The sequence below is a fragment of the Cellvibrio japonicus Ueda107 genome (genome assembly GCF_000019225.1).
GTDB classification, from domain to species: domain Bacteria; phylum Pseudomonadota; class Gammaproteobacteria; order Pseudomonadales; family Cellvibrionaceae; genus Cellvibrio; species Cellvibrio japonicus.
On record NC_010995.1, the window covers coordinates 1 to 805,000 of the forward strand.

The following is an 805,000-nucleotide window of genomic DNA, read 5'->3' on the forward strand; positions in this document are numbered from 1 at the left end:
GTGGTTGTTTTGCCGCAATCAGTTTGGAGATTATGTGCCGCCAGTTTGCAGGATGAACTGCCATCGCAGCAGTTCAATACCTGGATTCGGCCATTGCAAATCGATGAGTCGGCAGGTCCTGACCAGTTGCGCCTTTTAGCGCCCAACCGTTTTATTTGTGATTGGGTGGCGGAGAAATTCCTCCAGCGTATTCGCGAACTCGTCTCCCACTATCAACAGGGGTGTATGTTGCAAGTGGCGGTAGCGGTGTTGCCGCGCACCGGACTGATCCCGCCGCAATTTCCGCCTCCTGTTCGCCAATCACCTGCGGTTATGCCTTCGCGCCAGATAGATGTTCCATCCTTTACCGAAGCCTTGAATACGGGTTCTGATACCTATATTCCACGTGCTGCCGGGCGCCAGGATGTATCAGCCCCTGAACTGGAAGCCGCCGTCCAATATGCCGCGGAAACTGTGGTTGATAACGCTGCCAACGCACGGGATTCCGGCAGCGTTTTACGGGCCTCCCCTGTATTTAATGAAGAGCCACCCGAATCTGCCACGCTGCGCACCGGGGATGTGGAAGTTGAAGGTGGCCTTAAACACAGTAATTACCTCAACAGCGCCTGTACCTTTGCCACTTTTGTGGAAGGCAAGTCCAACCAGTTGGGTTTGGCAGCGGCGCGCCAGGTGGCAGAAAATCCCGGCGGTGCCTACAACCCTCTTTTTATTTACGGTGGTGTGGGCTTGGGAAAAACCCACTTGATGCAGGCCGTGGGTAATGCGATGGTTGCCAGGAATCCCAATGCCAAGGTGGTCTACCTGCATTCAGAACGCTTTGTGGCAGACATGGTGAAAGCCCTGCAGCTCAACGCTATTAACGATTTCAAACGCTATTACCGCTCTATGGATGCCTTGCTAATTGACGATATCCAGTTTTTTGCCGGTAAAGAGCGCTCCCAGGAAGAGTTTTTCCATACGTTTAACTCACTGCTGGAAGGCGGTCGCCAGATTATCCTGACTTGCGACAGATTTCCTAAGGAAATCAATGGCTTGGAAGAGCGCCTCAAATCCCGTTTCGGCTGGGGATTGACGGTAGCGGTAGAGCCGCCGGAATTGGAAACCCGCGTAGCAATCCTGATCAAGAAGGCAGAGCAGGCCAATATCGACTTGCCCCATGAAGCTGCCTTCTTTATTGCCCAGCGTATCCGCGCCAATGTGCGCGACCTTGAGGGCGCTTTAAAACGGGTGATTGCCAGTGCCAACTTTACCGGTCGATCGATCGATGTCGAACTGGTGCGCGAGGCTTTGAAGGATTTGCTGGCGCTGCAGGACAAACAAGTGGGTATTGATAATATCCAACGGGTGGTGTGCGAGTACTACAAGATCAAAATGAACGATATGATCTCCAAGCGTCGCAGCCGTTCTGTTGCCCGTCCGCGCCAGGTGGCCATGGCCCTGGCGAAGGAATTGACTAACCACAGCTTGCCCGAAATTGGCGAAGCTTTTGGCGGCCGTGACCACACCACGGTGTTACACGCCTGTCGCAAGATCAAGGAATTGCAGGAAGAGACTGCCGATATCCGCGAGGATATGAAAAATTTGCTGCGTTCTCTGACAACATGATTTATAAACCTGCTTTTTTGTGCGTCTTGTTAATAACGATCCCGGAAGATAATTGCGAAGAGACCATCACATGAAATTTGCCGTATCCCGCGAAGCCCTGTTAAAACCCCTGCAACTGGTAGCTGGTGTGGTGGAACGTCGTCAGACACTGCCGGTATTGTCCAATGTCCTGATTCAACTGGAAGGCGACCAATTATCGCTCACAGGTACTGACTTGGAAGTAGAGATCATTGGTCGCCTGACTCTGGAGCAGGCAGGTCAATCGGGGGAGATTACTGTTCCGGCCAGAAAGTTGGTAGATATCTGCAGATCCCTACCGGATGGCTCCACGATTGAGTTTTTTCTTGAAGAAAACCGTATTTTGGTCAAATCCGGTCGCAGCCGTTTTACTCTCTCAACCTTACCGGCTTCAGACTTTCCTAATGTAGAAGATGCTCCTGGCAACCTGCGTTTCAGTTGTGCCCAGGCGGAAGTTAAACGCCTGATTGAACGCACTGCCTTTGCTATGGCGCAACAGGATGTTCGCTATTACCTCAACGGTATGCTGTGGGAAGTTCGCCAGGATCACTTGCGGGTTGTGGCTACTGACGGTCACCGCATGGCTATGTGCACCCGTGCTATTGCGGTGAATACTGACGATGTTGTGCAGGCCATTTTGCCGCGCAAAGGTGTGTTGGAGTTATCCCGTTTGCTGGATGATTCAAGCGCGCAAGTGGAAGTGGTATTGAGTGCGAACCATATTCGTGTCACCTCGGTGGATTACACCTTCACCTCCAAGCTGGTGGATGGCAAATTCCCGGAATACGAGCGTGTACTGCCGCGCGGTGGCAATAAAGTAGTGATTGGCTCCCGCCTTGAACTCAAGCAGGCTTTTGCCCGTACCGCAATTCTCTCTAACGAGAAATATCGTGGCGTTCGCCTGTTGTTATCCAATGGTGTATTGACCATTGTGGCCAATAACCCGGAACAGGAAGAAGCGGAAGAACAGGTTACTGTGGATTACACCGGTGAGTCTTTGGAGATAGGTTTTAATGTGAGCTATCTCCAGGATGTTGCCAATGTGATCAGTAATGAGAACATCAAAATTACCCTGCTTGATGCCAACTCCAGTGCCCTGTTGGAAGAACCTGAAAACAGCGATTCCCTCTATGTTGTTATGCCAATGCGTCTCTAAGGCGCATTGGTTTTTTACTGAAACCTTTTTGTTATGTCCTTGGCCCGATTAAGGGTTCATCACCTGCGCAATCTTGAATCCGTCGATATAGAACCCTCGTCGAGGGTCAATCTTATTTACGGTTTAAATGGCTCCGGTAAAACCAGTTTGTTGGAAGCCATTAATGTCCTTGCCTTAGGGCGCTCTTTCCGCAGCCATAAACACAAACCTTTAATTAGTCATCAACAACTGGCTTTTACTATTTTTGGCCGGGTATTGGCTGATGATGCGGCGGAAATTCCAATTGGTATCCAGCGCAACCAGCAGGGTGAAGTGATGTTGAAGGCCAATGGAGCCAATGTAGGTTCTATTGCAGACCTGGCAATTTTCCTGCCGGTACAGGTGATCAATTCAGATACATTTTTATTGCTCGAAGGTAGCCCCAAGGTTCGTCGCCAATTTATGGATTGGCTGGTGTTCCACGTGGAACATCAATTCTATCCACAATGGAAATCCCTCCAGCGCTGTCTGAAACACCGCAATAGCCTCTTGCGCCGTGATAGAATAGATCCTTTTGAATTAAGCACTTGGGACCAGGAGTTAGTACAACTCACAGAACAAATCCACTGCTTTCGAGAGCAATGCATGGCCTTGTTTGTTCCTGTATTTGAGCAGCTATTGCAGGAGTTTGTCGTCCTTGAGGGACTGGAGCTGCACTACCAGCGGGGATGGGATAAACACAAGGATTACGCTCAAGTGTTACAGGATAGTTTTGAGCGCGATAAACGTCTTGGTGTTACCCATGCCGGTAGCCACAGGGCAGAACTGCGCATAACCCTAAACGGCCAGGATGCTGCTGAAATACTGTCTCGTGGACAGCAAAAGCTGCTGGTATGCGCGCTCAAAATTGCCCAGGGTTTGGTATTCAGCCAGGTAACCGGCCGTAAATGTATTTATCTGGTGGATGATCTTCCGGCAGAACTGGATGAACAACACCGGCAGCGCTTGGTGGATTGGCTTTATCGTATGGATACACAGGTATTTATTACAGGGGTTGAACGGCAAGCATTGTTGGCTGGCTGGCTGGATAAGCCGGAGATAACACCGAAAATGTTCCACGTGGAACATGGTAGGGTAAGTTGCCCTGCTTAAAACATCTTTTTGGATACGCCTTTAGCACCAGGGAAGACCTGGTACACGAATAAAACGCGGAGAATAGCTATGTCAGAAGAGAACAATTACGACTCATCCAGTATTAAGGTTCTCAAGGGCTTGGATGCGGTGCGCAAGCGCCCGGGAATGTATATCGGTGATACCGATGACGGTTCTGGCCTGCACCACATGGTATTTGAGGTGGTGGATAACTCCATCGACGAAGCCCTGGCTGGCTATTGCACCGAAGTACGCGTCACTATTCACCCGGATGAAACGGTTTCCGTAAGTGATAACGGCCGTGGTATTCCCGTGGATATGCACGAAGAGGGTGTCTCTGCCGCTGAAGTGATTATGACGGTGCTCCATGCCGGTGGTAAGTTCGACGATAACACCTACAAGGTGTCCGGCGGTTTACACGGTGTGGGTGTATCAGTAGTGAATGCCCTGTCAGAGTATTTAAAGCTGACGATCCGCCGCGCAGGCAAAATCCACGAGCAAATTTACTGCCACGGTGTGCCCGATGCGCCCCTGACGGTAGTCGGGGATTCGGTAACTACCGGTACTGAAATCCACTTCAAACCCTCAGCGGAAACCTTTACCAATATTGAATTCCAGTACGATATTCTGGCCAAGCGCCTGCGCGAGCTATCATTCCTTAACTCGGGCGTGCGTATCGTGTTAAAGGATGAACGCAGCGGTAAAGAGGAGATCTACCAATACGAAGGTGGCCTGAAAGCCTTTGTGGAACACCTCAATAAAAACAAAACCACCATTAATAAGATGGTGCACTTTGTTGCCAGCGGTCGTGAAGATGGCATAGGGGTTGAAGTGGCCCTGCAGTGGAACGATTCCTTCCAAGAAAACCTGTTCTGTTATACCAACAATATCCCCCAGCGCGATGGCGGTACCCACCTGGCCGGTTTCCGTGCGGCCTTAACCCGCCTGCTGAATACCTATATCGAAAAAGAAGGTATTGGTAAAAACGCCAAGGTAGCCACCACTGGTGACGATGCCCGCGAAGGCTTAACAGCGATTATTTCGGTAAAGGTACCCGACCCCAAATTCTCCAGCCAAACCAAAGACAAGCTGGTGTCTTCCGAGGTAAAAACGGCGGTAGAGCAGGAGATGGCAGAGCATTTTTCCTCCTATCTGCTGGAAAACCCCAATGATGCCAAGGCAGTGGTAGGCAAGATGATCGACGCTGCACGCGCCCGTGAGGCTGCGCGTAAGGCGCGTGAAATGACCCGCCGTAAAGGTGCGCTGGATATTGCCGGTTTGCCCGGCAAACTGGCTGACTGCCAGGAAAAAGACCCGGCATTGTCCGAACTCTACCTGGTGGAGGGTGACTCTGCCGGTGGTTCTGCCAAGCAGGGCCGTGCGCGCAAAACCCAGGCGATCCTGCCGCTGAAAGGTAAGATCCTTAACGTGGAAAAGGCCCGCTTCGACAAGATGCTGTCCTCTGCCGAAGTCGGTACCCTGATTACCGCCCTGGGCTGCGGTATCGGCAAAGAAGATTACAACCCGGAAAAACTGCGCTACCACAGCATCATTATCATGACCGACGCCGATGTGGACGGTTCGCACATCCGCACCCTGTTACTGACCTTCTTCTTCCGTCAAATGCGTGAGCTGATTGAACGCGGCCATATCTATATCGCCCAGCCGCCGCTGTACAAGATTGCCAAGGGTAAGCAGGAGCAATACCTGAAAGACGAAGCGGCCATGACCGAATTCCTCACCCAGGCAGCCCTGGATGGCTCAAGCCTGCATGTGAATCTGACTGCCCCGGGAATCAGCGGTGAGGCCCTGGAAAAGCTGGTACAGCAGTACCGCAAAGTGATGGCGACTATTGAGCGCCTGTCGCGTCTATACCCGGCAGATGTGTTGGAAAAGATGATTTATATGCCATCACTGCGCGCTGAGCACCTGGCTGACCAGGGCCATATCCAGCAGTGGTGTGACCAATTGCTGGCTCGCTTTAGCCTGGATGCGCGCGACGGCAGCCAGAAGTACATCATTAGTGTGCGCGAAGACCAGGAGCGCCACCTGTTCCTGCCCGAGGTGGAAATTATCGCCCACGGTATTTCAACCCATTACCCCTTCAACCATGACTTCTTTGCATCGGGCGAATACGCACAAATTGTTGCCCTGGGCGAGGAATTGGAAACCCTGATTGAAGAAGGGGCCTATGTGCAGCGCGGCGAGCGCAAGCAAACTATTGCCAGCTTTGCCGAAGGCCTGGAATGGTTAATGAAGGAATCGCGCAAGGGCTACAACATCCAGCGCTATAAAGGTCTGGGTGAAATGAACCCCGAACAATTATGGGAAACCACCATGAACCCGGAAACCCGCCGTATGCTGCGGGTAACCATCCAGGATGCTATTACAGCTGATCAAATTTTCACCACTTTAATGGGCGACCAGGTAGAGCCGCGCCGCGACTTTATTGAAACCAATGCCCTGGCCGTGGCCAACCTGGATGTATAAGGATTTGTGGCACATTTTTACGATTGAAATTTAAGCAATGGTCTATACTCTGCGGGCTTTGTTAGCGAGAGAAGTATTTGGGGCCTGTACAGGCCCTGGTAATCATTGACCTGCAGGTGAAAGATAAGAATGAGCGAGAAGCGTGTAACCAAAGTATTGTTGAGTCAGCTGGAGGATGTGCTGGAAGAACGCGATGGTGATGACCGTCGCAAGCGCGACCGGGGATTACCTGCCCATGTAAATGAGGATCGCCGTAAGGGCGATAGGCGCGCTGCCAGTAAGGATGAGAAACCCAAGGCTTGATATTGCAGGTCTTCCGGTAGATTGCACAGTCAGTTGTAAATAATGTGTTATTGGAAAGGGGAGCTGCGGCTCCCCTTTTTCGCAGGTTGGATTTATACAGGTTGGATTGGTATCCGGCGATTCCGCTCTCCCTGGCGTTTTGCTATCCGCAACCTAGCGCAGGAAGCTGCCGTCCACACCGATCTTGCCCGGGCCATTCAGCACATAGATACCGGCCGAGTAGGCTTTTACCGTGAAGCTTAAAGTACCGTTGTTAACGGTGACCGTATTGCCGGTCACCGCATCGCGATAGGTGCCGTTGCGCACACCGCTGACACTGACAGACTGGTCGCTGCTGCTGGCCAAACCGACCACGGCATAGCTGCCCTGGCTGTAGAGGTCGCGCACAAAGCTCATACCGGCACCCCATTCATTAACCTGGGTTGTCGGCGCTTTCTGCAAGGCGGGAACTGCTTTGCGGATCTGGTTCAGGCGCTTGATGTGCTGGTAGAGCGGGTGGGCCTGGGTGGTAGCCAGGTTATCCAGGTGCGGGCCAAAGTAGGCGCGGCCGGTCTGGTCGATGGTGTCGTTGTTACCGGCAATGTCCTGCGGCAGGCCGCCCTGGAACATGATTTCCTCGCCGTAGTAGAGGGTCGGGATACCGCGGTTGGTCCACAACAGGTTGTAGGCCATGGCGGCATTACCTTGGGCGCCGCCGTAACGGTATTTAAAGTCGTTATCCGGGCCCACATCGTGGTTTTGGAAGAACGTCACCAGTTGGGTGGCATCGCCGTACACCCAGTCCATGGCGAGCACACCGCCGATACCGCCGAAGTGGCCGCGCGTTACGTTATCGCGGAAGGTGGAAAAGACCGAGAAATCCAATACCGAGAAACCGGAATCGCCGCCGCCATTGGGGTTGGCCGGGTCGCTGGTGGTGCGGGTGTACCACCAGGGGCGAATGACTGCACTGGCGTTGTCACTGGCGATTTCGGAACCGAAGCCGGTGCCTTTTACCAGGTTCTCACCGAATACAAACAGGCCGGGTTTGTGCGCTTTCCAGTTGTTGACATAGGTGAGCAATTCATTGCGTTCCACGTGTTTCACCGTGTCGATGCGAATCGCGTCGACACCCATATCCAGGTACATACGGATGGCGCCGTTGAGGTAATCCTTGACATTCTGGCGACCGGTGGCCAGGTCGATACAATCACCTGCCATATGTTTCTTCTGCAGCGCCAGCGGGCTTTCCCAATCGCCACCGGACATAAAGCCATCCTGGTGATACCAGTTGGGGTCGAGGGTGGTGGCGTCTATGCCGAAGAAACGGTTGGGGTTATAGCCGGCCTGGGGCACGGTGGCACCGGTTTTGGGGTCGACCAGGGGCACAGTGCCGGCCGCATCGGACGTGTGGCGCTCGCGGAACCAGGCGGGGGCTACCGGGTTATCGTTATCGTCGCGGAATTCGCTCTTGTAATCGCCCAGGTTGCCCAGGTAGGGGCCGTTAACCACCTGGCCCTGGGTGCCGCCGGCGGGCACGTAGTATTTGATCGGCAGATGGTCGATCCACACCTGGCCGCGCAGGCCGTACTGGCTGGAGTGGTTGATCACCACATCCTGGATGACTTTCAGACCCTTGGCATGGGCGGCATTAATGAATTCCTGATAGCCAGCACCGGGTGATTCCAGGCGCGGATCCACCTTGTAGAAGTCATAGGCGTGGTAGCCGTGGTAATCCAGGCCGGAGCGATTTTCCACCGGCGGTGTTACCCAAATCGCGGTAAAGCCCAGGTCCTTGATGTAATCGAGTTTTTCAATCAACCCTTTAAAGTCGCCGCGCCAGTGGGGATCACCCGCTTTGTAGCGATCGCGGTTGTAGTAGTTGTTGTTGGCATCGCCATCGTAGAAACGGGCGGTGAGCAGGAAGTAAATCGTCTCGCTGCGGAAATCGCCGCTGATCACTGAACTGGTGGCACTGCTGGCTTGGCTGGAGGAAGAAGAACTGCTTGCGCTGGAACTCGTCAGGTTAGTCAGGGTGATGGCTTTGGTGCCGGCGTTAAAGCAGATCTTGTAGCTGGTATCGGCGCTTACGAGGTAATCGCTACTCGGATAGCTTTCAGTCCAATTGGCGTAGTGATCGATCTTGAAGCGCGGGTTGGTGCTGGCCGCGCCAAAGGTCTGCTGGGTGCAGTACAGGCCATTGTCCAGGGCCATGGCGGTAGAGCCCCAGTTATTGGGTGTGCCGCGGAAATACCAGCTATCGGCAGCGGTGCTGGAACTGGAGCTGCTGACCTGGCTGCTACTGCTGGATGACAGGGTGCTGCTGCTGGAAGAAGAGTTAGCGGTAACAGGCGTCAGGCTATAGGCGAGGGTGGCATCGTTGACCTGTACCTGATAGGTGCCCACCAGGCTGGTGTAGATATCGCTGCCATTTTGGTTGAGTACGCCATCGTTATTGCTGTCGCCGTAATTGGTTGCCCAGTTACCGGTAACATCAAATTTAAAACGCTGGTTAGCCTGGCCATCAAAGGTGACCTGGACAGTCCAGGTGTTATTGGCGACCAGGGCCATGGCGGTCGTACCCCAGCTATTGGGTGTACCGCGGAAATAAAGCGACGCGAAATTCTGGGTAAATCCGATACTGTCACAATTGCTGACAGCCTGGATGCTGATGGCCTTGGTACTGCTGTTGAACTGGATGTTGTAGGACTGGTTTGCCGTTACTGTGTAATCGGCACTGGGATAACTTTCGGACCAGTCACCCAGGCGATCTATCTTAAAGCGCGGGTTGGTACTGGCCGCGCCGAAAGTTTGGCAGGTGGTGAATTGGGTGCTGCTGGTGGCGGTCATCGCGGTGGTAGCCCAGTTATTGGGGGTACCGCGGAAATACCAATCGGCGTAAACACCCTGGCTGAGCCAAAGCGCTGCCAGGATTGCCAGTTTGAGGAACGTTTTCATACAGACTCCAACCTGAGGAGGTTTCCAGGGTTATTGTTATTGGGAACTGCAAAAGGCGTTTAAACCGCCTTTTAACAAGGGGTTGCACGCAACAAACGCAAAGCGCTACACGCAACAGGGAACTGCACGGGTTGCTTGGCTAAACATTGCAGGAAACTGCGGTGATCCCGCCGCTTTACCACTCACACGGCTTATTCTTGTTATGCCGTTTTCCTCTGTGGATTCCCGGGCAGGACTGGAGTCCGGATGGTTAGGGCCTGGGTGGCAGGGCTGCCGACACAGGGCCACGCTGGGGCGCCACAAAAGTGCGCAAGTACACTAGCCTCCTGGCGGTAATATCGACAATTAGCTGCATACGTATGCAGTTTTTGAATACGTATGCAGCAAAATTCAACTTTTGGCGTGGGTATACACCTGGGCTTTTGCCAAGGTTTTCCCGGCGCTCTAGACTCCCCCCGGCGCACAACACTAAAAAATAACCACTCAACAGAGAAGAGAGAACTTGTCGGGCCCTTTGCCCGACACACCATCCCTGGCTGGTTTCCGGGAGTTGGATAACGGCTATCGTGAAGTTCCGTTTTGCTATCGCTCCGCATTTGTTTGCAGGAAAGCCGCCATATTTCCTATATCGCAATTTACATAATCGTAAGGAGTGCTTATGTCATTACATCGTCCCTGTTTGGGCAGCCTGTCCCTGTCGGGTCTGTCCCTGGCCCTGTGCCTCGGGATTGCCTCGGCAAGCTATGCCAGTTCATCCGCAGTTTCCACCTCTGCACAAAACTCATCCGTGGCAGTCAGCAGCTCACCGGCAAGCCAATCGGCTTCCTCAAACCCCAATGGGAGCAGTTCTCGGCCGGGTAGCAGCTCCGGGTATTGCGGTTATTCCTCGGTTTCATCCTCAGGCCAGACAAGCAGTGCACAAGCCTATGCACTGACCTGCACCCTGAATGTGACTAACAGTTGGAATAGTGCCTACCAGGCCAGCGTGATTGTTAAAAACAACAGTGCGACCCCGGTGGAAGGATGGAAACTGGCCGTAGAAAACCCCGGTATCAGTTTGGGGTCAGCCTGGAATGTCCAGCACCTGGAGACAACAGCCAATAGCGTCACCTTTGGCAACCTGGGCTGGAATGGGCTGGTTGCGCCCGGCGGAACAGTAGAGTTTGGCGCCATCTTTAACCATAGTGGCTCCGGCCAGCCGCAACCGGTGTGCCGGATTATCCCGCCCGGCGTTGTTTCTTCCTCCCCGGCTGCCAACCAGCCACCGGTAGCGGATTTTGCCACTACCGTTAAGGGTGCCAGTGTCCATGTGCTGACCATTAACGCCCATGACCCGGATGGGGATAACCTTCGCTACCTGGTGGATTTTGGCGATGGCACCAGGATCGCTTACCCGGATGCCTGGCATACCTACAAAACCCCGGGTACCTACACCATTACCCAGACGGTCGGTGATGGCCAATTGAGCCATGTGCAAACCCGCGAAGTCACAGTGGGTGAGCCGGGGGCTAACCGCGCACCTGTCGCCATCTTCTCCCACTATGGCTATGGCTCCCAGGTATCGGTCAATGGCGGTGGATCGGCGGATATCGACGGCGACAGCCTCACTTACACCTGGGATTTTGGTTCAGGCCCTTTGGTAGGCAACCAGCGCAGTTCCGGCACGGTCGTGAATGGACTGGTTACCCTGACGGTATTCGACGGTGAATTGGGCGATACCCGCCAGGAAACGGCCGGCACCTTGCCCTGTACCTACTATGATCCACGCCCCCTGCCGGATTTCACCTATCGCATAGAGGGTGCGACGGTCTATCTGGATGCCAGTAATTCCCGCATCGTGGACAGTTTCCGCTGGGACTTCGGCGATGGCACTGTGGGCACCGGCACCTACACCAGCCATACCTATGCCGAACCTGGGGCCTACACCATCGAGCTTTATGCCAATGGTGGAATGATGAGCAACCGCGTCTCCCAGGTTATCCAGATAGAAGCCGGCGATAACGGAGGCGAGAACCTGCCACCGGTGGCGGCACTCAGTTGTACAGAACAGTTGGTCATTGGCGATGATTTTGAAAATGGCATCGCCTACTACACTTACACGACACGCTGTTCGGCGGCCGGAAGCAGCGATCCGGAAAACAGCCCGCTCAGTTACCGCATCGATTGGGGCGATGGCAGCAGTTCGCCGGTATCGACCAACACCAACTTTGCCCATAACTATACCGAGAGTGGTTATTACACCATTACCCTGCACGTAAGCGATGGAGTAAACACCAGCAGCAAAACCCTGGACTGGCAGGCATCCCGTTCCTATAGCACCGGCCCGCAACCTGAACCTGGCCCCACCCGCTGTGAATTTAAAATCACCAGCAGCTGGAATTCGGGGTTCACCGGTTGGCTGCGTGTTTACAACGATAGCAATGCACCGGTATCCGGTTGGGAGGCTGAAATAACACTGGCCGCTAACCAGCAGATAAGTAGTAGCTGGAACGGTACCTTGAGTGGTGCCAGCCCGGTAAAGGTCAGCAGTGTTGCCTGGAACGCCACCATTAATCCTGGCAGTTTTGCCGAAGTGGGATTCCAAATCTTGAGTAGCAATAATCCTCACCCGGTTCCGCACCTGGGAGGTCAATCCTGTTTGTAAGATCCGAACCAACCGGAGCGCCAGGCCCCGGTTGGTTTATGGAAACCATCTCAAAAATCATCCCTGCGCCGAAAAAACCTGTTTGCCAATGCCCCACTTTTTCAGGCGTGAAGCGAGGGTTGTCGGTTTGATGCCCAGTAACTGCGCAGCGCCTTCCTCGCCGTAAATTTTTCCCCCGGTTTTGCGCAGGGCATCGACAGTCGCCTGGTATTGGACCTGGCGGCAATCCTGCTCGGTCAGGCATGGTGCTGATGACTGGCCAGGATGTTCAATATGGCTGGCGGGTGAGGGCAGGTCATCCAGGATTAATTTATCGCCCTGGCTGACAATCACCTGGCGCTCGATACGATTTTCCAGTTCGCGGATATTTCCCGGCCAGTGGTATTCCTGCAAGCGCTGGATTTGCGCCAGGGAAATTTTTAATTCGGGTTTGTGGAAGCGCTGGCAGGTAGCTTTTAAAAAATGGGTAACCAATAGCGGAATATCTTCCAGGCGCTCGCGCAAGGGAGCGGAGCGGATGGGAAAAACATTTAAACGAAAATATAAATCTTCGCGGAATAAACCCTGTTCTACCCGTTGTTTTAAATCGCGGTTGGTGGCCGCAATAACGCGGACATCCACCTTGCGGGTAATGGATTCACCTACCCGTTCAAATTCTCCATCCTGTAACACGCGCAATAACTTACCCTGCAATGCCAGCGGCAACTCGCCAATTTCATCGAGAAACAAAGTGCCGCCATCGGCCACTTCAAAGCGGCCCAGGCGCGCGCTCACCGCACCGGAAAAAGCGCCGCGCACATGGCCGAAAAACTCGCTTTCAAATAATTCCGGTGGAATAGCCGCGCAATTGACGCGAATCAATGGGCGCTGGTTGCGCTCACTGGCGCGGTGGATAGCGCGCGCAATTAATTCCTTTCCGGTTCCCGATTCCCCGGTAATCAACGCAGTGGCCACCGTAGGGGCGACCAACTGGATCTGGTAATTGATCTGTTGTACCGCCGGGCTGCGCCCGACAATGTGGTGTGAATTAAAGCCCTCGCTGATTTCCTGTTGCAAATAGGCATTTTCCAATTCCAGTTTATGTTTCAAATGCTCTACCTGTTCCAGTGCCTGGCGCAATTCCTCCATAGTGGAGCGCAAGCGGGTCTCCGCACTTTTGCGCTCGGAGACATCGCGGAAAATAACCACAGCGCCGACCAGTTTGCCCTGGTCATACACCGGGGTACTGGTGTACTCCACCGGAACCGGGTGGCCATCGCGGCACCAGAAAACTTCATCGTCAACACGCCGCACACTGCCATCGCGAAAGGCGGCAAAGATGGGGCAATCCTGCACACAGTAATCCGAGCCATCGGTATGGCTGTGGTGGATCGCCAGGTGGATATTGTGGCCGATCAACGCTTCCGCCTTCCAGCCGAGGATTCGCTCCGCCGCCGGATTCACAAAGGTGGCGCGGCCCTCGGCATCCACACCGTAAATCCCCTCGCCAGCGGCATTGAGCAATAACTGGTTTTGCTGGGCGAACTCCTGGAACACCTGGGTAATGGCCGGGATTGGCAAGCGGTTGTGGTTCGCCGGGCAAGGGTGCGATGGCATGGAAGCAAGGGTATCGCTCACGGTGTGTCCTCTGTGCAGACAGGAATCCGGGGCGATACAACGAAAAATCGTGCCAGGTCTGACGATATTTCGTGAATCACGAAAAGTCGTGATGGATATTGCATTGCCCTCTAGGAAAAATTTTCCGCCAAATCAAGGTATTACACGACATAACCTGCATTGGCACAGTGCTCGCAATAGTACTTGGCAGCAAGACAACGCGAGTTTCAGATTTTTCACCACTGTGCGCCGTCGCCATCTGCTGGTGCGCGCATGCCTGAAAAGGGGGCGTTATGAGCAATAAGAGTTTGGGTGATCCATACCAGAGTGAGGTGTCATTAATCCACAGCAAACGTTGTCGTTGCGACAGCTGTCGTTTTGCCGGTGATGAACGCACCTATTCGCAAGCGCTGGAGCAACAGGCAGACCAGTCTTCAACGCACCGGGAAAGCAACGCACACCCGTGTGAATTCCAAAGTGCGGAAGAGGTGATGGATCGCGCTATTGAAAATACCATTGTGCGCGCTGTGTTCGGCCAGGATGATCACAGTCGCCGCCGTTTTATTCGCGCTGTTGGCGGCGGCACCCTGGCCGCCGCACTTTCCTCGGTACTGCCCATGGGCGCTATCAAAGCGGCCGCCAAGGAAGCGGGTGGCCCCTTGGAAAAGAAAAAACTCAATGTCGGTTTTGTTCCCATCACCTGCGCCACGCCGATCATTATGGCCCACCCCATGGGTTTTTATGCCAAACATGGCCTGGAGGTGGAAGTTATCAAAACCGCCGGCTGGGCTGTTGCACGGGATAAATCCCTGGCGGGTGAATATGACGCATCCCATATGCTCACACCCATGCCCCTGGCGATGAGCTTGGGGATAGGCTCCACCGCTAAAAATTTCATTATGCCCGCCGTGGAAAATATCAATGGCCAAGCCATTGTGCTGCATGTGGATCACAAGGACAAACGCGATCCCAAGCAGTGGAAAGGATTTAAATTCGGTGTGCCGTTCGAATATTCCATGCACAATTTTTTGCTGCGCTATTACGTGGCTGAACATGGGTTAGACCCGGACAAGGATATTCAAATCCGCGTGGTACCGCCGCCGGAAATGGTTGCCAATTTGCGCGCAGGCAACCTCGATGGCTATCTCTCACCCGATCCTTTTAACCAGCGTGCTGTGTGGGAAAAAGTCGGCTTTATCCATACGCTTACCAAGGATCTCTGGGACGGCCATCCCTGCTGCGCCTTTGCCTGTAGCCAGGAATTTGCACTAACCCATCCGAACACCTACGGTGCCTTGCTCAAATCGATTGTAGAGGCGACACACTATTCTTCCAAAACGGAAAACCGCAAAGACATTGCCGCCGCCATTGCGCCGGCCAATTACCTCAACCAACCGGTGCCGGTGATCGAACAGGTGTTGCTGGGCCGCTATGCCGATGGTTTGGGTGAGGTGAAACATGTACCCGATCGCATCGATTTTGATCCCTTCCCCTGGCACTCCATGGCGGTGTGGATTCTCACCCAAATGAAACGCTGGGGTTACATCAAAGGCAATGTGGATTACCAGACCATCGCGCGCCAAGTGTATCTCGCCAGCGACTGCGAAAAAGTGCTGAAAGAGCTGGGCTACCCGGTGCCCAGCGGCACTAACAAAAATTATTTCATCATGGGCAAAGAGTTCGATGTCACCAAGCCGGATGACTATATCAACAGCTTCACCATCCGGAGAACCTAGGCATGCACTCACTCAACCTGCGAGCGCTGCTGCTTTCCATTTCCCTGTTAGTGGTGGTGTTGGGAATTTGGGAAATAGCGGTACAGCCCCCGGCTGTTAGCGAAGCACAATCCGAATATGAATTGCTGATGGGCGGTGCTGCGCAAGAGGCGCGGGTGCCGCCGCCGTCGGCCATTATCCAGCGCGCCTGGGAACAATTGAGCAATCCCTTCTACGATGCCGGCCCCAACGACAAAGGCATAGGTATCCAACTGGGCTATTCGATTTACCGGGTGCTTACCGGTTTTTCACTCGCGCTGTTCATTGCCATTCCTGTTGGGTTTTTAATTGGCATGTCGCCGCTGATGTACCGTGCACTCAATCCCTATATCCAAGTATTGCGCCCTATATCGCCACTGGCCTGGATGCCGCTGGCACTATTCATCATCAAGGATTCGGAAACCTCGGCCATCTTTGTGATTTTTATTTGTTCCATCTGGCCTATGTTGCTCAACACGGCTTTTGGTGTAGCCAATGTGCGCGAGGACTGGATTAATGTGGCGCGTACCCACGAGCTTTCACCCTTGCGCACGGCCTTTACCGTTATTTTGCCAGCGGCAGCGCCAACCATTTTAACCGGCATGCGTATTTCCATCGGTATTGCCTGGCTGGTGATTGTCGCCGCCGAAATGCTGGTGGGTGGAACCGGAATTGGTTACTACGTGTGGAATGAATGGAACAACCTGGATTTAACCAGTGTGATCTTTTCCATTTTAATGATTGGCCTGGTGGGTATGTTGCTGGATCTGGCACTTACCGCTGTCACCAGGCTGGTTCAGTACGAGGAGTAATGGTATGGGCCAATCCTTTCTGCAAGTACAGCAACTCGCCAAGCGTTTTGTCAGCAAAAGTGAAACCCTGACGGTGTTTGAAAATGCCAATTTCACCCTCGAGAAAGGCGAGTTTGTGTGCATCATCGGTCACTCCGGCTGCGGTAAATCCACCATCATGAATACCCTCGCCGGTTTGGATACGCCCAGTGAGGGCGTGGTGATTATGGATGGCAGGGAGGTCAGCGGCCCCAGCCTGGAGCGCGGGGTGGTCTTTCAAAATTATTCGCTCTTGCCCTGGCTGAGTGCGCTCGACAATGTGATCTTCGGTGTGCGCGCCCGCTGGCCCCAGTGGAGCAACGCGCAAATCCACCAGCACAGTTTGCGCTATTTACAGATGGTTGGCTTAAAAGGCGTAGAGCAGCGCAAGCCCGCGCAATTATCCGGCGGTATGCGCCAGCGCGTCTCTATCGCGCGCGCCTTTGCCACCCAACCCAAGTTGCTGCTGCTTGATGAGCCCTTTGGCGCATTGGATGCACTAACACGCGGTGTGATTCAGGATGAATTGATGAACATTTGTGCCGAGACCAGGCAAACCGTATTTATGATCACCCATGATATTGACGAGGCCATTTTGCTCGCCGATCGGATTTTGCTGATGAGCAATGGCCCGGGTGCAGTCATTGCCGAATCGGTAGTGGTGGATTTACCGCGCCCACGCCAGCGCGCCGATATTATCCACCATCCCGGCTATTACCAAATTCGCAATCACCTGGTGGATTTCCTGGTCACGCGCTCAAAGAATTTACGCACTGCAGACAACACAGCATTTCCCCAAACAGTCAATCCAATTCATATGGAATTTACTGCCCCCGATGTTAAAACCACCGGTGAACAGGAAGGTGCAAAGCCTGCACCTTCCATTCACGTTGTTAATGCCTGAGAGGACTCATCATGAAAAAGCAAGACGTTGTAGAAGCCATTGTCATCGCCAAACAAAAAATGAACCTGACCTGGGAAGGCGTAGCTGCCAGCATCGGCATGTCGCCGGTATGGACAACCTCGGTTTGCCTGGGGATGAACTCTGCACCGGCCGATAAAGCCGAAGCCCTGTGCAAAGTATTCGACTTGCCCGAAACGGCCAAGGCGGCATTAATGCAATGCCCCAGCAAAAGTTGGGAACACACAATTCCACAGGATCCGCTGATTTATCGCCTCTATGAAATGATCGGTGTTTACGGCCCCACCATGAAAGCAATCATCCACGAAAAATTTGGCGATGGCATTATGAGTGCGATTGATTTCTCCATGGAGATCGGCAAAGAGGAAAACCCCAAAGGCGATCGCGTTATCATCAACCTCAATGGCAAATTCCTGCCCTACAAAGCCTGGTAATCATTGCCATGACTACACCCACACCAACCGGTGTGGTGGACCTGGCGGCGGTTGATCCCAAACCGCCGTTGCCGCCGTTCACCGAAGCAACTGCCCGCCAAAAAGTGCAGGCCGCCGAAGACGCCTGGAACAGCCGCGATCCGGAACGCGTCGCCCTGGCCTACACTCCCGACAGCGAATGGCGCAACCACGACCAGTTTTTCACGGGCCGTACCGCCATCGTAAATTTCCTGCGCGCCAAATGGCAAAAAGAACAAGGCTATCGCCTAAGGAAAAGCCTCTGGGCATTCACCGACAACCGCATCGCCGTGCGCTTTGAATACGAATGGCACGACCACACCGGCCAATGGTTCCGCTCCTACGGCAATGAAATGTGGGAATTCGCCGAAAACGGTTTAATGCAACGGCGCTTTGCGAGTATTAATGATGTGGTGATAGGAAAAGAAGATCGAAGGATTATTTAAGTCATTGTTATAAAAGAATTTTTATTAAATAAAGGAATAATGACTATAACCTATGTTCCGTATGACGCGATAAATAATTACCTGGAGGATTAGAAAAACAACGATATGGCATGTTGATTTATGCGCAACAGATGAATATAGTTCGCGCCAATATTGATTATTGTTATTTGATAATTAGCCGATGGACAAAAGGATCTCCTCGTGGCGACTCGTAATCTAATCTGTGATTGGAGCAGGGCAGTATTAGGTCTGGTGTTGTTCAGCCTGTGCTATGTTGCACAAGCTGATCAAATGCCGGAGCCCCAGGCTGAATGTGCAGCATCACCAGAATACCTATCAAAATTCGAGCGTTTTTTTAAGAGTCGTGGTGTAAGCCATGACTATTCCTGCCTGACAGATTTTCCGACAATTTCAAAAAACCTTAAACGTTATCAATTAGTTGATATACGTACTAACCCTGTTATCCCGCTCAAGGATTCCTGGAATATATCGGTTGATGAGCTAAAGCTAAAAGATTTTCTAGCCAATCGACCTTTATTATTACTGGACGAAGGATTCAGTCGAGTTCAACAGGCCTCAATCTGCACAACCCTGAAACAAGCAGGGTTTACCTCAGTTAAAATCCTGGTGGGTGGAATTCCTCAATGGTATAACGCCACCCATAGAAAAACCGCACAAAGAAATCAGTTTGTATCGGCAAAAGATGTTGTCTATGAATATTTTAATGGACGTATTTTACTTGTTGCTGCTACAGCGGCTATATCCAGGCAGTTAGAAGAGCTGGGATTTGATGAGCACAAAACCCTGGAGACAAACAAGTTCTCTGAGCTATCCAACATTGTGGTCAGCTCCAGCAATGGGGGCTATGACCCCGTCGTTTATCTAGGAACTAAAGACGATCTTAATGCGCTGGATATTAATCAGTATCTGCCAAATCTTTACATTCTTAACGATGGTCCAAAAGCATTACTTTCCCAGTTAAGACATAACAAGCTCATAGACTATGCACGCAATGCGCCGCAGGAGGTTAATTTCTGTGCGCAAAAATAATTATGTGATCATTTGTCTAATACTAATTTTTTTTACAGGATTATATTTTTTCCTGGACAAGGAGCCTTACGTTTCTACGCAAAAACTCTTGCGCTTTAACTATGCTGTCAAAAATGATTCTGGAAAACCTATTAATGATTATCAGTTTACAGCTGTCATTCCCATGGAAATTAAAGGGATTCAGACTATTAAATCTATAAAATCATCCCATGAATATCAGCTGGTTAATAATTCTGGTCGTCAATCGGTCTACTTTTTAATTGAAAATTTTTCTCCATTCTCCACAAAAATTATTGATTTAACCTTGGCTCTGGATTTAACGGATAAGCCGGATACTGAATCAGGCAATATTAACGATTATTTGCAATCCCAACAATATATAGAAACTGAAGCCTCGGAAATCAAAGATCTCGCGTTTCAATTAAAGGGAAAGACGTCAACAGAAACAGCAAGAAATATCTATGACTGGCTGGTTAATAACATTACCGAAGCCAATTATACAGCCGATAGTAAAGGTGCAATCTACCTGATAAAAAATAAAAAAGGTGATTGTACAGAGTTTATGTATGGGTTTGTTGCACTGGCGCGTGCCAATGGTATTCCTGCACGGGGAATCAGTGGCTTTTGGGTACCTAACCAAAGCACATTAATCAATGCTGCAGACTACCACGACTGGGCAGAATTTTATGACGGTAAAAAATGGGTATTAGTTGATGTAATCAATAGAAAATTTGGTAACAGTGCTGGTGATTACATTGCATTAAATATAGTTGATGAAAATCAATTCCAGCGATTTTATTCCAATAGCTCACAAATTCATTTAATGACTAACTAAATTTAAAAACCATGACGCTTATGAGAAACATAAAGTTTGCTTTCTTGGAAGGAAAGACGAATAAAATTTATCTTTGGTCATTTTTTCTTTTGGGGCTGTTGGCTAATAAAGCACACAGTCAACAAGAGCTTGATGGCTGGATTGTTATCGACCAGCCAACAACAATAAATGCCAGTGATACAACCTATCATGGACAATCCATTCTCGTGGATGGCACTACATTAACGATTAGTGGCTCACATGTTTTTAGTAACATTAGAATCAAAAACAATGGTGTGCTAACTACACCAGTCGCCAGCAGTACTTCTACCCAGGGAATTGTCTTGGAAGCTACCTCCGTTGTTATTGAAGAAGGCAGCAGTATTGATGTGTCAGGCAAAGGCAGAACGGCTGATTCAGGCAGTGGTACCTATACCGGTGGTAGTTATGGTGGCAAAGGCGGTGATTATTCCAGTACCCAAAAAGCATTGGAGCCGTTTGGTAGTTATCAGGAACCCATCGATTTTGGCCGAGGAGGCCAAGGTACAAACGCAGGTCGCGGAGGCGGTGCCCTCAAGCTGATTGCAGACAGTGTGCAACTGGATGGAAAGATTCTGGCAAATGGCGCAACGGCTACTTCTTATGGAGGTGGAGGTTCGGGTGGCTCAATCTGGCTGGATGTAGGGTCGTTGGTATCATCGGGAACGGGTGAGATTACAGCCAGAGGCGGTAGCCACAGGTCAGGTTATTCGGGTGGTGGTGGTGGTGGTGGCCGTATTGCCATTTACTACAATAATAAAAGCGGTCTGCCGGATACAAAGGTCACTGCATTCGGAGGGACAGGTAGTAGCTACCACGGTGGTCCTGGATCGGTTTACTTAAAAGACAAGACAGGAACTGTCGTTCATCCCTTTGTCATCACGGGCACTGGCTCGGGTACAAATTATCCGGTAACCACGTTCCGTGATCTGGGTAATGAAACCCACATTCAAATTCACAATGCGTCGGTGTCGTTGCGGGATATTGATCCGTCGGTAAGGTTGGATATCACAGATAGTAACGTTATTTTGGAAGATACTGTCTTCCCTGGTCAGTTGAATGCTCAAAACAGTGTACTCAATTTTGCAGGTGATGCTGTTATCAATAATGCCCAGTTGGGGCTGGTGAATTCCACCATCAATATTGCAGGTAATGCGCAGTTCAATCATGCCATCAGCTTAGAAAGTGGCACCATCAATATAACGGGAAATGCAGAGTTTACCGATACCTTTGTTGGTACTGGCGCTGCTACATCCGTTATCAATGTTAATGGTCAGTTAACCGTCCCCCATAATAATCTGGTGGTGGACAGTCTTACCTTGTCTTTGGCACAGAACCATAGCTTCAACAGTATCCATATAAAAAATAATAGTGTGCTAACCACACCGGTGGCGAGTAGCACCTTTACCCAGGGAATTATCCTGGAAGCTACCTCCATCGTTATTGAAGAAGGCAGCAGTATTGATGTGTCGGGTAAAGGCCGAACAGCGAATTCAAGCAGTGGTAACTACGCAGGAGGTAGCTACGGCGGCAAAGGGGGTGATTATTCCAGTACCCAAAAAGCATTAGAACCGTTTGGTAGCTATCGGGAACCCATCGATTTTGGTTTCGGGGGGCGGAATGGAGGGCTTGGCGGTGGAGCACTCAAGCTGATTGCAGACAATATGCAGCTGGATGGAAAGATTCTGGCGAACGGCAACGATGCATCCAGTACGGGGGGTGGAGGCTCGGGTGGCTCGATCTGGTTGGATGTAGGGTCGTTGGTATCATCGGGAACGGGTGAGGTTGCTGCCGGAGGTGGTAGCCGCAGACCGAGTCATTCTGGTGGAGGCGGAGGAGGAGGCCGTATTGCCATTTACTACAATAATAAAAGCGGTCTGCTGGATACAAAGGTCACTGCATTCGGAGGGACAGGTAGTAGCTACCACGGTGGTCCTGGATCAGTTTACTTAAAAGACAAGACAGGAACTGTCGTTCATCCTTTTGTCATCACGGGTACTGGCTCGGGTGCAAACTATCCGATAACCACATTCCGCGATCTGGGTAATGAAACCCACATTCACATTCACAATGCGTCGGTGTCACTGCAGGATATTGATCCATCGGTCAGGCTGGATATTACCAACAGCCAGGTCACCTTGGCAGATACAGATACCCTGACAGGTCAGTTAAATGCTCAAAACAGTGTACTCAATTTTGCAGGTGATGCTGTTATCAGTAATACCCAGTTAGGGTTGGTAAATTCCACGGTTAATATTGCGGGTAATGCCCGCTTCGATCGGATAATTAGTTTGCAAGGTGGCGCTATTAATGTAACGGGACATGCAGAATTTACCGATACTTTTGTTGGCACTGGAGCCGCTACATCCGTTATCAATGTTAATGGCCAGTTAACCGTCCCCCATAATAATCTGGTGGTGGACAGTCTTACCTTGTCTCTGGCACAGAGCCATATTTTTAACAGTATTCATATAAAAAATAATGGTGTGCTAACTACACCGGTGGCGAGTAGCACCTTTACCCAGGGAATTATCCTGGAGGCTGCCTCCGTTGTTATTGAAGAAGGCAGCAGTATTGATGTATCAGGTAAAGGTCGAGCGGCTGATCCGGCCAGCGGTAGCTATACCGGGGGTAGCTACGGCGGCAAAGGGGGTGATTATTCCAGTACCTATAAAGCATTAGAGTCGTTTGGTAGCTATCGGGAACCCATCGATTTTGGTTTCGGGGGGCGGAATGGAGGACTTGGCGGCGGTGCACTCAAGCTGATTGCAGACAGTGTGCAGCTGGATGGAAAGATTCTGGCAAATGGGGTAACGGCCACTTCTCATGGAGGTGGCGGCTCGGGTGGCTCAATCTGGTTGGATGTGGGATCGTTAGTTTCTTCAGATACAGGAGAAATTGCAGCCGATGGTGGCAGTCACAGACCTGGTTATTCCGGCGCGGGAGGAGGCGGGGGTCGAATTGCCATTTACTACACCAGCAAAACCGGTCTGCTGGATACAAAGGTAACCGCGTCGGGAGGAAGTGGTAGTGGATCAACCGATAGTGCATACCACGGTGGCCCCGGATCGGTTTACTTGAAAGACAAGACAGGAACTGTCGTTCATCCCTTTGTCATCACGGGCAATGGCTCGGGTACAAACTATCCGATAACCACATTCCGCGATCTGGGTAATGAAACCCATATTCACATTCACAATGCATCAGTGTCACTGCGGGATATTGATCCATCAGTCAGGCTGGATATTACCAACAGCCAGGTTACCTTGGCAGATACAGATACCCTGACAGGTCAGTTAAATGTTCAAAACAGTGTGCTCAATTTTGCAGGTGATGCTGTTATCAATAATGCCCAGTTGGGGCTGGTGAATTCCACCATCAATATTGCGGGTAATGCACAGTTCAATCGCGCAATCAGTTTGCAGGGTGGCGCTATTAATGTAGCGGGTAATGCGGAGTTTACGGATGCTGTTGTTGGCACCGGTGCGGACACGTCCTTTATCAGTATCCATGGCCAGTTAACCGTTCCCAATAATGACCTGGTGGTGGACGGGATTACCCTGTCCCTGGCACAGAGCCATAGCTTTAACAGTATTCATATAAAAAATAATGGTGTGTTAACCACACCAGTGGCGAGTAGTACGTTTACCCAGGGAATTACCTTAACAGCGACAACGGTCATTGTTGAAGAAGGCAGCAGTATTGATGTGTCGGGTAAAGGCAGGGTGGCTGATCCGGCCAGCGGTAGCTATACCGGGGGCAGCTATGGCGGTAAAGGGGGTGATTATTCCAGTACCTATAAAGCACTGGAGTCGTTTGGTAGTTACCAGAGTCCCACCGATTTTGGTCTAGGCGGTAATAATGGTGGCCGTGGCGGCGGTGCACTCAAGCTGATTGCAGACAGTATGCAGCTGGATGGAAAGATTCTGGCAAATGGGGTAACGGCCACTTCTCATGGAGGCGGCGGCTCGGGTGGTTCGATCTGGCTGGATGTGGGATCGTTGGTATCATCGGGAGCGGGTGAGATTACAGCCAGGGGTGGTAGTCGCAGGTCAGGCTATTCTGGTGGCGGTGGAGGAGGAGGCCGAATTGCCATTTACTACACCAGCAAAACCGGTCTGCTGGATACAAAGGTAACCGCGTCGGGAGGAAGTGGTAGTGGATCAACCGATAGTGCATACCACGGTGGCTCTGGATCAGTTTACTTAAAAGACAAGACAGGAACTGTCGTTCATCCTTTTGTCATCACGGGTACTGGCTCGGGTGCAAACTATCCGATAACCACATTCCGCGATCTGGGTAATGAAACCCATATTCACATTCACAATGCGTCGGTGTCACTGCAGGATATTGATTCATCGGTCAGATTGGATATCACCAACAGCCAGGTCACCTTGGCAGACGCAGATACCCTGACCGGTCAGCTAAATGCTCAAAACAGTGTGCTCAATTTTGCAGGTGATGCTGTTATCAATAATGCCCAGTTGGGGCTGGTGAATTCCACCATCAATATTGCGGGTAATGCACAGTTCAATCGCGCAATCAGTTTGCAAGGTGGTGCTATTAATGTAAACGGAAATGCAGAATTTACCGATACCTTTGTTGGCACTGGAGCCGCTACATCCGTTATCAATGTTAATGGCCAGTTAACCGTCCCCCATAATGATTTGGTAGTGGATGGTATTACCTTATCTTTGGCACAGAACCATAGCTTCAACAGTATCCATATAAAAAATAATAGTGTGCTAACCACACCGGTGGCGAGTAGTACCTTTACCGAAGGAATTATCCTGGAGGCTGCCTCCGTTGTTATTGAAGATGGCAGCAGTATTGATGTGTCAGGCAAAGGCAGAACGGCTGATTCAGGCAGCGGTACCTATACCGGTGGTAGTTACGGTGGCAAAGGGGGTGATTATTCCAGTACCCATAAAGCACTGGAGCCGTTTGGTAGCTATCAGGAGCCTACTGATTTTGGTCGAGGAGGCCAGGGGACAAACGGGGGCCTTGGTGGTGGCGCACTTAAGTTGATAGCAGCCAATGTGCAACTGGATGGAAAGATTCTGGCGAACGGCAACGATGCATCCAATGTGGGGGGCGGAGGCTCGGGTGGCTCTATCTGGCTGGATGTAGGATCGTTAGTATCATCGGGAACGGGTGAGATTACAGCCAGGGGCGGTAGTCGTAGAGCAGGTTATAGTGGTAGTGGAGGTGGCGGCGGTCGTATTGCTATTTACTATGAAGTGTTGTCAGGAATAACGGATACTAAAATTGTAGTGTCGGGTGGTTCAGGCACTAATAACGGCCAACCAGGTACTATCTATAAGCAGCAAACAGAAGCACCGCCGTATGTCTATGCAACAAGTTTGAGTGCAGTTACTAATCAACCCATTCATGAAATTCGAGTCGACTTTAGTGTTCCTATAGACTCTAGCAGCTTGACGGTTGATGATGTATTGGTAACGGACGAGAGTAATCTTGTTTATTACCCAGTAAATATTACTGCCCATAGCGATAAGAGTTTTACATTTACATTTGCTCAAGCATTCTCCAACGGTCGTTACACGTTAAAAGTAGGGCCTGATATTATCTCTGTCTTGGGCAATAACTTGGATCAAAACCGTAATGGAATTTCAGAGGGCGAAATAGACGCATATTTCTTTAACTTTGAAATTGATATTGACGCTCCAATAGCCGTTACTATTGACCAGCTTGTTGCACCGAATGTTAATAAAACAAACACAACACAATTTACAGTTTCTGGTGCAAGAGAAGCTGACACGTCAGTTTGGATTAACAATATCCAGGTTATTCCTATCGGATCCACCAATTGGTCCCATACATTGGTTTTGCCTCAGGGTGTTACCAATTTATCAGTAATTGCAAAAGATGCAGCGGCAAATACCTCTCCAGAGGTTCAGTTAATAGTTGAAGTGGATTCAATTGCACCATCGGTAAATACGGTAACTCCGTCAGCAAATACTTATCTTGCTATAGCACCTGAATTTATCCGTATTAATGTCACAGAAAATGGCAGTGGTATTGATGGTGCCAACTCAACAATTGTTGTACAACAAAATAATGTACCAGTCGGTGGCGGTGCGCAACTAAACGCAAAGCAGTTTACATGGGAGCCATTAACTCCTATGTCAGAGGGCACTTATCAGGTAACCAGTAATATCCTGGATTATTTTGGTAATGCCAGTAGCCATACCTATAGCTTTACGATTGACCAAACGCCTCCTGCTGCAACTCAACTGGACGAATACCCATCGGAAACGTCGATCAGTACGCACACCTTTAAGGGCACTAAAGAAGCTTATGCACAGGTTTTATTGAATGGCCAGGTTATAATAAGTGCAACCAGTTCAACCAGTTGGTCTTATACGAAAACGCTTTCTGGCGGTGCCAATCGATTAGAATTTGTTGTCAGGGATCGTGCCGGTAATCACAGTGAACCTGTCATAGCGAACATCATGTATGACAATATACCGCCAGGCGCAGTACCAATTAGTGTATTGAATACTGGCGAAGGTCGCGAATTAACAATTTCCTGGATACTCTATAACGAGATTCTGAATGGAAATGATATTGCAAACTATCGTATTTATTTCAGCTCAAATGCATTTACACATATTGATGACGCTGCCCTTATTAAAGAGGTACCGGCAGGTTATACCGCAACAACAATTACTGGCTTAACACCAGGCAATATTTATTATTTTGCGGTAGTCGCTGTTGATAAATCGAATCTTTTCATCCCACAGGTTACGGCTGTTGCTGGCCAGCCGATAGATACCCGTGCTCCGGAAGAGATAACTAACCTGCAAGTGTTCGCGGGATTAGATCAGTTGGAGATTCGCTGGACACCATCATTGAATAAAAGTGGTGATCTCGCATCATATCTCGTCAGTTACCTGGGCGATGGTGAAATCCAGACAACTACACTGAACCAATCAGATATTGGTGATGCTAACCCGGTGACTTATACCATTGCCGACTTGCAACCGGCAACAGCCCATAATCTGCGTATTTCTGTCGTTGATCAGACCGGTAATATCAGCTCTGGAGTGACCAATCCGGCGATTACCCTATTGCCTAATCCATCCAATATCACTGCAGAGCCGGGAGTTGAAAGCGCCAAAATCAGTTGGACACCGGTACCGGCATATTCATTGATAAAACATTACGCTATTTATATCAGTGAAAATGCATTTACTTCTGTTGCCGGGATGACACCAAGAAAAATTGTTAATAAAGGTACTTCTGGTCAGACAACGATTGAAACGTTAGTCAATGGCCTTGTAAATGGAGCTGCCGTATATGTAGCCGTAACCGCAGTAAATAATTCAAACGGTGAATTTAAAGAGGTTATTCCCGTTACGGTAACCCCACAAAGTGATACAGAAGGCCCAACCATTAACAGCGCTGAATATATTTCATCAGTCTCTATTAAATCGCTGGATTCTAATCCTGTACTTGACTACTCCGGGACATTTGCAATTCAAGCAACGGATAAATCGAAAATATCCCGGGTAGTATTTACATTAAATCATGAGCCATTGGGTAATGTTCTGATTACGAATACTCAAGGTGCATATGTGCAGGCACTGGATGTGCTGTCACTTACCGATAGTACTTATACATTGAGTGTTGATGTTTACGATACCTATGAAAATGTCACCAGCAGGGAATATCCATTCTCCCTTGATCTGGCTCCACCGGCACTACCGACTATTGTGTCACCCGCTAAAAACACTACCCTTAATCAAGCCAGTGCGCAGCTGACAGGTAAATCGGCAGTAGGGACAGAAGTAATAATTGCACTGAACGGCGTAGATATTACAGATGTAATATCCGTGGATTCGAATGGTGATTATTCTGTATCTCTGGATTTAGTCGAAGGCTTGAATACCTTATCGGCGAAAGCCCGTTATATAAACCGCGATAAATGGAGCGCTTATAGCCCAGCACATAGCGTAACGGTAAACACACAAATTCCTGACTCGCCAAAAGGATTCAGTGTTACCTCTGCCAAACAGGGGCAGGTATATTTGCAATGGCATGCGGTAGTGAGTAGCGACCCGAATAATCAGGTAAAGGGATATAACATTTATCGTGCGGATACCGCCTTTACTGAAAAAACAGATACAGGTGTTACCAGGATTAACAACCAATGGGTGACGGCAACCAGCTTCAGCAACCTGGTTGCCATAGATGGAAATTATTTCTATGCCGTATCGGCTGTTAACCAGGCTAATAATGAAAGTGCACTTTCCACTGTAATCAGTGCAATTGTTGACAGCGCAGGGCCCAAAATCACGCAGCTCAGTTTCACGCCCGAAGGTGAATTTGATGCGGAGAGTCAAACCTATGGTCGAGGGATGGTTAATATTACCGCAACATTTGATGAGCCTTTGCGAAATGCGCCCTATTTTGCTGTAGTGCCTGAGGCGGGGCTGCCCTTATCCATAGACCTTGTGAAATCCTATACCAATGACACGTTGTATACCGGAAAATTTGAAATTACCGAATCGACGGGGTCCGGTATTGCCTACGCTGTGATGTCGGCGTTCGATAAGCTGGGCAACCGCGGCACGGATATTGAGCAGGGCGGCACATTAAATATTGATACACAAGGGCCGGATATCACGCAATTAGCAATCTCGCCAGTAGAGCCCTTGAAAATAGATTCATCTACAGGTTTACAAGTAAATGTATCTATTCGTTTGCGAGAAGTCATTAAATCAGGCACACAGGTAAAATTAGTGCCCTTGGTAAATGGTCTGCCATTGGTTGGTTATAGTGATGGCATATCACTCATGGCAGACACCGATGGATTAAGTTTTTCGGGAGAATTTACCCTGCCCAATACGGTGGCAATGTCGTCTGTAGGGCAGCTTGGTTTTAGTCATGCAGCAGTGGATGATTTAAATAACCTGTCAACCCGTATTCACGGACAAAACCAGTTCCAGGTTTATCAGGGTGATCTGCCGCCATTGGACATTCCGGGTAATCTAAGCGTAACAGCGTTGCCTGGCGGAAAGATAAAACTGCATTGGCGTGCCGTTGATAAAGCATCGGCTTATGTGATTTATCGCCAGGGACCCATGGACTCCGAGTTGGTTGCATTACCACAGGTTACAGCGACAGAGTTTGAAGACCAAACCCTGGTGGATGGAACCTATCTCTATGCCGTTGCCTCTATTCGCCATGACAATGGCCAAGAGGCAGAAAGCAGTCCATCGCAAAGTGTAAGTGTAAGGTCGGATCGCGTTGCACCGGCAAAACCGGATAACCTGACACTGGAATTAAATGGCGCAGGCATTGTGGCTCGCTGGTTGGCTCCCATGGTGGATGCAGAGGGGACCAACCAATCCCAACAAGGACTGACCTATAACCTGTATCGCACCTCCCTGGCACAAGGGGTGGAAGTTAGTGATCCGTCTATCTATACACCTATTCAGACACGTATTCCCGCATTAATAGCATTGGATACCAAGCCTGCTGACGATCAGCATAGTTATTTTGTGACAGCGATAGATGCGGCAGGCAATGAATCTGTACCCAGTGCAACCGCCTACCTCAATGCGGGATTACTGCCGGTTAACCAGTTATATATTACGTTGGATAACAATGGCTATCCGCAACTGGCCTGGCAACATCAGGGGAGTGGCGTTAAACGTTATCGGGTACTGCGTAAAACCGGTGATACAGAGGCGGAACTGTTGACACCTGACGGGATAGTTCATTCATCGACCAATACCAGTTACACAGACAATACCTATAACAATAACCAGGCCAGCCAAGGTGCCGGGCAAGAAGTGATATACAGTGTGATCGCTGTAGATGAAAACCAGGTAGAGAGCGCACCACACGAATTACGTTTACCGGCTTTATCAGCGACATTGGAGCGTAACAAAGCCGTATTGCTGGAACGTGGTGTAATGAACCAATTATGGTTCCGTATAGGTAACAAGGGCACCCGTAAGGCTGAAAGCATTCGCCTGTATGTCACCTTGGTTGAAAACGGCCAGGTACGTGAGCATATTTCCGAAGTGTTCGATGTCGATGGTGGTGCTAGTCAATTAGTGCCGGTCGTAGTAGGTGGTTACGATAAACTGGATGCGATGACCAATTTATCCTTGCGCCTTGAGCAAAAACCACAAACCAACCAGCGTATTCGTATTAACCAGCTTGAGTCGGTTGACGTAGGCAGTTCCAATTTAACACTGGATATGAATACGGAAAACTTTACCCGTGGCGGCTCAGGCAAAGTCTCTTTTAACCTGACCAATACCAGTGATGTGGAAACAGAGTTGGTTATGGCGACCAACAACAGTAAGGCAGATTCCACAGATATCCGTTTGATTTTGGAAGATGTGAACGGCAATTTGCTGACCCAGAAAGCAATCCGGCAGACTACAGGAGGGGTAATCAATGTATCCTCCGGCCACACCGTTGCTCGTGTAGAGCCGAAGACGCTATTCACCTCGCAAGAATTCACAATAAATATCCCTGCGGCGGCACCGGATCAGGTTCGCCTGCGACTGGTAGTGGATAAATACCACTACCAGCTGGGTAAGGAAAATCATGTAGAAATTTCTGCGATAGGGATAAGCAAGGATATCCAATTAAATGACACACCCTACTTCGCGGTAGTAACCGATGTACAACCGGCCACAGTAAACGCCAAGAATGGCGCAGTGACTATTTCCGGCAGGGCGGTGGATCGCGTAACTAACGAACCAATTGCTAATGTACCCGTCAGCATAATAACCACAGTGCGCGGATTTGAACGCATAGGTACGGTTTATTCCGATTCCAGCGGCAACTTTGTATTCAGCTATAAACCGGATGGTACAGCGGGTAAATACCGCATCTCTGCTGTTCACCCGGAAATGACCGACAGGCCCAATCAGGGAGAGTTTATTGCAGAAGGCGGGGCAGTGAGCCCATTGGACATTGACATGGAAGCACCGCGCAATTACCTACAAAAAATAAATTTGCGTATACGTGCTGACCAGGAAACCAACCTGACCAATGTGCGCCTGGTGCAACTGCCAAATGGACAACAACAAGTCGCTGAGCTTCCTGCGGGTGTCAGTGTCACGTATCAGCCGCTTGTGAGTGTTTCTGCGAATACCGCTAAGGATTTGGTATTGACATTTACCGGTAATAACGAAGCAGCGGATATAGGCTTAATTACCTATCGTGTCGAGGCAGATAATCACCTTGGTGCTAATGCGCTGGGAACGGTCAATATTGCTTATAAATTATCGCCGGCAGCACCTGCCGTCAGTACCAAGCCTGCCTTTATTGATACAGGTGTAGGCCTGGATCAAACAGTGTATGAAGATGTAATAGTGACGAATTCTGGTCTGGATACACTGCGTAACGCGCAAGTGGAGCTGATTGCGAACAATGGTACCCCTGTGCCCGATTGGGTCCGGGTATCTACTGCAAATACACTGGGTGATATTCCGGTAGGAGAATCGCGCCAGGTGCAAATAGTGGCAGAACCGAAAGTCGGTATATCCGATGGCATTTATGAGTTTAAACTAAAAATACAGGGTGCCAACCTTACCGCCTATACCCTACCGGTATTTATTAAAGTTACACAATCCGGTAAAGGTAATGCCTTCTTTAAGATTTCAGATATCTACACCGCAACACTGGATAATAACAACCAAATAATCGAAGGTGTTAATAAGGCGCGTATTCAATTACAAAATGAAAATGTACCCAGTGAGGTCTATAACCTGAATACGGATGCAAAAGGTGAGGTGCTGTTTGAACAAATTCCTGCGGGTCGTTATGCCTATCGTGCAAGCGCAAATGACCACAATAGTGTTAGCGGTCGTATTTGGGTAAAACCGGATATCACCAGTAGTGAAAAAGTGTTCCTGATGAATAACTTGGTGAATGTGGAATGGTCTGTGCGGGAAATCACGGTTGAAGATCGCTATGAAATAAAGTTGGAGGCCACATTCAAAACCAACGTCCCGGCTCCTGTTGTTATTCTCAGCCCTATGTCTGTAAATCTACCTGTTATGAAAAAAGGCCAGGTTTTCCAGGGCGAATTCACCTTGACTAACCATGGGTTAATCCGTGCTTACAATTTAAAGGAAGGGTTGCCCATAACCAATGACCTGGTTCGCTTTGAGTTCCTGAAAGAGATGCCATCTGCGCTGGAGCCAGGCCAGGTATTTACCCTGCCATATCGTGTTCAGGCACTGCGCGACTTCAATCCGGAATCTGAGGCTACGGCAACAGGAGGGGGTTGTGGAAGTTACAGTGGGTCTTACACCGTAACTTACCAAGGTAAGTGTGTTAATGAAACAGTGGTAACCAGCCAAGCGTCTGGCCACTTTAATTCTAATTGGGGATCTTGTGGCATCAATAGTGGTAACAATAATGCACAAAAAATCGTGAGTACTTATAAAAATAGCCGTAGGGATGGAATTCTTGGTGGTTGGGGATGGGGGCCTCGTGGATCAGCTCCATATGATGCTCTTTGGTGTATTGCTGATACTGAATGTGACGATTGTAACAAGGGTAATGGTTCTGGTAAGTAAAAATAAGTCGGAGTCCTTACGCTTGCTAAGCTCCATGGATTGAATATAGATAAACAAAGAGTATTACCGTGAAATTAGTAAAATTATTCTCCAATTTAATGGTTATCTGCATATTGCTGCTTTCGCAACAAGCGTATGCTGCCCGTGGTATTAGCAGTGATAATGCTGGCCCGCACTTTTCCGGTTTGCATAATCAGGAAACTATTGAGGATATTCGCCTTAAAGTGCTTGGCGGTGATGTTCGTATAAATCGCGTGTGGCGTGGTGAACATTGGGAGTGGAATGAGCGCTGGGGGCAATTGCAACCCATGCTGCATAGCATGACTGATGCATCAGGTGAAACAACAACCAGCGTATTGGCAGTGTATCGTGCCGGCCAGCTCTACCGAAAAACCTCAGAAACAGCAGAACAGGTTGTCTACGAAAACCAGCTCAACCAGTTTATTACCAAAACCGCAACAGAATATGTCTGGCATGACCGTAAGGGCAATGGTATTACCTATGACCTGGATGGTCGTGTTATTAACTATTTTGACAAGAATAAGGTCTACGTTTACCTGGAGCGCGATGCCAATGGCGATATCCTGAGTATCAAAGACCATCACCAAAATACGGTACTCAGCCTTACTTATGAAACCTATAGCAATCCAGAAGATGAGAGTCAGCAATTACAGCGCATAAAAACCCTTACAGATTATGCCGGCCGTACAGTGATTTATGGTTGGAATAACAACCATCAGTTGGAAACGGTAACCGATGTACGCGGGCAGGTATGGACTTATGTATACAGTGACAACGGATTATTAACACAATTAAAAGATCCAGATGGCCGTGTTACCCGCTACGAAATTGAAAAGACCGGCAAGTTTATTTCCCGCTTTAATACTGATGGGGTTGGTGAGCGCTATCAATACAACTATGACAAGGAAAACCAGATTTACTACATGTCTAAAATTGATGGCACTGGGCGGGTAGAGGAGACCTGGAATAATGCCATGGGCCTTGCTGTGCGGGAAAGTAACGATGGTGAGGATAAGCGCAATGTGGAATATATTCTTTCTGATGGATCCAAGGGCGTGGAAAGCATCATAAAAAACTATTCCTACCGGGTAGAATATTGGTACCGAGGTTCGGAGTTTGTTGGAAAAACTCGCTATTGTGGAAATGATGATCAGTCAAATAATCCCGATAGCCCATGTTTACGCAATGATCCCAACCTAATTAATAAGCCTGTTTATGTAAAGTACAAAAAAGTTATTGACACAAATGGTGATGTAACCACTTATGAAAATGACCAATGGAAAAATGAAATCGGTGTAACCTATCCAGATGGTACAAGCAGTTCGCGCAAATTGCATAGTCAATGGTCATTACCAATCAGTGAGACCAATGAAAAAGGTATAACTACAACCTACGAATACGATACCAGCGGTAATTTAATTACCCTGGTAGAGGCTAAGGGTACACCTGACGAACGTACTACTCGCTACACTTATGATGAATTTGGCCAAATAAAAACAAAAATTACTGGGGAGTCTGTAGCCAACAATACAGAATTAGCGGTTACCTATTATGAATACGACCAATACGGCAATATCATCCAGGTAATGGATCCAGAGGGTAATATCACGCATTACAGTGATCACGATGCCCTGGGTAATGCACAAACTATCATTGATGCACGCGCACATCTGTTGCCTGTTGTCGAGCAATATACCTGGAAAAATACCTATGATGCTGCGGGTAATTTATTAACCCGCCGCGACCCCTACAATAAAGGGGAAACCTACACCTATACAAAAACCGGTGATCTGGAAACGGTCATTGCTGCCGGTGGCAGTAAGGTTACATTGACATCCAATGCTAATGGTCAGCCGCTGACTATAACGGATGACAATAATAAAGTTACCAAGCTGCAATACGATAAGGCCGGGCGTTTAACCGTAACCACCGATGCTAATGGCAATAAAAGTCAAACCGCTTATGATGCACAGGGTCGTGTATTCCGTAGCGTGGATGGTGAAGGTAATACTACTCAATATAACTATGTTGAAGACCTGTTGCGTAGTATTCAGTATCCCACTTACAAAGAACTACTGGAATATGACAACCGTAATCGTGTCAAACAAACTACCCAACAGGCCAACAGCCGAAACTATATCCGCAAGCATGGCTATGATCCTCTGGGTAATATAACGAATAGCACAGACGCTCAAGATAACGAAACAGTTTACGAATACGATGTATTAAGTCGTGTTAAAAAGATTACCGATGCCGAAGGTGGCGTAACCGAATTTTCCTACGATGCCCGCGACAATTTGCTGCAAGTGAAAGACCCGGAAGGTCGGCTGACGATATACACCTACGATAAAAATGACCGCCTGCTGACCGAAACCAAAGACGGTGACCAGAACACCGACCGCCAGCGTCGCTACGCCTATGACCAAAACGGCAATCTGATCGGTAGTATTAATCCTGAGCAGGAAATGACTACCTATGAATTCGACCAGGCTAATCGTCTGGTAAAAACCCAAGTCTTTGCCAATAAAGACCACACTCACCCGATCAAAGTCATCAACTATCACTTCAATGATAAAAACCAGTTAACCAACTGGAGCCAGCAGGTATCAACCAGCCTGCCAGACGGTGTAACACCCACCGCCGATGTGATTCCGCTCAGTGAAACCTACACCTACAACAACCTGGAACAGTTAGAATCGGTAGCGGTTAACTTTGGCAGTTTTACTAAAACGTATCGCTATTCTTACTACCCCAATGGTTTGAAAAAAACCTACACCAATCCCGAAGGCATTACCTATACCTACTTCTACAATAAAAATAACCAGCTGATGGCGGTGCATATACCCGGTGAAGGACAAATCAGCTGGACAGCATTTAGCTGGATGGTTCCGCAAACTCTGCTCTTGCCGGGTGGCCAGAAAATCTCATTCAAATACGATGATTTCCAACAGTTACAAGAACGTGTGTTGAAAAAAGCGAATAACACAGAGCTTGCCAAAGCAGTTTATGAATACGATCTTGAGCAGAACATCAAGAAGATTGAAAGAGGCGAGGGCATTTTCAATTACGGTTACGACAATCTTTATCGTCTTACCACAGCAGACTCACCGGAAGGCTATGCGGCGAATGATGAAACCTTTGGTTATGATGGTGTAGGCAACCGCACAACTCATACCGAAAACGGTATCAGTGCAAACCAAAGTTACAACCAGAAGAATCAATTGCAAGCCATTGATGATGCTAACGACACAACATACACCTACAACGCCAACGGTCACACCAAAACCCAAACAAAAAACAGCATCACTACAGAATATCGTTACAACCACGAAGAGCGATTGATTGAAGTAAAACGTGATGACACTACCATTGCGGAGTATGCGTATAACCCTCATGGTCAGCGTGTCAAAAAGACGGTGAATGGTGTTACCACCTGGTATCTCTACAACGGGAATGGTCTGGCCGCTGAATACTCAAGTACCGGTCAACTCATCAAGGAATACCACTTCCACCCGCAAAAGACCTGGATGACTGACCCGCTATTTCAGCGTACGGCAGCGGGAGAGGTGTATTACTACCACAACGATCATTTGGGTACACCGCAGCAGATGCTGGATGATGCAGGAAATATTGTGTGGGAAGCGCAGTATTCGGCGTTTGGTAAGGCTCATATTACGATTGATACTGTGGAAAACAACTTGCGTTTTCCGGGGCAATATTTTGATAGCGAAACTGGGCTGCATCATAACTACTTCAGGGATTATGATTCAGCGTTGGGTAGATATATTCAGAGTGATCCGATTGGATTAGGTGGTGGATTTAATACATATGTTTATGCTTACCAAAATCCTGCTGTATTAATTGATCCTTTAGGTTTATATGTTCCTTCTGATCTTCCAGAAAATTGTAAGGTTATAACTACAGGTAGCGGCATTCGTGATGAAAATGATGTAAAAATGGGACCTCCAACGAAAGTTTTTCAAGTAATTATCCCATTTATAAAATTTAAGAAAAAAGTTAGAGATCATAATGATGTTGATGGGAAAATTCTCAAATATGAATTATGGAAGCAGACAATAACGTATATGTATAAAAGTTATAAATGGATGACATACTATGTGGAATGTCAGGAAGAAGATGAATGTGGTAATCATTTACCACCAACAATTATTCCAGGTGGTTATGATGAACAGCTAGTTCGAGATGATAAACAAGAGAAAACTAACTGGTGGTCTGTTGCGGAGCTATTTTAATGAAAATTAATAAATCAGTTATATGTTTTACAATTTTTATCCAAATTTTTCTTGTTGGATGCGATTATAAAAATGATATATCACATGATGTAAATCATGAAAATGACATTAAAAATTTTAAATCTATGTTTTCTTTTTCTCTTGATAAAGAAGGCTATATTTTAAATGTTTTATCTGGCTTGAGATACTATGACCATGTTTCTCAAGAGAAGTTAAATATATTAAATGATGTATGGAATAAAGTTAATTTTATTGACAATAAATGGAATCTGGAAATCTTGGAAAATATCCCTATTAGAATATTGATCGCAGAAATTTTGTATTCTAAAGGGGGGGATAAAAATATTCAGTATAAGGAATTTATTATTTCAAATATTTATAGTAGTAATCAGGGGTATAGAGCTTTTTCTGCTCTGAGTTTAGGCTTTATTGGTAATGAAGAAGATGTAGATTTATTGGTTAATGTTTTATTGAATGATAAGGAACTCCCTGCATCACAGGCAGGGTTTGGTCTTCTGGCTATGAATAATAAATACGCATTGGATAAATTCAAAAGTGCATTATTACTTCTTGAGACTAGAAAAGATGATGGAAGTAAACACATTTATAACATTCTTAAGAATCATTTTGATAAGGTGCATATAAAGGGAAAGTAGAACACTGTTTTTAGTTAACTGGATAGTACCGCAAACCTTACTGTTGCCCGGCGGCCAGAAAATCTCATTCAAATACGATGCTTTCCAGCAGCTAAGGGAACGTGTCTTGAAAAAGGCAAATAACGCTGAACTGGCGAAAGCCTTGTATGAGTATGACCTTGAGCAGAACATCAAGAAGATTGAAAGAGGCGAGGGCATTTTCAATTACGGTTACGACAATCTTTACCGTCTTACCACAGCAGACTCACCGGAAGGCTATGCGGCGAATGATGAGAGCTTTGAGTATGACAGTGTAGGCAATCGCATATCCAGAACGGAAAATGGCACGAGCGAAAGCCAAAACTACAACCAGAAGAATCAATTGCAAAGCATTGATTCCAGTGATGATACCCAGGACACAACATACACCTACAACGCCAACGGCCATACTAAAACCCAAACGACGAATGGTGTTACAACAGAATATCGTTACAACCACGAAGAGCGATTGATTGAAGTAAAACGTGATGACACTACCATTGCGGAGTATGCGTATAACCTTCATGGTCAGCGTGTCAAAAAGACGGTGAATGGTGTTACCACCTGGTATCTCTACAACGGGAATGGTCTGGCCGCTGAATACTCAAGTACCGGTCAACTCATCAAGGAATACCACTTTCACCCACAGAAGACCTGGATGACCGACCCACTATTTCAGCGTACAGCAATGGGAGAGTTGTATTACTATCACAACGATCATTTGGATACACCGCAGCAGATGCTGGATGATGCAGGAAATATTGTGTGGGATGCGCAGTATTCGGCGTTTGGTAAGGCTCATATTACGATTGATACTGTGGAAAACAACTTGCGTTTTCCGGGGCAGTATTTTGATGATGAGACCGGGCTGCATCATAACTACTTCAGGGATTATGATTCAGCGTTGGGTAGATATATTCAGAGTGATCCGATTGGTTTGAGAGGTGGTATCAATACGTTTAGTTATGCGGAGGGACATCCTCTAAGTTTGCTTGATCCCCTAGGTTTAATGTCTATAGGGCACAAACCTGACATGGCTTTGCTTCCTGGTTGCGAAAAAATTGTCTTGTCTGATAAGTCAAAAAATATGAATAAAATCATTACTGGTGACCCTTATATTTATAAATCGAAACTGCTATTTGCAGCTGCATTTCCCATACCTGGAGGAAAAAAAGCAGCAATAAGTATCTTTTTGGAGCACTGGATACAGGTTTCATATCATTATTCAATAAATATTGAGGATGTGACATACGTTATAAAGTGTAAAGAGGTGGATGAGTGTGGGGTTGAAAAGGTTGTTGAGCATTCTGGATATCATTATTCGGAGCATCAAACTAGATTGCCTGATATTGTGAAAAAATGGACTGAATATAATATGAAACATGAGTCTACTATGGGACCTAAAAAATGAAATTATTAGTTAGTATTGGATTTAATTTTTTTCTATGTATTGTTTCGATAATTAGTTACTTTGCTCATTTGTTTTTAACGGCAATATTTTCTGTTTTTGGAAATTGGTTTTATATAAAGAATAATTTTTTCGGTGAAATTTTTATGGATTTTTTTCATAATTTTTCCTTGTTTTTTGTTTATTTTACTAGTTCTTATTTTTTGAAAATCAGCCCCTACTATACTTTTTATAAAATTTTATTTTATGTTGTTTTTTCTACTTTTATTGTGGTTTGGCAAATAAAGTTGAGTGGATCTTTTTCTGCTTTTGACAATTTTATTGTTTATTCAATGCCTGGAGCGGCAATACTGTTATCTTGCATGCTGAAGAAATAACGAGGGAAAGGTGTCGTAGTGAATTGTTTAAACATCAAAAAGATTGAAAGATGCGAGGGCATTTTCAATTACGGTAAGGCGAACAGGGTGCAAGTTTTTCCTACAACGCCAACGGTTTGCCGAACAAAACTGGAGAACTCTAGTTTAGAAATGTCTCATTAATGGGGGAGTGGACAGAATAATATGCGTATTTTAGGAATTTTTGTTGGGATATTTTTAGGAATAGTATCTATCGCATCCCAGGCAGAAGAGGCTCTTTGTGCTGAAGTCAAAATCGAAATCTTGCAGGAGCTCACCATGGAGCGGCAGGGTTTTGAGGCGATGATGCGGATTACCAATAGCCTGGATACATTTTCGCTGGAAAATGTGAGTGTAAAGGTCATATTTAGTGATTCTGATGGTAATCCGGTAGTCGCTACATCCAATACCTCGGCGAGTGGTGCGGCATTTTTTATTCGGGTCGATGATACACAGGATGTGACCGGCTTGCAGCAGGGAGCGGATGGCTATGTCCACAGCGGTAGTATCGCCCCTCAGAAAGTCGGGGAGATGCGCTGGTTAATTATTCCCACTGCTAATGCGGCGGGCCAAACCAAAGACGGTAAATTGTATTTTGTCGGCGCTGAGCTGCGTTATTCCTATGGCGGCAAGGAGGAGGTTGTTAATGTGGCGGAAGACTCTATTGTTGTCAAACCTCAGCCAGCGTTGACGTTGGATTATTTTCTGACAGAAGAAGTGGTTGGCGATAATGGCTTTACCCCGGAAATAGAGCCTCCGGAGCCTTACACCCTGGGTGTACGTATTAATAACAATGGCTTTGGTGCAGCAAAAAGCGTAAAAATTGAATCTGCCCAGCCGCGTATTGTTGAAAATAAACTGGGCCTGGCAGTGAATTTTAAAATCCTTGGCAGTTACCTGAAAGACCAACCATCAAGCCCCTCGCTGTTAATCAACTTCGGTAATATTGAGCCCAAGGGTATTACTACGGGACGCTGGATTATGGAGTCCAATCTGGCGGGCAAGTTTATTGCATTCAATGCCAGCTTTACCCATGCCGATGAATTAGGTGGTGAGTTAACCTCACTCTTGCAGGCGACCAATGCCAATTTCCTGGTGCGTGATGTGATCGTGGATTTGCCGGGGCGCGATAACTTGCGTGATTTCCTGGCCTATAACGCAACACGCAATTTGCGTGTATTTGAGTCAGAGCCAACGGGCGCTAATGAGGTTGACTGCGCAAATTGTAAGGGTGTTACCGAAATTACATCCGCTTCCTTGAGTCCAATTGATAATTCACGCAGCAGGATTGAATTTGAACCTGTAGGTGGATTGGCCTATGTAACGGCCGTTGATCCGTTTAATGGTGCCAAAGTACTTGCCAGGGTGGTACGCGAAGATGGTTCTATTATTCATCCACAAAATGCCTGGCTTTCCAAAAAGCGTGCCAGCGACAATATTAATTTTAACTATTTTGTAAATGTATTTGACAACAACGCATCGGGGAAATACACCGTCTATTGGGGCGGTAATCTGGTTGATACGCCTCAACCCCCAGTCATTCAGTATGTCCCGGACCAGGTAACTTATGAGGGCGGCAACCTCGGTTTTATTGTGCGTGCAACCGATCCCAATAACACCTTGCCAACGTTAAGTTATTCGCCACTGCCAGCAGGTGCCTTATTCACATCCAGTGCTATTAACGACGGTGTGTTCAATTGGTCTCCGTTGCCAGGTCAAGCCGGTCAATATTCCGTTATTTTTACCGCAACAGATGGTGAATTTAGCGTAGAGCGCTTAGTCAATATCAAGGTTAATCCCGCCCATGATACCGATGGTGATGGTATGGATGACGATTGGGAGCGCGAGCATTTTGGTAATTTGGATAAGGATGGCACCCAGGATACCGATGGTGATGGCCGTACCGACCTGGAAGAATTTGAACAGGGGACGAATCCCAATTTATTTGAAGCGGCACCTGCGGCACCTGAGATAGACGCTCCTGCTTATAACGCCGATACCCTTGATGGAGCATTGCCTCCCCTGATGCCGGAATTGATTGTTAAAAACGGCAACCATCCAGCAGGTATAGAATCGGTTGCCATTGTATTTGAAGTATATAAAGACGAGGCGTTAACAGAATTGATGGGTATGGCCAGGTTGGATGAGGGAACCGGTTCTGTGCAGGGGGACAAAACGCACTGGGAAATCGCACCGGTCGATTTGGATGAGGGTATGGAGTTTGAAGATAACCGGCTTTATTACTGGCGTGCCAGAAGTGTACAAAACGGTTCGGCAAGTGTTTCCAGTACCTGGATTAAAAGCCGTTTCTTTATCAATACAGAAAATGATGCGCCAACCCAGCCTCAAATCAGTTCACCTGCCATTGAGGCAAGTATCGCGGTATTAAGTCCGACATTGGTTGTGACCAATAGTACCGATATAGATCGCGATGAGTTGCGTTATGGCTTCGAGCTTTACGAAGAATCGGATCTGGAAACACCCGTTGCAACAGTCAGTGGTTTATTGCCGGGTAATAACGGACAAACAAGCTGGTTTGTTGCCACGCTATTGGAAGAGGATAAACGCTATCTCTGGCAGGCCAGTGTGACAGATGAGCACAATGTGGTCGTGAAGTCGGACTGGGGCAGCTTTGTTGTTAATACCCAGAACCATCCACCGACGAATCCGCAGGTTGATTCACCTTTACCGGCATCAACAGTAACAGCTTTGCAAGAAAATAATAGCCTGTCACTGCGTGTTATAAATTCAATAGACCCTGAGCGTAAGCCGGTTAAATATTATTTTGAACTTGATACCGTAAATACCTTTGATAGCAGTGACAAGCAGTCATCAGCTGCTATAACGGCTGGCGAAACACACACTGAATGGACAGCGAGTAATCTGGTCAATCAAGTGCAATACTTTTGGCGAGTAAAGGCCAGTGATGGTGAAGCAGATTCTGCCTGGGTGGTAAGCGATTTTACGGTGAGCGTACAAAACCAGGCACCCTCCATCCCGGTATTGCAAAATCCCGTTGACGGTGCGGTTATACAAAGCTTGAGTGTATTCCTGGAGGCCAACCCGGCGGTTGACCCTGAAGGTAGTATTTTGACGTATGTTGTTGAAGTATATTCAGACAGCGCTTTAACACACAGTGTCTATAGCAACCAATCGTTAACACCCTGGTGGCAGTTAGATGATCTGCTTGCGAATCAATCGACTTATTATTGGCGAGTAAAAGCTTTTGATGAGGACGGGCAGGAAAGTGAGTGGAGTTCAACCGGTGTTTTTACTGTTAATATTCCCTCTGTTAACCAGCCGCCCCAATTTAGTTTTGTAGCGCCTGCTGGAAATGTCTCCATGGATGCAAATGGAGTATTGATACAGTGGGTTGACGATGACCCGGACAGTGATGCTCAAATCACCCTGGTGGCAAAAAAACCTGATAATAGCAGTATCACGATTGCCAGTAATATATCGGAAAACCTGGATGGAGCCGGTGATACCTTTATTCTCATGCCCGGTGTCCTACCCCCGGGGAGTTATACGCTTGTGGCCATTATTAGTGATGAAGATCATTCAATCAGTGTGCCGCATTGTTGCACCCTGACAGTACCGGAACCACCACAAGGACTTTTACCGTTTAGCCAATGGTTATTTGATGAAGGAACAGGCAATGTTACACAGTCATCAGTAGGTGAATTTGTAGCACCCATAAAATTAACCTATATCCATAATTCCGCTGCAACACCTGCAAGCTGGGTTGCCGGGCGGCATCCTGCTGCAGAAACTGCATTGAATTTTGATGGCCGTGGTGCTTATGTTGAGATTCCAAAAACGTCCAGCCAGCCATTACTGAATGATGCAAGTTTGAGTTTCTGGATAAAAACTTCTCAAGCTGGTGGTTTATATCCGGAAATCTCTCCCGCCATTATTGGCAGCCATAACAGTGATACTGGCGACCATATTAAGTGGGGCTCATTAGGTCTTCAGGGACAGTTCGGTTTGGCTGTTGGTGAGATCAGAATGTTGGGTTTGACGCGGGTTGCGGATAATAACTGGCACCATGTCGTTATTACCCGTCGAAAAACTCCCGGTAGTGATAATGGCATTGTTAAGATATATGTTGATGGAAAGCTGGATGCGGTTTCTGCTCCCGCGGATGAGAAATTTACCGGTTTGGTAAATACCTTTGCAGGTCTTGCAACTAATAATCGTTTTTCCAGCAATACACCCAATCAAATAGATTCTACGTCCAGATTTATCGGTGGCGCTTTAGATGATATACAAATTTTTGACAGGAGTTTAACCGCAACCGAGGTTGCAGATTTGTACATGGATGAATCCGGTGATCAACCTTCTATAACAGGCGCTTACGACAACTTTGTCAATCAGGGGATCTACCAGGCTGAGGCGGCAAGTTTATATCTTGGAGCAGTTGTTACCGAGCATAGCGGTTATAGTTCTATTGGTTTTGTGGATTACGATTTTGTGGCAGGTGGCTATATAGAGTGGGTTGTTGAAAGAACTCATGCAGGCCCGGTGACATTAGAATTTGTGTATGCCAATTACAGCATTTCAAACAGGAATATGGATATTAGTGTGAATGGTCAGGTTGTGAGCCCTAATTTGGCATTTCCTAACACCAATAGCTGGACTAATTGGACTACGGTTTCAGCCAATGTCAATTTGGCACAAGGGGTTAATCGTATTCGGGCAACCGCAAAATTGACCGTTGGTGGTCCCAACCTGGATTACATGAGGATTGTTGAATAATAGTCATAATTAATGGCAACCCCTATCCGGTATTCAATACCGGTGCTTATTTGATACAAGTGAATAACCAGAATCGCAAATTGGATGTGATCAAGTCGGGCAGTAATATGCGTGTCAATACGCCCTGATTGTTCAGGCAGCAGGTGTAGGCAGTTGGCCATCTATCAAAAAATCAGCCAGGGGAAAGCGGATAATGTCCTTGCTGCCCAGTTGCTTGAAAGAAACATCATTGGCACTTAACTCGCATAACCATTGGGTTATTTCCCTGGGTTTCTTTTGTGCCAGTGCCCTTGGTGTGAACAACCCAATACACCTGTTGCGCTCGGGATCGCGTGCGGATGTGTATTCAAATGCGTCTACCCCCGATGTGCGCATATCACTACCCAATTGTTGGGTGGCGGAATAATCCTGCGGGTGGGTGAGTTGTGGCTGGTATTGATCGAACGGCAGGGTTTGCAGTCGAATGCCGCGCGCACTCGCGTAATCCACACAAAATAAACTGTGTGCACTGGTGATGCTGGGCTTCACCGGTGCTGCGTTTATGGAATACCAAAATACGAAACGGTAATAGGCCGATTCAGCCAGCGTTGCTTGTGTGTTGCAGCCGGCGTAGAAAATACCCGGCTCATGGACGCGCCCGAAACGCGAGCCCCATTGCAGGGGCGGATAGCGAAAAGGGGTTTTGAGCAGGTAGTGATAACTATCGCACTGGGCCGGGTAGGGCGGTTTTACCCCGTCGAGTAATTCTTCCAGCAGGGCTTGTTCTTCCAGGTTATCCACATAACCCAGGGTGGCGATTTGCTCCTGGCTTTCCACCAGGCGCCAGGCGGTGCCGGCGATAGTCTGGATGTGCTGCGCTCCCTGGCAGTCTTGCCAAATCATTACACCTTGCCTCGCAGTGCATCCACGAATTGCAGCACCTGGATCAACCCCTGAATCGTTTCTATCTGGCGTGCGGGAATGCCGCCGGTGACCTGGTTGGGGTTGTGCATAAAGTGTCTGATCCAGTCTTTATCGCCGCCGGTAAGGGCAAAAAGCGCGCGGGCAATGCGAATCAGCAGCAGCGCCAGTTCGCCCTGCTTGGAGCCGGGGTCCAGGTTGAGGTTTTGCTTGAGTCGACTGATGGCCGTGCGGTGCATCCCCAATACTGCACCCAGTTCGGCTTGTTTTAACCCGAGCTGGTCGGCTGCGTTTAACACGGCTTTGGCAAGTACAGTCGCTGGTTCGGGCGTTGCTTGGGTAAGTGCAGACATAACACCTCCAAAATGTTCAATATGCACATACAATAAGTGGTTTGTGCGAAATAAACAAGTTCTAAACAGGTAAGGCTGTCTTATCTACCGGTGATTTGAGTACAAACGATGAATGCACACCGCTGACACCTTCTATACGGGTGAGCTTCTGCAGCAGGAACTGTTGATAGGCATCCATATCTTTCACGATGACTTTCAACAGATAATCGGCGGATTGGCCGGTAATCAGGTGGCATTCCAGCACTTCCGGGTAGGCGGCGACGGTGTTTTCGAAGGCGTCAAAGCGGTCGGGGGTGTGTTTATCCATGCTGATCTGGATAAAGGACACCAGGGTGAGCCCCAGCTTGCGCGCATTGAGCAGGGCGACATAACCGTCGATCAGCCCGGACTCTTCCAGTGCCCGCACCCGGCGCAGGCAGGGAGAGGGGGAGAGACTGATACTGTCGGCCAATTCCTGGTTAGAGATGCGGCCATTGCGCTGCAGGGCCTCCAGGATCAAACGGTCATAGCGATCGAGTTCCATAGCGGTAAATCCAAGGTAATGAGCATAAATTGCCAATAAAAAACAATAATAGGCAATATTATTGTTTAAATGATCGTTTGAAAACAATCTTGGCAATCATCTGCCATAGGCATTCCCCTATACTGACCAACATGCTGATAAAAGCCCCGGCGCTACCCGCGCGGGTTTTTGGGGTTTCCGCCGGTGTGACAGCACCACTGGAAATCCTGGCCTCTTACCCTGAGGCCAGTGTCCAGACCAGCCGAATCAGCCAAAACCGCAAGACCCACTACAGCAGTACACAAGAACTACACAGCTCGGGGCCTCTGGAATGCTTGCCTGGCAGGCGTTTTCAGAGGACTCCAAACAACCGGACTTATATATTAGAGCGACGTTCTAAACCGCGTTGCCAGAACAGCAACCTTAGCCAGGCAAAAACTTCGGAGTCGATCATGCTTGCCAACCCATCCACCAAGTACCAGCGTTTTGTCGGCGTTTCCTTACCCGACCGCCAATGGCCGAACCACCACATTGAAAAACCGCCCATTTGGATGAGCACAGACCTGCGCGATGGTAACCAGGCGCTGATTGATCCCATGTCGGTACAAACTAAATTGCGCATGTTCAAAGAATTGGTCGCGATTGGTTTTAAGGAAATCGAAATCGGTTTCCCCTCGGCGAGTGAAATTGATTACAACTTTACCCGTATGTTGATCGAGGAAAATTTAATTCCCGATGACGTCACCATTGAAGTATTAGTGCAAGCGCGCTACGACTTGATTGAAAAGACTGTACAGAGTTTGCGCGGTGCCAGGCGTGCAATTTTGCACATGTATAACCCGCTGGCGCCAGCATTCCGTAAAATCGTGTATAACACCGATAAAGAGGGTGTGAAAAAAATTGCCTTGCAAGGGACCCAATGGTGTAAGGAATTAACGGCGCAGGCACCGGAAGTGGATTGGACTTTCCAGTATTCCCCGGAAGTGTTTTCGTCCACCGAAATTGAATTTGTCAAAGAAGTCTGCGACGCGGTGGTAGAGATCTGGAATCCATCGCCACAGAAAAAAATTATTCTGAATTTACCGGCTACGGTGGAAATGAATACACCTAATACCTATGCCGACCAGATCGAGTGGATTCACCGCAATATCCACCGTCGCGATTCCATTGTGATCAGTGTGCATCCGCACAACGATCGCGGTACGGCAGTGGCAGCGGCAGAGTTGGCGGTGATGGCGGGTGCCGATCGTGTCGAAGGTTGTTTATTCGGTAACGGTGAGCGTACCGGTAACGTGGATTTGGTCACCCTCGCGTTGAATTTGTATTCGCAAGGGGTGCATCCCGGTTTGGATTTTTCCGATATCGATAAAGTGCGCAAGTTGCACGAAGAGTGCACCCAGTTGCCGGTTCATCCGCGCCATCCCTATGCGGGTGAATTGGTGTTCACCGCCTTTTCCGGTTCGCACCAGGATGCCATCAAGAAAGGTTTTGCGGTGCAGAAAAAAGATACCCTGTGGGAAGTCCCCTATTTGCCGATTGATCCGGCCGATTTAAATCGCAGTTACGATGCGGTAGTGCGTGTGAATGCACAATCCGGTAAAGGCGGCGTGAGCTTCCTGTTGCAACAGGAAGCCGGTTTGCAGTTGCCGCGTCGCTTGCAGATTGAATTCAGCTCGGTAGTACAAAAGGTCAGTGACAGCACCGGTAAGGAAGTAAAAGCCAGCGATATTGCGCGAATTTTTAATGAAGAATATTTTGCGGTGAATTCACCTATCACTTACCAATCCAGCAAGTTCACCGAGCAGGACGATACCCATCAGGTGGATATTGTTATCCATGCGCAACACCAAAATAAAACGGTGGAAATCAGTGGCAGTGGCAACGGCCCCATCGACGCCGCCGCCCATGCGATCAGCCAGTTTATTGATACGGAGGTTAACGTCATTGACTATCACGAGCACTCCGTTGGTGAGGGCTCCGATGTGGTGGCAGTCACTTATGTGGAAATCAAAGTGAAAAACGGCAAACCAGTTTACGGTGTGGGACAGGATCGCAACATTATTACGTCGGCGGTAAAAGCACTGATTAATGGTGTGAATCGCAGCGGGGCGGTGAGTTAATTTACTGAAAAAATTGCTGGTTTAAAAAGCGCAGCCCTATTTAAGGGGTTGCGCTTTTTTTATAGGGTATTGCCTGAATAGTGAATAGGACATCAATGGTTATGAGGTGTATTTGGCACGTAGGGTATTTTTAATAAGCGATTAATGCAAAAATGCAATTTGTGGCGCCAATTTAAAGTGCAGTAAAAATTCCCACAGAATAATTAACCAAAACATAAAAGGTTAATTGTTATTTCTTAATTACCCCATAGTCATAAACAAAATCCCATCGTGTATTTGCTTCCTATAATCCATTAAGCCCCAGCTGGCTTGATAGTTATAACAATAATTAGTGTTTCATTATTTATTCCATCTTTATTACGCCGTTTGAAAAGCACTGCATAAAAAGCAGATTTTCTTTTTTTGTGCGTATTTAAACGCCATAGACCATAGCGATAACCATTGGCATTTTCCCAGACCGGCAAAGTGAACTTGCGGTTTATTTCCCCCCATGAACCAAGTAGAGGTGACTGTTATGTTTAAAAAAACGAAACCACGGATATCTATATTGGCGCTGACAATATCATGCGCTATCTACTCTGGCGCCGCTCTGGCGCAGGATGCAGCGAATAGCAATAAATTTTGGTGGCCTGAGCAGCTGAACCTCAGCCCGTTGCGCCAGCATGGGGTGGAGTCCAATCCTATGGGCAGCACATTTAATTATGCGCAAGCATTTAAAAAACTGGACTTGAATGCGGTGAAGGCAGATATCAAAGCCTTGATGACCCAATCGCAGGATTGGTGGCCGGCGGATTATGGCCACTATGGTCCGTTTTTTATTCGCATGGCCTGGCATAGTGCAGGGACTTACCGCATTTATGATGGCCGCGGTGGAGCCGGTGGTGGCCAGCAGCGCTTTGAACCGCTGAACAGTTGGCCGGATAACGTGAACCTGGATAGGGCGCGCCGTTTGCTGTGGCCGATCAAACAAAAATACGGCAGCAGCATTTCCTGGGCGGATTTGATGGTGCTGACCGGTAATGTGGCACTGGAGTCCATGGGGTTTAAAACCTTTGGTTTTGCCGGTGGTCGCCAGGATGATTGGGAAGCAGATACGGTGTATTGGGGCCCCGAGAAAAAATGGCTGGACGACAAACGCTATAGCGGTGATCGCACATTGGAAAAACCACTTGCCGCCGTGCAAATGGGACTGATCTATGTGAATCCCGAAGGCCCTAATGGTGTGCCCGATCCATTGCTGGCGGCCAAAGATATTCGCGATACTTTTGGCCGTATGGCAATGAACGATGAAGAAACGGTAGCGTTGATTGCGGGTGGACATACCTTTGGTAAAGCCCATGGCGCACATAAGCCGGAAACCTGTTTGGGTAAAGAGCCAGCAGCGGCGGGTATTGAAGAGCAGGGCCTGGGCTGGACCAATAAATGCGGTAAGGGTAATGCAGAAGACACTATCACCAGCGGCCTGGAGGGCGCATGGTCGGTAAACCCTATCGCCTGGACAACACAATACCTCGATAACCTGTTTGCGTTTGAGTGGGTGCAAGTTCGCAGTCCGGCCGGTGCTGTCCAGTGGATTCCCAAAGATGGTCAGGCGGCGAACCTGGTGCCTGATGCACACGATAAAACCAAGCGCCACGCCCCGATCATGTTTACTACGGATCTGGCTTTAAAAGAAGATCCGGAATATCGCAAGATTTCACTGCGCTTTAAGGAAAATCCCAAGGAATTTGAATTGGCGTTTGCCAAAGCCTGGTTCAAGTTAACACACCGCGATATGGGCCCGCGTGTGCGTTATCTGGGCAATGAAGTCCCTGGTGAAATTTTACTGTGGCAAGATCCGGTGCCGGAGGTCGATCACCCGCTGATTGATGCAGCTGATATTACCAAACTGAAATCCAGCCTGCTGTCCTCGGGGTTAAGTAGCGCTGAGTTGGTTAGGACGGCATGGGCGGCAGCAGCCAGTTTTCGCGGTACGGATTTGCGCGGCGGTGCCAATGGTGCGCGTATTCGCCTTGCGCCGCAAAACACCTGGGCAGTGAACAATCCCAGGGAGCTTAACCGCGCGTTAACGCGTTTGGAAAAGGTTCAGGGCGATTTTAATAAGGCATCAACCGGTGGCAAAAAAGTATCGCTGGCGGATGTGATTGTGTTGGGTGGTGTTGCAGCGGTAGAGCAGGCCGCGAAGAAGGCCGGATATGCGGTTGAAGTGCCTTTTATACCAGGTCGTACCGATGCCAGCCAGGCCCAAACGGATGTGACCTCCTTTGCCGTGTTGGAGCCAACGGCGGATGGATTCCGCAATTACTATGCAAAAGACAACACGTTGCCGCCAACTGACATGCTGGTCGAGCGCGCCAACCTGCTTACACTGACGGTTCCTGAAATGACGGTATTGGTGGGTGGTTTGCGTGTGTTGGGTGCTAATAGCGATGCTGCCAAAAACGGTATTTTTACCGATAAGCCTGGTACCCTCAGCAATGACTTCTTTATCAATCTGCTGGATATGTCCACCCAGTGGCGCAAGTCGGCTAAAACCGGGGGGTTGTATGAGGGGCTGGATCGCAAGACCGGCAAACTGAAATGGACGGCAACCCCAGTCGACTTGATCTTTGGTTCCCACTCCGAGTTGCGTGCGGTGGCGGAAGTTTATGCAGCCAATGACGGGCAGGAGAAATTTGTCAATGATTTCGTCAAGGCCTGGCACAAGGTCATGATGCTTGATCGTTTTGATTGGTAATATTGTTGAAGCGTTCTTTACTGATGGCGCTTGCTTGCTTTTTCCCCCGAATATCCGGCGGCAGGAGTGGGTAAGCGCCGTTTTTGCTTGACTGGGGTGTGTGTAGGTACATCGCATCCCGGCTTATCTCGCCGCCACATAGGTTTTGCCCTCCGATTATTGGATACTGATAAAAATATCGAAATACTGAATCCAATCGACATCCTGGTAGCATCCAAACCCCGGCAGGCCCAAGGCGTTTGTTTTGGGACTGACCCATAAGGCCAATATCGTCACCCAACACTTTGTGTCGGTGTCCAGATAACTATAAGCACAGCAAGGAAACCCCTGACATGATCAAATCACCCTACGCCAGTATCAACCACTACCTGGTAGAAACACCGCTCGATATTCCCCACCGGATGCACCCATTTACTTATCCGGAAACAAGGAATAGAGGTTAATTCACTATGGATAGCTTGCAGGAAATTCTCTACACGCTGCGCTGCAATAAGTTGCGCACAATACTCACCGCCTTTGGTGTTTTTTGGGGCATTTTGATGTTGGTGCTTTTATTGGGGGCTGGGCGGGGTTTTCAAAATGGTGTGATGGCCGGATTCGGTAATAATGTCATGGACTTTATTATGGTCTACCCAGGGACAACGGCGGTGGCTTACCAGGGATTAGGTGTAGGCCGGGGTATCCAGCTCCGGGAAGACGATGTTGCGGCTATCCAGCACCAGATTCCCGGTATTCGCTCCATGTCACCAGCGGTCAATATGGGATCAGTCCAGGTCATCCATGACAGGAAAACCGGCGAGTTTGAGCTTATGGGTGTTGCGGATGAATTTTTTATGATCAAGACCGCGATTGACTTTAACCATGGCCGGGTTATGTCGAGCCTTGATGAAAAAGAAATTCGGAAAATTGCCTTGATTGGCAATACCGTTGCCGAACGTTTGTTTAATGACGATAGGCCCATTGGTAAAACCATTCAGGTAAAAGGGGTGGTTCTGACGGTCGTTGGTGTGTTTACCGATAAAGACAATAACGGTCGCGCATCCAATCGCGTTTATATTCCTATTTCCACGTATCAAAAAGTCTTTGGTGGCGGTAACCAGATAGGTGAAATCTGGTTGCGCCCCAATGCAGTGACCGATGGATTTGAATTGGAAAAACGCGTGGTGGAGTTGCTCAAGCAACGGCACCAGATTGCGCCGGAAGATCGCCGCGCTATTAATGCCTTCAATATGGCGGAGCCGGCAAAAGCAGTGGCGGGATTATTTTGGGCGATTAATGGATTTATTTGGTTTGTGGGATTGGGGACCTTGACTGCCGGAATTGTGGGCGTGAGCAATATTATGATTATTACCGTCAAGGAGCGCTCGCGCGAAATTGGTATTCGCAAGGCGCTGGGAGCAACACCTTTTAATATTGTGGGAACACTGCTGCTGGAGTCTATTTTGGTAACCATGCTGGCAGGCTATTTGGGATTGGTGATGGGCGTTGCCCTGCTGGAACTGGTGGCGCTTGGGTTGCGCTCGGCAGGTGCAGAGCTTCCCTTTTTTAAAAGCCCGGAAATTGATTTCCAGATGGCAATCACGGCGATCATGCTGTTAGTCGGTGTTGGTGCCCTGGCTGGATTATTTCCGGCACTCAAGGCTGCCAAAATTATGCCGATTGAAGCCATGCGTGCCAATTAAGGGAGCGTGCTATGTTAATTGATACGCAAAAATGGCAGGAAATATTCTCGACCCTGGGGCGGCACAAACTGCGTACTGCATTGACAGCCTTTGGTGTCTTCTGGGGTATTTTTATGTTGACGGTATTATTGGGTGCGGGAAAAAGCCTGGAAGAGGGGGTTACCTCCAGCTTCCGCATGATTCCCAATTCGGTGTGGATGTGGCCACAGGGTAAAACCCAGGTTGCTTACCGTGGTATGCCGGTTGGCCGCCAGATTTCCCTGGACTCCGATGATATCCAGGCGATTCGCGACAATATTCCCAACGTTGATAAGATTTATCCGGAAAACAGCGTGGGTGTTTGGAATGGGGTACCGGTATACACTATCTACAAGGATCAGAACGGTGCCTTTGCTGTTAAGGGAACCCACGCCGGTATGGAAAACATGCACATGCAAAAAGTAACGCAAGGTCGCTATATCAACCTCATTGATGAAAAGCGGCGGCGCAAGGTGGCGGTTATCGGGCAGCGTATCAAGGAATTATTATTTGAGCCTGGCCAAAGTCCTATTGGCGAAACCATTACCATTGCCGGTATCAGCTTTCAGGTGGTGGGTGTTTACAAATCCAGCTCTACCGAAAATGTGAATGTCACCCAGGAAGAAATTGTATATATCCCCAACGATACCCTGCGCCAGGCGTTTAATCAAAAAGGTTGGATCAGCAGTTTTGGTGTGATACCCAAACAGGGTGTACATGCAGTGGTAGTTGAAAATGAAATCCGGGATTTTTTATATCAGCGCAAAAGAATCAGCCCGGATGACAAGGGAATTTTGGGCAGTTTTAACCTGCAAACCGAATTTGAAAAAGTTTACGGCCTGTTTTACGGAATCCAGGTATTCAGTTGGATCGTTGCTATTGGCACGATTATGGCGGGTGCGATAGGTGTGGGTAATATCATGCTGATCGCCGTCAAAGAGCGCACGCGCGAAATTGGTTTGCGCAAGGCGCTGGGTGCTACGCCGTTTTCTATCGTGGCGATGATTGTACAGGAATCGGTACTGATAACGGCTTTTGCCGGTTATTTGGGGTTGGTTGCTGGTGTTCTCATCCTTGAAGCGGTGAATCATGTGATTGCCGGAGCGGGTGGACGGATAGGCATGTTTGGTTATTCCGACATCGATTTTGCCACCGCCTTGAGTGCACTGGCGGTGTTGGTGATCTCCGGCCTGCTGGCTTCACTCTTGCCCGCTGCCAAAGCCGCCAGCGTTAACCCCATAGTTGCTTTGCAGGATGAATGAGGTCTTTTCCACCGGGCCCACATCCTTCAGGCTCACAATAATAACTGTGTAAAAAACTGTGAACCCTGAATCCAGGGGCGACTTCCCTGCATCAAAGCTGGTGAACTCGCCCGGTTTTCACTCCCCAACCTGAGCATCTGGTGTAGTTCGACAAGGGTGTAGTTGTTTGGCCAGGTGTTCACTTGCCCTTGGATTTGGCCCCTTTCTCCTGGCCAGGGATGGGGGTACTTGTCGACCAGAAAGTGACCTGGGTTTATAGTGGTGAATCCGTTTCTCCCCCAGGGGTGTCAAAGTGGATAAATCGGACGGGTTGGAATGATAAATGTCATTACTCTGTAAACCAGAGTAAAAAAGCCAACAGAATGTCTAAAACCTTTTAAGCTGGTGTGCAGTATAACAATAGGCCACCACAAGGAATTCGCGCATGATCAAATTGCACAATATCCACAAGTACTATCACTCCGGTGAACAGCCACTGCATGTGCTTAAGGGAATAGACCTCCATATTCGCCAAGGGGAGTTGGTGTCTATTATGGGCTCTTCCGGCTCGGGTAAATCTACCCTGCTGAATATCCTCGGTATCCTCGACACCCATGACCAGGGTGATTATTTCCTCAACGGAGTGGAAATCAAAAACCTCAAGGAAAAAAAAGCAGCGCAGTTGCGCAATCAGCTTTTGGGTTTTGTGTTCCAGTCGTTTAATTTATTGCCTTTTAAAAATGCAACTGAAAATGTCGCCCTGCCTTTGTATTACCAGGGTGTGGGACGCAAAGAGCGCAACTACCGTGCCGAAAAATATCTGGACATGGTCGGTTTATCCCATCGCGCCACTCATATGCCTAATGAACTGTCCGGTGGACAAAAGCAGCGGGTTGCCATTGCCCGCGCCCTGGTGACACAACCCAAGGTCATTCTTGCCGACGAGCCCACAGGTGCCCTGGATAGCCAGACTACCCAGGAAATCATGGCGCTCATGAAAGAAGTACACTCGCTGGGTAATACCATTGTGATAGTGACCCACGAACAGGACATCGCCGATCAAACCCAGCGCCAGATTGTCTTAAAAGATGGTTTGATTGTGCCGGCAAAAGAGATCCACGGCAGCCATGCTGAATCGCTGGATAACAATGATCGCGAAGAAGAGATCCTCGGATAAAACGCTATGGATAGCTTACAGGAAATCCTTTATACCCTGCGCCAGAATAAACTGCGCACCGCCTTGACGGCCTTCGGCGTTTTCTGGGGTATTTTTATGCTGGTGTTGCTGCTGGGCGCCGGACGCGGAATGCAAAACGGTATCTATGCCGATTTTGGTTCGGATGTGCTGGATTTTGTGGCGGTGTGGTCCGGTACCACATCCGTGGCTTATCAGGGGCGAGGGCTGGGTCGCCAGATTAGTTTAACCCTGGATGATGTCGAGGCGTTGCAGCGGCAAATCAAGGGCATCAGGGTCATTTCACCGGAAAGTATGCGCGGTGGTATTTCGGTTGTCTATGACACCAAAAGCGGTAACTTTCCTGTATACGGTGTACCGGACGATTACTTCAACGTAAAAGAATCGATTCCTTTCGAACAGGGTCGAAAAACCAACCAGCTGGATGAACAGCAAATCCGCAAGGTAGTAACCCTGGGGCGGACAGTATCCGAGCGTTTATTTGGACCGGGCGTTAGCCCGGTCGGCAAAACGGTGCGGATTAATGATGTGGCCATGACGGTTGTCGGTGTGTTTTATGACAAAGGCAATCGCGGTCGCGATTCAGAGCGTGTCTATATTCCTGCGTCCACCTTCCAGAAACTATTTGGCTCCGGTCATTTTATCGGCTCTATCTGGCTGCGTCCGCAAGCCGGGGTCGACAGTTTTGCCTTCGAACAACAAGTGGTTGAATTACTCAAGCGCCGCCACCAGGTGTCACCTGATGATCGCCGCGCAATTCGCTCATTCAACATGGCAGAGCCGGCGGCGCGGGTAAATGGGCTTTTTATCGGCATCAACGGATTTATCTGGTTTGTGGGGTTGGGGACCCTGATGGCAGGTATTGTGGGCGTGAGCAATATCATGATTATCACCGTCAAGGAGCGCACCCGCGAGATTGGCATTCGCAAGGCCTTGGGGGCAACGCCTTTCAGTATTATCAGCACGCTGCTGTTTGAGTCGATTATGGTGACCGGTATTGCCGGTTATGCCGGATTGGTAGTGGGCGTTGGATTAATTGAATTGATTGCCTATGGCCTCAACAGTGTCGGGGCACAGATGCCTTTTTTCAAAAATCCGGAAATTGATTTCCAGGTCGCTTTTACGGCGGTGGTATTGCTGGTGATCGTGGGGGCTCTGGCAGGGCTGATGCCAGCCTTGCGTGCTGCGAAAATTATGCCGATTGAAGCCATGCGAGCGGATTGATCATGATTATCGATACTCAGAAATGGCAGGAGATTTTTACCACACTCGGCCAGCATAAATTGCGTACAGCGCTCACCGCATTTGGTGTCTTTTGGGGCATTTTTATGCTCACAGTATTGCTCGGTGCGGGTAAGGGATTGGAAAACGGTATCGAAGATGGGTTTCCCCGTGTGCCTAATATTGTGTGGCTCTGGGTGCAGGGAACAACCCAGGTTGCTTATAAGGGTATGCCACTGGGGCGGCAAATTACTCTGAAACCGGAAGATGTCACGGCGATTGAACAGAATGTGCCGAGTGTAGGTTACATCCGCGGCCAGAACTCCGTAGGTATCTGGAGTGGCTCGCCACCCTATACAACCTACAAGGATAAAAATGGCACCTTCTATGTGCAGGGCACCCATGCAGGCATGGACAATATCCATTCGCTGAAAATCGTTGAAGGCCGCAGTGTTAATGACATAGATGACCGCGAAAAGCGCAAGGTCGCCATCATAGGTACGGCGGTAAGGAATCAATTATTCAATGCCGATGAAAATCCCATTGGCAAGGATATTACGATTTCGGGCATCAGCTTTATGGTGATTGGCGTTTTCAAATCCCTGGCCAGCGGTGACGAGCAACAGGAACAGGAAAAAATCTATATCCCCAACGATACCCTGCGCTATGCCTTTAACCAGGTTGGCTGGATTGGCAGTTTTATTGTGATACCCAAACCGGGATTGCATGCGCGTATTGCCGAGCAGGATGTCAAGCGTTACCTGTCCGAGGTTAAACATGTCTCGCCCGATGATTATGGCGTATTCGGCAGTTTTAACCTGCAAAACGAGTACGACAAAATCCAGGGATTATTTGGCGGTATTGCGGCATTCAGTTGGCTGGTGGCTATAGGAACCATCATGGCCGGTGCAATTGGTGTCGGTAATATTATGCTTATTGTGGTGAAAGAGCGCACCCGCGAAATTGGTTTGCGCAAAGCCCTGGGCGCAACACCATCGTCAATTACCGGAATGATTGTGCAGGAATCCATTTTTATTACCACAGTAGCTGGCTACATGGGGTTGGTCATTGGCGTCTTATTGCTGGAAGGCATCGGCAAGCTGCTGGATGCAGCGGGTGGCCAGGCAGGATTTTTTGGCAAGCCGGAAGTGGATTTTGCCACCGCCCTGAGTGCGTTGGTCGTGCTGGTTGTTTCCGGTTTGCTGGCGTCGCTGCTACCCGCTGCCAAAGCGGCCAGTGTTAATCCCATTGTCGCCCTGCAAGATGAATAACCCCTGTTCCCTAACTAATAATCTATCCTCTGTTACAGAAAGAAGGACACCATGAAAAAGTTTATCGGATTTGCCATCCTGGGTTTGATTGCGGTTGTGTTTATCGGCACGGCTGTATTCCTGTACAACAAATCCCAGGCTAAACCGGTTGTCTATGAGTCGGACGCCACCTTTAAAAGTACCATCATTAAAAAGACAGTGGCGGTGGGTAAAGTGATTCCACGCCGCGAAGTGGAAATTAAATCCCAGGTATCCGGTGTGGTTGAGCAACTTTATGTTGTCGCTGGCCAGACAGTGAAAAAAGGCGAGATCATTGCCAAGATTACCCTGGCTCCCAATATGATCCAGCTCAACCAGGCCGAGTCCCAACTGGAACAGGCCCGGATCAATTTGCAAAACGCTACAACCGAGTTCGAGCGCCAGAAAAAACTCTTTACCCAAAAACTGGTTTCACAATCCGAGTACAACAAATTCCTGTTGCAATACGATTTGCAGCGTGAAGCCGTAACGGCAGCAGAGAACAATGTGCTCTTGCTTAAACAGGGCGCAACCAAAAAATCGGACAAGGTGTCCAACCTGATTCCGGCAACAGTGACCGGTATGGTGCTGGATCTGCCCTATAAGGAAGGTGCGTTTATTGTAGAAACCAGCTCCTTTGGCGCGGGTACAACCATTGCCACCCTGGCCGACATGAACGATATGATTTTTGAAGGTATGGTGGATGAATCAGAAGTGGGCAAAATCCGCGAGGGGATGGAGCTTGTGTTGGATGTGGGCGCCCTGGAAGGCGATCCTTTTACTGCCAAACTCGAATATATTTCACCCAAGGGCGTGACCGATCAGGGAACTATTAAATTCCAGATCCGTGCGGCAGTGACGCTCAATGATCGTTTATTTTTACGTGCCAACTACAGCGCGAATGCGGATATAGTGCTGGACAAGCGCGAGAATGTGCTGGCGATTAATGAAGGTAATCTGAGCGTGGAAGAGAAGGGACATTTTGTGGAAATCGAAACAGGTCCACAGAAGTTTGAAAAGCGCGCGGTGAAAACCGGCTTGTCAGACGGTATCAACATCGAGATCGTGGAAGGCTTGAAAGAGGGTGACAAGATCAAGCGACGCTAATCCAGGGTTTGAAATCGTGTGGGCCACAGCAGCTATCCTGTTGTGGCCCACAAAAATCACTAGCGTTTAGTTGCCACCACTTTAGCGCTCAGATAATAAATGGTGGTGGTGGCCTCAAAACCGGAATCTGTGCCAAATAGAATCCACACTGAACCGTCGGTAGCAGAATAGGCAGAAAAACTGCCTTTGGTATTGCGCAAGGTTTTTTTCAGGTAGCTATCATTATTGACTTCACAGTCGCGGCTATTGGCAAAATCCCCTAACACTATGGCATCGCTGCCACCAATACTTTGGTTGCCCTTGTCGATATTCATCAGGTACCAGCCGCTGCCATTATTTTCTGCCTTGGGTTCGGTTTTGCTGGCACCGGCCTTAAGGGTGACTCCTTCACCTGGCGCACCGCCAACACCCAGGCAACCTTTCTTGGCATTGCTGCCAATATTGAGTTCAAATTCAAAATCGTAACGGGTATTGGGCTCCAGGCCGTGAACCCGCTTGGTGATAAACATAAACAGATCATCGCTGTGGTTATTGCCGCTGATGCGAAAACCCTTACGATTGGTTCCCAACTCACTGGGCAGCATGGTATGGCTGGCGCTGAGTTCGTAAAAGGTTTCCTGCCCGACCGGGTAATCGGCAAAGCCGGATTTCCAGTCGTTGATGCCCTGGTTGAAATCGATTTCCAGGGTTTTGGTATTCGGGTCCGGGTTGACGATGACATCGCTGCCGCAACCGGTCAGGATGAAGAGCGTGGTCAGGGTTGTTATCAGGGCTTTCATAAAGGCTCCTTGTGATCAGTAGTATCCACACCGGGGTGTAGTGGTGGCATAGATGCTAGGCTGATATTCCCCGAACCTTCTGTCAGTGATTTGAAAGCCATTGTAATTATTTGTAGGCTGAGCCGGGCGACTACAAAAGATTACAACGCCATAGGCTATTTACTGGTACAAGTATGTTGAGTCATCCTGTTTGCCTTATCGGTTACCTATTCTTATCCCTGTTGAAATCACCACCATGAGCCGCCTGTTGCGATTTTCCTCTTCCCTTCCGGCATTGCTGGCGCTGGTATTGTTGCAGCCTGCCATGGCGGCATCGGACTGCGTGCCGGACGAGGAAGCCTGTGTAGAAGTCGGGCGCTGGCAGTTGGGCTTGGGAATTGGTTTGGGGGTGCGCACCAATCCCTTGGAAGATGGCGATGATATTCCGCTGGTGTTACTACCGATGGTGAGTTATACCGGCGAGCGCTTCTTTATCGATAACCTGGATTTTGGCTATACCCTGTGGGAAAGCGATACACAGCAACTGAATTTGCTGCTGACGCCCAGCTATGACCAGGTGTTTTTCGAACGTTGGGACCCGGTCAATTTTGTCCTCGAATCCCCGGGACTTGGTACAGCATTGAATGGTGGCGGCAAGAATTCGTCTGACCCGAAAGAGCCTTACCCGCTTATCGATCCCGGTGTGAGCGGTTCCGGCGATTTTGAAGGGCCGGAAAGTCTGCAGCGAAAATTGCCAAAGCGCCATATGTCTGGCCTGGCTGGACTGGAGTACCATTTTCGCCTGGGAGGTTATGGCCTGCACCTGCATTGGCTAAAGGATGTCACTGATATCCACCAGGGGGAAGAGCGGCGCCTGGCCCTTAGCCGTGCGTGGCAGGCAGGCAACCATGACCTCGCCCTGTCGGCTGGTGCGGTCTGGCAAGATGCAACGCTCACCAACTACTACTATGGTGTTCCCCAGGGCGATGCCTATTGGGCCTCCTACGAGGCAGGTAATGCCCTGTCTACCCAAGTGCGTTTTGATTGGAATTACCGGCTCAGCAAACACTGGGATTTGCGTGCATTGCTTAGCTATCGTCGCTTGCCTGAAGAGATTACCGCTAGCCCATTGGTACGCTCGGATAAGGTGGTGACGGCCTTTATCGGAGGGGTATACCATTTTTGAGGGATGCGTTTGCCACAAGGCCATCAGAATAAGCTCGTTATGGATACTCGCCAGCACTCCTCTTCTCACTCCAGCGTGGGCGGATGTTCCCTTGCTGGAGTTTTCTATCAAGCCGCGTCTGTGCGTGCTAAGCGCTGGTGAAGAAGTCTGCCGCGACACTCTGGAGGTGCGGTGGAGCGCAGATCGCGCCCGTTCGCTCTGTCTGTATCGCGCAGACGATGATCAACCGCTACGCTGTTGGGAGCAGGCCACCAAAGGCAGTTTCAATTTCGAGTTATCTGCCCGCGCTACCACCCGTTTCCAGTTGCGTGAACAGGGTGCGGGTGAGCCCTTGGGCCAGCAGGATTTTCGTGTGGTCCATGAAGAGCGCAAGTACCGCCATCCCCGGCGCAACCCCTGGAGTTTCTTCTGACCTTTTCCAGACAGGTTTTCCCTTATGCTGCATCGCAATATTCTCCTGGTTGAAGACGATCGTCGCCTGGCGCAGCTGGTCAGTGACTTCCTGACCGCGAACGATTTCCGCGTCGACGTGGAAGAAAACGGCAACCGCGTCCTGCGCCAGGTACAAAATCTCAACCCGTCCCTGGTGATCCTTGACCTGATGTTGCCGGGCAAAGATGGCCTGACCCTGTGCAAGGAGCTTCGCCCCCAGTACAAGGGGCCCATCCTGATGCTGACCGCGCGCGATTCGGACCTGGATCAGGTACTGGGGCTTGAATACGGCGCCGATGATTACGTCATCAAGCCAGCAGAGCCCCGGGTTTTATTGGCGCGTATCCGGGCATTGCTGCGACGTTATTACCAGAGCGATGAAAACACCCTGGCCAATATCAACTTTGGACAACTGCACATCCAGCCATCCCTGCGCAAAGTCACCCTGGCGACAGAGGAAGTTCACCTGTCCAGCCATGAATTTGATTTGCTGCTCACGTTAGCGGCTTCGGCGGGCAATATTCTCAGCCGGGACTTCCTGTTCCAGCAGATTTACAACCGCGAATACGATGGATTGGACAGGACCATCGATGTGCGTATTTCCCAACTGCGCAAAAAGCTCCAGGACGATCCCAATAACCCAACCAGGATCAAAACCATCTGGGGCAAGGGGTACCTGTTTATCGCTGATGCCTGGAATTAGGGCAGGGCAATGAATAGGGCTTTTGTCTCCCTCTACCTGTTTATCGTGGCATCGGTCATTGGATTAGGTTGGGCGTTGAATCAACTCTGGGAGGGCCTGGTACCCGAGGCCAGTGTCAGTGCAGAGGTAAAAGGGCTTTTTATCAGCCTGGAACAAAGCCTGGTAGGGGGCGTGCCGCTCACCCATGTGCAGGCGGCCATGGCACAGCAGGGGGTGGAGTTGCAGCTGATACCCCTGGATGAACTGGCTAATTCGGCGGCGTTGGAGCAATTACAAGCCGGTGGGATTATCAGCGCAAGCGACAGTGAACAGTTCCATTACTACAAACTGGGTGCGGATGGCCACCAGGTTATCCTCCTCAGCCTGCCGCCATTGGCGGGACAGGGGGAACTGGTTTACCGTGTGCTGTTATGTGTTTTTTATGCAGGCCTGGCGCTGGCGATTTTTCTGTGGGTGTGGCCGCTCTCGCGCGATGCCCGAAAACTGGAAGCGCAAACCCGGATGCTGGGGCCGGATGGACTACCTGAAGACCTGCGCATAGCCCCTGCATCTACGCTCTATCCCCTGGCCAGGGCGTTTAACCAGATGGCGCGACGACTGCGCGACCTGCTTGCCTCCCACCGTGAAATGACCAATGCCGTCTCCCACGAGCTGCGCACGCCTCTGGCGCGGATGAAATTCGCCCTGGCGATGCTGGAATCCCAACCCCTTGATGAAAAAAGCCAGCGCCAATGCCGCAACATTGCTACCGATGTAGCCGAGATGGAATCCCTGATCAGCACATTATTGATGTACGCCGGGTTTGAGCGTTACAGCCAGCAATTGCAAATATCCACCGGGCAGATGAGTGACCTGCTCGAAGAATTGAAACAGCGCTTTGCCCACAACAACCAGCGCCAGCTCACACTGGAATTGATCTATACCGGTATGGACCAATACTGCCAATGTGAATGGAAACTCATTGAAACCGCGCTGCAAAATGCCATAGGCAATGCAAGCCGCTATGCGCGCTCGCGTATACGGATTGAATGGCAGCCTGGTACTACCCACAATTGCCTCGCTATTGAAGACGATGGGCCGGGGATTCCTGAACAGGAGCGGGCACGGGTTTTCGGTTCATTTGTACGCCTCTACGAAGGCCAGGTTGCGCCCGGAGAAAACACCAGTGGTTTTGGCCTGGGCCTGGCGATTATCCAGCGAGTCCTTGAGTGGCACGGCGGACATGCCATCTTCACCGAACCCGGGCATTTGGGCGGAGCCCGATTGGAGTTACATTGGCCTCGCCCAGAGAGCACATCCTTATAAAAGTGTTTCTTATGGAAACACTTTAGTTGTGGCAGTTGATTCAACCTGCATCAAATGTTGAAAAAATGTTCAGAATTTGGTCACATTAACCCAGTGAACTAGTCAGTGATATGCGATAAGTGTAGTATCCCTCGGCTATCAACCCTGTCCATGCAACCGTGACGGCACAGAACTGCTAATTAAGCAATTTCTGAAAAAACCACTACTATGATTAAAAAACGCGACCAAGAGCGCGTCTGAGCTCATGCTCTCCCTGCAAAAGAATTTGCAATATAACGATAAATTGGCAATGTAATTTCTATCTCGGTTAATACCAAAGTCACCACTGATTTTGGTGGTGGCCCTTAAGCGTTCTGGATTCAGAGTGTGCGAAAAGGCCACGAGATAATGGTAATAGCAATCAACAATAACGCCTTTTGCGGGCGTCGTTCTCCTTTCGCTGCGCATTGTGCGACAGCGTTTTCGCTATTGGTTTCTCTCTCGTTTTTGCCCCGCAACTCATTGCCGGCAGTATGCCGGTCTTTGGTCATTTTTTCGCCCGGTCACCTGCTGCGACTGGCGCGAGCTTACAACCCATTTACCAACAATAAGCTTTCATGATGTAACGAGGGGAATCCCATGCATAAAAAACGTTTGCTACCACTCTGTATTGCTCTCGCGGCCAGTGGCCACTTGTATGCGCAGGAGACAGATACTAGAGAAGTCGTCGAAGAAATTACTGTGACTGGTGTGCGTCAGGCTGAGCTTAATGCACGTGAGGCAGAGCGCGGCAAAAGTATTTTTAGTTCTGTGATCTCTCAAGATGATGCCGGTAACTTTGCCGACCAAAACGTTGCGGAGTCGCTTCAGCGACTTCCAGGGATTACCCTGCAAAAATCGGAAGGCGAAGGTAGATTCATTTCTGTTCGTGGTCTTGGTCCAGGTTTTGTTTCAGTACAACAAAACGGATCAGAATTAGCATCAGCCGGCTCAGATGATCGTGCTTTTGCACTTGATGCAATTCCTGCTGATTTGCTAGGTGCTATTGAGGTATTCAAATCTTTAACTCCAGATATGGATTTGAACTCCATCGGTGGTGCTGTCAACGTAAAAACAGTATCAGCATTTGATCGTAAGAAAGATTCATTTCGTGTAACTGTACAGGACTATTATCAGGATTACATGGAAGAGCATTCACCAAAAGTTTCCATGCAGGGAACGCATTTATTTTTGGATAACACGATTGGTTTGGGGTATTCACTTTCTTGGGAAGAGAGAAAGACAGCAAATTATGAAATGCTTCACCATGAAACAACCGATATGCGGTATGTACAAGAAAATATAACTGGGGTTGAAACACCAGACCCTACGGATCTGGACAGTTATATGTTGATTCCCTTTGAATTTCAAAATCGCCAGGAAATAGCTGAGCGTGAGCGTACTGCTGCATCCATTGATTTAGGCTGGAAACCAACGGACTCCGGTGAATATTACTTGCGTAGTAGCTATACCAAATTTACAGATAATGATTTGGCGTGGCGTGAATATTATCGTTTTGGTCAAGCTGGTCCAGGCGATATTGCTTATTTAGATCGTGATACCAATACTTTTGGTATGGTTGATACTGATATCCAGCAACAGATGTTTATCCAGTATGGGGAATCTGAAACATCATCTGCATCGGTGGGTGGTAAACATGAATTTGAATTTAACAGTGGTCGACTGATCATTGATGGCGACATTAGCTGGTCTGATAGTACCTATGACAAACCTGATGGAAAGCGTGTTCAATTTCGTGTACGCGATGTGCCTGTTATTGGTCGTGCAGGAAAAGAATTTATTGTGGGGCAGGCCATTTCTGCTGATGCGCTAGCCGAATTAGCAGGCACTACAACCACTGGTTGGACGGATATTGGTGGTTATTCAGGTGCTGGCATTAACTTAGCTGCATTTAGCTTTGATAACTTATTTTTAGAAGCTTCCAGTCGTGCGGATGAGTTGCAATCCTATGGGATGAATTTTAAATTTGAAATAGATGAAGGCTTTGTCAGTTATTGGAAAGCTGGTTTTAATTATAAAGAACGTACTCGTGACCGTAATCAGGACAGATGGTCTATTGTTCCAAGAGATGAATCTCAACATTGTCCTCAGACGGAGGATTTTGCTATATGCCAAGATGTAGCAAGAAACACAAACCTTTCACGTGTCGAAACAGCAGAAGTTGATCACCCATCTTTTGTGTATCCTGCAATTACATTGAATGGTGCTAATCAGTTAATTGACACTGTTCGTGCTATTGCTACAGAAGGTAATCAATCTGGTTTGGAAAGTATCTACCGCGACTATAATATGTCTGAAGATTCTTTTGCGGCATATTTTATGGGTGAATTTCGTTTGGCGGATAATCAATGGTTAATTGCTGGTGCTCGTTGGGATGAAACGAAATTTTCTTCGACAGGATTTTTAGCAATTAATAACGATAACTTCTCTTTAGGAAATGATGAAACGGTAAAAGTAGATTATTCAATTCCTTTAGATAGCCAAGCAAATAAATACGACAATGTGTTGCCAAGTTTGCATTATCGTTGGGAGCCTCGCGAAGATGTTTTAGTTCGTTCATCTATATGGACAAGTTTCACTCGCCCTTCATATGATCAAGCTCGGGCTTTTGCAAATATAGAAAGTAACTTCGAGCTTTGTAATCCTGTTACTAATGTATGTAGCACTACACCTGATGCGAATACAGGCATCCCCTTATCTGAATTTACCTTGGGGCCAAATAATACCTTACGCTTAGGTAACCCTAATTTAGTTGCTATGACGTCAGTTAACTATGATGCGTCAGTGAGTTGGTATATTGACGAAAACATATTTTTACAGGCCGCGTTTTTCTACAAAGATATTGATGATTATATTGTGGAAGTTCGTGGTGCTCGTGCAGCATTAGATGAGTTGCCCGTACGTTTGCCTGTTGACCAAGTTGATGCGTTTATTATTCCTTCAGATCTGGAATTAAATAATGTTAGTTGGACAGCTAATGGGGATCGTGCCAAGGTTTACGGCGCAGAGTTTTCCTATAATCACAATTTTGATAATGGATTATTTTTGCATAATAACTTAACTGTTATGTCTAGCGCTGCCTATGCAGGTGATTCTATTCGAGCAGGAAAAACCCAGTTGCCAGAACAAGCAGATACAACCTTTAATACAACGGTTGGTTGGGAAAATGATGTTGTATCAGTTCGCTTAATTGGTAATTACGTTAGTGATATCTTGAAAAGAATTGGTTCCTGTCCAGCAGGATCAGAGGGTTATTTAATTGTACAAGCCGGTGATGACCGCTCACCATGTAATAAGTGGGCTGACGTTTATCAGGATGATACTTTTAGCCTGGACTTTAAAGCGACATGGCAAGTTAATAAAAATATTAAAATTTATTTCGATGCAATGAACATTACCGATGAGTATATGACTCAATATTACGAAGGTAACCAATATTCTGGTGGTAACGTAATGTATAAATCAGAAGTATATGGTCGTTCGTTCCAAATAGGCTTGAATTACAAATTTTTGTAATCATAAAAATGATCACATCGAAATTTAAAAAGCATTCAAGGTAAAAAAACATGAAAAATATTAATTTGTTCACAATAGCTTTTTTAGGGGCAGGCTTAGTTGCTTGTGGTGGCGGTGACGGTGGCCCTAAAAAACCGGATATATGCCAAGAGCTGAATCAGGAAAAATGTAATGAAATTGTTATCCCGGAAAGCTCATCGTCTGCATCTAGTGAGTATGTCGAAGTAACGCCTTCAAATAATTTATTGCCCATTATAGAAAGTTTCAATGTAGATAATGCATCTTCATTTTTTTCAGAATCATATAAGTCATTGGTAACAATTAATCCGGAAGATCCCAATAATGCATTGTTTTATGCCACATCCGGCTTGAGTGAGGGCCGCATTGCTGTTGAGAATGGAAAGCTGACAATTGGGAATGCACGTTTTACCATTGGCCAAACATTAAATACGACAGGGACACATTTAAACCCTACTAATACCTACAGTGATTATAAAGTAGGTACAACAGCAGCAGCAGATGCAACCTTCCCAATGACCGATAGTTGGGGTGATTTGGATTTACGAAATAATTGGAAAATTTCGTTTTGTGTCGTAGAGCGTGAAGAGCTGGCAGGAAGTACTGGAAATCAGTCTTTTTATGTGATGCTGGATAATAATCAGTCAACAATAGCTCCATCTACATCCATTCATGGTGATCGATCAAGTGTTTTTCAGGCGCGAGTCAGTAGTTTTGCTGTGGGAAAGCGTGTTGAAATTAATATTCCAGGAGAAGCACGAAGCAACGGTGTGCTGATTAGCTCAACTTCACGCATTGGATTGGAAAAATCATTTTTACAATTCCGTGTGCCTAGTGCAGGCATTCTTACGATGAGTCAATTGTGGATTGGCTATCAGTCAGATACATCTACAGAGCCTACAAATGCAACATGTGCAGCGGGTGAGCGTGTATCAACTTATTTGAAGCCATTACCTCCTGTTGCTCCTGCAGAAGTTACTCTTCAACCCGGTGCTGGCCAATTACGTGTGACCTGGAGTGATTCCGCACGTGCGACTAGCTATGATCTAGCTTATGGTTTAACTGAAAACTTGGAAGAAGCAACTACAGTTACTGGATTATCGCAAACGCCATACACCATCACGGGTTTAGAAAATGGAACTACCTATTACGTATGGGTACGTGCTGCTAATGCGACTGGAGCATCTGATTGGTCAGCGCCATTTACTGGCATTCCCGAAGTACCAGCTGTAGCACCGGAAACCCCAACCGGTTTGACCGTGTACGGTGATAATCAGCGTGCAGTGGTATTTTGGGAAGCTACTGAAGGTACAGAAAGCTATAGCCTTGCACTCAACACTATGAACGATACCGGCACTGCTGAGGTGACCACAGGTATTACCGATACTTATAAGCTTTTGACGGGTTTGGTTAACAACACGCCTTACTATGTGTTTGTTAAAGCGGGTAACGCTGTAGGTGATAGTGAATACACCAGTGCACAGGTAGTAACGCCTTCTGCATCACCTTACATCTATCAAGCCAATCTTGCTGTTAGTAAGGATTTTTTCTTTGGTACTAATGGCCCAGCATTACAAACTTTAGGTGTGGATAGTGAAGTACCGATGCACTTCGTTGCAGGTGGTAATGCCGGTATTACCTTGGAAGAGGGTGGTATACGTCTAGCTAATGGTGGTCGTTTCACTATTGGCCAAGTGGTAGTACCTAATGATGAAGGTGTTTTGACTCAAACTAATACTACAGCGAGTGATACTAGTGTAAATGGTGTGCTGGATCTGAGTGGATATTACAAAATTGTAATCAATGTTGTTAGCGCGCCTGATAATGCTGGTTTATTCCAGGTTTACCTGGATAACAACACAACGAGTGGCGGTAGCTCAATTCATCAGACAACAGCTGCATCACGTTTAATTAACAGAACAGCCAGTACTATCGCTGACGGTGAAGAAATTGTTTATGAAATGAGCGCTAACCGTCGTGGTACATCTACGTCATTTATTCAATTACGTGTAGATAGTGCCTTAGGTGCGGAAGGTATTCTGATCAGCGGTATCCGTATAGAGGAAATTGATCCACCTGCGGCAAGTTCTAGCAGCGAAGCCAGCAGCTCGGTAGAGTCCAGCTCTAGCAGTTCTTCGGTCGCCTCAAGTGAATCCAGTGTCGCTTCTTCAAGCGAAACCAGCTCGTCCTCATCCAGCTCAGAGGCTTCATCAGAAGCCTCTAGCGAGAGTAGCTCATCCAGTAGCGAACTAAATGGTGGTACATCTTCTGAGTCGTCCAGTTCGTCAAGTGTTGCTGCTTCGGCTTTATTAACAGAAGCATTTACTGCGGCGGATACAGCGACTTTCTTTAGTGCCGACTATAAGGCTATGCCTGCAGATGCAGGTAAAGCACTCTATAGAGCATTGGCTGGTGAAAGTAGAATCACATTAAGTGATGGCCAACTAAGCTTGAATAACGCGCGTTTCTCTATCGGTGATTTGAGTGAAGGTGTAGCGACAACGGGCAGTGCCCAACCGAATGGTGCATTCGACTTGTCTCAACCATACCGTATCAAATTCACTATTTTGGCAGCTACCGGAACTGGTAATTTCCAAGTATATGTGGATAACAACACCACAAGTGCAGGTAATTCAATACATACCACTACCGAAAGCACAACAGTGTCGCGTTTGTTGCAGGTGTCGCCTTCGTCAATAACGAGCTTTCCTTACGATGTTGTGATTGAATCGAGTGTTGGTACACCGAACTCGTTCTTCCAGATTCGTGCGGATAGTAATATTACCAATCTGGTGATCGATAACTTGGTTATCGAATATCAATAAAGATGTTTTAAACCGATGAAAATAGGCCGGGATTAATCCCGGCTTATTTTTCATTAAAAACAATAATCCGATTAATAATAACAGAGAGTAAAAGCCATGAAGTTACAAATAGCAGTAACAGGGGTGATTGCCGCTTTGATATTAGCTGGATGTGGTGGCTCAAGCAGTGGCTCATCCAAAACATCTAGCAGCAGCTCCAGTGTAAACAGCTCGGTAGTGTCTAGTTCGGTATCCAGTACTTCATCAAGTGTTGAGCAATCTTCATCTTCGGTTAGTGAAGTTAGTTCCTCCAGTGAATCAAGTAGCGAAGTCTCCTCCAGTGAGGTCAGCGAATCTTCAGTCTCTAGCGACAGTAGCAGCGAAGAGTCATCTTCCAGCGAATCAAGTTCATCCAGCTCCGCTGCGGCGTTGAGCGGGTGTGCAGCAACTACCGGCCTATATTTCTGTGATGATTTCGCAGCAAATAACAGCGATAACTGGGATGCCTTGCCAAGCACGATTAATAGTTTGGCGCCCAACGGTGAATTCAGTGTTGAAGATGACAACGGTAATTACATTTGGCGTTATACGGCTGCGAGTACAGGTGGTGTTATTGCCTTGATAAAGCCTGATGCGTTTAGCAGTGTTACTTCAGCAGATTATTATGTAGAAGCAAAGATCCGTCCGCGTGCTAATAGTACGACCAGTAACAAGCAAATTTATTTATTGGCACGTTATGTGGACGGTAACAATTGGTATGCGGGTGCACTTAATGTGCAAAACGCGACTACCAGTACCCAGGTAGAAATTGCGCGCATGGTGAGTGGTACGCTCAGTCGACCAGTGCAAGTTAAAAAGCCTATTGAACAAGGTACAGCGGACGAATTTGATGGCGTTTGGTATACCTTGCGCTTTGAAGTGCTGGGAGACAAGTTGACAGTTTATCTGGATGGCGAAACTATCGGCAGCACGACAGATGCCAACTTTACGCAACCTGGGCTTATTGGTTTTTGGACGGCTAATAAATCATTCGATATTGATGATATTAAAGTTGGCAACGCTACTGACAAGCCTGCCTCCCTTTTGCTCTCGCCCAGTGCTATTACCTATGCAGCTGAAGCAGGTGATGCAGCGCGAGTGATTACCGTTAACGCCAAAACGGATGCGGGGACTGCTGACGATTTCACGGTTGAATCTTCTGATCCTGCGGTTGTGAGTGTAGTAACTAATGGAACTGAGGTGAGCCTGACCCCGGTAGGAGAGGGTAGTGCTACCATCGTATTTACCAGTAGTTCGGGTTTAGTGCGCAGCATTACGGCCACTATTGCGCCACAGTTTGTTATGCCAACGGCAACCTACAGTTTTACCAATCAATTGGTGCCAGCTGCGGGGGAAACCGATGCTTACGAAGATCTTACACTTAAATTGACCTTTGATTCTGTGCCTGCGCTCGGTAGCAGTGGCAGCATTCGCATTTTCAAAGCCAGTGATGATACCCAGGTTGACAAGATTGCTCTGGTTGATGAAAAAGATGCGATTGGTTTTGGAACCCTGCGTAGCCTGAATACTCGCCCTGTTCGTATTAGTGGCAATACGGCCAGTATTTCACTGCATGCGAACAAACTGGAGCCTAATACAACCTATTATGTTGCTGTCAGTGAAGCGGTGTTTAGTGGTGCTACCCTGGCGGGACAGTCCTTTACCGGTATTGGTAAAAATGCTAACTGGAGTTTCACAACCCGTGCAGCAAAACCGGCTGCAGGCTTAACGACGATTATCGTTGATGATGCAGGTTCAACAGCCGATTTCCGCTCAGTACAAGGTGCACTGAACTACGCTATGGAACATGTTGCTCTGGCCGATGCAGTCACTATTGAGGTGAAGGATGGTATTTATGAAGAGCCACTGTACCTGCGCAATAAAAACAATGTGACCATTCGCGGTGAAAGTCGTGAGGGAACAATTATCCAGTACCCCAATAATGAGCTGCTGAATTCCGGCTCTACCGGGCGCGCACTGTTCCTGGTGGAATCTGCGGATATGCTCAGCCTGGAAAACCTTACCCTGAAAAATACAACCTTGATTGGTGCTGGTGGCCAGGCAGAAACTATCTATTTCAACAGCACTACCGGTCGTCTGATTGCCAAAAATGCCAACTTTATCAGCGAACAAGATACCTTGTTATTGAAAGGTTGGACCTGGTTCTACAACACCCTGGTAGCGGGTAACGTTGATTTCATCTGGGGTTACAGTAAGGCGTCATTGTTTGAGAAAAGTGAAATCCGTTCACTGGGCCGCTCCACGGGAAATACAAATGGCGGTTATGTGCTGCAAGCACGTGTTGAGTCAGCAACCGACAAAGGTTTTGTGTTCCTCAACTCCAGTGTGACTGCCGGCGCAGGTCCAACCGGTGAAACACCGGTAGATGGCAGCCACTATCTGGCGCGCAGTCCCGGCGGCACAACAACCTACGATAATATTGTATTTGTCAATACCAGAATGGGATCACACGTTAATGCCAAGGGTTGGGCTGGTGGCGGTGTAAATTCCCAACCCATCGCCAATCCTGCAACAGGTACGGTGACAACAGGCTGGCGTGAATACAACACCATGGATTTGAATGGCAATCCGTTGGATATGAGTGGCCGTGAGTTTGTATATCAATTGAATGCAGGTGAAGTGGCTGGCTATTGCAGCCGTGCACAGGTGTTCTCTGCCTATAACAGCGGCGCCGGTTGGGACCCAATGCCGGAAGACACGAGTGACTGTATAGATGTGGATGGTACGGGTGGCGCTTCCAGCAGTTCATCAGCCGCCAGCTCTGAGGCCTCAAGTGAGTCCAGCATTGCATCATCCAGTAGCTCCAACTCAGAGGCTTCATCCGAAGCCTCCAGCGAAAGCAGCTCATCTGTCAGCAGTGAATCCGGTGGTGGAACCTCGGAGTCGTCCAGTTCAAGCAGTACCGGTCTTAGTATTAATTGGTCACCGACTTACGAAGATTTTGCTGCTGTAGTTGCGGCCCAGCCTGCAGCGGGCAGTAATGCCAATTTCAATGCTAATGCATCCGCTTTTGCTATTGGTAATTTCAATTTTTATTCCTCTGGTGCGGGTAGCTTGCGTTTGCACCTGACAGCGGATAGCAGTGCTTATGCTATTAACTATAATGGTTCTTCATTGCGTACAGAACCCACCAAATTTGTGGAGGGTAGTAGTGGCCAAGTAAACCCAACCCAATTGACAGGTGCAGGTGGAGTATCACGTTATGTGTCTTATCCTGTGGTATCTAGTAGCGATGCGTTGACCTTTACTGTGACCTATACCAATGGGAGCGCAGATTACGATGTAGTTAATAATCAGAATGGTTGTTTGAATGGCCAAATAGCCATAGTTGATCAAACAGGTAAAGCATGGAAGGTAGCATCTTCTTGCGGTAATACTACTCCTTCAACTATTACTGCCACGATTAGTGATCCTAATGTCACCGAGTTGTATGTTTTGATGAGCCGCAACGGTGATGGTGGTGGTGGTATTCGTATTTGGAATATCCAGGTAACTCGATAATATATATAAGAAAACGATCGGCAAATGCCGGTCGTTTTCTTATAAAGTCCGAGAATAAATCATTCCAAGATAGGCTTGCTGTAAACCTGCACTCACTAGTTAGAAGCTCTGAATAACAGAACTATGGGTACGATGGATAGCAAAATATGTGTTGATAAGTAACACACCGGAAAAATATAGTCACGTAAACGGTTACTGGTCAACTTGTGACTTGATTAAACATTGAAAAAAATAAACAATTCCCGCTAATAAAAACTCCGTGCATTAAGGGATACAACAAACAAGCCCAAGGGCTTGATGCATAAGAATAAAGGCTGGACAAGCCAACACTATCGGCATTGGTTGCGGTTATCGAAGTATTAAAATAACCCTAGAGATGTAACCAATGAAAATTTATCCCTTATTGACTGCGGGGCTAGTCTGTAGCCTGGTAGCCTGTGGCGGTGGCTCGTCCGGCTCCGGTAACCAATCCTCCAGTGTCGTTTCTTCCAGTGTTGTATCTGTTGCCTCAAGTCAACCATCATCTGTAGTGGTTTCCAGCTCCTCCAGTGTGATTGTTGAGCCATCATCCAGCTCACAAAGCAGTGACGTTGTCTCTTCTGTTGAGTCCTCATCCAGCGAGAGCTCTGTGGCAGAATCCAGTGAAAGTTCTGTCGCTGAGTCCAGCGAATCTTCCCAAGGGGGTACAGAGTCCAGTGCCTCTTCCGAAAGCAGCAGTGAAGCATCCTCCAGTGTGGCCGAATCATCTGTTTCCAGTAGTGAGCAATCTTCGGCTGAAAGCAGTGAATCCTCTTCCAGTGAAACCAGTTCAGAGGCCTCATCATCCGCTGAAGCACTTAACTGGAATGTGTACAGCGCGGACTACCATCCAGCCACTAATGGCTCCGTTACCCTGGCTGGTGGTGAAATAGCTGAATTTACTGCGGGTGGTAATGGCGATTACTTCGTTGATCAATTCGATGGCACCGTAGTTCTGGATACCAGTAGTGTCGGCACTGATACGACCAGTGCAACCTTCTATAACGTGGTGAATGCAGAAGGTGTTTATCCCAAGTACTTCACCTTGGTTGCCGGCGTAAAAGGCAATGCGGACAGCTTGCGTGTATTGGAGCTGGAAGTGGCCATGGCCGATGAGGCTCAAATCGGTAGCCGCCTCAAAGCCATCTTGCGTAATGATGGCAGTAACAAAGGCGTTCAACTGGAGACTGCCAACAATGGCAGCAGTGTAAACAGCTATAACGTCAACGATATGGACAAGTTTGCCATCTACCAGATTGCCATTACCCTGACCAGCTCTACTAACGGCAGTGTCAATGTGTATCGTAATGGCGTATTGATGCCTGGCTTATCGCTGGATAACGTCACTATGCGTGCTACCAGCGCGGCGAGTGATAACTTTGTTCGCTTTGGTGAAGTCAGTGGCAGTGCAGCCTATAAATCCACTGTCGATTGGGTAATCTGGACTAACCAGGCGGCTTACAGTCCTTTGGCGTTGGATGGCCTGCTGCCTGCCGGTCTGGGCTGTGTTTATGGTTACGGCAGCTCCGATCAATTGGAAACTTGTGAAAATCCACCTGTATCTGGCGGCAGCAGCTCATCCAGTGGCGGTGCTAACTCCTCCGCAGCCAGCAGCATTGACCATGGAACCGCAGAAATCCGTCCGGCAAAAATAGAAGGGTTTGCTGCCTATGCCAATGTGACCGGTGGTGCAGGTGGTCCGGTTATCACGGTAACAACCGGTACGGAATTAAACGCAGCCCTGTGCGGCGTGCGCAATGGCAACAGGACTGCACCCGTGATCATTATGGTGGATGGAACTATCAACCATTCCAATACCACCTCCCAGGGTTGTGATACCCAAAATGATGTGATTGAAATCAAAAATACCAGCAATATTTCCATTATCGGTGTGGGCACCAATGCCTTGTTTGATGAGATTGGTATCCATGTGCGTAGTGCCTCCAACATTATCATCCAGAATGTGCACATCCGTAACGTGAAGAAGAGTGGTTCGCCAACGTCTAACGGCGGCGATGCTATCGGCATGGAAACCAACGTGGATCGCGTGTGGATCGACCACAACTGGCTTGAAGCATCCGGTGGTGAAAAAGATGGTTATGATTCCTTGTTGGATATGAAGGCGGGTGTAACCAACGTAACCGTGTCCTACAACATATTCAATGACTCCAGTCGCGCGGGTCTGATCGGTTCCAGCGATAGTGACAACAAAAACAACAATATTACGTTCCACCATAATTGGTATCGTAATATTGAACAGCGCACGCCGTTGATTCGTCACTCACTGGTGCATATCTATAACAACTATTGGTCTACTGAAAATCGTAGTGCCATGATTCATGGCATCAATTCGCGTATGAATGCCAAGGCACTGGTAGAAAGTAATTATTTCTACAATGTGAATAACCCCCTGTTGGCCAGTAATGATTCCAAAGTGGCTGGCTGCTGGCAGACCAATAACGACAACACGCTGGTTAATCACATCTATTCGCGCAGTGTTACTAATGGTGCCCTGGTTATTCCGGAAATTATTGATGGCCAGATGCAGTCTACGTGTGAAGTAACGGTTCCCTATACCGTAGACATGGATCCTGCAGTGAATGTGCCGGCCATCGTAATGACCAATGCAGGTGTGGGAATTATTTCAACGGAAGTCGGTAGCTCAAGCTCCAGTTCGTCTTCATCGTCCGTTAGCAGCCAAACATCCAGCTCTGGTACATCATCCAGTTCACCGTCAGCGGGAACAGGTGTGTTGGTGAATGAAGAGTTTGGTGTAGATAAAGCCACACTGTTCAGTGCGACTTATAAAGCTATCTCTACTGACTCCAGTGCAGCCCTCTATTTTGTAACAGGGGGCAATTCGGGTATTACGGTAGTCAACGACCAGCTGTCGATAGTAGGTGGTCGTTTCACCATTGGTCATCGTCCACCACGTACTGCTACTACAGCCAGTGACCTGAGCGCCAACGGTGATTTTGATTTAACCAGTCCATATCGCATTAGCTTTACCGTTGTTTCAGCGTCAGGTGCAGGTAAAGTACAGGTGTATGTGGATAACAATACTACTAGCCAGGGCAATTCCCTGCACAGTAATGATTCCAAAGTTTATGAAGTCGTCGCTAATACGCTAACTGCTGGACAGGTAGTGGAAATCACGCCGTCATCAATAGGAACATCTACATCATTTATTGCAATTCGTGCTGAAAGCTCAGCAACAATTGTGATTGATGACTTGAAGTTGGAATATATTGATTAGTAGTAAATCAGTTAAAAAATGCCCGGAACAATTCCGGGCATTTTGGTTTATATAAAAATAAAGCTGGTGTTAAACCAGAAGATGATAAATCGGCAAGCCATTCGGTAGCAGTCAGTTTTCAGATGTAACAATAACAATTAAATCGATTTATCAGGAAAACCAACATGAAAATTTCAATTATCTTTGCACTTATGCTAAGTGTATTGATGGTAGGCTGTGGCGGATCAGGGTCATCTCTGGATCCTCTCTATCCGCCGAAAGTAAGCTCGTCTGCCATCAGTTCTACCCCGGTTAGCAGTACGCCAGTCTCCAGTATCTCATCCAGTGCGACTGTTAGTAGTACGTCCAGCAGCACACCGGTTGAGGCAAGCAGTTCTTTTCAAAGTGAGATTTCGTCCAGTTCTGAAAGTAGCAGCTCTGAAAGCAGTGTAGAGAGCAGCGCCGAATCCAGTTCCAGCGAAACATCCAGCGATGCCTCCAGCAGCGAATCCAGTAGCTCTGCTGCTAGTTCCAGTCTTGGTCCGATCCAGACGGGTGTCTTCCTGGATGCGGCAGTCAGCAACCTGGGTTATCGCACACAAAGCCTTGATGGTTCCACTAATGAGTTGGGTGAGTTCAATTATCGCGAAGGTGAGACGATTGTCTTCTTTATCGGTGAATTGGAATTTCCCGCCGTGCCTGTGGCAGACATTATCACTCCACTTGATTTAGCCAATACCGATAATCCCAATAATCCGGTTGTGATTAATATCGCCCGCCTGTTGCAGAGCCTCGATAGTGATGGTGATGCTGAAAACGGCATTAGTTTAAGTGAGGCCGCAATTAGTGCAGCGCGTATACTGGATTTTACCCTGGCACCGGAAATATTCGAACAACTGCCCGCGGTACAATCTTGGTTGCAAGAGTCAGGTGGTCCTAATCAATCATTGGTTAGCACTGAGCAGGCATTGGCACATTTGCAGGCAACATTGGATTTTATCTATGGCCCAGGGTCATCAAGCAGCAGTTCAGCAATTGCCAGCAGCGCATCCTCTTCCAGTAGTGTGGTTGAATCCAGTTCATCAGCAGAAAGTAGCCAGGTTCAATCTTCCAACTCCAGTGTTACCGGCGGTGAGCAAAGCTCTTCCAGTAGCCAGGAAACATCCAGCTCTGAGGCTTCATCAGAAGCGAGCAGTGAAATTGCGGTTAGTTCAGAGTCTTCGGTTACCAGTAGTGAAACTTCTACAAGTTCTGTTGAGTCATCCGTAGCGAACAGTGAAGCATCTTCAAGTGAGGAATCTTCTGCTACCAGTAGTGAGGAATCCTCAAGTTCTGCTGAATCATCTGTAGCAAGCAGTGAAGTATCATCCAGTGTGGAGTCTTCTGCTATCAGTAGCGAGGATTCTTCAAGCTCTGTTGAATCATCAGTGGCAAGCAGTGAGGCATCGTCCAGCGCAGAGTCTTCCAGCAGCTCGGAAGATGATGTGTGGCAAGGCAATGCTTATGATTTATTTGGTACCTCTACCTCTATTCCGCAAGGAGTTATTAATCTAAATACAGATAATGCGGTAACTATGACTGCTAAAGGTGGCAGCATTAATACAAGCAATCGTAAATTCTTCTTTGCTCATCAGCCGGTGAGCGGCGATTTTGTATTTAGTGCTCGCTTGGCGTCTGTGACTGTAGCTAATGAAGGTGCATTCACTGTGTTGGCAAACAACCAGTTCCGTTATGGCTTGTTGGCGGTGGAAAATCTTAATGCTGTGGCCAGTTATCCGGACTTGGGCCGATTTGCAGAAATAGGCATTTACACAGCAACAGCAGCGCCAACCTTTACCGGATCACGCGCCTACAAACTGGATGTGGGTGGTAGTACAACCCAAAGTCGCACCAATGGTACCTGGACAGTGGGTAACTATTTACGCATTGCCCGTACAGGTAATTCTATCCATTTATCTACGTCTGTTGATGGCGAGGCTTACACGGCTGTAAATACCAGTAGCCTGACTGATGCAAACAGTAATCCGATTGGTAGTGATTGGCACATTGGTTTTTATGCTGCATCAGGCGCTGATGAGTTAACGCTGGTTTTTGACAATATTTCATTGGAAACTGGCAGCACTGCATCCAGTAGCTCTTCCGATAGCTCTGCTCAATCATCCAGTAGCAGTGAAGTTGCCTCAAGCTCTAGTATCGCCTCTTCTGTGGAATCATCGAGCAGTTCAGTTGAATCTTCATCAAGCAGCAGTGTCGTTATCATAGGCTCCTCTTCCTCTGCCGGCAGCGAAACGTCTTCAAGTGCAGAATCCTCTGTCGCAAGCAGCGAGGGATCCTCAAGTACTGAATCTTCAGCAGTCAGCAGTGAAGCCTCTTCAAGTGTGGAATCTTCTGTCGCAAGCAGCGAGGAATCTTCAAGCGCTGAGTCTTCAGCGGTCAGCAGCGAAGTATCTTCAAGTGCAGAATCCTCTGTCGCAAGCAGCGAGGAATCCTCAAGCGCTGAATCTTCAGCAGTCAGCAGCGAAGTGTCTTCAAGTGTGGAATCCTCTGTCGCAAGCAGCGAGGAATCTTCAAGCGCTGAGTCTTCAGTGGTCAGCAGCGAAGCATCGTCAAGTGCAGAATCTTCTGTTGCAAGCAGCGCAGAGTCATCTGCAAGCAGTAGTGAAGAATCTTCAAGTTCTGAAGCATCTAGCAGTAGTTCTTCGGCGGGTATCGTAAATACCCTGCTACCGATATATGAAGACTTTGATAATGTGGTAGATGCAACCAGCTTTACAACGAACTACAAATTATTGGCAACTGACAACCAGATCTCTTTCTACCACAGGCTAAGTGGTGCTTTTGCCTTGGCAGGTGATGTGAACCAGGCACTGGTGTTATCACCGGTAAGGTTGTCATTGGGTAATACCACGCCTGCTGTTGAAACAACATCAAGCGATAGCGCAACAACAGGTGAGTTAGACTTGAGCGAACCCTACAGGATTTCATTCTGTGTACTGGATCGTAATAGCGCCGGTAATTTGCAGGTACAGATCGATAACAATACTACTGGTGGTGGTAACTCTATCCACTCTGGTAGTACGTCTCGCATTTACAGCCAGTCTATATCTGGGTTAACAGTGGGCCAACGAGTCACTATTAATTCTTCGCTAGGTACACCAACATCGTTTGTAACGCTGCGTGTAGATGGCGGCGGCTCAGTCACCATTGATGATCTTTGGATTGGTTATCAGTCTGATACCAGCACTGAGCCTGCAGCGGAAACCTGTATTCCACCTGCACCGGTAGCACCTGCTGCACCACAAGTGACTGCTGGTGATGCCGAACTGTCTGTAACCTGGAGCGCCATTGCCGGCGCTACCGGTTACGAGCTGGTGTATAACACAATTGACACCATTGATGGTGCAACCGAATATGCTAATAACCCGGTTACAGGTACCAGTACAACGATTACCGGTTTAACTAATGACACAACTTATTATGTGTTTGTGCGTGCAGTTAATACTGGTGGCTTCAGTGATTACAGTGTGAGTGCGAGTGGTACACCCGTTATTTCATCTGGTGGTGGGGAAGAGGAACCATCGAACAGTGTTCTATTGCTAGAAGACTTTAACGGTGCAACATCGGCGACATTTTTCACTGTCGATTATAAAGCTTTGCCAGAAAACTCTTCATTACCTATGTATAGGGCTATATCAAATGGCTCTAATGCACAATTTTCAAATGATCAATTACGCATAGTTGGCAATACAATAATTACAATTGGTGCAGAAAACTCTACAAATACTACGAGTGGAGATATACCAGCAGGTATTTTTGATTTATCAAAACCATATAAGATTGTATTTGATGTAATTGAAAATGGTACAGGCTCAGGAAAAATACAAATACAGATTGATAACAATACAAGCAGTAGTGGGACATCTATTCATGGTGCCGGCAGTAGGATTTATGATGTGGCGGCTGCAAGTATAGTAGCTGGAACGGTTGAGATTAATAACCCAACTAAAACTGGAGGGGTTCCAGTGGGAACAACATCATCTCATATAAGTATTCGATCGGAGGGCGGTGCTAAAGTTGTAGTTATTGACAATTTTAGAGTTGAATATATTGAGTAATTAATAAATAAATATTAATAAAAATGCCCCGACTCAGGTCGGGGCATTTTTATTAAAAAACTATAAAAAACCAACACAACGTGAGAGAGAAGTAATGCATAGATCCCTTATTAGTATCAGCCTGATGGCCGCCATCTTGAGTGCCTGTGGCGGGGGCTCTGGTTCCGGTGGCGATAACACGCCATCCAGTCAGGCATCCTCCTTTTCCAGTATTACCCAAAGTGTCGTTTCAAGCTCCAGTGTCCAAAGCTCAGTCAGCAGTGCGGTTGAATCTAGCATTATTGCAAGCTCGGAGCAGGCCGAATCAAGTGCTGCTGAACAATCCAGTTCGGAAGAGGGTGCTGCAAGTAGTGCAGAGGAGAGTTCAGTGTCCAGTGTTGCAGACAGTTCCTCTGGTGGTCAGGAGCAAAGTAGTACTTCTAGTGAAGATGAACATTCTTCCAGTAGCAGTGAGGAATCTGCGAGTGCAAGTAGCACCAGTAGTGATGCATCTGAATCTTCAAGTTCGGCTGAGGAGTCTTCTGCATTCAGCAGTGAAGCTAATTCAAGTGTAGAAGGCTTGGTAAATATTAATTGGCTGCCCTCTGCCAATGCCTTCAAAGTGGGTGGTAGTTCGACAGCGATTAGTGGTTCAGTTACAACCAACAGTGCGGATGTCACCAGTTTTAGTATCACAGGTGGTAAATTTGAAAGCAGTAAAGAAGCTTTCTTTTATATTAACCAAACAGTGAACGGTGATTTTGTTTTTACTGCCAACATCAGTAGTTGGGGAAGTGGTACTCGCAGTGGTTCGGATCAGGGTTCCGTCGGTATTTTGCTGTGTGATAACTGTGAAAATGGTTCATCGTCTGTACCGGTATCAGCAAAAATAGGTGTGCGTGATACCGGGATTATCCATACCGAACGTCTGAGTGTTGGTGGTACGCTGGTTAAAACCAGCATGGGTAACAATGTTACGCCTTCCAATCAATTGTATCTGCGTATAACCCGTACCGGTAATCAAGTAGAGTTGGCTTATTCGAATGATGGTGGTACCAGTTACGATTTGGTACGCACTTCCAGTTTTAGTGCACTATCGAATAACCTGCGCATTGGTATTTATGCTGCCCAGGGTACTGATGCCAGTAATAACTTTGGTGTGAGTAACATCAGTTTGCTGGCTAACAGCCAGGAAAATTCATCATCCAGTGTCGCCAGCAGTGCGTCCAGTAATCAAAGTAGCAGTCAGTTATCGTCGACCGGGTCCAGTAATCAGGGAGGCCAGTCGTCTAGTACAAGTTCCAATCAGGCTAATTCCTCTTCCAGTGCACCTTATATCCCGGTAGACATTACCCTGAGCCAGGATTGTATTGATTTGACGACTAACCCAACTGTGAACTGGCGCGATACTGCCTTGCAAACTGATCAGGAGATTGTGGAGTGTTTGTATCAGTCGCTAGGTCGCCCGGTCGGTTATGGCGAAAATGCCATGGGGGGTTATGATCCCAATGGCAATAGTAAACTGACGATTATTACCAAGAACAGTTCTGTTACTGTTGAACAACAGTTACTTGATGCACTGACGGATAACGTTCACAACTGGATTGTGTTTGACAAAGTGGAATTTGCCAATGAACATGAAATTGGTATGTACCGCAGTTATTGTAACAACAGTACAGTACTAGGCATGCTGGATGCGAGTGAAACGGAGTGTAATGATTACTGGCAGTGGTGCACACGCAAAGGTTTTAGCGGAGAAGCTAACTGTCGCACGGAGTTTTTTAATAAAGCAATGAACAATAAAAATATCCCCATTCGTATTCCCGCTGTAGGCTCTAATAAAACCCTGGATGGTCGTATGAGCAAGGCTTATTTTATGTTCAGTGGTTTTGCGATTGGTAAAGATTCCGATGGTGTGCCTACCCAGACATCCAATAGCATCATTTTTACGCATCTGGATTTCCGCGGTGCTGGTCATGTGGAAGATCACTATGTTGATCCTGATATGATTCGCTCTACGGGGTTCTCCAGTGATATCTGGATCCATAAGAATACCTTTGATACCACGGGTGACTCAGCATTTGATGTCAAGATTGGTGCGCACAATATCACCATATCATTTAACCGGCTGGTGAATGTGAAGCGTGCTGTATTGCATGGTTCCAGCGATAGTCGAGAGATTAATCAATTTATCACGACGACTATGCATCACAACGCGTTTGTCACCACCGATGATAGTTATAAGTTGTTGGGTAATACCTTGCGCAGGGTGCCATTATTGCGTCGTGGTACCACGCATATGTTTAACAACGTATTTGTCAATTATCGCAAAGAGGTACTGAGCCTGCGTGTTGGTGCCCGTGCTTTCCTGGAGGGCAATGTATTTATTGTTAATGTCAGCCTGAAGGAGAAAAGCTCTATTGCTGCTTCACTGGCGGAGATACAAGGTAACTTGTTCAAGGATATCAGTGGCGGATTTTTCCGCAATGATCGGAACTTCCTGTGGTTCGGCAGTGGCACTTGCATTCTGGATGACACTACGAAAACCCATTTAACTGCAACCAATGGCTCAGTGGATGATTTGTCACAGGACTATAATGCAGCATCACTGAGTGTGATTGATGGCTGGCGTTTTGAGGCAGGTCAGGATTTGATTGATTATGTAATCCTGACGGCGGGTAAAAATGGTGATGTACCTTTTAACACCCCCTTATCTCCAGACCGGACCTATATGGAAGCTTTGGCGCCAACAACCTGCCAATAAAATGAGATAGCGTGCAATGGTGCAAAAGGATTTGCCCTGTTGCCTGTTTTTACGTAACAATCCACAAAAATATACATACTGGCTTTGGCAAGTGGCTTTTTAAGCGTATCATTACCCTACGCAAAGCAAGATAATTTCAACAATAAATACTATATCTTCCTCAGGTCGTTTTAGCAGTCAGCCTGGTTCGGCAAAAAATAATTCAATTATTATTTATCCCGGTCACCTTAATTGATGTTCTTGCGGTAATTCTGCCCTTTGGCATTTCAATTCCCTGATGCATTGCGTTAGTGGCGCATTATTGTCTTCTATCCGTGGCAATCTGCTGTGTTGTGTAATAGGGATCGACTAACAATAAATTGATAAATGCAGGTAACTTCTATGAAAACCTCACTACAGGCAGCTGCATGGCTGTTAGGTACCGGTTTGTTTTGTGCAACCGGTTTGCATGCCCAAACCCTGGGTTCCAACTTATCCCTGACCGGCCCTGGTGCCGGTGCAGATGGTTCCGGTTTTAGTGATACCAAGCTGGTGCGCGATGGCAGTATCAATACCTATACCCAGGCCAGCGGTACCGTAAACCAACGTGTTTCAGTCAAGTGGAGCAGTGCCCAAACCTTTAACACGGTGATTTTGCGTGAGTCGGGTAACCGTATTACCAATTGGCAGCTCGTTAACAACGACACAGGTGCTGTCCTGGCGACAGGAACCGGGATCGGTGCTGCGCGCACTGTTAACCTGGGCTCTGTGTCCATGAAAAAAATCAATCTGATTGCAAATGGTAGTTCACCATTGCAAATGGCAGAGATTGAAGTTTATAACGCAACCTCTACGGCATCTTCATCCAGTGCCACAGGTGGTACCAGCTCTGCTGCCAACAGCAGTGCAGCTGCAGGGGGCGTTAACCTGACGGGTTCGGCAGGGAACGGGCAGGTAGCACTTAACTGGACCGTGACTCCGGCAATTAATGCACAGGAAATTTATATAGATACAGATTCTGATCCTGCAGGTCGTACACGTATTGCATCACCAGGTACTAGTGTGCGCACTTATACAGCGACAGGCTTGAATAACGGAACTAATTATTGGTTCTGGGTGAAATACCGTACTACCGATGGTGTGTGGCATAACTCCAATGCGTTTAGCGCAACCCCGGTGGGTGGTACAACCAGCTCTTCTTCCTCTTCATCCAGTTCGGCTACAAGCAGTACGCCGTCTGGTGGTACAGGTTTGATGTCCTGCAGCCAGGCGAATACGGTGCGCGGTTTTGCGGCGCTGGGTGGCGGAACTACCGGTGGTGAAGGTGGTACTACGGTGACGGTGACAACCGGTGCGCAATTGGTGGCAGCATTGGCAACCAAGAAGAACAATCCAACACCGCTCAAGATTTATGTGAATGGCACTATTACACCGGCGAACAGTGGAGGCGCCAACCAGTTTGATGTGAAGGATATGGCGAATGTGTCCATTCTCGGTGTGGGTAGCAATGCGCTCTTTGACGGGATAGGCATCAATATTGTGCGCGCTAATAACATCATCGTGCGCAATGTGAAGATCCGTTATAACCGCATTGGCCAGAAGGATGCGGTTAGTATCCAGGGTACTTCCAAGAATGTCTGGATTGACCACAATGAGTTTCACAATAGCCTTGACGTCAATAAGGATTATTATGATGAGCTGGTCAGTGGCAAAAACCAGATTGATAACATCACCATTTCCTACAACTATTTGCATGACAGCTGGAAGACATCGCTGTGGGGCTCCGGTGATAGCGATAGCTATGATCGCCGTGTGACCTTTGTCGGTAACCGCCTGGAAAATGTGAATTCACGTCTGCCCCTGTTCCGTTTTGGTCAGGCACATGTCTACAACAACTATTACCTGAATGTGCTTGAAACCGGAATCAATTCACGTATGGGCGCGCGCATTCGTATCGAAGGCAATTATTTCGAAAATGTAAAAAACCCGATCCTCAGCAAGGACAGTTCACAAATTGGCTATTGGGATCTTGGCAACAGTGATACCAATGCCTATGTAAATGTGAATTGGGAACCTTCGACCTGTAGTGGCGAATCCGCTTGTGTGGTTGCAGGGCCGGGCGTCAGTTCAACAGTTAACTACACTCCACCTTATTCTTACTCGGTAATGACCGCTACGGCGGCAAAAACGCACGTATTGAATAACGCGGGTGTGGGTAAGTTGAGCGGTTGCTTATAGTGGTTGGGCCGACATGAAATGTGTCGGCTTTTATTACATGTCCCTCGTTAACGGCGAGGGATATGTTGATAAAAGTGCTCAAAGAATACTGAGAATTTTTTGCTTATAAATAAATTGTTAAAAAAACATGGATCTGTTGTTTTGAATATAGTTAAACAATATTTGTCGCTAGTGATATATATGGTATAAATAAGCCGTCTATAGGGATTTGTAAGCAATTGTAATCCGATGAATGATTCTGTTGTTTAGTATTAATAAGTAACCCTGGCCTGATACATTGATAGTTGTCGTTTATTGATGTCCAGTCACAATAATAATTAGGTAATACCATGATCAATTTGACCATACGCCAGCAGCTCACGCTTTGCAGCTTTCTCGTGTTAGTTCATCTTGTGTTGTTTGTGCTCGCGCCAAGCTGATGCCAGACACGAATGGAATCACCAGAAACCCCCTGTAACCCAGGGGGTTTTTTATTGTCCATTATTTGTACGTGAGGGAGCGGATCAAAGCAGAACCGGGATTTCCATGGGTAAGGAACTGTGAATAATGGGGGGAATTGCTGGTATCTGCCCCTTAATCAGGGTATAAGGGCTCGATATAAGGAGGGAAAGTACATTTTTCCTGTTGTTGCAGAAGTTGTAATCCATCCCGAGACCCAGTCATGATGCTTGGAACTGCTCAGAACTCATTGCTGACTCGTCGCTCCAACCGGCGTCGCCGGCCTTTTTTTACCGACCCTCCACGGCTGGTTCAAGTTATCCGCTGAGCTACTGCCTTGCACCTTATCGGTGTGTCGCTTTTTCTGTTCTTTGAATGCTCTCCTGAGGCTAGTCCATGACCCTCTTGTTGATTATTGCCCTGCCATTGCTGGGCGCTATCTTGCCGTTACTGACGGAGCGTTACGGTCGCAGCCTGTGCGCGATAGCGGCGGCCCTGGGGCCACTGCTGGCACTTGTCTTATTGCTGGGCAAGGTGCCGGCCTTATTCGAGCGGCAGGTGTTCTTTTTCCACCAACCCTGGTTGCCGCAACTGGGGTTGGATTTAAGCCTGCGCCTGGATGGCCTGGGTATGATTTTCGCGCTGCTGATTTTGGGCATAGGCCTGCTGGTGATCCTGTACGCCCGCTACTACCTGGCTAAAGAGGATTCCCTGGGTCGCCTTTATGCTTTCCTGCTGCTGTTTATGATGGCGATGCTGGGCATAGTGCTGTCGGATAACCTGTTGTTATTAATTGTTTTTTGGGAGCTGACCAGCCTTAGTTCCTTTCTGTTAATCAGTTTCTGGTCGCATCGCAGTGAGGCGCGCAAGGGTGCGCGTATGGCCCTGGCCATTACCGGGGCAGGGGGCTTAACCCTGTTGGCGGGAGCGCTGATTCTGGGCCAGATTACCGGCAGCTATAGCTTGCAGGTGATCCTTCAATCGGCGGAGCAGATTCAGGCCCACGCCCTGTATCCGCTGGCCCTGTGTTTGATTTTGATCGGCGCCTTCACCAAATCGGCGCAATTTCCCTTTCACTTTTGGTTGCCCCACGCCATGGCAGCGCCCACGCCAGTATCTGCCTATCTGCATTCGGCCACTATGGTGAAAGCGGGCGTATTCTTGCTGGCGCGCCTTTACCCGGCGCTGTCCGGTTCTGACTGGTGGTTTTACCTGGTGACATTTGTGGGCCTGGCCACCCTGGTGTTTGGCGCCTATACCGCGTTGTTTAAACACGATTTAAAGGGGTTACTGGCCTATTCCACGATTAGCCATTTGGGGCTGATTACCATGTTGTTCGGTTTCAGCAGCCAATTAGCCACCGTAGCGGCGTTATTCCACATTATTAACCACGCCACGTTTAAGGCCTCGTTGTTTATGGCGGCAGGCATTATTGACCATGAAACCGGCACCCGCGATATGCGCCGCATCAATGGCATGTGGCGCTATATGCCGGTCACCGCTACGGTGGCGATGGTGTCGGCCTCGGCCATGGCCGGTGTGCCTCTGCTCAACGGTTTTTTAAGCAAGGAAATGTTCTTTACCGAAACCCTGCAGGTAGAACTCATGGGGGGTTTTGATTGGATGATTCCGCTACTGGCTACGTTTGCCGGTATTTTCGCCGTGGCTTACTCCTATCGTTTTATTCACGATGTGTTCTTTAATGGCGAGCCAATTAATCTGCCCATCTACCCACCCCACGAGGCGCCCGGCTACATGATCCTGCCCATGGCAGTACTGGGATTGCTGTGCCTATTGGTGGGTACTCTGCCCAACGTTACGGTGGCGCCTTTTTTGGAGGCTGCCAGTTTTGCCGTCCTGGGTAGTGGTATTCCCGAGTATCACATCGCTATTTGGCACGGCGTCAACCTGCCGCTGTTAATGAGCGTAGTAGCCTTGCTGGGTGGCTTGTGGCTGTACAGCCAGCGCAAAGGCCTGTTTGCCTTTTATGAACGCAAATACTACCTGGATGAAAAAATGGTGTTTGAAAAGCGCATCCAGTGGATAGTGCGCCAGGCCCAGCGCCTGAGCGATGTGCTGGATAACGGCTCGCTACAGCGCTCGGTGGCACTGTTTATTGGCACGGCGCTGCTGGTGGCTGCCGTGGAGTTCTGGCCCCTGGGCCAACTGGTGGGCCAAGTGGCCCTGAGCCCGGTAGATTGGGTGAGTGTGTTGTTGGCGCTGGTGCTGGTCATTGCCGCCCTGGCCACAGTCATCATGCACCACAACCGCTTTGCCGCGCTGTTGGTGATGGGGGTGGTGGGCCTGGTGGTATCCCTGGTGTTTGTGCGCTTTTCAGCACCGGATTTGGCACTGACGCAAATCTCCGTAGAGGTCGTCACTATCATTCTCATGATGCTGGCGCTCTACTTTTTGCCCCAGCTTACCCCCAACGAATCGAACAAAGGCAGGGTGGTGCGCGACCTGCTGTTGGCCGTGGGCGCTGCCCTGGGGGTCGGCTTGTTCACCCTGGCCATACTCACCCGCCCCTACGATACCGGCCTGGCGGATTTCTTCCTGGCCAACAGTGTGAGTGGCGGCGGCGGTACGAATGTGGTGAATGTGATCCTGGTGGACTTCCGCGGCTTTGACACACTGGGTGAGATTACCGTGTTGGCCATTGCCGGTATCGGGGTTTACCTGATGCTCGATGGCTTGCAATTGCCATTACCGGGGACTGATGGCGAGGGTCGGCGCTGGGCGCGCGATCCTTACCCGCCTATTTTGGTGGTGCTGTCGCGCATTTTACTGCCGCTGGCGCTGATGGTGTCTGCGTATATTTTCCTGCGCGGCCACAACCAACCGGGCGGCGGCTTTATTGCCGGATTGATCACCAGTGTGGCGCTGATCCTGCAATACGTATGTAGTGGCAGCGATTGGGTGAGCCAGCGCCTGCCGCTGGAATATCGCCGCCTCAGTGTGCTGGGCGTGCTGATTGCCGCAGTGACTGGCCTGGCCAGCTGGGTATTTGGCTATCCCTTCCTGACATCCACCTTTACCCATGTGCACTGGCCGCTGGTGGGCGAGTTTGAACTGGCTTCGGCCATGGCCTTTGATACCGGGGTGTATATCACTGTGGTGGGCGCCACCCTGTTGATGCTGGCCCAATTGGGTCGCCTGGCGCAAACCACTTACAACCGGCCCGGATCGGGCACTGACACTACAACCGGGGAGGTGCACTGATGGAAGCCATTATTGCGTTGGTTATTGCGGTACTGGTGGGGTGCGGTGTTTACCTGATGCTGCGCGCGCGTACCTTTCCGGTCATTCTCGGTTTAACGCTCATGTCCTATGCGGTAAACCTGTTCATTTTTGTGATGGGCCGTTTGCGCAGTGGCGCCCCGGCCGTTATCGGCCAGTCGGATAGCTACACCGACCCGCTGCCCCAGGCCCTGGTGCTTACCGCCATCGTGATCGGCTTTGCCATGACCGCCTTCCTGCTGGTGCTGTCGCTGCGCGCGCGCGCCGAATTGGGTAATGACCATGTGGACGGCAGCGCCGCCATCGGTGAAAAACCGGTACAGCCCGAGCGCCTCCTGGCGGAGGACGAAGTGTGAATCACCTGATTATTGCGCCCATACTCCTGCCCCTGGCAACGGCGGTGCTGTTAATCCTGCTCACCGGCCGCTCCCTGGTGTTAATTCGCCGTCTCAGCCTGGGTTCCAGCGCCCTGTTGCTGGGCCTGTGCACCTGGCTGCTACTGCTCGCCAGCGATGGTCAAATCCATCTTTATGACCTGGGTAACTGGCAACCGCCCTTTGGTATTTTGCTGGTATTGGATCGCCTGAGTGCGCTCATGCTACTGGTGACCGCCATTCTGGCGTTTTTCAGCCTGGCTTATGCGGTGTGCGGCAACGACCAGCCGGGAGACAACCTGCACGGCCTGGTGCACTTTTTGTTGCTGGGGGTGAACGGCGCCTTCCTCACCGGCGACCTGTTTAATCTGTTTGTGTTCTTTGAGGTATTACTGATCGCTTCCTACGCCTTGCTGCTGCACGGTCGTGGACCGGAGCGGGCGCGCGCAGGCCTGCACTATGTGGTGATCAACCTGGCCGGTTCGGCGCTGTTTTTGATTGCCGTATCTGCTTTATATGGCATCACTGGCAGCCTGAATATGGCGGATCTGGCCAGCAAAATAGCCAACCTGGATCCAGCGGATGCCCCCTTGGCAGCGGCGGCGGGTATGTTGCTCCTGGTGGTCTTTGGCCTTAAGGCGGCTATAGCGCCACTCTACTTTTGGCTGCCGCGCGCCTATGCGGCCGCCAGTGCGCCGGTGGCAGCACTCTTTGCCATTATGACCAAGGTGGGGGTGTACACCATTATTCGCGTCTACACCCTGGTGTTTGGCAATGATGCAGGCGCCCTGGCCAATTTGGCCTGGCCCTGGCTTTGGCCGCTGGCGCTTGTCACCCTGGCGTTGGGCTTGGTGGGCGCTTTGGCAGCGCGTGAGCTGCGCACTCAGATTGCCTATCTGGTGGTCGTGTCGGTGGGTACCCTGCTGGCGGGGGTATCGCTCAATAGCGAGGCGGCACTCAGTGCGAGCCTCTACTACCTGGTGCACTCTACCTTTGTGTGCGGCGCGCTCTTCCTGCTGGCCGACCTTATCCTGCGCCAGCGCGGTGAATGTTCCGATCGCATCACCCGGGGGCCGCGCCTGCGCCAACCGGCACTGCTGGGCGGGCTGTTTTTTGTGGGGGCTGTCAGTGTGATCGGCCTGCCGCCCCTCAGCGGTTTTATCGGCAAGCTATTGCTGCTCAGCGCTGCCGACACGGGTGTGGCAGTGATACCACTCTGGGTCATCCTGCTGGTTGGCAGCCTGGTGACCTTGATGGCGCTCAGCCGCAGTGGCAGCACGTTTTTCTGGCGTACCGACGCGAGTGAAAGCCCCACTGTTGTTGCGGCGGATAAGGGTGCCTTGTTGGCCGTGGTACTGTTGTTGGGCTTTAGCCTGCTGTTGAGTGTGGCGGGTGCGCCACTGCTGGATTACACCCGGGCGCTGGCCCAGCAGCAGCTGGCTCCCGACAACTACATTCAGGCCGTACAGGCATTCCAAACCCGCTAGCCGTTTACAGCGCTACTCGATCAGGTAAATGCTATGAATTCACCCTGGGATATTTCGACCACTGCGCCCCGCGTGGGCGCTCGCCGCTGGCTGCCGCATCCGGCGCTTAGCCTGTTTATGTTGGTGTTCTGGCTGCTCCTGGTTAACAGCATCACTGTTGGCCAGCTGTTGCTGGGCGCTTTTCTCGCCTGGCTGATTCCCTGGCTTACCCAGTCCTTCTGGCCCGAGTCATTGCGTATTCGCAAGCCCTTCTTGCTGGTGAAATATGTATTGCTAGTCCTGTGGGATGTTGTGATCGCCAACCTGGTATTGGTGGTGCGGATCCTCGGCCCGGTAAACAAGCTGCAACCGGTGTTTATGAAGGTGCCCCTGGATATCCACCACCAATTCACCATCACTATTTTTGCCAGCACCATTTCGCTGACACCTGGCACTGTATCGGCTGACCTGAGTTTGGACGGTAAATACCTGCTGGTACACAGCCTGCACGAAACCGATCCGGAGGCAGCTATAGTCGCGTTGAAACAGCGCTACGAAGCGCCGCTTAAGGAGGTATTTGAATGCTCACCTCAGCCGTAGGTATTGCCCTGTTTATGTTTGGTTTGGCCATCAGCCTTAACCTCTGGCGATTAATCAAAGGTCCCTCGCTGCCGGATCGCATACTGGCGCTGGACACCATGTACATCAACACCATTGCGCTGCTGGTGTTATTCGGTATTTATCAGGGCAGCATGCTCTATTTCGAGGTGGCGCTGTTGATTGCGGCCATGGGGTTTGTCGGCACGGTAGCCCTGTCCAAGTACCTGTTGCGCGGCGACATTATTGAATAGGAGGTTGCTATGGCGTTTTGGCTTGAAAGTGTCATTGCGTTTTTCCTGCTGGCCGGTGCCAGCTTTGCCCTGATCGGCTCCATCGGCCTGGCGCGCCTGCCGGATTTTTTCATGCGTTTGCACGGCCCCGCCAAAGCCACCACCCTGGGGGTGGGCGGTGTCATTATCGGTTCGGTGATTTTCTTTTCCACCCGTGGCGATGGCCTGAGTTTGCACGAGCTATTGATCGCCCTGTTCCTGTTTATTACCGCACCGGTTAGTGCCCATATAGTGGCTAAGGCGGCGCTGCATTTGCGATTACCCTGTATAGGCAGAACCAAGGGCAAGCCTTGGGAGTAGGGTGCCATGAGTTATGGTGTGCCGTTATAAGATGCAGGCGGGTTCTTTCCCGCCTTTTTTGTGTTGGGCGCGCTCTGGACTAGGAATCCGGCCGATTCAACGGTTGCTGGCGGTAAGCCAGTAAACGCAGGGCATTAAACACCACCAGCAGGGTAGAGCCTTCGTGCAGGGCCACCGCCGGACCTATGCCCAGGCCGAAAATGGTGGCGGGTACCAGCAGGGCGACAACGCCCAGGCTGACAAAAACATTCTGGCGAATGATGGTGCGGGTACGGCGGCTCAGATCCAGGGCGAAGGGAAGTTGGCGCAGGTCGTCGGCCATGAGGGCGACATCGGCGGTTTCCAGGGCGACATCGGAGCCTGCGGCACCCATGGCGATACCTACCGTGGCGTTGGCCATGGCCGGGGCATCGTTTACGCCATCGCCCACCATGGCCACCTTGCCCTGGCTGCGCAGGGTGCGAATGGCTTCAACCTTATCCTCGGGCATCAGGTCGCCCCAGGCTTCATCCAGGCCAACATCCTTAGCCACGGCATTGGCTACATTGCGGTGGTCGCCAGAGATCATAATCATGCGTTTGATCCCCAGTGCGCGCAGCTGTTGCAGGGCGTCGCGGGCGCCAGCGCGCGGGGTGTCCATCAGGCCGATAGCACCCAGGTCGCGCTCGCCCAGGCGGATTGCCATACTGGTGCGGCCGCTGTCGCGCAGCTGGTCAATGGCGCGACTGGCTGTCTCACCCAGCGGTGCTATGCCGTTACTGCCAAATAATTCCGCCTTGCCAATCCATACCCTGTCATTGCCCAATTGCGCGCTTACACCGCGCCCAATCAGGTTTTGCAGGCCGCTGGCTGTTGCTATGGGCACTGCATCGCCCAGGCGCGCGCGGCCATCGCGGGCAATAGCGGCGGCGAGCGGATGGTCACTCAGTGACTCCACGGCAACGGCTACCTTGAGCAGCTCTTCTTCGCTAGTACCTGCAACGGTAATCACTTCGGTAATACGCGGCCGGCCCTCAGTGAGGGTGCCGGTTTTATCGAACGCCATGGCGGTGAGGGAGCCCAATTCTTCCAGGGGCGCGCCTCCTTTAACCAGTACCCCGCTGCGGGCGGCGCGGGCAATGCCGGACAGTACGGCGCTGGGGGTGGCAATGGCCAGGGCGCAGGGGCTGGCGGCCACCAGTACCGCCATGGCGCGATAAAAGCTGTCGCGGAAGGGCTCGTCGATGACTGCCCAGGCAAATAGCAGGGCAACAGCGAGCAGTAACACTGCCGGTACGAAGATGCGTTCGAATTGGTCGGTAAAACGCTGGGTGGGGGATTTGCGTGTTTCCGCTTCGTTCACCATACGCACCACCCGCGCCAGGGCCGAGTCGCTGGACAGGCGGGTGACTTCCACCTCCAGCGCAGCGGCGCCATTAATGGTGCCGGCGAATACGCGCGAGGCGGCGTCCAGGCTGTCGGCGCGCGCGCGTGCAAGTGCAATATCGGCAACCGGGTGTTTGTCGACCGGGATGCTTTCGCCGGTAACCGGTGCCTGGTTTACGCTGGAGTTGCCGCTGATCACAAAGCCATCGGCGGGCAGGCGCTCGTTGGGACGCACCAGTACCACATCGCCCAACTGCAATGCCGCTACGGGAAGCTCCACAGCCTGTTCGCCACGGCGCACATGGGCGGTTTTGGGTGCGAGCTGTGCCAGCGCTTCTATGGCGCGCTTGGCGCGGCCCATAGCGTAGTGTTCCAGGGCGTGGCCCAGGCTGAATAAAAACAACAACAGGGCGCCCTCGGCCCAGGCGCCCAGGGCGGCGGCACCCGCGGCAGCTACCAGCATCAGGGTGTCGATTTCAAAGCGTTTTAAACGCAGGTTGTCGATGGCTTCGCGCAGGGTGTAAAAGCCGCCAAAGAAATAGGCGATCCAGTAGGCGCCAAGTGGAACCCAAAAGGGGGCGCTGGCGACCAGTTTTTCAATGGCAAAGCCGGCAGCTAACAGGCCGCCGCAAATCAGCGCAAAGAACAATTCGCTATTGGGGCCCAGCAGGCCGCCGTGGTCGTGGCTATGTTGGCTATCAGCACCATGCTGGTGTTTATGCTCATGCTCATGCTCATGCTCATGCTCATGGTCGTGGCTGTGTTCATGGTCGTGCCCGTGCCTATGATTTTTTGGTGCGGCTGCGGCGCTGGGGGTTACACCCAATTCGGCCAGGCTGGCGAGAATCTGTTCTTCGGTGATACGCGCGCGGTCGAACTCAACCTGTACCTGGCCGGTAGCATTGGCCTCGGCCTCCAGTACCCCTGTCAGGGTTTGCAGATGAAGGGCAATCGTGCGCGCGCGGCGCTCGTGCTGGATGCCATCCATATGCCACAGCTTGTGGCCAAAGCGCTCGGTGATGGCTGCACCGGCAGCCAGTACCAGTTCGCGAATCCGCGCCAGCGGCAGGTTATCCGGATCATAGTGAATGCACAGCTGGGCGGCTTTGTGGTTGGCTGAAGGGTGGAGATGGACCAGTTCTATACCGGGACGGTTTTGCAGCTCTTCCTGCAGCCGCGCTACACAGGCATCAGCTTCGTGGGGGATGTCGGGTAATAACAGGGGCAGGTCGAGGCGGAGTTTGCTGGTCATTGTGAGGCCTTCATAGATCAGGATTCCTGAGGATAGCTGCTCCATCACCCGTAGCGCGCCACTGTGCTGTCAATGAAACCCGTTAACCTTGAACCAGTCGACAAACTTTACACCAGGGGCTTGGCCACTGATATACCAGCGGTTATTATTTAGCCCGTCGCATCCGCCATGGGTGTGATGACTATAACGATAATAATGCACACCATAAAAACACAAGATTGTCCCCGGCAAAAACACAACTCCAAACGCGTTATCCCTCGGTCATAGCTTGCCCCTTGCCTGATCTGCATTCCAGCTACTGCTGATGTAGTGCATGTTTTATGGCGTATGGACAGTGCAAGGCTAAACAACGACTAACAATAATCATTTTGTCTACAGGTAACCGCACATGAGTTCCTCTCAACGCATTAGCGCTTGGGCGCTGGGTTCTTTACTAAGTGCCAGCGCACTTTTATCCCTTCCACTGCATGCCCAAACCCTCGGTGCAAACCTTGCACTCACTGGCCCCAGTGCCGGTGCCGATGGTTCAGGCTTTAGTAACACCAAGCTGGTCCGCGATGGCAACACAGGGACTGCCAGCCCTGCCAGTGGCACCAGCAACCAGCGTGTTTCTGTGAAATGGGGTTCTGCCATCAGCTTCAACACCGTCATCCTGCGCGAGCAGGGTACCCGGATTACCAGCTGGCAGTTGGTGAATAACGATAACGGAACCTTGCTGGCCAGTGGTACCGGCATAGGCGCAGAGCGTATCGTGTCGCTCGGCAATGTCAGCTCCAAAAAAATTAACCTGATTGTGAATGCTACGGCGGCGCCCTCCCTTGCCGAATTCGAGGTTTACAACGCAACGGGTGTGATCAGTTCCAGCTCCAGCAGCCAGGCGGTGTCCAGCTCCAGTCAGCCAGTGTCTTCCAGTTCTGTTCGCTCATCCTCATCCTCGTCTTCCAGCAGTGTTGTGGTGAGCAGCCCGCCATCATCGGTATCCAGCAGTCGCTCTTCATCCTCGGCGCAATCCAGTGTGGGCGGCTTGAGTGCGGCCTGTATTTCACTGGCAACCAACTCCAACGTGAACTGGCGTGATACCTCCCTGCAATCCGACCAGGAAATTGTAGAGTGCCTGTCGCGCACCCTGGGTAAACCCGTGGGCTACGGTGAAAATGCCCTGGGTGGCTACAACCCCAGCGGCGGTAGCAAGTTGACGATTATCCGTAAGAACACCGGGGTGTCGGTAGAGCAGCAAATCCTTAATGCCATTACCGATAACAACCACAACTGGATTGTGTTCGACAAAGTCGATTTCGCCCAGCCTTCTGAAATCGGTATGTATCGTCTCGGTTGTAACAACGCAACGGTACAGTCCATCCTGGGCGCTACCGAAGCTGAGTGTGTGAATTACACCCAGTGGTGTTCGAAAAACAATATCAGTAGTGCAGCCTGTGTGAATGAATTTTTCAACAAGGCGATGAACAAGTCGAATAACCCGATTCGCAACCCGGTGATCGGTTCTAACAAAACCATCGATGGCCGTGGTAGCGAGGCTTACTTCCTGTTCAGCGGTTTTGCAATTGGTAAAGACTCTACCGGTACACCGACACAAACGGCTAACAATGTGATCCTGACGCACTTGCGCTTCCAGGGGGCTGGCCATACCGAAGACCATTACGTTGACCCGGATATGATTCGTTCCACTGGTGCTTCACGCGATATCTGGATTCACAAAAACACCTTTGATACTACGGGTGATTCGGCCTTTGACGTAAAAGTGGGCGCTTACAACATCACTATGTCGTTCAATAAAATTGTGGATGTGAAACGCGCAACACTGCACAGCTCCAGCGACAGCCACACGATCGATTCTCAAATCAGAACCACGATGCACCACAATCTGTTTGTAACCCGCGATGCCAGCTACTCAGCCCTGGGTAATACCCTGCGCCGTGTACCACTGATTCGCCGTGGTACATCACACATGTTTAACAATGCGTTTATCAACTATCGCAAAGACCTGCTGAGTATTCGTGTAGGCGCCAGTGTGTTGCAAGAAGACAATATGTTTGTGGTGAACCGTATCCATCAAGAGAAGAGTTCACTGGCTGCTGCTTTGGCAGAACTGCAATCCAACCTGATCCGGGATGTTAATGGTGGTAACTATCGCGGCGAAGGAAACTTCCTGTGGTTCAGTGACGGTGCCTGTAATCTCGATCAAACCACCAAAACCGGGTTTACTGTCAGCTCTGGTACCGTGGCTAATCTCAGCAACAACTACACCGCTGCCTCGCGTACAACCATTAATAACTGGCGTTTTGCGGCCGGCCAGGATTTGGTGGATTACCTGAGTGCAACCGCGGGTAAATACGGTCAATACGCCTTTAACTCACCCCTGTCGGGTGATCGCTATTACGTATTGGGATTGGGTAAAGTGTCCTGCCTGTAACAGGATTGTTGCTTCAGGGATGAAGTGGGCATCCATAAAAAACGCCTTTGTGGTTTTCACAAAGGCGTTTTTTATGGAAGGCTTATTTATCTGCCGGATCAACAGGTGCGGTTATCAATCGTTTATCCATTTCTGCGCACGGGTGGCATTTTAGCGATTTCCCCTTCAATCCAGTTTTTAATATCGTCCGTTAGCTGTTTGCGATCTTTTCCTTCGGTTGTTATAGGCTCGCTGATAACAATGCGAACCGTACCGGGATATTTAATCAGGTGCTTGTGCGGCCAGTACTCGCCGGCGTTGTGTGCCACCGCAATGATTGGTACCCCGGCGGAGATGGCAATATCCGCACCGCTGCGCGCATAGTTGCCTGCCTTGCCAACGGGGATGCGTGTCCCCTCCGGGAAAATCAGTAAATTATTGCCTTGTTGCAAGCGCTGTATACCTTTGCGTTTAATATCTTTTAACGCCTGTACCGGGTTGCTGCGATCTATCGCAATAGGGCGCAGGCTGGCGAGCCCCCAGCCAAAGAAGGGAATACGCAATAACTCTTTTTTCAGGATGGTACTGACCGGACCAAAATAATATTGCAGGAACATGGTTTCCCAGGTGCTTTGGTGCTTGGCCATAACCACACAGGGATATTGGTCTCTGTGCTTTTCACCGATAATTTCAATGCGAATACCGCAGCATAAACGCAGCCAGAACATCACAAAGCGGTTCCAGCAGGTAACAATTTGCCAGCGCCAGGAATAGGGGAGAATCGGCCAGATAATAACGGCGATCAACCCGGCAAAGGCACCACTGATGTTATAACCGAGCGTGAAAATAAGACTGCGAAGTGTTAACACATGAATTCCTGTTGCCTAAGTATTGGCAATAATAATGTCAGCGGCGGCAGCGAGGTTATCGACAACCAGTACCTGGTCCAGGCTGACCAATGGATTGTCTGTTTGTTCCCCGGGATTGGCGAGTTGCGCCAGGGTTTTGATACCCTTGCCGGTTTTTACCAGCACCGGTTTACACCCTTTTTGCAACCCGGCTTGCAAATCGCGCAGGCTGTCGCCCACAAAATAGCAGCTTTCCACCGAGGTATTAAATTCCGCCTCAATCGCATCCAGCATGCCGGGCTTGGGCTTGCGGCATTTGCAATGGTCGTCGGGGTGGTGGGGGCAATAGAAAATTGCACCGATTTCCCCGCCCTGTTCTTCCACCAGCAGGGTGATTTTTTCGTGCATGGCCTCCAGGTCTTCCAGTTCGAACCGGCCTTTGGCAAGGCCCGCCTGGTTGGTTGCAACCACGAGGGTAAAGCCTGCTTTATGCAGGCGTGCAATAGCCTCAATACTGCCCGCAATGGGCACGCATTCATCGGCGGATTTCACATAGTCATCGCGGTCGTGGTTAATCACACCGTCGCGGTCGAGGATGATGAGTTTCATGTTTTTGCTTCTGTTTGGTGTAGGTTCATGGATGGGTGTTAACAGGTGAGACACGCCGTGAATACTTCCTTGTAGGCTCGACGCCAACATCCCTGTTGGCGACGGTCTCACCTGTTAACACCCATCCATGAACTGCAAGAGAGTGCTAAACCTCATCTGTGGCTAGTTTTTAGCGGGTACCAGATAAGAGATATCCGCTACTTCCAAAAATAAACCACGCAGTTGCTGTAACAGTGCCAAACGGTTTTGTTGGAGTGCCGGGTCGTCAGCCATGACCATTACATTATCAAAGAAAGCATCCACTACCGGTTGTAAATCAGCCAATGCAGCCAATGCCTGAGTGTATTCACGTGAAGCAAACAATGGAGCAACTACAGCGGCTTTGGCGCCCACGGCTTGAGCCAGGTTTTTCTCGGCTTCCTCCTGCAACAACGCAGGGTTTACCGCTGCACTTACGTCGGCATTTTGCTTGGCGAGGATATTGGATACGCGCTTGTTTGCGGCTGCCAGGGCTTGTGCTTGCGGCAGCTTGCTGAATTCATTCACCGCCAGCACACGCTGGTTAATATCCAGTGGCTGCGACAGTTGTTTGGCATTGACCGCCTGGAATACCTCGGCGGGAATCTGCGCATCTTCAAACATGGCGCGGAAGCGGTCGAGCATATAGCCCAGTACCTGGTCAACCAGCTCCTCACCAACGGTCAGGTTGTTGTGTTGCGCCTTGGCAAAGGTGAGCAGTTCGCGCAAATCCAGTGCGAGGTTTTTTTCGACTAACAAACGCAATACGGCGATACTCGCGCGGCGCAAAGCAAAGGGGTCTTTGGAGCCGGAAGGCTGCTGGCCAATGCCGAAAATGCCGCTGATGGTGTCCAGGCGATCGGCGAGGGCGATGATGGCGCCGGTCGCGGTTGCGGGCAGCTGGTCGCCCGCAAAGCGCGGCATATATTGCTCGTTCATGGCCGCGGCAACCTCGGCATTTTCGCCATCGTTTAAGGCGTAGTAAAAACCGGCGATGCCTTGCATATCGTCAAACTCACCCACCATATTGGTGACCAGGTCAGATTTGCACAACTCGGCGGCGCGCACAGCCGATGCTTCGTCTGCCTTAAGTTTGCCCGCGATAAATTGTGCGAGTTTGGCCACACGCTCGGTTTTTTGGTAAATAGTGCCCAGTTGCGCCTGGAATACGATAGTTTTCAAACGCTCGCGCAGAGAGGCCAGGGTGGTTTTCTTGTCAGTTTCAAAGAAGAAGGCCGCATCGGACAAGCGCGGGCGAATCACGCGCTCGTTGCCGTCAATAATTTGCGTCGGGTCTTTGCTTTGCAGGTTGGCCACGGTGATGAAATAGTTTTTCAGTTTGCCGTTGGCATCGACCACGTGAAAGTATTTTTGGTGTTCTTTCATGGAAGCGATCAGTGCTTCTGCAGGTACTGCGAGGAAGCGCTCTTCAAATTGACCGGTCAATGCTACCGGCCATTCAACCAATGCAGTTACTTCATCCAGCAGCGCTGGATCAATCACAGCAACACCGCCAATATTTTTCGCTTCAGCTTCAACCTGGTCTTTAATGATTGCACTGCGCTCGGCGAAATCAGCCACGACATAACCGGTATTTTTTAATACGCTGGCGTAATCGCTGGCGTTGGCCAATTCGATAGGCTGGTTGTAGTGGAAGCGGTGACCGCGCGTTGTGCGGCCAGCGGTTAAACCCAATACCGATGCGCTAACCACATCGCTGCCAAATAGCATCACCAGCCAGTGTACCGGACGCACAAACTCTTCGCGTTTGGAGCCCCATTTCATCCGCTTGGCGATGGGCAGTTTGGCCAGTGCATCACCGACGACTTTTTCCAGCAGCTCGACCGTTTTTTGGCCATCTTGTGCAAGGCGTGCTACCAGTTTTTCGACCTTGCCGTCACTTTCGGCTTTTAGGGCGGAGGCAGCAATACCGTTCTTTTCGGCAAAGGCGAGCGCCGCTTTGGTGGGCTGGCCTTCTTTATCAAAGGCAATGGCAGCGGGCGGGCCCCAGACGACCAGTTCTTTTGAGGGGCTTTCGCTGGCAAGGTTTTCTACCAGTAGGGCCAGGCGACGCGGTGCGGCATAGGCTTTTACCGAGGTGAAGGATAATTCCAGTGCAGTTAAATCCGCTTGAATGCTTTCGGCAAAGGCATTCATTAAATTTTTCAAATTCTTGGGAGGCAGTTCTTCGGTACCCAATTCAACCAGGAAATCGGCAGACATTATTTTTCCTCCGCAGTAACGCCATCAGCGGTATTTGAAAGAGAGAGCAATTCATTGCGTAAGGCTTCCGGTGCAAGCGGGAAACCGAGGGTTTTGCGACTGTCAAAATAGGCTTGCGCCACCGCGCGCGCCAACGTTCGCACGCGCAGGATAAAGCGCTGGCGCTCAGTGACGGAAATAGCGTGGCGCGCATCCAGCAGGTTAAAGGCGTGGGAGGCTTTCATCACCATTTCGTAGGCGGGTAGCGGCAAATTCCTGGCCATCAAACGGGTGGATTCCCGCTCGTAGAAATCAAAACTTTTGAACAGGTAATCGGTGTCGGCTTCTTCAAAGTTGAAGGTGGACATTTCCACTTCGTTTTGGTGGAACACGTCGCCGTAGGTGACCTTGTCACCGTTGGGGTTAATGGTCCATACCAGGTCGAAAATTGAATCCACACCCTGCAGGTACATGGCGATACGCTCAATACCATAGGTGATTTCGCCGGTGACCGGATAGCACTCCAAACCGCCCACTTGCTGGAAGTAGGTGAACTGGGTGACTTCCATACCGTTGAGCCAGACTTCCCAGCCCAAACCCCAGGCGCCGAGGGTGGGCGATTCCCAGTTGTCTTCCACAAAGCGGATGTCATGCACACTGGTATCTATGCCCATTTCGCGCAGCGAGCCCAGATACAGCTCCTGGATATTATCGGGCGAGGGCTTGAGCGCTACCTGGAACTGGTAGTAGTGCTGCAGGCGGTTGGGGTTTTCCCCGTAGCGGCCGTCTTTGGGGCGGCGGCAGGGCTGGACGTAGGCGGTGTTCCAGGTCTCCGGGCCTATGGCGCGCAGGAAGGTGGCAGGGTGGAAGGTACCGGCGCCGACTTCGAGGTCGAGGGGTTGCAAAATCACGCAGCCTTGGCGCGCCCAGTAGTCTTGCAGGGCGAGGATCAGGCCCTGGAAGGTGCTTACATCGTAACGTTTTTCAGTCATGGCAGACCCAATGGGTGAAGGGTGGTCAGGAAAAGGTAAAAAATGCGGCGATTATAGCTGTCTATCGCGCTGAATGGCAGGTTTTACCGGCTGGGGTAATAACAGGCTGCGCTCCAGTAAACCCCACGTAAAGAAGTTGTAAATCGCGCGTAAATAGCCTTTTGGGTGACTTTTAATCAGAGGGCATCGCGCCTATGTTGATATCAACAGAGAGAGAAAAACGCCTTACCGTCGTGCACTCCCCCTGGGTTATCAACAATTGAATTGGGGTTTGTTATGAAAAATTTGACTGTATTTGCCCTGGCTGCAGACGACCATCTCGTTCAACCTGAAGAATTTGAAGATGTCCATGGCACTACCTCCGCACTGGCGATCCTGACCGATTTCCGCAGCCATAAACCGCATATGCTGGACGCGCAAATGGAGGCCAGTGAAGCCTTGGAATTAATGCTGGCGGAAGATGTGCGCACCAAGCTGGTCATTGATGAGAAGCGCGAGTTTATTGGTGTGATCGGTATTGATGATCTCTCTGAGCACCACATGGCGCTGAAACGTATCGAATTGGGTGTAAGGCCGGATGAATTGCTGGTACGTGACCTGATGCATTCGCGCCGCAACATTCGCGCGATTGATTTTGATGAGTTTGCCAAGGCCAGGGTATCGGATGTGGTATCAACCCTGAAGAAACATCACCAGGATTACCTGTTGGTGGTGGATCAGGAGGCACACCATATCCGCGGTATAGTCTCTGCCCGCGACATTGCCCGTCGCCTGCATACACCGGTACAGATTGAAAAAGAATTGACCTTTGTCGATATCTTTACCGCGGTAAAGGCGCACTAGCCGGTTTTTGCCAGGCCATGAGCTTTGCCCTGCTAATGGCCTGGGTTTGCTTTTAGGGCTTATTGACTGCTAGTCCTGTCGTTTAGGCCGATCTTATGATCGGCCTTTTTTATGGTGTGCCGTATCCATGGCCGCCACCCTCCGGGCCGTTGTTGCACGACGTTGAAAATGGCTCCCGGCCATTGTTTATCGGCGCCTGTTCAGGTCGACTCTTGCAGCGGTTGCTGGCGGTAACCCAGTGATTGCCATAGTAGTGCTACCAGTGCGAAGTAAATGTTCATACTCAATGCAAAATGCCATTCGATAATGTTTTCCCACATGTCCTTGAGTGGATCTGGCAAGAGCAGGTTGCAACCGCTACTGGCCAATCCCAGTAGCAACATCCACCAGCACAACCCGTGGATCGCTTTTACCTGGCACTTGCCTGTATGCCCGGGCAATTGTCGCCACTGCCGCAGCAGGAGCATCTGGGCTAATACGGTAAACCCGAAATACACCGTGACACCATAGTGCCGCATAAAGCGGTATACCTCGCCGCTGTAACCCAGGAAGTTGGCATAAACCACCAGGAACAGGGCACCGGTAACACCAAGTCCGATAATCCAGTAACAGCTGTGCCCGGCAAGCCGGTTAAGGCGGAGGAAGGCAGCGACGTGCAGCCAAAACAGGATTAACAACCCGGCGTTGAGGGTCATGGCCGAGCGAAACAAAAACAGGGCATCACTGGAGCGGGCCGCCTTGCTGATAGACGTACAGCCACTCCAATAGGGGACACACCAGTCAATAGCCCCAACCAGGCTGCTCCACAGCCAGGCGGCATGGACCACAACCAGGGGAATCGTAAAAACCAGCCAGGCAGTTGCAACGGGTTGCATGGGACCTCCCTGTAAACCGGAAGAAAGAGGGGTGCTAATACTCTAGCCGACCCTGGCCGGCAGCCGGAACAGATACGTTCAGTTAGCGGGGAATTTCCGGTAAGCTGCCCGCAGTTTTTTGCCAGCCGAGTGACCCAGTGCATGAAAGATCAATTAGCCCCTCTGTTAATCAAGGCCCTGGCGCTATTGCCGCTGGGATTGCTGCGTGGAATGGGCGATCTGATTGGCCGTTTGCTGTGGTGGGGCAAGGGGCGTTCCGCCCGGGTGACGCGTATCAATATTGCCCACTGTTTTCCGGAATTATCGCCCGTCGAGCAGCGCCAGTTGGCGATTCACAGCCTGCAGGAAACGGCCAAAACAGCCATGGAGGCCGGTGCTATCTGGCGCCATTCCTGGCCTTGGCTGGAGCGTCGCATACTGGCGCGCGAAGGCGAGGACATACTGCGCAATAAGCTCGCACAGGGGCAGGGGGTGCTGGTGCTGGCTCCCCATCACGGTAACTGGGAAGTCGTTGCGCCCTATCTGGCCAGCCTGGCCCATTTGACCGCCATGTACCAACCGCTCAAAACCCAGGCGATGGATGACCTGGTACTGTCCGGTCGCAGCAAACTCAATATCACCATGGCCCCCACCAACCGCAAAGGCGTGATGATGTTGTTCAAGGCGCTCCAGGGCGGCACGATTGTGGGGGTGCTTCCCGACCAGGTGCCGGAGCGGGACGCCGGTAGTGAAATAGCCCCGTTCTTTGGCCAGCCGGCAGTGACCATGACCCTGATCCACGGCCTGATCCAGCGCACCGGCTGTGCAGTCTGCTCCTGCTATGCCGAGCGGGTTTCCGGCGGTTTTAAAATGGTCGTGATGGAAGCCGATCCCGCTATCTATAGTGATAACCAGGTGCAATCTGTGGCGGGTTTAAATGCCAGTGTCGAAGCCTGTGTGCGGCGGGTGCCGGCGCAATACCAGTGGGAGTACAAGCGCTTTGGCCGCCTGCCGGCACATCTGCGCAATCCTTACAAGTCCGGCGACAACAAAAATTAATCGAATCTGATCTGCCTTATACGTGTTTTATCAAGGCCTTATCGCTACAATGTAAAACATTTCGCGTCCGGTATGACTCTCGCCTCCCAAGTGCGTTAATAAAAGGCAGGGCTCCGCCGGGTGATAACACCTGAATCGTCTGCTTTTTAGCTGGTTTTCATTGTCTGACCCCCGGTTAATTCCATGGATAACTGTTCTTTTTTTCGTCCTGGTCGCAAGACCCTCAACCTTGTTTTGTGGATTCCCTTGCTCGCCGGCGGCCTTATGGCCTGTAGTAGCTCCAAGCAATTGTTGATTAACCAGAATGCCCTGCAGCAATGTCTTGCCAACCAGGACACGCACCTTAAACAACAGGAAGAGCAACAGCGTGAACTGGTTGCCAGCCTTGGTGCCTTGCAACAACAACTTGCCGAGCAGCAAAAAGTCCTTGAGTCCGAACCCCGCGTGATTGAAAAGCAAACCACCCGGGTGGTTTGTCCTTCGCCGGTATCCCCACCGGCACCCAAGGTGCCGCCCGCCGAAACCCCGGTCGTGGACAAACAAATCGTCGGGTTGCAGGAACAGGTACTGCTCACGGGCCTGAATATCATTATGCCGACCCGCATCAACACCAATGTGGCCAACTCGGTACTGGATGCACGCAATATCCAGCTGTTTGAGCGCAACAGCGACGAGTGGGTCAGGTTTACCGTTTATAACCCCGAAACCAAAGAACCCCATGTCCTGGAGCGCAAGCGTTTACGCTTCCAGAATGTGACCACTGCCAGTGCCACCACCGAGCGCCGACCGGTGGTGGAAATGCGTTTTACGGTGGGAAAGCTGACCCAGAAAGGCGAATTTGTGCTGGCGGATCGCAGTACCTCCGAATTTCCGTTACTGATTGGCCGCAACCTGCTGCGTGACGTGATGCTGGTCGATGTGAGCGGTAATAACCTGGCGCCTGTTCAACGTATCGAAGAACCTGCCCCCAAAGCCCAACCCTAGCCCCGGACTAGCTTGTCTCCAGGACCTGATTGATGAAAAAGCCGTCACGTGCCCCCTTTTACACCATTATTTGCGGATTGATCCTGTTTGGCCTGGTGACTGCCTGGCTGCGTCACAGCCAGATGGAAATACCGCTGTTGCCGGGTGTGCAGCAACCGGTGTGGCTGATCGAAGCGCGTATCGATTTCGAAGCGACCGGCGAGCCGGTCACGGCGCGCCTGGGCCTGCCGGATAATCCTCCCGGTTTCCGCAGTGTCACCGAGCAGGCGGCAGCCCCCGGTTATGGTTATTCGGTGGTATCCGAAAACGGGGTGCGTCGCGGCGAATGGTCCAAGCGCGGCGCCATTGGCCTGCAAACCATCTATTACAAAAGCCAGTTCACCATCGGCCACAACGACCAGGCGCTGGCGCTCCTGCAACAACCGGAAGTCCGGCGTGTGGATTGGGATGGCTCCTCCCAGGAAACCGCTGCCCAGCAGGTGCTGGAAGTGGCCTGGGCCAGGTCCAGCACCCCGCAAAGCTTGGCGCGCGAGTTGATCAAGCAGCTCAATTCCGAAGCCCTGGATCAAAATGCGGCCCTTTTATTGTCGGTTTCTTCTGATAAATCACTGCTGTTGGAAAAACTGATAAACCAGGCGGGCATTCCTGCGCGCCCGGCCCTGGGGTTGTATTTGGAAGATGCCCGTCGCCACCAGAACCTGACCCGTTTGGTTCAGGTATTTGATGGCCACCAATGGGTGTTGTTCAATCCCTACACGGGTGAGCAGGGGGTTCCCGCCAACCTGCTGTTGTGGCATACCGGCAGTGAGTCCATCCTCGACGTGGCTGGCGGTACCCGCTCGCGTGTCAGCTTTTCGATGATTTACCAGACGGTGCCGGTGCTGGACCTTATTAAAGCCAAAAACCAGAACAGTATCTTCACCCTGGTGAGTATCCAGCATCTGCCTATTGAAGAGCAGAGCATGTTCAAGCTGCTATTGCTCCTGCCCATAGGGGCACTGGTTGTGGTGTTTATGCGGATCATCATCGGCCTGAAAACCTCGGGCACCTTTATGCCTATCCTGATTGCCCTGGCATTTTTGCAAACCTCGCTGGTGTTGGGCCTGATCAGCTTTATCCTGGTAGTGGCTATGGGCCTGGTGCTGCGCACCTATCTCTCGCGGCTTAACCTGCTGTTGATTTCGCGGATTGCGACCCTGGTAGTGCTGGTGATTTTCATCATCTCTGCCCTAAGCCTGGTTGGCTACCAGATGGGCCTGAATACCGGTATGACCATCACCTTCTTCCCGATGATCATCATTGCCTGGACCATCGAGCGCATGTCCATCCTCTGGGAAGAAGAAGGCCCCAAAGAGGTGCTGGTACAGGGCGGCGGTAGCTTGCTGGTCGCCGTGCTGGCGTACCTGCTGATGCAGGTGCCGCTCATCGGCCATCTCACCTTTAACTTCCCCGAACTTAACCTGATCGCCCTGGCGCTGATTATGCTCATGGGCCAATACACCGGTTACAAACTCTCCGAGCTGCGTCGCTTCCGCGCCATGGTGGATAACGCCGAAGCGGATAAGAAGGGAGACCAGCCATGAGCAAGGCTGCCAAGCCGTCCCTGCTGACCTCGGCGGGTATTACTCGCTGGTGGGGCTCCTGGGTCAGCCCCTGGCGCCTCAAGCGTATGGGAATCCTCGGTATGAACTGCCGCAACCACGAGTTCATTTCCGCCTACAACCCGCGCAGCCTTTATCCCCTGGTTGATAACAAACTCAAAACCAAACTGCTGGCCGAAGAATACGAAGTCGCCACACCCAAGTTATTTTTCGTGGTCAATTCCCAGCACGAAATTTCCCACATCGAAGAAAAACTCATGGCCCTGGAAGCCTTCGCCGTAAAGCCGGCCAAGGGGTCAGGGGGTAAAGGAATTCTGGTCATCATCGGTCGCCGCGGCGATAACTTTATTAAATCATCCGGTGCTGAAATCACCATCGAAGATATCCGTCGCCACATGAGTAACGCCCTTGCCGGACTCTACTCGCTGGGCGGTAAACCCGATGTGGTTATTGTGGAAGACCTGATCAAATTCGATGACTACTTCAAGGATTATTCCTACGAAGGCGTGCCGGATATCCGCATCATTATTTTTAAAGGCTATCCGGTCATGGCGATGCTGCGCCTCGCAACCCACAAGTCTGACGGCAAGGCCAACCTGCACCAGGGGGCGGTGGGGGTGGGGCTGGATATTGCCACCGGTCGCGCACTCGGTGCGGTGCAACATTCAATACCTGTGACCCATCATCCCGATACCGGCCGCGCGCTCAACGAAATCCAGATCGCCAACTGGCGCGACTGGTTGTTGATTGCCTCGCGCTGCTACGAAATGACCGGGTTGGGTTACATAGGCACTGACCTGGTACTCGATAAAGAGCGCGGCGCACAACTGCTTGAACTCAACGCCCGCCCCGGACTCAGCATCCAGGTCGCCAACGGCCGCGGCCTGCTGCCGCGCCTGCGCCATGTCGAATCACTGAAAGCGCGCATGCACCGCACACCGGAACAGCGCGTGGATTATGTGATGAAGACATTCACCGCGGATGGGTTGTAATTTCCTGCGTAAATCTTTTTACAGTTTCTTCCGGGCTTGCACCGATATGATGGAATAGATCATCAGGAATGATCACACACAATTTTTAGGATATTGACAAGGAGCCCTCATGAAAAAGCATATTCTTGCTGCTGCAGTCATGTTAAGTGGGAGCCTCTCCGTATTTGCGGAAGGCTTTTATACTGCTGCTGAATTTACCCGCAATAAAATCGAAGCCGATGTTGGTGATTACTCTGTGAGTCGTAGTGAAAATGGCTATGGCTTGGGGGTGGGCTACAACCTGACTTCCCGTATTGCACTGGAGCTGGCCTATCGCGATTTGCTCAGTTTCACTGAGAGCGATACCTATGAGGATGTTGAATACTCCTCAACCATCGATGTCACTGCCATACAGTTTTCCATTACTGGCAGTTACCCCTTAAACCAACAATTTTCCCTCTATGGTCGTTTGGGCGCGGGCCGTATCCAGGTCGAATCCAGCTATTACGAAAATGCCTGGGGTGACATTGCGCGTGAATCCGATGACGAAACCAAAACCAGGGCACTGGTGGGTATCGGTGTACGTTACGCCATTACCGAACATGTCGGTGCACGGGTTGAATACTCACGTTTCAGCAAGATCAGTGGGACAACCCTATCGTCCATGCATTTAGGGATTGATTACCAGTTCTAGTGCCTGATCACTTATCACCCTGGAGCAAACAGTTATGTGTTGTTTGCTCCACATCAAACCCCGCCCAAAATTGCTTGATGCATATCAAACCCGAAGCGCCTCAACTGGCGCATTCTGACCCTGAAGCCGCAAGGCATAATTCAGGAGAGTTCATCATGTTGGTATCAGGTATTGTCGCAACGGCATCTTTGGTAGGTATCCTGGCAGCCTTGTTTGTTGCCAGCCTTGTATTGGTTGTGGTGGATAACCGTTTTGACGCGAATCGCAGCCATTAACCCTGATTCCCTATGAAATCATGCGGTTGCATGGAGCCGGAGGGCATCTGCACCTATAATGCGCGGACATTGGTTTGGTGTTTGTCCCCATGTCCTATCAACCGCTCAGTTATGGCCAGCATCTTGCCCGGCTGATTCAGGCTCCTGCTGCCAGTTTGCCCAGCGCGCATGCCGAGGCCGGCGAAAGCCCCCTGCGTATTGCCCTGCTGGGCTACCGCAGCCACCCGCATGTGGGCGGTCAGGGAATTTACCTGCACTACCTGAGTAAGGCGCTGGTGGATGCGGGGCACCAGGTGGATGTGATCTCCGGGCCACCCTATCCCGAACTGGATGGGCGAGTGCGCCTGATCCAGTTACCCAGCCTGGACCTCTACGCCCATCCTGCGCCTGTCCGCGCCTTGCGCCTGCGCCATTTGCGTTCGTTTACCGATACCTATGAGTGGTGGAGCAAGCTGAGTGGTGCCTTTGGCGAGCCCTATTGTTTCGGGCGCCGCCTGCTGAAGTATTTCAAACGCCATCAACCGCAGTACGACATCATCCACGACAACCAAAGCCTTTGTTATGGCCTGTTGGCGCTGCAACGGCGCGGTTACAAGGTGCTGGCGACCCTGCACCATCCGATTACCCGGGATCGCGACCTGGCACTGGCAACGGCGACGTCCAAAGGCCATGCCTGGTTGATTCGTCGCTGGTACAGTTTTCTGGGGATGCAGGGTCGGGTAGTGCAGCAACTGGATCACTTGCTGACCGTATCCCGGCAATCGGTGAAGGATATTGAACAGGCATTCGGCCGTTCCGGAGCAGATATCCGGGTGATTCCCAACGGCGTAGATACACGCATTTTCAAGCCCTTGCCCGCGATAACGCGTATTCCCTGCCGCTTAATGACCACCGCCTCCTCAGACCAGCCGCTAAAAGGTTTAAGTATTCTCCTGCGCGCCTGCGCGCAATTGCGCACAGAATTTCCCGCATTACATCTATTGGTGATTGGCAAACTAAAACCCGGTGGCAGTACCGAGCAGGAATTGCAGGCGCTGGGCCTTAATGACAGCGTACAATTTGTCAGCGGCATCAGCACTGAGCAAATGGTGGAAGAATACGCGCGCGCCAGTATTGCTGTCGTGCCTTCGCTCTATGAGGGTTTTGGCTTGCCCGCTGCTGAAGCCATGGCCTGTGGTATTCCGCTGGTGTGTAGCGATGGTGGTGCTTTGCCGGAGGTCACCGGCGAGGCAGCGCGCCTGGTTGCTGCCGGAGATGTGGATGCGTTGGTTACTGCCTTGCGTGACTTGTTAACAAATCCCTCTGAGTGCACACGCCTGGGCCAGGCTGGCCGCGAACATATTTTGCAGCAGCTAAGTTGGGATTGCGTGGCCAGGCAAATGGAAAACTACTATCGCGAATTATTACGGCAAGGCGCGGCAAATGCTCACCATTAATTTCCGCGATTTTCCCCTGAGTGCCGGTGATAGGGTGCTCGACCTTGGTTGCGGCGAAGGTCGCCACGCGATCAATGTGTATTTGCAGGAACGGGTATTATCCATCGGTGTCGACTTGAACTTGCGCGACCTGCGTACAGCACAGGCGCGCGCTCAGCCTTTTTTGCAAGCGGATCGTCCGCACCAGTTAATATTCAAGCAAGCAGATGCAACCGGCCTACCGTTTGCCGATGGCAGTTTCGATAAGATTATTTGCAGTGAAGTGCTGGAACATATTGCGGATTATCACGCAGTATTGCGCGAAGTGGCGCGTGTGCTGAAGCCCGGTGGGCTGCTGGCCATCACCGTACCGCGCGCCTGGCCCGAAAAAATATGCTGGTGGTTAAGCGATGAGTATCACCAGGTCGAGGGCGGCCATATCCGTATTTTTAATGGCCATCACCTGCGCGATGAAATTAAACAACAAGGGTTTCACTATTATCGCCGCCACTGGGCCCATGCCCTGCACTCACCGTTTTGGTGGTTGAAATGCCTCTTCTGGAAAACCCAGGATACCAATCCCCTGATTAAAACCTATCACCGTATGCTGGTATGGGATTTGATGGAAAAACCCTGGCTGACCCAAACCCTGGAAAAAATACTCAATCCCATCATGGGCAAAAGCCTGGTGATGTACTTTACCAAAGGCACTACAACTGCCCTGCGAAAAAATACCCAGGGAGAGGATTCCCCATGAAAAATTTATTGCTGACCAAAGGTTTTTTTCCTCAGACGTTACTGCGTCCAACCGTAGATTATATCCTCCGTACCCAATTGCCCGATGGTTGCATCCCCTGGTTTGTTGGAGGTAAGGCAGACCCCTGGGATCATATCGAAGCCGCCATGGGCTTAACTATTGGCGGCGAGTTGTCGGCCGCCAGGCGTGCCTATACCTGGCTGGCAAAGCAACAATTGCCTGATGGCAGCTGGTGGGCAAACTATGCCGGCAATGATGCGCTGGATAAAAACCACCGTGAAACCAATTTTATCGCTTATATCGCTACCGGTATTTGGCATTACTTTTTGGTGAGCGGCGATGAGGTTTTTTTAGCAGAACAATTCCCCGTTGTTAAAAACGCTATTGAATTTGTATTGCGCTACCAATCCCCTAGCGGAGAAATTTATTGGGCGGTTGCTGAGGACGGCAGCGCTAAAAAAGATGCACTGGTCACTGCTTCCAGTTCTATCTATAAAAGCCTGGAATGCGCCATTCTGTGTGCGCAAAAACTGGGACAGGATGCAAAAGCCTGGCGCACGGCCTATCTGCGCTTGGGAAATAGCCTGCGTTATCACCCGGAATGTTTTGATCGCACCTGGGAGCCAAAAACCCGTTTTTCCATGGACTGGTTTTACCCGATCCTCACCGGTGTGATCAGTGGCAAAGCAGCACAGCAACGCATCGACGAAAAATGGAAAACCTTTGTGGAAACCAATGTGGGCTGTCGCTGCGTCAGCGATGAGCCCTGGGTAACCGTGGCTGAATCCTGTGAGTTGACACTGGCACTGCTCGCGGCGGGCGAACACGCTAAAGCGGTAAATTTATTCAGCTGGTTATACCAATTCCTCGATAGCGATGGCGGCTACTGGACTGGCTATAATTTTCGCGATCAGGTGATCTGGCCGCGCGAAAAAACCACCTGGACCGCAGGTGCCATCTTGCTCGCCGCCGATGCACTCACCCGGCACACCGCCGCCGCCAACCTGTTTTTACAGTCTGGCTTGGCATCGACGCCCGACGAACTTCCCCTGACGACCGAACACTAGTTATGCGTATCCCACGAATTTATACCAATCAAACTCTCTTGACCGGCAACAAGGTTCAATTGGAAGAATCGGCTTCCCATCACCTGAGTAAAGTATTGCGCATGCAACCAGGGCGAGAGCTGGTGTTATTTAACGGTGCCGGTGGGGAATTTGCAGCAACCATTGATGAAATCAGTAAAAGGCATGTCACTGCCAGTATTGCCGCGCACAACCCGCACAATCGTGAATCGCCCTTGCAACTGGAATTGGCTATAGGTATATCGCGTGGCGAGCGCTTTGAATGGGTATTGCAAAAGGCCACCGAACTTGGTGTAACCAAAATCACGCCTTTAATGACCGAGCGCACCGAAGTCAAAGTCAGCGGCGAGCGCCAGGAAAAAATCATGGAGCGCTGGCAGCACATCCTTATCAGCGCCTGCGAGCAATGCCAGCGCAACCTGCTGCCGCAATTATCTGCACCTGTTCCAATAACCGATTGGCTAAAAACGGTCGATGCAGAGCTGCGTTTCGTGCTTCATCATCGCGACAGCCAAACACTGCCCGCCGACAAAAAACCGCACAGTGCAGCCTTGCTGATTGGCCCGGAAGGTGGATTGAGTGACGATGAAATTGCACTGGCGAAACAGCAGGAATTCGCTGCGTTAACACTCGGCCCCCGCGTATTGCGCACCGAAACCGCACCGATTGCGGCGATCAGTGTGGTGCAGTATTTGTGGGGGGATTTTTAGTCGTCTCGGGTAAGCACTTCCAGCAATTCAATCTCAAACACCAAATTCGAATGGGGCTTTATCAGGGGTCCAACCTGGCGTTCACCGTAGGCGAGGTGTGCGGGTACCCGGAGTTTACGTTTGCCGCCGACTTGCATGCCCAGCAGGCCTTGATCCCAGCCTTTGATGACGCGTCCGGTGCCGATGACGCATTGGAAGGGTTTGCCTTTTTTGTGGGAGGCGTCGAACTCGGTGCCATCTTCGAGCCAGCCGGTGTAGTGGGTGGTGATGAGGGCGCCTTTGACGACGGCTTTGCCGCTGCCGGGTTGGAGGTCTTCGATAATGAGTTCAGTGAGTGAGCCAGTCAAAACAAAGCCTGCTGTGTACTGCGGAGATGAACTAAAAAACCATCCTGCACCAGTGCAGGATGGTTAGGGAGATAAGGTTGTTTACAGGATATCTTCCTGGAAGATCATGACCTTGCGCGAGGGGATGTAGTAGAACCTGAAGGGTTGGTTCGGGGTGCCCAGGCCAGCGTCGCAGTCGGGTTCGCTGTAGGCACTGGATGAGCTGGAAGAACTGGACGATGAACTCGACGAGGAGTTGGATGAGCTGCTCGACTTGCCGGAATCGTTGTAGCGGACAACGACTTTTACGGTATTGGCACTGTGGTCGTAGACACGGATAGAGTCAAAGGTGATCAGCCTTTCGCAATTGCCAATTTGGCCGCGGTCGATCAGTAATACCTGCCCTTCTTCGAAGTCCACAATGTCTGTGTCCCAGCCTGTACTGCCAACATAATCGGTCCAGAGGTCATCCAACTCTGCTGCGGTGCGGATGGCGATCAGCTTTTTATTGAGGTCAGTGGGTGTTGTTGATGGCGTTGTACCCTCGGCGATTCTCTCTGAGCCGCTAATAGAGGGACCCAGGCTGCTGGAAGCCGAGCTGCTGCCGGTGCCGGGGTTGAAGGGGGTATCCCGCTCGGCGCCGCAACCTTGCAGTAAAAAGAACGCTGCCAGGGCAGCCGCGCTGAGCAGGTTGAATCCGGGTCTGGTGGTTAACATGGGTTTCCTTTCGCGTCTAGGCGGTGGTCGTTGGCTGTTACAGGTGCAGGTAATCGAGGAAGTGGCGCTCTAGGGCGGCCACATCGGGAATGATCGCTTCCTCGCCAGCCCATGAGACATGCATGAGCTCAAAAGGTTTATTGTCCATGTCCTCGCGCTCGCTGATCTCTTCTTCGTTGACGCGCGCCAGGCGCGGGATGCCCTGGGTGAGCAGGGCAATAAAGGGGAGGGATTCATGCAGGCCGGTGGTGTTGAACACGGCAAAGCGCGAGCGGTTGTTGAAGCTGGGCCTGGCATCCCCATTAAGCGCTTCGAGCGACAGCAGCGGGATGGTTTGCTCGCGCCAGACACAGTTGCCCAGGTACCACTCGGGGGCATCCTGGATGGCAGTGACCTGGGTGACGGGCACAATTTCGGCCACAGTGACATTGGGTACCAGGAGCAGGCGCTCATGCAGGGGAATCAGCAGGCTGGCAACTTCTTGTACTTTTTTTTCGATGCGCTGGTTGGCTTTCATGGCAATTCCTGTGAAGGTCGTTTAGCGATACTGCTGGGTCAGGGTGTGGGCCAGGGCTTCGGGGCTGCCGATATAGCCGACACAACCGGTCGCCAGGGCCGAGAGCGGCATGGAGTCGCTGGTGCATTCGGTCGGGGTTTGCACCCATACCTGGCCTCCCAGTTGTTTGATCAGGCGGCAGCTGGCCGCGCCATCATCGCCCATGCCTGTAAAGATAATCAAGCCGCAATGCTGGCGGTAGACGCGCGCGGCATTGGCGCACATCTGGTCGATGGAGGGTGCGTAATTGCCCTTCCAGCCTTCGCCGTGGCTAACGGCCAAGGTGCGATTGTCGAGGATTTCCACCCGGTCGAGGGCAGTGACCAGGATCAATCGGTTGGGCTCCAGTACCATACCCGGGCTGGCGACCATGGCGGGATAGCCGCCGGCGCTGTTCATCATGCGGTTGAGCGGGGCGGTTTGTTGGTGATCGATATGCTGCACATAGAGGAACGCCACACCGAGATTGTCGGGCAAGCGGCTGAGAAAACGTTTGACTGCTGCCGGACCGCCGGTAGACGCCCCGAGGATCCACAGGTCGCGTGCCGGTGTTGCCTGCTGCAGGTTGATGTCGCTGCTCAGGCGGCGCAGGCGCTGGGCTGTGCGGCGCAGGCAGGCGCGGTATTCCTCGCTGTTGATGGGGTACTCATCGCTGTCGCTGACAATCACGGGAATGCGGCTGTCGTTAAACAACTGCTCAAACAGGTGATGGTCATCGGGATAATCCTGGGCGACATCCACCAGCCAGGCATCGAGCAGCGGGTGTGGCAGCGCTTCGGTATCGGTTTTAATCAATAACTGGCAGCACAGCTGGTGACCGGACTGTGCCACCAGCTGTGCCAGCGCCTGTTGCTTGGCCGCTGAGTCGACCACTATGCCCACGCGCAGGCTGCTCACGGTTTTACTTCACCGCATGTTTGAGCAGCTCGCGAATATTCTCGAGCAACAGGTCTTCCTGGTAGGGTTTACCCATGTACTTGTTCACACCCAGGCTGAAGGCGTGCTCGCGGTGTTTTTCACCGGTACGCGAGGTGATCATGATGATCGGCAGGTGCTTGAGACGCGAACTGCCGCGAATGGTCTTGGCCACTTCAAAGCCGTCCATGCGCGGCATTTCGATATCCAGCAGCATGACATCGGGCATGTGATCCTGTAGCAGCTGGATAGCTTCGGCACCGTCTTTGGCGGTGAGTACACGGAAGCCTTCGCGCTCCAGGAAGCGGCCGGTTACCTTGCGTACCGTTACCGAATCGTCCACCACCATGACCGTTTTCTCGCTGGTGTCTTCTTCCGGCAGCGACAGGATGCTGGGCGCTTCCAGCAGAACCGCCTGGTGGCTGCCCAGTGCCAGTTGTTCGCGGATCAGGGCATGCAGGTCGAGGATCACCACCACGCTGCCATCCCCCATCACGGTTGCACCCGAGACACCGCGCACCGCACTGAACTGGGCGCCGAGGGTTTTCACCACGATTTCGCGCGAGCCGAGCAGGCGGTCTACTTGCAGGGCCACGGTATTTTCGGCGCTGCGTACCAATACGACAGGCAGGGGCAGGCTCTGGCCGTCCAGTTTGGGTTGGGCGCTGGAGTCGAGCATGGTGCCCAGGTAGCGCACCAGGTATTCCTCGCTGGCATATTCAAAGCGGGCATCCGGCTCCTGGTAGTAGTGTTCCAGCTCGAAGGGGCTGACGCGCACAATACCTTCGATGGTATTGAGCGGGATGGCGTAGAGATCGTCGCCGATCTGGATCATCAGCGCGCGGTTAACCGATACGGTAAAGGGCAGGCGGATGGTGAATTCGGTGCCCTGGCCCCATTCGGAGTCGATAAACATAGCGCCGCCGAGCTGCTTGATCTCGGAGTGCACCACGTCCATACCCACACCGCGACCGGAGATCTGGGTGACTTTTTCGGCGGTACTGAAACCGGCGTGGAGGATAAATTGGATCACGTCCTGGTCGGACAGCTGCGCATCCGGTGACATCAGGCCGCGCTCTATGGCTTTTTCGCGCACGCGCTTGAGGTTGATGCCGCGGCCGTCGTCGATCAGGCGGATGATCACATCGCCGCCCTCGCGGCCGAGGCTCAGCAGGATGCGGCCATTGGCCGACTTACCGGCGGCGGTGCGTTCATCGGGTAATTCGATACCATGGTCCACGGCGTTGCGCAGCATGTGTTCCAGGGGGGCTACCATGCGCTCCAGTACGGTACGGTCCAGTTCACCTTCCACATTGTCCAGGTCGAAATCCACCTCTTTATTCAGTTCGGTGGCCGCCTGGCGCACGATACGGCGCAAGCGCGGTACCAGGCGCGAGAAGGGCACCATGCGCGAGCGCATCAGGCCTTCCTGCAAGTCGGTGTTGATACGCGACTGCTGCAACAGCAGGGTTTCGGTATCGCGGGTTTTGTCGGCGAGGGTATATTTCAGGTCCATCAGGTCGGAGGCTGACTCGATCAGTGAGCGCGATAACTGCTGCAACTGGGAATAGCGGTCCATTTCCAGCGGGTCGAATTCCTCGTGCTGGGCCATCTGTTCCTGGCGGAACAGGATCTGGGCTTCGGTTTCAATGTCCAGGCGGCGCAACTGTTCCTGCAAACGCTCGATGGTGGAATCCATTTCGTCGATAGCATGGCTCAGGTCACTGACCTGCTGCTCCATCCGGCCGCGGCTGATCGAGGTTTCCCCCGCCAGGTTAACCAGTTCTTCCAGCAGCTCGGCAGATACCTTAACCACTTCCTGCGGGCCGGAGCGGCGTGCCGCCAAGTGTTGGGATTGCGCACCGGTGCCGCGCAGGCCGCCAAATTCGCTGCCGGGCACCTTGGGCAGGTTGGTCGGTGCAGGCTTGGCCTTGGGCGCAAAGGTGAGCACATTGGGTTTGTCGCTCGACAGCTCCTGGGCGTCGTCGCTGGGTTGCTCGCGGGTATTGTCCACGACAATCGTGGGTTTGCTGTAACCGGGACGCTCAAAAGTGGTTGGTTCGTCTTCCAGTTCCTCCACGTCATCCGCACTGAGGGTGGGGATATCTTCCAGGGTGAGATCCTGATCGCCCATTGGCTGTTCGGATACTGGATAGCTGGATACCGGTGTTACCGCTGGTGCCTGAGAGGGTATCGCTTCGCCGTTGAGGCGTGCGCGAACCTGCTCGACGCCCGCGTGGAGTTGATCCTGGTAACCATTGACACGGCGGAAAAAGGCCTGGTCCAGTTCGGTATTGCGGTCCATGTCGATCAGCATGGTTTCGAAATCGTGCGATTGGTCGCCCAGATCCACTAAACCTGCTAGGCGTGCGCCGCCCTTGAAGGTGTGCAGGCAGCGTTTGAGTTCTTCCACACTGTCGCTGTTGTTCCAATCGTCCTGCCAGTCCTGCAGGGCGCGGTCGATGTCTTCAAGCAATTCACCGGCTTCATCGATAAAGATCTCGACAATTTCCGGATCAAAGTCTTCATCCAGTTCAGCGACAGCCGAATATGCCGCGATATTTTCGGGTTCGGCTTCAACGGTGGCAGGCTCAATCACTTCCTCGACAACTGCCTCAGGGATTGATACTTCAGGGGCAATGGTTTCAGGGACAGCTGCTTCAGGAGCTTCCTCAACCCACGGTTGGTCGAGGCTTGTTACTGGCAGTGCGACTTCATCGATGGGAGCAATGTCTTCCAACAGAATGTCATCGAACCGGGTTTCCGAGGCTTCGGGTGAACTGGCCAGGTCGTCATCGACAAAGAAGTCAAGGGCAACAGGCTCTATGTCCTCGTCCAGGATAAATTCGCTTTCCAGTTCGGGTATGGCGGAGAAATCGTCACCGTCACCGGCTGCGGAAATTGATGCCTCCTGGGCCGGGAACCCGTCGTCCGGCAGGTCGGGGCTTTCCAGTGCAGCGATGGTTTCATCACCGCTGTACGGCTCATCAACCAGCTCTTCGATGTGGAAGGCATCCTGGGTCAGGGCAGCGAGGGTGACTACCTCGTTGCTCAGCAACTCATCAAGCTCGGCATTGACCGCCTCGGGAATCGCTTGCAGGTTTTGGCCGGCGGCTATGGCATCGACCATATCCAGCAAGGCAGTGTGAGCGTGGTTGAGCGCGTTGCACAGGCTATGGTCGCAGCTGAGCTGTTGCGCCAGGATAGCTTCGTAGACGCTTTGCAGTTTTTCGCCCAGCTCCGCCATGACCGGTAGATAGGCGTGGGCAGCGGCCTGGGTCAATTTGCGCAACTCTTCCATCACCGGCACCAGCTGACGGGTGTCCTCCGGCGCTGTGCGCCAGTGGGCGATGATTTGGTCGGCGTCCAGCAGCAGGTTCATTTCCTCAGCCATAAAGATGGCGAGCAGTTCCGGGTCGATCGGGCGCTTGCCGTGTTCGTCCAGCTCCTGTTGGCGCACCAGTGGTGCTACGTGGATTTCGCGCAGTTCGTTAACCCGCGCCACGAACTGTTGCAGGCGAGGGATATTGACCTCTTCGCCCGCCTTGATCTGGTCGAGGGCGACCTGGGTATAACTGACAGCATCGCGCAGGAGTTGGAGGATATCGTCGTTGATATTCACCTGATAGGAGCGCAGCTCTTTCACAAAGCGTTCCAGCGGGGTTGCCAGCTCGGCCACCTGGGTAATCTCGGCCATATGGGCGCTGCCCTTGAGCGTATGCAGGGCGCGCTGCATGGCTTCGCTCGGCGGCTCGTAGATAGGCGCTTCGGCCTCCATATGCGCAATAAACTGCTGGACTACCTGCAGATGGTAGAGCGCCTCGGTACCAAAGATATCCCACAGCTGGGCATCGGGGTCGTCGATATCATCTTCGCTATCCAGCTCCAGGTTGGCATAACTGGCGCGCAGTTGCTGTTCCTGGCTATCGGTATCGATGGCGGTTTCTTCGATAACCTCAAGGCCTGGCAGGTTTTCGAGGACGATATCCTCTGCGCTGGATGGCTCATCGAGGCTATCGCCATCGACCAATTCCATATCAAGGAGGGTATCTTCCGACGTCTCTGCGGGCGCGAGTTCGTGCAATTCTTCGTCTTCGCCGATGGCTTGTGCTTCGGCCAATTCCGCCAGTGCCTGGCTCAGGTCGTCCAGCTCGTCATCGCTGGTGGGAGCCAGGGTGTCAGTGTCATCCAATTCCAGGTGACCCAGTTCCAGGTGATCGGTAACCGCGAAGGCGTCGGCTGTTGATTCGGGCTGGATCTCGTCGGCCGGCACCTCTTCAAGAAGGATGTCGGCGATGGGCTCAGGCTCATCAACTGTCGCGTTGGCAGCCGGTGGGGTTGGCGCAAGCCCCTGGGCAAGCTGATGTGCCTGCTGGCGATAGCTCTCTGCCTGTGCCGCATGGGGGTTGGGTTGGTCGAGGCGGAAAGCGTCGATCATGTCGGGCAGCAGTGCCACTACCCCCCGGATAAGGTTGACGTGAATCTGGCCGGGCTCGATGGTGTGGTCGATAACACGGTTGAGCATGTTTTCAATCGACCAGGCCAGTTCGCCGATTTCATTGGCACCGACCATGCGACCGCTGCCTTTCAGGGTGTGGAAGGCGCGGCGGAATTCGGTCAGGGAATACTTATCGTCAAAATTCTGGGCCCAGCGCGGGAAGTACTCGCCAATGGTTTCCGTAACCTCACCCGCCTCTTCAATAAAGATTTCGATAATCTCATCGTCGATATCTTCATTGTCGCGCTCGATGACCGGTGCATTGGAGGTGCGAATCAGCGTGGGCTCTTCTTCCGGTTCGTCTTCCTGATGGTGGGATTCTTCCGGGGCATCACCGCCGGCTGTATCTGCCAGGTCGCCAGTCGTATCAGCAAGATCGACAGGTGCTTCGTTGATCTGCTCTTCAGTTTCCAGCGATGTGTCATGGCTGGTTGCTATGTCCCAGGTGTCGCCATCTGTTGCCGGTTCGGTTCCAGCGGACGGTGCTGTGGCTTGGGCATAGGCCGAGGCCAGTGAGGCGGCTTGATTGTCGTCGTGGTCTGCGGTGACGGCAGATTGGGCATAGAGGGCACTCAGTTGTTCGCTATCCTGCTCCAGGCTGGTTGTTGCCTGGTCATCATCAATAACAGCGGGTTCATCGTAGGACGACAGCTCGGTGGCAGGGTCCATTTCCAGGGAGTGTTCGGGAGCAAGTCCTACACCTGGCGTCTCTGGCACTGTGTCGGCTGCAGGTACTTCGGGTATGTCTACCGGTGTGCTTGCAGCAGCCTGCGGACGGCTGGTCTTGGCAACGGCGTAGCCCAGGGTGGCGACGCTTTCTTCTGCCACACTCAGCAGCAGGTCATTTTCTTCTTTGCGCGCGCCGCTGCTCAGGCGCTCCAGGTAGTACTCGACGCTGGTAATCGCATCGGCCAGGGTATCCAGGGTGGACCATTGGGGCGTCGCCTCCTCCTGCAGCAGTTTTTCTTCGATATAGCGGGCACAGGCGCCGAGGATACGCGCCGGGCGAGGCAGGGGGACTATATCCAGGCCACCGCGAATTTCGCGCAAAATGTCGGGAACCTGCTGCAAATGTTCGCGATTCCACTGGGAAGCGATGTACTCGATGATGGCGTCCTTGGCGTGCTCCAGGCCATTGCGCGATTCGCGCAGTACGGAGTCCTTGGCGCGCGCGAGGGTGATATCCGCATCCAGGATGGTTTCCTGCGGCGCTTGTCCGCCCTTTTCGAGCAGGTTGTCGAGGGCGTTTTCCAGCGCCAGTATCTGGCCGGCAACGGCCATCAGCTGGTCTTGTGATAGCTCGCTGCGCGCGTCGGCCACCAGCTCCAGGGCGGCGCCCTGTTCGAGGATATGTTTGCGCAGGTCGCCCAGGCCCAATACGGCCAGGGTATCGGCCACCCGCTTGACGATGGGCAGGGCACTGCCCAGGGCCTGTTGGGCATCGCCGCCGTTCAGGCAGACATCCAGCGCTTCCTTGATGATGCCCAGTTCGTCTTTCAGCGCGCCCACCACCGAGCGCATGGCATCGGCATCGGGGGCAGAAATCATATTTTGGGCATCGTCGCCCGCTTCTTTGCCTTCGAGCAGCGCCTGCTCAAGGTTATAGGTGTCGTAAATACGCTGCAGGTTGGAGTCGGGCGCAAAGCCGGGGGCGTGTTTGCCGGCGCGGGCGACATAGTAGAGCAGGTTTTTGATCAGCTCGTCGTTGGTAAAACTATTAAGCGCCTTGATGCCATGGACGGCGAGGATTTTGATTTCCTTGTCCAGTTGGCGCAGCAGGTTTTTCACCGCCACGCTGATTTCCAGGGCATCTATTTCCAGGGCTTCGACCAAAGCCAGGCAGATATCCCAAAGCGCAAAGCGGGCGGTGCCGTGGGTTAGTTTTTGCAGGCGCGCAAAGGCCTTGTGCAGGTAGGCGAGGTTTTCTTCCGGGTTGATATCGCGGATAAAACCCGAGGCGGCGTACTGGTACATCTGGCGCAGCTTGAGCACCATGGCCTGGAATTGCACGTTGTCGTTGGTCACCGGCAGGCGTGCACCGCTGACTTTGCGCGCGGGTGCCAGGTTAGGTACGAAGAGTTTGGTATCAGTGAGCAGGCTTTCGCCGCGCACGGCGCGCAGGTCGTTGAGTAAGGGCAGGACAACCAGGGGGTTATCCTTGCGTGTGGCCTTGACCTGGTCCAGGTAGAGAGGGAATTGCAGGATGGCGCGCATCAGCACTTCCTGGGCTTCGGTGCTGTTGGCCACCTTGCCGGCGATCATAGCCTGGGTCAGCTGTTCCATCTCGCTGGCGAGCATGGCAGCGCCGTAGAACTCCACCATCTGCAAACTGCCATGTACCTGGTGGATATGGGTCAGGCAGAAACGGATACGCGCGGCGTCGTTGGGATTCTCGACGTAGTTTTCCAGCGACTGGCGTGCCTCTTTGAGGGTTTCTCCAATCTCGTGGATCAACCAATCCAGGGCGGCAAAATTGCGGTTATCTGCCATTGGGCGCATACCTCATCATTATTCTTGCTCGGCGCGTATATATGCCTGCACCTGGTCATCAGTCGTGCGTTGCATCAGGGGATGTTCCCAGTCAACTGTTTCACCCAGGCCTACAACCAGCAGGCCACCGGGCTTGAGTCGGTCGATCAGCGCATTCAACACATCGCGGCGCAGCCAGCGACGGAAATACACCAACAGGTTTTGACAAAAAATCACGTCCACTTTGACGTGTGGCAGCTGGCGTGCATGGATGATATTCGCCTGGGTAAAACACACGCGATCACGCAATTTTCCGACGACTTCAAAACTGCCATCGGCACATTGATGCATGTAGCGTTTGATTTCCTCGGGCTTGATCTGCTCTATGCGCCGCTTGCTGTAACGGGCCTTGCGGCCAGCGGCCAGGGCTGAACTGCTGATATCCATGGCGGTAATCCCGTAATAGGGATCGAGCATCGCCAGCTCAAAGCAGTCATTAATCACCATTGCCAGGGAATAGGGTTCCTCGCCGGTGGCACAACCCAGGCTCCACACATCGAAACTGTTGTGCAGGGTTTGGTTGTTGATCTTGTTTTGCAGGTATTGGCGCACATATTCGATGGAGTCGCGATGGCGGAAGAAACTGGTTTCTTTCACCGCAATGCGGTCTATCAGCCGTGTCCACTCCAGCTTGCCCTCCAGGCCATGGGTGACATAGAGGTAGTAATGGTCATAGTCCTCAAAACCCAACTCGCGCATACGGCTGGACATTTGAGACTCCAGCCAGGCTTTTTGCTGGAATACCAACTGGATACCCGTGCGCTCCTCCAGCAGTTTGCCCCACTGGCTAAACTGGTCTTCGGAGAGGGTGGGAAGTGTGCGTAGCGACCAAGCCATACAAATACTGATCAAACTCCGCGGCCCTGGGGCCTTATCTGGGTAGCGGTAATCAGGCAAAGACAATCAATCCCTGGCGTCCCGGGCCAGCAACAGCCGGCCGGGATACAGGGCGGTTATCAGGCCCGTGATGTCTGGGGATAAACGTCGTCCTCGGGGAGGAGTTCGTCGTCCAGATCAATAATTTCTTCCAATTCTTCCGGCTGTTCAAAATCCATTGCGGGCGCCTTGGCCATAGCCGCCTGTGCCGCTTGGGCTCGCGCTTCGGACATATCTTCTTCCGGCAGTTTGAAACCGGCCACGGATTCACGCAGGTCGAGCGCCATTTCCGCCAGGTGTCCAATCGATTGGGCTGTTGCGGAGGTACCGGCAGAGGTCTGGGTGGTAATTTCCTGGATCACGTTCATCGTGTTGGAAATGTGACCGGCTGATGAGGCCTGCTGGCGCGCCGCGTTGGAAATGTTCTGGATCAATTCCGCGAGTGAGGTCGATACGTTTTCAATTTCTTCCAGCGCCACACCCGCATCCTGTGCGAGGCGCGCACCGCGCACCACTTCAGAGGTGGTCTGCTCCATCGAAATTACCGCTTCGTTGGTATCGTTCTGAATGGTTTTTACCAGGGCTTCGATCTGCTTGGTTGCGGCGGCTGAACGTTCCGCAAGGCGCTGTACCTCGTCCGCTACCACCGCGAAGCCGCGGCCTGCGTCACCGGCCATAGAGGCCTGGATTGCGGCGTTAAGGGCGAGGATGTTGGTCTGGTCGGCAATGTCGTTAATCAGGCTTACGATGTCACCGATCTCTTGTGACGATTCACCGAGGCGCTTAATACGCTTGGAGGTGTCCTGGATCTGTTCGCGGATGGTATCCATCCCGTGGATAGTGTTCTGTACCACTTTCGCGCCATTCGATGCGATAGATACCGCGCGCTCCGCTACCGCCGCCGATTCGGCGGCGTTGGCAGATACCTGGTCAATGGTGACCGCCATTTCGTTAACCGCGGCCGAGGCACCGGCAATTTCCTGCGCCTGGTGCTCGGACGCTTCGGCGAGGTGCAATGCCGTCTGTTGGGTTTCCTGCGCGGCGGCGGATACGTTTACCGCGGTTTCGTTGATACGCGCCACCAGGATACGCAGCTGGTCGATGGTGAAGTTGATAGAGTCTGCGATTGCACCGGTAAAGTCTTCGGTTACGGTAGCGGTGGTGGTCAGGTCACCGTCTGCGAGGTCGGCCAGTTCGTCGAGCAGACGCAGAATCGCGGTCTGGTTGCGCTCGTTGGTTTCGGCAGTTTCATCCGCGCGCAGACGTGCACCGCGATACAGGTTAAAGCCGATAAAGAAGAGGGCAATCAATGCAAGGCCGGCACAGGCCAGGATGTGGTAATTGTTGGGGAAGCGGCTGTTAGCCTGTACGGAAATCTTGTCCTGGATACTGGCCAGGGCCTGCAGCAGTTGCGGGGTATCGGTCAACAGGGCCTCGGCAGCCTGACGGGCGCGAAACAGGGTGGTAGAACCCTCAAACATCTCCTGGATCGATTTATTAACGCCCTCAAACAGGTTGGTAATCTGGTCCAGGCTGGCACGCGCGTTGTTGTCGGTAACACGCGAGATACCCAGCATCACATCGCCACTTTTCATGGCAGTGAGTACACGCGAATAGAAGTTGGCATCGCGGTTGAACTGGTCGGCGGCCTCACTCGCATCGGCGTCGCCGCGCAGCATCTTATCCACGTTACGACCGATACGCTCGGCGCGCCAGGAGAGCAGCTGGGCCTGGATCGCTTGTTCAGCCGGGGCATTGGACTCGAGCAGGATATCCACAATGTTGTTGTGTTCGGTCTGCAGGGTGGGCAGGTTTTCGTTCAGGGTTTTACCCACATTGTTGAGCGATACAATCAAGTCCTTGTTGGTGGCAATTGCCTGGGCGTTGGTTTTTACCCGGCCCCAGATACCCTCGTAGTTACTGAATTCCGGGCTCAGTACGCGGCGGGTGCGCTCGTCGGATGCGCGCAGGGTATCCCAGGTGCGACCCATACCGGTCACTACGCTGTTCAGTTCATCGAACGCTTTATCGTCGCCGGATGTCGCATCGCGCGAAAGCGAGGTCAACTGGTAGGCCTGGGCGCGAAGGTCGGCAACCTGCTGGACATAGCGCTGGTCATTAGCGGCATCTCGCTGCACGATAATGAAGGCGATCACCATCAGGATTATCGATAGCACCAGCACTGCCACGGCGACAACCATCGCTGGTTTCGCCCGGAAGGCCGTTATCTTGGAATCAGTTTTCATCTAAGCACTCCTAACCAGCATTTGGTTTTATTTTTTCTTCACCCGCTCCAGTACATGTGTACTGACCTTGGGCATAACTCCAACTATTTTTCGCCTGCCCTTCACCTAGGACTTGGCCGCGTTGGTAAAACGCGACTCCTCGGCCAGCAATGCCGGACGAAACAGCGACCAGCGCTGCTCCCCCTGAGGATAGCTCCCGGTGACAAACGGCAGGATACTGTCGGCGACAGTACCTGCCTCTTCACTGTATTCATCCATGGGAAAATGTTGCATCCCGAAAACCTGGTCCACCATAAGGCCGGAGTAGAGGGTTTCGGTTTCCAGAATCAGTACCCGGCGCTGCTTGCGTGAACCACCCAGGCGGTCACCGAAAAAATGGGCCAGGTCAAAAATCGGCAATAAGCGACCGCGCACGTTGGCAACACCCCTTACCCAGGGTTGTACACCGGGCAAATGGGTATAGCTGGGCACTTCCAGCATTTCAGAAACCTCACCAATGGGTGCAACGAACAAGCTGCCCATAAGCGAAAAGCCGATACCGCTCCACTGGGGGCGAATATCGGCTTGGGCCGGCAGACCGCGCGCGGCGGCGCGGGAGGTCTGGGCCAGGTGAAGCAACGCCTGGAAGGCGGCCTGAGGTTCTGACATAAGCAGTTGTATCCTAACGGTCCCGCCCGGCAAGCCTGGGATTCTCAGGCTTGCCGGGCGCTTATTGTTTTATTCTCTCGCAAACTTTGTAATTAACCACGCTACTGGAGCGATGACAGCCATTAGCGCATTACCTCGGCCATGGCTGACATCAGGACTTCCTGGGTGATGGGTTTTGCCAAATAGGCTTTAGCGCCCTGGCGCATGCCCCAGACACGGTCAGTTTGCTGGTCTTTGGTGGTCACGATAATCACCGGGATATGGGCAGTTTCCGGCATCTTGGATAACTGTCGGGTTGCCTGGAAGCCGTTCAGGCCGGGCATCACCACATCCATCAATACCACATCGGGCAGCTCTTTCTGGGCCAGGGCAATACCGGCCTCGCCGTTATCGGCGGTCAGTACTACATGGCCATTCTTTTCCAGCATGCTGGTGAGCTTGTAGGTTTCGGTTGGTGAATCATCAATAATCAATACTCTGGCCATAAGTGCTCCAAAAACAAAATAATTGCCGCACACAAGGCGGTGGACATCAGACAATCCTTTGGGGTGCGATCCAGGCTGTTACTGGCAGTAAGCAGCGTAAACCGGGTCATGGCGACCGGCAAACCCGAATCAGGAGGCTTTCAAATGCTTGACGTGGGCCTCAATAGCGCCCAGCAGCTCACTTTTACTAAAGGGTTTGGTCAGGTATTGGTCGGAGCCAACAATGCGCCCCTTGGCCTTATCGAATAGCCCGTCTTTGCTGGAGAGCATAATGACAGGGGTGGTTTTGAATTCGCTATTGTTTTTGATTAATGCACAGGTTTGATAGCCATCGAGGCGCGGCATCATGATATCGACGAAAATGATGTCGGGGCGGGTATCAGCGATTTTTGCCAGGGCATCAAAGCCATCGGTGGCGGTAATCACCATGCAGCCCGCTTTTTTTAACAGGGTTTCAGCCGTGCGGCGAATGGTTTTGCTGTCGTCGATAACCATTACCTTCAGGCTTTCGTAAGTTACTTCCATACTCTGACCTTGCCTTTGTTATTGCCGTATTTGCCAGATTGATACGCCGTGCCCTGATAGTCTGCCGCTGTATGGCCGGGAGGCGCTTTAAGCAGTTGCTTCTTCATAAAATAGCAGATTGGTTGGCGCCTGCTTCTATAACTTGTATGAAGATTGCAAAGCCAACTTTTAACACAGTTTTTAGGGTTTCGCCATAACTAGTTGAATATATGAGTAATCTATTCATTTTTTTAAGTTATTAGACCGCTTTAATCTGTGCCCCACGTCCTTGCTTTAATCTTTCCGAGGTCTTAACGTTAGCCGCCAGCGCTTTGCGCTCTACCGGTTATCCGCGAGTACCCATTTATGGCCATTTCCCTCGGGGTGGTGATGGATCCCATCGCCGACATTACGTTTTATAAAGATACAACGCTTGCTTTGCTACTTGCCGCCCAGGCGCGCGGCTGGAGCCTGCACTATATGGAACAGGGCGACCTTTATATCCAACAGGGCGAAGCCCGTGCGGGCATGCGCAGCCTGTCTGTTGCGGATAATGCAGATGGCTGGTTTGAACTGGGTGCGCGTGCGGATTGCAAGCTCGGTGATCTGGATGTGATCCTGATGCGCAAGGACCCGCCATTCGACAATGAATACATATATAGCACTTATATTCTGGAAGCAGCGCAACAACAGGGTGCTTTGGTGGTTAATGATCCACGCAGCCTGCGCGACTGTAACGAAAAGCTCTTTGCCACCCAGTTTCCCCAGTGCTGCCCGCCCCTGTTGGTAAGCCGCGATATGGTTCGCCTGCGCGAGTTTCACCAAAGCCAGGGCGATGTGATTTTCAAACCCCTGGATGGTATGGGCGGCAGCCGCATTTTCCGCTGCCGCGCAGATGACCCCAATGTGGGGGTGATCCTTGAAACCCTGACCGATTTCGGCCGTCAGCTCACCATGGCCCAGCGCTATATTCCGGCCATTAGCCAGGGTGACAAACGCATCCTGGTGGTGGATGGCGAGGCGGTACCCTATTGCCTGGCGAGGATTCCCGCCCAGGGTGAAACCCGCGGCAACCTCGCTGCCGGTGGCAGGGGCGTGGCCCAGCCACTCAGTGAGCGCGATCAATGGATAGTGTCGCAGGTGGCGCCCAGCCTCAAGGCGCGCGGCCTGATGTTTGTCGGGCTGGATGTGATTGGCGATTACCTGACAGAGATCAATGTGACCAGTCCAACCTGCGCGCGTGAAATTGACAAGGCCTATGGTACGGGCATAGGCGCACGCCTGATGGATGCCATTGAGCCTAAGCTGGCGGCGCGTTAACACTATGAACCAGGCAGTGGCAATGGAAGACGTGGACCTGAAGCCGGTGGTTGAAACCGGTGACCGGCTCAGTTTTACCCTGTTTATGGCGCTGGTGATCCACGGTTTGATTTTGCTGGGCATAGATTTCAAGCTGCCTGAGCATAGTAACCACTCACAAACTATTGAAATTACCCTGGCTACCCACAATGCGTTACGCGCACCGGACGATGCCGATTTCCTCGCCCAGCATAACCAGGAAGCGAGTGGCACCATTGATGAGGCCAAGCAGCTAACCACGGTAAAGCAAGCGGAGTTTGCCGATACCCAGGTGCGCGATGTCAACCCGATTCCCCAGCAGCAGGCAGCTGCAATCCAGCAGCGCGACCAGCAGTTGGTGACCACCCGCGGGCAGAGCCAATTCCAGGCGCAGATCAAACCCTACCCCGATGAACAGGAAGAACGTGAGCAAATTGATGGCTTGGTAGAAAACCAACCGATGATTTCAGCCGAGATCGCCAGTTTGCAGGCCAAGCTTGACCAGCAGCGCCAGGAATATGCGCGCCGTCCGCGTATCCGCACCCTCACCTCGGTATCGACCAAGGCTTCATTTGATGCCAAATACCTGCACGATTGGAGTACCCGTATTGAACAGGTAGGTACGCGCCATTACCCGGGAGAGGCCCTGCGGCGCCATATCACCGGGCAATTGCGCTTGTCGGTGGTGATTAATCCCGATGGCAGTATTTACGAAGTGAATATCCTGCAATCTTCCGGGCAGCGGTTGCTGGATGATGCGGCACGTCAAATTGTGCGTCTGGCATCGCCTTTTGCCGCCTTCCCTCCCGAAATTCGCCAGCATACGGATCGCTTGCAAATTATCCGCACCTGGAATTTTGAAATCAGCGGCGGCAGCAGCACCATCACCACATCTGCCAACTGAATTGTTGCGAATATATTTTGCAGATCCCAACTTGTTTTGATCACATTAGGCCTCATACTTTTTGCATGAACGACAAAATACTTTCAAATGCTACTTACGATGAGCTGACGCCCGGCAGTTTGCGTGATCATTTCCTGATTGCCATGCCCGGATTGAATGACTCATCGTTTGCACATACCGTGACTTATATTTGCGAGCACAGCGACAAGGGTGCGATGGGGCTGGTGATCAATACCGCTACCCCCATGCAGTTGCGCGAGATTTTCGCGCAGATGGAACTGGAAGACCTTGCCGACGTGGGTGACCAGATCGTTATGGCCGGTGGCCCGGTACAGACCGAGCGCGGCTTTGTATTACATCCAGGCGATAGCAAATGGCAATCGACACTGGAAGTCTCTCCTGACATCAGCTTGACGGCGTCGCGCGATATTATCGTGGCCCTGGCCGAAGGCCGTGGTCCGCGCGAATATTTGATTACCCTCGGTTATGCCGGTTGGGGGGAGGGGCAATTAGAGGCCGAGATAGCGGCTAACTCCTGGCTCACGGTGCCGGCCAATCGCAACATTATTTTTAATACGCCGTTTGAACAGCGCTGGACTGCCGCTGCCCAGGCATTGGGTATTGATGTCAACCTGATAACCAGCACTGCTGGTCACGCCTGATCCATGGTCAAAACCCTGCTGGCCTTCGATTACGGCACCAAAAATATCGGTGTCGCGACCGGACAGACCATTATTCGTTCAGCGTCGTCATTACCGGGCCTCAGGGCGCGCGATGGGGTTCCCGATTGGAATGAGATAGAGGCCTTGTTGAAAACCTGGCAACCGGATTTGGTGCTGGTTGGTTTGCCATTAAATATGGATGGCAGCGAAAGTGAACTCAGCGCGCGTGCGCGCAAATTTGCAAACCGCACCCAGGGGCGCTTTGGCGTCAAGGTCGAAATGGTGGATGAGCGCCTGAGCAGTTTCGAGGCCAAGGGCGAGGTAATGGAACGCGGCGGTTCGCGCGATTACAGGCACAATCCGGTAGATTCCATCGCAGCCAGGTTAATCCTGGAGGCTTGGCTGGAGCGGCAGCTTCGACTGCCGCCCGTTTAACCCTTCCGCTTTTACTCTTTGATGGTAGTGGCCGGGCCATTGGTTTTCACTGACTCAATCCCATTGTCGCGCGCGGCAGCGCTGGAGTAGAGCTGGCTGGTACCAATGATTTGGTGATTGGCGGCCTTCAAATTAAAGTAAGGCTTGTCGTTGCTGGATATCTTGCGCTCGTAGCGTTCATCCAATGGGCTGTTCTTTTGCACAGAGGCTATGCCATTTTGTGCAGCCGCCTTGGATTCGTAGGTTTCGCTGCGCAAGATCACTTCCCCATTGCCCGCTTTAAGTACAAAGTGATACTGCTCTTTGTCGTTTTTGGTTAATTCATACCAGCCAGCCATAGCTTTCTCCTTACATATAACGTTACAGGTAGTTAAAACATCCGTCCGCGATTGCTGTGTTCATCGCCCTGGATTGACAGGCTATCGGCGGCATGGGACAGGTAATTTGCATCGGTTTCCGATGCCAGCTTGATCATCAGGCGCAGGTCGTTGGGTGAGTCGGCGTGGAGCAGGGCGTCCTCGTAGGTAATATCACCGGTGTCGTACAGGTCATAGAGTGCCTGGTCGAAAGTCTGCATCCCCAACTCGGTTGATTTCTTCATCAGTTCTTTCAGTTCCGAAACCTCTCCCTTGCGAATCAAATCCTGCATCAGCGGCGTGTTAATCATAATTTCAAGGCAGGCGCGGCGGCCATTGCCATCGGGGGTAGGAATTAACTGCTGGGCCACAATCGCCTTGAGGTTGAGCGACAGGTCCATCCACAACTGGCGGTGACGGTCGGCCGGGAAAAAGTGAATGATCCGATCCAATGCCTGGTTGGCGTTGTTGGCGTGCAGGGTGCACAGGCACAGGTGGCCGGTTTCGGCGAAGGCGATGGCGTGGTCCATGGTTTCGCGCGAGCGCACCTCGCCGATCAGGATCACATCCGGCGCCTGGCGCAGGGTATTTTTCAGGGCGACCTCAAAGGACTCGGTATCGATACCCACCTCGCGCTGGGTGATGATGCAGCCCTGGTGTTGGTGGATAAATTCAATCGGATCTTCAATGGAAATGATATGGCCTTTGGAGTTTTGGTTGCGGTGGCCAATCATGGCGGCGAGCGAGGTGGATTTACCGGTACCTGTTGCGCCCACAAAGATAATCAGACCGCGTTTGGTCATGGCCAGTTCTTTAATGATTTCGGGCAGGCCCAACTCGTCAATTTGCGGGATTTTGGTTTCAATACGGCGCAACACCATGCCCGCCAGGTTGCGCTGGTAAAAGGCGCTGGCGCGGAAGCGCCCTATACCGCGTGCACTTACTGCGAAGTTCAGTTCTTTTTTGTCCAGGAATTCCGCGCGCTGTTTTTCATTCATCACACTCAATACCAACTCGCGCGCTTTTTCCGGTGCGAGTGGCGTGGCGGTGACCGGGACTACCTTGCCGTGGAGTTTGATCGACGGTGGCACGCCCGCAGTAATAAACAGATCCGACGCGCCTTTCTCAACCATCAGCGATAATAAACGATCAAAATCCATAGGAATCTACCTGGAGAATTATTAGAAATTTTCGGGGAACTTGGCTTTGGTTTTTGCCGCTTCGCGGCTGATTACCCGGCGCGCGACCAGATCGGCAAGGCACTGATCCATGGTCTGCATACCGAGTGAAGCACCGGTCTGGATCGCCGAGTACATCTGCGCTACCTTATCTTCGCGGATCAGGTTGCGGATTGCTGAGGTGCCGCGCATGATTTCGTGAGCTGCCACCCGACCGCCGCCATTTTTCTTTAGCAGTGTTTGCGAAATAACCGCTTGCAGTGATTCTGATAGCATGGAGCGCACCATGGATTTTTCATTGGCCGGGAACACGTCCACAATACGGTCGATGGTTTTGGCCGCCGAGGTGGTGTGCAGGGTGCCGAATACGATGTGGCCGGTTTCGGCTGCCGTCAATGCCAGGCGGATGGTTTCCAGGTCGCGCATCTCACCCACCAGGATCACATCGGGGTCTTCGCGCAGGGCCGAGCGCAGGGCTTCGTTAAAGCCGTGGGTATCGCGATGTACCTCGCGCTGGTTGATCAGGCATTTTTTGGATTCGTGCACGAATTCAATAGGATCTTCGATAGTGAGTACGTGCTCGTAGCGGTTGTCGTTGATATAGTCGATCATCGCCGCCAGGGTGGTGGACTTACCCGAACCGGTAGGGCCGGTGACCAATACCAAACCGCGCGGAACCGCGCAGATATCGCGGAACACATTGCCCATGCCCAGCTCTTCCATTGTGAGCACCTTGGAGGGAATGGTACGGAACACGGCGCCGGCGCCGCGGTTCTGGTTAAAGGCATTGACACGGAAGCGCGCTACACCGGGTACCTCGAAGGAGAAATCGGTTTCCAGAAATTCTTCGTAGTCCTTGCGCTGCTTGTCATTCATAATGTCGTAAATCAAGCCGTGCACCTGCTTATGGTCCATGGGCGGCAGGTTGATACGGCGCACATCACCATCGACGCGGATCATAGGCGGCAGCCCCGCCGACAGGTGCAAGTCAGACGCGCCCTGTTTAGCGCTGAAGGCCAGGAGTTCGGTGATATCCATCTGGGTAACCTTTTGTTATCGCTCGGCGGCGCCGATTTGTTTGAAGAGTCAGTACAACTGGATATGCACAAGATAGACGACAAGCTCGCGAAAGTCACCGAACGAATTCACCAGGCCGCCATCCTTGCCGGGCGAGATCCGCAAACTGTGCAGTTGATCGCTGTCAGCAAAACCCAACCCCCTGCTGCCATCGCCGAGGCTTATGCCTGGGGCCAGCGCCGCTTTGGTGAAAACTACCTGCAGGAAGCCCTTGATAAGCAGCAGGCGTTACACGCCCTGGACGACTTGCAATGGCACTTTATCGGCCCCATCCAATCCAACAAGACGCGCTTGATCGCAGCGCATTTTGCTTGGGTCCATTCGGTGGATCGCCTGAGAATTGCCCAGCGCCTGAATGACCAGCGCCCTGAAGGCCTGCCGCCGTTGGAGATTTGCATCCAGGTCAATATCGACGACGAAGATACCAAATCCGGGGTGAACCTGGCGGAGCTGCCGGCGCTGGCGCTGGCTATCCAGCCGCTCAAGCGACTCAGGCTGCGCGGTCTGATGGCAATCCCGGTGGCCACATCCGATACGCAACAGCAGCGCGCCAGTTTCTCCCGCTTGCGCCTGGCAGTAGCGGCGCTGAATCGCCAGGGGTTGGCGCTGGATACCCTGTCCATGGGGATGTCGGGCGATTTGGAAGCAGCAATCGCTGAGGGTGCTACCTTTGTGCGCGTGGGTACCGATATCTTTGGCGCTCGCCAATAGCTGGATCTGCTTTATCCCTTTCACGATTGATTAACCAACAGGACTTATTGTGCATACACCCAAGATTGCATTTATCGGCGCCGGCAATATGGCCAGGGCGATTATTGGCGGCCTGCTGGCCGAAGGCTTTGACCGCACCCAAATCAGTGCCAGCGGCCCGCGCCAGGAAACCCTCGACAAGGTTGCCGCCGAATTTTCCATCCCCGTCAGTATCGATAACCTGGCTACGGCCGCGGCTGCGGATGTAGTGATATTGGGGGTTAAACCCCAGGTGTTAAAAGAAGTGGCGCTTGCACTCAAGCCAGCGCTAGGCCACAAACCCTTGTTGATTTCGATCGCCGCCGGTATTACCACCCAAAGCCTTGCCCAATGGCTGGGTGAGGACCAGGCAATTGTGCGCTGTATGCCCAATACCCCGTCGCAATTGCGCGCGGGTGCCAGCGGCCTGTTTGCCAATGCGCGGGTCAGCGATGGGCAAAAGTCCATCGCCAACAGCATTCTCGGGGCCGTGGGCATTGTCCAGTGGGTGAAAGATGAGGCGCAGCTGAATCCTGTTACCGCCGTGTCGGGCTCTGGTCCCGCGTATTTTTTCCTGGTGATGGAGGCGATGATCGAGGCTGGTGTGAAACTGGGGCTGGAGCGCGAGTGCGCCACGGAACTCACCCTGCAAACAGCGATGGGAGCCGCTATGCTGGCGAAGAGCAGCGATCTTGAGGTGGCTGAGTTGCGTCGCCGGGTGACCTCGCCCAAGGGGACAACCGAGCAGGCAATACTCTCCTTCGAGCGCGATGACATCCGCGGCATAGTAGAGCGCGCGATGGGCGCTTGCAGCCAGCGCGCACAGGAATTATCCGAGTTATTAGGCCAGTAAATTTTCCATTGCGAGAGAGACCTATGCAGACCCTTGCTGAAATTGCGATTTACCTTGTCCGTACCATAGGCTCCATCTATTTGATGATTGTCCTGTTGCGCTTCCTGCTGCAATTGGTGCGTGCGGATTACTACAACCCTATCTCCCGCTTTATTGTTAAGGCAACCAATCCCCTGCTGGTTCCCTTGCGCAAGATTGTTCCCGGCTTCTGGGGTATAGACTTTGCCTGCCTGATGCTGGCGCTGCTGGTGCAGATCATCATCCTGCAGGCGATTATCCTGATCGCCGGCGCCGGTTGGCAGAATCCGCTGTTGCTCCTGCCCTGGTCAGTCGTAGGCATCCTGGGGCTGCTTGCCAGTGTCTACTTCTGGGCGTTGCTGATTATGGTGATCGCCAGTTGGATTGCTCCCTACAGCGATAACCCCGGCCTGAGTTTGTTGCGCCAGTTGATTGAGCCCTCACTGGCCCCTATCCGCAAGATCCTGCCCAATATGGGTGGACTGGATTTCAGCCCCATGGTGGCGCTGATGCTGCTGCACATTTTCAACCAATACATCATGCCCTCCCTGGCCAATGCCATGGGGGTGCCCGGAGGATTGCTCTAGGTGGTTGGGCAGGCCGGTCACTATCGCTGGCAGGGGGAGGATCTGATCCTCCACTGCCAGTTGCAACCCAAGGCCTCTGGTGATGATATTGTCGGTGTCCACGGCGATCGCCTCAAAATCCGTATCACAGCTCCCCCAGTCGATGGCAAGGCCAATGAATATCTCATCAAATGGCTAAGTAAGCAGTTCCGGGTGCCCAAGGGCAATATAAAAATTCTCCAGGGTGAGTTGGGGCGGCACAAAACCCTGGGTATCCACGCCCCCAGGCACTTGCCGGAAGAAGCCCACATTTGTTTCCCAAAGTAGCGGAAATTCGCCAATCAGCGCGCAATTTTGACCGTTGGCTGTGCAACATATGGCCAGTGTCGTACTTTTCCGCTTTAATGCCTCAATCAAAATAATTATCTAGCCATGCTGTGGATATTTCGCATGGTTATGAATCAACAGGCGATACGACTTTCAGGTGAGCTGCTATGGATGTGAAAACTCTCCACCGTCAAATGAACCACTACAACCGCTGGCGCCGCCAGCTGGATGAGCGGTTGCAACGCTTTGAGGCCTGGAACCAGGCCCAGGGTACGGCGGCGCCGGGCGCATTGAAAACCCTTCAGCGGGCGCGCCAGCTACTGCGTAGCGAGACGTTTACTATCGCCTGTGTCGGCGAGTTTTCCCGCGGCAAGACAGAGCTGATTAACGCGCTCCTCTATATTGGTGGCGGACGTCGTTTGTTGCCCTCCCAGCCGGGGCGCACCACCATGTGCCCGACCGAAATCTACTGGGACCCGCGCCAGCCAGCCAACTGTGTACGCCTGCTGCCGATTGAAACCCGTCGCACCAACACCAGCCTGCAAAACTTTAAACGCATCCCCCAGAACTGGATCACCATCCATTTTGATGCCGCCGATCCCGAGCAGACCCGCGCTGCCATTAACCAGGTGTCTGCGAGCAAGCAGGTGACAGCGGCAGAGGCAGTAAAATTGGGGTTTGCTGCCAATGAATTGGGCGAGCGTGACGCCGATGGCCTGGTGACTATCCCGGCCTGGCGCCATGCGTTGATTAGCCTGGATCACCCCCTGCTGCGCCAGGGGTTGCGCATCGTTGATACTCCGGGGCTCAATGCCTTGGGCAACGAGCCTGAACTCACCCTCAAAACCCTGCCCGATGCCCAGGCGATCCTCTTTTTGCTATCGGCCGATGCCGGCGTGACAGCCAGTGATATGGCTATCTGGCGCGAGCATATCCAGTCCTTGCGCGACGACAACTGCACGGCTGTAATCGCCCTGCTCAACAAAATCGACAGCCTGTGGGATGACCTGACACCGCCGGCGGAAGTGGATACCAATATCCTGCGCCTGCGCCAACTGACCGCCCAGCAACTGGATTTGGCGGCTGAGCATGTGGTGGCGATTTCGGCTAAACAGGGTTTGTTGGGTAAGGTTGGGCGCAAGCGTGAACAACTGGTGCGCAGCAATTTTCCACAGCTGGAGCGTATGCTGTCAGAAGCTGTCTTGCGCCATCAGCAGCAGGTGATTGGCCATCGCCTGATCGGCGACAGCTACAGCCTGGTAGCAAGTACCCGCAATAGCCTCAGCCGGCGTTTGCAGGCAGCGGAAGCAGAGCTGGATGAACTGCGCAATACAGCACCGCGCGAAGCCGCTGAAAAACTCAATGAACTGCGCGATACCATTCGCCGCGCCCATCATGATTACCACAAGCAAGCGCTCTCACTACGCACCAGCCAGCGGTTGCTTGAGTCCCAGGAAACAGCATTGCTTGCCCCTGTTAGCCAGGTTTTGCTTGAGCGCCAGATCGACGAAGCCCACCGCAAGCTGGCACAGAGCTGGACTACCCTTGGCCTGTCGCGCGCGATTGGTGAGTTTTTTGACGATGTGGATAACAACATTCGCCACCTGGAGCGCGAAATGGAGCGTTCCAACAAGGTGCTCACGTCTATTTTCGAGCGCCCCGAGCATGGCTACAGTGCCGATCAATTGGTGATGCGCCACCTGCTTAAGATCCAGAAGCAGCGCCGCCAGCTCAACCAGCTACACCATCGCGCTGATGAGTTCCGCAAATCGCTGACCAGCGTGCTAATGCATAAGGGAGCGCTGATCACCCGCTTTATCAACACCCTGGTACAGGAAGTGCGCAATGTCTATGCCGACCTCAACCAGCATGTGCGCAGCTGGATTGCCGAAGCGCTGACGCCGCTGTTCCACCACAACCAGTACCAGAAGCAATTGCTGGAACACCACATGTTGCGCCTGACCCAGCTGCAAACCCAGCGCAACAGCTTCAGTGAGCAGCTTGAAAGCTTGCAGACCAATATCTACCAGCTGCAGGCATCCCTGGCGGCACTGGAACCGCTCTATCGCGATCTGCTCACCAACCCGTTGTTACCGGAATCCATGGCCGATGGCGTGATGCAAGAGGACAATGTGGGTGCGCAGGTTGTATCCATTAACCAGGGGCGCCAGCTGTTGCGCGGCAGTTAACGCTAAAGCACATCGCAGGGGATTTTCAGTCCTTCCTGTGCAGCCTGGCTGCCAGGCTTAGCGTTCTTCGGGAGCCAGGCGACGGGCTTCGTATTCCAGCATGACAGGAATTCCATCGCGGATTGGATAGGCGAGCCCACTGGTTTTGCAGACCAACTCTTGCTGTTCGGGGCGATAGTCGAGTGGTGCCTTGCTAACCGGGCAGACGAGAATGGCAAGTAACTTTGGGCTGAGCATCTTGAACCTCCATAAGTGAGAGATGCGGGGGAGTCAATCATTAAGGGGCAATGTTGTTGTAGCAAAACGCATCCTTGCGATTTATCCGTTTTTACTTAAGCTCGACAACATCACCCAGCAGTGCGACACCGGACATGATTGCACCCGAGCCACATTTGAAAGTGTCAGTACTGGATGTAGTGGCATTGCGATAATTGGAGCGGATATTAACGACCGCATTTGCCCCTTCACGTTCAGCGCGCTCACGCAGTGATTTCATGGCCGATAAAAAAGCCCACTCGCAGGCTTGCTTGTCGGATTTACCGACGCCATTGGTTTTTTTGTTGGTTCCAAACTCGCCATATTTTTTAACGATGGCCCCATGGGGCTGGTTCCCAAAATAAAATTTTACGCTGGTGCCCAGGATATTTTTGGCTTGTTCAGTCGAGAGTGCTTCGGCAATGGAATATTCCTGGATGTCGTCGCGCGCCAGGGTTGTAGCGGCACAAGTGGCAAGGGCAATAAAGGCGATGCTGCGGGTGATGAAATTCATTCTGGACTCCTTGGATGTCGTTGATGTCGGTGTTGCAAATTGCGTGTTAGATCTGCGGCTGATTCAGTAGCAGGCGTCCGCGCAACAGCGGTATATCAGCCTGGGTTGCCAGCAGTTCATAAATTGCCCCCTGGCGATTGTTCAGCAAGCATTGTGCGTGTAATTCCAGCGGTGTGGAATTGTCGGATATAGCCCCTAATAACTCAATGTCCTTTACCGCGCCTATGTAGGCCGGGCGCATTTCTCCCAGGTGCGATTGCACAAGCGCGGCATGTACTGCAGCGGCCTGGGCACCGTATTCAATCAATAACACCGTATCCAACTGGCCGTGCTCACACAGCGGATTGGCTGTCATATTCACCAGGTAGCTGCGGCAGTGGATATGTTCGCTATTCCAGGCGACGACTTCGTCGAGCATACACATGGCGTCGCCATGGGGAATGAGCTGGGCGATCTGCTGGCGGTTCATGGGCGTTCAATCGCATTCAATGGTTCGACATCCAATAGTAGAGACTGCTGCTGGTCACTGGTAAATACCAGGTGGCCGGCCCGGTTTTGGGCAACCAGCTCCAGCAATGGCAGGCTGCGTGCTGCCGGATTGGCCAGGCGCAAGGACTCCAGGCCGGCCTGGGTTGCCGGGCTGCCGGTGTTGTTTCCGCTATTGTCCAGGCGAAGTTGCAGGCGGGCGAGGTTTTGCCCACGGGCATGTGGTGTCAGCAGCAGGGCGACACCGAACTCCACCGGGATGTACCGTTTGCTGCTGAGTGGATAGGGCGGTTGTATGTCATATACGGCGAGCAGGGTGGGTAGCTGCTCCTCCTGGCATAGGCCCATGGCCTCCTGCAAGCCGGCGATAAAACTGTCATCGTAACCGGACAGGCTGGTGGACGGCTGCCGGCTGGCGGTGGCAATGCTCCAGTAGCCGGCGGCGGAGTTGTGTACAGAGTTGTGGAACTGGGTGGGCGATACCAGACGCTCGGGTTCACACAGGGAGCGGCAAATTTGATCAATGATCGGGTAGTCGCCGCCGGATGAGGCAAATACGCTGGCACAGGTATCCATCGGGATATGGCTGGCCGCAGCCAGGTCTTCGCACACACGAAATGCCATGCGCACCAGTTCAGTGGCACGGCGGCGCTCATTGGCGGGCAACAATGCCGGTTTGTATTTTTCCAGGGGTGTTGGCCGGTAGGGTTCGGTACCCTGGAGTACCGCAGTACTGGTACGCCAGTCCGGCAGCCCGGGAGCGGCCAGGCCGATGCAGTGAAGGTAGCAGGTCAACATCAGTGGCTCCCTAGAATCAGGCTGCAGTTACTGCCGCCAAAACCGAACGAATTGCTTAATACCCGCGCCACCGGGCGGGTTTCAGGGTGTTTGAGCAGGGCGATGTCCATCCCTTCATCCACATCCTGCAAATGCAGGCTTTGGGGCAGGTAATGGTAGTTAATGGCTTCCAGTGCGATACAGGCCTCGACAATGCCCGCTGCTCCCAGGGTATGGCCAGTCCACCCCTTGGTGGAGCTGGCCGGAGTGGTATTGCCAAACAATTGCTGTACCGCCCTGGCTTCGGCGCTGTCATTGGTTTGGGTGCCGGTGCCATGCAGGTTGATGTAGTCGATGGCGCTGGTGTCCAGCCCGGCTTTGCGCAGGGCGGCGCCCATGGCGAGCTGGGCGCCGGCCCCCTCGGGGTGGGGTGATGACATATGGTACGCATCGCCGCTCTCGCCATAGCCGAGCAGGCACAGGTTGCTGTCGCCGGTTTTTTCCAGGAGCGCAAAGCCGCCGGCTTCGCCGATCGAAATGCCGCTGCGCTGGCTATCAAAGGGCTGGCATTTGCGCGGCGAGATCAATTGCAGGGCGTGGAAACCATACAGGGTAGTTAGGCACAGGCTATCGACACCGCCGACGATTGCCGCATCGCACAGGCCGGTGTTGAGCGCGCGTTGGGCCGAGGCAAACACTTTGGCACTGGAGGAGCAGGCAGTGGAAATAGCGATTGCCGGGCCGGACGCGCCCAGGGCCGCACGGACAAAGGTCGCCACCGAAGACACATTGTGCGTGGTGCGGTATTGGTACCAGGCAGGCAGGGGGTCCTGGTTGGCAAAATAGGCCAATTCTGTCTGGTGGATGCCCGAGGTACTGGTACCGATAAAAATACCCACCCTGGCAGCGCCATAGCGGGCAATGGCTGACTGGGCCCGGGTGATAAAACCATCCTGCTGCAGGGCCAGCCAGGAGAGGCGGTTGTTGCGGCAATCGAACTCTGCCAGGGATGGGGGGAGGGCCTGGTCGAGGCCGGCGACCTCGCCGACCCAGGTATCCAGGTCATTGATTCGGAAAAATGTGCAGGGTTGCAGCCCGGAGCGCCCCGCTTGTATGGCATCCCAATTGGCATTAAGTCCCGCCCCCAGGCAAGTGGTATAGGTATAGCTAGTGATGCGCAGAGGAGTCATCTTGCCAAAAATCATAAAAATTGAACCAGTTGTAAGGATATTGGCGCACCAGGTGCTGTAGCTGGGCGACATAAGTTGCCATACCCGCATCGATAGCAGCGGCCCGCTCGTGGCGATGGGTGCCCAGTTGTTCGCTGATCAGTTGGAAGTAAAGGTCATAGCGGTTGGCCCCCGAGTAAATACCAAAGCAGCTGATAATCGGCGCTTTCAGTAAGCTGGCCAGTTGCCAGACACCGGCTGGAAACCGGGCTTGGCTACCCAGGAAATCCAATGAGGTGTGGCGTTCGCCGCGCGCACAGCGGTCGGCCATGATACCGATCAACTGTCCCTGGTTGATAGCTTCGTTAAGTATCAGGGCTAATTCTGCCGCGGGAGTGCGCGCATCGATTACCCCGGCGGCCAATTGCGGGTCGAGTTTGTGCAGCAGCTGCATGATATTGGCGTTGTGCTGGATATCCAGCAGTATCCGGATCGGGAGGGCATCCTTACGCTTACCCATTCCCATGACCCGCATGGCGTCAAAACTGCCAATATGGGCCGTCACCAGGAAACAGCCGCGGTTTTGATAGTGCTTGAATAAGGAATTGCCATGGATATGCACATCAAACTGGTGTTCATGCCCGGCCAGGAAAAAAATCCTGTCGATCGCCACCTGGGCAAAGGTTAACAGGTGACGATAAACCTCCCACCAGCGGGCCTGGCGCCCGAAAACACGCTGCAGGTAGTGACGCGAGGCCCGGCGCGCTTCCCGCGCAAACAGAAAATAGTAAAACACAATAACCTTCAGCCAGATAAACACCATCCTGCGCCCCAGGTGCAGGGCAACCCAGGTAAGCAGGTTAAGCAAAAAGGGCGTTCCCCGCTCCCGCTGGGCCTGCCACTGCCTGGCGCCGGGGGTATCAGTCATAAATACATCCCAGCTGGCCTTTTAACACCAGGGTTTCCCCGCGATAGGCTGCAATGGCCATGGTTGGCCCGGGTGTCGCCGGTAGCGTGAGGTGGATACGCAGCTCATCCCCCGGTTGTACCGGCGCCAGGAACTTGATTTGCTTGAGGTAGTTGATTCGCCCGGAATGCACTTTGGCCAGCAGCGCCATTATCCACTTGAGCAGGAGTGCCCCCGGCACCAGGGGAGCCCCCGGAAAATGGTCGGCAAAGCAGGGGTGATCCTGTGGGACTGGCAGGTGCAGTTCAATGGCATCAGGGGCGGGCATGGGTCTGCTCCCATAAGTGGTGGAGGGCCGCAGCCGTGAGCTTGCCGGTTTCATTGCGCGGCAGGGCTGCGACCTTGCGCAGGGGACGGGGCAACAAGGCGGCATCCAGGCGCAGGGCCAGGGCGGCGAGGATTTGTTTTTCAGGCAGGTCGCTGACGACCAGGGCTACCGGGCGCAGCTCGGTGTGGCCGGTGTGGGGCGGAAGGAAGATAACGCCATCCGTTACCCCCTCCACCTGGAGCAGTTGCAAGGTGAGGTGGGCCAGGGACGCGCGTTTACCCGCGACATTGATCATGTCGGCATTGCGCCCGCAGAGGAGGAAGGTGTCGTTTGCAACCAGGGATAGCTGGTCCTGGATGGGCGCTGCGTCTGGTAAATGGGGCGCGCGGGCGAGAGCGCCTTCATCGTCCACCTCAAGGTGGAAACCGTCCAATAGCTGCCAATGTGTGGTTTGTGTAGGGCGGCGTGTTGCCATGCTGCCAGCTTCGGTGCAGCCGTAGATTTCCCACAGGGGGGCCTGGAAGCAGTGTTCAGCCGCTGTTGCGAGTACCGGGTCCAGCGGAGCTGTGGCTGAAATAATCCCGGCAAGGCCGGGCATATCCAGGCCCGCACTCACCAGGGCGCGCAGGTGGATGGGGGTGGTAATCAGGATCACCGGCTCTGCAATATGCAGCAGCAGTTGCTGGACATCCGCCGGGTAAAAGGGCTTGCCGCTATACATGGCACAGCCGGCTTGGAGCACCATGAACAGGGTCGTTTCCAAGCCATACATATGCTGTGGGGGGACTGTCCCGACCAGCCTGGGGGTTGGCAGGTTATGGCTGAACCTTGCTCCCAGCAGGCGGGCAGTGGCGGCAAGGGTCCCAAAGCATTTTGCATTGGGCCTGGATTTGCCTGTGCTGCCGGACGTAAACGCAACGGCTGCAAGCTGTTGGGCGGGGATTGTCGGAACGGGGCCAGCCGCCGCTGGGGTAATACCGGCCAGGATTGCAACAATATTGGTACTGGGAAGTTGGCTGTGCAGGTCCTGGGCCTGATCAACCAGGCAATAGCAGCCCGGATAGTCCTGGGCCAGTTCAGCCAAGGTGACCGGCTGGCGGTTGGGCGGTAATAAATTGACGGCTCCCCGCAGCAGGATTGCACAAAAGCCCAGCAGGAAATGGTAGCGATCCTCGCACAGGTTAAATACAAAACCGGCATCCGGCAGATGGGCGGCTACCTGTTGCAGCTCCTGCAGGAACCCTGCCTGGGTAATCTGCCGGCCCTTGTGGATCGCCAGTACCTGATCGGGGATATAAGGCTCGATGAGGGCAACAGGATGATTAAGGGCCAATGCCGGGAGCATGGTAAGCGGATGGGTTACTGGCATGGGGCAGCATCTCAGATGCGGGGTTTAGCGCTGGCAATAATGCGCAGGTATTCAATAAACCCCGGATGGTCGTGGGCCGGGAAGATCTTTTTCCGCAATATAAACTCCCCCACAAACAATACCCCGACCACCAAGTAATTAATGATATTGGTAAACCAGGACCAGACTTCCGGTTGCTCCAACAGGGGCAAGAGTGACGAAGACAGGATCATTGCGATAAATACCAGGCACCAGAGCTGGGTAAGTCGACGTGTATAGCGGCGCATTGTCGGCGATAAGGGGCCGCGCGCCGCTTCACCAATGGCCGTAATCAAGGGTTCGCTGCCGCGGCGCAATGTGCGCCCAAAGATAACCAGCAATAGCAATGGAATCAGGATCGGGGGCAGGAACAGCAAGTAAAGCGTCATATCCAGATACTCGAGCAGCACAATCAGGCCGGATAGGCTGCTGAACCAGAGCCAGGCGCTTTTGTTGCCGCTACTTAACCCGGGCAGGAAGGCTCCGGTCAGGAACAGGATGGGCGCGATAAACAATAACGGCGGCATCGCCAATACCAGTGACAGGTGTACCAGCAATGGGTAGGCCGCAATCAATGCAAGGGTGATAACTCGTTTAAGCACGTTGCTCGTTTATATAGTGACTGAGCGAGCGCAGACTATAGAAGATGGCCTTGTTGTTTTCATCGTCGGCTTTGAGCTGCACCTTGTAGTGCTTGGCGACTGCCAGGGATATTTCCAGCGCATCAATTGAATCCAGCCCCAGGCTGTCACTGTGGCTGGCGTCAAACAAAGGAGCTTCCGGGTTGATATCGCCTGGCTCCAGGTCTTCCAGGTCCAATGCGGAAACCAACAGGGTTGCCAGCTCTTGTTCTTGTGGTGTCTGTAGACTCATTCCATATACCTATTTCATTGGCGGCATTGCTTGTAACAAGCAATTTCTCCCGGGGACATTCGGGCCCGGGAATCATCCTCAGGGATTAGCAGGTTTGATACCGGTGTATTCACTGAAGATACCCAGTACAACCGCGCGCTGGCTCTGCTCCAGCCCGGTTGCTTTAAGGGCGCTGACAATCGTGGCCGGCGGCACACATTGCTCGATGGTATCCCAGTAATAGCGCATCAGGACCTTACTATCGGCACTGCGGCGGAAAATCCGGGCAATATTGGGGATAACGCCCTTGAGGTAAAACTTCAACAAGGCCGTCGCCAGCTTGCTTTCCGGGCGGGTGATTTCCAGCAGCAGGATTTTACCGCCGGGCTTCAGTACCCGCTGGTATTCGGTAAAGGCCGCGCCCAGGTCAGCGACATGGCGCAGGGCGAAACCCATGGTGACATAGTCAAAGGTATTGTCCGGGAAGGGCAAGGCTTCACCCAGCCCCATGGAAGTGTGTTCAACCCCGAGTTTTACCGCCTGGGTCAGCATTCCCTTACTGGGGTCGAGGGCTACCACCAAACCATCCTGGCCAACGATCTGTTGCGCCAACCAGGATACAACCCCTGTCCCGGCGCCCACATCCAATACCTTGTCGCCTGCCTTTACCCCGGCGCGCACCAACGCCTGGTGGCGATAGCGGCGCCCTGAGCCAAAGCTCATGACATCAGTAATCCAGTCATAGTGTTCAGCAGAGGAGTCAAACATGGCATCGACACGGCTGCGCCTGTCTTCGGCCTTGCCATAATAGTCCGGTAATACCGGGTGGGGGGCGAGGGAGTTTGGTTTGTTGTTGGCCATGATGCTGGGGGTCCCTAAAAATAAGCGCGTACTTTACGGGAGCAGGGGCACTGGTGCAAGGCGGCGTTACTTTTAGTAAAAGTGCGGGTATTTGAGAGCAACAATCAGGAAAGCCCATGGAACAGCGGCGATGTTTACACCTATAATTCGCGCCAATTAACCCATCGGCAGCCCTTTTTGCCGATAGCTTGTGTGCTAAAAAATGAGTAAATGGACATGGTTGTAACTCCGCCCGGATTAATTTGCCGCTATAGCGATACCCCACATGCAGGGGTTATCCCGGATCTGGCCCTGGCGCAATTCCGGTTTGACGCCCACTGCGAAAACCCTCCTGGCACACCGGTATTAAGTACCGGGTTACAGCCGTTGGTGGAGGGTATTGCGGGTGAGCTGCTGGCTGTGGCCGGGGGCCCGGTTACCCGGGGTTTTGGTGAGCAATGCTATTGGGCTGAAAGCGACGACTACCTGTTCCTCGCCCTGTGGGCCGACGAAACGGATGCGGCCGGGCTGGCAGCTATCAGCCAACACCTCTACCAGCGCCTGTTAGGGCACACCCGGGCGCGTGGCTATCCTCACCTGGTGCGCATGTGGAATTATTTTGCCGATATTAATGGAGAGACACAGGGGCTGGAGCGCTACCGGCAGTTTTGTTTAGGGCGTTTTGACGCCTTTACCGCCCATGGCCTTGCCGAAAACCAGTATCCCTCTGCCTGTGCATTGGGGCATGGCGGTGGCGACTTGCTGGTTTATGCCCTGGCGAGCAAAACGACCCCCTGGCATTTTGAAAATCCGCGCCAGGCCAGTGCTTACCATTATCCGGCGGAATATGGGCCGCGCAGCCCTTCATTTGCCCGCGCCAGCCTCCTATCCCTGCCGGGGCAAACCGCCACGCTGTTTGTATCGGGGACTGCCAGTGTCGTCGGATACCTGACCTTGCACCCCTACCAGCTGGGTGGGCAAATCGATGTCACCCTGGAAAACCTTGAGTTATTGCTAGCCCATGTCGCGCAGCAGTATCGCCATGCCCGGGGGGGCAATCCGCAACTCAAGGCAGAAGTACTTAAGGTTTATATTCGCAACCCGGCTGACCTTGCCGCCATTAAGGCCCGGGTGGGGCAGGCCTATCCCCAGGCCGCCATCGCTTATGTGGTAGCCGATATCTGCCGCGCAGACCTTTTGTTGGAAATTGACGGTATATGGAATCTGTTGCCGTGAACCGGATGGCTGCCTTGTGGCAGCGGTTGCGCTTTTCGCGCGGGTGGCGGGTGCCCGCCACCGGGCTGGGGTTTGCCCTTTTTGGCATGGGCGGGGTTGTGCTATCGCTCAGTGTTTTCCCCCTGTTGCTCCTGGTGCCGATTGGGCAGGTGCGGCGCGAGCGCTATACCCGGCAGGTGATTGCCCGGGTGTTTCGCAGCTACATATGGATTTTGCGCCTGCTGGGTTTACTCAGCTATGAGTTCCACCAGGTCGGGCAATTGCAGCGCCCTGGCCAACTGATTATTGCCAACCATCCGTCACTGCTGGACGTGGTGTTTTTGCTGGGACTGACCCACGCCAGTTGTGTGGTCAAAGGGAGTTTGTGGCGCAATCCGTTTACCGCGATGCCGGTGCGGGCGGCCAATTACATCAGCAACAATGATCCGGCCTTATTTCATCGCTGCCTGGATACCCTTAAGGCCGGACGCTCCTTGATTATCTTTCCTGAAGGCACCCGTACCCGACCGGGGACGCCCTTGTCGTTTCATCGCGGCCCTTCCAATATTGCCCTGAGCGCCGGGGTAGCCATTACGCCGGTACTTATCCGCTGCGAGCCCGCTACCCTCTTGAAAGACCAGCAGTGGTATGAAATCAGTGCGCAGCCGCCGCACTACACCTTGCGGGTAATGCCGGAGTTTCCGACCGCGCATTATATGGCCCAGGGCGAACTCCAAAGTGTCGCCTCACGCCAGCTGACGCGCGACCTTGAGGCTTATTTCACCCGGCTGCTCCAGTCGTGCTAATTCATGTGCCGGTGGGTTGGCCGCCGCCGGGGTATTAATCGCCCAGGACTTTCCCGGTCCTATTGTTCAGTTGCCATAACAGGTTGCGGCAGGAAAACAGGAAAATAAACGGCAGCCACTCGCCCAGCCATTTATTACCCATGAAGCAGGCGGCAGTCACCGTAGCCAGGCCAGTGGCCACTAGCAGCAATAGCGAGTTTTGCGGCAGGGACAGGTAACCGGGTGTCAGCGTGCCCAGGAAGCCATGGGGGCTTGCCAGCCCACTGGCTATACCCGTCAGCAATATCCAACCGAGCATAGCCACCGCGCCCAGTTGCCCATAGAGCTGGTTTAACCAGTCCCAGTTGCTGGCCAACCCCAGCAAGCCGCTAAAAAAGTACAGGTTGATGCCCAGCAGCAAGCGGTTGAAGATGAGTTTGCGCCGGTAGAGGTACAGGCTGGTTGCCAGCCCCATGGCGCTGGCGAGGCCATAGGGGACAAGCCAATCAGCCCGCACGGCCATATCGGCTACCTGGATATAAGCCAGGAAAATAACCAGGGGAAGGGATTCAGCAGCAGATTCGAGCCAGGTTTTCATGGTGGGTCTCAGCCCCGGTTTTCACCCGGGTGTTGGTAGTCAGGGGAATTGGTAATGGATTATTATGCCCGCCCGAAATACATATCCAAAACAGGGTGTGCTTGGCCCTGGTAGTTTATTAAGCAGTCCAGCCCTTATGTCATCCAACAAGAGCCCCCTCAGCCATCCATCAACGCAGGTTTCTGGCAAGCCCAAAGCATTGTGGGTGCGTGAGACACGGTTTGGGCGCTGGTTTTTGGGAACCCATACCTGGTATCGCTATGTCCTCGCACAGGCCGTCCAGGATTTTAACCGACTGCTTGCCGGGCGCTTGCCTGCCAGGCCGCGGGTATTGGATGCGGGATGTGGACAGGGGCTTGCCTTTGGTTTGCTGGAAACCTGTTTCCAACCGGCAGCGATTACGGGGATCGATATCGATAGGGAGCAAATCAATAAGGCATCAACAGTTGCTGCGGGTATGGCAACCCCGACAACCGCCACCCATGGGAACGCCTGTGCACCGGTTTTTCCGGCGGAGTCTTTTGACCTGATCCTGTGTCACCAGCTGCTGCATCACACTAACCAGCAAGTGGAAGCCCTGCAGGAGTTTTACCGCTTGCTGAGCCCCGGTGGCATTTTATTGGTGGGTGAATCCTGCCGCACATTTATTAATTCGATTCCGGTCCGGTTGTTATTCCGCCATCCCTCCATGGCGCAACAAGATGCACAGGGCTATATTGATTTGGTGCGCAGTGCCGGTTTTGCGTTCTCCGCTGCCGATGTACAAACCTCCCGTCCCTGGTGGTCCCGCCGCTGCCTTGGCATAGCCCAAAAGCTGGGACTGGGTTTAGGTAATACGGAGCCTACCGAAATCTTGATTGTTGCCCGCAAGCCGTTCGCGGTAGGCGGTGAAAACCCCGGCGAGTGAAGGTAAAAACAGCGCGAAGAATCTTAATAAGTAGGAAGCCCGGTCAGGGCGAATCGCGCTTGGGCATTCAGTTATGCTTCTGGTAGACTGCCGCCCTTGTTTTGGAGGGGGAACAAACCTGGCGTGTTTGCAGATTATGTCTGTATCAACAAAGGGTTAAGAGAAAGATACCAATGGAAATTCCTATGTACACCAAAGAAAAAATATATGGTTTCCTGCAGGAGACCCTCGTTTCATTATTTGAAATAGACGCCAGTGCGATTACCCCTGAAGCGAATCTTTATGAAGATTTGGATATTGATAGCATTGATGCCGTAGACCTTACGGTAAAGCTAAAAGAGTTTACCGGCCGTCGTATCCAGCCCAGTGATTTCAAGCAAGTCCGCACCGTGCAAGACGTGGTGGATGCGGTCTATGACCTGCTCAACCGCCCGGAAGAAATTGATGGCCTGGCCAGCGCAGGCCAGGATTAACCGTGATCGAAGCAGCCCCTGCGATAGTGCGGTGGCCGGCACTAAGTGATATCAAAACAAGCCCTGGGCAGGTTGATGCCCAACTGTTGGTGGCCGCGGATTTGGCCGGGTTTGCCGGGCATTTCCCGGATTTGCCAATCCTGCCGGGTGTGATGCAGATCGACTGGGCGGTACATATCGCCCGGCAGCTGTTGTTACTTGATACACCGGTAGTTAATGTCGAACGCTTGAAATTCACCTGTCCTATATGCCCCGGGGTGGAGCTCCGGCTAAGCCTGCGCCATGATGCGGAGGCGGCGACAGTGGACTTTCGCTTTTATCGTTTGGCTCCTGCGGGAGCAGCTACCGGAAGCAGGAGCGAGCTGCTCTTTTCCCAAGGGCGCCTGGTTTACCAGCAGCCTTCCCTGTCAGTTCCCCGCCAATAGCTTTCCTGCTATGCCTGCCGTTAACCCTTGCTCAGTGATTCCGGTCTTTAACCATCCGCATAAAATCGCGGGCCTGGTTGATCGGCTGATTGCCTATGGACTGCCCTGTATCCTCGTTGATGATGGCAGCGGGGAGGACTGTGCACGCGTACTGGATGAGATTGCCGCCGCCAAGCCACAGGTGATCCTGCTGCGCCTGCCGCAGAATTCAGGCAAAGGGGTTGCCGTCTGTCGCGGGTTGACCCTGGCGCATGAGCGCGGGTTTACCCATGCGCTCCAGGTTGATGCCGATGGCCAACACGACCTGGATGATGTGCCCAGGTTCCTCGCCCGGGCGCAGCAGCAGCCGTTGGCGGTCGTGAGCGGTTGGCGCAGTTATGAGGCCATGCCGCCATCGCGGCGCAGCGGCCGCAAACTCACGGATTTTTGGGTGTGTGTGAATACCCTGTCACGCAGTATTCACGATTCTATGTGCGGCTACCGGCTCTATCCGCTGGCGCCGACGATGCACTTGCTGGCGCGCAAAAAAATAGGGGCGCGCATGGATTTTGACACGGATATCCTGGTGCGCCTTTATTGGCAGGGATTGGCCGTGGAAAACATTCCCACGCAAATTTTGTATCAGGACGATATCCCTTCCCACTTCGATATTGTGAAAGACAATGTGCGCATTAGCTGGATGCACACGCGCCTGTTCTTTGGAATGCTGGTGCGTATCCCGGTGTTGTTGCAGCGCCATAGTTCCCGTCGCCAGCGCCTGTGATTAGCGGAGCCATTCGTTTTATGTACACGACCTATACCGACATCCTGGTGCCCTTCCATGACGTGGACTCCATGCAAGTGGCCTGGCATGGGCACTATGTTAAGTACCTGGAGGTCGCGCGTTGTGAATTCCTGGAGTCGTTTAATTACAGCTACCAGGCCATGTTGGAGTCGGGTTATGCCTGGCCTGTGGTGGATATGCGCATTAAATACATCAAACCCCTGCGGTTTGGCCAGCGTGTGCGGGTGCAATGCGCCCTGCGCGAATGGGAATACCGTTTAAAGATTGACTATGTGATCAGTGATGCCGCAACCGGTGAGCGCTTGACCAAGGCGTACACCATCCAGGTTGCGGTAGACCTGGCGACCCAGGCAATGTGTTTTGAATCACCCCTCGTATTACGGGAATCGCTCACCCGAAAATTAGGTCATCTGCCCGGTTGAAATGCCTATGAACAGCCTCCTGCTTGTTAGTAAAAGCGTGTGCTTCTTTAGTAAAGCCCTGTGTCTTTGGCTAGTGTTGGCAGCCGTCCATGGTCGTGCGGCAGAGCCGACCCAGGAGCGTATTGACCAGGTGGTGCAACGCCTGGGCGAGATAGTGTTTATCCGCGGCGACTTTGTGCAGGAGAAAACCCTGAAGGGTTTGCCCTACGCGCTTAGGGCACAGGGAACATTTATTTTTTGGCAAAACCAGGGGCTTTACCAGGCGACAGAGAAACCCTTTTTCAATGCCTTTACCATTACCCGGGATGCGCTAATTAATTGGCAGGCGGACGGTACGGGCAGCCTCTCCAGGGAGCAGCCCGCCATTATGCAGCGCGAAGTCAACAAAACCCTGCTCGCTTTTTTTAGCGCGGACATCGCCTTGATCCAGCAGCGCTTTAATACCGAATGGCAGTTTACCGACAACCAGTGGCACCTGACCCTGACCCCCAGGCTGGAGTTGATTGCAAAGAATATGCGTAGCGTGGAATTGGCTGGTGATCACTTGCTGCAATCGATTCGTGTGCTGGCGGCGAATGGCGATGAGACGCGCATCCAGTTCAGCAACCAACAACCGGCAACGGAACCTACTGCTGGGGACTGTCGCTGGTTTTTCCTGCCACCAGACACCCGCTGTACCGAATTAGCCAACCAACCTTGAGGCGTGTAGGGACTATATGCCTTTTGTGACCGTACCCGTAAATACTGTGCAGCGCTGGCTGGGTGTTATCACGGCGATAGTGACGCTGGCCGTACTGGCGCTGCTGGGGCAGGTGCTTAACCAGGGTGTAAGGGTGGAGGCGGATTTACAAAAGCTCTTTCCTAAAGACCAACTCCATCCATTGGCCGCGCGCGCCACTGAGCAGCTTTATCGCGAGTTTGGCAATAAAGCCCTACTGGCAGTCCAGGCGCCGCAACGGGATGAGGCCCGGCAGGCTGCTGAAGTATTGGCCCGGGCCATTGCCCACAATCCACTCTTGCATATAGAGCAGGTGGCAGGTCACTCGCCGCAGTTGATAGCGCAACAGGCGTTGATTGCCCGCCATCATTTCCAATTATTAACGCCCCAACAGCGCGAACACCTGCGGACTGACCCCACCCCGCTGTTGGGACAGGCCCAGGCGGCCTTGTTTGGTTTTAATGGCAATGGCCTGTCGCCCCTGGATGATCCCTTGAATTTAGTGCCCGGCTATTTGCACCAGTTGCAACCGGCACTCAACGGCGAGTTGCTCAACGACCGCTTGCTGGTGGCGGATGAGCAGGGCCAGCTGATCCTGTTTGCCTTGAGTGTACAGGGCGAGGCATTCAGTTTGTCGGTACAAGAGCAGGTGGATACCTGGCTCACCCAGGTGCGTCAGCAGCTACAGGATAACCCGCACACAGCCAACAGCCAGATCCTGGTATCGGGGGCGATATTCCATGCCGCCCAGGCAGCACAGCAGGCCCAGCGCGAGGTAAGGGTGATTGGTATCGGCTCCCTGGTCGGCCTGTTACTTTTGTTTATGTTGGCATTTCGCCGTTTGCAGCCATTGTTCTTAAGTGTTCTCTCGGTGGCCTATGGCTGTGGCTGTGCTTTTGTAGTCACCCATTGGCTGTTTGCTGAAATCCATTTGATGACCCTGGTGTTTGGCGCGAGCCTGATCGGGGTTGCGGTAGATTATTCCCTGCATTATTTGTGTAAATACCACGCGACCTTGGCGTCGGGTGGCGATCGGGATAAGCCTGTACTCGACGGGTTATTGGCCTCGTTGGTATTGAGTTTAATAACCTCCGTCCTGGCTTACAGCTGCCTGTTCCAGGCCTCTTTACCGGGTCTGCAACAGATTGCCTGTTTTTCAATCATTGGACTGGCCTGCTCCTGGTTATTTGTGATGGGGTTGTATCCCTTGTTGCTCCGTCAGCGCGCCCAGGTGGACAGCAGCCTGCCTGCGCCTGTGCCGCTGGTGGATCGCTGTGCCTTTTCCATATGGCAGTTCTGGCAAGCAACTTCCCGTCAAGCCCGGATCTGGTTGGCTGTTGTACTGTTAGGCGTGTTTAGCCTGGGGGCATTTAGCTTCTCAATCAGCAATGATGTGCGCACTTTCTACACGCCATCCCCGGAATTGATGGCATCCGAGCGGCGCTTGCAACAGGTTCTGCAAGGTGTGTCGCCCAACCAGTATTTCCTGCTGAGTGCCGCCTCGCCGGAGCAGTTGCTGCAATTGGAAGAGCAATTTCGCTATGGGCATCTTGATCCACTGGTTGCCAGGGGTGCCGTACATGGCTATACCGCAACCAGTGTGGCGGTGCCTTCGCAGCGGCAACAGGCATTGGATTACCAATTGCAGCGCGACCGTGTGTACAGCAACCAGGGGCTGGCGAGCGAGTTTATGCAGTCCGCTGGTTTTGGGGCGGAAGCTATTGCCGATACCCGGGAAAAATTCCACCTGGCCGCAGGTAACGATTTGCTGCCTGATACTTGGTTGCTGCCCGATGCCTGGCTACAGGTCGCGCGCCCTGATCAGCGCCTGTTGTGGCTGGGTGAACGGGAGCAGTCCTGGGTGAGTATTATCGGGTTGCGCGGGGTAGCCGATGTTGATGCCCTTGCCGGGTTGGCGAGTCGGGCGGCAACCGGGCAAAACACTATCCTGTGGGTGGATCGTGTTGCCGATATGTCGGTGTTGTTGCAGCACTTGTTGCAGGTATCGGCACTGCTGCTGCTGTTAGCCTACGGTGTGATTATCGTCCTGTTGTGGTGCGCCTATCGCCAATGGCGGGCGCTGGTGCAGGTCGTTGTCCCCATGTTGACGACTCTCACCACACTGTCCGTGCTTGCCATCCTGGGAGTGGACATTACTTTATTCCACGTATTTGGCTGTTACCTGATCCTTGGCCTGGGCATGGATTACAGTATTTTTTCCTATGTCGGTGGCATGCACGACCGGGTGTCCCAGCGGGCCATTTGGTTATCGGTGGTTACCAGCCTATTGTCATTTGGCCTTCTGTCGTTGAGTTCTACTCCTATGGTGCAGGCTTTTGGTATGACCTTGTTACTCGGTTGTCTCTTTAATTGGTTATATGCCCCATTGGTGGCAACCTTGAAGCCCCCTATGCAACGACTCCACCGTCACAAGGGGAAACAGGACGATGAATAATGCCCCATTGACCCGCTTCCTGCTGATGTTCCTGGCGTTGGCAATATTGTCGGGATGTAGTTTTGTGGGGACCAGGGATTTTCCCCTGCAAGTGACCACCAGTGACCAGCATACCTATGTTGTGCAACAGCAGTGGCAAGTGTACGCACAAGGGCGCGATTATGCCCTGGAGGTGATTGTCGAGCGCCGGGCGGCCCGGTGGCGCCTGATCATGCTCAACCAGTTGGGCCAGCGCCTTGTAACGGTAGAGTCGGATGGCCAGCGGCTGCATGTTGAGCGCCACCTATCCCATCCGGCAACCCGGCAATTGCCGGATTTACTACAAGCCTGGCAATTTGGCTTTTGGCCCCTGGCTGATCTTCAGGGGGTAGATCCCCGCTGGGTCTTTAGTGAAGGCAATGGCCGTCGGGAGGTGTACTTTTCTGGTATATTGCGCGCCACTATTGAACGCCTGGCAGTTAATGAGAACAAGGCTGGCGATTCCGGCCCCCAGGCAGCGTCCGGTCTCCTTAATCCCTGGCAGGGCAGCCTGAGCTATAACACCGCTGACTTGCGTTTGCTCATCCACAGCCAGCCGTTGAATTGATAATGCTATGAGCCAACCACCGCTGTTTGAGTCTGTGCAGGACTTATTACTCCATCGCCCACCTATGTTGCTATTAAAAGAGGTGGTGCGCTGGGGGCCGGGGGAGCTTGAGGCCCTGGTTGACCCGCGCGACTCCCATGTATTTATCGATGCGGACGGTCGCTTGCCCGTGTGGGTGGGTATTGAGTATATGGCCCAGGCCATAGGTGCCCTGGCGGGAATTGCCGCGCGCCAGGAGGGTGAGCCGATTCGCCTTGGCTTTTTGTTGGGGACACGTCGCTACCAGGCCGATGTCAGCCATTTTGACCTGGCGCAGGAACTGCGGGTGTGTGTCACTGAGCGCCTGCGCGATGAGACCAACCTGGTGTTGTTTAACGGTGAGCTATATGCAGGTACACAGCGACTTGCCCAAGCTGAGATAAAAGCAATTCAACCCAGGGATATTGATGCAGTCATGGGGCAGTTTATGCAAATGAATGCGCTGGCAGGAGAATAACGATGAATAACAAACGAGTATTGGTGACAGGTTCCAGTCGCGGTATAGGCCGTGCCATTGCCCTGCAATTAGCGCGTGATGGTTATGAGTTGGTAATCCATTGCCGCCAGCAGCGCGACCAGGCTGAAGCCGTCCAGCAGCTTATTAGCGCTGGAGGTGGCCGCGCCAGCATTTTGCAATTTGATGTGGCAGAGCGCGACCTGACCAGGCAGTTGCTTGAAGCGGATATGGAGGCCAATGGTGCCTATTACGCTGTGGTATGCAATGCCGGTATTGCGCGCGATAACGCCTTTCCTGCCATGAGTGGCGATGATTGGGACGCAGTGATACACACCAACCTTGATGCGTTTTACAACGTGCTTAATCCCATCATTATGCCCATGGTACGCCGTCGGGCACCCGGTCGTATTGTGACCCTGGCCTCGGTCTCCGGGGTGATGGGGAATCGCGGACAGGTAAATTATAGTGCCGCCAAGGCGGGCATTATTGGCGCGACCAAAGCGCTGGCAATTGAACTGGCCAAGCGTGAGATTACCGTTAATTGTGTCGCGCCCGGCTTGATTAATACCGACATGCTTGATGAGGCCCCGGTAGAGGAGGCGCTAAAAATGATTCCCATGCGCCGCGCCGGTGAACCGGAAGAAGTCGCTTCCCTGGTTAGCTACCTGCTATCTCCACCGGCGGGCTACCTGACCCGTCAGGTAATCTCAGTCAATGGTGGTATGTTTTAATGAAACGTGTCGTTGTTACCGGTATGGGGGTGGTCACCGCCTTGGGGAATAGCTGGCCGGAATTTGCCGCCAAACTCAAAACGGGGACTAGCGCTATCCGTCGCCTGGATGATTGGGCAACCTATAAAGACCTCAATACCAACCTTGCCGGGCCAATCGAAGGCTTTGTGGTTCCGGAACATTATCCACGCAAGAAAATCCGCTCCATGGGGCGAGTGTCGCTGCTATCTACCCGCGCAACAGAATTTGCCCTGGCAGATGCCGGTTTGCTCGATGATCCCGTGGTGCAGAGCGGTGCCATGGGGATTGCCTACGGCTCCTCAACGGGCAGCACCGATGCGACCCGCGACTTTGCGGTCATGTTGGACAAGCGCGATATTGGCGGTGCGACAGCGACCACCTACATCCGCATGATGGGGCACACGGCGCCCGTCAATATTGGTGTTTTCTTTGGCATGAAAGGGCGGATTATCACCACCTCATCGGCCTGTACCTCGGGCAGCCAGGGCATAGGTTATGCCTATGAAGCGATCAAATATGGCCAGCAAACGCTGATGGTGGCGGGTGGCGCTGAAGAACTGTGCCCATCGGAAGCGGCGGTATTTGATACCCTCTACGCCACCAGTACCAAAAACGATACGCCTGATATAACTCCCAGCCCCTTTGATATCCATCGCGATGGGTTGGTGATCGGCGAAGGTGCCGGCACCTTAATCCTGGAAGAGCTGGAACATGCACAGGCGCGGGGTGCAAAAATCTATGCTGAATTGGTTGGTTTTGGCACCAACTCTGATGGTGGGCATGTCACCCAGCCGGATCCGGTTACCATGAATATCGCCATGCAAAAGGCCCTTGATGATGCGGGCCTGATGCCTGCGGATATTGGTTACATCAATGCCCATGGCACGGCAACGGATCGCGGTGATATTGCAGAATCTGTGGCTACCGAAAAGCTGTTTGGCAAGAAAACTGTGCCGATTAGCACCCTTAAGGGCAATATCGGCCATACGTTGGGCGCCTGCGGGGCCATCGAGGCCTGGGCAAGTATCCAGATGATGAATGACGGCTGGTTTGCCCCTACCCTGAATCTCAAGGCGCCCGATCCCCAGTGTGGAGATTTGGACTACATTGTAGGCGAAGGACGCCGGTTGGATTGCACTTACATCATGAGTAATAACTTCGCCTTTGGCGGTATCAATACTTCATTGATTTTCAAACGTTGGCCCGCCTGATGGAGGGCCTTTTATTGCACAAGGAGCTTATCGCTATGTTATTCCGCGCATTGCTGTTAGTTGTTACCCTGGGATTTAGCTGGACTGTCTGCGCCGAGCCGGAAACGCCCGAGGACTATGTAAAAATCTTCCAGTCCACTAATCTTCCCGATCAGGAAAAAGCAGCACAATCACTGGAATGGGCCGGGATTTCATCACCTAGACTTTATGATTTGGTCGAAGCCAAAGCACTGGAGTATTTGCCGCGGGCAACCGACAGGACAAATGTTAATTATGTGGCGCACCTGACCAATGCCTTGGCTTATTCCGGCAATGAAAAATACCGCCCCACCATTGAGAAAATTATCCAGGATGCGCCGCATAAAAGGCTGAAAAAATATGCGACCCAGGCACTTGGCCAGTTATCCCTCTACAGCCAGTTAAATCCGTTGATTGCACCTAAACCCTGGCCGGAATATACACATCCTTCCCTGGAACAGCGCCTGGTAAACATGCTCAACAGCGGTAATGATGAGTTGGTACGTATGGCGGCAAAACGTATACATTTTACCAACAACTACCAGCCTGAATTGCTGGCTTTACTGAGCGCTGGTATCCAGCAGCGCTATCAGCAGCCCATGGGCGGATTGGCGTTGGACACTACCGCCTGGATGTGTCGCGCCCTGGCTGGTAGTCGCGATGAGCAATACAAGGCACTGATTGAACAAGTTGCCAAGGGCGCTAAAGAAAAGAAACTGGCCAAATATGCCAAAAAGTACTTGAGTTATTTTGGCCAATAACAGGGCAATCCGTGGAAAAAGCCGGGTCTGCAAAACCCGGCTTTTTTATTTCCCATTGTCGCCGCAAGTCAACCGGCGAGCCTTGCAGGTACTGGCTTGCCTCTTTAGACTGGCGCCATTTGAATTTACATTGGAATTCCCATGCCAAACCAACTACCCGCTGATTCAGTGGGCCTGGTCACTCCCCAAACCCTGCATTTTTCGGAGCCACTGGAACTCGCCTGCGGCATCAGCCTGAACGAGTATGACCTGGTCTACGAAACCTATGGTCAATTGAATGCCGCCAAAAGCAATGCGGTACTGATTTGCCACGCCCTGTCCGGCCACCATCACGCCGCCGGTTACCACCGCCTGGAGGACAAGCGTCCCGGTTGGTGGGATGCCTATATCGGCCCGGGCAAACCCATAGATACCAATAAGTTTTTCGTGGTGGCGCTCAACAACCTTGGCGGTTGCCACGGTTCCACCGGCCCGCGCTCTATCAACCCGGCTACCGGCAACGTCTGGGGTGCGGATTTTCCCATGCTGCGCGTGCGCGACTGGGTTGCCAGCCAGGCGCGCCTGGCCGATGCCCTGGGGATAGACACCTGGGCGGCGATTATTGGCGGCAGCCTGGGCGGTATGCAGGTGATGCGCTGGAGTATCCAATACCCACAGCGGGTGCGTTATGCCGTAGTCATCGCCTCGGCGATGAAACTGTCTGCACAAAATATTGCCTTTAACGAAGCGGCGCGCAAAGCGATTATCAGCGACCCCAATTTTCACAACGGCGATTACCTCGCGCATAACACCCTGCCAAAAAATGGCCTGGCGGTGGCGCGCATGATTGGCCATATCACCTATCTGTCCGATTACGCCATGGGCGAAAAATTTGGCCGCGACCTGCGCAGCGGCAGTTTTGAGTTGGGTATTGCCGAGCCGGTGGAATTCCAGATCGAAAGCTATTTGCGCTACCAGGGTGACAGCTTTGCTGTCAGCTTTGATGCCAACTCTTATATCCGTATTACCAAAGCGCTGGATTATTTCGACCTGGCGCGCGAGTACAGCGATGATCCGGTACTCGCCTTCCAGGGTGCCCAGGCAAAATTCCTGGTGGTTTCGTTCAGTACCGACTGGCGCTTTGCCCCCCAGCGCTCGCGCGAAATTGTCGATGCCCTGGTGGGAGCCAACAAAGCAGTGACCTACGCTGAAATTGAATCCAAACACGGCCACGATGCATTCCTGCTGCCCGATGCGCGCTATGAGCAGGTATTCAAGCGCTACCTTGCCAGTGTGGAGGTGTGACGATATGCGTATAGATCTGAATGAAATCCAGCATTGGATTGCACAGGGCAGTCGTGTACTCGACCTGGGTTGCGGTGATGGCACCCTGTTAAAATTCCTGATCGATAACAAAGTTGTACAAGGTTATGGTTTGGAAATCGATGCGGACCAGATAAACACCTGTATCGATAAAGGACTAAATGTGATTGAGCAAAACCTCGATCGCGGCCTGGGTAATTTTGCCGATAAAAGTTTCGATACCGTGATCATGACCCAAGCACTGCAAACCCTGCACTTTCCGCACCTGGTGCTGGATGAAATGTTGCGTGTGGGCAAGGAATGCATTGTGACCTTCCCCAATTTTGGTCACTGGAAAGCGCGCCTGTACCTGGCGTTGCGCGGCCGTATGCCGGTATCTGACTTGTTGCCCTATGAGTGGTACAACACACCCAATATTCACTTCTGCACCTTTAAGGATTTTGAAGTGCTGTGCCGTGAGCGACACATCAAAGTGATTCGCCGCCAGGTGGTCAATGAGCAGTCAGGACAGGTATTAAAAGATCTTATGCCGAATTTATTTGGTGAAACGGCGATCTATCACCTCAGTAAATGATGGGGACTATGACATGAAATATTTGTGGGCAAGCCTGTTGTTATTGTTGTCGACCAGTGTGTTGGCGCAAATAGATCAACCCAAAGAAATCACCACCAGCAAACAGTTTGGGGCTTACACCCTGCATTACAACGTCTTTAATAGCACGGATATTCCTGCCAAGGTGGCACAGGCTTATAAACTGGTTCGCGGTAAGGATCGCGCCCTGGTAAACATCAGCCTGACCAAAACCGATCATGGCGCAACCAGTTTGGGATTGCCTGCCAAGGTAAGCGGAAAAACACGCAACCTGATGCAGCAATCGCAAACCCTGAAATTTATCGAGGTCAACGAGGGTACAGCGGTTTACTATCTGGCTCCTTTTGTCTTTAACAACGAAGAAGTGCTGCATTTTGACATCCAGGTGCAGTATGGCGATGAGCGCCCTTTTGCGGTCACGTTTAGTCGCACGCTTTATACCGATCGATAATCATGAACAAAATTGTGCTCGCCAGCGGCAATGCCGGCAAATTGCGTGAATTCCGGCAACTTCTGGCGGGCTGCGGTTATGACGTTGTACCCCAGTCAGACTTTTTTAGCGAAAGTGCCGAAGAAACCGGGTTGACCTTTGTGGAAAACGCCATTCTCAAGGCGCGTTTTGCCTGCCTCAACACCGGCTTGCCTGCACTGGCTGACGACTCGGGTATCGAGGTGGATGCCCTTAACGGCCGCCCCGGTATCTATTCGGCCCGCTACGCAGGTGAGCCGGGTTCCGATGCCGCTAATAATGCAAAACTGTTGCAGGAATTAGCCGGTGTACCCGAGCAAGAGCGCGGGGCGCGCTACCATGCGGTGTTGGCGTTTATGCGCCACGCGCAAGACCCAACACCCATTTTATGCCACGGCGTATGGGAGGGGCGCATTCTTACCGAACCGCGCGGGGAAGGTGGTTTTGGCTACGATCCTTTGTTTTTTGTGCCCAGCCATCATTGTGCCTCGGCCGAATTAAGCAAAGACGAAAAAAACCGCATTAGCCATCGCGGCAAAGCGATGCAGGAATTACTGCGCGCGCTCTCTGCCCTGGCGAGCCGTTAATGCCACTGCAACTGCCACCGCTGGCACTTTACATTCATGTACCCTGGTGCATTCGCAAATGTCCCTACTGCGATTTCAATTCCCATCAGGCCAACAATGACATTCCTGAGGCAGATTATATTGCTGCGCTGCGCCAGGATTTGGCGTGTGACCAATCGCTCGCCCAGGGGCGTAAAATCACCAGCATTTTTTTTGGTGGAGGTACACCCAGCCTGTTATCGGCACAGGCCATTGGCCAGATCCTGGTCGATGCCGAACAGTTGATAGGTTTTGAGCCACACATTGAAATTACCCTTGAAGCCAATCCAGGTACTTTTGAACAGGAAAAATTTTCCGGTTTTCGCGCAGCCGGTGTGAATCGCCTGTCGATAGGCATCCAAAGCTTTAATGATCAGCAATTACACTTGCTGGGTCGTGTCCATGGCCGGGATGAGGCCCTGCGTGCGGTCAATGTTGCGCGCAAGGCGGGGTTTGACAACATCAACCTCGACTTAATGCATGGCTTGCCCGGGCAATCCGTGGGAGATGCACAGGCAGACTTGCAGCAGGCGATTGAGCTGGAGCCTGAACACCTATCCTGGTACCAACTCACTATCGAGCAGAACACGGCATTTTATTCTGCTCCGCCGGTATTGCCGGAAGAGGAAATCCTGGCCGATATACAGGATGCCGGGCAATTACTCCTGGCAGCGGCAGGCTATGAACACTATGAAATTTCTGCCTATGCGCGCGCTAAACAATTTTCCCGTCACAACCTCAACTACTGGGAGTTTGGTGACTACCTGGGTATAGGTGCCGGCGCCCATGGCAAGGTCACTTTACCGGAGCAGCAGAACATTTTGCGCCTGTGGAAAACCCGCCTGCCCAAACACTATTTGGATGCAGCGACCAGCGCAAGGATATCCACTAACCTGCAAGGCCACCAGAATCCGTTTGGCGGTGGTAGTGACCTGCTTGGTGAAGAGTCATTGCCCCTGGAATTTATGATGAATGCGTTGCGCTTGCACAGGGGTGTTCCCGAGCAATACTTTGCCCAACGTACAGGCCTGGATTTCTCTGCCATTGCATCTTGTTGGGATGAGCTTGCGCGAAAAAAATTGGTAGAGTTGGCTGATGGGGCTCTTCGCCCAACGCCATTAGGGCGACGCTTTTTGAACAGGGTATTACAAGCGTTTATGTAACCGATATGGTTTTCCTGGCATTGCCCTCAAGCTGGTTTTTATAAGTCACTATCCCTTATGGGTCTTCAGTTATGCTTATCAATGTTGTCGCTTCCTATCTGGTTGCAATGGTCTTTATCCTTTATTGCCTTGTTCTGGGCACTGGCTTATTAAATAGGATAGGAATCAGGATTAATAGTTTCACGGATTCCTATAATGCGTATCTGTTTGCATTTTTTGCAATTGCCGGAGGAATGGTTGCTGTCATATTAGCCCTGATGCTATTAGGCCTCACCGGTTTGCTAAAACCAACCATTATTTTGATTGCAGCGCTATTGTTGATGTTGCCTGCTATTTTCAAATTGGGTTATTTAAGAAAATATTTACTTCTCTCCAATAGCCAATATTTATTGTGGCCAGCCATATTAATGCTATTGGCCGTTGCCTTTGCCTGGAAGGCTCCCGGTCACTGGGATGACACATCCTTCCATTTGCCCCTGGTGCGCTTCTATGTAGAGCAACAAGGAATTGAACTGCAGGAATATCTGCGTTTTCCCCTGTTTCCACAACATATGAATATGCTAATGGTGTTGGGCTATTTATCAACGGATGCAATAGGGGCAGGTGGTGCAGTGGGAGCCCAGGTTTTTGCGACCTTGCCCTGGTTTGTGATTGCGCTTGGTTTTATGGGAATTAGCAAATGGCATATGGGAAGTGCTATCCCCGGAGTTGTTGTTGCAATCCTGCTGGCAAAAAATATAGAGGCATTCAGGGTTGGCTTTGGTTTCGCGTATGTAGACACAGGCTTGGCCATGTTTTGTTGGGCTGCACTCTTAGCCATGGTGATAGGTATAGCAAATGACAGTGGACAAAAGACGCAATCATTAACCTGGATAATTCTTGCGGGATTGCTGGCGGGTGGTGCCGCAGGTACCAAGTTATTCGGTGGTGTATTTGCATTGATCCTGTGCATAACGGTTCTGCTTGCAACACGCAAGTTGTTATACAGTGTGGTGTTTGGTATCTGTGTCCTCGCGACAGGCGCCTGGTGGTATGTGAGGAGTTATCTTATATCCGGTGATCCATTCCACCCGATTGCTGCCAATTTTTTCGGTTATTTCTTATGGAATGAGCAGGATCTATTGGCGCAGGTCGCAGAGCAAAAAACACATGGGGTTGCGCCATCGCTATTAAACCTTTGGGCCGCCCTGAAGGATGCGGGAATAGAGCTTTGGGCCATTGCCCTGGCCGGTTTGGTGTTCTTTAAAAAGTTGCCCTCTTCAATACGCTTAATGCAGTTGGTTTTTGTGGTTTATTTTGGCTTTTGGTTTTTTGTCACCCAGGTAGAGCGCTACCTGGCACCGATCATGGCAGTAGGTACTTATCTGGCGTTTTATATGTTATATCGCCTGGTGAATATCAATATAGGATCTTTCAACCCTGGGACATATATTGCCCGTTATTCCAGGGCATTGACGGTAATTACAGTACTACTGTGTTGCTCGCTGATTTTTGGTGAATTCCGTCGCAATATTGCTAACTGGGATCATCGATTGTCACGTGTCAGTGGCTATGAATTATTTACCCAGGCAAACGGATGGCGCGCAAGCCATGGTGATAGGCTGGTACAGTTGGGTTTTGAAAATGCCGCCTACTTCTTTTCAGGTATTGCAATAGGTGATGTGTTCGGTGTGGCACGTTATTCACAAATGCTGGATTGTCGGGCAGAGGGATGTAAACCCGTGGGTACTGATGCACTGGTAGAGTTATTGAATAAATTTAATAGTAAAATGGTGATTGTTTCCACACAGCAATATCCATTATTGAATGAACAGCAATATATTAATCACTTTGATATTGCCTTTAAAAATGAACAGGGTGTTCTTATGTTGTTAAAGCAAGAAGAGGCTAAAAAACAGGATGTCAACGATTAATACCGTGCAAACCTCACCACAGGCAGTTTTGCACCAGGTCTTCGGCTACCACGAATTCCGCGGCCCGCAAGAGGCGGTTATTCATGCCCTGGTTGCGGGGGAGGATGCACTGGTATTAATGCCAACCGGTGGTGGTAAATCCTTGTGTTACCAGATACCCGCCCTGGTACGAGAGGGCGTTGCGGTTGTGGTATCACCGTTGATTGCATTGATGCAGGATCAGGTCAATGCCCTGCGAGAGGTGGGTGTGCGCGCCGGTTTTTTAAATTCTACCCTGTCCTCGCAGGAGTGGTGGCAGACAGAATCTGCCTTGCAGCGCGGGGAACTGGATTTGCTGTACATTGCCCCCGAGCGCTTGATCCAGCCGCGTACACTGGAATTGCTCCATGGATTAACCATTGCCCTGTTTGCCATCGATGAGGCCCATTGTGTATCGCAATGGGGACATGATTTCCGGGCAGATTACCTCAAGCTGGATTTGTTACCGCGCGAGTTTCCCCGTGTTCCGCGCATAGCCCTGACAGCGACCGCCGACTTGCGTACCCGCGATGAAATTGTCGAGCGTTTGCAGTTGCACAATGCCCGGCAGTTTATCAGTGGTTTTGATCGCCCCAATATCCAATACCGCATTGCGCAGAAAAACAATCCCAAAATCCAATTGATGCGCTTCTTGCGCGAGGAGCAGGCCGGCAATTCCGGCATTGTTTATTGTTTGTCGCGTAATAAGGTAGAGCAGATTGCCGAGTGGTTGTGTAGCGAAGGTTTTAATGCCTTGCCCTACCATGCGGGGTTATCAGCGAGCATACGCCAACAACACCAGGAGAAATTCCTGCGCGAAGATAACATTATCATGGTGGCCACTATCGCTTTCGGAATGGGTATTGATAAGCCGGATGTGCGTTTTGTAGCACACCTGGATTTACCGAAAAGCATTGAGGCCTACTACCAGGAAACCGGTCGCGCCGGTCGCGATGGGGAAACGGCGACAACCTTATTATTGTATGGTTTGGAAGATGTCATCAAGCTGCGCCAGATGATGTCGCAATCAGAGGGCAGCGAGGAATTCAAACGCAATGAACAGCAACGGTTGAACGCCATGTTAGGGCTGTGCGAAATTACCAGTTGCCGCCGCCAGAGTTTGTTGCGTTATTTCGGCGATCACCTGGTACAGCCTTGTGGTAATTGTGATAACTGCCTGATACCACCCCAAACCTGGGATGGCAGTGAGGCGGTACAAATGGCCCTGTCCTGTGTTTATCGCACAGGGCAGCGTTTTGGTGCCGGGCATGTCATCGATGTGCTGCGCGGTAGTAACAACGAGAAGGTGCTGCAATTCGATCATCATAGACTTTCCACCTATGGCATAGGCAAGCATCTCAGTGTGGATGAATGGAAATCTATTTTTCGCCAGTTGGTGGCGCGTGGATTGCTGGATGTGAATAGCGATGGTTTTGGCGGTTTGTTATTGAATGAAGGTTGCCGTCCCTATTTGCGCGGAGAGGAGCGGCTGTTGCTGCGTCGCGAAGCCAAAAGCATTGCCAATTCGCCGCGTCGCGCCAACTTGTCACAAGATATCGCCAATGAAGACCAGTCGCTATGGCAGGCATTGCGCGCATGCCGCAAACGTTTGGCAGAAGAGCAGGGGGTTCCCCCCTATGTTATTTTTCACGATAGCACCCTGCGTGAAATGTTGGAGTTTCGTCCACTAACACTGGATCAATTGCGTGGCATTACCGGGGTGGGTGAAAGTAAATTAAAACGTTTTGGTGAAGAGTTCCTCACGGTATTGCGCGAGGCTGAATATCAGGGGTGAGGTTAGGCATTCTTGCGATACAACCTGTGTACAGGGATGTGAAATGCTATAAATATGACAAGAGCTATAAATCCGATGTAATAATTTTTCTGGTAAATACTTACCTCTGCTCTTGACAAGGTTTTTGTTGCCACTAACAATGGCGCCATTTTAAACAAACAGCATGCGTATTAATCGCTTTACAATTCCTCTTCCTCTTAAGTGATATAGCTAGCACTGGCAACCACTAAAGTACGCCTCAGGGACTGGGAGAATTGTTGTTATTGTTAAAGGAATCCTTATGTGTTTTTTGCCCGTCTCTGGCATTCCTGAATTATCTCTCCGCACATTATTAGTGCTAGGTGCGCTCCTGGCCTTCAGCCACATTGGCTATGCCGATGAAAACCAGCTCGATAGTCCGGGCCAATCCATTACGCTGGAATCGCAGCAAAGCTATGAAGGTACTTGCAGCAAGCTGGTGATTGCCGGCGACGACTATACTTCTGCTTGTGGTACCAGTTTGGTGGTACTGACCATGAGTAATGGCAGTGTCTCCATAACACTGCAGCGAGGTGATCAATTCCTCGGCCTTTATGGTGCGCAGGCTCACCGACACTATTACAACATTCACGGCGCCATGGTTAGCGAAACCGATGCGCTGCCGTTGCAAGGATATTGCGAAATGATCATCGCCATGAATGGTTCCAGTGCACTGATTTGTCAGATGACAGATGAAACCGCCGCGCCTTGGGAAATCCGCTTTGCGGAACGCCGCTAATTTATAGTTCTATTGTGTGATTTTTATTTTTCCAGACACCTCTGGTATTTGATTAATCCCTGTTAAGCGGAGCAATTCCAATTATCGCCAGCACTGGACAGTTATAGGAAAACAGTGATCGTTATGCCAGTTTCAATTTTCTCTATCAGGAACAACGTAGCATTTATGTTGGGTTATTTTTTCAGGAAATATCTTTTTCTATTGCCTTTCCTCATCGCCATCCAGTCAGCAAACGCAGCGACTTTTGACATTTCCACACCGACACAGGAAGGTACATTTACCTTGACCTGGAGCGGGGCGCGCACTTATGTGGAGATTTACGAACTGGTTGGTACCACACGGATGCGTGTCGGCCATAATTACGGCATCAATGGTTCATTGAGTATCGCAAAGTCTCCAGGCACCTACACTTATATTCTGGTTGACGTTTATATGATGGGCGCCTACGGGATGAACCAGCCGATACCGCTGCGCACTGAATACCAGAAAACGGTCGTGGTAACGCCACCTACGGTACCTCCTGCTGTACTTTCGAGCCTGATGGTGACGCCCAATCCGTTTAGTGAAACTATTTCGGTATCCTGGGACGGCCTGGCCAACGCGATTCACTATGAGTTGCAGCGCAACGGTAGCCTGGTGTACTCCGGCGCTGCCACCAGTACTACACCTTCAGGTTCGCAGGCAAATACCAGTTATACCTTCCGCGTGCGCGCCTGTAATACCTATGGCTGTTCCGATTGGAAAACGGCCAATGCGGTAACGCTACCAGAAACCTTTGGTGTTCCAGCTACCAGTACAACGGGTCAATACAGTATTTATGCGCAAACGCCACCTACAGCAACCTATACCCGAATTGAAGAGCGAGTCGGGACAAGCGGCTCCTGGATAACATTGACCACCCTGGCGGGGAGTCAATCCTATTCGGTTACGCGTGCCAACGGAACTTATTACTACCGTCTGTTTTATTGTGTGGCCAATGGACAGTCATTGGATTGCACACCGCGTCATCAGGAAAAATCCACGATTGTTTCCCAGCCTGTTCCGGTAGTTTCTGCCAGTTTTAATGCGGCTACGATTAACGAAGGAGGAACAGCCACGCTGAACTGGAGTTCGACTCATGCCACTGCGTGCAGCGCTACCGGTATCAGTGGCGTCAGCGGCACGTCTGGCAGCGTGACCTTCCAGGCGCCGACAGTGATGAGCGGCAACCAGACGGTGAGCATTCCGGTTACCTGTACCGGGGGTGGTGGCAGCAAAACAGCTACGGCATCACTCACGATCAATTGGATTAATGATCTGCCGACTCTGTCCGCCATTGGCAATCGCACTATTAATGAAGATGCCAGTACCGGTGCCATTGCCTTTACCCTGGGCGATGAAGAAACCCCGGCAGCCAATCTGACCGTTACCGCTACTTCCAGTAATGCAACCCTGATTCCCAATGCCAATATCCAACTCGGTGGCAGTGGTACCAATCGCACCATCAATGTGACACCGGCGGCCAATGCCTTTGGCAGTGCCACCATCACTGTGCGGGTGACGGATGCACACGGCGGTCAGGCCCAGCAGTCGTTCACGGTTACCGTGAATGCGGTGGACGATGTACCGGTGATTTCCGCCATCAATAATGTATCGGTGAATGAACTGGCTGAGACCACCGTGAATTTCACGGTGACGGATATTGATTCGCCAGTCAGCGGTATCACGGTCACTTCCAGTGCCAATGGCACAGTGACGCCGGTCTTGAGTGGGAGCGGTAATAACTATTCGGTCAAGTTGACAGCAGGCCGTATCACTTCCACGAACTCATCTGCCCAGGCCACCATGACCGTTCGGGCTCCCTTTGGTAGTAGTGCAGTTACCCGTACCTTCACGGTGACGGTTAATAACCTGACACCACAACTCTGGATTGAGGAAACCGGTACCACAGGTATCTATGACCTGAAATGGGAGTACGGAACACAGGGAGTACGCCTGTTTGAAAACGGTGTTGATATCACGGCCAGTTCATCGGGCAGTGCCTCTGCCGTGGGCAGCAGACGCATTACCAAGACGGCCAATGGTACCTTTACGTACTATCTTCAGGATTGTGTTGGCGTGACCCAGGCAGGCTTGGTGTGTCAGGGCACCCACAGCCAGAAAAGTATTACTGTCGCCTTTCCGAAACCGGTGGTTAATGCCAGTTTTAACCGAACCGCAGTCAATGAGGCCAATGCGGGCGCTGCTAATACCACGGCCAACCTGAGTTGGAGTTCGACCCATGCCAATAGCTGTACGGCCACCGGTATCAGCGGTGTCAGCAGCACCTCCGGCACGGTGACCTATACAGCACCGGCCACACTGGTCAGCAGCCAGACTCATACGGTTACAGTGATCTGTACGGGTAATGGTGGCAGTATCTCGGCTAATGCCTCGATCACATTGACCGCCTTGAATGATGTTCCGACGTTTTCCACCATCGGCAACCGCATCATCAATGAAGACACCAATACCGGTGCCATCGCCTTTACGGTAGGGGATGAGGAAACTCCGGTAGCAAATCTGACCGTTAGCGCCACCTCCAGCAATACTGCATTGATTCCCAATGGCAACCTGGTGTTCGGCGGCAGCGGTGCCAATCGCACCCTGACAGTGACGCCAACGGCCAATGCCTTTGGCAGTGCCACTATCACCGTGCGGGTAATCGATGCTCAGGGTGGCCAAGCCCAACAATTGTTCGCGGTTACCATCAACCCGGTTAACGATGCCCCAACGCTCTCGGCCATTGCCAATATCACCATCAATGAAGACACCAGTACTGGTGCGCGGGCGTTTACCGTCGGCGATGTTGACACCCCAGTAGCCAATTTGGTGGTCACAGCCATCTCCAGCAATACCGCCTTGGTGCCTAACGGCAATATTGCCCTGGGTGGCAGCGGAGCCAACCGCACAGTCAATGTTACGCCGATTGCCAATGTCCATGGCACAGCCACGATTACCGTGACTGTATCGGATGGCCAACTGACCGCCAGCCGCAGTTTTGTTGTGACGGTGAATCCGGTGAATGACGCACCGACAATCTCGGCCATTGCCAATATCACTATTGACGAAGACGCCAGCACAGGCGTGCGAGCTTTTACCATCGGTGATATCGATACACCGGTAGCCAACCTGATTGTTTCGGCCACGTCGAGCAATACCACACTGGTCCCCAATACCAATATTGTTCTAGGTGGCAGTAGTACCAGCCGCACGATCAATATCACGCCAGTGGCCAATGGTTATGGCACAGCCACCATTACCGTCACGGTATCGGATGGCCAATTAAATACTTCAAGAAGTTTTGTGGTGACGGTGAATTCGGTCAATGATGCGCCGACAATTTCCACAATGGCCAATATCACTATCGATGAAGACACTAGCACCGGTGCGCGGGCGTTTACCATCAGTGATATCGACACTTCGGTTTCGTCATTAACAGTGACAGCCACCTCCAGCAACACCACTTTGGTCCCCAATACCAATATTGCTTTAGGTGGTAGCGGAGCCAATCGCACGGTTAATATCACGCCAGTGGCTAATGGTTATGGCACGGCCACGATTACCGTTACGGTATCGGATGGTCAGTTAAGTACTTCAAGAAGTTTTGTGGTGACGGTGAGTCCAATTAATGATGCCCCGACGATTTCTACGATCGCCAATATCACTATCGACGAAGACACCAGCACCGGTGTGCGAGCTTTTACTATCGGTGATATCGATACGCCGATAGCTAACCTGACCATCTCAGCCTCATCGAGCAACACTGCTCTGGTTCCTAATACCAATATTGTTTTAGGTGGCAGTAGTACCAGCCGCACGATCAATATCACGCCAGTGGCTAATAGTTATGGCTCGGCCACGATTACCGTTACGGTATCGGATGGCCAATTAAATACTTCAAGAAGTTTTGTGGTGACGGTGAATTCGATTAATGATGCGCCGACAATTTCCACGATTGCTAATATCACCATCAATGAAGATACCAGTACGGGTGCGCGGGCCTTTACCATTGCTGATATTGATACTCCGGTGGCTAATCTGACAGTCACGTTTACATCGAGCAATACCACGCTGGTACCCCATGCCAATATCATCTTGGGTGGCAACGGAGCCAACCGCACGGTTAATGTTATGCCAGTTGCCAACGGTAATGGTGCGGCCACCATTACCGTCACAGTATCCGATGGTCAGTTGACGGCCAGTCGATCTTTTGTGGTGACAGTGAACCCGGTCAACGATGCACCAACGATCTCCGCGATTGCCAACATCACCATCGACGAAGATACCAGCACCGGTGCACGACCCTTTACCATTGCTGATATTGATACCCCGGTAGCTAACCTGACGGTAACTGCCACCTCCAGCAATACTGCGCTGGTACCTCATGCCAATATCACCTTGGGTGGCAGCGGCGCGAGCCGCACCATCAACGTCACTCCGGTAGCCAGTGGCCATGGCACAACCACGATGACGGTGACGGTATCGGATGGGCAATTAAGTGCTTCAAGAAGTTTTGTGGTGACGGTGAATTCGGTTAATGATGTGCCGGTGATCTCAACCTTCAGTAATCGTACTATTGATGAAGATACCAGTACTGGCGTAGTTCTCTTTACAGTGGATGATGAAGAAACTGCCGCCGCTTCCCTGATCGTATCGGCTACCTCCAGTAATACGGCCCTGGTGCCCAACAACCGCCTGGTTCTGGGAGGTAGCGGCACCAATCGCACGCTGACAGTGGCGCCCTTAGGCAATGCCTTCGGGGTCACTACTATTACGGTAACTGTGACGGACGCCGGTGGTGCCTCTGCCCAACGCAGCTTTGTTCTGACAGTAAACGCCGTCAACGATCTGCCGACCATTACACCCATCCCGGAGCAGCGTATTACGGCAGGAACCTCAGCCCCCACTTTGAATTTCACTATCGGCGATATCGAGACCCCGGCAGCGTCACTCAGTGTCACCACCTCATCCGATAAGCCTGGCCTAATCGCCACCAGTGGTATTGTGCTGGGCGGCAGTGGCGCCACCCGTACCCTGAAGATTACTCCGGTGGTTGGTCAGAGCGGTTTGGCAATGGTGACCATCAAGGTCACTGATGCTGACGGTGGTGAAAGCACCTTGTCGGTTAAGGTCTCTGTCTCGGCTGACACCAGTATCACTTTTGATATGGCCAATGCACCGGCGAGCTTCATTCACAACCTCACCGATGGTGTGACAAACTTGGGGAGTGGTGATTTTGTGGCCATCACCCAGGGCGCACTCAATGTGGATGGTGGTGCAGCGTCCTACAAGGTTGCCATTGACTTGCCACCTGCGATTCGTGATCTGGCACCGACATTGGGGTTGAATTACAACAGTCACGGTAGTGACGGGGTGATGGGGGTTGGCTGGTTTCTCAGTGGCCTATCATCCATCCATCGCTGCCGTGCTACCTTTGCCTCCGAAGGTGCAGAGGCCCAAAAATCCAACCCGCAATACACCCAGGGAGATCGCTTGTGCCTGGATGGTCAGAAATTGGTTATTGCCGGCAGCAGTACCCCGGCCAATAACAGTGCCTATTGGGCTGCCAATGCGATCTACCAGACGGAGATCGACAGCTTTACCCGTATCCAGGCCCATGGTTCCCATGAAGGCGGGCCGCAGTATTTCACCCTGACCACCAAAGACGGTCGTACCCTGACATTCGGTGAAGAAGCGACCAACCAGAAGAGCCGTATCTATGCACCGGGCCAGCCTAATGGTCCCATCAGTAACTGGATGCTGGACAAGGTGGAAGATCGCTACGGCAACCGCTATCAAGTCTATTACCTGCGAGATACTGTCATAGGGGAACACTACCCATCCCATATCACTTGGGCGCCGGAATCGGCTGTGGTATTCAGTTACATCGACCGCACCGGCAATACACCTTGGGGTTATGACGGCGGTCATCAATATGTGCGCACAAAACTATTGGATAAAGTCACGACCTACATTGGTATAACCGATAGCAGCACACCGACAGCCGGTACCAGGGTTAGGGAATACGACATTGATTACCAGCTCAGCGCGACTACCAATCGTCATCTGGTGAAGGAAATCCGGGAATGTGGTTTTACCTCGACCGGAGTCAGGCAGTGCGCGAAGCCTTTGCAGTTTGAGTGGCAGATGGGGGAGCTTGGGTTTGAGCAAGCAGGGCAACCCTTGGCTTACGAGGGTGTTCTTTACGAGGACATCAATAATGATGGCTTCGTGGATGTTATTGGCGAGAAAAGCATATTGGCCTGGGGTTCTGCCACCGGGTTTGTTGCAGCGAATGATAGCGCAGACGAGTTTCTCCGTACTATTCAAACCCGCTTCGGAAAATATATGGCCAGGGGAGTGCTTCGAGGAGATTATGTGGATATCAAGATAATCCGTATGTCTCCTTCAGGCATGGAAACCTCCTCGACGGTTGTGTCGCTGACAAAGGCAAACTTGCCGCAGGTTCACGCCGTTGATTTAAATAATGATGGGTTGACGGATCTCTATATCGGTGGTCACCTCTGGATTCAGCAGAGCGATGCTTCGTTCGTTGAATCTCTGGCAACCGTTACTTACCCTTATGAAGCGCCCTCTTCTTACAGTGGTATCCAGCCCCATTTTGTGGATATCAACAATGATGGGCTTCTGGATCGAACCGGTGTGTCCTTTCACGGATTAGTGGATTCGGGGCTTTTTAACAACGTGCTCTATGGTGCTCTGAATGAGGTTGATAAATTCGGAGCCTTCAGTAGCTCAATGCGGGTCAGTTCGGTATCACCAGCAACCAAAGTATCTGGGGTTGGGCATATTGATGCACCTCTCCACTATCGCTATACATCTAATATCGGTTTTTGGCATTCCTGGATCGATATCAATGGCGATGGTCATGCGGATGTGCTCTATGCGGATAAGCATTCAGGCGCGCCGCAATGGCGGATTCGTTTATCAACAGGAGATGGTCAGTCATACTCGCTACAGCCGTTGATTACCTCGGGGGCATCGGTTGTACCCATGAATAACGTTGCTCTTGGGCAATATTCTTTTGTGATGGATTACAACAAGGATGGAGTAGATGATTTTATTGTGTTTTTTTCCAGTGGCCCTGGTGAGCGCGTCATGCGGGTATTCTATGGCTCTTACGTCAATGGAACCTTGTCGTTTGTCAATGGTGGCGTAGATCCGCTTATGGGCAAGCTGGGTTACCTGGTTGGGTTGGATATTGTTCCTGGAGAGCAAACCATTAACCCTTTCCGCGGTGATATCAACAATGACGGTATCCCTGATCTTGTCATCGGTGGCGCAGCATACTTTGGCAAACAGCAACAGCCCGACCTGCTCAGCAAAGTTACCGACGGCTTCGGTGCAATCCAGGAGCTGGGTTACAGCCCCTTGGTGGACGATGACAATAACGGCAAACCACTGTATACCCCGGATGCCGTAGCACCCGCCTTCCCGCAAGCACCTGCCAGTCGCGGTATGCAGGTGGTCAAGCAACTGTCCGTCAGCAACGGCCTCGGCGGCCAGGTGCACACCTGGTTTCACTACACCGGCGGCAAACAGGATTTACAGGGGCGCGGCTTCCTCGGGTTTGCGAAGATCGAAACCACCAGCACCAGTAGCGGTGTGGAAACCGCCACGCACTATCTGCAGGGGTTCCCCTATACCGGCCGCATCAGCGAGGTGCTGATCAAGGACAGTGTCAGCGGCAACCTGATCAGCCGCACCCAGAACCACTACACAACGCACAGCCATAATGGCCGCTTCCCCTACCTGGATTACAGCATCCAGCAGGATTACCAACTGCTTACCACCTCGCTGAACACACCACTGGCCGTCAACAAAGTGGAGAACAGCTTCGATGTCTGCGGCAATCTCATAGGGCGCACTACCACAACTGGCACCGGCCTGTCCGGTATAACCGTTACCGGCATTCTGGGCACGGCTACCTTGACCAACACGTTGATCAACACGAGTGACAGTGATTGTTCCGATGACTTCGTGTCGGAAACAACCGTAACCTACACCGAAGCAGGGGATATTAATCCGCGCACGGTCACCACGACCTTCGAGCCGAATGCCCAGTTTGATGTGTATCAACAGACCGTGTTTGAAGGTACGGCCCTGGAAGTAGTCACCACTACCAATCGTAATGAACAGGGCACCATCACCGATACCGGTGCCATAGCAGCAGACCTGAACAGCACCAATACCGCGGCCCGGATCACCAGCTTCAGCGATCTCGATAAAGGTATCTACCCGGAGGCAGTTACCAATGCTGCCGGTCATATCGTCACGCTCAGCTATGACTACCGTTTCGGCAAGGTCAACCAGGAAGCCGATCCCAACAGTCTGATCAGCAGTCGGGACTTTGACGTGCTGGGTCGCAATGTGCGTGAAACCGCTGCGGATGGCGCCATCACCGAACTGCTGTCCTGGTACTGCGCCAGCGCACCGGTCACCTGTCCGAGTCATGCGGTCTACCTGACAGCCACCCGCGTCACCCACCCGAGTGAACCGGGCAAACTGGGCGCACCGCTCGCCATCACCTACTACGACAGCCTGCAACGGGTGGTGCGCAACGAAACCCACAGCCTCAACCAGGCGGTGGTGAAAAGCGATACCCAGTACACCGCAGCGGGGTATGTCCATCGCGTGTCCGAACCCTTCACCGGCTTCGCCAGCCACTGGACCACCTACAGTGACTACGATGCCCTGGGGCGGGCCAACACCATCATCGGCCCCGACGGCGGCAGCCTGGGTGTGACCTACAGCCTGGATGCCAACCGGCTCAAGACCAGTGAAACGGTCACAGTGGTCACGCCCAACAGTACGGACATCCAGACTACTCGCCGCTATACCAATGCCCTCGGCCAGGTGGTCAGGGTCGAGGATGCGCGGGGCACCCCGGTGGATTACACCTACGATGCCCAAGGGAATCTCAAAACGACCATTGTTAATAACAATGCCCTGACCACCATCACCGTCGTGCACGACCTGGCCAGCAACAAAACCCGCATCACCGACCCGGATGCCGGGGTGATCGACTTTGCCTACAACGGCTTTGGGGAACTGCGCAAGCAGACCTGGCAACCCGACCTGACCGGCCACACCAAATCCATCACCTACACCTATGATGACCTGGGCCGCAAAACTCATCGCATCGACCAGCCTGCCAGTGGTAACGCCACCAGCTATAGCTGGGTATGGGATGCACCGGGCCAGTTAGGTTTGCTATCCAGCCAATCAGGTAATGGTTACAGCGAAAACTATACCTACGACCCGCTATCCCGTGTGCAGACCCAAACCACCAGCATCACTGGCCTGGCTGGCGGCAAAGTCTTTACCTACGGCTACGACAGTTTCAGCCGACCGGCCACCACCACCTACCCGAACGGCCTGACTATCACCCGCGATTACCAAGCCAGCGGTATGCATGTGCGCACTCGTGACGTCACAGGCAGTACTGACAACACCCTGTGGGTTCTAGGTAAGCAACAGAATAATCGTGGCCAGTTGACTCACGCGCTCTACGGCAACGGTGTCGTCACGGCTCATACCTACACCGACAGCAACGGCCGCCTGGCCAGTATCACCAGCGGCCGGTTAACGGCCAGCAACACGCTGAACAGCCTCAACGGCGATATCCAGGCGTTGAGTTATGAGTTTGACAGCCTCGGCAACCTGCGCAGCCGCACCACAAAGCGCAGTGACAACAACGGCCTGGCTTTTGAAAACACTACCGAACGTTTTGCCTACGACAAGCTCAATCGGGTCACTGCCAGCACCACCTCGGGTCTGGGCCTGTTCAACCGTAGTCTGGATTATCAGTATGATGACCTGGGTAACCTTACCTACCGCAGCGACACCGGCGCATTGGCCTATAACCGCACTGGCAATGCCGGTGTGCATGCTGTTACCAGCTCAGGCACCAGCGGCACACCTGATTACAAAACCTATGCTTATGATCGCTACGGCAACATGACCAGTCGCGGTGGTGAAACCATCAGCTATGACGTGTTCAACAAACCCCTGACCATCAACGGCAGCAATGGCACCAGCAGCTTCAGTTATGGCCCCAACCATGAACGGTTCAAACAAATAACCGGTGGCAAGACCACCTACGTAATCAATGGCGGTGCCTACGAAGAGATCGTCGACAACAACACAGGAACCGTAACGCAAAAGAGCTATGTCGATGGCTTTATGGTACAGACCAAAACCGGTACGACAACCGACATCACTTACCTGCATAAGGATCATCTGGGCTCGACGGAAGCGATGACGGATGCGAACGGCAACCTGACCGGCAGGATGAGCTTTGGGGTCTGGGGGCAGCGACAGCAGGCCAGTTGGCAGACGGGTACCCCACCCACGACGGAACTCAACAGCTTCAAGACCCAACAGGGCTACACTGGCCATGAGCAGCTCGACAATCACGATCTGATTCACATGGGCGGGCGGGTGTATGACCCCACGATTGGGCGGTTCCTCTCCGCAGATTTGTACATCCAGTCGCCATATAACACACAGAGCTTTAACCGCTACAGTTATGTGTTTAATAATCCTCTAAGTCGCATAGATCCAACGGGGTATTTTTCAGACATGATGCAGTGGGCTATGGAGTCGTCCTATCAACACGCGTCGGGGTGGTTCTGGAATGCCAGCTACCAGGCGGCACAAGCACAGATTAATTATTCGCAAGCCAAGAAGGCGGCAGAGCGGGCTGCCAATCAGGGAACGCCTACGGTTTGGATGGAGGAATTGCCACGGGATGAAAAGGAGGAGCTACAATCAACAAGCAAACAAAAGAATGGTAATGGGCTCAGTTTGGATGGTGCACAAGAGGGGCTTAAACCTACCGAAGCAGAATATAAGTTGATTTCTGAAGGTAAGTTGGCAGAAATGTGGCAAGGAAGGTGCGCTGCCGGCGACCCTATTGGCTGCGTCGGTTTTGCAACATGGGGAGACCCTGCTGACGTTCTAGCAATGCACGGTAAAGTAGATGGTGCTTATTGGGTGGGGGTTGGTGCCACAGTTCGATTTAATGCGCGCAATGGATTGCTTACGGGAAACCCTGAGCTATTACTTAACCCTGATGCTTTGAATACCGCTGTACTATCTTTTGGAAAGGCCATTGCAACCGCTCACTTAGACGCAACTGCCGCAGACTTATCTGGTAGACACTACTTTTTACGAGCTGACGAAATTACCCAATATCACCATGTAGTTTTTGATCGGTTTAATGTTAGTAGGCGATGGTATGGTGGAAGTTATGGGACGGGCAGACATGAGCCTTTGCTGGAGCCTTTTTATTGTCGGCCATCTTGCGATAGTAATTGACGGGGGTATTTGTGAAAAACTGGTTTCTTATTGGAATTTTTATGGCATCTTCTAGTTGCAGTGTTAATTCAAAGTCTATTGACTTTGAAGGGTTAAAAATCCCTCAGGAGTATGTGCTGCATGCTCCTTCCGAAGGTCCAAAGGGAGTTTTTGATGATGAGTCTATTGGTATCGCGCTAGTGGTTCCAGAAGATGAAGTTAAACGTAAAATTCCTCGGTACCAGATTGAAAATAGAGGAAAACGAGAGTTAAGTTTTGTTGTGGAACAAAGCTTTATTGATTTGAATGCCGTTAGTAATTCTGTCCTCACGAGTTTTGTTAAAAGTGATACACGAGTTGATGCTGATAAATATTTGCCATACGAGCGATTATATCGTTCATCAGATAGCTGGCTGTTAGTGTCGTCTGAGGGTGGAGGTAAATTCTTGGAGGCACAATGTAGTCGGTCGGGGCTGACTGGCAATGTTGAAGTTTGTTATTTTAAGAAAAACGTAAATGGATATGGTGTTTCATTCCACTTGGAAAACACTAATATTGCTTTAGCAAAAGAGTTTGAGGATTTTATATCGGATAAGATAGAGAATTGGCGAAAGTAGTGTTCATAAATTGTACTAGCTCAAACTTGATCTGACACTTCTTCTGGATGGGCGAGTTTACGACTCCGCCTGTCCTGTCCGATGTCCCGATAAGGCAGTACTAATTTTTTCAAGTTCATTTTTTGGTTAAACGCACAAAATTTGAACAATGCTCTTTAACAATCTGTAAAATCCGGTTTTTTCATTTTCGGCATGATAAAAACCCCGGACAATAGATTCCGCTACAAGGTTTTATGTCTCACGCTATAAATTTCTTCAGGGCGGTGAAAAATAGATTCCTGTCAATGCACCATCCCATGCAGAAAACATCAGTGGCTTTCCGGTGTGAGGTGTTGTGTTTTTCCAAACCTCGAACGGGGTCAATCCGTTTAAATTCTGGTGTGTCCGAATATGGTTATACCAAAACCTGAAAGTATCCAAATCTGTTGAAAGATTTTCAGTGAAGCCCGGTGTGTAATGTTTCAGCTTCTGCTTCAAGGTTCCAAAGAAGCGCTCAATTTTTCCATTCATCCACGGGCAGCAAACCTCCGAGCGCTGGTGCTTGATCTGTAACAGCCACAGGCCAAACCGGAAGAGTTTCGAGGTAAATACCGGCTCATTATCCGTGTTGACCAAGTTCGGTTTTCCGTATTTTTCTACAGTATCCAATAGATACCGCAACAACGTTGCCGATGCTTTGCCGGGGATTGGTTCCAACTGCAAACACAGCCGGGTTCCTGAATCCACAATACCCAAAATGGTTTGTGGTATGTGCTCATCATCGTTAACGTACGTCAGGTCCATTGACCATACAAGGTTTTTGGGTAATGGCCTGGGTGTGCGGTTTCTTAGTGTTTTACGTAACAACAGGATTTCTTTGGCGTGTTTCTGGATGATGGTGGCTGTATACGTTTTACTCACGGACATGTCCTGTTTTTCACGATAAAGCCTGTTAAAGGCATCAGCCACTTTCCGGCAGCCATCGTGAACCATAAACGCTTTGAGCCGGATAATTTCCTGTTTAACCCATGCCGGTTTGCGTTGTCGTTTTACAATAATTATCGATTGTTTTTCGGTTGATTTGATTTTTTGTTTTGCACGGAAAAGCGGTTTTTGTCGTTTTATCAATAAGCCTAACAAGCGAAGGTGCTTCAGGAAGACAGTTTTCTGCTGAATCCAAATAAGCCATGCAGCCTCGATAAAAATCCTTATTGAAACAACAGTCACAATTATCTCCTGTTAGATATTTTTGTGTGGCAGCTACACCTACGATGCCCAGGGCCACCTCAAGACCACGCTCGTCAACAACAATACCTTGACAACTATCACCGTCGTGCACGACCTGGCCAGCAACAAAACCCGCATCACCGACCCGGATGCCGGGGTGATCGACTTTGCCTACAACGGCTTTGGGGAACTGCGCAAGCAGACCTGGCAACCCGACCTGACCGGCCACACCAAATCCATCACCTACACCTATGATGACCTGGGCCGCAAAACTCATCGCATCGACCAGCCTGCCAGTGGTAACGCCACCAGCTATAGCTGGGTATGGGATGCACCGGGCCAGTTAGGTTTGCTATCCAGCCAATCAGGTAATGGTTACAGCGAAAACTATACCTACGACCCGCTATCCCGTGTGCAGACCCAAACCACCAGCATCACTGGCCTGGCTGGCGGCAAAGTCTTTACCTACGGCTACGACAGTTTCAGCCGACCGGCCACCACCACCTACCCGAACGGCCTGACTATCACCCGCGATTACCAAGCCAGCGGTATGCATGTGCGCACTCGTGACGTCACAGGCAGTACTGACAACACCCTGTGGGTTCTAGGTAAGCAACAGAATAATCGTGGCCAGTTGACTCACGCGCTCTACGGCAACGGTGTCGTCACGGCTCATACCTACACCGACAGCAACGGCCGCCTGGCCAGTATCACCAGCGGCCGGTTAACGGCCAGCAACACGCTGAACAGCCTCAACGGCGATATCCAGGCGTTGAGTTATGAGTTTGACAGCCTCGGCAACCTGCGCAGCCGCACCACAAAGCGCAGTGACAACAACGGCCTGGCTTTTGAAAACACTACCGAACGTTTTGCCTACGACAAGCTCAATCGGGTCACTGCCAGCACCACCTCGGGTCTGGGCCTGTTCAACCGTAGTCTGGATTATCAGTATGATGACCTGGGTAACCTTACCTACCGCAGCGACACCGGCGCATTGGCCTATAACCGCACTGGCAATGCCGGTGTGCATGCTGTTACCAGCTCAGGCACCAGCGGCACACCTGATTACAAAACCTATGCTTATGATCGCTACGGCAACATGACCAGTCGCGGTGGTGAAACCATCAGCTATGACGTGTTCAACAAACCCCTGACCATCAACGGCAGCAATGGCACCAGCAGCTTCAGTTATGGCCCCAACCATGAACGGTTCAAACAAATAACCGGTGGCAAGACCACCTACGTAATCAATGGCGGTGCCTACGAAGAGATCGTCGACAACAACACAGGAACCGTAACGCAAAAGAGCTATGTCGATGGCTTTATGGTACAGACCAAAACCGGTACGACAACCGACATCACTGTAAGCGCCTAACTAACCCCATCTATCGAGTTAATTGTTTTTTTACTAAGGTACTTTTCCTAAATTCACCAGGAGGCCTTATGAAAAAACGTAACGAAGAACAATGGCGAGCACTGTTTGCGCAGCACGACGCCAGCGGTGTATCAGCAGCCGTTTTTTGTAAGCAGAACGAGCTGTGCCCCAAATACTTCAGCTTGCGCCGCAAACAATTGGCAAAGATGGCCAGTAAAGAGGAAGCCGGTTTTGTTCGTGTAAAAGTAAAGCCCAAAATACCGCACGAAGCTTCTGGTGTGAAGGCTGCATCACTGACCATTCGCCATCATGTAGGCCAGCTTGAATTTGGCACACTACCGCCACCTCAGTGGCTGGCCCAATTGCTCAGGGCGTTGGCATGATCCAGTGGGATGATGTGCCGGTATACGTACACCGGCAACCGGTGGATTTTCGCAAATCCATTAATGGGTTGAGTGTCTTGGTGCAGGAGTCCATGGCACTGGAGGTATTTTCCCGATCCGTGTTTGTGTTTGGCAATCGCACCCGCAATAAAATAAAAATCCTCTACTGGGATAAAACCGGGTTTTGTCTGTGGTACAAGCGGCTGGAAAAAGACAAATTCAAATGGCCACGCCGGGGTGATGCTGTGTTATCACTGACTCACGAACAGTTTGATTGGCTGTTGCGCGGGTTAGATATTGAAAAGCTTCAACCACACACAGAAAAATATTTCTTCTCGGCGAATTAGTGCTATCAACCTGCGCAGGTTTTTTATAAGATGTGTGGATGGAAAACAAACCCGATCTTCTGCAAGAAAATATTGATCTGCAAAAAATAGTTGCCGATAAAGACGATATTATTTCAGCGCAGGAAAAGTCCCTTCAAAGCAAAGAAAAACGCATTCGTATTCTTGAAGAATATATCCTCTCGCTTCAGCAAAAACAATTTGGCAGTTCCAGTGAAAAGCAGGAAGTGCTTCAAGCGGAGCTGGTCTTTACCGAAGCGGAGGATACCGCGGAAGCCGAAGCCCCTGAACAAGTGGATGCCTTTGCCGATGACACGGTTGTTGTAGCGGAGCATAAACGCAAGAAGAAACGTGCATCCATTCCCAAAGAGCTACATCGTATCGAGATTACCCACGATCTGCCTGAGGATCAAAAATGCTGTCCGCACGATGGATCGTTATTAAAACCCATCGGTTTTGAATCCCACGAACAATTAGACATTATCCCCGCCAGTGTTCGGGTGTTACATCACAAACGATTGAAATACGCCTGCCCCTGTTGCGAAAACTATCTTGTGACCGCAAAGAAACCCGCACAACCGATTGAAAAAAGTATCGCCTCACCCGGGCTGTTGGCCCATATTGCCACGCAAAAATATGTAGATGCCATGCCGCTGTATCGCCAGACGGACATTTTCAAACGTATTGGTGTGGAGATGGATCGCACTACACTCGCCAACTGGATGATCCGTTGTGGAAACCTGGTGCAGCCATTAATTAACTTGCTGCACGAAAGAATGTTGGAACAAACGATTCTTCATGCGGATGAAACGCGTGTGCAGGTGTTGAATGAAACCGGTCGTGCGGCTGAAACACAGAGTTTTATGTGGGTATTGCGCAGTACGCAACCCACGTGTGCAGCAGTGCTTTATCGCTACGAACCGACACGCAGTGGAAAAGTAATCACGGAATTGCTACGTGATTTTAATGGCGCACTCATGACCGATGGCTATGCAGCTTACAACGCACCTTGTGAAAAAAAGGGTATTACCCATTTAGCCTGTTGGGCACATGCGCGTCGCAAGTTTATCGAGGCACAAAAAATCCAGGCGAAGGGAAAAACCGGTAAAGCAGATCAAGCGATTGCGTTTATCCAGCAGCTCTATGGAATAGAAAAGGCGATTAAGGACAAAACGCCGGAAGAAAAATATCAACTGAGACAAACACAATCGCTGCCGGTGTTACAAAAAATAAAAGTCTGGTTGGATAAAGGCTTGGCACATTCACCGCCACAATCGTTGATTGGAAAGGCATTGCATTATTTGCATGAACAATGGCCGAAGCTGGTTCGCTATGTGGAATCGGGGGATTATCCGATTGATAACAATGCAGCGGAGAATGCAATCCGCCCGTTTGTGATTGGGCGAAAAAACTGGCTATTCTCCACAAGTCCCAAAGGGGCCACGGCGAGTGCAAATTTATACAGTGTGATTGAAACCGCCAAGGCCAATGGGCTGGAGCCTTATGGGTATTTAAAAACAATCTTCACTGAATTACCCAATGCGACAAGCCTCGAACAGATCGAGGCATTATTACCGTGGAATTACAAGGATGGGGTTAGTTAGGCGTTTACCACTGATTGCAAGAAAGAACAGCCTGGCCTATGCCGCTACGGCAACATGACCAGTCGCGGTGGTGAAACCATCACTTATGATGTATTCAACAAACCCCTGACCATCAACGGTAGCAATGGCACCAGCAGCTTCAGTTATGGCCCCAACCACGAGCGCTTTAAACAGGTATCCAGTGGAAAAACCACCTATGTCATCAACGGTGGTGCTTACGAAGAGATCGTCGACAACAACACAGGAACCGTAACGCAAAAGAGCTATGTCGATGGCTTTATGGTACAGACCAAAACAGGCAGTATCATCGAAGTCACCTACCTGCATAAGGATCATCTGGGCTCGACGGAAGCGATGACGGATGCCAACGGTAATCTGACTGGTCGGATGAGCTTTGGGGTCTGGGGACAGAGACAGCAGGCCAGTTGGCAGACGGGTACCCCCTCCACCGGTGAGCTGAATGCCTTCAAGACCCAACAGGGTTACACTGGCCATGAGCAGCTCGACGCCCATCATTTGGTTCATATGGGGGGCGAATCTATGACCCCAGCATCGGAAGATTCCTGAGTGCGGACTTGTACATTCAGTCGCCGTATAACACACAGAGCTTTAACCGCTACAGTTATGTGTTTAATAATCCGCTGAGCCTCGTCGATCCAACGGGGTATTTTTCAGACATGATGCAGTGGGCGATGGAGTCGTCCTATCAACACACGTCGGGGTGGTTCTGGAATGCCAGCCACCAGGCGGCTCAAATGCAGATTAATTATTCGCAAGCCAAGAAGGTGGCAGAGAGGGCTGCCAATCAGGGAACGCCTACGGTTTGGATGGAGGAATTGCCACGGGATGAAAAGGAGGAGCTACAATCAACAAGCAAACAAAAGAATGGTAATGGGCTCGGTTTTGATAATGCACAAGAGGGGAGCTGTTGGGGTAGTTATGGTCCTTTGCGTACAGCAATATGCAACACAGCAATGGAAGGATGTACACCTCAATCAGTTTATAGTAATGGTTTGAAGATCCTCCCCGGACCCGGAGGAGATGGCACCCCTTTTGAAAACGGTGCGATTTCTGAATTGTTTGTTGGGCCGACTCAGCACTTCTTTAATGATGATACTTTGACCGTTCATAATGTTGCGTTAGAAGGACATGTGCTTTCGGGAGTTGTTACGCGACAAGTTGTCACTGATAGCCGTGGCTGGGTGTATATTGAGACGTCTAAGGTTGGCCCCGCGACCCCATTAAATGTGGCTGCAAGGTTGGTCGATGGTGCCTTGTGGCGTGATGTGGATTTAAGGATAAGGCGTATGGTTTACCATCATGCGGTGCAACAACAATGATTTGGTTTAAGGCTATTTTGGCAGGCATTTTAACGCCACCATTACTTGGTGCCATTTACTATTCTTACTTGTCGTATGCATCAGAAGCACCGTTCAACAAAACGGTGCTTCTGATTACGATACTTTTTTCCTATGTGTTGGTAGTCGTGGTGGGTTTGCCTTCAGTTTTTGCGCTTAGGCTGAAAGAAGCTATCCCTTTGAGATTTTGCGTACTTATGGGTGTTATGGTTTCGTTGCTTACGGCCTTTTTGTTATTTTCTTTTTCTGCGATGTTTCCGCCATTAGACCAACTAATAATTTTCAGTTCTTTAGGGGCTATCTCTGGTCTAGTCGTTTGGTGTGTCTTTAGGTGAGGAATTTATCTTGTAGTTCTGGTGTGGGCGTCATGCAGTACTCTTGTTTTCCAAACCATTTGTATCGATTACGAGCGATTAAAGAGTACAAATAGTTTCGTATTGGTCTCGGGATGATCCGTAAAATGATAAGGTGATTCCAGGGGCTCTTAAGCTCTTTTGTTATTGCTAGCGCTGCGTCACTCTTGATAAAAGCCTCGCCGTTTTTTACCAAGAGAAAGGTATCTATGTTGTCGTTCGATATGTTGTAAGTGACCAGTATTTGTTGACCAATGTTTGTTTGCATGTGTGCAAATTTAAAAATATTTTTATGATCTCTCTCGATGATAAAATTTACTGATGAATTGCATAATTTGCAGGTGCCATCGAAGACAATAATGCTATTGTGAGGCTCGAATTTTTGATTCATCAATGATGTTCCGCTTGTATGAGGTAAATGTCCTGTAAAGCTGTAAACCACAGGATGGTTGATTGAAAACTGGCATTTTTAAAACATAAATGCCAGTTTTTTTATATCTCATCTCTTATCCTCAACAAGTTTTTGACAGGATGGCTGTCAAAAACGGCCTGCCATTCCCACGATGTTTCAGTAAGATTGATAGTCGTAGTAGCAACGCCCCCAGAGGAAACCAATCTTACTAAAACTGCATCCAGAGATTTCGTCGCCATGCTGGGCTCGATCAATTTGTACTTTGAGCGTTCCTTTGAGGCTTGGCTTGTTAGCCGAAAAGCGTTCTCATTCAAATTGCCATCATAGGGAAAATACGTATTTTTAATGCATACCGCCCTATCAAATTTATTTATGTAACTAAGCGTGACACAATGGTCACGCTCGCATTTGGCGGGAGTTACATATACCTTAGCGTCGGCAATTTTTTTGCAAATGACGAACAGCTAACAACTAGAAAAATAAAAAATAGTACTATTTTTTTCATTAACATTCTCCACTGACAATCAATTGCTCTGGTGTATGCAGCGCAGGCATAGCTGGAAGCGTTATTCCTTGTCACAGACCACCCAAAACTGCCTGCCAAACCTATTGCACCAGCTCCACCATAGGCGACAGCGCCTTGGAAATGCTCATGCCCAAAACCTGCCAGATGAGCGGCTTCATGAACAAGCAAAGCAGAGAAATATGTTCTATTGCTTGTTAATGAGGGGTTATAAAAATTGTATCAGGGTGAGCGACTTTACTTACCCATGCTCCCACCGTATCACCTTCTGCTAAGCGCTTAGCAATATAAGCTGGATCTCCGGCAGTGATTGTCGCTGCTGATAATGCTGCACTAATATTCGCCAAATTTCTATCCAACGCAGAGCGCACAGCATAAGCTGAGGGTGAGACTGAAATTGTCAAGATTTGTGCGTATTAAACGGTGCTAATAAAAAGAACTGCGCTAACAAAAAGGCCAGCATTGCTGCTGGCCCTGGAAGTCTATAACGGTAAATATTGGTTCAGGAATTTATCCATGGCTTCGAAGGTTTGTTGGCGATGAGGGAGGTAGTCCAGATGGTGGGTACCGTCTTCCAATTCAATGTATTCGTAGGTTTTCTTGGTTTTTGCCAGGGCCTTGGCCATTAACCGGCTTTGTGCGACAGGGACAGAGGCATCCTTATCGCCATGGATGAGCAGGATTGGAATTTTAACCTTGTCGACCATACGTGCAGGTGAGGTTTCCTTGAGTTGGCTTCGGTCATTACCAAACTGTTCCCGGTAGCTGTTGGCCGCCATATAGTAGCGGAAGGTATCGCGCATTTTGACCAGGTCTGACATGCCTGCAAAACTGATGGCACATTGGAACAGGTCCGGTGTTTTGGTGGCGCCCATCAGTGCTGCATAGCCGCCATAGCTGGCGCCGACAATACACACTTTTTTGGGGTCGGCAATTTTTTCCCTGACCAGGTAATGCACGGCGTCTTCAAGATCATCCTGCATTTCCAGGCCGTAACCGCCTATGGCTTGCATCATAAAGTCGTGGCCGCGGCCGGACGAACCGCGGAAGTTGGGTTGGAACACCGCGTAACCGCGATCCACCATAAAAGCCGAGAAGCGATCGAAACCGGAGCCATCTTCACTCATAGGGCCACCGTGGGGAAGGATAATGGTGGCAACCGGTTTGTTGGCAAAGGTTTTGGGCAAAGACAAATAACCCTCAAGTGCCAGGCCATCGCGCGCCTTGTAGGTGCGGAATTCTTTTTTAACCAGTACGTCTTCTGTTAATTCCGGCAACAAATCGGCAACGTGTACCAGCTCTTTGGTATCGCGATTGCCATAGAGAATAGCGCCCGGGTTGAGGTTGCCACTGGAGTACAACACGTATTTGCGTGCATCTTCACTCAGGCTGATGATGTAGTTGTTGCTGTCGGGCAAGGCTTTATCCAGGCCTGCCTGGAAGGCTTTGAATTCCTGGTTCCAGAAAATACTTTTGCTTTGGCCATCGTTGTAGTAAATGCCGACCACCTGCTTGTGTGCCGGTGAATAAATCAGGCTGCCACTGACATCGTATTCCGGATGGCTGAGTACCAATTCTTTGGGATAGCCGGGTTTGGATAAATCGGCTTTGAACAGCGCCTGGCGACCTTCGTGGTTGGCGAACAAAAATAATTCATTGGGATCGTTGCCAAAGCCGACAGGTGAAATATCCGGCTCATCGAAGTTGATATAGGACCAGGCTTCCGTCCATTTATTGGTGTTGGGATCGAGTACACGGATGCTGATGCGACGATCGCGGTCGTTGTAGCCCACACCTGCACGCACATTGCCCTGGCGGTCCGCCAACCAGGAGCGCACACTACTGTGGTATTTTTTAACGCGTGATAACTTGCCGGTATAGACGTTGGCTTTATAGACGGTCTGGTGGCCGGGCAGGTCGCGATCCACACTCAGCAAAATATGTTCGGGATCATCCGGCAACATGCTGATGATATTGTCCTGAAATTGGCTGACCCAACCCTGGTAGACCGCATCTTCATTGGGCTTGACCAGCGTGATAATTTTTGATGGTTTTTTCGCATCGACGGCCAGCAAGCGCGTTTCGGTGAATTGCAGGGAGGTATTCATACCGCGCCTGCTGGCAAAGCGCAGGCTCATTAACAAGCGATCATTATTGGCCCAGCGCACCCAATTGAATTTGAATTCCTTATTGTCCGTTTTGGTGGGGAAAAAAACGTTTCCTGTGGCCAATTCGTAAACCATCACTGCCGTAATACCATCGATGTTTTTCAGGGCCAGCAAGTGGGTTCCGTCGGGAGACAGTTCAAGCCTGTCGAGGACTTCATCGCGATAAAAGCTGGAGAGGGGTTGCGGGGTATGCTTAGCTGGTTTGGCGGCATGGGTTACCGCGGTCAATGCCATTAGCAGCACCAGACTGCTGAATATGAGACGAAACAAACGCATAATCGTTTTCCTTTAGTAGTCCTTGATATGCAGCTTTAGGGTCCTGTATAGCGGGCTGCGGGGTAAACTCCCTGGCTGATCCATACACACTTCTGACACGAAACTGCAGGCCGGCAGTATCACTGAGGTCTATTAGCGCGTCAATTCACTCTGTTGAAAACGCCTTGGCCAAATTAAGGTTGATTTAACCTTGTTGCCCTAACCTGAGCTTGTTACGACAAACTGACTCAGGAGACCTATGATGAACACTACACTGAAAATTTCCCGAACGCTGGTTGCTGGCTTGTCTTTGGCAAGTGTCCTGGCTATCGCATCCACGGCAGTTCAGGCCGATGATATAGGCCCGGACAAGGCGTTGGCCCTGCGCGACCAGGGGGCTATCCTCGCGTTTGATAAACTGAATAACCTGGCCCTCGCCCAGCATCCCGGTGGCCGTATTGGCGATACGGAATTGGAAGAAGCCTGGGGCCGCTATGTGTATCAGGTGGAAGTGCTGGATGCCCAGGGCCAGGAGTGGGATCTTGAATTGAATGCGGCTACTGGCGAGCTGCTGCGCAATGAGCGCGATGATTAACGTTTTATGGGAAATAATCGATGAGCCTGATTCCCCGTTTCACTGCTGTCGGTTTGATGCTGGTGTGCCTTGCCCTGAATTCCGGGGCAGGCGCGGATGACCTCGATCAGGACCTGGCCCGAGCCCTGCGTGAGCAGGGCCATATATTGCCGCTGGAGCAAATACTGACCAGCCTGTACCAGCGTTATCCGGGGGCCAGCCTGCTGGAGGTCGACCTTGAACGGGAAGATGGTATCTATGTGTACGAAGTGGAATTGCTGACCCGCGAGGGCCGTGTGCGCGAGCTGGAACTGGACGCATCCAGCGGACAGATCCTGAGCGATGAGGAAGACGATTAATGCGTTTGCTGTTGGTGGAAGACAATGTCGCCCTGGCCGATGAGTTAAATCGCGACCTCAAGCGCCTGGGCTATGCACTGGATTGGCTGGCCGATGGTCGCGACGCCCTGCACCAGGGCTTGATAGAGCCCTATGACCTGGTGTTACTCGATCTGGGGTTGCCCGGCACCTCCGGTCTGGATGTCTTGCGCCATTGGCGCGCGCAGGGCTTGCATACACCGGTATTGATCCTCACTGCACGCGATAAATGGAGTGAGCGTATCGATGGACTCAAGGCTGGTGCAGACGATTACCTCACCAAGCCTTTCCACCCCGAGGAATTGCAATTGCGCATACAGGCCTTGCTGCGCCGCGCCCATGGTTTTGCCAACCAGCCCCAACTCCAGGCGGCAGGCCTGGTGCTGGATGAGGCGCGCCAGATGGCACAATACCGCGGTGAAACCGTTACCCTGACCGCCGCCGAGTTCAGCCTGCTGCGCTATTTGATGCTGCATCCCGAACGTATCCTGTCCAAGTCCCAACTGTACGATCACCTTTACAACGGCGAAGCCGAGCGCGACTCCAATGTGATTGAGGTGCATATCAATCACCTGCGCCGCAAATTGGGTAAGGACATTATTGAAACCCGTCGCGGCCAGGGCTATCGCCTCGGGGGTGAGGCTTGAGTTCTATCCGCCGTCGGCTCAGCCTGGGGTTGGTTACCAGCCTGGTGATTGCAGGCGTGCTCCTGGCGCAGATCAGCATTTGGTTGTTTGAGCAGGGCTTGCGTCGCTACCTGGAGAATCACCTGCGCATCGAAACGGAAACCCTGTTGCGTGCCCTGGTGCGCCAGGAGGGCGAAATCCGCCTGGACCCGCGCCGCCTGGCACCGGCCTACGATCGGCCTTTTTCCGGCCAGTACTATGTGGTGCACCTGGAGCCAGCAGACCAGGCGCCGGCCCAGCGCTGGCGCTCCCGCTCTTTTTGGGATACCGATACTGCCCTGCCGGATAAGGCCGGCTTGCAGGAAGAACTGGTACCCGGCCCCCAGGGCCAGCAGTTAATCCTGCTTCGGGCGGATTACCATCGCCTGGGGCGCGATGCCGTTCTGGTGGTAGGCCGCGATTACCGTCCCATGCTGGAGAGCCTGCGCCGTATCCAGCTATGGGTTTTGGGCGGCGGTGCCCTGGCGCTGTTATTGATCCTGTGGGTGCAGCGCCAATTGGTGACCCGCGCCCTGGCCCCCCTGGAAACCGCGCGTCTGCAATTGGCCCAGTTACAGCAGGGGCAGCGCTCCAGCCTGGATACCCGGGTGCCGGATGAGTTGCAGCCCCTGGTGGAGCAAATCAACCGCTTGCTGATCCACACCGAAGATACCCTGCGCCGCTCGCGCGACGCCCTGGGCAACCTGGGCCATGCGCTCAAGACCCCTCTGGCTGTGCTGTTCAGCCTGAGTAATCGCCAGGAGCTGGATGCACATCCGGCCCTGCGCGATAGCCTGCGCCAGCAACTGGATGCAATCCAGCAGCGCCTGGCGCGTGAATTGGGGCGCGCCCGGTTGGCCGGTGAGGCCCTGCCCGGTGCCTATTTTGATTGCGCGCGCGAGCTGGCGGATCTCTGCGATACCCTGCGCCAGATACACGGACGCGACCTGAAGCTCCACTGGGATGCTCCCCCTGGCCTGCAGCTCCCCTGGGACAGGGAAGACCTGTTGGAGCTGTTTGGCAACCTGCTGGATAACGCCTGCAAATGGGCCGGCGCCGAAGTGAGCCTGAGCGTCCAGCAACAAGGCCACACCTACCTGATAGCGGTCGATGACGATGGCCCCGGTATTGAGCCAGAGCAGTGGGCGGCGGTCCTGAAGCGGGGCTCACGCGGTGATGAGCAGGTAGAGGGGCATGGCCTGGGGTTAGCGATAGTGCGCGATATCCTCAGCCATATTGGCGGTGAACTGTCACTGCAAGACAGCCCCCTTGGCGGCCTGCGGGTTGTAATCTCCCTACCTGTCCCCAGATTGGCCTGAATTCCTTTCTCGCCTCTCACTCAGACAGGTTGCCCTTATGCGCGGCATGCACAGCTCCGGTTTATCTGCACATCCCAACCAGGAGCCGCGCTCCCCCACCCCTGTCCATCTGCGCCAAACCCTGGGTTACCTGCTGCCATACCTGTGGGATTTCAAAGGGCGCCTGATACTTGCCATCCTGGCCTTGCTCGCCGCCAAGGGCGCTACCCTGGCCATGCCCTGGGCGCTGAAACATATCATTGATGGTGTTGATCGCAGCCTGTCGCCCGCCTTGGTATTACCCATCGCGTTTGTGGTGTTTTATGGTTTGCTGCGGTTTGGCAGTGTGTTTTTTGGCGAGTTGCGCGATGCGCTGTTTAGCCGGATTACCGAACATGCCATGCGCCATATCGGCTTGCGGGTGTTCAAACACCTGCATTCGCTGGAGCTGGCATTCCACCTTGATCGCGCGACCGGCGGCGTCAGCCGCGATATAGAGCGCGGCACCAACGGCATCAGTTTTTTGATGCGCTTTTTAATGTTCAACATAGTGCCCACGCTGTTTGAAATCCTGATGGTGGCGATTATTTTTGCGGCGGCTTTTTCCATCTGGTATGCGGTTATTACCCTGCTGGCCGTAGTGATTTACGTCATTTTCACTATCCTGACCACCGAGTGGCGCAACCGTTTTGTGCGCGAAGCCAACCAGGCTGATTCATCCACCAGTACGCGCGCCATAGATTCGCTGCTCAACTATGAAACGGTAAAGTATTTCAACAACGAACATTACGAAGCGGAGACCTACGATAAATTCCTGGAAAAATGGGAATCCGCCAAATTAAAAAACCGCATGTCACTGCTGGCACTCAATTCCGGCCAGGCCCTGATTATTGCCATCGCCATGACCGCCATGATGTGGATGGCGGCACAGAGTGTGATCGACCAGCAGATGACCCTGGGGGACCTGGCGATGATCAACGCCTACATGATCCAGTTATTTATTCCGCTGAACTTCCTCGGTTTTGTCTATCGCGAAATCCGCCGCGCGCTCACCGACCTGGAAAATATGCTCGCGCTCCTGCGTCGCCAACCGGCAATTGTCGACACACCCGATGCCAAGCCGCGACAAGCCGGCGCCGGTGAAATCTATTTTGAGCGGGTGGATTTTGGCTATACGCCGGAGCGTCCCATCCTGCGCAATTTCAGTGCGCGTGTGGCACCGGGTAGCAAGCTGGCCATTGTCGGTGCTTCAGGGGCGGGTAAAAGCACGATCGCGCGTTTGCTCTACCGCTTTTACGATATCCAGGGCGGCAATATTTATATCGACGGACAGGATATTCGCCAGCTCACCCTTGAAAGCTTGCGCCGTTCCATCGCCGTAGTGCCCCAGGATACGGTGCTGTTTAATGCCAGCATTCGCGACAATATTGCCTACGGTAATCCTGCCGCCAGTGAAGAGGAGATTGATCGCGCGATCAAGGCGGCCCATTTGGAAATATTTATTCGCAGCTTGCCGCAGGGTGATCAAACCCTCGTTGGTGAGCGCGGCTTAAAAGTTTCCGGTGGTGAAAAGCAGCGTATTGCGATTGCACGTGTGCTTCTCAAAAAAGCGCCTATCCTGATTTTTGATGAAGCGACCAGCGCGCTCGATTCCCACGCCGAAGCCGCCATACTCGATGCACTGCGGGAGCTGGCGGCGGGACACACAACCCTGGTGATTGCACATCGCTTGTCCACGGTGGTAGATGCCGATCAAATCCTGGTGATGGAACAGGGCCAGGTGGTAGAGCAGGGCAGTCACGCGCAATTACTGGCCAAACAGGGTGCCTACGCCCAATTGTGGAATCGGCAGCAGGAGGAGCATTGAGGTATCGCTATTATTCGCCGCGATAGCCGGCCTTGCGCGCATCAAAGCGGGATTGATTGAGCAGGTCTATTCCGCAAGGTAAGTTGCTGATCCAGTCGAGGAACTGATGGATTATCGCCTTACCCACAAACGGGCTGCCGTGTTGTGGCACCATCATGTCCACATCCATTTCCCTCACCATATTGGCCCACAGGCGACAGGCTTTATTACTCGCCATATAGCGCTGGTGAAAACCGAGCATATGGGGCACATGGGCGTCAAAATTTTCTATCGGTTTTTCTGCGTGGGTTTCAACCAGTGATGCGCCCATATCACCACTGAATAAAATTTTGCTGACAGGATCGTAAAAATGGAAGTTACCGACGGAATGTAAAAAATGGGCGGGCAGGGCAATGATTTCCGTATTACCCAGGCGCGTAGCGCCGCCGTGATCCGGCAGTGCAATGATGCGCTCTTCAAACGCCTGGCAATATTGCTGAGTCATAAACTGCGATGCCAGGTGCGGCAAAAAACGCGACCAGAGTTTAGAGGTGACCACCTTGCATTGGGTGTGCATCATCCAGCGCGGCAGCGATGCAATAATATCCGGGTCCTGGTGTGAAGCAAAAATATAATCCAGCTGCTGGGTTTTGACCCGTTTGCCCAATTCGATATTGAGCGGGGTATAGGTCAGGTCGCCTCCCGGGTCTATGAGGGCTGCGCGGCCGTTGCTGATAATTAAAAACTGGTTAGCCTGTATTCCTTCACCGACGACCAGGTCAGAAAACTGGATGCACTGGTGGCCGGGTTGGTTAAATAAAAAATGCGCTTTGTCTTGCTGGAAAAAAGGGTGATTCATAATAGCCTCCGCCATCCGCACAGCTTAAAGCCTGTGGGCGGCGGTGACTTGATGCGTATCAAAGAGGCTCAACAATATGCCGGGGTTTGCGATGTAAATACCCATAGTAGATCTGGCACAGCATAACGCCGAGCACACCAGTCAACATTAATAATGCAAAAGGCAGGGCCGTACCGTTATAAAACCAGGCGAGCAACGGGCCGGCAAATGCACCGCTGCCAAAACGCAGGGTGCCATTAACGGCTGTCGCTGTACCGGTATTATGGGGAAACTGCATCAATACCAGTGCATCGGTATTGGTCCCGATCAGGGTCAGTCCCATCATCAGCGGCGCCACACTAAACACCGTAAACCACAAATTTAATTCAGCGAGATTCACACCGGCCAGGACAAGGGCACTGACCGTTGCCAGCACCAAACCGGCGCGCAACATGGTGAGTGAGCCGACGCGTATCACCCAGCGACTGTTAACCCAGTTCGCCAGCATCAACATCACCACATTAAATCCAAACAGCAGGCTGAATTGCTGTTCGCTGGCGCCGAAGTATTGGATATAAACAAAAGGCACCGCGGTGATAAAACAGAAAAATGCAAAGGAGCCAAACATCATGCTCACAATCAGCGGGCGGGCGCCACTATGGCCAAACACAGTGCGATAGCCACTCAGCAAATTGGGTTTGGGCTGGTTTTCCGCGCGCGGAATTTCTGGCAAATAGCGCCATATCAATACCCAGATCAACAGCCCATACACCGCCAGTAACCAGAAGATACTGCGCCAATCACTCACCCATAGCACCAGGCTGCCCACACCGGGAGCCAACAGGGGCGCCAGCATCATCATCATGGAGATATAGGACATGCCTTTGGCGGTATGTTCCTGGTACAGGTAACGCACAACCCCTGGCGCTACAACGGTAGCGGCAGCACCGCAGAAAGCCTGGATGACGCGCAATAACAGGAATTGGTCGATTTGGCTGGAAAAAGCGAGCGCTACACTGCTCAGGGTAAAACCACCCAGGCCAAACAGGGCCAGGGGGCGGCGGCCGATCATATCGGCCAGGGGACCAAACAGCAGCATGCCAGCGGCATAGGCGGCCAGAAAAATACTCAGGGATTGCTGCACACTGCCGATGTGGGCGTTCAGGTCACCGGCAATCACCGGCATGGCAGGCAGGTACATATCCACGGCCAGGGGCGTGGTCGCGATAATCGCGGCCAGTAACACAATCAACCAGGGATGGGATTCTTTGGTCATAACAGGTATCGAGCGCAAACGCGCTCCTTCATGTTTCGGATATTGATTGGTGTCCATACTAGCGATTCATTTTCCAGTGAACGAGGGGGACAGTTGATGGCGAATCCACCAAAAATTCGATTGATAGGCCAACTATTGCAAATAACCAGGGGAGAGGCTGTATCAGTAGCGAGGATTATTGCGACGACATCACGATGTGGGTGCTTTATACTCGAAACCTGCTAAAAGATGACAAAAAGGTCGAATTTATAAACGATCTGACTATATTCTATGTGTAACTGATAACAGCGACAGCCCCATGGATATTACGCCCCTGCACAAGCGCCATTCGGAGCCCCTGATCTCGATCCAGGCGCTCAACGCCTGCCGTATCCTGGTTATTAACGGAAAGGGCGGTTCGGGCAAGACCACGCTCAGCACCAATCTTGCTGCCTGGTTAGCTAAGCGCGGTGAGTCCACTTCATTACTGGATGCCGATCCCCAGGGATCATCCAGCCACTGGATCAAGCAGCGTCCGCTGGAATTGCCCTTTATTTATGGTTTTAAAATCGAATCCAGCAGTCGTACAACCCTCAGCTTTCAATTGCGCGCGCCCAAATCTACCCGTTGGCTGGTTACCGATGCGCCACCGGGGCTCAGCGGCCTGGCATTGGATGATCTGGTGCGCGACCACGATTTGATTTTGGTACCGGTAATGCCGTCTGAAATCGACATCCGTGCCAGTGCCCGTTTTATCGGTGAGCTGCTGTTAACACAAAACATGCGTCGCAAGCGCCGTCCGATAGCCGTTGTCGCCAACCGTATCCGCCAGCAAGCCAGTGCCTGGGTGCGTCTGCAAAAATTCCTGCAAAGCCTGCAAATCCCCTATCCCGCCAATTTGCGCGATACCCAAAATTATGTGCGTGCCTACACCGAAGGACGAGGCATTATCGACTATCCCCAACAAGCCTACGCCCGCGACCGCGAGGATTGGGAGTCGTTAATGAACTGGATTGATGCACAAAATCGCGAGCACCAGTGGCTCAAGGATGAAGCGGCCCATGAGCTTACGCCGTCTGAAATATCGCGTGAAGGTACTGCGCAGGGGTGAATGGCGTCTTCCATTGCTGCAGGAACAATGCCGGATAACAATCAGGATTCTTGAGTCAGCTGAAGTTTTCTAATGGCTCGCAAGGTAACCATAGCGGCTTCTCCGGCCGGGGTTAACATCCAATAGGCTGATTTATCATTAACGCTGCGTGTTTTCCGCTTGGTGCTTTTGGCCATTAAGCGCAAGGCCAGGAATTGAACTTTAATCGTATTGAAAACATCGTCATTCATTTCAAAATTCTTAAGCACAAAACCATCCAGTTTCCGGTTGGAATGCAGCTAGTTAAGCTGTTCCGCTTCAATAAAACTGTTGAGTCCTTTTTTCAGCGTATTATCCGGTGCTTCATCAATGAGTAAGGGCGATATGGCTGAGAAAATATGGTTCCAGGTGGTTTGGAATGAGGCTTTATAGGTTACATCAGGTCGCCATTCCGATGTTTTGAATGCGCCGAATGCATAGCTGATCTCGACAATATCATCGCCTTGGGCCAGGTGCTCAATACCAATCGTTGATGCTTGCTGGGAATCTGCGAGCTGGTTTTGCAGGTCTTCAATTTGTTGCCTGAGGCGTAAAATTTCTTCTGTGGCACTTTTCTCCGGAAGTAAATCAGCTTTGACCCATCCAACTGCCGGGTTGGCTTTAATTAATTTAATCAGGCTGCGACTGACCGCAGATCCCAAATCGGCCGGTGTTGTCCAGAATTTGCACATTTTTTGTTGGGCTAATGCGCGGAATTCATCGAGTTTTTCTTTGCCCTGTTCGGACTTCTCAACCCGTTTGGCTGGCAGTGTACCCGGATCTTTATGCAGGAAGGCAATGACAGGTTTGTTTTGTGCTACCGCGTATTCATACTCCATCTGGGTATAGCTGATACCCAATGGGCCAACAGAGCCGTATCGCCCGCCGATAACCACAATATAATAATCGCAGTCTTCAATGACCTTTCGGATGAGCGTCCATTGGTCTTCATTGGTGGCAGGGAACAGTTCCATCCCGGCGGGAATACAATCCAGCTCAAGCAGGGCCTGCATAATCTCCTGCCGCTCTTCCCTCAGGTCTTCATAGGTGGAGCTGACAAACACCTGGTATCGTTTATCCATGGAAAATATGCCTGTTAATAATATTCTGTGGATATTTTGAATTTGATAGGGGATATAGAATACCCCAATATTACAGCAAAAAAATGCACAGTTGTTTGAGATGACTTCTGGTTATAACTTGGCAATGATTTTAGCCGCGTATTGAGACGTATCATCGGCCAGGCATCTTGGGTGAGATTGAAGTTGTGCCAGTACCCTGGCAATCCCTTTTCGCTGCTCATCCGTTAACAGGCTTTCGTCATTTCGTGTATCCAGTTTTACTATTTCGTCTACCGCCATCAGTAATCGATAGATTGTTTTTAAGCGGAAGTCCCGTAGAGTCGCAGTTTTTGATAATGCGTCAAGTAGGTTGATAACACCATCAATGGCATGGAATTGCGGCCTGACATGCAAAGCACAGGCAGCACCGAATACCTCAGCCTGGTTGGATGAATTTGCCAAATTGGAAAACAGGAAATCTATTGACGTAAGCCCTTTGGCTTTGGCCTTGAGTTTTGAGGCAAGTTTATTCAGTTCGGTTGCCGGCGCATCCGGATCAAATTCGTTACAGGTCTTCATGAAGTCCTGCTCCATTTCCCGATAGGTGGATTTCAATTGATCCAGCTCTTTCTGCGTGGCATCTACGGCTTCTTGCAGCTCTCTGAACTTCGCTTCAAAATTACCGACCTTAATACTTTCAAGCCACGACGATGCCCAGGGTATAGCCGCCAGCAATAGCAAGGACATGCCGATAGCGTCAAATTTGACTCCCCACTCAAATGTGTGGAAAGTAGCTGCCAGTATGGCAATGAATGAGAAGATAATTTTTGAATATGGCATAGGTGGGCCTTATAGGTTAACGAGTAGTAGCCAATGCCAGCTTATTTTGCAGAAAATCTATTCTTCCTTGGAGAAACAGGTTTTGAGATTAGGAAATGCCATGCCTTCAGGTAAGTTGCGGATAGAATATCTATCTAACTTAGTGTCATATACAACAATATAGTCAAAGGAATCAGCTATCGCTATTGAGTAGTGTACCAAAGGAGTTGATGGTGTAGTCAGGGTAATCGTAAGGGATTTACTATCGATAATATTTTTGACTAATTGATGATTGCGGTGAACATACACACGCATCGTCACAAGTGTGTTGGCCTGAATAGACTGTATCAGTCCTCTGCTTACCTCCTCCAAGCAAGTGCGAGTATCTACATCTGCTGTTTCTCCCTTCAAACTGAATTGCACATCTCCCGTATCCCATTTTTCCATTCTGTTTGATTCAGTATTAGATGAGCAACAAGAAGCTATTAACCAGCCTGCACAGTAAAGTATCAGACGACTTTTACATAGAGTGAAATGATTTTTTAAAATTTTCATTGACTTTTTATGCACTACGGTGCCTGGGTATGGCACCGTAGTGCATCATCATTATTCTATTTCGATGTTATCCAGCAGGATTGCTGAGTCATAAATACTGTCTCCAATATCAGTTGCATAGAAACGTAGCAGTACATTTTTACCAGCATAACTATCAATATTCAGACTCTTGCGTGACCAGCCAGTGTTATAGACTCCGCCTTGATCAAACGAAACATCAGATGCTGATACAGAGTTGCAAAGCTGGTCAATATTGGTCTGGAATAGGGTTTGGCAATTTGTAGTTACACTATTATCTTTTTCGCATATATCGACTTTGAATTCATCTTGATATATAGACTCACAATACTCCAGGAATTCCTCGGAGAAGAAATTCCAATCGAAATTTAGTTTGGTTACATTGTTAGCCAGGCAACCAGTCTGTTCGATTTGTCCAGCAGTTGTAGTGTAACCCAGTCCAGTCGATATAATTCCTGCCCAAACTCCTTCAGTAGGTCGTGTTGAACCCAGTTGTGAAATAACACGGCCATCGCCGCTACGCTCCCAGGTCGTTAAGGTTCCATCCTCAAAGCCAAGATTGCTGAAGTTGCCGGAACCAAACGAGAGATTGCTGGCACCGGATAAGGTGATGTAGGCTGGGTCATTGTCTGCGTCGTTGGTTCCGTAAATGGCAGTAGTGGCATTAATCGCTTCGCCAACATCCTTGCCGGTATACATTTCCTCTACAAGCATCTTTAGCGTGTTCTGTGCATAGGATGAATTTACGTAATCCGTGTAACCAACCACAGCCCCGGCACCTTTGCTTAGGAAAACGTTTGCGAGTGAGTTGTTATAGGTGGATCGACAAGCACCCAGTATGACCAAACTGTTTGGTAATGCGCCCACATAGCGCTGGAAGTAGCTAGGTAGTATAGCGATGGCACCACCTGGCGCTATGACCAGACGCTTGGCCTGGAGGTCATCCTCATAGCCAGTGATGTCGTAACCTCCATTGCCATCAGAAGGTAAATATAAGCCGCTGTAAATTACAACTTGAGACAAGGAGCCGGTAAGAAAATTGTTGGGGCCCCAATTATTTTGCCATAAGCTTAGGAGGCCATTGTAGAAATTATCACCATGCGTGACTATGTGTATATAGCCAAAGGATGAAAGATTGTAAAAGTCACTAAGAGAGACATTTAGGCTGCCATTATTAACGGCTTCTTTTTCTGCATAGAGCAGGCACTGATTCCCATTTTTGATTGAATTCCATACCCCAAAATAATCATCGGAACTCCCAAAGCTGTTTTGTGGATCAATTGGATTATTGAGATAAGGACTAATAATAAGGGCTTTATTGCTGAGAATAGGATTATTTTCGCCAGCTGTTTTAGTCCGAAGGTTGTACTTACTGGTCGGTTGAGCAGGCGCTGATGGAACATAGTAGTTGCGATGTGCAAGATAAGTCGCCGGGTAAGCAACAGTTGGTACGACAGGTTTTTTTGTTGATATGGGATTCTGTTTGCGTGGAGTTGCATTGCGCTGTTTTGCAGCTGCTGCCCGTTGGTTCTCAAGTACCGGATGGTAGGCTCCAAGAATACCGGCTTTAGTGACCCACCAAATACCACCATCTCCAGTTGCTCCGGCCTCACCAATATCTATGTTAGTTGAGAGGCTGGATACAACAGTGTTAGCAGCCTCTATCTCGGTTTTGCCATTGGCAAGTAGAGTGAGATAAGCACTTTCCAGATCATCAGCGACAGAGGTTGCTGTGGCTACTTCCTCAGCAGTGTAGTGAGATGTAACCCACATACACCGAAGTTCTGAGAAGTAAGGCGTGCTATCGTTAATCTCAATTTTGGCTCGGTAGCATTGATAGCCTGTGCTGGTTGGTGTAATGGCAAATTGAGTAGAGTAGATACCGTCTTTTTCTATCTCGTCTGGCAGTTTGCCATCATCCAACATTGGTTCAAGTTCACTTCCAGGCGTACCATCTTCGCTTGCTGTAAATAGAGTGACTGTTGGTTCGGTTCCTGTGGACAGGCCTATGGTTACAGATAGGTTGACAGTTTCATTTTTGTAGGCGATATCTTGAGATAATATTAGTGGGGTATTAAACGCAAGATTGGGGTAGTAGGTTATAGTGGTGTTAATTTCGGCTGTTTTACCATCAGCTGCCTGTGCGGTAAAAGTCAAAGGATTGTCGCCAATAGCCAGAGGCACTGAAACTGACCAATTTTCTATTCCCGCCGCGTCACCGGATATTGCAGATGATGGATTGTTGAAGCTGATTTTGTTGATAGGGGCGTCAGCACTGGCTATGCCTGCCACAGAGATTGTTGGTTCATTGGTAACTAGAATTTCATTGCCGAGTCCGAGTATTGCAATAGATATACTGTCGGTTACAGGTTTGATTGTAATCAGGATATCGTCAGTATGGTTCAACAAACCATCATCAACTGTCAGTCGAAATACTGCTGGTGTATCAACTGCTACAGTTGGGGCTATAAACTTGGCTGTCGCCGTATTCGCATCCGTCAGGGAAACACTGGGACCTGAAATCTGGGTCCAGCTGTAAGCGAGTGGGTCATTGTCTATATCTGAAGAGGTATTTCCATCCAGAACAACTTCTTCCCTTTCATTAGTCGTTTTATCTGGTCCTGCGTTGGCAATAGGAGCAGTATTTTGAACACTGCTACTGCTACTGCTACTGCTACTGCTACTGCTACTGCTACTGCTACTGCTACTGCTACTGCTACTGCTACCACCACAGGCAGTGATATTAAGTATTGTAATAACAAAAATTAGTGTTTTGCACACATCCTGAATATTTCCTTTCATGAGAACCTCTCAAATTTTCTGTTTTTCCTTTACGGGAGGGGTAAAAATTTTTGCGTAAGCTACTTGATTTTATGCTAAATAAGAAAAATTTGAAATAGGTTGCATTTTCTCTTTTTAAGAAAATTTACTAAAGATTCAATAATTTTTAATTGTGCGCAGTTTGTATAAGGCGTACTAGGTATGAATGGAGTACGAACTGGATTTACGTTGCAAGTAATGAACTTTTTTTCAAGGCAAGTTTGCATCGTAAAGCGTTATTTAAACAACCATCGCTCGATGTATTTTATATGCCGATTTTCTTCGGTTTAACTCGTTGTTATTAGGTTTTATTGAGGTAGAGGGAATACGCACATAAACACGCTGCCTTTGCCCACTTCGCTGGTGATTTTTAATTCGGCGTCGTGGCGCATGAGGACGTGTTTGACGATGGCGAGGCCGAGGCCGGTGCCGCCGGTACCGCTGTTGCGGCTGGCGTCTACACGGTAGAAGCGCTCGGTGAGGCGGGGCAGGTGCTTGGCTTCTATGCCGGGGCCGTTGTCGCTGACGGAGACGTAGAAGTGGTTTTTATCCTGCCATAGCAGGATGGAAATTTTTCCTTCTGCCTGGGTGTATTTGATGGCGTTGGTGACCAGGTTGGAAAAGGCGCTGTGCAGTTCCTTTTCGTTGCCTTGCAGGGTGAGTGGTTTGGTGGTGTTGTTGCAGATGAGAGTGAGTGTTTGGCTTTTTTCACTGCTTAGCACATCGGCTTCGCTTTTGACGACTTGCAATAATTGTTCGACATTAATCGCTTTGTGATTGTGACCGGCCTCGGTAGTTTCCAGTTTGGAGAGTACCAGCAAGTCGTTAATCAGCAGCGACATGCGTTTGGCCTGTTGCAGCATTTGTTGCAAGGGCTTATCCCAGGCGGGAGTGGTGTTGTTATCAGCAAGGGTTTCAACATAGCCATTGATAACCGTGAGCGGCGTACGCAGTTCGTGGGAAACGTTGGCAACAAAATCCTGGCGCATTTTTTCCAGGTTGTGTAATTGCGTGGTATCGCGCACTACAATCAAACGCTCGTTGTTGCCAAAGGGTGTGATCTGGAATTGCAGGTATTTGGAAGGAAAGCGAGGTGAGGGAATTTCCAGCGGCTCGCTGTAGTTGCGCTCTTCAAAATAGCTGACAAATTTGGGGTGGCGGATAAAGTTGATGACGGATTGGCCCTGGTCTTTGGTGTTGAGTGCGAGCATGCGATGTGCAGCAGGGTTCCAGAAGTCGAGGTGGCCGCGCCAGTCGAGGATGATGATCCCGTCTTTCAGGGCAGAGGTGATTTCCTGGATGCGTTTGATGACCGCTTGCAACTGTTCCTTTTCCAGTTTTTGGTGGCGTTGCAGTTGGTAGAGGCTATCGAAAAGTTCACCCCAGAGGCCGGTGCTTTCCGGGGGTGGTTGATCGCTGCGGGTGGTCCAGCTGTGCAGTTTATGCAATTGTAAAAAATGGTTGATGATGTAGATGGTACTGCCGAGCAGTAGCGCCAGGGTGATATGGTCTACTGCTACACCAACTATGAGTGCGATACACAAAATCAGGCCGATGCGACGCAATTCGGCAGTGAAACCTTTTAACAAGCTGAGCGGCCTCTCGCGGTAGGTGCGGGGTATTTATCAGGCTTCGATTTTGGTGGAAAAACGATAACCGGTACCGCGCACGGTTTGCACCAGATCTTCGTGGCCATCAATGGCGAGGGCTTTGCGCAAGCGGCGGATATGGACATCCACTGTGCGCTCTTCGACATAGACATTGCCACCCCAGACGTGATCCAGCAATTGGCTGCGAGTATAGGCTCTTTCCTGGTGGGTGAGGAAAAATTCCAGTAAGCGGTATTCCGTAGGCCCCATGTCGACCGATTGGTTATTGATGGTGACGCGGTGACTGGCCGGGTCCAGGCACAAGCCTTGAACGATAATCGGGGCGGAGTTGACGTGTGGGTCTGCGCGGCGCAATACCGCTTTGAGGCGGGCAACCAATTCGCGCGGTGAGAAAGGTTTGGTGATGTAATCGTCGGCGCCGACTTCCAGGCCCTGGATTTTGTTGTCCTCTTCACCTTTGGCAGTGAGCATGATGATGGGCAGGTTGGCGGTGACCTCGTCGCGTTTGAGGCGGCGGGCGAGTTCTATACCACTGGTGCCGGGCATCATCCAGTCGAGCAGGATCAGATCCGGTTTTTCGTCGATGATCAGGCTGTGTGCGTCTTGCGCATTGCCTGCTTCGATACATTGGTAGTCTGCCATTTCGAGCGCGACACGCAGCATGTCGCGAATAGCGGATTCGTCGTCAACAATAAGAATTTTGCGTCCGGTCATAACACTGTGCCTGGTGGGTGCTTACATCGTGTGACGCTATTTAATAAATACAGTGTTACGGAATTATGACAATGTCACAAGGCCGTCATGTTTTTAGGGCCAGATCCAGCGCTATACCGGTAAATATGGCAAATCCTACCCAGTTGTTGTTGAGAAAGGCCTTAAAGCAGGCTTGACGGGCGCGGTAGCGGATCAGCCATTGCTGGTAGATGAATAACCCGGCCACGGCAACCAGGCTGAGCTGGTAGTAACTGCCAAGGTCAAAGCGCTTGCCCACCAACAGCAGGGTGTAGAGGGTGATGGCCTGGAGGATACCGGTGATGAGCCTGTCCTGCTCGCCAAACAGGATGGCGGTGGATTTGACGCCCAACTTGAGGTCATCGGGCCTGTCCACCATGGCGTAGAAGGTGTCATAGACCACCGTCCAGACAACGACAACCAGGTAAACCAGCCAGGCTTGTGCGGGAATCTCCCCGGCTTCAGCCGCATAGGCCATGGGAATCCCCCAGGCAAAGGCGGCCCCCAGGATCACTTGTGGCAAGTGGGTGTAACGCTTCATAAAGGGATAACAGAAGGCTAACAACAGGCCACCCACGGATAGCTGGATAGTCAGCAGGTTGGTGTTAAGCACCAGCCCAAAGGCAGCCAGGCAGAGCACCACAAACAGGGCGATGGCTTCGCGGCTGGAAACAGCGCCGGTAGCCAGGGGGCGTTCACGGGTACGCTCTACATGGCCGTCGATCCTGCGGTCAGCGAAGTCGTTGATGACGCAGCCGGCCGAGCGCATCAGGATCACCCCGAGGGTAAAGATCACCAGGTTTTTCAGGCTGGGAGCCCCCTTGGCCGCCAGCCAGAGGCTCCACCAGGTTGGCCATAGCAGCAGCAGGATACCTATAGGCCTGTGCAGACGCATCAGCTGTACGTAATGGGTAGCCTTGGTCAGCCAGCGATTGGTTATCGGTGCCTTGTGCCGTGGGCTGCGGTTTTTAGTGGGTTTGGGTGACTTACCGGGCATGGGTCAATCCTGTGGGCCTGTTAGCGTGGTTGAGAGTGTGCCAGACCCTGGCAAAAGCTGGGGAGAAAGACTTCACTGACCAGCAAGGGTTTGCGGTCGAGGTAGAAAACCGAGCGCCTTCCCCAGAGGTGCTGCGCCTGCTGGTAGAGGCTAATGGGAACATAGCCCTGTTGCGGGCTGATACAGGCCAGTTCGATGGGGCTGCGCGCCAGGTCCGGGCGGCTGAACAGGAAGGCTCCCAGGGGCTTGCTGCCCTGGTGGCGCAAATGCCGCAGGCGGCCGGTGAGGCTCTGTAAAGGCAGGACGCTGCGGGCAAATACCCAGTCTTCTCCGCGACCTTGCAGGATGACCTCGCGTATCAATGCCAGGGATGGGCGTCGGTATTGGCCGAGGAGTTGGCGCTCGTCCAGGTGCGGTAGTGCCAGGTGCTGGCGCAGTATGTGCACCTGGAAGTACCCCTGGCTTCGCTGTTGCAGCCTTGCGGTGAGTGAACCTTCATGGCTTAACCAGTCGCGCAGTGCCAGGTTTGGTCTGTTTGCCCGGGGCCAGTGCTGCACGGGGCGCCAGCGCAGGGGAACACTGGCTGGGTGGGGCAGCATGGTCGCATCACAGGTGGTAGGCAGAGCAGGCAAGCGAAACTCCATGGGCTTGGTGGTATTGGTTCTGGGGGGGCTGGCCCAAATGGGGCGAAAGTGTACCAGTTTGTGGCTCTGGTCGAGGGGGTATGTACTGTGCAAGGGGCGACGAATGCGCTTGCAGCAGGTAAACTCGCGCGCTTTGGCCGGTTTTGCGGCTTTTGTTTATCACACTCAAGGAGTTACCCATGAATAAGACCGATATCGTTGTTGCTGTCGCGAATACAGTAGAACTCAGCGCTCACAAAGCTGACCTGGTGGTGTCCGCGTTTGTGGAGCAGATCACCAATGCGCTGGCGCGCGGTGAAAGTGTTGCCCTGTTGGGGTTTGGCTCTTTTCAGGTGAGTGAGCGCGCTGCCCGTACCGGTCGCAACCCGCAAACTGGTGAAGCAATCCAGATTGCTGCCAGCAAGAGCGTGAGCTTTAAGGCCGGCAAGGCACTGAAAGACGCCGTTAATGAATAATCCACAAGCCCTGGCGACCGCCGGGGCTTTTTGTCTGGAGGTGGTATGAGCCTGACCACAAAAATTCTGATCGGGATGCTGCTGGGGTTTCTCCTGGGCGCGGGATTCAATTTGCTGGCAGGGGTTGAAAAGGGCCCGGACGGCCAGCTGCTTCCGCTCACTGGTGTGGCGCTGTGGCTGCAAACTTACCTGATAGAGGGGTTGTTTGATGCCTTGGGGCAAATCTTTATCGCCTCGCTCAAGCTACTGGTTGTCCCCATGGTATTTGTGTCCCTGGTGTGCGGTGCTGCGGCCCTGGGTGGTCACAGTCGCATGGGAATTATGGCGGGTAAGACCGTTATTTATTACACCCTGACCTCGGTGATTGCCCTGACACTGGCGGTTGGTTTTGCACTGCTGATCCAGCCGGGTGCCGGGGTGCAAATGGATATGGCGGTTAATTTTACCCCACCGGAAAGCCCGTCGATCAAGAGCATGCTGATTGATATCTTCCCCAGTAATCCGGTGGCGGCCATGGTGGAAGCCAACATGTTGCAGATCATTGTGTTTGCAATTTTGTTCGGTATTGCGATTTCTCGCACCACCGGGGAATCGGGCAAGGTAATTAGTTCGTTTTTTAATAGCCTTAATGATGTTGTGATCAGCCTGGTGATGTTGCTGATGCAATTCGCGCCCTATGGGGTTTTTTGCCTGTTGGTTAAATTGTTTTCCCAATTGGGGTTTGGCGCGATCCTGGATTTGGCTAAATACTTTTTCACCGTGCTATTTGTGTTACTGCTGCACGGTGTAGTGATTTATGGATTGTTAATCCGCAGCCTGACCGGGTTGAGCCCGGTGACCTTTTTCAAAAAACAATGGAAGGTGATGTTGTTTGCTTTCAGCACGGCCACCAGCAGTGCCACCATGCCTTTTAATATGCGCGTGTGTCGCGATGAGATGGGCGTAGACAACAAGATCGCCAGTTTTGCCATTCCTCTGGGGGCAACCATTAATATGGATGGCACTTCCATCATGCAGGGGGTTGCCGCTATTTTTATTGCCCAGGCATTTGGTATAGACCTGGGCATTGGCGGTTACCTGATGATTATCCTCACCGCTACCCTGGCCTCTATAGGCACAGCGGGTGTGCCCAGTGTAGGCCTGGTGACCCTGGCTATGGTGCTGCAATCAGTAGGGTTACCGGTGGAGGGGATTGCGTTGATTATCGGCGTAGATCGGCTGCTGGATATGACGCGCACAGCGGTCAATATCACCGGCGATTCTGTCGGTGCGATAGTGGTGGCTAAAAGTGAGGGTATGTTGGACGAAGAGCGCTACCGCGACATGAATGCCTCCATGGAGGGCGAGCCCATAGAAAACGCCGGCACCCAAACTCCTGATCCTGTGGAAAAACCCGATTTCCAGGAAAAATAGGCAGCCTGTGATTAACGCCGGGTTGGCTGCTAGTGCCATACCCCCGGCGGTTTGCCAAAATCGATTTCTATGGCCAGGTCTTCCGTCAGGCAGGGCCAGCGTTTCAATTCTTCTTCCCAGCCCTGGTGTTGGTGCTGGTACACATAGCGGCGCACGTTTTCCCCTTCCAGGCGATGCTCATTCAGCAGCAGTTCCGCCGAGAAAAGCACGGCCTGGTCCAGCTCATTGGCGAAGGGCTCGCCAATCAGTTCATGGGCAATGATATTGGCCAGGGTCATGTCCATCGGCGCCAGAGGGATACCGCTCTGGGCCATAAAGCGATCATTCACTTCTTCCAGCAGTCGGTGGGCCAGGTAAGCCTCATCCAGCAGGGCTTGCAACTGGCTGTGTTCACCCACCAGGCTTGGCGGGGAGAGGAAGTAATCGCTGGCGATCTTGAGCAGTGGCGATACTTCGCTATAAATTCCCGCCTCCTTGGCCATGGTGCTGATGGCTTCAATAAAGTCAGGTACATGGCGTATATAGCGCATGACGAAATCAGCCAGGCATATAGCGGCCTTTTCGGTGGGGAGTTTAATGGCGTTGTGGAGGTGCGCCTGGCGGTGTTCCAGAAAGTCTACCAATCGTCCTGATGCTGAATCCTCTTCCTGGGCCTGCCGTATGAGCACCCGGATAGGGTTAAGATCGTTGGTCAAGGTTTGTCTCATGGGGTGTGTATGTCTTATCACTATAGGCCTGCCTTGGGCGGCGACTGCTGCCCTGTAACGCTTTAACCCTAATCCATAGCCCTGTGATTGCAAGTAAGGCTTAATACCGACTTTTTATAAAGAGCAGCAGGATCGCCAGGATTCGGGGGGTGTCGCTGGTTTAATCACCGCCATAGCCGCGGTTTCCGTGAATTTGGTGGCTCAAATCTATATAATTCGCGCACCCTTCGACTTTCTATCCCGCGAGACTTGTTTATGTCCGACCGTATCGCCCAGGTCACCCGCAACACCCTGGAAACCAAAATCAGCGTTAGCCTTAATCTGGATGGCGCCGGTAAGGGTGTATTCAACACGGGAGTTCCCTTCCTTGAACACATGATGGATCAGATTGCCCGCCACGGGATGATTGATCTGGATGTGACCTGTGATGGCGACACCCATATTGATGACCACCACTCGGTAGAAGATATCGGCATCACCATCGGCCAGGCAATTGCCAAGGCGGTTGGCGATAAAAAAGGTATTCGCCGCTATGGCCATGCCTATGTGCCACTGGACGAAGCGCTGTCGCGCGTGGTGATTGATTTCTCCGGTCGCCCCGGTTTGGTCATGGATATTCCCTTTACCCAAAAGCGCATCGGCCAGTTTGATACCGAGTTGTTCTGGGAGTTTTTCCAGGGCTTCGTCAACCACGCCGGTGTAACCCTGCATGTCGATAACCTGCGCGGCCACAATGCCCATCACCAGATCGAAACCGTGTTCAAGGCCTTTGGTCGCGCCCTGCGTATGGCGCTGGAAAAAGATCCGCGTATGGAAGGCATCATGCCTTCTACAAAAGGCAGCCTCTAAGAACAGCGTGGTAAAACGTTAATGGCCCAGCAAACAGTCGCCGTGATTGATTACGGCATGGGTAATCTCCATTCGGTAGCCAGTGCCCTGGCACAGGTTGCCCCCGAGCAAAACGTAATCGTTACAGCTGATCCTGCGGCAGTTGCGGCTGCCGACAGGGTGGTGTTTCCCGGTGTGGGGGCTATTCGCGATTGCATGGCAGAAATCAAGCGCCTGGGATTCGATACCCTGTTGCGCGAACAGATCGCCACCGGCAAACCGGTGCTGGGTATTTGCGTGGGCATGCAGGCTCTGATGGATCACAGCGAAGAAAATGGCGGTGTGGATTGCATTGGTATGTTGCCGGGCCAGGTAAAGTTTTTTGGCGAGCAGCACAAGGATGCCCAGGGCAATCCGCTCAAGGTGCCACACATGGGCTGGAACCAGGTGCATCACAACCATCACCCGCTCTGGGCGGATATTGCACAAGACAGCCGTTTTTATTTTGTGCACAGCTTTTATATCCACGCGGATGAACCGTCACTGGTGGCGGCCACCTGTGATTACGGTTTGGAATTCCATGCGGCCCTCGCGCGCGACAATTTATTTGCCGTGCAATTCCACCCGGAAAAAAGCCACACCGTTGGCCTGCAACTGTTAAAGAATTTTTTACATTGGGATGGGCGGGCTTAGGCAGATCTCCCCATCGCCGACCGCACCATCTCCACTATCAATCGATGAGAACAAAGAATGTTGATTATCCCCGCAATTGATTTAAAAGATGGCCAGTGCGTGCGTTTGCGCCAGGGCTTGATGGACGATTCCACCGTGTTTTCCGATGACCCGGTGGCTATGGCCAGGCAATGGGTTGACCAGGGTTGCCGCCGTTTGCATTTGGTTGACCTGAACGGTGCCTTCGAAGGCAAGCCGGTGAATGGAGGTGTGGTCACTGCCATCGCCAAAGCCTATCCCGGTTTACCAATCCAGATTGGTGGAGGTATTCGCAGCGCTGCCACCATCGAGTATTACCTGCAAGCCGGTGTGCAGTCTGTGATTATTGGCACCAAGGCGGTGAAAGAGCCGCAGTTTGTCACCGACATGTGTAAGGCTTTCCCCGGTCACATTATCGTCGGACTGGATGCGAAAGACGGCTGGGTTGCCACCGATGGCTGGGCGGAAGTGTCCAATGTGCAAGCGACGGAACTGGCCAAGCGTTTTGAGCAGGATGGCGTGAGCAGCATCGTCTACACCGACATCGCGCGCGACGGCATGATGCAGGGCGTGAATGTGCAAGCCACAGTGACCATGGCACAGGCCTCCAGCATTCCGGTCATCGCCTCGGGCGGTATTACCAATATGGATGATATCCGCGCGCTCAAGGCCGAAGCCCACAAAGGTATTTGCGGTGCTATCACCGGCCGCGCGATTTACGAGGGCACACTCAATATGGCCGAAGCCCAGGCCTACTGCGACGCTAACTGATTCGGTACTGCCTATGCCTCTCGCCAAACGCATAATTCCCTGCCTCGATGTCGATAACGGCCGCGTGGTGAAGGGCGTGAAATTCCTCGACATCCGCGATGCGGGTGATCCGGTGGAAATTGCCAAGCGCTACAACCAGGAAGGCGCAGACGAAATTACCTTCCTCGATATTACCGCCACCCACGAAGGCCGTGACACAACGGTGCACACTGTGGAAAAAATTGCCAGCGAGGTATTTATCCCGCTGACGGTTGGCGGAGGTATCCGTACGGTGGATGATATCCGCACCATGCTCAACGCCGGTGCCGATAAAGTGAGTATCAACTCGGCGGCGGTGTTTAATCCGGATTTTGTAAAAGCTGCGTCGGATCGTTTCGGCGCCCAGTGTATCGTCGTCGCCATTGATGCAAAAAAAGTCAGTGCTGAAGGTGAAATGCCACGCTGGGAAATCTTTACCCACGGCGGGCGCAAACCCACGGGCATCGATGCGGTGGAGTGGGCGGTAAAAATGGCCGGGTATGGTGCAGGTGAAATCCTGTTAACCAGCATGGATGGTGACGGCACCAAAAAAGGCTATGACCTGGGGGTGACGCGCGCGATCAGCGATGCCGTGCCGATTCCGGTGATTGCCTCCGGTGGTGTTGGTAACTTACAGCACCTGGTGGATGGCGTAACCCTCGGGCGTGCCGATGCCGTATTGGCGGCAAGTATCTTCCATTTCCGCGAATACACCCTGCCACAAGCCAAAGAATTTATGCGCGCTCAGGGCATCGAAGTGCGCTTATAAAGCGTTCGCTGTCAAGAGCGGTGTTCAACAAAAAAAGCCCCGGTGTGATGAGCATCGGGGCTTTTTGCTATGGGTGGAAAAATCCGCTGTTGGCTTAGTTTTCCACAGAGGGTGTATCACCACGGGGTTCACTGGCCGTTGCTACGACAGGCGCAATAACCGGAGCAGCGTTTACTGCGGGAATTACCGGTTCCGGTGTTGTTTCAACAGGCGCTACAGGAGGAGTTGCTATTACACTGCCTTGAACGACTTTTTTCGCCGCAGGTTTTTGGGTTTTAGCGGCGGGCTTTTGCTCCGTGTTGGGAGTTACCGCCCCGGTCTTTTTTACGGCGACCTTTTTCGCGGTATTTTTTTCAGGCCTGGCCTTGGGGGCTGCTTTTGCAGTGATGGTTTTTTCTACCTTGGATGCAGTAACTTTAGCTACTTTTTTAGCCGGTTTGATTGCTGCCTTGGGTTTTACCGCTTTGGCGCCCAATTCCCTGCTCACAGCTTTGGATATCTCAGCAGCTTCTTTTTGGGCAGCGGCCAATTGAGCAACTCGCTCTTGGGCGCCAGCGAGGGCCTTGCCACTGTTATCCACCTCTTGTTGTAACAGCTTCAAACGCGCTCTTGCCGCTGCGTTTTTAGCGCCCTTGGCTTTCAGGTCTTTGACTTTTTTAGTTGCGTTGGCGGCTGCTTTTTTCGCAGCAACCAACGCCTTTTGCGCAGACGCGAGTTCTTGCGCGCGGGCTTTCTCCACGGCAGCGGTGACCTTGGCAATTTGATGTTCTAACTCGGCAATAGCGTTTACAGCAGATTTTGTCGCGGCCATAGCAAGGTTCCTGTACAAGTCGGAGACAGAAAAGGGGACAGAAGACGGAGACTTACGTTCACTCGGGATGTCCTGTGCTCGTCATCGTCAAAAAATGATTGGGCAAAATAACTCGCATTCACGCCTGCTGATACGAGCAGGGTGGCGCAGATTGTAGCTGCCCCTTTCGGTACCGGGCAATGGCTGAACCGGCTTGAATCTGATGCCTGGCCAGAGGAACTACACCGGGTTTGGCAAGTCTCAATTGCGCTTTTTACGTGGGATGTTCTGGGGGGCAGTACACAGTTTGATGGTATTTTCGGTCAATTAATTGCCTCGGTAAGTACATTTTCGCCAACTTGGTATACCATGGCGGCCTGCTCTGGCGCTGCGTTCGCAATCGGCTTACCGCATGGCCGCTCATGATGTGAGCAGTCTATTCGTCAAAATGATTACAAATTTAAGGTGCATTATGTTCAACAAACGTTTATTAGTTCTCGGCCTTATGGCTGCCTCCACCACGCTGATTGTCGGTTGTAAAGAAGAAGCCAAACAAGATGACAGCGCCAAACTCACCACCCTTGAGCAAAAAGCCAACTACATTATCGGCCAGAACATTGGCCGTAACCTGAAGAATGGCGGCCTGGCGATAGAGCCTGAGTCCCTGGCCCTGGCCCTGGCTGATATACGCGATGGCAAAGACTCGCGTATCAGCGAAGAAGAAATGCAAAAAATCATGCAGGAAGTGCAGGAAAAAGCGATTGCCAAGCAGGAAGAAGAACAGAAAAAACTGAGCGAAGAAAACCAAACCAAGGGTAAGGCTTTCCTCGACGAGAACAAGGCTAAAGAAGGTGTCGTAGCCACCGAGAGCGGCCTGCAGTATAAAGTGATCACCGAAGGTAAAGGTGCCAAGCCCAAGGCAACGGATACCGTGACCGTTCACTACACCGGCAAGCTGATTGATGGCACCGAGTTTGACAGCTCTGCCAAACACGGCCAACCGGCCACCTTCCCGCTGGATGGTGTTATCCCCGGCTGGACCGAAGCCCTGCAATTGATGCCGCAGGGTTCCAAATGGGAAATTTACATTCCTTCTGAACTGGCCTACGGTGCTGGTGGCCAGGGTCCAATCCCACCATCATCTACCCTGATTTTCGAAGTAGAGCTGCTGGAAATTAAAGCGCCGGAAGCGGCTGCTAACTAAGGCGTTGCCGGGTTTACCGGCCGCTCATAAAAAATTTCCGGGAGAAATTTTCAACGCCGCGTCAGCGGCGACCCGGAGGGTGGTGGTCATGGATGGCAAGCCATAAAAAAACCCGCTACGGCGGGTTTTTTTATGGCTTGCACCTGAGCAGCAAGGATTGGATTAGTTCACCAGATCTTTGTGCGATGTATGCAGGACAGAGATCATGCGGTCTTCAGCACTGAAACGGGTTTCCAATGATTCACCCAAACGTGACAGGTCGTCGCTCAGGCTCCCCAGGTCGTCCGTTTCCAGGTACTTGTCATTGAAGTCCAACAGGGTTTCCGTGGTCTCATCTACCACAGCATAGAGCTTGCCGGCTTCCTGCAGGGCTTCTTCATCTTCAAACTCGCGTCCTTCCTTGATCAGTTGATCGTAAATTTCAAAGTGCCCGGCGGAAACGTAATCCACCAGAATTTGGCACAGCTCACGCAGTTTGTGACCGCGCAGGGCTTCATTGGCATCTGTCGCTTCGAGTGCGCTCAGGTCACAGTATTGCACCAGCATCTGCTGGCGCTCTTCAAGCCAGCGGTCGATGATCTCGCTGACACCACCCCAGCGTTCTTTGGCACTTTTGCAGTTTTCTAACATTGATGGTTCCTTTAAAGGCGTATCGCACAAACAGAAATATCAGGTGCGCCACAATAGGCCATCTTGCGAAACAGGGCAAGGGTGGTCCATAACCATCACGCTTTGCGTATAGCCTGGTAAAGATTAACCAGGGCCAGGCCGATAAATGCCGCCAGGGTCCAAAAGGCCAGGCTCATGCCGAAGATTTTGTCCACATGGGCACAGTTGCCATCACCTTGCAGCAGTAATTTGAATGCCTCCATCAAGGGGAATTCTTCAAAGATATAGGCCAGGCCGGGGCCGCACGCGGGGACCTGATCAGCGGGCAGGCTTTGCAGCCATAATTGGCGACTGGCGAAAGCGGCGCCCAGCAGTGCAGAGATTATCCCGAATACTGCATAGGCGCGGCGGCCTGTCGTTGCCGGGTGATGGATCAGGGCAGCGAGGGCGATCAGTCCGGTGAGAATGACAAAGGCGCGCTGGGTGATGCACAGTGAGCAGGGAACCATCTTCATCACATGCTCCATGTAGGCAGCGGCGAGGATCAAGGCAGTACAGCCGAGGAAGATCAGCAGGTTGGTTTGGCGAATCGAGAGCATGGGGTTTCCTTGATGATGGTCATGGGTGGACGTGGCGGTATGTTACGCAATTGGCCCGACAGACTGCCAGCGCCTATCGACCTGTTGCAGGATAGGCCGGACAAATGGGCTATGCTTGTGGGGATTCGCGCGTTGGAGTCTAATCTGCCCGGATAGTTCAGGGGCGGGTCCTGTGTAGTTCAGGGCATCGTGAGTTCAGTGAATCAGCATGTGCAGTGGGACGTGGCTGCCAGTGTCTGTTATTTGGAAAAAGTGGCTTCCAATGGAGAAGAGATGTTTATGAACCTGTACGTTTTACGAATCTGTATGGCAATTGGCCTGCTCCTGTCATCTATTATGGTGCCTGTTTGGGCCGCAGGTGGCGGGGATAAGATTCCCGAGGGGATTAACTATATTCCGGTCGCGCCGGCGTTGATCGTCAATTACGGCGGCCCTGACAGCAAGACGCGCTACATCAAGGTGGAATTATCTATTCGCGCTGAAAATGCCGCTGATACCAAAACCCTGATGCATCACTTGCCATTGATTCGCGATCGGCTGATCAGCATTTTCAGTGCGCAAACTGAAGAGGCCCTGGGTTCGGTCGAGGGTAAGGAAAAGCTGCGTCTGGAGGCGCTGGCTGAAATCAACAGGGTTGTACATGAAATCGAGTATGGTGCCGATGCGGCGACACAACACTCGATACCGGCCAATAAGCCAGCCTCGGATTTGCTCTTTAATAATTTCGTGGTGCAGCGTTAACAGCCACAGCTGCACCCCTGATACTGGGCGTAGTAATTTGCCAGGTATTCGTCAAAGCTGAGCAGCTGGCTGGTCTCCAGTTGTACCTGCTCCGCCTGCGACTCCTCACTCATCTGTCGGAATCTCGCCAGCTCGGAACCCTTTAAGGGGTTCCGGGCAAAGTGCGCGCGCTGGCGCTCGGCTTGCGCCAGGGTAAAGCGGATAAACCCCTGGTCCGCCTCCTGCATATCGGCCAGTAGCTGCGCGGATGGCGTTAATGACGGGTTTTCCAGTTTCTGTAATTGCTGCTCCAGCGCCTGCTGGTGCGCAGTACTGGATTGTGCCTGGTCAAGCAGTTCGGCACAGCCTTGCATTTGTGCCAACACTTCTCCTGCCCACAGGCGCAAGGGGCGCTGTGTATCACCGCTGAGTAATGTCAGTGCGGGGTCGCGCCCCTGGTTAACAACACGCTTCTGGTTTTCCTGTCCCTGGTAAAACTCCTGCTCATCCATCGCCGGGCTTTCGCTTAACAGGCAGAACAACAGGAAGCTATCCATGACCCGGATTTGCTCGGCAGTAATACCCAGGGGCTCATAGGGGTTTAGGTCGACACAACGTACTTCTACATACTCAACACCACGCAGGCGCAAGGCTTGTAAAGCGGTTTCTCCGCGCTTGCTGGTACGTTTGGGGCGGATACTGGAGTAGAACTCGTTTTCGATCTGCAACAGGCTGGTATTAAGTTGCTGGTAATTGCCTTCAGTATCCTTAACGCCGATGCGTTCATAAGCCGGATGGCTCTGGGTAATGGCGCCGCACAGGGTTTTCAGGTAATCGCTCAGGTTGTTGTAATTCACCACTAGGGATTTCTGCGCATCACTCTGGTAGCCCAGGTCGCCCATACGCAGGGAAGTCGCATAGGGTGTGTAAAGCGTGTCCTGGTGCCCCGGGAAGGGTTGCAGTTGGTGGTCGCGCCGCTTTACGAAACAAGCACCTACGGCAGGTGAGGCGCCAAACAGGTAAATCAATAACCAGAAATGGCGACGGAAATTGCGGATCAGGGCGAAATAGCGTTCGGTCTTGAAATCTTGCAGGGATTGTTGATCCCCCACATGGGCCTGCAATTGCTGCCAGAAACTATCAGGTAGGCTGAAGTTGTAATGGATGCCCGCGATAGTTTGCATGGAGCGCCCATAGCGGTGCCCCAGGCCTATACGGTAAATCGTCTTCATCAGGCCTGAGTTGGAGGTGCCGTAACGGGCAACGGGAATATTGTCGTCGGGACCCAGATGGCAGGGCATGCTGGTGGGCCACAGGCGCTCGCCAACAGGCAGCTGTTGATAGGTAAAGCGATGGATCTGTTCCAACTGGTCCAGTAAAGGCTCAACCTTGGTAAAGGGCTGGGTAATAAATTCCAGCAGGGCCTCGCTGTAGTCGGTAGTGATATGGGGGTGGGTAAGTGCTGAGCCCAATCCTGCCGGGTGATCTGTTTGCGCCAGCGAAGCCTCCGGAGTTACGCGCAGGCTTTCCTTCTCCAATCCGCGCATGATGCCGCCAAGGCTGGTATTAACGGAGGGTTTAGCCAGCAGCTGTAACAGCGCTGTGGCTATAGGGCTAATCTGTGACACCTGGGATTTCCTGTATGGGCCCGCTGGGGTGGGCAGGGAAGTTGTTGCGCCCGGAAGGGGACTGGCTGATAGCTAGTCTAGCGTTTATGGCGCGGTTTGCGTGCCTGTCTCTATGACAGGTGCGGGCTCTGCCGGATCTTCAAATAAATCCTTGGCCGGTTTAGGCAGAGGCTCAGGCAAGATCGCCGGATCAAGGAGGGGAAGTCCCTTTTCGTTAAGGCCGCAACTCAATAGCTGGATGCGCTGGGTGAAATCCCTGGCACTGGCTTCAACTTTTTGGTTAATGGCTTCATCTTTATGGGGAGTCTTGAACAGGGCAGCGGGGTCGCGACCATCGACCCACTGGTTTTGCTTGCCCAAAAACAATTTTTGCTGGTTTTGCAAAATAAACCATTCGCTCATAGCAACTCCCCAAGGTTGTATCGCCAGGTCGCCTATGTGGGGGCTTGGTCGGAGGAGTTCAAGGGGCCGACCTGGTGGGCCATGTGCTGCATATCGTAGCCGGACGGGCTTTGGTAGACACGCAGGCCGAACTCGGGAATAACCGCAAAGATATGGTCGAAAATATCAGCCTGGATACGCTCGTAATTCGCCCAGCTGGTGTCGTTGGAAAACGCATACACCTCCAGGGGAATCCCCTCTGCCTTTGGCTCCAGCTGACGCACCATCTGTGTCATTCCTTTGTGGATATTTTTGTGGTTGCGCAGATAAGCGCTGAGGTAAGCGCGGAAGGTACCCAGGTTGGTCAGGCGGCGCCCGTTAACCGGATACTCCAGATCGATACCGGATTGCTGGTTATCAGCTTCGATGTCGCGAATTTTTTCCTCGATATAATCGCTTAGCAAGGCGGCTCGGCGCAGGCGCTGAATATCTTCCTGCTGGAGGAACTTCACACTGGTCGCATCGATGTAGACGGCGCGTTTAATCCGTCGACCTCCCGATTCACTCATGCCGCGCCAGTTTTTAAAGGAATCGGAAATCAGTGCATAGGCGGGAACAGTGGTGATGGTGTTATCCCAGTTGCGGACCTTAACGGTAGTCAGGCTGATATCAATCACATCGCCGTCGGCGCCGTATTTGGGCATCTCCAGCCAATCACCCAGGGACAACATGTTGTTGGCCGCTAATTGGATGCCTGCCACAAAACCGAGGATGGCATCCTTGAAAACCAATAGCAGCACCGCAGTCATAGCACCCAGACCACTGAACAGAATCAGGGGGGATTTATCAATGACCAGGGAAATGCCGAAAATAATGGCTACCAGTGCCGCGATTAATTTGATGCTCTGGGAAATCCCGCGCAGTGGCATACGCCGTCCGATACTGGTCGGCATAAATATTTCTTCAAGTGCATTGAGTAATGCAAAGAGCGAAAGCAGGGCAAACAGCAGGATCCAGAGTTCAGTCAGTATCTGGATAAATGCCAGTGCATCGCTGTCGGGAGCCAGCCAGATATTGGCCTGGACATATAAAATGACACCCTGAAAAACCAGGGCAATACGGTTGAACAAGCGGTTTTTATAAAGCGCCTGACGCCAGAGCTGCTCGGAATTGCGTGTGGAGTATGAAATCGCCCGCAGGACAACAGAGTGCAAAATAACATGCAACACCAGCGACGTCAGGACAATCAGGCCCAGTACAATCGCAACATAAATCAAATCCGCATGGGCTAACTGATAGGGCTCCAACCAGCCTTGAATCAACGCTTTCATCGGCCTCTCCTGTAGAAAATCGCAAGGGAGGGGCAACACTAACAAAATTGGGCGGTGATGGGAACCTTGTAGAAACAGGGAATATTTCTACTTACTTGTGAGATAGAAAGAATAAACCCGGCAAGCAGCCGGGTTTATTCTTGACGAAGATAGGTTAAAACTAGGCTTCGTTACTGGGCTTACCAATAGTAGCGAGAATACCACCGTCTACATACACAATCTGCCCGGTCACAAAATCACTTGCTTTGGATGCGAGGAAAATCGTAGCCCCTTGCAAATCATCCGGATCACCCCATTTGGCGGCGGGGGTGCGGTTGATGATGAATTCGTTGAAGGGGTGGCCATCAACGCGAATGGGTTCGGTTTGGCTGGTGGCGAAATAGCCAGGGCCAATGCCGTTGACTTGCACATTGTGTTTTGCCCATTCGGTTGCCATATTTTTGGTCAACATCTTCAGGCCACCTTTTGCCGCTGCATAAGCACCGACAGAATTGCGACCCAGTTCGCTCATCATGGAGCAGACGTTGATGATCTTCCCTTGGCGGCGCTCAACCATTTTACGCGCTACCGGGCGGGTCATAGTGAATACACCAGTCAAATCGATCTTGATGACTTCTTCAAAATCTTCCAGTGACATTTCCAGCAGTGGTGTACGTTTAATAATGCCAGCATTGTTGATCAGAATATCAATCGCGCCATGGTCTTTTTCAATTTGCTCAACAGCCGCCGTGACCTGGTCTTCATCCGTCACGTTAAATCGGTAACCGAAGGCTTGAAAACCTTGAGCGCGATAATATTCAACGGCTTTATCAATTTTTTCCTGGGATGAATTGCCATTGATAATCAGCTTGGCACCAGCGCTGGCGAGCCCGGATGCCATTGCCATACCCAGGCCGTGGGTTGCGCCGGTAATCAGCGCAACTTTTCCGCGTAAATCAAACAAAGGATGTGTCATGGTATTTTTGCCTTATTTCAGCTCACTGGGTTTGTGGAAATCCATATCCGTGTAGTCGTGGTTTTCACCTGCCATACCCCAGATAAAGGTGTAATTGGCAGTACCTACACCTGAGTGCATGGACCAGGGTGGAGAGACCACGGCTTGTTCATTGGCAACCCAAATATGGCGTGTTTCTTCCGCCGGGCCCATGAAATGGCATACCGCGTGGTCTTGCGGAATATTGAAGTAAAAATAAGCTTCCATACGGCGGCTGTGTGTGTGCATGGGCATGGTGTTCCAGATACTGCCGGGTTTGAGTTCTGTCATACCCATTTGCAGCTGGCAGGTATCCAATACAGTATTGATCATGAGCTGATAAATATCGCGCTCGTTACAGGTATCTCCTGCACCCATGTGTAATACCTTGCCGTTTTCCTTATCCACTTTCTTGGTGGGATAACTGTGATGTGCGGGTGTTGAATTCAAATAAAACTTGGCGGGGTTGCTGGCATCATCGCTGCTGAAAATCACTTCTTTGGCACCGCGGCCAATGTAAAGTGCTTCTTTTGTGTTGATAGCAAACACTTCACCATCGACAGAAACCTTGCCATTACCACCGATATTGATAGTGCCCAATTCGCGGCGTTGCAGGAAGTATTCTGACTTCAACTGGTCATAGGTTTCCAGTACAACTGCCTTGTTGACCGGCATAGCGCCGCCGACCATCAAACGCTCGTAGTGGGTGTAAGTGAACAGGACTTCATCGGCCGCAAAAATGTTTTCAACCAGGAAGTGCTTGCGCAGTTTTTGGGTGTCGTAATGTTTGTAGTCGTCGATATGGACGGCGAAACGCTCTTCGAGAACTTTCATACTAAATTTTCTCTCTATTTCTCATCGGCTAACGCCCGCTGTCGGAAACCGACAGCGGGCGAGGTTGGGTATTCTGACAGCTTAAAAACAGCCAGAATAAAAAGGAAATTAAACCTGGCTATACGCGCTATTGCGCTTGTTTGAGTAATTTATAGATTTCTATCCCAGCCATGATAAAGGGACCGTTGCCTTTGGGGTCGTTGCTGACAATACGCTCGGTCATGTAGTAGTCGTAGCTACCGTCGCGACCAAAACCAAGGCCAGCCACCAGGCATTGGTTGGTCATGCTGATTTTGCCATCGGCATGGACGGTGACAAATTCCTTGATCAACCCCTGGTAAGCCTTGAGTGCAGGCTCTTTGTATTCTGCGGGCAGGTAGCCGTTATTCAGTGCTTTTGCCAGGAAGTAGGTGAACATGGCTGTACCTGTGGATTCGCGGTAGTTGGCAAGTTCACCAGGCTTATCGGTAATTTGCCACCAGGTGCCTGTCTCCGGGTCTTGATAGCGAATGATGTCCGCCGCAAATTCGTTCACCATATCCAACATGGTTTTACGCAGATCGGTCTCGGACTCCGGTAAGTAATCCAGCACGTCTACCATCGCCATGGCTAACCAGCCCATACCGCGAGACCAATACTGGGAGGCCAGGCCGGTTTCTTTATCCGCCCAAAAGGCCTCTTTGGATTCATCCCAGGCGTGAATATACAGGCCATTGTCGGCGCGCAGGCGGTTGCGGGTAATATCAAATTCGTGAATGCCTTCTTTGAAGCTGGCGTGTTGCACTGCACCGGTTTCGTAAATAGAAGCGTATTGGATCAGGAACGGAATTCCCATGTAGACACCATCCAGCCAGAGTTGGTTGGGGTAGGTAGCACGATGCCAGAACGCACCTTCAGATGTGCGTGGATGTATTTTTAAATGGTTGCGCAGGTAGTCGACCGCCTTGCGGTATTTTTCTTTACCGGTACGCTGTTCCAACAGGATAAGCACCCGTCCGGGGTTAGTCAGGTCGATGCTGAACAGTTCAGGCGGGAAGGTGTGGATATTGCCTTCTTCGGTAACAAAGCTGCCAGTCACAATTTCGGCAGCATCAACATAACGCTGATCAGGGCTAACACCGTTGAGGTCTTGTAACGCCTGGATTTGCAGGCCTGCCACATCGTATTCAAATTTTGCCGGGCGGCGACGGTACTCATCCCAGCCGCCGTAGTGGTATTTCAGGGTTTTACGATCCAGTTCGGAATCCGCCAGTTTTTTAGCCCAGGAAAGCGCAGATTCAGGTGTTAACAGGTTTTGCTTGGCTTCTGCGCTCAGGGTTGATTCAAAACGAATGCGCGGCGCCTTGGTTAAACGGTCAACTTCACGCTCCAGGTAGGCTTTAAAATCGGCCTCTGTTTTGATGCCGTCAAGCTCGTGTTCCCAGGCAGCAAGGAAATAATACTCAAGATTGCCACCGTTATCGTTCATGACCGACACATAGGAACTTTCGTCTTCGGTTTGCTCCTGGCGATCACCGCGGCGGAAGATAATAGCCATACCTAAATGGTCATCAGGGCCGCTCAGGCTTTGTTTGCCCCAGCTGCCGACATAAGTCCAGGCATAGCCACTTTTTTCGGTATTGCCTTGAAGCAAGGTGGTCCCCGGATGCTTCACCATGCCTATGGCAAAGTTGGGAATTTCTTTGCTGGCATTCAGATCAACCTTCACCAGACGACTACCGGCAGTCATGGTGAAGTGTGCTTTCAAATCAAGCTTGGTGTCGTTGATCTGCCAACCCTTGTAGTTAATGATGAAACCGGAATAAAGATCACCATTATTGGTAATGATGGCATCGCGCGTATCCACTTGGGATACCAGTTCTACACTTTTGCCGTTCCAGAAGCCAAAGCCACCCATACCGAGAGACTTGCCTACTTTAAGTACATCCACGCCCCAATCGGCGTTGTGATGGTAACTGTCATAACCATCCTGGCCCACATTTTGTAGCACCATCTCATGGACTTTCTTACCAAAAATATCAAAGCCATTGCGCCAGTCGAGATAAATGCGATAGCCAACCTTGTCGGACTCAATACCGGGGCCTTCATAGCGTATCCAGTAAGAGTGATCGGTATATTGTGGTGGGGGCGTTACGCGATCTACATTTTTAAAGGTACCGCCAACGTATTCTTTACCCTGCCATTCGCCACCTTCTTTGATGGAGATTTCAGCCTGGGTTTGTTTCTTGACAACAGGTTTGCTGATTGATGGATCAGCAGAAACGGTGAACCGGCGCGTTTGCGCTGATGCAAAATCTGCGTTGAATAGCAAGGCATCAAGGGTTTCATCGCCATCGGTGTCTACCAATTGAGACGGCAGTATTTGTTCGTCACTTTTGATGGCAAGTTGTTGTGCTTTGGGATTATTTGCATCTAACCCCAAATCATAAAGTGGAATAAAAACAGGTTCGCGATCAAGTGCAAATGCGTTGGCATTGCTGACTTCCAGTTGCGCTAGCTGATGGTTAACAGCGGCAGATGGGGTGCTTGTTGTTTCGGTGTTGGTAGCTTGCTTGGATTGATCGGGTGAGCATCCTGCCAGAGCGGCCACCATCAAACTGATAGAAAAGATCGCACCCAGTGTCTTGTCATGTCTCATCGAAATCAATGTTATCACCCTCTCAAATCGTTGATTGAAATCGTCTTGCATAGCCATCCTGGCCTGATAAATTTTGTTCTTTTTTGAAGCAAATAGGGATGCCAGCGAGCTGGCATCCCTTAGGCTCTAACAATGGGTTTTACAAATTAGTATTTGTATTGAACACCCAAGTAGTATTGACGGCCGGTCTCGTGATAGTAGGACAGACGGTAATCATTAGAATCTACCCACTGATCGTCAGCTTCATTGGTCAAATTCAGCGCTTCGAAGGTGAAGCGCCAGTTATCATTTAATTGATAGGAAGCCGATGCATCTACGTTATGAGTAGAATGAGTACCCTCTGCACTATTGCCATCGCGGCCACGGGCATTGGTTAGGTAACCGCTACGTGAGGCTAAAGAGATCCGTGCTTGGAATGCATCTTTCTCATAGTAAAGAGTGGCACTGGACGTGTTAACTGACATATTTTCCAGGTCGGATACAAACTCTACATTACCAGTGTTTGGATCCAGATAGGCAATTTGACCTTTAACATAAGTAAATGAGCCGATGAATCCAAAATCCTGCCAGAAGCCAGGCAAGAAGGTGAACGGAGTTTGATAACTCAGTTCAAAACCATAAATATCGCCACCGGGTGAGTTAACAGGGACAGTGTAGTTCCACACTGCATTAGTATTACAATCAGCAGTACTTAAAGACGATGCGGCGCACTGAGTCGTTGCCTGTTGTGATAGGGAGGCTTGTTGCTCAGGAGAGAAGCCTGCAATAATGTCTTGGAAATTTCTGGTAGCACGATAACTTTGTACCTGACTCTCCAGATCTTTGCGGAACAATGTCATGGCTAACGCACTTTCGTTGTCGAAGTACATTTCTACACCTACGTCATAGCTTTTGGCTTTGGTAGGTTCCAAGAAGGGGTTGCTACCTGTCACGCTCATATTGGTGCCGGCAACACTTACTGATGTATCGGCTTTAATTGAACCCAAACCAGCACGTGCAATACCTTCAGAATAGGCCAAGCGAATAATTACGTCCTCAATTGGTTCGATAGACAGGTTTGCTGCAGGCAATACATCATCATATTTGTGGTCGACCCAAACTTGACTACCCGCTAATACTCCAGAGGTAGATTGTTCAGTAGAGAATTGGCGCAAACCAATATTACCGCGTACGGGAGTCTCACCGATACTGCTGTTGAAATCTAACTGGATAAAACCGCCAGTAGTTTCTTCTTTAGTCTCGTAAGTGTTTGAGGCTTGGATATTATAGCCACGAGAAAAGATATCAAAGTCTGTTGCAATAGCCCCGCGGTCAGGAATCAACCATGCGCCACCAGAACCCAGGCCTGAGTCATAGGTGAGCAGATAGTCGTTTAGATTGATGCCGGCAGGAGCGGCCTCAGATGCCAATCGTCTTTCAGTGGTTGAGAATTCAAATTTTTTGTAATTCACCCCAGCTTTTAGCGTTAGCACATCATTAATTTCATATGCGATATCAGCTAGGACATTTTGATATTCGTTAACAGACGCTTGTGGGCGTTGACGCATTTCGGTTAATGTCCAACTGGATGCATTGTACGCTGTATCACCGAATACGAAATTACCTTTTTTGCCATCGCGGAAGTCGTAACTAAAATCCATACCATCAGCACGCATGATGGCAGTGTTTTGTAGCGGGTTGTCAAAATCTGACTTCACACTGCCAATCACCAAATTACCTTTTAACTGATCAGTAAAATCCTGTTTTACGTTCAATGTAATTTGATGGAAGTCTGTTGTCATCTCGTCATAGCGATTCTCAGCCAACAAGCGAACATTGGACAGATCAGCGTATACCAAGCTATTGCCTTGAATTTCGTAGTCATTGACCACAACACTATTATTTTGTGTTCCGTTCATTGAAGCTTCCCAGAAAACTTCCTGGCGATTGGCTTCATGTTTTGCATATAGGACATCCAGACTTACTTCAGTGGTATCTGTGGGACGAGCTTGCAGCGACAGGCTTGCACCTAGACGCGAAATTTCATGGTTGAAAGAGTCATAACGAGGAATGCGAGGATGGAATGCAGTTGTTATATTATCAGTTGCCAGAATTGGTGTGCCATCACTAAAAGATCCAAAGCGCTGATTGGCTGCATTTGACCAGCGTACAGTTGAAGAACCTTCGTCACGTACAGTGCGTTCAGAATAGGATAGAGAGAAGAGAGCTCCCAGTTTCCCATCGGCAAACACGTTGCTAATCAAAAATGATGCAGCTGGGTCGGTTTCTTCTGAAAGCTCGTTGTAACCCGCTTGTGCAGATGCAGTAAATACAAAGTCGTTGTAGTCAAAGGGTTGTGCTGTTTTTAAGTCGACCGTAGCACCCAATGAACCTTCTTCAATAGAGGCCATTGCAGTTTTGTTAACTGTCAGGCTGGAAAATAAATCTGAAGAAAATGTATTAAAGTCAAAACCACGTGTGCGGTTGGTGCCTCCTGTGGCGTCTGTACCACCTGTGGTAGAGATCGCTTCTACACCATTAATGCGGACACGAGTATAGTCTGGACCCAGGCCACGAACAGAAATAGCACGGCCTTCGCCTCCAGAGCGAGTAATAGCAACACCAGGTATACGTTGCAATGATTCCGCCAGGTTATTGTCTGGGAAGTCAGCAATATCCTCGGCTTTGATGGAGTCAACGGCATTCGCACTGTTGCGCTTGGTATCCAGAGCGCTGGCAAGAGATGCACGATAACTGCCCGTTACCAGCACTTCTTCTACTACATCGCCATTAGAAGATTGACTTTGCGCCATAGCACCCAGCGGCAGCGCTGTTACCGCCATGGCCAACACTAATGGATTAATTTGAAACTTTCTCATAGCTATTCCCCATAGTTATTTTGATTAATCATGACAAGCTAATAATTGCTCTTCTCCGGTCACTTGAAGCTTCCAGGCTCAAGCAGTTTTTTACCCTTTGAGCCTTGGCAAGGCTAAAGCTCAAAGATGTAATAGGGTAAATTCTTGACCACTAAACGTGATTAGCAATGGAATTTTTGCTGTTTCTTAGTTGATATTGCTCTAAGTCGTCGGTTGTGTATTTCGTTTTATCCAGACGCCTTTCATATTGTGAAAGGCGTGCCATTGATGCGGACATTTTCAGCTGTCATTGCATCCATATGTTCCAGGACACCTATCTCTTTTACCTGTTTGAAATCGCAGTTGCGCAGGGCAAGGTTGCTGATCGGTGAGCGTTCATAGCCGCGGACCTGGAAGACCCGTTCTGCCTTGGCGCAGGTAATACCGCGGAAATCGATATTACGGACGATAGGGGTGTGTTCGCCGGCGTCACCTTCTTCATATTGGAAGTCGATCACAATGGCGTTTTTTACCTCTACGATAGTGATATCGCGGGCGAAAAAGTTTTCTACAACACCGCCACGTACCGAATTGGTTTTAATACGCAAACCGCGTTCCAGGTCAGGACTGTTCATTTCGCAGTGCTCAACGAAGACATTGCGGACACCACCAGACATCTCACTGCCAATCACAACACCACCGTGTCCACGGCGCATATGGCAGTTGCGGATCACAATGTTTTGCGAGGGGCGGTTGATGCGGCGGCCGTCGTGGTTTCGGCCTGATTTGATAGCGATGCAGTCGTCGCCGGTATCAAAGTAACAATCTTCAATAAGTACGCGGTCACAGGATTCCGGGTCGCAGCCATCGGAGTTGGGGCCCATGCTGTCACAGGTGACACCGCGGACGATCACGTCGTTACACAACACCGGGTTGAGCAGCCAGAAAGGCGAATTAACGATAGTGACGCCTTCTATCAGGACGCGCTCGCATTCATAAGGTTGAACGAAGGGAGGACGCAGATTGGCACCTTCGGCAAACAGGCGCTGCTCAGGTGCTACACCTGCCTCCATAGCACGTTGCAGTTGCTCACGGCCTTCGTCCTGGGTTGGGAAGCCTGGCACACTCCAGTTTTTACCACCTTTCCAGGCGCCGCCTTTCCAGGGCCACCAGGTAGTGCGATTGGCCTGGCCGTCGAGTGTGCCCTCACCGGTAATGGCAATATTTTCCTGGCGATAGGCGTAGATCAGCGGCGAATAGCCCATCAGCTCCATGCCTTCCCAGCGGGTAAACACGGCAGGCAGATAGGCTTTAGGATCGGTAATAAAAGCAATACGTGCGCCTTTTTCTACGTGCAGATTCACGTTGGATAACAGGTGGATAGGACCGCTCAGGTAAGTGCCGCCACTCACCAGAACTTTTCCACCGCCAGCGGCATGGCAGGCAGCGATTGCGTTGGCAAAAGCCTTTGTGGCATCAATTGCGCCACCGGCCCGGGCACCATAGGCACGGATATCAAAGGTTTTATTGGGGAAGCTGGTTCGGGCAATGTTGTTACGGATGTCGTCAGCCGTGCGCCAGGCTTCGTCGTAACTCATGCCGGAGTTGGGAGAGGGCTTGTTGTTTACACAAGCGGTTAACCCTGTTGCGCCCAGAAAAGCTATACCGGCCATACTTCCGGCACGGTTGAGAAATTCACGGCGGTCGATCAATTGGCGGGGAGTCTTGTTCACGCTTTTACTACCTATCTCTATCGCTTTCGAAGTCTTTTAATCGTTATGGCAATGCCACAGTGGGTGGCAGGGGAGCGGCATCAATCGCGGTTATCTGGCTACTTGGCCTTTTGCCATCTATATAGAGTAGTGGTCTATATAAAGCAGGGCAGAGTTTAAATTTTAATAAGCGAGATGGGCATCCTCAGACTTGGTGAAAATCATTCTGGTCGTCACCTCTGTGAATTGCAAGCACTCAGCATAGGTTATTTCCGCTAAAAACCCATTTTTGAGTGAAAAATTTACAAAAAATGACATGTATACGTTTTCATATTTTTAATAATTAAAATGTAAACGTATACATGTCACTTCGACTAAAAAAAATTTAAAAAAAATATGATTTTGTTGAGAATATTTTTATCTACATTATTGCTTTTTATTAGGATGAACTTAATTTTCGATACCTTGCCGGATGGTGTAACAGGCTAAGACTTGCCTACATAAAAAATGTAAACGGTTACACTTGGTTGTTTTTGCCATTTTGGCGAGTTGCAGGGGCAAAAAATCAGGATTACATTTGCTCTCGGTATTGACCGAATACCATTGCCGATTTTTAGGCGCCCTAGGGCGCCTGTTTTTTTTTGAGGGTCGGTTTTTTTATTGAGTGATGCTATTTCGCCGATAAATACGTCTGGCGCGACTACACTTGATAATCATGATCGAATACTCCAGGGCATAAACCCGTTCGGTTCATTTAGGTATTCAGAGAGAGATCAGTGTGAGCAGCATCATTGTTTTGCATGAGAGTGATAACGTAGGCATTTGTAAAGTATCACTTCCCGCTGGTGTCCTTTACGCGGAAAAAGATGTCACCTTGTTGCGCGACATTCCCGCCATGCACAAATTTGCTGTGCGTCCCATCGCCAAAGGCGAAGCTATCACCAAATATGGCCAGGTTATTGGTTTTGCCAATCAGGATATTCCTGCCGGTGAGCATGTCCATGCCCACAATTGTGTCATGGGTGATTTTGAAAAAGACTATGGCTTTTGTGAGCAGGCCAGGCCAACCCAATTCGTTCCTGTTGCCGAGCGTGCCACCTTTCAAGGCTATAAGCGTGCCAATGGCAAGGTAGGTACGCGCAATTACATCGGTATTATCACGACCGTTAACTGTTCAGCGACCGTTGCCAAGGCCATTGCCCAGCAGATCAGCCAATCCGGTGAACTGGCACAGTTCCCCAATATTGATGGTGTTGTTGCCCTGACCCACGACAGTGGCTGTGGTATGCGCTCCGATGGCGAGGGTTACGAAACCCTGCGCCGCACTTTTAACGGCTATGCCCGTCACCCTAACTTTGGTGGGGTGATGATGGTTGGCTTGGGCTGCGAAACCATGCAGATCAAGCGCGTGATGGAAGAGTGCGGCCTGGCGGATTCCAAAACCTTTACGGCGTACACCATCCAGGATGTGGGCGGTACGCGCCATGCGATTGAAAAAGGTTTGGACGCTGTGCGTGCCATGTTGCCTCTGGTGAATGCACACCAGCGTGAGACAGCATCGGCCAGTGAATTAATTATCGGTTTGCAGTGTGGTGGTTCAGATGCCTTTTCCGGCATTACCGCAAACCCGGCACTGGGAATCGCCGGCGATATCCTGGTTCGTCACGGCGGCACCGTCATTCTGTCGGAAACCCCCGAAATCTTCGGCGCGGAACATCTGTTGACCCGTCGGGCAGAAAGTCCCGAGGTTGCACAAAAACTGCTGGAGCGTATTCAGTGGTGGCAGGACTATACCGCGCGCAATGATTTTGAACTCAATAACAACCCTTCCCCGGGTAATAAAGCGGGTGGCTTGACGACGATTATTGAGAAGTCCCTGGGCGCACAAGCCAAGAGTGGCTCAACCAATTTGCGCGATGTTTTCCTCTATGCGGAGGAAATCACCGAGAAAGGTTTTGTGTTTATGGACAGCCCGGGTTATGACCCTGTATCTGCCACGGGCCAGGTTGCTTCAGGTGCACAAATCCTGTGTTTTACCACAGGTCGCGGTTCAGCGTTTGGCTGTAAACCTGCGCCCAGTATTAAATTGGCGACTAATTCCGGTATCTATGAGCGTATGCAGGACGACATGGATATCAATTGCGGTAAGGTGCTCGATGGTGAACTAACATTAGAGCAATCCGGTCAGGAAATTTTTGAAGAAATCCTGGCTGTTGCCTCTGGCAAGCGCACCAAGAGTGAGCTGTTGGGCTACGGCGACAATGAATTTATACCTTGGAAGATCGGCGCTGTTGTATAGCAGCGCTCCGCTCATGACGAGAGGGTGAGGATGCACCCGATAATAATGCTGTTCATGGATCAGCAATAAATACCACACCATACAAAGATCAAATATCGGCAGTTCCTCCGATCACTCCCTGTGAATGATCAACGGCCGGTTTTGCCGAAAAAATTTGACTCAGAATAAAACAGGGGACAAACGACAATGAGACTCGCTATTCCAAAAGAGCGCCGTGCGCATGAGCGACGTGTCGCCGCAACGCCGGAGACCGTCAAAAAATTTATTGCCTTGGGTTTTGATGTGACGGTTGAAGCCGGTGCTGGCCTTGCCAGTCGCATCACCGATGAAGATTACCGCAATGCCGGCGCCAGTGTTGTTGACGATCCTGCAAGCCTGCTGGGCCAGGCGGATGTCGTATTGAAAGTGCAGCGCCCGCTGTTGGCAGGTGAAGGCGAGCTGGATGAGTTATCGCTGATGAAACGCGATGCTTTATTAGTTGCCATTCTTTCCCCCTATGCAGATGCCAAAGCCGTTGAGGCTTACGCTAAGGCGGGGGTAACCAGTATGGCCCTGGAGTTTGTGCCGCGCATTACCCGTGCGCAATCGATGGATGTGCTGAGTTCGCAGTCCAACCTTGCCGGTTATCGCGCTGTGCTGGAGGCCATTAATGTCTATGACCGCGCCATGCCGATGATGATGACGGCTGCCGGTACAGTGGCACCGGCCCGCGTTATGGTGCTGGGTGCGGGTGTGGCCGGTTTGCAGGCGATTGCAACGGCACGTCGCCTGGGTGCCATTGTGTCCGCAACAGATGTTCGCCCGGCGTCGAAAGAACAAGTGGAAAGCCTTGGCGGCAAATTCATCATGGTTGAGTCCGAGGAAACCAAGCAGGCGGAAACCGCTGGCGGTTATGCCAAGGAAATGAGCGATGATTACAAGCGTCGCCAGGCTGAATTGGTCGCGGAGACCTTGAAAAAACAGGATATCGCCATTTGCACGGCATTGATTCCCGGTCGCAAGGCACCAACCCTTATCAATGATGAGATGGTGTACAGCATGCGCCCCGGCTCTGTGATTGTTGACCTTGCCGCCGAGCAGGGTGGCAATTGCACCCTCACCAAACCGGGCGAGGTTGTTGAGGTCAATGGTGTCACCATTATCGGTTTATTCAATATTCCCAGCCGTATTTCTGCAGACGCCAGTGCGCTCTATGCGAAAAACCTGCTCAACTACCTGACGCCACTGGTGGATACTGCTAGCAAACAATTAGCCATTAACTGGCAGGATGAAATCGTTGCGGCCACCACATTGACCCGTGCCGGTGAAGTGGTTCATCCCAATTTCAAAGCGCCCAGTGCGACTTAAGTGAGGATTCCCAAATGGAAGGTCAATTTGTTTCGCAATTGTCTATTTTTGTACTGGCGATTTTCGTTGGCTACTACGTGGTGTGGAGTGTAACCCCCGCTTTGCATACGCCATTGATGGCGGTCACCAATGCAATCTCCAGTGTGATTATTGTCGGTGCACTGATTGCAGTCGGCCCCGAAGGTGTCAGCCTGTCCAAGGTGCTTGGTTTTGTGGCCATGGTACTCGCCGCGATCAATATCTTTGGTGGCTTTACGGTCACTCAACGCATGCTTGCCATGTATAAAAAGAAAAAATAATCCGGGGGAATCTCTATGTCATCTACTTATGAAAGCCTGACATCGCTCGCCTATTTGGTGGCGGCAGTGCTGTTTATCATGGCCCTGCGCGGGCTGTCCTCACCGGAATCTTCCCGCCGCGGTAATTTCTTCGGGATGCTGGGTATGGCGATTGCCATCGTCACTACTATCCTCAGCCCGGCAGTCACTTCCTATACCTGGATTGTGGTAGCCCTGCTGATCGGTGCGGTGATTGGTATTGTCATCGCGCGCAAAATTGCCATGACGGCGATGCCGCAACTGGTTGCCGCGTTCCATAGCCTGGTAGGTTTGGCGGCTGTGTTGGTAGCCGGTGCTGCGTTTAGTAATCCGGAAGCTTTCGGTATTGTGAATGCGGCCGGTGAAATCTATATCGCCAGTCGTATTGAAATGGGCCTGGGTGTAGTGATTGGTGCAATTACTTTTTCCGGTTCCGTTATCGCGTTTACCAAGCTGCAGGGCCTGGTATCTGGCAAGCCAATGGTGTTCGGCGGCCAGCATTTACTCAATGCCTTGATCGGCGCTGTCATTATTGGCCTGATCGGTTATTTCTGTGTAGAACAGGCTCCCTGGGTGTTCTGGACCATGACGGCGCTGGCGTTTGTGATCGGTATTTTACTGATTATTCCCATCGGCGGTGCGGATATGCCGGTTGTGGTATCCATGCTCAATTCCTATTCCGGTTGGGCTGCTGCGGGTATCGGTTTTACCCTGCATAATGATGCACTGATTGTAACTGGTGCACTAGTCGGCTCGTCAGGGGCAATTCTCTCCTATATCATGTGCAAAGGCATGAATCGCTCGTTCTTCAATGTGATCTTGGGTGGTTTTGGCGCCGATGCGTCGGCAGCGGCTGCCAGTGGTGGCGAAGATCGTCCGGTGAAGCGTGGCAGTGCCGAAGATGCGGCATTTATCATGAAAAATGCCGGTTCGGTAATCATTGTGCCAGGTTATGGTATGGCGGTCGCACAGGCGCAACACGCCCTGCGTGAAATGGCGGATGAACTGAAGCACGCGGGTGTCAAGGTCAGCTATGCCATCCACCCGGTTGCCGGACGTATGCCTGGCCACATGAACGTACTGCTGGCCGAAGCTAATGTTCCCTATGACGAAGTGTTTGAGCTGGAGGACATTAACAATGAATTCCAAACGGCGGATGTGGCCTTTGTGATAGGTGCTAATGACGTGACCAACCCGGCAGCAAAAACCAATCCGCAGAGTCCGATTTTTGGTATGCCTATCCTGGAAGTGGAAAAGGCGCGCACTGTGCTGTTCGTCAAGCGCTCCATGGCGTCAGGTTATGCCGGTGTAGAGAATGAGTTGTTCCATCGCGACAACACCATGATGCTGTTTGGCGATGCGAAGAAAATGGTTGAAACCATTGTTAAAAACCTTGCGTAATTTTCTAGCCCTGTTGAGCGCTCCCGTAGCGCTCTTTTTTTACTTGTGGGCGGCAGTGATTAACCTGGAGTTACCCCATGAAAATTGAACATTTCGCCATTAATGTTGCTGATCCTGTTGCTATGGCGGACTGGTATGTTACCCACATGGGCCTGCGTGTAGTGCGCAAACAGGAGGGTGGTGCGAACACCCATTTCCTGGCAGACGACAGCGGTGATGTGATGTTGGAGATTTACAACAATCCACCGGATGAGGTGCCGGATTACGCAGCGATGAATCCGCTGTTACTGCATTTGGCGTTTGTGTGTGAAAACCCTGAACAAAAGCGTGCGCAGTTGGAGGCGGTCGGTGCCAGCTTTGCAGAAGAAGTACATATTAAAGATGGTTCGCATCTGGTGATGATGCGCGATCCCTGGGGGTTGTCGATCCAGTTGTGCAAACGCGGTAGCAAGATGCTGCGTTGCCAGCAGTCGTGAATGATGTGTGATTAGCAAAGCCGCACTGGATGCGGCTTTGCCTTACAGGCCCTAAGCGCCGAGCTCTTTAGCAAAAACAGCCTTATCAATAATAGCGCCGCGATGGCGAATGATAATGCTTGCACAGCGAATACCTTGTTTGGCCGAGTCTTCCAGTGACTTGTGCGTCAGGCGTCCGGCAAGGTAACCGGCATTGAAGGTATCGCCAGCACCTGTGGTATCTACCACGCCCTGCACGGGTGGCACGGGTACGCGCAGTTCGCCTTCGTGCGTGATAATCACGGCATCGTCGGCACCGCGCTTGAGCACCAGCTCGCGCAGGCGGAACTCAGCGTAGCGTTGTTTGCAGCCTTCAATGGTGTCGTCGCCCCACAGCAGTTGTTCATCATCGAGTGTGAGCAGGGCAATATCGGTGTATTTCATCATCGACAGCATTGCCTGCTGGGCCTCGTGTTTATCGGCCCACAGGCGTGGGCGATAGTTACTGTCGTAAGCAATAGTCACACCCTGCTGGCGCAGCTTGTGCAAACTGTTGTAGAGGAACTCGCGCGATGCTGCGCCGATGATGGCAAGCGTAATACCACTCAGGTATACGCAGTCGCAATTCGCCAGCTGTTGGCAGAGGTTATCGGCAGCTTCCTGGGTGGCAAACAATTCTCGCGCAGGTGCCTCTTTGCGCCAGTAGAAGAATTCGCGCTCGCCGTCAGGGCGGTTGCGGATAATGTAGAGGCCCGGTGAGCGGCCGGGTAATTGTTTGATCAGATCCGTGCTTATGTTGTCATCGCGCATGCGCTGCAGGATTTGCGCACTGTAAGGATCGTCACCCAACTGGGTGACATAGTCTGTTTGCAAGCCCAGGCGCGCCATGTACACCGATGTGTTGTAGGTGTCGCCTGCAAAAGATAAGGCCATGATTTCGCGGCCATTGCTGTCGGCAGTGGGAAAGGGAGAAAGCTCCACCATCACTTCGCCAATCGCTGCTATATGTGCCATGGTGATAATTCCAGGAGTCAAAAAAACGAGGGAAACCGCCGTGTTATTCGGTTGTTTATTCGCCGCAAAATATAACACTACTGCTGCGCGAAAAATAGAAAATTTATGGGTTTTATTGCGCTGCCAATGGGCTGCATGGAAATCCACTGTTGCGATAAAAAGTGTTTTTATTCACTGAGCCAGTGTGTATGGTTCAGGTAAACTGTTGTGCGTTAAAAACTGCGGATTTGCTTGTTAATCAACTTTGTTGGATGTAGATAATGAACCGTTTAAACCAAGAACAACTTTCCCTGTTACCTAAGGATGTTATTTTACCCCGCTATGACCGCAATTCGCTGAAGGCGGGCATTGTACATTTGGGAATAGGTGCATTTCACCGCGCGCACCAGGCGTTTTATACCGAAGCCGTATTGAATGAATTTGGCGGTGATTGGGGAATTGTTGGTTGCAGCCTGCGCTCCCCCAGTGTGCGCGACCAATTAGTACCGCAAGATTGCCTTTACACCCTGGTTGAGCGTTCCGGTGAGGGTGAGAAACTGCAAATTATTGGCGCAGTAAAAGACACTGTGGTTGGCCCTGAAAATCCACAAGCATTGGTTGCCATTATTGCTGAAAGCAATATTAAGATTGTATCCCTGACGGTGACTGAGAAAGGTTATTGCCACGACCCTGCCACCGGTAATTTAAACCTGAATCACCCTGACATTGTTCACGATCTTGCCAACCTGGATCGCCCAGTCTCGGCTATTGGATTCCTGGTGGCTGCCCTGAAAAAACGTTACGAGGCCGGACAAAAAGCCTTTACGTTATTAAGCTGCGATAACCTGCCCAATAACGGTGAAGTGCTGGAAAAAGTGATCGTGCAATTTGCCCAGCAAATAGATGCCTCATTAGCGCAGTGGATTAAAACCAACGCCACCTTTCCCTGCACCATGATCGACCGCATTGTGCCGGCTACCACCGATGACGATCGTCGCGATATAGAGGCGCGCCTGGGTGTGCGCGATGAAGGTATGGTGGTGTGTGAACCCTTTACCCAGTGGGTTGTGGAAGACAAGTTTGCCGATGGGCGCCCCGCCTGGGAAAAAGTGGGTGTGTTGATGGTTGAGGATGTGCGTGTGTTTGAAAAAATCAAACTGCGTTTACTCAATGGTGCCCACTCCACCATGGCCTACACCGGCTACCTGTCGGGTTTCCAATACATCAGTGAAGTGATGGAGCAGCCCGCTTTTGTCAACCTGGTAAAAACCTATATGGCGCGCGAGGCGGGTGAAACAGTCAGCGCCCCTGCGGGATTTGATATTGAAGCTTACAAACAGCAACTGCGCGATCGCTTCTCCAACAAAGCACTCAAGCATCGCACCTGGCAAATTGCAATGGACGGCTCACAAAAGCTGCCCCAGCGTTTGTTGGAAACCCTGCGCGAGCAATTGGCCGGTAATGGCCATATTGATATTTTGTGCCTGGGTGTTGCCGCCTGGATTCGCTATGTGTCCGGTGTGGATGAGCAGGGCAATCCTATCGAGGTTTCCGATCCACTGGCAAAAGAATTGCGTGCAGCCTGCGATGCTAACCAGGGTAATCCGGCTGGAATGGTCAAGGCTATTGTCGGTATCCAGAAAGTATTTGGAAGTGACTTGATCGATGCCACCCCATTTGTTCAAACCACAACCCAGTGGCTTGAGCGTTTTTATGCCAAAGGTGTATTGGCCAGTGTGCAGGACGCTTTTGGTCATTAATCGCTTTTATTTTCATTCCTGCATGTCCCATGGCGAAGGGACATGCAGGAATGTCATGAACTATCCAGGTTGGTATGAGGTATATCATGGTGCGCGCAGCTGCGGTGCTGGCTATTTGTGTGCTGGTATTAGGGTGTTTGTATCGTCCGGGCACTGTGCGCGACATTCATTATCAGGCGCGTGTTGATAAAACCATTTCTGCTGCCAATGTATATCCCAGCATCCAGGCTGCCTTGGATGCTGCACCTGCCGCGGCGACTGAGCCATACCGTATTTTGGTGGCCTCTGGCGATTACTACGAAAAGCTGGTTATCAATAAACCTAACATCCATATCGTTGGTGCAGGCCCGGCCAGCACGCGCCTGTATTTTGATGCTTACGCGGGCCAGAGCTATGCGCAGGGTAAAACCTGGGGCACGTCCGGCTCCGCGACCTTGACGGTGCGCGCGCCTGGCGTTTTGTTACAACAACTGACGATTGAGAATACCTTTGATTTTTTGGCGAATGATGCCTTGGCAGTAGATGATCCAGCGCGTATCCAGCACACCCAGGCTGTTGCACTCTTGCTGGATACTGGCAGTGATCGCTTTATCGGTCGCCAACTGCATTTGTTGGGTTATCAGGATACGCTTTATATCAATGCAGGCCGCAGCTGGTTTGATCGCAGCCTGGTAGCCGGTAACGTCGATTATATTTTTGGCAGAGGCAATGCGCTGTTTACCCATTCCGAGATTCGCACCCTGGGGCGTAACAAAACAAGTTTCCCTCATGGTTATATCACTGCACCCTCGACACAAATCAGTGATCATTACGGTCTGACGTTTATCCATTGCAAGTTAACACGCGTTGCCGGTGTGCCGGATAATTCTGTGCCTCTGGGGCGCCCCTGGCATCCCACGACCCAGTTTGCCGATGGGCGCTATGCCGACCCGAATGCCATTGGTAAATCCGTGTTTATTAACACCTGGATGGATGCGCACATTACCCGCGATGGTTGGTATTCCATGAGTGGCACTGCCAAAGATGGTATCAGCAAGGTGCAATTCACACCGGAGGATTCCCGCTTCTTTGAATATCAAAGTGCGGGACCGGGCGCGCAGGTAAATAGCAAGCGTCGCCAGCTTTCTGCCCGGGAGGCAGAAGACTATACACCGGAAAAAATCCTGGGTGAGTGGTATCCACAATAATGAAAAAATGCAAATTGGATAGTTGATATAACAGAATTTTTATTGCCTGGTTAAGATAAGTTCATATCACTTATTTGTCGCACTCTTGTCATAAAAATGTCATAAGCCCTGCCTAGATTGAACTGCGTCACACGTCATGTTCTTTCCTGCTTATGAATATTTCCTCCCGTTTAATGCTCGGTGCCATGGTGCTCACGGGTATTGCTGTTATTCTTGCCGCTGGCACCACTGGCTGGCTCGCACTGCAACAAACCAATCGCGCGTTATCGCAAAACCTGGAGCAGCGTTTCCAGGCCCTGGCGGAAGGGCGCGCCCAGGCAGTGGCTACACAATTTTCCAGTTACGCTGAATTGCTGTTATCGCTTTCACACGGACGTATGACACAGGAAGCGGTATACGGTTTTATTCGACCTTTTGCCTCCTATCGCTATGAGGTTAGTGCAACACCGGAAGCGGAATTGCGCACACAATTGGCGGATTGGTATCAACAAACCTACGCGCCTTATCACCGCCAGCTGACCCGTGGCCAGCCTGCTGATGCGCGCACCTGGGTTGAGGGGTTTTCACTGGAAACCCTGTTAATCCAGCAGCGTTATTTGCAAGCCAATCCATCCCCCATCAATGCCCTGGATACAATGGAAGACGCGGCTGATGCAACCATTTACGGCCAGCAGCATCGCCGCTACCACAGCAGTTTTCGCGATTTGACTCGGCGCTTTGGGTTCAGTGATTTGTTGATTGTGGATAGCCGGAGCCTGGCGGTTATTTATTCGGTAAACAAATCATCGCTCTTGGGGGATTCATTAGCGACTGCTTCACTGGCGTCATCGCCCCTGGCGCAATTGGCAAGGTCGTTACAGCGCGCCCATGCCGATCAGGTACTGGTATCTCGCTTTCATAGCAATCCACGTCGTTTTGAACAGCAGCTGGTATATGTTGGTGTCCCGGTGTTTCACGATGTGCAAAGTCCGCATAAAGCAATCGGTTTGTTGATTGCAGAAATCCCGGTGACACGTCTAACGCAGATCATGAGTGCACAACAGCACTGGCAATCACTGGGCTTAGGCGAAACGGGTGATATCTACCTGGTGGATAGTTCACAGCGGTTATTAACAGAATTGCGTGAGGTCCAGCAGGCGCCGATGACGGCTGTTGCCGATTTACAACAAACAGTGACGGGTAATCTGAATGCAATGATTCGCTTGCAACAGGCGGCGGGTAATATCCAGATTGCAACCTATCCGGTGCGTGAAGCCCTGGCCGGTCGGGCAGGTACGGGCATGGAACAGGATTATCTGGGGCGCACCATGTTCACCAGTTGGCAGCCGCTGGTGATCGGCGACCAGGCGTTAGCCCTGGTTGCCCAGCAGCGGCCGGAAGAAGTCTTTGCGGCGGTTGCTGAATTGCGTGGGACATTATGGCGCAGCGTTGTGATTGCATCGATTGTATTGACCGGATTGGCAGCGGTGCTGGCCTTTTTCTTTTCGCGCTCTATCGGTAAACCCCTGGTGTTATTGGCTCATAAAATTAAACGTGCGGCTGAAGATAAAAACCTGGCCAGTGAGTTCCCGGCACAGCGGCGCGATGAGTTGGGAGAAATGGGCCGCTCACTGAACTTTTTATTTGCTGAATTAAACCGGGTGTTGGTACAGGTTAACCAGTCCAGCGAACAGAGTTTGCAAGGCGCTTTGGATAATGTGACCACGACGCGCCAGTGTCGCGATGAAACGGCGCGTCAGCGCCATGAAATGAATCATGTAGGGGCGGAAACAGAAGCGGTGGTGAAATCCATGAGTGATATCAGCCAGCATCTGGATACAGTGACACGGCAGGTCAGCCTTGCGCAGGAAGCAGCGGGCCAGGGCCAGGTTCGCGCCCGGGCAGTGGTGAATGAAATGCAAAGCCTTGCGCAACAGGTTGCCGATTCCTGTGCGACCCTGACGGAGTTACGCACTGCGACCGGCAACATAGGTTCTGTGTTGGATACCATTCAAGGTGTAGCGGAGCAAACGAATTTGCTGGCGTTGAATGCGGCTATTGAAGCGGCTCGCGCCGGAGAACAGGGGCGCGGTTTTGCGGTGGTGGCCGAGGAGGTGCGGCGCCTGTCTTTCGATACCCAAAAGGCGACGGGCGAAATCAAAGATATGATTGACCAATTGCGCGCAAGTGTTGGCCAGATTTCCATTGGCCTTGCGGCGGAACAGGAAACGGCACAGCGCTGTATGGATGAAACCCTTGCGACCCAAACTGCGCTGGATCGCATCCAGCAATCGGTCGCGGATGCCAATCAACTGACACAGCGTATTAACCTCAGTGCCCAGGACGAAAGTAACCGCGCGCAGGCCATGCGCAATCGCCTGGTGAATCTTGTCTCGGGCATTAATGAAACAGACCAGGCGATTGCGCGATTGGCACAGGGCGCTGAGCAGCAAAACCAGCTTGCTAACCAGGCGATGAGGGCGGCGAAAGTGTTGACGTTTTCGCGTGCGCGATAATCGATCGCTATTCCAGTAAATAACTCATGCACACATCCACTTCATTGGCAGAGCCAAGGATAACGGCGACGCGCTGGTGCAAGGAGTCGGGCTGGATATTCAAAATGCGCTGGTTTTCGCTCCAGGCTTTGCCGCCGGCATTTTCGGTCAGCATTGCCATGGGATTGGCTTCGTACAGCAAGCGCAATTTGGCGGGTTGCCGGGGGTTACGGTTATCGCTCGGGTACATGAAAATGCCCCCGCGGGTCAGCACCCGATGCACATCGCCAACCATGGCGGCGTTCCAGCGCATATTAAAGCGTTTAGCGCGCGGCCCCGTTTCACCTAACAGCAGATCCTGCACATAACGTTGAAAGGGCGCTGACCAGAAGCGCTGGTTGGCCATATTCAGTGCAAATTCCTGGGTGTTTAACGGCACAGACAATTGCGCCTGGGTGAGCAGGTAGCTGCCGTGGGTTGCATCCAGGGTGTAGCCGCGTGTCGGGCCGCCAGTGGTCATAACCAGGATGGTGGATGGACCATAGAGGACATAACCGGCACAGACTTGTTGATGACCGGGTTGCTGGAATTGTGCTTCGCTATCAGCGGGTACGTCGTCCCGCGCCGGATAGATGGTGAAAATGGTACCTATCTGGCCGTTGATGTCGATGTTGGATGAACCATCGAGCGGATCGAAAGCGACTGTGTAAGCTCCCTTGGGATTACCCGCTACCACCGTGTCTTCCTCTTCCGAGGCAATAGCGCGCACCTGGGGTTCTTCGAGCAGCAAATCCTTGATTAACTGGTTGGCGATAACATCCAGTTGTTTTTGGGTTTCACCCTGGATGTTTTCATCCAGGGTGGAGCCGAGCACTCCGGAGAGTGCGCCCTGGCGCACCCGGAAAGCGATTTCCTTGGTAGCGGCGAGCAGGGTGCGGATCACCGGGATCAACTCGGGGTTAACGCCATCGCGACGTAGGGTAGGGACTAGACGCTGCATGCGGATTCCTGCGTGTTACACGTAACGGTTTATACAATTCAGGTCGGCGAAGGATTGCTCCAGGCGCTTGACCATAGACTCTTCGCTGTGGCGCAGCCAGACGCGCGGGTCGTAGTATTTTTTGTTGGGTTTGTCATCGCCATCGGGATTACCGATCTGGCCGTGCAGATAGCCACTGTTGGCCTGGTAAAAATTCAGTGTACCTTCCCAAAAGGCCCATTGGGTATCGGTGTCGATATTCATTTTGACTACACCATACTGCAGGGACTCGGCGATTTCTTCTGGCAGTGAACCTGAGCCGCCGTGGAAAACAAAATTCAACGGATTGTGGCCCAGGCTGAATTTCTCGCTCACAAATTGTTGTGAATTTTTCAGGATCACCGGGGTGAGCTGTACGTTGCCGGGCTTATACACGCCGTGCACATTGCCGAAAGACGCAGCTATGGTGAATTTGTCGCTGATAGCGCTCAGTTTTTCGTAGGCGTAGGCAACATCTTCCGGCTGGGTATAAAGTGCGGAGTTATCCAATCCGGTGTTGTCTACACCGTCTTCTTCACCACCGGTACAGCCCAGTTCAATTTCCAGGGTGATGCCCAATTTTTTCATGCGCTCCAGATAGTGCGCAGAAATTTCGATGTTTTCCTGCAGGCTTTCTTCTGACAGGTCAATCATGTGTGAACTGAACAGCGATTTGCCGGTTTGGGCGAAAAATGTCTCGCTGGCATCGAGCAGGCCGTCGATCCAGGGCAACAGTTTTTTAGCGGCGTGGTCCGTGTGCAGGATCACCGGAATGCCATAGGCCTGGGCGACGTTATGCACGTAATGGGCAGCGGCGATAGCGCCCAGGATTGAGCTGCCCAGGCCTTCCAGTTTTAAACTCTTGCCGCAAAAAAACGCAGAGCCGCCTTGCGACAATTGCACGATTACGGGTGAATTTACCTTGCGCGCCGCCTCAAGGGTGGCGTTGATAGTGTTGGTGTTAGCCGCATTCACCGCTGGATAGGCAAAGCCGCCGGCTTTGGCGGCATTTAACAGGGTTTGTACGTCGTCACCGGTAGCTACACCGGGGGCGACCAGGTTGGCGAGAGAGTTCATCATCGTGTCCTGCAAGTAGTTGATTCTGTGATGACCGAAGGATTCGCCGAGTGGCTCTTTGAGCCTGTTGTTCTTGTCTCGTTGTTGTGTTGTTTCTATTTGTTATCAGGCGGTATGCTCTGCCAGTTCCGAAGCCTGTTCGCAAATGGCGAGGAAATGGCCCGGGTCCAGGCTGGCACCGCCGACCAGCAGCCCGTCAATGTCCTCCTGCAACAGCAGGTCGCGGGCATTGGTTTTGTTGACGCTGCCGCCGTAAAGGATGCGCACACGCGCCGCACTGTCCGCATCAAAAATACGCGCCAGTTCAGCGCGAATGTATTGGTGTACTGACTGTGCGATTGCCGGTGTTGCTGCCAAGCCAGTACCAATGGCCCACACTGGCTCGTAGGCGATGCACAGATCGCGCCCATTCAGCTCGATATTGGCCAAACCCTCGGAAAGCTGCTTGTAGAGCACTTCCTCGGTGATATTGGCTTCGCGTTCGGCCTGGTTTTCGCCCACGCACAGCACAGGCAGGAGTCCATGGTTGAGCGCAGTGCGCACCTTGATCTGGCAGCCTTCGTTGTTTTCGGCAAACATGGCGCGGCGCTCCGAGTGGCCAATCAGGCACAGGGAGCAGCCGGCCTGCTTGAGCATTTGCGCCGAAGTCTCCCCGGTGTAGGCCCCTGATTCATAGCGACTGACATTCTGGCTGCCGATCTGCAATTCGGAAAATTGCAGGAAGGTCATCATGTCGCGCATGTACAGGTAGGGCGGGCAGATGGCAATTTGCGCGTCGACATGCTTGCCGATAAACGAGGCTACCGAGGTGCAAATCAGGTCGAGGCCGCCATTGAGCTTCCAGTTGGCGATCACTATGGGTTTACGTGGTTTCATCGAAGGTCTCTTGTACACGGTCGCTTTTATAGTGTTGGCCGGGGCGCTGGTAGGGATCGTTCTCGGTTATCTCTGTGGCGCCAAAGCCGTAGTAAGTGTAAGTAAAGGGAAACTGGGTTGCTGTCTGGTGCAGACAGGGCAATGGCGAATGGCCGTGGCCATCACCAGAAGGGGCATGAAAAACAGTCGCGTTCAGGGTACACCTACCTTCCTGTCCAAAGGTAATCAACGGGTTTGATCTTGTGTTGACGGTTGCGATGAATTTGATGCCGATAGGGTGCTGCTTCTGCAGAGCTGCTGGGGAGAAATACTACACAGCTGTTGCGTATCGAGCAACATGGTAAGAATTAAATTGGTTTACAAAAGTGCATTTTTTTAGAAAAAAATTGCTAAAAAAATGCCTAAACAGTGTGTAAACGTTTCTTTTTTGTGGCTTTTAAAAATGTAATCGATTACAAAAATAAGACATAAGAGCCCCCTGGATGGTCAAGAGGAAGCTGCCTGGAAATCGGGTGCGCTCGGGAAGGTTACGCGGGAGGGTCTACATCTTCGGGATCGTAGATGGCGTAGTTGTTTTTACCGCGGCGCTTGACCGAGTAGAGCGCCTGGTCGGCATGGCGGCGCAGGCTCTGGGGGTTGTCGCCGTGGGCTGGGTAGTGGGCAATACCGATACTAATCCCAACCGTTTCGAGTACCTGGGGCTGGATTTCAATAGGCGCAGCCTGGGCGTCGAGGATTTGCTGGGCGATGCGTTTGTCCACGTCGGGATTATCGGTCTGCTTGAGCACGATCAGGAATTCATCACCGCCCAGGCGCGCCACCAGGTCGCTGTCGCGCACCAGCTTGCGCAGGCGGTTGGCGACGACCCGCAGTACCTGGTCGCCCGCGTCGTGGCCGTAGCTATCGTTGATCTGCTTGAAGCGATCGAGGTCGATCATCATGACCGCCAGGCCCCGGCTGGTAGCGGCCGCCTGGATCAGCCACTGGTCGAGTATGGCTTCGGCGGCCGGGCGGTTGGTCAGGCCGGTCAGGCTGTCGGTTTCGGCCAGTTCGCGCGTGCGTTCCTCGGCCTTTTTGCGCTGGGTGACGTCATACATAACCCCCTCGACAATATGGCTGCGCTGGTCGTTGCCCGCGGGCGAGAAAATACAGTGAATCCAGCGCTCATCCTGCGGATCTTCCGTCGCCAGGCGCAAATCCGCGGAACAGGGACGCTTGCTGATTTGTGCCAGGCGGATCAGGGATTGGGCCTGCGATGGCTCATGGAATACCCGTTCAATGAGGTTTTGTGACAGGGTGTGCGCATCCTCCTCGAAACGGGTGAGTTTGAAAAAAGAGGGATTGGCGGTAACCAGCTGGCCCTGCTCGGTAATCAGGAAGATACCGGCACTGCTGTCTTCGAAAATACCGCGGAAGCGGTTTTCCAATTGCTCTACGCGGTGACGTAACTGGCGCTCCTCATCCAGCATCTTCTCCACGGTATTGAGCAGGCTGTTAATGTCGCTGATCAACAGGCCGATTTCATCGCTGCGCTGGCCATCCTTGAGGCGGTTGCCATCGCCGGGGGTGATCTTGTGCAGGTTGGTGGACAGGCGCACCAGGGGGCGACTCATCATCCAATACACCATGATCAATACCAGCAGTGCCACGACCACCGCGAGTGCGGCGAGGCTGGCGGTGGTCGCCATGGCCGCATCCCGGGCGCGCAGGGCAATCTGGGCGATATTGGGGGCCACCAACAGGGTACCGACCTCCTCTTTTTCGTCAAAGGGAGAGACTAATGACAGGGTCATGGTGTCTTTGCCGTTATCTTCCGGGCGTTTGCCGTCCTGGCCGATGATTTCGCGGTTAGCGAGTATTTTGGCGCCGACCACCATATCGTTTTGGGCCAGGCCAGTGACGACCTGTTGGGCCAGCTCGCGGTTGCCCACATAGGCGGCAATTGCCGCCGGGGCACGCACGGTTTCCATCAGCTGCTGCACCGAGCGCTGGCTGCTGGCCAGGGAGTTCTTGTAGCTGCTCTCGTAAAACAGGTAGGAGGAAACCAGCACTACCAGCAGTGCCGAGGCAGCGACAGCGAGGGATACGCGGATATGCAGGCTGTTCATGTTCATGGTGTGTTGTTCAGCTCCATCACTACCTTGACACCGGCAGGAAGGGGTTGGCGCGGTATATAAGCGATAGCCGCCGGGTTGGCCGCGACAGCCTTGATCAGTGCCTGGTCGCTGTCTACTTGCCGGGGCGGTGACATGCGTCCTGCAAAGACCAGCGTAGCCCAGTAGGCGTCTACCTGTGCCTCACTTTTGCCGGTGAGGATTTTATAAAAGGTGGCGCGACCGGGACTGCCTGCTTTCAGGTCAAAGGCTTGTGCCGGTGCGCCGCCGGGAAAGGTTGAAACGCGTCCCATGAAGATGTCCACGACCTGTTTACGTTCCAGCTGGAGATGGGGGTTTTGGGCGTTGACGATCACCAGTATCTCTGCTTGCACCAGGCCCGCGAACATCAAAGCTGCCACAGTGAAAAAGGTTTTCGTGATCATCAGAAAAGTACATCCAGGGTCAGACTGATAACGGTGGCGGACTGGTCTGAGGTGACGGTTTCATCCGCCGTAAACCAGAGATTGGTGCCATGGGTCGCTATATCGATGTCATCTACTTGAAACTTGAGTGCCATACGCGGGCGGAAATCCCAGCGCGTGCCCAGGCTGACCGAGCGCTGGTCGATACGCACACCATTGAGCAGGCCCTGGGTGGCTTGTGCCAGTTGCTCCAGTTGTCCGGCCAAGGGCGGCGGATATCCTGCTGGCGGGATAATCACAACCCGACGGTCGCGCGGCTCAGCGAAGCCGGCCATGGCAAAGACAGACAGGTTGCCAAAGCGGCGTCCAATACTCAGGTAGCCGTGGTCGCTATTGCCGATCAGGCTGGTATCGCTGTTGATCCGGACCAGCTCGCTCTGTACCCACCAATTGTTGCTGTCGTAGTCCATACCCAGTTCGAAGTAACCGGCGTTTTTATTGTGGGTTCTCAGTTTTTGGCTCCATTCCATGGCTTCCGGCCAGTAGGGGCCTGCAGCGTTTAAGGCATCGATCAATGATCCGGCGTAATCATCTCTGAGGTTGGCGTTGACATAGGTCGCGCGCCATTTCCAGGCACCTTTTTCCAGTACGGTGCTAAATCCATAGGGTTCAAATTGCAGTCCTACACTGTCGTTGGAGCGGTAGCTGGTGGGATAGTCATCCTTAAAACGGCCATAAAATGCCTTGAGGCTCAGGGAGCTATCGCCAATATCGAAGCGTTTGGTAATGTCGGCACCATCAATGTGGTACATGGAAAGCAGGCCATAGGTTTCGTGCGGTGGCCTGACCCAGGGATAGGCATAACCCACCAGGCGATAATCGGAGAGCATGAAAATATCCACACCCAGGCGCCCGAGGCGCAGGTCCAGTCCATCCTCAGGGCGGTAGCGGACATAGGCCCATTCCACGGCATCATCAAGGCTGCCTTCAAAGCGGTCTTTGGCAACCACTTGCACACTGGTTTCCCAGGCGTGGGTCCAGAGCCCCTGCCATTGTGCGCCGACCAGGGTATCGGTACGCCATTCCAGTTTGCCGTCGTAGGAACCCTGGTCCTGGATGACATCGCGACGGTAGACCAGGTTGGGATTGTCATTGCTGGTAATCCCCAGGGTAGCAAAGCCACTAAACCGATGTTGTACCTGGCTGTCGCCCAACACCGGCAGTGCGATGGCCAGCAGGCTGGTCGTCAGCAGTCGGGTAATAGGGATTGGTAAACGCATGCAGTCACTACCGGAATTGGGCTCATGGCGCAGAAACCGCTACAGGAGCATGGGGGAGCAAAACCGGCATTTATCTCCCATCAGATGCCGAAACCCTGGTTTTTCTGGAGTATAGCCAAGCCTGGAGGGCTCACAATTGCGCAATGTATTTGGAGAGTACTTCAAATTTCTCAGCGTCGTTATCGACAAAACGGATCAGGAGTTTAATGGTTTTCGCATCCGGGCCGGGTTCAACCGCTTGCAGGCTGTGGACATAACCGTTGACGCGCGCCAGTTCACCGCCTTCCCCCAGTTCTATATCCACGACAACTTGCTCGAACAGGCCGGGCAGGTTGTCGGCGCGCGGCATCAGGCAGTGCATCATTTGCAGTGACATTTCGCGGATGATGCAGCCAAAGGTGCGGTTGTGGTTAAAGCGCAACTGCGCCCGCCCTTTATGGCGCACCGGCTCAACGGTGCGCGCGGGTGGCGGTGGCGGCTCGCTACTGGCGGGGGGAGTGAGGGTGCGCCCGCCGGTAAGTACATCCACCGAGGCGTGGGCAATGCCCTGGGTACTGGCCATCTGGCGATGATGGGTGGGCAGCTTGCCTACCGCCTTTAGCTGTTTGTAGACCTTTTTGATCAGCTCCTCGGCGGAGAAGGGCTTGGTCAGGTAATCCGAAACGCCCAGTTCAATGGCCTTGATGATATGGCTGCGGTCGCCGCGACTGGAAATCATCATGAAGGGCGTTTTGCTGTACTCGGGCATGGCGCGCACCGCGCCGAGCAGCTCGGCGCCGGTCATATTGGGCATTTCCCAGTCGGAGAGGATCAGGTCAATCGGGGTATTTTTTAAGATGGCCAGGGCGCGGTTGCCATCCACAGCATCGAGTACCTCAGCGCCCGGCACCTTGTCGCGCAATTGTTTTTTAACCATGTCGCGGATGAAGCTGGCATCGTCCACCACCAGTATACGTACGCCCATAAAATCTCCTCGTGCAAAGGGCAAATGCGTCACAACAGCCTAGACGATGCCGGGGAGTTTTGCGTCAGCAGCGGAAATTTATACCGGTTCCTCGCGCGTAAATACCCATTCGCGCGCGCTCGACATGGCCGGGTTATAGCGATAGCCCGCGCTGTTGAAATCCTTGAGTCCCTCCGCCTGGTCAAGGCGCTGTTGGATAATCCAGGCGCTCATCATGCCGCGCGCTTTCTTGGCGAAAAAACTGATGATTTTGTATTGGCCATTTTTACGATCCTTGAATGTCGGAGTGATTACTTCACCGCTCAAGTGGCGCGCTTGCACTGCCCCCCAGTATTCGTTGGAGGCCAGGTTAACCAGCAGGGGTTGTGGCGCTTGTGCCAGTTCCCGGTTGAGTTGCTCGGTCAGGCGATTGCCCCAAAATTCATACAGGTTTTTACCGCGCGAATTGGCAAAGTGGGTGCCCATTTCCAGGCGATAGGGCTGGATCAGGTCCAGCGGGCGCAACAGGCCATAGAGGCCGGAGAGAATGCGCAAGCGCTGCTGTGCCCAGGCTAAATCCTGGGAGCTGAACCTGTCGGCTTGCATCCCGGTATAGACATCCCCCTTAAAGGCCAGCACGGCCTGTTTGGCATTTTCTGTGGTGAAGGGTAACTGCCAGTCGAGGAAGCGCTGTGCATTGAGCACGCCCAGTTTTTCACTGATGTCCATCAGTTCGGACACCTGCTGCGGGTTGAGTGGGCGCAATTCGTCGATCAGCTGTTGGGCGTGGTCGAGGAACTGCGGCTGGGTGAAATGCCGGGTAATCGGCGGTGTTTCAAAATCCAGGGTTTTCGCCGGGGAAATCACATGCAACATGGGGTGGACAGCTCGTCAGGTAAGGTCGAAGGAGTTATCGGGGGCAGGGCCTTATTCCGGCTTTAAAATGTCCTGCCACCAATTGAGTGGCGTAGTGCCATCCTGGGGATCATAGACATTGCCGTACATCCACTGGCTCTGGCCGTCCTGGCCCACATGGCGGTTGAGGATGGCTTCAATCGCCTCAAAACCGCAGCTGACATGGATGGCGTAGCCCAGCATACGCGGGGTTTCGCGCTCCAGTTCACCCCCGAGTTTTTCCAGTTCGGGGGTGATCCGGTCGCTCAGGTGTTCTATATCCGTGCGACTGAAAACGCGGATGCTCAGGTTGCCACTGCGTTTGACCAGCTCAAATTCGCGGGTTTCCGGCAGCATCCTGACCCGGTCGCCACTGGCCAGGCCTTTGGCAAAGGCGGGGGATTGCACCAGTTGCAGGGTGCCATCTTCCAGCTCGCGTACCTGAAGCTGTTCTACAATGGCTTGGCCATTTGCGCCCAGGCCGGCAAAGAGTTCGATAACTTGAAGGGCTTGCGCCACGGGGTTCACCTCGGATTTAAAAAAGCTGTGGCATTATAGCCGCCTCTGTCACAAGGAGTCCTACTATGAAAAACCTTGCCCGTCTTATTGCTGTGGGTTTGGCTCTGGCTGCCCTGAGCGGCTGTGTGGTCAACCCGGTCACCGGAAAAAGCCAGATTTCACTGATGTCGCCAGAGCAGGAAATTGCTACTGGTGCCCAAAACTATGAGCCCAGCCAGCAATCCCAGGGCGGCCAGTACACGGTCGACCCGGCATTGACGACCTATGTGCAGTCGGTGGGCAGGAAGCTGGCAGCCGTGAGCGACAGGCCCAGCCTGCCCTATGAGTTTGTCGTGCTCAACAACGATGTCCCCAACGCCTGGGCTATGCCCGGAGGTAAACTGGCCATCAACCGCGGCCTGTTAATGTACCTGGAAGACGAAGCCCAATTGGCCGCTGTACTCGGCCACGAAATCGTTCACGCCGCTGCACGCCACGGCGCCCAACAGCAGACCCAGAATGTACTCCTGGGGGCAGGGGTATTGTTGACCGGGGTTGCCATCTCCCAGAAGAAACCGGAATACGGCGCCCTCGCAATAGGTGCATTGGGCGTGGGTGCCACCGCCTGGCAGGCCAAATACGGCCGCAACCATGAGCTGGAATCCGACCGTGTCGGTATCAAATATATGGCCGAGGCGGGTTACGACGCCCAGGCGGCGGTGGAGTTGCAGCAGATTTTTGTGAAGCTGTCGGAAGGGCGCAATGCCGGCTTTATCGACGGCCTGTTTGCCAGCCACCCGCCTTCACAGGAGCGTGTCGACGCCAACCGCAAAACTGCCGCCCAGTATCCCGGTGGTGTGCGCAACAAGACCCAATACCAGCGCGCGATTGCCCAGTTGGTGAAAGACAAGCCGGCTTACGAGAAATACCAGAAAGCCCAGCAGCTGGCGGCCAACAAGCAATACATTGATGCCCTGGCCTATGCGGATCAGGCGGCCAGGGCCCAGCCCAAGGAAAACCTGTTCTGGGAGCTGAAAGGCCAGTTGTTATTGCAGCAAAATAAACGCGATGAGGCGGTAGTTGCCCTGGATAAAGCCATCCAGGCTAACCCGGCTTACTTCAAACCCTATGTCTTCCGCGGTATCGCCTACAACCAACTGGGCAAGCGCGACCTGGCCGAGAAAGACCTGCTCACCAGCCAGCGCTACCTGCCGACCCAGATCGCAACTTACTACCTGGGTGAGATTGCCCTGGCCAAGGGCAACCGCAGCCAGGCTACCGAGTATTTCCAGCAGGCTGCCCAGGGCGGTGGGGAAATTGGTGAGGCAGCCCAGGCGCAATTGGGCAAAATGTAGCTTTCCTGCAAACTGTACCTATAAACCCGGCCTGGTGCCGGGTTTGTTTTTTTAGTGTCCTTTAACCATTTATCACCGGTAAATTCGCGTATTGTGCGGGCTTATCGCTATAATCCCCGCCCCTGAACTACCCCATAACAACAACGCACCAGTACAGTTACAGGCCCCTAATGTCCCAGCTGATTTCCCGGTCCGCCAAGGATTCCCCCAGCGCTATACGCTGGCTGGATGCCATTACCGATATCACCGGCTCCACCACTGCCTGGCTTACCCTGGCCATGGTGCTCATCTCCAGCCTGGTGGTTATCCTGCGCCATGGTTTCAACATAGGCTCCATCGCCCTGCAGGATTCTGTGACCTACATGCACGGTATGGTGTTTATGATGGGCGCTGCCTACACCCTTAAACAGGGCGGCCATGTGCGGGTGGATATCCTCTACAACCGCTTTTCACCGCGCAGCCGCGCCTGGGTCGATGCCCTGGGCAGCCTGGTATTTACCTTGCCGGTGGTGGTGTTCATCGGCTGGGGCAGTTGGGATTATGTGATGCGCGCCTGGGAGATTCGCGAAAGCTCCAACGACTCCGGTGGATTGGGTGGGGTTTACCTGTTTAAAACCCTGCTGCCGCTGATGGCCCTGAGCCTGGGGTTACAGGCGTTCGCGGAATTGCTGCGCAACCTCTGGTATTTGATGCAGCCAGCGGAGTCCACAGCATGCTGATCGAGTTGATCCCATTGTGGATGTTTATTGCCATCTGCCTCTTTATGTTATTGGGTTATCCGGTGGCCTTTACCCTGGCAGGGGTGGCCCTGGGGTTTGCCGGATTCGGTATTGTGGCCGGGGTATTTGATGCCAACCTGCTCAAAAGCTTTCCCACGCGCCTCTACGGCATTATGAATAACTACACCCTGGTGGCCGTGCCCCTGTTTGTGTTTATGGGTACGGTGCTGGAAAAGTCGCGCCTGGCAGAAGACCTGCTGGCTAACATGACCAAAGCCTGCGGGCGCTTGCCCGGCGGCTTGGGGCTGTCGGTGGTGATGGTCGGGTCGCTGCTGGCCGCCAGTACCGGCATTGTCGGTGCGACGGTGGTCACTATGGGGCTGATGTCGCTGCCGTTGATGCTCAAGCGCGGTTATGCCCCGGATTTTGCCTGCGGCACCATCTGCGCTACCGGTACGCTCGGACAGATTATCCCGCCGTCGATTGCGCTGGTGCTGCTGGGCGATGTGCTCTCCAGCGCCTATCAGCAGGCACAGTTGAAAATGGGGGTGTTCAACCCGAAAACCCTGTCGGTCGGTGATTTGTTTATTGCTGCCATAGTACCCGGCTTGGCCCTGGTTGTTATTTACATGCTGTTTGTGGTGTTTACAGCCTGGTTTCGTCCGCACATTATCCCGCGGGTACCGGTCGACACCGATGAACGCGTACCGGTATTCAAATTAGTCCTCAGCCTGTTGCCGGTGCTGTTGCTGATTGGCCTGGTACTCGGCTCCATTTTGATTGGTGCCGCCACGCCCACGGAAGCAGCGGGCGTTGGTGCATTGGGTGCCTGTTTACTGGCGCTCTTCAAAAAGCAATTAACCTGGCAGCGCCTGCGCGAGGTATCGCGCTCCACCATCCAGATCACCGCCATGATCTTCATGATCCTGATAGGCGCCTCGCTGTTTTCACTGGTGTTCCGCGGTTTTGGTGGCGAAGAGTTGGTGCACCATTTCTTCAACCAGTTGCCCGGCGGTGTGTTCACGGCGGTGCTGCTGGTGATGGTGGCGATGTTTATCCTCGGGTTTATCCTCGACTTTATCGAAATTATTTTTGTAGTGGTTCCTATTGTTGGCCCGGTGTTGCTGGCCATGGGCGTGGACCCGATTTGGCTTGGCATTATGATCGCGGTTAATTTGCAAACCTCCTTTCTCACACCGCCATTTGGTTTTGCCCTGTTTTATTTGCGCGGTGTTGCACCTGCTGCTATTCCCACCGCAGCCATTTACCGGGGCGTCATTCCGTTTGTAATGCTGCAATTATTGCTGCTCATGCTGATGGCCCTGTGGCCGGGGTTGGTCACCTGGCTGCCGGAGCAGATAGGGATGAGTAAGTAAGGGCTATTTGATCTGCCTTGCAGAAGACGGTGAGTGGGGTTCTATACTTGCAGGAACTCCACTGATCGAGTGATCCCATGCCCGCCCACACCGAATCGCCTACCGGCACCCTCACCCTGCAAACTATCAGCATGCCTGCCGATACCAATCCCTTTGGCGATATTTTTGGCGGCTGGGTGATGGCGCAGATGGATATCGCCGGCGCCATACACGCCAATGAAGTCGCCAAGGGGCGTGTGACCACCGTCGCCGTGGGCAGTATGAGTTTTATCCGCCCGGTGCCGGTCGGCGCCATCATCAGCTGCTATACCAGTACCCGCCGGATCGGCAACACCTCAATCCGTGTCTGGGTTGAAGTCTGGATCAAGGATTTCCTCACCCAAAAAATTTCCCTGGTGACGGAGGGCGAATACATCTACGTCGCCCTGGATGAACAGGGGCATAAACGTCCGGTACGCTTGGGAAATGGTTAAAAGGTGGCAGGCTAATGACTGAAAAAACCGATAAATCACTGCGAAATTTGAATGATAACGCACGAAAAAATCGATAGGTTTACTGCTGTTTGTCGTCGTATTTTTCATTAACTCCTTGAAAAACAAAAAATTATTGTAATTATGACGCGCTCGCCTGACAGCCAGTCGGACACGGACTAGACTCAGCGCGGATGCCAGTCCCGACTATAACTGTTATCTTCACGCCCATTCGCCACTGGGGTCGGGATCGCTGGGATCTCCCCCCGTATTATCGGGCGCTCAAACCACTGGGGTTTATCATGCTCAAGGACACTCGCCGTGATTACGGCTGGATCAGCATCAGTATTCACTGGATCAGCGCGCTGCTGATTTTCTTCCTGTTCGGTCTGGGTATTTATATGACCGGCCTGAGTTATTACGACGAGTGGTATCACAAAGGGCCATCACTGCATATCAGCCTTGGGTTGGTATTACTGTTGGTGATGGTCGTGCGCCTGGTGTGGCGCGGTGCCAATCCAACCCCGGAAGACCTGTCTCCCCATCGTTTAAATAATGCGTTGGCCAAACTGGTTAAGCTGGGTTTTTACCTGTTGATCTTTGCCGTCATTATCAGCGGGTACCTGATCACTACGGCAGAGGGTAAGCCGGCCGAAATATTTGGACTGCTGAAAATACCATCGATCATGGAGCTCAGTGCCAGCCAGGTAGACCTGGCCGGGGAAATCCATGAATTTTTGGCCTGGGGCATTGTCCTACTGGCAGTCCTCCATGCACTTGGTGCCCTGATGCACCATTTTGTCTGGCGCGATCGCACCCTGGTGCGGATGCTAAAACCGGGCAAGCAAAAATAGCTAAAATTTTTTTAGTATTTGATCGTTACTGTTCAATCATCCACGTGTTTATTTAATCAAGGAGTTTAATCATGTTAAAAAAATCCCTGTTGGCCTTGGCGGTTTCTTCGATTGGTTTGATGAGCTTGCCGGCCCTGGCCGATAGCTATGTGATCGATACCAAAGGTGCCCACGCTTCGATCAACTTTGCAGTGAAACACCTGGGTTACTCCTGGTTGACAGGGCGTTTCGACAATTTCAGCGGTGAATTCACCTACGATCCTGCCAAGCCGGAGGCCAGCACTATCAGCGTCACCATCGACACCACTAGTGTTAACTCCAACCATGCCGAGCGCGATAAGCACCTGCGCGGTTCGGATTTTCTCAACGTGGAAAAATTCCCCAAGGCGACATTCGTCAGCAAGCAAATCAAAGTGGATCCCGATGACAAAGATGAGTTTGATATCATCGGTGACCTGACCCTCAATGGCGTCACCAAAACCATCGTCATCGAAGTGGATAAAGTCGGCGAGGGTAAAGACCCATGGGGTGGTTACCGCGTTGGTTTTGAAGGCGAAACCCACATCAACATGCGCGACTTCAACATCAAAATGGACTTAGGCCCCGCTTCACAAATGGTGAAACTGGAGCTTCATGTGGAAGGTATTAAAAAGTAATCCAGCCATATCGGATGTATCAAAAAACAAACAGGGGGCTAAAAGCCCCCTGTTTGTTTTTAGGGGGAGTGATCGGGGATTGGTGCCACCTTGTCTTTAGTAAACTCTTACCCAGTTAACTTTTAGCCTTACATGTGGATTTAGTGCTTAAATTAACTTTTATTGGACTATATTCCTATTTTTAAAAAAATTATGGGAATATAGTCCTTGTTATTGTTGAATCTTGTAATCCTGACGCATTGATTTCTTATTTTTATGGGACTATATTCCCATTAAATGACTATTAATTGGGAATATAGTCCCTTTTTGGGGGGGTAATGGCTAAAAGAGACATGTACAGAGTCCTGTTTCCTCGAGAACACCAGATCCTGGCCAGGTTTGGCGAGGATTTGTTGCTGGCTGTGAAGCGTCGTGGGCTCACTAAACAGATGATCTGTGATCGCACGGGCTTCGATAACAAAACCATAAATAAAGTTTTTGCTGGCGACCCTGGTGTGGCGATTGGTACCTATCTGAAGGTGATGGCTGTACTGGGAATGGAGGAAAACTTTGCTGAGCTGGCAGCCCATGATGAAGTTGGCATCAAACTGCAGAATATAAAACTGTTGAGAGGCTCAAAATGAGCCGCACCGCAGTAGCGGTATATGCGTCCTGGATGCCAATTGATGCTCCCTTGTTAATTGGTCAATTAATGTTTGCTGACACCAGTCGCGGTGGGGTGTTTAGCTTTACTTATGATAAACACTTTTTGACATCTGATTATTGTTTGCAGATTGATCCACGGCTAACGCTGCACACAGGTGAGCTTTACAACGATTCTCCCGATAGGAATTTTCGCACGTTTTTGGACTCATGCCCTGATCGTTGGGGACGAATTCTTATGCAACGTCGAGCCGCCATTGAGTGTCGCAAAGGTTTGCGCCCGAGTGCGCGGCTCACAGAATTAGACTATTTGTTAGGCGTACACGATTCCTATCGAATGGGGGGGATTCGTTTTAAAACAACAGAGTCTACAGATTTTTTAGACAACGATACCGAGTTCGCAGCTCCACCCATGACATCACTGCGTGAGTTGGAGCATGCTGCCATCCAAATCGAAAAAGACGACAATATTGACAGTGATGAGTATTACCACTGGCTCAAGATGTTGATTTCTCCAGGTTCTTCATTGGGTGGAGCAAGACCCAAAGCTTGCGTAACAGACGAGCAAAACCAACTCTGGATCGCCAAGTTTCCTAATAAAAATGATACTGTCGACGTTGGTGCCTGGGAAATGGTGTGCTACGAGTTAGCCCAAACCGCAGGGGTTGACATGTTTCCAAGTGAAATCCACAAATTTTCGTCTGCGCACCATACTTTTCTAACCAAGCGATTTGATCGTATTGGAAGCAAGCGTATTCATTTTTCATCAGCCATGACACAGCTTCAGTACTACGATGGCGAACATTCCGAAGGGGCGAGTTATCTCGAAATCGCCGAGTTTTTAACAAATCATGGTGCGCAGACCAAAGCTGACCTTGCCCAGCTGTGGCGCAGAATCGTATTTAACATAGCCGTATCTAACACCGACGATCACCTTAGAAATCACGGTTTCTTACTTACCAAAAGAGGGTGGAAACTTTCACCGGCGTATGACCTTAATCCCATCGTTGGCAAACAGGGTTTGCACCTCAACATTAACGATACGTCTAATGAGCTCAACTACAGTTTAGCTTTTGATGTGATTGACTTCTTTCGCTTAACCCATGAGGAAGCTACCCGGATTTATGATGACGTACTGAGTGCAGTGAAGGAGTGGCAGGCCGTTGCGAACCGGTTGGGGATCAGTCGCAGTGAACAACTGATTAAACAACAGGCGTTTAATCTTTAGTGAGATAAGACAATGTAATATATTGGCTTATCTCATTTTTATGATGTGCAAGATCGCTAGGTAGCGGTAATAATCTTATTCAATATTCTGCACCTGCTCGCGCATCTGCTCGATCAACACCTTCAACTCCACCGCTGCCTGCGTTGTTTCACTCACCACAGATTTCGATGAAAGCGTGTTGGCTTCGCGATTTAATTCCTGCATTAAAAAATCCAGGCGGCGGCCGAGGGAGTCGGTTTGTTTGAGGCTGCGCTTGACTTCGATGACGTGGGTGTCGAGGCGATCCAGTTCTTCATCCACATCGGCTTTTTGCGCGAGCAGGACGATTTCCTGTTCCAGGCGTTCCGGGTCGAGTTCGATTTGCAGGGCGGCGAGTTTGGTGTGCAGCTTTTCGCGCTGCGCTGCGAGGATTTCGGGCATGCGTGTACGCACATTGGCGACCTGGGCGGAGACGGCGTCGAGGCGTGCCAGGATGAGTTGTTCCAGCTCGGCACCTTCGCGCGAGCGGTGTTCGATCAGGCCGCCCAGTGCCGATTCAAACAGTTGCAGAACATCGGCTTGCAGGGCCTCGCGGTCCAGTTCCTGCTTTTGGATAACGCCGGGCCAGCGCAGGATTTCGAGCGCGTTAACCGGTGCGGCGACTTCGCCGAGTAAACCGTTGATTTGCTGGGCGGCCTTGGTGAGCTGGGCTACCTTGTCCAGGTTGATGCCCAGCTCCGTTTCCCCGGCCTGTTCCCACTGGATACTCAGGCTGGCCTCTACCTTGCCGCGTTGCAGAGCCTTGCGCATGGCCTCGCGCAGGGCCGGTTCGATTTCGCGGAAGTCTTCCGGCAGGCGGAAACTGGGCTCCAGGTAGCGGTGGTTGACGCTGCGGATTTCCCAGACGGCGGTACCCCAGGGGAGTTTGGCTTCACGGCGGGCGAATCCGGTCATACTGCGTGGCATGGCATTTCCTCATGGCTGGCGGTTACCTGCGAAGTCGATAGCTGGTAGAGTTCGCGGGCTTTGATCAATGAATTGAACGCGGGATGGTATCACACCTCCCTGACTCGTATTTTTGTCCCGTTAGTCGTAAGGATTCCCTATGCAACGTCCCAGTGGTCGCAACCCCCAGGCATTACGTCCTATCCGCATTACCCGCCGCTATACCAAACATGCCGAAGGCTCGGTATTGATTGAGTTTGGCGATACCAAAGTGATTTGTACTGCCAGCGTGGTAGCCGGTGTGCCCAGCTTCCTGCGCGGCCAGGGCCAGGGGTGGTTGACCGCTGAATACGGCATGTTGCCGCGCTCTACCGGTACGCGGATGGATCGCGAAGCAGCGCGCGGCAAGCAGCAGGGGCGCACGGTGGAAATCCAGCGCCTGATCGGTCGGTCGCTGCGGGCGGCGATTGATTTGAACGCCCTGGGTGAAAACACCATCCACCTGGATTGCGATGTGATCCAGGCCGATGGCGGTACGCGTACGGCGTCGATTACCGGTGCCTGGGTGGCACTGGCCGATGCGGTGGCCTGGCTCAAAGCCGAAGGCCGGGTGACGGATGAGCCGCTGAAGCGCGCGATTGCGTCAGTATCGGTCGGGATTTACCAGGGTGTTCCGGTACTGGATCTGGATTACCCCGAGGATTCGGCGGCAGATACGGATATGAATGTGGTGATGGGCGATGATGGCGGCATTATCGAGATCCAGGGCACCGCCGAGGCTGAGCCTTTTACCGAGGCGGAATTTGCGGCCATGTTGAGCCTGGCCAAGCAGGGTATTGGCCAGTTGCACCAGTTACAGCAGCAGGCCTTGTCACACTAATCCGCGGGAGCCGCTATCCGGGGTTGTCCCGGCTGGCGGTGTGCCGATAAGCCTCTTTTTCGACCCCTGGCGCGTCATAAAAAGTAAATTTATTTCGTTCCTGGCGCGCCAACTGCTACCTTTTACTAACAAACCACGCCCCGCCAAGAGGGTGATATAAATTACGGGTAACTCCGCATTACCCGCGCATCGAGAGCAAAAAATCACCACGGCATTTATTTCCAGTTCCTTAGATAGGCCTTTACCAGGCTGTTACACAATCAGGTCATACCTATGAAAGATGATTTCCCTCAACGCTTGTTGCGCGTGAGTGCCGCATCGCTTTTGGTGCTGGCGGCACTGGCGGGTTGTGATTCCCGCGCTCCCTCTACAACAGACTCTACGACGACAGTATCTGCCGATACTGTGACGACCCAGGCCACCGAAAAGGTGGAGTGGCCAGTGCTCAACAGCGCCATTAAAAAAGACCCGGCAGTCGAGGCGCGTGTGGATGACTTGCTGGCGCGCATGACACTGGAAGAAAAAATCGGCCAACTGGTCCAGCCGGAAATTCGCCATGTGACGCCCGAGGACATTAAGCAATACCACGTCGGTTCGGTCTTAAACGGCGGTGGCAGCACACCCGGTGCCAACAAATATGCCAGCCTTGAAGACTGGGTGAAGCTGGCAGACAGCTTCTATTACGCCTCGGTGGATAAATCTGATGGTCGTATCGGTATTCCGGTGATCTGGGGTACCGATGCGGTACACGGCCTGGGTAACGTTATAGGTGCAACCCTGTTTCCGCACAACATAGGTCTGGGCGCGACCAACAACCCGGAGTTGCTCAAGCAAATCGGTTGGGCGACAGCGCGTGAAATTGCTGCGACTGGCCTGGATTGGGATTTCTCGCCTACAGTCGCCGTAGCGCGCGATGATCGCTGGGGCCGCACCTACGAATCCTGGTCGGAAGATCCGCAGATTGTCCATGCCTTCGCCGGCAAGATGGTGGAGGGACTGCAGGGCACAGGAGGTTCTGACCGACTGTTTACCCATGAACATGTTATCGCCACGGCCAAGCACTTTATTGGCGACGGCGGTACGTTGAATGGTGTGGATCGCGGTGAAACCCAGGGCGATGAAAAAGTCCTGCGCGATATCCACGGTGCCGGTTATTTCAGTGCGATTGAGTCTGGCGTGCAGGTGGTGATGGCCTCCTTTACCAGTTGGGAAGGCACGCGCATGCACGGCCACAAGTACCTGCTGACCGATGTGCTTAAAGACCGTATGGGTTTTGATGGCCTGGTGGTGGGGGATTGGAGCGGCCACAGTTTTATTCCCGGTTGTACCGCGCTTAATTGCCCACAATCGCTGATGGCAGGGCTGGATATTTACATGGTGCCCGAGCCGGATTGGAAAGAGCTGTATAAAAATCTGCTGGCGCAGGCCAAAACCGGCGAGCTTCCCATGGCGCGGGTCGACGACGCGGTGCGGCGCATCCTGCGCGTGAAAATCCGTGCGGGCCTGTTTGAAAAAGGCGCACCATCGACGCGACCGCTGGCTGGTAAAAAAGACGTGCTCGGTGCCCCCGAACACCGCGAGGTTGCCCGCCAGGCCGTGCGTGAATCCCTGGTGTTGCTGAAAAACAAAAATAATCTCCTGCCTCTCGCCCGCCAGCAAACCGTGTTGGTCACCGGGGATGGTGCCGACAATATCGGCAAGCAATCCGGTGGCTGGTCAGTGTCCTGGCAGGGCACGGGCAACACCAATGCGGACTTCCCCGGCGCTACTTCCATCTATGCCGGTATCAACGCCGTGGTGGAGCAGGCCGGTGGTAAAACCCTGCTGAGTGACGATGGCAGCTTTAGTGAAAAACCCGATGTGGCGATTGTGGTATTCGGTGAAGATCCCTATGCCGAAATGCAGGGCGATGTGGGCAACATGGCCTATAAACCACGCGACACCAGCGATTGGGAACTGTTGAAGAAATTACGCAGCCAGGGTATTCCGGTGGTATCGCTGTTTATTTCCGGCCGCCCACTGTGGGTGAACCGCGAGATCAATGCCTCGGATGCGTTTGTGGCCGTCTGGTTGCCGGGCACTGAAGGCCAGGGGATTGCCGATGTCATCTTCAGGAATGCGCAGGGCGAGATCAATTACGACGTGAAAGGCCGCCTGAGTTTCTCCTGGCCCAAGCGCCCCGAACAAACACCGCTGAACCGCGGTGATGCCAATTACGATCCGCTGTTCCCCTATGGCTATGGCCTGAGCTATGGCGATAAAGATACCCTGGGTGACAACCTGTCCGAGGAGGGTATTCAATTGGCTGAGGCTCTGGATGTGCTCGACCTGTTCAACCGTCGTCCGATTGAGCCCTGGCAATTGGAAATCATCGGTTACCAGAATGACCGTGTGCCCATGGCCAGCAGTACAGTGACCGCTTCCTCGCTGAAAATTCAGGCGGTGGATCGCAACGAGCAAGAGGACGCGCGCCGCGTGCAATGGAATGGCTCGGGACCTGGCCAGGTTGCCCTGTCAGTGGGTGATCGCCAGGATTTTATCGGCTACGTTAAATCCGATTCGGCGCTGGTCTTTGATATCAAGGTGAATGCGGCTCCCACAGTGACGACTTACCTGCGCTTGGGTTGCGGTTCTTACTGCGCATCGGATATCGACCTGACGGAAAAACTTAAAGGCTTTGCCGGACAGGATTGGCAGACAGTGACCGTGCCACTCCACTGCTACCCGAATTCCGGCGCAAACTTCGGTGTAACCCAACCGCCGGAAGAGTTCTGGACCCAGGTGCTGCAACCCTTCTCACTGTTAACCAGTGGCACATTGGATGTGACCTTTGCGCAGGTGCGTGTCGTAAAAGGTGCTGGAAAAGACGTCGCCTGCCCCTGAGGTGAAGTGAATTTTCCACCATAAAAAATCCCCCGCCAGGTCTATTCTGGCGGGGGATTTTTTTATCGGTTATCCACAGTGGAAACGCGCAGATTACTCGGTTGGGATCAACCCCAGGTTGCGTACGATCTGCGCGGTAGGCTCGGTCTGGTTCATGGTGTAGAAATGCAAGCCCGGCGCTTCGTTTTCCAGCAACACCTCACACAGCTCCGTTACCAGATCAACACCGAAGGCCCGCAGGCTTTCTTCATCATCGCCGTAATTTTCCAGGGCCTTACGCAACCAGCGCGGAATTTCAGCGCCGCAGGTATCGGAAAAACGGGTCAGGTTTTTGTAGTTGATAATCGGCATGATACCGGGGTAAATCGGCTGGGTAATGCCGATTTTGATGCACTGTTCAATAAAGTAAAAATACGCATCCGGGTTGAAAAAATATTGGGTGATGGCGCTATTGGCACCCGCATCGAATTTACCTTTCAAATAGCGGATATCGTCGCTGTAACTCTTGGCCTGGGGATGGATTTCCGGGTAGGCCGCCACTTCGAGGTGAAAGTGATCACCGAAATGCTGGCGGATAAATGCCACCAATTCATTGGCATAAACCAATTGGTAGGCGCCGCCGACACCCGAAGGCATATCGCCGCGCAGGGCCACGATGCGATCCACGCCGGTTGTCTGGTAATCCTGCAACAGGGCTTTGATCGTCGCTTCGTCGTCCCCGCCAAAGGACAGGTGTGGCGCAACACTGATGCCATCGGCTTTACATTGGGTGACCAGCCCCTTGGTGTTATCGCGTGTGGAGCCACCGGCACCGTAGGTCACCGAGAAAAAATCGGGCGCGAATTGCGCCAGCTGGTCGCGCACCCTGAGCAGCTTTTCCTTTCCCTCCGCAGTTTTGGGGGGAAAGAATTCAAAACTTAAACGAGGTTGTGAATCAATCATGTTTTTTTTCCTGTAGGTTGGGCAGTCATGCCCAACATAATTTCAACCTTGGGCATGACTGCCCAACCTACGGGTTTGCCTTAATATTTGTAGGAGTCGGGCTTGAAGGGACCTTCCACTTCAACGCCAATATACTCGGCTTGTTGTGCAGTCAGCTTGGTGATCACACCGCCAAAGCCTTCCACCATATCGCGCGCCACTTCCTCGTCGAGTTTTTTGGGCAGCACACGCACATAAATATGCTCGGCCTTTTGTTCAGCCGGCAGGTCGGCAAATTTGCGCTCGTACAGGTAAATTTGCGCGAGCACCTGGTTGGCGAAGGAACCATCCATGATGCGCGAGGGGTGACCGGTGGCATTGCCGAGGTTCACCAGGCGGCCTTCCGATAAAACAATCAAATGGTTGTTGGTGGTTTTATCGCGGTACACCTTGTGTACCTGGGGTTTTACTTCTTCCCACTCCCAGTACTTGCGCATATACGCCGTGTCGATTTCGCTATCAAAGTGGCCGATGTTGCACACCACGGCGCCGTTTTTCAGGGCGCGCAGCATGGCAGAGTCGCACACATTCACGTTGCCGGTGGTAGTGACGACCAGATCAGTCGTGCCCAGGACTATGTGGTTAATGTCGTCGTAGTGGCCGGTGGTGATGCCGTTGCTGTACGCAGACACCACTTCGAAACCGTCCATACAGGCCTGCATGGCGCAAATCGGATCTATCTCGGTGACCTTCACAATCATGCCTTCCTGGCGCAGTGATGCAGCAGAACCTTTGCCCACATCGCCGTAGCCAATTACCAGGGCTTTTTTACCGGCCAGCAAATGGTCGGTGCCGCGTTTGATCGCATCGTTCAGGCTGTGGCGACAACCGTATTTGTTGTCGTTCTTACTTTTGGTCACTGCATCGTTTACGTTGATCGCGGGCACTTTCAGGGTGCCTTTTTTCAGCATCTCCAGCAGGCGGTGTACACCGGTGGTGGTCTCTTCGGAAATGCCGTGGATGTTATCGAGCATCTGCGGGTATTTCTCGTGCAGTACCAGGGTCACATCGCCGCCATCGTCGAGAATCATATTGGCATCCCACTCCTTGCCGTCTTTGAGGATGGTCTGCTCGATACACCACCAGAACTCCTCCTCGGTTTCGCCTTTCCAGGCAAACACCGGGATACCGGCAGCGGCAATGGCCGCGGCGGCATGATCCTGGGTGGAAAAAATATTACACGATGACCAGCGCACTTCTGCGCCCAACTCCACCAGGGTTTCAATCAGTACGGCGGTCTGGATAGTCATGTGGATGCAGCCGATAATTTTGGCACCGGCCAATGGCTTGCTGTCGCGATATTTGCGGCGCAGCGCCATAAGTGCCGGCATCTCGCCTTCGGCAATATCAATTTCCTTGCGGCCCCAGTTAGCATCGCGCGCGAATTCTTCAGCCGTTTTGGCGGCAACTTTGTAATCGGTAAAACTCATGATTGAATCCTGTTTTGCACCAATCTGTAGGTTGGGCAGTCATGCCCAACCTGATCGGGATTAATGAAAATGTTATTGGGCATGGCTGCCCAACCTGCAACGCATAATGTTTAGAGCGCTTTTTTAAGCGCATCGGCCTTGTCTGTTTTTTCCCAGGTGAAATCGGGCAGCTCGCGACCGAAGTGACCGTAGGCCGCCGTCTGGCGGTAAATAGGACGCTTCAAATTCAGCATCTCAATCAGCCCGCGCGGGCGCAGGTCGAAATGCTCGCGCACCAGCTTGATAATCTCGGCATCGGGCAATTTGCCGGTACCAAAGGTGTTGATCGAAATCGACGTGGGCTCAGCAACACCGATGGCGTAGCTCACCTGGATCTCGCATTTATCTGCCAGGCCAGCGGCGACAATATTCTTGGCAACATAGCGGCCGGCGTAAGCTGCGGAGCGGTCTACCTTGGACGGATCTTTACCGGAGAAGGCGCCGCCGCCGTGGCGGGCCATACCACCGTAGGAATCCACAATAATTTTGCGGCCGGTCAAACCGCAATCGCCGACCGGGCCGCCAATAATAAATTGGCCGGTAGGGTTAATGTGGTATTGGGTATCTTTGTGCAGCCACTCCGCCGGCAGTACATTTTTAATGATCAGCTCGCGCACGGCTTCGTGGATTTCCGCCTGCTGGACACTGGGGCTGTGCTGGGTGGACAGCACCACTGCATCGACAGCCACCGGCTTGCCGTTTTCGTAGCGCAGGGTCACCTGGCTTTTGGCATCGGGGCGCAACCAGGGCAATTCGCCACTCTTGCGCAGCTGAGCCTGTTTTTCCACCAGGCGGTGCGCGTAGAAAATCGGGGCGGGCATCAGCACCGCGGTTTCGTTGGTTGCGTAACCAAACATCAGGCCCTGGTCACCGGCGCCCAGGTCTTTTTGATCGCCTTCGTCGACGCCCATGGCGATATCGGCCGATTGTTTACCGATGGCATTGAGCACAGCACAGCTGGCACCATCAAAACCCACATCGCTGGAGTTGTAGCCGATATCCAGGATGACCTGGCGGATCAGGTCTTCCAGGTCGACGTAAGTCGAGGTGCGCACTTCACCGGCAACGATGGCCATACCGGTTTTTACCAGGGTTTCCACGGCAACACGCGCGTTGGGATCGTCGGTGAGGATGGCATCGAGTACGGCATCAGAAATCTGGTCCGCCATTTTGTCGGGATGGCCTTCGGAGACGGATTCGGAGGTGAAGACGGAATATTCGGACATGATTTTTTCCTTTAAAAATTCACAAAAATACAGTTAATAACGACCGGCCCCGGGTGGACACCCGACAGCCGTTAAACATTCGCCAGCTTGAAAAATTGCCGTAACTGGATTTGAAAGCCATTGCGCAGGGCAAAATATACGCTCTGGCCTTCCTCCAAACCTGCCGAGGCTGCCCAGCGCGAAAAATCATCCGGCTCGAAGCCCTGCCATAAATCGCCACAGGCATCGCGCACCCAGGCTTGTTCGTGGCGACACAGGTCGCAGATCAACAGGGCACCACCGGGCACCAGGGCGCGACTTAAATCCTGGAAAATATCGGCGGGTGAGGGTGTGTGGTGCAGCACCATGTTCACCAGGATGCAATCGGCCAGCACTTTGTGGCTGGGCAGGCTGGCGGTATCGCCGTGGATAAATTCGATATTGCGCAGTTGTTTGCCGGCGGCAAAGCGGCGCGCCTTGTCGAGCATGTTGGCGGCGTTATCCAGGGCGATGACCTGGTCAAACTGCGGTGACAATAGCGCCAGGAATTCACCTTCGCCGGGGCCAACCTCCAGGGCGAGGTTCTTCGCGCGCAAGGGGGTATTGTTCAGCAGCTGCGCCATGGGTTCGGCGTAGACCGGATAACTCGCAATCAAATCCTGTTGGGCGCGGAATTTATCGGCGTTCTCACTGAAGAAACCCTGTGCAACCTGGCTGCGCTCCTGCTGCAACAATGCAATCTGCTCGCGCAGTGCCGGTGACAGGGGTTGTGTATCCACCGTTGCAAACAGCTGCTGTTGCAAGGCCGCCAGCGGGCTATCGGGGGGCAGGTAGGCGCGGCGGTAAAAAATGGAATTGGCTTCGCGGCGCGAGCTTAACAAACCGGCGGTGGTCAGCACCTTTAAATGGTGGCTCATACCCGATTGTTTGATCGAGAAAATCCGGCACAGCTCCAGCACCCCGAAGGAGTCCCGCGCCAGTACCCGCAAAATGTCCAGGCGCAAAGGATCGCCGGCCGCTTTCAATAAGTGGGTCAGGGCGTTATCGGCATCCAGCGATCCGCTCGCGGGTTCCGGGATGCTGGTGAGTATCTGGCTGCTCATGGGGCGCCAGTCTAGCAGTGCGGCCAACCTATATCAAAATTTTTTGATATAGGTTGGCCGTGCGGAGTGTAGAATCTGGCCGGGCCGGGGTGCTGTTTACGATTAATTCCTGCTATGGGATGGCTTATTCCTTTACGTCCGTGCCATGGCTGGGCGAAAATAGCCGCCCTTTTGGCACTTCACCCGGTCCAACACCCTCCGGCAGGTGCCAGCCAGCGACGGCGGCTGGAACCCAACGACACACAAAGCCCATCCAGAGGCGGTTACAAGCGGCAAATGCCCACAGCGCTTTGCGAATCCCGGTCACCCGGTGCCCGGCGACTACAACAGCAATCAACTTATGTTTAAGGAGCCTTGAGTTTCATGCCAACTCGTCAACATCTTGCCAATGCAATCCGCGTCCTCTCGATGGATGCCGTACAAAAAGCCAACTCAGGCCACCCGGGCGCCCCAATGGGAATGGCGGATATCGCCGAAGTCCTGTGGAACGATTTCTTCAAGCACAACCCGCAAAACCCCCAATGGGCCGATCGCGACCGCTTTGTACTGTCCAATGGCCACGGCTCCATGCTGATTTACTCCCTGCTGCACCTGAGTGGTTACGATGTGTCTATCGACGACCTGCAGCAGTTCCGTCAACTCCACTCCAAAACCCCGGGTCACCCTGAGCTGGGCTATACCCCCGGCGTAGAAACCACTACCGGCCCACTGGGGCAGGGTATTGCCAACGCGGTCGGTATGGCACTGGCGGAAAAAGTGCTCGCGGCCCAATTTAACCGCGCCGGCCACGACCTGGTTGACCACTACACCTATTGCTTCCTCGGCGATGGCTGCATGATGGAAGGTGTGTCCCACGAAGCCTGCTCCCTGGCCGGCACCCTGGGCCTGGGCAAGCTGATTGCGTTCTACGATGACAACGGTATTTCGATCGACGGCCATGTTGAAGGCTGGTTCACCGACGATACCCCAAAGCGCTTTGAAGCCTATGGTTGGCATGTGATTCGCGCTGTCGATGGACACAATCCCGCGGCCATTAAAGCGGCGATTGACGCGGCGCGCGCTGAAACTGCCAAGCCCACCCTGATCGTCACCAAAACCATCATCGGTTTCGGTTCACCCAACAAACAGGGTTCACACGACTGCCACGGCTCACCGCTCGGCCTGGAAGAAGTGGCGCTGGTGCGCAAAACCCTTAACTGGGAATACGAGCCTTTCGTGGTGCCTGCCGATGTGTATGAAGGCTGGGATGCAAAAGCCAAAGGTGCGGCGGCAGAAAAAGCCTGGGGCGAAAAATTTGCGGCCTATAAAACGGCGCATCCCGAGTTGGCTGCCGAGTTTGAGCGCCGCGTGATTAAGGGTGAATTGCCTGCCGATTTCGCTGCAAAAGCCGAAGCCTTCATTGCTGAAACCCAAGCCAAAGGCGAAAAAATTGCCAGTCGTAAAGCCTCACAAAACACCATTGCCGCATTCGTGGAGTGGTTGCCGGAAATCCTCGGCGGCTCTGCTGACCTGGCCGGTTCCAACCTGACCCTGGTCAAGCGCTCCAAGGGCGTGGAAGCCGGTGATGCGAGCGGTAACTATGTGTACTACGGCGTGCGCGAATTCGGTATGAGCGCGATCATGAACGGTGTGTCTGCCCACGGCGGTTTCATCCCCTACGGCGCTACCTTCCTGATGTTCCAGCAGTATGCGGCCAACGCGGTGCGTATGTCGGCGCTGATGAAGCTGCGCAACGTATTCGTGTACACCCACGACTCCATCGGCCAGGGTGAAGATGGCCCGACGCACCAGCCAATCGAAGTGCTGGGCAGCCTGCGCCTGACCCCCAACCTGGAAACCTGGCGCCCCGCCGACAGTACCGAATCTGCCGTTGCCTGGAAATCGGCTGTAGAGCGCAAAGATGGCCCGGCAGCACTGGTATTCAGCCGTCAAAACCTGGAGTTCTTTGCACGTACACCCGAGCAAGTTGCCAATATTGCCAAGGGTGCCTATGTGTTGGTTGATTCCGTGGGTGAGCCGGATGCTATTTTGATCGCTACCGGTTCAGAAGTGGGTGTAACGGTAAAAGCCGCTGAAGCTTTGAAAGCCAAAGGCAAAAATGTGCGTGTGGTTTCCATGCCATCCACGTCTGTCTTTGATCAACAGGATGCAGCTTACAAAGAGTCGGTATTGCCCAGCCACGTCTCCGCGCGTGTTGCCGTAGAAACCGCGCACGTGGATTACTGGTACAAATACGTCGGCTTCGATGGCCGTGTAGTCGGCATGACCGGTTTCGGTGAATCCGCGCCCGGCGGCAAACTGCTGGAATACTTCGGTTTCACGGTCGACAATATCGTCAGCACTGTTGAAGAATTGCTGGAGGACTAAGCAAGCAAAAACACCCGGCGCGAGTCGGGTGTTTTGTTTTATCGCCCGTGTGTGTACCAGCCTGTACGCGGACTAAAGTGCAAAAAAATCACAGGTATTTAATTCAAAGGCATTAGGTTTTTATTCGGAGTAAAACCATGACTGTAAAACTCATGAAAGACCAGGATCTTGCTGGCAAGCGCGTATTAATTCGCGAGGATTTGAATGTTCCGTTAGACGGCGGGCGTATCACGTCGACGGTGCGTATCGATGCTGCTATTCCCACCCTGAAGGCGGCGTTGGAAGCCGGTGCCAAGGTAGCGGTTATGTCGCACCTGGGACGTCCCGATGAGGGCGTTTACGACGCGGCTGCCTCCCTGGCGCCCGTGGCGAAATACCTGAGCGAAAAACTGGGACGCGAGGTTCCGCTGGTGCAGGACTGGATCGATGGTTATAGCGCCGACGCTGATCTGGTACTGCTGGAAAATGTTCGCTTCAATAAAGGCGAAGGTAAAAATGACGATGCGCTGGCCCAAAAAATGGCAGCGCTGTGCGATGTGTTTGTGATGGACGCTTTCGGTACAGCCCACCGCGCCCAGGCATCTACCCACGGTGTCGCCAAATTTGCGCCTATCGCCTGCGCTGGCCCTTTATTGGCTGCCGAGCTTGATGCCCTGGGTAAAGTGCTCGACAAGCCTGCGCGTCCGCTGGTGGCGATTGTGGGTGGTTCCAAGGTATCGACCAAACTGAGCGTGCTGGATGCGGTGTCCAAAATTGCCGATGTGCTGGTGGTGGGTGGTGGTATCTCCAATACCTTTGTGGCCTCTGCCGGTAACGAAGTGGGCAATTCGCTCTACGAAAAAGATTTGATCCCGGAAGCCCAGCGTTTGCGCGCGCAAACGGAAGTTGTGTTTGCGACTGATGTGCGCGTGACTAAAGAAGGTTTCAAAGAGTGGAGCCACAATTCCGTGGCAGTGGCTAAAAAAGCCAGCGAAATCCAGGCCGATGAAGAAATTGTTGACTATGGTCCGGAAACCGCGGCGCGTGTTGCCGAAATTATCAAAAACGCCAAAACCGTTCTGTGGAACGGTCCCTGCGGTGTATTTGAGTTCGATGCTTTTGCCCAGGGAACCGAAGTGGTGGCGCGTGCCATTGCTGAGAGCGAGGCGTTCTCGATTGCCGGTGGTGGCGATACCCTGGCGGCTATCGACAAGTGGAACCTGGCCGATAAAATCTCCTATGTATCTACTGGTGGCGGCGCATTCCTTGAGTTCGTGGAAGGTAAAAAATTACCCGCCGTTGCCATTTTGGAAGAGCGTGCCAAGGCGTAATTTTTTCGACATCAATGGAGTGCCGGTTAAAAAGGCGATCTTCGGATCGCCTTTTTTATTTGGCGTAGAAAATGATGTGTTGCCATTATTTTTTGTCATGCCAACCCTATGGGGTTTTTGTTGTTGAGTGATCGGCATTTGTTGTGTGTGCATTTTCCCGAAATGCAGATTAATGCCTAACATCCATTGTCTTTTAATCGCCGCGGGTGCATGTTGGGCCAGTCACATGTGCAGTGATTTGTCGTGCGCGCATGCCTGGCACCATAATCACAATAATGATATTCCGGCATGGTTTTCGTTGGTAGTTATAACGCTGATGTGTGTAAAGTTATCTGCAGAAAAGCGTTAATGATTTCAATACCTCAATACAAACGGCGGTGATGTTTTGCACTGGCAGAAGATCATCGGGTGTGGATATTTATTGAGGAATTCAACATGCGAATCTTTTCCTTTATGGCCGGTGTTGCCTTGGTAGCCTGCGCCGGCTCAGTGTTTGCTGCCAATCGGCCATCCGGTTTTGTGACTATTTGTACCGAAAATAAAACCTGTTCTGTTGCGCCTAATACAACGGTGGCTTTCGGGCGTGCCGATCAATTCCGCTACCAGGTTTTGTCGGGTAGCTTTGTGTGCTCCGAAGCGGTGTTTGGTCCGCGTATTCCCGGTGGGGTCAATGAATGCTCTATCCCTCGCGCGGGAAATAGCTCGGCACAATCCAGTTCTGTTGCTTCCAGTGTAGCAAGCAGCCTCTCCAGCAGTTCGCGCAGCTCGTCGTCCAGTTCGGTGCGCAGCTCCAGCTCCCTGGCCAGTAGCGCCAGCTCGGTACCGGTTAGCCAGTATTTCCCCGGCTGTGAAAAACCTGAGCCCAGCGAAACGGTGCAGTTAAGCGCAACCCGCGTTGTTGCCGCCGGTGAAATCTTTGACGGACTCAACAAGCGTTACAACCTGTCCGGCGGTAGCCAAAGCGAAGGGCAGCCACCGGTATTCCGTGTCGAAAACGGCGGTGTGGTGCGCAATGTGATTATTGGCAACCTGGCCGCTGACGGTATCCATTGCCTGGGTAACTGCACCCTGGAGCGGGTCTGGTGGGAGGATATTGGTGAGGATGCCGCTACGGCCATGGGGCCGGTGGGCACCATTATGAATGTTACCTGTGGTGCGGCCTTTAACGGGTCCGATAAAACCTTCCAATTCAATGGTCGCGGCGAATTGCATATCAGCAAATTCTATGTGGAGAAATCCGGCAAACTGGCGCGCACCTGCGGCGACTGCACCAACAACGGCGGCCCGCGCAAGCTGGTGATTAATGAGGTGATTACCCGCGATGTCAGCACCATTGTGGGAATCAACTCCAACTTCGGCGATGTGGCGGTAATCCGCAACCTGACCCTTAATAACAGCAGCAATGCCAAAACCAAGATTTGCCAGGTCTACAAAGGCGTGGTGAAAGGCCAGGGCAGTACCTCGGCCCTGGGGGTGGAGTTTGATACGGCCAACTGCCATGTCAGTCAGAGCGATGTCACCCTGCTGGGTATCAGCCGTATGAATACCGAGGCGTGTACAGGCTCCTGCCCGATTCCCTAAGTTCTCCTCCAGTGCTACTAACCTGTAGTTCGCTTGACCGGCCCCTTTGGGGCCGGCTTTTTTTGTGGTCAACCATTCCTTGGCAGCCACCCTGTGGGTTGTCGCGAGGCGACATCAACCATCGTTTCCGACAATTTTTTGTGGCCCAGGTCACGTGAATTGCCGTTCGTTATATTTCTGCATGATCCCCCTTTTTGCCAGCGACAAAGTGAGACTGGCCCACCTTGTGTTTGGCTTCAATCTGGGACGACCTATTCCAGCATCGGGTAGATGATGGAACCCTGGGGGCTCCCGTCTCGATAGCATCAGGCTTTGTCGCGGGGAATAAGAACAATAAAACGCAGGGTGGATGATGTCCGGTTGCGGTTGAGACCGGCATCGGTGTATCCGGGTTGTACCCATTCGTTTGCGAGATGTGCGTGAGGCCCTTCGTGAATAACCAATAACATCTAATAATGGGTCCTTATCATGAAAAAATTTAACAAACTCCTGTTGTTGCTGGGGGTGCTTGGCTTGGCACAGGCCGGGCAGGCGGCAATTATCAACTATGGCGCCGGCAACATCAGCGATACGGTCAATACCGCGGGATGGAAGTGTGTTGTCGACTATGGCAACTGGATTTACAACGCCGGTGTGGTGAAGCCGGGGGTGAGCAGTTGTAATCCGATTGGGGCGCCAACCCCCATCTATCCGCAAAAAGTCGCTCCGGCGACAACCAAACCAACCATGACCCACCGCTGGTGGGGGTCGGTCTCCTTTATGGGGGAGATGCGTATCGGCGCGACCACCGACTCTGCCTATATCACGCCCGATCCGATCACGGCTCGTATCACCGAGCGCGGTGTGCGCCTGCTGGGGATTCCCGGCGGTTTGCGCGTTAATGGCAATGAATATACCTATCCGATTCCCGACCCGTTCAGCGAGGTGTTTGACGGTATTGCGGTGGGCAACTCGTCCTATAACAACCTGGACGCCTTCCTCAAGGATTACAGCGACGGCTCCGTGACCGTGCAATGGCGCAGCGGCAGCACCGCGGTGATGGAGGCGACCTTCGTCCACGGCTCGCCCTATGTGTACTTCACCGCCCTGCAAGGCAACCTGGTGGTGCGCACCAAGGCGGGCGATGGTGGTGAAAAGGGCGTGTTTTACCAAAGCGGTAACCATCTCGGCGTCTGGACCGATGTGGCGGGCAACCGCAATGCGTTCCTGATCACCGGCCACGATGCCACTACCTTTACCGGGGTCAATACCAACAGCATCGGCGTCAACAACGGCACCAAGCGCATGACGGTCACCTGGTTGCCGCAACTGACCGGCACGCCCTCTACGGCCATGATCAATGCCTTTGCCCAGTACGCCACCCAGCAGGTGGATCGGGTGAACATCAATTACAGTGTGAACCGCACCACCAATATGGTCACCGTCAGTCACCAGTACCAGTTCAACGGTGCCAATGTGACGACCATGACTGGCTTGCTGCCCATGCACTGGAAGAACTCCAATCAGGCTGTCACCAGCTACAAAGTGCGCTCCGCGCGCGGCGTAACCAAGTTTGCGACCACCAGCAACTTCAGTTACACCATTCCCTATGTCGGTGTGCTGCCCTATTTCCCCGAAGCCATTGGCGACTACAACAACACCCAGTTGCGCGCGCTGGTGACCGAGTTCGTCAACCAGGGCACAGCCAACTGGAATGGGGCTACCGATACCTACTGGGCCGGTAAAAACTATGGCAAGGTGGCCGAGCTGGCCGCGATTGCCCGCTCCATTGGCATGACTGCCGAAGCCAACCAGATGATCGCCTGGCTCAAGGCGGAGTTACAGGACTGGTTCCGTGCCAATACCACCGGTGCGCTGGATACCAGCAAATACTTTGTCTACGACAACAACTGGAACACCCTGCTCGGCTTTGATGAGTCCTTCGGTGCCCAGCAGCAGCTGAATGACCACCACTTCCACTATGGCTACTTTGTGCGCGCCGCCGCCGAAATCTGCCGCGTAGATGCCAACTGGTGCAGCTCCAGCCAGTACGGCCCCATGGTCGAATTACTGATTCGCGACTACGCCGCCGGCCGCGATGATGCCATGTTCCCCTACCTGCGCAACTTCGATCCGGCCTATGGCTTCTCCTGGGCCTCGGGCCACGCCAACTTCGTGCTGGGCAATAACAACGAATCCACCTCGGAAGCGGCCAACGCCTACGGCGCCATGGTGCTTTACGGCATGATCACCGGCAATAACGCCATTACCGAGCGCGGTATGTACCTGCACGCCTCATCGACTGAAGCCTATTGGGAATACTGGAACAATATCGACCGCTACCGCGGCCTGGGTGGGGATTACGACAACTTCCCCGCGGCTTACACCCGTCCCACCACCTCGATCATCTGGGGCAACGGCCATGTGTTCTCCACCTGGTTCAGCGGCGCCTATGCCCATATCCTGGGTATCCAGGGCCTGCCGCTCAGCCCGCTGGTGCTGCATATCGGCCAGCATGCGGACTACCTGAATAACTATGTGGCCCTGGGATTGAGTGAATCCAGCAATGGCAAACCTTCGGGCCTGGTGAACGACCAGTGGCGCGATGTCTGGTGGAATATCTGGGCCATGACCAATGGCCAGGCGGCTGTGGATGACCTGCTCAGTTACGGCTTCAACTATGTGCCGGAAGCAGGCGAAACCAAAGCCCATACCTACCACTGGGTCTATACCCTCAAGCAACTGGGCCACCTGGCGACAGGTACCGGCGCCCTGACCGCCAACCACCCGGCGGCGGTGGCCTTTAACAAGAACGGCATACTCACCTATATCGCCTACAACTTCGGCTGCTCGGCGATCAACGTGGCCTATTCCGACGGCACCAGCATGTCGGTTCCGGCCAAGGGTTATGCCTACAAGCGCACCGGCCAGTCCACCGTTTCCAGCGGTGCCGGTTGCGGTGGCAGTTCCAGCTCATCCAGTACGAGCAGCAGCCTGCCCGGCAATGCGGTGACCCTGTTTAACCACATAGACTACGGCGGCTGGTCGGCCAGCTTCCCGGTGGGCAGCTATAACTACAACGCCTTGATCGCGGCAGGTGCGGTCAATGACCAGACCACCTCGGTACGGGTGCCCGCCGGTTACAAGGTCACCCTCTATGAGCACGGCGACTTTACCGGCACCTCGGTGACGCTGACGGCGGATAGCAACTACCTGGGCAGCTTCAATGATAAAACCTCGTCGCTGGTAGTCAGCCTCAATACCTCCTCCAGCTCGTCATCTTCCTCCAGCAGTGTGGCCAGCGCCCCCTATGGCCACAGCATCACCGGTGGCAGCAGCGTGCGTTTCCACGCCAACAACGCGGCCTGGGCGGATATCCACTACACCGTTAACAACGGCGCCCAGCAGAACATCCGCATGACCCACAATGCCGATAACTCCAACACCTTCGATCTCACCGGCATACCGGCGGGAGCGACAGTGCGCTACTTCTTTACCATCGCCCAGGGCGCAGGTGCCTACGATACGGATTGGCTGCAGTTCAACTGTTGCAGCGGTGGCGGCTCCAGCACACCGGCGAGCAGCAGCTCCAGCTCGGCACCGGCGTTCAGCCTGCTGGTGCAGGCTGAAGCCTTCACCGCTATGAGCGGGGTGCAAACCGAAGCCACCACCGATACCGGTGGCGGTCAAAACGTCAGTTACATCGATACCGGGGACTGGATGGCCTATGCCGATATCACCATTCCCGCTACCGGTAGCTATCGCATTGAGTATCGGGTCGCGAGTCCAGCGGGTGCTGCCTTGTCGGCAGACTTGAATGCCGGTGCCATCCAGCTGGGTAATGTGGCTGTTCCGGCGACAGGCGGCTGGCAAACCTGGACGACAGTGAACCATACGGTAACCCTCAATGCGGGAACCTATGCGTTCGGCATCTTTGCCCAACAGTCCGGTTGGAATATCAACTGGTTCCGCATTACGCGCCTGTAAGCGCCAGTCCATCGCTGGAAAACACTCCCGGAAATGATTTTCGGGAGTGTTTCAGGCAAGTGCCACTTCCTGCGTGTGTAGATTTTTCCCACCCGAGTAACAACCCAAAAAATAGATTAACTATTTGTTTTTATTGAGGATTCATATTTCCCACTTTGGCGGCGTGAAAGTGAGATGAATCATGTTGAGGGGCTTTTTAAGGTGGGACGACACCGGTGAGAGCAGTTGTGATGATGAAGTCGCTAGAAAAGCGGTTATGGCCTAAGGTTGCTGTTGACGAGACCTGATCCACACCCGGGCACAACAGCGAGGCCAACAATAACACTAACAATCAATAAGTGGAGAACTCCATGAATCAGACACAAAACAACAATCAAGTCGGCTTTAAAAAGACCCTCCTTGCAACGGCAGTTGCCTCCTACGCTGTGTTGGGCTTCGCTGCCCCGGCGATGGCGCAACAGCAAGAGGTTGTGGAAGAAGTTATCGTCACCGGTATCAAGGCAAGTTTGCAGCGCTCAATGGATGTTAAACGAGACGCCAAAGGTGTTGTGGATGCTATTTCTGCTGAAGATATCGGTAAGTTCCCGGATACCAACCTGGCAGAGTCTCTGCAACGTATTTCGGGTGTGTCGATCGATCGGCAAAATAACGAAGGCAGTAAAATCACCGTTCGCGGTTTCGGTCCTGATTTCAACCTGGTGACATTGAATGGTCGCCAGATGCCTACCAACGGCAGCAGCCGTAGCTTCGAATTCTCTGACCTGGCCTCCGAAAGTGTGAGTGGTGTTGAGGTTTACAAAACCTTCGGTGCCACCCGCGCCAGTGGTGGTATAGGTGCATTGGTCAATATCAAAACAGCGCGTCCATTGGACAATCCAGGCTTCAAGGCATCTTTAGGTGCCAAAGCAGTGATGGATAGCACCAATGAAGTTGGTGATGATGTTACCCCTGAAATCTCCGGTATTTTCAGCAACACCTTTGCGGATGACACTATTGGTATTGCGATTTCCGGTTCTTACCAGGAGCGCGATAACCGCGCCGTTAACGCCGATATTGCCAACTGGCGCAACAATATCGATTTTGAAACTGCTGTTGCGGATGCCGGTGCCAGTGTGAACGTCACTGATAACCGCAGTGATCCCAACGGCAATGTCTATTACCCCAGAAACTTTGGTTATGGCATCGAGGATTTCCACCGCGAGCGTACCAATGCCCAGGCTGTGTTGCAGTACACCCCGACAGAAACCATTAAGGCAACGCTGGATTACACCTATGCCAAGGTTGACTTGACTGCACAAAATACCGGTGTGGGTATTTGGTACAACGACTCAGGCAGTGATGCGCGCGAAGTGGTGATTGACGAAAACGGTACTATCACCAAACTGACGGCCTGCTGTGATGACTATGCATCCAACATTCGCTTGAATACCTCGGAAACAGAAAGTAAATCTGTTGGTTTCAACTTGGAGTGGCAAGCTAACGATAATCTGACCCTGGCGTTTGATGCCCACAATTCCGTCAATGAAAATGGTGGTGTTGGACGTGGCCATAATGCCTTCCTGATTTTGGCGGCTCCGTTTATTGAAACCAAAACCTATGATGCGACTGCCGGGAAGGATATTCCTTTCATGCACATTACCTTTAATCCAAGTGGTACAGGTATTGTGGATGGCATGCCTACGGCTGCGTCTTACGACTCGCTCTTCGGTGAGGCCAACCTGAATCTCAACAAATCAGAAGTGACTCAATTCCAGCTCAGCGGTAGTTTTGAAACGGATGCAGATTCCGGTATTACCTCTGTGAATTTTGGCTTGGGCAATGCAGATATTGTTAACCGTTGGCGCACCTTTAGTACCGGCCAAATTGCTGCCGGCTGGTATGGCGGTAACCAGGATTTGTTCCCGGATGAAATCTTTACTGAGCACAAACTCAATGGGTTGATGCCTTCTTTCTCCGGTGGTGGCTCTAATGTGCCTGTCTATCACGCCTGGGATTTTGAAAAGGCTGTAGCGATTGCCGAAGCGGAATGGGCTATTCCTGGCGGATCAACCAGGCCCTGGGGCTGGGGCACCGGTGTTATGCGCCCGGATTTGAATGGCAACCCAATAAGCGATCATAAGGTTACTGAAGAAACCACCAACGCTTACCTGGAATTTAATTCTCGCGGTGACCTTGCCGGTATGCCACTCAATATCACTACCGGTATGCGTTATGAAACTACCGACATCGAAGCTAACAGCTTCCAGCAGGACCCCGCTGAACTGGTGTGGATTAACCAGACTGAGTGGAGCCTGAATTTAGCGCAAGAAAGCAGCTATACCTCTGTGGGTGGTAGTTACGATGTGTGGTTGCCCAGCCTGGATCTGAGCCTGGAGGTCACTGAGGATGTTGTGGCACGTTTGAGCTACAGCAAATCCATTACCCGTCCAACCCTGAACAAAATGATTGGCACTACCAGTGTGACTTCCCGTCCAAAACCGGGTGAGCGTACCGGTACCGCAGGTAACCCTGACCTGAAACCCTTCATGGCGGACAACTTCGACCTCTCGGCAGAATGGTATTACGATGATGCCAGCTATGTGTCTGCGGGCTTCTTCCTCAAGCAAGTAGATGACTTTATCGTTGATGTTATCAGCAAGCGCACTGTGGGTAATCTGCGTGACCCGTCCAAAGGTCCACGTGCACAACAGGCTATTGCTGACCTGGAAGCCTTGGGTATAAATCCCACAGATGCCAATGTGATTGCACAAATCAAGGCAAATGAAGGTTTATCCACAAGTGATAACATCGTGCAAAACGATGATGATCCATTGGCTGAGTTTGACATGACCCAACCCGCTAACCAGGAGCAAGCCAAATTCTATGGTTGGGAATTTGCTGTGCAACATATGTTGGGTGAAACCGGGTTTGGTGTTCAGGCGAACGCCACATTCGTGACCAGTGATATCGACGTAGATAATTCCTCAACAGACTTCCAGTTTGCATTACCTGGATTGAGTGACTCTGCTAACCTGGTTGTTTTCTATGACAAAGATGGATTGCAAGCACGTGTTGCCTACAACTGGCGTGATACGTTCCTCAACGGTTTCGGTGAAGGTAATACACCTTACTACACTGAAGAGTATGGCCAAGTCGATATTAGCCTCAGCTATGATTTGCCCTGGGTTGATGGAATGACGGTATTTGTTGAAGGGATTAACATCAACGATGCATCACAACGTGTGTACGCACGTTATGAAAACCAGTTTAAGTCAGCTTACCAATATGGTGCGCGCTATAACCTGGGTGTGCGTTACAACTTCTAATGGTTGTGCGATTGATGTGAGACAAGGAAAAGCCGCTTTTACCAGCGGCTTTTCTTTTTAATAAATAAGCAGTAGATGTCCCGAGGAGCTGCCGATGGCCAGATATGTGTTGTTAGATAATCTGAACCATAAAACTATAAAAGTGATTAACCAACGCGGCAAAACCTGGGGTGACAACATAGGCTATTCAGCAATAATTCCCAGGGAGTTTCGCCAGGTTGCGTCTTGCTATCCGATTTTTTTTCGCAAAATACAAGCAAATAACCAATTTGAACCTGTGGCCATGTTTGGCCTGGCACCGGATGAAAACCTGTTTTTAAGTGACGCCGGCTGGGGCAGTCACTACATACCCCTATCCCAGGTGCGAACTCCTTTTGCGATTGGCTATACCGGAGAGTTATCGGCCAGCCAGCGCCAGCCTGTTATCCATATTGATATTGACCATCCCCGGGTTAGTTATACCGAAGGAAACGCACTATTCCTGGAGGACGGTAGCCACTCTCCGTACCTGGAACAGGTAAACAGTATCCTTGCCGAACTCATCAATGGTGTGGGTATCTGCAAGCGCTTTACTGACATATTACAAGCGGAGGGACTGCTTGAGCCGTTTACGCTCAAATACGAATTGGATAATGGCACCCAAGCTGAACTAAATGGCTTCTATACTATTAATGAAATGGTATTGCGCGATCTGAACAGTGAGCAGTTGGTGCGCTTACATCGCCAAAACTTTCTTGAATTGATTTATATGGTAATCGCATCCTTGTCCAATGTGAAAAAACTGATTGCCAGGAAAAATCAATCCTTATCTGTATAAGGGGATATGGCCATGGTGGATAAATTTGCACCGGTTGAAGTGGTAGCGGGTTTGACTGCCGGGGCCATTCCCGATTGGGTTGTGAATTCTGCTTCACCCCTGGTACTGAAGGGCCTGGTGCGTGAGTGGCCTATTGTAAAAGCAGCCATGCAATCTCCCGAGGCAGCCTATAACTATCTCTGCCAATTTTATAATGGCGAGCTTCTCAATACGGTTATTGGTGATGAGACCAATAACGGTGCTATTTTTTACAATCAGGATTTCACCGGTTTTGCGTATGAGCGACTGCGCTCATCGCTCACCAGGGTATACCGCAATATCAACAATCTCCATGCCAGTGGCTCGCAGCGCGCTTACTATATTGACTCGGCACCCGTTGATGGGTGTGTGCCGGGTTTTCGCGAGCACAATGATATTAATCTGCACCCCTTCCAGCCCCGGGTCAGCTTGTGGATGGGGAACAGGACAATTGTCGCTGCACACCATGACGTGCCCGATAATATTGCTTGTGTGGTCATCGGCAAACGGCGTTTTGTCCTGTTTCCGCCAGAGCAGTTGCGTAATTTGTACATAGGCCCACTGGATTTTAATCCGGCTGGCCCGGCTATCAGCCTGGTGGATTTACACAATCCGGACTTTGACAAATATCCCCGTTACCGGGAAGCGCTGGCCCATGCGCAGATCGCTGAGTTAGAGCCAGGTGATGCGATTTATATTCCGAGCATGTGGTGGCATCACGTTGAAGGATTGATGCCTTTTAACCTGATGGTGAATTATTGGTGGACAGCCTTTCCCGACTATGTGGGCTCTCCGCAGGATGCCTTTACCCATGCCTTGATGAATATTCGCTCCCTGCCAGCCGATGAGCGGCAACATTGGAAAAATGTATTCGATTACTACATTTTTGATGACAGTCCAGATAATACGGCCCATATCCCCAGCGAAAAACTGGGTGTACTGGGTGAAATGGATGAAGCAAAAGCGCGGCAAATCCGCAGTCAATTATCCAGCCGCCTTAAGCGTTAGTGGATGAGTTTCCCATAATCACCTTGTGTATATATCATGAAAAATAATCAGCATATTGTTATTGTCGGTGGTGGTTCTGCGGGCTGGATGGCTGCCGCTGCCCTGTCCAACGCCTTTGGTGCCAGCAAAAAAATAACCCTGATCGAATCGGATGCCATAGGCACTGTGGGTGTTGGTGAGGCAACAATTCCCGCCGTCAAATCCTTTAATAAATTATTGGGCATCGATGAGGCAGAATTCCTGCGCGCCACCCAAGGTACTTTCAAGTTGGGAATCCAGTTTGAAAACTGGGGTGAACAGGGTGAAACCTATATGCATCCTTTTGGATTGGTCGGAAAGGATTCATGGATGGCCAATTTCCAGCATTTCTGGCTCAAAGCCAGGCGTATGGGGATAGCAGGGGATTATTTTGATTATTCATTAAATATTCGTGCGGCCAAAAGCAATAAATTCTTTATTGATCCCCAGTCCGGACTGGATTACGCCTACCATTTTGATGCCGGCCTTTACGCTGCTTTGTTGCGCCAATACAGCGAGGCGCGCGGTGTTGTTCGCCGGGAGGGATTGATTGACTCTGTCCACACCAATGACATGGGCTTTATTGCGTCACTGCGCCTGGCCTCCGGCGAAATGATTAGCGGAGACCTTTTTATTGATTGTTCAGGATTCCGTGCACTGTTGATTGAACAAACCCTGCATACCGGTTTTGAAGATTGGTCGCATTGGTTGCCCTGTGATAGGGCGGTCGCTGTGCAGACAGAATCTGTGGGTGAGCCTATACCTTACACGCGCTCTATTGCCCATAGTGTTGGGTGGCAATGGCGTATTCCCTTGCAGCATCGTGTTGGCAATGGGCTGGTTTATTGCAGCCGTTATATCAGTGACGAAGCGGCCAAAGCGCTGTTGCTGGAAAATCTTGCAGGTGATGTAAGGACTGAACCGCGCCTGATAAAATTTCGAACGGGTCGCGCTATCCAGCAATGGCATAAAAACTGTGTTGCGATTGGCCTTTCCAGCGGATTTTTGGAGCCCCTGGAATCTACCAGCCTGCATTTGATCCAAACGGGCATAGTTCGCCTGATTCGTTTATTTCCTGGTGATGATGGTATTAATCAGGCACAGATCGATGAATATAATCGCCAGTCCCGCTATGAATATGAGCGCATACGCGATTTTATTATCTTGCATTACCATGTGACACGCCGTTCCGATAGCGATTTCTGGAACTATTGCCGCACTATGTCGATTCCGGACACCCTGGCACATAAAATCCACCTCTATAAAAATACGACCAGTGTGTTTCGCGAGCAGGATGAATTATTTCTCGAAGGGTCCTGGCAGCAAGTGATGCTGGGCCAGGGGTTAACACCCGGGAATTATCATCCTGTCGTCGATAAAATGTCGGATGATGAACTGACCCGGTTAATGACATCTATTGAGCGCGAGCATAATCAGCGCCTGGCCCAATTTCCCGGGCATCAACAATTCATTGATCATTATTGCAAGGCCATATAATGGCGTTTGGATAGATAACACACGTGATCATCGCTTAATAACATGACCCGGAAATACCGGGTCATGTTATCCGGATTACAAACAGGTGTATTTCAAGCGTGGATAAGAATGCTGATCCAATGGCTGTACGCTGTAAGGGCAACCCTGGCCACAGAAATGATTGGCGTTAAATACCGGGTTCATGTAGCCGTTGGGCCCCGTTTGTACAATCATGCTGGAGCCGGTATAGCATACCGGTGCCACCGTCTTCATGATCTTTGCACTCGCACAGGCGCCACTGCTGGTGTGGTTCGGCGCAACCCAGGTAATGCTGCACGACGGTGGTGAATATTGGCTCCAGGTTTGTGAGCGATAAGCCAGGGTCGTACCATTTAACTGGCAGGCTGAGGCTACGGTTGCCCCATAGGAAAAGTTATTCACCGCAATCACTGTCCAGCTACAACCGGAGTCGACACTGGACTGCGCAAAACTGTGGGTTGCCATACTGCCGATTAACGAAAAACCAATACCCAGAATTAATGTTGATATTTTCATATAAAGTCCTATTTATGGTTAAGGGTTATTGTGTGTGAACACCTGGCTCCATGCCGGATGTTCACGGCGATCAAGCCGCATCGCCGGGTCATCGAATTCCCTGTCGATTTTTTGAATTGACGGGTTGCGTGGAGGACGCCGCTAGTCAAATTCAAAACTGTTTTCATCGTTGGCAATGTAGAGACGGGTAATACCTTGTTGCTGATCGGGTGTGGCAATGATCAATGGGTATTGACCCTTGGCCTGTAGGCTTTTGGCGAGTGCTTCTACTAATTGATTAGCCTGGTCAAGGTTGGTGATGTGAAAACTGAGTTCGCATTGGGTTGTGCGACATTGTGTTGATGTCAGTGCATAATCGGCCAGCTGTTGGTCCTGGGAAAACAGGCTTATGTATTGCTGTTCCTGAGGCTCTGCCCAAGCTTGGTCTATCGACTCGCTGTTAAAGCGATTTTGCATGGTTTCCCTGAGGCTAAAGTTCTTGTCCTTTTCTGTGGCCCTGCCAAGCCATTGGGTAAAGTTGAGTGATTTTTGCTGGTGATATTGGTTTTTCAGCTGAACCAACTGTTGCTCCAGCATTTGCTCCCGTACCGATGCCTGGGCAGGGAACATGTGTGGTTCAGTTGCTGTTGCTGGTGGTGGTTGGATAGCAGGATTGGCAGTGTCGGGGTTGTCTGTATCTCTGGATTGAACATCCCGTTTTTCATTCGCTAGCCCGGGGCCTGACAATATTGTCAGGCCATGGCCATCCTGGCTCGGGGCGTAAGCAGCTCCAATATAAATGCCTATGGTGATGGAGATACTGCACGCGAGAAAAATTTTATAGTTGTGTTTCATGGTGTATTCACAATTCCTGGTGTTAAACGAAGGGCAATGCCCATCAACCTTGCCGGAGTGAATTGTTAACCGGCTATACCCCCCTGTGTCGTCCCATGTTTTTCATTACCCAAAACTGGGCAGCAATCATCCCCTCAATGCAGTGCCCCACCTTCGTTAACCTGTTCAAAGTGGGACGACGCCTGTTCCTTGCCATGCAACTATGGGTTGCGGAATCCGGATAAGTCTCTGTGGTTGAGTCTTAACCGGATTTGGCTGATGTGATTGATTTTCTCATTGGCGACGACCCCGGAATGATGTCAGGTCTGACCGGGGTGTTAGCAAATGTGGTGGGCTATGCCCGTTCACATTTTGTTGACTCTCCTTGCGTTGCCCCCGCCTGGACGGCGGGGGCTTTTTTCGCTCGGGGCCTGCCAATCGCCGTTAGCTTCTCCGCACCAGAAAAACTCTTCTTCTAATAATACCCATGCGTTATGCATGGCTTCTGGCGAGGTGATTCATGCCCATGCACTTGTCCTGCAAAACCTTGATGTGCAGCCTGGCGGTACTGGTTGCATTAGGTGGTTGCTCCAAATCTTCCGATGAGGCTCCAACGCCAACGGCTGGTGAGCCGGTGACTGAAACATCCGGCATCTCACTTTGGCCAGAAGTGCAAAGTCGTATCGCCAAAGATCCGGCGATAGAAGCGAAAGTGGCTGAATTGTTGGCCCAGATGAGTCCGGAACAAAAAGTGGGACAGTTGATTCAACCGGAATTGCGCCAGATCACCCCGGAAGAGGTAACGCGCTACTCCGTGGGCTCCATCCTCAATGGCGGTGGTTCTTTTCCCGCCGAAAACAAGTACGCCAAGGTGGAGGACTGGTTGGCATTGGCTGACAGTTTCTACCAAGCCTCAATGAGTACCGAGGGAGGGCGGGTTGCGATTCCCGTTATCTGGGGAACTGATGCGGTACACGGACACAACAACGTGATAGGCGCAACGCTCTTCCCGCACAATATTGCCCTGGGTGCCATGCGCAACCCGGAATTGATCCGCCAGATTGGCGCTGCAACCGCGGCAGAGGTGGCGGTTACCGGCATTGATTGGACGTTCGCTCCAACCCTGGCCGTTGCGCGCGATGATCGCTGGGGCCGCACCTATGAGTCCTATGCCGAAGATCCGGAAATTGTTAAGGCCTATGGCGGCATGATGGTCGAGGGATTGCAGGGTATCCCTGGCACGGCCGAACTATTTGATGGCACCCGTGTGGTTGCCACGGCTAAACATTTCCTGGCTGATGGCGGCACCGAGGGGGGAATTGATCGCGGCGATGCCGTTATCAGTGAAGCTGATCTGGTCGCTATCCATAATCCGGGTTACCTCACGGCCCTGGCATCCGGTGCCCAAACGGTGATGGCATCATTCAGCAGCTGGCAGGGTGTAAAAATGCACGGCCATACTTACCTGCTGACGGATGCCTTGAAAAAACGTATGGGCTTTGATGGCTTTGTGGTGGGCGACTGGAATGGCCATGCCTTTGTTCCCGGCTGTACGACGACTAGCTGTCCGCAGGCGATCAATGCCGGTCTCGATATGTTCATGGCACCGGATCCCAACTGGAAAGAGTTGTATGAAAACACATTAGCGCAAGTGAAATCCGGCGCAATCAGCCAGGCGCGCCTGGATGATGCCGTGGGTCGTATCCTGCGTGTCAAACTGCGTGCCGGCTTGTTTGAAGCTGGCTTGCCATCCACTCGTCCCCTGGCCGGTCAGCAAGCGCTACTGGGCTCTGCAGAACATCGTGCCGTTGCGCGCCAGGCAGTGCGCGAGTCACTGGTGTTACTGAAAAATAATGGCAGTGTCTTGCCGGCAAATCCGGCAGGAAAGATTCTGGTGACCGGTGATGGGGCAGACAACATTGGCAAGCAGTCCGGTGGCTGGACAATTACCTGGCAGGGTACCGGTAATGTCAACAGTGATTTCCCCGGTGCCACCTCGATTTACCAGGGTATTGCCACTGCAGTCAATGCAGCGGGTGGCCATGTTGAACTGAGCAGCGATGGCAGCTACCAACAAAAACCGGACCTCGCCTTTGTGGTCTTTGGTGAAAACCCCTACGCGGAAATGCAGGGTGATGTAAACAGTTTGCTCTATCAAAACGAGCAGGATCTCGCCTTACTGAAAAAATTACGCGCAGAGGGTATCAAGGTTGTTGCCTTGTTTATCACCGGTCGTCCGCTGTGGGCCAATTCGTTTATCAATGCCTCTGATGCCTTTGTGGTGGTGTGGCAACCGGGCACTGAAGCGAATGGTATTGCCGATGTTGTCCTCGCCAATGCCGATGGCAGTGTGAATCACGATTTCAAAGGCCAGCTCTCTTTCTCCTGGCCGGCAGATCCGGGGCAATCACCGCTCAATGTAGGGCAAGCGGATTACCAGCCACAATTTGCCTACGGCTACGGCTTGCGTTACCGCGCGCACAAGGAGCTGGCTAACCTCAGTGAAACAATTAAAGCGCCTGCTGCCACGACCAGTGAACGCCTGGCCATTTTTAACCAGCGTCCACAAGCCCCCTGGCAATTGGTACTGCGCGATCACCTGAACAATAGTCGCACGGTGACCACCAGCAAAGACGAAGTATCGACCCTGTCAGTCAGTGCAGTAGATAACAAAGTTCAGGAAGATGCGCGCCGTGCTGTCTGGAATGGCACCGGTAAGGGCACCCTGAGTTTTGCCTCCATCCAGCGCAGCGACCTCAGTGCCTACGCCGCTAACAAGGCAGCACTGGTGGTTGATTTTAAATTGAACCAGGCACCGGCATCTGCAGTAACCATTGGTATGTCGTGCGGCACCGATTGTGAAACGGATATTGATGTTACTGCCGCCCTCAAGGCCGCTACACCAGACGCATGGCAAACCCTGGCAATTCCGCTCAGTTGCTACAGCAATGCGCGCATCAAAATGGATATGGTGGTTGCTCCCTTTGTGATAGGCACCGACGGTGCATTGGATATCACACTCTATAACCTGCGTATCGAGCAGGCCGATCAGACGATTACGTGTCCCGAGTAAATGGCTGGCGGTATCCGGATGTTGCGGATGCCGCCCATTGTTTGCAATGTCGCTCTGAGAGGTCGCTGTTATGAAATCATGGGCTCGCTTATCACTTCTGGGATGTGTTGCAACCATCCTCGGTGCCTGCCATTTTTCCGGTAAACCATCGCCTGCGCCGGACTCCACACCGGAAGCCCATGGTTGGCAATTGGTATGGCAGGATGAATTTGAGGGAAACCAGTTAGATACCCGTAAATGGGGCCATGAAAAAAATTGCTGGGGTGGTGGTAATAACGAACTCCAGTGTTACACGGATAAACAGGATAACGCGTTTGTGCGCGATGGTCTGCTCACCATTGTTGCGCGCCGGGAAACCTTTCGCGGTCCGGCACTCAATGACGATATGGCCGGTTATCGTGCCGATGATACCGCTAACGAACGCCATTACACCTCAGCGCGCCTGCGCACCAAACATAAGGGCGACTGGCGTTACGGTCGCTTTGAAATACGCGCAAAAATGCCCCAGGGGCAGGGTATATGGCCAGCGATCTGGATGTTACCTAGCGAATGGCACTACGGCAGTTGGCCGCTCAGCGGTGAAATCGATATTTTTGAAGCGGTTAATTCCAACACCGAAAAATTTGGCAATGAAGTACATGGCACCTTGCATTATGGCGAGCTGCCACCGCGCAACCGCTATAGCGGTACCGGCTATACACCGCCCCAACCTATTTGGGAGCAATTCCATACCTATGCCATTGAATGGGAAGAAGGTGAAATTCGCTGGTATGTCGACGATGTACATTTCGCTACCCAAACCAGTGCCGGTTGGTATACCTATTACCAACCTGATAGCAATAAACCTTTCGTTCCGGGTGAAAACGCTGCCCCTTTCGACCAGAAATTCCATCTGATGATTAACCTGGCTGTCGGTGGCAATTGGCCGGGCTCCCCTAATGCAGAAACAACATTCCCGCAACAACTGCAAGTGGATTATGTGCGTGTCTACCAATGCACACGCCATTCACAAACCGGAAAGGGCTGTGCCAGCCATGTTAATCCGGCCATCACCCCGCTTAAGGGATTTCCCGGAAGCAGTATTAAGGATTGAGTATTTAAGGCACTTCAATAAAACACCTGAACTATAACAATAGAGGTCAACCATGAAACTACTTGTCTATTCTTCAAACGCTGGCGGGGCGAGCAGAGCCCTGGGATTTTGTCTCACGCTCACCTTATTGGGCCTGATCGGTTGCGGTGGCTCCAGCGGTGGAAGCAGTAAATCCTCTTCCAGTGCTGCGCTATCCAGCAGCCTTGCCAGTGAAAGCAGTGTGTCGCTTTCCAGTGAATCATCCAGTGTAGAGTTATCTTCCAGTTCATCCGCTGAAACTGAATCGAGTTCCAGTGTGGATGACTCCAGCTCCAGCGAAAGTGACTCCAGTAGCAGTGTCGATGCCAGTGAATCCAGTTCATCCGCGACAGGTACCGGCTCATCCAGCTCAACAGGTTGGACACTGGTATGGAGCGATGAATTTGAAGGGGATGCCATCGATCCTGCCAAATGGGGCCATGAACAGAACTGCTGGGGTGGTGGTAACAACGAACAACAATGTTATACCGACCGCGCCGAAAACTCGTTTATTGAAGAGGGGGTTCTTCATATCGTAGCGCGTCGTGAAAGTTTCACGGGACCCAATACGCCGGATGGTACAGGTGATGGCAATACGACGCTCCCCTATACCTCTGCACGCTTGCGTACCAAAGGATTGGAAGAGTGGACGTTCGGGCGCTTTGAAATTCGCGCAAAAATGCCCCAGGGGCAGGGCACCTGGCCGGCAGTGTGGATGCTGCCAACAGATTCACCCTATGGCATCTGGGCATCCAGCGGTGAAATCGATATTGTCGAAGCGGTTAATTTAAAAACACAAACGCTGGTCAATGGTGAATTGCAAGCGCCGGAAGCGCGTGTACATGGCACCTTGCATTATGGTCGTGTATGGCCTGGTAATGTAAATTCCGGCGCTGCCTATACACTGCCGGAAGGCGCTAACCCGGCAGACGATTTCCATGTGTATGCGCTGGAATGGGAAGAGGGTGAAATCCGCTGGTATGTCGATGGTGTCCACTATGCAACCCAGCGCTCCAGCGGTTGGTATTCCCAATATCTGCTTGATGGTGTGTTAACGGATGCCCCTGAAGGTGCTCCCTATGATGCGCAATCGCGCTATCACTTATTGCTCAACCTCGCCGTAGGCGGTAACTGGGCAGCCAATACCAATAATTTAGGCATTGATGAAAGTGTCTTCCCGCAAACATTGCAAATTGATTATGTGCGCGTGTACGAGTGCAGTGTATCTCCGCAAACCGGTAAAGGCTGCGCCACCCTGGGCGATGAGGCCGAACTGGTTCGCGGCTATCAACGTCCCGGTATTGGCCCGGTCGAATTGCCCGGCCCGCCACAGTTGGTGATGTATGAAGACAACCTGATAGACGGCTTGGCCTTTGACAGCTACGACCCGGATAACCATGTCAGTTACAGCGAAGTTGACGAGGGCAGTCGCGGCAACGTCATTCACCTGGTGAAAGCCGGTGATTCCGGCAATCTGTATTTCAGGGTAAATGGTGATCCATACGATCTGCGCCATTGGTCGCTGGATTCCGAACTGGTTTTTGATGTGAAACTCAACAGCAAAGCCGAAGGTGCTGTCCTGCGTGTCAAACTGGACAGTGGCTGGCCAAACGTGAGCGATACCATTGTTCCATTGGGTGCTGAAGGCGAGTGGACAGAATTCAGGATCAGCCTGGGTGATTTGGTAAATAGTGGTAATTCCATCGAGCCAGGCAAAGCTAACCTTGCCAGTATTGCCAATATTTTTGTGATGGAGCCTTCTGCCGAAATGGATGTGTCTTTCGACAATATCCGTATCGAGGGTGAAGCAAACCAATCAGTATTTGCCGATGTACCGCTCTACACCATTTATGCCGATGCTGTTCCGGCAGAATTACAAATCCAAAGCTTCAACCCGGATAACAATTCCATTGTCAGTACCCAGGTTGCTGAAGAAGGCCGCGGCAATGTCTTCAATGTGGTGAAAAGCAGGTCAGGCGGCAATGTGTTTTTTAACATCACTGCCGGTGCCGCCGATTTGAACCACTGGGCCGACGCCGGGGAACTGGTCTTTGATGTGAAAGTCAATTCCAGGGCCGAAGGTGCAGGCCTGCTGGTAAAAATAGACAGCGGTTGGCCCAATGTCAGCGATGCCAATGTTACCCTGGCGCCGGATGGCGAATGGACGGAATTCCGTATTGCTGTTGCCGATTTAATTAACAATGGCAACTCGATTACGGCAGGTATCGCTAACCTCAATGCCATTAGCAATATTTTTGTGATTGAGCCAACCGGTGTGATGGATGTGTCATTCGATAATATCCGTTTGGTCGTACCGTCCAGTTACAGTATTTATGACGATGCACCTCATGCAGAATTGCAGATCCTGACCTATAACGATGATGGTTTGATCACTACCTCCGGTGTGGAAGAAAGCGGGCGTGGCAATGTCTTCCGTGTGGTAAAAAGTGCAGCGGGCCAGGGCAATGCCTATTTCAATAATACCGCTGGCCCGCGCGATATTACTGCTTGGCTGGATGCGGAGCTGGTGTTCGATTACAAGATCAGCAGCCATGCTGAAGGCGCCTACCTGCTGATCAAGATGGACAGTGGCTGGCCCAATGCCAGCGATGTGCTAATAGAGCCTGCCGCGGAAAATACGGATTGGGCCGAATACCGTATCCGTATTGCCGACCTGATCAACGATGGTAACCATTACACCTCGCAAGCCGACAAGGCCAATCCACTGCAAATCCTTAACCTGTTTGTGATTGAGCCCCAGGCCGGTGCTATGGATGTGTCGTTTGACAATATCCGGGTAGTAATTGAATAGATCGCGGTTGAACAGATAAAAACAGGGAAGTGAATAACTCAGGCAAAGGACTGCCTGTTGTTAATTGGAATTTGCGTTATTAAACGGAGCAATTATGCAATTGTTGGATTTCACTGTTCCTATTCGATGGTCTGGTGGGCAGGGTGTTGGCTTGTTAGTAATATCGGCCAGTTTGCTGCTCGTTTTTTTTGATTTTCGTTAGGATATTCCGATAGAGAAAATCCAGAGTATGAACAACATTCAGCCCAAACGACGACGCTGCCAAAATCCCTCTGTTGGAAAGCGGGTTTCCTGTGCATACAGATAGCTGCGTACACCTACATATTGATTGAACCGGGCAAATACCTTGTCTTGATAGGCTGCAAGTGCAGTGCGATTGACGTCGATGAAATAAGCAGCCAGTGCCTGGCCTGCCCATAAGCCTTGTATAAGGGCGTTGGTAATGCCAGCAGAGCTAATCGAATCAAAACTGCAGGCGGCATCCCCTACGGCCAGCCAATGGCTGCCCACACAATTGGATAGGATGGCAGAGCGTGCCGGGGCTTGTCGGAGCGGATAATGGTTAAGTTGTTGTGCTGATAAAAATTGATTGAGCCATTTAGCCTGGGTGTAGGCATGCTGCCATTGATCCGGTTTGTCCAGGTTTTTTGCCTTGAGTTGCTGTGCATCGGTGGTGAGTGATAACACACAATCACCGCCCGGTACTGCGGAGAGATACCACCAGCCATCGGCGGTTGCTTCCAATAGGGTGTGCTGCGGCAGGGTGTTGTGGTCTGCTAATGCAATGCGGGTGTACAGGCTTATCACTTCATCGAGTTGATTGCGTGCTATGTCCAGGCGGCGCATCACGGCGGCGCCCTGGCCGCTGGCATCCACGACAAAGTCGGCATCCAGTTGTTGCTCTCCCTCAGGAGTCGCAAACATTAATGTAAAACCACCTTCATCGGATAAAGGTTTGGATAATAGATGACGCAGTGAATAGTCGCTGTGCACCTTGGTACCGCGTTTTTGCGCTTCGTGCAATAAACCTGAATCAAAATCCTCGCGATCTAAATGGTAGCCACTGCCGCTCAAGTCCAGTAAAAAATCATTGGCCTGTGCTTTTTCCCCTCCCCACACAGACAGGCTGCCGGGACAAGGTAAATGCCGGCCGCTGTGTAACAGGCCGGGCAATTGTAATTCGCGCAAAACAGCGCTGGCGGCGGGGGGAATGGTCTCTCCCAGCGGCCAGCGCTTGGCTGTGGTGCGATGAAATATACAAACCTCGATATCATCCCGCTTTTGCTCGGCCAGGGCGTTGCATAGCGCAATAGCGGTTGCCGACCCGGCCGGGCCGGCACCGACTATGGCTACCCGAACCGGCGCTGTACCAAACGGGGTGAGCGGGTGTTGCTGCATGTTTATGTGGGCCCGCAATTGGTTGGTGGTGTGTAACCGGGAATGGATGCCGTAGGCCAAGGTTGTACGGCTTGTCCATCGGTATCAAACAGGCTGGCGACCTCCAGGAATTTATCGGCGCCGTAGTTACCGTTTTGCGCAGCGGGAATTTGTGTTCCCTGGATAACAAAGCCAACCTTTTGCCAGTTTGCAACAAAATCAAAATAGCATTGGTAGCGGCCTTCCTGTTGCGGATAATCGGTTTCCGTACCCTGGCCTTCGCTGCCCCTGACACTAAATACCTGGCCACCCAGATTCCACTTGCTGCCATCAAATGTACACTGGCTGGCAGGGTACACTGTGACCGGGCGCTGCGCAGGCCAGGACCAGTACAAGGTGTTATTGTCGGCAGGATTGGGATCCGGTGTATGGGTTGCACAGCTGTTGTAGTCCGTGTGCCAGGGCAGTGACATAAATTTGCACAGGTCGCCCGGCTCGACCGGCGCGGTGCGCAGGGGAATATAACCCTCTTGCAGGAAAGGCTGGTTGCTCACTGCGGTGGAGTAATCCAAGGGTTGCATATTCAGGCGAAATGGCCCTGTTGCCCCCTGCCAATCCTGCGCATACAAATTGACATCGCGCACGATAAAGGTCAGGTCTATACCTGGCGAATAGCGCCCGCCCAAACAGTTTTCCAGCGCAATGCGATCGAGTTCTTCACCGCGCCCTATGGGTACTGCGTCGGCAACAGACTTGCCGTCGTACCACTGCGACAGTAAAAAATATTGGGTGGTGGTCAGGCTTAAAAAACTTTTTTTCGCATCGCCCAGTGCCAGGGGCATTTTTACCCCCTGGTCAGATTCTGCCGCGATATTGGGATCGCGAATGAGGGATTTAAAATCGGGGATTTTGTCCTTGGGGTTGTCGCTGGGCTTTATCGAAGCCACATAGTTGTGGCCATTGACTGCCTGCTTTGGCAGGTTGGTATTCCAGCGCTGTAATAGGGCACCGTGAAATACCGGCAGCACATCGTCGGCAAAAGAGGCGGAATAATTGCTGTTGTATTGGCCCTGTGAAAATAATTGCGGCACCAAATTTAACTGCTCCACCCAGATGGTATAACTGTCATCCCAGGTGGATACCACATTGCGGGTTTGCGGGGCATAGCCCGGATCTGTGCAAACCACCCAGCCCTGTACAACCGGTGCGCTGCTGCCATCGGTAAATAAAAGGGTGGCGGTTACGGGGCCATCGGAAGTGTCATCAAACCAGCCGTTATTGTCTATGGCATCGTTTAATGCCGGTGGTTTGCCATCGGTTAAAATAGCGCTGGCCTTGCCGTAGCCACCACTCACAATCAAACGACCTGTACCCGCTTCTATTGTCATTTCGCCCAGGCTATTGATGGCGCCGCGCGGGTTAAACATATCAAAGTGGTCGTCAGGAAAACTGACCGGGTAGGATGGCAGGTTATTGATTTGTCCATCCGTACTCATATAACTGCAGGGCGTCGTTGCATCGAAGTTAAGTACCTGGCTACCGTTGCTGGAGGCATTCAGTGCACGCGGCCCCGCGTCTATCACTAATTGCGTAATGCGTTTGGGGTCTGAGGCTGTACCGGGAAATTGCGGATTGCGCAGTGGCGGCGTCTGGCCGTTTTCATAAGCGGCGATGCCATCTTCGTCGCCATTGGCGCTGGTGATTTCATAGTTATTGGCTTTTTTATTCGCCAGGTGAACTTGCCACACAATATCCTTGATGGTTTTACCATTGACCTGATCGCCAATTTTGACTTCGCGTCCAGGGTCGGTGGAGGGATAGGTTGTCTGGGGTGTGTCGTAAGCGTAAATGCGGAACCGCGCAGCCTGGCGCAGTGGGTTTTGCTGGGCATCGCGCAGGTCGCTCTCTTCTATAGGTGTGCTCTCTGTGCCTTTTTTAATGGGCAGGCCACCAAATAAACCCGAGTTGCTATCGACCAATTTTCCGGCGGCTGTTTCGGGGGCCAGGTAGTAGTCCTCACTCACACCAACACGCGCGAAATTAATGCTTGGATGTACACGAAAATAAGTGTTGTTCATGTTAATAACTCCCCAAATTATTTTTTAGCTGGCTGTTGTTGCGACCAGAAATAAATATTCTGGAAGGCGTGGCTGATGTTCAGGTTAAGTGGTGGCAGCGGGTACAAATCGGTCGAGCTGGGAAAAGCCGACAAGGTATTGTGGCAGCGGAAGCAGTTGTTCATGGTGCTCTGCACCTGGGTGTAGGTTTCTACGGTGGAATTGGAAAGTTTTACCGAGCCCGTCAATATGACATCAGTATCCAGCGCCATATTGGGTTTTAAGCCATCTATAGCCGCAAACCAGATGGCGCCTATCAATGTGTAATTGTGCCAAACATCATTGGGATCCAGTTTGCTGAGTACATCCTGATTCAAGCTGGCAATATTTTTATCATTGATGACTATGCTGGGATTGGGGGATGTTGGGTCGTTACCAAACGGGTATTGACGGCACACCTGGGTGATAGGTGAGAGGGTTTGTGTTTTTTCATTCAGCACCAATTTGTTGGTGGCGACCCAATTGAGGTTGCAATCTTTATAGGGCGTATTGGCTTTATAAAATGTCCAGTTTTCATTGGAGATGATGGTGGTGGGTGTCACCCTGGCCGGTACATTGGGCGCGTTGCGTTGATGCTCGAACGTAGCCCAAATCATTTCCGGATGACCATTCACCACACCGCCTATGTGAAAACCTACCAGCGCCAGCTTGACAGTTTGGGTTTGGGTGGGATCTATCACTATCTGGCCATTTTTGTTGGCGAGCTTGTTGATTTTGCCGTCCATGGTAAACATGTCGTCAGTGTTATCGCCGGGTTGAACCTGCTTCCAGGCTGCCTTTAGTTCAAGGCTGCCAATGGGGAAGCTGGTGGTCGCATTGAATTTACGCACCACCGCCGGGTCGGTGAGTTTGTTGCTGACAATAAACTGGGTAAAGGTATTGTCCAGATATTGTGAGTAGTAGACGGCCTTGCCCTGCTGGTCGACCAAAACACCGTCAGTGCCCGCCTGTAGATATTCGTCAAAGGATTGCGCATCGGTGTTAGTCCGGGTTTTAGGTACCATGCCAAAATCCGCCATTCCCAGGAGTGAGAAGGGCGAGGCAAAACTCAAAAAACGCGGCTGCCCATTGACACTTTGGGTTAGCCACAAAAACATTTGCCAAGACCACTGTTGAAATTCGCAGTTACTGCTACTGGCAAAGCCCTGGTTATCCGGTTCCGGGGTTTGGGCATGGGGAAACCAGCTGGGATCTGATATACAACTGCTGCTGGCTGCCATCGCTGGCAGTGAGAGCATGCCGACGACGGCGGCGAGCAATTTCAGTTTTTGGGGAAGTCGGGAACTTAAGGGTGTTTTCAATTTTTATCTCCTTTAAATATCAATGGCTAACTCGGGTGCAGGTAAAAATGCGAGTGAGAATCCGTGCAGGTTATTTTTTAGGAGCGTCCGGTTCCTGACGTACCTTAATGAGGCGACTGGCTCAAAGATATTACAGCGGATTACGATACTGCGCGTAAAAGCACATACGGGCGCAGGATTGCACATTTGATATTTTTTAATGCAGGACAGATCGAGATAAGCGGCAGGTGTTGAGTTTCACACGGGGTATTATGGGGTTGTAGACGCTAAAAAAATGAGCGACCCCGGCCAGTTATCTGACCGGGATTTTTTATGAGTTTCGGTATCAATCCTTCACGCGACTTTTTCTTCTTTACCGAGATGTTGTTTGCGGTATTCCGTCGGGGATATGCCTACCAGTCGATTAAAGAAACGGTGGAAGGCCGACTTGCTGTTAAAGCCGGCCTGCAACAACACATCCATCACGGTCATGTCGGCATAGGCTTGATCGCCTAAGAGGCGCTTGGCTTCTTCTACCCGGTAACTGTTCATAAATTCAAAAAAGTTGGTGCCGTAATGTTTGTTAATGACGGCAGAAACATCTTTAACCGACAGGCTGATGCGTTTGGCGAACTCCTCGATATTGAGGTTTTGCTTGAGGAAGAGCTTCTGTTCCTCCATACCTTGCTGGACTTTGGCAATCGCGGAATCGCTCAGTTTTTCTTCGGTTTTTTCCTTGGGTGGCTCGGGCTTGGTGGTGAGCAGCTCATGGGTATGTACCAGGCTGTTAATAAACAGCGCGTTGATCAAAATCAGGATCAGGTAGTTTTCTGTAATACCGAAGGCGTCGGAAATATTGGGGTAGTTGGCAGCAATGGTATTGGCAATCAGGTGTACCAGGATGGAGAAGCTCCAGGTGACCAGGAAACCCAGGCTGAGGATATTGAGCCAGCTTGGTTCCAGGGGGGAAAAATGGGAGTACTGGTTTTTCAGGCTGCGACGGTAACTGTGTACACGTAATACCGCTGCGATGCCATAGGCCAGTGGCAGTAACTTGATGAAATGCCAGACGGCATTGGCCAGTTCCCGCTCTTCCGGTGTTTGGCCCAGGGTGCGGAAACGCAGGTCGCTGGAGTCGATGGATAATATCGCCAGCCAGGCCCAGGTTAAGGCCAGGGGGATCAGGTGCAGCAGATGGTCGCGCCTGAGGCGGAAGGAGTCTTCTGTGAGGGAGGCGACATACAGCAGTAATATTGGCCCTTTCAGCAACTGGGCGGCGCTCAGGCAATAGGGCAGTAGCCAGTCGTCGAAAACGGGAGTGATTTTGACATCGTCATTCCACAGCACCAGCACACAGGCTGAACCGACCGCGATGGAGAGCATAAATGCACTGAGTAAACGGTTGGCCAGCTTGTTTTTAACCGGCAGCATGGCCTGGAAAATAACGAGCAGCAAACATTCCGCCATGGTCATGAACAGGACAACGTCATGAATATTAAATATGTGTTTTTGCATGGAGGTTAAACCCGGTTTGTCATTGTTATATGGTTCACCCGGGGGATTATAGAGGATGGGGGCAAGGGTGTCGCAGGCTAATTCCGTTAGCCTTTGGCTGTCGCCCTCGCATTGGTGGCGTCGAGTGGGTAGAGTAGCCCGGATTTATCACGGTTTTATGGATACCTGATCGCTTATGTTTTCATCTGCTCCGGTGACTGATAACCCTGCCTGGCTAAGCTTGTTGGGGGATTTGCCCCCCCTGCGGGTGGAGGTAACAGCCGATAACCTGAACACACAGGATGCCCGTGTACAGGCTTATCTGGCGTATTACGGCATCCATTTCGCGCGGAATCCGGGGCTGGTCCATGGCTTTGGTGGGCTGGAGATCGCCGGCTACCGGATCGCAACCCACTATTGGCTGCCCGCAGGGGCGAAGGGAACCCTGGTGGTGGTGCACGGCTACTACGACCATGCGGGGATTTTCGGGCACGCCATTCGCTTCGGGTTGGAGCAGCAACTGGCGGTGGTGGCATTTGACCTGCCCGGCCATGGTTTGAGCAGTGGTGACAGGGTGGCTATTGATCGCTTTGACACCTATGCCGATATCCTGGCGGGTGTCCTGGAGCGTTTGCAGCCCGTCTTGCCCCAGCCACTGTATGCCCTGGGACAAAGTACCGGGGGGGCTGTATTGCTTAACCATCTCTGGCGCTATCCCCGACAGGCGGCACACTGGCACCGCATAGCCCTGGCGGCGCCCCTGCTGTTACCGCGTGGCTGGATACTGGGGCGGATTTCCTATGCCTTGTTACGTCCTTTTTGTCGCCGGCTCAGGCGCAGCCGTTCGCGCAGTTCGCACGATGAGACATTTCTTGAGTTCCTGGATCAGCGCGATCCACTACAGGACAAAACACTGTCTGTGCAGTGGGTAGGCGCCATGAAGGACTGGAATGCCCAATTCCGCGCTTTTCCTGCCAAGGAGACGCCACTGCTCGTTGTGCAGGGTACGGCAGATGGCACAGTGGCCTGGCGCTACAACCTTCGCCAGATAAGGCGCAAGTTGCCGCACGCCCGCGTTGCCCTGATCGAGGGGGCCGGCCACCAGTTGGTCAATGAGCGCGATGATTATCGCCAGCAGGCATTTATGCAAATTCATCGTTTCTTTTTTGATAACTGACTTGAGCCGGGTGACAGGCTTGGGCACACTCGCGCCCCTGACACTATAACGATTTAACGAAAGGAGCTGTTTGTGAACCAGCCTGATAGAACCCTGAAAGACTATTTGCTCGTCCTGTTAAAGGGCCTGTGTATGGGCGCCGCTGATGTGGTGCCCGGCGTATCCGGTGGAACCATCGCGTTTATCACCGGTATTTACGATGAGTGGCTGACGTCACTCAAACGCTGTACCCCTGCGGTATTGCTGATGCTAAAGCGCGAGGGGATTGCCAAGACCTGGCGCTATATCAACGGAAATTTCCTCGTTGCCTTATTTGGCGGCATCCTGATCAGCCTGAAAACCTTTGCGGCCATTGTGTTGATGGCAATGGATGCCTACCCCATCCTGGTGTGGGCCTTTTTCTCCGGGTTAGTGGCGGCATCTATCTATCACCTGGCGCGTGAGCAGCGCGGCTGGGGGCTGACGGAAGTCTTTGGTTTGCTGTTGGGTATTGCCTTTATCCTGGCGATCTCTTTTATGGCTCCTGCCCAGTTGCCTGGACATGGATGGATTTTGTTTCTGGGCGGTTTTGTCGCCATTTGCGCCATGATCCTGCCCGGCATTTCGGGTAGTTTTATCCTGTTACTGGTGGGGCTCTACCCGGTATTCCTGCAGGCGATCCACAACCTGGAGATCGTCAAGCTGCTGTGGTTTGGGGCGGGTTGTATTACCGGCCTGATTGTCTTCTCGCGTTTCCTGTTGTGGCTGCTCAAGTCCTACCACAACCAGACACTGTCGGTCTTGGTTGGCTTTTTGGTGGGGTCGCTCTATGTGACCTGGCCCTGGAAACACGCGCTGTTAACCACCACGGACAGCCATGGCCGCACGGTGGTGCTGCAACAGGAAAATATCAATCCCTTTAACTATGCCGCCGTTACCGGTACTGAACCCACCCTGGGCCTGGCTGTGCTCTGGGCGTTTATCGGGGTGGCCCTGGTGCTGGGCGTCGAGGTGGTCGCAGGTTGGATCAAGCGCCGCAGCCAGGGCGCCTGACCCTCGGCCAATCCATAAAGACTGCCCATAAAAAAACGCCGCGGCCTGTTGGACTCGCGGCGTTTTTTTATGGGCGAGAAGCCGGGCTTAAAAGAGTACGCGGCAGCGAATGGTGCCATCGATCTTTTTCAGCTGCTCCAGTGCGGCTTCGCTGTAGGGTGAGTTGATATCCACCACCACATAGCCCACCTTGTCGTTGGTTTGCAGGTACTGGGAGGAGATGTTGATCTTGTTGTCGGAGAAGATCTTGTTGATTGCCGACAAGACCCCCGGCACGTTGGCATGCACGTGCAACAGGCGGTGCGCGTCCGGATGGCCGGGCAGGGCCACTTCGGGGAAATTGACCGAGCTGGTAGTCGTGCCGTTGTCGGAATACTTGATCAGCTTTTCCGCCACTTCGATACCGATGTTCTCCTGGGCTTCCATGGTGGAGCCGCCGATGTGCGGGGTCAGGATCACATTATCCAGGCCGCGCAGCGGACTGATGAACTCATCGCCGTTGGCCTTGGGCTCTTCGGGGAATACGTCGATGGCCGCACCGGCGATATGGCCGGCTTTGATGGCGTTGGCCAGGGCATCGATATCCACCACGGTGCCGCGCGAGGCGTTAATCAGGATGGCACCTTTCTTCATCAGGCCGATTTCGCGCGCCCCGATCATATCCTGGGTGGCGGCAGTTTCGGGCACGTGCAGGCTGATGATGTCGGAGGTCGCCAGCAGTTCATCCAGGTCGCGCACTTGTGCAGCGTTACCCAGTGGCAGTTTGGTGACCACATCGTAGAAGCGCACTTTCATACCGAGCGATTCCGCCAGTACGCTGGTTTGGCTGCCGATAGAGCCATAGCCGATCAGGCCCAGGGTCTTGCCGCGAATCTCATAGGAGCCTATGGCCGATTTGTCCCAGCCGCCGCGATGGCAGACAACGTTTTTCTGCGGGATATTGCGCAGTAACAGGATGGCTTCGGCGATCACCAGTTCGGCGACCGAGCGGGTATTGGAGTAGGGAGCGTTAAACACGGCTACACCGTGCTCCTGGGCAGCTTTCAGGTCGACCTGGTTGGTGCCTATGCAGAAGCAGCCGGCAGCGATCAACTTGGGCGCGTTTTCAAAGACCCGGCGGGTCAGTTGGGTGCGCGAGCGCAGGCCGACAAAGTGGGCGTCCTGGATGCGCTCAACCAGCGCGTCTTCACCCAGGGCCGTTTTCAGGTATTCAATATTGGTGTAACCGGCAGCGTGCAGGGTATCCACGGCCGATTGGTGTACGCCTTCCAGCAACAGGAACTTGATCTTGCTCTTGTCTAACGAGGTTTTGCTCATGGGTATGAACTCCAAAGTGGGTAATCTGTGCAGCGCTGTCTCCGCGGGCTGTTAACAGGCGGTGTCGTTACGGGAAACGATCAGCAGGAGACAAGAGGGGCCTTTAAGGGCCGGCGGGCTGAAAATGGCGCGCATGATACCACAGGCGGTCAGGGGAAACAGTTGCAGACTGTCGGTGAAAGCGCTTGAGGCTTATAGTCATTTATTTCATTACCTGGTCATGGCATCCCTTATAATGGCGCCTCAAATTGTTACTTATTGATTGTTATTGTCTTGAGGTTCTGGGTTTGTCATCGTCAGTTGTATCGGCCGAAGCAGCTTCACCGACCTTTTTTATTGCGCTCCTGGCCATGGGGTTGGGCAGTTTTGCGATAGGTGTGGGTGAATTTATCTCCATGGGCTTGTTGCCTGAAATATCCACTTCCCTTGTTATCACTATCCCCCAGGCGGGCCATGCTATCAGTGCGTATGCCCTGGGCGTTGTTATCGGCGCGCCACTGCTGGCGATTGCCAGTACCGGGCGCTCGCGGACACGCATGCTGGTGGTCATGATGGGGCTCTACGCCCTGGCCAATATCGCCAGTGCCTTGGCGCCCGGTTATTGGTCCTTTATGGTCTTGCGCCTGCTAAGCGGGTTTCCCCATGGCACCTATTTTGGTATCGCCTCCCTGGTGGCGGCTTCCCTGGCACCTGCGCATATGCGCGCCCGCGCCGTCGCCTATGTGATGCTGGGCCTGTCGTTGGCGACCCTGGTCGGGGTGCCTGTGGCAACGGGGCTGGGGCAATGGCTGGGATGGCGTTCGGCGTTTGTGCTGGTGGGGTTAATTGCGCTGGCATCCGTTATTTGCATTATCAAATTCGTGCCGGCGGAACCAGCGCGTGCCGGTGCGCGTATCGCCCATGAGTTGTCCATGTTTACCAATCGCCAGGTATGGATAACCCTGGGGATTGGCGCCATAGGATTCGGTGGATTGTTTGCCATTTTTTCCTATGTGAAACCGACCCTGATGAGCCTGGCCGGGCTGACCGAAGTTGGTGTGCCTTTGGTATTGGCACTGTTTGGTGCAGGTATGGTGGTGGGCAATATCGTCGGCTCGCACATGGCGGATAAGGATTTACTGGGGACAATCAAACGCTGTTTGATCTGGTCAATGCTTGCCTGCGCCTTCTTTGCCCTGACCGCATCGCACCTGCTGCTTGCCTGCCTTGCGGTATTTTGTGTGGGAACCGTGGTTGTGATTGGCCCGGCGGTACAAATCCGTTTGATGGATGTTGCCGGAAAGGCGCAAACCATGGCCGCGGCCATGAACCATTCAGCGTTTAATTTTGCCAACGCCGCCGGGGCGTTTTTAGGTGGCGTTGCGATAGACGCCGGTTTTGGCTATGCCTCGACCGGCTGGGTAGGTCTGTTCCTGTCGGCAGCGGGGCTGGCCATGTTTTACTGGATGCTGGTGGATGCCCGGCGCCAGGCCCGGTGTGTTGCCGGATAGCGCCGATCCGCCGTCAACAGTGCGTGGCTAAACGGGCCACGCACCTCGCCGCTACTGCTTTTGCCCAAACACGGCGCCAATGATCTGGCTGCCGCGCTGTACCGGATCCTTGCGGATGAGTTTCTCTTCCACGGCCACTTGCTTGAACAAACCATCCAGCGCCATGTTGAGGGCGTGCTGCTCCAGGTCCAGGCTGGGTTTGTTGGCGATGGGCAGCAGGTTGTAAGTATTGAGCAACTGTTTGTATTGGCTGTAGAAGCCTATCTGCTCCAGGTTTTGCTGGATGATGGGTTGGTAGCGCTGGCGCAGGCTGGCTTCGGTCTGGGCGCGGAAATAGTCGGTGGCTGCCGTGTCGCTGCCGCGGATAATCCCCAGCGCGTCGGTCACGCTCATATTGCGCACCGCATCGATAAACACGGTCGCTGCTTCTCCCGCTGCCTTTTCAGCACCCTGGTTCATCAAGGCTTCCACCTTATCGATTTGGGCGCCCAGGCCCAGTTGGCGCAAATTGCTGGCAATGGGCTGCAAGTTGGCGGGCAACCCGATGCGGTAGAGCGAGCTATTGGCATAGCCGCCGCTGGCAGACAGGCTGGCGGTCGCGCGGCTGCTGCCCAGCTCCAGGGTTTCCTTGATCGCGCGGATCAATTGCGCCTGGTTGTTATAGCCAGTGGCGCTGGCGACAGCGGCACCGGTTTCGGCGATCTGCGGCAGGGTGGCGTTGCAAGCCACCAGGCTCAGGGGAAGGAGTAAAAAGCACGTGCGGGCCAGTTTCATGGTGAGTCCTCTTCCAAATTCAGGCGAGTGGTAAAAGTTGGGTCAATTGAATGCTGTAGGTGTTACCGGGGTCAACCCGATACTGCCAGCGCACATCCAGGTCGAGCAGTTTCATGCCGTAAACCCGTCCGGGTTCGGGCTCCTGGTATTGGGGGCGCGGGTCCTGTTGCAAGACCTGGGTAATCAGCCCGGCCAGGTCGATGTCGCGGGTTTTCCAGTAAGCGACGCAAAACGCCATCCATTCGGCCGGAATGGTAACGGGGATGGCTGCCGGTGGTTCCGGGGCGACATGGTTTTCGGCCGCGAGTACGCAATCCGCATAGGGGATATAGGGTTTGATATCCAGCACCGGTGTGCCATCGAGCAAGTCCAGGCCGCTGATACGGATAAACAGCTTGCCCTCGCGCTGCTCCCAGTCGTGCAGCCGCACCACCGACAAGCCGATAGGCGAGGGGCGCGTTGGCGAGCGGGTGGCAAATACGCCCAGGGTTTTGTTGCCGCCCAGGCGCGGCGGTTTCACCCTGGCTTTCCAATCCTCGCGCCGGTTGGCGTGAAACACAAATTCCACCCACAGGTGGCTGGTGCCTTCCAGCCCTGCCAGCGCATCCGGGTCATCGTAGGGCGGTAGCAATTCTATTTCCCCTCGGGCCAGTGGCGCCAGGCCGGGTTGGCGCGGTATGCCGAACTTTTCCTTGAAACAGGAATGGACAATACCTATGGCGGGGAAGGTGAAATTCATACGCAGTGGGTTGGGAACTGGATGCTGGAGGCACGCAAGGCTATCAGTTTGGCCCGGCTTTACCTAGCTTGACGGCGCAATTACCTGGCGATGAAGGAAATTCCTGTTAAGATGCCCGATTTGTAAACGGTTACATTCATAACAATATCCAGGAGACACCCATGTCCACATCCTCCATTTCCCTGTCGTTGATGGCCGCCCTGATGCTCAGTGCTGGCCTGTTGTTGGGGTGTAGCGAGAAGCCTGCAGAATCTGCGGCTGCGGTAGCTGATTCCGCCACAACCACCGCTCCCCAGTCGGGTAAACCGGAGACGGCGCTACCTGCCCTGATTGATACCCAGGCAACCGCCGAAACCCGGGCGCTCTATCGCAACCTCGCCAAACTGCGCTACAAGCACCTGTTGTTTGGGCACGAGGACAGCCTGGCCTATGGCGTCCATTGGGAGGGTGATATGGATCGCTCGGATGTGCGCGACGTGACGGGCGCCAACCCGGCGGTGTATGGCTGGGAGCTCGGCGGCCTGGAATTGGGACACACCGCCAATCTGGATGCGGTTAACTTTGAAAAGATGCAGCACTGGATCAAGGCTGGCTACAGCCGTGGCGGTGTCATCACCATCAGCTGGCATGTATTCAACCCTGTGTCGGGCGGCAATTCCTGGGACAAAACCCCGGCAGTGCACGAGCTGATTCCCGGTGGTGCCCGGCATGCAACCCTCAAAGCCTACCTGGATACCTTTGTTGCCTTCAATGAGGGCTTGGCCGATGTAGATGCGCAGGGGAACAAGCACTACCCACCGATTATTTTCCGCCCCTGGCACGAGCATAACGGCGACTGGTTCTGGTGGGGCAAGGGCCACGCCAGCGAGCAGGATTACATTGCCCTCTGGCGTTTTACCGTGCACTACCTGCGCGATGAGAAAAAACTGCGCAACCTGATTTACGCCTATTCGCCTGATCGCAGCCGTATCGATATGGCCAATTTCGAGGCCGGTTATCTGTACGGCTATCCCGGTGATGCCTATGTCGACATTATTGGCCTGGATAATTACTGGGATGTGGGGCACGAAGCCAATACCGCCAGTGCCGATGAGCAGAAGGCGGCGCTGACCGCCAGCCTCAAGCAGTTGGTACAGATCGCACGCAGCAAAGGCAAAATCGCCGCCCTGACCGAGACGGGCAATAATCGCCTGACCATCGATAACTTCTGGACCGAGCGTTTGCTGGGGCCGATTAGCGCTGACGCCGATGCCAGCGAGATCGCCTATGTCATGGTGTGGCGCAATGCCAACCTGGCGCGCGAAAAAAGCGAGCAGTTCTTCGCGCCCTTCCCTGGCCAGGCCACTGCCGATGACTTCAAGCGTTTTTACCAAAGTGAGGTTGTCTTGTTTGAGGATGAGCTGCCGCCCTTGTATCGCTAACGGCAATACCCGCCTGTTGGCCCTGCCTGAAGGCCATCCGAAGATGGCTCTCAGGCAATAAGGGCGTTAGCAATTGCCCCGTGATTAATACGGAATAGTTATTAGCTGTAAAAATGTCATCGCTGTCATCTTATAAGTGTCGGCAAAATTGACAGATTTATGTGATATGTATCGCATGTCTTTTGGTGAATGGTTGATACCAAACGAAAATTTATAACAGGTATATTTTTTGCTTTCATGGGGCCGACAACACGACGCTAATCCATTAAGGACATCACCATGGGTTTTTATAAAAATGCTTTGATCTCGGCAGGCTTGCTCTCCTGCTCCCTTTGGGCTTCAGCCGGGCCACTCACAGACTACAGCCTGATCGTTTTTGAGGATCTCTCCCCCTCTGGCTCACTCCATGTACACGGTCGCACGTTTATTGGCGGTGACCTCAATGGCTCCAGCCCGGAATTTGCCAATGCCCTGGACAAGTCGCTGACCCTGGACACCGTAGAGGTTGCCGGTGACCTGAATGCGTCCGGTTGGCTCAAGGTGAATGCCGGTGCCCTGGCCTACGGCGGTGCCAATAACCTCAGTGGGGTTAACTGTAACGGCAATGCGTATGGTGGCAGTGCATCCTGCCTGCACCAGGTCTCCGGCCTGGATGACAAGGCGGCATCGCTCTACGACACCCTGAAAGGCGAGTCCATTTACTACGCCGGCCTGGCTGCTACCGGTAATGTGGGTGGCGGTTTGTTCTCCTACGCCGGTGTCGATGACCTGGCGGTCTTCGAGATCAGCGGTGCCGACCTGTTTAACAGCAACTGGGCTTTGGATTTGGGCGCTGCCAGCTATGGGATTATCAACGTATCCGGTGTAAACCTGTCCAACAGCGGTGCTACCAACCTCAACAGTGGCTTTGGCAACTACACCAATATCCTGTGGAATTTCTACGAGGCGGATACCCTGAATGTGGGTAACCAATGGAAGGGGTCGGTGCTGGCAGTGGATGCAGTAGTCAGTACCTGGAATGATTTCGAGGGTTCCCTGGCGGCCAAATCCTATGTGGGCTATGGCCAGGTGCATAACTTCCCCTGGGGTTACACACCGCCAGAAATAGAACTGCCGGAGCCTTCTGTACTGCTGCTGTTGCTGTCCGGTTTGGGCTTGCTCGGCTGGCGCCGCGCCAGGTCAGCCTGAGCGTTTCGCCAATAAAAAACGGGGCCAGATAATGGCCCCGTTTTTTTATCAGCGCTTACTGCGGCCTGATAACCTTCACACCCTCTTTAGTGCCCAGCAGTAATACGTCAGCGGGCTTGATGGCAAACAGGCCATTGGCAACCACACCGGTGATCTGGTTGATTTTGGTTTCCAGCTCGACCGGGTTCAGTATCTGCAGATTGTGCACGTCCAGGATCACATTGCCATTGTCGGTGATAACCCCTTCGCGGTACACCGGGGCGCCGCCCAGCTTGACCAGTTCGCGCGCGACAAAGGAGCGCGCCATGGGAATCACTTCGACGGGCAGGGGAAATCTGCCCAGGATATCCACCCATTTGCTCTCATCGGCGATACAGACAAACTCGCGCGCTACGGCGCAGACGATCTTTTCGCGCGTCAGCGCTGCACCGCCGCCCTTGATCAGGTGCAGGTTGGGGTTGCTCTCGTCGGCACCGTCCACGTACACCAGCAGTTCACTCACGGCGTTGCAGTCCAGCACCTCGATCCCGAGTGTCTGCAAGCGCTGGGCAGAGGCATCGGAGCTGGCTACGGCGGCGGCGAAGTCGTACTTAAGCTCACCCAGCATATCGATAAAAAAATTGGCGGTAGAGCCTGTACCTATACCAAGTACGGCATCGGGGGTCAGCTTGGGTTTGATGTATTCAATCGCGGCGCGCGCCACGGCGTGTTTGAGTTGATCTTGTGGGCTCATGGTTGTCTCTGTTGTGCCGATAAAACTTGCACCATTATACGGATTTTCGTCGTGCCAGCCTCCGCCAAATTGGGTACACTGCGGACTCTTTTTATCCCTCTGCCGTGATTGCCATACCCGACCTCCTATGCCTGAGACCTACATAAAACGCATCCTCAATGCCCGCATCTACGACCTGGCTATCGAAACCCCACTGGACGAAGCGCGCCTGTTATCCCAGCGCACAGGCAACACTGTGTTGCTCAAGCGTGAGGATTTGCAGCCGGTGTTTTCCTTCAAGCTGCGCGGTGCCTATAACAAATTGCAGCAACTGAGCGAAGAAGAGCGCAGTCGCGGTGTGATTTGCGCCTCTGCCGGTAACCATGCCCAGGGGGTTGCCCTGGGCTCCCAGCATTTGGGGATCAAGGCAACGATTGTGATGCCGCGCACGACACCGGCTATCAAGGTGGATGCGGTCAAGGCGCGCGGTGCCAAGGTGGTATTGCACGGCGACAGTTATGACGAAGCCTCGGCCCATGCCAAAAAGCTGGTAGAGGAAAAGGGGCTGACCTACATACACCCGTTCGATGATCCGGATGTGATCGCCGGCCAGGGCACCACGGCCATGGAGGCATTGCGCCAGTACCCGGGCCATATCGATGCCGTGTTTGTACAGGTGGGCGGCGGCGGCCTGGCGGCTGGGGTTGCCGCCTACGTGAAATACCTGCGCCCGCAAACCAGGGTCATTGCGGTAGAAAGCGATGAATCTGCCTGCCTGCAGGCAGCCATGGAAAAGAAAAAGCGCGTGGTGTTGCCGCAAGTGGGCATCTTTGCCGATGGCATTGCCGTGGCACAAATTGGCGAGGAACCCTTTCGCGTGCTGCGCAAAACAGTGGATGAATGCATTGCGGTCAACGCCGACGAGATTTGCGCGGCAATTAAGGATGTCTTTGAAGATACCCGTTCCATTGCCGAGCCTGCAGGTGCAACGGCGATTGCCGGTATGAAAAAATACGCGGCCCAGCACAACCTGAAGGGGCAGACATTTTTGGCCATCGTGAGCGGTGCCAATATCAATTTTGATCGCCTGCGCTACATTAGCGAGCGCACCGAAATAGGCGAGCAGCGCGAGGTCATTCTGGCGGTCACCCTGCCGGAGCGCCCCGGTGCCTACAAGGCATTTTGCAAAAGCATCGGCAAGCGCAATATCACCGAATTTAACTATCGCTACGCCGATAGCCAGAAGGCCCATATTTTTGTGGGGGTGCAGGTCAGCGCCGGCGGCCAGGATCGCATCGATTTGGTCGCGGAGCTGGTAGAGCAGGGCTACGACGTGGTGGACATGACTGATAACGAGCTGGCCAAGTTGCACATTCGCCATCTGGTCGGTGGCCATGCTGCCGGTGTCACTGACGAGGTGCTCTACCGCTTTGAATTTCCTGAGCGCCCCGGTGCGCTCTATACCTTCCTCAATAAATTGGCGGGGCGCTGGAATATTTCCCTGTTCCACTACCGCAACCACGGTGCGGCCTCGGCGCGGGTATTAGTGGGAATGCAGGTACCCAAAAGCGATTACGCTGCACTCAAGGCGTTTTTAACCGATTTGAATTATCCCTACTGGGATGAAACCCACAACGAAGCCTATCAATTCTTCCTGGCCTAAAAATATCCCGGCGTAAATTGCCGGGATTTTTTTATCTGCGTTGGGCTCAGTTCAAATCAGTGCTTGGGTACTGGGCCAGTGCTTTTGCGGATAATAAATTCGGTAGGCAATACACACTCGCGCTGGCTCAGGGGTTCGCCCTCAATCACCTTCAACAGCATATCCATGGCCATCTTGCCCATTTCTTCCGCGGGTTGGGAGATGGTGGTGAGTGACGGGTCGGAATATTTGGCGTAGGCAATATCGTCAAAGCCGGTTACCGACATATCCTCGGGGATGCGAATGCCCTGGTTTTTCAGGGTTTGCATGGCACCTATGGCCATTTCATCGTTCATCGAAAAGATCGCCGTGGGGCGATTCTTCATGTTGCAGAACTGGAAGGCGGCGTTAAGGCCCGACCACATGGTGAAGTCACCCTCGGCAATCAGGTCTTTTTCAAACGCAATCCCGGCGCTAGCCAGGGCTTCCTTATAGCCTTCCAGGCGGTCAATGGCGTGGGGGTTGTCTTTCAGGCCGGAAATCACGCCGATGCGGCGGTGGCCGAGCGAGATCAGGTATTCCACCATGCTGCGCGCAGCGGCGCGGTTGTCGATACGGATCGCCGGGCCGGTCGTGTATTCACAACCACAGGCGTTAACACAGGGGACATCGGGCGGGATGTTGTTCTGGCTTTTTTCCGAGCTGGGACGCAACTGCACTATGCCGTCCGCCAGGCGTGTTTCCACCCGGCGAATGTACTCCAGCTCGCGCTCGGGGGTGCCGCGGGTATCGCCGAGCAGTACCGCATAGCCCTTTTGGTGGGCGCGGTCTTCAAGGGCGCGGATAAACAGGGAATAAAAGGGGTTGGCAATGTCCGGCACCAATACCACCACGGCATAGGCGCGCGCCGAGCGGAAGTTGCGGGCCAGCATATTGGGGCGATAGCCCACTTCGGCGATAGCGGTATGAACCTTTTCCAGGCTTTCGGGGGAGACTTTCTCGGGGTTGCTAAGGGCGCGTGAAACCGTAGCAACGGAAACCCCGGCCAGGCGGGCGACATCGCGGATATTGGACATAGTGGCCTTCGGTCAATGTTGTGTTTATTAGGGTTAAGAGATGGAAAATCTACTACAGGTGGTAAAAGGTGACTAGCAAAAAAAGTTGTAACCGATTACATTATGCTTCCTGTCCAAAAAAAGGCAGGCGGCAAGGGCTATTGGGCACTGGCCGCACGCGGCGTGAAGCCGCTATATCGAATAACTCACAATGTGAACGATTTCCATGCAATTAAGCTTTATCGACATCGCCATCGTCCTGGCTTACATCCTGGGTACGCTTGCCGTTGGTTTCTGGGTATCTAAAAAAGCCTCCAAAAACATGCGCAGCTATTTTCTGGGGGGCAATTCCCTGTCTTGGCGGATGTTGGGTTTGTCCAATGCCTCTGGCATGTTCGACATCAGCGGCACCATGTGGCTGGTGTACCTGCTGTTTATCTATGGGCTGAGCAGTGTTTACATTCCCTGGCTGTGGCCGGTGTTCAACCAGATTTTCATGATGGTATTCCTGTCGGCCTGGCTGCGCCGCTCCGGTGTGCTGACCGGGGCGGAATTTATCACCTTCCGCTTTGGCAACAGCCTGGGCGCCAGGCTTTCCCATTTGGTTGTGGTCGTTTTTGCGTTGATCAATGTGGTGGCATTTATCGCCTATGGTTTTATCGGCATTGGCAAATTTGCGGCGGTATTCCTGCCCTGGCAGTTCTCGGCAGACCCCTATTGGAATGATGTGGCCTATGCCCTGATTATCACGGCGATTACCACCCTGTATGTGGTAAAAGGCGGCATGATGTCGGTGGTATTTACCGAAGTCTTCCAGTTTGTGGTGATGACGCTGGCCTCGATTGCGGTGGGTATTATTGCCATGCAGCAGGTGTCACCGGAATTGCTGGCGACTATTTTGCCCGACGGTTGGAGCAGTGTTGCCGTACATTGGCAATTGAATATTGACTGGGCCGAACGCCTGCCCGCCGCCAACGAAAAAATCCTGCAAGACGGCTACAACCTGTTCACCATCTTTTTCATGTTGGTGCTGTTGAAAGGCGTTCTGGTGTCACTGGCCGGCCCTGCACCCAACTACGATATGCAGCGGGTGCTGTCCACCAAAAGCCCGTCCGATGCCTCCAAAATGAGCTGGTTTGTCAACGTGGTGCTGTTTATCCCGCGCTACATGATGATTGCCGGTTTAACGGTGTTGGCCCTGGTTTTTTTTACCGATGATCTGCGCGCGATGGGGTCGGCTGTCGATTTCGAACAAATCCTGCCCATGGCGCTCAAGGAATTTATCCCGGTGGGATTAAAAGGTTTATTGATTGCCGGATTGTTAGCGGCCTTTATGGGCACCTTTGCCGCTACGGTGAATGCTGCACCGGCGTATGTGGTTAATGATATTTACAAGCGCTACATCAATCCCAATGCCGATGCCAAAAAATACGTACACCTGAGTTACCTGTTCTCGGTCATCTTTGTGATTCTGGGGGTGATTGTCGGCCTGTTTATTCCCTCGTTGAACAATGCCATCCAATGGATAGTAGCCGCACTCTATGGCGGCTATACCGCCTCCAATATGTTGAAGTGGCTGTGGTGGCGCTTTAATGGCATGGGCTATTTCTGGGGCATGGTCGTAGGCATAGTGGCGGCTATCACCCTGGCCTTCACCAGCTATAACCCGCTCTATTCGTTCCCCTTCCTGTTCCTGTTGTGCCTGGTGACCTGTGTCATCGCGTCTTTGGTGACTCGGGCTGACGATATGGAAGTACTGAAAGCCTTTTACATCAAAGTGCGTCCCTGGGGCTTCTGGACGCCGGTGCGCGAGCAGGTGCAGCAGGATTATCCCGCCGTACAGAAGAATCCGCATTTTGTGCGCGACATGTTCAATGTACTGGTCGGCATCATTTGGCAGACCAGCATGGTGGCGTTGCCTATTTTCCTGGTTATCCAACACTGGAGTGAGTTACTGGTCTCCTTGGTTGTGCTGCTGGTCACCAGTGGATTGCTGTGGAAATTCTGGTGGAAAAACCTTGAGGATTACCCGGCAGATACACCCCGCCACTATTTACCGGGCACTGCGGGTGAGGTTGAAACCAGGGGTTAACCGAATCAGGAGTGCAACCGGGTGTTGCACTCAAGATGCTGCGTTCGCGCGGCGTTTTTTTTGTCGTTGTGTGTAATCGTTTACGTGGATTTCACATATAAAAATTTGAATGAAAGCGCACAAGGGGATGGGCCCTGCGTGTGCTCATCTATATCGTCTATTGAGGAATCTTATGAGTTCGTTTAATCATCAAGTGAAGGCGCTACTGGCTCAGCACGACGCGCTGGTTACGCGCAAAAACAGCCCCAGGGCTCTGGGCAATGGTATTTATACCGGCTATGAAAATCCGATTTTGACGGCAGAACATGCCCCCATTTTCTGGCGCTATGACCTCAATGAAAAAACCAATCCGTATTTGATGGAGCGCCAGGGTGTTAACGCCACCTTTAATTCCGGTGCTATTTATTGGCAGGGCAAATATATCCTCGCCGTGCGTGTAGAAGGCGTGGATCGCAAATCATTTTTTGCCATCGCCGAAAGTCCCAACGGCATCGACAATTTCCGCTTCTGGGATTATCCCATCACCATGCCGGAAACCGAGCGCCCGGATACCAATGTGTACGATATGCGCTTGACCGCGCACGAAGACGGCTGGGTTTACGGTCTCTTCTGTACTGAGCGCAAGGACGAAAGCCGTCCCAATGATACCTCGGCTGCCGAAGCCCAGTGCGGTATTGCGCGCACCAAAGACCTGGTGACCTGGGAGCGCCTGCCGGACTTGATCACCTATTCCGGCCAGCAGCGCAATGTGGTGTTGCACCCGGAATTTGTCGAGGGCAAATATGCACTCTACACCCGTCCACAGGATGGTTTTATCAGCGTGGGCGCCGGTGGCGGTATCGGCTGGGGCCTGACCGAGACCATGACCAATGCCGAAGTGAAAGCGGAAGTGATTGTAGACCACAAGATTTATCACACCATCAAAGAAGTCAAAAACGGCCAGGGTCCGGCACCGATTAAAACCGCACAAGGCTGGTTGCACCTGGCCCATGGTGTACGCAATACCGCCGCTGGTTTGCGCTATGTGCTCTATATGTTCATGACCGAATTGGAGCGCCCCTGGGTGATTAGCCATCGTCCGGCCGGTCACTTTATTGCGCCCCAGGGTGAAGAGCGCGTGGGCGATGTATCCAATGTGGCGTTTGCCAATGGCTGGATCGTCAATGACAAGCAGGAAGTGTTCATTTATTACGCGTCATCCGATACGCGTATGCATGTGGCAACGTCTACTGTGGAAAAGCTGATCGACTATTGTAAAAACACGCCTGAAGATGGCCTGCGTTCAGCGGCGTCTGTGGCAACGCGCAACCAACTGATCAGCGCCAACCTGAATATCCTCAAGGACCTGGTATAAGCATGAGCGCGCTCAGCCTCCCGATACAATCGCTGACATTGCAGCAGGAATTTCGCGCGGAGTTAATCGCCATTGCCGATTGGTGGGCAACATACACTATCGATGAAACCCATGGTGGCTTCCACGGCGAAATTACGGCGGATAACCAACCGGTCGCCAACGCGTCCAAGGGCATTATCCTTAACGCGCGTATCCTGTGGTTTTTCAGTGAAGCAGCACAGGTGGTGGATAATCCGCTCTACCGCCGCTGCGCTGAGCGCGCCTATGACTATCTGCGCAATTACTTTTTTGACCGGGACCATGGTGGTGTTTATTGGGAACTGGATGTAACCGGCAAACCCATCAATACCAAAAAGCAAGTCTATGCTCAGGCGTTTACCATTTATGCCCTGTGCGCCTATTTCCAGTTAACGGGTGATGCCGCTGCTGTGGAGCAAGCACTGGCCTGTTTTAAGCTGCTGGAGACCCACGCGATTGACCGTGAACACGAAGGCTATCTGGAGGCCTTCACGCGCGAGTGGGGCACTATTGCCGATGTGCGCCTCAGCGAAAAAGACCTGAATTACCCCAAATCGCAAAATACCCATTTGCATGTGCTGGAAGCCTATACCACCTTATACCAGGCACACCCCGGTAATGAGGTGCGCGAGGCATTGCGCTACAACATCGAGCTGTTTGATAAATACATGATCGATCGCAACACCTATCACCTGCGCATGTTTATGGATCTGGACTGGAAGGATCACTCGCCCGGCTTTACCTATGGCCATGACATCGAAGCCAGCTGGTTAATTGCCAAGGCGCTGGAATCCTTGCAGGATGCAGAGTACAGCGCACGTTTAACACCAACGTTGATTCGTATTGCCGAAGTCACCGCGGCAGAGGCGATTGGCGAGCATGGCCATGTGCTGGATGCTTACGACTTTGCCAGTAAAACCATCAGCCCGGATATCGTCTGGTGGGTGCAGGCGGAAGCCGTGGTCGGTTTTCTCTATGCCTATGCCACAACCGGCGATGAAAAATTTTATCGGGTTGCCGAAACCATCTGGCGTTTTATCCAGCAATACCAGATTGACCACGAGCATGGAGAATGGCTGTGGCTATCCACACTGGATGCTGCGCGCGCTGAGCCTTATTACAAGGTGGGTTTTTGGAAATGCCCATACCATAATGGTCGCGCCATGATCGAAGCTGTACGCTATTTGGAAGCAAGTGCAGCGCGCACCGAAAAACATCACAATAACCAATAGGGGTTCACACATGATTGCATTTGCCCTTCGCGCCTTTGGTGCCTGTTTGCTACTGCTGGGCTTGGCAGCCTGCGCTCCCGAGCCTGCCGCCACGGCGCCAGAAAAAATGCCATCACCTGATACGTCTACCGCTAAATCAGATACGCAGGGCGCTGAGTTTGTGCGTGTGCAGGGGCGCCAGTTTGTACTCGATGGCAAGGCTTACTATCCGGTGGGCGTGAACTTCTGGTTCGGTGCCTATCTGGGCGCTGAGGGTGAACAGGGCGATCGCACGCGCCTGTTAAAAGAACTCGATTTACTGCACAGCCTGGGCGTAAACAATCTGCGTGTGCTGGCGGTATCGGAAGACAGCGAATTGGTGCGCGCGGTGCGCCCCGCGATCGTGAATGCCAAGGGCGAATTTAATGAGTCGCTGTTGCAGGGCCTGGATTTTCTGCTGGCAGAAATGGCCAAGCGCAACATGACCGCTGTGCTTTACCTGAATAATTTCTGGCAGTGGTCCGGTGGCATGTCGCAATACGTCGCCTGGCACAAGGGCACTCCGGTATTGGACCCGGATGTCACTGGCGAATGGAATGCCTTTATGCAAAATTCTGCCGAATTTTATCGCATTGCCGATGCCCAGGTACGCTACCACCAGGTGATCAAAACCCTAACCGGCCGTGTGAATAGCATCACCGGCATCGCCTATCACCAGGACCCGACCATTATGTCCTGGCAGTTGGCCAACGAGCCTCGTCCGGGCAGTGATGCCGATGGCCGTCCCAATGTCGAGGTTTATATCCAGTGGATCAAAACCACCGCGCGACTGCTGCATCAGTTGGCACCACAGCAACTGGTTAGCACCGGCAGTGAAGGTGTGATGGGCAGCATCGGTGATCCGGCTGTGTATGTCGCCGCACATGAATTACCGGAAGTGGATTACCTGACATTCCACATGTGGGCGAAAAACTGGGGTTGGTTCGATGCAAAAAATCCGGCCGCTACCTTTACCGGTTCGCTGGAAAAAGCCGCTGCCTATATCGACACCCATATTGATATTGCCAATAGATTAGGCAAGCCAACCGTGTTGGAGGAGTTCGGTCTGGATCGTGATGGCGGTGCTTTTGCGGCCGATTCCGGGACACAATACCGCGACATCTATTACCAAACAGTCTTTAACCAGTTGCACGAGCGTGCCGTTGCAGGCGATGCCATTGCCGGCTATAACATCTGGGCCTGGGGTGGCTATGGTCGCAGCCAGCGCGCCGATTTTATCTGGCAGCCCGGCGATGACTTTATGGGGGATCCGCCACAGGAGCCACAGGGTTTAAATTCTGTATTGGCTTCCGATGCCTCAACGCTCGCTATCATCAAACAATCAACGGCAGATTTCGCGTCACTGGCCGTTACTGAAAAAACAGCGCTGCCTTGATGCCCGGTTGAGTGCATGTAAAAAACTGCAAGTTGCCTTGCAGTTTTTTTTGCCTCTCGATTATTTTATATGATTAGTAATACACAATAAAAATATACTGTGGCGTACCCAACATCACCTTAAAAAAACACAACGACAAAACCGGGAAATATTGAATAACCGCTATTATTTTTCCCACTTCCTAAGTGCAACACTTACAACGAAAACAACAGGTAATTTGCTATGCGAAAACAACTCCTCCTCGGTCTGGGCCTGGTCAGTGCCCTGTTGGTGTCAGTACAGGCCAGCGCACAAAAATTTGAGCAACTCGCTAAAACACCGCAAATGGGTTGGAATAGCTGGAATACCTTCGGCTGCAACGTGGATGAAAAAATGATTCGCGCAATGGCCGATGCCATGGTCACATCCGGTATGAAGGCTGCCGGTTATGAATACATTAATATTGACGATTGCTGGCACGGCGAGCGCGATAAAAATGGCTTTATCCAGGCGGATAAAAAACATTTCCCTTCGGGCATGAAAGCACTTGCTGATTACGTGCATGCCAAAGGTTTGAAATTGGGGATTTATTCCGATGCCGGTAATACCACCTGTGCCGGCCGCCCCGGCAGTCGCGGCCATGAATACCAGGACGCACTGACCTACGCGAGTTGGGGTATCGATTACGTAAAATACGATTGGTGCGATACCCAGGATATTAATCCCAAGTCCGCCTACGCCACCATGCGCGATGCCATCCATAAAGCGGGCCGCCCCATGTTGTTCAGTATTTGCGAATGGGGCGATAACCAGCCCTGGGAATGGGCGCAGGATGTCGGCCATTCCTGGCGCACAACCGGCGACATCTATCCCTGTTGGAACTGCGAACACAACCACGGCTCCTGGTCTTCCTTTGGGGTGTTGCCCATCCTCGACAAACAAGCGGGCTTGCGTAAATACGCCGGCCCCGGCCACTGGAATGACATGGATATGATGGAAGTGGGCAACGGCATGACCGAGGAAGAAGATCGCGCGCATTTCTCACTCTGGGCATTTATGGCATCACCGCTGATTGCCGGCAATGACCTGCGCAACATGAGCGACACCACCCGCGCTATCCTGACCCACAAGGAAACCATTGCGATTAACCAGGACAAACTGGGCATCCAGGCCATGAAGTGGATCGATGAAGGCGACCTGGAGATTTATATCAAGCCATTGGAAAAAGGCCATTACGCTGTGCTGTTCCTCAATCGTGCCGATGATGCCATGGACTATCGTTTTGACTGGTCTTTCCATTACATGAAAGACGATATCAGCAAGCACGAAATTTTCTTTGATAAGCAGGCCTTTAACTGGCGCAATATCTGGAATGGTGAAACAGGCTCTACAAAAGAGGTGCTGAATATCAAGGTGCCAGCGCACGGTGTCGTGGTATTGCGTTTAAGCCCGCGTTAATCCCTTGTTGAATTGTTATTTCCCACATAAAAAAACGCCGCTGGAATGCGGCGTTTTTTTATGTGGATAGCGACTTTAATCGCTGAGTACCCCCAGCATGGTCAACAGTGTCCGGCTGGGAAAACCATCGGCAATCAAGCCTTGCTGGTGTTGGAATTCGCTAAGTGCGCGGCGTGTGGCCGGGCCAAAAATGCCATCGGCTTTTTCGTGATAAAAGCCTTTTTGGCCAAGGGCTTCCTGTAGTTGTATGACCTGCTGGCGATGTAAGCGCGGTGCATCTGTGGGCGGCGCTTGCACAAGGGGAGCGCCACCGGCGATCTGGTCGGCCAACTGGCCTACGGCCAGCGCATAAAATTCAGAGCGGTTCCAGCGCATAATCACATTAAAATTCTCATACACCAAAAATGCCGGGCCTTCATGGCCAGCCGGTACCAGCAGCGATGCCTGTATATCCACTGGTGGCAGCGGTGTGTTGTCGGCGCGGGTCACACCCAGGTTGCGCCACTCAGCAATGGATTTGTGGTTTTTTAACCCCGCTTCCAAAAAAGGAAAGTTGCGCGGCAATTTCACCTCGCGTCCCCAGCGCTCGGCAGAAACCCAACCCAGGTTACGCAAAAAATGGGCGGCCGATGCCATGGCATCGGGCTTGCTATGCCAAAGGTCGCGCTTGTTATCACCATCAAAGTCCACCGCATTTTTTAAATAGGCCGATGGCATAAACTGGAAGTTACCCATGGCGCCAGCCCAGGAGCCAACCATTTTTTTCGGCGCTATATCACCCTGTTCCACAATGCGTAAAGCATTCATCAATTCAATGGTAAAAAATCCGCTGCGCCGGGTATCGCATGCCAATGTGGCGAGTGAATCCATTACAGGGATATTGCCAAAGTAACTGCCAAAATTGGTCTCCAACCCCCAAAAGGCGAGCAGATAGGGTGCAGGTACTCCGTACGCCTGCTCAATGCGATCAAGCAGTGGCCGATGCGCCGCCCAAAGCGCACGGCCCTGGGCAACGCGCTGGGCGGTGACACGGCGATTAAAATAATCGGCAAAGGTAGTGGTAAATTCCGGCTGTTGGCGGTCCAATTCCAGCACCCGTCGGTTAAGTGTCGCCCGCTGCAAACTGGTACGGATAACCTGCTCGGAAATACCGGCGTTTATCGCATCCCGGGAAAACCTGTCGATACAAGCGGCAAAATCAGCATCACTCAACGGCGCTTGTTGTGTCGCCGTACCCGTAGTAAGCGGCGCCGAGCCGGCGTTGTTAGCAGCTGTATGTGCCGTACTGGCAGCAGCGCTTTGGCCTGTGCCGGGTGTTTGCGCACAGGACAACAAACCGACACAGCAAGCAAAGAGGGTAAATTTGGGCAAATAGGACATAGTAACTCCGGAAGTGGCGCCAGCCGGTAACCCAATCGCTGGCACACTATTTTAGGACGACCGGAATTATACAAGTTTGGAACTGAACCAATAGCGGATTTATGTTTATTGTGGGCTAGGGTTGTATATGGCGCTTTTCGGCCAAAAGCGGAAACTGAATCACAGCTCCCGTAGGTTGGGCAGCCCAGCCCGAAGGGCTATAGTGATTGGCCTTATTAGTCACTTTTTCAAACTCCGCACTAAAGACTCCAAAAACCGACTTGCGTAGCCACATAGGATAAATGGATAGTGAAAATCAATTTTTAAGCGCTCTCCATCGTCAGTGGTTTCTAATTTGATCAATGCCTGCTCACCAGAGCGTAGATCTATTTTATCTTTAGTAAGGTATTTGCCTTGATTAATAATTTTATTTAAAGCTGCGCTATTGGATGAAAGGTTCACGAATCCATTTGTATGCACGATACAATTCCTAATTTGTCCTAGAGATAGAATGTCTTCGATTTCATCGATTTTATTTATATTCGCACCAAAAAATGATTCTATATACTTCAAGTACTTAGTGACCCCTTGCCCATTAAGCTCTTTTGCTTTGATGGGAAGCTTCTCGCTTTCATGCAAATAGTTGCACAACTTCATCAATCGTGTTTCTAGTTCTATATGGACAAAGACTATCAAAGAGTAATTAAGCGCTTTAGGAATTACTTGCTCCAAAATGTACCCTTCATGACGCCAGCGTAATGCTTGCAGTTCTTTGTTGCTGGGAAAGTAGGCGGCAAGCTTAGCTTTTTCCTCTTCATATAGGTCGTCAATGGAACAGTTGAGTTTCCATACCGTATCAGCCAATGCTTGAAACTCCCGATGGCTTTCAGTGATAAATTTTTGAAGATACTGCATAGCTTCCTATTTGACTAACGCTAAGTGCAGGAGCAGTTTGTAAGTTGGAGCTTTATGGATTACTTTTGCGCAGCAAAACCACAAAGCCGCGACTTAAATTCTGTCCAGTGGAGCGAAGCGGAACGGTGTTTGACTACTTTGTTAGAGCTTTTGATTGCCCCCTATGCACCAACAAGAAAATTTAAACGAGCATCGGCTTTCTTTGGTGATATTTCAAAAACCTCTGCAGTTACAACGCTTTCTTTAACAAATGGATCTTCGTTAACTCTATTTTGAAGCTCAACTAAGGTTGTGTTGTGTGCAATGATTGAACCTCCGAGATTTGGCTGTAGACTGCCAGCCAATAAGAAAACCTCTTCATCAAACCCTTGTTTTATCCACTGATTGTGGCCATCCATAAATTGGCTTGCGAGTGACTTATTTTCCGAGAACTTCAAAAAAACTATAAACATACGATTATCTCCTTTTAGATCTTTTTTTGCCCTAACATTTGTATACCCCGCATGCGCGTTATCTCTCTTCAACCCTGTTTCAGGATTCTCTCCAACCCTTTTGATTCAAAAGGCTTTTAGACAGATTTATCCCGTTAGGCTAAGCAACAAACCGTGCATGCTCATTTTTCACCCGATGGAATGCGTAATATCATTCTCTGGGTTTCCTCATCTGTCTGACTATAAAGATATTTTTAATGGTTCGAAAGGAATAAATGAGAATTGTAAAAATGCAATTTGAGCATCACTGTTCCTAAAAAACCAACATTACCCCAGATTGCACCATCAGCCAAACACCACCCGTTCTACATGCGGATTTTCAACCAGTACATCCAACTGCTTCAATTCACTTAACACCACCAGTTGCTCGCCAGTATCGGTACTGAGCTTGATGCACTCTTCGCGCTGGTCGTTGTGCTGGGTGTCCTGGGCTATGCCTTCAATAGTCGCGCCGGATGTCAGGGTGAGGCGGATGGGGTAGTGGTACAGGCAGACGATTTCGATGTAGTCGTGTTGGTCGCAGTGGATCATCTGTGTGTGTCCTTGCCCATTAAATCGTTCTCATAAAGTCCTTAACGCCACTGACATGGCGGCGACTGATCAGGGGTTTTTGTGCGCAGCCATTCAGGCGAACCTGGTATTGCCCTTGGGCATTGCGTTCAATTGCCTCTATGTGTTTTACCGATACCAGCGCGTTGCGATGGATGCGCAGGAAGTGGTTGCCAAACTCCTCTTCCAGTTCCTTGAGGGTTTCATCGAGCAGGTGTTCCCCACCCAGGTGAAATACGGTGACGTATTTCTGGTCGGCTATAAAATAGCGCACCTCGTCCAGCGGGATTAGTTCCACACCGCGCCTTGTGCGGGTACTGATGTGAGTGCGGCTGTCGCTCGCTGATGTGCCGCGTTTTTGCTCGGCGGCTTGTCGCTGCAATTTATTGAGGTTTGATGCCTTGTCGAGGACTTGCAGTAACTGCTCGGCCTTTACCGGTTTTAGCAGGTAGCCAATCGCGTTGGTGCCAAATGCATCCAGCGCATAGTTGTCAAAGGCCGTGCAGAAAATAATAGCGGGCGGGTCATCCAGTTTGCTGATGTCCTGCGCGAGGTCGAGGCCATCTTTTCCCGGCATGCGAATATCCAGCAATACGATGTCAGGGTCCTGGTTAATCACAGCGTGGAGTGCGCTTTCAGCGTTATCGGCTTCGGCTACCACACAAAATCCCTCAAGTTTTTCCACCATGCGGACCAGGCGTTGGCGGGCGAGGGTTTCATCGTCGACGATCAAAACATCCATAGTGGATTATCCCTTGAGTGGGCAAAAGATATAGGTGGTGAACAAACCGTTTTCCGCGCTGCTCGACAGGCGTGCACGGGTACCGAAATGCGCGGTGAGGCGGCGGCGGATATTATCGAGTGCCATGCGGTTGTGGCGGCCGTTGGATTCGGGGGTGTCTTCTCCGACAGGTGATTTTTTAGTGGTCGCTTTGGCGAGCGGGTAGGGATTGGTAATCACAATGCGCAATTGTTTATCCTTGTGCAGCACCCGTATGCCGATGGTGCCGCCCTGGGGTAGGGGTTCTATGCCGTGGAAAATCGCGTTTTCAAGCAAGGGTTGCAACATCAGGCTGGGAATCTTGAGCTGCGGGTCGAGTTTGCCCAATTGCCAATCCACCACCAGGCGCTTGCCCAGGCGCAATTGTTCAATGTCCAGATAGCGTCGGCACAATTCCAGCTCCCGCTCCAGGGGAATCAAGCCAGGTTCGGCTAGGCTGGCACGAAACAGGTCGGATAAATCCTCCACCACCCGCTCAGCGGTGTCCGGTGCTGTGGCAATCAGGCTGGCAATGGAGTTCATACTATTGAACAGAAAGTGTGGGCGAATCCGCGATTGCAGTGCCTGGATGCGCGCCTGCATTTCCGCCTCGCGCTGGTTGGCCAATTGCTGTTGTAAATACAGGTAGCGCAGGGCGATACCGGCGCTGATAGCGGCCAGTGCCAGGTGTTCCAGTACTATCCAGCCATTGACCTGGAAGTGATGGTCGCTCAGGTAGATCAAGCCGCTCATGGCGTAGAGCAGCCATTGGCTAATCAGGCTCAGGGTAAGGGTGATGCCCAGTACCAAGCCATAGCTGATGAGCCCGGCTTTGGCCTGTGGCAAGCTGCCCAGCCAGTGGCGCATCCGGCACAGGCAGAGTGCGCTGAGGATCATGATCCACTGCACTTGCACTGAGGCCATAGCAAGGTGATCCCAATTGAAATCGCGGAAGCCGTAATCGGCGATTGTCAACAACAGCGCCAGCAACTCGGCAACCAATACCAACAGGAAGAGCACCTGGGTGCCGCAGAGATTGGGCAGGAAAGGGACTGGTTTGGCCGGGGTTGATGTCATGGAATCGATCATTGTTATGGGTTATGGATACCTTGGCCCTAACTTTACGCCAGACTCGGCTATAATGCGCGCCTCGCTTGGGGGACAGCCCCAATACTAGCTTATTCGCCGGTCGCGCATTGTGGCCGGTTTAACAGCCGCGCCTGTGCGCTTTTTCTTCGGTGGACCTTTCTTCATGAGCCAGAACGATCAGCCAATCAAACCCTGGGGTGGCCGCTTCAGCGAAGCGACCGATGCCTTTGTCGAGCGTTTCACCGCGTCTATCGGTTTTGATTATCGCCTCTACCATCACGACATCAACGGCTCTATTGCCCATGCCACCATGCTGGCCAGGGTGGGTGTGCTTACCGAGGCGGAGCGCGACCAGATCATCAATGGACTGGAAGAGATCCGCGCGGAAATCGTCGCCGGTACCTTTACCTGGTCAGTCAGCCTGGAAGATGTACACATGAACATCGAGGCGCTGTTGACCCAGCGCATTGGTATTACCGGCAAGAAGCTTCATACCGGCCGCTCGCGCAACGATCAAGTGGCAACCGATATTCGTCTTTATATACGCGACGAAATCGATGCGATTGCCAAGGAGCTGACACGCCTGCAACAGGGTATGCTGCAAGTGGCGGAGGCCAACGCCGATACCATCATGCCCGGCTTCACCCATCTGCAAACCGCACAGCCGGTGACCTTCGGCCACCACCTGCTGGCCTGGTTTGAAATGCTGCAGCGCGACTATGGCCGCCTGATCGATTGCCGCAAGCGTGTCAACCAGTCGCCCCTGGGGGCTGCGGCCCTGGCGGGTACCACCTACCCGATAGATCGCGCCTACACCGCGCAACTCCTGGGTTTTGATGCACCGACCGAAAACTCGCTCGACTCGGTCAGCGACCGCGATTTCGCCATCGAATTCTGCGCCTTTGCCAGCATCCTGCTGACCCATATGTCGCGCATGAGTGAGGAGCTGGTGCTCTGGACCAGTTCCCAGTTTAAGTTTATCGACTTGCCCGACCGCTTTTGCACCGGCTCTTCCATCATGCCGCAGAAGAAAAACCCCGATGTCCCGGAATTGGTACGCGGTAAAACCGGCCGCGTGAATGGCCATCTGATTGCGCTCTTAACCCTGATGAAATCCCAACCTTTGGCCTATAACAAGGACAACCAGGAAGACAAGGAGCCGGTGTTCGACGCTATCGACACCGTCAAGGATTGCCTGCGCGCCTTTGCTGATATGGTGCCGGCTATCCAGCCGCGCACGGCGGAAATGTACGAAGCGGCCAAGCGTGGCTTCTCTACGGCCACTGATTTGGCGGATTACCTGGTGCGTCGCGGTGTCCCCTTCCGCGATGCCCACGAAATTGTGGGCAAGTCTGTGGCCTATGGTGTTCAAACCGGTAAAGACCTGTCCGAGATGAGCCTGGTGGAATTGCAGCAGTTCTCGACCGTTATTGAGCAGGACGTGTTTGCTGTGTTGACACTGGAAGGCTCGGTGGCAGCCCGCAACCATATTGGCGGCACGGCGCCGGTACAGGTCAAAGCAGCTATTGAGCGAGCCAAGGCCAGCCTGGCCAGCCGCTAGCGGGCCCGGCACCAGGATTCCAATGCCGTGCCCTTCGCCGGGGTGCGGCATTTTTATTTTATAAATCAAAATGTTAATAAAATGACCTGGTAAAACGTTTATTGGGTATAGGCAAGTTGCCAGGGTTCGTTTGATGGTTGCCTGGCGTCGTCAAAATTTATTTCACATCCTGGTCGTTTCGGTCTGGCAATTGCACCAAATTGGGCTAGTCTTTGGGTTTTTACAGTTTATTTTTTAGGCGTTTTGGCATCTGGCTCAACGGTAAGGCCGGTGTCAGGCGGATAAATATCATGGGTAAACATAACATCACGGGTAAATATTGATGTGCAGGTCGGGTTTTTGAGGCAGGGGCGGCATGGATAAGAAGTTGGACAGCGCGGAGGCCAAGCTGGAAGTTCTGGAGGCGCGCCTGCGTTTGCTGGAGGAGCGCGACCGTCGCCATCAATATGCCATGGAGGCGACCAACGATGGCCTGTGGGACTGGGACCTCATTACCGACAAGATCTATTTCAGCAACAGTTATCTGCGCATGCTGGGCTATGACTATGAAGAGCTGCCCGGCAACCTGCAAACCCTCAAGGACTATTTCATCCACCCGGAAGATGTGGACAACCTGCTGCAGGAGTACCGGGTTGCCGTGCATAACTGTCGCGATTCCCTGCAATTGCAATACCGCATGCTGCACCGCAATGGCCACAGCATTTGGGTGCACTCCAAAGCCAAATTCTTTGAGCCGGATGCCGATGGCAGGCCCACCCGCTGTGTGGGAATCAATACCGATATTTCCCGTTTTATCAAAACCCAGGAAGAGTTGTTGCATGCCAAAACCCAGGCGGATATGGCCAGTAAAACCAAAAGCGAATTCCTGGCGCGTATCAGCCATGAAATCCGCACACCGATGAACGCGATTATCGGTATTGGCTATTTGATGCAGGATACCCCGCTGGACGAGCAACAACAGAGCTACCTGACCAGCATTAATTCGGCAGCGGATTCGCTGTTACAAATCATCAACCAGCTGTTGGATTTTTCCAAAATCGAGGCGGGCAGGGTCATTCTTGAGCATGCCCATTTTGACCTGGAGCAAGTGTTTGAAAAAATCACGCGTTTGTTTGAGATCAGCGCGCTGCACCGCAATGTCAGCATTGCCTACGATATAGCGCCGGATGTGCCGCGTTTTTTACGCGGCGATGCCTCGCGTTTGAGCCAAATACTGAATCACCTGATCAGCAACGCCTTTCAGTATTCGCGTCGCGATCAGGTGGTTGTAAGAGTGAAGCGTCTCCCCGGAGAGCAATTAGTGCTAGAGTTCTGTGTAGAGGACACCGGCCTGGGGATGACGGCGGAAAAACTCAGCCATGTAAAAGAGCGTTTGCTCAAGGGCAGCCAGGAGACCGGCGGCTCAACCTGTGGGCTGGGTATTTGCAATCATCTGATTCAGTTGATGCAGGGTGACATGCGTATTGAATCCGCGCCCAACCGGGGCTGTAAAGTCAGCTTTAGCGCCAATTTTGAACCCAGCCGTTTGGGAGAAAAAACCCTGGTGAACCAACCGCGCGAACTTAGCAATATCCGTGTCCTGATTGTGGACGATAACACCATTGCCCGTACCATTATTGCGAGTACAGCGCGCAGTTTGCGCCTGCAAGTGGATGAGGCCGACAAGCCGCTGGAGGCTATGGATAAAATCCGTCAGGCGGATAATCTCGGCCAGCCTTATCATTTGGTGTTACTCGATTATCGCATGCCAACGATTAATGGCTTGCAACTCACTGGCATGATCAAAAAAGACCGCAGCTTGCGCTGTAAACCACAGGTATTTTTGATCTCTGCCTATCATCGCGACGAAATTTCCAGCACCGATCCCAATGCGATTTTGGTGGATGAATTCCTCAGCAAACCGGTGAGTGAGTCGCGCTTGTTCGAAGCCATCAGCCAGGCGGTAAACCGTGAGCAGCGCTTGCAGGAAATCAGCCCCTTGCTGGTGGGTGACGAAGACCGTGCCGCGCTCCTGGCATCGGCACGGGTATTGGTCGTTGAGGATAATCTGGTCAATCAGCAAGTGATTTGCGGCATCCTCAAAAAGAAACAGGTTGTCACTGTATTGGCAGCCAATGGCCTTGAGGCGGTTAATGCCGTGACGGAGGCGAGCGAACCCTTTGATGCCATCCTGATGGATCTGGAAATGCCGATCATGGATGGTATTGAAGCAACCTGCCAAATTCGCCGGCAATGGCCTGCACAATTGCTGCCGATTATTGCCGTTACTGCCCAGGCGATGCGCGGTGATCGCGAGCGCTGCCTGGAAGCGGGGATGAATGGCTATCTTTCCAAGCCCGTGAATCCTGAACAATTGTATAACACCCTGGTTGAGGTCCTGCGTGCGCGAAGGGATCAGCGTGCCGCTTCGCCCCAGAATCCTACCGACTGAATCCGTGCGGGCCGTCCATGAGTGCCACCTCTATTGATACCCATGGAATTGATGAGGGTCTGGATCGAAAACAACTGACGCTGTTACGCCGGCGTTTCCTGTCGCTGAACGAGCAGCGTGTTGCGCGTACCCTTACCAACCTTTCCGAGCGGCAACAACAATTCATGCAGTTGTTACCGCTGCTGTTTCACGTCAATCACCCTATGTTGCCCGGCTATATCTCTGGTGCTACCCCGGCGGGTGTATATGCCTACCAGCCGGATAAGGACAGCCTGCGCCTGGCCAGGATTCTCGCTCGCAGTTTTACATACACCCGCGACCTGGTTGAGACAACACCGGGTATTGATGCGCTGTTTTTAATGGGCAGTGTGGGCAGTATTGCCCACACGGCGGGCAGTGACATGGATATCTGGGTTTGCCATAACCCGACGCTGGATTTGCCTGCCCTGCAGGAACTGGAGCGCAAATGCCAGGTGATCACTCACTGGGCGGCGAGCCAGATACACCTGGAGGTACATTTTTTCCTGATGACGGGCGAGCATTTCCAAACCGGAAAATGCTCCAGTATGAGCAGTGAGGCCAGTGGCTCTGCCCAGCATTATTTGTTGCTGGATGAGTTTTACCGCACGGCGCTCTGGTTGGCGGGTAAGGTGCCGCTCTGGTGGTTCGTCCCCGTAACGCGCGAGGCGGATTACCGCCGCTACAGCGAAACACTCCTGCACAAGCGTTTTATTAAGGCTGCTGAAGTGATTGATTTCGGTGGATTGCCGTTTATCCCGGCCAATGAATTTATCGGCGCCGGGATTTGGCAGTTATACAAAGCCATTGCATCGCCCTATAAATCCGTTCTCAAACTGTTATTGCTGGAAGTCTATGCCAGTGGTGATACAGCGCAAGATACGGCAACAGAACCCCTGGCGCTCAGCCTAAAGCGTGCGCTCTATGAGCGCGAGCCGGATGTTGACCGGCTTGATCCCTATGTGATGATCTACGAACGTATCGAGCGCTATCTGTGCGCGCGTCACCAGGATGCACGCCTGGAGTTGGTGCGCCGCTGCCTGTATTTCAAAATCAATAAACCGCTCTCGCGCAAAAACGCGCGTACAAAAAAATCCTGGCAGCGTGTGCTGTTGGAAGACCTAACCCATGCCTGGGGATGGAATAGCCATCAACTGCATATGCTTGACAATCGCGCCTATTGGAAATCGCCCCATGTGATTGCCGAGCGCGCATTGCTGGTCAATGAGTTAAACCACAGTTATCGCCTCCTGGCAGAGTTGAATAAGCAGCTCGGGTTGAATGCGGCTATCAGCACCGACGAATTGCAGGTACTCGGGCGTAAATTACACGCTGCCTTCGAGCGCAAGGCGGGTAAGGTCGAATACATCAATCCCGGCATTTCGCGCAATCTCAGCGAGCCGGCCTTGTGTTTTGTACAGGACAAATCTGTTGCGGGCGAGAGCTGGCAACTGGTGCGCGGCAGCCAGCAGGATTTAACCCTGCGCTCTGTCGCAGTCGAGCCAGTGCGCCGCGCGCGCAGCCTGGTGGAGTTACTGGTGTGGAGCCAGGTAAATGGCTTGCTGGTACCGGGGACCCGTGTCGATTTGATCAGCAAGGATTACCAGATCACCGCCCTGCAAAAGCAACAACTGTTGCAGGCAATCCTGCAATGGTTGCCTGAGCCGCATCAACCCGAGCACCAGGCATTTACCTCGGCAGCGCGTGTGGAAAAAGTGCTGATGCTGTTTAACCTGGGGGTAGAGCCGCAGGCAGAATTGCATAAAAGAGGGATGCAAATGCTCAGTGCGCAAAGTGATCCGCTGGGATTCAGTGGTTTTCGCGCAAACCTGGTGTTGAGTGTGGACATTGTGCAACTGAACTCCTGGGGCGAATTGGTTGCGCGCCACTATCCGCAGGATGCCCTGGTGAATGCACTCTTGCACTACCACTGCTGTCCCATAGTTTGTAGATAAAAGAAAAGCCTGTTTTCCAAGTTGATACAATGTAAGTGCGACCAAACATTGGTAAAACAAAGGAAAACAGGCTTTGTCACATTCTAACACCGCATTTCATCAACTACTCAAACCTTTATCGAGACATGAATTTGAAGCGGAAGCTAAAAAGCATCATGTCGGCCAAAAATTGCGCTCGGCCACCCGCTGGGATCAATTTGTCGGCATGGCCATGTCGCAGCTCTCTGGCCGCCAAAGCTTGCGTGATATTCAATCCAATCTCGAAGCACAGCAGCATAAACTTTATCATCTCGGTGCCAAGCCAATAGCCCGTTCAACGTTGGCACGAATCAACGAAGTACAGCCCGCCGAACTCTACAAACACGTATTTGCTCGTCTGCTTCACCGCTGTAAATCCATGCAGGGCAAACACAAATTCCAGTTTAAAAATCCGCTGTACTCCCTTGATGCCAGCGCGATTGATTTATCGCTGTCGGTATTTCCCTGGGCGGCGCATCGAGATGACACAGCAAATGTAAAATTAAGTGTTGGCCTGAATCATGGCACCCAAGTGCCGGAGTTTGTCGCACTCAGTGATGGCCAGGAAAACGACATGATTGAGGGACGAAAATTTGATTTTCCCAAAGGCAGCATCGTTGCGTTTGATAAAGGCTACGTGGATTACCGCTGGTTTAAGTTATTGACAGATAAAGGAGTTTTCTTTGTAACCCGCTTGCGCGCCAAAGCCGTCTATCGCGTGGAAGAACGTCGCTATGCCGACAGCAGCAAAGGTATTATCAGTGATCAGGTCATTCAATTATCCAGCGCTCATGCGATCAAACGCGGCGCACCGAAGTTGCGTCGAATTGGCTATCGTGACGCAACAACCGGCAAATTCTATGAGTTTCTCACCAACAACTTTCAGCTGGCGGCGGCCACAATTGCAGCGATTTATAAGGATCGCTGGCAGGTGGAGTTGTTCTTCAAAGCGATCAAACAAAACCTGAAGATCAAAGCGTTTGTGGGCACTTCAAGAAATGCGGTGTTAACACAAATTTGGATTGCCATGATTACGTATCTATTGTTGGCATTTTCGCGTCACAGCACTAAAGCGGGATGGACAGTTCAACGGATCATGAGGGTAATTCAGTTAAATTTGTTTGAGCGTAGGAGTCTAAAAAGCATCCTGATACCGGACCCGCCGAATCATAAAAAAAGCGAGCCTCAAATGAGGCTCGCCTTATGAGTAGAACTATGGGACAGCAGTGCTTGCACTACTTGCGCTTGTTGCCACCGGGGCGGCGCCCGGCGCTGCCGGAATTAACCATTCGCTGTTTCAGCCTTGGCCAGGGCACCAATATCGCTCAGCGTCTCACCGATTTATGGCGCGATCTCATCCATTGCTTTTACTCCGGCCTGCGCCCATCGGGAAGTCGTTATTTGTTGGAAACCGGCGATGAATTCTTGCTGCTGCAATTTTTGCAACAACAGCCGCAGGTGTATCGCTACAAGGATTATGATCGCCTGCTCGAAAAACTCAGCCAGCCACAAGCTGACTACAGTCCTTTGGTGGTTGATCGCTATGCGTTGCGCGATAAACCCCTGGCTGCCATCAGCCAAACGATCAAGGTGCCAGGCATTTATTTGTTCTATCAAGTTGACGTAGAGACAGCGCACGATAGTCGACATTGGGCACGTATTATGTTGGTCGATGAAAAAGGTTCGCTATTTACGGCGCGTGCCCACTATTACAACCAGCAGACCTTCCTGCGTCCGCTGCTGATTTTTATTCGCAATGCACTCCAGCACCAGCAGTGGTCTGGCGATCTGCATTCAGCATTAATGCTCGATAACATCCAGGTATACGAGTTGGAGCCTGCCCGCCACTATCTTTCGTCCGGGCGTAGCGGGCCTTTGTTAGTACAAGCAAGACAGTTCCCAGCGCAATGGATGCGCATACCATTAATGAATATCAAAGCCATCGCTGACATGAACGCCGATGGACAATTGTTATTTTCGCTCTACTGCGACGAGCAGGAGTTTTCACCCTTGGCCTATGGTGATGAACTTATGCCCGCCGTTGCCCGTTATATCCTCGGTCACCGCCGTACCGGGGAACATTATCCCGGATACATCACAGACCTTGACCTCTCCCTCTGCCGGGAAACTATTGTCCAGCAAACAGGCTTGCAACTGAGTCATTATTTGCAGATAAAAACAGATCTGGAAATGCAGTTGAATCAGGCGATGCGGCAGTTGTTGGCGTAATACCGGATTGATAAAGAAGGATTTATCTCCTTTTTATAAAGGGTGGTTGGAAAACAATAAAACCCCTTTTTCAAGGTGTCCGTGAACAATACATATTTCATTTTCAATACAAATATCAACTAACTGGCCAAATTTTTCAGTAAAGAAATCACTTCCATAAAATTTAGCTATAAAAGAAAAGTCAAATCGAGTATTCAATTCAGGAGAAGAAGACTTGCTTACCAATGCACATATATATTGATCGTTGTATGCCCGCGTGAAAATAAGAGTATCCTTATCGTAGTAATTAAAAATTACATCACCACAGGATAAAAATTTGTGTGAGTTCCTAATATAGATTAAGCGCCTGATAAATTCGTTAATTTCCAATTCACAATCAGTAAAATCAAACCATTTCATACACATCCTACTATCATTTTCAACTGACGAATCCATCAGTCCATATTCTTCACCATAATAAAGGGTTGGAACCCCTGGATAAAAAAATAAGATAGCTAAAGACACATGATAGAGCTTTCGATTTTTATTCAGAATAGAGAAAAAACGTTTTTTATCATGATTTCCAATAAAATTTTGACTTCGTAACAAAAAACCTAAACCAAGCAGTGCCTTAAATCGATTTAAATGCATAACAAACTCAAACGTTTCAAGTTCTCCTGTGCAAACCCATTTTAGCAAGGGCGTATAGAATCCACTGTAGTTTGTTATGCCATCATAATGTTCAAACGGAGTTAAATCTGTAGGATCAAAAGGGTTTTCTCCAAGAATATAGCAATCCCTCTTTTTCGATTTAGCGGAAAAATATATGCCTGATAAAATCTCTTTTTGCAGATCAACATCTGCATAGCGTCCTACCATAGTACAGGCATCAATTCTTATGCCGTCAACATCAAAAGGAGGGCCAAGCCATGATTTAACAACAGAATTATCATTTGAAAAAATGTAATTTCGCAATTCACTGGAACGATAATTCAACTTTGGCAGTAAGGCAACTCCCCAAAAACACTCATATCCATGAAGATTATCTGTGGTACAAAAATAATTTGCGCAGGGCTCTTTTCCATTAATAAAACCATCCAAAAACAACTTGGAGTTTCGACTAATATGATTAAAAACACCATCCAGTATTACTCTAATTCCATTGTTTTTACACTCATCCATAAACTGATAAAAAGCCAGGTTTCCACCAAGCTTTTCATCAATTTCAAAGTAATTTTCTACATCATATCTATGATTGGTGGTCGATGAAAAAACAGGCGTTAGGCATAAAGTGTTAATTCCCAAGTCAATCAAATAGCGAATCTTATCTTGAATACCATATAGGTCTCCCATCATGAAATCAAATTGATCATCACTTGCGGATTTAACATTAAACTCTCGACCATAAAACCTATCTACAAAAATATGATAAATAATCGATTCCTGTATCCAATGCCAATCTTGATTAAGGTAGACTTTGAAGTTTGAAAGATTGTCAACAGAATATTTGTGTAAGCCATTTGGGTCGAAAAATAACTCTCCTTTTTTTGTGGAAATACTGAAACGAAAGGAAAAATTATTGTGGTAATAGTTAGGAATATTTAAAGTGATAACCCATTTTTTAACATCGCTGCCCTGGATTAATGATAATTCCTTTCTGGTTTCATCCCCTAAATATACATATAATAAATTTATCCTTTCAATCAGGAAATTACCCAGTGTCACCAGAGTTAATTTGATGGTTAAGTTTCCATCGTTATAAGATGCCCTAAAAAAAGGAGGAGACTGAAGAAAAAACAGTTTTTCTGTTTCAGAATTGCTGTCGTTTTCAAAAAATGAAATAGAATTGGTGCAGTAAAAATCCATTATTTATTACCAAATCTATATATGAGCTTTTTATGAATTTTGTTGTTCCTGTGGCTGACAAAAAATAAGCAATTTCTCCTGACATAAAAAATGTATTTATTTTCTTTTATAAATTTTTTAATCCATTGAATGGTTGAAGAAAAATTACTGTATTTTAAGCATATCGCATCGATATAAATAAATTTCCCCTCGTTCCATTCATAACCATATTGGGCTATCACTCCATTGTTTATTAGATTTTGTATCGAATACCTACATACTTTACAAACAATAAGATAACCCAACATCTGGCCACCACTATCAGAAACTATTTGATAACCATGGCTCTGATGCGCGATCATGATTGAATTAAGCTCTTCAGGCTTTGTATCGAGTTGATGCATGACTCTAAAATTAAGAATCTTTATTAAAATATCCATATTTTTACTGTTCATATAGCCCATTAATGCAGTCTAAAACTGATGCTAACGCCTTAAAATATTTTCCGAAATCAAATCCAAAAATAGGAGCAATAAAATCAGGATTTAGAACAAATGATAAATATTCGTTAAAAGAAAAAAATTCGCTAATAAGATCATTATCTTTATGGTGCAGATAAAAAATATCTTTCAACGCATCATAAATTAACCTATGCCCATCTACATTAAGGACGGTAACTGTTCGGGAGGTGTTACAGAGCATTACATCTTCAAATACCCATGATGCATATTCAGTGGAAAAACCTATTAGTGCCTCAAGCTGATCATAACACTTATTATCTACCAACTTATAAATAATAGGCTCCAATCTGCCGATAAAATAAAACTCGCACAGATATAAACGCTTTAAAGAACAAATGGCATGTGCAACGTGTACATTTTTTTCTTTAATATTTAAATATTGAGATTTTCTTACAATGAACTCTTTGATAAATTTCGATGTGAAATAAGTAGAGTCACTTCTGTTATTGGAGTATTTTACTAATACGGAGGTGACGAAATTTACTACAAGATCATCTTTTTCTATTTGAGTCGGTCTTCCATAAACCAGATTTTTATTGCCTGTAAAAAGATGGCTGTACACTTCATTAAAAAAATCCAACAATAAAGATTGCTGATGAAAAGGCAGCAGTTCCTTTTCTTGAATTGCAAACAAATATCCAATATGTTTATAACAGCTGGACTTTAACTGAGAGGCGTAATAATCCAGGATAATTCTTTCGTTAAATCGCAGATTATTATATTTTCTTATTGTATAAATCCATTCTTCTAATATAGATACTATGTGGATGCCTTCAGCATGAAAGGGCGTGCTGCCAACATAGTTGTGTACATCGTTGATAAAAGTACAGTTAGTGAGATCCAACCATCTGCCATCTATCGATAAATTTGAGGCTGAAATACTTCCATGGAAAATTCTTGCTATCTTAGAAAATCCAAACTGATCTGCTATCATTGAAGCCATTTTTGCGAGTGCAACAGCAAGCTCTCTTGGATCTCTAAATTTTTTATATAATATTTTGTTTATATATCTCAAGCGATAACTGTCTTGTGGAATATCTTGTATTTCCTTCACATTGTATGCTGGACATGGCAGGAAATGCCCCGGCCGGGTCACTTTTTCTCTGACCAAAATAGCACCTGGTCCGATCTTTCCCCCCGGCAAATATGCAGTTTCATCCCCTGTTATGATAATTCCATATATTTTTACACATCCTATTGGCAATATATTTTTTAACAGAAGATAACTAATGGTCTCTATTACTGCATCAACTAAATTCAATCCGCCATAGCTATGCCAATCATCTGTTGTGTTGGCAGCTAAAATATTTTTTCCTACCCCTTTTAATTGAAAATTTTCCAGATTACCTGTTCTTGCTCCACCACCATTGGTTCCAACACCATTGCCACCATAACGCTCAGCAAATAGCGTTGAAGCAGTGGATAAATCCAATGTCATACCATCTCTCAATCTATAGTCAGGAGAAATTAGAGAAAATTTTTCCTTGAAAATATCGAATCCTCTTAAGCCATAATCACTTTCGAATTCATTCGATATCCAAAGCACTTTAGAGGAAACTATATTTACTACCTGAAACGGCACATGCATATAATTTTCATGTGTTTCTGAATTAACCTGCATCCTTCGGTACCATTTTATAATTTAAAGTCGAGCTAAAAAATCAGAGATGACTATTTTTTGAGTATACATAACGTCTAATAAAAGTCACAGAGATAGCAATGAAAGCTATATTTGAAAAAATAAAGAAAATAACTGAAACACTGGACGATATCATCATAAGTTTATAATCTATCAGATGTTCTATGTAGATTTTTTTAAAACTCGCTATAAATACGAAATATAACAACTGATAAAGTAATACTGATATCAATGTTGCCTTAAATAAGGAAATTATATTTTCTCTGATTAAATAAAATGGGTGAGCACCTATGTTTCGCTTAATAGACAGTTCGTCTTTTTTCTGTTTAACTTCGAAGCCAAGTATTGCAAATATTGTAAAAATAATTATTACTAAGGAAATGAGGCTTATATATAAGCCAGATGAAGTTAAATCATTTACCGCTGGAGTGTATTGCTTTATTTTTTCTGATAGCGGCTTTATTTCACTTAATTTCCATCCTATTTTTTTAAGATCATCTATCAATCTGGATTCAATAATAGATAGATTTTCATTGGATTTTATCAAAAAAAAGTCACTATCTACGTAAAAGTTTTTTGTATCAAAACTGTTGATATATATAATTGGTTGTTTAATTCTAAGATCATCCACAACACCAATCACTTGTTTTGAAATAGGTAACCCCATAATAAGAAAATCAATATTAGAATCGACAATTTTGCTTGTGCTTTCACCTAATAGATCTAACAAAACCTTATTAATAATAATTCCTGGATAATTGTTACTTTCAAAATTTCTTCCGGAAATAAGCTTATTTTTAGTAAACTCAATATAGTTAGGGCTAACAATAGTAATAACACTGTTAATCAGCTCTCCTGAAGGAAGGCTTATTTGAGCCAGCCATGGATCACCAAAGGGATGTGAACCATGAATAGACAAATACTGCTTATTATTATTTTCTGCTTTACTTGCATCCCGCAGTATTTGTATTTTTCCTATTGTGCCACCTGAAGGCATTTCTTGTACTGCGCCGAAATAATAATGATCATCTCTAAATCCTAACATGGAATCTTCAAATTCTTTAGTTTCGAAAAATGAAGATGCAAAGAGAAACATGCAAATTTGTATTATTACACATTGCAATATAAGTGCAGAGTTTCTAAAAATTCTATTCCGCTGTGAGATGGTTGACCTGGAGAAAAAAACATTATCTTTTTCCGAGGTGTAAAATTTAATAACTACTGAATATGATACTAAAATTAAAACGATACTGAATAATGTGACATTTAACAGTGAAAATGAAAAATCATTTACCATAAGGCTTATCAACGGCATACTTAAACAATAGATCATATAAGAAGCCACTATCGGCACAGATGATAATACAATCAAAGTTGTTTTTAACTTTTGGGGATGTATTCCCAATATTTCCATTATCTTAAAGTCACGAAAAGATTCAGTTACAACTACAAGTTGCATTAAGCTGTAGCTTATCGTCACAAATAGCAGTATCAATATGGAAATAATCGTATAGCCAATTCTTTTAACAGTCTCTGCATTGTACTTTTGAGGATCAAGAATAAGTCCTGGCTCAAGAGTAAATGTGAATCCATCTATTGGAAATTTAACGAAAGCAGATGCTGTATATTGGAAATAAGATATATTTGTGTTTCCAAGAGATTGTATTTCCTGATTCCATCGGAAATGCTGATTTTTATCAGCGCGAGTAAACACATAGTTAATCGGAGCGGCTTTGAATAACGCATCCCTATATTTTTTCTTTACAGTAGGATAGTCTTTGTATATTGATTCGTTTCCATCAAATAGTATCCAGCCTAGTTCTCCAGAATCTCCTATGCCATCAAATTCTGTATCAGAAAAACCAACTACTGTGTAAGTGTTTCCAGCTATTGAGATGGAGCTACCAATTTCATATTTATTATTAAGTTTATTAAGCTGGTTATAATTAAGTATTATTTGGTTGTAAGCATTAAGCTGAATATCTTCCCCAAAAAAATCTTTAATGCCAAGCAACGAAAAAAAGTTATTTGAAATCAATCCTATGTCAAAGGCTCCACTTTCGGTTGAAACTTGAGTGACATAAATCGATGATACGTCGCTCTTTAAAAGAGAACTGATCTCATCCGCTTTGTTTTTAGGTATATGTTGGTAATTTTCCTTATTTTTCAAGTAAATTGAATATATATCGCCATTTATGTTGTATTTTTTATTTATTAAATCTGATTTGCTGTCTTTGGATAATTCGGATTGAAACGAAAGAAATATAAAAACAAGCAAAACAACAATAGAGGAAAAAATAAGATTTGGTATTTTAATCGGAACGCTTTTAAACATTCAGCAATTCTCCTCCTTCGATTTTTAATATTCTTTCCGCGCGTTGAGCAATCATTTTATCATGTGTTACCAAGATAAGACTGCACCCAGTATCAACTTGTCTTTCTAAAATACGCATAATAATTAATGAGTTTTCTACATCCAGATTTCCGGTAGGCTCATCAGCAAAGATAATTTTGGGATTGTTAATCAGTGCCCTGGCGATTGCGACTCTTTGTTGCTGACCGCCAGACAACTGATGTGGATAATGATCTATACGATGTCCCATATCAATTTCGTCTAAAATTTCTGCTGCTTTCTTTAGAGCATCTTCCTTATTGCCTGTGGCATATAAATATGGAAGTGCAACGTTATCAATAACAGACAAATGTCCTATCAGATTGAACATTTGAAAGACAAAGCCAATTTTTCTATTTCTAATATAAGAGAGTTGAATTTCGTTGAATGAGGAAATATTTTCTCCATCAATAAAGATACCTCCTGTGGTGGGTTTTTCAATCGTGGAAACTACATTAAGTAATGTTGATTTTCCTGATCCGGATTCACCTGTAATGCTAATAAACTCACCTTTTCCAACTGAAAAATTGGCGTTTTTTACGGCTGTGGTTTTTATTTTTTTTGTGTAAAAAACTTTTGAAATATCTTTGGCTGTTAATATTTTTTCGTTCATTTAATAAAATCCTATAGCTTCAACCTGGCTTCCAAGGCTTTCAAAAATAATTTTTTCGTTACTTATTTCTTGAACTTTTATTTCAATTTTGTTTTTTTTACCGTCTTTATAATGGGCAATAACATTAAGAGTTTTGGAATTCAGTGGGATATTATTTGAGAATCTAATAATGCTAAGAGGTCTATTTTCGTTTGTTTCAATAGATGCATTCACACGAAGTTCAGATCTGAGTATGGTTAAATTATCATCCTTTATTTTGGCAATAATTTTTATTGTTTGATTTTCTACCTTTTGATCTATCTGATATATAGAACCAGCAACGGAGTGTCCATTAACATCTAAAATTACGCGATCACCAATTTTGATTCGATCAATTGATGCAACAGGAACATCCAAGTAAGCCGCCCAAAAGGAAAAGTCGCTAACCCTGCCTAATACCTGCCCTTTGCTGACTACTTTGCCTATTTGAAGAGACTCATCAATATATTCAATATTTCCATCAATAGGAGATTTGATGTTTAATGCCTCTATCGTCGCACTTAAAATACCAAGTTCTACATTCATGTATTCTTTTTTATTCTGCCAATTATTTTCAAATTGCTTTACGTTTAAATGCTGATCTTCTGATATTTTCATCAGTTGAGTTATTTGCTTTTTCAGGAGCTCTATTTCCCTTTTCTTAATATTCAACTCCAGTGTCGGGATCACATCAGGATGCTTGCTATAAGCAAGAAGCTCCGATTTTGCGCCTTCATATTTCGCTTCTATCGATAACTTTTCTAATTCTGTCTTTAAGATATCCTGCTTTAAGGAAATTAATTTTTGTTGGAATTCATACTCTTCATCTGAATATTCTTTTCTCTTTTGAGAAAAAAGGCTTTCAATTTCCGAGTTAAAAACAGAAAATATCAAATCCCCCTTGTTTGTTTTTTCGCCAGCTTTATTGTCGGTTATATATTTGATTTCTCCATCTTGAGGAGAATATAAATCTCTGTATATTAACGGCCTCAAAACACCACTGGTTCTAATTACCAGGGAAGATGTCAGTGGCTCCACCTTATACAGGGCGCTATCCTCTGATTTAAATAAATAAAGAGTTATTGCTACAACTACAATGAGAGTTGATATTAAATAAATTTTTCTATGGCTGAAAAATTTATTATTAACCTCTATTGGCTCATCCATTTTATATTTCTCTGAGTGTGGAGTTTTTGAGTTCGAAACATCTATCAGAAAATCCTAGAATTGAAGACCTATGAGTAATAGAAATTGTAGTCATTTTTAGTCCTATTATATTTTGCATGAGCTTTTCCTCAGTGCCAGCATCTAGGTTTGATGTTGCCTCATCGAGAATAAGTATTTTGGGCTTTTTATATAAAGCCCGGGCCAATACCAAACGCTGTAATTGACCTCCAGATAAAACGGTTCCATTAACCATCATTGATTTTTTTCCTGATGGTAAATTACTTAATACATCGTCCAGTAGACATGTTTTAATAATCTGATCAAAGTAAGATTCATCTGGAGAGGGGTCAAACATTGTAATGTTATCTTCAAAAGTTCCTTCAAAAATATGAGTCTCCCCTTGGGAAACTATCCCCATATGCTTTTGTATTGAGCGGTAGTTATCAGCGTTAACTTCATTATCATCAATGAACACTTGTCCGTTTTCGGGGAGTAAGTTTCCTGAAACTATTTTGATAAATGTTGACTTGCCTATCCCTGATTCTCCTGTAATAACAATATGCTCGCCGGGATATATTCTTAAATTTGCATTACTCAAAATATTCTTTATCCCATAGGAAAAAGAAACATTTTTTATTGTTAATGCTCCGTGCTTTATATCTGCGTTATCATCACCGTTTGATAAGCTATCCAATATATCATCCAATCTGGAAAGATGAATGGCTATTAGATTTAATCCGGTAATATTATCGATTAGTGAAACGAATCGGGAATTAAAAGTCATTCTTAAAGAATATATTGCCGCAATAGCGCCTATTGTAATAAGCCCACTTTTGCTAAAGGTAATAATCAAAAATGTTAATAGACTAAGCTCAATTGCAGTGCTGAGTTGCCTAAAGAAATCTATTCTTGCATAGAGCTGAGAAGACTTGATTTCAGCTTTGGCTGATTCATACGTTAGATTTAGCCATTGATGGTATCTTAACTCTTCGCTTCCTGTTGCTCGAATTGATTCGATTGATTGAATGGTTTCAAGAAGATTGGAGTTGGATTTAGATTGATAATCTAATTGCCTATACAAACACTCACGAATTTCCTTTTTGTTTACTAAATAAATTAGAAGAATTAATAGGCATCCTGATACTGTAATCAGAGCAAATTGATAATTATATTTAACTAGAAAAAATATAGAAGTACATAGAAATATTGAGTCAATGAATATTGACAAAAACTCGTTGGAAATCAATTTTCTAACTTCAGCGATAGAGTCAATACGGGTAAGGATTGACCCTGTTGATCGCCTTTTAAAATAATCAGCATTGAGAAGAATAAGTTTTCTAACAAATAACTTGCCTAATTGAAGGTTAACTCTAACAGAGAAGTGAGAGAGTAAATTCGACCTTACATATTCTGAAATTCCTGGTAACAGCCACATACCAAAAATAATTGCTGCCCACAGCATTGTATTGCCAGGATTGGGGTCATCTATTGATCTTTGAACGATTGTTGGGAAATACGCAACTAATAACTGTGTTGCAATAGATATTAAAATTATTGGAATCGCAATTTTTTTAAATGATGCTATGTTTTTTATTATTAGATGTAGATAATCGGGAATAATCCTGTTTTTCCCTTGTTGTATAGGTTTAATATTGGGGGAAGGCGAAAATTCAAAACAAATACCGGTAAAGCTTTCATTCAATTCCTTTTGTTTAACGACTCGCTTTCCATAAGCTGGATCATAGATAGTAGCCTCACCCGATTGGATCCTTTCAAGAACCACATAGTGATTCATATTCCAGTGTAAAATTGCAGGTAATTTGATTTTTGTAAGATCAGCAAGATCAATTCTTAATGCTCGACTGTTAATATCATATTTGTTTGATAGATATATAATTTCTCTCGCAGAGATCCCATAAGGTCTGTCCCTTAGATGATTTCTCAGATCTGAAAGTTTTATATTTAAACCATAGAAATTGAGGATCATAGCAATTGCAGCAAAACCACAATCGGAAGACTCTGATTGATAGACGGGTGAAATCATGAATAGCTCAAACTAATATATTTTAAGGAGGGCCATTAACACCCCAAAGCTAAGTAGATAAGCGAAGTAATACAGCCAATTAGGGACGTCAATAAAAACCTTCCCAAAATTTGAACTGCCAAACTTTTCGATAGCTTCTTTGCGAAATAGATTATTCATAATGTACACCTCCCTTCGAATACGAAGGGAGGGAACCATCTGCTTATTTAACAGAAAGTACTGGCAGTATTACTGAAACCACGCCCCTGAAGAAATGAACAGCCGGCACCTTGAATAGCATCAAGTTCTTGCTCAGCAAGTAGTCTGCCAACGATTTCTGATGCAATCATGGCTTCGCTTTTTTCACCTGACACTTTTCTTTCATTGATTTCCATAAAAAACTCCTGGTTTATTGGGTTGAGCCAAAAATATTTTGGCCCTGTTTTATTTGTCAGCCAAAGAAGACTTCAAAAAAGAAGTTATTTCACATCCTCTTGATCGAATCTCTTTGATTGACAAATTCCTTCCATCGATCACTAATGATCTAGAATATTTAGGCCCCCAATTGTTGACTGAGGTTGCCGGAAAAAATGAAATAATGGGAAGCTTGATAAGGTCCGCAGCATGCAAAATACATGAGTCAATACAGATAAGTAGTGATATGTATTGAAAGAATTGCATTACTATCGATATATCTAAACCTTGTAAATTTACAAACGTATTATTGTCTAACATTACACTCAATTCAGTATCAACTGGATCAACTACGATCAATATTGATTGCGGGTAAATTTCTTTGACTATTTTGATTACTTCTACGAAATAATCAGCGGAAACCATTTTTTCTTCTCTGGTATGGGTATGGATACCGATCAACAATGTTCCGGGAGAAAAAGCAGAATACAACGCCGAGGCATTTACTTTACTTGAGTCTGGTAGCACAAGGGGGTAAGAGTATCGATTTACGTCTATTGCTTTGTTAAAAAACATAACCACACTAAAATATTGATCAATCATATTTCGATGATCATATTCGATTAAATTAGTGCAATACTCACTAAAGTAACCAAAAACTATTTTGTCTTTTAAAAAAGGTTTAATGCCTAGCTGATTTACAATGTCCCAGGTCGAATAGATTACAACAATATCTGTTTCTTCAATGCAAGTTAAAATGTGCTGATTGTCATTGTTATAGTCATTTAGAAGAATTGATTTTTTGGTAAACTCATAAAGTACATTATCAAAATATCTTGGATTGCTGAGTATTTTTATTTCTGATGAAACTTCCATTGCTAGCGCTCTGAGTGCGGGAAGCATCATGATACTATCACCAATTCCATTATCAGCTATTACAAAGAATTTCATTAAGCATTTCCTTTGGTTCGATCTTTCCTCTTAGCATAAATGTCGAGTTTATCTGATTATTACCTGGAACTGTCGCATCATGGATCAGGTTTTCTGTTGGTGCTATATACGCTTCACCTGGATTAATCTGTAAGGAGTAGACAATGGATTTTGGGTGTTCATTAAAATAATGATCTTGCCCAGCACGAGTGGACACCCCGTTAAGCGATAAACTGCAACGAGGTGAACCATGGCAAGAACCGCTACCCCGATGAAACAGAACCGTACCCGTCACTCCCAAGCCTTCAAGAATGAAGCGTTAGCGCTGGCCGAGCGAATTGGCGTTAGTAAAGCGGCCGAACAGCTTGGTCTTCATGCGTCTCAGCTCTATGGATGGCGCAGTAAGCAGCAGCAGACCCTGAGCAGCAGTGAGCGCGAACAGTCACTGGCCGACGAAAACGCCCGCCTCAAGCGGCTCCTGGCCGAGCAAGCCGAAGAACTGGCCATCGTAAAAAAGGCCGCGGCGTACTTTGCGAAGAGCCTCAAGTGAAGTACGCCTTCATGAGGACACATGCCCCAGCGTTTTCGGTGAAAGCCATGTGCCGTGTTCTGGGTGTCGCCCGCAGTGGTTTCTACGCCTGGTGCTCACGCGAGCCATCCACGCGCCACCAGCAACGGGCCGAGCTGGATCAGCGGGTCGCGCAAGCGTATAACGCCCGTAAGGGCCGCAGTGGCGCCCCGCGGCTGTGCCATGACCTGTGGGAAGCCGGGCTGCGCTGTAATCGCAAGACGGTTGCAGCCTCGATGCAGCGACAAGGCTTACGCGCCAAGGCGGCCAAGAAGTTCAAGGCCACAACTAACTCCCGACACTCGCTCCCGGTGGCAGAGAACCTGCTCAAGCAAGACTTCACAGCATCAGCACCCAATCAGAAATGGGTGGGCGACATCACCTACCTGCACACGGACGAGGGCTGGCTGTATCTCGCCGTAATCATTGATCTGTACTCGCGCATGGTGGTCGGCTGGGCCATGAGCGAACGCATGACGGCTGACCTGGCCTGCGATGCTCTGCACATGGCGCTGTGGCGGCGAAAGCAGCCAAAGGGAGTGATCGTACACAGCGACCGCGGCAGTCAGTACTGCTCAACGGCTTATCAGGGTCTAATCCGCGCTCATCAGCTGCGATGCAGTATGAGCGCGAAAGGCAACTGCTACGACAATGCGTGTGCAGAGAGCTTCTTCCACAGCCTGAAGGTCGAATGCATCCATGGCGAGCGCTTCATGAGCCGCGCCCAGATGCGTGAAACCGTGTTTGAATACATCGAAACCGACTATAACCGCCAGCGGCGACATAGCACGCTGGGGCACATCAGCCCGCAAGCCTACGAGGCCCGGATGAGTGCTTGAAACTGTGTCCACGGTTGCTGGGCAAGATCATAATGAGTAGAAAACTCTTTTCCTTCATATTCATTTTTATAAATTGAATTCTCTCTTACCAATGAGTCAACCGACCTATCTATAAATAATAAGTTTCTGCTTGTGGGACCAAGATTCATTACAAGCCTATTGGATGAAGACAGCCTGTTGCATAATTGAACTGAATCCCAGCTATCAATATGCAATCCGACCTTATGAAAACTCTTGTAATCTCTAGTTATTGTTTTTTGAGAATCGTTGGTTGTGCAAATCCCAATTGGATGAACCTCCCCGCCAACCTTAACTTTTTCAAGTATGTCTTGTACTATCCCTTTGAGTAAGCTTTCTTTATTTTCGGGTAGTTCGCCAGTAGAACAAATATAACTTGCATTGTGATTAGCAACCTTAATTAAAAAAATTGTGTTCCCAATGTCACCAATATATTTTTCTAATAGGATCTTATTGTACTCATCGTCAGATAATTCTAGGGGGATTCCAGTAGGTATGTAGCTATCTATTAAATAACCTTCTTCATACTCATATTGGGCAAGGCCAATACCAGAATATTTGGTAAGCCTATTTCGCTTATCTTTAATATCCATTGAAAAGATGACTTTCATATCTCTATTATTCTTTCGTAGTTTTTTAGCTTTGCCGTTGGATTTTGTGCTAATAAATGATTTAGTTCATTGGTTGGGTATCCATTAGCTACAAGAAACCTGGATAGATATTGGTAATATATTTTTAACGGTACACAGTAAATTGAACGATTGTCAAAGCCTTTTTTTCGAGAGTATCGATGTGGCAACTCCCCGCCTTTGCAGATGTTTTTATATTCGCACTCACTACATTCACGGGGAATAATTCCTTCCTCTTCATCGAGTGTTATATACGTGAGTGAATTCAGATAGGCTTTTAAAGATGTATCTTTAATACTGGGTGATGGCTGCATTTTTCTCCAATCAGTACACATAAGATTGTCATTGACAGACATCAAGCCATCTGTTGTAACTGCAATAATAGCGTTATATCTTGTATTTTCTGAGTATCTGTAATTTTTAAAATTTACCCGCTGAAAAAAATTTATGTCTTTTTCAATGAAAATAATCGGCTTTTGTAATGGATTATCTTGCGTGATCCAGACATTGAAAATATCTTTCAGTGCCTTTGTGATCCCCTCCATGTTGAAGTCATTAGGGATGTCATCGTGACAGTAATTGGGCATTAAAAAATTAATTGTCTCAAATCCCAATTGATAGAAATGATTTAGCAGTTTTTCGTAATTAAATTTTGGATTAATGACAGAAATGAGGGCAGGCTTAATGATCTTATTAGAGCTGGATGCGTCCATGAGCAGTTTTATGCCATCCACCGTTTTTTCATAAGACCCATTTCCGTGTATGTCTATTCTGTATTCATCATTAGCGTCTTTATCACCATCAAGGCTAACACCAACAGCAATATTTTGACGGGAAAAAATGTCAATCCATTCTTCATCAACCAATACAGCATTTGTTTGTATTTTAAAATTTAAAATACATTTTTTCTGTATTTTTTCCCTGAATAGATTGCAATGCTGTTCAAAAACATGCTTTTTTAACATGAGCGGCTCACCGCCATGAAAAATAATATCAACCTCTTTAAGATCCAGTTCGTCAATGGCATCCTGTATTGCAATAATAATCCACTCTATGGTTTCTGCTTTTACACTGACACTGGATTCTTTCCAGGTGTTATCTTCTTTAAAAAACCAATAACAATAAGTACATCTGAGATTGCAGGTGGAAATTAATTTAAGAACAAATTGAACTTTATTTAGGCTTTGAATTTTTAAATCCCTGGCAATAATTCCGTGCATCACAAAATCCTTTTTAGTTCGATGACATTAACTCGACCGAATCAACGCCAGCAGTAACTTTGTATTCTGTCGCATTTACATCAATGAATATGTATGTTCCATTTTTTCCGATATCGTTTCTCACTTCTACCATCGGCTGATCTACGGTTTTGAATTGATAAACTTGATCCGCTTCTTCGGTATAGGTTTCAATGGTAAGACTATAACCATTCTCGAAAATAACATTTATTTTCTCGTTTTCCCCTTTCTGCTTTGATACCTGCAAGTTGGCTGGCTCATCTTCTACTTGTGCCTTTACAAATATTTCTGCTTGCACAAATGATGAAAAGAAAATTAATGCGACAGAACCCAATGCTTTATTAGCTTTTTTCATGTTATTTTCCATGCTTATAGCGATTTTAGATTTTTTTAAAACAAAACTGTATAACGCTAACACTAAGGTTGTAGCGCTTTCAATATGAATACCTATGCATTAAAGCGTTATTTGGCGCCTTCATTTGGTTGACAACGAAATCATTTGTTTTGAAGTGATTTTTCTTATTGCGAGAAGTATGTCCCTTGAAGGTTATGGGGGCTTTATGTTAGGGCATGGGTTCGTATGCTTAGATACAATTTTTTGATTTCACAATGCAAAGGGAGTAGACGGCGTCCCACTTTTTTCTGGCACATCATATTAAATCAACTCATTGGTGTTGAACTCCCTGTTATACATTTCAACCGATATTGCATTACACACCGATATTTCCTAGCTTGGTACGGAATCCACGGCTGGGCACAGGTGATGTTGGTGGATGATAAGGGTTCGCTGTTTAGCGCGCGTATTCATTATTACAGCCATCAACATTTCCTGCGTCCGCTGATATTTTTTATCCGCAATGCACTCCAGCACCAGTAGTGGTCTGGCGACCTGCATTCCGTCTTGTTGCCCGTTATATCCTCGATCACCGCCGTACCGGGGAACATTATCCCGGATACATCACAGACATTGACCTCTCCTTCTGCCGGGAAACTATTGCCCAGCAAACAGGCTTGCAACTGAGTCATTATTTGCAGATAAAAACAGATCTGGAAATGCAATTGAATCAGGCAATGCGTCAAATTGACTGGCTTTCTTCTGGTATGTGATTTTAGTCGAGGACTATCCTTTTGAATTATTTATCAGGCCTTAAGTGGCTGCTTATATTGTGGAGTTATTAGTACTTTGCAGCCATGATCTGGGTAGTCTCACAAGCTTAATAGAACCATTGTTGTTACAAAAAAACTTCAATTTCCCTTTTTTTACATAGGCAATTAGTCGGTATTTTTTAAGCTGGGGTACCAGTGAAGCTAAAGATTTTTTAAAGAAATTTTTTCTGAAAAAACCGTCCAATATATATAAAATTTTTCCTTCACGATACTCATGAGGGCGTAATTTGTATTCAGGGTTGGCAGCAAGCAACCTAAGTGTGTATTTGGAGATTTTAGCAAAGGCAATACTTACCAAAGGTTCACCGTTTTCTGTTTTGGCTATTATTATTTGCCTGTGCTTGCTTGCCTCCAACAAGCAGTGAAGCTGATCAGCATCAGCCCCAGATTCATTCGTCACACGAAGTACTATAGCCTCATTTAATAAATCTGCGCCTTGATGTTCAACAAAATACATTTTTCACTCCATTAAAACTGTTCATCGCGTCCCTGTCTAAAAGGGAAAAAAGGCGTTTTAAATACGGATAAAAATCGTAATCTTGAATGATATAGCCACTCTTATTGGTATCTATGATGGTTCTCAAAGAACAAATATCATTAATACGCCTTTCAATCCCATCTCCGTCACGATAGATATACTCATCCGCCATACTGCTATATCCTATTGACAACCTATTGCCTGAATAAATTGTGCTTTGTTCGGATAGTAAATTTTCGTATATCCAATTGGTAACACGGTCGTTTTCTTTAATAATTTTCGCTGTATCATTTACTCGCCCGGCTGCACAATAATCATCGACTGTACGGCCAATATAGGTGATGAAAAAGTAGCTGCTAAGGATGGCTCTTTTTATAGTTTGGATTACAAAGGTTTTGTAAAAACTCTGCTCATCCTGTCCATGCCAGCCCAGAGAGCGTGCCATAATAGTCATCAATGCATTGAGATCTTGGGTAAATTCAGCCAGAAACTTACTGGTTTTCGTTGTATCAAGATTATGTAATATGGAATAGAGGCTGGCGGTTAAAATGTCATTGACAAAGTCAATTGCATCTGTTGTAGGCAGAATGCTGGTTTTTATGGGGGAACCCATCGAAAATAAAGAGAATAATCGAGATGCTACTTTTCGCCATTCCAGAGTGCAGGAAAGTTTAGTGGACATTTCCCTATCTAGCCCGAATAGGAACCCCATATTGATGCAGGCATACTGATAAAACTTCTCTTCGTAGAGCTTTAAAAAATGTTCTTCAACAGATGTATCGGTTAAAAATTTGTGTATTAAATAGAACCATTCTTTGGCTACCAATACAGGTGTTGATGCCTCTTCAAAATAGCTAGTGACTTGTCCATAATTGCTCCCCGAGACCACAAAACTGCATAGCGCTGTATCCAATACGCGGCCATCCAAGCAGATATTCGAGGGCGTCAAGGCATTATGGGATAATCGTGCCATCCTGAAAAAGGACAACTGATCTGCACACTTATCCAAAAAATGTTGGATCAACGTATAAAATTCAGATAGCAAAGATTGCTTGCCAATACTTTTATAGATGCCGAGCACCCTAGAATAGTCAGACCGCATAAGCGAGCGATGTTCTGGCTTTAATCTGAAGTTGACACAGGGTAAAAAATGACCTGGCCTCACTACTGTCTCTCTAACCATAAGCACACTGGGAGCCTTGTTGCCATTATGTAGTGCAGAGGTATCATCCAGCAAAATTAAACCCTTGATCGTCTGTGTACCAACGGGAGATATTTTACTCAACAGTCGTGAATAGATGATCTCTTTCACTGCACCTTGTATATCCAGTCCTCCGTAGGAGTGTGATCTAAGTGCTCCATCTCCAGCCAGCGCATTGGCACCGCCCCCTTTTATTTGCATACCATTAATATTGACTACCCTGGCACCGCCTCCGTTAGTACCTATACCAAATCCGCCATAGCGTTCTGCGAACATCGTTTGTGTGATACCTGGGTGTATTCTGGATTCATCGGTAAAGAAATTATTTTTTGTAACCCATGAATAATTATCAAGAAATAGATCATTTGACATAGCATCACTGCTATTGGCAGATTGATCTCGCCACAACAACCGTGTACTGGAAATTTTATTCACTTCAACAGGAAGTTGATTAAAGGATTCAGCCAATTTAATTAACATACTTGTGTTCCTTATCCTTGTAGCGAAAGGAGAAACTTTACTGAGGCCGCTGTCTCGTCTGTGGTGAGTGCCTGATATTCTTTCACCTTTTTTGCGACGGATTCGGATGACATCACGTCATTAACAATGCTCGCTATCTGATCCACGGAGTCATTTAAAAAATCTACCGAATTGCTAATGCCCAATTGCCAGAGCAGGAAGGCGTTATCAGGTTGATCAAAAGTGTAAGGTGAAATGACCTGTGGAATACCACAGGCTAGTGCTTGTGCGCAGGTGCCTATGCCTCCATGATGTATAACTAGCGCTGAGCAAGCAAACAAATAACTGAAGGGAGCCGATGGCAGTGTTAAAACAGGATTATCTCCATTGTCTATAAACCTGGCGGTTTGTGAGTGAGCAACAAATACACCTGGTTTCCTGACTACGCGACAGAGGTGCCTTATTTTATCGATTAATTGGCTGGTAACCGGTATCCCCGTACCAAAGGTAAATGCCAAAGGCTTACCATATTGGGTGATAAATTCATCTAATTGTTTGTTGCTATGGTTATCCGGAGTGTTTCCCAAAATAAAACCTGTATTCACTAACTGTGTGGGCCAGTCTCCGGGATTGGGTTTAAACCACTCAGGAAATAATGCCAATATCGAAGGGCTAGATTGCATGCTGGGTAAATCCTGAATAGTCCATTCTGATAGCCCTAACTCTTTTCGGGCTGGATTTATCAGTGGTTTGACCAGCCTCTCTAAGGTATCTCTCTTCGCCTTCTCCTGAATTTGGGGCAATATTTCACTCCAAAGGCGCTCCTCAACTTGCCTGCGCATGGGATAGGCCGGGCTTAGGATGGAGCTCACCCCATAGGGGGCAAGCACTACCTGGCACGATTTTAGGCCAAATTCCTCGGCAGCCATTCTGGCCCCTGATAATATATCCTGATAAATAATCAGTGGATTATGCCTTTGCTGAACCACCCGTTGAATGGCTTTGAACGTGGGCTTGATGGCAGGAAAATGGAATTCGTTGTAGTGGTTTTGTGAGTGATAGCGTGACCAAGTAAGTGGACTGTTATAAGTGTTTTCATAATCTGTCTTGGTCGAGACAGGTAAGCACTCAACTCCCATTGTGTCCGCCAAAGGAATAAACTTTTCACTGCCAATAAAAGCCGCTTTCACTCCACATGCATTGAGTGATGAAGCTAATTTTATAAATGGAAGCGCGTCGCCTGTTGTGCCAAGTGAGTAAAGTAAGTAATCCATTTTTTAAATATACACTTGTGTGAATTATTGAAAAATAAATAAAAATAATATCGAAAAATATAAATCAATTTATTTGTGATTGCTGCTCCTGCTAACTATTCAATGCATAAATTTAAAGAAAGAGAAAATACATAATAAGAAAATAACCAATGAAATTAACTTATCTGTTTTGATAGATTTTATAATAGTAAATCTTGATACAATAAAATATAAGCTCCCCCCAATAACTCCTCCAATGTGAGCATAGAAATCTGAATTATGAATATATAAATCTGATATGACTTGAAAAATTAGAATAATAATTGCCCACCAAAAAGGCATTGGGTCAACCGATGGTTGTAATGCCTCTTTGCTTAAAATTTTTAAGGCTATATATGATCCAAATAAACCAAAAATTCCACCGGATGCGCCAACTACTAAATTGAACGGAGAAAATGCCAGTGAAAAAATCCAACCAGAAAAGGTTGATAGAATGAGAATATTAAAGTATTTAGCTCTGCCAAAATATTGCTCAAGCATTCCACCAAGAACGCCAAGAGAAATAAGATTAATCAATAGATGTACAGGGTTTAAGTGTAGAAAAAAAGCAGTTATAAATCTGTAATATTCACGGAACTCAATTGTACTCTTTGAAAACGCAAAATTATCCATTATCCATAAAAAATCATCTTTGTTTATAAAGAACAGTATGGAATTTAATATAATCATTATAAAAACGACAGAGTATGTCACAAGCTGCTTGGAGCAAGCAGAAGCTATTCCTTTCCAACTAGGTTCATTGTGATGAGAGTATTTTTTTTCAACCCATCCCAAGCATTTCACTAATGCATTATAGTCTCTATCGTCCTCGAACATGTCTTCAGTAAATATTACTGGAAAGCTCCCATTAACACCCAATCTACACATGTTGCCATTCTTCTTTGCTCCATAGGATTGAACTTCAATGGATTTTATATCTGAATTCCTAATTTTTTTTGTTGATAAAAGCCTGGTGACTAGCATGTAATCACTCATTATCTCAACGGATAACTGTCTCCTTGATAATCCGAACAATATCAGAGAGCAAATCAGGTTGTAGAAAATAAATATCTCTTGTGTGTTTGTTGGCCAAAAACCATGAGAAATGACATAAAAAATAATAATATTTCCACAGGCCAAGATGGCAAGCAGAGACCTAATAGGGTTTTTATTCTTTATTAAAAATTTCATATAAGAATATTCGTAAAAGACTGAGAAAAGGGTGTCTACGGGAGACACCCTTGATAGTACTAACCGAAAGTCGAATTGCTAGCTTGATAACCAGCGCCACCCCAATCTCCACCATCAGAACCACTACCGATAAAATCTGCTTTCGCTCTGAGTACATTGAGTAATGAGGCTAATTTTATAAATGAAAATGCATCACCTGTTATTACAGATGAGTAAAATAAATAATCCATCTTTATATCATTACTCTATTTTTTTGCACTATATTAATGCTTATTGTAGTTATGTGATTTTAATATTTTTTTGGTTGCACACAGCATAGATAATATTGAAACACACAATATTGCTAAAAATACCCAAGTGGATTCCGATTGCTCTATGGTTTTAGTTATCACTAAAACAGCAACGGCCCAAGTAGATAAGCCCAGTGCAATAGCAAATAATTGCAATTTGGTATTAACCATGATCACTCCTTACTTTGTTAAATTTATAAGTGTGACCTGCTTGGCCACACTTATAGTGTCATAATGAATTTTTACCGTACAAGGGAGAGCCCATAGAATTAATTGGCTCTCTCGTAATATATCCGCTATTGGATTATTTGCTAGTACACATCAACCCCAGCCAAGGGCATGATATGTAGCTCCACCCGAGAGAATAAGTGACCCCGCAACAAACCCCCAAGCTACTGGCCCTGCTGCCACAGTGGCCGCACCAATCACAAAGGCAGTTGACATTCCAAGCATTGCCCAATAACTGCTGTCTGTCCCATATCCTCCACCCGATCCTCCAGATATAATTTGTAAATCTTCGACAGAAACTTCTTCAAAGTTAAACTGTTCGTAGTTTCTATCCAAACCAAAAGTATTCATAAAACAATCTCCTAATTATTAATTGTCCAATAAAACTAGACATCCAAGTTAAAGTACTATCTGCCTTCCTGCAGATTTGACCGTCTCCGGTCTGTGAGCCACTAATATCCTGGTTATGGCAAGTTCCTTTGCATCACACCAGCAATATGGCGGCGGTAATCAAGAACTTGCTTGAGGGGGCGATCATCAATCAGGATTTCGCCTTCTGTAGGCTGCAGTAAACCCATCAGGCATTTGAGCAGGGTGGTTTTTCCACAGCCACTGGGGCCGGTGATGGCGACTGTTTCACCGGGTTCTATGATGAAGTTCAGGTTTTGAAACGTTGGCCCCTCAGTTTCGCCATACTGGAAGCTGAGATTTCGCACTTCAATTTTTCCGGCAAGTGGCCGTGTGGATGATTGGCTTGGCAATAGATCATCCTGTTCTTCAGTTTCGGTAAATACGATATCGGATAGACGATCCAGGTGCAGACCGAGCATTTTCAGTTCAATCCATGTAGCAATCAGTGTATCCATGGAGCTAACAAAGCGGCTTTTGTAACTCAAAAAAGCGTAGAGCATACCTACTGAAAAAATATTGCCCATAACAGCGGTAGCAGCAAAGTAAATCACCAGCAGATTTTCGATGCCAAAGAGCAAGCGGTTTATCGTGTCGTAACCAATATTCCAGCGGGTGATGCGTATTCCCTGGTTGATAGTATCGGCCAGACGGTTTTGCCATTGCCCTTGGCGATCATTTTCGCGCTGAAACAGTTTGATTGTTTGAACCGCACGCACGGATTCCATAAAGTGGGTATCGTGTCTGGCTTGGGCAATAATCTGTTCTTCGGTCAGCAGTCGTAAGGGTTTATAAAGTGCAAAGCGCAAGGCAGCGTAGAGCAACACCACAATGAGCACTAATAAGGTGAGTTTAATGCTGTAAAAGAACATTACTGTTAGGGTTATGACGGCCATAATGCCATCTACCACAGCTGCTACCAGGCTGGTGGTAAGCAGCTCTCGCACATTCTGTAAGGAACCAAAGCGAGATACGACATCTCCCATATGGCGAGTGGAAAAGTAGCTCATGGGCAGGCGAATCAGATGGCGGAACAGGTTAGCCGCCATTTGTATATTCAAACGGCTGGACAGATAAAGCATCACCCATTGGCGTAGTACATGGGTACCCGTCTCTATTAATAGCAGCAGCCCGAAACCCAGGGCCAGTACCAGCAACAGGTTGTCATCATTTCTGAGGATAACGTCATCGACCACCGTTTGCATGTAATAGGGGCTGATAATGGCAAATACTTGCAATAGCAGTGACAGTACCAGTATCTGTAACAGACTGCGTTTTAAACCGCTAATACGTGACCAGAAGTGATGTAGCTTCAAGTGTTTTCTTGTGTCTGCTACTTCGAATTTGCTGGTGGGTGTTAGTTCGAGGGCGATGCCGGTGAAGTGTTTATCAAATTCCTCTTTTGTTAGCGTTTTCTCTCCGCTTGCCGGGTCGTGGATAATCGCTTTACGACTTTTTACTGCTTTCAGTACCACAAAATGGTTTAAGTCCCAATGCAATACACAAGGCAGTTGAAGTCCTCCAAGGGAATCTGAATTTAATTTCAGCGCGCGACCTGCCAAGTGCAGTCGTCCTGCCATCTCCATCAGGTTTTTCAGGTTGGTGCCGTGACTGGATACTTGAATCCGTTGTCTTAGGTATGCCAGATCAGTTTCATAACCATGGAAACTGGCGATCATGGCCAGGCATGCTAATCCGCATTCGGCCGCTTCGGTTTGATGAATCATCGGCAGGCTGTGAGCACCACTGAAATTCAACAGTTGATCGGGGCTCGTTGCTGTTTGTTTTACGCTTTGCTCCGGTGACATATTCATTACAGGCGCCCTTTCAAACTATAGATGGGCTCCAATAGCCATTGCCATAAACGGCGCTCAGCCAGTTCTACGTCAGCTGTTAATGTCATACCGGACCTTAGGGGGATTGATTGCCCATAGGCATTTACCCCTTGCTCATACAAACGGGCTTCAACCCGATACACCGGCTCTTGCAAGGTGACTGGGGTGTTTAGCAGCTCACCTGGCAATAAGGGTGTTTTTGCCACACTCTCAATCTCACCTTGATAGAGACCAAATTTCTGATAGGGAAAGGCGTCGTAGCGAATATCCAGGCGCTGCCCTGATGCAATAAAACCCGCTGCTCTCACCGGCACCAGCAAATGAGCGACTAAAGGGCTGGCACTATCAGCCAATGTTAATAAGGGCACAGGATTTGTCGATGAGACAAATTGACCTTCACGAGCTTGCAGGTTATTCACGATACCTGCGCGTGTAGCGGTAATGATATGGGCGCGCTGACCTTGCAATTGAGCAATTTGCTGGGCAAGTTCACTCATCCGTGCTTGCAATTGATCCAGGCTATTAGCAGCTTCCTGTGCAAGTAGTCGAAGGTCGGTATGGCGCTGAGACAGCAAATCTTTCTGATTGCTGATTTCCCGTAACAGGCCTTGTTTATCGCTGCGTACAGAAAGTTCTTGGGAGAGTACCTGATCGTACTCCAGGCGAGAAATATGTCCTTTTTCAATCTTGGGACGATAGCGTTCGATTTGATTTTTTATCAGGATGTGGCGAGCATCTAGTGTAGCCAATTGTTCATCCATCAGGCTCAGGTTGTGCTTAATGGATTCAATCTGCCGCCGCAGACTGTTTTCTCGATCCTGCTGAGTTCGGTCTGCGCGCTCAATTTGTTCTGTGAGCAAGCGACGCTGGCTTTCATATTCTTCCAGCAGGCGACTTTCGAGGTTGCCACCATCGGCTAATATCCTGTCGCCATTGATAATTATTAATGGCTGGCCTGCTTGTACCTTATCACCTTCTTTCACCAGGATTTTCTTGACTTGACCGGATGCTTCCGGGTACAGCCTGACAACCCCGGTGGGTGGTTCTAACCAGCCAACCACCGTTTCTTTTCGCGCATAAGTACTGGTAGTAAGCCAAACAGCTAAGGCCAGTAACCAAACCAGCAACAAAGCAATCAATACAGAGTGGCTCACCTGCGGCAGAAGCAGTACATCACCGTGCAACCGGTCGCTTTTTTGTTTGATGACTTGCTCTCGAAAAAGCGGAGCTTTCTGAGTGGGAGAACATTCGTTGTTCATGGAGAATTTATCAATTCCTTGTATTGCCATTAGCATCGGGTGCCAGGCCTGCCAGTTAACAATGGCTATTTATTGTTCTTCCGCAGGACGCCACTCATTGGCGCCCATATTTTTAATTTAAACGACTATAACTTCTCGAAGCAGTAAAAACAAGCGACAGCCAAACTCGGAATGTTGACTTACCGCACATCTTGAAAAATGCGAAGAGAACAGGGTTTGGGAGTCATGCTTGCAATCGGATGTAGATCAGAGCCCACCTTGGAAAGACATTTCAATCAGGCGGACTGCAGAGCAGGGCGTTCCACTTTTTTCTGGTACACCATGAAGGCAGGTGTTCGATACCCCCGCTGAATTTTCCCCTGTGTTCCAGATACATGCTGATCTCCACTGGCCTGTGACGTCGATTTGAATGCGGGAGGTGGTTCTGAATTAGGTTTTCCGAAAATCGAACCTTCACTCCCACACTCCCACTTTACCGGTCATCAATTGGCACTTTTACGAGCGCAGTTAGGGAATTAGAGTCGTGGAGGCGTGAACGATACAGGTTCTGCAATTTCACTAACACAATAATGCTAAGAGGGAAATAACGATGTTCAGCAAGCTAAAAACCATAGCGGCAAAATACATGTTTACGGTGGCGACAGTCAGTGCACTGGCTGCTGGTAACGTCCAGGCGGCAACCGTGGATCTATTGGTTCTCTACGATACCTATTCAAAAAATTATTTTGGCGGTGATCCGCAGACAGCGATGAATAACTGGGTTAACCAGATGAACGCCGCGTATCGCGATAGCCAGATTGATGTGCAGCTGCGGCTGGTTGGGGTGCGTGAAAATAATCTGGCTGGGGCGGATATGGGGGCGGTCCTGGGCAACCTGCGGGTTAATGCCAATGCGATTGCGCTGCGCGATCAATTGGGGGCCGACTTTGTATCCCAGTTGCATGAAAGGGGGGCTTGCGGTGTGGGCTATGTCGCCGTTGACCGGAACTGGGCCTGGAACGTTACCGGGCCCGGTTGTGGTCCGATGGTGATGGCTCATGAACTGGGTCACAACATGGGTTTGAACCACTCGCGCAAACAGGGTGATACCAGCGGTGCCCGTTTCCGCTACGGGGTTGGTTATGGTGTGCAGAATGTGTTTGTGGACATCATGGCCTATGAGGGCGTGTTCAATACCACGCGTGTCAATCGTTTCTCCAACCCCAACCTCACTTGTCGCGGATTGCCCTGCGGGCTTCCGGTCGGCCATGCGGAGGAAGCTTATGCCGCCCTGGCTATTCACAATGTGCGCGATGAAATAGCCGCATTCCGTCCCACGGCTGGTTCATCCGGGCCGGTACAGGTTTCGCAGCATTGCAATTACGAGGGCTATACCGTTGGTTTACCCGTCGGGCAATATACCCTCAGCCAATTACAGGCGCGCGGCATTCTGAATGATGATGTGTCCTCGGTGCGGGTGCAAAGCGGTTACAGCGTCACCCTGTACCAGCATGATAATTTCACCGGCAATTCCCTGGTCAGGACCAGCAACGATAGCTGCCTGGTAAGTGCAGGTTTTAACGATGCGGCGTCATCCATCATCGTTTCTACCACGGGCAGCAGTTTTAATTTGTTGATCCAGGCGGAAAATTATTTTTCCAGCAATGGTGTCCAGTTAGAAAATACGACGGATACCGGCGGCGGTCAAAATGTGGGTTGGATTGATACCAATGATTGGATGGCCTATAGCGGTATCACTATTCCAACCTCAGGTACCTATACCGTTGAATACCGGGTTGCCAGCCAGAGTGGCGGCGGCCGTTTATCACTGGATTTAAATGGCGGCAGTATTGTGCTGGGTGAACTGGCAGTGCCGTCCACTGGCGGTTGGCAAAACTGGACGACTATTTCGCACACCGTGAATATCAATGCAGGTACTTACAACCTGGGTGTATTTGCCAAGGCAGGTGGCTGGAATCTTAACTGGATTCGCATCAGGCGCTAGGTGATTTTCGTCGCTATCCCGCCATCCGTACCGGAGGTAAAACCTGCCTGTACGGATGTTCCCCTCTTCACTTCTTTTGCAGAGAACACCATGAATAATAAATATCTGTTTGCACTTGCTATCGCAGTTACCGGTGTGGCGGCGGCCTGGTATTTTTCCAAGCCGCCGGCAATGGCGCCTTTACCTGTCCCGGCTACGTCTTCGGCAGTGAAGACAGTCGCGCCGGCAGGTGTCGATCCCGCGCCGGAAAACACTGCCATGGCAACTGCTGTGTCCTCAGTCGCGGCACAGCAGGTGATACCTGAAACCTTACAGGAGCGTCTTGACGCTATCGCAATACGTCGTCCTGAGTTGCAGCTGGATGTGGAGACGGTGCAAACCAAAATAGCGCAGCCGATCGCCTGGACACCGAGCGAAAAAATTCCACAGCACCTGCCATTAACCGCCGAGGAATTGAACGATGGACGACAGTTTATCGCTTTGGATGATTTGAAAATCGAAACACTCATGCCTGGCGATAGTGTGGATATCCAGATGCCCGATACTAAAAATACCTTTGAGGTGGTGATCGATAAGGTCGAAAAACATGATTACAACAGCATTAGCTGGTACGGCCATATCGAAGGTGCCGACGGCCAGGATTACAGTGTCAGCTTTACCCGCGGTGCATCCCTGACCGTTGCCGGGTTTGATACACCCGATGGCCACTATGTGTTGCAGGGACATGGCAAGGATGGCTGGATTGCTTCCAGCGGCTTGCTATATAAGCAGGACACCAGTGTGACAGATGCTATTTACCCGGAGGATGTGTTGGATGCGCATGAACACTAAATCCATGCGCGTTTAGAAACATTACGCCATCGGCAACTGGATATGGAAGCTGGTGCCGTTTTCCTCGGTGGAGGTCACCGCCATCTGGCCGCGATGGTGTTCGGTAATGATGAAGTAGGAGTAGGACAAACGCTGTTCTGCCGGGTAAGTGTGTGATGAATGGTTGGTGAGTGAAAAATAGGGTTGGAAAATATCCAACTGCTCTTCTGCGCTCAAACACTTACCGTTGTGGTGAATCTTGATCCACAGGGTTTCGTAGAACTCACTGATTTCCAGGTCGATGACCGGCTCAAAGGTGTCGCGCTGGGCATAGGCATTGAGTGCGTAAAACGCGCTGCGCATCACGCGCACAAAAACCTGCTGCAATTCAGCGGGAAAGCAGGGGATTAACGGCAGCTTATCCGCGTATTGGCGATGGATGTTGATGTCTTTGAAGCTCAGGCCATTGCTATCGGTAAACAGGTTACCTGCCAGTTCAATGGCATGATCCATGATAGGCGCAATAGCAGCAGGTTGTTTGCTGTCGCGATGCGCGCGCGCCAGGTCCAGCAGGTTGTGTGCAATGGCAGTAGCCTGGTGCGCGCTTTGGCGGACAGTTTCCACTTCCTGCAATAAAAACTCCTTCACTTCGCCAAGGTCGGCGGCTTCGATTTCCTGGCGCGCGCTGGAGACGCGCGAAAAAATATTGTTGATTGGCAGGCTGATGTCATAGGCCATGGCCGATGCCAATTCACCCATGGCCGATACCTTATCGCGCTCCGCCAGTTTGGTTTCCGCATTCACTTGTTTGGTGACGTCGGAGACCAGGATCACAATACCGGTTTCGTTATCCTCACCCAGGGCGTAGACGGTGATATCAAAACTGTATTGGCCGCGCTGGTGGTGTTTGAGTTGCAGGGTTTGTTTGGTGGCCAGCACCTGCTGCACCTGCTCGGGTGTCAGGGTGATGGCTGAGTAGGCCTTCCACAGGTTTTGCCCCAGTACATCGGCAATCGGGCGTCCGGTAATGGATTCGGCCACCCGGTTCCATTGGGTAATTTCCAGTTGTTTGTTTAAACCGATCAGCATCACCGGCATGGAGTCCACAATACCGGTGATATAGGCCTCGCGCTGGTGCAGGTTTTCATTGCTTTGCTGCAATTGCGCTGTGCGTTCAACCACGCGCTCTTCCAGGGTGGCTTTCATGTCCTTGAGCGCGCGGTTGTAGCGCAGGGCGCGCAGGTGGGCGCGCACCAGGAAGCCGAGCACTATGGCCAGGGTAATGATCAGTATACCGGCAGAGGTGTTGGCGACGTATTGCCAGCGGGTACTGCCGTCTTCGTTGCGGAAGACGGCAAACATGTCGGCTTGGGCGTGAGTGTGGATGCTCAAAAGCGCCAGCAGCGCCATCAGTTGCTTCATGGGGAACTCTCTGGTGGATGACAGGTGGGGCTTGGCAGCAAGCCTTTGTAAAAGGGATCTTGCAGACAGTCTAGCCAACCCCGTAAAAATGGCGGCGATTTTACCGGAATCTGGCCCGGCCCGTAACGTGGTATTACCGGAATGGGGCTGTTTGTGAATGTTTGAGGTACCGGAGCGTCTTTGGCGAGCGGTTTATCGCAGAGGATGCTCCTGTTGTTCGCGCGGCAGGTGCAAGCGATACACGCTGCCGGTGGTGGTTGTCAGGCTGATGCGTTTATCGCAGATCCACATGTCTGTTATCACCTCCGCCTCCGTGCGCACCATCAATTGCGCGCAGAGTTGCAATTGGCCGCCAGTGGCCGGTAATCCCATAAATTCTTCCCGATGTCGCCCGCGTACACAAAATTCCACCGTCGCCTGCTGTGCAGTACCGGGCAGTTCTTCGATGGTTAATTGCGGTTCGGCAAACACTTCCAGCAGGTAATTGAAAAAGCCGAACAATTCCTCGCGATTGTGCGGCGTGAATTCGGGAAAGCCAACACAGCGAATGTGCGGGTGAATTTGCTCCTGGAAATCCTGTGCACTGCCGCACAGGGCCGCTTTTAACAGGGCGCTCACCCGGGCGGATTCCGGCGCTGGAGTGAGTGGCGTTGGGCGGCTGGGTGACCGGGGCGAGCGGCAAAAAGGCAGGAAAACAGAAGAGAGTGACATGGCAGGCTCCTTGGTCATATGACGATGGGATTTTCAAGCTTGCCACTAGGTTAAGGTCAACCCCTGACAAAGGCTGTCAGGGGAATTGACCGGCGGGTTGTAATCAGGAACTCCTGACTACCAATTCGGTTTTCAGTTGTTCCGAGGTGACTGTGTCGCCATTAACCCGTGCGAGGATTTTTTCTACCAATAATTGCCCTCCGCGATGTATATCCTGGCGGATGGTGGTGAGTGGCGGGGTGAAGTAGGGGGCCATGGGAATATCGTCGAAGCCCACCACCGATACATCGCGCGGGACATCCAGGCCATGGGCTTGCAAGGCTTTGATGGCGCCCATGGCAATGTTATCGCTGGCGGCAAAGATGCCATCGAAATCGAGCCCTTGTTGCAACAGGGATTTTACCTGTGCATAACCTGACTCAATGGAAAACGCCGATTGTCGATGGCGCTCCTGGGTTGAGTGTCCGGCTTGGGTAAGCCGGTCAACATAACCTTGAAAGCGCTGTTCGATTTCCGGGTGGGTAATGTCGCCGAGGAATACCAGGCGCTTGCAGTCGCGGCTGAGTAAATGGGTGGCGGCAAGCTGGCCACCCTGGTAATTATCACTGCCCACGACGCAGTAATTGCTGTCACCGCGCGGTGCGCCCCAAACGACAATGGCATCGCCCTGCTCGTGCAATTGGCGCAGGGGCTGGTCGTCGCGGCCGGCACCGATCACGATCAGGCCATCGGAGCGCTTGGAGCCGAGCAAATGGGCGTGCCAGTCATCGCTGGTAATGGCAGGGCTGGAAAACAGCAGGCTGTAGTGATGGCGGTGCAATTCATCGGCAATGGCGCCGATCATGTCCATCATAAACGGGTCGGAAAAACCCTGGCCGTCGCGCACCTCGGCGTTAATCACAATCGATATGGCGTGGCTGCGCTGCAGGCGCAAGTTGCGCGCCCCGGTATTCAGCTTGTAATTCATCTCGCGCGCCAGCGCCTGGATTTTTTCGCGCGTTTGCGCGTTGATCATGGGGTTATTGTTGAGCGCGCGTGAAACGGTGGATTCAGCGACCCCGGCGCGACGGGCAATGTCCGCAATGGAAACCGGTGGCAGGGATTTGCTGGGCATGGGTACATCCAAAAAAACCATGATTGTCATGCCATGGTATGAAAGCCGTTGCGTTTATACAACAGGTGCCGGCACAGGTTCGCGTGTGCGACGGCGCAGTTGGAAGAGCAACAGCAAAATAATCGCCATGGGAACCAGTGCCAGATAAAACGCTGTCTGGCCACTGAAGCGACTGAACATCATACCGGTAATCATTGAGCCGGTGGTGCCTCCCAGCGCGGAGAACAGAATAATCAACCCGGCCATGGATGACTGCTGCTGGCGTGGCAGGGCGCTGAGTACCACGGAATTCAGGACCGGATAGATGGGGGCCATAAACAGGCCAATCAGCGGGAATAGATAAGCCACCAGCGGCAGGTTGAACCAGTGGGCGCGGGGATCGGCCTCCACCTGGTGGGACAGCGGCAAGGTCAGCAACATCAGGGTGGCCATCGCCAGCACGCAGCCGCTGAGCAGCCAGTGCCAGGGAATATGCTTGAGCAATTGGCCGGCGCCCAGCCGACCCAGCGCCAGGCTCAGGGCAAACAGGCTGGTGATTTGCACGCTGATGCTCGCCGGTAATTTCAGCACCTGGTTATTAAACGTCGGCAGCCAGCTGCCAATGCCCTGCTCGATCAGGACGTACAAAAACAATGAGAAGACAAAGGTGTACACCAGCGGACGCGCCGCCAGGCGCAGCATAGCGATAAAGTCATCCAGCGGACGCGCCCCGTCATCCCGCGCCGGGCGATCATCAAAGCGCACCGCCATCATCACCAGCAGGTTGATTCCGCAAATAGTCGCCAACAGCCAGTAGGTATCCAGCCAGCCCAGGCTGGCTGGGTTTTGGGCATCGATAAACGCGCCGAACAGCCAGTAGCCGGATAAAACCCCGAGCATAAATATGCCTTCAATGGTGTTCATCAGGCTGGCGTGGTCCTGTTTGTCCCGGGTGAGCAGGCCGATGCTGGCGTAGACCGATACCTTGACCAGCGCAAAGGCGGCGCCCACACACAAAAAGAATAGTTTGCTGGCCCAGAACTCGCGCAGCAGGGGCATAGCCAGGCAGGCAGCCACCACCACTGCCAGGGCGATCATCATGGCGCGGCGATAGCCCAGGCGCGGCAGCAGGGCGGCGACAAAAAACGAGACGATGGCAATGGGAATATCCTTAAAGCCCTCCAGGACAGCGGCACTTTCCTTGCTGATCCCAAAGCTGTTGATCGATTGCAGGATGACTATCCCCACGCTGTTGAGCAGCAGCCCAAACAGGAAGTAATTGAGCATCAGTACCAGGGCAATCAGGCGTTGGTGGGGGGCAAGGGGCATGGTGAAGATCTCGTCAAAAGCGTTTCTTATGAAATTATTGGCCGCTTCCCGGATTTGTGTTGCTCAAAAACCGGGCGGATTTGCCATCATAGCAATATCCGATTGGTTTGCAATCGATTGCGGTAAAAATAAACGCCTATAGAAACATTATGAATTAAGTGATCGATTACATATCAGCAATCGATTGCAAAAAGAATTGCAATCGATTGCTAAATAAAATTTTATCACCTAGCATAAAAAGGCGATGCGGTAATGCCCGGCGGTTGCTGTCTTCACCCGGCTCCGCATTGACTAACAATAACTACCCCCTATGGGAGGAGACACACCATGAACAAACACCCTCTGGCTCATGCCCTGGCCACAGTTAATCACCAGCGTTATTTTCCACAGGTTATCAGCTCCCTCGCCCTGGCTCTGCTGAGCCTGCCGGCCCTGGCGCAGCCGGGGGCGGCCGGGCCCGTCGAGGAATTGATCGTCACCGGCACCCCCGGCGGTGCCTCGGTGCGCAGGTTCGATGCCAGTTTTGCCATCTCCACCGTCAGCGACGAGGAGATCCAGCAGGTAGCGCCCGCCAGTACCGCGGATCTGCTCAAAACCATTCCCGGTGTCTGGGTGGAAAGCTCCGGCGGTGTATCCGGTGCCAATATCTTTGTGCGCGGCCTGCCCAGTGGCGGCGATGCGGATTTTGTCACCGTCGCCATCAACGGCCTGGCGCTCTACCCGGCGCCGACCCTGTCGTTTATGGAAAACTCCACCCTGTTCCGCGTCGATGAAACCATCGCCCGCCTCGAAGGCCTGCGCGGCGGCCCCAACCCGGTCTACTCCAATGGCCAGGTGGGTCTGACCACCAACTTTATCCTCAAGGAAGGTGGCGAGGAGACTGAGGGCACGGTGCGCTACACTACCTCGGACTACGAATTGCAGCGTATCGATGCGGTGATCAGCGGCAAGCTGGATCAGGATCTCTACTACATGATCGGCGGCTACGTCAGTTCTTCGCCCGGTGTGCGCGACGCCGGCTTCAATGCGGAAGAGGGCCACCAGATCACCATCAATATCACCAAGATCCTGGATAACGGCAAAGCCAATATCTTCCACCGCAGCACCGATGACCACGGCACCTGGTATCTGCCGGTTGCACTGGATGTGGATGGGATAAAAACCGGCCTGGATGCCAGCTACACCCAGGTGGGGCAGGCAAACCGCCTGGTATTGGTGCCAATCAGTGGTGCCGATGGTGAAGGCGGCTCGGAAACCCGCTGGGAATCCTTCGATATGGGTGAGGGGCGCGGCTGGAATGGCAGCGTTACCGGCGGTGCCGTCGAGCTGAACCTGAACAACGACTGGACCTTTACCGACCGTTTCAGCCTGACCAAGGGTGCCGCCAATACCCTCGGGTTTGTGCCCCAGGGCGCGGCTGTCAGCCTGGGCAGCCTGAACGGCGGTGCAGCCGGTGAAACGGTATCTGGCGCGGCGGTAGCCGCCGATGATCTGGTGCAGCAATTCGGCCCCTGGGTGGTGATGAAAGATATCAAGGCGTTCAACAACGACCTCAGCCTGGCCAAGCGCTGGGAGAATTACAAACTCACCCTCGGCTATTACACCTCCAGCTGGGAAGTGGATGAATGGTGGTCCATCGGTAACCAGAAGTGGTATCGCCTGGGCCACAACGGCGAGATGATCAGCCCCGCCAGTATCAGCGATGCCTGCCAGGGCCCGGAGGTGGCCACGTGCAGTTGGAAATACGATGTGGACGCCCTGGGCGATGCGCGTGAAAATGCGTTTTATATCGCCGGTGAAACCTATATCGGCGATGTCACCCTCGACGCCGGTGTGCGCGTCGTCAATCGCAAGACCCACTATGCGGTAGATCACACCACAGACGATGATGGGCCGCGCGATGGCATTACCGATTTTGTTGCAAGCGCCGATGAGGACAAAGTCTCCTACACCGCGGCGGTCAACTGGAATTTCCGCGATGATATGGGGGTGTTTGTGCGCATTAACGATGGCCACAAATACCCGGACTTCGATGCCTATCGCGATTTCCGCGGCGATTACAACAATGGCTCGGATCTGGTTATCGATGTCAGCCAGTTTGAGCTGGGTTACAAACTGGCGCGCGACAACTACTCGCTCTACGCCACGGCCTTTTCCAACAACACCAAGGGCCAGCCCTTCTGCGATGTGGGCGGCGCAAGCTGTGATCGCCTGGAAACCAAAGCGGTGGGGGTGGAACTGGACGGCAAATTGTTCCTCGGCGATTTTGTGCTGGATCTCAACGCCACCTTCCAGGAGCCGGAAATCGATAACGGCGAATTGGCCGGCAATCAGGTGTTGCGCCAGCCCACCCACCAGGTGCGCCTGACGCCCAGCTACCAGTTTGCGTTTAACAACGGTGTAGAAGCGTCTGTCTACGGCACCCTGAGCCTGATCAGTGATCGCTACGGCGATAATGCCAACACCAACAAACTCGACAGCTATACCAAGTTCGATTTTGGGGTGCAGGTGAGCGTGGACAACTTCAACGTCCAGTTGGCCGTGGATAATGCCACCGACGAACTGGCGCTGACCGAAAGCGATCCGCGCGCCGTGGGCACCTCGGCCAACGGCCGTTACATACTGCCGCGCAATGTGAAGTTCAGTGTGGGGTACAACTTTTAGGCTTGCCCGTTCGCTCAAGCAGTACAAGAGCGCTGCACCCGGGCCATCCGGTGTGGAGCGCCGATGGTTCCGGAGCATTGACTGCTTAGCACTTGGAGCCCGTCACCAGGAGGGCTCCCTTTTTAAACCTTCAAGTGTCAGCGGGGTGGGTTTATGCAGCGGATATTGTGGCTGTCGCTGGTGTTGGGTCTGCTGGTGTCCTGTTCAATACCAACAGACAGGGCGGGCGGTGGAACAGCGGTACGGATAGATTATGCAAGCGGGTTAACTGATCGCGAAAACTCTATGTTCAAAGAAATCCAGTTGTCAGGCGTTTTTGCCGATTCAAAAACCTTTGTGGATAGCCATCCCAAATTGCCCCTGGCGGAAATCGCCGAGCTTTACCATGTCCGGCAACAGCAGGCGGGTTTTGACCTCGCCGCTTTTGTTCACCGGTATTTTGAGCTGCCGCCGAGCATTGCCTCCGGTTTTGTCAGCGATACCTCGCGCCCGGTGGAAAAGCATATCGACATTCTCTGGGATGTGCTCACCCGCCAACCGGACAGGCAGGAGGCGGGAACCCTGCTGCCCTTACCTTACCCCTATGTCGTTCCCGGCGGCCGCTTCCGCGAAATTTACTACTGGGACAGCTATTTCACCATGCTCGGTTTGCAGGCATCGAAGCGCTGGGATCTGATGGAGGGTATGGTGAATAATTTTTCACACCTGATCGACACCATCGGCTTTATTCCCAACGGCAATCGCACCTATTACGAGGGCCGCTCCCAGCCGCCTTTTTACGCCCTGATGGTGGAGTTGCTGGCCAATAAACAGGGTGAGTCGGTGCTGCTCGCGCATTTGCCGCATTTGCGCAGGGAATATGAATTCTGGATGGAGGGCGCCGCTAAACTTTCGCCCGCTGCACCCGCGCATCGCCGTGTGGTGCTGCTGCCGGATGGCAGCATACTCAATCGCTACTGGGATGATATAGCCGCGCCGCGCCCGGAATCCTTCCGCGAAGACTACGAACTGGCGGAAGCCATCGGCGGCAACAAGCGCGAGCTGTACCGCCATATTCGCGCGGCGGCAGAATCCGGCTGGGACTTCAGCAGCCGCTGGTTCAAAGATGGCAATGGCATGGCCAGCATCCACACCACCGATATTATCCCGGTGGATTTGAATGCGCTGGTCTTTAACCTGGAGCGGATGCTGGCCCATATTTATGGCTTGCAGGGCGACCAGGATCAGGCCACGCATTACTACCAATTGGCGGAGCAGCGCAAACAGGCGTTGCTGCGCTACTGTTGGAATGCGCAGCAGGGATTTTTCCACGATTACGATTATGTCGCCGCACAACAGACGCCGGTCATGTCGCTGGCGGCGGTTTACCCGCTTTATTTCAGTATGGTCGACCAGCGCACGGGCGACCGGGTCGCCGAACAGATAGAGGCGCATTTTATCCAGGCGGGCGGTGTGACCACGACCCTGGCGACCACAGGCCAGCAGTGGGACGCGCCCAATGGCTGGGCGCCGCTGCAATGGCTGACCATCCAGGGCCTGCGCAATTATCACCACAATTCAGCGGCGGAGCAGATCAAACAGCGCTGGATTGCACTCAACCAGCGCGTTTACCGCAACACCGGAAAGTTGGTGGAAAAATACAACGTCTATGACCTGGATGTGGCCGGCGGCGGTGGCGAATATGAATTACAGGATGGCTTCGGTTGGACCAACGGTGTCTTGTTGCACTTACTCAACGAAAGTACACCCTGAGGCTATCCCCAACAGACGCTCACACAAAGGAAAAGCCGGGGGGATACTGGTGATAGCCATCAAAATCCCCCTTGCTGAGCGGAACACCGGCATGGCGCGCTATCGCATAGGCCATGCCCAGGTGAAAAAAGAAATTCGGTAGCGCGTATTGCTGCAGATATTCTTGTGCCGGCAAATCCAGGTCCTGGAAACCCGCTTTATCGCTGATGCTGGCACAGGCCGGTGTTATGTCTTCGGTAGGGAGTTGTGTCAGCCACTGGATGGTCTCTGCCAACTGCTGTTGCAATCCCGCATAACTGTGATCGCTATTTTCAAAACCTATGCGTTCACGCCCGAGTAACGGGCAGAGGGCGCGCGGCGCAAAATTGGCGGCGGTGCGCACCTGTGCAAGCAGCGGCAACATATGGGGATGCAATTGTTGCCCAAGCAGTTGGCAGTCGCCTTGTGTATGAGCCTCCATAAGGCGCAGCATGTGTTGCAGCTGTTGCAAATAGCGAATAAAAACCGGTATCGGGTTCATCGGTGTCCTGTCCTTAAAAACGGTAATGTTGCACCACCCAATCCGCCGCTTCCTGCAAATGGTTAAATACCTGGATCGCGTTGGACAGGTCGTGGCTCTGTGACATGGCATTGCGCACCGCCACACACGTAATGCCTGCGCGTGTTGCCGCCTGCAGGCCGTGCGCTGTGTCTTCGATGGCGATAGCCTCTTGCGCGCTGAGCCCCAGGCGCTGCAATGCCAGCAGGTAGCTATCGGGAGCCGGTTTGTTATTGCTCACATCTTCACTGCTCACAATGGTGCTAAACAGTGGCTGCCACTGGTAAGCGGCCAAGGTGGCATCGACGCAGTTGCGCGTTGAGCCGGTGACCACGGCGAGCTGTGCGCCGGTAGCGGCGAAACGGCGCACGGTCGCATCGGCATGGGGCATAAGTGGAAAGGCGGTGCGCGCTATGTAGTCGCGCGTGACCTGGTGTTTTTGTGCGGCGAGCGAAGGTGCGTCAATCGGTAACTGGTGGCGTACAGTCAGGTCCAGTGCATTTTTTGCGGTGGGAATGCCTGAGTAGTAATCGCGGTATTCCTCGGCGCTCAGGTCTACCGCATAAGCGCGCATGATCTCGCGCCAGAGTTGGTAATGTACTTCCTCGGAATCGACGAGCGTGCCGTCGTGGTCAAACAAAATCGCTTTTAACATGCCCGGGTTAACCTGTATCTGTTTAAAGGGCGCAGGGTGATGGACCCCGCGATGGGCGAGAGTATGCCAGAGCCCAGGGTAAATACCTGTTAATACCGGTGTTTGGGGGGCCGCTTTTGCGGACTGGCAGGGTTAATTTATGTTCAGGGACTGGCATGATCGGGGTTTTGGTGTAATCTGGACAACGTTGTCAGTCGTGTTTTATTTACAAGAATATCCAAAATCACACCCAAGCATTGCATAGACAGGAGCGGATTCATGAAGGTAGCGGGTCGAATTTCCCGGTCGGGCTGGATGGCCCTGATCCTCGGGGCTGTTATGGGGCAGGGACTGGCGGTGGGGGCGAATGCCGGTAACCTCACCCAGGCACAGCTCAGCCAGTTTGCTCGCGATGCGCAACTGGCATTTGCACCAGTGAGCAACTTTGCCCTGGGGCATGGCCAATTCCAGGCACAGCTAACCCTGAATAACCAATCAGCAATTGCCTTGCCCGCTGGCAAGGGCGATTGGCGCATTTACATCCACTCCATCCGCAAGTTGCACGAAAACAAGGTTGCAGGTTTGCAAATCAAACATGTCCAGGGCGATTTACACGCATTGGAACCCAGCGCGGATTTTACCGGCCTGGCAGCCGGTGCCAGCCTGGAAGTGCCCTATTCAGGCGGTAACTGGATTGTGAGCTACAGCGATTTTATGCCGCGCGCGTTCATCGCCCAGCCGGGCTTAGAGGCGGCGGTATTTGCCAATACCGATACCGAAGACCTGACCCGTTTTGTGTCGCCTTTCGTGCGTCCGGAACAGCAATTGCGCTTTAATGCCCCCACGGCAGACGCTTTCCCCATAGTGACTTCCGCCGGTCGTTACGAAAGCAATCGCGCGGTTAACGCGATCAAGCCCGTGGAACAGCTCGGCATTATTCCTACGCCCAAGTCGGTGAAATACCGGCGCGGCAGTATTCAATTGGATGGCAGTTGGCAGATCCGCTACGCCGGCAGCCTGACCTCCGAAGCGCGCTACCTGGTGGCGCAACTCAAGGCGGCGGGGTTGGAGCTGAACAGTGCGGCAGACCATATCCCGGCCCAGGGGCCAGTGATTCGGCTGGCACTGGAACCGGGCGGGGTCTCCGAAGCCTATCACCTGAGTATTGGCAAAGAAGTGATACAGATCCGCGGCAGCGATAACGCCGGTGCTTTTTACGCGGTTCAGAGCCTATTGAGCCTGCTGCCTGCCCAAACGGCTGCCCAGTACACGCTGCCAGTGGTGGAGGTGAAGGACCAACCGCGCTTCTCCTGGCGCGGCATGCACTACGACATGGGCCGTAACTTCCACGGCAAGGCGGTCACCCTGCGCCTGATCGAGCAGATGGCGCGCTACAAGCTCAATAAGCTGCACCTGCACCTGACAGAAGACGAAGGCTGGCGTATTGAGATTCCCGGCCTGCCGGAGCTGACCGAGGTAGGTGCTTTCCGCTGCTTTGACCTCACCGAGCAGTCCTGCCTGTTGACCCAGTTGGGTACCGGCCCGCACAAATCCGGTTCGGGTAATGGCTATTACTCGGCAGAGGATTTTGTCGAGATTCTCAAATTCGCGGCGGCACGCCATATCGAGGTAATTCCCGAAATCGATATGCCCGGTCACGCCCGCGCTGCTGTCAAAGCCATGGACGCGCGCTATCACAAGTTGTTGAAAGCGGGTAAAAAAGCCGAAGCCGAGCAATTCCTGCTGTCTGATCCGGCGGATAAATCCCAATACCTCACGGTACAGAACTACACCGACAACTCCATCAATGTCTGCCTGCCCTCGACCTACGCCTTTGCCGACAAGGTGGTGTATGAGTTGCAGCAGATGTATCGCAAGGCCGGGCTCAAGCTCAACACCTTCCACATGGGCGGTGACGAGGTGGGGGCGGGCTCCTGGGTGGAGTCTCCCGCCTGTAAAACCCTGTTTGCGACGCAAGAGGGGGTTGCCGGCCCGGCAGACCTCAAACCCTATTTTGTCAGCAAGCTGGCGGCGATTACCCATGAGCGCGGCCTGGCGCTGGTCGGCTGGGAAGACGGCCTGATGTACGACCCCAACAATACCTTTAACCGCAAGGCGTTTGCCAACGAGCGGGTACTGGCCAATGCCTGGGATAACATCTGGGAATGGGGTGTGGCAGATCGCGCCTATCGCCTGGCGAACGCCGGCTACCAGGTCATCCTCTCGGCGGGAACCCATCTCTATTTTGACCACCCCCACGAAGCCCACCCGGAAGAGCGCGGTTACTACTGGGCGGCGCGCTATACCAGCCCGGGCAAGGTATTCGGGTTTATGCCGGATAACTTCTATGCCAATGCCGACACTACCCGCGAGGGCACACCGATTGATAACCTGGAGGCCCTGGTGGGGCGCTCCCTGCCCAAGCTGGAAAAGCCGGAAAACCTGCTGGGCATGCAGGGCCAGGTCTGGAGCGAAACCATCCGCACCGCCCAGCAGCTGGAGCAGATGATCTATCCGCGCCTGATGTCGCTGGGTGAGCGCGCCTGGCACAAGGCCGCCTGGGAATCGAATGCGCCGGATACAACTGCCCGCACCGCCGATTGGGCGCAGTTTGCCCATACCCTGGCCAAGCGCGATCTGCCCAGGTTAGTCCAGGCCGGTGCCGATCTTTACCTGCCGCCGCCGGGTGCGGTTATTGAATCTGGTCAGTTGCTGGCCAACACCGCTTTACCGGGATTGGCAATTGAGTTCAGCCTGGACAAGGGCGCCAGCTGGCAGCCCTGGACGGCCCCGGTTGCCCTGACGGCAGAGCAAAGTGCCTCGGTTTGGCTGCGCAGCCGTTTGGGGGATAAGACCAGCCGTGTCTCGACCCTCTAGGGGGGGACTACCGGACAACATTTACTTTAAGTGCCAGATAAATCCGACAAAAAGCCCGCCTTGGCGGGCTTTTTGCTTTCATGATCGGGGCGAAATTGCATAAGTTCGCTTAAAAAAGTCAACCTTGCTCGCATTTGTGCGCAAAAAGAGTGAATTTTGTAGAATTTCTCCAGTCGTATATTTCATTCTGGTTAAAGGCTCCTTATGATGTCGGTGCATCATTTGTGTGCAGGCTTGTCTTCCCATTAACAAGAGCGCAATAAAGCGGTATGCCTTTACAAGAAAAAATTAATAGGTAACCCCATGAAAGTCGATTTATTCACGTTGGTCTTGATTGTGTTTGCCCTGGGGGTTTGTGTCACCCTGGTAGACGTGGGAACCCTGTTTTCAACGGCTGAAGCGACAGTGACAGACGAAACAGAAATCACCAGTGCCCGGGAATAGGCGGCTGTAGGGACGACAGTAAACGGCTTTACGCATCAACCGAGATAAAACAACCACTCCCGCTGCGGCGGGAGTGGTTGTTTATGGGGTTCACCTGGCGCAGAGGATCAATTCCTGCTCGGTCGCCAGGGCAAATAAAGGAATATCCCAACTGGCTGTCGCGAGTGATTCCTCTTCCTGGCAGCTGTGCGCCAATCCCACCAGATAGGGTTTGCCTTTGGGCTTTTGCTGTTTAAAGGCAAAGGTCCTGTCATAAAACCCGCCCCCCATCCCCAGGCGTGTGCCCTGTCGATCAAACCCCACCAGCGGCATCAGCGCCATATCCAGTAAATGTGGCGGCAGGCGATGGGCCTGGCGGAAGTCGGGCTCGGCAATGCCGAAACGGTTGGGGGTCAGGGGGGTATCCGGCCCATAAGCGACAAACCAGAGTTCGCGTGGCTTGTCCGGCCGCAAGACCGGCAGGTAGGTGTGCTTGCCCATTTTCCAGAGCTGCCGGGCCAGGGGCTCCGGGTCTATCTCTCCATCATTGGCGCTATAGAGGGCGATATGTTGGGCGCGCAGCAGCTGCGGCATTTTCAATAGCTGGCGCACCAGCAGCAGGGCGGCTTGTTGTTGTTCCTGTGGGCTCAGGCTGCGCCGCCGGGCTCTGAGCCGGGCGCGCAGTGGCTGGCGCAAATCCCCATCGGTCATACAGGTTCTCTCGCACTATCAGGGTGAATGCACACCATAAACGACAAAGGCCAAAAATCGCGATGATTTTTGGCCTTTGGTACAGAAAGAAAACCCCGAAATGCCGCTACCAAGCTGGCCTTGAACCCAAAGGTTCAAGGTGGCGATACCTGTGGCTTTTTAGGCTTTCCGTCAGGCGGACATGCACACCAAACACAACGAGATACTGCCGGGCTACGATTATCGGCTCAAGGACATAGTCGGTTTGCGTACATCCCAGGGCTTTGCGCCAGTATAACCCAGCTCCTATGGCTTTTCGCAAATGAATTTATGCTCAAAGCCTGTAAAAAATTAGGCGTAATCAATCTTAAAAAACACTGGAAATTAGCGGTTTTTTACCCATTTGTGTGGTAAGTGCACAGTTTGATGGCGCCTTGATCGAGTGTGCCTGGGCGCCAACAAAAACGCCCGCTGCTGCGGGCGTTTCAGGGAGGATTGGGGGCGGATTAATCGATTTTGTTGGCCAGGCTGCGATCCAGTTTTTCGTGCAGGCGCAACAGGTCAGCCTGGTTGGCTCCCTTGCCCTGGTTGCCGGATTGGCGCGCCTGGAGCAGTTCGTGGCTGAGGTTGAGCGCCGCCATCACCGCAATGCGCTCCAGGCCGATGACAGCACCGGTGCTGCGAATGGCTTTCATGCGTTCATCCAGTAACTGGGCCGATTCCAGCAATGCCTGGCGCTCTTCGCGCGGGCAGGCGACCTGGTACTCTTTATCGAGGATTTTCACAACAACAGTTTCATTGCTCATGGCGGCTTCCAGCTTATTCGGCATCCAGGTTGCGCAGGTGGGTGATCATGGCTTCAACGCGGCTGCGCGCCAGTTCATTCTTTTCGATCAGGCGCTGGCGTTCGCGCTGCCACTCGCTTTCGCGGGCTTTCAGCTCAGTATTTTCCTGCTGCAAGCGGTTACACAGCAGGATCAGCTTGTCCAGCTTGTTTTCCAGGGATAACAGCAAATCATCAGACATGATAATAAATGACCAATAGGAGCGCGGGTCGCTCACTATATTGCGCCCCAGTCACAGGGTCAATCGCCGCCCCCCAAGTTAAGGTGATTTCGAGAAGTTGTGCCTTACTAAATGATAAACATACAAGTTTTGATAAGGATGTCCAAGTATCAGAATTGGCTATATAAAAAGACGCAGGGGCACGGGCGGCCAGTCGTGATAGGATTCGCGCCTTAGCTATACGAGGTATCTATGACCGATCGCCAACCCCAGACTTATTCCCCCCTCAGCTTCGATGACCTGGCCAACCTGCTGGCCCCGCTGGGTACCTTGAACAGCCCCTCGGAATTGCACGGGCTCCTGTGTGGCAAGCTGGCCGGTGGTGCCCAATTGACGGAAATTAACTGGCTGCTGGAGGCGGTGGAGTTCCTCGACTTTGTCTCCGCTCCCGATGAAAAAGTGCGCATTGCCCTGACGCACCTTTATCACAACACCTTGCAGGCATTGCAGGGTGATTTCAATCTCAAACTCATGTTACCGGACGACGACACCCTGCTCAGCGATCGCGCGCGCTGCCTGAGCCAGTGGTGCCATGGTTTCCTGACCGGCTTTGGCAGTGTCGAACTCGCCACCAAGCGCGAGCTGGATGAAGAGGCACAGGATATGCTTCAGGATTTTTCCCACATTGTGCAGATCCAGGTGGATGACGAGGAAGATGAGCCGAGTGCAGAGGCCGATTATATGGAAGTCGTAGAGTATGTGCGCATGGCGACCAACTCGCTCTATCTGGAATTTGCGCCAGCGCAAAGCGATGCGGCCGATAAAGACCTAAGCTCTGCTAACCACCAGACCGTGCATTAATTTAACGCCCCGGATTATCCGCGAGATACGCATGAGAATTACCAAAGCCGAATTTGCCCGCCGTCGCAAACAACTCATGGCGCTGATGGAGCCCAATTCCATCGCGATAGTCCCGGCCGCGCCCGAGCGCCAGCGCAGCCGCGATACTGAATACCACTATCGGCAGGACAGCGACTTTTTATATTTATCCGGTTTTGAGGAGCCCCAGGCTGTCCTGGTGTTAATTCCCGGGCGCGAGCATGGTGAATATGTCCTGTTTGTACGCGAGCGCAATCGCGAGCGGGAAATCTGGGATGGCTATCGCGCAGGCCCCGAAGGTGCGTGCAGTGAGTTTGAAGCGGACGATGCCTTTCCGATTGATGATATCGACGATATTTTGCCCGGGTTGCTCGAAGGCCGGCAACGTGTCTATTACGCCATGGGGAAGGATGCGGACTTCGATAAGCATGTGATGGATTGGGTCAATACCATTCGCGCCAAGGTGCGTTCGGGAGCAACACCCCCAGGTGAATTCCTCGACCTGAGTCACTTTTTAAATGACATGCGCCTGTTCAAAAGTGCGGCTGAGTTGCGCGTGATGCGCGAAGCGGGCGACATTTCCGCGCGCGCCCATGTGCGTGCGATGCAAGCCTGCAAACCGGGGGTGATGGAATATCAACTCGAAGCGGAAATCCTGCACGAATTCCACATGAACGGTGCGCGCTTTCCCGCCTACAATTCCATTGTCGGCGGTGGTAAAAATGGTTGCATCCTCCACTACATTGAAAACTCGGCGCCCCTGAAAAATGGCGACCTGGTATTGATCGATGCTGGCTGCGAACTGGATTACTACGCGGCGGATATCACGCGCACGTTTCCGGTCAATGGCAAATTCTCGCCCGAGCAAAAAGTCCTGTACGAGATTTGCCTGAATGCGCAGTTGGCCGCTATTGCGGTGGCCAGGCCCGGCAACCATTGGAATGATCCCCACGAGGAAACCGTGCGCGTTATTACCTCTGGCCTGGTTGAGGCAGGATTGCTGCAAGGTCATGTGGACGAGCTGATCCAAAGCGAAGCCTACAAGGAATTCTATATGCACCGCGCAGGCCACTGGCTGGGCATGGATGTGCACGACGTGGGCGATTACAAAGTGGGTGGACAATGGCGAGTGCTCGAACCGGGCATGGTGATGACCATTGAACCGGGTATTTATGTCGCCCCTGATAATGAGCGTGTTGCCAAAAAATGGCGCGGTATCGGTATTCGCATTGAGGATGATGTGGTCATCACCAAAGATGGCAACGAGGTTCTGACCAGCGGCGTTCCCAAAACTGTTGCAGACATTGAAGCATTAATGGCACAAGCCTGACCGGCAATGAATAATTCCCTCGCGTTTGATATCGCCATTATCGGCGGCGGCATGGTAGGCACCAGCCTCGCCAGTTTGTTGGCAGCGGCGTGTCCATTCCTGCGTATTGCACTGATAGAAGCACAGCCACTGGCAGAAACGGGCGAAGCTTATCAGCCGAGTTTTGATGCGCGCTCCACCGCCCTGGCGCAGGGCAGTGTGGATGTCTTGCGCGAGTTGGGATTGTGGAGCAGGCTGGCGCAGCATGTGACGGCTATACAGCAGGTGCATGTATCGGATCGCGGCCATTTCCTCGGCGGCGTGATAGAGGCTGCCGAACACCATCTCGATGCCGTTGGCTACGTGGTAGAAAACGCCTGGCTTGGGCGTGTCCTGCTTGACCATGTGTTGCAAACACCCGCGATTACCTGTTTCGCGCCGGCCCGTGTGCATGGGCTGCAACCCCAGGTTGACGGAGCCTTGCTGGCGCTGGAGTATCAGGGACAAGCGCAGTTTATCCACACCAGGCTTGCGGTGATTGCCGATGGCGGCGACTCGCCCTTGCGCCAATCGCTGGGCATACACACGCAAGTGCGCGCCTATGGCCAGACCGCCATCATCACCAATGTGGAATTTACCCAAGCCCATGGCGGTATCGCTTACGAGCGTTTTACCGACCAGGGCCCCATTGCATTATTACCCCTGGGGGAATCACCCGATGCCTGTCGCGCGGCACTGGTGTGGACGCTGCCCAATGAACTTGCGGACAACATCCTTGCATTAAGCGATGCGGATTTCCTCGAACACTTGCAACATCGCTTTGGTTTTCGCGCCGGGCGCTTTACCCGTGTGGCCACGCGATTTGCCTATCCACTGCAACTCCGGCTGGCAGAAGAACAAATTCGCTCCCATCTGGTGTTGCTCGGCAATGCCGCGCATTTTTTGCACCCGGTCGCAGGGCAGGGATTTAACCTGGCATTGCGCGATTGCACGGCCTTGGTGGAAACCCTGCGAATTGCGTTGGACCAGCAGCGCCATCCCGGCGACCTGGCGGTACTGCAAACCTATCTTGAGCGGCAGTCGCTCGACCAGCAATTAACTGTGGAATTTAGCGATAAGTTAGTGCGCCTGTTCTCCTCGTCGCAATTGCCATTGGTTGCGCTGCGCCATCTGGGCTTGCTGAGCCTGGAAACCCTGTTTCCCCTCAAGCAGGTATTCAGCGCCCAAACCATGGGCGCTGGCGGTCGTCAATACCGCTGGCGCGAAATGGTGCCAGCGGTTGCCGATGACCTGGCCGGACAGGCGATTTCACCGGCAGCCCCGCAACCGCTAATAGATGGGACTCATGTGGATCTACTGATTGCCGGTGCCGGCCTGGTAGGTGCGGCCCTGGCTTGCGCGGTGGCACAAGCGGTACCCGCGTGGCAGGTTGTTGTTGTCGAGCCCGGTGTTGACTTGCCCGATTATGCCGGCACCCGGTTTGATCCGCGTGTCGTTGCATTGACGCAAGCATCACAGCAACTGTTAATGGATATTGGCTGCTGGGATGCGATAGTGGCGCAGCGCCTATGTTCCTACACGGATATGCACGTTTGGGACGGAGAAGGTACCGCATCGATTGCGTTTGATGCCGCTGAAGTGCGCCAGCCCCAACTGGGGCATATTGTGGAGAACTCTGTAGCAGTGCGTGCGCTGCGCCAGCGTATGGCCCAACTGCCCAATATCCACCTGGTTCAGTCAGCCGCCGTGTTGGATATGCAGCAACCTGCTTCAACCGCTAGCCACATCCAGGTGCTCTTATCGTCAGGCATTAAACTCATCGCCCCTTTGGTTATTGCCGCTGACGGCGCCCACTCCAAAGTGCGCGAGTTGGCCGGATTTAAAACGCGCGAGTGGGATTATGGGCAGCAGGCGATTGTCACTACGGTGCGCTGTGAAAAGAGCCATGCCTTTACCGCCTGGCAGCGCTTTATGCACACCGGCCCCCTGGCATTTTTGCCACTGCAACACCAGGGTGATACACACTATTGCTCGATTGTCTGGTCGGCAGACAGTGGGTTGGCCGATCAATTAATGGCGATGGACAGGGTTTCTTTTTGTGCAGCGCTAGCGCGTGCCTTTGAATATCGCCTGGGATCTGTGGAGCATTGTGCAGAGTTGCTGGCCATTCCGTTACGCCAGCGTCATGCCACCCAATATATCCAGCCGGGTATTGCCCTGGTAGGCGATGCTGCCCATAACATCCATCCCTTGGCCGGACAGGGGGTCAACCTGGGGCTGCTGGATGTTGGCGCATTGGCGGCGGAATTAATCCGTGCGCATCAGCGGGGATTGCCATTACATGACTATTCGATTTTGCGTCGCTACCAGCGCCAGCGCCTGGCCGCGAACCTGACAATGATGAGTGCCATGGAGGGGTTTAAACGCCTCTTTGGCTCTCGTGACCTGGCGGTTAATTGGCTGCGCAACACCGGAGTGCGTTGGTGTGATCAACAACCTGCACTCAAAAAAATCATTATTAACGCCGCGCTTGGCATTTCGCGCTAACAGTCTTTGTATGAGAGCCACTCATGGATCTGGATACACTTTTTTCAATTTATCCCTTTGACTGGAAAGCCATAGGTACGGCGATTTTGTGTGGTTCTATTATCGGGATGGAGCGCCAATTGCGCGGTAAGCCGGTTGGTATTCGCACGTCTTCGCTGATTACCCTGGGCACCTATATCTTTATCGCCGCCTCCCTGGCAATTTCTGCATCGCTGGCAGGGCCGGAAAAGGTCGTTACAGATCCCTCGCGTATTATCGGCCAGGTGATTACCGGCATTGGTTTTTTAGGCGCCGGTGTGATGTTGGCCCGCGATGGTGTTGTATTGGGGGTGACGTCGGCGGCCACTATCTGGGCGCTGGCATCCATCGGTGTGTGCATTGCCATCGGCTACAACCTGGTAGCCATTAAATTATCGCTGGTGGTGATTGCCGTCCTGGTTGGGGTCGACCTGCTGGAAGACTATTCCCAGGCATTCACGCGCGGTGTACACAAAAAATATCAGGATTGGCGCGGCAAACATAAAACCGGTTCTGAATAACCCTATTTCATATTGGTGTAAAAAAGTAACACTATCCTGAGAGGCTCATATGAGTAAAACGCGACTTGTCGCACACTTTTTAAATTATGTCTTGTTGCTGTTGTTGTTGGCATCTGTTGTGGGATTTTTGTCTTTTGCCAATATTTATGGTGTCTTTCTTGCCCTGGTGACAGCGACAATTGCCTGGTTTGTGTGTAAACACAATCGCTGGGGCTACTTTGCAGCAGCGGCCTGGGGCCTGGCCTGTTATCAATTAGCGAAGCAAGGCTATGAATTTCAAGCAATTAAACGTCAGGTGATGATTGTCGGAATTTTTGTCATTCCTGTTGCACTCTTTTTGCACGAGGTATTGGCAAAAGTGCCCACAAAATCCGCACAGGATGAAAAACACGATGATCCATCGGGGAGCAATATGCCTGACTAATTACAGGCAGGTTACGCTTGGTTATAAAAAAACTCCGTCCTGTTTAAATTCACTGAGAATTGCTTGACTCCCCCTAGGCAAGTGCTTTAATTTTGACCCGCTACAGATTGAGATTCGACCCAAGACTAGACTTTTGTAAGATTTCCGCTTGCTCAAGACACTTGGACGCACCACGACCTGAGCAATAGCTTTATTAACAAGCTATATCACCCTGGCTTTTAGTAAAGTCGGTTATTTTGTTCGGTCAGCTACAGCTGACACTTTTAAAATGCAAGACGAGGAATTTATGTCAGATATAGTCTCTGGTGTTGTTAAATGGTTTAACGACGACAAGGGTTACGGTTTTATCGAGCGTGAAGGTGGTGCCGATGTGTTCGTTCACTTCCGTGCAATCAATGGCACTGGTCGCAGAACACTGAAAGAAGGCCAAAAGGTCACTTTCGAAGTAACCCAAGGCCAAAAAGGCCCGCAAGCGGAAAACGTAACTCCACTCTAAGTGGAGCTGAAACAAGGGGTGATTGAGCAATCAATCACCCCTTGTTGTTTGGTTCATCTTGTGACGACAGGTGTTAACCTGTGCTTCCGCCCATGACGGAGGCAGAAGAGTCCCATAATCTATTTTTCTGCAAGATTGTCTCCCTCGTAGGTCCCTGTGGCTGTTTCCACCCGTTATTTGTGTTGATCCCCGATGCTGAATATCGAATGGTTTTTCTGGCTGATAATCCTATCGCTGGCCATCCTCTATTGGCGCCATGCCCTGCGTGTTAAGGAGTGGGCCTATATGGCAGCGCGCAAACGCTGTGAGGAATTGCAGGTGCAAATGCTGGATGAGAGTGTTTATTTGCGCCGTTTGTGGGTTAAACGCAATGCACAGGGCAAGCTCGTTTTCTGGCGGGCCTTTTATTTTGAATTCACAGTATCCGGCGGCGAGCGTTATTTTGGCCGGGTGCTGATGCTGGGCAACCTCATCGAAGAAGTACAATTGGAGCCGCACCGTTTGCATTAACGGTGAGTCTGTATTTCACATATCGTATAAGCAAGCAAGGGTGTTTTATGGCTATTCGCTATCTTCATGATACCCCTCTGGATGTGGGACAGGTCATTGCACTTTATCAACGCACCAGCCTGGGTAAGCGCAGGCCTGTCGATAGACCGGATGTGTTTGAAGGCATGATTCGCAATGCCAATCTTGTGATCACCGCCTGGGATGAAGATAAGCTGGTTGGCATTGCCCGTGCACTGACGGATTTTGTCTATGTCACCTACCTGGCAGATTTGGCCGTTGACGAAGACTATCAGCACCAGGGAATAGGCAGACACCTGCTCGACCAGGTGCAAGGACACACTGAGCCTGACTGTATGGTTGTGTTGTTGGCGGCACCGCAAGCCAACGATTATTACCCGAAGCTCGGGTTTACCCACAATCCGCGCGCCTGGATGTTAAAGAGTAATTACTGATGACTGATCCATACCTGGCTGAAAAAATCGGTGGTTGGAAAACCAAAACCTCAAAGGTTGTCTACGAAAATCCCTGGATAAAAGTTTGCCACGAAGAAGTGGTAACGCCCAAGGGAACCGATGGTATTTATGGTGTTGTGCATTTTAAAAATACAGCTATCGGTGTCCTGCCAATAGATGAGGATGGCAATACCTGGTTGGTTAAGCAAAGCCGTTATAGCCTAAACCAATACACTTGGGAGATTCCCGAGGGCGGTTGCCCCCAGGGAGAAAGTCCGCTGGAGGCCGCCAAACGTGAACTGGAAGAAGAGGTGGGATTAAAAGCACATCACTGGCAGGAATTCATGCGCTTGCATCTATCCAATTCAGTGACAGATGAACTCTGCATTGTGTTTATCGCGCGCGACTTGTTTGTCGGTCAACAACAACTGGAGGCCAGCGAAGATATTGAATACCAAAAAATACCACTACAGGATGCCATTGCTATGGTGATGCGTGGTGAAATCACCGATGGTATTTCTGTTGCTGCCTTGTTGCGTGCCGCCCAGGGGTTAAGCTAGCGACCTTATTGGCCGCTATTTATTTTTCCCCAGCAGTGTATTGAGTTGCGCCAATACATCCTCGGGATTCTCAAACCGGCTAAAGCGTTTTAACTCCTTACCCTTATCAAATAGCAGCAGTGTTGGGTATTCACTGTTCTGGTAATAGCGTGCAATCGCACCTTCGGTATCCACTGTCACGGGATAGCGGATGTTGAATTTTTCGATGTACTCCTTCAGGTATTTTTCCTCTGTCCACAGGTGTGATACATAAGACTGCAAGGGAATATTGGGATGCTGTTTGTGCAACTGGTTAACCAGCTGATCTGCCTGCGTGCAATTGCGAGCCATATCTGGATGTATATCGGCCATATACCAATCGCACCAGGTAGTGGCGAAATACACCAGTGCCAGTCCCTCTGGTAAGGTTACTGGGGTGCTGGTACGCGCTATCTGTGCGCTATTCTTGGCCGTTGCCAAGGTTCCCAGGCTGGCAAGCTGCTCCAGGTTACTCGCCAATTGGGCATCATCTTTGTACGTGGTATAAACCACGTCGCCGGTGCGATTGATCAACACATGAAACGGGGTGCCATGAAATTGGAAATTGCCGGCGATGGAGCCGTTGTTATCCATCACGATGGGAATGGTTAACTGGTGTTTGTCTTTTAAAGCCTGAATATAGGTGTCTTCCTCGTTAATGTTGAGGTTCACCGCATAGAAGGCGATACGGTCACGATAACGCTCGTAAGTCTGTTGCAAGTGCGGTAACTCGCGTCGACAATCCAGGCACCAGCTCGCCCAGAATTTCAGGTACACCGGTTGTTTGCCCAACACCTGCTGCAAAGATACCGGATCACCGTCAAACACGGCATACTGCGCATCCAGTTGCAATGGCTTGGCTGTCGCTTCCAGAGTTAGCAACATGCCAATCAATAAACTGCCTATTATTTTAACGATCATCAGTGTTCCGCCGTACCCTTCAATAGGGAATGAACATTAAAAAAGCCACCCAGTAGACCGAGTAAAGGTCAATTGGGGGGCATAACCTCTGTATAGCTGCGTTGTTTCATTGGGTTAATCCCGGTGGTTGGGTTTCCACAGGCTGCGCAGCCAATTGAGCCAGCCGTTGTTACCCAGCATCAGTTTATCCAGTTGTTCCTGATTATAAAAATAATGTTCGGGATTGCTAAATAATAATTCGCGCTTGAGCATCCGCCTGTTGGGATTGATGGTTTTAATCACGCGCGCCGGATTACCTGCCGCTACTGTGTTTGGCGGAATATCCCGGGTTACCACCGCCCCTGCACCGATAACGGTGTTTTCACCGATGGTGACCCCCTTGGTAATAATGACCCGCTCACCCAACCAGACATTATTGCCAATGATCACCGGTTGTGTGCAGCGAAAAGGGCGGATGCGATTATAAATGCCGTGCCAATCGCTATCGCTAATGGTGACATTGGCGGCCAGCATACAGTTATCGCCGATACGAATAGATTTTCCTGCAGAGAGGCGTACGCCGGGAGCTATCAGACAGTAATCACCAATCACAATTTCAGCGTCTCCCTGTTTGCCCGGCCAGCTGGTAAAACGCACACAGTTATCGCTCGCACAAATAATCTGCGCATATTTACCCAAATGAATATTGCGCCCAAAGATGACCAGGCTGCGTGGATGTGCAATTTCGGGAATGGTGCCGATGCTATCGAATTGCGGGGCGATAAAGCGCTTGATGTACCAGTGGTTGATGGCTTTATAGAGTCGCTTGATCCTGTAGGGAGTATTGCTGCGGCGCATGTTGGTACTCGTCTGTTACACTGTGCCCGGTTTTTTGTGAGAGCCCGCTATGCTGCCAATAGATATTGACGCTGTAAAAGGTTTTTTGGACAAGGATGAAGGTGCTGCACTTTATGAGTATGCCTTAAAGGCGTCGATTCTGGGGCCTTGTATGGAGATTGGCAGTTACTGTGGTAAATCGACGGTGTATTTGGGCAGCGCCTGCCAGCGCGCACAGACCCTGCTCTTTGCGGTCGACCACCACCGCGGTAGCGAGGAGCATCAACTGGGGGAGGCATATCACGACCCGGCGCTCTATGATATTGAAGCTCAGCGCATGGACAGCTTGCGCGAATTTCGCCGCACCCTCGCCCGCGCACACCTGGAAGATACTGTCGTGCCCATAGTCGCGCCCTCGGACCTGGTGGCACGCCACTGGAATACACCGCTGGGCCTGGTTTTTATCGATGGCGGTCACAGCATGGAGGCAGCGCTCACCGATTACCGCTGTTGGGCACCCCATGTGCAGCGCGGCGGTTGGCTCGCCATTCACGATGTATTTCCCAACCCTGAAGACGGTGGCCGTCCTCCCTATGAAATCTGGACACTGGCGCAGGCGTCGGGTTTGTTCGAAGCCTTGCCGCTGATCAAAACCCTGGGATTGTTGCGCCGGTTATAAGGCGCTAGTGAATCACCCAAATAAAGGCCAAACCACCGCGCCAGGCATTTTTGCTGAATAACAGCGGACTATCTTCCATTGTGCTCTGGGCAAGGTTGTCGTAGCGCATAAACAGCGCCAGGCGCGTTTGCTCGTTAATAATGCGTAGCGAGTGCGACACGGCCAGCTGCCCGAACCAGCCACTGTAACCGCTATCTGTTGTATAGGCCGGGCGTGTGCCGGTTGCATAGCGCTCATCAACACCATAGTAATAATGATGATAGGGTTCGGTGGCCAGCGTAATGCCCGCTCGATAGGAGAGCGACCAATCGTCTATGCGCTGACGCCACATGAGCTGCGGTTGTAACACCTGGCCGATATAGCCGCGTTTGTCGCCATGCAGCGCAAATACAAAGCGCCAGGGGATTTGCAACTGCAATCCCTCCTGTAGGTTTTCACCCATCAGTAACAGGTTGAGCGATGGCCCCAGTTCGGCGGTGGAACCCAGCTCCGGCATACCCTCGCGCGCCCTGTTTTTTTCACTGTCCGGAGTGATATTGGCACTGGCGCTCAGGGTGAACTCGTAGGTATCTGAGCGCACAACATTACCGCGCAAGCCATCGCGGTCGGATTGAATAAATTTGCCGCGATACACGATATAGGGAATGGGGGCCACATAGCTGCGGTATTCATCGGCGCCGCGATAATCCGGTCCGTAAAGCGCACCCAGGCCTACGCCCAGCTCCCAGGTTTTGTGTTCATCCTGAGCGTAGGTGCTAGGTACCATCACCATTAACAGGGAAAACTGCCGGAGAAAAAGCCTGGATAAACGTGAAGCAGATGAGAAAAAACAGGTATGCATCTTATCCCTTGTATAATGGCAACTTTGGATGCCCGCCATTCTAGCCCAGGAACCGATTGTGACCACCACTTGTACTTTCTCAACACTGCCCCTCAGTCGCGCTATGCTCGACAACCTCGCCTCTCTGGAATACACCAGTATGACGCCTATCCAGGCAGAAAGCCTGCCCTGGGTATTGGCCGGGCGGGATCTGATTGCCCAGGCCAAGACCGGTAGTGGTAAGACCGCCGCCTTTGGTATTGGCCTGCTGGAAAAATTACAGGTAGACAGTTTTGCGGTGCAGGCCCTGGTACTTTGCCCGACACGGGAGCTGGCTGACCAGGTTGCCAAAGAGCTGCGCCGCCTCGCCCGTTTTACCCACAATATAAAAATCCTTACCCTGTGTGGCGGTGTTGCTATTGGGCCGCAATTGGGCTCCCTGGAGCGCGGGGCGCATATTGTAGTGGGTACGCCGGGGCGCATTGTGGATCACCTGCGCAAAGGGTCTTTGCATTTGGATCGCTTGCAACAATTGGTACTGGATGAAGCGGATCGCATGCTCGATATGGGATTTGCCGATGACATCAACACGGTTATTGCAAGTGCCAATAGCGAGCGCCAGACACTGCTGTTCTCAGCCACTTATCCCGCCAATATTCAGCAAATGAGTGCCCGCTACCAGCGCGATCCGGTGCGGGTTACCGTTGAAAGCCTGCACACCTCACAGCAAATCCGGCAACATTTTTATGAGTTGGCTGAAGGCGATTCCAGGACCAGTGCTGTGATCAATTTGCTGGCACATTTTCAGCCGGCGTCCACCCTTATTTTTTGTAACACCAAAGCGGAGTGCGAGGAATTAGCCGATGGTTTGCAGGCTAAAAAAGTGGCTGCCCTGGCGTTGCACGGCGATATGGAACAAAAAGAACGCGACCGGGTGTTGGTGCGCTTTGCCAATAAAAGTTGTGCGGTATTAATTGCCACCGATGTAGCTGCCCGTGGAATTGATATTAAAGACCTGGATGCGGTGATTAATTATGAGTTGGCGCGCGATAGCGAGGTGCATGTCCATCGCATTGGCCGGACCGGCCGCGCCGGCGCCGAAGGTTTGGCCCTGAGCCTGGTGGCCCCCAGGGAAATAGTGCGGGTAAATCGCCTGGAGGATTACCTTCGGCAAACCATAAGCCTGGAGGCTGTGCCGGATAGCGATACTAACTCACTGCCGCAACCGGTGATGGCAACGCTCAATATTGATGGAGGCAAGAAAGACAAATTGCGCCCGGGGGATATTATCGGCGCTCTGACCAAGGATGCCGGCCTGCCCTTTGAAAAAATCGGCAAAATCGATATTTTCGATTTTGCCGCTTATGTCGCTGTTGATCGCAGTATCGCCAGGGCGGCCTTGCGGCAACTGCAAGAGGGAAAATTAAAAGGGCGCAAATTTCGCGCCCGCTTGTGCTAATTGCTATAGAAACATTAGTGCAACACATCGCCACCCAATAATTTGCGCACCTCTTCGGCCGAGAAGTGGTAATGCTGGTTACAGAATTGGCAGTCGATATCGATACTGCCTTTTTCAATAAGCAGTTCTTCCACCTCATCCCTGCCAATGGTGAGCAGTGCACTGGCGCTGCGCTCGCGCGAGCAACTGCAGGAGAAACGCAGTTGGTTGGGTTCAAACAGTCGCAGCGGCTGCTCGTGAAACAGGCGGTGTAACAAGGTGGGATGGTCCAGCCCGCACAGCTCTTCCGCAGTCACTGTATCGGCCAGGGTCGTGATGGTTTTCCAGCGATCCTGGTTGTCTTCCGGGTTGGTATTTAATTGTTGGGGCAGGGCCTGTACAAATAGCCCTGTCACTGTCTGGTCATCGGCGGCCAGCCACAAGCGTGTGGCGAGCTGTTCGGATTGCTGGAAGTAATCCTCCAGACAGCCCGCCAGGTCATCGGCTTCCATGGGCACTATGCCCTGGTAGCGCTCCAGTTTTCCCTCGAAGTTTTCACGGCGTTGCGGCTCGATGGTGATAACCAGGACACCATTCCCAAGCAGATCGCGCAAGCTGCCCTGGTTGGCCTGTTGGTCACTGAGTTCAATATCGGCATTGGCGCGCACTATCCCGCGCAGGTTCTGGTGGAAATTGCATTCCGCCATGATGGTGCTGATGGCGCCGTCGCCGCGCGCTTGCAGGATAATTTTACCGTCGAATTTCAGGGTGCTGGACAGCAGGCCTACGGCCGCGAGGAACTCACCCAGTAATTGGCGGATAGCCGGTGGTTGTTGATTGTGGCTGAGTACTTCGCGATAGCTGTCGCCAAGCGTGATAATTTCACCGCGAATATCGCAGTCATCAAATAAAAAACGGTGGAGCAGGTCGTTGCTGGTCATGGGTGAACCTTTAAAAATAAACTCTATGGCTCGCAATTCTCGCTGATAATCCCATTGAGCTCGGCGAGCATGTGTTGGCGTTCTTGTTCGGTGACCTTAACCACTTTTCCATCGTCACCAATAAAAATCACCCGGCCGCTGATCTTGGCCTGCCGTTGCCTGGCCGCTTTGCAACGCTGTGTGCGCTGTGCCTGTTCTTCCGGGTCGGGTGCGTTATAAAAATCCTGGTCGGCAGGTTTTTCCTTACGCAATATTTGTTCAACTTTGCGCAGTTCTTCGCTACTGGTATCAATATTTTGCTTGCTGACCTGCCGGGTGATGTCCTCGGCTTCCGGCGCCGGCTTTTTATCGGTGTAATGGACCTTGCCGTCTTTGTCTACCCAGCGATAAACATCGGCACTTACGCTCTCGCTGCACAACACCAGTAAGCACCACAGCAGTGGCTTGTACATAGTGGCTCCTTGTCGAGTTAATCCTCGTTGTCGAGTAAATTGATACGCTGGAAGCGGTGAATCTGGCGGCGTTCCTTTTTGTTGGGGCGATGGTCGCTGACAATAAAGGCACCCAGCCCTGCCTTGCGCTCAAGGCGGCGTTTTTCGCGCAGGGCAACACTTGCTTCGGTTTCCGCGTACAGCAAGGCGGCTTCCGGTGCACCGCGGCGCTGGTCGCTGAGGGCTTTTACCACAACCGTTTTTTCATCCCAGTCCTGGCGAATATTCAGCACCAGGCCGATAGTCACTTCCTTGCTGGCCTTGATGCGCTGGCCATCGCAATGGATTTTTCCGCCGTCAATGGCCTGTTTGGCGAGGCTGCGGGTTTTAAAAAAGCGTGCCGCCCATAACCATTTGTCGATGCGGATCTTGTCATCGTCCGCGTCGTCCTCAAGAGTGTGTTTTTGCTTGCTCATAAATCGGTGCAATAGCCCTGGCGTGCAGGTGGCATGATTTCATCAAAATGGTGGATGGCCGGGAATTGTTCCATGCGGCGACTGATTTGGCTGTCGGGCTGGTGAATACCAAGCAGGTGTTTGATGCCAAAGCGACGCGCCGATTCGAGGATTCGCGCCGTGTCATCGATAAACAGGGTTCGCTCCGGATCGAAGTCCTCGCGCGCTTGTAATTGTTGCCAAAAGCGCTGGGATTCCTTGGGCTCATTGAATTCGTGCGAAGACACAATCACATCCAGCCAGCGATCGATGCGTGTGATTCCCAGCTTGAGGTTGAGGCTTTTGGGATGGGCATTGGTCACCAGCAGCACTTTCTTGTGGTGATCGCGCAGGCGCTGCAGGAACTCCCCCACATGTGGGCGCATCTGTATTTTGTGTTTGACCTCTTCTTTCAGCTGGGGGATATCCACCTGCAGCTCGCGCGACCAAAAGTCCAGGCAATACCATTGCAGGGTACCCTCGTACTGGTGGATATCCTGGGTCAGGCGGCGATTGGCCGTTTCCGGGTCAAGGCCGTGAATGGTGGCATAGCGCTGGGGCAAATGGTCCAGCCAAAAAAAGTTGTCGAAATGGAGGTCCAACAGGGTACCATCCATATCCAGCATTACTGTGTCTATTTGATTCCAGTTAACCATAAACCTTGTTCGTCGGTGGAAGCCATAATGCCATCCAAGCCAGAGATTCTTAACCGCGGGACCGTTGCCCGCAGCCGCTTGTTCCGCGCCGATGAGATCCACCTGCGTTTTAGCAATGGAGAGGTGCGCACCTATGAGAAGTTGTGCACCGGTGGGCCGGGTGCGGTGCTTATTGTACCCCTGCTCGATGAAAATACGGTGCTTTTGGTGCGCGAATATGCGGTGGGCATTGAAGATTACCACCTGGCCCTGCCCAAAGGTGCTATGGATCTGGGAGAAAGTTTACTGGAGGCGGCCAATCGCGAGCTGAAAGAAGAGGTGGGGTACGGCGCGCGGCAGCTCAAATTTCTCAAGCGTATCCACCTGTCGCCTGCTTATATGGAACATGGGATTAACCTGGTGTTGGCCTGGGATTTGTATCCTGAGCGTTTACCGGGTGATGAGCCCGAGCCTATCGAGGTCGTTCCCTATCCGCTGGATAGGTTGCTGGAGTTGGTGATGCGTCCGGATGTATGCGAGGGGCGCAGTATCGCTGCCCTGTTTATGGCCCGCGAGTGGCTGGCCGGGAATTTATCCCTGGAGTCAACCTGAGTGTGTCAGGGAGTTGTTTATCGAAGGAGGTTGTATGTCACCTGTCATTGATGCTGCATTGGTGCGCCATTTGTTGGCGATTGGCCGCGATGCCGGCGCGGCGATTATGGCCATTTACCGCGATAAGGACAGCCACGGTGTGGTTCACAAGGCGGATGATTCGCCATTAACTGCCGCTGACCTGGCGGCCCAGGCGGTGATTGCTTCCCGCTTGGCTCAATTGCTGGACTTACCCATTGTGTCTGAAGAGGCGCAGATTCCGGCGTTTGCCGAGCGCTCCCGCTGGGAAAGCTACTGGCTGGTCGATCCGCTTGATGGCACCCGCGAATTTGTTGCCGGTAATGGCGAGTTCACCGTGAATATTGCCCTGGTCCACGCCGGTCGCCCCATTCTGGGACTGGTGCATGTGCCGGTGACGGATATTACCTACCTGGGGATTCTCGCTGAGGCACAACCAGCCGGCGCCTGGAAATACCAGGGCGATGGTACTCCCCAGGCAATCCGAACCAGCGATATTAACCAGCGCCTCAGCCAGGGTTTACCCCTGCGGGTATTGCTAAGCCATCGCCATGGAACCAGTGCGACACTGGGCCTGGTTGAGCAGCTGGCCCGCGCCTGGCCCGGCGGGATAGTGCGTTGCAACGCCGGCAGCTCGCTCAAGTTTTGCGTGATTGCCGAAGGCGGAGCAGATTTTTATCCGCGCCTGGCACCGACCAGCGAATGGGATACGGCGGCGGCCCAAGCGGTATTGGAAGCGGCGGGGGGCGCGGTGGTTGAAGCGATGGGATCTGATGCGGCACTGCAACCCTTGCGTTACAACCAGCGTGATGAATTGCTCAATCCCTACTTTTATGGTCTCGCTGATGGAACTTTTGCCTGGCAGAGCCTGTTAATGGAAGGTCGATTATAAATCTCTATGTCTTATAGCCATTTTGACAGCTATCCGAGAAGAAAATGTTCTAACCCGGAGTTGGTCATTTCCTGAGCGGCTTCTAGCCTTAAGGGGATGGCGAATGTTACATAACGCCTAACGAAGGTATTTGTTTTTCTGCCTGAGGATCTAGGGAGTGACAACTGTGAAAAGACAAAATAAAAATCTGCGTCCCGATGTAAATACCCGCCGCGCTGATTTGCTGCGCGAAAAACTCCTGCGAGAGATTTCCGATTACGAGCGCCAGCTGGCCGAGCTCAAGTTAGTGGGTAACCACGTCAACTTTACGATGATCCAAACCTACAAAGAGCTGATTGCCGCGCGCCAGGCGATGCTCAAGCGCCTGCCTGTCCACTATTGAGCCCGCTAGCCGGAGTGAACCCGGCTTAGGCGCTCCAGGGAAAAGCGCGGATCATAGCCGCGCAGACTGTTATTGAACTGGTCGTTGGCCGGGCGTTTTGGCGATAGACGCTGGGCTCCCTTGTGGCTGAAGTGGGTATCCAGCCAGCGACTGGCTTCGTCGAAGGGCATGGGACGCTGGATGAAATACCCTTGTACCTGGTCGCAGCCCAGTTCGCGCAAGCAGCCAATCTGCTCCCAGGTCTCTGCACCCTCTGCCACGACCGCCAGGCCCAATGCGTGGGCGATGGCCACTATGCCTTTGGTGATATCCCAGTCCACTTTGTTACCGGGCAGGTCTGCTACAAACGAGCGGTCGATCTTGAGTAAATCCAGCGGTAGTGTCTTAAGGTAGGTGAGTGAGCCATAGCCGGTTCCGAAATCATCTACCGCCATGCGTACCCCCAACTGGCGGCAGCCGAGCATGATGCGCTTGGCGCGCTCCAGGTCTTCGAGCATAGCCGTTTCGGTAATTTCGATAATCAGCTTGCGGCCAAAGGCCGGGTGGCTCTCGCACAGGCGCTGTAGCTCCAGTAAAAATACCGGGTGCACAAAATGGCGCGCCGAGATATTGATATGGATATCGAGGTTAAAGCCCTCGCGCTGCCAGCGCTGAAATTGACGTGCGGCTTCGCGCAGTACCCAATTGCCCAAACGGTACTCCAGGTCGCCACGGCTACCTTCGAGGGCCTGGATAATCGGCTCGGCAGTGACCAGATCGCCATCGCTCCTGCGCCAGCGCAGTAGCGCTTCAAAACCCAGGATGGATAAATCCTGCAATTGGCAGATGGGCTGATACCACAACTGTAATTCCTGCCGTTCCAGTGCACCCTCCACATCGACAATGGAAAGTTTGGCGGCCGTCGTTGGCGCAGCCCTGACGGAAGCGCGATGATAGCGGTCCCCTCCCTGGCTTTTAGCAACATACATGGCTGCATCGGCCTTGCGCAGCAGGCTGGTTTCGTCGGTACCATCCTGGGGCGCAAAGGCAATACCAATACTGCCGCTGAGGCGTCCGCGCTTGCGCCCTTCGCCAAAGGGTGCGCGCAGGGCTTGTAGAAACCGTTTGGCCAGCAATTCAATATGGCCTTCGTCGCACTCGGCGATAATTAAAAACTCATCGCCACCCAGGCGGCCGATCTGGTCGCCTTTTCTCACCACATCGCTCAGGCGCTGGGCCAGGTCGCGCAGGAGTAAATCACCGGCTTCATGGCCCCAGTGGTCATTGGCGGATTTGAGTCCGTCCACATCAATAAAAAACAGTGCAAAGCTGCGCTGGTAACGCTGCAGCCGCTCCAGGTTTTGATCGAGGTGGGCGAGGATGCCGCGCCGGTTTAGCAGCTTGGTGAGCGGGTCGATGCTCACCAGTTCGCGCAGCTGCCGCTCCAGCTTTTCGCGGTGGCAAGCCACCGCAATCTGGCTGGCAATACGCTCTGCCAGGGCCAATAGCTGGGGGGCTATACCGGTGGGTGCTGGGTTGGGGGCAAACCAGGAGGAGGCGAGTACCCCCAATACCTGGTCTGAGGAAATCAGCGGAATCACCAGGTTAGCCTGCAGGCCCGCATCCACTAGCTGTGCCATGGCATCGGGTGACTGTGGATAGTTACGGGTAAAAATACTGGTTTTGCTAATCAGGGCACGACCGGAAATACCGGAGTTGGCGGGAAAGCGCAGTCCGGTAAACGTATCTAACAGGGCTTTGCGTTTGCCTTCAAATAGTTTGTATTCGAGGGTTTCCTGATGGTCATCGAGCAGGATCAGGGCAGTGCCGTCGGCACCTAGCAAATCGCGGACGGCCGCTGCCGCCTTGCGAAAAAACTGTTGGAAGTCCGGCTCAAGGGTGAGGGCATCCATAGCCGCCAGCAGGGAGGGCACGGCGGTTTGCAGTAAAACGGGGTTGATCATGGATGCGGGCTCATTGATACCTCGGTTGTGCCTGTCAATAAATGTGAGCTGGTGCACAATAATTGCGGGCTTTGCCAAGGCTGCAATAAGCTTGCCACTCGCAGGGGATTCAAGCCGGGATCATGGTCGGGGACTATAGGTGCGGCTTTATTGGATCGCTGATCCCAATACCCTGGGCGACTGGTTGGATGGAGTCCCCAACGGAAAGGGGATACGCCTTTTGCATGCGCAATTCTGGTGCGGGACCTATCCGCAGCGGTTAGTGTTTTTGGTGTGATGCCTATAGGCACCGGACGATTATTTTCCAGTGCCAACAGGCATCGCCCCCTATTGCCATTGGGAAAAATACTGGGTTTTTCAATTTCTTCCTGCGTCTAGAGCGCCAATTTGAATTCATACGATTGTATTGGACGTGAAATCACTATATACAATGGTATATAGCGAAATTCAGTTGATGCGTTTATTCAAGGGGCAGGTCTGTGAAAAAATATTTACCGGTTGTTGTTGCTTGTCAGGTGCAAATCCAGTCGTTACACCGTGCTTTTTTATTGAGCTTGCTGCTGTGCGTTATGCTCATTTCTGGTGCGGCTCGCGCAGGGGATATCCATGTTTATGCCGCTGCGAGCCTGACCGATGCGATTGGCGAACTTGGCAGCGCCTATGAAAAAACACACAAGGGTGTCGGCATTAAAGCGTCCTATGCGGGCTCCTCAACCCTGGCCAAGCAGATCGAAAACGGCGCGCCTGCACAGCTGTTTATTTCAGCCGACCAGGATTGGGCGAATTATTTGCAGGAGCGTCAACTGCTGGACGAAAACAGTCGTGTCAACTTGTTGCTCAATGAGTTGGTATTGATTGTACCCGCCGGGCGCAAAGTGGATATTCGCTTCGACAAGGACGCAGACCTGATTGCCAGCTTCAATGGCAAATTGTGTACGGGTGATCCGAGTCATGTTCCGGTGGGTAAATATGCCAGGCAGGCCCTGGAGTATTACGGTTGGTGGGATTCGATCCAGCCACGTTTAGTGGGTACCCCGGATGTACGAACGGCACTGGCATTTGTAGAGCGCGGTGAGTGCGCCCTGGGCATTGTTTACAAAACCGATGCGCTGCTAACCGATAAAGTGGATGTAGTGGCCAGTTTTCCGGCGCAGAGCCATGTACCGATTGTATATCCCGGCGGTTTAGTCAGGGGAGCGAACGCAGATGCCGAGGCGTTCTGGCAATTCCTGCAATCAGACAAGGCTGCGCAGGTTTTCCAGCGCTATGGCTTTAAACGGGCCCAATAATTATTGGTGTCGTAAGTGAGTTGATGATGTTGAGTGAATCCGAGTGGCAGGTATTAGGCCTGTCTGCCCAGGTTGGATGTTGGGCGACGCTGGTGTGCTTGCTGCCGGGGGTATTCTTTGGGTGGCTGCTGGCGCGCAAGGACTTTATGGCCAAGCCGGTATTGGAAGCGGTGTTATTTATGCCCATGGTCTTACCACCGACGGTACCCGGTTATTTGCTCCTGGTGGTATTTGGTTCACAGGGTGTGGTGGGGCAATTTTTCAAAACCCACTTTGATATTGAGTTCGCTTTTAATTGGAAAGGCGCTGTGCTGGCATCGGCAGTGATTGCATTTCCGCTGATGGTCCAGACCGCAAAGCTGTCGGTGCAAATGATTGATCGTCGCCTGGAGTTGGCGGCGAATACGCTGGGCGCGAGCCCGTTTAAAGTCTGGTACAGCGTCACCCTGCCCTTGATGCTACCTGGTATTTTGATCGGTTCTATCCTGGTGTTTAGTCGCTCCCTGGGTGAGTTCGGCGCGACCATTACCTTTGTGGGCAATATTGCGGGAGAGACGCGCACCTTGCCCCTTGCGATTTATTCTGCCACCCATCAAATGGGTGGTGATGCTATCGCCATACGCCTGATTGTGATTTGTGTGGCCTTTGCCTTTTTTTCATTGTTGTTAAGCAATTTATTAACACGTCGCGCTGAGCGCTGGTTAGGAGTCCGCCGTGCTTGAAATAGATGTTGAGTATCAGCGCGATCAATTCTCCCTGCGTGCGCAACAAGCTATTTCCGCTCCGATTACAGGAATATTAGGCGCATCTGGCAGTGGCAAAAGCACCCTGCTGGCGCTCATTGCCGGGTTATTAAAACCCGGGCGTGGACAACTGCGCTTGAATGGCAAAACCCTGTGCGATATCCAGCAGCGCATTTGGGTTCCGCCTTACCGGCGCCATATCGGTCTGGTCTTCCAGGATGGGCAACTGTTGCCGCATTTATCCGTGCGCAGCAATCTGTTATATGGGTTCAACAATATTGCGCCAGGCCAGCGCCGCTTTGCCTTTGGCAAGGTGGTTGAACTGCTGGAGGTGGGGGCCTTGCTGGAACGAAAACCCGCTACCTTGTCGGGTGGTGAAAAACAGCGGGTTGCACTGGGACGTGCGGTCTTGTATTCGCCGGAATTACTGTTGCTCGACGAGCCACTGTCGGCACTGGATGAGCGCTTGAAGCAGCAGATATTGCCGTTTTTCCTGCGCATTTATGCCGAGTGCAAAATCCCTATGGTGTATGTCACCCATGCGCTGAGCGAATTGGAATTTTTAACAACCCATCGCCTGGTGGTTCGCGATGGTCACTTACTCCCGGATGCGTAAATACTCAACCGGGTGAAGGCAATGGCTGTTTGCGCAACAGCGGTTTAAAGGTCGCAATATGCTGTTCAGCCAGGTGCCGGGTATCTGCCTGCAATTGACGGTAGGCCTGTAAAATTTCCTTGCCGGTTGTCGTCAGGCGCGCGCCGCCGCCGTGGACGCCGCCGGTAACCGTTTCGACCAGCGGCTGCTGGAAACAGCGGTTCATGGCGTCCACTAACAACCAGGCCCGGCGATAACTCATGCCCATTTGTTTGCCGGCGGCAGAGATGGAGCCGCTGGCTTCAATGGCATCCAGCAAATCGGCCTTGCCGGGGCCGAAGGCAATTTCCTCATCGAGCAGCAAACGCGCTTGTATTTTCAAGCGCACCCCACTTGCTGTTTTGGCTTTTTCACTCATGATGGAATTCGCAGTTGGCCGACAAAGTTGCACGGGCGATGACGTGCATCCAATTGTTCCCGGATGATTTTCTCCCAGGCTGTTGTACAGGCGCCGGTAGAGCCGGGCAGGCAGAAAATCAGCGTGCGATTGGAAAGTCCTGCAATCGCGCGGGATTGGATAGTGGATGTACCGATTTCCTCGTAAGAGACCTGGCGAAACAGCTCGCCAAAACCCACCACGGTTTTATCAAACAGGGGCGTCATGGCCTCGACGGTGGAGTCGCGCCCGGCAAAACCGGTGCCTCCGGTAATGAGCACTACCTGGGCGAGCGGGTCGACAATCCATTGTGAGGTCACGGCGCGAATCTGGTAAATATCATCAACCACCAGTGTGCGCCCGTGCAATCTGTGGCCTGCCGCTTCCAGTAGGTCCTGTAATTGCTGGCCGGATGTATCCGTGGCAAGCGTGCGTGTATCCGATACGGTCAGCACGCAAATATTCAAGGGTTCAAAGTCTTTTTGGGATGACATGTTTCATCGCACCTAACAGCAAAAAATAATAGAGGTAAAAAGGAGCAGTAACAGCAGCACACAGGCGGCATTTAGCCGCCGGTCATGTTCATAAAACGCAGTATTTGCGGCTCGTCGCCGGCCAGGTCGAAGCGGTGCCGCTCCGGCTTGTTGGCCATGGCCGCCACTATGGCGTTGCGCACAGCGTCGGCACTGGCTTCGCGCGCGCGCAGGTGCGCGCGCAGGTCCAGGCTATGTTCCTGTCCCAGGCATAATAGTAATCGACCGGTGGCTGTAACCCTGATCCGGTTGCAACTGCTGCAGAAGTTATCCGAATGGGGCGAAATAAAACCAATGCGCGATCCATAGTCGGATACCTGCCAATAACGGGCTGGCCCAGCCTGGGTGTTCCCGGGGTTGATACTGGGGTGGAGTGTCCAATGCTTGCCAAGGCTACGGCGCAATTCTTCGCTGCTGACAAATTCGGCGGCGCGTCCGTGTTCATTGATGCGCCCGAGCGGCATTTCCTCGATAAAGCTGATATCCAGTCCTTCATCCAGGGCAAAGCGCACCAGGTCAACGGCTTCGTCGGCGTTGTAATGCTTGAGTACCACACAGTTGAGTTTGATACGTTCAAAGCCTGCCTGTTGTGCAGCCCTGATCCCCGACAATACCTGGCTGAGATCCCCATAGCGGGTCATCTGGCGGAAGCGATCGGGATTCAGGCTGTCCAGGCTGATATTAATGCGGCTTACCCCGGCATCCCTGAGCGCTTGGGCGTGGTGGGACAAACGCGTTCCATTGGTGGTCAGGCACAGCTCGCGCAAGCCGGGGATCTGCCCCAGGCGTTGCATCAGGGTAATGGCACCCTGGCGAACCAGGGGTTCACCCCCGGTAATACGCAACTTGGTAACCCCCAGTTCGACCAGGATTGCCCCGAGTCGGGCGAACTCTTCAATACTCAGTACCTGGTCGCGCGGTAAAAAGGTCATTTCCTCCGCCATGCAGTAGACACAGCGCAGGTCGCAGCGGTCGGTAATCGACAGGCGGACGTAATTAATGGTGCGGCCGAAGCCATCTAGTAATGCCATGAAACCCTAAACCTTAAAAAACACCCATGGCCCCGTGCAAGTCTGTGGCCAGGTTGTAACAGCTTACTCCCTGTAGGTTGAAAAATCCTGTTCCAAAATGGTGATTTTTAGGGCTGCTGCCAGGGTTATGGCCTGATACGGGGGATAAAAGACTGTACGTCCTGTCTCCAGTCGTTCATTTTTCCTGCCATATATCGCCAAAATAAAAAATATGCAACTTGGTTGATCACCGTGCACCTTCACTGTGGTTTTATTTGGTGCATTTTTGCGAAATTCAAAAATCATAATTTGATATTGTTTGGTGCGTACTTGCACCAATAAAAAACATAAAAAGGAAATTATCACAGGCCCGGAATTCCCGGGATTTTCTGCCGCTGTGCGTGACCTGTTTCTAACGTAATGAAAAATAAAAGGAAATATTTTTTTTAGCCAAAAAAAATCTTCTGGCATTGCGCTTGCAAATCCCCTGTTGTGATTTGACGACCCTGGCAAATACCGGTGCCCATTCCGGTGCAGCCTAACCCGAAGCAACAGGTACTCCCATGAAAATGCTTTTTCCCCTCTCCTCTGCACGTGGTTTTTCTGTGAGCGCTATTGGCAATGCGGTGGTGGAGGTATTGAAACCTGTTGCTAAAAAGGCGGCTGGCAAGCCAGCGCGTGCCCGCTCATCCCGTGATGGCAAGGTCTGGTTGGTAGGTGCCGGGCCGGGTGATGCAGAGCTGCTTACACTCAAGGCCCTGCGTGCAATCAATAGCGCCGATGTCATTTTTTACGACTACCTGGTCAGCCCTGACATTCGCGCACTTTTCCCAACGCATATTCCGGCATTTTATGTGGGCAAAGCCAAAAGCCAACACAGCATTGCGCAAGGGGATCTCAACCGGTTGTTGGTGGATCAGGCGCGCCTGGGGTTGAAGGTATGCCGTGTCAAAGGCGGTGACCCCTTTGTCTTTGGGCGCGGCAGTGAAGAACTGCTGGAGCTGCGCCGTGCGGGTATAGCGGCCGAAGTGATACCGGGGATCACCTCGGCTTCCGGTTGTTCCACTTATGCGGATATTCCCTTGACCCATCGCGGCATTGCCCAGGGCTGCACATTTGTTACTGCACATGCTGAAAAAAGCCTGGACCTGAATTGGCAGGCACTGGCCCAGCTCAATCACACCCTGGTGTTTTACATGGGGCTGACGCGCGCGGATTTTATTGCCGGGCAGCTGCTGGCGGGCGGACTGGATGCGCAGACACCGGTGGCCATTATTGAAAATGGTTGCCGCACCAACCAGCGCAACCTGATCAGTAACCTGCAGGATTTTCCGGCCGTTGTTGTGCGGGAGCAGGTGCAATCACCGGCGCTGATTATCGTGGGTGAGGTGGTTAAGGTGCGCGAGCAATTGCAGGCCCCGCACTTACAGGAATTACTCGCCGGACAGCAGCGACTGCTGGCATAAGCCATACATTTCGCATGAATACGACAAGCAAGATTTGACAACCGTGAGGCCGTTATGAAAAAGCGCATTATCGTCGTGGGCAATGGTATGGTGGGGCATAAGTTTATTGACAACCTCGCCAACCACCAGGATGCCGCACAGTATCAACTGATTACCTTTTCTGAAGAGCCGCGCCTGGCCTACGACAGGGTACAACTGTCCAAATATTTCTCCGGCTCCAGTGCAGAAGACCTGGCGTTGACCAATGCGGAGTACTACCGCGAAAAAGAGGTGCAATTTATTTTGCGCGATAAGGTTGTTGACCTGGATTTTGACAACAGGGAAATCATTACTGCCTCGGGCCGCCGCGAAGCCTATGACAAATTGATCCTGGCCACCGGTTCCTATCCCTTTGTGCCGCCCATTCCGGGTAATAGCGGTGAGCATTGCCTGGTGTATCGCACCATCGAAGACCTGGAGAAAATCACTGCCTCTGCGCAGCAGAGTAAAGTCGGTGTGGTGGTCGGTGGTGGGTTGCTTGGGCTGGAAGCGGCGGCCGCATTAAAAGCAGCGGGGCTGGAAACCCATGTGGTGGAATTTGCCCCGCGCCTGATGGCCGTGCAATTGGATGAAGGCGGCGGTCGCCTGCTGCGCCGCAAAATTGAAGCCTTGGGTGTACGTGTGCACACCCAAAAAGCGACCACAGACATTGTGGCGGGCAGCGAAGCGCGCTACCGCATGAATTTTGCCGATGGCAGCCATCTCGAAACTGACATGATTTTGTTTTCTGCCGGTATACGTCCGCAGGATGAGTTGGCGCGCAAGTGCGGTATCGCGGTGGGCGAGCGCGGCGGCATAGTGGTTGATAATTATTGCCAGACCAGCGTAAAGGATGTGTATGCCATCGGTGAGTGTGCGCTGTGGAATAACCGTATTTATGGCCTGGTTGCTCCCGGCTATCAGATGGCGAAAGTGGTGGTGTCCCATATCGTTGGCGGCGATGAGCAGTTCCTCGGTGCCGACATGAGCACCAAACTCAAATTGCTGGGTGTGGATGTGGCCTCTGTTGGCGATGCCCACGGCAATACCCCGGGTTCGCTCAGTTACACCTACGCCAATGATGTAGAGCAAGTTTACAAGCGCATTATTGTCTCTGCTGACAATAAAAAATTGCTCGGTGCCGTACTGGTGGGCGATGTGGAAGTTTATGGCACCTTGCAGCAAATGTGTGTCAATGGCATGGACTTGCCGGAAGACCCCAATGCGTTAATTCTGCCCTCTGTTGAGGGCGGGATGGCTATTGGGGTGGATGCCCTGCCGGAGAGCGCGTGTGTCTGCTCCTGTTATGACGTGAGCAAGGGCGCTATTTGCTGTGCGGTACAAAATGGCGCGCGCACCATGGGTGATATTAAAGCGGTCACCAAGGCTTCTACCGGTTGCGGCGGTTGTTCGGCATTGGCTAAACAGGTGATGGATGCCGAGTTGACCAAACTGGGGGTAGAAGTCAGCAACCATATTTGTGAGCACTTTCCCCATTCGCGCCAGGAGCTGGCCGATATTGTTCGCGTCAAGCAAATCAAAAGCTTTGATACATTGCTCGACCAGCACGGACAAGGATTGGGCTGCGATATTTGCAAGCCGGCGGTAGGTTCTATCCTGGCATCTTTCTGGAATGAATTCGTCCTGGATAAGAAACATATCGGCCTGCAGGATACCAATGATATTTTCCTGGGCAATATGCAAAAAGACGGTACCTATTCGATTGTGCCGCGCATTGCCGGCGGTGAAATCACCCCGGAAAAATTGATTGTGCTTGGCCAGATAGGCAAGGAGTACAACCTCTACACCAAAATCACCGGTGGCCAGCGTATCGATTTGTTCGGTGCCCAGTTGCATCAGTTACCGGAGATTTGGAAAAAACTGGTCGATGCCGGTTTTGAGACCGGCCATGCCTACGGTAAATCAGTGCGTACAGTGAAGTCCTGTGTAGGTTCCACCTGGTGCCGCTATGGGGTATTGGATTCCGTGGGCATGGCGATAGAGATTGAAAACCGCTACAAGGGTTTGCGTTCGCCCCACAAATTGAAGTTTGCCGTATCCGGTTGTACACGTGAGTGTGCCGAAGCGCAAAGTAAAGATGTAGGTGTTATCGCAACAGAAACCGGCTGGAGTTTGTATCTGTGCGGCAACGGCGGTATGCGTCCGCGCCATGCCGATTTGTTTGCAACCGGCCTGGATAATGCAACCCTGATCCAATACATCGACCGTTTCCTGATGTTCTATTGTCGTACAGCAGATCGTTTGCAGCGCACGTCGGTATGGTTTGAAAACCTTGATGGCGGCCTGGATTACCTGAAAAAAGTCATTATCGATGACAGGTTGGGTATTGCCGCCGAGTTGGAAGCGCAGATGGCCCATAACATCAGCCAATACCAGTGCGAATGGAAAACCACGGTGGAAAATCCCGAACTGCAAAAGCGCTTCACACATTTTATTAACAGCGATAAGGTCGATGACAATCTCGCCTATGTACAGGAACGCGGCCAGCCGCGCCCGGCAACGGCGCTTGAGCGCAAGCATAGCGAGATTCAGTTTGTCGAGTTGGTGGATTGATATTCTGCAGGTAGAAACGATATGAGTGAGAAACCCTGGATCAGTGTGTGTGAGTTTGAGGATTTGATTCCCGATACCGGCGTTTGTGCGCTGGTTAATAACAAGCAGGTGGCAATTTTTTTATCGCGCCGCCTCAATGAAATTTTTGCGGTGTCCAATTTCGACCCCGTGGGTGAAGCCAATGTGCTATCGCGCGGCATTATCGGTTCGATTGGCGATGAAATCGTAGTGGCTTCTCCGCTTTATAAGGAGCACTACAGCTTACGCACTGGGGAGTGCCTGGAAAAACCCGAATACCAGATCAGTGTTTTTCCGGTGCGGGTGGATGATGGTTTGGTACAAGTCCAGGCGTGACACTATGGCATGTTAATGGTTTACAGCTTCTTCGACTGCTTCATGAGTCGGCTTGACAGGCAACCCTCGTGGTTGCCTTTTTTATGGTCGCCCTCTCAAAAACTATCCACGTGACAAAGGCAACAGGGACTAGGATGGATGATGCAGTTGTTTTTGTTCGTACATGCGCTGGTCGGCAATGTGTGTTAACTCCCTGGCGTCACTGCTGTCCTGCGGATAGTAGGCAATGCCGATGCTGCAGCCGATGTGAATTGACTGCTCACCCAACCAAAATTCCTGTGCGAGCAATTGCCCGATCTTGTCGCTGACAATCCTGGCTTGGGCCGGGCTGTCAATTTGGTGCAGGAGAATCACAAATTCATCGCCGCCGATGCGTGCGACTGTGTCGGAAGCGCGCACGGCTTCTTGTAAGCGCAATGCGACCGCTTTGAGCAATTCATCGCCCAGGGCATGGCCGTAGGTGTCATTGACCGGTTTGAAATCATCCAGGTCGAGCAGCATGACTGCCAGGGATTTGTGGTGGCGCTTGGCGTAGCTCAAGGCTTGTTGCAGGCGATCGGCAAACAGTGCGCGATTGGGAAGTCCGGTCAGGTTGTCATGCTGGGCCATCATGCGATGGCGCTCCTCACTTTCCCGCAGTGCCTCCAGTGCCTGTTTGCGTTCAATGGCAATCTCCGCCAGGTAGGCTGACTCTTCAATCAGCTGTATATCCTCTGCCGTGGGTTCAGCGACCTTGTGCTGGTAAATGGCGAAGGTGCCCAGGGCTTCGCCATGGCGATTGAGGATAGGTTCCGACCAGCAGGACATCAGGTCTGCCTGGGCCGCCAGTTGGCGATAGGCCTCCCAATTGGGGTGTGTCTGGATATTGCTGACAATCACGCGCTTGCCGGTGGCAACCGCGGCACCGCAAGAACCTGCGGTATCGTGGGCTTGCAGGTGTGCAATGGCCTGGTTGTAAAAGTCGGGCAGGCTGGGTGCGGCGGCAACGCTGAACTTTTGTTGCTTGCGATCAAACAGCAGCACGCTGCACTTCATCTCGGGTTTGAGGTGTTCCACGCCTTCTACCAAACTGAGCAAAATGTCTTCCAGCGGCTCATCGGCGGCGATCAGGGCCAGGACGTGATTGTGGTTGCGCTGCTGTACATCGGCGCGGCGCATCAGGCGCACCAGGTTGTGCAGTTTGCTGTTAACCCGATAGACATGCAGGGCAATCGCAAAAATCACCAGGGCGCCGAGCAGTGTAGTTAGCGCGGCATAGAACCAGGTGCGGTTATCGCCCAAGCCTTGCTGGTAGAGGAATCCATCAAGGGAAAAGCCCTGGGGTAATAAGCCGAGGTCGGCATAGGTATCGGCGATATGGCGCCAGCGCCCGGGGTTACTGTAGCCAATTTCAATCAGGTCGGGACGAATCAGGGCCTGCATGTGCTCGGCTTCTGCACGTAAAAAATCAGCGCTGTGTTGGCTGGTATAGCGCAGCATGATCAACGCAATGATGTCTTCCGGGTTGGCCATGGCATATTGCCAGCCGCGCAGGCTGGCATCGCGAAAGTTATCGACCAAACGTGGATTGCGCCGGATCAGTTTGCTGCTGGTAAACAGGTTGTCGCCATAAAAATCAATGCCGGCGGAGCGCGGTGTGTAAATTTGCAGCGGCTGGTGTGCCTGGCGGAAGTGGTAGAGCTCGTAGCTGGAGTAGGCGGACATGGCATCGACCCGGCCATTTAACAGGTCTTCGTGGTTAGCGCTGTGGGTAATGGTGCGGTATTTATCCGGTGTCAGCCCCTCCTGGGTCAAGTAGGCCACTAATTCGTCGGCGCCGTCTTCCAGCATCAGGGTTTTGCCGGCCAGGTCGTGCACGCCCTGCAAGGGCGATTGCTGGCGGGCTACCAGCACCTGGGCGGAATGCTGGAAAATATTGGCTAGCACCACCAGGGGTTTACCGCGATGGCGTTCCAGTAACAGGCTGCTGGTGCCCACACCGAACTCCGCCTCCCCGGCCATGACCCTGTCGGCGACCGGTGTATTGGGTGATGCCTCCAGGAATTCCACATCCAGCCCCAGTTCGCGGTAGTAACCCTGTTCGAGGGCGGCATAGTAACCGGCGAACTGGAACGAGTGGGTCCATTTGAGTTGCAGGCGCAGGGTGTCGGCGCACAGGGGATGGGACCAGAGCCAGAGGAGTGCAAGAGAAAACAGGTTCACAGGCATTGCATGGCGGCGAGAACGCTGGTGGATAGGCAATGGAACAGGGCGAGCGCATCCGGGCCCGGTGGGATAGTTTATTGCACGGCGAAAGAACAGGTTATTCACCAATATCCTCATTCCACAGCGCTGGCTGTTGGGCGATAAAGTCCTGCATCAACTGTTTGCATTCGGCATCGTCGCGTATGTCGAGCTCCACACCCCGGCTGCGCACATAGGCTTCGGGCCCCTGGAAACTGAGGTTTTCACCGACTACGACTTTGGGGATGCCGTAAAGCAGCACTGTGCCGCTGCACATGTCACAAGGGGAAAGGGTAGAGTAGAGGGTGGCACGCCGATAGTCACTCGCTTTCAGGCGCCCGGCGTTTTCCAGGCAGTCCATTTCGGCGTGCAGTACACAACTGCCTTTTTGCACCCGCTGGTTATGGCCGCGTCCGACGATCCTGCCATCGATAACCAGGACCGATCCGATGGGGATGCCCCCTTCGCGTCGCCCTTTGCGGGCCTCTTCAAGTGCGGCTTGCATAAACGGATCTTTCATCGGGCGATCTCCTCTGCTGCGCGATAACCTGAGTCTAGAAGCCATCTCAACAATCATCCAACGGCCTGATGCAGTGTTGGACGGCCCGCTCCGGTGCCCGCTGCCTTTTCGCCCTGCCTGGGGCTGGCGGGCTGATTTTTGAAGAGGCTTCTAGCCAGCCGCGCATGATTTTGCCGCCGTTAGTACAGTGGCTCCAGCCTGATCTCAATACGGTTATTGCGCTGTGCAATCGCATTCCAGTCGCCGGCAGAGACAATCGGCAATCGCTCCGGATAGGTTTCCGGCCCCAGGTAGCTGTTGATGCTGACACTCAGGCGGCCATCCTGGTTGCGGATTAAATTGTCGAGGGCATCTTCCAGTTCACGGGTGTAATTGTCGCGTATCCGGTCGAGGTTATAAGCCTCGTTCGATAGCAGGCAATTGGCGAGTGTGCTATCGGGCGCGGCCAGTTCACCCTGGCCCATGGGGTCGAGCAGCAGGCAGAAATCGCCCACGAACACGTCCAGGTGTATTGCCCCCACAAAACCTTTATCGAGCAAGCGAAGGATGAATTCATAAATGCGCACTGCACTGCGCGGGTCCAGGGTATTTTGGCGGAAGGGAATGGCACCGCTTTGGTTAAAGGCCCAGCTTAAATCATCGAGGAACGCGCGGTTGCTGTACTGCTGGGCATCGAATTGCTGCGCCCGCGCCAGGTTTTGCAGGGCAGGGGAGACCATATCCGGCTCGCGTGGGGATTGCAGGCTGCTCAACTGGGTGCGAATTTCCTGTTGCTGCGCCTGGGTATCCAGCAGATGCCGGTTCATGCTGATCAAGTAATAGAGGGCGACGGCCAGGAGTAACAGGACCAGTATCAACGCCACGCCATAGCCTTTGTTGCTGCGTGCGGCGGGTGGGCCACTTCCTGCATCGGGAGGGGGCGGTGGCGATGCGGGCGGTGTATGGGTGACCGCTGGCGCATTCGCGAGTACATCGTTGAATTCCTTGCGGATGTTTTGGCGCAATCCCTGTAATTCGCGCACCACCCGCGAGGTGATAACGCGCCGGTTATCTTCCAGCGAGTGCTCCAGGTGGCTCAGGCGCAATTCCAGGTTGCGTGCCTGGTCGATGATTGCCTGGTTGGGCGCGCGGCGTTCGATAAAGGGGTAGTCGGCATCGGTCACCCGGTCATTGATCGGCATGTCGCTGACCTGGTTGGCGGCGGCGATCAATTCCGGCGATTCAATACCATCGCCTTTAACCGCTGGTTTGCTGGATTCCGGATACAGGTGGATGGCCTGCATCACCTTGGATAAATCAGTCGCGTTGATGGTGTCCTTGCTCACCACATCCAGCGCACCCAGGGCGCGTGCCTGGCCGGTGTAGACATCGCCGCTTTTGGCGGTATACATGATGACCGGCACCATCGCCGTTTCGGGGTGGGACTTGATGATCTGCAATGCGCGGAAACCGTCCATGCCCGGCATCAGGTGATCCATAAAAATGACATCGGGCACCTTGCTGGCCAGATAGCGCAAGGCAGCCTCGCCCGAGTCCACCGCATCAATATGCAGGTTGTAGGGGCGCAGCATCTTTTTCAGTCGATACTGGGCGGTGGTGGAGTCGTCGACGATGAGGGCGGTCTTGATGGGCATGGTTATCGTTTCCGTGAGTCTTTCTTATTAACGCGAGAGACTACCAGAAATCGACCAGGCAATAACCTGTATAACGCTCAGGGTGTGATCAGCCGCGCCATAGGAGCGCGACCAATGCACAGATCCAACCGCTAATGGCGATGACTTTCCAGGCTTTCAGCGGGTCGCGCTCCAGCAGCGGCTGTGCGCGCGGTGTGAGCCACAGGGGATTGGGGCGCTTGAGGTCCTGCAGCCATTCACTCAGGGCAGTGTAGCGGTGGTTGGGGTTGATGCTCAGGGCTTTTTCCAATGCCTTGTCGAGCCAATAGGGGACCAGGGGATTGTGTTTCATCGCCGGGATATACGCCAGCCGCTGAAAACTTTTCAGATCCATGGCCTTGCTATAGCCAGTGCCGTAGGGCAGTTTGCCGGTAAGCATTTCGTAGAGCAGTACGGCGAGGGAAAACTGGTCTGATGCAGTACCGGGTGTTGCGCCATAGCGATATTCGGGCGCGGAATAGTCGAGTGTCCCGAGAATATGATCGCGCGCAATCGGTGCGCCGGCCTCCTGTACACTGGCGACCCAACAGGAGCCAAAATCGACAATCACCGGGCCGCGTGCGCCCACGACAATATTGTCCGGTTTGAGGTCCTGGTGCAGGGTCTCCTTGCGATGGAACGCGCGTATTCCGCGAAGCAAACTTTCAATCAGTTCCACCGCATCGACAATCGATAAAATACCGCGCTCCTTGAGTAATTGGGCGAGTGTTGGCCCGGGAATATATTCCGTCAGGTAATACAAACAGGAGCGCGACTCGGGTGCTGCCATCACCCGTACAACCCCGGGGCTGTGGATGCGCGCCCCTATCCAGGCCTCCATCACAAAGCGTTCAATATAGGCGGGATCGTCCAGGAATAATTCCGACGGGGTTTTCATCGCCAACAGGTTTTTTTGATCGTCCTCGACCAGATATACCTGGCTGCGTGTCGATTCGTGCAGGATTTTTTTGATGCGTAAACCATCCAGTATTTGCCCCGGCGACAGCACCGGTGGAAATGGCAGGCGCGATAAAACTTGCAGGGTATCGTCCTGTCCCGCTGTACCGAGGTTCTCAATCGACACTGCCTGGATACTGAGGTTATCGTCACTCTGATGGTACAGGGCGAGTTGCAAGGCCTGGTCAACCAGTACTTCCAGGCGGTTGCGCTGGTTGATCGCCAATTGCCGTAATTCCTGTGGTGGCATGGCTTCGTGGATGCCATCGCTGGTCAATATAAAAAGGTCGCCAGCGTGTAATTCCAGGCTGTGCATATCCACTTCGAGATAGGGATCTGCGCCCATGGCACGGCTTAGATGCGTGGTGTGTTTATCGATGCGCTGGGTATGGTCGCGCGTCAGCAATTCAAGGTGCTGATCGCGCAGGCGATAAACGCGGGTATCGCCCACGTGGAAAATAAAGGCGCTTGCCCCTTTTAAAATCAGTGCCGAAAAGGTAGTGAGATAACCCTCGCCGTAAATGGAATTCTGGCTGCGCCCCCAGAGGCTGGAATTGAGTGCCTGGATAACACGCATGGCGGATTGCTGGGTACTCCAGGTATCCGGGGTCGCGTAATAATCGTTGAGGAATCCCGCAATAGCGGTTTGGCTTGCCTCGCGTGCGGCTTTACTGCTGCTGACGCCATCAGCAATGGCAATCGCAATACCTTTGGTGGTCAGCAAATTGCCGTCCGGCAAGCGCGCTCCCACCGTGTCCTGGTTTTCCGGTTTGTGGCCAGCGTCGCTCTTTTGCGCAAAGCTGATATGCAGTGGGGATTGCAAATGGTCCATAGCGGGATAATACACAATCAACAAACGTGCAGAACGGTGCTGCACGTTTGTTGCTGCCCTTTTAGCTCACTTCAATTTTATGCAGGGTGCCATCTTCGTTCACTTCCACAACATGGCCCCTGGGTTCCTTGAGGAATTGTACAAACACCAAGCCAATAGCCGCCGCACCGGCCAGCATGTAGAAAAAGCTGTGGATGTCGATAAAAGTATTCATGGTCAGGAAGAAGAGCGCACCCACATTGCCATAGGCACCGGCCAGTCCGGCAATTTGCCCGGTCATGCGGCGCTTGATCAGGGGCACTACGGCGAATACAGCGCCGCAACCGGCCTGCACGAACAGCGAACAGGTAAATACGGCGGCAAAGGCCAGGTACAGCGGCCAGCCGGCATTGATTTGCGACAACAGCAGGTAGCCCAGGGTAACCCCGGCGAGAATCACACTCATGCTGATGCGGCGGCCACATTTATCGCTCACCCAACCACCGCTGGGGCGCGCAATCAAATTCATAAACGCAAAGGAACCACCCAGCATGGCCGCCTGGGTAACACTCAGTCCTTCAAAGGTGCTCATAAAAAACGCCGGCAGTACCGATACCACGGCGATTTCGGAACCAAAGGTGGCAAGGTACGCCCAGCTTAAAATAGCGACCTGTTTGAATTCGTATTTATCGTGTTCTGCCGCGCCCTGTTTCAACATCTCTTTATTGACGCGATAAATTTGCGCAAACTGGAACGCAAATAATCCCAGCAAAACCACATAGAGCACATAGGTAGTTGCCGTGCTCAGTAAACCGAGGTTGGTGGGCGACATCTTCCAGGCCAGTACCGCCAGGATCAGATACATGGGCACATTCATCAGCACATAAAAAACAAAATCTTTTTTGCTGGTGACTTCCAGGCCGCCGGATTTTTTGGGTTTGAAATAGGTGGAGCCCTTGGGGGTGTTGCGCACGCTCAGGTAAAAACACACGGCGTAGAGCATGGCGATAACACCGGCGGTGATCATGGCGTAGCGCCAGCCGTCTTCACCGCCGTACACATGGATGGCGAGGAACGGCAGGGTAAACCCGGCTGCCGCCGCACCAAAATTACCCCAGCCACCGTAGATACCTTCGGCCAACCCAACCTGGCGTGCCGGGAACCACTCACTGACCAGGCGAATACCAATCACAAAGCCAGCGCCCACAAAGCCCAATAAAAAACGGAACAGTGCCAGTTGTTCAAAGGTTTGCGCCAGGGCAAAGGCAATCAGGATCGCCCCGGAAACCGCCAGCAGCAGTGTGTAAATCGCGCGCGGCCCGAATTTATCCACCAGGCTGCCCACGACAATCCGCGCGGGTATGGTCAGTGCCACATTGAGCGTCAGCAGCGCCGCCCATTGCTGCGCACTTAAATCCAGCGATGCAGTGATCAGGGGTTTTAGCGGTGGAAGGCTAAACCACATAACAAACGTGAGAAAAAACGCGAACCAGGTGAAATGCAGGGTCGCTACCGATTTGTTGGAAAAATCCAGCAGGTTTAAACGAAATGCGCTCATGGAAAAGGATCCAGACCAATCACAAAAAATCCGATGACTATGGCATAGCCGCTGGAAAGTCACTATTTGGTGCGCTTGCACAGTGGAATGCCTGTTATCGAGATGTTTGCAATGGTTATGCCAATCCACAAAAGGTGCATTTTTTAATGGTTAATTGGCGATTAAATAGTGAGTGATTATTTTTGGTGCATTATTTGTGCATCAAATAAATGCCGAAAACAATAAAAGTGAGTTTAATTGGTGCGCATGGTGGGTCGAAGTTTGCTTATATGCTATCAGGGCAAGTCTTAGTAAAGGCATCTCGCTCTACAGCTGCGGTAACAGCGGTTATAGGCCCAGCCCAGGCAGGAGCTAATCCATCAATGTCAACCCAATTAATAGGATCGCCCAATACATACCTATATAAGTTGATATCTCCACCCTCAAACCCAATCGGGTCTCTCGCTGTCCATCGGCCTACCTCAGGATCATAGTCACGATAACCGAAACAAACCAGGTCGGTGTCATCGTCTTTTAATCCACCTGCAAAGCCAAACGGGATTTGGAGTTCAGGTTGCTGTCTTCAATGATATTGCCATAACTGTCATAGCTGATGGTTTTGACAATATTGCCACTGTTATCGGTAATCACCCTCGGGCTACCCAAGTGATCGGTTTGAATAAAATAACGCTGACCACTTTGGGTAAAACTCGTTGGTGTACGACCGAGCGTATATTCAAACCGCTGCTTGAGATTACCTTGGCCATCGTAGACTACAAGTAACCTGGTCAAGTCCTTCCACAGATATTGCTCAACCACTTGGCCGTTGATGAGTTTCGTCACCCGATTACCTAATGCATTGTGGCGATAACTGATTGCCAGTTCTGGTGTCTTTATCTGCAATAATTGACCTTGGCTACTGTAGATGCGGCAGTTAAACCTACTCCATTAAGGACTATTGTTAATTACTTGATTCCTTGTTTCTTGGGACTTTGTTAAAAAGCATATATATGGTTATTCCATCTAACATACAAATGAGTGTAAATATTGGTATTTCTATGTTGACCAAAAGCATCATACCTATTTGAAAATTACTAGAAGCCATCTCAAAAATGCATTTTAAGTGACCAAGCTGTAAAATCCATCCATGCCGTTAATAACAGGAGAGCATGATGGAATTAACCCAACAACAGTGGGAAATGGTAAAACCCTATTTGCCACAACATGATGTGATCCAACAAGGGAAAGGCCGCCCCAGAGTTGATTCCAGACATATCCTTGAGGGGATTCTGTGGGTTTTGAGAACCGGAGCCCCCTGGAAGGATATGCCAAGTCGCTATCCCTCTTACCAGACGTGCCACAGACGTTATCAGGAATGGGTCGAGAATGGCGTTCTGGAAAATATTTTGCGAGGATTATTGGCGGATCTGGAGAGTCGCGGCAAGATTGATTTGAGTGAAGTGTATATTGACGGGTCGTTTGCATCGGCTAAAAAGGGGGCGCTGGCGTTGGTAAAACAAAGCGCGGCAAAGGGAGCAAGATCATGGCAATTGCGGATCGCCACGGTCTTCCTGTCGGATTATTCGTTGGAAGTGCTTCGCCGCATGAAGTCACTTTAGTTGAGGATACGCTGGATAGTTGCTACACCCAGGCAGTTCCGGAAAAAGTCATAGGTGATGGAGCGTATGACAGTGATCGGTTGGATGAGCGACTGCGCGATGAACGAGGTATGAAGTGGTCTAATTAGACCGGACACCAAGTTAAGCGGATAATACCGTAAAACATCAAGGTGTCCTATGACCAAGCAAACACGAAAGAAATATACGCCTGAATACAAACTTGAAGCTATCGCCCTGGTTCGGGATCAAGGCTTCAGTATAGGTGAGGCAGCGGCCCATCTGGATATCAATCACAATATGCTACGCCGCTGGCTAAAAGAGCATGAAGCTCAGCCTTTTAGTGATTATCAGGGAAAAGCCGGGATGACCCCCGAGCAAAAACGTATCCGTGAACTTGAAAAACAAGTGCGCGAGCTACAACTGGACAATGATATTTTAAAAAAAGCCAGCAGCTACTTCGCGAAGCATATGCGGTGAGATTTGCGTTTATTCGAGAGCATGCTTCGCGCTGCCGGGTAAAACACTTGTGTCGCATGCTAAGTGTCAGTCGCAGTCGTTATTACGAGTGGCTGGGACAGCAACAGGATAAGCCTGATCCGGAACAGCAGAGGCTTGAAACCTGCATGCGCGCATTGTTTGTTGAATCCAACAGCAGCATGGGCAGCAGACGCATGGCGCGGCGATTACAGGCCCAAGGTTTTGCGGCGGGGCGGTATCGGGTACGACGACTGATGAAAAAGCGGGGGCTGGTAGTTAAACAGAAGCGTAAGTTTCGCATTACCACCAACAGCAACCATAAATTGCCGGTAGCGGAGAATATACTTGATCGGCAGTTCAATCCGGTTACACCGAATCAAGCCTGGGCGGCTGACATTACTTATATTTGGACAGTGGAAGGATGGCTGTACCTGGCGGTGGTGATTGACCTGTATTCGCGGCGGGTTGTTGGCTGGTGCATGGATAAACGGCAAACGAAATCGCTGGTGATCCGTGCATTGATGATGGCGGTGAATATGCGCAAGCCATCGGCGGGACTCATCCACCACTCGGATCGTGGTTCGCAATATGCGAGCCTGAAGTATCAGGCTTCATTGAAGCAACACGGTATTGTGTGTTCCATGAGCCGCAAGGGAAATTGTTGGGACAATGCTGTTGTGGAGCGCTTCTTTAGCAGCCTGAAACGGGAGTGGATCAGGGATAATTTATATCGCTATCGAGAAGATGCGATTCGGGATGTGCGAGCTTATATTGTGACCTGGTATAACTCGCGAAGACCACATTCAACTCTGGGCTACAAAAGCCCGATTGAATTTGAAAAGTGTGCTTAACTTTTTGTCCGGTTTTTGTTGACCACTACAGTTGGTTAGGTGCTTACAATGGGCTGGAGCATTATGGGTATTTAAAAAGTAAGCGCCTAATCAACACCACTTTTGACATTCCATGGCAACAATGCCTCGATTTGCTCAAGGCTCGTAGCCTGCGGAAGTTCAGAAAAGACTTTTCGCAAATAGGTATAGGGCTCAAGTCCATTCGCTTTGGCCGTTTCAATCACGCTGTATAAATTCGCACTCGCTGCGGCCCCTTTGGGACTGGCAGAGAAGAGCCAGTTTTTACGCCCAATCACAAACGGACGAATGGCATTCTCCGCCGCATTGTTATCTATCGGGTAATCCCCCGACTCCACATAGCAAATCAATTTTGGCCATTGCTCATGCAGATAATGCAACGCTTTTCCAATTAACGATTGTGGTAGCGCATGGGCTATACTTTTATCTAACCAGGCTTTTATTTTTTGTAACATCGGCAGCGATTGTGTTTGCCTCAGCTGATATTTTTCTTCCGGCGTTTTGTCTTTTATCGATTTTTCTATTCCATAAAGCTGCTGGATAAACGCAATCGCCTGATCTGCTTTGCCGGTTTTTCCCGCCTTCTGGATTTTTTGTGCCTCGATAAATTTTCGCCGCGCATGCGCCCAACAGGCTAAATGGGTAATACTATTTTTTTCACAGGGTGCGTTATAAGCCGCGTAACCGTCGGTCATGAGAGCGCCATCAAAATCATGCAGCAATTCCGTGATCACCTTACCACTGCGTGTGGGGTCATAGTGGTAGAGCACCGCTGCACAAGCCGGTTGTGTACTGCGCAATACCCACATAAAGCTTTGCGTTTCAGCCGCACGCCCCGTTTCATTCAATACTTGCACTCGCGTTTCATCTGCATGAAGAATCGCTTGCTCCAACATTCTTTCATGGATCAGATTAATCAATGGTTGTACGATGGCGCCGCAGCGAACCATCCAGTTGGCAAGTGTCGTACGATCCATCTCCACGCCAATACGTTTGAAGATCTCCGTTTGGCGATACAGCGGTAAGGCATCCACATATTTTTGCGTGGCGATATGGGCCAGAAGGCCGGGTGAGGCGATGCTTTTTTCAATGGGTTGCGAAGGTTTCCTTGCAGTCACAAGATAGTTTTCGCAACACGGGCAAGCGTATTTCAAACGCTTGTGATGTAACACCCGAACACTGGCGGGAATAATGTCCAATTGTTCATGGGATTCAAAACCGATAGGTTTTAATTCAGCACCATCGTGCGGACAACATTTTTGACCCTCGGGCAGATCATGGATAATCTCGATGCGGGGTAACTCTTTGGGAATAGATGCACGTTTTTTCTTGCGCTTGTGTTCTGCCACCACCGTGGCATCGGCAAATGCATCGGCTTGCTCAGGGACTTCAGCTTCCGCTGTATCTTCCGCCTCGGTAAACACCAGCTCCGACTGGATCACGTCCTGCTTTTCACTGGAGCTGCCAAATTGTTTTTGCTGGAGCGAGAGGATATATTCTTCAAGAATACGAATACGTTTTTCTTTGTTTTGAAGGGATTTTTCCTGCGCTGAAATAATATCGTCTTTATCGGCAACTATTTTTTGCAGATCAATATTTTCTTGCAGAAGATCGGGTTTGTTTTCCATCCACACATCTTATAAAAAACCTGCGCAGGTTGATAGCACTAATTCGCCGAGAAGAAATATTTTTCTGTGTGTGGTTGAAGCTTTTCAATATCTAACCCGCGCAACAGCCAATCAAACTGTTCGTGAGTCAGTGATAACACAGCATCACCCCGGCGTGGCCATTTGAATTTATCTTTTTCCAGCCGCTTGTACCACAGGCAGAACCCGGTTTTATCCCAATACAGGATTTTGATTTTGTTGCGGCTGCGACTACCAAACACAAACACGGCGGGTGAAAATGCATCCAGACCCATGGATTCCTGCACCAGTACACTCAACCCGTTAATCGATTTACGAAAATCCACCGGCAGACGATGGACATAGACCGGTACATCTTCCCACTGGATCATGCCAGCTCCCTGAGCCAGTGGGCCAGCCATTGGGGGGGTGGCAATACACCGAATTCCAGCTTGCCAGCGTTACTGTGAATGACCAGGGCACTTGTCATCACCCCGGAAACACCAGGCTTCGTTTCCGGTTTCACGTTAACACGAACAAAGCCGGTTTCCATGTTACCAACCGCCCTCACCAATTGCTTGCGGCGCAGACTGAAGTATTTGGGGCACAGATTATGCTGTTTACAGAACTCTGCTGCTGATACACCGCTGGTATTGTGCTGTGTAAATAGTTCCTGCCATTGGTCACGCGTGCGTTTTTTCATAAAGCCTCCTATTGGTTGGGAGGCTGTACGCTAGTTGAAAAATGGAATTGTAGGTAGAGTGCTGTTGGTTAGGTGCTTACTTTAAAAACAATCTTCACTGAATTACCCAATGCGACAAGCCTCGAACAGATCGAGGCATTATTACCGTGGAATTACAAGGATGGGGTTAGTTAGGCGTTTACGATATTGCCATAACTGTCATAGCTGATGGTTTTGATAATATTGCCACTGCTATCGGTAATCACCCTCGGGCTACCCAAGTGATCGGTTTGAATAAAATAACGCTGATCACTTTGGGTAAAACTGGTTGGAGTGTGACCAAGAGTGTATTCAAACCGCTGCTTCAAATTACCGCTGCCATCATAAGTGGCTAGCAAGGTCGTAAGGTCTTGCCACAAATATTGTTCTGTAACCGTCCCATTAACCAGCTTTGCTACACGATTACCCAGGGCATTGTGGCAATAGCAGGTGTTTATGTTTTTTTGTAATCTGCTATTTTCTCTGCCAATTTCTGGCATCTATAACTCGCTACCAATAACCATAAGGATGGAATAATAAAAAATGGAAGGAGTGATAATATAAATGAAGAAAACATATTTTTAATAAGATTAAAGATTAAATTGGCAGACTCCTCGCTAAGATTTTCAAGTAAAAAAATCTTTAATTCTGCAAGGTTTTTAAAAAAAAGAGTCCACACAAAAATAATGGTAAGCACTATTAGAAAAATAACATAGAGGAATGCATAATTGGTTTGTCTGTTATAGAATTTTTTGTCAAATTTTTCTTCGAGTTTCATGTCGTCCTCATTGTTTTTAGTTGCCTAATGGCAAGAATTAGCTTTGTCAATGGCATCTTGAAGTTTATCAATTTTTTCTTGTAGGCTGTCCAGCTTTGGTTGAATTTCTTTTATTTGCTCTTCTGGAGTTGTCGCCCAATCCCAAATGGTTAGACCGCCAGCGATCAGGACAAGCCCTAGCCCAAATGGTGCTACAGGACCGCCATAAGCAATTAAAGCACCGCCTACAACTGCGGTAACAGCGGCTACAGGTCCAACCCAAGCAGGAGCTAATCCATCAATGTCAACCCAATTAATAGGATCGCCCAATACATACCCATAAAGATTCGTATCTCCACCCTCAAATCCAATTGGATCTCTCGCTGTCCAGCGACCAGTTTCAGGGTCATAGTCCCGATAACCGAAACGAATCAGGCCGGTGTCATCGTCTTTTAATCCACCCGCAAAACCAAACGGGATTTGGAATTCAGGGTTGCTGTCTTCAATGATATTGCCATAACTGTCATAGCTAACGGTTTTGACAATATTGCCATTACTGTCAGTGATAATTCGTGGGCTACCTAAATGGTCTGTATGAATGAAGTACCGCTGGTTATTTTGTGTAAAACTGGTTGGAGTGTGACCAAGAGTGTATTCAAACCGCTGCTTCAAATTACCGCTGCCATCATAAATGGCTAGCAAGGTCGTAAGGTCTTGCCACAAATATTGTTCTGTAACCGTCCCATTAACCAGCTTTGCCACACGATTACCCAAAGCGTTATGCAGATAACGGATGGACTTATCAGGTGTGTCTACTTGGAGTAATTGCCCCTGGCTGCCGTAGATATAGGTTGTCAGGGCCAGCCCATCATCTGTTGCTTTCAGCTTGCTGCCCAGTCTTCCATTGGCATCATACAGATACGTGGTGTTGCCATGGTTTTGCAGTTGGTCGCCTTGCGTGTAAGTTGCGCTTTGGTTGGTAATACCCATATCAACGCTGGTGTGCAGCGTTCGGTTACCGTTGGCGTCATAGCCATAAGCCTCGACTATTTCATTATTCCGTTTCACTTCTGTCAGGCGATAACGGTTGTCGTAGGTGTAATCGAAAGTGGCTGTGCTGCCATCCGGCAGATACTCCGTTTTACGAACAATCTGACCTGTAAGGTTGTATTCCAAATCATAGCCAAAGTTTGCCTGGCTGCCCCAGCGATAATTAACCGATATGGTTTCACCATAGGCATTCCATTGCCAGTTTTTATTCCATTGACCGCGTGAGAGACGTTGCGGCAGGCCGTTATTGGGGTGATGTTCAATAGTGAAACCGTGAATGCCGGTCAGGAGGCCATCCTTGTCATAGCTTAGACTGGTGTTGCCACCCGCGTAGCTGAGGTTGTTGACACGAAAATCTGTGTTGTAACCAAAGTTGATCGTTGCGTTGAGTTGGCCTTGATAGGTCTGCTGTGTCAACAGTGTGCCATCGTAGCTGTAATTAACCTTTTCACTGCCTTGTTGTATTTCGTGGAGTTGATCGCCTTGTTGATAACGGTAGTGGGTGTCACCCTCTGGTGTTTGCAGGTGAGCGAGCCGGCCTTCCTGATAAATATAGTGCAGGGTTTCACCGGATGGCAGCTTGATTTCTGTTAACTGGCGGTCGCGGTTGTAATTGTACTGCGTGGTTTCCGGTGCAGGCCGGGTTTCGGTTTCAATCAGGTTCACGCCATTGAAGGTCATGTTTATATGATATAAATTTTAATAATGAGTAAAGTTAAATTCATATTTTTTTCTCCACTCTTCGCCAGGCATTAAAAATACTTTCAATATTTTCTGCATTTCTGAAACATCTTCAGGTGGGGTACGAATAACTGCATCAACACGATTAATGCGATTTCGATACATGGCCGAAAGGCCATCAACGCCATTTAGGCTGCCACCAACTTCCATTGATATGCCAGGTTTTATAACTACAATGAATTGGTAAAAATTTGAATGCCAATCCAATTTTTTTATCTCTTTTTCAATTATTTCTAAATCTAATTTATCTGAAATATGATCGTGCTTTCCATCAGGAAAAATAATATGAATTCCTACTGCTGTTTCAGTTTTGTCCTCTTTCCATGCTTCATTGTAAAAGTCCATTTCTTCTTTCAGGTTAGACATTTCCCACCTCATAATTTCCATTTTTGATTGCCATCTGTCTGTGTATTCCCCTCTCATTGGAACATTGCTATATGGGTCGCCTTTGTTTTGAAGGCTATAAGGTTGTGGCGGAGGAGAGTTGGCAGCGAGAAAGTAAAATATTGTTCCAATTATTGGAATAAAAACTAATATTGATAGTATTACTTTCATAAGCAAAGAGTCTCTAGAGTTTAATATTTTTATAAAAAAGTAAAGTGAAAATAGTTCACTTATTGCAGCTATAAAAATAATTTTTTCATTCATATTTTTTCTTACTATAAAAAATATTTAACCTAATTTTACATATCTCTTTGTGTAGCAAAAACAGTTTGGATCATGTTTCGGATCCCCACTGATACTATGCCCATCAGAATTTGGTATCGCACAGTAATTTTGTGGTGCTGCTCTAAAACACTCGCATATTAGAAATTCTATCCAAGGGTGCTGATAGCCAAAAATCAAACTGCTTGTGCCACCACCAGAACCAACTATCTGGATTTGTGAGTTGTCAGGTAGATTGCCTAACCACCAATGAAGATCTGGGTTTCTTCCTGATGCCCATTGTTTTAGTTGATCAGCTCGGTATTGTTGACTCAATTGAGAGCGAGTCATGCCAGTACCGCCGTAGTATTGTTGGTGTCTATTCCAGGAGTTGGATGTATTTCTTTGTAAGCCATCTATGTCAATGAAATTGATAGCGTCACCTAATACATACCCATAAAGATTCGTGTCTCCACCCTCAAATCCAATTGGATCTCTCGCTGTCCAGCGACCAGTTTCAGGGTCATAGTCCCGATAACCGAAACGAATCAGGCCGGTGTCATCGTCTTTTAATCCACCCGCAAAACCAAACGGGATTTGGAATTCAGGGTTGCTGTCTTCAATGATATTGCCATAACTGTCATAGCTAACGGTTTTGACAATATTGCCATTACTGTCAGTGATAATTCGTGGGCTACCTAAATGGTCTGTATGAATGAAGTACCGCTGGTTATTTTGTGTAAAACTGGTTGGAGTGTGACCAAGAGTGTATTCAAACCGCTGCTTCAAATTACCGCTGCCATCATAAATGGCTAGCAAGGTCGTAAGGTCTTGCCACAAATATTGTTCTGTAACCGTCCCATTAACCAGCTTTGCCACACGATTACCCAAAGCGTTATGCAGATAACGGATGGACTTATCAGGTGTGTCTACTTGGAGTAATTGCCCCTGGCTGCCGTAGATATAGGTTGTCAGGGCCAGCCCATCATCTGTTGCTTTCAGCTTGCTGCCCAGTCTTCCATTGGCATCATACAGATACGTGGTGTTGCCATGGCTTTGCAGTTGGTCGCCTTGCGTGTAAGTTGCGCTTTGGTTGGTAATACCCATATCAACACTTGTGTGCAGCGTTCGGTTACCGTTGGCGTCATAGCCATAAGCCTCGACTATTTCATTATTCCGTTTCACTTCTGTCAGGCGATAACGGTTGTCGTAGGTGTAATCGAAAGTGGCTGTGCTGCCATCCGGCAGATACTCCGTTTTACGAACAATCTGACCTGTAAGGTTGTATTCCAGGTCATAGCCAAAGTTTACCTGGCTGCCCCAGCGATAATTAACCGATGTGGTTTCACCATAGGCATTCCACTGCCAGTTTTTATTCCATTGACCGCGTGAGAGACGTTGCGGCAGGCCGTTATTGGGGTGATGTTCAATAGTGAAACCGTGAATGCCGGTCAGGAGGCCATCCTTGTCATAGCTCAGGGTTGTGTTGCCACCCGCGTAGCTGAGGTTGTTGACGCGAAAATCTGTGTTGTAACCAAAGTTGATCGTTGCGTTGAGTTGGCCTTGATAGGTCTGCTGTGTCAACAGTGTGCCATCGTAGCTGTAATTAACCTTTTCACTGCCTTGTTGTATTTCGTGGAGTTGATCGCCTTGTTGATAACGGTAGTGGGTGTCACCCTCCGGTGTTTGCAGGCGAGCGAGCCGGCCTTCCTGATAAATATAGTGCAGGGTTTCACCGGATGGCAGCTTGATTTCTGTTAACTGGCGGTCGCGGTTGTAGCTGTACTGCGTGGTTTCCGGTGCAGGCCGGGTTTCGGTTTCAACCAGGTTCACGCCATTGAAGGTCATGTCGTGCTCGGCAAAAGAAGGAACGATTACCTTTGTCGCATTGCCATTGGCATCGTAGCGGGTTTGTGTGCTGTGGCCATCGGGATAGGTGATTCGGGTTACCCTGCCTAGCAGGTCATATTCGTAGTGTGTTTTACGCCCATCGGCAGAGGTGATTTCGCTGAGGTTGCCGAAGGCATCATAGGCGTAGTGTATTGCACGGGTGTTGGTGCGGGTTTTGGTCAGGCGACCGCGATTGTCGTATTCATAATGGGTGTCGTGTAATCCCGATACCTGGGTGCGTTGTGTCAACAGGGTTTGTGGATCGCTGTAGGTTGTATTGCTGCGTTCTTCTGCTGAGGTGAAGCTGTGTATACCGGCTCTGCCATCGACCTGGGTTGTACTGGTGTTACTGTTATTTTCTGTGACCAGGGTATAACGGGATGTATCTGCTCCATTTTCGGCATAGGTCTTGGTCAGGTGGGTAATATTGGTTAAACCGCTGGGCGTACTTACGGTAACCAGGTTAGGTACAGGCCGTAGGCTTTTTTCGTCCAGTACATAATGGATATGGGTTGTCATCCCGTAGGCACTGGACGTTTCCGATAAGCCATCGGCACTGGTGAGCTGGGTATGCTGGCCACCGGTTTTGGTGACCTGGATTGTTTGTATATCGCCATTTTCCAGTTTTTGGCGCGTGGTTTGATGGCGATTGTTTTCTGCCGTGGTGTAACCGTAGCGACTGGTGTTGTCCGGCAGGCGCTCGTCAAACAGTTGCCAGAGTCCACCCATGGGGTCTGAACTCCATGACAAGCGCCCTATCGCATTGTAGTGCCGGGTAAAGCGTTCGTTGCGCGGATCGATTTTTTCGGTTAGCAGCCCGCCGTCCTGATAGTTGAAACGGTAGTGACTGCCATCTTCATAGGTGATTTGGGTAAGTTGGTTTTGCGCATTGATATTCAGCCAGGTGACCTGGCCGTTTGGTGCAATGATCCGCACGGGTGTGCCCTGGCTATTTCGTTCAATGTGCAGTGTGTTGCCGAATTGATCGGCTATGCGGCTTAGTTCTCCCTGCTCGTTGTAATCCAGGGTGTTTCTTTTTGCACCGCTGAGCATGTCAATGGTTGCCGTGTGTTGGCCGTTGCTGTTGAAGCGATAGGGCATTCTTGCGGTTGTTCCATCTTCCCGCACACAGCGAACATGGTAACTATCCAGTTTGTTAAAGCGTTCGCTGTTGAAGGCGATACTTTCAATGGCCCAGGCCTGGTCATCGTTTTGAGCGTTGGTGGTGGAACTCCAGTAGGGCTTACGCTCGGGCGCTGTGATTGTCCAGGGGGTGTTGGCTGGAAAATGGGTTTGGTGTTCGAAGACCTGGTTGGGCAGTAGGTACAGGAGTTCGTTGATATTGGGCAGGCGCCAGTTGTGATATCCGGCATGGTCAAGCGATTCGCAGTAATGAATACCGGCTTCCCAATTGAGTTTGAGTTGGGTATTGGCACTGGTGTCTTGCCACATCAGGCCATTGGCTTTATCGACAACGACATTATCGGTGCTATTGCGTATCAGATCGTTAACCGTCGTTTCATTCAGCGGTGTGCCGCGGACACAGATGGCGATAAGTTCTCGTTGCTCGGTGTTAAGTGTGAGTTGGGTCCAGATATTTCTGGCTTGTGTGAGGCTGTAAATGATATGCCCGGCGCCTCGGCCGGATTTGTCGATGCTGTAACCAAGCTCTTTTTCTGTTGGCAAGCGCCAGCCGCTATTGCGTGGTTCTGCCTGGTTTGCGCAGTAGTTGATGGCAGCTTGTTTATCGGTGGTACGGAAAAGAGCGCGTGGTTGCAGGTATTGCCATTCCAATCCGGTGACGCGATCAACCAGGATATTTTCATCGTTAACCGCGTAATCGATATTTTTACCGCCGGCTTGATAATAACCGTCGTCTTTATCGAGATGGCTGAATGTTTGGCCGGTTTTGAGGATCAGCGAAGGTGTGGCGACATCAACGACTTCGCCGTTGCCAAGGTAAACGGTTCCTTTGGGATCGAACTCGTGCACTGATGACAATGACCAGCCTTCTGCCAGTTGTCGTTCATAGGTATTTTTTACGGTAATACCGCGCTGTTGCCAGGCAATAAAGTTTTCCCTGCCGGGAACCTGGGTAACCCTATCGCTCAGGGTGGCCCAGGCGACAGGAAAGTTCTCAAGGGGTTGATCTTCCGTGGCGGCGTTACCGGCACTCAGGTAGAACGTTTGATATTCAAAACCGATACTGACGCGACCGCTGACCAGATCTTGTGCACGGGTGCCATCCGGGTGGGTGCCGTCCCAGATAAATTCGGCTTCGATATTGGGGGCGGGATCGAATTCCTGTTCAAAAACCCGGCCGGCAATTTCCAGGCGCGCAATCATTTTTTCCAGCGAGGCGGGGATATCATTACCGCTGACCGCAACCCGTAATTTGTGGTGATAGCCCGAGGTGCGCTGGCTGGTGTAGTGCAATCTTATGTCTGTGCCTGCAATCCGGATATCTTCGTGGAAGGATTGCCGATAGGGTTTAAAAAATGAACCTGTGGCTTCGCACTCGGTGTCCTTTTCTTCTTCTGCCTCCAGCTCAGTGTCCACCGGTTCGGGAGCCTCGGCGTCTGCGGCGGCCCAGTTGTAATCGTAGGGTGTCATGTGGGTAAAACTGCCCCACCAGAGGGTTGTGCCTGCGCTGTAATTCGCCAGTCCTATGGCTTCGTCGAGGGTACTGCCGTTGTTATTCAGATCATCGGCCAGGCCGTCATCATTGTAATCGACACCATCGACGAGACCGTCACCATCCTGATCCAGTAACCGAACCACAACCCCATTGCTCGATGCAATCCAGCGGGAACTCAGGCGATTAAAGTAGCCAATGGGGACAATTTCACCCACGGGAAAATTGAGGAAGTTATCGACATACATCACCACATGGCCGTTGAATTGCACGGTATCGGTGTAGTGGGTGCCGTCGATATGCAGATCGGATGCCCAGGTGAATGCCGTTTCGGTTGGCAGTTCGCCTGGCATGGAGGCCGGGGTTTCAAATTCGGTGGCACTGAACAGGAATTGTTCCAATGGCCGTTGGCTGCCATCTGCTGAACGTATGACTGCCGAGCTTATCCCGTTGAATACAACCGTCGCTTTGCGTTCGCCGAACGCATCAGTGATGGTGCTGGATTGGTGAACCTGTGCGGTTCCACTGCTGAGATCAATCCAGGTTTTTTGCGTATCGCGCGGCAGGAGTACAACGGTTTCCACCGCGGCCCAGCTATTGCTGGCGGCAACGGTTGTTCTTTGCAATACCAGATGATTTTCTTTTTCATAAACTATCGTTTGTTCACCGGCGGGGCCGGCGAGGATAAAACGTCCATCGCTATCGGTTGTCATTGAACCGTAATCCGGTGCCTGTAACAGGCTTACTTTGGTATTGGGTATTGGTGTGCCGTAACGATCCGTCACCAGGCCGGTAAAAACAGCCATGGCTAATGGATTGAAATTGACTGCTGTTGCGTTTTCAGCAATGTAGGGGCGCAAGGATGCGGCAGGCGTGCCTATGAGTGGACTGCTGTCGGTAGCTTCGCCCACATTAAGGTGGAGGCGATTGGATTCAATCCCGGCAACCCTGGCGTAAATCCGGGCTGGGCCGGTGCGCAGCGCAGACACCTGGCCTTGTGCTACCGAAGCGACAGCATAGCCGTCTGCTGCAAATTGCCCCAGGGTTGTCAGGTCGCGCTGGCTGCCGTCCTGATACCAGCCAGTGATGGAAAGAGCGGCAGTCTGGCCTACAGCCAGATGCAGGCTACTGGGATAAATGGTCAGGCGCTCCAGGCCGGCAACCAGTGGATCATCTTGTGCAATATCGAGCCTGTAGGGCAGGCAACCCTGGGCCTGGCTGATATCGGCAGTGTGTATGCGTGTGTTGTCCCAGCTTGGGCTTTGGTCAATGGTTTTAAAGACAGTAACAGCACCGTGTGTCGTCGGTGAGGTCGATCCGGGTCGATACAGGCCGTGGGCAAGACCGAAACCAATGACCCCTTCGCTGTGGGCGTCGTTATGGTTTTCATGCAAACCGGTTTGCAACAGCTGGTTGCGATGTCCCCAGGGTGTACCCTCGGACAGGCCAAAGGCGATAAACCAGTCTTTATCCTGATAAAGCCAGCCGTAGATTGCCCTGACCAGCGCATAGACTTCATTATCCGGTCGATTCAATGCTGTGGTGCTGGCGAGGGATTCCGGTAGGCTGATAAAGGTTTCGGCATGCGTATCAATATAGGTGTTGGTGCGCATACGCTGCATGGGCGTGCGGTTATCGTTGAAGTGGCCGATAACTTGGTTGTTGCTGCGAATGTATTCGGCATAGCTTTGCGCGACCTGATTCATCGCTGCATCGTAACCGGAGTAGGGTTTAAGTCCGCGCGCGGCGCGTTCGGCATTGATGAGATAGAGTCCTTTTTGCGGCAGGGGCATCGCATCCCAGATGCTCTGCTCCGGCATGATCAGATATTGGTTGACCGATGGATCGCGCAGCCGGGCATGGTTAAACGCCCGTTGGATTTCAAGCACACTCTCGGCCCATCCGCCGTGCCAGGGAATATTATCGTGGGGATATTTATCAATATAGGAATAGTCATCATTAGCGGGTTGATACGCACAGGCAAACTGGTTGTGCAAATCGGCCAGAATTTCTACGTTGATCGTGCGACTGTCAGACAGCCCCAATTCGGATGTTATTACCAGCTCCAGTGTGTATATGCCTGGTTCAGGCAAACTCAATGGAAAGCGGGCTTCTCCGGATATTAATTCTCCATCAATAAACCATTGATAGCTTAGTGAACCTTGCTCAATGCTGCTGGACTGGCCGTCGATAAAAATTTCCGTACCGGCATAGCCATGGGTGTATTCGGGTGCGACGGCTAGTGGTTTGTAACCAACCACAAATGATGCCTGTGTTTTAGCTGTATTGCCGCTGCTGTCTTCGATTTCCAGTTGATATTGGTGATGGCCAACTGGCAATTGTGTCAATGTTAGGGTTGTTTCCGTACTGAGTACTGCCGAGTCGGGCAATCGGGTCCAGCGATAAGCAGAGATATTGCCATGGCTGTTGGAGCTACCTGTACCGTCCAGCGTAATACTGGCACCTGCCGGTAATGGTGATTGGGGCGGTGTTATAACCGCATAAAGATGGGGCTCAACATCCAGGGTGTACTGTTGTGTTGCGGTTAAACCGAACGTATTGGTTACTGTTACAGAAACAGCGTGGCTGCCGACCTGATGGGGTTGGGGCAACCATTGGATAAGCCCCGTTTGTGTCTCGATCAACATACCTGGTGGCGCATTTGCCAGTGCATAATTCAGTTGGCTGTGTTGGGGGTCTTCCGCTGCGACTTGATAGTGGTATGTGATTCCCGTCAGTGTCGAGGACACGGGTGTGGATTGAATAACCGGCGGTTGCTTCGGCAGATCGAGAATTTTAAAACCATCTGTTGAGCCTGTGGGGTTTCGGTTAGATAGGGTGCCTGCATACACTGCTTTATCAGAAATTGCCAAAGCATAGATTTGTCTGTGTGATGTACGGTGTGTTGTTTTATCGGCGATTGTGTGCGGCGCCCATTGGTTAAGTGTGCCATCAATGCCAATGGCGGCCACATTGATACGCGGTAATGTATTAATGCTTTCAAACTCTCCACCGACAAAGACCGTATCGTTCACGACCGACAGGGCATTAATCAGCAATGGATTTGGATAGCGGGCTGTTACAACTGGCCCCCAATCCGAGATGGTTCCGTCAGGATTAATAGCCGCTAACCCCCTGCGGTTGATGCCATTAATCGCGGTAAAGTTGCCGCCGGCATACACGAGTCCGTTGTTAATATCGAGCGCCGAGATTGCTTTTGATTGGGCGCCAGTGACAGCAGGGTTCCAGGGGGTTATGGTGCCATCGGTCTTGATTGCTACCAGGTGATTTCGCTCGAGGCCGTTTATGTGGGTAAAGTCGCCTCCTGCATAAATAGTATCGCCCTCTGCCGTAAGGGCCCAGACTCGTCCATTGGCGCTGGGATTCCAGGGACGCAAACTGCCATCAAGACCAATAGCAGCCAAGCGGTTGCGCTCCTGGCTGCCAACCCGGGAGAAGTTTCCACCGACATAAATGGTGTCATTGACAATAGCGATAGAAGTAATGGAGTCCCAATAAGTTTCTTCGACACCCGGATTCCAGTCTGTCAGTGTGCCGTCGGTTTTAATGGCGGCCAGATGCATGCGTTCGGTGCCATTAATGCGGGTAAAACGACCACCTACATAAATGGTGTCGTCCAGAATGGCAAGTGCCGCCACAGGATTGAAATTTGCCTCACTGGTTGGATTCCAGTCAGTGAGTGTTCCATCGGTATTGATGGAAGCTAATCCCTGTCGGGGAGTACCATTGATTAACGTCAGTGCACCCGCTACGTAAACCGTGTTTCCTGCAATCGCCATGGCGTTAATGACGTTGCCTGCTTTGGGGCTCCAGGGTTTAAGCGAACCATCCAGGCCAAGGGCAGCGATATGAGAGCGGGGAATACCATTGATACTGGTAAAGCGACCACTAATATAGATGGTGTTATCCGCAATAACGAGGGATCGAATATTTGGCCATGAGCCTTCGCTTTGCAAGAACTCTCCACCGGCAACCGGACTCCAGTCCTTTAGTGAGCCATCTGTGCCTATAGCCCCCAAATACCAGCGGTCAATACCATTGATACTGCGAAAACGTCCTCCTACATAAACAGTATCATTTTCAATGGCCAGTGCATTAATGAAACTGTCATAACCAGGCAGGAAATAAAAGCCCGGGTTCCAATCTATCAGTGTTCCATCAGTACCCACCGCCGCCAAATCAAGGCGATCAATATTATTGACTCGTGAAAAACTTCCACCGATATAGACTACATCGTTGTGGACAGCGAGTGTGCGAACAGGTGTCAGGCTATGGGAGCCAACTCGTGGATGCCAATTTTTTACGATGCCATCTGCACCTATGGCCGCAATGTTTAAGCGTTCAGTTTGACTGATACTGCGAAAGTAGCCGCCAATATAAATAACATCATCAGCAATGGTGAGTGCAAGAAAATTGTAGTCCGAATACAACGGATTGGCGTTTGGATTCCAGTCTGTCAGAGAGCCATTTGCAGCTATGGCAGCTAATCCATTTCGGGCGAGGCCCTCAATATGTGAGAATTGACCGGCGATATAAATGATGCCTTTATCTACCGCGAGTGCTGAAATTCTACTGCCCTCCGGGTAACCAAACTGCGGTGCCCAATCACCGAGAGTCCCGTCTGCTCGAATGTGTGCGAGGTTATGGCGTGGTTTATTGTCTACATAACTGAATGTGCCACCGATATACCATCCTCCGGTACCATCGGATACAACAGCATTAATCTCACCATTAACGTAGGGAAAGGCTTCAGCAAAACCGGTTTTCCTATTAATACCGACACCATGACCGGTACGCACACCAATTTCAGTAAAATCTCCGCCCATGTACAGAGTGCCGTCGTCAGCAGTGGCCAATGCCTGTACCGTTGTATAATCTGGATAAAAATTGGTGTTATTGGCAATCAACTGATCAGGACGAGCGCCTGCCATTGGTGCTCGCGAGATAGTTCCATTACTAATGGCTTCAAGTATAAACCAATAGTTTTTCCCGTTTTTTAGGTCAGTGACTCGATAGGGCGATGTGATGTTGGAGATAAGTGCGCCATCTGGGCATAACATATAATGATTAACATCACAATTAGAAGAAGATGAAATGTAGACATTGTAGCTCTCTGCCCCGATGTCATGCCATGTCAGGTCAACGGATTGTGCATTGGCTTTAGGAAACAACGTTAATGGTGGCTCAACAACTGCAATGGTAAACGTTTGTGTCGATGTTAGTTCATTATTGGTTACCGCTATGCTAACCGTATGCTCACCTTGTTGATTTGATGTGGGACGCCATTCAATTGCCCCTGTTATGTAATTGATCGCCATTCCTGTTGGTGCGGACAGTAATGTAAATATCAGCGAATTTTCCGCCGTGGCTGTGACTGTATAAAAATAGGGATTATCGATGTAGGCAAAGGGTTCTGGTACGGAAGTAATGAATGGCTGTCCAGGAGCTGCGGAACTGGTACTGGAACTTGATCCAGTTTCTGAAAAGTCGCAGGCAAGCAAAGGCTTCCATGTGCCTTGGTCAAAACATCCTCGATTATTGAAGCGTAGATCAGGGCTTTGATTTTGCCCATTGCTGCTGAAAATAATGCTAAGTGAATCTGGCATATAACCGTCTTTTAATAGCGGCTTAAAATCAAAGCAGTAAAATTTCCCCTGTTTGGTCATCGCATAGCCGGGCCATGATGGCAAAGCGATTAACCTGTCGGAGGGTTCTGGTTGCCAGAAAAAAATAGTGGGATTTATATGGTTGTCCGGGTTGTCATAGCAAACATTGGTATTCGCAACCATTGGTCGACCCGAAACACTACTACTGCTTGACGTACTGCTTTGTGATGCGCTGTGGGAAGAACTGGAAACCGACATACTGGAAGAGCTGGTTATTATCAAGCCACATTGTTGCAGGCTTTTCCATATTCCATTGTCATAACAGGCTGCATCACGTTGATATGTTAAATCCGCTGTTTGTGCTGTGCCGTTATTACTGAAGATCACTCCCATTGATACGGGCATCTGAGCGTTGGATAAATTCTCACTGAAGTCATAACAATAAAAATTACCATCGCGTACCATTGACCGGCCTGGCCAGGTGGGTATAGGTGTGACAGAACCGGCAGGTGATGGATTCCAGAAGTAAATCGTAGGCGTTGTATGGTTTGCTGGATTGCGGTAGCAAATACGATTATCTGTTGTTGGCAGATTGCTTGATGTCGAAGAAGTGCTGGCATTGCTAGAGATTGCAGCACTACTGGAGCTCTGTGAGTGGCTACTGGTAGAAGAGCTACTGGATGAACTGTTGCTTGATAATCCGCAGGCCAACAGGCTTTTCCAGATGCCATTATCGTAGCAGGCTGTACCGTTATAGGTGAGATCGGCTGTTTGTTGGCTGCCGTTGTTACTAAAGATGACCTTCAGGGATGAAGGCATGAGATTGTTATTGAGCAATGGTGAAAGGTCATAACAGGAAAGGGTACCGGATTGGCTCATTGCCTGCCCCGGCCAGCTAGGTAAGGGCGTGACCGAGCCGGCGGGTGACGGTGCCCAAAAATAAATGGTGGGTTGGGTGTGATTAGCCGGAGTGCGATAACAAATGCGGTGATCATTTGTCGCGTACAGGCTGGAAGAGGATAGACTACTTGGTATATTCAGGGATGATGAGCTGCTGGAGCTGGTAGAGGTGATCTGGCTTGATGAGCTGCTTGCGCCAGACGAACTACTGGAATTTGATGTGTTGCTTGAACTTGAACTTGAACTTGAACTTGAACTTGAACTTGAACTTGAACTTGAACTTGAACTTGTATTTACCAGACCGCACGCAGAGAGATTTTTCCAGGTTCCGTTTTCATAGCAGCCAGTGCCAGTATAGGTGAGGTTGGCTGTCTGCTGGCTGCCGCTATTGCTGAAAATAACCTGCAAAGATGCGGGCATGGTGTCGTTATTTAGCAATGGGCTCAGGTTGTAACAATAGAAATTGCCATACTGGCTCATGGCTTGGCCGGGCCAGTTGGGCAGTGGAGTCACTGATCCTGCCGGGGATGGATTCCAAAAATAAATGGTTGGGTTGGCATGATGGCTCGGGTTGTTATAGCAGATCAGGTTGGCAGATGGGATGGTGGCGAGTTTCGTGGCGCTGATGGCTTTGGTGGCGTCGTTGAAGGTGATGGTATATTCACCTTCCCCACCAGTGATGGTGTAATCCTGAGCTGGATAGGCCTCATTCCAGTTATTGGTAAATCGGCTGATTTTGAAACGGGGGGTGGTGCCTGAAAATGTCTGCTGTGTCTCCCAGAGTCCATTTGTGATGTTGAACATCATGGGAGTTGCACCCCAATTGTTGGGAGTGCCGCGGAAGTATGTTTCTGTCCATGTTTGCGCATGACTTGTTGTGCAAAACAAAAAGCTGATCAATAAAAAACAGCTAACGATGAGATCACGTTTGTTATAAGTGAGCCGATTAGGTTTCATGAAATTATCTGACATAATCATTTCCTTTTTTCCCTGTCGGATAGCCAGTCTCTTTTTTCAGAAAAGGAACTATTCCTTTAAGGTTGCAAATGACATAGTAATCAATAGTTTTCCAGTGAAGTGCTGCAATAAAAAATTTCAACTGGGAAGAAGATGTTTTGATATCTATGTTTTACGGGATATTAATGTGGTTTTTGCGTTGTACTCGTGACGAGTGGTTAAGTAATTTGATGGGCAATCACCAAAATTTACCTAACAATGCGCTCATAATTTCTTGAATATATTTATGCTTGTATGGCCCATCAATATGAATACGTATGTAACCAGTATTGTCGGATATATAAGAAATAGAGGGGCTGGTTTTATTTATCCCCTGGTTTGTGCTATCAATGCCCCACCACTCTACGGCCTGGCAATTCCACATATACAGCGAGGTCGATATGACACAACACATTAAAACAATACTGTTTTTTTCCAGCCTGTTTGGTGCTGCCGCGATGGCGGGCGGTGTCCAGGTGCAAACGCAGGATTTTGTCGGCGATGGTGTATTTACGGCGGGTATTGAAGGGCCGGCGGTGGATGCACAGGGGCATTTGTATGCCGTGAATTTTGCCGAGGAGGGAACCATTGGTGTTGTCGACCCACACGGCAATGCCAGGTTGCTGCTCAAATTACCTGAAGGCAGTACCGGTAATGGTATTCGCTTTGGCCCGGATGGGGTGATGTACGTGGCGGACTATACCGGCCACAATATTTTAAAAATCCATCCCCGGACCTTGCAGGTTGCCGTGTATGCCCACAGCGCGGCGATGAACCAGCCCAACGATATTGCGATTGCGCGTGATGGCACTATTTATGCCAGTGACCCCAACTGGTCAGATAGCACAGGAAACCTGTGGATGATCGCGCCCGACGGCAAGGTCACCCTGCTGGAGCGCGAAATGGGAACCACCAATGGTATCGAGGTCAGTGCGGATGAGCAGCGCGTCTATGTGAACGAGAGTGTGCAGCGCAAGGTTTGGCAATATGATCGCGATCCGAAGACTGGCAAGTTGGCGAATAAGCGCCTGTTGATCGAATTTCCCGACCATGGCCTGGACGGTATGCGTAGCGATAGCCAGGGTAACCTGTATATCGCGCGTTATGGAGCGGGTGTTATTGCGGTGGTATCACCTGCGGGGGATCTCCTGCACACGATTTCGCTGAAAGGTGAAAAGCCTACCAATCTGGCTTTTGGTGGCGAGGATGGTCGCCGTGTCTATGTCACCCTGCAAGATCGCGGTGCCATTGAAACCTTCACCGCCCCCCACCCGGGCCGCGAATGGGCTCTGTGGCGCCGGGATTAGGTCCCGGTTCGACTTTTTCCTTTGGGGTTCGGTTTTGCATGGAGGCAAAGTCGAACCCCGGTTGGCCCTCCTTATTCCCCGTCATCAACTGCTGTTGACCCCTGTCCCTCCGCCCGTTTTCCGCTTCGATAATTATTTTCGCTTTTGACCATTATTGATGGTTTTATGTAAAAAATTTTCTTTCAAAGTGATTTTTTTGGTGTTAGCCTAGGGTAAATGTCGCTTTTTACCTATTTTTTGATCACCAAGCTGCATGGAAACTGAAAATAATTTACAAAAACGATTAGCCCAGCGCCCATTAGAACCTGTCCATAAAGGACTGGGGGCACTACCTGCGGGTACGGTGGCGCGAGCGGTCGGGCATGTTGGCAGCCTGGGGTGGAACCTGTTGCGTGAAGACGTGAGCTTACCGGTAGCGGTATTGAGCGATGTGCGCCTGCGCCACAACCTGGGCTGGATGGAAAGCTTTATCCGCACCTATGGGCTGAAACTCGCACCCCATGGCAAAACCACCATGAGCCCAGCCTTGTTCCACTGGCAACTGGAGCAGGGCGCCTGGGGAATTACCCTGGCTACGGCTGCCCAGGTACAAGCGGCTTACCAGTTCGGTATAAAACGGGTCATCCTCGCCAATCAGTTAGTGGGCCGCGCCAATATGGCGATCCTCTCGCGCTTGCAGGAGGATGCGAACTTTGAGTGTTACGTGTTGGTTGATAGTCCCGTTAACGCCGCCCGGTTAGGGCGGTTTTTTTCCGAGCGGGGACAACAACTGCACGTGTTGGTGGAGTTGGGGGTTGAGGGTGGACGCAGTGGAGTACGCGATGCGGCCGCCCTGGAGTCCTTACTCACTGAAATTGGCCGTTGGCCCCAAAGCCTGTTCTTGGCTGGAGTTGAAGTCTACGAAGGTGTGCTGGGCGATGAAGCTGCCATCCGCCAGTTTTTACGTCGGGCCCTGGACGTATTGCGTGAATTGGATGAACGCGGCCTGCTGAAGAGTGACAGGCCTTTGCTGACCGGTGCGGGCTCTGCCTGGTTCGACCTGGTGGCAGAAGAATGGGCCGGCCTGGATTTGGGACGGCCAGTGGACATTGTGCTGCGACCCGGCTGCTACCTCACCCACGATGTAGGGATTTATCGCGCCGCTGCCGAACGTATCCAGAGCCATAACCCGGTGGCGCGCTCCATGCAACGCGGTCTATTGCCCGCTTTGCAGCTTTGGGCCTATGTGACCTCTATGCCCGAGCCGGGATTGGCCATTCTCGGCCTGGGTAAGCGCGACGCAGCGTTTGATGCGGGGCTGCCTGTCCCTGCCTTGCATTTTCGCCCTGGTGACATGCCCGCCCCGGTACCTGCCCCGGTGCAATGGCAGCTGGTGAAAATGATGGATCAGCATGCCTTTATGCAAATTCCAGCCACCGCTGATGTGCAAGTGGGCGATATGCTCGCGCTGGATATTTCACACCCCTGTTTAACCTTTGATAAATGGCGGCAACTGTTGATTGTGGATGACCACTATCAAGTCGTTGATGCTGTGGAAACCTTTTTCTAGGAGCCGCCATGGAATCTGTATTAAGCCCCGGGCACTGGTTACTGGTTTATGCACTGGTCGCCATCATTGCGCTGATTTTGTTAATCGCCCGCTATCGGTTAAACCCGTTTATTTCGCTCACCCTGGTATCGCTGGGATTGGGACTGGTCGCCGGTATGCCGGCCAAGGACCTGGTATTTGCCTATGAAGCCGGTGTGGGCAAAACCCTGGGCCACATTGCGCTGATTGTGGCGCTGGGTACCATGCTCGGCAAAATGATGGCGGAATCCGGCGGCGCTGAGCAAATCGCACGCACCCTGATTGGTTGGTTCGGCGAAAAAAATGTGCACTGGGCGATGGTGTTTATCGCGTTTATTGTGGGGCTGCCCATTTTTTTCGAAGTGGGTTTTGTATTGCTGATTCCCATCGCGTTTAACGTCGCCCGCCGCACAGGAACCTCCATGTTGCTGGTGGGCTTGCCAATGGTGGCGGGCCTGTCGGTGGTACACGGTTTGGTACCACCCCATCCTGCCGCCATGATTGCCGTGGGTGAATACCAGGCCAGTGTCGGGCGCACTATTTTCTATGCGCTCCTGGTGGGAATTCCCACGGCGATTATTGCCGGCCCCCTCTTTGCCAAATGGATTGCACCGCGTGTGCAGCTGCCTGCGGTGAATCCACTGGAGGCACAATTTATCCATGAGTCGCGTGAACGTGAACTGCCGGGTTTTGGCATCACCCTGTTTACTATTTTGTTGCCCGTTGTGTTGATGCTGCTGGGCGGCTGGGCCAACCAGATTGCTGCACCGGGCACTGCGCTCAACGACGTCTTACTGGTGGTTGGTAACTCAGTCGTTGCGTTGTTAATTGCGACGCTAGTCAGTTTTTATACCCTGGGCATTGCGCGTGGTTTTAATCGCGACAGTATTTTGAAATTCAGCCAGGACTGCCTGGCGCCTACGGCGGGCATTACCCTGCTGGTTGGCGCTGGTGGCGGTTTGAACCGAATCCTGGTTGATGCGGGTATCGCCAAGGAAATTGTGGCGTTTTCATCGGGTATTGCATTAACACCCTTATTGATGGGGTGGTTTGTCGCAGCGTTAATGCGTATTGCCACCGGCTCGGCCACGGTCGCCATGAGCACAGCAGCTGGCATAGTGGCGCCTATTGCGCTGGCGGCCAATTATCCGCACCCCGAGTTGCTGGTTATTGCCACCGGGGCGGGATCACTGATTTTGTCCCATGTCAATGATGGCGGCTTCTGGCTGATTAAAGAATATTTCAATATGACCGTCACCCAAACACTCAAAACCTGGACGGTGATCGAAACTATTATTTCTGTTGTTGCGCTCGGCTTTGTATTGTTGATTGCCAGTTTCCTTTGAGAAAAAACATGACCGCTTTGTTCGATATTGTTTACCACATCCGCAGCAATCGCGACCGGCTTTCGGCAACGGAGCAGAAAATTGCGGATATTATTCTGGACGATATAGCCTTTGCGGCGGCGGCCAGTATTGATCAGCTTGCCACCAAAGCCAGTGTGAGTATTGCCACCATCTCGCGCTTTGCCAAAGCGGTGGGCTGTGAAGATATTCGCGATCTCAAATTAAAATTGGCACAGGCCAGCGCGGTGGGAACCCGCTTTCTCGCCGATGTTCCCGTCGTTGAGGAAAGTGCATTCTACGCGCGTATTTGCAGTGAGGTAGAGTCCACCCTGCGCGCCAACCTCGCGCGTTTTGTCGAGGCTGATTTTCGGGCCGGGGCCAACGCATTGAATAGTGCCCGCTTGATTTATGTCGGCGGTATGGGGGGCGGTTCCACCATGCTTGCCGATGAAGTCCAGTACCGCATTGCCCGCCTGGGGTTGCCGGTAACGGCCTATCACGATCCGGTATTGCTGCGCATGTTGGCCGCGACACTGACCGAAAAAGATGTACTGGTACTGTTATCGGTAACCGGGGTAACACCGGAATTATTGGAGGTTGCTGATATCGCGCGTGAATACGGTGCCCAGATCATCGCCATGACCGCGCCCCAATCTCCCCTTGCTGAAAAAGCCAATGTGTTATTGCCGGTGATGACGGAGGAGACCGATTTTATTTTCAAGCCTTCGGCATCCCGCTATGGTGTATTGCTGGCTGTGGATATTCTCGCAACAGAGTTGGCTCTGCTGCGTAAACAAGAGAGCAAGGAATTACTGCGTCGCGTGAAATTTGCGCTTGATGAATATCGGGGTGGCGATAACCGCTTACCCCTGGGCGATTAAGGATGTGTGTGTGATTTACGAATGGGTTATCCGCCAGGCTCACATCATTGATGGTTCTGCACAGCCATCCTACCGTGCTGACCTGGCAATCACCGCAGGGAAAATTGCAGCGATTGGCAATTTATCCGGTGTGCAGGCGCAGCGGGAGATAGTTGCAAGCAATTGGGTTTTAGCACCGGGGTTTATTGATGTGCACACCCATGATGACCTGCAGGTGATTCGCAACCCGGATATGTTGCCCAAGGTTTCTCAAGGTGTGACAACGGTGATCGTTGGCAATTGCGGTATCAGTGCCAGCCCTGTGGTGTTACAGGGCGAGCTGCCGGACCCGATGAATTTGCTCGGCGCCGTTGAGGATTTTTCCTACGCCGACCTTGCCAGTTACGCGCGTGCCGTGAATGAAATACAGCCTGCAGTCAATGTGGCTGCATTAGTCGGTCATACAGCATTGCGCAATAACCACATGGATCGCCTGGACCGCGCAGCAACCGCCTATGAAATTGCGCAGATGCGCGCACAATTACATTTGGCCCTGGAACAGGGCGCACTTGGGTTATCGACCGGATTGGCTTACGCCTCAGCGATTGAAAGTACCACTGAAGAAGTACAGGCACTGGCGGAGGTGTTGCGTGAACAGGGGGGAGTTTATACCACCCATTTGCGCACGGAATTTGATGGCATCCTGGATGCGATGGAAGAAGCGTTTGCAATTGGTCATTCGGTCAATGCCCCGGTCATCATTTCACATTTGAAATGTGCAGGGGCCGGTAATTGGGGACGCAGCAAGGAAGTGCTTGGCGCCCTGGAGACAGCGGCGCGCAAACACTGGGTCGGCAGCGATTGCTATCCCTATAGCGCCAGTTCGTCCACCTTGGATTTGCAGCAGGTCACCCGGGATTTTGACATTGTGATTACCTGGAGCGAGCCGCATCCGGAGCAGGGTGGAAAAACCCTGGCAGCGATTGCCGATGAATGGCAAACCAGTTTGATGGACGCGGCCAGGCGACTACAGCCTGCGGGAGCGGTGTATCACGGTATGAATGAGCAGGATGTGCAGGCCATTTTGGCGCATCCACTCACCATGGTTGGATCCGATGGTTTGCCGGTTGATCCTTTGCCGCACCCGCGTTTGTGGGGCGCTTTCCCGCGGGTGTTGGGGCATTACAGCCGCGACTTGCAATTATTCAGTCTGACCGAAGCTGTTTACAAAATGACGCGCTTGTCTGCCGATCGCTTCGGCCTTGATAATCGCGGTCGCATTGAAGTGGGCGCAGCGGCTGATCTGGTGTTATTTGATCCGCTGAATGTGCGCGATACGGCAACCTTTGCGGCACCGCAACAATTGGCGGAGGGAATAGAAGCCGTGTGGGTGAATGGCATCCTGACTTACTGCAACAAAGCCATGACAGGTCAGCGCGCCGGGAAGTTCCTGCATCGCCAGCGCGATCTGCGCAAAGGTTTTTTTCTGTTTAATGAGTGATAGCGCTTATGTCTGATATCAAACGTTACGGTGTCGAAGGTGGCAAGGGAACCGGTGGCCAGCATTTGCCCTTTGCGCGCGCGGCGGGTGCCGATGGTTGGCTATTTGTGTCCGGCCAGGTTCCCATGGTCAAGGGCGAAATTGTGGAGGGCGGCATAGTCACCCAATCCCATCAGGCGATCAACAATATGCTGGCCATTTTGGCCGAGGCAGGTTATGGCCCGGAACATGTGGTGCGCTGTGGGGTGTGGCTCGATGATCCCCGCGATTTTATGTCGTTTAATCGTGTGTTTATGGAATATTTTGGCGCTAATCCACCGGCGCGCGCCTGTGTGGTATCCAGTATGGTGGTGGATTGCAAAGTAGAAGTTGATTGTGTGGCTTATAAAAAACCATGAAGTATTTATTGCCTGTTTTGTTGTTGGTACTGCCGTTCACCTTGGTGAATGCGGCTGATTTGCCGTTGTTGCCTTATCCGCACTCAGTGATACAACAGTCAGGGCAATTTTTAGCAGGCAATCAATGGAATCTTGTTATAAAGGGAAAGCAAACAGCGGAATTGAAAACAGCGCTTGAGCGTTTCCGGCAGCGAGTTACTTTGCAGACTGGAAAAACGATTCGCTTTGTTAAGGGTAGGGAAAAAAACGCGCATTTATTCATTCATATCCAGTCATCGGAGGTGATAGGTAATAGCCTGTCCTCTATGGATGAATCCTATCGCTTACAGGTTCGTCCAGGGCGTATTGAATTACACGCCGAACAGCTGGTCGGTGTTGTGCGCGGCCTGGAAACCCTGTTGCAGTTAGTGGGGCTGCAACGGGATGTGCTGGCTTTGCCTTTGGTCGATATTCAGGATAAGCCCCGCTTTATCTGGCGCGGCTTGCTGCTGGACAGTTCCCGCCATTTCTTTTCAGTGGCGTCGATAAAACGCCAGCTGGATATTATGGCAGCCGCCAAGTTCAATTTATTTCATTGGCACCTGACGGACGATCAGGGGTGGCGCCTGGAATCCAAAAAATTTCCACGGCTGCAGCAATTCGCCAGCGATGGCCAGTATTACACCCGCGAGCAGGTGCGCGACATCGTGGCTTATGCGCGCGACCGGGGAATTCATGTATTGCCGGAAATTGATATACCGGGACACGCCAGTGCCATTGCAGTTGCCTACCCTGAGTTGATGTCTGCCCCCGGTCCCTATGCCATGGAGTATCGCTGGGGAGTGCACAAGCCAACGCTCAATCCAGCCAACGAACGCGTCTATGAATTTGTGGATCAACTCATCGCTGAAGTGGTTGAGTTATTCCCATTTGACTATGTGCACATAGGTGGAGATGAAGTAGATCCCCAGCATTGGCAGGAAAATGCAGACATCCAGGCATTTATGCAGGCGAATGGATTAGTTGATCATCTGGCGTTGCAAGCCTATTTCAACCAGCGCGTGCAAAAAATCCTGAGCCAGCACAAGCGCAACATGATTGGCTGGGACGAAATCCAGCATCCGGATTTGCCGAACAATATTGTCATCCATTCCTGGCAGGGGCCGGATGGTGTTAGCAATGCGATCCGCCACGGATTCAATGCCATTTTGTCAACGGGCTATTACCTGGATCAGCCACAAACGGCTGCGTACCATTATCGCCAGGACCCACTGCCCCAGCCGCCATTCAGGATAGATGCTCCGGCAGTGGGTGAATCCTGGCAGAGCTGGTCCTTTACACTGCCGCGTCAGCGTGGCAGACCGGTTAGCGGATCTTTCACCTTGTTAGATGACGGTAAACAAACGCGTGGATTTATTGATTTTGCGGGCAAATCCCGGCGCGAGGTGAAGGTTCATCGCTATACAAAAAATCGCGCGCAATTTTCGCTCGACACCTGGATGGGCCCGGTTGAGTTTGATGTGAACATGGACCAGCGGTTAGGGGGCAAGGCCTGGGTTGGCAATGTGGCTTATCCCGTCAGCGGTAAGCAGATTGCCGGTAGCAATCACGCCCAAACAGGTCTGCCTGAGCCACAGGTTGCTCCCTATGTGTTGAGGGCAGAAGACTATGCCCGCGTGCTTGGCGGAGAGGTGGCGCTCTGGTCCGAGTTGGTTGATGAAGGGACCCTGGATCTGCGCCTTTGGCCGCGTGCATTGGCTGTGGCTGAACGCCTGTGGTCGGCCCAGGATAGGCGTGATGAAGTGGATTTATACCAGCGCCTTGAGACAACGATGACATGGGCGCGTATGTCGGTGGGTGTGCAAGATCAACAGCAGCGGGAGATAGCGCTGCGGCGCCTGGCTGCCGGTGCAGGGATTGAGCCTTTGGCTATCTTCAGTGAGGCATTGGAGCCTGCCCATTACTACCACCGCCAGCATCAAAAATCGGTCTCTGAAACCTATTCAAAAGCAGATCATTTGAATCAATTAGTCGATGCATTACCCGCTGAAAATAACTTCAAACAAAACCAGCTGGCCATATTTGAAAACGAATTATCCGTGTTAGATGAAAACGATAAAAAATACCTGAGAAAAAGCCTGAAAACTGCTTTCGAGAAGTGGAATAAAAACTATCAACCACTGCTGGATTTGGTACAAAAACGTAAAGATTTGCAAGGCTTGTTGCCGCTGGCAGAACGGTTAAATGTTTTGTCAGAGTTGGCAATGGAATTGCTTCGTAATTGCGAAGCTTCCACCACCCTTTCACCTGCACAAATCGTCAAAGCGCAGGCCGCTGTTGACCAGGCGAAAACAATGGATCAGGAAATGGTGATTGGTGCAGCCTGGGTGGTGGAAAAAATGCTGCAAAGCGATGCATATTGCCCCTAAATAAGCGCCAAACCAAGGCATTTTTTTATTGCAGATTGACAACGTTGTCCTATGGGGTGTACTTTTGCCTGAACCGGTAGGCATACCGGTTAATCCATTGGGTTTACAGGCTGTCGCCCGGCAGGACAAGAATAATTAACCACCAGCGCAATGCGCAGGTATATACGATGGCAGAGATGGCAATCTTTAATCTCAATGATATTTCGCTGCTATTTGGCGGCTTTCTATCATTGGTCGTGGCTGTGCGTCTGATGCTCGGGCAATCCGAGGGGCCGCTTGTGCCTCATCATGGGTTATTGCTGGCCCTGTTCTTCCTGCTGGGAACCTTGCGTGCCCTGGATGGCATGGTAAATACCAATCCTGCACTGCGTCAGATGTTGATTACCTGGTACCCCATCAGTGTCTTTGGGCTTGGTTTTATTTATTTTTTGCAGGGCCCGTTGCTCTTCTGGTTCGCGCGCGCCAGTTTTTCACAAATGATGAATTTGACTTACAAGGATGCACTTCATCTGATTCCCTTGCTCGGTTATCCGTTTTACTTGTGGTTTATGGGGACGAATATCAGCGCACCTGTTGACCCCGATTTTGGCAACGCGGCAGTAGCACAGAAAAATGCTCCAGCAGAAGTGTTGATATGGGCCCAGCATATCAGCCTTTTTATTTACAGCTTGCTGTGCGTGTCCCGGCTCTTTGAATACCAACGCCACTTAAAACTCTTGCAATTGCCTTCACAAAAAATGGATCTGCAGGGGCTGCGCTTGCTGTTAATCGGCTTCCTGGCGATCAATGCCTGGTCATTCATCATTTTATTGGATTCACGCTTTTTACATTGGTTGAGCCCAACCCTGCTAGGGGAATCTACTAGCCATCTCCTGTTTATATATATGAGTGTGTTGATAGTTTATTTGCTGAAAAACGCCCAGGGCTTCAGCGATATACAACCCGAGCATAAATTGAATCATGCACTTGTTTCAGAAGAGCCCCAATTGCAATTGGTAGAAAAACTCCAGTCTTTTATGGAGAGCAACAAGCCTTACCTGGAGCCGCATATTACGGTTGAGCGCTTGGCGATTAAATTAAATGTATCCCCCAAATTATTATCAAGCACGATTAATAATCAATTGCAGATGAATTTCTTTGAACTCATCGGCTCCTATCGCGTTGAGGAAGCCAAGCGAAAATTAGCAGACGAACAACTGCGCGATTTGCCCATACACGAAATCATGAAACATTGCGGCTTTAGCAGTAAATCCGTCTTTAACCAGGCCTTTAAAAAAGCCGTAGGTGTTACGCCCAGCCATTACCGGCAGCAATATCTTGGCTGCAGATTAGCGGGTTAAAGCGTTTTGTGACCTGTTCGACTTTTGGTAGTTGGTGTTCGAGTTTAGGAAGTGGCATAGAAAGGTATTTTTTCGCCTGATAAATTCGGACCACTGTCAGTTGCAGTAACAGTCAATTGAAATGTCTGTGTCATTGTTTTTGATATTTTGAATGATTGTGTATTAACGATGGCATCGCTCATGGAAGACAGTGTGCATTTCAAAGAGGGAAAACTCTCTATATGGCTCATAAACGGTTAACAGTTAATAGAAACAACATAAAGGGGTTGGATATGTTCGAGAGTAAAAAAATACTGGCCAAGTTGCCACAGCAACGATTTAAAAAATCTTTGTTGGCTGTGTCGATTGTTGCATTAAGCTCACCGGTTATTGCCCAGGTGAGTTCGGGAAATGAAAATCTTGAAGAAGTCGTTGTCGTGGGAATGAGAGGCAGCATCGAAACGGCGCAAGACTTAAAGCGCAATGCTGATACGGTAAAAGATGTGATTACCGCATTGGATATTGGTGCCCTGCCGGATAAATCGGTAACCGAAGCCCTGCAGCGCGTTCCCGGTGTCACTATCGAACGCTTTGCCTCTTCAGATGACCCTAAACACTATGCTGACGAAGGTACTGGTGTGCTGGTACGTGGTCTTGACCGTGTACGCTCAGAAATTAACGGTCGCGATGCCTTCAGTGCTAACCCATGGGGCGGCCTGAGCTATGAAGACTTCCCGGCAGAATTGTTGGGCGCTGTAGAAGTTGTCAAAAACCAAACGGCTGACAAAATCTCTGGTGGTATTGCGGGTACTGTTAACCTGATTACGCGCAAGCCATTTGATTCTAACGAGCAGCTTATTTCGTTTTCTGCAAAAGCTAACTACGGTGATTTCCGTGAAGAAGTGACACCTTCTTTCTCGGCACTTTTTGCAGATAGCTGGGAAACCAGTGCCGGTAAATTTGGTTTCCTGATTGCCGGTTCCAAATCTGAATATCAAACGCGTGGTGACGGTGTTGGTATGGGTAACTACCACAGCCGTGGTAAGCTCGATACCTTCTCTTATGATGAGTGGGGTACTCCTTCTCCCGGTGTTGTTGCCGGTATGTATTCCAATCCCTGTATACCCGGCGATCCCGGTTGGCGTGCCTGTGGTCCTGGCTTTGAAGATACGGTCGTGTACAGTGATGAAGATGCTGCAGCCTATGTTCCTCTATACGATGGTACAGAGTTGCCTGGCCAGCCAGAAGGTACTACCTGGTATGCACCAGCTAACTTCCACGTGAGCACTGCCGAAAATGACCGTGAGCGTACTGGTTTTACCACATCGCTCCAGTGGGCAAATGCCGATGAAACTATTATTGCTACGCTGGAGCATATCAACTCCAAAGCGTCTCTGGAGTGGCGTGAGTATGTAATCGCCTCTGGTGATCGCGGTTTCCTGGCCGGTAATGGTAATGCTCTGCAATGGTCGGAAGATACGGAGAACGGCTATGATTTCAGCGTTGATGCAAATGGTTTCCTGACATCAGGCATTGGTAGAAATACGGATCCGAATTTTCCATTACAATTCCGCTCTCGTTATAACTATAACGAAAATACCGTAGAAGATACGTCCTTCAATGTGACTATCAAACCAACGGAGCGCCTGACCGCATCATTTGATTACCAGCATGTTGACTCTGAGCAAATTGTTCACAACTATGGTTTAACCTCGCGTATTAATGGTAACCAGACAGCCACTTATGCGCCGTTTTACCTGGATTTAAGGGGCTCTACGCCAACCATTGAGTTCTTGAACGAAAATGTCTCCTATCCGGCGGACGTTGCTGAAAACACCAATCCCATTCTGCGTTTAGCCAGTGGTATGCAACAGGAGATTCACAATACGGCTAAATCCGATAGCGTTAAATTGGATGTGCAATATGATTTTGATGGTGTTTTTACGGCAATAAAAGCGGGTGTTTATTACTCGGATAAAGATCTCAATGTGGCCGATACTGAGTATGAAGGTTGGCAAGCACTGGGTACTCCCTGGGATGCAGTTGATTCGTACAATGCTTCTCCACAAGTGGCACCACACTTGTTTGAGCGTGTTAGCTTTGCTGACCAGTATAACGGTAAGGTTATAAAAGGCGATTACAATAGCTTTTTATTCCCCAGTATGGCGTTAACCAAAAACTACATCCAAACGTTGCGCGATGGCTGTGGTACCTGGAGTGCACTGGGTAATGCAATGGATGGTAGTGGTAAATGTGCTCAACCATACGAAGACCTGGCTGATCGCGTCGATAGTCACTTTGCAGCGCGTCATATGAGTTCAACCAATGAAGAGCGCACCGAATTTTATGTTCGCGGCGACTTCGATTTCGCTGAACTGCCGGTACCTATCAAGGGTAACGTCGGTTTACGCTATGTGGGTTACCAACTTGAGTCATCGGGTAGTGTGACATTGCCAGCGACCTCCAGACGTGGAACAAGTCCGGATCAGTCTCTGTATCAAGTTATGCAGGCGCAGTACCCAAGCCTGTTTGCGCTAGCCTCGGGTGAGGCTGTACCAAGCACGGTTAAGGGTACTGATTACAACACGGTATTGCCGAGTTTGAACCTGGCTTTTGGTGTGGCGGATGATGTCGTGGTGCGTTTCGGTGCATCGAAAGGGCTGTATTTCCCCAGCTTGCTGGATACGCGCAATAGCATGGTGGTGAGCTTGGATTACACCGAAGTGCTGCAGGATCCGACCGAAGGAAAAGACGAAACAACTAACCCGGTTGTTGATTTGACGGATATTGAAATCAGTGCCAATGCGCGTAATGCGTTCCTGGAGCCAGAGGAGTCCGTTAACTTAGATTTGACAGCAGAGTGGTATTTCGCACCGGCAGGTTCGGTAGCGGTTGGTGTGTTCCACAAAAAGCTAAGCAATATCATCCGCAACAAGCAATTTGATCTGGAGCTGGAGTACGCCGGCACTACCTATCCCGTGTCAGCTTACGGTCCTGATAATACCGGTTCCGGTACCATTCGTGGTGTGGAGTTCTCTTACTCACAGTTCTACGATATGTTGCCGGGTGCCTGGAGCGGTTTAGGTTTACAATTCAACTACACCTATATCGATCAAAGTGGCTTGGAGGATCCTAATACCAATCCAGCAGAAGGTTTACGCTACGACGGTTCAGGTACGCCTATCACCGACAACCGCAATAGTTTCCGTGTATTCACTGGACTGCCATTGCAAGGTTACTCGGATGAGAACTTAAATATTGTGGGTATGTACGAATACAACGATATTGCGTTCCGTCTGGCTTATACCTGGCGTTCAGAGTACATGCTGACCATGCGTGAGTCTGAGGAGTTCGTACCAGCCTACGCCAAGGCGCAAGGTATGATGGATGCCAGCCTGTACTACACTATCAATGAAAACTGGAAAGTAGGTATCGAAGGCAGCAACTTGTTGAATGCTGAGACTAAAACCCAGTATCAATTGAACCAGGACGGTGTTAAGACTGACGCGTTAAGCTTTACGACGGATCGTCGTTATGCATTGAGCGTACGTGCAACTTTCTAATAAGCTGTTTTTCATAAAAACAGTTAAATAGATGTTGTGAATAAAAAGCGCGCAGCATTGTTACTGCGCGCTTTTTTTATGGTTGATAAATACTTAACCAGGCAGATAGCGACTATGCAAAAAAATACCTTGAATTCAATCTGTATTGTGGGTGGTGGAACCGCCGGTTGGATGGCGGCCAGTTTGCTGTCTTCTGCGCTGCAAGGCAGCCATATAAAAATTACCCTGATTGAGTCTCCAGATATTGCCACCATTGGTGTAGGGGAGTCCACGGTGCCCTCGATGATGGAATTTTTGCGCGTCTGTCGGATTAATCTCAAAGAGTTTGTTGAAGCAACATCGGCAACATTTAAATTGGGGATTCGCTTTGATGACTGGCTAAAGCCCGGTGAACAGTATTTTCATCCTTTTGGCCGGGTGGGACAGGATATCAATGGCTTTGCGTTTTATCAGGCCTGGTTAAAAAACTCCGTTGATGGATACGGTACTCGTTGGGTTGATCATTCCCCCAGTGCCATCATGGCTGAACATCAGCGCTTTATGTTACGCCCGTCCCAGCAACAAAACTGGGTACTGCGTAGCTATGGCTATGCCTTGCATCTGGATGCTATTTTAGTCGCTCGTTATTTACGTGATTTTTCACAAGGATGCGGTGTAGAGAGAATAGAAGCAACGGTCGATAAGGTCGTCATTGATGAACGCCAATTTATTCATACGTTAGCGCTTAATAATGGCATCACTATTACCAGTGATTTTTTTATTGATTGCACTGGTTTTAAAGGTTTATTAATTGAGGAAGCCTTAAAAGTTGGTTATGAGGATTGGACGCATTACTTACCTTGTAATCGCGCTGTTGCAGTACAAACCACCAATGCAGGGACGCTACCTCCCTTTACCATTGCTACTGCACGGGAAGCAGGTTGGACTTGGAGAATCCCCTTGCAGCATCGTACAGGTAATGGCTATGTTTACTCCAGCCAGTATTGCTCCGATGACCAGGCTATTCATACCTTATTAACGGCTGTTGAGGGCGAGTTATTAATTGAGCCGCGAGTGATTCCATTTGCCACTGGACGACGCAAAAAAATATGGCATAACAATTGTTTAGCGCTAGGGCTCGCCGCCGGTTTTTTGGAGCCGCTGGAGTCTACGGCCATTCATTTGATATATAAAACATTAGTTCACTTTATCAGATACTTTCCTGACCAGGATTTTGAGGTCTATACAGAGCAGGCATTCAACCAGAAAATCAACATTGATTACCAGGAAATTCGCGATTTTATTATTTTGCATTATTGTACTACAGGGCGTGATGACACGGAGTTCTGGCGCTGGTGCCAGGGTATGCCTGTGCCCGATTCATTGCAAGAGAAAATCTGCTTGTTTCGCGCGCGCGGCCAGATAGAACACACTCCTGACCAGTTTTTTAGCCAGGACAGTTGGTGTTCAATCCTGGAGGGTATGAAGGTGCGCCCCAAAAAATACCACCCATTAATGGATGCGTTTGACGGTCAGGGGCTGGCAAGTACTCTGCAAGAGAGTGCGCAAAGTGTCTATGAAACAGTCATGCAAATGCCAATGCATGGCGATTATATCCAGCAACATTGCGCGGCTAAAAAGATGATGTAAATGTGGGCATTTTTTCCAGGCGAGTAATAATGGTATGACGGCCTATAAACAGATTCCAGAGTATCGCAAGCTTCCCGCACCGCAATTTTTTGAGGAAATAGCACCAGAGCAACAGCCTGTGGTTATCCGGGGTTTTACGCAGCATTGGCCACTGGTGGCTGCCGCGCAAAAAACGCCGCATGATTTTGCTGCCTATTTGATGCGTTTTTATACAGGAAAAAAAGCCAGAATTTTTGTTGCTCCACCTGCTGCCAACAAGCGTTTTTATTATAACGATGATATGACTGATGTAAATTACATGCGCGGCGAAGAGCGTGTGGATTTGTTTTTGGGCCGCTTGCTGGAGTTGATGGATAGAGAGATTTATCCTGCCATATCCATGCAAAATTCTTTACCCAGCGAAATACTGCCAGGTTTGATTGACGAGAATAAATCCGAATTTTTCCCCGATGTGGAGCCACGTCTGTGGGTAGGAAATGAAGGTATTGTCAGCGCGCATTATGATGGTGCTGACAATATCGCTTGTGTTGTCGCCGGGCGCAGGCGTTTTGTGCTGTTTCCGCCGGAGCAGACCGGTAATTTATACCCAGGCCCGCTCAATTTTACCCCGGCCGGGGCGCCTACCAGCATGGTCGATCTGAACGCGCCGGACTTTGTACGCTATCCCCACTTCAAAACCGCACTGGCCAATGCATGGTCAGTGGAACTTGAACCGGGTGATGCGATTTTCATCCCCATGCTCTGGTGGCATCATGTGGAGTCACTGGAAAAAGTGAATGCGTTGATGAATTACTGGTGGAACGGCTCTTCGGCCAAGAGTTCAACACCACCAAGCCCCATTGACAGTTTGAATATCGCCCTACTGGCTATGCGTGATTTAACGCCCAGGCAGCGCAATGCCTGGCGCCATATGTTTGATCATTATTTATTTAAGCAAGGTATCGATCCAGCTTCTTATATTCCTGAGCATCAGCAGCATGTGCTGGGAAAATTGTCGCCAGAGTATGTAAGGGCTATTAAAGACTACTTTATTGATAAGTTGAAAAAATAATGGCTATGCCAAGTGCCCAATAGTGAATTGACCAAGATGACAACCATGAAAAAGCCCGAAAAAATTCTGATTGTTGGTGGCGGTACGGCTGGCTGGATGGCAGCAAATTTATTGGTGTCCCGCTGGAAGGATATAGACGTTTGCCTGTTGGAATCTACCGAGATTGGCATCATCGGTGTTGGCGAGGGAAGTACACCTCACTTAAAATTCTTTTTTGATGCTATTGATGTTGCTGATTCAGAGTGGATGCCTCGTTGTAATGCCACCTATAAGAATGGAATTTCTTTTGCGAATTGGTCGTCTATCCCAGGGTTTGAATCCTACTTTCATCCGTTTCCGGCGCAAACGGATGACGTTTTTACTGTCCCGTTTTTCTTCAGCAATATCAAAGCGCGAATGCAGGGAAATAATGTGAATGCGCATCCGGATCATTATTTTTTAGAAACTTATCTCACCCGAGCTAACCTTGGCCCTATTCCTGCCGAATCTTTCCCGTTCGGAGTGGCCTACGGATATCATTTCGACTCGGGCCTTTTGGGGCAATTTCTGGCTGAAAAGGCCATGAGCAGGGGGGTAAAAAGAATTTTGGGTACCATCACAGAGGTGGTCCTTGACGCAAACGGATCCTTGGCTGCTGTCAGGTTGGATGATGATAGCCTGTTAGATGCCAGTTTTTTTATTGATTGTTCCGGATTCAAATCATTACTGCTACAAGGTGCATTGAAAGCCACATTTAAAAGCTTTAAAGAGAACTTGTTTAATAATGCAGCTGTTGTCATGCCGACGGCAATATCAGAAATTATTCCTCCGGAGACAAGGTCAACGGCATTGTCGAATGGCTGGGCTTGGAAAATTCCGTTAACGAATCGTTACGGTAATGGTTATGTTTACAGTACCGATTACATAACCCCGGAGCAGGCCGAAATAGAATTAAGGCAACACTTGAATCTGGTTGATAGTGATGTTGCCGCCAGACACCTGCAGATGAAAGTTGGCCGCGTTGAAAAACATTGGGAAAAAAACTGTCTGGCAGTAGGTTTATCACAGGGTTTTATTGAGCCGTTGGAGGCCACCGCTCTAGCCTTGTCTTTTAATACCATCTCACTTTTTATGGCACATTACGAAAAAGGGCTATATACCAATCAATTCGAAGATGCCTTTAATAAAGAGGTTAATGCCAAGTTTGATAGCGTTAGGGATTACATTGTTTGTCATTACAAGGTCAATCAACGAAAGGATACTGATTACTGGAAGGATAATGCCGCTAATACGTATTTGTCAGAAACCCTGAATCAAATCCTTTATTTTTGGCAAAGGGGCGGTGATTTTGCAAAAAATATGTATATGAATAATCTGGTAGGAAGCTATCAGCCCAAGTCATGGGCGTGTTTGCTGGCAGGTTACGGTGTCTTCCCGCCATTAACATCTGACGCAAAAGCGGCCCAATTTAAACCTGTGCAGGATATGGAGCAATTGGCTGATTTTATTCGCCGGTGCGGGTTGAACTTTAAACAGCATAACGAGTTACTTCATTAAACATGAAGACCCATTTATGCAAAGGAAGAATCTGGCACTGGTGTGACAAGACCTCCAATATCGTACTTCGTCCGACTTTCCGCCACTATGGTGCGACCTTCAGGTTGTGGATTGCGATACGGCGCGAGACGATGCTAGCGTAAGTTGCGTTAAGCGACCTCTGAAAAAACTGACGTCAGCAGATGGCAACATATCTTTTCAGGTGTTTCTTAGTGTTTTCTCCCGTTTGGCGGGTTCAGGTTGAGCCCGCTTTTTTATGGGGATTGGTTAAGGTGATTTTTGTGATGGCTTCTAGTTGCGCCAATCGACATGGCGATACTCATCCAGTGGTGGGTGAGGCATGGGGTGCCTATTGTCCGGAGGTAGTAAAGGCGTTTGTGCTGGTTCTGGCACAGTGGCTGGTGGTATTTGTAAGAGCGTATCCAAGGTTTCCAATGCGTCTATCTCTGTTGTTTCGCTGGGGCAGAGTAGTATGCCGTGCTTGCGGCAGCGGCGGCCCCAATCCAGGCTCGATGAATAACGGACGATAGGAGCACCGAGCACCATGCCGGTCAGTATGGGTAGTAGCCACCAGAAAAAGAGTGGTGAGTAGGTGAATGTCACCCATCCCCAGAGCAGTGCAATCAGCGTCATTTTAGCGGTGCGTGCAATCGCTTCTCCCCAGGGTAGCAGACGCCCTTCGCGCGCTTGCGAATCCCAGTTCACTTTAAATCCGAGCAATACCGACACCACAAAATAGGCGTGGTAGCCCATCATAATGGGCGCAATCAGTACGGCAAAAAATGTTTCGGTAAACGCACCTTTGATGATGGCCCAGCTACCGCCAAAGGCTTTGCGCCTATGGGTGAGCGCCACTATGACACCGAGCAATTTAGGGCCCATCAGCAACAGGGTGGTGAGCAGGATCAGTGCAATAATCTGCGTGGTTTTGGCAATGGGCCAACTGGGGTAGAGCTGGTACATCTCGGTAAAGTAGACGTTGCTGTTGAGCGCGCGCACTACGGCATCCGTGGTGCTTAACATGAGCATCAGCAACCAGATGAACGAACTGATATAGGCGAGGGCGCCGAGCAGGAAATGCAGTCGACTGATTGGATGAAGGCCGGGCAGGTCAATAATACCCAGGTGCTGGATATTGCCCTGTACCCAGCGGCGGTCACGCTTGGCGTAATCGATAATATTGCAGGGTACTTCTTCATAGCTGCCTTCGAGGTCGGCTAACAGGAAAACATCCCAACCGGCGCGGCGCAACAGGGCCGCCTCTACGAAATCATGGCTGAGTATGTCGCCACCAAAGGGCGCCTTGCCGGGCAGGCTGGGCAGGCCGCAATGATCCATAAAGGCGCGCAAACGGATAATAGCGTTGTGGCCCCAGTAGTTGGCTGCATCGGTTTGCCAGAAGGCCAGGCCAGTTGCCAGCATGGGGCTGTAGAGTACGGCGGCGAATTGTACGAAGCGACCAAAAAACGTGGTTTGACGCACCGGAATGGGAACGGTTTGGATCAATCCGGCGCGCGGGTTGGCTTGCATGGCGCGCACCAGGCTGAGCAGGCAGTTTCCGGTCATCAGGCTATCGGCGTCCAGCACAATCATGTGTTCATAATTGGCGCCCCAGCGCTGGCAAAACTCGCTCAGGTTCCCGACTTTGCGCCCGATGTTTTTTTCGCGGCGACGGTAAAAACACTGCTTGCCAATGTCGCCCAATCTGGCCTGCAGTTGTTGCCACGCCTTCAGTTCATCCTGAGCAATATGAGGTTGGGTGGTGTCGCTCAGCAAAAAGAAATCGAAATGTGCTAATTCTCCGGTTGCCTCCAGTGAACGCAGGGTGGCTTCGAAACCGGCAATAACCCGCTGGGTGTCCTCGTTATACACTGGCATGACGATAGCCGTGCGAGCGATGATCGGGCTGTTATCGGAGCCTCGCTCAAGCGGCTTGAGCGATAGCGGATCCAGGCGCAGCATTTGCAGGGTGAAACCAAATGCGGCACTCCAGAATGCCATGCTGATCCAGCCAAAGGTGATACTAAACAGCACAAGCAGAACCGTTTCGAGCGTGTTCAGTCCATTGGCACTGAGGATGTCGAACATGGTGTATACCCCGCCCAGGGTAGTAACCAGACTCAAAAGTGCAAAGAGGTAACGCCGGGCACGTTGGCCCGGTATGTCGATAATCGCAAAAGCAGACACGGATTCCGGCTCGCTATTGATCGTTCTGGTGGGGTTAGAGCGCATCCGGGTACCAGACATAGCTCCATACTTCACTTAAGCGCTGGTCGCGCAGTTTCAGGAACAGGCGCATATCGGCGTAGTTATTGCCATCGGGTTCCAGCTTGAAAGAGGCGCGCCAGGTGCGATCATCGGGCAGGCGGCGCACGGTTAATTCGCTGATATTGCCCGAGCTTTGCTGTAGTACGGCTTCTATGGGAGCGTCAGGTGATAAGTTATCCAGCTCGCCGCCGCGAAAATCCACCACAAACTTGCGTTTGCTTTTCGGCGGTGGGTCTGCCTGACCGGGATTGGCACCCCAGCCGATGCGGGTGCGAATCACCTTGGCACCCGCATTTTCAGGTAAAAAATGGTCGAAGCTGCGCAAGCGATAACTATAGGTGGCACTGCTGCCGGCTTTCATGGCTTTGGCAGGCACCCAATAGGCGACAAGGTTATCGTTGGTTTCGCTGTCGCTGGGAATCTCCACCAGCTCAATCCGGCCTTTGCCCCAATCGCCCTGCGGCATGATCCACATGCTGGGCCGCAATTCATAACGGGCCTCCATATCCATATAGTGTTCGAAGTCCCGGTCGCGTTGTAACAGGCCAAAACCACGTGGATTTTCGTCGGATAGGGAAGACACACGCAGCATGCGGTGATTGCTGAGCGGGCGCCAGATCCATTCGCCATTGGAGGCCGCTACTAACAGGCCGTCCGAGTCGTGGACTTCGGGGCGGAAGTCATCCACAAAGCGCGTGTGGTTTTCACCCCACATAAACATACTGGTCAGCGGGGCCACACCCAGTTTGACAATATCCTGGCGCGCGAAAAGCCGCGCCTCCACATTCATTTCGGTAGGTGCACCGGGTAGCACCTCGAAACGATAAGCGCCACTAATGGACGGGCTGTCGAGTAGGGCATAAATCACCAGGCGGTTTTCCTCCGCTGCCGGTTTGATTAGCCAGAATTCGCGAAAAACCGGGAATTCTTCGCCCTTGGGTTCCGCGGTGTCTATTGCCAACCCGCGCGCTGACAAACCGTATAACAGTCCCGGGCCTATCAGGCGGAAATAGGAAGCGCCCTGGAACACCAGGAACTCATCCTTGTACTCGTTGCTATTGAGCGGGTAATGCACTCGAAAACCTGCAAAGCCAATATTGCCTGGCGCCAAACCGGCCAGCGGAGCCGCGGGGCCATCGTAGTTGAAAAACGCCTGCTTAAATTGCAGGACGCTCTCCGGTGTATCGCCTGCCGTATGCAGGATAATCGGTTCGCGATAGAGGAAGCCCGGGTGAAATAGCTGGATTTCAAACAGCGATTGTCCGCGCCACAGCGCTGCCTCAGGGCGGAAGCGAATAGCGCGATACTGGTCGTAATCCATATCGGCCAATTCGCTGGGAATGTTGGCGTGGATCGGTTCGTAATCGTGTTTGGCCAGTTTCCGGGCGCGCTCGCTAAGCGCATCGAACAACCCGGGTTTGGCAATATCTGTCAGTGTTGCGGATTCTTGTACGGGATTGGGTTTGGGCGGCTCTGCTATTTGCGCCAGGGGGTTGTGGTGCCATAGCAAAAATGGGAGGGCACAGAGACTCAGCCAGCGGCGCGATAGGAAAAGGGTTTGGGTGGGGCTCGATTTACAGGTCAAACAGAAGCGCATCCGGATCACTCCAACATGGGTACTCATTAATCAAACAAAGGTTACGCCGGGGGTGTGCCAACTCGACACGGGAAAAGGGCCCGATGGAAATCCCATACACAGGCAAGCAGGAATCGTCATGATTTTGGGGCACTATCTGCAGTGCGCCCTGATTGTGATCATTGAAGGCTTGTGCGGCATTCTAAAATGAACCACTTTTGAAAAACAGGCATCCTGGTGTCGTTGCTGCAGACTTTTTTCGGTTTTCGTTGGGGTTATCCCCCTTGACGTCAGTGGGGCAAAATGCGTGTTGCTGACTCCGGGCAAGTACCTTGTCGGTAAAAAACCTCCCTGGTCGCTGTAAATGTGTTGGTACTTTGAGGGGGGATTACTGCTACACTTCTGGGATTCTGTGGTTTGGTCAGGTACGACCCTGGCTGTGATCGGATTCTGTGTCAGCGGTTGGTACCTATGCTGAATCTTAAGCGCTACATGCGTGAAAATCCCATAGTGGCAAGGTTGCTGGGGCTGATCATCATCAGCAGCTCAGTCATCACCCTATTTGCCATTCTTCTTCAGCTGCACAGCAATTTTAATGATGATATCGCCGAGCTGGAAAAGCGCCTGGACCAGGTGCGTATCAGTACGCTGGCCAGTATCACCAAAAGCCTGTGGGGATTTGACCAGGAACAGCTGAACATCCAGATCCACAGCGTCCTGGATGTGGATGATGTGGTGCAGGTGAGTGTGACCTGGCACGACTGGAACAATATCAAGCAGCATTTGGTCGCAACCAATCCCCACTATTCGCTCAAGGATCTTGAGACCAAACCCAGCCAGTTCCTGGTGCGCGATTATCCCCTTATCTACGAAGACTCCAGTACCCCGCCCCAGGAGCTGGGCGTGTTGACGGTGACGGCCAGCCTGGCAGGTATCTATGAAAAGCTCTGGGAGCGCGCCTTTTTTGTGGCCCTGGTCCAGGGCACCAAAACCCTGATTATCGCACTCTTTATTATCTGGCTGGTTCACACCCTGTTGACCCGCCATATCAAAATCATTGCCAACTACACGCGTAACCTTAATTTGGAATCGCTGACCAAGCCGCTTAAATTGCAGCGTATGAAAATGGACTCCATGCCGGATGAGTTGGATAACGTCGTGAATGCCATCAACCATATGCGTGAGACCTTGCTGGACGATATTGAGCAACGCCATGCGATTGAATTGGCGCTCCTGTCAGAAAAGGAGGAAAAGCTCGAAACCCGTCGCCAGAAAAACGCGGCGGAAGATGCCAGTCGCGCCAAAAGCCAGTTCCTGGCAACCATGAGCCATGAGATTCGCACCCCGATGAATGGAGTCATCGGCATGCTGGATATGTTGCGCGACACCCCATTGGATGAAAACCAGAAGCACTATATCGATGTCATCCATCGCTCGGGTGAAACACTGCTGAGTATCATTAACGATATTCTCGACTACTCCAAAATCGAAGCCGGCAAGATGCAGTTGGAGGAAATGGTATTCGAACTGGATGATCTGGTTGAAAATTGCATCCAATTGTTTGGCGCCACTGCCAACAAACGCAATATTGAGCTATTTGGCGGCTTGAATCCCGATGTTCCCCGGCGTTTGCGCGGTGATCCAACCCGTTTGCGGCAGATTATTATTAACTTGCTGGGCAATGCCTTTAAATTTACCGAGGAGGGGTTTGTCTCCCTGGAGGTAGGCCTCGATAACACAGCCCTGCAGGCGGAAGGGCGCCTTATGCTGCGCTTTGTGGTTCAGGACAGTGGTATCGGTATAGATCCGAACAGTGCCAGTAACTTGTTTGACTCCTTTAATCAGGCAGATGCCTCTACTACCCGTAAATACGGTGGTACAGGGTTGGGATTGGCTATCTGTAAAAGCCTTGCCGAGTTAATGGGAGGCCGTATCGGCGTCAAGAGTGCCAAGGGGGAAGGCGCGCAGTTCTGGTTTACCGCCCAGTTTGATGTGCAGGAACTGGCTTCTCCGAGTCTAACCCCTGATCCGACCCTGAAGGGAAAACGGTTGTTAATGGTGGAAACCAGTGCGCCCCTGGTGACCTTTACCCAGCGTTATTGCGACCACTGGGGCTTGCTACTTGAAACGGCGTTCTCTGCAAAACAGGCTGTCGCTTTACTCAAACATGGATTACATGCCGGAGAGCCGTTTGATTTTGTGGCCTTTGACTATTCACTGCCGGATGCTACCGGATTCGAATTGGCTCAATGGCTGCGAGATGCCCCGGATTTTACCGAGCTGCCCGTTTTTATGTTTAGCGGTGGCGATGTCTACCACGACCAGGCAGTGATGCAACGGCTGGCGATCCATACGGTTTTGCGCAAGCCTATATCCGTCAAAGCACTTTACCGGGAGTTGATTGCATTGCTGGGGCATGAAGCGGCGCCCACTGTTCTCCCGGCAGAAAAAGTTCTCGCACGCGATAAGTTTGCCCACCTGCAAGTGTTGGTGGCAGAGGATAATCCGGTTAACCGTATGGTGATTAAAGGTCTTCTGGGTAAATTGGGAATTCAACCGGTATTTGCCGAGAATGGCCGCGAAGCGGTAGACCTGGTGCACCATGGTGCCCAGCGTTTTGACCTTATCCTGATGGATTGTGAGATGCCGGAAATGGATGGCTTTGAAGCCACGCGCAATATCCGTGAACTTGAACGGCGCAGCGGTCGTCCTGCCGTACCGGTTGTCGCATTGACCGCCCACGCCTTGCAGGAGCACCGCGAAGCCGTTTTCGCCAGCGGTATGAACTATTACCTGGCTAAACCCATCACTTTCGATAGCCTTTATGCGGCATTTGATGCGTTGGGGGTAGTCGTCAATCCGGAAAATAGCGCATCGCTATAGTGGCCCCCTATAGAAATCATTGCTTTTTTCTCCTTGCCTGCCTGGGGTGGAGTCCTTATTATTGCCCCAGTCTTTTCAGGGCCCTGGCCCTGGTTCAACGCCTTAAACCCCGGAGTTTTTATGAGTAGTGACGCTATTGTCCATATCAGTGACGCCAGCTTTGAACAGGAAGTCATTGCTGCTGATATTCCTGTATTGGTTGATTTTTGGGCGCCTTGGTGTGGCCCTTGCAAGATGATTGCCCCCATTCTGGACGACCTGGCCGAGCAGTTTGAGGGTAAATTGAAAATTACCAAATTAAACGTGGATGACAACAAAGAGAGTGCTGCCAAGTTCAATGTGCGCGGTATTCCGACCCTGATCATCTTCAAGAACGGTGCTGCCCATGCCACCAAAGTGGGAGCCCTGAGTAAACCACAATTGGTCGATTTCATTAACGGTGCACTGTAAGTTCCCGATTGGGCTGTCGCAAGACGGCCCAATTTGTTTTTGCACTACCGGAAAATAGCCGCTATACTCAGGCAATCTGTCGTTTGTTCCTCCCTGAATCACTAATAGATTTCCCCTACGGACGAATAAACCCTAACTTCCTGTTGTTCCCGCTCTGGTCCTATCCGGCAACGCATGTAAGGTGCAAGAGTCTATTGCCCGGTCAATCTGTCTGATAATGTAAGAGCTGGCGAGGTCGCAGCGAGCCTAATAACAGCAAAAATTAACGTCAAATAGCGTATCTGCTTTCACAACATCTTTTGCCTGCGGGCAGAAACATCTGCAATAACTTTCACATCCACAAAGTCTTTCTCTATGAATCTTACCGACCTTAAAAAGAAACCCATTGAAGAATTAATCGATATCGCCCATGGCATGGGTTTGGAAAATATCGCCCGCTCGCGCAAACAGGATATTATTTTTAATATCCTTAAGCGCCACGCCAAAGGTGGTGAAGATATTTACGGCGATGGTGTATTGGAGATATTAGTGGATGGATTCGGCTTTCTGCGCTCAGCAGACAGCTCTTATCTGGCAGGCCCCGATGACATCTATGTTTCGCCCAGCCAGATCCGCCGCTTTAACCTGCGCACCGGCGATACAATTTCTGGCAAGATTCGCCCTCCCAAAGAAGGTGAGCGCTATTTTGCCCTGTTGAAAGTTAATGACATTAACTTCGACAAACCTGAAAACTCCCGCAACAAAATCCTGTTTGAAAACCTCACCCCCTTATTCCCTAACGAGCGCATCTTGCTGGAAGCCGGTAATGGTTCCACCGAAGACCTGACCGGTCGAATCATCGATCTGATTGCGCCTATTGGTAAGGGCCAGCGCGGTTTGATTGTGGCGCCGCCCAAGGCCGGTAAGACCATCATGATGCAGAATATTGCACAGGCGATTACGCGCAATAATCCCGAATGCCATCTGATTGTATTGCTGATCGACGAGCGCCCGGAAGAAGTGACTGAAATGCAGCGCTCGGTGCGTGGTGAAGTGGTTGCCTCGACCTTTGACGAGCCGCCCGCACGCCACGTACAGGTGGCCGATATGGTGATCGAAAAAGCCAAGCGCCTGGTTGAGCACAAAAAAGATGTGGTCATCCTGCTCGACTCCATTACCCGTCTGGCACGTGCTTACAACACGGTTATTCCCTCGTCCGGTAAAGTGTTGACCGGTGGTGTGGATGCCCATGCCTTGGAGCGTCCCAAGCGTTTCTTCGGTGCGGCGCGTAATATTGAAGAAGGCGGTAGCCTGAGTATTATTGCCACGGCGCTGGTGGATACCGGTTCCAAAATGGACGAGGTTATTTACGAGGAATTCAAAGGTACAGGTAACCTCGAATTGCACCTGGACCGCAAGCTGGCGGAAAAGCGCGTGTATCCCGCCATCAATATCCGTCGTTCCGGCACACGCCGTGAAGACCTGTTGATGAAAGAGGATGAGCAGCAGCGCGTGTGGATCTTGCGCCGCCTGTTGAACGATATGGAAGATATAGCGGCAACAGAATTCCTGATCGACAAACTGAAAGACTTCAAAACCAATGATGAATTCTTCCTGTCGATGAAACGCAAATAAGCGTTACGCCTGTTCAGCAAAACCTGTAGCCCGTATGGAGCTCAGCGTGCGGGGTAAGCCCCGACGCAGTGCCCCCAGCGGGCTGCGGTGTTTATAGGCCCGGTATACCGATCAAATCAGCAACAGCAAAAAAGAGTCGACTGATGAAATATAACGATCTGCGCGATTTTATTGCGCTGCTTGAAGCGCGGGGTTTATTAAAGCGTATCAAGCAGGAAATCGACCCACACCTGGAAATGACAGAAATCTGCGATCGCACCCTGCGCGCAGGTGGCCCGGCATTATTGTTTGAAAATCCCAGGGGATACACCATCCCCGTTTTGGGTAATTTATTTGGCACACCGGAGCGTGTGGCATTGGGTATGGGGCAGGAGTCTGTTAGTGCCCTGCGCGATGTAGGTAAATTGCTCGCATTTTTGAAAGAGCCTGAGCCACCCAAGGGGTTCAAGGATGCCTGGGAGAAATTGCCGATTTTCAAACAGGTGTTGAATATGGCTCCCAAAGTGGTGGGCAAGGCGCCGAGCCAGGAGGTTGTACTGGAAGGCGATGCGGTAAACCTGGATCAGTTACCTATCCAAACCTGCTGGCCCGGTGATGCCGGCCCATTGGTGACATGGCCATTGGTGGTAACACGCGGCCCGCACAAGGAGCGCCAGAATCTCGGTATTTATCGCATGCAGAAAATCGGTAAAAACCGGCTGATCATGCGCTGGCTTTCCCATCGCGGGGGCGCGCTGGATTTTCGCGAGTTCCAATTGCAACATCCCGGCAAACCCTTCCCGGTTGCAGTGGCCCTGGGCGCTGATCCGGCAACCATTCTCGGTGCGGTCACCCCTGTTCCCGATACCTTATCGGAATACGCCTTTGCCGGTTTACTGCGCGGCGATAAAACGGAAGTGGTGCAATGTATCGGCAACGATTTGCAGGTACCGGCTTCCGCAGAGTTCATTCTGGAAGGTTTTATTGCACCCGGCGACATGGCTCCCGAGGGGCCTTTTGGCGATCACACTGGTTATTACAACGAGGTCGACAAGTTTCCGGTATTTACTGTGGAGCGTATTACCCACAGGCGCGATCCGATTTACCACAGCACCTATACCGGTCGTCCCCCCGATGAACCGGCTATTCTCGGTGTCGCCCTCAATGAAGTGTTTGTGCCGATCCTGCAAAAACAGTTTCCCGAAATTGTCGATTTTTATTTACCGCCGGAGGGGTGTTCCTATCGCATGGCGGTGGTCACTATGAAGAAACAATATCCCGGCCATGCCAAGCGTGTGATGATGGGCGTGTGGAGTTTCTTGCGGCAGTTTATGTACACCAAGTTTGTGATTGTCACTGATGATGATGTCAACGCGCGCGACTGGAAAGATGTGATCTGGGCGATGACCACCCGAATGGATCCGGCTCGCGATACGGTGATGGTGGACAATACCCCGATCGATTATTTGGATTTTGCCTCGCCTGTGTCAGGCTTGGGCTCCAAAATCGGTTTCGATGCAACCAACAAATGGCCCGGCGAAACCCAGCGCGAATGGGGTACGCCCATCGCGATGGAGCAAGCGGTAAAAGATCGGGTCGATGCTATCTGGGAATCCCTGGGGATTGATCTGCCAACCGCTTACTAGGGCCTTGCTGGACGGGGTTAATCCGAGACCGGCTGGCCGCGGTACATGCGCCCAGGTTTGTGTTCCTGAGGCTGCGATGGCGCATCGATCAGCATGGTCTGGCCGCGGTATACCTTGACGATTTGGCGCGGTGTATCGGGGGCAGTGTATTCCGCCTGTTCCGGCTTGGGGAAGAGCAGTGCTGCCCACTCGTCACCTGCCATCGTCAGCAGCTCTTTGATCAGGGTTTTGGTAATAGTGTCTTTGGTCGCTTGGTAATACGTGGCCAGTTCCTTCAGGAGATCCGGGTTCGCCAGTTTCACGCTGGGTTTCATATCAGCATCAACTCGGCGGCGGACTTCGTACACCAAATCAATCATAGGTCTAGTGTATTGCATGAGGCCTCTCCTCGCGGGTTAGGCCTTGCGTGCAGCAAAAAATAAGCCAAATGCCGATTGGCGCGAAAATTATGTGAAACAGGTCTCTTTGGGGGATTGGTCCGCCCTAAAAGAAAACGCCATGCCCAAAGTGGTGCAGGGCGTTTTTGGTGGGGAGGAAAATCACGCGGGGCGGATCTGGTGATCCATCTCCTGGGCGGGTTGGCCACAGAGGTTCTCACCGATGATCTTCGCGGGAACCCCGGCAACAACAGCGCGCGCAGGTACATCTTTGATCACAACGCTGCCTGCGCCGATCTTGGCACAATCGCCAATGCGGATATTGCCCAGGATCTTGGCGCCTGCACCAATAAGAACACCGCGCCCGACTTTGGGATGTCGATCCCCGGCTTCTTTCCCGGTTCCCCCGAGGGTTACCGATTGCATGATAGATACCATGTCCTCAACCACGGCAGTCTCACCGATTACAATACCGGTGGCGTGGTCAAACATAATGCCTTTGCCAATGCGCGCCGCCGGGTGGATATCTACAGCGAAGACTGAGGAGATACGGTTTTGCAGGAACAGCGCCAGGGAGTCGCGCCCCTGCTGCCAGAGCCAGTGCGCAATACGGTAGGCCTGGAGCGCATGGAAACCCTTGAAGTAGAGTAGCGGGGTAACCAGCGAGCAGCAGGCAGAATCGCGTTCACTCACGGCCAGCAGGTCGGCGCGCAGGGCCTCACCGATAGTCACATCTGCCGCCAGGGCCTCCTCAATAACTTCGCGAATCAGCATCGCGGGTAGTGCCGGGCTATCGAGTTTGTTGGCCAAGTGAAAGCTGAGGGCAGCTTCCAGCGTCTCGTGGTTGAGTATGGTGGCGTAGAGGAAACTGGCCAGCACCGGCTCGCATTCCGCCTGTTTGCGGGTTTGGCTGCGGATATTTTCCCACAGGCTGTCGACAACCAGGGCGGCGGCGGGAAGCGTCATGATGTGTCCTCTAACAAATGAAGTGCCCATTATTGGGGGCAATCCGGCAGATTTCCAGTGTTCTGGTTAATAAATAATCCATTAGGCGCGTTTATTACTAACGAAGGTTGCGTGAATCCCTACGTCATTTTGGATGTATTCTCATACAACAAGAATGTGGGCTTGAAGATGCAGACCAATAGAGGATTATGTTTGCTGATCTGCGTAAACATTGTGTTTGGCTTTGTATATGGAAAGGTCACGGCTCCTAATGCAATAGCTGCTTTTAGCTTATCATCCCGGACATTACCCATTGTTTTTCCCCAAATTTGCTGTCTAGCCATGCTGCGAATAATCTAATAAGAGGCCGATATTCGATATATGGTTTAGTTTTATGAATGAAATGCCTGGATAAAATAATATTGTGCCAATATATTTTATCCAGGCATTTCTAGTTGGTTGATGCGCTAATCCAGCTATTTTCTGGGGGGATTTTCAACGATATCAAAAAGCTTTTTCACAGCAGGCGAAACCGAATTATCAAAATCTCCCAGTCCGATCTCATGGCGTTGTGTTTGTAGCTCATTGTAAATTTTCTGCGCACGTCGATTAATTTCAGCCTCTTCCTGTTGCGAGAACGAATAGTTATTAATTTTCATAGTTGGCTTTTTCATCGTTAATGATCCCCAGCGATCACCACGCAGCTCCGCCGCCTTATACAAAGCAAAAGATTCCAAAAGGAGGTCCCTCTTTTCTGCATCATCACTTACACCAAAACGTTTGCTGTCCTGAATCGAGGCAAGCTCTGCTATTGCCCCAGTAGAACCGTAGATTGCAGCTTTCCATAGCAAAGGTTCTGCAGCTTTAAATCCATAATCCAAAAAATTATCCAGTTGCATATACCAACGCGCCAGTTTATGCATTGCCTGAACATCATCAGCCTCTGCCAATTTCTTTAATGTCTCTACATCATAGCTGTCATATTCTGTAATACCGTAATGGTTTCCACTGGTTTTTAACCATTCGCGCTGCTCAGCTTCTTCTTGCGGTGTCATAACCAGCTTCCACTCGATAAGCATATCTTGTTTAAAAGAGGCCGATGATTGATTGCCAATAGTAGGCTTAACAAAAGACTGGGACGAAATCTGAACATTCTCAATAGCATTCGTCGCCGCGTCTGCCGTTTCGACGTTTGATATATTTAACTGTGTATTAACAAACCATATTCCCAATACGATGATTGGGAGTGCCAGTAACAATAATTTAATCTTGCGCATGCTTACTTAATCCTTGGATTTAACAATGAGCTACTTTTTATCGCAAAGTAATGACTACATCCCTTTGCACTGAGCGTCAACAGCCTGCTGTACTTTTAGTGTATCTGATTCACACCGCGCCAAAGTTGCATCACGTTGGGCTTCCTGCATAACTTGACAAGACATCGTGACCGAAACCTCGCCGCCGAATATCCATGCTGACACCGAGCCGGAAGTTGTTTGAGAGGTCTGTCCACCACATACATAATTCATATTGTTTGAATACGTTGTAAAAGCATTTGTTCTGCATTGCGCTCTAGCGCCTGGAATTTTGGCTCTAGTCTCCGCGCACCACTTTATCTTGGCTTGAATGGCTTCATAGACAGAGCGTCCTGCTTCAACTCTTTGCGCATGCTGCATTTCCCAAATCATGTGCTGGGTCATAGCACCAATATCAACACCCCAGCTTAGCCCAGCAGGGCCCATGTCATTGGATGGTGGAGTGCCAGTAACGACCACCTCTTCAACTTCTTGCGCATAACTTATGCTTGAAAGCATGAAAAATAAAAATAGTGCTCCCATACAATATTGTTTTATCTATGTATTCCTTATTTCCATTGAGTTTAATTGTTAATGCCACTTCAAATGGCGCCTGGATAGTAATAATTGATACTTGAGGCAGTCAACTCATTGAAAAATATATGCGATCTGGTTAACAAATAACCAATGGTGGCTCATTCAGAGCTGCCAGTTGTTCGCGCAATTCCAGGATGTGTTCGCCCCAATAGCGCTCGCTATTGAACCAGGGGAAGTGCCGGGGAAAGGCCGGGTCGGCCCAGCGCCGCGCCAGCCAGGCGCTGTAATGCATGATGCGCAGGCTGCGTAGCGCCTCGATCAACGCCAGTTCGGCCGGGTTAAAATCGCAAAATTCCCCGTACCCTTCCAGCAGCTCACTGAGTTGGGCAATTTGCTGGTCCCGCTCTCCGGAGAGCAGCATCCACAAATCCTGTACGGCGGGTCCCATACGGGCATCATCAAAGTCGACAAAATGCGGCTCGTCGCGCCAGAGGATATTGCCCGGGTGGCAATCGCCGTGCAGGCGGATGGGTTGGTATTTCACCCGTGCGAACATCGCATCGCAGCCCTTGAGCAAATCTGCTCCCAGGCTGCGATAGGATTCGCGCAGGCTTGCGGGAATAAAGTCGTTATCCAGCAGGAACTGGTAGCTGTCGTAGCCAAAGCTTTGTATATCCAGGGCCGGGCGCAGGTCGAAGGGCTTTGCTTTGCCCAGGGCGTGGATGCGGCCCAGGCTGCGCCCCAGCGAAAGCAGGGCATCGAAATCATCGAGGTTAGGCGCATGGCCGCCCTGGCGGGGGTAAAGTGCAAAGCGAAAGCCCTGGTATTCGCGCAGGGTGTGTCCTGCACCATCGGCCAGTGGTGGTACCACCGAGATTTCCAGGTCTTGCAGTGCTTGGGTGAATTGGTGCTCTTCCAAAATTTGGGCATCACTCCAGCGCCCGGGACGATAGAACTTGGCGATCAAGGGAGATGCCCCCTCAATCCCCACCTGATAAACACGGTTTTCATAACTATTGAGTGCGAGGATGCGTGCATCCGTCATAAAACCGGCTGCTTCAATCGCGTCCAGTACCAGGTCGGGTGTCAGGGTTTCATAGGGGTGACCGCTGTTCATGGGGTTCTCGCCAAACAAGCCAGTAATGGGGGCGGGATTCTACTCCCGGGGAGTGATAAGTCGGGAAATAAATACGCAAAGGTGAGGATTTATGCGCTATGCCTTTGAAGGTCCTGGTTAAAAATGCTACAAGGTAATACTCCAGGTGCGGCCATTCATTGCATCAACCTGAGGCCGAGCGTAATAACGACACTAAGACCGGGATAGCTATGATCAAGATTGCGTTTTACAACCTCAAGGGTGGTGTGGGTAAAACCACCACAGCAGTCAACATGGCCTATATGGCCGCCTCCGCCAAAAAAGACACCATCCTTTGGGATCTCGACCCCCAGGCGGCCGCCAGTTGGTTTTGCCAACAGGAGGCGGAAACCAGCAAGGCTATCAAACTGTTCAGCAAGGGCAAAGCCATTGGTGAAATGGAACTATACAGCCCTTACCTGCGCCTGATGCTGATCCCTGCCGACCTCAGCCTGCGCAGCCTCGACAGTGAATTTGACGAGTTGGCCAAGGATAAAAAGTTCTTTAAACAGCTGCTCAAACCCCTGGCTGACAAAGCCGATGTATTGATTTTCGATTGCCCTCCCACCTTATCGCCCAGTGTGGAATTGCTATTACAGGAAGTGGATATTCTGCTGATTCCCATGATTCCGAGCCCGCTCAGTATCCGTGCTATGGAACAGGTGGTGGAGTTTCTGAAAACAAAAAAATCGGCCCCTGAACGGATTTATGGTTTTTTCAACCAGGTGGATCTGCGCCGCAGCCTGCATCGCGAGGCTATTGAAAACAGCAAAAAAATGCCGGTGCCCATGCTCAAAACCTGGATACCCAATGATGCGGCTGTAGAGCAAATGGGACTGCGCCGCGCGCCCCTGACCAGTTACAATCAGCGCAGCCGCGCCGCGCTTGCCTATCTTGATTTGTGGAAGGAAATTGCGCGCCTGTTGCGCGCGGCAGAAAAAGACAATTAATCCTTATTGAATCACTGCGATTGGAATGAACCCTCGATGATGTTGCCGCGTTTATTACCTTTAATACTGGTTGCTCTGGTAACCGGTTGTACATCCGTTGTCCATGAACCTGCCCCTACCCGCGATACGCAGGTGTATCCACAGCCGGACATCCAGCAACCCGGACCTGACCCTGCCGTTGTAGTCCCCACGCCAAAACCGGAACCTGTGGCACCAGCAATTAATCCCGCCGTGGAAAGCCTTTTGCGCCAGGCCCGCACCCAATACCAGTCCCAAAACTACCAGGGCGCTATAGCAACCGCCGAGCGCGGCCTGCGCATCGACCGCCGCTCCGCAGATTTGTATCTGGTGCTCGCGCAGAGTTATGTGCAGTTGGCTTTGCCGCAAAAAGCCAAGATGTTTGTGCAGCAGGGCTTGCGCTATGCGCAGCAGGGATCGGATGCGGCGGTGGGTTTAATGAGGGTGCAGGAGGTTGTGGGAAATTAGAGGTAGGTAGTGATTTGAAAGAGGTTGTGGCTCAACCTTATATACACGATTAGACGTAGATTAGGAAAAGCGGTGTGCTGCTTGAGTCTGCGTCTACTTTTGGTGGGGAAGATCAGGACAAATCGATATGCTGACCGATATATTAAATTCTATCTTGGGGGTAGCTCTTCTGGTTTTCATCGGCTTTGTGATCTTTCACATCGTTACCAGGCGATTTCGAGAAATCCGCCGTATAGCCAGGAAAACGCTGACCTTGAGTGAGTATATTAATCAATATCCGCAGGCAAAAACCATCCATGGTATTAAATGCGTTGTCTGCGGATCGCAAAGCATAAAGAATTGGGGTTTAACGGATGCCAACGATCATCGTCGGATATTTATTTGCAATCACTGCAACACTAGACTTTACCGGAGCGACGATTGGTGAATATTGTTCTAACCATACAGTCAAGAGGACCATCTGCGGCAGCCGCTTAATGGACGTTAAGTAGAATATTTCCAGGTTATTGCTGCTGCACTTTTTTCCAGGCCGAAAACTCGGAAGGCCGCAATCCATAACGTGCCAATACCCCCTCATGTAATCGACGCAATTCTTCAATAATCAATGCTTGCACATTAGTGCGCTCGGCTGCGGTAACATGGTTTGCAACGGTGTCACTAATTTTTATGAGAGAGTCTATTTCTGGATGCAGGACTATATCTCTAACCGTGGTTTTGATCAGATCTCGCCATACCAGCCTTGCCGGGTCGGGTTCGGCAAGGCTTTGTTTGATGGCCAGGTATTCTTGTGTGGAGCGCTCGTAAGCCCACAAGTAAAGATCGCGTAATAGTTCTACTCGGGTTAGCTCATAGACACCGAGAGTGGCACAACTATAGGCTTGTTCGGGAACATCCAAAAATGTGAGTGGGCAGAGGTTGGCCTGGAATAGTGGCAGGTTGGCAGCCAGGCGAGAGGTGCGTTTGTTGATATCGGCAAAGGGTTGTAAATAGGGCAGGTGCACCATCATAAAGAAAGATTGTTCAAAGGGATCGTTGATCTGGTTGACCTTGGTCAACAGCATATCGAGCGCTGTTTGTATTTGCTGTGGAGCGCCCAGGGGGCGATAAACACTTTGGCTGATATCGACTGCGTGCATCCTGATACGGCCTTCATCGGCAGGATTGGTCAGTAAATTTTCGGCAAGCGCACTGTGTAAATTCATCAGGGTGTAATGGTTGAATCCGACGCTATCACTATTGGCAACGAGCATTTCAATCGCTGTTTTGTGGTTCAGGATCATCTGTGTTTCCAGCAAGGCTTTTCCCTGGGCCACCTTGCCTTGTTCGATTAATTCGATGGTATCCAGGCGTGAGTAAGTATTGCCCTCCAGGTGGCTGGATGCCCAGGATAAGTCGATTAACAAGCGGTTCAGGATAGCGCGACTATAGGTGCCGGCGGGTTCCTGATGCAGTTTGGTACGCCCCATTTTATGCAGTTGAAGGCGCAGGGTTTGGGGCAGGTAATAGCTGTTGTTGGGTTGGTATGCCGCCAGGAATTCAAGCTGATATCCCACCGGTTTGCGGGCGGCAAGTGGCTGGTTGATATAGGCCACTATGTCTCTGCTGTCGGAGGATAGAGGGATGTAATCGGGAAAGCCAACCAGGACGGTTGAGCTCTTGGTGGCAGCAAAGTAGCGTCTTGAGCGCGCTTTACCCGTTGCCACAATCTGGCCAGACCCGATCAGTTCACTGATCAGCCGCTGGGCAGTTCTGCGGGAAATATTGGGGTGCTGTTCCAGTAGCTGGTTCAGGGAAAGGCCGTTGGTGGCCTGGATAGTCTGGAGTAGCAGGTTGCTGGCGCTGGTATTGGTTGACATGTTAACTGGCGCAATTTAATTGGATTTGGCGCAATTATGGCGCAATTTTTGGAATTGCGCCATTTTGTGGCGCTATTTGAATAAATAGCGCCAAACCTATGATTCAAACACCTGCCGGATGAGCGTACTTCTTCCCCAGCCCCCAATTCCTCACCTTCTCCATATACAAATACACCACCGGCGTAGTGAACAGCGTCAGTACCTGGCTGACAGCCAATCCACCAATGATGGTGATGCCCAGCGGGGTGCGCAGTTCCGAGCCTTCGTTAAAGCCGAGGATTAACGGCAGTGCGCCCAGGACGCCGGCGAGGTTGGTCATGAGGATGGGGCGGAAGCGCATGAGTGCTGCCTGGTAGATGGAGTCGCGTGACGACAAGCCTTCGCGTCTTTCCAGCTCCAGGGCAAAGTCGATCATCAGGATCGCATTTTTCATCACTATCCCAATTAACAAAAATAGGCCCAGCATCGCGATCAGGCTGAAAGGTGTGTCGCTGAGCTGCAGCGCCAGCAGCGCACCTATGCCTGCCGAGGGCAGGGTGGAGAGGATGGTGAGCGGATGGATGGTGCTTTCGTACAAAATCCCCAGGATCAGATAGACCGCGAGCAGCACGCAGCCGATCAGGATCGCCGGGTTTTGCGACATACCGGGTACGCTGGGGCCCCAGCCGGGCCGGGTGCTGCCGGGGGCGGCCAGGTAGACCTCCTTGGGCATCATCAACTCCGCAACCTTGGTTTCGATAGCAGCGCGGGCCTGCTGCTCGTTGTAGCCTTCGGCCAGGCCATAACCGATGCTTTCCGAGACAAACTGGTTGCTGCGCCGGATGCGGTCTTCTGCCAGCCCGTAGGTAAAACTGGACAGGGTGGAGAGGGGGACGCGCGCGCCTGTGCGGGTGATGACTTGCAGGTGGTTCAGGACATCCGGTGTGGCGGTATAGCCAGGCTCCAGTTCCATTACGACCCGATACTGGTTCATCGCCTCGTACATGGTTGATACCTGGCGCTGGGAAAAGGAGTTGTTGAGCAGGCTGGCAATGGTCGCCATATCTACCCCCAGGCGCTGGGCCGCTTCGCGGTCGATGGTGAGGACGACTTGCTGGGTGCCCTCCTCGCGCACGCCGTCAATGTCGGTCACTTCCGGCATTTGCTGCATGGCGGTGGTGAGCTTGGCGGCCCAGGTGTGCAGCAGGCGCAGGTCATCGGACAGCATCATGACTTCGTGGGAACTGCGGCTGAACGGTGATGAGAGCCGGATATCCTGGTCGGCGTTGACCATCATGATGGCGCCGGGAATCCTGGGCATATTGCGGCGCAGCCGGTCGACCACCTCGCTCACCGGCACACCGCGCTCGGCCATGGGTTTGAGGCTGATGCGCATCCAGGCGTTGGTTACGCCGTTGCCACCGCCGCTCGCGCCAAATACGTCTTCTATCGCCGGGTCGGTGAGCAGGTATTGGCGGAAGGCTTCGATTTTGGGCTGCATGATCTGGAAGGAGAAGCCGTCATCGCCGCGAATAAACGCCGTCATCTGCCCGGTGTCCTGGTCGGGCAACATGGTTTTGGGGATGGCGATATACAGGTAGATATTCACGCCGATAACCCCGACCAGGATCAACATTACGATACGGCTGTGGCGCAACGCCCAGGAAAGCAGGCTGGCATAGCCTTGCTTGAGGTCGTCAAAAATGCCGGGTTTGGTCTCTTTTGGGGCCTCGGGTTTGAGTAACTGGCCGCACAGTGCCGGTGTGAGGCTGAGCGATACCACCAGCGAGATCAGCATGGCAGCGGCGAGGGTGATGGAGAATTCGCGGAACAGTTTTTCGATCACCCCGCCCATCAACAGGATGGAGACGAAAATCACCACCAGGGTGATATTCATGGCCAGCAGGGTAAAGCCCACTTCGCGCGCGCCCTGGATGGCTGCCTCGAACGGCGGTGCGCCGCGCTCGATATGGCGCTTGATGTTCTCCAGCACCACGATGGCGTCGTCCACTACCAGCCCGGCGGCGACGATCAGGGCCATCAGCGACAGGTTATTGAGCGAAAAGCCCCAGAGGTACATGACCACAAAGGCGCCGATGATGGAGACCGGCAGCGACAGGCTGGGAATCAGGGCACTTTGCGGGCTGCGTAAAAAGGCCCAGACCACGCCAACCACCAGCAGTACCGCCAGCATCAGGGTGATTTCGGCCTCTTTCAGGGTGGCGCGAATACCGGGTGAGCGATCCATCACGACCTTGAGCTGGGTATCGGCGGGCATGAGTGCGCGCAGGGTTGGCAGTTGGGCGTTGATGGCATCGATGGTTGCGACAATGTTGGCACCGGTCTGGCGGCTCACGGTCAGGGTGACCGCAGAGCTTTGGTTGTGGAAGCCATTGGTATAGCGGTTTTCCACCGAGTCGGTCACGGTAGCGACATCCCTGAGTCGCACCGGGCCGGCCTCGCCGTAGCGTATAACCAGGTCCTGGTAGTCAACCGCCGTGCGCAGGCTTTCGTTGGTGTAGACCTGCCAGCGCGAATCGTTTTCTTCCAACAGCCCCAGCGGGCGCTGCACATTGGCGTTGCTGATGGCATTGCGCACCTCATCCAGGGCGATGCCGTAGCTGGACAGCGCGTTGGGATTCAGCTGGATGCGTACCGCCGGCAGCGAGGCGCCGTCGATCCCCACCTGCCCAACGCCTTTAATTTGCGATAGCTGCTGGGCGAGGATGGTCGAGGCAGCATCGTAGAGGTCGCTCAGCGACAGGTTGGGCGAGCTGAGTGCCAGGGCCATGATCGGGGCCTGGGATGGGCTGATCTTACGGTAGCCGGGATTGCCCGGCATACCCGCCGGCAGTTGGCCGCGCGCCTCGTTAAGTGCGGCCTGGACGTCGCGCGCGGCGGAGTCCAGGTCGCGGTCCAGGGTAAATTCAACCCAGATGAAAGTAGAGCCCTGGGTTGAGTTGGAGTTGATAGCGGTGACGCCGGGAATGCTGCCTAGGGCGCGCTCCAGTGGCGTGGCAACGGTGGCTGCCATGCTCTCCGGGCTGGCGCCGGGCAGTGCCGCGTAGATCTGCACGGCGGGGAAATCCACCTGGGGCAGGGGCGCTACCGGCAGCATGCGCCAGGACAGCAAACCGAGCAGCACTATCCCCAGTGCCACCAGGCAGGAGGCAACGGGGCGCTTGATAAAGGGTTCGGCAATGGTCATAAGCCCTGTACCTCGGCAGCGTCTGCTGTGGCGCGGCGTCGGGTGACCCAGCGGTCAAAGAACAAGTAAACCACCGGGGTGGTAAACAGGGTGAGCACCTGGCTGACCAGCAATCCTCCCACCATCACCAGGCCCAGCGGCTGGCGCAGCTCGGCCCCGGAACCACTGGCGAGCATCAGGGGAATTGCACCAAAGAGCGCAGCCAGGGTAGTCATCAGGATCGGGCGGAAGCGCATCAGTGCGGCGCGGTGGATGGCCTGGCGCGGGTTCATCCCCAGGTTGCGCTGGGCGTCCAGGGCAAAATCCACCATCATGATGCCGTTCTTTTTCACCAAACCAATCAACAGCACCACCCCGATCACCGCAATCAAATCCAGCGGCTGGCCCACCAGCAGCAGCGCGAGCAGGGCACCTACGGTGGCAGAGGGCAGGGTGGACAGGATGGTGACCGGGTGGATAAAGCTCTCATAAAGCACGCCCAGTACGATATACATGGTGACAATGGCCGCAAGTATCAGCCACAGGGTATTGCTGAGGCTGGCGCGGAAGGCTTCGGCGGCGCCCTGGAAGCGCAGTTCCACCCCGGCGGGCAAGGCCAGTTCCACCTGGACGGCTTCGATGGCACTGATCGCCTCACCGAGCGAGGCGTGCTCGGCCAGGTTGAACGAGAAGGTGGTTGAGGGGAACTGGCTCTGGTGGTTGATCAGCAAAGGGGCCGGGCGCTGGCTGATGCTGGCCAGGGTTGCGAGTAATACTGGTCGGCCACTGCTGGAGGTTACATAGGTATTTTCCAGGGCTTTCAGGCCCTGGGCGTAATCCGGGTCCACCTCCAGTACCACCCGGTACTGGTTGGCCTGGGTAAAGAGGGTGGCGATCTGGCGCTGGGCATAGGCTGTTTGCAGGCTGCTGGCGATGTTGCTTACGCTCACACCCAGGCGCGCCGCCGCGTCCCGGTCGATCTCCACATAGGCTTGCAGGCCGCGGGTCTGCAGGTCGGTGGTGACGTCGGCCAGGGCTGGTTCATGGCGCAGGCGCTCCAGCAGCTGCGGTGCCCATTCGTCCAGCAGGGAAATGTCCGGCGCGGTCAGGGTGAACTGGTATTGGGTGCGGCTGACACGGTCTTCGATACTCAATTCCTGCAGCGGCTGGAACCAGGCGGTAATACCACTGGTGGGAGCAATCCGCTCTTGCAGGCGGCGAATGACATCGCTGGCATGGCTGCTGCGCTCGTGATGGGGCTTGAGGTTGATGAGCAGGCGCCCGGAGTTGAGGGTGATATTGCTGCCATCAACGCCAATGAACGAGGATAGCCCCTCCACATCCGGGTCTTGCAGGATCAGCTCGGCCAGCTGCTGCTGGCGCTCGGTCATGGCGGCAAAGGAGGTGTCCTGTGGCGCTTCGGTAATGGCCTGGATAGCGCCACTGTCCTGGATTGGGAAAAAGCCTTTGGGCACCAGCAGGTATAAGCCCGCCGTCAGCGCGATAGTCCCCAGCATCACCGCCATGGCCGCCGTCTGGTGCTCCAGTACCTTGTCGAGCAGTGTGCCGTAGCGACGGATCACCCGCTCCATAAAATCCGGCTTGCTGTCGTCGTGCATGGGGGCCGTCTTGAGCATGCGCGCGCACATCATGGGGGTGAGCGTCAGGGATACCAGCAGGGAAATGCCAATCGCCACCGCCAGGGTAATGGCAAACTCCTGGAATAAGCGCCCTACCAGGTCGCCCATAAATAACAGGGGGATTAACACGGCGATCAGCGAGATGGTCAGGGACACCAGGGTAAACCCGATCTCACCGGCACCCTTGAGCGCCGCATTGAGCGGGGTTTCGCCCTGTTCGCGGTGGCGGGCGATGTTTTCCAGCATAACGATGGCATCGTCCACCACAAATCCCGTCGCAATTGTCAGCGCCATCAGGGTGAGGTTGTTGATGGAAAAATCGAGGAAATACAGGGTGGCAAAGGTGCCGATCAGCGACAGTGGTACCGCCAGGCTGGGGATAATGGTGGCCGGTACCGAGCGCAGGAAAACCAGGGTGACGGCGACCACCAGGAAGATGGCAAAAATCAGCTCTTTTTGCACATCGCGGATGGATGCGCGGATGCTGTGGGTGCGGTCGCTGAGGATAGCAATACTGACCGAGGCGGGCATGGTGGCCGTAAGCTTGGGCAGGAGTGCCTGGATGTTATCCGCGACCTCAATCACATTGGCACCGGGCTGGCGCTGGATATTGATCAATACCGCCGGCTGCTCATTGGCCCAGGCGGCGAGGAAGCGGTCCTCCGCCCCGTTTTCCACAGTGGCTACATCGCCCAGGCGCAGCGGCGAACCGTCGCGCCAGCTGACGATCAGGTTGCGGTACTCGTCCAGGCTGCGTATCTGGTCGTTGGCATCGAGCATGGTCGAGCGGTAAGTGCCGTCAAAACTGCCTTTGGGCTGGTTGGTGTTGGCAGTGACGATGGTGTTGCGTACCTGCTCCATGCTCAACTGGGTATTGGCCAGGGCATTGGGGTTTACTTTGATGCGCAGCGCAGGGCGCTGGCCGCCGGCCAGGGTGACCATACCCACTCCGGGTAATTGGGCCAGTTTTTGCGCCATGCGTGTATTCACCAGGTCGTACACCTCTGGCAAGGGCAGGCTGCCGGAGGTGACGGCCAGGGTCATGATCGGCGCATCGGCCGGGTTGACCTTGCGATATACCGGCGGTGTGGGCAGATCACCGGGTAGCAGGTTGCTGGCGGTATTCAGTGCCGCCTGTACTTCCTGCTCGGCGACACCCAGGTCAATTTCCAGCAGGAACTGCAAGGTAATAATGGAGGCACCGGTAGAGCTGGTGGAGGACATTTGCTTCACCCCGGGAATCTGTCCCAGGCTGCGCTCCAGCGGGGCGGTAATGGTGCGTGCCATCACATCGGGGCTGGCACCGGGGTTGAAGGTGAATATCTGGATGATCGGGTAATCCACCTGGGGCAGGGCGGCCACCGGCAGCAGCCGGTAGCCCAGCAGGCCAGCCAGCAACAGCGCCAGCATCACCAGGGAGGTGGCGACCGGGCGCAGGATAAAGGGTTTGGAAATACTCATGGGCTGACCACTACCTTATTGGGGCTTGCCCGATTCTGCTGCGGGTTCTTCCTGCTCAATCACCTTGGCATCTTTGCCTTCCCACAGACGGTCTATACCTTCCAGTACCACCTGCTCGCCTTCGCTCAAACCTTCGGTTACCGCAATGCGCTGGTCTTCCTGCACGCCCAGGGTGATGCGGCGCATTCTTGCTTTTCCTTCGGCATCAATGACATACACATAGGCACCTTTGGAACCATATTGCACGGCATCAGCCGGGATGGTGAGGGCGTCTTTGACGGTTTGTACTTGCAAGCGGGCGTTAACAAATTGGTTGGGGAACAGGCTGTCATCGCTGTTATCGAACTCGGCGCGCAGGCGCAGGGTACCGGTAGCGGTATCGATTTGGTTATCCAGGGTGGTGAGCTGGCCGCTTGCCAATAGCTGTTGTTCACTGCGATCCCAGGCTTCGACGACAAGTGGCTGCTGGCTGGCCAGCGCCTGGTGATGGGCCTGGCGCACCGCCATCAACTGGTTTTCGGGGATGGTAAATACCACGGTAATAGGATGGGTTTGGGTGATAGTGACCAAACCGTTGCTGTCGCCTGCATTGACCAGGTTGCCAATATCCACCTGGCGTAAACCGGTGCGCCCGGTGATGGGGGCCGTAATGCGGGTATAACCCAATTGCAGGCGGGCATCTTCGCGCTGGGCCTCGTGGGTTTTGAGGGTGCCACGCAGTTGGTCAACCAGCGCTACCTGCTTATCGTATTGCTGTTTGGCAATGGAGTTTTGTTTGAGTAAGCGCTCATACAAGCGCAGGTCTTCCTCGGCACTTTTTAATTGTGCAGCCGTTTGTTGCACGGTGCCTTCGGCCTGGGCCAAGCCGACTTTGTAGGGTTGTGGATCGATAACGGCGAGCAAATCCCCGGCTTTAACCGGTTGACCCTCGCGGAACAGTACTTCCACCAGTGGGCCGCTTACCCGGCTGCGCAAGGTGACAGTATTAAGCGGGGTCACTGTGCCCAGGGCTTTCAGGCGCAGGGTCAGGTCTTCTTTGATGACGGATACGGTATGTACCGGGGTGGGGCCCATCCAGGGGTTGGGTGGTGGAGGGCGTTTGGCTTCTGGCTGGCGCAACCAGAAAAACCACACCAGTAAAATAACAACAACGAATCCCAATCCCAACAGCCAGCGCTGTTTGCGTGATAAGCCTTGCATTGATGACAACATTGAAAATTTCCGTAATTGGTAAGCGGTCAGTGTATTGGTTAGTAGGTCTTTGTTTTTGTTGGGGATCTTAGAGGATATGCAAACACGGGGATAGGTGAGCCTAAGCGTCCATTATAACCACTGCAACTGCTTTTACACTTCTCGACGCTTAACGAAGGCATTCGCTTTGAGTGGCCATTAAACGCTGGGTGCGGAGCCGGATACGTCACAGAAAGAGTGAGCCTTTTCCAATCAGGACTTTTTTGCGCTAGGCTATCACCCACAACAATAAAGTATTGGCTCGCTCTCACGAAATACCCATCAACCCGTAGTGCATAGCTTGTTTATGGATGGCATTTTTTCCATAGGCTGCTGCACGCGCATCGTCTGAAAACACCTGCATATTATTGTGGGGGTGTTTTTTACATCGGCTGGTATTAACAAAAGAGGAATAACACGATGAACTTGCTATCAGGTTGGGTAAGACCTCTGATGCTGGGGTGTGGTTTGCTCGGAGCCGCATTATCGGCGGGGAGCATACAGGCAGCAGTGTGTGAATATCGGGTGACGAATGAATGGGGCAGTGGTTTTACCGCCAGTATTCGAATCACCAACAATGGCAGCAGTACGATTAACGGTTGGAGTGTCAGTTGGAATTACACCGATGGCTCCCGCGTTACCAGTAGCTGGAATGCGGGACTGAGTGGTGCCAATCCCTATAGTGCGACACCGGTGGGTTGGAATACCTCTATTCCGATCGGGTCGAGTGTGGAATTTGGAGTGCAGGGCAACAATGGCAGCAGTCGCGCACAAGTGCCGGCAGTGACCGGGGCGATTTGCGGTGGACAAGGTTCCAGTGCACCGTCCAGTGTTGCGTCTTCATCTTCATCCAGCAGTGTTGTTTCCAGTACTCCCCGCTCCAGCTCATCGTCAGTGTCGAGTTCTGTACCTGGCACTTCGTCGAGCAGTTCCAGCTCTGTGTTAACCGGGGCCCAGGCGTGTAACTGGTATGGCACACTGACCCCTTTATGCAACAACACCAGCAATGGTTGGGGCTATGAGGATGGTCGCAGTTGTGTGGCGCGAACCACCTGTAGTGCGCAACCAGCGCCTTACGGCATAGTATCGACCTCATCCAGTACGCCGCTATCCTCAAGCAGCTCATCGCGCTCCTCGGTTGCCAGCAGTTCCTCCCTCAGTAGTGCAACCTCCAGCAGTGCATCGTCAGTGAGCAGCGTCCCTCCTATTGACGGTGGCTGTAATGGCTATGCCACACGCTATTGGGATTGCTGCAAGCCGCACTGTGGCTGGAGTGCCAATGTGCCCTCGCTGGTATCGCCCCTGCAAAGTTGTTCGGCCAACAATACCCGTTTGAGTGATGTGAGTGTCGGCAGCAGTTGCGATGGCGGTGGCGGTTATATGTGTTGGGACAAGATTCCCTTTGCGGTCAGTCCAACACTGGCTTACGGTTACGCGGCGACCTCCAGTGGGGATGTGTGCGGTCGCTGTTATCAATTGCAATTTACCGGCAGTTCCTACAATGCGCCGGGCGATCCTGGTTCAGCGGCACTGGCGGGAAAAACCATGATCGTGCAGGCCACCAATATTGGCTACGATGTTTCCGGTGGCCAGTTTGACATTCTGGTTCCCGGCGGTGGTGTTGGAGCCTTCAATGCCTGCTCGGCGCAATGGGGTGTTTCCAATGCGGAGTTGGGCGCGCAATACGGTGGATTTCTGGCTGCCTGTAAGCAGCAGTTGGGTTACAACGCCAGCCTGTCGCAATACAAAAGCTGTGTGCTCAATCGCTGTGACAGTGTGTTTGGTTCGCGCGGCCTGACCCAATTGCAACAGGGGTGTACCTGGTTTGCCGAGTGGTTTGAAGCGGCGGACAATCCTTCACTCAAATACAAAGAAGTTCCCTGCCCTGCAGAGTTAACAACCCGCTCCGGAATGAATCGCAGTATCCTGAATGATATTCGCAACACCTGTCCCTGAGTGATTACACAGGATAGAAACGGCCCTTGTGGCCGTTTCTTATTTTAAGTACGCAGGAGCCGATCAATAGAGAAAGGTATATCAACTCCATAGCCTATCCTTATCAACCCGCCTAAAAAATACTCATCGCTTATGTTTTATAAATTTTGATTATGAGAACCATGGTGTCATTCAATTAGCCCTGATTCCTCCAACTCCCTAATCTGTGCCCCGTCGAAACTTTCTCTGGCGACATTAACCACAGACCTTCAGGAGTTACATTCATGGCAAGTATCAATTCGGAAATTAAACCTTTCAGTGCCCAGGCTTATCATCAGGGTAAATTTATTCACCTGACCGAAGCGGATTTGAAAGGCAAGTGGTCAGTGGTTTTCTTCTACCCCGCTGACTTCACGTTTGTATGTCCCACCGAACTGGGCGACCTGGCAGACAACTATGCCGACTTCCAAAAACTGGGCGTGGAAATTTATGCAGTCTCTACCGACACTCACTTCACTCACAAAGCCTGGCATGACAGCTCGGAAACCATCGGCAAAATCCAGTACCCGATGATCGGTGATCCAACCGGCGCTATTACGCGCAATTTTGGTGTGATGATTGAAGAAGCTGGCTTGGCTGATCGTGGTACTTTCGTGATTGATCCACAAGGCAAAATCCAGATTATCGAAATCAACGCCGGCGGTATTGGCCGCGATGCCTCCGAACTGCTGCGCAAGGTAAAGGCAGCGCAATATGTTGCAGCACATCCCGGCGAAGTATGTCCGGCTAAATGGAAAGAGGGTGATGCAACCCTGGCTCCCTCACTGGACCTGGTTGGCAAGATTTAAGTTTTACTTTTGCAGGTTGCGTTTCCAATAAGCAGGAAACGCCCAGCAGGCTCACTCACAAGGTGAGCCTGCATTACTGATTATCACGGAGAACACCATGTTAGATGCTGCTATTAAAGGCCAGCTCAAGGCTTACCTCGAAAAGCTGCAGCGCCCGATTGAATTGGTTGCCAGTCTCGATGACACTGCCAAAAGCCGGGAACTCAAAAGCCTGCTTGACGAGATCACCGCTCTGTCAGACAACGTCAGTGCGCGCCTGGATGGCAACTCTGTGTATCGTCCTTCTTTCGGTGTGGCCCGTCCGGGAGAAACACCGCGTATTGAGTTTGCCGGTATTCCCCTGGGGCATGAATTTACCTCACTGGTACTCGCGCTGTTGCACACAGGCGGTCACCCAGCGCGGATTGATGCTGCAACACTGGAGCAAATCAAAGCCATTGATGGACAGTTCCATTTTGATATTTTTGTGTCGCTCTCTTGCCATAACTGCCCGGATGTTGTCCAGGCTGTTAATACCATGGCGGCACAAAACCCGAATATTTCTGCCACTATGATTGATGGCGCGCTGTTCCAAGGCGAAGTGGAAAAGCGCCAGATCATGGCGGTGCCCAGTGTCTACCTGAATGGCCAGCACTTTGGCCAGGGGCGCATGACGCTGGAGGAAATTCTTGCCAAAATTGATACGGGTGCAGCTGAGCGTGAAGCCAAATTGCTTAATGGCAAAGTACCTTTCGATGTATTGGTTGTGGGTGGTGGTCCCGCTGGGTCAGCAGCGGCTATTTACGCGGCGCGTAAAGGCATTCGCACGGGCGTTGTGGCCGAGCGTTTTGGTGGTCAGGTATTGGATACCCTGGCGATTGAAAACTTTATTTCAGTAACAGAAACCGAAGGCCCCAAACTTGCCATGGCACTGGAGCAACATGTTAAGGAATACGACGTAGATGTGATGAACCTGCAGAAAGCGGCTGAACTTATCCCCGGTGACCTGATCGAGGTTAAGCTGGCCAGCGGTGCCAGCCTTAAAAGCAAGAGTGTGATCCTTACCACCGGTGCGCGCTGGCGTGAAATGAATGTGCCGGGCGAAAAGGAATATCGTGGCAAAGGTGTTGCCTATTGTCCCCACTGCGACGGCCCTCTGTTTAAAGGAAAACGCGTTGCGGTGATTGGCGGCGGTAATTCCGGGGTGGAAGCGGCAATTGACCTGGCAGGTATTGTCGCCCATGTAACACTGTTGGAATTCGATTCCACATTGCGTGCCGATGCGGTGTTGCAGCGTAAATTGTTAAGCTTGCCGAATGTCACTGTTATTACGGAGGCCCTGACAAGCGAAGTGCTTGGCGATGGCCAGAAAGTGACAGGCTTGACGTACAAAAACCGCAACACAGATGACCTTACCCAGGTGGAGTTGGAAGGTATTTTCGTCCAGATTGGGTTACTGCCGAATACCGATTGGCTGAAGGGTACAGTAGCATTGTCCCAGCGCGGTGAAATTGAAATCAATACACGTGGTGAAACCTCTGTACCGGGTGTATTCGCCGCGGGTGATTGCACCACTGTTCCTTACAAGCAAATTATTATTGCGATGGGCGCTGGCTCGACCGCCGCCTTGGGAGCATTCGATCATCTGATCAGAGCAAGTGCGCCATAATAATTAACCATAAAAAACGCGGTCATGGGCCGCGTTTTTTATGGTGTTAGCTGGCATTTGAAAAACGCACGGGTTTCTCCAGGCGCCGCTCCAGGCGCGCGAGGATAAAGGCAAATTGTATAAAGTGAAGTATCCAGCGTACACCCAGGCCATGCCTGGCAACTTGCCACAGGTTTAACAGGTTCCAGCGCGCCTGGTGCTGGTGAACCTCATTCACCACTGGCCCTAATGCCAGGTTATTTAGTTGGCGAGCCTCCTTGCTGATTTGTATGAGTGTGCGCATTTGTAACTGCTTATGGCGTCGCTTCTGTTTTGGCGTCCGCGCAAAACGCCCGGCCTGTTCGATGCTATAGAGCCACCATAAATAGGCCTTGGTTTCGTATTTCCTGCCTGTAGCGCTACCGGCCCTTAATCGATATTCATATACCGGCCTGGGGATAACAACCAGGGTGTTTGCTTTCGCGAACATTTCTGCACAATAGAGTGTGTCCTGGGCCATGGCGACACCGGGCTGGTTTGGAATATCGACAAAAACCGATGTGCGAAATAGCTTGCCCCAGGTGTGGCCGCGCATGAGTTGGTGTTCGTAAAAAGCGATGAGTATCTTATCGCTGTGGAAGATGCGCGTACGTTTAGTGTTGTAGTTTGCAGGGTAGCGCTGCTCTTTGCTGAATATCCAGTTGTTACCTTTCACAATATCGGCATTGTACTCACATGCCGCAGCATATAAATCCCCAAGTGCCGAAGGTGGAATCAGGTCATCTGCATCCACAAAGGTAAAGTATTCTCCACGTACTTGAGCCAGCCCAGTATTTCGAGCGATGGATAATCCCTGGTTAAATTCATGGTTAAACAAGCGGATTATTGCGGGAGTTGTTTGTTGTAATACTTCGCATATGGCCTTGCTGTTATCCGTTGATCCATCATTAACCAAAATAATTTCGTAAGTGGGGGCGTTTTCCTGCATCAACAAAGATCTAATACAGTTTGCAACATAAGTGTCGACATTATAGACAGGGACAATCACCGAGATTGCAGGCTGACAAGTGGATAAACAAGGATCACCGTAGGTCATAGGTAATATCGGGTAAATAGGTGGTTTCCAAAAAAGAATAATAAGGTTCTTTCGTTACTATTCTGTTTCTGGCAAAAATGGTGAAACACGACTAAATAGAATTAGCAAAACCTGCGCCATGGTGAGCGGGAATGTGTCAGGGCTTATATTATTTGAAGTACACCTTCAACGCTTGATAGTCTTTATGCCATATTTTGGTGCGTATCGGCCCGGCAGCGCTCGATGATTGTGAGGGTTTATCAGGCCAGCGCATGTTTGTTATCAGCGATGCCATTTCTTAGCCAGAGCTTTTCGTTGCGGGCTTTGCGTAAAAACTGAGTGAGTAATTGAATACCTTCGGCCCAGAAGCCCAGGTTTGACTCACTATTGATATGACCTACATTTTGCAGGCGCAGGAAATCTGCGCCCCACTGCAAGGACCAGAAGGCGGCCTTGCTATCGCGCAGCCAGGGGTCGTTGCTGCTGGCGATAATTTTGGCTCCTACTTGTAAGGGATGTTGTGGCAAGCGCTTGGCGATTCCGAATTTATCCGGGTCTGCCGGGGCAACCAGAAATAACGCGGCGATTTTTTCCGGAAATTCCTCTGCAATGCTGGCACTGGCGAGGGTGCCGAAGCTGTGGGCAATCAATACAGCAGGTTTATCCACGTATTTCAGCTGTGTGCGAATCGCCGCTTTCCAGGCATCCAGATCCGGTGTGTCCCAGTTCGATAAATGAATTCTCCGGCTGTTAGGCAATTGTGTTTGCCATAAGCTTTGCCAGTGGTTTTCGTCGCTGTTACGTAAGCCAGGAACAATGATGACGGCATAGTTTGCTAAAGCCTGTGACAGGCTTTTGGTAATGGAATCGGGTATCAGCTGTGCACTCATGATGATTCTCCTCATGAAATTTGAATGCAGCTTAATTGTTCATATCGCCTTTGGAAAAGAATCGTTTTTTCTTTGTATATAGCCAAAATCAACGGGATTGGTGAAGAGATCCGGTTATATGCTTATGCCCGGTGCGGTGATCTGTAACAGGTGTTTTTATCGTTGGGAGAAAGCCAGCGCTATACCGGCACATAGTAAGGCAGCACCACAGAGACGGTTAAACCAGCGTTGATGTGACGGCGCTTGTAACCAATGCATAAGCATTTTGCCGCCCTTGGCATACACCAGCATCCACACCAGGTCTATGGCCAAAAAAATCATGGCCAAGAGTGCAAATTGCGCAGCGATGGGTTGTTGGGGTTGGATAAATTGGGGGAGGAGTGCGCCAAAATAAATCAGGCCTTTGGGGTTGGTAATCGCAACCATAAAGGCCCTGCCAAATAAGTGATTGCGTCGCACTTGCTGTCGGGCGAGGGAAATCGGTAGTACAGCGGCGCTATAGAGTTTTAGCCCGAGGTAAGCCAGGTAGGCCGCGCCCAGCCATTTGATCGTGTGGAAAATCCACTCAGCCTGGTGAATAACAAGGCTGAGTCCCAGCGCTGAGAGCAGGATCAGGACCAGGTTACCGGCGCTGGCCCCCAGCATCGTAAACCATGAATGCCCCAGGCCAAAACGTGCCGCGTCGATCATGCACGACAGCATGACCGGACCAGGGCTGGCTGAAACAAAAAAGGTGAGGGTAACAAACAACCAGAGTTGTTCCATGATTGGATTGGGGAACCATCGATGAGCGGGGGCCGCAGTCTAGCATTCCCGACCGGCAAAGGCGTTAAAGTCTTCTATACTCAGACCACTAGCCTATTTACATTCCAGAGACAAATATCACAGGGTGTTTTATGTCCAATAACAGTATCGCCAAAGCGATCAGGATTCTTGAAGGTTTATTGCGTGGTTTGGATCAAGCCTATTGGGAGGCCAATAGCCTGGATCGCAAGGATTTCTTCTATGACTTGATTAGTGCATTGCATGCTGAGTTATCCGAGCTGGGTAAGCTGAGTGTGCAAGACCATGATTTGGAGTATGAGCCGGTCACTGAAGAGTTTCGCGCTGCGCGTCCCAAATTGAGTCGGTTGCGCAAGTTAGTGGATGACTTTGCGCTGCGTTCTACTACAGCACTTAGCCTGGAAGGGCTTATCGATGAAACCCGTGTGCTGTTGGGGCGCCACTCTCCCGTTTTATAACCTTTCCAAATCAACCCTGATCAGTTATCGCCAAATAATTTAAATATTGTCATAAAAATACTGGCGATGACTGAAAATTGAACAATACTCAAGGTGTCGGCAGCCGTTGCTTCCTGTGGGCCAAAGCCAGTCAGTGTGTGAAAGCCGAGATGACTGTGAGAGAGGCTCATTGACGTAGGTTGATGAACGGCGGTCGTTGGGTTTTTCCGGCCCAGTTGGAACTCCCCTTTATTGGTAATCTAGTATGGTCTTGGCCGACATCGTTATGGTGTCGGCTTTTTTTATGGCCTGCTATTCCAGGCGGGCTGTCGCTGATACAGCGTTGAAAATGGCTCCCGGCCATTTTTTATGGGCTATTGTTAGCGCCTGGGCATGATCCAATCATCTGTATAACGTAAAGGGGAGAGATGAAATATGAGAAAACACCGGGCGATAACGATGCTGCTGGCGGCCATATCCTGGAGTTGTTCCAGTCAACTACACGCAGATTGCCTGGCCCCGGATGCTGTACTCAAGCTGGATGCCACTTACGAGGAAGCCCTGCGTATCGGCGATGTCAAATTACTCGATAGCCTCCTGGCCCCCGAATATTCCTGGGTGCATAACCTGGCCAGCCTCACCGAGGACAAAACCGGCTTATTGGCCCGCCTGCAAAAGCCGGGGGAAATTCCCAAGGCGCGTCGTTCGCACGATATTCGTTCGCATCGCCTGGGGGATACGGTGGTCTTGCAGGGTTTAAGTAGTGTGGAAAAGTGGAATCCGGATGGAAAAACCTATCGCACGTCACGCTATCAGTTTATGCGGACTTATGTGCGCGTGGGTGAGACTTGCCAGCTCCTGGGGGTGCAGACCATGAAGGTCTGGTCGAGCGATGGCCAATAAATGATTAGAGTTGGCAAAAACAAAGGCGCCTTTTAGGGGCGCCTTTGTTTTTGGGGGAGGACTCAGGATGGGCGAGGGTATTTTTTAGCCCATTTTTCGTAGTGCTTAAGGATTTTATTGGGGGCTGTGCTGAACCAGGCATAGCCTTCGCGGCGCTCTTTGGATACCTCGCCGATATCGTAGTGAATACTGTCATCGCGGTCGCCAAAAATAGGCTTGTCGGTACCCAGTTCATAGAAGCGCGACCAGAGTGGTGGTGCATTGGGATCATCGGTCAGGGCTTTGTCTCCGCGAGTCCAGGTCTTGCCCGTCATTTTGGTGGCTTGGTACCAGGCAATGGCGGAATGAACCGATTCGATAATCGCCGGACTTGGGTTATCCAGGCTCATGAAAAACTCTACCATCCACACACTTTCGGTACTGGTCAGGGAGGCCATTTCGTAAGCGCGGGCTTTGGCTGGCATCAGGGTGATCGGATCGTGTTGGGCGCCCCATACCGTCAATTTATTACCAATCATCACCTGGGTATTAAGGGCGCATTCAATGGCGCGGTCGAGGCTTTGTTGGGCGCGCTTACGCTGTTCTGCACTGGCGAAAGCGTAGTTGCCTTCACCCTTGGCGACATCGCGCAGCAAGAACATGATATTGACCATCAGTTCATCGTTATAGGTGATGTAGTTGTGGTAACCGCCTACCAATGGGTAGTTCTGTGGCCAGCCGCCATTGGGATATTGGGCGGTGAAAATCAACTCAAGTCCGCGCGCAAAGGCATCGCTATAGACCTTGTTGCCGGTTGCGGCAAAGGCCTTGGCCAGCAGGGTGAGCTGCATGGTAGTCGCGTCATTATCAAAGGTGGGGATGTAATTTTTCTCGGTGCCAAATGCCATACCCGGCTTGCGTTTTTTGGTCATGTCGGTGCGCTTGGACCAGCCGCCAGAGGGGGTTTGGAGGGAGAGTATGGCCTCCATGATCGCCTTGCCTTCATCGCTTTTGAACCACTCCAGCGGCTGGTTGGTTTCAAAGCCGAATTCTTTGGTATAGCCCGGTAGCAATGGCTCTTTGAGGCCGCGTCGCTTGGCTTCTTTTTTAACGACCTCCCAATCGGCTTTACGCAACGCCGCCGAGTGGTTGATATAGGCCTGCCATTGCGCTTCAAGGGCGGCCTGGGTGCTATTGGCGGTCGCGGATTGGTCAGCGGCAAAAGACAGGGGTAGCTGGCAAAGTGCTATCACTGCCAGGGAATATTTCAGGATTGTTCGCATACTGTGTACCTGGGTTGATGGCCTGGCCCCTGGGGCCTGGCGATAAGATCACTGCGTTGTTGTTGTGTGCAGCTGTTACCGAGGTATTGACCGAAAAAAGTGGTGCCTGATCAACGTCCCTGAATGTTATCAACGGAGTCTAGCAGCTTATCAAAGGCAATGCCCTGTATAAGTGGCGTCTAAAAGAACGTGTTTTCCTCGGCGGGAAATACACCGGCTTTGACATCGGCTACGTATTTTTGCATGGCGCCAGCGATGTCATTGGCCTCCAAAAGGAAGTTTTTGGAAAACTTGGGCGGTTGCTCGGTCAGGCCCAGAATATCGTTGATAACCAGAACCTGGGCATCCGTATCCTTGCCGGCACCTATGCCGATGGTGGGAATGGAAATCTCCCGGGTGATCTGTGCCGCCAGTGCGGCGGGGACGCATTCCAGCACCAGTAAATCGGCGCCTGCTTCGGCGAGTAATTTGGCATCGGCGAGGATTTTGGCCGCGCTGTCGGCATCGCGGCCCTGGACACGGAAACCGCCAAATTTGTTAACGGACTGTGGTGTCAGTCCCAAGTGGGCGCAGACGGGAACACCGCGTTCGGCGAGCATGCGCACTGTATCTGCCAACCAGGTCCCCCCTTCGAGCTTCACCATCTGGGCACCGGCCTGCATGATGCGCGCGCAATTGCGCAGGGCATCTTCCGGTGTGCCATAGGTCATAAATGGCAGGTCGCCGATAATCAGTGATTTCTTGTTGCCCCGCGCCACAGCCTCTACGTGATAGATCATCTGTTCCATGGTGACGGGAATAGTGCTGTCGTAGCCGAGTACGGTCATACCCAGTGAATCACCAATCAATACGACCTCCACCCCGCAACGCTGGGCCATGGCCGCCATGTGGGCGTCGTAGAGTGAAATCACTACAAATTTTTCGCCGCTGGCCTTGAGCTTATACAGGGTATTGATCGTGACGGATTTGGTCAGTGCTGTGTTTGCCGTTGGGGTGCTTTGGGAGAGGGTTCCATAAGGCATAGTTTGTCTCGCTTGTGCCGGGCGCTCAGAGTGCGGGTATCGGATTATAGTAGTGGCGGCCACTCTTGATGGTGAGAATGTATTCCACCAACTGCTTAAAGTGACCGCGATTGCTGGCCAGGTTTAAATCCTGTGCATTCACAATCAGCAGCGGAGCTGAATCGTAATAGTGGAAAAATTCGGTATAGGCGTCGTTTAAGGCCTGTAAATAATCCTGGCTGATGTATTGTTCTGCGGCAATCCCGCGCTGGCGGATGCGATCCCCCAACACATTGAGTGGGGCCTGCAGGTAGATCACCAGATCGGGGCGCGGGGCATCAATAACCAGCTTGTCATAGACCTGGCGGTAAATGGCGAACTCGTCATCATCCAGGGTGACGCGAGCGAAGAGCTGGTCCTTATCGATCAGGAAGTCGGCGACCCGTACCGGTTCAAACAGGTCATTCTGGCGCAGGCTGTGGATCTGGTTTGCGCGCTGGAACAGGAAGAATAATTGGGTGGGCAGGGCGGTTGATTTCGGGTCGCGGTAAAAGCGTTCGAGAAAAGGGTTTTGCTCCGGTTGCTCCAGCAAGGTGTCGTAGTTAAACAGCTGGGCCAGGTTGCGCGCCAGGGTTGTTTTACCCACACCAATACAACCCTCTACCGCAATAAACCGGGGCAGTTGCTCGCGGGTTAAATCCAGGCCTAGTTCTTCAAAGATCGCATCCACGGTAAATCCTTACTCAATCGCCAAGTACCTGCAAACCCTCTGGGGCACAGGCATTCAAGTGTTGTTGCAGGCTGGTGCCATCAGGCAGGACCAGGGCGGGACTGATGTCTGCCAGCGGATAGAGTACAAAACTGCGCTGGGTTAAAAACGGGTGGGGAACCGTCAAGCGTTCACTGGCGATCACCTGGTCGCCAAACAGTAAGATATCCAGGTCGAGTGTACGTGGTCCCCAATGTTCCAATCGCACACGTCGATGGTGTTGCTCCAATGCTTGTAATGCATCCAGCAGCGCCAGCGGTGTTAACCGGGTATCCAGCAGTGCTACGGCATTAATATAGTCCGGCTGCACGGGGCCGATTGCCTTGCTGCGATAGAGGCGCGATTGGGCCAGCCATTGCGTATCAGGTAACTGTGCCAGCTCGGCCAATGCCTGGGTAATCTGCGCAAGCGGTTCCTCAATATTACTGCCGAGGCCGATATACACGCGCGTCATGCCGATGAGTCGCCTGCGTTTCTGGGTTTACGTGGACGGCGGCGGCGAGGCTTGCCGGAACCTGTCGGCCGGCTCAGGGCCCTGACCATAGCCTCCCGCTCTTCATCATTTGCCCCCTGGAAGTGGGTCCACCAGCTGCCCAGGCCATCGAGCGGTTCGCCGGCTTCTTCACGCATCAGCAGGAAGTCGTAAGCCGCGCGGAAACGGGGATGATCCAGCAGGCGCAGGGCGCGCAGGCCCAGGCGATTGGGCAAGCGCTGTTGCAAATCCCAGATTTCTCTCATGGGTATCAAGAAGCGCTTGGGGATAGAGGTGCGGGTCAGCTGCTGGTTAATAACATCCTGGGCCGCCTGGTTCCAGGCCTGTGCGGGAGTATAACTATCCTGCAATTGCAGGTAGCGGCGCTGCAGCCCGGGCCAGAGCAGGGCGGCGTAAATAAAGGCGGGGGTCACGGTTTTATCGCTGCGGATACGCTTGTCGGTATTGGCCATGCACAGCTCGACCAGCTCGGCCATGGCTGGCTCATTGGCCTTCAGGGCTTCGTCTGTACCGGGGAACAATTGCTGCAGCAAATCGTATTCGCGCATCAGGTTGAAGGTAGCGGTAGCCGAGCCGTTCAGGAACAGCTTGAGAACCTCTTCAAACAGGCGGGCTTCCGACACATTGAGTAACAGGTTGCCGAGCGGGCGAATGGGCTTGGCTGTCGATGGCTCCAGTGCAAAACCCAGCTTGGCGGCGAAGCGCAGTGCACGCAGTATGCGCACCGGGTCTTCCTTATAGCGTGTAACCGGTTCACCAATAATACGCAAGGTGCGTTTTTTCAGGTCTTCCATGCCTCCGCAGTAATCGATGATGGAAAAGGTTTTCAGGTCGTAATAGAGCGCATTAACACTGAAATCGCGGCGCATGGCATCTGTTTCCAGGGTGCCATAGACATTATCGCGCAACAGCATGCCATCTTCGTTGCGGGTATGGTTCAGGTCTTCATCGTGGTGGCCGCGGAAGGTGGTGACTTCGATCATTTCCCGGCCTATGCGCACATGGACTATCTGGAAGCGGCGCCCGACGATACGCGCCCCACGGAACAGGCGACGCACTTCTTCCGGTTTGGCATTGGTGGCAACATCAAAGTCTTTGGGGTGACCGCCCAGTAACAGGTCGCGCACTCCGCCGCCTACCAGATAAGCTTCAAAGCCAGCCTCGTGCAGCTGTTTAATGATTTTGAGCGCAGCCTGGCTGATATTTTTGCGCGACACACCATGCTGGTCGCGCGGGATAACCCGAGGCTTTCGGGCGTTGCTCTGTGCGCTGGAGGTACTGGCGGAGTCCCGAGGGCGGGGAATGATCAAATTTAACAAGCGTTTGAGCATGGCATCTTTGCGTAATTAAGGGCATTCAGTTGCAGGGAAGCGGCGAGTTTAGCAGACCTGTCGGCTTTGCACGACCGGCAGTCGTTGATCTGTGGGCGGGTCTTCCCCTTGCTTTCCTTAACCCGGAAAGCAAAACGGGAAGACTTTCGTCTTCCCGCTGGAGGGTAGCACCGGAGTGCTGCGTTTTGGCATCTCAATGGGTATGCCTCCATGGCAATCATCCAGTTTCGCGTGCTATCCCATCCTGTGCCTAGTCAGTAGTTCCGCTTTATTTTACTGTCTTATTGCTCTTGTCTTCTAGCGTGGTCGTTCTAATTTATTGTATTTATTTTTATTAGTTTCTTCTGTTGTTATTGTTTCTTGTTGTTATTTAGTTTTTCTACTCTTGTTATTGTTTGTTGTTGTTATTCGAGTTTTTCAGTTTTTTATTATTTGTTGTTGTTATTAGTAGTTGTGTGTTCATTCTTATTGTTTGTTTTTATTATGCGCCATAGAAGGCATGAGTTGTGCCAATTATGAAAACTTCATTTAAATCAAATGGATAGGTTTTTTGGGGAAGGCGTTATCGCGTTTTGTTATTTCTATAGGTTACAAAAGCGGGAAGGAATTGTTACGCCAGTTGAGTAGCGGTAACAGTTTTGGTGGGGTAACACTTGCGTGGGATGAGGTAACACATTGACAGACCAATCTACAAAAGGTTCATTTGTCTGATATGAAGTGTCACTAAATGACCAATAAGTAACCAGTTTGCCAGCAGAAGTCTCTGGTGGTTATTGGCAAAAAAGCCCACGGCGATGACCTGTGGGCTTTTGGGGGAGAGAGGGGGGCGCGCCGGTTTATTTGGCGCTGGACTTACTGCGCGGTATCCCCAGGCGCTGGCGGCGCTCCCATAGGCATTTACGGCTTACCCCCAGTTTGCGCGCCAGCTCGGTTTCACTCATGGTGTCCTGGTGCTCAAGCACGAAACGCTGGAAGTAATCTTCGAGGGAGAGGTCTTCTGTGGGGCTGCTGCGGCCATTGCCGCGATTGGCGAGGCGAGGTGCTTCGAGGATAGAGGTGCCATCGTCTTCCAATTGGTTGGCTTCCTGGTCGAGCGAAAGCAGGTTGGCCCCGATTTCTGTACTGTCTTCACAAAGAATGACAGCGCGTTGCATGGCGTTTTCCAGTTCGCGGACATTGCCTGGCCAGTTATAGCCCATGATGGCGTCCATAGCGGCATTGGATAGCTTCAATTGGGGTTTGCCGAACTGGGCACAGTAACGCTGTAACAGGCTTTCAGCGATGTTAATGATATCGCGGCCACGCTCGCGCAGTGGGGGTAGTTCCAGTTGTACCACGTTGAGGCGGAAGTAGAGGTCTTCGCGGAACTTGCCTTCTTTGGTGAGCTTACGCAGGTCGCGGTGGGTTGCGGCGACCAGGCGTACATCGACTTTGCGTGATTCTACTGAGCCCAGGGGGCGAACTTCGCCTTCCTGCAATACCCGTAACAAGCGGGCCTGGGCTTCCAGGGGCAATTCGCCGATCTCATCGAGGAAAAGGGTGCCACCGTCGGCGGCGGCTACCAGCCCTTCACGATTGGTGGAGGCACCGGTAAAGGCACCTTTTTCATAACCGAAGAGCTCGGATTCGATCAGTGTGTCGGGAATGGCGGCGCAGTTGACCGAGATCATCAGGTGATTGCTGCGTGAACTCTCTTCATGGAGTGCGCGGGCTACCAGTTCTTTACCTGTACCGGTTTCGCCGTGGATAAGTACCGTGGCATTGGTTGGGGCTACCTTGTGGATGCGATTGTAGAGATCCTGCATCACATCGCTGCTGCCGATGATACCGGCAATAGTATGGCTGGCCGTTTGGCTGGCATTGGCCGCTTTGTTGGCCGCCTTGGCCTTGCCGATAACACGCTTGACCGCGGTGACCATCTCATCGTGGTCGAAGGGTTTGGCGATATAGTCAACCGCGCCCATGCGCATGGAGTCGACTGCAGAGCGCAGGCTGGCGTAGCTGGTCATGATCAGTACCGGGGTGTCGCCTGCCAGTTTGATCAAGTCGGTTCCCGGGGCTCCGGGTAAGCGAAGATCACTGATGATGAGATCGAAATCCTTGAGGTTGTGCTTGGTGGTTGCCTCTTTGACCGATGGTGCTTCGCAGACTTCGTACTGGTTGCGTTCCAGCAACTTGCGCAAAGCGGTGCGGATAATAGTTTCGTCTTCAACAATCAGAATCTTACTCATAGCAGTTTGTCGTCTGGCTGATAATGATTAACAGGCTTGTTGTTGTGCCTCGGCATCAATGCCTTCCCCTGTCGGAGGCTCGCCATTGGCGTGTCCTCGACTCCATTGACAAGGTTAATCCTCTGGTGGGAAATCCATATGCCGCGGCAGGGTAAACACAAATTGGGCACCGCGGTTATTGACGGTATCGGCGGGGCTGATGATATCCAGGTGACCGCTGTGGTCTTCGATAATGCTGTAGACCATGGCCAGTCCTAACCCCGTCCCTTCGCCTGGCTCCTTGGTGGTAAAGAAGGGTTCAAGGATGCGTTCAATCAGTTCGGGTGGGATACCGTGCCCCTCATCGGTAACAGAAACTGTTACCGAATACTCATCTTCGTTACTTTCAAGCATAACACGCCCTTGATCAGGGCTGGCATCCCGTGCATTAGATAAAAGATTTATAAAAACCTGGATGATGCGCTGCGCATCACCATCAACAATGGCACTTTTGGGGATGTCGTTACAGAACAACACCTGATTCTTATCTTTTTGTAACGAGAGCAACTGTATAGCCTCGTTCGCGCAGTCGCGCAAGGAAACCGCTTCAAAGTCCGATTTACTGGCGTGTCCTGCGTGGGAGTAACTGACCAGGGATTGCACAATGCGGCTGACACGATCGGTCTGGCTGAGGATTTGCTCGGCGGTGTCCAGCACGGCCCCTGGCTCCTCGACTTCGTAGCGCAGGTTTTGCGCCAGGCAGGCGATGCCGGTGATGGGGTTGCCTATCTCGTGGGCAACCCCGGCAGCCAGCCGGCCCACCGAGGCGAGACGCTCGGAATGCACCAGTTCCTGCTCCAGCAATTGGGTCTCGGTCACATCTTCCAGCAGCATCACCTGGTCATAGGCTTCCGCGCTGACCGGGCCGGAAATATTGGCCTTGTGCAGGCTGATCCAGTGGGGACGGCCATCCAGGTCGATTTCACGCCGGTAAAAGTGGCGCTCACTGCTGCTGCTGAAATCAATCAACAGACTGCACCAGGGCTCGGGGATATCTTCCAGGTAGGAACCGGTGACGTCCTCACTCGGCGTTTGGGTGAGCGCCGCCATGGCCTTGTTCCACATCAGAATCTCCATATCGCGGCCCAGCGAACAAACTGCCAGGGGCAGTTCTTCCAGGGTTTTACGGTGGTAGAGGCGCAGGTTGTTCAGTTCCGCCGCCATGCCGGTCAGGCGGTCGCGGTATTGGTTAAGGCGGTTTTCGATCAGGTTGATATCGACGGTGTCGCGCGCTTCGGCAATCTGGTGGGGAATGTATTTATCCATGATCTCACTGGCGACATGGATACCCATCAGGCTGGAGAGGTTGCCTTCAATCTGGTCGCGCAGGCGGCGCAGCGCATAGGGGCGACGCTCGTTGATGGTCAGTCCCAGCTCCTTGAGGGCGATATCCACTTCGCGACTGGCGGTGACCTTGCCCAGGGGCTTGGCCAGGCGCACTTTGAATTCAGAGGCGGAATGCACATCCAGCGCCAGCCGCACGGGGTGGCTAAGTTCGTCGGCAGCACAGAGGTCCGCGTTATATTCCTCGTCTTCGGTTTGCCTGGTAAAGAGCGAGATAACGACAAAGCATAGGGTGTTCAGGCCAAGTGATAAGAGGGCCACTTCCTGCCAGTAATTGCTGCCTATCCGGAGGGGATGTTCGAGGATGGGTAATTGAATATATTCAATGCCGGTCAGCATGGGAATCAGCAGCCCGACAGCCCAGATCGCCGTACCCAATCCCAGCCCGGCGAGCAGGCCGCGGCGGTTACCCTTGCTCCAGAACACAATGGCAAAAGTGGCTGGCAGGAACTGCAGGGTGGCGATAAACGCTGTCAGCGCCAGGTTGGTCAGGCTGTAGCGGTTATCCAGCAGCCAATAGAGCAGGTAGCCGCCCAGGAAAATGGCGGCAATCAGGATGCGCCGCAACCAGATCAGCTGACTGTAGATGTCATGGCGCGCGCGCAGCTTGAGGCTGGGTAATAACCAGTGGTTCATGACCATGGTAGACAGGGCCAGGGAGATGATCACCATGGCGCCGGTTGAAGCAGAGAGGCCACCGATAAAGGCCAGTAAGGTCAATCCCGGAGAGCCAAACAGGATGGGAACACCCAGGGTGTAATACTGGGGCGGCAAGGGCACCGCCAGTTCTGCACCGGCCCAGAGGATGGGGAAGATGGGCAGTGCCATCAACAGCAGGAACAGAGGGAAGGCCCAGGTAACGGTGTGGGAGTTGCGCATCAGCGGGTTTTCTGCCAGTCCCAGATGGAATATGTGAGGCATGGTGACCGCCGTTGCCACAAACACCAGCAGCAGGGTATGGGCTGAGTCCGTGTGTATGGGGTTGTGCAGCAGGGCCAGGTTTTCCGGGTGCTCCAGCAACCATTGGTCGAGGCCATCAAGGCCGTCGAAAACCCCAAAGACCGCCACAAAACCGACCGTGCAAAGGGCGCACACCTTGAGCATGGATTCAAAGGCCATCGCGGTAATCAGGCCGCGGTGCTGGTCGCGGTTGGCACCGAAGGAAACAGTAAAAAACGCCAGGATTGAGCAGTAACACAGGGCCATTAAATCCTTGAAGGTCAGCCCCGTTCCCTCTAATGGCAGGGTGGGATTGCTGCTCACTGTCAGGATATGCATGGTGTCGGCAATCGCCTGGATTTGCAGGGCCATCAGTGGCAGGATGCCGCACATCATACACAGGGTGGTCAATGCGCCCACGGCGTTGCTGTGGTAGCGAAATACCAGCAGGTCGGCCAGTGAGTGTACCTGGTGGCGGCGCGCCAATTCAGCCAGGGGCGCAAGCGCCACGGGAGCAAACAGGAAGAGCGCACCGGTTCCCAGGTAATAGGCCAGGGCGCCGTAGCCATACTGGAAGGCCAGGTCGATCACACCATAAAACGCCCAGGCGCTGGCAAAGATACCCAGCGACAGGATATAGGTTACCGGGTGGGAGGTGATGCTGTCGGGAATCCAGCCGCGCTCGGTTACATAGGCGATACCGAAGAGCAGCAGCAGGTAGGAAATCCCGATCAGGGCGACTTGGCTTAGGTCAAAGGTCATGGTGGTTGATGTGATCTTGTTGTTTTGTTTTTGAGTGTTGCCCGGTTAATCGACATCGCGTGTTTTGTGGCGTCGCAACTGCATGATAAAGGCGATCACAATGATCATTACCCAGGCGATATAGGGGCGATACCAGGCGCCGTCGGGCGCAACGATCCAGTTAAACACCGAGGGCGAAAAAATATAGGCGACCAGCAACAGCAGTATTACCAGGCGTTGGTTGTTCATAGCGGTGCTCCCGGTTTGGCGGCGGGCATATTATTCGGGTTTATGACAATGGCCCAGGCCGTGAATGGCTGTGCGTTGCCAGTGGGCGACTGCCCAGCTGAGCAGCTCTTCGCAGTGGCTTGTGCGCAGATCAACCGGGGGATTTTGCCCTAAAAAGTGTAGGGCCTGCCAGAGATTCTGCGCGGCTTGTGTATCGACCAGCGCTGGCGCCTGGTTTTGCTTGCTCAGTTTCTGGCCGTTGGGCTGCAGCGCCAGGGGCAGATGGCCAAAGGTCGGTGCTGGTTGCCCGAGTAATAAAAAGAAGGCGATTTGCCGCCCGGTAACCGCCAGCAGGTCGGCGCCGCGAATGATGTGGGTAATGCCCTGGGCGATATCATCGACGACAACCGCCAGCTGGTAGGCGTAAAAGCCATCGCGGCGTTTGAGTATCTGGTCGCCGGCGGCTATGCGCAGCCCCTGGGCCTGTACACCCTGGATGACATCGGTAAAGCCGATGGTTTCCGGTAGTGCAAAGCCGTATGGCAGGTCATAGAGCTTGAGTCGCCAGGCGATCGCCGTGTGGGAGGCCGGGGGGTGGAGGCGGCAGTGGCCATCGTAGCTGCCGCCCAGGTTTTGCAGCCGTTGGCGTGAACAATTGCAAGGGTAGGCAAGTCCTGCCTGGATCAGGGTATCAAGCTGGGCCTGGTACACATCGACGCGTTGGCTTTGGTAGAGCACCTCGCCATCCCAGTGCAAACCATGGGTGTCCAGTGAGCGCAGTATGCTGTCTGCCGCACCGGGCTGTTCGCGCGGCGGGTCCAGGTCTTCCATGCGCACCAGCCAGCGGCCCTGGTGTGCCTTCGCATCCAGGTAGCTGGCAAGGGCGGTCACCAGGGAGCCAAAGTGCAGTGGGCCGCTGGGCGAGGGGGCAAAGCGCCCGATATAACTGGCGGAGGCGGGAGGTGGTGGTTGTAACAGGATGCCCGTCATGGCGGGGGAGGTGCGGCGGGACTGGCCCGCCGCCGGGCGGATTAACCGCCGATTTGTTTCTCTTTGATTTCCGCCAGGGTTTTGCAGTCAACGCAGAGGGTGGCGGTGGGGCGCGCTTCGAGGCGACGGATACCGATTTCCACCCCGCAGGCATCGCAATAACCGTAATCGTCGTTTTCGATCAGCTCCAGGGTGGAGTCGATTTTCTTGATCAGCTTGCGCTCGCGGTCGCGGGTGCGCAGCTCCAGGCTGAACTCTTCTTCCTGGCTGGCGCGGTCAGCCGGATCCGGGAAATTGGCCGCTTCGTCTTTCATGTGGCTAACTGTGCGATCCACTTCTTCCATCAGCTCGGAGCGCCAGTTCAACAGCAACTGACGAAAGTGCGCCTTCTGGTTATCGTTCATATACTCTTCGCCCTTTTTTTCCTCGTAAGGCGTAAAAGGACGCAGCGCAAAGGTTTCTGTGGAGGGAGTTTTTTTCGCCATAGTAATTAGCGCCTCGTTGGACTCTTCAGTGAACTTCTCGATATGCGTATCGACAGGACTTCCTGGCTTGGCAAATTCTCCGTCGAACCCCATTTATTGCCCTGCCAGTTTATGGCGTTGGGGGTTGGGCGGAATTTGAAGGGGGAGCAAGCTATCAGATTCATCATGGCTGTGCCAGTGTTTTTTGGCGGTAGGTGAGTATCGCCTGGTTGCGCGCGGGCAGTGCAGGCGAATTTGTGCTTTTCCGCTGCAAAAAGGCTTGAAAAGCGGGGTAAATGAGTGCAAAAAGCTGCCAGTTTCTGCAAGTTGAGGTCGCCCTGTGTTTAAGCCCGCCGTCCTGCTGCGCCGTTATAAGCGCTTTCTGGCCGATATCCGCCTGGCCGATGGCCGTGAAATAACGGTGCATTGTCCCAATACCGGCTCTATGCGCAACTGTGTGGTGGCTGGAAGTCCCTGCTGGTACAGCGACAGCGAGAGTAAAACCCGCAAGTATCCCCAGACGCTGGAATTAGTGACCACGCCGGGCGGTCACCTTGCCGGTATCAATACAGCGCGTGCTAATGAACTGGTCCGGCAGGCCCTGGTTGATGGGGTGATTACCGAACTGACCGGCTATGGCAGCTGCCTGCGCGAGCAGGTCTATGGTTGCGAAAGATCGCGCATCGATTTCCTGCTGCGCGACCATGCACAGGATGGACGCGACTGCTATGTCGAAGTCAAAAGCGTCACCCTGATGGAGGCTGAGGGCGAAGGTTATTTCCCCGATGCCGTCAGCGAGCGCGGCAGCAAGCACCTGCGTGAGTTGATGGGGGCGGTGGCGCAGGGACAGCGGGCGGTACTGCTTTTTTGTGTGCAGCACACGGGCATCCGGCGCGTTAGTCCGGCCGACCATATAGATGCTACTTACGGCAAGACCCTGCGCGAGGCCCAGGCGGCCGGGGTAGAGGTGATGGCCTATGGTGCTGTTATTGATCCCGAACGTTCGCTGTTGGTGTTGCGCCAGCCTGTTCCGGTGGTTGTTTAGTACTTCTGTTTAGCGTTTCCCGGTTTCCAGTTCACCACGGCGACGGCCCCCAGGATTAACAGGGTGGCACTGATTTCCGGCCAGCCGGGCTCTTCGCCGAGCAGGATAATGCTTGAAGCAACCCCGATCAGGGGCGTAATCAGTGAAGACAGGGAGGAGACGCTCACCGGTACCAGCTCGACCAGCCTGACCCAGGCCCAGTAGCAAAACATAAAACCGATAAACACGTTATACACCACGCCCCAGAGTGCCCACTGGTCCGGCATGCTATGGGGTATGCCATCAAACCAGGCGGCGGCCACCAGGGTGGGAAGGCTGGCGAGCAGCAACAGCCAACCGGTTAGCACGACACTGTGAAGCGGGATTTTCCAGCGTTTGAGTAACACCGTGCCCAGCGCCCAACCCCAGGCTGCACCAACCATCAAACCGGCGCCCAGCAGCAGTGAGCTATTCAGCGGTCCGCCAAACCAGCTGAGCAGGCTATCGGACAGGAGTGCAAAAATGCCTCCCAACCCCAATACCAGGGCCAGCCCGATGCGCACACTGAAGCTGTCTTTCAGGATCAACACCGAGAGCAACACGGTCCATAGGGGCATGGTGTAACCCAACAGGGCGGAGCGTCCGGCAGGAAGCAGGGAGAGGCCAAAGGTGGCCATGATATTCCAGGCCAGGATGTTGAACAGGCATACCCAGAATATCTTGCCCCAGTAGGCGCGCGGGATACGCAGGGAATGGCCGCCGATGCGCGCCAGCGCCAGGATGCCCAATCCCCCCAGCAGCAGGCAAAAGCCGCGGAAGGATAATGGGGGAATCTCGCTGATGATGTATTTCATGATGGGCCAGTTCAGGCCCCAGCCAAAGCCTATGCCGAGCAGGAGCAAGATGCCTTCGGGAGAGAGGCGCGATGACGTGTGACTCACGGAAAAACCCTATACCTCAGGGCGTTAGTGCGGACGCGGGTAGGTAAAGCGCGGGGCGATGCACTTATCGCCCCGGTGGAGTTTATTGCGGCGGGAATTGTGCGAGCAATTTGTTGAGGCTGTCACGCAGTTTTTGTTCCTTGCCCAGCTCGAAATAGCTCAGTGGCAAGGACTCGGCACTGCCGCGCCACACCAGGGTGTTGTTATCGGTGCGGGTGATATCGAGCACCACAACCCCTTCCTGTTTATTGCGCCCGAGGATTTGGCTGGTGCCCAGGCCGACACTGCCGTGACGCCCGACGGGCAGGCCGATGCCAATGCCGATTCCGGTATTGCCACCCTGGCTGACGCGACTGAATGCCTGGAGGTCAAGCAGCATATCGGGCTTGTCGGTTGCCAGGCGATAGCCCTGGCGCAGCAGCTGTTCGTCCAGCAGCTGTTGTATTTGGGCTTTGTTGGCGCCGGCAATTTCCACATCCAGTGAGCGCCATTGGTAGGTGTGTAAATCGTTAAGTACGGCCCCGCTTTTGGAATCTTGTTGGTATTTGGGTGAGGCACAGCCAACCAGGATTATGCTGAGTAACAAAAGCCAGGGGGAAAAAAGGGAATGCCGTGTCATGGGAGTCTCCTGAGGATGTACAGGGCAACATCATAGCTTGCCGGTGTGAATCATAGCTGTATGTCGGCGAGCTTGCTGGTGTGTTTTGTGCAGCCTGTGATGCAGCAGACAGGTGTTTGTTTTTACGGTGCCGTGTTTGCAATCACCCGGTGCATATCGCACACTGCGCGCGCTTCAACGGGGCGGGCTGCCTATTCATCAACTGAGGAGTTGCGCATGGATCTCTTGCTGGTTATCAAAGCCATCATTATGGGTATTGTGGAGGGTATTACCGAGCTGTTGCCCATCTCCAGTACCGGCCACTTGATCCTGGCGGCAGATGTTATGAACTTTCTCTCCCACGACAAGCGCGTGGTGTTTGAGATCTTTATCCAGATGGGCGCCATGCTGGCAATTGTCTGGGAGTACCGCGTCAAGATCTTTTCCAGCCTGGCGGGAGCGGTTCGTCCTGGCATAGAGCGCAATTTATTTATCAATGTGGCGATTGCATTTTTCCCGGCGGCCTTGGTGGGTTTTCTGTTCAGTGATTTTATCCGCACCGTTTTATTTAGCCCCTATGTGGTAGCAGGTGGTTTTATTGTGGGGGGGGTTATCATCATGTGGGTGGAAAAGTATGCCTATGCGCCGCGCCTGGATGATATGGATCGCATCAGTTATGCCGACGCGTTCAACGTGGGTTTATGCCAGTGCCTTGCCCTGATCCCCGGCACCTCGCGCTCCGGCGCGACCATTATTGGCGGCATGTATTTTGGCCTCTCGCGCAGGGCCTCTACCGAGTTCTCTTTTTTCCTGGCTATTCCCATGATTGGCGCCGCTTCGCTCTATGCCTTGTGGGAGGCGCGCGAGCAAATGGAGATTGAAGACATGGGTATCCTGGCGATAGGTTTTATCACTTCCTTTTTTGTCACCTTTGCGGTGATGCGCGCATTGCTCCGCTTTGTCAGCAAGCATACCTACATGGCATTTGCCTGGTATCGCATTGCCTTCGGTTTGCTGGTGTTGGCGACGGCTTATACCGGTGTGATTAACTGGTCTGTGTAGTATCTAACCTATCTTTACCTTGTGAATACGTATGTAGCCGTCCGCCGCTGCACCCGGCTGGCCGGTGTTGCTTGATAGACTTCCGGGCTCGCATGCTCAGGAGTCCCGCTAATGAAAATAATGCTCTCCGTGCTGGCCCTGCTATTAGTGTTGACTGCCTGCGGTGGGGGAGGTGGCTCAAGCCAACCTTCGCACCCATCTGACAGCTCCACCAGTGCATCCAGTCTCTCTTCGTTGCCATCGTCCAGTTCCTTGCCGGGCAGTTCCTCGATTGCCGCGTCGCCAGGTTCCAGCCCCTCGTCCAGCAGTCAATCAACATCCAGTGCAGTATCGGTCAGTAGTGCGTTTTCAAGCAGCAGTGCCGCGCCGGTTGTCACGGTTTATTACCAGCGCCTGGATAAGACCTATAGCGGTTGGGGATTGCACTTGTGGGGTTCGGCGATTCCTGCCAGTACCGTCACTACCTGGGCCAATGCCCGTCCCTTTGACGGCACCGAAGGTGATTGGGCGGTCGCCAGGGTGCCGCTCAGCAATGGGTCGGTAGCGTTCAATTTCATTGTGCATAAGGGGGATTTCAAAAGCCCGACGGCCGATCTGGGTTTTGTACCCGCAACCAGTGGCAACCAGGTTTGGGTCATCCAGGATGACAATACCCTGTATTTCAACCAGGCCGAGGCTGAACTGGCATTGGCCAATGTGGGCAATGCGTCAGCCGCCCTGGATTTGAGCCCGGTAGAGCCGGTGGCTAACAATTCCGGGTTGCCTCCCGATTGGCATAAGCGCGCCAACTTTATGCAGATATTTGTGCGTTCCTACAAGGATTCCGATGGTGATGGGGTGGGCGATTTCCAGGGGCTGATCAGCAAGCTCGATTACTTGCAGGCGCTGGGTATTACCGGCATCTGGCTAATGCCCATGACTGAAAGCAGCGATAACGACCACGGTTATGCGGTGTCCGATTATCGCAAGGTAGAGTCGGATTACGGTACAGCAGACGATTTTGCGCAATTGCTGGCGGAGGCCCATGCGCGCGGTATCGGTGTCATCATCGACTATGTGATCAACCACAGTTCCAGCGCCAATCCGCTATTTATTGACGCCGCATCGGCCGCCAATAACAGCAAGCGCGACTGGTATATCTTTTCCAACACCAATCCCGGTTGGACCAGTTGGGGCGGTAATCCCACCTGGCATAGCGCACCATCAGGGGATTACTACTATGGGGTATTCACCGCGGGCCTGCCGGACTTCAACCTGCGCAACCAGCAGGTAGTGGATTATCACCGGGATAACCTGCGCTTTTGGCTCAACCGGGGTGTTGATGGCATTCGCTTTGATGCCACCGGTGTGTTGTTTGAAAACGGGCCGGGCCAGTGGAGTGAGCAACCGGAAAATCATCCATTGCTGGCAGAGATTCGCAGTCTGATCGATGACTACGGTAATCGCTACGCGATTTGCGAATCACCTGATGCGCCCGATGAATATGTGTCAGAGGATTCCTGTGGCCGTGTGTTTGCCTTTGGGCACCAATGGACAATCCGCGACAGCGCGCGCAATCGCAGCCTGCACACTGGTCTGGTGCAGCAATTGAACAGCGCACAGCGCCTGCACATGCCTTTTATCCTCTCCAACCACGATAGCTTTGCGGGTAGTCGCCCCGCGACAGACCTGACACTGGCGGAATATCGGGTTGCCTCCGCCATTGCCATCCTGGCTTCGGATACGCCCTTTACCTATTACGGTGAGGAGATCGGCATGGCCAATGGCAGCCAGAGTGGTGATCCAGGTTTGCGTACGCCCATGAGTTGGACCGCTAATACCAGCAATGCCGGGTTTACCACCGCAACACCCTATCGCGGCTTATCGACCAATGTGGCCAGTCGTAACGTGGCTGCCCAAGAGGGGGTAGCTGGCTCTTTGCTGGAACATTACCGCAGCCTTTATCAGTTGCGTAACCAGTATCCGGTCTTGGCAATGGGAGAGTTGCAATTGCAGTCGAACACAGGCAATAGCCATGTGGTATTTCGCCGTACCCTGGCGGATGGTGTTGCCGCCATACTGATTAATTTGAGTAATAGCGCACAGGTGTTAACTGCCGATATTGGACAGGCCAACCTCTCTTTATCACAGCGTTTGCCGGATAGCAGCGTGACGGTGATGACGGATAATGCGGGCAACGTCAGTCTGTCAGTGCCTGCGCAATCTGTCGTTGTAATCAGCAATTAACTGGCCTGGGCTTGTGCGTCAGTGCACGGCCTGGACAAATTGCGGGAACCAGTCTGGTGGAGTTCGGTCAGATGCGCGTGGTATGTTGCTGAGGCAGGATGGGTTTTTAAGTTTGGATTAATGGTTTCAGGTGATTAATCCGGTAAGCTGCCCTCCCACTGCCGTGTGCAGTATCAACAGGACCCTTTGAACCATAACATTGCATAAAGAGGATAGAAGCCCATGCGTAAATTACTGTTTATTGCCCTTGCCAGTTTCAGTTCACTGGCGATTGCCGGTCCACAGTGTACCGAAACTGACAAATCCCAGTGGCTGGATCAGGCCAAGTTCCAGGAAGATCTGAAATCTCAGGGTTACGACATCAAAGTGTTTAAAGTGACCGATGGCAATTGCTACGAGATTTACGGCTGGAACAAAGACAAGCAAAAAGTCGAAATCTATTTCGATCCTGTCACTGGTGCGGTTGTTAAAGAAGAAATCGACGACTAATGGCCAGCCCAACCGTCACATTGTGGGACCCGCTGGTGCGGGTCTTCCACTGGTCGCTGGTGATTATTTTTGTCTCCAACATGTATCTCAATGAGCAGGGCGGTGATTGGCACCAATGGTTGGGTTATGCTGCCGTTGTTTTATTGCTGGTGAGATTCCTGTGGGGATTTATCGGTAAGGGTGCGGCGCGCTGGTCAGATTTTTTTCCGACGCCTGCGCGGCTTAAACAGCATGTTCGCGCGTTGGTGTGCGGTGAACCCTGCCATCGCCTCGGCCATTCACCGCTGGGTGCCCTGGTGATGATCCTGATGATGCTGGCTGTGCTGGCTTTGGGTATCACCGGGTACATGATGGAGGAAATTGATTATTTCTGGGGCGAGGACTGGGTTGAAAATTTGCACGGCATTATCGCCAACAGCTTGTTGGGATTGGTCATAGTGCATATCCTTGCCGCCGTTGTGGAAAGTGTTCGCCTGCGTGAAAACCTGCCTTTATCGATGGTTACCGGTAAACGTCGCAACCTGCCTTCTGACGATTAAACAGGCTTTCGCCTGTTTAATCGTTTTTCGCTTTATTCCCGCAACGATGCCTTGCTTTTAAAGAAGCGCCGCTCTTCGGCGCGCAGTTGATGCAGTCGATCCTTGTCGATCGAATTAGCACGCTGATTGAAATCGTTCCACTGGTATTCCTTGCCGGTACTGCGATCGAGGATCGTGCCGTCAACCCAATAAGCATGGTTGTAATACGAAGAGATCACGCTGTTGCGATGCTCCGGTAATGCCAGGAGGTTTTCGCCGGTGGAGTAAGATTCGCGCGCCGTTGTACAACCCAGCACTTCGTGCATCAGGGTGGGTACTATATCCTGATGGGTAGAGGGCCTGGGTTCATGTGCAGGCAATACTTTTCCGGGGGCGCGCACCAGCAACGGCGTTTGTGTTTGCCAGCGGGTAAAGTTGCTGCCATGGCCCCAGAAGCCGGCCTGGTTCTCATTAAACTCCTCTGCATGGTCACCGGTAATCACCACCCAGGTATTTTCCAGGGCGCCGGTTTGCTCCAGCTGTTGCAATATTTCCCCCAACAGGTGATCCACGTAGACCAGGCTGTTGTAGTAATCGTTTTTGTATACCCGGTTATCACTGTGCTTGTTCAGCGCATAGCCGCCTTTCACCTTGGGTAATGGATGGAAATACGCAAATTGACGCGGGTATTTGTAAGGTGAATGCGATGAGGTCAGGAACACAAAATCAAATTGCGGTGTGCGATTGACCTTGGTGTTGCGTTTCAGGAAATCGTTGACGACACGCCGATCCGTTTCCTGCTGGGAAAAATGATTTTCCGGTACACGCGGAAAAATCAGTCGGCGCAGGGAAAACCGTTCCAGGTTGGTATTGGTATACACGCGCGTGTCATAGCCAAGGTTTGCCAAGGTTTCGGTAAACAGGCTGGGGTTGGCATCGGGTGTTGCCTTGAAGGCCGGGTAGTAGCTGGCGTGCAAACCAAAAAACAAGCTGAATAATCCGGGGACTGTCGCAGAGCCACCGGAAATATGGCGATCAAAACGCAGTGCCTGTTCACTAAAGCGCGACAGGTTGGGCATTACCTCGGGGTTAAGCGCATCGGCCTGCCAGCTTTCCACGACCAACATCAGGATCGATGCCGGTTTTTCCGGTGGTGTGCATTGCAAGGGTTCCAGCGGATATTGAATGACGCTTTTTTCCTGTACAGCCTCTCTATCCAATGTGCCGAATTCAGCCGGGAAAATGCCCGGTAACAGGCGCGCTAGGGGTTCAGCGTGTTTGCTGCTGGTGATCGGTTGATAGAGTGGAAGGTAAGGTGTGATGTAGCTGATCTCCTGGCGGTGATAGCGATCAGCCCAGATATTGATAATAGAGTTACCCGTTAATAAAACGATAAAAAGTCCCACAGCCAACAGCAGTGGCTTACCTCTTTGCGCGAATGCCATTGAGGGTGTTTTTGCACTGAGCCAGCAAAGGACTGCGCAGGTGGCCAGGGCAAGTAGGCCCGCCAGTACCAATAGGAAAACGGGTACACCAAGGCCGGTAAAGTCCATCAAAAACATTTCAATCATTACCCAATCCACATGGAAGAGGTAAAGGTTAAAGGTGGCGACGTCTATCACCAGATAGAGTAACCAACCTGCCAACAGGATTGCATAGAGCGGACGTGTCCAGCGCGAGGTACTCAGGGGCAGGCACAGTACTGCGATCACACTGAGTAGAAGACCGTAATAGCCCAGGGTAGTAAAGCGGTAAATCTCGCCCATGAGGTGATCGGGGCGGGGCATGACCCACCAAAAGCTGAGCAGTGGTGCGAGCGAGAGCAGCAGCACCCAGAGAGTGAAATAGCCGTGGGCAATCAAATACTTTCTTTCCATTTGCAGTCATTCTCACGCCCTGGTGGGCGTCTGGTTAAACGGTGGCGACAAAAAACAGGTATGCGCAGGCCATGGCATCAAGGCCCCTGGCGGGCGAGTACCGGGTTGGTTTTTGTTATTGACTGTTGTTATTGGAAGGTGGCGTGAAGCTAACGAACTGCCTCATGCCAGATGTTTGAACGTGGAGTTGCCAGGTGTGCAACAAAAAATCCACGAAAAAATCTTGTCGTTGGAGTTGCCTTTTTGCCTTACTGTGCAGGGTCTATCAGGCGTACCACACTGGTATTGGCTTGCCGTGTTTTTCCGGCATTGTGCAGTTCAGTGAGATAGGATTCCCACAGGGAGGCCTGTTGTTTGCCCAACTGATAAAGGTAGTCCCAGGTGTAGATGCCGGTTTCATGCCCATCGTCGAACACCAGCTTGAGCGCATAATTACCGGCGCGCTCGATACGCTGGATACCGACATCCCGCTTACCGTACTGCAATACCGCTTGGCCGGGGCCGTGCCCCTTGACCTCCGCACTGGGTGAATGCACCCGTAAAAATTCCGCCGATAACACAAATTGCTCCGGGCCAAAATGTAATTCCAGTTGTCGCGATTGTTTGTGCAGTTGAATTTTTGTGGGAGTCATAGCACCGATACTTTATGGCAATCACAACAAATAACAGCTGCGACCAGGTTCATTTGCTGTGTTACAAAATTCTTACTGATTCAGTTTTGCTGAACAACTCACACTTGTCATGTGTTGAGCCGTACAAATAACAATAGTTTGGTGTTGCTGAATAAAATCCGAATAAACATCATGGAAAATATGCATAAAAAAACGGCAGCTTATTATTGGCTGCCGTTTTTGAATGGTTGATGTGACCTTAGGTGAATTACAAAATATAGCGGCTTAAATCTTCGTTTTTGGCCAGTTCACCCAGATGGGCGTCAACATAAGCACCATCAATCCGGATACTGGATGTGTCATTGCCGGCATCGAAAGAGACGTCTTCCAGCAAGCGTTCCAGGATCGTATGCAAACGGCGTGCGCCGATATTTTCGGTGCGTTCATTGACATCGAAAGCCGTTTCCGCAATACGGCGAATGCCATCCTGGGTGAATTGGATATCAACCCCTTCCGTTTTTAACAGCGCCTGCTGCTGCTCGGTGAGTGATGCCTTGGGTTCGGTCAGTATGCGTTCGAAGTCATCCGGGGTCAGTGCTTGCAGCTCTACCCGGATAGGCAGGCGTCCCTGGAGCTCGGGAATTAAATCGGAGGGTTTGCTCAGGTGGAACGCACCCGAGGTGATAAACAGAATATGGTCGGTTTTGACCATGCCGTGCTTGGTGGAGACAGTGCAGCCTTCGATCAATGGCAGCAGGTCGCGTTGTACACCTTCACGGGACACATCGGCACCACTGACATTGCCGCGGCGCGCCACCTTGTCGATCTCATCGATAAAGACGATGCCGTTTTGCTCCACGGTTTCCAGGGCCTGGGTTTTAATGTCCTCCTCGCTGACCAGCTTGGCGGCTTCTTCATCCTGTAGCTGTTTGAAGGCTTTTTTGACCGTCATCTTGGTTTTCTTGGTGCGCTCGCGTCCAAGGGAAGAAAACATATTCTGCAACTGGCTGGTCATTTCTTCCATACCGGGGGGCGCCATGATTTCCACACCGACGCTGGCGGCAGCTACGTCGATTTCGATTTCCTTGTCATCGAGTTGGCCTTCGCGCAACTTTTTGCGGAAGATCTGGCGGGTGGATGACTCGTGCTTGCTTTCCTCTTCGGAAGTATCGCGCGCGGGGGGCAGGAGCACATCGAGGATACGCTCTTCCGCTGCTTCGGCCGCACGGTACTGAACCGCCTTCATGGCCTGTTCGCGGCGCAGTTTGATCGCCACATCCACCAGGTCGCGGATAATGGATTCCACATCGCGCCCCACATAGCCCACTTCGGTGAATTTGGTGGCCTCCACCTTGATAAACGGCGCATTGGCCAGCTTGGCCAGGCGGCGGGCGATTTCGGTTTTGCCGACCCCGGTGGGGCCGATCATCAGGATATTTTTGGGTGTGACTTCACTGCGCATATCGGCCGGTAATTGCATGCGGCGCCAGCGGTTGCGCAGGGCAATGGCCACGGCGCGCTTGGCATCCTGCTGGCCGACAATGTGTTTATCCAGTTCGTGCACGATTTCGCGCGGGGTCATGGAGGACATAAAAATTCTTCAATAATAACAATGAGGTGGAGTATGCCTTGCGGGTCAGTTAGTAATCCAATACTTCTATCGTGTGATTCTGGTTGGTGTACACGCAGATATCACCGGCGATTTTCAAACCCTTTTCCACAATATTGCGCGCATCCAGTTGGGTATTTTCCAGCAGGGCACGGGCGGCGGCTTGCGCATACATGCCACCGGAGCCGATGGCGATCAGGTCATCTTCCGGCTGGATCACATCGCCATTGCCGGTGATGATCAGCGAGGCTTCTTTATCGGCGACTGCCAGCAGGGCTTCCAAGCGTCGCAGGCTGCGGTCGGTGCGCCAGTCTTTGGCCAACTCCACCGCCGCGCGGGTCAACTGGCCGTTGTGGGATTCGAGTTTGGCTTCAAAGCGCTCAAACAGGGTGAAGGCATCGGCAGTGCCGCCCGCAAAGCCGGCCAGCACCTGGTTTTTGTAGAGGCGGCGCACCTTGCGCGCATTGCCTTTCATCACGGTATTGCCGAGGGAGACCTGGCCATCGCCACCGATCACCACCTGGCCATCGCGACGAACAGAAAGAATGGTAGTCACGTAAAAACCTTTACAAATTACAACGGGGAGCTTGCCAAGGTGGGGGCAGGGCCGGCTTTTTCAAGCCACCCTGCGACAGGATGGATCGCTTAACGGGTTTTAGCGCGTTTGAGCACCAGGGCGTTGTACTGGTTATTGACCAGGGTGGTGCGCGCCTTGGTGAGGGCTGCCTGGCTGGCGAAGGGGCCGACCACAACCCGGTGCCAGATTTCCCCCTTGCGGATTTCAACCTTTTCGATACGGGCATCCAGGTTGATCAATATCAGCTGGGCGCGCAGTTTGTCGGCATCTTCGGCACCGGGGAAGGAGCCCACTTGCAGGATATATTCGGTCGTGTCTTTCTCCGCGGCCGGTTTGTCCTCTGGGCTGTTGGTTTCGCTGGCCGGGACTATGGTTTCACTTTCCTGCAACAGCTTGTAGAAATCAAAGCGCGGCTTGGGAATGTCGCTCTGGGCTTTGGGCTTGGGAGCCTCTTTTGCCGGTTTGACGACTTCCACCGGGTGTTTGATGAAATAGAGGCTGGCGGCGAATGCGCCCAGGATCCCGCCCACGATAAACCATACCCAGCCGGGGGTATGGTTGCCAGTGCTGCTTTTGCGGTTCGGTGATCGGCTTTTTTTGGCGTAGTCTCGGCTCATGTCTGGTAACCCTGGAATTCAGGGCGCGATTGTAAAGAGATTCCCCGGTGACGTCACGGTTACATCTCCTGGGGATCTACATCCAATGCCCAGCGGACGCGCCGTCCCAGTGGGTCAGCTTCCAATTGCAGCGCCAGTTGACTGAGCAGCTGTTGTAGCGGTTTGCGTTGCGCTGCATTGAATTGAAGCTGGTAGCGAAAGCGGTCGCCGCGTTTTTCCATCATGGCAGGCAGGGGGCCCAGATAGCTTAACAAGGGGCTTGGGGGCAGGGTATCTTCGGCCAGCAGGCGGGCCCGCTCCAGGAATTGGAGTGCCAGTTCGGGGCGTTGGCTTTCGGCGCGCAGCAGTGCCAGGTGGCGATAGGGTGGCATCTGGGTGAGTTGGCGCTCGTGCAGTATCTGTTCCGCCAGGGTGTGGTAACCGCGGCTGACCAGGGTCTGCATCAACGGGTGATCGCTGTGATAGCTTTGGATCAGTACCTGTCCGGGTTTTTCGGCACGCCCGGCGCGTCCGGCTACTTGCAGTAATAACTGCCCCATGCGTTCGGGGCCGCGAAAGTCGGTACTGAAAAGCCCGGCATCGGCATCGATGATCACCACCAGGGTGACATCGGCAAAATGGTGGCCTTTGGCCAGCATTTGGGTACCGACCAGAATACAGGGTATGCCTTGATGGACGCCTGCCAGCAATTTTTGCATGCCGTCCTTAGCGCGGGTGGAGTCGCGGTCCACACGAATGACCGGTACCTGGGGGAACAGTTGTTGCAGGGCGGATTCACTGCGCTCTGTACCCTGGCCGAGTGGGAAAAGCTGCGGGCTTTTGCATTCGGGACAGGTGTGGGGGACGGCGCGCTGGTGATCGCAGTGGTGGCAGTGCAGGTGGCGCGGGCTCTGGTGCAAGGTCAGGCGCGCATCGCAGTGATTGCATTGCGCCAACCAGCCGCAAGCGTGGCACTCCAGGGCCGGGGCATAGCCGCGCCGGTTAAGGAATACCAGCACCTGGTTGCCGGCCTTGAGTGTGGCATCAATAGCGGCGAGGCTGGCGGCGGCAAAGCCTTCGTGCAGGGCCTGGTTGCGGATATCCAACAGGCGCAACTCGGGTGGTATGGCACTGCCTGCCCGCGCACGTAGTTGCAGGTGCTGGTATCGCTGGCTTTGCGCATTGTGCAGGCTTTCCAGTGAGGGAGTGGCCGAGCCGAGGATCAGTGGAATTCCCAGGCGTTGGGCGCGCATGACCGCCAGGTCCCGGGCGGAATAGCGAAACCCATCCTGCTGTTTAAAAGAGCCATCGTGCTCTTCATCCACGATGATGATGCCCGGTTTGGCAAGTGGGGTAAAAATAGCCGAGCGTGTTCCGATAATAATTGACGCATGACCTGCGCGCGCCTGTAACCAGGCATCCAACCGTTCGCGATCATTCAGGCCGGAATGCAGGGTCACAACAGGCGCAGCAAAGCGGCGGTGAAAGCGCGCCAGGGTTTGAGGGGTCAACCCAATTTCCGGTACCAGAACCAGGGCTTGTTTGCCCTGGGTCAATACCTTCTCTATCGCTTGCAGGTAAATTTCGGTCTTGCCACTGCCGGTAGCGCCATCGAGCAAATAGGTGGTAAAGCCTTCTGTATGAAGACTTGCCATAACCTTTGTTTGTTCATCACCCAGGACAAGTGGTTGTTCGCGCAGCAAGTGCAGTGTATCGGGACGTTCGGGCAGGAGCTCCTTGGTTTCAACCAGGCCTTTATCCTGTAGTTGTTTAAGGATGGGGCGACTGATTCCCAGGGGGGCCAGGTCGCTCCGTCGCAGATAATCCTGCTGTTGAAGTGCCGCTAGCAGGGCAGCCTGTTTGGGGGAGCGCTTCAGGGCTCCCTGGGGTAGTCCCTTGCCCTCGGGGGTTAGGGTAAAAACGGTTTCGCCGGCCAGATGTGCAGGTACCCCCTGGCGCAAAAGGACAGGTAGCGCAGTTTGCAAGGCTTCACCCGGGGCGCATTGGTAATAGTCGGCGGCCCAGAGGCTGAGTTCAAGGAGTTCGGTGTCCATTACCGGTATTTCATCGAGAATCTCCAGGGCTGGTTTGAGTTTGTGTTCTGCCAGATGGGAGTGACTCTTGCAGGTAATCAATAAGCCGATCAGCTCCTGGTTGCCAAAAGGTACTTTTACCCGCGAACCGGGCATTGGGTTGTCGCCGGACCAGTTACCAGGCAGGAGGTAATCAAAACGGCGGCGCAGTGGGGTGGGCAGGGCGACTTCAAGAATGGTCATGGATGGTCAGTGATAAGGTGCACGCAATGCCGCAGTGTCCGTTCCGGGGTGGCCAATTGCAAGCGCTTGTACAGGTTGTGCCTGTTTATTCCCCGGCAGATGCAGACGAATGACAACAATAGGAGTGATTACCGTGAAACGTCGAGAGTTTATCAAATGGTCCGGGCTTATTGCCGGTTCCAGCCTGATTTCTGCCTACGAACTCCAGGCCCAGGAGCCGTTGAGTGAGGATAATCCCCAAGCCAAGGCGCTGGGCTATGTGGAGCAATCGGAAGCGGCTGCGCGCCATTGTACGAATTGCCTGCAAGCCACCGGGGATTTGAGTGCAGAATGGGTTGGCTGCAAGATTTTTCCGGGGAAGTTGGTAAAAGGAGCTGGCTGGTGCAAAGTCTGGTCCCCCAGGCCTGCCTGACTGCCAGTGAGATCTGCCCGCCGGCCTTGCCATGGGCAGATTCTGCTTGCCTTGGAGCAATAATCTGCTAGTATCGCCGCTCCCTAAAAACGCCGTTTTCTTTTAACCGTTGTGCGGTGCCTGGCCAATGCCCGGGTGGCGGCACACTTTATTCAAGGCAAGTGTCATGAAACCTGAAATTCATCCCTCATACAAAGAGGTTACCGTGAACTGCAGTTGCGGTAATAACTTCCAAACCCGTTCCACACTGGGTAAAGATTTCCACGTAGACGTGTGCAATGAATGCCACCCTTTCTATACCGGCAAGCAAAAAGAAGCTAGCACCGGTGGCCGCGTTGACCGCTTCACCAAGCGTTTCGGCAGCCGTATTGCCGTCAAGAAGTAATAAGATGGTGCGGGTAACCGCAAGCCATAAAAAAACGCCGAGCGCCTTGGGCCTCGGCGTTTTTTTATGGCGTACCATCCATGGCCGCCACCCTTCGGGTCGTCGTTGTACGACATTGAAAATGGCTCCCGGCCATTTTTTATGGCTGTTATTAACGCTGTCTCTCCATTCGCTGGCGGATTGTGGCCAGGGCGATGGCCGCTGGTTCACGGTAGAGCGGGTTGTTGATGGCGATACCCTCAGGCTGAGTGATGGGCGCTCCGTCAGGGTACTGGGGATGAATGCCCCCGAACTGGATCGCAAAGGGCAGCCCGGGCAATCCCTGGGGGTGGAGGCAAAACGGGCAGCAGAGTTATTCGTCGAACAGGCCAAAGGGCGCGTGCAACTGGGGCTGGAGCAGGAGCAGCGCGACCATTACGGGCGTGTGCTGGCACACGTATACAACCCACAGGGCCAAAGCCTGGCTGTGAGCCTGTTGCAGCAGGGGTTGGCATTTCCTATTGCTGTCCCTCCCAATATTGACCAGGCAGAGTGCTTGTTTGCCGCCCATGAAGAGGCGCGTCAGGTACGGCGCGGTATTTGGGGCAAGGCGGCCTGGAAGGCCAAACCGGCGACCCAGCTCAACCAGCGCGATACCGGTTTCCAGCGAATCAAGGGACGCATTGAAAAAGTGGATATTAATTCAGCGGTTTGGCTGGAATTGGAGGGCGCCCTGGTATTGCGGATCGCCCGCGAGGATTGGCCCTATTTTTCCTACACGGCAAATGACTGGAAAAGCCTGAAAGGCAAGTCCCTCGAAGTCCAGGGGTGGGTTACCGCACGCCGCAACACCAATCCGTCGTTCAAGCCCTTGGTGATGGCAGTAAGGTCTCCCCTGGTTCTGCGTTTTGATTAGGGCCTTATCGGCCCTAAAACAACTCCTCTGGCAGGGTTGCCTGTTCGGTTTCCTCCAGCGAGCTGGAAGCGGTGCGGCCCCGGTCTTCTGACAGGAACACCTCGAAGATCGCATCCGGATCGCCGGATTGGGCCGGCTTTCCGGTATCCGGGTTAATTCTTACCGTGACAATGCCCTCAGGTTGCCTGCGCAGTTGCTCAGGCATGCCCTCCAGGGCTGCCCGCATAAAATCGATCCAGATCGGCAATGCTGCCGAACTGCCGAACTCGCGGCGGCCCAGCAGCGTGTTCTGGTCGAACCCGACCCAGACAGTGGCAACCATCTTGGGGTTATAACCGGCGAACCAGGTGTCGCGTGGACCATTGGTGGTACCGGTTTTCCCGGCCAGGTCACTGCGCTCCAGCCGCTGTTTTGCAAGGCGTCCTGTACCCTTTTCAACCACATCCTTCAACATGGAATCCATCAGGTAGGCAATGCGCTCGTCGATAATTCTCGGTGCTGCATTGGTTACCGTGACTGGCTGCGCGGCTTGTCCGGTTTCATCCAGCTCTGGTTGATTGGGTTGTGCGCAGCTGCGACAGACTTTTTGTGGGTTGGCTTCGTACACAATACGGCCGTTGCTGTCCTCAATCCGGGTAACCAGATAAGGCGTCACCTTGAAGCCGCCATTGGCAAAAGACGCATAGGCGGTTGCCATCTGCAAGGGAGTTAACTCGTGGGTACCCAGTGCCAGGGTAAGGTCGCGTGGGAAGTCGCGCTTGTTAAAGCCAAAACGCTCCAGGCTGTCCAGCGCATTTTGCATGCCGATAGCGCGTAACAAACGTATGGATACCAGGTTGCGCGAGCGATAAAGCGCCTGGCGTAGGCGCATAGGGCCGACAAATTTGCCATCGTCGTTTTCAGGGCGCCAGGCAACCCCTGAGCCGGTATTCTCAATCACGATAGGCGCGTCATTAATAATAGATGCCGGTGTAAAGCCGTTTTCCAGTGCCGCGGTGTATAACAGGGGCTTGAATGATGATCCCGGTTGGCGTGCACCTTGTGTCACACGGTTAAAGTGGCTCTGTTTAAAGTCGAAGCCTCCCACCAGAGAGCGGATCGCACCATCGACAGGATCCAGGGCCACCAGTGCAGACTGTACAGCCGGCACCTGGTTGAAGCGCCAGTTGCCATCGGCATCTCTGATGATACGAACCACATCGCCCGTTTTCAGGAATTCGGTAGCGGCTTTGTACACAGCGCCACGGCTGTCCTCTGTCAAATAGGGGCGAAGGTTTTCAAAGCCTTGCTCCCAGGTCAGCTCCACAATGTCGCTGTCGCTGAGCAAGACCTTGATTTCACGCGGCTTAACTTCCAATACCGCAGCAGGAAGGAGGCCTCCCAATACAGGAATGGTCTGGAGCTCGTCCAGCCAATCGTTATAGTCCTGGTCGGTAGAGGGTTTCAAATGACGCTCGGGGCCGCGATAGCCGTGGCGTTGATCGTAATCCATCAAGCCCCTGATCAGTGCTGTTTGGGCGGCAGCCTGGAGGGAACTGTCAACGCTGGTGTACACCCTATAGCCATCGATATAGGTGGCTTCACCAAAGCGATCCAATGCTTCCTGGCGGGCCATTTCAGCCACATAAGGTGCATTTACATCCAGTGTGGTGCCGTGGTAACTCGCGGTATTGGGTTCATTGATGGCTGCCTGGTAAGTGGCTTGGTCGATGTAGTTCAGTTTGTGCATCCGTCCCAAAATCCAGTCGCGGCGGATCATCGCCCGTTTGGGATTGGCCAGGGGGTTATAGGCGGAGGGCGCCTTAAGTACACCGACAATCATGGCGTATTGGGCGGCACTCAGATCCTGAACATCCCTGCCGTAATAGATCTGGGCGGCGGCCTGGAGGCCATAGGCGCGGTTCCCGAAGAACATTTTATTGTTGAATAATTCGAGGATTTCTTCCTTGGTAAATTTTCGTTCAATTTCAATGGATAAGAGGATTTCGTTAAACTTGCGTGAGAAGATTTGCTTGCGAGTGAGAAAGAAATCACGCGCCAATTGCATAGTTAGTGTACTTCCGCCCGATTGGATCTGACCTGATTTCAATAAATGTGAACCTGCTCGCACCAGCCCGCGGAGAGAAACGCCATGATGTTCAAAGAACTCTGCATCTTCGGCGGCCAATAGTGCCTTTATATAGAGCGGTGGTATCTGGTCGTACTTCAGCGGCGTGCGACGCTGTTCACCAAATTCCCCAATCAGTTTGCCATCGCTTGAATAAACCCTGAGCGGAGTCTGTAATTTAACTTCCCTGAGGCTGTCCACCGGGGGCAGTTTGGGGCTCAGATATAGATAAAGCCCTGCTGATGCCACCAAGGTAACACTCAGACCAGACAGTAACAGCCAGAAAAAGACGCGGAAAAGGGATTTCATGCTAGGCATTTTTTCTATGTGAATTAATGGGTTAGCGAAGACGCTTCGGAAGGCCGGCATTATACGGGCTTTTTAGTTGTTTACATATTCATCGGTTTGTTGCAGGCTTAAGTTAAAGTGCTATAACATAAACTACGTCTAAGTTACGGAAATAGATAGAAAAATGGGCATTTTAAGTTTCCTAGATAAAAAGGCGAAGCCGGTGATTGGGCTGGATATCAGTTCCACGTCGGTAAAGCTGTTAGAGCTCACGCGTAGCGGAGACCGCTATCGTGTTGAATCCTATTCCGTAAAACCCCTTCCACCCAATGCGGTGGTTGAAAAAAATATTGCAGACCCGGTTGCTGTCGCTGAAGTCATTCGCACCATGGTCAAGCAATCCAAGACCAAGCTAAAGCATGCAGCGGTGGCCGTGGCGGGTTCGGCGGTGATCACCAAGGTGATCGATATGCCTGCTGAGCTGAATGAAGATGCGATGGAAAGCCAGATTGCGGCCGAAGCGGATCAATATATACCCTTTCCCCTGGAAGAGGTTGCCTTGGATTTTGAAATTCAGGGGCCATCCCCGCGCAACCCTGAACAGGTAGAGGTTTTACTGGCAGCCTGTCGTCGTGAAAACGTTGAAGTTCGCGAACAGGTGCTAGCCGAGTCCGGCTTGCTTGCAGAGAAGGTGGATATTGAAGCCTACTGTATGGAGCGGGCATTCGAATTAATTGCCGAGCAGCTTGAGGACCAGGAAGGCCAGGTGGTAGCAATTATTGATATAGGTGCCACCATGACCACACTCAGTGTGTTGGTTGATGGCAAGACGGTATATACCCGCGAACAATTATTTGGTGGGCGCCAGCTGACAGAGGAAATCCAGCGACGTTATGGTTTGTCGCGTGAAGAGGCCGGCCTGGCTAAAAAGCAGGGTGGTCTCCCCGATGATTATGAAATGGAAGTGCTTAACCCATTCAAGGATGCTGTCGTACAGCAGGTTACCCGCTCACTCCAGTTCTTTTTCTCAGCTAGCCAATATAACGATGTGGATTACATCATCCTCGCCGGCGGTGTTGCGTCTCTGGAAGGTTTGGTTGGTTTGATTGAGGAAAAGCTGGGAACTCAAACGGTAGTTGCCAATCCTTTTGCGCGTATGTCGGTCTCCTCTCGTGTTAATGCGGTCTCTCTGGCTACTGATGCTCCTTCATTAATGATTGTTACCGGTCTGGCAATGAGGAGTTTTGACTAATGGCTAAAATAAACTTATTGCCCTGGCGCCAGGCCTATCGCGAGGAAAAGAAGCGCGAGTTTCTTGTGGTTATTGGTTTTGTACTTGGTTTGTCAGTTTTAGGGGCTTATCTGTGGATTAGCAGCGTAGAAGCCAGTATTGACAACCAAAATTCACGCAATCGCCTTTTGGATCAGGAAATTAAAAAACTGGATGAGCAGGTTAAGGAAATCAGCGAACTGAAAAAAGTGCGTGATGACTTGTTGGCACGGATCAAGGTTATTCAAGACCTTGAAGGAACCCGTCCTGTCATTGTTCGCTATTTTGATGAGTTTGCTAAAGCAGTACCGGATGGCGTCTATGTCACTATGGTTGATAAAAAGGGATCGGCTATTACGATCGAAGGTGTTGCTGAGTCCTATAACCGTGTTGCCAGTTTTATGCGCAACCTGGATGCATCAGATTGGTTTGCTTCTCCCAACCTGACATCGGTAACGGCTGCCCCCTCTGAAGGAGAACAAGCCAGTAGTTTCAAAATGACAGTGCAAACATCAGCACCAGCTGATGCTGATCCTGCAGCTGCGAGTACTTCTACAGGAGCGGCAAAATAATGTCATTACAAGACTCCATTAATAAATTAAACGAATTCGATGTTAATGATATCGATTTTGACAAAATCGGCGTGTGGCCATTACCGGCGAAAATAGCTGTTTGTACATTGCTGGTTGTTATTGTTATCGCACTGACGTACTACTTGAAGATAAGTGACCTTAATATGCAATTGGCAAGTGTCGAAGCTAAGGAAAAGACGCTTCGCCAAACTTTCCAGACCAAAAGTTTTGAGGCTGCCAATCTGGATGCCTATAAAGCACAAATGGAAGAAATGAAGGTTACCTTCGATTCGTTACTGTCTCGCTTGCCTGCCAAGACAGAAGTGCCAGGGTTGCTGGAAGATATTGGAACACGGGGTAGTGAAAGCGGTTTGACAATTAACAGCGTTGCTATACAACCGGATGTGGTTGCGGAATATTACATTGAGGTGCCAATCGCAATTGATGTAAAAGGCGGCTATCACGATATGGGCGGGTTTGTGAGTGGGGTTGCTGGAATGCCGCGTATTGTGACGTTGCATGATTTTACGATCAGTTCGCTCAAGGATGATCGCGGTCTTAATATGAAGATTGCTGCAAAGACTTATAGATATAAGACGCAAGAGCAAGATGGCGGTTCTACGGCGGTCAGAGCTGGAGGGCAGATTAAATGAGGTTGTGCAGCTTAGCGTGTATTCTTGCCCTTTTCTTGTTGAGTGGGTGTGGACAGTCTGGTCAGTATCAGGATTTGCAGGATTTCATGGCAGAAACCAAGCGTAGACCTAAAGGGCAGATTGAGCCTCTACCTACTTTCAGACCCTATCAGCCTTTTGTGTATAGTGCTATGACTCTAAGAAGCCCCTTTGAAAAGCCAGTTCCTGTTGATGAATCAGCAGCTAAGGGGGGCAGATCGGTGTCTCCTGATTTTAATCGTGTCAAAGAATTCCTTGAGGGCTTCAATGTCACCTCTTTGAAAATGGTCGGTAGTATTTCCAAAGAAGATAAATTGTGGGCACTGATTGATAATGGTGAAGGAAGTGTTGTTCCTGCAACAATTGGTAATTATTTGGGAAAAAACCACGGAAAAATTATCTCTGCGGACTTAATGCAAATAGAGATTATGGAAATAGTTGCCGATGGATCTAGTGGTTGGGTTGAACGTCCAAGAATTATCAAATTAGAAGAAAAGGAATAAGTGGAAATGGATGCTCTATTCTCATCGGGGTTGAATATGCGAAAAATAGCCATCTTGATAGTCTGTTTTGCATCAGCATTGGCGAATGCTAACAGTATAAATAAAATAGATTTCTCTCAGTTGCCCGGTGAGCGATTTGAGGTACATATAGGCTTCGATTCAGTTCCTCCTGAACCTAAAGGCTATACGATAGAGCGCCCAGCTCGTATTGTGTTGGACTTTCCCGACACAAGCAGCTCTTTGAAAGAGCGTCGTTTCCCACTGGCAGTTGATAATGGCCAAAGTGCATTATTGTTGGCCAGTGAAGGCCGTACTCGATTAATCTTAAATTTAAACCAGCTTTCGACATATACAACACGTACTGATGGCAATAGTTTTATTGTTGAGGTCGGAGCTGCTCAAGTGGGGGGCGCAAAGTCTAATGCTCAGCATGGTAGTGGGCTTATTTCCAATGCTTCTGGAGGCCTATCGGCACAGGACTCTATTAAGGGCGTAAGAGTCACTAATATCGATTTCCGCAGAGGTGCAACTGGTGAGGGGCGGGTTATTGTTAGCCTGTCTAATCCTAAAGTAAGTGCAAATATGGTAGGAACTGGTACTGGTGTGCGTTTATCTTTCAAAGATGTATGGTTGCCACCAGAACTGCGTAGGCGTCTGGATGTTGTAGATTTTGCAACTCCGGTGTCTTTAGTGGCTGCTGCTCAGGATGGCGAAAATTCTGTTTTGAATATCAGTGCCTCTGGTGATTTTGATTATCTTGCTTATCAAACAGATAATGAGTATGTGGTGAGTATAAAGCCGCTTACTGAGCGTGAAAAACAAGAGAAGAAAAAAGATTTTGAATATACCGGTCAGAAGCTTTCTCTTGATTTCCAGGACATAGAAGTGCGTGCCGTTTTACAAATTATTGCCGATTTTACAGATTTGAACTTGGTGGCAAGTGACACTGTACAGGGACGTATTACATTGCGCTTGCAAAATGTTCCTTGGGATCAGGCCTTGGAAATGGTACTTAAAAACAAAGGTTTAGATAAGCGTCAGGTTGGAAATGTACTGATGGTTGCACCTGCTGCAGAGATTGCTGAACGTGAGCGCCAAGAGATTGCAACTAAAAAGCAACTGGAAGAATTAGCTCCGTTACGCACCGAATACATTCGTGTTCGCTATGCGAATGCCAAAGAAATGTTTGAGTTGTTTCGCGGTGGCCAGGGGGCTGGCTCTGGAAGAGGTGGTGCTAGTGCTGGTGGTCAGGGCGGTAATCAATCAACAGGTAGTGTGTTGTCTGAAAGAGGACAAGGTATAGTTGATGAGCGCACTAACTCAATTATCATCACGGATACTGCAGATCGTATTGAAGCTTTTAGACGCTTGGTTGAACAGATAGATATACCAATCCGTCAGGTAATGATTGAGTCCCGTATCGTGATAGCCAATACGGATTTTGAACGTCAGTTGGGTATTCGTTGGGGAGGGGCTGGCTACCATCTTAATAATTCACGATTAATTAATGTTGCCGGCTCTCAATCAGGTTTGGATGATGAGGATGGAACCAGCCCGGCGAATTGGTTTACTAATGGTGGAACTCTGAATCTTACAGAAAATAACATGGTAAACCTCCCGGTTAATAATCCTGCTGGATCTATTGCTGTTGGTGTTCTTACTGATAGTGTCTTTTTGGATATGGAACTCAGTGCTCTTGAAACATCCGGATATGCTGAGATTGTTTCCCAGCCGAAGGTAATTACTTCTGACAAGCAGAAGGCAGTAATTAAGTCGGGAAAAGAAATTGCATATCAGGAGACATCGCCAAGCGGTGGTACCACTACTGGTTTTAAAGAGGCTGTTTTAATGCTGGAGGTAGTGCCACAAATCACGCCTGATAATCGCATTATTATGGATTTATTTGTTACCAAAGACTCTGTAGGGGAGATTACCCAGCAAGGAGTTCCATCTTTAGATGTAACACGCCTTCAAACCAAGGTTTTGGTGAATAATGGTCAAACTGTTGTTCTCGGTGGAGTGTTTTCACTTGAGTCAACAAAGGGTGAGAGTAAAGTGCCAGTGCTTGGTGATATTCCTTATCTTGGTCGACTTTTCAAGAGAACAGTTGATAACCAATTCAAAACCGAACTGTTGATTTTCGTTACCCCCAAACTTATTGCAGATTCACTCACCAATTAAATGTCTAAATCCAACGTTTTCCTTGTCGGCCCTATGGGGGCCGGCAAGTCTACTATCGGCCGCCTGCTTGCGGCCGAGCTTGATTTTGTGTTTCGCGATAGTGATCGTGTTATTGAAGAGCGCACGGGTGCTGATATCCCCTGGATTTTTGATATGGAGGGGGAAGAGGGGTTTCGCGAGCGTGAGTCTGCTGTTTTGAGTGAATTGGCAGAAGAGCGGGCCAGCGTAATTGCCACTGGTGGCGGCATAGTGTTACGCGAGTTGAATCGCCAGTTGATGAAGTCATCGGGGTATGTGTGTTATCTGACGGCGTCTATCGACCAATTGGTGGAGCGCACTGCCCGGGATAAAAAGCGGCCTCTGCTGCAGGTTGAAAATCCACGACAAAAAATTATTGATCTGGTAACACTGCGTGACCCTCTCTACCGTGATGCGGCTGATGTGATCGTTAATACGGATCGCCGTCCCCCGAAGTCTGTTGCTCAGGAAATCGCGGCACTGGTTAAGAATCGGGGCCTCACCTGATTTACCTGCATGCTGTATTGGCGAGTTTATTGTTGATAATCAAGCTTATATAGGCCCCACTTTTTATATCTCCACCCGGCTTTGTGCTAGAGTAGCGGCGTTTCTATATCCCTTCCTGATGATTCCGCAGTCTTGGTACCCGTATGACGATGCATGTATTGAATGTTGATCTTGGTGATCGCAGCTACCCGATTTATATAGGCGAGCATTTACTGGCGCAGGGTGAATTGTTGCACCGCCACATCAAGGGGCGTCAGATTTGTATAGTGACCAATGAAACGATTGCACCTTTGTACTTGCGGCCTGTTCAGGAATCGCTGGCCGGCCATCAGGTTGATACCTGTGTGTTACCTGATGGTGAGGCATATAAAACACTGGCGGTACTTAACCAGGTTTTCGACAAGCTTCTTGGGGCGCGTCACAACCGTACTACAACACTGATTGCCCTGGGCGGCGGGGTGGTTGGTGATATGACCGGGTTTGCAGCGGCTTGCTACCAGCGCGGTGTCGATTTTATCCAAATCCCAACCACGCTGTTGTCTATGGTCGATTCTTCGGTAGGGGGTAAAACGGGTGTTAACCATCCGTTAGGTAAAAACATGATTGGCGCTTTTTACCAACCCCAGGCTGTGTTAGCGGATATGGCGTTGTTGCGTACTTTGCCGGAGCGAGAGCTTTCCGCCGGTATTGCTGAAATCATCAAATACGGACTGATAGGCGATTACCCTTTCTTTGTGTGGTTGGAACAAAATATGGATGCCCTGATGGCGCGCGATATGGATGCCCTGGCTTATGCGGTCAAGCGCTCCTGCGAAAACAAGGCTGATGTTGTTGCTCAGGATGAACGTGAAGGGGGGCTGCGAGCCATCCTGAATTTCGGCCATACCTTTGGCCACGCGATAGAAACTGCCCAGGGATATGGCAATTGGCTGCACGGTGAAGCCGTTGGCGCCGGCATGGCCATGGCTTCTGATTTATCCTGGCGCCGTGGCGCTATCAGTGATGGTGAGCTGGCTCGTATCCTGAGCTTATTGGAGCGATCAAAATTGCCGACCAAAGCCCCGGCGGATATGACGCCTGAGCAGTTCACCAGCCTGATGGGGGTGGATAAGAAAGTGCTTGATGGCCGGTTGCGCCTGGTACTGCTGGAATCCATGGGGAAAGCGATTACCACCAGTGACATCAATCCCGATCAACTACAGCAAACTTTTGTTGCCTGCCGGGCAGGCGCCTGATATCCACTGCAGCGAGCGAGGCTAGCATCATGACACTGGAATCCCCTCTCAGGGCACAGGCCGACAGCCGGATTCTGGAGCCTTCCATTGGCCAGTATCAAGGCAGCCTGTTTGATGAATCTGCAGATCATCACTCACAACTGTTGGCAGATTATCGTCAGCGCTATGGCCTTGCAGAAGATCCATTCTCTGATGATTACAGTTTCCCGCTATTTACCGGCGCAGGGCGGCGGCAGGTTCTGGATCGGTTGCTGCACCTGTGCCAATTCAGCAGCAGCTTACTGGTGGTGATGGGCGATTACGGGGTGGGAAAGACCCGGGTTGCCCATGGTTTTATGGATTCCCTGTCTGAGCATGACAAGCTGAGTTATTTGCCGCTTAAATCGGGTCAGACCAGCCGGGAACTGCTCGCTGCCATGGTAGAAGACCTGGATTTGGGCTGTGATGGTGAGCCGACGGAAACCAGCCTGCTGGCTTGCCTGGATCATATGATGGCGGTTGATCCGCTGGAGGATGATGGCCTTGCTGTCGTGGTTATTGATAATGCCCATTTGCTGGCGGGAGAAACTCTGCAGCTTCTCGCCGATCTGTTGCAGCGACATCCCCAGCAAACCAGTTTGCACCTGGTGCTGTTTGGTGAACCGGTGTTGATGGATAACCTGGATCGCTGCAATCTTGAATCCCTACTGCTCAATGATTTTTATCTCCAGCCATTCACCTTGGCGGAGACGGTGGATTACCTGAATTTCCGTATGGAAATGGCCGACTACCTGGGCCCTGAAATTTTTACCGAGTCCATGGTTAATCCCTGGTGGCGTCAAGCCCAGGGTCAGTTAAGCATTATCCACCAGTCTGCCCAGGAGCGATTGCTGGAGTCTGTTGTCACTCAGACCTCGGCTCCATTGGTGTCCAAACGCAATTTACCCGTGATGCATATTCTGGCTATTTCGGGATTGATTGCGCTGGTCGCTGTGTTATTCCTCTATATGGATGAAGACTCCAGCGAGCAGCCTGCAGCTGCTGTTTCCGTGCCGGCTCCAGCTTCTGCGCCGGTGGCATCTTCAGGTGTGGATCTGACCCGCACGGATACGCCTGTACAACCGATTATGCCAAGCCTTCCCGCTACTCAGGCATCCCAGCCTGCGCTAGCTCCTGCTCCTTCTGCAGAGGATAAGGTGGTACCCCTGGCCGAGTTGCCCGTTAGCTCACGGCCACAAGAGCCAGCGATACATGTGCCTGCGCCGACCCAGGTTGCCGCCCCTCCCCAACCGGTTGCGGTTCCCGAGCACAAACCACAAACAGTTCCGGTGGCTGCTGAACCCAAACCCCAACCGTCTGCGAGCAAACCACAAGCTGCCGCTGCAAAACCGGTAGCCGCGACGGCCGGCAGTGCCCAGGAGCGCACCATCCTCGGATGGCCTGCAAGTCATTACACGATTCAATTATTGGGTGTGAGCAATGAAAAAGCGGCGCGTGACTATATTGCCGCCCAGCCCAATAAGGCAGATTTGTTGATGTTTAAAAGCAAACGCCAGGGTAAGGATTGGTTTGTCGTGATTACCGGGCGCTACCCGAGCACTGTCCAGGCGCGCCAGGCGATGGCCAGCTTGCCATCGGTGCAGCGGGAAGCGGGGCCATGGCCGCGTGAGATAGGTGCCATCCAGCAGGAAATTCGCGCTGCGCAATAATGGATTCCCCTACTAAAAAACGCGGTCCGGGCCGCGTTTTTTAGTAGGGGGTAACGCTGGTTATTCCTCGCTTTCCAGCAGTTCGCGATACTCATCGGCGGACAGGGCTTCATCCAGCTCAGACACATCATCGGGCTGCACACGGAAGAACCAGCCCTCGTCATAGGGAGAGCTGTTTACGGTTTCCGGTGCATCCTGCAGTAGTTCGTTAACCGCTACAACTTTGCCGGACACCAGCGAATAAATATCAGAAGCGGCTTTTACCGATTCCACGACGCCGGCTTCTTCGCCAAGGCTGACGCGGCTGCCCACTTCCGGGGTTTCTACATAGACCACATCACCCAGTGCATCCTGGGCATGGTCGGTAATGCCGATGGTCACTGTGCCGTCTTCTTCGACGCGTGCCCATTCATGGCTGCTGAGGTATTTGAGTTCTTTGCGAATGTCGCTCATGGTGATTTTCCTGTAAACGGGCAGTTGCGTGAGTTCGGGGGATTAAACCAGGGCTTTTCCCTGGCGTACAAAACCGGGGGCGACGACATCGACAGTGACCAGCTTGCCACGCATTTCTACCTGGCATTGGGCACCGGGTGTCAGGGGTACCTGGGTGACAGGTACCCGCGCCAGAGCAATAGAATAGCCCAAGCTGGGCGAAAATGTCCCGCTGGTAATCACGCCGCGTTCATCGCTGTTGGCGATATGCACCAACTGTTCGGCGCGCAGGACGCCGCGCTCGCGCAGCACCAGGCCAACCAGTTTGTGGCGTTGGCCTGCGGATTTTTCCGCAGTGAGTGCCGCGCGGCCGATAAAGTTGCGCGCCTCCGGTTGCCAGGCGATAGTCCAGCCCATATTGGCTGCCAGCGGAGAGATGTTTTCGTCCATCTCGTGGCCGTAGAGGTTCATCCCCGCCTCCAGGCGCAGGGTATCGCGCGCGCCCAATCCGCAGGGTGCTACACCGGCGGCTGCCAGGGCTTGCCAGAAAGTGCCGGCCTGTTCATTGGGCAGCATAATTTCGAGGCCATCCTCGCCGGTATAGCCAGTGCGTCCAAAAAACCAATCGCTCCCCTGTTGTGTGGAGGCGAGCCCCTGGAAAACCTGCAAGTTATCGATCAGCGTAGCCGCTTCGGCACTGACCAGGGTTTTGGTGATGGCAATGGCCTGCGGGCCCTGGACGGCGATCATGGCCAGGTCGGCGCGCTCTTGCAGCTTGACCTGGTAGTTGTTTGCTACCTGGCTCATCCAGGCCAGGTCTTTTTCGCGTGTACTGCAGTTGACGACGACGCGGTACCAGTCGCCCATGTTGTACACAATCAAATCATCGATGACACCGCCCTGTTCGTTGAGCATGCCACTGTAGAGGGCTTTGCCCACCAGGTTATCGAGTTTGGCAACGTCATTGGCCAGCAGGTATTGCAAATAGGCCTTGGCATCGCTGCCGGTCACATCAACCACCGTCATGTGGGATACATCGAACATACCGGCATGTTGGCGAACCTTGTGATGTTCATCGATTTGCGAACCATAGTGCAGGGGCATGTCCCAGCCGCCGAAATCGACTATTTTGCCGCCCATGGACTGGTGGATGTCATAGAGTGCGGTTTTATTACCCATAGGGTTTACCTGTCAGCCTGAAAGGTGGGGGGGAGAGAATAGAAAAGGGGCGCCATTGTAGGTGCGGGGTGCAGCCAGTGCAAATGCCCCGGCGAGTGGCCGGGGCAGGGCTGTGGATGCTAGCGGCTGTAATACGCGGTAAAACTGGCCTTGTCGATACGGTTAGCGTTGATCATATAGCCGATCAGGGCCGCTGTGGCGCCTTCGGGAATTTCCAGTTTTTCAACCTTGAGGGCATACAGGGTAAAGATATAGCGGTGGGGCTTATCGCCTTCCGGCGGGCAGGCACCACCAAAGCCGGTGGTGCCAAAATCAGTACGGCCCTGGGCCGCCCCAGCGGGCAGATCCTTGCCTTCCACAGTACCTGCACCCGCCGGCAGGGATTGGGTATTGGCAGGCAGGTTATACACGACCCAATGCCACCACCCTGAGCCGGTAGGTGCATCCGGGTCGTATACCGTCAGGGCAAAACTTTTCGTCCCTTCGGGCGCGCCGCGCCAGTTGAGGGCGGGTGAAATATTCTTGCCGGTGCAGCCAAAACCGTTAAACACTTGGTCCAGCGTCAAGGTGGATTCGGGTTTGATACTGGGACTGCCCAGGGTAAATTCGGCGGCCAATAATGCCTGGCTGGCCAGCAGGCAACTGCCGAGCAGGGTAGCTTTGGCGAGAAACAGGGTGCGTTTTAACATAGTGCTCTCCTTGGGTGAAAACGGCTGTTAATGATCGGATGGTAAGGCACTGGAGCTGGCAGATTCGGCAGATGCTGATGTCGCCTCTCCCTTGTCATCGTCTTTCTCTTTCGGCTTGCGCTGTGCATCGACCCTGGCCTGCAGCGTCTGCATCTCGTCAATAAACGCCTCCGCCGGCTGATCGCGGCTCAGGCGCAATGCCGGTGGATACAGGTTGCTCAGGTAAAGTTCATCGGCCAGGTGTTTGCTGGATTGGTATTGCGTGGTCATCACAATCGCACTGCTGACCAGTGTCAGGCTGACCAGGGATATTTTTAACCGGCCTGGCCGCTTGTGTCCTGCGGTGCGCAGATGGAAATAAAAGGCGACGGCTATGAGCGCGATAATGGGGGGGGATGTAAAGGTTGCCAGCCATTCCCAGCTCAGGGCATAGGCGATGATCGAGCGCAAATGTTCCCATAGCTCGACTGCGACCAGCGCACAGCAGGTGATAAATAGCTGGCGACCAAAGCGTGGATGGCCGGTAAACAGGCGCCCTAACAAGGCCCAGAGGCCGCTCCAGCCCAAGGCAAACAGCATCATGTAAATCACGGCCAACAGGTAATCGGCGGCACTTTGCTGGTTCAGGTCATTGAGCCAGGAGCCCAGCAAACTGCTCAGGCCGAGAATGGCCAGGCCGGCCAGGGCAGGGCGCCAGCCCTCCCAATGATGGTTAGTATCATCCGCCTGCTCCGGTGCCACAACGAAATCGCGCGTGCGGATGCGCAAACGGGTGCGTCCCAAGCGATAGGCCTGCTCGCCGTTAACGACGAAAAAGGCTTCACGTTGGTGGTTATGGCTAATACCGTTCAGGCTTTCCAGGTCTGTGAGCACTAACTCATCGAGTTGGTTGCGCTCGATAACGGCATGGTGTGGTGCTGTGTGGGGGTCATCCAGGATGATGTCGTTATCGTAGGCGCGCCCCAATCGGATTGGCAGCTGGTGACACGTGTGGCGTGCCTGGACGCTGCCGTCGGGATTCAGGATTTCAACAAAAACGGGGAAACTCATGGCAACACCTCCCGCGCATTTTGATCCGGGTCAGGCGTTTGTCCGGGAGGTTCTTCTGTCGCAGCGTCATCAAGGGGGACGGCTTCATCGAGAGGCGCTGTGGTCGGGGCCTTATCGAGTCCGGCAAGAAAGGCTTCTGCCAGCCGTACACCGTTATCAAAAGATACCCCGAGGATATTGATCATACTTTGCAGGTTTTTCGCAGGGTCATCGGTGCTGGCAGTAATCAGGGTGAAGTCATAGAGCCCGGGAAATTGGTGATAGGCCTCACTACACACCAGCGCGCGTACCGGCAATTGGTTGGTACGTACAAAGCTTTCATAGCAGGCGGCGGGGGTGATGGTGTCGCTCTTGGCGGTGCTGTAAACCTGGCTGCCAAACTCACTGCTGACCAGCCGGCTGAACTGCATGGCATTGAGCTTTTTGCTGTGCAGGTATTTGTGGCGCAGGGTGATATGGCCCGTCTGCAAATCGCCGGAGACGAAAATTTCCGACTCCATTGAGCAGTGGATACTCGCACTGGAATAGCCCTTGTTACTGTTATTGGAGCCGCCCCAGCAGCGCACCTGGTCGGATTCGCGCACGGGCACCTGGTAGCTGCCCAGGCGCTTCAGGGTAAACGGCTTCTCCAGCAATTTATCGACCATGATTGTTTGGTGCTGGAGCAATTGCTCGCCAATGATCGGCTCAAAATCCTTGGGTGGAACCATGTCTTCGCTGACCTTCGCCAGCAGCGCTTGCACATAGCTTGCCGGTACCAGGAAACTCACCAGCTCGCCATCGCGGCGATGGGCAACATTCACGCCGGCGAGTTCGCCACTGGCAGTGATATTGGGGCCGCCACTCATGCCCGGATTCACCGGGCCGGTAAACATCAGTTGGTCGGAAAAACCGCGACTGCTGATGCCGTTATAGGTGCCTTCGGTAATGGTAAAGCCCAGGTCGAGCGGATTGCCCAGGGAGTAAAGCCGCTCGCCCTGGTCGAGCTTGGCGAGATCGCCCTGAGGCGGTATATGGAAAAAGCCACTGCCGCGGCGATCCACCCGCACAACAGCGAGATCATGCAGCACATCGACGGCCAGCAATTCAATGCTGCCGCTGTTGCCATCGGTGGTTTTGTATTGGCCCAGGTAAGTTTCCGGTTCCAGGGCAATCTGCGAGACCACGTGGTAGTTGGTGACCACCAGGTTTGAGGTGCCGATCAAAAAGCCGGAGCCAACCGACGACTGGCTATCCCCATTTTTCAGCAGTACCCGCAATTGCAACAGGTCGTATTGGGCCGTGGCATAGAGTTGTTGGGCCGCCGAAGACGGGGGTTCACTGGAGGAGGCTACATCTTGTGCCAGGGTGAACTGGCAGGTGCTGGCCAGCAGGCCGGCAAGTGCGAGGTGCTTAATCTTCATGAAGATCCTTAGGAAATCCCGGTGCAATACCGGCGCCTCAAACAGGTGCGCCGGGTAATCAGTACGTCATCTTAGTCGTAAAAGCGGTTTTCGTCATAGACCGTTGCTCTCTCCTGGCGCGGGTGTGCGCGCCAGGGCCCAGATATCGACACGGGCAGCACCGGCCCTGACCAGCAATTCACTCAGGCAGCGGGCGGTAGCGCTGGTGGTGACCACATCATCGACCAGGGCGAGGTGTTTGCCTTGGATAGCCGGGCACCGTTTGGGTTCCTGGGCAAATGCGCGGCGCAGATTGCGCAGGCGCTCCTGGCGGTTCAGCCCTTTCTGGCTGTGGGTGTGCTGCAACCGGGTACAAATCGGTAGTACCGCAATACCCAGGGCTTGGCCAAGCTGTCGGCTCAGCAAGCTGGCCTGGTTAAAGCCGCGTTGCCAGCGGCGGCGCCAGTGCAGGGGAACCGGCACTAGCAGGTCCGGGCGCAGGCGAGGGTCGGTTTCCAGGCGCTGCCGGATGTGCTGGAGCAGCAACTTGCCCAGGCATCTCCCGGCACTGGGCTGCTGCTGGTATTTGAAGCGATGGATCAGGGCATCCAGTGGATAGGCATAGCGATAGGGAATAATACTCGCCGTAAAGCTGGCAGGTTCAGCCAGGCATTGGCCGCAAAAGTAGGCCGTGGAAGCGAGGGGCAAACTGCAGCAGTGGCAGCGGTAACTGTCGAGCAATGGCAGTGACTGCACACAGGTCTGGCACAGCAGGGTGGTGTCGGTTGTGGTATCCAGGTCGCCATCGCACAGCAGGCAGGGGCATGGCAGCAGGTGATCCAGCAAGCGGGTTAGCCAGGGTGAAGTTGTCATCAGTTATATCCTTTAACTGTGTGAAATATAGCGCCCGCCAGTGTGCCATTACTGCCGGGTTGGCGGAATCCCTGCTGTATGGAACTCCGCAGGGGATATGTGTTTTTTTAGAAGTAGTAAACCACAACTCATCTTTCAGGTTGACAGCTTGGGCCGCTCGGTTAAGATGCGGTCATTGTGCCTTTTCTCTGGATGCCTGTTATGAACGCCAGTTTTGCTCCTTCCTCTTCTTTTGTGGCTGGCCTGCGCCACGATTGGTCGCGCGCCGAAATCAAAGCTCTGTTTGAGCTGCCCTTCAGCGACCTGATGTTCCAGGCCCAGAGTGTTCATCGCGCCTGGTTCAATCCCAATGAAGTGCAAGTCAGTACCCTTTGCTCCATTAAAACCGGCGCTTGCCCGGAAGACTGCGCCTACTGCCCGCAATCGGCTCGCTATGACACAGGTCTGGAAAAAGAAAAGCTGATGGCGGTGGAAAAGGTGATCGAAGAGGCCCGTGCCGCCAAGGCCAGCGGTGCCACCCGTTTTTGTATGGGCGCCGCCTGGCGCTCGCCCAAGGGCAAAGACATGCCCTATGTCACCGCCATGGTAAAAGGCGTGAAGTCCCTGGGTATGGAAACCTGTATGACCCTGGGGATGCTGAGTGAAGCCCAGGCGCAGGATCTGGCTGATGCCGGCCTCGACTACTACAACCACAATCTGGATACCTCTCCCGAGTACTACGGCGAAATCATCACCACCCGTACCTATCAGGATCGTCTGGAGACCCTCGACAACGTGCGCAAGGCGGGTATGAAAGTCTGCTGTGGCGGCATTGTGGGCATGGGCGAAGAGGTGCTTGACCGCGCTGGCCTGCTGCAACAGCTCGCTAATATGGCCGAACACCCGGAATCTGTACCCATCAACATGCTGGTAAAAGTGGGCGGCACACCGCTTGAACGCGAGGCGGACCTTGACCCTATCGACTTTATTCGCACCATTGCGGTGGCGCGTATCCTGATGCCCAAATCCCATGTGCGCCTGTCGGCCGGGCGCGAGCAAATGAACGAGCAAACCCAGGCACTGGCATTTCTGGCCGGTGCCAACTCGATTTTCTACGGCGAAAAGCTGCTCACCACCCCCAATCCCGAAGCCAACAAGGACATGCAGTTGTTTAACAAGCTGGGCATCAAGCCCGAAGCTTATGACGTGCATGAAACCGAAGAGGAACAGGAGGCCGCGCTGGTACACCAGCTGGAAGAAGCCAAGCTGGACGCATTCTTCTACAACGCTGCACGTTAATCACGATCCCCTGGCGGGCGAACCCCGCCCCTGTGCCCATGCCTTCACATCTTGACCAAACCCTGGCTGCGGCGCTCAGCGAGCGCCGCGCCCAGTACCGCTATCGCCAGCGCAAGTTGCTGCAGTCGCCGCAAACACCCGAATTGGTGGTGGACGGTAAAACCTATCTCGCTTTTTGCAGTAACGACTACCTGGGATTGGCCAACCACCCGCAGGTCATTGCCGCACAGCAACAGGCCGCTGCCCGCTGGGGTGCCGGCAGTGGCGCCTCCCATTTGGTGGCGGGCCACACCCAGGAACATCACGCTTTGGAAGAAGAGCTGGCTGCGTTTACCGGGCGCCAGCGCGCGCTGTTATTTTCCACCGGCTACATGGCTAACCTGGGGGTGATCAGCACCTTGGTAGGCCAGGGTGACGGGGTGTTTGAAGATCGCCTCAACCACGCCTCGCTGCTCGATGGCGGCCTGCTCAGCGGCGCCCGTTTCCAGCGTTTTCTGCACAGCGATATCAATAACCTGCAAGCGCGCCTGCGCAAAACCGATGCCGCGCGCAAACTGGTGGTAGTGGATGGTGTATTCAGCATGGACGGCGACTGCGCACCCCTGCCGCAACTCGCGCAGGTATGCGCACAAGAAAACGCCTGGCTGATGGTGGATGATGCCCACGGTTTTGGGGTGTTGGGTGAAACTGGCGCGGGTACCTGCGAGCACTTCGGCCTGGACCAGCAGCAGGTGCCGGTTTTAATGGGCACCCTGGGCAAGGCCTTGGGCAGTTTCGGTGCCTTTGTGGCCGGTAGCGAAACCCTCATTGAAACCCTGATCAATTTTGCCCGTCCCTACATATACACTACCGCCATGCCGCCCCCGGTAGCTGCCGCCACCCGCGCCAGTTTGCGTTTGGTGCAAAGCGAAGCCTGGCGCCGCACCCATGTACAGCAGTTGATCGCCCAGTTTCGCAACGGTGCCCAGGACTTGGGACTGCAATTGATGGATTCCTTTTCCCCGGTGCAGCCCCTGTTGGTAGGTAGCGAGGCCAAAGCCCTTGCCATTGCCGAAGCCCTTGCCCACCGCGGTATTTTGATTATCGCCATTCGCCCGCCCACGGTGCCGGTTGGCAGTTCCCGTTTGCGCATTACCCTGAGCGCCGCCCACACCGAAGCACAGGTGGCGCAGTTGCTGGATGTACTGGGCGAGGTGATGAATAGCACCGCGATTCGGGGCCTGGCCGATGACTAGACCTGTGCTGGTGTTAGTGCACGGCTGGGGTTGCGATAGCCGCACCTGGCAGCCGGTGCTGGACGGATTGCGCGAACTGGTACCGGTGCAGTTGGTTGACCTGCCCGGTTTTGGCAATACGCCTGCTTTGGAAACCTTTTCCCTGCCTGCTGTGTTGGCCGCTATCGAGTCGCAACTGCCGGAGCGTTGTGTGCTGTTGGGCTGGTCGCTGGGCGCTATGTTGGCGGTGCAATTGGCCGCCCGTTTGCCACAGCAGGTGCTGGGGGTTATTTCGCTCGCTGCCAATGCGCGTTTTGTGGCGAGCGATGATTACCCTCATGCCATGGCACCGGATGTCAATCGCCAATTTAACAGCCGCTTTGCCGAGCAGCCCCAGGCGGCGCTAAAAATGTTCACCGGCCTGCTCGCCCAGGGCGATGTGCAAGAGCGGGCACTGCTCAAACAACTGCGCACACAGGTGCCGGATGCCATCAACCATAACTGGGCGCAAGCGCTGCAATTGCTGGCCGAGCTGGATAACCGCGCTGCCTTGGTGCAGCTATCGCAGCCGCTGTTGCACCTGTTGGCCGAACAGGATGCCCTGGTGCCGATAGCGGCCGCAGAATCTCTGCGCGGACTCAATAGCCAGCATCAAATACACGTGATTGCCGGCAGTGCTCACGCCGTGCACTGGAGCCAGCCTCAACAGCTGATCTCTGCGGTACAGGATTTTTATGAAACACTGGCGACGGCCGTGGATAAAAAGCGCGTTGCCCAATCCTTTGGCAAGGCGGCAGCCACCTACGATTCGGTGGCCGGTTTGCAGCGCGCCGTGGGTGCACAATTGCTGGATTATCTGCCCGCTCAGCTCGACCGCACCAGGCTGTTGGATATTGGCAGTGGCACGGGGTTTTTTACGGCACAGTTGGCGACGCGCGGCGCTGAGGTGATCGCGCTGGACATCGCCCAGGGCATGCTCGACTTCGCCCGCCAGCAACATCCACAGGCTGCCGATTGGGTCTGTGGTGATGCAGAAAACTTGCCCTTCGCTCAATCCAGTGTGGACTTTATATTTTCCAGCCTGGTGATTCAGTGGTGCGCCAGGGTCCCCCAGCTAATGCAGGAGTTGGCGCGTGTGCTCAAGCCCGGCGGCAGGGCCTATATCAGCACTCTGGGACCGGGTACTTTGGTGGAGTTGAAGCGCGCCTGGCAGCAGGTGGATAACTATGTACACGTCAATCGCTTTGTCGGGCGTACCAGCCTGGAGCAGGCGGTACAACAGGCGGGCATGCAGTGCCTGGCGTTTGTTGAATCCACGCGCCGGCTTTACTTTTCGCGTCTGCGCGACCTCACCCATGAGCTAAAAGCGTTGGGCGCACACAATATCAACCCCGGTCAGGCGCAAGGGCTTACCGGGCGCCAGCGTTTGCAGGCCTTTAGCCTGGCTTACGAGCGCGAGCGCAGTCCTCAGGGGCTGCCCGCCAGTTACGAAGTTTATTACCTGGTATTGTGCAAGCCTTGATGGCCCGGATTGGCAGGATATGAGCAAGAAAGCCTTTTTTATTACTGGTACCGACACAGACGCTGGCAAAACCCTGGTGGCCACAGGCCTCCTGGCCGCTGCGCGCCTGCGCGGACTAAGCACCCTGGGGTTAAAGCCGGTGGCGGCGGGTTGCACGCGTACCGAGCAGGGATTGCGCAACAGCGATGCCCTGGCATTGCAGGCGCAAAGCACCCTTCCTGTAGTTTACGAGCAGGTAAACCCCGTTGCACTGGAAGCTGCTATCGCCCCCCATATCGCGGCGCTGCAGGAAAAGCGCAGCCTGAGCGCCGATCGCCTGGCCGGTTTTTGTCGCAGCAGCTTGCGCCAGGCCGATTTCACCCTGGTGGAAGGGGCTGGCGGCTGGCGCGTCCCCCTCAATCCCAGTGAAACTCTGGCCAACCTGGCGCAACTGCTACGCTTGCCGGTGGTATTAGTGGTCGGTATGCGCCTGGGATGCATCAACCATGCGCTGCTCACGGTGGAAGCCATCCGCAACGATGGACTGCCACTGGTTGGGTGGGTGGCTAATGTACTGGACGCAGATATGCCGGTATTGGAGGAGAATATTGCCAGCCTGGCCCAGCGTATTCCTGCTCCCTGCCTGGGGGTGGTGCCGCGCCTGTCGATGGCCTCCGCCGACGCGGCGTCGGCCCATCTCGACCTGACCCCATTGCTGGACGCATGATCATGGAGATCGTTGCCAGGTTGCGCGCCGGCTTAGGGGTCTGTGTACTGGTGCTGCTCCTGTCCGGTTGCGTCAGCTCACCGCGTGAAGCCGATGTTCCCCTGCGCGATACTCAACACGTTATCTATTTCATTTATCAGGGGTGGCACACCAGCCTGTTGTTGGAGGCGGAGCCTGTGCGTCGCTACAGTCGCCATTTGCAGGCAGATGTAGTGGGGCAGGATTATGTACGTATCGGTTGGGGTGATGGTGATTACTTCACCGGCAAAAGCAAGTCCATGGGTACGGCCACCCGTGCGTTATTTGTCTCCGATTATTCAGCGGTACAGGTGCTGACGTACCGGCAGTCACCATTGGCGCATATCCCGTCGGAAACGCGGGTTCCCCTGGCCATTACTGAACGATCCTTCAAGCGTTTGGTGCGTTATCTCGACAGCGCTTTCGCATTGGACGCACAGCGACAATTGATACGCTTACCCGCTTACGAGGAAAATACCGGGACCTTTTACCGGGCTGAGCAACATTACAGTCTTTTCAGTAACTGCAACACCTGGAGTGGGCGTGCGCTCCAGGCGGCAGGGCTGCCCGTGCGCAGCCGGCTCCATCTCACGGCGCAGAGTGTTTTTGAGCAGGCCCGCACAATCTCGCGCATCCAAATGGCCCATGGCCTGGTGCCAGCGGCGTCAAATCCGGGGTTATAACCTGTTATTTTTTAAACCTAACTTGTCTTAAAAGCGGCAAGCCGGGCGGCAATTCCGGCTGTTTTTTGTGCGCATATGGGCTTACACTTCCAGAAATAGTGGGAAAGTGTTTTTTATGACCTGCTTTCCCAGCAGAATCAAATGCTTAATGCATGGTTAGAGAGGTTTCGCGATGGACGTAGGTTCAGTGGTTAACCAGGGCCTGATTGGTATGCAAACCAGTCAGGCTTCTATGTTGCAATCTGCCCAGCAGATAGCGCGCGCGGGTACTGCCCAGCCAACGCCGGCAAACCAGCCAGCACCCCAGGCCAGCCAGGAGCAGGACCTGGTTGAGCCGCTGGTGAATTTGCGGGTGCAGGCCCAGGTATTTGATGCCAATGCCAAGGTAGTGAAAACTGCCGAAGAAACTATTGGCACCCTGCTGGATGTGAAAGCCTGATTGGAGTGATGCTGTGATTGGTCCTATTCCGTCTAACTTTGCCAATGCCATAGCGCCCTACGCGCCTGTGGGACGGCAGCCTGTTAGCCAGGAAACCAGCGACCTTAAGGAGTCCAGCTTCCGCCCGGCGGAGCAGTTGGACGAAGCGGCGCGCAGTGAAAACCGTCGCCTGCCCGATGAGCGTCGCAATGATGAGGTGGAGCAGGATCGTGTTAGTCGCAATCGCTCCCAGGCGGATGACCAGCGCAGTGCACAGCGCGACAGGGAGCAACTTGAGCTGGAGCAGGTCCAGGAGTTGGCCGCACGCGACCGTGAAGTGCGCGCCCATGAGCAGGCTCACGCGGCGGCGGCCGGCCAGTATGCCAGTAGCCCCTCCTATGAATATGTGCGCGGCCCGGATGGTGTCAGCTATGCCGTTGGCGGTTCCGTGCAAATAGATACCAGCCCTATTCCCGGTGACCCCGAGGCCACCCTGCGCAAGGCTGAACAGCTACAGCGTGCCGCCAATGCTCCAGCAGGGCCCTCGGGGCAAGATCGCCAGGTTGCCGCCCAGGTGGCGCAGATGGAACAGCAGGCGCGGGCGGAAATCCGCGAGCAGGCGGCAATCGAGGCCGAGCAGCAAGCAGAGCAGGTTCGTGAAGAGGAAGAACAGCGCCGTCTGGCGGACAGTGAGCGCGAGTCTGAGCGCCTGGCAGCGGAGCGGGCGCGCGAAGAACAGGTGCAGGCCGGTTTTAGTGAAGAGCAGCGCCAGTTGGATCAGCGTCGTGCGCGGGCGGACCTGTTTAACCAGGCCAGCCAGCGCAATATTGATATCAATCGCCGTCTGATTGAAATAGGTGTTTTCCCCGGTGCTAACGCGGCTGGTCGTTTATTCGACAGTCGTGCATGACGGGTGCTTAAAACAACGGAAATTCAAATATTTATCTTGACCGACCCGGGATGGCTCCCTATAATTCGCGGCCTCACTTGAGCAGTTGCCCAGTGTGAGTTTCTGTCGCGGGGTGGAGCAGCTTGGTAGCTCGTCGGGCTCATAACCCGAAGGTCGTTGGTTCAAATCCAGCCCCCGCAACCAAATTTCTTATAACGGATCTGCTGCTTTTCGAAGCAGGTTCGCGTCAGAAAGCCCCTTTTTGGGGCTTTTTTGTATTTGTTTTCCGCGGGCTGTGCCCTGCCTGGTCCCGGAGTCCACTGGCCTGTGGCGGTGTTCAGCTGTAATCGTTGAAATGGGCCTTGGGCCCATTTTTGTTTTCAGGTTCTGGCACGGTGCAACGTGCCCCTGTTCGAGTACGCTGGCAAGCGCAGGTTGTAGTGGTTATGGCATCCAAACAAGAGCGTTTAACTGATCTGATTGTACCGGTGGTTGAATCACTGGGGTGTGAGCTTTGGGGTTTGGAATACCTTACCCAGGGGCGCTACACCACACTGCGAATTTTTATTGATGGTCCCCAGGGTGTCTCACTGGATGATTGCGAGCGTGTTAGCCGCCAAATAAGTGCAGTGCTGGATGTGGAAGATCCCATTGATGGGGAATACACGCTGGAAGTTTCATCGCCTGGCCTTGATCGCCCGCTCTACACAGAAGCGCAATACGCGCGCTATGTTGGCGAAACTGTCAATTTACGTCTGCGTATTGCGGTTGAGGGGCGTCGTCGTTTTAAAGGTGTCATCTCCGCCATTGAAGAGGGGGCATTGCTGTTGCAGTTCGATAACCAGACGGTGCGCTTACCCATAGAAACCATTGATAAAGGCAATCTGGTACCGCGTTATGACGACATCTTGCGCGAGCATGCAGCGGGTTTGGATGAGTAAGATTTTTTGAATCAGGCTGGCGAAATATTTCGTCTAACCCATGGAATTTGAATCACCCCGGATAACGATAGGGGCATGAGGAGTTAACAGAGGCATACCCATGAACAAAGAAATTTTGCTGGTTGCGGATGCAGTGTCCAATGAAAAGGGCGTCGATAAAGAGCTGATTTTCCAAGCTATAGAAACCGCTTTGGCGACGGCAACAAAAAAACGTTTTGATGAAGACTCCACTATTGAAGTCATCATTAACCGCACGACAGGCGATTATGAAACCTGGCGCAGCTGGGACGTCGTGAGTGACGATATCCTGGCTGAACTAGGCACCCAGTTCACACTTGAAGAAGCCCATGAAAAAGATACATCGCTCAAGGCGGGCGATGTCTATCGCGAAAAAATTGAAAACGCGGAATTCGGTCGTATCGCCGCACAAACTGCCAAGCAGGTGATCGTGCAGAAGGTACGCGAAGCCGAGCGCGCGCAAATGGTTGATGAATATCGCGACCGTATGGGTGAACTGGTGAGCGGTACAGTGAAAAAAGTCACGCGCGACAGCATTATTGTTGACCTGGGTAACAACGCCGAAGGTGTATTGCCGCGCGATCAGCTGATCGGTCGTGAAATTTTCCGCATGGGTGATCGCGTGCGCGCGCTGCTGCTGGATGTGCGTACCGAAGCGCGCGGCCCTCAATTGCTGCTGAGCCGTTCTGCACCACAAATGCTGGTGGAGCTGTTCAAAATCGAAGTGCCTGAAATCGCCGAAGAAGTTATCGAAATTAAAGGTGCGGCGCGCGATCCGGGGCTGCGTGCAAAAATCGCGGTTAAAACCAATGATGGCCGTATTGACCCCGTAGGTGCCTGCGTCGGTATGCGCGGTTCACGGGTGCAGGCGGTTTCCAATGAGTTGGGTGGCGAGCGTGTGGATATCGTGTTGTGGGATGATAATCCGGCACAGTTTGTTATCAACGCCATGTCTCCGGCGGAAATTGAATCCATCGTCGTCGACGAAGATGCTCGCTCCATGGACTTGGCAGTCAACGAAGAAAACCTGGCCATGGCGATTGGTCGCGGTGGTCAAAACGTGCGCCTTGCCTGTGAACTCACCGGATGGAACATCAATGTGATGAGTGTGGCCGATTGGCAAGCGAAACAAGAAGCGGAATCCGGTAGTTATATCCAAATATTTATGAGTGCGCTGGATGTCGATGAAGATATCGCCGGAGTGTTGGTAGAGGAAGGTTTTACCACACTCGAAGAAGTGGCTTATGTACCGCTGGAAGAAATGTTGGCCATTGATGGTTTTGACCAGGACATCGCCGAGGAATTGCGCGCGCGCGCTAAAGATGCGCTGCTGACACAAGCCCTGGCTTCCGAGGAGCGCCTTGAAGGTGTGGCACCCGCTGAAGACTTGCTTTCCATGGAAGGTATGGACTCCCAGCTGGCTATCCGGCTGGCGAGCCGCGGCATAGTGACTATGGAAGATCTGGCCGAACAATCCATTGATGATTTGCTGGATATCGAAGGTGTTGATGAGACTCGCGCAGCAGCACTGATTATGAAAGCGCGTGAGCCCTGGTTTGTCTAAGCCATCCTGATATGACTTAGCACCAGGCAACGAACAAACCCTGAGGAAAAACAATGGCAGAAGTAACCGTTAACGAACTCGCCACGTCCATTGGCGCACCTGTCGAGCGTCTGCTCAAGCAGATGCAGGAAGCGGGATTGCAGCACAAAACCGCCAGTGCCAAAGTGTCCGACGAAGAGAAGCAGCGCCTGCTGGCCTATTTGAAAGGTAGCCATGGCGAGGCCGCCGTTGAGCCGCGCAAAATTACCCTGCAACGTAAAACTACCACAACCATCAAAACCGGTACGGGTAATGCAAAGAAAACCGTGAATGTGGAAGTGCGTAAAAAACGCACCTACGTTAAACGTGAGGATGATGTGGTTGATAACACCCAGGCCGCACAGTCTCAGGAGCAGGATGACGAGCTGGCATCTACTGTTGTTGAAGAAGTACAGCAAGCGGAGCCATCAGTTGTGCCTGTGGTGGACGTTGCGCCCGAGCCGGAACCTGAACCTGTGGTGGAAGAAGTGGACGTTGCGGCTGAAGAAGCAGAGCCTGTTGAGGCTGCTGTTGATACTTCAGCACCGACGCGCTTTTCATTCACCGATGGCATCGAAGAAAAACGTCGTGCTGCGATCGAGCGTCGCCAGGCAGAGGAAGCTGCACGCCAGGCAGAACTCAAGGCTATTGAAGAAGCCAAGCGCGCCGCCGAGGAAGCCAAACGCACACAGCCGCGCGCAGAAAAGCCGGCTGATAAATCTGCTGCGGCAGGAAAAGGCGCAAAGCCGGATAATCGTCAGCCTGCCAAAGGCAAGCAAGCTCCTGTCGCTGTGCCGGTAGAGCGCGAAGACGCTAAACATGGCCACGGCCACAAAAAGCATCATCACGGTCGCAATGATGATGATTTCGATGATGACAGTGCTGATCGCGGCAACAAGCGTGGTGCTGGCAAAGCTGTGAAAAAAGCGGCTGCTCCCAAGAAAAGCAGCAAAATTGATTTACTCGACTTTGTGGGTGATGACAGCGAAGACAGCGATGTATTGGCGCGTCGCAGCCATATTCGTGCACACCACAAGAAAAACAACAAGCACGCCTTTAAGAAACCGACGACCCAAATTGTGCATGAAATTGACATTCCGGAAACCATCGCTGTTTCCGAGCTGGCGCAGCGCCTCACTATCAAGGTGGGCGAGCTGATCAAGCGCTTGATGAAGATGGGGGTAATGGCCTCCATGAACGAGCAGATCGACCAGGATACCGCCGTATTGATCGTGGAAGAATTGGGCCATAAAGCCAATTTGGTCAGCGAGAATGATATTGAGCACGCGCTTGAGAAATCCCTGGAAACCGCCGGTGAACTGACAACCCGTGCTCCCGTAGTAACGGTTATGGGCCATGTTGACCATGGTAAGACCTCGCTGCTTGACTATATCCGCGAAGCGAAAGTGGCGGCAGGTGAGGCCGGCGGTATTACCCAGCACATTGGCGCTTATCGCGTAACGACATCGCGCGGTGAGATCACTTTCCTGGATACTCCGGGCCACGCGGCCTTTACTGCGATGCGTGCCCGCGGTGCCAAGGCCACAGACGTGGTGATCCTGGTGGTTGCGGCGGACGATGGTGTCATGCCGCAAACGGAAGAGGCCATCATGCACGCCCGAGCGGCGGAAGTGCCTATTGTTGTGGCTATCAACAAGTGTGATAAACCATCAGCTGACCCGGATCGCGTTACCAATGAGCTGGTTGCCAAGGGCGTCATTCCGGAGGCCTATGGCGGTGACACCCAGTTTGTGCAGGTATCTGCCCATACTGGCCAGGGTATTGATGAATTGCTTGAGGCGATTTCCCTGCAGGCGGAAGTATTGGAACTGACAGCAGTGACCAATGCTGCTGCAAAAGGGGTAGTAATTGAAGCCCGTGTGGATAAGGGGCGCGGTACCGTCGCAACAGTGCTGGTACAGCAGGGCACCCTGAAACAGGGCGATTTGATCCTGGCGGGCCAAAGTTATGGCCGTGTCCGCGCTATGGTGAACGAGCGCGGTGAGCAAGTGAAAGAAGCCGGTCCATCTACTCCGGTAGAGATTTTGGGCCTGGATATGCCGCCTAGCGCCGGTGACGATTTTGTGGTGTTGGATGATGAGCGCAAGGCGCGTGAAGTAGCGGCGTTCCGCGCCGAGAAAGAGCGCAAAGAGAAACTTGCGCGCTTCCAGGCTGCCAAGTTGGAAAATATGTTCTCCAATATGGAAGCGGGCCAGAAGAAAACCCTTACCGTGGTTATCAAGGCCGATGTACGTGGTTCACTCGAAGCCATCCAGGCCTCATTGGCGGATATTGGCAATGATGAAGTCCAGGTCAATGTTATCTCGTCCGGTATCGGTGGTATCACCGAAAACGATGTGAACCTGGCTGTGACTTCAGGCGCGATTATTGTTGGCTTTAACGTGCGCGCCGATGGTGCCACGCGCCGCCTGGCTGAAACCGAAGGCGTGGATATTCGCTACTACAGCATCATTTACCAATTGCTGGACGAAGTGAAAGCCGCCCTGAGCGGGATGCTGGATCCTGAGCGTGTTGAGACCATTGTGGGTATCGCCAATGTGCGCGAAGTGTTCAACTCGCCCAAGTTTGGTCAGGTGGCCGGCTGTATGGTGGTTGAAGGTACGGTGTACCGCAATAAGCCGATCCGCGTATTGCGCGACAACGTGGTGATCTTCACCGGTGAACTGGAATCGCTGCGCCGTTTCAAAGACGATGTCAATGAAGTGCGCAATGGCTTCGAGTGCGGTATCGGTGTGAAGAATTACGACGTGAAGGTCGGCGACCAGATCGAAGTGTACGAAGTGAAAGAGGTAGCGCGCCAGCTCTAATCGGTGCGCTGCTTTCAGGCCCCAGCCCTGTCACAGGGGTGTGGGGCTTTGTTGTTTTAACTCGCCCGTCAAGATGGGCGAATGCTCCGAGGTAATGGCGCATGCCAAGAGAATTTACTCGCTCTGATAGGGTTTCCGATGCCATACAGCGATTGTTGGCACAGGTGATTCCACAGGAAGTCCGCGATCCACGCCTGGGGATGGTGAATATCAATGCCGTGGCGGTTTCGCGCGATATGGCGTTTGCCAAGGTCTATGTCACCTTTGTCGGGGTGACCGATGAGCCCAAGAGCCTGGAAGGAATTGGCATCCTCAATAAGGCCAGTGGTTTTTTACGCAGTTTTGTCGCGCGTGAGTTAAGCATGCGCACGGTGCCCAAACTGCAATTTATTTACGACAAAACCAGTATTCGCGGCCAGGAATTGTCATCGCTGATTGACCGCGCTATCGCGGAAGACCGCCTTCATCCCCAGGGTGATCAGACCGATGATCAGCAGGAAGGGCGCGACTGATGGCGAAACGTAAAGGCCGCCCTGTCGATGGTGTTTTGCTGCTCCACAAGCCCGCCGGCATGACTTCCAATCAGGCGTTGCAACGGGCCAAGCGTTTGTTCTTTGCCGAAAAGGCCGGTCATACCGGGAGCCTTGATCCTTTGGCGACCGGGGTTTTACCGCTCTGTTTTGGTGAAGCGACCAAGTTTTCCCAGTTTTTGCTGGATGCGGATAAGGGGTATCGCACCTGTATCCGCCTGGGGATCACCACCGATACCTGTGATGCCGATGGAGATGTACTTGAAACGCGCTCTGCAGCTGCCATTACCCGCGCCCAGCTGGATAGCGCACTGGATGCCTTCCGCGGCAATATCCTGCAAGTACCCCCTATGTATTCGGCGCTCAAGCTCAATGGCCAGCCACTCTACAAAATAGCTCGCCAAGGGGTGGAGGTGGAGCGCGAACCGCGAGCAGTGACTATCCATTCGCTGGATGTACTGGCATTTCGCCCTGGCGAAGTTGCTGAGGTTGAGCTGGATATTCGCTGTAGCAAAGGCACCTATATTCGCTCTATTGCCGAAGACCTGGGACGTGCCCTGGGCTGTGGTGCCCATGTGAAAGTGCTGCATCGCAGCCTGGCCGGATCTTTTGGCGAGGATCAATGTATTGGCCTGGAGCAGCTGGAGGCGGACTACGAGCGGGGCGGCTATGACGCCCTGGATGCCCATCTGGTCAGTGCCGATGCCCCGGTGGCGAGTCTGCCCGCCGTGGACTTGCCTGCCAACAGCGCCTACTACTTCCGCCAGGGCAATCCGGTAATGGACACCAAGGTCTATCGCATCGCCCGGCAAGGTGATATTGTGCGCGTCTTTTGTGCAGAAAGCGCTCAATCCCCGCGCCAGTTCCTGGGATTGGGGGAGATCACCGACGATGGTCGTGTGGCGCCCAAACGTATTATTGCCAACCGCTCGGCCGGATAGGTGAAGGTGGTTGGTTCGGATTTACCAGTTCGCTGGTAATAGGCGGTGCTGACATCCTGTCCCGAGGGGATGAGGATAATCAGCACTATAGCCCGGCTGTAAATATGCGCGGCCGAGGCTGTAATCATCTGCATATTATGAAGAGGAAAACATCATGGCACTGAGTGCTGCTGAAAAAGCTGGAATCGTAGCGAAATACCAAAAAGTTGCTGGTGACACTGGCTCACCCGAAGTGCAAGTTGCCCTGTTGACTGCAAATATCAACAAGCTGCAAAACCACTTCGTTGCCCACAAGGCTGACCACCACTCACGTCGCGGTTTGATCCGTATGGTTAACTCCCGTCGTAAGCTGTTGGACTACCTGAAAGACAAAGACGCTCCTCGCTACTCTGCTCTGATCCAGGATCTGGGTCTGCGCCGCTAGTTGTGTCCCTGTGCCCGCTTTGCGGGCACTTTTCTTTTGGCCACAATGGTAATCCTCATCGACAAGTTTCAGGGAGTTTCGCGGTAGTTCGCATTTAACAACTATCGCACGGGCAGGATGCACTGTTTACCGCGTAAATGATGATGAATTGAAGCAGTAAATAAGATTGAAAGGCGCGTTCACACACCAATCGCTACGAACGCAAAGTTAATGTTGAAAATGTAAAGGATAAAAGAGTGAATCCGATTATCAAAAAGTTTCAGTACGGCAATCAAACCGTAACCCTTGAAACCGGCCGTATTGCCCGTCAGGCAACCGGTGCGGTGTTGGTCAGCATAGGCGAGGTCGCTGTACTTTGTACCGTTGTTGGCGCTAAAGAAGCGTCTCCCGGCCAGGACTTCTTCCCCCTGTCTGTGCACTACCAGGAAAAAGCCTATGCCGCTGGTCGTATTCCCGGTGGTTATTTCAAGCGCGAAGGCCGCCCCTCCGAAAAAGAAACCCTGACCTCGCGTCTGATTGACCGTCCTATCCGTCCGTTATTCCCCGAAGGTTTCCTTAACGAAGTCCAGGTGATTTGTACGGTTGTCTCCACTGACAAGAAACAGGATCCCGATATCGCCGCAATGATTGGTACCTCGGCTGCCCTGGCGGTATCCGGTATTCCATTTAATGGCCCGATTGGCGCTGCTCGCGTGGGCTACACCCAGGGTGAAGGTTACATCCTCAACCCTAGCTACAAGCAACTGGAAACGTCTGAATTGGACATGGTGGTTGCCGGTACCAAAGATGCGGTATTGATGGTGGAGTCCGAAGCGAAAGAATTGCCGGAAGATATCATGTTGGGCGCGGTGCTTTATGGCCACCAGGAGATGCAGGCGGTTATCCAGGCCTGTGCTGAGTTGGCTCGCGATGCAGGTAAGGCGCGTTGGGACTGGCAGCCAGTTCCCGAAAACACCGAGCTCAAAACAGCGATCAAGGCCGCATTCGGTGTCGCGATTGGCGATGCCTATCGCATTACTGACAAAGCCGAGCGCTATAACCGTCTGGGTGAATTACGCAGCGAAGCGGTTGCTCAATTTGCGACGGAAGAATCCGGTATCAGCGCAGATGCGGTAAAAAGCCTGTTCGGTACCCTCGAATACAATATCGTTCGCTCGCGTATCGTTGCTAATGAACCGCGTATTGATGGCCGTGACAACAAAACTGTGCGCCCTATTACGGTGGACGTGGGTGTATTGCCCAAGGCTCATGGTTCTGCACTGTTTACCCGTGGTGAAACCCAGGCTCTGGTAGTGGCGACACTGGGCAACGCACGTGATGTGCAGATTATTGACCAGTTGGAAGGTGAGAAAAAAGAAGCCTTCCTGTTGCACTATAACTTCCCACCTTACTCTGTGGGTGAGTGTGGTCGCATGGGATCTACCGGTCGCCGTGAAATCGGCCACGGCCGTTTGGCCAAGCGCGGTGTCCAGGCGGTACTGCCAAAAGCGGAAAGTTTCCCTTACACCCTGCGTGTTGTCAGTGAGATTACCGAATCCAACGGTTCCAGCTCCATGGCGTCCGTGTGTGGTTCTTCCCTGGCGTTGATGGATGCCGGTGTACCACTGAAGGCACCGGTTGCCGGTATCGCTATGGGCCTGGTGAAAGAAGACAACGGCTTTGCTGTACTCACCGACATCCTCGGTGATGAAGATCACCTGGGTGATATGGACTTTAAAGTGGCCGGTACCACCAGTGGTGTGACGGCGCTGCAAATGGATATCAAGATTGAAGGTATCACCGAAGAGATTATGGAAATTGCATTGGAGCAAGCCCTGGCTGCCCGTCTGCATATCCTGGGCGAGATGAATAAAGTCCTGTCCCAATCTCGCACCGCCGTCAGCGAGAATGCACCGCGCTTTGAAACTATCAAGATCCATCCGGATAAGATCCGCGACATTATTGGTAAGGGTGGTGCAACTATTCGCTCCATTACCGAAGAGACCAACTCCTCTATCGATATCGATGATGATGGCACGGTGAAGGTTTATGCCGATGACAACGAAGCGCTGCAAGCAGCCTTGAATCGTATCGGTGCTATCGTCGCTGAAGCGGAAATCGGTGCGATTTATGAAGGTACTGTGGTTCGTATCGTAGACTTTGGTGCGTTTGTAAACTTCCTGCCAGGTAAAGATGGTTTGGTTCACATCTCCCAGATCGCTGACGAGCGTGTTAACAACGTGAGTGATTACCTGAAAGAAGGCCAGGTTGTGAAAGTGAAATGCCTGGATGTCGATCAGCGTGGTCGGATCAAGCTGTCTATTAAGGAAGCCTTGGCAGAAGAAGCCGGCACTGCTCCGGCGGCCGAGCCAGTGGCAGACGCTGAATAATCGTGTGTTTATCTGCTCCATAAAAAAAACGCCCGCATTTGCGGGCGTTTTTTTTATGGTTGGTCTTTTATGCCACACCGGCCTTGTATCGATAACGGCCTAGAGATTTGCATTGAATTGGATAACCTGCCCTGTCACCAGCCGGTCGCTGTCAATCTTTATCTGGATGTCGAGTGGATTGTGCGTGCCCGGATGAATTTCCATATCCAGTGAGTTTGAAGGTAATAACCCTTTCAGGCTTTGTGTCGCACGTTGGTTATTCACACTGGGGTAGGCGTCGTAATAAAGGGGAGCAATACCTTCATTGCGAATGCGCAGGCGCACCCTGTTGCCATTACTTTCCAACAGGGTGAGGCGAAATGCATAGCCTGTTGCCATGGCGGCTTGCCTGATTCGCGCTTTGCTCTGATAAGCATATTGGTCGTTACCAATCATATAAGTGACGTTGTACTGGTGAGCAAAGTCTTCAAAGGTTTTGCCATAGGGACCATTTGTACTCAGGACATTGCGCTGGTCGTAAGTTGAGTAGTAACTGAACTCACCGCCAGCCGGATTGGTGTGATAACGGTTAGCCCCAAAGAATAACCAGGATGCCCGGTTGTATTCGCTATCATTTTCCGAGTGTTCCTTGTGCATGAAGGAGTCATCAAATAAACCAAAACGCAAATTTTTCAGGGCTGGCGTCGCCTGGAAAGGACTGTAATCAGAACTTGTGGCATCAATTGAGATCGACCAGGGAGTCTGCGAAAACACTTCTGCCATGTGGTTTAAAAAATTGGCCTGGAAGCTTTTGTCTGGAAAGTTTTTACCGAGTTCGGGTTGGCCGTCATACAGGTGATATTCTGCATAAGAACCAAAACCTACCTGGACAAAGGCGAGCCGCGGGTCATTGTCATAACGTGCGGCAAAGCGGGTGAAGAAGTCTAGGATAAATTCACGCAACCCGGTGGATGACCAATCGGGGATAAAGGTATTTTGGCCTTCGACTTTACTGATGTGGTAGGGAAGTCCATCGGGAATTGATGATTGGGTAATACCGGGATAGGTATCGCGAAAGCGGAAAATCATCTGGTGGCCGCGCGCTGCTGCCTGTGCCAGTTTTTGGTCGACAGCTGCCCAGCTATAAGTGCCGATGCGGGTAACCACATCGCGGTACAGCATATAGGAGAATTCGAGTTGTACATCCTGCCCCAGTGCACTAAGTGCGCTGGTGTTATCACTCCAAAAGACAATGCCGGTCATGGGTTGAACGCGATTGATCTGGCTTTGCAGGCTGACAGGTTCAAATTCTTTTTCACTGACGCTGCTACTGGATTCTGCACGGCTGCTGATGTGCGATGAGCTGGTGCTGGATAGCATGGCAGATGATGTACTCTGCACGCTGCTCAGTGATGAAATGGACTGAGTCGATACCGGTTGGCTGGACAAAGAGCTGGACACAACCGACAGGACACTACTGGAGCTATAGCTGATGCTACTGGATGACGCATCGGCAATGGATGAATTGGCGGTGTTGTTAGTGGATGATGAGCCCCCTCCGCAACCCCAGAGTACCGTTGAGAAAACGAGCAAGTGTAACCATTGAGCACATCGGGAAAAAACCATGCGTCTGCCTTGTTGAGCCATGTAAAAGGCGCATATTGTTAATGGCGGCCTATTTTTCTGCAATGCGTTAATACCGGCTCACTGCATCGCAAGGTTACTAACCCGGATGACCCGGTTAGTAACCTTGCGCACATGCTATAGTACAGGCGGAATCAATCGTGCTTGTGTGGGAAGGGAGCAAACCAGCAAATTAAAAAAGAAGGAATGGTGGCCAGCATCACGAAGACAAAATATCCCACGTAACCCATAGCAACCTGCAGGTGTCCGCTAACCATCCCGGTTAACATCATGCACAATCCCATCAATGCAGTACCAAAGGCATAGTGTGTGGTGGCATATTTGCCGGGAGCCAACTGCTGCATGAGGTAGATCATGAAACCCACTGAGCCTATACCAAAAAAGAATTGCTCAATAACAACGCCGAGGCTGATTAACACATGGCTGTCAGGCTGGTAGAAGGCCATTAACAGGAAAGTGATATTGGGAATATTGACGCAACAGCAGAGGGGGAACAGCGCTTTTTGCAGTCCTTTTTTCGCCACATAAGCGCCACCAATCAGGGAACCGACGAGCAGGGCAATCAAACCGAATGTGCCATAAATCAAGCCAAACTCCTGGTTGGTAAGCGATAGGCCACCGTTTTCCAGCGAGTCCTTCATAAACAGCATACTGGGTGCATTCAAAAATCCGAAGCTGATGCGGAACAGCAGTGCGAAGCCGATCATTAACCAGATTCCCTGCTTTTGGAAAAAAGTGACAAATGCATCAACCAGAGTGGAAATGGCTTCACCGGGGGTGCGTGGTGTGTTTTCCGCGCGTGCGCCATCGGGCATTACCCGCCAATGCCAAAGTGCCATCACGAGCATAATGATGCCCATCATGAGGAATACCAGTTGCCAGGAGTTAATCCATTCAGGACCAGAAGCATGAGGATCGTTACCGAAATAGTGCTCATGCAGGAAACCGCTGAGCATGACCATGACGCTCATCATCGCCAGCTTGCCGAGGTTCCAGCTCAGGCTTTGCCAGCCGCAGAACAGGGCTTGGGATTTGGCATCCAATGAGGTGACATAAACACCATCGGTGGTGATGTCCTGTGAGGAGCCGATGAACGATAACACCCAAAAGAACGCCAGCATCAAGGGAATATAATTGGGCAGGTTCATGACCAGTGATACACCGATAAAACCAACACCGAGCAGTATTTGGCTCAGAAGTACAAAAAACTTTTTGGTTTTGTACATTTCCAGAAAGGCGGCAAAAAACGGCTTGATGGTATAGGCCAATCCAAGTGCGCTGGCATAGGCAGCCGCTTCACCGTTATCCATACCCAGGTTGCTGAACATAATGACGGCAGCAGCGGTCAGCATGTTATAGGTCAATGCCATGGTGAAATAGCCGGAGGGTACCCAGAGGAGCGGGTGTCTGGTTGCAGGGGCAGAGTGCATGTGTAATACCTGTTATCGAGTAGAGTTGCCGGGCAATGCAGATCGCTGGCCTGTGTCACCCGGGGCCGGACAGATTTTGTTATTGTGTGCAGTCGACCGCTGAGCAGATGCTGGCAGCTGTGCACGCTCTCTGGTTGCTTTTATGGTGATCGGCTTGATCCCTGCCGAATGTCAGGTGTATGCCCACTTCTATGGTTATGGCTCGGGGCGTCCTGTTATGGGCCGGCTAATCCCATCCACTGTTGCGGTGGATGGGATTGATCTCTCTCACAAGATCAGGCCCGGTATTACGGCTGTTATGTTATTTGTTGCTGGCCTTATAGGTTTCGACCGCTTTGAGGATTTCTGCACGCGCTTCTTCAACATCTCCCCAGCCCGCGACCTTTACCCACTTGCCTTTCTCCAGATCCTTGTAGTGCTCGAAGAAGTGTTCGATTTGCTTGACTGTCACTTCAGGCAGGTCAGAGAGGCTTTGTACCTTGCTGTAGAGGGTGGTCAGCTTGTCGTGAGGAACGGCAACGATCTTGGCATCTTCACCCGCTTCATCGGTCATTTTCAGTACGCCCAGGGGACGGCAGCGAATTACAGAACCTGCTTGTACGGGCTGCGGGAATACCACCAACACGTCGGCGGCATCGCCATCACCACACAGGGTTTGCGGGATATAACCGTAGTTGCAGGGGTAGTACATCGGGGTACTGATCAGACGATCAACAAACAGGGCATCGGCATCTTTGTCGATTTCGTATTTGATACTGCTGTTGGCGGGAATTTCGATAACAACGTAGAAGTCATCGGGCAGGCTTTTGCCAGCGGGGATTTTTTCAAAGCTCATGATGTTGTCCTGAATCAGAGGGTTATCAATATAGGTCTCGCGGGTAGGTTCCTGGGAATTGGCTACCGTGAATCATCGAGATGGCGCGGATTCTACCACAGCAGAATTGCCACAATCGCTATGGCGGCAAGCACGGCGGCTGCCAGTGCCAACCAGGTACCACGTCGGCTGTTATTGTAGGTTGGTTCTATACGGTTGCCGGGAGATGTCGGGCGGGTTTTCCAGCGCTTGGGTTGGCTGCTGGGCTGCTTGCGCTCGATAGGCTTGGCGAGTTCATCAATGGGTTTGCGCAAGCGGGTTTTATTGCTATCGGTATCGGGGGCAATAATTCGGAAACTGTAGACATCAAGGCGTAAGCGATCACCGTTATTGGCAGTGGCATTACTGATCTGCACATCGTTCAGAAAGGTGCCATTGGCAGAGCCGAGGTCGCGGATGCGCAGGTGGTTGCCCTCGACGCAGATCTCCGCGTGGCGGCGCGATAGGTGGGTGCCGGGAATAACAATATCGCATTGGTTGCCGCGCCCCATAACCAGGCTCTTGTCGGGAGGTACCTGGAATTGTTTGCCGGCCAGCCAACTGCTATCGGAGACCAGGCGCCAGGGAGCCTGGTTGTGCCCTTTATCTGGCAGGCTGCGCGGGTCCAGTACGATAATCTCGACACTGCCAAAACGCAGTATATCGCCCGGAATTATCTCCTTTTGGGTAATACGCTGGCCATTGACGAAACAACCGCTATGGCTGTTGTTGTCCTTGAGGAAAAACTTGTTATCTTCGCGGATCACCTTGGCGTGAACCGGATCTATATCCTCGTCTTTGATGACCAGTTGATTGTCGGGAGCTGAGCCAATGGAATAGAGCTTTTCCACTACCCAGAGCGGAGGCAGGCGGTGATCTTTAAAGTGAAGCTTTAGCATCTCGCTGTCCGTATTCTGGTGAACATCTGCAGGCTTTCGCTTGCAATCGGCTCCGCACCCTGGTGATCATGTGCTCCTTGAGGCAAATTGGCGCCTGTCGTCGCTATTTGGCAGCCGAATGGCGCATTTTTGTTGATTTTTGCGCCATATGCTGAGCTGCTGCACATTGACCGGATTTTAGTAACTCAGCCTATAAAGAGCAATCACATGTCAGATAAGAATGCCTCCAGTCCTGTAACCCCTGAAATTCCCCTGGCCCGTAACAGGGTCGTTATTCACTATTGCAATCTGTGCCGCTGGATGTTGCGTTCAGCCTGGTTGGCGCAGGAGCTGCTGACGACCTTTGATGGGGAGCTGGACGAAGTAAGCTTGCATCCGGGCACCGGTGGTGTATTCCATGTTTGGCTCAATGACCAATTGGTCTGGGACCGGGTGCGGGACGGGGGATTTCCCGAAGCCAAGGAACTCAAGCAGCGAGTGAGGGATCTACTCTGTCCGGAGCGATCGCTGGGGCACAGTGATGGGCATAAGAAGGCAGATACGGACTAGTCCTGTTTGACCTTTGTCACCAGCATGGCTGTGTTCCTGGTGAGGGTTCAGGTTTTACTGTTTTCATACAAGGTCGCTGGCATAATGGCGCCTCCTTTCTATCGTGACCTCCCAGTCTTCACTGCACTGAACGGGATATTACATGCATTTATTGTCTTCCTTGTACCGCGCGTTGATTATTGAGCGTCCCCGTCTGGCCCTCGGTATCCTGATACTCCTCACCTTGATTGCCGCCTATGGTATGCGTTACATGAAGCTCGATGCTTCGGCGGATTCATTGACGCTGGAGAACGATACCTCGATCGATTACTTCCGCGAGATCAGTCAGCGTTACCAGCACGGTGATTTCCTGGTGCTGACATACAGTCCCAAGGCTGAAATGTTTTCCGACGAGTCGATCGAAACACTCAAGGCTCTGACCAGTGAACTGGCTGCGGTAGAGGGAGTGGCCGGGGTAAATTCGATTATTAGTGTGCCCCTGTTGTACAGCCCTATGCGCTCACTGGCGGAGCAAAAAGAATCCACGCGTACATTGCTGACTCCCGGGGTGGAGCGGGAAATGGTTCGACAGGAGTTCTTGCACAGTCCCATTTATCGCAAGATGTTGTTGAGCCCGGACAGTAAGACCTCGGCGATCCAACTCAATCTCAAGGTTAACAATAAATACATTGAACTTGCGCGCCAGCGCGATGCGCTGCGCTATAAGCGCCATCATGAGGGGTTAACCGCAGAGGAAGAGCGTGAGCTGGAGCAGGTTGCTGCCGAGTTCCTGGCTTATCGCACCCAGGTAGCTGCTCGCGATGCAGAGCGGGTACAGGAGGTGCGTGACATAGTCGCCAAATACCAGGGCAAGGCGCAAATATTCCTCGGCGGCGTCACTATGATCACCAGCGATATGATCAGCTATATCAAAAGTGATTTGGTGGTCTTTGGGGCCGCATTGTTATTGCTGATGATTGTCATGTTGGGCGTGTTATTCCGCCAGTGGCGCTTTGTAATACTGCCTATGGGCGCCTGTATTGCATCGGTCATTCTGATGCTGGGGTGGCTGAGCTGGATCGATTGGCGGATGACGGTTATTTCGTCCAACTTTGTTGCTCTGTTATTGATTATTGTATTCGCGTTCAATATTTATCTGGTTGTCCGTTATCGCGAGGTGCATGCGCAACATCCCGATCGTCCCCAGTCCGAATTAGTCCTGATGGCGATGAGATTCATGGCGGTGCCCTGTGTCTATTCGGCATTAACAACCATGGTCGCATTTGTGTCACTGGTGATGAGCGGTATACGTCCGGTTATCGATTTTGGCTGGATGATGACAATTGGCCTGGTGGTGGGTTTTAGTGTGACTTTTATCGTCCTGCCGGCGGGACTGATGCTCTTGCCCAAGGGCGAGCCCAAGGATCGTGGCGATAAGTCTGCTGCAACCACACTGAAGTTTTCTCGCCTGGCAGAATTTCATGGCAGCAAAATATTGTTGGTGAGCTTAATCGCCCTGATCATCAGCATCTGGGGAATCAGCAAGTTGCAAGTTGAAAATCGCTTTGTTGATTACTTCAAGGATACCAGCGAAATTTATAAAGGTTTGACGGTGATTGACCAGCAGCTGGGTGGAACCGTATCGCTGGATATTATTCTCGATGCTGACCCGGCTATTTTGGCGGATATGCGCGATGAACCCTCAGCGGATACTGCGCCGGTCAGTGCAGAAACAGACGCTTTCTTTGGTGATGATGACCCTTTTGCCAGTGCATCATCCAGTGATGATGGCAATGAGGAAGATCCCTTTTCCGGCGATGATCCTTTTGCTGGTGCAGCGGAAGAGGCATTTGGCGATGGCCATCAGGCGGCAGAGTCAAGTTATTGGTTTAGTATTGCGGGACTGGATCAGATCAAAAAGGTACAGGAGTACCTGGAAACCCTGCCAGAGGTCGGCAAGGTCCAATCGTTGGCGGTGACTTATCAGTTGGCCCAGGATATTAATAAGGGGCGCCTGAATGATTTCGAGCTGAATGTCATGCGCAATATGCTGTCAGCCGATATCAAACACCTCATGCTTGACCCCTATTTAAATGACGGAAAACAACAGGCGCGGATTACCCTGCGTGTCGTGGAAACAACGCCAAACCTCAAACGGGTTGAATTGGTGGAGCGTATCCGCCAGGCGCTGGTAAATGACCTCGGCTTTACGCGTGAGCAGGTTAGCTTTACCGGGATGCTCGTGCTCTATAACAACATGCTGCAGAGTTTGTTTAAATCCCAGATTGCGACGATTGGCGTGGTCTTTGCCGCGATTATGCTGATGATTATGGTTTTGTTCCGCTCCTTCAGTATTGCGCTCATTTCCATACTGCCGAATCTCCTGGCAGCCACAACGGTATTGGGGGCTATGGGACTGGTTGGGATTCCGTTGGATATGATGACGACAACCATTGCTGCGATTGTGGTAGGTGTTGGTGTTGATCAGGCCATTCAATACTTCTATCGCTTCCGCGATGAGTATGCAATCGATAAGGACTATGTTGCCGCCATGCATAGGTCGCACGCCTCTATTGGCCGCGCCATGTATTACACCTCGGTCATTATTGTTATCGGCTTCTCTATTTTGATGTTGTCTCAGTTTATTCCTTCTATCTATTTTGGAGCGCTGACCGCATTTGCCATGCTGATGGCCGTGCTGGGTACATTGACGTTGTTACCCAAATTGATTTTGATGCTGAAGCCTTTTGGAAAGTAAATCGATAGTGAATAAAAAGGGCGCATCAGCGCCACTGCTGTCCCATAGTTCTACTCATAAGGCGAGCCTCATTTGAGGCTCGCTTTTTTTATGATTCGGCGGGTCCGGTATCAGGATGCTTTTTAGACTCCTACGCTCAAACAAATTTAACTGAATTACCCTCATGATCCGTTGAACTGTCCATCCCGCTTTAGTGCTGTGACGCGAAAATGCCAACAATAGATACGTAATCATGGCAATCCAAATTTGTGTTAACACCGCATTTCTTGAAGTGCCCACAAACGCTTTGATCTTCAGGTTTTGTTTGATCGCTTTGAAGAACAACTCCACCTGCCAGCGATCCTTATAAATCGCTGCAATTGTGGCCGCCGCCAGCTGAAAGTTGTTGGTGAGAAACTCATAGAATTTGCCGGTTGTTGCGTCACGATAGCCAATTCGACGCAACTTCGGTGCGCCGCGTTTGATCGCATGAGCGCTGGATAATTGAATGACCTGATCACTGATAATACCTTTGCTGCTGTCGGCATAGCGACGTTCTTCCACGCGATAGACGGCTTTGGCGCGCAAGCGGGTTACAAAGAAAACTCCTTTATCTGTCAATAACTTAAACCAGCGGTAATCCACGTAGCCTTTATCAAACGCAACGATGCTGCCTTTGGGAAAATCAAATTTTCGTCCCTCAATCATGTCGTTTTCCTGGCCATCACTGAGTGCGACAAACTCCGGCACTTGGGTGCCATGATTCAGGCCAACACTTAATTTTACATTTGCTGTGTCATCTCGATGCGCCGCCCAGGGAAATACCGACAGCGATAAATCAATCGCGCTGGCATCAAGGGAGTACAGCGGATTTTTAAACTGGAATTTGTGTTTGCCCTGCATGGATTTACAGCGGTGAAGCAGACGAGCAAATACGTGTTTGTAGAGTTCGGCGGGCTGTACTTCGTTGATTCGTGCCAACGTTGAACGGGCTATTGGCTTGGCACCGAGATGATAAAGTTTATGCTGCTGTGCTTCGAGATTGGATTGAATATCACGCAAGCTTTGGCGGCCAGAGAGCTGCGACATGGCCATGCCGACAAATTGATCCCAGCGGGTGGCCGAGCGCAATTTTTGGCCGACATGATGCTTTTTAGCTTCCGCTTCAAATTCATGTCTCGATAAAGGTTTGAGTAGTTGATGAAATGCGGTGTTAGAATGTGACAAAGCCTGTTTTCCTTTGTTTTACCAATGTTTGGTCGCACTTACATTGTATCAACTTGGAAAACAGGCTTTTCTTTTATCTACAAACTATGGGACAGCAGTGGCATCAGCGCCCTTTTTATTGTTGTCCTGCTGATCAGGGCAATTCAACCAAGCGAATATTATCCAGGTAATAAGCGTCGGCGTCGGTGCCCGCGGAGCGGGATATGCCTACGGAAAGTTGTATATCACCGGAAAGTGAAGCGCCTTTGGTTGCATCAACCGGCAGGGTAAAGGTTGTCCATGCATCAACATTACCCTGGGTGGCAACATGTGAGTGATACAGTGCATTGTCGGTTTGTACGGCGCCAGTGACTGTCGCACCTGCCATCAGCGTTAAATCCTTATAGCCGTTATTCGCCTCGCTAAGGCCCAGCGTGTTATGGGGGAAATAGGCATCAACTTTCACTTCGTAATTGGCCAGGGTTTTGTCACCGGGCAATGAGACATTAACGACCGGAGATGAATTCCAGTTGCCGACAGTAACGCGCAGTACTTTGGTGGATGAACCATTAGCAGGTAAGCCGGAGCCTGCGGTTATGGAGGCAATGGTGACTACGGTTGGGGTTGCATCAGTTGCAGCCCAGCCTGTCGCACCGTAAACCGTACCCGCGTCATCATTTTCAAAGTCAACAGTTAGTACCGCAGATACACTGGAGGCGACACTGGAACTGGCTTCGCTGGAAGCAACCGAACTGGAACTCGCACTGCCGCCATCAGCAAAGTTGACTTCTATGCTTTTTACCAGGAAAGGATCAAGGATGGTCAGGCTGGATGGTGGGGTAGTGAGTTGAATACCGAAATGGGTGATGCCTTGAGCATTAGCCGGCGTTTCGGGGTTGATTTCCCACACGATAGTGTTGTCGCCCGCCACCAGGTCGGTAACCGGGTTCCAGCTATAGACGGCACCGGTACCTTGCAGGACAAGTTGCAAAATCAGGGAGCCGTCAGTCGTGTAAGACGCCGGGACATTGATGACCGCAGTGACTGTTGCGCCATTGAAATCGTAAGTATCACCCAGTTCAGTTCGTGCCTGGCGCTTCCAGTTATCGGTATCTGACCAGGCAAGGGGTGTAATTTTCAAGGCGGGTGTTAGCGAGTCGTGCTCCAGCAATAAATTGGTGCCGCCGCCATTAACAAACCACCCCTCAATTCCCGCTGCAAAACCCAGGCTGAGATCGGCAGATGGCTGGCTGTTTTCAGAAGAGGAAACGCTGCTGGCAACCGAACTGCTTTCAGAGGATTCTTCGCTGGATGACGATGATGACTCCACACTTGAGGAACTTGGTTCCTGCTCAGAACTGGAAACACTGGATACGACAGAGCTGACAGTGCTGGAAGATGACGCTTCCGAGGAGACCGACGAACTGACACTGCTGCTGGATACCACGGAAGATGATGAACTACTGGAGCGCTTGCTGTCGCCATCACTGCCGCCGCAGGCACTCAACACTACCGATACTGCCAAAATAAAGGAAAGGTTTTTTAACATGTTATTAGCTCCTGTGAGAAGAGAAATCACCTGTTGTCATAAGCCAGGGTGAGAAGGTTGTAATTGTTATTGCTTCTTGCCCATCACCGGTGTGGCGATGGTAAAACTGTCTAAGCGGGTGAGTTTTCTTTAACGCATTGAAATTATTGGTTTTATTACATGCTATTGGTGCCCAAGTATCCTTGTGTACCAGTGCATCAATAAACATAGCACACAAATATTCTGTTGGACTATAAGCTTGTTGGATTTTTTTTGCGCCACGGGGATGGGGTGATAGGACCAAAGGGGGAGAGTCAGCCGGGTAACGACCCGGCTGATCGGGGTTTACCAGTCCATAATCTGGCGCAGTTGGGGAGTCAGCTCCCGGGCCATGGCGGCATGCTGGTCTTTGGTGGGGTGTGCATCGCTGTTATCGCCGGGGTGATGGCTTGAGCTTGCGTAAAAGACCCGGTTGCTGTGCAGTTGCTGCCGGGTTTCCCCTATATAGCTCACCAGGGCTGCCTTCTTGTCGCCGTTCAGGATAGCGCCTTCCGTCAGTACGATTGTCGCTTGCGGATGATTGTCCAGCAGGGTGCGAACAAAGCGGGTATAGGTGTTGATATAGGTTGCGCGATCCGGAATACCGGGGCTGAAATCGTTAGTGCCAATAGCACTGATAATCAGGTCGGGTTGATAGCGATGGTGATCCCATTGCGGAGCTTGACCAGTGTCACCCAGGGTGAACTGATAAAAATCCGGCAGGTTGGCATCATCGGTTTTGCCGTTCCAGCTGCGAATCAGTCCCCGCCCTCCCCAGCACACCAGCTGCACCTGGGCATCCAGGGCCTTGGCGGTGAGCATGCCGTAGGACTCGCGCGCATTCCACCAACGGGTGTTTTTGTCTTCACCGGCGACCCTGTCAATGGCCTCACCGCAGGTGACGGAATCGCCCAGGACAAGGATTTTTCGCTGTGGTAATACCGGCGCTGGCAAAAACTGTGTTCCGGTCAGCGTGAGTTGTTTAAGCGTAACCTGGCCATGCCAGTTTTCCGAGCGGTGGATAATCTCCACCCTGTGTTCACCACTGTTGGGGAAATGAAAGAGCTCAACAGTTTGCTGCTGTGCATCCAGTTTGATGCTTGTGGGTGGGTGGTTATCGATAATCACATCAATCCAGGAATTGCCGTTGCTGCTTTGCATCTCCGCGGTCAGGCGCGAGCCTGCGACAATTGTGGAAAGGCTAACGCCGGGATAACCAAAGGTGAGACTGGCATCGTCATTGATATGCGTGCGCCCCATAACCTGGATATGGGGATCGCTAGCGGCAATAGTGTGTGTGGATGACATAAGTGATTGCGTATTGTTGCAGGCAGACAGGAAATAAGATCCCGTCAATAACAGTATTGGAAAGAGCAATTTCATAAGGCATTACCCGACTGAATAGAAAGAAAGCGAAAGGGACAGCGGTTGTCTGTCCCCGCACAGCTGGGTGCTATTGCAGCAGCTTATGAATATCCGGAGTCATAGCCTCGGCCCAAATCTTATAGCCTGCAGGCGTCGGGTGGAGGAAGTCGGCCATGACCTCGGCAGCAATGGAGCCATCTTTTTGCAGGAACACGTGGCCATAATCCTTGAAGAAAATGGTTTTGTTATTGCCCAGTTTGCTAATAATGCTGTTCAATCGCTTTGCCTTGGCGCGATTAGGGGAGTCGGCTTTCTCATCGAACGGAAACACGGCATTTAATAAAATCCTGCTGTTTGGCCAGGCCAGTTGTAGTTGCTGTACCACACGGGTAATACCATCGGCCGCCTGCTCGGGGCTTTCCTGCAAATGTCCGAGGTTATTAACGCCAATCAGAACCACAATGAGTTTGGGGTGTAGTTGGCCAATGGTGCCGTGTTGCAGTCGCCACAACACATTGCCTGTGTGATCGGCGCCAATCGCAAAATTAGCAGCTTTTAACGGCGCGAAATGGGTCTGCCAGAGTTGCCAGTCCCAACCGGCGGTAATGGAGTCACCGATAAACAGCAAGTCGACCTGGTCGTGTTCGGCGATCAGGACATCTTCGGCGTGCATACGCTCCCAGGTGGCAACTGACATCCAGGGAAACTCCTGGGTGCGTTTGCTGGGGATGGTGCCGGGGAGGTTTTCACTGGCATTGCTGCCAAGTGCAGTAAATCCAAGTGAAAGTGCCAGTATAAAGGCGGAGAGCAAAGGTGCTGATAACATAGGAAAATGCCTGCTGAGCCAATATTATTTGTTGCCCCGGTGTTGCGCGATATATTCGCGCAAACATCATGGGGGCTGCCTGTTATTCAGCGGTTGTGTTTTGTGTGTCTACATTCCTTGCAGTATCAGTATTTATCAAATTTTCAAGCTTAGTCGTTCGTTGGCCGGATGCAAACTTTGCACACCGGCGATATTCAATACCAAATCCAGTAACTCATCCCAGGGCTCGGCGTTGCGCATGCCTTTAATGGCCTTATCGATGCCATTGGCTTTGCGCAACAACTGCTGTAACTGTGCGGGCTTCAATCGGTTGAGCGCGGCTTTTATCAGCGGTTGGCGCTTATCCCAGACACCAGCCTGCTTGGCTGCCCAATCAAAATGTTTTCCCTGTCCGACCGCTTGCGATACCTGGATCAGGATACGTATATCGCGCGTTATCGCCCAGAGGATAGTGATGGGTTCCGTGCCTTCTGTTTTCAGGCCGTGTAGCGTTTTTACCGCAGCGCGTGCATCGCCATGTAACGCCTTGTCCGTGAGGCCAAACACATCGTAGCGGGCGCTGTCTGCAACGGCTGATGCCATCAGCTCATAGTTGATGCGCCCCTGGTTGGCGAGCAACTTGAGTTTTTCAATTTCCTGTACGGCTGCCAGCAAATTGCCTTCGATCCGGGAGGCCAGTAGCTCAATCGCATCCGGGTCGGCTTGCAATCCGGCTTGCTGCAACCGCTGACCAATCCAGCGCGGCAAATTGCCTGCGGTAATCGGCCAAACCTGGATATGCTGTCCAGCATCTTCCAGGGCTTTAAACCATTTGCTTTTTTGCGCGGCACCGTCAAGTTTTTCGGTAACGATCAACAGTAAATTATCAGGAGCGGGAGATTGGGCATATTCCTGGAGGATTTTTCCTCCCTTGTCTCCCGGTTTGCCGCTGGGCATACGCAATTCAATAATCTTTTTTTCCGCAAAAAGTGACAAGCTGTTAGCGGCGCTTAATAACTGCCCCCACTCGAAATTGCTATCGGCATGATAGAGCTCGCGCTCGCCAAATCCCTGTTTGCGCGCAGCTGCGCGAATGCTATCGCAAGCCTCCTGGATTAACAGGGGCTCATCGCCAGATACCAGGTAAATCGGGGCCAGCTGTTTGGTCAGTGCGGCAGCGAGTTGTTCCGGGCGCAGCTTGGGCATGATGGTCAATTGGCCTTGGAGGCCGTTTTTTCCTGATAGGCAAGCACTTTGAGGCGGCGCAGGATTTGCTGGGCCAGGTCGCGATACATCTCGCGCAAAATCAACGCTTCTTCCTGTTCACTGTAGTTGGCCTGGTTAACCTCAAAGTTATAGGTTCGCGATATGCTGCCGCGTGTATTGGGGTTGGTGAGAATTTTGGCGGGACTGCGGATTTGGTAATCCACGGACAAAATCAGTTCATAGGCATTCACCAGGGCATCACTGCCAACGCCGGCAGCGCGCTTATCGGTTTTCACGTCTTTTAAATTCAGTGAATAGGCGCTGCTGTCACTTTTCACTTCGGTGAGGTTATAGGTGGGTAATTGTTGGCGTATAGCGTTCATCAGCGGACCATGGTTGTCCGTGCTGGTAATCACCAGCTTAAGTGGCTGGTTATACGCACTGGAGTTATCGGTTGTCTCTGAGCCGCGCAAATGCCAGCCACATGCACTCAGGGTGAACAGAAACAGGCAGGTGATAATTTTCTTCATAGCAACAACCATACAAAGGCGGACATCTGCCCGCCGTTTTATGTGTGTGCAGCCAATTAATTGGCCACAATATTGACTAGCTTGTTAGGTACAACAATCACTTTGCGCACAGTTACTCCTTCGAGGAATTTCTGCACATTTTCCTGTTGTACGGCTATCTGCTCCAACAACTCTTTAGGTGCGTCCACGGCGGCATCGATTTTACCGCGCAGTTTGCCGTTTACCTGTACCACCACTTCGATGGTGGAGCGCACCAGTGCACTTTCATCGAGTGTCGGCCAGGGCTGGTTAAGCGGAATACCGCTATTGCCCAGCTCAATCCACAGTGCCTGGGTGATGTGCGGCACAATGGGGGCGAGCAACAGTATGGCTGCTTCCAGTGCTTCGCGCTCTACCGCCAAACCTTGCGGGTTGGCGCGATCGGAGAGCTTGCTGGTTTCGTTGAGCAATTCCATGACGGCAGCAATCGCCGTGTTAAAGGTTTGGCGGCGACCGTAATCGTCACTGACTTTCTGGATAGTCTCGTGGGTTTTGCGGCGCAAATCTTTTTGCTGTTGTGGCAGGCTTGCTGCATCCAGCTTGCCCGGTGTGCCCGCGTTGATATGCCCTTCCACCGCCTTCCATAACCGACGCAGGAAACGACTCGCCCCTTCTACACCGGAATCACTCCACTCCAGGCTTTGCTCCGGCGGTGCGGCGAACATGGTGAACAGGCGCACGGTATCGGCGCCGTATTGGTTGATCACACTTTCCGGGTCAACACCGTTGGCTTTGGATTTGGACATTTTAATTACGCCGCCAAATTCCACCGCATCACCCGTGATTTTATGCTTGGCTGCAATGAAGCGCCCTTTGTCATCGCGCTCGATAACCACGTTTTCCGGTTCGATCCAGTTCTCTTTGCCTTCACTTTTAATGAAGAAGGATTCGGCATTTACCATGCCCTGGCAGAGCAGTCGCTCGAAAGGCTCGTCGCCACTGACCAGGCCTTCGTCGCGCATGAGTTTGTGGAAGAAGCGTGAGTAGAGCAGGTGCAAAATGGCGTGCTCGATGCCGCCCACGTATTGGTCAACGGGCAGCCAGTAATCGGCGGCGGCTTTGTTGATCATGCCATCGGTAAAATTCGGGCAGGTGTAGCGCGCGTAATACCAACTGGATTCCATAAAGGTATCGAAGGTATCCGTTTCACGCTCGACGTATTGACCATCCAGCTCATCTTTTTTCCATTCCGGGTCAGCTTTGATCGGCGACTGAACACCGTTCATCACCACCTCTTCCGGCAACAGGATCGGCAGCTTGTGCGCCGGCACTGGAATTTCACCACCCTCGGGTAAATTGAACATGGGAATAGGTGCACCCCAGTAGCGCTGACGTGACACCCCCCAATCGCGCAAACGGTAATTGGTTTTTACCCGGCCTTTGTTGGCCATTTCCAGGGTTGATGCAATGGCATCGAAGGCAGCGTTAAAATCGAGGCCATCGTATTCGCCGGAATTGACCAGCACACCCTTGTCGGTGAAAGCGGCTTGGCTTAAATCAATCGTTTCGCCGTTCTGTGGTGCAATAACCTGGGTAATCCCCAGATGGTATTTTTGCGCAAATTCGTAATCGCGCTGGTCGTGTGCCGGTACGGCCATCACCGCACCTGAACCGTAATCCATCAACACATAGTTGGCGACCCAGACCGCAACCGGTTCACCGGTGATGGGGTGCAAGGCTTTGATGCCGGTATCCATGCCTTTCTTTTCCATGGTCGCCATATCGGCTTCGGCGACCGATTGCACTTTGCAGTCGGCAATGAATTGTGCAAGCGCCGGGTTGCTGTCAGCCAGATACTTGGCAATCGGGTGCTCAGCGGCGAGGCTCACATAGGTCACGCCCATTAAAGTATCGGGGCGGGTGGTGTAGATGTCGAAGCTGGTGAACTCACCCACCGGCGATTGCAAATCGAAACGCATTTCCAGGCCGCGGCTTTTGCCGATCCAGTTGCGCTGCATGGTTTTGACTTGTTCTGGCCAGTTAGGCAGCTTGTCCAGATCGTTCAACAATTCTTCAGCGTAATCAGTGATCTTGATAAACCACTGGGGAATCTCCTTGCGCTCTACCAACGCACCGGAGCGCCAGCCGCGGCCATCGATCACCTGTTCATTGGCTAATACGGTTTGGTCGATGGGGTCCCAGTTCACGGTGGACATTTTTTTGTACACCAGACCCTTCTCATACAAGCGAGTAAAAAACCACTGCTCCCACTGGTAATACTCGGGTTTGCAGGTGGTGAGCTCGCGCGACCAGTCAAAGCCAAAGCCCAACTGCTTGAGCTGGTTGCGCATATGGTCGGTGTTGGAGTAGGTCCATTTGGCGGGGGCGGTGTTGTGCTTGAGGGCGGCGTTTTCCGCCGGCAGGCCGAAGGCATCCCAACCCATGGGGTGCAGTACGTTTTTGCCCTGCATGCGCTGGTAGCGGGCGATCACATCGGTAATGGTGTAGTTGCGCACATGGCCCATGTGCAGCTTGCCGCTGGGGTAGGGGAACATCGCCAGGCAGTAGAACTTTTCCTTGCCGGGGTCTTCTATAACGTTAAAGCTCTGGTGTTCTTCCCAGTACTGCTGGGCCTGGGCCTCGACTTCGGCGGGGTTGTACTGTTCTTGCATGGGGCGCTCTTGCATGGACGTGGACGGCCTATAATGAAGATGGAGTTCGGACAAAGGCGGTGATTATAGAGGCTGTACTGCCCACTGGGTACCACTATCTCGAGCGGCTCCCGATGCTGCTCACCCAACGGCCATAGGCCGAGGAGGTTTACCATGAAGCGCGACAATCCCTATCACTCAACTCCCATGGACTATCCCTTTAGCGCGGAGGAAACCGGTGCGCTGGCGGGGGTCCAGCAGGCCCTGGAACATGAGGTTGATGAGTTGGTCCGGCTGGAGTTGGCGGCTGAGCAGATGCTGGTGGAAGAGGTGGATCTGGCCAAAGCCTATCTTGAAGATGATTCCCAACATGTTTGGGCGGATTTGCGCGAAGGCTTGCAGCGTTGGGAGGTTGTCGCTGGCGAATGGCTGCTCAGTGCTGCCGACCCCAGCCGAGTCAATTGGCAACTCAACCACTGGTGGGGCGATGACGAGGTACATTTGCATTAACGTCGCGCCATAACACCCGGATGCGCTAACCTGCATACCGGCAGTGTTATGTCCGCGCCCTTATAACTATATTGTCCCGACAAGGGCCAAGGTGATGGCTTTTTGTATCCGGGATCTGGGGGGTAGCGCCCATCGGTCAATCCTGTTGTTATAACCTCTGACAATGAGATCATCCTATGCCTGCGAATTATCGCCAGCCGTGGTGCTGGCTTTGCCTGTTGTTTTCCCTGAGTGTGGTTCCCGATGCTATGAGCGCCCCCGATTCCCAATCCCGTCCGCAAGGTGCCATTTACCTGTGGGCAGAAAAGCCGCTGGTGGCACCCGACCGCGAACATGTCAAAGACCAGCGGGTCTACGCCGTTGATAATCCGAGTATGACGCCCTATTGGCCTGAGCCGGACAAGGCGAATGGCACCGCTGTGGTGATCTTTCCCGGTGGCGGCTATGTGCGCTTGGCGCTTAATAACGAGGGACATGGTGTCGCCAAGTGGTTTGCTGAGCGCGGTGTGGCGGCCTTTGTGGTTAAGTACCGGATGGTGGAATACGGTTTCCCGGCGCCGTTGCTGGATGGTTTACGCGCTGTTCGTTTGGTGCGCCAGAATGCATCTGACTGGGGTATTGCATTGGATAAGGTGGGTGTGATCGGCTTTTCAGCCGGTGGGCATCTGGCGGCCAGTGTCACTACACGCCATGACTTTACCGTTGACGATGGCGATCCCCTGGCCGCTATCAGCGCCCGCCCGGATTTCTCAATCCTGGGGTATCCCGTGATTACCCTCGAAGGAGCGGATGCCCACGCCGGTTCACGCAAGGCGCTGCTGGGGGAAAACCCTGATCCGGCACTGGTACATGAGAACTCCCTGCAACACCAGGTTACGGCAGAGGTACCCCCGGTATTCATGTTGCACGGTGCGGGAGACCAGTCTGTGCCGGTTACCAACAGCCTGGCATTTTTTACCGAGGTGCAGAAATTTAATAAACGTTCTGAACTGCATGTCTACCAGTCCAATATCCACGGTGTCGGGATGATTCAAGGGCAGGGAACAATTTCCAGTTGGCCGACGGCACTGGAGTTGTGGTTGAAACAGAATAATTTTCTCTACCCATAAAAGGTGCTGTGTAGGGATTGGCAACAATGGCGGTGACTACCAGTGATGCTGTAGGGCATTTATGGCCCCACAGCATAGTATTGAAGGGGAAGGTTACAGATTACTTGGTATATCACTCTCCCACAGGGGTTGATGCTGATTGCGGCGAAATGCCGTGATATGCCCACATCGCGCAAAATGGTTGTTGCTGATGTAAGGTGCACCTGGCTGGCTGATATTGCCCTCCCAGCCGGGGCCGCCGCTGATAAAGGATTTCAGTTCAAACCAGCCATCCAGGGTGCGCGAGCAATCCATTTCCACGTCCAGCATCCAATAATGGTCCCCCCATAGATTCAGCGGTGTTTCCCCATAGCCATCGATTTCTACTGTGCGCTTATTTCCCCAGCTTTGCGGCCAGAGATTGGTCGTCCAGTCCAGTGGTGAGCCCTGGGCGTTAGCGGATTGGTCATTTTCAGGGCCATACCAGTCCAGAAAGCTATCACCGGCTTTCCAGGGTACTGTTGTGCTGTTGCGCAGGTTCAGGTGGCGAATGGGGATAGCGCAGAGTTTGTTTTCCGGTGTGCACTGGATTCCCAAGGATTGGGCATGGTTGTGATCTATGCCACCGCGAACAAACAAATCCTGTCCCGATTGGGTGATCCCCTCAATAAAGACAATGGTTCGCTTCCAGGGGGTGGGTGGGGTGCCGTTGTCGAGTGGTTGGATTTGATATTGCAGGCTGTTGTCATTAAAGCGAATACGGTAATTGCCAGGGGCGGGGAGGCTGATGTCACTGCCATAGAGATCCGCCAGGCCGTCGCCCTGGTTGTCGCCGTAGTTGATTGACCAGTCGCCATACACATCAAACTTGAAACGGTAATCGCTGTTGGCAGCCTGGGTAATCTCTATTTCCCATAAGTTGTCAGCGACCAATTGCATACTGCTGGTACCCCATTGGTTCACATCGCCACGCAGGTAGACTTGCGGCAGGTTTGCCGCATAACCGCTGGTGTTGGTGTAGAGCAGGCGATTGGGTGAGTTGCTACCTGCGTCACCAATCAGGTTAAGGCTTGCCTGGTTGCGCAGGAATTCCCCAACTTCTGCTGGCGCAGCAGAGGGATGCGACTGCAGGTAGAGCGCTGCCGCCCCTGCGACATGGGGTGATGCCATGGAGGTGCCGCTGAGGATATTGGTGTCATTGGGGCCGCTATTCCAGGCGGCGGTAATACTTTCACCGGGAGCAAAGAGATCCAGGCAGCTCCCCCAGTTGGAAAAGCCTGCACGCATATCTGTCGCAGTGGTGGCGCCAACCGTAATGGCACTGGTTGCACCCGCAGGGGAATAATTGCAGGCATTGTCACTGTTATTGCCCGCCGCAACCACGACCGTGATGCCGGCAGCGACGGCGTTATCCACAGCGATATCTGCACTGTAAAAACTCCAGCCACTCAGGCTCATATTGATAAGCGCAGGACGCTGGTGGTTGGCGATGACCCATTCCAGCGCCGCAATAACGTAACTCCAGGGCGCGCTGTTAGAACAGTCGAATACCCGCACCGACCAGAGGTTAACGGCCTTGGCTACACCATAAAGGTTGCCACCAAGGGTGCCGGCCACATGGGTGCCGTGACCGGTACAATCCTCCAGCGCAGGCAGGTTGCCGGTAAAGCTGGCGCCGCCCCTGACTCTCCCGCCAAATTCGCTATGGTCGGCGCGAATACCCGAGTCGATGACGTAGGCGTGCACACCGGTGCCCGTCGTCTTGTAACTGTATTGGTTATTGAGCGGTAGCCGGCGCTGGTCAATGCGATCCAGTCCCCAGGTAGCGGGTGTCTGTATCAGACTGGGACTGGGTTGTTGATTCAGGTAGACCCGGCGATCCGCTTCAATAAAAGCGACTTGCGGGTTATTGGCCAGTTGCTCCAGAGCGGTATCCAGCGCCTGTGCCGAAGGGCTGCCATTGCTGCGGATTGTGAATCCCGGGAAGGTATGGGTGAATTGCTGCTCTATTGCAAATCCATGGGATTGGACTTGGGCGCTGGCCAGTGTGACCGAGGTTGTTTGTGTTCCCGGCCTAAGTACAACCACAAACTGGCCCGGGATGCGGTCCGGGTGTTCAAGCCCGTAAATCGGTGCCTTGGCCAGGCTATAGTTTCCCATCAGGCTGACCAGTAGCAGCCATAGGATGTGATAGTGGGTGACAGGTGTTAAAACAGGGAAAAGTCTGGCAAGCAGGATGAAAATGCGGTTGGTCAGGTTCATGGTTTGGCCCCCCAAGAGTCAAAAGTCCTTGTTCGAGTCCGGACACCACAAAGCCATGCTCCATGGCGGTCGGACGCTACAAGCGTTGTGCTTAACATCTTGTTTAAGGGCGCTGCTGATAGTGGGGCGGTTGTTACCGCTCTTTTGTTACTATTTGTATCGTTTGTATTATTCGTAAACCTCTGGCTGGTGGATTGCAAGTGAATTTTTTGTGCAGAATTCGTCTTATTAATCGCTTATTTTGCTAATTTTCGTGGATTTTAATGGTTTGATACCATTGGAATCGATTGTGTTACTGTAACTTTCACCTGGATTATTTGGGGCCGAGCCTGTGCGCTGGTCAGGTTTTAATCATCGTCGGCTTGTACTTTGCAGGGCCCTGGCATACAATCGCCGCCCCTGTAAATCGGGTATACGACGCTAGTCACAAACGTCCAGGCATGTCGCCGGGCTACTTCGTGTCGTCCAAGTGTGTATTGGAGCAACGCTAAATGAGCGCATACGCAATTTTTGAAAGCGGTGGCAAACAGCATCGCGTAGTTGTGGGTGAAACCCTCAAACTCGAAAAAATCGAATTCGCCACCGGTGGTACTGTTGAATTCAACAAGGTTTACCTGGTTGCCAATGGCGCCGACATCAAGATCGGTGCTCCTGTTGTGGATGGCGCTACCGTGACTGCGGAAGTGGTTAGCCACGGTCGTGCGGACAAGGTGAAAATCATCAAGTTCCGTCGTCGTAAGCATCACTTGAAGCGTCAAGGTCATCGTCAGTGGTTCACCGAAGTGAAAATCACTGCCATCAACGGTTAATCGAGGAGTAGAACATGGCTCACAAGAAAGGGGTTGGTAGTTCCCGTAACGGTCGCGATTCAGAAGCTAAACGACTGGGGGTTAAAGCCTTCGGCGGCGAGCTGGTTTCCGGCGGCAGCATCATCGTTCGTCAGCGCGGTACCAAGTTCCACGCGGGTGAAAACACAGGTCTGGGTAAAGACCACACTATCTACGCTAAAGTAGATGGTCGCGTTAAGTTTGAAGTGAAAGGCGCTTTCGGCCGTCAATACGTAAGCATTATCCCTGCTTAATATTGTCGCCGGAGTTCCGGGCGGACTGATTCAGTTGCCACACAACAATAAAAGCCCTGTCGTCTTGCGCCAGGGCTTTTGTTTTTCTACGAAATAGATTTAATTGATCCTGGTAAATTTTCCCTGCGGAGATAGCTGTGAAATTTGTAGATGAAGCCCCGATTTCTGTGGAGGCCGGCAAGGGTGGCAATGGTGCCCTGAGTTTCCGCAAGGAAAAATTTGTTGCCAAAGGTGGCCCCGATGGCGGTGATGGCGGTGATGGCGGCAGTGTATTTCTGGTTGCCGATGAAAACCTCAACACTCTCATTGATTACCGCTTTCAGCCCAAATATCGCGCGGAAGATGGTGAGAAGGGGGCCAGCAAGAATTGCACCGGTGCCAAAGGTGACGATTTACTCCTGCCTGTACCTGTGGGTACCACCGTCATTGATATGGATACCGAAGAGGTGTTTGGTGATTTGACCGAGCATGGCCAGCGGCTCAAAGTCGCCCAGGGCGGCTTTCATGGTCTGGGTAACACCCGCTTTAAATCCAGTACCAATCGCGTTCCGCGTAAAACCACACCGGGTACCGAAGGCGAAAAGCGCAATCTCAAGCTCGAATTAAAAGTATTGGCCGATGTGGGGATGTTGGGTTTGCCCAATGCCGGTAAATCCAGTTTCATTCGTGCCGTTAGCTCGGCCAAGCCTAAAGTGGCGGATTATCCGTTTACTACCCTGGTACCCAACCTGGGTGTTGTGAAAGTACAACAGCATCGCAGCTTTGTGATTGCGGATATCCCCGGCTTGATCGAGGGCGCATCGGAGGGGGCAGGTTTGGGGGTTCGCTTTCTCAAGCATTTGACCCGCTGCCGCCTGCTGTTACACATGGTAGATATGGCGCCGGTTGATGGCAGTAATCCGGTGGATAATGTGCGCGTTATTGCCAATGAGTTACAAAAGTTCAGCCCAACGCTGTCCAATCGCGATCGCTGGTTGTTATTAAACAAAATTGATCTGCTGCCCATTGATGAGGTAGAGGCACGTTGTGCGGCGGTTGTTAAGGAGCTGGAGTGGACCGGCCCGGTATTTCGTGTGTCAGCCTTGAAACACGAAGGCACGGCGGAGTTGAGTGGCAAAATCATGGATCATCTGGAGGCTATCTGGGAAGAAGAGCGTGAAAATCCGGATGCGCGCGCGCTGGAGCTGGAGCGGCAAAATCAAATGGCCGCAGAGGCGCGTGAACGTATTGAAGAATTGCGCGAAGCTCGCCGTCAGGCGCGACTGGCTGCGGGTGAAGATGACGACTTCAACGAAGATGATTACGATGTTGAAGTCATTTACGTTAATTATTAATTAACAATCCTTTCCAAAATAATGAGTGCTCAGGGCTTCATGAGTAAACGTGACATTATTCCCCAGGCAAAGCGCTGGGTTGTAAAAATTGGCAGTGCCTTGCTGACTGACGATGGCAAAGGTCTTGATGCCGTCGCTATTGCCGGTTGGGTAAAGCAAATGGCTGAGTTGCGCCAGCGGGGTATTGAGCTGGTGCTGGTGTCATCCGGTGCGGTGGCGGCGGGCATGCGTCGTTTGGGTTGGAGTTCTCGCCCGACAGAAATCCACCAATTGCAAGCGGCAGCAGCTGTTGGGCAGATGAGTTTGGTGCAAACCTATGAGGTGGAGTTCCAGCGCTATGGTCTGCTCACGGCACAAGTGCTGCTTGACCATGATGACCTTTCGTCGCGTCAACGTTACCTCAATGCGCGTTCTACATTAAAAACCCTGGTGAATTTACAGGTAGTGCCGGTCATCAATGAAAACGACACCGTAGTAACGGATGAAATCCGTTTTGGCGATAACGATACGCTTGGCGCCCTGGTGGCTAATTTGATTGATGCGGATTTATTGGTGATCCTCACTGATCAGAAAGGCATGTACGACAGCGATCCTCGCTCGAATCCCAGCGCACAACTGCTCAACGAAATTGCTGCGGCTGATCCTCGACTGGAACAAATGGCGGGTGGCGGTGGTGTGTTGGGGCGCGGGGGAATGATTACCAAAGTACGCGCTGCGCGTGTGGCGGCTCGCTCTGGTGCAGATACCATTATTGTGGGTGGCCGGATTGAGAATGCGTTACTGCGCATCGCCGAAGGGGAAAGTCTGGGGACTTTCCTGTGGGCTGAACAACAACCCCAGGCTGCCCGTAAGCGTTGGTTATCCGGTCAATTGCAAACCCGCGGCACCTTGGTGCTTGATGATGGTGCTGTACGTGTCGTGCGTGAGCAGGGCAAAAGCTTATTGCCTGTCGGTGTAAAAGAAGTACGCGGTGACTTTACCCGTGGTGATATGGTTATTTGCGTAGACCTGCAGGGCAGGGAAGTTGCTCGTGGCTTAGTGAATTACCACGCTGAAGAGGCTGCCAAAATTATTGGCAAACCCAGCAGCCAGATTGAGCAGATATTGGGTTATCGCGATGATAATGAATTAATACATCGGGATAATTTGGTGTTGAGCTGATACTCGGTTGCTATGTGTATGCCTGCCATTTTAACAAGCGGGCATACACATTTGTGGGCTTTGTTATTATTGCAGATTAAGCTGATTTACCGAAATAGTACGCTCATAAATTATATCACCAACAGGTTGAGGAGCTTTAATAGAAACCCTAACGCCGATTTGGCCAGCGGGAGATCCTTCGTCATTTGCTATAACACTAATGCTGATCTGTTGAGGGTCATCCATTGCTGTAAAAGGCCCCTTGGGGGAAATGGTTGCAGTAGCGTTTTTCAGGCCAGATGTATCAAGGCTGAGCTCAGTGCCTTGAGGGACTCCATTACCATTTTTATCTGCTAGCCAGAACCAGGTTGCTCCTGAGCCCCCTGCTGGCACCAAAATATTCTGGTCGATAAAAGGAAGGCGGCCAGTTGTGTTGTCAAACAACAGATTGTGGCTAGTCACAACAAGAACCAAATCTTGCCTTATGGTTACCTGTGCTTTGCTGCAGGTACCCTGCGCGGCTGATTCTTCACTGCACAGAATTCCATTATACATGCCATTGCTGGGGTCATATTCCTGATTATTATTAAAGTCAATAAACTCTTCGTTGGCATCACGAATACCGTTTTCATTTTTATCCAGATAAGCTTCGGCAAGGTCGTCGCAGGGAACCAGATCTGAGCCAGTTGGGATTTGAGAGGTTGAGAGAGGGGCATTAAGCGAGCAATTGCTATTTTCTTTTGAGAAAATATCGCGCTGAGTGTTATCGAAGCGACCGCTGCCATCACCATCGATATAGCTCTCGTTGCCAACCGCAGTGGCTAAAATAGTAGTTCTGCCTGCACGCTCCTTACGACATATGGCCAGTTCTGTACCTTGAAGTGAGAATCCGGAGTCGTTGACACAAAGAAGGCGATTGACTGAATAATCTGAACTATCGCGTTGAATTTGTGGGTTTTGACTGCGCCATACTACAGTACAAGCGCCTGCTGTATTCGTGTTGCAGCTGTCATCAATAGACCCACCTTCTGCCGTGAAGGCAATAGTGGTACCTTCCGGGGGCGGGTTATTAAATGCATCACCAAGTCTTGCGGTGATAGTGGACTCAACTCCCTGAATATCAAAACCTACAGGGTTGGTGACTGTTGCACCTAATGAAAAACTATCCTGATCAGGAATACCTGTCGAGATAACCAGTCGATCCGATTGAGTTGAAATACTGCCAGTTCTTGCCGTGACCCTGACGGAGGTGTGCACTGTTCCCGATTTTACTGTGGTAGTGGCATAGCCTTGGCGATCAGTTTTTGAGGCTGCTGTAGAGAGGGTGATCCCACCTGTGGTGTTGCTGAGGGAGAATTCGACATCTACATCTTTGATTGGGTCTTGATTGTTGTTGTTACTTAATACCTGAAAGCGAACAACAGAGGTCTCCTGTCCACCAGTTCCCGCAATGCCTACGAGGCTTGGTGTGGCATCAACAAATTTAATGCTGCCCACAGTACCCTGTTCAACATTAATGGTTGTCTGTGCCTCTTTTGTGACTTGATCAATCGTTGCGGTGGCGGTTATCAGGTCTGGGCCAACACAGCCTTTAGCTGTGTAAACAATCGTTGCTTCACCGCTGGTAGATGTGACAGTCTGAGCCGCAACTCCCAATTGGTCAGTCAGTACAGCTTCTCCAGCTGCTACACATTTAGAGTTAAATCTTACGGCAATATTACTGGTGACCAAGGTATTGGTGTCGCTGACAATATTTACAGTTAACGTAGTAGAGCCACCAGCGGAAAGCGTTTCTGAAAGTATCCCTATGCCGATTTGCCCGTTCACAAAACTGGTACCTGAGCCAAAGCCTATTTTTCTTGCAGTGACCGAGTCGACACTGGAGAAGGAGCTTGATCCGCTGGTATTTGTATCGCTTCCAGTGGATGAGTTGCCGGTACTGGATTTATACCCATCCAGCGGCGACGAATCCCCGCCGCCACACGCGCTAATCAGCAGGCTTAAGAGCGCTGCGCTTATCAATTTGGTTGTTGTTTGAATTTGCATGGTAATTTCCTAAGTTGCCTGGCTGCTAGCACCGGGAAGCAATCATCGTCGTCTACTGTTGTTAAGAGAGGGTGTGGACAACTGTGATAAACCGGATCAAGAGTCTGCCCTAAAGTCTTGAGTCTCGGGCATTTATCCTAAGGTTTTAGGCTAGCCTATCTCCGTCAATTGATAAAGCCTCAAGGTGTTAAAAAACGACCGCCTGGCGGGTGATTCGACCCTGTTTGTGCGTCTTTTGGCATTTCCGGTTGGGATAATTGCGGTGGTATGGCAGGCATTGCAAGCCACCTCGTCCTGTAATCGCTATAATCCGCGCCCCTGTTGTTTGCATGAGGCCATGGCTATGAATCTTCCTTCGCTTATCTTGAAACCCCAGGCGGATCGCCGCCTTAAGCTCGGTCACCTGTGGATATACAGTAACGAAGTAGATACAGAGCGTTCACCCTTAAAAAACTTTGCGATGGGACAGCAGGTGGTGGTGACATCAAATGCGGGTAAGCCCCTCGGCATCGCCTTGATGAACCCCAATGCACTGATCTGCGGACGTCTGGTAAATCGCGATCCTTCACATCCCCTCGATAAATCCCTCCTGGTTCATCGTATTAAGCAGGCATTGTCCTTGCGCGAGTTGGCGTTTGCTGAGCCGTATTACCGGTTGATCTATGGCGATTCCGACCTCCTGCCGGGATTGGTCGTGGACCGTTTTGGCGATTACTTGGTGGTACAGATTGCCTCGGCGGGGATGGAGCAGGTAAAGGACGCTATTGTGGAGGCGCTGGTACAGGTCATCAAGCCAGCGGGTGTTTTGTTGAGCAATGAACACAGCGCGCGCGTATTGGAAAATTTGCCAGAATACACCGAAGTAGCTTATGGCGAGATGCCGGAGGTTGTAGCACTGGTGGAGAATGGCGTGCGCTTTATGGCGCCCGTACAGGGAGGGCAAAAAACCGGTTGGTTCTACGATCACCGTGTGAACCGTGCCCAATTGCAGCAGTATGTGGCGGGTAAGCGAGTACTGGATGTCTTTTCCTATATTGGCGGCTGGGGTGTCCAGGCGGCAGTCGCAGGGGCACAGGAAGTTTTTTGTGTGGATGCTTCAACGGCAGCAACAGATGCCGTCCTGGAGAATGCCAGTGTGAATGGTGTTGCCGACAAAGTGGCGGCTATCCAGGGTAAGGCTATCGATGTACTCAAACAGTTAATTGCGGATCAGGAGCGTTTTGATGTGGTGGTGCTGGATCCGCCTGCCTTTATCAAAAAGCGCAAGGATCAAAAGGCCGGTGAGGCCGCCTACCGGCATATCAACGAGTTGGGAATGCGCTTGCTGGGGCGCGATGGCTTGCTGGTTTCTGCATCCTGTTCCATGCATCTGGCAAAGGATACCTTGCTGGACATTGTCCGCGCTTCCGGGCGTCACCTGGATCGACATGTACAAATTATCGGCCAGGGGGGCCAGGGGCCGGATCACCCGATTCACCCGGCTATCCCGGAGACCGACTACCTGAAGGCAGTGTTTGCCCGGGTTTATCTGGCTTAACCTGCTCAGAAATCACGGCAATCATCAGCGCAAGCTGATGATCGGCCATTCCCGCTGGTGGGCAATACTTATCAGACGCTCGTCCGGGTCTACGGCGACAGGGTGGCCCACTTGCTCCAACAGGGGTAAGTCGTTGATGGAGTCGCTGTAAAAATACGCCTCTCCCAAGTCGAAATCCTTTGCTTGTAACCACTCCTGCAGGCGCAGGACCTTACCATGCTGGAAGCTGGGTGTGCCCACATAGTTTCCGGTGTAGCGAGACCCGACCAGCTCCGGATCGGTCGCGATAATATCGTCCACCCCTAAATAGGTTGCAATCGGGCGAGTCACGAAGCCATTGGTGGCGGTGATGATCAATAGGTAGTCGCCCTTGGCGCGATGCTCACCCAGCAGGGCTTGTGCCTTGGGGAGTAACATAGGGGCAATATGGGTTGCCATGAACTCGCTATGCAATTGGGCCAGTTGCTCAAGGCTATGCTCAGTCAGCGGTTTCAGGGAAAACTTCAAATAAGCGTCTATATCCAGGGTGGCATTTTTGTAGTCCTGATAGAACTGGTCGTTGGCGCGCTTGTAGAGTTCGGCGTCTACTAGGCCCCTCTCTACCAGGAATTGTCCCCAGCTGTGGTCACTGTCTCCGGCGATTAACGTATTGTCCAGGTCAAAAATGGCTAGGTTCACAGCGGGGCTCCTCTCGCTAAAAGGTGGCTAGGATAGCGGTATGGGCGGGGCGGCTCAATTGCCGGGAATGAAGGAGTAAGGTTGGCGTAACATCTGTACATTCGCAGTTGCGGCTTTGGCTCATCCTGTTATAGTGCGGCCAATACCCGGTCGTGGAACATTGTCATAATGTCTTCACAACTTACTGAATTTGTAGGGAATAAGTCCCGTGATTGATGCTGACGGTTTTCGCCCCAATGTGGGCATTATCCTGACCAACCATCAGGGGCAGTTGTTATGGGCGCGGCGAGTCGGTGGTCAGGATGCCTGGCAATTTCCCCAGGGGGGGATTAATGCCCACGAATCACCAGAGCAGGCACTTTACCGCGAACTGCACGAAGAAGTAGGGTTATATCCGCAGGATGTGGAAATCCTGGCCTGTACCCGGGGGTGGCTGCGCTATCGGCTTCCTCACAGGTTAGTGCGCCATAATTCATTGCCTTTGTGTGTCGGACAGAAACAGAAATGGTTTTTATTGCGTCTATTAAGTGATGATGCCCGTGTGTGCCTGGAAAACGGCGGACGGGCAGAGTTTGATGATTGGCGCTGGGTAAGCTACTGGTATCCGCTGGGTAAGGTGGTGGCTTTCAAACGTGATGTCTATCGGCGTGCGCTCAGGGAATTATCATTGGCACATGCGCAACTCGAAAATAGTAATCGCAAGGAGCTTTCAAGGGGCTGATTCCACAGCCATTTGACGACAACAACAAAGAACTCATTCATGCTCAACTCACTGCGTTCCATCGTCCAGGAAGTTAATGCCGCGCGCGATATGAAAAGCGCGCTGGTGATTATTGTTACACGTGTAAAACAGGCGATGAAAACCCAGGTGTGTTCGGTATACCTGCGCGATGCCCAGGGCGACTATGTGTTAATGGCTACCGATGGCCTCAACGCCAGCGCGGTAGGGCAGGTGCGCCTGGCGGCCGGTGAAGGACTTGTCGGGCGTGTAGTCGTGCGCGAGGAGCCGATTAACCTCGAACATGCTGAGGCTCACCCCAGTTATCAATATTTTCCGGAAACCGGTGAAGAGCGCTATAGCTCTTTCCTGGGCGTTCCCATCATTCACCACCGCAAGGTTCTCGGTGTCCTGGTTGTACAGCAGATAGAGCAGCGCCGCTTCGATGAAGGTGAAGAAGCGTTCCTGGTGACTATGTCAGCACAGCTGGCGGGTGTCATTGCCCATGCTGAGGCGACCGGGGTCGTGGTAGCGCCCGGCGAAAAAGCAACCCAGGCCAAGTTTGCCGGTGTTTCCGGGGCTCCTGGCGTGGCTGTTGGTCAAGCAGTGATTATTTCACCGCTGGCTGATTTGCGTTCTGTTCCCTATCAGGCCTGTAAAGATGTTGATGAAGAACTGGCATTCTTCCACCGTTCGCTGGCAGCTGTACGGGAAGATATCAAGTCCTTGGGGTCACAGCTCAAGTCGCGCATTAACCGCGAGGAGCAGGCGCTGTTCGACGCCTATTTAGCGATGCTTGATGATGCCTCTCTAGGGGGAGAAGTGAGTGAACGTATCCGCAAAGGTGCCGTAGCTGCTTATGCCTGGAGTGAGGTGATTCTTGAGCACGAATCTATCTTCAACAGCATGAGCGACCCCTATTTACGTGAGCGCGCTGCCGACTTGCGTGATCTTGGGCGACGCGTGCTGGCGTATTTGCAAGAGTCCAATCAAAAAACGCGAATCTATCCGGATAAAACGGTATTGATCGGCGAAGAGCTGACAGCATCCATGTTGGGTGAGGTCCCCAAGGAAAAATTGGTAGGCCTGGTGTCTGTACTGGGCTCCAGCAACTCCCATGTGGCAATTTTGGCGCGTGCCATGGATATTCCTACGGTCATGGGGGCCGTAGACCTGCCCTTTACCCAGTTGGAAGGCCGCCAGGTCATTGTTGATGGCTATAAGGGCAATGTTTATAGCGACCCGAGTGACAACCTGCTTAAGCAGTACGAAGCCATCGAGCTGGAAGAGCAAGCGATTGTCAAAGGGCTGGAGGCGCTTAAGGATCTGCCTTGTGAAACCCTTGATCATTATCGTTTACCCCTGTTTGTCAATACGGGACTGATGGCGGATGTCGTTCGTTCGCTAGAGCGCGGTGCAGAGGGCGTTGGCCTCTATCGCACCGAAGTTCCCTTCCTGTTGCGCGATCGCTTCCCCAGTGAAGAGGAGCAGCGCGCGATTTATCGCGAGCAGCTAGGGGCGTTTGCGCCGCACATGGTGACTATGCGCACCCTGGATATCGGAGGGGATAAGGCCTTACCCTATTTTCCAATTGAGGAGGACAATCCCTTTCTTGGTTGGCGGGGTATCCGGGTCACCCTGGATCACCCCGAGATATTCTTGTCCCAAATACGTGCGATGATCAAAGCCAGTGAGGGGCTTGATAACCTGCGTATACTCCTGCCAATGATTACCAATGTGCATGAGGTCGATGCTTCTAAAGCGCTCATTCATCGTGTTTACAGCGAACTCGTCGAAGAGGGTTATAGCGTAAAAGTGCCGCAGATTGGCGCTATGGTTGAGGTGCCTGCCGCGGTTTATCAGGCGCGTGAACTATCCAAAAAAGTAGATTTCCTGTCGGTAGGTAGTAATGACCTAACGCAGTATTTATTGGCGGTGGATCGCAACAATGTCCAGGTGGCGGGACTTTACCAGGCTTACCATCCCGCTGTGTTGCAGGCGCTTCAGCATGTGGTTGATGCCGGTCATGCCGAGCAGGTCAGTGTGAGTATCTGTGGCGAGCTGGCGGGCGATCCCGGCGCTGCCATATTGCTGATGGCAATGGGGTATGATGTGTTGTCCATGAGTGCAACCAATCTTCCCAAGGTGAAATCCGTGATTCGCAATATAACCCTGGTCCAGGCAAAGGAACTATTGGCTGAGGTTATGCAAATGGCCTACGCAGAGCAGATTCAGGCGCGGGTCAATCGAGCCTTGCGCGAGGCGGGAGTCACTCGCCTGATGCGCACAGCAGTAACGGATGAGGCGAGCTAGCTCCGTTACCTATTTGTCATCTTTCTTTTATATCGTGCCGGGCCGGTAACCCCGTCCCCAGATAGGTTGTGTTTTATGTTGAGCTACCCGGATATCAATCCCATTGCCCTCAGTATTCCCGGCTTTGAGCTTATGGGCAGGGACTTTGGTCCGTTTAATGTCCACTGGTATGGCATCATGTACCTGTGTGCCTTTGCCAGCGCATGGGCATTGGCAGTTTATCGCGCAAGGCGTCCCGGTTCGGTGATTACTGTCCCCCAGGTTGAAAATCTGATTACCTACGGTGCTTTCGGCGTCATCATTGGGGGGCGTTGCGGGTATGTCTTTTTCTACGGGTTTGATCAATTCCTTGCTGACCCCTTGTGGTTAGTGCGTATTTGGGAAGGTGGTATGTCCTTCCATGGCGGGTTGATTGGTGTCATTGTCGCTATGCTGATTTACGCCCGTCGCCTGAAGATTTCCTACCTTAAGCTGATGGATTTTGTTGCGCCTATTGTCCCCTTGGGATTGGGGTTTGGTCGGTTGGGTAATTTTATTGGTCAGGAACTTTGGGGGCGAGTCAGCGATGCACCCTGGGCTATGGTATTTCCCAAGGCGATGGATCCGGCGGGGATCGCGCGGCATCCGAGCCAGCTCTATCAGGCTTTCCTTGAAGGGCTGGTGCTGTTTTTGATTGTTTTCTGGTTTTCTTCCCGTCCGCGCCCACGGGCTGCCGTGTGCGGGGTATTCCTGGTGTTTTATGCCATCTTCCGCTTTTCTGTTGAGTTCGTACGCGAGCCGGATGAAGGCGTGGGGTTTGTTTTGTTGGGGTGGATGACCCGTGGGCAAGAGCTCTGTATTCCCATGTTCTTGCTGGGTATAGGGCTGCTGGTTTATGCCTATATATATAGTCCTGATAAAGTGGTGTCCGGCACGGGTAAAAACTGATTACCGCCTGTGTGAATGTCTGTCGTCTTTAGGTTTTGAAACAAATGAAACAATATCTGGATCTTATGCGCGATGTGGTAGAGAACGGTGTGACCCGTGGTGACCGCACAGGCACAGGTACTCGCTCGGTGTTTGGGCGCCAGTTACGCTTTGATCTCGCGCGTGGTTTTCCTTTGGTGACAACCAAAACCGTTCATCTTAAAAGTGTCATCGTGGAGCTGTTGTGGTTTTTGCAAGGTCGCACGGATGTTACCTGGCTGCAGGAAAGGGGATGTAGTATCTGGAATGAGTGGGCCGCCGAGAGCGGTGATCTTGGGCCGGTGTATGGGAAACAGTGGCGCAGCTGGGCTTGTCCGGATGGCTCCACGATTGACCAGATCAGCCAGGTTATTGAGCAGATTAAGGCCAAGCCCAATTCGCGCCGTTTGATCGTCAGCGCCTGGAACCCTGCAGACTTGCCGGATGAGGCCCTGAGCCCACAAGAGAATGTACGACAGGGGCGTATGGCGTTGGCAGCTTGCCATACGTTATTTCAGTTTTATGTGGCGGATGGAAAATTATCTTGCCAGCTTTATCAGCGCAGTGCGGATTTATTTCTTGGTGTACCTTTCAATATTGCCAGCTATGCTCTGCTAACGCACATGATTGCGCAACAATGTGATTTGGGTGTGGGAGATTTTGTTCACACCTTTGGTGATTGCCATCTTTACAACAATCACATCACCGATGACATAGTTTACGAACAATTAACACGGGAACCGAGAAATTTGCCTAGACTGATTATCCGTCGTCGTCCGTCGTCGATATTTGATTACGAACTGGAAGATTTTGAGTTTGAGGGTTACCAGCCTTATCCACGAATTGCTGCCCCAATAGCAGTCTAGGCAATTTCGGAGGCTGGTTTCATGCAAGTTGCTCTAATAGTTGCTGCTGCTGCCAATGGCATTATAGGTCGTGATAATCAGTTGCCATGGCACCTTCCCCAGGATCTCAAGTACTTCAAAGCCACCACCATGGGTAAGCCGGTGATTATGGGTCGTAAAACCTATGAGTCCATTGGCAAGCCGTTACCTGGGCGACCCAATATTGTGGTAACGCGCAATCCGTTATGGCGTGCGACTGAGGGCGTAAAGCTGGCGGGTAGCCTGGAAGAGGCATTGGCCCATGCCGAAGAACTGATAGCAGATTCGCCGGACTTGCTGCCAGAGGCAATGGTTATCGGTGGCGCAGAGATTTATCGCTCAGCTCTACCGCTGGCGAGTCGTGTCTACCTGACTCGTGTCGATGTTCAGGTGGATGGCGATGCATTCTTCCCGGTTTTGGATGAGGGGGAGTGGCAATTGGCCAGCTCTCGGGATGGTGAAAAAAATGCGGCACTTCCGCATCGTTTTCTTGTCTATGACCGATTGGCTAATAAGTAGTCGTCAATAACCAAATATTCTTGAAAATGGGAAAAAATCTCTCATTTTTAGGTGAAGAATAGATTTGTGTTACTGGCAGGCGTGTTACTTTTTAAATTTTGTTACCTGTTTGATACCAAAATACACACGTACAAGGCTTTTGGATAAATCATTGGAAGTGAGCTATGTCGCTTATTACAATGCCGCAGTTCTTAGCTGCCTCCTTGAGGCTACGTGGATAACGTGTCCGTGGCAGCTTGCTGTCACAAACTCAATTGATTGAATACCCGAGTTGGGGGGATTATGAAAAATCAGCGATTGAAAGCCGTGGCTGTGTCCACAGTGCTTTCTGCCAGCGCGCTTATGGGTAGCGTTGCTATGGCAGATCAAACCCTGGATGCAGTGCTTCAGGTGGGTCAGGCAAAAACTACTCTGGCTCAGGATTCTCAAAAACGTATTGATCGTTTGGCTCAGGAAACTGATGAGCTGACGCAACAATTCAAACAACAAAACAAGCTGATTGAAGACCTGCGTGTATTCAATGCCCAAATGGAAAAACAAGTTGCCAAGCAATTGGAAGTTGTTAGCGATTTGGAGCAATCAATTGAAAAAGTAACTGTCATCGAGCGTCAGATTCAGCCGCTTATTTTCCGCATGCTGGATAGCCTGGATCAGTTCGTAAGCCTTGATAAGCCTTTCGATGTACAAGAGCGTAAGGATCGTATCCAGTCTCTGCGTAACAACCAGGATCGCGCGGATATCTCCGTGTCCGAGAAATTCCGCCAGGTTCTTGAGGCCTACAAAATCGAATCTGCATATGGTTCGACTATTGAAGCCTATAAAGATACGTTGAATGTCAATGGACAAGAGCGCGAAGTTAACGTTCTGCGTGTTGGCCGTATTTCTCTGATGTATCAAACTACCGATGCAAAAGAGTCCGGTGCCTATGATCCGACTGCCAAAGAGTGGATCGCCCTGGATAGCTCATACAATAGCCGTATCCTGAAAGGGTTGCGTATTGCACGTGACCAGGCATCAAAAGATATTATGGTTATGCGTGTACAAGCGCCGGAGGCAGCACAATGAAAATGAAGTTTGTAAAAAGCTGTCTGTTTGCTGCAGCGGCTGGTTTGCTGGCATCCAGTTTTGCGATGGCGCAAGAAAAAGCAGCAACGCTTGATCAGCTGTTGGACATGGTAAAAAAGTCACAAGTCAGTGAGTCCGCAGAGCACAAGCAACGCGAAGCTGAGTTTGCTCGTGATAAAGCTAACCAAGCCAATTTGCTGGCTCAGGCCAAAGCAACGCGTCAGGCGGAAGAGGCTCGCTCTGCCGCGCTTGAGAAAAAATACGCAGAGCAGCAACTGCTGGTGAGTCAAAAGAGAGCTCAGCTGAATGAGCGTCTTGGCTCTATGCGTGAGTTGTTTGGTCACCTGACTGCTACAGCAGGGGATTTGCGCGCGACATTGGATACTTCTCTGGTCAGTGCTCAATACCCGAATCGCGGTGACTTCCTGGAAGCGTTGATTGAGAAAATGAATGGCAGTACCAAGCTGCCAGACATCGAAGAAATCGAGCGCCTTTGGTATGAAATCCAGCGCGAAATGGTTGAGAGTGGTCGTGTTGTAAAATTCAATGCCAATGTTATTAAACCCAGTGGTGAACAAACTTCTCAGGAAGTGGTTCGCGTAGGTACCTACAACCTGGTTTCTGATGGCAAATACCTGACATTTGATGGCTCCAAGGTTCAGGAACTGCCGCGTCAGCCAAGTGCCCATCTGGCTGGTGCTCAAGCGCTGCAAAACGCTGCTCCCGGATCAGGTACTGTTGATTTCGGTGTGGATCCAACAGGTCCTGCGGGTGGTCAGTTGCTTACTGCATTGATCGATACCCCTACTTTCCTTGAGCGTGTTGATCAGGGCGGTGCTGTAGGTTATGTGATCGTTGTTATCGGTATCTTTGGTGTGCTGCTTGGTTTCTGGCGCATCCTGGTACTCTTTACCGTGTCCGGTAAAGTTAAAGCACAGCTCAAGTCGCAGAAGCCCAGCACCAATAACCCATTGGGCCGTGTATTAAAAGTTGCAGAAGAAAATGCCAAGGTTGATACAGAAACTCTTGAGCTTAAGTTGGAAGAGGCAGTTCTTAAAGAGCGTCCCGCCATCGAAAGCGGTCTGGCTATCTTGAAAATTATCGCTGCAGTAGCTCCTCTGCTGGGTCTGTTGGGTACCGTAACCGGTATGATCGAAACCTTCCAGGCAATCACTATCTTCGGTGCTGGCGACCCCAAAAACATGGCTGGCGGTATCTCCGCGGCATTGGTAACCACAGTGCAAGGTCTGGTAGTGGCTATTCCTGTCGTACTGATGCATACCTTGGTAAATACTCGTGCCAAAGCGGTTATCCAGGTTCTCGACGAGCAAACTACTGGCATCATTGCAGAGAACTCTGAACGTAGTCATAAGGCGTAGAGGAGATAACTCATGCAGGCTTTAACGGAAGCATTTGCTGCCATTGGAGCCTTTATGGATCAGGGCGGTCCGGTAATGTATGCCATTGCCGCCCTTACCTTTGTAATGTGGGCTCTTGTTTTTGAAAGAGTTTGGTATTTCAGAGGCGGTCTAAAAGGCGATGTTCAGCAAGCATTATCCTCATGGGAAAAGCGCCCAGAGCGCAAATCCTGGAATGCTCACCAAATCCGTGCTGCCATGGTTTCCCGTATGTCAGCAAAGATCAACCAGAACATGGATATGATCACCACCCTTATCGCACTCTGTCCATTGATGGGGCTGTTGGGAACGGTGACTGGTATGATTGAAGTGTTTAGTGTGCTTTCTCTAACAGGCGGTGGCGACGCAAAGCAAATGGCTGGCGGTGTATCACGTGCAACAATTCCCACGATGTCAGGCATGGTGGCAGCCATTTCGGGTCTGTTTGCCAATACTTACCTGACTCGTGTTGCAGAGCGCGAAGATCGTCTGTTTGCTGACCATCTGACCATGGATCATTAATTAAGTCGTCGCTTAATGTTTAACCTGTAATAAAGAGATGTCCCATGAGCAGGAACAATGCTAAACAAGACGAAGAAGCTCAGGCAATTGACTTGACGCCCATGTTGGACGTTGTGTTCATTATGCTGATCTTCTTCATCGTCACTGCTACCTTTATTAAGGAAACTGGTAAAGAGGTTACTCGCCCTGAAGCGACTACCGCAGATGACAAAAAGAACGCGACTATTCTCGTCGCCGTCGGTGCCGATAATGAAATCTGGATTGACAAGAAAAAGGTTGATCCGCGTGGTGTTCGTCAGGTAATTGAGCGTATGCGCGCAGACAACCCCAAGGGTGGTGTTTCTATCCAGGCGGATACAGCATCACGTATTGAGTTCGTATTGGAAGTTGCTGACGCTGCGCGTGAAGCCGGCGTTACCGATGTGTCAGTCTCTACGCCGAAGAAATAGTAGCTATGAACTTTGCAAAAGTAAGTTTGTCCGGCCTTTTGGGTTTGATAACCACTCTGTTGCTTCTCTATGTTATGTACCAATTGGTTAATAACGAAATGAAGCCTCAGGAAGCCAAGGCCGCTGTGAAGATTCCGGATATTCGTATGCCGGATACCAAGATCGAAACTCGTTTCGAAGACGCAAAGCCAGAGAAACCCCAGGAGCCGGATGCCCCACCGCCGGAAATATTGGAGCCTCAGTTTGATACTCCGGAGATTAGTGCAGAGTCCCTGAATATGCAGGTTCCGATAGCGAATACTGGTATTGAAGTGGGGGCAGGTGCCTTGGCTTTCAGTGAGGGTGAATACCTCCCGATTGTAAAAGTGCCGCCAGAATATCCCAGTACTGCGCTCTCACGTGGCATAGAAGGTTTCTGTACGGTGGTATATACCGTAACTGAAACGGGTAGTACACGTGATCCGGAGCCGATTCCCGGCGAATGTGTTACAAAAGATGGCAAACCTACTACTGTATTCAATCGCGCGTCTGTAAGAGCTGCATTGAAGTTCAAGTACAAGCCGAAAGTGGTTGACGGCAAACCAGTAGAGGTTCCCGGTGTTAAAAACCGATTCACTTATGAGTTGGCTAAGTAAGGAGTAAAGAAATGAGACAAGTTATACCTGCCGTTTCTCTTGCCCTTAACAAGTCATTGCTGGCAGCGTTATTGGTTGCCAGCCCCTTGGTGGTATCTACAGTAGCCAAGCATTTCGCTCCTGAATCTGCTCTGGCAAGTGTATCCGCGGTGCAAGCGCAAGTAACGGCTAAAAATAAGCATGCAAATGAGCAGCGCAAGTTTCCTAACCTCTCTGAGGCGTTCGGTAAGCGTATTCAGGAAGCTGCTAACGCATTACAGCCACCAGAGGAAAGTAAGGCCCAGCCAGACCCTCGCAAAGCCTTGCAAATTTTGGGTGAACTGAGTGCTAAAGGTAATCTGAATGCCTATGAGCAAGTGTTGCTTAACCAGTACACTGGCTATGCTCATTTGGGTGCAGAGAACTATCCCAAGGCAATAGAAAGCTTTAATAAGATGCTGACTCTTGTCCCCAATATGCCTGTGGCGACAGAAGCGCAGACTTATTTGACACTGGGGCAACTCTATTCTGCTCAGGATAATCCCAGGAAAGCGCTCGAGCTTTTGTTAAAGTGGACAGAATACGTTGACTCTTTAAGACCTGAACAGCAATACATGTTCGCCAGTCTTTACTATCAACTGGAAGATAACCGCAATTCTCTGTTGAATATTAATGAGGCTGTTAAAAATCAGGAAGCAACTGGAAAAGTGCCAATTGAATCCTGGTATTTGCTGCAGCGCGGTTTGTATTTTGATAAAGAAGACTACAAGAGTGGTTTGGTTGTTCTTGAAAAGTTGATCAAGCACTATCCCAAAGCACAGTACTGGCGACAGGCTTCTCAGGTTTATCGCATGATGAATCGCGAGAAGGATGCCCTTGCTGCGATGGAGGCTTGCTATCTGCTGAATGGACTTGAGAGCGAGAAAGATTTGCTCAACCTCGCGTACATGTTCCTTGAGGCAGAGGTTCCTTACAAAGCCGCCAAAGTGCTTAATCGCGGTATTTATGAAACCAAGAAAGTTGAGCCATCCGCCAAGAACTTGAAGTTGTTAGCGGACTCCTGGCGCCTGGCGCAGAATGTCAGAAACTCTTTGACTGAGTACGAAAAGGCGGCAGCCAAGTCTACTGACGGTGAATTAATTATCGGTTTGGCGGGGGCTTACCTTGCTAACGATAATTATAAGGATGCATCCAAGTGGGGACGTGATGCCCTGCGGAAAGGTGGTATCAAGCGCGTTGACCTTGCTAATTTTACCGTTGCACAAGCTGAGCTTGAGATGAAGAACTATGATGAAGCTATCAAGTTCTTCAAAGAAGCGGGAAAAGATGCTCGTAGTAGTAAGGTTGCCAATCAATGGGCAACCTACGCCGAGAAAGAAAAAGAAAAGGCAGAACTTGCCAAGCGTGGTATCTGATTTAACGGGATATCGCATGTTATAAAACAAAAGGCCGGTAGAAATACCGGCCTTTTGTTTTGGTCAGAAGATTAAAATATTTAATGCTGCATATTTAATCAATAATGGATGTTGATCATAGGGCCCTTCCTTGAGCTGTATAAGTTCAAGCCTGGCTTAATCCAATTTACTCAGATCACGCACGGCACCCTTGTCCGCACTGGTGGCAAGCATGGCATAAGCTTTCAACGATGCACTGACTTTGCGTGGACGAGCTTCTATCGGCTTCCAGGCTTTATTGCCCTTGGCTGCCATAGCGTCACGGCGCTCAGCCAGTTCCTGGTTGCTCAACTTAACATTAATGCTGCGATTGGGGATGTCGATATGGATGATGTCGCCTGTCTCAACCAGACCAATAGCACCGCCTGCAGCAGCTTCGGGAGATACATGGCCAATTGAGAGGCCAGATGTACCACCGGAGAAGCGTCCGTCTGTCAGCAGGGCACAGGCTTTACCCAAACCCTGGGATTTGAGGTAGCTGGTGGGATAGAGCATTTCCTGCATGCCTGGACCACCGCGGGGCCCTTCGTAGCGAATCACTACCACATCGCCTGCTTTGACCTTGCCATCCAGAATATCTTTAACGGCTTGGTCCTGGCTTTCCACGACATAGGCGGGACCTTCAAATACCCAGATGCTCTCATCTACACCAGAGGTTTTTACAACGCAGCCGTCGAGAGCGATATTGCCCCGGAGTACCGCCAATCCACCTTCTTTGGAATAGGCGTGTTCAACCGAGCGGATACAGCCTTCCACTCGGTCTGCATCCAGTGTTGGCCAGCGGGTTGCCTGGCTAAAGGCAACCTGGGTGGGAATACCTGCCGGGCCAGCGCGGTAGAAGGTGGCGACAGCATCGGAGCCGGTGCTGATGATGTCCCATTGATCCAGCCCTTCCTGCAGGGTTTTGCTGTGTACAGTGGGAACCTGGTTGTGCAACAGGCCGCCGCGGTTTAGCTCTGCCAGAATGCCAACAACGCCGCCGGCGCGGTGCACATCTTCCATGTGGTATTTCTGGGTATTGGGGGCAACTTTGCACAGCTGGGGTACTTTGCGGCTCAGGCGGTCGATATCCGTCATAGTGAAGGGCACGCCACCTTCCTGGGCTGCTGCCAGTAGGTGCAGGATGGTATTGGTAGAGCCGCCCATGGCGATGTCCAGGGCCATAGCGTTTTCGAAGGCTTCGAAGGTTGCAATAGCGCGAGGCAACACACTCGCGTCATCTTGTTCGTAATAACGCTTGGTGATTTCTACGATGCGGCGACCGGCTTCAAGGAACAGCTGTTCGCGGTCGGCGTGGGTGGCCAGGAGTGAACCATTGCCGGGCAGGGAAAGCCCCAGGGCCTCGGTCAGGCAGTTCATGGAGTTGGCGGTGAACATTCCGGAGCATGAGCCACAGGTAGGGCAGGCTGAACGCTCATAGGCTTCCACTTGTTCATCACTGGCATTTTTGTCGGTACCAATCACAATCGCATCAACCAGATCGAGCTTGTGTTCTGCCAAACGGGTTTTGCCTGCTTCCATCGGACCACCGGAAACAAAAATAACTGGAATATTGAGGCGCATGGCGGCCATCAACATCCCAGGGGTGATCTTGTCGCAGTTGGAAATACACACCAGTGCATCGGCACAGTGGGCATTGACCATGTATTCCACCGAGTCGGCGATGATATCGCGGCTGGGCAGGCTGTAGAGCATGCCGTCGTGACCCATGGCGATACCGTCATCGACGGCGATGGTGTTGAATTCTTTGGCGACGCCGCCAGCTTTTTCAATTTCGCGTGCAACCAGCTGACCGAGGTCTTTCAGGTGGACATGGCCGGGGACAAATTGGGTAAAGGAGTTGGCGACAGCGATGATGGGCTTTTGGAAGTCCTCATCCTTCATTCCTGTCGCGCGCCACAGGGCGCGGGCACCGGCCATATTACGGCCCGATGTCGTGGTTTTGGAGCGGTAAACCGGCATAACTGACCTCGATTCTTGGAATAGCGGCTAACAGAGGGCTTCTATAATAACAGATGGCCTCCGGCAGCCGCAGTAGGATTCGCGATCAGGGCAATTAACCTATAAGCAGGGAATTTATTGGATGTTGAACTTCTATAGGCAGTCCAGTTGCATAATGGTGATCGGTGTATCGCGATATACCTCTTTGCTGAGGGGTTTCCAGCCGAGTTTGCTATAAAAGACTTCTTGATCGGGAGTGAACAGATAAAGGTGTGGCCATTGGCTGGATGCTGCCAGTGCCATAATTGCTTTTACCAGCGCACTGCCCAGGCCGCGACCACGCTGGTCATTGCGCACAAAGACATTGGCAAGCCAGGGGCTGAGTTCCGGTTTGTTATCCATGTCTGCGGCAATTAACGCGGCAGAGCCGAGGACCTTATCGTTTTCCACGGCAATTAACAGGGTCGGGATGGTGGCCTCACCAAGATAGGCCCGCATTTTGTCGATGCGATCGGCGAGGGTTTCTCCGGGGTTTAAATAGCCCCACTCTTCATGATGCCAGCGCGCCAGTGTGGGTAAGTGTTCGGGGGCGCTGCGCAGGTCAATAATGTCCATGGTCAAACAAGAGATTTAATAAAAATTTTTGAATTGCGTTGATAGTTGTAGAGCAATTGCCGCTGTACCGGTAAATCGTCCAGTTTTCCCTGCATAAAACCCTGCTCAATAAACCAGTGTGCTGTTTGGGTGGTGAGTAAAAACAGCTGTTTGATTTTTTGCTTGCGTGCCTGGTGTTCAACTTGTTGGAGCAACAGCGCAGCCCGACCGCCTTTGCGATAGTCCGGATGGGTGGCAACACAGGAAAGTTCAGCCGTATCCCCATAGGGATAAAGTGCTGCACAGGCGATGATGGCACCGTCTTTTTCCATGACATGGAATTTACTGATCTCGGTTTCGAGGACTTCGCGCGAGCGGCGTACCAGGATGCCCTCCTCCTCCAGCGGACGAATCAATTCAAGGATACCGCCAACATCGTCAATAGTGGCAGAGCGCAATTGCTCGTAATGGCCCGAATAGATCATAGTGCCCAGGCCATCGCGTGTGAAAAGCTCGGTGAGCAGGGCACCGTCGGTGGTATAGCTCACCAGTTGCGCACGCGGTACGCCTTGCAGGCAACTCAGATAGCAGGCACTGACGGCTTGCTGCAAATCCGGATTGGCATGTTCACCCAGTTTTTCGTAGTAGGTTTCCAGATAGTGTTTGCATTCCTGCAGTGACAACTGGCGAATTAAATGGCTGTCGTCGTCCAGTACGCCGTCACCTTCTATAAACGCCAGCAGCTTGTCGGCTTTGATAGCAATGGCAACATGTGTAGCCACATCGCTAAAGGAAAGATTGAATACTTCGCCCGTTGGTGAATAGCCGCAAGGGGATAACAGCACAACCGCACCGGAATCGAGCGCCGTATGCAGGGCGCGGGTGTTGATGCGACGCACCTTGCCGGTGTGCTGCAGGTCTATGCCTTCGATTACACCATAAGGCATGGCGACCACAAAGTTGCCGCTGATGACCTGCATGTCGGCGCCGTGCATGGGGGAATTGGGCAGTCCGGTGGATAGTGCGGCCTCCACCGTTGTGCGCGCCTCACCAATGGCTTGAATAACCAGGCTCAGGCTTTCGCTATCGGTGATGCGCAGGTTTTTGTGGAAATTGCTGTAAGTGTCTGCGACCTGCAGGCGTTCGTCGATTTGTGGACGTGCGCCATGTACCAGTACCAAACGTACCCCGAGGCTGGACAGCAGGGCTACGTCATGGATGATGTTGTGGAAGTTGGGATGCTTGATTCCCTCGCCCGGCAACATGAGCACAAAGGTTCTACCCCGATGCTTATTGATATAGGGCGATGAATGGCGAAACCATTTAACGTAGTCTTGGGAAATATTGGGCACGTTTGTTCTCTGGTTGTGAATATGGCTTATAGACAGTAACGCTCAATCAGTTCGCGCAAAATTTTCACCGCTGGCTCTATTTGGTCGAGCGGAATAAATTCATCGGGCTGGTGCGCCTGGTTGATAGAGCCGGGACCTAGCACCAATGTTTGCATACCCAACTGTTGCATAAAGGGAGCCTCCGTGGCAAAGGCAACGCTTTCGGCACTGTGGCCGGTGAGTTGCTCGCAAACTTGCACCAGGTCGCTGGTTCTGTCCTGTGCGAAGGGATCTACGCCTTCAAACAGGGAGGAGAGCACTATATCTGTCCCGGTGCGCTCTGCAATAGGGGTAAGGCGCTGTTGGATAGCCTGGCGTATGGCTTCATTTTCCATACCGGGTAGCAGGCGCAGATCGAAATGCAGCTCGCAATCAGCACAGATCCGGTTAGCGCCGTCACCGCCGTGAATACAACCGAGGTTGAGTGTTGGTGTTTGCACGGCAAAACCCGGGTCCCGGTATTTCAATTGCAATTCACTGCGCAGGGCCAGTAATTCTCCCATTACATTGTGCATGGCCTCCAGTGCGTTATTGCCCAGGGCCGGGTTGGACGAGTGGCCGCTTTTACCGCGCACACGAATAGCTTCCATCATGATGCCTTTGTGGGCGCGCACCGGCACCAACCCGGTTGGTTCACCGATGATGGCGCAGCCTGGTGTTGAGCCCTGCATCCCCTCGCGCACCAGGGCACGTGCACCGCTCATGCTGCTCTCCTCGTCAGCGGTGGCCAGTACAATCAGTGGGTGGCGGAAACGTGTATACAGGTAGGGCTTTACTGCTTCGATAATGACCGGGAAAAACCCCTTCATGTCTGTTGCGCCCAGGCCATAAAGTTTGCCGTCTTTTTCCGTGAGGGTGAACGGGTCGCTCTGCCAGCGGTTGGCATCATAGGGCACAGTGTCTGTATGGCCGGCAAGTAGTAACCCTCCTTCACCTTTACCCAGGGTGGCGATGAGGTTGGCTTTCCCCGGTTGCTCCAATGGCATCACCCGGGTGATGAAGTTCATGTCGGCAAAGCTGTTGGCCAGGTAGTCGATAACCGGGCGATTGGGCATGTCCCACTCGGGTACAGCGCAGCTTACAGAGGGAATAGCTACCAAATCCCGTAGTTGTTGGCGGTAGTGCTTAGCATCGAAAGTCATGGGGTGATATGCCCTTGTGGCGAAAGCCTGTATCGGGTTGTTATCGGTGATCGGGCATTAAAAAGCAAGTTCTGGCAAATAAAAAGCCCGGCGAGGAAAACCGGGCCGGGCTTTGGGGGCAATCAAAGGCTAGCGCCTTAGCTGAATAGCCCTTTAAAGAAGTAAAAGAAGAGAATGGATAGGCCGGCACCGGCGGGTAGGGTGATTACCCAGGAGGCGAAAATGCCGCCGATAACCCCCAGGTTCAGGGCGCCAATACCGCGCGCCAGGCCGACGCCCAATACCGCGCCTACCAAGGTATGGGTGGTAGAAATGGGCAGGCCAATACCCGAGGCGATAACCACCGTGGCGGCGGCGGCCATTTCTGCGGCAAAACCGCGGCTGGGGGTCAGTTCGGTAATTTTCTTGCCGATGGTCACCATGACTTTGTAGCCGTAGGTGGCCAGGCCAATAACAATGCCGGTGGCACCCAGCAGCAATACCCAGGACGGCACCAGGGCTTTGGTCTCAACTGCTCCGGCCTGAACCACGGCGATTACCGCTGCTACCGGGCCTACGGCATTGGCCACATCGTTGGAGCCGTGGGCAAATGCCATGGAGCAGGCGGTAAAAATCATGAGGACGCCAAATACACGCTCCACGCTGGAAAACCGATTGCTTTTGTCCGCATGCGTATCCTGGTTGATACGGCTGAGCAGGTAGATACCTATACCGGCAACCGCAATGCCAATGAGTGCGGCAATCACCACTGCCTGGATGAAACCGAACTCAATATGATGCTCCTTGAGCACATACTTGAGCCCTTTGAGCAGGGTAACCATGGACAGGAAAAAGCCCACTGCAAACATGTAAAAGGGAATGTAGCGCTTGGCGTTGCCGAAAGGATCTTCGGTGTCCAGGATAAGGTGCTGCACCGAGCGGAAAATCCAGAAGGAGATAAAGCCGGCAATCACCGGGGTAATTATCCAGCTGCCCACAATGCCCCATACCTGGCCCCACTGTACCGCATCTACTGAAATACCCACGGCGGCGAAGCCAATAATGGCCCCGACAATCGAGTGGGTAGTGGATACCGGCCAGCCGAGGATACTGGCGATTAGCAGCCAACTGCCCGCCGCCAGCAGTGAGGAGAGCATCCCGTAGACAAACAGGTCGGGGTGGCTGGACATGATATCCAGCTCAACAATACCGCTGCGGATAGTTTCTGTTACTTCACCACCGGCGAGATAAGCACCGGCAAACTCGAACACCATGGCGATAATAATCGCCTGCTTCATGGTGAGCGCACGCGAGCCCACCGAGGTTCCCATTGCATTGGACACATCGTTGGCGCCAATGCCCCAGGCCATAAACAAGCCAAAAACGCACGCCAGAACAAACAGCACCTGGCCGTATTCAGCAAATAAAGTCATTATGGAATCCCCAAATTAAGATCGATTAGTGCGCCAGCAGCAGCTGCAAACGCCCGCCTACATCGTGGGCGCGGTTGGCGATATCGCCGACCCAGTCAATGATGTTGTACAGAAACATCACATCCACAGGGGGTAACTGGGCCTCCAGGGCAAAGAGGGAGGTACGGACGCCAATTTCCAAGTGGTCGGCCTTCTCTTCGAGTTTGTCCAATTCCTTGATCATGTTTTCAACGACAGTCAGCTCGCGCCCGCTAAAGCCGGTTTCGAGCAGCTCATCGAGTTCGTTGATCGCTGTCAACGCCTGTTCCGCCGCGGCTACGCTGGCGCGAACAAACTCATTCATCTGGTCTTGCATGCTTGCCGGGATAGTCATTTTGCGGCCCATGATAATGCCGGCAATGTCTTTGGCCCGGTTGGGGATGCGGTCCTGCATGGTCAGGAGTTCAAGTAGGTCGGTGCGGGGTACAGGGAGGAAAAGGCTTTTGGGGAGATGGAGGCGGAGTTGCTTTTTGATGTCATCAGCTTCGTGTTCATATTTGACAACCTGCTGCTGGATTTCCCCGGCAAGTACCCAATTACCATCGGTCACCGCCTCGAAAAACCCTACCAACTGGCCGGCAGCTTTGATCGCAACAGCCATATGCTCCTGCATAGGCTTAATCGGCGAACGGCCGAAGAGGTTGGATAAGTTAGCAAACGGCATGTGATATACCCCTTTGGTGAAAAGTGTGCGCAGTATAAAAACTTAGTTAGCAAAGGTCACTTGCTCTGTGAACTTTTTATGACAGCATGACGCGCGGTAGAGTGGGCTGTATGGGATAGGCCATGCAGATTCCTGGTGCAGGAGCCGCTACAATCCCGCTATGACCCCATGAATAACGATGGAATACCCCTAATGATGGTTCAGCCGATTTTGGATCGCTTCCTGGATTTACGTGGCATTGTGGATGACCTGGTCGCCGCCGGGCATATGAGCCGGGTGGATGCCAACGTGCTCCTGGGCGCCTCGCGCACCCGCGAGCAAGCGATTATGCATCCCCTTAGCTACATTGCTACCCAGGCAATCGAGGATCAACAGCGCCCCGGTAAAACCCTGGATGCGGAAACCCTGACGGCCTGGCTGGCAGAGATGGCCCGTATGCCGCAGTTTCATATCGATCCCATGAAAATCGACGTGGCCAAGTGTACCGAGGTTGTCAGTTACGCCTTTGCCAAGCGCCACGGCATCCTCTGTGTGCAGGTAAACCAGGATCATGTGGTGATCGCCTGCCTCCAACCCTTTATGGGGGGCTGGGAGCCGCAGGTTGAGCATGTGGCGCGCCGCCAGATTAAAAAGGTGGTCGCCAATCCGGCGGATATCGAGCGCTATATGGTGGAATTTTACACCCTGGCGCGCTCTATCTCCGGTGCCAGCGGGGCAGCGGCGGCCTCGGCGATTACCAACTTTGAGCAATTGGTGGAGCTGGGCAAGGCCAGTGATCCGGATGCCAACGACCAGCATATCGTTAAGATTGTGGACTGGCTGCTGCAATACGCCTATGACCAGCGCGCCAGCGATATCCATATAGAGCCGCGCCGTGAATTCGGGCGTATCCGCTTTCGTATCGATGGCGTTTTGCATTACGTCTATGAACTGCCCGCCAATGTGGCGACCGCTGTCACCAGTCGCCTGAAGGTATTGGCGCGCCTGGATATCGCCGAGAAGCGCAAGCCCCAGGATGGCCGGATCAAAACCCGGCGCAATGATGGCAGCGAGGTGGAGCTGCGCATGTCCACCCTGCCCACCGCCTTTGGCGAAAAGCTGGTGATGCGGATTTTTGACCCGGAAGTGCTGTTGCGCAGCTTTGCCGACCTGGGTTTGGTCGGCGATGACTACCAGCGCTGGCACGGTATGCTCACCCGACCCAACGGCATACTGCTGGTTACCGGGCCAACCGGTTCCGGTAAAACGACGACCCTCTATTCTTCCCTTCGCCAACTGGCGACCTCCGAGGTCAATGTCAGCACCATCGAAGACCCGATTGAAATGGTGGAAGAAAGCTTCAACCAGACCCAGGTACACCACAAAATCGGCCTGGACTTTGCCGCGGGTATCCGCAGCCTGATGCGCCAGGACCCGGACATTATCATGGTGGGCGAGATCCGCGACCTGGAAACCGCACAGATGGCTGTGCAGGCTGCGCTCACCGGCCACCTGGTACTCTCGACCGTCCACACCAATGATGCGCCTTCGACTATCGCGCGCCTGCTGGATCTGGGCGTACCCTCCTATTTAATCAATGCCACCTTATTGGGGGTGATGGCGCAGCGGTTGGTGCGTACCCTGTGTCCACACTGTAAAGAGGAGGGCACAATCCATGCGCAGGATTGGCAGGAGCTGGTCTCTCCCTGGAAGGTCAATGTCCCCGCCAAGGTCTATCACCCGGTGGGATGCCTTGAATGTCGCAACACGGGATACCTTGGGCGCCAGGGCATCTATGAAATCCTGGTGCTGTCCGACAACCTCAAGGAGCGTGTAACCCCCAGCTGTAATTTGCAGGATATGCGGCGCCAGGCGATGAAAGAGGGGATGCGTACCCTGCGCTTGTCGGGCGCACAAAAAATTGCCGCCGGGTTAACCACTATGGAAGAGGTTATGCGTGTAGCGCCACCGCCGGAAAAGGCGAATTAATCATTGTCTGCATGTCCTCCGGCAGTGGCTGGGGGAGCGAACCGATTGTGCAGTGATGTATCCACTTGAACCTATCAGGGAGTTGTTATGTACCGTTTGCATATCGCCAACAAAAACTATTCGTCATGGTCATTGCGTCCCTGGGTATTGATGCGCGCCCTGGATATTCCCTTTGACGAAATCCTGCACCCTTTTCCCGAGCAGGGAGCCTGGGACCAGTATCGCCAGTTTGCGCCCAACGGCAAGGTGCCCTGCCTGCAGGATGGCGACCTGACCATCTGGGATTCATTAGCGATTGTGGAGTACCTGGCAGAACAGCATGCCGGTGTTTGGCCTGGGGATACAGCAGCGCGCGCCTGGGCGCGCAGTGCCGTGGCGGAAATGCACTCCGGGTTTCAGGCCCTGCGTTCCACCTGTGGTATGAACTGTGGCTTGCGCATTGAATTGCCTGGTTTGTCGCTCGCCGTGCAAAAAGATCTGGCGCGTATCGATGAACTGTGGAGCCAGGGTGTGTCCCGTTTTGGCGGGCCATTTCTGGCGGGAAGCCAATTCACGGCGGTAGACGCCTTCTTCGCGCCTGTGGCATTCCGCGTGCAAACCTATGGGTTACCGCTATCAGCGATTGCACAGGCCTACAGCGAAACCCTTGTGCAATTAGCGGCCATGCAACAGTGGTATCAGGCTGCCTTGTTAGAACCCTGGCGTGAATCGGCCCATGAACAGGAGGCGTTGGACGCTGGCAGGTTGCTGGCCGACTATCGCAGCGCCTAGCCGTCATCATTCGGTCACCAACACCTGCCATGCTTGGGCTGGAATGAATCTGTAGCGAGGTCGTGATCATGGCACTGAGTTTTTGGCAGGTATTGTTGGTGGTTGTCTTGTTTTTGCTGCTGTTTGGACGCGGCAAGATTCCGCAATTAATGGGCGACCTGGCGGAGGGGATTCGCAGTTTCCGCAAGGGTGTGAGCGATGTGTCTGACACACCGAACACGGCAAATGCGGAGCAAAAAACCGAGCGGGTTGACGAGCAGAAACAGGCATAAACCTGTTTTGATCCGGCGTTGAAAAGACACGCCTTAAAAAGTCTGTTCACAAAAGAGGTCGCTATTTTTTAGCGGCCTCTTTTATTGTCGAAAATTGCTCCCGGCCATTTTTTGTGGCTGCCATCCATGGCAGCCACCCCTGCGGGGCCGCCGCTTCCGGCGTCAAAAATTGCTCCCAGCCATTTTTTAAATCGGCAACGTCCTTGTCACAGGTCGGATTAACCTCTGGCGCGGTAGCGCAGTACACCGAGCCCCAGCAATCCACTGGCCAACAGCAGCAAACCGGCGGGTTCAGGCACCTGGCTGACAGCGAGGTTGTAGTGATAGCCATCGTAACCGCCGAAGTCGCGGCCGCCGACGATCAGGGTATAGAAACCGGTTTGTCCAATGGCAAAATCACTCAGCGATTGGCCATAACTCCACAGGCTGGCGCCGGCGAGGTAGACCGCACTGCCAATATCGCCGCTGTTATCAAACAGGCCAAACAGCAAATCGCTGGCGCTCACCTCTCCGAAGTAAAGGCTGAACCCCAGCGACAATTCGTTACTGGTTAAATCCAGCGCGAGTGTTTCCCCCTCGGTAGCGTTAAAACCCCAGAGGTTTACCTGCTCGCCCCAACTGTTTAAACCGAAGGGCGCATCGCTCCAGCCGAAGTTGATATCCACCGCGCCGGTGTAATTGCCTGAGCCCTGGATTTCACCGTAGTAATGGACGGGAAGGGCCTTGGCACCGGCGGCGAGCACCAGTAAAAAACATGCAGCTAATAACGGTTTCATAGTGAATTTCCTTGTGAATAAAAAAATTAAAGAATGCCTTCGTTCCAGGGGCCGGTGATGGCGAAGGTGACGCCGGGGCTCTGGATATTGACGAACAGCCAGCGGTCGTAGAAGCAGGCTCCGCAGGTTTCTGCCCCTATGTAATTGCCGGCGTTGATGCGACCGGCCGTGCCGGGGAAACGGCTGTGGATAATGGCCACATCGGCGGCGTTCAGGTTCATATTGTTGCGACCAAACTCAAACACGTCGCCGGCCTGGTTCAGGCCCATCAAACGCGAAATACCACCGCGGTCTTCGCACAGCAGCAGTCCGCCGCGCGGAGACACGGTCATATTGTCCGGTGCAACCGGGTGGCTGGTGTTGTTGCGGCTTTCAAAGGTCAGCGTCAGGGTTTCGCGGCGCGGGTCGTAGTGGAATACCTGGCCGCCACCGATGCCGCCGCCACTGGTGGAGACAAAATAAATCAGGCCGGTGTCGTACCAGGCACCTTCGAGGCGGGCAAAACGCGCGGCACCCTTGTTATAGCCCTGGGTGTAGTTGCGCGGATTGATCGATTCCGGCTGGTCGATGATGACCCACTCCACGTCCCAGGTGGTACCGTTGGGATAGCTGGCGAGCAGGTTGGCCTGCGGCAGGTTTGTTACCGCGAGCATTTCCAGCACACCGCCTTCGAGCAATTTGCCGTAGACATTGGGGCGATAGCGGTAGAAGCCCGAGGAGGTGCCGGCGTCTTCGGTGATATACACATAACCGGTCACCGGGTCTGTCGCCGTGGCTTCGTGCGCGCGGCGTCCCATGGCCTTGATCGGCGTGGGGCTGGCTTTGCCGAAACCGGGCACTTCAAAAATCCAGCCGTGGGTAATGCCGCTGTAGGTATCGGTTGTTTCTTCGCAGGTCAGCCAACTGCCCCAGGGCGTAATACCGCCGGCGCAATTGGTGGAAGTGCCACTGATGCTCATGTAGGAAGCCAGCCACTGGCCATTGAACGCATCGAACAATAAATTGCTGCAACCGCCGCCGCCGCGGGTGTCGTAAATAGCGGGCGATTTGACCGCCGTACCCGCACCGCGCACTTCGTGGTTGCGCACCAGGGCGATGGTATTTCCCTGGGCGGCGACGACACCCATGCCGTCGTGTACGCCGGGCGTGGCAACACCGTCTTTCATAATCATGCCGGTCCAACCGTAGGACCAGTATTTAAAACCGGCGGGCAATTGCAGCAGCGGCAGGCCGGTGCTTTCATCGGCCACCGGCATCACCGGGCCGTAATCACTGGTAAAGGCGGCATTGGCACTGTTGGCCATGGCGGCGAGAGAAATGGCGGCGGCACCGGCAGCGCCGCCTTTCATAAATTCGCGGCGGTTGACAACAGGTTCGACAGGAAAAAGAGTGTCGGGGACGGGTACTTCCGGACTATTATTCATAGCGTAATCTCCACGGTTGAGGGATTGTTCATTTGGCGATGAGCACAATGTCTCGACCGGGGAGGTTACGACCCGAATATGAAAGTAAGGCGTCAATCAAGTGACAATTGACGCCTTTGTTTTTTTAACTGGTTTGTGTTGCCGGTTTATTGGCGGATGGTTTTTTGTCAGCAGGTTTTGTGCGTGTTTTTTCCTGCCAGCGAATCAGCCAGATGCTCACTTCGTAGAGCAATAAAATCGGTGTGCCCAGGGCGATTTGTGAAATCAAGTCCGGCGGGGTGATCAGGGCGGCCAGCGCGTAAATGCCCACAATGGCATAGCGCCGGCCTTTTACCAGGCTGTCGGCCGTCAGGGCGCCGGTATGGGCGAGCAACAGCAGTATCACCGGCAATTCAAAACTTAATCCGAATGCCAGGATTAATTGAATCACCAGTCCCAGGTATTCACTTACCCGCGCTTCCAGCTGCACTGGCATGTTGCCATCGAGGCCGGTGGTTTCAAAGCTGATAAAAAAGCTCCATGCCAGCGGGAACACAAGGTAATAGGCAAGTGCCGCACCGGCGACGAATAACACCGGCGTCATGGCAAAGAGCAGGCTCAGGCCGCGCTTTTCGTGCCGGTAAAGTCCGGGGGCGATAAACTTCCATAGCTGGATCAGTATCAGCGGCAGGGTAATAAACAGCGCGGCAAAAAAAGCTAATTTTAAATAGGTGATAAAGGCTTCGTGCAGGCCGGTGTAGATCATGCGCCGCCCTGGTTCCTCACCCAGAATATCCACCAGGGGCTGCATCAAAAACTGGTAAATCTGTTCCGCGACCAGATAGCAGGCGATAAATGCCAGGACAAAGGCCATCAGGCAAAGCAGCAGGCGTTTGCGCAATTCAACCAGGTGTGAAAGCAGGGGGGCGCGGCTTAAATCCACGGAGCTGTGATCGTTCATGGCGTCAGGTGTTGGCAGGGGAATTAGCGGTGGGTGATGCCGTCGTTGGCGACGGCGCGCTGTGCTGGCGCTGCACGTCTTCCATGGCTTGCTGGTACATTGCCTGCACTTGCTGGTTGTGGGTGGCATCGCGGCTGGGTTCGGCTTGCTCCATCACCTGGCGCACATGCTCGGGCAGCAAATCGTAATAGGAGGGCTGCTGGCGCTGGTCTGGCTGGGAGGCGAGATTGATCTCGTTCTCCAGGGTGCGAATGCCCATCAGGGAGTCGCGGTAGATGCGCTGCAACTTGCCCCAGAGTTGTCCGAGGATGCGCGCCAGGCGCGGCAAATCCTGCGGGCCTATGACCACCAGCGCCAATACGGCGAGAAACAATAATTCCGACCAACTCAGATCAAACATGGCTCGCTCCAGACTCGGTTTTTCAGTCCGAGCATGCCATGGGCGGATTAAGGAATCGTGACAGCGGTGCTAGAACACCAGCTTGCAGCCCACCAGCATCAGCATGATTGCCAGTGCCGGGCGCAGGTAGTGGTCAGCAACGCGGTTGGCGAGATGGCTGCCCATGTAAATGCCGGGCAGTGATCCCATGAGCAGGTTGGCGAGCAGGCTCCAGTCGACATTGCCCAGTCCGGCGTGGCCCATGCCCGCGACCAGGGTCAGGGGGACGGCGTGGGCGATTTCTGTTCCCACCAAACGCACGGTTGGCAGTAACGGGTAGAGCATAAACAGGGCAACGGTTCCCAAGGCTCCGGCACCAATAGAGGTAATGGTCACCACCACACCCAGGATTACACCGGTAAGCACCGTTGCGATGAACTGTTGGCGGCGGGTCATACGGGTAATCCAGGATTCATTCTTGCGGCTGTAATCAAATATTTTGCGTTTGAACAGGATCGCGATGGCGGTCAGGATGAGTGCATAGCCCAGGGTGAGCTTGATGATTTTGTTCAAGGTATCGGTATCGATGCTGATACTGTGCAGAACCAGAAGTGTCAGGGCCGCCGCCGGCAAACTGCCAAGCGCCAGCTCTCCAGTGATACGCCAATCAATATTCTTCTTTTTATGGTGGACATGGATACCACCGGCTTTGGTAATGGCGGCATAGAGCAAATCCGTTCCCACCGCATTGGCCGGGCTTACCCCGAAGTACAGCAGTATCGGGGTCATCAACGAACCGCCCCCCACACCGGTCATACCGACAATAAAGCCAACCACCAGGCCGGCAACGATGTATCCGATGTGAAAATCCATAAAGCAAGACTCTGGGCTGAAAACAGGCAAGTGTTGATTTTTCAACAGGGCGCGCAGGCTAACAGTCGGGGGCAGTATCCTCAAATTCCATTTAGTTATTTTCTTATTGCTAAAAAGAATATTTGGTGACGGCTATAGCAATCATCCCCCTTGCAAAAACAAATGGAGTTGTCTTTTTTCAATATTTATATTATAAATATTATCGTTTGTTTGCCTTTGGTGTTTAACAGGTCAATACAAGCGTTATGCCTTGCTAGTTCCGGGCCCGTCTATAAGGCCCAATTTCCTGATAACAATAAAACAGGTATACATCATGAAACTATCTAACCTTCAGCGTTTGCTGGCGGGTGCCGGTTTGCTCCTGGCGCCGCTGTTCGCCCAACACTCACTTGCCGCCCCGGTAAAAGGTGCCGATGTCAGCTGGACTTCGCAGATCGAAGACAATGGCTACAAGTACTACAACCGCAGCGGTGTCCAAAAAGACGTTTTTGCCATCATGAAAGAGCAGGGGATGACCGCTGTGCGCCTGCGCGTGTGGGTCAATCCGGCCGATGGCTGGTACAACGGCACCCAGGATGTGGTCGCCAAAGCCAGGCGCGTCAAAGCAGCTGGCCTTAAATTGATGGTGGATTTCCACTACAGCGATACCTGGGCCGACCCCGGCAAACAAACCAAACCGGCCGCCTGGCGCAATTACACCTTCCAGCAATTGATGGATGCGGTGTGGAACTCCACCCGCTACACCCTGCAAGCGATTAAAGATGCCGGTGTGACCGTGGATTGGGTGCAGGTCGGCAATGAAACCAACAACGGTATGTTGTGGGATGATGGCAAGGCCTCGGTCAATATGCGCAATTACGCCTGGTTGACCAACACCGGCTACAACGCGGTAAAAAGTATCTACTCCGGTGCCAAAGTGATTGTGCACCTGGCCAACTGCCACGATAACGCCAACTTCCGCTGGATTTTTGATGGCCTGCGCAACAACGGTGCCCAGTTCGATATCATCGGCGCTTCCAACTATCCCACCAACGCCGGCGGTTACACCTGGCAAAACGCCAATACCGCGTGCTTGAACAACCTCAATGACATGGTCAGCCGCTACGGCGTCCCGGTGATGATTACCGAAATCGGTGTGCCCTGGGATCACTCACAGGCCTACACCATCGTCAAAGACATGGTTACCAAGGTGGGCCAGGTCAGCGGTGGCAAGGGGGCGGGAATCTTCTACTGGGAACCCCAGGCGCGTCCGGGTTGGCAGGGTTATACCCTGGGGGCTATGGATAACAACGGCAAAGCCACTGCTGTGTGGGATGCGTTTAAGTAATTCCGCTCCTGTTTTTTCCTGTACAAAAACCGCATGGATAGCCTCTGTGCGGTTTTTTGTTGTTTGGCGAAGTTGTTTAACGATGTAGGTACTCCTATGAACGCAGTCTATGGCGCAACCCTGGTATGTGTAACAGCCTTGTTATTGGCGGCTTGTGGTGGTTCGGAAAGTTCTGCTGGAGGCGGTGTAGCATCGTCCAGCCCATCATCCCCGGCGAGCAGCCTGGCATCGTCTTCAGCGAGTTCTGTGTCCAGCTCTCACGCAAGCACCAGTTCCAGCGAAGGGCCGGTGTTGAGCAGTAACTTCGTCCTGGGCGCGGATATCAGTTGGGTGTCTGAAATGGAGGCCAGCGGGCGCCGGTTTTACAACCGCGCAGGCGAAGAGATCGAGGCTTTTGCGCTGATGCAGGCACTGGGTGTTAATGCCATTCGCTTGCGCGTGTGGGTCAATCCGGCAGACGGTTGGTACAACAGTCCCCAGGATGTGGTGGCCAAGGCCAGGCGCGCCAAGGAGCAGGGGCAGCGCATCATGATCGATTTCCACTACAGCGATAATTGGGCCGATCCGGGCAAGCAAACCAAGCCTGCCGCCTGGGCTGACTATACCCTGGAGGAATTGCAGGACGCTTTGGTGGAACATACCCACAGCACCTTGCAGGCGTTAAAAGACGAAGGCGTCACCCCGGAATGGGTGCAGGTCGGCAATGAAACCAATGATGGTTTTTTGTGGGACAGTGCGCGCCCCTCGGTGGAGCCGCGCGCAACCAATATGAAAAATTACGCCGACTTAACCAGTGCCGGTTACGATGCCGTGAAGGCTGTTTTTCCCGATGCCCTGGTGATTGTGCATTTGGCCAATTGTCACGATAACGCCAATTTCCGCTGGATTTTTGATGGCCTGACCAGTAACAACGCCAGGTTCGATGTCATCGGTGCATCCTCCTACCCGCTCGCCAACTCCCCCATGACCTGGCAAACCTCCACTGCCAATTGCCTGGTAAACCTCAACGATATGGTGACGCGCTATGGCGTCCCCGTCATGCTCACCGAAATCGGCTTGCCCTGGGATCATGTGAATGCCAAAACGGTAGTGGCCGATCTGATTAACAAAACCGCTGCCGTAAAAGACGGTATGGGCCTGGGGGTGTTTTATTGGGAACCTTTATCCTATTACGGTTGGAAGGGGTATACCCTGGGCGCCTTTGACGATAGTGGTAAACCGGCAGCGGCTATGGAGGCTATTACAGAGGCGGCGGCGCGCATTGCGCGTGAGTAATATCAAAACAGGTTTATGTTGATGCGCAGGGAATGGCATTTTTTATTCTTGGCTTTGGCGCTGGATTTTTCATTTTTTTCTGATAGCATCCCCGGTTCTTCTCACTGACGCGATACCATAAGAATAATCGCGCACATTTATCCGGCACTTATTCTGTCAATAACCTCGGATATCACGCAGGGGCATTCTGCCTCAGCGGTGGATTGTTATTGATAAAAAAAGGGAGCCTGCCGGATGCAGTCTTTTTCAGTATTTCGCTCACTCAGTGTTTTTCTTTTCCTTCTTTTTGCTAACCAGGCCTGGGCCTTAACCCTCGAAGAAAATACCTCGGGTTTCTGCAGTTACGATGGTGCGGTGCAAAGCACCCACGCCGGTGCCGCCAATAACCAGTATGTCAATCTCAGCAACGAGGCGGGTAAAGGTATTACCTGGGCCGTGCAAGTCGCACAGGCTGGCAATTACACCGTTCAATTTCGCTATGCCAATGCGGGAACCCAATCAGCAATCCAGGCCGCAATCCGGGTAAATGGTGTTGTGGTATCCCATGGTTTCCCGTTTCCAAAGACGACGGCCTGGAACAGCTGGACCAATTCCGGTTTGCTGACACTCGCGCTGAAAGCCGGCAATAACACAATTCGCCTGGAAACCACTGTGGCGACAGAATTTGCCAATATCGATTCACTGACTGTGCATGGCACAGGATTAAGTGCGGGTACGTGTTCCGGAGCCGGTACGCCGCAAGCACCGAATAATGGAGTGATACTCCAGCCGCAAGCGCCTGTGTTGGCGTCCACCCCGAGCCCCAGCGCCGGGATTGATATGGCCAGGCCTGCACCGGGCGAATTTGATGTCACCAGCAGCGGCCAGGCGAGTTACACCCTTCCCATTCTTACCGCACCGGGTACCGCCGGGTTGGTGCCCAAGGTCAGTGTGGGTTACAGCAGTGGGGCGGGCAATGGCCCCATGGGACTCGGGTGGTCGTTAAGTGCAGGTGGTGCCATCAGTCGCTGTCGCCAAACAGATAGCCAGGATAAAAACGCCTTGCCTGTTACCTGGTCGGCACAAGACCGGTTTTGCCTGAATGGGGAGCGTTTGCTGGTGGTGTCGGGTAATTACGGGGCGCCCGGCAGTATTTATAAAACGGAAATTGATAATTACGCCCGCATCACCGCTGTGGGGGGGACGAGCGGGCATCCGAGTTATTTTACGGTTGAATACAAAGACGGGTTAATTGAAACCTTTGGTAATACCGCGCACTCGGCCAATTCTCAGGATCAGCTGAGTTCAACCAATACCAATACGGTGCTCAATTGGCATTTGAGCCGTCAAACGGACAGCGCGGGCAATAAAATTGAATACCAATACACCCGCGATGCCGATGGACTGCGCCTGGCATCGATTGGCTATGCCTATGGCGCGACCCAAACCCCCGGTGCATTAATCTATATCGACTATGACGACAGGAGTGATCCCGTCAGTGGTTATGTGGCGGGTCACTATTACAACATGGGCAAACGGGTCAGTGTGATTCGCTCCGTCAACCTGTCAGAAGGACAATACAAGGAAATTCGCCGCTATAAATTTACCTATAACCAGAATACTGCCTACACCACTAACGATAAGTTAAGCCGTATCAATAAAGTTGAAGAATGTGTTGAGAGCGTTTGTCCTTCGTTTGTCGAGTTTGATTGGCAGAATTTCGAGCAGCAAATTGATACACAAGGAGCCTCCAGCAACTTTGTGGGTGGGGTAAGTGATTATCGGCTGGGGGATATTAATGGCGATGGGTTACTGGATGTGGTGTGGTATGAGGAAGCTAAGACCGTGCCTAATACCCTTCATGATGTGCTTCAAAAACGTTCATACAGATATGCTCTAGGAGAAATAAACACGGAAGGTAGATATATATTTAATATGGGAAATTCGTATAAAAGCCCATCTGCCTATGATGATAGGAATCTCCATATTGTTGACAGTAATAATGATGGTATAGGCAATATTATTGCTGGTGGTTTAAGAGATGTTGCGGACATTTACCTTGATGTTAATGGCGATGGTTTGGTTGATAAAATTAAATGGATAAATGGTGCCAGACCTTGGGAGTTTTATTACTACCCTTTACAGACGATTAGTTATGCGTCTCCAAATCCAAATGCTGATACTACTTCGTCGGAGTTTTATCGGTATGTTGGAGGAGGGATGCGTCAGCAGTTTGATACAACAAATCATGTGCCTTCTATTAATGATGCATCACGGTGGGAGGATTTTTCATATTTTCAGCCCGCATCTGGAGGGCAACCAGCCGTTGATAACCTGCATTTGGCACCTATAAGATTTATTTGGCCATTTATGGGTGATTTTAATGGCAGTGGTAGGATGGATCTAGTTGCTGAAACCTATTCCCAAGCTTTCGGTTGTGTGGATGATGGTAATGAGGAAGGGTGTCCCAGCATATTTTCTCGACCTTCAGTATATACAATGCAAAAACCAACCTCTACAGAGCCACAATGGGCCAATGGCATAGAATTAAAATATTTTAATGCCAGTATCGCCTATATGGCGAATAGGGCATTTGCGGTCGATTTAAATGGTGATGGGTTGACGGATATGCTGGTTGGTGGAGGAACTAACTGGTATTTCAGGCTGAGTAATGGTTTGGAACTTGGGCCTGAGCAATATATTAATGTCCCTGGTGGACCATTTAATACCACAGACCAGGTCGCTACCGATGTGGCAGTTGCCGACTATAACGGCGATGGCTACCCGGATTTTATCTGGCACAGTCCCAATGCCCCCTTTAACAGCACAGGCGCGAGTTCCGGCCAGGGTTCGATAAAAGTTAAATACTGGGACCCGGCCATCAATAATTTTGAAGCGGGCGAGCGTTTTATTAAATCGGAACCTTATCAGGTATTAACCAATTACGGTGATGCCCGCTACGGTTGGAATTTTTCATTCAGCCGATTTAAAACAACCGCTATCAACATGATGGATCTGGATGGCGATGGCAGGTCGGAGCTGGTCGTCACACCCACCCGGCAAACCGGGGCTATTACCGTGTATAAAAGTACCGGCAGCCAGAGCCCCATCAACAAAGTGATCGGGATTCGCGATAGCCTTGGAAAAAACATCACTGTTAATTACGAGGCCATCAATCGTACGGGCCACTATATCGGTGGCCATAAGGTGTATAACGCGAATGATGCAGAAATGTGTACCACCCTTGCTAATAGCTCAGGGTATTACACCCGGTCTATGTGCTGGTCTGTTGATGCTGCTGCCACACAAAATGATTTTTACCGGAATATCAATGATCCCTGGCGCAACCTGTCTTCCGATGAGCAATCCTTAAAACCCGACTCGCCTGTGTCCTCATCGGTAGGTGCCACCTTCGTGGTAACCAACACGGCACAGAGTGCGCCACTCTCCAATAATCCCTCTGCACTGAAGCAAACGGCGTATTTCTATGAGCACGCCAGGACCCAGGCTGCAGGGCGTGGTTTTTTAGGATTTGAAGCGTTTACCGTAGTAGACCGCGAAACCGGTATCCGGGTGCGCAATAGCTTCCGGCAGGACTGGCCTTATGTCGGGCGTTTGCATAAATCACAAATCTTTACCGAATATGGCAATAAGCTGAGTGAGTCAGTGAATCAATGGGCGCTGGTTGCGTGTTATTACTATGGTGTTGCCAATAACACCTGTGTCGATAACTACAGGCAAACCATGAAAGACCAGGGCTCTGCGGCCTTAGGTTCTCTGGGTGTCTTTTTGCGCAAAGAAGATACTAAGGAATATGCCTTGCTTGATGAAGGCTATGCACAAGGCACCTTGCTGAAAAACTCGGTAACAACCAATACCTACGAAGGCAATGGCAATGTGCTTGAGTCTACGACGCAAATCAGTAGCAGTTTACCCCTGGAGTCGATCACCAAAACAACGACGAATACCTATGTGTACATGAGCGAAACATGGAGTATGTGGAAGGGGCGGTTGCAACAAATAAAAACCGTCACCAGCAACAATCGCTACGGTGCCATTACCCGCACCTCGTCCTTTGATTACTACACCTCGGGTTCAGCGATAGGTTTATTAAAAACAGAGACGGTTGAGCCGGATAATTCGGATTACAACGTAACGACAACCCACAGCTACCATATGGGTAATCGTGTTGCCTCCAGTACAACGGCAGACGGGCAAACGCGTAAAACCGAAATTGAATATGACACCCTGGGGCGTTATATCGATAAAACCTATGAGTTCTTTACCAACGGTTCAGACCCCAATACACCGGTCAAATATTTAGCCACACAAGTGATCACCCGCGATAAATACGGCACGCCGACCTTATCGCGCCGCTATTACAGCACCACGGCCTTTGTTTCCCATAAGACGGCAACTACTACTTTCGGTACACCCTATTTTAATGCCGCCTCAACCGGTGAATTTACCGAGGTCCGTATGGGGGTTGGTACGGGCAGCGAAGGCGTGTGCCCCAGCGATACTAAAATCTGGTCGACGGCCCAGATGGCCGGTGGTGGCAAATCCATTCAATGTGTGGATTTGCTGGGGCGTGTCCGTCGCGCCGGTGACCTTGGCTTTACAGGAACCAACTGGAGCCTGGTTGATACCGAGTATGACAAACAGGGGCGTGTTGTTCGTTCCAGTGCGCCCTATGCCAGTGGTACCGCCGACCGCTACTGGACATCTTATTCCTATGATGTATTGGGGCGTGTCACCGAAACCCTGGTGCCCTACAACAACACCCATGTTGCTACCACAACAGAGTATGACAACCTGAATGTGGTCATCACCAATCCCAAAGGCCAGGTAAGGACAGAAAAGCGCGACCTGGTCGGGCAGGTGATTGAAGTGGTCGATCCGAATAATGGCGTGACCCGTTTTGCCTATGACGCGCGCGGCAATATGCGCGAGATGAAAGACCCTGCGCTCAACACCACGACCATTGGCTATGACCTGCGCGACAGAAAAACCAGCATGAGCGATCCCGACAAGGGCAACTGGACCTATCGCTACAACCGTTTTAACGAACTGGTATGCCAGCGCGATGGTAAAAACCAGGTCATTACCATGGGGTATGACATTCGCGGTCGTATGGTTAACCGCATTGAGCGGCCCAATGGTGCCAGCTGCGATACCACCAGTATTTCTTTTGGAACCTATTGGGTGTACGACACTGCTAGTAATGGCTTGGGGCAGCTAGAAAGTGTTCATACCACTCCACAAGGAGTTCCGGAATTTCGCCAGCGTTTTAAATATGACAGCCGTGGCCGCCTGAGTACCAAGGAGACCAGCTTTGCCGGGCACCTGGGCGCGTTAACAACGCACCATGAAAAAATCACCTACGACCAATTCAATCGTGTCTACCAACAGTTTGATGCGGCGCGCGAAGTCAACACCTTTGAAACCAACGGTGTGCAGCATCTCTACAATGCCCAGGGCTACCTGCACAAGGTAGTCGATGCCACCAGCTACAGCGGTTCGCAGCAGGCCTATTACACCATCCAGGACCAGGATGCGCGCGGCAACGTTATCAGTGCCCTCTATGGCAATGGTGTGACACAGGCAGCTGTCTATGAGGCGGCAACCGGTTTAACCAAAAAGCTCCAGGCAACCCGCGCCCATCCGGTATCGCTGTTGCAGGATATCCAATTGGAATGGGATGAGGTTGGCAACCTGAGTTCGCGCCATGAGCGCGGTACTGCCGGGGAATCTGTTGCGCGCAATATTTATGAATCCTTCGGGTACGACAGCCTCAATCGTTTGAATAGCTGGGCCTCCTCGGGTGACCTGACCGCCTCCCAATCCGTAACCTATGATGCGATAGACAATATTCGCAGCAAGGGCGGCCAGTCGTTTTTGTACGGCAGTGAATGTGGTGCGTCCCTGAATGCCGGGCCCCATGCCGTGTGTAATGCCCACGATTACCACTATCGCTATGACAATAACGGCAACCTGGTTAACGATGGCCGGGGCAGGAATTTGCAATACACCCGTGATGACCTGCCGTCGTATATCAGCGTTGAATCGCACAACACCCGCTTCTTCTATGATCCGCTGCGTGCGCGCTACAAGCGCGTAGACACCGCAGCGGGTAACCAGGTAACCACCACCCTGTATGTGGGCGCGGTAGAAAAGGTCTATTACCCGGATGGCAGCACGGAGTGGAAGCGAAACATTGCCGGTGTTGGGCAAATCACCCATACCCTGAACAGCCAGGGAGTGATGGCCGGTGAAGCGCAGCGCTATTTCATCAAGGATCATCTGGGCAGTATCAGTTTGATCACTGACGAGATCGGCAGCGTCGAGCAAGCGCACTACTTTGATCCCTGGGGCATGCCGCAAAAGGTAGTGACGGCGGGTAGTATCAAGCAGTGGCAGGAAGACCTTGCCCGATACCGCCTGTCCAGCAAGCCGATAACAACCCGGGGTTTTACCGGCCACGAGCATCTGGCGGAAATGGATCTGATCCACATGAATGGCCGCCTCTACGATGCCAGGTTAGGGCGTTTTGTACAGGCCGACCCGATCATCCAGGACCCGCTCAGGGTTCAAAGCCTGAATCGCTATAGTTATGTGTGGAATAATCCGTTGAATGCGACGGACCCGAGTGGGTTTAAGTGCGAGACGGTTAACGATAAGCAGATATGTACCAATGATAAACCAACGGAAGAAGTTCAAGTTGATGGTGTTAAACCGCCACCACAAAAGAATAGCGGGCTTGCCTATACCATCACTGATCCTACGGCTATTCAGCAGTGGTTGAGCCAGCAGGGAAAGAGCATGGCGGACTTTGAGTCGAGGATGTCAGAGCTGGGGATTTCAAAGGCGTCGGGGAGTAATCGTGCAAGGGCTGGCTCCGGTGTTTTGTGGGCAGATAAAGATGGCGATATTGTTGGATTAGGGGATAAAAATAACACTGCTGTTTTTGCATTGGGCGAGGTTAGTGCGGCGGCTGAGGAAGCGATTGGTTTAAGTCCCTGGGTAGATTCGGCCAGTCCTTTTGCGGGTAGGAGTGTTTGTGGCAGTGATAGGGCATGTGTAGCGGCTGCAGATGAATTCCAAACGCAGGGAAATATCATTGCGTTATCGTCTGCCATACCAATCGAGGGGCTTGCTTTTTCTGCACTTAAAATTGCTACTCTCTTAAAGAGGGCAGACTATGCGAAGGATGCTTTGGTTGTTGCAAAGGGGCTAGGGAACTTTGCCGATGAAGCTAAACTCTTGAGCCACTTTGAAAAACATGGCGCTGAATTTGGTGTGAAATCAGCAGATGAATATTTATCCATTGCCAGAGGTGTGATGCAGAACGGCACTAAAGTTCAATATGTTTACAAAGGTGAAACTAGAACTGGCTTTGTTCAACTCATGGGTAATACGAACAAAGGGCAATCCAAATTTGCTTTTGTGGGAACGAATAGCCAAGGACAGATTACAACTTTGCACGCTAAGAGCGGAAAGGATTTTTGGAAAACCTTAAATGGTAATGCTCAAAACAAAACAATTTATCAGGTTCAATAGATGAATAAATACTCGGCATTAGTACAAGCCATAGGGAATAACGTCGAAGAGGAGGTGACTTTGAGTTTGAATGACCTTGAAGTAACTTGCTTTGCGGGCGTTTGTCCCTATGAGATTCACGAAGGTAAAAAATATCCGGTCTCGTTTGAGCTAATGATATTTGATGATTACGAAATTAAGGAGTCGGAAGGTGAGCCTGTGGGCATGGAAAGAATTGGAAGTAGTTTTTCATACTGGATTCAAGGGCGGCTTGAACGAGGAGTCATCGATTGTGGTATTCAATTTGAAGATGAAGTCTTGTTTTCCGATTACGGGTATTTGGACGGAAAATTTATTCGATTGAAAGTTGACCGAATTGATGTGGAGTTTTTGGAAGATTAATAATCTTCCGCGGGTTAAGTGTGTGATTCATTGAGGGGCTCTCAATTTCTGATCCAACCGCGAGTAGTTTTAGAGGAAATTTTAAAAATATAAGAGTTACAGAACCCGGAACCTGCACCTAGGTTCCGGGGTTTTTATTAACATTGTTATTGTTCCGCTTTCTCCGCAGTCTCACTTATTTGAGCTGGTTTCCCCAATGTTTTCACATCCACCCATAATTCCGGGCGATCCAGAGGGGCCTGGGATAGGGTGGGATTGTCCAGGTAGAAGATGCGGCGGTTTTGCAGGCCTGCTTTTTGGATGACGTCTTGTACCGACGGGTGGTTGATAAAGAGCTTGTCAAAGCTGCCGTCTTTAAGCGCCAGTTCCAGCCCGCGGGTTAGGTCGTTAACCAGTTCGGTATTGCCTTTGCGTACAAATAAATAAAACGGCATGCGGTAAACCAGCATCAGGTTTTTTTCGATGGTCAGCGGCAGGTGTTGGTTTTTTTCGATTTCGACAAAGGGCTCATGGGCGCCGCGTGGAAAGGCGTCGAAGCGCGAGCCGTCGAGCATGTAGAACATGTTGGGGTATTTATTGGCAGTGACTACGGTTAAACCGTTGGCTTTCAGGATGCCGGTATCCGCCCAGGTGGTGCCGGAGCCCAATTTGATTTGCTTCAGGTCTTCCAGGGTTTTGATGTGGTCGAAGCGCGCCTGGTCGCCCTGGCGGATGATAAAAATCCGGTGGCCGAGCAGGCCTTTAAATAAGGGAATGCGGATCGGATCGAATTTGGCTTCGGTGTCATTGTTGGTGGAGGCCCAAAAAACATCGTATGTACCGTTGGCAACATCCTCCATGATGCGCGACTTGGTTACGCCGTCATCCACGGTTTTGATATGGTATTTGTTGCCAATGTGCTGATTGGCAAGCTCAATCATTTGCATGGCATAGGGGCTGTTAACGTCGCTGGAGGTGTTGATGTTGAGTGTTTGTTCTGCCTGTGTGGATGTGCTGCCAATGGCACACAACACAAGGCCAAGCCTGAGCAGTAGTGTTTTCATGTTGTATGTTTGTCTTATTTATAGTGGTCTTCTTATCATCGCGGAATAACCTGAAATCAGCCTGGGGTTATTGCGGATGTTCGCTGTGATAGTTGCCGCACGCGGCTGTCTTTTAGACTAGCTGATTTCGCAAATTTGTCATGCCGGTGTGGCTGGAGCCCGGGTTTGTACCGGGCTGCCAGCCCTGGGCCTGCATAGGATGTATGCAGGCCTGCCTGGAGGACCTTATCGAATATCCAGCGGTTGGCCGGTGAGTTCCCCGCTGCTGGCGCTGACACTCAGGGCATCCAGGTTAGCGCCGATTTGTACCAGCGCACTGGCAATACCATACTGGGTGTTAATTTGTGCAGGGCTAATTAACTGCCCGTCACCTGCGATCTTGAAATCTACCGCTATACCGTTACTGCGCACCGGGTTACCGGCGGCATCCACCAGTTGTGCATGGACAAAGACCGCGTCCTTGACCCCGGTTTGCGGTGCAACACCACTGGTATCCAGCCAGAGTTTGATGCTGCTGGCGTCGCCCGGTGTTGCCACCTTGTGTTCAGCAACCTGTTTACCGCCAAGATAGGCGCGTGCGGTCAGCTCACCGGCTTCGAATTTTTCCAGGGCAAAGGTAAACGGCGGGTGTTTCAGGTTATTGGTATTGGAGTTTTGATCCGGTGCCTGTTTACCGAGGCTTGTACCGTTGAGCAATAGTTCCACCTGTTCTGCATTACTGAACACGCGCACATCCAGCGCCGATGTTGCAGTCCATTCGCTGGCGATAAAGACCATCGGGCCACTGCTGTAACTGGCGGATTGCTCGGCAGGATCGCGCTGGCTTTGGTAGAAGTAATAGCTGTATTTGGGCAGGCGCTCGATACTCATGATGCCCGAGGCTTCCAGGTCGGGCGCGTAGCCGCGGTTGTAATCAAACATCACCCAATAACCATCGGCAAATGCCGGTGTATTGAAGTTATCGTTGTGCGCTTCCTGGATATTGCTTGCCTGTTGCAGTAAGCGCTTTTCACCATCGCTTAACAATTGGCGACTGGATCGGTCTGCCTGTAACAGGTCGGCCCAGGCACTTTGGTTCAGGCCGGCGTTCATCGCATAGTATTCCCAATCGCCGTATTCGCTGACGACATAGGGTTTGGTCGGTGTGTGGTAATGCTCCAGGCGGTGTTGGCGCGCTTGCAGGTAGATGTCGTAACCGTATTCCTGCCAGCCTGCTGAGAGTGAGCCGGGGTATTCCTCCTTAACAATGCGGGTGAGTGAATCAATAAAGGGTTCACTCATCCAGGATTCGTTCAACGAACATTCCCAGGCCATGACCGAGGCGTGGTTGCGGTCGCGGCGAATCAGGTCGCGGCAGGTTTGCTGGATTTGAGCCTGGAAGGCTGGATCTTCAGAGACATATTGCCAGCCGAGGATCGCATCCAGCAGTACCAGCCCCAATTCATCGGCGGCGGCCATAAATGCGGGTGAGTGTGGGTAGTGGGAGAGGCGTACATAATCGAAACCGGCGGATTTAATGCGCACGGCATCGCGGTAATCCGCTGCATCGGAGGTGGCATAACCGATGTAGGGGTATTCCTGGTGACGATTCACCCCGCGCAGGAAGGTCTTCTCGCCATTGATGTAAAGTTGGTTGTCCACCCATTTAAATTCGCGGATACCGATGTGGGTTTTCTGTTCGTCCACCAGGGTTTTGCCTTGGTAGACCTGTGTCACCAGCTGATACAGGTTGGGCGCTTTGGGTGACCAGAGGCGAGGCTGTTGCAGGGAAATTTCCAGGCGATTTTCACTATCGCTTCCGGCATTCAGGTTAAAGGATTCGCTGCGCACTTCGGCAATGGTTTTATCGCCGTCGAGCAGTCGCTGTACCACCTGGAGTTGTTGGTCAGTTGTTCCCGTGTTGGCAATATGGGTTTGCACCTGGAGGCGCGCCTTGTCTTTGCCCACTTCCGGATAGGTGACAAAAATACCGCCACTGGCTTTTTTGCCGGCGGCAACGGCATCGGTAATATGCACCGGATTATTGATGTTCAAATACACATGGCGATAGATGCCGCCGTAGGTATTAAAGTCCAGGTCGTGCAGGGGTTTGGGGCCGGTGACCGGATTATCGCGGTTGTCCAGGCGCACCAGGATGTCATTGGGGGCATTCCAGTTGAGCTTGTTGCTCAGGTCGACGCTAAAGGGCAGGTAGCCACCCAGGTGCCGCGTCAGTTTTTCACCATTGACCCACACCTCGGCCACATTCATCGCGGCTTCGAATTTCAGGCTGATGTGCTTGCCTTTCCAGTTGGCTTCCGGTGTCAGTGTTTTTTTGTACCAGGCATCGCCCTGGAATTGATCATTGACGATCAAGGGTTCTATGCGCGGAGTGTGTGGCACATCGACTTTTTCCCACGCACTGTGTGCTTGCGCCGTCGCCAGGTCCAGCACCGCATCGCTGCGCATAAATTGCCAGTCTTTATCGAGGTTGAGATCGGCAAAATAGTGGTCGGTTTTATCGCCGGGAGCGCAGGCGCCGAGTAGTGCGCACAGCGCCAGCGCGGGCAAGGTTTTTAATGATTGGAGGTGTTTCATCATGGGCACTCTCTTCTATTTCTGCTGGTCAAAGTGATAAATCTTGTCGTGATACATTTATTCGGCTTGTGCGCTTGCCTGATAGTCTGCTTTAAAAAACAGGAACGCAGGCAGTGCATTATTTTTGCGCGTAGCGTCGAAGAAACTGGCGTTTTCCCAGTGTGATCCCTTACCCCAGAGGGTGCGGCAGCGGGTGCTGACCCAGGCGGGTTCCCAGTAAATCACTCCCATGCCACCAGCGCTTTTGACCAATTGTGTCAGGGTGAGCAAATAGGTTAATTGTCCGCGCGGGCTGGCGGGAAATTCGGGTTGTACCGCCTTTTCACCCAACACATTACCGGCCTGGTCGAAGTTGTGCAGTGTCCAGGGATAAGCCGTCTCCACAATCATGACCGGTTTGTGATAGGTATTTTGTAATTCGGCAATGGCATCGGGCAATTGTGGCAAGCTGTATTCAGACCACTGCGGATAGTAGGAAAGGCCGATTACATCATAGTCAATAACGCCATTTTCCTTGGCTTGTTTAAACCACCAGAGGGCATTTTCCGGCTGGGCGATATGCAGTACCACCTGGATGGGCTTGCCGGTTTTTTTACTGTAATCGCGCACAGCGTTGACACCACTGTTAAGCAGTGTGGCATTGCGCTGCCAATTGGGAATGCCATGTACCAGCGTGTCTTCCGCCTGCAGGATTTCAATATTGGTTTCGTTGCCGACTTGTACCAGGTTGGGTAACAGCTGTTGTTGGTCGAGGCTGGCCAGGGTGTCGGTGGTGTAGTCGTAGAGTGCTTTGGCCAGCTCTTTGGTGTCGGTAATATGGGCCCAGGCCTTGGGAATAAATTGTTTTTCGGGATCGGTCCAGGTGTCGGAATAATGGAAATCCAGCAGGGTTTTCATTCCGGCATTTTTTGCGCGCTTGAGCGTTTTGCTCACATCTTTCAGGTCTGAATATTTTGTCCAGGTAGCGTTATGCCAGAGGCGGACACGCACCAGGTCGGCGCCTTTATCGGCAAACAGTTGGAAGGGGTCTACTTTTTTACCCTGGTCGCGGTAGGTGGCTCCGCAGCTTTCCATTTCATTCACATAGGAAAGGTCGGCGCCCACATAGAATGGCGTATTATCAGCCACACCGGTATTGGCAATAGCAGCCAGCAGAATGGCGGTTGCCGCTAGAATCTTTTTTTTCATTTCACTTCTCTTTGGTGTGTTCTTGTTATAAGTCATTGCCGCAAAAAAACGCGGCTGCCGAAGCAGCCGCCAAAACACAACGGGACAGAAATGTTTTACAGCTTCCAGTTGATACCTACACTGTAGCGCGTCCCGAACTCCTCATATCGGTTGATATGGGCCGGGTTATTGGACTCCAGTCCATAGGTTTTGTAAGGCTCGTTGGTGAGGTTTTGCACCTGGAAGTAAACCTTGTAGTGATCGTCAAATTCGTAGGAGAGGCTGAGATCCCAGTAGCCTTCCGCATCGTTCACACCTTCCTCGCCCATGACCAGGTTGATATCGCGCTGGAACTCACTGCGATAACTGTAGCTGGTGCGCGCTTCAAAACCATTGTGGTAGTACCAGAGGGTAAAGTTACCGACGTTCTCCGATAAACCGGTCAGGCCGGCTTTGTAGCTGCTGTGCAGGGGCAGGGCTTGCTCCACATTGGATTCGTTGTGGGAGAAGTTGGTGTAAATACCCAGGCCATCGAAAGGGGCGGGCAGGAAATCAAAGGATTGTTGCCACAGCAATTCATAACCGCGGATATAACCACCACTGCCGTTAACCGGACGCGAAACACTGTACTCCTGGCCATTGCGTTCAATGGTTTCCGCATCCGCCGCACGCATGATGAAACTGTCGAGCTCTTTGTAGAACAGGTTGATGGCGATTTGCGATTTCTCGCTGTAATACCATTCGTAGGCCAGATCGTATTGGGTGGCACGGAATGGATTCAACTTGGGGTTGCCCGATGTCGATTCGCCCGGGTTGGCGCCCCACAAGTCCTGGTTCAGGTTGAGGCTGGGGCTCATCATGTTGACCGGCGCGCGCGCCATGGTTTTGGCGGCGCCGATACGGATCAGGTGTTCGTCAGTCAGGCTCAGTGTCCAGTTGGTGCTGGGTAATACATCGTTGTAGTCGTGCGGTGTTGCCACGGCGGTGACTGTTTCAACCGAGCCGGTCATTACCCAGGTGCCGGAGCCGGCGGGAATTTCTTCCCAGACTTCCTGGGTTTCACCCTGCTCATAACCGCGTGCCAGGGTTTCGGTACGAACATTGCGCACACCGATATTACCGCTCAGGTCGCGGCCGAAAACCTGTGTGGCCAGGTCAAACTGGATGTATTGCGCGCTGATATCTTCGCTGACATCCCAACTGGCGGTCAGGTCGTCTGCATCGCCGGGTGTCGGGTTTTGCAAACCGCCGAAGTAATCTGCAATAACCGCGTTGCGATCCAGGGACAGATAGGCGGGTAAATCACCCCAGTAGCTGCTGCTCTTGGCATTGACGACATAAGCGCTGGTGAGGCTGGTGTCGCTGGCCGTGGGGGATTGGGTCCAGATTTGGTTGTGCTCGTATTTATCGCGCTGGGACGCAGCAGCACCAAATTTAACGCTTTGCAAAATACCGGCGTCGACATCGTACTGGAAGTCGAGCTTGAAGGATTGCACCTTATCGCCGCCTTCTGCCTGTGGCTGGACATGGAGCTCCGTCACGCGATTTTGTGTCACATCGGCCAGGTCAGCATCCAGCAGTTCGAAGGTCATGCGCCCATCGCCGGTGCTGGAGAAGGTTGCCCAACCGGGGGCATCATTAATGGTGCGCACAGTAGCCCAGCGCTTGTCGCGGCTGGTTTCGGAAACCGCCGCATCGGCTTTGATGGTCCAGGCACCTTCCTGCCATTTTACGTTGATACCATTGCTGATCAGTTCGTCGTCCTGAACGTATTCTTCATTGAGGTTGCGCAGGCTGCTCAGTGGCACTGTACCGGCGAGCAGGTCAACCGCGCCCGCTTCGGGGACATTGTCGTAAGCGGTAGGTGTTGTCTTGAGCGGGATCCACTGGTTATTCCAGTCATTGCTGATCTGGAAATCAAAACCGCGCTGGGTTTCGGCAATATCAAAGGCTGACCAGAAACCGTCATAGGCGATTTCCAGGTTGTCGTTCGGGCGCCATTGGATGGCCGCCATTACACCCTGGCGCTTGTCTTCACCGCCGCGCACCAGGGCCGAGCCGCCCCAGGGTGCCACTACGTTTGCGCCCAGCTCGTTGTTCCACTGGGTGTTGTGCCAAGTATCACCATAGTTCCAGAGTTCGGCGCGCTGGGTGGCGATGGGCTCCGAACGTGTGGAATAGCCCAGGGCGACCCCCAGGGTGTTATCCAGGAATTGGTCGATATAGGAAATGCTGAGGCGCTGGCCGATACCATCGTTGTAGGCATCATCAATGTCTTTACCCAGCTCGGACATGGATGCGCGCAGGTCAACTACTACCTTGGTAGAGTCGTAATCCAGCGGTTTGATGGTGTCCAGGTTCACAGTACCGGAAACACCGCCTTCCGCGATCCAGGCCTGCGGGGTTTTATAGACTTGCGCCGCGTTGATCAGCTCTGAGGGGAACTGGTCGTAACGGATATTGCGCGTCTCTTCCAAAATCGCCACTTCGCGACCGTTGAGGGTGGTAAAGCCAAGCATACCGCCCATACCGCGAATGGAAATCTGGCTGCCGTTGCCGCGGTCGCGGTCCTGTGCCAGGCCGGGCAGGCGCTTGAGCGAGTCGCTGATAGAAACATCGGGCAACTGGCCAATATCTTCGGGGGAGATGGCTTCCACGACGCTGGCGGCATTGCGTTTCACCTCCATCGCCGACTGCAGGCTCTTGAGGAATTTGCCGGTAACGACAATTTCTTCAATGTTTTCATCGGCTGGCGCTTGGGCCATGGCAAGACTGCTAGCCAGGCTAAGGGCGACAAACAGGGTAGAGCGGGTAAAGGTCTGGTGGATAGGTACGTGTTTCATAAGCTAAGGCCTCGTGTTCTTATGCTTTATTTATAATATATATTATTTATATGATGTTGAATTTATGTCCAAGTGTCAATCAGCGCCAGCAAAAATTTTTATCGGGTGGTATTGGTGATAGACAAATTGTGGCCTGCCAGCAAGGGGATCGATGATTAACTGCTAGTATTCCTCCACTGCGTTAACTATTTGTCTCAGGATTTGCCTTTTATGTTGAATTTTGCCGGCGTGCCCGCCGAGTTACAGGCTGCCCCCCAGCACTCTTGGGAGCAGTTCGAGGCCAGTGTCCTCGCCCAGCAACTAACCCACCCGCGCGACCTTTTACCGGCATCCATCTCTGCTGAAACCTTTTCCCTCCAACTGACCCGCGCCCTGGTCGGCAGTGAATTTATTGCTAAAACCTGCGCTGTTCGCCCGGCATATCTGCTGGAGCAAATAGCGTCCGGCGAGTTATTTGAGGCCTGGGGTGAAGATGCCTTGGCGCCGTTTGCGGCAGCAATCCAGGCCTGTACTGGCGACAATGAGCTGGATGCCTGTCTGCGCCGTTTTCGCCAGAAGGCGATGATCCGCCTGATCTGGCGCGACCTGAACCGCCAGGACTCCATGCAAAGCATCACCGCTGAATTGTCGCGTTTTGCAGATACGGCAATTGCGCTGGCAGCGGATTACCATTACCGCGCCCTGCAGCAGCTTTACGGTACGCCCAGGGGGCGCGAATCGGGTGAAGCCCAGCCGTTTATGGTGCTGGGCATGGGCAAGCTGGGTGCCGGGGAGCTGAATATCTCCTCGGATATCGACCTGATGTTTACCTTTCCAGAGGGGGGCGAAACCGACCATCCCAGCCGCTCTGTGGGCAACCAGGAGTTCTTTGTCAAACTCGGCCAGCGCCTGATCAAAAGCCTGGACACCATAACCGCCGAGGGGTTTGTGTTTCGCGTGGATATGCGCCTGCGTCCCCACGGCCAGAGCGGCAGCCTGGCGATGAGTTTTGTCGGTATGGAGGATTACTACCAAACCCAGGGGCGCGAGTGGGAGCGCTACGCCATGATCAAGGCGCGTACCGTGGCGATGGTCGGCGGTGAAGGAGCCGTGCAGCGGGAGCGTGCGCGCCAGCAGTTGCGCAGCCTGTTGCAGCCCTTTACCTATCGCCAGTACATCGACTTTTCCGCCATCGAATCCCTGCGTGAAATGAAGGGCTTGATCGCGCGTCAGGTGCAGCGCCGGGGCATGAACCTCGATGTCAAACTGGGCGAGGGCGGTATTCGCGAAGTCGAGTTCGTGGTGCAGGTATTCCAGCTGATTCGCGGTGGGCGCGATGCGCGCCTGCGCCAGCGCAAGGTGACAGTGTTGCTGCCGTTCCTGGAACAGGAAAATTACCTGCCGGCCGGCGCCGGCAGCTCGCTGTTGGAGGCCTATATCTTCCTGCGCAATACTGAGCACGCGATCCAGGGCTATCAGGACAAGCAAACCCAATCCCTGCCTACCGATGCAGTCGGTCAATTGCGCCTGGCCTGGGTGATGGGGTTCGATAGCTGGGAGGCATTTTCCGCGCAATTGAGCCTCTATCGCCAGCGCGTTAATAGCGAATTCAAGGCGGTGATTGCCGCACCCGATGAGGAAGATTCGGTCGATCAAAAAGCGCTGGATTTCTGGCTGGGTTTTTGGGAGGGCAGCCTGCAGGGCGAAGATGCGCTCCAGGCACTCCAGGCCCAGGATGTAGAGCAGGCGGAGGCGCTGCTCAAAGCCATTGGCGATTTGCAGCAAAGTCGCGCCGTTCTCGCGATGCAGGCCAGCAGCCGCTCGCGCCTGGATGCGTTTATCCCGCGCCTGTTGCAAACGCTGTCGCAGCACTCGCTGGCGGGTAAGCTGGCACCGCTCACCATGGCGCCGGTATTCCAGCGTATCGCCCCCCTGGTTGAGGCCATTGCCAGGCGTTCCGCCTACCTGGTGCTGCTGGTGGAAAATCCCACCGCGATCCAGCAGCTGGTGCGCCTCTGTGCCGCCAGCCCCTGGATTGCCGACCAATTGGCCCAGTATCCGGCGCTGTTGGACGAATTGCTCACACCGGAAAGCCTCTACTCCCCACCGGACAAAGACCAGCTGCGCGACGAACTGCGGCGCGAGGTATTGCGCCTGGGTTGGGACGACCTGGAAGGCCATATGGAAGCTTTGCGCTATTTCCGTTCCGCCCATGCCTTGCGCGTTGCCGCGAGCGAGGTGAGCGGGACCCTGCCGTTGATGAAAGTCAGTGATTACCTCACCTATATTGCCGAAGTCGTGCTGGAGCATGCCCTGCAACTGGCGTGGCAATATATGGTCGCCCGCCACGGCCGCCCGACCCACAGCGATGGCCGGGTGGATGAAGAGCCGGATTTTGTGGTGATCGGCTATGGCAAGCTGGGGGGCATAGAACTGGGCCATGGTTCAGATCTGGATCTGGTGTTTATCCACAATGCTGAATCGGCCTGTGAGAGCGATGGCCAGGTAGCTATCGATAACCTCACCTATTACACCCGCCTGGGGCAGCGGATTATCCATATCCTCAATACCCAGACCATCTCGGGCAAGCTCTACGAGGTTGATATGCGCCTGCGTCCCTCGGGCAATTCCGGGCTGCTGGTTTCGTCATTGGTGGCCTTTGAAAAGTACCAGATGAATGACGCCTGGACCTGGGAGCACCAGGCCCTGGTGCGGGCGCGGGTGGTAGCGGGCAAGGCGTCCCTGGGCAAACAATTCGAGGCGGTACGCTACAAAGTATTGACGCGCGCGCGCGATCTGGATGAGCTGCGCCGCGAAGTGGCCGATATGCGGCGCAAGATGCGCGACCAGCTCGGAAGTGGTGCAAAATCCGAGCGTTTATTTAATTTGAAACAGGATGTCGGAGGTATCGTCGATATTGAATTTATGGTTCAATACGCGGCCTTGGCCTGGGCCTGTCAAGCGCCCGGCATTATCCAGTACACGGACAACATTCGCATACTCGGATCACTGGAGGAGGCTGGCTTACTCGATGCCGACTCCGTGTCCCATCTGATCGCGGCTTACAAAGCATACCGATCCACCGGACACCGCCTCGCGCTACAGCGCCAGGAGGCGGTACTGGAAGGTGAAAATCACTTTGTTGAAGAACGTGCGCAGGTCACAGCGATTTGGGATCGCTTGATCGGTCGTCCCTGATTACACAGATTTTTTTGGAGTTAGCTATGTCTTTTGCCGATCGCGACGGCGTTATATGGCTCGATGGTGAACTCATTCCCTGGCGCGATGCCAAGGTTCATGTTTTAACCCACACACTGCACTATGGCATGGGCGTCTTTGAAGGTGTGCGCGCCTACAAAAGCGACAGCCTGGGCACCAGCATCTTCCGCTTGAAAGAACACACTGACCGCCTGTTCCGCTCCGCGCACATCATGCGCATGAAAATGCCTTTCACCAAAGATGTGGTGAACGAGGCGCACAAACTGGTGGTGCGCGAAAACCAGCTGGCCGAGGCCTACCTGCGCCCCATGGCGTTCTACGGTTCCGAGGGCATGGGCCTGCGCGCCGATAACCTCAAGGTGCATGTCATGGTTGCCGCCTGGAACTGGCCATCCTATATGTCACCGGAAGCGCGCGACATGGGCATCCGTATCCGCACTTCCAGCTACACCCGCCACCATGTGAATATCTCCATGTGTAAGGCGAAAGCGAATGGACACTACATCAACTCGCTGCTGGCCCTGCAAGAAGCGCTGGATAGCGGCTGTGAAGAGGCCCTGCTGCTGGACAATGAGGGGTATGTGGCCGAGGGCAGCGGTGAAAACTTCTTCCTGGTGCGCGATGGTGTTATCTACACCCCGGAGCTGACCTCCTGCCTGGATGGTATTACGCGCAACACCATTTTCCATCTGGCAACCGAATGCGGTTACACCATCCGTGAAAAACGCATTACCCGCGATGAGGTCTATGTCGCCGATGAAGCTTTCTTCACCGGCACCGCTGCCGAGGTATTGCCTATCCGTGAACTGGATGGTCGCGTGATTGGCGAAGGCCGCCGTGGCCCGGTTACCACTCGCCTGCAGGATCTGTACTTTAAATCGGTACGCGGCGAACTGGAAAACCACACCGACTGGCTCTCACCGGTCGCTGGTTAATTGCTTCGTCGGATATTGTGTCGACAACAACGGAGCCCACTGGCTCCGTTGTTGTTTTATCCACCGGGACCTCAATGACTATGGATTTTCCCGCGTCTCTTAAGGCTATTCGCACCATTTTGATTGTCGGCCCGGCCTGGATCGGCGACATGATGATGGCGCAGTCGCTGTTTATCCTGCTCAAGCGCCGCAACCCCCAGGTAAAACTCCACCTGCTGGCTTCCGCCTGGACCCGCCCCCTGGTGGCGGCTATGCCCGAGATCGATGAAGTGATCGACATGCCGTTCGGGCATGGGCAGCTTGACGTGATGGCGCGCTACCGCCTGGGCAAGTCCCTGGCCGACCGGGGCTATGACCAGGCTATCCTGCTGCCCAATTCGTTTAAGTCTGCCCTGGTTCCTTTTTTTGCCGGCATTCCCCTGCGCACCGGCTGGCGTGGAGAGATGCGCTACGGCCTGCTGAATGACTGGCGCCCGCTCGACAAAAAACGTTATCCGCTGATGGTGCAGCGCTACCTGGCCCTGGCCTATGCGCGGGATGCGGCCCTGCCAGCCGATTTCCCCTATCCGCAATTGCAGCTGGACCCGTCCCGGCGCCAACCGCTATTAACAAAGTTCGCCTTGCACTTGAATCGGCCGCTCCTGATACTCTGCCCCGGCGCCGAGTACGGCTCTGCCAAGCGCTGGCCCGAGGCCTATTACGCCACTGTCGCCGCGCAAAGAATCCGCGCCGGATGGCAAGTGTGGCTGCTGGGTTCAGCTAAGGATCAGCCAGTGGCAGAGACAATCCGCGACCAATTGCCGCCAACACTCCAGGTGCATATGAATAACCTGGCCGGGCGCACTAACCTGGGCGAGGCGATCGCCTTGATGGCCTGTGCCGATGCGGTACTCAGTAATGATTCCGGATTGATGCACATCGCGGCGGCGCTAAACCGTCCGCTGGTGGTGGTCTTCGGTTCTACCTCACCGGAGCACACCCCGCCACTGTCACAGCGGGTGCGCGTGGTGACGAATACCCTGGAGTGCTCGCCCTGTTTTGAACGCGAATGCCCCCTGGGACATCACAAATGCCTGCGCGAACTGAAACCGGCACAGGTGCAGGCCGAGCTGGATGAATTGCTGGCAAGTCCGGCAACGGTTTCATAACCCCTGATAATGGATGGCCTGTGCAGTCTGATTTCCAACAGCGATTAATCCTGCGCGATGAACTGCAAACCCTGTGGCAGGGGCAGGACATTTTTGCCCTGGTGCAGCAGCTGGACGGAGACCTGGTGCGCGATGTGCCCGGTCGGCAGACCCTGCGCTTTACCCTCAATGGCAAGGCTTATTACTGCAAGCGGCACACCGGGGTTGGCTGGGGTGAAATCCTCAAAAACCTGTTATCCCTGCGCCTGCCGGTGATTAGCGCACGCAGCGAATGGCTCGCGCTCAACCGACTGGCTGAACTCCAGGTGCCGAGTCTGGAGCCTGTGGCCTATGGTGAGCGCGGCAGCAATCCGGCAACACGCATTTCGTTTATTGTCACGCGCGAATTGGCAGGTAAGGTACAACTGGATGATTACCTGCGCGCGCATCCCCGGCTCGCGCCAAAGGAACGGCGTTGCCTGCTGGATGCCGTAGCCCATATCGCCCGCCAGATTCACCGCAACGGTATTAACCATCGCGACCTCTACCTGTGTCATTTCCTGCTCGATACCGACTCCCTGGCATCCTGGCGCACCGGCGCGGGGCAGGTGCAATTGTTCCTGGTCGATTTGCATCGCGCCCAGTTGCGTGCCCGCGTGCCGCGTCGCTGGCAGGTGAAAGACCTGGCCAGTATTTATTTTTCGGCCATGGACCTGGGGGTGACCCAGCGGGATATCTGGCGTTTTCTGCAGGTTTACTTTGATCAACCCCTGGCTGTGGTTGTGCACCAGCAGCGCGATTTGCTGGCGGCTGTAGCGCGGCGGGCGGACAAGTTATATCGGCGCGAGCAGCGTTTGCGCGCGCGTGGGCAGCGAGGCCAGGTATGAAACTCGCCTTTACCCTGTTCCACTATTTTCCCTACGGCGGCCTGGAGCGGGACATGCTCGCCATGGCGCGCACCTGTAAGGCGCGCGGTCACCAGGTCACTATTTACACCCAGCGCTGGGCGGGTGAACTGCCGGCGGATATTCCCGTGCAGCTGGTGCCGGTGAGGGCCCTGAGCAACCATGGGCGCGCGCGCGAGTTTGCCCGGCGTTTTATGGCTTTGCGCCACCAACAAACCATAGACCTGGTGGTGGGTTTCAATAAAATGCCAGGCCTTGATGTGTACTACGCGGCAGATACCTGTTTTGCACAAAAGGTGTATGAAGGGCGCCATTGGCTATACCGCTTCAGCGGCCGCAGCCGCGCTTACCTGGACTTGGAAAATGCGGTATTCGCGCCTGCCAGTAGCACACAGATCCTGTTGATTGCACCAGCGCAGAAAGCGGCGTTCCAGCGCTATTACCAAACACCGGACGTCCGCCTGCATAGGTTGCCGCCGGGCATCCGGCGCGATCGGGTGATGCCGGCGGATTACGCCATACAGCGTGAACAGGGGCGCGCCGCTTTAGGGGCGGCACCGGATACCCTGGTGCTGTTGGCGGTGGGGTCGGACTTTGCGCGCAAGGGCTTGTCGCGCACGATCAAAGCGATGGCTGCCCTGCCGCCCGATATACGGGCGCGCACTCGCCTGTGGGTTGCCGGGCAGGATGATGCGACTTCCGCGGTGCGCCTTGCCGGTCAGTTGGGCATCGCCAGCCAGGTGCAGGTGCTGGGTGCGCGCGATGATGTGGCGCAGTTGATGTGGAGCGCCGATATGCTGTTGCATCCGGCACACAGCGAGGCGGCGGGTGCGGTATTGCTGGAGGCCATGGTAGCGGGCCTGCCGGTGATCGCGACAGCGGTTTGCGGCTACGCGCCTTACATTGCGCAGTGGCAACTGGGTAAGGTGATTGCGGATGGCGATACACAGCTGGCCGATGCCATTGTGGACATCGCCGCGCAAGATCGCGCGCACTGGCTTGCGCGAGCCCGGGATTTCATTGCCCATGGAGATGTTTTTTCGATGATGGATCACGCTGTGGCTATCATCGAGTCGATGGGGACAGGCAAGCTTTCGGATAGGTTGTAGAGAGTGACTATGTTAGCAAACGTTGTTTCCCGCACCCGGCGCGAAGCCTTCTGCCTGAAGTGGGCGGCGCTGGGGGTGTATTTGTTTCTCTCGGCGTTTTTCTGGGCCTCGGGGCCGGCGCCCTTGCGCGGTATTTTTTACCTGTTCCTGCTCCTGCCTTTCCTGGCGGTATTGCCGTGGCGGCGCTGGCGCCTGGATGAGTACGGTGGTTATTTCACCTTGTCTGCCCTGGTGTTTGCCGCTTACTCAGTTGCTGCATCGCTCTGGGGACGGCCGGAGGATATTGGCTTTTTCCTGAAGCAGTGGGTATTCCTGGCGTTTTGGCTGTGCGGTATTGCCTGGCTGTTTTATCACCGCCCTGTGGATTTACAGCGGCTGTATTCCGTTGTGATAGCGGTGGGGGTGGTTTGCGCGCTGGTTACCGTGTATGGGTTTTTCATGGGGGCCAACAGCGATCCTGAGGGGCGTTTATCCGGCTTCGGGCTCGCGGAGAACTCGACGGTAGTGGCGCAGATTTTCGGTGTGGCTGCGCTCCTGGCCTATATCAAATCCCTGCAGGCAGACAGTGCAAAACTGTCCTGGCTGTTTTTGGGCGCAGCGCTGGTGTGTGCATGGGTTATCCTGCTCTCCGGCAGTCGCGGTGCGGCCCTGGCACTGGTGCTGGTTGCGCTGGCGGCCCTGGTGATTATCCGCCCACGCCCATCCATCTGGGTACCCCAGGTCATCCTCGGCGGACTGGTGTTGGGTGCGGCTATCCTCTCTGTGGGCGTGGCTACGCTGTTGGAGGTGCGTGTAACCGCCTTTTCCCTGCGCGATGTGATTTGGCGCGAGTTGTTGCAGCGTGTCCCTGGGCATCTCCTGTTTGGTATCGGCTATTACGAGGACTCCCGCATCCTGATTGCCGATGTGGGTGTCTTCCATCATGCGCACAATTCCTGGCTGGACATCCTCTACTACGGCGGCGCCCTGGGACTGCTGCTCGCCCTTTGGCATGGTGTATTGCTGGCGCGCACCTTTAGTTGCGACCGCGACCTGCTCCCGCTCTACCTGTGGTGGGTTTATGGCTGCCTGTGTTTGTTGACTAATGGCTCCAGCCTGTTAACCCGTCCGGATGCGCAGTGGCTTATGTATTGGGTTCCCGCCGGATTATTGGCCGCTGTGGTAATGAGTCGTCGTCGATGCCCGCACCCATAAAAATCATGATCCTGCAAACCCGGCATATCGAGAGTATTTCCTACCTCACTGCCGGGCTGGTCAGCGCCTTTCCTGCCGGGCAGTACCAGGTCACCCTGGTCTACCTGGAAGACGGCGCAGCGACGCCTGAAGATCGCCTGGCGCACCAGTGTGTATTCCTCGGGTTGGATAAAACCGACTACAAAGGCCTGCGCCTGAAGGCCATGGGCAAACTGCGGCCTTTCCTGCAACAGCACCACTTTGATGTGATCATTGCCAACATGTACAAACCGATCCATTTGCTTATGCAATTGCGCCGGTTTGTCTCTGCGCCGGTGTGTATTGGCATCATCCATGCCTTTGGGGAATTCGATCGCCTGGGGCGTCGCCTGATGATGCGCTGGTGGCTGGATAAACGCTGGCACCTGGTCGGTGTCTCCGAACCGGTACGCCAGTATCTGATCAACGCTGGCGCAGGAGTGCATCCCGGCAATAGCGCGGCGATCAACAATGCGGTGGATGTAGCTGCCATCCAGCATGCTGTCCTGGGGCGTGTCGAGGCGCGCGAGCGGCTTGGGTTACCTGTGGACGGGCGGGTGTTCGGTACCATTGGTCGCTGTGTCAAAGGCAAGCGGCACCTGGAATTAATACAGGCGTTTGAGCGCTTCAGCAGCGCGCGGAATAATGTGTTTTTAGCCATCATCGGCGCCGGCGAACTCTTGCCATCGCTAGAGCAGTATGTGCGCGAGCGCGACTTGGGTAACAAGGTGTTCCTGTGCGGTTATATCCCCCGGGCAGCAGGGCTGGTGCGTGCACTGGATGTCTTTGTGTTTCCCTCGGAGTCCGAAGGATTTGGCCTGGCACTGCTGGAAGCGATGGCCGCCGGTGTACCTGCCATCGTTAACCGGGTTGAACCCCTGGCCAGCATAGTGGCGGAGTGCGGCTATAGTGTGGACTGCGCCAATACCGACACGCTGGTACAGGCCATGGATGACTGTTATCGACAGTCGCCGGGCGAACTCAGCGCCTTGGGCGAGGCCCATTATGAGCGCGTGCGTACACACTATGACATTGCCGGATTCCGCCAGGCGTATCGGGCCTTGGTAGAACGCCTGCTGCGAGGTGTATAACCCTGTGCCCGGTCTTGCTATTCAACCCCTCCGGGACAATATGCCCGGTTCGTTTTACCTCGGCATGGATGATCGATTTCCCAATCCAATAAAGGCATTTTATGGCAAGTAAAAACACTTCACTGCGTCCGCAGGCAGAAACGTCCGCCTGGAATATTTACGGCCGCCTGCTGCGCTACCTCAAACCCTACGTATTTTGGTTTTGCCTCAGTGTGGTGGGTTATATCGTTTATGCCTGCGCTAACGTGATGTATTCCCACGTGATGGAAAAGCTGGTGGCAGCCATCGAATCGGATGATGCTGCGGCGCGCTGGTGGGTGCCCACGCAAATTGTGATCGCCACCTTGCTGCGCGGTGCCGGTATGTTTGTGGGTGGCTACTTTATGGCTAAGGTGGCGTTTAATGTGGTCAATGACCTGCGCGTGCAAGTCTTTAACCATATGACCCATTTACCGGTGAGTGCATTCGATGCCCGTCCCAGTGGCCATATGATTTCATTGATTACCTACAACATTAACGGTGTCACCGTTGCCGCGACCGATGCACTCAAAAAAGGTATTCGCGAAGGTGCTACGGTGATTGGTTTGCTGGCCTGGTTGTTTTACCTCGATTGGAAACTCACCCTGATGTTCTTGTCCGTGGCGCCCATCATGGGGTTGCTGGTCACCAAGGTGGCCAAGCGCCTGCGTCGCCTGAGCAGCAAGGTACAGGATTCTGTGGGGGATATTACCCAGGTATCCAGCGAAATGATCAACGGCTACAAAGTCATGCGCACCTTCGGCGGTGAAGCCTATGAACAGCAGCGCTTCACCCAGGCGAGCAAGAAAAATTACGCACAGAATATGAAAATCGTGATCACCAGTGCCGCCAATGCACCGGTCATGCATTTGTTGATTGCCGTGTCGATGAGCCTGCTGATTTATGCAGCCCTGAGCTTTATGCAATTGGAAAGTACGGCGGCATTTATCGGATATATCACTGCGGTTGGTTTGATCGTGACACCTATCCGGCAATTGGGTGAAGTCGCGCCCATGATCCTTAAGGGGGTTGCGGCGGCCGATAGTGTGTTCACCCTTTTGGATGAGGCGCCTGAGGCTGATACAGGAACCCGCACCCTGGGCAGGGTAAAAGGAGAGGTTGAATTCCGCGATGTCAGTTTTCGCTATCCCAGCCAGGAGCGAGCGGCGTTATCGCATTTCAATTTGCGCGTCGAGCCCGGCAAGGTTGTTGCACTGGTGGGCAAGTCGGGTAGTGGGAAATCGACATTGGTGAATTTATTACCGCGTTTTTATGATCCCCGTTCAGGTGACATTTTGCTGGATAGTGTTTCAATTCGCGAATTGCGCCTGGCTAACCTGCGTGAGCAGATTGCACTGGTTAACCAACAGGTCGTACTGTTCGAAGGCAGCGTGGCTGACAATATCGCTTATGGTCGTCGCGAACATGTCAGCGCTGAGCAAATTAAACAGGCTGCCGATTTGGCATTCGTTACAGAATTCGTACAGAATTTACCGCAGGGGTTCGATACGCTCATTGGTGAAGGTGGTGCGCGTTTATCCGGCGGCCAACGCCAGCGGATTGCGATAGCCCGCGCCATTTTGAAAGATGCACCGATTTTAATTCTCGATGAAGCGACCTCTGCGCTGGATAATGAATCCGAGCATATGATCCAGGCGGCACTGGAGTCGGTGATGAAAGGCCGCACCACCTTTGTGGTAGCCCATCGCCTATCCACGATTGAGCGCGCGGATTTGATTGTGGTGATGGCCGACGGGGAAATTGTTGAACAGGGGACGCACCAGGCGTTACTGGCATTGAATGGCCATTACGCCCGGTTGCACTCCCGCCAGTTTGACGACGACAGCGAGCGTTAATCTGTCTTTTTTGTGAATGTGTTATTTCAATGGATGTTGAGCGAGTAGCAAGCTTATGCAATTGAGTATGCCTTATTTCGAACAGGCCAAAGTGTTGGTCGTCGGCGATGTGATGCTGGATCGTTACTGGCATGGCGCCAGCTCGCGCATATCGCCGGAGGCTCCGGTGCCTGTTGTCAATATATCCCAGACAGAAGATCGCCCTGGCGGAGCGGCCAACGTGGCACTCAACCTGGCGGCATTGGGATGCCAGGTTACCCTGCTGGGGGTCATTGGCTTGGACGAAGCCGGTATGGTGCTTGAGCAGCGACTCCAGTCGACCGCTATTGTCACTGATTTCCATCGTTCGCTGTCCAAACCCACCATTACCAAATTGCGTGTCATTAGCCGCCACCAGCAGTTGCTGCGTATGGATTTTGAGGATCGTTATACCTGGGAGGATTCCTGTGCCCTGGCGGCCAGGGTGGAGTCCCATCTCGATGGTGTGGATGTCCTGATCCTGTCTGATTACGCCAAGGGCAGCCTGCAGGACTGCCAGGCATTAATCCAAAAAGCCCGCAGCCATAATATCCCGGTACTGGTCGATCCCAAATCCAGCAATTACCAGCGCTACCAACAAGCCACTTTGCTCACGCCCAATTTGCACGAATTTGAGCAAGTCGTAGGTAACTGTCGCTCTGAGCGCGAATTGCTCGACAAAGCCAGGGAGATGATTGACAGTTTGCAGTTGAACGCTCTGCTGATCACCCGGGGCGAGCAGGGCATGACGTTGATTCGCCCCGGACACAGCGAATTGCATTTACCGGCACGGGCTCGTGAAGTCTTTGACGTAACGGGAGCTGGCGATACGGTGATTGCAGCCCTGTCCGGCGCCCTGGCTGCCGGTGAGACTTTGCCCGAATCTGTAGCCATCGCTAATCTGGCGGCGGGTATTGTGGTGGGTAAATTGGGCACGGCGACAGTGAGTGCACCTGAGCTGCGTTGGGCGATCTATGCCGAGCAGGGCTTTGAATGCGGTGTGGTCACAGAGGAGCAGTTGCTCCTGGCGCTGGCCGATGTACGCGCCAATGGCGAGAAAATTGTGTTCACCAATGGTTGTTTCGACATTATCCATGCCGGCCATGTCGGCTATCTGGAAGAAGCGCGCAAACTGGGCCATCGCCTGGTTGTCGCTGTTAATAGCGATGCGTCAGTAAAACGCCTCAAGGGGGACGGTCGCCCGATTAATACCCTGGATCGTCGTATGGCTGTGTTGGCGGGATTGGAGGCAGTGGATTGGGTTATCGGGTTTGATGAAGATACCCCCGAGCGTCTGATCGATACCCTGAAGCCGGATATTTTGGTCAAGGGGGGCGACTATCGTGAGGATCAGGTTGTCGGTGCCCCGATCGTCAAGACTTACGGTGGCCAGGTGAAGGTATTGAGCTTTTTCGATAATTGCTCAACCACATCGATTGTTAACAAAATCCGCAAAAACGCCCTGTTTAATTGAACAGCTGCGTTTTTATTTTGCCCTCCGTGTTGTTCCCGGCTCAGCTAGACTTCGTAATAATGTCCAAGATTTGATACTAATCCAGCGACAGGTGCTTGCCGTGAACAACCGCTTTAATCCCGCCTCCCGATTCACCCACTCCAGTGTTGCTCCACGTGAGGGACTGGTGGATTTTGTGATCAATTATCGCACTTACATTGACCGAATCATGTTGTGGTTGACCCTGGGGGCCTGGTTGATGTCGCTGCTTTATGCAACACAGCACAATACCTGGGGCCTGGCGCTTGTACTCGGTGGCGTGCTCACCGGCATCAATTGGGTTGCGATTGATGTGGTGCGCCATCCGCGTATTACGCCCTGTGTGATAGGCGTGGTCTACATGGTGTTTGTCAGCCTGCATGTACACCAGCTCAAGGGTATGATCGAGGCGCATTTCGGTTACTTTGTGTTTCTGGCCGCGCTCTTTACCTATCTCGATTGGCGCCCTCTCGTCTGGGCGGCACTGACCGCGGCGGTTTTGCACATCGCTATCCATATGATGCAGCACGCCGGTATACCTATTTATTTCCCGACCATGCGCACTCCTGGGGCATAGTGGCGATGCACGCGTTTTATGTGGTGATTGAAACCGCCGTGCTGATTGTGCTGGTAAAGCTGGCGAGTCGCCTGCTGGTTGTCGCCCAGGAAGTGGTCAATGTAACGGAAACGATGATTGGTGACAGCCGGTATATCGACCTGAATATTCGCGCGCTGGCCAGGCACAATGCCATTCTCGACCATTTCAACTGGCTGTTGGACAGCATTGCCTCCGCCCTGAAATCTGCATTGGGCGCCCAGTCCGAGGCGGATAAAAACCTGGAGGTCCTGTCAGGTAACAGCCGTCAACTGGTTGCTATTGCCGATGAATCCCATCAGGCGGCCGAGTCGATTCGTGTTGCCATGGACAATATGCACGACTCTTTTGTGGCAGTGGCCGAGCAAATCCAGCGCGCTGCCGGCCTGGCGGAAGATACCGCCCGCGCGCAGGAAGAGGGTAAGGTAGCGGTGCGCCATTCGCGTGAAGGTATTGCCGAGCTGTCGCATCTGTTGGGTGATACCGCCAATGCTATCGATACCCTTGCCGGGACTGCGAGGCGATCACCAGTACCCTGGCAGAGATCCAGGGAATTGCCGAGCAAACCAACTTGTTGGCGCTCAATGCGGCAATCGAGGCGGCGCGCGCCGGTGAGCAGGGGCGGGGGTTTGCCGTGGTTGCAGATGAAGTGCGCGCTCTTGCCCGTCGCACCCAGCTATCGACAGAGAATATCAAGCAGATAGTTGACCGGCTGGTTGCCGGTTCGACCCAATCTGTAGCCGCCATGGGCCATAGCCGCGTCCGGGTCGAAGAAAACGTAGCCAAGTCGGCCAGTGTTGAACAGACCTTTGATCGTATTGCTGCCGCCATCCGGGAAATTAACCAGATCACCGGGCAGATCGCCTCTGCCACCGAGGAGCAGACCCGAACTTCGGAGTCCATTACCCGCCAGACGGCACAACTTAATGATTTCAACCGCGAAACTAGCCTGATTGTTAACCAGAACCGCGAGCGGCTCGGACATCTTGAAGCAGCGTTTGGCGATCTGCAACGGGCGTTGACGCGTTTCCGCGAGGGCTAGGCGCCGATTCCCGAAACCTTACCGGCGCCATAACCGCCGTTAATCAGGCCGCCAATTCCAGAATCTCCCGCGATGCCTCGGGCGTAATCAACCCATGCTCGCCCAAGGCGATCAATTGATGTTTGACCAACATATCCACCAGTTTTGGAATGGACTCCCGGCCAACGCCATAACCCTGCAGCCTGGTCGGTGTTCCCATGGCTTCGAAGAACTGGCGTGTCTGCGCAATCGCGGCATCAATCAGGGCATCCTCATCGCTCAAGTCGAGTCCCCAGACACGGCGTCCGTATTGCAGCAACTTATCCCGTTTTGGTCCACGCTGGTGCTGCATCACCGCCGGTAGCACTACGGCCAGGGTTTGGGCGTGATCCAGTCCGTGCATGGCAGTCAGCTCATGGCCGATCATATGGGTCGCCCAGTCTTGCGGAACACCGACGCCAATCAAACCATTTAATGCCATGGTGGCTGCCCACATCACGTTGGCGCGGATGTTGTAATTGGTCGGCTCCTCGAGTGCGCGCGGGCCTTCCTCAATCAGGGTCATTAGCAGCCCTTCGGCGAAGCGATCCTGAACCTTGGCGTCCACGGGATAGGTCAGGTACTGCTCCATGATATGGACAAAGGCATCGACCACGCCGTTGGCAATCTGGCGCGGTGGCAAACTGTAGGTGGTGGTGGGGTCAAGGATGGCGAACTGCGGATAAACCAGTGGACTGCCAAAGGAAAGCTTTTCCTGGGTAGCCGCTTTGGTGACAACCGAATTGCCGTTGCTTTCGGTGCCGGTCGCCGGCAGCGTCAATACACAGCCTATCGGTAAGGCGCTATGGAAGGGGGCATGTTTCGCCAGGATATCCCAGGGCTCGCCGTCAAAATTAACCGCGGCGGCAATCAATTTTGTTCCGTCGATGACACTGCCGCCACCGACAGGGAGCAAGAAATCAATCTTCTCCTGTTTGACCAGGTCAACGGCTTTCATCAGGGTTTCATAGTGTGGATTGGGCTCGATGCCGCTGAACTCAAACCAGGTTTTGCCTGTTAACGCATTGACAACCTGGTCATAGACACCGTTTTTTTTGATGGAGCCGCCGCCGTAGGTAAGCAGCACCCTGGCATGGGTGGGAATAAGATCGGCCAGGGCCTGGATTTGGCCTTCGCCGAACAGGATTTTAGTCGGGTTGGAAAACATAAAGTTTTGCATCAGTTACCTCCAGTAATGTCGACTCGCTGGTGCCGATCGTATCGGCAGAGTGTGGCAGGGTGAAGCTACGCAAGATTGGGGGGATACCGGAATCAGGCGTTATTGACTGTGGAAACCACTCGGCGGATCAGAATGTTGTTCCCCTCGATCCGACATGGAATAGCTGTCAGTTTTTGTCCGGCGCAGGGTCCGGAAACACACTGGCCGGAATCTATAACAAACAGTGCCGCATGGTTGGCGCATTGGATCATGCTGCCGCTGGGATCAAGAAATTGATGTTCGACCCATTCCAGGGGAATTCCCAGGTGTGGACACTGGTTGTTGTAGATAAATACCCTATCGCCTGCGGAGGAGCGAACCGCAAACAGGCGCTGCTCGCTAAAACCTCTGCACCCCCCTGCCGGAATATCGGCCAGGGCGCAGAGGACGGTAAATTCTTCGCTCATGAACTGTGCTGGCGCGGTGCGGCAAGGCGCAGGCTGCGTGTGATCAGTTTGCCGCTGCGCACCACACTCACATTGACCTGGTCACCGGGTTTGTATTTTTCCAGCGCGCTGAGCAACTGGTCGTCATTGGTGGTTGGTGTATCGCCGATAGCCACAATCACATCCCCCAGGGTGATCTGCCCCCAGGCATTGCGTTTCGCCCCCTCAAGGCCGGCAGCGGCGGCGGGTGAGTTGGGCTCCACACGCAATATGGGGACACCTTCAACACCAATCTGACGCGCCCATTGTTCAGGCGCCACTGCAATACCCAACACCGGGCGTACCAGGCGGCCGTGTTTGATCAACTCGGGCACAACCTCCTTGACGGTATTGACCGGGATGGCAAAGCCAATGCCGGCACTGGCACCGCTGGGACTGTAGATCATGGTGTTAACGCCGATCAGTTCCCCTTGCGAATTAAGCAGGGGGCCGCCGGAGTTCCCGGGGTTGATGGCCGCATCGGTTTGGATCACGTTGGTAATTTTGCGCTGGTTGGGCGAGGTAATTTCCCGCCCCAGGGCGCTGACGACCCCGGTAGTCAAGGTGGCATCCAGGCCAAAAGGGTTGCCAATCGCCAGCACTTTGCGGCCAACACGCAGGTTGGCAGAATCCCCCAGCGGGAGTGGTTTGAGCCTGTCTTCCGGGGCTTTGATGCGCAATACCGCAATATCGCGTTCCGGCGCCAGGCCCACGACCTCAGCGGGCCAGTTGGATTGGTCCTGCAGGGTAATGGTGATCTGGCGCGCGCCTTCGACAACGTGGAAGTTGGTCACTATATAGCCCTTGCTATCCCAGACAAATCCGGTGCCTGAGCCGCGTGGCACCGTAATCAGGTCGAAGGAATAGGGATCGCGGGCCAACTGTTGGTTAGTCACAAACACAACGCTGGGGCGCGCGGTTTCGAACACCTCCATGCTGTTGCGTTCGTCGTCGGTAGAGAAGGCCTGAACACTGGCGCTCAGGGCACTGGCGCCAGTCAGGAAGGTTAATACTAGCCAGCGCCAGAGCGTCATCAGGTGACTCCTTGCCATTCCGTCGGTTCGATTAACCGTGAGCGCTGTCGCGCAGTGCCTGGATACGTGCTTCCAGGGGCGGGTGACTGGCAAACAGGTTGCGAACGCCGCCGCTGATACCAAAGGCGCGCATGCTGCTGGGCAGAGGGCTTTCCACACCCGCGCTCATTTCCGCCTGCAGGCGTTGCAGAGCGCGGATCATGGCACCGCGGTCGGCCAGGGTGGCACCGGCAGCATCAGCGCGGTATTCGCGATAGCGTGAGAAGGCCGCCACAATCATGGACGCAAGGATGCCCAATACCAGCTCGGCGACGATGGTGGTGATAAAAAAGGCGATACCGCGCCCCTCTTCATTTTTGAAAATCACGCGGTCAACCAGGTCGCCGATGATACGGGCGAAGAACATCACGAAAGTGTTCACCACACCCTGGATCAGGCTCAAGGTAATCATGTCACCGTTGGCGACGTGACCAATCTCGTGCGCCAGCACGGCTTTTACTTCGTCGCGCTCAAAGCGTTGCAACAAGCCAAGGCTGACCGCTACCAGCGCATCGTTGCGGTTCCAGCCGGTGGCAAAGGCGTTGGATTCCTGGGCGGCGAAGACGCCGATCTCCGGGGTTTTAATACCGGCTTTCTGCGACAGCTCCACCACGGTATCCACCAACCATTTTTCATCGGCGTTACGGGGTTGTTCAATCAGTTGGACGCCCATGGTTTTCTTGGCCATCCACTTGGATAAAAACAGGGAGATGAATGAGCCAACAAAGCCAAATACCGCACAGAAAATCAGCAGGTTTGTTAAGTCCAGGCCGTCAGCGGTTCGATAATTGCCAACCCCCAACAAGCTTAGGACGACACCTGCTACAACAAGTACCGCAAGGTTAGTGAGTAAAAACAGGCCGATACGTAACACGATGATGGTCTCCCGATAATGAAATAGGTTTGCTGGCTGCCAGGCAGCATGCGGGAGTATATGTGTTCCGGGCAAAAGAAATTCAATCGGTAATAACAAAAAACCGAGAGTTAAGAAACGCAAATCATGCGAGTGAGGCTATTGGGTGAGGCGAGAACAGGCTGTTTGAGGGAAAAGGGCCGCCCGTGAGGGCGGCTCAAGCAACCGTGTTAGCCGAGAGACTGTCCTTGGCGCTGACCCGATAGGGACAGTACCCAGCACAAACCCTCAAGACTGAAAAAACAATCAACTTGCAGGAGGATTATCGTTTCAGCCCAACCGCTGTGAGGAGAAGATCGCAGCAGTTGAGATAATGATATGTATTCTCATTTTAAAATGCAAGTATTTTGAGAATAATTCTTATTTGTGTGCGTCATTCGTTCTTCAGGTCGCGCAACTGGCCGTTGAGTTGGTTGATTTTGGCGGCCATTTCCTCAATAAGGCTCAAGCAAATCTGCGGCTGGTGCTCAATCAAATCAATGAACTCCTCTTTGCGGACAGCCAGCAGGGTGCAGTCGCTGGATGCCACTATAGAAGCCATACGCGGTTGGCGAGTAAAGACGGCCAGGGCGCCAAAGATTTCATTCGGGTTGATCTCACCCACTTTCACACCGTCGCAGAGCGCATCGGCACTGCCTTCGAGCAGGGTGTAAACGCGGTCGGCATTATCGCCCTGGCGAATAATCGTCTCCCCGGCCTGGAAGTGCAGGAAACCGGCGGAAGGCTGAAAGGCAGCCGGTGTTTCCTGCGCCAGTGCCTGCTCGTAAAAACTTTGCAGGCAGAGCAGATAATGTGCCCAGTGGCGCTGGCGTTTGGAGTCGCTGTTGATGTGGTTGACCAGGCCATCGCGGGTGTAGATATCGACCTCTATCGGCTCCTGGTTGCGCCATTCGCCATAGGGCAGGTTAAGGCTGCGCGGCAGGCCGAGGATATCGCCGGCATCGCCGGCCAGTACCAGCTTCCCGTTAACCAGGTATTCTGCCTGGCCGTCTACCAGGCGCAGGATTTCAGTGGTGGGGCGATCATTAAACAGGTCATTGCCGGGGCTGATGCGAGCGCGCTCGGCGGGAAGGTCTGCGCACAGCAGGTCGCCCAGGGCGCTGAGCTTGGCGGCCAGGTCAGAGAGGGTTTCGGATTGTTTTGACGGCAGGTGCATAGGGTCCTCAATCAGCTTGCAGGGCGGTTGCCCCGGAGCCCGGGGCAATAAGCCAGGGAACCTCTGAAAAATTCCCCAGGTTGCCAACATTTTCAGAGGTTCCCTAGATTGTAGCCGTTACCAGAGAAAAAACTGCGCGCCATGACGCGTTATACACAGGCGTCATGGATAAATGCGGGGGTGGGGAGCGCCAATGGGGTATATCAGGCGGAGACTCGTCCCAGTTGAGAGGTGTCGCCCTTGCCTTCGGCATCTTCTACCAACTTGCGTTTAAGGTCCGGTGCAAGGTCATTCCAGTGTACATCCATAAGTGCGCCCTGGAGCGCGTAGAGCATGACTTTGGAAACATTAATGTCGCGAGCTTTAATACGCCGGTAAGCCTCAACGGCGCCTGTACGTTTTAGATCTGCCTGGGTGTTTATGCCGATAGCGCGGAGAATGTTTACAGATGCCATTCCCAAGTTTTTCAATTGCAATAATTCACTATGACTGGAAGTCATATTCGCAATCTCCTTTTAGTTATGTTTATCTAGCGTTTCTTTATGGTTATGTGTTGTGTCAACCCATTGGCGCTGACAGGCATCTTACATGCTTGCATGGGATGCGCAATTGGTTTTGCCGATTAAATATAGCGTTTTCTGCAGAAACGTGAATAAGGTTGTGCAACTGGCATAATATTCATCTGGGGCAACTTCTGGTAAAACAGACATTATTGGTGTGCAATGTTAATTGAGTCGCGCTTTTTATTGGGTTTGGATAATTCCTTATTGATAGCGAGTGAGTCCTACCAATGCCAATTGCAGGCAGAGGTACTTGCTGCGCTTGATGCCTTGTCTGCACGTGCTGCGGCAGCCGGTTTTTCTGTGCGTGTTGCCAGCGGCTATCGCAATTTTGCGCGGCAATTATCGATCTGGAATAACAAGGCAGAAGGTAGGCGCCCGGTATTGGATGACCGCGGTGAGCCACTGGATATGGAACGCCTGAGTGAGCGTGAAAAAGTGTTTTCCATTTTGCGTTGGTCGGCATTGCCTGGTGCTTCGCGCCATCATTGGGGCACGGACCTGGATATTTATGATGCGTCGCGAATGCCCGCGTGTTATGAGGTGAAATTGACGCAGGCAGAAACCTGTGGTGATGGTGTTTTCGCAGCGTTTCATCGCTGGCTGGATACGCAGCTGCAAGCGCCTGATGCTGTTTTTTATCGGCCTTATGCCCATGATCGCGGCGGTGTAGCGCCTGAGCCCTGGCATCTGAGTTACGCGCCGGTTGCGCAGCAATATGCGCGTGCATTGACGCTTGATGTATTGTACGAACAGTTGCTGCACACCGATCTGGCTTTGAAAGAAACGGTACTGGCCCATCTGCCAGAAATTTATTCGCGCTTTGTGCGCGTCGACCATTAACCCTTGCCAGGATTTATCACCTTGAGCATGTCTGCTTCCCCCTCGCCTGATCGTGCAGGTATTCGCGGTTGGATGTTATTTGACTGGGCTGCCCAGCCATTTTTTACCGTAATCATCACGTTTATTTTTGGGCCTTATTTTGTCTCCCGCCTGGTGGCGGACCCGGTCACCGGCCAGGCATTTTGGGGCTATACCATTACCATTTCCGGCGTGGTGATCGCACTGTTTGCGCCGGTATTGGGCGCGATTGCAGATGCCTGTGGCCCGCGCAAACCCTGGCTGGCATTTTTTGCGCTGATCAAAGTCTCGGCGCTGGTATCCCTGTGGTGGGCTGTGCCAGGCAGTGATCTGTGGTTGCCAATGCTGGCGATTATCCTGGCGACGATTGCCGCTGAGTTTTCGATCGTTTTTAACGATTCGATGATGCCGCGCCTGCTCAGCCAGCGCGATATAGGGCGGGTATCCAACCAGGCCTGGGGCTTGGGGTATATCGGTGGACTGGTCGTCTTGTTCAGTGTGCTGCTGTTGCTGGCGGGTAATCCGGAAACAGGTAAAACCCTGCTGGGGATTGCGCCGTTGTTTGGGCTCGATCCGGCCCTGGGGGAAGATGCGCGTATCACCGGTCCCTATGCGGCACTCTGGTATCTGGTATTTATTGTGCCGCTGTTTATCTGGACCCCCGATAGCCGCATTGGGCGCCCCCTGGGCGCGGCAATCCGCAGTGGCATGCAGGAGTTGCGCTGCACACTGGCGGAGCTTAACCAGCGGCGCGGCCTGTTGCGTTTCCTCATCGCACGTATGACCTACCAGGACGGGGTGAATGGCCTGCTGGCGTTGGGTGGCACCTTCGCGGCCGGTATGTTTGGGTGGCAGACACTGGAAATGGGGCTTTACGGTATCCTACTGCTGGTTGTCGCTATCGGCGGCTGTTTTTACGCGGGGCGCCTGGATGCCCGCCTGGGCTCCAAACGGGTGGTGCAAGTGGCCCTGGTGATATTGCTGGTGGCGACCCTGGGCATTATTTCCACGGGGCCGGGGTATACTCTGTTCGGCCTTATGCCTTTGTCATTGGCGGATACTGGTGGCTCCTTTGGCACGGCAGCAGAAAAGGCCTATATCCTGTTCGGGCTGCTCATCGGCCTGGCGTTTGGTCCGGTACAAGCCAGTTCCCGCTCTTATATGGCGCGCAGTGTGGGGGTGGATGAGGCGGGGCGCTACTTTGGCATCTATGCTCTTGCCGGAAGGGCGACAGCGTTCCTGGCGCCCATGAGCGTAGCCAGTTTGACGCTTTATACGGATTCAGCGCGTATCGGTATGGCGGCATTGATTGTGTTTCTCGTGTTGGGGTATGCCATTTTACGCAGCTGCCCTTACCCGGCAACGACATCCCCCGCAGCGGAGCGCGCGGGCCGCGGCCACTTACAGCCTGAGTGAAAGATATGATCCTTGATGTATCCCTGAATACTTCCCCGGACCTTGATGTCTGGGCCGAGATACGGGCTGAGGCGCAAATATCCAGTGCCGAAGAGCCGGTATTGGCCAGCTTTTATCACACGACCATCCTCAACCATGGCAGCTTTGCGGCGGCCATCAGCTTTCACCTGGCCAATCAACTGGATAGCCAGGCAATACCGGCGATGATGATTCGCGAGGTCTTTGAGGAGGCGATGCAGGCTGATCCGACCATCGAAATTGCCATGCGCGCTGATATCCGCGCCCACCGTGAACGCGATCCGGCATGCAGCCGCTACTGCCTGCCCTTCCTGTTCTTCAAGGGCTATCACGCCCTGCAATCCTGGCGCGTTGCCCATTGGTTATGGCAGCAGGGGCGCAATTCCCTGGCGCTGTATTTCCAGAACCAGATTTCGCAAACCTTCGATGTGGATATACATCCGGGCGCCCGTATCGGCTGCGGCATTATGATCGACCATGCCACCGGGGTGGTGATCGGTGAGACGGCGGTCATCGAGGACAATGTATCCATGTTGCACAGTGTCACCCTGGGCGGGAGCGGCTGTGCCAAAACCGATCGGCACCCCAAAATTCGCCAGGGCGTCCTGATCGGTGTCGGGGCCAAGATCCTGGGCAATATCGACATTGGTGAAGGAGCCAAGATAGGTGCAGGCAGTGTTGTACTGGAATCCGTGGCACCTCACACAACGGTAGCGGGGGTGCCGGCCAAGCCCGTCGGTCGGCCCAAAGGCGATGCACCGGCGCGCGATATGGATCACCTGCTGGGCGACGATGGCTGATCAGCCCTGGTTGTGGCGCGGTAGGTCGTGATTATCGTGCCCATCCAGTAGCCAATTCAACACAGCCTGTCGGCTTTTGAGCATGGTTTCGTAATGGGCGATAAGCTGGGTGTTGGGCTTGGGTTGTAATTTCATAGCGGCAAGGCGGTCGAGCAGAAAGGCGATATCCCGTTCTACCTTATCGCGGTTAATCAAGGCGTCCGCCTGATCGGGGTTGTGGTCGGGCTGGAGGGGAAGCATGGCGATGTCCTGCAGGCACGGGGCTTTGAGTATGGTAGGCCGTAGTTGACCGCGCCAGTGATACCCAAGAACAAATGGTTACAACCCTTAGTGTGGATATTGCAAATTCAGAGTCCGCAATGAGCTTGAATAGGCGGGACCGAAAAGTGAATGAGTAATCGGTGCTATTATCCTGCTACGACAGCTTAAGGTTTTCCCATCATGAGCAGCCCTGAATTCGATATTATTTTCCGCGGTGATATTGTCATCGGTCACCAGGTAGCCGATGTCAAAAACAAACTCCAACAGCTCTTCAAAACCGATGCGGCCCGTGTTGATGCCCTGTTTACCGGACGGCCCCTGCCACTTAAACGCAACCTCGATGAGGTAAGCGCACATAAATACCGCGAGATATTGCTTAAGGCGGGTGCCCTGGTTGAGGTCGTTGCTGCGGGTAAATTTGCACCGCCGACAGCGCCTTTACGCCCTGCATCTCCCGCTGCCGCCGCGCCTGTCAAAACGGGTTGGACGCTGGCTCCCGTGGGAACCCATTTGCTGGAGCCTTCCCAGCGCAGGTTGATACAGCCGCTGGCCGTAGATACCAGCCACCTGAGCCTGCGCGCCCAGGCGGGCAACCTGGTGGATCAGGCAGAAGTGCAACCTGAACCGATTGCGGAGGTCATAATTCCTGCTCTGGCTGTAGCTGACCTTGGGGCAGACCTGTTGGATGCCGATGAAAAATGGGAGCTGCCACTACCGGAAATTGAACTGGAAGATTGGGGCATAGCTCCCCCCGGCATCGATCTGCTCACTGAGGATGAGCGAACGGTGGTTGTTCCGGTTGTCGTCGACGTCAGCAACATACAACTGGCTCCTGCCGGCAGTGACCTGGGACAACTCAAATCACAACAGCCGCCGGTTAATCCGGATATCAGTCATCTCACATTGGTCGATAACGGCTGAGCTTCTTCGATTTTCTCAAGTTTCACCAAGGAGTATTTATGAAACTGGCTCTTAAAATCCTGGGCGCATTGATTGCACTGCTGATATTGGCGGTAGTGTTACTGGTTACCCTGGTCAGTCCCAATCAATTTAAACCGCACATTGAAGCCGCTGCCAAAGAGCAGGGTATTGCCCTGCACATGGGTGACCTCGGATGGGCCTTTTGGCCCAGCATTGGTGTAAGCCTTGCGGATATCACCGTGGCGGCGGTGGAAACGCCGGAAAAACCGATCGCCGAATTAAAAAATGCCAGCTTGATGCTGGCGCTGATGCCGCTGTTCCGCGGTGAATTCCAGGTCGACCATGTCGCGGTTGATGGGGCGCAAATCCATCTTGCAGTTGATAAGCAGGGCAAAGGCAATTGGGAGGCACTGAGTCAATCATCTACTCCGGAAAGTAGCGAAAAAGCCCAAGTGCAATCCCAAACACAATCCCAGGCAAGCGAGGCCAAGCCCCTCAACCTCGAAGTGGAAAAAATTAGCCTGACAAACAGTGCGCTCGATTATCACGATGAGAAAACCGGGCAAATCATTAACCTGCGCGATTTAAATATTGTGCTTACCGGTGTCAATACCCAGGGTAACCCTTTCGACGCACAACTGAGTTGGCTATTGGAACTGGTTCAAGCCAATACGGATAAATTGCAAGTGAAAGGCGAACTGAATAATCGTGTGACGCTCGATAAGGAATTCAACAACCTGCAACTCGATGATGGCCAGTTGCGCCTGACCCTCACGCAAAAATCCTCGGCAGATATAGCGCTGGATTATCAGTTAGCGGTCAAGGATCTGCAGAAAGACATGAGTTACCAGGGTAAATTACAACTGCTATCGTTGAATGCACGCCAGGTACTGGCAGCCTTGGGCACCCGTCTCGACACAGCGAACAGTGATGCACTTAAACACGTCGCGTTGGGTACCGCTATCAAGGGTGATACCAAACAGGTTGCTTTGGATGATCTGCAATTAACCCTGGATAAAACCCGCTTTACCGGTAACCTGGCCGTTACCGACTTGGCCACCAGTGCGCTAAAGCTTAAGCTAACCGGTGATAGCATTAATGTAGATGATTATCTTCCCCCGCCCAGTGAAACACCCGCTGCTGCGCAGCAAGCAGCAGCGACAGAAGATACTCCCTTGCCATTGGAAGCACTGCGAGGACTGAACCTGGATGCAGAGTTCGCCCTGGCCAGCATGCGTTTCAATAAGATGGCACTTAGCAACATCGACCTGAGTGTTAATGCCAAAAACGGCGTGATCCGCCAGAAGCTGTCTGCCAATGCCTACCAGGGCGATATTCAGTTCAACAGTAATACCGATGCCCGTACTGACAAGGCAATAATGAACTTCGATGGCGGTGTGCAAGGCTTTGAATTGGCGCCCTTGATCAAAGACCTGGAAATTGATGAAAACCTGGGACTTAGCGGCGCTATCCAGGCAAAAGCCCAGGGCAATACCCAGGGTGCCAGTGTGAATCAACTCATGGCAGCCATGAACTCCACCGCCAATTTCTCGGGCGCACAGGTGCGCTTGTCGCCGTTGAATATCGAACAGAAATTCTGTGAGCTGGTTAATCTGGTTACGCAAAATACCACAGAAGTAAATTGGGATGCGTTTACCGAAATGCGCCAGCTCAATGGCAACATTGTTTGGCGCGACCAGGTGATCAACCTGGAAAGCTTTAATGCCGGTGTCTCCCAATTGCTGCTCACCAGCAATGGCAAAATCAACCTGGCAACCGACAAGTATGAATTTAAATTGCCCATCAAATTGGCAGAAGCCAGTGAAGCCGCCAGCCTGAAAGGTTGCAGCCTGACGACAACCAACTACTGGGTTGATCGCGGCCTATCGCTATTGCGTTGCAAAGGATCATTCGGCGCTATCAATCCGCTCAAAGACTGCGGCTTTGACAAGAGCGCCCTGGGCGACCTGACCAAGGATTTTGCCGAGTATAAACTGCGCGAAAAACACGGCGATAAAATCGATGCGGCAGAACAAAAACTGAAAGACAAAAAGCAGGAATTGCTGGACAAAGCCAATGAAAAGCTGGGCGGAGAAGGTACCGTGAACAAACCGGCGGATTTGCTCAATAACCTGCTCAAGAAAAAGCTGGGTACCCAATCGTCCAGTGCTGAATCTTCGGTGGCTGCTGAGTAAGAGGTGCTCTTTTATTGAGTCACTTATCTAGTTGCGCGATGGAGTATGTGTAATGATTTTATGGTTTGGTGATCGATGAAGAGTTGCATTTAAAATTTGATCAATAAAAACCAGGAGATGATTTCGGTAAATCGTTTCCTGGTTTTTTTGCAGCTAGTGAGAAGTTTTTTTATTGTGATTTTTTGCTAACTGTTACTGGCAAGCACTAAATTGTTAATGTGTATAAATATCTTGTTGATTCCATTGCTGATAGGGGCGGATAAAGTTACTTCAACCATGTCATCAATGACATTTAGAGCAGTAGCCAGGACAAGCATATTGCCTACCATGATATAAGCTGATTTGTCATCAAGGTTGTTAATCGCATTTCTAAAAGTGCTCATACTGTTCTCCTTAGTTGTTACATTTTATGAGAGTGGATTTGCATGCTTTAACTTTATTTGAATCTCCTGCTGCCGCTGATATGCATGTGTCGTAATTGTTCAAGCAGGAATCAGTTTTAGCTTGTTGAAATGCTGTGGCAACATTCGCTAGAGCTTTTTTATCCAATTCTGCTTTGACTGCAGCACCTACTGCCTCAGCCTTTGCTTTTTCTGCTTTTGCCTTCTCATTCTCGGTGTTGATCATTTCCGATATTTGTTTAATTACCGCGTCTTGACTATTTTTAAATTCTTCGTCAGTTATCCAGCCATTAGCCCGGGCTTTACAGTTGCTGGATATAAACTCTCTAGCCAAAAGTACTATTTGGGTACGCCCCGCTAGCTCAAGTGCTGTTGTTGATGCATCAGATGCCCCTTTAAGGCCAAGTGCATTTGAAACACTTCCTGATGTACTGTCTTCTCCCGTCTTGGTTGATGCACTTGCTGACTGCGAATTAGAAGCTTCCAGTGCAAGTTTCAATGCATTGGACATCGCAATATCTGGGACTGGCTCGGAGCAAACAATATAATCAGCATCTTTTTTTCGTACATCGATAGTTCTGAGATTTGCTGGTATTGAATATAAATCACCTTTGTCGCCAATCGCTTTAGAGGATATATGATTCGCTTTTTGGGGTGAAAGTATTGAGCATGCGGATAAGCCTATAGCTCCAATCAGCATTAGTATTTTTCTCATGAGGTTTCTCCTTGAGTTGAGTGGTGATTATATTTATCAGTTGGTGATACTTTGGACGGTTCTGAAAAAAAGAATATTTATAAAAATTAATAATGTCCGTATGACATACAATTAAAATAACTCTCAGGATTTATATCACACCTAAAAATTACTCACCATTACACGACTTCAACAGCCTATTGCTTAATGGTGTACAAATTTAGAAAATTTTATACATTTGTTTGATTTGGCATAACAGAATCCTTGTATAGAATTAAAAAGGTAAATCTACATTATCGTTTCCTGCAAAGCAGCAATAAAAAACGGGAGCCTCGGCTCCCGTTTTTGGTTGTGGTGGTAAGTGCGCAATCAACCCGAGCTGGTGCCGCGGGTTACCAGGTGGCCTACCAGGGCGACCAGGCGGTCGAGGGCGAAGCCGACCAGGCCGACGTAGATGAGGGCGAGGATGATGTCGCTGATGCGCGATGAGTTCCAGGCGTCCCAGATGAAGAAGCCGATACCGACACCGCCTACCAGCATTTCTGCGGCGACAATGGCAAGCCAGGAGAGGCCTACGCCGATACGCAGTCCCGAGAAAATATAAGGTGCGGCGGCGGGGAGCATGATTTTGTAGAAGTATTGCCATCCGGGTAGCTGGATGACGCGCGCGACGTTGCGGTAGTCCATGGGGATGTTACGCACGCCGACCGAGGTGTTGATGATGATCGGCCAGATGGAAGTGATAAAAATAACGAAGATGGCAGAGGGGTGGCTGTCCTGGAAGCCGGCGAGTGAAAGCGGCAGCCAGGCCAGGGGAGGGACGGTGCGCAGCACCTGGAATATCGGATCGAGTCCGCGCATGGCCCAGAGCGATTGGCCTACTAAAATGCCCAGTGCTACACCGGCAATGACAGCCAGGGTATAACCCACTGCCACTCGCTTTAGGCTGGCCAATATTTGCCAGCCCATCCCGACATCGGTACCTCCATTGTCGTAAAACGGGTTTTCAATCAGGTAAATGGTTTCCTCGATAACCTGGCTGGCCGACGGTAGGTTGGAATCGGGTCTGGAACAAATAATTTCCCATAACCCTACCAGCAGGGTGATCATCATCAGCGCGGGTACTACGCGTACCAGCAGGTAATTACTGATTTGCGCAAACCGTTGGCTGGCTGTTTTCCTGGTGTCGGTACCTGTTGCTGATGAGGTGTAACCGGCTTGGGATGTGGCACTGGAGTGACTCATGACTTTATCTCCTTAGGCCAGGTATTTAATGGCCAGGCTATCGAGATAGGCTTTGGGATTTTCCGGGTCAAAGACTTTGCCGTCGAAAAATGTTTCCACGCCACGCGAACTGCTTGCTGGAATATCAGCAGCCGGGACACTGAGGTCGGCTGCTGCTTTACGCCACAAATCTTCGCGATTGACTTTATCGACCAGTGCTTTGGTATCGGTATTGGCTGGTAAGTAGCCCCAGCGAATATCTTCGGTGAGGAACCAGAGATCGTGGCTTTTGAATGGATAGGACGCCTGGTCTGCCCAGTAACGCATTTGTTCGGGACTGTTTTTGACAACGCGGCCAGTGCCGTAATCAAAATCGCCTTTCATGCGGTTGATGATGTCTTTAAACGGTGCGCCAATCCATTTGCGGTCAGCGCAAATTTTTGCAACCTCTTCGCGGTTTTCCGGTTTTTCGCAGTACATTTGCGCTTCCATGACGGCCATCAATAAGGCATTGGTTGCATTGGGATTTTTATCGACCCAATCGGCGCGCAGCGAGAGGGATTTTTCCGGGTGATTGTGCCAGAGCTCACCGGTAGTCAGGGCGGTATAACCAATTTTTTGGTTAATCAATTGTTCATTCCAGGGTTCGCACACACAGAAGGTGTCCATACTGCCGACTTTCATATTGGCGACCATTTGTGGTGGAGGAACAACGATGGTGGAAATATCTTTGTTGGGATCTATCCCCGCTGCCGAGAGCCAGTAGCGCATCCATAAGTCATGGGTGCCGCCGGGAAATGTGACGGCGGCATTGACGGCTTTGCCTGAGGCTTTTTTCGCTGCGATGGCTTTTTTGAAACCGCTGGCATCCAGGCCAACTTTTAAATCAGCATATTCCTTACCAACAGAAATGCACTGGCCTGCAAGGTTCAGGCGTAAGAGGTTATACATAGGAACCTGTTGCTTGTTGGCGGTTACAGCACCTGTCGCAATCAGGTAGGGCATGGGCGTGAGAATGTGCGCGCCGTCGATGCCATTTTTATCCGAGCCCAGTACCAGGTTATCGCGCGTGGTTCCCCAGGAGGATTGTTTGAGCACTTCCACACCGGTCATGCCGTATTTGGCAAAGAAACCTTTTTCGGCAGCAACAAATAATGGAGCGGCATCGGTTAAAGCGATAAAGCCAAGCTTGGCCTTGGTGGTTTCTAGGGTGCTGGTGGCAGCATAGGCAATGCTGCGTAAACCGCTGGGTAGGATGCCCAGAGCGGCAGCACCACCCAGTGCAGTCAGGCTGGTCTTTAACAGTTTGCGGCGATTCATCTGTGTCGGCGAAGTCTTGTCGGTGGTCGGGTCTTGCGTATCGGGAATATTTTTGTTGTCCATGGTTGAGCCTCGTATTCACTGAACGATAGGGTTGCAATCGGTATGGTCAAAACAGCAAGAGAAAGAGAGCCGGCTACGCAATAATCGCAACGCATAAACAGTGCCAGTTGTTGGCGTGACAATTAATTTTTTTAAAAAGGGTATGAATGCGAATTGTTTTGAAGGGTTTTGTTTTTTGTTGGTGCGTATTTTTTGTGGCTGATAAAAATGTGCACGCCGGTGGTGATTTTTTTATCCAATTTATTCCTTGTTTTGGTGCTTGCAAAAAATGATATTGGGGTCAAAAAGCGAAAATGCACCAGGGTGAACACCTGTTGGACGCATCTTTGTGCATAGGTCGCGCCTTTTTCTGGTGCAAATGAGATTCTTCCTCTGGCTAAGGGTGTTCGCCTCGGCGTCCCATTCGGTTTAGAATCGCCGCCCAATCCGTTAGGGCATCTTGTGTATCACTTATGGCATCCACCAATACCGCTTTTTCCAAAGCCATCCTGGCCTGGTTTGACCGCCATGGCCGCAAGCACTTGCCCTGGCAGCAGGGCATTACCCCTTACCGTGTCTGGCTGTCCGAGATCATGTTGCAGCAGACCCAGGTGACGACGGTGATTCCCTATTTCGAGCGCTTTGTGGCGCGCTTTCCCGATGTCCAGTCCCTGGCGGCAGCGCCAATTGATGAGGTATTGCACCTGTGGACGGGGTTGGGCTATTACGCGCGCGCGCGCAACCTGCACCGCTGTGCACAGACGGTGGTCAGTCAGTACGGTGGTGAGTTTCCCGGGACGGTGGCGGAACTGGCCGATTTGCCCGGCATAGGCCGCTCCACCGCCGGGGCGATTGTGAGTATCGCCTTTGGCAAGCGCGCAGCTATCCTCGATGGCAACGTCAAGCGGGTGCTGGCCCGTTACCACGCGGTGGAGGGCTGGCCGGGCCAGACGGATGTACTCAGCACCCTGTGGGAGATTGCCGAAACCTATACCCCGAAAACCCGCGCTAACCATTACACCCAGGCGATGATGGATATGGGCGCAACCCTGTGTACCCGCAGCAAACCCCGCTGCGAGCTCTGCCCGGTGCGCGAGGGATGTATTGCCCATGCCCAGGGGAATCCGCAGGACTATCCGGGCAAGAAGCCCAAAAAAGCGTTGCCGGAAAAGTCCGTACAGCTATTGATGGTGCGCGACCCGGCCGGGGATGTACTGCTGGAGCAGCGCCCGGCCCAGGGTATCTGGGGTGGACTCTGGAGTTTTCCCGAGCTGGCCCTGGAACAGGATGTGGAAGCCCATGCGGAGCGGCTGTTTGGCTCCCTCGCCAGCCTGGAAACCTGGGATAGCTATCGCCATACTTTCAGCCACTACCACCTGGATATTACCCCGGTGCTGGTACAGCTGAACCGGGTACATAAAGCGGTGGCGCAATCCGGTTATCACTGGTACAACCCCCATCAACCGGATGAGCTGGGGTTGGCGGCCCCGGTGAAGAAGTTACTGCAGCAACTGGCGCAGCTTGATCCCCGCGCCGGTGCGACATCCCCAACCAGGCCTTCTGCAACCAAGGCCAGATCCAGGAGATAACCCATGGCACGTATGGTGTTTTGCCGCAAATACAAACAACAATTGGAAGGACTGGACTTTCCGCCCTATCCGGGTGCCAAGGGGCAGGATCTGTTCGATAACGTTTCCAAAAAAGCCTGGCAGGAGTGGATGGCCCACCAAACCATGCTGATTAATGAAAAGCGTTTGAATGTGATGGATATGGGTACCAAGGTGTACCTCACCGAGCAGATGCATAAATTCTTATCCGGCGAAGGCTATGATCAGGCGGACGGTTATGTGCCGCCCAGCAACCAATAGGATGTGTTGGCCTAACAAAACTTAATCCCAAGCTGCTAATGGTTGTTTTGACAATATTGATATTGTAAGACTAGTATACAAGTTCATTGATTTATGATTTCTATAAGAAAATGAGGCTTGATATGCAGCTCTTTTCGAGAAGTGCCGGGGATACCGCCGGCTCTCTTTCCTATTCCCACTGTTGGCTTATCCTTGTCTTGGTGCTTGGCCTGATGCTGGGGGCATGCAGTGATCGTCCGGGGGATGCCGCTCAGGCATCGCAGGCAGCCGATACCAGCCCGCGTGAGCGGATACTGCTCAACAGCGGCTGGCGTTTTATGAAGTACCCCGAGGGCAAATCCGATGCACTGATTTACGATGTACGCCCCGAGGTCATTAATGAGAACGATGCCAAGGACGCCGACAGCAAACCCACCGAAGCAGTCTCTGTTGAGCGCAACCAGCAGGTGCTCAAGCCCTGGATATTGCCCAGTGCCAACCCCTTCATTGCCGATCCGGCCAAACACCATACGCGTCCTCAAGGTAACCCCGGTGGGGATTTCCCCCTGGTGCAGGCCGACTTCGATGATAGCCAGTGGCAGATGGTGAACCTGCCCCACGACTGGGCCATTGCCGGGCCTTTCTATGAGGGTGAACCGGCGCTCGTCGGCGGTGGCATGGGGCGCTTGCCCAGCCCCGGTGTGGCCTGGTACCGCAAAACCCTGAATATTCCCGCCAGCGATGTGGGCAAGCGCCTGTTCCTGGATGTGGAGGGTGCCATGTCCTATGCCATGGTGTGGGTCAATGGCCAATTGGCCGGCGGTTGGCCCTATGGCTATAACTCATGGCGCCTGGACCTGACCCCCTATATGAAAGCCGGGGCCGATAACCAGATCGCTATTCGCCTGGACAACCCCAATCACTCAGCGCGCTGGTATCCGGGCGGTGGCCTGTATCGCAATGTCTGGCTCACCAAAACCCAGGCTGTGCATGTGGCCCAATGGGGGACACGGGTAACGACGCCCGAGGTATCCAGCGCCTCTGCCCGTATTGCGGTGGATGTGACAGTGGACAACCAGTCCCTCAGAGATGTCACCCTGGTCACCACCACACACATCTACGCCCTCAATACCCGGGGCGAGCGCGAGGGGGAGAGCCTGGGGCAGGTGATCACCGGGCCGCAAACCCTGGCGGCGGGCAGCTCGGCCTTGCTGAGCGGTGAGCTGCGCCTTGCCAATCCGCGCCTCTGGGGGCCATTGCCCCAGCAAGTGCCGAACCTCTACCTGGCCCACACTTCGGTTTATGTGGGTGAACAGTTGGTAGATACCTACGACACCCGCTTTGGTATTCGCCAACTGGAGTTTCACCCCACCAGGGGCGTGTTGGTGAACGGTGAGGCGATTTATTTGCAGGGTGTTAACCAGCACCACGACCTGGGTGCCCTGGGCGCAGCCTTTAACCGTCGCGCTGCCGAGCGCCAGTTGGAAATACTGCGCGAGATGGGCGTCAACGCCATTCGCCTGGCCCATAACCCGCCTGCGCCGGAGCTGCTGGAATTGACGGATGCCATGGGCTTTTTGGTGGTCAACGAGATTTACGATTCCTGGGAGCGCAAAAAAACCGCCCACGACTTCCATTTGATCTTCCCCGATTGGTACGAGGCGGACCTGCGCTCGCTTATCCGCCGCGACCGCAATCATCCCTCGGTGATTATGTGGAGTGTGGGTAACGAAGTGGGTGAGCAATACACCGATGAGGCGGGAGCGGTAATTGCGCGCCGCCTGCACGACATCGTCAAAGAGGAAGACAGTACCCGTCCCACGGCCGCTTCCTTCAACTATGCCAAGCCCCAGATGCCCATCACTGCGGTGATGGATACCATTAGCCTCAACTACCAGGGTGAAGGCATTCGCAATGCACCGGCCTACAGCCACTTGCAGGGCATACGCACGGAACCGCTTTATCCGGCGTTCCACGCGGCCTTTCCCGACAAGGCGATTTTCAGCAGCGAAAACGCGGCAGCGGTGAGTTCGCGCGGCGAATACCTGTTCCCGGTGGTGGATGGCATCAGCGCGCCTGTCGCCGATGGTGCCGGCGGTGACCCGGTGCGCCACCAGGTCAGTGCCTATGAACTCTATACCGCGCCCTTTGGCTCCTCTGCTGACAAGGTATTGGGTTCCCTGGCGCGTCACCCCTATGTGGCGGGCGGGTTTATCTGGAGCGGTTGGGATTACCTGGGCGAACCTACGCCTTACTATGCTGCGCGCAGCTCCTATTTTGGGGTGATCGACCTGGCGGGCTTCAAGAAAGACCGTTTCTACCTCTACCAGGCCGCCTGGCGTCCGGAGTTGCCTATGGTGCATATACTGCCCCACTGGAATTGGCCAGGGCGCGAGGGCCAGGTGACCCCGGTACACCTGTTTACCTCGGGTGATGAAGCCGAGTTGTTCCTCAATGGCCAATCCCTTGGGCGCAAACAAAAAGGCGAGTACGAATACCGCCTGCGCTGGGATGAGGTGCTTTACCAGCCGGGTGAATTAAAATCCGTGGCCTATAAGGACGGTAAACCCTGGGCCGAGCAGCGTGTGCAAACCACAGGCCCTGCTGCTGCGATCAAACTTGAAGCTGACCGCGCGCAGATTGGCAGCGCTGGAGTGGATTTGTCGTTTATTACCGCCAGCATTCGCGATGAAAATGGTTTACTCAATCCGCTCGCGATGAATGAACTCCGCTTTAGCCTGGAAGGGCCGGGGGAAATTGTCGCCACCGACAATGGCGACCCCACCAGCTTTGTGCCCTTTGTGTCACACCAGCGCCCCGCGTTCCATGGTTTGGCGTTGGTCATCGTGCGCGCCACGGGGCCGGGAAAAATTACCCTGAAGGCGACCAGCGATGGATTGGCGGCCGGCGAGTTGGTTGTGCAGGCTACGCCTTAAATTTGCAGCCAATACGCTTGCTTGAAAATTTAAAAAATAGTAGACGCGATCGCGCTGTGTTTTGTGCGATTGCGTCTAACACTTGATTTCGATCGTCTTTACTCTGAGACCTGATTCAGACTTTGAGTACTCCATCAGCATAACGATTGACACCTCGACAACCCGGCCGCTAGGTTTAGGCAAAAATCCAATCATAAATACGCGTCAAAAAATTCGGTCGCCAATATCAATAACGAATCGCCGAGGTTTCTATGATGTGTAAAAAATTTCTATCCGGTGCTGTCCTGGCGCTGGCTTCAACTGTATTGTCGTCTCATGCTGCTGCCATCACGATCCAGGAAAATGATCCGGGATTTTGCAGTTATGACGGTGTTATCAGCACGGCGCACAGCGGTTACACCGGGGCGGGTTATGTCGATATCCACAATGCCGGCGGGCAGGGGATCAGCTATCAAATTAACGTAGCGACGGCGGGAAGTTATAACGTCAGTTTTCGTTATGCGAACCGGGGGTCAACCAGTGCGGCTTTGGTGGTGAATGGTTCTTCCGGCAGCCTGTCATTTCCGCGCACGGCATCTTTATCATCCTGGAATACGGTCACCAAAACCGTGAATTTAGTCGCCGGTGTTAACCAGCTCAGGTTGCGCGCAACCGGCTCACAGGAAATCGCCAATATTGATTTTATGGCAGTGGATGGCGGTGCTGTGAGCGGTGCTTGCGGCAGTGCCAGCTCGTCGGTCGGTGTCTCATCATCAAGCTCGTCCGTCACAGTGCAATCGTCGAGTCATATTGCCAGCCTGTCGAGCAGCAGCTCTGCCGGTACTGTAGTGAGCTCGTCGGTTTCCTCCAGTCTTTTTTCATCAACGCCTTCTTCATCAAGCCGATCCTCTTCCAGTGTTCCTGTCAGTGAAGTGCCGGATTTTTCCATGACCGGTTTTGCGGCGGTCTCTGCCCTGGGGGTGCCGACAACAACCGGTGGCGCCGGTGGTGAGGTTGTTAGAGTCACCACCTTCGAGCAGTTGCAGCACTATGTCACTGCCAGTGCGCCCTATGTCATCCAGGTGGAGGGCAGCATCCAGCCGCCTGCCGGTTATGTGAAATTTAATGTGACCTCTAACAAAACCATTGTGGGGGTGGGCAGTAATGCAACGCTAAGACAAATTGGTTTTCGGGTGGGTGGCAGCATTGGTTGCTCGGATGCCTATAACGCCAATACGGCCTATGTTTCCAACGTGATTATTCGCAACCTGACGTTCCGCGATGTGTATGACGCCGGTTCAAATCCCGATGCGGATGCGGTGACTGTTGAGTGTTTTTCACATCATGTCTGGGTGGATCACAATACCTTTATTTACAGCGCACCCAACTCCACGTTGATGGGTCGAATTGATGGCGCGGTTGATGTGAAACGCGGCGGCGATTGGGTAACGGTTTCCTGGAACCATTTTTATCAATACAACAAGACCATGTTGCTAGGCCATGTGGACAGCAATGCGCTCCAGGACTCCGGGCGTTTGCACGTCACCTATCATCACAATTATTTTGAAAATACCCATCAGCGCCATCCGCGTGTGCGCTTTGGCAAGGCGCATATCTTTAATAATTATTTCTTTAACGACAAAACCGGGCCCAATCGCCAGATCTCCTATATTGCCCTGGCGGGGCCTGAGTCTGAGCTTTACCTGGAGGCCAACCATATCTGGGTCGACAGTGGTGAGCTGTATGTTGTGAGTGAAGACAGTGATCGCAATGCCCGGGTGATTTTTACCCATGACAATATCGTGAGATTGGTTAATCCCAATGCCGAATGGCTGTTACAGGTGAATAACAGCCAGGCGTTTGAGCCGAGGGATTTCTACCCATACAGCATTAACAGCGCGTCGGTGTTGCCAACCCTGGTTCCCGCCTATGCCGGGGCAGGTAAGCTGGCTATTGTGAATGACTGATATAGGTAACGCCTGACAGAGATATCCATTGCGCCGACGTGAGTCGGCGTAATGGTAAATGGGGATGGGGTGAGTGCCCCAGGTGCTGCGCGTGAGGTACTACTCGGTGTCTGCCAGGTTTTCCAGGTTAATACGCCCCAAATTTCCCTCTATCCATTCCACCAGGCTGCGCACCTTTTCGCCGATTTCCTGCCCCAGCGGGGTCAGGGTGTATTCCACATGGGGGGGAACTACCGGCAGGGCGTGGCGCGCGACAAAACCATCGCCTTCCAGTAATTGCAGGGTCTGCGCCAGCATGCGCTCGCTGACGCCGCCGATCTTGCGGCGCAGCTCGCTAAAGCGGTGGGTACCGTCGAGCAGTGCAACCAGCACCAGGACACCCCAGCGGCTGGTGACGTGGTTGAGGATCAGGCGCGACGGACATTGATGGGCAAATACATTGCCCTGTTCCAGCATCTCCGCGATGGTCATTCCGGCCTGTGCCAGCTCTTCCGGGGCGGGAATGGGCGTTTGTGCGACAATTTTCATACTTACCTTTTTGTTCGTACTTACTATTTGTTAGTGATGTTGCTATTCTGCCTCCACAGGTTGCAACCCTCAAGTCTATTTTTACTGTCACTGCTTATTTTGTTGAGGTATGTATGATTGCGATTACCGGTGCCACCGGCCAGCTTGGCCGTCTTGTGATTGATGCGTTGTTAAACAAGGTTCCCGCCAGCCAGCTGGTCGGCCTGGTGCGCAACCCGGCGAAAGGGGCAGATTTGCGTGCACGCGGCGTCAGCCTGCGCCAGGCGGACTACACCCGGCCAGAAGAGCTGGCCGATGCGATGCAGGGCGTGGAAAAGTTACTGTTGATCAGCAGCAGTGAGGTGGGGCAGCGCCTGGAGCAACACCGCAACCTGGTTGAGGCGGCGAAAAAGGCCGGCGTCAAGTTTATCGCCTATACCAGCCTGCTGCACACGGATACCGGTACCATGGCCCTGTCGGTGGAGCATAACGCTACCGAGGAATTGATTCGTGCATCCGGTATCCCCTGGGCGTTTTTGCGCAATGGCTGGTACACCGAAAACTATGCCGCCAGTATTCCCAGTGCCCTGCAATTTGGTGCATTGCTGGGCAGTGCCGGCAACGGGCGTATTTCCTCCGCGGCGCGTGTGGACTATGCCGCTGCGGCAGTAGAAGTGCTCACCCGTCCGGACCAGGCTGGAAAAATCTATGAACTGGCGGGCGATGAGTCTTACTCGTTGGCCGAGTTTGCGGCGGAGTTGTCCCGCCAAACCGGTAAGGTGATCAGCTACCAAAACCTGCCCGAAGCGGAATTCCGCAAGATCCTGGTGGGGGCCGGTTTACCGGACGGGCTGGCAGACCTGCTCGCCTCATCCGATGCCAGTGCTGCCCAAGGTGCCTTGTTCGACGATAGCCGCCAGCTCAGCCAATTGATTGGCCGTTCCACTACACCCTTGGCAGAGGTAATTCGCCAGACTCTTATACGAGGCGAACATCAGGCACAAGGGGGACATAATGCCGCGCATTGATTTTGTAGCGGATATCAATTGCCCCTGGTGCACACTGGGCTTTATTGCGCTGGATTCTGCCCTGGCCCGCCTGGGGCAGGACCCCGCGCAACTGGTAGAAATCCAGCCGTTTGAACTCAACCCACAGTTGGGCGCGGACGGCGTTAACCTGGTGGAGTATCTCAGTAAACGCCATGGTATGGGGTTAGCGCAAATCGAGGACATCCACCAGCGCCTGCGCCAGTTGGGTGAAGGCTTGGGTTTTCACTTTGCCGAGCGCGAGCGTTTGTGGAATAGCTTTGATTCACAGCGCCTGCTGCATTGGGCCGCAGTGGAGTGCCCGGCAGGCAGCCAGTATGCGCTCTATCGTGCGCTGATCCAGGCCTACCAGGGGCAGGCGCGCAATACCAGCGATCATGTTGTGTTGGTGGAGTTGGTCAAATCCATTGGTTTGGATAGCGATCGCGCTGCCGAGGTGTTGGCGGGCGATGAGTTTGCGCACGAGGTTCGTCAGCGCCAACAACAGTGGCAGCAGGCCGGTATTAACGCGGTGCCCAGTACGGTGATTAATCACCAGCAATTGCTGCAAGGGGCACAACCTGTGGCGGTGTTTGAAAAGGCCCTGCAGGATTTATTGCATGCCTAAACGGCAGGGCACCGTCATCAGTCCAGGCGGTGCCCTGCGTTTTGGTGATTGTCCATGTGGCGATTGCTAGGGGCGACAGCTTGCCTCCAAATGTTCCAGCATCAACGGATAGACATCCGTGGCGGCCCTGTCACCAAAAATACAATCGATATGGGCATAGCCCGGAATTTCCTCGCGCCGGTATTGGTGGTTGCCAAAACGTTGGCACAGTTTGTCGTAGGTGAGCCGGGTACTTTCCGGCAGGTAGCATGCGTTATCGGCACCGGAAATAAACAGGATGGGCAGGTTCAAGCGATCCAGGTGCGGTAGATAACTGTCATCGCCCTTGGCATTTACCAATTTCCCCGCGCGACAAATCGCGGCTAAGTGCTCCAGGGTTTCGATATTGGCTTCGGCAAATAATTCATCCAGGTGGGTATGCAGTAGATCGTTCAGGCGATCGTGTTGGTAGAGCGAGCCATACATAAACGTAATGCGGTGGCAGGAGTCGTTATTGCAGCGTCCCTGGGCTTCGGCCAGGGCATAGATATCAAGGGCTTTGTCGTAGAGTTTGGTGAGCAGTGAGCCGCCATCCTCGGGCAGGCGTGCTGTTAGCGAATCGACACCCAGGCGCTTGAGGAAGCTGGGAATGTGCAAGCCGGTTTTGATGGCTGTCGCCGTAGGTACAACCACATCGGCAGCAATCTGTGAGCTGACAATAGAGCGCACACCTTGCAGTCCGGCCAGCATCGACATAAAAAAGGTAGTCGAGCCATAACAATGCACCAATGCCTGCACACTGGCAGCACCGGTAACCTCACGAATTTTGGCAACTGCGGCGGGGTGATCAAAGCGGGCGACCTGGTCGCCATTGCACGCCAACCTGGCTGTCGGCAATAAAATACTGACGCGATAATCAAACAGCCACACATCGTATTCATGCGCAACCAGGAATTCCACCAGGTTGGTCTCAATCATATCGGTGGAAAAAATACTCGATGCCACACCCAGGCCATGTACCAACAGCACAGGGCCTTTGGTGCCGCCGCTATAGCGCGTCAGGCTCAAGTCGAGGCCATCTTCCGTCTTGACCGGATAGATCTCCGGTGCCGGGGCGCGCAACGGGCGCTTTTTGCGCGGAGGTAATTGCTGGTTGTCGGCTTTGTAAAACACACCACCGTAGGTTTCATACAATACCCCGGCAAAAAAACGCCCGAAGCGTGCGGTGTGGCGCAATTGCTCCAGCTTGTCATTTACCCGGGTAATTTTCAGGGTGGTCAATTGCCGTAAAAAATCAGCGGCGCGAATATGCAATACCGCTTTGGCAACCAGGGTGCCGGTTGTGTCCTGGCCGCGATAGATGTTGGCATAGAGCGTGGTGGTATCTGTCCACAACTCGAATAATTGCGCATCGTTTTTAATCAGTTTGAATCCATCAAAAAAATACTCGCTGCCATCGATAGCGTGCAGGCGCATGCGATAGCGCATCTGGCGTGTATCCGGCGGGCTGGGCAGGCGTTCAAATAATGAAAACTCACCGTCGGTAATGGTCAGTGGTGCGGCGGAAAGCGATTTGGCTTCCAGGGTTCCGCTGATGCGCGCCGGGTGATTGGGCAGCGCCAGCATCTGTTCCAGGTCATCGCTGTATACGGTCAGGGCAAAGGCGATGTCCTCGCGCTTTGCCTTACCTTGCTGTTCGGCGGCCAGGAAGCGAGGCAGTTCATCCCCTGCATCGACACCCAGCGCCAGGTGGCCGCGCATTACCTCCGTAAAGCGAATGCCGGGCTTGGTTGATGGATGCTCGCGCCTGGGTGCGGAGGGCAACTGGTAATTAATATTCCAACCGTAATCCTTGGCGATTAAAGCACAGCAGCGTTCGCTGATGGCACAAATGGTCAGTAAGGGATTCACCGCCAGCGAGGTGGGAATTACGGAGCCATCGGTGACGTACAGGCCCTTATGCACTTCGTTACCCGAACCACTGAATACCTGACCCTTGTGGTTGACTGCGCCTTCGCTGCCATTGTCTCCCAGGCAACAGCCACCCAAGGGGTGAACTGTTACCAGGCTATTGCGCAGCAGCGGAGACCAGAGCGGGTTTTTCACATAAGTACCACCCAGTGCACTGGTGGCTTTGACCAAATTGTGGTGTGCAGCGTGAAAGTTGTCCTGCTCGCCCAGACCCGGCCAATCAATGTGCAGGCGGTCATTCACCAGGCGCAGTTGGCCCTGGCCATCGTCGTGGCTCATCACCAGATAGGTTTGGGTATTGTTCACCGCGCCCTGGTAAGGGCCGCGAATGGAACTTTCCAGTACACGCACATACTCGCGCAAATTATCCAGGATGCCGTCATCGGTATCCTGGCCGATTAACTTGGCCGCTGTCGCCAGGGCTCCAGGTAACAGGGAGCCCATCGCACCGGGAAGACTGCCCTCTTCGATCACCATTTTTTGTGAGCGTATGGGGGCATCGCGCAAATCAATCATGCCGCTGATGCAGGGGCCGACGGGGGGCTGTTGACCGGTTTTGCGCGTACCAAAACCAATGCCGTTAATAGGTTGGTCGCAGTTATAGCCAAAGCCCAGCACATCACCGTTGCCGGTAAAACCATGGCCCAGGCGATCGGAAACCGGTAAACCCTGTGCACGGCTGCGCAGCAGGATTTCATTGGTGCCCAGGGTGCCGGCAGCGACTATGACAATATCGGCCTCTACAAATAACAGGGGGGCATCAAATTTTTCGCGGCCCACACCTACCTGTTGGTAATGTATGCGCCACTGCTGTTGCTGTTTTTCTACATAGCGGACGCTGGCCAGGCAAAAGATATCGGCACCATGGTTCCAGGCATCCGGTAAATAATTCATCTGCGTGGTATTTTTTGCGCTGTGATTACAGCCAGAGACACAATCGCCACACAGGGTGCAGGCTTTTTGTTCCACTCCAACATGGTTTAAGCCGCCCTCCGGTGTTGTGAAGGTAACGTTAACCGGTGGGCGGGAAAATTTGGCGCCCATCTTCATCGCAGAGGTTTGGTGCGCCTGGAGTTTGTTGAGTGACGGTTGGGTATCGGGATAGCTCACCGGTTTGAGCATTTCCCGGGCGCGCGCAAAGCCGGTGATCAATTCCGGGTCGTTGCGTATCGCGGCGGGCCATGCCGGACTGTCCAGCACATCGCGGGTAGGCTCCAGGGATACATTGGCATTAATCAGTGACGTGCCCCCCAAACCGCAACCCACCACCACGTTCTGTTGTTTTTCCACATGGATATCGAACAATGCCGTTGCCGAACCCAGGTGTTTGTCCGGTAAATGAAACTGCACTTCCTCACTGGCTTCCGCGAGTGTGTCGGGAAACTCCCCCGGTAATATTTCCCGACCCCGCTCCAGCAGGCAGACAGATTTGCCTGCCCTGGCCAGGCGCGATGCGGCAATCGCGCCACCATAGCCCGAACCTATCACAACAATGTCATAGTGTTTTTTAATCAGGGAAAGATCAGAGGATATAGGTTTCATATAAAAGTCCGTTTAACGCCGAAAAGGTTTGTAAGAAGCTTTATCAAGGAGCCAGATTCAGTGTAGATCGAATTGCCCTGTTAGCCTGGTTAAATCCAGCGCGGGGGTTAAGCGTTTTTCTCTGTGGTAACAAACAAGGTAAACAAACACAGAGCGCTGATAAACGATATCACCAGGTAGGCCATGACACGAAACTCATCCATCAACGGGTACTGTTCAAACCAGGTATCGGGATCTGCCAGTTGAAGCACTAACAATGCCAGCGCAATATTTAGTAGGAAGACAAGCGGGACAGCAATCCAAAAAGCAACACGCAACCGAAAAGTCACGGAGTGCCCTGTCTCCTCATCTGTGAGTGGGGATGTTCGATGATCTTTTTTGTTCACCGTCAGAAATGTACCCAAGACAACCGCCGCCAGGGCAACGCTGACCCCCGCGGCGATAATCAAGCTATGGATGTCGTATTTCATCGCCACTATGGCCGGTAGTGTTACTGCTAAAAACAGCGGTGCATCTCGCTTAAACAGCGCAACACAGAGTAGTACAACGGATACCAGCCATAACCAGGCATAGGGTGTGGAAAAATCCAGCATGGTTTTACCTTTGAAAATTGTTATTGTTAATATTCCAATAGGGTCGTTGCTGATTGTGAACAGAGAACATCCTAATGGCAAGTGAGGCTGGCGCCCTAATCTAGGTGCTTCTCAATAGGATAAAGTCAGGAGAGCTTTTGAATCCAGACACCTCATCAGCAAGGTGCTCATGACCATATCCATCTCCCATGTTGTCCATACGATCTGCGGCTGAAGAGAGAAATTGTGCAATAAGCCTTAATTCCTTTGGTGTGGCAACCAGGCTAACTTCCGTTAATGCTATCGGGCCATCTTCTGGAGATTGTGCTTGTTTGTCGTATCCGTAAAGCTCCATTTTATGGTCTCAATGTTTTTGTGATAGGGGAGAATAATTGGAAAGCGCTTAAAATGCTTTTCATACTTCTCTGGGTTTAGTTTTTTGAATCTCTTTGTTTTGCCATTCCCCATAATTGAATAACTATACCAATATAAGCAATGGTCATAATACTGTGGATTATGGGCTTTTCCCAAAACGTACCGAGGAAAAGGGATATGATGGGTATCACGGCGAAGACTAATGCTATTGCTCGCAAACCAAAGGGGGAAATAAAGTCGGTTCCTCCTCTGGGAGGTACAAATAATAAACGGAATGATAAATAAAATGTCCATAGACTCCCAGCTAAAAATATACTGCCAATAGCAATTGTTAAAAAACTGGGTGGAATATTAGGCACAAATAAAAGGGTTGAAGAACCAATAACACATACAAGAGTAACCGGCAAAAGAATTATTCCCAAAGGGAAAGTCACCCATCTAGGTAGAGGTTTTGATTCTAATTGGCTGTGGTTTTCCATTTTTTATTTCCTTTCATCACGGCGCACAGTGATCTAATTGTAATTTTTTATGCTTTCTCACTTCCGATGCCTGAATATATAAGCAAGGCTGAACCTTTTTTAGTGCATGTGGATACATCTCAGTAAATAGATGCTGGTGTTGCTTTACATCACTACCCAACCGCTTTCTGCAATTTCCGCGCTGCAACTCCGTGCCGGTGCATGATCTCTGCGAGGTCGGTGTTGACCAGTTGTCCGGCTTTTACTTTCCATTCGCCGCCGACCATTACATAGTCGGCTTTATGGGCACCGCAGAGGACCAGGGCACCTATCGGGTCGCCGTGGCCGGAGAAGCGTGGTTCGTTGAGGTTGAAGAGCGCGAGGTCGGCTTGTTTGCCGATGTCCAGGCTGCCGAGTTCGGGGCGGTGCAAGAGTGCGGCGCTGCCGCTGGTGGCGAGGTGCAGGGCGTGTTCGTGGGTGAAGTTGGCGGAGCCGTAGTGGAGCTTTTGCAGGAGCATAGCCTGGCGCACTTCCTGGATCATATTGGAACCGTCGTTGGAGGCGGAGCCGTCCACACCCAGGCCGACAGCAGCACCGGCACGGGTTAAATCGCGTGTGCGACAGATACCGGAAGCGAGCAGCATGTTGGAGCTGGGGCAGTGGCAGACGCCGACGCAGGCGTGACCCAGGCGGCTGATTTCGTCGTCGTTAAAGTGAATGCCGTGGGCGAGCCAGACGCGATTGCTTAGCCAGCCGGTGTCTTCCAGGTAATCGACCGGGCGCATACCAAACCGGTCGAGGCAGAATTGATTTTCATCCTGGGTTTCACCCAGGTGGGTGTGCAGCAATACATTGTGTTGCTGCGCCAGTGTGGCGGTTTCGCGCATTAACTCCTGCGTCACCGAAAAAGGCGAGCAGGGCGCCAGGGCGATTTGGCAAAACGCGTCTTCGGCCGGGTTATGGTATTGGCGAATTAAACGCTCGCTTTCGCGCACAATGGTTGCATCACTTTCAACGACCGAGTCGGGCGGCAAACCACCTTTTGATTGCCCAAGGCTCATGGAGCCGCGCGTCAAGGTAACGCGGTTGCCAATGGTTTTGGCCGCGGCGACCTGCGCATCTATGGCGTGGGGCATGATGCTGCTGAACACATAGTGGTGATCGGCGGCGGTGGTGCAGCCGGACAAGAGTAATTCGGCCAGGGCCAATTGAGTGGAGGCGTAGATGGCCTCATCATCCAGGTTGGCCCACACCGGGTAGAGCGCTTGCAGCCAGGGAAATAATTCGCGGTTGAGTGCGGCGGGCAGGGCGCGGGTGAGGGTTTGGTAAAAGTGGTGATGGCAATTGATCAAACCGGGTAATAGCACATGGTTGGCGGCATCGAAGGTTTGATCATACGCCGTGTGCGGTGTGTGGCCTGCGGGCACCAGCTCAATGATTTTATGGCCCTGGATAACCAGGCCATTGCTGGCATCCAGGGCATTGCCTGTCCAGCAGGCGAGGGGATTTTTGATCCAGAGGGTGTTGTGGTGCGCGTCGGCCGGTGAACTCATGGGAGGGCTTCTGCTTCGGGTAATGGACTGGGTTGTCGGGTTCGCACAGGGGGAACCAGTCCGCAGCCGGTGAGGATCATGTGACTTAAAAAGTTGGAAATATCTTCGATCATATCCGGCTCGTATTCGGCTCGGTTCATGATGGTGAGCACCTGCACATCGAAGTCGGCGTAGTGTTGGGTGGATGACCAGATCAGGAAGATCAGTTGCACCGGGTCGACCTTGGCCATGCGCCCCTGCTCAATCCAGGTTTCAATCACCTTGCCCTTGGTGCGCACCCACTGGCGCATTTGCGTGCGAATATAATCTTTCAGATGCGGTGCGCCCTGGATCATTTCCATGGCGAATAATTTGGAGGCGCGCGGGTGGGTGTAGGACAGCTCGACTTTTTTGCGGATGAAATTATCCAGGGCGCACGCCGGGTCATCATCTTCGGTGATGTTGTCGAAAAAATCGTTCCATAACTGGATCAGGTTATCCAGCACGGCAATGTATAAATTGGTTTTGCTTTTAAAGTAGTAGTGCACATTGGCCTTGGGAATGCCGGCGCGATCGGCAATATTCTGGATGCTGGTACCGCGGTAGCCGTTTTGTACAAATTCCTCTTCGGCCGCATTGAGGATATTGGTGAGGTTGCGGTCGCGAATTTTGCCCGGTTTGTATTTTCCCGTGGGCGTTTCCGTGGGATTAAAGTCAGATACGGTGTCGAGAAGCTTAGCCATTGTTATTGTGTCTCTTGTGTTGTGTGTACGAATCCTGTCTGTTCATGTGTTGTCTACCCGCTGTGCAGTCAGTGGCAACCCTGCAGGGTTGCCTGGTATGCAACATCAATGGAGAGCGTATCGGCGCCATAATGACCCGCGTAAAACATCACTTGGGTATTTTGCCGTCGATGCCTTTGACATACCAATCCTGCTTGTGCAGGGCTTCATCGTCGAGTGCCTTGCCCTGCTCGACTTTGAGTGTGCCGGCCTGGTCGTAGATCGGCCCCTGGTATACATCGCGGCTGCCATTGATGATTTCCATTTTATACTGCTCGACCTTGGCGACAACCTCTTTAGGCACAACCTCGTTCATGGGCGACAGGCCCACCACACCTTCTTTCAAACCATGCCAGATGGCTTCCGGCTGCCAGGTGCCGTCGATCACTTGCTGGATCTTGGTGCGATAAATACTTTCCCAGTGCTGGGTGGAGGCGGTGAGATGGGTTTTGGGGCCATAGTTGCGCATATCTGAATTGAATCCCACGGAATAGATAGCGCGTGCCTCGGCGGCCTGGATCACGGCGGCCGAATCGGTGTGCATGGTTAACACATCGGCACCCTGCAGAATCAGGCTTTCCGCTGCTTCGCGCTCTTTGGCCGGATCGTGCCAGGTGTTGACCCACACCACTTTCATGGTGACATCCGGATTCATTTGCTGGGCGCCAAGCATGAATGAGTTGATACCGCGGATTACTTCCGGGATGGGGAAGGCACCGACATAACCGATCACCCCTTTTTGGCTCATGGCCCCGGCCACCATGCCGGCCAGGTAGCGGCCCTGGTAATCGCGCGCCTGGTAGTTGCCCATGTTGGGCGCGGTTTTGTAGCCGGTGGCGTGCTCGAATTTCACCTTGGGATACATCTTGGCCACTTTGAGCGTGGGGTTCATGTAACCAAAGGAGGTGGTAAAGATCAGGTCGTAACCGCGCGAGGCCATGTTGCGGATTACGCGCTCGGCATCGGCACCCTCGGCCACGCTTTCCACATAGGTGGTTTCTATCTTGTCAGCGAATTCCTGCTGCACGATTTTGCGCGCTTCGTCGTGCTGGTAGGTCCAGCCGGCATCGCCAATCGGGCTGACGTACACAAAGCCCACCTTTAACGGGGCGGCGAAGGCGCCGCTGGTCCAACTCAACAGGGCTGCTGCCAGGGGAAGGAGTACACGCAATGTCATGGGGAGTTCCTCGGGTTACAGGGGGGTTATTTGGAGGGGTGAAAGGGGTGGCCCAGGGAGCGCGGCGCAAACAGCCCCTGGTTTTTTTGGCGATACATCATGAGTACCAGCACCAGGATGGTGACTATGTAGGGCAGCATGGCCAGCAGGTTGGGGGAGATTTCGTAGCCATAACCCTGCAACAGCAGGTGCAGGATGCTGGCAAAGCCAAACAGCCAGGCGCCGAGCAGGATCCGCTCGCTGCGCCAGCTGGCAAACACCACCAGCGCCAGGGCGATCCAGCCGCGCCCGGCGGCTATGCCTTCTGACCACATAGGCGTGTAGGCCAGCGACAGGTAGGCCCCGGCCAAACCGGCCATGGCGCCGCCGAACATCACCGCCAGGTAGCGCACCCGCAGTACCTTGTAACCCAGGGCATGGGCCACCTCCGGGTTTTCCCCCACGGCGCGAATCACCAGGCCCAGGCGGGTGTAGCGCATCACTCCCCACACCAGGGCAAAGAGCACAAACGACAGGTAGACCAGGGCATCCTGGGCGAAAAAGGCCTTGCCCAGCAGGGGAATGCCACTTAACAGCGGGATGGCGACCGGGGCCAGGCCGGTAATCGACTGGCCCACATAACCGGCGCCGAGGAAGGCCGACAGGCCGGTGCCAAAAATAGTGAGCGCCAGGCCGGTGGCCACCTGGTTGGACATCAGGCTCAGGGCGATGAAGGCAAAGATCAGCGAGACTGCCATACCGGCAGCCGCTCCGGCCAGGATGCCCAGGCCCAGGCTGCCGGCGCCATAAGCGGCCATAAAGGCGCAGGCGGCACCTACCAGGATCATGCCCTCCTGGCCCAGGTTGAGCACCCCGGAGCGCTCCGACATCATGGCGCCCAGGGCTACCAGCAACAGCGGAGTACCGGTGCGCACCGTGGCAAACAAAATATTTTCAATCAGGTTGATATCCATGGATTACTCACTGGCCGGGGTGGTGGTAACGGCGCCTGGGGTACGGGTATTCAGTACCAGGCGGTAGCTGATGAGCAGGTCGCAGGCCAGCAGGTAAAACAGCAGCATGCCCTGGAACAACCCGGTAATGGACTTGGGCAGGCCCTGGTCTATCTGTGCCATCTCGCCGCCCAGGTAAGTCAGTCCTAACAAACCACTGGAGAGCAAAATCCCCAGCGGGTGCATACGGCCCATAAACACCACAATAATCGCGGCATAGCCGTAGCCCAGGGACAGGGTGGGAATCAGTTGGCCCACGGGGCCGTTGGTTTCGGAAATGGCTGCCACCCCGGCCATGGCACCGCTGAACAGTAGCAACAGCCAGGTGAGTGCCTTGCCGTTAAACCCGGCAAAGCGCGCCGCCTGGTGGTTTTCGCCCATGACGCGCAACTGGAAACCGAGCAGGGTGCGGCTGAGGACCACCCAGATCACCACCAGCATAAACAGCGCTATAAACAGCGCGATGCTGACGCGATAGTCTTCAAATAACACCGGTAGCAGGGTGTGGGGTGCAAACAGCGCTGATTCGGGGAAGTTAAAACCATCCGGATCCTTGAGCGGGCCATGCACTGCCCACAGCAGCAGGTTGACCGCGATGTAGTTGAGCATGATGGTGGTGAGTATCTCGTTGGCGTTAAAACGGGTGAGCAGCAGTGCGGCAATACCCGCCCATACCAGGCCTGCCAGGGCGCCACTGGCGATAATGGCGGGCAGTACCCACCAGCCTTGCTGTTCGGCAAATTGCAGAGAGACGGCACCGCCGATCAGCGCGCCGAACACAAATTGGCCCTCGGCGCCGATGTTCCAGATTTTGGCTTTAAAACAGAGCGTCAGGCCTAGAGCGCAGAGCAGCAGTGGCGTGACCTTGACCGCCAGTTCCGACAGGCCGTACCCGTCGCTGATGGGGGCGATAAAAAAGGTGTAGAGGCTGCCCAGGGGCGGGCGACCGAGCAGGGCAAAGAGCAGGGCACCGGAAATCAGCGTCAGCAACAGCGCCAGCAGCGGCGATAAATACAGCATCAGCGGCGAGTCCTGCAGGCGTTTTTCAATGCGCATGGGCAGGCTCCTGTACCGCAGGGGAGGTGCCGGTGAAGGCGCCGGTCATCCATTGGCCCAGGCGCTCCAGGGATACCTCTGCCTTGGGGGCCAGGGGCGACAGGCGTCCGCCGCACAGGGCGCCCAGGCGGTCGGCCAACAGGTAGAGTTCGTCCAGGTCTTCACTGATCACCAAAATGGCGGCGCCGCTGTCGCGCAGTTGGATCAACTGCTGGTGGATCAGGTTGGCAGCGCCCACATCCACGCCCCAGGTGGGGTGAAAACACACCAGCACCCTGGGGTTTTGCAGGATTTCACGCCCGATAATGAATTTTTGCAGGTTGCCGCCCGACAGGCTTTTGGCACTGGCGGCGGGGCTGGTGGCCTTGACCTTAAAGCGGCGGATAATGTCGGCGGCGCGCGCCCGGATGGCATTCCAGTTAAGCCAGCCGCTGCGCCCGGCCTGGGTAATGTAGCTGGTGAGCAGGTTGTTTTCGGTCAGGCTCATGGCGCCCAGGGCACCGCGCCCGATGCGGTCGGCGGGCACCACACCCAGGCCGGCGCGGCGGCGCGCCTGCACCCCGGTGCGGGTTATATCGCGTGTACCCAGCAGCAGTTGGCCGCGGTCGGCAAGTACCTCGCCATTCAACAAATCCACCAATTCATCCTGGCCGTTACCTGCTACACCCGCCAGGCCGAGGATTTCCCCCTGGTGCAGTTGCAGTTGGATATTGTGCAGGTGGATGCCAAAGGTATCGCGCGGTGTTAATTCCACATCCTCCAGGCTGAGCAGGCAGGCACCGGCCTGGCCGGCGGGCATGGATTCCTGTAGCTCCAGCTCGTCGCCCAGCATCAGCCGCGCCATTTGGCCGGGGCTGGTGTCGCGCGGGATACAGCTGCCGGTGACCCTGCCCCCGCGCAGGATGGTGGCGCGGTCGCAGAGCGCGTTAACTTCGTGCAGTTTGTGGGAGATAAACAGGATGCTGCACCCTTTGGAGGCAAGCTTTTTGAGCACGGCGATCAGTTGTTCCACCTCGGGCGGCGTGAGTACCGCGGTGGGCTCGTCGAGGATCAGCAATTGGATGTCCTGCAGCAGGCAGCGGATAATTTCCACCCGTTGCTGCTCGCCCACGGACAGGCTATGCACCAGGCGGTCGGGGTTAATGGCCAGGCCATAGTCTTCACCCACGGCGATAATGCGCTCGCGCAACCGGGCCAGGTTGCCGTATTCGGCCGGGGTTAAATAGAGGGCAATGTTTTCAGTCACCGTCAGGGTTTCAAACAGTGAAAAGTGCTGGAACACCATGCCCATTCCCAGTTGGCGCGCCTGGGCCGGGCCGCTGATGCTCACCTCTTTGTCATTCCACAGCATCTGCCCGGCATCGGGCTTGACCACACCGTAGATCATTTTCATCAGGGTGCTTTTGCCGGCGCCGTTCTCACCCAGCAGGGCGTGGATTTCGCCGGGGGCGACCTTGAGGCTGACCGAATCATTGGCGATACAGCCGGGATAGGCCTTGGTGAGGCCGATCAGCTCTAGGCGCAGGCGATAGCTGTCGGGTGAGGTGCCTGTAGCAGCGCCGGATAATGACCCGGGCGGTAGCGCCGGGGGATGTTTTGTGGGCAGATCTCTAGATAGTTCTGACATAACTCTGGGGAATCAATATAAACCTGACTGCACGGACAAAAAGGGCTGTTTGATGAACCCCGCAATAGTCCGGTGAGCAGCAATATGTATGCCATAGGTCTTGATTTACCTGTGATTAGTCCGGCGATCTGAAAAAATTTTAAAAAATTGTCTATTTGGCCAGTCTTTTGCTTTGTCTGGGAGGTAAAAGTAAAACACTCAAGCTGGCGCGGAGGAAAATACGTGCGCTTTGTGGTCAACCAAACACTTATTGAACGGGCTGACCTGGCCCCGGATACCACACTGCTCAGCCTGTTGCGACGCGATAGGCAATGGGTTGGGACTAAAGAAGGCTGCGCATCCGGTGACTGTGGTGCCTGCACGGTGTTGGTGGGCAGCGCGCGCGCTGGCCGCTGGCACTACCGGGCGATAAACGCCTGTATTTGCCCGGTGGGCAGCCTGCACAATCAACGTGTTATCACTGTGGAAGGACTGGCACCCCCGGGGCTGGGTCGCGGCGCTGCCCTGCACCCGGTGCAGCAGGCACTGGTGGATTGCCACGGCTCCCAATGCGGGTTTTGCACACCGGGTTTTGTCATGTCCCTGGTGGGCTTGCACCTGGAGTCCCAGGCTATTGCCGAAGGGCATGAGCGCGCGGCGGTGATCGAGGCCATCTCCGGCAACCTGTGCCGCTGCACCGGTTATCGCCCGATTATCGAGGCGGGTATCCAGTCCCTTAAAAAACCTGCCCAAATGGCCAATATTGTGCAGGAATGGCTTCCCGATGCACCCTTAACGGGCAGCGGGCCGGCGTATCGACTGCTGGGAAAAGACGCCGCGGAAGGCTATTGGCAGCCGACCACCGAAGCCGGCTTGCAGCAATTGTTGACTGACTATCCCCAGGCGCGCCTAGTGGCGGGGGGGACGGATGTGATGCTGGAGGTCACCCAGCTATACCAGTCACTGCCCCAGGTAATTGACCTGAATGCGATTCCCGGCCTGAGGCAATGGCAACTCACGGAGGATTCCCTGTGTATCGGTGCCGCCACGCCCTACAGCGAACTGGAACAGGGCCTGGCCCGGGTGGCGCCTGAGTTTGTCGCCCTGCTCAAGCGCCTGGGCTCGCGCCAGATCCGCAACCGCGGCACCCTGGGCGGCAATATCTGTAACGCGTCACCCATTGGCGATACCCCGCCCTGGCTGCTGGTGCTGGACGCCGAATTGGAGCTGGTGAACAGCCGCGGCGAAACCAGGCGCGAATACCTGCGCGATTTTTACCTGGGCTACAAGCAAACCACGCGCGCGCCTGACGAATACCTGGCGCGCATCCACATAGCGCGCCAAGCCCTGGCCCAGCCCCAGCGCTTGTTCAAGGTGAGCAAGCGTTATGAGGATGACATCTCGGCCGTGATGGGCGCCTTCTGGTGGGATGCCGGGCACATCCGTATTGCCTACGGCGGCATGGCCGGTGTGCCCAAGCGCGCGTTCCTGGTCGAGGCGGTGCTTAATACCGAGCCCTGGCACCGGCTGGGCCAGGTGCAGGAAAGCCGCCTGGCACTGGCCTGCGACCAATTGCGCGCCGAGTTCAGCCCGCTAAGCGATGTGCGTGCCAGTGCCGGCTACCGCCTGGCCATGGCCTGCGAGCTGCTGCGCAAAGCCTGTTATGAGTTTGCTGCCGAGGCCGCAGGCCAGGCTCCCGAGAGGTTGTTTATCCATGCGTAAGTTGATCGAAGCCCAGGCGCAACCGGCGTTATTCAAGCCGGGCGTCGGCCATTCCGTCGCGCACGAATCAGCCTGCAAACACGTTAGCGGCAGTGCCCAATACATCGATGACCTGCCCCTGTTGCCCGGCCTGGTACATGTGGCCACTGGCCAGTCTATCCACCCACACGCGCGTATTATCTTGCTCGATATCCGTGCCGTTAGGGCTGCACCGGGTGTGGTGGATGTGATCGTACAGCGCGATATTCCCGGTGAAGTGGATGTAGGTCCGGTATACGGTGGCGACCCGCTGTTGGCGGGGGACCTGGTGGAATACATCGGCCAACCCCTGTTTGCCGTGGCAGCCACCAGCCTGGAAGCGGCCCAGCGTGCGGTGAAATTGGCCCGGGTTGAATACGACATCTTGCCAGCGCAGCTCACAGTGGAGGATGCCCTGGCCGCCCGGAGTTTTGTGCTGCCCGAGCACCAGTTGTTAATGGGGGACCCGGACAGCGAGATAGACAAGGCACCGCACCGGTTACAGGGTGAAATCTATGTGCGCGGCCAGGAGCACTTTTACCTGGAGGGCCAGATCAGCCAGGCCCAGCTCACCGAAGACGGCGGTATACACGTGATCAGTTCCTCCCAGCACCCCAGTGAAATCCAAAAACTGGTAGCCGAGGTATTGGACTTGCCCCTGCATTTAGTGGTGGCTGAAGTGCGGCGCATGGGCGGTGGTTTTGGCGGTAAGGAAAGCCAGGCCGCGCCCCTGGCGTGTATGGCGGCGATTTTTGCCAAGCGTTTGCAGCGCCCGGTGCGCTACCGTATGCCGCGCCGCGACGACATGGTGCAAACCGGCAAGCGCCACGATTTCCTCAACCGCTGGCGCGTGGGCTTTGACAGCGACGGTCACATCCTGGGGGTGGATATGCTGCTGGCGGGCAAGTGCGGCTATTCGCCGGACTTGTCCGAAGGTATCGTCGACCGCGCCATGTTCCATGCTGACAACGCCTACTTTCTACGGAGCGCGCGCATCCTCGGCGTGCGCTGTAAAACCCACACAGTCTCCAACACTGCATTTCGCGGTTTTGGCGGCCCCAAGGGCATGATGGCAATTGAAAGCCTGATCGAGGATATCGCGCGGCATCTGGGAAAAGACCCATTGGATGTGCGCAAACTCAACCTCTATCGCCCCGGTGCCGATGAAACGCCCTACGGCCAGAAAATTGAGCAGCATGTATTACAGGATTTAATCGCGCGCCTGGAATTGGATAGTGATTACCGCGTGCGCCGCGAACAGGTAACGCGTTTTAATCAAACACATCGCTACCTGAAAAAAGGCCTGGCACTCACCCCGGTAAAATTTGGTATTTCCTTTACCGCCAAACACCTCAACCAGGCTGGTGCCTTACTGCAAATTTACACCGACGGCAGCCTGATGATTAACCAGGGCGGTACCGAAATGGGCCAGGGCTTGTACACCAAGATCCAGCAAATTGTCGCCAGTGCGTTTGGGGTGAGTGTGGAGCGGGTCATTGTGAGCGCTACACGTACTGACAAGGTGCCCAACACCTCGCCCACGGCAGCCTCGTCCGGTACTGACTTAAATGGCATGGCGGCTAAGGATGCCTGCGACAGGATCAAAGCTGATTTAATCGGTTTTGCCTGTGAGCATTTCCAGTTGAGTACCGAGCAGATTGTGTTTGCCAATAATCGCGTGCAATTGGGGCGAGAGAGCATGAGCTTTCCCGACTTTATCAAGCTGGCCTACCTCAACCGCATTCCGCTATTGGCGACCGGTTATTACCGCACGCCCAAAATTTTCTACAACCGCGACACCGCCAAAGGCCAGCCGTTTTTGTATTTCGCCAACGGTGCGGCGGTAAGCGAGGTAACCCTGGATACGCGCACCGGCGAATACCAGGTAAACCGCACCGATATACTGCACGACGTGGGCAAGTCGCTGAACCCGGCGATTGATATCGGCCAAATTGAAGGCGGTTTTGTGCAGGGCATGGGCTGGCTTACCAGCGAGGAATTATTGTGGGACGACAAGGGGCGGATTATTTCCAACAGCCCGGCCAACTACAAAATTCCCACGGCTTTTGATGTGCCCGCCGATTTGCGCGTGGCCCTGTACCACGAGCCCAACCTGGAAAATACCATTCACTTATCCAAAGCCGTGGGCGAGCCGCCCCTGATGCTGGGCATTGCGGTCTGGGCAGCGCTGCGCGATGCCTGCAGCAGCACGAGCGGTTATCGTTTTAGTCCGCGCCTGGATACCCCGGCAACACCCGAGCGGGTGTATTGGGCATTGCAGGAATGTGCAGCGTTTAATGCGTGTCAGGCGCAGGAGGTCGACCGTGCCTAGCCCAGGATCAGCGGATTTTTTGCAACCGTCAGCGCACTCGGCGCTCAACTGGTCAGCGGCTATCGCCCGCTGCCAGGCACGTGGCAATGCCTACGTAATTGCCACGGTCATTAATACCCAGGGCTCTACGCCGCGCGACGGCGGCAGCAAAATGGTGATTGATGCTGACAGTACCTACGACACCCTGGGCGGTGGCCAGCTGGAGTTTTTAGTGGTGCAGCAGGCGCGCGAATTAATTGCGCGCAATAAAAACTGCCAGTTGTTGCGCGCAATCCCGCTGGCGGCAGAAGCGGCACAATGCTGCGGTGGCAATATGGTGGTCATGCTCGAATGCTTTGCTGCGCGCCAGTGGCAAATGGCACTCTTTGGCGCCGGCCATGTGTGCCAGGCACTGGTGCAGATCTTGGGTGGCTTACCCTGCCAGGTGCGGGTGATTGATAACCGGCCCGAGTTAATGACAAACACACTGCCCGGCAATTGTCATTACGCGTTTTATGCTGACCCGGTGAGTGCCGTGGAAGTATTACCGGACAATACCTGGGTGGTTATTTTTACCCATGACCACGCGCTGGATTTTGCACTGTGCCGGGCATTGCTCACCGATCGGCGCTGGGCTTACTGTGGCCTTATCGGTTCGCACACCAAAGCCCTGCGTTTTCGCAAGCGCCTTGCCGATGCCGGGTTTGCTGCTGACGATATAGCGCGAATTTACAGCCCCGTTGGTTTGCCCGAGGTAAAAGGCAAATTGCCCATGGAGGTGGCGGTATCCATCGCCGCGCAATTGCAAAGCCTGTATTACGCACAGGCGCCCGTAAACACAGCGCCTTCCAGTCGTTGGCGGGAGATTAAAAGCCTGTTGCAGCAAGAGCGCAGCGCGCACATTGTGTGTGAGTAACATGGCCTGGTCGGTACACCGGTTGTCTGTAGTGGAAAATGATGTATGACGCTCGACGAATTTAACCAGCAGGATGAGGCCAGTGCGCTCACTGCGCTCTACAGTTGCTGCCATTGCATGGCCTGGGCACAGGCGATGACTGCTGCGCGGCCGTTTGCTGATCTTGATCAGTTGCTGGCCAAAGCCGATGCGCTCTGGGCCGGGGCCGGCGAGGCGCAAATCCTCGAAGCCTTTTCCGGTCATGCGCGTATTGGCGATATAGAACTGCTGCGCTCGCGTTACGCCGGTCGTGCGACGGCCGAGCAAGGCCAGGTACTGCAAGCCAGTGAGGCCGAGATTCAAGCGCTTTATCAGTTGAATAAAGCCTATGAGGAAAAAAATGGTTTTATATTTATTGTGTGCGCCAGCGGTAAGTCAGCCGCTGCCATGCTGGAGCTATTACAGCAGCGCAGCCATAACAGCCGCGACCGGGAACTCATCAATGGCGCGCGCGAACAGGGGGCTATCACCCGTTTGCGTTTACAGCAACTTGTCACCGATTAAGTGAGCAACCCATGTCATTACCTGTCGAAAAAGCAGCGATTACCACCCATATCCTTAACCTGGAAAGCGGCCGGCCGGCCGCCGATGTACAGGCCTATCTCTACGGCCCCGATTCGAGCGAGCCCATTGCCAGTGCCAGGACCGATGCCGATGGCCGCGTGATGCAATGGGATGCACCTGTTGAATTGCAGCCGGGTATTTATAAATTGCAATTCGCAATTGGCGACTGGTTTGCACGCCAAGAGCGCGACAGTTTTTATCCTGAAATCAAAATTGCGTTTCGCGTGGCCAACACCCGGGAACACTACCATGTTCCCCTGTTGCTGAATGCCCACGGCTACTCGACTTATCGCGGCAGCTAACTTTTGCTATTCCTGTAAGGAAGTCTATGCGTCACTCCGATGTTCAAGCATTTCGTGCAAAGATCCTGCACTTCACTGATCGACCTGATCCGACAACGGGGCAGGGTGTTGAGTATTTCGATGATGGTGTACTACTGGTGGAGCATGGTCGGATCAAGGCCCTGGCCAGCGCTGCCGCTATGGCCGGGCAGGGGTTTGATTTGCAACAGTGTCGGCACAGCCCCGAGCAATTAATCATGCCCGGTTTTATCGACAGCCATATCCACTATCCGCAAACCGCCGTCATCGCCTCCTACGGCGAGCAACTGCTGGATTGGTTAAATCACTATACCTTTCCGGCTGAGCAGCAATTTGCCGATGCAGAGTTTGCTGCGCTGGCCGCGCAACAGTTTTTAAATATACTGCTGGCCAACGGCACCACCAGCGCGCTGGTCTACACCAGTGTATTTGCGCAATCCACCCAGGCATTTTTCCAGCAGGCAGAAGCCTATAACCTGCGCATGATTGCCGGTAAGGTGATGATGGACCGCCATGCCCCCGCCGCGCTGCTGGATACAGCAGAATCAAGCGAGCGCGAGTGCCGCGCCCTGATCGAAGACTGGCACAATCGCGGTCGCCTGCACTATGCACTGACTCCGCGTTTTGCACCTACCAGTACGCCGCAACAATTGGCAGTAACGGGTAAGTTGTATCGCGATTATCCCGGCCTGTATTTGCAAACCCATTTATCGGAAAACCGCGCAGAAATTGCCTGGGTAAAATCCCTGTTCCCGGAAGCCAGCGATTACCTGGACGTGTATGACCGTTTTGGTTTGCTCGGGCGGCGCAGTGTCTTTGGCCACGGCATTCATGTGCGTGAGCGCGAAATCCATCGCCTGGCACAGACCGGTTCCGGTATTGCATTCTGCCCCACGTCCAATTTATTCCTTGGCAGCGGCCTGCTCGACCTGGCGCGCCTGGAATCTGCCGGTGTTGCGGTCAGTATGGCGACCGACGTGGGTGGCGGTACCAGTTTTTCACTGCTGCGCACCCTGGCAGAGGCTTACAAAGTCCTGCAAATGCAGCAGCAAAATTTGCATCCGCTGACGGCCTTTTACATGGCCACCCTGGGCAATGCCCGCGCGCTGGATCTCGATACCCACCTGGGGAATTTTGCACCGGGTAAAGAGGCGGATTTTGTGGTGCTCGACCTGGGTGCAACACCGCTGCAAGCCCTGCGCCAGGCCAGTACACGGAATTTGACTGAACAGTTATTTGCACTCATGACCCTGGGTGATGAACACAATGTGGCGCGCACCTATATCATGGGCAAGCAGGTCTTCCGTCGCGCATCGCGCAAGGAGGACCAACAATGGACGCACTGATTCTCGAATGGTTAAACCTCGCCTTTCGCTGGTTCCATGTGGTTGCCGGCATCGCCTGGATCGGCGCATCGTTTTATTTTATCTGGCTGGATTTAAGCCTGCGCGAACCGCCAGCCTGGAAAGCCAAACAGGGTATCAAGGGCGATCTCTGGGCGATCCACGGCGGTGGTATCTACGAAGTGGCGAAATACCATCTGCGCCCGCAAGACATGCCGTCAACCCTGCACTGGTTTAAATGGGAGGCCTATACCACCTGGCTCAGCGGGACAGGCTTGTTGATTCTGTTGTATTACCTGCAAGCGCAAACCTATCTGGTGGGGCACAACACCTGGATTTTGTCACCGGCAGTCGCCATCATCGCCAGCGTCAGTTTTATGGTAATCGGCCAACTGGTTTATGAATGCCTGTTGCGCACACCACTGGTAAAAAACGGATGGGCATTTGCAGCTGCACTGTTGGTGGTGATCGGTTTTGCCAGCTGGATGGCGCACCAGTGTTTTTCACCGCGCGCCGCCTATTTGCATGTGGGCGCTTTAATGGCGACCTGGATGGCCGGCAATGTGTTCTGGGGCATTATTCCTGCACAGCGCCAATTTGTGCAGGCTGTCAGTGAAAACCTGCCACCCAACACCGACGCCATGGCATTCGCCAAATTGCGTTCGACGCACAACAATTACCTGACCCTGCCGGTGATTTTCTGCATGATCAGCAATCACTATCCCTTTGTGTACGGCCATGCCCATGCCTGGCTGGCATTAGTCGGCATTGGTGGCTGCCTCGCCTGGGGGCGCCATTTTTTTAACTTGAAGCACCTGGGAAACCGCAAGCCTTTAATTTTGTGGACGAGTGGGGCAGGGCTATTGCTGATCGCGATAGTGATGGCCAATACCGGTATCCAAAAGGTACAGGCAGGTGTGCCGGCAATACCGACACCAGTGATAGAAACCCAAATTGCGCAAGTAAAAAATACAGCACCTGTAAGCCACAATTCAGATGCACCTATTCAAAAACTGGTGCAACACCACTGCACTAACTGCCACAGCAATACACCGACCCAACCCGGCTTTAATGCGGCACCGGCAGGTTTGGTGATTGAAACCCTGGAGCAATTGGGCGCACAGAAAATACGGGCCTTGCCCTCCATCGCCTCAGGCTATATGCCCTTGGGAAACTTTACACAGTTGAGCAGTGAAGAGCGCCAGCAATTAATGGACTGGCTGCAGGAGCACTGATATGGGCGCCTATGTGATTGTCGATATTGAGGTGCACAACCGCGAAAAGTATCCCGAATACCTCGCACAAATCACACCCACGGTTTATGCCTGCGGCGGGCGCTATTGGGTGCGCGGTGCCCAGGCCGAGGTGGTCAGTGGCCAATGGCAACCCAAGCGCCTGGTGGTGATGGAGTTTCCCAGTGTCGAAGTCGCTCGCCACTGGGCAACCTGTGCGGAATACGCACCTATCCACGCCCTGCGCAATGCCTACGCCAGCGCCAATATGATTATTGTCGAGGGCAGTGTCGACTTCAGTGGTTAAGTCCGTGCCGGGTGAATCCCATAGCCGATGTGTTGTTGGAAAAACGTCGTGTATCCCCTGTAAAAATGCGCGTCCTGTCGCAATCCACAAATAGCCCCGGTTTGGTGAGATATGCAATAATCGGTACTGCTGTACAACCTTAAACCGATAGGATAGGAGCCAATATGAATAATAGATCCCGCAAACTCATCCACTCATTTCCCGCCGCCGTTGCTGCCGTTTTTGCCCTTGTCGCCATTGCCCCCTGGTCATTTGCTGACACAGGTGCTGTTCCGGATATGGCGCGTATCCTTGCAAACCTGAATCACTACCCCTCCACAGAACAAAAAGAAGTATTAGCTGCCATCGGCAAAGACGAAAGCAATAGCGAAGCCTCCCGTGCTATCGCCAATGCAATCCATAATATTGAACACAAAATCAAAGCAGAAGATGCCGCTGCCTTAAAAGCCATCACCGAAAGCGATGCCGCCAGTGACGCTGAAAAAAAATTGGCCAGCATTGCGCTCGGTATCAACCACTTTGCCAGTGAAGAGGATAAGAAAGCCTTGGAAGCTCTCGCTGCGCCAAACGAGTAAACCCTGGCAGCGCTAGCTAAATAGACAGGGATGTTTGATATTTTATGTAATCAACCCGTCCCAGTATCAGAGAAATTTATAATAAGAAAAATAAACAGCCATGAAGTAGGCAAAGAAATCATAAAAAAGTAAGTAATAGTTTTTCTAAAATAGCCTGAGTTTGCTCTAGGTATTCCCAGAATCATTAGCCATGCCATGCTTATGGTGTCCACTCCCCCATTAATGAGACATCTCTAAACTGGAGTTTTCCAGTTTTGCTCGGTACGCAGCTGGCGGTAAATGACCAAGACTTTCGTGAGTTCGCTCTTCGTTGTAATCCATTCGCCAGAACCACGCCATTTCCCGCACTTGCGTTAATGATTCAAATAAATAAGCATTTAGAAACTCTCGCCGGAAAGAACCGTTGAATCGCTCAACAAAACCATTCTGTTGCGGCTTGCCCGGCTGGATATAAACAAGCCTAATACCGTTTTCCTCGCACCAATCAGTCAGCCTCGCTGATATCAGTTCAGGTCCATTATCAACACGTAACTGTGTGGGTAGTCCACGCTCAACCTTGATCTGCTCCAGCGCTCGAACCACCCGCTCAGCGGGCAAGGAGGTATCCACTTCAATGGCTAAACACTCACGAGTTCCTTCATCCAATACATTCAATGTGCGAAAGCGTTTTCCGCAATACAAACTATCGTGCATAAAATCCAACGCCCATTGATGATTAGCTTGTGCAACAACAGCCAACGGTTGAACAATCCGCCTGGGTAAAACGCGCTTGACCCGGCGTTTCAAGTTCAGGCCCATCTGGCAATACACACGATATACGCGCTTGTGATTGAACGGATAACCTTTGTGGCGAATTCTCCCGTAACATTTCCAAAAACCCGCTTGCGGTGAACGTTTCAATTCGTTGTTAATCGCATCAATGACAGCAGCATCGCATTTACGCCAGTCGCGTTCAGGGCGGTAGTAACTGGCTCGACTGAGATCAGCCAGCTTGCACGCACTGGCAATATCAATGCCGTGCTCAACCAAAGCCTGTGCGCAGGTTTTCTTTTCTGCTGTCACCAACCCTTTTTTGCAAACAACTCCTTCATGGCCTGGTTTTGAAGGCTGACGTCAGCAAACATTTTTTTCAGCTTGGCGTTTTCCTCTTCCAGCTCGCGCATGCGTTTAAGCTCTGAGGTGTCCATACCGCCATATTTTGATTTCCAGTTGTAGTAGGTCGCGTTGCTAATGCCATGCTTACGGCACACGGTTTCTACTTTCAGTCCAGCATCGACTTCTTTGAGAATGCTGAATATTTGGGTTTCGGTGAATCGTGATTTTTTCATAATGGCCTCCTGAGGTAATATTCTCAGAAAACTCCAGTTATGTCTGTCTCAGAATAGGGGAAGTGGACATGTCGCCCGCTGCTGTTCCAGGTAGATAACTGCCCCACGTTCGCTCCTTTTGTGCACTACTATCTCCCTCTGAATAACCACTTCCACTACTCCCTTGTGTTTCCCTCGCCGCACCTGTCCATTGCACAAAGGCTTTAACGGATACTGTACTCAATCCCTCTGAGCTTCCTATACCAATCCTGGTTATGTAATAACTGTTAGCGGAGTAATTGCCCGACATCGCATTGTGTATGGCTTCCATAAATGCGGCACCATCACCACCCCGGTTACTATCCCGTAAATTGGAACGACATGACGCGCTACAGTCTTCACCAGCTTGACTATCCCACCAAAGCTGCCAGATATCCATCGGATCTTCTGTCTAGTCATCTCCTGTGTGGTAAGCCCTTATGGCAGAGCCGAAATTATTTAATATTCCAGGACTTTAACGGCACATTTGTATATTTTTTCTAAGTTATATTTTTCATTAGTCATTTCTTCTTTGGTTAAGATAAAAAAATCCTCTTTTGAGATAATCTCATTGGTTTTAAATAAAAATATTTTTTTGTATTTATAAAAATAACAGTGAAATGTAATTTTTTCGTCATTTAAATAGTCTGGATTCAGGCTGAATCTCATTATTGTATAAAAAAATAATCCGTTTTTAGTGAATTCATATGATGGCCATATTTTTGATATTCTCATATCGAAACCCAATTCTTGAGCCATATTCTTTAACTTTAAGCAATATGGCTCAAGAAATGTACATGTCTTAAGCCAATCAGATTCACTTAAATAAGCGGCTCCTTTATTATATTTAAAATTCATACAATACACCTCAGTAAGGAAATTTCCAGCCTACATACCATTCTTTGCCTCCGCCTATACCCTACTCTTGATGTCCAGATACACTGCGCGGCCCGACAACAGGCTTCCAAAACGGTACATTAACCCTTTGATATGAAATGGGCATGTAGAGTAATTGTGTTATTTATTTCCTTTTCAGGTAATGAACTGCTGTATATAAGAATCCAGGAATACATCCCCACTCAGCTAAAAAAGGAATCCACCAAAATTTATTGATACCCTTTAATGGCAGCAAAAAAATACCAGTAGCGCCTAAGCAGCCACCAACAAGAGGTATCCAACTGCTTGCTACTGTTCTAAAAGTGTTTTTTAAAACTACTAGCCAATTGATAATAAATATCCATAAAAATATAGACAATGATACAGAGGAAAGAACCCAATTAATAATTTCCACTTTTAATTCCTCGATTAAGGCACATATATTCTTTGACCTAATATACCTTTAATATAACCATCTACACCCCAACCACGAGGCCACTGAAGAGACTCTCTAGGAACAACAAAGGATTGGCCACTTCCGAAGCCTGCATATTGGTTGCCTAAACCAGGTTGCCACTTACCAGACCAAAAGTAGTTCCACCCATTAGTTCCTCCCTTCATAACCCAATCACCAGATTGAAGCCCTGGTCTTCCCTACCTAGAGATTGTTATAACCGCATTTTTGGTAACTTGTAGTCCCGTTACAATACCATTGGTTATTGGGCCGCCTCCCAACGTTGTTAGCGTATTTAAAGCAGTCTGATCAGTCCACAGCACAGAAAAGAATAAACCCGCAGAGGCAATTGGGTCATCAGTAAATCCACCACCCGCTGCAACTAGTCGATCAGCCCAGTATTGCGCTGTTCTGTCACCCGTTTAAAGCGACTGCGGTTAGGTCCGTAGTGGAAACGGGGGGTGTGACCGTTTTTGCTGATTTGGGAAGGTAAGTCATAGATCGTGTATTGCAAGCTCCGGCCACTGGTATTACTGACCATGTTGCCGGAGTCGAGTGGATTATCACGCTATTAATAGCTAGCTCATAAAATAAACTATAAAAAATATAAACCCATAGAATATAAATGCCCAATAAATATGCATACGAGATACGAGTTCATTTTTTACAATAAGCTTTAGTCTTGCAAATCCGCTGATTACTAAAAAAAGCAATAAAAATTTGAAGTATCGCTAAATAATTGATGTTTTTATCAGGGGCATCACTAAGCCCAACATATAAATTCGCAATTCCAGATATAATTGCAAAAAATCCAATAAAAATATTAAACTTAATCATAAATACCCTTCAATATATTGAAAAACTATTTTCATAAAAAGTTATCGATCCATATAAAAATTTAGTTTTTTATTTTTCTTCAAGAGACTCTAATGCGTTATTTATTTCCTTTATCAGCTCCACGGCTTTTTCTCTCCATACATTTAAATTGCTCTGATCATTTTTAATAAAACTATCAATTTCTTTGTCATTCAGGTTGCCAACTGAATTTTCTATGTCTATATAAAGATCTATAATTTTCTTGCATGTTTCATGCGAAATAATTTTTTCTCTTTCTAGATATTGAACATAATCCAAAATCATAGTATCAAAAATATCATCTAGATAATTCATGCCTGTTTTATTAAGTTTTAATTGATCTTCTTTTGGGGCCGACAGCCCCAAAAGACCTTCTTGTATGATTTTTAAATTAAAAAAATATTGTGAATTTTTTTCTCTCATGTTTTTTTACCAATTCTTGCTGAAGAAATAATTAAATTTCTGTGTTCCATATTCTGGGCCAGTTAGTTTCCAATACGATCCACCATGGCGCCCCCCAGCAGCAGACCACTGCAATCTAGCAATCGGCCCTGGATTTAAAACCATAGACCAACTACCTCTGGCTGCCGTACTCTGTCGCATTGAGCCTGCTACCCATCCAGCTTCTTGTAAAGTTCCTTTTACACCGGCTTGCGGCAACCATCTCAGCGTTGATGGATATTTTAGGATTAAATTAGCAACATAAGTGTTCGCTTTTATAGATACCGAACCAATAGTACCTATTCCTCCAGTTGCCAATGTAACAGCAGTATTAACCGCAGTCTGATCAGTCCACAACACAGAAAAGAATAAACCCGCAGAGGCAATTGGGTCATCTAAAAAACCACCGCCATTGGCAACTAATCGGTCAGCCCAGTATTGCGCAGCTCTGTCGCCCGCTGCTGTTCCAGGTAGATAACTGCCCCAAGTTCGTTCCTTTTGTGCACTACTATCTCCCTCTGAATAACCACTTCCACTACTCCCTTGTGTTTCCCTCGCCGCGCCTGTCCACTGTACAAAGGCTTTAACAGATACTGTACTCAATCCCTCTGAGCTTCCTATACCAATCCTGGTTATGTAATAACTGTTAGAGGAGTAATTGCCCGACATCGCATTGTGTATGGCTTCCATAAATGCGGCACCATCACCTCCCCGGTTACTATCCCGCAAATTGGAACGACATGACGCGCTACAATCTTCACCAGCTTGACTATCCCACCAAAGCTGCCAGATATCCATCGGATCTTCCGCCCAGTCATCATCGGAGTCCCCGCTGAGTTGCGACCTCGTCATACCCTGCGTGGTAAACCCACTTGGATCAGTCGCATTCAGCGGATTGTTCCACACATAGCTGTAACGGTTCAGGCTTTGGACTCTCAGCGGATCCTGGATTATCGGGTCAGCCTGGACAAACCTTGCCAGCTTGGGGTCGTAGATCCGGCCGTTCATATGGATCAGTCCAACTTCATCCAGATGTTCGTGATTTGTAAAGCCACGGCTGCTGATGGTGCTTGCTACCTTCTGGAAGGGCTGTGCGGACATCCACTGGGTAATATCGTTATTGGGTATACGTGATGCGCCCCAGGGGTCGTAGTAGAAGTCCTTCACCACAAAACCATTGGCATCGGTGATCATGCTGAGCGAGCCCAGGTGATCGCGATGTAAATAGTGTTCTTTGGTTGATTGCAGGATGCCGACACTGTTATAGGTTTGGCTGATAATGGCTACACCACCGATATGGCGTTTCCACTCTACCGTATTATCTGAGCGATAGATTTTTTCGACATTACCGATATAAAGCGTGGTGGTGGTTGAGCCTGCCGTTGTATCTACCCGTTTAAAGCGACTGCGGTCTGGGCCGTAGTGGAACCGGGTGGTGTGACCGTTTTTGCTGATTTGGGAGGGCAAGTCATCGATCGTGTATTGCAAGCTTCGGCCAATGGTATCACTGATCATATTGCCGGATTTGTCGTAGTTGTAATTGACTCCGCCGATGCTACAAACCGCATGTGGTCCTGCATTGGCCGAACTTGAACACTGGTTGCCATACAGATAAGCCGCGTTACCGGTTTTGGTCCGGATATTATCGATGGCATCGTAGGTGACCGACTCCGTTGAGTTGAAATCGCCAGAGGTGTTCCAATGGGTCAGTCGGTTCAGGTTGTCGTACTCAAACGACTCATTGATATTGCGTGAGCGCAGGTAGTTTTCAATCCAGGTTCCACCACCGGTTTCGCGGCGCGTTTTGAGGTTGCCAATTAAATCCCAAGTGTAGTAACTATTTTGCAGGTTTACTCCGGGAATAGACTTTCGGGTAATAATATTTTTAAGCAAACCACTATCTGCATAAGAAGATACAATTGTGCTCAATCCATTCCCATAACTACCGCCTCTATTGCCATGAGCATCAACGCTACCTATTGTGTAATAGGTTTTTTGTGCGCCGCCGTAGCGAACAGCATCTTTTATTTGAAACAAGTAACCGGTGTTTGTGTAGGTGTGTTCAATACCATTGTATTCATAACTGTCTGTTGCCCGCGCAGCATCAAATACCTGAAAAATACGGCCGTATTGGTCGTAGGTTATTTTTTCGTAATGGGTGGTTAACTGGCTTAGGTGTCCCTGCATGCTGGTTTCGGTAACACTTAACCGGCCCCAATTGTCATAGGTGTAACGTTGCGTGTATTCCGGTTGTGTACCTGCCACCGCCAATAGGGTATAGGTTTTTGCTAGCTGTCCCATGCCATTGGTAGCGGAATCGTACACCCAATGGGTTGAAACGGATGCAGACGCATCGACGCCACCAAGGTAATTGCAATTGGATTGATAATTCTCTTTACGCGCAATAAGGCGACCACGAATATCATAGTGCATTACCGTTCGCTGCTGCTTGGGATCCAACTGACACACCTGTTCATTGAAGCGATTATAACGGTAAGTCCAGGTTCCCTTGTCAGGGTCGGACATGCTGGTTTTACGATCGCGCAAATCATAGGTCATGGTGGTCGTATTGTTATTGGGATCGCGCATGGTTTTCAGGTTGCCGCGCGCATCATACGTAAAATGGGTTGTGCCACCATTGGCGTCTATCACGCGGGCTATACGCCCCAGCGGGTCGTGAACCTCTTTGCGCTCCTGGTTTTTGGCATTAACCATTCTGACCTGATTGTTTTCATAATAAATCTGGGTGGTTGCTTGTTGTCCGTCTTGCTCCCTGGTTGGTTTTACCTCATAGATCAATCGGTTTAATTCATCGTGGTAAGTGATTATCCAGTATTTAGGATCATCACCATGAATAATGGGCTCGCTTTTAGCCAGTTGTTGTCCTTCAGCGGTATATCGGGTATCTGTAATAATCCACTCCCCATCCGAAGAACCTTTCTTGCCGTCACGTATCACTCGCCCGGCAATATCCATACACTGTGTTGTCGCAAAACCACCAGATAAGGTTTCTTTTTTCCAGGTAGAGGTGCCTGTCGGGCAAATGTAATCCGGGTCGTAATTAATCCCTGCTGTTATTACAGCAAACGAGCCATCGCTATTGGCCGTAAAATAGGGAATACCAAACGCTGTGGTGCCAACACGACGGGTTACTGAACGGTTAGTAGCAACGTAATTTTTAATTTCCGTGGGCGTTCCGTATTTGTCGCGTTGAGTAACCTGTGAAACCAAGCGCTTAATGCCCGTATTGGTATTGGTTCCATCGGTCATGTATTCATAGGTTTTATCCACATAGCGGCCCTTGGCGTCGTACTCGTATTCTGTTGAGCGACGGGTTTGGCCATCGGCGGTGGTTTCACTCAGGGTACGCTGACCAAAGGCGTTGTAGTAATGATCGGTTCTTATAGTGTAATCCGGGTTATTGGGCTCAATAATTTCATAGTGCAACAGGCCTTTTGCGGCACCGGATGAGTAATAGCCAAAACTGGATTGGCGAATGGCAGTGTCTGTGCCGAGGTCACCATATTGATTGGTTTCCACCTGCATCTGGGTTAATCGCCCCATAGACGCCGAATAGGAATAGGTTGGATAGGCGTAGGTGTTGGTTTGAAGGGTTTCGTGCAATGTTGTACTGCCATTACCAATGGCGGTGGACTCATAAGTGGTGTTACCCTTTGAATCAACTTCGCGTGTTATGGTAGTAACACTCTCTATGCCACCCTGGCTACCTGACGTATTCATAGCGTATTTTTCAGCGACAGATTTGAATACAAAAGGTGTCATCGAGCCAAGGGCACTGGTGCCTAAATAATTAGCATCGATTGCCATCTCGCGCATACAGTCTGGTAACGCAGTGCTACTGATATAACACTGTGTTACCCCCCAGCTATATTCTTTTTTGTCAATCAAGCGTCCAGTGTAGTAATTATATTTTTCCTGTCGTGCCAGCCTTCCAGTAAAAGGCCAATCCTGGCGGTACTGGTTAATAGTGACAAGTCGGCCATATTCGGCTTTCGTAAAGCGATCAAATCCAAGAAACCCTCGGCCGCCCGCCTGGAATCTACCATTTTCGTAAAAATACTGGGTATCTCTACCTTCGCTTGGATGAATAATCTCAACATTTTCATCATTAGAGCCAGAAGTCTGCTCAAAGGACCTGGTAACCACATAATAACTGCCGACGAGGTTGTAAGCAGGAAACTTAGGGTCACCTAAATGCTGCCCTCCAGCATAGGTGCCTTCAAACGGATTTCTGATAATGTCCTGTAGCTCTTCGTTGCTAGCAGCATATACTTTTCTCTTTAATCCATTGGAGGTCACCATTCCCATAAATTCATGGGTGTTTGATGGATTAAAGCCTTTTATGTAGGAGTATTGGTAAGTTTTTGCTATGGCTTCATAAGTGATACCAATATAGCTACCAAGACCATTAACTACCCGATAAATTTTATTTCGGGTTTTTCCATTGGCTTTATTTAAATACAAGGAGGCCCGTGGGCTATAGTTCCTACCTGTTATAAAAAAGTCTATATTGCCATCACCATCAAAATCCCTTAGCTCTACAGAGTTTTCATAATGTACGTCTATACTTATAGGAATTTCATGGTTTACTGTTCTAAAGGCCGTTTCATGCCAGTAGCTAACATAGATAACTTTTTTACTGCCTCCACTATTTCCAACATAAACAGCATCTAGATAACCGTCCCCATTGATATCTATGAAGTTATTAAATGTCGCATATGCAATGTGGTTCAGATTTCGTTTGGATGAAAAACCTGTTCCCCAATTAAGCCGATATTCATTATCAAGGCAAGTGTCCACCGCTCCAGAGATGTCATCATATCCATCATTATTGATATCGGCGACTCGTAAGGAAGCAACCGGAAGCTCGGTATGCACAACGGTGTCACGACGGCATTGATTCAATACCATTTTTTTTGTGGAGAAATCATTGGATACCTTTGCATGAAACCTAAGCTCCACATTTCCGTTTGATGCCTTATGTGAGGTGTACACATGCTGTTCATAGCGGGCAACATTGGGATCGCCGGCAGTACAGGCAATAAAAATAAAATCCATTCGACCATCGGCATTAAAATCACCTGTGGCAGAGTGCACATCCGAAAAAGGGCTACTGCAATGCGGAGAAATCAGATGTTGGGGAACAACAACAGGAACCTCCTGCTCTGGTGCATAACCAAGACCACCAGGCTGTAAATAGCGAACATTGATTGTTCCGCTTAAGCGGATCAAATCCTCAAGGCCATCACCATTCAGATCCGCAAAGATATACTTATTACCAAGACCATTCGGGATGTTTTCTGGAACCGGAGATGCACTCAGCTTCCAGGTACCATCTGACTGGGGCTCCGACAAAAATATCCGAGTCCTATAGGTGCCAAACAACTCCGTAACCACCAGGTCCTTTCTGCCATCATGGTTATAATCTGTAAACTTCAATAGTGGTGGAGCCATAGCTACCGTATTCCAAGTGGCGGTTATGCCTGTTCCCCCTACATAGGTAGCTTCTACATATTCAATACGCCCATTCCATTGCCGTTGTGCTAAAGCATAATAAATATTGTTATAGCCAACACCGTAATTCATCCAGACTAAATCAAGCAAACCATCACCATTAATATCGCCTAACGCATAGGTAAAAAAATTAGCTAAGAAAGGAGATGAGGCAGATGGCAGTGTGAAAGTCTCGGAAACATTGTTAAAGCCGGATAAATCTGGCAACAGCCAATCAAATTTCAACGGTGCCTTACAGGTACTACCGACACACTCGGTAACAGATGACAAGCGGCTTACATTGTCATACTCGGCATTATTATTTCCCTCGTCGTAGTTTAAATGATATTTCCTAATACTCTGGCCATTGTTAATGACCTCTACTTGATATAACAGTACATTTTGCTGGAACTCTGCCGTAAGAATTCGATGAATAATGGTGTCCGGTCTTGAATCCCAGGTAAAAACCACCTTGGCATCGGGCAAACCATTGCCGTAGGCATAGCGAATTTCCGCCAGGCTTGGCCAGTTCCCATGTTCCTTTTCATACAGGTAATCAATCCTGTTGCCGGCACTGTCTTCACTGTATGTCAGCATCCAGCGAAGGTTGGCGCTGCCATAGGGTAACTTCGCCATTGAGCTTTGCTGGATTAATGAATTGCCGTAATAGTCGATACGCCCGTCCTTGTGCTCAACCTTGAAATAATCCGGGCTTCCTGCGATACCACCCACTGCCGTAATGCGGGAAAAATCATCAATTGCCGTTTTGTAGGTGGCACCCACAGCGCCATAGATATAGTTTTCATCAACAATCAGTTTCTCACCATTCAGGCAAAACCGATCATTGGCATCAAGTGTGAGTGGGCGGAAATTGCGGTTTTCACTTTCGCTCTGGCGACAGCGGGAAACACTGCCGCCCGCATTTAATGACCAGCCCATTCCCAATGTGCCATTACCGGCACCACTGTTATAACCAAGGCTGATTTGTGGCGCAAAGCCACCACTACCTGCCGGTAACACCAAGGGCAACCTGTAAGTTGCTTGGCCGCTGGCATTGACATTAAATTCTCCCTCTGTGGGTTGCGCCATATCGATACCACTAGCGGGGGCTGGTATTGCAGCTAATACAGGAGCCTGCGGCTGTGCCACGACTCCATTATTCGGTGCTTTCGGTGTGCCAGCTCCTGCACAGGTGCCTGCCGTTAACCCTGTACCATGCACGGTCAACGAATCGATATTGGCAAATTCTGTCGCTACTGTGGTTTCCAGGCGCAGGGTGTTGTTGCCTGCATTTAACGCTAAGGTAAATGCACTGGAGTTGGTCCAGCTGCTCCAGGCTCCGGTCTTAGGGAAGGGCAGGGCATGGGCGAGTAGAACGCCATTTACCCGGATGGCCGCCTGGGTTGCCGATTGCGTTCCCGCATTGGCATAGCGAAATTGAACGGTGTAATTGCCAGCCTGTGCGACTTGCACGGCCCAGGTAATACCTTTACCCGCCTCGTTGCTGAGATTGACATACTGGTTATTGGTCGCGCCGGCATGAGCGCTTTGCACCGCACCATCGTAACTGCAAAAGCCGGAGGTATTTTCTTCGAGCGTTAAGGCCCAGGTGTGATGACTGAAGAGAACAACGAGAAAAACACTGAGTGAGCGAAATACTGAAAAAGACTGCATCCGGCAGACTCCCTTTTTTATCAATAACAATCCACCGCTGAGGCAAAGCGCCCCTGCGGATAATCCGAGGTTATTGACAGAATAAGTGCCGGATAAATGTGCGCGATTATTCTTATGGTATCGCGTCAGTGAGAAGAACCGGGGATGCTATCAGAAAAAAATGAAAAATCCAGTGCCAATTTTGCGGGTTACTTTTGGTAACCAGATCAGGGGTAATCTATGCATCCTTGCGGTTGGACAATGAATAAAGCAAAACACGCAGCAGGTTGATAACCCGCTGCGCTTGTTCGCTTTAGAAGGTAGCGCGCAAGGTCACTTTCATATTCCTCGGTTCACCATAGCGATTAGAGGTGGATGACAAGTAGGAATAGTATTTTTCATCCAGGGCGTTATCGGCATTAACGCTGACTGTGAAGGTTTCGTTGATGGGATAACTGGCCATGATGTTGACCAGTGCATAGGCTTCCTGGCGGGCGGAGATGGCACCGTAGCGGCCTGTCAGCCATTCACTTTGATAGTTAACCCCTGCACCGATGGTGAGTTCATTGGCAAACAGATAGGTGGCAAATACCCGCGCAATATGTTCCGGTGTGGTTTCATTAAATACGCGTCCCTGGTTGGCTGGGTCCTTTTCGTACTCTGTGGTGTTATAGGTATATCCCAGTGACATATTGAGGCCCGGTAAGACTTCTCCGCGCAGCTCGGCTTCGATACCTTCGCTAATCACTTTACCGGCGGAAATATTGCAATAGCCATCGCCGCCGTTTTGCGGGCATTGTCCTGCACTGCTTTCATCGCGGATGGATCGATTGATCTGGTTAATGCGGAAGGCTGCAAGGGATGCCATTAAGCGGCTGTCATTAAAGCTGCCTTTGATCCCCGCTTCGTAGACATTACCTTGTATGGGATCAAGCAGGTTGTTGTTGATGTCCCTTGCACTTTGCACCACGAAGGTATCGGTAAAGCTGGCATAGAGGGTATAGGTGTTATTGAGGTCGTAGGTTAGCCCGACATAGGGCGTGGTAATGTGGTTTTTTTCGTAGTGGTTGCCACGGCTGGGTACTAATTGGTTGGTGACATTACTTTTGTATTGATAGTCATATTCAAAATCGCTTTGCCTGACGCCCAGGATCAGGTTGAGGGGATCGGCAAGGCTTAACCGGGTTGTGATGTAGGTGCCGGTTTGGATGCGCTCTTCATACGAACGTCCGCCATCCTGATCGTAGCGCGCGGGTATATAGGGCAGCAGGTAGGGATTGTAAGTATTGAGGTCAACGGTTAACAGGGGCGCGGGAGCGGTACCGACCCGATTCCACAGGCTGTAGTCTTCCAGCACGACATCCCAGCTGGTCCAGCGGCCAGGGTTATCACTTTTTTGATAGTTGGAGCCAATAACGAATTGGTGTTCCCGGCCGAATAAAGTGAATGGTCCCTTGGCAAAGACATCGGCAACATCCAGGTTCTGGTCGTATTGGTAGGCATATTTGTTGACGTTGCCCTGCGGGTTTGCCGGATCGAATTGCGCCGCACTCACAGGGGCGAGGCTGGTAAACATCATATCCATCTGGTAATTGGCTTTGACGTAAGCGCCTTTTACCGACCAGCCACTATCAAATTGGTGGGATAGGTCAATAAAGGCGTCGGTGTTTTCCTTGTCCCAATAATCGCCGTAATTGCAACTGCAATTTTTGCGGCTTAATTCCAGGTCTTCACCGGTGATCGGGTTGCGTGGCAAGTTGTGCGCGGCAATGGAGTCTTCGGCTTGGCGTTTGTACCCGACATTTAACAGGGTGTTCTCCGTCAAATCCGCGCTCACAATACCGTATATCAAATTAATTTCGCGGGTGACGGCCGTCATGTAGGAATCGCCGTCCTGGGATACTCCGACAAGGCGTCCACGCACTGTGCCACTTTCATTGAGGCTGTTGGATACATCACCTTCAAGGCGATAGGTGTTCCATGATCCATAAGTAAACGCAGCATTTGCCTGGAGCTCGGCAGTGGGTTTTTTGCGGATAATATTGATCGTTCCCGAGGGCTCGCCCGAGCCCTGCATCAAACCAGCGGCACCGCGCAATACTTCAATGGTTTCGACCATGGCCATATCCGGTTTGGACGAGGCGACGTTGGAGGCATTAATGGGCACACCATCGTATTGCAGCAGGTTGGAGTTCCAGCCATCACCCACATTAAATCCGCGAATGGAAAAGTTGGTTCGCTCCGAGTTGTCACCGGTCAACACCACCCCGGTGGTATACAACAGCAATTGCCCCAGGTTAGAGGCGCCCATGTCATCAATTTGCTTGCGCGTAATCACGGAAACAGATTGCGGTGTTTCCTTGATATCAATATCCAGTTTGGTAGAGGTACTGGCTTTTTTGCCGGTGTAGTTGACCTCTTCAACGGTACCGGCTTCAACCATAACCGTGGGGAGTGTGCCAGCCTTGGCCTGTGGTGTTGAGGAGGCGTTTTGCCCGTCGGCTGCATAAGCCGAGGCAAGGTAAGTTGCCATGAAAATAGCGAGGGCTGTTTTGGCTGGGGCGGTACTGGCCAGGGAAGTTATGGGAAGAACCTTCGCGCGGAGGTTGCCGGTGTTCATGTAGATGGGCTCCTGATATTAGGGGTAATAATAACCACTTGTTAATTTATGTTAAATGATAATAAGTATCGTTAAAAGGGGCAGCGGCAGGTGCAATGCGCAGGCAATCGGAAGTCCTTTTGGATTTCTTATAAAAATCAAAGGGATGCCAACAAGGAGGGCGGTGGAAAATTTATGGCTCTGGTGGGGGGAAGGGCTGGATTAAAAAGCGGGAGTTAAGGGCTTACCTCCCGCGCTTCGTCTACAGGCTGTGGTACTGATACCAGTGGTTGGCGATGTCGATGCGCCGGCAGACCCACACGTCCTGATGGGCCAGTATGTGTTGGATAAATCGCTCCAGGGACTGGATCCGACCGGGGCGGCCAATGATCCTGCAGTGCAAACCTATGTTGAGCATTTTGGGAGAATGTTCGCCTTCGGCATAAAGTGCATCGAAGGCATCGCGCAGGTAGGTAAAAAATTGCTCACCCGAATTAAAACCCTGCGCTGCGGCAAAACGCATGTCGTTGGTATCCAGTGTGTAGGGGATGATCAGGTGCGGCCTGCCGTAGTCCCGGGTCCAGTAGGGCAGGTCATCGGCATAGGAGTCCGAGTCATACATAAAGCCCCCGGCTTCCAGCACCAGGCGGCGGGTGTTGGGGCTATCGCGCCCGGTGTACCAACCCAGTGGGCGAGAGCCGGTCAACCGGGTGTGTATCTCGATAGCGGTACGGATATGTTCGCGCTCCAGCTCCAGCGGCATAAATTGATGATCGATCCAGCGATAGCCATGGCTGGCAATTTCCCAATCGGATTGCAGCATGGCTTCCACGGCGGCCGGGTTGCGTTCCATGGCCATGGCGACAGCGTAGACAGTAACGGGTAACTGGTATTTGCCGAAGAGCCGGTGCAAGCGCCAGAAACCGGCGCGACTGCCGTATTCGTAGAGGGACTCCATACTCATATGGCGCGCTTCGTAAGCGCGTGCGCCGATAATTTCCGACAGAAAAGTCTCCGAGGCCGGATCGCCGTGGAGCACACAGTTTTCCCCGCCCTCCTCATAGTTGATAACAAATTGCACGGCGATACGTGCCCCACCTGGCCAGCGGGCGTGGGGCGGCCGGGGGCCATAACCCATCAGGTCGCGCGGATAAGTCATAAAAACGCCTTAATCAATAAACAAATTGCACAGTGCATGTAATTTCAATGCCTTATCAGAGCCAATCAAATTCTGTGCCAGTGTACAGGCTTGTATTGGGTAGGATGGATAGGCAAAAGCCGCAATATTACTGGGCAAAAAAGGAATTCATGCACCAGATTAAAACAAATCTCGACCATTTGGACAGGATATTGTCGGTGCTGGGGCCTGTAAATAACGGCTTCGGCTTACTGGTATCACAATTGCATTAACCCTTGCGCCCGGTGCTCTGCCGAGCTGTTTCCCCGCTATCACGCATCTTTCATCAGAAAAAGAGAAATCGCTATGTTATTGCGCAACCTGTCCTTTGCCCGTGTTGCGGGCAAGTTCTTCTGTATTGTCGGGTGTTGGGCGGTCAGCCAAACCTTAATAGCGCAACCCATGTTGGCCCAGCCTGCGCCGCTGTACCCCATTCCCTCCCAGCCTGCCCTGGCTAAACCCGAGCTGGTTGATGATGCCTGGTTCGAAGATTTTAAAACCAGGGCAACTGATGCGGAGTTGTATACCTTTTTATATGCCATGCCCAAGGGCGGTGATCTGCATAACCACATGAGCGGTTCCGTGCTGTCGGAGTGGATGTACGAACTGGCACTGGCGCAAAAAGCCCATGGCTACATTTTTTATACCAAGGTCAACATTAATAATTGCCGTGCATTTGGCAACAATGAATTTGGTCGGCGTCCCTATTTATTACTGTTCCATAACCTGCTCGAATCCAGTTATGAAAAATTACCGGATTGTGAAAAAGCAGAGTATAAGCCCCTGGCGGAATTGAACGAGAAAGAAAAGGCTGGCTGGCTCGATAGCATCCGTTTGAATCACGAGCACGAAGGGCGCGATGAGTTTTTCCAAACCCATTGGCAGCGCATGGATGAACTGCTCTATAGCCCTTATATGGAAGCGGAAATGCTCTACAGAAACATGCAGGCATTTGGCGCAGAGGGATTGATCTACCTGGAGTCGATGATGGGCTCCGGCGGCTTCCGCACCCCGGATGGAAAGCCTATTGCCAATGATGAGGTAGTCGATATTTATCGCAAACGCTTGCAGCAAGCTGATGCCAAGGCCACGGGTGTCACTGTGCGCCTGCAAGAATCTATTTTGCGTTTTGCACCCAATGCAGAATTGCAATTGATTAGGGCCTACGAATTAGTCGCGCGTCACCGCGACCTGTATGTGGCCGTCAATATGGTGGGACGCGAGGATAACGACAAGGGCTATCCACTGCGCTTTGCCCAAACCCTGCGCGACCTGCGCAAAAAGTACAACAACGTGCGCTTGTCGGTTCATGCCGGTGAAGTGGATGAGCCCAATTACCACATCCGCGACACGCTGCTGATCGGCGCTGATCGTATTGGCCACGGCGTCAACCTGATCAGCGACAAAGAGTTGTTGCGCCAGATGCGCCACGGTCCCTATATGGTTGAGATCAATTTGATTTCCAACCTGCTGCTCGAATACATCGCCAGTTATGACCAGCATCCATTCCCGGAATATTTGCGCCTGGGTATTCCTGTCGCCTTGTCTACCGATGATCGCGGCATGTGGGACTCCAATCTCACCGACGAATTTTTTGTGGCGGTGAAGGAATACAACCTCAGCTGGGCCGAGCTGCAAGCCCTGAGCCGCAACTCACTGCAATACAGCTTTGTTGAAGATGACATCAAGCAGCAATTGCTGGCCACCTATGAACGGCGTGCCCGGCAATTCGCCAGGCAATTTCGCCAGAAGGGTGTGGCCAGCCTGAAGGGGGTTAAACCTGTGTCCTACAGCTTTACCTGCAAGCGTTACCAACTCTGTGATTTTTGAGGGGGCGGCCATGCAACATCCTGGTTCATCCAGGCTGTGCATGGCACATGCTTTTGCATCATCAGGGAGCTTTTCTATTCGGTACCAGGAATGTAAAAACCTGTATTTTTATATTAATAAACAATTGAACTGTTTTTTATTGTTTTTAATTTATTGAAATATAAGGAAATTAATTGTTTATTTGTAAAATGTAACCAATTGGACAGGAAATGGCACGGCGCTTGCTCAATCCGCTTGGTTGTTCTGGTACTACTAAATATTAGACCTTGGAGTGCTCACTCATGATCATACTGAACCGTTTCACGCCGAAAAAGCTTGCGTTAATGATTAGTCTGGGGTGCGTTATATCTGTTCCTGCTGCCATGGCGCAGGACACCAAAGAAGACGTGGTTGAATTGGAAACCTATACCGCAGAAGGACAGGTAGAAGACACCATGGGCTTGATGCCTACCGAACCGGTGAAATCGGTATTTGGCTTTGGCAAGACCATCCTTGAAACCCCGCGCGGTGTTACCTCGGTAAGCGCCGACATGATGGAAAGCTATGCCATCACCGATATCGATGACCTGGTGCTGATTTCCCCCGGTGCTTTTACCCAATCCTTCTTTGGTGTGGCCGGCTCGCTCGATGTGCGCGGTACGCCCGGTGAAGTTTATTTCCGCGGTGTTCGCCGTGTGAATAACCCCGGGAACTATCCCACTCCGATTGGAGCCACTGACCGTATCGACATTGTGCGCGGCCCGGCCTCGCCCATTTATGGCCCGTCCAAAATCGGGGGCTACCTTAATTTCGAGCCCAAGTCTGCCCGTGCAGAAACCGGTCAGTTCCTGGAAAAACCGACAGGGAAAATATCGCTGACCCGCGGTAGCTGGGATAAGAATGTTGTCTCTGCCGAAGTAGGCGGCCCGGGTTCTATCGGTGAAAAGAGCCTCGGTTATTATCTCTATGCTGAAACCGAAAATTCTGGCAGTTACTACGAAAACTCCGGTACCGACCAGAATATTTTGCAAGCCTCGTTCAACCTGGATTTTAGCGATAAAACCCGTTTTGAATTCGGCGGAATGTACCACGAGTACGATGGCAACCAGGTAGCTGGCTGGAACCGCCTGACGCAGGACCTGATCGACAATGGTACTTACATTACCGGCTCCCCGACATCTGTTGATACCGATGGAGACGGTTATAACTCACCGGACGAATACGATGCGTGGATTGCGTCTTTTGGTGGTGGAGGCTTTTTTGTCAGCCCTGGCGATGTTGTCAATGGTGATATGAAATCTGCCTGGGCGTTGCAGGATGTCGGTACCACCAAGCTCAAAGGCAGCCAGACCATGGTGGCACCGGAAGATCAGTTGGTGACGACGGTGACGACCCTGTATTTCGATGTGATCCACAATGTCAGTGACAGCTTTACCATTACTAACAAGGCGTTTTACGAGAAGTTGGAGAACATTAACGAAAATGCTTATGGCTTTTCGCAATTTGTGGATACCTACGCCTTCGAAGACCAATTGATTTTTGCTTTTGAGGCAGAGCACGCTGATTGGTTGAAAGCCAGCTACCAAATATCACCCAGCATTCGCTACACCGACTTCAAACAAGGCGATGACTTCGATTACGAATATTTTGATCGTCGCGATTTGTCCAAGCCTTCCACCGCCCTGGATAGAAAACTGTTGGCAACGGTGACCGACTCGGATTATGCCAACTATTTGGTCGGCGACTTTACCGATTATGGTTTGGCTTTTCTGGCGGATTACACCATCGCTGAAAAACTGGGTGTTCTCTTGGGGGCACGCTATGACTACCTGGACTTGAATTCCACACAAGTTGGAGAAAAAAGGCGTGGTACGCCAGCGGATGTTGTTGCGTCGGAAACAGAGGATGGCACCTCCTGGACAGCGAGCATCTCCTACAAAACAGATTTTGGTTTAACGCCTTATATCACCAAATCTACCCAGGCAACCATCGTGATGGGGCAGGGATCTGAAATTTCCCCTGACCTGATCAATGGTGGAAATGCGATTGCAGATTCTGAGCTGGAGGAGGTTGGTGTAAAAGGCAGCTTCTTTGATGATCGTCTCTATGTTGCGGCAGCCTGGTTTGAGCAAACCCGTACTAACTACAGTGCGCAGGATCAGGTCAGTAACAATACTACCGAATCGAAAGGTTACGAATTGGAAGCCCGCTTCCTGATAACCAGTAACTTCACGATGACGGCCGCTATGACGCACCTGGAAATTACTAACCTGACAGCACTTGATGGTGGCTCGCAGTTTGGCTTTCTGGGGGCTGGGGACCTGACCGGTGTTACTGATCCTTCACTGTTCTATGGATATGTTATGAAAGGCCTGAATGGTGTGGCCAGTGAAGATGACGCTAAAAAATCCGGTATCCCTGAAAACATGTACAGCCTGACCGGTGCCTATGACTTTGGTAATGGTATCCGCTTTACCGCAAGTGCGGTTAAGGCTGATGCCACTTATTCCGGTTTTTCCAGGGCGATTAAGCTGCCTTCCTACACCCTGTTAAACGCCGGTATCAGTTACACCACCGACGAATGGACCTTTGGTTTGCAGGGTAAAAACCTGACGGACGAGCGCTACTTCCGCGCTAACTTCCCCGACCTGTTTGGCAGCACCATCGTGTTGCCGGAGTTGCCGCGTCACTTTGTAGCGACGGCGTCGTTCAAGTTTTAAGTCGTTGGCTTTTATATTGATGATGTGAACGGAGGCTTGCGCGGCAAGCCTCCACAACAATCGAGGTTGATTATGTTTTTGCGTAAACCCCTGGGCGCTGCATTGGTCGCAGCTGGCCTCTTCGCGCTGCCAGCGCTGGCGGTAGAGGAAACCTTGCAGAAGCAGGAGAGCATTGACAAGAGCGCGGCGCTCAGTCAGGCGCGTATCGATGCGCTGGCAGATCAGACGGCTGACGATTTGCAGGCCTTTCGCACGGCATCACAGCGATTGGAAAGTTTGACTATTTTCAATCAGCAAATGGCGAAGCTAATCGCCTCGCAACAGACCGAAATCAATAGTATCCAGCGGCAAACGGCGGAGATAGACAATATTGAAACCGGTGCCTTGCCGTTGATGTTGAAAATGACTGATACCCTTGCCGATCTGGTGAAGGTGGATGTGCCTTTCCTGAAAGAGGAGCGCCAGGAGCGGATTGATAACCTGAAAGCGCTGATTGATCGTGCGGATGTTACCGCTGGTGAAAAATATCGCCGCATCATGGAGGCTTATTTAGTTGAAGTGGAATACGGGCGCACCATCGAAGCCTATCGTGGTGAATTGGTCATTGATAGCGAAGCGCGCACGGTAGATTTTTTACGTATTGGCCGCGTTGGCTTGTATTACCAGACACTGGATGGCAGTGAAACCGGACACTGGAACCCGCAGCAAAAAGCCTGGCATATGCTGGGAAGTCATTATCGTGTTGCTGTGCGCGACGGTTTGCGTATTGCCCGCAAACAAACGCCGCCAGAATTGCTGACACTGCCTGTCAGTGCACCTGCCAAGTGAGGATACGCTGTTATGAAATCGATGTTTAACCTTATTCCGCGCGCTATCGCAGGTTGCCTGGTGATGGGAATTGCCCTGGGTGGCCATGCGCAATCGGCAGATTCGCTCAACAGCCTTTATCAGCAGATATCCAAAGAGGTCAGCGCAGAGGCTGCACACAATACCGAGCGCGAACAGCGTTTTCGCGCCGCGGCCAGCGAACAGAAAGCCATGTTGGCTGATGTAAAAGCCAAGCTTGCCGTAGAAGAAAAAAAGCGCGATGACATGAAACAGGTGTTTGATGCGAATGAAACCGCATTGGCGGAGTTGAGTACCCAGTTAAGCAAGCGCACCGGTAACCTGGGCGAATTGTTCGGTGTGTTTCGCCAGATGGCGGGTGATACCCAGCAGTTGCTGTTTGATTCCTTGATTACCGTGGAGTACCCCGAGCGCAAGGCGCTGATCGAATCCCTCGCCAGTACCAAAGAGGTACCGACGATTCCACAGATGCAGCAATTGTGGACGTTGATGCTGCAGGAGATTTCCCAGTCGGCGGTGGTGAGCCGTTTTGACACCAGCATTGTTAAACCCAGTGGTGAAGCCTACACCGCCCCCGTCACACGGGTAGGGACATTTAACATTGTGAGTGGCGATAAATACCTGAACTACGTATCCGACAGCCAGCAGTTGGTTGAGTTGGCCCGTCAACCATCCGGCTCCGTTCGCTCGACCGCGGCAGGCATGAGTAAGGCCAGTGGTGGCAGTGTTGATTTTGCACTCGATCCCTCGCGCGGAGCCCTGTTGGGTTTGCTGGTGCAATCGCCCAGTTTTATGGAGCGTGTGCATCAGGGTCAGGAAGTTGGTTACGCCATTATCCTGCTGGGATTTATCGGCATGCTGATTGTGGCTGAACGCATGATCAAACTTTCACGCATCTCGGCATTAATGAAAAAGCAATTGAAAAATATGGGGCGGGCGTCCGACGACAACCCGCTGGGACGCATGATGCTGGCTTACTACGAAAACAAACACCTGAAAGATTTGGATGTGTTGGGCAAAAAACTCGACGAGGTCATCTTTAAGGACCTGGCGGAATTGCGCAAGGGTTTATCAACCATCAAGGTGATGGCTGCCATTGCGCCGCTGATGGGCCTGCTGGGTACAGTGACCGGTATGATCGGTACCTTCCAGGCCATTACCCTGTTCGGCACCGGCGATCCCAAGCTCATGGCCGGCGGTATTTCCCAGGCGCTGGTAACCACAGTGCAAGGCCTGGTTGTGGCGATTCCGCTGTTGTTGTCGAGCAATATGCTGGGCAGTCGCGCACAACAGCTGGGCAAGGTAATTGGTGAGCAGGCCTCGGGAATGATCGCCGAAAAAGCGGTTGATATTGCCCAGTCCAAGGCCTGAAACAAGAGGTAATTGCCATGAACCTGGCTTCATCCCTCAGTGATTTTCTGAATACCGGCGGCAATGTACTCTGGAGTATTTTGCTGGTGACCTTCTGGTTGTTCTTTCTGATCATTGAACGTTATTGGTTTTTCCTGCGTGAATATCCGGCACTGCGCCAACAGCGTCGCGATGCCTGGAATGCGCGTGTCGACAAATCGTCCTGGGTTGCAGAGCAGCAGCGCAAGCAGCTGCTCTCGGAACTGGATTGCATGATGTCGCAACGCATGACATTAATTCCGGCATTGATCGCCCTGCTGCCCATGCTCGGGCTACTGGGAACGGTGACCGGCATGATCCAGGTCTTTGAAGTGATGGCTTACCTGGGGTCGGGCAACCCGCGCGCCATGGCCAATGGTGTGAGTGCGGCAACGATTCCCACCATGGCCGGGATGGTGATTTCACTGCTGGGCATTCCCTTTGCGACCGAATTAAAACGCCGTTACTTGCGTGAGCTGCGCGAAAACGCAGAGGCTATGCCGACGCATTAAATATGCTGGTTACCGATAGTTGCTATCGATAGCCTTGCGATAGCGGATTGATTTTCCAGGCACTGGGTGCAAGAGAGTTTGTTATGAGCGATAACCGTTTTTTACTCAACGATGAAGAAGAAAGTCAAATTGACCTGACGCCCATGCTCGATGTGGTATTCATCATGTTGATCTTTTTTATCGTGACCTCGACCTTTGTTAAGGAGTCCGGGGTGGATGTCACCCGCCCACAGGCAGAGACTTCGGTCGTCACTGAATCTAATGCAATTCAAATTGGCATCACCGCCGCTAACCAGATTTTTATGGACAAGCGCCAGATTGATAAGCGTGCGATTCGCGCCAACGTGGAGAAATCGCTGGCGGAAAATCCGGGCGCCTCTGTAATTATTGTGGCGGACCGCGATTCCAACACCCACACCCTGATTGAAGTCATGGACCAGGCGCGCCTCGCGGGAGCCACCTCGGTTTCTGTCGCTTCGGAGAACGACTAATGCTTGCCAAATACAGCGTCAGCCTGGCAGGTGCGATGGTATTGGCAGTGCTGGTGTTTTTATCCATGCGCCTGCTGATTGCGACCGATGGTATTTTCCAGGAGCCAGACAAGAGCCATACCTACCTGAATTTTGTGCGTGTCGATAATCGCAATGACGATGTGAATACCAAGGATCGTCGCTTGCCCGAGCCGCCACCGCCACCGGAGACACCACCGGATGTGCCGGATTTGAGCAACCAGATGATGGCCAACACAACCGACCTGAGTATGCAGATGCCGAAAATCGGTACCCAGGTTAACAAGGGCAGCGGGCCGTTCCTGGGCACCTTGTCCGCGGGTGATGGCCTGTCCGGTTTTGATACCGATGTGATTCCGGTCGTGCGTGTTCCGCCCGCCTATCCACAGCGCGCAAAGCAGGCGAAGTTGGAAGGGCGCGTCACCATGGCGGTGACAATCCGCCCGGACGGTACTGTGGCCGATGTGCAGGTACTGGAGTCAGATCCACCGCGCCTGTTTGACCAGGCGGCGATCCAGGCGATGCAGCGCTGGAAATTCCGCCCGAAAATTGTGAATGGTAAACCGGAGTCCCAGCGTGCGCGCCAGACGATGGAATTCAAACTGAATCAGTAATAGCAGATTCATGGTATTCACTGAATTAACAAGTAGTGCTATTTGAAACAGGTATTGCTATGCGAGTTCGCTCACAGGTTTTTGCTGCCAACACTATCCGTTACATGCGCCGGTTTGTGCGCGTTGGCTTACTGGTCGCTGCCGTCACTGGCGCCCCTTCGGCACTGGCGGCAGGCAATTCGGTCAGTGCATCCACGTTTAAAGAGCTGACCAGTATCCAGGAAAAAATTTCTGCTAACCAGACGGCAGCCGCACTGCAGGATTTAAAAGCCTTGCATGCCAAAGTCGAAAAGGATTCCCTCGATGAAGCACTGGTATTGCAAATGCTCGGTTATACCGAAATGGGTAATAACAATTATGCCAATGCAATTGATTACCTCAAACGCAGCCTGGCGCTCAATAAGCTGCCGGAGAATGTGAAATACAACGTGGGTTATATGGTTGCCCAGCTTTATGCCGCGCAGGAGAAATACCAGGAGGCCCTGATATTTGCCGAAGCGTGGTTTAAAACCCTGGCATCACCGACGCCGGATCAGGCTATTTTCATGGCTAACATTTTTGCCCAGACCGGTGACTACGCCAAGGCGATCCCCTACGTAAAACAGGCAATTAACTCGGGTAAGGAACCGCGCGAAAGCTGGTTCCAGTTGTATATCGCCTGCAGTTTTGAGTTAAAGGATTACGCCCAGGCGGCAGAGGCATTGCAAGCCGCTATTAAACAATGGCCTAAAAAGTCCGAGTACTGGGAGCAATTGGCCAGCGTATATGTGTTGCAGGGAAAAGATATGAAAGGGCTCGCCAGTTTGCAGCTGGCCTGGAAGATGGGCGTGTTGGAAAAAGAAAGCTCTATTCGCTCCCTGGTGCAATTATCCGTCACCAAGGGCGTACCGGAAATGGGGGCGCGCCTGCTGGAGTCTGCACTGGGTCAACAGGTGGTGCCGCGCAATGAAGCCTGGGTGGATTTGCTCGCCAATGCCTGGCTGGCTGCGCGGGAAACAACACCGGCTGTGACGGTATTTGAAGAGTTGGCCGGTATTACCGGCAGTGGTGATCCCTATGTGCGCATCGCCAATATTTATGTGGAGCAGGCGAAGTGGAAACCGGCAGAGCAGGCCTTGCGTAAAGCGCTGAATGCCAAACTGAAGGAACCGGGCAAGGCCTGGTTGATACTCGGGATTGTCATGACGGAGCAAACCCAATTCGACCAGGGCCTGGAGGCGTTTCGCAAGGCGCGCGCCTATGCCTATAGCGAAAAGCAAGCCGGTTCCTGGTTGAAGTACGCTGAAGATTTGCGCCGCCAGCATAACTGGGTAACGCGCAACCAGTCCGAGTCCTGATGCGGTGAGGCCGCTGAATAGAAGAGAGTTGTTTATGTCGTTGTATCGTTTTAAACCGGTGTTGGTGTTATGGCTGTGTTGTTTTGTGTTCATCCCGCTTGCCGCCAGTGCAGCAGTGCCTGCTGATATTCCCAGGGCGCGTATTGCTGTGATTGGCGGGACTTTTTTGAACGATATTTTTTTCTATCGCGATGTGGTGAAGAAAGAATTTACGCTGGAAACCACATTGGGTACTTCGCCCAAGATCTATTACGCCGAGTGGGACGGTATCCCTTTTTACTATGTGCACAACCACGGCGATGGCCAATGGCAGCAAACCTGGGTGGCGCTTTATGACCTGGGTGTGGAGGAGGCAATTGGTGGCGCGACGGCAGGTGCGATTAATCCCAGCATGAAAGTCTATGACTACATTATTCCGCACGACCTGATTGATATGAATATTGATCGGCCGCTGGGTTTTCCGAAGCAAGTGTATCGCGATCCCAATGCGATTCCCCTGCCGCGCCTGACACCGGCGATGGACACGGACCTGCGTCAGATCCTGCTTGAACAGACCCGCAAAGCGATCAAGGCGGACAAGCGTTACAAGTCGTTCAAGGTGCACGATAAGGGTGTCATCGTGCAGGCGCGCGGCGGGCGCTTTGAAACCGTAGCGGAAATTAAGATGTTCGGCCAATGGGGTGGCGACCTGGTGACCATGAGTGTGGGCACCGAAATAGTCTACGCGCGCCAGCTGGGCATTAACTACGCCACTGTCGTGGTGATTTCCAATCCGGCGGAGGGAGTGGGTGAGTGGGACTTCTCGCTCATGAAAGAACTCTATCCGGTGATTAATCCACTGAGCCTGGACATTGTCTTGAATTCGTTAAAACCCATTGCGGCCTTGCACGGCAAACCCCGTGTGGCCGATGGCCTGATCAACCACCCTGAAATGACCTCACAAGCGCAAAAGGATCACTGATGAAAACTATTAGCCGACTGTTGTTATCGTCTGTGCTGGCCCTGGCTGTGCTGACGGGCTGCTCCGAAAAACCCACCGAGACGGTAGCGACTGCCGCAGTAGTCGCAGCACCGATTCCGGTGAAATTTGTGGTGGTGACCATGTTTGAAATTGGAGAGGACACCGGTGATAAAGCCGGTGAATTCCAATTGTGGAAAGAGCGCCAGAAGCTGGATACCCGTTTCCCCTTTCCCAATGGCTATCACGATATTTACATGAATGAAACAACCGGCGTGATGGGCATAGTGACCGGTATAGGAACGGCCTACTCCACGGCCAGCATCATGGCCCTGGGAATGGACCCGCGTTTTGATTTCAGCAAAGCCTATTGGCTGGTGGCGGGGATTGCCGGTATAGACCCGGAGGACGCCTCTATCGGTTCGGCTGCCTGGGCGGAATACCTGGTCGATGGCGACCTGGGCCATGAAATTGATGCGCGGGAAATTCCTGCTGATTGGGAAACCGGTTATTTTGCCCGGCATACCCAAAAGCCCTATGACCCCAATAAGCCGAAGCCGACCGGTGAAATGTGGCGTTTGAACCCGGAGCTCACCGAGTGGGCCTATCAACTCACCAAAGATATTGAATTGCCGGACCTTCCCGGTTTGGCCGATACCCGCGCGCTTTATACCGGACACCCTAATGCGCAAAAACCGCCCTTTGTACTCAAGGGCGACCAGTTGGCGGCCATGACCTTTTGGCACGGCGCCATCATGAATGACTGGGCGAACAAATGGACGCGCTATTGGACCGATGGCCAGGGTGAGTTCGTTACCTCGGCGATGGAGGATACGGGTACCTATTTATCGATCAGCATGCTGCACAATATCGGCAAGGCTGACAAAAATCGTTTGATGGTGCTGCGCACCGGCAGTAACTACACCATGCCACCACCCGGTGTTAGCGCAGTGGAAAGCCTGCTGGCGGAAAACGAAGGCTATGCCGGCTTGGATGCCTCACTGGAGTCTGCCTATATTGTAGGGACGGCGGTGATGGATAAGATCCTGAGCCATTGGGAAACCTATAAGGATAAGCTGCCGACACCCGCGGACTTGCCATAGTGTTCAGTGTCAGTGGTATGAGTGGTGTTGTCGTGTGCCGGGCCGGTTATTGTTTAATACGCAAGAGTTAACTTCATGTCGTTAGATCAACGTGTCTTCGCTTGGCGGGGACACTATGTGCATCCGAGTCCATCCTCCACCCGCTTATCCGGCTTGCGCCTGGGCGTTAAGGATTTATTCCATATCGCCGGGTTGCCCACCGCCGCTGGTAATCCGGATTGGCTGCGCACCCATCCTGTGCCCCGGCAGACCTCGCCCGTGGTTGAAGCCTTATTGGCCGCCGGTGCGCAACTGATCGGTAAAACCCAAACCGATGAACTGGCCTACAGCTTGAACGGATTAAATAGCCATTACGGCGCGCCACGCAATCCTGTGACGCCGGAGCGCTTGCCCGGTGGCTCTTCCAGTGGTTCTGCCGTTGCGGTAGCCGCACAGGAAATTGATATCGGTTTGGGAACTGATACCGGTGGCTCCATCCGGGTGCCTGCCAGTTACAACGGCCTGCTGGGGATTCGCACCAGCCATGGAATCATTCCCAGCGACCATATGGTTCCACTGGCGCCGGCATTCGATACAGTCGGTTGGCTCACCCGCGATGCGCAAACCCTGCAGGCGGTGGGCGAGGTGTTGCTACCGCCATCCCTGTCGGTATCTGCGCGCAAACCCTGGCGTGTATCACTCCTGTTGCCGGAGATGAACGGCGCCGCACTCTGGACCAGTGCACACCAGCAATGGCTGGACAGCCAACCGGTGTTGCAGGTATTTAAGCCGCTGTTTGTGAAACAGGCGTGGCTGGCGCGCGCGAGTGAAACCTTCCGCGTATTACAGGGCTATGAGATCTGGTGTACCCATGGCGTCTGGATTCAACAGCAGCAACCGCGTTTTGCGCCGGATATCCAGGCGCGTTTCCAGTGGTGTTCGCAATTAACGCAAGACCAGCAGCAACAGGCTGAGCAGATGCGCGTGCAACTCTGCCGGGAGATTGAACACTGGTTCGACCAGGTGGACCTGGTTGTCATGCCCACCACACCCGGACCGGCGCCCTTGTTGGGGGCCGATGCCGCCTGGATGGACGCCTACCGCCGTCAGCTGATGGGGCTGACATCACCGGCAGGCCTGGCGCGGTTGCCGCAAATCCATTTGCCGGTATTGCAGCAACAGGGCGCACCGGTGGGCGTGTCCCTGTTAGGACCACACCGATCCGATAAAGCCCTGTTACAAGTCGCCACTGAATTAATGAACGGGAGTCTGGCGTAATGCGTTATGTCCCGGCTTTTTCTGCCCCCCATGCCCAGGCGGCACAGGTCGGCATGGAGATATTGCGCGAGGGCGGCAATGCACTGGATGCGATGATCGCCGCCGCGTCTGCGATGACGGTGTTATACCCGCATATGAACAGCCTGGTGGGTGACAGTTTCTGGTTAATCCATAAACCGGGTGAGGCGCCGTGTGCGATTGATGCCTGTGGTGCTGCCGCACAATTGGCCAGTATTGACTGGTATCAACAACAGGGCCATGCACAGATTCCCGGGCGCGGCCACCTGGCTTGCGTCACACCGGGCGCAACCCTGTCCGGTTACCAGCGCGCGCGCGAACTGGCGCAACAATGGAGCCTGGCCGAGGCCTTGCCCTTATCGCACTTGCTGGCTCCTGCCATTGCCCTGGCGCGCGATGGCATTCGTGTAACCCGCAGCTTGCAGCAGGCCAGCGCAAAGCTATTGGCCGAAAATGCCGGCAATGCGGCGTTCCGGCAATTATTTACACCGCGCCAGCAGGTGCTGTGCGAGGGCGATTACCTGTGCAATCCCGACCTGGCCAACACGCTGGAATTATTGGCTGCCAAGGGTTTGCACGCGATATTCAACGGCGACCTGGCAACACACACTGCTGATTACCTGTCGCACGCGGGCAGCCCCCTGCGCCTTGGCGATTTGCAACAAACCCGGGCGCAATTCGTCACACCACTTAGCGTGCAAACGCGCGTTGGCCAGTGCTACAACTTGCCAGCGCCCACACAGGGTGTGGCGTCACTGATGATCCTGGCACTCTACGATCGTCTTTACCAATCCGATTGGTCTGACGTGGAGCGCGTGCACGCCCTGATCGAATGTACCAAGCAGGCTTTTCTGGTGCGCGATGCGCAGGTCGCTGATCCGCGCCGCCTGAGTGCGCAATGGCCGCAGTTGTTAACCGATGATTATCTGGATGCACGCGCAACACAGATTGCGGCGCAGGCATTGCCCTGGCCGCATATTGCCCAACCCGGTGACACTGTCTGGATGGGCTGTGTGGACCAGCAGGGGGTGATGGTCAGTTTTATCCAGAGTATTTATTGGGAATTTGGTGCAGCGGTGGTGATTCCCGCTACGGGACTGGTGTGGAATAACCGCGGTGTCAGTTTTCAATTGGATGCCCAAGCGCGCAATGCCCTGCTGCCGGGGATGAAACCTTTTCACACGCTCAACCCGGCCCTGGCATTACTCCAGGATGGTCGCCGTATGGTGTATGGCACCATGGGTGGTGAAGGGCAACCGCAAACCCAATCAGCCTTGTTCACCCGCTATCTCTATGACGGTGTTCCCCTGGCGGACGCCATTGCGCGCGGGCGCTGGCTGCTCGGTCGCACCTGGGGCGACCAGCAACAGGATCTGAAACTGGAACAGGATTTATACGAGCAGGTGGGTGACGCCTTGCGCGCGCGTGGCCATCAGTTGCGCGCTGTTCCCCTGCACAGTGAACTAATGGGCCATGCCGGCGCTGTGGTCAGCCGCCGCGATGGTAGTGCCGATGCAGTGAGCGATCCGCGCAGCGATGGTGCCGGTGTGGTGGAGCATACCCATGAGTGATCTATTGCAGCAATGGTTGCCCACCATGATCGCCATGCTGGCCACGGGCGCCTGCGCGGGCATACTCGCCGGCCTGCTCGGGGTGGGCGGCGGTATTGTCATCGTGCCGGTGCTGTATTTTGTCTTGCAGGGGCTGGGTGTGAGTCCGGCAACGGCAATGCTGGTGGCTACCGGCACATCGTTATTGGTAATAGTACCCACCAGTATTTCCTCCATGCGCGCCCACCACAAGCGCGGTAATGTCGATTGGGCCTTGATCAAGCGCTGGTGGCCCTGGATGGTCATCGGTGTTATTGCCGGCAGCAGTGTGGCCCTGCGGGCCAAGGGTTTATTGCTCAGCACCGTGTTTGGTGTGATCGCCATCCTGGTTGCGCTCAACATGTTGTTGCGCGCTAAGTCGCCACCACTGGCCCGGCAATTACCCGGTGCTGTGGGGCAGGGCAGCATGGCGGGAGGCATAGGATTTTTTTCGGTCATGATGGGCGTTGGCGGCGGCACCATCGGTGTGCCTCTATTGACGGCCTGTAATTATCCCTCCCATCGCGCCGTTGGTACGGCATCATTTTTTGGTTTACTGATTTCCATTCCCGGTGCCCTGGCAATGTTATTCGCCAGTACGCCCGCCGACGCCCCCGAGGGCATGATCGGTGCGGTAAACCTGCCCGGCTTTGCCCTGATCGTGCCGCTCACCGTGTTGCTTGCTCCCGTGGGTGCGTGGCTGGGGGCGAAATTGGATGCGGTGATGTTAAAGCGCGTATTCGCTGTTTTTTTGTGTATCAGTGGCGGTCGTATGCTGATGCAAGTGGTGCAGAGTTTATAAAGGCACAGCCAGCTGTTGTGTTGAGAGTGGAGATTTACCATGTCAAATGAATTCACGGTCGATGCCGCCTTGCTGCGGCCCTTTGCGCCGCCGCCGCGCCTGTTGATGGGGCCGGGCCCCATCACCGTAGACCCGCGCGTGCTGCGCGCCATGTCAGCGCAACTGGTCGGCCAATACGATCCCGCCATGACGCAGTGCATGAATGACACCATGGCGCTCTATCGCGCGGTGTTTAAAACCAATAACCGCTGGACGCTGTTGGTCGATGGCACTTCGCGCGCGGGTATCGAAGCGGTATTGGTGTCCCTGGTGGAACCGGGCGATAAAATCCTGGTGCCGATCTTCGGTCGCTTCGGTCACTTGCTGTGTGAAATTGCCGAGCGCGCCGGTGCCGAGGTGCACCGCATCGAGCGTCCCTGGGGGGAAGTATTTACAACGGAAGAAATTGAGCAGGCTATCCGGCAGGTGCAGCCCAAGGTATTGGCGATTGTGCAGGGCGATACCTCCACCACCCTGTTGCAACCGCTCGAACACCTGGGGGCGATCTGTGCGCGCTACGGCGTGTTGTTTTATTCCGATGCCACTGCCTCGATTGGCGGCAATCCATTTGAGACCGATGCCTGGCAGCTGGATGCCGTCTCCGTGGGTTTGCAAAAATGCCTCGGCGGCCCCTCGGGCAGTGCGCCCCTGACACTGAGTGAAAAAGCCGTCGAGCGCATTCGCCAGCGCCGCCATGTCGAAGCGGGCATTCGCACCGCACAGCACCAGGTGGGCAGTGGCCGCCGTATCGCCTCCAATTATTTTGACCTGGGCATGATCATGGATTACTGGGGTGAAGAGCGCCTCAACCACCATACCGAAGCTACCACCATGCTCTACGGTGCCCGCGAATGCGCGCGCATTTTGTTGGAGGAGGGGGTGGATCAATCCATTGAGCGCCATCGCCTGCACGGCCGTGCCATGGCCGAAAGCCTGGCGGCCATGAACCTGCAACTGTTCGGCGACCAGCGCTACAAAATGCACAATGTTGTCGGTGTATACATCCCTGACGGCATTGCCGGTGAAGCGGTGCGCAGCAGCATGCTGAACGATTTTGGCATTGAAATCGGTACCTCCTTTGGCCCATTGCACGGCAAAATCTGGCGTATCGGCACCATGGGCTATAACGCGCGCAAAGATGCAGTATTGCAAACCCTGGCTGCACTGGAGGCGGTATTGCGTCGCGCCGGCCACGCCATGAGTGCCAATGCCGGTGTGGATCGCGCCCTGGCCGTTTATGCTGAAACAGCGGATATCCGCTAAGGAGCCCATCGATGATTCCCTCTGTAATAGCCAGCGATTTTTCCGCGATTCCCCTGCTCGATTTGCCCGCCAGCCGCGAATTCCTGGCGGCTATGCCCAAGGCCGAATTACACATGCATATCGACGGCGCGCTATCGCCGGCCATGATGTTCGAGCTGGCGCAGCGCAACCAGGTGAGCCTGCCTTACCAATCCATAGCGGACATCGAAGCCGCCTACCAATTTACCCATTTGCAAAGTTTCCTCGACTTGCTCTACCTGGGCGCCTCGGTGCTCAAACACGAACAGGATTTTTACGATGTAACGCGCGATTATTTCACGCACTGCCACGCGGACAATATTCGCCATACCGAACTGTCGTTTGATCCGCAAACCCACACCGAGCGCGGTATTCCATTTGCCACGGTTATCGGTGGCATCTTGCGCGCCATGGCCGATGCCCAGCGCGACTGGGGTATCAGCTCGGCCTTGACCATGGACTTCCTCCGTCACCTGAGCGCGGCCAGCGCCATGAAAGCCCTGGAGCAATCCCTGCCCTGGAAAGCACAGATCAAAGCGGTGGGACTGGACAGCTCGGAAGTCGGTCATCCACCGGGCAAATTTACCGCGGTATTTGCCCGCGCCCGCGCCGAGGGTTACCGCATTGTGGCCCACGCCGGTGAGGAGGGGCCACCGGCATATATTTGGGAGGCGATTCATGAATTGCAGGTTGAACGCATCGACCACGGTGTGCGCGCCGACGAAGACCCCCAGCTCATGCAATACCTGCGCGATACCCAAATTCCCTTAACCGTGTGCCCGCTTTCCAATATACGCCTGTGTGTATTCGAGCGAATGGAGGAGCACAACCTTATCCAACTGATGGATGCCGGTTTGCGTGTGATGGTGAACTCCGATGATCCGACCTATTTTGGCGGCTACCTCAATGACAATTTCTTTGCACTGGCCGATGCCTTTGGCCTGACGCGCCGGCAGGCTTTGCAACTGGCCCACAACAGCTTCACCGCCAGTTTTATCAGCGATGAGGAAAAGCACAGGCACATTGAACAGTTGCACCGTTTTGCCCAACAGTTTCATTAACTGTCATTTTCTTGATGCGAAGGATATTGCCGTGCAGGCCCTGAGACCCTCGGAGACAAGGATGTCGACGAGGAGCCCCATGGATGGGTTCACGGCGTGTCTCAGGGCCTGCACGGCAATATCCGCTACCAGAGTTATTGTTCATACCGATGGGAGATATTTCCGGAATGAATGCTGATTTATCGATTGCCCATAAAGTCATGAACTGGTGCGACCAACTCGCCACTATCAGTGCATCACCCGACAACATCAGCCGTTTTTATCTCACGCCCGAACACAAACGCTGCAACACTTTGGTTGCTGAATGGATGCAAGCCGCTGGAATGTCCACCTGGATCGACGCGGCCGGCAATCTGTGCGGCCGCTATGAAGCCAGCACCGCGCAGGCCAAGACACTCCTGCTCGCATCGCACCTGGATACTATTCCCAACGCCGGCGCCTACGACGGCATACTCGGTGTCATGGTGAGTATTGCTGTAGTAGCACAACTGCACCAGCAACAAAAACGGCTGCCATTTGCTATCGACGTGATTGGGTTTGGCGACGAGGAAGGTACCCGTTTCGGCAGCACCCTGCTTGGCAGTCGCGCACTGGCTGGCACCTGGAGCGAGGCTTGGTGGACGCTCAGTGATAAAAACAGTGTCAGCCTGCACCAGGCGTTTACGGCATTTGGTTTGTCACCGGAAGCCATCCATCACGCCGCACGCCGTTCACAAGACATCCTCGCCTACCTGGAGGTGCACATCGAACAAGGCCCCGTACTGGAGCAGGAAAACCTCGCGCTTGGCATAGTCACGGCGATTGCCGGTGCCCGCCGTTTTTCGATTGAGGTACAGGGATATGCCGGCCATGCCGGCACTGTGCCCATGGACCTGCGCCGGGATGCCCTGGCCGGTGCAGCAGAAGGCATAGTGCTGGTTGAAAAAATTGCCAAAGAGTCCGCTGTTGTGGCAACCGTTGGCCAGCTTGAATGTGTCCCCGGCGCCGTCAATGTAATTCCCGGTCGCGTGCGTTTCACCATTGATATTCGCTCGGGCAGTGATACCTTGCGCGACCAGGCATTGGAAAAAATCCAACAGGCATTTGCCGAATGCTGCGCTCGACGAAATCTCAAGACCAACTGGACCGAAATCCACAACGCTTCAGCCATTGCCTGTGCCGACTGGCTGCAAATATTGCAAGCCGATGTACTCACACAAATGCACTTGCCGGCCTATCGGTTGATGAGCGGTGCCGGTCACGATGCCATGGCCATGGCAGCCATTTGTGATGTCGCCATGTACTTTGTGCGCTGCAAAGGCGGTGTCAGTCATCATCCCGATGAATCCGTTAAGGTTGAGGATGTTGCACTCGCCATACAGGCACTCTCTTTAACCCTGCTCAACCTCGCACAATAATGATCGCTACGGGACCTTCTCATGGATAAGCTGTTTATTACTGCCAATGACTTGCTGCTTGACTCTTTTCGCCTTGCCGAGCAGATCTATCAACGCGGTTTTCGTCCGCACTTTATTGTCGGTGTATGGCGTGGTGGCTCCCCGGTCGGGATTGCGGTACAGGAATATCTCGAATACGTCGGTGTCACCACCGACCATATCGCCATCCGCACCTCGTCCTATTACGGCATCGACAAACAAAGCAAGGATATCCGTGTGCACGGCCTGGACTATATCGTCAAAAACGTGGACGCCGATCAGGAACTTTTGATTGTGGACGATGTGTTTGACTCGGGGCGCTCTATCAAAGCCATCATCGACGAAATCAAACGCAAATCGCGCCGCAACACGCCCAACACCATCAAGGTGGCCTGTCCCTGGTACAAACCCACACGCAATGTCACCGACATCAAGCCCGACTTCTATGTACACGCCACCGACCGCTGGCTGGTATTTCCCCATGAGCTGTGCGGATTAACCCCCCAGGAAATATTACAAGGCAAGGGGAGTGAGATCGCTGACACTATTGCGCGCGCTACGGATACGGGGCAGTTTGGTAAGCCATAAGTGTTCGTTAATGGTATAGGTGATAGCTGTTAATGGAAGTCTGTGCTTGTTAACGAATACGAAGGGCGTTAGCCCTGGGCGATAATATAATTACGCCCACTCCGCTTGGACAGGTAGAGACGTCTGTCCACCATATGGATAAAGTCCAGTAATTGGTTCTTGGTACCGGGTGTCACACTGCTGACACCAAGACTGATACTCAGTAGCTGACCAACTTGGGATTGGGCGTGGGGAATTTGAAAATTGCTTTGCGACAGCGCTCTGCCACAGTGGCAGCCGAGTCGAACATGCACCGATTGGCGCCTCCCGTGAGGCTGGCGTATTTTCTTATTCGCTAACCACAGGGCCTGGTGGATTTTTGGCAAACCAGTCCACAATCATATCCATATTTTGTTCGAAGCCTCCCGGGGCCGAAATATTCAGTGCTCCGGCACGGCTGCCGGTGCGGTTCTGGAAGTCATGGGGGGTACCTCCCGGCACCAGGACAAATGCTCCCCTGGGGCAGTCCACCCATGTGCCGTCCACGAAGAAACTCATCGTGCCTTCAAGTACATAAAAGACATCATCTTCCGGGTGAGCGTGGATTCCGGGGCCTTGGGTATTCGCTTCCAGCCACCACTCTGAAATGGAGTATTGGCTCGCTGTTTCTCCCTCATCGGCCTTGAAGGTTGCCGACATATTACCCATTTGGTAGTGACGGCCGTCTCCGGGGCGAAGGACAATGGTTTTGCGGGTAGTGTCTGTCATAGTGGGCAGCTCATTGGTGTTATTTAGCCTATCGAGAGGTGATATGGGATTCTCCTCCTGACTACCTATACAGAAACATCCGGGTTTTTGGCAAGTGATTAGCGATTACGTGTTTCGTGAAACTCTTTAAAAATCTGCGCCGGTTCAGTTTTGCGACAAACTTTTATCAAGGGGTAGCCTTGGTCTTTTTTGAGTGTACCGGTGGTTTTGGCATCCAGGTGCGCACGGGGTTTTCCATTAAAAATGGCACCCGGACAGCACAAGATGCCGGGTGCAGGATGGGACATTATTTTGCGGAGGGAATGGTTTTTTCGTAGGCTTTCCAATCGTTAATCAACGCTTGTGCGACCCGATTACCCAGGGCATAGGCCGCTTCGATGGCGGGCAGGCCTTTATCGGGATAGGGGGCTGTGGTACTCCAGGCAGCTGTTTTACCCGGTGGCGGTGCGCTGAAGTTGCTCACCGTGCGCAGCACCAGGATGCGCTGGGTATCCACCCGTCCCAGCTTGGCCATACGATGTAATGCGGTCAGGGTGCCGTTATCTTCCATATTGGTTGTCATAAAGTTGCTGTCTTTACCGGCGTGCAGGTGCATCCAATCGTTAGCCCATTCATTTAATTTCCAACCGTGCCAGTAGGTGCTGGAGCCAATGGTATCGCCAATGGTGACGAAGGGCGGGCGCAGGGCCTGGGGATAGCCGGTGTATTGTTCACGGAAGGCTTTCATGGCCGGGGTATCGGCAACAGGGTGATCTTTGGTTAGCTGGTACGCCCAGTTCACCAGGCCGGGATTGAGTGCGTAATGAATGGTATCGACGGTCCAGCCGGTGGATTCCTGGTTAGGCTTTTTGGCACCCAGGGGAATCAAACCGTATTGCCAGTCTTTGGGAATTTCACGGCCATCAATTTCATACAGCAAATCGCCGTCTACAACATGTTTAGCCCACACACCTGTGCCCAGCGAGACATCGAGCGGATCACCACCGCCGATGCCGGCGATAATCCAATAGGCTTTGGACAGGTCAAAACGTGGGTCCATACCCAGTGCCATAATCGACGCCGTGGCATTGGTCACACCGCCGCCGGTGCAAATGGCGAGCAGGCCGGTGTCATTCATATGCAGGTCATAGAGGCCCAGTGGAAATGGGAAGGTGTTATCGAGCTTTTGCCGCTCGATCCACAATTGGTATTCACCGGGTTGATCGCCGCGCACCTCGCCGTGCTCAAACATACTGACCACGACTACTTTGACCGGTATGGCGGCCTGTGCATTAAGGGCGACCACCAGACTGGCCAGGACTAGCAGGGCGCTGCCAATTAAATTCAACATGAAACTACCTCACAGGGACTCAATGGAAAACTCTCTTTCGTTAATGAAAAAATTGACCATTTGGATGGATAAATAAATGCAAAGAAAAATACGGTATAGGCAATCAGAGGTATTTGACCAAGTGCAAAACCAATTTCCTGTAAGCCGTGCAATTAATGAGTCTGGAAGTGGGTAACGTACTGGGTAAGTTTGTCCAGATAAACTTGTTTCTCCGGCTCGGGCAACCAGGACACCCGGAAGGCATTGCCGACCAGTGTGGTAATTTCCTCTGTGTTGAAGTTACCCTCGCGCTGCAGCTCAATCAGGTTTTCATTCAGATAGGCACGAAAATAGGCGGGATCATCGGAATTGATCGTGGCCAGCATGCCTTTTTCCAGCATCTGGCGAATTTCGTTCGATGTGAGCGATTGCACAACAAAACGATTGGAGACAGGACAAATCGTCAAACCCAGCCCGCGTGCCTTAATAGCTTCGCACAGGGTATCGCTCTCCAATGAGTTAATCCCGTGATCAATGCGATCTACCTGGATGTCATCCAGGCATTGGCTGATATGGACTAAGGTGTTGAGTTGGTTGACATCGCAATGCATGGTCAATTTCAAACCCATATCGCGCGCTTTGCGAAATACTTCGGCAAATTTAACCGGTGGATTATGTTTTTCATCAGAATCCAACCCCACACCAATTAGCCAATGGCGGTAAGGCTCTGCCATCAGTAAATGCTCCATGGCGGATTCAGCGCTCATATCGCGCAGGAAACACATAATCAATTGACTTTTAATGCCCAGCTTTTCTTCGGCATCGATTTGCGCGCGGTGAATACCGCGAATAACGGTATCAAAGGCAATGCCCCGGCTGGTGTGGGCCTGGGGATCAAAAAACAATTCACAGTAAAGTGTTTCCTGGCTGCGCGCCTTGCTCAGGTAATCCCAGGTCAACTGGTAAAAATCTTCCTCTTCACACAGGACTTTCATTGCGGCGTAATAAATCGTTAGAAACGAGGGCAGGTCGTAAAAATTGTAGGCAGCTATCAACTCTTCCGGTGTTTGGTAATCCAGCGGGACATTATTTTTCTTTGCCAGGGCAAAGCTCAGTTCGGGTTCCAGGGTTCCTTCCAGGTGAACGTGCAATTCGGCTTTTGGCATCTGTTCGATAAAGGCTTGCATGGGGGCTCCTGGGATGGTGGATAAAAGGTTGCATGACCCCAACAGCAAGAATTGTTCCCAATCTTTATTTTCCTGACCGTTTGGGCAGAAAATTAAAAAACCTGGCCAAATTGGCCACCAGGTGTGCACAAGAATAGTCAGTCAACCGAGAAAAAGCCCAATTCGGGAGCATGGAGACCTTGATGATGCCAACCGGTTTCCACAGGCTTGCGGGGCGGTATAACCCCCGTTGAGAGGTACCTGTAATCCTCTTCGTATACTGAGCCCTGGATATAAATTAACCATTGATAAATAAAGAACTTTTTTTACCGGCCAGGCTTGACTCACACCAGCCAAGCGGGTTTAATACGCGCCTCTCGCAGCCAGCCTGCGACGACACGCCCAGATAGCTCAGTCGGTAGAGCAGTGGATTGAAAATCCTCGTGTCGGTGGTTCGATTCCGCCTCTGGGCACCATCTATTATGAAACCCGAAGTTCTTACGAGCTTCGGGTTTTTTGCTATTGGATTTGTGCATTTATCTCTCGCAGACGCTGTTTTGTACGCTATTGTTTTATGGTTATGGCCTTTGGGTGGTTTGCCCGCTTGAGCGCGTCGTTTGGTGCGTTGTCGCCGGGTGTATAAAGGTACCGGCACTTTCTAATAACCGTGTGAGTCAAGGAGTCGAAAATGTCTGATTATGTGTTTGGCAAAAACCAGCCGCCCCACCGACGCTGGCCTGTTGCCTGGTATAACCCCTGGGTATTACTGCGTTCGCTGCGCGAAATGCTGGCTACGGATGATCAAATCCGCAATCTTGATCGACGTGAAATGTATTCGTCGACACTGGAGTTGATCCAGGTAGCAGAAACTGAACGCGATGACGATTTCTGGTGGGATTTTGTTTCAGATACCGGCGATGGCGGCAATGCAGCCTATGCCGTAGCCCGCCAAATGCAAATTCCCCTGTTAAACAAAAAGGTGCGCGAGGGGTTGGTGGGTGATATTCCCGATACCCTGCCGATGGGCGAGCTGTTGGTGTTGGGCGGGGATTTGGCCTACCCGGGAGCCAGTGTTGAAGAGTACCAATACCGCCTCGCCGAAATGTGGACGGCCTCGGGACAGCAGGAGCGCCCGGCGCAGGAGGCGGCGGCCCAGTTGCGGCCCTCCCTGGCCATACCGCAAAACCATGATTGGTTTGACAACATTTCTTCCTTTAACTTGTATTTTGTGGATCGGCGGGAAAAAGAGCCGGAGCAAGGGTTTTCCATAAAATCCGCTGAAACCCAGGTAGAGGTCACACCACTGTCAACCCGCAAATTGCAGAAGCAAAGTTATTTCGCCGCACGCTTGCCGAACAACTGGGTGATACTGGGATTGGATTTTGCCCTGGTAGGCGATATTGATCGTAAACAGCACATCGCATTCCGGAATTTATTTAACGGTTCTCCTGGTTGCGAGCCACAGATTACGCCGGAAGATAATATTATCCTGCTCTATCCGGAGCCCTATTGGACGCGCGATTTGGGCGACCACGCGCGCGAGGGTTACCCCAAGCGCTATCAGCGCCTGGAAGCGTTTATCCGCGATAAAAACGGCAAGATTCGCCTGCGCATTGCGGGGGATATCCACCATTACGCGCGCGAATTTTCTTCCGCAGGCCAGTCGGGTGCTGATGACATGTTGATCACTGCCGGTGGTGGCGGCGCGTTTCTGCATCCTACCCATACCAACAATACCAAAGCCGATAAAGTGCGCTGTCACAGGGAAGAGCCCTTTGCGATGAGTGATGACCTCAAGTCCAGGATTCGCCTGGGGGTGGATAGCAAAGGCGATGCAGAGGTTGCCAAGGTTTATGATCGCCATGAGCTATATCCAACGGCAGCACAAAGTAAGTCGCTGTTATGGCGAAGTGTATTTTCCTTCTTTAAACCGGCGGAGAGTTTGTGTAGTCAACTGCGCGATAAGCGCGAGGATTTTTGGAAATATCTGCGGCTTTCCATTTGCCAGGGCAACATCTTATTTGCGGTATTGTTGGGAGTGATATTTGCGTTTGCGGTTGTAACCAGTAGCTGGATTCCCGGCATTTTATTATTGGCCATATACGCGGGTATTAGTGGTGAGGGAGGCATGGGTTTTAAAATCCTGGGGGCGTTTGTGGGCGCCTTAGTCCTGGGGATCGCTGAAGCCATTGCTTCTGGATTATGCATATCCAGCTGGAATATGTGTGGGCTTATTTTCGCCTGGGTGGGCGCAGCCCTATTGGGCATAGTGATTGGCGGGTTGATTACCGGCATTTATTTTTGGATATGCTCAGCCCGTGGATACTTACCCAACAATGCTTTTTCGCACCTGGGACATGAAGGCTATAAAAGCTTTTTGCGTTTTCGTATTGATCGCGAAGGAAATCTGCATGGATACCTGTGGGGAACCAACCATGTCCCGAGCTTTTGGGTAAAAAATCCGGCTGCTGATTATCCGCTGTGGGTTGAAGCCGACCACTGTGTAAAAGCCGATTGGGAGATCAAGGATACTTTTATCTTGCGCAAATAATCGGCAGCAAGGGCTTATACAAAACGGCACTTTGGTGCCGTTTTGTATTTTCAGCCTTTATAAAATACTTTCCTGAGGCCATCATCGTGTGTTTTTTTTATTTGTGCACGGTTTTTTTATTGCCATTTAATCGATAGCTGACAGGTATGCTTACCTATACTGATATCGGCAACTGATCTACCCTGGAGCCAATCATCGCGCTGGCACCAACAGGAGTTTCGGTGTTGTATGTTCGCCGAGAGAGGAAGCACCTATGCGTAGTTTTATCCGACACCCCACATCTATCCCCATTCAACTTAGCACTTCCCCCTGCGATTCAATGTGTGTGAATGTGCGTAATCTAAGCGCAGGAGGTGTCTGTTTTTTAACAGACGAGCCCGTCAAGGTGGGAGATAAGGTTGATTTCTGGATCCCACATGTTCGCCCCGAATACCAGGGAAAAGGTGTTGTGGTGTGGCGACGTGACCACAAGCCCAAAGGGTACGAAGTGGGGGTTCGCTTTACCAGTGATGATGAATATTTTCGCGTGCGTATGGTAGAGCAGGTTTGTTGTATTGAAGATTATCGCCAGCGATTGGCACTTAAGGGGCGCCAGTTGAGCAGTGAAGCCGCCGCGCAGGAATGGATTGAGAAATATGCAGGGAAATTTGATCAGCGCGCTATGACACACTAATAACAATACCTGCAGTAGCGGGCGTAGAAATAAAAACGCCCGGAAGTCCGGGCGTTTTAGGGGGGGCGTGATTATCCGTTAGAACCGGAAGGTGCCGGATACGGAAAACAAATCTGCCTGTTGCTGATCGAAATAAATCCGGCGTATACCAACGCCAATGCCCAGTGAGTCTCCAATAGGTACTTCAAGGCGCACGCCAACCAGGGGATCTGCACCCTCGTCCTCATCGATACTGAGTACGTTATTGCGTACATCAATATCGCTTTGCCAGAGGTAGATACCGATTTCACCCAGCAGGTTAATACTACCGATCAGGTTCACTTTTAAACCCTGTACCAGGGTGAACCCCTGGGCACTGATCGGGTATTTTGCAGCAAAGTCGCGCGTGAACTCATCGAGGTTGGTATCGCCCGCCAGGGTAAGGTTAACCCTTACCTTGTTCAGATCCAGATAGCCTGCTTCCGAAAACCAGTGCTGGTCCCATTGATAGCCGACGGAGATCTGGTAGCCGGTGCGATCGGTGTCGTAGCGATTGAGAGTGACCTCATAACCCGCGTCTTCCAGCGCCTGACGAAAATCCTGTTTGGTCACTGTGCTGTTTACATCGTAAATATCTGCACGTACATAGAAAGGCTTGTCCTGTGCCGCCTGGGATGTCATGGCCGATACTAACAAGGCCAGGACCACCAGGGTTTTTGTGCTCACTTTTCTCGTCATTAACAGAACTCCCAGTAACAAGATCCACAGAGTATGCATGGCGCCGCCACCGCTGGATGATTTGATATCAATCGGGGCAGGTGGCTCGGGTATTACGATTTCCACACTGACTGCACCCGGGTCGACAACAGCGCTGTTTACCAATCCGTCCGCATCGTTGGGGCCACCGTCTTCAATGTTCAACTGCACACAGTAGTAACCGGCAACCAGACCGACTTGCCAGTCATCTGTACCGGGTGGCGGACAGTAGCCAGGATTCCCGGGTGCTGAGTAAACAGCATTGTTGGCGTTGGCGACAAAGTTGTTCCAACTGCCATCCTGGAATTTGCGATACACCGCATTGGCCGGGATGGCTGCTTGTTGTGGAATTACCACACGCACACTCTGGCCCGGTGTGGGCAGATCTTGGATAACAAAGTCGAAGATGCCCCCGACGGGTGTGTAACGACTATCAACAATCAGATTATCAATAGTGCCCAGCTCGTTATCCAGGATTTGAACGCCACCAGAGCCTCCGCCCATCGCATAGAGCCCCAGGCCACAGCGCACACCCGGATCACATTCGATCAGGTAGGCGTTGGTAATCAGGCCGACCTGCGGCAGTACGTTGGTATCCGGCATGTTGTCCAGGTAGTTGGGGATGCCATTGCCATTATCGTCACCGGCACCTTCGTCCAGATCACTAATGCCATCGCCATCGGTATCCACGTCCTCGCTCAGGATTGGCAGGTTGGGCAGGATACGGAAGTAGGTCTGCGCCTGGGTGCTGGCACCACCGGAGTCCGTCACGGTAACAACCACACTGTGGCTGCCGCTCAGTCCGGCGGGGTCAAACACACGGGCAGCATCTACCGGGTTGCCATCGGTATCCGGCAGGCCGCGGGTCGCTGACCAGTCGAAGCTGTGAGTGTCGTTCGGGTTGGGATCGGTCACCACCGCCGTGACGGTCACAGGACCACCGCTGGGGGTGACAATCGTGGTGCTGGCGCCCCCTTGGGTAATTTTCAGTTGTACCGTTGGCGCGACATTACCTTCGCGAATGCTGATCACATGGCGGTTAGCTGCACCCTGGTTGATACCGCTACCCAGGCCTACCACCAGCTGGCGATCACCCAGGCCACTCAAGGCATGGATCGTGACCGGAACACTGATTTGGGTCTGGCCTTTCTGGGTGAAGACCACGCTGCCGTCCACCAGGTCGTGTTCATCGCCCGTCGCGGTACTGTTGCTGGTATCGATCACATAGGGCACTTCAAACGGATAGCTGGGGGCATTGCCGTTGAGGATCACACGGAATTCCACCTGGCTGTCGCGAATAGCTACTTGCGATTTGCTCAGGGATACCAGCGGATGCAGGTTAATCACTTGCGTAGCAGTAGCTGTTTTGCCCTGTGAGTTGCTGGTGGTCCAGGTCAACTCATGGCGACCTGGCGACAACAGCAACACATTGTTGGCGTTCAGGCCCTGCGGATGGGTGGTGCAGCAGCTGTTGCCGTTGACACCATCACTGGCCAGGGCCGCCAGGGCCTGGGCAACGGTTTCGTCGCTGGCTCCGGCTTGCAGGCTCAACAGTTGACGCAAGCTGATCGGGGTGTAGAGCGCGGTAGCGTTCACTTGAATATCCGCTGGTGCAGTCAGGACGGGCTGGGTTGGATCAACCACTTGCACCACTTCCAGGTTGAAGGCGGCCAGGCTGGCACTCAGGGCACCATCAGACACACTGATCACAATACCGATCGTTGTTCCTACATCAGCCCCGGTGGGAGTGCCGCTCAATTCACCGGTTGTGGTGTTGAAGCTGGCCCAGCCTGGCTTGTTGGCAATGCTGAAGGTCAGGGTATCGCCCACATCAATATCACTGGCGGTTGGGCTAAAGCTGTAAACCGTATCCTGGTTCACGCTGGTGCCTGGTGTACCACTGATGGTTGGTGCATCGTTCACATTCACCACGGTCAGGTTGAAGGCGGGCAAGCTGGCACTTTCATCACCATCGCTCACGCTGATCACAATACCGTTGGTGGTACCCACATCGGCATTAGTTGGTGTACCGCTCAACTCACCGGTCGCGTTGTTGAAGCTGGCCCAAGAGGGTTTGTTCACAATGCTGAAGGTCAGGGTATCGCCATCCGCATCGCTGGCCGTCGGGATAAAGCTATAGGCAGCATCTTGGCCCACACTGGTGGCCGGTGTACCGCTAATGGTCGGTACATCGTTCACATTCACCACGGTCAGGTTGAAGGCAGGCAAGCTGGCACTGTCGTCACCATCGCTCACACTGATCACAATACCGCTGGTGGTGCCGACATCATCATTGCCTGGTGTGCCGCTCAATTCACCGGTAGCGGTATTGAAGCTGGCCCAGCTTGGCATGTTGGCAATGCTGAAGCTGAGGCTATCACCCACATCGATATCACTGGCCGTCGGCGTAAAGCTGTAAGCCGCCCCCTGGTTCACGCTGGTGGCGGGGGTACCGCTGATGGTCGGTGCATCGTTCACATTCACCACAGTCAGGCTGAAGGCTGGCAGGCTGGCACTGGCTGAGCCATCGCTGACGCTGATCACAATACCGCTGGTGGTGCCGACATCATCATTGCCTGGTGTGCCACTCAATTCACCGGTAGCGGTATTGAAGCTGGCCCAGCTTGGCATGTTGGCAATGCTGAAGCTGAGGCTATCGCCCACATCAATATCACTGGCCGTCGGCGTAAAGCTGTAAGCCGCCCCCTGGTTCACGCTGGTGGCGGGGGTACCGCTGATGGTGGGTGCATCGTTCACATTCACCACAGTCAGGCTGAAGGCGGGCAGGCTGGCACTGGCTGAGCCATCGCTGACGCTGATGACGATACCGCTGGTGGTGCCGACATCATCATTGCCTGGTGTGCCGCTCAACTCACCGGTAGCGGTATTGAAGCTGGCCCAGCTTGGCATGTTGGCAATGCTGAAGCTGAGGCTATCACCCACATCGATATCGCTGGCCGTCGGCGTAAAGCTGTAAGCCGCCCCCTGGTTCACGCTGGTGGCGGGGGTACCGCTGATGGTGGGTGCATCGTTCACATTCATCACGGTCAGGTTGAAGGCGGGCAGGCTGGCGCTGGCCAATCCGTCACTGACGCTGATGACGATACCGTTGGTAGTACCTACATCGGCATTGGTCGGGGTGCCGGTCAGGGCTCCTGTAGCGGTATCAAATGCAGCCCAGCTGGGTTGGTTCGCAATGCTGAACGTCAGTGTATTGCCATCAGCATCGCTGGCGCTGGGGATAAAGTTATAGGCCTCGTCCTGGTTCACACTGGTAGCGGGGGTACCACTGATCACGGGTGCTTCGTTAACGGATACCACCGTCACCGTTGCGGCTATGGCAAGCGTAGCGGTATCCACACCACCATTAGCCGTGCCGCCGTCATCCTGGAGTGACGTAATGGTCACTACGCGGTTCTGTGTGCCCGGGTTATTGCTGGTATTGCGATAGGTGATGCCATCAACCAGTGTTGCGAGTGCTGCTGTGGTAATACCCGCCGGTTTAGCCAGGGTGACACTTGCCGTTGTGCCGGTTACCGATACTGTCACGTTCACTGCATTGGTTATGGTTGTCAGCGCATTACCATGGAGCAGTGCCACATCCGAGCCATCAAGGCCCAGGATTTCCGCGCTGCCATTACTCAGGTTGGTTAAAGTCAAGGTCAGGCCTATAAGGCTCTGGCCTGCTTCAACCGTCGTCGCCGTGGCTCCGCTGAACAGGCTGACTGCCGCACCGCCCTCGGTGAAGGTGGGTGTGGCACCTGTCGCTGTTAAAGAGGGCGCATCGTTCACTTCGGTGATGGTCAGGCTGGCCGTTTCCGTGACACTGCCACCAGCGCCATCGTCCAGCGTGATGTCAAGGCTGACGCTGGTGCCCGGGTCTTCACTGGTAGAGCTGTAGGTGACTTGCTGAAGTACCCGATTAACGTCCGTGGTGGTCGGCGTCTCACCATTGGCATTGGTGAAGATAATGGTCAACTGGCCTGCCGTGCTAGTATCAAAGCTGGCAATATTTTGACCGTTTTTCAGCAGGTTGCCGCCTGCCAGGCTGAGGCCATTGCCATCGTGGAAGCCAAGGCTATCAGTAGCCAGGGCGCCGCCATTGCGGGCAATCACAATGGCGGCACCGTCGTAATCACCATTGCCACCGTTGAGCAGGTCGAGTTCGGTGTCGCTCACCGTGATGTCACTGTCGATCACTATGGCACTGCCATTTTCCACATAGGTACCACCGCCGTTGACATTGCCCAGCACGGGTGGGTTATTGGACTCTACTGCACCTATATCCACAATGTTGCTGATGCGCTTGTTGCCATTGGCATCAACCGGTAAGGGTTCGGCTGTATCGTTATTGCCATTCAGGTCGTAAGTGTCCACGGGCAGGTCGGCATTGCTGCCGGCATCCAGCAAGGCACTGCCGGGTTGCGGCAGGTGGGTTTGCGCGTTGCCGCCATTGTTGTAGGTAAGGTCGCCCAGCAGCAGGCTGCCCGTACCTTGATTGTTCAGGTTGTTGGTATCAACCGTCACTGTCGCCGCGGTACCGAAGAAGTTGTTGATGCCAGTCTCTATAGTGCCGCTAACATCGTCAGCCGATCCACCGGTTGCCAGGGGGGAGCCACTGGCGCCAGCGGTCGCACCGGTACCGGCGGTATTACCGGCAACCACGGTGTTGATGAAGGCCTCGGTACCGTTAGCCGAGACACCGCCACCGGCGTGACCTGCCGCGTTGCCCGCGATGGTGGAGTTATAGACGTTGGCAGTACCGGAGCTGACCTGCAGGCCGCCACCGTCTGAATTGGTGCCCCTTGCGGTATTACCACTGACGGTAGTGTTAACCATCGTGAGACCGGGCCCGGCATATTGGATACCGCCACCATTGTCATCGGAGGTATTGCCACTGACGGTACTGTTGATCAGGTTCAGCGTACTGCCGCCGACAATGCGTATGCCTCCACCAAAGCTGCCGCTGGTGTTGTTGCTGATCGTGGAGTTAATGATGGTCAGCATGACATTGCTGCCGTAGATACCGCCACCACCGATGCCAGGTTCATTGTTGTTGGTAATGACCGAATCGCGCAGGGTCAGGCTGGTGTTAAAGCCGATAGCAAGACCCGCACCGGCGACATCGTTACCATCGCGCAAGGTCAGGCCAGTGAGCTCAATATTGCTCAGCCCTGTGTCGACAGACATGACCCGACTGGCATTGTTGGCAGAGAGGGTGACATCAGGACGACCGTCACCATCCAGGTCCCCCTGTATCTTAAGGCCGCTGCGGGTAATGTTCAGTTGGCCGCCATCCAGGGTGATAGTGCCGCCCTGGTTACCGGCGGTGGCGCTATCCAGATCAAAGGTGATGGTGTCTTCAGCGCGCGCCCAGTACAGGGCCTCGCGGATACTCAGTCCATCACCGTCAGCCTGGTCGGCTGCATAGCTGGCGCCAATACTGGCATCGTCGCCGGTATCCAGGTTGGAGGTGACACGCAGTACGGAGTTGCCAATCGTGATAGCAATGGTGTCGCTGTCACTGTTGCCGACCGCATCGGTAGAGTCGATGGTGAGTGTTGCACTGCCGGCATTGCCAGGCTGGTAAATCAGGCCGTTCAGCGCCGTATTGATATCCGATGCCGTACCGGTCAGGGTGATACTGGCGGTGCCATTGCCAAGGATACCGGCGCCGCCTGTGGTAATGGCGGTAAGCGTACCGTTATCGACGGATACCACGGTTGTCAGGCTGCCAGCGTCGCTCACACCAATATAGTTACTGCCTTCAAATACGATGGGCTCAACGGTTGTCGTGGTTTGTGCACCTGGCACATTGTTGACAGGAGCACCTGTGTCTTTGGCGATCGTATTCGTTTGTGTAGCGCTGTTTCCTGCCAGGTCATTCAGCGTCAGGCTAACGGTGAGGGTTCCATCAGCCAAACTGCTGGTATCGATGTCGGTAAATTGTTGGGTTGCCGTACTAACATCCAACCCGGAGCCAGTCACTGCCGTACCGCCACCGCTGCTGGTAATGCTGTAGCTGGCCTTGGTGCCGGTTTCGGCGCCGCTCAGGCTGAAGCTGACGGCGGTTTGGTTGGCTGTCGTCACGTTCGCCTGGTCGAAGGCCACGCTGCCCAGGGTAGGCGCCGTGGTATCAATGACCACCGTCAGCGCGTCGGAGTAGACGCTGGTGTTACCCGCCACATCGGTCGCGTTGATTTGCAGTTGATGGGTATTTTCCGCCAGGCCCGATATATCCAGGCTCCAGCTGCCATCGGCATTGGCGGTGGTATTGGTAAGGCCGCCCTCCACGTCAGAGCGGGCATGAACGATTGCATTGGCTTCCACCGAGCCGACAGCACCTTGCAGGGTCAGGTCGGTCAGTCTGGTGATGCCATCGGAGTCACTTTCGCCGGTATCCGACGCTGTAGCCAACACTGGTGCCGCCGGTTTGGCATGCGCAGTGGTGTCGATGGTAATGGTCAATGCCGCCGAGGCCACAGACACATTGCCTGCCGCATCGGTAGCGGTGGCAGTCAGGTCGTGGTCGCCTTCACTGAGTGCGCTGGTAGTGATACTCCAGTTGCCGCCCGTTGCGGTTGTTGTACCCAGAACCGTACTGCCGTCGGTATCGTACAGAGTCACTGTACTGCCCGCTTCGGCGGTACCGGTGATGGTGGGTGTTGTGTTGTTGGTGATGTTATCCGTATTGCTGCTACCCGATTCAGAAGCTGCATCCAAAACCGGTGTAGAGGGTGCATCGGGCAGTTCGGTATCGACCGCCATGGTCAGTTGGGTTGCTGCCGTGTTGTCGTTGCCTGCTGCGTCGGTGAAGGTGGCAGCGTTGACATCAATGGTCGCCGTAGCGGTGCTGTTGTCACTGGGGGTAAAGGTTGCGCTATAGCTGGTACCGCTACCGCTAAAGCCCGACAGGGTGCCACCGGTGACGGTGACATCGCCTGCAGCAAAATCACTGCTGGCTTCACTGAGGGTGAGGGTCAGGGTAGCGGTTTCACCGGCTTTCAGGCTGGCTTTATCGCTGCCGATAGTGATGGTGGGGGAGATGTCATCAACAATCGTTATGGTAAATGCCTTGTCAAAAACACCAGCAAAACTGTCAGTTGTGCGAATAAGCACACTGTAAGTACCCGCTGCCAAGGTCGATGAATCATTGGCACGCAATGAAGAACCACTGATATTAAAACTGCCATTATCGGTATCACCAGCGCCAGTGGCGAAGCTGTAGGTGAAGGTGGTATCTGCATCCGGGTCAACAGAGCCCAACACCCCTACCTCCGCATCGGCACCACCGCTTTGGTTAACGTTACTGTTGCTCAGTGTGATATCGGTTGGTGCTGTGTTGGCCACCGCCGTGTAAATCGAGGTTGCGGTTTGAGTGCCGCCATTGCCATCGTTGGCTGTGACTTCCACGCGCAGGTATTTATGGGCATCGCTGGTGGTGAGGGTATAGCTGGCACTGGTGGCGCCAGCGATCAGGGTCAGATTGGTGCCGCCGTTGTCATCGGCTCTGTACCACTGGTAGGTGTAGGTGAGGCTGTCGCCATCGGCATCGGTCCAGGAGCCATCGGTGGTGGACAGCGCATTGCCCACGGTAGCGGTACCGCTGATGCTCGGTGCCACACTGTTGACCGGCGCTGAGTTGGTGACCTGTGTATAAGCCGAGTTGGCGGCTTGGGTGCCGCCATTGCCGTCGTTGGCCGTGACTTCCACGCGCAGGTATTTATGGGCATCGCTGGTGGTGAGGGTATAGCTGGCACTGGTGGCGCCAGCGATCAGGGTCAGATTGGTGCCGCCATTATCATCGGCTCTGTACCACTGGTAGGTGTAGGTGAGGCTGTCGCCATCGGCATCGGTCCAGGAGCCATCGGTGGTGGACAGCGCATTGCCCACGGTAGCGGTACCGCTGATGCTCGGTGCCACACTGTTGACCGGCGCTGAGTTGGTGACCTGTGTATAAGCCGAGTTGGCGGCTTGGGTGCCGCCATTGCCGTCGTTGGCCGTGACTTCCACGCGCAGGTATTTATGGGCATCGCTGGTGGTGAGGGTATAGCTGGCACTGGTGGCGCCAGCGATCAGGGTCAGATTGGTGCCGCCATTATCATCGGCTCTGTACCACTGGTAGGTGTAGGTGAGGCTGTCGCCATCGGCATCGGTCCAGGAGCCATCGGTGGTGGACAGCGCATTGCCCACGGTAGCGGTACCGCTGATGCTCGGTGCCACACTGTTGACCGGCGCTGAGTTGGTGACCTGTGTATAAGCCGAGTTGGCAGCCTGGGTGCCGCCATTGCCATCGTTGGCCGTGACTTCCACGCGCAGGTATTTATGGGCATCGCTGGTGGTGAGGGTATAGCTGGCAGTGGTGGCGCCAGCGATCAGGGTCAGATTGGTGCCGCCATTATCATCGGCTCTGTACCACTGGTAGGTGTAGGTGCGGCTGTCGCCATCGGCATCGGTCCAGGAGCCATCGGTGGTGGACAGCGCATTGCCCACGGTAGCGGTACCGCTGATGCTCGGTGCCACACTGTTGACCGGCGCTGAGTTGGTAACCTGTGTATAAGCCGAGTTGGCGGCCTGGGTGCCGCCATTGCCATCGTTGGCTGTGACTTCCACGCGCAGGTATTTATGGGCATCGCTGGTGGTGAGGGTATAGCTGGCACTGGTGGCGCCAGCGATCAGGGTCAGATTGGTGCCGCCACTGTTATCGGCCCTGTACCACTGGTAGGTATAGGTGAGACTGTCGCCATCGGCATCAGTCCAGGTGCCATTGGTGGTGGACAGTGCATTACCCACAGTAGCGGTACCACTGATGCTTGGCGGCGTACTGTTTACCGGTGCTGAGTTGGTGATCTGCGTATAGGTTGAGTTGGCAGGTGTGGTACCCCCATTACCATCGTTGGCAGTAACCACAACGCGCAAGTATTTATGAGCATCACTGGTAGTCAGGGTGTAGCTGGCGCTGGTTGCACCGCCAATAGCCGCCAGATTGGTGCCACTGTTGTTATCGGCCCGGTACCACTGGTAGGTGTAGGTGAGGCTGTCGCCATCGGCATCGGTCCAGGTGCCGGTGGTGGTGGACAGCGCATTGCCCACGGTAGCCGTGCCACTGATAGACGGTAACACCGTGTTCACTGGCGCTGCGTTGCTCGCGGCAGGCTCAATGGTGAAGCCGCGCAGATTAAAAAAGCCCATATTTTGGGTGCAACTATTGAATGACACCCGGACTGATGTCAGCGCAATACCCGCCAGATTGACGGGGGTATGAACAGCATCATTACCATAGCCGACTGCAGCCCCACTCAGGGTATCGGATACCGTAGTGCCATCCGACTGGCGCGTACCTGTCACCGTAACACTGGTACAAGACTCATACATGGTGTAACCACGGGTGACACTGGATAGCGTAAATGCAGAGAGATTCGCGCCATCTGCCGAAAACTCAATCCAACCACTGTTCTGGCCTGCAGACGCATTTTGAGTAATCAGACTATATCCCGCCCCCCAATTTGGGCCGGAAGACAGCACTGCCGCTGGTGACGCAGTTAACACTATCCTGCCATCCTGCGACGTCAGCGGGCCGATACACATGTCGCTATTGCCTCCTGCGCCGTAGCCGGGTGCAGCGGGCCCCCAGCAGAAACTGAGGCTATTGTAGGCTGTTGGTGCCAGCACGGCCGAGAAATCGCGCAGGCTTTTTTCCGAGAATGCCAGCCCGGTTTCGATATGACCGCGCTGGATTTCCAGCTCCCAGTCACCACCTTGTTCTGTATTACCGGTCTTATTGGTGGATGCGGCAACGTCCAGATGGGTATTGTTGCGAAGAATCTCCAGCAGTTCATCACCTTTTTCACTGCTGGCCAGATCGCAACCGTAAAGCAGTAGATCTGCCCCCTCCACCAAGGCACCCTGCAGTGCCGCAAAGGTTTCTACCTCTTGCTTTAACATGGCCGCATCGACACGGCTGCTGCCCAGATGCAGCACACCATCTTCGGCATGCGACACAATATGCAGCGCAGTCAGGTTTTTATAATCCGCCAGTATTGCCGTTAACTGAGAGAGACCAGACGCAGAAGAATCTATTTCAACAATATCAATGCCTGGTTTTACTCCTCGGTAAAACACCTGTTTATCCGCCACCGCTGCATCAATAATCACCAGTTCTTTTACTGGCGATGCATTGATAATATCCAATTCGCCTGTGACAACAGTGGCAGCCTCGTGCAAAATGCGTGTTGCTGCCATATTGACAGCAGTAATGTCAGAGGATCTGTTGATACTCGCACTCAGGTAAGAACGTTGATATCCCATTGACGATTGCGCAGGCATGCCATAAAACCCAAGCGGCAAAAGCAGTGACGATAAGCCTGTTAGTAGTTTGTTAGCCATGATGATTTTGCCCACTTACTTTTCAGAAGATACTGTTGGTTTCTTTGCAGCGATGATGCTGGCGGAAGAGCCTGTATTGTCTTGCCAAAAGTCCATTTCCTGATATTTCACAAATAAATCCGGCGGCAAAATACTGCGTCGGGTTTTAAACTCCACTTTCTTTTTCACTGTGTGCAAGCCTTTTACACCCAGCGTTTGATCAAACTCGTTCTCGTCATAATCGACATAATTAAAATCATGGTCGAATACCGGCTCATCAATAAACTGATAAATCAACTCCAGGGTACGCGTCGGGTGTTGAGTGAGCAGGTCATAGTCGATAAGCAACAAACGATCAGAAAATTCACCGTAGTAGGCTTCTTTTAATGCGGTCCAGGCACTGCCCACAGAACCGCCAGCACTGATTAATGCTTCGCATCGACTATAGACGGTGTTACGTGTGGCGGGATTAAACATGCGACTATAGTCGAAGGGGTTTTTGCGGTAGATGGTTTCGAAGCTGTCCATGATCCAGGCGGGATTGCGCACGCAGCAAATCATCCTAAAATCATCAAACAGCTCGACCAATTGATGCATGCGTGCTGTCCACTGGCGATTGGTATCGAAAATGACCGACTGTTGTTTATCTGCGTAGTAAGCCTCAAACAAGGCTTTGCAAATACGCTTACGCTTGGCGTCATCAAAAAACGAATAGGATTCGCTGTGGGCTCCCATTTGCTCCAAGGCACCATTCAGCAAGCCTGCAACCGGGCTGCTCATGGCGGCATGGAACAACGGGTTCTGCCTTAATATACCGGCCAGGAGTGTTGAGCCAGACCGGGGTAAGCCAGAAATAAAATGAAACCGGGGAGTCACTGAGAGCCTCAATAATGTTGTTTGATATATAAACTGACCGCTTGGCAAGCCTGGAATCAGCCTTCTTTGTAGCCAGCCAACAGCACTTACCGGCCGGGTTTAAAACATAGGCAACCAGCTGTTTGAGACTAGCGTCTCATTATAAAAAGACAAGCCATTATTCAAATTAAATTTCTGTAGCCCTGCCGTAACGGTAAAAGCAAAAAGGGAAAGGCGTTTTGCACCCTTCCCTTTTTTTCAGGGCAACCAATACCGGCGTTTAAAACCGATAGTATCCCGACAGTGAAACAGATCCATTACCTGATCACCCAAGTATATCCGACGCCCGATGTGCTTAAACCGAAAGACAGCGTCAGTCAACCCTTCAATACTGCTACAAATATAGCCGATTGCAATAACACCGCATTACACCTTAAGAAGTATTCGCTGAGCCAATAAACCCGCCCGGCGGCAACCTAACAGATTATTTTAAGTACAGCCATAGCCATTGCAACGGGGTGGAGGCATACCGCCGAAGCCTGTGTTGATACTTGCCCGATACAGGCCGCGGCACACCCGAGATTAAACCAAACCAGCGATACCCGTCCTTGAGTATCAGTTGCGGACGGGGAATATGCCCGAGAGCGCAATACAAAACGGCATTGCAATATAGGGTTGCCTGTTCTCATGGGCTGCGCCGCTGCCGGTCACGCTCAACATGGTTGGCTCTAACGAAACCAGGTTATCTTGCTGAGGACTGTAAGCAGTTTGAGCCCGGGATATGCTCAAATAAGCGTCCTCAGCAACATTGACTGAAGCGGCAGGATTTACTGTTTTTGCCACCATCAGGTGGTTGTGGTTTGGCATTTCCGCCTGTATCAGGCTAACCCCTGCACTGCCGCTGCTTTCTCCGACGGTGCGTGGGGTAAGCCCAGGGCCACTCCCCTGGTGCATCAATACCTGCCCTTGCAAATTGGGTAGTGCAAAGGTGGTTTGTCCATTGCCACCGTATAGTGTCCCCAGTAGCGAAAACAGCGGTGCATTTTGTTGAATCGTCAGTATTTGCCCTTGGCAATATGAAAAATTACGCGGAGCAAAACTGTAAGGGAATTGCCGGATTTCTCCGTAAAATGGCTCTGACATAATGTGCTCCTTAGTTGTGGCTTGGAAACAAGCCTTGCAGGCAGATGATGAAACTCAGGCACAGGAACGGCATCATATTTTCGTGGGGCTGATTACCGCCGACGCTACTAATGGCCAGAGGGTGCAATGTTCCCGTATTCGTAGGTGTCGTTGTGGAAGGCAAATAATGCGGCGCATTACCTGGAAGGTTATTGTCGGGCGCTGTTTGATTCGCTGTCGTATCAGAAACGGAGACCGTGTGCGTATGCGCCGGAAGGTTGGCAGAAAGCAAGGTAACGGTTTCGGTTCCGTATTTTTCACCCAAAATCCGGTTTGCCAAACCTGGTCCCTGCCCCAGGCCAACGGGTGTACGTCCGCGGGCATCGGGTAATGCGAAAGTGCTGACACCGTCGCCGCCATAAGTAGTTCCTAATAACGCAAACAAGGCATCGTTTTGTGAAATAGGCAACAACTGCCCGTTGCAGAGAGACCATTGCTGGGGCGCGAATGTGCCTGCAAAAACGCGAACCTCGCCCATGAAAGGTGAAGACATAATGGTACCCTCTTAGTTGCGAGATGGAAAAACGCCTTGCAATGCAATTGCAAAACGTAATACCAGGCTGGGTTGAAGATTCGAGTGTGCAACGTTGCTGCCGGTGTTAGTGACTGCATCACTAGCCAGTTGCACCAGGTTTGTATCTGGCACTACGTAGTAATCTCCCGAGCTTATTGCACACAGGCTGCCGGTGCCTCCAGGGGGAATAGGGTTTGGAGCACTACCGGGAGCATTCTGTGCGAACAACAAATGGTTATGAGGAGGGATCTGGGCTACAGTTAAGGTCACGGACTCGCTTCCGCCCTGGTTTCCCCTAACGTAGGTATTGCCCTGGAAGGAGCCTTCACCAATAGGCGTCCTGCCGCGGTAATCGGGCAACCCAAAGGTTGTTGTACCATTTCCACCAAAGTTGACTCCCAGTAGTGAAAATAGCGCCTGGTTTTGGTTTATTGCCAATAACTGCCCAGAGCAGTCAGTCCAATGCCGTGGGGCATAGGTAATGGCAAACATTCTGACTTCGCCAATATACGGTTGAGACATAGCTAATATTCTCCTTATGGACTGGAAATGCCATTGCTCAGGCGTTAAATCCATTTCACCGTTGCGAACGACATCATTTTTTCCGCGCAATGACGATCTGGTATTTATCTGCTGCATATGGCGACATAAATAACTGAGTTTCACCAAATGCGTCGTGGCTAAACAGATAATTACCACTAGGGCAATGCACATCTTTTTCACTGCTCAAATCAACAGAAAAGGCTTCATATCCTGGATCTGATGCCTTGGGTAGCGAAACCTTTTCAACTTTCAACTCAACGATTTTGTTCTCTCCATCTTTTAGTTGAATGGATTGGTCAATGAGGTTGTTGAGCGTTTCAAAGTCAAACTTTTTCATTAAAGTTCCTAATGTTGTAGGTTTAACGTAATGTTGAAGGTGTACAAAAATCGGCAATAAATAGCCAAGATATTCAGATGTGTAACGTTCCCCAATGACTGCACAATAAAGAACGCTATGGATACAAGCTTAATAACAGCGCTGTGGATTTATACAAATACCCAACAGCAAATCTGGTTTTCGCAGAAAGCAATATTGTTATTAATCGGCTTTCCGGTGATTGTTTAGGCGCGAATAACTTTCATCGCCGGTGGATACCAGACCATCAATTCATAGGGCAGCTCTACATGGGACGTTATAAACCCCAGTTTTTGGTATAAGGCTTTTGCCGGGATATTGCTTTGCAGTACGGACAGTGTCATGGGGGCTGCAACCATAGCAGCTGCTTGTTGGAGTGCCTGGATGACTGCCGCGCCCAGGCCTTTGCCGCGAGCGGCTGGAATCAGTGCAAGATCAACCAAACGTACCTCATTGTGGCCAAAATCTATAGTGGCTTTACCAATGGGCTCATGGTGTTTTTCAATTACAAAATACATGGCATTTGGAAATTGATTTCCATAGCCCTGGGTTTGTGCCTTGAGTTGTAATTCAATGATGGATTCAATCATATCCTGTTCGGCATCAATCAATTGCAAATCCTGTCGCAGGGAGTGATGCAGCTTTTCCAGGAAGGGTTTATCGGAAGCCCTTGATGGGCGAACACTTAATCCATCAGGGAGATTGATGTTTTGCACGGCATAATCCTTATTTACATTTATGGCGTTAACCAACTATAGATAACGCTTTAAAAACTGCAAATGTAATTTTGAAAAACACTTAGCAGCGGCGGAATATGATTTTACGTGCCACAAGCATGGCATAGTTATACGCTGAAACATATTACAGATGGTTACAGTGCCCCGGCTTTGCTATTGTGACTTACCAATGTATGACCGATGGGAGTGAAAGGCTTCATATGTATGCAACATTCGTATTATCCACTGGCCGTTGTGGAACCCAGTGGCTTACTGAAAAACTCCAGGCACTGTATCCGGACGCTGTGGTGGAGCATGAACCTTTATCCTTTAATTACCGTCCTGATGTGAATACAGAGCGCGCACCGCTTCAGTGCAACAAAGAATTGATCATGCAACATTTGTCTTGTATTCAACATTACCTGGATCAAGGCAAACCCTATATTGAAACCGGTTTCCCTTGCTGGCGGCACCTGGAGTGGTTTAAACAACAGCTGGGGGGGCGTGTCAAGATTATTCATGTGCATCGGGAACCTTTGCAAACGGTAAGTTCTTTATTGAAGCTCAATGCCTTTGTTCCGCCCTTTATTCCTCAGTTGCCAATAAAGAATCTGTTTTTACCTGAGGATGGCTATGGCTACTTTAAGGATTGGCAGCACTTGTGGCCACACTTGAATCCAGCAGAAAAAAATCTGTGGTATTGGGGGGAAGTGCAAGCTCACGCCCTGTTATTACAGGCTCAATGGCCGGCAGCTGATTGGCTTCAACTCGAGTTCAGTACATTGTTTGGACCACAAGCCGAAGCTCGACTCATTCATTTTTTGGGTGATACACCCTACGCGGGTGTACAGCCTCCAGGCCATGTTGATCAGTATGGACATGCACTGGTTCCTTATCCGCTGGAATTTCCCCTCATGGAACGATTACCTGCCATCAACCATTTAGCCGGGCAATGTGGCTATGGGGCCATATTCCCGGAGGCGGTAATTGCCAATTAAGTGGTGATTGCCCATAGCATCTACAGTGTTTAAATCTCGCTATGTTGGTGCAGGGAGTGCGCCGTTCTTTTCCTTCTGTGTTCCCATATCCTGAGTGTGTATCCCCGGCACCTGCGCTTTCGGTGCAAGGCAAATATATTTGCAATTCCATTTTTTGTGTATTAGTGTATTGATACACGTTGTTTTGGCGCCTGCATACTTTAGGAGGGAAGGGCTATGAAGAAAGGTATATTGTTGTGGTTGGTGATGTTGTTGGTTGCTCCTTTAGCGAGTGCCGAAAGCAGTATTTATGAGGTTTCCAAAGGGCAAAGCAAACTCTATTTGGGGGGCACTATCCACCTGTTGCGCGATAGTGATTTCCCCCTGCCGGAAGAGTTTGAGCAGGCTTACCACCAGTCGCGCAAGTTGGTATTGGAAGCCAATTTGCAAAAGGCCAGCTCACCGGAATATGGCCAGCAAGTGGCCAGGGCCATGATGTACACCGATGGCCGGGATCTCAGCAAGGTGTTATCCCCTGATACCTGGAAAGCGCTGCAGGCTTATGCCGACAAGCGAGGGTTTCCGCTCAGCCAGGTATCCATGTTTAAGCCCCTGTTTGTCAGCCTGATGATGACCGTGACTGAGGCCCAGCGCCTGGGCATGGGTGAAGGTGTTGATGCTTACTTCGATCGCATGGCTCGCCTGGCCAATAAACCGGTTGGCGAATTGGAGTCCACAGACGATGTAATCCTTTATATGCAAAAAATTGCCGAGGTTAAACCGGACCAGATGATGCGCACGACCTTGCGCGATTTGCAAACCATGGAGTCCAGCATTGACGACATGATTCGCCATTGGCGCCAAGGCAATATGAAGGCCCTTGATAAGGAGTTAAACGGCAGTATGCGTAAAGACCTTCCCGAGGTTTATCGCTCCCTGGTGGTTGAGCGCAACAACGCCTGGTTGCCTCAGATTATCGAACTGTTGGCAACCCCCGAAGTAGAGCTGGTGTTGGTAGGCGCGCTGCATTTGAGCGGTAAGGACGGCTTGTTGGCACAGCTAAAAAAACGTGGTTACAACGTTAAACCTTATCAATTGCAGCGCTGATATTCACAGGGGCATAGCTATGGGTGCGATTATTCAACTGGATAATTTACAGCGTCAGTTTGGCTCGAACAGGATTCTTAAAGGCTTGAGTGTGAGTGTTGAGCCGGGCCAGGTGATTGCCCTGCTGGGCAAGAACGGCGCAGGTAAAACCACCTTGCTGGAAACCCTGCTGGGTTTCGGGCTTCCCAGTGACGGGCAGGCAACACTGTGGGGTGATGCGGCAGCGCAATTGTCGGCTGCCAATAAACAGCGTGTCGGGTTTGTGCCGCAGCAGGATGAGTTGTTGCCGAGTTTGACCGGTACAGAACACCTGAAGTTATTCCGTGCATTTCGGTCACAGTGGAACCAATCCCTGGTGGAGCGATTGGTGACGGAGTGGGAAATTCCACTGACGCAAACATTGGCACGTATGTCTGTCGGCCAACGCCAGAAACTGTCGATTTTACTCGCCATTGCCCACGAACCTGAATTGCTGGTATTGGATGAGCCGGTCGCGAGTCTTGATCCTATTGCGCGCCGCCAGTTCTTGCAGCAATTGGTTGAGCTGGCGGCAGATGAGCAGCGCAGCATTATTTTTTCTACGCATATCGTGAACGATGTCGAGCGTGTGGCGAATCGTGTGTGGATGCTGCGCCAGGGCGAGTTGGTCTATCAGGGGGACCTCGATAGCCTGAAAGAGTCGATAGCGCGCGTCAATTTACGCTCGGAGCAAGTGTTTGACCAGGTAATTGAGTATCCACATTTACTGCAACAACAGCGTCAGGGGCGCACAGCGCGGCTTACGTTTAGCCAGTGGCAACCGGAGTGGGCAGTGGATCTGGCGCGCCGTTTCCACGCGCAGGTTGAGGTGGAGCATTTAAGTTTGGAAGATATTTTTCTGGAGTTAAATTCATGAGCCTGCAACGCGAACTCAATACCTATTGGCAATTAATTCGCACCTTGCTGTTACCCATGCGCTGGCTGCGTTGGTCGGTACTTGGTGCATTGCTGGTTGCGCTGCTCGGAGGTCTTTACTGGTGGCTGAACGAGACTATCGGTCTGGGGCTGGTAATGGCCGCTTTTTTGTACGGAGTACTTTTCTTTAGTGTTGGTGGCTTGTTAATGCCAGGCCAAATGCTGGCCATGGCCAGTAGCAAGCAGTTATCGCTTATGGGCGATTTGCGCACGCGTTTGTGGTGGCTATTACTGGGGTTTGCCCTGGTTGCCAGTTTGTTTTTGGCGTTACTGGGTACATTAAAGACCGATCTATCGTTCGGATCGACTTATATAGCGATACTGATCCTGGTGTCATTGATATTGGCTGCTGTGCTATTGGTGGGTGCCTATTGGCCCGGCCTGCAGGGATTTGTGTTTGTTTTTGCCTGGGCCTACCTGCAGGCCCTGGATTGGTTGATGGCCCAGGACCCGCTGCTGCTGGCAGGGATTTTGTTGGTGTGCTGGTGGTTATTGCGCGTGTGGTGGTTGCATTGGCGGCCAGCGCGCTATGTTAAAAATTTTATGACACAAGGCCAGTCTTCCTGGTGGGGCATCAATGGCGATGACAAGCCTGAGTGGACTAACGCTGTGATATATCAACCCAAGGCGGGTGCAAAAACATGGTTGGGCTCATCGCTGCGTGGCCAGGCTGATGGTGTGAAGGCGGATATGCAACGACTGGTTATCGGCGTCGCTATAGGGTTATTTTTTGGTGTACTGGGTTTCTGGGGCGCAGGGCAGGAGGCCTGGCTGAAAATATGGCAGATGCTTGGACCCATGTTGTTGTTGATTATGACCCTGTCCGTTGGGGTGGCGATTAATTTCATTATGTATCGGCGTATACACTGTTTGTGGCTGTTTTTTCCAGGTGATCGGCGGGCGCTTTATCACTACGTGCACAAGGCCTACTGGCGGCAACTCTTGCCCTTGGCGGTGTTTCTGGTAGTGGTAATCGGCCTGATTGATAGCATGGTGGGGATTAACCGCTCCTGGGTTGTGCCGGCGATAATGTTGGTGTTGGGACTGCTGGTTGCTGTGCAAATGTTTTACCTGTCCATGCTGGTGTATCGCCTTTCCGGTGCCAGCAAACGGTGGCTGGATTGGACGACCGGTATTTTTTTGGTGGTGTGGACGTTGACGGTGATCATGAGTGGTTTTTTTATTGTGCATCAGGAAGCGCACTACCAGGAGTTGATACCCTTGGTCGGGGTGGCGCTGGTGATTAATGCGGTATTTGCGCTGATCTTGCCGCGAATCTGGTCTTCTGTGTCCCTGGTGCGGAGTCAATGACCATGTTCATACTAAATCCCCAATCCGGCATTCCTATTTATCGCCAGTTGGTTGATCAAATTCGCCGGCTGATTGCCGGCGGGCAATTGCAGCCCGGCGATCAGTTGCCTTCGGTGCGCGATCTGGCGGTGGAGCAGGCGGTGAATCCCATGACGGTTTCCAAGGCCTATAGCCTGCTGGAGGCAGAAGGCCTTTTGCAGCGACAGCGTGGTAAACCCATGCAGGTAGCTCCGCAAAAGCCAGGGCTGGTGAGTGAATCAGCCCGCCTGCAACAATTAGCTCCCCACCTGGAGCAGTTGGTTCTGGCCGCGCGCCAGTTGGAAATTTCAGATAAACAATTGCTGTCTGCACTGCGCGATACCCTGCGTGCTGCGGACGAATAAGCATAAGGATGGTTACATGCAAAGAGTATTGGTTGCCGCTGTGGTTGCCGGTTTAGTGGCGTGCGCGCCTGCGCCTGAGTCTGGCCGCCCCGGCGAGGCGGTGTTTATGAAGCCCTGTCCCGGGTTTGCCGAGACAGGCAAGCCGGCGCTGGTCTATGGCGCACAATGCGGTGAATTGCTGTTGCGTGAAAATCCGGACGATCCCGCCAGTGCAGAAATCCGGGTGGCTATTTTGCGCTTGCCGGCGATTAATCCCTCGCCCCAGAAAGATCCCCTGTTCCTGATCCAGGGTGGCCCGGGTGGCTCGTCAATTGATATGGCGGAGCAGGTGCTCCAGACCTTTGCCGATGTGCGTAAAAACCGCGACCTGGTGTTTGTGGATCAGCGCGGTACCGGTCAATCAAATCCGCTCAACTGTGCTGAACAGGATGAAGCAGATATGCAATTGCCAGAGCAGGAGCAGGCACAGCGGCATTTCGCCCGGATGCGCGCCTGTGGTGAACAGTACGCTGCCCAGGTGCCGTTTTATACCACGCCCTATGCCGTGGCCGATCTGGATGCTGTGCGTGCAGCCCTGGGTTACGAGCAGATTAACCTGTGGGGTGGCTCCTACGGTTCGCGGGTGGTACTGGAATATATGCGCACCCGGCCTGAGCGCTTGCGCGCTGTGGTTATGGATGGCCTGGCACCTGTGCAGATTGCCCTGCCTAAATATTTTGCACGGGATGCCAGTACAGCGCTGCAGGCGCTCAATAAGGAATGTACACAGCAGCCACAATGTGCAGAGCAGTATGGCGATTTGATGCAGCAGGCAGATGCCATACTGGCTTATCTGCGCAAGCAGCAAGCGCGGGGTTCTCCTGTGCGTGTCGACTATGAGCATCCCCGCAACCAGCAGCGTGAAATATTATGGTTAACGCCGCGTAATTTTTCGTCGCTGGTTTTTATGTCCCTTTACTCGCGCGATTTAACGGTACTCTTGCCGCAAGCCCTGCATAAGGCTGCACAACAGGATTATCGTTTGTTAGCCTCACTCCATGCACTGGCCAGTGCACAGACGGCCTTTATCAAGGTCAGTGAAGGCATGCGCTACAGTGTTGTGTGCAATGAGGATGCCCGTTTTATTACGGCGGATGATCTTGCGCAGGGCCATCTGTTTTTGGGAATGGATATGCTGTATGAGTTCGGCGAAATCTGCGCACACTGGCCCAAAGCAGAGGTGCCTGACCGTTATTTTGGGCCGGTTGTCAGCGATGTTCCCGCCTTGTTGTTATCCGGTGGTTACGATCCCGTGACTCCGTACACCTGGGCGGAACAGGTGGCCGCTCATTTATCGCAGGCTTCGTTATTGGCGGCGCCGGGTGGAAATCACATTGTGTCCACCGATGGCTGTGTGCCGCAAATTATCACGCAATTTATTGAGCAGGGTGGTATAGGGACGATGAATACCGAATGTATTACGCGTATTAAGCCCTTGCCCTTGGTGTTGGGGGCAAACGAAAAAAAATCCAGCGCCGGCAGTAGCGCCGGTTCGAGTGAGAGTGTACAACCATGATCCGTATCCAGCATCTCTCCAAAACATTCGGCGGCACTAAAAAACAGCCGTTGATTCGCGCACTGGATAATGTCTCGCTGGAATTACGCGACGGCGAAATTACCGGGCTATTGGGCCTGAATGGCGCCGGTAAATCTACGCTGATGCGCTTGATATATGGCTTACTGGAGCCCAGTGCCGGCGATATTGTTATTGATGGTCTTGATGTGCGCACTGACCCGGATGAAGCGCGCAAACACCTGGGGGTATTACCGGATGATACCGGACTCTACAAGCGTCTCACCTCGCGTGAAAATATCCGTTATTTCGGTGAGTTGCAGGGTTTGCGCGGTGCCGCATTGGAAGCGGGCATTGAGCAGTTGATCGGTTGGTTGGGAATGGAAACTATTGCCGATCGGCGCGCAGAAGGCTTTTCCCTGGGCGAGCGTATGAAGACGGCCCTGGCCCGTGCCCTGGTGCACCAGCCAAAGCATGTTTTACTGGATGAGCCAACCAACGGCCTGGATGTGATTACCACGCGCTCGGTGCGTCGTTTGTTGCACGAATTAAAGGACCAGGGGCGCTGCGTATTATTTTCGAGTCATTTAATGCATGAAGTCAGCGGGCTTTGTGATCGTATCCTGGTCATCGCCCAGGGGCGTATTTGCGCAGATGGTAATTTGGCGGCCATTCTGGAGACGGGCCAGGCCAGTAACCTGGAAGATGCTTTTGTGAACCTGGTACAAACGGCTGCAAAGCAGGAGGCTGACCATGTTGCCGCTTAAAACCCTGTGGATTATTTTCAGGAAGGAGTGGTGCGATGCCCTGCGCGATAAGCGCAGCCTGCGCATGGCATTCCTGCCGCCGGTGTATTTTGCCGCTGTCTTTGTGGCGAGTGTGCTGTTTATTATCCATCTCAAAAATACCAGCACGGCCAGTGTCAGTGAGCCTCTCCAATTGCCGGTCTACGGTGCTGAGCACCTGCCGGCGATGATGGATTGGCTGGAAGAAAAGGGGATTCGTGTCAAGCCGGCCGGGGAAGATGCCTACGCGCAAGTTGAGCAGAAAAAACTGGACTATGCCCTGATCATCCCCGCTGAGGCGGCGGACCAGTTTGCAACGGGTGAGTCGGCCACTGTATGGCTGGTGCATGATGCAACCAATAATAAAATCCAGGGCAGCCTTGGTTTTATTCGCCAGCAGCTATGGAGTTGGAATGGTCGTATGGGGAGTTTGCGCTTATTGGCCCGCGGTATATCCCCTTCTGTCGTGAACCCGGTTTATGTGCGCGAAATGAACATTGCCAGCGATGAAAAAATGGGGCTCATGGTGATGCTGAGCTTGCCCATGTTTTTAGTGTTGCTGGCATTTATTGGCAGCGTCGGTTTTTCAGCCGACATGACCGCGGGGGAGCGCGAGCGCCGCTCGCTGGAATCACTGCTGATTACACCGGCAACATCGCTGGCGATTATTGGTGGCAAATGGTTAACCAGCCTGGCGATTACCCTGCTGGTGCTATTGTTGGAAGTGTTATTGCTCGCAATTGCCTTTGCCTATGTGCCATTCAACGAGTTGGGGCTGCGGGTAAATGTGTCTATTGCGGATTTGCTGGTGATTTTTGTGATGCTGGTGCCCTTGGCGGTACTGGCTATCGCTCTGCAGTTGAGCATTGCAATCTTCGCCCGTTCCTTTAAGGATGCGCAGACCTACATTGGTTTATTGGTGTTTATTCCCATGATTCCCATGTTCTATACCCTGTTTAATCCAGGTGCCTATGAACCCTGGTTTAACTGGATACCGGTACTTGGGCATCAGGCGATGGTAAAAGAGTTACTCATCGGCAGCGGATTTAGCTGGTGGCCTTTAGCGCAGTTCTGGATAGTGTCCCTGCCATTGACCATAGGGATGTTGTTATTTACTGCGCGTCAATTGCGCAAACCCAAGATCGTCTACGGAGTGTAGTGCTGTGCGGCCCCCTTTCCCGGTTGGGAAAGGGGGAGCTGGAGTCATGACTGTGGCGGTTGAGTTGCCTGAAAATGGGTATAACCCTGCGCCCCCTGGTAAAACTGCTCCAAATTCCCATACCCGGAAAAATCCACGCGCTTGCGGAGTTTTGCCCAACCCATAAAGCAGGCGAGGCGAAGCTGCACATCATTGTAAGGGGCATGGTCTGGCAGGTTAAATTGGTTGAGTTCCGCCAGGGCTGACTCGATGCGAGCTGCCTGGCGTTGCAAATACGGAACCTGCGCGATCACAACGCCATCGCGTTCGAGAAAAAATAGATTGACGCAAGACTCCAGCGCTGTGTTAACCAGGCATAATTGGTCAAGCTCCCGTGCATCGGCACAAAATGCCTGCCCGGCTTTTTCGCGCAAATATTGAATAATCGAACTGGAGTCGGTGAGAAATACATCGCCATCGGCCAGGAACGGGACGCGTTTCGTGGGCGATTGTACGGCACTGCCTGCTTGATCCGTTTCGATAAACTCACATGCCTGTGCAGTTTCCAGCAGCACAATCCGGCAGTGTCGTACAAAAGGAGAGGTATAACTTCCGTAAAGCTTCATAACATTCTCGCCACAGTGAGGAAATATCAGGGGTTCTTCGGCGGATATTTAAACGCCTGGCGCGCCAGTAACTTCCACTCGCCATCCTGCAACTGCCACACCAGTAAAATACCCAGGTGAATCGTGTTGGGTACCCCGCCATCCTTAATGTCGGCATGCAGGTCATGGCGCACCAGGGCAACGTCGCCGGACAGGCTGATATGCTGGTTTTTTAACTCGATGGTGACAAAGTCAGAGCTGCCGCTTTCCAGTTTGTGGATGAATTCCGCCTTATTCTCAACCAGTCCACCGGAATGGCCATAGCTCAATTTCGCGGCGGCTAATTTATCCAGTTGTTTGGCATCACCCGCAATCATGGCCAGGCGCAAGGCCTCAACTTGTTGCTCAACAGCGTTGACCGCTGTATCCGGCTTATCGGCGGCCAGGGCCGGAAAGCTAAGGATTGTGCTTGCAATCAATACCAGTGTTAACAGGCCTGAACGGCAAAAAGATACAAAAGACATGGTTTATCTCCGGTGATCAATATTCTTGTTGTAGGTGTCAGGGATTGCCGATAGCAAGGAATTGTAGCGGGTGTTACCGACATTGTGTTGCAACTTTCAGGGGAATATGAGATTCGCGACTGTCAAAACAGCGTGATATTCCAAGACGGTTTTTGACTTTTGCTGTGCGGATGTCGAGACTGTAGCAAGCATGAAACCACAGGGGCCTTGGCCGTTGCGATAGTGCTTTCGAGATAATGCATAAGGGAGCGTTGTTATGCGGAATCTACCTTCCCCTTCCCCTCGCTTGTCCAACCCTGGGCCTTCGGCCGATTCCCCCAACATCGCTGGCTCACGCCTGCCCGGGCGAACCCCATTGGCGCAGCGATTACAGCAGCTTAGCCAGGACAAGCGCGGCCAACAAAAGGCCATTCCTATTGACCTGGGGCGCTACCTGAATGAGTTGCAATTGCTTGCCTTGCATAGCCTGGAGAGTTTTGGCTGGCAACTGTGGTTTATTCGTCGGCCTTTGTTTATGCAGCCGATCGCCGTGGTCAGTAATCCGGATTCCAGCCGGCATGCCGTGTTGGAGGTGGATGGCTCCATTAATATCCAATCGGGTATTCAGCTGCGCACTTGAGCTATGGCGGCTAAGGTTCAGCAGGCATTCATCGCCGCGGTCCTAGCATCAAAGCCTTACCATCAGGGGGTTGATGCTATGCAGATAATACGTGTCTTTGTGTTGGCTATTGCGACGATTCTGGGCTTGAGTGCCTGTCATGAGGATGATGGTGTTGCCCCTGAAGACTATGTTCCCCACCTTTATCGTTTCGATATTATTGATAGCTATGATCAGGACACAGCACGACCTGGCTATGGTGACCTGGCATTAAATCCTTATCTGTATGATGGGCTCTTTGAAATTTTCTGGCAGGTTAACAGCCTCGAAGATTATCGGATGACCCTGCGTGTTAATGACCGCCCCTCAATTACAACCAGTTTGGCAGTACACAGTGAAGTCTGTGGCCAGGGGCGGTGGTGTGACCAGGGTGGTAGTTTGATTTGTGAATACACCAGCGATTACTACCTGTCGTGCGATAACTCCGGGCGGCTGGTTGATATTGTGAATCTCTTCTCGCAAGTACCCGATGATCTCTACCTGTTTCTTGAAGTATGTGATCGCGACTCCAGTTATTGTGAATACGATTATTATCCGGTTCGCTTTGAATAATCAGGCCAGGAGTTATGGGTGGCCAGTGCAGGCCGCCCAGCTCCTCCGTATTTTATACGCTGCAAAATTCCGCTATTTTTTCATCGACCCGCTCGGTTGATTTTTCATTTTTTTGCTGCCGCCAGAATTGGCACTCCACACTGTTCTCACGGGCTTTTTGCAACTTTTCCTGGCGCTCCTGCTGTGCCCTTTCTTCCAGCTTATCTTCGCGGCGACGCTCTGCCTCGGCATAGAAATCGTTTTTAGGCGTGATATGGGCGTCACTGTCCTGGGTTGATTCGTAAGTCTCTGTCGCTAAGGGCTCGCGTGTTAAGGTGAAAACAAAACCTGCACCAACAAGCAGAAAGAGTCCAATAATAATTTTGGGGTTGGAGAAAGAGGGCATCCTGACGATTCCTTTGTAATAGCTATCGAGTCATTCGGTTCCTTGGAAAAACAAGGCTAATCCGGGGACTGTGGAGACAATATGCAATGCGCCCTGTACACGAATATCACACGGGTTTATGAACGATGGTCTGGCGGCAATTCCAGCTGTTTGGTATGGGGCAGAAAGCCGGTGCATCATAATAAAAATCAACACCTATGTGAACTGGTTTGCATTTCGTGAGGTCGTTTTTGTGCATCCCCTGTAGACGCTATGCGTTATATCAGGGCATATAAAATTCGAGTTGTAAAAAGTTCCGGCAGGTAACTCAACCTTTTCTTATCAAGTCTACATTTTTGCTGTGCATCTGTTATAAAAAATGCAGGTTTTTGGTTTTTTATTGGTGGTTGGCGCGAATCCTGCAAATAGTCTCTGGCAAGTCGGTAACTCGCAAACGTCTTTGCTTGCAACAGCAATAGCAGTCATTTGCACGGAGAGTAGTTATGGGCAGTCAGCAACTCAGAGACGCGGTGATTAATCCCATCGCACTCACATCGCAGCCGCCGGTTATCCGGCTGCATCACTCCAAAATCCTCGCGTTATTTCGCGCATTGGACAGCCTCCTGATTGCCGCCATTTTATGGTCTTGCGTTACCCTGCTGGGAATACGCTGGACCAATGAGCACACCATCCTGGGCTTGAGCGCGATTGTGTTATTTGGCTTTTTTGCCGAGGGCAACGAGGTGTATTACCTCTGGCGGGGGCACTCCATGGGCGGACTGGCCAATCGTTTGTTCAGTGCATGGCTGGGTACCGCCATGGCGTTGCTGGTGGCCGTTTTGTTGATCGTCCCTTACACCCGCGACAACCTGCGCCCGATTTTTTTCTGGGTGGCGTTAACACCGGCGGCCATTATTTCCATGCATGTGGCGCGCCGTGTTTTTCTGGCACATGTGCGCGCCAAACCGACGGAGCTGAGGCGGGTTGCCATCGTCGGCGCGACACACCTTGGCCAGCGCCTGGTGAAGTCCATGCAGGGAATGCCCTGGTTGGGCTATCGGGTGGTAGGGTTTTACGACGACCGTGTCGCCGCTCCTGATAATGAGCGTCGCCTGGCCAGCGATGATGTCAATATCAACGGTGGCCTTGAACAGCTGTATACCGATGCACACGATGGCAAGGTCGATATTGTGTTTATTACCCTGCCCATGCGCGCGGAAATACGCATGCGCACTATGATCGAACGCCTCGCCGACACCACCGTATCGGCTTACCTGATCCCCGATGTATTCAGTTTCGATTTGCTGCATTCGCGCTTGACCTGCCTGCAGGGAATTCCTGCGCTCAGCATTTATGATTCACCGCTGGTTGATAACAGTTGGGCCAAGCGCGCGGAGGATATAGTGATCGGCTCGGCGATGTTGGCAATGCTGGCAATCCCGATGGCATTCATCGCACTGGGGGTAAAGCTGACTTCGTCGGGCCCGGTATTTTTCAAGCAAACCCGCTATGGCATGGGTGGTGAAAAAATCAAAGTGTGGAAGTTTCGCTCCATGACCGTGTGTGAGGATGGTTCCAATGTATCCCAGGCTCAGCGTGCTGATCCGCGGGTTACGCCTTTCGGTAATTTCCTGCGCAAAACCTCGCTGGATGAGTTGCCGCAGTTATTCAATGTGATCAGTGGCAGTATGTCACTGGTGGGGCCGCGCCCCCATGCAGTGCGCACAACGAATATTATCGCACCCAGATCAAGGGCTATATGTTGCGCCATAAAGTCAAACCGGGTATTACCGGGCTCGCGCAAATCAATGGCTATCGCGGTGAGACAGAAACCCTCGACAAAATGTCTGGCCGGATTGCCTATGACCTTGACTACATTCGCAATTGGTCATTGATGCTGGATATCAGGATCCTGTGGTTGACGCTGTTTCGCGGTTTTGTGGGAAAGCATGTGTATTAGCGGAAAAAAAGCGTATGTCGTTTCTGCACTGGCGCTATGGGTTATGACGTCTTGCGCCTGGGGCGACGATAAATTCAGCATAGGGTTGGGGGTGCGTGAATACTGGGACAGTAATTTTGCGCGCACCACTGACAAGGATGCGGAGCATTACACCCTGAGCAGTGCCAACCTGAAGGCCAGTCATCGTTATGGTCGCCAGCAATGGGCCTTGGGATTGCGCGGCCTGCGTTACGACCACGCCGAGCGCACTGACCTGGATACGGATTTTTATGATGGCAAGGCCAGTTGGCGCAGTACCTGGAGCCATCGTTTTAATACCCGCGTTGCCTGGGATCGTATGGCCTATGCGGTAGACCGCCTGGAGTTTGTTGGACAGGATGTTGTAGCCAGGGACGATGTGAATGTGCAGGTGAATTACGGCACTGGCGATCGCTTGAGTGTTGGGGTGGGGGCGCGACAAAGTGAACAGCGCCATTCGAACGACCTGCGCGATAGCCTTGATTTTGATGAAGAGGAAATCGCCGTGGAGGTGCGTTACCAAACGGCAGGCAAATCCCGGCTAAGCCTGCGCTTGCGCGATGGTAATCGGGTTTATCCCACTCCATCGTCGACGGATCCGCGCCAGCTGGATTTTGATTATCGCCAGGCTGAGTTGGACTTAACCTGGGTGTCGACAGAGAAGACACGGCTGCACCTGGTCGTTGGCCGCTTTGAGCGCGATGGCGATACCAACAGTGGCACAGGAACCCAGGCAGAGGTGGAAGCACAATGGTCAGTCACGGAGAAATTTGCCTTGACCCTGAGTGTGAATCGCAGCGAACCGGCGGTGGGGGAAACATCGGATTCACCGATTCGGGTAGATACCGGTGAAATAGGTTTACGCTGGCAACCGGCTTATGCCTGGTCGGTACAAACCAGTGCCCGATACAGCGAGCAGGCCTATCAGGCGCGCGCACTTGAACCCGCCAGGGATGAAGAAGTAAAAGCGTTTACCCCCCTGGCGGTCGTGTATCGGGTTTCAGATGCTGTCCACCTGCGCCTGGACAGCCAATGGGTTGAGCGGCGCTCGCCATTGTCCTACCGCAATATTGATTATGCGCTGGCCAGTATCGGATTGGCGATGCAGTTTTAGTAGCCTGTAGAACGAATATCGTGGGGAATTTATCCGGGAGGTTTTGCAGTCATGGGGAATTTTGCTGTCAAACGTAGTTTTGCTGTATCGGTCGGATATGCCCTGTCGAATTTGCGCGCGCGCGAACAGGCAAGCAAGTCGCGCGCGCTGATTATCCCACCGGCTATTCCCGGCAGCCTGGGTGATGCCGCAATGATCTCTGCCTCCACCCGCTGGCTGCGCGATAGCGGTGCTGCACAGGTGGATTTATTGTATGGAGACCAGTGGGACCTGGATGAGCGGATTGACCAGCGGATTGCTGCGGAGCGTTTTTTCTATAAGCAATCCCTGTTGCAACAAGCCTTGCTGATTGCGCGCCTGCCGGCCTATTCCGCATTGTATTTTATTGGGGCCGATGTGATTGACGGCGCCTACAACCCCCAGTCGGTGTGCGCGCGTTTATCGCTGTTGGCGGAAGCGGCCACGCTGGGCAAAAAGGCTACCTTGCTGGGCGCCAGTTACAACAAGCACCCGGAGGCCAGCACACGCAGTATGCTGCGCGCCCTGCCTGAGTCGGTCACGCTTTGCGCGCGCGATCCGGTATCCCGCCAGCGCCTGGAGGAAGCACTGGATCGCCCGATACGCCAGGTGGCTGACTTGGCATTCCTGTTAACGCCGCGCACCGATCATCCTGTTGCCATGCGCGCATTGGCGTGGATTCGTGCACGCCGCCAGGCAGGCGATCGTGTGATAGGTCTCAATGCCAATTATTTGCATGCAGAAAAAGATCCCGGCTTGATTAACGCACTCAAGATTTTTGTGGGAGCGTTAATGCGTGAACCGGTTTCCCTGGTACTTATTCCCCATGATACGCGCTCGTCAATGCCGGATGAAAAATTACTGGCGCAGGCGGTTGCCGATGTGCCGGACGATGTGCGCAAGCGTGTCTATAGCCTTCCCCCGCTGAGTCCCGGTATTGTCCGTGCGGTAGTGCCAGAATTGGATTTCCTGGCAACCGGCCGTATGCACACCGCTATTTTGGCCCTGAGTGGCGGCACCCCGGCTTTCTGCTTTGCTTATCAGGATAAATTTGAAGGCTTGTTGCAGCACTTCGATTTAGTGGATGCAGGCCTGCTGTCATCGCCCCGTGAGTTAGCGGATCAGCCGTTAATGGTGGTGGAAAAGCTGCTGAATTCCCTGCTGCTGCAAACGCAGTGGCGACAGCAAATACAAGCCAGGTTGCCAGCGGTTATTGCCCTGGCGCAAAGGAACTTTGATTAACGCCAGGGGCGTTGATTAACGCGCGTAAAGTCAGTCGTGTTGACCTGTGCGAAGTGGTGGTTGGCTCAAGATAATGAATGATCGTTGGAGGCATTATGGACGCTTTTCGCAAGGACTATCTGGTATTTACCTCCGCGGGTGAAAACGCTCGGGTTCACTTATGGAAAAAGGGCGCCGAGCCCGATTTTGATGTGTGTATCGTGAATTATTCTTCGGTGCCGGGGCTGCATAAATCCGAGGCAGATATTTACTATCAATCCAAGGGAAGCAAGCTGGGCAATTTGCAGTGGGTCTGCCGGATTAATCCGGATTTGCTCAATAGCTATAGCGCCATCTGGGTTGCCGATGATGATATTGTTATTGATGCTGCCAGCATCAATCGCCTGTTTGCCCTGCATAGGGAAAAGCGCCTGACATTATTGCAACCGGCGTTCAGCTTGCGCGGTAAGATCAGTCATCCGATTACGCGCCGGCAATTGTTTACCAGTATCCGCTATACCAATTTTGTTGAAATTACCTGCCCTGTCGTGGAGCCGCACTTTATGCAGCGCTTCCTGGAGGTCTACGATCCTGCCCTGGTGGGATTTGGTATCGATTGGTGGATGCTAAACCTGCTCGGGCCGGGCGATAAGGTGGCCATCTCCGATATCATTACCTGTGTTAACCCGTTTGATATCTATAAAAAAGATGGGCAGCGCGAAATCCTGCGCTTGCAGAGTAATGAACAGCGCATCAAAACCTGGATGGCCATCAAGCAGAAATACCAGCTGCAACAGTTTGAAAAACAGGAATTAGGTTGTGAATACAAAAATGCCTTGGCGCTGTTATACAGCTTGCCGGGGTTTGTGTATGACTATCTTGTCGGTGGCAGTTTGCGCCTGTTAAAAAAGACCGGTTGGGTGCGGGGATTACAATAGTCTGTGGATCAGTGTTTTCGCAAGAAACCTGCGACAACAGGAGTTTTCGTCAATGATACCGTCTTACCTGATCAACCTGGATCGCGATCAAGAGCGACTGGCGTTTGTGTTAGCCCATTTTCAGCAGCAGGGTATTAATCCCGAGCGTTTTGCTGCTGTGGACGGGCGCCAGTACAGTGAGTTGGAATATCAACGTTTTATTGCCCAGCGCCCACGGCAGGGTAAAAAAAGTTGGCTGCGCGGGCAGATGGGTTGTTTCCTCAGTCACTATGGTGTCTGGCAACGGATTGTGAATTCCCGGGTTCGTTTTGCCGCTGTGTTTGAGGATGACATCCATATTGCGCCCGGCTTGTACGAATTGCTGGAAGGGGATGACTGGATAGCGGATAGTGTTGATATTATTCGCCTGGACACCTCCACCAACCGCGTACGCCTGGGACCTGAGCCTGCGCTGCAATGCCATTCACACTATTTTTATCGCCTGCTTTCCACCAGCTGGTGTACCGGTGGTTACATTATCCACCAGCGTACTGCCAGGCAATTGCTGGATTTGGCTCCGCGTTACCATCAACCTTCCGATGTGTTGCTGTTTAATCACGAGGAGTCTGCGATTGCGCGCCAGCTCAAGGTATTGCAAGCCTCGCCGGCATTGTGCGTGCAGGATAAGCATCACCGGGGAGCTGTGACGTTTTCCAGTAATATCGAAGCGGGGGCAACGCGCGATTGGCGCTTGTATTGCCGGCAGTGTTTGCAGGGCGGTTATCGCTACCTGGCGGGCTATAAACGGGTGGAGTTCAAAGGCTAGGTTCTCCTGCATCAATCTCCCTTCATAAATTCCACACCTAAATAAATCCCAGCCACTGTTGCAATTTGTTGATCACCGGTTTTGCCCTGGCCGGTGCCAGGGCGGCGCTTTCGCCCAAAATGTGTCGGGTTTCCTGGCGAAACACCAGCGACATGATGGCGATATAACAGCAAGCCCCCGCGCTGCCCAGCAACACAATTTGCACGCCCGGCGACCAGTGCGGCGGCATAAGCCATTTGCCGGCAAGCACCAGGATAAACATCGCCAGCGCCGCGCTAAAGGTGGGTGCGACGCTGCCCAGTTGGCGCAGGATCGAGACATGAAACGCTTGTTTAAAGAACAGCATATTGCAAAAAATCGTCAGGTAAGTGCGCAGTGCAAAACCGGCGGCAGCGGCGGCAATACCGTAGCGCACCAGCACGAGACCGATAAGGCAGTTGAGTGCAAACGCAACGCTGGCAATGGCCATCACCTTGCGTGTCTGGCCGCTGGCGGTGAGTGCGGCATTGACCTGGTAACCGATCACCAGCGGTGCTATACCCAGCGCGAGCCAGGTCATGACGGTACCGCTCTCGGCCCATTTGTCGGTAAATGCCAGGCGAATAAATTCCGGGCCCAGGGCGGCAGCGCCAAAAAAAACCGGGAAGGTAATGTAAGCGCTCATGCGCATCACGCGCAGGGTATTTTGCGCGCGCGCTTCGTTATCGCTGATTCTGGCCAGGGCCGGTAACAGGGTTTGCTCAAAGGGTTTGAGCAATATGTCCTGCAGGATAAACAGGGCGCGACCGCCAACCCGGAAAAAACCCATCGCCGCCGGGCCGAGCAATAAACCAACCAGTATTTCGTACACTTTGGATGCAATATTATTAATCGCCTGCGCCAGGGTCAGCGGTGTGGAAAAGCGAACCAGTGTGCGCGCATCGATGATGGAAAATTGCCAGCCTGGCCACCAGCGTGCCGCGTAGAGCGTCACCAGGGTGACGATCAGTTGATTCACTATTTGTTGCCACACCAGGGCCCAGACACCAAAACCATTCAGGGCCAGGACAATACCCAGCGCGCCGGCGAGCAAACTGCCCGCGACGGTGCGCAGGGCGATGGTGCGAAAATCAAATTCGCGCTTGAGTTTGCCCTCGTGGATGGCTTTAACCCCTTCCAGGAAAAAAATAATCGCCAGCACCTGCAGCAATTGTTTTGCGCGCGGATCGTAAAGCTGTGCGGTGAGCGGTGCCGCCAGGAAAATCACCAGCAGGGTAACCAGTGCCGCCAGGATCAGGTTGAGATAAAAACCGGTGGCTGCATAGCGGTTATCCCAATCGGTGTGACGCACAATCGCCTGGGACAAACCGGCATTGACCAGGATTTTTCCCAGCTCCACCACAATCAGCGCAAAGGCGACCAGCCCTATGTCCTCCGGTGCAAGCAGGCGCGAGAGCACAATAAAAATCACAAAGCTGATCAGGCTGTTGCCGCTGGCGGCGGCGCTCATCCAGGCGGTGCTTGTGCCAAAGTGGTGTTTCAAGCTCATGGGTGTTCCTGTTTCAAATCGGCACCGGCTTGTACAAGCGGGGTTCGCGCAAGTACATCCTGGTAAAACGCCAGGGTTGCCAGGGCGAGCTTGTCCCAATCCAGCGCATCCAGCGGGCAGGGGCCGGTGCGCGCATGGCGAACCAGGGCACTGACGGCTTGTACCAGGTTGTGTGAGTTGAGTTCACCGGCGTAACCGTAAACCCATTGGCTGCCCAGTTCGCGTTGCAAATCCGCAACGGCACCCATGTGCGGTGCGATGACCGGTTTATCGTAAGAGAGCGCGAGCAATAAGGTGCCGGAATTGAGGATGGCTTTATAGGGCAGGATCACCAGGTCGGCAGCGCTCAGGTAGCGATGCAATGCTTCATCGGGAATAAAGTGCAAAAACAGGTGGGTGCGTTTACCGCGCATGGCTTGCAACTGCTTGCGCAATTCCGGGGTGTCGGGATTACCGGCAATCACCAGCTGGTAATCGCGCAGGTCGGCGCGATTAAATGCCTGCATCAGGCCATCGACATTTTTGTAAGGTTTGATCATGCCGATGTAGAGCAACACCTTGCGCGCCGGGTCGAGTTGCAATTCCGTTTTGGCACCCTGCTGTGCCATGGCTGGTGGGTAGCAGTGGCGATAGTGGCCGTGGGGAATGATGGCGTATTGGCAGTGGGCGGCAGGTTGGTAGCGCTGGTAAAAACTGGCTTTGTTGGCCTCGCTCATAAAAATCAAACCGTCGCAGCGGCGGCTGAACCACTGCATGAACAATTGCGACAGGCGCGGGCGCCAGGCATCGTGGGGCGCCGTATTGTGAACCGTCCACACCAGCTTGCTGCCGCGCCGTTTTAATACCAGCACCACCAGTGACAAGAGCAGCAGGCGCTGCAGGGTTTTAACCAACCCCGGCTGGTTGACATAGCCATCGGGCCAGTGGAAATGCGCCAGCGCATAGTGTTCGCGCAGGGCGCGCTGGTGTGTGTATTCCACCACCTCGACTCCCAATCGCTGCAACTGGCGGTAGAGCAGGGCGTTGTAGGGATTGATCTTTTCGTTGCTAAAGGCAGGTGCCGCCAGGATGCGCATATTCACCCCTCGGAGACCCGTTTGCCCCGGCGCAGGCACAGTGCCAGGAAGACAGCGATATCCAGGGTGTAGCGCCGCGCCAGGCGCGCCGGCTCCAGGGTCAGGCGATACAGCCATTCCAGGCGCAGGCGGCGCACCCAGTGTGGCGCGCGGGGTTTATCACCAGCGAGGAAATCCAGCAGCGCGCCCACACCGATTAACAAACGCGCTTCCAATTGATTGCGGTGTTGCAGTATCCACTGCTCTTGCAGCGGGTTGCCCATGGCCACCAGCAATACGGTCGCACCGCTGGCGTTGATGCGCTCGACCAAGCCTTCGTTATCACTTGCCTGGCTATAGCCATCGCTGGTGCCCACCACCGGCACGGCGAAGTCCTCGCGCAGTGCCTGTGCCGCGCGCTGGGCAATACCCGGTTTGCCGCCGAACAAAAAGACCCGTGCATCGCGCCCCAGCTCGCGTAAAAAACCGGGCACGAAATCCGATCCATTCAGGTTTTGCGGAAAGCGCTTGCGGTGTACCAGCCAGGTGGCTATGTCCACTCCGACACCGTCGTTGATGATCAGGCAGCCTTCGGCCATGGCTGGCTGCAGCCCCTGGCACCGCACCACAAAGTTGGTATTGGCAAAAAAGACGGCCATCTGGTCGCCGGCGCGCAGGTGCATGTGCAGGCGATGTTGCAGTTCCTCACCGCGCGTACACAGTACGGGGAAACCTCCCAGGGCAAGCGTGACAGGGGCAGATTTCATAGGCTGGGCTCCTGGCCAAAATGGGTGTCGGGAAATGCCCGGGGCTGCAACAGGCGCTCGGTGACCTGCTGCCAATTGAGCACCTGGCGGCGGGGAATGGGCTGCTCGGGATGGAGTGCCCGCTCAATGGCGCGGGCGATGGAATCCGCGTCACCCAGTTGGTAGCCAAAACGCTGGGGATAATCGGCGGCAATAAAATCAGGGCAGATGGCGGGTACGCCGAAAAATTCGTACTGGATCAGCTTCATGGAGGTGTCGCGCAAATAGACGGGCAGCTGGTCGCTGACATAGGGCGCTATGCCGAGTTGTGCATGCTTGATATAGGGCAGGGTTTGGGCGAAAGGCATTTCGCCATAGACGTGCACATTGGCCGGGTAGTCCGGGTGGCGCCCCTGGCCGGAGCCGATCACGTGGAACTGGATGTTCGGAAAACGCTGTGCCGCAAGGATAAAAAACTGTGGGTCAAACAGCATGGAGCCAACCGATACCGCATGTATCCCTGCGCCATAGGGCGAGGGATCGGCGCGCTCGGCCAGGCTGTGGTCTATGCCCTGGGGCACCAGTGCCAGGTTGTGGTGGCTGGGAATCGTATCGGCCATGGCCGGGGAGGGCAGGGCGATGGTATCCAGCTGCGGTGCCGCCCTGGCAAAGGCGCCTTGCACATACTCGGCGACCTTGATGGCCTCCAGGGTATCCGAGGCGCGGTAAATCAGCTCGGCACGCGGGTTAAGGCGTTGGATCAGGGGGAAAAATACCGGGGCTATACCGCTTTCCAGCAGTATCACATCGGCTTCGCGAATCCAGCGGCGCAGCACCCGGTTATGGCCCTGGCTATAGCCGCGGTAGAGCAGGTTTTCCAGCGGGCGCAGCCAGCGGCGACGGGTGTTGAATGGATGGATCAGGGTTTTCCATAAATAGCATTCCACGCCGTGGTAAAAACCTATCTGGTTGGCTTCGCCGTCGAGCGACAGGCGCGGGTCGCCGGTGTAGCGCGAGAGCAGGCTGTAGCGCAGTGAGAAAAAACGGGTCAGGCCGCGCCGGGCCAGTTCGCTGCTGATGAAATGGATGTTTGCCTTGCGCGGCGAGCGGAAGTCGTGGGCGGACAGCACCAGGAAACAGGGAGTGCTCTGCCGATCCGGGGTTGCTGAAATGGCGGGTTGAGCGGTCATACGGGTCTCCGGTAGTAACAGGGATATGTCCTCAGGATTCGTTGCGTGTGGGCGGCAGGGGTGGACTTAATGCCGGGCGAAAAAAGAATTGCCGTAGCAAGGCCCACTGGGCCGAGGGTTCGGTGCTGCTGGTGTTGAGCGCAAAGGCGTAGCTGCCCCACCAGCGCCCGGCGGCCCAGTAGGTCCAGCCTTTCCATTGGGCGTTATCCATCAGTTCCAGGAAGCGGGTCAGGGTTGCCAGGCACTGGCTGTTGGGCGCGACGCCGAACTCGCCCAGAAACAGTTGCAGGCCCTGGGCATCGGCCCAGGCGCGGATACGCTCAAAGCGGCTATCAAAATGATCGGCTGCCAGGCACTCCTGGCGGGTGCCCGAATAGTTGCTGTCGGCGTACTGGTGTACCTCGATAATGGTTCGCTTGAGTGGATCCTCCAGCCCCGCCAGGCTATTGGCATTGGAGACGCCATCCTGCTCATTGAACCAACTGTGCAAACCGTTCCAGCCGCCACCCCCGAGCAGCACCAGGTTGGGTGCCTTGGCGTTGCGCAGGGCCGCCAGGGTGCGCTGTGCCAGGGCGGTCCAGCGCTCCAGCGGCATATAGGCGGGCTCGTTCATCAGCCCGAAGGCGGTCTTGTCGGCATCGGGAAACTCGCGGGCCAGCGCCAGCCAGAGGTTGATAAAGGCCTCTTCCAGTGCAGGCTCATCGCCCAGGCTTTGGCCGAAGTATTTGGCGTAGTTGTGTACATCCAGGATCACACACAGCCCCTGGCCATAGGCGGCCTCAACCGTGGTTTTAAGGCGCCCCAGTTCGGCGCTGTCCAGCAACCCGTTGGCCTGGGGCTGTAAACGCTCCCAACGAAACGGCAGGCGGATCACATTGGCGCCCTGGCTGGCGCTAAATACCAGCTCGGCCTGGGTGGGGTAGGTGTAATCCTTGTTGAACACGCCGGGCAGTTTTTTGGAATTGAACTCGGCCCCGGCCAGGTTGACACCGGTCAAGCGCTCGGCACTTAGGCAGACCGCCAGGCACGCCGGTGCCAGCCAGCCGCCCAGCAGGCCGGTCAGCAAGCGCCAGGGACGATTCATGCGGCCCCCCTGGCTAACTGGCGATACAGTGCCAGGTAGCGCTCGGCCACTGCCGGCCAGGCGTAGCGGCGCGCAAATGCCATAGCCGCCAGGCGGCGCTGGCGGTAGGCGTCCTCGCCCTGGGCGTGCAGTGCCTGTAATTGGCTAATGAAGCCCTGCCCATCTGCCGGTGCAATAAACCCCAGGCGGGATTCATCCACCAGGCGCCGGAAGGGCGGTATCTCGCTCAGGATGGGGGTAAGCCCGGCGCTCATCGCCTCAATCGGCGCAATGCCAAAGCCCTCGTGGCGTGACAGGCAGAGGAAGTAGCTGGCCTGGTGCAGCAGCTCACGGATCTGGTTATCGTCCGGGTTGGGAACCAGGGTGACCGCATCGTCCAACTGCAAGGTAGCGGCGTAATGGCGTAACTCCTTGTCACTGTGGTCGTATTCGCGCCCGGTAATAATCAGGCGCCACTCGTTATCCTGGCGGTGCAGGGCGGCGAACAGGTCCAGGGCGCTGAGCAGCCCTTTGTTACTCGACCAGCGCCCGAAATACACCAGGGTTTTGCGCCGTTCGGGTGAGGATTGGTCGGCGTATTTGTCGACATCGACGCCGTTTTCAATCACCTCCAATTTGTCCTCAGGCAGGATCTGGCGGAACAGTTGGCCGTCATTGGCGCTGGTGGCCACCACCCGTTCATAGGCATGGCCGGACAGGCGGGTGATGCTCTTGAAGTACACCTGCTTGGCGCGCGAGGCAAAGCGGGTATGGAAGAAGCCGCCGTGGGTGGAGAGCAACAGCGGGCGCCGGTGCAGCCAGCGGGTAGCGGCAAGGAAATCGTAGAAAAAATCCACACCGTGGACATGCACCACATCCGCATCCTGCAGGTGGCGCAGCACCGAGGGGCACAGCGGATAGCGGCTGGAGCCCTTGTAAGGCAGGCGTATGACTTCTATCCCCTCGATGATTTCGCGCGCGGGCAAGTGTTCGCGCGAATTGCGGAACAGGCGATCGAGGGTGATGATCCGCGTGCTGCCCAGGCCGCGTTGCGTCTGGTAGCGGGCAATATTGCGTACCACCTCCTCCATGCCCCCGACCGAAGGCAAATACTGGCGAACCACATGGATAACCCTGGCCATCGTCAACCCCCCGAAGTACTGACAGCAATAGCGCGTGGCGGCACCCGTGCCGGGATAGCCAACCCCCGGGCAGCGGGAGCCGGTGTTTGCAGCAGGCAACCGAGCAGGAACCACAAAAGGGCAGCAGTTTTAAAGGCAAAGAGGGAGTTGCCACTGATGGTCAGGATGAGCGCCACATACAGGGCGATAAAAGCACGGAAGCGGCGCCCGCGCTCATCTGTTATGGGCAGCAGCCACAGGGCTGCCCATAACAGCAGGCACAGGGGCAGGCCCAGGCGCGACAGCAAATAGGCATAGCCCATATCACCGTAATTGGGCGGTGGCGCCATCCCCAGCAGCAGGTACAGGTCAAAATCGAGCAGTGCCCAGCCGCTGATTGCCAGGCGTCCGGCATAGGTATCCCCCATTTTGCTATCGACCAGGCTGCCGACCAGCAACAGCAGGACGATGGCTGCAAAGGGCGCGAGCAGCGCCAGGTTCCAGGCTGCACCGCGCAATGTCAGGCGCAGCAGGATCATCAGCGGCAGCATGACCAGGGCAAAGCGGGAATCGGCGAGGATCAGCAGGACGACCGAGGCGCCCACCAGCCAGGCGCCCTGGCGCCATTCGTTGGCATCGCGGCTCAGGCCCCAGGCGGCGATCAGGCTGGCGAAGTTGCCCAGGGAAACCGGCTCCAGAAATACCGAAGACACCCGGTGGCTGCCAAGCAGGCCGGGCAACAGGGTGCGGCCTATGCCCTCGGGGCGGATGCCGTTGAGCTGCAGGCGGCTCTCGCGCTCGTAATCGGTGATGGGGGTAAGGCCGCCGGTGTTGAGGTAATAGCCGAAAATATCAAAAACACGGGTGTAGCTGTCCAGCCAGAACAGTTCATACAAGCCCAGGCTGAGGATCACCAGCACCAGCATGCGCAAGCCCCGCTCTGCCAGTTCGGGACGGCCCAGGTTACAGCCCAGCCAAAAGAAACACAGGGGAATAACCAGGTCGCGCAAGGCTTTGGGGTTGAGTTGCCCACTTACCAAGGCCGCCACGCAAAAGTAGGCCCCGGCGATTAATCCCAGTACCAGCACCCCGGGCAATACCCGGCGCAGCAGTAGTGGCAGGGCGGCCAGGATGACCAGCCCTTCACTGAGTCCGACCAGCATTGCCGAGGCGCGCAAGCCCTGGGTGTTCAGGGCACAGAGCAGGGCCTGGTAGCAGACTGCCGCCAGCATCAGGCCAATGACCCACCCGGACTCGGCTTGGGTCAGCGGCTCTTGTCTGGTATGGCGTATCAGGTTAGTCATGGCTTACTTACCGGTAGAGCCCGCGCTATTCATGCAGGGCGGCACCGAGCAGGCGCACGCCCAGGCTGGTGAGGTTGGCGCAGTGCTGGCTCAGGGGTTTAAGTCGGGTGCTATGGGTTTTGGTGACAACCAGTGCGGCACCCGCCTGGGCGGCGACCAGTTGGGCATCCAGGGTGCTGCCCAGTGGGGCGGTATTCAGCAGGATCAGGTCATAGGCCTTGAAGAGCGGGGTCATGCGCTCACGGTACTGGCGGCTGGCCAGTAACTCCTGGGGGTTGGGCGCCGGGGTCCCGGCAGGCAGCAGCCACAGATGTTGCAGCTCCTCTACCGCCAGGGGCTGGGCGCGGCTGCGCCCGGCGAGCAGGTCAGACAGGCCGGCCTGGCGCGCATCGACACCAAGCCAGCGGTGTAACTGGGGCTCGCGCAGGTTGGCATCCACCAGCAGGGTGCGCAGCCCGAGCTGGGCAAAGCTGATCGCCAGGTTGGCGCCGGTGCGCGCGATACGGGCGGCGCCCTCTGTGCCCACCAGTGCCAGGCTCAGGTGCTCGCCCTGGTTGAAGTAGCGCAGCAAGAGTTCGCTGCGCAGGCTGCGCAAGGCTTCGCTGGCGCGACTGTCCGGTTGGAAGGCAGCGGTGAGGCAGGGCGCCAGCTTGCTGTGGCCCGGGTCGATGCGCGGGTAGGCAAACTGCTCGGCCAGCACCGCGCCAATATCGGCAGGACTCACCAACCCCAGCTTGAGGGCGGCTTCGCCAAAGCGCAGTCCCTCGGTGGTTTGCAATTGCATGATGGCATTCAACTGGCTGCTATCGATTTTGCCGCTTTGCAGCAGCAGGCGCCCCATGCGTGTTGCCAGGGCGGACGCCTTGGGTTCTTTCGCCAGGGGGTCGATCAGCAGCGAACGGGGTTCATCGTTAGGGAGGTAAGCCTGGGCGAGATCATTCATGACAACATCTCCTCAAATAGACACCAGGAACAACAGCATTCAGGGGCCGGCCTTGCCAAAACCGTCATCGGGCAAACGCGCCAGGATCGGCAGGCCCAAACCATTCGTCAGGTCATCGCCGGTGCGCAGCCGCCGATCAAACCATTCCAGGCACAGCGCTAACCCGGTGCCCAGCATCAACCCCGCCACCAGTGCCAGTACCAGGGTGATGGCGGTTTTGGGGGCGGTGGGCCGGCTGGGCAGGTTGGCCGCGTTGAGCAGGGCAATATCGGTCTGTGAAATCTGGCTCTCCAGGCGTGTCTGGGTGGCGCGGGTCAGTGCCGCGTCATAGGCGGCCTGGGCGCTATCGACCTCCTGGCGCAACAGGTTGCGCTGGTTGCGGATGCGGTTGAGCTGCAGCAATTGCTCTTTTTGGGCGGCCAGCTCGGTTTTCAGTTGCTCCTCGCGGGTTTGTGACAGGGCTACCGAGGAGCGCAAACTGGTATTGACCAATTCCAGGGTGCGATTGAGTTGGCGTTTCAGGGTATCCACCTCGGCTTGTGCTTGGCGGTACTGGGGGTGGTTATTACCGACCTGGGAGCCCAACTCAGCTAAACGCGCCTGCGCCTGTACCAGTTGGGTGGAAATCCGCTGAACCTGGGGATCATCCAGTGCCTGGGCACTGTTGGCATTGCGTGTCGCTGCACTCAGTTGGGTGCTGCGGCTTTCACTATCGAGGCGCTCGTTCTGGATGCTGGTCAGCAGTGAAGACAGGGCCGCCAGCTTGGCGCTCTCCAGGTCTACCCGCTCGTTATCCACGATGCCGTGTTCCTCCTGGTAGCTGGCCAGGGCATTTTGCTTTTCCATTAACGCTGCGCGCAGGGCGGTTAGTTGTTGGTCGTACCACTCGCTAATTTGCCGTGCCGGCTCGATGCGCAATTCCAGGTTGGTCTGTATATAGGCTTGAGCAAAACCGTCAGCCAGTTTGGCGGCCAGTTGCGGGTCCTGGCTGATAAAACTGATGGCGAGGATACTGGTATCGCGCCGCGGATTAACAACCAGTCCCTCGCGCACAAATCCCATCAGCCAGGGGCGGCTTGGCGCGCCGCCTGCTGCCTTGATCAACCCGGGTTCCTGGTGCAGTGATAATTGATCGATGACTTTGGCGGCGACTTTGCGGCTGCGCACTATATCGGCCTGGGTTGCCAGGTAGGCAGCGTTGGTGCGGCCCGAGAGCAGCTGGCCGGAAATGGGATCCTGGGCTTTGCTGTCCACCAGCAATTCGGTGGTAGAGGTATAGGTGCGGGGCGTTACCAGGATATAGGCCAGCGCGAGCAGCAGTGCGCCCAGGCTAATACCGGCAATCACCCGCCAGCGGGCCAGCAGTATGTATAACAAAGTGGTCAGACTCATCGCACATCTCCCTAAACGATCCCTAACGCTTGCCCCAATCCGGGTTTAGAAAAGACTCTCCTGCACAACCAACAGGTCACCATCTTCCACCGGGTCCTGCGCTTTGGCGCGCCGTTCTTTCAAGGAACCATCGGTCTGGGGCCGGTACAGCTTCACCGAGCGTTCGCTGGCGCGGGCGGTCAACCCGCCGCCCATACCCAGTGCCTGCATCACATTCAGTGGCCGATCCAGTGTATACACACCGGGAGAGCGCACCTCGCCGCTCAGGTAAAAGCGCCCGGCCGGTGGTACATACAGGGTGTCGCCATCCTGTAACCAGATCACCGAATGGCGCTCGGCTTCCTGGTTCAGCAGTTTTTGCAAATCAAATTCGCGCCGCTCCTGCTTGCCGCTGCGATCGGTGCGGATCAGCACCAGCCGCTCGCTGCCTTCGTCAGCGATACCGCCGGCCCAGGCCAGGGCATCGGTCAGCGATGTCGGTCCTTCCAGTACCAGGCTGCCAGCGCGTTTTACCCGCCCCAGGATCGCTATCGACTGGCTGCGGTAGCGCGTCACCAACAGGTTGACCTGGGCGCGCTTTAAAAAATTGCCGCGTTCATACTGGTCTGCAATCGCTTGCGCCGCGTCGGTGGTAGAGCGGCCTGCCAGATTAAAGCGGCCGAGCAAGGGCACTTCAACCGCCCCATCCGCCCCGATTTGCGCATCAATAGCCAGGTCGGGCTGGCCGTACACACTGATGCGAACCTCATCGCCGATGCCCAGGCTATAGGCCTGGGCCAGTACCTCGCCGGCCAGCAGCAAGCCAATCAGCCATCCTCCCAGCCATCTCGCCGACCACTGCAAGCTGCACACACCACGCATCTCACCCGTCCTTTCAACGCACTTTGCTTAAACGCTATAAACCAGCCCATGCAAATCCGGGGCCGAACCACAGAAAAACCGTCAGTTCAGCGCAATCACCTGCTAAAAAAGCGAAAGGCGTCAGCTTTTTGTGATACAGGATGCCGTTATCGGCAGCGAAAGGAGGAGTGCGGGAGAGAAAGCGCGGGAAAAAACTGTTGGTTTTGCACCTGAGTGGTGCGCAGGCTGGTGATTTTGCGAAGGTACCGAATAGGGATCTGCAACTGGCTAACAGTAGGCCATTTACGCGATGAAAAATAAAAAAGGTTTGCAAGCGCTAACCTGCAAACCCTTTCCAGATATGGTAGCTAGAGGCGGACTTGAACCGCCGACCCCAGCATTATGAGTGCTGTGCTCTAACCGGCTGAGCTATCTAGCCATAAATGAGAGGCGCGCATTTTGGCGATAGAGAAGGGCGCTGTCAACCTTGAATTAGTGTCGGAAAGCCTGTCCCTGTATATCCACTAATGCGGCCCAAGGCCGATGCAGGTATGATGCACAGCGTTTTTCACCCAACCTCGGGGCCCTTGGCGGCATCTGGTGCCGATCTGGTCGATAGCCTCGTTGTAGACGTTAACTCCTTGATAGATAAGGCCTAGCATGGAATTTATCGATTTGGCGCCCAGCGCCCATGCACGGGGGGCTGTGCAGTTACCCGGCTCCAAGAGTATTTCCAATCGCACCCTGTTACTGGCGGCCCTGGCGCAAGGCGAGACCCAGATCCGCGACCTGCTGAAATCCGATGACACGGATCGCATGCTTGAAGCGCTGACCTCCCTGGGGGTAACGCTGACCAGGACCGGTGAAAATGACTATCACCTGGTGGGCACTGGTGGCAGCTTTCCCCATAAAGAGGCAGACCTGTTCCTGGGGAATGCGGGGACAGCGTTTCGTCCATTAACTGCTGCTTTGGCGTTTTCCGGTGGCACCTACAAGCTCCATGGTGTACCGCGTATGCACGAGCGCCCTATCGGCGACCTGGTTGATGCCCTGCGCCAGGTGGGGGCGGATATCACTTATCTGGGACAGGAAGGCTTCCCTCCGCTGCTGATTAAACCGGCGCACATTGCTGCGCAAGGCAGTATCAAGATTCGCGGTGATGTCTCCAGCCAATTCCTGACCGCCTTGTTAATGGCCTTGCCGATGACCGGCAAGGAGACTCACATTGAGCTGGTGAGCGAGCTCATCTCCAAACCCTATATCGAGATTACCCTGCGCCTGATGGCCCAGTTCGGTGTAGAGGTTCAGCGCGATGGCTGGGAGCGTTTTACCGTCCCGGCGGCCAGTGGCTATGTGAGCCCCGGTACTGTTTATGTCGAGGGTGATGCATCTTCCGCCTCTTACTTCCTGGCTGCCGGGGCATTGGGTGGCGGCCCGGTGCGTGTGCAGGGGGTGGGTGCCAAGAGTATCCAGGGGGATGTGGCCTTTGCCGATGCCCTGGAGGCTATAGGGGTGACCATTACCAAAGGGGATAACTGGATCGAAGCGTCTGCACCCCAATTACCACTCAAGGCCTTTAATCGTGATTTCAACCATATTCCCGATGCCGCCATGACCCTGGCGGTGGTGGCGCTCTTTTGCGATGGGCCCTCGCGCCTGACCAATATCGCCAGCTGGCGGGTGAAGGAAACTGATCGTATTGCGGCCATGGCGACCGAACTGCGCAAATTGGGAGCTATTGTGGAAGAGGGTGAGGATTGGCTGCAGGTTACACCCGTACCCACGCTCAACGCCCAGGTGCCGATTGATACCTACGATGATCACCGTATGGCCATGTGCTTTTCCCTGGCAACCTTTGGCGGGGTGCCGGTGCGTATCAATGATCCCCAGTGCACAGCTAAAACCTTCCCCACCTATTTTGATGTCTTCAGTCAGGTAGTGAGCTAATGGATACACCAATATTTTCCATCGACTTTAAGGTGCGCGATTACGAGTGCGATATGCAGGGCGTGGTTAATAATGCGGTGTACCAGAATTACCTGGAGCATGCCCGCCACGAATTCCTGTTGGCGAAAGGTATTAATTTTGCCGAGCTTGCGCGGCAGAAAATCAACCTGGTGGTGTTGCGCGCCGAGCTGGATTACAAGCTGTCGCTGACCAGTGGTGATGAGTTTTATATCACGGTTGAACTGGCGCAATCATCCCGGGTGCGCTTTGATTTTTTGCAGCATATTTATCGCAGGGCGGATAACAGGCTTATGCTCGCCGCCAAGATTACCGGAACCTCGGTGAATGAGCGCGGCAGGCCGTTTGTGCCGGACGTAATTGCCGGCTTGCTGGCATCCGGCTCACTGGTGTTGGAGTAGGTAGCGGCTGGCTGTTATTGGCTTCCGAAGGCCGCTTGTAGATGCTGCAGACGGCTTTTTTATTGCGTATCAAAAAAACTCAGGGGATATTCGGGGATGCCCTATTTTGTTTCCTCGGGTGACGTTCAATTGCTGTTTTTGTCGATTATTTTTACATTTTTGTATGTTCGTGTGATTTTTGTCATAAAAATACGATGATAATCAACGGGTTACTGCTATGGCGTACAAATTGCTTATTCATTTATGGTTTTAAAAATATTTTTTATATAGCCATGCATTTGGGGAGTGATCTTATGTTGATCAATCGTTTTTTAAAGCTGATCACCGCTATGGCGTTGTTAATGGTTGGTGCAACGACGCATGCCGGATTATTAAACGGGGAATCTGTAGAGGTGAAATACCTATTCCCCTCCACGGCAACAACCTATCAAAACCTGGGAACTACCGTAGTGGATGATGGTGTGGAGTACACCCAATTTCCCTACTTTGATCTGGATATATCCGACAACGCCATGGTGTTCGATTTCAAAATAGCCGCCAAGTTGGGCACCACCAATTTCAATGGCATTGTGCTGCGCGATATTAACAACACCGTGACTTTTACCAGCGTAACGCTGGATGCTATTTCCAATATGGTAGGACTCAATAGCAGCCGTATTTTTTTCGATGCCCACAGTATCTATGTCAATTTCAGCGCGCTGTCGTTTAATGCCAATACCCTGGTGAAATTAAACCTTGGGGGGATTAGTGCCAGGGTGCCAGAATCCAGCAGTTTGATTTTGTTGTTGGTGGGTTTGCTTGGGTTGATGATGATCCGCTGGCGTAAACGCGTTTGATATATAAGGTCAGGCGGGAATTGTCATCCCGCACTGCCCCGCGTACACCAACCCCGGTTCCTCCAGCATGATGGTGCTTTTTGGCCATTGGGCGTTGCGAGGGAATACAACGGGATATGCTTGGGGTTTGGTGCGGAAAAATGTTGTTGTATGGGCGCAAGCGTTTTGGCGTTCATGTCATAAAGCCTATTGTTGGGTCGTTTTCAGCGATTCGAGTGTTTTCAGGATACCTTCGATCATATCCGGGCTGGAGGCGACACCGACGATACCATTCACAATAAACTGCACGCCCACACACAAAATCAAAAATCCCATGATTTTGGTCATGGCATGCAGACCGTTCACACCCAGTACACCGACTAACCGGGTGGACAGGCGCAGGGTGATATAAACAATCACAGCCACCAGCAAGATCCCCGCAATAATGGCGAGAAAATGCAGCCAGTTAGTGGCCAGCGAAGTTAAGCCAATCGTCACAGAAATAGCACCGGGTCCAGCAAGGCTGGGCATGGCCAGCGGTGTAAAGGAGACATCGCGCTTGCGCTTGGACTCCTGGTGCTCGGCCTTGGTTTGCTCGGGTTCGTCTTTGGGGTAGAGCATACGCATACCGACACCGGCCACCAGAATGCCACCGGCAATGCGCAAGCCAGGTAGCGATAGGCCAAAGAACTGCATGATAAAACTGCCCCCGATCAAAAACGCCACCAGAATACAGATCATGTAAATAACGGCTTTGCGCGCTTGCTCCTGCCGCTCTGCTTCCGTATCACCTTCAGTGATAGCGAGGAACATGGGCGCAGTGCTGAAAGGGTTAATAATGGGCAGCAAAGCAACAACGGTAGCTATGGCGAGTTCCATAACAGCTCCACAATTCATCGGGGTAATACAAACGCCTGTTGCAAAAAAGCACAGCTGCCGCCACGCCTTGATTGGCAAGGCCTGGCGGCAGGGCTCTACATGCTATTCAAGTGGTTATCCACAGATACTGTGCATAAACCATGGCGACAGATTTAAGGGCTAACCAGCGCCTGTTCAACGGTCAGGTCATGAATATAGGCAAAGCGTGAACCATCGGCTGGCGGGTTGGCGATAGGATAGCGTTTGATACGCAGTATCACGCGGGTATCACTGCGATGCTGGTAGCCTTGGATGCTGTCGTAAAAGTGTTGCCATGGGCCCTGTGCTGTTTTAATACCCTGTTCGTTGTAACTAATCTCCCTCACCTGCAGGCACTGGTAGTTGGGAATAAGCGGGTGGTTGCAAGGGACAACCAAAGGTTGGATTTCAAGGAAAATAATGTCTCCCTGGCTGCCATAGCGTGTTTCCGCTGTCGGCTCTCCACGCAGGTGGATGTATTCACCCGAGTCCTGGCTCAGGGTGAGTACAGGCGACTCACTGTCGAGACGGATGGCCCAGTGACTGACGTTGGGCAGCCAGTTAGCGAAATAGTGTTCGTGGGCAGAGAGCTCGTTATCGAGGCAGGCTTTTAGCGTGCTGCGCAGCGGGCCGATTTTCAGATGGCTGCCTTTAATGGTCGCCGGGCCGGCTATGTTGTTACACAGGCCAGAAACCGATACCTGGCCATTGCTAAAGTCCAGCTGGGTACGCGCCTCCAGCGTTGAAGCTGGACGTTCGTTAATATTTACCAGCGTCCAGTGGTATTTGCCCAGGGCATCTATATCACTTTTGGGTACTTGCTGGGCACAGCCAGCGAGGGTTAAGACGGCGAGCATAAAAGGAATAATACGCATGGGGGTTTCCTTACGTTGGGTTAAGAGGCTATTACCTAGACTAGCAATAAATAGATGAAGTTGCTGGTTTTCTCGTGATTTATAAAGCAGTACGCTATGTTGTGATGATAAAAATTCAGTAGTCAGGGTAGAACTACATGGCCACAATTATTCCCAATATCCACGCCAGCACCACCAAAATGACCACGGGTGAACGTCGTTTTGGTCAACGCCTGGAGAAACTATTAGAAGACGATTATCTGTGTTGGTTTGATGTTCCCGTAGGGCAAGCGCGGCGCTATCCGGATTTTATTATCTTGCATCCGGGTCGAGGTTTGTTGTTTCTGGAGGTGAAGGATTGGAAGCTATCAACAATTCAATCTATGAATCACCAGACATTTACACTGCTAACCGCTAGTGGCGCTGTTAATAAACCAAATCCAATTGAGCAGGCGCGCCAGTGCGCTTATCAGGTGGTGAATACATTAAAACATGATAAAACTTTGGTTCAACCGAAAGGAAAACACCAAGGTAATTTAGTGTGTCCTTATGGCTATGGCGTGGTTTTTACCAATATATCGCGTAAGCAATTGCAAACGGCGTTAGGTGAGGAGGGTGAGTCCATACTGCCCGCACACCTGGTTATCTGCCAGGATGAAATGCTGGAAAAAACCGACCCCGAAGAGTTCCAGCAACGCCTGTGGGCGATGTTTAATTATCAATTTTCACAAAAACTCAGCCTGCCACAAATTGATCGTATTCGCGCCCATCTATTTCCTGAAATTCGCATAGGTACAGCCGATTTATTTGCCGTAACTGATGCGGCTGCAAGTGGGGCTATGGATGTTGTTGATATTGTGAAAGTAATGGATATGCAACAGGAGCAACTGGCGCGTAGCTTTGGCGAAGGACATCGTGTAGTACATGGTGTGGCGGGGTCAGGTAAAACCTTAATACTGGGCTTTCGCTGCTGGTATTTGGCCCGGACACAAAGTAAACCCATCCTTGTACTCTGCTACAACATATCCCTCGCGGCAAAATTGCGCGCGTTTATGCGTGAGAAAGGTATAGAGCAGCAAGTGCAGGTTTATCACTTTCACGACTGGTGCGGGCAGCAATTGCGCAGTTACCATATCGACCTGATAGACGGGGCTGAGCCTGTGTGGGAGCGACAGGTATTGAGTGTAATTCAAAGCGTGGACCAGGGGCACATTCCCCGTGCGCAATACGGCGCTGTGTTAATCGACGAAGGACACGACTTTGAAGCTGAATGGCTAAAGTTGGTTGTGCAGATGATCGACCCGGAAACCAACTCGCTGCTGTTGCTGTACGACGATGCGCAATCTATCTATAAGAAAAAATCCAATCTAAACTTCACCTTATCCAGCGTTGGCATTCAGGCGCGTGGCCGCACCAGTATCCTTAAGCTCAATTACCGCAATACCCGCGAAATTTTACAATTCGCCTTCAACTTCGCCAAAGATTTCCTGCAAGAAAAAGATGCCGATGAAGATTCAGTCCCCTTAGTAAAACCCGAGGTGGGCGGCAAGTCCGGCATGGCGCCAGAATTTCGCAAGCTTAACAATCGCCCCGAAGAATTAACCTTTATTCGCCGCTGCCTGCAAAAATGGCACAGCGATGGCGTCGCCTGGAACGAAATGGCCGTTATTTACTGCCACCACCACTTTGGTGAAGCGCTAGCGCGTGAGCTGAATCTGTACGCCATTCCCAACCTGTGCATGCGCGACAATAAAACCCGCCGCCAATACGATCCCAGTGACGATCAAGTACTGCTCGTCACTCGCCCCAGCAGTAAAGGCTTGGAGTTTCCTCGCGTGATCGTTGCCGAGTTAGGTGCACTGCAAGATGACGAGGAAAAAAGGGCAGAAGAGGTGCGGTTATTGTATGTGGCGATGACCCGCGCGCAGGAGACGCTGTTGTTGACAGCGTCGGGGGAGAATTCGTATGTGAGGCGGTTGGGTGTCATAAATTAATGGGGTGAACGCTTAAACAGGGTTTTCACCACAAAGGCGGTAAATTTCAACTATGTCAAACAGCGTAATCAAATAAATTCCATGCCTGCTTTGATAGGTAGAATTAACAAAAAAACCAATAAGAACGCCGTTACCACCAAAAGGTATCAAGTGATAGCTATGTATAAATTGATTGCAAATGTCGGTCACCGATACTGTTTTCCTGATTGACTTGGACGAGTCTGGTTCGTAAGGAAGGATAGTGTCCGCCTCATCTTGAGAAAGTTCTTTATGTGGAAAAACCGATACGGTGTATTTTTTTGCTTTAAACTCAGCAGAAACTTTGTTGAGCTCTATAAATTTCCGGACAGTAAAAAACCCCAAAAATAACTCTTTTTCTAAAGTAAATATGGACCTGTTTGATCATCTTTTTTGAAGCATACGCCTTAACAGCTTGTCCGCTGTTTTCATAAGATAGCTTTGCCAAAGTTCAGTTTCAGAAATCATGATTTATCTCAGTCAATTGTGAATGATAGTATTGGCCGCATGATTCCTACATGAACAATCGATAGGGATAAGCATTCCCAGGCAGCGTTGGAACATTGGCGATGGTCCTTGCCAATCGTTGTGAATATCGAATCGTGACCGGGACAGGATCGTACAGGGCATCATTATTCCAATCCATCTTTGTCAGCGCGAGTGTTTCCAGTGCGGTCAACTCAATCGGCCCTATACCTGCATGGCGAACAAGATTGATTGGACGAGGAATGCTTTTTCCACCTTGATAATAGTCTCCTCGCGACGCAGCAGCGGGTGAGTTGCCAGCAACCCAAACTAATGCTGAGTTTCCCGAGCGTTGCAACATAGTGCCTCGTGGAACAGGGTAGCCATCAGGCCACTGCTGTCCCATAGTTTGTAGATAAAAGAAAAGCCTGTTTTCCAAGTTGATACAATGTAAGTGCGACCAAACATTGGTAAAACAAAGGAAAACAGGCTTTGTCACATTCTAACACCGCATTTCATCAACTACTCAAACCTTTATCGAGACATGAATTTGAAGCGGAAGCTAAAAAGCATCATGTCGGCCAAAAATTGCGCTCGGCCACCCGCTGGGATCAATTTGTCGGCATGGCCATGTCGCAGCTCTCTGGCCGCCAAAGCTTGCGTGATATTCAATCCAATCTCGAAGCACAGCAGCATAAACTTTATCATCTCGGTGCCAAGCCAATAGCCCGTTCAACGTTGGCACGAATCAACGAAGTACAGCCCGCCGAACTCTACAAACACGTATTTGCTCGTCTGCTTCACCGCTGTAAATCCATGCAGGGCAAACACAAATTCCAGTTTAAAAATCCGCTGTACTCCCTTGATGCCAGCGCGATTGATTTATCGCTGTCGGTATTTCCCTGGGCGGCGCATCGAGATGACACAGCAAATGTAAAATTAAGTGTTGGCCTGAATCATGGCACCCAAGTGCCGGAGTTTGTCGCACTCAGTGATGGCCAGGAAAACGACATGATTGAGGGACGAAAATTTGATTTTCCCAAAGGCAGCATCGTTGCGTTTGATAAAGGCTACGTGGATTACCGCTGGTTTAAGTTATTGACAGATAAAGGAGTTTTCTTTGTAACCCGCTTGCGCGCCAAAGCCGTCTATCGCGTGGAAGAACGTCGCTATGCCGACAGCAGCAAAGGTATTATCAGTGATCAGGTCATTCAATTATCCAGCGCTCATGCGATCAAACGCGGCGCACCGAAGTTGCGTCGAATTGGCTATCGTGACGCAACAACCGGCAAATTCTATGAGTTTCTCACCAACAACTTTCAGCTGGCGGCGGCCACAATTGCAGCGATTTATAAGGATCGCTGGCAGGTGGAGTTGTTCTTCAAAGCGATCAAACAAAACCTGAAGATCAAAGCGTTTGTGGGCACTTCAAGAAATGCGGTGTTAACACAAATTTGGATTGCCATGATTACGTATCTATTGTTGGCATTTTCGCGTCACAGCACTAAAGCGGGATGGACAGTTCAACGGATCATGAGGGTAATTCAGTTAAATTTGTTTGAGCGTAGGAGTCTAAAAAGCATCCTGATACCGGACCCGCCGAATCATAAAAAAAGCGAGCCTCAAATGAGGCTCGCCTTATGAGTAGAACTATGGGACAGCAGTGGCCATCAGGCTCGCTTTTTTGCTGGGGTGTTGGATTACGGCTGTGCTGTAACCAAACACCGCGCCATCCTGCATAGCTGGATACCTCCACACACTCAACTTCCTGAATAGCAGAAAGTGCATCCAAAGCACCTTCCAACTCCTCTGGTTTGAAAGAGGTCGTTTTGTGGACGACTAAACGACGGGGAAGCAAGCCGCCATTACGGCTTTGATACAAATTAAGGCTACGCGCGAGTACCGCTCGCATATCGCTTCGGCTGAGGAAGGGATTTCGACGAGCTTCATCAACATCCTTAACCGGGTCACGCGCTTCGAAGGCGACAAACTGCATGCCGCCGCCATCGGCATCAAAAACTTGTGAACAGCAGGTGACATAATGGGCTGTTTTGGGGTCCCCTCTTAGTGCATAAGCCAGTCCGATATATGCCGTATTATCCGGCACACCTTTCAAGGGAGCCAACTTCCATGGAATGCCGCCAGCCTTTACATAAAGCGCAATGGAAAGGCGCCACGCTAACGATGCTTTATAGGGAAACTTGAAGACACGATCATTAATAACCTGGGTTGGAATACCATGACTTGCACCGATTGCCTTGAGTGTATCGTGTGCATCAAAACCGAAAGCACGAAAGCCGATTTGCCAGGCATCGGGTAAGTGCACCAACACCACATCAAATTGGTCACGTATTAATGACAGATGTTGCATGCCTGTACTTAATGCATTTAACAGGCGGGTAGATGGTGGACCTTCTGGCTCCAGCGATTCGATGTCATCCGGTAATCGTATATGTGCATCGCTTGTCTTGGCGGCAACCAATGGAACACCAAATGTATGTTCAAATCCCCGGAATTCGGGAACATACTGTTTTCGGTCACTGGGAGCATGGGTGGTTCTTAGGATGTTGACCAATCCACGCAAATGCTCCCATCCACTGGCAGGTCCTATGGTTGCAATGCGCAACTCAGGCGTATAAGTCGAAAATACAGCACTGCTGTAGCCTCCATAACGGTCGAGGCCCCGCAAGGGGTTTACATCCAGTGATGTATCTTCCGGATTGAAAGTCAGCAGAGGCTCATCCAGCAAAGAGAACGGGGGTAGTTTCGATGTGTCATAAATATTCATCGTCCGCTCCGTTGGAAATAACTATGTTCATGGCTGGGCCGGCTCCACGCGGTGATGGGCGATAGCTGGAACTCCGCATCCTGTCCTGGACCTGCGTCTTCTCTAAGATCAATCGCTCTGATGACGCCCTCCTTGTTGCCACTTGGCAAAAGCCTGGCCCATTCGGCGATAATACGAGCCCATTCCCTGTTTCGTCGTCCTGCCCAGCGTTCGCGCTGCCAGTCCATCACAGGATTTGTACGGTGTACGAAAGAGCTGGCATTGTTATCTGCCTCATGATCTGCATCACCTCCGCTGTCCGTGTGAGGTAATTCAACATAGGTGAAGGGCTCGAACGCACACCACCATCGGTCTGTCACATGCTCAAGCCGGATCTGCACACCTTCGTTGTAGGGATAATCATAACCATCCACTTGACCTGTCAATGGTGCTGAATACGCCTGATGGAGGCATGACAACTGCTCTTTGCGCGAGGCCACCCGCTCCGGGCTATCCGTGGGCAGACCGCTGGCAACGATGAGTGCGTGCCCTTTGCGCCGTAACTTCGGCAGTAACGGCTTTCGTCTGCTGAGTGCCCAGATTAAAGCATCGTAAAGTAACCCCAAGGCCCAGCTATCGGTATCAGGATGGAGTTCAATAGTGCCAGCAATCCGCCCTCCGACCGGCGCGAAGGCTTTGAGTAATTCTGCATCAGCACCAAAAGCAGCAATTTCCCGCCCGATGCTGGCCACAACAGCTTTTGCTCGCACCTCACGTACCAGTTCCCGAGCGCGGGCTGTCGTGATTGCTGTATTGATTTCAATGCGACGGGCATATTGCGGCATGGAGAGAATAGGTATTGCCGAACACTGCAATACTGGGAAGCTGCGATGCTCTCGTGTAGGTAGTGGCAACTCTGCCAATATCGGAGCCGGGCGAGACTCTTGAACATACGGCAATAGGGCGTCTGGCAGATTGATTCCGTCAACGATGTCTCCGGCCAGTTCATCAAACGTGGGTGACTCGACAAGAACTGCCGTCACCCCAGCTTGAGCCGCCTTCTCAAGCAAGGCTCTGACTGCGGGCAGGATAGAATTGGCTGAACGCGTTACCCAGTAGATGCCTCCGGGGAAGGCGCTCGGCTGTGCCAAGGCTTGGGTTAACGCGGCCATGATCGACTCGTCACGTCCGCTGTAACCGACGATGACCAGCCCGAAACGCGCACAGGCAGCACCCAGAACACGCCGCATCCGGGCATCCTGTTCTTTCAGCTCGTCGGTGGTATTCTTCAGTTCAACCGACTGGAAGTCACCATGTAGCTTGGCCAGAAATGGCCAGTGGGACTCGCGCAAACAACGTTCCGCGCGCTCTGCATTGTCGATGGCTGCAGTTGTCATATTTGCCCGATCACCCGGCGATACCAACTGATCAGTCAATGTAGTTGCTGTTTCGATCAATTGGTCGAAATTGGTGGTGAAAGCGCAGGGAATACGGCGGGTCGTCAATAGCGCGGCAAGTACGCGGTGCGCAAAGGAAGGCGTACCCATTGTGACCGCTTTCTCGATGTAGAGGCGGCGAGCCTCCGCCGTTGGGTATACCGCCTCGAAAGCCTTGGCGTACTCCGTCGGATCATCCGGTGGCGGCAATTCCGAGCGTGTGCTGAAGAACAGGTCGATGCGTTGCTGCCACAAGGGGTCATTGGCATCCACTTCGCGGGGGCTGATCTTGGACAGTTGACAGAACAAGTGCTTCTTGAAATCAAGAATCATCGAGTAGCCGGTCGGAATACCCGCCGAAGCCGAAGCTCCGGCACCGAGAAACCAAGCGAACTGTTCTGGCCTCAAACAGAAGGTGCTGGCAAATTGTTGTCCAGTCAGTGTCTTGATCATTCGAGTGCCTCCTTGTTTGAAGAGTTTTTTCCCGAACCATTTAACAATTAGCCGTTAATTAAAATCCATTCGGGATTGCTGCACTGTTCTGGGTGGCAGCCCGCGAGGGACGAGGTTTTCCTTGCGCAGCCAGTCCAGCCATTGTTTCAGTTCAGCAGGTGAAAAACGCGCCTTGCTTTCATGCCAGTTTTCGCGCAAGTCGGTGATGATCTGCTCATTGGTGGGCTGGATGCCGTCGATCAGGAAATCGTTCCAGACGGCGAAGAGTGTGGCGATGATCTCGACCTGCTCGGTGGTCTTGTCGGCCAGTGAGTAGATCAGGTGGTCGAATTCAGCTTTCTGCTCCGGTGACATCAGGGACTCTGCCTTTTGGGCAGGCTCTGATAAGGCGGGCAGGCAGCGGTATTCCGTCTTTGTCCTGCCGTTTGCTAAAGTCTTTTCATTTACCTCGAACCAGTGCTTAGCCTGACCTTGCTGCTCGAAATCATAAATCCATTTATCCAGCGGCCCGGCGGCTTCGCGTTCGGGTTGCAGGTTCAGTTTCAATCCCGCATGAGCCTGCGCCAGATAGGCTGCTTTAGCGGCAGCGGTTCGACCAAAGTATCTGGCATTGGCGAGTTTTTTGACTGCGTAGCAACCAATGGCGGCGCGGTAGCTGGTCAGGTCAATAGCCTGAGCTTGTGAAGGCGATGCAGGTTGGTGTTCTTTCTCTGCGGTGCTTTGCGATTGGACATGCATCAAAGCGTTTAGCAGTTCGGACTGTTTGCTGGTTGCGATATTAATTTGCTGATCCAGTGTATCGCAGAAGACCATCAGCTCATCGATCTTGGTGACGATGCGATTTTGTTCGGAAAGTGGAGGGAGAGGGACTAATGTTTCCTTTATCTTGCCAACATTCAGGTTGGGCTGTGCAGCCCCTTCTGCTATTTTCCGTATTTCTTCATAAATTTTTATGAAGAAATACTTAAGATATTTCTTTGTACCAGAAGATGAGCCATAAAAAACCATAGCTGCAATCGCTTGGTTTGTGGCTCCAGCAATCGAAAGCTCACTAATCTGACCTCTCGTTTTTCCTTGCCCATATAGTGCGATAATTAGCGAGCCAGAAGGGAAAATTTTGCAGTTTGTTTCCTTTAACGCCTTTTCTGTAATGTAGGTTTCCGGCTTTTCGGTAAAAAGCTTGTTCGTTGCAGAGCTGGTGTACCAAGGTATCTCTCCACCATAATAATCCTTGTTTGTTGTTGCAGGGGTTGAGCCAGTACCCACATCAACAATGTCGATTACACGTACCCACTCCCATCCCTGCGGCAACGCATAAGGTTTTTCCTCGTCCGACACCGGCGGAAAGGGTTTGGGTTTCTTGATCTTGCCTTCCTCTACCAACCGCTGTTTCTCGGCCTCGATTTCTTTCAGCAGTTCGCTGGCGGGTTGGTCGTTCGGGTTTTGTGGGACGAGTTTTCCCATCACGGCCAGTTGCAGGATGGCCTTGCGCAGTTCGGCGACGTTTTCCTTGACAGTGTAAAGCTCGCCGAAGTGTTCGGCGAGAAAGGACTGGGCGTGTTGGTGTTGCTCGGGGTCGGCGATATTCAGCAGTTGTTTGATGGCAGCTGCGTGGACGGTTCGGCGCTTTTCCTGCTGGGCAGCGCGCAGCTTTTCTAGCTCGTCGCAGCGGGTCATCAGTTCGTCGATTTTGGCGATGATACGGTGTTGTTCGTTCAATGGTGGTGCCGCCACAAGTAGGTTTTCAAGAGCCTCTTTGTTGAGATTTTGAATCCCGATGCCCTTCCCCTCTTGCCTTGTTTGACTTCGATATAAAGGGGTTTGACTGAAAACACGGAAATATTCAAATAATAAAGTGCATCGTGGCCGTATAACGGCACAGAATGCGCCGAAGGTACATTCCCTGTTTGATTCAAACTGCGCAGCTTTTCCGACTAAGTGAGGGGAACCGCTCGACATCGCAATGAGGATATCGCCATTTTTTATCTTCTGGGATTCACTAACCAGTGAAGATGGAACAAAAACTGTTCCTTGAAAATTTATAATCTCTTGAATATTGTTCGCTCTAAGCAATTCTACTGAATCGTGAAAACGAATTTCATTAGATTGACTTTTTGAGTATGTGACGCCTCGAATAATCTCAGCCAACTCTCCAAGTCGCACCCACTCCCACCCCTGCGGCAATGCATAAGGTTTTTCCTCGTCCGTCACCGGCGGCAAGGGTTTGGGTTTCTTGATCTTACCTTCCTTTACCAACTGCTGTTTCTCGGCTTCGATCTCTAAGAGCAATTCACTGGCAGGCTGGTCGTTTGGGTCTTGCGGTACCAGCTTGCCCTGCATGGCCAGCGTCAAGATCAGTTCACGCAGCTTTTTGATGCCATCGGGTGCAGAGAAGGCAGTGTCGAAGTGCTGTTCCAGCAATCGGGCGGTGTGCTTATTCATGCTCGCCCTCGGGTTTTTGCAGGGTTTTCATTTGGTTAATCAGACGGTCGAAGTCGCTTTCGAACAGGCGGTCCTGCACGATGCGGTATTTCTCGAATTCGCTTTCGGCGTGGGCCTTGGCAATTTCTGCCGTGATCCTGCCTGCGTCTTGCAGGACTTCCCGGTCGGTGGCGGCGATAAAGCGGCTCAGGCGGGTTTCCCAATCCTGCATGGTCATGGGGATTTTGCGTAGCGCCATGTCTTCGGCCACATCCAGGTAGGCGTTTACCAGTCGCGTCAGTTGCGCCATTTCATGTTCGGTCAGGTAGTTTTTGGCCACCACCACATCGAACTTCTGGATTTTGCCATGTGGTGCGTCTTTCCAGTTGGTCAGGCCCATGTGTGGCTTTTCGGCGTCGGCGCGGTTGACGATCACCTCCGCCGCTGTCTGGCCGTGGATGGCCCAGTGCAGTTTGTTCTGCACAGTGGCAAAGAAACGCTGGGTGGCTTGTGCCGTCACATCGTAATCAATCGCTGTGGTGTAGATGTCAGTAATCTTCTGGTAGAACTTGCGCTCGGAGAGGCGAATCTCGCGGATGCGTTGCAGTTGCTCTTCAAAATACTGTTCCGTCAGGAGGGAGCCGCCGCTTTTGAGGCGTTCATCGTCCATCACCCAGGCTTTGAGGGTGTATTGCTCGATGATACCGGTGGCCCATTTGCGGAACTGCACGGCGCGTTCGGAGTTGACTTTGTAGCCCACAGCGATGATGGCCGGGAGTTGGTAGTGCCCGGTATTGTAGGTTTTGCCATCGGAAGCAGTTATTCGAAATTTTCTAATAACTGCCTCTTCCTGTAACTCTTTGTCCTGAAAGATCTTTTTCAGGTGATAGTTGATGGTGGGGACTTCCACGTCATAGAGCGTGGCCATCATTTTCTGGCTCAGCCAGATGCTTTCGTTCGCGTAGACCGCTTCCACGCCCCCCTGGCCGCTGGCAGCCACGAAGGTCAGATATTCGGCGGCGGAGGAGCGGGTGATGGACGTCTCCTTGCCGGGTTGTTGCTTGCGAGTCATGCCTTGCCCCCGGTGGCCTTGAGGGCGGCCAGCAGTTCGGTTTTCAGCGCTTGCTGGGCGGCCTGAAGCTGGCGGGTGATGTCCAAATATTCGGCCATGAGTTCGTCAGGGTCGCCGTGCTCAACGGTGACTTCATGGGGGTTCTTGCAGTCCAGGTTGTAGTTGCGTTCGGCAATGTCTTTGGCGGATACCTTCCAGGCATGCTCGGTGGTTTTGCGGCGTTTGCGTTCGGCGCCGCCCCACCATTTTTTTTCCAGGTCAAACTCGCCGATGGTGAGCGGCTTGGAGCGGGAGTAGCTTTTGTAGCCTTCGGGGTAGGGATGCTCGAAGAACCAGACATCCTTGGTGGGGCCGCCTTTTTCAAAAAACAGGATGTTGGTGGCGATGCTGGTGTAGGGAGCGAACACGCCTTTGGGCAGACGTACGATGGTGTGCAGGTTGAAGTCTTCCAGCAGTTCGCGCTTGAGAGTGGTTTTTACGCCTTCTCCAAATAGAAAGCCATCGGGTAATACCACGGCAGCTCTACCTGTGGGCTTTAACAGGTGCATGATCAGTGCCATAAACAGGTCGGCGGTTTCGCGGGTCTGGTGTTTGGCGAGGAAGTTTTTCTCGATGCCGTCTTCTTCCATGCCGCCGAACGGCGGGTTGGTAATGATGATGTCCACCCGGTCGCGGGGGCCGTAGTCTTTGTAGGGGCGCGAGAGAGTATTGTCGTGGCGAATCTGGGTGGGCACTTCAATACCGTGCAGCATCATATTGGTGATGGCCAGCATGTGCGGCAGCGGTTTTTTCTCGACACCGTGAATGCTTTTTTGCAGGCGCTTCTTGTCGGCGGTGGTTTTGGCTTGCGACTTCAGGTGCTCGATGGCGCAGGTGAGAAAACCACCCGTGCCGCAGGCAGGGTCGAAAATACTTTCGCCCAGTTGCGGGTTTATGGTATCGACAATAAATTGGGTTACAGCGCGCGGCGTGTAGTACTCCCCGGCATTGCCTGCCGATTGCAGGTCGGCAAGGATTTTTTCGTAGATGTCGTTGAACAGGTGGCGGTCGTTGGATTTATTGAAGTCTACATCGTCTTCAATGGTATTGATGACCTGACGCAGCAAGGTGCCGGATTTCATGTAGTTGTAGGCGTCTTCGAATACCGAACCGATGACACGTCCGTGCTCGGAAACACCTGCTTTGGTGGCCAGTTGCTTCAATGCCGGGAACAGGTTGTTGTTGACGAAATCGATCAGCTCTTCGCCAGTCATGCCTTCCGGGTCTTTGGCCCAATTGCTCCAGCGGAAACGCTTTTGCAGCGGGGATTTGTAGTCGGCATGGGTGAGCTCCCATTCCTGTTCTTTGTCGTCATAGATTTTCAAGAATAAGAGCCAGCACATTTGGCTGATACGTTGGGCGTCGCCATCGACGCCTACATCTTTACGCATGATGTCCTGAATAGATTTGATCAATGTGGCAAGTGACATTAAGGGGTCCTGTTACTGCTGGTACAGTGCTTGTTCGAGTTGTAGAACAGCCTGTTCGTATTGGGCTTTTCCGCCAAAGGCGCGGATCAGTTCGATGGGGGTGCCCAGTTGGTCGAACGGGGCGAGGGTCAGAATCTGGGTTTCTTCGATAGCGGCTACGCCTTCATCGGCGTATTTATCGAGCAGGGCTTCGAGCACCTTTTGTGCCTGTTTCCCATATTGGGCAAAGTAATGGCGCTTTTTGACCTGCTCAGCGCGCTCGCGGCGCGTGAGCGGTGGCTGATCCCAAGCGACATGGCAGAGCAGGTCGAAAGGGTCGAACACCTTACCAGATTTTTTACCGACTTCCTCTGCCAGGGCGTCAAAAAATATGCCTTGCTCGGCCAGTTCGTCGATGATGGCCTGTTTCTTTTCTGCCCCGCTCCAACGTCGTAAAAAATCGTTGAGTGATGTGAACTCTTTGGCCAGAGTGTTGCGGGTGTAGTCTTTCAAGGACTCGGTGATCAGCTTGCCGTTGGCGTCAAAGTATTGCACGCGCTCGGCGACCACCTTGACATCTACCTTGTCGACCACATAGCGGCGAGGTGCTTGAGGGTCATCATCACCGGGGTAGGCAATGCCATCGTAATCTGGGTTGTCGTCACCGGTAGAGTAGGTGAAATCATCGGGGGCATCTCCCGCAATGGATTCATCCTGTTCGTCTGGTGGCACGGGGGAGTCGTCACTCTTGGGTTCATACACTTGCACCGGGTCGCCATCAAAGTTCGGGTCAGCAAAGAGTTCCGTGGCTTTTTTGAAGTCGAGAATGGTGAAGTAGTATTTGTCGAAATCTTCATTGATCCGGGTGCCGCGCCCAATGATCTGTTTGAATTCCGTCATGGATTGAATACGCTGATCCAGCACAATTAGCTTGCAGGTTTGTGCATCTACACCTGTGGTCATCAGTTTGGAGGTGGTGGCAATAACCGGGTATTTACTTTCGGGGAAAATAAAGTTATCCAGCTCTTTTTTTCCTTCCTCGTTATCGCCAGTAATACGCATCACGTATTTGCTGTTTTCTTTAACCAGATCAGCATTTTCATTGACCAATGCCTGACGCATACGCTCGGCATGGTCGATGTTGTCGCAAAAGATAATGGTTTTATCAAAACGGTTAGTGGCTTTTAAAAAATCACTGACCTTTTTAGCGACCAGTTGGGTGCGCTTTTCCAATACTAGGGTTTTGTCGAAGTCGCGTTGATTGTAAATTCGGTCTTCAATTTCATTGCCATGCTTGTCGAGCATGCCCTTGTCGGGGCGCCAACCGGTCAGGTCTTTGTCGAAATCGATGCGCACCACCTTGTAGGGGGCAAGGAAACCATCGTCGATACCTTGGCGCAGTGAGTAGGTGTAAATCGGTTCGCCGAAGTAGTCGATGTTGGAAATCTCTTTGGTTTCCTTGGGTGTAGCGGTCAGGCCAATTTGGGTGGCAGAGTGGAAATATTCCAGAATTTCCCGCCAGGCGGAATCTTCTGCGGCACTGCCCCGGTGGCATTCATCAATCACGATCAGGTCAAAGAAGTTTGGGCTGAACTGCTTGTAGATGTTCTTTTCTTCTTCATTGCCGGTGACGGCCTGGTAAAGCGACAAGTAGATTTCATAGGACTTATCAGCCTGCCGCTTTTGGATTTTGGTCATGGTGGCACCAAACGGCTTGAAGTCGTTGGTCATGGTCTGATCGACCAGAATGTTACGGTCGGCCAGAAACAGGATGCGCTTCTTGGCGCGCGCTTTCCACAGCCGCCAGATGATCTGGAAGGCGGTATAGGTTTTGCCGGTACCCGTGGCCATGACCAGTAAGATGCGTTGTTGCCCCTTGGCAATAGCTTCGATGGTTTTGTTGATGGCGAGCAGCTGGTAGTAACGAGGCGTTTTGTTGCTGCCGTCGCTGTAGTAGTCCTGGGTTATCAGGTGTTGTTGCGGTTGGCTCAGCCCTTGGTGTTCTGCCCACCATTGCCACAAAGTTTCCGGGCTGGGGAACTCATCCAGTACCAGCTCGCGCTCCAGCTGGCCATCTTTAGCGATCTTGTTGTGAAATAGAAAGCCATCGCCGTTACTGCTGAACACAAACGGCACTTGCAATAGCTCGGCGTAGCCAAGGGCTTGTTGCATGCCGTCCCCCACCGAGTGTTTGTTGTCCTTGGCCTCGATGATGGCGATAGGCATGTTGGGTTTGTGGAAGAGCACATAGTCGGCCCGCTTGGCCTTGCCCCGGCTGTGTAGCTTGCCGCGCACGATGATGCGGCCTTTGGTCAAATTAAGCTCTTCGCGGACCTGGGTCTGGATATCCCAGCCGGATTTTTCCAGGGCAGGTGTGATGAATTTAGTGCAGATGTCGCGTTCAGTGAGTTGTTTTTTATTCATATTTTTTCAAGTGCCATATCCAATATGTTGCTTCTTCTTTTTATTGATCTGTGATTAAAGCGCTTCTGAGAGTCATTTGGACTGGGGCGAGCCGTTCAACGCCTTGGCAACGCTTTCGGGTACATCGACCCATACTTGAATGCCCAACCCATGAAGCACTTGAAAAAGCTTACCCCATTGCACGCTATCGCTGCCGCGCTCCACTTTGCCGAGAAAGTTTTCGCTAACGCCTATGCTGCCAGCAGTGTCGTCTTGGCGGATGTTCTGTGCTTTACGGCTAGCGCGTACTACCTTGCCGATGGCCGCTGGGGTGTCGATGGGTATTTGCATACAAAATCCTCATGTTTGTAAGGATTTTGTACTAATGGTTCATAATTGGCAAGAAATCCTTATGATTGTGCGGATTATTTATAATGTCGAGGTTATATCGGTAGAGTCCTCACAAGTGTGAGGATTAATTAGTGGGGTTTTAGCGCAATAAAAAGCCACCTTGTGAGGTGGCTTTGGAGTCAAGCTTTCGGCTGCGATCTACACGTTAAACAAAAAGTGCAATACATCGCCGTCTTTCACAATGTATTCCTTGCCTTCCTTGCGCGCTTTGCCGGCATTCTTTGCGCCCTGTTCGCCCTTGTATTGCACAAAGTCTTCGTAGGCAATGGTTTCAGCGCGGATAAAGCCTTTTTCAAAGTCGGTGTGGATAACCCCGGCGGCCTGTGGTGCGGTGGCGCCTACCGGAATCGTCCAGGCGCGCACTTCCTTAACACCCGCCGTGAAATAGGTGTGCAGGCCGAGCAGTTGGTAGCCGGCGCGGATTACACGGTTGAGGCCGGGTTCTTCCATGCCCATTTCGGCGAGGAATTCTTTTTTGTCATCGCCTTCCAGTTCGGCGATATCGGCTTCCAATTTGTTGCAGATGGGAACCACTACAGAGTTTTCTTCGGCGGCAATGTTGCGCACCACATCCAGGTGTGGATTGTTTTCAAAACCGTCTTCCGCCACGTTGGCGATATACATGGTGGGTTTCAGGGTAAGCAGGTTGATTTCCTTGAGCAGGGTTTTTTCCTCGGTGCTCAAGGCAAATGAACGCAGTGGTTTGGCTTGGTCGAGGTGCGGCTGGATTTTTTCCAATAGGGCTTTCATGGCCAGTGCATGCTTGTCCTGGCCTTTGGCTGCCTTGGCGTAGCGGTTGAGGGCTTTTTCCACGGCCTCCAGATCGGCGAGGGCCAGTTCGGTGTTGATTACCTCAATGTCGGCAGCCGGGTTTACACCATTGGCGACGTGGATCACGTTGTCGTCTTCAAAGCAGCGCACTACATGGGCGATAGCGTCGGTTTCGCGGATATTGGCGAGGAATTTGTTGCCCAACCCCTCCCCTTTTGAGGCGCCCGCAACCAAGCCGGCGATGTCAACAAACTCCATGGTGGTGGGCACAATACGCTCGGGTTTGACGATTTCGGCGAGCTTGTCCTGACGAGGGTCGGGCACTACCACAATACCGGCGTTAGGTTCGATGGTGCAGAAAGGGAAGTTTTCGGCGCTGATGCCCGCGTTGGTGAGGGCGTTGAACAGTGTTGATTTGCCGACGTTGGGCAGGCCGACGATGCCGCAGTTAAAACCCATGGTGTTGTTCCGCTAGTGGTCAAAAGAAAAGGCGCGATTATACCCGGCTTGGAGGAGTGGCTCTAGTTTAGCGCCTGGGATCGGTATGCAGGTTTTTCATGGCCTTGTCCCAATCGCCGTTGATGGCATCGGGCAGGCAGGCAATAGCGCGATCAATGGCGTTGTCGATCAGCTCCTGCTCACTGGCCGGTGCGCGCTTGAGTACAAAGTTCGCTACCAGCTTGGCATCGCCCGGATGGCCAATGCCCAGGCGCAGGCGGCGGAAATTGTTGTTATTACCCAGGGCCGCGATGATGTCGCGCAGGCCATTGTGGCCGCCGTGGCCACCGCCCTGTTTGAAACGCGCGCTGCCGGGTGGCAGATCCAGCTCGTCGTGGGCGACGAGTATGGCCTCGGGGGCGATTTTGAAGAAGTTGGCCAAAGCCCCGACAGACTGGCCGCTGCGATTCATATAGGTGGTGGGAATGAGCAGGCGCAGATCGCGCCCTTGATAGTTAACCCGCGCTGTCAGGCCTGCGTATTTGCTATCGGGCACCAAGGTTGCACCCAACTGGCGTGCGAGCAACTCTACTAAGTCAGCACCGGCATTGTGGCGGGTGCGCTCGTATTCGCTGCCGGGGTTGCCCAGTCCCACCAGCAATTGAATCTCATTGGCCATAGCTTTCTCTCGCAGCAGTTGTCTTATGGGCGCGCATTGTGGCGATATTTGGCGGGGGTGGAAAGTTACAGGCAATAAAAAAGGGCAGGGTCCGAAGACACTGCCCTTGGCGAATAGAAAAATCCGATTACTCGGCAGCTTCTTCGCTTTCACCACCTTTGGCCTTGAGGATGGTCACAACCGCGAGGTCGTGATCAGCGCCTTTGGTCAAGTCGGTGGAAATAACGCCTTTTGGCAGTTTCAGGTCAGAGATATGGAGAATCTGACCGGCTTCTATCGCCGCCAGATCTACCTCGATGAACTCGGGCAGGTCTTGTGGCAAACAGGTAACGTCCAGTTGGGTCAGGTTGTGAACCACTTTACCGCCCTGGGTTTTTACGCCCACAGAGGTAGCTTCGTTGATGAAGTGCAGTGGAACCTGCTTGTGCAACTTGGTGTTTTTGTCAACGCGCAGGAAGTCTAGGTGCAAAACTTGCGCCTTGGAAGGGTGGCGCTGTACATCTTTCAGGATCACGCTCTCGCTGGTGCCATCGATGTTCAGGTCGATAACGTGGGAGAAGAACGCTTCGTGTTGCAGGTGCTTGAGCAGTTCGTTGTGGGAAACGCTCACGTTGACCGGTGCTTTGCTACCGCCGTAAATGATGGCAGGTACCTGGTCAGCCAGACGACGCAGGCGGCGGCTCGCACCTTTCCCCAAGTCGTTACGGGCAGTTGCATCTAATTTAAAGTCTTCAGACATGTTGACGTCCTCGATAAACCTCAGGAATCCGCGACCAGAACTCCGAGGGGTTTTAAAAACCCTGTTGCCAGGGCGGTTAGCTGGGTGCGTATTCTGCCTTAGCGGAACATCGCACTCAGGGATTCTTCATTGCTCAACCGGCGCATGGCTTCGGCGAGCATTTTCGACAGGGTCAGGGTGCGGATTCGCGCACAGCCTTGCGCTGCCTCACTGAGCGGAATGGAGTCGGTGACAACCAACTGGTCCAGCTCGGAATGGTTGATATTGTCTATGGCCTTTCCCGACAGTACCGGGTGGGTACAATAGGCCACTACCTTTTTCGCACCCTGTTCCTTCAGTGCTTTGGCTGCGCTGCACAGGGTGCCGGCAGTATCAATAATGTCATCGACCAACAGGCATGTCCGCCCGTCCACCTCACCGATGATGTGCATCACTTCCGCGACGTTGGCGCGCGGGCGACGCTTATCGATAATGGCCAGGTCGATACCCAATTGTTTGGCCACGGCGCGGGCGCGCACCACGCCGCCGATATCGGGCGATACCACAATCAGGTCTTCAAATTTTTGCTGCTCTATGTCTTCCAGCAGTACCGGCGAGCCGTAGACATTGTCCACCGGCACATCAAAAAAGCCCTGAATCTGCTCAGCGTGCAGGTCGACGGTCAGCATGCGGTCTATGCCAACACTGACCATCATATCCGCTACTACCTTGGCGGTAATGGGTACACGGGCTGAACGCACCCGGCGATCCTGGCGCGCGTAGCCGAAATAGGGAACCACGGCAGTGATGCGTCCGGCAGACGCGCGGCGCAGGGCGTCTACCATCACAATCAGTTCCATCAGGTTGTCGTTGGTGGGTGCGCAGGTAGGCTGCACCACAAAGACATCGCGGCCACGCACGTTTTCGTTCAGTTCAACCGCGATTTCGCCATCGGAAAACTGGGATACAGAGGCATCACCCAGGGGGCGACCCAACTGCTCCACAATCTTTTTCGCGAGATCGGGGTTGGCGTTACCGGTAAAGACCATTAAGTCAGTCACGTCAGATACCTTTTGCTGGTTGCCGGGGTGAGTGCTGAAATACCAGAGCCGATGTCAGTTTACACAAAGCTAGCTGTTTTACCCTTGGGATTTTGCAAACCCTTGGGCAATTGGCGATGGCTGGGGAGATAAGAAGAATAGTCATTGTTGCGCAGTTTGTTGAGTCACGCGGCTGGCATTAAACGCTTGAGCTGTTACGACAATGACAGGAAGAGATGGCAGGGGCGGAAGGACTCGAACCTACGAATGGCGGGATCAAAACCCGCTGCCTTACCACTTGGCGACGCCCCTGTTGTTTTACATCGGCGAAAGAGCGCTGATGCTCTTGAAATCAGCTGGCGGGAAGCAGCTTGTAGAGCGGGGATTGGTTAACCCCTTTGGCTACAAAGCCGGGTAGATGTGCAGGCAATTGTGTTTGTACCCATTGCGCTTTTTCTACCGAATCGAAGCTGGCAAAAACACAGGCTCCGGTTCCCGTCATGCGTGCGTGGCGATCGAATTGTTGCAGCCAGTTGAGTGCTTCATCCACTTGCGGATACAGCTTTCTCACCAGGACTTCGCAGTCGTTTTGACCACCCCGTTCAAGGAAGGCCGCCACTTTAATGGCCGCCGTGTCTCTTGTCAAATCCCCGTGAGAAAAAATTTCTGCAGTGGATACATGGCAATCAGGTTGCACAACAAGGAACCATTTTGGCGGTATTTCAATAGGTTGCAGGCTTTCGCCGACACCTTCTGCCCAGGCGGTTTGGGCGTTGACGAACACGGGCACATCAGCGCCCAGTTGCAAGCCCAGGGTTTGCAACTGCTGCTTGCTGAGGCCGCATTGCCAGAGATGGTTGAGCGCAACCAGGGTGGTGGCGGCATTGCTGCTGCCACCGCCAATGCCGCCGCCCATGGGCAGGCGCTTGGTGAGTTGTATATCGACGCCGAGCGGCTTGGGTTTGTAGGGTTCCAGTGCGCGCGCTGCGCGGATAATCAGGTTCTGCTCAAAATCGACACTGGGCAGGGCCGGGGCCAGGGTAATAGGGCCATGGTCGCGTATTTCGAAGTAGAGTTCATCGCCATAATCGAGCAACTGGAACAGGGTTTGGAGCAGGTGATAGCCATCGGCACGACGCCCGGTGATGTGCAGGAACAGGTTGAGCTTGGCCGGGGACAGCAGGCGCAGGGCGTTCATGGTTAGTGAATTCCCAGTTGCCAGTCGCGGATCACCAGGGTCAGGCGCAGGTCGCGGTATTCCGCCTGGATTTTTCCGGGTAGCGCCAGGCGCGTCTCGCCGTGGTAATAGTCGCGGTAGTTGCTGTAATGAATTGTCCAGTTGGCTTGTTGCAGTTCGCTGATCAGCCCTTGCGGCGAGAGTTGGAGCCCGGTGATGGGGGTCTTGGGCGCCGGCAGGCCGCGCACCCAGTAGCTGAGCTGGCTGACTGGCAGCGTCCAGCCGGCAGCCTTTTTAATCAGGCTTTCGGCACTTTGGGCGTGCATGGGCGGCTGGCCCGACTGTAACAGGGTGACAGCTGCCGGTGCGCCGATAATTTGCAGGCGTTTTTGGCCGAGTGGGCCGCTGAGGTAAATCTGGTAGTTATCCGGCTGCTGCTGCCATTTGAGGGTGGCGCTGCCACTTTCCTGCGGGCTGCGTATGCCCAGCTTGCCATCGATTTGCCAGCTGGCGACAGCTTGCAGTTGCTGCTGGTGGGCTTGCAGATCGGGAGGGGGCGTGAGGCCGCGTTGGCTGGCGCAGCCCATCAGGCCCGCTGCGGTGAGCAGTGCCAGGAGGCACAGGAGACGATACATCAGAGTTCAACCTTCAAACGTTCGAGGGTGGAGCGAAGCAGGGGATGGGTTTTCCCTTCGCGTGTTTTTTTCTGCAATCCCTGGCGCCACACCTGTCGGGCTTCATCGGCGCGGCCACTGACCCAGAGTGCTTCACCCAGGTGCGCTGCAATTTCCGCATCGCCGCTGGCGTCATAGGCGCGTTGCAACAATTCTATGGCGCGGCCCAGGTTGCCGCTGCGGTATTCAATCCAACCCATGGAGTCGATGATGGCAGGCTCATCCGGCGACAGTGCCAGTGCCTGGTTCACCAGGTTGCGCGCCTCTTCCAGGCGGTTGGTTCTGTCTGCCAGCAGATAGCCCAGGGCATTCAGTGCCTGGGCATTGTCGGGTTGCAGGCTGAGGAGATGACGCAGGTCTTCCTCGGCCTTGTCCAGCTGTCCCTGCTGTTCATATTGCAGGGCGCGTGCATAGCGTAGCGGGATACTGTCGGGCAGTTCGCGGATGGCTTCGTTTAATACCTGGTCCGCCATCGGGTGCTGTTGGTGCAGGCGCAGGGTTTCCGCTTCGAGCATAAAGAGAATGGCTGCATGCTCGGGTTGGCGCAGGCTTTGGCGATTGATGTGCTGGTGTGCCGCATCGTATTCACCGCGCTGCATAAAGATGTCCAGCAGGCGCGCCTGTGCGGCGAGGAAATCGCTTCCCCCATTAACCTGCAGGTAGTAGAGAAGGGCTTCGTCCGGATTGCCGGCGGCTTCGCTCATCTGCCCCAGGTAGAAGTTAGCTGTATTTTTGTGCTGGCCTAGTTCAACCAGCGCTTCAAAGGCGCGCTCGGCTGTCTCCTGGTCCTCGCGCTGGAGTGCCACTATGCCCAGGGATAGCCAGATATCGCCATTGTGCGGTAGCTGTTGGGTCAGGAGCGCAAACTGCTGTTGCGCGGCGGCCAGGTCGTTATGGCTGAGGATACGCGCGTATTGGTAGCGCAGCCGGTGGTTATCGGGGTGCAAGGCCAGGAGGTCTTCCATTTTGGCAATGGCTTCCTGGTCGCGCTTGAGCAAGTGGAGCAGGTTGGCTTCGAGGATGGCGGGCGGCAGGCTGCGCGGGGCGAGTTTAAGGGCGCGTCGGGCCAGTGTCATGGCTTGGGGGTAATCCCCCTGTTGCTCCAGGAGCAGGCCAGTGCCCACCAGCAGTTGTTCGTTGTTCTTGTGAGTTTTCAACAGGGACTGGAATTCCGCCAGGAGTTGGTCGTGCTCTGCTTTGGAGAGTGTATTCGCCTGGGCGGCGATGACCTGGAAGTGCGGCGTTTCCCCCTGTTCCAGCAGGCGCTGCGAAGAGGCGAACGCCTGGTGCAGCTGGCCGGCTTCCAACTGGGCGAGGGCTTGGTTGCTCAGTGCCTCGCGATTATCCGGTGCGGCATCCATCCAGATTTGCGCCGCTTCCAGCGCTGTATCTTTGTCTCCCAGGTAGCGCGCCAGCAGGGTGGCGCGCTCGGCAATTTGCGGATCGCGGGTCTGGCGCGCCTGCTGGGCATAATTGCTGAGGGCGAGATCATAGAGTCGGCGATTGCCGGCAAACTCGGCCGCCAGCAGGGAGTAAAGCGTCTCGCTGTCGAAGGCCCGGTCATTGCGTTCGGGCAAGTCCAGTGGAGCGGCGCCGGACGCTGCTGCCGGTGCGCCAGGCTCATCGGGGAGCTCGGGCTGAATACCTTGGGTGCCTGGGTCCTCAATGGGTTTTAGTGGTGAGCAGCCATAGGCCAGCAGCATTCCCAGCCCGAGGCCGATGGCTTGCAGATACCTGCGAACCCTGTGCGGCGGTGTGGTGGTTCCTGCTTGTCTGTGCTTGCTCACGTAAGGCTTATCTCGGTTAGCGGGTAGGTGATGGCTGGTTTGGTCACCGGGGCCAGACCTGGTATCTAGCGCGCCAATCGCGTTAGCGTCAATGGCGCTGACCGGCCTTTACACAGGCTTGTGGGAGGCTGCTCATTTGACCCCGGATCTTTGTGACGGTGCCATCAGTTCCGAACTGGGTTGGCAATAATAAACAGGTGAGGGCTCCGGACAAAGCCCATCCTGCAATTTCCAGGTGAGTGATGTGGCTCTTGCCGGGGCGATACCCGGGGTGTTTTTAGAGCCCTTTACCGGCAGCGCGCCGCTCGGCGACCTTGGTCGGGCAGTTCGCCAACTGGCGCGTGGCCAGGTAGGTTTGCTGGATCAAATAGGCATCGCCGCTGGCGCGGTGGCGGCGAATCGCGAGCTGTTGCTGCAGTCGTTGCTTGGTCTCATCCCAGCACAGCAGTTGATCTTCGCTGGCGATCAGCTCGATTGGGCTGAGGTGGAAGCTGGGGTTGGTGCGCCCGGCAAAAAACAGGCGTGTCAGCCAGGGGCTGTCGTGGGTCCAGGCATCGCTATAGCAGGTGATCGCCCCGAGGAACTGGTTGAGTTCGGCACACACCTGGCGCGCTGGTTTGCCGCTGTTCAGGGCGAGTTCGCGCGCAATGCCATGGATACGCTGTGCCTGTTCACTCCAGTGGGTCCAGTCCGGCTGGGGCTGGATCAGGGCGCAATAGCGGTCGCCGCGGGCATTCACTGCACCGATTTCGATCGGATAGCTGTGGGCACCAAAACCCGAGGCTTCGATATCGATAATGGCGGGGCAGGGGTGTTTGCGCATGGGTAATCCTTGTCGAAAGGGTTCACGATTATAAGGCCAAATATGTGGCAGCCTCTTGTCACCTGTTAGCTCTGGCCGGACAATACCGCCCTTTGCGATTAGCATCCCGAGTCCCATGACCCTGCTTGCCCTAGGTATCAACCACAATACAGCGCCTCTCGCCTTGCGGGAGCGGCTTGCCTTTGCCCCTGAGGCACTGGTGGAATCCCTGCAGCAAGCCCGTATTCACGCGGGGTTGGAGGAGGTCGCCATACTCTCCACCTGTAACCGGACGGAGATATACGCCAGCAGCCTGGCCGACCACAACCTGGTCGAGGATTGGCTGGTCAGGCATACCGCGGTCGATGCCGGCAGCCTGGCCAGTAGCTGCTATTGCTATATCGGTGAAGATGCCGTGCGGCACATGATGAAAGTTGCCGGCGGCCTCGATTCACTGGTGCTGGGTGAACCGCAAATTTTGGGCCAAATGAAATCAGCCTTTGCTGTCGCCAAGGATGCCGGCACCATCGGCAGCGAATTGCACTCGGCATTCCAGCAGGTATTCAGTATTGCCAAGCGGGTGCGCACCGAGACAGCGATTGGCGAAAACCCGGTGTCTGTCGCCTATGCCGCTGTCAGCCTGGCCCAACAAATCTTTTCCAACCTGAAAGAGGACACCGCGCTCCTGATTGGTGCGGGCGAAACCATTGAGCTGGTAGCCCGCCACCTGGCAGAGCAGGGCATCAAACGCATGATCGTCGCCAACCGCACCCTGGATCGCGCCCAGCGCCTGGCGCGGGAGTTTTATGGCGAGGCCATACTCCTGGCGGATATTCCCGAGTATTTACACCGCGCCGACATTGTTATCTCCTCCACAGCCAGCCAACTGCCGATCCTCGGCAAGGGCGCTGTTGAGTCGGCCCTGAAAAAGCGCAAACACAAACCTATGTTTATGCTGGATATTGCGGTACCGCGCGATATAGAGGCGCAAGTCAGTGAACTCGATGATGTCTACCTCTACACGGTTGACGATTTGCACGCGGTTATCGACGAAAACAAGAAATCCCGCGTTGCCGCTGCCGACCAGGCCGAAGAAATTATTAACCAGGGCGTTGAGCAGTATGTGCGCCAGCTGCGCGCGCTGGATGCCGTTGCCACGGTAAAAGCCTATCGTCAAAAAGCGGAGCAATTGCGCGATGCCGAGTTGCACAAAGCCCTGCGTCAATTGCAGACTGGCACTGATCCCGAGCAGGTACTCCAGCAATTAGCACGCAACCTCACCAATAAACTTATCCATTCCCCCACCACCTTGTTGAAAGAGGCCAGCGCCAATGGCCGCCAACAGGTAATCCAGGTAGCCCAGGAATTATTTGCCATTAGTATCAAGGATATTTCCGAGCAGGATAAATTACTTGATACCAGTGAAAACCAGCCAAGCGAGTCAGCATGAAATCATCCATTCTTGAAAAACTCGAACGCCTTAAAGAGCGTTACGAGGAAGTCAGTGCACTGTTATCCGAGGCAGACGTTATCAACAACCAGGCGCGTTTTCGCGATTTGTCCAAGGAGTATGCCGAGCTTGAACCGGTGGTGGTCGCCTACAAAGGTTATTTGCAATTGCTGGCGGATATTGAGGAAGCCAAACACCTGATCGCCGAAGGCGATGCCGATATGCGCGAAATGGCGGAAGAGGAATTGGAAGGCTGCGAAGCGCGTCTCGAACCCACTGAGCTTGAGCTGCAAAAACTCCTCTTACCGAAAGACCCTAATGACGAGAAGAACTGCTATCTCGAAGTGCGCGCCGGTACCGGTGGCGATGAAGCGGCGATTTTTTCCGGCGACCTGTTCCGCATGTATTCACGCTATGCCGAAACCCAGGGCTGGCGCGTGGAAATCCTCAGCCAGAGTGAAGGTGAACACGGCGGCTTCAAGGAAATTATTTCGCTGGTGAGCGGTTCCGGTGTCTACTCCAAACTCAAATTTGAATCGGGTGCACACCGGGTACAGCGGGTGCCCGAAACCGAATCCCAGGGGCGCATCCACACCTCGGCGTGCACCGTTGCGGTCATGCCCGAAGCGGATGAGTTGGAAGAGGTCAATATCAACAAGGCGGATTTGCGTATTGATACCTACCGTGCGTCCGGCGCCGGAGGCCAGCACGTTAACAAAACGGATTCGGCGATCCGTATCACCCATATTCCCACCGGTATTGTGGTGGAGTGCCAGGACGAGCGCTCGCAGCACAAAAACCGCGCCCGCGCCATGAGCCTGTTGGCCACCAAATTAAAAACCATGCAGGAAGAGGCCGCGCACAAAAGTATTTCCGAGGAGCGGCGCAACCTGGTGGGCAGCGGTGATCGCTCCGAGCGCATTCGCACTTACAACTATCCGCAAGGCCGCGTGACCGATCACCGCATCAATCTCACGCTCTATTCATTGGATGCCGTTATGCAAGGTGATCTTGAGCCGGTCATTGGCCCCTTGGCCAATGAATACCAGGCCGACCAGTTGGCTGCGATTGCGGATTAACCATGGCCTCGCTCACTATCGCCCAGGCGCTGCAGCGAGCGCCCTTACTGCACGCAGTGAGCGAGAGTCCGCGCCTGGATATTGAATTAATCCTGTGCCATCTCCTGCAAAAAAATCGCACCTGGTTGTACACCTGGCCGGATCACCTGCTCGCCGATGAGTCGCTGCGGCAATTTGAAACCTGCCTGGCGCGCCGTGAAACCGGCGAACCCATTGCACATATTATTGGTGAGCGCGAGTTCTGGTCTTTGCCGTTGCTGGTCAATAATTCCACCCTGATTCCCCGCCCGGATACCGAAGTAGTGGTTGAACAGGTGCTGGCCTCGTTCGCCGAGGATGCGCCGACACAGGTTCGCCGCTGCCTGGACCTGGGAACCGGTACCGGGGCTATTGCCCTGGCACTTGCCAACGAGAAAAAACACTGGCAAGTATTGGCTGTGGATCGATCCGCGGATGCCGTGGCCCTGGCCCGGACCAATGTGGCGCGCCTGCGCTTGCCCAATGTACAGGTCCTGTGCAGCGATTGGTTTAGCGCGATACCGGCGCAAACCTTTGATGTCATCGTCAGCAATCCGCCCTATATCGACCCGCAGGATCCACACCTGGAGCAGGGCGATGTGCGCTTCGAACCGCGCTCGGCCCTGGTGGCCGGTAATGCCGGGTTGGCGGATATTGAAGCGATTTTAGAACAGGCTCCTGCGTACCTTGCCGTTGGTGGCTGGCTGTTGATTGAGCACGGTTACGACCAGGGCAGGGCTGTGCGCAATTTGTTTTGTGCATCGGGATTGGTGCAGGTGTCTACCCGGCGCGATTATGCGGGCAATGAGCGTGTCACCTTTGGACAGTGGGCCTGAATATGGCGATGAATGATGAACAACTGCTGCGCTACTCGCGTCAGATTATGTTGCCTGACCTGGATATCGACGGCCAGGAAGCACTGCTCTCGTCCCATGTAGTGATTATCGGTTTGGGCGGCCTGGGATCGCCGGTATCCATGTACCTGGCGGCTGCCGGTATCGGCCAGCTAACCCTGGTGGATTTTGATGCAGTGGATCTGTCCAACTTGCAGCGGCAGATTGCACACACCAGCGAGCGCATCGGCCATAACAAGGCGCAATCGGCGGCGCAGACCCTGCGCGCACTCAATCCCCATATTGCGCTACATATCCATAGTCAGCGGGTGGATAGCGAGGCCCTGGCGGCCCTGGTTGCCGGTGCCGACCTGGTGGTCGATTGCACCGATAACTTCACCACCCGTTTTGCGATCAATGCCGCCTGTGTGGCGGCGCTGAAGCCGCTGGTCTCCGGTGCTGCCATCCGCCTCGAAGGCCAGGTGGCGGTCTTTGATAACCGCGACCCCCAGAGCCCGTGCTATCGCTGCCTGTATGAAGAGAGCGCGGATGACCTGACCTGTGCCGCCAACGGGGTATTGGCACCTTTGGTGGGGGTGATAGGCTCCATGCAGGCGCTGGAGGCTATCAAGGTTCTGGCTCCGGTTGGGCAGCCGCTGGCGGGGCGTGTCCTGCTGTTTGATGGCCGCTATAGCCAATGGCGGGAAATGCGTTTGCGCAAGGACCCCTGTTGTCCTGTGTGCTCAGTCAAACCCTGCTTATCGGAATAGTGCCCGGCCCTGACGTGGCGCTTAAATTCTGCTAGCATCGGCGAGCAATGATCGATGGTCTTGTCCTCTTGGGGCTGAAAACCAGGGATGATTCCCTGAATGCTTTCAGTTTGTTATCTCATCAACAATAAAACGCTAAATGGAGTTTTTATGTCCGACGCGCAGTTCAATGTGGTATTTAATGGTGTGCTCGACGGCTTTGACGCCGACCAGGTTCAACGTGATTTTGCCCAGTTATTCTCTCTCGACACTGAAAAAGTGGCCCGCATTTTTGCAGCCGGTCATGCGACGCTCAAATCGGCCGTCAGTGAAGCAGTTGCCAATCAATATATTGCGCGCCTGGCGGCAATTGGTGTAAAGGCTATTGCTGACGTGCAGGTGGCTACCGAGCCCACCCTCAGCCTTCAGGTAGATACCGATGTTGCAACTGCTCCCGCGGCAGCCGTTGCCCCTGCAGCGTCAACTGTCCAGGAAAAAGAGCTGCGATTTGAATTTTTTGGCAAGGGTGTTGAGTATTTTAAAATCTGGATCGTCAATATCCTGCTGACGATTGTCACGCTGGGGATTTACTCCGCCTGGGCCAAGGTGCGCAACCTGCAATATTTCTACGGCAATACCCGACTCAATAACGCCAGTTTTGAATATACCGCCAAACCCCTGCAAATCCTCAAGGGGCGAATTATCGCCATGGTGTTCCTGGTTGCCTATTCTGTGCTCAGCCACACGTCGCCTATGCTGGCGTTGGCCATGTTGGCGATCCTGTTAATCGCATTGCCCTGGGTGGTGGTGATGTCGTTGCGTTTCAATGCGCGCTACAGCAGTTATCGCAACATCAGTTTCAAATTCCACGGCGGTGTCTGGGCTGCCTGCAAAGCCTATGTGCTCTGGCCGCTGGCGGGTGTGTTTACCCTGGGTATCCTTATGCCGTTCGCCTGGAAGAAACAAACCGAATACATTGTGAATAATCACAGCTATGGGCAAACGCCGCTGAGTTTTGATGTGAATATTGGTGAATACTTCAAAATGTTGCTGATTATTATTGGCGGCTCGGTTGTTTTCTTTGTGGTTTACCTGCTGGTCATTGGTGGCGGTGCCGCGGCGGCGTCCCTGGCGGGAGGAAATGGCGCCTTCCTGGCACTGATGATCCCGATGCTGCTGTTGTATTTGGCGTTTTATCTGGTGATCGGCTCCTATGTCACCGTTACTATGGCGAATATCCAGTACAACCATACCAGGCTGGCAGAGCATCGCTTTAGTGCCAACTGGCATACCCTTTCCTATTTGAAGCTGCTGTTTGTAAATACCTTGCTGATCTTAATCACCCTGGGGTTGTACATTCCTTTCGCCAAGGTTCGCACCGCAGCTTATAAGGCAGAGCATACCCAATTGATTGCCGGCGGTGACCTGGACAATTTTGTGGCGGCTGAAAAAGAGCAAACCAACTCCCTGGCAGAAGGTGTCAACGACCTCTTCGCCATGGATATCAGTATTTAATTGATTGTCGAAAAGGATTTGCCTATGTTCCGCCTGCAGGGTGACTGGTTTGATGGTAAGACCTCCGCGCACCAATCGGTGACGATGGAGGTCAATGACAATGGGACTGTGCGTATCTATCACGCCTTGACCAACCAGTGCCTGCTGCAGGTGGAATTTTCCGAATTGGACATTGCGTCGCGTGTAGGCACAACGCCGCGCTATATTTATTTTCCCCAGGGGGAAAAACTGGAAACATCGGCGCACGATGAGGTCGACGCGCTGCTGCACCGGTTTCGCCCCTCACTGTTTAATACCCTCGCCCATAAACTGGAGAGTCACTTACAGTTTGTGTTGTTAACCCTGGTTATCGTAGCGGGTATGACCTGGTGGACGGTGATCTATGGCCTGCCACTGGGCGCGCGCCTGATTGCCGATGCCTTACCGCCATCGGTCATGAACCGGGCCTCAACTGAAACCCTCGCCATCCTCGACAAAATGCATTTTGTCCCCAGCCAGTTGGACGATGCCACGCGCGAGCGGGTTCTGGAGCATTTTGCCCCGGCACTGGAAGAAAACCGCGCTTTGAATATCCGGGTGCTCTTCCGCGGTGGAGGTAACATCGGCGCCAATGCCTTTGCACTGCCAGATGGCACCGTGGTATTTACCGATGAAATTGTCCACCTGGCGCACAACGATGATGAGTTATTGGCGGTATTAGCCCACGAGATCGGCCATGTGAGATATCGCCACGGCTTGCGTGCAACCATTCAGGGTGCAGTGTTGAGCTTTGCCATCAGCATGTTAATTGGCGATGTTTCCGCTGCCGGAGAATTACTGGCATCCCTGCCGCTGCTGTTAACAACTTCATCCTATTCGCGCGATTTTGAGCGCGAAGCCGATTTGAACTCCCTGCATTTCCTCGACAGCCATCAGGTGCCGCGCCATAGCTTTATCGACCTTATGGAGCGCCTGACCTACAACGCGCACTGCTCTGCTTTAATTCGCATCGAAAAAGAAAAACAAGCCGCAGAGGCTGAGGAGCATGAACGTGCGGGGGATAGTGAAGATACAACTGCCGACGTTGATGGTGTGTCGGGTGCTGACCAGCGTGTTGATCAGCCTGTACCGGAGCAAGGTATTAGTCCAGAGCGTAGAGAAATGTGTGACAAGCTAATGGCTGAACATAAAAAAGACAGCCTGAAAATACTGGATTACTTCTCATCGCACCCCGAGACGGAAGAGCGGGTGAAGCTCTTTCGCGCGCAACCTGCAGCGCATTAATTCACCGGTATCTGTCAAATAATAAAAACGGCAGGAACATCTCCTGCTGTTTTTTATTAATCCACGATATTGCTCACGCAAAAAATACCCGCTTCAACTCTGCATACTGTTCCGGCCTCAAGCGCGGTCCGAATTGAGACACCACTTTTCCCGCGGCCAGGTTGGCAAAAGCGGCTGCCGTTGCAAAGTCTTTGCCCTCCGTTAAGGCGTACAGAAAGGCCCCCGCAAACATATCACCCGCGCCATTGGTGTCCACCGGTGTAATCGGTTGTGCGGTTACCTGCACCAGTTTTTCACCGTCAAATACCAGGGCACCATCACTACCGCAGGTAATGGCAAATTGTTTGGTGTATTGCTTGAGTGCTTCGCAAGCCTGTTCCAGGGTGTGGGTTTGGGTAAAACCTATGGCCTCGTCGCGATTGCAGAAGATCAGGTCGACACCTGCGCCGATCATGTCCAATAAACCCTCGCGGAAAAATTGCACCATCGCCGGGTCGGACAGGCTGAGAGCGGTTCGTGTTTGGTTAGCCTCAGCCTGTTTGCGCAGCTCAATGGCAGCGGTGCGCCCGGTAGGTGATGTGACCAGGTAGCCTTCGATGTAAGCCCACTCGGATTCGGCAATGGCTTGCACATCCAGCTCCGCGACAGAGAGGGTTTCGCTGATGCCGAGGAAGGTGTTCATGGTGCGCTCAGCATCCGGCGTTATCATCACCAGGCATTTACCGGTAATGCCGGCAGGTGGTGTGATATGCGCGGGGGTTTTGACGCCCGCCGCATGCAGGTCGTGCAGGTAGAAATGACCGTTGTCGTCGTTGGCGACTTTGCAGGAATAGAAACTGCGACAGCCGAAGTAACTGGCGGCGATGATGGTATTGGCTGCTGAGCCGCCACTGGCGCGGTGCGAGGCGACCAGATGATCTTGCAAATAGTTGATCAGGGTATGTTGACGCGCTTCGTCAACCAGGGTCATGACACCCTTGGCTACTGCCATGCGGGTTAGGTCCTCATCGGTCAGGGTGATTTCCGTATCGACCAGTGCGGCGCCTATGCCATAAATATGATGGTATTTGCTCATGGAGTATCCCCTGTTGTTAATGTGCGCGAGCGATATGCAAGACGCCGGGCATTATGCAGATTTTGCGGCCCGGATTAAACGCCTGCGGATTTTCCGGCTTTTTTCATCTCAGTTGGCTGTTAAACTGCGCGCACTTTCCTAGACCAACGATTGAAGTTGCCCCAATGACCAAACGCCGTTCCCGCTCTCGCCCAACTGCTAAAACCCAGTCCCCTCGCCATGGCTGGGCTCTGGTTCGCCTGTGGATTTTTTATGGCTTGCTGTTGCTGGTGGCATTGCTGGCGATATGGACGGTTTATCTGGATAACAAGGTTCGCCAGAAGTTTGAGGGTAAAAAGTGGTCATTACCGGCGCGGGTCTATGCGCAGCCCCTGGAGTTGTACCAGGGCATGGATTTGAGTGCAGCGGCGTTTGAGCAGGAGCTACGTGCCTTGGGTTATCGGTTTGTCTCCAATGTGACTGCACCTGGCCAGGTGCTGAAACGCGTGAGTGTGGCTTCCTCGGGGGCCAGCTATCAGATGCACAGCCGTGGCTTTGCCTTCTGGGATAAGCAGGAACCTGCGCAGCGTTTCAGTGTGCGCATTGAAGGCAACCAGGTGGCGCTGTTAATGGACATTGCCGGAGCCGATTTGCCGCTGGTGCGGCTTGAGCCCCAGGAGATCGGCGGCTTTTATCCTGCCGAGCAGGAGGACCGTATGCTGGTGCGCCTCGCTGATCTGCCACCGCTGCTCGGTGAAACCCTGCTGGCAGTCGAGGATAAGCATTTTCTGGATCATCATGGGGTATCCCCATTAGCCATCCTGCGCGCGGCCTGGGTGAATGTGCGCTCGGGCGATGTTGTCCAGGGCGGCAGTACCATCACCCAGCAGTTGGTAAAGAATTTTTACCTCTCGAATGAACAGCGTTTTTTCCAGCGCAAAATCCCTGAAGCCATTATGGCGGTGTTGCTGGAAGTCCATTATTCCAAAGCGGAAATACTGGAGACCTATATCAACGAGGTTTTCCTGGGGCAAAAGGGCAAGCGCGCGATCCATGGCTTTGCGTTGGGCGCCCAGCATTATTTCCGCCAACCCCTGAATGAGCTGGATGTGCAGGAACTGGCGTTGTTGGTTGGCTTGGTGAAGGGCGCGTCTTATTACAATCCCTGGCGCAACCCCGAGCGTGCCAGGACGCGGCGCAACCTGGTATTGGATGTGATGCACAGGGAAGGGCTCATCGATAAGGTACAGCTGGATAAGGCCAAGGCATCTCCGTTGGGGGTTGTCGAGGCTGGCCAGGTCAGTGCAACCACCTATCCGGCCTTTATGGATCTAGTGAAGCGCCAGCTGCGCCAGGAATATCAGGAAGAGGATTTGCGCAGCGAAGGTTTACGTATTTTCACCAGCTTATCGCCACGTGTGCAGCGCCAGGCTGAAGAAACCCTGTCCCAGCGGGTTAACCAATTGGCCAAAGGGTACAAACAGCCTGAATTGCAGGGGGCCATGTTGGTAACCTCTGTGGGAACGGGAGAGATCCTGGCCGTTGTGAGCGATAAAAATCCCCGCTTCGAGGGCTTTAACCGGGTATTGGATGCAAAACGCCAGATAGGCTCATTGATGAAACCCTTTGTATACCTGGCCGCGCTGGATATTCCGCAGCAATATCACCTGGGTAGCATCATCAGTGATGCACCGGTCAGCTATAAGTCTGGCGGTAAGTGGTGGGCGCCCCAAAATGCCGATAAACAGGACCATGGTGATGTACCTTTGTATAGCGCCTTGGCACATTCCTACAACCAGGCAACCGCTCGCCTGGGGATGACACTGGGATTGGATCGGGTGATCAAAACCGTTAAGCAGGCCGGCTATAACGGCAATATTCCCGCCGTGCCGGCCATACTGCTGGGATCTGTAGAAATGTCGCCACTGGAGGTCGCTGGCATTTACCACACGCTGGCAGCCGATGGCGTTTATGCCCCCGTGCATGCCATCCGCGAAGTACTGGCAGCCGATGGCAAGCCACTCAAGCGCTATCCCCTGGAATTACAGCAGCGTTTTGACGCCCGGGCGGCCTTCCTGATCCAGGAGGCATTACACCTGGCGATTACTGAAGGCACGGGTAAAAGCGTGCGTTACCAGCTGCCCCCGGGGATGCGTCTTGCGGGAAAAACCGGTACAACCAATGATCAGCGCGATAGCTGGTTTGCCGGTTTTAGTGGAGAACATTTGGCTGTGGTTTGGATGGGGCGCGATGATAACCAGCAAACTCCCTTCAGTGGTGCCACGGGGGCGCTCCAGGCCTGGGCAGACTTTATGAAAGCTACACCTACGCGCGGTTTGGAAGCGGAGCCGCCATCGGGCGTGAGTTACATCTGGCTGGACAAGGTAAGTGGTAAATTAAGTAGTGAAACCTGCCAGGGTGCCGTATACCTGCCAGTGCGCAGCGATTTCCTGCCCCTGCAGGCAGCGCCTTGCCAGGAATCCAATCCCATTAAAAACTTTTGGCAAAAACTGGTTAATTAACTTGGCTCCAACCTGTTTCCCTCCTCAAGAGCGGGAAGGAAACAGGCTGCCCATCTGGCTGCAAATATTTTATCCCCCTGAATCTGCCCGTCGCTAAACTGCATCTTAGTGTGTGAGTTGGGGCAAAGCGTTGATTTTATTCGCCCATTAATAGCGAGAGGCTTATTCCATGACCCAGTTTTCCCTCTTTGTTCGACGCCTGTGCGTGGTACTGCTTATAGCTGCCGGGGCGTCAGCGCTGATGCTCCCGGCTGTGACCGCAGAGGAATTGGTGGGTACCCCGGTTCCTGTCGGCAGTGATCCTATGTCTGTTGCGGTGCCTGCCCCGACTCCCAATGTACCGGCTGGGGAACCCGAAGATATGATGTCTGTTGAAGATGGCGCGATGTTTGAGCCTGCCCATCCGGAGTCGCCTGTACTGGGCATGGCGCCGATACAAATCCCCCCGATTCCGGCACTGCCTTCTTCGCCCCGGATTGAGCGCGGGTTTGATTACTCGCAATTGGTGCCCATCACCGCCATTCTGATGATATTTGGTGCCCCCATGGTGTTGCTGGGATACCTCGGGCGTTTGCATTTCCAGGCAAAGGCACTTCGGCGCCGGGACATGAATGCCAATATCGACAAATTACTTGCTGCCGGGCGCGATATTCCTGTGGAGTTGTTGCGCGGTGACGACCCCAGGCAATCGGATGAAGGGGGTAATCGTAACAAGGGGGTACGCAATCTGTTATTGGGGATTGGCGGGTTAATCTTCCTGACGATTTTCCTGGGTATCAAAATAGGTTCTATAGGCTTTATCTGGATAGCACTGGGTTTATCGCAGCTGATTATCTGGAAGCTCAATAACGGCGATCGCGCGCAATTGCAGGCGGATAAGCAGGGCTAGGTTCATGTCGATTCCCGATCAGGAATTGATTGCGCGGGTGGTAAACCGCAAGGACCAGCATGCTTTTGCGCAGCTGGTATTGCGCTACCAATCGCAGCTGCGCACCTGGGCGAGACGCTTGTGCAATGGCGATACCCACCTTGCGGACGATCTGGCACAGGAGACCTTTATCAAGGCCTATGCGGCGCTGGGAGCATTCCGCGCGGAGGCGAAATTCTCCACCTGGCTGTATCGCATCGCCTTCAATGTCGCGGCCAACCGCTGGCGCAGTAAAAAGCTGGAATGGTGTGAGCTGGACGAGAATGAAGAGACCGAAGCAGACCAGTGCAGCCTGCAACAATTCCATGCCCAAAAGGATGTCGAGGCCGCCATGCGTATGCTCAGTGCCGGGCAGCAACTGGCTATTCGACTATGCTATGAAGATGGCTTCTCCCACGAAGAGGCAGCGGCGATTATGGGGATTCCACTAGGCACGGTGAAAACCCATATAGCGCGGGGTAAACAGAAACTGCAAACTCTGCTCGTGTCCTGGCAGGACGCCTTGCCCCAGTGAAACCGCTGCAAGAGGTGAAAGAAACGATGAAACACAGTAATACGTTTGATGACTTCCTGACACATCAGTTACGCGCCAAAAACGATTACCTGCACGATGATGGTTTTACGGCGCGGCTGATGGCTGCACTACCGCAACCCAGGAAGGCGCTGAATCCCTGGCTGGAAAAACTGATAGTCTTTTTGCCGGTTACCCTGATCAGCTTGTGGGTATTGGCACGCTTTCCCTGGTTTGAGGTGATCCAGCCGCTGTATGCCCAATTTTTATTGATGGATCTCGCCGGATTAGTCCTGGCCTCTTTCGCAATTATGTTGACACTGGTGCTGATTCCTGCCTGTTGGGTGTTTAATCGAGACAGGCTTTAAGCTTTGGTATTGCTGCTTTACTAAAAAGGGTTTGAAATAAAAAACGGCCACATATACGACGTGGCCGTTTTTATGTTGTCAGGGGTAATTGGCAAACTTACTCGCAGCTTTCTTCAATGGCCTTTTCCATTTCATCAAATTTCTCCTGTCGTTCGTCCTCCGTTAGAAAGCGGGTGTTGCCATCAGCGTCAGGCATTTTAATCCGGGCATTACTGTTTAATGTCTCCAGATTCTTGCGTGCTATTTCACAGCGCTCGGGATCTTTTAATTGTTGTTGCATACTGGGGGGCTGCTCAGCAGTGACAGGTTCGCTGCCGGTACTGGGAGCAGCTTCGCCAGCTACGGAATCACTATGCCCTGTACGGGCGCGAACCATCTTGGCATTGGCTTCTTTAGGTGGGCGCTCGCCATAATGGGTAACACCGTTCTCATCTTTCCAGGTATATACCTTGGCGGCCAGGACAGCGGTGCTTAGCAGGCTGGCAATGCAGCAGGCCAGAATTAGCAGGGGTTTCATCGGAACAATGTCCTCGTGGGAGATATGCGCCAACTATAGCCCTAAAGCCGCAGTGACGAAACCGGAGTTAGCCAATCTGTGAGCCATGTCTGGCTGTTCCGGCAGGGTTAATGCCAAATAGCGTAAAAAACATGATTAAAAAGTGGCCTGTAGCCGGTTATTTTCTTGACATTACGGCTGATCTTGGGAGAATTGCCAGTCCGCCAGATGGTTGGCAAATGGCCGATAAGCTCAGGCCCTTGTTTGTCCCCGGCTAAGTCACCCTCTTAGCGACCCATCTGCTGGCGATACGACTATCCCCGTATCGACCTGAGCAAACCCTGCATACCTGCCGGGCTTGCGCTGATCCGATCTTGGCCTTGCCGGGCTTCGTATCGTGGATCATTCATTGCGCCAGATTGCTGCAACGCCAGTGACTGTCGCCTATCCGTGTGCAGTATGTCCTTCTTTACTATCTGCACTGCCAGTTTACGGCTGGCCACAACCTTGAGACCTAAAAGGGGAAACACCGTGGAAATGCTCTCAGGCGGAGATATGCTCATCCGTGCCCTGAAAGACGAAGGCGTTGAATGCGTATTCGGCTATCCAGGCGGCGCTGCACTGCATATTTATGACGCCATTTTCCGTCAAAAAGACGTTAAACACATTCTCGTTCGTCACGAGCAAGCTGCGACCCACGCAGCGGATGCCTATTCTCGCTCTACCGGTAAAGTGGGCACTGTGTTGGTCACCTCCGGCCCGGGAGCAACCAATGCCATTACCGGTATTGCTACAGCCTATATGGATTCTATTCCTATGGTGGTGATTTCCGGTCAGGTGATGAGCCACCTGATTGGTGAAGATGCCTTCCAGGAAACCGACATGGTGGGGATTTCCCGCCCGATCGTGAAGCATAGCTTCATGGTTAAACACGCTAGCGAAATTCCGGAAATTGTTAAAAAGGCTTATTACATTGCTGCTACGGGGCGTCCTGGCCCTGTTGTGATTGATGTCCCCAAAGACGTCACCAGCCCGCTGCACACCTTCCCCTACGAGTACCCCGAGAAGGTGAAAATGCGCTCTTACAACCCGGCGACTCGCGGTCATTCCGGCCAGATTAAAAAAGCCGTGCAGCTGCTGCTTTCTGCCAAGCGTCCGATGATTTATACCGGTGGCGGTGTTGTCCAGGGTAATGCCTCCCATCTGCTGAAAGAGCTGGTGGACTTGCTGAATTACCCGGTGACCAACACGCTGATGGGGTTGGGAGCCTATCCGGGAACCGGCAAAAACTTCCTCGGCATGCTGGGGATGCACGGAACCTATGAAGCCAATACAGCGATGCATCACAGCGATGTGATTTTAGCGGTGGGCGCGCGTTTTGATGATCGCGTGACCAATGCGGTCAGCAAGTTCTGTCCGAATGCCAAAATTATTCACGTTGATATTGACCCTGCGTCTATTTCAAAAACCGTCGTTGCTGATGTGCCTATCGTTGGCGCAGTAGATAGCGTCCTCAATGAAATGCTCTCGCTAATCAAAGAGAGCGACGAGAAACCGGATGCGCAGGCCATCGCATCCTGGTGGGAGCAAATCAATGAGTGGCGCGAGCGCCACGGTATCTATACCCAAAATCGTTTTGATACTTCGGGCGATAAAATCAAGCCGCAGGAAGTTATCCAGGCGATCTGGGAGGTGACCAAGGGCGATGCGTATGTCACTTCCGATGTCGGCCAGCACCAGATGTTTGCGGCGCAATATTACCTGTTTGACAAACCGCGCCGCTGGATCAACTCCGGTGGCCTTGGCACCATGGGCTTTGGCTTGCCTGCGGCCATGGGGGTGCAGGTTGCACATCGCGATGCAACGGTGGTGTGTGTAACGGGTGAAGGTTCCATCCAGATGTGTATCCAGGAACTATCGACCTGTACCCAATACCATTTGCCGGTGAAGGTGATTTGTTTGAACAACCAGGCTCTGGGCATGGTTCGCCAGTGGCAGGATATGCAGTACTCAGGACGCTATGCTGAAAGCCTGTATGAGGATTCGCTGCCGGATTTCATCAAGCTTGCCGAAGCCTACGGCCATGTCGGTATGCGTGTCACCAAGCGTGAGGAGCTGAAAGCCAAGCTGGAAGAATGCTTTGCATTGAAAGACCGTGTAGTGTTCATGGACATCATGGTTGACCAGTCCGAGCATGTCTATCCCATGCAGGTTGCGCAGCAATCCATGCGCGATATGTTCCTGAGCAAAACGGAGCGTACATAAGATGAGACGTATTATTTCTGTTCTCCTGGAAAACGCTCCCGGTGCGCTCTCGCGTGTAGTGGGGTTGTTCTCCCAACGGGGTTATAACATCGAAACACTTACGGTGGCGCCTACGGAAGATCCCACGCTCTCGCGTTTGACCCTGACCACGATTGGCGATGATCACAAAATCGAGCAGATCACCAAGCACCTCAATAAATTAATTGATGTCGTTAAATTGGTGGACTTGACCGAAGGTTCGCACATCGAGCGCGAGCTGATGCTGATCAAAGTCAAAGCCTCCGGTGCCCAGCGCGCCGAAGTCAAACGCTGTGTGGATATTTTCCGCGGCCAGATCGTGGATGTCACCAGCACGCTCTACACCATCCAGATTACGGGCGCGAGCGATAAACTGGATGCCTTTATCCAGGCGGTAGGTGATGCATCAATTATTGAAGTGGTACGCACCGGCGTGTGCGGTATTTCGCGCGGTGAGAAAGTGTTGAGCCTATAACCTTGCAACTCCACATCAAAGGCCGAAGTTTGCAAAAGCTTCGGCCTTTTTCTTTGGTGATCTATGAAACGCATCATTTCGCTGGATTTTTCGCTGTCACCTCACCTGGTGGCGCCACAGCTGATCGGTTGTGAGTTTTTGGTTGAGGGCGTAGGTGGCCTCATTGTAGAAGTGGAGGCTTACGATCAATCTGAGCCGGCATCCCATACCTTTACGGGAAAGAGTGAGCGTAATGCGGCTATGTTTGGCCCGCCAGGACGGGCCTATGTGTATCGCTCCTACGGTATTCACTGGTGCCTGAATTTCGTTTGTGGTGCAGAAGGTCACGGTGCGGGAGTATTGATTCGGGCCATCCAGCCTACACAGGGAATCGATATTATGCGTAAACGCCGGGCACTGGCCGATGACCGCTTGCTGTGTTCTGGCCCTGGTCGTGTTGGCCAGGCTCTGGCTATTGTCCATGCGATGAACGGTCATTCGCTGGATCGGAAACCATTTCAACTGCTGCCTGCATCAAGCCCGGTTGACGTGGTGAGCGGTCCGAGGATTGGTATTTCCAAGGCTGTGGATTTGCCCTGGCGTTTTGGTTTGGCGGGCTCGCGTTTTTTGAGCAAACCATTTCGCTGATTACTGGGAAATGGTCGGCTCTCGCAATTGATTCCAGAAGGCGTTGACGATTGGGCTTTTCAGCCGCTTTTCCATCACGCAAATCCCTGTGTCATAAGGGCCCAGATCCGGCTGCGGGTCAAAGCGTTTGACCTTATCGGCGAGGGGGCTGTTATCGACCACGATCTGCGGCGCAACACCCACGCCAAAGCCCAGGCTCACCATGCTGACGATGGCCTCGTTGCCTTTGACCTCTGCATAGATATTGGGCTTGATACCCCGTGAATGAAACCACTGGTCCAATCGCTCTCTTGCCAGTCCTTCCTCGGGAATAATCACCGGGATTTCGTGCCAACCTTTTCCGTGCCAGTCTTCGGTGTTAGCAGTAATAAAAATCAGCGGTGAGCTGTTGATCGGTTTAAAACTGACACCCGCGGGCAACTTGTCCGGCTTGGCAGCAATGGCAATGTCTTCCTCGCCAGCGAGAATATGTTCGATAGATTGTGCCGGATCACCGGTGTGCAGCTTGATGGCAATGCCGGGGTGCTTGACACGGAATTCAGTGAGAATCTCATAGAGAAAGCTATAGCTCGCGGTGACTGAGCAGTAGATGCTGAGCTGTCCACGCAGCTGGTCGGCCTGGGCGATAAGCGACTCCTGGTAAGTCTCCCACTGGCGGATCATCTCCTTGGCAACCCCCAGGAATTGCTCGCCCTCATGGGTAAGAATCACTGAGCGGTTGTCGCGTACAAACAGGTGGATCCCCAAGTCGTCCTCTAATTGCTTGATATTGCGGCTCAAGGTGGAGGGGCTCACGTGGCAGCTGGCGGCAGCACGACCAAAATGCAGGCTGTTGGCAAGGGCACAGAAAAGGCGAAGTTTGGCGATATCCATAGCAAGGCGCTCAGTAATCAATAACCATGTTGCATAAACTGAAATATTGAATTGCGAATATATCATTTTACGAGACGCTGGTGTTTCCCTACACTGGCGGCCTTTTACTGCGCCGACTTTCGGTGCCCCCTACCTTCCAGACTCTCTAGACAGGAGCTAGCCATGCACGTTTATTACGATAAAGACTGTGACCTCTCGATTATCCAGTCCAAAAAAGTAGCCATCATCGGTTACGGTTCACAAGGTCACGCCCATGCCTGTAACCTGAAAGATTCAGGTGTTGATGTGGTTGTAGGTCTGCGTCCAGGTTCGGCGACTGTGAAAAAAGCAGAAGCTCACGGCCTGAAAGTCACTGATGTTAAATCTGCAGTTGCCTCTGCTGACCTGGTGATGATCCTGACTCCTGACGAGTTCCAGTCAAAACTCTACAAAGAAGAAATCGAGCCAAATATCAAGAAAGGCGCTGCCCTGGCATTCGCCCACGGTTTCGCGATTCACTACAACCAGGTAGTGCCACGTGCAGACCTGGATGTGATCATGATTGCTCCCAAGGCGCCAGGACACACTGTGCGCT

Annotated in this window: 642 protein-coding genes, 4 tRNA genes, 1 other RNA gene and 3 pseudogenes (1 of these 650 cut by a window edge); 351 read left to right on the forward strand and 299 right to left on the reverse strand. The window is 52.4% G+C overall.

Annotation, left to right across the window (positions count from 1 at the left end):
- The first annotated feature begins 9 nt into the window (after positions 1-9).
- The 5 genes from dnaA to CJA_RS19515 all read left to right on the forward strand — a co-directional run bounded on the left by dnaA (position 10) and on the right by CJA_RS19515 (position 6,703).
- A complete protein-coding gene (dnaA, locus tag CJA_RS00005; RefSeq protein WP_041551822.1) occupies positions 10-1,605 on the forward strand; it encodes a chromosomal replication initiator protein DnaA in 1,596 nt (531 codons plus the stop codon).
- Positions 1,606-1,675: 70 nt separating this feature from the next.
- Positions 1,676-2,779, forward strand: a complete 1,104-nt coding sequence (gene dnaN / locus CJA_RS00010) for a DNA polymerase III subunit beta (protein WP_012485686.1) — start codon at positions 1,676-1,678, stop codon at positions 2,777-2,779.
- A 33-nt stretch (positions 2,780-2,812) separates the two neighbouring features.
- Entirely contained in the window at positions 2,813-3,910 is a 1,098-nt protein-coding gene (gene recF / locus CJA_RS00015) for a DNA replication/repair protein RecF (RefSeq protein ID WP_012485687.1), read from the forward strand.
- 69 nt (positions 3,911-3,979) lie between these two features.
- Positions 3,980-6,400, forward strand: coding sequence for a DNA topoisomerase (ATP-hydrolyzing) subunit B (gene gyrB, locus CJA_RS00020; protein ID WP_012485688.1), 2,421 nt, complete (start codon positions 3,980-3,982; stop codon positions 6,398-6,400).
- 129 nt (positions 6,401-6,529) lie between these two features.
- Positions 6,530-6,703, forward strand: a complete 174-nt coding sequence (locus CJA_RS19515; RefSeq protein WP_012485689.1) for a hypothetical protein — start codon at positions 6,530-6,532, stop codon at positions 6,701-6,703.
- A gap of 153 nt (positions 6,704-6,856) precedes the next feature.
- On the opposite strand, the gene CJA_RS00025 is transcribed toward CJA_RS19515, so the two are convergent.
- A complete protein-coding gene (locus CJA_RS00025; RefSeq protein WP_012485690.1) occupies positions 6,857-9,640 on the reverse strand; it encodes an alpha-amylase family glycosyl hydrolase in 2,784 nt (927 codons plus the stop codon).
- 658 nt (positions 9,641-10,298) lie between these two features.
- Between CJA_RS00025 and CJA_RS00030 the strand changes: the two genes are divergently transcribed.
- On the forward strand, positions 10,299-12,284 hold the full coding sequence (locus CJA_RS00030; protein ID WP_012485691.1) for a PKD domain-containing protein: 1,986 nt from the start codon (positions 10,299-10,301) through the stop codon (positions 12,282-12,284).
- A 57-nt stretch (positions 12,285-12,341) separates the two neighbouring features.
- Here CJA_RS00030 and CJA_RS00035 read toward each other — a convergent pair whose 3' ends face one another.
- Entirely contained in the window at positions 12,342-13,901 is a 1,560-nt protein-coding gene (locus tag CJA_RS00035) for a sigma-54 interaction domain-containing protein (protein WP_238526797.1), read from the reverse strand.
- 272 nt (positions 13,902-14,173) lie between these two features.
- Here CJA_RS00035 and CJA_RS00040 point away from each other — a divergent pair, with 272 nt between their 5' ends.
- The 12 genes from CJA_RS00040 (at position 14,174) to CJA_RS00100 (ending at position 44,271) form a co-directional block, all read left to right on the forward strand.
- Positions 14,174-15,616 (forward strand): CmpA/NrtA family ABC transporter substrate-binding protein, encoded by a 1,443-nt coding sequence (locus CJA_RS00040; protein WP_012485693.1) that lies wholly within the window; start codon positions 14,174-14,176, stop codon positions 15,614-15,616.
- A 2-nt stretch (positions 15,617-15,618) separates the two neighbouring features.
- Positions 15,619-16,446 (forward strand): nitrate ABC transporter permease, encoded by an 828-nt coding sequence (ntrB, locus tag CJA_RS00045; protein ID WP_012485694.1) that lies wholly within the window; start codon positions 15,619-15,621, stop codon positions 16,444-16,446.
- A 4-nt stretch (positions 16,447-16,450) separates the two neighbouring features.
- Complete coding sequence (locus CJA_RS00050) at positions 16,451-17,368, forward strand: ABC transporter ATP-binding protein (RefSeq protein WP_012485695.1); 918 nt, start codon at positions 16,451-16,453, stop codon at positions 17,366-17,368.
- An 11-nt stretch (positions 17,369-17,379) separates the two neighbouring features.
- Positions 17,380-17,820, forward strand: coding sequence for a cyanase (gene cynS, locus CJA_RS00055; RefSeq protein ID WP_012485696.1), 441 nt, complete (start codon positions 17,380-17,382; stop codon positions 17,818-17,820).
- Between the two features lie 8 nt (positions 17,821-17,828).
- Entirely contained in the window at positions 17,829-18,284 is a 456-nt protein-coding gene (locus CJA_RS00060) for a nuclear transport factor 2 family protein (RefSeq protein ID WP_012485697.1), read from the forward strand.
- 201 nt (positions 18,285-18,485) lie between these two features.
- Positions 18,486-19,334, forward strand: a complete 849-nt coding sequence (locus tag CJA_RS00065) for a rhodanese-like domain-containing protein (protein WP_012485698.1) — start codon at positions 18,486-18,488, stop codon at positions 19,332-19,334.
- Positions 19,321-20,169 carry a transglutaminase-like domain-containing protein gene (locus CJA_RS00070; RefSeq protein ID WP_012485699.1) on the forward strand — a complete coding sequence of 283 codons (849 nt, stop codon included), beginning with the start codon at positions 19,321-19,323 and terminating at the stop codon, positions 20,167-20,169. The genes CJA_RS00065 and CJA_RS00070 overlap by 14 nt, the downstream gene beginning before the upstream one ends.
- Positions 20,170-20,267: 98 nt before the next feature.
- On the forward strand, positions 20,268-32,762 hold the full coding sequence (locus CJA_RS00075; RefSeq protein ID WP_148208762.1) for a hypothetical protein: 12,495 nt from the start codon (positions 20,268-20,270) through the stop codon (positions 32,760-32,762).
- 68 nt (positions 32,763-32,830) lie between these two features.
- On the forward strand, positions 32,831-37,036 hold the full coding sequence (locus CJA_RS00080) for an RHS repeat-associated core domain-containing protein (RefSeq protein ID WP_012485701.1): 4,206 nt from the start codon (positions 32,831-32,833) through the stop codon (positions 37,034-37,036).
- On the forward strand, positions 37,036-37,692 hold the full coding sequence (locus CJA_RS00085) for a hypothetical protein (protein ID WP_041550767.1): 657 nt from the start codon (positions 37,036-37,038) through the stop codon (positions 37,690-37,692). The genes CJA_RS00080 and CJA_RS00085 overlap by 1 nt, the downstream gene beginning before the upstream one ends.
- A gap of 43 nt (positions 37,693-37,735) precedes the next feature.
- Positions 37,736-39,121 (forward strand): RHS repeat domain-containing protein, encoded by a 1,386-nt coding sequence (locus CJA_RS00090; RefSeq protein WP_012485702.1) that lies wholly within the window; start codon positions 37,736-37,738, stop codon positions 39,119-39,121.
- Between the two features lie 557 nt (positions 39,122-39,678).
- On the forward strand, positions 39,679-44,271 hold the full coding sequence (locus CJA_RS00100) for a LamG-like jellyroll fold domain-containing protein (RefSeq protein WP_012485703.1): 4,593 nt from the start codon (positions 39,679-39,681) through the stop codon (positions 44,269-44,271).
- A 132-nt stretch (positions 44,272-44,403) separates the two neighbouring features.
- Here CJA_RS00100 and CJA_RS00105 read toward each other — a convergent pair whose 3' ends face one another.
- The 3 genes from CJA_RS00105 to CJA_RS00115 all read right to left on the reverse strand — a co-directional run bounded on the left by CJA_RS00105 (position 44,404) and on the right by CJA_RS00115 (position 46,047).
- Entirely contained in the window at positions 44,404-45,153 is a 750-nt protein-coding gene (locus CJA_RS00105; protein ID WP_012485705.1) for an RES family NAD+ phosphorylase, read from the reverse strand.
- Positions 45,153-45,524, reverse strand: a complete 372-nt coding sequence (locus CJA_RS00110) for an MbcA/ParS/Xre antitoxin family protein (RefSeq protein WP_012485706.1) — start codon at positions 45,522-45,524, stop codon at positions 45,153-45,155. The genes CJA_RS00105 and CJA_RS00110 overlap by 1 nt, the downstream gene beginning before the upstream one ends.
- Positions 45,525-45,585: 61 nt before the next feature.
- Positions 45,586-46,047: an Lrp/AsnC family transcriptional regulator gene (locus CJA_RS00115; protein WP_041551826.1), complete on the reverse strand. Its 462-nt coding sequence runs from the start codon at positions 46,045-46,047 to the stop codon at positions 45,586-45,588.
- Between the two features lie 431 nt (positions 46,048-46,478).
- Here CJA_RS00115 and leuA point away from each other — a divergent pair, with 431 nt between their 5' ends.
- From leuA to CJA_RS00155, 8 genes are all read left to right on the forward strand, one after another.
- Positions 46,479-48,146 carry a 2-isopropylmalate synthase gene (gene leuA / locus CJA_RS00120; RefSeq protein ID WP_041550771.1) on the forward strand — a complete coding sequence of 556 codons (1,668 nt, stop codon included), beginning with the start codon at positions 46,479-46,481 and terminating at the stop codon, positions 48,144-48,146.
- A 514-nt stretch (positions 48,147-48,660) separates the two neighbouring features.
- Entirely contained in the window at positions 48,661-50,883 is a 2,223-nt protein-coding gene (gene katG / locus CJA_RS00125; RefSeq protein ID WP_012485709.1) for a catalase/peroxidase HPI, read from the forward strand.
- A gap of 449 nt (positions 50,884-51,332) precedes the next feature.
- Positions 51,333-52,565, forward strand: a complete 1,233-nt coding sequence (locus CJA_RS00130) for an ABC transporter permease (RefSeq protein WP_012485711.1) — start codon at positions 51,333-51,335, stop codon at positions 52,563-52,565.
- Positions 52,566-52,576: 11 nt separating this feature from the next.
- Positions 52,577-53,845, forward strand: coding sequence for an ABC transporter permease (locus CJA_RS00135; protein WP_012485712.1), 1,269 nt, complete (start codon positions 52,577-52,579; stop codon positions 53,843-53,845).
- Positions 53,846-54,269: 424 nt separating this feature from the next.
- Entirely contained in the window at positions 54,270-55,001 is a 732-nt protein-coding gene (locus CJA_RS00140) for an ABC transporter ATP-binding protein (protein WP_012485713.1), read from the forward strand.
- Positions 55,002-55,007: 6 nt separating this feature from the next.
- Complete coding sequence (locus CJA_RS00145) at positions 55,008-56,243, forward strand: ABC transporter permease (RefSeq protein WP_012485714.1); 1,236 nt, start codon at positions 55,008-55,010, stop codon at positions 56,241-56,243.
- 2 nt (positions 56,244-56,245) lie between these two features.
- Complete coding sequence (locus CJA_RS00150; protein WP_041550775.1) at positions 56,246-57,511, forward strand: ABC transporter permease; 1,266 nt, start codon at positions 56,246-56,248, stop codon at positions 57,509-57,511.
- A 51-nt stretch (positions 57,512-57,562) separates the two neighbouring features.
- Positions 57,563-58,636: an efflux RND transporter periplasmic adaptor subunit gene (locus CJA_RS00155; protein WP_012485716.1), complete on the forward strand. Its 1,074-nt coding sequence runs from the start codon at positions 57,563-57,565 to the stop codon at positions 58,634-58,636.
- A gap of 59 nt (positions 58,637-58,695) precedes the next feature.
- On the opposite strand, the gene CJA_RS00160 is transcribed toward CJA_RS00155, so the two are convergent.
- Positions 58,696-59,415 (reverse strand): hypothetical protein, encoded by a 720-nt coding sequence (locus CJA_RS00160; protein ID WP_012485717.1) that lies wholly within the window; start codon positions 59,413-59,415, stop codon positions 58,696-58,698.
- A gap of 235 nt (positions 59,416-59,650) precedes the next feature.
- Between CJA_RS00160 and CJA_RS00165 the strand changes: the two genes are divergently transcribed.
- The 17 genes from CJA_RS00165 (at position 59,651) to CJA_RS00255 (ending at position 91,994) form a co-directional block, all read left to right on the forward strand.
- Positions 59,651-60,580, forward strand: a complete 930-nt coding sequence (locus CJA_RS00165) for a MipA/OmpV family protein (protein WP_041550777.1) — start codon at positions 59,651-59,653, stop codon at positions 60,578-60,580.
- A 91-nt stretch (positions 60,581-60,671) separates the two neighbouring features.
- Complete coding sequence (locus CJA_RS00170) at positions 60,672-60,992, forward strand: DUF3019 domain-containing protein (protein ID WP_012485720.1); 321 nt, start codon at positions 60,672-60,674, stop codon at positions 60,990-60,992.
- 24 nt (positions 60,993-61,016) lie between these two features.
- Positions 61,017-61,715, forward strand: coding sequence for a response regulator (locus tag CJA_RS00175; protein WP_012485721.1), 699 nt, complete (start codon positions 61,017-61,019; stop codon positions 61,713-61,715).
- A gap of 9 nt (positions 61,716-61,724) precedes the next feature.
- Complete coding sequence (locus tag CJA_RS00180) at positions 61,725-63,020, forward strand: ATP-binding protein (protein WP_012485722.1); 1,296 nt, start codon at positions 61,725-61,727, stop codon at positions 63,018-63,020.
- 618 nt (positions 63,021-63,638) lie between these two features.
- Positions 63,639-66,575, forward strand: coding sequence for a TonB-dependent receptor (locus CJA_RS00185; RefSeq protein ID WP_012485723.1), 2,937 nt, complete (start codon positions 63,639-63,641; stop codon positions 66,573-66,575).
- A gap of 50 nt (positions 66,576-66,625) precedes the next feature.
- Positions 66,626-69,418 carry a fibronectin type III domain-containing protein gene (locus tag CJA_RS00190; protein ID WP_012485724.1) on the forward strand — a complete coding sequence of 931 codons (2,793 nt, stop codon included), beginning with the start codon at positions 66,626-66,628 and terminating at the stop codon, positions 69,416-69,418.
- Positions 69,419-69,514: 96 nt separating this feature from the next.
- Complete coding sequence (locus tag CJA_RS00195; RefSeq protein ID WP_012485725.1) at positions 69,515-72,958, forward strand: pectinesterase family protein; 3,444 nt, start codon at positions 69,515-69,517, stop codon at positions 72,956-72,958.
- 385 nt (positions 72,959-73,343) lie between these two features.
- Positions 73,344-76,232 carry a pectate lyase family protein gene (locus CJA_RS18455; protein WP_012485726.1) on the forward strand — a complete coding sequence of 963 codons (2,889 nt, stop codon included), beginning with the start codon at positions 73,344-73,346 and terminating at the stop codon, positions 76,230-76,232.
- A 164-nt stretch (positions 76,233-76,396) separates the two neighbouring features.
- The gene (locus CJA_RS18460; RefSeq protein WP_012485727.1) at positions 76,397-80,326 is read left to right on the forward strand and encodes a fibronectin type III domain-containing protein; all 3,930 of its coding nucleotides are present in this window, start codon (positions 76,397-76,399) and stop codon (positions 80,324-80,326) included.
- A 94-nt stretch (positions 80,327-80,420) separates the two neighbouring features.
- Complete coding sequence (locus CJA_RS18465; protein WP_012485728.1) at positions 80,421-83,069, forward strand: pectate lyase family protein; 2,649 nt, start codon at positions 80,421-80,423, stop codon at positions 83,067-83,069.
- 381 nt (positions 83,070-83,450) lie between these two features.
- Positions 83,451-85,286 (forward strand): pectate lyase family protein, encoded by a 1,836-nt coding sequence (locus CJA_RS19690; RefSeq protein WP_238526798.1) that lies wholly within the window; start codon positions 83,451-83,453, stop codon positions 85,284-85,286.
- A gap of 834 nt (positions 85,287-86,120) precedes the next feature.
- Complete coding sequence (locus CJA_RS00230; protein ID WP_012485730.1) at positions 86,121-88,946, forward strand: monovalent cation/H+ antiporter subunit A; 2,826 nt, start codon at positions 86,121-86,123, stop codon at positions 88,944-88,946.
- Entirely contained in the window at positions 88,946-89,320 is a 375-nt protein-coding gene (locus CJA_RS00235; protein WP_012485731.1) for a Na+/H+ antiporter subunit C, read from the forward strand. Before CJA_RS00230 ends, CJA_RS00235 begins: the two co-directional genes overlap by 1 nt.
- Positions 89,317-90,825: a monovalent cation/H+ antiporter subunit D gene (locus CJA_RS00240; RefSeq protein WP_012485732.1), complete on the forward strand. Its 1,509-nt coding sequence runs from the start codon at positions 89,317-89,319 to the stop codon at positions 90,823-90,825. The genes CJA_RS00235 and CJA_RS00240 overlap by 4 nt, the downstream gene beginning before the upstream one ends.
- Before the next feature lie 33 nt (positions 90,826-90,858).
- The gene (locus CJA_RS00245) at positions 90,859-91,404 is read left to right on the forward strand and encodes a Na+/H+ antiporter subunit E (protein ID WP_012485733.1); all 546 of its coding nucleotides are present in this window, start codon (positions 90,859-90,861) and stop codon (positions 91,402-91,404) included.
- On the forward strand, positions 91,386-91,655 hold the full coding sequence (locus tag CJA_RS00250; RefSeq protein WP_012485734.1) for a K+/H+ antiporter subunit F: 270 nt from the start codon (positions 91,386-91,388) through the stop codon (positions 91,653-91,655). The genes CJA_RS00245 and CJA_RS00250 overlap by 19 nt, the downstream gene beginning before the upstream one ends.
- Positions 91,656-91,664: 9 nt before the next feature.
- Positions 91,665-91,994, forward strand: coding sequence for a Na+/H+ antiporter subunit G (locus CJA_RS00255; RefSeq protein WP_012485735.1), 330 nt, complete (start codon positions 91,665-91,667; stop codon positions 91,992-91,994).
- A 79-nt stretch (positions 91,995-92,073) separates the two neighbouring features.
- Here CJA_RS00255 and CJA_RS00260 read toward each other — a convergent pair whose 3' ends face one another.
- Complete coding sequence (locus CJA_RS00260; protein WP_012485736.1) at positions 92,074-94,611, reverse strand: heavy metal translocating P-type ATPase; 2,538 nt, start codon at positions 94,609-94,611, stop codon at positions 92,074-92,076.
- Positions 94,612-94,999: 388 nt separating this feature from the next.
- On the opposite strand from CJA_RS00260, the gene CJA_RS00265 reads away from it, so the two are divergent.
- On the forward strand, positions 95,000-97,042 hold the full coding sequence (locus CJA_RS00265; protein WP_012485737.1) for a pectate lyase family protein: 2,043 nt from the start codon (positions 95,000-95,002) through the stop codon (positions 97,040-97,042).
- A 122-nt stretch (positions 97,043-97,164) separates the two neighbouring features.
- Here the strand turns inward: CJA_RS00265 and CJA_RS00270 are convergent, their stop codons facing one another.
- From CJA_RS00270 to glyQ, 4 genes are all read right to left on the reverse strand, one after another.
- On the reverse strand, positions 97,165-97,890 hold the full coding sequence (locus CJA_RS00270) for a lysophospholipid acyltransferase family protein (RefSeq protein ID WP_012485738.1): 726 nt from the start codon (positions 97,888-97,890) through the stop codon (positions 97,165-97,167).
- Positions 97,891-97,905: 15 nt separating this feature from the next.
- On the reverse strand, positions 97,906-98,478 hold the full coding sequence (gene gmhB, locus CJA_RS00275; RefSeq protein WP_041550781.1) for a D-glycero-beta-D-manno-heptose 1,7-bisphosphate 7-phosphatase: 573 nt from the start codon (positions 98,476-98,478) through the stop codon (positions 97,906-97,908).
- Positions 98,479-98,640: 162 nt separating this feature from the next.
- The gene (glyS, locus tag CJA_RS00280) at positions 98,641-100,719 is read right to left on the reverse strand and encodes a glycine--tRNA ligase subunit beta (protein ID WP_012485740.1); all 2,079 of its coding nucleotides are present in this window, start codon (positions 100,717-100,719) and stop codon (positions 98,641-98,643) included.
- On the reverse strand, positions 100,719-101,690 hold the full coding sequence (gene glyQ / locus CJA_RS00285; RefSeq protein WP_012485741.1) for a glycine--tRNA ligase subunit alpha: 972 nt from the start codon (positions 101,688-101,690) through the stop codon (positions 100,719-100,721). Before glyQ ends, glyS begins: the two co-directional genes overlap by 1 nt.
- Before the next feature lie 276 nt (positions 101,691-101,966).
- On the opposite strand from glyQ, the gene CJA_RS00290 reads away from it, so the two are divergent.
- A complete protein-coding gene (locus CJA_RS00290; protein ID WP_012485742.1) occupies positions 101,967-102,533 on the forward strand; it encodes a CBS domain-containing protein in 567 nt (188 codons plus the stop codon).
- Positions 102,534-102,733: 200 nt separating this feature from the next.
- On the opposite strand, the gene CJA_RS00295 is transcribed toward CJA_RS00290, so the two are convergent.
- Entirely contained in the window at positions 102,734-103,408 is a 675-nt protein-coding gene (locus CJA_RS00295; RefSeq protein ID WP_012485743.1) for a hypothetical protein, read from the reverse strand.
- A gap of 141 nt (positions 103,409-103,549) precedes the next feature.
- Between CJA_RS00295 and CJA_RS00300 the strand changes: the two genes are divergently transcribed.
- The 9 genes from CJA_RS00300 (at position 103,550) to CJA_RS00340 (ending at position 112,938) form a co-directional block, all read left to right on the forward strand.
- The gene (locus tag CJA_RS00300) at positions 103,550-104,446 is read left to right on the forward strand and encodes a lysophospholipid acyltransferase family protein (protein ID WP_041550783.1); all 897 of its coding nucleotides are present in this window, start codon (positions 103,550-103,552) and stop codon (positions 104,444-104,446) included.
- Between the two features lie 183 nt (positions 104,447-104,629).
- Positions 104,630-105,430 (forward strand): ATP-dependent zinc protease family protein, encoded by an 801-nt coding sequence (locus tag CJA_RS00305; RefSeq protein ID WP_012485745.1) that lies wholly within the window; start codon positions 104,630-104,632, stop codon positions 105,428-105,430.
- Between the two features lie 32 nt (positions 105,431-105,462).
- Positions 105,463-107,013 (forward strand): inactive transglutaminase family protein, encoded by a 1,551-nt coding sequence (locus CJA_RS00310; RefSeq protein WP_012485746.1) that lies wholly within the window; start codon positions 105,463-105,465, stop codon positions 107,011-107,013.
- On the forward strand, positions 107,010-108,023 hold the full coding sequence (locus tag CJA_RS00315) for an alpha-L-glutamate ligase-like protein (protein ID WP_012485747.1): 1,014 nt from the start codon (positions 107,010-107,012) through the stop codon (positions 108,021-108,023). The genes CJA_RS00310 and CJA_RS00315 overlap by 4 nt, the downstream gene beginning before the upstream one ends.
- A 109-nt stretch (positions 108,024-108,132) precedes the next feature.
- A complete protein-coding gene (locus tag CJA_RS00320) occupies positions 108,133-108,696 on the forward strand; it encodes a porin family protein (protein WP_012485748.1) in 564 nt (187 codons plus the stop codon).
- Positions 108,697-109,060: 364 nt separating this feature from the next.
- Positions 109,061-110,407 (forward strand): glycosyltransferase family 4 protein, encoded by a 1,347-nt coding sequence (locus CJA_RS00325; protein ID WP_083766803.1) that lies wholly within the window; start codon positions 109,061-109,063, stop codon positions 110,405-110,407.
- A complete protein-coding gene (locus tag CJA_RS00330) occupies positions 110,394-111,143 on the forward strand; it encodes a class I SAM-dependent methyltransferase (protein WP_012485751.1) in 750 nt (249 codons plus the stop codon). The genes CJA_RS00325 and CJA_RS00330 overlap by 14 nt, the downstream gene beginning before the upstream one ends.
- Positions 111,140-112,210 carry a prenyltransferase/squalene oxidase repeat-containing protein gene (locus tag CJA_RS00335; protein ID WP_012485752.1) on the forward strand — a complete coding sequence of 357 codons (1,071 nt, stop codon included), beginning with the start codon at positions 111,140-111,142 and terminating at the stop codon, positions 112,208-112,210. The genes CJA_RS00330 and CJA_RS00335 overlap by 4 nt, the downstream gene beginning before the upstream one ends.
- Before the next feature lie 2 nt (positions 112,211-112,212).
- Positions 112,213-112,938, forward strand: a complete 726-nt coding sequence (locus CJA_RS00340) for a 16S rRNA (uracil(1498)-N(3))-methyltransferase (RefSeq protein WP_012485753.1) — start codon at positions 112,213-112,215, stop codon at positions 112,936-112,938.
- Here CJA_RS00340 and CJA_RS00345 read toward each other — a convergent pair.
- From CJA_RS00345 to pilG, 10 genes are all read right to left on the reverse strand, one after another.
- Positions 112,935-113,285 carry an FKBP-type peptidyl-prolyl cis-trans isomerase gene (locus CJA_RS00345; protein WP_012485754.1) on the reverse strand — a complete coding sequence of 117 codons (351 nt, stop codon included), beginning with the start codon at positions 113,283-113,285 and terminating at the stop codon, positions 112,935-112,937. The two genes, CJA_RS00340 and CJA_RS00345, sit on opposite strands and share 4 nt — an antisense overlap.
- An 81-nt stretch (positions 113,286-113,366) precedes the next feature.
- On the reverse strand, positions 113,367-113,981 hold the full coding sequence (locus CJA_RS00350; RefSeq protein ID WP_012485755.1) for a hypothetical protein: 615 nt from the start codon (positions 113,979-113,981) through the stop codon (positions 113,367-113,369).
- 37 nt (positions 113,982-114,018) lie between these two features.
- Positions 114,019-114,498, reverse strand: coding sequence for a chemotaxis protein CheW (locus CJA_RS00355; RefSeq protein ID WP_012485756.1), 480 nt, complete (start codon positions 114,496-114,498; stop codon positions 114,019-114,021).
- Positions 114,499-114,519: 21 nt separating this feature from the next.
- Positions 114,520-115,434 carry a chemotaxis protein CheB gene (locus CJA_RS00360; protein ID WP_238526799.1) on the reverse strand — a complete coding sequence of 305 codons (915 nt, stop codon included), beginning with the start codon at positions 115,432-115,434 and terminating at the stop codon, positions 114,520-114,522.
- A gap of 4 nt (positions 115,435-115,438) precedes the next feature.
- Positions 115,439-122,440, reverse strand: coding sequence for an Hpt domain-containing protein (locus CJA_RS00365; RefSeq protein WP_041550786.1), 7,002 nt, complete (start codon positions 122,438-122,440; stop codon positions 115,439-115,441).
- Between the two features lie 18 nt (positions 122,441-122,458).
- Positions 122,459-123,316, reverse strand: coding sequence for a CheR family methyltransferase (locus CJA_RS00370; protein ID WP_041550789.1), 858 nt, complete (start codon positions 123,314-123,316; stop codon positions 122,459-122,461).
- Between the two features lie 119 nt (positions 123,317-123,435).
- Positions 123,436-125,601: a methyl-accepting chemotaxis protein gene (locus CJA_RS00375; protein ID WP_012485760.1), complete on the reverse strand. Its 2,166-nt coding sequence runs from the start codon at positions 125,599-125,601 to the stop codon at positions 123,436-123,438.
- Between the two features lie 105 nt (positions 125,602-125,706).
- Positions 125,707-126,249 (reverse strand): chemotaxis protein CheW, encoded by a 543-nt coding sequence (locus CJA_RS00380; RefSeq protein ID WP_041550790.1) that lies wholly within the window; start codon positions 126,247-126,249, stop codon positions 125,707-125,709.
- A gap of 122 nt (positions 126,250-126,371) precedes the next feature.
- Complete coding sequence (gene pilH / locus CJA_RS00385) at positions 126,372-126,734, reverse strand: twitching motility response regulator PilH (RefSeq protein WP_012485762.1); 363 nt, start codon at positions 126,732-126,734, stop codon at positions 126,372-126,374.
- Positions 126,735-126,863: 129 nt separating this feature from the next.
- A complete protein-coding gene (pilG, locus tag CJA_RS00390; RefSeq protein ID WP_007639219.1) occupies positions 126,864-127,259 on the reverse strand; it encodes a twitching motility response regulator PilG in 396 nt (131 codons plus the stop codon).
- 345 nt (positions 127,260-127,604) lie between these two features.
- Here pilG and gshB point away from each other — a divergent pair, with 345 nt between their 5' ends.
- From gshB to ruvX, 4 genes are all read left to right on the forward strand, one after another.
- Positions 127,605-128,558 carry a glutathione synthase gene (gene gshB, locus CJA_RS00395; protein WP_012485764.1) on the forward strand — a complete coding sequence of 318 codons (954 nt, stop codon included), beginning with the start codon at positions 127,605-127,607 and terminating at the stop codon, positions 128,556-128,558.
- Between the two features lie 22 nt (positions 128,559-128,580).
- The gene (locus tag CJA_RS00400) at positions 128,581-129,480 is read left to right on the forward strand and encodes an energy transducer TonB (protein ID WP_012485765.1); all 900 of its coding nucleotides are present in this window, start codon (positions 128,581-128,583) and stop codon (positions 129,478-129,480) included.
- A 65-nt stretch (positions 129,481-129,545) separates the two neighbouring features.
- Positions 129,546-130,142 carry a YqgE/AlgH family protein gene (locus CJA_RS00405; protein WP_049765371.1) on the forward strand — a complete coding sequence of 199 codons (597 nt, stop codon included), beginning with the start codon at positions 129,546-129,548 and terminating at the stop codon, positions 130,140-130,142.
- 3 nt (positions 130,143-130,145) lie between these two features.
- On the forward strand, positions 130,146-130,577 hold the full coding sequence (ruvX, locus tag CJA_RS00410; RefSeq protein ID WP_012485767.1) for a Holliday junction resolvase RuvX: 432 nt from the start codon (positions 130,146-130,148) through the stop codon (positions 130,575-130,577).
- An 11-nt stretch (positions 130,578-130,588) separates the two neighbouring features.
- Here the strand turns inward: ruvX and CJA_RS00415 are convergent, their stop codons facing one another.
- The 3 genes from CJA_RS00415 to CJA_RS00425 are packed head-to-tail and all read right to left on the reverse strand — an operon-like array spanning position 130,589 to position 133,149.
- Positions 130,589-130,915 (reverse strand): YegP family protein, encoded by a 327-nt coding sequence (locus tag CJA_RS00415; RefSeq protein ID WP_012485768.1) that lies wholly within the window; start codon positions 130,913-130,915, stop codon positions 130,589-130,591.
- 32 nt (positions 130,916-130,947) lie between these two features.
- A complete protein-coding gene (locus CJA_RS00420; protein WP_012485769.1) occupies positions 130,948-132,093 on the reverse strand; it encodes a PilT/PilU family type 4a pilus ATPase in 1,146 nt (381 codons plus the stop codon).
- A gap of 21 nt (positions 132,094-132,114) precedes the next feature.
- A complete protein-coding gene (locus CJA_RS00425; protein WP_012485770.1) occupies positions 132,115-133,149 on the reverse strand; it encodes a type IV pilus twitching motility protein PilT in 1,035 nt (344 codons plus the stop codon).
- Positions 133,150-133,212: 63 nt separating this feature from the next.
- Here CJA_RS00425 and CJA_RS00430 point away from each other — a divergent pair, with 63 nt between their 5' ends.
- From CJA_RS00430 to CJA_RS00450, 5 genes are all read left to right on the forward strand, one after another.
- Positions 133,213-133,899, forward strand: coding sequence for a YggS family pyridoxal phosphate-dependent enzyme (locus CJA_RS00430; RefSeq protein WP_041551839.1), 687 nt, complete (start codon positions 133,213-133,215; stop codon positions 133,897-133,899).
- Positions 133,900-133,948: 49 nt separating this feature from the next.
- Positions 133,949-134,770: a pyrroline-5-carboxylate reductase gene (gene proC, locus CJA_RS00435; protein ID WP_012485772.1), complete on the forward strand. Its 822-nt coding sequence runs from the start codon at positions 133,949-133,951 to the stop codon at positions 134,768-134,770.
- Between the two features lie 23 nt (positions 134,771-134,793).
- On the forward strand, positions 134,794-135,375 hold the full coding sequence (locus tag CJA_RS00440; RefSeq protein WP_012485773.1) for a YggT family protein: 582 nt from the start codon (positions 134,794-134,796) through the stop codon (positions 135,373-135,375).
- Complete coding sequence (locus tag CJA_RS00445; protein WP_012485774.1) at positions 135,376-135,681, forward strand: DUF167 family protein; 306 nt, start codon at positions 135,376-135,378, stop codon at positions 135,679-135,681. It abuts the gene before it with no gap.
- Positions 135,682-135,848: 167 nt separating this feature from the next.
- Positions 135,849-137,870: a dynamin-like GTPase family protein gene (locus CJA_RS00450; RefSeq protein WP_012485775.1), complete on the forward strand. Its 2,022-nt coding sequence runs from the start codon at positions 135,849-135,851 to the stop codon at positions 137,868-137,870.
- A 57-nt stretch (positions 137,871-137,927) separates the two neighbouring features.
- On the opposite strand, the gene CJA_RS00455 is transcribed toward CJA_RS00450, so the two are convergent.
- The 11 genes from CJA_RS00455 to CJA_RS00505 all read right to left on the reverse strand — a co-directional run bounded on the left by CJA_RS00455 (position 137,928) and on the right by CJA_RS00505 (position 145,406).
- Positions 137,928-138,107 (reverse strand): Trm112 family protein, encoded by a 180-nt coding sequence (locus CJA_RS00455; protein ID WP_012485776.1) that lies wholly within the window; start codon positions 138,105-138,107, stop codon positions 137,928-137,930.
- A gap of 91 nt (positions 138,108-138,198) precedes the next feature.
- On the reverse strand, positions 138,199-138,639 hold the full coding sequence (locus CJA_RS00460) for a YbjQ family protein (RefSeq protein WP_012485777.1): 441 nt from the start codon (positions 138,637-138,639) through the stop codon (positions 138,199-138,201).
- 46 nt (positions 138,640-138,685) lie between these two features.
- Complete coding sequence (locus CJA_RS00465; protein ID WP_012485778.1) at positions 138,686-139,108, reverse strand: hotdog family protein; 423 nt, start codon at positions 139,106-139,108, stop codon at positions 138,686-138,688.
- Positions 139,105-139,923, reverse strand: a complete 819-nt coding sequence (locus CJA_RS00470) for a beta-ketoacyl synthase chain length factor (protein WP_012485779.1) — start codon at positions 139,921-139,923, stop codon at positions 139,105-139,107. The genes CJA_RS00465 and CJA_RS00470 overlap by 4 nt, the downstream gene beginning before the upstream one ends.
- A complete protein-coding gene (locus CJA_RS00475; RefSeq protein ID WP_012485780.1) occupies positions 139,923-141,107 on the reverse strand; it encodes a beta-ketoacyl-[acyl-carrier-protein] synthase family protein in 1,185 nt (394 codons plus the stop codon). Before CJA_RS00475 ends, CJA_RS00470 begins: the two co-directional genes overlap by 1 nt.
- Positions 141,070-141,999, reverse strand: coding sequence for an LpxL/LpxP family acyltransferase (locus tag CJA_RS00480; protein WP_012485781.1), 930 nt, complete (start codon positions 141,997-141,999; stop codon positions 141,070-141,072). Before CJA_RS00480 ends, CJA_RS00475 begins: the two co-directional genes overlap by 38 nt.
- The gene (locus tag CJA_RS18475; RefSeq protein WP_049765372.1) at positions 141,992-142,306 is read right to left on the reverse strand and encodes an ApeI family dehydratase; all 315 of its coding nucleotides are present in this window, start codon (positions 142,304-142,306) and stop codon (positions 141,992-141,994) included. The genes CJA_RS00480 and CJA_RS18475 overlap by 8 nt, the downstream gene beginning before the upstream one ends.
- Positions 142,293-143,675 carry an AMP-binding protein gene (locus tag CJA_RS00490; RefSeq protein WP_012485782.1) on the reverse strand — a complete coding sequence of 461 codons (1,383 nt, stop codon included), beginning with the start codon at positions 143,673-143,675 and terminating at the stop codon, positions 142,293-142,295. Before CJA_RS00490 ends, CJA_RS18475 begins: the two co-directional genes overlap by 14 nt.
- Before the next feature lie 11 nt (positions 143,676-143,686).
- Complete coding sequence (locus tag CJA_RS00495) at positions 143,687-144,295, reverse strand: COG4648 family protein (protein ID WP_012485783.1); 609 nt, start codon at positions 144,293-144,295, stop codon at positions 143,687-143,689.
- Positions 144,288-144,566 (reverse strand): phosphopantetheine-binding protein, encoded by a 279-nt coding sequence (locus CJA_RS00500; protein ID WP_012485784.1) that lies wholly within the window; start codon positions 144,564-144,566, stop codon positions 144,288-144,290. Before CJA_RS00500 ends, CJA_RS00495 begins: the two co-directional genes overlap by 8 nt.
- A gap of 78 nt (positions 144,567-144,644) precedes the next feature.
- Positions 144,645-145,406, reverse strand: a complete 762-nt coding sequence (locus CJA_RS00505; RefSeq protein ID WP_012485785.1) for a class I SAM-dependent methyltransferase — start codon at positions 145,404-145,406, stop codon at positions 144,645-144,647.
- Positions 145,407-145,622: 216 nt separating this feature from the next.
- Between CJA_RS00505 and CJA_RS00510 the strand changes: the two genes are divergently transcribed.
- Positions 145,623-146,621, forward strand: coding sequence for a chorismate transformation FkbO/Hyg5 family protein (locus tag CJA_RS00510; protein WP_012485787.1), 999 nt, complete (start codon positions 145,623-145,625; stop codon positions 146,619-146,621).
- Entirely contained in the window at positions 146,603-147,406 is an 804-nt protein-coding gene (locus CJA_RS00515; RefSeq protein ID WP_012485788.1) for a lysophospholipid acyltransferase family protein, read from the forward strand. The genes CJA_RS00510 and CJA_RS00515 overlap by 19 nt, the downstream gene beginning before the upstream one ends.
- A 34-nt stretch (positions 147,407-147,440) precedes the next feature.
- On the opposite strand, the gene CJA_RS00520 is transcribed toward CJA_RS00515, so the two are convergent.
- Positions 147,441-147,983, reverse strand: coding sequence for a hypothetical protein (locus tag CJA_RS00520; protein ID WP_012485789.1), 543 nt, complete (start codon positions 147,981-147,983; stop codon positions 147,441-147,443).
- A 136-nt stretch (positions 147,984-148,119) separates the two neighbouring features.
- Here CJA_RS00520 and CJA_RS00525 point away from each other — a divergent pair, with 136 nt between their 5' ends.
- The 22 genes from CJA_RS00525 to CJA_RS00630 all read left to right on the forward strand — a co-directional run bounded on the left by CJA_RS00525 (position 148,120) and on the right by CJA_RS00630 (position 178,565).
- Entirely contained in the window at positions 148,120-148,890 is a 771-nt protein-coding gene (locus tag CJA_RS00525; protein WP_049765373.1) for a class I SAM-dependent methyltransferase, read from the forward strand.
- A gap of 173 nt (positions 148,891-149,063) precedes the next feature.
- Entirely contained in the window at positions 149,064-149,363 is a 300-nt protein-coding gene (locus CJA_RS00530; RefSeq protein WP_238526800.1) for an acyl carrier protein, read from the forward strand.
- A gap of 2 nt (positions 149,364-149,365) precedes the next feature.
- Entirely contained in the window at positions 149,366-149,788 is a 423-nt protein-coding gene (locus CJA_RS18480) for an ApeI family dehydratase (RefSeq protein ID WP_049765374.1), read from the forward strand.
- A 10-nt stretch (positions 149,789-149,798) separates the two neighbouring features.
- The gene (locus CJA_RS00540; protein ID WP_012485793.1) at positions 149,799-150,551 is read left to right on the forward strand and encodes a glycosyltransferase family 2 protein; all 753 of its coding nucleotides are present in this window, start codon (positions 149,799-149,801) and stop codon (positions 150,549-150,551) included.
- 20 nt (positions 150,552-150,571) lie between these two features.
- Positions 150,572-150,994 carry an acyl-CoA thioesterase gene (locus tag CJA_RS00545; RefSeq protein WP_012485794.1) on the forward strand — a complete coding sequence of 141 codons (423 nt, stop codon included), beginning with the start codon at positions 150,572-150,574 and terminating at the stop codon, positions 150,992-150,994.
- Positions 150,995-151,001: 7 nt separating this feature from the next.
- A complete protein-coding gene (locus CJA_RS00550; protein WP_041550798.1) occupies positions 151,002-151,694 on the forward strand; it encodes an outer membrane lipoprotein carrier protein LolA in 693 nt (230 codons plus the stop codon).
- A 16-nt stretch (positions 151,695-151,710) separates the two neighbouring features.
- The gene (locus CJA_RS00555) at positions 151,711-154,167 is read left to right on the forward strand and encodes an MMPL family transporter (RefSeq protein WP_012485796.1); all 2,457 of its coding nucleotides are present in this window, start codon (positions 151,711-151,713) and stop codon (positions 154,165-154,167) included.
- Positions 154,160-154,753: a DUF3261 domain-containing protein gene (locus tag CJA_RS00560; protein WP_012485797.1), complete on the forward strand. Its 594-nt coding sequence runs from the start codon at positions 154,160-154,162 to the stop codon at positions 154,751-154,753. The genes CJA_RS00555 and CJA_RS00560 overlap by 8 nt, the downstream gene beginning before the upstream one ends.
- 7 nt (positions 154,754-154,760) lie before the next feature.
- Positions 154,761-155,249, forward strand: a complete 489-nt coding sequence (locus tag CJA_RS18485; RefSeq protein WP_012485798.1) for a hotdog family protein — start codon at positions 154,761-154,763, stop codon at positions 155,247-155,249.
- Between the two features lie 2 nt (positions 155,250-155,251).
- Positions 155,252-155,980 carry a 3-ketoacyl-ACP reductase FabG2 gene (locus CJA_RS00570; protein ID WP_012485799.1) on the forward strand — a complete coding sequence of 243 codons (729 nt, stop codon included), beginning with the start codon at positions 155,252-155,254 and terminating at the stop codon, positions 155,978-155,980.
- Positions 155,980-157,212 carry a beta-ketoacyl-ACP synthase gene (locus CJA_RS00575; RefSeq protein ID WP_012485800.1) on the forward strand — a complete coding sequence of 411 codons (1,233 nt, stop codon included), beginning with the start codon at positions 155,980-155,982 and terminating at the stop codon, positions 157,210-157,212. Before CJA_RS00570 ends, CJA_RS00575 begins: the two co-directional genes overlap by 1 nt.
- 35 nt (positions 157,213-157,247) lie before the next feature.
- On the forward strand, positions 157,248-157,991 hold the full coding sequence (locus CJA_RS00580) for a hypothetical protein (protein WP_012485801.1): 744 nt from the start codon (positions 157,248-157,250) through the stop codon (positions 157,989-157,991).
- A gap of 141 nt (positions 157,992-158,132) precedes the next feature.
- Complete coding sequence (gene metX, locus CJA_RS00585) at positions 158,133-159,275, forward strand: homoserine O-succinyltransferase MetX (protein WP_012485802.1); 1,143 nt, start codon at positions 158,133-158,135, stop codon at positions 159,273-159,275.
- A gap of 4 nt (positions 159,276-159,279) precedes the next feature.
- Complete coding sequence (gene metW, locus CJA_RS00590) at positions 159,280-159,867, forward strand: methionine biosynthesis protein MetW (protein ID WP_012485803.1); 588 nt, start codon at positions 159,280-159,282, stop codon at positions 159,865-159,867.
- A 13-nt stretch (positions 159,868-159,880) separates the two neighbouring features.
- On the forward strand, positions 159,881-160,336 hold the full coding sequence (locus CJA_RS00595; protein WP_012485804.1) for a DUF4426 domain-containing protein: 456 nt from the start codon (positions 159,881-159,883) through the stop codon (positions 160,334-160,336).
- Between the two features lie 2 nt (positions 160,337-160,338).
- Positions 160,339-160,941, forward strand: a complete 603-nt coding sequence (locus tag CJA_RS00600; protein WP_012485805.1) for an XTP/dITP diphosphatase — start codon at positions 160,339-160,341, stop codon at positions 160,939-160,941.
- Positions 160,941-162,122 carry a radical SAM family heme chaperone HemW gene (hemW, locus tag CJA_RS00605; protein ID WP_012485806.1) on the forward strand — a complete coding sequence of 394 codons (1,182 nt, stop codon included), beginning with the start codon at positions 160,941-160,943 and terminating at the stop codon, positions 162,120-162,122. The genes CJA_RS00600 and hemW overlap by 1 nt, the downstream gene beginning before the upstream one ends.
- Positions 162,123-162,355: 233 nt before the next feature.
- A complete protein-coding gene (locus CJA_RS00610; protein WP_148208765.1) occupies positions 162,356-164,035 on the forward strand; it encodes a hypothetical protein in 1,680 nt (559 codons plus the stop codon).
- Complete coding sequence (gene recQ / locus CJA_RS00615; RefSeq protein ID WP_012485808.1) at positions 164,022-165,848, forward strand: DNA helicase RecQ; 1,827 nt, start codon at positions 164,022-164,024, stop codon at positions 165,846-165,848. The genes CJA_RS00610 and recQ overlap by 14 nt, the downstream gene beginning before the upstream one ends.
- Before the next feature lie 280 nt (positions 165,849-166,128).
- Positions 166,129-166,605 (forward strand): hypothetical protein, encoded by a 477-nt coding sequence (locus CJA_RS00620; RefSeq protein WP_012485809.1) that lies wholly within the window; start codon positions 166,129-166,131, stop codon positions 166,603-166,605.
- Positions 166,606-166,770: 165 nt separating this feature from the next.
- The gene (locus tag CJA_RS00625; RefSeq protein WP_041550802.1) at positions 166,771-177,969 is read left to right on the forward strand and encodes a tandem-95 repeat protein; all 11,199 of its coding nucleotides are present in this window, start codon (positions 166,771-166,773) and stop codon (positions 177,967-177,969) included.
- Positions 177,970-177,980: 11 nt separating this feature from the next.
- A complete protein-coding gene (locus tag CJA_RS00630) occupies positions 177,981-178,565 on the forward strand; it encodes a hypothetical protein (protein WP_148208766.1) in 585 nt (194 codons plus the stop codon).
- Positions 178,566-178,820: 255 nt separating this feature from the next.
- Here CJA_RS00630 and CJA_RS00635 read toward each other — a convergent pair whose 3' ends face one another.
- Positions 178,821-179,771: an integrase core domain-containing protein gene (locus CJA_RS00635; RefSeq protein ID WP_012485811.1), complete on the reverse strand. Its 951-nt coding sequence runs from the start codon at positions 179,769-179,771 to the stop codon at positions 178,821-178,823.
- 22 nt (positions 179,772-179,793) lie between these two features.
- Here CJA_RS00635 and CJA_RS00640 point away from each other — a divergent pair, with 22 nt between their 5' ends.
- The 6 genes from CJA_RS00640 (at position 179,794) to CJA_RS00665 (ending at position 184,817) form a co-directional block, all read left to right on the forward strand.
- Positions 179,794-181,146: a hypothetical protein gene (locus CJA_RS00640; RefSeq protein WP_012485812.1), complete on the forward strand. Its 1,353-nt coding sequence runs from the start codon at positions 179,794-179,796 to the stop codon at positions 181,144-181,146.
- Between the two features lie 68 nt (positions 181,147-181,214).
- Positions 181,215-181,529, forward strand: a complete 315-nt coding sequence (gene tnpA, locus CJA_RS18490) for an IS66 family insertion sequence element accessory protein TnpA (RefSeq protein WP_012485813.1) — start codon at positions 181,215-181,217, stop codon at positions 181,527-181,529.
- A complete protein-coding gene (gene tnpB / locus CJA_RS00650; RefSeq protein WP_012485814.1) occupies positions 181,526-181,876 on the forward strand; it encodes an IS66 family insertion sequence element accessory protein TnpB in 351 nt (116 codons plus the stop codon). The genes tnpA (CJA_RS18490) and tnpB (CJA_RS00650) overlap by 4 nt, the downstream gene beginning before the upstream one ends.
- 38 nt (positions 181,877-181,914) lie before the next feature.
- Positions 181,915-183,477 carry an IS66 family transposase gene (gene tnpC / locus CJA_RS00655; RefSeq protein ID WP_049765376.1) on the forward strand — a complete coding sequence of 521 codons (1,563 nt, stop codon included), beginning with the start codon at positions 181,915-181,917 and terminating at the stop codon, positions 183,475-183,477.
- Positions 183,478-183,531: 54 nt separating this feature from the next.
- Complete coding sequence (locus CJA_RS00660) at positions 183,532-184,044, forward strand: Rhs family protein (RefSeq protein WP_012485816.1); 513 nt, start codon at positions 183,532-183,534, stop codon at positions 184,042-184,044.
- An 8-nt stretch (positions 184,045-184,052) separates the two neighbouring features.
- Positions 184,053-184,817 (forward strand): RHS repeat-associated core domain-containing protein, encoded by a 765-nt coding sequence (locus CJA_RS00665; RefSeq protein ID WP_012485817.1) that lies wholly within the window; start codon positions 184,053-184,055, stop codon positions 184,815-184,817.
- Positions 184,818-185,162: 345 nt separating this feature from the next.
- Here CJA_RS00665 and CJA_RS19940 read toward each other — a convergent pair whose 3' ends face one another.
- Both CJA_RS19940 and CJA_RS00680 read right to left on the reverse strand, forming a co-directional pair.
- Positions 185,163-185,579: a thiol-disulfide oxidoreductase DCC family protein gene (locus CJA_RS19940; protein WP_041550811.1), complete on the reverse strand. Its 417-nt coding sequence runs from the start codon at positions 185,577-185,579 to the stop codon at positions 185,163-185,165.
- A gap of 1,026 nt (positions 185,580-186,605) precedes the next feature.
- Entirely contained in the window at positions 186,606-188,567 is a 1,962-nt protein-coding gene (locus CJA_RS00680; protein ID WP_012485819.1) for an alpha/beta hydrolase family protein, read from the reverse strand.
- Positions 188,568-188,805: 238 nt separating this feature from the next.
- Here CJA_RS00680 and CJA_RS00685 point away from each other — a divergent pair, with 238 nt between their 5' ends.
- From CJA_RS00685 to CJA_RS00705, 5 genes are read left to right on the forward strand one after another with little or no spacing between them, the layout of a single operon-like run.
- Entirely contained in the window at positions 188,806-189,141 is a 336-nt protein-coding gene (locus CJA_RS00685; RefSeq protein ID WP_238526801.1) for a PepSY domain-containing protein, read from the forward strand.
- Positions 189,142-189,161: 20 nt separating this feature from the next.
- Complete coding sequence (locus CJA_RS00690; protein ID WP_012485821.1) at positions 189,162-189,479, forward strand: PepSY domain-containing protein; 318 nt, start codon at positions 189,162-189,164, stop codon at positions 189,477-189,479.
- Entirely contained in the window at positions 189,479-190,144 is a 666-nt protein-coding gene (locus CJA_RS00695) for a response regulator transcription factor (RefSeq protein ID WP_012485822.1), read from the forward strand. Before CJA_RS00690 ends, CJA_RS00695 begins: the two co-directional genes overlap by 1 nt.
- On the forward strand, positions 190,141-191,481 hold the full coding sequence (locus CJA_RS00700) for an ATP-binding protein (RefSeq protein ID WP_012485823.1): 1,341 nt from the start codon (positions 190,141-190,143) through the stop codon (positions 191,479-191,481). Before CJA_RS00695 ends, CJA_RS00700 begins: the two co-directional genes overlap by 4 nt.
- 37 nt (positions 191,482-191,518) lie before the next feature.
- Positions 191,519-193,327 carry an ABCB family ABC transporter ATP-binding protein/permease gene (locus CJA_RS00705; RefSeq protein ID WP_012485824.1) on the forward strand — a complete coding sequence of 603 codons (1,809 nt, stop codon included), beginning with the start codon at positions 191,519-191,521 and terminating at the stop codon, positions 193,325-193,327.
- A 10-nt stretch (positions 193,328-193,337) separates the two neighbouring features.
- Here CJA_RS00705 and CJA_RS00710 read toward each other — a convergent pair whose 3' ends face one another.
- Positions 193,338-194,165 (reverse strand): oxygen-binding di-iron domain-containing protein, encoded by an 828-nt coding sequence (locus tag CJA_RS00710; protein ID WP_012485825.1) that lies wholly within the window; start codon positions 194,163-194,165, stop codon positions 193,338-193,340.
- Positions 194,166-194,223: 58 nt separating this feature from the next.
- Positions 194,224-195,420 carry a Bcr/CflA family multidrug efflux MFS transporter gene (locus CJA_RS00715; protein ID WP_012485826.1) on the reverse strand — a complete coding sequence of 399 codons (1,197 nt, stop codon included), beginning with the start codon at positions 195,418-195,420 and terminating at the stop codon, positions 194,224-194,226.
- 298 nt (positions 195,421-195,718) lie between these two features.
- Between CJA_RS00715 and CJA_RS00720 the strand changes: the two genes are divergently transcribed.
- Positions 195,719-196,510 carry a ParA family protein gene (locus CJA_RS00720; protein ID WP_012485827.1) on the forward strand — a complete coding sequence of 264 codons (792 nt, stop codon included), beginning with the start codon at positions 195,719-195,721 and terminating at the stop codon, positions 196,508-196,510.
- Between the two features lie 41 nt (positions 196,511-196,551).
- Here CJA_RS00720 and CJA_RS19560 read toward each other — a convergent pair whose 3' ends face one another.
- From CJA_RS19560 to CJA_RS00760, 9 genes are all read right to left on the reverse strand, one after another.
- Positions 196,552-196,740, reverse strand: coding sequence for a hypothetical protein (locus CJA_RS19560; RefSeq protein ID WP_202944170.1), 189 nt, complete (start codon positions 196,738-196,740; stop codon positions 196,552-196,554).
- 48 nt (positions 196,741-196,788) lie between these two features.
- The gene (locus CJA_RS00725) at positions 196,789-197,610 is read right to left on the reverse strand and encodes a DUF4062 domain-containing protein (RefSeq protein WP_202944171.1); all 822 of its coding nucleotides are present in this window, start codon (positions 197,608-197,610) and stop codon (positions 196,789-196,791) included.
- A 111-nt stretch (positions 197,611-197,721) separates the two neighbouring features.
- A complete protein-coding gene (locus CJA_RS00730) occupies positions 197,722-198,429 on the reverse strand; it encodes a hypothetical protein (RefSeq protein ID WP_148208768.1) in 708 nt (235 codons plus the stop codon).
- A gap of 57 nt (positions 198,430-198,486) precedes the next feature.
- Positions 198,487-198,855, reverse strand: coding sequence for a hypothetical protein (locus CJA_RS00735; RefSeq protein WP_041550814.1), 369 nt, complete (start codon positions 198,853-198,855; stop codon positions 198,487-198,489).
- A gap of 159 nt (positions 198,856-199,014) precedes the next feature.
- Positions 199,015-201,783 (reverse strand): PKD domain-containing protein, encoded by a 2,769-nt coding sequence (locus CJA_RS00740; protein WP_012485831.1) that lies wholly within the window; start codon positions 201,781-201,783, stop codon positions 199,015-199,017.
- Between the two features lie 326 nt (positions 201,784-202,109).
- Positions 202,110-203,390, reverse strand: coding sequence for a phosphate regulon sensor histidine kinase PhoR (gene phoR / locus CJA_RS00745; RefSeq protein WP_012485832.1), 1,281 nt, complete (start codon positions 203,388-203,390; stop codon positions 202,110-202,112).
- Between the two features lie 36 nt (positions 203,391-203,426).
- A complete protein-coding gene (phoB, locus tag CJA_RS00750) occupies positions 203,427-204,125 on the reverse strand; it encodes a phosphate regulon transcriptional regulator PhoB (protein ID WP_012485833.1) in 699 nt (232 codons plus the stop codon).
- A gap of 85 nt (positions 204,126-204,210) precedes the next feature.
- Positions 204,211-205,140, reverse strand: a complete 930-nt coding sequence (gene ubiA, locus CJA_RS00755; protein WP_012485834.1) for a 4-hydroxybenzoate octaprenyltransferase — start codon at positions 205,138-205,140, stop codon at positions 204,211-204,213.
- A 20-nt stretch (positions 205,141-205,160) separates the two neighbouring features.
- Complete coding sequence (locus CJA_RS00760; protein WP_148208938.1) at positions 205,161-205,739, reverse strand: chorismate--pyruvate lyase family protein; 579 nt, start codon at positions 205,737-205,739, stop codon at positions 205,161-205,163.
- Positions 205,740-205,963: 224 nt separating this feature from the next.
- Here CJA_RS00760 and CJA_RS00765 point away from each other — a divergent pair, with 224 nt between their 5' ends.
- Together CJA_RS00765 and CJA_RS00770 are read left to right on the forward strand one after the other, a co-directional pair.
- The gene (locus CJA_RS00765; RefSeq protein ID WP_012485836.1) at positions 205,964-206,239 is read left to right on the forward strand and encodes an HU family DNA-binding protein; all 276 of its coding nucleotides are present in this window, start codon (positions 205,964-205,966) and stop codon (positions 206,237-206,239) included.
- A gap of 45 nt (positions 206,240-206,284) precedes the next feature.
- A complete protein-coding gene (locus tag CJA_RS00770; RefSeq protein WP_012485837.1) occupies positions 206,285-207,652 on the forward strand; it encodes a dicarboxylate/amino acid:cation symporter in 1,368 nt (455 codons plus the stop codon).
- Between the two features lie 29 nt (positions 207,653-207,681).
- Here CJA_RS00770 and CJA_RS00775 read toward each other — a convergent pair whose 3' ends face one another.
- The gene (locus CJA_RS00775; RefSeq protein ID WP_238526802.1) at positions 207,682-208,347 is read right to left on the reverse strand and encodes a hypothetical protein; all 666 of its coding nucleotides are present in this window, start codon (positions 208,345-208,347) and stop codon (positions 207,682-207,684) included.
- A 267-nt stretch (positions 208,348-208,614) separates the two neighbouring features.
- Here CJA_RS00775 and hisB point away from each other — a divergent pair, with 267 nt between their 5' ends.
- The 4 genes from hisB to hisF are packed head-to-tail and all read left to right on the forward strand — an operon-like array spanning position 208,615 to position 211,456.
- Positions 208,615-209,208 (forward strand): imidazoleglycerol-phosphate dehydratase HisB, encoded by a 594-nt coding sequence (hisB, locus tag CJA_RS00780; protein ID WP_012485839.1) that lies wholly within the window; start codon positions 208,615-208,617, stop codon positions 209,206-209,208.
- 21 nt (positions 209,209-209,229) lie between these two features.
- Positions 209,230-209,880: an imidazole glycerol phosphate synthase subunit HisH gene (gene hisH, locus CJA_RS00785; RefSeq protein ID WP_012485840.1), complete on the forward strand. Its 651-nt coding sequence runs from the start codon at positions 209,230-209,232 to the stop codon at positions 209,878-209,880.
- A 57-nt stretch (positions 209,881-209,937) separates the two neighbouring features.
- Entirely contained in the window at positions 209,938-210,669 is a 732-nt protein-coding gene (gene hisA / locus CJA_RS00790; protein ID WP_012485841.1) for a 1-(5-phosphoribosyl)-5-[(5-phosphoribosylamino)methylideneamino]imidazole-4-carboxamide isomerase, read from the forward strand.
- Positions 210,670-210,682: 13 nt separating this feature from the next.
- Positions 210,683-211,456: an imidazole glycerol phosphate synthase subunit HisF gene (gene hisF / locus CJA_RS00795; RefSeq protein ID WP_012485842.1), complete on the forward strand. Its 774-nt coding sequence runs from the start codon at positions 210,683-210,685 to the stop codon at positions 211,454-211,456.
- A 94-nt stretch (positions 211,457-211,550) separates the two neighbouring features.
- On the opposite strand, the gene CJA_RS00800 is transcribed toward hisF, so the two are convergent.
- On the reverse strand, positions 211,551-212,267 hold the full coding sequence (locus tag CJA_RS00800) for a hypothetical protein (protein ID WP_012485843.1): 717 nt from the start codon (positions 212,265-212,267) through the stop codon (positions 211,551-211,553).
- A 451-nt stretch (positions 212,268-212,718) separates the two neighbouring features.
- Between CJA_RS00800 and CJA_RS00805 the strand changes: the two genes are divergently transcribed.
- Positions 212,719-213,450, forward strand: coding sequence for a BamJ family beta-barrel-assembly machinery protein (locus CJA_RS00805; RefSeq protein ID WP_012485844.1), 732 nt, complete (start codon positions 212,719-212,721; stop codon positions 213,448-213,450).
- Between the two features lie 162 nt (positions 213,451-213,612).
- Here the strand turns inward: CJA_RS00805 and CJA_RS00810 are convergent, their stop codons facing one another.
- Entirely contained in the window at positions 213,613-214,080 is a 468-nt protein-coding gene (locus CJA_RS00810; RefSeq protein ID WP_012485845.1) for an Rsd/AlgQ family anti-sigma factor, read from the reverse strand.
- A gap of 95 nt (positions 214,081-214,175) precedes the next feature.
- Complete coding sequence (locus tag CJA_RS00815; RefSeq protein WP_012485846.1) at positions 214,176-214,658, reverse strand: disulfide bond formation protein B; 483 nt, start codon at positions 214,656-214,658, stop codon at positions 214,176-214,178.
- A 189-nt stretch (positions 214,659-214,847) separates the two neighbouring features.
- Here CJA_RS00815 and CJA_RS00820 point away from each other — a divergent pair, with 189 nt between their 5' ends.
- Entirely contained in the window at positions 214,848-215,399 is a 552-nt protein-coding gene (locus CJA_RS00820; RefSeq protein WP_238526803.1) for a flagellar basal body-associated FliL family protein, read from the forward strand.
- Here the strand turns inward: CJA_RS00820 and gshA are convergent.
- From gshA to CJA_RS00860, 8 genes are all read right to left on the reverse strand, one after another.
- Positions 215,396-217,006 carry a glutamate--cysteine ligase gene (gene gshA, locus CJA_RS00825; protein ID WP_012485848.1) on the reverse strand — a complete coding sequence of 537 codons (1,611 nt, stop codon included), beginning with the start codon at positions 217,004-217,006 and terminating at the stop codon, positions 215,396-215,398. The genes CJA_RS00820 and gshA overlap by 4 nt on opposite strands.
- Positions 217,007-217,090: 84 nt before the next feature.
- Positions 217,091-217,408, reverse strand: a complete 318-nt coding sequence (locus tag CJA_RS00830; protein WP_012485849.1) for a hypothetical protein — start codon at positions 217,406-217,408, stop codon at positions 217,091-217,093.
- Between the two features lie 32 nt (positions 217,409-217,440).
- Entirely contained in the window at positions 217,441-218,718 is a 1,278-nt protein-coding gene (locus tag CJA_RS00835) for a mechanosensitive ion channel family protein (RefSeq protein WP_012485850.1), read from the reverse strand.
- Between the two features lie 160 nt (positions 218,719-218,878).
- Complete coding sequence (locus CJA_RS00840; protein WP_012485851.1) at positions 218,879-219,673, reverse strand: gluconate 5-dehydrogenase; 795 nt, start codon at positions 219,671-219,673, stop codon at positions 218,879-218,881.
- Between the two features lie 12 nt (positions 219,674-219,685).
- Complete coding sequence (kduI, locus tag CJA_RS00845) at positions 219,686-220,525, reverse strand: 5-dehydro-4-deoxy-D-glucuronate isomerase (RefSeq protein WP_012485852.1); 840 nt, start codon at positions 220,523-220,525, stop codon at positions 219,686-219,688.
- A 127-nt stretch (positions 220,526-220,652) separates the two neighbouring features.
- A complete protein-coding gene (locus CJA_RS00850) occupies positions 220,653-223,214 on the reverse strand; it encodes a glycoside hydrolase family 88 protein (protein WP_012485853.1) in 2,562 nt (853 codons plus the stop codon).
- Positions 223,215-223,309: 95 nt separating this feature from the next.
- Positions 223,310-226,021 carry a TonB-dependent receptor gene (locus tag CJA_RS00855; protein WP_012485854.1) on the reverse strand — a complete coding sequence of 904 codons (2,712 nt, stop codon included), beginning with the start codon at positions 226,019-226,021 and terminating at the stop codon, positions 223,310-223,312.
- A 242-nt stretch (positions 226,022-226,263) separates the two neighbouring features.
- Positions 226,264-227,733, reverse strand: a complete 1,470-nt coding sequence (locus CJA_RS00860) for a glycoside hydrolase family 28 protein (RefSeq protein ID WP_012485855.1) — start codon at positions 227,731-227,733, stop codon at positions 226,264-226,266.
- 757 nt (positions 227,734-228,490) lie between these two features.
- Here CJA_RS00860 and CJA_RS00865 point away from each other — a divergent pair.
- The 5 genes from CJA_RS00865 to CJA_RS00885 all read left to right on the forward strand — a co-directional run bounded on the left by CJA_RS00865 (position 228,491) and on the right by CJA_RS00885 (position 233,552).
- The gene (locus CJA_RS00865; RefSeq protein WP_012485857.1) at positions 228,491-230,011 is read left to right on the forward strand and encodes a UxaA family hydrolase; all 1,521 of its coding nucleotides are present in this window, start codon (positions 228,491-228,493) and stop codon (positions 230,009-230,011) included.
- A gap of 186 nt (positions 230,012-230,197) precedes the next feature.
- Positions 230,198-231,358, forward strand: a complete 1,161-nt coding sequence (locus CJA_RS00870; RefSeq protein WP_012485858.1) for a Re/Si-specific NAD(P)(+) transhydrogenase subunit alpha — start codon at positions 230,198-230,200, stop codon at positions 231,356-231,358.
- Positions 231,359-231,372: 14 nt separating this feature from the next.
- Positions 231,373-231,657, forward strand: a complete 285-nt coding sequence (locus CJA_RS00875) for a proton-translocating transhydrogenase family protein (RefSeq protein WP_012485859.1) — start codon at positions 231,373-231,375, stop codon at positions 231,655-231,657.
- A gap of 15 nt (positions 231,658-231,672) precedes the next feature.
- Entirely contained in the window at positions 231,673-233,076 is a 1,404-nt protein-coding gene (locus tag CJA_RS00880) for an NAD(P)(+) transhydrogenase (Re/Si-specific) subunit beta (RefSeq protein ID WP_012485860.1), read from the forward strand.
- Positions 233,077-233,153: 77 nt separating this feature from the next.
- Positions 233,154-233,552, forward strand: coding sequence for a VOC family protein (locus CJA_RS00885; protein WP_012485861.1), 399 nt, complete (start codon positions 233,154-233,156; stop codon positions 233,550-233,552).
- A gap of 51 nt (positions 233,553-233,603) precedes the next feature.
- On the opposite strand, the gene CJA_RS00890 is transcribed toward CJA_RS00885, so the two are convergent.
- Positions 233,604-234,545 (reverse strand): sugar kinase, encoded by a 942-nt coding sequence (locus CJA_RS00890; RefSeq protein ID WP_041551859.1) that lies wholly within the window; start codon positions 234,543-234,545, stop codon positions 233,604-233,606.
- A gap of 260 nt (positions 234,546-234,805) precedes the next feature.
- On the opposite strand from CJA_RS00890, the gene CJA_RS00895 reads away from it, so the two are divergent.
- From CJA_RS00895 to CJA_RS00905, 3 genes are all read left to right on the forward strand, one after another.
- Complete coding sequence (locus CJA_RS00895) at positions 234,806-236,284, forward strand: mannitol dehydrogenase family protein (RefSeq protein ID WP_012485863.1); 1,479 nt, start codon at positions 234,806-234,808, stop codon at positions 236,282-236,284.
- 86 nt (positions 236,285-236,370) lie between these two features.
- Positions 236,371-237,471, forward strand: a complete 1,101-nt coding sequence (locus tag CJA_RS00900; RefSeq protein WP_012485864.1) for a pectinesterase family protein — start codon at positions 236,371-236,373, stop codon at positions 237,469-237,471.
- Positions 237,472-237,623: 152 nt separating this feature from the next.
- Positions 237,624-239,966 (forward strand): methyl-accepting chemotaxis protein, encoded by a 2,343-nt coding sequence (locus tag CJA_RS00905; protein WP_012485865.1) that lies wholly within the window; start codon positions 237,624-237,626, stop codon positions 239,964-239,966.
- Positions 239,967-239,973: 7 nt separating this feature from the next.
- Here the strand turns inward: CJA_RS00905 and CJA_RS00910 are convergent, their stop codons facing one another.
- The 9 genes from CJA_RS00910 to CJA_RS00955 form a co-directional block, all read right to left on the reverse strand.
- On the reverse strand, positions 239,974-240,945 hold the full coding sequence (locus CJA_RS00910; protein WP_012485866.1) for a class 1 fructose-bisphosphatase: 972 nt from the start codon (positions 240,943-240,945) through the stop codon (positions 239,974-239,976).
- Between the two features lie 15 nt (positions 240,946-240,960).
- A complete protein-coding gene (fbaA, locus tag CJA_RS00915; protein ID WP_012485867.1) occupies positions 240,961-242,040 on the reverse strand; it encodes a class II fructose-bisphosphate aldolase in 1,080 nt (359 codons plus the stop codon).
- Positions 242,041-242,145: 105 nt separating this feature from the next.
- Positions 242,146-242,916: a triose-phosphate isomerase gene (gene tpiA / locus CJA_RS00920; RefSeq protein WP_012485868.1), complete on the reverse strand. Its 771-nt coding sequence runs from the start codon at positions 242,914-242,916 to the stop codon at positions 242,146-242,148.
- 527 nt (positions 242,917-243,443) lie between these two features.
- The gene (locus CJA_RS00930) at positions 243,444-245,030 is read right to left on the reverse strand and encodes a sensor domain-containing diguanylate cyclase (protein WP_148208771.1); all 1,587 of its coding nucleotides are present in this window, start codon (positions 245,028-245,030) and stop codon (positions 243,444-243,446) included.
- Positions 245,027-245,455: a hypothetical protein gene (locus CJA_RS00935; protein ID WP_041550820.1), complete on the reverse strand. Its 429-nt coding sequence runs from the start codon at positions 245,453-245,455 to the stop codon at positions 245,027-245,029. The genes CJA_RS00930 and CJA_RS00935 overlap by 4 nt, the downstream gene beginning before the upstream one ends.
- On the reverse strand, positions 245,455-246,714 hold the full coding sequence (locus CJA_RS00940) for a hypothetical protein (RefSeq protein ID WP_012485872.1): 1,260 nt from the start codon (positions 246,712-246,714) through the stop codon (positions 245,455-245,457). Before CJA_RS00940 ends, CJA_RS00935 begins: the two co-directional genes overlap by 1 nt.
- 130 nt (positions 246,715-246,844) lie before the next feature.
- Positions 246,845-247,678, reverse strand: coding sequence for a response regulator (locus CJA_RS00945; protein WP_012485873.1), 834 nt, complete (start codon positions 247,676-247,678; stop codon positions 246,845-246,847).
- Positions 247,679-247,756: 78 nt separating this feature from the next.
- Positions 247,757-248,533: a peroxide stress protein YaaA gene (gene yaaA, locus CJA_RS00950; protein WP_012485874.1), complete on the reverse strand. Its 777-nt coding sequence runs from the start codon at positions 248,531-248,533 to the stop codon at positions 247,757-247,759.
- 51 nt (positions 248,534-248,584) lie between these two features.
- Positions 248,585-249,070: a DUF4265 domain-containing protein gene (locus tag CJA_RS00955; protein ID WP_041550822.1), complete on the reverse strand. Its 486-nt coding sequence runs from the start codon at positions 249,068-249,070 to the stop codon at positions 248,585-248,587.
- A 65-nt stretch (positions 249,071-249,135) separates the two neighbouring features.
- Between CJA_RS00955 and CJA_RS00960 the strand changes: the two genes are divergently transcribed.
- From CJA_RS00960 to CJA_RS00995, 8 genes are all read left to right on the forward strand, one after another.
- Positions 249,136-250,404 carry a M48 family metalloprotease gene (locus CJA_RS00960; protein ID WP_012485877.1) on the forward strand — a complete coding sequence of 423 codons (1,269 nt, stop codon included), beginning with the start codon at positions 249,136-249,138 and terminating at the stop codon, positions 250,402-250,404.
- A gap of 170 nt (positions 250,405-250,574) precedes the next feature.
- Positions 250,575-251,123, forward strand: a complete 549-nt coding sequence (locus CJA_RS00965) for a TRAP transporter small permease subunit (protein WP_012485878.1) — start codon at positions 250,575-250,577, stop codon at positions 251,121-251,123.
- Positions 251,117-252,499 carry a TRAP transporter large permease gene (locus CJA_RS00970; RefSeq protein ID WP_012485879.1) on the forward strand — a complete coding sequence of 461 codons (1,383 nt, stop codon included), beginning with the start codon at positions 251,117-251,119 and terminating at the stop codon, positions 252,497-252,499. Before CJA_RS00965 ends, CJA_RS00970 begins: the two co-directional genes overlap by 7 nt.
- 77 nt (positions 252,500-252,576) lie before the next feature.
- Complete coding sequence (locus CJA_RS00975) at positions 252,577-252,972, forward strand: acyl-CoA thioesterase (RefSeq protein WP_012485880.1); 396 nt, start codon at positions 252,577-252,579, stop codon at positions 252,970-252,972.
- A gap of 299 nt (positions 252,973-253,271) precedes the next feature.
- Positions 253,272-253,823 (forward strand): cytochrome b, encoded by a 552-nt coding sequence (locus CJA_RS00980; RefSeq protein ID WP_049765377.1) that lies wholly within the window; start codon positions 253,272-253,274, stop codon positions 253,821-253,823.
- A gap of 71 nt (positions 253,824-253,894) precedes the next feature.
- A complete protein-coding gene (locus CJA_RS00985; RefSeq protein ID WP_012485882.1) occupies positions 253,895-254,479 on the forward strand; it encodes a YceI family protein in 585 nt (194 codons plus the stop codon).
- 317 nt (positions 254,480-254,796) lie between these two features.
- The gene (locus CJA_RS00990) at positions 254,797-255,102 is read left to right on the forward strand and encodes a hypothetical protein (RefSeq protein WP_041550825.1); all 306 of its coding nucleotides are present in this window, start codon (positions 254,797-254,799) and stop codon (positions 255,100-255,102) included.
- The gene (locus CJA_RS00995; protein ID WP_012485884.1) at positions 255,099-256,349 is read left to right on the forward strand and encodes a type II toxin-antitoxin system HipA family toxin; all 1,251 of its coding nucleotides are present in this window, start codon (positions 255,099-255,101) and stop codon (positions 256,347-256,349) included. The genes CJA_RS00990 and CJA_RS00995 overlap by 4 nt, the downstream gene beginning before the upstream one ends.
- A 75-nt stretch (positions 256,350-256,424) precedes the next feature.
- On the opposite strand, the gene CJA_RS01000 is transcribed toward CJA_RS00995, so the two are convergent.
- Positions 256,425-257,294: a YicC/YloC family endoribonuclease gene (locus tag CJA_RS01000; protein ID WP_012485885.1), complete on the reverse strand. Its 870-nt coding sequence runs from the start codon at positions 257,292-257,294 to the stop codon at positions 256,425-256,427.
- Positions 257,295-257,433: 139 nt separating this feature from the next.
- Here CJA_RS01000 and rph point away from each other — a divergent pair, with 139 nt between their 5' ends.
- Positions 257,434-258,153 carry a ribonuclease PH gene (gene rph, locus CJA_RS01005; protein ID WP_012485886.1) on the forward strand — a complete coding sequence of 240 codons (720 nt, stop codon included), beginning with the start codon at positions 257,434-257,436 and terminating at the stop codon, positions 258,151-258,153.
- Between the two features lie 273 nt (positions 258,154-258,426).
- Positions 258,427-261,036, forward strand: coding sequence for a beta-glucosidase Cel3A (gene cel3A / locus CJA_RS01010; RefSeq protein ID WP_012485887.1), 2,610 nt, complete (start codon positions 258,427-258,429; stop codon positions 261,034-261,036).
- A gap of 93 nt (positions 261,037-261,129) precedes the next feature.
- On the opposite strand, the gene metF is transcribed toward cel3A, so the two are convergent.
- The 4 genes from metF to CJA_RS01030 form a co-directional block, all read right to left on the reverse strand.
- Positions 261,130-261,978, reverse strand: a complete 849-nt coding sequence (gene metF, locus CJA_RS01015) for a methylenetetrahydrofolate reductase [NAD(P)H] (protein ID WP_012485888.1) — start codon at positions 261,976-261,978, stop codon at positions 261,130-261,132.
- An 80-nt stretch (positions 261,979-262,058) separates the two neighbouring features.
- Positions 262,059-263,447 carry an adenosylhomocysteinase gene (ahcY, locus tag CJA_RS01020; RefSeq protein WP_012485889.1) on the reverse strand — a complete coding sequence of 463 codons (1,389 nt, stop codon included), beginning with the start codon at positions 263,445-263,447 and terminating at the stop codon, positions 262,059-262,061.
- Between the two features lie 110 nt (positions 263,448-263,557).
- The gene (gene metK / locus CJA_RS01025; RefSeq protein WP_012485890.1) at positions 263,558-264,712 is read right to left on the reverse strand and encodes a methionine adenosyltransferase; all 1,155 of its coding nucleotides are present in this window, start codon (positions 264,710-264,712) and stop codon (positions 263,558-263,560) included.
- A 71-nt stretch (positions 264,713-264,783) separates the two neighbouring features.
- A complete protein-coding gene (locus tag CJA_RS01030; protein WP_041550828.1) occupies positions 264,784-265,794 on the reverse strand; it encodes an ArsR/SmtB family transcription factor in 1,011 nt (336 codons plus the stop codon).
- A gap of 363 nt (positions 265,795-266,157) precedes the next feature.
- On the opposite strand from CJA_RS01030, the gene tkt reads away from it, so the two are divergent.
- Together tkt and CJA_RS01040 are read left to right on the forward strand one after the other, a co-directional pair.
- Positions 266,158-268,161, forward strand: a complete 2,004-nt coding sequence (tkt, locus tag CJA_RS01035) for a transketolase (RefSeq protein WP_012485893.1) — start codon at positions 266,158-266,160, stop codon at positions 268,159-268,161.
- Between the two features lie 137 nt (positions 268,162-268,298).
- The gene (locus tag CJA_RS01040; protein WP_012485894.1) at positions 268,299-269,471 is read left to right on the forward strand and encodes a phosphoglycerate kinase; all 1,173 of its coding nucleotides are present in this window, start codon (positions 268,299-268,301) and stop codon (positions 269,469-269,471) included.
- Here CJA_RS01040 and CJA_RS19260 read toward each other — a convergent pair.
- Positions 269,430-269,654, reverse strand: a complete 225-nt coding sequence (locus CJA_RS19260; protein ID WP_148208772.1) for a hypothetical protein — start codon at positions 269,652-269,654, stop codon at positions 269,430-269,432. The two genes, CJA_RS01040 and CJA_RS19260, sit on opposite strands and share 42 nt — an antisense overlap.
- A 252-nt stretch (positions 269,655-269,906) precedes the next feature.
- On the opposite strand from CJA_RS19260, the gene CJA_RS01045 reads away from it, so the two are divergent.
- From CJA_RS01045 to CJA_RS01070, 6 genes are all read left to right on the forward strand, one after another.
- Positions 269,907-271,052: a pectate lyase gene (locus CJA_RS01045; protein WP_012485895.1), complete on the forward strand. Its 1,146-nt coding sequence runs from the start codon at positions 269,907-269,909 to the stop codon at positions 271,050-271,052.
- A 1,482-nt stretch (positions 271,053-272,534) separates the two neighbouring features.
- A complete protein-coding gene (locus tag CJA_RS01050) occupies positions 272,535-275,018 on the forward strand; it encodes a glycosyl hydrolase (protein ID WP_392397702.1) in 2,484 nt (827 codons plus the stop codon).
- A 350-nt stretch (positions 275,019-275,368) separates the two neighbouring features.
- Positions 275,369-278,323, forward strand: coding sequence for a TonB-dependent receptor (locus tag CJA_RS01055; protein ID WP_012485898.1), 2,955 nt, complete (start codon positions 275,369-275,371; stop codon positions 278,321-278,323).
- Between the two features lie 94 nt (positions 278,324-278,417).
- A complete protein-coding gene (locus CJA_RS01060; protein ID WP_012485899.1) occupies positions 278,418-279,140 on the forward strand; it encodes a SapC family protein in 723 nt (240 codons plus the stop codon).
- Positions 279,141-279,152: 12 nt separating this feature from the next.
- The gene (locus CJA_RS01065) at positions 279,153-280,166 is read left to right on the forward strand and encodes a cupin-like domain-containing protein (protein ID WP_012485900.1); all 1,014 of its coding nucleotides are present in this window, start codon (positions 279,153-279,155) and stop codon (positions 280,164-280,166) included.
- A 36-nt stretch (positions 280,167-280,202) separates the two neighbouring features.
- Positions 280,203-281,681 carry a tryptophan halogenase family protein gene (locus CJA_RS01070; protein WP_012485901.1) on the forward strand — a complete coding sequence of 493 codons (1,479 nt, stop codon included), beginning with the start codon at positions 280,203-280,205 and terminating at the stop codon, positions 281,679-281,681.
- Positions 281,682-281,756: 75 nt separating this feature from the next.
- Here the strand turns inward: CJA_RS01070 and CJA_RS01075 are convergent, their stop codons facing one another.
- Positions 281,757-282,215 (reverse strand): hypothetical protein, encoded by a 459-nt coding sequence (locus tag CJA_RS01075; RefSeq protein ID WP_012485902.1) that lies wholly within the window; start codon positions 282,213-282,215, stop codon positions 281,757-281,759.
- A 141-nt stretch (positions 282,216-282,356) separates the two neighbouring features.
- Positions 282,357-283,049, reverse strand: a complete 693-nt coding sequence (locus CJA_RS01080) for a hypothetical protein (RefSeq protein WP_012485904.1) — start codon at positions 283,047-283,049, stop codon at positions 282,357-282,359.
- Positions 283,050-283,309: 260 nt separating this feature from the next.
- Between CJA_RS01080 and CJA_RS01085 the strand changes: the two genes are divergently transcribed.
- The 4 genes from CJA_RS01085 to CJA_RS18910 all read left to right on the forward strand — a co-directional run bounded on the left by CJA_RS01085 (position 283,310) and on the right by CJA_RS18910 (position 290,024).
- Complete coding sequence (locus CJA_RS01085) at positions 283,310-283,507, forward strand: hypothetical protein (protein WP_041550830.1); 198 nt, start codon at positions 283,310-283,312, stop codon at positions 283,505-283,507.
- 47 nt (positions 283,508-283,554) lie between these two features.
- Complete coding sequence (gene cel3C, locus CJA_RS01090) at positions 283,555-286,101, forward strand: beta-glucosidase Cel3C (protein ID WP_012485906.1); 2,547 nt, start codon at positions 283,555-283,557, stop codon at positions 286,099-286,101.
- A gap of 70 nt (positions 286,102-286,171) precedes the next feature.
- A complete protein-coding gene (locus CJA_RS01095) occupies positions 286,172-287,194 on the forward strand; it encodes a glycoside hydrolase family 16 protein (RefSeq protein ID WP_012485907.1) in 1,023 nt (340 codons plus the stop codon).
- A 52-nt stretch (positions 287,195-287,246) separates the two neighbouring features.
- On the forward strand, positions 287,247-290,024 hold the full coding sequence (locus tag CJA_RS18910; protein ID WP_012485908.1) for a glycoside hydrolase family 16 protein: 2,778 nt from the start codon (positions 287,247-287,249) through the stop codon (positions 290,022-290,024).
- A gap of 240 nt (positions 290,025-290,264) precedes the next feature.
- Here the strand turns inward: CJA_RS18910 and CJA_RS01105 are convergent, their stop codons facing one another.
- From CJA_RS01105 to CJA_RS01120, 4 genes are all read right to left on the reverse strand, one after another.
- Entirely contained in the window at positions 290,265-291,422 is a 1,158-nt protein-coding gene (locus CJA_RS01105) for an NAD(P)/FAD-dependent oxidoreductase (protein ID WP_041550832.1), read from the reverse strand.
- Between the two features lie 2 nt (positions 291,423-291,424).
- Complete coding sequence (locus CJA_RS01110; protein WP_012485910.1) at positions 291,425-293,479, reverse strand: LodA/GoxA family CTQ-dependent oxidase; 2,055 nt, start codon at positions 293,477-293,479, stop codon at positions 291,425-291,427.
- 17 nt (positions 293,480-293,496) lie between these two features.
- Positions 293,497-294,819, reverse strand: coding sequence for a hypothetical protein (locus tag CJA_RS01115; protein WP_012485911.1), 1,323 nt, complete (start codon positions 294,817-294,819; stop codon positions 293,497-293,499).
- A gap of 333 nt (positions 294,820-295,152) precedes the next feature.
- Positions 295,153-296,313: a helix-turn-helix domain-containing protein gene (locus tag CJA_RS01120; RefSeq protein ID WP_012485912.1), complete on the reverse strand. Its 1,161-nt coding sequence runs from the start codon at positions 296,311-296,313 to the stop codon at positions 295,153-295,155.
- 175 nt (positions 296,314-296,488) lie between these two features.
- Here CJA_RS01120 and CJA_RS01125 point away from each other — a divergent pair, with 175 nt between their 5' ends.
- On the forward strand, positions 296,489-297,469 hold the full coding sequence (locus CJA_RS01125; RefSeq protein WP_012485913.1) for an alpha/beta hydrolase: 981 nt from the start codon (positions 296,489-296,491) through the stop codon (positions 297,467-297,469).
- Positions 297,470-297,541: 72 nt separating this feature from the next.
- Positions 297,542-298,501, forward strand: a complete 960-nt coding sequence (locus CJA_RS01130) for a DUF368 domain-containing protein (RefSeq protein WP_012485914.1) — start codon at positions 297,542-297,544, stop codon at positions 298,499-298,501.
- Positions 298,502-298,588: 87 nt separating this feature from the next.
- Here the strand turns inward: CJA_RS01130 and serA are convergent, their stop codons facing one another.
- The gene (gene serA / locus CJA_RS01135) at positions 298,589-299,818 is read right to left on the reverse strand and encodes a phosphoglycerate dehydrogenase (protein WP_012485915.1); all 1,230 of its coding nucleotides are present in this window, start codon (positions 299,816-299,818) and stop codon (positions 298,589-298,591) included.
- A 287-nt stretch (positions 299,819-300,105) separates the two neighbouring features.
- On the opposite strand from serA, the gene CJA_RS01140 reads away from it, so the two are divergent.
- Positions 300,106-301,308, forward strand: coding sequence for an MFS transporter (locus CJA_RS01140; protein WP_238526804.1), 1,203 nt, complete (start codon positions 300,106-300,108; stop codon positions 301,306-301,308).
- 51 nt (positions 301,309-301,359) lie between these two features.
- On the opposite strand, the gene CJA_RS01145 is transcribed toward CJA_RS01140, so the two are convergent.
- Together CJA_RS01145 and tsaA are read right to left on the reverse strand one after the other, a co-directional pair.
- Positions 301,360-302,082: a DUF4197 domain-containing protein gene (locus CJA_RS01145; RefSeq protein ID WP_012485917.1), complete on the reverse strand. Its 723-nt coding sequence runs from the start codon at positions 302,080-302,082 to the stop codon at positions 301,360-301,362.
- A gap of 19 nt (positions 302,083-302,101) precedes the next feature.
- Positions 302,102-302,821, reverse strand: coding sequence for a tRNA (N6-threonylcarbamoyladenosine(37)-N6)-methyltransferase TrmO (tsaA, locus tag CJA_RS01150; protein WP_012485918.1), 720 nt, complete (start codon positions 302,819-302,821; stop codon positions 302,102-302,104).
- A 161-nt stretch (positions 302,822-302,982) separates the two neighbouring features.
- Between tsaA and CJA_RS01155 the strand changes: the two genes are divergently transcribed.
- Together CJA_RS01155 and CJA_RS01160 are read left to right on the forward strand one after the other, a co-directional pair.
- Positions 302,983-304,242, forward strand: a complete 1,260-nt coding sequence (locus tag CJA_RS01155; protein WP_012485919.1) for a glycoside hydrolase family 26 protein — start codon at positions 302,983-302,985, stop codon at positions 304,240-304,242.
- Positions 304,243-304,521: 279 nt separating this feature from the next.
- Positions 304,522-305,430, forward strand: a complete 909-nt coding sequence (locus CJA_RS01160) for a choice-of-anchor A family protein (RefSeq protein ID WP_012485920.1) — start codon at positions 304,522-304,524, stop codon at positions 305,428-305,430.
- Positions 305,431-305,485: 55 nt separating this feature from the next.
- Here the strand turns inward: CJA_RS01160 and rpiA are convergent, their stop codons facing one another.
- On the reverse strand, positions 305,486-306,163 hold the full coding sequence (gene rpiA, locus CJA_RS01165) for a ribose-5-phosphate isomerase RpiA (RefSeq protein ID WP_012485921.1): 678 nt from the start codon (positions 306,161-306,163) through the stop codon (positions 305,486-305,488).
- A 127-nt stretch (positions 306,164-306,290) separates the two neighbouring features.
- Between rpiA and ilvA the strand changes: the two genes are divergently transcribed.
- Positions 306,291-307,805: a threonine ammonia-lyase, biosynthetic gene (gene ilvA, locus CJA_RS01170; protein ID WP_041550841.1), complete on the forward strand. Its 1,515-nt coding sequence runs from the start codon at positions 306,291-306,293 to the stop codon at positions 307,803-307,805.
- A gap of 56 nt (positions 307,806-307,861) precedes the next feature.
- On the opposite strand, the gene CJA_RS01175 is transcribed toward ilvA, so the two are convergent.
- Positions 307,862-308,860, reverse strand: a complete 999-nt coding sequence (locus CJA_RS01175) for a LacI family DNA-binding transcriptional regulator (protein WP_012485923.1) — start codon at positions 308,858-308,860, stop codon at positions 307,862-307,864.
- Positions 308,861-309,065: 205 nt separating this feature from the next.
- Here CJA_RS01175 and CJA_RS01180 point away from each other — a divergent pair, with 205 nt between their 5' ends.
- The 5 genes from CJA_RS01180 to aga27 all read left to right on the forward strand — a co-directional run bounded on the left by CJA_RS01180 (position 309,066) and on the right by aga27 (position 316,386).
- Entirely contained in the window at positions 309,066-310,931 is a 1,866-nt protein-coding gene (locus tag CJA_RS01180) for a sodium:solute symporter family protein (protein ID WP_012485924.1), read from the forward strand.
- A gap of 172 nt (positions 310,932-311,103) precedes the next feature.
- A complete protein-coding gene (gene mgp130 / locus CJA_RS01185) occupies positions 311,104-312,285 on the forward strand; it encodes a 4-O-beta-d-mannosyl-d-glucose phosphorylase Mgp130 (RefSeq protein WP_012485925.1) in 1,182 nt (393 codons plus the stop codon).
- Positions 312,286-312,287: 2 nt separating this feature from the next.
- Positions 312,288-313,535 carry a cellobiose 2-epimerase EpiA gene (gene epiA / locus CJA_RS01190; protein ID WP_012485926.1) on the forward strand — a complete coding sequence of 416 codons (1,248 nt, stop codon included), beginning with the start codon at positions 312,288-312,290 and terminating at the stop codon, positions 313,533-313,535.
- Between the two features lie 10 nt (positions 313,536-313,545).
- On the forward strand, positions 313,546-314,949 hold the full coding sequence (locus tag CJA_RS01195; protein ID WP_012485927.1) for a glycoside hydrolase 5 family protein: 1,404 nt from the start codon (positions 313,546-313,548) through the stop codon (positions 314,947-314,949).
- Positions 314,950-315,171: 222 nt separating this feature from the next.
- Complete coding sequence (gene aga27 / locus CJA_RS01200; RefSeq protein ID WP_012485929.1) at positions 315,172-316,386, forward strand: alpha-galactosidase Aga27; 1,215 nt, start codon at positions 315,172-315,174, stop codon at positions 316,384-316,386.
- 75 nt (positions 316,387-316,461) lie between these two features.
- Here aga27 and CJA_RS01205 read toward each other — a convergent pair whose 3' ends face one another.
- The 6 genes from CJA_RS01205 to CJA_RS01230 form a co-directional block, all read right to left on the reverse strand.
- Entirely contained in the window at positions 316,462-317,766 is a 1,305-nt protein-coding gene (locus CJA_RS01205; protein ID WP_012485930.1) for a lytic murein transglycosylase, read from the reverse strand.
- Positions 317,767-317,985: 219 nt separating this feature from the next.
- Positions 317,986-318,660, reverse strand: a complete 675-nt coding sequence (locus tag CJA_RS01210) for a hypothetical protein (protein ID WP_041550843.1) — start codon at positions 318,658-318,660, stop codon at positions 317,986-317,988.
- Between the two features lie 161 nt (positions 318,661-318,821).
- Positions 318,822-319,112 carry a YciI family protein gene (locus tag CJA_RS01215; protein ID WP_041550845.1) on the reverse strand — a complete coding sequence of 97 codons (291 nt, stop codon included), beginning with the start codon at positions 319,110-319,112 and terminating at the stop codon, positions 318,822-318,824.
- A gap of 324 nt (positions 319,113-319,436) precedes the next feature.
- Positions 319,437-319,682 carry a Rho-binding antiterminator gene (locus tag CJA_RS01220; RefSeq protein ID WP_012485931.1) on the reverse strand — a complete coding sequence of 82 codons (246 nt, stop codon included), beginning with the start codon at positions 319,680-319,682 and terminating at the stop codon, positions 319,437-319,439.
- A gap of 19 nt (positions 319,683-319,701) precedes the next feature.
- On the reverse strand, positions 319,702-320,442 hold the full coding sequence (locus CJA_RS01225; protein WP_012485932.1) for a LytR/AlgR family response regulator transcription factor: 741 nt from the start codon (positions 320,440-320,442) through the stop codon (positions 319,702-319,704).
- Positions 320,443-320,448: 6 nt separating this feature from the next.
- Entirely contained in the window at positions 320,449-321,537 is a 1,089-nt protein-coding gene (locus CJA_RS01230; RefSeq protein ID WP_041551869.1) for a sensor histidine kinase, read from the reverse strand.
- A 175-nt stretch (positions 321,538-321,712) separates the two neighbouring features.
- Between CJA_RS01230 and argH the strand changes: the two genes are divergently transcribed.
- The 5 genes from argH to CJA_RS01255 all read left to right on the forward strand — a co-directional run bounded on the left by argH (position 321,713) and on the right by CJA_RS01255 (position 329,761).
- Positions 321,713-323,110 (forward strand): argininosuccinate lyase, encoded by a 1,398-nt coding sequence (gene argH / locus CJA_RS01235; RefSeq protein WP_041550847.1) that lies wholly within the window; start codon positions 321,713-321,715, stop codon positions 323,108-323,110.
- Between the two features lie 355 nt (positions 323,111-323,465).
- Entirely contained in the window at positions 323,466-325,541 is a 2,076-nt protein-coding gene (locus tag CJA_RS01240; protein ID WP_083766808.1) for a PAS domain-containing hybrid sensor histidine kinase/response regulator, read from the forward strand.
- 17 nt (positions 325,542-325,558) lie between these two features.
- A complete protein-coding gene (locus CJA_RS01245) occupies positions 325,559-327,514 on the forward strand; it encodes a class I adenylate cyclase (RefSeq protein WP_012485937.1) in 1,956 nt (651 codons plus the stop codon).
- Between the two features lie 73 nt (positions 327,515-327,587).
- Positions 327,588-328,739, forward strand: coding sequence for an IS4-like element ISCja2 family transposase (locus tag CJA_RS01250; protein ID WP_012485938.1), 1,152 nt, complete (start codon positions 327,588-327,590; stop codon positions 328,737-328,739).
- The gene (locus CJA_RS01255; RefSeq protein ID WP_148208774.1) at positions 328,736-329,761 is read left to right on the forward strand and encodes a hypothetical protein; all 1,026 of its coding nucleotides are present in this window, start codon (positions 328,736-328,738) and stop codon (positions 329,759-329,761) included. Before CJA_RS01250 ends, CJA_RS01255 begins: the two co-directional genes overlap by 4 nt.
- 33 nt (positions 329,762-329,794) lie before the next feature.
- Here CJA_RS01255 and CJA_RS01260 read toward each other — a convergent pair whose 3' ends face one another.
- The 8 genes from CJA_RS01260 to CJA_RS01295 form a co-directional block, all read right to left on the reverse strand.
- Positions 329,795-331,606, reverse strand: coding sequence for an alpha-amylase family glycosyl hydrolase (locus CJA_RS01260; RefSeq protein WP_012485940.1), 1,812 nt, complete (start codon positions 331,604-331,606; stop codon positions 329,795-329,797).
- A gap of 423 nt (positions 331,607-332,029) precedes the next feature.
- Entirely contained in the window at positions 332,030-333,727 is a 1,698-nt protein-coding gene (locus tag CJA_RS01270) for a hypothetical protein (protein WP_012485941.1), read from the reverse strand.
- Positions 333,728-333,767: 40 nt separating this feature from the next.
- Complete coding sequence (locus tag CJA_RS01275) at positions 333,768-336,080, reverse strand: efflux ABC transporter permease (RefSeq protein ID WP_012485942.1); 2,313 nt, start codon at positions 336,078-336,080, stop codon at positions 333,768-333,770.
- The gene (locus CJA_RS01280) at positions 336,073-336,750 is read right to left on the reverse strand and encodes an ABC transporter ATP-binding protein (protein WP_012485943.1); all 678 of its coding nucleotides are present in this window, start codon (positions 336,748-336,750) and stop codon (positions 336,073-336,075) included. Before CJA_RS01280 ends, CJA_RS01275 begins: the two co-directional genes overlap by 8 nt.
- Positions 336,751-337,935 carry an efflux RND transporter periplasmic adaptor subunit gene (locus tag CJA_RS01285; RefSeq protein WP_012485944.1) on the reverse strand — a complete coding sequence of 395 codons (1,185 nt, stop codon included), beginning with the start codon at positions 337,933-337,935 and terminating at the stop codon, positions 336,751-336,753. It abuts the gene before it with no gap.
- Between the two features lies 1 nt (position 337,936).
- Complete coding sequence (locus CJA_RS01290) at positions 337,937-339,979, reverse strand: peptidase domain-containing ABC transporter (protein ID WP_012485945.1); 2,043 nt, start codon at positions 339,977-339,979, stop codon at positions 337,937-337,939.
- Positions 339,980-340,185: 206 nt separating this feature from the next.
- Positions 340,186-340,353 carry a hypothetical protein gene (locus CJA_RS19430; RefSeq protein ID WP_012485946.1) on the reverse strand — a complete coding sequence of 56 codons (168 nt, stop codon included), beginning with the start codon at positions 340,351-340,353 and terminating at the stop codon, positions 340,186-340,188.
- A 49-nt stretch (positions 340,354-340,402) separates the two neighbouring features.
- On the reverse strand, positions 340,403-341,323 hold the full coding sequence (locus tag CJA_RS01295) for a glycosyltransferase family 9 protein (protein WP_012485947.1): 921 nt from the start codon (positions 341,321-341,323) through the stop codon (positions 340,403-340,405).
- Between the two features lie 229 nt (positions 341,324-341,552).
- On the opposite strand from CJA_RS01295, the gene CJA_RS01305 reads away from it, so the two are divergent.
- A protein-coding gene (locus tag CJA_RS01305) for an IS3-like element ISPa20 family transposase (protein WP_085953148.1) occupies positions 341,553-342,709 on the forward strand; the annotation gives its coding sequence in 2 pieces (ribosomal slippage) (positions 341,553-341,811 and positions 341,811-342,709; 1,158 coding nt in all).
- Here CJA_RS01305 and CJA_RS01310 read toward each other — a convergent pair.
- The 12 genes from CJA_RS01310 to CJA_RS01365 form a co-directional block, all read right to left on the reverse strand.
- Entirely contained in the window at positions 342,685-343,338 is a 654-nt protein-coding gene (locus CJA_RS01310) for a hypothetical protein (RefSeq protein ID WP_041550854.1), read from the reverse strand. The two genes, CJA_RS01305 and CJA_RS01310, sit on opposite strands and share 25 nt — an antisense overlap.
- On the reverse strand, positions 343,335-344,576 hold the full coding sequence (locus CJA_RS01315; protein WP_012485949.1) for a radical SAM protein: 1,242 nt from the start codon (positions 344,574-344,576) through the stop codon (positions 343,335-343,337). Before CJA_RS01315 ends, CJA_RS01310 begins: the two co-directional genes overlap by 4 nt.
- 13 nt (positions 344,577-344,589) lie before the next feature.
- A complete protein-coding gene (locus tag CJA_RS01320) occupies positions 344,590-344,949 on the reverse strand; it encodes a hypothetical protein (RefSeq protein WP_041550856.1) in 360 nt (119 codons plus the stop codon).
- Between the two features lie 804 nt (positions 344,950-345,753).
- Positions 345,754-346,218, reverse strand: a complete 465-nt coding sequence (locus CJA_RS01330) for a hypothetical protein (RefSeq protein ID WP_041550858.1) — start codon at positions 346,216-346,218, stop codon at positions 345,754-345,756.
- Positions 346,205-347,920: a hypothetical protein gene (locus tag CJA_RS01335; RefSeq protein WP_041550860.1), complete on the reverse strand. Its 1,716-nt coding sequence runs from the start codon at positions 347,918-347,920 to the stop codon at positions 346,205-346,207. The genes CJA_RS01330 and CJA_RS01335 overlap by 14 nt, the downstream gene beginning before the upstream one ends.
- 11 nt (positions 347,921-347,931) lie before the next feature.
- Positions 347,932-349,173, reverse strand: a complete 1,242-nt coding sequence (locus tag CJA_RS01340; protein WP_012485954.1) for a nucleotide disphospho-sugar-binding domain-containing protein — start codon at positions 349,171-349,173, stop codon at positions 347,932-347,934.
- Between the two features lie 99 nt (positions 349,174-349,272).
- The gene (locus CJA_RS01345; RefSeq protein WP_148208775.1) at positions 349,273-350,382 is read right to left on the reverse strand and encodes a rhomboid family intramembrane serine protease; all 1,110 of its coding nucleotides are present in this window, start codon (positions 350,380-350,382) and stop codon (positions 349,273-349,275) included.
- A 59-nt stretch (positions 350,383-350,441) separates the two neighbouring features.
- The gene (locus tag CJA_RS19435; RefSeq protein WP_158304041.1) at positions 350,442-350,612 is read right to left on the reverse strand and encodes a hypothetical protein; all 171 of its coding nucleotides are present in this window, start codon (positions 350,610-350,612) and stop codon (positions 350,442-350,444) included.
- A 33-nt stretch (positions 350,613-350,645) separates the two neighbouring features.
- A complete protein-coding gene (locus CJA_RS01350; protein WP_041550864.1) occupies positions 350,646-350,843 on the reverse strand; it encodes a hypothetical protein in 198 nt (65 codons plus the stop codon).
- A 150-nt stretch (positions 350,844-350,993) separates the two neighbouring features.
- Positions 350,994-351,251, reverse strand: a complete 258-nt coding sequence (locus CJA_RS01355; RefSeq protein ID WP_041550865.1) for a hypothetical protein — start codon at positions 351,249-351,251, stop codon at positions 350,994-350,996.
- A gap of 113 nt (positions 351,252-351,364) precedes the next feature.
- A complete protein-coding gene (locus tag CJA_RS01360; RefSeq protein ID WP_012485956.1) occupies positions 351,365-353,122 on the reverse strand; it encodes a peptidase domain-containing ABC transporter in 1,758 nt (585 codons plus the stop codon).
- A complete protein-coding gene (locus tag CJA_RS01365; protein ID WP_148208776.1) occupies positions 353,122-354,402 on the reverse strand; it encodes an HlyD family secretion protein in 1,281 nt (426 codons plus the stop codon). Before CJA_RS01365 ends, CJA_RS01360 begins: the two co-directional genes overlap by 1 nt.
- A 589-nt stretch (positions 354,403-354,991) precedes the next feature.
- Between CJA_RS01365 and CJA_RS18495 the strand changes: the two genes are divergently transcribed.
- Together CJA_RS18495 and CJA_RS01380 are read left to right on the forward strand one after the other, a co-directional pair.
- Positions 354,992-356,386 (forward strand): carbohydrate-binding protein, encoded by a 1,395-nt coding sequence (locus CJA_RS18495; protein ID WP_238526805.1) that lies wholly within the window; start codon positions 354,992-354,994, stop codon positions 356,384-356,386.
- 90 nt (positions 356,387-356,476) lie between these two features.
- The gene (locus CJA_RS01380) at positions 356,477-357,217 is read left to right on the forward strand and encodes a hypothetical protein (RefSeq protein ID WP_148208777.1); all 741 of its coding nucleotides are present in this window, start codon (positions 356,477-356,479) and stop codon (positions 357,215-357,217) included.
- A gap of 21 nt (positions 357,218-357,238) precedes the next feature.
- Here the strand turns inward: CJA_RS01380 and CJA_RS01385 are convergent, their stop codons facing one another.
- The 4 genes from CJA_RS01385 to CJA_RS01400 form a co-directional block, all read right to left on the reverse strand.
- On the reverse strand, positions 357,239-358,618 hold the full coding sequence (locus CJA_RS01385) for a sensor histidine kinase (RefSeq protein WP_041550872.1): 1,380 nt from the start codon (positions 358,616-358,618) through the stop codon (positions 357,239-357,241).
- Between the two features lie 192 nt (positions 358,619-358,810).
- Positions 358,811-359,329 carry an ester cyclase gene (locus CJA_RS01390; protein WP_012485961.1) on the reverse strand — a complete coding sequence of 173 codons (519 nt, stop codon included), beginning with the start codon at positions 359,327-359,329 and terminating at the stop codon, positions 358,811-358,813.
- A gap of 103 nt (positions 359,330-359,432) precedes the next feature.
- Positions 359,433-360,443 (reverse strand): LacI family DNA-binding transcriptional regulator, encoded by a 1,011-nt coding sequence (locus tag CJA_RS01395; protein ID WP_041551874.1) that lies wholly within the window; start codon positions 360,441-360,443, stop codon positions 359,433-359,435.
- A 54-nt stretch (positions 360,444-360,497) separates the two neighbouring features.
- Complete coding sequence (locus CJA_RS01400; RefSeq protein ID WP_012485963.1) at positions 360,498-361,751, reverse strand: MFS transporter; 1,254 nt, start codon at positions 361,749-361,751, stop codon at positions 360,498-360,500.
- Positions 361,752-362,078: 327 nt separating this feature from the next.
- Here CJA_RS01400 and CJA_RS01405 point away from each other — a divergent pair, with 327 nt between their 5' ends.
- Both CJA_RS01405 and treF read left to right on the forward strand, forming a co-directional pair.
- Positions 362,079-364,415, forward strand: a complete 2,337-nt coding sequence (locus CJA_RS01405) for a TonB-dependent receptor (protein ID WP_012485965.1) — start codon at positions 362,079-362,081, stop codon at positions 364,413-364,415.
- Between the two features lie 153 nt (positions 364,416-364,568).
- Positions 364,569-366,167, forward strand: coding sequence for an alpha,alpha-trehalase TreF (gene treF / locus CJA_RS01410; protein ID WP_012485966.1), 1,599 nt, complete (start codon positions 364,569-364,571; stop codon positions 366,165-366,167).
- A gap of 19 nt (positions 366,168-366,186) precedes the next feature.
- Here the strand turns inward: treF and CJA_RS01415 are convergent, their stop codons facing one another.
- Positions 366,187-366,687: a DUF1993 domain-containing protein gene (locus CJA_RS01415; protein ID WP_012485967.1), complete on the reverse strand. Its 501-nt coding sequence runs from the start codon at positions 366,685-366,687 to the stop codon at positions 366,187-366,189.
- A gap of 13 nt (positions 366,688-366,700) precedes the next feature.
- A complete protein-coding gene (locus tag CJA_RS01420; protein WP_012485968.1) occupies positions 366,701-367,360 on the reverse strand; it encodes an HAD family hydrolase in 660 nt (219 codons plus the stop codon).
- A gap of 258 nt (positions 367,361-367,618) precedes the next feature.
- Here CJA_RS01420 and CJA_RS01425 point away from each other — a divergent pair, with 258 nt between their 5' ends.
- Complete coding sequence (locus CJA_RS01425; protein ID WP_012485969.1) at positions 367,619-370,216, forward strand: family 20 glycosylhydrolase; 2,598 nt, start codon at positions 367,619-367,621, stop codon at positions 370,214-370,216.
- Positions 370,217-370,519: 303 nt separating this feature from the next.
- Positions 370,520-370,660, forward strand: a complete 141-nt coding sequence (locus tag CJA_RS19525; RefSeq protein WP_012485970.1) for a hypothetical protein — start codon at positions 370,520-370,522, stop codon at positions 370,658-370,660.
- 90 nt (positions 370,661-370,750) lie between these two features.
- Here CJA_RS19525 and CJA_RS01430 read toward each other — a convergent pair whose 3' ends face one another.
- The 4 genes from CJA_RS01430 to CJA_RS01440 form a co-directional block, all read right to left on the reverse strand.
- Entirely contained in the window at positions 370,751-371,350 is a 600-nt protein-coding gene (locus CJA_RS01430; protein ID WP_012485971.1) for a 5-formyltetrahydrofolate cyclo-ligase, read from the reverse strand.
- An 88-nt stretch (positions 371,351-371,438) separates the two neighbouring features.
- Positions 371,439-371,615, reverse strand: a non-coding RNA gene (ssrS, locus tag CJA_RS18915) — 6S RNA.
- A 220-nt stretch (positions 371,616-371,835) separates the two neighbouring features.
- Complete coding sequence (locus CJA_RS01435) at positions 371,836-372,135, reverse strand: cell division protein ZapA (RefSeq protein ID WP_041551879.1); 300 nt, start codon at positions 372,133-372,135, stop codon at positions 371,836-371,838.
- A 13-nt stretch (positions 372,136-372,148) separates the two neighbouring features.
- Positions 372,149-372,355 carry a TIGR02449 family protein gene (locus tag CJA_RS01440; RefSeq protein WP_041551880.1) on the reverse strand — a complete coding sequence of 69 codons (207 nt, stop codon included), beginning with the start codon at positions 372,353-372,355 and terminating at the stop codon, positions 372,149-372,151.
- Between the two features lie 231 nt (positions 372,356-372,586).
- Here CJA_RS01440 and CJA_RS01445 point away from each other — a divergent pair, with 231 nt between their 5' ends.
- The 9 genes from CJA_RS01445 to CJA_RS01485 all read left to right on the forward strand — a co-directional run bounded on the left by CJA_RS01445 (position 372,587) and on the right by CJA_RS01485 (position 380,050).
- On the forward strand, positions 372,587-373,195 hold the full coding sequence (locus CJA_RS01445) for a UPF0149 family protein (protein ID WP_012485975.1): 609 nt from the start codon (positions 372,587-372,589) through the stop codon (positions 373,193-373,195).
- A 31-nt stretch (positions 373,196-373,226) separates the two neighbouring features.
- Positions 373,227-374,543 carry a Xaa-Pro aminopeptidase gene (gene pepP / locus CJA_RS01450; protein ID WP_012485976.1) on the forward strand — a complete coding sequence of 439 codons (1,317 nt, stop codon included), beginning with the start codon at positions 373,227-373,229 and terminating at the stop codon, positions 374,541-374,543.
- 6 nt (positions 374,544-374,549) lie between these two features.
- Entirely contained in the window at positions 374,550-377,069 is a 2,520-nt protein-coding gene (gene ubiH, locus CJA_RS01455) for a 2-octaprenyl-6-methoxyphenyl hydroxylase (protein ID WP_012485977.1), read from the forward strand.
- Between the two features lie 23 nt (positions 377,070-377,092).
- Positions 377,093-377,608, forward strand: coding sequence for an MgtC/SapB family protein (locus CJA_RS01460; protein ID WP_012485978.1), 516 nt, complete (start codon positions 377,093-377,095; stop codon positions 377,606-377,608).
- A 49-nt stretch (positions 377,609-377,657) separates the two neighbouring features.
- Entirely contained in the window at positions 377,658-378,032 is a 375-nt protein-coding gene (locus CJA_RS01465) for a hypothetical protein (RefSeq protein ID WP_012485979.1), read from the forward strand.
- Positions 378,033-378,318: 286 nt separating this feature from the next.
- Complete coding sequence (locus tag CJA_RS01470) at positions 378,319-378,528, forward strand: cold-shock protein (protein ID WP_041550877.1); 210 nt, start codon at positions 378,319-378,321, stop codon at positions 378,526-378,528.
- Positions 378,529-378,720: 192 nt separating this feature from the next.
- Positions 378,721-379,038, forward strand: a complete 318-nt coding sequence (locus tag CJA_RS01475) for a DUF3301 domain-containing protein (RefSeq protein ID WP_012485981.1) — start codon at positions 378,721-378,723, stop codon at positions 379,036-379,038.
- Positions 379,039-379,085: 47 nt separating this feature from the next.
- Entirely contained in the window at positions 379,086-379,490 is a 405-nt protein-coding gene (locus CJA_RS01480; protein WP_041550879.1) for a GNAT family N-acetyltransferase, read from the forward strand.
- Entirely contained in the window at positions 379,490-380,050 is a 561-nt protein-coding gene (locus CJA_RS01485) for an NUDIX domain-containing protein (RefSeq protein WP_012485983.1), read from the forward strand. The genes CJA_RS01480 and CJA_RS01485 overlap by 1 nt, the downstream gene beginning before the upstream one ends.
- 15 nt (positions 380,051-380,065) lie before the next feature.
- Here the strand turns inward: CJA_RS01485 and CJA_RS01490 are convergent, their stop codons facing one another.
- Together CJA_RS01490 and CJA_RS01495 are read right to left on the reverse strand one after the other, a co-directional pair.
- Positions 380,066-380,989 (reverse strand): TlpA family protein disulfide reductase, encoded by a 924-nt coding sequence (locus CJA_RS01490; protein WP_012485984.1) that lies wholly within the window; start codon positions 380,987-380,989, stop codon positions 380,066-380,068.
- 114 nt (positions 380,990-381,103) lie between these two features.
- Positions 381,104-381,826: an acyltransferase gene (locus CJA_RS01495; protein WP_012485985.1), complete on the reverse strand. Its 723-nt coding sequence runs from the start codon at positions 381,824-381,826 to the stop codon at positions 381,104-381,106.
- A 49-nt stretch (positions 381,827-381,875) separates the two neighbouring features.
- On the opposite strand from CJA_RS01495, the gene CJA_RS01500 reads away from it, so the two are divergent.
- A complete protein-coding gene (locus CJA_RS01500; protein ID WP_012485986.1) occupies positions 381,876-382,484 on the forward strand; it encodes a class I SAM-dependent methyltransferase in 609 nt (202 codons plus the stop codon).
- A gap of 4 nt (positions 382,485-382,488) precedes the next feature.
- Here the strand turns inward: CJA_RS01500 and CJA_RS01505 are convergent, their stop codons facing one another.
- Positions 382,489-383,325, reverse strand: a complete 837-nt coding sequence (locus CJA_RS01505) for a MipA/OmpV family protein (protein WP_158304042.1) — start codon at positions 383,323-383,325, stop codon at positions 382,489-382,491.
- A gap of 28 nt (positions 383,326-383,353) precedes the next feature.
- Here CJA_RS01505 and dbpA point away from each other — a divergent pair, with 28 nt between their 5' ends.
- The gene (gene dbpA / locus CJA_RS01510; RefSeq protein ID WP_012485988.1) at positions 383,354-384,763 is read left to right on the forward strand and encodes an ATP-dependent RNA helicase DbpA; all 1,410 of its coding nucleotides are present in this window, start codon (positions 383,354-383,356) and stop codon (positions 384,761-384,763) included.
- A gap of 14 nt (positions 384,764-384,777) precedes the next feature.
- On the opposite strand, the gene hslO is transcribed toward dbpA, so the two are convergent.
- From hslO to yrfG, 4 genes are read right to left on the reverse strand one after another with little or no spacing between them, the layout of a single operon-like run.
- Complete coding sequence (gene hslO, locus CJA_RS01515; protein ID WP_041550884.1) at positions 384,778-385,683, reverse strand: Hsp33 family molecular chaperone HslO; 906 nt, start codon at positions 385,681-385,683, stop codon at positions 384,778-384,780.
- Positions 385,684-385,706: 23 nt separating this feature from the next.
- Positions 385,707-386,135, reverse strand: a complete 429-nt coding sequence (locus CJA_RS01520) for a DUF4124 domain-containing protein (RefSeq protein ID WP_012485990.1) — start codon at positions 386,133-386,135, stop codon at positions 385,707-385,709.
- 17 nt (positions 386,136-386,152) lie between these two features.
- Positions 386,153-386,590 (reverse strand): RNA-binding S4 domain-containing protein, encoded by a 438-nt coding sequence (locus tag CJA_RS01525; RefSeq protein ID WP_049765379.1) that lies wholly within the window; start codon positions 386,588-386,590, stop codon positions 386,153-386,155.
- Positions 386,587-387,264 carry a GMP/IMP nucleotidase gene (gene yrfG, locus CJA_RS01530; protein WP_041550886.1) on the reverse strand — a complete coding sequence of 226 codons (678 nt, stop codon included), beginning with the start codon at positions 387,262-387,264 and terminating at the stop codon, positions 386,587-386,589. Before yrfG ends, CJA_RS01525 begins: the two co-directional genes overlap by 4 nt.
- Before the next feature lie 27 nt (positions 387,265-387,291).
- Between yrfG and nudE the strand changes: the two genes are divergently transcribed.
- The 3 genes from nudE to CJA_RS01545 all read left to right on the forward strand — a co-directional run bounded on the left by nudE (position 387,292) and on the right by CJA_RS01545 (position 389,147).
- Positions 387,292-387,855, forward strand: a complete 564-nt coding sequence (gene nudE / locus CJA_RS01535) for an ADP compounds hydrolase NudE (RefSeq protein ID WP_041550888.1) — start codon at positions 387,292-387,294, stop codon at positions 387,853-387,855.
- 34 nt (positions 387,856-387,889) lie between these two features.
- Positions 387,890-388,765 carry a 3'(2'),5'-bisphosphate nucleotidase CysQ gene (gene cysQ / locus CJA_RS01540; RefSeq protein ID WP_012485994.1) on the forward strand — a complete coding sequence of 292 codons (876 nt, stop codon included), beginning with the start codon at positions 387,890-387,892 and terminating at the stop codon, positions 388,763-388,765.
- A 166-nt stretch (positions 388,766-388,931) separates the two neighbouring features.
- Complete coding sequence (locus CJA_RS01545; protein WP_012485995.1) at positions 388,932-389,147, forward strand: hypothetical protein; 216 nt, start codon at positions 388,932-388,934, stop codon at positions 389,145-389,147.
- 5 nt (positions 389,148-389,152) lie between these two features.
- Here the strand turns inward: CJA_RS01545 and CJA_RS01550 are convergent, their stop codons facing one another.
- Positions 389,153-391,090: a putative bifunctional diguanylate cyclase/phosphodiesterase gene (locus CJA_RS01550; RefSeq protein WP_012485996.1), complete on the reverse strand. Its 1,938-nt coding sequence runs from the start codon at positions 391,088-391,090 to the stop codon at positions 389,153-389,155.
- A gap of 479 nt (positions 391,091-391,569) precedes the next feature.
- Here CJA_RS01550 and modA point away from each other — a divergent pair, with 479 nt between their 5' ends.
- Genes modA through CJA_RS01565 form a run of 3 tightly spaced genes read left to right on the forward strand, consistent with a single transcriptional unit; the run spans position 391,570 to position 393,738 of the window.
- Positions 391,570-392,379, forward strand: coding sequence for a molybdate ABC transporter substrate-binding protein (modA, locus tag CJA_RS01555; protein WP_012485998.1), 810 nt, complete (start codon positions 391,570-391,572; stop codon positions 392,377-392,379).
- Positions 392,380-392,402: 23 nt separating this feature from the next.
- Positions 392,403-393,101, forward strand: a complete 699-nt coding sequence (modB, locus tag CJA_RS01560) for a molybdate ABC transporter permease subunit (protein WP_202944172.1) — start codon at positions 392,403-392,405, stop codon at positions 393,099-393,101.
- A complete protein-coding gene (locus tag CJA_RS01565; protein WP_012486000.1) occupies positions 393,094-393,738 on the forward strand; it encodes an ATP-binding cassette domain-containing protein in 645 nt (214 codons plus the stop codon). The genes modB and CJA_RS01565 overlap by 8 nt, the downstream gene beginning before the upstream one ends.
- 4 nt (positions 393,739-393,742) lie before the next feature.
- Here CJA_RS01565 and CJA_RS01570 read toward each other — a convergent pair whose 3' ends face one another.
- The 4 genes from CJA_RS01570 to CJA_RS01585 all read right to left on the reverse strand — a co-directional run bounded on the left by CJA_RS01570 (position 393,743) and on the right by CJA_RS01585 (position 396,167).
- The gene (locus tag CJA_RS01570; RefSeq protein ID WP_049765380.1) at positions 393,743-394,135 is read right to left on the reverse strand and encodes a winged helix-turn-helix domain-containing protein; all 393 of its coding nucleotides are present in this window, start codon (positions 394,133-394,135) and stop codon (positions 393,743-393,745) included.
- The gene (gene moaB, locus CJA_RS01575) at positions 394,132-394,647 is read right to left on the reverse strand and encodes a molybdenum cofactor biosynthesis protein B (RefSeq protein ID WP_012486002.1); all 516 of its coding nucleotides are present in this window, start codon (positions 394,645-394,647) and stop codon (positions 394,132-394,134) included. Before moaB ends, CJA_RS01570 begins: the two co-directional genes overlap by 4 nt.
- Positions 394,648-394,718: 71 nt before the next feature.
- Entirely contained in the window at positions 394,719-395,717 is a 999-nt protein-coding gene (gene moaA, locus CJA_RS01580; protein WP_012486003.1) for a GTP 3',8-cyclase MoaA, read from the reverse strand.
- A gap of 63 nt (positions 395,718-395,780) precedes the next feature.
- Entirely contained in the window at positions 395,781-396,167 is a 387-nt protein-coding gene (locus CJA_RS01585) for a hypothetical protein (RefSeq protein ID WP_041550890.1), read from the reverse strand.
- 92 nt (positions 396,168-396,259) lie between these two features.
- Between CJA_RS01585 and cobA the strand changes: the two genes are divergently transcribed.
- Genes cobA through nirD form a run of 3 tightly spaced genes read left to right on the forward strand, consistent with a single transcriptional unit; the run spans position 396,260 to position 400,108 of the window.
- Positions 396,260-397,162, forward strand: a complete 903-nt coding sequence (gene cobA / locus CJA_RS01590) for a uroporphyrinogen-III C-methyltransferase (protein WP_012486005.1) — start codon at positions 396,260-396,262, stop codon at positions 397,160-397,162.
- A 54-nt stretch (positions 397,163-397,216) separates the two neighbouring features.
- Positions 397,217-399,754: a nitrite reductase large subunit NirB gene (nirB, locus tag CJA_RS01595; protein ID WP_012486006.1), complete on the forward strand. Its 2,538-nt coding sequence runs from the start codon at positions 397,217-397,219 to the stop codon at positions 399,752-399,754.
- 21 nt (positions 399,755-399,775) lie between these two features.
- Entirely contained in the window at positions 399,776-400,108 is a 333-nt protein-coding gene (gene nirD / locus CJA_RS01600; RefSeq protein WP_012486007.1) for a nitrite reductase small subunit NirD, read from the forward strand.
- 129 nt (positions 400,109-400,237) lie between these two features.
- Here the strand turns inward: nirD and CJA_RS18500 are convergent, their stop codons facing one another.
- The 6 genes and pseudogenes from CJA_RS18500 to CJA_RS20050 all read right to left on the reverse strand — a co-directional run bounded on the left by CJA_RS18500 (position 400,238) and on the right by CJA_RS20050 (position 408,711).
- Positions 400,238-402,310 carry a diguanylate cyclase domain-containing protein gene (locus CJA_RS18500; RefSeq protein WP_158304043.1) on the reverse strand — a complete coding sequence of 691 codons (2,073 nt, stop codon included), beginning with the start codon at positions 402,308-402,310 and terminating at the stop codon, positions 400,238-400,240.
- A gap of 100 nt (positions 402,311-402,410) precedes the next feature.
- Entirely contained in the window at positions 402,411-402,851 is a 441-nt protein-coding gene (locus CJA_RS01610; protein ID WP_012486009.1) for a nucleoside deaminase, read from the reverse strand.
- Between the two features lie 179 nt (positions 402,852-403,030).
- Positions 403,031-404,485 (reverse strand): response regulator, encoded by a 1,455-nt coding sequence (locus CJA_RS01615; protein WP_012486010.1) that lies wholly within the window; start codon positions 404,483-404,485, stop codon positions 403,031-403,033.
- 88 nt (positions 404,486-404,573) lie between these two features.
- The gene (locus CJA_RS01620; protein WP_041551887.1) at positions 404,574-406,292 is read right to left on the reverse strand and encodes a bifunctional protein-serine/threonine kinase/phosphatase; all 1,719 of its coding nucleotides are present in this window, start codon (positions 406,290-406,292) and stop codon (positions 404,574-404,576) included.
- A 61-nt stretch (positions 406,293-406,353) separates the two neighbouring features.
- Positions 406,354-407,829 (reverse strand): MFS transporter, encoded by a 1,476-nt coding sequence (locus tag CJA_RS01625; protein ID WP_012486012.1) that lies wholly within the window; start codon positions 407,827-407,829, stop codon positions 406,354-406,356.
- Between the two features lie 265 nt (positions 407,830-408,094).
- Positions 408,095-408,711, reverse strand: a pseudogene (locus tag CJA_RS20050) (RHS repeat domain-containing protein).
- Between the two features lie 266 nt (positions 408,712-408,977).
- On the opposite strand from CJA_RS20050, the gene CJA_RS01635 reads away from it, so the two are divergent.
- Genes CJA_RS01635 through CJA_RS01645 form a run of 4 tightly spaced genes read left to right on the forward strand, consistent with a single transcriptional unit; the run spans position 408,978 to position 410,755 of the window.
- Entirely contained in the window at positions 408,978-409,427 is a 450-nt protein-coding gene (locus CJA_RS01635) for an IS5 family transposase (RefSeq protein WP_041550892.1), read from the forward strand.
- Entirely contained in the window at positions 409,352-409,555 is a 204-nt protein-coding gene (locus tag CJA_RS19950) for a transposase (RefSeq protein WP_148208780.1), read from the forward strand. Before CJA_RS01635 ends, CJA_RS19950 begins: the two co-directional genes overlap by 76 nt.
- A 49-nt stretch (positions 409,556-409,604) precedes the next feature.
- Positions 409,605-409,904, forward strand: coding sequence for a transposase (locus CJA_RS01640; protein ID WP_012486016.1), 300 nt, complete (start codon positions 409,605-409,607; stop codon positions 409,902-409,904).
- Entirely contained in the window at positions 409,901-410,755 is an 855-nt protein-coding gene (locus CJA_RS01645; RefSeq protein WP_012486017.1) for an IS3 family transposase, read from the forward strand. Before CJA_RS01640 ends, CJA_RS01645 begins: the two co-directional genes overlap by 4 nt.
- Positions 410,756-410,841: 86 nt before the next feature.
- On the opposite strand, the gene tnpC (CJA_RS01650) is transcribed toward CJA_RS01645, so the two are convergent.
- The 8 genes from tnpC (CJA_RS01650) to CJA_RS01685 form a co-directional block, all read right to left on the reverse strand.
- Positions 410,842-412,401 (reverse strand): IS66 family transposase, encoded by a 1,560-nt coding sequence (tnpC, locus tag CJA_RS01650; protein ID WP_049765381.1) that lies wholly within the window; start codon positions 412,399-412,401, stop codon positions 410,842-410,844.
- Between the two features lie 38 nt (positions 412,402-412,439).
- On the reverse strand, positions 412,440-412,790 hold the full coding sequence (tnpB, locus tag CJA_RS01655; protein ID WP_012486019.1) for an IS66 family insertion sequence element accessory protein TnpB: 351 nt from the start codon (positions 412,788-412,790) through the stop codon (positions 412,440-412,442).
- Positions 412,787-413,101 carry an IS66 family insertion sequence element accessory protein TnpA gene (gene tnpA, locus CJA_RS01660; protein ID WP_012486020.1) on the reverse strand — a complete coding sequence of 105 codons (315 nt, stop codon included), beginning with the start codon at positions 413,099-413,101 and terminating at the stop codon, positions 412,787-412,789. Before tnpA (CJA_RS01660) ends, tnpB (CJA_RS01655) begins: the two co-directional genes overlap by 4 nt.
- Positions 413,102-413,271: 170 nt before the next feature.
- Entirely contained in the window at positions 413,272-413,619 is a 348-nt protein-coding gene (locus tag CJA_RS01665) for an RHS domain-containing protein (RefSeq protein WP_012486021.1), read from the reverse strand.
- The gene (locus tag CJA_RS19510; protein WP_012486022.1) at positions 413,574-413,897 is read right to left on the reverse strand and encodes a hypothetical protein; all 324 of its coding nucleotides are present in this window, start codon (positions 413,895-413,897) and stop codon (positions 413,574-413,576) included. The genes CJA_RS01665 and CJA_RS19510 overlap by 46 nt, the downstream gene beginning before the upstream one ends.
- 24 nt (positions 413,898-413,921) lie before the next feature.
- Positions 413,922-415,592 (reverse strand): RHS repeat domain-containing protein, encoded by a 1,671-nt coding sequence (locus CJA_RS18510; RefSeq protein WP_158304044.1) that lies wholly within the window; start codon positions 415,590-415,592, stop codon positions 413,922-413,924.
- Between the two features lie 33 nt (positions 415,593-415,625).
- On the reverse strand, positions 415,626-416,315 hold the full coding sequence (locus tag CJA_RS19270; RefSeq protein WP_012486024.1) for a PLD nuclease N-terminal domain-containing protein: 690 nt from the start codon (positions 416,313-416,315) through the stop codon (positions 415,626-415,628).
- A gap of 24 nt (positions 416,316-416,339) precedes the next feature.
- The gene (locus tag CJA_RS01685; protein WP_158304045.1) at positions 416,340-428,171 is read right to left on the reverse strand and encodes a starch-binding protein; all 11,832 of its coding nucleotides are present in this window, start codon (positions 428,169-428,171) and stop codon (positions 416,340-416,342) included.
- Positions 428,172-428,761: 590 nt separating this feature from the next.
- Here CJA_RS01685 and CJA_RS01695 point away from each other — a divergent pair.
- From CJA_RS01695 to CJA_RS01750, 12 genes are all read left to right on the forward strand, one after another.
- Positions 428,762-429,667, forward strand: a complete 906-nt coding sequence (locus CJA_RS01695) for an SMP-30/gluconolactonase/LRE family protein (RefSeq protein WP_041551889.1) — start codon at positions 428,762-428,764, stop codon at positions 429,665-429,667.
- 253 nt (positions 429,668-429,920) lie between these two features.
- A complete protein-coding gene (locus CJA_RS01700; protein ID WP_012486027.1) occupies positions 429,921-431,216 on the forward strand; it encodes an amino acid deaminase in 1,296 nt (431 codons plus the stop codon).
- An 8-nt stretch (positions 431,217-431,224) separates the two neighbouring features.
- Positions 431,225-432,580: a GntP family permease gene (locus CJA_RS01705; protein WP_012486028.1), complete on the forward strand. Its 1,356-nt coding sequence runs from the start codon at positions 431,225-431,227 to the stop codon at positions 432,578-432,580.
- An 8-nt stretch (positions 432,581-432,588) separates the two neighbouring features.
- Positions 432,589-433,461, forward strand: a complete 873-nt coding sequence (locus tag CJA_RS01710) for a MurR/RpiR family transcriptional regulator (protein WP_041550905.1) — start codon at positions 432,589-432,591, stop codon at positions 433,459-433,461.
- Complete coding sequence (locus tag CJA_RS01715; protein ID WP_238526807.1) at positions 433,430-434,941, forward strand: N-acyl-D-amino-acid deacylase family protein; 1,512 nt, start codon at positions 433,430-433,432, stop codon at positions 434,939-434,941. The genes CJA_RS01710 and CJA_RS01715 overlap by 32 nt, the downstream gene beginning before the upstream one ends.
- 8 nt (positions 434,942-434,949) lie before the next feature.
- Positions 434,950-435,339, forward strand: a complete 390-nt coding sequence (locus CJA_RS01720) for a RidA family protein (RefSeq protein ID WP_012486031.1) — start codon at positions 434,950-434,952, stop codon at positions 435,337-435,339.
- The gene (locus CJA_RS01725; RefSeq protein ID WP_012486032.1) at positions 435,336-437,747 is read left to right on the forward strand and encodes a family 20 glycosylhydrolase; all 2,412 of its coding nucleotides are present in this window, start codon (positions 435,336-435,338) and stop codon (positions 437,745-437,747) included. The genes CJA_RS01720 and CJA_RS01725 overlap by 4 nt, the downstream gene beginning before the upstream one ends.
- A 167-nt stretch (positions 437,748-437,914) precedes the next feature.
- Positions 437,915-439,087, forward strand: coding sequence for a helix-turn-helix domain-containing protein (locus CJA_RS01730; protein ID WP_012486034.1), 1,173 nt, complete (start codon positions 437,915-437,917; stop codon positions 439,085-439,087).
- Positions 439,088-439,359: 272 nt separating this feature from the next.
- Complete coding sequence (locus CJA_RS01735) at positions 439,360-442,629, forward strand: TonB-dependent receptor (protein ID WP_012486035.1); 3,270 nt, start codon at positions 439,360-439,362, stop codon at positions 442,627-442,629.
- A gap of 114 nt (positions 442,630-442,743) precedes the next feature.
- The gene (locus tag CJA_RS01740; RefSeq protein ID WP_041551892.1) at positions 442,744-444,258 is read left to right on the forward strand and encodes a tryptophan halogenase family protein; all 1,515 of its coding nucleotides are present in this window, start codon (positions 442,744-442,746) and stop codon (positions 444,256-444,258) included.
- 34 nt (positions 444,259-444,292) lie between these two features.
- On the forward strand, positions 444,293-445,309 hold the full coding sequence (locus tag CJA_RS01745; protein WP_012486037.1) for a cupin-like domain-containing protein: 1,017 nt from the start codon (positions 444,293-444,295) through the stop codon (positions 445,307-445,309).
- 45 nt (positions 445,310-445,354) lie between these two features.
- Complete coding sequence (locus CJA_RS01750) at positions 445,355-446,845, forward strand: tryptophan halogenase family protein (protein ID WP_041550907.1); 1,491 nt, start codon at positions 445,355-445,357, stop codon at positions 446,843-446,845.
- Between the two features lie 291 nt (positions 446,846-447,136).
- Here CJA_RS01750 and mdoH read toward each other — a convergent pair whose 3' ends face one another.
- The gene (gene mdoH, locus CJA_RS01755) at positions 447,137-449,092 is read right to left on the reverse strand and encodes a glucans biosynthesis glucosyltransferase MdoH (protein WP_012486039.1); all 1,956 of its coding nucleotides are present in this window, start codon (positions 449,090-449,092) and stop codon (positions 447,137-447,139) included.
- A complete protein-coding gene (locus tag CJA_RS01760; protein WP_238526808.1) occupies positions 449,067-450,698 on the reverse strand; it encodes an OpgD/OpgG family glucan biosynthesis protein in 1,632 nt (543 codons plus the stop codon). The genes mdoH and CJA_RS01760 overlap by 26 nt, the downstream gene beginning before the upstream one ends.
- A gap of 462 nt (positions 450,699-451,160) precedes the next feature.
- Between CJA_RS01760 and CJA_RS01765 the strand changes: the two genes are divergently transcribed.
- From CJA_RS01765 to ubiD, 4 genes are all read left to right on the forward strand, one after another.
- Complete coding sequence (locus CJA_RS01765) at positions 451,161-453,572, forward strand: response regulator (protein WP_012486041.1); 2,412 nt, start codon at positions 451,161-451,163, stop codon at positions 453,570-453,572.
- Between the two features lie 120 nt (positions 453,573-453,692).
- Entirely contained in the window at positions 453,693-454,022 is a 330-nt protein-coding gene (gene trxA / locus CJA_RS01770) for a thioredoxin TrxA (RefSeq protein WP_041550910.1), read from the forward strand.
- A 354-nt stretch (positions 454,023-454,376) separates the two neighbouring features.
- Positions 454,377-455,636 (forward strand): transcription termination factor Rho, encoded by a 1,260-nt coding sequence (gene rho / locus CJA_RS01775; RefSeq protein ID WP_012486043.1) that lies wholly within the window; start codon positions 454,377-454,379, stop codon positions 455,634-455,636.
- A gap of 143 nt (positions 455,637-455,779) precedes the next feature.
- Entirely contained in the window at positions 455,780-457,261 is a 1,482-nt protein-coding gene (gene ubiD / locus CJA_RS01780; RefSeq protein ID WP_012486044.1) for a 4-hydroxy-3-polyprenylbenzoate decarboxylase, read from the forward strand.
- Between the two features lie 17 nt (positions 457,262-457,278).
- Here the strand turns inward: ubiD and CJA_RS01785 are convergent, their stop codons facing one another.
- The 5 genes from CJA_RS01785 to CJA_RS01805 all read right to left on the reverse strand — a co-directional run bounded on the left by CJA_RS01785 (position 457,279) and on the right by CJA_RS01805 (position 461,532).
- Positions 457,279-457,638 carry a hypothetical protein gene (locus tag CJA_RS01785; protein WP_012486045.1) on the reverse strand — a complete coding sequence of 120 codons (360 nt, stop codon included), beginning with the start codon at positions 457,636-457,638 and terminating at the stop codon, positions 457,279-457,281.
- 162 nt (positions 457,639-457,800) lie between these two features.
- On the reverse strand, positions 457,801-458,604 hold the full coding sequence (cysE, locus tag CJA_RS01790; RefSeq protein ID WP_012486047.1) for a serine O-acetyltransferase: 804 nt from the start codon (positions 458,602-458,604) through the stop codon (positions 457,801-457,803).
- A 455-nt stretch (positions 458,605-459,059) separates the two neighbouring features.
- Complete coding sequence (locus CJA_RS01795; RefSeq protein WP_012486048.1) at positions 459,060-459,860, reverse strand: hypothetical protein; 801 nt, start codon at positions 459,858-459,860, stop codon at positions 459,060-459,062.
- Between the two features lie 54 nt (positions 459,861-459,914).
- Positions 459,915-460,421: a hypothetical protein gene (locus CJA_RS01800; protein ID WP_041550912.1), complete on the reverse strand. Its 507-nt coding sequence runs from the start codon at positions 460,419-460,421 to the stop codon at positions 459,915-459,917.
- Positions 460,422-460,551: 130 nt separating this feature from the next.
- Positions 460,552-461,532, reverse strand: coding sequence for a serine/threonine protein kinase (locus CJA_RS01805; RefSeq protein ID WP_012486049.1), 981 nt, complete (start codon positions 461,530-461,532; stop codon positions 460,552-460,554).
- Between the two features lie 209 nt (positions 461,533-461,741).
- Here CJA_RS01805 and CJA_RS01810 point away from each other — a divergent pair, with 209 nt between their 5' ends.
- Both CJA_RS01810 and CJA_RS01815 read left to right on the forward strand, forming a co-directional pair.
- Complete coding sequence (locus CJA_RS01810) at positions 461,742-462,500, forward strand: ParA family protein (protein ID WP_041550914.1); 759 nt, start codon at positions 461,742-461,744, stop codon at positions 462,498-462,500.
- Between the two features lie 36 nt (positions 462,501-462,536).
- The gene (locus tag CJA_RS01815; RefSeq protein WP_148208781.1) at positions 462,537-462,986 is read left to right on the forward strand and encodes a tetratricopeptide repeat protein; all 450 of its coding nucleotides are present in this window, start codon (positions 462,537-462,539) and stop codon (positions 462,984-462,986) included.
- A 503-nt stretch (positions 462,987-463,489) separates the two neighbouring features.
- On the opposite strand, the gene CJA_RS01825 is transcribed toward CJA_RS01815, so the two are convergent.
- From CJA_RS01825 to CJA_RS01840, 4 genes are all read right to left on the reverse strand, one after another.
- Positions 463,490-464,842: a Fic family protein gene (locus CJA_RS01825; RefSeq protein WP_012486052.1), complete on the reverse strand. Its 1,353-nt coding sequence runs from the start codon at positions 464,840-464,842 to the stop codon at positions 463,490-463,492.
- 103 nt (positions 464,843-464,945) lie between these two features.
- Entirely contained in the window at positions 464,946-468,029 is a 3,084-nt protein-coding gene (locus tag CJA_RS01830) for an efflux RND transporter permease subunit (RefSeq protein WP_012486053.1), read from the reverse strand.
- Positions 468,026-471,109: a multidrug efflux RND transporter permease subunit gene (locus CJA_RS01835; RefSeq protein ID WP_012486054.1), complete on the reverse strand. Its 3,084-nt coding sequence runs from the start codon at positions 471,107-471,109 to the stop codon at positions 468,026-468,028. The genes CJA_RS01830 and CJA_RS01835 overlap by 4 nt, the downstream gene beginning before the upstream one ends.
- A gap of 15 nt (positions 471,110-471,124) precedes the next feature.
- The gene (locus CJA_RS01840; protein ID WP_012486055.1) at positions 471,125-472,321 is read right to left on the reverse strand and encodes an MdtA/MuxA family multidrug efflux RND transporter periplasmic adaptor subunit; all 1,197 of its coding nucleotides are present in this window, start codon (positions 472,319-472,321) and stop codon (positions 471,125-471,127) included.
- Between the two features lie 438 nt (positions 472,322-472,759).
- On the opposite strand from CJA_RS01840, the gene celB reads away from it, so the two are divergent.
- The 3 genes from celB to ahpF all read left to right on the forward strand — a co-directional run bounded on the left by celB (position 472,760) and on the right by ahpF (position 476,770).
- A complete protein-coding gene (gene celB / locus CJA_RS18925) occupies positions 472,760-474,295 on the forward strand; it encodes a cellulase CelB (RefSeq protein WP_012486056.1) in 1,536 nt (511 codons plus the stop codon).
- A gap of 263 nt (positions 474,296-474,558) precedes the next feature.
- A complete protein-coding gene (ahpC, locus tag CJA_RS01855; protein ID WP_012486057.1) occupies positions 474,559-475,122 on the forward strand; it encodes an alkyl hydroperoxide reductase subunit C in 564 nt (187 codons plus the stop codon).
- Positions 475,123-475,219: 97 nt separating this feature from the next.
- The gene (gene ahpF, locus CJA_RS01860; protein ID WP_012486058.1) at positions 475,220-476,770 is read left to right on the forward strand and encodes an alkyl hydroperoxide reductase subunit F; all 1,551 of its coding nucleotides are present in this window, start codon (positions 475,220-475,222) and stop codon (positions 476,768-476,770) included.
- A 46-nt stretch (positions 476,771-476,816) separates the two neighbouring features.
- Here ahpF and CJA_RS18515 read toward each other — a convergent pair whose 3' ends face one another.
- The 3 genes from CJA_RS18515 to CJA_RS01875 all read right to left on the reverse strand — a co-directional run bounded on the left by CJA_RS18515 (position 476,817) and on the right by CJA_RS01875 (position 479,479).
- The gene (locus tag CJA_RS18515; protein WP_012486059.1) at positions 476,817-477,845 is read right to left on the reverse strand and encodes a glycosyltransferase family 2 protein; all 1,029 of its coding nucleotides are present in this window, start codon (positions 477,843-477,845) and stop codon (positions 476,817-476,819) included.
- A gap of 239 nt (positions 477,846-478,084) precedes the next feature.
- Positions 478,085-478,714, reverse strand: a complete 630-nt coding sequence (locus CJA_RS01870; protein ID WP_012486060.1) for an RBBP9/YdeN family alpha/beta hydrolase — start codon at positions 478,712-478,714, stop codon at positions 478,085-478,087.
- Between the two features lie 156 nt (positions 478,715-478,870).
- Complete coding sequence (locus CJA_RS01875; RefSeq protein WP_012486061.1) at positions 478,871-479,479, reverse strand: LysE family translocator; 609 nt, start codon at positions 479,477-479,479, stop codon at positions 478,871-478,873.
- Between the two features lie 131 nt (positions 479,480-479,610).
- Here CJA_RS01875 and CJA_RS01880 point away from each other — a divergent pair, with 131 nt between their 5' ends.
- Positions 479,611-479,955 carry a hypothetical protein gene (locus CJA_RS01880; protein WP_012486062.1) on the forward strand — a complete coding sequence of 115 codons (345 nt, stop codon included), beginning with the start codon at positions 479,611-479,613 and terminating at the stop codon, positions 479,953-479,955.
- Positions 479,956-480,369: 414 nt separating this feature from the next.
- Positions 480,370-480,837, forward strand: a complete 468-nt coding sequence (locus tag CJA_RS01885) for a nuclear transport factor 2 family protein (RefSeq protein ID WP_012486065.1) — start codon at positions 480,370-480,372, stop codon at positions 480,835-480,837.
- 62 nt (positions 480,838-480,899) lie between these two features.
- Here CJA_RS01885 and pelA read toward each other — a convergent pair whose 3' ends face one another.
- The 10 genes from pelA to dksA form a co-directional block, all read right to left on the reverse strand.
- The gene (pelA, locus tag CJA_RS01890; protein WP_012486066.1) at positions 480,900-482,099 is read right to left on the reverse strand and encodes a pectate lyase; all 1,200 of its coding nucleotides are present in this window, start codon (positions 482,097-482,099) and stop codon (positions 480,900-480,902) included.
- Positions 482,100-482,278: 179 nt separating this feature from the next.
- The gene (gene panB, locus CJA_RS01895) at positions 482,279-483,121 is read right to left on the reverse strand and encodes a 3-methyl-2-oxobutanoate hydroxymethyltransferase (protein WP_012486067.1); all 843 of its coding nucleotides are present in this window, start codon (positions 483,119-483,121) and stop codon (positions 482,279-482,281) included.
- Between the two features lie 25 nt (positions 483,122-483,146).
- Positions 483,147-483,830 (reverse strand): deoxynucleoside kinase, encoded by a 684-nt coding sequence (locus CJA_RS01900; RefSeq protein ID WP_012486068.1) that lies wholly within the window; start codon positions 483,828-483,830, stop codon positions 483,147-483,149.
- Positions 483,831-483,843: 13 nt separating this feature from the next.
- A complete protein-coding gene (gene folK / locus CJA_RS01905; protein ID WP_012486069.1) occupies positions 483,844-484,323 on the reverse strand; it encodes a 2-amino-4-hydroxy-6-hydroxymethyldihydropteridine diphosphokinase in 480 nt (159 codons plus the stop codon).
- On the reverse strand, positions 484,320-485,693 hold the full coding sequence (gene pcnB / locus CJA_RS01910; protein WP_012486070.1) for a polynucleotide adenylyltransferase PcnB: 1,374 nt from the start codon (positions 485,691-485,693) through the stop codon (positions 484,320-484,322). Before pcnB ends, folK begins: the two co-directional genes overlap by 4 nt.
- 836 nt (positions 485,694-486,529) lie before the next feature.
- Complete coding sequence (locus CJA_RS01915) at positions 486,530-487,924, reverse strand: sigma-54-dependent transcriptional regulator (RefSeq protein ID WP_012486071.1); 1,395 nt, start codon at positions 487,922-487,924, stop codon at positions 486,530-486,532.
- A 114-nt stretch (positions 487,925-488,038) separates the two neighbouring features.
- A complete protein-coding gene (locus CJA_RS01920) occupies positions 488,039-491,008 on the reverse strand; it encodes an ATP-binding protein (protein ID WP_012486072.1) in 2,970 nt (989 codons plus the stop codon).
- Positions 491,009-491,053: 45 nt separating this feature from the next.
- Complete coding sequence (locus CJA_RS01925) at positions 491,054-491,236, reverse strand: hypothetical protein (protein ID WP_012486073.1); 183 nt, start codon at positions 491,234-491,236, stop codon at positions 491,054-491,056.
- A gap of 30 nt (positions 491,237-491,266) precedes the next feature.
- Positions 491,267-492,205, reverse strand: a complete 939-nt coding sequence (gene gluQRS, locus CJA_RS01930) for a tRNA glutamyl-Q(34) synthetase GluQRS (protein ID WP_012486074.1) — start codon at positions 492,203-492,205, stop codon at positions 491,267-491,269.
- Positions 492,206-492,246: 41 nt separating this feature from the next.
- Positions 492,247-492,690 (reverse strand): RNA polymerase-binding protein DksA, encoded by a 444-nt coding sequence (gene dksA, locus CJA_RS01935; RefSeq protein ID WP_041550919.1) that lies wholly within the window; start codon positions 492,688-492,690, stop codon positions 492,247-492,249.
- A 319-nt stretch (positions 492,691-493,009) separates the two neighbouring features.
- Between dksA and sfsA the strand changes: the two genes are divergently transcribed.
- Positions 493,010-493,714, forward strand: coding sequence for a DNA/RNA nuclease SfsA (gene sfsA, locus CJA_RS01940; protein ID WP_012486076.1), 705 nt, complete (start codon positions 493,010-493,012; stop codon positions 493,712-493,714).
- Here sfsA and CJA_RS01945 read toward each other — a convergent pair.
- Together CJA_RS01945 and CJA_RS01950 are read right to left on the reverse strand one after the other, a co-directional pair.
- Positions 493,711-494,634, reverse strand: coding sequence for a DMT family transporter (locus CJA_RS01945; protein ID WP_012486077.1), 924 nt, complete (start codon positions 494,632-494,634; stop codon positions 493,711-493,713). The two genes, sfsA and CJA_RS01945, sit on opposite strands and share 4 nt — an antisense overlap.
- An 82-nt stretch (positions 494,635-494,716) precedes the next feature.
- Positions 494,717-495,253 carry a DUF4136 domain-containing protein gene (locus tag CJA_RS01950; protein WP_012486078.1) on the reverse strand — a complete coding sequence of 179 codons (537 nt, stop codon included), beginning with the start codon at positions 495,251-495,253 and terminating at the stop codon, positions 494,717-494,719.
- Positions 495,254-495,469: 216 nt separating this feature from the next.
- On the opposite strand from CJA_RS01950, the gene CJA_RS01955 reads away from it, so the two are divergent.
- The 4 genes from CJA_RS01955 (at position 495,470) to CJA_RS01970 (ending at position 499,548) form a co-directional block, all read left to right on the forward strand.
- Complete coding sequence (locus CJA_RS01955; protein ID WP_012486079.1) at positions 495,470-496,294, forward strand: undecaprenyl-diphosphate phosphatase; 825 nt, start codon at positions 495,470-495,472, stop codon at positions 496,292-496,294.
- Positions 496,295-496,405: 111 nt separating this feature from the next.
- Positions 496,406-498,520, forward strand: a complete 2,115-nt coding sequence (locus CJA_RS01960) for an alpha-amylase family glycosyl hydrolase (RefSeq protein WP_012486080.1) — start codon at positions 496,406-496,408, stop codon at positions 498,518-498,520.
- A 222-nt stretch (positions 498,521-498,742) separates the two neighbouring features.
- Positions 498,743-499,009 carry a PepSY domain-containing protein gene (locus CJA_RS01965; protein WP_012486081.1) on the forward strand — a complete coding sequence of 89 codons (267 nt, stop codon included), beginning with the start codon at positions 498,743-498,745 and terminating at the stop codon, positions 499,007-499,009.
- Positions 499,009-499,548 carry a cytochrome b/b6 domain-containing protein gene (locus tag CJA_RS01970; protein ID WP_012486082.1) on the forward strand — a complete coding sequence of 180 codons (540 nt, stop codon included), beginning with the start codon at positions 499,009-499,011 and terminating at the stop codon, positions 499,546-499,548. Before CJA_RS01965 ends, CJA_RS01970 begins: the two co-directional genes overlap by 1 nt.
- A gap of 32 nt (positions 499,549-499,580) precedes the next feature.
- Here CJA_RS01970 and CJA_RS01975 read toward each other — a convergent pair whose 3' ends face one another.
- The 6 genes from CJA_RS01975 to CJA_RS02000 form a co-directional block, all read right to left on the reverse strand.
- Positions 499,581-501,404, reverse strand: coding sequence for a sulfatase-like hydrolase/transferase (locus tag CJA_RS01975; RefSeq protein WP_012486083.1), 1,824 nt, complete (start codon positions 501,402-501,404; stop codon positions 499,581-499,583).
- A gap of 248 nt (positions 501,405-501,652) precedes the next feature.
- A complete protein-coding gene (locus tag CJA_RS01980; protein WP_012486084.1) occupies positions 501,653-502,036 on the reverse strand; it encodes a gamma-butyrobetaine hydroxylase family protein in 384 nt (127 codons plus the stop codon).
- Positions 502,037-502,283: 247 nt separating this feature from the next.
- Positions 502,284-503,606, reverse strand: a complete 1,323-nt coding sequence (gene hslU, locus CJA_RS01985; RefSeq protein WP_012486086.1) for an ATP-dependent protease ATPase subunit HslU — start codon at positions 503,604-503,606, stop codon at positions 502,284-502,286.
- Between the two features lie 49 nt (positions 503,607-503,655).
- Positions 503,656-504,180: an ATP-dependent protease subunit HslV gene (gene hslV, locus CJA_RS01990; RefSeq protein ID WP_012486087.1), complete on the reverse strand. Its 525-nt coding sequence runs from the start codon at positions 504,178-504,180 to the stop codon at positions 503,656-503,658.
- An 89-nt stretch (positions 504,181-504,269) separates the two neighbouring features.
- Positions 504,270-504,818, reverse strand: a complete 549-nt coding sequence (locus tag CJA_RS01995) for an SPOR domain-containing protein (RefSeq protein WP_012486088.1) — start codon at positions 504,816-504,818, stop codon at positions 504,270-504,272.
- A gap of 59 nt (positions 504,819-504,877) precedes the next feature.
- Positions 504,878-507,073, reverse strand: coding sequence for a primosomal protein N' (locus CJA_RS02000; protein WP_012486089.1), 2,196 nt, complete (start codon positions 507,071-507,073; stop codon positions 504,878-504,880).
- A gap of 109 nt (positions 507,074-507,182) precedes the next feature.
- Between CJA_RS02000 and CJA_RS02005 the strand changes: the two genes are divergently transcribed.
- The 3 genes from CJA_RS02005 (at position 507,183) to CJA_RS02015 (ending at position 508,765) form a co-directional block, all read left to right on the forward strand.
- Positions 507,183-507,485 (forward strand): high-potential iron-sulfur protein, encoded by a 303-nt coding sequence (locus tag CJA_RS02005; RefSeq protein ID WP_041550922.1) that lies wholly within the window; start codon positions 507,183-507,185, stop codon positions 507,483-507,485.
- A 166-nt stretch (positions 507,486-507,651) separates the two neighbouring features.
- On the forward strand, positions 507,652-507,870 hold the full coding sequence (rpmE, locus tag CJA_RS02010; protein WP_041550924.1) for a 50S ribosomal protein L31: 219 nt from the start codon (positions 507,652-507,654) through the stop codon (positions 507,868-507,870).
- Between the two features lie 4 nt (positions 507,871-507,874).
- Complete coding sequence (locus CJA_RS02015; RefSeq protein WP_012486092.1) at positions 507,875-508,765, forward strand: thermonuclease family protein; 891 nt, start codon at positions 507,875-507,877, stop codon at positions 508,763-508,765.
- Positions 508,766-508,778: 13 nt separating this feature from the next.
- Here CJA_RS02015 and CJA_RS02020 read toward each other — a convergent pair whose 3' ends face one another.
- Positions 508,779-511,190, reverse strand: a complete 2,412-nt coding sequence (locus CJA_RS02020; protein ID WP_049765383.1) for a penicillin-binding protein 1A — start codon at positions 511,188-511,190, stop codon at positions 508,779-508,781.
- Between the two features lie 154 nt (positions 511,191-511,344).
- Between CJA_RS02020 and CJA_RS02025 the strand changes: the two genes are divergently transcribed.
- The 8 genes from CJA_RS02025 to CJA_RS02060 all read left to right on the forward strand — a co-directional run bounded on the left by CJA_RS02025 (position 511,345) and on the right by CJA_RS02060 (position 519,805).
- Complete coding sequence (locus CJA_RS02025; RefSeq protein ID WP_012486094.1) at positions 511,345-512,412, forward strand: pilus assembly protein PilM; 1,068 nt, start codon at positions 511,345-511,347, stop codon at positions 512,410-512,412.
- Positions 512,412-513,002, forward strand: coding sequence for a PilN domain-containing protein (locus tag CJA_RS02030; RefSeq protein WP_012486095.1), 591 nt, complete (start codon positions 512,412-512,414; stop codon positions 513,000-513,002). Before CJA_RS02025 ends, CJA_RS02030 begins: the two co-directional genes overlap by 1 nt.
- Positions 513,002-513,655, forward strand: a complete 654-nt coding sequence (locus CJA_RS02035; protein ID WP_012486096.1) for a type IV pilus inner membrane component PilO — start codon at positions 513,002-513,004, stop codon at positions 513,653-513,655. Before CJA_RS02030 ends, CJA_RS02035 begins: the two co-directional genes overlap by 1 nt.
- Positions 513,652-514,176, forward strand: coding sequence for a pilus assembly protein PilP (locus CJA_RS02040; RefSeq protein ID WP_012486097.1), 525 nt, complete (start codon positions 513,652-513,654; stop codon positions 514,174-514,176). Before CJA_RS02035 ends, CJA_RS02040 begins: the two co-directional genes overlap by 4 nt.
- A 6-nt stretch (positions 514,177-514,182) precedes the next feature.
- Positions 514,183-516,357 (forward strand): type IV pilus secretin PilQ, encoded by a 2,175-nt coding sequence (locus tag CJA_RS02045; RefSeq protein ID WP_238526854.1) that lies wholly within the window; start codon positions 514,183-514,185, stop codon positions 516,355-516,357.
- Entirely contained in the window at positions 516,358-516,882 is a 525-nt protein-coding gene (aroK, locus tag CJA_RS02050) for a shikimate kinase AroK (RefSeq protein WP_012486099.1), read from the forward strand.
- Between the two features lie 149 nt (positions 516,883-517,031).
- Positions 517,032-518,117, forward strand: a complete 1,086-nt coding sequence (gene aroB, locus CJA_RS02055; protein WP_041550928.1) for a 3-dehydroquinate synthase — start codon at positions 517,032-517,034, stop codon at positions 518,115-518,117.
- Positions 518,118-518,146: 29 nt separating this feature from the next.
- A complete protein-coding gene (locus CJA_RS02060) occupies positions 518,147-519,805 on the forward strand; it encodes an SPOR domain-containing protein (protein ID WP_083766814.1) in 1,659 nt (552 codons plus the stop codon).
- Between the two features lie 60 nt (positions 519,806-519,865).
- Here CJA_RS02060 and gcvH read toward each other — a convergent pair whose 3' ends face one another.
- The 6 genes from gcvH to CJA_RS02090 form a co-directional block, all read right to left on the reverse strand.
- On the reverse strand, positions 519,866-520,258 hold the full coding sequence (gcvH, locus tag CJA_RS02065; RefSeq protein WP_012486102.1) for a glycine cleavage system protein GcvH: 393 nt from the start codon (positions 520,256-520,258) through the stop codon (positions 519,866-519,868).
- Positions 520,259-520,300: 42 nt separating this feature from the next.
- On the reverse strand, positions 520,301-521,416 hold the full coding sequence (gene gcvT, locus CJA_RS02070; protein WP_012486103.1) for a glycine cleavage system aminomethyltransferase GcvT: 1,116 nt from the start codon (positions 521,414-521,416) through the stop codon (positions 520,301-520,303).
- Positions 521,417-521,535: 119 nt separating this feature from the next.
- Entirely contained in the window at positions 521,536-522,105 is a 570-nt protein-coding gene (locus tag CJA_RS02075; RefSeq protein WP_012486104.1) for a YbhB/YbcL family Raf kinase inhibitor-like protein, read from the reverse strand.
- 27 nt (positions 522,106-522,132) lie between these two features.
- Positions 522,133-523,155: an FHA domain-containing protein gene (locus CJA_RS02080; protein ID WP_012486105.1), complete on the reverse strand. Its 1,023-nt coding sequence runs from the start codon at positions 523,153-523,155 to the stop codon at positions 522,133-522,135.
- A complete protein-coding gene (locus tag CJA_RS02085) occupies positions 523,152-524,558 on the reverse strand; it encodes a S1C family serine protease (RefSeq protein WP_012486106.1) in 1,407 nt (468 codons plus the stop codon). The genes CJA_RS02080 and CJA_RS02085 overlap by 4 nt, the downstream gene beginning before the upstream one ends.
- Before the next feature lie 93 nt (positions 524,559-524,651).
- The gene (locus CJA_RS02090; protein ID WP_012486107.1) at positions 524,652-525,410 is read right to left on the reverse strand and encodes a ComF family protein; all 759 of its coding nucleotides are present in this window, start codon (positions 525,408-525,410) and stop codon (positions 524,652-524,654) included.
- A 201-nt stretch (positions 525,411-525,611) separates the two neighbouring features.
- Here CJA_RS02090 and bioB point away from each other — a divergent pair, with 201 nt between their 5' ends.
- The 15 genes from bioB to pnp all read left to right on the forward strand — a co-directional run bounded on the left by bioB (position 525,612) and on the right by pnp (position 541,771).
- Positions 525,612-526,688 (forward strand): biotin synthase BioB, encoded by a 1,077-nt coding sequence (gene bioB / locus CJA_RS02095; RefSeq protein ID WP_049765384.1) that lies wholly within the window; start codon positions 525,612-525,614, stop codon positions 526,686-526,688.
- A gap of 38 nt (positions 526,689-526,726) precedes the next feature.
- Positions 526,727-527,923, forward strand: a complete 1,197-nt coding sequence (gene bioF, locus CJA_RS02100) for an 8-amino-7-oxononanoate synthase (RefSeq protein WP_041550932.1) — start codon at positions 526,727-526,729, stop codon at positions 527,921-527,923.
- Positions 527,916-529,424 carry a malonyl-ACP O-methyltransferase BioC gene (bioC, locus tag CJA_RS02105; RefSeq protein ID WP_012486110.1) on the forward strand — a complete coding sequence of 503 codons (1,509 nt, stop codon included), beginning with the start codon at positions 527,916-527,918 and terminating at the stop codon, positions 529,422-529,424. Before bioF ends, bioC begins: the two co-directional genes overlap by 8 nt.
- A 19-nt stretch (positions 529,425-529,443) precedes the next feature.
- On the forward strand, positions 529,444-530,130 hold the full coding sequence (gene bioD, locus CJA_RS02110; RefSeq protein WP_012486111.1) for a dethiobiotin synthase: 687 nt from the start codon (positions 529,444-529,446) through the stop codon (positions 530,128-530,130).
- 2 nt (positions 530,131-530,132) lie between these two features.
- Positions 530,133-530,831, forward strand: a complete 699-nt coding sequence (locus CJA_RS02115; RefSeq protein WP_012486112.1) for a DUF2459 domain-containing protein — start codon at positions 530,133-530,135, stop codon at positions 530,829-530,831.
- A 172-nt stretch (positions 530,832-531,003) separates the two neighbouring features.
- Positions 531,004-531,270 (forward strand): hypothetical protein, encoded by a 267-nt coding sequence (locus tag CJA_RS02120; protein WP_012486113.1) that lies wholly within the window; start codon positions 531,004-531,006, stop codon positions 531,268-531,270.
- A gap of 13 nt (positions 531,271-531,283) precedes the next feature.
- Complete coding sequence (locus CJA_RS02125; protein WP_012486114.1) at positions 531,284-532,159, forward strand: putative metalloprotease CJM1_0395 family protein; 876 nt, start codon at positions 531,284-531,286, stop codon at positions 532,157-532,159.
- A gap of 106 nt (positions 532,160-532,265) precedes the next feature.
- A tRNA-Met gene (locus CJA_RS02130) sits at positions 532,266-532,342 on the forward strand.
- A 242-nt stretch (positions 532,343-532,584) separates the two neighbouring features.
- A complete protein-coding gene (gene rimP / locus CJA_RS02135; protein WP_041551906.1) occupies positions 532,585-533,079 on the forward strand; it encodes a ribosome maturation factor RimP in 495 nt (164 codons plus the stop codon).
- Between the two features lie 100 nt (positions 533,080-533,179).
- Complete coding sequence (nusA, locus tag CJA_RS02140) at positions 533,180-534,661, forward strand: transcription termination factor NusA (protein ID WP_012486116.1); 1,482 nt, start codon at positions 533,180-533,182, stop codon at positions 534,659-534,661.
- Between the two features lie 53 nt (positions 534,662-534,714).
- Positions 534,715-537,507, forward strand: coding sequence for a translation initiation factor IF-2 (infB, locus tag CJA_RS02145; RefSeq protein WP_012486117.1), 2,793 nt, complete (start codon positions 534,715-534,717; stop codon positions 537,505-537,507).
- A 101-nt stretch (positions 537,508-537,608) separates the two neighbouring features.
- Positions 537,609-538,019, forward strand: coding sequence for a 30S ribosome-binding factor RbfA (rbfA, locus tag CJA_RS02150; protein WP_012486118.1), 411 nt, complete (start codon positions 537,609-537,611; stop codon positions 538,017-538,019).
- Positions 538,019-538,978: a tRNA pseudouridine(55) synthase TruB gene (gene truB, locus CJA_RS02155; RefSeq protein ID WP_012486119.1), complete on the forward strand. Its 960-nt coding sequence runs from the start codon at positions 538,019-538,021 to the stop codon at positions 538,976-538,978. Before rbfA ends, truB begins: the two co-directional genes overlap by 1 nt.
- A 154-nt stretch (positions 538,979-539,132) precedes the next feature.
- Positions 539,133-539,402, forward strand: coding sequence for a 30S ribosomal protein S15 (gene rpsO, locus CJA_RS02160; protein ID WP_012486120.1), 270 nt, complete (start codon positions 539,133-539,135; stop codon positions 539,400-539,402).
- A gap of 236 nt (positions 539,403-539,638) precedes the next feature.
- The gene (gene pnp / locus CJA_RS02165) at positions 539,639-541,771 is read left to right on the forward strand and encodes a polyribonucleotide nucleotidyltransferase (RefSeq protein ID WP_012486121.1); all 2,133 of its coding nucleotides are present in this window, start codon (positions 539,639-539,641) and stop codon (positions 541,769-541,771) included.
- 99 nt (positions 541,772-541,870) lie between these two features.
- On the opposite strand, the gene CJA_RS02170 is transcribed toward pnp, so the two are convergent.
- The 4 genes from CJA_RS02170 to CJA_RS02185 form a co-directional block, all read right to left on the reverse strand.
- A complete protein-coding gene (locus CJA_RS02170; RefSeq protein WP_148208783.1) occupies positions 541,871-543,376 on the reverse strand; it encodes a DUF4832 domain-containing protein in 1,506 nt (501 codons plus the stop codon).
- 152 nt (positions 543,377-543,528) lie between these two features.
- Positions 543,529-544,824, reverse strand: a complete 1,296-nt coding sequence (locus CJA_RS02175; protein WP_012486123.1) for an MFS transporter — start codon at positions 544,822-544,824, stop codon at positions 543,529-543,531.
- A 301-nt stretch (positions 544,825-545,125) separates the two neighbouring features.
- Entirely contained in the window at positions 545,126-545,659 is a 534-nt protein-coding gene (gene ppa / locus CJA_RS02180) for an inorganic diphosphatase (protein ID WP_012486124.1), read from the reverse strand.
- 92 nt (positions 545,660-545,751) lie between these two features.
- Positions 545,752-546,576, reverse strand: coding sequence for an FHA domain-containing protein (locus tag CJA_RS02185; protein WP_012486125.1), 825 nt, complete (start codon positions 546,574-546,576; stop codon positions 545,752-545,754).
- 207 nt (positions 546,577-546,783) lie between these two features.
- Between CJA_RS02185 and CJA_RS02190 the strand changes: the two genes are divergently transcribed.
- The gene (locus CJA_RS02190; protein WP_049765386.1) at positions 546,784-547,125 is read left to right on the forward strand and encodes an Rdx family protein; all 342 of its coding nucleotides are present in this window, start codon (positions 546,784-546,786) and stop codon (positions 547,123-547,125) included.
- Positions 547,126-547,267: 142 nt separating this feature from the next.
- Positions 547,268-549,862, forward strand: coding sequence for an efflux RND transporter permease subunit (locus tag CJA_RS02195; protein WP_012486127.1), 2,595 nt, complete (start codon positions 547,268-547,270; stop codon positions 549,860-549,862).
- A gap of 54 nt (positions 549,863-549,916) precedes the next feature.
- Here CJA_RS02195 and CJA_RS02200 read toward each other — a convergent pair whose 3' ends face one another.
- From CJA_RS02200 to leuS, 7 genes are all read right to left on the reverse strand, one after another.
- Positions 549,917-551,068 carry an IS4-like element ISCja2 family transposase gene (locus CJA_RS02200; protein ID WP_012485938.1) on the reverse strand — a complete coding sequence of 384 codons (1,152 nt, stop codon included), beginning with the start codon at positions 551,066-551,068 and terminating at the stop codon, positions 549,917-549,919.
- Between the two features lie 133 nt (positions 551,069-551,201).
- On the reverse strand, positions 551,202-552,596 hold the full coding sequence (locus tag CJA_RS02205) for a hypothetical protein (protein WP_041550934.1): 1,395 nt from the start codon (positions 552,594-552,596) through the stop codon (positions 551,202-551,204).
- A gap of 324 nt (positions 552,597-552,920) precedes the next feature.
- Entirely contained in the window at positions 552,921-553,922 is a 1,002-nt protein-coding gene (gene axe2C, locus CJA_RS02210; protein WP_238526810.1) for a bifunctional acetylxylan esterase/glucomannan deacetylase AxeC2, read from the reverse strand.
- Positions 553,923-554,067: 145 nt separating this feature from the next.
- On the reverse strand, positions 554,068-554,805 hold the full coding sequence (locus CJA_RS02215; RefSeq protein ID WP_148208784.1) for a GDSL-type esterase/lipase family protein: 738 nt from the start codon (positions 554,803-554,805) through the stop codon (positions 554,068-554,070).
- Between the two features lie 135 nt (positions 554,806-554,940).
- Positions 554,941-555,990 (reverse strand): DNA polymerase III subunit delta, encoded by a 1,050-nt coding sequence (gene holA / locus CJA_RS02220; RefSeq protein ID WP_012486132.1) that lies wholly within the window; start codon positions 555,988-555,990, stop codon positions 554,941-554,943.
- 5 nt (positions 555,991-555,995) lie between these two features.
- A complete protein-coding gene (locus CJA_RS02225; RefSeq protein WP_148208785.1) occupies positions 555,996-556,520 on the reverse strand; it encodes an LPS-assembly lipoprotein LptE in 525 nt (174 codons plus the stop codon).
- 56 nt (positions 556,521-556,576) lie between these two features.
- Positions 556,577-559,171 (reverse strand): leucine--tRNA ligase, encoded by a 2,595-nt coding sequence (leuS, locus tag CJA_RS02230; RefSeq protein ID WP_012486134.1) that lies wholly within the window; start codon positions 559,169-559,171, stop codon positions 556,577-556,579.
- A gap of 153 nt (positions 559,172-559,324) precedes the next feature.
- On the opposite strand from leuS, the gene CJA_RS02235 reads away from it, so the two are divergent.
- Together CJA_RS02235 and CJA_RS02240 are read left to right on the forward strand one after the other, a co-directional pair.
- Positions 559,325-559,660: a zinc ribbon-containing protein gene (locus tag CJA_RS02235; protein ID WP_012486135.1), complete on the forward strand. Its 336-nt coding sequence runs from the start codon at positions 559,325-559,327 to the stop codon at positions 559,658-559,660.
- A 176-nt stretch (positions 559,661-559,836) separates the two neighbouring features.
- Positions 559,837-560,769 (forward strand): alpha/beta hydrolase, encoded by a 933-nt coding sequence (locus tag CJA_RS02240; RefSeq protein WP_012486136.1) that lies wholly within the window; start codon positions 559,837-559,839, stop codon positions 560,767-560,769.
- Positions 560,770-560,862: 93 nt separating this feature from the next.
- On the opposite strand, the gene CJA_RS18520 is transcribed toward CJA_RS02240, so the two are convergent.
- On the reverse strand, positions 560,863-563,010 hold the full coding sequence (locus tag CJA_RS18520; protein ID WP_012486137.1) for a S8 family serine peptidase: 2,148 nt from the start codon (positions 563,008-563,010) through the stop codon (positions 560,863-560,865).
- A gap of 491 nt (positions 563,011-563,501) precedes the next feature.
- Between CJA_RS18520 and rplU the strand changes: the two genes are divergently transcribed.
- The 4 genes from rplU to proB all read left to right on the forward strand — a co-directional run bounded on the left by rplU (position 563,502) and on the right by proB (position 566,586).
- A complete protein-coding gene (gene rplU / locus CJA_RS02250) occupies positions 563,502-563,819 on the forward strand; it encodes a 50S ribosomal protein L21 (RefSeq protein ID WP_012486138.1) in 318 nt (105 codons plus the stop codon).
- A gap of 14 nt (positions 563,820-563,833) precedes the next feature.
- A complete protein-coding gene (rpmA, locus tag CJA_RS02255) occupies positions 563,834-564,091 on the forward strand; it encodes a 50S ribosomal protein L27 (protein WP_012486139.1) in 258 nt (85 codons plus the stop codon).
- A 137-nt stretch (positions 564,092-564,228) separates the two neighbouring features.
- On the forward strand, positions 564,229-565,425 hold the full coding sequence (gene cgtA, locus CJA_RS02260) for an Obg family GTPase CgtA (protein WP_012486140.1): 1,197 nt from the start codon (positions 564,229-564,231) through the stop codon (positions 565,423-565,425).
- Between the two features lie 39 nt (positions 565,426-565,464).
- A complete protein-coding gene (gene proB, locus CJA_RS02265; protein WP_041550937.1) occupies positions 565,465-566,586 on the forward strand; it encodes a glutamate 5-kinase in 1,122 nt (373 codons plus the stop codon).
- 66 nt (positions 566,587-566,652) lie between these two features.
- Here proB and CJA_RS02270 read toward each other — a convergent pair whose 3' ends face one another.
- The gene (locus CJA_RS02270) at positions 566,653-568,611 is read right to left on the reverse strand and encodes an Ig-like domain-containing protein (RefSeq protein WP_012486142.1); all 1,959 of its coding nucleotides are present in this window, start codon (positions 568,609-568,611) and stop codon (positions 566,653-566,655) included.
- A 343-nt stretch (positions 568,612-568,954) separates the two neighbouring features.
- Between CJA_RS02270 and CJA_RS02275 the strand changes: the two genes are divergently transcribed.
- Positions 568,955-570,148, forward strand: coding sequence for a class I SAM-dependent rRNA methyltransferase (locus tag CJA_RS02275; RefSeq protein ID WP_041551915.1), 1,194 nt, complete (start codon positions 568,955-568,957; stop codon positions 570,146-570,148).
- A gap of 24 nt (positions 570,149-570,172) precedes the next feature.
- Here CJA_RS02275 and CJA_RS02280 read toward each other — a convergent pair whose 3' ends face one another.
- Positions 570,173-570,826, reverse strand: a complete 654-nt coding sequence (locus tag CJA_RS02280; protein ID WP_012486144.1) for a histidinol-phosphatase — start codon at positions 570,824-570,826, stop codon at positions 570,173-570,175.
- A gap of 208 nt (positions 570,827-571,034) precedes the next feature.
- On the opposite strand from CJA_RS02280, the gene CJA_RS02285 reads away from it, so the two are divergent.
- From CJA_RS02285 to CJA_RS02335, 11 genes are all read left to right on the forward strand, one after another.
- A complete protein-coding gene (locus tag CJA_RS02285) occupies positions 571,035-571,547 on the forward strand; it encodes an RNA pyrophosphohydrolase (RefSeq protein ID WP_012486145.1) in 513 nt (170 codons plus the stop codon).
- A gap of 39 nt (positions 571,548-571,586) precedes the next feature.
- Entirely contained in the window at positions 571,587-573,857 is a 2,271-nt protein-coding gene (gene ptsP / locus CJA_RS02290) for a phosphoenolpyruvate--protein phosphotransferase (protein ID WP_012486146.1), read from the forward strand.
- Between the two features lie 75 nt (positions 573,858-573,932).
- Entirely contained in the window at positions 573,933-574,784 is an 852-nt protein-coding gene (gene lgt, locus CJA_RS02295) for a prolipoprotein diacylglyceryl transferase (RefSeq protein ID WP_041550939.1), read from the forward strand.
- A 44-nt stretch (positions 574,785-574,828) separates the two neighbouring features.
- Entirely contained in the window at positions 574,829-575,668 is an 840-nt protein-coding gene (locus CJA_RS02300) for a thymidylate synthase (RefSeq protein ID WP_041550941.1), read from the forward strand.
- 21 nt (positions 575,669-575,689) lie between these two features.
- Positions 575,690-576,205 carry a dihydrofolate reductase gene (locus CJA_RS02305; RefSeq protein ID WP_012486149.1) on the forward strand — a complete coding sequence of 172 codons (516 nt, stop codon included), beginning with the start codon at positions 575,690-575,692 and terminating at the stop codon, positions 576,203-576,205.
- A gap of 282 nt (positions 576,206-576,487) precedes the next feature.
- Positions 576,488-577,270 carry a DUF3450 domain-containing protein gene (locus tag CJA_RS02310; protein WP_041550943.1) on the forward strand — a complete coding sequence of 261 codons (783 nt, stop codon included), beginning with the start codon at positions 576,488-576,490 and terminating at the stop codon, positions 577,268-577,270.
- Positions 577,267-578,649: a MotA/TolQ/ExbB proton channel family protein gene (locus CJA_RS02315; RefSeq protein WP_012486152.1), complete on the forward strand. Its 1,383-nt coding sequence runs from the start codon at positions 577,267-577,269 to the stop codon at positions 578,647-578,649. The genes CJA_RS02310 and CJA_RS02315 overlap by 4 nt, the downstream gene beginning before the upstream one ends.
- A 12-nt stretch (positions 578,650-578,661) precedes the next feature.
- Positions 578,662-579,189: a MotA/TolQ/ExbB proton channel family protein gene (locus CJA_RS02320; RefSeq protein WP_012486153.1), complete on the forward strand. Its 528-nt coding sequence runs from the start codon at positions 578,662-578,664 to the stop codon at positions 579,187-579,189.
- Positions 579,190-579,233: 44 nt separating this feature from the next.
- Positions 579,234-579,638 (forward strand): ExbD/TolR family protein, encoded by a 405-nt coding sequence (locus tag CJA_RS02325; protein ID WP_012486154.1) that lies wholly within the window; start codon positions 579,234-579,236, stop codon positions 579,636-579,638.
- Between the two features lie 5 nt (positions 579,639-579,643).
- Positions 579,644-580,273 carry an energy transducer TonB gene (locus CJA_RS02330; RefSeq protein WP_012486155.1) on the forward strand — a complete coding sequence of 210 codons (630 nt, stop codon included), beginning with the start codon at positions 579,644-579,646 and terminating at the stop codon, positions 580,271-580,273.
- Positions 580,274-580,284: 11 nt separating this feature from the next.
- Positions 580,285-581,667, forward strand: coding sequence for a tetratricopeptide repeat protein (locus CJA_RS02335; protein ID WP_012486156.1), 1,383 nt, complete (start codon positions 580,285-580,287; stop codon positions 581,665-581,667).
- A 156-nt stretch (positions 581,668-581,823) separates the two neighbouring features.
- Here the strand turns inward: CJA_RS02335 and ilvD are convergent, their stop codons facing one another.
- The 6 genes from ilvD to CJA_RS02365 form a co-directional block, all read right to left on the reverse strand.
- On the reverse strand, positions 581,824-583,668 hold the full coding sequence (ilvD, locus tag CJA_RS02340) for a dihydroxy-acid dehydratase (protein WP_012486157.1): 1,845 nt from the start codon (positions 583,666-583,668) through the stop codon (positions 581,824-581,826).
- A 132-nt stretch (positions 583,669-583,800) separates the two neighbouring features.
- Positions 583,801-584,262, reverse strand: coding sequence for a GNAT family N-acetyltransferase (locus tag CJA_RS02345; RefSeq protein WP_041550945.1), 462 nt, complete (start codon positions 584,260-584,262; stop codon positions 583,801-583,803).
- Positions 584,263-584,264: 2 nt separating this feature from the next.
- On the reverse strand, positions 584,265-585,593 hold the full coding sequence (argA, locus tag CJA_RS02350; protein WP_012486159.1) for an amino-acid N-acetyltransferase: 1,329 nt from the start codon (positions 585,591-585,593) through the stop codon (positions 584,265-584,267).
- Positions 585,594-585,619: 26 nt separating this feature from the next.
- Positions 585,620-586,774 (reverse strand): acetylornithine deacetylase, encoded by a 1,155-nt coding sequence (gene argE / locus CJA_RS02355; protein ID WP_012486160.1) that lies wholly within the window; start codon positions 586,772-586,774, stop codon positions 585,620-585,622.
- Positions 586,775-586,911: 137 nt separating this feature from the next.
- Positions 586,912-588,186, reverse strand: coding sequence for an inorganic phosphate transporter (locus CJA_RS02360; protein WP_012486161.1), 1,275 nt, complete (start codon positions 588,184-588,186; stop codon positions 586,912-586,914).
- Positions 588,187-588,211: 25 nt separating this feature from the next.
- Positions 588,212-588,889: a TIGR00153 family protein gene (locus CJA_RS02365; protein WP_012486162.1), complete on the reverse strand. Its 678-nt coding sequence runs from the start codon at positions 588,887-588,889 to the stop codon at positions 588,212-588,214.
- A 192-nt stretch (positions 588,890-589,081) separates the two neighbouring features.
- Here CJA_RS02365 and tfpB point away from each other — a divergent pair, with 192 nt between their 5' ends.
- The 3 genes from tfpB to tatA all read left to right on the forward strand — a co-directional run bounded on the left by tfpB (position 589,082) and on the right by tatA (position 591,900).
- Positions 589,082-590,857: a type IV pilus assembly ATPase TfpB gene (gene tfpB / locus CJA_RS02370; RefSeq protein ID WP_041550947.1), complete on the forward strand. Its 1,776-nt coding sequence runs from the start codon at positions 589,082-589,084 to the stop codon at positions 590,855-590,857.
- An 87-nt stretch (positions 590,858-590,944) separates the two neighbouring features.
- The gene (locus CJA_RS02375) at positions 590,945-591,628 is read left to right on the forward strand and encodes a glutathione S-transferase family protein (RefSeq protein ID WP_012486164.1); all 684 of its coding nucleotides are present in this window, start codon (positions 590,945-590,947) and stop codon (positions 591,626-591,628) included.
- A gap of 68 nt (positions 591,629-591,696) precedes the next feature.
- Positions 591,697-591,900, forward strand: a complete 204-nt coding sequence (gene tatA, locus CJA_RS02380) for a twin-arginine translocase TatA/TatE family subunit (protein WP_083766815.1) — start codon at positions 591,697-591,699, stop codon at positions 591,898-591,900.
- Positions 591,901-592,118: 218 nt separating this feature from the next.
- Here tatA and CJA_RS02385 read toward each other — a convergent pair whose 3' ends face one another.
- The 5 genes from CJA_RS02385 to CJA_RS02405 form a co-directional block, all read right to left on the reverse strand.
- Complete coding sequence (locus CJA_RS02385; RefSeq protein WP_012486166.1) at positions 592,119-592,676, reverse strand: PEP-CTERM sorting domain-containing protein; 558 nt, start codon at positions 592,674-592,676, stop codon at positions 592,119-592,121.
- Between the two features lie 26 nt (positions 592,677-592,702).
- On the reverse strand, positions 592,703-594,100 hold the full coding sequence (locus CJA_RS02390) for an alkaline phosphatase PhoX (protein ID WP_012486167.1): 1,398 nt from the start codon (positions 594,098-594,100) through the stop codon (positions 592,703-592,705).
- A gap of 124 nt (positions 594,101-594,224) precedes the next feature.
- Positions 594,225-595,040 carry a twin-arginine translocase subunit TatC gene (tatC, locus tag CJA_RS02395; RefSeq protein WP_012486168.1) on the reverse strand — a complete coding sequence of 272 codons (816 nt, stop codon included), beginning with the start codon at positions 595,038-595,040 and terminating at the stop codon, positions 594,225-594,227.
- A 4-nt stretch (positions 595,041-595,044) separates the two neighbouring features.
- Positions 595,045-595,440, reverse strand: a complete 396-nt coding sequence (locus tag CJA_RS18525) for a twin-arginine translocase TatA/TatE family subunit (RefSeq protein ID WP_012486169.1) — start codon at positions 595,438-595,440, stop codon at positions 595,045-595,047.
- A gap of 69 nt (positions 595,441-595,509) precedes the next feature.
- Complete coding sequence (locus CJA_RS02405; RefSeq protein ID WP_041550950.1) at positions 595,510-596,292, reverse strand: sulfite exporter TauE/SafE family protein; 783 nt, start codon at positions 596,290-596,292, stop codon at positions 595,510-595,512.
- 313 nt (positions 596,293-596,605) lie between these two features.
- On the opposite strand from CJA_RS02405, the gene CJA_RS02410 reads away from it, so the two are divergent.
- The 4 genes from CJA_RS02410 to CJA_RS02425 all read left to right on the forward strand — a co-directional run bounded on the left by CJA_RS02410 (position 596,606) and on the right by CJA_RS02425 (position 606,814).
- Positions 596,606-597,619, forward strand: coding sequence for a glycoside hydrolase family 53 protein (locus tag CJA_RS02410; protein ID WP_012486171.1), 1,014 nt, complete (start codon positions 596,606-596,608; stop codon positions 597,617-597,619).
- Between the two features lie 96 nt (positions 597,620-597,715).
- Positions 597,716-598,894 carry a glycoside hydrolase family 53 protein gene (locus CJA_RS02415; protein ID WP_148208786.1) on the forward strand — a complete coding sequence of 393 codons (1,179 nt, stop codon included), beginning with the start codon at positions 597,716-597,718 and terminating at the stop codon, positions 598,892-598,894.
- Positions 598,895-599,128: 234 nt separating this feature from the next.
- The gene (locus CJA_RS02420) at positions 599,129-606,433 is read left to right on the forward strand and encodes a SpvB/TcaC N-terminal domain-containing protein (RefSeq protein ID WP_012486174.1); all 7,305 of its coding nucleotides are present in this window, start codon (positions 599,129-599,131) and stop codon (positions 606,431-606,433) included.
- Positions 606,434-606,814, forward strand: a complete 381-nt coding sequence (locus CJA_RS02425) for a hypothetical protein (RefSeq protein ID WP_041550952.1) — start codon at positions 606,434-606,436, stop codon at positions 606,812-606,814.
- Between the two features lie 146 nt (positions 606,815-606,960).
- Here CJA_RS02425 and CJA_RS02430 read toward each other — a convergent pair whose 3' ends face one another.
- From CJA_RS02430 to CJA_RS02445, 4 genes are all read right to left on the reverse strand, one after another.
- Entirely contained in the window at positions 606,961-607,857 is an 897-nt protein-coding gene (locus CJA_RS02430; RefSeq protein ID WP_012486175.1) for a substrate-binding periplasmic protein, read from the reverse strand.
- 225 nt (positions 607,858-608,082) lie between these two features.
- Positions 608,083-610,437, reverse strand: a complete 2,355-nt coding sequence (locus CJA_RS02435) for a glycoside hydrolase family 2 TIM barrel-domain containing protein (RefSeq protein ID WP_012486176.1) — start codon at positions 610,435-610,437, stop codon at positions 608,083-608,085.
- A gap of 54 nt (positions 610,438-610,491) precedes the next feature.
- Positions 610,492-611,622, reverse strand: a complete 1,131-nt coding sequence (locus tag CJA_RS02440; RefSeq protein ID WP_012486177.1) for a glycoside hydrolase family 53 protein — start codon at positions 611,620-611,622, stop codon at positions 610,492-610,494.
- 95 nt (positions 611,623-611,717) lie between these two features.
- Entirely contained in the window at positions 611,718-614,444 is a 2,727-nt protein-coding gene (locus CJA_RS02445; protein WP_012486178.1) for a TonB-dependent receptor, read from the reverse strand.
- A 210-nt stretch (positions 614,445-614,654) separates the two neighbouring features.
- Between CJA_RS02445 and glnE the strand changes: the two genes are divergently transcribed.
- The 11 genes from glnE (at position 614,655) to CJA_RS18940 (ending at position 629,042) form a co-directional block, all read left to right on the forward strand.
- Positions 614,655-617,621, forward strand: coding sequence for a bifunctional [glutamate--ammonia ligase]-adenylyl-L-tyrosine phosphorylase/[glutamate--ammonia-ligase] adenylyltransferase (glnE, locus tag CJA_RS02450; protein WP_012486180.1), 2,967 nt, complete (start codon positions 614,655-614,657; stop codon positions 617,619-617,621).
- 26 nt (positions 617,622-617,647) lie between these two features.
- Complete coding sequence (locus CJA_RS02455) at positions 617,648-618,577, forward strand: branched-chain amino acid transaminase (RefSeq protein ID WP_012486181.1); 930 nt, start codon at positions 617,648-617,650, stop codon at positions 618,575-618,577.
- Positions 618,578-618,651: 74 nt separating this feature from the next.
- Positions 618,652-619,725, forward strand: a complete 1,074-nt coding sequence (gene waaF / locus CJA_RS02460) for a lipopolysaccharide heptosyltransferase II (RefSeq protein ID WP_202944173.1) — start codon at positions 618,652-618,654, stop codon at positions 619,723-619,725.
- A 20-nt stretch (positions 619,726-619,745) separates the two neighbouring features.
- Entirely contained in the window at positions 619,746-620,591 is an 846-nt protein-coding gene (rfaP, locus tag CJA_RS02465) for a lipopolysaccharide core heptose(I) kinase RfaP (RefSeq protein ID WP_012486183.1), read from the forward strand.
- On the forward strand, positions 620,588-621,718 hold the full coding sequence (locus tag CJA_RS02470; RefSeq protein WP_012486184.1) for a glycosyltransferase family 4 protein: 1,131 nt from the start codon (positions 620,588-620,590) through the stop codon (positions 621,716-621,718). The genes rfaP and CJA_RS02470 overlap by 4 nt, the downstream gene beginning before the upstream one ends.
- Positions 621,719-621,727: 9 nt before the next feature.
- A complete protein-coding gene (locus CJA_RS02475; protein ID WP_012486185.1) occupies positions 621,728-622,912 on the forward strand; it encodes an O-antigen ligase family protein in 1,185 nt (394 codons plus the stop codon).
- A complete protein-coding gene (locus CJA_RS02480; RefSeq protein ID WP_012486186.1) occupies positions 622,897-624,021 on the forward strand; it encodes a glycosyltransferase family 4 protein in 1,125 nt (374 codons plus the stop codon). The genes CJA_RS02475 and CJA_RS02480 overlap by 16 nt, the downstream gene beginning before the upstream one ends.
- Before the next feature lie 101 nt (positions 624,022-624,122).
- A complete protein-coding gene (gene msbA / locus CJA_RS02485) occupies positions 624,123-625,895 on the forward strand; it encodes a lipid A export permease/ATP-binding protein MsbA (protein WP_012486188.1) in 1,773 nt (590 codons plus the stop codon).
- 55 nt (positions 625,896-625,950) lie between these two features.
- Positions 625,951-627,387: a bifunctional D-glycero-beta-D-manno-heptose-7-phosphate kinase/D-glycero-beta-D-manno-heptose 1-phosphate adenylyltransferase HldE gene (hldE, locus tag CJA_RS02490; RefSeq protein WP_012486189.1), complete on the forward strand. Its 1,437-nt coding sequence runs from the start codon at positions 625,951-625,953 to the stop codon at positions 627,385-627,387.
- 100 nt (positions 627,388-627,487) lie between these two features.
- A complete protein-coding gene (locus tag CJA_RS02495; protein WP_041550955.1) occupies positions 627,488-627,982 on the forward strand; it encodes a hypothetical protein in 495 nt (164 codons plus the stop codon).
- Between the two features lie 592 nt (positions 627,983-628,574).
- Entirely contained in the window at positions 628,575-629,042 is a 468-nt protein-coding gene (locus CJA_RS18940) for a methyl-accepting chemotaxis protein (protein WP_274376952.1), read from the forward strand.
- A gap of 43 nt (positions 629,043-629,085) precedes the next feature.
- On the opposite strand, the gene CJA_RS02510 is transcribed toward CJA_RS18940, so the two are convergent.
- The 6 genes from CJA_RS02510 to CJA_RS02535 form a co-directional block, all read right to left on the reverse strand.
- Positions 629,086-630,240, reverse strand: a complete 1,155-nt coding sequence (locus CJA_RS02510; RefSeq protein ID WP_012486193.1) for an iron-containing alcohol dehydrogenase — start codon at positions 630,238-630,240, stop codon at positions 629,086-629,088.
- 92 nt (positions 630,241-630,332) lie between these two features.
- Positions 630,333-630,686 (reverse strand): Rieske (2Fe-2S) protein, encoded by a 354-nt coding sequence (locus tag CJA_RS02515; RefSeq protein ID WP_012486195.1) that lies wholly within the window; start codon positions 630,684-630,686, stop codon positions 630,333-630,335.
- Complete coding sequence (locus CJA_RS02520) at positions 630,683-631,738, reverse strand: S1C family serine protease (RefSeq protein WP_012486196.1); 1,056 nt, start codon at positions 631,736-631,738, stop codon at positions 630,683-630,685. The genes CJA_RS02515 and CJA_RS02520 overlap by 4 nt, the downstream gene beginning before the upstream one ends.
- A gap of 31 nt (positions 631,739-631,769) precedes the next feature.
- Positions 631,770-632,651, reverse strand: a complete 882-nt coding sequence (gene htpX, locus CJA_RS02525) for a protease HtpX (protein WP_012486197.1) — start codon at positions 632,649-632,651, stop codon at positions 631,770-631,772.
- Positions 632,652-633,063: 412 nt separating this feature from the next.
- A complete protein-coding gene (locus tag CJA_RS02530; protein WP_041550959.1) occupies positions 633,064-633,846 on the reverse strand; it encodes a Crp/Fnr family transcriptional regulator in 783 nt (260 codons plus the stop codon).
- Positions 633,847-634,049: 203 nt separating this feature from the next.
- On the reverse strand, positions 634,050-634,346 hold the full coding sequence (locus CJA_RS02535; RefSeq protein ID WP_012486199.1) for a TfoX/Sxy family protein: 297 nt from the start codon (positions 634,344-634,346) through the stop codon (positions 634,050-634,052).
- A 222-nt stretch (positions 634,347-634,568) separates the two neighbouring features.
- Between CJA_RS02535 and CJA_RS02540 the strand changes: the two genes are divergently transcribed.
- Genes CJA_RS02540 through cysE (CJA_RS02550) form a run of 3 tightly spaced genes read left to right on the forward strand, consistent with a single transcriptional unit; the run spans position 634,569 to position 637,501 of the window.
- Positions 634,569-635,249 (forward strand): M15 family metallopeptidase, encoded by a 681-nt coding sequence (locus tag CJA_RS02540; protein ID WP_012486200.1) that lies wholly within the window; start codon positions 634,569-634,571, stop codon positions 635,247-635,249.
- Between the two features lie 27 nt (positions 635,250-635,276).
- The gene (locus CJA_RS02545) at positions 635,277-636,683 is read left to right on the forward strand and encodes an MFS transporter (RefSeq protein ID WP_041550962.1); all 1,407 of its coding nucleotides are present in this window, start codon (positions 635,277-635,279) and stop codon (positions 636,681-636,683) included.
- Positions 636,684-636,688: 5 nt separating this feature from the next.
- On the forward strand, positions 636,689-637,501 hold the full coding sequence (gene cysE / locus CJA_RS02550) for a serine O-acetyltransferase (RefSeq protein WP_012486202.1): 813 nt from the start codon (positions 636,689-636,691) through the stop codon (positions 637,499-637,501).
- On the opposite strand, the gene CJA_RS02555 is transcribed toward cysE (CJA_RS02550), so the two are convergent.
- The gene (locus tag CJA_RS02555; protein WP_012486203.1) at positions 637,502-637,741 is read right to left on the reverse strand and encodes a hypothetical protein; all 240 of its coding nucleotides are present in this window, start codon (positions 637,739-637,741) and stop codon (positions 637,502-637,504) included.
- Between the two features lie 201 nt (positions 637,742-637,942).
- Here CJA_RS02555 and CJA_RS02560 point away from each other — a divergent pair, with 201 nt between their 5' ends.
- On the forward strand, positions 637,943-638,683 hold the full coding sequence (locus CJA_RS02560) for a hypothetical protein (RefSeq protein WP_012486204.1): 741 nt from the start codon (positions 637,943-637,945) through the stop codon (positions 638,681-638,683).
- A gap of 38 nt (positions 638,684-638,721) precedes the next feature.
- Entirely contained in the window at positions 638,722-640,878 is a 2,157-nt protein-coding gene (locus tag CJA_RS02565; RefSeq protein WP_012486205.1) for an AsmA family protein, read from the forward strand.
- Positions 640,879-641,063: 185 nt separating this feature from the next.
- Here CJA_RS02565 and CJA_RS02570 read toward each other — a convergent pair whose 3' ends face one another.
- The 4 genes from CJA_RS02570 to CJA_RS02585 form a co-directional block, all read right to left on the reverse strand.
- Positions 641,064-641,261, reverse strand: a complete 198-nt coding sequence (locus CJA_RS02570) for a hypothetical protein (RefSeq protein WP_012486207.1) — start codon at positions 641,259-641,261, stop codon at positions 641,064-641,066.
- A 10-nt stretch (positions 641,262-641,271) separates the two neighbouring features.
- On the reverse strand, positions 641,272-641,994 hold the full coding sequence (locus CJA_RS02575; protein WP_041550964.1) for a hypothetical protein: 723 nt from the start codon (positions 641,992-641,994) through the stop codon (positions 641,272-641,274).
- Positions 641,995-642,342: 348 nt separating this feature from the next.
- Entirely contained in the window at positions 642,343-643,218 is an 876-nt protein-coding gene (gene ntrB, locus CJA_RS02580; RefSeq protein WP_012486208.1) for a nitrate ABC transporter permease, read from the reverse strand.
- A gap of 12 nt (positions 643,219-643,230) precedes the next feature.
- Positions 643,231-644,580 carry a CmpA/NrtA family ABC transporter substrate-binding protein gene (locus CJA_RS02585; RefSeq protein WP_012486209.1) on the reverse strand — a complete coding sequence of 450 codons (1,350 nt, stop codon included), beginning with the start codon at positions 644,578-644,580 and terminating at the stop codon, positions 643,231-643,233.
- Between the two features lie 452 nt (positions 644,581-645,032).
- Between CJA_RS02585 and mutY the strand changes: the two genes are divergently transcribed.
- From mutY to CJA_RS18530, 4 genes are all read left to right on the forward strand, one after another.
- A complete protein-coding gene (gene mutY / locus CJA_RS02595) occupies positions 645,033-646,148 on the forward strand; it encodes an A/G-specific adenine glycosylase (RefSeq protein ID WP_012486210.1) in 1,116 nt (371 codons plus the stop codon).
- A gap of 3 nt (positions 646,149-646,151) precedes the next feature.
- Complete coding sequence (locus tag CJA_RS02600) at positions 646,152-646,427, forward strand: oxidative damage protection protein (RefSeq protein ID WP_012486211.1); 276 nt, start codon at positions 646,152-646,154, stop codon at positions 646,425-646,427.
- A gap of 122 nt (positions 646,428-646,549) precedes the next feature.
- Positions 646,550-649,342 carry a beta-galactosidase GalB gene (gene galB, locus CJA_RS02605; RefSeq protein WP_012486212.1) on the forward strand — a complete coding sequence of 931 codons (2,793 nt, stop codon included), beginning with the start codon at positions 646,550-646,552 and terminating at the stop codon, positions 649,340-649,342.
- 251 nt (positions 649,343-649,593) lie between these two features.
- A complete protein-coding gene (locus CJA_RS18530) occupies positions 649,594-651,288 on the forward strand; it encodes a pectate lyase family protein (protein ID WP_012486213.1) in 1,695 nt (564 codons plus the stop codon).
- Positions 651,289-651,387: 99 nt separating this feature from the next.
- Here the strand turns inward: CJA_RS18530 and CJA_RS02615 are convergent, their stop codons facing one another.
- A complete protein-coding gene (locus tag CJA_RS02615) occupies positions 651,388-651,816 on the reverse strand; it encodes a winged helix-turn-helix transcriptional regulator (RefSeq protein ID WP_012486214.1) in 429 nt (142 codons plus the stop codon).
- A 113-nt stretch (positions 651,817-651,929) separates the two neighbouring features.
- On the opposite strand from CJA_RS02615, the gene CJA_RS02620 reads away from it, so the two are divergent.
- Together CJA_RS02620 and CJA_RS02625 are read left to right on the forward strand one after the other, a co-directional pair.
- Positions 651,930-652,823 carry an SDR family oxidoreductase gene (locus CJA_RS02620; RefSeq protein WP_049765388.1) on the forward strand — a complete coding sequence of 298 codons (894 nt, stop codon included), beginning with the start codon at positions 651,930-651,932 and terminating at the stop codon, positions 652,821-652,823.
- Positions 652,810-653,448 carry a DsbA family oxidoreductase gene (locus tag CJA_RS02625; protein ID WP_012486216.1) on the forward strand — a complete coding sequence of 213 codons (639 nt, stop codon included), beginning with the start codon at positions 652,810-652,812 and terminating at the stop codon, positions 653,446-653,448. Before CJA_RS02620 ends, CJA_RS02625 begins: the two co-directional genes overlap by 14 nt.
- A gap of 66 nt (positions 653,449-653,514) precedes the next feature.
- Here the strand turns inward: CJA_RS02625 and CJA_RS02630 are convergent, their stop codons facing one another.
- From CJA_RS02630 to CJA_RS02670, 10 genes are all read right to left on the reverse strand, one after another.
- Complete coding sequence (locus tag CJA_RS02630; RefSeq protein WP_012486217.1) at positions 653,515-656,940, reverse strand: GMC oxidoreductase; 3,426 nt, start codon at positions 656,938-656,940, stop codon at positions 653,515-653,517.
- Positions 656,941-657,047: 107 nt separating this feature from the next.
- Entirely contained in the window at positions 657,048-657,533 is a 486-nt protein-coding gene (locus CJA_RS02635; RefSeq protein WP_012486218.1) for a hypothetical protein, read from the reverse strand.
- 100 nt (positions 657,534-657,633) lie between these two features.
- Complete coding sequence (locus CJA_RS02640) at positions 657,634-657,867, reverse strand: Imm32 family immunity protein (protein WP_041550968.1); 234 nt, start codon at positions 657,865-657,867, stop codon at positions 657,634-657,636.
- 76 nt (positions 657,868-657,943) lie between these two features.
- Complete coding sequence (locus tag CJA_RS19275) at positions 657,944-658,366, reverse strand: hypothetical protein (protein ID WP_148208787.1); 423 nt, start codon at positions 658,364-658,366, stop codon at positions 657,944-657,946.
- Positions 658,367-658,518: 152 nt separating this feature from the next.
- Positions 658,519-659,898, reverse strand: coding sequence for an 8-oxoguanine deaminase (locus CJA_RS02645; RefSeq protein ID WP_012486220.1), 1,380 nt, complete (start codon positions 659,896-659,898; stop codon positions 658,519-658,521).
- Positions 659,895-660,620, reverse strand: a complete 726-nt coding sequence (locus CJA_RS02650) for a TetR/AcrR family transcriptional regulator (protein WP_012486221.1) — start codon at positions 660,618-660,620, stop codon at positions 659,895-659,897. The genes CJA_RS02645 and CJA_RS02650 overlap by 4 nt, the downstream gene beginning before the upstream one ends.
- A gap of 148 nt (positions 660,621-660,768) precedes the next feature.
- Positions 660,769-661,836: a BMP family ABC transporter substrate-binding protein gene (locus CJA_RS02655; protein ID WP_012486222.1), complete on the reverse strand. Its 1,068-nt coding sequence runs from the start codon at positions 661,834-661,836 to the stop codon at positions 660,769-660,771.
- Between the two features lie 26 nt (positions 661,837-661,862).
- A complete protein-coding gene (locus CJA_RS02660; RefSeq protein WP_012486223.1) occupies positions 661,863-662,789 on the reverse strand; it encodes an ABC transporter permease in 927 nt (308 codons plus the stop codon).
- A 3-nt stretch (positions 662,790-662,792) separates the two neighbouring features.
- Entirely contained in the window at positions 662,793-663,884 is a 1,092-nt protein-coding gene (locus CJA_RS02665; protein ID WP_012486224.1) for an ABC transporter permease, read from the reverse strand.
- Positions 663,874-665,511: an ABC transporter ATP-binding protein gene (locus CJA_RS02670; protein WP_012486225.1), complete on the reverse strand. Its 1,638-nt coding sequence runs from the start codon at positions 665,509-665,511 to the stop codon at positions 663,874-663,876. The genes CJA_RS02665 and CJA_RS02670 overlap by 11 nt, the downstream gene beginning before the upstream one ends.
- A 222-nt stretch (positions 665,512-665,733) precedes the next feature.
- On the opposite strand from CJA_RS02670, the gene xdhA reads away from it, so the two are divergent.
- From xdhA to CJA_RS02715, 9 genes are all read left to right on the forward strand, one after another.
- Positions 665,734-667,212 (forward strand): xanthine dehydrogenase small subunit, encoded by a 1,479-nt coding sequence (gene xdhA / locus CJA_RS02675; RefSeq protein WP_012486226.1) that lies wholly within the window; start codon positions 665,734-665,736, stop codon positions 667,210-667,212.
- Positions 667,205-669,562 (forward strand): xanthine dehydrogenase molybdopterin binding subunit, encoded by a 2,358-nt coding sequence (gene xdhB, locus CJA_RS02680; RefSeq protein ID WP_012486227.1) that lies wholly within the window; start codon positions 667,205-667,207, stop codon positions 669,560-669,562. The genes xdhA and xdhB overlap by 8 nt, the downstream gene beginning before the upstream one ends.
- Positions 669,555-670,457, forward strand: coding sequence for a xanthine dehydrogenase accessory protein XdhC (gene xdhC / locus CJA_RS02685; protein WP_238526811.1), 903 nt, complete (start codon positions 669,555-669,557; stop codon positions 670,455-670,457). Before xdhB ends, xdhC begins: the two co-directional genes overlap by 8 nt.
- Positions 670,458-670,502: 45 nt before the next feature.
- Positions 670,503-671,000: a 2-oxo-4-hydroxy-4-carboxy-5-ureidoimidazoline decarboxylase gene (uraD, locus tag CJA_RS02690; protein WP_012486229.1), complete on the forward strand. Its 498-nt coding sequence runs from the start codon at positions 670,503-670,505 to the stop codon at positions 670,998-671,000.
- An 11-nt stretch (positions 671,001-671,011) separates the two neighbouring features.
- Positions 671,012-671,362 carry a hydroxyisourate hydrolase gene (uraH, locus tag CJA_RS02695; protein ID WP_012486230.1) on the forward strand — a complete coding sequence of 117 codons (351 nt, stop codon included), beginning with the start codon at positions 671,012-671,014 and terminating at the stop codon, positions 671,360-671,362.
- Between the two features lie 26 nt (positions 671,363-671,388).
- Complete coding sequence (gene guaD / locus CJA_RS02700) at positions 671,389-672,726, forward strand: guanine deaminase (RefSeq protein WP_012486231.1); 1,338 nt, start codon at positions 671,389-671,391, stop codon at positions 672,724-672,726.
- A complete protein-coding gene (locus CJA_RS02705; RefSeq protein ID WP_012486232.1) occupies positions 672,714-673,958 on the forward strand; it encodes a urate hydroxylase PuuD in 1,245 nt (414 codons plus the stop codon). The genes guaD and CJA_RS02705 overlap by 13 nt, the downstream gene beginning before the upstream one ends.
- Before the next feature lies 1 nt (position 673,959).
- Positions 673,960-674,262: a DUF1330 domain-containing protein gene (locus CJA_RS02710; protein ID WP_012486233.1), complete on the forward strand. Its 303-nt coding sequence runs from the start codon at positions 673,960-673,962 to the stop codon at positions 674,260-674,262.
- Between the two features lie 164 nt (positions 674,263-674,426).
- A complete protein-coding gene (locus CJA_RS02715) occupies positions 674,427-674,837 on the forward strand; it encodes a hypothetical protein (protein WP_012486234.1) in 411 nt (136 codons plus the stop codon).
- A 219-nt stretch (positions 674,838-675,056) separates the two neighbouring features.
- On the opposite strand, the gene CJA_RS02720 is transcribed toward CJA_RS02715, so the two are convergent.
- The 9 genes and pseudogenes from CJA_RS02720 to puuE form a co-directional block, all read right to left on the reverse strand.
- Positions 675,057-676,165, reverse strand: a protein-coding gene (locus CJA_RS02720; RefSeq protein ID WP_085953149.1) for an IS3 family transposase whose coding sequence is annotated in 2 segments (ribosomal slippage) — positions 675,057-675,913 and positions 675,913-676,165 — 1,110 coding nt in all. Because the reading frame shifts where the segments join, the coding sequence is not laid out codon by codon here.
- A gap of 477 nt (positions 676,166-676,642) precedes the next feature.
- Complete coding sequence (locus CJA_RS19280) at positions 676,643-677,041, reverse strand: hypothetical protein (protein ID WP_012486237.1); 399 nt, start codon at positions 677,039-677,041, stop codon at positions 676,643-676,645.
- Between the two features lie 163 nt (positions 677,042-677,204).
- Positions 677,205-677,474 carry a hypothetical protein gene (locus CJA_RS19285; RefSeq protein ID WP_148208788.1) on the reverse strand — a complete coding sequence of 90 codons (270 nt, stop codon included), beginning with the start codon at positions 677,472-677,474 and terminating at the stop codon, positions 677,205-677,207.
- Positions 677,475-678,170: 696 nt separating this feature from the next.
- Positions 678,171-678,350 (reverse strand): hypothetical protein, encoded by a 180-nt coding sequence (locus CJA_RS02735; RefSeq protein ID WP_041550974.1) that lies wholly within the window; start codon positions 678,348-678,350, stop codon positions 678,171-678,173.
- A gap of 69 nt (positions 678,351-678,419) precedes the next feature.
- Positions 678,420-678,791 (reverse strand): hypothetical protein, encoded by a 372-nt coding sequence (locus CJA_RS02740; RefSeq protein ID WP_012486238.1) that lies wholly within the window; start codon positions 678,789-678,791, stop codon positions 678,420-678,422.
- Between the two features lie 6 nt (positions 678,792-678,797).
- Positions 678,798-685,412: an FG-GAP-like repeat-containing protein gene (locus CJA_RS02745; protein WP_238526812.1), complete on the reverse strand. Its 6,615-nt coding sequence runs from the start codon at positions 685,410-685,412 to the stop codon at positions 678,798-678,800.
- 189 nt (positions 685,413-685,601) lie between these two features.
- A pseudogene (locus CJA_RS19955) lies at positions 685,602-685,997 on the reverse strand (carbohydrate-binding protein); the annotation flags it as partial.
- A gap of 292 nt (positions 685,998-686,289) precedes the next feature.
- Entirely contained in the window at positions 686,290-688,596 is a 2,307-nt protein-coding gene (locus CJA_RS02750) for a TonB-dependent siderophore receptor (protein WP_012486240.1), read from the reverse strand.
- Positions 688,597-688,837: 241 nt separating this feature from the next.
- Positions 688,838-689,734 carry an allantoinase PuuE gene (puuE, locus tag CJA_RS02755; RefSeq protein WP_012486241.1) on the reverse strand — a complete coding sequence of 299 codons (897 nt, stop codon included), beginning with the start codon at positions 689,732-689,734 and terminating at the stop codon, positions 688,838-688,840.
- Between the two features lie 324 nt (positions 689,735-690,058).
- Here puuE and CJA_RS02760 point away from each other — a divergent pair, with 324 nt between their 5' ends.
- From CJA_RS02760 to CJA_RS02840, 17 genes are all read left to right on the forward strand, one after another.
- Entirely contained in the window at positions 690,059-691,582 is a 1,524-nt protein-coding gene (locus CJA_RS02760; protein ID WP_012486243.1) for an adenosine deaminase family protein, read from the forward strand.
- Positions 691,583-691,863: 281 nt separating this feature from the next.
- Positions 691,864-694,281, forward strand: a complete 2,418-nt coding sequence (locus tag CJA_RS02765; RefSeq protein ID WP_012486245.1) for a TonB-dependent siderophore receptor — start codon at positions 691,864-691,866, stop codon at positions 694,279-694,281.
- Between the two features lie 72 nt (positions 694,282-694,353).
- Positions 694,354-695,109 (forward strand): DUF3450 domain-containing protein, encoded by a 756-nt coding sequence (locus tag CJA_RS02770; protein WP_012486246.1) that lies wholly within the window; start codon positions 694,354-694,356, stop codon positions 695,107-695,109.
- A 12-nt stretch (positions 695,110-695,121) separates the two neighbouring features.
- Positions 695,122-696,498: a MotA/TolQ/ExbB proton channel family protein gene (locus tag CJA_RS02775; RefSeq protein ID WP_012486247.1), complete on the forward strand. Its 1,377-nt coding sequence runs from the start codon at positions 695,122-695,124 to the stop codon at positions 696,496-696,498.
- A gap of 17 nt (positions 696,499-696,515) precedes the next feature.
- A complete protein-coding gene (locus CJA_RS02780; protein WP_012486248.1) occupies positions 696,516-697,028 on the forward strand; it encodes a MotA/TolQ/ExbB proton channel family protein in 513 nt (170 codons plus the stop codon).
- Between the two features lie 83 nt (positions 697,029-697,111).
- Entirely contained in the window at positions 697,112-697,519 is a 408-nt protein-coding gene (locus CJA_RS02785) for an ExbD/TolR family protein (RefSeq protein ID WP_012486249.1), read from the forward strand.
- On the forward strand, positions 697,519-698,151 hold the full coding sequence (locus CJA_RS02790) for an energy transducer TonB (protein WP_012486250.1): 633 nt from the start codon (positions 697,519-697,521) through the stop codon (positions 698,149-698,151). The genes CJA_RS02785 and CJA_RS02790 overlap by 1 nt, the downstream gene beginning before the upstream one ends.
- 59 nt (positions 698,152-698,210) lie before the next feature.
- Positions 698,211-699,488 (forward strand): tetratricopeptide repeat protein, encoded by a 1,278-nt coding sequence (locus CJA_RS02795; RefSeq protein WP_049765389.1) that lies wholly within the window; start codon positions 698,211-698,213, stop codon positions 699,486-699,488.
- 34 nt (positions 699,489-699,522) lie between these two features.
- Positions 699,523-700,449: a phosphorylase family protein gene (locus CJA_RS02800; RefSeq protein WP_012486252.1), complete on the forward strand. Its 927-nt coding sequence runs from the start codon at positions 699,523-699,525 to the stop codon at positions 700,447-700,449.
- Entirely contained in the window at positions 700,449-701,549 is a 1,101-nt protein-coding gene (locus CJA_RS02805; RefSeq protein WP_012486253.1) for a purine nucleoside permease, read from the forward strand. Before CJA_RS02800 ends, CJA_RS02805 begins: the two co-directional genes overlap by 1 nt.
- A 75-nt stretch (positions 701,550-701,624) precedes the next feature.
- Positions 701,625-702,806: an amidase gene (locus CJA_RS02810; RefSeq protein WP_012486254.1), complete on the forward strand. Its 1,182-nt coding sequence runs from the start codon at positions 701,625-701,627 to the stop codon at positions 702,804-702,806.
- The gene (locus CJA_RS02815) at positions 702,806-704,395 is read left to right on the forward strand and encodes a gamma-glutamyltransferase family protein (RefSeq protein WP_012486255.1); all 1,590 of its coding nucleotides are present in this window, start codon (positions 702,806-702,808) and stop codon (positions 704,393-704,395) included. The genes CJA_RS02810 and CJA_RS02815 overlap by 1 nt, the downstream gene beginning before the upstream one ends.
- Positions 704,388-705,215, forward strand: a complete 828-nt coding sequence (locus CJA_RS02820) for a sulfite exporter TauE/SafE family protein (protein ID WP_012486256.1) — start codon at positions 704,388-704,390, stop codon at positions 705,213-705,215. The genes CJA_RS02815 and CJA_RS02820 overlap by 8 nt, the downstream gene beginning before the upstream one ends.
- Positions 705,216-705,254: 39 nt before the next feature.
- Positions 705,255-706,517, forward strand: a complete 1,263-nt coding sequence (locus CJA_RS02825) for a pyridoxal-phosphate-dependent aminotransferase family protein (protein WP_012486257.1) — start codon at positions 705,255-705,257, stop codon at positions 706,515-706,517.
- An 11-nt stretch (positions 706,518-706,528) separates the two neighbouring features.
- The gene (locus CJA_RS02830) at positions 706,529-707,596 is read left to right on the forward strand and encodes an adenosine deaminase (protein WP_012486258.1); all 1,068 of its coding nucleotides are present in this window, start codon (positions 706,529-706,531) and stop codon (positions 707,594-707,596) included.
- 167 nt (positions 707,597-707,763) lie between these two features.
- The gene (locus CJA_RS02835; RefSeq protein WP_041550976.1) at positions 707,764-708,993 is read left to right on the forward strand and encodes an allantoate amidohydrolase; all 1,230 of its coding nucleotides are present in this window, start codon (positions 707,764-707,766) and stop codon (positions 708,991-708,993) included.
- Positions 708,994-709,014: 21 nt separating this feature from the next.
- Complete coding sequence (locus CJA_RS02840; protein ID WP_012486260.1) at positions 709,015-709,599, forward strand: phosphoribosyltransferase; 585 nt, start codon at positions 709,015-709,017, stop codon at positions 709,597-709,599.
- Between the two features lie 68 nt (positions 709,600-709,667).
- Here CJA_RS02840 and CJA_RS19290 read toward each other — a convergent pair whose 3' ends face one another.
- From CJA_RS19290 to add, 4 genes are all read right to left on the reverse strand, one after another.
- Positions 709,668-709,892, reverse strand: a complete 225-nt coding sequence (locus tag CJA_RS19290; RefSeq protein WP_202944174.1) for a diguanylate cyclase domain-containing protein — start codon at positions 709,890-709,892, stop codon at positions 709,668-709,670.
- Positions 709,893-709,926: 34 nt separating this feature from the next.
- Positions 709,927-710,346, reverse strand: a complete 420-nt coding sequence (locus tag CJA_RS02845) for a cupin domain-containing protein (RefSeq protein WP_012486261.1) — start codon at positions 710,344-710,346, stop codon at positions 709,927-709,929.
- 286 nt (positions 710,347-710,632) lie between these two features.
- Positions 710,633-711,676: a purine-nucleoside phosphorylase gene (locus CJA_RS02855; RefSeq protein ID WP_012486263.1), complete on the reverse strand. Its 1,044-nt coding sequence runs from the start codon at positions 711,674-711,676 to the stop codon at positions 710,633-710,635.
- A 152-nt stretch (positions 711,677-711,828) separates the two neighbouring features.
- Positions 711,829-712,842: an adenosine deaminase gene (gene add / locus CJA_RS02860; protein ID WP_012486264.1), complete on the reverse strand. Its 1,014-nt coding sequence runs from the start codon at positions 712,840-712,842 to the stop codon at positions 711,829-711,831.
- A 379-nt stretch (positions 712,843-713,221) separates the two neighbouring features.
- Here add and CJA_RS02865 point away from each other — a divergent pair.
- The 4 genes from CJA_RS02865 (at position 713,222) to CJA_RS02875 (ending at position 716,045) form a co-directional block, all read left to right on the forward strand.
- Positions 713,222-713,297, forward strand: a tRNA-Phe gene (locus CJA_RS02865).
- Positions 713,298-713,349: 52 nt separating this feature from the next.
- A complete protein-coding gene (locus tag CJA_RS19960; protein ID WP_392397694.1) occupies positions 713,350-713,517 on the forward strand; it encodes a DUF418 domain-containing protein in 168 nt (55 codons plus the stop codon).
- Positions 713,510-715,372, forward strand: a complete 1,863-nt coding sequence (locus tag CJA_RS02870; protein WP_012486266.1) for an ABC transporter permease — start codon at positions 713,510-713,512, stop codon at positions 715,370-715,372. Before CJA_RS19960 ends, CJA_RS02870 begins: the two co-directional genes overlap by 8 nt.
- Before the next feature lie 253 nt (positions 715,373-715,625).
- Positions 715,626-716,045: a PilZ domain-containing protein gene (locus CJA_RS02875; protein ID WP_012486267.1), complete on the forward strand. Its 420-nt coding sequence runs from the start codon at positions 715,626-715,628 to the stop codon at positions 716,043-716,045.
- 78 nt (positions 716,046-716,123) lie between these two features.
- Here the strand turns inward: CJA_RS02875 and CJA_RS02880 are convergent, their stop codons facing one another.
- The 7 genes from CJA_RS02880 to CJA_RS02910 all read right to left on the reverse strand — a co-directional run bounded on the left by CJA_RS02880 (position 716,124) and on the right by CJA_RS02910 (position 731,310).
- On the reverse strand, positions 716,124-727,166 hold the full coding sequence (locus tag CJA_RS02880) for a DUF4347 domain-containing protein (RefSeq protein ID WP_148208790.1): 11,043 nt from the start codon (positions 727,164-727,166) through the stop codon (positions 716,124-716,126).
- Between the two features lie 15 nt (positions 727,167-727,181).
- Positions 727,182-728,069 (reverse strand): sulfotransferase family protein, encoded by an 888-nt coding sequence (locus CJA_RS02885; protein WP_012486269.1) that lies wholly within the window; start codon positions 728,067-728,069, stop codon positions 727,182-727,184.
- A 546-nt stretch (positions 728,070-728,615) separates the two neighbouring features.
- Complete coding sequence (locus CJA_RS02890) at positions 728,616-729,143, reverse strand: phage tail protein (RefSeq protein WP_012486271.1); 528 nt, start codon at positions 729,141-729,143, stop codon at positions 728,616-728,618.
- Between the two features lie 10 nt (positions 729,144-729,153).
- The gene (locus tag CJA_RS02895; protein WP_012486272.1) at positions 729,154-729,675 is read right to left on the reverse strand and encodes a phage tail protein; all 522 of its coding nucleotides are present in this window, start codon (positions 729,673-729,675) and stop codon (positions 729,154-729,156) included.
- Between the two features lie 12 nt (positions 729,676-729,687).
- On the reverse strand, positions 729,688-730,218 hold the full coding sequence (locus CJA_RS02900; protein WP_041550982.1) for a phage tail protein: 531 nt from the start codon (positions 730,216-730,218) through the stop codon (positions 729,688-729,690).
- A 73-nt stretch (positions 730,219-730,291) separates the two neighbouring features.
- Positions 730,292-730,576: a DUF6916 family protein gene (locus CJA_RS02905; RefSeq protein ID WP_012486274.1), complete on the reverse strand. Its 285-nt coding sequence runs from the start codon at positions 730,574-730,576 to the stop codon at positions 730,292-730,294.
- A gap of 224 nt (positions 730,577-730,800) precedes the next feature.
- Positions 730,801-731,310, reverse strand: a complete 510-nt coding sequence (locus CJA_RS02910; RefSeq protein WP_012486275.1) for a GNAT family N-acetyltransferase — start codon at positions 731,308-731,310, stop codon at positions 730,801-730,803.
- 221 nt (positions 731,311-731,531) lie between these two features.
- Between CJA_RS02910 and CJA_RS02915 the strand changes: the two genes are divergently transcribed.
- The 8 genes from CJA_RS02915 to CJA_RS02950 all read left to right on the forward strand — a co-directional run bounded on the left by CJA_RS02915 (position 731,532) and on the right by CJA_RS02950 (position 739,538).
- Positions 731,532-732,308: a sulfotransferase family protein gene (locus CJA_RS02915; protein WP_012486276.1), complete on the forward strand. Its 777-nt coding sequence runs from the start codon at positions 731,532-731,534 to the stop codon at positions 732,306-732,308.
- A 216-nt stretch (positions 732,309-732,524) separates the two neighbouring features.
- Positions 732,525-733,394, forward strand: a complete 870-nt coding sequence (locus CJA_RS02920; RefSeq protein WP_012486277.1) for a TraB/GumN family protein — start codon at positions 732,525-732,527, stop codon at positions 733,392-733,394.
- 19 nt (positions 733,395-733,413) lie between these two features.
- Positions 733,414-734,289: an ABC transporter ATP-binding protein gene (locus CJA_RS02925; RefSeq protein WP_012486278.1), complete on the forward strand. Its 876-nt coding sequence runs from the start codon at positions 733,414-733,416 to the stop codon at positions 734,287-734,289.
- Positions 734,286-735,659, forward strand: coding sequence for a hypothetical protein (locus CJA_RS02930; RefSeq protein WP_012486279.1), 1,374 nt, complete (start codon positions 734,286-734,288; stop codon positions 735,657-735,659). Before CJA_RS02925 ends, CJA_RS02930 begins: the two co-directional genes overlap by 4 nt.
- Positions 735,660-735,661: 2 nt before the next feature.
- A complete protein-coding gene (locus CJA_RS02935; protein WP_012486280.1) occupies positions 735,662-736,042 on the forward strand; it encodes a GntR family transcriptional regulator in 381 nt (126 codons plus the stop codon).
- Positions 736,043-736,058: 16 nt separating this feature from the next.
- Positions 736,059-737,597: an alpha/beta hydrolase gene (locus CJA_RS02940; RefSeq protein ID WP_148208791.1), complete on the forward strand. Its 1,539-nt coding sequence runs from the start codon at positions 736,059-736,061 to the stop codon at positions 737,595-737,597.
- Positions 737,594-738,361: an ABC transporter ATP-binding protein gene (locus tag CJA_RS02945; protein ID WP_012486282.1), complete on the forward strand. Its 768-nt coding sequence runs from the start codon at positions 737,594-737,596 to the stop codon at positions 738,359-738,361. The genes CJA_RS02940 and CJA_RS02945 overlap by 4 nt, the downstream gene beginning before the upstream one ends.
- Positions 738,348-739,538 (forward strand): ABC transporter permease, encoded by a 1,191-nt coding sequence (locus CJA_RS02950; RefSeq protein WP_012486283.1) that lies wholly within the window; start codon positions 738,348-738,350, stop codon positions 739,536-739,538. Before CJA_RS02945 ends, CJA_RS02950 begins: the two co-directional genes overlap by 14 nt.
- A gap of 44 nt (positions 739,539-739,582) precedes the next feature.
- Here CJA_RS02950 and CJA_RS02955 read toward each other — a convergent pair whose 3' ends face one another.
- The gene (locus CJA_RS02955) at positions 739,583-740,143 is read right to left on the reverse strand and encodes a glutathione S-transferase (RefSeq protein WP_012486284.1); all 561 of its coding nucleotides are present in this window, start codon (positions 740,141-740,143) and stop codon (positions 739,583-739,585) included.
- 26 nt (positions 740,144-740,169) lie between these two features.
- The gene (locus CJA_RS02960; protein ID WP_012486285.1) at positions 740,170-740,646 is read right to left on the reverse strand and encodes a nuclear transport factor 2 family protein; all 477 of its coding nucleotides are present in this window, start codon (positions 740,644-740,646) and stop codon (positions 740,170-740,172) included.
- A 256-nt stretch (positions 740,647-740,902) separates the two neighbouring features.
- On the opposite strand from CJA_RS02960, the gene CJA_RS02965 reads away from it, so the two are divergent.
- Complete coding sequence (locus CJA_RS02965) at positions 740,903-741,265, forward strand: hypothetical protein (RefSeq protein WP_012486286.1); 363 nt, start codon at positions 740,903-740,905, stop codon at positions 741,263-741,265.
- 78 nt (positions 741,266-741,343) lie between these two features.
- Positions 741,344-741,856, forward strand: a complete 513-nt coding sequence (locus CJA_RS02970; RefSeq protein WP_012486287.1) for a hypothetical protein — start codon at positions 741,344-741,346, stop codon at positions 741,854-741,856.
- Positions 741,857-741,908: 52 nt separating this feature from the next.
- Here CJA_RS02970 and CJA_RS02975 read toward each other — a convergent pair whose 3' ends face one another.
- Complete coding sequence (locus CJA_RS02975; protein WP_012486288.1) at positions 741,909-742,241, reverse strand: hypothetical protein; 333 nt, start codon at positions 742,239-742,241, stop codon at positions 741,909-741,911.
- A 482-nt stretch (positions 742,242-742,723) separates the two neighbouring features.
- On the opposite strand from CJA_RS02975, the pseudogene CJA_RS02980 reads away from it, so the two are divergent.
- From CJA_RS02980 to CJA_RS03000, 5 genes and pseudogenes are all read left to right on the forward strand, one after another.
- A pseudogene (locus CJA_RS02980) lies at positions 742,724-744,180 on the forward strand (undecaprenyl-phosphate glucose phosphotransferase).
- Complete coding sequence (locus CJA_RS02985; protein WP_148208792.1) at positions 744,170-745,312, forward strand: hypothetical protein; 1,143 nt, start codon at positions 744,170-744,172, stop codon at positions 745,310-745,312. The pseudogene CJA_RS02980 and the gene CJA_RS02985 overlap by 11 nt, the downstream one beginning before the upstream one ends.
- A gap of 51 nt (positions 745,313-745,363) precedes the next feature.
- Positions 745,364-746,572 (forward strand): polysaccharide pyruvyl transferase family protein, encoded by a 1,209-nt coding sequence (locus CJA_RS02990; RefSeq protein ID WP_012486291.1) that lies wholly within the window; start codon positions 745,364-745,366, stop codon positions 746,570-746,572.
- 95 nt (positions 746,573-746,667) lie between these two features.
- Positions 746,668-747,489: a hypothetical protein gene (locus CJA_RS18535; RefSeq protein WP_012486292.1), complete on the forward strand. Its 822-nt coding sequence runs from the start codon at positions 746,668-746,670 to the stop codon at positions 747,487-747,489.
- Between the two features lie 52 nt (positions 747,490-747,541).
- Positions 747,542-748,294, forward strand: coding sequence for a glycosyltransferase family 25 protein (locus CJA_RS03000; RefSeq protein ID WP_012486293.1), 753 nt, complete (start codon positions 747,542-747,544; stop codon positions 748,292-748,294).
- A 37-nt stretch (positions 748,295-748,331) separates the two neighbouring features.
- Here CJA_RS03000 and CJA_RS03005 read toward each other — a convergent pair whose 3' ends face one another.
- The 11 genes from CJA_RS03005 to CJA_RS03055 all read right to left on the reverse strand — a co-directional run bounded on the left by CJA_RS03005 (position 748,332) and on the right by CJA_RS03055 (position 759,915).
- Positions 748,332-749,822 carry a lipopolysaccharide biosynthesis protein gene (locus tag CJA_RS03005; protein ID WP_041550985.1) on the reverse strand — a complete coding sequence of 497 codons (1,491 nt, stop codon included), beginning with the start codon at positions 749,820-749,822 and terminating at the stop codon, positions 748,332-748,334.
- Entirely contained in the window at positions 749,819-750,898 is a 1,080-nt protein-coding gene (locus CJA_RS03010; RefSeq protein WP_012486295.1) for a glycosyltransferase, read from the reverse strand. The genes CJA_RS03005 and CJA_RS03010 overlap by 4 nt, the downstream gene beginning before the upstream one ends.
- A 2-nt stretch (positions 750,899-750,900) precedes the next feature.
- A complete protein-coding gene (locus tag CJA_RS03015) occupies positions 750,901-751,644 on the reverse strand; it encodes a WecB/TagA/CpsF family glycosyltransferase (RefSeq protein WP_012486296.1) in 744 nt (247 codons plus the stop codon).
- Positions 751,641-752,813 carry a GumK N-terminal domain-containing glycosyltransferase gene (locus CJA_RS03020; protein ID WP_012486297.1) on the reverse strand — a complete coding sequence of 391 codons (1,173 nt, stop codon included), beginning with the start codon at positions 752,811-752,813 and terminating at the stop codon, positions 751,641-751,643. Before CJA_RS03020 ends, CJA_RS03015 begins: the two co-directional genes overlap by 4 nt.
- 31 nt (positions 752,814-752,844) lie before the next feature.
- The gene (locus CJA_RS03025; protein ID WP_012486298.1) at positions 752,845-753,897 is read right to left on the reverse strand and encodes a glycoside hydrolase family 5 protein; all 1,053 of its coding nucleotides are present in this window, start codon (positions 753,895-753,897) and stop codon (positions 752,845-752,847) included.
- Positions 753,894-755,018 (reverse strand): glycosyltransferase family 4 protein, encoded by a 1,125-nt coding sequence (locus CJA_RS03030; protein ID WP_012486299.1) that lies wholly within the window; start codon positions 755,016-755,018, stop codon positions 753,894-753,896. Before CJA_RS03030 ends, CJA_RS03025 begins: the two co-directional genes overlap by 4 nt.
- 2 nt (positions 755,019-755,020) lie before the next feature.
- Positions 755,021-756,301 (reverse strand): hypothetical protein, encoded by a 1,281-nt coding sequence (locus CJA_RS03035; protein WP_012486300.1) that lies wholly within the window; start codon positions 756,299-756,301, stop codon positions 755,021-755,023.
- A 25-nt stretch (positions 756,302-756,326) separates the two neighbouring features.
- Positions 756,327-757,244, reverse strand: coding sequence for a cyclic di-GMP-binding domain-containing protein, MshE-related (locus CJA_RS03040; protein WP_012486301.1), 918 nt, complete (start codon positions 757,242-757,244; stop codon positions 756,327-756,329).
- Between the two features lie 39 nt (positions 757,245-757,283).
- The gene (locus tag CJA_RS03045) at positions 757,284-758,636 is read right to left on the reverse strand and encodes a Wzz/FepE/Etk N-terminal domain-containing protein (protein ID WP_012486302.1); all 1,353 of its coding nucleotides are present in this window, start codon (positions 758,634-758,636) and stop codon (positions 757,284-757,286) included.
- Positions 758,637-758,681: 45 nt separating this feature from the next.
- On the reverse strand, positions 758,682-759,497 hold the full coding sequence (locus CJA_RS03050; protein WP_012486303.1) for an SLBB domain-containing protein: 816 nt from the start codon (positions 759,495-759,497) through the stop codon (positions 758,682-758,684).
- A 341-nt stretch (positions 759,498-759,838) separates the two neighbouring features.
- Positions 759,839-759,915: transfer RNA gene (locus CJA_RS03055), tRNA-Met, on the reverse strand.
- 221 nt (positions 759,916-760,136) lie between these two features.
- Here CJA_RS03055 and aroA point away from each other — a divergent pair.
- The 3 genes from aroA (at position 760,137) to CJA_RS03070 (ending at position 762,678) form a co-directional block, all read left to right on the forward strand.
- Positions 760,137-761,423 carry a 3-phosphoshikimate 1-carboxyvinyltransferase gene (gene aroA, locus CJA_RS03060; protein WP_012486305.1) on the forward strand — a complete coding sequence of 429 codons (1,287 nt, stop codon included), beginning with the start codon at positions 760,137-760,139 and terminating at the stop codon, positions 761,421-761,423.
- A complete protein-coding gene (locus CJA_RS03065) occupies positions 761,423-761,842 on the forward strand; it encodes an acyl-CoA thioesterase (RefSeq protein WP_012486306.1) in 420 nt (139 codons plus the stop codon). Before aroA ends, CJA_RS03065 begins: the two co-directional genes overlap by 1 nt.
- 293 nt (positions 761,843-762,135) lie before the next feature.
- Positions 762,136-762,678 carry a PEP-CTERM sorting domain-containing protein gene (locus CJA_RS03070; RefSeq protein WP_012486307.1) on the forward strand — a complete coding sequence of 181 codons (543 nt, stop codon included), beginning with the start codon at positions 762,136-762,138 and terminating at the stop codon, positions 762,676-762,678.
- Positions 762,679-762,864: 186 nt separating this feature from the next.
- Here the strand turns inward: CJA_RS03070 and CJA_RS03075 are convergent, their stop codons facing one another.
- Positions 762,865-763,536 carry a MarC family NAAT transporter gene (locus CJA_RS03075; protein WP_012486308.1) on the reverse strand — a complete coding sequence of 224 codons (672 nt, stop codon included), beginning with the start codon at positions 763,534-763,536 and terminating at the stop codon, positions 762,865-762,867.
- Between the two features lie 152 nt (positions 763,537-763,688).
- Positions 763,689-764,429 (reverse strand): META and DUF4377 domain-containing protein, encoded by a 741-nt coding sequence (locus CJA_RS03080; protein ID WP_049765392.1) that lies wholly within the window; start codon positions 764,427-764,429, stop codon positions 763,689-763,691.
- Between the two features lie 137 nt (positions 764,430-764,566).
- Between CJA_RS03080 and CJA_RS03085 the strand changes: the two genes are divergently transcribed.
- Positions 764,567-766,402 (forward strand): 3'-5' exonuclease, encoded by a 1,836-nt coding sequence (locus CJA_RS03085; RefSeq protein ID WP_012486310.1) that lies wholly within the window; start codon positions 764,567-764,569, stop codon positions 766,400-766,402.
- A 12-nt stretch (positions 766,403-766,414) separates the two neighbouring features.
- On the opposite strand, the gene CJA_RS03090 is transcribed toward CJA_RS03085, so the two are convergent.
- Positions 766,415-766,765, reverse strand: coding sequence for a hypothetical protein (locus tag CJA_RS03090; RefSeq protein ID WP_041550987.1), 351 nt, complete (start codon positions 766,763-766,765; stop codon positions 766,415-766,417).
- A 169-nt stretch (positions 766,766-766,934) separates the two neighbouring features.
- Positions 766,935-767,384 carry an argonaute/piwi family protein gene (locus CJA_RS18945; RefSeq protein WP_202944175.1) on the reverse strand — a complete coding sequence of 150 codons (450 nt, stop codon included), beginning with the start codon at positions 767,382-767,384 and terminating at the stop codon, positions 766,935-766,937.
- Here CJA_RS18945 and CJA_RS03095 point away from each other — a divergent pair.
- Complete coding sequence (locus CJA_RS03095; RefSeq protein WP_012485938.1) at positions 767,378-768,529, forward strand: IS4-like element ISCja2 family transposase; 1,152 nt, start codon at positions 767,378-767,380, stop codon at positions 768,527-768,529. The genes CJA_RS18945 and CJA_RS03095 overlap by 7 nt on opposite strands.
- Here CJA_RS03095 and CJA_RS18950 read toward each other — a convergent pair.
- The 16 genes from CJA_RS18950 to CJA_RS03170 form a co-directional block, all read right to left on the reverse strand.
- Positions 768,417-769,673, reverse strand: a complete 1,257-nt coding sequence (locus tag CJA_RS18950; protein ID WP_012486311.1) for an argonaute/piwi family protein — start codon at positions 769,671-769,673, stop codon at positions 768,417-768,419. The two genes, CJA_RS03095 and CJA_RS18950, sit on opposite strands and share 113 nt — an antisense overlap.
- On the reverse strand, positions 769,670-771,541 hold the full coding sequence (locus tag CJA_RS03100; RefSeq protein ID WP_012486312.1) for an SIR2 family protein: 1,872 nt from the start codon (positions 771,539-771,541) through the stop codon (positions 769,670-769,672). The genes CJA_RS18950 and CJA_RS03100 overlap by 4 nt, the downstream gene beginning before the upstream one ends.
- 54 nt (positions 771,542-771,595) lie before the next feature.
- Positions 771,596-773,983, reverse strand: coding sequence for a restriction endonuclease subunit S (locus CJA_RS03105; RefSeq protein WP_012486313.1), 2,388 nt, complete (start codon positions 773,981-773,983; stop codon positions 771,596-771,598).
- Complete coding sequence (locus CJA_RS03110) at positions 773,976-775,034, reverse strand: virulence RhuM family protein (protein ID WP_012486314.1); 1,059 nt, start codon at positions 775,032-775,034, stop codon at positions 773,976-773,978. The genes CJA_RS03105 and CJA_RS03110 overlap by 8 nt, the downstream gene beginning before the upstream one ends.
- Complete coding sequence (locus CJA_RS03115) at positions 775,031-776,503, reverse strand: type I restriction-modification system subunit M (RefSeq protein ID WP_012486315.1); 1,473 nt, start codon at positions 776,501-776,503, stop codon at positions 775,031-775,033. The genes CJA_RS03110 and CJA_RS03115 overlap by 4 nt, the downstream gene beginning before the upstream one ends.
- Positions 776,504-776,515: 12 nt before the next feature.
- Positions 776,516-778,906 carry an EcoAI/FtnUII family type I restriction enzme subunit R gene (gene hsdR / locus CJA_RS03120; protein WP_012486316.1) on the reverse strand — a complete coding sequence of 797 codons (2,391 nt, stop codon included), beginning with the start codon at positions 778,904-778,906 and terminating at the stop codon, positions 776,516-776,518.
- 72 nt (positions 778,907-778,978) lie between these two features.
- Entirely contained in the window at positions 778,979-779,236 is a 258-nt protein-coding gene (locus tag CJA_RS03125) for a helix-turn-helix domain-containing protein (RefSeq protein ID WP_012486317.1), read from the reverse strand.
- Positions 779,237-779,434: 198 nt separating this feature from the next.
- Positions 779,435-780,526 carry a redox-regulated ATPase YchF gene (gene ychF / locus CJA_RS03130; protein ID WP_012486318.1) on the reverse strand — a complete coding sequence of 364 codons (1,092 nt, stop codon included), beginning with the start codon at positions 780,524-780,526 and terminating at the stop codon, positions 779,435-779,437.
- A gap of 67 nt (positions 780,527-780,593) precedes the next feature.
- Positions 780,594-781,184, reverse strand: a complete 591-nt coding sequence (gene pth / locus CJA_RS03135) for an aminoacyl-tRNA hydrolase (RefSeq protein ID WP_041550990.1) — start codon at positions 781,182-781,184, stop codon at positions 780,594-780,596.
- Positions 781,185-781,311: 127 nt separating this feature from the next.
- Positions 781,312-781,923: a 50S ribosomal protein L25/general stress protein Ctc gene (locus CJA_RS03140; RefSeq protein WP_012486320.1), complete on the reverse strand. Its 612-nt coding sequence runs from the start codon at positions 781,921-781,923 to the stop codon at positions 781,312-781,314.
- A gap of 98 nt (positions 781,924-782,021) precedes the next feature.
- The gene (locus CJA_RS03145) at positions 782,022-782,951 is read right to left on the reverse strand and encodes a ribose-phosphate pyrophosphokinase (RefSeq protein WP_041550992.1); all 930 of its coding nucleotides are present in this window, start codon (positions 782,949-782,951) and stop codon (positions 782,022-782,024) included.
- A gap of 228 nt (positions 782,952-783,179) precedes the next feature.
- Positions 783,180-783,254 (reverse strand) — tRNA-Gln (locus CJA_RS03150).
- 40 nt (positions 783,255-783,294) lie between these two features.
- Positions 783,295-784,140, reverse strand: coding sequence for a 4-(cytidine 5'-diphospho)-2-C-methyl-D-erythritol kinase (gene ispE / locus CJA_RS03155; RefSeq protein ID WP_012486322.1), 846 nt, complete (start codon positions 784,138-784,140; stop codon positions 783,295-783,297).
- A gap of 2 nt (positions 784,141-784,142) precedes the next feature.
- Positions 784,143-784,754: a lipoprotein insertase outer membrane protein LolB gene (gene lolB / locus CJA_RS03160; RefSeq protein ID WP_012486323.1), complete on the reverse strand. Its 612-nt coding sequence runs from the start codon at positions 784,752-784,754 to the stop codon at positions 784,143-784,145.
- Complete coding sequence (locus CJA_RS03165) at positions 784,754-786,580, reverse strand: tetratricopeptide repeat protein (protein WP_012486324.1); 1,827 nt, start codon at positions 786,578-786,580, stop codon at positions 784,754-784,756. The genes lolB and CJA_RS03165 overlap by 1 nt, the downstream gene beginning before the upstream one ends.
- A 277-nt stretch (positions 786,581-786,857) precedes the next feature.
- On the reverse strand, positions 786,858-787,403 hold the full coding sequence (locus tag CJA_RS03170; RefSeq protein WP_012486326.1) for a PolC-type DNA polymerase III domain-containing protein: 546 nt from the start codon (positions 787,401-787,403) through the stop codon (positions 786,858-786,860).
- Between the two features lie 115 nt (positions 787,404-787,518).
- On the opposite strand from CJA_RS03170, the gene hemA reads away from it, so the two are divergent.
- From hemA to CJA_RS03200, 6 genes are all read left to right on the forward strand, one after another.
- Positions 787,519-788,832: a glutamyl-tRNA reductase gene (gene hemA, locus CJA_RS03175; RefSeq protein WP_049765393.1), complete on the forward strand. Its 1,314-nt coding sequence runs from the start codon at positions 787,519-787,521 to the stop codon at positions 788,830-788,832.
- A complete protein-coding gene (gene prfA / locus CJA_RS03180) occupies positions 788,829-789,911 on the forward strand; it encodes a peptide chain release factor 1 (protein ID WP_012486328.1) in 1,083 nt (360 codons plus the stop codon). The genes hemA and prfA overlap by 4 nt, the downstream gene beginning before the upstream one ends.
- 2 nt (positions 789,912-789,913) lie before the next feature.
- Positions 789,914-790,765: a peptide chain release factor N(5)-glutamine methyltransferase gene (gene prmC / locus CJA_RS03185; RefSeq protein ID WP_041550994.1), complete on the forward strand. Its 852-nt coding sequence runs from the start codon at positions 789,914-789,916 to the stop codon at positions 790,763-790,765.
- An 8-nt stretch (positions 790,766-790,773) separates the two neighbouring features.
- Positions 790,774-791,532, forward strand: coding sequence for a HesA/MoeB/ThiF family protein (locus CJA_RS03190; RefSeq protein WP_041551949.1), 759 nt, complete (start codon positions 790,774-790,776; stop codon positions 791,530-791,532).
- Between the two features lie 150 nt (positions 791,533-791,682).
- Positions 791,683-793,026 carry a YjgN family protein gene (locus CJA_RS03195; RefSeq protein ID WP_012486331.1) on the forward strand — a complete coding sequence of 448 codons (1,344 nt, stop codon included), beginning with the start codon at positions 791,683-791,685 and terminating at the stop codon, positions 793,024-793,026.
- Positions 793,027-793,050: 24 nt separating this feature from the next.
- Positions 793,051-794,289: a M48 family metallopeptidase gene (locus CJA_RS03200; RefSeq protein WP_012486332.1), complete on the forward strand. Its 1,239-nt coding sequence runs from the start codon at positions 793,051-793,053 to the stop codon at positions 794,287-794,289.
- Positions 794,290-794,362: 73 nt separating this feature from the next.
- Here the strand turns inward: CJA_RS03200 and CJA_RS03205 are convergent, their stop codons facing one another.
- Positions 794,363-795,364, reverse strand: coding sequence for an adenosine kinase (locus CJA_RS03205; protein WP_012486333.1), 1,002 nt, complete (start codon positions 795,362-795,364; stop codon positions 794,363-794,365).
- A 164-nt stretch (positions 795,365-795,528) separates the two neighbouring features.
- Between CJA_RS03205 and mrcB the strand changes: the two genes are divergently transcribed.
- The 4 genes from mrcB to CJA_RS03225 all read left to right on the forward strand — a co-directional run bounded on the left by mrcB (position 795,529) and on the right by CJA_RS03225 (position 799,672).
- Positions 795,529-797,865 carry a penicillin-binding protein 1B gene (gene mrcB, locus CJA_RS03210; RefSeq protein ID WP_012486335.1) on the forward strand — a complete coding sequence of 779 codons (2,337 nt, stop codon included), beginning with the start codon at positions 795,529-795,531 and terminating at the stop codon, positions 797,863-797,865.
- A 169-nt stretch (positions 797,866-798,034) separates the two neighbouring features.
- On the forward strand, positions 798,035-798,754 hold the full coding sequence (locus CJA_RS03215; protein ID WP_012486336.1) for a DUF6249 domain-containing protein: 720 nt from the start codon (positions 798,035-798,037) through the stop codon (positions 798,752-798,754).
- 4 nt (positions 798,755-798,758) lie between these two features.
- Positions 798,759-799,307, forward strand: coding sequence for an RNA polymerase sigma factor (locus CJA_RS03220; RefSeq protein ID WP_012486337.1), 549 nt, complete (start codon positions 798,759-798,761; stop codon positions 799,305-799,307).
- Between the two features lie 26 nt (positions 799,308-799,333).
- The gene (locus CJA_RS03225; RefSeq protein ID WP_012486338.1) at positions 799,334-799,672 is read left to right on the forward strand and encodes a hypothetical protein; all 339 of its coding nucleotides are present in this window, start codon (positions 799,334-799,336) and stop codon (positions 799,670-799,672) included.
- 97 nt (positions 799,673-799,769) lie between these two features.
- On the opposite strand, the gene CJA_RS03230 is transcribed toward CJA_RS03225, so the two are convergent.
- Entirely contained in the window at positions 799,770-800,189 is a 420-nt protein-coding gene (locus CJA_RS03230) for a DUF4124 domain-containing protein (RefSeq protein ID WP_041550996.1), read from the reverse strand.
- A gap of 510 nt (positions 800,190-800,699) precedes the next feature.
- On the opposite strand from CJA_RS03230, the gene CJA_RS03240 reads away from it, so the two are divergent.
- The 3 genes from CJA_RS03240 (at position 800,700) to CJA_RS03250 (ending at position 803,553) form a co-directional block, all read left to right on the forward strand.
- Positions 800,700-802,433 (forward strand): acetolactate synthase 3 large subunit, encoded by a 1,734-nt coding sequence (locus CJA_RS03240; RefSeq protein WP_041550999.1) that lies wholly within the window; start codon positions 800,700-800,702, stop codon positions 802,431-802,433.
- 1 nt (position 802,434) lies between these two features.
- Positions 802,435-802,926, forward strand: a complete 492-nt coding sequence (gene ilvN / locus CJA_RS03245; RefSeq protein WP_012486341.1) for an acetolactate synthase small subunit — start codon at positions 802,435-802,437, stop codon at positions 802,924-802,926.
- 63 nt (positions 802,927-802,989) lie between these two features.
- Positions 802,990-803,553: a DNA-3-methyladenine glycosylase gene (locus CJA_RS03250; protein WP_012486342.1), complete on the forward strand. Its 564-nt coding sequence runs from the start codon at positions 802,990-802,992 to the stop codon at positions 803,551-803,553.
- Here CJA_RS03250 and ilvY read toward each other — a convergent pair whose 3' ends face one another.
- Positions 803,554-804,426: an HTH-type transcriptional activator IlvY gene (gene ilvY, locus CJA_RS03255; RefSeq protein WP_041551952.1), complete on the reverse strand. Its 873-nt coding sequence runs from the start codon at positions 804,424-804,426 to the stop codon at positions 803,554-803,556.
- Between the two features lie 162 nt (positions 804,427-804,588).
- On the opposite strand from ilvY, the gene ilvC reads away from it, so the two are divergent.
- Positions 804,589-805,000, forward strand: partial view of a ketol-acid reductoisomerase gene (ilvC, locus tag CJA_RS03260; RefSeq protein ID WP_012486344.1) — the start only. It continues 605 nt past the right edge of the window; the window shows 412 of its 1,017 coding nt (coding positions 1-412); the start codon lies at positions 804,589-804,591; the stop codon falls past the right edge of the window.

Bases quoted from the DNA above. Each gene is read 5' to 3' on its own strand.
- dnaN (WP_012485686.1), top strand. From the start codon at position 1,676: ATGAAATTTGCCGTATCCCGCGAAGCCCTGTTAAAACCCCTGCAACTG.
- recF (WP_012485687.1), top strand. From the start codon at position 2,813: ATGTCCTTGGCCCGATTAAGGGTTCATCACCTGCGCAATCTTGAATCC.
- gyrB (WP_012485688.1), top strand. From the start codon at position 3,980: ATGTCAGAAGAGAACAATTACGACTCATCCAGTATTAAGGTTCTCAAG.
- CJA_RS19515 (WP_012485689.1), top strand. From the start codon at position 6,530: ATGAGCGAGAAGCGTGTAACCAAAGTATTGTTGAGTCAGCTGGAGGAT.
- CJA_RS00025 (WP_012485690.1), bottom strand. From the start codon at position 9,640: ATGAAAACGTTCCTCAAACTGGCAATCCTGGCAGCGCTTTGGCTCAGC.
- CJA_RS00030 (WP_012485691.1), top strand. From the start codon at position 10,299: ATGTCATTACATCGTCCCTGTTTGGGCAGCCTGTCCCTGTCGGGTCTG.
- CJA_RS00040 (WP_012485693.1), top strand. From the start codon at position 14,174: ATGAGCAATAAGAGTTTGGGTGATCCATACCAGAGTGAGGTGTCATTA.
- ntrB (WP_012485694.1), top strand. From the start codon at position 15,619: ATGCACTCACTCAACCTGCGAGCGCTGCTGCTTTCCATTTCCCTGTTA.
- CJA_RS00050 (WP_012485695.1), top strand. From the start codon at position 16,451: ATGGGCCAATCCTTTCTGCAAGTACAGCAACTCGCCAAGCGTTTTGTC.
- cynS (WP_012485696.1), top strand. From the start codon at position 17,380: ATGAAAAAGCAAGACGTTGTAGAAGCCATTGTCATCGCCAAACAAAAA.
- CJA_RS00060 (WP_012485697.1), top strand. From the start codon at position 17,829: ATGACTACACCCACACCAACCGGTGTGGTGGACCTGGCGGCGGTTGAT.
- CJA_RS00085 (WP_041550767.1), top strand. From the start codon at position 37,036: ATGAAAATTAATAAATCAGTTATATGTTTTACAATTTTTATCCAAATT.
- CJA_RS00100 (WP_012485703.1), top strand. From the start codon at position 39,679: ATGCGTATTTTAGGAATTTTTGTTGGGATATTTTTAGGAATAGTATCT.
- CJA_RS00105 (WP_012485705.1), bottom strand. From the start codon at position 45,153: ATGATTTGGCAAGACTGCCAGGGAGCGCAGCACATCCAGACTATCGCC.
- CJA_RS00110 (WP_012485706.1), bottom strand. From the start codon at position 45,524: ATGTCTGCACTTACCCAAGCAACGCCCGAACCAGCGACTGTACTTGCC.
- CJA_RS00115 (WP_041551826.1), bottom strand. From the start codon at position 46,047: ATGGAACTCGATCGCTATGACCGTTTGATCCTGGAGGCCCTGCAGCGC.
- leuA (WP_041550771.1), top strand. From the start codon at position 46,479: ATGCTTGCCAACCCATCCACCAAGTACCAGCGTTTTGTCGGCGTTTCC.
- katG (WP_012485709.1), top strand. From the start codon at position 48,661: ATGTTTAAAAAAACGAAACCACGGATATCTATATTGGCGCTGACAATA.
- CJA_RS00130 (WP_012485711.1), top strand. From the start codon at position 51,333: ATGGATAGCTTGCAGGAAATTCTCTACACGCTGCGCTGCAATAAGTTG.
- CJA_RS00135 (WP_012485712.1), top strand. From the start codon at position 52,577: ATGTTAATTGATACGCAAAAATGGCAGGAAATATTCTCGACCCTGGGG.
- CJA_RS00140 (WP_012485713.1), top strand. From the start codon at position 54,270: ATGATCAAATTGCACAATATCCACAAGTACTATCACTCCGGTGAACAG.
- CJA_RS00145 (WP_012485714.1), top strand. From the start codon at position 55,008: ATGGATAGCTTACAGGAAATCCTTTATACCCTGCGCCAGAATAAACTG.
- CJA_RS00150 (WP_041550775.1), top strand. From the start codon at position 56,246: ATGATTATCGATACTCAGAAATGGCAGGAGATTTTTACCACACTCGGC.
- CJA_RS00155 (WP_012485716.1), top strand. From the start codon at position 57,563: ATGAAAAAGTTTATCGGATTTGCCATCCTGGGTTTGATTGCGGTTGTG.
- CJA_RS00160 (WP_012485717.1), bottom strand. From the start codon at position 59,415: ATGAAAGCCCTGATAACAACCCTGACCACGCTCTTCATCCTGACCGGT.
- CJA_RS00165 (WP_041550777.1), top strand. From the start codon at position 59,651: ATGAGCCGCCTGTTGCGATTTTCCTCTTCCCTTCCGGCATTGCTGGCG.
- CJA_RS00175 (WP_012485721.1), top strand. From the start codon at position 61,017: ATGCTGCATCGCAATATTCTCCTGGTTGAAGACGATCGTCGCCTGGCG.
- CJA_RS00180 (WP_012485722.1), top strand. From the start codon at position 61,725: ATGAATAGGGCTTTTGTCTCCCTCTACCTGTTTATCGTGGCATCGGTC.
- CJA_RS00185 (WP_012485723.1), top strand. From the start codon at position 63,639: ATGCATAAAAAACGTTTGCTACCACTCTGTATTGCTCTCGCGGCCAGT.
- CJA_RS00190 (WP_012485724.1), top strand. From the start codon at position 66,626: ATGAAAAATATTAATTTGTTCACAATAGCTTTTTTAGGGGCAGGCTTA.
- CJA_RS00195 (WP_012485725.1), top strand. From the start codon at position 69,515: ATGAAGTTACAAATAGCAGTAACAGGGGTGATTGCCGCTTTGATATTA.
- CJA_RS18455 (WP_012485726.1), top strand. From the start codon at position 73,344: ATGAAAATTTATCCCTTATTGACTGCGGGGCTAGTCTGTAGCCTGGTA.
- CJA_RS18460 (WP_012485727.1), top strand. From the start codon at position 76,397: ATGAAAATTTCAATTATCTTTGCACTTATGCTAAGTGTATTGATGGTA.
- CJA_RS18465 (WP_012485728.1), top strand. From the start codon at position 80,421: ATGCATAGATCCCTTATTAGTATCAGCCTGATGGCCGCCATCTTGAGT.
- CJA_RS19690 (WP_238526798.1), top strand. From the start codon at position 83,451: ATGAAAACCTCACTACAGGCAGCTGCATGGCTGTTAGGTACCGGTTTG.
- CJA_RS00230 (WP_012485730.1), top strand. From the start codon at position 86,121: ATGACCCTCTTGTTGATTATTGCCCTGCCATTGCTGGGCGCTATCTTG.
- CJA_RS00235 (WP_012485731.1), top strand. From the start codon at position 88,946: ATGGAAGCCATTATTGCGTTGGTTATTGCGGTACTGGTGGGGTGCGGT.
- CJA_RS00245 (WP_012485733.1), top strand. From the start codon at position 90,859: ATGAATTCACCCTGGGATATTTCGACCACTGCGCCCCGCGTGGGCGCT.
- CJA_RS00250 (WP_012485734.1), top strand. From the start codon at position 91,386: ATGCTCACCTCAGCCGTAGGTATTGCCCTGTTTATGTTTGGTTTGGCC.
- CJA_RS00255 (WP_012485735.1), top strand. From the start codon at position 91,665: ATGGCGTTTTGGCTTGAAAGTGTCATTGCGTTTTTCCTGCTGGCCGGT.
- CJA_RS00260 (WP_012485736.1), bottom strand. From the start codon at position 94,611: ATGACCAGCAAACTCCGCCTCGACCTGCCCCTGTTATTACCCGACATC.
- CJA_RS00265 (WP_012485737.1), top strand. From the start codon at position 95,000: ATGAGTTCCTCTCAACGCATTAGCGCTTGGGCGCTGGGTTCTTTACTA.
- gmhB (WP_041550781.1), bottom strand. From the start codon at position 98,478: ATGAAACTCATCATCCTCGACCGCGACGGTGTGATTAACCACGACCGC.
- glyS (WP_012485740.1), bottom strand. From the start codon at position 100,719: ATGTCTGCCGATTTCCTGGTTGAATTGGGTACCGAAGAACTGCCTCCC.
- glyQ (WP_012485741.1), bottom strand. From the start codon at position 101,690: ATGACTGAAAAACGTTACGATGTAAGCACCTTCCAGGGCCTGATCCTC.
- CJA_RS00290 (WP_012485742.1), top strand. From the start codon at position 101,967: ATGAAAAATTTGACTGTATTTGCCCTGGCTGCAGACGACCATCTCGTT.
- CJA_RS00295 (WP_012485743.1), bottom strand. From the start codon at position 103,408: ATGCAACCCGTTGCAACTGCCTGGCTGGTTTTTACGATTCCCCTGGTT.
- CJA_RS00300 (WP_041550783.1), top strand. From the start codon at position 103,550: ATGAAAGATCAATTAGCCCCTCTGTTAATCAAGGCCCTGGCGCTATTG.
- CJA_RS00305 (WP_012485745.1), top strand. From the start codon at position 104,630: ATGGATAACTGTTCTTTTTTTCGTCCTGGTCGCAAGACCCTCAACCTT.
- CJA_RS00310 (WP_012485746.1), top strand. From the start codon at position 105,463: ATGAAAAAGCCGTCACGTGCCCCCTTTTACACCATTATTTGCGGATTG.
- CJA_RS00315 (WP_012485747.1), top strand. From the start codon at position 107,010: ATGAGCAAGGCTGCCAAGCCGTCCCTGCTGACCTCGGCGGGTATTACT.
- CJA_RS00320 (WP_012485748.1), top strand. From the start codon at position 108,133: ATGAAAAAGCATATTCTTGCTGCTGCAGTCATGTTAAGTGGGAGCCTC.
- CJA_RS00325 (WP_083766803.1), top strand. From the start codon at position 109,061: ATGTCCTATCAACCGCTCAGTTATGGCCAGCATCTTGCCCGGCTGATT.
- CJA_RS00330 (WP_012485751.1), top strand. From the start codon at position 110,394: ATGCTCACCATTAATTTCCGCGATTTTCCCCTGAGTGCCGGTGATAGG.
- CJA_RS00335 (WP_012485752.1), top strand. From the start codon at position 111,140: ATGAAAAATTTATTGCTGACCAAAGGTTTTTTTCCTCAGACGTTACTG.
- CJA_RS00340 (WP_012485753.1), top strand. From the start codon at position 112,213: ATGCGTATCCCACGAATTTATACCAATCAAACTCTCTTGACCGGCAAC.
- CJA_RS00350 (WP_012485755.1), bottom strand. From the start codon at position 113,981: ATGTTAACCACCAGACCCGGATTCAACCTGCTCAGCGCGGCTGCCCTG.
- CJA_RS00355 (WP_012485756.1), bottom strand. From the start codon at position 114,498: ATGAAAGCCAACCAGCGCATCGAAAAAAAAGTACAAGAAGTTGCCAGC.
- CJA_RS00365 (WP_041550786.1), bottom strand. From the start codon at position 122,440: ATGGCAGATAACCGCAATTTTGCCGCCCTGGATTGGTTGATCCACGAG.
- CJA_RS00370 (WP_041550789.1), bottom strand. From the start codon at position 123,316: ATGGCTTGGTCGCTACGCACACTTCCCACCCTCTCCGAAGACCAGTTT.
- CJA_RS00375 (WP_012485760.1), bottom strand. From the start codon at position 125,601: ATGAAAACTGATTCCAAGATAACGGCCTTCCGGGCGAAACCAGCGATG.
- CJA_RS00380 (WP_041550790.1), bottom strand. From the start codon at position 126,249: ATGTCAGAACCTCAGGCCGCCTTCCAGGCGTTGCTTCACCTGGCCCAG.
- pilH (WP_012485762.1), bottom strand. From the start codon at position 126,734: ATGGCCAGAGTATTGATTATTGATGATTCACCAACCGAAACCTACAAG.
- pilG (WP_007639219.1), bottom strand. From the start codon at position 127,259: ATGGAAGTAACTTACGAAAGCCTGAAGGTAATGGTTATCGACGACAGC.
- gshB (WP_012485764.1), top strand. From the start codon at position 127,605: ATGGCCATTTCCCTCGGGGTGGTGATGGATCCCATCGCCGACATTACG.
- CJA_RS00400 (WP_012485765.1), top strand. From the start codon at position 128,581: ATGGAAGACGTGGACCTGAAGCCGGTGGTTGAAACCGGTGACCGGCTC.
- CJA_RS00405 (WP_049765371.1), top strand. From the start codon at position 129,546: ATGAACGACAAAATACTTTCAAATGCTACTTACGATGAGCTGACGCCC.
- ruvX (WP_012485767.1), top strand. From the start codon at position 130,146: ATGGTCAAAACCCTGCTGGCCTTCGATTACGGCACCAAAAATATCGGT.
- CJA_RS00415 (WP_012485768.1), bottom strand. From the start codon at position 130,915: ATGGCTGGCTGGTATGAATTAACCAAAAACGACAAAGAGCAGTATCAC.
- CJA_RS00420 (WP_012485769.1), bottom strand. From the start codon at position 132,093: ATGGATTTTGATCGTTTATTATCGCTGATGGTTGAGAAAGGCGCGTCG.
- CJA_RS00425 (WP_012485770.1), bottom strand. From the start codon at position 133,149: ATGGATATCACCGAACTCCTGGCCTTCAGCGCTAAACAGGGCGCGTCT.
- CJA_RS00430 (WP_041551839.1), top strand. From the start codon at position 133,213: ATGCACAAGATAGACGACAAGCTCGCGAAAGTCACCGAACGAATTCAC.
- CJA_RS00440 (WP_012485773.1), top strand. From the start codon at position 134,794: ATGCAGACCCTTGCTGAAATTGCGATTTACCTTGTCCGTACCATAGGC.
- CJA_RS00450 (WP_012485775.1), top strand. From the start codon at position 135,849: ATGGATGTGAAAACTCTCCACCGTCAAATGAACCACTACAACCGCTGG.
- CJA_RS00455 (WP_012485776.1), bottom strand. From the start codon at position 138,107: ATGCTCAGCCCAAAGTTACTTGCCATTCTCGTCTGCCCGGTTAGCAAG.
- CJA_RS00460 (WP_012485777.1), bottom strand. From the start codon at position 138,639: ATGAATTTCATCACCCGCAGCATCGCCTTTATTGCCCTTGCCACTTGT.
- CJA_RS00465 (WP_012485778.1), bottom strand. From the start codon at position 139,108: ATGAACCGCCAGCAGATCGCCCAGCTCATTCCCCATGGCGACGCCATG.
- CJA_RS00470 (WP_012485779.1), bottom strand. From the start codon at position 139,923: ATGTTGACCTGCTACCTTCACTGCATCGGCCTGGCCGCTCCCGGGCTG.
- CJA_RS00475 (WP_012485780.1), bottom strand. From the start codon at position 141,107: ATGATTTTTGGCAAGATGACTCCTCTGCGCATCACTAGCTATACCTAT.
- CJA_RS00480 (WP_012485781.1), bottom strand. From the start codon at position 141,999: ATGACTGATACCCCCGGCGCCAGGCAGTGGCAGGCCCAGCGGGAGCGG.
- CJA_RS18475 (WP_049765372.1), bottom strand. From the start codon at position 142,306: ATGCCCGCCCCTGATGCCATTGAACTGCACCTGCCAGTCCCACAGGAT.
- CJA_RS00490 (WP_012485782.1), bottom strand. From the start codon at position 143,675: ATGCCAGTAACCCATCCGCTTACCATGCTCCCGGCATTGGCCCTTAAT.
- CJA_RS00500 (WP_012485784.1), bottom strand. From the start codon at position 144,566: ATGAGTCTACAGACACCACAAGAACAAGAGCTGGCAACCCTGTTGGTT.
- CJA_RS00505 (WP_012485785.1), bottom strand. From the start codon at position 145,406: ATGGCCAACAACAAACCAAACTCCCTCGCCCCCCACCCGGTATTACCG.
- CJA_RS00510 (WP_012485787.1), top strand. From the start codon at position 145,623: ATGGTTGTAACTCCGCCCGGATTAATTTGCCGCTATAGCGATACCCCA.
- CJA_RS00515 (WP_012485788.1), top strand. From the start codon at position 146,603: ATGGAATCTGTTGCCGTGAACCGGATGGCTGCCTTGTGGCAGCGGTTG.
- CJA_RS00520 (WP_012485789.1), bottom strand. From the start codon at position 147,983: ATGAAAACCTGGCTCGAATCTGCTGCTGAATCCCTTCCCCTGGTTATT.
- CJA_RS00525 (WP_049765373.1), top strand. From the start codon at position 148,120: ATGTCATCCAACAAGAGCCCCCTCAGCCATCCATCAACGCAGGTTTCT.
- CJA_RS00530 (WP_238526800.1), top strand. From the start codon at position 149,064: ATGGAAATTCCTATGTACACCAAAGAAAAAATATATGGTTTCCTGCAG.
- CJA_RS00540 (WP_012485793.1), top strand. From the start codon at position 149,799: ATGCCTGCCGTTAACCCTTGCTCAGTGATTCCGGTCTTTAACCATCCG.
- CJA_RS00545 (WP_012485794.1), top strand. From the start codon at position 150,572: ATGTACACGACCTATACCGACATCCTGGTGCCCTTCCATGACGTGGAC.
- CJA_RS00550 (WP_041550798.1), top strand. From the start codon at position 151,002: ATGAACAGCCTCCTGCTTGTTAGTAAAAGCGTGTGCTTCTTTAGTAAA.
- CJA_RS00555 (WP_012485796.1), top strand. From the start codon at position 151,711: ATGCCTTTTGTGACCGTACCCGTAAATACTGTGCAGCGCTGGCTGGGT.
- CJA_RS00560 (WP_012485797.1), top strand. From the start codon at position 154,160: ATGAATAATGCCCCATTGACCCGCTTCCTGCTGATGTTCCTGGCGTTG.
- CJA_RS18485 (WP_012485798.1), top strand. From the start codon at position 154,761: ATGAGCCAACCACCGCTGTTTGAGTCTGTGCAGGACTTATTACTCCAT.
- CJA_RS00570 (WP_012485799.1), top strand. From the start codon at position 155,252: ATGAATAACAAACGAGTATTGGTGACAGGTTCCAGTCGCGGTATAGGC.
- CJA_RS00575 (WP_012485800.1), top strand. From the start codon at position 155,980: ATGAAACGTGTCGTTGTTACCGGTATGGGGGTGGTCACCGCCTTGGGG.
- CJA_RS00580 (WP_012485801.1), top strand. From the start codon at position 157,248: ATGTTATTCCGCGCATTGCTGTTAGTTGTTACCCTGGGATTTAGCTGG.
- metX (WP_012485802.1), top strand. From the start codon at position 158,133: ATGCCAAACCAACTACCCGCTGATTCAGTGGGCCTGGTCACTCCCCAA.
- metW (WP_012485803.1), top strand. From the start codon at position 159,280: ATGCGTATAGATCTGAATGAAATCCAGCATTGGATTGCACAGGGCAGT.
- CJA_RS00595 (WP_012485804.1), top strand. From the start codon at position 159,881: ATGAAATATTTGTGGGCAAGCCTGTTGTTATTGTTGTCGACCAGTGTG.
- CJA_RS00600 (WP_012485805.1), top strand. From the start codon at position 160,339: ATGAACAAAATTGTGCTCGCCAGCGGCAATGCCGGCAAATTGCGTGAA.
- hemW (WP_012485806.1), top strand. From the start codon at position 160,941: ATGCCACTGCAACTGCCACCGCTGGCACTTTACATTCATGTACCCTGG.
- CJA_RS00610 (WP_148208765.1), top strand. From the start codon at position 162,356: ATGGTTGCTGTCATATTAGCCCTGATGCTATTAGGCCTCACCGGTTTG.
- recQ (WP_012485808.1), top strand. From the start codon at position 164,022: ATGTCAACGATTAATACCGTGCAAACCTCACCACAGGCAGTTTTGCAC.
- CJA_RS00620 (WP_012485809.1), top strand. From the start codon at position 166,129: ATGTGTTTTTTGCCCGTCTCTGGCATTCCTGAATTATCTCTCCGCACA.
- CJA_RS00625 (WP_041550802.1), top strand. From the start codon at position 166,771: ATGTTGGGTTATTTTTTCAGGAAATATCTTTTTCTATTGCCTTTCCTC.
- tnpA (WP_012485813.1), top strand. From the start codon at position 181,215: ATGAAAAAACGTAACGAAGAACAATGGCGAGCACTGTTTGCGCAGCAC.
- tnpB (WP_012485814.1), top strand. From the start codon at position 181,526: ATGATCCAGTGGGATGATGTGCCGGTATACGTACACCGGCAACCGGTG.
- tnpC (WP_049765376.1), top strand. From the start codon at position 181,915: ATGGAAAACAAACCCGATCTTCTGCAAGAAAATATTGATCTGCAAAAA.
- CJA_RS00660 (WP_012485816.1), top strand. From the start codon at position 183,532: ATGACCAGTCGCGGTGGTGAAACCATCACTTATGATGTATTCAACAAA.
- CJA_RS19940 (WP_041550811.1), bottom strand. From the start codon at position 185,579: ATGAATCAAAAATTCGAGCCTCACAATAGCATTATTGTCTTCGATGGC.
- CJA_RS00680 (WP_012485819.1), bottom strand. From the start codon at position 188,567: ATGCGTTTGTTTCGTCTCATATTCAGCAGTCTGGTGCTGCTAATGGCA.
- CJA_RS00685 (WP_238526801.1), top strand. From the start codon at position 188,806: ATGATGAACACTACACTGAAAATTTCCCGAACGCTGGTTGCTGGCTTG.
- CJA_RS00690 (WP_012485821.1), top strand. From the start codon at position 189,162: ATGAGCCTGATTCCCCGTTTCACTGCTGTCGGTTTGATGCTGGTGTGC.
- CJA_RS00695 (WP_012485822.1), top strand. From the start codon at position 189,479: ATGCGTTTGCTGTTGGTGGAAGACAATGTCGCCCTGGCCGATGAGTTA.
- CJA_RS00705 (WP_012485824.1), top strand. From the start codon at position 191,519: ATGCGCGGCATGCACAGCTCCGGTTTATCTGCACATCCCAACCAGGAG.
- CJA_RS00710 (WP_012485825.1), bottom strand. From the start codon at position 194,165: ATGAATCACCCTTTTTTCCAGCAAGACAAAGCGCATTTTTTATTTAAC.
- CJA_RS00715 (WP_012485826.1), bottom strand. From the start codon at position 195,420: ATGACCAAAGAATCCCATCCCTGGTTGATTGTGTTACTGGCCGCGATT.
- CJA_RS00720 (WP_012485827.1), top strand. From the start codon at position 195,719: ATGGATATTACGCCCCTGCACAAGCGCCATTCGGAGCCCCTGATCTCG.
- CJA_RS19560 (WP_202944170.1), bottom strand. From the start codon at position 196,740: ATGAATGACGATGTTTTCAATACGATTAAAGTTCAATTCCTGGCCTTG.
- CJA_RS00725 (WP_202944171.1), bottom strand. From the start codon at position 197,610: ATGGATAAACGATACCAGGTGTTTGTCAGCTCCACCTATGAAGACCTG.
- CJA_RS00730 (WP_148208768.1), bottom strand. From the start codon at position 198,429: ATGCCATATTCAAAAATTATCTTCTCATTCATTGCCATACTGGCAGCT.
- CJA_RS00735 (WP_041550814.1), bottom strand. From the start codon at position 198,855: ATGGAAAAATGGGATACGGGAGATGTGCAATTCAGTTTGAAGGGAGAA.
- CJA_RS00740 (WP_012485831.1), bottom strand. From the start codon at position 201,783: ATGAAAGGAAATATTCAGGATGTGTGCAAAACACTAATTTTTGTTATT.
- phoB (WP_012485833.1), bottom strand. From the start codon at position 204,125: ATGACCGGACGCAAAATTCTTATTGTTGACGACGAATCCGCTATTCGC.
- ubiA (WP_012485834.1), bottom strand. From the start codon at position 205,140: ATGCCCGGTAAGTCACCCAAACCCACTAAAAACCGCAGCCCACGGCAC.
- CJA_RS00760 (WP_148208938.1), bottom strand. From the start codon at position 205,739: ATGCTGCCCCACCCAGCCAGTGTTCCCCTGCGCTGGCGCCCCGTGCAG.
- CJA_RS00765 (WP_012485836.1), top strand. From the start codon at position 205,964: ATGAATAAGACCGATATCGTTGTTGCTGTCGCGAATACAGTAGAACTC.
- CJA_RS00770 (WP_012485837.1), top strand. From the start codon at position 206,285: ATGAGCCTGACCACAAAAATTCTGATCGGGATGCTGCTGGGGTTTCTC.
- hisB (WP_012485839.1), top strand. From the start codon at position 208,615: ATGTCCGACCGTATCGCCCAGGTCACCCGCAACACCCTGGAAACCAAA.
- hisH (WP_012485840.1), top strand. From the start codon at position 209,230: ATGGCCCAGCAAACAGTCGCCGTGATTGATTACGGCATGGGTAATCTC.
- hisA (WP_012485841.1), top strand. From the start codon at position 209,938: ATGTTGATTATCCCCGCAATTGATTTAAAAGATGGCCAGTGCGTGCGT.
- hisF (WP_012485842.1), top strand. From the start codon at position 210,683: ATGCCTCTCGCCAAACGCATAATTCCCTGCCTCGATGTCGATAACGGC.
- CJA_RS00800 (WP_012485843.1), bottom strand. From the start codon at position 212,267: ATGGCCGCGACAAAATCTGCTGTAAACGCTATTGCCGAGTTAGAACAT.
- CJA_RS00805 (WP_012485844.1), top strand. From the start codon at position 212,719: ATGTTCAACAAACGTTTATTAGTTCTCGGCCTTATGGCTGCCTCCACC.
- CJA_RS00810 (WP_012485845.1), bottom strand. From the start codon at position 214,080: ATGTTAGAAAACTGCAAAAGTGCCAAAGAACGCTGGGGTGGTGTCAGC.
- CJA_RS00815 (WP_012485846.1), bottom strand. From the start codon at position 214,658: ATGCTCTCGATTCGCCAAACCAACCTGCTGATCTTCCTCGGCTGTACT.
- CJA_RS00830 (WP_012485849.1), bottom strand. From the start codon at position 217,408: ATGAGCGAATGGTTTATTTTGCAAAACCAGCAAAAATTGTTTTTGGGC.
- CJA_RS00835 (WP_012485850.1), bottom strand. From the start codon at position 218,718: ATGAAAGCGTTGATTCAAGGCTGGTTGGAGCCCTATCAGTTAGCCCAT.
- CJA_RS00840 (WP_012485851.1), bottom strand. From the start codon at position 219,673: ATGACACATCCTTTGTTTGATTTACGCGGAAAAGTTGCGCTGATTACC.
- kduI (WP_012485852.1), bottom strand. From the start codon at position 220,525: ATGAAAGTTCTCGAAGAGCGTTTCGCCGTCCATATCGACGACTACAAA.
- CJA_RS00850 (WP_012485853.1), bottom strand. From the start codon at position 223,214: ATGCAAGACGATTTCAATCAACGATTTGAGAGGGTGATAACATTGATT.
- CJA_RS00855 (WP_012485854.1), bottom strand. From the start codon at position 226,021: ATGAGAAAGTTTCAAATTAATCCATTAGTGTTGGCCATGGCGGTAACA.
- CJA_RS00870 (WP_012485858.1), top strand. From the start codon at position 230,198: ATGAGACTCGCTATTCCAAAAGAGCGCCGTGCGCATGAGCGACGTGTC.
- CJA_RS00875 (WP_012485859.1), top strand. From the start codon at position 231,373: ATGGAAGGTCAATTTGTTTCGCAATTGTCTATTTTTGTACTGGCGATT.
- CJA_RS00880 (WP_012485860.1), top strand. From the start codon at position 231,673: ATGTCATCTACTTATGAAAGCCTGACATCGCTCGCCTATTTGGTGGCG.
- CJA_RS00885 (WP_012485861.1), top strand. From the start codon at position 233,154: ATGAAAATTGAACATTTCGCCATTAATGTTGCTGATCCTGTTGCTATG.
- CJA_RS00890 (WP_041551859.1), bottom strand. From the start codon at position 234,545: ATGGCACATATAGCAGCGATTGGCGAAGTGATGGTGGAGCTTTCTCCC.
- CJA_RS00895 (WP_012485863.1), top strand. From the start codon at position 234,806: ATGAACCGTTTAAACCAAGAACAACTTTCCCTGTTACCTAAGGATGTT.
- CJA_RS00900 (WP_012485864.1), top strand. From the start codon at position 236,371: ATGGTGCGCGCAGCTGCGGTGCTGGCTATTTGTGTGCTGGTATTAGGG.
- CJA_RS00905 (WP_012485865.1), top strand. From the start codon at position 237,624: ATGAATATTTCCTCCCGTTTAATGCTCGGTGCCATGGTGCTCACGGGT.
- CJA_RS00910 (WP_012485866.1), bottom strand. From the start codon at position 240,945: ATGCAGCGTCTAGTCCCTACCCTACGTCGCGATGGCGTTAACCCCGAG.
- fbaA (WP_012485867.1), bottom strand. From the start codon at position 242,040: ATGAACTCTCTCGCCAACCTGGTCGCCCCCGGTGTAGCTACCGGTGAC.
- tpiA (WP_012485868.1), bottom strand. From the start codon at position 242,916: ATGAAACCACGTAAACCCATAGTGATCGCCAACTGGAAGCTCAATGGC.
- CJA_RS00930 (WP_148208771.1), bottom strand. From the start codon at position 245,030: ATGAACATGAACAGCCTGCATATCCGCGTATCCCTCGCTGTCGCTGCC.
- CJA_RS00935 (WP_041550820.1), bottom strand. From the start codon at position 245,455: ATGATCACGAAAACCTTTTTCACTGTGGCAGCTTTGATGTTCGCGGGC.
- CJA_RS00940 (WP_012485872.1), bottom strand. From the start codon at position 246,714: ATGCGTTTACCAATCCCTATTACCCGACTGCTGACGACCAGCCTGCTG.
- CJA_RS00945 (WP_012485873.1), bottom strand. From the start codon at position 247,678: ATGGGCGTACGTATACTGGTGGTGGACGATGCCAGCTTCATCCGCGAC.
- yaaA (WP_012485874.1), bottom strand. From the start codon at position 248,533: ATGTTGCATGTGATTTCCCCGGCGAAAACCCTGGATTTTGAAACACCG.
- CJA_RS00960 (WP_012485877.1), top strand. From the start codon at position 249,136: ATGAAAAACCTTGCCCGTCTTATTGCTGTGGGTTTGGCTCTGGCTGCC.
- CJA_RS00965 (WP_012485878.1), top strand. From the start codon at position 250,575: ATGTCCCAGCTGATTTCCCGGTCCGCCAAGGATTCCCCCAGCGCTATA.
- CJA_RS00970 (WP_012485879.1), top strand. From the start codon at position 251,117: ATGCTGATCGAGTTGATCCCATTGTGGATGTTTATTGCCATCTGCCTC.
- CJA_RS00975 (WP_012485880.1), top strand. From the start codon at position 252,577: ATGCCCGCCCACACCGAATCGCCTACCGGCACCCTCACCCTGCAAACT.
- CJA_RS00980 (WP_049765377.1), top strand. From the start codon at position 253,272: ATGCTCAAGGACACTCGCCGTGATTACGGCTGGATCAGCATCAGTATT.
- CJA_RS00985 (WP_012485882.1), top strand. From the start codon at position 253,895: ATGTTAAAAAAATCCCTGTTGGCCTTGGCGGTTTCTTCGATTGGTTTG.
- CJA_RS00990 (WP_041550825.1), top strand. From the start codon at position 254,797: ATGGCTAAAAGAGACATGTACAGAGTCCTGTTTCCTCGAGAACACCAG.
- CJA_RS00995 (WP_012485884.1), top strand. From the start codon at position 255,099: ATGAGCCGCACCGCAGTAGCGGTATATGCGTCCTGGATGCCAATTGAT.
- CJA_RS01000 (WP_012485885.1), bottom strand. From the start codon at position 257,294: ATGCCACGCAGTATGACCGGATTCGCCCGCCGTGAAGCCAAACTCCCC.
- rph (WP_012485886.1), top strand. From the start codon at position 257,434: ATGCAACGTCCCAGTGGTCGCAACCCCCAGGCATTACGTCCTATCCGC.
- cel3A (WP_012485887.1), top strand. From the start codon at position 258,427: ATGAAAGATGATTTCCCTCAACGCTTGTTGCGCGTGAGTGCCGCATCG.
- metF (WP_012485888.1), bottom strand. From the start codon at position 261,978: ATGATTGATTCACAACCTCGTTTAAGTTTTGAATTCTTTCCCCCCAAA.
- ahcY (WP_012485889.1), bottom strand. From the start codon at position 263,447: ATGAGTTTTACCGATTACAAAGTTGCCGCCAAAACGGCTGAAGAATTC.
- metK (WP_012485890.1), bottom strand. From the start codon at position 264,712: ATGTCCGAATATTCCGTCTTCACCTCCGAATCCGTCTCCGAAGGCCAT.
- CJA_RS01030 (WP_041550828.1), bottom strand. From the start codon at position 265,794: ATGAGCAGCCAGATACTCACCAGCATCCCGGAACCCGCGAGCGGATCG.
- tkt (WP_012485893.1), top strand. From the start codon at position 266,158: ATGCCAACTCGTCAACATCTTGCCAATGCAATCCGCGTCCTCTCGATG.
- CJA_RS01040 (WP_012485894.1), top strand. From the start codon at position 268,299: ATGACTGTAAAACTCATGAAAGACCAGGATCTTGCTGGCAAGCGCGTA.
- CJA_RS19260 (WP_148208772.1), bottom strand. From the start codon at position 269,654: ATGTTAGGCATTAATCTGCATTTCGGGAAAATGCACACACAACAAATG.
- CJA_RS01045 (WP_012485895.1), top strand. From the start codon at position 269,907: ATGCGAATCTTTTCCTTTATGGCCGGTGTTGCCTTGGTAGCCTGCGCC.
- CJA_RS01050 (WP_392397702.1), top strand. From the start codon at position 272,535: ATGCACTGGAAGAACTCCAATCAGGCTGTCACCAGCTACAAAGTGCGC.
- CJA_RS01055 (WP_012485898.1), top strand. From the start codon at position 275,369: ATGAATCAGACACAAAACAACAATCAAGTCGGCTTTAAAAAGACCCTC.
- CJA_RS01060 (WP_012485899.1), top strand. From the start codon at position 278,418: ATGGCCAGATATGTGTTGTTAGATAATCTGAACCATAAAACTATAAAA.
- CJA_RS01065 (WP_012485900.1), top strand. From the start codon at position 279,153: ATGGTGGATAAATTTGCACCGGTTGAAGTGGTAGCGGGTTTGACTGCC.
- CJA_RS01070 (WP_012485901.1), top strand. From the start codon at position 280,203: ATGAAAAATAATCAGCATATTGTTATTGTCGGTGGTGGTTCTGCGGGC.
- CJA_RS01075 (WP_012485902.1), bottom strand. From the start codon at position 282,215: ATGAAAATATCAACATTAATTCTGGGTATTGGTTTTTCGTTAATCGGC.
- CJA_RS01080 (WP_012485904.1), bottom strand. From the start codon at position 283,049: ATGAAACACAACTATAAAATTTTTCTCGCGTGCAGTATCTCCATCACC.
- cel3C (WP_012485906.1), top strand. From the start codon at position 283,555: ATGCACTTGTCCTGCAAAACCTTGATGTGCAGCCTGGCGGTACTGGTT.
- CJA_RS01095 (WP_012485907.1), top strand. From the start codon at position 286,172: ATGAAATCATGGGCTCGCTTATCACTTCTGGGATGTGTTGCAACCATC.
- CJA_RS18910 (WP_012485908.1), top strand. From the start codon at position 287,247: ATGAAACTACTTGTCTATTCTTCAAACGCTGGCGGGGCGAGCAGAGCC.
- CJA_RS01105 (WP_041550832.1), bottom strand. From the start codon at position 291,422: ATGCAGCAACACCCGCTCACCCCGTTTGGTACAGCGCCGGTTCGGGTA.
- CJA_RS01110 (WP_012485910.1), bottom strand. From the start codon at position 293,479: ATGAACAACACTTATTTTCGTGTACATCCAAGCATTAATTTCGCGCGT.
- CJA_RS01120 (WP_012485912.1), bottom strand. From the start codon at position 296,313: ATGCAAAAACACATATTTAATATTCATGACGTTGTCCTGTTCATGACC.
- CJA_RS01125 (WP_012485913.1), top strand. From the start codon at position 296,489: ATGTTTTCATCTGCTCCGGTGACTGATAACCCTGCCTGGCTAAGCTTG.
- serA (WP_012485915.1), bottom strand. From the start codon at position 299,818: ATGAGCAAAACCTCGTTAGACAAGAGCAAGATCAAGTTCCTGTTGCTG.
- CJA_RS01145 (WP_012485917.1), bottom strand. From the start codon at position 302,082: ATGAAACTGGCCCGCACGTGCTTTTTACTCCTTCCCCTGAGCCTGGTG.
- tsaA (WP_012485918.1), bottom strand. From the start codon at position 302,821: ATGAATTTCACCTTCCCCGCCATAGGTATTGTCCATTCCTGTTTCAAG.
- CJA_RS01155 (WP_012485919.1), top strand. From the start codon at position 302,983: ATGTCCACATCCTCCATTTCCCTGTCGTTGATGGCCGCCCTGATGCTC.
- CJA_RS01160 (WP_012485920.1), top strand. From the start codon at position 304,522: ATGGGTTTTTATAAAAATGCTTTGATCTCGGCAGGCTTGCTCTCCTGC.
- rpiA (WP_012485921.1), bottom strand. From the start codon at position 306,163: ATGAGCCCACAAGATCAACTCAAACACGCCGTGGCGCGCGCCGCGATT.
- ilvA (WP_041550841.1), top strand. From the start codon at position 306,291: ATGCCTGAGACCTACATAAAACGCATCCTCAATGCCCGCATCTACGAC.
- CJA_RS01175 (WP_012485923.1), bottom strand. From the start codon at position 308,860: ATGTCCAATATCCGCGATGTCGCCCGCCTGGCCGGGGTTTCCGTTGCT.
- CJA_RS01180 (WP_012485924.1), top strand. From the start codon at position 309,066: ATGCAATTAAGCTTTATCGACATCGCCATCGTCCTGGCTTACATCCTG.
- mgp130 (WP_012485925.1), top strand. From the start codon at position 311,104: ATGAGTTCGTTTAATCATCAAGTGAAGGCGCTACTGGCTCAGCACGAC.
- epiA (WP_012485926.1), top strand. From the start codon at position 312,288: ATGAGCGCGCTCAGCCTCCCGATACAATCGCTGACATTGCAGCAGGAA.
- CJA_RS01195 (WP_012485927.1), top strand. From the start codon at position 313,546: ATGATTGCATTTGCCCTTCGCGCCTTTGGTGCCTGTTTGCTACTGCTG.
- aga27 (WP_012485929.1), top strand. From the start codon at position 315,172: ATGCGAAAACAACTCCTCCTCGGTCTGGGCCTGGTCAGTGCCCTGTTG.
- CJA_RS01205 (WP_012485930.1), bottom strand. From the start codon at position 317,766: ATGTCCTATTTGCCCAAATTTACCCTCTTTGCTTGCTGTGTCGGTTTG.
- CJA_RS01210 (WP_041550843.1), bottom strand. From the start codon at position 318,660: ATGCAGTATCTTCAAAAATTTATCACTGAAAGCCATCGGGAGTTTCAA.
- CJA_RS01215 (WP_041550845.1), bottom strand. From the start codon at position 319,112: ATGTTTATAGTTTTTTTGAAGTTCTCGGAAAATAAGTCACTCGCAAGC.
- CJA_RS01220 (WP_012485931.1), bottom strand. From the start codon at position 319,682: ATGATCCACTGCGACCAACACGACTACATCGAAATCGTCTGCCTGTAC.
- CJA_RS01225 (WP_012485932.1), bottom strand. From the start codon at position 320,442: ATGGATGTTTTGATCGTCGACGATGAAACCCTCGCCCGCCAACGCCTG.
- CJA_RS01230 (WP_041551869.1), bottom strand. From the start codon at position 321,537: ATGACATCAACCCCGGCCAAACCAGTCCCTTTCCTGCCCAATCTCTGC.
- argH (WP_041550847.1), top strand. From the start codon at position 321,713: ATGAGCCAGAACGATCAGCCAATCAAACCCTGGGGTGGCCGCTTCAGC.
- CJA_RS01240 (WP_083766808.1), top strand. From the start codon at position 323,466: ATGGATAAGAAGTTGGACAGCGCGGAGGCCAAGCTGGAAGTTCTGGAG.
- CJA_RS01245 (WP_012485937.1), top strand. From the start codon at position 325,559: ATGAGTGCCACCTCTATTGATACCCATGGAATTGATGAGGGTCTGGAT.
- CJA_RS01255 (WP_148208774.1), top strand. From the start codon at position 328,736: ATGAGTAGAACTATGGGACAGCAGTGCTTGCACTACTTGCGCTTGTTG.
- CJA_RS01260 (WP_012485940.1), bottom strand. From the start codon at position 331,606: ATGGATTTTTACTGCACCAATTCTATTTCATTTTTTGAAAACGACAGC.
- CJA_RS01270 (WP_012485941.1), bottom strand. From the start codon at position 333,727: ATGCAGGTTAATTCAGAAACACATGAAAATTATATGCATGTGCCGTTT.
- CJA_RS01275 (WP_012485942.1), bottom strand. From the start codon at position 336,080: ATGTTTAAAAGCGTTCCGATTAAAATACCAAATCTTATTTTTTCCTCT.
- CJA_RS01280 (WP_012485943.1), bottom strand. From the start codon at position 336,750: ATGAACGAAAAAATATTAACAGCCAAAGATATTTCAAAAGTTTTTTAC.
- CJA_RS01285 (WP_012485944.1), bottom strand. From the start codon at position 337,935: ATGGATGAGCCAATAGAGGTTAATAATAAATTTTTCAGCCATAGAAAA.
- CJA_RS01290 (WP_012485945.1), bottom strand. From the start codon at position 339,979: ATGATTTCACCCGTCTATCAATCAGAGTCTTCCGATTGTGGTTTTGCT.
- CJA_RS19430 (WP_012485946.1), bottom strand. From the start codon at position 340,353: ATGGAAATCAATGAAAGAAAAGTGTCAGGTGAAAAAAGCGAAGCCATG.
- CJA_RS01295 (WP_012485947.1), bottom strand. From the start codon at position 341,323: ATGAAATTCTTTGTAATAGCTGATAATGGAATTGGTGATAGTATCATG.
- CJA_RS01310 (WP_041550854.1), bottom strand. From the start codon at position 343,338: ATGAAAGTCATCTTTTCAATGGATATTAAAGATAAGCGAAATAGGCTT.
- CJA_RS01315 (WP_012485949.1), bottom strand. From the start codon at position 344,576: ATGCACGGAATTATTGCCAGGGATTTAAAAATTCAAAGCCTAAATAAA.
- CJA_RS01320 (WP_041550856.1), bottom strand. From the start codon at position 344,949: ATGAAAAAAGCTAATAAAGCATTGGGTTCTGTCGCATTAATTTTCTTT.
- CJA_RS01330 (WP_041550858.1), bottom strand. From the start codon at position 346,218: ATGTATTTTGTTGAACATCAAGGCGCAGATTTATTAAATGAGGCTATA.
- CJA_RS01335 (WP_041550860.1), bottom strand. From the start codon at position 347,920: ATGTTAATTAAATTGGCTGAATCCTTTAATCAACTTCCTGTTGAAGTG.
- CJA_RS01340 (WP_012485954.1), bottom strand. From the start codon at position 349,173: ATGGATTACTTACTTTACTCACTTGGCACAACAGGCGACGCGCTTCCA.
- CJA_RS01345 (WP_148208775.1), bottom strand. From the start codon at position 350,382: ATGAAATTTTTAATAAAGAATAAAAACCCTATTAGGTCTCTGCTTGCC.
- CJA_RS19435 (WP_158304041.1), bottom strand. From the start codon at position 350,612: ATGGATTATTTATTTTACTCATCTGTAATAACAGGTGATGCATTTTCA.
- CJA_RS01350 (WP_041550864.1), bottom strand. From the start codon at position 350,843: ATGGTTAATACCAAATTGCAATTATTTGCTATTGCACTGGGCTTATCT.
- CJA_RS01355 (WP_041550865.1), bottom strand. From the start codon at position 351,251: ATGAATACTTTTGGTTTGGATAGAAACTACGAACAGTTTAACTTTGAA.
- CJA_RS01360 (WP_012485956.1), bottom strand. From the start codon at position 353,122: ATGAATATGTCACCGGAGCAAAGCGTAAAACAAACAGCAACGAGCCCC.
- CJA_RS01365 (WP_148208776.1), bottom strand. From the start codon at position 354,402: ATGAACAACGAATGTTCTCCCACTCAGAAAGCTCCGCTTTTTCGAGAG.
- CJA_RS18495 (WP_238526805.1), top strand. From the start codon at position 354,992: ATGTTCAGCAAGCTAAAAACCATAGCGGCAAAATACATGTTTACGGTG.
- CJA_RS01380 (WP_148208777.1), top strand. From the start codon at position 356,477: ATGAATAATAAATATCTGTTTGCACTTGCTATCGCAGTTACCGGTGTG.
- CJA_RS01385 (WP_041550872.1), bottom strand. From the start codon at position 358,618: ATGAAGCAACTGATGGCGCTGCTGGCGCTTTTGAGCATCCACACTCAC.
- CJA_RS01390 (WP_012485961.1), bottom strand. From the start codon at position 359,329: ATGTCACTCTCTTCTGTTTTCCTGCCTTTTTGCCGCTCGCCCCGGTCA.
- CJA_RS01395 (WP_041551874.1), bottom strand. From the start codon at position 360,443: ATGCCCAGCAAATCCCTGCCACCGGTTTCCATTGCGGACATTGCCCGT.
- CJA_RS01400 (WP_012485963.1), bottom strand. From the start codon at position 361,751: ATGCCCCTTGCCCCCCACCAACGCCTGATTGCCCTGGTACTGATGCTC.
- CJA_RS01405 (WP_012485965.1), top strand. From the start codon at position 362,079: ATGAACAAACACCCTCTGGCTCATGCCCTGGCCACAGTTAATCACCAG.
- treF (WP_012485966.1), top strand. From the start codon at position 364,569: ATGCAGCGGATATTGTGGCTGTCGCTGGTGTTGGGTCTGCTGGTGTCC.
- CJA_RS01415 (WP_012485967.1), bottom strand. From the start codon at position 366,687: ATGAACCCGATACCGGTTTTTATTCGCTATTTGCAACAGCTGCAACAC.
- CJA_RS01420 (WP_012485968.1), bottom strand. From the start codon at position 367,360: ATGTTAAAAGCGATTTTGTTTGACCACGACGGCACGCTCGTCGATTCC.
- CJA_RS01425 (WP_012485969.1), top strand. From the start codon at position 367,619: ATGAAGGTAGCGGGTCGAATTTCCCGGTCGGGCTGGATGGCCCTGATC.
- CJA_RS19525 (WP_012485970.1), top strand. From the start codon at position 370,520: ATGAAAGTCGATTTATTCACGTTGGTCTTGATTGTGTTTGCCCTGGGG.
- CJA_RS01430 (WP_012485971.1), bottom strand. From the start codon at position 371,350: ATGACCGATGGGGATTTGCGCCAGCCACTGCGCGCCCGGCTCAGAGCC.
- CJA_RS01435 (WP_041551879.1), bottom strand. From the start codon at position 372,135: ATGAGCAATGAAACTGTTGTTGTGAAAATCCTCGATAAAGAGTACCAG.
- CJA_RS01440 (WP_041551880.1), bottom strand. From the start codon at position 372,355: ATGTCTGATGATTTGCTGTTATCCCTGGAAAACAAGCTGGACAAGCTG.
- CJA_RS01445 (WP_012485975.1), top strand. From the start codon at position 372,587: ATGACCGATCGCCAACCCCAGACTTATTCCCCCCTCAGCTTCGATGAC.
- pepP (WP_012485976.1), top strand. From the start codon at position 373,227: ATGAGAATTACCAAAGCCGAATTTGCCCGCCGTCGCAAACAACTCATG.
- ubiH (WP_012485977.1), top strand. From the start codon at position 374,550: ATGAATAATTCCCTCGCGTTTGATATCGCCATTATCGGCGGCGGCATG.
- CJA_RS01460 (WP_012485978.1), top strand. From the start codon at position 377,093: ATGGATCTGGATACACTTTTTTCAATTTATCCCTTTGACTGGAAAGCC.
- CJA_RS01465 (WP_012485979.1), top strand. From the start codon at position 377,658: ATGAGTAAAACGCGACTTGTCGCACACTTTTTAAATTATGTCTTGTTG.
- CJA_RS01470 (WP_041550877.1), top strand. From the start codon at position 378,319: ATGTCAGATATAGTCTCTGGTGTTGTTAAATGGTTTAACGACGACAAG.
- CJA_RS01475 (WP_012485981.1), top strand. From the start codon at position 378,721: ATGCTGAATATCGAATGGTTTTTCTGGCTGATAATCCTATCGCTGGCC.
- CJA_RS01480 (WP_041550879.1), top strand. From the start codon at position 379,086: ATGGCTATTCGCTATCTTCATGATACCCCTCTGGATGTGGGACAGGTC.
- CJA_RS01485 (WP_012485983.1), top strand. From the start codon at position 379,490: ATGACTGATCCATACCTGGCTGAAAAAATCGGTGGTTGGAAAACCAAA.
- CJA_RS01490 (WP_012485984.1), bottom strand. From the start codon at position 380,989: ATGATCGTTAAAATAATAGGCAGTTTATTGATTGGCATGTTGCTAACT.
- CJA_RS01495 (WP_012485985.1), bottom strand. From the start codon at position 381,826: ATGCGCCGCAGCAATACTCCCTACAGGATCAAGCGACTCTATAAAGCC.
- CJA_RS01500 (WP_012485986.1), top strand. From the start codon at position 381,876: ATGCTGCCAATAGATATTGACGCTGTAAAAGGTTTTTTGGACAAGGAT.
- CJA_RS01505 (WP_158304042.1), bottom strand. From the start codon at position 383,325: ATGCATACCTGTTTTTTCTCATCTGCTTCACGTTTATCCAGGCTTTTT.
- dbpA (WP_012485988.1), top strand. From the start codon at position 383,354: ATGCCCGCCATTCTAGCCCAGGAACCGATTGTGACCACCACTTGTACT.
- hslO (WP_041550884.1), bottom strand. From the start codon at position 385,683: ATGACCAGCAACGACCTGCTCCACCGTTTTTTATTTGATGACTGCGAT.
- CJA_RS01520 (WP_012485990.1), bottom strand. From the start codon at position 386,135: ATGTACAAGCCACTGCTGTGGTGCTTACTGGTGTTGTGCAGCGAGAGC.
- CJA_RS01525 (WP_049765379.1), bottom strand. From the start codon at position 386,590: ATGAGCAAGCAAAAACACACTCTTGAGGACGACGCGGACGATGACAAG.
- yrfG (WP_041550886.1), bottom strand. From the start codon at position 387,264: ATGGTTAACTGGAATCAAATAGACACAGTAATGCTGGATATGGATGGT.
- nudE (WP_041550888.1), top strand. From the start codon at position 387,292: ATGCCATCCAAGCCAGAGATTCTTAACCGCGGGACCGTTGCCCGCAGC.
- cysQ (WP_012485994.1), top strand. From the start codon at position 387,890: ATGTCACCTGTCATTGATGCTGCATTGGTGCGCCATTTGTTGGCGATT.
- CJA_RS01550 (WP_012485996.1), bottom strand. From the start codon at position 391,090: ATGATCAACCCCGTTTTACTGCAAACCGCCGTGCCCTCCCTGCTGGCG.
- modB (WP_202944172.1), top strand. From the start codon at position 392,403: ATGATGTTGAGTGAATCCGAGTGGCAGGTATTAGGCCTGTCTGCCCAG.
- CJA_RS01570 (WP_049765380.1), bottom strand. From the start codon at position 394,135: ATGAGTGAAAAAGCCAAAACAGCAAGTGGGGTGCGCTTGAAAATACAA.
- moaB (WP_012486002.1), bottom strand. From the start codon at position 394,647: ATGTCATCCCAAAAAGACTTTGAACCCTTGAATATTTGCGTGCTGACC.
- moaA (WP_012486003.1), bottom strand. From the start codon at position 395,717: ATGGCATTACTAGATGGCTTCGGCCGCACCATTAATTACGTCCGCCTG.
- CJA_RS01585 (WP_041550890.1), bottom strand. From the start codon at position 396,167: ATGCCAGAAGATTTTTTTTGGCTAAAAAAAATATTTCCTTTTATTTTT.
- cobA (WP_012486005.1), top strand. From the start codon at position 396,260: ATGAAAATGCTTTTTCCCCTCTCCTCTGCACGTGGTTTTTCTGTGAGC.
- nirB (WP_012486006.1), top strand. From the start codon at position 397,217: ATGAAAAAGCGCATTATCGTCGTGGGCAATGGTATGGTGGGGCATAAG.
- nirD (WP_012486007.1), top strand. From the start codon at position 399,776: ATGAGTGAGAAACCCTGGATCAGTGTGTGTGAGTTTGAGGATTTGATT.
- CJA_RS01610 (WP_012486009.1), bottom strand. From the start codon at position 402,851: ATGAAAGATCCGTTTATGCAAGCCGCACTTGAAGAGGCCCGCAAAGGG.
- CJA_RS01615 (WP_012486010.1), bottom strand. From the start codon at position 404,485: ATGCCCATCAAGACCGCCCTCATCGTCGACGACTCCACCACCGCCCAG.
- CJA_RS01620 (WP_041551887.1), bottom strand. From the start codon at position 406,292: ATGGACCATTTGCAATCCCCACTGCATATCAGCTTTGCGCAAAAGAGC.
- CJA_RS01625 (WP_012486012.1), bottom strand. From the start codon at position 407,829: ATGAGCGCATTTCGTTTAAACCTGCTGGATTTTTCCAACAAATCGGTA.
- CJA_RS01635 (WP_041550892.1), top strand. From the start codon at position 408,978: ATGATGGAATTAACCCAACAACAGTGGGAAATGGTAAAACCCTATTTG.
- CJA_RS19950 (WP_148208780.1), top strand. From the start codon at position 409,352: ATGGCAATTGCGGATCGCCACGGTCTTCCTGTCGGATTATTCGTTGGA.
- CJA_RS01640 (WP_012486016.1), top strand. From the start codon at position 409,605: ATGACCAAGCAAACACGAAAGAAATATACGCCTGAATACAAACTTGAA.
- tnpC (WP_049765381.1), bottom strand. From the start codon at position 412,401: ATGGAAAACAAACCCGATCTTCTGCAAGAAAATATTGATCTGCAAAAA.
- tnpB (WP_012486019.1), bottom strand. From the start codon at position 412,790: ATGATCCAGTGGGAAGATGTACCGGTCTATGTCCATCGTCTGCCGGTG.
- tnpA (WP_012486020.1), bottom strand. From the start codon at position 413,101: ATGAAAAAACGCACGCGTGACCAATGGCAGGAACTATTTACACAGCAC.
- CJA_RS01665 (WP_012486021.1), bottom strand. From the start codon at position 413,619: ATGCCAGAAATTGGCAGAGAAAATAGCAGATTACAAAAAAACATAAAC.
- CJA_RS19510 (WP_012486022.1), bottom strand. From the start codon at position 413,897: ATGAAACTCGAAGAAAAATTTGACAAAAAATTCTATAACAGACAAACC.
- CJA_RS19270 (WP_012486024.1), bottom strand. From the start codon at position 416,315: ATGAATGAAAAAATTATTTTTATAGCTGCAATAAGTGAACTATTTTCA.
- CJA_RS01685 (WP_158304045.1), bottom strand. From the start codon at position 428,171: ATGATGTTCAACATCACAAATGGACTCTGGGAGACACAGCAGACATTT.
- CJA_RS01695 (WP_041551889.1), top strand. From the start codon at position 428,762: ATGACACAACACATTAAAACAATACTGTTTTTTTCCAGCCTGTTTGGT.
- CJA_RS01700 (WP_012486027.1), top strand. From the start codon at position 429,921: ATGGAAACTGAAAATAATTTACAAAAACGATTAGCCCAGCGCCCATTA.
- CJA_RS01705 (WP_012486028.1), top strand. From the start codon at position 431,225: ATGGAATCTGTATTAAGCCCCGGGCACTGGTTACTGGTTTATGCACTG.
- CJA_RS01710 (WP_041550905.1), top strand. From the start codon at position 432,589: ATGACCGCTTTGTTCGATATTGTTTACCACATCCGCAGCAATCGCGAC.
- CJA_RS01720 (WP_012486031.1), top strand. From the start codon at position 434,950: ATGTCTGATATCAAACGTTACGGTGTCGAAGGTGGCAAGGGAACCGGT.
- CJA_RS01725 (WP_012486032.1), top strand. From the start codon at position 435,336: ATGAAGTATTTATTGCCTGTTTTGTTGTTGGTACTGCCGTTCACCTTG.
- CJA_RS01730 (WP_012486034.1), top strand. From the start codon at position 437,915: ATGGCAGAGATGGCAATCTTTAATCTCAATGATATTTCGCTGCTATTT.
- CJA_RS01735 (WP_012486035.1), top strand. From the start codon at position 439,360: ATGTTCGAGAGTAAAAAAATACTGGCCAAGTTGCCACAGCAACGATTT.
- CJA_RS01740 (WP_041551892.1), top strand. From the start codon at position 442,744: ATGCAAAAAAATACCTTGAATTCAATCTGTATTGTGGGTGGTGGAACC.
- CJA_RS01745 (WP_012486037.1), top strand. From the start codon at position 444,293: ATGACGGCCTATAAACAGATTCCAGAGTATCGCAAGCTTCCCGCACCG.
- CJA_RS01750 (WP_041550907.1), top strand. From the start codon at position 445,355: ATGAAAAAGCCCGAAAAAATTCTGATTGTTGGTGGCGGTACGGCTGGC.
- mdoH (WP_012486039.1), bottom strand. From the start codon at position 449,092: ATGTCTGGTACCCGGATGCGCTCTAACCCCACCAGAACGATCAATAGC.
- CJA_RS01765 (WP_012486041.1), top strand. From the start codon at position 451,161: ATGCTGAATCTTAAGCGCTACATGCGTGAAAATCCCATAGTGGCAAGG.
- trxA (WP_041550910.1), top strand. From the start codon at position 453,693: ATGAGTAGTGACGCTATTGTCCATATCAGTGACGCCAGCTTTGAACAG.
- rho (WP_012486043.1), top strand. From the start codon at position 454,377: ATGAATCTTACCGACCTTAAAAAGAAACCCATTGAAGAATTAATCGAT.
- ubiD (WP_012486044.1), top strand. From the start codon at position 455,780: ATGAAATATAACGATCTGCGCGATTTTATTGCGCTGCTTGAAGCGCGG.
- CJA_RS01785 (WP_012486045.1), bottom strand. From the start codon at position 457,638: ATGCAATACACTAGACCTATGATTGATTTGGTGTACGAAGTCCGCCGC.
- cysE (WP_012486047.1), bottom strand. From the start codon at position 458,604: ATGACGCTTCCCGCCGCCGCCCTGGTTGTCGACAGCCTGTGGGAAAAT.
- CJA_RS01795 (WP_012486048.1), bottom strand. From the start codon at position 459,860: ATGCGCAAGATTAAATTATTGTTACTGGCACTCCCAATCATCGTATTG.
- CJA_RS01800 (WP_041550912.1), bottom strand. From the start codon at position 460,421: ATGGGAGCACTATTTTTATTTTTCATGCTTTCAAGCATAAGTTATGCG.
- CJA_RS01805 (WP_012486049.1), bottom strand. From the start codon at position 461,532: ATGAACAGCGGTCACCCCTATGAAACCCTGACACCCGACCTGGTACTG.
- CJA_RS01810 (WP_041550914.1), top strand. From the start codon at position 461,742: ATGATCAAGATTGCGTTTTACAACCTCAAGGGTGGTGTGGGTAAAACC.
- CJA_RS01815 (WP_148208781.1), top strand. From the start codon at position 462,537: ATGATGTTGCCGCGTTTATTACCTTTAATACTGGTTGCTCTGGTAACC.
- CJA_RS01825 (WP_012486052.1), bottom strand. From the start codon at position 464,842: ATGTCAACCAATACCAGCGCCAGCAACCTGCTACTCCAGACTATCCAG.
- CJA_RS01830 (WP_012486053.1), bottom strand. From the start codon at position 468,029: ATGACCATTGCCGAACCCTTTATCAAGCGCCCCGTTGCCTCCTGCCTG.
- CJA_RS01835 (WP_012486054.1), bottom strand. From the start codon at position 471,109: ATGAGTATTTCCAAACCCTTTATCCTGCGCCCGGTCGCCACCTCCCTG.
- CJA_RS01840 (WP_012486055.1), bottom strand. From the start codon at position 472,321: ATGTTGTCATCAATGCAAGGCTTATCACGCAAACAGCGCTGGCTGTTG.
- celB (WP_012486056.1), top strand. From the start codon at position 472,760: ATGAACTTGCTATCAGGTTGGGTAAGACCTCTGATGCTGGGGTGTGGT.
- ahpC (WP_012486057.1), top strand. From the start codon at position 474,559: ATGGCAAGTATCAATTCGGAAATTAAACCTTTCAGTGCCCAGGCTTAT.
- ahpF (WP_012486058.1), top strand. From the start codon at position 475,220: ATGTTAGATGCTGCTATTAAAGGCCAGCTCAAGGCTTACCTCGAAAAG.
- CJA_RS18515 (WP_012486059.1), bottom strand. From the start codon at position 477,845: ATGACCTACGGTGATCCTTGTTTATCCACTTGTCAGCCTGCAATCTCG.
- CJA_RS01870 (WP_012486060.1), bottom strand. From the start codon at position 478,714: ATGAGTGCACAGCTGATACCCGATTCCATTACCAAAAGCCTGTCACAG.
- CJA_RS01875 (WP_012486061.1), bottom strand. From the start codon at position 479,479: ATGGAACAACTCTGGTTGTTTGTTACCCTCACCTTTTTTGTTTCAGCC.
- CJA_RS01880 (WP_012486062.1), top strand. From the start codon at position 479,611: ATGTCCAATAACAGTATCGCCAAAGCGATCAGGATTCTTGAAGGTTTA.
- CJA_RS01885 (WP_012486065.1), top strand. From the start codon at position 480,370: ATGAGAAAACACCGGGCGATAACGATGCTGCTGGCGGCCATATCCTGG.
- pelA (WP_012486066.1), bottom strand. From the start codon at position 482,099: ATGCGAACAATCCTGAAATATTCCCTGGCAGTGATAGCACTTTGCCAG.
- panB (WP_012486067.1), bottom strand. From the start codon at position 483,121: ATGCCTTATGGAACCCTCTCCCAAAGCACCCCAACGGCAAACACAGCA.
- folK (WP_012486069.1), bottom strand. From the start codon at position 484,323: ATGACGCGCGTGTATATCGGCCTCGGCAGTAATATTGAGGAACCGCTT.
- pcnB (WP_012486070.1), bottom strand. From the start codon at position 485,693: ATGCTCAAACGCTTGTTAAATTTGATCATTCCCCGCCCTCGGGACTCC.
- CJA_RS01915 (WP_012486071.1), bottom strand. From the start codon at position 487,924: ATGAGTAAGATTCTGATTGTTGAAGACGAAACTATTATCCGCACCGCT.
- CJA_RS01920 (WP_012486072.1), bottom strand. From the start codon at position 491,008: ATGACCTTTGACCTAAGCCAAGTCGCCCTGATCGGGATTTCCTACCTG.
- CJA_RS01925 (WP_012486073.1), bottom strand. From the start codon at position 491,236: ATGAACAACCAACGCCTGGTAATACTGCTGTTGCTGGTCGCCTATATT.
- gluQRS (WP_012486074.1), bottom strand. From the start codon at position 492,205: ATGACGGGCATCCTGTTACAACCACCACCTCCCGCCTCCGCCAGTTAT.
- dksA (WP_041550919.1), bottom strand. From the start codon at position 492,690: ATGGCGAAAAAAACTCCCTCCACAGAAACCTTTGCGCTGCGTCCTTTT.
- CJA_RS01950 (WP_012486078.1), bottom strand. From the start codon at position 495,253: ATGACACGGCATTCCCTTTTTTCCCCCTGGCTTTTGTTACTCAGCATA.
- CJA_RS01955 (WP_012486079.1), top strand. From the start codon at position 495,470: ATGGATCTCTTGCTGGTTATCAAAGCCATCATTATGGGTATTGTGGAG.
- CJA_RS01960 (WP_012486080.1), top strand. From the start codon at position 496,406: ATGAAAATAATGCTCTCCGTGCTGGCCCTGCTATTAGTGTTGACTGCC.
- CJA_RS01965 (WP_012486081.1), top strand. From the start codon at position 498,743: ATGCGTAAATTACTGTTTATTGCCCTTGCCAGTTTCAGTTCACTGGCG.
- CJA_RS01970 (WP_012486082.1), top strand. From the start codon at position 499,009: ATGGCCAGCCCAACCGTCACATTGTGGGACCCGCTGGTGCGGGTCTTC.
- CJA_RS01975 (WP_012486083.1), bottom strand. From the start codon at position 501,404: ATGGAAAGAAAGTATTTGATTGCCCACGGCTATTTCACTCTCTGGGTG.
- CJA_RS01980 (WP_012486084.1), bottom strand. From the start codon at position 502,036: ATGACTCCCACAAAAATTCAACTGCACAAACAATCGCGACAACTGGAA.
- hslU (WP_012486086.1), bottom strand. From the start codon at position 503,606: ATGTCCTCCATGACCCCGCGCGAAATCGTGCACGAACTGGATAAACAC.
- CJA_RS01995 (WP_012486088.1), bottom strand. From the start codon at position 504,818: ATGAGCCGAGACTACGCCAAAAAAAGCCGATCACCGAACCGCAAAAGC.
- CJA_RS02000 (WP_012486089.1), bottom strand. From the start codon at position 507,073: ATGACCATTCTTGAAGTCGCCCTGCCCACCCCACTGCGCCGCCGTTTT.
- CJA_RS02005 (WP_041550922.1), top strand. From the start codon at position 507,183: ATGACAACAATAGGAGTGATTACCGTGAAACGTCGAGAGTTTATCAAA.
- rpmE (WP_041550924.1), top strand. From the start codon at position 507,652: ATGAAACCTGAAATTCATCCCTCATACAAAGAGGTTACCGTGAACTGC.
- CJA_RS02015 (WP_012486092.1), top strand. From the start codon at position 507,875: ATGGTGCGGGTAACCGCAAGCCATAAAAAAACGCCGAGCGCCTTGGGC.
- CJA_RS02020 (WP_049765383.1), bottom strand. From the start codon at position 511,190: ATGCCTAGCATGAAATCCCTTTTCCGCGTCTTTTTCTGGCTGTTACTG.
- CJA_RS02025 (WP_012486094.1), top strand. From the start codon at position 511,345: ATGGGCATTTTAAGTTTCCTAGATAAAAAGGCGAAGCCGGTGATTGGG.
- CJA_RS02030 (WP_012486095.1), top strand. From the start codon at position 512,412: ATGGCTAAAATAAACTTATTGCCCTGGCGCCAGGCCTATCGCGAGGAA.
- CJA_RS02035 (WP_012486096.1), top strand. From the start codon at position 513,002: ATGTCATTACAAGACTCCATTAATAAATTAAACGAATTCGATGTTAAT.
- CJA_RS02040 (WP_012486097.1), top strand. From the start codon at position 513,652: ATGAGGTTGTGCAGCTTAGCGTGTATTCTTGCCCTTTTCTTGTTGAGT.
- CJA_RS02045 (WP_238526854.1), top strand. From the start codon at position 514,183: ATGGATGCTCTATTCTCATCGGGGTTGAATATGCGAAAAATAGCCATC.
- aroK (WP_012486099.1), top strand. From the start codon at position 516,358: ATGTCTAAATCCAACGTTTTCCTTGTCGGCCCTATGGGGGCCGGCAAG.
- aroB (WP_041550928.1), top strand. From the start codon at position 517,032: ATGCATGTATTGAATGTTGATCTTGGTGATCGCAGCTACCCGATTTAT.
- CJA_RS02060 (WP_083766814.1), top strand. From the start codon at position 518,147: ATGACACTGGAATCCCCTCTCAGGGCACAGGCCGACAGCCGGATTCTG.
- gcvH (WP_012486102.1), bottom strand. From the start codon at position 520,258: ATGAGCGACATTCGCAAAGAACTCAAATACCTCAGCAGCCATGAATGG.
- gcvT (WP_012486103.1), bottom strand. From the start codon at position 521,416: ATGGGTAATAAAACCGCACTCTATGACATCCACCAGTCCATGGGCGGC.
- CJA_RS02075 (WP_012486104.1), bottom strand. From the start codon at position 522,105: ATGTTAAAACGCACCCTGTTTCTCGCCAAAGCTACCCTGCTCGGCAGT.
- CJA_RS02080 (WP_012486105.1), bottom strand. From the start codon at position 523,155: ATGAGTTTCCCCGTTTTTGTTGAAATCCTGAATCCCGACGGCAGCGTC.
- CJA_RS02085 (WP_012486106.1), bottom strand. From the start codon at position 524,558: ATGAAGATTAAGCACCTCGCACTTGCCGGCCTGCTGGCCAGCACCTGC.
- CJA_RS02090 (WP_012486107.1), bottom strand. From the start codon at position 525,410: ATGACAACTTCACCCTGGCTAACCCGCTTGCTGGATCACCTGCTGCCA.
- bioB (WP_049765384.1), top strand. From the start codon at position 525,612: ATGAACGCCAGTTTTGCTCCTTCCTCTTCTTTTGTGGCTGGCCTGCGC.
- bioF (WP_041550932.1), top strand. From the start codon at position 526,727: ATGCCTTCACATCTTGACCAAACCCTGGCTGCGGCGCTCAGCGAGCGC.
- bioC (WP_012486110.1), top strand. From the start codon at position 527,916: ATGACTAGACCTGTGCTGGTGTTAGTGCACGGCTGGGGTTGCGATAGC.
- bioD (WP_012486111.1), top strand. From the start codon at position 529,444: ATGAGCAAGAAAGCCTTTTTTATTACTGGTACCGACACAGACGCTGGC.
- CJA_RS02115 (WP_012486112.1), top strand. From the start codon at position 530,133: ATGGAGATCGTTGCCAGGTTGCGCGCCGGCTTAGGGGTCTGTGTACTG.
- CJA_RS02120 (WP_012486113.1), top strand. From the start codon at position 531,004: ATGGACGTAGGTTCAGTGGTTAACCAGGGCCTGATTGGTATGCAAACC.
- rimP (WP_041551906.1), top strand. From the start codon at position 532,585: ATGGCATCCAAACAAGAGCGTTTAACTGATCTGATTGTACCGGTGGTT.
- nusA (WP_012486116.1), top strand. From the start codon at position 533,180: ATGAACAAAGAAATTTTGCTGGTTGCGGATGCAGTGTCCAATGAAAAG.
- infB (WP_012486117.1), top strand. From the start codon at position 534,715: ATGGCAGAAGTAACCGTTAACGAACTCGCCACGTCCATTGGCGCACCT.
- rbfA (WP_012486118.1), top strand. From the start codon at position 537,609: ATGCCAAGAGAATTTACTCGCTCTGATAGGGTTTCCGATGCCATACAG.
- truB (WP_012486119.1), top strand. From the start codon at position 538,019: ATGGCGAAACGTAAAGGCCGCCCTGTCGATGGTGTTTTGCTGCTCCAC.
- rpsO (WP_012486120.1), top strand. From the start codon at position 539,133: ATGGCACTGAGTGCTGCTGAAAAAGCTGGAATCGTAGCGAAATACCAA.
- CJA_RS02170 (WP_148208783.1), bottom strand. From the start codon at position 543,376: ATGGTTTTTTCCCGATGTGCTCAATGGTTACACTTGCTCGTTTTCTCA.
- CJA_RS02175 (WP_012486123.1), bottom strand. From the start codon at position 544,824: ATGCACTCTGCCCCTGCAACCAGACACCCGCTCCTCTGGGTACCCTCC.
- ppa (WP_012486124.1), bottom strand. From the start codon at position 545,659: ATGAGCTTTGAAAAAATCCCCGCTGGCAAAAGCCTGCCCGATGACTTC.
- CJA_RS02185 (WP_012486125.1), bottom strand. From the start codon at position 546,576: ATGCTAAAGCTTCACTTTAAAGATCACCGCCTGCCTCCGCTCTGGGTA.
- CJA_RS02190 (WP_049765386.1), top strand. From the start codon at position 546,784: ATGTCAGATAAGAATGCCTCCAGTCCTGTAACCCCTGAAATTCCCCTG.
- CJA_RS02195 (WP_012486127.1), top strand. From the start codon at position 547,268: ATGCATTTATTGTCTTCCTTGTACCGCGCGTTGATTATTGAGCGTCCC.
- CJA_RS02205 (WP_041550934.1), bottom strand. From the start codon at position 552,596: ATGTTAAAAAACCTTTCCTTTATTTTGGCAGTATCGGTAGTGTTGAGT.
- axe2C (WP_238526810.1), bottom strand. From the start codon at position 553,922: ATGTCATCCACACACACTATTGCCGCTAGCGATCCCCATATCCAGGTT.
- CJA_RS02215 (WP_148208784.1), bottom strand. From the start codon at position 554,805: ATGTTATCAGCACCTTTGCTCTCCGCCTTTATACTGGCACTTTCACTT.
- holA (WP_012486132.1), bottom strand. From the start codon at position 555,990: ATGCCCAAGCTGCGCCCGGAACAACTCGCTGCCGCACTGACCAAACAG.
- CJA_RS02225 (WP_148208785.1), bottom strand. From the start codon at position 556,520: ATGAAGAAAATTATCACCTGCCTGTTTCTGTTCACCCTGAGTGCATGT.
- leuS (WP_012486134.1), bottom strand. From the start codon at position 559,171: ATGCAAGAACAGTACAACCCCGCCGAAGTCGAGGCCCAGGCCCAGCAG.
- CJA_RS02235 (WP_012486135.1), top strand. From the start codon at position 559,325: ATGAAGCGCGACAATCCCTATCACTCAACTCCCATGGACTATCCCTTT.
- CJA_RS02240 (WP_012486136.1), top strand. From the start codon at position 559,837: ATGCCTGCGAATTATCGCCAGCCGTGGTGCTGGCTTTGCCTGTTGTTT.
- CJA_RS18520 (WP_012486137.1), bottom strand. From the start codon at position 563,010: ATGAACCTGACCAACCGCATTTTCATCCTGCTTGCCAGACTTTTCCCT.
- rplU (WP_012486138.1), top strand. From the start codon at position 563,502: ATGAGCGCATACGCAATTTTTGAAAGCGGTGGCAAACAGCATCGCGTA.
- rpmA (WP_012486139.1), top strand. From the start codon at position 563,834: ATGGCTCACAAGAAAGGGGTTGGTAGTTCCCGTAACGGTCGCGATTCA.
- proB (WP_041550937.1), top strand. From the start codon at position 565,465: ATGAGTAAACGTGACATTATTCCCCAGGCAAAGCGCTGGGTTGTAAAA.
- CJA_RS02270 (WP_012486142.1), bottom strand. From the start codon at position 568,611: ATGCAAATTCAAACAACAACCAAATTGATAAGCGCAGCGCTCTTAAGC.
- CJA_RS02275 (WP_041551915.1), top strand. From the start codon at position 568,955: ATGAATCTTCCTTCGCTTATCTTGAAACCCCAGGCGGATCGCCGCCTT.
- ptsP (WP_012486146.1), top strand. From the start codon at position 571,587: ATGCTCAACTCACTGCGTTCCATCGTCCAGGAAGTTAATGCCGCGCGC.
- lgt (WP_041550939.1), top strand. From the start codon at position 573,933: ATGTTGAGCTACCCGGATATCAATCCCATTGCCCTCAGTATTCCCGGC.
- CJA_RS02300 (WP_041550941.1), top strand. From the start codon at position 574,829: ATGAAACAATATCTGGATCTTATGCGCGATGTGGTAGAGAACGGTGTG.
- CJA_RS02305 (WP_012486149.1), top strand. From the start codon at position 575,690: ATGCAAGTTGCTCTAATAGTTGCTGCTGCTGCCAATGGCATTATAGGT.
- CJA_RS02310 (WP_041550943.1), top strand. From the start codon at position 576,488: ATGAAAAATCAGCGATTGAAAGCCGTGGCTGTGTCCACAGTGCTTTCT.
- CJA_RS02315 (WP_012486152.1), top strand. From the start codon at position 577,267: ATGAAAATGAAGTTTGTAAAAAGCTGTCTGTTTGCTGCAGCGGCTGGT.
- CJA_RS02320 (WP_012486153.1), top strand. From the start codon at position 578,662: ATGCAGGCTTTAACGGAAGCATTTGCTGCCATTGGAGCCTTTATGGAT.
- CJA_RS02325 (WP_012486154.1), top strand. From the start codon at position 579,234: ATGAGCAGGAACAATGCTAAACAAGACGAAGAAGCTCAGGCAATTGAC.
- CJA_RS02330 (WP_012486155.1), top strand. From the start codon at position 579,644: ATGAACTTTGCAAAAGTAAGTTTGTCCGGCCTTTTGGGTTTGATAACC.
- CJA_RS02335 (WP_012486156.1), top strand. From the start codon at position 580,285: ATGAGACAAGTTATACCTGCCGTTTCTCTTGCCCTTAACAAGTCATTG.
- ilvD (WP_012486157.1), bottom strand. From the start codon at position 583,668: ATGCCGGTTTACCGCTCCAAAACCACGACATCGGGCCGTAATATGGCC.
- CJA_RS02345 (WP_041550945.1), bottom strand. From the start codon at position 584,262: ATGGACATTATTGACCTGCGCAGCGCCCCCGAACACTTACCCACACTG.
- argE (WP_012486160.1), bottom strand. From the start codon at position 586,774: ATGACTTTCGATGCTAAGCACTACCGCCAACAACTACGGGATTTGGTA.
- CJA_RS02360 (WP_012486161.1), bottom strand. From the start codon at position 588,186: ATGACTTTATTTGCTGAATACGGCCAGGTGCTGTTTGTTCTGGCGTGC.
- CJA_RS02365 (WP_012486162.1), bottom strand. From the start codon at position 588,889: ATGCCGTTTGCTAACTTATCCAACCTCTTCGGCCGTTCGCCGATTAAG.
- tfpB (WP_041550947.1), top strand. From the start codon at position 589,082: ATGATGGTTCAGCCGATTTTGGATCGCTTCCTGGATTTACGTGGCATT.
- CJA_RS02375 (WP_012486164.1), top strand. From the start codon at position 590,945: ATGTACCGTTTGCATATCGCCAACAAAAACTATTCGTCATGGTCATTG.
- tatA (WP_083766815.1), top strand. From the start codon at position 591,697: ATGGCACTGAGTTTTTGGCAGGTATTGTTGGTGGTTGTCTTGTTTTTG.
- CJA_RS02385 (WP_012486166.1), bottom strand. From the start codon at position 592,676: ATGAAACCGTTATTAGCTGCATGTTTTTTACTGGTGCTCGCCGCCGGT.
- CJA_RS02390 (WP_012486167.1), bottom strand. From the start codon at position 594,100: ATGAATAATAGTCCGGAAGTACCCGTCCCCGACACTCTTTTTCCTGTC.
- tatC (WP_012486168.1), bottom strand. From the start codon at position 595,040: ATGAACGATCACAGCTCCGTGGATTTAAGCCGCGCCCCCCTGCTTTCA.
- CJA_RS18525 (WP_012486169.1), bottom strand. From the start codon at position 595,440: ATGTTTGATCTGAGTTGGTCGGAATTATTGTTTCTCGCCGTATTGGCG.
- CJA_RS02405 (WP_041550950.1), bottom strand. From the start codon at position 596,292: ATGGATTTTCACATCGGATACATCGTTGCCGGCCTGGTGGTTGGCTTT.
- CJA_RS02410 (WP_012486171.1), top strand. From the start codon at position 596,606: ATGAAACTATCTAACCTTCAGCGTTTGCTGGCGGGTGCCGGTTTGCTC.
- CJA_RS02415 (WP_148208786.1), top strand. From the start codon at position 597,716: ATGAACGCAGTCTATGGCGCAACCCTGGTATGTGTAACAGCCTTGTTA.
- CJA_RS02420 (WP_012486174.1), top strand. From the start codon at position 599,129: ATGCAGTCTTTTTCAGTATTTCGCTCACTCAGTGTTTTTCTTTTCCTT.
- CJA_RS02425 (WP_041550952.1), top strand. From the start codon at position 606,434: ATGAATAAATACTCGGCATTAGTACAAGCCATAGGGAATAACGTCGAA.
- CJA_RS02430 (WP_012486175.1), bottom strand. From the start codon at position 607,857: ATGAAAACACTACTGCTCAGGCTTGGCCTTGTGTTGTGTGCCATTGGC.
- CJA_RS02435 (WP_012486176.1), bottom strand. From the start codon at position 610,437: ATGATGAAACACCTCCAATCATTAAAAACCTTGCCCGCGCTGGCGCTG.
- CJA_RS02440 (WP_012486177.1), bottom strand. From the start codon at position 611,622: ATGAAAAAAAAGATTCTAGCGGCAACCGCCATTCTGCTGGCTGCTATT.
- CJA_RS02445 (WP_012486178.1), bottom strand. From the start codon at position 614,444: ATGAAACACGTACCTATCCACCAGACCTTTACCCGCTCTACCCTGTTT.
- glnE (WP_012486180.1), top strand. From the start codon at position 614,655: ATGTTGAATTTTGCCGGCGTGCCCGCCGAGTTACAGGCTGCCCCCCAG.
- CJA_RS02455 (WP_012486181.1), top strand. From the start codon at position 617,648: ATGTCTTTTGCCGATCGCGACGGCGTTATATGGCTCGATGGTGAACTC.
- waaF (WP_202944173.1), top strand. From the start codon at position 618,652: ATGACTATGGATTTTCCCGCGTCTCTTAAGGCTATTCGCACCATTTTG.
- CJA_RS02470 (WP_012486184.1), top strand. From the start codon at position 620,588: ATGAAACTCGCCTTTACCCTGTTCCACTATTTTCCCTACGGCGGCCTG.
- CJA_RS02475 (WP_012486185.1), top strand. From the start codon at position 621,728: ATGTTAGCAAACGTTGTTTCCCGCACCCGGCGCGAAGCCTTCTGCCTG.
- CJA_RS02480 (WP_012486186.1), top strand. From the start codon at position 622,897: ATGCCCGCACCCATAAAAATCATGATCCTGCAAACCCGGCATATCGAG.
- msbA (WP_012486188.1), top strand. From the start codon at position 624,123: ATGGCAAGTAAAAACACTTCACTGCGTCCGCAGGCAGAAACGTCCGCC.
- hldE (WP_012486189.1), top strand. From the start codon at position 625,951: ATGCAATTGAGTATGCCTTATTTCGAACAGGCCAAAGTGTTGGTCGTC.
- CJA_RS02510 (WP_012486193.1), bottom strand. From the start codon at position 630,240: ATGCAAAACTTTATGTTTTCCAACCCGACTAAAATCCTGTTCGGCGAA.
- CJA_RS02515 (WP_012486195.1), bottom strand. From the start codon at position 630,686: ATGAGCGAAGAATTTACCGTCCTCTGCGCCCTGGCCGATATTCCGGCA.
- CJA_RS02520 (WP_012486196.1), bottom strand. From the start codon at position 631,738: ATGACGCTCTGGCGCTGGCTAGTATTAACCTTCCTGACTGGCGCCAGT.
- CJA_RS02530 (WP_041550959.1), bottom strand. From the start codon at position 633,846: ATGCACCTGCCGTCAAAACAATCCGAAACCCTCTCTGACCTGGCCGCC.
- CJA_RS02535 (WP_012486199.1), bottom strand. From the start codon at position 634,346: ATGACTTCCAGTCATAGTGAATTATTGCAATTGAAAAACTTGGGAATG.
- CJA_RS02540 (WP_012486200.1), top strand. From the start codon at position 634,569: ATGTTAATTGAGTCGCGCTTTTTATTGGGTTTGGATAATTCCTTATTG.
- CJA_RS02545 (WP_041550962.1), top strand. From the start codon at position 635,277: ATGTCTGCTTCCCCCTCGCCTGATCGTGCAGGTATTCGCGGTTGGATG.
- cysE (WP_012486202.1), top strand. From the start codon at position 636,689: ATGATCCTTGATGTATCCCTGAATACTTCCCCGGACCTTGATGTCTGG.
- CJA_RS02555 (WP_012486203.1), bottom strand. From the start codon at position 637,741: ATGCTTCCCCTCCAGCCCGACCACAACCCCGATCAGGCGGACGCCTTG.
- CJA_RS02560 (WP_012486204.1), top strand. From the start codon at position 637,943: ATGAGCAGCCCTGAATTCGATATTATTTTCCGCGGTGATATTGTCATC.
- CJA_RS02565 (WP_012486205.1), top strand. From the start codon at position 638,722: ATGAAACTGGCTCTTAAAATCCTGGGCGCATTGATTGCACTGCTGATA.
- CJA_RS02570 (WP_012486207.1), bottom strand. From the start codon at position 641,261: ATGAGCACTTTTAGAAATGCGATTAACAACCTTGATGACAAATCAGCT.
- CJA_RS02575 (WP_041550964.1), bottom strand. From the start codon at position 641,994: ATGAGAAAAATACTAATGCTGATTGGAGCTATAGGCTTATCCGCATGC.
- ntrB (WP_012486208.1), bottom strand. From the start codon at position 643,218: ATGAGTCACTCCAGTGCCACATCCCAAGCCGGTTACACCTCATCAGCA.
- CJA_RS02585 (WP_012486209.1), bottom strand. From the start codon at position 644,580: ATGGACAACAAAAATATTCCCGATACGCAAGACCCGACCACCGACAAG.
- mutY (WP_012486210.1), top strand. From the start codon at position 645,033: ATGGCATCCACCAATACCGCTTTTTCCAAAGCCATCCTGGCCTGGTTT.
- CJA_RS02600 (WP_012486211.1), top strand. From the start codon at position 646,152: ATGGCACGTATGGTGTTTTGCCGCAAATACAAACAACAATTGGAAGGA.
- galB (WP_012486212.1), top strand. From the start codon at position 646,550: ATGCAGCTCTTTTCGAGAAGTGCCGGGGATACCGCCGGCTCTCTTTCC.
- CJA_RS18530 (WP_012486213.1), top strand. From the start codon at position 649,594: ATGATGTGTAAAAAATTTCTATCCGGTGCTGTCCTGGCGCTGGCTTCA.
- CJA_RS02615 (WP_012486214.1), bottom strand. From the start codon at position 651,816: ATGAAAATTGTCGCACAAACGCCCATTCCCGCCCCGGAAGAGCTGGCA.
- CJA_RS02620 (WP_049765388.1), top strand. From the start codon at position 651,930: ATGATTGCGATTACCGGTGCCACCGGCCAGCTTGGCCGTCTTGTGATT.
- CJA_RS02625 (WP_012486216.1), top strand. From the start codon at position 652,810: ATGCCGCGCATTGATTTTGTAGCGGATATCAATTGCCCCTGGTGCACA.
- CJA_RS02630 (WP_012486217.1), bottom strand. From the start codon at position 656,940: ATGAAACCTATATCCTCTGATCTTTCCCTGATTAAAAAACACTATGAC.
- CJA_RS02635 (WP_012486218.1), bottom strand. From the start codon at position 657,533: ATGCTGGATTTTTCCACACCCTATGCCTGGTTATGGCTGGTATCCGTT.
- CJA_RS02640 (WP_041550968.1), bottom strand. From the start codon at position 657,867: ATGGAGCTTTACGGATACGACAAACAAGCACAATCTCCAGAAGATGGC.
- CJA_RS19275 (WP_148208787.1), bottom strand. From the start codon at position 658,366: ATGGAAAACCACAGCCAATTAGAATCAAAACCTCTACCTAGATGGGTG.
- CJA_RS02645 (WP_012486220.1), bottom strand. From the start codon at position 659,898: ATGAGTTCACCGGCCGACGCGCACCACAACACCCTCTGGATCAAAAAT.
- CJA_RS02650 (WP_012486221.1), bottom strand. From the start codon at position 660,620: ATGGCTAAGCTTCTCGACACCGTATCTGACTTTAATCCCACGGAAACG.
- CJA_RS02655 (WP_012486222.1), bottom strand. From the start codon at position 661,836: ATGACATTGCGTGTACTCCTTCCCCTGGCAGCAGCCCTGTTGAGTTGG.
- CJA_RS02660 (WP_012486223.1), bottom strand. From the start codon at position 662,789: ATGGATATCAACCTGATTGAAAATATTTTGTTTGCCACGGTGCGCACC.
- CJA_RS02665 (WP_012486224.1), bottom strand. From the start codon at position 663,884: ATGCGCATTGAAAAACGCCTGCAGGACTCGCCGCTGATGCTGTATTTA.
- CJA_RS02670 (WP_012486225.1), bottom strand. From the start codon at position 665,511: ATGTCAGAACTATCTAGAGATCTGCCCACAAAACATCCCCCGGCGCTA.
- xdhB (WP_012486227.1), top strand. From the start codon at position 667,205: ATGCGTAAGTTGATCGAAGCCCAGGCGCAACCGGCGTTATTCAAGCCG.
- uraD (WP_012486229.1), top strand. From the start codon at position 670,503: ATGACGCTCGACGAATTTAACCAGCAGGATGAGGCCAGTGCGCTCACT.
- uraH (WP_012486230.1), top strand. From the start codon at position 671,012: ATGTCATTACCTGTCGAAAAAGCAGCGATTACCACCCATATCCTTAAC.
- guaD (WP_012486231.1), top strand. From the start codon at position 671,389: ATGCGTCACTCCGATGTTCAAGCATTTCGTGCAAAGATCCTGCACTTC.
- CJA_RS02705 (WP_012486232.1), top strand. From the start codon at position 672,714: ATGGACGCACTGATTCTCGAATGGTTAAACCTCGCCTTTCGCTGGTTC.
- CJA_RS02710 (WP_012486233.1), top strand. From the start codon at position 673,960: ATGGGCGCCTATGTGATTGTCGATATTGAGGTGCACAACCGCGAAAAG.
- CJA_RS02715 (WP_012486234.1), top strand. From the start codon at position 674,427: ATGAATAATAGATCCCGCAAACTCATCCACTCATTTCCCGCCGCCGTT.
- CJA_RS19280 (WP_012486237.1), bottom strand. From the start codon at position 677,041: ATGAATTTTAAATATAATAAAGGAGCCGCTTATTTAAGTGAATCTGAT.
- CJA_RS02735 (WP_041550974.1), bottom strand. From the start codon at position 678,350: ATGATTAAGTTTAATATTTTTATTGGATTTTTTGCAATTATATCTGGA.
- CJA_RS02740 (WP_012486238.1), bottom strand. From the start codon at position 678,791: ATGAGAGAAAAAAATTCACAATATTTTTTTAATTTAAAAATCATACAA.
- CJA_RS02745 (WP_238526812.1), bottom strand. From the start codon at position 685,412: ATGGCGCAACCCACAGAGGGAGAATTTAATGTCAATGCCAGCGGCCAA.
- CJA_RS02750 (WP_012486240.1), bottom strand. From the start codon at position 688,596: ATGAACACCGGCAACCTCCGCGCGAAGGTTCTTCCCATAACTTCCCTG.
- puuE (WP_012486241.1), bottom strand. From the start codon at position 689,734: ATGACTTATCCGCGCGACCTGATGGGTTATGGCCCCCGGCCGCCCCAC.
- CJA_RS02760 (WP_012486243.1), top strand. From the start codon at position 690,059: ATGTTATTGCGCAACCTGTCCTTTGCCCGTGTTGCGGGCAAGTTCTTC.
- CJA_RS02765 (WP_012486245.1), top strand. From the start codon at position 691,864: ATGATCATACTGAACCGTTTCACGCCGAAAAAGCTTGCGTTAATGATT.
- CJA_RS02770 (WP_012486246.1), top strand. From the start codon at position 694,354: ATGTTTTTGCGTAAACCCCTGGGCGCTGCATTGGTCGCAGCTGGCCTC.
- CJA_RS02775 (WP_012486247.1), top strand. From the start codon at position 695,122: ATGAAATCGATGTTTAACCTTATTCCGCGCGCTATCGCAGGTTGCCTG.
- CJA_RS02780 (WP_012486248.1), top strand. From the start codon at position 696,516: ATGAACCTGGCTTCATCCCTCAGTGATTTTCTGAATACCGGCGGCAAT.
- CJA_RS02785 (WP_012486249.1), top strand. From the start codon at position 697,112: ATGAGCGATAACCGTTTTTTACTCAACGATGAAGAAGAAAGTCAAATT.
- CJA_RS02790 (WP_012486250.1), top strand. From the start codon at position 697,519: ATGCTTGCCAAATACAGCGTCAGCCTGGCAGGTGCGATGGTATTGGCA.
- CJA_RS02795 (WP_049765389.1), top strand. From the start codon at position 698,211: ATGCGAGTTCGCTCACAGGTTTTTGCTGCCAACACTATCCGTTACATG.
- CJA_RS02800 (WP_012486252.1), top strand. From the start codon at position 699,523: ATGTCGTTGTATCGTTTTAAACCGGTGTTGGTGTTATGGCTGTGTTGT.
- CJA_RS02805 (WP_012486253.1), top strand. From the start codon at position 700,449: ATGAAAACTATTAGCCGACTGTTGTTATCGTCTGTGCTGGCCCTGGCT.
- CJA_RS02810 (WP_012486254.1), top strand. From the start codon at position 701,625: ATGTCGTTAGATCAACGTGTCTTCGCTTGGCGGGGACACTATGTGCAT.
- CJA_RS02815 (WP_012486255.1), top strand. From the start codon at position 702,806: ATGCGTTATGTCCCGGCTTTTTCTGCCCCCCATGCCCAGGCGGCACAG.
- CJA_RS02820 (WP_012486256.1), top strand. From the start codon at position 704,388: ATGAGTGATCTATTGCAGCAATGGTTGCCCACCATGATCGCCATGCTG.
- CJA_RS02825 (WP_012486257.1), top strand. From the start codon at position 705,255: ATGTCAAATGAATTCACGGTCGATGCCGCCTTGCTGCGGCCCTTTGCG.
- CJA_RS02830 (WP_012486258.1), top strand. From the start codon at position 706,529: ATGATTCCCTCTGTAATAGCCAGCGATTTTTCCGCGATTCCCCTGCTC.
- CJA_RS02835 (WP_041550976.1), top strand. From the start codon at position 707,764: ATGAATGCTGATTTATCGATTGCCCATAAAGTCATGAACTGGTGCGAC.
- CJA_RS02840 (WP_012486260.1), top strand. From the start codon at position 709,015: ATGGATAAGCTGTTTATTACTGCCAATGACTTGCTGCTTGACTCTTTT.
- CJA_RS02845 (WP_012486261.1), bottom strand. From the start codon at position 710,346: ATGACAGACACTACCCGCAAAACCATTGTCCTTCGCCCCGGAGACGGC.
- CJA_RS02855 (WP_012486263.1), bottom strand. From the start codon at position 711,676: ATGTTGAATTTAATTGGCAGCGCCCTGCTAGTCCTGGCCAGTCTGGTG.
- add (WP_012486264.1), bottom strand. From the start codon at position 712,842: ATGCAAGCCTTTATCGAACAGATGCCAAAAGCCGAATTGCACGTTCAC.
- CJA_RS02870 (WP_012486266.1), top strand. From the start codon at position 713,510: ATGTCTGATTATGTGTTTGGCAAAAACCAGCCGCCCCACCGACGCTGG.
- CJA_RS02875 (WP_012486267.1), top strand. From the start codon at position 715,626: ATGCGTAGTTTTATCCGACACCCCACATCTATCCCCATTCAACTTAGC.
- CJA_RS02880 (WP_148208790.1), bottom strand. From the start codon at position 727,166: ATGGCTAACAAACTACTAACAGGCTTATCGTCACTGCTTTTGCCGCTT.
- CJA_RS02890 (WP_012486271.1), bottom strand. From the start codon at position 729,143: ATGTCAGAGCCATTTTACGGAGAAATCCGGCAATTCCCTTACAGTTTT.
- CJA_RS02895 (WP_012486272.1), bottom strand. From the start codon at position 729,675: ATGTCTTCACCTTTCATGGGCGAGGTTCGCGTTTTTGCAGGCACATTC.
- CJA_RS02900 (WP_041550982.1), bottom strand. From the start codon at position 730,218: ATGTCTCAACCGTATATTGGCGAAGTCAGAATGTTTGCCATTACCTAT.
- CJA_RS02905 (WP_012486274.1), bottom strand. From the start codon at position 730,576: ATGAAAAAGTTTGACTTTGAAACGCTCAACAACCTCATTGACCAATCC.
- CJA_RS02915 (WP_012486276.1), top strand. From the start codon at position 731,532: ATGTATGCAACATTCGTATTATCCACTGGCCGTTGTGGAACCCAGTGG.
- CJA_RS02920 (WP_012486277.1), top strand. From the start codon at position 732,525: ATGAAGAAAGGTATATTGTTGTGGTTGGTGATGTTGTTGGTTGCTCCT.
- CJA_RS02925 (WP_012486278.1), top strand. From the start codon at position 733,414: ATGGGTGCGATTATTCAACTGGATAATTTACAGCGTCAGTTTGGCTCG.
- CJA_RS02930 (WP_012486279.1), top strand. From the start codon at position 734,286: ATGAGCCTGCAACGCGAACTCAATACCTATTGGCAATTAATTCGCACC.
- CJA_RS02935 (WP_012486280.1), top strand. From the start codon at position 735,662: ATGTTCATACTAAATCCCCAATCCGGCATTCCTATTTATCGCCAGTTG.
- CJA_RS02940 (WP_148208791.1), top strand. From the start codon at position 736,059: ATGCAAAGAGTATTGGTTGCCGCTGTGGTTGCCGGTTTAGTGGCGTGC.
- CJA_RS02945 (WP_012486282.1), top strand. From the start codon at position 737,594: ATGATCCGTATCCAGCATCTCTCCAAAACATTCGGCGGCACTAAAAAA.
- CJA_RS02950 (WP_012486283.1), top strand. From the start codon at position 738,348: ATGTTGCCGCTTAAAACCCTGTGGATTATTTTCAGGAAGGAGTGGTGC.
- CJA_RS02955 (WP_012486284.1), bottom strand. From the start codon at position 740,143: ATGAAGCTTTACGGAAGTTATACCTCTCCTTTTGTACGACACTGCCGG.
- CJA_RS02960 (WP_012486285.1), bottom strand. From the start codon at position 740,646: ATGTCTTTTGTATCTTTTTGCCGTTCAGGCCTGTTAACACTGGTATTG.
- CJA_RS02965 (WP_012486286.1), top strand. From the start codon at position 740,903: ATGCGGAATCTACCTTCCCCTTCCCCTCGCTTGTCCAACCCTGGGCCT.
- CJA_RS02970 (WP_012486287.1), top strand. From the start codon at position 741,344: ATGCAGATAATACGTGTCTTTGTGTTGGCTATTGCGACGATTCTGGGC.
- CJA_RS02975 (WP_012486288.1), bottom strand. From the start codon at position 742,241: ATGCCCTCTTTCTCCAACCCCAAAATTATTATTGGACTCTTTCTGCTT.
- CJA_RS02985 (WP_148208792.1), top strand. From the start codon at position 744,170: ATGTGTATTAGCGGAAAAAAAGCGTATGTCGTTTCTGCACTGGCGCTA.
- CJA_RS02990 (WP_012486291.1), top strand. From the start codon at position 745,364: ATGGGGAATTTTGCTGTCAAACGTAGTTTTGCTGTATCGGTCGGATAT.
- CJA_RS18535 (WP_012486292.1), top strand. From the start codon at position 746,668: ATGGACGCTTTTCGCAAGGACTATCTGGTATTTACCTCCGCGGGTGAA.
- CJA_RS03000 (WP_012486293.1), top strand. From the start codon at position 747,542: ATGATACCGTCTTACCTGATCAACCTGGATCGCGATCAAGAGCGACTG.
- CJA_RS03005 (WP_041550985.1), bottom strand. From the start codon at position 749,822: ATGAGCTTGAAACACCACTTTGGCACAAGCACCGCCTGGATGAGCGCC.
- CJA_RS03010 (WP_012486295.1), bottom strand. From the start codon at position 750,898: ATGCGCATCCTGGCGGCACCTGCCTTTAGCAACGAAAAGATCAATCCC.
- CJA_RS03015 (WP_012486296.1), bottom strand. From the start codon at position 751,644: ATGAAATCTGCCCCTGTCACGCTTGCCCTGGGAGGTTTCCCCGTACTG.
- CJA_RS03020 (WP_012486297.1), bottom strand. From the start codon at position 752,813: ATGACCGCTCAACCCGCCATTTCAGCAACCCCGGATCGGCAGAGCACT.
- CJA_RS03025 (WP_012486298.1), bottom strand. From the start codon at position 753,897: ATGAATCGTCCCTGGCGCTTGCTGACCGGCCTGCTGGGCGGCTGGCTG.
- CJA_RS03030 (WP_012486299.1), bottom strand. From the start codon at position 755,018: ATGGCCAGGGTTATCCATGTGGTTCGCCAGTATTTGCCTTCGGTCGGG.
- CJA_RS03035 (WP_012486300.1), bottom strand. From the start codon at position 756,301: ATGACTAACCTGATACGCCATACCAGACAAGAGCCGCTGACCCAAGCC.
- CJA_RS03040 (WP_012486301.1), bottom strand. From the start codon at position 757,244: ATGAATGATCTCGCCCAGGCTTACCTCCCTAACGATGAACCCCGTTCG.
- CJA_RS03045 (WP_012486302.1), bottom strand. From the start codon at position 758,636: ATGAGTCTGACCACTTTGTTATACATACTGCTGGCCCGCTGGCGGGTG.
- CJA_RS03050 (WP_012486303.1), bottom strand. From the start codon at position 759,497: ATGCGTGGTGTGTGCAGCTTGCAGTGGTCGGCGAGATGGCTGGGAGGA.
- aroA (WP_012486305.1), top strand. From the start codon at position 760,137: ATGGAATTTATCGATTTGGCGCCCAGCGCCCATGCACGGGGGGCTGTG.
- CJA_RS03065 (WP_012486306.1), top strand. From the start codon at position 761,423: ATGGATACACCAATATTTTCCATCGACTTTAAGGTGCGCGATTACGAG.
- CJA_RS03070 (WP_012486307.1), top strand. From the start codon at position 762,136: ATGTTGATCAATCGTTTTTTAAAGCTGATCACCGCTATGGCGTTGTTA.
- CJA_RS03075 (WP_012486308.1), bottom strand. From the start codon at position 763,536: ATGGAACTCGCCATAGCTACCGTTGTTGCTTTGCTGCCCATTATTAAC.
- CJA_RS03080 (WP_049765392.1), bottom strand. From the start codon at position 764,429: ATGCGTATTATTCCTTTTATGCTCGCCGTCTTAACCCTCGCTGGCTGT.
- CJA_RS03085 (WP_012486310.1), top strand. From the start codon at position 764,567: ATGGCCACAATTATTCCCAATATCCACGCCAGCACCACCAAAATGACC.
- CJA_RS18950 (WP_012486311.1), bottom strand. From the start codon at position 769,673: ATGAATATTTATGACACATCGAAACTACCCCCGTTCTCTTTGCTGGAT.
- CJA_RS03100 (WP_012486312.1), bottom strand. From the start codon at position 771,541: ATGATCAAGACACTGACTGGACAACAATTTGCCAGCACCTTCTGTTTG.
- CJA_RS03105 (WP_012486313.1), bottom strand. From the start codon at position 773,983: ATGAATAAGCACACCGCCCGATTGCTGGAACAGCACTTCGACACTGCC.
- CJA_RS03110 (WP_012486314.1), bottom strand. From the start codon at position 775,034: ATGACTCGCAAGCAACAACCCGGCAAGGAGACGTCCATCACCCGCTCC.
- CJA_RS03115 (WP_012486315.1), bottom strand. From the start codon at position 776,503: ATGTCACTTGCCACATTGATCAAATCTATTCAGGACATCATGCGTAAA.
- hsdR (WP_012486316.1), bottom strand. From the start codon at position 778,906: ATGAATAAAAAACAACTCACTGAACGCGACATCTGCACTAAATTCATC.
- CJA_RS03125 (WP_012486317.1), bottom strand. From the start codon at position 779,236: ATGCAAATACCCATCGACACCCCAGCGGCCATCGGCAAGGTAGTACGC.
- ychF (WP_012486318.1), bottom strand. From the start codon at position 780,526: ATGGGTTTTAACTGCGGCATCGTCGGCCTGCCCAACGTCGGCAAATCA.
- pth (WP_041550990.1), bottom strand. From the start codon at position 781,184: ATGGCCAATGAGATTCAATTGCTGGTGGGACTGGGCAACCCCGGCAGC.
- CJA_RS03140 (WP_012486320.1), bottom strand. From the start codon at position 781,923: ATGTCTGAAGACTTTAAATTAGATGCAACTGCCCGTAACGACTTGGGG.
- CJA_RS03145 (WP_041550992.1), bottom strand. From the start codon at position 782,951: ATGGTCTTTACCGGTAACGCCAACCCCGATCTCGCGAAAAAGATTGTG.
- ispE (WP_012486322.1), bottom strand. From the start codon at position 784,140: ATGAACGCCCTGCGCCTGCTGTCCCCGGCCAAGCTCAACCTGTTCCTG.
- lolB (WP_012486323.1), bottom strand. From the start codon at position 784,754: ATGTATCGTCTCCTGTGCCTCCTGGCACTGCTCACCGCAGCGGGCCTG.
- CJA_RS03170 (WP_012486326.1), bottom strand. From the start codon at position 787,403: ATGCGCAAACACCCCTGCCCCGCCATTATCGATATCGAAGCCTCGGGT.
- hemA (WP_049765393.1), top strand. From the start codon at position 787,519: ATGACCCTGCTTGCCCTAGGTATCAACCACAATACAGCGCCTCTCGCC.
- prfA (WP_012486328.1), top strand. From the start codon at position 788,829: ATGAAATCATCCATTCTTGAAAAACTCGAACGCCTTAAAGAGCGTTAC.
- prmC (WP_041550994.1), top strand. From the start codon at position 789,914: ATGGCCTCGCTCACTATCGCCCAGGCGCTGCAGCGAGCGCCCTTACTG.
- CJA_RS03190 (WP_041551949.1), top strand. From the start codon at position 790,774: ATGAATGATGAACAACTGCTGCGCTACTCGCGTCAGATTATGTTGCCT.
- CJA_RS03195 (WP_012486331.1), top strand. From the start codon at position 791,683: ATGTCCGACGCGCAGTTCAATGTGGTATTTAATGGTGTGCTCGACGGC.
- CJA_RS03200 (WP_012486332.1), top strand. From the start codon at position 793,051: ATGTTCCGCCTGCAGGGTGACTGGTTTGATGGTAAGACCTCCGCGCAC.
- CJA_RS03205 (WP_012486333.1), bottom strand. From the start codon at position 795,364: ATGAGCAAATACCATCATATTTATGGCATAGGCGCCGCACTGGTCGAT.
- mrcB (WP_012486335.1), top strand. From the start codon at position 795,529: ATGACCAAACGCCGTTCCCGCTCTCGCCCAACTGCTAAAACCCAGTCC.
- CJA_RS03215 (WP_012486336.1), top strand. From the start codon at position 798,035: ATGACCCAGTTTTCCCTCTTTGTTCGACGCCTGTGCGTGGTACTGCTT.
- CJA_RS03220 (WP_012486337.1), top strand. From the start codon at position 798,759: ATGTCGATTCCCGATCAGGAATTGATTGCGCGGGTGGTAAACCGCAAG.
- CJA_RS03225 (WP_012486338.1), top strand. From the start codon at position 799,334: ATGAAACACAGTAATACGTTTGATGACTTCCTGACACATCAGTTACGC.
- CJA_RS03230 (WP_041550996.1), bottom strand. From the start codon at position 800,189: ATGAAACCCCTGCTAATTCTGGCCTGCTGCATTGCCAGCCTGCTAAGC.
- ilvN (WP_012486341.1), top strand. From the start codon at position 802,435: ATGAGACGTATTATTTCTGTTCTCCTGGAAAACGCTCCCGGTGCGCTC.
- CJA_RS03250 (WP_012486342.1), top strand. From the start codon at position 802,990: ATGAAACGCATCATTTCGCTGGATTTTTCGCTGTCACCTCACCTGGTG.
- ilvY (WP_041551952.1), bottom strand. From the start codon at position 804,426: ATGGATATCGCCAAACTTCGCCTTTTCTGTGCCCTTGCCAACAGCCTG.